The organism is Thainema salinarum CENA647, assembly GCF_057732415.1.
In genome coordinates, this window is sequence record NZ_JBYJZJ010000015.1 from 57,672 (window position 1) to 980,417 (window position 922,746).

The 922,746-nt window shown below is 50.1% G+C and carries 782 protein-coding genes, 3 tRNA genes, 19 pseudogenes and 1 other annotated feature (2 of these 805 running past the window's edge); of the genes and pseudogenes, 405 read left to right on the plus strand and 399 right to left on the minus strand.

The annotated features are described in order from the left end of the window. Positions 1–207, minus strand: partial view of a threonine--tRNA ligase gene (thrS, locus tag AC286M_RS02170; protein WP_488202820.1) — the 5' end (the start) only. 1,029 nt of this gene lie to the left of the window's left edge; only the first 207 of its 1,236 coding nucleotides appear in the window; its start codon is at positions 205–207; the stop codon falls past the left edge of the window. A 642-nt stretch (positions 208–849) separates the two neighbouring features. On the opposite strand from thrS, the gene AC286M_RS02175 reads away from it, so the two are divergent. After that, positions 850–1,341 (plus strand): cupin domain-containing protein, encoded by a 492-nt coding sequence (locus AC286M_RS02175; protein ID WP_488202821.1) that lies wholly within the window; start codon positions 850–852, stop codon positions 1,339–1,341. A gap of 24 nt (positions 1,342–1,365) precedes the next feature. Here AC286M_RS02175 and AC286M_RS02180 read toward each other — a convergent pair whose 3' ends face one another. The 6 genes from AC286M_RS02180 to ptsP form a co-directional block, all read right to left on the minus strand. Continuing rightward, positions 1,366–1,830, minus strand: coding sequence for a glutathione peroxidase (locus AC286M_RS02180; RefSeq protein WP_488202822.1), 465 nt, complete (start codon positions 1,828–1,830; stop codon positions 1,366–1,368). A 336-nt stretch (positions 1,831–2,166) separates the two neighbouring features. Then, a complete protein-coding gene (locus AC286M_RS02185; RefSeq protein ID WP_488202823.1) occupies positions 2,167–2,568 on the minus strand; it encodes a VOC family protein in 402 nt (133 codons plus the stop codon). A gap of 116 nt (positions 2,569–2,684) precedes the next feature. Next, positions 2,685–3,674, minus strand: a complete 990-nt coding sequence (locus AC286M_RS02190) for a methyltransferase domain-containing protein (protein WP_488202824.1) — start codon at positions 3,672–3,674, stop codon at positions 2,685–2,687. Positions 3,675–3,818: 144 nt separating this feature from the next. Further along, positions 3,819–5,675, minus strand: a complete 1,857-nt coding sequence (locus tag AC286M_RS02195) for a PTS fructose-like transporter subunit IIB (protein WP_488202825.1) — start codon at positions 5,673–5,675, stop codon at positions 3,819–3,821. Positions 5,676–5,716: 41 nt separating this feature from the next. Beyond that, entirely contained in the window at positions 5,717–6,658 is a 942-nt protein-coding gene (gene pfkB, locus AC286M_RS02200; RefSeq protein WP_488202826.1) for a 1-phosphofructokinase, read from the minus strand. Next, complete coding sequence (ptsP, locus tag AC286M_RS02205) at positions 6,655–9,126, minus strand: phosphoenolpyruvate--protein phosphotransferase (protein ID WP_488202827.1); 2,472 nt, start codon at positions 9,124–9,126, stop codon at positions 6,655–6,657. Before ptsP ends, pfkB begins: the two co-directional genes overlap by 4 nt. A 576-nt stretch (positions 9,127–9,702) precedes the next feature. Here ptsP and AC286M_RS02210 point away from each other — a divergent pair. From AC286M_RS02210 to AC286M_RS02235, 6 genes are all read left to right on the plus strand, one after another. Beyond that, positions 9,703–10,542, plus strand: coding sequence for an FAD binding domain-containing protein (locus AC286M_RS02210; RefSeq protein ID WP_488202828.1), 840 nt, complete (start codon positions 9,703–9,705; stop codon positions 10,540–10,542). Between the two features lie 208 nt (positions 10,543–10,750). Next, positions 10,751–11,461, plus strand: coding sequence for a dTMP kinase (tmk, locus tag AC286M_RS02215; RefSeq protein ID WP_488202829.1), 711 nt, complete (start codon positions 10,751–10,753; stop codon positions 11,459–11,461). Continuing rightward, a complete protein-coding gene (holB, locus tag AC286M_RS02220) occupies positions 11,434–12,435 on the plus strand; it encodes a DNA polymerase III subunit delta' (RefSeq protein ID WP_488202830.1) in 1,002 nt (333 codons plus the stop codon). The genes tmk and holB overlap by 28 nt, the downstream gene beginning before the upstream one ends. Before the next feature lie 219 nt (positions 12,436–12,654). Continuing rightward, positions 12,655–16,086, plus strand: a complete 3,432-nt coding sequence (locus AC286M_RS02225; protein ID WP_488202831.1) for a diguanylate cyclase domain-containing protein — start codon at positions 12,655–12,657, stop codon at positions 16,084–16,086. A 247-nt stretch (positions 16,087–16,333) separates the two neighbouring features. Continuing rightward, positions 16,334–18,832: a glucosylglycerol hydrolase gene (gghA, locus tag AC286M_RS02230; protein ID WP_488202832.1), complete on the plus strand. Its 2,499-nt coding sequence runs from the start codon at positions 16,334–16,336 to the stop codon at positions 18,830–18,832. A 181-nt stretch (positions 18,833–19,013) separates the two neighbouring features. Then, positions 19,014–20,129 (plus strand): DNA topoisomerase IB, encoded by a 1,116-nt coding sequence (locus AC286M_RS02235; protein WP_488202833.1) that lies wholly within the window; start codon positions 19,014–19,016, stop codon positions 20,127–20,129. A gap of 12 nt (positions 20,130–20,141) precedes the next feature. On the opposite strand, the gene AC286M_RS02240 is transcribed toward AC286M_RS02235, so the two are convergent. The 5 genes from AC286M_RS02240 to AC286M_RS02260 all read right to left on the minus strand — a co-directional run bounded on the left by AC286M_RS02240 (position 20,142) and on the right by AC286M_RS02260 (position 26,681). After that, the gene (locus AC286M_RS02240; protein ID WP_488202834.1) at positions 20,142–20,702 is read right to left on the minus strand and encodes a GNAT family N-acetyltransferase; all 561 of its coding nucleotides are present in this window, start codon (positions 20,700–20,702) and stop codon (positions 20,142–20,144) included. Between the two features lie 476 nt (positions 20,703–21,178). Then, positions 21,179–22,357, minus strand: coding sequence for an MFS transporter (locus AC286M_RS02245; RefSeq protein ID WP_488202835.1), 1,179 nt, complete (start codon positions 22,355–22,357; stop codon positions 21,179–21,181). A 12-nt stretch (positions 22,358–22,369) separates the two neighbouring features. Then, complete coding sequence (locus tag AC286M_RS02250; protein WP_488202836.1) at positions 22,370–23,827, minus strand: tetratricopeptide repeat protein; 1,458 nt, start codon at positions 23,825–23,827, stop codon at positions 22,370–22,372. Positions 23,828–23,829: 2 nt separating this feature from the next. After that, positions 23,830–25,179, minus strand: coding sequence for an ATP-binding protein (locus tag AC286M_RS02255; RefSeq protein WP_488202837.1), 1,350 nt, complete (start codon positions 25,177–25,179; stop codon positions 23,830–23,832). A gap of 662 nt (positions 25,180–25,841) precedes the next feature. Next, the gene (locus AC286M_RS02260; protein ID WP_488202838.1) at positions 25,842–26,681 is read right to left on the minus strand and encodes an aldo/keto reductase; all 840 of its coding nucleotides are present in this window, start codon (positions 26,679–26,681) and stop codon (positions 25,842–25,844) included. A gap of 195 nt (positions 26,682–26,876) precedes the next feature. Between AC286M_RS02260 and AC286M_RS02265 the strand changes: the two genes are divergently transcribed. Together AC286M_RS02265 and AC286M_RS02270 are read left to right on the plus strand one after the other, a co-directional pair. Beyond that, the gene (locus tag AC286M_RS02265) at positions 26,877–27,467 is read left to right on the plus strand and encodes a sulfotransferase family protein (RefSeq protein ID WP_488202839.1); all 591 of its coding nucleotides are present in this window, start codon (positions 26,877–26,879) and stop codon (positions 27,465–27,467) included. Between the two features lie 140 nt (positions 27,468–27,607). After that, positions 27,608–28,657, plus strand: coding sequence for a TIGR00341 family protein (locus tag AC286M_RS02270; protein WP_488202840.1), 1,050 nt, complete (start codon positions 27,608–27,610; stop codon positions 28,655–28,657). A gap of 144 nt (positions 28,658–28,801) precedes the next feature. Here the strand turns inward: AC286M_RS02270 and AC286M_RS02275 are convergent. After that, positions 28,802–29,818: pseudogene (locus AC286M_RS02275) on the minus strand (fatty acid desaturase family protein). A gap of 293 nt (positions 29,819–30,111) precedes the next feature. On the opposite strand from AC286M_RS02275, the gene AC286M_RS02280 reads away from it, so the two are divergent. Continuing rightward, the gene (locus tag AC286M_RS02280) at positions 30,112–30,591 is read left to right on the plus strand and encodes a hypothetical protein (RefSeq protein WP_488202841.1); all 480 of its coding nucleotides are present in this window, start codon (positions 30,112–30,114) and stop codon (positions 30,589–30,591) included. Positions 30,592–31,098: 507 nt separating this feature from the next. Here the strand turns inward: AC286M_RS02280 and AC286M_RS02285 are convergent. Then, entirely contained in the window at positions 31,099–31,314 is a 216-nt protein-coding gene (locus tag AC286M_RS02285; RefSeq protein ID WP_488202842.1) for a hypothetical protein, read from the minus strand. Between the two features lie 229 nt (positions 31,315–31,543). Between AC286M_RS02285 and AC286M_RS02290 the strand changes: the two genes are divergently transcribed. After that, on the plus strand, positions 31,544–32,419 hold the full coding sequence (locus AC286M_RS02290; RefSeq protein ID WP_488202843.1) for an inositol monophosphatase family protein: 876 nt from the start codon (positions 31,544–31,546) through the stop codon (positions 32,417–32,419). A gap of 370 nt (positions 32,420–32,789) precedes the next feature. Here the strand turns inward: AC286M_RS02290 and AC286M_RS02295 are convergent, their stop codons facing one another. From AC286M_RS02295 to AC286M_RS02340, 10 genes and pseudogenes are all read right to left on the minus strand, one after another. Then, positions 32,790–33,410, minus strand: a complete 621-nt coding sequence (locus tag AC286M_RS02295; RefSeq protein ID WP_488202844.1) for a filamentous hemagglutinin N-terminal domain-containing protein — start codon at positions 33,408–33,410, stop codon at positions 32,790–32,792. Between the two features lie 150 nt (positions 33,411–33,560). Next, positions 33,561–34,874, minus strand: a complete 1,314-nt coding sequence (locus AC286M_RS02300; protein ID WP_488202845.1) for an HlyD family secretion protein — start codon at positions 34,872–34,874, stop codon at positions 33,561–33,563. A 40-nt stretch (positions 34,875–34,914) separates the two neighbouring features. Further along, positions 34,915–35,520 (minus strand): hypothetical protein, encoded by a 606-nt coding sequence (locus AC286M_RS02305; protein WP_488202846.1) that lies wholly within the window; start codon positions 35,518–35,520, stop codon positions 34,915–34,917. Between the two features lie 70 nt (positions 35,521–35,590). Continuing rightward, positions 35,591–39,781, minus strand: a complete 4,191-nt coding sequence (locus AC286M_RS02310; protein WP_488202847.1) for an ATP-binding protein — start codon at positions 39,779–39,781, stop codon at positions 35,591–35,593. A gap of 138 nt (positions 39,782–39,919) precedes the next feature. Then, positions 39,920–43,899 (minus strand): annotated as a pseudogene (locus AC286M_RS02315) (diguanylate cyclase domain-containing protein). Positions 43,900–43,916: 17 nt separating this feature from the next. After that, the gene (locus tag AC286M_RS02320) at positions 43,917–44,660 is read right to left on the minus strand and encodes a hypothetical protein (RefSeq protein ID WP_488202632.1); all 744 of its coding nucleotides are present in this window, start codon (positions 44,658–44,660) and stop codon (positions 43,917–43,919) included. Between the two features lie 50 nt (positions 44,661–44,710). Further along, positions 44,711–45,184, minus strand: a complete 474-nt coding sequence (locus tag AC286M_RS02325; protein WP_488202633.1) for a hypothetical protein — start codon at positions 45,182–45,184, stop codon at positions 44,711–44,713. A 58-nt stretch (positions 45,185–45,242) separates the two neighbouring features. Beyond that, positions 45,243–46,610, minus strand: a complete 1,368-nt coding sequence (locus tag AC286M_RS02330) for a protein kinase domain-containing protein (protein ID WP_488202848.1) — start codon at positions 46,608–46,610, stop codon at positions 45,243–45,245. Between the two features lie 446 nt (positions 46,611–47,056). Beyond that, a complete protein-coding gene (locus AC286M_RS02335) occupies positions 47,057–52,912 on the minus strand; it encodes a trifunctional serine/threonine-protein kinase/ATP-binding protein/sensor histidine kinase (RefSeq protein WP_488202849.1) in 5,856 nt (1,951 codons plus the stop codon). A gap of 46 nt (positions 52,913–52,958) precedes the next feature. Continuing rightward, positions 52,959–53,123, minus strand: a pseudogene (locus tag AC286M_RS02340) (diguanylate cyclase domain-containing protein); the annotation flags it as partial. Between the two features lie 87 nt (positions 53,124–53,210). Between AC286M_RS02340 and AC286M_RS02345 the strand changes: the two are divergent. The 3 genes from AC286M_RS02345 to AC286M_RS02355 all read left to right on the plus strand — a co-directional run bounded on the left by AC286M_RS02345 (position 53,211) and on the right by AC286M_RS02355 (position 54,313). Beyond that, positions 53,211–53,561 (plus strand): transposase family protein, encoded by a 351-nt coding sequence (locus AC286M_RS02345; protein WP_488202850.1) that lies wholly within the window; start codon positions 53,211–53,213, stop codon positions 53,559–53,561. Between the two features lie 63 nt (positions 53,562–53,624). Further along, on the plus strand, positions 53,625–53,774 hold the full coding sequence (locus AC286M_RS02350) for a hypothetical protein (RefSeq protein WP_488202851.1): 150 nt from the start codon (positions 53,625–53,627) through the stop codon (positions 53,772–53,774). Further along, positions 53,771–54,313, plus strand: a complete 543-nt coding sequence (locus AC286M_RS02355) for an ISAs1 family transposase (RefSeq protein WP_488202852.1) — start codon at positions 53,771–53,773, stop codon at positions 54,311–54,313. Before AC286M_RS02350 ends, AC286M_RS02355 begins: the two co-directional genes overlap by 4 nt. Here AC286M_RS02355 and AC286M_RS02360 read toward each other — a convergent pair. The 3 genes from AC286M_RS02360 to AC286M_RS02370 all read right to left on the minus strand — a co-directional run bounded on the left by AC286M_RS02360 (position 54,256) and on the right by AC286M_RS02370 (position 58,789). Continuing rightward, positions 54,256–56,238, minus strand: coding sequence for an EAL domain-containing protein (locus tag AC286M_RS02360; RefSeq protein WP_488202853.1), 1,983 nt, complete (start codon positions 56,236–56,238; stop codon positions 54,256–54,258). The two genes, AC286M_RS02355 and AC286M_RS02360, sit on opposite strands and share 58 nt — an antisense overlap. Positions 56,239–56,949: 711 nt before the next feature. Beyond that, positions 56,950–57,429: a response regulator gene (locus AC286M_RS02365; protein WP_488202854.1), complete on the minus strand. Its 480-nt coding sequence runs from the start codon at positions 57,427–57,429 to the stop codon at positions 56,950–56,952. Between the two features lie 211 nt (positions 57,430–57,640). Beyond that, the gene (locus tag AC286M_RS02370) at positions 57,641–58,789 is read right to left on the minus strand and encodes a hybrid sensor histidine kinase/response regulator (protein ID WP_488202855.1); all 1,149 of its coding nucleotides are present in this window, start codon (positions 58,787–58,789) and stop codon (positions 57,641–57,643) included. Between the two features lie 935 nt (positions 58,790–59,724). Between AC286M_RS02370 and AC286M_RS02375 the strand changes: the two genes are divergently transcribed. Further along, positions 59,725–62,376: a hybrid sensor histidine kinase/response regulator gene (locus AC286M_RS02375; RefSeq protein ID WP_488202856.1), complete on the plus strand. Its 2,652-nt coding sequence runs from the start codon at positions 59,725–59,727 to the stop codon at positions 62,374–62,376. 115 nt (positions 62,377–62,491) lie between these two features. Here AC286M_RS02375 and AC286M_RS02380 read toward each other — a convergent pair whose 3' ends face one another. From AC286M_RS02380 to tnpA (AC286M_RS02400), 5 genes are all read right to left on the minus strand, one after another. Then, the gene (locus AC286M_RS02380; protein ID WP_488202857.1) at positions 62,492–63,778 is read right to left on the minus strand and encodes a sensor histidine kinase; all 1,287 of its coding nucleotides are present in this window, start codon (positions 63,776–63,778) and stop codon (positions 62,492–62,494) included. Between the two features lie 9 nt (positions 63,779–63,787). Then, on the minus strand, positions 63,788–65,788 hold the full coding sequence (locus tag AC286M_RS02385; RefSeq protein WP_488202858.1) for a response regulator: 2,001 nt from the start codon (positions 65,786–65,788) through the stop codon (positions 63,788–63,790). A gap of 645 nt (positions 65,789–66,433) precedes the next feature. Further along, positions 66,434–66,811, minus strand: coding sequence for a response regulator (locus tag AC286M_RS02390; protein WP_488202859.1), 378 nt, complete (start codon positions 66,809–66,811; stop codon positions 66,434–66,436). A gap of 17 nt (positions 66,812–66,828) precedes the next feature. Continuing rightward, positions 66,829–68,901, minus strand: a complete 2,073-nt coding sequence (locus AC286M_RS02395; protein ID WP_488202860.1) for a response regulator — start codon at positions 68,899–68,901, stop codon at positions 66,829–66,831. 927 nt (positions 68,902–69,828) lie between these two features. After that, a complete protein-coding gene (tnpA, locus tag AC286M_RS02400; protein ID WP_488202591.1) occupies positions 69,829–70,272 on the minus strand; it encodes an IS200/IS605 family transposase in 444 nt (147 codons plus the stop codon). Between the two features lie 45 nt (positions 70,273–70,317). Here tnpA (AC286M_RS02400) and AC286M_RS02405 point away from each other — a divergent pair, with 45 nt between their 5' ends. From AC286M_RS02405 to AC286M_RS02420, 4 genes are all read left to right on the plus strand, one after another. Further along, positions 70,318–71,607, plus strand: a complete 1,290-nt coding sequence (locus AC286M_RS02405) for a GntT/GntP/DsdX family permease (RefSeq protein WP_488203603.1) — start codon at positions 70,318–70,320, stop codon at positions 71,605–71,607. 16 nt (positions 71,608–71,623) lie between these two features. Then, the gene (gene gntK / locus AC286M_RS02410; RefSeq protein ID WP_488202861.1) at positions 71,624–73,213 is read left to right on the plus strand and encodes a gluconokinase; all 1,590 of its coding nucleotides are present in this window, start codon (positions 71,624–71,626) and stop codon (positions 73,211–73,213) included. Between the two features lie 438 nt (positions 73,214–73,651). Next, entirely contained in the window at positions 73,652–76,150 is a 2,499-nt protein-coding gene (locus AC286M_RS02415) for a phosphoketolase family protein (protein ID WP_488202862.1), read from the plus strand. Between the two features lie 21 nt (positions 76,151–76,171). Then, on the plus strand, positions 76,172–77,089 hold the full coding sequence (locus tag AC286M_RS02420) for an NmrA family NAD(P)-binding protein (protein WP_488202863.1): 918 nt from the start codon (positions 76,172–76,174) through the stop codon (positions 77,087–77,089). A gap of 246 nt (positions 77,090–77,335) precedes the next feature. Here the strand turns inward: AC286M_RS02420 and AC286M_RS02425 are convergent, their stop codons facing one another. Next, entirely contained in the window at positions 77,336–77,614 is a 279-nt protein-coding gene (locus tag AC286M_RS02425) for a hypothetical protein (protein WP_488202864.1), read from the minus strand. Positions 77,615–77,966: 352 nt separating this feature from the next. Here AC286M_RS02425 and AC286M_RS02430 point away from each other — a divergent pair, with 352 nt between their 5' ends. After that, positions 77,967–80,708, plus strand: coding sequence for a cation-translocating P-type ATPase (locus tag AC286M_RS02430; RefSeq protein WP_488202865.1), 2,742 nt, complete (start codon positions 77,967–77,969; stop codon positions 80,706–80,708). An 8-nt stretch (positions 80,709–80,716) separates the two neighbouring features. On the opposite strand, the gene AC286M_RS02435 is transcribed toward AC286M_RS02430, so the two are convergent. The 9 genes from AC286M_RS02435 to AC286M_RS02475 form a co-directional block, all read right to left on the minus strand. Next, positions 80,717–80,869, minus strand: coding sequence for a hypothetical protein (locus AC286M_RS02435; RefSeq protein ID WP_488202866.1), 153 nt, complete (start codon positions 80,867–80,869; stop codon positions 80,717–80,719). A 36-nt stretch (positions 80,870–80,905) separates the two neighbouring features. Then, entirely contained in the window at positions 80,906–81,046 is a 141-nt protein-coding gene (locus AC286M_RS02440; RefSeq protein ID WP_488202867.1) for a VOC family protein, read from the minus strand. 227 nt (positions 81,047–81,273) lie between these two features. Continuing rightward, positions 81,274–81,561 carry a BrnA antitoxin family protein gene (locus AC286M_RS02445; protein ID WP_488202868.1) on the minus strand — a complete coding sequence of 96 codons (288 nt, stop codon included), beginning with the start codon at positions 81,559–81,561 and terminating at the stop codon, positions 81,274–81,276. Then, a complete protein-coding gene (locus AC286M_RS02450) occupies positions 81,524–81,745 on the minus strand; it encodes a BrnT family toxin (RefSeq protein ID WP_488203604.1) in 222 nt (73 codons plus the stop codon). Before AC286M_RS02450 ends, AC286M_RS02445 begins: the two co-directional genes overlap by 38 nt. A 287-nt stretch (positions 81,746–82,032) precedes the next feature. Then, positions 82,033–82,416, minus strand: a complete 384-nt coding sequence (locus AC286M_RS02455; protein ID WP_488202869.1) for a toxin-antitoxin system TumE family protein — start codon at positions 82,414–82,416, stop codon at positions 82,033–82,035. 4 nt (positions 82,417–82,420) lie between these two features. After that, positions 82,421–82,696 carry a hypothetical protein gene (locus AC286M_RS02460; protein ID WP_488202870.1) on the minus strand — a complete coding sequence of 92 codons (276 nt, stop codon included), beginning with the start codon at positions 82,694–82,696 and terminating at the stop codon, positions 82,421–82,423. Further along, positions 82,693–84,867: an NACHT domain-containing protein gene (locus AC286M_RS02465; RefSeq protein WP_488202871.1), complete on the minus strand. Its 2,175-nt coding sequence runs from the start codon at positions 84,865–84,867 to the stop codon at positions 82,693–82,695. The genes AC286M_RS02460 and AC286M_RS02465 overlap by 4 nt, the downstream gene beginning before the upstream one ends. A 118-nt stretch (positions 84,868–84,985) precedes the next feature. Beyond that, complete coding sequence (locus AC286M_RS02470) at positions 84,986–85,348, minus strand: hypothetical protein (RefSeq protein WP_488202872.1); 363 nt, start codon at positions 85,346–85,348, stop codon at positions 84,986–84,988. A 335-nt stretch (positions 85,349–85,683) separates the two neighbouring features. Continuing rightward, positions 85,684–86,133: a hypothetical protein gene (locus tag AC286M_RS02475; RefSeq protein WP_488202873.1), complete on the minus strand. Its 450-nt coding sequence runs from the start codon at positions 86,131–86,133 to the stop codon at positions 85,684–85,686. Between the two features lie 275 nt (positions 86,134–86,408). On the opposite strand from AC286M_RS02475, the gene AC286M_RS02480 reads away from it, so the two are divergent. Continuing rightward, positions 86,409–86,606, plus strand: coding sequence for a phage integrase N-terminal SAM-like domain-containing protein (locus AC286M_RS02480; protein WP_488202874.1), 198 nt, complete (start codon positions 86,409–86,411; stop codon positions 86,604–86,606). Positions 86,607–86,778: 172 nt separating this feature from the next. Here the strand turns inward: AC286M_RS02480 and AC286M_RS02485 are convergent, their stop codons facing one another. Next, entirely contained in the window at positions 86,779–87,468 is a 690-nt protein-coding gene (locus AC286M_RS02485; protein ID WP_488202875.1) for a GntR family transcriptional regulator, read from the minus strand. A gap of 310 nt (positions 87,469–87,778) precedes the next feature. Between AC286M_RS02485 and AC286M_RS02490 the strand changes: the two genes are divergently transcribed. Genes AC286M_RS02490 through AC286M_RS02500 form a run of 3 tightly spaced genes read left to right on the plus strand, consistent with a single transcriptional unit; the run spans position 87,779 to position 90,026 of the window. After that, positions 87,779–88,375, plus strand: coding sequence for a hypothetical protein (locus tag AC286M_RS02490; RefSeq protein ID WP_488202876.1), 597 nt, complete (start codon positions 87,779–87,781; stop codon positions 88,373–88,375). Positions 88,376–88,414: 39 nt separating this feature from the next. After that, on the plus strand, positions 88,415–89,782 hold the full coding sequence (tnpC, locus tag AC286M_RS02495; protein ID WP_488202877.1) for an IS66 family transposase: 1,368 nt from the start codon (positions 88,415–88,417) through the stop codon (positions 89,780–89,782). Further along, complete coding sequence (locus AC286M_RS02500) at positions 89,742–90,026, plus strand: hypothetical protein (RefSeq protein WP_488202878.1); 285 nt, start codon at positions 89,742–89,744, stop codon at positions 90,024–90,026. Before tnpC ends, AC286M_RS02500 begins: the two co-directional genes overlap by 41 nt. Before the next feature lie 146 nt (positions 90,027–90,172). Here AC286M_RS02500 and AC286M_RS02505 read toward each other — a convergent pair whose 3' ends face one another. Then, positions 90,173–90,502: a hypothetical protein gene (locus AC286M_RS02505; protein WP_488202879.1), complete on the minus strand. Its 330-nt coding sequence runs from the start codon at positions 90,500–90,502 to the stop codon at positions 90,173–90,175. 115 nt (positions 90,503–90,617) lie between these two features. Between AC286M_RS02505 and AC286M_RS02510 the strand changes: the two genes are divergently transcribed. Beyond that, positions 90,618–91,841, plus strand: a complete 1,224-nt coding sequence (locus tag AC286M_RS02510; RefSeq protein ID WP_488202880.1) for an ROK family protein — start codon at positions 90,618–90,620, stop codon at positions 91,839–91,841. A gap of 77 nt (positions 91,842–91,918) precedes the next feature. Here AC286M_RS02510 and AC286M_RS02515 read toward each other — a convergent pair whose 3' ends face one another. From AC286M_RS02515 to AC286M_RS02525, 3 genes are all read right to left on the minus strand, one after another. Continuing rightward, complete coding sequence (locus tag AC286M_RS02515; RefSeq protein WP_488202881.1) at positions 91,919–92,689, minus strand: SAM-dependent methyltransferase; 771 nt, start codon at positions 92,687–92,689, stop codon at positions 91,919–91,921. 144 nt (positions 92,690–92,833) lie between these two features. Further along, the gene (locus tag AC286M_RS02520; protein WP_488202882.1) at positions 92,834–93,934 is read right to left on the minus strand and encodes an iron-containing redox enzyme family protein; all 1,101 of its coding nucleotides are present in this window, start codon (positions 93,932–93,934) and stop codon (positions 92,834–92,836) included. Positions 93,935–94,059: 125 nt separating this feature from the next. Next, positions 94,060–94,944, minus strand: a complete 885-nt coding sequence (locus tag AC286M_RS02525; protein ID WP_488202883.1) for an MBL fold metallo-hydrolase — start codon at positions 94,942–94,944, stop codon at positions 94,060–94,062. A gap of 318 nt (positions 94,945–95,262) precedes the next feature. On the opposite strand from AC286M_RS02525, the pseudogene AC286M_RS02530 reads away from it, so the two are divergent. The 4 genes and pseudogenes from AC286M_RS02530 (at position 95,263) to AC286M_RS02545 (ending at position 99,791) form a co-directional block, all read left to right on the plus strand. Then, positions 95,263–96,237 (plus strand): annotated as a pseudogene (locus AC286M_RS02530) (carboxylate-amine ligase). Positions 96,238–96,936: 699 nt separating this feature from the next. Beyond that, positions 96,937–97,452 (plus strand): peptidoglycan-binding domain-containing protein, encoded by a 516-nt coding sequence (locus AC286M_RS02535; protein ID WP_488202884.1) that lies wholly within the window; start codon positions 96,937–96,939, stop codon positions 97,450–97,452. Between the two features lie 557 nt (positions 97,453–98,009). Further along, positions 98,010–98,768, plus strand: coding sequence for a DM13 domain-containing protein (locus AC286M_RS02540; RefSeq protein ID WP_488202885.1), 759 nt, complete (start codon positions 98,010–98,012; stop codon positions 98,766–98,768). A 66-nt stretch (positions 98,769–98,834) separates the two neighbouring features. Continuing rightward, positions 98,835–99,791: a L,D-transpeptidase gene (locus tag AC286M_RS02545; RefSeq protein WP_488202886.1), complete on the plus strand. Its 957-nt coding sequence runs from the start codon at positions 98,835–98,837 to the stop codon at positions 99,789–99,791. A 339-nt stretch (positions 99,792–100,130) separates the two neighbouring features. Here the strand turns inward: AC286M_RS02545 and AC286M_RS02550 are convergent, their stop codons facing one another. Together AC286M_RS02550 and AC286M_RS02555 are read right to left on the minus strand one after the other, a co-directional pair. Next, on the minus strand, positions 100,131–102,713 hold the full coding sequence (locus tag AC286M_RS02550) for a glycogen/starch/alpha-glucan phosphorylase (protein WP_488202887.1): 2,583 nt from the start codon (positions 102,711–102,713) through the stop codon (positions 100,131–100,133). A gap of 447 nt (positions 102,714–103,160) precedes the next feature. Next, positions 103,161–103,418, minus strand: coding sequence for a hypothetical protein (locus AC286M_RS02555; RefSeq protein WP_488202888.1), 258 nt, complete (start codon positions 103,416–103,418; stop codon positions 103,161–103,163). A gap of 1,270 nt (positions 103,419–104,688) precedes the next feature. On the opposite strand from AC286M_RS02555, the gene AC286M_RS02560 reads away from it, so the two are divergent. The 4 genes from AC286M_RS02560 to AC286M_RS02575 all read left to right on the plus strand — a co-directional run bounded on the left by AC286M_RS02560 (position 104,689) and on the right by AC286M_RS02575 (position 107,693). Further along, positions 104,689–105,381, plus strand: a complete 693-nt coding sequence (locus AC286M_RS02560) for a TVP38/TMEM64 family protein (RefSeq protein ID WP_488202889.1) — start codon at positions 104,689–104,691, stop codon at positions 105,379–105,381. 277 nt (positions 105,382–105,658) lie between these two features. After that, positions 105,659–106,273, plus strand: a complete 615-nt coding sequence (locus AC286M_RS02565) for an NUDIX hydrolase (protein WP_488202890.1) — start codon at positions 105,659–105,661, stop codon at positions 106,271–106,273. 204 nt (positions 106,274–106,477) lie between these two features. Beyond that, positions 106,478–107,215 (plus strand): SDR family oxidoreductase, encoded by a 738-nt coding sequence (locus tag AC286M_RS02570; protein ID WP_488202891.1) that lies wholly within the window; start codon positions 106,478–106,480, stop codon positions 107,213–107,215. Between the two features lie 13 nt (positions 107,216–107,228). After that, on the plus strand, positions 107,229–107,693 hold the full coding sequence (locus AC286M_RS02575) for a YbhB/YbcL family Raf kinase inhibitor-like protein (RefSeq protein ID WP_488202892.1): 465 nt from the start codon (positions 107,229–107,231) through the stop codon (positions 107,691–107,693). A gap of 208 nt (positions 107,694–107,901) precedes the next feature. Here the strand turns inward: AC286M_RS02575 and AC286M_RS02580 are convergent, their stop codons facing one another. Next, complete coding sequence (locus tag AC286M_RS02580) at positions 107,902–111,681, minus strand: WD40 repeat domain-containing protein (RefSeq protein ID WP_488202893.1); 3,780 nt, start codon at positions 111,679–111,681, stop codon at positions 107,902–107,904. Between the two features lie 281 nt (positions 111,682–111,962). Between AC286M_RS02580 and AC286M_RS02585 the strand changes: the two genes are divergently transcribed. The 3 genes from AC286M_RS02585 (at position 111,963) to AC286M_RS02595 (ending at position 114,600) form a co-directional block, all read left to right on the plus strand. Then, positions 111,963–112,181 carry a hypothetical protein gene (locus AC286M_RS02585; protein ID WP_488202894.1) on the plus strand — a complete coding sequence of 73 codons (219 nt, stop codon included), beginning with the start codon at positions 111,963–111,965 and terminating at the stop codon, positions 112,179–112,181. A 963-nt stretch (positions 112,182–113,144) separates the two neighbouring features. Continuing rightward, positions 113,145–114,221: a glycosyltransferase family 2 protein gene (locus AC286M_RS02590; RefSeq protein ID WP_488202895.1), complete on the plus strand. Its 1,077-nt coding sequence runs from the start codon at positions 113,145–113,147 to the stop codon at positions 114,219–114,221. 73 nt (positions 114,222–114,294) lie between these two features. Continuing rightward, on the plus strand, positions 114,295–114,600 hold the full coding sequence (locus tag AC286M_RS02595) for an FAD-dependent oxidoreductase (protein ID WP_488202896.1): 306 nt from the start codon (positions 114,295–114,297) through the stop codon (positions 114,598–114,600). On the opposite strand, the gene tnpA (AC286M_RS02600) is transcribed toward AC286M_RS02595, so the two are convergent. Continuing rightward, positions 114,582–115,025, minus strand: coding sequence for an IS200/IS605 family transposase (gene tnpA / locus AC286M_RS02600; RefSeq protein ID WP_488202591.1), 444 nt, complete (start codon positions 115,023–115,025; stop codon positions 114,582–114,584). The genes AC286M_RS02595 and tnpA (AC286M_RS02600) overlap by 19 nt on opposite strands. A 31-nt stretch (positions 115,026–115,056) precedes the next feature. Here tnpA (AC286M_RS02600) and AC286M_RS02605 point away from each other — a divergent pair, with 31 nt between their 5' ends. The 12 genes from AC286M_RS02605 to AC286M_RS02660 all read left to right on the plus strand — a co-directional run bounded on the left by AC286M_RS02605 (position 115,057) and on the right by AC286M_RS02660 (position 128,562). Next, the gene (locus AC286M_RS02605; protein ID WP_488202897.1) at positions 115,057–116,262 is read left to right on the plus strand and encodes an FAD-dependent oxidoreductase; all 1,206 of its coding nucleotides are present in this window, start codon (positions 115,057–115,059) and stop codon (positions 116,260–116,262) included. Positions 116,263–116,285: 23 nt separating this feature from the next. Then, positions 116,286–117,197 (plus strand): glycosyltransferase family 2 protein, encoded by a 912-nt coding sequence (locus tag AC286M_RS02610; protein ID WP_488202898.1) that lies wholly within the window; start codon positions 116,286–116,288, stop codon positions 117,195–117,197. Positions 117,198–117,253: 56 nt separating this feature from the next. Continuing rightward, positions 117,254–118,549 (plus strand): glycosyltransferase, encoded by a 1,296-nt coding sequence (locus tag AC286M_RS02615; protein WP_488202899.1) that lies wholly within the window; start codon positions 117,254–117,256, stop codon positions 118,547–118,549. A 161-nt stretch (positions 118,550–118,710) separates the two neighbouring features. Beyond that, positions 118,711–120,081, plus strand: a complete 1,371-nt coding sequence (locus tag AC286M_RS02620; RefSeq protein WP_488202900.1) for an IS4 family transposase — start codon at positions 118,711–118,713, stop codon at positions 120,079–120,081. A gap of 27 nt (positions 120,082–120,108) precedes the next feature. After that, complete coding sequence (locus AC286M_RS02625) at positions 120,109–120,480, plus strand: glycosyltransferase family 2 protein (RefSeq protein WP_488202901.1); 372 nt, start codon at positions 120,109–120,111, stop codon at positions 120,478–120,480. Continuing rightward, positions 120,467–121,114, plus strand: coding sequence for a glycosyltransferase family 2 protein (locus AC286M_RS02630; RefSeq protein ID WP_488202902.1), 648 nt, complete (start codon positions 120,467–120,469; stop codon positions 121,112–121,114). Before AC286M_RS02625 ends, AC286M_RS02630 begins: the two co-directional genes overlap by 14 nt. Positions 121,115–121,214: 100 nt before the next feature. Further along, entirely contained in the window at positions 121,215–122,117 is a 903-nt protein-coding gene (locus AC286M_RS02635; protein ID WP_488202903.1) for a glycosyltransferase family 2 protein, read from the plus strand. A 142-nt stretch (positions 122,118–122,259) separates the two neighbouring features. Next, positions 122,260–123,105, plus strand: coding sequence for an ABC transporter permease (locus AC286M_RS02640; protein WP_488202904.1), 846 nt, complete (start codon positions 122,260–122,262; stop codon positions 123,103–123,105). After that, entirely contained in the window at positions 123,106–124,440 is a 1,335-nt protein-coding gene (locus AC286M_RS02645) for an ABC transporter ATP-binding protein (protein WP_488202905.1), read from the plus strand. It abuts the gene before it with no gap. A gap of 139 nt (positions 124,441–124,579) precedes the next feature. Further along, positions 124,580–125,494, plus strand: coding sequence for a glycosyltransferase family 2 protein (locus AC286M_RS02650; protein WP_488202906.1), 915 nt, complete (start codon positions 124,580–124,582; stop codon positions 125,492–125,494). Between the two features lie 93 nt (positions 125,495–125,587). Further along, on the plus strand, positions 125,588–127,168 hold the full coding sequence (locus AC286M_RS02655; RefSeq protein WP_488202907.1) for a GMC oxidoreductase: 1,581 nt from the start codon (positions 125,588–125,590) through the stop codon (positions 127,166–127,168). A 113-nt stretch (positions 127,169–127,281) separates the two neighbouring features. Then, positions 127,282–128,562 (plus strand): ArnT family glycosyltransferase, encoded by a 1,281-nt coding sequence (locus tag AC286M_RS02660; protein WP_488202908.1) that lies wholly within the window; start codon positions 127,282–127,284, stop codon positions 128,560–128,562. 14 nt (positions 128,563–128,576) lie between these two features. On the opposite strand, the gene AC286M_RS02665 is transcribed toward AC286M_RS02660, so the two are convergent. The 3 genes from AC286M_RS02665 to AC286M_RS02675 form a co-directional block, all read right to left on the minus strand. Beyond that, entirely contained in the window at positions 128,577–130,385 is a 1,809-nt protein-coding gene (locus AC286M_RS02665; protein WP_488202909.1) for a mechanosensitive ion channel family protein, read from the minus strand. A 27-nt stretch (positions 130,386–130,412) separates the two neighbouring features. Continuing rightward, positions 130,413–132,488, minus strand: a complete 2,076-nt coding sequence (locus AC286M_RS02670; protein ID WP_488202910.1) for a cation:proton antiporter domain-containing protein — start codon at positions 132,486–132,488, stop codon at positions 130,413–130,415. 250 nt (positions 132,489–132,738) lie between these two features. Then, complete coding sequence (locus AC286M_RS02675) at positions 132,739–134,028, minus strand: Sll1247 family protein (protein ID WP_488202911.1); 1,290 nt, start codon at positions 134,026–134,028, stop codon at positions 132,739–132,741. Positions 134,029–134,501: 473 nt separating this feature from the next. On the opposite strand from AC286M_RS02675, the gene AC286M_RS02680 reads away from it, so the two are divergent. The 3 genes from AC286M_RS02680 to AC286M_RS02690 all read left to right on the plus strand — a co-directional run bounded on the left by AC286M_RS02680 (position 134,502) and on the right by AC286M_RS02690 (position 137,613). After that, on the plus strand, positions 134,502–135,623 hold the full coding sequence (locus AC286M_RS02680) for a hypothetical protein (protein WP_488202912.1): 1,122 nt from the start codon (positions 134,502–134,504) through the stop codon (positions 135,621–135,623). 183 nt (positions 135,624–135,806) lie between these two features. Beyond that, positions 135,807–136,181, plus strand: a complete 375-nt coding sequence (locus AC286M_RS02685) for a group I truncated hemoglobin (protein ID WP_488202913.1) — start codon at positions 135,807–135,809, stop codon at positions 136,179–136,181. A 214-nt stretch (positions 136,182–136,395) separates the two neighbouring features. After that, on the plus strand, positions 136,396–137,613 hold the full coding sequence (locus tag AC286M_RS02690; RefSeq protein WP_488202914.1) for an IS256 family transposase: 1,218 nt from the start codon (positions 136,396–136,398) through the stop codon (positions 137,611–137,613). 74 nt (positions 137,614–137,687) lie between these two features. Here AC286M_RS02690 and AC286M_RS02695 read toward each other — a convergent pair whose 3' ends face one another. Then, positions 137,688–138,623 (minus strand): ankyrin repeat domain-containing protein, encoded by a 936-nt coding sequence (locus AC286M_RS02695; protein WP_488202915.1) that lies wholly within the window; start codon positions 138,621–138,623, stop codon positions 137,688–137,690. A 110-nt stretch (positions 138,624–138,733) separates the two neighbouring features. On the opposite strand from AC286M_RS02695, the gene AC286M_RS02700 reads away from it, so the two are divergent. The 3 genes from AC286M_RS02700 (at position 138,734) to AC286M_RS02710 (ending at position 140,026) form a co-directional block, all read left to right on the plus strand. Further along, complete coding sequence (locus tag AC286M_RS02700; protein ID WP_488202916.1) at positions 138,734–139,246, plus strand: peroxiredoxin family protein; 513 nt, start codon at positions 138,734–138,736, stop codon at positions 139,244–139,246. Between the two features lie 87 nt (positions 139,247–139,333). Further along, a complete protein-coding gene (locus AC286M_RS02705) occupies positions 139,334–139,624 on the plus strand; it encodes a hypothetical protein (RefSeq protein WP_488202917.1) in 291 nt (96 codons plus the stop codon). A gap of 213 nt (positions 139,625–139,837) precedes the next feature. Continuing rightward, positions 139,838–140,026: a hypothetical protein gene (locus tag AC286M_RS02710; protein WP_488202918.1), complete on the plus strand. Its 189-nt coding sequence runs from the start codon at positions 139,838–139,840 to the stop codon at positions 140,024–140,026. 308 nt (positions 140,027–140,334) lie between these two features. Here the strand turns inward: AC286M_RS02710 and tnpA (AC286M_RS02715) are convergent, their stop codons facing one another. From tnpA (AC286M_RS02715) to AC286M_RS02735, 5 genes are all read right to left on the minus strand, one after another. After that, positions 140,335–140,778 (minus strand): IS200/IS605 family transposase, encoded by a 444-nt coding sequence (gene tnpA / locus AC286M_RS02715; RefSeq protein ID WP_488202591.1) that lies wholly within the window; start codon positions 140,776–140,778, stop codon positions 140,335–140,337. Between the two features lie 87 nt (positions 140,779–140,865). Further along, a complete protein-coding gene (locus tag AC286M_RS02720) occupies positions 140,866–142,014 on the minus strand; it encodes an ABC transporter permease (protein ID WP_488202919.1) in 1,149 nt (382 codons plus the stop codon). Between the two features lie 51 nt (positions 142,015–142,065). Then, the gene (locus tag AC286M_RS02725; protein ID WP_488202920.1) at positions 142,066–143,175 is read right to left on the minus strand and encodes an ABC transporter permease; all 1,110 of its coding nucleotides are present in this window, start codon (positions 143,173–143,175) and stop codon (positions 142,066–142,068) included. Further along, positions 143,172–145,253 carry an ATP-binding cassette domain-containing protein gene (locus tag AC286M_RS02730; RefSeq protein WP_488202921.1) on the minus strand — a complete coding sequence of 694 codons (2,082 nt, stop codon included), beginning with the start codon at positions 145,251–145,253 and terminating at the stop codon, positions 143,172–143,174. The genes AC286M_RS02725 and AC286M_RS02730 overlap by 4 nt, the downstream gene beginning before the upstream one ends. Next, the gene (locus AC286M_RS02735) at positions 145,250–146,554 is read right to left on the minus strand and encodes an HlyD family secretion protein (protein WP_488202922.1); all 1,305 of its coding nucleotides are present in this window, start codon (positions 146,552–146,554) and stop codon (positions 145,250–145,252) included. Before AC286M_RS02735 ends, AC286M_RS02730 begins: the two co-directional genes overlap by 4 nt. Before the next feature lie 225 nt (positions 146,555–146,779). On the opposite strand from AC286M_RS02735, the gene AC286M_RS02740 reads away from it, so the two are divergent. After that, the gene (locus AC286M_RS02740) at positions 146,780–147,394 is read left to right on the plus strand and encodes a TetR/AcrR family transcriptional regulator (RefSeq protein WP_488202923.1); all 615 of its coding nucleotides are present in this window, start codon (positions 146,780–146,782) and stop codon (positions 147,392–147,394) included. On the opposite strand, the gene AC286M_RS02745 is transcribed toward AC286M_RS02740, so the two are convergent. Further along, positions 147,383–148,129, minus strand: coding sequence for an alpha/beta fold hydrolase (locus AC286M_RS02745; RefSeq protein WP_488202924.1), 747 nt, complete (start codon positions 148,127–148,129; stop codon positions 147,383–147,385). The two genes, AC286M_RS02740 and AC286M_RS02745, sit on opposite strands and share 12 nt — an antisense overlap. 305 nt (positions 148,130–148,434) lie before the next feature. Next, positions 148,435–148,851 carry a hypothetical protein gene (locus AC286M_RS02750; protein ID WP_488202925.1) on the minus strand — a complete coding sequence of 139 codons (417 nt, stop codon included), beginning with the start codon at positions 148,849–148,851 and terminating at the stop codon, positions 148,435–148,437. A gap of 134 nt (positions 148,852–148,985) precedes the next feature. Here AC286M_RS02750 and AC286M_RS02755 point away from each other — a divergent pair, with 134 nt between their 5' ends. Then, a complete protein-coding gene (locus AC286M_RS02755; protein WP_488202633.1) occupies positions 148,986–149,459 on the plus strand; it encodes a hypothetical protein in 474 nt (157 codons plus the stop codon). Positions 149,460–149,509: 50 nt separating this feature from the next. After that, positions 149,510–150,253, plus strand: a complete 744-nt coding sequence (locus AC286M_RS02760; RefSeq protein ID WP_488202632.1) for a hypothetical protein — start codon at positions 149,510–149,512, stop codon at positions 150,251–150,253. A gap of 7 nt (positions 150,254–150,260) precedes the next feature. Here AC286M_RS02760 and AC286M_RS02765 read toward each other — a convergent pair whose 3' ends face one another. The 5 genes from AC286M_RS02765 to AC286M_RS02785 form a co-directional block, all read right to left on the minus strand. Further along, entirely contained in the window at positions 150,261–151,247 is a 987-nt protein-coding gene (locus AC286M_RS02765) for a hypothetical protein (protein WP_488202926.1), read from the minus strand. A gap of 267 nt (positions 151,248–151,514) precedes the next feature. Further along, positions 151,515–152,102 (minus strand): transposase, encoded by a 588-nt coding sequence (locus AC286M_RS02770; RefSeq protein ID WP_488202927.1) that lies wholly within the window; start codon positions 152,100–152,102, stop codon positions 151,515–151,517. Then, on the minus strand, positions 152,054–152,545 hold the full coding sequence (locus AC286M_RS02775; protein WP_488202928.1) for a helix-turn-helix domain-containing protein: 492 nt from the start codon (positions 152,543–152,545) through the stop codon (positions 152,054–152,056). The genes AC286M_RS02770 and AC286M_RS02775 overlap by 49 nt, the downstream gene beginning before the upstream one ends. Positions 152,546–152,596: 51 nt before the next feature. After that, positions 152,597–155,425 carry an AAA family ATPase gene (locus AC286M_RS02780; RefSeq protein ID WP_488202929.1) on the minus strand — a complete coding sequence of 943 codons (2,829 nt, stop codon included), beginning with the start codon at positions 155,423–155,425 and terminating at the stop codon, positions 152,597–152,599. 62 nt (positions 155,426–155,487) lie between these two features. Beyond that, positions 155,488–155,808, minus strand: coding sequence for a P-loop NTPase family protein (locus AC286M_RS02785; RefSeq protein WP_488202930.1), 321 nt, complete (start codon positions 155,806–155,808; stop codon positions 155,488–155,490). A gap of 161 nt (positions 155,809–155,969) precedes the next feature. Between AC286M_RS02785 and AC286M_RS02790 the strand changes: the two genes are divergently transcribed. Together AC286M_RS02790 and AC286M_RS02795 are read left to right on the plus strand one after the other, a co-directional pair. Continuing rightward, positions 155,970–156,152, plus strand: coding sequence for a hypothetical protein (locus AC286M_RS02790; RefSeq protein ID WP_488202931.1), 183 nt, complete (start codon positions 155,970–155,972; stop codon positions 156,150–156,152). Positions 156,153–156,357: 205 nt separating this feature from the next. Continuing rightward, on the plus strand, positions 156,358–156,597 hold the full coding sequence (locus AC286M_RS02795) for a hypothetical protein (RefSeq protein ID WP_488202932.1): 240 nt from the start codon (positions 156,358–156,360) through the stop codon (positions 156,595–156,597). 172 nt (positions 156,598–156,769) lie between these two features. Here AC286M_RS02795 and AC286M_RS02800 read toward each other — a convergent pair whose 3' ends face one another. Beyond that, positions 156,770–157,237: a DUF4188 domain-containing protein gene (locus AC286M_RS02800; RefSeq protein WP_488202933.1), complete on the minus strand. Its 468-nt coding sequence runs from the start codon at positions 157,235–157,237 to the stop codon at positions 156,770–156,772. Between the two features lie 202 nt (positions 157,238–157,439). Between AC286M_RS02800 and AC286M_RS02805 the strand changes: the two genes are divergently transcribed. The 6 genes from AC286M_RS02805 (at position 157,440) to AC286M_RS02830 (ending at position 165,295) form a co-directional block, all read left to right on the plus strand. After that, positions 157,440–158,915 carry an MFS transporter gene (locus tag AC286M_RS02805; RefSeq protein WP_488202934.1) on the plus strand — a complete coding sequence of 492 codons (1,476 nt, stop codon included), beginning with the start codon at positions 157,440–157,442 and terminating at the stop codon, positions 158,913–158,915. A 67-nt stretch (positions 158,916–158,982) separates the two neighbouring features. Further along, complete coding sequence (locus AC286M_RS02810; protein WP_488202935.1) at positions 158,983–159,477, plus strand: glutathione peroxidase; 495 nt, start codon at positions 158,983–158,985, stop codon at positions 159,475–159,477. A 730-nt stretch (positions 159,478–160,207) separates the two neighbouring features. After that, the gene (locus AC286M_RS02815) at positions 160,208–161,137 is read left to right on the plus strand and encodes a sulfotransferase domain-containing protein (protein ID WP_488202936.1); all 930 of its coding nucleotides are present in this window, start codon (positions 160,208–160,210) and stop codon (positions 161,135–161,137) included. 30 nt (positions 161,138–161,167) lie between these two features. Next, positions 161,168–162,304: a pentapeptide repeat-containing protein gene (locus tag AC286M_RS02820; protein ID WP_488202937.1), complete on the plus strand. Its 1,137-nt coding sequence runs from the start codon at positions 161,168–161,170 to the stop codon at positions 162,302–162,304. A 63-nt stretch (positions 162,305–162,367) separates the two neighbouring features. Then, positions 162,368–163,345: an aldo/keto reductase gene (locus AC286M_RS02825; protein WP_488202938.1), complete on the plus strand. Its 978-nt coding sequence runs from the start codon at positions 162,368–162,370 to the stop codon at positions 163,343–163,345. Between the two features lie 180 nt (positions 163,346–163,525). Next, the gene (locus AC286M_RS02830) at positions 163,526–165,295 is read left to right on the plus strand and encodes a hypothetical protein (RefSeq protein WP_488202939.1); all 1,770 of its coding nucleotides are present in this window, start codon (positions 163,526–163,528) and stop codon (positions 165,293–165,295) included. Here AC286M_RS02830 and tnpA (AC286M_RS02835) read toward each other — a convergent pair. Next, positions 165,277–165,720: an IS200/IS605 family transposase gene (gene tnpA, locus AC286M_RS02835; protein WP_488202591.1), complete on the minus strand. Its 444-nt coding sequence runs from the start codon at positions 165,718–165,720 to the stop codon at positions 165,277–165,279. The genes AC286M_RS02830 and tnpA (AC286M_RS02835) overlap by 19 nt on opposite strands. Between tnpA (AC286M_RS02835) and AC286M_RS02840 the strand changes: the two genes are divergently transcribed. Then, positions 165,654–166,082 carry a hypothetical protein gene (locus tag AC286M_RS02840; protein WP_488203614.1) on the plus strand — a complete coding sequence of 143 codons (429 nt, stop codon included), beginning with the start codon at positions 165,654–165,656 and terminating at the stop codon, positions 166,080–166,082. The genes tnpA (AC286M_RS02835) and AC286M_RS02840 overlap by 67 nt on opposite strands. Positions 166,083–166,528: 446 nt before the next feature. On the opposite strand, the gene AC286M_RS02845 is transcribed toward AC286M_RS02840, so the two are convergent. From AC286M_RS02845 to AC286M_RS02890, 10 genes and pseudogenes are all read right to left on the minus strand, one after another. Next, positions 166,529–167,212 carry an Abi-alpha family protein gene (locus AC286M_RS02845; protein WP_488202940.1) on the minus strand — a complete coding sequence of 228 codons (684 nt, stop codon included), beginning with the start codon at positions 167,210–167,212 and terminating at the stop codon, positions 166,529–166,531. Positions 167,213–167,371: 159 nt separating this feature from the next. Further along, positions 167,372–167,932 (minus strand): annotated as a pseudogene (locus AC286M_RS02850) (IS630 family transposase); the annotation flags it as partial. 22 nt (positions 167,933–167,954) lie between these two features. Continuing rightward, positions 167,955–168,326, minus strand: a complete 372-nt coding sequence (locus AC286M_RS02855; protein WP_488202941.1) for a helix-turn-helix domain-containing protein — start codon at positions 168,324–168,326, stop codon at positions 167,955–167,957. 66 nt (positions 168,327–168,392) lie between these two features. Beyond that, on the minus strand, positions 168,393–169,715 hold the full coding sequence (locus AC286M_RS02860) for an IS701 family transposase (RefSeq protein ID WP_488202758.1): 1,323 nt from the start codon (positions 169,713–169,715) through the stop codon (positions 168,393–168,395). A 241-nt stretch (positions 169,716–169,956) separates the two neighbouring features. Beyond that, positions 169,957–172,680 carry an MGH1-like glycoside hydrolase domain-containing protein gene (locus tag AC286M_RS02865; protein ID WP_488202942.1) on the minus strand — a complete coding sequence of 908 codons (2,724 nt, stop codon included), beginning with the start codon at positions 172,678–172,680 and terminating at the stop codon, positions 169,957–169,959. 249 nt (positions 172,681–172,929) lie between these two features. Beyond that, positions 172,930–175,476 carry a PAS domain-containing protein gene (locus AC286M_RS02870; protein WP_488202943.1) on the minus strand — a complete coding sequence of 849 codons (2,547 nt, stop codon included), beginning with the start codon at positions 175,474–175,476 and terminating at the stop codon, positions 172,930–172,932. Positions 175,477–175,673: 197 nt separating this feature from the next. Beyond that, entirely contained in the window at positions 175,674–176,339 is a 666-nt protein-coding gene (locus AC286M_RS02875) for a hypothetical protein (RefSeq protein WP_488202944.1), read from the minus strand. Then, positions 176,336–176,848, minus strand: coding sequence for a hypothetical protein (locus AC286M_RS02880; RefSeq protein WP_488202945.1), 513 nt, complete (start codon positions 176,846–176,848; stop codon positions 176,336–176,338). Before AC286M_RS02880 ends, AC286M_RS02875 begins: the two co-directional genes overlap by 4 nt. Before the next feature lie 127 nt (positions 176,849–176,975). Next, positions 176,976–177,956 carry an IS110 family RNA-guided transposase gene (locus tag AC286M_RS02885; protein WP_488202946.1) on the minus strand — a complete coding sequence of 327 codons (981 nt, stop codon included), beginning with the start codon at positions 177,954–177,956 and terminating at the stop codon, positions 176,976–176,978. Between the two features lie 458 nt (positions 177,957–178,414). Continuing rightward, positions 178,415–180,625 (minus strand): hypothetical protein, encoded by a 2,211-nt coding sequence (locus tag AC286M_RS02890; protein WP_488202947.1) that lies wholly within the window; start codon positions 180,623–180,625, stop codon positions 178,415–178,417. 2,083 nt (positions 180,626–182,708) lie between these two features. Between AC286M_RS02890 and bicA the strand changes: the two genes are divergently transcribed. The 12 genes from bicA to AC286M_RS02950 all read left to right on the plus strand — a co-directional run bounded on the left by bicA (position 182,709) and on the right by AC286M_RS02950 (position 193,979). Continuing rightward, the gene (gene bicA / locus AC286M_RS02895; protein ID WP_488202948.1) at positions 182,709–184,412 is read left to right on the plus strand and encodes a bicarbonate transporter BicA; all 1,704 of its coding nucleotides are present in this window, start codon (positions 182,709–182,711) and stop codon (positions 184,410–184,412) included. Positions 184,413–184,583: 171 nt separating this feature from the next. Beyond that, entirely contained in the window at positions 184,584–186,023 is a 1,440-nt protein-coding gene (locus AC286M_RS02900) for a cation:proton antiporter (protein ID WP_488202949.1), read from the plus strand. Between the two features lie 194 nt (positions 186,024–186,217). Beyond that, complete coding sequence (locus AC286M_RS02905; protein ID WP_488202950.1) at positions 186,218–186,562, plus strand: cation:proton antiporter subunit C; 345 nt, start codon at positions 186,218–186,220, stop codon at positions 186,560–186,562. Between the two features lie 179 nt (positions 186,563–186,741). After that, entirely contained in the window at positions 186,742–188,199 is a 1,458-nt protein-coding gene (locus AC286M_RS02910) for a cation:proton antiporter (protein WP_488202951.1), read from the plus strand. 59 nt (positions 188,200–188,258) lie between these two features. Beyond that, on the plus strand, positions 188,259–189,716 hold the full coding sequence (locus AC286M_RS02915; RefSeq protein ID WP_488202952.1) for a cation:proton antiporter: 1,458 nt from the start codon (positions 188,259–188,261) through the stop codon (positions 189,714–189,716). Next, on the plus strand, positions 189,713–190,099 hold the full coding sequence (locus tag AC286M_RS02920) for a cation:proton antiporter (protein ID WP_488202953.1): 387 nt from the start codon (positions 189,713–189,715) through the stop codon (positions 190,097–190,099). The genes AC286M_RS02915 and AC286M_RS02920 overlap by 4 nt, the downstream gene beginning before the upstream one ends. Next, positions 190,096–190,371, plus strand: a complete 276-nt coding sequence (locus AC286M_RS02925; RefSeq protein WP_488202954.1) for a hypothetical protein — start codon at positions 190,096–190,098, stop codon at positions 190,369–190,371. Before AC286M_RS02920 ends, AC286M_RS02925 begins: the two co-directional genes overlap by 4 nt. 8 nt (positions 190,372–190,379) lie before the next feature. After that, positions 190,380–190,691 (plus strand): monovalent cation/H(+) antiporter subunit G, encoded by a 312-nt coding sequence (locus AC286M_RS02930; protein ID WP_488202955.1) that lies wholly within the window; start codon positions 190,380–190,382, stop codon positions 190,689–190,691. After that, positions 190,684–191,463, plus strand: coding sequence for a DUF4040 domain-containing protein (locus AC286M_RS02935; RefSeq protein ID WP_488202956.1), 780 nt, complete (start codon positions 190,684–190,686; stop codon positions 191,461–191,463). Before AC286M_RS02930 ends, AC286M_RS02935 begins: the two co-directional genes overlap by 8 nt. Beyond that, the gene (locus AC286M_RS02940) at positions 191,460–192,122 is read left to right on the plus strand and encodes a Na(+)/H(+) antiporter subunit B (protein WP_488202957.1); all 663 of its coding nucleotides are present in this window, start codon (positions 191,460–191,462) and stop codon (positions 192,120–192,122) included. The genes AC286M_RS02935 and AC286M_RS02940 overlap by 4 nt, the downstream gene beginning before the upstream one ends. 113 nt (positions 192,123–192,235) lie before the next feature. Continuing rightward, a complete protein-coding gene (locus tag AC286M_RS02945) occupies positions 192,236–192,889 on the plus strand; it encodes an MFS transporter (RefSeq protein ID WP_488202958.1) in 654 nt (217 codons plus the stop codon). Positions 192,890–193,412: 523 nt separating this feature from the next. Then, positions 193,413–193,979, plus strand: a complete 567-nt coding sequence (locus tag AC286M_RS02950; protein ID WP_488202959.1) for a hypothetical protein — start codon at positions 193,413–193,415, stop codon at positions 193,977–193,979. A 286-nt stretch (positions 193,980–194,265) separates the two neighbouring features. Here the strand turns inward: AC286M_RS02950 and pyrC are convergent, their stop codons facing one another. From pyrC to AC286M_RS02995, 9 genes are all read right to left on the minus strand, one after another. After that, a complete protein-coding gene (gene pyrC / locus AC286M_RS02955) occupies positions 194,266–195,399 on the minus strand; it encodes a dihydroorotase (RefSeq protein ID WP_488202960.1) in 1,134 nt (377 codons plus the stop codon). A gap of 3 nt (positions 195,400–195,402) precedes the next feature. Then, complete coding sequence (locus AC286M_RS02960) at positions 195,403–196,158, minus strand: hypothetical protein (protein ID WP_488202961.1); 756 nt, start codon at positions 196,156–196,158, stop codon at positions 195,403–195,405. Positions 196,159–196,258: 100 nt separating this feature from the next. Further along, entirely contained in the window at positions 196,259–196,498 is a 240-nt protein-coding gene (locus tag AC286M_RS02965) for a hypothetical protein (RefSeq protein WP_488202962.1), read from the minus strand. Between the two features lie 4 nt (positions 196,499–196,502). After that, positions 196,503–196,742, minus strand: coding sequence for a hypothetical protein (locus AC286M_RS02970; protein WP_488202963.1), 240 nt, complete (start codon positions 196,740–196,742; stop codon positions 196,503–196,505). A gap of 33 nt (positions 196,743–196,775) precedes the next feature. Then, entirely contained in the window at positions 196,776–198,875 is a 2,100-nt protein-coding gene (locus AC286M_RS02975; RefSeq protein WP_488202964.1) for a helix-turn-helix domain-containing protein, read from the minus strand. Between the two features lie 403 nt (positions 198,876–199,278). Then, positions 199,279–200,772, minus strand: a complete 1,494-nt coding sequence (locus tag AC286M_RS02980; protein WP_488202965.1) for a mannitol dehydrogenase family protein — start codon at positions 200,770–200,772, stop codon at positions 199,279–199,281. Then, on the minus strand, positions 200,732–201,907 hold the full coding sequence (locus AC286M_RS02985; protein WP_488202966.1) for an ABC transporter ATP-binding protein: 1,176 nt from the start codon (positions 201,905–201,907) through the stop codon (positions 200,732–200,734). The genes AC286M_RS02980 and AC286M_RS02985 overlap by 41 nt, the downstream gene beginning before the upstream one ends. Before the next feature lie 43 nt (positions 201,908–201,950). Then, a complete protein-coding gene (locus AC286M_RS02990) occupies positions 201,951–202,772 on the minus strand; it encodes a carbohydrate ABC transporter permease (RefSeq protein WP_488202967.1) in 822 nt (273 codons plus the stop codon). A gap of 1 nt (position 202,773) precedes the next feature. Continuing rightward, positions 202,774–203,694 (minus strand): carbohydrate ABC transporter permease, encoded by a 921-nt coding sequence (locus tag AC286M_RS02995; protein ID WP_488202968.1) that lies wholly within the window; start codon positions 203,692–203,694, stop codon positions 202,774–202,776. Positions 203,695–203,807: 113 nt separating this feature from the next. Between AC286M_RS02995 and tnpA (AC286M_RS03000) the strand changes: the two genes are divergently transcribed. Further along, positions 203,808–204,251, plus strand: coding sequence for an IS200/IS605 family transposase (gene tnpA / locus AC286M_RS03000; RefSeq protein WP_488202591.1), 444 nt, complete (start codon positions 203,808–203,810; stop codon positions 204,249–204,251). A gap of 89 nt (positions 204,252–204,340) precedes the next feature. Here the strand turns inward: tnpA (AC286M_RS03000) and AC286M_RS03005 are convergent, their stop codons facing one another. Beyond that, positions 204,341–205,690 (minus strand): ABC transporter substrate-binding protein, encoded by a 1,350-nt coding sequence (locus AC286M_RS03005; RefSeq protein WP_488202969.1) that lies wholly within the window; start codon positions 205,688–205,690, stop codon positions 204,341–204,343. A 247-nt stretch (positions 205,691–205,937) separates the two neighbouring features. On the opposite strand from AC286M_RS03005, the gene AC286M_RS03010 reads away from it, so the two are divergent. From AC286M_RS03010 to AC286M_RS03020, 3 genes and pseudogenes are all read left to right on the plus strand, one after another. Beyond that, positions 205,938–206,738: an SDR family NAD(P)-dependent oxidoreductase gene (locus AC286M_RS03010; protein WP_488202970.1), complete on the plus strand. Its 801-nt coding sequence runs from the start codon at positions 205,938–205,940 to the stop codon at positions 206,736–206,738. Between the two features lie 374 nt (positions 206,739–207,112). Continuing rightward, positions 207,113–208,081, plus strand: coding sequence for a sugar-binding transcriptional regulator (locus tag AC286M_RS03015; protein WP_488202971.1), 969 nt, complete (start codon positions 207,113–207,115; stop codon positions 208,079–208,081). Between the two features lie 249 nt (positions 208,082–208,330). Then, positions 208,331–209,408, plus strand: a pseudogene (locus AC286M_RS03020) (ISAs1 family transposase). 127 nt (positions 209,409–209,535) lie between these two features. Here AC286M_RS03020 and wrbA read toward each other — a convergent pair. Both wrbA and AC286M_RS03030 read right to left on the minus strand, forming a co-directional pair. After that, on the minus strand, positions 209,536–210,150 hold the full coding sequence (wrbA, locus tag AC286M_RS03025) for an NAD(P)H:quinone oxidoreductase (protein ID WP_488202972.1): 615 nt from the start codon (positions 210,148–210,150) through the stop codon (positions 209,536–209,538). Between the two features lie 254 nt (positions 210,151–210,404). Next, entirely contained in the window at positions 210,405–211,745 is a 1,341-nt protein-coding gene (locus AC286M_RS03030; protein WP_488202973.1) for a ferredoxin reductase family protein, read from the minus strand. A gap of 320 nt (positions 211,746–212,065) precedes the next feature. On the opposite strand from AC286M_RS03030, the gene AC286M_RS03035 reads away from it, so the two are divergent. Further along, positions 212,066–212,329 carry a hypothetical protein gene (locus AC286M_RS03035; RefSeq protein WP_488202974.1) on the plus strand — a complete coding sequence of 88 codons (264 nt, stop codon included), beginning with the start codon at positions 212,066–212,068 and terminating at the stop codon, positions 212,327–212,329. Between the two features lie 324 nt (positions 212,330–212,653). On the opposite strand, the gene AC286M_RS03040 is transcribed toward AC286M_RS03035, so the two are convergent. The 3 genes from AC286M_RS03040 to AC286M_RS03050 form a co-directional block, all read right to left on the minus strand. Continuing rightward, positions 212,654–213,085 carry a hypothetical protein gene (locus AC286M_RS03040; protein WP_488202975.1) on the minus strand — a complete coding sequence of 144 codons (432 nt, stop codon included), beginning with the start codon at positions 213,083–213,085 and terminating at the stop codon, positions 212,654–212,656. 225 nt (positions 213,086–213,310) lie between these two features. Then, on the minus strand, positions 213,311–214,054 hold the full coding sequence (locus tag AC286M_RS03045) for a hypothetical protein (protein WP_488202632.1): 744 nt from the start codon (positions 214,052–214,054) through the stop codon (positions 213,311–213,313). A gap of 50 nt (positions 214,055–214,104) precedes the next feature. Further along, positions 214,105–214,578, minus strand: a complete 474-nt coding sequence (locus AC286M_RS03050) for a hypothetical protein (protein WP_488202633.1) — start codon at positions 214,576–214,578, stop codon at positions 214,105–214,107. Between the two features lie 161 nt (positions 214,579–214,739). Here AC286M_RS03050 and AC286M_RS03055 point away from each other — a divergent pair, with 161 nt between their 5' ends. Next, positions 214,740–215,945: a CHAT domain-containing protein gene (locus AC286M_RS03055; protein WP_488202976.1), complete on the plus strand. Its 1,206-nt coding sequence runs from the start codon at positions 214,740–214,742 to the stop codon at positions 215,943–215,945. Positions 215,946–216,133: 188 nt separating this feature from the next. Here the strand turns inward: AC286M_RS03055 and AC286M_RS03060 are convergent, their stop codons facing one another. Both AC286M_RS03060 and AC286M_RS03065 read right to left on the minus strand, forming a co-directional pair. Further along, positions 216,134–216,328 (minus strand): hypothetical protein, encoded by a 195-nt coding sequence (locus AC286M_RS03060; RefSeq protein WP_488202977.1) that lies wholly within the window; start codon positions 216,326–216,328, stop codon positions 216,134–216,136. Further along, on the minus strand, positions 216,325–216,768 hold the full coding sequence (locus AC286M_RS03065) for a hypothetical protein (RefSeq protein WP_488202978.1): 444 nt from the start codon (positions 216,766–216,768) through the stop codon (positions 216,325–216,327). Before AC286M_RS03065 ends, AC286M_RS03060 begins: the two co-directional genes overlap by 4 nt. Before the next feature lie 377 nt (positions 216,769–217,145). On the opposite strand from AC286M_RS03065, the gene AC286M_RS03070 reads away from it, so the two are divergent. The 8 genes from AC286M_RS03070 to AC286M_RS03105 all read left to right on the plus strand — a co-directional run bounded on the left by AC286M_RS03070 (position 217,146) and on the right by AC286M_RS03105 (position 227,225). After that, a complete protein-coding gene (locus AC286M_RS03070; RefSeq protein WP_488202979.1) occupies positions 217,146–218,471 on the plus strand; it encodes a glycosyltransferase family protein in 1,326 nt (441 codons plus the stop codon). 134 nt (positions 218,472–218,605) lie between these two features. Beyond that, positions 218,606–219,859 (plus strand): glycosyltransferase family 4 protein, encoded by a 1,254-nt coding sequence (locus tag AC286M_RS03075; protein WP_488202980.1) that lies wholly within the window; start codon positions 218,606–218,608, stop codon positions 219,857–219,859. A 3-nt stretch (positions 219,860–219,862) separates the two neighbouring features. Beyond that, entirely contained in the window at positions 219,863–221,086 is a 1,224-nt protein-coding gene (locus tag AC286M_RS03080; protein ID WP_488202981.1) for a glycosyltransferase family 4 protein, read from the plus strand. Continuing rightward, the gene (locus AC286M_RS03085) at positions 221,083–222,927 is read left to right on the plus strand and encodes an ABC transporter ATP-binding protein (protein WP_488202982.1); all 1,845 of its coding nucleotides are present in this window, start codon (positions 221,083–221,085) and stop codon (positions 222,925–222,927) included. Before AC286M_RS03080 ends, AC286M_RS03085 begins: the two co-directional genes overlap by 4 nt. A gap of 121 nt (positions 222,928–223,048) precedes the next feature. Then, positions 223,049–224,119: a phosphotransferase family protein gene (locus tag AC286M_RS03090; protein WP_488202983.1), complete on the plus strand. Its 1,071-nt coding sequence runs from the start codon at positions 223,049–223,051 to the stop codon at positions 224,117–224,119. Positions 224,120–224,535: 416 nt separating this feature from the next. Next, positions 224,536–226,038 (plus strand): sensor histidine kinase, encoded by a 1,503-nt coding sequence (locus AC286M_RS03095; RefSeq protein ID WP_488202984.1) that lies wholly within the window; start codon positions 224,536–224,538, stop codon positions 226,036–226,038. Between the two features lie 11 nt (positions 226,039–226,049). After that, positions 226,050–226,727: a response regulator transcription factor gene (locus tag AC286M_RS03100; protein WP_488202985.1), complete on the plus strand. Its 678-nt coding sequence runs from the start codon at positions 226,050–226,052 to the stop codon at positions 226,725–226,727. 69 nt (positions 226,728–226,796) lie between these two features. After that, positions 226,797–227,225 carry a hypothetical protein gene (locus tag AC286M_RS03105; RefSeq protein ID WP_488202986.1) on the plus strand — a complete coding sequence of 143 codons (429 nt, stop codon included), beginning with the start codon at positions 226,797–226,799 and terminating at the stop codon, positions 227,223–227,225. 63 nt (positions 227,226–227,288) lie between these two features. On the opposite strand, the gene AC286M_RS03110 is transcribed toward AC286M_RS03105, so the two are convergent. Together AC286M_RS03110 and AC286M_RS03115 are read right to left on the minus strand one after the other, a co-directional pair. Further along, the gene (locus tag AC286M_RS03110) at positions 227,289–227,465 is read right to left on the minus strand and encodes a hypothetical protein (protein ID WP_488202987.1); all 177 of its coding nucleotides are present in this window, start codon (positions 227,463–227,465) and stop codon (positions 227,289–227,291) included. A 49-nt stretch (positions 227,466–227,514) separates the two neighbouring features. Then, positions 227,515–227,826 carry a hypothetical protein gene (locus tag AC286M_RS03115; RefSeq protein ID WP_488202988.1) on the minus strand — a complete coding sequence of 104 codons (312 nt, stop codon included), beginning with the start codon at positions 227,824–227,826 and terminating at the stop codon, positions 227,515–227,517. A gap of 133 nt (positions 227,827–227,959) precedes the next feature. Between AC286M_RS03115 and AC286M_RS03120 the strand changes: the two genes are divergently transcribed. Continuing rightward, positions 227,960–229,468, plus strand: a complete 1,509-nt coding sequence (locus AC286M_RS03120; RefSeq protein ID WP_488202989.1) for an aminotransferase-like domain-containing protein — start codon at positions 227,960–227,962, stop codon at positions 229,466–229,468. A gap of 49 nt (positions 229,469–229,517) precedes the next feature. On the opposite strand, the gene AC286M_RS03125 is transcribed toward AC286M_RS03120, so the two are convergent. From AC286M_RS03125 to fusA, 11 genes are all read right to left on the minus strand, one after another. Beyond that, the gene (locus tag AC286M_RS03125; protein ID WP_488202990.1) at positions 229,518–231,842 is read right to left on the minus strand and encodes an FdhF/YdeP family oxidoreductase; all 2,325 of its coding nucleotides are present in this window, start codon (positions 231,840–231,842) and stop codon (positions 229,518–229,520) included. 408 nt (positions 231,843–232,250) lie between these two features. Next, positions 232,251–233,069, minus strand: coding sequence for a hypothetical protein (locus AC286M_RS03130; RefSeq protein ID WP_488202991.1), 819 nt, complete (start codon positions 233,067–233,069; stop codon positions 232,251–232,253). Between the two features lie 217 nt (positions 233,070–233,286). Beyond that, the gene (locus tag AC286M_RS03135; RefSeq protein ID WP_488202992.1) at positions 233,287–233,655 is read right to left on the minus strand and encodes a peptidoglycan-binding domain-containing protein; all 369 of its coding nucleotides are present in this window, start codon (positions 233,653–233,655) and stop codon (positions 233,287–233,289) included. Between the two features lie 347 nt (positions 233,656–234,002). Continuing rightward, positions 234,003–236,099, minus strand: a complete 2,097-nt coding sequence (locus tag AC286M_RS03140) for a cation:proton antiporter domain-containing protein (protein WP_488202993.1) — start codon at positions 236,097–236,099, stop codon at positions 234,003–234,005. A gap of 77 nt (positions 236,100–236,176) precedes the next feature. Beyond that, positions 236,177–237,730, minus strand: coding sequence for a phytoene desaturase family protein (locus tag AC286M_RS03145; RefSeq protein WP_488202994.1), 1,554 nt, complete (start codon positions 237,728–237,730; stop codon positions 236,177–236,179). 310 nt (positions 237,731–238,040) lie between these two features. Next, the gene (locus AC286M_RS03150; protein WP_488202995.1) at positions 238,041–238,487 is read right to left on the minus strand and encodes a protein tyrosine phosphatase family protein; all 447 of its coding nucleotides are present in this window, start codon (positions 238,485–238,487) and stop codon (positions 238,041–238,043) included. A gap of 354 nt (positions 238,488–238,841) precedes the next feature. Beyond that, positions 238,842–239,654, minus strand: coding sequence for a hypothetical protein (locus tag AC286M_RS03155; protein WP_488202996.1), 813 nt, complete (start codon positions 239,652–239,654; stop codon positions 238,842–238,844). Further along, positions 239,539–240,078 carry a transposase family protein gene (locus tag AC286M_RS03160; RefSeq protein WP_488202997.1) on the minus strand — a complete coding sequence of 180 codons (540 nt, stop codon included), beginning with the start codon at positions 240,076–240,078 and terminating at the stop codon, positions 239,539–239,541. Before AC286M_RS03160 ends, AC286M_RS03155 begins: the two co-directional genes overlap by 116 nt. A 173-nt stretch (positions 240,079–240,251) precedes the next feature. Continuing rightward, complete coding sequence (locus AC286M_RS03165; protein ID WP_488202998.1) at positions 240,252–241,235, minus strand: homocysteine S-methyltransferase family protein; 984 nt, start codon at positions 241,233–241,235, stop codon at positions 240,252–240,254. A gap of 32 nt (positions 241,236–241,267) precedes the next feature. After that, a complete protein-coding gene (locus AC286M_RS03170) occupies positions 241,268–241,870 on the minus strand; it encodes a GNAT family N-acetyltransferase (protein ID WP_488202999.1) in 603 nt (200 codons plus the stop codon). A 267-nt stretch (positions 241,871–242,137) separates the two neighbouring features. Then, entirely contained in the window at positions 242,138–244,228 is a 2,091-nt protein-coding gene (gene fusA / locus AC286M_RS03175; protein WP_488203000.1) for an elongation factor G, read from the minus strand. An 825-nt stretch (positions 244,229–245,053) separates the two neighbouring features. Between fusA and AC286M_RS03180 the strand changes: the two genes are divergently transcribed. After that, positions 245,054–245,977, plus strand: coding sequence for a LysR family transcriptional regulator (locus AC286M_RS03180; RefSeq protein ID WP_488203001.1), 924 nt, complete (start codon positions 245,054–245,056; stop codon positions 245,975–245,977). Positions 245,978–246,079: 102 nt separating this feature from the next. Here the strand turns inward: AC286M_RS03180 and AC286M_RS03185 are convergent, their stop codons facing one another. Both AC286M_RS03185 and AC286M_RS03190 read right to left on the minus strand, forming a co-directional pair. Further along, on the minus strand, positions 246,080–246,523 hold the full coding sequence (locus AC286M_RS03185; protein ID WP_488203002.1) for a hypothetical protein: 444 nt from the start codon (positions 246,521–246,523) through the stop codon (positions 246,080–246,082). Between the two features lie 674 nt (positions 246,524–247,197). Continuing rightward, positions 247,198–247,524: a branched-chain amino acid transport AzlD family protein gene (locus AC286M_RS03190; RefSeq protein ID WP_488203003.1), complete on the minus strand. Its 327-nt coding sequence runs from the start codon at positions 247,522–247,524 to the stop codon at positions 247,198–247,200. A 173-nt stretch (positions 247,525–247,697) separates the two neighbouring features. On the opposite strand from AC286M_RS03190, the gene AC286M_RS03195 reads away from it, so the two are divergent. The 3 genes from AC286M_RS03195 to AC286M_RS03205 are packed head-to-tail and all read left to right on the plus strand — an operon-like array spanning position 247,698 to position 255,063. Further along, complete coding sequence (locus AC286M_RS03195) at positions 247,698–249,167, plus strand: helix-turn-helix domain-containing protein (RefSeq protein WP_488203004.1); 1,470 nt, start codon at positions 247,698–247,700, stop codon at positions 249,165–249,167. A gap of 52 nt (positions 249,168–249,219) precedes the next feature. Beyond that, positions 249,220–251,379: a WD40 repeat domain-containing protein gene (locus tag AC286M_RS03200; protein WP_488203005.1), complete on the plus strand. Its 2,160-nt coding sequence runs from the start codon at positions 249,220–249,222 to the stop codon at positions 251,377–251,379. A gap of 3 nt (positions 251,380–251,382) precedes the next feature. After that, complete coding sequence (locus AC286M_RS03205; RefSeq protein WP_488203006.1) at positions 251,383–255,063, plus strand: WD40 domain-containing protein; 3,681 nt, start codon at positions 251,383–251,385, stop codon at positions 255,061–255,063. 163 nt (positions 255,064–255,226) lie between these two features. Here the strand turns inward: AC286M_RS03205 and AC286M_RS03210 are convergent. Next, positions 255,227–256,440 (minus strand): annotated as a pseudogene (locus tag AC286M_RS03210) (ISAzo13 family transposase). A gap of 152 nt (positions 256,441–256,592) precedes the next feature. Between AC286M_RS03210 and AC286M_RS03215 the strand changes: the two are divergent. From AC286M_RS03215 to AC286M_RS03260, 10 genes are all read left to right on the plus strand, one after another. Continuing rightward, positions 256,593–256,847, plus strand: coding sequence for a hypothetical protein (locus AC286M_RS03215; protein WP_488203007.1), 255 nt, complete (start codon positions 256,593–256,595; stop codon positions 256,845–256,847). Between the two features lie 122 nt (positions 256,848–256,969). Next, positions 256,970–257,152: a hypothetical protein gene (locus AC286M_RS03220; protein ID WP_488203008.1), complete on the plus strand. Its 183-nt coding sequence runs from the start codon at positions 256,970–256,972 to the stop codon at positions 257,150–257,152. Between the two features lie 52 nt (positions 257,153–257,204). Continuing rightward, the gene (locus AC286M_RS03225) at positions 257,205–257,708 is read left to right on the plus strand and encodes a DUF6653 family protein (protein WP_488203009.1); all 504 of its coding nucleotides are present in this window, start codon (positions 257,205–257,207) and stop codon (positions 257,706–257,708) included. Positions 257,709–257,754: 46 nt separating this feature from the next. After that, complete coding sequence (locus AC286M_RS03230) at positions 257,755–258,822, plus strand: NAD(P)H-dependent flavin oxidoreductase (RefSeq protein WP_488203010.1); 1,068 nt, start codon at positions 257,755–257,757, stop codon at positions 258,820–258,822. A 144-nt stretch (positions 258,823–258,966) separates the two neighbouring features. Beyond that, on the plus strand, positions 258,967–259,290 hold the full coding sequence (locus tag AC286M_RS03235; protein ID WP_488203011.1) for a YdhR family protein: 324 nt from the start codon (positions 258,967–258,969) through the stop codon (positions 259,288–259,290). Between the two features lie 56 nt (positions 259,291–259,346). After that, positions 259,347–259,976 (plus strand): CatB-related O-acetyltransferase, encoded by a 630-nt coding sequence (locus AC286M_RS03240; protein ID WP_488203012.1) that lies wholly within the window; start codon positions 259,347–259,349, stop codon positions 259,974–259,976. 346 nt (positions 259,977–260,322) lie between these two features. Next, positions 260,323–261,018: an NADH-quinone oxidoreductase subunit NuoB gene (gene nuoB, locus AC286M_RS03245; RefSeq protein WP_488203013.1), complete on the plus strand. Its 696-nt coding sequence runs from the start codon at positions 260,323–260,325 to the stop codon at positions 261,016–261,018. 74 nt (positions 261,019–261,092) lie between these two features. Beyond that, positions 261,093–262,019, plus strand: coding sequence for a hypothetical protein (locus tag AC286M_RS03250; RefSeq protein WP_488203014.1), 927 nt, complete (start codon positions 261,093–261,095; stop codon positions 262,017–262,019). 105 nt (positions 262,020–262,124) lie between these two features. Continuing rightward, on the plus strand, positions 262,125–262,610 hold the full coding sequence (locus AC286M_RS03255; protein WP_488203015.1) for a DUF2127 domain-containing protein: 486 nt from the start codon (positions 262,125–262,127) through the stop codon (positions 262,608–262,610). Positions 262,611–262,831: 221 nt separating this feature from the next. Further along, entirely contained in the window at positions 262,832–266,200 is a 3,369-nt protein-coding gene (locus AC286M_RS03260; RefSeq protein ID WP_488203016.1) for an EAL domain-containing protein, read from the plus strand. A gap of 109 nt (positions 266,201–266,309) precedes the next feature. On the opposite strand, the gene AC286M_RS03265 is transcribed toward AC286M_RS03260, so the two are convergent. Both AC286M_RS03265 and AC286M_RS03270 read right to left on the minus strand, forming a co-directional pair. Next, the gene (locus AC286M_RS03265) at positions 266,310–266,849 is read right to left on the minus strand and encodes a DUF4334 domain-containing protein (RefSeq protein ID WP_488203017.1); all 540 of its coding nucleotides are present in this window, start codon (positions 266,847–266,849) and stop codon (positions 266,310–266,312) included. A 55-nt stretch (positions 266,850–266,904) separates the two neighbouring features. Next, positions 266,905–267,213: an SDR family NAD(P)-dependent oxidoreductase gene (locus AC286M_RS03270; RefSeq protein ID WP_488203018.1), complete on the minus strand. Its 309-nt coding sequence runs from the start codon at positions 267,211–267,213 to the stop codon at positions 266,905–266,907. Between the two features lie 220 nt (positions 267,214–267,433). Here AC286M_RS03270 and AC286M_RS03275 point away from each other — a divergent pair, with 220 nt between their 5' ends. Both AC286M_RS03275 and AC286M_RS03280 read left to right on the plus strand, forming a co-directional pair. Further along, complete coding sequence (locus AC286M_RS03275; protein WP_488203019.1) at positions 267,434–267,649, plus strand: hypothetical protein; 216 nt, start codon at positions 267,434–267,436, stop codon at positions 267,647–267,649. 529 nt (positions 267,650–268,178) lie between these two features. After that, positions 268,179–268,589, plus strand: a complete 411-nt coding sequence (locus AC286M_RS03280; protein WP_488203020.1) for a hypothetical protein — start codon at positions 268,179–268,181, stop codon at positions 268,587–268,589. Between the two features lie 11 nt (positions 268,590–268,600). Here the strand turns inward: AC286M_RS03280 and AC286M_RS03285 are convergent, their stop codons facing one another. Both AC286M_RS03285 and AC286M_RS03290 read right to left on the minus strand, forming a co-directional pair. Then, on the minus strand, positions 268,601–269,017 hold the full coding sequence (locus AC286M_RS03285; RefSeq protein WP_488203021.1) for a secondary thiamine-phosphate synthase enzyme YjbQ: 417 nt from the start codon (positions 269,015–269,017) through the stop codon (positions 268,601–268,603). Positions 269,018–269,417: 400 nt separating this feature from the next. Beyond that, positions 269,418–269,777 (minus strand): ArsR/SmtB family transcription factor, encoded by a 360-nt coding sequence (locus AC286M_RS03290; protein ID WP_488203022.1) that lies wholly within the window; start codon positions 269,775–269,777, stop codon positions 269,418–269,420. Positions 269,778–269,974: 197 nt separating this feature from the next. Here AC286M_RS03290 and AC286M_RS03295 point away from each other — a divergent pair, with 197 nt between their 5' ends. From AC286M_RS03295 to gltB, 5 genes are all read left to right on the plus strand, one after another. Further along, entirely contained in the window at positions 269,975–270,382 is a 408-nt protein-coding gene (locus AC286M_RS03295) for an SH3 domain-containing protein (protein WP_488203023.1), read from the plus strand. 60 nt (positions 270,383–270,442) lie between these two features. Next, positions 270,443–271,192 (plus strand): polysaccharide deacetylase family protein, encoded by a 750-nt coding sequence (locus AC286M_RS03300; RefSeq protein WP_488203024.1) that lies wholly within the window; start codon positions 270,443–270,445, stop codon positions 271,190–271,192. Between the two features lie 413 nt (positions 271,193–271,605). Then, on the plus strand, positions 271,606–273,720 hold the full coding sequence (locus AC286M_RS03305) for an amylo-alpha-1,6-glucosidase (RefSeq protein ID WP_488203025.1): 2,115 nt from the start codon (positions 271,606–271,608) through the stop codon (positions 273,718–273,720). An 81-nt stretch (positions 273,721–273,801) separates the two neighbouring features. After that, complete coding sequence (locus AC286M_RS03310) at positions 273,802–274,158, plus strand: hypothetical protein (RefSeq protein ID WP_488203026.1); 357 nt, start codon at positions 273,802–273,804, stop codon at positions 274,156–274,158. 310 nt (positions 274,159–274,468) lie between these two features. Next, positions 274,469–279,145, plus strand: a complete 4,677-nt coding sequence (gene gltB, locus AC286M_RS03315) for a glutamate synthase large subunit (protein ID WP_488203027.1) — start codon at positions 274,469–274,471, stop codon at positions 279,143–279,145. A gap of 45 nt (positions 279,146–279,190) precedes the next feature. On the opposite strand, the gene AC286M_RS03320 is transcribed toward gltB, so the two are convergent. Next, entirely contained in the window at positions 279,191–279,496 is a 306-nt protein-coding gene (locus tag AC286M_RS03320; RefSeq protein ID WP_488203028.1) for a ssr2422 family thylakoid membrane protein, read from the minus strand. Positions 279,497–279,568: 72 nt separating this feature from the next. Here AC286M_RS03320 and AC286M_RS03325 point away from each other — a divergent pair, with 72 nt between their 5' ends. The 4 genes from AC286M_RS03325 (at position 279,569) to trxA (ending at position 282,167) form a co-directional block, all read left to right on the plus strand. Next, positions 279,569–279,784: a hypothetical protein gene (locus AC286M_RS03325; protein WP_488203029.1), complete on the plus strand. Its 216-nt coding sequence runs from the start codon at positions 279,569–279,571 to the stop codon at positions 279,782–279,784. A 46-nt stretch (positions 279,785–279,830) separates the two neighbouring features. Then, the gene (locus AC286M_RS03330) at positions 279,831–280,112 is read left to right on the plus strand and encodes a hypothetical protein (RefSeq protein ID WP_488203030.1); all 282 of its coding nucleotides are present in this window, start codon (positions 279,831–279,833) and stop codon (positions 280,110–280,112) included. Between the two features lie 188 nt (positions 280,113–280,300). After that, positions 280,301–281,785 (plus strand): glutamate synthase small subunit, encoded by a 1,485-nt coding sequence (gltD, locus tag AC286M_RS03335; protein ID WP_488203031.1) that lies wholly within the window; start codon positions 280,301–280,303, stop codon positions 281,783–281,785. Positions 281,786–281,843: 58 nt separating this feature from the next. Next, the gene (trxA, locus tag AC286M_RS03340) at positions 281,844–282,167 is read left to right on the plus strand and encodes a thioredoxin (protein ID WP_488203032.1); all 324 of its coding nucleotides are present in this window, start codon (positions 281,844–281,846) and stop codon (positions 282,165–282,167) included. A gap of 86 nt (positions 282,168–282,253) precedes the next feature. Here the strand turns inward: trxA and AC286M_RS03345 are convergent, their stop codons facing one another. Then, positions 282,254–283,456, minus strand: coding sequence for a glutathione S-transferase family protein (locus AC286M_RS03345; protein ID WP_488203033.1), 1,203 nt, complete (start codon positions 283,454–283,456; stop codon positions 282,254–282,256). 256 nt (positions 283,457–283,712) lie between these two features. Continuing rightward, positions 283,713–285,206, minus strand: coding sequence for a 4-alpha-glucanotransferase (gene malQ, locus AC286M_RS03350; protein ID WP_488203034.1), 1,494 nt, complete (start codon positions 285,204–285,206; stop codon positions 283,713–283,715). Positions 285,207–285,716: 510 nt separating this feature from the next. Between malQ and AC286M_RS03355 the strand changes: the two genes are divergently transcribed. Then, complete coding sequence (locus AC286M_RS03355) at positions 285,717–287,396, plus strand: amidase family protein (protein ID WP_488203035.1); 1,680 nt, start codon at positions 285,717–285,719, stop codon at positions 287,394–287,396. Between the two features lie 175 nt (positions 287,397–287,571). Here the strand turns inward: AC286M_RS03355 and AC286M_RS03360 are convergent, their stop codons facing one another. The 3 genes from AC286M_RS03360 to AC286M_RS03370 form a co-directional block, all read right to left on the minus strand. Continuing rightward, positions 287,572–289,329, minus strand: a complete 1,758-nt coding sequence (locus tag AC286M_RS03360; RefSeq protein WP_488203036.1) for an amidase family protein — start codon at positions 289,327–289,329, stop codon at positions 287,572–287,574. A gap of 569 nt (positions 289,330–289,898) precedes the next feature. Next, positions 289,899–291,545: an amidase family protein gene (locus tag AC286M_RS03365; RefSeq protein ID WP_488203037.1), complete on the minus strand. Its 1,647-nt coding sequence runs from the start codon at positions 291,543–291,545 to the stop codon at positions 289,899–289,901. A 553-nt stretch (positions 291,546–292,098) separates the two neighbouring features. Continuing rightward, positions 292,099–292,476: a hypothetical protein gene (locus tag AC286M_RS03370; protein ID WP_488203038.1), complete on the minus strand. Its 378-nt coding sequence runs from the start codon at positions 292,474–292,476 to the stop codon at positions 292,099–292,101. A gap of 220 nt (positions 292,477–292,696) precedes the next feature. Here AC286M_RS03370 and treS point away from each other — a divergent pair, with 220 nt between their 5' ends. The 7 genes from treS to AC286M_RS03405 all read left to right on the plus strand — a co-directional run bounded on the left by treS (position 292,697) and on the right by AC286M_RS03405 (position 302,080). Continuing rightward, entirely contained in the window at positions 292,697–296,107 is a 3,411-nt protein-coding gene (gene treS, locus AC286M_RS03375) for a maltose alpha-D-glucosyltransferase (RefSeq protein ID WP_488203039.1), read from the plus strand. Between the two features lie 481 nt (positions 296,108–296,588). Beyond that, the gene (locus AC286M_RS03380) at positions 296,589–297,467 is read left to right on the plus strand and encodes an SDR family NAD(P)-dependent oxidoreductase (protein WP_488203040.1); all 879 of its coding nucleotides are present in this window, start codon (positions 296,589–296,591) and stop codon (positions 297,465–297,467) included. A gap of 483 nt (positions 297,468–297,950) precedes the next feature. Further along, entirely contained in the window at positions 297,951–298,910 is a 960-nt protein-coding gene (locus AC286M_RS03385; protein WP_488203041.1) for a formylglycine-generating enzyme family protein, read from the plus strand. A gap of 133 nt (positions 298,911–299,043) precedes the next feature. Then, positions 299,044–300,030 (plus strand): CobW family GTP-binding protein, encoded by a 987-nt coding sequence (locus AC286M_RS03390; RefSeq protein ID WP_488203042.1) that lies wholly within the window; start codon positions 299,044–299,046, stop codon positions 300,028–300,030. A gap of 105 nt (positions 300,031–300,135) precedes the next feature. After that, a complete protein-coding gene (gene nthB, locus AC286M_RS03395) occupies positions 300,136–300,882 on the plus strand; it encodes a nitrile hydratase subunit beta (RefSeq protein ID WP_488203043.1) in 747 nt (248 codons plus the stop codon). A 9-nt stretch (positions 300,883–300,891) separates the two neighbouring features. Next, positions 300,892–301,515, plus strand: coding sequence for a nitrile hydratase subunit alpha (nthA, locus tag AC286M_RS03400; protein WP_488203044.1), 624 nt, complete (start codon positions 300,892–300,894; stop codon positions 301,513–301,515). Positions 301,516–301,717: 202 nt separating this feature from the next. Beyond that, entirely contained in the window at positions 301,718–302,080 is a 363-nt protein-coding gene (locus AC286M_RS03405) for a nitrile hydratase accessory protein (protein WP_488203045.1), read from the plus strand. A gap of 1 nt (position 302,081) precedes the next feature. On the opposite strand, the gene AC286M_RS03410 is transcribed toward AC286M_RS03405, so the two are convergent. Beyond that, a complete protein-coding gene (locus AC286M_RS03410) occupies positions 302,082–306,161 on the minus strand; it encodes a GAF domain-containing protein (RefSeq protein WP_488203046.1) in 4,080 nt (1,359 codons plus the stop codon). 357 nt (positions 306,162–306,518) lie between these two features. On the opposite strand from AC286M_RS03410, the gene AC286M_RS03415 reads away from it, so the two are divergent. Beyond that, positions 306,519–306,734 carry a hypothetical protein gene (locus tag AC286M_RS03415; protein WP_488203047.1) on the plus strand — a complete coding sequence of 72 codons (216 nt, stop codon included), beginning with the start codon at positions 306,519–306,521 and terminating at the stop codon, positions 306,732–306,734. Positions 306,735–306,891: 157 nt separating this feature from the next. Then, positions 306,892–308,307: an IS4 family transposase gene (locus AC286M_RS03420; protein ID WP_488203605.1), complete on the plus strand. Its 1,416-nt coding sequence runs from the start codon at positions 306,892–306,894 to the stop codon at positions 308,305–308,307. A 226-nt stretch (positions 308,308–308,533) separates the two neighbouring features. Here AC286M_RS03420 and AC286M_RS03425 read toward each other — a convergent pair whose 3' ends face one another. The 3 genes from AC286M_RS03425 to fdxB all read right to left on the minus strand — a co-directional run bounded on the left by AC286M_RS03425 (position 308,534) and on the right by fdxB (position 310,403). Next, positions 308,534–309,181 (minus strand): class I SAM-dependent methyltransferase, encoded by a 648-nt coding sequence (locus AC286M_RS03425; RefSeq protein ID WP_488203048.1) that lies wholly within the window; start codon positions 309,179–309,181, stop codon positions 308,534–308,536. 124 nt (positions 309,182–309,305) lie between these two features. Beyond that, complete coding sequence (locus AC286M_RS03430) at positions 309,306–309,914, minus strand: CBS domain-containing protein (protein ID WP_488203049.1); 609 nt, start codon at positions 309,912–309,914, stop codon at positions 309,306–309,308. Positions 309,915–310,103: 189 nt separating this feature from the next. Then, positions 310,104–310,403 carry a ferredoxin III, nif-specific gene (fdxB, locus tag AC286M_RS03435; RefSeq protein WP_488203050.1) on the minus strand — a complete coding sequence of 100 codons (300 nt, stop codon included), beginning with the start codon at positions 310,401–310,403 and terminating at the stop codon, positions 310,104–310,106. Positions 310,404–310,559: 156 nt separating this feature from the next. On the opposite strand from fdxB, the gene AC286M_RS03440 reads away from it, so the two are divergent. Both AC286M_RS03440 and AC286M_RS03445 read left to right on the plus strand, forming a co-directional pair. After that, entirely contained in the window at positions 310,560–311,033 is a 474-nt protein-coding gene (locus AC286M_RS03440; protein WP_488202633.1) for a hypothetical protein, read from the plus strand. 50 nt (positions 311,034–311,083) lie between these two features. Further along, complete coding sequence (locus tag AC286M_RS03445; RefSeq protein WP_488202632.1) at positions 311,084–311,827, plus strand: hypothetical protein; 744 nt, start codon at positions 311,084–311,086, stop codon at positions 311,825–311,827. 86 nt (positions 311,828–311,913) lie between these two features. On the opposite strand, the gene AC286M_RS03450 is transcribed toward AC286M_RS03445, so the two are convergent. From AC286M_RS03450 to nifB, 19 genes are all read right to left on the minus strand, one after another. Next, complete coding sequence (locus AC286M_RS03450; protein WP_488203051.1) at positions 311,914–312,165, minus strand: FeoA family protein; 252 nt, start codon at positions 312,163–312,165, stop codon at positions 311,914–311,916. 62 nt (positions 312,166–312,227) lie between these two features. Next, positions 312,228–312,527: a 2Fe-2S iron-sulfur cluster-binding protein gene (locus tag AC286M_RS03455; protein WP_488203052.1), complete on the minus strand. Its 300-nt coding sequence runs from the start codon at positions 312,525–312,527 to the stop codon at positions 312,228–312,230. A 246-nt stretch (positions 312,528–312,773) separates the two neighbouring features. Then, entirely contained in the window at positions 312,774–313,139 is a 366-nt protein-coding gene (locus AC286M_RS03460) for a HesB/IscA family protein (RefSeq protein WP_488203053.1), read from the minus strand. Beyond that, positions 313,136–313,429, minus strand: a complete 294-nt coding sequence (locus AC286M_RS03465; protein WP_488203054.1) for a hypothetical protein — start codon at positions 313,427–313,429, stop codon at positions 313,136–313,138. The genes AC286M_RS03460 and AC286M_RS03465 overlap by 4 nt, the downstream gene beginning before the upstream one ends. A 15-nt stretch (positions 313,430–313,444) precedes the next feature. Continuing rightward, the gene (locus AC286M_RS03470) at positions 313,445–314,263 is read right to left on the minus strand and encodes a HesA/MoeB/ThiF family protein (protein WP_488203055.1); all 819 of its coding nucleotides are present in this window, start codon (positions 314,261–314,263) and stop codon (positions 313,445–313,447) included. Between the two features lie 216 nt (positions 314,264–314,479). Then, complete coding sequence (nifW, locus tag AC286M_RS03475) at positions 314,480–314,797, minus strand: nitrogenase-stabilizing/protective protein NifW (protein WP_488203056.1); 318 nt, start codon at positions 314,795–314,797, stop codon at positions 314,480–314,482. Further along, positions 314,794–315,012: a CCE_0567 family metalloprotein gene (locus AC286M_RS03480; RefSeq protein ID WP_488203057.1), complete on the minus strand. Its 219-nt coding sequence runs from the start codon at positions 315,010–315,012 to the stop codon at positions 314,794–314,796. Before AC286M_RS03480 ends, nifW begins: the two co-directional genes overlap by 4 nt. 78 nt (positions 315,013–315,090) lie before the next feature. Further along, complete coding sequence (locus AC286M_RS03485; RefSeq protein ID WP_488203058.1) at positions 315,091–315,570, minus strand: NifX-associated nitrogen fixation protein; 480 nt, start codon at positions 315,568–315,570, stop codon at positions 315,091–315,093. Then, positions 315,567–316,004 carry a nitrogen fixation protein NifX gene (gene nifX / locus AC286M_RS03490; protein ID WP_488203059.1) on the minus strand — a complete coding sequence of 146 codons (438 nt, stop codon included), beginning with the start codon at positions 316,002–316,004 and terminating at the stop codon, positions 315,567–315,569. Before nifX ends, AC286M_RS03485 begins: the two co-directional genes overlap by 4 nt. Positions 316,005–316,041: 37 nt before the next feature. After that, positions 316,042–318,846, minus strand: coding sequence for a bifunctional nitrogenase iron-molybdenum cofactor biosynthesis protein NifEN (locus tag AC286M_RS03495; RefSeq protein WP_488203060.1), 2,805 nt, complete (start codon positions 318,844–318,846; stop codon positions 316,042–316,044). 152 nt (positions 318,847–318,998) lie between these two features. Then, positions 318,999–319,322, minus strand: coding sequence for a Mo-dependent nitrogenase C-terminal domain-containing protein (locus tag AC286M_RS03500; RefSeq protein WP_488203061.1), 324 nt, complete (start codon positions 319,320–319,322; stop codon positions 318,999–319,001). A 91-nt stretch (positions 319,323–319,413) separates the two neighbouring features. Further along, positions 319,414–319,707 carry a nitrogen fixation protein NifZ gene (locus AC286M_RS03505; protein ID WP_488203062.1) on the minus strand — a complete coding sequence of 98 codons (294 nt, stop codon included), beginning with the start codon at positions 319,705–319,707 and terminating at the stop codon, positions 319,414–319,416. 104 nt (positions 319,708–319,811) lie between these two features. Continuing rightward, positions 319,812–321,386, minus strand: a complete 1,575-nt coding sequence (gene nifK / locus AC286M_RS03510; protein WP_488203063.1) for a nitrogenase molybdenum-iron protein subunit beta — start codon at positions 321,384–321,386, stop codon at positions 319,812–319,814. Positions 321,387–321,540: 154 nt separating this feature from the next. After that, the gene (nifD, locus tag AC286M_RS03515) at positions 321,541–322,986 is read right to left on the minus strand and encodes a nitrogenase molybdenum-iron protein alpha chain (protein ID WP_488203064.1); all 1,446 of its coding nucleotides are present in this window, start codon (positions 322,984–322,986) and stop codon (positions 321,541–321,543) included. A 111-nt stretch (positions 322,987–323,097) separates the two neighbouring features. Then, on the minus strand, positions 323,098–323,970 hold the full coding sequence (nifH, locus tag AC286M_RS03520) for a nitrogenase iron protein (RefSeq protein ID WP_488203065.1): 873 nt from the start codon (positions 323,968–323,970) through the stop codon (positions 323,098–323,100). Between the two features lie 305 nt (positions 323,971–324,275). After that, complete coding sequence (gene nifU, locus AC286M_RS03525) at positions 324,276–325,175, minus strand: Fe-S cluster assembly protein NifU (protein WP_488203066.1); 900 nt, start codon at positions 325,173–325,175, stop codon at positions 324,276–324,278. Positions 325,176–325,256: 81 nt separating this feature from the next. Continuing rightward, the gene (gene nifS, locus AC286M_RS03530; RefSeq protein ID WP_488203067.1) at positions 325,257–326,450 is read right to left on the minus strand and encodes a cysteine desulfurase NifS; all 1,194 of its coding nucleotides are present in this window, start codon (positions 326,448–326,450) and stop codon (positions 325,257–325,259) included. A 45-nt stretch (positions 326,451–326,495) separates the two neighbouring features. Beyond that, complete coding sequence (locus AC286M_RS03535; RefSeq protein ID WP_488203068.1) at positions 326,496–326,912, minus strand: 4Fe-4S binding protein; 417 nt, start codon at positions 326,910–326,912, stop codon at positions 326,496–326,498. 194 nt (positions 326,913–327,106) lie between these two features. Next, positions 327,107–328,438, minus strand: a complete 1,332-nt coding sequence (gene nifB / locus AC286M_RS03540; RefSeq protein ID WP_488203069.1) for a nitrogenase cofactor biosynthesis protein NifB — start codon at positions 328,436–328,438, stop codon at positions 327,107–327,109. Positions 328,439–328,460: 22 nt separating this feature from the next. Here nifB and AC286M_RS03545 point away from each other — a divergent pair, with 22 nt between their 5' ends. From AC286M_RS03545 to AC286M_RS03590, 10 genes are all read left to right on the plus strand, one after another. Then, positions 328,461–328,685 (plus strand): hypothetical protein, encoded by a 225-nt coding sequence (locus AC286M_RS03545; protein ID WP_488203070.1) that lies wholly within the window; start codon positions 328,461–328,463, stop codon positions 328,683–328,685. 810 nt (positions 328,686–329,495) lie between these two features. Next, a protein-coding gene (locus AC286M_RS03550) for an ISKra4 family transposase (RefSeq protein ID WP_488203071.1) occupies positions 329,496–330,580 on the plus strand; the annotation gives its coding sequence in 2 pieces (ribosomal slippage) (positions 329,496–329,682 and positions 329,682–330,580; 1,086 coding nt in all). 556 nt (positions 330,581–331,136) lie between these two features. Next, positions 331,137–331,907 (plus strand): serine O-acetyltransferase, encoded by a 771-nt coding sequence (cysE, locus tag AC286M_RS03555; protein ID WP_488203072.1) that lies wholly within the window; start codon positions 331,137–331,139, stop codon positions 331,905–331,907. Beyond that, complete coding sequence (locus AC286M_RS03560; RefSeq protein ID WP_488203073.1) at positions 331,900–332,178, plus strand: Asr1405/Asl0597 family protein; 279 nt, start codon at positions 331,900–331,902, stop codon at positions 332,176–332,178. Before cysE ends, AC286M_RS03560 begins: the two co-directional genes overlap by 8 nt. A gap of 38 nt (positions 332,179–332,216) precedes the next feature. Beyond that, complete coding sequence (gene dpsA / locus AC286M_RS03565; protein ID WP_488203074.1) at positions 332,217–332,756, plus strand: DNA starvation/stress protection protein DpsA; 540 nt, start codon at positions 332,217–332,219, stop codon at positions 332,754–332,756. A 190-nt stretch (positions 332,757–332,946) separates the two neighbouring features. Then, positions 332,947–333,078, plus strand: coding sequence for a hypothetical protein (locus AC286M_RS03570; protein WP_488203075.1), 132 nt, complete (start codon positions 332,947–332,949; stop codon positions 333,076–333,078). Between the two features lie 111 nt (positions 333,079–333,189). Then, positions 333,190–334,326: a homocitrate synthase gene (nifV, locus tag AC286M_RS03575; RefSeq protein ID WP_488203076.1), complete on the plus strand. Its 1,137-nt coding sequence runs from the start codon at positions 333,190–333,192 to the stop codon at positions 334,324–334,326. Positions 334,327–334,454: 128 nt separating this feature from the next. Beyond that, complete coding sequence (gene nifT, locus AC286M_RS03580; protein WP_488203077.1) at positions 334,455–334,658, plus strand: putative nitrogen fixation protein NifT; 204 nt, start codon at positions 334,455–334,457, stop codon at positions 334,656–334,658. 90 nt (positions 334,659–334,748) lie between these two features. Then, complete coding sequence (locus AC286M_RS03585; RefSeq protein ID WP_488203078.1) at positions 334,749–335,423, plus strand: (2Fe-2S) ferredoxin domain-containing protein; 675 nt, start codon at positions 334,749–334,751, stop codon at positions 335,421–335,423. Positions 335,424–335,590: 167 nt separating this feature from the next. Then, positions 335,591–335,749 (plus strand): hypothetical protein, encoded by a 159-nt coding sequence (locus tag AC286M_RS03590; RefSeq protein WP_488203079.1) that lies wholly within the window; start codon positions 335,591–335,593, stop codon positions 335,747–335,749. 208 nt (positions 335,750–335,957) lie between these two features. Here AC286M_RS03590 and AC286M_RS03595 read toward each other — a convergent pair whose 3' ends face one another. From AC286M_RS03595 to AC286M_RS03610, 4 genes are all read right to left on the minus strand, one after another. Further along, on the minus strand, positions 335,958–336,323 hold the full coding sequence (locus AC286M_RS03595) for a hypothetical protein (RefSeq protein WP_488203080.1): 366 nt from the start codon (positions 336,321–336,323) through the stop codon (positions 335,958–335,960). 135 nt (positions 336,324–336,458) lie between these two features. Beyond that, positions 336,459–336,776, minus strand: coding sequence for a hypothetical protein (locus tag AC286M_RS03600; RefSeq protein ID WP_488203081.1), 318 nt, complete (start codon positions 336,774–336,776; stop codon positions 336,459–336,461). A 37-nt stretch (positions 336,777–336,813) separates the two neighbouring features. Continuing rightward, on the minus strand, positions 336,814–337,227 hold the full coding sequence (locus tag AC286M_RS03605) for an ArsC/Spx/MgsR family protein (protein WP_488203082.1): 414 nt from the start codon (positions 337,225–337,227) through the stop codon (positions 336,814–336,816). Positions 337,228–337,548: 321 nt separating this feature from the next. Beyond that, positions 337,549–338,088 (minus strand): hypothetical protein, encoded by a 540-nt coding sequence (locus tag AC286M_RS03610; protein WP_488203083.1) that lies wholly within the window; start codon positions 338,086–338,088, stop codon positions 337,549–337,551. Between the two features lie 612 nt (positions 338,089–338,700). Here AC286M_RS03610 and AC286M_RS03615 point away from each other — a divergent pair. Next, positions 338,701–340,302: a helix-turn-helix domain-containing protein gene (locus tag AC286M_RS03615; RefSeq protein WP_488203084.1), complete on the plus strand. Its 1,602-nt coding sequence runs from the start codon at positions 338,701–338,703 to the stop codon at positions 340,300–340,302. Positions 340,303–340,512: 210 nt separating this feature from the next. Further along, positions 340,513–340,797, plus strand: coding sequence for a Nif11-like leader peptide family natural product precursor (locus AC286M_RS03620; RefSeq protein WP_488203085.1), 285 nt, complete (start codon positions 340,513–340,515; stop codon positions 340,795–340,797). A 63-nt stretch (positions 340,798–340,860) separates the two neighbouring features. Here AC286M_RS03620 and AC286M_RS03625 read toward each other — a convergent pair whose 3' ends face one another. The 3 genes from AC286M_RS03625 to glgA all read right to left on the minus strand — a co-directional run bounded on the left by AC286M_RS03625 (position 340,861) and on the right by glgA (position 343,205). Continuing rightward, positions 340,861–341,112: a class I SAM-dependent methyltransferase gene (locus tag AC286M_RS03625; RefSeq protein WP_488203086.1), complete on the minus strand. Its 252-nt coding sequence runs from the start codon at positions 341,110–341,112 to the stop codon at positions 340,861–340,863. Next, positions 341,109–341,582, minus strand: coding sequence for a hypothetical protein (locus AC286M_RS03630; RefSeq protein WP_488203087.1), 474 nt, complete (start codon positions 341,580–341,582; stop codon positions 341,109–341,111). Before AC286M_RS03630 ends, AC286M_RS03625 begins: the two co-directional genes overlap by 4 nt. A 147-nt stretch (positions 341,583–341,729) precedes the next feature. Next, the gene (gene glgA, locus AC286M_RS03635; RefSeq protein ID WP_488203088.1) at positions 341,730–343,205 is read right to left on the minus strand and encodes a glycogen synthase GlgA; all 1,476 of its coding nucleotides are present in this window, start codon (positions 343,203–343,205) and stop codon (positions 341,730–341,732) included. 530 nt (positions 343,206–343,735) lie between these two features. Between glgA and AC286M_RS03640 the strand changes: the two genes are divergently transcribed. Continuing rightward, positions 343,736–345,229, plus strand: a complete 1,494-nt coding sequence (locus AC286M_RS03640; RefSeq protein ID WP_488203089.1) for a polysaccharide deacetylase family protein — start codon at positions 343,736–343,738, stop codon at positions 345,227–345,229. A 94-nt stretch (positions 345,230–345,323) separates the two neighbouring features. On the opposite strand, the gene AC286M_RS03645 is transcribed toward AC286M_RS03640, so the two are convergent. The 4 genes from AC286M_RS03645 to AC286M_RS03660 form a co-directional block, all read right to left on the minus strand. Next, positions 345,324–346,085: a cistern family PEP-CTERM protein gene (locus AC286M_RS03645; protein ID WP_488203090.1), complete on the minus strand. Its 762-nt coding sequence runs from the start codon at positions 346,083–346,085 to the stop codon at positions 345,324–345,326. Between the two features lie 343 nt (positions 346,086–346,428). Beyond that, the gene (gene crtC / locus AC286M_RS03650) at positions 346,429–347,301 is read right to left on the minus strand and encodes a cyanoexosortase C (protein WP_488203091.1); all 873 of its coding nucleotides are present in this window, start codon (positions 347,299–347,301) and stop codon (positions 346,429–346,431) included. 127 nt (positions 347,302–347,428) lie between these two features. Beyond that, the gene (locus AC286M_RS03655; RefSeq protein ID WP_488203092.1) at positions 347,429–347,797 is read right to left on the minus strand and encodes a hypothetical protein; all 369 of its coding nucleotides are present in this window, start codon (positions 347,795–347,797) and stop codon (positions 347,429–347,431) included. 19 nt (positions 347,798–347,816) lie between these two features. After that, positions 347,817–348,949, minus strand: a protein-coding gene (locus tag AC286M_RS03660) for an IS630 family transposase (RefSeq protein WP_488203093.1) whose coding sequence is annotated in 2 segments (ribosomal slippage) — positions 347,817–348,523 and positions 348,523–348,949 — 1,134 coding nt in all. Because the reading frame shifts where the segments join, the coding sequence is not laid out codon by codon here. A 523-nt stretch (positions 348,950–349,472) separates the two neighbouring features. Here AC286M_RS03660 and AC286M_RS03665 point away from each other — a divergent pair. Next, positions 349,473–350,138, plus strand: a complete 666-nt coding sequence (locus tag AC286M_RS03665; RefSeq protein WP_488203094.1) for a Uma2 family endonuclease — start codon at positions 349,473–349,475, stop codon at positions 350,136–350,138. Here the strand turns inward: AC286M_RS03665 and AC286M_RS03670 are convergent. The 6 genes and pseudogenes from AC286M_RS03670 to AC286M_RS03695 all read right to left on the minus strand — a co-directional run bounded on the left by AC286M_RS03670 (position 350,112) and on the right by AC286M_RS03695 (position 355,329). Next, the gene (locus AC286M_RS03670; RefSeq protein WP_488203095.1) at positions 350,112–351,698 is read right to left on the minus strand and encodes a hypothetical protein; all 1,587 of its coding nucleotides are present in this window, start codon (positions 351,696–351,698) and stop codon (positions 350,112–350,114) included. The two genes, AC286M_RS03665 and AC286M_RS03670, sit on opposite strands and share 27 nt — an antisense overlap. A 30-nt stretch (positions 351,699–351,728) precedes the next feature. Continuing rightward, positions 351,729–351,950 carry a type II toxin-antitoxin system Phd/YefM family antitoxin gene (locus tag AC286M_RS03675; RefSeq protein WP_488203096.1) on the minus strand — a complete coding sequence of 74 codons (222 nt, stop codon included), beginning with the start codon at positions 351,948–351,950 and terminating at the stop codon, positions 351,729–351,731. 110 nt (positions 351,951–352,060) lie between these two features. Then, a complete protein-coding gene (locus AC286M_RS03680) occupies positions 352,061–352,768 on the minus strand; it encodes a nuclease-related domain-containing protein (protein ID WP_488203097.1) in 708 nt (235 codons plus the stop codon). A 114-nt stretch (positions 352,769–352,882) separates the two neighbouring features. Further along, positions 352,883–353,383, minus strand: a pseudogene (locus AC286M_RS03685) (DUF29 domain-containing protein). 64 nt (positions 353,384–353,447) lie between these two features. Then, on the minus strand, positions 353,448–354,161 hold the full coding sequence (locus tag AC286M_RS03690; RefSeq protein ID WP_488203098.1) for a DUF5673 domain-containing protein: 714 nt from the start codon (positions 354,159–354,161) through the stop codon (positions 353,448–353,450). A 205-nt stretch (positions 354,162–354,366) separates the two neighbouring features. Next, entirely contained in the window at positions 354,367–355,329 is a 963-nt protein-coding gene (locus tag AC286M_RS03695) for a DMT family transporter (protein ID WP_488203099.1), read from the minus strand. Between the two features lie 240 nt (positions 355,330–355,569). On the opposite strand from AC286M_RS03695, the gene AC286M_RS03700 reads away from it, so the two are divergent. Beyond that, positions 355,570–356,256, plus strand: a complete 687-nt coding sequence (locus AC286M_RS03700) for a Bax inhibitor-1/YccA family protein (protein ID WP_488203100.1) — start codon at positions 355,570–355,572, stop codon at positions 356,254–356,256. Between the two features lie 214 nt (positions 356,257–356,470). Then, on the plus strand, positions 356,471–357,778 hold the full coding sequence (locus AC286M_RS03705) for a PAS domain-containing sensor histidine kinase (protein WP_488203101.1): 1,308 nt from the start codon (positions 356,471–356,473) through the stop codon (positions 357,776–357,778). 252 nt (positions 357,779–358,030) lie between these two features. On the opposite strand, the gene AC286M_RS03710 is transcribed toward AC286M_RS03705, so the two are convergent. The 4 genes from AC286M_RS03710 to AC286M_RS03725 form a co-directional block, all read right to left on the minus strand. After that, positions 358,031–358,447: a TIGR02588 family protein gene (locus AC286M_RS03710; RefSeq protein ID WP_488203102.1), complete on the minus strand. Its 417-nt coding sequence runs from the start codon at positions 358,445–358,447 to the stop codon at positions 358,031–358,033. Further along, positions 358,444–359,343: a TIGR02587 family membrane protein gene (locus AC286M_RS03715; protein WP_488203103.1), complete on the minus strand. Its 900-nt coding sequence runs from the start codon at positions 359,341–359,343 to the stop codon at positions 358,444–358,446. The genes AC286M_RS03710 and AC286M_RS03715 overlap by 4 nt, the downstream gene beginning before the upstream one ends. A 163-nt stretch (positions 359,344–359,506) precedes the next feature. Next, complete coding sequence (locus tag AC286M_RS03720) at positions 359,507–359,773, minus strand: hypothetical protein (protein ID WP_488203104.1); 267 nt, start codon at positions 359,771–359,773, stop codon at positions 359,507–359,509. Positions 359,774–360,040: 267 nt separating this feature from the next. After that, positions 360,041–363,853 carry a helix-turn-helix domain-containing protein gene (locus AC286M_RS03725; protein WP_488203105.1) on the minus strand — a complete coding sequence of 1,271 codons (3,813 nt, stop codon included), beginning with the start codon at positions 363,851–363,853 and terminating at the stop codon, positions 360,041–360,043. 464 nt (positions 363,854–364,317) lie between these two features. On the opposite strand from AC286M_RS03725, the gene AC286M_RS03730 reads away from it, so the two are divergent. The 5 genes from AC286M_RS03730 (at position 364,318) to AC286M_RS03750 (ending at position 368,705) form a co-directional block, all read left to right on the plus strand. After that, positions 364,318–364,530 (plus strand): TFIIB-type zinc ribbon-containing protein, encoded by a 213-nt coding sequence (locus AC286M_RS03730; protein ID WP_488203106.1) that lies wholly within the window; start codon positions 364,318–364,320, stop codon positions 364,528–364,530. A 333-nt stretch (positions 364,531–364,863) separates the two neighbouring features. Then, positions 364,864–365,736 (plus strand): Tll0287-like domain-containing protein, encoded by an 873-nt coding sequence (locus AC286M_RS03735; protein ID WP_488203107.1) that lies wholly within the window; start codon positions 364,864–364,866, stop codon positions 365,734–365,736. Positions 365,737–365,754: 18 nt separating this feature from the next. Continuing rightward, the gene (locus AC286M_RS03740) at positions 365,755–367,374 is read left to right on the plus strand and encodes a mechanosensitive ion channel family protein (RefSeq protein WP_488203108.1); all 1,620 of its coding nucleotides are present in this window, start codon (positions 365,755–365,757) and stop codon (positions 367,372–367,374) included. A 37-nt stretch (positions 367,375–367,411) separates the two neighbouring features. After that, positions 367,412–367,993, plus strand: a complete 582-nt coding sequence (locus tag AC286M_RS03745; RefSeq protein ID WP_488203109.1) for an MptD family putative ECF transporter S component — start codon at positions 367,412–367,414, stop codon at positions 367,991–367,993. After that, on the plus strand, positions 367,983–368,705 hold the full coding sequence (locus tag AC286M_RS03750; protein ID WP_488203110.1) for an energy-coupling factor transporter transmembrane component T family protein: 723 nt from the start codon (positions 367,983–367,985) through the stop codon (positions 368,703–368,705). Before AC286M_RS03745 ends, AC286M_RS03750 begins: the two co-directional genes overlap by 11 nt. 172 nt (positions 368,706–368,877) lie before the next feature. Here the strand turns inward: AC286M_RS03750 and AC286M_RS03755 are convergent, their stop codons facing one another. Continuing rightward, positions 368,878–370,260 carry a cytochrome P450 gene (locus AC286M_RS03755; protein ID WP_488203111.1) on the minus strand — a complete coding sequence of 461 codons (1,383 nt, stop codon included), beginning with the start codon at positions 370,258–370,260 and terminating at the stop codon, positions 368,878–368,880. A 179-nt stretch (positions 370,261–370,439) separates the two neighbouring features. Between AC286M_RS03755 and AC286M_RS03760 the strand changes: the two genes are divergently transcribed. Beyond that, the gene (locus tag AC286M_RS03760; RefSeq protein WP_488203112.1) at positions 370,440–371,846 is read left to right on the plus strand and encodes an ABC transporter ATP-binding protein; all 1,407 of its coding nucleotides are present in this window, start codon (positions 370,440–370,442) and stop codon (positions 371,844–371,846) included. Between the two features lie 740 nt (positions 371,847–372,586). On the opposite strand, the gene AC286M_RS03765 is transcribed toward AC286M_RS03760, so the two are convergent. Beyond that, on the minus strand, positions 372,587–373,330 hold the full coding sequence (locus AC286M_RS03765; protein WP_488202632.1) for a hypothetical protein: 744 nt from the start codon (positions 373,328–373,330) through the stop codon (positions 372,587–372,589). A gap of 50 nt (positions 373,331–373,380) precedes the next feature. Further along, positions 373,381–373,854: a hypothetical protein gene (locus AC286M_RS03770; RefSeq protein WP_488202633.1), complete on the minus strand. Its 474-nt coding sequence runs from the start codon at positions 373,852–373,854 to the stop codon at positions 373,381–373,383. A 180-nt stretch (positions 373,855–374,034) separates the two neighbouring features. On the opposite strand from AC286M_RS03770, the gene AC286M_RS03775 reads away from it, so the two are divergent. The 11 genes from AC286M_RS03775 to AC286M_RS03825 all read left to right on the plus strand — a co-directional run bounded on the left by AC286M_RS03775 (position 374,035) and on the right by AC286M_RS03825 (position 391,526). Next, complete coding sequence (locus tag AC286M_RS03775) at positions 374,035–375,240, plus strand: hypothetical protein (RefSeq protein WP_488203113.1); 1,206 nt, start codon at positions 374,035–374,037, stop codon at positions 375,238–375,240. Positions 375,241–375,499: 259 nt separating this feature from the next. Beyond that, a complete protein-coding gene (locus tag AC286M_RS03780; protein WP_488203114.1) occupies positions 375,500–376,291 on the plus strand; it encodes a hypothetical protein in 792 nt (263 codons plus the stop codon). A 323-nt stretch (positions 376,292–376,614) separates the two neighbouring features. After that, entirely contained in the window at positions 376,615–378,063 is a 1,449-nt protein-coding gene (locus AC286M_RS03785) for an MFS transporter (RefSeq protein ID WP_488203115.1), read from the plus strand. 463 nt (positions 378,064–378,526) lie between these two features. Next, positions 378,527–381,721 carry a two-partner secretion domain-containing protein gene (locus AC286M_RS03790; RefSeq protein WP_488203116.1) on the plus strand — a complete coding sequence of 1,065 codons (3,195 nt, stop codon included), beginning with the start codon at positions 378,527–378,529 and terminating at the stop codon, positions 381,719–381,721. Positions 381,722–381,728: 7 nt separating this feature from the next. Beyond that, the gene (locus tag AC286M_RS03795; protein ID WP_488203117.1) at positions 381,729–384,137 is read left to right on the plus strand and encodes a CHAT domain-containing protein; all 2,409 of its coding nucleotides are present in this window, start codon (positions 381,729–381,731) and stop codon (positions 384,135–384,137) included. A 323-nt stretch (positions 384,138–384,460) separates the two neighbouring features. After that, a complete protein-coding gene (locus tag AC286M_RS03800) occupies positions 384,461–385,369 on the plus strand; it encodes an aldo/keto reductase (RefSeq protein WP_488203118.1) in 909 nt (302 codons plus the stop codon). A gap of 100 nt (positions 385,370–385,469) precedes the next feature. Beyond that, on the plus strand, positions 385,470–385,844 hold the full coding sequence (locus tag AC286M_RS03805; RefSeq protein ID WP_488203119.1) for a sensory rhodopsin transducer: 375 nt from the start codon (positions 385,470–385,472) through the stop codon (positions 385,842–385,844). A 353-nt stretch (positions 385,845–386,197) separates the two neighbouring features. Continuing rightward, a complete protein-coding gene (locus tag AC286M_RS03810) occupies positions 386,198–387,826 on the plus strand; it encodes an alpha-amylase family protein (protein WP_488203120.1) in 1,629 nt (542 codons plus the stop codon). A gap of 3 nt (positions 387,827–387,829) precedes the next feature. Next, positions 387,830–388,795: a TIGR03885 family FMN-dependent LLM class oxidoreductase gene (locus tag AC286M_RS03815; RefSeq protein WP_488203121.1), complete on the plus strand. Its 966-nt coding sequence runs from the start codon at positions 387,830–387,832 to the stop codon at positions 388,793–388,795. Between the two features lie 337 nt (positions 388,796–389,132). Beyond that, entirely contained in the window at positions 389,133–390,149 is a 1,017-nt protein-coding gene (locus AC286M_RS03820) for a diguanylate cyclase (RefSeq protein ID WP_488203122.1), read from the plus strand. A 195-nt stretch (positions 390,150–390,344) separates the two neighbouring features. Then, positions 390,345–391,526 (plus strand): DUF4336 domain-containing protein, encoded by a 1,182-nt coding sequence (locus tag AC286M_RS03825; RefSeq protein ID WP_488203123.1) that lies wholly within the window; start codon positions 390,345–390,347, stop codon positions 391,524–391,526. A 148-nt stretch (positions 391,527–391,674) separates the two neighbouring features. Here the strand turns inward: AC286M_RS03825 and AC286M_RS03830 are convergent, their stop codons facing one another. After that, complete coding sequence (locus AC286M_RS03830; protein ID WP_488203124.1) at positions 391,675–392,571, minus strand: AIM24 family protein; 897 nt, start codon at positions 392,569–392,571, stop codon at positions 391,675–391,677. Positions 392,572–392,668: 97 nt separating this feature from the next. Beyond that, entirely contained in the window at positions 392,669–393,031 is a 363-nt protein-coding gene (locus AC286M_RS03835) for a hypothetical protein (protein ID WP_488203125.1), read from the minus strand. A gap of 119 nt (positions 393,032–393,150) precedes the next feature. On the opposite strand from AC286M_RS03835, the gene AC286M_RS03840 reads away from it, so the two are divergent. From AC286M_RS03840 to thrC, 5 genes are all read left to right on the plus strand, one after another. After that, positions 393,151–393,315 (plus strand): hypothetical protein, encoded by a 165-nt coding sequence (locus tag AC286M_RS03840; protein WP_488203126.1) that lies wholly within the window; start codon positions 393,151–393,153, stop codon positions 393,313–393,315. Positions 393,316–393,567: 252 nt separating this feature from the next. After that, entirely contained in the window at positions 393,568–395,034 is a 1,467-nt protein-coding gene (xylB, locus tag AC286M_RS03845; protein ID WP_488203127.1) for a xylulokinase, read from the plus strand. 159 nt (positions 395,035–395,193) lie between these two features. Then, positions 395,194–395,409, plus strand: a complete 216-nt coding sequence (locus AC286M_RS03850) for a hypothetical protein (RefSeq protein WP_488203128.1) — start codon at positions 395,194–395,196, stop codon at positions 395,407–395,409. Further along, positions 395,402–395,713, plus strand: a complete 312-nt coding sequence (locus AC286M_RS03855; RefSeq protein ID WP_488203129.1) for an aspartyl protease family protein — start codon at positions 395,402–395,404, stop codon at positions 395,711–395,713. The genes AC286M_RS03850 and AC286M_RS03855 overlap by 8 nt, the downstream gene beginning before the upstream one ends. A gap of 319 nt (positions 395,714–396,032) precedes the next feature. Further along, a complete protein-coding gene (gene thrC / locus AC286M_RS03860; protein ID WP_488203130.1) occupies positions 396,033–397,397 on the plus strand; it encodes a threonine synthase in 1,365 nt (454 codons plus the stop codon). A 376-nt stretch (positions 397,398–397,773) separates the two neighbouring features. Here the strand turns inward: thrC and AC286M_RS03865 are convergent, their stop codons facing one another. Genes AC286M_RS03865 through AC286M_RS03875 form a run of 3 tightly spaced genes read right to left on the minus strand, consistent with a single transcriptional unit; the run spans position 397,774 to position 401,029 of the window. Next, positions 397,774–398,517 (minus strand): hypothetical protein, encoded by a 744-nt coding sequence (locus tag AC286M_RS03865; RefSeq protein ID WP_488203131.1) that lies wholly within the window; start codon positions 398,515–398,517, stop codon positions 397,774–397,776. 50 nt (positions 398,518–398,567) lie between these two features. Beyond that, a complete protein-coding gene (locus tag AC286M_RS03870; protein ID WP_488203132.1) occupies positions 398,568–399,041 on the minus strand; it encodes a hypothetical protein in 474 nt (157 codons plus the stop codon). Positions 399,042–399,079: 38 nt separating this feature from the next. Then, positions 399,080–401,029, minus strand: a complete 1,950-nt coding sequence (locus tag AC286M_RS03875; protein ID WP_488203133.1) for a tetratricopeptide repeat protein — start codon at positions 401,027–401,029, stop codon at positions 399,080–399,082. A 143-nt stretch (positions 401,030–401,172) separates the two neighbouring features. On the opposite strand from AC286M_RS03875, the gene tnpA (AC286M_RS03880) reads away from it, so the two are divergent. After that, positions 401,173–401,616 (plus strand): IS200/IS605 family transposase, encoded by a 444-nt coding sequence (gene tnpA / locus AC286M_RS03880; RefSeq protein WP_488202591.1) that lies wholly within the window; start codon positions 401,173–401,175, stop codon positions 401,614–401,616. 33 nt (positions 401,617–401,649) lie between these two features. Here tnpA (AC286M_RS03880) and AC286M_RS03885 read toward each other — a convergent pair whose 3' ends face one another. From AC286M_RS03885 to AC286M_RS03915, 7 genes are all read right to left on the minus strand, one after another. After that, the gene (locus tag AC286M_RS03885; protein WP_488203134.1) at positions 401,650–404,007 is read right to left on the minus strand and encodes a two-partner secretion domain-containing protein; all 2,358 of its coding nucleotides are present in this window, start codon (positions 404,005–404,007) and stop codon (positions 401,650–401,652) included. Positions 404,008–404,045: 38 nt separating this feature from the next. Further along, positions 404,046–404,699 (minus strand): DUF928 domain-containing protein, encoded by a 654-nt coding sequence (locus tag AC286M_RS03890; protein ID WP_488203135.1) that lies wholly within the window; start codon positions 404,697–404,699, stop codon positions 404,046–404,048. Positions 404,700–404,707: 8 nt separating this feature from the next. Beyond that, positions 404,708–406,123 carry an IS4 family transposase gene (locus AC286M_RS03895; protein ID WP_488203605.1) on the minus strand — a complete coding sequence of 472 codons (1,416 nt, stop codon included), beginning with the start codon at positions 406,121–406,123 and terminating at the stop codon, positions 404,708–404,710. A 24-nt stretch (positions 406,124–406,147) separates the two neighbouring features. Continuing rightward, positions 406,148–406,273, minus strand: coding sequence for a hypothetical protein (locus tag AC286M_RS03900; RefSeq protein ID WP_488203136.1), 126 nt, complete (start codon positions 406,271–406,273; stop codon positions 406,148–406,150). Continuing rightward, on the minus strand, positions 406,273–408,666 hold the full coding sequence (locus AC286M_RS03905; protein ID WP_488203137.1) for a CHASE2 domain-containing protein: 2,394 nt from the start codon (positions 408,664–408,666) through the stop codon (positions 406,273–406,275). Before AC286M_RS03905 ends, AC286M_RS03900 begins: the two co-directional genes overlap by 1 nt. 220 nt (positions 408,667–408,886) lie before the next feature. Then, complete coding sequence (locus AC286M_RS03910) at positions 408,887–409,852, minus strand: DUF1822 family protein (protein WP_488203138.1); 966 nt, start codon at positions 409,850–409,852, stop codon at positions 408,887–408,889. Between the two features lie 41 nt (positions 409,853–409,893). After that, positions 409,894–410,799, minus strand: a complete 906-nt coding sequence (locus AC286M_RS03915) for a hypothetical protein (protein ID WP_488203139.1) — start codon at positions 410,797–410,799, stop codon at positions 409,894–409,896. 717 nt (positions 410,800–411,516) lie between these two features. Between AC286M_RS03915 and AC286M_RS03920 the strand changes: the two genes are divergently transcribed. Then, positions 411,517–412,140: a hypothetical protein gene (locus tag AC286M_RS03920; protein ID WP_488203140.1), complete on the plus strand. Its 624-nt coding sequence runs from the start codon at positions 411,517–411,519 to the stop codon at positions 412,138–412,140. Positions 412,141–412,202: 62 nt separating this feature from the next. Here AC286M_RS03920 and AC286M_RS03925 read toward each other — a convergent pair whose 3' ends face one another. Further along, positions 412,203–412,379, minus strand: coding sequence for a hypothetical protein (locus tag AC286M_RS03925; RefSeq protein ID WP_488203141.1), 177 nt, complete (start codon positions 412,377–412,379; stop codon positions 412,203–412,205). 71 nt (positions 412,380–412,450) lie between these two features. Between AC286M_RS03925 and AC286M_RS03930 the strand changes: the two genes are divergently transcribed. Beyond that, positions 412,451–415,792, plus strand: coding sequence for a hypothetical protein (locus AC286M_RS03930; RefSeq protein WP_488203142.1), 3,342 nt, complete (start codon positions 412,451–412,453; stop codon positions 415,790–415,792). Further along, the gene (locus AC286M_RS03935; protein ID WP_488203143.1) at positions 415,723–420,381 is read left to right on the plus strand and encodes a choice-of-anchor L domain-containing protein; all 4,659 of its coding nucleotides are present in this window, start codon (positions 415,723–415,725) and stop codon (positions 420,379–420,381) included. Before AC286M_RS03930 ends, AC286M_RS03935 begins: the two co-directional genes overlap by 70 nt. Positions 420,382–420,552: 171 nt before the next feature. Here the strand turns inward: AC286M_RS03935 and AC286M_RS03940 are convergent. Beyond that, positions 420,553–420,861: pseudogene (locus tag AC286M_RS03940) on the minus strand (transposase); the annotation flags it as partial. Positions 420,862–420,901: 40 nt separating this feature from the next. Between AC286M_RS03940 and tnpA (AC286M_RS03945) the strand changes: the two are divergent. Next, a complete protein-coding gene (gene tnpA, locus AC286M_RS03945) occupies positions 420,902–421,345 on the plus strand; it encodes an IS200/IS605 family transposase (RefSeq protein ID WP_488202591.1) in 444 nt (147 codons plus the stop codon). Positions 421,346–421,376: 31 nt separating this feature from the next. On the opposite strand, the pseudogene AC286M_RS03950 reads toward tnpA (AC286M_RS03945), so the two are convergent. The 3 genes and pseudogenes from AC286M_RS03950 to AC286M_RS03960 all read right to left on the minus strand — a co-directional run. Further along, positions 421,377–422,429, minus strand: a pseudogene (locus AC286M_RS03950) (IS1380 family transposase); the annotation flags it as partial. Between the two features lie 284 nt (positions 422,430–422,713). After that, a complete protein-coding gene (locus tag AC286M_RS03955; protein WP_488203144.1) occupies positions 422,714–426,448 on the minus strand; it encodes a hydantoinase B/oxoprolinase family protein in 3,735 nt (1,244 codons plus the stop codon). Positions 426,449–426,503: 55 nt separating this feature from the next. After that, positions 426,504–428,489, minus strand: coding sequence for an ABC transporter substrate-binding protein (locus AC286M_RS03960; protein ID WP_488203145.1), 1,986 nt, complete (start codon positions 428,487–428,489; stop codon positions 426,504–426,506). 470 nt (positions 428,490–428,959) lie between these two features. On the opposite strand from AC286M_RS03960, the gene AC286M_RS03965 reads away from it, so the two are divergent. From AC286M_RS03965 to crtL, 3 genes are read left to right on the plus strand one after another with little or no spacing between them, the layout of a single operon-like run. Further along, entirely contained in the window at positions 428,960–431,692 is a 2,733-nt protein-coding gene (locus AC286M_RS03965; protein WP_488203146.1) for a cation-transporting P-type ATPase, read from the plus strand. Beyond that, on the plus strand, positions 431,689–432,009 hold the full coding sequence (locus AC286M_RS03970) for a universal stress protein (RefSeq protein ID WP_488203147.1): 321 nt from the start codon (positions 431,689–431,691) through the stop codon (positions 432,007–432,009). The genes AC286M_RS03965 and AC286M_RS03970 overlap by 4 nt, the downstream gene beginning before the upstream one ends. A gap of 18 nt (positions 432,010–432,027) precedes the next feature. Then, positions 432,028–433,260, plus strand: coding sequence for a lycopene beta cyclase (gene crtL, locus AC286M_RS03975; protein ID WP_488203148.1), 1,233 nt, complete (start codon positions 432,028–432,030; stop codon positions 433,258–433,260). 200 nt (positions 433,261–433,460) lie between these two features. Here crtL and AC286M_RS03980 read toward each other — a convergent pair whose 3' ends face one another. From AC286M_RS03980 to AC286M_RS03990, 3 genes are all read right to left on the minus strand, one after another. Next, positions 433,461–434,822: an amidase gene (locus AC286M_RS03980; protein WP_488203149.1), complete on the minus strand. Its 1,362-nt coding sequence runs from the start codon at positions 434,820–434,822 to the stop codon at positions 433,461–433,463. Between the two features lie 109 nt (positions 434,823–434,931). Next, the gene (gene guaD, locus AC286M_RS03985) at positions 434,932–436,275 is read right to left on the minus strand and encodes a guanine deaminase (protein WP_488203150.1); all 1,344 of its coding nucleotides are present in this window, start codon (positions 436,273–436,275) and stop codon (positions 434,932–434,934) included. A 43-nt stretch (positions 436,276–436,318) separates the two neighbouring features. Beyond that, positions 436,319–436,513, minus strand: a complete 195-nt coding sequence (locus tag AC286M_RS03990) for a hypothetical protein (RefSeq protein WP_488203151.1) — start codon at positions 436,511–436,513, stop codon at positions 436,319–436,321. A gap of 329 nt (positions 436,514–436,842) precedes the next feature. Here AC286M_RS03990 and AC286M_RS03995 point away from each other — a divergent pair, with 329 nt between their 5' ends. The 9 genes from AC286M_RS03995 (at position 436,843) to AC286M_RS04035 (ending at position 447,805) form a co-directional block, all read left to right on the plus strand. After that, positions 436,843–437,856, plus strand: coding sequence for a nucleoside hydrolase (locus tag AC286M_RS03995; protein WP_488203152.1), 1,014 nt, complete (start codon positions 436,843–436,845; stop codon positions 437,854–437,856). A 141-nt stretch (positions 437,857–437,997) separates the two neighbouring features. Next, complete coding sequence (locus AC286M_RS04000; protein WP_488203153.1) at positions 437,998–438,690, plus strand: response regulator transcription factor; 693 nt, start codon at positions 437,998–438,000, stop codon at positions 438,688–438,690. A 327-nt stretch (positions 438,691–439,017) separates the two neighbouring features. Further along, the gene (locus AC286M_RS04005; RefSeq protein ID WP_488203154.1) at positions 439,018–440,346 is read left to right on the plus strand and encodes a sensor histidine kinase; all 1,329 of its coding nucleotides are present in this window, start codon (positions 439,018–439,020) and stop codon (positions 440,344–440,346) included. A 190-nt stretch (positions 440,347–440,536) separates the two neighbouring features. Further along, a complete protein-coding gene (locus tag AC286M_RS04010) occupies positions 440,537–440,848 on the plus strand; it encodes a hypothetical protein (protein WP_488203155.1) in 312 nt (103 codons plus the stop codon). Positions 440,849–440,892: 44 nt separating this feature from the next. Continuing rightward, the gene (locus tag AC286M_RS04015) at positions 440,893–441,087 is read left to right on the plus strand and encodes a CHAT domain-containing protein (protein WP_488203156.1); all 195 of its coding nucleotides are present in this window, start codon (positions 440,893–440,895) and stop codon (positions 441,085–441,087) included. Between the two features lie 698 nt (positions 441,088–441,785). Further along, positions 441,786–442,817: a CHAT domain-containing protein gene (locus AC286M_RS04020; RefSeq protein WP_488203157.1), complete on the plus strand. Its 1,032-nt coding sequence runs from the start codon at positions 441,786–441,788 to the stop codon at positions 442,815–442,817. After that, positions 442,814–445,306: an nSTAND1 domain-containing NTPase gene (locus AC286M_RS04025; RefSeq protein ID WP_488203158.1), complete on the plus strand. Its 2,493-nt coding sequence runs from the start codon at positions 442,814–442,816 to the stop codon at positions 445,304–445,306. The genes AC286M_RS04020 and AC286M_RS04025 overlap by 4 nt, the downstream gene beginning before the upstream one ends. Positions 445,307–445,363: 57 nt before the next feature. Then, positions 445,364–447,238 (plus strand): hypothetical protein, encoded by a 1,875-nt coding sequence (locus AC286M_RS04030; RefSeq protein WP_488203159.1) that lies wholly within the window; start codon positions 445,364–445,366, stop codon positions 447,236–447,238. A 21-nt stretch (positions 447,239–447,259) separates the two neighbouring features. Continuing rightward, the gene (locus AC286M_RS04035; RefSeq protein WP_488203160.1) at positions 447,260–447,805 is read left to right on the plus strand and encodes a COP23 domain-containing protein; all 546 of its coding nucleotides are present in this window, start codon (positions 447,260–447,262) and stop codon (positions 447,803–447,805) included. Between the two features lie 497 nt (positions 447,806–448,302). On the opposite strand, the gene AC286M_RS04040 is transcribed toward AC286M_RS04035, so the two are convergent. Next, complete coding sequence (locus AC286M_RS04040) at positions 448,303–448,875, minus strand: peroxiredoxin (RefSeq protein ID WP_488203161.1); 573 nt, start codon at positions 448,873–448,875, stop codon at positions 448,303–448,305. A gap of 325 nt (positions 448,876–449,200) precedes the next feature. On the opposite strand from AC286M_RS04040, the gene AC286M_RS04045 reads away from it, so the two are divergent. Beyond that, positions 449,201–449,644: a Fur family transcriptional regulator gene (locus tag AC286M_RS04045; RefSeq protein WP_488203162.1), complete on the plus strand. Its 444-nt coding sequence runs from the start codon at positions 449,201–449,203 to the stop codon at positions 449,642–449,644. 26 nt (positions 449,645–449,670) lie between these two features. On the opposite strand, the gene AC286M_RS04050 is transcribed toward AC286M_RS04045, so the two are convergent. After that, a complete protein-coding gene (locus AC286M_RS04050; RefSeq protein WP_488203163.1) occupies positions 449,671–450,927 on the minus strand; it encodes a serine hydrolase in 1,257 nt (418 codons plus the stop codon). Positions 450,928–451,102: 175 nt separating this feature from the next. Here AC286M_RS04050 and AC286M_RS04055 point away from each other — a divergent pair, with 175 nt between their 5' ends. After that, the gene (locus AC286M_RS04055; protein WP_488203164.1) at positions 451,103–451,345 is read left to right on the plus strand and encodes a hypothetical protein; all 243 of its coding nucleotides are present in this window, start codon (positions 451,103–451,105) and stop codon (positions 451,343–451,345) included. A 74-nt stretch (positions 451,346–451,419) separates the two neighbouring features. Here AC286M_RS04055 and AC286M_RS04060 read toward each other — a convergent pair whose 3' ends face one another. Further along, positions 451,420–452,991, minus strand: coding sequence for an iron uptake porin (locus AC286M_RS04060; RefSeq protein WP_488203165.1), 1,572 nt, complete (start codon positions 452,989–452,991; stop codon positions 451,420–451,422). Positions 452,992–453,616: 625 nt separating this feature from the next. Between AC286M_RS04060 and AC286M_RS04065 the strand changes: the two genes are divergently transcribed. From AC286M_RS04065 to AC286M_RS04085, 5 genes are all read left to right on the plus strand, one after another. Continuing rightward, positions 453,617–454,084, plus strand: coding sequence for a hypothetical protein (locus tag AC286M_RS04065; protein WP_488203166.1), 468 nt, complete (start codon positions 453,617–453,619; stop codon positions 454,082–454,084). Between the two features lie 4 nt (positions 454,085–454,088). Continuing rightward, complete coding sequence (locus AC286M_RS04070; RefSeq protein ID WP_488203167.1) at positions 454,089–456,428, plus strand: tetratricopeptide repeat protein; 2,340 nt, start codon at positions 454,089–454,091, stop codon at positions 456,426–456,428. A 64-nt stretch (positions 456,429–456,492) separates the two neighbouring features. Continuing rightward, the gene (locus AC286M_RS04075; protein WP_488202914.1) at positions 456,493–457,710 is read left to right on the plus strand and encodes an IS256 family transposase; all 1,218 of its coding nucleotides are present in this window, start codon (positions 456,493–456,495) and stop codon (positions 457,708–457,710) included. A 273-nt stretch (positions 457,711–457,983) separates the two neighbouring features. Beyond that, on the plus strand, positions 457,984–458,709 hold the full coding sequence (locus tag AC286M_RS04080; RefSeq protein ID WP_488203168.1) for a phytochelatin synthase family protein: 726 nt from the start codon (positions 457,984–457,986) through the stop codon (positions 458,707–458,709). Positions 458,710–458,749: 40 nt separating this feature from the next. Then, positions 458,750–459,358, plus strand: a complete 609-nt coding sequence (locus tag AC286M_RS04085; RefSeq protein WP_488203169.1) for a DUF6940 family protein — start codon at positions 458,750–458,752, stop codon at positions 459,356–459,358. Here AC286M_RS04085 and AC286M_RS04090 read toward each other — a convergent pair. The 6 genes from AC286M_RS04090 to AC286M_RS04115 form a co-directional block, all read right to left on the minus strand. After that, positions 459,341–460,114, minus strand: a complete 774-nt coding sequence (locus AC286M_RS04090) for a thioesterase II family protein (RefSeq protein ID WP_488203170.1) — start codon at positions 460,112–460,114, stop codon at positions 459,341–459,343. The two genes, AC286M_RS04085 and AC286M_RS04090, sit on opposite strands and share 18 nt — an antisense overlap. Then, positions 460,111–464,871, minus strand: a complete 4,761-nt coding sequence (locus tag AC286M_RS04095; RefSeq protein ID WP_488203171.1) for a type I polyketide synthase — start codon at positions 464,869–464,871, stop codon at positions 460,111–460,113. Before AC286M_RS04095 ends, AC286M_RS04090 begins: the two co-directional genes overlap by 4 nt. Positions 464,872–465,147: 276 nt before the next feature. Further along, positions 465,148–468,564, minus strand: coding sequence for a non-ribosomal peptide synthetase (locus AC286M_RS04100; RefSeq protein ID WP_488203172.1), 3,417 nt, complete (start codon positions 468,562–468,564; stop codon positions 465,148–465,150). Between the two features lie 2 nt (positions 468,565–468,566). After that, entirely contained in the window at positions 468,567–473,240 is a 4,674-nt protein-coding gene (locus tag AC286M_RS04105; RefSeq protein WP_488203173.1) for a non-ribosomal peptide synthetase, read from the minus strand. 96 nt (positions 473,241–473,336) lie between these two features. After that, on the minus strand, positions 473,337–474,383 hold the full coding sequence (locus tag AC286M_RS04110; RefSeq protein WP_488203174.1) for a TauD/TfdA family dioxygenase: 1,047 nt from the start codon (positions 474,381–474,383) through the stop codon (positions 473,337–473,339). A 142-nt stretch (positions 474,384–474,525) separates the two neighbouring features. After that, positions 474,526–476,103 carry a condensation domain-containing protein gene (locus AC286M_RS04115; protein WP_488203175.1) on the minus strand — a complete coding sequence of 526 codons (1,578 nt, stop codon included), beginning with the start codon at positions 476,101–476,103 and terminating at the stop codon, positions 474,526–474,528. Between the two features lie 249 nt (positions 476,104–476,352). Between AC286M_RS04115 and AC286M_RS04120 the strand changes: the two genes are divergently transcribed. From AC286M_RS04120 to AC286M_RS04130, 3 genes are all read left to right on the plus strand, one after another. Then, positions 476,353–477,987, plus strand: coding sequence for a cyclic peptide export ABC transporter (locus AC286M_RS04120; protein WP_488203176.1), 1,635 nt, complete (start codon positions 476,353–476,355; stop codon positions 477,985–477,987). A gap of 190 nt (positions 477,988–478,177) precedes the next feature. Then, positions 478,178–479,149, plus strand: a complete 972-nt coding sequence (locus AC286M_RS04125) for an ABC transporter substrate-binding protein (protein ID WP_488203177.1) — start codon at positions 478,178–478,180, stop codon at positions 479,147–479,149. A 209-nt stretch (positions 479,150–479,358) separates the two neighbouring features. Then, positions 479,359–480,351 (plus strand): ferredoxin family protein, encoded by a 993-nt coding sequence (locus AC286M_RS04130; protein ID WP_488203178.1) that lies wholly within the window; start codon positions 479,359–479,361, stop codon positions 480,349–480,351. Positions 480,352–480,465: 114 nt separating this feature from the next. On the opposite strand, the gene AC286M_RS04135 is transcribed toward AC286M_RS04130, so the two are convergent. From AC286M_RS04135 to AC286M_RS04145, 3 genes are all read right to left on the minus strand, one after another. Continuing rightward, positions 480,466–486,759, minus strand: coding sequence for an aminotransferase class III-fold pyridoxal phosphate-dependent enzyme (locus AC286M_RS04135; protein WP_488203179.1), 6,294 nt, complete (start codon positions 486,757–486,759; stop codon positions 480,466–480,468). Between the two features lie 65 nt (positions 486,760–486,824). Further along, positions 486,825–487,115, minus strand: a complete 291-nt coding sequence (locus tag AC286M_RS04140) for an acyl carrier protein (RefSeq protein WP_488203180.1) — start codon at positions 487,113–487,115, stop codon at positions 486,825–486,827. Positions 487,116–487,148: 33 nt separating this feature from the next. Continuing rightward, positions 487,149–488,894, minus strand: coding sequence for a fatty acyl-AMP ligase (locus AC286M_RS04145; RefSeq protein WP_488203181.1), 1,746 nt, complete (start codon positions 488,892–488,894; stop codon positions 487,149–487,151). Positions 488,895–489,394: 500 nt separating this feature from the next. Here AC286M_RS04145 and AC286M_RS04150 point away from each other — a divergent pair, with 500 nt between their 5' ends. From AC286M_RS04150 to AC286M_RS04160, 3 genes are read left to right on the plus strand one after another with little or no spacing between them, the layout of a single operon-like run. Further along, the gene (locus AC286M_RS04150; RefSeq protein WP_488203182.1) at positions 489,395–489,520 is read left to right on the plus strand and encodes a hypothetical protein; all 126 of its coding nucleotides are present in this window, start codon (positions 489,395–489,397) and stop codon (positions 489,518–489,520) included. Positions 489,521–489,547: 27 nt separating this feature from the next. Continuing rightward, entirely contained in the window at positions 489,548–492,211 is a 2,664-nt protein-coding gene (locus AC286M_RS04155; protein WP_488203183.1) for a TonB-dependent receptor domain-containing protein, read from the plus strand. A gap of 40 nt (positions 492,212–492,251) precedes the next feature. Then, positions 492,252–492,422 (plus strand): hypothetical protein, encoded by a 171-nt coding sequence (locus tag AC286M_RS04160; RefSeq protein ID WP_488203184.1) that lies wholly within the window; start codon positions 492,252–492,254, stop codon positions 492,420–492,422. A gap of 175 nt (positions 492,423–492,597) precedes the next feature. On the opposite strand, the gene AC286M_RS04165 is transcribed toward AC286M_RS04160, so the two are convergent. Beyond that, entirely contained in the window at positions 492,598–493,377 is a 780-nt protein-coding gene (locus tag AC286M_RS04165) for a dienelactone hydrolase family protein (RefSeq protein WP_488203185.1), read from the minus strand. A gap of 261 nt (positions 493,378–493,638) precedes the next feature. On the opposite strand from AC286M_RS04165, the gene AC286M_RS04170 reads away from it, so the two are divergent. The 6 genes and pseudogenes from AC286M_RS04170 to AC286M_RS04195 all read left to right on the plus strand — a co-directional run bounded on the left by AC286M_RS04170 (position 493,639) and on the right by AC286M_RS04195 (position 499,869). Then, the gene (locus tag AC286M_RS04170) at positions 493,639–493,776 is read left to right on the plus strand and encodes a hypothetical protein (protein WP_488203186.1); all 138 of its coding nucleotides are present in this window, start codon (positions 493,639–493,641) and stop codon (positions 493,774–493,776) included. Positions 493,777–493,933: 157 nt separating this feature from the next. Beyond that, a complete protein-coding gene (locus AC286M_RS04175; RefSeq protein WP_488203187.1) occupies positions 493,934–494,644 on the plus strand; it encodes an iron-containing redox enzyme family protein in 711 nt (236 codons plus the stop codon). Positions 494,645–494,780: 136 nt separating this feature from the next. Beyond that, positions 494,781–495,956 carry a mandelate racemase/muconate lactonizing enzyme family protein gene (locus AC286M_RS04180; protein ID WP_488203188.1) on the plus strand — a complete coding sequence of 392 codons (1,176 nt, stop codon included), beginning with the start codon at positions 494,781–494,783 and terminating at the stop codon, positions 495,954–495,956. Between the two features lie 14 nt (positions 495,957–495,970). Beyond that, positions 495,971–497,644: a GH3 auxin-responsive promoter family protein gene (locus AC286M_RS04185; protein WP_488203189.1), complete on the plus strand. Its 1,674-nt coding sequence runs from the start codon at positions 495,971–495,973 to the stop codon at positions 497,642–497,644. Continuing rightward, on the plus strand, positions 497,628–498,098 hold the full coding sequence (locus AC286M_RS04190) for a hypothetical protein (protein WP_488203190.1): 471 nt from the start codon (positions 497,628–497,630) through the stop codon (positions 498,096–498,098). The genes AC286M_RS04185 and AC286M_RS04190 overlap by 17 nt, the downstream gene beginning before the upstream one ends. Continuing rightward, positions 498,095–499,869: pseudogene (locus tag AC286M_RS04195) on the plus strand (CocE/NonD family hydrolase). The gene AC286M_RS04190 and the pseudogene AC286M_RS04195 overlap by 4 nt, the downstream one beginning before the upstream one ends. A 136-nt stretch (positions 499,870–500,005) precedes the next feature. Here AC286M_RS04195 and AC286M_RS04200 read toward each other — a convergent pair. Both AC286M_RS04200 and AC286M_RS04205 read right to left on the minus strand, forming a co-directional pair. Beyond that, on the minus strand, positions 500,006–500,749 hold the full coding sequence (locus AC286M_RS04200) for a hypothetical protein (protein WP_488202632.1): 744 nt from the start codon (positions 500,747–500,749) through the stop codon (positions 500,006–500,008). A 50-nt stretch (positions 500,750–500,799) separates the two neighbouring features. Next, the gene (locus AC286M_RS04205; RefSeq protein WP_488202633.1) at positions 500,800–501,273 is read right to left on the minus strand and encodes a hypothetical protein; all 474 of its coding nucleotides are present in this window, start codon (positions 501,271–501,273) and stop codon (positions 500,800–500,802) included. Positions 501,274–501,455: 182 nt separating this feature from the next. Between AC286M_RS04205 and AC286M_RS04210 the strand changes: the two genes are divergently transcribed. From AC286M_RS04210 to AC286M_RS04225, 4 genes are all read left to right on the plus strand, one after another. Next, positions 501,456–502,232: a PEP-CTERM sorting domain-containing protein gene (locus AC286M_RS04210; protein WP_488203191.1), complete on the plus strand. Its 777-nt coding sequence runs from the start codon at positions 501,456–501,458 to the stop codon at positions 502,230–502,232. Between the two features lie 486 nt (positions 502,233–502,718). Further along, positions 502,719–503,783, plus strand: coding sequence for a magnesium/cobalt transporter CorA (corA, locus tag AC286M_RS04215; RefSeq protein ID WP_488203192.1), 1,065 nt, complete (start codon positions 502,719–502,721; stop codon positions 503,781–503,783). 188 nt (positions 503,784–503,971) lie between these two features. Next, positions 503,972–504,577, plus strand: a complete 606-nt coding sequence (locus AC286M_RS04220; RefSeq protein WP_488203193.1) for a hypothetical protein — start codon at positions 503,972–503,974, stop codon at positions 504,575–504,577. Positions 504,578–504,786: 209 nt separating this feature from the next. Then, entirely contained in the window at positions 504,787–505,440 is a 654-nt protein-coding gene (locus AC286M_RS04225; protein ID WP_488203194.1) for a TIGR04282 family arsenosugar biosynthesis glycosyltransferase, read from the plus strand. On the opposite strand, the gene AC286M_RS04230 is transcribed toward AC286M_RS04225, so the two are convergent. Next, positions 505,398–505,874, minus strand: coding sequence for a rhodanese-like domain-containing protein (locus AC286M_RS04230; RefSeq protein WP_488203195.1), 477 nt, complete (start codon positions 505,872–505,874; stop codon positions 505,398–505,400). The genes AC286M_RS04225 and AC286M_RS04230 overlap by 43 nt on opposite strands. On the opposite strand from AC286M_RS04230, the gene AC286M_RS04235 reads away from it, so the two are divergent. Further along, positions 505,873–506,571 (plus strand): DUF547 domain-containing protein, encoded by a 699-nt coding sequence (locus tag AC286M_RS04235; protein WP_488203196.1) that lies wholly within the window; start codon positions 505,873–505,875, stop codon positions 506,569–506,571. The genes AC286M_RS04230 and AC286M_RS04235 overlap by 2 nt on opposite strands. Here AC286M_RS04235 and AC286M_RS04240 read toward each other — a convergent pair. The 10 genes from AC286M_RS04240 to AC286M_RS04285 all read right to left on the minus strand — a co-directional run bounded on the left by AC286M_RS04240 (position 506,553) and on the right by AC286M_RS04285 (position 515,422). Then, positions 506,553–507,287 carry a TIGR04283 family arsenosugar biosynthesis glycosyltransferase gene (locus AC286M_RS04240; protein WP_488203197.1) on the minus strand — a complete coding sequence of 245 codons (735 nt, stop codon included), beginning with the start codon at positions 507,285–507,287 and terminating at the stop codon, positions 506,553–506,555. The two genes, AC286M_RS04235 and AC286M_RS04240, sit on opposite strands and share 19 nt — an antisense overlap. A gap of 86 nt (positions 507,288–507,373) precedes the next feature. Next, on the minus strand, positions 507,374–508,489 hold the full coding sequence (locus AC286M_RS04245; protein ID WP_488203198.1) for a PDDEXK nuclease domain-containing protein: 1,116 nt from the start codon (positions 508,487–508,489) through the stop codon (positions 507,374–507,376). 107 nt (positions 508,490–508,596) lie between these two features. After that, positions 508,597–509,163 carry a protoporphyrinogen oxidase HemJ gene (gene hemJ / locus AC286M_RS04250; protein WP_488203199.1) on the minus strand — a complete coding sequence of 189 codons (567 nt, stop codon included), beginning with the start codon at positions 509,161–509,163 and terminating at the stop codon, positions 508,597–508,599. Positions 509,164–509,345: 182 nt separating this feature from the next. Beyond that, positions 509,346–509,852: an SMI1/KNR4 family protein gene (locus tag AC286M_RS04255; RefSeq protein ID WP_488203200.1), complete on the minus strand. Its 507-nt coding sequence runs from the start codon at positions 509,850–509,852 to the stop codon at positions 509,346–509,348. Between the two features lie 133 nt (positions 509,853–509,985). Further along, on the minus strand, positions 509,986–511,134 hold the full coding sequence (locus tag AC286M_RS04260; protein WP_488203201.1) for a transposase: 1,149 nt from the start codon (positions 511,132–511,134) through the stop codon (positions 509,986–509,988). A 384-nt stretch (positions 511,135–511,518) separates the two neighbouring features. Continuing rightward, a complete protein-coding gene (locus tag AC286M_RS04265; protein WP_488203202.1) occupies positions 511,519–512,127 on the minus strand; it encodes an ankyrin repeat domain-containing protein in 609 nt (202 codons plus the stop codon). 81 nt (positions 512,128–512,208) lie between these two features. Continuing rightward, positions 512,209–512,922: a heterocyst differentiation pentapeptide repeat protein HetL gene (gene hetL, locus AC286M_RS04270; RefSeq protein ID WP_488203203.1), complete on the minus strand. Its 714-nt coding sequence runs from the start codon at positions 512,920–512,922 to the stop codon at positions 512,209–512,211. Between the two features lie 126 nt (positions 512,923–513,048). Continuing rightward, positions 513,049–514,125 carry an NAD(P)H-dependent flavin oxidoreductase gene (locus AC286M_RS04275; protein ID WP_488203204.1) on the minus strand — a complete coding sequence of 359 codons (1,077 nt, stop codon included), beginning with the start codon at positions 514,123–514,125 and terminating at the stop codon, positions 513,049–513,051. A gap of 103 nt (positions 514,126–514,228) precedes the next feature. Then, positions 514,229–514,759 carry a DUF3122 domain-containing protein gene (locus AC286M_RS04280; RefSeq protein WP_488203205.1) on the minus strand — a complete coding sequence of 177 codons (531 nt, stop codon included), beginning with the start codon at positions 514,757–514,759 and terminating at the stop codon, positions 514,229–514,231. A gap of 42 nt (positions 514,760–514,801) precedes the next feature. Next, complete coding sequence (locus AC286M_RS04285; protein WP_488203206.1) at positions 514,802–515,422, minus strand: Tll0287-like domain-containing protein; 621 nt, start codon at positions 515,420–515,422, stop codon at positions 514,802–514,804. A 390-nt stretch (positions 515,423–515,812) separates the two neighbouring features. Here AC286M_RS04285 and psbA (AC286M_RS04290) point away from each other — a divergent pair, with 390 nt between their 5' ends. Next, positions 515,813–516,895, plus strand: coding sequence for a photosystem II reaction center subunit D1 (gene psbA / locus AC286M_RS04290; RefSeq protein WP_488203207.1), 1,083 nt, complete (start codon positions 515,813–515,815; stop codon positions 516,893–516,895). Positions 516,896–517,157: 262 nt separating this feature from the next. Here the strand turns inward: psbA (AC286M_RS04290) and AC286M_RS04295 are convergent, their stop codons facing one another. The 6 genes from AC286M_RS04295 to AC286M_RS04320 all read right to left on the minus strand — a co-directional run bounded on the left by AC286M_RS04295 (position 517,158) and on the right by AC286M_RS04320 (position 521,126). Next, the gene (locus AC286M_RS04295; RefSeq protein WP_488203208.1) at positions 517,158–518,396 is read right to left on the minus strand and encodes a UbiH/UbiF/VisC/COQ6 family ubiquinone biosynthesis hydroxylase; all 1,239 of its coding nucleotides are present in this window, start codon (positions 518,394–518,396) and stop codon (positions 517,158–517,160) included. Positions 518,397–518,505: 109 nt separating this feature from the next. Further along, positions 518,506–518,967: a DUF2214 family protein gene (locus AC286M_RS04300; protein WP_488203209.1), complete on the minus strand. Its 462-nt coding sequence runs from the start codon at positions 518,965–518,967 to the stop codon at positions 518,506–518,508. Positions 518,968–519,211: 244 nt separating this feature from the next. After that, complete coding sequence (locus tag AC286M_RS04305) at positions 519,212–519,610, minus strand: NifB/NifX family molybdenum-iron cluster-binding protein (protein WP_488203210.1); 399 nt, start codon at positions 519,608–519,610, stop codon at positions 519,212–519,214. Positions 519,611–519,886: 276 nt separating this feature from the next. After that, a complete protein-coding gene (gene petC, locus AC286M_RS04310; protein ID WP_488203211.1) occupies positions 519,887–520,435 on the minus strand; it encodes a cytochrome b6-f complex iron-sulfur subunit in 549 nt (182 codons plus the stop codon). Positions 520,436–520,451: 16 nt separating this feature from the next. After that, positions 520,452–520,880 carry a DUF302 domain-containing protein gene (locus tag AC286M_RS04315; protein WP_488203212.1) on the minus strand — a complete coding sequence of 143 codons (429 nt, stop codon included), beginning with the start codon at positions 520,878–520,880 and terminating at the stop codon, positions 520,452–520,454. 33 nt (positions 520,881–520,913) lie between these two features. Continuing rightward, positions 520,914–521,126, minus strand: a complete 213-nt coding sequence (locus AC286M_RS04320; protein ID WP_488203213.1) for a YgaP family membrane protein — start codon at positions 521,124–521,126, stop codon at positions 520,914–520,916. Between the two features lie 706 nt (positions 521,127–521,832). Here AC286M_RS04320 and psbA (AC286M_RS04325) point away from each other — a divergent pair. The 8 genes from psbA (AC286M_RS04325) (at position 521,833) to AC286M_RS04360 (ending at position 529,586) form a co-directional block, all read left to right on the plus strand. Beyond that, positions 521,833–522,930 (plus strand): photosystem II reaction center subunit D1, encoded by a 1,098-nt coding sequence (gene psbA / locus AC286M_RS04325; protein WP_488203214.1) that lies wholly within the window; start codon positions 521,833–521,835, stop codon positions 522,928–522,930. A gap of 550 nt (positions 522,931–523,480) precedes the next feature. After that, positions 523,481–524,794 carry an NAD(P)/FAD-dependent oxidoreductase gene (locus AC286M_RS04330; protein WP_488203215.1) on the plus strand — a complete coding sequence of 438 codons (1,314 nt, stop codon included), beginning with the start codon at positions 523,481–523,483 and terminating at the stop codon, positions 524,792–524,794. Between the two features lie 356 nt (positions 524,795–525,150). Continuing rightward, complete coding sequence (locus tag AC286M_RS04335; RefSeq protein WP_488203606.1) at positions 525,151–525,609, plus strand: ferritin-like domain-containing protein; 459 nt, start codon at positions 525,151–525,153, stop codon at positions 525,607–525,609. Between the two features lie 62 nt (positions 525,610–525,671). Continuing rightward, entirely contained in the window at positions 525,672–526,763 is a 1,092-nt protein-coding gene (locus tag AC286M_RS04340) for an NAD(P)H-dependent flavin oxidoreductase (RefSeq protein WP_488203216.1), read from the plus strand. A gap of 95 nt (positions 526,764–526,858) precedes the next feature. Continuing rightward, positions 526,859–527,203 carry a hypothetical protein gene (locus AC286M_RS04345; protein WP_488203217.1) on the plus strand — a complete coding sequence of 115 codons (345 nt, stop codon included), beginning with the start codon at positions 526,859–526,861 and terminating at the stop codon, positions 527,201–527,203. A gap of 94 nt (positions 527,204–527,297) precedes the next feature. Continuing rightward, on the plus strand, positions 527,298–528,287 hold the full coding sequence (locus AC286M_RS04350; protein ID WP_488203218.1) for an arsenic resistance protein: 990 nt from the start codon (positions 527,298–527,300) through the stop codon (positions 528,285–528,287). Beyond that, positions 528,284–528,910: a 4Fe-4S single cluster domain-containing protein gene (locus tag AC286M_RS04355; RefSeq protein ID WP_488203219.1), complete on the plus strand. Its 627-nt coding sequence runs from the start codon at positions 528,284–528,286 to the stop codon at positions 528,908–528,910. Before AC286M_RS04350 ends, AC286M_RS04355 begins: the two co-directional genes overlap by 4 nt. Positions 528,911–529,019: 109 nt before the next feature. Next, positions 529,020–529,586, plus strand: a complete 567-nt coding sequence (locus tag AC286M_RS04360; RefSeq protein WP_488203220.1) for an NUDIX hydrolase — start codon at positions 529,020–529,022, stop codon at positions 529,584–529,586. A gap of 198 nt (positions 529,587–529,784) precedes the next feature. Here the strand turns inward: AC286M_RS04360 and AC286M_RS04365 are convergent, their stop codons facing one another. Both AC286M_RS04365 and AC286M_RS04370 read right to left on the minus strand, forming a co-directional pair. Next, positions 529,785–530,261 carry a peptidoglycan-binding domain-containing protein gene (locus AC286M_RS04365; RefSeq protein WP_488203221.1) on the minus strand — a complete coding sequence of 159 codons (477 nt, stop codon included), beginning with the start codon at positions 530,259–530,261 and terminating at the stop codon, positions 529,785–529,787. Positions 530,262–530,427: 166 nt separating this feature from the next. Further along, positions 530,428–530,961, minus strand: coding sequence for a PadR family transcriptional regulator (locus AC286M_RS04370; protein WP_488203222.1), 534 nt, complete (start codon positions 530,959–530,961; stop codon positions 530,428–530,430). 165 nt (positions 530,962–531,126) lie between these two features. On the opposite strand from AC286M_RS04370, the gene AC286M_RS04375 reads away from it, so the two are divergent. The 13 genes from AC286M_RS04375 to AC286M_RS04435 all read left to right on the plus strand — a co-directional run bounded on the left by AC286M_RS04375 (position 531,127) and on the right by AC286M_RS04435 (position 550,772). Continuing rightward, complete coding sequence (locus tag AC286M_RS04375; protein WP_488203223.1) at positions 531,127–532,581, plus strand: efflux RND transporter periplasmic adaptor subunit; 1,455 nt, start codon at positions 531,127–531,129, stop codon at positions 532,579–532,581. Between the two features lie 180 nt (positions 532,582–532,761). Beyond that, positions 532,762–535,884, plus strand: a complete 3,123-nt coding sequence (locus tag AC286M_RS04380; protein WP_488203224.1) for an efflux RND transporter permease subunit — start codon at positions 532,762–532,764, stop codon at positions 535,882–535,884. 701 nt (positions 535,885–536,585) lie between these two features. After that, positions 536,586–537,704: an NAD-dependent epimerase/dehydratase family protein gene (locus AC286M_RS04385; protein ID WP_488203225.1), complete on the plus strand. Its 1,119-nt coding sequence runs from the start codon at positions 536,586–536,588 to the stop codon at positions 537,702–537,704. Continuing rightward, the gene (locus AC286M_RS04390; RefSeq protein ID WP_488203226.1) at positions 537,701–539,710 is read left to right on the plus strand and encodes a GDP-mannose 4,6-dehydratase; all 2,010 of its coding nucleotides are present in this window, start codon (positions 537,701–537,703) and stop codon (positions 539,708–539,710) included. Before AC286M_RS04385 ends, AC286M_RS04390 begins: the two co-directional genes overlap by 4 nt. Before the next feature lie 34 nt (positions 539,711–539,744). Continuing rightward, the gene (locus AC286M_RS04395) at positions 539,745–541,028 is read left to right on the plus strand and encodes a TIGR04295 family B12-binding domain-containing radical SAM protein (protein WP_488203227.1); all 1,284 of its coding nucleotides are present in this window, start codon (positions 539,745–539,747) and stop codon (positions 541,026–541,028) included. 95 nt (positions 541,029–541,123) lie between these two features. After that, on the plus strand, positions 541,124–542,347 hold the full coding sequence (locus tag AC286M_RS04400) for a glycosyltransferase family 4 protein (RefSeq protein ID WP_488203228.1): 1,224 nt from the start codon (positions 541,124–541,126) through the stop codon (positions 542,345–542,347). 149 nt (positions 542,348–542,496) lie between these two features. Beyond that, positions 542,497–543,615: a CgeB family protein gene (locus AC286M_RS04405; RefSeq protein WP_488203229.1), complete on the plus strand. Its 1,119-nt coding sequence runs from the start codon at positions 542,497–542,499 to the stop codon at positions 543,613–543,615. A 35-nt stretch (positions 543,616–543,650) separates the two neighbouring features. Continuing rightward, positions 543,651–544,760 carry a CgeB family protein gene (locus AC286M_RS04410; RefSeq protein WP_488203230.1) on the plus strand — a complete coding sequence of 370 codons (1,110 nt, stop codon included), beginning with the start codon at positions 543,651–543,653 and terminating at the stop codon, positions 544,758–544,760. Positions 544,761–544,884: 124 nt separating this feature from the next. Next, positions 544,885–545,991: a CgeB family protein gene (locus AC286M_RS04415; RefSeq protein ID WP_488203231.1), complete on the plus strand. Its 1,107-nt coding sequence runs from the start codon at positions 544,885–544,887 to the stop codon at positions 545,989–545,991. Positions 545,992–546,136: 145 nt separating this feature from the next. Then, entirely contained in the window at positions 546,137–546,913 is a 777-nt protein-coding gene (locus AC286M_RS04420) for a TIGR04290 family methyltransferase (RefSeq protein ID WP_488203232.1), read from the plus strand. A gap of 915 nt (positions 546,914–547,828) precedes the next feature. Continuing rightward, positions 547,829–549,247, plus strand: coding sequence for an aldehyde dehydrogenase family protein (locus tag AC286M_RS04425; RefSeq protein WP_488203233.1), 1,419 nt, complete (start codon positions 547,829–547,831; stop codon positions 549,245–549,247). A gap of 5 nt (positions 549,248–549,252) precedes the next feature. After that, the gene (locus AC286M_RS04430; protein WP_488203234.1) at positions 549,253–549,618 is read left to right on the plus strand and encodes a VOC family protein; all 366 of its coding nucleotides are present in this window, start codon (positions 549,253–549,255) and stop codon (positions 549,616–549,618) included. Positions 549,619–549,665: 47 nt separating this feature from the next. Further along, a complete protein-coding gene (locus AC286M_RS04435) occupies positions 549,666–550,772 on the plus strand; it encodes a hypothetical protein (RefSeq protein WP_488203235.1) in 1,107 nt (368 codons plus the stop codon). Here the strand turns inward: AC286M_RS04435 and AC286M_RS04440 are convergent. Next, positions 550,769–551,482, minus strand: coding sequence for an AzlC family ABC transporter permease (locus tag AC286M_RS04440; protein ID WP_488203236.1), 714 nt, complete (start codon positions 551,480–551,482; stop codon positions 550,769–550,771). The genes AC286M_RS04435 and AC286M_RS04440 overlap by 4 nt on opposite strands. 115 nt (positions 551,483–551,597) lie before the next feature. On the opposite strand from AC286M_RS04440, the gene AC286M_RS04445 reads away from it, so the two are divergent. The 4 genes from AC286M_RS04445 to AC286M_RS04460 all read left to right on the plus strand — a co-directional run bounded on the left by AC286M_RS04445 (position 551,598) and on the right by AC286M_RS04460 (position 557,313). Beyond that, on the plus strand, positions 551,598–552,038 hold the full coding sequence (locus AC286M_RS04445; RefSeq protein WP_488203237.1) for a response regulator: 441 nt from the start codon (positions 551,598–551,600) through the stop codon (positions 552,036–552,038). A gap of 517 nt (positions 552,039–552,555) precedes the next feature. Next, positions 552,556–554,877 carry an ATP-binding protein gene (locus AC286M_RS04450; RefSeq protein WP_488203238.1) on the plus strand — a complete coding sequence of 774 codons (2,322 nt, stop codon included), beginning with the start codon at positions 552,556–552,558 and terminating at the stop codon, positions 554,875–554,877. Beyond that, on the plus strand, positions 554,831–555,277 hold the full coding sequence (locus AC286M_RS04455) for a response regulator (RefSeq protein ID WP_488203239.1): 447 nt from the start codon (positions 554,831–554,833) through the stop codon (positions 555,275–555,277). Before AC286M_RS04450 ends, AC286M_RS04455 begins: the two co-directional genes overlap by 47 nt. Next, complete coding sequence (locus tag AC286M_RS04460) at positions 555,238–557,313, plus strand: ATP-binding response regulator (RefSeq protein WP_488203240.1); 2,076 nt, start codon at positions 555,238–555,240, stop codon at positions 557,311–557,313. Before AC286M_RS04455 ends, AC286M_RS04460 begins: the two co-directional genes overlap by 40 nt. A 98-nt stretch (positions 557,314–557,411) precedes the next feature. Here AC286M_RS04460 and AC286M_RS04465 read toward each other — a convergent pair whose 3' ends face one another. The 5 genes from AC286M_RS04465 to AC286M_RS04485 all read right to left on the minus strand — a co-directional run bounded on the left by AC286M_RS04465 (position 557,412) and on the right by AC286M_RS04485 (position 558,900). Then, a complete protein-coding gene (locus AC286M_RS04465; RefSeq protein ID WP_488203241.1) occupies positions 557,412–557,537 on the minus strand; it encodes a hypothetical protein in 126 nt (41 codons plus the stop codon). A 144-nt stretch (positions 557,538–557,681) separates the two neighbouring features. Continuing rightward, complete coding sequence (locus AC286M_RS04470; RefSeq protein ID WP_488203242.1) at positions 557,682–557,879, minus strand: hypothetical protein; 198 nt, start codon at positions 557,877–557,879, stop codon at positions 557,682–557,684. 31 nt (positions 557,880–557,910) lie between these two features. Continuing rightward, positions 557,911–558,060, minus strand: a complete 150-nt coding sequence (locus AC286M_RS04475; protein ID WP_488203243.1) for an eCIS core domain-containing protein — start codon at positions 558,058–558,060, stop codon at positions 557,911–557,913. A 355-nt stretch (positions 558,061–558,415) separates the two neighbouring features. Then, a complete protein-coding gene (locus tag AC286M_RS04480; protein ID WP_488203244.1) occupies positions 558,416–558,637 on the minus strand; it encodes a hypothetical protein in 222 nt (73 codons plus the stop codon). Between the two features lie 86 nt (positions 558,638–558,723). Further along, positions 558,724–558,900: a hypothetical protein gene (locus AC286M_RS04485; RefSeq protein ID WP_488203245.1), complete on the minus strand. Its 177-nt coding sequence runs from the start codon at positions 558,898–558,900 to the stop codon at positions 558,724–558,726. Between the two features lie 580 nt (positions 558,901–559,480). Here AC286M_RS04485 and AC286M_RS04490 point away from each other — a divergent pair. The 4 genes from AC286M_RS04490 to AC286M_RS04505 all read left to right on the plus strand — a co-directional run bounded on the left by AC286M_RS04490 (position 559,481) and on the right by AC286M_RS04505 (position 564,134). Continuing rightward, a complete protein-coding gene (locus AC286M_RS04490) occupies positions 559,481–560,380 on the plus strand; it encodes a helix-turn-helix domain-containing protein (RefSeq protein ID WP_488203246.1) in 900 nt (299 codons plus the stop codon). A 32-nt stretch (positions 560,381–560,412) separates the two neighbouring features. After that, positions 560,413–561,303: a helix-turn-helix domain-containing protein gene (locus AC286M_RS04495; protein WP_488203247.1), complete on the plus strand. Its 891-nt coding sequence runs from the start codon at positions 560,413–560,415 to the stop codon at positions 561,301–561,303. Positions 561,304–561,682: 379 nt separating this feature from the next. Continuing rightward, positions 561,683–561,835 carry a hypothetical protein gene (locus tag AC286M_RS04500; RefSeq protein ID WP_488203248.1) on the plus strand — a complete coding sequence of 51 codons (153 nt, stop codon included), beginning with the start codon at positions 561,683–561,685 and terminating at the stop codon, positions 561,833–561,835. 151 nt (positions 561,836–561,986) lie between these two features. After that, a complete protein-coding gene (locus AC286M_RS04505) occupies positions 561,987–564,134 on the plus strand; it encodes a peptidase domain-containing ABC transporter (RefSeq protein WP_488203249.1) in 2,148 nt (715 codons plus the stop codon). Here AC286M_RS04505 and AC286M_RS04510 read toward each other — a convergent pair. Beyond that, a complete protein-coding gene (locus AC286M_RS04510) occupies positions 564,096–565,079 on the minus strand; it encodes an isopenicillin N synthase family dioxygenase (RefSeq protein WP_488203250.1) in 984 nt (327 codons plus the stop codon). The genes AC286M_RS04505 and AC286M_RS04510 overlap by 39 nt on opposite strands. Positions 565,080–565,248: 169 nt before the next feature. Then, a complete protein-coding gene (locus AC286M_RS04515; RefSeq protein ID WP_488203251.1) occupies positions 565,249–565,461 on the minus strand; it encodes a helix-turn-helix transcriptional regulator in 213 nt (70 codons plus the stop codon). A 307-nt stretch (positions 565,462–565,768) separates the two neighbouring features. Between AC286M_RS04515 and AC286M_RS04520 the strand changes: the two genes are divergently transcribed. Then, complete coding sequence (locus AC286M_RS04520) at positions 565,769–565,984, plus strand: DUF4278 domain-containing protein (protein ID WP_488203252.1); 216 nt, start codon at positions 565,769–565,771, stop codon at positions 565,982–565,984. 266 nt (positions 565,985–566,250) lie between these two features. On the opposite strand, the gene AC286M_RS04525 is transcribed toward AC286M_RS04520, so the two are convergent. After that, on the minus strand, positions 566,251–566,550 hold the full coding sequence (locus AC286M_RS04525; protein WP_488203253.1) for a hypothetical protein: 300 nt from the start codon (positions 566,548–566,550) through the stop codon (positions 566,251–566,253). A 249-nt stretch (positions 566,551–566,799) separates the two neighbouring features. On the opposite strand from AC286M_RS04525, the gene AC286M_RS04530 reads away from it, so the two are divergent. The 3 genes from AC286M_RS04530 (at position 566,800) to AC286M_RS04540 (ending at position 574,293) form a co-directional block, all read left to right on the plus strand. After that, positions 566,800–567,042 (plus strand): hypothetical protein, encoded by a 243-nt coding sequence (locus tag AC286M_RS04530; RefSeq protein ID WP_488203254.1) that lies wholly within the window; start codon positions 566,800–566,802, stop codon positions 567,040–567,042. 140 nt (positions 567,043–567,182) lie between these two features. After that, the gene (locus tag AC286M_RS04535; protein ID WP_488203255.1) at positions 567,183–568,088 is read left to right on the plus strand and encodes an intradiol ring-cleavage dioxygenase; all 906 of its coding nucleotides are present in this window, start codon (positions 567,183–567,185) and stop codon (positions 568,086–568,088) included. A gap of 142 nt (positions 568,089–568,230) precedes the next feature. Continuing rightward, on the plus strand, positions 568,231–574,293 hold the full coding sequence (locus tag AC286M_RS04540; protein WP_488203256.1) for an EAL domain-containing protein: 6,063 nt from the start codon (positions 568,231–568,233) through the stop codon (positions 574,291–574,293). 213 nt (positions 574,294–574,506) lie between these two features. Here the strand turns inward: AC286M_RS04540 and AC286M_RS04545 are convergent, their stop codons facing one another. Further along, on the minus strand, positions 574,507–576,816 hold the full coding sequence (locus tag AC286M_RS04545) for a tetratricopeptide repeat protein (protein ID WP_488203257.1): 2,310 nt from the start codon (positions 576,814–576,816) through the stop codon (positions 574,507–574,509). 259 nt (positions 576,817–577,075) lie between these two features. Beyond that, the gene (locus AC286M_RS04550) at positions 577,076–577,282 is read right to left on the minus strand and encodes a hypothetical protein (RefSeq protein ID WP_488203258.1); all 207 of its coding nucleotides are present in this window, start codon (positions 577,280–577,282) and stop codon (positions 577,076–577,078) included. Between the two features lie 49 nt (positions 577,283–577,331). Here AC286M_RS04550 and AC286M_RS04555 point away from each other — a divergent pair, with 49 nt between their 5' ends. The 3 genes from AC286M_RS04555 to AC286M_RS04565 all read left to right on the plus strand — a co-directional run bounded on the left by AC286M_RS04555 (position 577,332) and on the right by AC286M_RS04565 (position 581,123). After that, positions 577,332–578,702, plus strand: coding sequence for an IS4 family transposase (locus AC286M_RS04555; RefSeq protein WP_488202900.1), 1,371 nt, complete (start codon positions 577,332–577,334; stop codon positions 578,700–578,702). Between the two features lie 271 nt (positions 578,703–578,973). After that, positions 578,974–579,450 carry a DUF3592 domain-containing protein gene (locus AC286M_RS04560; protein ID WP_488203259.1) on the plus strand — a complete coding sequence of 159 codons (477 nt, stop codon included), beginning with the start codon at positions 578,974–578,976 and terminating at the stop codon, positions 579,448–579,450. A gap of 833 nt (positions 579,451–580,283) precedes the next feature. Then, entirely contained in the window at positions 580,284–581,123 is an 840-nt protein-coding gene (locus AC286M_RS04565) for a hypothetical protein (protein WP_488203260.1), read from the plus strand. Positions 581,124–581,206: 83 nt separating this feature from the next. Here the strand turns inward: AC286M_RS04565 and AC286M_RS04570 are convergent, their stop codons facing one another. Continuing rightward, positions 581,207–582,409, minus strand: coding sequence for a GAF domain-containing sensor histidine kinase (locus tag AC286M_RS04570; RefSeq protein ID WP_488203261.1), 1,203 nt, complete (start codon positions 582,407–582,409; stop codon positions 581,207–581,209). Between the two features lie 57 nt (positions 582,410–582,466). On the opposite strand from AC286M_RS04570, the gene tnpA (AC286M_RS04575) reads away from it, so the two are divergent. Continuing rightward, positions 582,467–582,910 (plus strand): IS200/IS605 family transposase, encoded by a 444-nt coding sequence (gene tnpA, locus AC286M_RS04575; protein ID WP_488202591.1) that lies wholly within the window; start codon positions 582,467–582,469, stop codon positions 582,908–582,910. Here tnpA (AC286M_RS04575) and AC286M_RS04580 read toward each other — a convergent pair. The 3 genes from AC286M_RS04580 to AC286M_RS04590 form a co-directional block, all read right to left on the minus strand. After that, complete coding sequence (locus AC286M_RS04580; RefSeq protein ID WP_488203262.1) at positions 582,892–584,847, minus strand: GAF domain-containing protein; 1,956 nt, start codon at positions 584,845–584,847, stop codon at positions 582,892–582,894. The two genes, tnpA (AC286M_RS04575) and AC286M_RS04580, sit on opposite strands and share 19 nt — an antisense overlap. Positions 584,848–585,122: 275 nt before the next feature. Further along, positions 585,123–585,530 carry a hypothetical protein gene (locus tag AC286M_RS04585; RefSeq protein WP_488203263.1) on the minus strand — a complete coding sequence of 136 codons (408 nt, stop codon included), beginning with the start codon at positions 585,528–585,530 and terminating at the stop codon, positions 585,123–585,125. 73 nt (positions 585,531–585,603) lie between these two features. Then, on the minus strand, positions 585,604–587,883 hold the full coding sequence (locus AC286M_RS04590; protein WP_488203264.1) for a heavy metal translocating P-type ATPase: 2,280 nt from the start codon (positions 587,881–587,883) through the stop codon (positions 585,604–585,606). Between the two features lie 510 nt (positions 587,884–588,393). Between AC286M_RS04590 and AC286M_RS04595 the strand changes: the two genes are divergently transcribed. Beyond that, complete coding sequence (locus tag AC286M_RS04595) at positions 588,394–588,930, plus strand: hypothetical protein (protein ID WP_488203265.1); 537 nt, start codon at positions 588,394–588,396, stop codon at positions 588,928–588,930. Positions 588,931–588,992: 62 nt separating this feature from the next. Here AC286M_RS04595 and AC286M_RS04600 read toward each other — a convergent pair whose 3' ends face one another. Continuing rightward, complete coding sequence (locus AC286M_RS04600; RefSeq protein WP_488203201.1) at positions 588,993–590,141, minus strand: transposase; 1,149 nt, start codon at positions 590,139–590,141, stop codon at positions 588,993–588,995. Between the two features lie 736 nt (positions 590,142–590,877). On the opposite strand from AC286M_RS04600, the gene AC286M_RS04605 reads away from it, so the two are divergent. From AC286M_RS04605 to AC286M_RS04615, 3 genes are all read left to right on the plus strand, one after another. Continuing rightward, positions 590,878–591,492 carry an alkaline phosphatase PhoX gene (locus AC286M_RS04605; protein WP_488203266.1) on the plus strand — a complete coding sequence of 205 codons (615 nt, stop codon included), beginning with the start codon at positions 590,878–590,880 and terminating at the stop codon, positions 591,490–591,492. Further along, positions 591,398–592,381: an alkaline phosphatase PhoX gene (locus AC286M_RS04610; RefSeq protein ID WP_488203607.1), complete on the plus strand. Its 984-nt coding sequence runs from the start codon at positions 591,398–591,400 to the stop codon at positions 592,379–592,381. The genes AC286M_RS04605 and AC286M_RS04610 overlap by 95 nt, the downstream gene beginning before the upstream one ends. 203 nt (positions 592,382–592,584) lie before the next feature. Next, positions 592,585–594,279, plus strand: a complete 1,695-nt coding sequence (locus AC286M_RS04615) for a GspE/PulE family protein (RefSeq protein WP_488203267.1) — start codon at positions 592,585–592,587, stop codon at positions 594,277–594,279. A gap of 69 nt (positions 594,280–594,348) precedes the next feature. Here AC286M_RS04615 and dacB read toward each other — a convergent pair whose 3' ends face one another. Beyond that, on the minus strand, positions 594,349–595,269 hold the full coding sequence (dacB, locus tag AC286M_RS04620) for a D-alanyl-D-alanine carboxypeptidase/D-alanyl-D-alanine endopeptidase (RefSeq protein ID WP_488203268.1): 921 nt from the start codon (positions 595,267–595,269) through the stop codon (positions 594,349–594,351). Positions 595,270–596,548: 1,279 nt separating this feature from the next. Here dacB and AC286M_RS04625 point away from each other — a divergent pair. From AC286M_RS04625 to AC286M_RS04635, 3 genes are all read left to right on the plus strand, one after another. Continuing rightward, a complete protein-coding gene (locus AC286M_RS04625) occupies positions 596,549–597,160 on the plus strand; it encodes a DUF928 domain-containing protein (protein WP_488203269.1) in 612 nt (203 codons plus the stop codon). A 16-nt stretch (positions 597,161–597,176) separates the two neighbouring features. Next, the gene (locus tag AC286M_RS04630; protein WP_488203270.1) at positions 597,177–599,717 is read left to right on the plus strand and encodes a putative bifunctional diguanylate cyclase/phosphodiesterase; all 2,541 of its coding nucleotides are present in this window, start codon (positions 597,177–597,179) and stop codon (positions 599,715–599,717) included. Between the two features lie 90 nt (positions 599,718–599,807). After that, positions 599,808–601,175 carry a CHAT domain-containing protein gene (locus AC286M_RS04635; protein ID WP_488203271.1) on the plus strand — a complete coding sequence of 456 codons (1,368 nt, stop codon included), beginning with the start codon at positions 599,808–599,810 and terminating at the stop codon, positions 601,173–601,175. A 79-nt stretch (positions 601,176–601,254) separates the two neighbouring features. On the opposite strand, the gene AC286M_RS04640 is transcribed toward AC286M_RS04635, so the two are convergent. From AC286M_RS04640 to AC286M_RS04650, 3 genes are all read right to left on the minus strand, one after another. Next, entirely contained in the window at positions 601,255–602,517 is a 1,263-nt protein-coding gene (locus AC286M_RS04640; RefSeq protein ID WP_488203272.1) for a lysophospholipid acyltransferase family protein, read from the minus strand. Between the two features lie 340 nt (positions 602,518–602,857). Next, the gene (locus tag AC286M_RS04645; RefSeq protein ID WP_488203605.1) at positions 602,858–604,273 is read right to left on the minus strand and encodes an IS4 family transposase; all 1,416 of its coding nucleotides are present in this window, start codon (positions 604,271–604,273) and stop codon (positions 602,858–602,860) included. Between the two features lie 72 nt (positions 604,274–604,345). Then, a complete protein-coding gene (locus AC286M_RS04650) occupies positions 604,346–605,023 on the minus strand; it encodes a DUF4033 domain-containing protein (protein WP_488203273.1) in 678 nt (225 codons plus the stop codon). 212 nt (positions 605,024–605,235) lie between these two features. Here AC286M_RS04650 and AC286M_RS04655 point away from each other — a divergent pair, with 212 nt between their 5' ends. Together AC286M_RS04655 and AC286M_RS04660 are read left to right on the plus strand one after the other, a co-directional pair. Next, positions 605,236–609,117: a CAAX protease gene (locus tag AC286M_RS04655; protein ID WP_488203274.1), complete on the plus strand. Its 3,882-nt coding sequence runs from the start codon at positions 605,236–605,238 to the stop codon at positions 609,115–609,117. A gap of 166 nt (positions 609,118–609,283) precedes the next feature. Next, the gene (locus AC286M_RS04660) at positions 609,284–609,589 is read left to right on the plus strand and encodes a hypothetical protein (protein WP_488203275.1); all 306 of its coding nucleotides are present in this window, start codon (positions 609,284–609,286) and stop codon (positions 609,587–609,589) included. Positions 609,590–609,632: 43 nt separating this feature from the next. Here the strand turns inward: AC286M_RS04660 and AC286M_RS04665 are convergent, their stop codons facing one another. Beyond that, the gene (locus AC286M_RS04665; protein ID WP_488203276.1) at positions 609,633–610,148 is read right to left on the minus strand and encodes a hypothetical protein; all 516 of its coding nucleotides are present in this window, start codon (positions 610,146–610,148) and stop codon (positions 609,633–609,635) included. An 874-nt stretch (positions 610,149–611,022) separates the two neighbouring features. On the opposite strand from AC286M_RS04665, the gene AC286M_RS04670 reads away from it, so the two are divergent. From AC286M_RS04670 to AC286M_RS04720, 11 genes are all read left to right on the plus strand, one after another. Then, on the plus strand, positions 611,023–611,523 hold the full coding sequence (locus AC286M_RS04670) for a DUF2231 domain-containing protein (protein ID WP_488203277.1): 501 nt from the start codon (positions 611,023–611,025) through the stop codon (positions 611,521–611,523). Continuing rightward, the gene (locus AC286M_RS04675; protein ID WP_488203278.1) at positions 611,523–612,152 is read left to right on the plus strand and encodes a DUF2231 domain-containing protein; all 630 of its coding nucleotides are present in this window, start codon (positions 611,523–611,525) and stop codon (positions 612,150–612,152) included. The genes AC286M_RS04670 and AC286M_RS04675 overlap by 1 nt, the downstream gene beginning before the upstream one ends. Before the next feature lie 5 nt (positions 612,153–612,157). Beyond that, positions 612,158–613,075, plus strand: coding sequence for a cytochrome c oxidase subunit II (locus AC286M_RS04680; protein ID WP_488203279.1), 918 nt, complete (start codon positions 612,158–612,160; stop codon positions 613,073–613,075). Then, positions 613,068–614,750: a cytochrome c oxidase subunit I gene (gene ctaD / locus AC286M_RS04685; protein ID WP_488203280.1), complete on the plus strand. Its 1,683-nt coding sequence runs from the start codon at positions 613,068–613,070 to the stop codon at positions 614,748–614,750. Before AC286M_RS04680 ends, ctaD begins: the two co-directional genes overlap by 8 nt. Next, positions 614,737–615,336 carry a cytochrome c oxidase subunit 3 gene (locus tag AC286M_RS04690; RefSeq protein WP_488203281.1) on the plus strand — a complete coding sequence of 200 codons (600 nt, stop codon included), beginning with the start codon at positions 614,737–614,739 and terminating at the stop codon, positions 615,334–615,336. The genes ctaD and AC286M_RS04690 overlap by 14 nt, the downstream gene beginning before the upstream one ends. 112 nt (positions 615,337–615,448) lie before the next feature. Beyond that, entirely contained in the window at positions 615,449–616,960 is a 1,512-nt protein-coding gene (locus AC286M_RS04695) for a GMC oxidoreductase (protein ID WP_488203282.1), read from the plus strand. A gap of 349 nt (positions 616,961–617,309) precedes the next feature. Beyond that, positions 617,310–617,585 carry a hypothetical protein gene (locus tag AC286M_RS04700; RefSeq protein WP_488203283.1) on the plus strand — a complete coding sequence of 92 codons (276 nt, stop codon included), beginning with the start codon at positions 617,310–617,312 and terminating at the stop codon, positions 617,583–617,585. Positions 617,586–617,755: 170 nt separating this feature from the next. Further along, positions 617,756–618,271 carry a hypothetical protein gene (locus tag AC286M_RS04705; RefSeq protein WP_488203284.1) on the plus strand — a complete coding sequence of 172 codons (516 nt, stop codon included), beginning with the start codon at positions 617,756–617,758 and terminating at the stop codon, positions 618,269–618,271. After that, on the plus strand, positions 618,261–618,671 hold the full coding sequence (locus AC286M_RS04710) for a phage holin family protein (RefSeq protein WP_488203285.1): 411 nt from the start codon (positions 618,261–618,263) through the stop codon (positions 618,669–618,671). The genes AC286M_RS04705 and AC286M_RS04710 overlap by 11 nt, the downstream gene beginning before the upstream one ends. 734 nt (positions 618,672–619,405) lie before the next feature. Further along, on the plus strand, positions 619,406–619,828 hold the full coding sequence (locus tag AC286M_RS04715) for a YidH family protein (RefSeq protein WP_488203286.1): 423 nt from the start codon (positions 619,406–619,408) through the stop codon (positions 619,826–619,828). A 10-nt stretch (positions 619,829–619,838) separates the two neighbouring features. Beyond that, complete coding sequence (locus AC286M_RS04720; protein ID WP_488203287.1) at positions 619,839–620,258, plus strand: YidH family protein; 420 nt, start codon at positions 619,839–619,841, stop codon at positions 620,256–620,258. A gap of 17 nt (positions 620,259–620,275) precedes the next feature. Here AC286M_RS04720 and AC286M_RS04725 read toward each other — a convergent pair whose 3' ends face one another. Then, entirely contained in the window at positions 620,276–620,560 is a 285-nt protein-coding gene (locus tag AC286M_RS04725; protein ID WP_488203288.1) for a Calvin cycle protein CP12, read from the minus strand. 467 nt (positions 620,561–621,027) lie between these two features. Next, positions 621,028–621,318 (minus strand): small RNA NsiR4-regulated ssr1528 family protein, encoded by a 291-nt coding sequence (locus tag AC286M_RS04730; protein ID WP_488203289.1) that lies wholly within the window; start codon positions 621,316–621,318, stop codon positions 621,028–621,030. A gap of 138 nt (positions 621,319–621,456) precedes the next feature. Between AC286M_RS04730 and AC286M_RS04735 the strand changes: the two genes are divergently transcribed. Together AC286M_RS04735 and AC286M_RS04740 are read left to right on the plus strand one after the other, a co-directional pair. Beyond that, positions 621,457–622,059 (plus strand): vWA domain-containing protein, encoded by a 603-nt coding sequence (locus AC286M_RS04735; protein ID WP_488203290.1) that lies wholly within the window; start codon positions 621,457–621,459, stop codon positions 622,057–622,059. Between the two features lie 13 nt (positions 622,060–622,072). After that, a complete protein-coding gene (locus AC286M_RS04740; protein ID WP_488203291.1) occupies positions 622,073–622,645 on the plus strand; it encodes a salt stress protein, Slr1339 family in 573 nt (190 codons plus the stop codon). A 221-nt stretch (positions 622,646–622,866) separates the two neighbouring features. Here the strand turns inward: AC286M_RS04740 and AC286M_RS04745 are convergent. Further along, positions 622,867–623,954 (minus strand): ISKra4 family transposase gene (locus AC286M_RS04745; protein WP_488202786.1). Its coding sequence is split into 2 segments (ribosomal slippage): positions 622,867–623,783 and positions 623,783–623,954, totalling 1,089 coding nucleotides; the frame shifts between segments, so codons are not numbered across the junction. A gap of 79 nt (positions 623,955–624,033) precedes the next feature. Between AC286M_RS04745 and AC286M_RS04750 the strand changes: the two genes are divergently transcribed. After that, on the plus strand, positions 624,034–624,237 hold the full coding sequence (locus AC286M_RS04750) for a BrnT family toxin (protein WP_488203292.1): 204 nt from the start codon (positions 624,034–624,036) through the stop codon (positions 624,235–624,237). Beyond that, complete coding sequence (locus AC286M_RS04755; RefSeq protein ID WP_488203293.1) at positions 624,221–624,451, plus strand: hypothetical protein; 231 nt, start codon at positions 624,221–624,223, stop codon at positions 624,449–624,451. The genes AC286M_RS04750 and AC286M_RS04755 overlap by 17 nt, the downstream gene beginning before the upstream one ends. Positions 624,452–624,540: 89 nt before the next feature. On the opposite strand, the gene AC286M_RS04760 is transcribed toward AC286M_RS04755, so the two are convergent. After that, on the minus strand, positions 624,541–624,858 hold the full coding sequence (locus AC286M_RS04760; protein ID WP_488203294.1) for a DUF4926 domain-containing protein: 318 nt from the start codon (positions 624,856–624,858) through the stop codon (positions 624,541–624,543). Continuing rightward, a complete protein-coding gene (locus AC286M_RS04765; RefSeq protein WP_488203295.1) occupies positions 624,855–625,205 on the minus strand; it encodes a DUF6883 domain-containing protein in 351 nt (116 codons plus the stop codon). The genes AC286M_RS04760 and AC286M_RS04765 overlap by 4 nt, the downstream gene beginning before the upstream one ends. Positions 625,206–625,378: 173 nt before the next feature. Between AC286M_RS04765 and AC286M_RS04770 the strand changes: the two genes are divergently transcribed. Continuing rightward, positions 625,379–627,820, plus strand: coding sequence for an NACHT domain-containing protein (locus AC286M_RS04770; protein WP_488203296.1), 2,442 nt, complete (start codon positions 625,379–625,381; stop codon positions 627,818–627,820). 7 nt (positions 627,821–627,827) lie between these two features. Here the strand turns inward: AC286M_RS04770 and AC286M_RS04775 are convergent, their stop codons facing one another. Beyond that, the gene (locus AC286M_RS04775) at positions 627,828–628,571 is read right to left on the minus strand and encodes a hypothetical protein (RefSeq protein WP_488202632.1); all 744 of its coding nucleotides are present in this window, start codon (positions 628,569–628,571) and stop codon (positions 627,828–627,830) included. Positions 628,572–628,621: 50 nt separating this feature from the next. Further along, complete coding sequence (locus tag AC286M_RS04780) at positions 628,622–629,095, minus strand: hypothetical protein (RefSeq protein WP_488202633.1); 474 nt, start codon at positions 629,093–629,095, stop codon at positions 628,622–628,624. A 98-nt stretch (positions 629,096–629,193) separates the two neighbouring features. Here AC286M_RS04780 and AC286M_RS04785 point away from each other — a divergent pair, with 98 nt between their 5' ends. Further along, entirely contained in the window at positions 629,194–630,414 is a 1,221-nt protein-coding gene (locus tag AC286M_RS04785; RefSeq protein WP_488203297.1) for a HEAT repeat domain-containing protein, read from the plus strand. On the opposite strand, the gene AC286M_RS04790 is transcribed toward AC286M_RS04785, so the two are convergent. After that, positions 630,415–632,379, minus strand: a complete 1,965-nt coding sequence (locus AC286M_RS04790) for a GTPase family protein (RefSeq protein ID WP_488203298.1) — start codon at positions 632,377–632,379, stop codon at positions 630,415–630,417. It abuts the gene before it with no gap. Positions 632,380–632,383: 4 nt separating this feature from the next. Further along, entirely contained in the window at positions 632,384–632,776 is a 393-nt protein-coding gene (locus tag AC286M_RS04795; RefSeq protein WP_488203608.1) for a LysR family transcriptional regulator substrate-binding protein, read from the minus strand. A gap of 6 nt (positions 632,777–632,782) precedes the next feature. Between AC286M_RS04795 and tnpA (AC286M_RS04800) the strand changes: the two genes are divergently transcribed. Continuing rightward, positions 632,783–633,226, plus strand: coding sequence for an IS200/IS605 family transposase (gene tnpA / locus AC286M_RS04800; RefSeq protein ID WP_488202591.1), 444 nt, complete (start codon positions 632,783–632,785; stop codon positions 633,224–633,226). Here the strand turns inward: tnpA (AC286M_RS04800) and AC286M_RS04805 are convergent. Then, complete coding sequence (locus AC286M_RS04805) at positions 633,208–633,852, minus strand: LysR family transcriptional regulator (RefSeq protein WP_488203299.1); 645 nt, start codon at positions 633,850–633,852, stop codon at positions 633,208–633,210. The genes tnpA (AC286M_RS04800) and AC286M_RS04805 overlap by 19 nt on opposite strands. A 414-nt stretch (positions 633,853–634,266) precedes the next feature. Here AC286M_RS04805 and ald point away from each other — a divergent pair, with 414 nt between their 5' ends. Beyond that, positions 634,267–635,382 (plus strand): alanine dehydrogenase, encoded by a 1,116-nt coding sequence (gene ald / locus AC286M_RS04810; RefSeq protein WP_488203300.1) that lies wholly within the window; start codon positions 634,267–634,269, stop codon positions 635,380–635,382. Between the two features lie 104 nt (positions 635,383–635,486). On the opposite strand, the gene AC286M_RS04815 is transcribed toward ald, so the two are convergent. Continuing rightward, positions 635,487–635,888 (minus strand): hypothetical protein, encoded by a 402-nt coding sequence (locus AC286M_RS04815; protein ID WP_488203301.1) that lies wholly within the window; start codon positions 635,886–635,888, stop codon positions 635,487–635,489. Positions 635,889–636,245: 357 nt separating this feature from the next. Here AC286M_RS04815 and AC286M_RS04820 point away from each other — a divergent pair, with 357 nt between their 5' ends. Further along, the gene (locus AC286M_RS04820; RefSeq protein WP_488203302.1) at positions 636,246–636,470 is read left to right on the plus strand and encodes a DUF4278 domain-containing protein; all 225 of its coding nucleotides are present in this window, start codon (positions 636,246–636,248) and stop codon (positions 636,468–636,470) included. A gap of 189 nt (positions 636,471–636,659) precedes the next feature. Here AC286M_RS04820 and AC286M_RS04825 read toward each other — a convergent pair whose 3' ends face one another. Together AC286M_RS04825 and AC286M_RS04830 are read right to left on the minus strand one after the other, a co-directional pair. Further along, the gene (locus tag AC286M_RS04825) at positions 636,660–637,934 is read right to left on the minus strand and encodes an FG-GAP-like repeat-containing protein (RefSeq protein WP_488203303.1); all 1,275 of its coding nucleotides are present in this window, start codon (positions 637,932–637,934) and stop codon (positions 636,660–636,662) included. Positions 637,935–638,775: 841 nt separating this feature from the next. Further along, a complete protein-coding gene (locus tag AC286M_RS04830) occupies positions 638,776–639,024 on the minus strand; it encodes a hypothetical protein (RefSeq protein WP_488203304.1) in 249 nt (82 codons plus the stop codon). 731 nt (positions 639,025–639,755) lie between these two features. Between AC286M_RS04830 and rsgA the strand changes: the two genes are divergently transcribed. Together rsgA and AC286M_RS04840 are read left to right on the plus strand one after the other, a co-directional pair. Then, positions 639,756–640,835, plus strand: coding sequence for a ribosome small subunit-dependent GTPase A (rsgA, locus tag AC286M_RS04835; protein WP_488203305.1), 1,080 nt, complete (start codon positions 639,756–639,758; stop codon positions 640,833–640,835). Between the two features lie 257 nt (positions 640,836–641,092). After that, on the plus strand, positions 641,093–641,755 hold the full coding sequence (locus AC286M_RS04840; protein ID WP_488203306.1) for a YkgJ family cysteine cluster protein: 663 nt from the start codon (positions 641,093–641,095) through the stop codon (positions 641,753–641,755). Positions 641,756–641,826: 71 nt separating this feature from the next. Here AC286M_RS04840 and AC286M_RS04845 read toward each other — a convergent pair whose 3' ends face one another. Continuing rightward, positions 641,827–642,129 carry a hypothetical protein gene (locus tag AC286M_RS04845; protein WP_488203307.1) on the minus strand — a complete coding sequence of 101 codons (303 nt, stop codon included), beginning with the start codon at positions 642,127–642,129 and terminating at the stop codon, positions 641,827–641,829. Positions 642,130–642,185: 56 nt separating this feature from the next. Between AC286M_RS04845 and AC286M_RS04850 the strand changes: the two genes are divergently transcribed. The 4 genes and pseudogenes from AC286M_RS04850 to AC286M_RS04865 all read left to right on the plus strand — a co-directional run bounded on the left by AC286M_RS04850 (position 642,186) and on the right by AC286M_RS04865 (position 646,509). Then, on the plus strand, positions 642,186–642,704 hold the full coding sequence (locus AC286M_RS04850; protein ID WP_488203308.1) for a class I SAM-dependent methyltransferase: 519 nt from the start codon (positions 642,186–642,188) through the stop codon (positions 642,702–642,704). 21 nt (positions 642,705–642,725) lie between these two features. Continuing rightward, positions 642,726–643,813 (plus strand): ISKra4 family transposase gene (locus AC286M_RS04855; protein ID WP_488202786.1). Its coding sequence is split into 2 segments (ribosomal slippage): positions 642,726–642,897 and positions 642,897–643,813, totalling 1,089 coding nucleotides; the frame shifts between segments, so codons are not numbered across the junction. 31 nt (positions 643,814–643,844) lie between these two features. Next, a pseudogene (locus tag AC286M_RS04860) lies at positions 643,845–644,144 on the plus strand (class I SAM-dependent methyltransferase); the annotation flags it as partial. A gap of 382 nt (positions 644,145–644,526) precedes the next feature. Then, positions 644,527–646,509 (plus strand): calcium-binding protein, encoded by a 1,983-nt coding sequence (locus tag AC286M_RS04865; protein ID WP_488203309.1) that lies wholly within the window; start codon positions 644,527–644,529, stop codon positions 646,507–646,509. 528 nt (positions 646,510–647,037) lie between these two features. Here the strand turns inward: AC286M_RS04865 and AC286M_RS04870 are convergent. The 3 genes from AC286M_RS04870 to ybiA are packed head-to-tail and all read right to left on the minus strand — an operon-like array spanning position 647,038 to position 648,933. Then, positions 647,038–647,676: a HesA/MoeB/ThiF family protein gene (locus AC286M_RS04870; protein WP_488203310.1), complete on the minus strand. Its 639-nt coding sequence runs from the start codon at positions 647,674–647,676 to the stop codon at positions 647,038–647,040. Then, positions 647,673–648,500 (minus strand): hypothetical protein, encoded by an 828-nt coding sequence (locus AC286M_RS04875; protein ID WP_488203311.1) that lies wholly within the window; start codon positions 648,498–648,500, stop codon positions 647,673–647,675. Before AC286M_RS04875 ends, AC286M_RS04870 begins: the two co-directional genes overlap by 4 nt. Further along, positions 648,493–648,933: a riboflavin biosynthesis intermediates N-glycosidase gene (gene ybiA, locus AC286M_RS04880; protein ID WP_488203312.1), complete on the minus strand. Its 441-nt coding sequence runs from the start codon at positions 648,931–648,933 to the stop codon at positions 648,493–648,495. The genes AC286M_RS04875 and ybiA overlap by 8 nt, the downstream gene beginning before the upstream one ends. Positions 648,934–649,091: 158 nt before the next feature. Next, positions 649,092–649,174 (minus strand) — a sequence feature (23S ribosomal RNA rRNA prediction is too short). A gap of 316 nt (positions 649,175–649,490) precedes the next feature. Between ybiA and AC286M_RS04885 the strand changes: the two genes are divergently transcribed. From AC286M_RS04885 to AC286M_RS04895, 3 genes are all read left to right on the plus strand, one after another. After that, positions 649,491–649,874, plus strand: a complete 384-nt coding sequence (locus AC286M_RS04885) for a hypothetical protein (protein ID WP_488203313.1) — start codon at positions 649,491–649,493, stop codon at positions 649,872–649,874. Positions 649,875–649,962: 88 nt separating this feature from the next. Beyond that, positions 649,963–650,406, plus strand: a complete 444-nt coding sequence (tnpA, locus tag AC286M_RS04890; protein ID WP_488203314.1) for an IS200/IS605 family transposase — start codon at positions 649,963–649,965, stop codon at positions 650,404–650,406. A gap of 104 nt (positions 650,407–650,510) precedes the next feature. Further along, on the plus strand, positions 650,511–650,678 hold the full coding sequence (locus AC286M_RS04895) for a hypothetical protein (protein ID WP_488203315.1): 168 nt from the start codon (positions 650,511–650,513) through the stop codon (positions 650,676–650,678). Positions 650,679–650,702: 24 nt separating this feature from the next. Here AC286M_RS04895 and AC286M_RS04900 read toward each other — a convergent pair whose 3' ends face one another. From AC286M_RS04900 to AC286M_RS04950, 11 genes are all read right to left on the minus strand, one after another. Further along, positions 650,703–650,957, minus strand: coding sequence for a hypothetical protein (locus tag AC286M_RS04900; RefSeq protein WP_488203316.1), 255 nt, complete (start codon positions 650,955–650,957; stop codon positions 650,703–650,705). A 60-nt stretch (positions 650,958–651,017) separates the two neighbouring features. Next, positions 651,018–651,476, minus strand: coding sequence for a YcxB family protein (locus AC286M_RS04905; RefSeq protein ID WP_488203317.1), 459 nt, complete (start codon positions 651,474–651,476; stop codon positions 651,018–651,020). 66 nt (positions 651,477–651,542) lie between these two features. Beyond that, positions 651,543–652,286 (minus strand): hypothetical protein, encoded by a 744-nt coding sequence (locus AC286M_RS04910; RefSeq protein ID WP_488202632.1) that lies wholly within the window; start codon positions 652,284–652,286, stop codon positions 651,543–651,545. 50 nt (positions 652,287–652,336) lie between these two features. Continuing rightward, on the minus strand, positions 652,337–652,810 hold the full coding sequence (locus AC286M_RS04915; RefSeq protein ID WP_488202633.1) for a hypothetical protein: 474 nt from the start codon (positions 652,808–652,810) through the stop codon (positions 652,337–652,339). Positions 652,811–653,104: 294 nt separating this feature from the next. Further along, positions 653,105–654,538, minus strand: a complete 1,434-nt coding sequence (locus tag AC286M_RS04920; protein WP_488203318.1) for a vWA domain-containing protein — start codon at positions 654,536–654,538, stop codon at positions 653,105–653,107. A 488-nt stretch (positions 654,539–655,026) separates the two neighbouring features. Further along, positions 655,027–655,873, minus strand: a protein-coding gene (locus AC286M_RS04925) for an IS5 family transposase (RefSeq protein WP_488203319.1) whose coding sequence is annotated in 2 segments (ribosomal slippage) — positions 655,027–655,497 and positions 655,499–655,873 — 846 coding nt in all. Because the reading frame shifts where the segments join, the coding sequence is not laid out codon by codon here. A 74-nt stretch (positions 655,874–655,947) separates the two neighbouring features. Next, positions 655,948–656,679: a hypothetical protein gene (locus tag AC286M_RS04930; RefSeq protein ID WP_488203320.1), complete on the minus strand. Its 732-nt coding sequence runs from the start codon at positions 656,677–656,679 to the stop codon at positions 655,948–655,950. 278 nt (positions 656,680–656,957) lie between these two features. Further along, positions 656,958–657,158: a hypothetical protein gene (locus tag AC286M_RS04935; protein WP_488203321.1), complete on the minus strand. Its 201-nt coding sequence runs from the start codon at positions 657,156–657,158 to the stop codon at positions 656,958–656,960. A 189-nt stretch (positions 657,159–657,347) separates the two neighbouring features. Then, positions 657,348–657,424 (minus strand) — tRNA-His (locus tag AC286M_RS04940). Positions 657,425–657,426: 2 nt separating this feature from the next. Beyond that, positions 657,427–657,500 (minus strand) — tRNA-Ala (locus AC286M_RS04945). Positions 657,501–657,742: 242 nt separating this feature from the next. Continuing rightward, positions 657,743–657,813: transfer RNA gene (locus AC286M_RS04950), tRNA-Trp, on the minus strand. Between the two features lie 405 nt (positions 657,814–658,218). Here AC286M_RS04950 and AC286M_RS04955 point away from each other — a divergent pair. Continuing rightward, on the plus strand, positions 658,219–658,680 hold the full coding sequence (locus AC286M_RS04955; protein WP_488203322.1) for a hypothetical protein: 462 nt from the start codon (positions 658,219–658,221) through the stop codon (positions 658,678–658,680). Between the two features lie 209 nt (positions 658,681–658,889). On the opposite strand, the gene AC286M_RS04960 is transcribed toward AC286M_RS04955, so the two are convergent. Then, positions 658,890–659,723, minus strand: a complete 834-nt coding sequence (locus AC286M_RS04960) for a hypothetical protein (RefSeq protein ID WP_488203323.1) — start codon at positions 659,721–659,723, stop codon at positions 658,890–658,892. A gap of 177 nt (positions 659,724–659,900) precedes the next feature. On the opposite strand from AC286M_RS04960, the gene AC286M_RS04965 reads away from it, so the two are divergent. From AC286M_RS04965 to AC286M_RS04995, 7 genes and pseudogenes are all read left to right on the plus strand, one after another. Next, complete coding sequence (locus AC286M_RS04965) at positions 659,901–660,359, plus strand: DIP1984 family protein (protein ID WP_488203324.1); 459 nt, start codon at positions 659,901–659,903, stop codon at positions 660,357–660,359. 703 nt (positions 660,360–661,062) lie between these two features. After that, positions 661,063–662,244, plus strand: coding sequence for an RtcB family protein (locus AC286M_RS04970; RefSeq protein WP_488203325.1), 1,182 nt, complete (start codon positions 661,063–661,065; stop codon positions 662,242–662,244). Positions 662,245–662,393: 149 nt separating this feature from the next. Next, positions 662,394–663,145, plus strand: a pseudogene (locus AC286M_RS04975) (IS5 family transposase). A gap of 212 nt (positions 663,146–663,357) precedes the next feature. Continuing rightward, entirely contained in the window at positions 663,358–663,576 is a 219-nt protein-coding gene (locus AC286M_RS04980; RefSeq protein WP_488203326.1) for a hypothetical protein, read from the plus strand. Between the two features lie 146 nt (positions 663,577–663,722). Further along, positions 663,723–664,400: a response regulator transcription factor gene (locus AC286M_RS04985; protein ID WP_488203327.1), complete on the plus strand. Its 678-nt coding sequence runs from the start codon at positions 663,723–663,725 to the stop codon at positions 664,398–664,400. Next, the gene (locus AC286M_RS04990; RefSeq protein WP_488203328.1) at positions 664,366–665,955 is read left to right on the plus strand and encodes a sensor histidine kinase; all 1,590 of its coding nucleotides are present in this window, start codon (positions 664,366–664,368) and stop codon (positions 665,953–665,955) included. The genes AC286M_RS04985 and AC286M_RS04990 overlap by 35 nt, the downstream gene beginning before the upstream one ends. 76 nt (positions 665,956–666,031) lie before the next feature. Then, entirely contained in the window at positions 666,032–666,607 is a 576-nt protein-coding gene (locus AC286M_RS04995) for a PepSY domain-containing protein (RefSeq protein WP_488203329.1), read from the plus strand. A gap of 131 nt (positions 666,608–666,738) precedes the next feature. Here AC286M_RS04995 and AC286M_RS05000 read toward each other — a convergent pair whose 3' ends face one another. The 3 genes from AC286M_RS05000 to AC286M_RS05010 are packed head-to-tail and all read right to left on the minus strand — an operon-like array spanning position 666,739 to position 672,084. After that, a complete protein-coding gene (locus AC286M_RS05000; RefSeq protein WP_488203330.1) occupies positions 666,739–668,031 on the minus strand; it encodes a hybrid sensor histidine kinase/response regulator in 1,293 nt (430 codons plus the stop codon). Next, positions 668,021–670,639, minus strand: coding sequence for a hybrid sensor histidine kinase/response regulator (locus AC286M_RS05005; RefSeq protein WP_488203331.1), 2,619 nt, complete (start codon positions 670,637–670,639; stop codon positions 668,021–668,023). The genes AC286M_RS05000 and AC286M_RS05005 overlap by 11 nt, the downstream gene beginning before the upstream one ends. Further along, positions 670,636–672,084, minus strand: coding sequence for an ABC transporter substrate-binding protein (locus AC286M_RS05010; protein ID WP_488203332.1), 1,449 nt, complete (start codon positions 672,082–672,084; stop codon positions 670,636–670,638). The genes AC286M_RS05005 and AC286M_RS05010 overlap by 4 nt, the downstream gene beginning before the upstream one ends. Before the next feature lie 177 nt (positions 672,085–672,261). Here AC286M_RS05010 and AC286M_RS05015 point away from each other — a divergent pair, with 177 nt between their 5' ends. Then, the gene (locus AC286M_RS05015; protein WP_488203333.1) at positions 672,262–673,512 is read left to right on the plus strand and encodes a MerR family transcriptional regulator; all 1,251 of its coding nucleotides are present in this window, start codon (positions 672,262–672,264) and stop codon (positions 673,510–673,512) included. 406 nt (positions 673,513–673,918) lie between these two features. On the opposite strand, the gene AC286M_RS05020 is transcribed toward AC286M_RS05015, so the two are convergent. The 3 genes from AC286M_RS05020 to AC286M_RS05030 form a co-directional block, all read right to left on the minus strand. After that, positions 673,919–674,737: a hypothetical protein gene (locus tag AC286M_RS05020; RefSeq protein WP_488203334.1), complete on the minus strand. Its 819-nt coding sequence runs from the start codon at positions 674,735–674,737 to the stop codon at positions 673,919–673,921. A 41-nt stretch (positions 674,738–674,778) separates the two neighbouring features. Continuing rightward, positions 674,779–677,931, minus strand: a complete 3,153-nt coding sequence (locus AC286M_RS05025; protein ID WP_488203335.1) for a PAS domain-containing protein — start codon at positions 677,929–677,931, stop codon at positions 674,779–674,781. A 412-nt stretch (positions 677,932–678,343) separates the two neighbouring features. Then, positions 678,344–682,090 carry a diguanylate cyclase gene (locus tag AC286M_RS05030; protein ID WP_488203336.1) on the minus strand — a complete coding sequence of 1,249 codons (3,747 nt, stop codon included), beginning with the start codon at positions 682,088–682,090 and terminating at the stop codon, positions 678,344–678,346. Between the two features lie 450 nt (positions 682,091–682,540). Here AC286M_RS05030 and AC286M_RS05035 point away from each other — a divergent pair, with 450 nt between their 5' ends. Next, entirely contained in the window at positions 682,541–682,966 is a 426-nt protein-coding gene (locus AC286M_RS05035; RefSeq protein ID WP_488203337.1) for a heavy metal-responsive transcriptional regulator, read from the plus strand. On the opposite strand, the gene AC286M_RS05040 is transcribed toward AC286M_RS05035, so the two are convergent. Both AC286M_RS05040 and AC286M_RS05045 read right to left on the minus strand, forming a co-directional pair. Beyond that, the gene (locus tag AC286M_RS05040; RefSeq protein WP_488203338.1) at positions 682,967–685,378 is read right to left on the minus strand and encodes a PAS domain-containing sensor histidine kinase; all 2,412 of its coding nucleotides are present in this window, start codon (positions 685,376–685,378) and stop codon (positions 682,967–682,969) included. A gap of 615 nt (positions 685,379–685,993) precedes the next feature. Then, the gene (locus AC286M_RS05045) at positions 685,994–686,851 is read right to left on the minus strand and encodes a DUF3386 family protein (protein WP_488203339.1); all 858 of its coding nucleotides are present in this window, start codon (positions 686,849–686,851) and stop codon (positions 685,994–685,996) included. Positions 686,852–687,064: 213 nt separating this feature from the next. Between AC286M_RS05045 and AC286M_RS05050 the strand changes: the two genes are divergently transcribed. Both AC286M_RS05050 and AC286M_RS05055 read left to right on the plus strand, forming a co-directional pair. Further along, complete coding sequence (locus tag AC286M_RS05050) at positions 687,065–687,325, plus strand: DUF167 domain-containing protein (RefSeq protein ID WP_488203340.1); 261 nt, start codon at positions 687,065–687,067, stop codon at positions 687,323–687,325. 84 nt (positions 687,326–687,409) lie between these two features. Further along, complete coding sequence (locus tag AC286M_RS05055) at positions 687,410–688,372, plus strand: ABC transporter substrate-binding protein (RefSeq protein WP_488203341.1); 963 nt, start codon at positions 687,410–687,412, stop codon at positions 688,370–688,372. A 58-nt stretch (positions 688,373–688,430) separates the two neighbouring features. Here the strand turns inward: AC286M_RS05055 and AC286M_RS05060 are convergent, their stop codons facing one another. The 5 genes from AC286M_RS05060 to AC286M_RS05080 form a co-directional block, all read right to left on the minus strand. After that, positions 688,431–691,040, minus strand: a complete 2,610-nt coding sequence (locus tag AC286M_RS05060) for a TonB-dependent receptor domain-containing protein (protein ID WP_488203342.1) — start codon at positions 691,038–691,040, stop codon at positions 688,431–688,433. A 138-nt stretch (positions 691,041–691,178) separates the two neighbouring features. After that, positions 691,179–692,183 (minus strand): AraC family transcriptional regulator, encoded by a 1,005-nt coding sequence (locus AC286M_RS05065; RefSeq protein WP_488203343.1) that lies wholly within the window; start codon positions 692,181–692,183, stop codon positions 691,179–691,181. A 160-nt stretch (positions 692,184–692,343) separates the two neighbouring features. Next, positions 692,344–693,468, minus strand: coding sequence for an ATP-binding protein (locus AC286M_RS05070; RefSeq protein ID WP_488203344.1), 1,125 nt, complete (start codon positions 693,466–693,468; stop codon positions 692,344–692,346). A gap of 2 nt (positions 693,469–693,470) precedes the next feature. After that, positions 693,471–695,681: a DUF4132 domain-containing protein gene (locus AC286M_RS05075; protein WP_488203345.1), complete on the minus strand. Its 2,211-nt coding sequence runs from the start codon at positions 695,679–695,681 to the stop codon at positions 693,471–693,473. Between the two features lie 312 nt (positions 695,682–695,993). Further along, positions 695,994–697,646: a HEAT repeat domain-containing protein gene (locus tag AC286M_RS05080; RefSeq protein WP_488203346.1), complete on the minus strand. Its 1,653-nt coding sequence runs from the start codon at positions 697,644–697,646 to the stop codon at positions 695,994–695,996. Positions 697,647–698,257: 611 nt separating this feature from the next. Here AC286M_RS05080 and AC286M_RS05085 point away from each other — a divergent pair. The 6 genes from AC286M_RS05085 to AC286M_RS05110 all read left to right on the plus strand — a co-directional run bounded on the left by AC286M_RS05085 (position 698,258) and on the right by AC286M_RS05110 (position 706,103). Continuing rightward, the gene (locus AC286M_RS05085) at positions 698,258–700,768 is read left to right on the plus strand and encodes a DUF5682 family protein (RefSeq protein ID WP_488203347.1); all 2,511 of its coding nucleotides are present in this window, start codon (positions 698,258–698,260) and stop codon (positions 700,766–700,768) included. After that, on the plus strand, positions 700,761–701,915 hold the full coding sequence (locus AC286M_RS05090; RefSeq protein ID WP_488203348.1) for a VWA domain-containing protein: 1,155 nt from the start codon (positions 700,761–700,763) through the stop codon (positions 701,913–701,915). The genes AC286M_RS05085 and AC286M_RS05090 overlap by 8 nt, the downstream gene beginning before the upstream one ends. After that, a complete protein-coding gene (locus AC286M_RS05095) occupies positions 701,891–703,978 on the plus strand; it encodes an SWIM zinc finger family protein (RefSeq protein WP_488203349.1) in 2,088 nt (695 codons plus the stop codon). Before AC286M_RS05090 ends, AC286M_RS05095 begins: the two co-directional genes overlap by 25 nt. A 207-nt stretch (positions 703,979–704,185) precedes the next feature. Next, entirely contained in the window at positions 704,186–704,779 is a 594-nt protein-coding gene (locus AC286M_RS05100; RefSeq protein WP_488203350.1) for an HPP family protein, read from the plus strand. 280 nt (positions 704,780–705,059) lie between these two features. Beyond that, complete coding sequence (locus tag AC286M_RS05105) at positions 705,060–705,485, plus strand: hypothetical protein (protein ID WP_488203351.1); 426 nt, start codon at positions 705,060–705,062, stop codon at positions 705,483–705,485. A 99-nt stretch (positions 705,486–705,584) separates the two neighbouring features. After that, positions 705,585–706,103: a hypothetical protein gene (locus AC286M_RS05110; protein ID WP_488203352.1), complete on the plus strand. Its 519-nt coding sequence runs from the start codon at positions 705,585–705,587 to the stop codon at positions 706,101–706,103. 270 nt (positions 706,104–706,373) lie between these two features. Here the strand turns inward: AC286M_RS05110 and cls are convergent, their stop codons facing one another. The 4 genes from cls to AC286M_RS05130 all read right to left on the minus strand — a co-directional run bounded on the left by cls (position 706,374) and on the right by AC286M_RS05130 (position 711,645). Continuing rightward, complete coding sequence (cls, locus tag AC286M_RS05115; protein WP_488203353.1) at positions 706,374–707,813, minus strand: cardiolipin synthase; 1,440 nt, start codon at positions 707,811–707,813, stop codon at positions 706,374–706,376. Positions 707,814–707,898: 85 nt separating this feature from the next. Then, positions 707,899–709,254: an alpha-amylase family glycosyl hydrolase gene (locus AC286M_RS05120; protein ID WP_488203354.1), complete on the minus strand. Its 1,356-nt coding sequence runs from the start codon at positions 709,252–709,254 to the stop codon at positions 707,899–707,901. 307 nt (positions 709,255–709,561) lie between these two features. After that, the gene (locus tag AC286M_RS05125; protein WP_488203201.1) at positions 709,562–710,710 is read right to left on the minus strand and encodes a transposase; all 1,149 of its coding nucleotides are present in this window, start codon (positions 710,708–710,710) and stop codon (positions 709,562–709,564) included. A gap of 272 nt (positions 710,711–710,982) precedes the next feature. Beyond that, positions 710,983–711,645: a peptidoglycan-binding domain-containing protein gene (locus AC286M_RS05130; protein WP_488203355.1), complete on the minus strand. Its 663-nt coding sequence runs from the start codon at positions 711,643–711,645 to the stop codon at positions 710,983–710,985. Between the two features lie 602 nt (positions 711,646–712,247). Between AC286M_RS05130 and AC286M_RS05135 the strand changes: the two genes are divergently transcribed. Beyond that, complete coding sequence (locus AC286M_RS05135; RefSeq protein ID WP_488203356.1) at positions 712,248–712,469, plus strand: hypothetical protein; 222 nt, start codon at positions 712,248–712,250, stop codon at positions 712,467–712,469. A gap of 115 nt (positions 712,470–712,584) precedes the next feature. On the opposite strand, the gene AC286M_RS05140 is transcribed toward AC286M_RS05135, so the two are convergent. After that, positions 712,585–713,361 (minus strand): endonuclease/exonuclease/phosphatase family protein, encoded by a 777-nt coding sequence (locus tag AC286M_RS05140; RefSeq protein ID WP_488203357.1) that lies wholly within the window; start codon positions 713,359–713,361, stop codon positions 712,585–712,587. A gap of 138 nt (positions 713,362–713,499) precedes the next feature. Further along, a complete protein-coding gene (locus AC286M_RS05145; protein ID WP_488203358.1) occupies positions 713,500–714,090 on the minus strand; it encodes a sugar O-acetyltransferase in 591 nt (196 codons plus the stop codon). 581 nt (positions 714,091–714,671) lie between these two features. On the opposite strand from AC286M_RS05145, the gene AC286M_RS05150 reads away from it, so the two are divergent. After that, positions 714,672–715,745: a metal ABC transporter substrate-binding protein gene (locus tag AC286M_RS05150; protein ID WP_488203359.1), complete on the plus strand. Its 1,074-nt coding sequence runs from the start codon at positions 714,672–714,674 to the stop codon at positions 715,743–715,745. A 3-nt stretch (positions 715,746–715,748) separates the two neighbouring features. Here AC286M_RS05150 and AC286M_RS05155 read toward each other — a convergent pair whose 3' ends face one another. Next, the gene (locus AC286M_RS05155) at positions 715,749–716,447 is read right to left on the minus strand and encodes a pentapeptide repeat-containing protein (protein WP_488203360.1); all 699 of its coding nucleotides are present in this window, start codon (positions 716,445–716,447) and stop codon (positions 715,749–715,751) included. 1,096 nt (positions 716,448–717,543) lie between these two features. Between AC286M_RS05155 and AC286M_RS05160 the strand changes: the two genes are divergently transcribed. Beyond that, entirely contained in the window at positions 717,544–720,942 is a 3,399-nt protein-coding gene (locus AC286M_RS05160; RefSeq protein WP_488203361.1) for a hypothetical protein, read from the plus strand. Between the two features lie 13 nt (positions 720,943–720,955). Here AC286M_RS05160 and AC286M_RS05165 read toward each other — a convergent pair whose 3' ends face one another. Further along, positions 720,956–721,417: an EAL domain-containing protein gene (locus tag AC286M_RS05165; protein ID WP_488203609.1), complete on the minus strand. Its 462-nt coding sequence runs from the start codon at positions 721,415–721,417 to the stop codon at positions 720,956–720,958. 6 nt (positions 721,418–721,423) lie between these two features. Here AC286M_RS05165 and tnpA (AC286M_RS05170) point away from each other — a divergent pair, with 6 nt between their 5' ends. After that, complete coding sequence (gene tnpA / locus AC286M_RS05170; RefSeq protein WP_488202591.1) at positions 721,424–721,867, plus strand: IS200/IS605 family transposase; 444 nt, start codon at positions 721,424–721,426, stop codon at positions 721,865–721,867. On the opposite strand, the gene AC286M_RS05175 is transcribed toward tnpA (AC286M_RS05170), so the two are convergent. The 7 genes from AC286M_RS05175 to AC286M_RS05205 all read right to left on the minus strand — a co-directional run bounded on the left by AC286M_RS05175 (position 721,849) and on the right by AC286M_RS05205 (position 733,486). Then, on the minus strand, positions 721,849–723,273 hold the full coding sequence (locus AC286M_RS05175) for a putative bifunctional diguanylate cyclase/phosphodiesterase (protein ID WP_488203362.1): 1,425 nt from the start codon (positions 723,271–723,273) through the stop codon (positions 721,849–721,851). The genes tnpA (AC286M_RS05170) and AC286M_RS05175 overlap by 19 nt on opposite strands. 39 nt (positions 723,274–723,312) lie before the next feature. Continuing rightward, positions 723,313–724,005: a response regulator gene (locus AC286M_RS05180; protein ID WP_488203363.1), complete on the minus strand. Its 693-nt coding sequence runs from the start codon at positions 724,003–724,005 to the stop codon at positions 723,313–723,315. A 9-nt stretch (positions 724,006–724,014) separates the two neighbouring features. Further along, positions 724,015–727,053 (minus strand): PAS domain-containing protein, encoded by a 3,039-nt coding sequence (locus tag AC286M_RS05185; protein WP_488203364.1) that lies wholly within the window; start codon positions 727,051–727,053, stop codon positions 724,015–724,017. Positions 727,054–727,456: 403 nt separating this feature from the next. After that, entirely contained in the window at positions 727,457–728,308 is an 852-nt protein-coding gene (locus AC286M_RS05190; protein WP_488203365.1) for an acyl-CoA desaturase, read from the minus strand. Positions 728,309–728,731: 423 nt separating this feature from the next. Then, positions 728,732–730,831: a magnesium-protoporphyrin IX monomethyl ester anaerobic oxidative cyclase gene (bchE, locus tag AC286M_RS05195; RefSeq protein ID WP_488203366.1), complete on the minus strand. Its 2,100-nt coding sequence runs from the start codon at positions 730,829–730,831 to the stop codon at positions 728,732–728,734. A 36-nt stretch (positions 730,832–730,867) separates the two neighbouring features. Beyond that, complete coding sequence (gene hemN, locus AC286M_RS05200; protein ID WP_488203367.1) at positions 730,868–732,253, minus strand: oxygen-independent coproporphyrinogen III oxidase; 1,386 nt, start codon at positions 732,251–732,253, stop codon at positions 730,868–730,870. Between the two features lie 474 nt (positions 732,254–732,727). Continuing rightward, entirely contained in the window at positions 732,728–733,486 is a 759-nt protein-coding gene (locus AC286M_RS05205; protein WP_488203368.1) for a biliverdin-producing heme oxygenase, read from the minus strand. A gap of 357 nt (positions 733,487–733,843) precedes the next feature. On the opposite strand from AC286M_RS05205, the gene acsF reads away from it, so the two are divergent. The 5 genes from acsF (at position 733,844) to AC286M_RS05230 (ending at position 739,987) form a co-directional block, all read left to right on the plus strand. After that, positions 733,844–734,914: a magnesium-protoporphyrin IX monomethyl ester (oxidative) cyclase gene (gene acsF / locus AC286M_RS05210; RefSeq protein ID WP_488203369.1), complete on the plus strand. Its 1,071-nt coding sequence runs from the start codon at positions 733,844–733,846 to the stop codon at positions 734,912–734,914. Positions 734,915–735,683: 769 nt separating this feature from the next. After that, positions 735,684–736,768 (plus strand): ISKra4 family transposase gene (locus AC286M_RS05215; RefSeq protein ID WP_488203071.1). Its coding sequence is split into 2 segments (ribosomal slippage): positions 735,684–735,870 and positions 735,870–736,768, totalling 1,086 coding nucleotides; the frame shifts between segments, so codons are not numbered across the junction. A 605-nt stretch (positions 736,769–737,373) separates the two neighbouring features. Beyond that, positions 737,374–737,847, plus strand: a complete 474-nt coding sequence (apcD, locus tag AC286M_RS05220; RefSeq protein ID WP_488203370.1) for an allophycocyanin subunit alpha-B — start codon at positions 737,374–737,376, stop codon at positions 737,845–737,847. A gap of 87 nt (positions 737,848–737,934) precedes the next feature. Next, on the plus strand, positions 737,935–738,420 hold the full coding sequence (locus AC286M_RS05225; protein WP_488203371.1) for an allophycocyanin subunit beta: 486 nt from the start codon (positions 737,935–737,937) through the stop codon (positions 738,418–738,420). 79 nt (positions 738,421–738,499) lie between these two features. Beyond that, positions 738,500–739,987, plus strand: a complete 1,488-nt coding sequence (locus tag AC286M_RS05230) for a chlorophyll a/b binding light-harvesting protein (protein WP_488203372.1) — start codon at positions 738,500–738,502, stop codon at positions 739,985–739,987. Between the two features lie 204 nt (positions 739,988–740,191). Here the strand turns inward: AC286M_RS05230 and AC286M_RS05235 are convergent, their stop codons facing one another. Next, positions 740,192–740,539, minus strand: a complete 348-nt coding sequence (locus tag AC286M_RS05235; RefSeq protein WP_488203373.1) for a hypothetical protein — start codon at positions 740,537–740,539, stop codon at positions 740,192–740,194. A gap of 95 nt (positions 740,540–740,634) precedes the next feature. Continuing rightward, positions 740,635–740,772, minus strand: a complete 138-nt coding sequence (locus tag AC286M_RS05240) for a hypothetical protein (protein WP_488203374.1) — start codon at positions 740,770–740,772, stop codon at positions 740,635–740,637. A 102-nt stretch (positions 740,773–740,874) separates the two neighbouring features. Between AC286M_RS05240 and AC286M_RS05245 the strand changes: the two genes are divergently transcribed. The 3 genes from AC286M_RS05245 (at position 740,875) to AC286M_RS05255 (ending at position 743,475) form a co-directional block, all read left to right on the plus strand. After that, entirely contained in the window at positions 740,875–741,012 is a 138-nt protein-coding gene (locus AC286M_RS05245; protein ID WP_488203375.1) for a hypothetical protein, read from the plus strand. 19 nt (positions 741,013–741,031) lie between these two features. Further along, complete coding sequence (locus AC286M_RS05250) at positions 741,032–741,205, plus strand: type I restriction enzyme subunit R domain-containing protein (RefSeq protein WP_488203376.1); 174 nt, start codon at positions 741,032–741,034, stop codon at positions 741,203–741,205. A gap of 557 nt (positions 741,206–741,762) precedes the next feature. Beyond that, positions 741,763–743,475 carry an amidase family protein gene (locus AC286M_RS05255; protein WP_488203377.1) on the plus strand — a complete coding sequence of 571 codons (1,713 nt, stop codon included), beginning with the start codon at positions 741,763–741,765 and terminating at the stop codon, positions 743,473–743,475. 15 nt (positions 743,476–743,490) lie between these two features. On the opposite strand, the gene AC286M_RS05260 is transcribed toward AC286M_RS05255, so the two are convergent. Then, positions 743,491–743,670 carry a hypothetical protein gene (locus tag AC286M_RS05260; protein ID WP_488203378.1) on the minus strand — a complete coding sequence of 60 codons (180 nt, stop codon included), beginning with the start codon at positions 743,668–743,670 and terminating at the stop codon, positions 743,491–743,493. A 143-nt stretch (positions 743,671–743,813) separates the two neighbouring features. Between AC286M_RS05260 and AC286M_RS05265 the strand changes: the two genes are divergently transcribed. After that, entirely contained in the window at positions 743,814–744,470 is a 657-nt protein-coding gene (locus AC286M_RS05265; protein ID WP_488203379.1) for a response regulator, read from the plus strand. 12 nt (positions 744,471–744,482) lie between these two features. Here AC286M_RS05265 and AC286M_RS05270 read toward each other — a convergent pair whose 3' ends face one another. Both AC286M_RS05270 and AC286M_RS05275 read right to left on the minus strand, forming a co-directional pair. Next, positions 744,483–744,764 (minus strand): hypothetical protein, encoded by a 282-nt coding sequence (locus tag AC286M_RS05270; protein ID WP_488203380.1) that lies wholly within the window; start codon positions 744,762–744,764, stop codon positions 744,483–744,485. A 119-nt stretch (positions 744,765–744,883) separates the two neighbouring features. Beyond that, on the minus strand, positions 744,884–745,486 hold the full coding sequence (locus AC286M_RS05275; RefSeq protein ID WP_488203381.1) for a Uma2 family endonuclease: 603 nt from the start codon (positions 745,484–745,486) through the stop codon (positions 744,884–744,886). Positions 745,487–745,947: 461 nt separating this feature from the next. Here AC286M_RS05275 and AC286M_RS05280 point away from each other — a divergent pair, with 461 nt between their 5' ends. The 3 genes from AC286M_RS05280 to AC286M_RS05290 all read left to right on the plus strand — a co-directional run bounded on the left by AC286M_RS05280 (position 745,948) and on the right by AC286M_RS05290 (position 750,826). Further along, the gene (locus AC286M_RS05280) at positions 745,948–747,675 is read left to right on the plus strand and encodes an S-layer homology domain-containing protein (RefSeq protein ID WP_488203382.1); all 1,728 of its coding nucleotides are present in this window, start codon (positions 745,948–745,950) and stop codon (positions 747,673–747,675) included. A gap of 82 nt (positions 747,676–747,757) precedes the next feature. Continuing rightward, positions 747,758–748,249, plus strand: coding sequence for a hypothetical protein (locus AC286M_RS05285; RefSeq protein ID WP_488203383.1), 492 nt, complete (start codon positions 747,758–747,760; stop codon positions 748,247–748,249). Positions 748,250–748,294: 45 nt separating this feature from the next. Continuing rightward, entirely contained in the window at positions 748,295–750,826 is a 2,532-nt protein-coding gene (locus tag AC286M_RS05290; protein WP_488203384.1) for a glutathione S-transferase N-terminal domain-containing protein, read from the plus strand. Between the two features lie 334 nt (positions 750,827–751,160). Here the strand turns inward: AC286M_RS05290 and AC286M_RS05295 are convergent, their stop codons facing one another. Together AC286M_RS05295 and AC286M_RS05300 are read right to left on the minus strand one after the other, a co-directional pair. Then, positions 751,161–751,271, minus strand: a complete 111-nt coding sequence (locus AC286M_RS05295) for a type II toxin-antitoxin system PemK/MazF family toxin (protein ID WP_488203610.1) — start codon at positions 751,269–751,271, stop codon at positions 751,161–751,163. Beyond that, positions 751,272–751,586, minus strand: a complete 315-nt coding sequence (locus AC286M_RS05300) for a DUF2281 domain-containing protein (protein ID WP_488203385.1) — start codon at positions 751,584–751,586, stop codon at positions 751,272–751,274. On the opposite strand from AC286M_RS05300, the gene AC286M_RS05305 reads away from it, so the two are divergent. Continuing rightward, positions 751,576–751,869, plus strand: a complete 294-nt coding sequence (locus AC286M_RS05305; protein WP_488203386.1) for a hypothetical protein — start codon at positions 751,576–751,578, stop codon at positions 751,867–751,869. The genes AC286M_RS05300 and AC286M_RS05305 overlap by 11 nt on opposite strands. A 13-nt stretch (positions 751,870–751,882) precedes the next feature. Here the strand turns inward: AC286M_RS05305 and AC286M_RS05310 are convergent, their stop codons facing one another. Then, on the minus strand, positions 751,883–752,062 hold the full coding sequence (locus tag AC286M_RS05310) for a hypothetical protein (RefSeq protein WP_488203387.1): 180 nt from the start codon (positions 752,060–752,062) through the stop codon (positions 751,883–751,885). A 368-nt stretch (positions 752,063–752,430) separates the two neighbouring features. Here AC286M_RS05310 and AC286M_RS05315 point away from each other — a divergent pair, with 368 nt between their 5' ends. Beyond that, on the plus strand, positions 752,431–753,831 hold the full coding sequence (locus AC286M_RS05315) for an ABC transporter substrate-binding protein (protein WP_488203388.1): 1,401 nt from the start codon (positions 752,431–752,433) through the stop codon (positions 753,829–753,831). A gap of 174 nt (positions 753,832–754,005) precedes the next feature. On the opposite strand, the gene AC286M_RS05320 is transcribed toward AC286M_RS05315, so the two are convergent. Both AC286M_RS05320 and AC286M_RS05325 read right to left on the minus strand, forming a co-directional pair. After that, positions 754,006–754,674 carry a transposase family protein gene (locus tag AC286M_RS05320; RefSeq protein WP_488203389.1) on the minus strand — a complete coding sequence of 223 codons (669 nt, stop codon included), beginning with the start codon at positions 754,672–754,674 and terminating at the stop codon, positions 754,006–754,008. A gap of 14 nt (positions 754,675–754,688) precedes the next feature. After that, positions 754,689–754,838, minus strand: a complete 150-nt coding sequence (locus tag AC286M_RS05325) for a hypothetical protein (RefSeq protein ID WP_488203390.1) — start codon at positions 754,836–754,838, stop codon at positions 754,689–754,691. Between the two features lie 90 nt (positions 754,839–754,928). Between AC286M_RS05325 and AC286M_RS05330 the strand changes: the two genes are divergently transcribed. From AC286M_RS05330 to AC286M_RS05340, 3 genes and pseudogenes are all read left to right on the plus strand, one after another. Continuing rightward, complete coding sequence (locus AC286M_RS05330; protein WP_488203391.1) at positions 754,929–755,177, plus strand: DUF4058 family protein; 249 nt, start codon at positions 754,929–754,931, stop codon at positions 755,175–755,177. Between the two features lie 196 nt (positions 755,178–755,373). Continuing rightward, a pseudogene (locus AC286M_RS05335) lies at positions 755,374–755,525 on the plus strand (ISKra4-like element ISLesp2 family transposase); the annotation flags it as partial. An 18-nt stretch (positions 755,526–755,543) separates the two neighbouring features. Then, a complete protein-coding gene (locus AC286M_RS05340) occupies positions 755,544–755,774 on the plus strand; it encodes a hypothetical protein (protein WP_488203392.1) in 231 nt (76 codons plus the stop codon). Between the two features lie 189 nt (positions 755,775–755,963). On the opposite strand, the gene AC286M_RS05345 is transcribed toward AC286M_RS05340, so the two are convergent. From AC286M_RS05345 to AC286M_RS05395, 11 genes are all read right to left on the minus strand, one after another. Next, positions 755,964–756,827: an SDR family oxidoreductase gene (locus AC286M_RS05345; protein ID WP_488203393.1), complete on the minus strand. Its 864-nt coding sequence runs from the start codon at positions 756,825–756,827 to the stop codon at positions 755,964–755,966. A 75-nt stretch (positions 756,828–756,902) separates the two neighbouring features. Continuing rightward, positions 756,903–757,229 (minus strand): GOLPH3/VPS74 family protein, encoded by a 327-nt coding sequence (locus AC286M_RS05350; RefSeq protein ID WP_488203611.1) that lies wholly within the window; start codon positions 757,227–757,229, stop codon positions 756,903–756,905. 63 nt (positions 757,230–757,292) lie between these two features. Next, complete coding sequence (locus AC286M_RS05355; RefSeq protein ID WP_488203394.1) at positions 757,293–757,901, minus strand: hypothetical protein; 609 nt, start codon at positions 757,899–757,901, stop codon at positions 757,293–757,295. 188 nt (positions 757,902–758,089) lie between these two features. Continuing rightward, positions 758,090–758,437 carry a hypothetical protein gene (locus tag AC286M_RS05360; RefSeq protein WP_488203395.1) on the minus strand — a complete coding sequence of 116 codons (348 nt, stop codon included), beginning with the start codon at positions 758,435–758,437 and terminating at the stop codon, positions 758,090–758,092. 212 nt (positions 758,438–758,649) lie between these two features. Continuing rightward, positions 758,650–759,021 carry a hypothetical protein gene (locus AC286M_RS05365; protein WP_488203396.1) on the minus strand — a complete coding sequence of 124 codons (372 nt, stop codon included), beginning with the start codon at positions 759,019–759,021 and terminating at the stop codon, positions 758,650–758,652. A gap of 20 nt (positions 759,022–759,041) precedes the next feature. Continuing rightward, positions 759,042–759,341, minus strand: coding sequence for a hypothetical protein (locus AC286M_RS05370; RefSeq protein WP_488203397.1), 300 nt, complete (start codon positions 759,339–759,341; stop codon positions 759,042–759,044). 76 nt (positions 759,342–759,417) lie between these two features. Then, entirely contained in the window at positions 759,418–761,160 is a 1,743-nt protein-coding gene (locus AC286M_RS05375; protein ID WP_488203398.1) for a CocE/NonD family hydrolase, read from the minus strand. Between the two features lie 176 nt (positions 761,161–761,336). Continuing rightward, positions 761,337–762,077, minus strand: coding sequence for a CPBP family intramembrane glutamic endopeptidase (locus AC286M_RS05380; protein WP_488203399.1), 741 nt, complete (start codon positions 762,075–762,077; stop codon positions 761,337–761,339). A gap of 39 nt (positions 762,078–762,116) precedes the next feature. Further along, entirely contained in the window at positions 762,117–763,109 is a 993-nt protein-coding gene (locus AC286M_RS05385; RefSeq protein ID WP_488203400.1) for a CPBP family intramembrane glutamic endopeptidase, read from the minus strand. A 415-nt stretch (positions 763,110–763,524) separates the two neighbouring features. Next, on the minus strand, positions 763,525–764,412 hold the full coding sequence (locus tag AC286M_RS05390; RefSeq protein ID WP_488203401.1) for an AraC family transcriptional regulator: 888 nt from the start codon (positions 764,410–764,412) through the stop codon (positions 763,525–763,527). 295 nt (positions 764,413–764,707) lie between these two features. Beyond that, the gene (locus tag AC286M_RS05395; protein WP_488203402.1) at positions 764,708–765,355 is read right to left on the minus strand and encodes a TetR/AcrR family transcriptional regulator; all 648 of its coding nucleotides are present in this window, start codon (positions 765,353–765,355) and stop codon (positions 764,708–764,710) included. 485 nt (positions 765,356–765,840) lie between these two features. Between AC286M_RS05395 and AC286M_RS05400 the strand changes: the two genes are divergently transcribed. Beyond that, positions 765,841–766,035, plus strand: coding sequence for a GNAT family N-acetyltransferase (locus AC286M_RS05400; RefSeq protein WP_488203403.1), 195 nt, complete (start codon positions 765,841–765,843; stop codon positions 766,033–766,035). Between the two features lie 67 nt (positions 766,036–766,102). Here the strand turns inward: AC286M_RS05400 and AC286M_RS05405 are convergent, their stop codons facing one another. The 8 genes from AC286M_RS05405 to map all read right to left on the minus strand — a co-directional run bounded on the left by AC286M_RS05405 (position 766,103) and on the right by map (position 773,433). Then, entirely contained in the window at positions 766,103–767,647 is a 1,545-nt protein-coding gene (locus AC286M_RS05405) for a multicopper oxidase family protein (RefSeq protein WP_488203404.1), read from the minus strand. A gap of 144 nt (positions 767,648–767,791) precedes the next feature. Further along, positions 767,792–768,238: a DUF6220 domain-containing protein gene (locus AC286M_RS05410; protein WP_488203405.1), complete on the minus strand. Its 447-nt coding sequence runs from the start codon at positions 768,236–768,238 to the stop codon at positions 767,792–767,794. Positions 768,239–768,504: 266 nt separating this feature from the next. After that, positions 768,505–769,722, minus strand: a complete 1,218-nt coding sequence (locus AC286M_RS05415) for an IS256 family transposase (protein ID WP_488202914.1) — start codon at positions 769,720–769,722, stop codon at positions 768,505–768,507. Positions 769,723–769,831: 109 nt separating this feature from the next. Next, positions 769,832–770,140 carry a nuclear transport factor 2 family protein gene (locus AC286M_RS05420; protein ID WP_488203406.1) on the minus strand — a complete coding sequence of 103 codons (309 nt, stop codon included), beginning with the start codon at positions 770,138–770,140 and terminating at the stop codon, positions 769,832–769,834. A gap of 235 nt (positions 770,141–770,375) precedes the next feature. Further along, entirely contained in the window at positions 770,376–771,110 is a 735-nt protein-coding gene (locus tag AC286M_RS05425) for an SDR family oxidoreductase (RefSeq protein WP_488203407.1), read from the minus strand. 30 nt (positions 771,111–771,140) lie between these two features. After that, complete coding sequence (locus tag AC286M_RS05430; protein ID WP_488203408.1) at positions 771,141–771,347, minus strand: hypothetical protein; 207 nt, start codon at positions 771,345–771,347, stop codon at positions 771,141–771,143. A gap of 3 nt (positions 771,348–771,350) precedes the next feature. After that, a complete protein-coding gene (locus tag AC286M_RS05435; protein WP_488203409.1) occupies positions 771,351–772,187 on the minus strand; it encodes an alpha/beta fold hydrolase in 837 nt (278 codons plus the stop codon). A 421-nt stretch (positions 772,188–772,608) separates the two neighbouring features. Then, positions 772,609–773,433, minus strand: coding sequence for a type I methionyl aminopeptidase (gene map / locus AC286M_RS05440; protein WP_488203410.1), 825 nt, complete (start codon positions 773,431–773,433; stop codon positions 772,609–772,611). A gap of 117 nt (positions 773,434–773,550) precedes the next feature. Between map and AC286M_RS05445 the strand changes: the two genes are divergently transcribed. Then, entirely contained in the window at positions 773,551–773,736 is a 186-nt protein-coding gene (locus AC286M_RS05445; protein ID WP_488203411.1) for a ribbon-helix-helix domain-containing protein, read from the plus strand. 78 nt (positions 773,737–773,814) lie between these two features. Here the strand turns inward: AC286M_RS05445 and blaOXA are convergent. The 5 genes and pseudogenes from blaOXA to AC286M_RS05470 all read right to left on the minus strand — a co-directional run. Continuing rightward, a pseudogene (gene blaOXA, locus AC286M_RS05450) lies at positions 773,815–774,549 on the minus strand (class D beta-lactamase); the annotation flags it as partial. A gap of 650 nt (positions 774,550–775,199) precedes the next feature. After that, complete coding sequence (gene istB, locus AC286M_RS05455; RefSeq protein ID WP_488203412.1) at positions 775,200–775,997, minus strand: IS21-like element helper ATPase IstB; 798 nt, start codon at positions 775,995–775,997, stop codon at positions 775,200–775,202. A 379-nt stretch (positions 775,998–776,376) separates the two neighbouring features. Next, positions 776,377–776,556, minus strand: a pseudogene (locus AC286M_RS05460) (Mu transposase domain-containing protein); the annotation flags it as partial. Positions 776,557–776,602: 46 nt separating this feature from the next. Further along, entirely contained in the window at positions 776,603–777,802 is a 1,200-nt protein-coding gene (locus tag AC286M_RS05465) for an IS4 family transposase (protein ID WP_488203413.1), read from the minus strand. A gap of 104 nt (positions 777,803–777,906) precedes the next feature. After that, positions 777,907–778,296 (minus strand): annotated as a pseudogene (locus AC286M_RS05470) (IS21 family transposase); the annotation flags it as partial. A gap of 39 nt (positions 778,297–778,335) precedes the next feature. Here AC286M_RS05470 and tnpA (AC286M_RS05475) point away from each other — a divergent pair. Continuing rightward, positions 778,336–778,779: an IS200/IS605 family transposase gene (gene tnpA / locus AC286M_RS05475; RefSeq protein ID WP_488202591.1), complete on the plus strand. Its 444-nt coding sequence runs from the start codon at positions 778,336–778,338 to the stop codon at positions 778,777–778,779. After that, positions 778,766–779,995 carry a CHAT domain-containing protein gene (locus AC286M_RS05480; protein ID WP_488203414.1) on the plus strand — a complete coding sequence of 410 codons (1,230 nt, stop codon included), beginning with the start codon at positions 778,766–778,768 and terminating at the stop codon, positions 779,993–779,995. Before tnpA (AC286M_RS05475) ends, AC286M_RS05480 begins: the two co-directional genes overlap by 14 nt. Before the next feature lie 6 nt (positions 779,996–780,001). Here the strand turns inward: AC286M_RS05480 and AC286M_RS05485 are convergent, their stop codons facing one another. From AC286M_RS05485 to AC286M_RS05505, 5 genes are all read right to left on the minus strand, one after another. Beyond that, entirely contained in the window at positions 780,002–780,895 is an 894-nt protein-coding gene (locus tag AC286M_RS05485; protein WP_488203415.1) for a DUF928 domain-containing protein, read from the minus strand. Positions 780,896–780,963: 68 nt separating this feature from the next. Then, positions 780,964–782,736, minus strand: a complete 1,773-nt coding sequence (locus tag AC286M_RS05490; protein WP_488203416.1) for a CHASE2 domain-containing protein — start codon at positions 782,734–782,736, stop codon at positions 780,964–780,966. A 281-nt stretch (positions 782,737–783,017) separates the two neighbouring features. After that, positions 783,018–783,155 (minus strand): hypothetical protein, encoded by a 138-nt coding sequence (locus AC286M_RS05495; RefSeq protein WP_488203417.1) that lies wholly within the window; start codon positions 783,153–783,155, stop codon positions 783,018–783,020. 113 nt (positions 783,156–783,268) lie between these two features. Continuing rightward, a complete protein-coding gene (locus tag AC286M_RS05500) occupies positions 783,269–783,505 on the minus strand; it encodes a hypothetical protein (RefSeq protein ID WP_488203418.1) in 237 nt (78 codons plus the stop codon). A gap of 32 nt (positions 783,506–783,537) precedes the next feature. After that, on the minus strand, positions 783,538–783,765 hold the full coding sequence (locus tag AC286M_RS05505) for a transposase (RefSeq protein WP_488203612.1): 228 nt from the start codon (positions 783,763–783,765) through the stop codon (positions 783,538–783,540). Positions 783,766–784,100: 335 nt separating this feature from the next. On the opposite strand from AC286M_RS05505, the gene AC286M_RS05510 reads away from it, so the two are divergent. Both AC286M_RS05510 and AC286M_RS05515 read left to right on the plus strand, forming a co-directional pair. Continuing rightward, positions 784,101–784,313: a DUF4278 domain-containing protein gene (locus AC286M_RS05510; protein ID WP_488203419.1), complete on the plus strand. Its 213-nt coding sequence runs from the start codon at positions 784,101–784,103 to the stop codon at positions 784,311–784,313. 1,132 nt (positions 784,314–785,445) lie between these two features. Beyond that, positions 785,446–786,594 (plus strand): transposase, encoded by a 1,149-nt coding sequence (locus tag AC286M_RS05515; RefSeq protein ID WP_488203420.1) that lies wholly within the window; start codon positions 785,446–785,448, stop codon positions 786,592–786,594. Here the strand turns inward: AC286M_RS05515 and AC286M_RS05520 are convergent. After that, positions 786,551–786,793: a hypothetical protein gene (locus AC286M_RS05520; RefSeq protein WP_488203421.1), complete on the minus strand. Its 243-nt coding sequence runs from the start codon at positions 786,791–786,793 to the stop codon at positions 786,551–786,553. The genes AC286M_RS05515 and AC286M_RS05520 overlap by 44 nt on opposite strands. Before the next feature lie 300 nt (positions 786,794–787,093). On the opposite strand from AC286M_RS05520, the gene AC286M_RS05525 reads away from it, so the two are divergent. After that, a protein-coding gene (locus AC286M_RS05525) for an IS1/IS1595 family N-terminal zinc-binding domain-containing protein (protein ID WP_488203422.1) occupies positions 787,094–788,090 on the plus strand; the annotation gives its coding sequence in 2 pieces (ribosomal slippage) (positions 787,094–787,456 and positions 787,458–788,090; 996 coding nt in all). Here the strand turns inward: AC286M_RS05525 and AC286M_RS05530 are convergent. After that, the gene (locus tag AC286M_RS05530; protein ID WP_488203423.1) at positions 788,070–788,210 is read right to left on the minus strand and encodes a hypothetical protein; all 141 of its coding nucleotides are present in this window, start codon (positions 788,208–788,210) and stop codon (positions 788,070–788,072) included. The genes AC286M_RS05525 and AC286M_RS05530 overlap by 21 nt on opposite strands. A gap of 439 nt (positions 788,211–788,649) precedes the next feature. Between AC286M_RS05530 and AC286M_RS05535 the strand changes: the two genes are divergently transcribed. The 15 genes from AC286M_RS05535 (at position 788,650) to AC286M_RS05605 (ending at position 799,093) form a co-directional block, all read left to right on the plus strand. After that, positions 788,650–789,900 carry an RNA polymerase sigma factor gene (locus tag AC286M_RS05535; RefSeq protein WP_488203424.1) on the plus strand — a complete coding sequence of 417 codons (1,251 nt, stop codon included), beginning with the start codon at positions 788,650–788,652 and terminating at the stop codon, positions 789,898–789,900. Between the two features lie 293 nt (positions 789,901–790,193). Beyond that, entirely contained in the window at positions 790,194–790,604 is a 411-nt protein-coding gene (locus tag AC286M_RS05540; RefSeq protein WP_488203425.1) for a YciI family protein, read from the plus strand. Positions 790,605–790,766: 162 nt separating this feature from the next. Further along, positions 790,767–791,180: a YybH family protein gene (locus AC286M_RS05545; RefSeq protein WP_488203426.1), complete on the plus strand. Its 414-nt coding sequence runs from the start codon at positions 790,767–790,769 to the stop codon at positions 791,178–791,180. A 31-nt stretch (positions 791,181–791,211) separates the two neighbouring features. Then, positions 791,212–791,634 (plus strand): YciI family protein, encoded by a 423-nt coding sequence (locus AC286M_RS05550; RefSeq protein ID WP_488203427.1) that lies wholly within the window; start codon positions 791,212–791,214, stop codon positions 791,632–791,634. A 309-nt stretch (positions 791,635–791,943) separates the two neighbouring features. Continuing rightward, positions 791,944–792,354 carry a VOC family protein gene (locus AC286M_RS05555; protein WP_488203428.1) on the plus strand — a complete coding sequence of 137 codons (411 nt, stop codon included), beginning with the start codon at positions 791,944–791,946 and terminating at the stop codon, positions 792,352–792,354. A 71-nt stretch (positions 792,355–792,425) separates the two neighbouring features. Continuing rightward, positions 792,426–792,830, plus strand: a complete 405-nt coding sequence (locus AC286M_RS05560; protein ID WP_488203429.1) for a Cif family virulence factor — start codon at positions 792,426–792,428, stop codon at positions 792,828–792,830. Positions 792,831–792,873: 43 nt separating this feature from the next. Beyond that, the gene (locus AC286M_RS05565; RefSeq protein ID WP_488203430.1) at positions 792,874–793,422 is read left to right on the plus strand and encodes a DUF1579 domain-containing protein; all 549 of its coding nucleotides are present in this window, start codon (positions 792,874–792,876) and stop codon (positions 793,420–793,422) included. Positions 793,423–793,514: 92 nt separating this feature from the next. Beyond that, positions 793,515–793,913: a cupin domain-containing protein gene (locus AC286M_RS05570; RefSeq protein ID WP_488203431.1), complete on the plus strand. Its 399-nt coding sequence runs from the start codon at positions 793,515–793,517 to the stop codon at positions 793,911–793,913. Positions 793,914–793,966: 53 nt separating this feature from the next. Beyond that, positions 793,967–794,125, plus strand: a complete 159-nt coding sequence (locus tag AC286M_RS05575; RefSeq protein WP_488203432.1) for a P-loop nucleotide/nucleoside kinase family protein — start codon at positions 793,967–793,969, stop codon at positions 794,123–794,125. A 9-nt stretch (positions 794,126–794,134) separates the two neighbouring features. Next, positions 794,135–794,977 carry an arylamine N-acetyltransferase family protein gene (locus AC286M_RS05580; RefSeq protein WP_488203433.1) on the plus strand — a complete coding sequence of 281 codons (843 nt, stop codon included), beginning with the start codon at positions 794,135–794,137 and terminating at the stop codon, positions 794,975–794,977. A gap of 23 nt (positions 794,978–795,000) precedes the next feature. Continuing rightward, complete coding sequence (locus tag AC286M_RS05585) at positions 795,001–795,900, plus strand: helix-turn-helix domain-containing protein (protein WP_488203434.1); 900 nt, start codon at positions 795,001–795,003, stop codon at positions 795,898–795,900. A gap of 91 nt (positions 795,901–795,991) precedes the next feature. After that, positions 795,992–796,768, plus strand: a complete 777-nt coding sequence (locus AC286M_RS05590) for a dienelactone hydrolase family protein (RefSeq protein ID WP_488203435.1) — start codon at positions 795,992–795,994, stop codon at positions 796,766–796,768. 786 nt (positions 796,769–797,554) lie between these two features. Next, entirely contained in the window at positions 797,555–798,028 is a 474-nt protein-coding gene (locus AC286M_RS05595) for a hypothetical protein (protein ID WP_488202633.1), read from the plus strand. Between the two features lie 50 nt (positions 798,029–798,078). Continuing rightward, positions 798,079–798,822 (plus strand): hypothetical protein, encoded by a 744-nt coding sequence (locus AC286M_RS05600; RefSeq protein ID WP_488202632.1) that lies wholly within the window; start codon positions 798,079–798,081, stop codon positions 798,820–798,822. Continuing rightward, positions 798,782–799,093: a hypothetical protein gene (locus AC286M_RS05605; protein ID WP_488203436.1), complete on the plus strand. Its 312-nt coding sequence runs from the start codon at positions 798,782–798,784 to the stop codon at positions 799,091–799,093. The genes AC286M_RS05600 and AC286M_RS05605 overlap by 41 nt, the downstream gene beginning before the upstream one ends. A 139-nt stretch (positions 799,094–799,232) precedes the next feature. On the opposite strand, the gene AC286M_RS05610 is transcribed toward AC286M_RS05605, so the two are convergent. The 4 genes from AC286M_RS05610 to AC286M_RS05625 are packed head-to-tail and all read right to left on the minus strand — an operon-like array spanning position 799,233 to position 806,203. Beyond that, complete coding sequence (locus AC286M_RS05610) at positions 799,233–799,694, minus strand: sensor histidine kinase (protein ID WP_488203437.1); 462 nt, start codon at positions 799,692–799,694, stop codon at positions 799,233–799,235. A gap of 24 nt (positions 799,695–799,718) precedes the next feature. After that, positions 799,719–800,306 (minus strand): transposase, encoded by a 588-nt coding sequence (locus tag AC286M_RS05615; protein ID WP_488203438.1) that lies wholly within the window; start codon positions 800,304–800,306, stop codon positions 799,719–799,721. Beyond that, positions 800,258–800,749, minus strand: coding sequence for a helix-turn-helix domain-containing protein (locus tag AC286M_RS05620; RefSeq protein WP_488203439.1), 492 nt, complete (start codon positions 800,747–800,749; stop codon positions 800,258–800,260). The genes AC286M_RS05615 and AC286M_RS05620 overlap by 49 nt, the downstream gene beginning before the upstream one ends. Before the next feature lie 51 nt (positions 800,750–800,800). Then, positions 800,801–806,203 (minus strand): trifunctional serine/threonine-protein kinase/ATP-binding protein/sensor histidine kinase, encoded by a 5,403-nt coding sequence (locus tag AC286M_RS05625; protein ID WP_488203440.1) that lies wholly within the window; start codon positions 806,201–806,203, stop codon positions 800,801–800,803. Between the two features lie 841 nt (positions 806,204–807,044). On the opposite strand from AC286M_RS05625, the gene AC286M_RS05630 reads away from it, so the two are divergent. From AC286M_RS05630 to AC286M_RS05650, 5 genes are all read left to right on the plus strand, one after another. Next, positions 807,045–807,791 carry a MerR family transcriptional regulator gene (locus AC286M_RS05630; RefSeq protein WP_488203441.1) on the plus strand — a complete coding sequence of 249 codons (747 nt, stop codon included), beginning with the start codon at positions 807,045–807,047 and terminating at the stop codon, positions 807,789–807,791. Continuing rightward, on the plus strand, positions 807,788–809,080 hold the full coding sequence (locus AC286M_RS05635; protein WP_488203442.1) for a vWA domain-containing protein: 1,293 nt from the start codon (positions 807,788–807,790) through the stop codon (positions 809,078–809,080). The genes AC286M_RS05630 and AC286M_RS05635 overlap by 4 nt, the downstream gene beginning before the upstream one ends. 600 nt (positions 809,081–809,680) lie before the next feature. Next, a complete protein-coding gene (locus AC286M_RS05640) occupies positions 809,681–810,796 on the plus strand; it encodes a carboxylate-amine ligase (RefSeq protein ID WP_488203443.1) in 1,116 nt (371 codons plus the stop codon). A 368-nt stretch (positions 810,797–811,164) separates the two neighbouring features. Further along, positions 811,165–811,884, plus strand: a complete 720-nt coding sequence (locus tag AC286M_RS05645; RefSeq protein WP_488203444.1) for a hypothetical protein — start codon at positions 811,165–811,167, stop codon at positions 811,882–811,884. Further along, entirely contained in the window at positions 811,853–812,116 is a 264-nt protein-coding gene (locus tag AC286M_RS05650) for a hypothetical protein (protein ID WP_488203445.1), read from the plus strand. The genes AC286M_RS05645 and AC286M_RS05650 overlap by 32 nt, the downstream gene beginning before the upstream one ends. Here the strand turns inward: AC286M_RS05650 and AC286M_RS05655 are convergent. After that, the gene (locus tag AC286M_RS05655; RefSeq protein WP_488203613.1) at positions 812,065–812,373 is read right to left on the minus strand and encodes a tyrosine-type recombinase/integrase; all 309 of its coding nucleotides are present in this window, start codon (positions 812,371–812,373) and stop codon (positions 812,065–812,067) included. The genes AC286M_RS05650 and AC286M_RS05655 overlap by 52 nt on opposite strands. A 45-nt stretch (positions 812,374–812,418) precedes the next feature. Beyond that, positions 812,419–812,730 (minus strand): tyrosine-type recombinase/integrase, encoded by a 312-nt coding sequence (locus AC286M_RS05660; RefSeq protein ID WP_488203446.1) that lies wholly within the window; start codon positions 812,728–812,730, stop codon positions 812,419–812,421. A 38-nt stretch (positions 812,731–812,768) separates the two neighbouring features. Between AC286M_RS05660 and tnpA (AC286M_RS05665) the strand changes: the two are divergent. After that, positions 812,769–813,206 (plus strand): annotated as a pseudogene (gene tnpA, locus AC286M_RS05665) (IS200/IS605 family transposase). Between the two features lie 24 nt (positions 813,207–813,230). Here tnpA (AC286M_RS05665) and AC286M_RS05670 read toward each other — a convergent pair. After that, the gene (locus AC286M_RS05670) at positions 813,231–813,662 is read right to left on the minus strand and encodes a phage integrase N-terminal SAM-like domain-containing protein (protein WP_488203447.1); all 432 of its coding nucleotides are present in this window, start codon (positions 813,660–813,662) and stop codon (positions 813,231–813,233) included. A gap of 502 nt (positions 813,663–814,164) precedes the next feature. Between AC286M_RS05670 and AC286M_RS05675 the strand changes: the two genes are divergently transcribed. Next, the gene (locus AC286M_RS05675) at positions 814,165–815,001 is read left to right on the plus strand and encodes a hypothetical protein (protein ID WP_488203448.1); all 837 of its coding nucleotides are present in this window, start codon (positions 814,165–814,167) and stop codon (positions 814,999–815,001) included. 192 nt (positions 815,002–815,193) lie between these two features. Here the strand turns inward: AC286M_RS05675 and AC286M_RS05680 are convergent. Further along, positions 815,194–816,281 (minus strand): ISKra4 family transposase gene (locus AC286M_RS05680; RefSeq protein WP_488202786.1). Its coding sequence is split into 2 segments (ribosomal slippage): positions 815,194–816,110 and positions 816,110–816,281, totalling 1,089 coding nucleotides; the frame shifts between segments, so codons are not numbered across the junction. Positions 816,282–816,568: 287 nt separating this feature from the next. On the opposite strand from AC286M_RS05680, the gene AC286M_RS05685 reads away from it, so the two are divergent. Both AC286M_RS05685 and AC286M_RS05690 read left to right on the plus strand, forming a co-directional pair. After that, the gene (locus tag AC286M_RS05685; RefSeq protein ID WP_488203449.1) at positions 816,569–816,709 is read left to right on the plus strand and encodes a hypothetical protein; all 141 of its coding nucleotides are present in this window, start codon (positions 816,569–816,571) and stop codon (positions 816,707–816,709) included. 256 nt (positions 816,710–816,965) lie between these two features. Then, positions 816,966–817,682 (plus strand): TetR/AcrR family transcriptional regulator, encoded by a 717-nt coding sequence (locus tag AC286M_RS05690; RefSeq protein ID WP_488203450.1) that lies wholly within the window; start codon positions 816,966–816,968, stop codon positions 817,680–817,682. Between the two features lie 191 nt (positions 817,683–817,873). Here the strand turns inward: AC286M_RS05690 and AC286M_RS05695 are convergent. After that, a protein-coding gene (locus AC286M_RS05695; protein ID WP_488203451.1) for an IS5 family transposase occupies positions 817,874–818,720 on the minus strand; the annotation gives its coding sequence in 2 pieces (ribosomal slippage) (positions 817,874–818,344 and positions 818,346–818,720; 846 coding nt in all). A 238-nt stretch (positions 818,721–818,958) separates the two neighbouring features. Between AC286M_RS05695 and AC286M_RS05700 the strand changes: the two genes are divergently transcribed. The 5 genes from AC286M_RS05700 to ttcA all read left to right on the plus strand — a co-directional run bounded on the left by AC286M_RS05700 (position 818,959) and on the right by ttcA (position 825,566). After that, on the plus strand, positions 818,959–819,309 hold the full coding sequence (locus AC286M_RS05700; RefSeq protein ID WP_488203452.1) for a GH3 family acyl-acid amido synthetase: 351 nt from the start codon (positions 818,959–818,961) through the stop codon (positions 819,307–819,309). Continuing rightward, entirely contained in the window at positions 819,300–819,713 is a 414-nt protein-coding gene (locus tag AC286M_RS05705; RefSeq protein ID WP_488203453.1) for a GH3 domain-containing protein, read from the plus strand. Before AC286M_RS05700 ends, AC286M_RS05705 begins: the two co-directional genes overlap by 10 nt. A 14-nt stretch (positions 819,714–819,727) precedes the next feature. Next, on the plus strand, positions 819,728–820,429 hold the full coding sequence (locus tag AC286M_RS05710; RefSeq protein WP_488203454.1) for a TVP38/TMEM64 family protein: 702 nt from the start codon (positions 819,728–819,730) through the stop codon (positions 820,427–820,429). A gap of 8 nt (positions 820,430–820,437) precedes the next feature. After that, positions 820,438–824,616 (plus strand): alpha/beta hydrolase, encoded by a 4,179-nt coding sequence (locus AC286M_RS05715; protein ID WP_488203455.1) that lies wholly within the window; start codon positions 820,438–820,440, stop codon positions 824,614–824,616. Positions 824,617–824,750: 134 nt separating this feature from the next. Further along, entirely contained in the window at positions 824,751–825,566 is an 816-nt protein-coding gene (ttcA, locus tag AC286M_RS05720; RefSeq protein ID WP_488203456.1) for a tRNA 2-thiocytidine(32) synthetase TtcA, read from the plus strand. Positions 825,567–825,760: 194 nt separating this feature from the next. Here ttcA and AC286M_RS05725 read toward each other — a convergent pair whose 3' ends face one another. Further along, positions 825,761–827,014, minus strand: coding sequence for a metal-dependent hydrolase family protein (locus AC286M_RS05725; RefSeq protein WP_488203457.1), 1,254 nt, complete (start codon positions 827,012–827,014; stop codon positions 825,761–825,763). Between the two features lie 645 nt (positions 827,015–827,659). Between AC286M_RS05725 and AC286M_RS05730 the strand changes: the two genes are divergently transcribed. Then, a complete protein-coding gene (locus AC286M_RS05730) occupies positions 827,660–828,265 on the plus strand; it encodes a class I SAM-dependent methyltransferase (protein WP_488203458.1) in 606 nt (201 codons plus the stop codon). 67 nt (positions 828,266–828,332) lie between these two features. Here AC286M_RS05730 and AC286M_RS05735 read toward each other — a convergent pair whose 3' ends face one another. The 6 genes from AC286M_RS05735 to rarD all read right to left on the minus strand — a co-directional run bounded on the left by AC286M_RS05735 (position 828,333) and on the right by rarD (position 834,930). After that, entirely contained in the window at positions 828,333–829,304 is a 972-nt protein-coding gene (locus AC286M_RS05735) for an NAD(P)-dependent alcohol dehydrogenase (RefSeq protein ID WP_488203459.1), read from the minus strand. A gap of 237 nt (positions 829,305–829,541) precedes the next feature. Beyond that, positions 829,542–829,970, minus strand: coding sequence for a hypothetical protein (locus AC286M_RS05740; RefSeq protein ID WP_488203460.1), 429 nt, complete (start codon positions 829,968–829,970; stop codon positions 829,542–829,544). After that, entirely contained in the window at positions 829,967–832,201 is a 2,235-nt protein-coding gene (locus tag AC286M_RS05745) for an FHA domain-containing protein (protein ID WP_488203461.1), read from the minus strand. Before AC286M_RS05745 ends, AC286M_RS05740 begins: the two co-directional genes overlap by 4 nt. Before the next feature lie 14 nt (positions 832,202–832,215). Next, entirely contained in the window at positions 832,216–832,854 is a 639-nt protein-coding gene (locus AC286M_RS05750) for an FHA domain-containing protein (RefSeq protein ID WP_488203462.1), read from the minus strand. A gap of 88 nt (positions 832,855–832,942) precedes the next feature. Then, positions 832,943–833,374 (minus strand): hypothetical protein, encoded by a 432-nt coding sequence (locus AC286M_RS05755; protein WP_488203463.1) that lies wholly within the window; start codon positions 833,372–833,374, stop codon positions 832,943–832,945. Positions 833,375–834,042: 668 nt separating this feature from the next. Further along, positions 834,043–834,930, minus strand: coding sequence for an EamA family transporter RarD (gene rarD, locus AC286M_RS05760; RefSeq protein ID WP_488203464.1), 888 nt, complete (start codon positions 834,928–834,930; stop codon positions 834,043–834,045). A 275-nt stretch (positions 834,931–835,205) separates the two neighbouring features. Here rarD and AC286M_RS05765 point away from each other — a divergent pair, with 275 nt between their 5' ends. Beyond that, on the plus strand, positions 835,206–835,733 hold the full coding sequence (locus AC286M_RS05765; RefSeq protein ID WP_488203465.1) for a hypothetical protein: 528 nt from the start codon (positions 835,206–835,208) through the stop codon (positions 835,731–835,733). Positions 835,734–835,816: 83 nt separating this feature from the next. On the opposite strand, the gene AC286M_RS05770 is transcribed toward AC286M_RS05765, so the two are convergent. After that, a complete protein-coding gene (locus tag AC286M_RS05770) occupies positions 835,817–836,749 on the minus strand; it encodes a cyanophycinase (protein ID WP_488203466.1) in 933 nt (310 codons plus the stop codon). Positions 836,750–837,245: 496 nt separating this feature from the next. Here AC286M_RS05770 and AC286M_RS05775 point away from each other — a divergent pair, with 496 nt between their 5' ends. Beyond that, positions 837,246–837,587, plus strand: a complete 342-nt coding sequence (locus tag AC286M_RS05775) for a hypothetical protein (protein WP_488203467.1) — start codon at positions 837,246–837,248, stop codon at positions 837,585–837,587. A gap of 140 nt (positions 837,588–837,727) precedes the next feature. Here AC286M_RS05775 and AC286M_RS05780 read toward each other — a convergent pair whose 3' ends face one another. From AC286M_RS05780 to AC286M_RS05790, 3 genes are all read right to left on the minus strand, one after another. Continuing rightward, a complete protein-coding gene (locus AC286M_RS05780) occupies positions 837,728–840,526 on the minus strand; it encodes a tetratricopeptide repeat protein (RefSeq protein ID WP_488203468.1) in 2,799 nt (932 codons plus the stop codon). A 136-nt stretch (positions 840,527–840,662) separates the two neighbouring features. Next, entirely contained in the window at positions 840,663–841,406 is a 744-nt protein-coding gene (locus AC286M_RS05785) for a hypothetical protein (RefSeq protein ID WP_488202632.1), read from the minus strand. A 50-nt stretch (positions 841,407–841,456) separates the two neighbouring features. After that, on the minus strand, positions 841,457–841,930 hold the full coding sequence (locus AC286M_RS05790; RefSeq protein WP_488202633.1) for a hypothetical protein: 474 nt from the start codon (positions 841,928–841,930) through the stop codon (positions 841,457–841,459). Positions 841,931–842,201: 271 nt separating this feature from the next. Between AC286M_RS05790 and AC286M_RS05795 the strand changes: the two genes are divergently transcribed. Continuing rightward, positions 842,202–843,572 carry an IS4 family transposase gene (locus tag AC286M_RS05795; protein WP_488202900.1) on the plus strand — a complete coding sequence of 457 codons (1,371 nt, stop codon included), beginning with the start codon at positions 842,202–842,204 and terminating at the stop codon, positions 843,570–843,572. 34 nt (positions 843,573–843,606) lie between these two features. Here AC286M_RS05795 and AC286M_RS05800 read toward each other — a convergent pair. The 3 genes and pseudogenes from AC286M_RS05800 to AC286M_RS05810 form a co-directional block, all read right to left on the minus strand. Continuing rightward, a pseudogene (locus tag AC286M_RS05800) lies at positions 843,607–848,037 on the minus strand (PAS domain-containing protein); the annotation flags it as partial. 841 nt (positions 848,038–848,878) lie between these two features. After that, positions 848,879–849,367 (minus strand): PAS domain-containing protein, encoded by a 489-nt coding sequence (locus AC286M_RS05805; RefSeq protein WP_488203469.1) that lies wholly within the window; start codon positions 849,365–849,367, stop codon positions 848,879–848,881. Between the two features lie 666 nt (positions 849,368–850,033). Beyond that, on the minus strand, positions 850,034–851,029 hold the full coding sequence (locus tag AC286M_RS05810) for a zinc-dependent alcohol dehydrogenase family protein (protein WP_488203470.1): 996 nt from the start codon (positions 851,027–851,029) through the stop codon (positions 850,034–850,036). A gap of 373 nt (positions 851,030–851,402) precedes the next feature. Between AC286M_RS05810 and AC286M_RS05815 the strand changes: the two genes are divergently transcribed. Then, on the plus strand, positions 851,403–852,356 hold the full coding sequence (locus AC286M_RS05815; protein WP_488203471.1) for a GNAT family N-acetyltransferase: 954 nt from the start codon (positions 851,403–851,405) through the stop codon (positions 852,354–852,356). A gap of 94 nt (positions 852,357–852,450) precedes the next feature. After that, entirely contained in the window at positions 852,451–853,584 is a 1,134-nt protein-coding gene (locus AC286M_RS05820) for a sensor histidine kinase (RefSeq protein ID WP_488203472.1), read from the plus strand. A 267-nt stretch (positions 853,585–853,851) separates the two neighbouring features. Here AC286M_RS05820 and AC286M_RS05825 read toward each other — a convergent pair whose 3' ends face one another. The 5 genes from AC286M_RS05825 to AC286M_RS05845 form a co-directional block, all read right to left on the minus strand. Beyond that, positions 853,852–854,196 (minus strand): hypothetical protein, encoded by a 345-nt coding sequence (locus AC286M_RS05825; RefSeq protein ID WP_488203473.1) that lies wholly within the window; start codon positions 854,194–854,196, stop codon positions 853,852–853,854. Between the two features lie 151 nt (positions 854,197–854,347). Then, positions 854,348–855,220, minus strand: a complete 873-nt coding sequence (locus tag AC286M_RS05830) for a lysophospholipid acyltransferase family protein (protein WP_488203474.1) — start codon at positions 855,218–855,220, stop codon at positions 854,348–854,350. Positions 855,221–855,474: 254 nt separating this feature from the next. After that, the gene (locus AC286M_RS05835) at positions 855,475–855,657 is read right to left on the minus strand and encodes a ChaB family protein (protein ID WP_488203475.1); all 183 of its coding nucleotides are present in this window, start codon (positions 855,655–855,657) and stop codon (positions 855,475–855,477) included. Positions 855,658–855,997: 340 nt separating this feature from the next. Continuing rightward, on the minus strand, positions 855,998–856,186 hold the full coding sequence (locus AC286M_RS05840; RefSeq protein ID WP_488203476.1) for a hypothetical protein: 189 nt from the start codon (positions 856,184–856,186) through the stop codon (positions 855,998–856,000). Positions 856,187–856,293: 107 nt separating this feature from the next. Continuing rightward, the gene (locus tag AC286M_RS05845; protein ID WP_488203477.1) at positions 856,294–856,461 is read right to left on the minus strand and encodes a hypothetical protein; all 168 of its coding nucleotides are present in this window, start codon (positions 856,459–856,461) and stop codon (positions 856,294–856,296) included. 242 nt (positions 856,462–856,703) lie between these two features. On the opposite strand from AC286M_RS05845, the gene AC286M_RS05850 reads away from it, so the two are divergent. Beyond that, positions 856,704–857,681: a glycine-rich domain-containing protein gene (locus tag AC286M_RS05850; protein WP_488203478.1), complete on the plus strand. Its 978-nt coding sequence runs from the start codon at positions 856,704–856,706 to the stop codon at positions 857,679–857,681. A 230-nt stretch (positions 857,682–857,911) separates the two neighbouring features. Here the strand turns inward: AC286M_RS05850 and AC286M_RS05855 are convergent, their stop codons facing one another. The 11 genes from AC286M_RS05855 to AC286M_RS05905 form a co-directional block, all read right to left on the minus strand. Then, entirely contained in the window at positions 857,912–858,391 is a 480-nt protein-coding gene (locus tag AC286M_RS05855) for a cupredoxin domain-containing protein (protein ID WP_488203479.1), read from the minus strand. Positions 858,392–858,531: 140 nt separating this feature from the next. Then, the gene (locus AC286M_RS05860) at positions 858,532–859,491 is read right to left on the minus strand and encodes a ParB/RepB/Spo0J family partition protein (protein ID WP_488203480.1); all 960 of its coding nucleotides are present in this window, start codon (positions 859,489–859,491) and stop codon (positions 858,532–858,534) included. Beyond that, positions 859,488–860,270, minus strand: coding sequence for a ParA family protein (locus AC286M_RS05865; RefSeq protein WP_488203481.1), 783 nt, complete (start codon positions 860,268–860,270; stop codon positions 859,488–859,490). The genes AC286M_RS05860 and AC286M_RS05865 overlap by 4 nt, the downstream gene beginning before the upstream one ends. A 257-nt stretch (positions 860,271–860,527) precedes the next feature. Then, entirely contained in the window at positions 860,528–860,677 is a 150-nt protein-coding gene (locus tag AC286M_RS05870; RefSeq protein WP_488203482.1) for a hypothetical protein, read from the minus strand. Next, the gene (locus tag AC286M_RS05875) at positions 860,674–862,518 is read right to left on the minus strand and encodes a S41 family peptidase (protein WP_488203483.1); all 1,845 of its coding nucleotides are present in this window, start codon (positions 862,516–862,518) and stop codon (positions 860,674–860,676) included. The genes AC286M_RS05870 and AC286M_RS05875 overlap by 4 nt, the downstream gene beginning before the upstream one ends. A gap of 22 nt (positions 862,519–862,540) precedes the next feature. Further along, positions 862,541–863,628 (minus strand): ISKra4 family transposase gene (locus AC286M_RS05880; protein WP_488202786.1). Its coding sequence is split into 2 segments (ribosomal slippage): positions 862,541–863,457 and positions 863,457–863,628, totalling 1,089 coding nucleotides; the frame shifts between segments, so codons are not numbered across the junction. Between the two features lie 46 nt (positions 863,629–863,674). Further along, complete coding sequence (locus AC286M_RS05885; RefSeq protein WP_488203484.1) at positions 863,675–864,118, minus strand: alpha-amylase family glycosyl hydrolase; 444 nt, start codon at positions 864,116–864,118, stop codon at positions 863,675–863,677. Positions 864,119–864,997: 879 nt separating this feature from the next. Next, positions 864,998–868,858 carry an nSTAND1 domain-containing NTPase gene (locus AC286M_RS05890; protein ID WP_488203485.1) on the minus strand — a complete coding sequence of 1,287 codons (3,861 nt, stop codon included), beginning with the start codon at positions 868,856–868,858 and terminating at the stop codon, positions 864,998–865,000. 20 nt (positions 868,859–868,878) lie between these two features. After that, positions 868,879–870,780, minus strand: a complete 1,902-nt coding sequence (locus AC286M_RS05895) for an SIR2 family protein (protein ID WP_488203486.1) — start codon at positions 870,778–870,780, stop codon at positions 868,879–868,881. 14 nt (positions 870,781–870,794) lie between these two features. Next, positions 870,795–871,379 carry a hypothetical protein gene (locus AC286M_RS05900; protein WP_488203487.1) on the minus strand — a complete coding sequence of 195 codons (585 nt, stop codon included), beginning with the start codon at positions 871,377–871,379 and terminating at the stop codon, positions 870,795–870,797. Positions 871,380–871,720: 341 nt separating this feature from the next. Next, on the minus strand, positions 871,721–872,788 hold the full coding sequence (locus tag AC286M_RS05905) for a hypothetical protein (RefSeq protein WP_488203488.1): 1,068 nt from the start codon (positions 872,786–872,788) through the stop codon (positions 871,721–871,723). Between the two features lie 385 nt (positions 872,789–873,173). Here AC286M_RS05905 and AC286M_RS05910 point away from each other — a divergent pair, with 385 nt between their 5' ends. After that, positions 873,174–874,322: a transposase gene (locus AC286M_RS05910; protein WP_488203420.1), complete on the plus strand. Its 1,149-nt coding sequence runs from the start codon at positions 873,174–873,176 to the stop codon at positions 874,320–874,322. Here AC286M_RS05910 and AC286M_RS05915 read toward each other — a convergent pair. Beyond that, a complete protein-coding gene (locus AC286M_RS05915; RefSeq protein WP_488203489.1) occupies positions 874,319–874,729 on the minus strand; it encodes a hypothetical protein in 411 nt (136 codons plus the stop codon). The two genes, AC286M_RS05910 and AC286M_RS05915, sit on opposite strands and share 4 nt — an antisense overlap. 152 nt (positions 874,730–874,881) lie before the next feature. Then, positions 874,882–875,259, minus strand: coding sequence for a response regulator transcription factor (locus AC286M_RS05920; protein ID WP_488203490.1), 378 nt, complete (start codon positions 875,257–875,259; stop codon positions 874,882–874,884). Positions 875,260–875,427: 168 nt separating this feature from the next. Here AC286M_RS05920 and tnpA (AC286M_RS05925) point away from each other — a divergent pair, with 168 nt between their 5' ends. Further along, the gene (tnpA, locus tag AC286M_RS05925; RefSeq protein WP_488202591.1) at positions 875,428–875,871 is read left to right on the plus strand and encodes an IS200/IS605 family transposase; all 444 of its coding nucleotides are present in this window, start codon (positions 875,428–875,430) and stop codon (positions 875,869–875,871) included. Here tnpA (AC286M_RS05925) and AC286M_RS05930 read toward each other — a convergent pair. Next, positions 875,853–876,020: a hypothetical protein gene (locus AC286M_RS05930; RefSeq protein ID WP_488203491.1), complete on the minus strand. Its 168-nt coding sequence runs from the start codon at positions 876,018–876,020 to the stop codon at positions 875,853–875,855. The two genes, tnpA (AC286M_RS05925) and AC286M_RS05930, sit on opposite strands and share 19 nt — an antisense overlap. Positions 876,021–876,833: 813 nt before the next feature. On the opposite strand from AC286M_RS05930, the gene AC286M_RS05935 reads away from it, so the two are divergent. The 4 genes from AC286M_RS05935 (at position 876,834) to AC286M_RS05950 (ending at position 882,222) form a co-directional block, all read left to right on the plus strand. Beyond that, positions 876,834–877,184 (plus strand): cupin domain-containing protein, encoded by a 351-nt coding sequence (locus AC286M_RS05935; RefSeq protein ID WP_488203492.1) that lies wholly within the window; start codon positions 876,834–876,836, stop codon positions 877,182–877,184. Positions 877,185–877,218: 34 nt separating this feature from the next. Next, positions 877,219–878,208 carry a type I glyceraldehyde-3-phosphate dehydrogenase gene (gene gap, locus AC286M_RS05940; protein WP_488203493.1) on the plus strand — a complete coding sequence of 330 codons (990 nt, stop codon included), beginning with the start codon at positions 877,219–877,221 and terminating at the stop codon, positions 878,206–878,208. A 261-nt stretch (positions 878,209–878,469) separates the two neighbouring features. After that, positions 878,470–880,866: a phosphoenolpyruvate synthase gene (ppsA, locus tag AC286M_RS05945; RefSeq protein WP_488203494.1), complete on the plus strand. Its 2,397-nt coding sequence runs from the start codon at positions 878,470–878,472 to the stop codon at positions 880,864–880,866. Between the two features lie 324 nt (positions 880,867–881,190). Continuing rightward, a complete protein-coding gene (locus tag AC286M_RS05950; protein ID WP_488203495.1) occupies positions 881,191–882,222 on the plus strand; it encodes a DNA cytosine methyltransferase in 1,032 nt (343 codons plus the stop codon). 542 nt (positions 882,223–882,764) lie between these two features. Here AC286M_RS05950 and AC286M_RS05955 read toward each other — a convergent pair. Further along, on the minus strand, positions 882,765–884,135 hold the full coding sequence (locus AC286M_RS05955) for an IS4 family transposase (RefSeq protein WP_488202900.1): 1,371 nt from the start codon (positions 884,133–884,135) through the stop codon (positions 882,765–882,767). 49 nt (positions 884,136–884,184) lie between these two features. On the opposite strand from AC286M_RS05955, the gene AC286M_RS05960 reads away from it, so the two are divergent. Continuing rightward, the gene (locus AC286M_RS05960) at positions 884,185–884,694 is read left to right on the plus strand and encodes a hypothetical protein (protein ID WP_488203496.1); all 510 of its coding nucleotides are present in this window, start codon (positions 884,185–884,187) and stop codon (positions 884,692–884,694) included. 654 nt (positions 884,695–885,348) lie between these two features. Here AC286M_RS05960 and AC286M_RS05965 read toward each other — a convergent pair. Both AC286M_RS05965 and AC286M_RS05970 read right to left on the minus strand, forming a co-directional pair. Next, on the minus strand, positions 885,349–885,849 hold the full coding sequence (locus AC286M_RS05965) for a PIN domain-containing protein (RefSeq protein WP_488203497.1): 501 nt from the start codon (positions 885,847–885,849) through the stop codon (positions 885,349–885,351). Further along, entirely contained in the window at positions 885,846–886,091 is a 246-nt protein-coding gene (locus AC286M_RS05970; RefSeq protein WP_488203498.1) for a UPF0175 family protein, read from the minus strand. Before AC286M_RS05970 ends, AC286M_RS05965 begins: the two co-directional genes overlap by 4 nt. A 363-nt stretch (positions 886,092–886,454) precedes the next feature. On the opposite strand from AC286M_RS05970, the gene AC286M_RS05975 reads away from it, so the two are divergent. From AC286M_RS05975 to AC286M_RS06000, 6 genes are all read left to right on the plus strand, one after another. Continuing rightward, positions 886,455–886,703, plus strand: a complete 249-nt coding sequence (locus tag AC286M_RS05975; RefSeq protein ID WP_488203499.1) for a UPF0175 family protein — start codon at positions 886,455–886,457, stop codon at positions 886,701–886,703. Beyond that, positions 886,687–887,181 carry a PIN domain-containing protein gene (locus AC286M_RS05980; RefSeq protein WP_488203500.1) on the plus strand — a complete coding sequence of 165 codons (495 nt, stop codon included), beginning with the start codon at positions 886,687–886,689 and terminating at the stop codon, positions 887,179–887,181. Before AC286M_RS05975 ends, AC286M_RS05980 begins: the two co-directional genes overlap by 17 nt. Positions 887,182–887,447: 266 nt before the next feature. Further along, a complete protein-coding gene (locus AC286M_RS05985) occupies positions 887,448–887,666 on the plus strand; it encodes a hypothetical protein (RefSeq protein ID WP_488203501.1) in 219 nt (72 codons plus the stop codon). Then, the gene (locus AC286M_RS05990) at positions 887,659–888,087 is read left to right on the plus strand and encodes a hypothetical protein (RefSeq protein ID WP_488203502.1); all 429 of its coding nucleotides are present in this window, start codon (positions 887,659–887,661) and stop codon (positions 888,085–888,087) included. Before AC286M_RS05985 ends, AC286M_RS05990 begins: the two co-directional genes overlap by 8 nt. 135 nt (positions 888,088–888,222) lie before the next feature. Then, the gene (locus tag AC286M_RS05995) at positions 888,223–889,893 is read left to right on the plus strand and encodes a GMC oxidoreductase (protein WP_488203503.1); all 1,671 of its coding nucleotides are present in this window, start codon (positions 888,223–888,225) and stop codon (positions 889,891–889,893) included. A 52-nt stretch (positions 889,894–889,945) separates the two neighbouring features. Next, on the plus strand, positions 889,946–890,143 hold the full coding sequence (locus AC286M_RS06000) for a hypothetical protein (protein WP_488203504.1): 198 nt from the start codon (positions 889,946–889,948) through the stop codon (positions 890,141–890,143). A 335-nt stretch (positions 890,144–890,478) separates the two neighbouring features. On the opposite strand, the gene AC286M_RS06005 is transcribed toward AC286M_RS06000, so the two are convergent. The 3 genes from AC286M_RS06005 to AC286M_RS06015 form a co-directional block, all read right to left on the minus strand. Beyond that, the gene (locus tag AC286M_RS06005; RefSeq protein ID WP_488202914.1) at positions 890,479–891,696 is read right to left on the minus strand and encodes an IS256 family transposase; all 1,218 of its coding nucleotides are present in this window, start codon (positions 891,694–891,696) and stop codon (positions 890,479–890,481) included. A gap of 36 nt (positions 891,697–891,732) precedes the next feature. Then, positions 891,733–892,704: an IS1/IS1595 family N-terminal zinc-binding domain-containing protein gene (locus AC286M_RS06010; RefSeq protein WP_488203505.1), complete on the minus strand. Its 972-nt coding sequence runs from the start codon at positions 892,702–892,704 to the stop codon at positions 891,733–891,735. Between the two features lie 494 nt (positions 892,705–893,198). After that, complete coding sequence (locus tag AC286M_RS06015) at positions 893,199–893,750, minus strand: GNAT family N-acetyltransferase (protein ID WP_488203506.1); 552 nt, start codon at positions 893,748–893,750, stop codon at positions 893,199–893,201. Positions 893,751–893,930: 180 nt separating this feature from the next. Here AC286M_RS06015 and AC286M_RS06020 point away from each other — a divergent pair, with 180 nt between their 5' ends. The 6 genes from AC286M_RS06020 to AC286M_RS06045 are packed head-to-tail and all read left to right on the plus strand — an operon-like array spanning position 893,931 to position 900,803. Next, complete coding sequence (locus AC286M_RS06020; protein ID WP_488203507.1) at positions 893,931–894,782, plus strand: STAS domain-containing protein; 852 nt, start codon at positions 893,931–893,933, stop codon at positions 894,780–894,782. 16 nt (positions 894,783–894,798) lie between these two features. Further along, positions 894,799–895,215, plus strand: a complete 417-nt coding sequence (locus tag AC286M_RS06025) for an STAS domain-containing protein (RefSeq protein ID WP_488203508.1) — start codon at positions 894,799–894,801, stop codon at positions 895,213–895,215. After that, complete coding sequence (locus tag AC286M_RS06030; RefSeq protein WP_488203509.1) at positions 895,202–895,600, plus strand: anti-sigma regulatory factor; 399 nt, start codon at positions 895,202–895,204, stop codon at positions 895,598–895,600. Before AC286M_RS06025 ends, AC286M_RS06030 begins: the two co-directional genes overlap by 14 nt. Positions 895,601–895,615: 15 nt before the next feature. Continuing rightward, positions 895,616–896,623, plus strand: a complete 1,008-nt coding sequence (locus tag AC286M_RS06035; protein ID WP_488203510.1) for a SpoIIE family protein phosphatase — start codon at positions 895,616–895,618, stop codon at positions 896,621–896,623. Beyond that, positions 896,620–898,749, plus strand: a complete 2,130-nt coding sequence (locus AC286M_RS06040; protein WP_488203511.1) for an ATP-binding protein — start codon at positions 896,620–896,622, stop codon at positions 898,747–898,749. The genes AC286M_RS06035 and AC286M_RS06040 overlap by 4 nt, the downstream gene beginning before the upstream one ends. Before the next feature lie 11 nt (positions 898,750–898,760). Then, the gene (locus AC286M_RS06045) at positions 898,761–900,803 is read left to right on the plus strand and encodes a hybrid sensor histidine kinase/response regulator (RefSeq protein ID WP_488203512.1); all 2,043 of its coding nucleotides are present in this window, start codon (positions 898,761–898,763) and stop codon (positions 900,801–900,803) included. A gap of 33 nt (positions 900,804–900,836) precedes the next feature. On the opposite strand, the gene AC286M_RS06050 is transcribed toward AC286M_RS06045, so the two are convergent. After that, positions 900,837–901,436, minus strand: coding sequence for a cation efflux transmembrane domain-containing protein (locus tag AC286M_RS06050; RefSeq protein WP_488203513.1), 600 nt, complete (start codon positions 901,434–901,436; stop codon positions 900,837–900,839). 113 nt (positions 901,437–901,549) lie between these two features. Between AC286M_RS06050 and AC286M_RS06055 the strand changes: the two genes are divergently transcribed. After that, the gene (locus tag AC286M_RS06055) at positions 901,550–901,774 is read left to right on the plus strand and encodes a DUF433 domain-containing protein (RefSeq protein ID WP_488203514.1); all 225 of its coding nucleotides are present in this window, start codon (positions 901,550–901,552) and stop codon (positions 901,772–901,774) included. Beyond that, positions 901,771–902,109: a DUF5615 family PIN-like protein gene (locus AC286M_RS06060; protein WP_488203515.1), complete on the plus strand. Its 339-nt coding sequence runs from the start codon at positions 901,771–901,773 to the stop codon at positions 902,107–902,109. The genes AC286M_RS06055 and AC286M_RS06060 overlap by 4 nt, the downstream gene beginning before the upstream one ends. 132 nt (positions 902,110–902,241) lie before the next feature. Here the strand turns inward: AC286M_RS06060 and AC286M_RS06065 are convergent, their stop codons facing one another. The 3 genes from AC286M_RS06065 to AC286M_RS06075 form a co-directional block, all read right to left on the minus strand. Continuing rightward, the gene (locus AC286M_RS06065; RefSeq protein ID WP_488203516.1) at positions 902,242–902,607 is read right to left on the minus strand and encodes an ArsR/SmtB family transcription factor; all 366 of its coding nucleotides are present in this window, start codon (positions 902,605–902,607) and stop codon (positions 902,242–902,244) included. 59 nt (positions 902,608–902,666) lie between these two features. Next, positions 902,667–903,899: an FAD/NAD(P)-binding protein gene (locus AC286M_RS06070; protein WP_488203517.1), complete on the minus strand. Its 1,233-nt coding sequence runs from the start codon at positions 903,897–903,899 to the stop codon at positions 902,667–902,669. A 63-nt stretch (positions 903,900–903,962) separates the two neighbouring features. Further along, complete coding sequence (locus AC286M_RS06075) at positions 903,963–904,175, minus strand: hypothetical protein (RefSeq protein ID WP_488203518.1); 213 nt, start codon at positions 904,173–904,175, stop codon at positions 903,963–903,965. Between AC286M_RS06075 and AC286M_RS06080 the strand changes: the two genes are divergently transcribed. Continuing rightward, a complete protein-coding gene (locus AC286M_RS06080; RefSeq protein ID WP_488203519.1) occupies positions 904,174–905,361 on the plus strand; it encodes a metal ABC transporter solute-binding protein, Zn/Mn family in 1,188 nt (395 codons plus the stop codon). The two genes, AC286M_RS06075 and AC286M_RS06080, sit on opposite strands and share 2 nt — an antisense overlap. Positions 905,362–905,393: 32 nt before the next feature. Beyond that, positions 905,394–906,173, plus strand: coding sequence for a metal ABC transporter ATP-binding protein (locus AC286M_RS06085; protein WP_488203520.1), 780 nt, complete (start codon positions 905,394–905,396; stop codon positions 906,171–906,173). Positions 906,174–906,190: 17 nt separating this feature from the next. On the opposite strand, the gene AC286M_RS06090 is transcribed toward AC286M_RS06085, so the two are convergent. Then, entirely contained in the window at positions 906,191–906,682 is a 492-nt protein-coding gene (locus tag AC286M_RS06090; protein ID WP_488203521.1) for a four helix bundle protein, read from the minus strand. A 9-nt stretch (positions 906,683–906,691) separates the two neighbouring features. Between AC286M_RS06090 and AC286M_RS06095 the strand changes: the two genes are divergently transcribed. The 14 genes from AC286M_RS06095 (at position 906,692) to AC286M_RS06160 (ending at position 919,213) form a co-directional block, all read left to right on the plus strand. Beyond that, positions 906,692–907,477: a metal ABC transporter permease gene (locus tag AC286M_RS06095; protein WP_488203522.1), complete on the plus strand. Its 786-nt coding sequence runs from the start codon at positions 906,692–906,694 to the stop codon at positions 907,475–907,477. Between the two features lie 3 nt (positions 907,478–907,480). Further along, entirely contained in the window at positions 907,481–907,771 is a 291-nt protein-coding gene (locus tag AC286M_RS06100; protein WP_488203523.1) for a DUF1830 domain-containing protein, read from the plus strand. Next, a complete protein-coding gene (locus tag AC286M_RS06105; RefSeq protein ID WP_488203524.1) occupies positions 907,768–908,775 on the plus strand; it encodes a CobW family GTP-binding protein in 1,008 nt (335 codons plus the stop codon). The genes AC286M_RS06100 and AC286M_RS06105 overlap by 4 nt, the downstream gene beginning before the upstream one ends. 80 nt (positions 908,776–908,855) lie before the next feature. Continuing rightward, on the plus strand, positions 908,856–909,290 hold the full coding sequence (locus tag AC286M_RS06110) for a SufE family protein (protein ID WP_488203525.1): 435 nt from the start codon (positions 908,856–908,858) through the stop codon (positions 909,288–909,290). A gap of 281 nt (positions 909,291–909,571) precedes the next feature. Beyond that, positions 909,572–910,210: a GTP cyclohydrolase I FolE gene (folE, locus tag AC286M_RS06115; protein ID WP_488203526.1), complete on the plus strand. Its 639-nt coding sequence runs from the start codon at positions 909,572–909,574 to the stop codon at positions 910,208–910,210. Between the two features lie 57 nt (positions 910,211–910,267). After that, positions 910,268–911,050 (plus strand): CobW C-terminal domain-containing protein, encoded by a 783-nt coding sequence (locus AC286M_RS06120; RefSeq protein ID WP_488203527.1) that lies wholly within the window; start codon positions 910,268–910,270, stop codon positions 911,048–911,050. Then, positions 911,047–911,859: a metallophosphoesterase family protein gene (locus AC286M_RS06125; protein ID WP_488203528.1), complete on the plus strand. Its 813-nt coding sequence runs from the start codon at positions 911,047–911,049 to the stop codon at positions 911,857–911,859. Before AC286M_RS06120 ends, AC286M_RS06125 begins: the two co-directional genes overlap by 4 nt. Before the next feature lie 22 nt (positions 911,860–911,881). Then, a complete protein-coding gene (locus tag AC286M_RS06130; RefSeq protein WP_488203529.1) occupies positions 911,882–912,619 on the plus strand; it encodes a metallophosphoesterase family protein in 738 nt (245 codons plus the stop codon). A gap of 41 nt (positions 912,620–912,660) precedes the next feature. Beyond that, complete coding sequence (locus AC286M_RS06135; RefSeq protein WP_488203530.1) at positions 912,661–913,794, plus strand: CobW family GTP-binding protein; 1,134 nt, start codon at positions 912,661–912,663, stop codon at positions 913,792–913,794. A 128-nt stretch (positions 913,795–913,922) separates the two neighbouring features. Continuing rightward, positions 913,923–915,404, plus strand: coding sequence for a cysteine--tRNA ligase (gene cysS / locus AC286M_RS06140; protein WP_488203531.1), 1,482 nt, complete (start codon positions 913,923–913,925; stop codon positions 915,402–915,404). 89 nt (positions 915,405–915,493) lie between these two features. Further along, complete coding sequence (locus AC286M_RS06145) at positions 915,494–916,207, plus strand: class I SAM-dependent methyltransferase (RefSeq protein WP_488203532.1); 714 nt, start codon at positions 915,494–915,496, stop codon at positions 916,205–916,207. A 59-nt stretch (positions 916,208–916,266) separates the two neighbouring features. Then, positions 916,267–917,967 carry a protein adenylyltransferase SelO gene (locus AC286M_RS06150; RefSeq protein ID WP_488203533.1) on the plus strand — a complete coding sequence of 567 codons (1,701 nt, stop codon included), beginning with the start codon at positions 916,267–916,269 and terminating at the stop codon, positions 917,965–917,967. Positions 917,968–918,022: 55 nt separating this feature from the next. Beyond that, positions 918,023–918,160, plus strand: coding sequence for a CysS/YqeB C-terminal domain-containing protein (locus AC286M_RS06155; RefSeq protein WP_488203534.1), 138 nt, complete (start codon positions 918,023–918,025; stop codon positions 918,158–918,160). A gap of 339 nt (positions 918,161–918,499) precedes the next feature. Next, on the plus strand, positions 918,500–919,213 hold the full coding sequence (locus AC286M_RS06160) for a hypothetical protein (protein ID WP_488203535.1): 714 nt from the start codon (positions 918,500–918,502) through the stop codon (positions 919,211–919,213). 302 nt (positions 919,214–919,515) lie between these two features. On the opposite strand, the gene AC286M_RS06165 is transcribed toward AC286M_RS06160, so the two are convergent. From AC286M_RS06165 to AC286M_RS06180, 4 genes are all read right to left on the minus strand, one after another. Next, positions 919,516–920,376, minus strand: a complete 861-nt coding sequence (locus AC286M_RS06165; RefSeq protein WP_488203536.1) for a RuBisCO small subunit-like domain-containing protein — start codon at positions 920,374–920,376, stop codon at positions 919,516–919,518. Positions 920,377–920,434: 58 nt separating this feature from the next. After that, the gene (hisI, locus tag AC286M_RS06170) at positions 920,435–920,920 is read right to left on the minus strand and encodes a phosphoribosyl-AMP cyclohydrolase (protein ID WP_488203537.1); all 486 of its coding nucleotides are present in this window, start codon (positions 920,918–920,920) and stop codon (positions 920,435–920,437) included. A gap of 184 nt (positions 920,921–921,104) precedes the next feature. After that, entirely contained in the window at positions 921,105–921,467 is a 363-nt protein-coding gene (locus tag AC286M_RS06175; protein ID WP_488203538.1) for a hypothetical protein, read from the minus strand. 69 nt (positions 921,468–921,536) lie between these two features. After that, complete coding sequence (locus tag AC286M_RS06180) at positions 921,537–921,752, minus strand: hypothetical protein (RefSeq protein ID WP_488203539.1); 216 nt, start codon at positions 921,750–921,752, stop codon at positions 921,537–921,539. Between the two features lie 166 nt (positions 921,753–921,918). Between AC286M_RS06180 and AC286M_RS06185 the strand changes: the two genes are divergently transcribed. Further along, positions 921,919–922,746: the 5' portion of an acetamidase/formamidase family protein gene (locus tag AC286M_RS06185; protein WP_488203540.1), read on the plus strand. It continues 567 nt past the right edge of the window; only the first 828 of its 1,395 coding nucleotides appear in the window; its start codon is at positions 921,919–921,921; the stop codon falls past the right edge of the window.

The following is a 922,746-nucleotide window of genomic DNA, read 5'->3' on the forward strand; positions in this document are numbered from 1 at the left end:
ATGTTGCGATCGCAGCCACAGCGATCGGCTCAGGGCCACGGGCGATCGCACTTCGTCAAAGCCATGATGCTGATACTCTTGGCGCATGAAGTCTTCAACATTACGGAAAAGCTGCCAGCCCTGGGGATGCCAGAACACCATGCCGGGGCTGTGTTCTTCAAAGTGAAACAAATCCATATCTCTTGCGAAATCGCGATGGTCAGCCATTTGAGTTCTCCTTTAGTGGATGAATGAGTGGGTAAATTAACGAAATTAATGTGATATGAAGTCTTGTTGAAAACCCATGATTTATTTTTTATGAAACGTTTGCTCTGCAAACGTTTCATAAAAAATAAATCGGGTTCTTATACACAGACTTGATATGAGTCAATGGCAGGCTAATTTGAAATAACAAAAAACCCTCCAAGAGCACTTGGAGGGGCGAATTGAATGCGTTTTGGCAGCCGCAATCGTCACGTCCCTCCCGGCGTGGTAGTGGTAGTCGTCGTAGTGGTTGTAATTCTGAACATTGGTTTAGAAAGTAACATTACTCGGAAAGCCCTCACCCTAGCCCTCTCCCACGGGAGAGGGAACAAGAACAAAAAATTGATGATCGATCTCCGGCTCCCCTCTCCTGCGGGAGAGGGGCTGGGGGTGAGGGCCACGTATCTAAAACAAACAGCCCTCCCGATGGTGATCAGGAGGGCCGTTTCAACGGTAAGCTTGCAATTCTAGCGCAGCACCTACAGCCCTCCCGGATGGGTGGTTTGGGTCGTAGTGGTGGTAGTCAAATGAATTGACGGCTGCATAGTTGAAATAAACTGAGTGATAGCTCAATTAAAGCAAGTTTCAACGGGATGTCAAGTTCCTATGTCTCAGCCCCAGCCCGAATCTCAACCCTCACTGCTCAAAGCCGCCGATATTGAAGCAATTGGCGAGTTTGAATTTCATCATCCGCTAAATCCCAATTCCAAAGTGTATCTGCGATCGCTCAGTCGCGCCACCGGACTCAATCGGATCGGCGTTACCCTGGCTCGCATTCCTCCTGGTAAAGAATCGTTTATTTACCACGCCCACAGTAATGAAGAAGAATGGATTTATATCTTATCGGGTCGAGGCATTGCCGAGATTGACGAAGCGGAATATGAAGTTGCGGCAGGTGATTTTATGGGGTTTGGTCTGCCTCAAAAGCCGCACCATCTGCGGAATCCGTTTGATCAGGAGTTGGTGTATTTAGTCGGTGGCGAACAGGTCAAGGTTGATATTGGCACGTTTCCCCATCATGGCAAACGCGCGATCCGCGATGGGGAAACAGCGTACCTGATCGATGAGGCTAACTTGACGGACTTCTGGCAGGCTTAAGCTACCTAACCAGTTGCCATTTGATTAGCCCAAAGCCTTTTCAATCGCGGCTTTTAGGTCTGGATCATTGGGAGCCGTTTGGGGTTCAAAGCGAGCCACCACTTCGCCACTTCGACCGACAACAAACTTGCCAAAGTTCCAGGCAATATCGGGGCCTTCACCCACTAAGAACTGATACAAGGGGCTGCGGTTGGCACCGTTGACATCCTGCTTTTCCAGCAGCGTAAAGTCTACGTTGTACTTCGACTGGGTGAAATCCTTGATTTCTTCCGGTGTTCCTGGCTCCTGCTTGCCAAACTGGTTGCAGGGTACGCCGATAATTACCAAACCGCGATCGCGATATTCCTGATCTAACTCCACTAGGCCGCTATACTGCGGGGTCAGACCACACTGGCTGGCTACGTTAACGAACAGCACCACTTTATTCTCTAGAGTTTCCGGCGAAAGCGGCTGACCATCAAGAGTTGCCAAATTGCTGGGTAAAGGCATAGCAATAAAACGTTACACAACGTTTCTTATTATGGGCTAAGGAACGCAAATTTAATCAAGTGAAATCTTTGGGGTAGGGGCATGGCAATGCCATGCCCCTACGGGTGGACTCATGGACAGGGTGTTGGATTCACAATCCTAGGCGTTTACCAGAGACTCGACTCTGGTAGGGGCAAAAGCCATGTAGCCCTTCAGGCGTGGCTTCGCCCGCCTTTACTTAGGAACTCGGATTTAATAAGGTGAAATTTTTGGGGTAGGGACACGGCAATGCCGTGTCCCTACAAATGGAACGGTTTACAGGCTATTTAATCCATAGTTCTTAATGCCTGTTCTTATCTACTCTAGCGATTCATCCCAGTAGGCAGCCTCAATCTTGTGACCGTCCAAATCGCGAACGAAGCAGCCATAGTAAGGATCGCCGTAGTCAGGTCGAGCCCCAGGTTCACCATCGTCTGTAGCTCCGGCAGCTAACGCCGCATTATAAAAGGCCTGTACGGCTTCTTTGGTCGGTGCGATAAAACCAATGTGTGTGCCATTGCCAACAGAAGCCGTCTGACCGTCAAACGGCGTTTGAATCCAGAACTCAGGATAGACTTTGCCGTATGCGATCGCGCCTGGATGTTCCATTAAGCGCCGACAGCCCAATGTCGGCAAAACCTGATCATAAAAGGCAACGGCTCGCTCGAAGTCGTTAGTACCAAGCGAGATATGGGACAAAATGCTGGGGCTTTCTTCCATGATCCAACTGCTCCGTCAAAATGTTGTCCATACATCGCCAAATTATAGTTCAAGTGAACTATCTTGTTTTGACTTGTAATATTTTTTGATGGGCAGAGAGAGATAGAAGCATGTCTCTAGACTTGACCCGCCTGAGAGGTTTCAGAAGCGGCTACCCGTGTGGATTCCACGTTTGCGCGGCGGGCGCGGAACATACCGAATCGACAGAGTCCTGCGCCAAAGCCCAGTCGCATTAGCAGGATGGTTGGCACCTCGCGAGCTGACTTGACGAATCCCGGTAAGCCATAGCGCAGAAAACCTTGGGGACGCTCGATGCCTTGCCAAATTGTATCGATCCAAGACGGCAGCGTTTCCTGCGTCCAGTCGGCAGTTTCCACCTGACCTTCGACCAAACCCGTTTCCATCAGCCGCTCAGAGAAACCTTCAATGCTGGAAAAAGCCGGATGTGCCCACTGATCGAGCAGTTGCCGCATTACGATGCGCTCCCAGAAATTGAGCGGCTTGCGGCGATCGTCGCGCTGATTCCAGTCGGCCACAACCAAGATTCCACCTGGTTTCAGCACCCGCAGCAACTCCCGCGCAAAGACTGCTTTGTCCGGCATGTGTGGCCCCGCTTCGACCGACCAGACCACATCAAAACTGGCATCAGGAGACGACAGTGCCATCGCGTCATCAACCTGGAATTTGGCATCAACGCCTGTAGGTGTCAACTCCTGCGCCCGTTTGACCTGCTGAGGACTGATCGTCACGCCTGTGACAGAAAAACCGTAATCGCGAGCCAGGATACGGCTGCTACCACCGATACCGCAGCCCACATCCAGAACCGTCGTGCCTGCTGGGAGCTGATCTAAGCCGCCCCAGCGCGCCATTTCATGCACAAAATCAATCTTTGCTTGAATAAAATCTTTGGACTCTGGGGGGACACCGTAGTAGCCCAGGTGAATGTGCTCACCCCAGTAAAATTCTAGAATGCCGTCTTCTGTCCACTGGTCATAGGAATCCGCCACGGTATTGGACGACTGGTAGCGGCGAGCCGTGAGCAGATACGCAATGAATCCTATACCTGACAAGGTCAGGAGCAGTTTAAGGATGAACAACAGGTTCATGGGGACGCAGAGTTACATTTATTTACACCCGTTTATTGTATACTCACATCTTTCACCAAAACTCAAAGAAGTCATTTTGCTGCCTATTGCGGCGGCAAAATGACTTCTTTAAGAGCTTGATTAGCAAGGCGAAACTAGAGTCAATTACGCTTCAGCCTGGACGCGATCCTTGGGGAATAGATGCTTGAGCTGGATGGTGGCAAGAGTCGTTACCAGCGTGCCAACTGCGATCGCAACAATATACAGCCCGACATTTTCCACTGCATTGGGAATGGCCAGCACGAAGATGCCGCCGTGGGGGGCGCGCAGCGTACAGCCAAACAGCATCGATAATCCACCCGCGATCGCAGATCCGGCGATACAGGCGGGAATAATCCGCAGCGGATCGTTGGCGGCAAAGGGAATCGCGCCTTCGGTGATGAAGGAAATACCCAATACGGAAGCGACTTTGCCCGCCTCTTGCTCAGCCTGATTGAAATACTTTCTTGAAACAAAGGTCGCGAGCGCCAAACCTAGCGGCGGTGTCATGCCAGCCGCCATCACTGCCGCCATCGGCGCATAGATATCGGTGGCTAACAGGCCAACAGCAAAGGTGTAAGCGGCTTTATTGACGGGGCCACCCATATCGACCGCCATCATCGCACCCAGAATTAATCCCAACAGCACCGCATTGGTGCCGCTCAAGCCTTCGAGATAGGTTGCTAATCCTTCCATGATGAACCGCACGGGTGCGCCGAACACGTATACCAGCAGCAGTCCGACGATTAAGGTAGCTAGCAGAGGAATGACTAGTACGGGCTTTAAACCTTCAAAGTTGGCGGGTAGATTGACCTTATCGCGGATCAATTTAGCGACATAACCTGCTAAGAAACCGGAGAGAATGCCGCCCAGGAAGCCCATATTCAGGTTCGCAGCTAACAAACCGCCAACTAGACCGGGAGCCAGACCAGGCCGATCGGCAATGGAAAAGGCGATGTAGCCGGACAGGACGGGCACAATCAGCGTAAAGGCAGCCTCACCCCCAATCTGCATCAGCGCTGCACCAAAGGTGCCTTCTTCAGGATTAATGCCAAACACAAAGGACAAAGCAATGATTAAACCACCCGCCACAATCACGGGCAGCATGTACGACACACCCGTCAACAGGTGCTTATAAGGCCCAGAGCGCTTTTCTGATCGCTCAGCCTTGGCTCGCTGCACTTCGTCCATATAGCCCTGGCCACCCCCCTGACCGCTGCCGAGAACGGGAGCATCAAGGGCATTGACCACCACTTCGCTGGCATCATGAATGGCCGCCTTGGTCGAAGTTTGGTACACGGGCTTGCCGTTAAAGCGAGACAGATCCACATGGGTATCGGCGGCAATGATGACGGCATCGGCGCGGGCAATCTCGTCGTCAGTGAGCTGATTTTTCGCTCCCACTGAGCCTTGAGTTTCCACTTTGATGTCGTGACCAAGCTTTGCCGCTCCCTGCTTCAGAGCTTCAGCTGCCATAAAGGTATGAGCAATGCCCGTGGGACAGGAGGTAATCCCGACAAAGAACTTTTGGGTATCAGCAGGTGGTTCACTGGTTTCAACCGCTGGACTGGGAGCCGCAGTTTGCGGTACAGTACCTGCGCCTGTTTCCCGATTCGTCGTCCCATTCTCCGGCAGCGGATCGTAGGGATGGGGCGTTGTTCGCTCTAGATTCGGCAGTTGCTTCACCAGCGCCACCGCATTTTGAATCACCATTTCGGTGTTGCGGATCGCTTCACTGGTTGAAACAGCGTAGACAGGCTTCCCCTCAAAGCGATCGCGGTTAAGAAACTGGTCGGCTCCTACAATCACCACGTCGGCTTGCTGGATGTCCGCCTCGCTCAGTTCCGTCACGACGGTGCCTGTTTGAGCTTCGGCTTTCAGATCGTGACCCAGGGCAGCCGCCGTACGCTTGAGGGCTTCCGCTGCCATCTGAGTATGGGCTTCGCCAGCGGTACTGGCGGTAACGGCAACAATTTTAGTCATAAGATAGCAAGCAATAAATTTCGCAATTTCATGTAACAGGTTTATGTGACAGGGCGGACGGTAATGCGATCGCACATGTCCTGAATGGTCGATAACGGCGGCAGGCGCGGCCCAATCTGGCTGAGTGCCCCCATTGAATAGGCTGTGGCGAGAGCGGCGCAGTCCGCCAAGGACTTTCCGCTGATTAAGCCAGCAACGATGCCTGCTACCATTGCATCACCTGCTCCCACTGTGCTTTTTACCTCAATGGCAGGCGGTTGAGCATGGACGGCTTGTTTGTGATCGATAAACAGCGCACCCTCTGCCCCCATCGATACGACAACATAGGGAATACCGGACTGGATTAGCTCCCGCGCAGCGGCTACGATCTCTATGTGGCTGGAAAGAGAGACTCCTAGCAACTCTTCCAGCTCTGCCTGATTGGGCTTAATCAGATCTGGTTTGGCGGGTACCCCACAGCGCAGGGCATCACCGCTGGTATCCAGCACCACGCGCCGATCGAAGACTTTGACAGCGCCAATCAGCAGGTCATAGATGTCATTGGAAACGCCGCCCGGAACGCTGCCAGAGAAAACAAACCAGTCGCACTGCTGCGCTAGCGCATTGACCACATCCTGCAGGATCTGGATATCCTCTTCTCTCGGTTCCTGACCCGGATAATTAATATCAGTGACTTGTGCCTGGGCATCGTCCACAATCTTGATGTTGACGCGGGTTTCGCCAGGGATGCGAACAAAGTGATCGGCAATTCCCTTGTGCTGAAAGAGCTGGTGGAACAGCGCAACGTTGTCTTCGCCCAAGAAGCCGCTGACGCTGACATCATGGCCTGTATCGGCCAGGAACGAAGCCACATTCACCCCTTTACCGCCCGCATCGTCCTGCTTCCAGCTGACGCGATTCACCGCATTGGCCCGAAAATTAGCAATGGCCACCGTCTGGTCAATGGCTGGATTGAGGGTAATGGTTGCAATTCGCTGACTCATAGATCCCGCACCTCCGCTGCCATGCGGCAAGCCAATGCTTTCTTGGCTAATCGCCGCATCTGCTTCATCGACGTGCCTCGCAGCTTGGCCTTGATTTTAGGAATGCTGGGAATATCCATACTCAGTTCCTTCACGCCCAATCCCGCCAGAATCAATGCGCCCAGCGGATCGCCCGCCAGACCACCGCATACCCCAACCCATTTCCCGGCATCGGTTGCAGCCTGCACCGTTTGCCGAATGGCACGCAGCACTGCCGGATGGAGCGCATCTGCTTGCTTAGCGAGAGTGGGATGTCCCCGATCCATCGCCAGCAGGTATTGCGTTAGGTCATTGGTACCGACGGAGAAGAAATCCACTTCCTGGGCGAACTCTGCCGCCATCAGCACAGCCGTCGGCACTTCCACCATCATGCCAATTTCCACCGGAGGGGCATTCAGTTGCGATCGCACTGACTCCAGCACCGTCTTCGCCGCCCGAATATCCTCCAGCGTGGCAATCATCGGAAACATAATCCGGATATAGCCATTCTGAGCAGCCCGCAGGATGGCTCGCAGCTGGGTTTCAAACAGCTCCGTACGCTCCAGGCAGAGCCGTATCCCCCGAATGCCCAAGAAAGGATTGTCCTCGGCGGGCTGATTGAGGTACGGCACATGCTTGTCGCCGCCAATGTCCAGCGTTCGCACAATCAGCGGCAGGCCGTTCAACGCCTGGGTCATCTGGCACAGCGCATCGTACTGCTCGGTTTCGCTGGGCGGATTGGAACGGTTAAGGAACAAAAACTCGGTGCGCAACAGGCCCACTCCTTCGCCGCCTGCTTGAATCGCCTGAGCCGCTTCCGCTGGGCCACCAATATTGGCTACAACTTCAATTCGGTGTCCATCGGGGGTGAGAGCAGGCTGGAAGCGAGTCTGCTGCTCCACGTCGCGCAGCTTGGCCCGTTCGGACTCCGCCTGCCGCGCCTGCTCCAGATCTGCCTCTGTGGGTTGGGCGTAGAGTTGGCCACCATCGCCATCCAGAATGGCGGTTTGTCCGGTTGGTAAATCTAGAATCGCTCGCCCAGCTCCAGCAACCGCCGGAATATTGAGCGATCGCGCAATGATCGCCGTGTGGGACGTAGCCCCACCTGCCGCCGTACAGAAGCCGCGAATCGTTTCGGGGTCAAGTCCCGCCGTGTCGGAAGGCGTCAAATCATCGGCAATCAAAATTACTGGATAATCCGGCAGCTCTAGCCCCGCGTCATCCGAGGCCACCAGCCGCGCCAGCACCCGCTGGCCCACGTCCCGCACATCAGCCGCCCGCCCCGACAGCACTGGATCAGCCAGCGCTTCCAGTTCTTTGGCACGGGTTTCAATCGCCTGCTGCCATGCCCAAGCGGCGCTGTGATTGGGCGGAATTTGGTCAATCGCATTCTGGCGCAGTTCTGGATCGGCCAGAAATTCCTGATGGGCTTGAAAAATAGCGGCTTTAGCCTTGCCGGATCGAGCTTTGACGGCAGTATAGAGTTCAGCTAGATCCGCTTCCGCACTTGCGATCGCAGCTTTTAAACTGGCAATCTCTGCGTCTGTATCTGCCGCCGTTACTGAAAACTCTAGCTTGGCCCGATGAAACCGATAGAGCGGTGCGATCGCAAGTCCTGGTGAGGCCGCAACACCGCTAATCGCATCGCTGGCCAATTCCAGTGCCGGCAGTTCGACGGGTAATTCGGGAGCCGCTTCTTCCTCTTCTTCCAGTCCCTCTTCCACCGCTTCCTGTAATGCTGCCAGCGCTTCGGCGGCATCGTCGCCCTTCGCCATCACCCGCACAACGCTATCTTTGCCAACGCCCAGCTTCAGCAGCGACATCAGGCTTTTGCCGTTAGCCACCTGATCGCCGTACCGAACGCGCACTTCAGCCTCAAAGGATTTGGCTAAATCCGCAAACACGGTCGCCGGACGGGCGTGGAGTCCTGTAGGCGCATCAATGGTCAAATCAACATACTGGTCAAATCCAGCGGTATCGAGTCCGCCGCCACTGGCTGCTGCGCCTGACTGCGCCTCTGATGTTGCACCTGTCAGCCGATCAATAATCGCTTGGGGATTATCCGTTTCCACCAGCTGATTAACGGCAGCGGGATCATCCAGCACATGGGTCAAATTGGTCAAAATCTGCAAATGCTCGTCTGATTTAGCGGCAATTCCAACTACCAGCCGCACCGTTTCGCCCGGATTCCACTCCACGCCTGCGGGCAACTGCACCACAGAAATGCCCGTGGTCAGAATCATGTCGCGGTTTTTGGGCTGCCCGTGAGGAATAGCAATAGTGTTGCCCAGGTAGGTATTGGCCTGTTGTTCTCGGGCCAGCATGCTTTTGACATAGCCCGGTTGAATATGACCGTTTTCCACTAAAAGCTGACCCGCCTGACGAATAGCATCCTCTTTACTCTTAGCGGTCGCCTTCAAACGAATATTTGTTGGCTTTAAATTGACCATGCGAACGTCTCTCGCTGCGGTGAAGTTAAATTTTTATTAGCTCTAACGTTGTAGAACTCTGAGCCCAATTCCTCAACCCTCGAAAGAGAGATAAAATGAGCGATTTGTGGACTTCTGCTGACTTTTACTAATAAATTTTGTCAGCGAAACCAAAATAGCCATCGGCCTAAAACTCACATCTTGCACCTTGCATTTTGAGAACCCGAGGAGGTTATTTTGCCGCCGCATCGCGGCGGCAAAATAACCATTCTGGGTTTTGGTGCAAGATGTGAGTAAAACCAATAGCAACAGCAAAACAGATGGCGGGTTGAATTCGCGTCAGCAAACTCCGTCCGCCAGCCATTCAACTAGCATTAAATTTGAAGCAGAAAGCAGCCCAAAAACTTTGGATCTCCGGCATTCAGATTATTTTTGGCTCCAAACAAGCTATATGTTTATTGTTCAAGCAGCAGGACATGCTGTGAGCTAATCGTTATCTTTTCTTAGAAATCAATTAAAGAAAATTATTGTAAATCAACGAACGCTGCATTTTTGACGGCTTCCTGATAGAACTAGATATTCCTCTTGTTTGCGCCTATGGATCTGCACAGCATTCAAACCTATCGTCGGCCCCAAACACTGGCGGAAGTCAACGACTGGCAGTCAGGCTATAGCTGGCTAGCTGGCGGAACGTGGGTTTATACCGAGCCTCAACCCCAGCTCACTACGCTAATTGACATCACTCAATTGGGCTGGGCCGAGTTAGAGATTACGCCCGACGGTTTGACGATTGGTGCCACCTGTATTTTGAGCGATTTGCTGCGTCCCGCCTATCCTGTGGACTGGCCGGGAGTGCAAGTGCTGAAGCAAGCGGTTCTTGAACTGGCCTCCTTTAAAGTGCAGAATGTCGCTACCGTCGGTGGCAACCTCTGCTTGGCGATTCCGGCTGGAACGTTTGCTCCGGCAATGGTGCTGCTGAATGCGCGCTATGAGTTGGTGACGCCCGCAGGTAAGTCACGCTGGGTAGATGCGATCTCATTTCAAACCGGAATAAAGCAGACGCGGCTGCAACCGGGCGAACTGCTGCGGAAAATCGTTATTCCAGCCGAGAAGTTACAGTGGCAGGTGGACTATCAGCGGATTTGCGTCGCTTCAGCAGGATTAGCGGTTTCGATCGTGGCGACAGCCGTTCAACCTGTAACACAGCGGGTTCGAGTTGCCATTGGCGCTGCGATCGCAGTTCCCTGTCTACTGGAGTTTGACCACCTGCCGTCGGAGTCCGAGGTGTCAGAGGCATTGGACAACCATTTACCGCTAGAGCATTGTTTAAACGACAGCTTAGCCAGTGCAGCCTATCGACGGCATGTGACCCAGGTTCTGATTATGCGATCGCTGAGCATATCGGGACAAGGATCAAGCCATAATACGCTACCCTAAGGAGCGTGAATTTAATAAGGTGAAATCTTTGGGGTAGGGACACGGCAATGCCGTGTCCCTACGGATGGAATGATTGACAGGCTATTTAATTCACGCTCCTAAGTGATCTTGTCGGTGGACACGCCTAACGTTCACAGAAAATAATTTGGGGTCTTTCTAGTCAGATTTGGCATAAGTTGCTTCAGTTTTTCGGTTTTGAGGAAAAGATTTGACAGTCACAGGTGACGACAACGGGAAACGACGCGGCAAGCTAATCGTGTTTGAAGGCGGCGAGGGGGCGGGCAAAACCACTCAGCTAGCCCACACCCAAGCATGGTTACGCACCAGTGGAGTATTGGATAAACTGCGAACCGCTGGCGACATCACCGATATTCTCGTCACCCGCGAACCGGGCGGCACGGCGGTTGGTCAGCAAATCCGTCAGCTGCTGCTCCAGTCGGAACCGGGTAGCTTGACTGACCGGACTGAACTGCTGCTCTACGCCGCCGATCGGGCACAGCACGTCGAGGAGGAGTTACGGCCAGCACTCGAACAGGGACGACTAATTTTGTGCGATCGCTATACTGGATCAACGATTACGTATCAGGGCTATGGTCGAGGGTTTGACTTGGATTTGATTGATCAGCTTAATCAAATTGCCACGGCGGGACTGGCGAGCGATCTGACCCTTTGGCTCGATATTGACGTTGGACTGGGGCTAGCCCGCACTCGTCAGCGAGGTGCGGCAGACCGGATGGAGCAGAGTGATTCTGCATTTCATCAGCGGGTACGAAACGGATTTCAAGCTCTCGCCCAGGCTCAACCCGACCACATTTGCCGTATTGACGCGAGTCAGGCCGAAGATGATGTGGCACAAGCGATTCAAACTGTCCTGATGCAGCACCTATGCCAATGGTATCCCCCCCTTTCGAAGCCATAGTGGGTCAGCCGCAGGCGGTTGAACTCCTGACCCAGGCCGTGCAGCAGCGGCGGATTGCACCGGCTTACTTATTCGCCGGATCGGCAGGCATTGGCCGGAGCCGTACCGCTCTAGCTTTTTTGCGGCTGCTGTTAGCAAAATCAGGTACGGCAGATCCGTTTGCAACCTGCACCGATCCAATCTTGCAAAAGCGAATCCGCGATCGCAATCATCCCGATTTACTGTGGGTGGAACCAACTTATCTGCATCAGGGACGCCGCGTTTCCGTCTCCGAAGCGGCAGAACTGGGCGTAAAGCGTAAAGCCCCACCCCAAATTCGGCTAGAGCAAATTCGAGAGATCAGCCAGTTTCTCAGCCGTCCGCCTCTAGAAGCGGCTCGGGCTGTGGTGGTGATTGAACAGGCTGAAACCATGCGGGAAGCCGCTGCCAATGCTCTGCTCAAGACGCTGGAAGAACCGGGCCAAGCAACGCTGATTCTGCTCGCGCCCGATACCGATGCGCTCTTGCCCACGCTGGTTTCCCGCTGTCAGAAAATTCCGTTTTATCGGCTCAGCCAAGCGGAAATGGCGACCGTTCTTCAGCAAGCGGAGCATGCTGAAATTCTCAATTATCCCAATATTCTGGCGATTGCCCAGGGTAGTCCTGGGGCTGCGATCGCAAGTTGGCAGTATTTAGAAGCGGTTCCGGCTGAGCTGCTGCAAGCTCTCCAAACCCCACCTCAAACGCTCAAACAGGCGCTTACCCTAGCTCGTCAGGTGGATCAAACACTGGATGCCGAAGCCCAACTCTGGCTCATTGAATATCTCCAGCACCACTACTGGCGATCGCCTGCCCCCGATCGCGTCTATCAGCCTAGAGCTATCGTGCCCTGCTTGGATGCGTTAGAGAAAGCTCGTCGGTACCTATTGCAGTACGTCCAGCCTCGGCTAGTTTGGGAAGTGACACTTATACAGATCCAGCAGTCCATGACATAGCGTTAGGCTTAAGGAGGAGTGTGGAAGACTCAAGCTAGTATTTTGAGTAGGCTCATATATTGCACCTCATGTTGCACCTTAAACCAAAGCCTGAAGCGATAGTTTAGCTGCGTTATGCGTCAGCCAAATTAGCTTTCTGGGTTTTGGTGCAAGATGCAAGTAGACTCAGGTCTTGGGTGTACACAGGATATCCCTTTTCATTTTTGGTTTCTTCTATCTGTGCATCAGCGACCAGCGCCATCCAAGTTTGCTTCTATCGGTCAGAAACTGCCTTTACGAGCAGTTTTGATCATTCCCTTTGTAATGCAACTGGTCGGTACAGTGGGGCTGGTTGGTTATCTGTCGTTTCGGGCGGGGCAAAAAGCGGTTGATGAGCTAGTGAAGGAGCTACAGCGCGAGGTTGCCACCCATATTCAACAAGAAATCAAAGCCTACACAACGATTCCTCATGCGGTTAATCAAATCAATGCGACCACTCTGCTGCGCGGCGAGATTGATCTGGTGGCGGTCAAGGGTGAACAGTTCTTTGGCCAGCAGATTCGGTCGTTTCCCACGCTCAACTATACCTATTGCAGTACTGAAGCGGATGGTGCGTTTTTAGGAGCTGGGCGATCGCAGCCCACGGCAGCAGCAGATTCGTTCGAAACGTCCTTTAGCAATGCCGCAACTGGATATCGCTTCCAATACTACTCAGTGGATCGGTACGGCTATCGCGATCAGCTACAGGGAACTCATGCTGAATCTTACGATCCACGAGTTCGACCCTGGTACGAAGCAGCCAAAACAAAGCAAGCCGCCGCTTGGAGTCCTATTTATCTGGATTGGGAACTAGATCTGCCCACGATTACGGCCAGTCTGCCTGTCTATGATGCAGCGGGACAGTTCATCGGCGTGTGTGGAACCGATATTATCTTGACGCGTGAGCTGAATCAGTTTTTGCGATCGCTCAAGGTTGGCCAAACGGGCGCAACCTTTATCATTGAGCGCAACGGTCAGTTTGTGGCTAGCTCCACTACGGACAGCCTGCTGATTACCGACGGCCAACCTGCCGAGCGTCAAGTTGCACCCGATAGCCGCCATCCCCTCATCCGGTCGAGCAGCCAGTTTTTGAACGAGCAGTTTGGGGACTTTAGCCAAATTACCAGTTTCCAGCAGTTGAGCTATCAAACGAATGGACAGCGCTATTTTGTCTCCGTTATGCCCTACCAGGATGCAGCGGGGCTGGACTGGCTGATTATCGTTACGCTGCCGGAACAGGACTTTATTGAGCAAATTCAAAGCAATACCAACCGAACGATCGCTCTGTGCGGCGCGGCCCTAATTCTTTCAATCCTCTTAGGGTTACTGATTGTCCGCTGGGTGCTTCGCCCCTTGGTTACCCTGCGTGACGCCGCCCAGAATATTGCTGAGGGGGGCGACTGGGATCAAACCGTTACGACCCATCATGCGGGCGAAATTGGTGAACTGACCACGGCATTTAATGCAATGACGCAGCGGCTGCGCCATTCCCTCTTGGCGCTAAAGCGTTTAAACCAAACCGTTACTAGCAATGAGCAGCGGCTCAACCAGTTCCTTGAAGCCATTCCGATTGGGATTATGATTCACAGTTGCGATGGCGAACTGGTCTATATGAATCAGCAAGCGCGTCATCTTTTAGATATCGATGAAATGCCCAAAGCAAAAATAACCGACTGCGCCCGCGCATTGAAACTGTATAAAGCGGAGACTCAGCAGTTCTATCCGGTAGATGAACTACCAGTGGCCCAAGCGCTAGCTGGGAAACAGGTCTATATCGATGATATCCAGGTGCATCACTCGTCTGGAACGATTGTGCCGCTTGAGGTCACGGCTACTCCAGTACGGGATGACAATCATCAGATTGCTTATGCGATCGCAGCCTTCCAAAATATTGCCCAGCGCCGTCAAACCGAACAGGTGCTTGCCAATTACAACCAGCAGCTTGAGCAAAAAATTGCTGAGCGCACCCGTGCATTACAGGAAAGCGAAGCGACCAAAGCCGCTATTCTAGAGGCGATCCCCGACTTGCTGATTCGCCAAGATCGACAGGGCTATCAGCTCGACGTTGTGGAAGGAGATGATATCCAAACCGTCGGCACCCTGGATGAACTAATCAATCATCCGGTTACGGATTCGCTACCGCCTCACTTAGTCGAAAAACGATTGCACTACACCCGGCTGGCCCTCGACACAGGTCAGCGCCAAATCTATGAATATGAAATTGAAATTCAGGGTGAATTGCGGCATGAAGAAGCCCGCATCGTGCCCTGCGGCCCAGACGAAGTCCTGATTATTATTCGTGACATTACCAGTCGGAAGCAGATTGAAGCGGCTCTGCAGCGGAGTGAAGCCCAGAATCGAGCCATTCTGACAGCCATTCCAGATCTGATGTTCCAGGTAAACACGGCTGGAGTCTACACCAACTATGTGCGAACCGATGCGCTGACTGACTTGATTTCGGCTTCAGACCTGCCGATTGGCCAAAAGATGCAGGATTATCTATCCCCTGAAATGGCCGAGCATCAGATGCAGGCTCTGAAACAAGCGATCGCAACCCAACAACCCGTCATTTATGAGCAGCAGGTGGTGGTTGATGGGGCGGTTCAATTCGAAGAAGTGCGCGTCGTGGCCAGCGGAGCAGATGAAGCGCTGTTTATTATTCGAGACGTTACCGATCGCAAGCGGGCAGAACTAGAACTGGAAGCGCAGCAGCAGTTTATTCGTCAGGTTTTAGACATGATTCCCAGCTCGGTATTCGTCAAGGACGCAGAGGGTCGCTTGATCATGGCGAATCAGGCTTGCAGCAAGATTCATGGTCTGCCAACTGAAGCCATGTTGGGGAAACGGGAAGACGAGTTCAATCCCAACCTGAGTAAGGCAGAAATTGATCAGTGGGTTGAATACAATCGCCAAGTGATGAAAACTGGGCAACCGCATCAACATCTCAACCAAATCTCGGCCAGCCAAAATGAAGCCGTTCGCTATTATCAAACCATTATCAGCCCCCTAACCGACATCAACGGTCAGGCGCAGGGTGTTGTCGGCAACTCGGTTGATATTACCGACTTGAAGCAGCTCGAGGAAGAACTGCGGCAAATCAACTTGGAACTGGAGCGCCTAGCCACTCTGGATGGTCTGACCCATGTGCCGAATCGCCGTCGCTTTGACGATTATCTGGCTGCCGAGTGGCTGCGATCGCAACGGGAGCAGCATCCCCTGTCGCTGATCATGTTTGATGTCGATTATTTCAAGCTGTTCAATGATTTCTATGGCCACCAGAAGGGAGATGACTGCCTGATTGGCGTGGCCCAGACAGCGCAGTTGGGCATCCGACGCCCAGCGGATTTGCTGGCTCGCTATGGTGGCGAAGAGTTTGCGGTCATGCTGCCGAACACGGACATAAATGGTGCGATCGCAGTTGCACAACAAATCCAGCAGCGGGTTCGCGGTCTTCAGTTTGCCCACGAAAAATCCCTGATCAGTGACCGAGTCACCATCAGCCTAGGCGTTGCCTGTTTAATTCCCCAACGACATCAATCACCCAAAACCCTGATTGAACTAGCCGATCAGGCCCTCTACCAAGCCAAAGATCAAGGTCGCGATCGCTACTGTGTCAGTCCCTCCAGCCAATAGTGCGCTCAAAGTATGGCAGTAGTCACATTGGTTAGCAGATTGGAAAACTCTGAAAACGTTCAACCGTTCAACCGTTTAAACGTTGAATTTTGTAAATATCTCAACAAACCTAGCGACGGCTATAAATTCACTCTAGCTAAATCGCCTAACTCTTTCTAGAGAATGAGCCTATCCTTTTCCACAGAATGAGTACATTCTTGTTTTTTTCTATACGATTGAGCTTAGCAAGCAGATACAGAGAAGGCGCATGGTGACGGCACATCAACCAAAAGCTCAATCGATTAAGCTAGTTCCCGAAGAAACACAAAAGCTTGCCAATTGGGTAGATGAAGTCAAACAAAAAGATATCACTGTTTTTGAACAAGCAAGAACTATTTCTAGACGATTAGGTGCCCACTATCGTAAAGATGGTTTAACAGAAATTGGCTTTTGGGCTCCCGATTTGGGGGCAGACTTACTGCAGTCTAAAAATATTCATCTTGAAATTCTTACTCCTCAAGAAAAGATTAATCCGTCCCAACCGCATCAAAAAGCGAAATTTCATCGTCAGCATTTACCCATTAACCAACAGGAAGAATACCTTTGGGGAGTTTATGAGGGAATTAAAGCGGGTACAAAAGACGAGCTTGGCTCATTTTATTGGCTTCGTTATTTAGGTATTAATACGAATGAGGTCGAGTTTCTAGGCGATACATTTGCCTATTCTCTACCCTATGGATTTTATGCTCCCGCAGAAGTGTACGATCTCCATAAACTACATGAAACCCGCACTGATTTAGACTACTTTAAACAGGAACAAGAAGAGGCAGAGGAAGACATTCCACATGTCAAACCACCTCGCAATATTCTTCAATTGCACATTGGCACCTCATCACCAAACACCTATATTTCTGGATTAACTCAGTTCTATCGTCAGCTAGCCAAGCAGGTCGAAAGTAACCAACCGCTTACCCCCACAGAGGAAAATTTTATTAGCTACGACGCAGTGCAATTGATGCCCGTTGAGCCTAGTGCTGAATATCGAGGCCATCATGATCTGGGGGAAGGTTTTTTCATTTTTGAAGACAAAGATCTTGAGAAAATGAACTTGGCCACAGAAAGTATTGAAGCTACAGACGGCGAAATCGAAATTACGCTGAGGAAACCGGATACCCACAACTGGGGCTACGATATTGTCATCTTTGGCAGTGCAGCCATTGAACCGTCTCTGTTGGAAACACTACGTCCTGATGAACTAATTGAATTTATTTCGACCTTACATAATTTTCCAGGTAAACCCATCCAAGTTATTTATGACGTGGTCTATGGCCATGCTGATAATCAAGCCCTAGATTTACTCAATGGCTGCTTCTTCAAAAGCCCCGGTATGTATGGGCAGGAAATTGAACACCAAAACCCCACTGTTCGGGCAATTTTGCTTGAGATGCAGCGTCGCAAAATGAATACAGGTGCAGATGCCCTGCGTATTGACGGCGGCCAAGATTTTCAGTTTTTCAACCCTTTGTCTGGGCAGGTTGAATATGATGATGAATATCTGAAAGCCATGTCAGATATTCCCCAAACTATTAATGAATATCAGCGCTATCCCTTTCCCATTTACGAAGATGGACGACCTTGGCCCAATCCTGGCTGGGAAGAAGTTTCAACCTACCGTGATGTGCTAGAGTATTTGCCCGATACGGTACAGTGGGGGCCACTCGTCTTTGCCCACAATAAACCCACAGTGCAAAACTTCTGGGATAAGAAGTGGCGACGGGTAAAGGAAGTTATGGAAATGGGGTCACACTGGATTACCGGCTGTGGCAACCACGATACGATGCACCGAGGGAGCTGGGTTGCTCCAGACGGCGACATTAATCGGTATTTGGGCGAGACATTACCTGAGATCTTTAGACAAGGCTACGACAATCCTGCCATTACGATGTGGGTTTATGGCTTTAGTCCTGGAATTCCGATGGACTTTATCAACTGTACAATGCGTGCGCCGTGGACATTCTTCCGCAATACGGATAAGCGCTATGGAATTAAGATTATTGCCAAGGAAGAGCGGTTTATTGACTGGCAAATTGATCCAGAACTGTATCAGCGCTCAGATGCGTTTCCTCGACTCAAAGCAAAAGGTTTTGCCACCGTGCAACAACTGAGCGAATTTGTGGATGTCTTGGCACAGGCGGTAGAGCAGACAAACTATGATCTGCAAGAAATCGCCGATCGCTGCCGATCGCATTTTAATGGTGCTGAGTCTGCTAATGAACAGTCCCCTAATCATGCAGAAAATGTGGCTTGGTTAGAAGATTTTGGCACTGCTTATATGGAAGATGTGCGGGATATCTCTAGTATTTGGAAGCACGAAGCGAGGCTCGATCCGCAACAAACTGCCTATAATCGCGCGTTGCGAGAGTTTCGTCTACAGCGAGATTGGCTACGAGCCGATCTTCTAGAGGGTGATTTGTTCGATCGCATTAGTGATGAAGAACGCACCCTGTTCTATGGCATACGAACGCAACCTTCAAAAAGTGCCAAAACGAAATTGCCCCAACAAGTTGCGATGGTGACTCACATGGGAGGCACACCTATAACGGTGAACTTAGAGAAGTTGTTGGGCATTGATGCCGAGGAATGGCGAGTGACAATGACGTCTCCAAAGCTAGAGGTGAGTAATCTCAAGTCACTGGAGCTACATGATTCTCAAGGGATTCTGTTGGAACACATTTGTAATGATGGCGTTAAGCAAAATGCAGGATGAGTTCGCCCCATATTATGCACTTACAAAATTGGAACCCCAACAGATTGTTTTGCAGCACTGCCCCCAAATAATCTGTTGGGGTTCAAACGACTTTTGAGATCGCGCCAAAGGTAGAGGGCAAATGGCGCAGGGGGTGGATGGCGAAACGCATTGAGCTTGCTGCAATAAAGATATTGCAACTATGCCAGCTATGAAAATTCCCTCATCTCCAGATGAACATCGCCAACTCATTCGTCAGAAGCTAGCGACTGATTTAATCACCAACCCTGAGAATGCGGCTCAGAAAGCAGGCTTGCGCTACGTTAGCGATTCCACGCCAGGGTTGACTCGCAAACGCTGGGGCCGTGGCTTTAGCTACTTCGACGAAAACTGCGATCGCATCCAAGATGAGGACATTCTGGAACGGCTCAAATCGCTCAATATTCCGCCTGCCTGGGAAGACGTGTGGATTTGCCCGAACCCCGATGGCCACCTGCAATCAACCGGACGAGACGAACGGGGGCGTAAGCAATACCGCTATCATGATGACTGGCAAGAACTCCGGAGCCGGGCCAAGTTTGATCGGCTGGTTCCCTTTGGTTTAGCCCTGCCCCTGATTCGACAACAGTGCGATCGCAATCTGCGACAGACTAAGCTCACCCGAGAAAAGGTTGTAGCCATTGTGGTTAGGCTACTAGACGAAACTCTGATTCGCGTTGGTAATTCTGAATATGCTCAGCAAAATTCATCTTATGGTCTGACAACCTTACGCGATCGCCATGTTGAAATTTTCAGCAACAAAATTCGATTTGAATTTACGGGCAAGCGCGGTATCCATCATGAAATCGAACTCCGCGATCGCAGGTTGGCTAGAGCCGTCAAACGCTGCCGAGACATACCAGGATATGAGCTATTTCAGTATTTTGATGATGATGATAATCGGCAAACCATTGACTCAGGAGATGTCAATCAGTATCTGCAAAGTATTACCGGACAAACCTTCACCGCCAAGGAGTTTCGAACTTGGACGGGCACAGTCGAAACGGCAGTTGCTCTTCAAGAAATGGGGGAAGCTCAGTCAGAAACTGAAGCAAAACGCAATATTGTTAGCGCAGTAAAGCAGACAGCAAAGAAATTGGGCAACCGACCTGCCACCTGCCGCAAATACTATATTCATCCATTGGTCATTGAGGCGTATCAATCAGGTCAACTAATACAGCAATTGAATAACACTAAACCTAAAAACAAAGCTAAAGATGATCTATTGGATCCAGAAGAAAGATCTATTTTGAGCTTTTTAGACTCTGTTTCAAGGTAAAAGTTGAGTACTTTAGATTAAGTTGCTTAGCTTCAACTGCAAAATCACCTCATCCCGATAAGTTGACTGGTACTCCGTTCGAAGTTTGGCGGTTTCATACAGAAGTCCTCTAATAATAAATCGAAACGAATCGAATAGTTTAAGTGAAGCTTCGTTATCAATTCGAACATACGTCAGAATAGTCTCCAATTTCTTTTCTTGGGCTGACTCAAGCAGATTTTTGACAAGCTGCTTCGCAATTCCCTGTCGCCGATAATCCGGTGAAACATACAGCGAGCCAACTGTGCCGACATGTTCATAACAGCATCCTGGTTCATTGAGAGACAAACGCGCCATACCGACGATAGATCCTCTATCAATGGCAAAACGCATCAAGTATTGCTGCTCTCGAATGGCAGTATTTACAATGCCTTGCCACTCTTCATCGGTTCGAGCTTGGGCAACTTGTTGACTAGCTGCTAAAAAATTAGGCTGCTCTGCAAGAGCGTTGATGACAAAGCTACGGTATTTAGCCCAAATATCTGCTGATGGTCGGGCAATTTGAACATCCATTGACAGAATATCAGTTAACATACAGCCTTGAGCTCTCATGTTTTTTAAAGCACTATCACTAATTCATCTGTGATTTCTTTATCTACTCATTCATGAAAATTATCTGGAGTCGCACAAACAGAGGTCTTAACCTTAAAGAAAGGTGCAAATCTAAATTAGAAAACTGATTAACAGGTGTGATACATGCAAAAAGCCGCTCTTGAGGGGCATATCAAGTGCTATGGCTGTTTTTTGCACTAGAAATAGCCTAGATGGTTATCGCGATGCCGCTAGTTCAGTACGGGCCAAATTGCAGGTCAAATTACAGACAAAATTACAGATAAAATTACAGACAAAACTTATTTGCATCGAAAAACGCAGATCGATAGCTATCTTAAACTGATAATGAACGCACCACCCCAGCGGGATGGTGCGTTTACTATTAATTCAGTTCATAAGCTATTTCATCGATCTATATACAAGCGTAAATCTGTACAAGATGGGGGCTTATAAATAGTTCAGTTACAGCGTAACGGTTTAAGCAGCAGTACTAGTATTCCACTGGCAAAGGCAGACGCTGTACAAACACCAACTAATACTGGAAATGGTAATCCTCGATCGTATAGCCAGCTCCCTAGTAAAAGACCAAGGCTGGTCATGACATTTAGAATGGAAACCAATAACGCATAGGTCGCGGCTTCATTTCCTTTTGTGCAGACCGTGGTAAATAAATCTAAAATTCCTAAAGTTGCGATCGCAGTTGCTAATCCTGCTAGCAGTGATACCCAAACCGCACTACGGGCATCTTGCATAAAGATGAAAACGAAGGAAGCTAGAGCACTAAATAGAATAATGCTGCTCAGAAGCTGCTTTTGGCTAAAGCGCTGTGCAACAACTCCAAAACACACTGCGCCGATCCCTAAACCCAGAAACTCAATGGCTTTCAGTTGTCCAATAAATTCATCTTCAAACAAAAGAGCTCGACTTTGATAAATATAAACTGGTAACTTGGGAGCTAATCCCAAGCAAAATACTAACGCTAGAATAGCTAAAGCTTGTGCTGATTGAATTGCCTGCTTTAGGGTGTTTAAATGCTGGCGAATTCGGAGCGATTGCTGTCCAGAAGGTTCTTGGATAAATCGAGTCACTACGGTTAGTCCAAAGCACGGAATGATAGCACTTGCAAAAAAGGCAGTTGAAAGAGGCATGTGATCTGCTAGCCACCCACCCATCAAATACATTCCCACTGCACCAAATCCCAATCCGGCCCATTGAGCGGCTTGTAAAGGTCTCGTTGCTTGATAGCGCTGGCCTTCTACAACCATTAAGCGATCAGTCAAAACATCAGAGAAGGCAATACTGGCTGAAATAACTAAAATTGCCACAATTAATGTTGTCAAGGTATAGGTTTTGACCTGTCCTAAAATAAGAAAGCTAGTAAAAACTAAACCATAACAAATAAAGAAATAAGATTTCATCCGATAGCCTAACAGTGGAACGCTATCGACTAAAATTCCCCAGACTGGTTTAATAAACCAAGGCAAGAAAATAATGGCTTGAAAACCTGCTAACTCAGCCGCTGTAAACTGGAGTTCTTCTTCTAAGTATTTAGCAACTGGAAGCTGAGCTAAACCCGGATTAACGCAAGCTGCCTGAATAAAATACAGCAGCACCATTAAAAACGTAAGTCGCTTCACAACAAATAATTCCTATAGTTTTATCTTTGTTTGCAACCGATTTAGACCGTCTTTGAATGGCTGTATCAGTGTTTTGATCATTTCACGCAAAACCCATCTACCATTAATACTTTTCCAAGGTGGGCAGGCAATAACACTTCGCAGTGTAATCAGAACAGCTCGGATTCGTCGCCCACTAGCCCAGTTAACTTTGCCTAGACAAGCATATAGCATCAGTTGTTGATCGAGTCCCATTGATTCTGGATAGGTTTGGGATAAACGCATTAATTCTTGAACATGAAAATTAGCTGCATCAACTTGACTCAGATCAGCATAGAAAATTCCCAAATAAGAATGGAAATGAAAAATATCTCTAAAGTAGCCGTTTTCTTGAGATAAAGCTAATCCTTTGTAAGCATATTGAATTGCCATTATATGATCTTTAAGACATTGACTACAGAACAAAGCCATATCTGCCAGGGATTTTATTCTTAAGAAGAATACATTCATCTCCTCGCTTATTCTTAGAACTTCTTCGAGATAAGTCAAGGCTTTATCATCGCCATTAAATGTATAAACTTGACCTAGATTGCGAAGTGTATCAGCATAAACTACTGGATTTTGTTCAGGAGACAAACGGCAAACTAGTTTCTCAAAAGCAGCAGCAGACTTTTTAATATTACCTGTCCAAAGATAACCATAGGCTAAGTCTGATAGGGCTTGTTCTTGTAAATTACTATTTTCGGTTGTATTTGCCAGATTTAATGCTTTATTCAGCAGTTTGAGTCCTCGCCGCATCTTCAAATTGTTAATATAGGATCGACCCATAATACACAGAGAGGCTACTTGCTGATCTATGTTACTGCTCAATTTCGACAAAGAAAATTGTTGCTCAAAGTGCACAACTGCCGCTTTGAAGTTCGACCATTCATAATAAGTTTTACCTATTCCATAATTAGCCAGAATTTGACAATCAACATCGTTAAATTTTTGAGCAATTCTTAGCTGTTTCTCATGATATGCTATGGCCGATCTGAAATTTCCAGCTCTACGATAGGCTTGGCCTATTCCATCCAAGCAGAGTAAATCTATAGTAGGACTAATGTGTTCATAGACTCCTTCGTATAGCTCAATTTGCTGTCGGTGTTTTCCCCACTTTTCAAGTTGTTTGTGGAATGGTGTTTGGTTTACGCCAACGGGCCAGCACATGAGAATGTAGGCCAGATCCCAACACTCCAACATGCGAGCATGATAGGAGGCTTCAAATAAATCTTTCACATCCTCAAATTGAGCAGCATTAGCTAGAGATAAAGTGTCATAGGTTAAATAATTACCCAGAGCAGCTTGATGAGCCAATTGTTTAATTGAAGTACCACTACTCTTGATTCGATTAGGATCAAAGTTTTGCACTAAATCTTCTAGCTCAGGCGGCAAAAAATCCAATAAGAGCGACTGAAGACTTTTGGATTCCTCAATTTTGCGATCGCACATATTTAGTTATCTATATTCTCAGAATTATCCAGATGATCTTTGGCAACGCTACGAATTAAATTGTGTTGCCTTAAGTGATAGCCTGGGGCAATTTCCAACAGAGATCGATCGAGCAGCGTATAAAGAGCTTTTTCGCATTGTTCATCTGACCAGCCCAAGCGTCTAACTGAGTTCAACAAAAAATCTTCTGTCACAGGTTCTCGATGGACAGAAGCAATACACATGAGTAGATACGCATCCGGTAGATCTTGATATAGACGCTTAAAGGATTCTTCAATCCGCGATCGCACTGCCCGACGCAATTCCTGAGAATATCGATCTAGCTCTAATGTGACGCGGCTTTGTTCAACCGCCTCAATTTTGCCGCCATACTGCTGCCAATAAGCCACCACTTCACCATCAAACCGCTCCCAGATATCACCCGCAATCACTCGCAGGGCCAGGGGATGACCTTCATAGGCGGCACCAATACGAACCAAATAATCCTGCTCCAAACTGGCTGGTTCTAACTCAAATCCTTGCCGTTGAAAAAGCAGGGTTTGTTCTTCAGCATTTAACCCTTGAAGCCGCTGATGCCAGAAGCGCGTGTGATACCGCTGACCATGAACCTGCAGGTCTCCGGGCAAATCTTGAGAGGTCAAAAGAATTCGGCTGTGGCAGCTTTCTTGGCCCAACAATCGATGAAAGAAAAGATCCCACAGCGGATCAACAAAATTGCTCCATCCCGTTTGTTCATCTCCTTTCAAAATCTGCTCTAGCGAATCAATGACAACCAAATAATGCTGGTTTGCCAGTAGCTGTATCCAGCGGCTGATCAGCTGTTCCGGTTGCTGCTGTTCTTCCTCAGCCACGGGTTGCGAAATTTGTTCGAGAGCAACCCGCGCTGCATCAACAAACTGCACATGGGGTTGAGCTTCAAAATTGAAGAAAATTGTGTGCGAATACTGCGATCGCAATGACCGGACAAACTGTTCTATCAAGGCCGTCTTGCCGATGCCTGTAATTCCTGTAACGATAAGCAGGCGACAGGATTGAATTTGTTCATTCAACGTATTCAGTAGCGCCGCTCTACCGACCCAAGTGGAAGCATCCTGTTCGGTTTCACTCGGTAGCGAGACTTCAACCACTTCTTCCCAGGGCAGTTCAAGCGCGCGGCAAATTCGCTGAAATGTTGTAGCTTTTAGCAACTTTCTGGCTCGAAAGCGTTTTAGAGTTGACTCAGACACCTCAGCCTTCATGCACCAAGCAGGGGATTGCTTGCGCCAGCCAAATCGTTCCAGAATTGTATCAACTCGTTGAAGTCCAGACGGAGAAAGCCGTAGACGGCTCGGTGGGGGTACAGATTCAGTCATGCTTGATGGCTTTTACGTTTCAGGTAAAGCGTGCCTATCTAACGCTGGATGATTTCAACAGCATTGATTCACGTTCTTGCATGTGCAAATTGAGACCCAAAGAAATTAGGCGTTGCTTAATCTGGGTATGAATTGTGATCTGGGGACGGTGCTCCCGGATCATAATTCATGCTTAAAATTAGCAATCCCCCAAATTATTGTGCTGGTGCAAATAACACAATATTTCTCTGAGGGTTGATGCAAGATGTGGATTTAACTACTCAATATAGGCACTCAATATAGACACTAAACACACAGCCCAAATTCCTCTCAGAATTTGACCTAAAATTCAACCTAAAATCTGACCCGATCCGTTCCCTGTCATCATATACGCTCATCTCATACAAAATCCAGCCATAAATCCCCAAAATTACGAATGCAAGTTTCCTCAACAGGATTTGCTTGGCGCAGTCTCACCCTGTGTAACATCAAAGTCCCAAATGCTATTTACCATTACACCATGATGGCAAAATAGCATTTGGGACTTTTACTTTTCATAAAGATAATCTGTGAGTTTTGGTACAAATATAGCTCTATTAAATAGCTGATAAATTGAGTCAATTATGAACAGGCCGCCCCGCTGGGACGGCCTGTTCATAATCAACGTAAGATTGCCATGTAACTTATTTACTCACCAGGGGTTGAGGATTATCCCAATCGGGTGCTAGTCCCTCCGGATCAACCAAACGCTGATCGCCTCTCAACTTGCTGATGGCCTGCATCTCTTGAGGAGAAAGCTCAAAGTCAAACAGATCAAAGTTTTCAGCAACATGCTGAGGATTACTAGAGCGGGGAATGGCAACGATACCCTGCTGCATAATCCAGCGTAGCGTCACTTGAGTTGCCGACTTCTGATGCTGCTGTGCGATCTCTAAAATGGTGTCATCATGCAGCACTTGGCCCTTAGCAATGGGTCGATAGGCCGTGATTTCCATGCCTAAACGGCGAGCAGCTTGAATGACTTGTTCCTGGTTGAGATAGGGGTGATACTCAATCTGGTTTGTAATCAGCGTACCTTCACCGCAGATTTCGGCAGCCTGCTGCATCAGATCAATCGTAAAGTTGCTCACGCCAATGTAGCGAGCTTTGCCGGACTGCTGCACCGCCATTAATACATTCAGCGTTTCCGCTAGAGGCACGGTGCGGCTGGGCCAGTGGAGCAGCAGCAGGTCTACGTACTCGGTGTCTAGCTTGGCTAAACTCTCGTCTACAGATCGGGGCAACTCAGTTTTGCTAAAGCGATCGGGCCAGATCTTCGTGGTTAAGAACACATGGGCACGGGGCAGACCAGATGCCCGAACCGCGTGACCAACCGCAGCTTCATTGCCATACGCTTGAGCAGTATCGATATGTCGATAGCCTACTGCTAGAGCATGTTGCACAATTTCACTGGCCGTATTGCCTTCTAACTGGTAGGTTCCAAGTCCCAGTAGGGGAATTAGTCCATGTGCCTCAAGCGTCATAGTGTTCTCCGTTTCATGTTCTCTAGGTGGCCGTCTGTCGATGCTAACGATAGAAAATCTGCGATCGCATCTTTCTATGGACACGACTATCGATGATTCTCGTCTTGCACCAAAGCCCAAAGGCAGAGGGCTAGCGAAAGAGCCTCGGATAAGATGATGAGAGCACTGTCGGGAGGATTGGGAGGAGTTAGATAGATGCCAAAGGTAATTGGCGCAGGTCTGGGTCGCACAGGTACGAATTCGCTCAAGCTAGCACTGGAGCGCTTACTCGGTGAGCCTTGCTATCACATGATTGAGGTGTTTGGCCATCCAGAGCACGTCCCACTTTGGCATGCAGCAGCACTAGGCGAGACGGTGGATTGGTCAGTGATTTTTGACGGCTATGCCGCTACAGTGGATTGGCCTTCTGCTTCGTTTTGGCCAGAGCTGAGTGACGCCTATCCAGATGCGCTAATCATCTGGTCGTACCGAACGCCAGAATCGTGGTGGAAAAGTGCTAGCTCGACTATCTTCCCAAAACTACAGGAAACGGAAGGCCAGTGGTACGAGATGATGTATACGCTATTGGACAAACGATTCACCCTCAATCTCAATGATCCAGATGCCTGCATCGCTGCGTTTCATCGGCACAATGAGCAGGTTCTTGATGCAGACTTGGGTAATCGGCTGCTCAAATGGCAAGCAAGCGATGGCTGGGAACCCATCTGTCAAGCACTCGGCGTAGACATACCCAATGAACCGTTCCCTCACGTTAATTCGACAGCAGATTTTCTGAAGCGTACCTAAAATCGCATTAGGCAACGAAATTCTGACCCCAGACGCAGACGCAATGCGTCATTACCATCATCCTGGATTCTTGAGCCAAGATTAGGAGATCAGGAGAAAGACAATAGTGGAACGTAAACAGTGGAATGTAAACAACAATTATGAGTTCACGCTTGATAGAGGTGTTTCTGCCAGAAGCAGAACGGGCAAAAGTTGAAACACTTTTGGCAGATCACGAAGCGGCTGAAGCCTGGTACGAAGCACTGTCGCAACAGCAGCTATGGGTAAGAATTTTTATTGATGCAACTAAAACTGAGGCGATTATTGACCAGTTCGACCAGCAGTTTGACGGCGTGGAAGGGTTTCGGCTACTGCTGTTAGAGGTAGAAGCTTCGTTGCCATATGAAGCCAATAACGACTCAAAATCGGTACAAGAATCCGTTCAGGAAGAAGTCTCATCCGACGTTGAAACCAAGCTCAATCCTAAAGAATCGCGGATTTACCGAGCAGAAATTTATGACCGAGTGGCAGGCAGTGCTGAACTCTCTTGGTCACAACTAGCGATGGTGCTGCTTTCAACTGCGATCGCAACTATTGGTATTCTGCGCGACAACCAAGCGGTGGTGATTGGCGCAATGGTGATTGCACCGCTGTTAAAGCCGAATATGGCGCTGGCCGTTGCCACGACGCTGGGCGACACCTCACTGGCCATTCGTACCGTTCTAACAGGCATGGTAGGCGTTTTGCTGGCGCTGATCTTCGCGGTAGGCATCGGTTTAGCGGTGCCCGTAGACCTCAGCTCATCCGAAATTGCCAGCCGCATTCACGTCGGTTGGTCAGATGGAATCTTGGCTTTTGCGTCGGGGATGGCAGGTGCGATCGCGCTGACGACTGAAGAACGCAGCAGCATTGTCGGCGTCATGGTATCGGTGGCGTTGCTGCCGCCCTTGGTAGTGCTGGGATTGCTCTTGGGAGCAGGCTTTTGGGCAGAGGCAATCAGCTCTGCTTTACTGGTAACAACTAATTTAATTTGCCTCAACCTAGCGGCTGTCACCACCTTTCTGGTGCAGGATCTACGCCCCCGACAGTGGAAAGAAGTGCCCAAAGCCAAGCAGGTCACGCAGATGGCCTATGGGATTTGGCTTGTGCTGTTAATGGGCTTAGTTGGTGTGATATGTCTTACCCGATTAGATCGGGTGCCAATGTTCTAATGGATTGAATTCACCACAAGCTAAAGAAGTAGTGATTAGGTGCGATCTCATACACACTTTCTAATACGAAATCCACCTATAGAAAACAGCTTTTACAAGTAAATCGATATGAATTTGGGTGCACTCAATGCAAGATTCAGATCCCTATATTAATGATGGATTTTGGCTCAGTTGCCACGACGTCCGCAGGTAGCCGGCATCAACCATCATCAGCGGCATTTGATGCTGTTGCAGCACCGCCTGAATTCGCTGAAAGGCTTCCGGTAACTGGTTAAACGGAATACCCGGAAAGGCATGATGCACTGAATGATAATGCAGTCCCCCAACTAACCAACCAATGCCTGGTAAAACATGCAGATTGCGACAGGTGTAAAGTTGGGTAGTTTGGTACTTGCCGTGGTTTCCCCAAAGACCATAATGCTCCAGGTGATCGCGCATCTGAATGCCAATACCGATCGTACGCTCCAGAATAAACTAAAACAGCAGGTACTCCAGTAGACTGTGGCCACTGGCGAGGACAAACGCAATTAAGCAGCCCTGCATCACTACAATGCCGCCGCCATCCATGATCAGCTGCCAAGATAGTCGCGGTGTCGCTGTTCGCAGGACAACGCCTTTATAGAGCGTTTTCAAAATCATGCCGATACCGCTAGCGATGAAGATATCCACACGCCACTGATGGCGAACATACCAGCGCAGCAGCGGATGGGCTTGCTCATATTCCTGCACTGTCCACTGCACTCGCTCTGGATCGCGCAGATTGCGGCCATTCCAGCTATGGTGCAGACGGTGTAGTTCGCTATAGACGCCAAACGGCCACAGCATCGGCCAAGAAATCAGGCGCGAGGACAGCTCATCGAACCAAGCCCAGCCGCTCAGGGTATGGTGAACCGCATCGTGGGTGCAAATTAGCCAGAACGTGTATAGAATTCCGGCCAAAACTGTCCAGACAACAAATGAGATCGCAGTTTCAGCGCCCCAAGCCAAGCTCACTAGCGCCAGAAAGCTGCCACCCAGCACGACAAATCTCAACAGTCCAATCCACGCATTGACCTGATGTAAATCTTTCGTTACGGCTATCAGGTCTTGAGTCAACGAGTCCGACATTGTAGTTAACCTCCAGTTGCGATCGCATATCACTCCGATTGCGCACCCCGCCATATCTGGTTAATCTCCAAATCTGGTTGAAAACCCATAGTTTATTTTTTGTGAAATGTTTGCGGAGCAAACGTTTCACAAAAAATAAATTGGCTTCTGATAAACAGACTTGATGTAATCTCCCATCTTGCATTCCATATCAGCCAACTACCGCTATACAAGATATGAGTAAATCTATTGTATGCAAATGAATCCGGCGACCTAATGAAATGTTGCGCGACGTATATCTTGCAGCCCTACCAGAAAGATAATTTCACATTGGATCAGGATGGATCAGGATAAGGAGAATAGAACTTGTGAATAATACAGTCAATATTGCCAAGAGTGCGATCGCAGGTTTGGTCGGTGTCGTCACCACGGCTACAGCGCTGCTGGGCTGTGAGTCCCTGTCAGCCCAGGAACACCTTACACCAGCGGAAATCTACATCGGTCTGTGGCAAGGCGTAGACGAAGTCGATGGTGGCCACTCGATCCGCTCCATCGTACCGGATGGCTCAGGCTTTAAGGTGATTGGTCGCGACACCTGGCACGGCCCTTGTGGCTATGGCGATCCAGCAGTGGGCATTTCCAGAGTGCAGGTCGAGCAAGAGTCACTACAAGGAACACTGGAGTTAGACTGTCAGGCAGGAGAGACAGCCGAGAGCGGCGATCGCTCGTTTAGCGTGCGCTACACCTACGACGCAGCGACCCAAACGCTAACCGAAACCTTTCTCGATCCTGAAACCGGAGAACCGCTTGGCCGTCCTCCAATCATATTCTTCCGCATTTCCCAGTAGGGGCGAATGGCATTCGCCCTTATCTAAATGGCATTCGCCCTTACCTAAATGGCATTCGCCCTTACCTAAGGATTGTGGATTAAATAACCTGTAAACCGTTTCATCTGTAGGGACACGGCAATGCCGTGTCCCTACCTCAAAGATTTCACCTTATTAAATCCGCCTTCCTAAATGATATTTGTCTTACTCATATCTTGCACTTTGCACTTTGAGAACCCGAAGAGGTTGTTTTGCCGCAGCATCGCGGCGGCAAAACAACCCTTCTGGGTTTTGGTGCAAGATGTGAGTCTTACCCTAATGTCTCACCTAAACGGCATTCGCCCCTACCCAATGTCGATGGGTTCAGATATACACAACTAAGGACATTGGCGTAACCCTACCTGAAGGGCAAATAGCCATTTCCCCCTACATGGCATTCTCCAGATTTGGGACAAAAAAGACTCAACCTTGCGGTTGAGTCCAGATCAGTTGAGGAGATGAGATGACGAATTTCAGGAACTGCGTCCTTTACAGCACAACCGATAGCTCTTGGCTGAGCATGATTCGCTGCCGCTTGACAGCTCGCAGTAGACGATTAATTGAACTCTGCTCTTCCTCACTCAGGTCGCCGGATAATAGCGCGGCTGCAATGCCGTAGCGATCGGCTTGAGTGAGCTGACCCGATTGGGTCGCTTGAGCAAACAGTTCAGCAATTGCGCCGGGGAGAACGAGGGAAGCAGCCATGACAAAACGGTGAAACTCGATACTATTAGTATCGATGGCTGAGATGGTTTTCTCCGTGACCGCCACAGGTTTCGAGGCGTGATAGATTTTGGCAAGATGCGTGACCGATTGTGGCCTAAATCGGAGACACAGATCACACAAAATGCTTTGGGGGGGATGGCGATAATGGCCGATTTACGCTAAAGATAGCTTGAACTCTTTATTACGTTTGATAGCGTCAGCGCTAACCATGTCTCAACAGCCGACTCCCCGCGAGATTCTTGCAACCCTTCTGCCCACATTGAAGCTAGCCGCTCGCTATGCTCAGCAGATCCAGCCCCACATTAGGGCGCAACCGAGTAAAGACTACGACAATATCTTTGCCGCTGCCCTCAGCGATGCCGATCTATCCGTGCAAACCATGATCGAAGTGGCGCTGTTAGGGACGTTTCCGGACGTGCGCTTCTTTGGCGAAGAGTACGAGAAATCCTACAACACCAAATATTTTCGGGCTATTACACTGGGCGAGCCAGATGATTACCTGATCACACTCGATCCGATTGACGGCACTCGGTTTTATCTAGATGGTCATGCCAACTACTGTGTGATTTTGACCATTCTGAATCGGGATGAATATGAAGCCGCGATCGCACTTTTTCCAGCCCAAGACATTTACTACTACGCATTCCGAGGCGAGGGAGCCTATCGCGGCACGTTTGCTGATGCGCTGGAAGATTGTCTACCGTTTCATCTCAGCACCACCAGCAACAGCGTTTATCTCACTCGCGATATGGAATCCGATATCTATACGGCCCTCTCTGACCGCTATCAGGCGCTATGTCTGTCCGTTGATTACTCAGCTGAGCAGCAAATTCCAAACCATACCGACATTCTGAGCGGTCAGCTCTGTGGCTCGGTACTTGAAAACGGTAAGTTTATTGACAGTGCTGCGATCGCATTTTTGGCCCAGGAAGCTGGAGGAATCGTCACCACCTGGGACGGCAGCGCACCACCACCGCTCTGCACAAGCAATCAATATCAGCGCCCCGGCCTACTGATTGCCGCCTCTCCCGAGATTCACCGGGATCTATTACAAGTTGTGCAGTCTAGAGCAGCAGCGTTCTAATCACATAGCCGCGCCAAAACAAGAAGGGGTATTTTGCTGCCGTGTGCGCCAACAAAATACCCACTTCAAACTCCATTTACAACCTGCAAATGGGAGCCGCTAAATTTAGCTGCCTTCATTATGTGAGGAAAACTACCAAATCAACAGACCCGTCATGGGTACTCTTGATGGCATTTGACGGGTAGCGAGACTTATTCAAATCCGTGTATAAGAACCACTGATTGGTGTGAAAAGTTGGCTTGGGCCAACCTTTCACACCAATCAATCATCGGGGTTTAACCGGACTGCGGATTCCAAATCTTATCGTGATTCCAGTTAAGAGTGAGAAAATAAGAGAGGAGAGTGCCTCATGATGAGGCACTCTCCTCTCTTATTTTGATCTCGAACCGCTATATTTCACAACCCTACTGACAAGTGACTGTAAAAAGCTTGATGCGTTGAGCATCGTGGCTGATAAGTTATTGCTGTACTGCAATCCTGGTGTCACGTTGATTTGCAGCAGTGGGGGAAGATTGGGAGCCACCGCGCTGAAGAACTGCCCATCGTCAAACACGAGTCGATTGGCTGTACTCGCCACAAATGAACCTGCGACATCCAACTGGGCATTCGGGCCAAATACAATGCCGTTAGGATTGAGCAGATAGAGATTAGCAGTTCCTTCTACCCCCAGAGTGCCCAAAATGTTCGAGCTGCTGTTACCCGTCACCCGTGAGAAAATATTCAGCGTGCCAGCCGGGTTCGCAAAATAAGCTGCTCGATCCTGCCCCACATTAAATGCATCAAAACTATGGAATAAATGAGCGCCGCGAACAGCTCCTCCCTCAATGACATCGCGACGGTTATTCACCGTTCTGACACGGGATGACTCGGCACCCAGCGTATTGTCAGGTGTGATTTGAGCCAATACAGCAGGTGTGAGGAGACTAAGCCAGCCGTGAAGCGCAAGTACTGGCAGCAGTCGCCAAATGTAGCGAGAGGACGGATGTGCCATAGTCCAACAGTGGAATAACCACTTTAAGACTAATACTCAACAGATGCTGCAAGCTGTGTCTGGGCCTAAATCGCTAAAAAAATCAACCGAAGTATAAATACTTAAACACTACTCGTTCTGTTGTGCTGGTTATGAGCTGGGGACTTCCAGCTACTGATCGATGAATAACCGTAATTTGCGGAAGATCAGTCGCAGCATCGTCTCTTGCCGAGTGATGATATCTGCTCTGCCCTGCATCCCCGCTTGCAGAGTGCAGGTTTGACGGGTGGTATGTAGTGTTAGCTGCTGGGGTTGGATCGTCACGTCGTAAACGGCGGCGGTGGACGAACTCGTGCCATCGGGCCTATCTGAGTTCTGAACGTGAGCATCGGGTGCGATCGCACTTACCACTCCCGCAGCTACTCCATAGTCAGGATAGGGACAGCTATCAATCCGCATCTGTACGGTTTGACCGATTTCCACCTGGCTAATGTGGGCTTGACTGACCGCAGCCTTGATCTCTAGCTCGGTTTGAGTTGGTGAAATATAGCCAATAATGTCGCCGACCTGCACGACCTGCTGCGAGTTGCGTAAGTCCATTGTTTGCACAATGCCATCTATCGGACTACGGATAATCACTTGGCTCAAATCTGTTTCCAGCTGCCGGAGGTCTTGCTGGCGATTCAGCAGTTGGTCTTGCAGATCGGCCTGCTGCTGCTGAATTTGCTGCCGAGTTTGCGCTAGTTGAGCCAGAGTAGCATCGCGATTTGCGATCGCTTGGGCCACAGATTGCTGTGACTGTTCAACTTCAGCCGCAGTGGGATTTAGGGCCGCGCGGGCACGCTCCAAACGAGCCTGAGCCGTCTCCAGCGCCGCCGCTTTCTCTTCAATTTGCAGATCGGCGACAGCACCGGTATTCGCTAATTGGCGAAACCGATTTAGCTCCTCTTCCGCAAACTTCACAGCAGCTTCTGCCTCGCGTACATTGGCCTGCGAGATCGCATCTTGATCCTGATATTGCCGCTGGGCCAGTTTCAGTTCCGCTTCTGCACTTGCGATCGCACCCGCAAGCCGAGATTGTTCAGCGGTGATTTGATTCTCAAGTGCAGTTAACTGTTGGCTAGCTTGCTGAATTTGGGTCTGGAGTTGATCAATGGTGATGTCAAGCTGACGCTTTTGGGTTTGTTGGGCGGTGTCATCGAGAACTGCGATCGCATCGCCCTGCTGCACAGTTTGATTGGCCTGCGCAATGATTTCGGTGACGGTGCCTGCGGTTGCAGCTTGAACGACGCGCAAGTCTCCGGCGGGACGAATAACAGCTGGAGCCTTGACAGTGACGTTGTATTTGAACAACGCCGCAAAGGTCAGAACGCCACCAAAGACGCCAAGCAAGGCGACACCACCCAGTTTCGACCAGCGAGAGATGGGCGGCAAGAACTCGTCGGGAGTGACGGTTCGGAGTGATATGGGCTGTTTAACAGTCACATCTATTGTCAGAACATTAAGCTAAGGCTACTATTATCGCTCAGTCCAGCGGTTTAATCCCAGCCAGTAAGTCAGTTACGGCTTCTGCTTCCACCTCACAATCACAGCTAGCCGAGACGCGCAGCAGTTGGTCTGAATCAGGTGATGTACCGAGAAAGACGGCACTATAACCAGACATTGAGCTGACAACGTAACCGTTCAAGCCACTATGTTGATAGGGCACTACGTCAGTTACAGCCGGGCTGCGACTGCCATCAGGGTTCGTGGCATAGCCAACTGACCAGATTGCCTGTTCGCGCAGGCTCATAGCTGGATCCGGCTCAACCTGTTCAATCGTTTCAGAATAATAGCCATGTGCCCCAGTACCGCCCCTAGCAATACACTGGAGCCACTCAAAGTCATCGGGATGCAAGATCTGGACTGCACCATCCTGGAGCTTCATAGCTCGGTAGTTTTCTGGAATCTCAATACTAATGCCAAAATCTGGTAGCTCAACGGTACGAGTGGTTTCGGCAGCGGGCTCATAGCTGCCATCCGTTTCACACTGTTGGCTCAACTGCGCCTGCACCCCAGATGGAGCAAGAACGGCGCTGATGAGTAGTGCTATGCTAGCCAGTCCAGTCGGAAAATATAGTCGGTGAAGCATATTTACTATCTAATCGATCGCATTCAACCAGTACCATTTTATTTTCATTCTATCTGAAGCAATTTCAGGATTAAATAGAATCTACAATTTCATCTGCTAAAGGATTCCAGCAGTTTTGAGAAATATTTACCTGGCTATTTAAATGAGTTGAATCAGCCATGAAGAGTGTAAATGCGGGTTGAAGAAGCTGAGAATACTGCTGTTCGAGACTATCTGTTTTTGCTTTTGCTCCCCAGCGAGCATAGCTGTAATAAGCACTATGCAAATAGTCAACCGCAATGCAGTCTTTTCCCCAATTTAGATAAAATTTTGCAGCTAATTCATTAGCTAAAGCTTCATCATTAATATAGCCATTCGTTTTGGCAGCCTGAATAACCTGGTCATAGCCCTGAATCGCATCTTCATACTGCTCAAGTACACGATATCGTTCAGCTTCAATCAGCTGCCATTTATGCCAGTGATTCATTGGAGCATGCGTCGCCCATTGCTTTAGCTGGGCCTGATTACCAGATAAACGCTGCCACTGTTGATCGGTTGGCAGTGTAGCTTCAGCCAACGCCACTAGCATTATCAGAGAATCATAGAAATAAAAAACTGGCTCGATAATTGTGCCCGCACAACCACTTAAATATTGCCGAGCTTGTTCAGCATCTCGTTTTGCCTGGTTAAAATTTCCTAGTAAAAAATTCAACACTAACCGATGCAGATAAAAAATACATAGCCGGAATCTATCGCCAGATTGTTTGATTTCAGATAAGAGCGTATCTTCATACGATATTTGACGCAGGCATATTTCTTCCTCCGATTCTCCTAACAAAATGCGAGCTGTTTCCCAGTAAATGAAATAGTGTTTAGCGGTTGTATCACGTTTAAGATCCAGCAAGTGCTGGTGATAGTTCTGAATTTGGGTCGCCAGCTCAGCCAGTGATTGTCCCGACCAGAAGGCATTGAGGGCAAAGACTTGAACAATATAAACAATAAATTCTAGATTGCCCGTGTCTAATCCAGCCTGAAAGGCATCTTGAAAAATAGGAAGGCTTTCTTTTAAGTGGGCAGTGCGATGGTGAATGTAACCTGCAAAAATATTAAACGTGGAGGCTCGAACGTATTTGGCCTCCGGATCTAGGGCAAGCTGATAGGCGAGTTGGCCAAACTGCTGCGCTTGGGCGCTTTCTTCTCCTGACAGATAGAGCTGGAACGCATAGCCGACATAGCCAACAGGAGAGCTTGGGCTGTTGCCAAACTGAATAGAAAGCTTAACCTGCAAGGCGACAACCAACGGGTAGAGGGGAGAACCCGTCATGTAGCAGGCAGGCGAGATGCTGTCTGCAATCTGTAGGATCGCGAGTGTTGTGGCATCCGTGGCTTTAGGCAGATGAAGGAGATCGGGGATTAAACTGGCGATGTAATCAGGCGTTGTCTGATCAGCAGATTGGGTTGAATATTGGACTGAAGTGCGATCGCAGATCAGCCGTTCAATGTCCTGTTTAGCTTGTTGCACATCGTTAGGCGTGGGCTGCTCAGGAAAGCTGATGCCCAATTGTTGCAAAACAGCCAATCCCGTTTCTATCGCTGTGGTAAAGGCATTGCGGGTATTGAGTGACTGAATTTTGACCTGATAGGATGGCACCTGATCCAGCGGCGTCTTAGCCTGTTGAATGATGGTTTCGATCCAGCGATCCATCTGTTCAAATTCACCGTTGAGCGAAGCAACCTCAGCGGCCAGTTCATACAGCGCAAGAGTTAGCTCATATTGGCGCTGCCAGGTGTCGTCACTTAATACAGATAGTCCAACCTGAACGTAAGCATAGGCCGCTTCATAAGCGGTTGCGGCTCTGGCCTTGCGTCCTGCTCTCAGATTGAGCTGCGCCAGTTCATCCCGCTGCGACTGTTCGGTGATGAGCGAAACACCATAGTTGAGCTGGTTGACCAATTCAAAAATGCGCTCTTCTTTTGCCGTGGGCGACAGTCGGTGCAGAAGCAGTTGGCCAATCTGGTAATGTGCGATCGAACGTTCCGTCTCTGGAATCAGAGAATAAGCCGCTTGTTGAATCCGGTCGTGCAGAAACTTGTAGAGGGTGGAGGATGCCGCCGCCGTAGCCGCATCCCGAATGGCTGATTTTGCCTGGCACTCTGCAAGTTCAACCGGATCAACCGTGTTCCCATCTGCGCTAAAGAATTTGTAAACCTCATTTTGCGGCAGGATAAACCCCTCTTGCAGCGCCTGCCAAAGACTGACGGCGGTTTGACGGACGGACTGTTCACAGACAATTGCCAAGGTTGCTAAATCAAACTGGTTGCCGATGCAGGCGGCCCGCTTGAGCGTAGCTTGAGCCTGCGACGGTAGTTTTTGTAGCTGTAGCGCCATGAACTCGACTACATCATCGGTCAAGGCCAGCGTTTTGATTTGAGCGAGATCGCACTGCCAATAGCCAAGTGCCGTATTGAAGCTAATCAAGCCGTCTTCATACAGTGCCTTGAGAAACTGGGTGCTAAAAAAGGGATTGCCCGTTGTTTTTTGATACACCAATGCTGAAAACGGTTGCGCCACGGCCAGTGAACAGTGCAGCGTATCGGCAATTAGCTGGTTGAGACTGGTTGAGCTGAGCGGCTTGAGCGTAATGGTATGAACAGGAATCGTGGTTGGATGTAAATGAGTTTGGCGGATGTTGTTGATGGTGGATACGAGAGGGTGGGCGGCAGAGACCTCGTTGTCGCGGTAGGCCCCGATCAGAAGTAAATAGCCTGTAGCCGATTCAGCCACCAGTCGCTGCATCAGCTTTAACGAAGCCGAATCTGCCCACTGCAAATCGTCCAAAAAGATGACTAGCGGATGATCGGGAGTTGTAAAAACTTGAATAAATTGCTGAAATAGGAGATTAAAGCGATTTTGCGCCGCTGCGCCAGAAAGATCGGCAACGGCTGGCTGTGGCCCGATCATCCGCTCCAGCTCTGGAATTACATCCACAATCACCTGACCATTTTCACCAACTGCCGCTAGAATCTTTGTCTTCCAACTGTCCAGCGCGGCATCGCTTTCGCCCAGCAGCTGCTCCATCAAGTCGCGAAAGGCCTGCACAAAGGCAGAAAACGGGATGTTGCGATTAAACTGGTCAAACTTGCCCTTGATGAAATAGCCCCGCTGCTGGGCAATCGGCTTCTGGACTTCGTTGACCACTGCTGTTTTGCCCACCCCCGAATAGCCAGCAACCAGAACTAGCTCAGACTGAGGAATTCGCGCGTTATCCGGTTCAGCCTCTGAGTCTACGGTCGTATCATCCGCTACACCCGCCACTCGCGCAAAGGCCGCCAGTAGCTGAGCCACTTCGGCTTCACGACCGTAGAGTTTTTCAGGAATCAAAAAGCGATCGCAGATATCCCGCTGACCCAGTGGAAAGTCAGGAATCGTTCCCTGGGTTTGCCAATACCGTTGGCACCGTTGCAGATCATGTTGCAGCCCCAATGCGCTCTGATAGCGATCTTCGGCATTTTTAGCTATTAGCTTCAGCACAATGGCCGACAGAACGGGCGGAATGGCAGGATTGAGCTGGTGTGGCGGTGTAGGAGCTTTTGCCAGATGACAGTGGATCAGCTCCATTGGGTCATCAGAGGTGAAGGGAAGCTGGCCCGTCAGCAGTTCGTAAAACGTTACGCCCAGGGAATAAAGATCGGTGCGATAGTCAATCCCCCGATTCATGCGGCCCGTTTGTTCTGGCGAGAGATAAGCCAATGTTCCTTCTAGGGCATTGAACGTTTGCAGCGATTGCGTTTCACGCGGTAGCCGAGAGGAAAGGCTAAAGTCCGTTAGCTTGATATGTTGGGTGCCGGGATGGATCAGAATGTTGCTGGGCTTGATGTCTTTATGAATAATGCGATGCTGATAGAGCGCGTTTAATGTTTCAGACAGCTGAAGTGCGATCGCAAAAAAGTCACGCAAATGAATGATATAAGCTCGCCCGCCTTGCTGCTGGTTATCCATCCACTGCTTGAGTGAAATACCGCCATAATCCTCTAAAACCAGAGCATATCCGTTGTGATACGTTTCCAGGCTCTGGGGCTGAACAACATGGGGCAGGTTTAACGATTGGGTAATGCTGTACTGATTCCGGAACTGGATCAGTTCACTAAAGCTGGGATACTCATTGCGCAGTAGTTTGATAATGACGAGCTGGCCATCAGAGCAGCGTCGGCCTCTATACACCAGGCTTCTCGTGCTGGTGTAAATCGGTTCGAGAGTTTGATAGCCAGGGAGTTCCACCATAGAAGTTATTCTATCCGCAACGCTTGGCATAGTGGTATTGAGGTGATCATCGCTAACTTCACGAGCTGTGCCCAATTAATCAACCAGCATCACCATCAGGGAGCTATGACGTTTAGCTCCCTAAATTACTCTGCCTAATTAAAAATACCCATAAATGCAGTATCGGTTACGTCCTGTCTCTTTTGCTTTATATAGTGCTTGGTCGGCCTGTGAAATTAGTGTTTCCCAAGTTGTGCCTGAATGAGGAACCAGGCTGGCCCCTCCAATGCTGAGGGTAATGTAGGGTGCAATCGGTGAAGCAATGTGAGGAATTTGTAAATATTGCGCTTCTGATTGAATCTGTTCAGCGATATAACTCACGCCTGCTACATCAGTATTGGGCAAAACGATGGCGAACTCCTCCCCCCATAGCGAGCAACCAAATCCCTCGGTCGCTGAGAGATCTGGCTTAAAAGCTGGGCAACCCGCTTCAAACAGTCATCGCCCGCCGGATGCCCATACTGGTCGTTGTAATACTTAAAATGGTCAACGTCACACAAGATGAGGCCGAGCGGTTGACGGGCCAGCAGGAGCAACTGCCACTGTTCCTGCACATACACATCAAAGCGATGACGGTTGGCAATTTGAGTTAGCCCATCCAGAATCGCCATTCGATACAGCTCTTGATTGGCCCGTTCTAGCTCCTCCGTCCGTTCGGCCACTTTAATTTCCAGCTGGTGAGAATAGTCTCTCAACTGCTCATAGAGTCGCGCATTTTCCAGCGAAATGGCAGCTTGACGACACAAAAGCTGGAGAACTTCCACCCGCCCAGCGGTAAAGACTCCTGCGGTCTGCTGATTTTCTAAATACAGCATGCCAATCAGCTTGCCCTGGGCCCAAATCGGGGTACAGAGCAGACTTTTGGGCTGATGCTGAACAATATAGGGATCGGCTAAGAGCGATGGATCTTGAGCCGCATTGTTGATCACAGTGGTCTGGAGATTGTGCTTAACCCGATAGATGAGGCTGATGGGTAGATCCGTGCTGTCATCAACGGGAATCGCCTGTAGGACTTTGGGGGGCTGTTCCATCTGCATGACGGCTTCGACCTGCAAGCGCTGGTTCCACAGCAGCATCAAAACGCACTTGCTGGCTCCAGCACTGGCGATCACCGTGCTGAGCAGCGTCGAGAGGAGCTGATCAAACCGAATTTGGCTAGATAAGATTTGGGACGTTTTGAGAATAGCCGCAAAATCCAGGGCGTTGGAGCTGCTGCCATAGGTTGATGAACCGGACGAAACCTTAAACTGATTAGACTGATTAGACTGATTCGGTTCCGCAAGAGAGACAGAGGTGGAATAGGGCTGATTTGGATGTAAGACGGGCTGAAGCAGGTAGGGATAGCGATGTTCTAAGTCATTGGTTTTGGCTTTTGCGCCCCACCGACTGTAACCGTTGTAGGCAGTGAGCAAATAGCTTTGGGCAATTTTTTCTTTATCCCAGGCTAGGTAGAACTTCGCCGCTAGCTCATTTGCCAGGGCGGCTTCTTGGCGATAGCGGTTTGATCGCGCACCTGCGATCGCAGTATCGTAGGCTTCAATCGCCTCGCCTTTTTGGTTGAGCACTCGGGCCTGTTCAGCGCGAACGAGGTCGTATTTGTGCTGAAAATTCATCGGCGCATGATCGGCCCAGTGGCGCAGTTGGGCCTGGTTTGCCTCAACCCTGGCTAAAATGTCAGACTGCTGGTCTACAGAACAGTCTGAATAAACGGCCAGTTGCGTTAAGGAGTCATAAAAATAAAACAGCGCAAAGATAAACTGACCTCTGCCACCATCTAAATACTGTTTCGCCAATACGGCTTGTTCTACGGCGCGAACGTAGTCATTAAACAGATAACTCAGCATGAGCTGATTGAAATAAAGATAGTAGAGCGCCGTGCGGGCATTGGCGTCTTGAAAACGCGGCAGCATAGCTGTGGCATCAAATACCTGACCAGTTAAATGAGTAGGATACTCGGCTGTGCCGATCAAGTTGAGTACAGCCTGCCAGTGAATTTGATGGGTTGATAGGGCGACATCTTGCTTGATCTGCCGCATCTGCTCAGCGTAGGTTTGCATGGTTTGCACTAAGGTCGGCAGCGTTTTGCCAGCAAAATAGGCGTGATAGCAGTACTTTTCAGCCGCGATCGCAGCGTGGGTTAAATCGCCCGTTTCAAGTGCGATCGCAGAGGCGTCCTTTAAAGACGGTAGAGTATCACGCAGGGCATCTTTCCACGGTCGCACCAGGAAGTTGACCAAAAACGACGTGCGGGCTCGGATTTCGTCTGCATCAATGCTCTCAAGCAGCTGCAGTGCCACCTGGCCAAACTGATAACCTATCTCCAGGTCGCCCAGTCCCGAACACAGCAGCAGCCCATAGTTGGCATAGGCTTTGGCCGAACCGGGTGCGTTGCCAAAGGTGAGGGACAAGTCTACCTGAGTACAAATTGTCAGCGGCAAAATTTCAGGACAACAGAGATAAGCTGGCGCATCAATACTCAACAGCAGCCGCAGCGCTGCTTGCCGATGGGGATCGCTCATATGCGGTAAATCCAGGGCACTAGCCACGGGTTTGCCGGCCAAGTGGCGCGTAATGGTCTGGATGCCCTCGGCCCAGTCAGCAGGTGTGGGCCGCTGAGGAAAGTGGATATCGAGCTGACTCAGTACCGATAGCGCAAGTGCGATCGCATCTCGTAACTGATTTTGGGCAATGTAAGTCGCTATTTTGACTTCATAGGCTTTTACTCGATCCAGCAGATTCCCAGTCTGCGACAGAAGCTGCTCTTGCCAAACCTCCATTTGCTGAAAATCACCTGCGAGATAGGCCGCTTCACTCGCTTGTTCATACAGCGCTAGCGTTAATGAATAGTGGGTTTGCCAGCTCTGGCTCGGTAGGAGCTGAATGCCAGTTGCAAAATATTCAATTGCAGCGACATAAGCAGTGGAAGCTTTTGCTTTTTGCCCAGCCAATACATTCAACTGTATAAGTTGTTCCTGCTCCTCTGGCTGAGTGATCAGATCTGCACCATTGTTGATCTGGTTAACAATATCAAAAATGTGTTCTTCCAGCTCATTCGCTTCAGCATGGCTCAGCAAGCAGCGACCAATATCAAGATGAATGATTGATTTTTGATCCACTGGAATGAGAGCATAAGCCGCTTGCTGAACTCGATCATGCAAAAACCGATAAACTGCCGTCGGTGCGCTCGATGAATCCAATAGCGAATCAATCGTTTTTATGCCAGTTGTGAGTAAGCCGTTTTCATAGAACTTATACACTTCACTCGTCGGCAGAATCAATTCTGCCTGTAAAGCAGGCCATAATGCTGCTGTCGTTTCAGATAGTGATTGCCGAGCCACAATAGCCAGCGTCTTTAAATCAAATTGATTACCGATACAGGCCGCAAATTTGAGCAATGTTTGGGTTTGGGCAGGAAGCTTCTGCAGCTGTAGCGCCATTAAATCAACAATGTCGTCAGTCGAAGCTCTGGCCCGCACCTGGGCAATATCGCACTGCCAATGTCCACACTGCTGGTTGTAAAAAATAACGCCTTCATCATGCAGTAGCTTCAGAAATTGAATGCTAAAAAAGGGATTGCCTTTGGCTTTTCGATAGACAAGCTGGGTGAGAGGTAAGGCTCGCTCCCTTGAACAGGTATGGGTATCGGCAATAAGCTGATTAAGATGATTTTCTGATAGCGGAGCCAGAGAAATGGTCATAATGACTGCATTTCGCTGACGTAAATTATTCAGTTTAAGCTGCAGCGAATGAGTTGATATAATTTCACGATTTCGATAGGCTCCAATCAACAGCAGATAGTGGATATCAGGAGCGGTAATCAGCAGTTCAATGAGTTGTAAAGACGCAGAATCAATCCACTGGAGATCATCCAAGAAAATGACCAGGGGATGCTCTTTGGCTGCAAACACCTGAATAAAGCGCTGAAATAACAAGTTAAAGCGATTCCGAGCAGCACTTCCGGATAATGTGGATGCCGCTGGTTGAGCGCCAATAATCTGCTCTAATTCAGGAATAATATCGAGAATGACCCGAGCATTCTGGCCCAAGGCTGCCAGTATTTTAGTTTTCCAATTGGTCAATTCAGCCTAGTTCCAACTTATTTTGTGTCAGCGTTCCTGAGCAATGGTCTTCTGCCATTCAACGATGAGGCAATCAGCCAATTGCGAACCCAGTTGTCGTGATAGCGGAAGCCGTTGAGTTGCTCAAAGGGGCATAAGCACCCGCCCATTGCTTTGCGAGTCTTGCGACAAAAGGGATGGAAGTTCCAGAGTAAGGCCATCGAGCGCACCGACTGTTCCGCCGAGTCCCAGAATCCATGAAAATCTTGCATGGCATACAAGATGCGGTCAAGATAGTTCATCGGACGGTCAACCTGATTGCTGGTGCGATAGGCGTCAGGGAAGTCAAAGGCGCGTTGGAAGACGTGAGATTTGTCGTTGAGGCGTCGCAAGCGAGCGTCAATGGCCTGGGGCAACGCGTGGGTGTTCACCCACTCCAGCAACCGACGCAACCGTTGAGCAAAGTGACGTTTGCTCTGGCCCCGATACAGATGCCAAAGCTTGTCGGCTAGTTGCTGACCCAGGACTGGTTTAGAGCGGCACCCATCGCGAATTTTAATCACCTCATGCAGGAAGCACAGAATCCAGACCAGGCCAGGGAATAGCTCCTCCCAAGCGGCTCGGGTGGCCTCCCAACCATCAGTCGTCACCGTCTCGGGCGCATAGTCGGGAACATGATGGGCAGCTTCCTGCTGGAATACCCCATAGGCTGCGGTTAATCCATCCTGACCCGCATTGGCACTGAGACTGGCTCCCAGGACGCACCCTTGCGCCGCTGTCACTGCCAGATAGACTCGCTGCCCGTGCCAATCACAATGCTTCTCATCGGCAACTAGATGGGGGGGAGCGCCGTTTCCCTTTTGAGGGTACTGCCCACAATCGAGGCTCGACCGAACGACTGACAGAGCCGATACCAGTGCATCTCAGAACGGCCCAGCACATAGGCAATCCCCTCATACGACAGGCCATGCTTTCTTAAATAGAGCGCTTTGTCGGCCATCTCCGCCGTCTCGCTCATGTACGGCATCACCAAATCGGGACGCAGTTGATAAGCCTCTCCGGTACTCGGCAGCAAAATCCGCCGGGTCTTGAGCTGTTGACGAGAGGACTCGACCCATCCGTGAAAGCGATAGCCTGCCTCAATCCCGTCGGGAAACAGTTCCGGGTGGGATGCGATCTGCTCGTTGAGATACTGGCGAAAGGCTTCCCGGTCTTCTACTAAGACCTCGTAGTCAAGGTCGTCTGCAATGGGCAGACAAATCGTTTTATCGCCTGCTGTGCCACGCTTGCGTCGTTGCTGAGCCATCGGCTTTGGCCTGCTGAACTCTCTGCCTCAATTCTACTCAACACAAACTTGGGTGGAACTAGAATTCAGCATCACTTTCGGATAACAAATACCGAACCAAGTCTTGCAGCGCTTGAATAAATGCAGATAAAGGTCTATGACGCTGAAACTGATCAAATTTCCCCTTAATAAAATAGCCTCTTTGCCGAACAATCGGTTTATGCACTTCGTTGACAACAGCAGTTTTGCCAATGCCCGCCTGGCCTGCAAGGAGAACTAGCTCACTCTGGGTTGGGGCAGCGGATTGGCTACCAGCTACCCGTTCAAAAGCTGCTAACAGTTGAGCAACTTCCTCTTCCCGACCGTAGAGCTTTTCAGAAATCAGAAAGCGATCGCTTACATCATGCCGACCAATTTCAAATGATGCGATCGCACCTTGGTTTTGCAGTTGGGTTAAACAGCGGTTTAAATCGTATTTAATCCCCAAAGCGCTTTGATAGCGATCTTCAGCATTTTTGGCCAAGAGCTTTATGACGATGTCGGAGAGGATAGGGGGAATGGGGGGAGGCTGAGAGGTTAGGGGCTGATAGTTGAGGGGCTGATGGTGAATAGAGAGAGGATGGTTAGGAGTTGATGGCTGGTTCGGAGTTGGGAGTTGATCGGTTGTTGAGGGTTCAGGCAGGGAGAGTGCGGAGACGTGTTGTGCTGCGAGCTGTTCAATTAACTGATGGGGCGGGATGGGCTGCTTGGCGATGTGACAGTAGATCAGTTCGATGGGATCACTGGATTGGAAGGGTGTTTGTCCCGTGAGCAGTTCATACAGCGTGACGCCCAAGCCGTAGAAGTCGCTGCGATAGTCAATGCCCCGATTCATGCGGCCCGTTTGCTCCGGCGACAGATAGGCAAAATTTCCCTCTAATAAGCTAGAATTTTGCAGCTCGGCGGTTTCCTTCAGCAGGCGGGACGCGAGCGAAAAATCGGTTAGCTCAACCTGTTGACTGTCGGGATGAATCAGAATATTCGCTGGCTGAATGCCTTTATGAATGATTTGATACTGGTGGAGAGCATCTAGAATATCGGTCAGTTGCAGGGCGATTTCTAGCTGCTCAACCAACGATAGCGATCGCAGTTGGACATATTGGTGTAGAGACAGACCGCCAAAGTCCTCCATGACCAGCACATGGCTATTTCGGTAAGGCTCCAAGCTGTAGGGGCGAATAATACCTGGATGTTCAATCGAAGTTGCGATCGCATAGTGATTTTGAAGCTGCTGGTTCCAAATTTGAAAACTATGGTTTAGCGCCGCACATTCAGGTCTGAGTAGTTTTACAACAACCGGATGGTGATCGCGCTCACGAACAGCGCGATACACTACCGTCTTGAAACTACAGTAAAGCTGATCATGCAGTTGATAGCCTGGAATAACGTATGGCCGATCTGGAACCATTTCTGTATTTTAATTACGAATTTCATATCAGGATTTACAGCTAAAGGTATTAGGGGCGATACGCTGATTTTTCTATTCTGTTTATTCTGCTACTCAATGAATATCTATAGCCTTTCCTAGGCTACTGAGGTACAAGTTATTTTTTGAAAGCCGCGCTTCGCGCGGCTTTCAAAAAATAATCTCCCTTTACTAGCGCAAGAAGCGCTATATAACCATCAAATCAGTTTTTGCAGGGCAGGGGTTGTTTAAACTGAAAATTTTACAAAATCGATACTGATACCAAACACAGATCTGCAATTACCTTATATCGTGATTCCAGTTAAGAGTGAGAAAACGAGAGAAGAGAGTGCCTCATGATGAGGCACTCTCTTCTCTCGTTCTGATCTTCTTTGACAACGGTGAAACAAGTTTACTGGTGCTTGGTTTCTTGGATGAAAGCGCTAAAACTATCGCTTTTGCTGCACTGGAATCTCAATAAAAAACTGTGTGCCCCGCCCAGAAGAAGACTCACACCACAATTTGCCATGATGTTTTTCCGTCACAATCTGGTAGCTAATAGATAGACCCAATCCGGTGCCTTTACCCACAGGTTTAGTTGTGAAGAAGGGATCAAAAAGCCGTTTGCGGACAGATTCTTGAATTCCGGCACCATTATCGGCGATACAAATTCGAATTGCTTGATTCGAAGATACTGCGGTTTGAATTGAAATGATACTAGGATTAGCTTCTATCTCCTGATACGTTCGCTCTTGATTGTGTTCTTCTAACGCATCAATTGCATTGCTAATAATATTCATAAACACCTGATTGAGCTGGCCAGCATAGCATTCGACTAGTGGCAAATCGCCATAATCTCGAATAACTTGAATTTCTGGACGATTAGCTCTTGCTTTTAAGCGATTGTGCAAGATCGTAATCGTGCTATCAATCCCTTCATGCAGATTGACATCTTTGATTTCAGCCTCATCCAAGCGCGAAAAATTGCGCAACGATAACACAATTTCTCGAATACGATGAGTCCCAACTCGCATCGACTGAAGTACTTTTGTCAAATCAGTCATTAAAAATGGCAAATCCATCACAGCCAGCTCATCCTGAATGATTTGGGACGGAATCGGATATTGCTGCTGGTACAGATTGATGAGATGCAATAAATCCTGAGTGTATTCATCAACATGGGTCAAATTACCGTGAATAAAATTGACCGGATTGTTAATTTCATGGGCCACGCCTGCGACCATTTGTCCCAGACTAGACATTTTCTCGCTCTGAATAATTTGCAGTTGAGTTTGGCTCAGTTCATGTAGCGTCTGCTCTAGCTCATTGGTTCTCTGCTGGAGTTCCGCTTCAGCTCGCTTGCGATCGCTAATATCAATCAAAATGCCGTCCCAGACGGTTTCGCCATCTGCTCCCCGTTCTGGTTGAGATGCCGCTTTCACCCATTTCACCTGACCGCTCGGCGTAATAATCCGCCACTCATGTTGAAATGGAGTCAGCTGCTGGGCCGATTCCAGCACGGCCTGAAACACGCCCGCCTGATCATCTGGATGCTCAAAATCTCGTAAGCTGCATTTGCCAGACATTAGATCGTCTGCTGGGACTTCATACAGCGCTTGGCAACCAGAGCTGACGTAGGGAATCGAAGCTTCACCATCGGGCTTAATTCGGATTTGGTAGATCAAACCCGGTACATTATCGGCCAGTTTCTGAAACCGAGCCTCACTAATTTGCAACTTTTTTAGGGACTGCTCCAGCTGCTGAGAATAGACTTGGGATGCCTGATAAAGACGAGCATTTTCCAGTGCGATCGCAGCTTGAGTACAGAGAAAGTTCAGAATCAGAATGTGATTTTGGGTAAATGCGCCGCTAATGGATTGATTCGTAAGGGACAAAATACCGAGCAGCTTGCCTTGATTCAGTACGGGCAAGCACAACACGCTTTTAGGCTGCTGCTGCAACAGATAATCGTCGAGTACAGGTAGCTCAGTGACCAAATCGTCAATTACCACGACTTCTTGCCTGTGCTTAACATACTGGATCAGCTTGACTGGAACATTAGGATGGCCATCAAGCGGTTCTGAACACTGGGTCATGGTGGCATGAGTGGCAATCGTTTCCACACACCAAATGCCGTCTGAGTTGGGCAAGACAAGAGCGCAGCTATCTCCCCCAGACTGCTGCAGAATAATCTGAGTGAGCTGCTGGAGCAGTTCATCCAGTTGAATTGTGCTGGCCAACGCCTGTGACGCTTTCAGGACAGCGGCTAAGTCAAGAGCCGCATTCATGCCTGTACTGCTGGATGACTGGCCGACTGGCTCAGCCGCACTAGAGAGATTGGGAATGGTAACGGTCGCTAGCGTTTCAAACAGGCTGAACGGCTGGGGAGCTGACTGGAGGATAGACTGCAGCAGATAGGGATAGCGGCGTTCTAAGTCATCGGTTTTGGCTCTAGCCCCCCAAAAGGCGTAGCAGCGATACGCTTCTTGCATATAGCCGATGGCGACCTTTTCTTTACCCCAATCCAGATAAAACTGAGCAGCAAGTTCGTTGGCTAAGGCTTCTTCCTGGATGTAGCCATTTTCTCTCGCGGCAGCAACAGCGCGATCGTAGAATTCGATAGCATCTGCTCGATTGTCCAGCACCCGATACCGTTCGGCCTGCACCAAATCATGCAGATGCTGGAAATTCATGGGGGCGGATTTGGCTCTTGCCTGAAGTTGAGCCTGATCGTGTTCCACCTTGGCTAACAGCGTGGCCTGCTCAGACGGTTTCGCTTGGGCACAGGCCGCTAAATGGGTCAGGGCTGAGTAGTAGTGGAAAACCGGAATTGTCGCCATTCCGGCTCCTCCTTGCAGGTAGGGTTCTCCCTGAGCGGCATAGTCTAGAGCAACCTGCGGATGGCCAAATCGGTAGGCCAGCATGATCTTGTAGAGATAGATGACATGCAGGATAAAGGTTTCTTGCCGTTCGATGAGAACAGGCAGCTGACTCGTTTCGTCAAAAAACTCACCAATCAACTGATCCGGTTGCGCTGTGGGCTGGGTTAGATTGTGCAGGGCCTGATTAATAATGGCGGTTAATCGGACAAAGACCTGGCTGGAGCCGATTGTGGGCCGATAGGACTCAATGACGGCGGGAATAGCATCTAGTGACTTCTCTCCGCTCATGACAAGATACAACAGCATATACAGCACGGAGGCATTCATATGCATGAAGTCGCCCGTTTCGACAGCCAAAATGTAGGACGTTTGTAAACCTGCGATCGCATCCTGCAGCGGCTGCCGATTGAACCGTGTAAAAGCAGCAACTTTGAACTCTGTCATGCACTGGATCGGTTTGTCTGGAAAGGTATCCAGCATACTCAACGCCAACTGCCCCAGTTGATAGCTAGCTTCGTAGTCGTTTAAGACGCTGCTGACCACAATGCCAAAGTCGGCATAGCCCGGCCCAGACAAGGGAGCATTGCCATACTGCAAAAACAGTTTGACGGCTTCGCTGGCTGTGATGGGAAACAAGTAGGGCGCAGCCGAGAAAATTGAGGGAACAAGACTGGCCATAATCCGCAGCGCTGCCAGCATGTGGGCATCCGTCATAACTGGCAGATGCGCCAAGTCTTCAATCGTGTGACGCTGTAGAGTGGCCAGCGTATCGGCAACCGTTTGGTGAATCTCAGCGGGCGTAACGGTTTCCGGTAGGGCAATACCGAGCGCTCCCAATAAATCTCGACCGAGCACAATGGCAGCCAAGGCTTGTCCCTGCAGCTGTAGCGCCAAGATTTTCAGTTCATAGACCCGTACCTGAGCCAGCAGGCTTTCCGTATTGGTGATTACGGCCTGAACCAGCGTATTGAGCTGTTCAAAGTTCCCAATCGAGAAGGCGGCTTCTGCCGCTTCTTCATGCAGGTTACGAGTCAGTTCCGGCACGGTATGCCAGCTTTTCGCAGACAAAAGTTGAATGCCGTGCTGAAAATAATCCAACGCCGCGCTGTAGGCCGTAGAGGCTTTAGCGCGGCGACCTGCAACTAAGTTCAATTCGGCTAGCTGCTGTCGTTCTGCCGCTTGGATGATTAGCGATTTGCCCGCATTGAGCTGACCGACAATTTCAAAAATGCGATCGCACTTCTGGATGTCCTGTCGATTTGGCACATTGGTCAACAGCAGCTGGCCAATGCGAACGTGAGTAAAGGGCTTTTGTTGAGCGGGAATCAGTGAATAAGCTGCCTGCTGCACCCGGTCGTGCAAAAAGCGATAGGCTGCCGTTTGTACCTGTCGTAAATCAGTATCCAGATCCGAGCCGCAATAAAACTTATAGACATCGCTTTGGGGCAAGATTAGGCCCTCTTGCAGCGCTTTCCACAGGGCTTGAGCCGTATCAGCCTCCGACTGCTCCGACACAATGGCAAGAGTGGCTAAATCAAACTGATTGCCGATGCAGGCCGCTAGCTTGAGGACATGCTGGGTCGCAGTAGGCAGCTTCTGCAACTGCTGAGCCATAAACTCCACCACATCGTCGGTGAGGGACAGCGCGTGAATTTGAGCAATATCGCACTCCCAACAGTTGCGATCGCGATTAAAAATCAAGTGGCCATCTTCATGCAGCGCCTTGAGAAACTGGATGGTGAAGAAGGGATTGCCCTGAGTTTTCCGCCCAATCAGTTCCGCCAGCGGCTGCGATCGCTCAGTGGTACAGTTCAGCGTATCGGCCACCAGCTGATTGGTATCCTCAAACGCCAGCGGTTTTAGGGTAATCGTATTAACCACCGCATCCGCTTGCTGTAGGTTTTCGACAGTCAGCATAAACGGATGAACCGGAGACACCTCGTTGTCCCGATAGGCACCTAACAGCAGCAGATGGTCTTTATCGTCCATCAAGAGCGTCATTAGCTGCAGAGAAGCGGAGTCAGCCCACTGCAAGTCATCCAAAAACAGAACCAGTGGATGGTCTGGAGTCGTAAAGACCTGGATAAACGCTTGAAACAGCCGATTAAAGCGCTGTTGAGCTTCCATACCCGCCAGTTCTACCACCGGAGGCTGCTGGCCAATTACATATTCCAGCTCCGGCAGGACATCAATCAGTACTTGACCATTTTTACCTACTGCCGCCAGAATTTTGCGACCCCACTCAGCCAGTTGAGCATCGGACTCGGCCAGCAGTTGATCCATCAAATTCCGCAGTGCTTGCACAAAGGCAGAAAGCGGAATATCGCGGTTGAACTGGTCGAATTTACCCCTGATGAAATAGCCTCGCTGACGGGTAATTGGCTTGTGTATCTCATTGACAACAGCGGTTTTACCGATTCCAGAGAAACCCGCCACCAGCATCATCTCCGAGCGGCCCTGGGCAACTCGGTCAAAAGCCTCTAGCAAAGCTTGTACTTCAGTTGTTCGTCCGTACAGCCGTTCCGGAACCAAGAAGCGATCGCATCTATCGTGCAGACCCAGCTCAAATTCAGTAATCGTGCCGCTGTGCTGCCACTGGCGCTCACAGTTTTCTAAGTCATGTTTCAGCCCCAGAGCGCTCTGATAGCGATCTTCGGCATTTTTGGCCATTAGCTTCAGCACAATGGCCGACAGAACGGGCGGAATGGCAGGATTGAGCTGGTGCGGCGGTGTAGGAGCTTTTGCCAGATGGCAATGCACCATCTCTAGCGGATCTGCGGCATAAAAGGGCAGTTGTCCCGTCAGCAACTCATAGAGCGTGACGCCCAAGCCGTAGAAATCAGCCCGGTAGTCGATGCCGCGATTCATCCGGCCTGTTTGTTCCGGAGCCAGATAGGCCAGTGTCCCTTCCAAACCATTGGGATGCTGAATGTCCTGAGTTTCTTTGGGCAATACGGAGGCGATACTGAAGTCAATCAGCTTGACCTGCTGACGCTCAGGCTGAATCACAATATTGGCCGGTTTAATATCTTTATGAATGACCCGATGCTGGTATAACCCATGCAAGATATCAGCTAGCTGAATTGCGATCGCAATCCAGTCGGCCAGGCCAATTTCGTTGGTCTTCACGTACTCAGCCAGAGAAATTCCGCCATCATCTGCCATCACCAACAGGTATCTGTTGTCGTGCAGTTGCAGGCAATGGGGGCGGACAATACCAGCCAGATCAAGGCTTTTAGCAATTTCATACTGATTGCGAAATTGCAGCAGCGTCGTGAAGTTGGTCTGCTCCTGCCGCAGCTGTTTCAGCACAACGGGACGCTGGTCTGCCGTTTGTAAGGCTCGATAGACCACTGTGCGAGTCCCCGCATACAGTTGCTCAGTAATTTCATATCCCGGAATGCAGAGTGTCTGGCTGATCATAGTTTAGGGCGTTGCTTATCCCAGTGAGCAAATTGACCGTTTGTTCTTACCACCTGAGCGGCATCAGGACTGCCGTGCTGTCGGTGGATACAGCACAATTTTTCCCCTGTGCCTTAGCCTGGTAGAGCCCCTGATCGGCTGCAGCAACCAAGATTTCAGGCGATGATTCAGCATCGGGCACAGTCGTAGCAATGCCCAGACTCAAGGTAACAAATTCGCTGACTTGAGAACAGGGCTATTTCATTCTAAACAAGTAGCCTAATATGGGATCGAAGCTGACGCTCATCTACAGGTTCAGATGACTCAACTTGCGATTGTAGAAGCCTTTGTCGACTTACCCGATACCCGCCGTCGAGCCGGACAACGACATAGCCAAGCCTTATGTTTAGCCCTATTCACCTTGGCCGTTGCGGCAGGGAATCGGGGATTTCTGGCGATCGGGGATTGGCTCAAGGCGTATCACGATGAATTAGTGGCGTTGTTTTCGCCTCCTCAAGACCGTTTACCCTCCTACAGCACCATTCGACGAACGCTCTTGCGGGTGGATTATCACGAGTATGCCGCCTGTTTATCTCGGTTTTTCGGCGTTCATCCTCAGCCTGGAGAAACGATTGCGACTGATGGCAAAGTTGTGCGGGGGTCTTATTAAGCGCTCAGCGATGACCCACAGGTCGAGTCGCATCCAGCAATTCTGCTGGTCAGCGCTTACATTGTGGAACGAGGACTCATCCTGGAGCCCTATGAGGTGGAGTCCAAAACCAATGAAATCACAGCCTTGCCCATCTTCATTGAACAATTGGCGCTCAATGGAGTGGTGTTTGCCTTTGATGCGATCAGTACTCAAAAAAAACGGCTGAGGTGATTCTCAGCAGTGGCAACCATTATCTGGGGGCACTCAAAGGCAACCAATCTGGGCTGCTCCAGGCCGTAACGACTCATTTTCAGGCGCAGCAAACCGTCCAACAGCTCAACAAAGGGCATGGTCGCATTGAAAAACGAACGATCAGCATGAGTCACATCCTGGATAACATGCCCGAGTTTCCGGGATTGCAGACGCTGATTCGAGTTCAATCCGAGCGCCAGGTGCATCGAGCCGACATCGTTGAGGTGTCTCACGACACCCGTTACTACGTGGCTTCCTTTTGTGAGAGTGTCCAAGCCTTTGCTCAACGCATCCGAGGCTATTGGGGCGTAGAAAACAAGGTGCATTATGTCCGAGATGTGACTCAAGGGGAAGATGCCTCCCGCATTCGAACCCCTCCTCTGGTGCAAAATTGGGCACTGGCCCGTAATTTTGCGCTGAACTTATATCGCAATCATGGCTTTGAGAATATGGCTCAAGCTCAACGCCGGGCTGGATTTGGACTTAGCACTCTCAAGTCTCTATTTAGAATGCAATAGCCCTGGACTTGAGAATGGGGATGAGGCAATTTTAAGCTGCTAATCTGCCGCTGCATTTCTGCCGCAACTGAGATCGCACCTTCAGTATCCGTCTCCGGCAAAATCACCGCAAATTCTTCCCCCCCATAGCGAGCGACTAAATCAACCGGACGCTGCACGGCTTGGGCAATAGCAGCGGCAACGTGGCGCAGCACATCATCCCCTGCTAAATGACCGTGATTATCGTTATACAGTTTGAAACAGTCTACGTCGCCCAGAATCAGCGAGATCGGAAGCTGCTCTTTAGCTAACCGCTGCCACTCTGCATTCAGCGTGTCATCAAAGCAGCGCCGATTGGCTACCTGCGTTAATCCATCGGAAGCAGCCAAGCGCTGTAGCTCCTGGTTGGCCTGGTGTAGCCGCTGATAAAGCTCAGACTGTTGAATTGCGATCGCAGCCTGACTCGCCAACTGATTAAACAAGTTAATTTCAGATTGCTGCCACTGGCGCGTACTGCGGCACTGGTGGGCAATCAGCAAGCCCCACAGTTGCTCATGCTGGAGAATGGGCACCACCAGATTGGCCCGAATGCGTAAACTGCGCAACAGATTAGCGTGACAAGATGACAGATTGGCCGCTTCAATATCTGCGATCGCTCGGCTGTTTCCTTGCTGATAGTAGACGGCATGGGTCGATTGGAAACAGGTATCCATGACGTGCAAGCCGAGAATTGACGTAGAGTTTTCGGCCAGGGATTCCACCGCGACCCGTCCACTCCAGTCAGAATCAAACTGATAAATGACAACCCGATCCACGTCAAACAGCTGCCGCACTTCATTAGCCGTTGTTTGTAAGATCTCATCTAGCTCTAGGGACTGCCGGATACGCTGAGTCACCGCCGCCACGATGCGCTCAGAATCGCTCTGATGCTGCACCTGCTGCTCCAGTAGTTCAGCTAATCCAGATGATTCAGCCCCTAACTGAATCGGCGAAGACGGTAGCGCTACTGGCTCAAAATGAGGCGTCGTTTTAGCCGGGACAGCACTCGGGCGGGCAATCAAATACCCTTGAGCAAAATTGGCACCTCGCGATCGCAACCAGTCCAGCTCTGCCGTACACTCAATTCCTTCTGCCACAGTGCGAATGTCAAGCTGCTGAGCAATTTCTAGCAGCTTTTCGGTAATAGATGCCTTATACAAATCTTGATGGACATCACGAACCAGTTCCATATCCAGCTTGATAAAATCAGGCCGAATTTGATGCAGCAAATTCAAGCTCGAATAGCCCGATCCCAAATCATCCAGCGCAATCAAAAAACCAGCATCTCGATAGTACTGCAGAACGGATCGCAGATGAGCTAAATCCTGTGGATCATCCGACTCAACAACTTCAAAAACAACCCGTTCATGGGCGATCCCAGCCTGATCAATTGCTTCCACCGTACTGCGCAAACAAAAACTGGGGTCATACAGTGCGGTGGGAGCAAAGTTGATAAAAATATGCTCTTTGATCTGATGTTGAGCAGCTTGAGCAATCGTACTTAGTCGAGCAATCTGATCTAGCTGCGGCAGCAGGCCGGATTCGGCTGCCAACTTAAACATAGGGGCAGGGGACATTATCTTCCCCTGTTCATCCAAACCACGTAAAAGAGATTCGTAGCCAAAAATCTGAGACGTATCCTGAATTGATACAATCGGCTGAAAATGGCTGACAAACTGCTTATTTGCCAGCATGTCAACCAACCAATCTGACTGACAGAAATTGATAAAGCGCTGTAGCGAGGCGATATCGCTGAAGTCTTGCAGTTGAGGCTGCATTGCACCTCGAATGAATAAAACTTGTGTTTCTCTCAGTTCCCTAAGCGCCAAGATTGCGGCCAAATTACAGGCAACGTCTTGAGCTTGGCCCGGTTGACAGTATAGGCTCAGACCAGGTCGTTCCTGCATTAGCTCATACTCAATCCCTAATTTGCGCAGATGCGAAGTGACTTTGGCCTGTGTGTGTGGAATCGGAAACCAAAGAAACAGCCGCCCAGCATCAGAAGCCGGACAGCGGATCAAACTTCGACACGCACAATTTTTAGAGGTAGAACATGTTTTGCCCATAGGAAAATCGTTAAACTAGTTTTTATTTAGAGTTACTTGTTTGGTGCAACAAATAACTCTGACAATGCGTGAAATAAACACGCTTTAAATACATAAACTTTTAATGAATTAAACTCTCGAAAAGCGTTTAGACATCCTCCTTAAGGAGAAAAAATAGAGTAACAAAACAACAAAATCATGGCTCTAGTCAGCTTAGAACTTAGACTTGACAAACTAAAACCTGGCGATGTAAATAGCTGCATATAAATAAATGCATATCTAAAAAACCGGGGGAGCACCCCGAAGGGGTGCTCCCCCGGTTTTTTAGATATGCATTTATTCATGCCAACCTACTTATTTTGTCACCGTCATATAAAAAGACAACGATTCGGGCTGTTTGACAAGGCAGGGAACACACAACCAGCCTTAAGGGAAATCTAAAAAGGAAATCTAAAACTGAACCAAACTCATACAAAAACTCAGGAAGTACTCAAGACGTAAGGCAATCGACAAGCATTTTTTACGAGCCATGTAAGAACCTTTAGACAAGTCTTACACAGTAGGCCATATCGATTATCCATTCAAAAAAGCTTGATCTAGCTCAACAGCTAAACAGCGACTGAGTTTAGCAATTAGTTCTTTGACCTGAAAAGGTTTACACAGGAAATCGTCGCATCCAATTTGCTGTAACTCCTGCCGATCCTCAGCCGTGAGTACAGCTGTTAAAGCGATAATAGCCGTCTGTTTACCAACATCAGTCTGCTTGATATACCTGATGGCTTCTAGCCCACTGACAATCGGCATCCGCAAATCCATCAGGATTAAATTGGGTTGCCACTGCTGCCAAAGTGCGATCGCATCTCGACCATTATCAGTTTCCTGTAGTTCAAACCCAAAGAATTGAAGAAACTCGGTCAAAAACAGGCGGTTATTTGGATAATCATCCGCAATTAGGATCCGCTGCCGCGAGGATGAAGAAGTATCTTGCTTTGGATAGTTAAACTGCATTGACTGCATTTGCTCATTGCTGTTTCTTATCGGTACTACGGCCATAACTGGTCCTGCAATTCCGTAACGTGCATACAACAATAAAAGGCAAAAGTGGAAAAACCGGGGAAAACACAGATAGTCACTCAACCGTTTCGGATGCGGATATTGCCCCTTCCTGCATTAAAACTTAAAAGAGCGACGGTGCCATGATGCGGAGTGCAGCAACCCTTCTAGATTTTGGGTAAACTCAAGCTTGATATCAGATGTGGAGAAGCTACTGGGGTAGTGTGACAATCACGGTCGTTCCAACCCCTTCCTGGCTCTCAATCTGGATCTGCCCTTGGTGAGCATCAATACAGCGCTTTACAATGGTTAACCCTAAACCCGTACCTTGAATGTCACTCGTATTTGGGCAGCGGTAAAACGGTTCAAACAGATGTGTTTGGTTGTCAAGCGGAATGCCAATACCGCGATCGCAGATGCGAAACTCAATACTGCTTTCAAAGCAGTTTAATACAAAATCAATAGGCTGATCTGCGGGCGAATATTTAATGGCATTAGACAAAAGATTAGTTAGAATTTGTCGAAGCAGCATGGGATCAATCATTGCCTGAACATTGCCATCATCGGCAGTGACGTGAATCTGATGCTGCATATTATGACCAACTTGCAGCGCTTCAATTAGCTCATGACAAAATTGGTTTAAATTAACTAAACTCGGTTGAAACTGAATGCCACCAGCTTCAATGCTTCCAATTAGCAATATTTCATCTAGGAGATCGAGCATATGCTCAACCGATAAATTAATTTTGTCAAAATAACGATTTTTAGTATCAGAAGATAGCTGATCGCTGCTGTATCGTATCAGTTCCGCACAGGCTTGGATCGTCGTCAACGGAGTCCGAAAATCGTGAGAAATCATAGATACAAACTCAGACTTTAACCGATTTAGCTCTTTTTCTTGTTCCAATGCACGTAGAGCATCAACGTTAGCCTGATGCAGAGCAGCCTGTAATCGCTTGAGTTCTAGCTGCCGCTCAACTCGGACAATTACTTCTTCAATTCGAAACGGTTTAGTAATATAATCAGCCCCGCCCACCTGAAACGCTTGAACTTTATCCAGCGTTTCATCCATTGCGCTCAAAAAAATGACTGGAATAGATTGGGTTGCCTCAGTAATCTTCAATTTTTCACAGACTTCAAAGCCATTCATTTGAGGCATATTGATGTCTAACAAGATTAAATCTGGCTGAATTTTATCCACTGCCATCAGGGCAATAGAGCCATTGATGGCACTGCGAACATCATATCCTTGTTCAATCAACATGCTAGATAGTAGATGCAGATTATTAGGTGTATCATCGACGATCAAGATACTACCTTTGGACGCTGAATTTTCTGAACTAGTAGAAAAACTACTCATGGTAATGGGGGAGCCAAGGAAAACGCCTACTTTGAATCTGCTTATCTAACTTAAAGGAGCACAAAACGCTTTACCACTTTATTTAACCCAATTTATCGGTCTCAAAAACATCGGCCAGGCAGTCTTAGATCAACCTTAGATCGCTCTTATATGCTCTTTATCTTTTCTTCATATAAAAGAGGATAGAAGAGCTGGATAGACTTGCAAGCCATGAGATGCCAAACTTAGCTACCCTAAGAAATGAGCAGGCGATATTGCAAGTAAAACAAGTTTCAGAGTAGTCCCTTAGCTATTTAGTCCTCCATCAGTGATTTTACTTAGACTATTCAACAATTATATTAAACAGCTATTCCAGTTCTTCCTATAATAACCAGTATGGGTAGACTGCAAAGTTTTCATGCAATTTGATGTAATAAACGACACATGAACTCTCGATGCAAAAATTGGGCAAACAGTTGAATCAGGATATGCAATCAAACTGGGGCTTTCAACAATCTGCTGCTGGCCTTCTTTCAGCTAAACAGTTATTGGCTGCTTTTTATCAGGGAACGCCTTTAGAGCAAATTGCTAATGCCCTCCCACAATCCACACCCGACTCACTGTTCACTGCCTCATCATCTAATGTTCAACTGGCTGAAACAGTATCGCTCGTTCTTAAAAATGCACTATTTTCTCTAACAAAATTTGCGTCTAATCGATTTTCAGTTGAATTTGAGCTAATACCTGATTCACAGTTTTTGTCCTGCTGTAATCGAGAACAAATCGCAACGATTCAGCAGTTCCACTACATTCTTAAATCACAAATACTCTACCTGCATAAAGAATCTACTGCAGCGCAATATTATTTACAGCAAATTGAGCAGATTGAACAAAATATTGTGAGTTCCATAGCCACTCATCAAGATTTTGCCTATACATTTTATCGAGCTTTAATCTTGGCAGACTTATACTCTGCTGCGCCTAGTACTGAGCAGTATCAATATTGGCAGACAATTACGGCTTGTCAGGAACGGCTGAGCGATTGGGAGCAACAAACACCAGTCAGCTTGCAACACAAAATTGACTTAATCGAAGCTGAACGCGATCGCATTTTGAACCGCAAAGCTGCCGCGATTGAACACTACGATCGTGCGATCGCAGGTGCAAAGCTCAGCGGCTGTTTACCTGACATTGCATTAGCCAATGAGCTGGCGGCCCGATTTTACTTGGCGTGGGGACGAGAGATGACGGCACAGCTCTATCTCACTGAAGCCTATCAGCACTATGCGCACTGGGGAGCTAACGCGAAACTTGCTCAGCTCGAAGACGACTATTCTCACTTGCTGATACCGCTGCAATCAACATCCCTTGCCTCCCTTACCGCTAATGAAGCCCCTCATCAGTTACAGAATGAATCCCGTTCGTCACTGACAACAACTACAACGGTTTATCACCACTCTTCTGCGGCTCTAGATTTAACGGCCATTTTTCGAGCCTCGCAAGCTTTATCTAAGGAAATTCACTTGGATAAGCTATTAGCCATCTTACTCAAAGTGATGGTTGAGAATGCGGGCGCGGATAAGGGCGTGTTGATCTTGCTGCAAGACGAGCAGCTTATGATTGAGGCCATTGTGCAGATTGATCAGTCGGTGAGCCTGCTCAATTCAGTCTCGATTGCAGACTGCGCAGTTGTTCCGGCCAAACTGCTGTACCACGTTAAACACACGCTGCAGCCACTCGTCATTCACAATGTCGCCACTCATTCTGCACTTTTAGCTGGAGAACCCTACTTTTTGCAGCAGCAGCCCAAGAGCGTATTGTGTATGCCCATCCTGCATCAGAGCCAACTAATCGGCATCCTATACGTCGAAAATAGTCTCACTACTGGCGCATTCACCCATGATCGAATTGAAACCCTAAATATTCTGTCAACTGAAGCTGCGATCGCACTAGAGAACGCTCGACTCTACAAACAGCTAGCAGAACACGCCACCCATCTTGAGCAAAAAGTTGCTCTCCGCACCCAACAGCTACAGGCTGAACTACAAGAGCGTCAGCGAACGGAAGTAGAGTTACAGCAGGCCAAAGAAATAGCGGAGATGGCAAACCGCACCAAGAGTCAGTTCATTGCCAATATGAATCATGAACTGCGTACGCCTCTTAATGCCATTTTGGGCTTTACTCAACTGCTCAATCGCGATCCCCTAATCACCGATCGTCATCGCAGACATTTAGATACTATTTTGCAAAGCGGTAACCACCTGCTAGAGCTGATCAACAGTATTTTGGAGCTCTCCAAAATTGAATCGGGGCAGATGACGCTGGATGAAACTAGCTTTGATTTCTATTACTTGCTAGCAAATTTGAAAGAAATCTTTCAGCTTAAAGCGGTATCTAAAGGATTGCAGCTCCGCTTTGAATATATGGATCAGATTCCGCAATTTATTCAGGCCGATCAGCGAAAGCTGCGTCAAATTTTACTGAACTTGCTGAGCAATGCTATTAAGTTTACACGCCAGGGTGAAATCGTTTTAAGGGTTAAACGTGTTGAACAACCCAAAGATCCAGCAATTGCTTCTACTACCTCATCTATTAATTCTATTCATTCCGTTTGTTCTGCTGATGCGGCTGACCTTTCTCGTATTCTTTTGGTCTTTGAAGTGGAAGATACAGGCCTAGGAATTGCAGACAGTGAATTAGATCAGCTTTTTCAAGCCTTTGTCCAAACTGAGACCGGGCGGCAGTCTCATCAGGGAACTGGCTTAGGATTAGCAATTAGTCGCCAGTTTGCTCGATTGATGGGTGGTGACATCACGGTGCATAGCGTCCTCGGTTCCGGCACCACGTTTTATGCACATATTCCAGTATCCACGGTCGTTGTAGAGGTCGTGGAAGCCCAATCAACTCACAATCCAATTGTTGGGTTAGCTGCCAATCAGCCAACCCATAAAATTTTGATCGTAGAAGATCATGAGGTGCAGCGTAGCCTAGTTGTAAAGCTACTGCAGCGGATTGGATTTGAGATTTGTGAGGCTGCTGATGGTCAGGAAGGCGTTATCCGATACCAAGACTGGCAACCCGATTTAATTTTGATGGACATGAACATGCCTTGTACAGATGGTTATCAGGCAACCCAACAGATTAAAGCATTAGCTGCAGGAGAGAAAATTCCCATCATTGCCTTGACTGCCGATTCCTTTAGAGAACAGCGATCGCATATTTTGGCAGCAGGCTGTGATGACATTGTTTACAAACCATTCAATGCCGACGAGTTTTTAACTGCGATCGGGCAGCATCTAGACGTGCAGTACGTATACGGAGAAAGAATGGATCAGGTGGCGAATTCGCCATCATCAGTAGCTGAACCTGCTCTCACAGCAAAAGAGGTCACCATCCGAGATTTAGCTGCAATGCCACTCATTTGGAAGACGCAGTTAGGTGAAGCAGCTCGCCAGTTGAACAATCACGCCTGCTTGCAACTTTTAGAGGCCATTCCGGCCAATAAAGCTCAACTTAGCGCAACTTTGACCGATTTAGTTGAAAATTTTCGATTTGACTTAATCGTTCAATTTCTGGAAGCAAGTGAATCAGGAAATCCTCTCCTTTAATCCTCTCCAACTTGAAGAGAAAACACCATTTAGATTAGCTATCTAGCTGAACAATTAGGGCGAAAAAAATTAAGTTTTTCTAAAGAGTTTGTCCAAAAAACAAGCGCTCTAGGCTTTATAACGGTAGCTCAACTGTAAACTGAGTGCCGTTTCCAGGACTGGACGTACAGCGTACTGAGCCATCATGTTTTTCAACAACAATTTGATGCACAATGGCTAAACCTAAACCAGTTCCCTGACCGACAGGTTTAGTCGTAAATGAGTGCTCAAATATTTTTTGCTGAACTGCTTCCGGCATTCCTAGGCCGTTGTCTTCAATTTCAATCACAACAGACTGCTGATTATCAGCTAAAGCTGTCCGAATAGAAATTTGGTTAGGATTATTGGCAATCTCGTGGAAGCTCTTGCCCTGATTTGATTCTTCTAAAGCATCAATTGCATTTGCCAACAAGTTCATAAATACTTGACTAAGCTGTCCAGGAAAGCAGCTAATTTCAGGAAGATCATTATACTGTTTTTCAACTTCAATAGCGGGACGATCATCATTTGCCTTCAAGCGATGTTTTAGAATTAAAATTGTGCTGTCGATACTCTCATGAATATTACAAGCAATTTTGCGATCGCAGTCAGTTCTCGAAAAGTTCCTGAGTGAATTACTGATATGAATAATACGTTCTGTTCCTTCTACCATTGAAATCAAAATCTTAGGCAAATCAGAGAACATATACTCTAAATCAATTTGATCTGCATGATTTAAAATTTCTTCGCCTGGCTCAGGAAATTTAGATTGATAAAGTGCCAGGTGGCTGATCAATTCTTGAAAGTAGTCATCTAGTGGTTTAAGATTACCCGCAATAAAACTGATTGGATTATTGATCTCATGCGCCACGCCTGCCACTAACTGTCCTAGCGCAGACATCTTTTCCCGCTGAATTAGTTGTACCTGTGACTCTTGTAGCTTCTGAATGGTTTGGGACAACTGTGTAGTTCTGATCATGACCTGTTTTTCCAAATCCTTAGTCAAGCTACGCAGCTTAAGGTGGTTTTTGATCCGAACAAGTACTTCTTTTTCTTGAAATGGTTTTGTAATATAATCGACTGCGCCTAATTCAAAACCTTTTACTTTGCTCTCCACATCAGCATTAGCCGTCATGAAAATGACTGGAATATCCTGTATTCTCGTGTTGTCTTTTAACTGCCTACAGGTTTCAAAGCCATCAATACCAGGCATCATGATGTCCAACAGAATTAAATCCGGTGGATGATAATCCACTTGTTTTAATGCTCGCTCACCATCAATAGCAGTTGCAACATCGTAGCCTGCATCAGTTAAAGTCTCAGACATCACAACTAGATTTGCAGGTTTATCATCTACGACTAGAATCAGTTCAGGCTCGTTCATATTTTCATCCTATTTCATGTAGCTAATGATTAAAGATTCAATTTCTTCAGCCTGAAAAGCATTAGCCAATTGGCTGATTTTGTAAACAAAGGGAGCAAATTTATGATCAGCTTGCTTTATTCGCTGAGCTTCATCAACTAATTTTTTGAGTCGCCCCTGCCGAGCTAAATCCAGTAAGGTTTCTAAATCTTCAACTGCCGGAGCAAACAATTCTGATGTAAAACTGCTATTAAAATTAACTAAATCGCCATCCATGACAGTCTGGGCTGATTCTTGAGCTGCTCCGACAGGTTGAGGTTCATAGTTCCACGCGATTTGCAAATGCTTTTCTAAGAGCCTAAACAGCTCTTCTACCTGGACAGGTTTAGTTAAGAAATCGCTGCCGCCAGCATCTAAGCTCTTCTGCTGATCCATTTCAGACACCGAAGCAGATGACACGATAATACAGACTTCGCTCAACTTCTTATCCTGTGCGTGACGAAGTTCATATAGCATTTCATAGCCATTCATTACCGGCATTAGTAAATCAGTAATAACTAACTGAGGTTTAACCTGGGCAGCTTTATCTAATCCATCTTGGCCATTTTCTGCCTCAACTACTTCAAATCCCAAAGGCTCTAGCAAATTCACAAGCACTGACCGATTCGCCCATTTATCATCAACGACCAAAACAGTTTGCGGAGAACCGTTGTAGCCAACAATTTGCTTACCTGTTTCGGTAATAGCAGCCTGCGCCCAATTCCGAGTAACTGGAAATTGAGCTTGAAACGAAAAAATACTGCCCACACCAGCTTGGCTTTGGACATCAACTTGGCTGCCCATCATACTCACAATCTGATGGCTAATGGCTAATCCTAAACCTGTTCCTTCATTTTGCTTTTTCTTATCTCCAACCTGCTCAAAGGGCATAAAGATCGACTGCAACGCTTCTGCACTAATACCAACTCCGGTATCCTCAACTTGAAACCGAATCGTTACAGCAGAAGCAGTTGAAAGTAAGTGATCTGATGAGTCACTGTAGGTCGCCTTGTCATGTAGCCCAGTCGTTACTTCAGATTTAGATTTGAATTTAGCTCCAGGTGAAGTTGCGATCGCATCTACTTTAAATGTCACCGAGCCTTGAGTAGTAAACTTAACCGCATTACCTAACAAGTTAATCAGCACCTGACGCAGACGTTTCTCATCTGCTTGAATGCCGTCGGGCAAATCAGACGGTGGCCAGTAAACAAATTCGATTCCTTTTTGCTCTGCCCGAATACGGATAATTTCGGCAATCCCTTGTAGAAAAGAGGGCAAATGCAAAACATGCGGATTTAGTTCTAGTCTTTGAGCTTCAATTTTTGAAAGGTCTAAAATGTCGTTAATCAGCGTTAACAGATGAGATCCACACTGATAAATAATTGAAATACCTTGTCGCTCTTTATCTGCTAATGCTTTAGAACGATTTAGAATTTGAGCGTAACCCAAAATACCGTTTAAGGGCGTACGCAGTTCATGGCTAACGTTGGCTAAAAAATCGCTTTTTGCCTGATTTGCAGCATCGGCAGCAAGTTTGGCCTTCCTCAGTTCTTCCTCAGTTTGAAGGCGCTCAAGGATCTCGATTTCTAAGTTTTGATTGGCTTCAGCTAACTGAGCAGGGCTGGGAAGCTCCAAAATTTTAGGAATCAGAATGATCAGGGCAACACCAGTCGCCCAAGATACAATGGCAGTTACAGCTTTGATCCAGCCGGATAGCCAATAATTTGGATGCCACAGCGTCCAAACATCCATTATATGGCCTGTTCCACAGGCAAGAATAAAGCTAGCAAACAAAAAGAATACGCTATTAAATGGCACATCACCTCGTTTTCGGACAATATAAACGAGTAAGAATGGAATCGAATAATACGCCAGCGCAATTGATGAATCAGATATCACGTTCAACCAAACAAGATAGGGCTTCCAAAGATAGCAGTGCCCATGAGGAATAAAATAATTTTCGCCTAGAAGATGATACGAAACGTCTATCATACCTGTCCTATTGATAGTAAATCTCGCGGGGCGCTCAAATTCCTATCCCCGCCGCAAGCGGACGGGGCATTACGGAATTTGCCCTTCGGGACGCACTCCCGCGCTACCACTAACGTGGCAAGCCACGGGGAATTAGACCCACAGAGATTAAAACAGAGAGAACATCTTATGACATAAGATGAAACCACAATTCATCGATGTCTAAAAAGTTAGAAAGTGCAGTAACATATACAATCAACTAAATAAGATTTTCACCAGCCGATGCTTAACAAGCAAAATCATCAATAGCAGTTACAAGCCATTCAGCTTAATCTGTGCATATGCAAAACTGTAACTATTTCTGAAGCACTGATCCCATAAGCTCTTTCCAATAAATAGCTATGGTTTTTCGCTAAAATAACATTCACTATGGCAAGAATATTTCAGCCTAGACATTAGGCAGGCGGCAAAGTCATCCTACCCAAACGTTTATATTTAATGGCAATTAGCAATTGCTGACTGCATCAAAAACTCAAGGTCAAGCTCGGCTCAACCTAACGTTTCCCTGCTTGGCCAGCATGCAGGGATTTGCCTACTTATAAAGATAAAACCGAAAAGTGGAAAACTCGTGGATACCTTGAGCCTCTACTAAAACCAGTTAGTTGCTTAGCTATTCCAACCTAGTATCTCTTGCAGTTTTTCAGCCAAATCAACGGGCTTAAATGGTTTAGTGATAACTCCCTTGGCCCCTAAATCTATCATGTGTTGTTGATCAGATAACCGTGTTTTTGCAGTTAGAAAAACGACTGGAATATTTTGAGTATCAGGATTAGCCTGGAGTTGTTGAAGAAGCATCAAGCCATTAGTTCCTGGCATCAAAACATCCAGCAAAATAGCATCTGGCTGCTGGGCTGCTGCAAGGACTAATCCCTCTTGACTAGACGCAGCAACAAGGACATCAAACTTGGCCACAATTTCTAAGCTGACCTTGACCATTTCTCGAATATCGATTTCATCGTCAATTACTAAAACTTGTTTTGCCACCAATTTTGCCTAGCTTTTTACATAACTACTGCTGGATTTTGAAGCAAATGAATGCGCTGCCATCGCTTCGTTAATCGCTCAGATAATTCAGCTGGAGCGATTGGTTTTGCAATATAATCATCACCGCCTACAGCAAAGGCATGATCCAGCATCTCGCGATCAGTCTGAGCTGTTAAAAACAATATTGGCAACCAATTCCACTGAAGATTATGGCGAACTGATTGGCAAAGCTCAATGCCATCAACCGGATCCATATTAATATCTAAAATGAGGAAGTTGGGCTTGACAGTATTTAAGGTACTCCAAAATTGGGTTGGATCATCTAACCCAACGACTTGAAAACCCTGTGGCTCCAAAATTAGTTTCAAGGTTTCTAGGATCTGAGTATCATCATCTACCGCTAAGACTTTAGCTTTCGTCCGACAACTACTTTGGAGAAAGTTGCTAATTGTTTGAATAACTTGAGATGGAGCAATTGATTTTTGCAAAAATAAGCAACCGCTCGCTTTGATAGTGGCAACGCGATCGCAGGTTTCCGCTTGATCAGAAAATAGGACAACTGGAACCTGGGGTGCTTGTTGCCTTATCTTCCGTATCGACGTTTCTGCTCCAGTTGCCGTTATACAGTCTGGATCAACCAGGATAATATCCGGTGGCGTCGCTTGAATGGCGGCTTCTGCCGTGTCAAGGTTAATCGCGATCGCAGTCCGAAAGCTACGTTTTGTTGCCTCAGATGCAAGCGTCTCGGCCAAATTGCGATCGCTATCGACAATCAGCAGGAAGGGCCAATCGGAAGCTACTGATACAGAATCAACAGGATCGGTCACTGGTTGAGCCGAAACAGAACCAGCGTGTTTAGTATTGCCTGCGTTTGCGTTGAAAGTCGTGCTACTTGAGGTGACACTCGACAACAGGCTGAAACTGTCCGGTCGAATAACTCCAGCGCAAAGATCGGTAACGAGCGGTTCAATGTGTTGATACAGATTTCGCTGCAGATGTTTAGCGAGTAACTGCGGCTTTGCGTGAGATCTTGTTACATCCTGCTCTGTTATGTCTTGCAGCAGTTCATTCTGTGAATGCTCCGAGCAGTGTAACTGATCTGCTGCCTGCAACTGATGCTCAATCTCTCTCGCTAGACGTGATCCATCTTCAAAACCAAAGGTGCCCAGCGAACCAGCGAGCTTATGAGCCGCTTGTACGGCTAGGCTGAGAGTATTGTGATCCAAACGGTTATCCTGCAACGATTGCACTATCTGCTTAAGCACATCAAGCCGCTGAAAGCTCATCTCCTTAGTCCGTTCCCAAATTTCCAGAGCAGATTGTGCAAGCATCGCTTCTTTCTCTGAAGGAGTAGAGTCAACTATTGTTTCTATTTCGGATTGATCTACTTCAGGTTGGTCTATTTCAGACTCTAAATATTTAGGATTAATACGATATCCCTGCCCATACATCGTTTCAACTAGATCATCTGCACCCACAGCTTTTAGTTTTCGGCGAATATTTTTAATGTGAGATTTGATGGTATCTTCGCCCGGTGGATCTTCACCAATCGACCAAAGACGATCGATAATCATATTTCGACTAAAAACATGCTTCTGATTACGCAAAAACAGCTCTAGGAGCAAATATTCTTTACGGCTAAACGGCATGATTTGATCGCTATACGTAATTTGCCGCTTACTTGGATCTAAACACAAATTTCCGCACGTCAATAAGGGCGAACTCGTCGTGTTTCCTCGCCGCAATAAGGCCCGAATGCGAGCCGTTAGCTCTTGAATATTGAACGGCTTGATTACGTAATCATCTGCTCCACTGTCCAACCCTAAAACCCTGTCATCTGCAGCATCGCGTGCAGTAAGCAGCAGTACGGGAGACTGGTTACCCATATCCCGTAGTTGACGGCAAAAGCTAATTCCATCTAATTTAGGTAAACCAATATCTAATAGGATTAAGTCATAGGGGCTCAGGCTGGCCATCTCCCAGCCTATTGCTCCGTCGAGGGCAACATCTAAAACATAGTTTTGCTGGCTCAAGGATACCGTGAGCAGTTCAACAATACTTTTATCATCTTCTACTAAAAGAATTTTCATGGAATACCTTCTACTCCATTATTTGGAGGTTAGTCGAGAAAGGTGGAAAACTTGAGTACGGAGAAAATATGTCGGACAGGTAAGGGAACCGCAGGTTCGTTAGGCAGCTAAACGCCAGTTGAATCATTGTAATGCTCATCAGTGATGCTCACTAGTCGTGGCTCGGCGGGATCATGCAAACTGCGATCGCACATGTAAATCAAGCTGTAGAGGCAGAGTGAACGTTTTGCTCACTCCGCCTCCCACAAATCTTTATGGATCAACATATAGCTCTACTAAACAGCTAGTGAACTGAGTTGATTATGAACAGGCCGCCCTAGGGGGGTGACCTGTTCATAATCAACTTAAGATTGCTGTAGTTTATATGTATCTACACTCATTCTGGACTCAAACATCGCTCTTGGGATTTTCAGCTAACGTGATGCCAGATCCAGATACAAAATCGGCTGAAACGATGCGATTTTTAATTAAGAAATCTAACATTTATGACATCTCTCTCAAAAGAAAGATGCTCAGTATTAATCCTTCAAGGAAGCTAGTTTTATTACACCGTTCCAAATAATCAAAACCTGCTCTCCTAGCTGTTATTTGCCAAGCCACTTATCTTGCTTAGTGTCGAGTTGCCCAAAAGCAGCATTACTTTTTGTAAAAGGCTTGTGCTATAAGCCTTTTACAAAAAGTAATTAAATTTTCGATCGCTAACTTGATACGAAAGAAGTGCTAGACGCAATATCAGAATCTAGTGCTGGGCTTTTTCTTTACTTCAAAAATCTTGAACAGTAAAAGGAGCTATTAAAGCAGGTAGGGAGAAAAAATGCCTACTTTTTCACTAATTTTTATCGCTGTTTTAGGCATAGCGTTACTTCTTTTTCTAGTAATTTATGCCCGAAATGAAATACCTCGCCGCAAGCGGACGGGGTATCAGAATCAAAAAAGAGCAAGTTGATTATCCCGATGCAATTTGAGGTAATCTTTGCCTTGGGCTTGAACATATTTGGCGATCATTCCTTCATCCCCGTGGCGGCCTACTGTACTCGCAAAATATCCATCACTCCAAAACTCGCCTCCCCAAAGTTTCTGCTTCACTTGAGGGCATCGTTTGAAGACTTCTCGTGCAGTTAAACTTTTCAGCATCGTTACCAGTTTGGTCACACTATAGGTCGGCACGGACTGCACTAGAAAATGGACATGGTCTTTGTCCACTCCAATTTCGACAAACTTCACCTCGTAGCGTTTCTCGATTTCGAGGCAGACCTCTCGCAGAACCGCATCTACTTGCTCATCAAACACAACCCGTCGATACTTTGCTGGAAACACTAAGTGGTATAGCAAAACTGTTACGTTATGACTCTTGTGGATGTACTCACTCATTCTTAGATCTTACGCCGCAGAGCGGCGGGGAATGGACCCCAAGAGATTCAAGCTTTTGTTGCGCTACTCATTGCCAGCCTATTTGTCGCCGTGATTGGCGGCATTCCACCTTCAGAAATTGCTGGAGTCATTCAAGAAGGTATGGGAGGAACGCTAGGCTACATCGCCATTATCATCGGCTTAGGAGCCATATTTGGTGAGATGTTACAGATTTCCGGTGGTGCAGAAATTATCTCAAATACACTGCTGAAGAAAGCAGGAGAAGATAAAGCTCCTTGGGCTTTAAGTTTTACTGGGTTGATTGTAGCAATCCCAGTTTTTTTCGATGTAGCCCTCATCTTATTTATCCCGCTGGTTTATAACATGGCACGTCGTACAGGGCGTTCCCTTCTATATTACGGAATTCCATTAGTAGCGGGTATTGCGGTAGCTCATAGCTTTATCCCGCCGACACCTGGCCCCGTTGCCGTAGCGGGATTGTTAGGAGCTGATTTAGGTTGGGTTATCTTGTTTGGCCTGATCTCTGGCATTCCAGCCACGATTATCGGTGGCATCATTTTCGGTAAATATATCGCTAAGCAAATTCATATTGAAGCGCCAGGCGATAATGTGGTTGAGGAAGCACCAGTTGAGGCTGTCACCGCTGATCATTCGGCCAAAGCTCCCTTAACCTTTGGGATGGTGATCACTATTCTGGCGGTACCTTTGGTATTGATTTTGTTGAATACCGTCTCTGAAGTTGTTTTGCCAGAAGACAGCTTTTTACGCAGTTGGATTGCTCTAATTGGACATCCATTTACCGCATTGATCATTGCATCGTTACTCGCATTTTATTTTTTGGGTATTCGCCAAGGCTACTCTCGACGCAACATCATGAAAATTGCCAGCCGCTCATTTGAACCCGTGGGTTTAATTATCCTAGTCACGGGTGCAGGTGGCGTTTTTGGCCGCGTTCTGGTCGAAACGGGCATCGGCGATGCCTTAGCCAACGTGATGTCAGCCTCTAACCTACCGATTATTCTACTCGCGTTCCTCATTGCTACACTGGTGCGAGTCAGCCAAGGATCAGCAACTGTATCGATGGTGACAGCCGCAGGCCTAATGGCTCCAGCCATTGAGCTAGGCAATTATTCAGCACCCATGACTGCCGCCATCACAATTGCGATCGCATGTGGCGCGACTGTTCTCTCACATGTCAACGACTCAGGTTTTTGGCTAGTCGGCAAGTTTTTTGATATGTCGGAGGCACAAACGCTGCGCTCCTGGACGGTAATGGAAACGATCGTGGGGGGCGTTGGCTTTCTCATTGTGCTGATCTTGAGTTTCTTTTTGTAAGTTCTTCCCCATCATCATGACTAAACTGGAATACATTATCGGCATTGACATTGGCACAACCAGCACCAAGGTTGTTCTGTTCAGCTCCAGTGGGGAAATGATCGACCAGCATGCGATTGGTTATCCGCTGCTGTCGCCCCAGCCGGAGGTGCAAGAGCAGGAGCCTGAGGTGATCTATCAAGCCGTTGTTCGCAGCATTCAGCTTGTTATCCAGAAAAATCCAACATGTGTGTCAACCCTGATTGGTCTGTCTTTCAGCACGGCTATGCACAGCCTGATCGCCGTTGATCGCCAAGGTCAAGCCTTAACTCGCAGCATCACCTGGGCCGATCGCCGCAGCGTTCCTTGGGTCAGCAAGATTCGGCAAATGTGTGATGCCCATGCACTCTATACCCGCACGGGGACACCCATTCATCCCATGTCGCCGCTCCTGAAGCTAATGTGGCTGCGCCATGACCAGCCAGAGCTATTTCAACAGGCGGCCAAATTCATTTCCATCAAGGAGTACGTAATCTACCGTTGGTTTGGAGAATACGTTGTGGACTACTCGATCGCTAATGCGACGGGAATGTTCAATATGCAGGAACTGGACTGGGATCAAGAAGCTCTTGCTTTGGCAGAGATTACGCCAGCACGGCTGTCGCGGTTAGTGCCTACTACTCACGCCCTCACTGGCATGAAACCGGAAGCAGCAAAGTTTATGGGACTGCCCGTAGATATCCCTGTGGTACTGGGCGCAAGCGATGGAGTGCTGGCTAATTTAGGCGTGGGTGCAATCACGGCGGATGTCGTGGCGATTACAGTAGGCACTAGCGGCGCAGTGCGAGCGGTTCTGGATCGACCTAAAACCGATACCAAAGAACGACTGTTTTGCTACGCTCTCACTGAAAATCACTGGGTTATTGGTGGCGCAATCAACAACGGTGGCATTATTCTACGTTGGATACGCGATAATCTCGCTGATGCAGAAGTTGATACCGCGAAGCTGCTCAAAACTGATCCCTATGATATTTTGACTGCAATCGCAGAAACGGTGCCCGCCGGATCAGAAGGATTGATCTTCCATCCCTACTTGGCCGGAGAGCGATCGCCGCTTTGGGATGCCAACGCCCGAGGCAGTTTCTTCGGACTCGCCTTGCACCATACCAAAGCGCATCTGATTCGCGCCGTTCTAGAAGGGATTGTTTATAACCTCTATGTGGTTTTAGCGGCATTACAGGATGTGGTTGGCACAGCCACCAGCATTCAGGCCACAGGCGGATTTGCTCGGTCTACGCTATGGCGACAAATGCTGGCCGATGTGTTCAATCGAGCGGTCACCATTCCCGAAACCTACGAAAGCTCTTGCTTTGGAGCAGCAGTTTTAGGTCTTTATGCCCTGGGTCGAATCCCCAACCTGGAGCGTGTAACTGACATGATCGGTGAAACATATCGCCATCGCCCCAATCCTGAAAATGTGAAGCGATACCAAAAAGTTCTACCGCTGTACATTCAGCTATTAGAAAGCTTTGTCCCACTCTATGGCGCAATTGCTCAAGCACAAACCACTGTTCACGACAAGTCTACTGATGATTGTCAACCGATCAATCATCTGGAACCTGTTTAGTTGATGTCAGTTTTAGGACTGAGGACTGAGGACTGAGTGCTGAGAAGCAATTAATAGTAAAAAATAGTAGACTTTACCGAAAATTGTTTTGTAGCGCGGCGGAGCCGCGCTACAAAACAATTTTCAACCCCAAAAACTCACATCTTGCACCCTGCACTTTGAGAACCCAGAAGGGTTATTTTGCCGCCGCAATGCGGCGGCAAAATAACCCTTCTGGGTTTTGGTGCAAGATGTGAGAAAAACCTTATTTCCAACAAAGTCTAGTAAAAGTCGTGATGTTACGCATCTGGTAAAGGCGAATGGTCATTCGTACGTACGTGAGGTTACTTGTGTGGCAACAGTAGACCCTTAGCCAGAGGATACAGCGAATCAAACGCTTTAGTCTGAGGGTCAGAGTAGATCCTTTAGAGTAGATCCTTTGAAGCAGGAGCGTCTGCTATGCCACAAACTGCAACCGCTACAAACCTTCGCCAGTCGGATTGGGTTGAAAACTATCGTCAGAAACATCCTGCTGCCGAACGCTGGGCAGTTGGTTATGGACAGATCAGCCACAGCTTAGAAACTCAAGCCCGTGTCTTTTCGCTAGCTGAACAGATTGCTGTGGGGGGTGTGGCTTCTGAAGATGGCGATCGAGAAGGACTGACCCGCACGGAGTTCTTCGAACTGCTCTATGCATTAGATCGAGTTGCCAGCGCTGGGATGTGGCTGGTGGTGCATGAGGTCTACACTCGCAACGTGTATCTGGATGGGCGCGATCTGAAACCGGAAGACTTTAAGGAGAAGCCAGAGGGACACACGGGCGGCTCATTAAACATGGTGCCTGCCTACAGCGGGTACTTGGCAGCAAATGCGATCGCACGTCAGACTCGCTCTTGGATCATGGGGCAAGGGCATTGTGTGGCGGCAATTGATTCGCTGAATCTGCTGGTGGACAACATGCTGCCTGCCCATGCGGAGCGCTATTCGCTGACGGATGAAGGGCTGACTCGCTACGTGCGCGATTTTTACTCCTATAAGCTGACGGACGAGGGTAAACAGGATTCACCCTTGGGGAGTCACGTCAATCCTCACACAGCAGGCGGTATGGCCGAGGGTGGCTATCTGGGTTTTGTACAGTTGGAGTATATGCACATGCCACTGCCGGGTGAAACGCTGGTCACGTTTCTCAGCGACGGGGCGTTTGAAGAGCAGCGGGGCAGCGACTGGGCACCGCGCTGGTGGCGCAGTAAAGACTCTGGCGCAATTTTGCCGATCATGATCAACAACGGTCGTCGAATTGACCAGCGCAGCACGATGGCCCAGAAGGGCGGCACAGATTGGCTGGTGCGTCATCTTCAGCTCAACAGCTTCGATCCAATCGTGATTGACGGCACCGATCCGGCAGCGTTTGTTTGGCTAATCTTCGAAATGGAGCAGCGACTGGCAGCGGCAGGACAAGCCGTAGAAGCGGAAGAAGATCGCTATCCGGTACCGCTGCCTTACGGAATTGCTGTCGCCCAGAAGGGTGCAGGCTTTGTCAATGCGGGCACCAACCCAGCCCACGACTTGCCGCTGGATGTCAGCCCCCGCAAGGATATCGAGATGGCGGCTAAGTTCAACCAGTGGACGCGTCGGCTGTGGGTACCCAAGGCTGAGCTACAGGACGCCGTTGATCGGCTAACGACCCATGAATCCGACAATCGCCCGCAGGAAAAAGATCATCCTCTCGTCAATCGGCAGGCGGATCTGAAGGAAATCCCGACGGTGGAGTTTCAACCCGTTCCAGAGGATCGCTGCGATCGCAACTCCTGGAGCTACCTGAAGCCAATGGCGGCAGTGGATGACACGTTGGTGGCGGTTCTAGATGCCAATCCCCATCTGCGGCCTCGGGTGGGCAATCCTGACGAAATGATGTCCAATCGGCTGAAGAAGACCTTGAACTACCTAAAGTTCCGCGTCACTGACCCAGAGGAAGGCGTACCGGAAGAGGTTTACGGGAAGGTCGTGACGGCGCTGAATGAAGAAGCGATCGCAGCGGCGGCACTGGGCAACAAAGCTGGCATTAATCTAATGGCTACCTACGAAGCCTTTGGCGCAAAGATGCACGGCATTATGCGGCAGGAAATTATCTTTGCCAAACATCAAAAGCAAATGGGGCAGGAGCGCAACTGGCTATCGGTGCCGCTGGTACTCACCTCCCACACTTGGGAAAATGGCAAGAACGAGCAGTCCCACCAAGATACAGTAATGGCGGAGGCCATGCTGAATGAAGCCTCTGATGTGTCGCGAGTCATGTTTGCGGCGGATTACAACACCACAGCTACGCTAATGCAGCAGGTCTACCAGACTCACGGTCAGTTTTGGACAATGGTGGTGTCCAAGCGAGACAAAATTGCTAATTTATTCACGCCAGAGGATGCCCAGCGCCTCTACCAACAGGGAGCCTTGAGGCTAGACTGGGTAGGCCATCGACCGATGGAGCAGCAGGTGGTACTAACGGCGATTGGCTCGTATCAACTGCATGAGGTGCTGAAGGCTTCTGCGCGACTGACCGCGCGGGACATTCCTCACACGGTGGTCTACATGCTAGAGCCAGGGCGTTTCCGCTCTCCCCGTGATGCGGGCGAGATTGCCCATGCAGCTTCGGCGCAACTGGTGGCGGATTTGTATCCCCAGTCTGTCCCCAATCGCGTCTTTTTGACTCATACTCGGCCCGAACCGATGATTGGTACACTGCACCTGCTGTTCAAAGGGCCAGAACGCTCAGCTACCCTGGGCTACCTGAATCAAGGTGGTACCCTCGATCATCTAGGGATGCTGTACATTAACCGCTCAACCTGGGCACATGTACTGGCCGAAACTGCTCGCGTGCTAGAGCTTCCGAGTGAAAAGCTACTTACGACGGAAGAATTGGAGGCTCTCGCTGGAAAACGCAATCCCGAAGGCGTTATTGTATAGCCATTTGGTAGTCCTAGATCAATGAGCGAACTAGATAACGTACTGCTAATCGGGGCCACGGGTGGCACAGGCTATCGGGCGATTCAAGGTTTCCTGGATCAGGGAGTGGCCAATCTGCGAGTGATGACGCGGAAGGTGGACAAATTTAGAGCTGCGATCGCACAACTGGATCAACTGGGGATCAAGCTAGTCGAGGCGGATCTAGACGATCTTGCATCTCTGGAAGCAGCGTTTGCTGATGTCAGCCATATCTACTGTCACGCCACCGCTGGTGACTATACACAGGCTGATCCGGTCGAGGTTGAGCGTGCTGAACGAGTGGCACAGGCAGCGCTGCGCTGCTCGATTCGGCATTTGGTCTATAACTCGTCTGGTGGTGTAGATCGCGATTCTGGTATTCGTCACATTGAGCAGAAATATCAGGTGGAGCAGATCTTTCGGCAAGCGGGGTTGCCAACAACTATGCTGCGCTCCTGCTTGTTTATGGAGGAGTTTTGGAAAAAATACACGCGACCCAGCATTTTGCAGGGAAAGTTTCGATTTTCAGTCCAATCTAATCGCCCGCTGCATTTGGTATCTGTCAAAGATGTCGGACGAGTTGCAGCTTACGTTATGCAGCATAGTGACAACTATATTGGACAGGCCATTGAGTTAGCAAGCGATGTTTTAACGCCACAGCAAATGGCTATCGTTTTCTCTCAAGTACAAGGACAAAGGGTTAAGCACCAAGAACTTCCGGCCTGGCTTTTCTTACTTCTCGGTCGTAAGACATTATTTGATTTAATTCAGTGGTATCGCAAGGCCGGATATCAAGCAGATGTAGAAAAGCTTCGGTCAGAATTTCCAGGATTGCTATCTTCTTTTGAAATGTTTCTGCGGGAAACCCACTGGGATAATCCGGCACTATCGTATGAGGATTTATGTCGAATTGATCGTTGAAAATTGTTGTTATACTAATTCGCCAAATTGCAACTACACGTAATCTCGGTAGACAAGGGGCTTAAGCCCCTTGTTCTGTAGTCCGATTTTGAAGAAACGATACTAGATTGTTGCGATCTCAGCATCAAAATTGTGTGAATTGGTGCGTTACGGCTTCGCCTAACACACCCTACAAATTATCCCAATTTAGCTACCACGGCTGTTGGATTTCGCGTTGCTCAACCCAACCTACGGAACTTTATCAGATTATTTTCCGCCTTGTTTAGTGGGTGGAGAATTGTCGGTGTTTGCACCCGCTCCCAATTGATGTAATGCCGCCAAAACATCGCTAAGTAGACCGCCTGCATCACCTCCCATATTTTCATCGGCTGCCACCTGAAGCTCTCGGGCATCATACTCCCAGCGCTGTAGAATCTCGATCTTTTGCTCCCGCGTTAGGTCTGAAGCGTTAGTCACCTCTGCCGGAGTTTCAAATACGCTACTGGGATCGAGCAGGGCTTTTTCAATATTAATTGAGGGATTCATGACGTGTTTTTATTAGCTATAGATATTTTGGAGCTGTAAGGCGTGTTGGGCGAAGCCGTAACGCACCGCACTACTTTGATATGCTTCAATGCGCTGCACTAGCGTCAACACATCCATGTAAGTTGATTGGCTACCAAATTAGTTTAGATTCAAACAGCTTGAAGCTAGCGATATTGTTCAGCAAAAGCTTCTATCTAAGGCCAGAGATTTATTGATTTAGTACTGAATTTCAATGCTGAATGTGGTGCGCGATCGCAACTATATGCAAAATCTCAGCCATCGTATAGATGAATTTTATTTAGCTCATGTTTAATATCGACGGTGTTTCGCAGCCCATAGTTAGGAAGCTCGCATGGTTCAGACTCCCGATCGGCCTTGGACGCAATCTGTTGATCAAGTTCTCAAACAACTTGCTGTTGATGTTGACAACGGTTTATCAGAATCCGACGCTCAGCAACGCCTCAATCAGTTTGGCAAAAACCAGCTAGAGCAAGCCGAACAGCGCAGCGCTTGGTCGATTTTTATTGACCAGTTCAAAAGCTTGATCATCGCGATTCTCGCCGTTGCAGCGGTTTTATCCTTCAGCTTTGGTCAGTGGATCGAAGGAATTGCGGTATTAATTGCGATCGCAGTTAACACCATCATCGGCTTCTTCTCAGAATATCGGGCCGTCCAATCCATGCAGTCGCTGCAAAAGCTGAGCAGTCCTAGCGTTGCGGTGCGTCGCAACGGCAAAATACAAGAAATTCCGGTTGAAGAACTCGTTCCGGGCGATATTGTCATCCTCGACAGCGGTGACGTGATTGGAGCCGACCTGCGGGTGGTGGAAGCCTCCAGAATGCAGGTCAATGAGTCGTCGCTGACGGGTGAATCGGTGCCCGTGGGCAAGACATTAGACCCGCTCGAAGCGGACGAAGTGCCCTTAGCCGATCGCAAGAACATGCTCTACAAAGGCACAGATCTAACGCGCGGCAGTGGTGCGGGCGTAGTAGTTGCCACAGGCATGAAAACTGAGCTAGGCAACATCTCTGCTCTAGCTGAACAAGCCGGCATGGAGCAGCAAACGCCGCTGGAAAAGCGACTGGATAAGCTGGGTCGCCAACTGGTCTGGATCACGATTGCAGTAGCGGCACTCGTCGCCGTTGCGGGCATCATTGCCGGTCGGGAACTGCGGCTGATGGTGGAAATTGCGATCGCGCTTTCGGTGGCGGCAGTGCCAGAGGGCTTACCGATTGTGGCAACAGTAGCCTTAGCGCGAGGCATGTGGCGGATGGCCAAGCGTAATGCCCTGATCAACCAGCTCTCAGCGGTTGAAACTCTCGGCTCCACCAGCGTCATTTGTACCGATAAGACGGGGACGCTGACTGAAAACCAAATGACGGTAGCGCGAATAGCCCTCGCCGCAGGCCAGATTGAAATCGCTGGCGAAGGTCTAGAGCCAGAGGGAGAATTTAAACAGGACAATCAGCGAATCCAGCCCCAGGAACACGACATACTGCGGGAAGCGCTGGAAGTGGGCGTACTGTGCAATAACGCGGCTCTTCAACCCGAAAGCTCAAACGAGAGCCGCGTAGTTGGCGATCCGATGGAAGTCGCTCTGTTGATTGCGGGCAAAAAAGCCAATATCACAAGGGATACGCTGCTTGAGCAGTCGCCGGAAGTGCGGGAAGAGGCATTTGATCCAGACACTAAAATGATGGCGACGGTTCATCACCACACGTCAGCAGCAGATAAGTCTTATCGCTATGCGGTAAAAGGCGCACCAGAAGCAGTTTTGGAAGCTTGTACTACGCTGCGAACCGAATCAGACCTGCGCGAAATGACCAGTGCTATGCGCCAGGAATGGCGCGATCGCGCGAATCAGCTTGCCGCTCAGGGACTACGGGTTCTAGGACTGGCCCAGAAAGCGACGAATCAAGCCGATGCCGATCCATACCAAGATCTAACGCTCCTGGGCGTTGTCGGACTGCTTGATCCACCGCGCCAAACCGTGCGTGATGCGATTCAGGAGTGCCAAGATGCGGGCATCCGTGTGATTATGGTGACCGGAGATCAGGCGGTCACGGCTCGCAACATTGGAGTTGCCGTTGGTTTGGTCGAAGACAATACAACTCAAGCGCTACAGGGTAAAGATCTGAAAAATGCTGACCAGCTACCTGCGGATCAGCGCCAGCGTTTGATTGAAACGCCGATTTTTGCGCGGGTTAATCCAGAAGACAAACTAAACCTAATTGCGGTGCATCAGCAAGATGGCTCGGTCGTAGCCATGACGGGTGATGGCGTGAACGATGCGCCTGCACTGAAAAAAGCCGATATTGGGATCGCGATGGGGCAACGGGGCACTGAAGTTGCCAAAGAAGCGGCAGATATGGTGCTGCAAGACGATTCCTTTTCGTCAATTGTGGCGGCAGTGGAGCAGGGTCGCGCTATTTTTACCAATATTCGTAAGTTCACCATCTACCTGCTGTCCGGTAATTTGGGCGAAATCATTGCCGTTGGTCTAGCCTCTATTCTCAATGCGCCGCTACCCTTGCTACCGCTCCAGATTCTCTACATCAACGTCGTCAACGATGCCTTTCCCGCTCTCGCGCTGGGGGTCGGCGAAGGAACGCCTCAACTGATGCAGCAGCCCCCTCGTCGCCGCAAAGAGTCGGTTTTGACGCGACGGCACTGGATTCGAATTGTCGGCTACGGCGCAATCATTGCAGGCACTATCTTAGGTTCATTCGTGCTGGCGCGACAGTGGCTGGGACTAGACGAAGAAGCCGCGACCACTATTTCATTTATTTCTCTGGGCTTCACGCGACTCTGGCACGTGTTTAATATGCGAGAGCCCGGTACGGGTATATTCCGCAATGAAATTACTCAGAATAAGTACGTTTGGGGCGCGCTTGCCTTCTGTACAGTTCTGCTAGTGATTGCAGTCTATGTACCAGGACTATCGGATGCCCTCCAAACCGTCGCTATTGGCGTCAACGGCTGGCTGTTGATTCTGGGCACCAGTCTCGTTCCGCTGATCATCGGTCAGATTGTCGAAAGCTTGAAGAACCGCCGGAATCAGCGACATGAGAGAAAGAGAACTCTAAACACCTAGTTCTAATCCTAAATATGCTCATTCAAGCGGCACGCCGCCTCGATTGCAGCGATGTCGATTTTTCTCATCTGCATCATTGCATCGAACGCAAGCTTAGCAACAGCGGGATCGGGATCTGCGATCGCGTTCGTCAGGGTAATCGGTGTAATCTGCCAGGACACTCCTCATTTATCTTTACACCAGCCGCAGGCGCTCTCCTAGCCGCCGTTGCCGACAATCGCGTTCCAGTAGCGATCTGTTTCAGCTTGGTCAACGGTTGCAACCTGAAATGAGAATGCTTCGTTGTGCTTAATGCCATCGTACCAAAGGCAAATCGTGTTTTTGGCTGGCTTTTCCATGTCATTTCTTTATCGAGGGGAGCCACCCGAAACCGGAGTCAACGATGCGCTCAGTTGAGGAGTATTGGCTTGGACGACATTTCCGGCCATTCTAGCGCGGCTTCACTGTGCTTTGGGATAACGTTCCCAGTCAGGGTTGCCAAAGACTTTGTGTTCCACCAGTCGCTCTCGATTATCCACTGCACTGGGGTTGTTATGCCGCCGCGAACACAGCACTAACGTGCTAGTTATTGGCGAGCTTCTTGATGTGCTTCCATATACGCTCGTAGTAATTGATTGATCTGTGTTTGATAACCCCGTCCTTGGGACTTAAACCACTCCAAGACATCGCTATCAATGCGGAGTGTAACTTGTGCCTTGCCTTTTGCAGCGGGTAACCCCCGATGCACTACCGCCTTAGCAAACATTTCTGGCGTAATTTCTGGACAATCTGATAAATCAATATCTTCATCGCTCATCGCATCTAAACGTTGCCAATCAGTTTGAGAGTTGCTCGAAGTAGGTTCGTTGTTCATATTTCGTCGCTTTTCTTGCAGAAATAATACGAGTGCAATCCTCACGTTCTGTATGGACAACGGCAATCACTCGCCCCTGCAACAAACCGAATGTGACAAAACGCTGCTCTCCATAACTATAACGATCGTCCTCAACCGTTAAGATATCGCCGTCAAAGACGGCTGGAACATCGACAAAATCGATGCCGTGTTTACGAAGATTAGCAAGACGTTTTGCTTCATCTCATTCATATGCCATAACTGAACGACAGCTACAATATCCAATTGTAGTTACAAATCGTCGTTACAACTATTGTTTCAAGTAATTTCGGTTGTGATTGTCTCACAGGTCACTTCAAGCTACCGTCTCAACCGAGAACAAGCGGCCTAACGATTGAGTTCAGCGGCGGCTAGTAACTTTGACATCTCCGCCAACCACTTTTATTCCGCCGCTGCAACGATTTGTTATACGGCTTTCCGAGAGGGTTTAGCTTAGCCCAACTCAGATTCCATGAAACCTATAAATTCTAGAATATTTTGAGATAATCCAGGCTCAACATTTGATTCTGAGCCGATGTGAACATGGTGTGGGAAATTGGGTAAATCTGGAAAGTGCTTGACACTATCCCAGCGTTTCCTGAGGACTTGTTTAGAGCTATCCATCCATTGATACCGATAGTCTAATGTGATCAGTTGGTTGTCCTGAAGCGTGAAGGATTCAGCAATTTCAAGGAAGTCGGAATTTGTGAGGGTAAGTCGAGCACGGAAATAGCCTCGATCCAGTAGGATTCGCTCATCCACAGTCTCGACTGTGACAATGATTGGGCTGTCAGCCAGCTTTGTCTTTACAGCAGCAACGTATTGCCCTAAATCCATCACTTCAAGAGTTTTTAACCTGGTCAGCAGTCAGCATTTCGTAGTAGACATTCCACTCAAAAAAGTCCATCGTATCTCCCAGTTCACCCGCCTGAAAACGCTGATAGAAATGCTCTGACGGCATCTGATATTTCTCTTCAAAATCTTTCAACCGATATTTTAAGTCTTCAACTTGCGTTGAAATCGAAGGTTTCTGAATTTCACGCTCTAGCCATCGCCGCTCTTCATCCGACAGCGAACGGATAATTTGGGCTAAGGATTCCACTAATTTTTGATTCATAATATACCTCCAGCTTGACCAGCAAAATATTCCTGTAGTTCTCGATGCAGAAACTGATATCGACCACCAACACGACGAAGCAGGCGACGCTCTACGCAATAATCTAGAAAAGTGACATAGTCGTATGGAGCAAGCTTGCTATAAGCAAGAACAAAACGTAGGCAAAAATGTCTGACGACAGCTTCACCCCCAGCCATAAAATATGAAGCAAGAAGGGCAGAAATCACTCCTGGATAGATAGACAAAGTGAGTGCCTCATAGAGATTATTTGCTGTTTCGCCTGTAGCATATAAAAATGCTAGAAGCCTTACAAATATAGGGGAAATAAGGATCGTGGAAACAACCATGTTCTGAAGAGATCTTTGAATTCTTTCGTTCGGTCTTTTCTGGCGCTCAACTTTTGTTTGCAATCCTTCCAAAACACCTGTCAAAAAGAGAAAAAATACTGAATAAGGCAAGCCTATTACTATACCAAAAAGAAATCCACTGAAGCTACTCTTCAAAGCTAAATTGAATAATGGTTGTGAAACATCTGAAAGAAAGCCCCTGAACAATCCAATAACCCCACCCATAAAGCCAAATAATAATCCACAAAACAAGCCTAGAATCACTCCTCCAAAAGTCAGCATAAGTATAAAGTGGATGTAGCTTCTTAACTTACTCCAGTTTCTAGGAAGCCTTAAGGCTTCTACAAGACGAATATCATTTAATCCATGCCATAATCCAATTAGTATCCCTAGAAAACCAAAAGATAATCCTCCATAGACTCCAAGAAAAAATCCAAATATTAACCCAATTATAAATCTACTTATAAAACTTTTTGACAAAGTTTTGATAGGATAAGCCCCTGAGAAAACACCTAAAAAGCCATTAAAAAATCCAAAAAACAAGCCAAACGCTCCAGCAAACAAGCCATAACTCAAACGATAAAGATTTCTTTGCTTACGAGTGTCAAGCCATTTTGGTTGTATCTCTTCTAGCAAAAACCATGATTGAGAATTTATTTTCAGCTTATAAGCCAACCATTTTAAGTAATGTTTTGCCACTTTTGAGGTTGGCTCTTTGTCATTTTTTTTATAAGCCCACTTTTTGTTTCGAAATCTATTTCGTTCCCAATTTTTCACTTTGTGGCACAATCTTTTATTAACATATGCTTCAAATAGATCGTCTTTATCAGTCAAGGGCTTTCCAACTTCCGCTGCTATTTTCAAGAATAAAGGGATCTGCAAAATTCCGGGTTTGCCCTCAGTATCGGGATGTAGAAAAACTTGTTTCTCGGTATGGGTTGAAACAGCTTCCCAAAGTGTCTGCCGCCCAACCTTTTGCAAGTATCCCTGGATTTGTGTAGGTGTCAACGGTTGCAACCGCACGGCGCTACGCAATTCGTTTAACTTCAGTCCTGCTTCGTACTCTTCGGCGCGGCAACAGACAACTAGATACGGGTAATGTTCAGCAAACTGATTCAGTCGCTTTACGCAGATCGCCTGTCGCGTCGGCTCTAATTCATCTAATCCATCAAGCAGCAGAATCAATAATTCTTTTTTCAACCAGCCTTTGGCAATCCTGGCAGACACACGCATTTTGGTGAGCTGCTGAATCAACCACTCTTCAATACCTTGAGCGTTATCCTTCCAAGCGGATAATTCAAAAATGACTGGAATCGCTGTGCCTGGATGGGCGATCGCTTGTTCCACTAACTGGTCTGCTAGAGTCAATAGGGTAGTGGTCTTGCCAATTCCGGGTTCTCCAAGAATCAATAATTTTCCGTGAATATCTGGACGAACAAAAACTTCCAGAATTGCCGTTTGGATATCTAGAGTTTCTTCTGATTTACCCGACACTTTTACAAGACGACTGGGTAGCAAACTGCCTACCTGATACGGCTGCTCTTCTAGGTCAGGGTTTAACCAAATATCCTGGTAGACTGTGTTACGCAATCGCCCCTTTAATTCTGGTTGAATATGATTTTTGAGGAGTTGTTCTGCTAAATCTAGGCGTAATTTTTCGTCGTTGGTGCGACGATCTCGCTCAAACAAACTGATATAAACTTGCGTCAGCTTATCGGCTTGGATCTGTGTCAGGTTCTTTGCGGCTTGCCCCTGCTGAATCTTGCTCCCCTGAATGGAACTGTGTTCAATCCGTTGTGATGGCTGAGGATCAGGGGTAGACATGGCAAAAACACAATGACTTGATTCGGGACTGAGACAGAACCAGATACTAGAATCCTATCAGCTTTGCCGCTGTGCCTAGCCAAGGTGCGATCGCCTTAAAGACCTCTTGCCCCTTTTGCTAAAGACTTTTTCCTGTATCAGTTGCCTTATCAACCGTTTCTAGGGCTTCACTGACTTTCTTGAGGTTCTGTGCAATCAAATCTTTGTTAGCATCTTTCTCTTCAGCCTCATCTTTAGCAACTTGAAGACAGTTTAGAGACTTGCTGATCGTCTTTTCTGGTAAATTCGCTGCTTTGATGATGGACTCCAGATCCTCTAGCAGTTTGAGAACTTCTGTCCCAGAAAGTCCCTGTTGTCTAACAGACAAATCCCCAGTCTGATTTTGGATTAGAACTTGTTCAGCTTGTCCCTGTTGCACTTGGGAGCCTGTAATCTGTGTATCGCTAATGGATTGAGATTGAGATGATGGTTTGCGAAACATTACGCTACTCCACTATGAAGTTGACCCCATTGTAGAAAATTTATGCTGCAAAGGCTTTACTGATCTACCGCCTCTTACGAAAAACCCTTGGCCACATCCCATCAATGATTTTGAGCCGTATAACGTTCCGGTTGAGCGGCTACTAACTACCTTTGTATCCACACCGGGAACTTTCGGCAGTCCGCTCCGACCGGTTTGTTATGCGGTGGCCTAACCTACCACGCTACGATTTCCGAAGGATGCAATCAATAGTTAGACGTAGATCAGAGATAATAACGCTTTGCGAGAAAGGCTCATTTTGCTCAAAATCAGAGCACTTGGCAGTAACTGCTTTACTAGCTGTCGGGCTGATAGCGATAGAGAAGACGATTTAGTAACTCCTTGCTTCCCTCGAACACCTGAAGGCGAACAAAGCCTGGATCATTAGGTTGGTATGCAAGTTGATAACGGTAATTACCATTTCTCCAAATGTAAACGTAACGCTGACTATTACCCTGAATTACTACGCCTCTGAGAGAGATGCTATTTTCCGTTTCCAGATGTACACCGTAGTAGATCAAGTCATTTTCAGCTTCATCAACGGTTACGAACCATTCGCCATCAGTAAATGCCGCAAAGGCATTGTCTTGGGGATTAAGTACTGCATCTATTATTGCATTACCTGCTGCTGAACCAAGTCCTTGCAAAAATGGCCTGAGAACTTGCCAAGGTATTTGAGCACTGGCAGGGAAGGCATTTGTACTTAGAGCAACAGTGAGACAAACAATACCAATAAATTTTTTCATATTTTTCACAGATTACTTGTGTGTACCGTCTCCATCAGAGACTTGAGCCGCATAACTATTTATTAGAGTGAAACTTTCTGCCTAATACCCCTATTCGGGTGATTAGGCAGAAATCCGTCAGCCTAACACGCCTATTTGGGTGATTAGGTAGAAACCCGTCAGCCTAACACCCTGATTTGGGTGATTAGGCTGAAAAAATCAGTATAACCACCCCTACGACTTCAGGCTCACGCTGCTTAGAGTTTATTTATCATCCCTCAACATATATTCACTCCATGCAGCCACCTCAGCCTCGTCCAAAGAAACTACTTGACCAAGTACGTGACACCATTCGCCTCAAATACTACTCCTACCGCACTGAAGAAACTTACGTTCAATGGATTCGTCGCTATATCCTTTTCCACAATAAACGGCATCCGATGAAGATGGGTGTTCCAGAAATTGAGGAATTCTTGACCCATTTGGCTGTATAGGAACAAGTATCAACCGAGGAGTACGTAGCCCCCTTGATAACTGATGGTATGAGGAACAAAGCGCGATCGCACTTCAACCTTTGAGCCATGCTCTGGAGAGATGCTATCGCAGCGCAAGCAACGATAGCGCCTAAGCAGAAAATTTCCGCTGCCTAACGTGATGACTGAGGGTTTATTTACTTAGATCGTTGATCTCGCGCACCACTCGCTGCTTACTCGCAATCAGATGAGAGACAACAGCATCGGTAGCCGCATCGACATCGTGAGTTGCGATCGCGGTATAAATTTGCCGATGCTCTAGCCGAATTTCCAGCACGTTGGGATTATGCTGGAGCGTCTGAATTCGCAACAGCGCCATCGCATCAAAAAGCTGCTCCAGCAGTGCAGTGAGCCGCTGATTACCAGAACTCTGGGCAATAAGATGATGAAACTGATAGTCTAACTCCAGCAGTTGAAACGAACTGGACGGTTTTTCCTGAGCATCTGCGAACTGTTCCGCCTCGGCAACGTACATCTCTAGCTGTTTCAGTTGCTCATCTGTAGCTCGACGACAAGCTTCTGCCACAGCTAGCTGCTCCAGCGCAATCCGGCAGTCGTATAGTTCGATCGCATCGGCAATTGATAGCGTCGTGACTCGTAATCCACCATTTGCTTCTGATGATACCAAACCCTCTTGCTGAAGCTGACGCAAGGCTTCTCGTAAAGGAGTACGGCTAACGCTGAGCCACTCCGCAAGCTGGGTTTCAACGAGTCGCTGACCCGCTGCTAGTTCTCCAGTCAAAATGGCATTGCGCAATGCCTGATAGACCTGCTCGTATAACGATTGACCACGCTGGATCGCGGGTTGGGAAGACAAAGCCACAAATATCTCGTGCTGAACGCATTCAAAGTTTGGTTATCTTATCCATCTTACTCTGTACACCGTATACAAATTAGGCGCTCTAGGATTTTTTGATTACAGGATTACTGAGAAGACCCTCTTGAAGTCCCCACGGGCTCAAGCATACAAATGAACTATTTACCGATGGCTAATTATCTTAGCTGTAGCTAGTGTTTTTACTCAAGCATCATTAAGAAGCACTGTTACTTTATTCAAGATTTAAACAAGAATACAGCAGTTTCAGGGATTCGCCCTATGATGAAATTACATTTTTATTTAAAGGAATAAAAACATGAAGTTAAATAACAGGCACTTCAGTACAGCATCTTTTATTTCTGTGGTTTCAGCTTCAGTTTTGGTCGCACTCTCTCCGGTTCATGCGGCGACCATCGTGTCACCTGATTCAGAGGTTGCAGGCAAAACGATTGGTGAATGGACAGTCGATTGGTGGCAATGGGCTTTAGGCCAATCTAGTCCAAATGATGCATTTTCAGACACAACTGGGGAAAATGCGGGCGTTAATCAATCCGGGCCTATTTTCTTTGTGGCTGGGACAACAGGTGGAAGTGCAACTCGAACATTCACTGTACCGAGCAATAAATATCTTTTATTTCCACTTGTCAATGTTTCCATCTCAGACATTGAAGATCCGAGTTTGAGCGAACAAGAGATATCTAGTCAGGTAACAATGATTGCTGATTTAGTGGATAGCTTAGAAGCAACCATTGATGGCGTTCCGATTGCTAATCCGTTTGACTATCGAGCAACTGCACCCGACTTCTTCAGCTACACAACAGCCGAAAACAATCCGTTTCTTCTTCCGATAGGAACGACTGAAAAAGCCTTTGCTGATGGTTATTACGTTATGGTAATTGCTCAACTCGGTTGACCCAAGCACGGCTTTGAGAGAAGATGATAAGCTTTTGCCATGACAGAACTGCCCCCACTCGATGGATTAAGCCCCGCCGAAAAAGATGCCCTGATTCAAGGGCTGTGGCAGGAGCTGCAACGGTTGCGAGCAGAAGTCGAACAACTGAAGCAAAAGCGGGTAAAGAAAACGTCGCGCAATTCGAGTTTGCCTCCCTCCAAGGGCTTCAAACCCAATCAGAGCCGCTGTGAACCCATGGCTAGTCCATCGGAAGAAACGGGAAGCCACCGTGACGGTGGGCGAGAATTAAGTCAACAGCCCAATCAAGTGGTGGTGGCACAAGCCAAGAGCTGTCCCCACTGTGGAGCTGAGGTTGACCGTTCGGCGCAGCGCTTGAGCGGGATTTACGAGCGGATTGAATTGCCTCAGCTCACCCCTGACATCACGCGGGTGGAACGCTATGGCGGGGTGTGTCCGTGTTGTCAAAAGACGTATGAGGCTCCCGTTCCAGTTGGGTTGGAACCCGGTTCTCCCTTTGGCACGAGTGTGGCAAGTCTAGTCACCTATCTGCGCTACCGTCATGCCATCAGCTATCAGCGGCTGAGCCAGTTGATGAGCGACCTCTGGGGTCTGAGCTTGTCGGAAGGAGCCATTGCCAATCTACTGAAACGAGTGCAGGCTCAACTTCAATCCCCGGTGGCCCAGATTGTGGAGCGCTTACGCAGTGCTCGTCTAGTCGGCAGTGATGAGACGGGGGCACGGGTAAATGGAGTCAACCAGTGGGAGTGGGTGTTTCAAAACGAGCAGGTCTGTTTGCATGTGATTCGTCCGAGCCGAGGAAAAGCTGTCATTGACGAGGTGATGGACGGTCATCGGCCTCAGGTGTGGGTCTCGGATTTGTTCAGTGCTCAGACAGCCCATCCGGCAAACGAGTGGCAAGTGTGTTTGGCCCATCAACTGCGTGATTGTCAGTATGCCATCGATGCTGGCGATGACCTATTTGCTCCTCGGATGAAACGGCTGTTGCTCAAAGCCATTGCTCTGCAACGACGACGACACACTCTGGCGGCCTCGACCGTCGAGCAGTATGGCGCTCGATTTCGCGGTTCACTGCGGGAGATTTTGAATCTCAACCCTCAATCGCTTGAGGGGCAGCGGTTGCTCAAACGTTATCGAAAGATTCGTTCTCATCTGTTGCTGTTTTTGACCGATGAGACCATCCCGCCGACCAATAATGCGAGTGAGCAAGCGTTGCGCTGGAGTGTGGTCTTTCGCAAGGTGACTAACGGATTTCGATCCGACTGGGGAGCCGAGTTGTTCGCTCAGGTGCGATCTCTGATCAATACTGCACAACGTCAGGGCATGTCTGCCTTTGATGCCATTTCTCGTGCCCTTACCTCTCAGCAGTCCGATTGGCTACTGGGTTGAGCAATTACACGTTATGATTGAACCCTTGAAGTCGGGAACAACAACAACGTTCAGCTTTGGTGGAGGCGTCTCAGCGTTTGACTTTACAACTGGTGTGACTACAACTATTACAGCGGTTCCAGAAGCGAGCAATGCGCTTGGTGTAATTGGTGCAGGGTTAGGCATAGGACTTTTATTTGGTGTTGGTCAGCTCAAACGGAAATCTGCGGTGCTTGTTGAGTCAGCTTCAGAGCCAATTTTGTGAGGATTGAATATTGGGTGCATTGTATAAAACAAACCTTATGAAACAAGGAGTAGCTGACACAAGTTTCAGCTACTCCTTGTTTTGTGGATACATCGTGAGATAAAGCGAATGCTGCCTGAAGGCAGGCAGCGGATCAGAGTGGGAGTCTACAGATCCCATGAGTGCAGAGCGGAGTGATTGCGATCGCAACTTTCAAGCCAAGTGCTGACCTCTTGAGGGCTATCAAACCACAGCACTCGCTCATTGGCGGGATCTTCCACTCGCCAGCGTACTGTCCCCGTGCGCTCGACTCGTTCCTGAATCCGCAGTTCAGCGCTGAAGTCCCAGAGACTGAACCAAGCTTGCCCGACCTGATCCATCCATGCCTTTAGCCACTGGTTGGAAGAGGGGCGGGTATCATGGGAGAGTTTCGACCGTTCGATTGGTTCGATTTGTTCCAACTGTTGGTATTGCAGCCACTGTTGAAGTGTTCGCATATAGATCACCTTGAGTGCTTCGATTGACGCTTCCACGCTAGTTTGTTTAGTTCTGAAACAAAAAGGGTGGCAGATAGTTACAAATCAAAACAAACTCAAGGCTGGATAGTTTCTTATGGAAACAAACTCTCCCAGACCTGTTATTGATAATGCTAGCCTGCTGAAGCAGATCAACTCTGTCCGTATTTTGGGACTGTTGCGCTGCCACACAGGGCTATCTCGGGCTGAGATTGCCCGTCGGACTGGCCTGAATCGCTCCACCGTCACCGTCATCACTGCTGAGCTGATTGAAGACGGCTTGGTGCGCGAAGGAGCAGAAATGGGCACCAAACCGGGCGGCGGACGACCCGGCGTAGAGCTAAAGCTTGATCCCAAGGGAGCGTTTTTTATCGGTGCAGCCATCGAAGCTGACCACATTCGAGTCGTGGAACTAAACTTAGCGGCACAGGTAACGCAGCGGATCTGTGAGCCACTCCCGCCCAGCTCAGAGCCGAATGTGGTAATGCGGCAGCTTTTACAGATGATTGCTCAGGTGCGTCACGGTAATCCCGACTATCAATTACGTCTACGCGGAATTGGCCTAACGGTGCCGGGTTCCATCAATCGAAAGGGCCTGCTCATTCGGGTGCCGGGATTAAACTGGTACAGCGTCAACCTGCGGCAGCATTTAGAAGCGCAAATTGATGTGCCGCTGTTTATTGATAACGACGCCAATGCGGCAGCTCTGGCAGAGGTGTATCTAGGCAGTGCTGTCCAGAGTCAGAGCCTGCTGTATCTCCTGCTGAATGAGGGAGTCGGCAGCGGCATTGTGCAAAATAACCGTCTGCTACGCGGCGCAAACGGTACGGCAGGAGAAGTTTGCGAGCTTTTGGTGGATGCAGCTCCAGCAGGCGGCAGTGAATACGGTCAACCCGGCAGCTTGGGAACGCTGGTCGGCAAGGCGGGGCTACTACAACAGTACCGAGTAAAGGGAGCTAAGCAAGCTGAACTCACTGATTTAGTGCAAGCACTGCAACGTCAAGATGCGATCGCACAATTTGTCGTCAACCAGTGGGCAGAACGATTAGGAACTGGCATGATTCAGATTATCAACGTCTTAAATCCTGATCAAATTGTTTTGGGCGGGCCACTGACGGTGTTACTGCCCTATGTTGCTGACCAGCTCAATGATGCGCTACGAAAGGGGTTACCGCGCAATGGTGCCGATGGATTTTTTAGTACACCAAACGCCTGCTGGCGCGTTTCGGAATTTGGTGAAGATGCTTCGGTGATTGGCGGAGCGCTCCTAGTTTATCAGTCGCTGTTTCAGATGCCGGATTTGGGCGTGTTTAGCGTGTAAAAACCCCGTTATTGATTGTGAACGCTTGGCCAAGCGTTCACAATCAGTTAATCATCAGGTTTTAACCGAACTTCGCATCATAAAACAGTCATCACCTTTAACAGCTCATCTGACAGATCCGCTACCGCCGAATTCTGCTTCTGGAACAGGACACCCGTTAGGAAGTAAATATTCGACGAGTAGAACGCTTTATTTTGCGATCGCAGTTTTGCAATCCAGTTTTTTACCTTGGGTTCAGAGCTGTAGCAGCCAAAGGGTAGCGGCGTTACCATAAAATCCACCACCTGATAACCCTGGGCACGCGCGTGGCGAATTGTATCAACGGGATTGGAGTAGGCTGAAATCATCAGCAGTACTTGCTCACAGCCAACGGTGAGCAGTTTTTTAGTAATCGTTGCACCATCAACGCCGCCATGAAGTTCGGGCATCAGAATCCGATTATCCGGAGCCGGAATATAGGGCGGATTAGCAATCAGGCATTGGGCAGAATGCTGCTTTAGTCCGGTAAAGCAGCACTGATTATGGACAATGTAGCGGTCGGTTAGCCCGTGTTGACGGATATGAGACTGAGCGACCTGGCAAGCCTTAGGGTTGAGCTCATAGCCGTGAATGACACCATTAAATGAAGTATTGAGTAGGCTATTAATTACCGCGCTACCATCCCCAGAGCCAAATTCCACAATAGTTTCAGCCGCAGAGCAGTGATTCAGCAGCATTTTTTCTAAGCACTGAGAATAGAAACGAGATTCTTCCCGGCAGAAGAAGACATTACGAGGAGAAGGAACGGCTGTTTTTGGGCGGTTGGAAAGAGAAACGGAGGTGGTTGGGGATAGGAGAACTTCTTTCATGTTGGGTGACCGTGCGTGGAGGAGAGTGAGGCGAGAGGTGTGAGGCGTAAGCAGTTAAGAGTGAGGCGTGAGGAGTAAGGGGTTAAGTTGTAAGCGGCTAGGACTAAGCTGGGTGGGCGATGCCCACCCTACAGCTTCTATTTTTTACGCCTCTCTTCTCTCTCCTCTCGCCTCACGAACCAAAAAGTCCTGCTCCCGATCCGCTGCTTTAACTGCACTTGCGATCGCAGATCCGGCTCGGTCGCCAAGTAGCCGTTGCTGCTCATAGCCCAGCAGGATTTCCCAGGCTTGGTCAGGATAGCGATCAACGAGGGGCAGCGCCACGTCATCAAGCATCCACTCACCGTGTAGCTCATCAACTTTGATGTGCAAATTCCAATAGCTTATGGCTTCATCGGGAATGCCTAATCGCTGTCCGGCCTGCTGGTAGGGCTTAAAAGTAGCGGGGACAGTCAGTTCCCCATAGAGCAATCCACCCACATAGCGGAGGTAGTCGCGTTTGCGATCGCTAACCATAAAGCTGTGGTTGATGATGGCCAGAACTTCCCAGGGAACCCAGTCAAGGTAAGCTTCTGGCGCAGTATCCATATCCAGCGTCTCCAGCATGGTGGTAAAGAACGTGGAGTGCTTGCGGCTGAGGCGTCCGGCTCCGTATTCCTCCACCAGCAGTCGAGTCAGGACAGCCTGAATTTCGTTGCCCACACCGCCCAACGTGCGAGAAAGCTGGCTGGCTTCCACCAGTCCATCTAGAGAGGCAATGGCCAGCAGGCGGCGATATCCAGCCTCAGTCATATCATCTCGGAAGTAGCGACTATTGTCTGACACGGGCGGTTCGACATCAGCAGCGGCGCGATCGCGCAGGGCCTGCTTGACCTGCTCGGCCTGCATCTCCTGCAAGGCGTCTACATCAAGCTGAGCCAGTTCCCACTGTTGCCAGGCTGATTCGATGCGATCGCGCACGTTTTTTAGATAAGTTGAATTCTCGTTGGTATACCGATCTAAGTCGTCATACCAAAACAGCTTGAGTCGGTTAATTCGATATAAAATGCGCTGCAAAAATCGATGGGCTTGATGGGAGGAAGACGAGGATCGATAGGCATTTACAATGGCATCTTCAAGCGCTTGCTCAAATTCGGCAGCTAACGTTGGCTGAACCTTGACTGCTTCATCTAAGTTTTCCAGTTCCAACAGATGAATAAATGTCCGCTCAGCGGCATCATAGCCAATTACTGCTAGCTGAATCATGAATTTTCCCTTAGTCGTTTAATAAATCACCTACAACAATGTTCGCTTGAGAAACACCTAGCTCCCATAATCCCTAGAAAGATTTGAACCTGTATCAGACGCGACAAAAGAAGTAAAATTTAGCGCTATCGGCTACCAAAAGGAACATTGAATGTATAGGTATCACCATGATCTAAGTACTGAATTCGAGTCTCTAGCTGGGCAGCTTCTGCAGCTTTAATAAAGTCACTCAGCGGCGACTTCATGACCGTGTAATCATTGAAATGAATGGGAATAGCCGTGTGCGGTGCAATCATTTCAATCGCTTGAACACCCTGCTTAGCATCCATCGTCAGCAAGATGCCCAGAATCTTAGTACCGCCCAGGTGAATCAGCGCCAAATCAATATCAGGATAGCGCTTCGGAATATCTTCCAGCGGTTGATAAATCAACGTATCACCGCTGATGTAAAGGCGGAACGGATCACTATCACCAGGACGCTGAAACTCCAGCAGGCTGCCGTTCACATCTGGCAGAAAGGAGGCGACAACGGATGGCCCATGCCGTCCCGGCATTGCAGTTAGCTGCATACGAGCATCACCTTTTGCGATCGCAAAATCCTGCCAATGATGGAGTCCATAGGTTGCTCGAAATCCTTTCCTCGCTAATTTTTTGGCCGCCTGATGAGTGGTCAAAATCGGCAGACCCTTATCCAGTTTTTGCTCTACCACTCGATCAAAGTGGTCTTCATGCATGTGAGACAGCAACACAAAATCAATATCTGGCAGGTCTTCTAGCTCAATGGCGGGATTCGTTCGGCGGGCAGAGCGTAGACCATACCCCAAATGTACATGTTCGCCCTGATGTAAAAAATTCGGATCAGTCAAAATCGTGAAGCCGCCGTAGCGAATGATGGTTGTAGCGTTGCCAACAAAGAAAATGGATCCGGTTTGATAATTCGGTATTTGAGCATCATCAAGCAGTACCAAGTCTTTGGCATTTTTATCTGTAGCGAAATTGGAGTCAGTCATGGTTTTAATTCAGCAAAATGTTGAGTAGCAAGGTGCTAAGCAAGAATCACCTCTAGATGTTGCGTCTCATAGTGGATCTAGTGGTTTCCTTTCTTACTCTGCCGATGGGATTAGGTGCTGTAAAATTTACGTCTTTGGGATGACGGTATCAGCTAAAAAACCTGAAAAAGTCTAAATTAGACTAAAACAACTTTGACACTTTCAAACTGCATCAATAGCAAACATGTGGTGGGGACATAGTGCTGCTATGTCCCTATTGATAGATTCAGAAATAAGCCACAAAAATTCAGTTAATTTTGTTTAAGTGAATTGTCAGGAATGTTGCCGGATGCTGAGCTATTTACGATTGGAGTTGAGGAAGAATATCAGATCATTGATCCAAAAAATCGTAAACTTTGCCCAAAATCGCACCTGATCCTACCGATTGCTCAGATTTCCTTGGGCGACACAGTGCAACTGGAATTTCGCCAGTCACAGATTGAAGTCGCGACGCCTGTATGCCAGTCATTAGCAGACGTTCGTACTCATTTAACCAAGCTGCGCCATCATCTGATTGCGGCTGCCGATAGCGTGGGCTGTAAGCTGGCTGCTGCCGGAACCCACCCGTTTGCCTCCTGGCAGGAGCAAACATTAACGCCAAAATCCTGTTACCAGAAGCTGGCAAATCGCTACCAGGGACTGATGCATGAGCTGGTAACGTTTGGGTGCCATGTGCATGTAGGAATTTGCGATCGCAACTTGGCCATTCAGGTGATGAACCATGTGCGGCACTAGCTAGCGCCTCTGCTGGCGCTGTCGGCCTCTTCTCCCTTTTGGCTGGGACAGGATACTCAGTATGCGAGTTACCGAACGGTGCTGATTCAGCGCTTGCCAATGACAGGTTGCCCCCAGCCCTTTGCGTCCTACCAGGAGTATCGGGACACAGTGCAGAATTTACTTGATACCCAAATCATCGATAGTCCCAATCAGGTGTGTTGGGATCTACGCCCGTCTGAGCGGTTCCCGACGCTGGAGTTTCGCATTCCAGATATGCCGTTGACGGTAGATGAAACGGTCATGGTGGCAGGATTGGTGCGCGGCCTAGTCCGCACCTGCTACGAACAGGTGCAATCTGGCATACCTTACACAGCTATTCGACCTGAAGTGCTAGCGGCAGCTCAGTGGAAGGCGTCTCGCTGGGGTTTAAGCGCCAACTTGGTTGATGTAGACACCGCTCAGGCTGTTCCCGCTGATCAGCTGATTGAAAAGCTGCTAGCCTTTGTCCGTCCCGCTTTAGAGGATTGGGGAGAATAGGAGGACGTAGTTGCGATCGCACATCATACGCTGCAGCAAGGAACTGGAGCCGATCGCCAGCGACACATTCTGAAGCAACACGGTTCTCTCACAGAGGTAGTGGACTATCTAGTCGAGGAAACAAAGCCGATTTATGCCAATTAGTAGAGGTTTAATTTGGGCAATAAACTGTTAGCAAGATGTGAAACGATTTCACGTTTTCTAAGATTTCCTTAACTTCCTCAGCCCATCGCTGGCTATTTGAGAATGCCTGTCGGAGATAAACCAGCAGACGCATCTCATTTAACGAGCCTTTTGAAACCGATCAGAAATCGAAAAATCAGGCACGGGTTAGCTTACAGAATGATTCTACTCCTCTTGATGATGAGGATATACAGGTTAGGGAGCGTGAATTTAATAAGGTGAAATCTTTGGGGTAGGGACACGGCAATGCCGTGTCCCTACGGATGGAATGATTGACAGGCTATTTAATTCATGCTCCTAAGTACAGGTTAATCTGCCTGATACTAATTTGATCAGTCGGCCCACGGATGAAACAACCAATTTGCCAGATTAGGAAACATCTGTTTTGGCAAAAATGCGATCGCAATTATTTCTACATTGCGTTCTATATTGCGAATGTCTATTTTGGCAATGCTAAACCACAGCAATCAGCTCTGGCAACAGTATTGCATTGTACTCACAAGGAGATTTTGCTCCATGATTAGAAGAATTTTACAATCCAAATTTGCATCTCTAAGCGCTGCTTCTATGCTCGCAGTAGCCCCTGTCCTATTTCACGGCTTATCTGCACAAGCACAAGTTGCCAATATTGATGGCCGTTTTGAGGAATATCGAGCAGGAATAACTCCAACCTTAACTTATGGCATAACAAGCCCGACAGTTCAGGATCTGCAAATTTTCATGGATGAACTAGGCTACTACAACGGCCCCATTGACGGTAACTATGGCAACGAGGTGGTCAATGCCGTTGAGGAATTTCAGACCGATTATGGTCTATTATCTGACGGCATTGTTGGCGCTAATACTTGGGATTCAATCTTAGGTATTGATCCAGACTCTGTCTTTGAAGCGGAAGATAGCTTTGATTCGGCAACAGGTGAATATTCCGATTATGAAGATGACTATGCCTACAATGAAGACGGAGCATTTACTGACGAAGCAGGAATCTTTGAAGAATCAGAACTGTCTCCTGAGAATGAAGGAGTCTTCTAAGATAAACTCCACTCACTTGGCTTCACGCCTTCACGTAATTTTTTGAGAGGTGGATAGAATTGCTAATCCACCCCTCAAAGCTCTTAAGATTTTTTATGTCATTTTTCCTGTATGTCACAGACAAAAATCGTGAAAGCGACCAAATATCAACTGCTACTCTAACTTACGAGATAAGTAATAGTTGACTCATAAGAGTAACCTATTAATATACACATATTATTTTTCGCAGCATATCAAGCAGTGAAAATAATATTAAAGCGTTAAATAGCAACCTCAGACTTCTAGCCACCATCAAGCGTTTACGAATAGCAACTAAATTACTGTCAAAATTTATACTATCAAACGTTTACGAGTAACAGCTAGTGTGCTCTACTTCTACAGTTGATTCTATTTTTGCAAATTTGATTAATTTATTATTTGCTCATAACCAATTCCTTTCTAACAATTTTAGTTTACTTTGATTGACTACTGATTACGGATTAAGACCAATGCGACTACTTCGATCTACTCCAACATTTGTGACAACTATCGCCACGGCGATAACTGCTGGAATCCTAATGACATCGTGTAATAGGCCGTTAGTCAATTCTGCTGATTTTGACGGCACAACGGTTAGCGCCAGCAATGAAAGAGAAGTGATTGAGCCTATAGGCATACGATCGGGAACGTTTACCGAAGGTACGCAACCGATTCAGGGCACGGCTCAAATCTTAGAAGAAGAGGGCGCTTTCTATCTGGAATTTGATCCAACATTTCGGGCTTCTTCCCAGGAAGCAGGACAAGTCTTGCTGACTCCAGAAGCAGTACCGCCCAGCTCCTATACTGATGCTCCAGTCGAAAGTTATTTAGACTTAGGCCCATTAAGTGCCTCGCAGGGAGAACAGCGCTACTTAATTCCACCAGGTACTGATATCAATGGTATTCAATCAGTGGTGATTTTAGGCCGTGACACGGCTATATCAATGGGTTACGCTTCCTTCGAACCCAACACAGGAACTGTGATTGAGTCCGTTGAGCCAGTTGAGCCGGTTGAGATAGCAACCGCAGACGTAGTTGAACCCGCAACAAGAACAACTGGAACTGCGATCGCACCTGTAATCATTGAACCTGCCGCATCTGCTGAGCCGACTGAAACCGCTCAAGCACCTGAACCCACAGAACCTGCCGAGCTGGCTGTACCAACTGTACCCACCGAACCGACAGAGACCGCTCAAGCCATTGATGAAACAGCTGAAGAAACAGAGGATACAGGGGAGACGGCTCAAGTGGCTGAACCTCCAGCCGAAGCTCCAGTAGCACCGCGAGCGCTTTGGTAGCCTAGTACCGACCCCAACCGACTTCAGTTGTATTTCAGTTGTAAATTGCTGCGTTGTGAGGAAGCTGTGGAAACACTTGCCTTTCTTCATGCCCATGTTGCCCATGAAGATCCGAGAGAACGTCCCAAACTGCGATCGCTAACAGATTTACTCAGCCTCACCGTCTACAAACCTGCTATTGCGCTCAAAATAGCCGGATATATTGTAGCTGTGTCTATGCTGACCAATCTTCGTACTCATGCGGCTGTAGCGCCAGAGACTACCTGCTCAACCGTACAGGTAGGACAGCAGTCACGGATTCAGAATCCTGTTCCAAATTCAGCGGATGAGTTCGGTAGCCAGCCCAAGTACGCAATTCTGCAGTTTTTCCAGCGATATGGGTTAGCGCCATATTCCTTATTTAATACTGCAACTGCGATCGCATTCGGCACCGATCCCAATGAGGATTGTGACAGTATGGCTCATGACAGGGTCAATACCTACACGAGCAACACCCCAATAGCCATAGCAGGCGTTCAGCAGCCAAAATCCAAGCCAGAGCGTCAGTTAGAACTGAACTACTTGGGAATAGATGCCGCTTCTGGTAAACCAATAATTATCCGCTCAATCGCTGCCAAACAGCAGGAGCAAGTACAGGCCACTCGATTGGTACTCAAACGCAGTGAGAGAAGAGTATATGCTTATCAAGATGAGCAAGAGTTGGCGAGTTTTCCAGTGGCAGTTGGTAAACCCGGATGGGAAACACCTGTCGGCACTTTTCATGTGAGAACAATGGTCAAAAATCCAGGCTGGACGCATCCCTTCACGGGAGAGGTGATGTCTCCGGAGTCCAATAATCCTCTAGGGGAACGGTGGATTGAGTTTTGGACAGATGGTTTCAACTCTATCGGCTTTCACGGAACCTCCAATCGATCATCTGTCGGACAGGCCGCCTCTCATGGTTGTGTACGGATGTATAACGAAGATATTCAAAAACTATATGAATGGGTTTCAAAAGGCACTCTCGTCATCGTGGAACAGTAGACACGTACAGCGTCAAGTATAGAGTTGAAAATAAATTCTCCAGGGATTTATCCTCAACTCTACACCTGAGCAACAACACAGGATTGAAACAGTCGCCGATCGCGAATCAGATAGCTGAGGTACTACGCAAAGCGCGGCACCTCAACTAGACTTTATTGGAAATAAAGTTTTTGGGGTTGGAAATTGTTTTGTAGCGCGGCGGAGCCGCGCTACAAAACAATTTCCAATAAAGTCTACTAATCAGAATCTAAACCAGACCTCACATAAAAAAACTGGGGCATGGTTGCCCCAGTCTGACCTGGTTAGGTTAGGTCATGAATGAAAAACTAAATAGAATCCCTATCCTTTGATCTCACAAGTGAGATTCAGCATGGCATTTTCTTGCTGATAAGGCATGAGCTGCACCGGGATCGACTTGACATGCCAGATCTCGTCACAGTACTGCCGAATGGTGCGATCGGCAGAAAACTTACCCATGCGTGCGGTGTTCAAAATCGACATCTTTGTCCAGCGTTGCCGATCGCGATACGCCTCACTGACGTACTGCTGACAGTCAGCATAGGATTGGAAATCTGCTAGCAGCATATAGGGATCTTGGGTGATCAATGCCCGAATCAGCGATTCAAATCGATAGGGATCATCGGGAGAAAACTCGCCATGCGCGATCGCATCTAGCACCACCTTCAGTTCGGGATGAGAACTGTAGACATCCCAAGGCTGATAGCCATTGGCTTTCATCGCTGCCACCTCATGGGCTTTGAGGCCAAACAGGAAGAAGTTTTCTTCACCGACCTCTTGGCGAATCTCGATATTCGCACCGTCCAGGGTGCCGATGGTCAATGCGCCGTTGAGCGCAAACTTCATGTTGCCCGTACCGGACGCTTCCTTACCTGCGGTGGAAATTTGCTCCGACAGGTCAGCAGCGGGATAGACAATCTGCCCCAGGGAAACATTGAAGTTGGCCAGGAAGACCACTTTAATGCGATCGCGGACGATGGGATCGTTGTTGACCACCGCTGCAACCGAATTGATCAGCTTGATGATCATCTTCGCTTTGTGATAGCCTGGAGCCGCCTTACCACCGAAGATAAAGGTGCGGGGCACCATCTCCAGATCGGGATTGCGCTGAATCCGCTTGTAAAGCGCCACAATGTGCAGCACGTTCAGCAACTGCCGCTTGTACTCATGCAGCCGCTTCACCTGAATATCAAAGATAGAATCCAGATTGACGTTGACGCCTTCGTGTTGAAGGATGTAGCGTGCTAACTCTTCCTTATTCTTTTGCTTGATTTGGTAGAAGCGCGCCTGGAAGGAGGGATCATCCACATAGGCCTCTAAGCCCTTGAGCTGATCTAGATAGGTTGGCCAATTCTCACCTACCTTCTCGGTAATCAAATCAGCCAGAGCCGGGTTGCTCATCAACAGCCAACGACGCGGGGTCACACCATTGGTCTTACTGCTGAACTTCTCTGGATAGAGTTCGTAGAAGTCGCGCAGCACATTTTCCTTCAGCAGTTCGGTGTGTAGCTCTGCCACCCCATTGATCGCGTGACTGCCCACACAGGCTAGGTTTGCCATCCGTACCTGTTTCTCTGACCCTTCTTCGATCAGAGACAGGCTGGCTAACTTCGCTTCGTTACCGGGATACAGCTTTTTGACCTGCTCTAGGAAGCGGAAGTTGATCTCGTAGATAATCTCTAGGTGGCGCGGTAGCAGGCGACCGAATAGCTCGGTTGACCACTTCTCCAGCGCTTCTGGTAGCAGGGTGTGATTGGTGTAGCCAAAGGTAGACTGAGTAATCGACCAAGCCCGCTCCCAGCTATAGCCGTAGATATCCATCAGCAGGCGCATCAATTCTGCGATCGCAATGGCTGGGTGAGTATCGTTGAGCTGAATGGCAGCTTTCCCATTAAGATTATCCAGGCTGTCGTGGGTGCGCAGGTGCAGCCGGATGATATCCTGCAGCGCACAAGTGACGAAGAAGTACTGCTGCTGGAGGCGTAGCTCTTTGCCCTGTGGCGTTTCATCATTGGGATACAGCACCTTGGAGATATTCTCCGAGATCATCTTGTTGGCAACTGCCCCAAAGTAATCACCTGCGTTAAACGCTTGCAGGTTAAAGGCTTCACTGGCCTCTGCTTTCCACAAACGCAGAGTATTGACGTTGTCTGTCTTGTAGCCTGGAACGGGCGTATCGTATGGGATACCCAAGATGATTTGAGCCGGAACCCAGCGCACCCGATAGCGACCATGTTCATCGGTGTAGGTTTCGGTATAACCGCCAAGCTTCACTTCTACTCGATATTCAGGTCGGGCAATTTCCCAGGGGTTGCCAAAGCTAAGCCACTTGTCCGGCAGCTCTACCTGCCAGCCATCGCTGAGGATCTGCGAAAAGATGCCGTACTCATAGCGAATGCCGTGTCCCACAGCAGGAATGCTCAGCGTCGCTAGAGAATCCAGAAAACAGGCAGCTAAGCGCCCCAAACCACCATTACCCAATCCCGGTTCCGCTTCCCGCTCCAGTAGGTAATCGAGTTCTAAACCACATTCACTCAGCGCTTTCCGCACCCGGTCATACAGTCCCAAATTGATCAGACAGTTACTCAGGTGTCGTCCCATCAGGAATTCAGCAGACAGGTAATAAACCGTTTTGGCATCGTGATTGGCATAAACTTTGGCCGTTTCAATGCGTCGCTGGAAGAGGCGATCGCGCACGCTGTGGGCCAGCGCCATGTAGTAATCGTGGGGAGTGGCAAAACACTCGTCTTTGCCTTGGGTGTAATACAGATTATCGGCCAGTGCTCGCTTGAGCGTTTCAATGCTGATCCCTGTACGATCGTCTTCGATATGAATTTGGCGGTCACCCGATACGGAAGCTGAAAGTGGTGAGATTTTTGCTTCGCTGTTGTTTAGTTTGTCCATATTGAATAAGTCGAGGTAAACAGTGTGTAGCAGATCGAAAATCAAGCTCGATATGCCTGGTGATCTAAGTTCGATTGGCTTAAAGCTTTCTCCGTAGGGACTCCATAAGTAGGGATTGTCGATTGACTCACTTGTGCGATCTTGCAATTAACTTGTGTGGTTGAATGTGCGATCGCAGAACCAAATTGCACATACTCCTCAACGACGCGAGACAGACAGGAAAGGATCCTTATCTTCTCACCATTAAGGCATTCTCCAGTTCTTTCTCCAGTCCTTTAAGTTAAAGTTTTGCTTATAAATTGACGAGTCTATTTTTTAGTATTCCCCGCCAATCACTAATTTATCCACTCGACCACACAAACACTTGACTGAACAGACCCTTGTTTTGGTGGGCATAAATGGCTTCTATCTGCCCCACCCAAACAGCAGTGATCTGCTGACTATTGCCTAGAAAACCAGCCTCCCCAATGTAAATCGAATGTCATCAATTGCCAATACAGTTACAGACTCAGTTACAGATGCTGCATCAACTCTCAAAGGCTTGTCAATCACCGCTTGCTTTAAGTCATCAAGCCCTCCTGCTAGCTTGTTGAGTCCAGTCAACGCTCGCTCTAGCTTATCAGTCACGCGGATATAGAACGTTAAGAGGCGGTCAAGATGTTGGATAAGCGTCTCCTTGTTGGGATCAGTATTGGTCATCAGCATCAACATTAGCAGCCAGTTGTACAGCATCCTATAGCGTCTTTCCACTACTACCGAAACACAGCGATTTCAGCCCTTTTAAGTGGGAATCATGCCGAAATCCTAGCTCTATGCTTCAGTATACGCGTGGTACAGCCAGTGATGGCTGATTTTGTAGATCGTGAGGCGAACGTAGTCTAAGGTAGCGCAGCGATAGCTTAATTGCCAAACTGATTAAATCAAACTGGTTACATCCCGCGCGCTGTCTGCACCGAGTGCTTATTCTGCTTAACACCCACCCCACATCTGCACCTTGCAAGCCCTTAGAGAACCTTGCAAAACCGGAAACCGACAAGCGTCTATAACGGCGGATCCTCGCGATCCCAGCGCTTTAGCAACGTCTTTACTATTCTGCTTATTCTGTCTATAGTTCCCTTTTATAGTCTCGTTAGAGATTTCTACATGAAGACCGCTATGCTGGTGTGATCCCCGACTGTCAGTCGTGATCCCCAAACAGACACAAGCTCAACATCAAAAGCCCAAACTCAAAACACGCCTACAATATTTCAGTCCTAGCAAATCATCATTCATGTCTATACCTGTCTGAACCAGCTTTGCAAAAGCTTCAACTTCAAAGATTTGTTCTTTATTCTTATTGCACGTTACCAAGCCAGATAGTGCTCAAATAGTAAAGCCTGTTGTGCCCTGGTGCAGCAATGGTTAAGTTATCAAAAGACAAGTTAACTTGCTTTCTTTTAATAATAGTTAATATTTGTAAATTACATAAAGATATTCTGTAGATACAGCAGACTTAAGTTGATTATGAACAGGTCGCCCCAGCGAAGCGACCTGTTCATAATCAACTCAGTTCACTATCTATTCGGTAGAGCTATCGGTAGAGCTATAAGTAGGTTGGCATAAATAAACGTATTCTAGAAACCAGAGGAGCACCCCGTTTTTAGGATACGTTTATCAAAATGTAGCTACTGACTCAACTGGCTGCTACAGAACAAGCCGCAAGACCGTCTCGGAACATGTGCCTTGCCGACTCGACGCACACCTGAGGTCAGTTAAAAATCTACCAAGGAAATCTTTCCCCTGGCAGACTGGCATTAAATGAAGGTCAGGATATGCTTAATTCAATTCTCTTTGCAACCTCTACTCACAGCTTATATCCCAAAACAGCAGGGGCATTTTGCTGCCTATCGCAGCAAAATGCCCCCTTCATGTGAGATCCACTGATAAAACCATTAACTGGAAGATCCCTAATAATTTCTTAAGATCGCGACACACTATGCGAATAAACGGACGACGGACAAAGGCCATCACTGGTCTAGTTAGCATTGGAATTGCGATCGCAGTTATACCCAGCCTGTTCCCGATCCAAGAATGGTCAGGTGAACTCAATCAGTGGCTACAATCGCTGGGAATTTGGGCGCTGCCAGCATTTGTCGGGCTCTACGTGCTGGTTTCAGTTTGTGGTTTGCCCAACGTTGTCCTTTTGCTGCTGGCGGGTACTTTGTTTGGCTTTGTCAAAGGTATTGCGTCGGCATCAGTGGCGGATACAGCGGGTGCGATCGCATGTTTTCTACTGGGACGAACCCTGTTACGCAAACGGTTGACCGCTTGGATTGGGCACAATGCTCAATTTACTCAGTTGGATCAAGCAGTTGCCCAAAAAGGCTGGAAGATTCTGCTGCTTAGTCGTCTATCGCCAATGATTCCGTCTAATATTTTGAACTATGGATTTAGCCTAACTAAAATCAGTTTTTGGCAGTATCTTTTGTGTACATGGTTAGGAATGCTGCCAATTATTAGCTTTTATATTTATATCGGCTATATCAGCATGAGTTTATTGGGTGGCAGTTCCAAATCAAGTCTAATCGTGCTGCAAGTTGCGGGTTTAGGTGTTGCGATTGCACTGGCAATTTATATAACCCATTTTGCTAGAAAAGCAATCACTTCAACTAACAGTTCAAATCAATAACAGCTAGCCCAACATTAAATAGAATAGACTGATTCAGAACAAGGAGCTTACATAACAAGCTCCTCATAACAAACAACACAGGAATTCATAAGTAGCTGCATATGAATAAATGCATAACTAAAGGACCGGAGAGCACCCCGGTGGGATGCTCCCCCGGTTCTTTATATGTGCTTATTTATGCCAACCTACTTATTAACAATCAACGTTTAAGAATTGCTATATTTACAGTAACTATTACATCGGCCTATGATGGTCAGCAACACCTGCCATAACCTTCATGTACTTATCGGATATCATTACGCCAACAACCCCATCAGGAACGGCTCTATTCCTAACTTGGCAGGGATATCATGTGTTTTCAATTCCCAAGCGAGAAGTCCTAGAATCACCGCAGCGGGTTCGGTTTTGCGGTGTTGGTGGCAAGCGAGAAAACCCAGCAGAAAGCTTTTCAGACTGTGCGCTACGAGAGAGTCGTGAGGAAATTGGCGATGTCGTAGCTCATCTCAATAGTGCGCCGCAAACCTACTGGCTGAAATCGAGCGGCAGTTTAGAGCAAATTGATTTGCAAGACGAACCAATTCAACCTCGCTTCATTTTTGAAAAGCGCCGCCACTCTGACCACGGCAGCATGGCAGATTCCAACAAAGCCTACTATTTAGTTGCGTTTGATGCCACATTGATAGCTCAGCCTCAACCGCGTAATGAAATCGCGGCCATCGTTTACCTGATGGATCAGCATCTCGTCCATTTGAAAGCGAACCCCCAATTATCAGTCGCTGATTTGACTAATGCAGGTGCGCTGATCAACTATCAGACCAACCTAAAGCTAGAGGATTCAGCCGTTTTAGTGCCACACGGAACAGTACATTTGTTGCTCGCTTGTTTATCCTGAGCGGCATCTTAAGTCTGTCTTTAGTCAGATCCATTTTGGGTATAAAAACTCATACTATTTGGTGGTTTGTCAACCATCAAGCTACTTGTCGGCATGTCTAAATGATCTGATTTAGGTCTGTTGCATTTACTGGTTGGTCTTGAAACAGTGCCGATTGCTACATATTTTGCAGCTAAAGCTAGAGAACTAAACTAACGATTTGCTATGTCTGAAATTCAAAATAAAGTTGTTATTATCACAGGCGCAAGTAGTGGACTGGGCGAGGCTACAGCTCATCGCCTAGCTAAAGCTGGCGCGAAACTAATGCTGGCTGCTCGACGTGAAAATCGGCTCAAAGATTTGGTGTCTAAAATTGAACAAAGTGGTGGAACCGCTCAATATCAGGTTACTGATGTGACGGATCGCAGTCAGGCTGAAGCATTAGCGAAAGCAACTCATCAGGCTTATGGCCGGATTGATGTTTTGGTCAACAACGCAGGTTTGATGCCCCTGTCACCTCTGGATGAAACGAAGGTAGACGAGTGGGATCGGATGATCGATGTCAACATCAAAGGCGTCTTGTACAACATCGCCGCCGTATTGCCCATCATGCGACAGCAAAAGTCCGGGCATATTATTAACCTATCGTCGGTTGCTGGACATCAGGTTTTTCCAGCGGGGGCCGTTTACTGCGCGACCAAATTTGCAGTGAAGGCGATTTCTGAAGGCATTCGGCAGGAATCTAACGGGCAAATTCGCTCAACCAATATCTCACCCGGAGCCGTCGATACAGAGCTAACAAGCACGATTTCGCATGAAGAAACAGCTCAAGGCGTCAATCAGCTTTATTCCGTAGCCATTGACCCAGATGCGATCGCACGTGCAATCGCGTTTGCGATTGAGCAACCGGATGATGTGGATATCAACGAAATGATTATTCGTCCGACGCAGCAAGAACTGTAAGCAAGGGACTCTCATGGAGTTAAAACTGAAAGACCTAGAGCTGAATAGCCCAGCGTTTTCAACATTGGGATCGATCCCCGAACGCTATACCAGCGACGGTGACAATGTTTCGCCAGCTTTGCAGTGGGATAAGATACCACCTGAAACGAAGCAGCTGGCGCTAATCTGCCATGATCCCGATGCGCCACTGCCGTTTGGGTTCACCCACTGGACAATTTACAACATTCCATCGGACGTCAATGAAATCACCGAAGGCGGCGGGGATCGCTTTACCGAAGGGCTGAACAGCTCTGGCAGCAACGGCTACACTGGCCCAGCTCCACCGCCTGGACATGGAGTGCATCACTACTATTTCTGGCTCTATGCCCTAACTAACAAGCTGGATCTAAAGCCTGGACTGAGCCGAACTGAACTGCTAGATGCGATCGCAGATCACGTAACCGCACAGGCGAGACTCGTCGGCACCTACAAACGTTAAGCAGAAACAGTCTTGTCTGTTAGCAAGCGGTTTGAGTATCTGTTTAGCGTAGCCGTGCGATCCCCCGCTATCGCCGCCCCTTTAACAAGGGGGCCAGTCACAGGTTGGTTCAAAGTTCCCCCTTTTTAAGGGGGATTTAGGGGGATCTATGCCCAGTGTTACGCTAAACAAGTATCGGCTTGTGCCGCTCGCTAACAGACGTTTGGGATTATTCAACAACTGCACCCAGCATTTTCAGCGTCATAATTGTTGCAGGCGTCAAACCCGTCACTCCCGTAATCTTCATCCCTTCATAGAGCCGCTTGGCAATCAGCACCCGCAAACACTCACCAGATGCCGCATCCCAAATGCGGACGGTCTGATCCTGTGAGCCACTTGCGATCGCGCTGCCATCGGGGCTAAAAGCAACCGATGAAACCAAGTGAGCATGGTCGGTACAGACATGCAGGCATTCGCCCGTTTGCACTTGCCAAATCCGTACCGTCTGATCATGCGATGCACTAGCAAGAGTTTGACTATCAGGACTAAAGGCCAAGGCAAACACCCAATTTGTATGTCCCGTCAGGATTTTGCGGCACTTGCCCGTCTTGACGCTCCAGAGGCGAATCGTTTGATCCGTACTGCTGCTCGCTAGCAGTTTACCATCCGGGCTAAAGACGACCGACCAAACGCGGCTGGCGTGGTCCTGTAAGGTATTTAGGCACTCACCTGTATCGGTTGTCCACAATTTAATGGTTTGGTCAATACCGCAGCTCGCCAGCAGTGATCCATCGGGACTAAAGCTGACGCCGAGCAGTTTACCGACGTGCCCCGTCAAAGTCCGAATACACTGGCCCGTCTGACAGTTCCATAGCTTGACTGTAGCGTCGGCGCTAGCCGTTGCCAGGGTAAACTCGCTGGGATGAAATGCGATCGCATTAATCCAATCGGTATGGCCCTGCAAGACTTGCACACACTGTCCTGTATCAGTACGCCACAGCCGCACGGTTAGGTCTGTGCTGCCGCTGGCCAGGATTTGACCATCGGCGCTAAAGGCAACGGCATACACAAAATCGGTATGGCCTTGTAAAGCCATCTGCTGCTGTCCGGTTTGCCAGTTCCACAGCACGACGGATTTATCATTGCTACCGCTAGCTAGGAGTTGACCATCGGGGCTGAAGGCAACGGGCAAAGCCCAATCCGTGTGGCCATCCCAGGTGCGTAAACACTGTCCGGTTTGGCAGTCCCACAGCTTCACCGTCTGATCGAGGCTGACGCAGACTAAGCGGCGACCATCAGGATGAATATCGATGGAGCAAACCTCATTGCTCTGTCCCGATAAGGTTTTGAGGCAGGTATCTGTCCGCCAGTCCCAGAGTTTGACGGTGCGATCGCCGCTGCTGCTAATTAAAATGTCGGCTGTGGAACTAAAAACAACGCAGTAAACGCCGCTACTGTGGCCATCGTAGGTGGATAGGCAATCGCCTGTACTACAGTCCCAGAGCTTAATTGTCTGATCGCCACTGCCGCTGGCTAGGAGTTGACCATCGCGACTGAAGGTTAGCGAGCGCACCCAGCCCTGGTGTCCACTTAGGGTCTGTAGACACTCCCCAGTAGTCACATCCCAGAGCTTGATTTGCTGATCGGCTCCGCCACTAGCTAGCAGCAGCGGCTGTGGATTTTGAGCAGCGTTCTGACTAGGATGTGGAGCAAATACGACCGACCGCACCCAGTCTGTATGGCCCACCAGCGTTCGAATACACTGCCCAGTCTGCACGTCCCAGAGTTTGATCATACAGTCGCCGCCTGCACTAGCGAGGAGCTGACCATCGGGACTAAAAGCGACGGCAAACACTTCGTGATCATGCCCCGCCAAGGTTTTGATGCAAACTCCATCCTGAGCATTCCACAGTCGCACCGTCTGATCCGCACCACAGCTCGCGATCATCCGCCCATTGGGACTGAAGGTAACATGCCTCACCCAGTTAGCATGACCGCGACAAATCAGCACAAGCTGTCCCGTTTGCACATCCCACACCCGCACTTGGCAGTCCGTGTCGCAGGTGGCGAGCCGCTCTCCATCAGGGCTGAAGGTGGCCCACAGCACGTTCCCTAGTGACTCGGTAAACACACAGTTGGACAGGTCGGAACCCGTAAAGTCGATACCGTGCAGCTTTACATCTTGTAGATAAGCTTGCCACACGCTTAGCCGCGAAAAATCATAGCCCGTCAGATCAACCCCAAGCTGGAGCAGCACATTTAACGTATTGCCGCCCGCATAGCCCGTTTCCTGGGGCGTTCTGCCTCGGAGCTGAGCAAGAATAGCTTGAAGAGCAGTTGCGATCGCATCTCTACTGCCCAGGTGATTCAGCAGTTGATCCATAATCGGCTGCACAATCAGATTGAGCTGTGTTTCCCTGACGTACTCTTTGGCCTGGGCTTTGGTCAGGGCATGACTCTTAAACAGATCAACCGTCTGCCCGGTTATCTCATCGCTGATTCGTTCGATCAGCTGATTAATTACGTATTCCATCACCACAGGCTGCTGCGTCATGCCAGCGGCACCTTTTTCAACTAGGGAGCGGCGTTGTAGAGAATTCAAGGATTCCAGCAGATCGCGGGGAGATACATTGATTAAGAAATCAGCCTGTAAATCAGAGATCGATGTCGGTTCCCGATTAATTGCCAACCAGTACATCACCGACTTCTCTAGAACCGTCAGGCGCTGAAAATGCTGATCCAGCAAGTCGCGAATGTCATCGAATAGGAAAGCGCTCTGCTGCGAGATGACTAAAAACTGCGAAACATCACTGTCAAAAAAGTCGTGAATCGAGGATGCGACAATCTTCAGCGCTAGGGGATTGCCTGCATAGCGCTCAATCAGAGTCTGCCACTCCGCGTCCGTCGCTGTGAACGAACCTTTAACGTTAAATAGCTCTCGCCCGTCCGCCTCCGGCAGGCCGCTGAGCTGGAGCGATCGCACGGGTAGCGTTTCCCCCTCAAACGCCGTCAGCCCCTTGGGCTTTTCCCGTGAGGTAATTACCAGACAGCTTTGATGAGTCGTTTCCGCCACGCAGCGCAGCAGGGCTTCATACCCCTCATAGCCCACCCGATAGCGGCCCATGCGATCGCCGCTTTTGAGGATCGACTCAGCATTGTCGAGCATGATCAGACAGCGATTAGTCCGCAGATACTGAAGCAACAACGCCAACCGACCGTCAGCATCCGCTGGCAAATCCGTCACCTGCTGATCCGATAGGAACTGAATCAGATCGGTCAGCATTTCGTCCACGGAGGGCGCATTGCGCAGCGAGCGCCAGATGACATAGGTAAACGGCTGATCCCCCGCCGTCCGCTGCTTTTGCTGAGCCACAATTTGACGAGCCAGCTTAACCGACAGCGCCGTTTTGCCGATGCCGCCCATGCCCAGCAGCGTCACCAATCGACAGCGATCCTGAGTAATCCAGCGCTGCACCGTTTCCAGCTCAGCCTGACGACCATAGAACATGGAAACGTCCGGCGCATTGCTCCAGTCCTGCCGAGTGGGTAGCGCTGCCACTGCACGCTGATTGAGAAAATTCGCTGGAACGAGTGGGTCAGGAGGACTCGTGGCGTAGGTCGGGCTAGTGTGATTGCGCAGGTAAACAACATTCGTTGAGTTATCTGGGTTCGTCGCGCAGCTAGATGAATTTGCCTGCGATGGTTCTAGTTCGGTGACGGGTTCTGGATTAAGTTCTGGATCGAGTTCTGCGATCACAGTCCAGTCCAGCTCCAACACCTGGCAGTAAGCTTTGAACGCCTCGGCGTTAATCGGCACCTTGCCCGCCAGAAATCGCTTCCAGGTTCCTTCTGAGACACCGGGAGCCAGCACCCCTGTCTCCTCCCAGACGGTACCGAGTATCTGACTGGCTGCTTCTATCCACTTGAAATCATTCACAGGCCAGCCTTTGGCGCGTCGTGCCTGTTTAATTTGCGAATGTCCAACTGATGAAGCCTTTAGCGTTGTCACGATACGTTGCGTTTTCCCGTTCACTATAGATTATTAGGGATAACGGGTTTTACCTGTATCAAAACGTCAAGTTTGCAATCTACTGTCACATCGTGATCTGCGTCATGGTGCAGTTAAATCGCGATCACGGGTAGCGGAAGATATCGATCATAATGTGCGATCGCACATGTCACAGCCACCACACCATCAGAATCACGTCGAATAAACCGACTTGTCACAGAGAAATTTGGGCTTTCGCAAGATACTAATAGTATCGAATCAAAGTTCCTGAAGTCGTCATCATGTTTGCTCCCATCCTTCCTCTCCCCGGTGCCATTGCTGAACTCTTTGCCCAAGCCAGTGCAACAGGCAAACTTACCCAAGCTGATCGCTATGGGATTCAGGCAGCAATCCTATCCGGTGCATTATCGCAGGAGGAGCAATCCTCGATTGATCGGTTATTACATGCTGTTGTGCGTCAACGGATTGTAATCACCGATGATCTCTCTGCGGTTAGATAATCACTGATCGGTAGGGAAACTCAAACAACGGTAAACCTCATCGGGTTTCACACACTCACTAGCTGAATCATACCGATGCCAAAGATGTTAACCATCATCGTTTGGCGTCGGTATTTTTTTGCCAATCTCCTACACTGCAACAGCAACCAATTTTTATAAACATTATCAAAGAACGATTGTCTTCTACCCAAAGATAGACTTTATCTTAACTGCGAAATTCTAGAAACAAAATATTTTTTAAGCGAATAATTTACCTTATATTTATGTATCGAATTTGACAAGTTACTTGGTTCAATACTCCTATCCGTGAGCTTCAAGTAAGAGTTTCCTGTTGTGCAAGTTGAGTCTATACAACAAGAAACTATTACTCTTCGAAGATAGTCAGAGGCGCAAAACTGCTTCTGCACAAGGAATTCAGCTCAGCCATAATTCTCCGAGTCAATCTGAAAAACGATCAACAACTGCTTTTTTTGTTTGTGGAAACATCAAATCAAATCACGATATCTACTGAAACCAAACTGTAAACTTACCGTAAAGATGAAAGTCTTCTCATGAATCAGTATTAACGGGCGTGATAGCTTATCGACACGAATGCTTACTAGCTAAGCCTTATCAGCATGAACAAAAAATAAAATCGATTCCTGGGCAAAAAGTCATTCGTGATATATTTTAGCATTTTCTTAGTGTTTCCTTGATCTTTGTCTTCCAGTCTTACCAAGTTTCTAAATCGTCCAAAATACTAGGTCTAGAAATATGAGCTTTCTAGGACAGATTGCAGTCTGTAGCACTCAAAAACAGTTCAACTGCACATCAGTCAATAGACATAAATAAACCCAAAAACTCAAAATCAGATCTCTCTGGAGTGCTCTTCTAATTTTCGGGTTGAGTCTGTCTAGACCTATCTACTGAGTTTGACCTTACGTTATTGGCCTGTACACACATTCTCTATTAAGCCCTGACCTCATGAATTTTCAGCAGACTAAGGTGCTATCCAAGCCAACAATTTCAGTTGTCATTCCAGTTCATAATGGGGGAAACAGTTTTCGTCGTTGTCTTGACAGCCTCAAACAATCTAGCCAGCAACCTGATGAAGTCATCGTTGTAGCTGATGGTGATACAGACGGCTCCTGGCAAGTCGCAGAATCGTTTGGAGCCAAGGTTTTTAGGTATCCCACTGCGGGTGGCCCAGCCCGGGCTAGAAACCGGGGAGCACACGCTGCACAGAGCGATATTGTGTTCTTTATTGATGCAGATGTCACGATTCACAGAAACACAATCTCTCGATTGGTAGATGTATTTCAACGAGAAAAAGATCTGGCAGCCGTAATTGGTTCCTATGATGATGCACCAGGAGCTGAGAATTTTCTATCTCAATATAAGAATCTATTTCATCACTACACTCATCAAATATCGTCCGAAGTTGCTTCTACGTTTTGGGGCGCTTGTGGGGCAATTCGCCGCTCAGCCTTTCTAGCCGTTGGGGGTTTTGATGAAAGCTATCGTAAGCCCTGTGTAGAAGACATCGAGCTAGGCTATCGACTGAAGCAGGCAGGCTATTCCATTCGCCTGTGTAAAGACATCCAAGTTAAACATTTAAAGCACTGGACGCCTACCTCTTTACTTAGGGCAGAGATATTCTATCGAGCATTGCCCTGGACAGAGCTGATTTTAAGCGATCGCACATTCAACGCAGATTTGAATCTGAACCATGCCAATCGCATCAGCGTCATCCTTACGTTTGCCCTAGTTACCAGTTTAGTAGCTAGCTTAGCGGCCAGTTTAGTGGCAAATGAATTCATGCCCTGGCTCCTCGGAGTTGTCGCAGTTCTAGCGATTGGATTGCTGGCAATCAACTGGGCTGTATATCGATTTTTTTATCGTCAGCGGGGGCTTTGGTTTGCTTTACGAGTGGTTCCCTGGCACTGGTTTTATTTCCTCTATGGCGGACTTGCCTTTGCATACGGCAGCTTGAGGTACTTCTCAAGTCAGTTGCATCTACCGCAACCACCTATGCCTTGGGGAGTTTGTAAGTCCAGATAGGTTTTCTGATCGCCCGTTTAATGCGGCAGTTAGATGCACCAGATTCGTAACGTTAGATTCACGACGCAAGCATTTGGAGTTAATCGATATGAAGTCTTTTCCCGTAGTCATCATCGGAGGAGGCCCTGCTGGACTCACGGCAGGTTACGAGTTGATGAAACACGGCCAGAAGTCAATTGTGCTTGAGAAGGCCGATAGAGTGGGTGGCATTTCTCGTACAGAAACCTATAAGGGCTATCGGTTTGACATTGGTGGACACCGCTTTTTCACCAAAGTTGGTGAAGTGCAAGCGGTTTGGAAAGAAATTCTGGGGGATGATTTCAATGAAATACCCCGCCGCAAGCGGACGGGGTATCAGAATCAAAAAAGAGCAAGTTGATTATCCCGATGCAATTTGAGGTAATCTTTGCCTTGGGCTTGAACATATTTGGCGATCATTCCTTCATCCCCGTGGCGGCCTACTGTACTCGCAAAATATCCATCACTCCAAAACTCGCCTCCCCAAAGTTTCTGCTTCACTTGAGGGCATCGTTTGAAGACTTCTCGTGCAGTTAAACTTTTCAGCATCGTTACCAGTTTGGTCACACTATAGGTCGGCACGGACTGCACTAGAAAATGGACATGGTCTTTGTCCACTCCAATTTCGACAAACTTCACCTCGTAGCGTTTCTCGATTTCGAGGCAGACCTCTCGCAGAACCGCATCTACTTGCTCATCAAACACAACCCGTCGATACTTTGCTGGAAACACTAAGTGGTATAGCAAAACTGTTACGTTATGACTCTTGTGGATGTACTCACTCATTCTTAGATCTTACGCCGCAGAGCGGCGGGGAATGGACCCCAAGAGATTCAAAACTCTGAGAAATTTAGGGCCGATCAGAAGCGCTCTCATCCTGTTTAGTTACTTAAAAGCTAAATTGCATAAGTATCAAAATCCAAATTTCGAAGCGGAAACGTTTGAAGAATGGGTGATTGACTGCTTTGGAGAGCGGCTCTACCGGATTTTCTTCAAGACTTATACGGAGAAAGTTTGGGGTCTTCCCTGTAGTCAAATTCGAGCTGATTGGGCTGCTCAGCGTATTAAAAATATGTCGCTCAAGCAGGCGGTTATCAATGCTCTCTTTGGTAGCCAAAATGCTAAAAGCCTAATCAAAAAATTTGACTATCCTCGGCTCGGCCCTGGCATGATGTGGGAACGCTGTCAGGATCTACTTGACGTGCATGGTTCACCTGTCCATCTCAACACTGAGGTGATTCGCGTGGAGCGAGAAGGAAAGCGGATTACGAAAGTAATTGCGAAGCAGGGTGACGAAATATTCGAATTGACGGGTGACAATTTTATCAACTCGATGCCGATCGCACTATTAGTCAATCGCCTCGATCCACTGCCACCGGAAGAGGTTTTAGCAGCAGCACGTGGACTCAAGTATCGCGATTTTTTGATTGTGTCGCTGATTATTAATCGCGATCAATTATTTCCAGATAATTGGCTGTATATCCACAGTCCTGAATTCAAAGTGGGTCGCATCCAAAACTTCAAAAACTGGAGTCCAGAAATGGTGCCTGATCCTCAGAAAACCTGCTTGGGCATGGAGTATTTCTGTAGTGAAGGGGATGACCTTTGGGAAATGTCTGATCAGCAACTGATTGACTTAGCTGCCCAGGAAGTCGTCCGGCTTGATTTGGGGGTTAAACCCAACGATGTGCAGGACGGATGCGTCATTCGTCAGCGTAAGGCCTATCCCGTTTATGACGGTGAATATCGTCAGCATTTGCAGGTTCTAGAGGACTACATTAAGACCTTTGAAAACCTGCAAACGGTTGGGCGTAATGGGATGCACCGCTATAACAACCAGGATCATTCAATGTTGACGGCGCTGCTGGCAGCTCGCAATATTGTTGGAGAGCAGCACGATCTCTGGAACGTTAATGTTGAGCGCTCGTATCACGAGAACTTTACCGATCAGGAGTGGTCAAAGGTGCGGCAAGGAGAACTACAGCCGCAGACCAATGCCCAACCGCTATCTCGCGCCTACTAGCCTGGGTTAAGGGGGAAAGCATCATGGCAAATTCTGATCGCCCATTCATTTCAGTAATTATCCCCGTCTTCAATGACGGGGAGCGCTTACAACTTTGTCTGGCCGCCTTGGCCCAGCAGACCTATCCGCGATCGCACGTTGAAGTAATTGTGGTGGACAACGGCTCTGAGCCGATTGACCCGATTAAAGCGGCAGTCGAACCCTACGACAACGTAATCCTGACGTTTGAGGCGACTCCCGGTTCCTATGCGGCTCGGAATCAAGGAATTGCTCTTGCCAAAGGTGAGGTGATTGCCTTTACCGATGCTGACTGTATTCCAGCTACTGATTGGTTAGAGAAGGGAGTTCAGTGCTTGCTTGAAGTTCCTAACTGTGGTTTGGTTGCAGGAGAAATCGAGATTTTCTTTAAAGATCCTGATTATCCTACATGGGTAGAACTGTTTGAGAAAATTACTGCTTTTACTCAAAAAGACTACATAGAGAAATACAAATATGGCGCAACAGCAAATCTATTTACCTTCAAATCTGTGTTTAACCACGTTGGGCCTTTCAACTCGACCTTAAAGTCAAGTGGAGATGTGGAGTGGGGAAGACGGGTTGCGGCATTTAGCTATCAACAAACCTACACAGCCAAGGCACGCGTAGCTCATCCAGCACGGCGATCGTTCGAGGAACTATATAAAAGGACTGTTCGGGTGGTTGGAGGCTCTTTTGATCTACAGTCAAAGGTCTTTCGGCAGAATCGATTGCTATTACAGTTACTGTTACAAGATCTCTTACCGCCCATTAATTTTACAATTGCAACCTTTCAAGATTGGCGGCTAACAAGTTTTGCCGATAAGTTAAAAGTTGCTCTTGTAATGTTGTTTGTTCGATATATTAGCGCGTGGGAACGAATGCGATTAATGATGGGAGGTGTTTCAATTAGAGAATAGCTTATAGACAAGCTTAGCCTGAAGTAGCTCTACGGACTTAGTGCAATAAAGGATTTATGAAAGTAGCATTCATTGTCGGACAATTTCCAACCTTGTCGGAGACCTTTATTCTCAACCAAATTACGGGTTTAATCGATCGAGGTGTTGATGTTGATATTTATGCTGATCATCCCGGTGATTGGTCTAAAGTTCATAACAGTGTTGTTACTTATAATTTATCCGAGCGGACATATTACTTACCTGAAATTCCTGAGAACTTGTTTTGGCGGGTTATCAAAGGCTTGTATGTTCTAGCCTCAAAACTAACTCAATCTCCTAGAGAAACACTGCGATCGCTAAATTTCATTAGGTACGGCAAGCAGGCCATTTCGCTCTGGTTATTATATACATTGTTGCCAGATTCTCAGCAAAGACATGACTACGATATTGTTCACTGCCAGTTCGGTACGGTTGGTTTCAGAGGCATGGCATTTCGAACAATGAATTGTCCTACCGCAAAACTAATTACGATTTTTAGGGGTCACGACATTAGCAATTTTGTTCAAGAACATGGCAAAGATATTTATAGCCCCTTATTCAAAAACGGAAATTATTTTCTTGCGAATTGCAATTTTTTCAAACGTCGCGTTATTAGGTTAGGGTGTCCGCCTAATAAAATTCGGGTTCATGGTTCGGGGTTAGACTGTAGCCAGTTTCCTTTTAAGCTTCGCCAGTTTCCTAATAATGGTTGTATTCGTGTTGCCACAACAGGTCGTTTAGTAGAAAAGAAGGGGATCGAATACAGCATCCGAGCAGTTGCTCAAGTATTACTTCAATATCCCAAATTGGAATATATCATCATGGGCGATGGCCCGTTAAAATCCGACTTTGAGGAGTTAATCGAGTCCTTGGGTGTAGGCCATTCGATCAAATTACTTGGACAAAAGTCTCAGGCAGAACTGATTGCTTTATTGGAAAAAGCTCATCTGTTCATTGCACCGAGTGTAACCGCAGCAGATGGGAACCAAGATGCACCTGTTAATGTTCTCAAAGAAGCAATGGCAATGGGATTACCCGTGATTAGTACGCTGCACGGTGGTATTCCAGAGCTAGTGGAAGATGGCGTTTCAGGATTTTTAGTGCCTGAGCGAGATGCTGATGCGATCGCAGCTAAGCTTAGCTACTTAATTGAGCATCCCGAACGCTGGCCCGCAATGGGTCAGGCTGGACGGGCGTTTGTGGAACAGCACTATGACATTCATCGCCTAAATGATCGGCTGGTGCAGCTATACGAGCGGCTGTTGAAATCAGATACACCAGACACAGAAGATGTGCGATCGTGCACCGTTTCGATGGAACCCAGTTCGCCTTAACTGTGCATCGCTCCTGACAAGACTTGACTTGTTCTACTAATGTCCCTGAAGATGAGCCAGAAACCCACTATGACTGAATGGCACTGACATAAGAGAGCAAAAAAGGCTTCAAGCGCCTGATTTGTCAGAATCAAACCGTTGAAGCCCATAACCTTGCCTCTATGATGCCGAATCGTGCGGACGTTCTCAAGGCCAACTATCAGAGCAGCATCGGTCTACCCTTTGCTGAGATGCTGCCGGAAGCAGAGATTGAAACTGTGCTGAGCGAGCAGGGAATCCGATATCGACAAGTCCTCTACACTCCCATGGTCGTCCTGTGGAGTTGGCTCTCCCAAGTGCTGGATGCCGACAGCAGTCTCAGCCATGCAGTCAAGCGAGTGGTGACCTGGATGAGCGTGTCGGGATTGGAGGTGCCCTCAGCCGATACCGGGGGCTATAGTAAAGCACGAAAACGCCTTCCCGAGTCGATATTTCCGCCCCTGTTCGAGCGGGTGGTGAGGGCGTTGCAGCGCCAAGTCTCCCCAGAGCAACGCTGGTGTGGCCGTCCGGTTAAAGCCTTTGATGCGACGACGGTCTTGATGAGTGACACGCAGGCCAACCAAGCCGAGTATCCTCAACACAGCAATCAGAAAGAGGGCTGCGGCTTTCCGATTCTCAAACTCCAAGTGTGGTTTTGTGTCACCACGGGAGCGGTTATGGCCGTGGCGATGGCTCCGTTGCGGGTGAGTGAATGGCGTCTAGCCCGCCAACTCTATCAGAAACTGCGCCCCGAGGATGTGGTGGTGGCCGATTCAGCCTATGGCACCTATGTAGATTTGGCCTGGGTCGCCCGGATGGGAGCCGATGCTGTCTTTCGCAAGCATCATCAGCGCCGCTGCGATTTCAGACGGGGCAAAAAACTGGGCATTGGCGATCACATCGTCCGCTGGCAGCGCCCGAAGCAATGCCCTCAAGCCCTCAAGCCGCAGGAGTTCGAGGCTCTGGCGGCATCCATTGAGGTGCGGGAAGTGTATCTCTTCATTCAGGTTCCTGGGTTTCGCCCGACCAACTTTGTGGTGGTAACGACGCTACTCGATCCCAACCGCTATCCCAAAGCTAAACTTGCCGAACTCTATCAGCTCCGCTGGCAGGCCGCCGAAGTTAATCTCCGGCATCTCAAAACCACCTTAGCCATGGAGATGATTGCTGCCAAAACACCCACCATGGTGAGCAAAAGTATTTGGGTGCATCTGTTGGCCTACAATCTGCTTCGCACCCTGATGTGGGAGGCGACAGCCGACGGCGAGGTCGGGGTGTTGCGAGTCTCTCTACAAGGTGCTCGGCAACAGTTCAATCACTTCCGGCCTGAGTTGCTGCATCTAGCTCCATCCGAACGACGGCGAGGCTACCAGGCCTTGTTAAACGTGGTGCGAGAGTTGGTGATTCCGTTTCGACCCAACCGTTCAGAACCCCGAGTTGTAAAGCGCCGTCCCAAACCGTTCCCAAGAATGCAGGAACCTCGCTCCGTCTTGAAAGCCAGGTTGCTAGCTTGATACAGCTTATGTCAGTGCCATTCAACTATGACTGAACCCATTGTCACCCTTGTGGTTGTTCCGCGTGAGCGCTTTAGCTGCACAAAAACCTCGCTTGAGAGCATTTATGAACATACGCAGATGCCATTCAAGCTGGTGTATGTAGACGGCAACTCGCCTCTCTCTGTCCGGCAATATCTAGAGGAGCAGGCGAAAGACAAGTCTTTTACCCTACTTCGCCAAGACTACTATCTGTATCCAAACCAAGCCCGCAATATCGGTCTAGCATCGGTCGATACGCCTTATCTCGTCTTTGTTGACAATGATGTAGTGGTCACTCCCGGTTGGCTCAAAGCCCTAGTTAGCTGTGCCGAAGAGACGGGTGCGGCTGTGGTTGGTCACTCTCATGTGTCAGCATGAACCGCTCCATGCCGAAGTCCATTTTGCGGGCGGGGAATCTCATATATGGGTTGATAAGACCGGACGGCGACGGCTGCGCGAGAAAATGTATAGTCAAGGCAAAACCGTTGTCCAAATTCAGCCGCAGCTCCAGCGTCAAGAGACGGAGCTAGCGGAGTTTCACTGTGTGCTGGTGCGTCGCTCTGTGTTTGAGCAAGTGGGGTTGCTAGACGAGCAAATGCTCAACACCAAAGAGCATTTAGACTTCTGCATGACGGTGCGAGAGGCAGGTGGCAGCGTATATTTTGAGCCAGATTGCATCGTAACTTACGTTCCTGGCCCACCTGCCCAGTGGAGCGATCTGCACTACTACATGCTGCGCTGGAGCGACGAGTGGACGCTGAAGAGCCTGTATCGCTTGCGGGATAAGTGGAATCTGGCCGAAGATGGCTACTTCAAAACCAAGTACAAAAAGCTGGGCTGGCGGCGTAAAGGTACGATTTTAGCACCTGTGATTCTGAAGCTAACCTTTGGTCTCTACAGTCCCAAGCTGGAGCGCGTGTTGATGTGGTTTGACCATCGCCTGAACCGCTTACTCACGGCGCATCACGCGCGGCAGCAACAGCGTCAACAGTTGATGCATGCCTCAAAGTAATGATTTTGTGTTGTGGGGGAACCGCTCCCACAACACAAAATCATTACCTGAGTACTACCCAAACAATAACCGACGGCAACTACTGAGGCTCCTAACGAACATGGAACAGCCAACCTTTTCCATCATTATTCCTACCTATAACCGCCCGCAGCAGTTGGCGACCTGTTTAGAGTCGCTGACCCAGCTAGACTATCCCCGCGATCGCATTGAAGTTCTGGTTGTAGATGACGGCAGCCAGCAGCCCTTAGACTCAGTGGTTGCGCCCTTTCAAGACCAGCTCAATCTGAGGCTGATTCGACAGGCCAATGCTGGCCCTGCTGCGGCTCGCAATCACGCAGCCCGACTGGCTCAGGGCAAATATCTCGCCTTTACCGACGATGACTGCCGACCCGCCACCGACTGGCTCACGGCATTAGAAGCTTGTTTTACCAAGGAGCCAGAGCACATTGTCGGGGGACGAACGGTCAATGCTCTAGCCGATAATCCCTATTCCACCACCAGCCAGAGCATTATCAGCATGGGCTATGACCACTACAATGCGGTGCGGGATCAGGCGCGGTTCTTTGCTTCCAATAACATGGTGGTGCCTGCGGTGCAATTCCGAGCATTGGGCGGGTTTGATGAAAGCTTTACGACTTCCGAGGATCGCGAATTGTGCGATCGCTGGATTCATCACGGGTATCATATGACCTACGCGCCGGAAGTAATAATTTACCACGCTCATCCCATGACCTTGAAAAGTTTCTGGAAACAGCACTTCAGCTATGGCCAAGGCGCATTCCGGTTCCACAAAACTCGGGAAGAGAAAGGCTGGGGTCAGTTTCAAATTGAAGGCAACTACTATCTCAGTCTGCTGCGCTATCCGTTTGTGCATGGTCAAGGCAGCAAGGGGCTGGTGTTGACGGCTGTGCTGTTTGTATCCCAGGTTGCCAATGCCGCTGGCTTTTTCTGGGAAATGCTGCAGTATCAGCATTCGGGCCAAGGTGATGCCGCACCGATCTGAGATCGCATTGACCAGCACATTGACCAAACGATTGAACCAAGCCCCAGCCATAAAACAGCCAGCGGCAGCTAAAGCCGTAGGTTGGGTTGAGGTAACGAAACCCAACATCAGCAAGTTAGTTTGTAGTTCGGTTGTAATCTCTATGCCTCCCGAAGTTGTTCATACTCCCGATAGTTTGCTGCGGCGTCCCCGGTATTTGCTGTGGACGATGTGGCGTGATCTGCTAGCATCTCGCGAGTTGGCTTGGCGGCTGATGGTGCGCGACATCAGCGCCCAGTATCGGCAGGCGTTTTTGGGCATTGCCTGGGCGTTTATTCCACCCATTGCGATGGCGCTCGGTTTCACGCTGGCCAAGGATGCCAATGTGTTTGCCGTGGGCGAGACGGACATTCCCTATCCAGCCTACGTCATGTTCAACACGGCTCTGTGGCAAACCTTTGCCGATGCTGCAACCGGGCCAGTGCAGGCCGTAATTTTGGCTAAGCCGATGCTGGCCAGGGTCAATTTTCCCCGCGAGGCCATCATCCTAGCCAAACTGGGGGAAGTCTTCTTCAACTTTGGCATCAAGCTGATTCTGATTGCCAGCCTATTTATCTACTTCCGGGTGCCCGTAAGCTGGACTATTGTCCTGACTCCAATTGCGCTGATTCACCTGATTTTGCTAGGAACGCTGGTGGGTGTCTTACTGGCCCCAATTGGCGTACTGTACCAGGATGTTTCCAAGAGCCTAAACATGATCATGGGATTTTGGCTGTTTTTAACCCCGGTAATCTATCCCGTACCGACAGAGGGACTGTTTGGAGCGCTAGTGGCCTGGAATCCCGTCACACCGCTATTGGTCACGCTGCGGGAGTTAGCGACGACTGGAGTGCTGACCCAGTCATTGGGCTTTTGGGTGGTAAGTGGATTAACTCTAGTTGGATTAGTACTAACCTGGGTGGGTTTTCGGATTGCGATGCCGTATGTGGTCGAGAGGGTAACGTCATAGATGCTGCTGAATACTCAACATCAACAACAATCCAGTTCTGAACAGGTGTCGCCCGAGCCGCCCGTGATCTCCGTTGAAGGAGTGTCTAAAAAGTTCTGTCGTGATTTAAAGCGATCGCTCTTTTACGGCGTGCAGGATATCGCGGCAGACCTGACCGGGGGACGACGCCACAGTGATCGGTTGCGATCGCAGGAATTTTGGGCGCTCCAGTCAATTAGTTTTCAGCTGCATCGGGGGCAGGCCGTGGGACTGGTGGGTAGCAACGGCGCTGGCAAAAGTACCCTGTTGCGGATTATCAGCGGTCTGATTAAACCGGATACGGGCCAAGTGCGAATTCGAGGCCGCCTCGCGCCGCTGATTGCGCTGGGGGCAGGCTTCAATCCAATTCTGACAGGACGGGAAAATATCTACGCCAACATGTCGATCCTGGGTCTGACAACTCGCCAGATTGAGCAGCGGTTTCAGGATGTGGTCGAGTTTGCCGAGATTGAAACAGCCATTGATGCTCCGGTGCAAACCTACAGCTCAGGAATGGCAGCTCGTTTGGGCTTTGCCTGCGCCATCTATACCGAACCCGATATTTTGCTGATTGATGAAGTTCTCGCCGTCGGCGATGCCCGCTTCAAAGCCAAATGCTATCGCCGTCTCTATGAACTTCGGCAAAAAGGCGTCGCGTTTATCCTGGTCAACCACAACGCCCAGGCCATTTTGAACATCTGCGATACGGCTATTTATCTCTCTCAGGGCGCATTGGTGACGCAAGGCGAGGTTAATACGGTCGTCGATCGGTACGAGCACGACCTCTTCCTCAGCAGCGTTGAACGCTCTGAGAATCGCATGACCTTTCCAGCTAAACCTGGCACAGCCAGCACTGGCATTGACATTCGAGACCTCTTTTTCCGCGATGCTCAGGGCCAACCGACGCAAACCGTGCTGACGGGGGAAGCCATGAGCTTGTGCGTCAACTGCGAGGCTCACGGCAGCTATAGCGGTGTGGCTTTAGACATGCGGATTGCTAAGGTGGGCGGTGTCGAGAATGCAGGCTATGCCTTGTCGCTGCGGGGGCAAAACGACGATGCTTTCTTTAATCTCTCCCCTGGCTTTTCTGAAATTCAACTCCAGCTTCCCTATTTGGGTCTTGCTCCTGGTGTATATACGGCGCAAATACGGGTCAGAAAAGATGCGGTTTACACCTTTGATGTCGTGGAATCGTTTCGATTCACCGTCACGGCCTACTGCAACATCAACAAATGTCAGTTCTATCAACCGCGAACCTGGGCTTTAGTCCCCTCAACCGAGCCGCTATCTGTTAGTCAACCGCATATACCTAAATAACTCGCAAATGTCCCACAACAAGTTGATTTGAACAATGTGAAATTCAACACTAGTCAACCAGCCTCACACACAGACTACGACCCACGATAAACAATATCTTGCCGCTTGATTAACCTTGATTTCATTACGTTTATAAACGATGTCTCATCCTCCGATCAGCATCATTATTCCGACCCATAATCGGCCTCATCTGCTGCCGCTTGCGGTTGAGAGTGCCTTAAATCAAACCTACCAAGACTTAGAAGTGGTGGTAGTCGATGATGCGTCCAGCGAACCTGTCCAACTTCCAGAAAATCCGCGCTTACGAGTGATTCGACTCGAAGCAGGCGTCGGCGGTGCGGGTGCTCGCAATGTCGGCACCCAAGCGGCTCGGGGGCGCTGGGTAACGTACCTCGATGACGATGACGTGCTGCTGCCGCACATGGTGGAAATGTCGTTGGCCGCATTGAAAAGTACATCTTGTGATCCGCCTGTGGCCGTGATTTCAGGTCTGCAAAAGGTTAATGAACACGGAGACGTTTTACTCACTCGTCTGCCGCCCATCCAATGTCCAAAAGGCAGCTATTTCTTTTTGGCAGATCCCGAACCGGGGCGATCGTTTCATACCAAACAAACGCTGGTGGTTGAGCGTGAACTAGTGCTTAAGATTGGTGGTTGGGACGAAGCATTTCGCTCCCGAGTTCATTCCGAATTCTTTTTGAGACTGAATCCTGAATGTACCCTGATTGGTTTGCCAAAGGTAGCGTATCAGCTTTTAGTACACTCAGGCGCACGAGTTTCAGGCAATTTAAATCTGCGTCAGGACAGCTTTAATCAGTTAATTCAAAAACATCGCCGCGCCTTTGAATCCCATCCCAAAATGTTTGCTGAATTTGTCTACAAACATGCGGTGAAATCCTATGAAATGGGTCAAAAGCGAGCAGCGCTGGTTCATACTGTATGGGCCTTTAGAATTCATCCAGTGCATATCTCGAAGCGAATCATGCAGCCTCTCATATCGCAATTAATCAAAAGTCTAAAAATGCGATTTGTGGTGACCACAAATGTTTCTTAATCCCCTAAGAAAGCAGGTAGCGTTACGTAGGGGCGAATGGCCATTCGCCCCTACAAACCATATAGAACTTCAACTTTTATAACTGGAGCTTTTATGATTACCGATATTTTAGAAATGGGTGAGCAGACGACGTTGCGGGGGCAGGTGGTGGTGCTAGGTTCCGGCATTGCGGGCGCTGAGGTCGCGACACACTTAGCTCGTCATGGCCGAGATGTGGTGCTGGTAGAAAGCGGACGCGATCGCTTTGATCCCTCTATCCAGGCTTTGAATGACGTAGTTTTTCTAGGTAAGCGTCATCGTGAGCTAAATCCCAATTCGTATTATCATCGCTACCTACCGCCAGAACTGCGGGGAGTGAGCCGCGTGCGCCAGTTTGGCGGCACGAGCAACGTCTGGACGGGCAAATGGAAATACCTACAGCCGATTGATTTTGAGGGCAGACCTTGGGTTGCGAACAGCGGCTGGCCCATCCAGTTTGAGGATTTGCTAGAGCATTATCGTTCCGCCGCTAAAGACTACGGTTTTGGAGATCTAGAGGCCGAAGCTATGCGTCCTGAAATCGTCGAGCTGCGAGCCAAAATCGCGGCGGGTGGCTTAAAGATGAGTAGCTTCTATTGGGAAGAGACTCCAACCCGGACAGCAAAACGCTTTGGGGACGAAATGCGCCGCTCCGCCAATTTGCAGGTGGTGCTTGGGGCAACGGCAACTGAATTAAAACTAGACGAAACGGGGCAGCGAGTAACGACAGTGGTTTGCCGCTCTCTAGAGGGTCGAGAACTGACGGTCGAGGGCGATGTCGTGGTGCTTGCGACCGGAGCATTTGAAGCAGCCCGCCTGCTCCTATCCTCCGATCGCCAACTGCCGGGAGGTATCGGTAACGCTCACGACCTAGTAGGCCGCTTTTATACCGATCACCCCAAGCACCACACGGGTACCCTTCACCCTGGAAGTCTGACGCGGCAATATGCCCATGAATTGCAGTATGCGCCGAAGCCCCGGTTCTGTATTTGTTTTGCGCTAGACGATGCGACGCAGGCAGAACACAAGCTACTGGAGCATGTTCTATACATAAAACCTATCTACGAAAAGACAACTGATCGACTGTGGCGGATTGTGTGGGGGCGGCCTGTTTGTCGAGATAGAAATGGTGAGATCGCAGCTTACCAGGTCAAGTTTGTCACTGAGCAGGTGCCCCAGAAGAGGAGCCGGATCAAGCTTGGCACCGAACGGGATGCTCTGGGACAGCGCAAACTGGAAGTTGATTGGTGCTTTACGGATCACGATCGGCAATCAATGGCAACAACGCTGGAACTGTTGACCCAGCGGTTTGAACAGGTGGGGCTAGGCACTTTTGACTTTGGAGATGAACCGCCCAGCTTGGAAAATATGACGGATGCGGCTCATCAAATGGGCACAACTCGCATGGCGAGCCGACCGGAGGAAGGGGTTGTGGATACAAATTGCCGTGTATTTGGCACCGAAAACCTCTACATAGCAAGTTCAGCCGTGTTTCCGACCGGGCCATCTTACTCGCCCACGTTCACGATCTTAGCGATCGCTCGCCGCCTAGGTGAGCACTTGCTCCAAACCACACCTCAATCTTTTAGGAATGACAGTATTTGCCCAAACCCAGCGTTGAATGCAGCAGATGAGCCATCTCAAGTTCATGCATAAGCAGCAAATTCGATGAGATTTTGCGTTGAAAACTGCTCATCGAAAAACGTAGGGCAGACTACATTCTATTTCCCCATACTTAAAAATTAGCGGCAATTTTGAACATAAAGAATATGAACTTAATCAACGACAAATCAAAACAAAAGTTCTTTTTTATAGTCGGCGTAGTAGTTATCTACATGGCTTTACTAGCTTGGCTAGATTTTCTGCGAGGTCCTTTTTTGTGGGATGAAAGGACATTTTGGGAAACCAGTTTGGGATTCAGCGACCGACTCGTTCCATCTCTTGAAGATCTAAGCGACTATAAAGAGCTAAATACACCATTGCCATTCGTGATCTTCGGCTCATTAGAATATCTTTTCAATCAGGGCATATTTGCTGGACGACTCTTAAACCTTATCCTATCCTTGGTCATCGTTTTTCTAATCGGTTGGCCCAATCGTAGCCGAGGAGGACAGGCAATTTTATGCTTGATTGGGCTATTTCTGTGTCCTTACTATCTATTTTTAAGTGGGCGACTTTATACGGAGATGATTGCCTGCTTTTGGATGATTTTAGGACTCATGACCTATATCCGCGATCGCTATTTGCTGAGTAGCTTTGCCTTTGTCCTTGCGATCGCATCAAGACAGTATATGATTGCGTTTCCGGCTGCGATTATGAGTTACGAGTTTATCCTAGCGTTTAATCACTCGCTACGGATACGTAAGTTTCGCCTCCAGGATCACTGGAAATGGCTTGCTCCTCTACTGGCCGTACTCTCCCTTCTGTTTTGGGTTTATTTGTTTCAAGGATTGGCACCTCAATCTGGTTTAGAATATCGCTCGGTGCCGGATGTACAGCAATCCTTTTGGAGCTTAACGCCTGGTGGAGCAATTAACTTTTTAGCTTTTGTTGGGGTTTATATTGTCATTCCAGAGTTCATTTTATTTACTTTACCAAAAAACTTTTTGAGCGCAAATAGAACCAATAAAATAGCATCTATGCTCAGAAAGGGTCTTTCGGTTTTTCAAGCGCAGTGGCAGCGACTTCTGATTGTTGCAGCTCTACTACTACTATTTGTTTTAGTTTATCCTCCGCTGCTATTCGGAGCTGGAACTCTGATTAAAATTGCGGATCTTTTGCCGAGTGATATTGCCAAAATAGCTTTATTTTATGGACTATCTTATTTGACTTGTGTTCGCTTCTCTCAGCCAAACCTAATTACTCTGATGGTTTTGTTTAATAGCCTAATCATGATGAAAGCATATCCTTGGGATCGATATGTTTTGCCTCTGGTCGTAGCCTTTTGGTATCTCAAATCAATTCAATTTAAAGGCGAATTTAAAGAAGATAGTCATGTGGCTCCTACGAAATTAGGAGATTATAGAAATAGCATTTCAAGCCAATCTTAATGAAAAATATTCCATCACGAGTCCTGGCGAATTTGAAACATTGGGGCGCGATAGTCTTCTGGTAGATAGTCAGCCGGAAGTGTGGAGTGATTGCCGTCTCGGAGCGCAGAAAAAGCAGGCGAAAGGATTTCAATATCGGCACTGTTGCAGTAATCCTGAAGATTAGCGTGTAGCTCGGAATAAATGCGCGGCATCAGTTCAGGCCGATCGGTGTAAGCATTCAGTTCGTAGCTAACGTTGAAATCATTCAGCGCAGTTTGCAGCACAAAGGGGGCAGGTTCAGCCGTGATGTGTTTTGTCGCCGTTGCGGCTGCGGTCATCACCTCGTAAACTTTGCGCCAGGGTACGTCATAACCCAGAGTCACCGTCGTGTGCAGCGTTAGGTATCCGCCTGATTCGCGGCAGATCGCCGTGTAATTGACCACATTGCTATTCAACACAGACAGATTGGGAATGGTGATTGTCTCCCGCTTTGGGGTCATGATGCGGGTGACAAACAGCGACTTTTCGGTTACTTCACCCATGTTTGTGTCAATCCGAATAAAGTCACCGATTTGAAAGGCACGGGTGTAAATCAAGATAATGCCGGAAATGGCATTGGCAACGGCAGACGATGAACCGAGGGTTAGCAGCGCCCCCAAGAAAATCGATATGCCCTGAAACGCGGGTGATCCAAATCCGGGTAAATAAGGACCAGCAACGACACATGCGATCGCAAATACCAAGAATCCTGCGAGTCGATTGGTAGGCTGTATCCATTCCGGATAAAACCACGGATAAACATCGGTTCGGCCTAGCTCCGCAATTACCTGCTTCACAAAGCCAAACAGGTAGTAGGCCACGACCCCAATCACTACGATGGTGATCAGGTTGGGCAGATAGGCAACAAAAGCTTGAGCAAAATTGTTTAATCGCCCAGCCAAATCGTTTAACACCCGGTCGCCCAGCGGTCGCGTGGCCGGAAACTGCCGCAAAACAAACGGAATGTATAGATAGAACGCAGCCAGGACAAGGATGGGCCGTCCTAAACGAATCAGCACCGCCAACAAGTATCCCGTTGCACTAGCGCCTAAAATTTGAAAGTTATGGATTCGCAGTTCTAAACTGCGATGGTGACGCGCTTGCGCAACCCGCAGCAAGAGTTTTGAGGAAAAGAGGAACAGGCTGCGTAAAAAGATAATCAGAATAAGCGTGCTGACAATGGTAAGGACAATTCCAAGTGTGCGTCGTTTGACGCTGCGTTCCGCCCGATAGGTCGCAATTTCAGTTTGAATGAACTCTACGGCTTGATTAGCGAGTTGATCAATCGACTGATCATAAACTTCTGCATCTGCTTCAGTCACGGTAAACAAAACTTGCTCGCCAGCCTTAATTACGGTGCGATTATTTTGCGTATCAACGCGAATTTGGTCGAGGGAAACAGCTGGATTCGTTGCGATCGCATCGATTCGTCCTTGGATGATTCCAGCTCGCTCCTCAGCGGTGGCAACGCCTGCCACACCTTCTTTAATGCGAAACAGAACTTCATTATTCAGCACGACCGGAAAACCATCGATTCGATTGCCCGCAGGTTGATCAACCAAGACGGGGTCAACTAAATTTGTGTCCTCTAAATCACTGGCTAAATCAGGATCAGGATTAGGTTGACTGTCGGTGGCGGGAGCCTGCGCCCAAGCGGAAAAACCCACATCTGAAGAAGAATCTTGCGCTGCGATGGGTTGCACCACAATCATCAGCACAACGAAAATTACCAGCACGCACCAGGCAATGTAGCGCTGTAGTGTAGACCAACGCAGATGTTGATAAACAAAACGCGAATTCATGGCAATAGGTATTAATCACACTACAGATTATGTATGAGGCTCACCAAACAGGATCACTGAGCAGCGCAATTCTTTAATCACCTGAGTCGTCACATCGCTGACTGCTAGACCACCCGCCGTGCGGCGACGGGTTGAGCGCAGGATGACCAGGTCAAATGACTGCGCCATTTTGAGAATCGTTTGACCGGGGTGATCGCTAGGAATGGCTTTGATATCGAAATCAACCGCTGGGCCTTGCGCCTGCATGGCCTGAGTGACAGCCTGTTCAAAGCCGCTGACATGCTCCGGCAGCGTGCGCGGATCGTGAACATGGAGCAGGAGCAGCGATGCCTGATTCGTGTCGGCAAACAGTTGGGCAAAGCGCAGAATTCGCAGGGTTTGGGACGTAATGTTTTTAACTGGCACCAGGATGTGCTTAAAGTGAATCGGTTCATCCAGCAGCCGCGTCACCGCCACCGGACAGTGAGCAGCCCAGAACACATTATCAGTGACGCTACCAAATAAGCGCGATCGCAACCCGCTGCCGCTCCAGCCCATGACGATTAGGCTAGCATTGGTTTCGCGAGCGGTGCGGCTAATCCCTTCGGCCACATCATCGTCAATCCGAATGTCGGGACGGGCATCGGCGCTGAAGGTTTGGCTAATATCTACGGCGCGTTCCAGGAGCTTTTGACTGCGCTGGAGCGTCCCAGTTAGCTCTGGCTCATCCATGTGAACGTGCGCTTTGACGACCGCCAAGGGAATCACCGTGCCTGACTCGTGATGGGCCAGCAGTGCCGCCATTTCAATCAAATTGCGCTCAGTGTTGGGGTTGTAGACGGGCACCACAACGGTAAACGGATAGCGATCGCGCTGGTTGATTTGCGCTTCTGCCTCGCTAATCGCTCCCCACCAGGATTCACGCTGGGGATGATCCAGCGACGATGCCGCTTTGGGGGCAGACAGCCGCACGGCAAACCGCTCGGTCAGCATCGGCCCCGCCAGCGACGTGAGCAGCATCAAGACAATAATGCTATTGAATACGGATTCGTCGATAATGCCAGCGCTGAGGCCAGCCAGGGCCGCCGCCAGCGTTGCCGCCACCTGGGGCAGCGACAGCGACCACATGGTGAGAGCCTCGTACCACTGATAGCGAAAGACGAATTTGAAAATCGCCGCCGCTAGAAACTTACTGACAAATAGGCCAGCTGCGATCGCAGCCGTCAGACCAAAATTAGTCGTCAGGCTTTCAATAAAGGCAGGCACATCCAGCAGCAGCCCCATGCCGACGAAAAAGAAGGGAATAAATAGCGTACTGCCAACAAATTCAATCTTCTCTTCAACTGGGCCGTGCCCGACGACATCATTGACGGCTAATCCAGCTAGAAACGCGCCGACAATTTTATCGACATTGATCACCTGCGCCCCCACCGAGGCGAGAAAGACCGCCAGCAACACGAAGAGAAACTGATTGCTTTCCTCATCACCCGTGCGGCGAAAGTACGCTTTTCCGGCCCAGTCCAGCCCAAACAGCACCGCTGCCGCGTAGACAGCCAGCAGAAACAGTTGCAGCACCAGCGTCCCAGCCGAAAATTCTCCGGCATGGATGGCGACGCAGATGGCGAGTACCAGTAGCGCCGCAATGTCGGTGAAAATAGTTGCGCCAATCGTCACCGTCACCGCTTCATTGCGCACGATGCCCAGCCGCTGCACAATTGGGTAGCCAAGCAGGGTATGAGAGGCAATCAGCGAGCCAATCAGAATCGAAGCATTGAGGCCAAAGCCAAATAGCTGTCCAATCAGCGTCCCCGCAATCAGCGGCACCAAAAAGGTGGCAAACCCAAATCCCAGCGATCGCTCTTTGGTCTTGCGAAATTCGTCTAGGTCAATCTCCAAACCTGCCACAAACATCAGATAAATTTTGCCGATGTCTGACAGTAATTTGGTGGTTTCCGAGTCGGGATCGAGCAGTCCCAGACCATCAGAACCCAGCACAACCCCCGCAAACAGCAGTCCCACCAGCCCCGGCAATCGCAATCGCTCAAAGATCGGCGGCACGGTCAAGATGACCAGCAGCAGAATCGTAAATGAAATCAGTGGACTATTGGGCAACCATTCCAACATAGCGATTGAGCACAGGATCACGTACAGCTACTCACATCTTGCACCAAATATGCCCGTTGGCTTAAACAAATTCAACGCTCAGAACTATGGAAGCACCTTAGGAGCGTGAATTTAATAAGGTGGAATCTTTGGGGTAGGGACACGGCAATGCCGTGTCCCTACGGATGGAATGATTGACAGGCTATTTAATTCACGCTCCTTAGTTGACGAACGAAGCTTACCACCCTCGCCTGTGTGATTGACGCAAAGATCAGAAGCCCCCTTCTGACACCATGAGCGAAGCACGATCCTCATAGTTCAAACAAATCGCCACATTCACGTACTCCAAAATCCGGATCAGCCATTCAGTCTGCTGTTTTTTCTCCAGCATGAAGTTGTCAAACAGACTAGCTAGCTTCTTTTCCAACCAGTCAAACGTGCTGCGGCAAACCAACAGAATCCGCAGCAGCAGTCCGACCAGCATCACCGTTGGCACATTCCCTTCCAAGTCAATCAGCGTGCGGTAATCTTTCTGATGATTTGAATCAGTACGAACAGTCAAAAAGTCCAACAGTTCTTTGCACACGTGACGGATCAGGCGCTCGTTGAGCGGTGCATCGTCCAATCGTTCTGCGATCGCATTCGTGCGATCGCGCAGTTTGGTCGGAAATGACTTGGGGCTGTACTGCGGCGGAATCGCTTCCAGCAGGTATTCGTATAGCTCTCGCTTAAAGTCATGCAGCGTCATAATCCAGGGGGATTGGCCCTCAAATCGCTTGTAGGCGTCGTGGCAGGTTCCCATCGTGTCAAACTGCTGAACGGCTTCTCCTAAACCCGTTTCAGTCAGCAGCGTGAAGTTATACTTGGCGGCTTTGGCTTGCTCCTTCTGCCGCATTTCAGGATTCTGGCGCTGCTGACTCAGCTTGAAATGCAGCTTGAAGCTGTCGAGCTTTGACTGCTGCTGCTGCTGCGCCTGCATACGAATGTCGTGGATCAGATGAGCATGGCCCGTTTGCAGTGCCTGCGGCATCAGCGTTTGCTCACAAACAAAGGGATAGCGAGGCCGCAGATCGTCCAGCTTGGTATTCGCTGTGTAGCCGTCAGCATTGGCTTCCTGATAGGACGACTGAATGAAATCAGACAGATTTCTCAGTTCGCGGTATTCATCCGTGGTCTGAAACTGCTGCACCAGACGATGTAGCTTGTGAGTACTCTTCAACGGAGAGGGTGGAAACGAGTCTGCACTGAACAGGCCAATCAGCGGCGAGATCATCTGCCGATTGGCCGTGTGGTAGTACCAGTTGTTGACGGCAATGTAGCAACTGCGATTGAAGAAGAAGGGATAGTTCTGATCAATCTCCTGCGATCGCAAAACGCTGTGTAACGCCTGTTGAACTCTAGAATTGTGCGGATAGGCTCCTCGGATAAACAGTTGTTCATAACGCTCAATCACCTCAACAGCAGTTTTCTGCTGAACAATCGCTTTTAGGTGATCATAAATCGCGTTTTCGGGGGGGCTGGGTGGACGGCGAAGCTGGTGCATCGGGGCAGATACTCCCATTGACAGGCCAAAACCTCTTGCTTGAGGAAAGTTTTGGTGTTTCTTTTACTTATACTTCTTTTCCTCTGAGAAATAAGTATCGTTTTATATACTTGTTCCGGATCTTTACTTTTTATTGTTACTGCTCTGCCAAATTAGTTTTGATGGTTGCTGTGCCGTGTGGGGCGCGGCACAGCAACCATCAAAACCCGCAAAATAAAGCTGGCAGACGACTAGAAGATACGGGTAGAAGTTGCCGAAAGAAGCTGTTAAAAAAGGATTGGAGTAATCTGTGCGATCGCACATCGTGATTCGAAGCCTGGTTGGAAACCCGCAGGTTATTGTTTGTGAAACGCGGGCGGTGCAAAAAATGGGAGAGTGCAAGAAAACGTTACCTGAACACCGCTCTCCTTACTGGTTTCTTTACCATTGTGCGCTAAGTTTCTCTAGCAATCAGTCCGCGCACTACACGTATTACATAAGGATGTTGCCCCATGTCTTCTACCACGCTATTGCCTGATTTAGGGACTTCCAGCCTGCTGGATCTGGAGACAGCAGACCTCAGCTTCACCCCCGATCTGAGTGTTCTAGGTTCCTTCAGCGTTTTGGGTCTGTTAGGCGCGTTGAGTCCCAGCCTGGCGGATGTCGTTGCCGAGTTTGCGGCAGATATTACCGATTTGGCTGGCGATGTCACTGTTACAAATGGAATTTTCACCAGCAATTTAGTGCTACCGGATGGTTCCCTGCTAGCGGAAACGGTGGATGTGCCGACAACTTTGAGCGACTGGGCGGCACTGGCCGCAGTCACCAACGGCACAGCGACGCTGGTGGACGGCATTCTAGACGTGGATTTGAGTACCGGGGACGAGTCTCTCTTTATCGAAGGATTTGATTTAGCCACCGCCGCGAGCAGCTTGATCCTGGATGCGATTCAGTCGGTCGATGCCACGGTGCTGCTGGAAAACGGTGCGTTTGATATTGACGTGGACACGGCGCTTGGCTCCTTCATCGGCACGGTTGACTTTGCGGGCGGCGATCTGAATGTGGATTTACTAACGCCGTTTGGCGAAATCGTAGGCGATGTTGACTTTGATGAAACGGCTGTAGTTCCGCTGTTTATCCCGACGACAATCGGCGGCATGAGCGTGGAGCTTGATCTAAACGAAGGCAACATCTCAGCCTCATTTGGCAGCTTCGGCTCGCTGGAGATTCCGCTGACCGACATCAGCAGCCTGGTGACGCTGACGGACGGCATTGCTACCTTTAGCACCGATGTGCCGCTACTCGGAACGGTAGAAACTGAGCTGGAAATCGGCACCCTTACCAGCGAATATATTGCGGAACTGATTCAAAGCTCACTGGGCACAGCAACGATTACCAATGGCGTAATTGATACCACTTTGGAGAACCCGCTCGGCACGTTTGACACCAGTTTTGATGTCGTCGCCTTTACCCAGCAGGGTATCGACTTCTTTGGTCAGGTCAACGGTTCAGTTGCGATCGCAGATGGCAGTTTAACCACCAACCTCGCAACACCGCTCGGAGACGTAAACAACACTTATGATCTAACAACCATTGCGGGTCTGTTAGACGTACCGCTAGCGGAGATTGTGTAATTGTCACATCTTGCACTAAAACCCAGAAGGGTTGTTTTGCCGCCGCGATGCGGCGGCAAAACAACCCTTCTGGGTTTTCAAAGTGCAAGGTGCAAGATGTGAGTAATTCTGATTTGACTTAAGTCAAAGAATTTGCGGCGTAGATTACCTATAGTGGGGAGGTTGAAACGATATGGAAAGTACATGACGACGTTGTTCGATAAATTAGGTGGTGCCGCTGCTGTTGATTTAGCGGTTGATAAGTTCTACCAGCGGGTTCTCCAAGATGACCGGATCAAACATTTCTTTGCGGATGTAGACATGGTCAAACAGCGGGCACACCAGAAAGCGTTTCTGACCTATGCCTTTGGCGGCACCGATAAATATGATGGTCGCTATATGCGGGAAGCCCACAAAGAGCTAGTGGCAAAGCAGGGCCTCAACAGCGCACATTTTGATGCGGTGGCTGAAGATCTAATGGAAACGCTGAAGGAAATGGACGTTCCGCCGGAACTACTGGATCAGGTCGCTGCGATCGCAGCCGCACCCCAGCACAAACGGGATGTGCTGAATCAGTAGACCGTACTTCGATTGCCTAGTCTGACCTGAAGAGCGATCGCAATTTTTAGGAGTTGCGATCGCTCTCTAGTGGCTTAGACCATTAAACTATAAGCGATTACACCATAGCTCTAGAGCAACGCTAAAATAGCCGACTGGGCGGGATTGTAAATTAGATTGTGTCAAAGGTCAGAGATGAGATCTAATGAACTATTGAACCTAAGAGACTCGTACTATGACTTTTCGACCTGAACTCCTGGATGAATTGCTTAAAGGCTATCAGAATCCCGAAGACCTGCTGGGGGATGGAGGGATTCTTAAGCAGCTCACGGCGGCTTTGGTGGAACGCTGCTTGAATGCGGAAATGAAAACCCATCTGGACGAGCAACAGGCGGAGCCTGAAAGCGACGTCAAGCCAACTCGTAACCGCCGCAACGGCCACAGCAAGAAGACCATCAAAGGGGAGTTTGGAGAAGCTCAAATCAATGTTCCCCGTGACCGCAACAGTGAGTTTGAACCCATCATCGTCAAGAAGGGGCAGACCCGCTTCGAGGGCTTTGATGACAAGATCTTGTCCCTCTATGCCAGGGGCATGAGTACCCGTGACATTCAGGCTCAACTGCAAGACCTGTATGGCGTTGAGGTCTCAGCCGGGCTGATCTCGAACGTCACGGATGCGGTTGAAACGGAGCGTAAAATTTGGCAAAATCGCGCGCTCGACCCGGTTTATCCCATCGTCTATTTTGATGCCATCGTGGTCAAAGTCAGACAAGACGGGCGGGTGATCAACAAAGCGATTCACTTGGCGCTTGGGGTTAACTTGTCTGGCACCAAAGAACTCTTGGGGATGTGGATGACCCAGAACGAGTCTGCCAAATTTTGGCTTCAAGTGCTCACAGAGCTGCAAAATAGGGGTCTCAAAGACATCTTCATCGCTTGCTGTGATGGCCTCACTGGCTTTCCCGATGCCATTGAAGCGGTCTTTGCTCAAACCCAGGTGCAGTTGTGCATTGTTCACATGGTACGAAATTCACTCCGCTATGTGTCCTACAAAGACCGTAAGGCGGTTGCAGCAGACCTCAAGCTGATTTACACGGCCAGCACTGAGACTGAAGCAGAGCAGCGCTTAGTTGAGTTTGCCGAGCAGTGGGACCAGCAATATCCAACCATTAGCAGGTCTTGGCTTCATCATTGGCAGCGGATTATTCCCTTCTTTGCTTTTTCACCGGAGATTCGTAAAGCAATCTATACGACCAATGCGATTGAATCGATGAATATGACTCTTAGAAAGGTGATTAAAAACCACCGAGCTTTTCCAACCGATGAATCTGCCCTAAAAGTTATCTACTTGGCAATTCAAAATATTGCCAAAAAGTGGACCATGCCCATTCGCGACTGGAAACCCGCTCTCAACCGCTTCGCGATTGAATTCAGCGATCGCTTTCCAACTTGAGTTTTTACCTTTGACACAATCTATTTGACATACCCGACTGGGCTGATTCTTTACCTGATGAAGTTTGGTCAAACCTAATTTTTGGCATTAGCATTTGCCCCATAGCTAACTAGTAAATCAGCCATGTCCAAATCATGTTGTGCCAGATAATCTAATGGAATGTTGCCCCACCGACTCCGAAGATTCACTTCTGCCCCGTTTTCAAGCAGCAACCGAGCAATGTTTACAGAACCCTTTTTTACTGCTAGATGTAAAGGCGGTTTTTTGTTCTCACGGCCAACGACATCTGCTCCACTATCTATTAACAACTGAACAAGATCTTCTGCGTTTTCACGAACTGCTATACAAAGCGGGGAACCTAATCTTCCTGACCGATTCAGGTCTGCACCAGACTCGATGAGTAGTTGAATAATATCTCGTTGATGCTGTCTAATCGCTATATGCAGTGGGGTTTCACTGAGGTAGGCGTAAGCATTGACATCAGCACCCTGATTTAATAGGAACTTGACGACCTCTACATGGCCTCCCAATGCTGCAAGATGAAGCGGAGTCATTCCCCGGTTTCGCATTGAATTAATTGCAGCGCCTTGTTGAAGCTGTTCTCGTACTGTAGTTAAATCACCTTGATAGGCTGCAAAATGGAGTCCGACTACAGCACCCCGATTCACTAACGTTTCAACTACCTCGGTTTGTTCTTTAAGGGCAGCTTCTAGAAGAGGATTTATTCCATCTTCTTCATCTAAGCCCTGATTAGCATCCGCACCATAATCAAGCAGCAGTTCTACAATCTCTTTGTGACCTTTTGCCGCAGACAAACAGAGCGGTGTCAAGCCTTCTCCTTTACAGGTATCTGGCGCAACTCCTTTATCCAGGCATTGTTTTACTGTCTCAATGTCACCTTCCATTGCAGCACGATGGATGCGATTCAAGGGGTGTGTCAGTATCCGCCAAACAAAGAAAACGATAAATAGAACAAGCCATACATAGAGGAGTTTGATATCAAAGCTCATAGCCAATGCCATCTACTGAGACTTCAAAGATACCAAATCCGGCACTGGAGCCGTGTGATCAAGCATGATAGGTTTGGTTAACGATCTCCAACCTGTCAGGCCAACCTGTCATGAATAGCAAAACCTTGAGTGTAAACGGGCTGATTCCATCCTTTCAGCTCCAGGCGATTAATCGCGATGCGGTGATCAGTCCGTGGGACTATAAGCAGCGCCAAAGCCTTGCTATTCTTTTATTTCATGATGCAACCTGTGCAGCTTGCCGCGACCTGTTGCTCGACATCACTCAGCACTATTCAGCTTATCGCCACGCCGAGACAGAGGTGCTCGCGATCGCAACAAACAATCAACCCAATACTGTTCCTTCGCTGCAACAATTTACCGACCAACACACAATTCCCTTTCCCATTCTGTGGGATCAGCAGAAAACCGTACAGCAAGCTTATTTCGGAGAGGTAGCTGACCCATCACCCGTTGGCATTTTTATTTGCGATCGCTTTTGTGAAGTCTACATGCAAGCCGTCGCCGCTGAAGCCGATCAGCTACCCGCTGAAGCCGAAATTAGAAGCTGGGTCGAGTTTGTTGATATGGAATGCCCAGAATGCTTTCCACCCAGTTGGCGATAGTGTGACTGAAAGGTGAGGTAATACGGCCTAGCGCTGGCCGTGGAGATGAATACAATGGAAAGTGACGAGTAGCTAGATTTATACGCCGTGGCAGTTGACAAGATTAGCGAATGTCCATTGTGTAAACGAACGGTTCCATTAACCTTTCACCATCTCATCCCCAAAAAAGTCCACCGCAGAACGTACTTCAAAAAGAACTATTCCAAAGCTGAATTGAATCAAGGCATTTTTATCTGTCGCCTTTGCCACAACGGCATTCATGATTGCTACGACGAAATGACCTTAGCCAAAGAGTTTCGGACACTGAAGCACATTCAAGCCGATGCCAATATTCGGAAACACGTTGGCTGGGTAGCTAAACAGAAGATTCGGGCCTAATGTTAACAATCGCCGTGACCCAGACATCTTTGGCAACATCATCCCGTTCATTCTTATAGCTGGCATAGGTGATCATAATGGCAAACGCCAGCATCAGCAGTGGCACACCTAAAACAGGGTAGTAGCCGATGCATCCATTTTTAACGCATCTGGAATGAGCTTTTGATTAGATTTCGGATGTCTTATCTGCATCTATATCGGAAGCAAAGTTCAATGCTTGCCACAACCCATGCAATCGGCCAGATCGCAGAAGCCACTATCAAAAGCAGCCAAGAGCGCCAACAAGATAGCGGTGTTGTCTTGTCTTTGAGAAAAACCAGTAACAGCAAAACTGCTGTGGCTAAAGATCCTGAGCAATATACGATAAGCAACATGGTGAGAACTGGAGATTTTGCGGACTAAGAAACTACAGTGAGCTGATCAGAACTGAACATTTATTGGGTTTAAAGCCAACACATACAGGTCTCTTTCTTCTTCTTGCTTCAGCGAAAAACACCTAGAACAGGACAATTTGAGACTGTACACAATTCTTCATTGCCACTTTATTCTTAAATCAGTAGATTTATGGGTATTTAAAGTGACAAAGCATCTATAGTGACAGTAAACTCAGGTACACTGCGAAATTTGAGCTTATAAAAATTCTTTATCGATACTTTATCCTTAAATCAGTAGAATGAAATACCCCGCCGCAAGCGGACGGGGTATCAGAATCAAAAAAGAGCAAGTTGATTATCCCGATGCAATTTGAGGTAATCTTTGCCTTGGGCTTGAACATATTTGGCGATCATTCCTTCATCCCCGTGGCGGCCTACTGTACTCGCAAAATATCCATCACTCCAAAACTCGCCTCCCCAAAGTTTCTGCTTCACTTGAGGGCATCGTTTGAAAACTTCTCGTGCAGTTAAACTTTTCAGCATCGTTACCAGTTTGGTCACACTATAGGTCGGCACGGACTGCACTAGAAAATGGACATGGTCTTTGTCCACTCCAATTTCGACAAACTTCACCTCGTAGCGTTTCTCGATTTCGAGGCAGACCTCTCGCAGAACCGCATCTACTTGCTCATCAAACACAACCCGTCGATACTTTGCTGGAAACACTAAGTGGTATAGCAAAACTGTTACGTTATGACTCTTGTGGATGTACTCACTCATTCTTAGATCTTACGCCGCAGAGCGGCGGGGAATGGACCCGAAGAGATTCAAGGGTGTTTAAAGTGTCAAAACGGTCACATTTTATTCTCAACTTAACTGAGAACGAAAACGATTGATGCTAATACCTAAAAAGAAAAGAGCAAAGATAAACAGCGCAATGATATTGATCCAGAGGGCTTCAATGCCAACGTCTTTCAGAATCAGGCTGCGGCAGATGTGAACATAGTGGCGCAGCGGATCGAAAAACGATAGGGCACGGAAAAATGGCGGCATTGTTTCAATGGGTGCGATCGCACCTGAGAGCTGAATCAGCGGCACGTTGAAAAAGAATGAGGTGAGCACCACCTGCTGCTGATTATTGGCTAGCGTCGCCAGCAAAATACCAATGCCAATACAAACAAATAAGTATAGAGCCGATAAGCTCAAAAATAATAGATAATTACCGCGAAACGGCAAATGAAAAATCAATAATCCAATGGCTGAGGCCAGCAATACGTCTCCCAAAAGCAGCACAAACAGCGGGATAATCTTGGCGACCAAAATTTCCCAACCTGCGGCTGGCGTCATTAGGAGCTGTTCGAGCGTTCCGACATCTTTTTCGCGGATCACTGTAGTGGAGGACACCAGCGATCCGGTCAGCGTCAGAACCACGCCGATCACGCCGGGTACAAAAAACCAGCTACTCAGCAGGCCGGGGTTATAGAGAAATTTGACCTGAGTTTCGACGGGTGGCGCTTGAGCTTGCGGGTTAGAGAATTGCCGGAGTGACTGGTTGTAGCGGTTAACGATTTGCTGCACGTACCCCCGCGCAATCCCTGCCGTATTGGCATCAACACCATCAATTAGCACTTGGATATGGGCGGGTTGGCTGCTTCTTAGTTTCTCGCTAAAGTCGGGTGGGATAACGATTCCAGTCGTCACTTGGCCCGTACTCACCTGATCACCCAAATCGGCTTGGCTGGTGGCGTAAGCCCGTACTTCAAATACATCATTTTCTACCAGTGCAGCCACTAATTCGCGACTGTCAGCCGTGCGGCTGTAGTCCACGATACCAAGACTCAAGCCGCTAACTTCCGGGTTGAGCGCCAAGCCAAATACCAGCAGCTGAATTGTGGGCGGAAACAGCAGCAGAAACACAATCTGCTTATTCCGCAGGATCTGCTGCACCTCTTTCTTCATCAGCGGCCAGAGGCGGGAGCTGGATAAGTAGCTAAATAGGCGGCGGAGGGAGAGCATGAGGGATTTTGAATTTTAGATTTTGGATTGTGAATGGCGTGATCTGTAGAGTTAGTCTGAAAACTGCATGCGGTGGAGGATGCGGATGGCCATTAGGAAGAAAAAGCCGCCGATCAATGCGATCGCAACTGGAGCGAGGCCAATACCAGTCCAGCCAGTGCCACGCACTAGGGCATCGCGGGTGATGGCAATGTAGTAGCGAGCCGGAATTACGTTTGAGACAAGGGACAGCGGAAAAGGGATATTGTCAATTCGATAGATAAAGCCAGAGAGCAGCAGTGCGGTCAAGAATCCGACGATGGCTGTACCCTGAACGGCACCTGTTTGATTGCCAGCTCGAACGCCGACAAAGAGACCAAAGGCCACGCCTGCCAGTAGAAACAGTAATGTACCTACAATTAACGTCGTCGGGTCACCTCGGACTCGGATACCAAATAGAATGGCTGCCACCGTAAGCGTTAAGACAGCTTCTCCCAATCCAATCACCACATAGGCCAGCTCTTTACCCAGCAGCCATTCAAAAGCGCTCAGATCCGAAGCGTAAATTTGAACGATGGTACCCTGTTCTTTTTCGCGCACAGTTGCGATCGCGGCTAGCATGGAGGGAAACACCCACAGAATGACGCCAAAAATGCCGGGGACAATATAAAGCGCTTCTTCCCGACCGGGATTAAACCACAGCCGCGTGTCTGTAACGACCTGGGGCTGGGCCTGATCGGGCATGAGCTGGCTACTACGGAGGAAAAACTGGGTGGCGGCACGAATACCGTTTTGGATGACGCGGGCATTATTCACGTCGGTGCCATCCACCAACACCTGCACGACAACCGGATCACGTTCCTTGATGGATTGAGAGAAGTCAGGCGGTATGATCACGGCGGCCTTGGCTCGATCCAAATCCAGCGTCAGCATTGGATCGCCTTCAATCAGCGGTCTCGGCACAAATTGGTTGGTGGCAAAAATGCGCTCTACATAGCTGCGGCTGAGCGAGCTATTGTCAAAATCCTGCACGCTGAGCGGAATATTTTTAGACTCCAAGCGAATAGCGTAACCGTAGATCAGCAGCACCGCCAGCGGCAGAACAAAGGCCAGCGCCACCGTCAGCCGATCGCGCCGAAACTGGGCTAGCTCTTTAATACACTGGGAAATCACTCGTTTCATAGGTTCTCTCCCTCTGCCCGTTGCACAATTCCAATAAAGGCATCTTCGAGCGAGAATGGAATCGGCTGCACCGACTGGATCTGAATTTGCGCGTCCTGCAACCATTGCTTGATTCGGGATAACTCCTGCTCCGGATCGTCAAGCACTAGGTGTAGCCGATCGCCAAAGATGGCAACTCGCCAATCGTCTAGCTGCTGCTTCAGCAAGTCAGAAGCAGCTTGAGTTTGGTCAGTGATCAGCTCAATCAACTGCCCCGGCTGGCTGGTTTTAATCTCATTCGGTGAACCTTGTGCCACCACCTGTCCCGCCACCATAAAGGCCATATTGTTGCAGTTTTCAGCTTCTTCCAGGTAATGCGTCGTGACTAAAATTGCCGTACCGCGTCGAGCAAAATCGCGAATCAATCGCCAAAACTGGCGTCGCGCCAGGGGATCAACGCCGGAGGTGGGTTCATCTAGAAATAAAATATCCGGCTCATGCATCACCGATGCGCCAAAGGCTACTCGCTGCTTCCAGCCTCCCGGCAAGCTGCCAGTGAGAATATTCTCCCGTCCTTCCAGCCCACAGGTGGCAAGTACCCAGTCGATCTTCTCAGCCTGTAAGCGTTTGGGCACGCCATACACGCCGCAGTAGAAACTGAGATTTTGCAGAATCGTCAAATCGTCATACAGCGTAAATTTCTGGCTCATGTAGCCAATCCGCGATCGCACTTCTGATCGATTGAGATTGGCGGTTTCGCCCGCGAGTTGAATCGCGCCACCGCTAGCCGGGAGTAGGCCACAGAGCATTTTAATCGTCGTCGTTTTGCCAGCTCCATTCGCGCCCAGCAGCCCATAGATTTCGCCATAGCGCACAGTCAGGTCTACGCTTTTGACGGCTTGAAAATCACCAAAGGTTTTCTGGAGTGACTGAGCTGCGATCGCAGTTTCACCTTTCTCTTTGCCGGAACGGTAGGCGGGAAACGGAATATAGGGAGGGTCGGAACCTTGCTGTCGCAGTCGATTTACAAATACATTTTCCAGCGTCGGCGCATCGAGGCGAACAGTAGTGAGTGGAATCTGCTGCTGCGCCAGGATGTGGCGGATTTGCTGCTCGCCTTGCTCTGCATCGGTGACGAGAACATCTAAGCGATCGCCAAAGGTTTGTACATCGACGATGGTTTGATCCCCCCCAGCCCCCCTTAAAAAGGGGGGAGTAGAGGTATTTGAAGTCCCCCTTTTTAAGGGGGATTTAGGGGGATCTCCGGCACTAACTGAACTTGGAAGATCCCCCCCAGCCCCCCTTTTCAAGGGGGGAGTAGATTGCAAAGCCTCTTCAGCTCTTGCTACGTCATCTGTCCAGACTTCCAGCCGCTGCAAGCCTAGGCTTTCTCGTAGGGTGGCGAGGGTGCCGATTTGCTGAATTTCGCCATCGTAAATCAGGGCAATTCGGTGGCAGCGTTCGGCTTCGTCGAGGTAGGGCGTTGCGGCTATAACCGTTACGCCCTCAGCAGCGACGGCTGCCAGCAAGTCCCAGAATTCCCGCCGCGAAACTGGATCGACGCCCGTAGTTGGTTCGTCTAGCAGCAGCACGGTCGGATTAGCAATCAGGGCACAGCACAGCGCCAGCTTTTGCTTCATGCCGCCGGATAGCTGTCCTGCCAGCCGATCACCGAACTGCTCTAGCCCAACTCGCTGAAGTAAATAGGGGGCACGTTCCGCAAATCGGGCATCTGATACCCGCCGTAAACCCGCACTGTAGCGCAGGTTTTCCATAATGCTGAGGTCGGCGTAGAGAGAAAACTTTTGGGTGAGGTAGCCCAGGTTTAATCTTGCGGCTCGTGGCGGTTTGCCGAGTACGCTCACTTGGCCGCTACTTGCCTCGCGTACTCCCGCCAGAATCTGGAACGTGGTTGTCTTGCCAGCACCATCGGGGCCAATCAGGCCAAAGATTTCACCGGGTTGAACAGCAAAGCTGATCCCCTTCAACGCTGAGATCGCACCATAAGATTTATGCAGGTCACGAACTGCGATCGCAACCTGCTCCTCTTGAGTGAAAGACGATACTGCACCGACTGAAAATCCCGCTGAAGAAGTCATCTCACCGCCTGCTCCTCTAGCTCCTCCTGCCCCTCCACTGACAGCAAAATTTCCCCATCCGCAGGCATCCCTGGCTTTGCGTATCCAGCCGGATTTTCAATGCCCAGCCGTAGGCCAAACACCTGCGTCACTCGGTCATCCTGGAAGTAAATATTTTCCGGCGTAAACGAGGCTTCAGTATCAATGGCAATGACCGTAGCATTCAGCGGCTGATCTGGGGCGGAATCTAAGAAGACATGGGCAGGCTGCCCCACCCGCACGTTACCGATTTCGCCTTCGGCGATGTAGCCGCGCAGGTAGACATCGTTCAGATCAATTACCGTCATTACCGTTGTGCCAGCGGCGATTACCTCCCCCGGCTCCACCATGCGCGTCACCACCACACCATCAATCGGGCTGGTGATTTCTAGATTAGCCAGTCTCGCCTCAACCTCGTTTTGATTTGCGATCGCACGTTCCACTTCGGCTTGAGCAGCGGCGAGTTGGGCGTTGGCCTGCTCAAGCTGGCGCTGCAATCGGGTAATCTGAGCGGTACGAATATCGGGATTGAGCTGGCTAGTTTCTGCCTGCGTGAGTCCACCCTGAGCGGCTCTTACCTGCCGCTCGGCAGCAGCGACCGATGCTTGCCGAGCGGCTAGCGTATCTTGAGCGGTTTCAAAGCGGGTTTGAGCCTGGTCAAACTGCTGCTGCGGAATCGCGCCATTGTTCACCAACACCTGAAAGCGATCGCGCTCTAGTCGGGCTAGCTTCAGTTCAGACTCAGCCTGCTCTACCTGAGCTTGGGCAGATGCGAGCTGCGCTTGGGCTGTGGCCACCGTTGCTTCGGCCTGGTTGACTCGTCCTGCCGTATCCCCTTGCGACTGCTGCAACGTCAGCCGCGCTTCTTCAATTTGGCTTTGAATGACTCCAATTTGACTCTGTGCCTGATTTACCTGCTGATCAGCCGCGGCCCGATTCGCTTTGGCAGCGGCCAGCGTAGCCTGTAGCTCATCGTCTTCTAATCGAGCCACCACCTGCCCCTGTTGCACAGAGTCACCTTCTCTGACGGCGACTGATTCGATGCGGCCACCCGTCTTCGCGCCCAAGTCTGTTTCGTAGCCTTCAATTCGCCCGCTTAGCTCCAGCTCATTCTCATCCGGCTGTAGCAGCCAATGCCTCACTCCAAATCCCACAGCGACCAATAATAGACCAATTGGTACCAACAGCAGCAGCTTTTTCGGTCGCTGCGATCGCAGTTTTGCGTCGGGTGCAGACTGGGAATTATCGGGGCTGGCTGGCTGTTGTGGTGCAACCTGAGTCATAATCGCAAACCCAGAAACAATAGAGAGACGAATGAAGACCAATCGAGGACTTCATTGTAAAGCGGCTTAAATAGTACGCAGCGTACTGTTTGCAACTTGAGAAATATAAATAGCATTATTTATACTATACGGTATAGTATAGCTATGAATCCTAAAAAAGTTACATAAAATCTTATTTCTACCACGCTACTCTTCCCCATCGGCTTTGCGAATTCGCTCAACATCATGCCCTCATCCCTCACCCCTACTACGGCCATGCAGAAACGTAACCAAATTCTACAAGGAGCGCTCGAAATTTTCCTGCATCAGGGATATGAAGGCACCAGTATGGATCGGGTTGCTGCTGCTGCTGGTGTTTCCAAAATCACTATCTATAAGCATTTCGAGGATAAAGAAGGATTGTTTGTAGCGCTGATTGAGCAGGTTACTCGTCAGCGATTTAATCAAGTCTTTGGCACGCTGTCTTTGACGGAAGATCCGGCTCATGTCCTGCACCACATTGCTCAAAAGTTTATGCAGCTGGTCAGTGGTGATGAAGAGTATGTGGCTTTTCTGCGATTGATTATTGGTGAGTCGGGTCGCTTCCCGGAACTGGCAAAGCTTTTTATTAAGGCGCTGCCGCAAAAGGTGTGGCATGTGCTCAGCCAGTACTTTGCGGCTCACCCAGAGTTGAATTTGCCCCATCCAGAGGCTACAGCGCGGATTTTTACGGGCACGTTAATGAGCTACGCCATGACGCAGCACATTCTGCACGGTCAGCAGATCGCCCCGATTGAGCCGGAGGTGCTGACTGAAAGCCTAATTCAGCTCATTACCAGCCAGCGAGCTTCAGGCCACTGATTGTTTCACGGGCCGAGTTACCGATGCTGATTGCCAAAAGTCGCGAATTTGTAGTTCGACCGCTTGCGGGTATTCTGCATGGAAGAAGTGGCGACCGTTTGGGCAGTGCCAAATGCGATCGCATTCTTTCAGCCAGGGTCGCCAGTGGTCGATTTGATTGGAATCGACAATTAAGTCGTTGTCTCCTCCACAAACGAGCAAGGGAACCTGGACGCGACCGGGTGAGAGATGCTCGCGGCGCAGCAGGCTATGGGGAGCCGGAGACGTTGCCAAATCCCGCTCCAGCAGCTTAATTAAGCCTTTGGCTCGGCGGCAGCTTTGGGAGCCGAACATATTCCGCACCATCTGCGCCATCACAATCGAGCGGCTACAGGGGAGCAACTGCCGCTGCACGTAATAGTGGGCCTGCCAGTCCACGGTAGGGTTAACGCCAACGGAAAGCAGCGTGAGCGACTGAACCCGCTCTGGATGCCGCCGCGCATAGCGCAGTCCCAGCAGTCCGCCAGTGCTGTGGCCGATCAGATGAATTTTGCGATCGCGGTTTTTCAAATAATCATGCAGCAGCACCAATGCTTTCTCTAGGGAACAGGGTTCGTCTTGGGTTTGGGAATATTCCCAATGTGCGATCGCGCTATCCTGCGCCAGCTCTCGCAGGAGCGGTTTATGGAAATCCACAAAGCTGGGATTGACGCTCAGCCACAGGGCATCGGTGATATTAGAGGCGATAGTAGACATGTTGTTTCTCCCACACAATTAAAAAGTTTTCTCGTTAAACTGCGATTCAGTAGCCGTTAATCAAGTTGAATGTGGCACATACAGAACAGATATTCGTAGGGGCGCATGGCCATGCGCCAGTGCAATATTTTCAGCGATTAGTGGCTAATCCATAGCTTAGCAGCTTATTGAGAATAATATGCAATAAATTCCCAGGAGTTGGCGAATCCGCTACTGGCAGACATGAGTCTCAATCGACTCAGGATGTGCTTAGCACTCAAATCCTTTTCTCATGACCTCTTAGTTGAGTTTATGGTGTATCAAAATTACCCAGCTTTATTAAAAAGTTCTTCAATTCCATAGATATTTAATTGCAGATAACGATCTTGTAAATCAATAGCACGTCTGATTAGATCTAGATCATCAGTTTCATCTGCTTCGCGCAAGATTTCGTTTAGTGCTGAAATCAAGGGTTGAGTATGCCAAAGTTGATCTGATTGAATTTCCGTTTCCAGCTTTTCAGCAAGAAGCTCAGCCATATCTAGAGCCTGCAAAGGATCACGTCGAGATTCATAACTTAACCATTCGAGAAAATCGTAAAGATCATATCCATCTGTAGACATTGAAAGTTTATTGAGAAAAGCAACTGCAAGTTCATATCCACGGCGTCCTTTACTTACTTCTTTAGCAAAACATTTTTCAATTTCGTTAAGAACTCTGTTTGGTAAGCTTTCCTGATGCAAGGCAGTTATGAGTCCGGAATGACACTTGGCGGTATGCTCGTACCGATTGAGATTAGCTGAAAATACCTGAATCTAGTTCCACCCAAGTTTGTGTTGAGTAGAATTGAGGCAGAGAGTTCAGCAGGCCAAAGCCGATGGCTCAGCAACGACGCAAGCGTGGCACAGCAGGCGATAAAACGATTTGTCTGCCCATTGCAGACGACCTTGACTACGAGGTCTTAGTAGAAGACCGGGAAGCCTTTCGCCAGTATCTCAACGAGCAGATCGCATCCCACCCGGAACTGTTTCCCGACGGGATTGAGGCAGGCTATCGCTTTCACGGATGGGTCGAGTCCTCTCGTCAACAGCTCAAGACCCGGCGGATTTTGCTGCCGAGTACCGGAGAGGCTTATCAACTGCGTCCCGATTTGGTGATGCCGTACATGAGCGAGACGGCGGAGATGGCCGACAAAGCGCTCTATTTAAGAAAGCATGGCCTGTCGTATGAGGGGATTGCCTATGTGCTGGGCCGTTCTGAGATGCACTGGTATCGGCTCTGTCAGTCGTTCGGTCGAGCCTCGATTGTGGGCAGTACCCTCAAAAGGGAAACGGCGCTCCCCCCCATCTAGTTGCCGATGAGAAGCATTGTGATTGGCACGGGCAGCGAGTCTATCTGGCAGTGACAGCGGCGCAAGGGTGCGTCCTGGGAGCCAGTCTCAGTGCCAATGCGGGTCAGGATGGATTAACCGCAGCCTATGGGGTATTCCAGCAGGAAGCTGCCCATCATGTTCCCGACTATGCGCCCGAGACGGTGACGACTGATGGTTGGGAGGCCACCCGAGCCGCTTGGGAGGAGCTATTCCCTGGCCTGGTCTGGATTCTGTGCTTCCTGCATGAGGTGATTAAAATTCGCGATGGGTGCCGCTCTAAACCAGTCCTGGGTCAGCAACTAGCCGACAAGCTTTGGCATCTGTATCGGGGCCAGAGCAAACGTCACTTTGCTCAACGGTTGCGTCGGTTGCTGGAGTGGGTGAACACCCACGCGTTGCCCCAGGCCATTGACGCTCGCTTGCGACGCCTCAACGACAAATCTCACGTCTTCCAACGCGCCTTTGACTTCCCTGACGCCTATCGCACCAGCAATCAGGTTGACCGTCCGATGAACTATCTTGACCGCATCTTGTATGCCATGCAAGATTTTCATGGATTCTGGGACTCGGCGGAACAGTCGGTGCGCTCGATGGCCTTACTCTGGAACTTCCATCCCTTTTGTCGCAAGACTCGCAAAGCAATGGGCGGGTGCTTATGCCCCTTTGAGCAACTCAACGGCTTCCGCTATCACGACAACTGGGTTCGCAATTGGCTGATTGCCTCATCGTTGAATGGCAGAAGACCATTGCTCAGGAACGCTGACACAAAATAAGTTGGAACTAGACCTGAATAACTCCTCTCCATGCATCATCATTCAGATCTGCCAACGTATTAAATATCTGATCTTGTTCGATATGTCCTGCAAGATGAGCCAATGCAGAAATACGGCCCCAAGTACCACCAGCTTCGTCTATTCCTTCGTGTAAGAGACGATCCAAATATGGAACAACCTGATGAAAGTTATCTCGATACTGATAGTAAAAACATTGTTCTGTATGCTTCCATAGCAAAGGTTGAGGTTTTTGAAAAACATCAGCTAACAACTGCCATCCCAAAGCAGGTTGCTTGTACATCAAGAAGGGAAGATGTTCAACGATAGGAATACGTACATGGGTAGCTGTGTTACGTGAGAAGTAATGTAACAAATATGGAAGTAATTCTGGTAAAGATTGGCCTTTTTCTAAAAGATTGTTGCAAAGCTTAATTGCACTTTTTGCAGCTATTCCTAAAGTCGAGTTAAGAGCATGATAAACAAGATTTTTCTCATTAATTTCATTTATCTCATCATCTAGAGACTTAAAGCAAGTCCAAAAGAGCAATAGTGTTAGACGCTCAGATGATTTAGAATCATTTAATACATCACAACAAGCTTCCAGAGCTCTACTAACTGCCCGGCCATCCTTCCAAATAATTGAATACCGTTCCAATAGATATAACAGCCCTGCTGCAAGTGCTTCTTTATCAGGTAGAGGTTCTATCGGTTGCCATGCGTTTTCTGGATTTGGTCGCACGTCACCAAAGCGATAGAGCAAGTGTGTTGAAATTCCTTCAATCAGAGCATGTGTATATGCTTCATGTAAATCTGACTCAAAAAAACCAGAGTATAAATCTAAAAAGTGAATAGGATGCAAGGAGCAAGCTTCACGCAGAATACTCACAACGCCATTAAAACCGCGAGCTAAATCACGATCAAAAAAGTCTGAGTGTAGATACTGCTGATAATACTGCAATAGGCGAAAAAGAGACTCATCTGAAAGCTTTAGCAAGTTTTCTTTAGATAAAGGTGGCAGTATAGCTCCACCTCTAGAATAAATTTCAGGTTCGGGCTGGCTATAGCCAAAATGATTTTGCCAAGTATCAATGAAAGTCTGTGTTTCTGCAATTCTGAAGAAAGGAGAAATCCAAATAAGAAGATTATAAGTTTTACGATATTGCCAGAAGGATGAACTATTTTGATCGTTTTCTTGAACGGCGCATGATGAGAGAATGATTGTTTGGTTATTGATCTGTGTAGTTTCTGAGATACAGCAATCTCAAACAGGACATGAACAGTAACCATACATGAAGGCTTTCTCAAAGATGAAGGTTTGCAGATGAGTCGCCAGATAAAAGAGGAGTTTGACCGAGCGAAAGGAGTGGCACAAGCGGGCAAATTTACGACTAAATCGCTTGGCCTGTAACCAAACATCTTCGACCGGATTTTGCTCGGGTGCATTAGGCGCAAGCTGAATGCAAGTGAGTTTCCAGTGCTGCTCTCGAGTACCATGATTCTGTTGACTCAGGTAGTTGCGAACCACCTTGGAACGGTGGTAGCTGGCTCCATCCCAGATGATGAAAAAGCGAGTGGACTCATCATACTGAGATTGAAGATACTTCAGAAAGGCCACGGTATTGTGCTGATTGCCTGCCTCATACTCATGAATAACAAAGCTCTTGCTCAAATAGTCCAAGGCTCCATAGTAGGTCTGCCGCTCTCGAATGGAGGCAATGGGGATGTCCACTCGCTGATTGCGCCGACTCCATCCATATCCACGGAGGTCTCCCCAGAGCAGATGGCACTCATCGAGAAACATCACTCGCACCTGCCCACTGGCGATCTCGGCTCGCCACTGAGCCAGCAACTGTTGAATCTCGGCTTTTTTGCCTCGACTTTGGCCTCCTCTTGGCCCGGATGCACCGAGTGGGATTTCTTCCAGCTAAACCCTGCGTCTTTGAGCAGTTGGGTATAGCTTTGGGCTGAGCGATAGAGCACTCCATAGCGCTCTTCAATCTGCTCAACAAGCTCCTCTAGTGTCCACCAGTTTTTCTGCTGCAACCACTCAAAGATGTCCTGTTTCTGCTCGGCGCTTAAATAGCCTTGGGTGCCCCAGTAGTGGGATTTCAGTCCCTCGACTCCTCGCTCTTCATAGCGCTGGTGACTCGCACTAATAAATCCCAGAGAAACCTGTAGGATATCTCGGATCGCCCGATAGCTTTGACCTCTCTGGTGCAGTTGCACGGCCAAGGCGCGTTTCAGTTCTTGGGCAGAGGGATTACTTTGGATAAATTCTTCCAGGGAGGTCATGGCTGATTTACTTCGGTGAGGATAACTCTTTATTCTATTCTCCCTCGTTCATTACCTATTTGTGATTGCTGTATACGGGTAGCTCATTTGCATAAGTCCACCTAATTCATAGCTAAGTTCACTATTACAAATAAGTTCTTGGTCTTGAAGTTGAAACTCAATTCCAGAAATATTTTCTTCTATATTTTCTTTGTAAGATTGAATAATTAGATAGCGAAGATATGGTTCTTGAGTATCACGTAAATTTGGTTCATATAACTTCCACCAAGCATCGTTTTCACGAGCTCTATGCTTTAACGCTTCCTCTACCCCAGAAAAAATTTCTGTTAAACCAGTCACTGGATAGATATCAATTTTACTATGTGCTATATGCCAAGAAGTTTCTTGGAGAAAACCAATTCGTATTTCGCTCCAGCGGGCTAAATCTTTTAAGACTAGAGTAAGCAATTGATCTGATTGCTTTAAACGTTCTTCTAAAAATCTCTCATGATGAAAATTATGTGGTGAGCAGTGAAGCTTATCTCGTAGATCCCATTTCTGGAGATCTTCAGGCAAAATATCTTTAGTAATGTATCTCCATAGCAAATCATCACCAGAGTTTGTGGCATGTACCCATTGACTGATAATTCTGCCAAGTGAGTCTCTTTCATCACCAGAATCTTTAACTAAGATTTCCAACAGTTCTCGAATACCCTCAGCATTCCAATCTTGCAGGTTGTTCAATCCACCAAGAATAATTCTGATTAGTCTTTGTTCATCAAACCAATTAAAAGCAATTGCTTGCCGCCATAGAGTAATAACCTCTGTAGCATCAGAGTTTATCCATGTTCGCAATTTCCAACAAAACTCACGTAGCCAATCTTCTCGCTCCTCCGAAGCTTGAGCAGCATCTAGCCAGTAGTTTTTGAGAAAATGCAGCCAAGCAGTTGACTGAGTTCGTACTAACAGACGACGAAACAAGTCAGGATAATTCTGGAAGATTCTACGAAACAATCGCCAATCATCTTCTATAGGAATAATTTCAGCCAATGATTCACAAACTAAACGCTTCACATGGTAAGCGATTTCCTTATGTGATAGAACTTGTCTAATTTGTCTTCTAAAAAGTTGTGGTTGGTGTGACCGTAGAAAAAAGAAAAAAGCTCGGACTGCTGGACGGATAAAAGGAAGCTGGGGGTGGTCGATAATAAATTCCACCAAAGTTTTACTTTTAGCTAATGCAGAACGTACAACTAGGCATTCTGCTAAGGTTTGATGGCTAAAAGATAAGCTACCTGAAGAAGAATCCCATAGGATTTCCTGACTAATTAGAAGCCTTACTATGTTTTCACTTGCAGCAAAATTAGTTCTGCTAAAAGATTGGCTACGGCTTTGCATCAAGGTATCTGCCATGTCTTGAAGGGCAGTTATAGCCTGATCTCCCAATCTTGAATTTAGAGCAATTACTTCATTTAGGAAGCTGTCATAAAGTTCATAAGCTGATGCAGGATTCAAACATCTGCCAACTTTCGCTAGTTCCCCATAAATTCGTAGATGCTGTGGTAGCTGCAACAACTCGCGAAGTTCAGAACTAATACTAGATGGATCAATGCCCCAACGAATGAGAAAGGGTTTTACAGTAGACTCAAAATCAAGTGGACACAGATGAATAGTGTGTTGCCATGAGCGTCCTCGTAGCAAAGGGTCATACTGTAAATCAAAATCACGACATGCTGCAATGACTGTTATGCTCACAATTTTTTCAAGCCTATCTATCAACCCTAGGAATACTTTAAGCGCACTATGTTGTCGGCTTAGCGAAAGCTCATCAAGGGAATCAATAATAACAACAACGGATCGAAATTTTGCCAGACGAGCACATTGGCCAACGATGTCTTCTGGTAATCCTCTATCTACCAAATCTTGTTCGTTGTTGATTTCTGTAAATAGATCGCTTTTGATAAACAACAGCCCATAGGCTTCTTGATTCTCAAGCTCATTGACTAAGTCTAGCAATAAACAGGTTTTTCCACTGCCAGGACGATCTGTCAATAAAATTGTCCGGTTGTCCTGTTCAATCAGTTCAGTGATTTGATTCAATTCAATACGAGGAATTTTCTCATCATCAATTGTGCATAACCAATTACGACCAATTCTCGAAGCCAGCCTGAAAGTTTCAAGAATTTCTGTTTCACTGCGCTCAGGCGTTGGTCTTAGTCCCAACATTCCTAGTTCAGCCCACACTTCCTCGCGATTAATAATGTGTTTTGTATCCTTTAGCGTAGCTTCATGTCCGGTTAAGTAACGCTCTAGAATTGGTATTACTAGATCAACAGATGGGGACAAACGCTCCAAATCAATACGATTTAAACGATCCCAATCTTCAAATGTATGTGGTGGGCCAAATTTAAGTCGTAAAACGAGACTAAAAGTTACTTCTTCTGGTCTTTCTATAATGCTTGCAAGTTTCTTCAAAGTACTGATCTGCTTTTTAGAATCCTCTCGTAGGAATGATTCGTAATCAGGAAAAGCTTTGCAGGCTTCAACTAGTGATTCTAACTCTCCAAAAGGCGTTCGAGAATAAAAAATGACCTTCGAGTTTTCTTTAGACTCCAACTGTATACGAGCTTTTTCTAGCTCTTCTTTTAAGATTTCATCAGCGAGTGACCACGATTTATAATCAGTCTGATTCTTCTTTACTTGAATAAAGCAAGCACGACCGTCTGCATATAAAACAACTACATCATCAACTGTGATTGGAAAGCTTTGTCCGGGTATACCAGTTGAGTCAACTTGAATACCGGAGATAGAATCATCCCCGAGCATACGTATCAGCCAATGTAATGCCACACGTAATTGGTATTCGTCACCTTGAGTTGACCGTTTTCCTGCAAGACTCATGCTTGGTTTCAATTAAATACATTTGCACCAATCGTAAATGATTTTCAAGATAATGGCTTTTGCTATATCGAACTTGGCAGAATACTATCGCCCATATCCAGGTCATCGGTGGACTCAAAGTAGACCACGTGATAGCCATCGGCTTCCAGCTCTCGCTGCAAGCGTGAAAGCTCAGTCGATTTGCCGCAGCCGATGTGCCCAGTAAAAAGCTGGCAGGTCGGTTCTTGTCCTGAAAAGGTGATTGTGCGCTGCATTTCCCGCACCAGATCGCTGCCCCGCACGCCCGAAAAATCGATGTAGTATTTTTCATCCTGGGGAGCGGTCAAATTTAGCGTTTTGCTGGGATTACAGGCCCGGAAAAAAGCACCGATATCAAATGGCATTCACTTGATCCTGAAGCATCGACACAATCTATAACCACCAACCTACGCGCATTTCCTGAAACCAGCGCGAAATTATCTGAAAAATTAATGTCGAAAGCCGGGTTGGTCGTCGACTTGCGATCGCACCTGAAGTTGATCCAGCGGATCACTATCTCAATGTCGTGCTTCTAGAGGCTGCTCAACGGCAGGCTCTATTGGATTGGCTTGATGCCGATCCGCTCAATATGCCCATACCCGCTACCATTCACCGCTGCCAAACGCTGAACCTGACCTGGCGCGATGCCCCGATGCGGATAGACGACAAGTTCTGGCCGCAAGAAGCAGAACTGCCGCAAGGTTCATAGCAAATGCAGATTCGGCTCGCACCCAAGCCCTTTCCAGGTTTGGTCTCAAGCCCACCATAGGGACACAGCATGCCGTAGCCCTACAAAGCCTGTTCCTAAATTAGGACGTAACTTCCCCAATTATCCTTCTTAGGAATAAAGCCAAGTTCGAGCAGAAATTATAAAATAGTAATGCTATATACAGAATCTTAAAAAGGAGGGTGTTGTGCAAAATCAATCTTATGGCACAGAAGCGCCACAGGCAAAATCAACAAATCGGTTCTGGGACAGCATTCGAACCGGATGGCGTCACTTCACTCGCTTCATGGTTCACGACCCAGCTTACTCCAGTCAGTGGAGCAATATTCGCGCCTATCGCTACGGGATGAGCACTCGCTTTTCACAGTATCTAGAAACGACGGAGGAGCAGCGACGGTGGCTAGAGAATGTTTATCGTCAGTCTTGAAGCGGGTAAGGCTGAGGGCTGAAGGCTAGTTGATGGGTATTAGGTTCTGGGTTTTGGGTATTAGGTGACAGGCGTGGAATCTTTACGACCTTTACAGCCCTTACTCCTTACGCCTCTCGCCTCACTCCTCACTTTTCAAGTGCTGAGAATAGTTGTCCAGTGGCTCGTGTACTCACGGTGCAGAGATGCGATCGCGGGCGGCCTCTTTATTGCCTGTTGCGGACACCAGATGACCGACTTTTCCTAAACCAAAAGCGGGCATACCGCTATAGACAGCCTCATATTCTCCGGCTCGAACTTTGTAGGTTTCGTGCCAAATGCCAACATCACCGCGACTTTTGTCGACTCGCTGGTTGAAATTGACCCAGGCTGGCCAATGTTCTTGGTTACGGTTACGGGCATAGGCTTCTAACTGCTCGAAAGACCGCCAGTATTGAACAATAACAGGGAATCCCATCGTATGTCCCAAGAAACCGCTATCCGGATCAGCCTGGAGTTCCCGAATCATGCGCGGCATAGCCAGAAAAGCGGGTAGCCACTTATGGGCTTTCCAGATTTTGTTAATCCGCAGCCCAATTAAAAAGACAACAAAATCACCTTCAATATCAACGGTCATTCGCTCTGGAATTACTCTGCTCATGATTCTTCAAGTGTGGGTACAAAATCTGAGTAATCGGTCTACATGGGCAATGGTGTGGGTAATGCAGTTCTATCCTAGCGAGTGTTTGATCTAGTTTGTTTAGAGTCAGGCCGATTCTAGACACAATGCGGCGGCAGTAAGATGCCTAATTCTGGATTTCAGGACAAGATGTGAATATTCCAGATCGATTAGCACATCAGACATGACTACTGCGCCCAAAACCCTTTCCTTTCAGCAACAGCTTGATCAATCTCGACTCACCCGCCCCATGTGGCTGCTGTGGATCCTGTCCGCAGGTCTGATTGCGCTCGATGGCTTTGACTTTTTTATCATTGGCGTCGCCATGCCTTTCATTGAGCGGGATTTCGGGATTAGTGCCGCCAATGTGGGTGCGATCGCAGTTGCCGCTATTGCCGGATCACTGGTGGGTTCCCTCACCCTCGGCCCGATTACTGACCGAGTGGGCCGCCAGCGGATGCTGGTGCTGGATATCGCACTGTTCGTCGTCGCATCTGCCGCGACAGCTCTAGCCTGGAATGTCACGTCCCTCGTGATTTTTCGGTTTCTAGTAGGCATAGCCATTGGAGCCGACTATCCGATTAGCGTCTCATACATTACCGAAAACGTGCCAACTCGTTTGCGAGGACGTATGGTAATTGGGGCATTCAGCTTCCAAGCGGTCGGCGCACTGCTAGGCGCACTGGTCGGATTAGCTGTAATTGCCAGTTTTCGATATTTTTATCCAGAGTCAGTCGAACCTGCGATCCAGTATGCCTGGCGCTGGATGCTAGGAGTGGGGCTAGGGCTAGCAATCTTGGTGGCAGCTCTGCGGCTTCAATTTTTATTGGAAAGTCCCCGCTACTACATCGCCAAGGGTGACTATGAGCAGGCATCTGCCGCCGCCTCTGAACTACTGGAGCAACCAATTGAGATTACGCCTACCACCGATCCGCCAGAACAAAATCCCAGTCTGTCTTATGGGTCACTATTTACCCAGCAGTATCAGCGGCGAACGATTCTCGCTTCCGTGCCCTGGTTCTTGCAGGACATCGCCACCTACGGCATCGGTATCTTTACCCCGGTGATTATCGGCATTTTGGCCTTTGCCAATGAAACCGACTTTATGCGGCACGAAATGAATGCAGCCCTGGGTGCGGCTGGAGTGGATGTATTTTTAATTCTGGGATTTCTACTTGCGATCGCACTGATTAACCGCTGGGGGCGAATTAATTTACAGATCATTGGCTTCTTGGGCATGGCGCTGGGCTTGATTTTGCTCTCGTTGGCAGGTGAGCCAACCAAAGGGGCTACAACAAACCTACCGCTAGTTTTCACGGGATTTATCCTATTCAATCTGTTGATGAATATGGGGCCAAACTCGACCACGTTTCTGCTGTCGGGAGAAGTGTTTCCCACTTCCATCCGAGCTAGCGGTGCCGGATTTGCCGCCGCCTTTGCCAAAGCGGGAGCGGTACTCGGTACGTTTGTCCTGCCGATTCTCAGACAGACGGTAGGACTGACAAACCTGCTACTTGTGCTCGCGTTCATCTGCATAGCTGCGGCAGTGATTACTTATCTATTCCGAGTTGAAACCGTTCAGCTCAGTGATACTCAAGCGAAGCCTGAACCTGAGTTAGCACTGTCAGCGACGACATCTAACGCAAACGCGTCAGAATAACGCAACAGAAAGCAAGATGTAAAATTGTATTGTAAATTTATGTTTCATACCGAGGACGTAATTATTCATGACCGCACAAGCGTCTGCGTCGATTTATGACACTTCGGCCACCCGTATTGATGGCACATCAGTGCCGCTCAGTACTTATAAGGACAAGGTTTTACTAATTGTTAATACTGCCAGTCAGTGTGGCTTTACGCCCCAATACAAAGGGCTCCAGTCGCTATACGAGCAATATGCCGATCAGGGATTGGTGATCCTAGGATTTCCCTGTAACCAATTTGGCAAGCAGGAACCGGGCAATGCAGACCAGATTCAGTCTTTCTGTGAAACTAATTTCGGAGTAACCTTTCCGCTTTTCCAGAAAATTGAGGTCAATGGCAACAATGCCCATCCGCTGTATCAGTATTTAACCAAAGCTGCACCCGGAATTTTCGGCACTCAGGGAATTAAGTGGAACTTCACTAAGTTTTTAGTTGATCGCAGTGGCAAAGTTGTTAAGCGCTATCCTCCAACGGCAAAACCGGAAGAGATCGCCAAAGATATTCAGCCATTGCTATAAGCGATCGCAACTTTTACTACAAGCAATGGTTTATTAACAAACAGCAATATTTTTTGTGTTGTGAAACTTGATCGTCACAGTACAAGAAATGTTACTCAAGCATCATCAGCAACAGCTACTAAGTATAGATAGCTGTTGCTTTTGTTTTGTTTTAGAGATCGCTGGATAAGTGTGCTAGATAGGTGTGCTAGATAAGTGCGATCGCACATCTGCCAAAGTGTAAAGCGAATTATTATTGGTACTGCTTTCCGGAAAGCAGCGCTCAGATTTTGTAGGTTAAAAAGACCTATTACTCCGCTAGCTCTACATCCAAGATGAGTCAATATACCTAACGCCTCAGATGATTTCCTCACAAGACATTACGAAATCCTTGTGTTTTCTCTAAATCTATGGATTGATTAGAATCGGCATCATCAGGATGCGCTTTTACTCGAAACCTTTAGGCAATCCAAAGATTAATTTTGTCCATCCAGAATATATTTTTCTCCCCTTTATAGTCAATTGACGGGGCAATTTTGCCGCCGCTTTGCCACTGCAACACAAAACAAATCACTTCTCCAACATCTCAATTCGCACCATGCACCATGCAATTTCTCACATCTTGCACCTTGCACTTTGACAACCGAAGAAATTATTATGCCACCGCGATGCGGCAGCATAATAACCCTTTTGGGTTTTAGCAAGATGTGAGGTTTTCTACACATTTAGTAACTTGAAAAGGAAATCAGTCATGAGCCAAGTTAGTCATCAGTGGCCTCAAAAAGTTCGGGAGATCCACAATCACCACTTTGATTCCACCGTCTGGAATGATTTTCAGTTTCGCAACGACGACATTATCATTGCCAGCTACGCTAAATCCGGCACCACCTGGCTACAGCAAATTGTGGCTCAGCTAATCTGGAGCGGTGCAGAAGACCTTAACGTATCAGACATGTCTCCCTGGCTGGATCTGCGTATCCCGCCCAAAGAGGTTAAGCTGCCTGCCGTAGAAGCTCAAACTCATCGCCGCTTCATCAAAACCCATTTACCTGTAGACGCGCTTGTCTTCTCGCCCCAGGCAAAGTATCTGTACATTGCACGGGATGGACGCGATGTTGTCTGGAGTCTATATAATCACCATGCCAAAGCCAACGCCGCTTGGTACGAAGCGGTCAACGAAACCCCTGGACGAGTTGGCCCACCGATTGGACATCCTCCTGCATCAGTCCTGCAATATTTCCGAGAGTGGCTAGATGGAGATGGCTATCCTTTCTGGTCAAACTGGGAAAATGTCAAATCCTGGTGGGACATTCGCCATTTACCCAACGTCAAGCTGGTGCACTATGCCGCACTAAAACGGGATATGGCTACGCAAATTCGGCAAATCGCTGAGTTTCTGGATATCGAAATTGAACCATCCCGATGGCCGCTGATTTTAGAACACTGTAGCTTTGACTATATGAAGCACCATGCGGTCAAAACCGTACCGCTGGAAGGAGCCTTCTGGGAAGGCGGTGCCCAGACGTTTATTCACAAAGGCACGAATGGACGCTGGAAAGATAGCTTGACGGAAGCAGATATCGCTAAATATGAAGAAACGGCACTACGTCGATTGGGGCCAGAATGTGCCCACTGGCTTGCTACAGGAGAAAGTAGACTGCCCGTCGCCGCCTCGCTGTAATTGGCTGATTTCAGAAAACGAGTGCTTCTCATGTGGAAAAAAGTTCTGGCTGGCTGTGGTGGTGTTGGTCTTTTGGCAGTATTACTGGGCGCGGGTGGCCTCTACTGGCTCACGCGACCTGCCAATATTGATTGGCGCAGCCGCAGCCGCGACGGCTTTTCCGACTTTCGCGCCGTTGACTGGTCAGGTAAAAATCTGGCGGGTGCCGATCTGTCCGGACTCATCTTTCGGGAAGCTTGGCTCAATCGCGCCAACTTGCGCAACGCCAATCTACGGGGAACAGACTTCAGTGGCGCAACTTACCTGGAAGAAGCTGATTTGCGGGGAGCGGACTTATCCGGGGCGCTGTTTCAAGCCACCATTGCAGAACAGGCGAATTTTACAGAAGCCGTTTTACAAGGGGTGAACTTTCAATATGCCAACCTCAGCGGCGCAAACCTCAGCAACGCCGACCTACAGGGCGCAGTGATGGAGAATACTAACCTGAGCGGCGCAAACTTGAGCGGTACCAACTTAGAAGGAGTCACCCTGGCCCATGCTGACCTGACGGGGGCTAACTTGAGCGACTGGCAGCATCCCCCCGTATCACTAGCCAAAGCTAATCTCACGCAGGCGATTTTGCCAGCGGAATCTACAGCGTTGGATAATGTCCGGCTTTGCAATACAATCTTGCCCTCTGGGGAGGTATCTCAACGAGATTGCTTTGTGCCGACTGTCGTGCTTGAAACCAGCTTTGAAAACCAAGACTGGCAAACCGCCGAAACCGAAACGAGTGCGCTTTTCAACGATGCCAAATATGACGCGAACTGGGAAGAAATCGCACTCGATCCCGTCTGTGCAGATCTGGAGCGTTTAGATACTTTATGGGCAAAGGCCAGTAACGGTCGATTTAGCTACGCCGTGCAGCGGCAGATTTGGGAAAGTCCTGCCGTCAATCAAGATTACGGCAAATTTGCGATCGCAGTTGGTTGGCAGCAAAACGGCGACTGGCTCAAGTTTGATGAATTGAACTTCAGTCCTGAGATTGTCTCAAACAGCACGATTCCGGTAGGTTACTTACCCTGGCATCGTTGGCAGGTACTGGAACCCACGGAAAAGGAACCGACGCGATTTCGGCGGGAGGGATTTGGCCGCTGGATGGCGAAATTAAAACAGTGCGGCATTTAAGTGGAATCGAATACGATATGCTGCAACAGAGTACTGTCGTTTTTCGGTTCACCATCCACTCGCATGATCGACCAAACGCTTTCACTGCCCGCTATGGGTTGCGGTACCTGGGCTTGGGGCAATCGGCTGCTCTGGAACTATGACCCCAGCATGGACAGCCAGCTTCAGCAGGTGTTTAACTACTGCGTTAGCCACGGGGGCACACTGTTTGATACCGGGGATTCCTACGGCACGGGCCGACTCAGCGGCCAGAGTGAAAAGCTACTGGGCCAGTTCAGCCACGCTTACGAGGGTGCGAATCAAGATCAAATTTGCATTGCCACTAAGCTGGCTCCCTATCCCTGGCGACTCACCTCCAGCGCAATGGTGCGAGCCTGTGAAGCGTCTGCTAAGCGATTGCAGCGACCCGTGGATTTGGTGCAGATGCACTGGTCAACCGCCAATTATTTTCCCTGGCAGGAATGGCCGTTACTGGATGGTTTGGCGGAACTGTATCAACAGGGCAAAGTGAAAGGCGTAGGCTTATCGAACTACGGTGGCCAGCGCCTGCGGAAAGTGCATCAGCATTTCCAGGAACGAGGTGTCCCGATTAAGACCTTGCAGGTGCAGTATTCGCTACTCTCCACTCAGCCTGTGACGGAGCTGGGCGTGAAGGAAGTCTGCGATGAGTTAGGCATCCAGATCATTGCCTACAGTCCGCTCTGTCTGGGCATTTTGACGGGTAAGTATCAGCCTGGCGATACCTATCCGAAGGGACTACGGCGACGCTTATTTAAACGACTGGTGCCAGCGGCACAGCCTGTGTTGAACTGTCTAGATGAAATTGCGCGATCGCGGCAGAAAACAATGGCTCAGGTAGCGCTCAACTGGTGCATTTACAAGGGAACGATGCCGATTCCGGGGGCCAAAACGCTGAAGCAGGCACAGCAAAATATGGGCGCACTGGGCTGGACGCTGGATGATGGTGAGGTAAGCGAGTTAGATAAGGCAGCAGCCAGTTTGAAAGAAACGATGGTGCAAAATCCGTTTCAGTCCAAATAGAATGGTCTAGAAACTAAACGTAGAAAAGATTTCCTGGCTTATCGACATCAAAATTGGCGTTGCGATCGCACATGGATCGTTATGGATCATTGCTGTACCGTAACAATCAGAGAAAACTATCCGGAAGATTCTCTTTTATCCGCGAAAAACTTGACCAGTTGATCGTCAGAGAAAACTCGTATGGATTGGATTTCAAGTCCAAATTTTCAGCAGTTTAACTTTGGAGAACGAGGCGTCGTTGCCCTCTTTCGGGGAGCTGGAGGGCTGCTCGGTTCTTCAAACTCGTCAGATAGCGATCGCACATCTGGAATTGATAGCTTAAACGAGCGGCTAACGAGTCAATTTCAGGATTATTTTTGGAGCAGTCAGGTCTTTGACTCCTATCGAGGCAACATCTTCGGCTTCACCGAAATCGGCAGCCAACAGGCTCACACCTGGATCAGCCAACTCGACACCATTGGCCGCATAGGCGGCATCGGCTACAGCGCAGGTGGCCTATCCGTTACGCGCTTTTCCAAACAGCAAGCTCCTGGAATCGTCGATTTACAAATTCAAATCGAATCGTTTGATCCGCTGACGGGCGATAGCTCAGAAGATGAAGTCTTACCTGCAAACGTGCTCAAGGGCATTAACTATTACCAGGAGCGCAACCGCTTCAACGTCTTTGCACCTGGCTTTGATCCGACCGATCTGCAAGGGGCAGAAACCGTTCAAGGCGCAGAAAATATCAATGTTGAAGACTTACTCGACGACCGCAGCATTACGCATCGCAATATTATTAATCAGCCTGAACTACAGGAGCAAATTGCTCAAGATGTCGAAACCTTCGTTTTGAACGATCTGCGCTTTGACCGACAGGGATTAATCAATCTGGAGGGAAATGCAGCATCAGTCAACAACCTGCTCCGACTGACATCTAGCACACCTGGCACAGGTGGACAAGCCACTCTAGCCAATGCGATTGAAATCAGTCCTGACTTTTCCTTTTCGACCCGCTTCGAGTTTCGCCTCACGCCAGAATTGCCCGATTCTGGCTTTGCGTTTGACATCCAATCATCGCTACCCACAACCCCATCCGCTAGCCTATCGCTGATCTTTGATCCGCTCCTATCGCCCAATCAGCCCACTAACGTTGTGAGGCTTCAGCGTTCCAGCTCAACCGTCGAGTGGCTCAGCCAAGTGAATACCACCTTGGACTTAGATAGTAGCAGTCCGCTAACGGCCTGGATTCACTACGATGGCCCGACTGATCAACTAGACGTTTTTCTGAGTAACACTTTGATCCAGCCTGCTACGCCCCTGCTGTCCTACGACGTTGATCTGTTTGCCACCGTTGGCTCAGAAGCAGTCTTTGAATTTCAAACCACAGCGGGACAAGCGGCAGCAGACATATTAAGCTGGCAGCTCACAACACTGGCACCGGGAGATGCGACCATTGACCCCACAGCAAATGTGACCGATTTCAATGGCGATGGAGTCATTGATCTACTGTGGCGCAATCAGGCTACGGGCCAAAACTGGATTTGGAACACCAATGGGCAAACTCGGACTTCCGGTCGTCAACTCAACTCTGTAAATGACCTAAATTGGACAATTGGCGGCATCGGGGATTTTGATCAGAATCGCGATCGCAATGATATTTTGTGGCGCAATCAAGAGACTGGTGAAAATGAAATTTGGCTGGTGACGAACAATCAAAAAATCGGCGAACTGCCCGTCAGCTCCTTCAATCCAGCTTGGGAAATTGAAGGAGTTGGTGATTTTGAGCATACGGGGCACGCGAATGACATCATCTGGCGCAATGCCGACACGGGCCAGGTTCTAGTTTGGATGATGAACGGCAATACCAAGGTGGGTGAAATTGATTTCGGCACAGTAGACACGACCTGGCAGAATGAAATACCCCGCCGCAAGCGGACGGGGTATCAGAATCAAAAAAGAGCAAGTTGATTATCCCGATGCAATTTGAGGTAATCTTTGCCTTGGGCTTGAACATATTTGGCGATCATTCCTTCATCCCCGTGGCGGCCTACTGTACTCGCAAAATATCCATCACTCCAAAACTCGCCTCCCCAAAGTTTCTGCTTCACTTGAGGGCATCGTTTGAAGACTTCTCGTGCAGTTAAACTTTTCAGCATCGTTACCAGTTTGGTCACACTATAGGTCGGCACGGACTGCACTAGAAAATGGACATGGTCTTTGTCCACTCCAATTTCGACAAACTTCACCTCGTAGCGTTTCTCGATTTCGAGGCAGACCTCTCGCAGAACCGCATCTACTTGCTCATCAAACACAACCCGTCGATACTTTGCTGGAAACACTAAGTGGTATAGCAAAACTGTTACGTTATGACTCTTGTGGATGTACTCACTCATTCTTAGATCTTACGCCGCAGAGCGGCGGGGAATGGACCCAAGAGATTCAAGCCGCTGGCAACTTTGGCTCCAGTGGCTATGCTGATGATTTTGTCTGGCAAAACCAGGCAGATGGCCGAATCGTGATTTGGCAAACAAATGGTTTATTTAAGACCGCGCAAAAACGAATTGGCACAGTTGCGACAAATTGGGCCGTCAAAGGCGTGAGCGATTTTGATCGGGATGGTCAAATCGATGATTTGCTATTTCGCGATCGCACATCTGGCACAATGACCACGTGGTACATGGAAGATCTCAGCCGAGTGGGAACACAAGCCTTTTCACCTGCCGTTTCTGATCTAAATTGGGATGTCATAATCTAAAGGTGAAATGTGCGATCGCAACGCAAACCACAACATCAATCCCACCAAGCTAAACGACAAGTAACCATCCGCAAATTTCCAACATGCCTACTGGTATACAGGATGCACGGGCTTGAAAGTTCATCGCAAACCAAACTGCAACATCAATCCCGCCGAGCTAAGCGACACGAAAGTAATCATCCGCAAATTTCCAGCGTGCGGTACTGGCATACAGGATGCACGGGCTTAGATGATCCGATAAACATATCACTAATATTCATGGGCAGTATGCCTAACATGCTCTTTCAGCAGCGCAAGACTACCTTTTGGAATTGCCCAACACTTTCGCCTATGCGTCCGCTGAAAGAGCATGTTAGGCACGAATATGGAATGCCGAGTGCCGAAAACCCGGAGCATCCGTTGCACACAACTATTAGGGATAGCCTGACAATAGCCAAAGAAACGTGTCATGTGTCCTCAGCTATTTTTGTACTTGGATCAGTTACGGCACGGGTAAAGCCTTCACCAAAGACTGTAAGTCTCCACCGACCATCTTCTTCTTGAACGATCAATCCCAAATTGCTTAGATGGGCATGATTAAACGTTTTTGGATCAGTGCTTGATAATAGTGAAAATCCGGCTATTTTGAGTGACGAGATCATAGTCTGCTTAAATAATTCAGTATATTTGTTTGGCTTTGTTTCAGCGATTTGGACGAGTAGCTGGGCATCTTCAGAGCTGAGTCGAGCTAAAACGCGTCCAATTTCTGGATGAACCACACTGCCAACCATCTCGTTGGCAAGTAGATTAGACCAGAGTTCCCGAATGCCACTATCTGCTTCAGTTGCCGACTGCTCAATTACTTGAAGCAAAATTTGTGGCCTTGGTTGAGTATTGTTTAGGCCACTTGCCTGAGCTTTTCTCTGAGCAGATGCTACGGCTTCAGCAGCTAAAACCTTTTCAACCTCAATCAATCGATCGAACTTGGCTGCAATTAATCTACCTAATCCCCCAGTAGTTTGTGTAATCGGTGCAACCGCAGACTCGACAATACTACATGCTGTGCCAACTAACAGATTCCATGACTCTGGAGGAATTGCCTCAATCGCTCGACCTACTCCAACAAGATCTATGGATTTATCTTCACTCATTTCTACATTTTTATTATCAATAACTCTGAAATTAGATGCCTAAATAGGGGTAAATTCGACGTCAGATCTGATGGATAACACCCCTACATTCCGCAGTTATACGTCAGTTCTGCTGGACAACACTTCATTTTTTAGGAATTATAGCGGTGTGCAGATTGATTAAGCACAGTAGCACCCGTGGGTGAACCAGTGACGCACATCTTCTAAGGTGATCAGAGAAAGCCCCTGAGCGATCGCCTCATGCAAGGCTTGCGGAGTTCGTGCCTCAACGGCTCTCAAATACCCTTTCAACTTTGACCACAGGTTTTCAATCGGATTGAAATCTGGGGAATAAGGAGCCAGATAAATCACTCGTGCCCCCACGGCCTCAATGGCTTGCCTGACGCCGTCCACTTTATGGGCAGGCAAATTATCCATCACCACGACCGCTCCCGGCCATAGGAGTGGACAGAGAAGCGTTTCGATGAACCACAAAAACACATCGCCTGTCGTGCCACCCGTAAAGCTGAGGCCCTCAAGGAACCCAGCCTTGAGGCTCATGGCACCGAGGATCGTGAGGTTTTTGCCACGGCCTTTCGGTTGCTGGGCATAGGCCCGTTGACCTCGTTGAGCGCGCGCATACAGCAACACCATGGCCAAGTTAACTCCCGTTTCGTCAAGAAACACCAAATCTTCGACGGCTACATTCCGAATGCTTTGCCAGTAGTCATAGCGTTGCTGCTGTTTTGCTTCGCTATAGACCTCACTGGCCTTGAGACTTTTTTTTTCGCGTGATGCCCAGTTTGCTGAGGGTGCGACTGATGGTGCTACCGCTCACCTGGATGCCGGTTCGGGCGGCTAAGCGCTCAGCCAGTTGGGCCAACGTGGCATCATTATCCGCTTCTACTAGCTCCCGTAACACCTCATGGTGACTGGCTTGAAGCGTGGGTTGAGGACCGCCGACATAGGGTTTGGGGGCGATGCTTCCGGTAGCTCGATACTGTTTCACAAGCAGACGGACGCTATCTTGACTCACTTGAAAGCGCTTGGCTAATTGTCGAATGGATCCTTCACCTTGCTCGTAAAGGGTGACGATACGGTGACGTAAATCAGCGGAGTGGGGACGCATAGGCATGACCAAAGCAGTACAAACGAGCGTACTGCATAATTTTGCAAACCGCTATAACGCTCTTCAATGACTCTAGGCAGAGGAAATATTTTGTAGGATTGTAGTTGGAACTCCCCGAAATTGATTCATGAGCCGGATGAGCATCTGAAAACCTCGCGCCAGTTCGGGAATCGGAAACACGTCCAGCCAAGGTTGTAAACGATTTGAACTCACCCAAGGCAAGAGAATTAACCGTAGGTTATTGAGCCAGTTCTTCCATCCGTTGCCCATATTCCAATCTGAATGCTGCGTGAACGAAGACACCACAATCGAGTCATCCTGTTCCGGTGGAATCGCCCCCTGAGGACGCATCGGGGGGGTGTTTAAGGTGACCATCAAATAGGCACTCATCACGACTTCCCACCACTTTTCAATTACAGCATAGTCGGTGACGCGAAAGTCCGCCCAGCCCAGTTCATTTTTGCTTTGCTTGAGACCATATTCCACCCAATTTCTTAGACCATAGAGGTCTCCAACCTGGTGGTAAGAAATGTCCTTAACCCACGTCATCACCATCCAGGTTGACGCGCTAGGTAACGTTTGTGGATCCGTTGTCAATTCCCAGTAGCGCTGGGAACGACGTTGGCCATAAATAATCTCTCGAATGAAGCGAGTTTCACAACGACCATCACTCAATGTTCGCTGATACTGACGCCAGCGATTGCTTCTGACCCGTTGCTCTTTGGGCAAGAGCACCGCATGGTTTGAGCGAATAGCCAACACATACGGGAGCTCTAATTGATGTAATGTCCGCACAAAGCTGCTGCCGCTTTCTCCATAGGCACTATCGGCCAAAACAAGTTCAAACTGAAATCCCAATTCACAGAGTTCTTGAACCATTGCTGCCGCAATTTCGGGTTTGGTGTGATGAGAGTCTCCTGCTTTTAATCGCTCTTTCGGCTTGTAAATTCTAAAACTTAACGGGAAGGTCAAATTGTCAATTACCCCATAAGCATCCACCGAAACAATGCCGTTTTCGATCTTACCTAAGTTGCCGATGTACTGTCGTTTCACATAGTCGGTGGTCTGTCCCTTTTTGCGGTCGCCCGTTTCATCAATGACTAGGATCAATTTTTGTCCCCCTAAGAGACCTAAAATCAGCTCAATGCGTCGTTGCCTGAGGTCTTTAGCCTGCCAAGGTGAGCTGACTAAAAACTGTTGTAATGACTGAGCATTGGGTAGTCCTGTAACCTTAGCAATGGTTGGTAGCGACTTACGCTTGACTTCCGATATCATCCCGACATGCAGATGCTTAAAGGCTTCAAAGCTTCTGACTTCTGCAAACAAGTCTTGGTAATAGTCACAATATTCATCGATGAACCGGACGGTTGGCTTGGCTTGTCGGGGAGCTACCATTGATTCTCTCTACCATTCAGCCCTTTTACTCTAATTTATCTCTGCCTAGAGTCATTGAAGAGCGTTAATTAGAAAATTCACTGTCTAACTCCCCATTTTCCGGGTGTTATCCGTCAAATGTGATGGTTAATCCTGGAGATACAGGGTGTTATCAATCAAAAATGCTGGATAACATCCCTTATACCGACGTTATCCAGCACCAACCACCAGGCCAGAATCCCAACCTCTGTAACTGCTTGGCTTATTGTTTGGGAATAAATCGTCCAGGGCCAGAGGTTCGCATAATTTCCTTGGTGAGATAGCCGGAGGTTTGAATAATGCTGGCGATGCAGCCTGTCCAGCCCGTTTGGTGGCTTGCGCCGATGCCTGCACCGTTGTCGCCGTGGAAATACTCGTAGAACAGAATCAGATCTTGCCAGTGCGGGTCGGTTTGAAACTTCTCCGTTGCGCCATAGACAGCTCGTTTACCGGCTTGATCTTTCGCGAAAATCCCGATTAAGCGATTGGCAATTTCAGCCGCAGCATCAAAGAGCGTAACGTAGTTGCCCGATCCAGTGGGGCATTCCACCTTAAAATCATCGCCGTAGTAGCCGTAGAGCTGAAGGAGCGATCGCAACAGCAGCAAGTTCACGGGCATCCAAATGGGGCCGCGCCAGTTGGAGTTGCCGCCAAACATAGCGGTATTGGAATCACCCGGTAAATACTCCACCCGATAGGCTTGCCGCCCTTGATAAAACACGTAGGGATGACCTTTGTGATATTTGGATAAGGAACGAATGCCATAGTCGCTCAGGAACTCAGTTTCATCCAGCAGATAGGCCAGAATGCGGCGCAGCTTCGCTTCGTTGACAACTGCCAGCATCCGTCGTCCCTGCCAACCGGGTTCTGTGGGCAAGTGCAACCCGTGGGTCAGTTCGGGATAGCGAGTGAGGAAAAACTGCACCCGTTCTCGAAACATGGGCAGCGTCGCAAACGCTTCCGGCGGGAAAACGGCCACGGCCATTAGGGTTAACAGACCCACCATTGAGCGCACCTTGAGCCGCGTGGCACTACCATCAGGAAAACGCAGCACGTCATAGAAAAAGCCATCAGCTTCATCCCAGAGTTCATCTTGATGCTCGCCAATCCGATCCATTGCACCTGCAATCCACATGGTGTGTTCAAAAAACTTGATCGCCATGTCTTCATAGAGCGGATCGTACAGCGCCAGTTCAATCGCAATTTGCAGCATCCGCTGACTGAAGAACGCCATCCAGGCCGTACCGTCTGCCTGTTCCAGATAGCCACCTGTGGGCAGCGGCGAACTGCGATCGAACACACCAATATTGTCCAGGCCCAGAAAGCCACCTTCAAACACATTATTGCCGCCCGTATCTTTGCGGTTCACCCACCAGGTAAAGTTAATCAGCAGCTTGGAGAAAGCGTACTTCAGAAACTCAACATCCCCCACACCGTTGTTGCAGGTTTTCTCGTGAACGTAGGTTTCCCAAATGGCCCAGGCGTGGACGGGTGGATTCACGTCACTGAAATTCCACTCATAGGCTGGAATTTGGCCGTTGGGATGCAGATAGTTTTCTTGCAGCATCAGCGTGAGCTGCTTTTTAGCAAAATCCAGGTCAATCAGGCCAATCGGCAGCATGTGAAACGCCAGATCCCAAGCTGCATACCAGGGATATTCCCACTTATCGGGCATTGAAATCACGTCGTCGTTGAGCATGTGATACCAACTGCTGTTGCGTACCTGGCTTTTCTGCGCTGCGCCCATCCAGGGCGAAACACCGTGTTCCTCTAGCCACTGATCAACGTCATAGTAGAAGTATTGCTTCGTCCACATCATGCCCGCCAGCGCTTGCCGAAAAATATTGGTGCGATCGCAGTTGGCTTTCACTGCGGCAGGCGTAATCGAATCATAGAACTCATCCGTTTCTTTCTTTCGGATCGAAAAGATTGAATCGAAATCATTAAACGGATTTTGGATATCTAAATTAGCCGCTGACAGTCTTAAGTGAACCACTTCCGTGGCTCCCGGCTGAACCGTGAGAGTATAGTGGGCAGAGACTTTGGTGCCGATCGCTTTCAGGTTAACAACCTCTGGCTGGCCGTTCACAATGTAATCATTAATGCCGTCTTTCACATGGGAACCGTCATTTTCTGATCCAAACAGCCGTTTATTATTCGTTTCGTTGTCAGTAAAGAGTAACGGAACCACGCGATCGCAGTGCAGCACATAGTCACCCAGGTAAGTCTTGAGCAACTCATCCGTCAGGTAAGCGTGAACAGCGCTATACCCCTTGCCCTCCATCTTTTGCAGAACAGGTTTTGAGCCACCCTGTGCCCAAGACCAGGTATTGCGAAACCACAGTGTCGGCAACAGATGAATCGGTGCGGCTTCCGGCCCACGATTGGCGATGGAAATTTGAATCAGGATATCCTCTGGATCGCGCTTGGCGTATTCCACAAACACATCAAAATAGCGATCGTCATCAAAAATGCCCGTATCCAGCAGCTCATACTCCAGTTCATTCCGGCTGCGGTGGGCGTTGGTCTGGACTAAATCATCGTACGGAAACGCCTGCTGGGGATACTTATAGAGATATTTCATGTAGGCATGGGTGGGGGAGCTATCCAAATAAAAGTAATACTCCTTCACGTCTTCCCCGTGATTCCCTTCGCTGTTGGTCAGGCCAAACAGCCGCTCTTTCAAAATCGGGTCATTGCCATTCCAAAGTGCGATCGCAAAACAGAGCAGTTGATGATCGTCACTGATGCCACCTAAACCATCTTCGCCCCAGTGATAGGCGCGAGAGCGAGCATGATCGTGGGGAAAGTAGCTCCAGGCATCACCGTTATCGCTGTAGTCTTCGCGCACAGTCCCCCACTGCCGCTCACTCAGATAAGGCCCCCACTTTTTCCAGAGCTGCTGATTCGCTTTGGTAGCCTGCAACCGTTGCCGTTCTGCATTCATAAACGCTCTTCCTTTTGTTGAATAGCTAACACGAAGTCCGGGGAAACCCAATAATTTATTGATTATGAAAGCTTGGCTAGGTCAAGCTTTCATAACCAATAAACCGTCAAATTCTTATACACAGGCTTGGTATAGATTCGTTAGCCAAAGTGAACGGAACAACTCATCTAGCGTTTCATCAACGGGTTTAAGCGCAGATTAAAGGATAAAAAGGTGTTGAGTGCTGAGTAAGACCAGATTTTACCCATTCTATTCAGGATTTGCAATTGCTCTCACCCGCCGCACCGGAATCTCAATCACAAATTCGCTGCCTTCTCCAACCACAGACGAGCAGGTTAGTCGTCCCCCATGCTTATCGACCACTACCTGATAGCTAATCGACATGCCCAGTCCCGTTCCTTTGCCTACAGGCTTAGTGGTGAAGAACGGATCAAAAATGCGCGGCAGCACATAGTCTGGAATACCTGGCCCGTTGTCACGAATCGCAATACGAATGGCAGCTTGATCCGCTGTCACCTGCGTCGTGATCCAAAGTTGGCTGGGACTGTCGGTCATTTCCTCTAAACTGCGGTTGCGATCGCGCTCTTCCAGCGCATCGATCGCGTTAACCAGAATATTCATGAACACCTGATTGAGCTGTCCGGCATAGCATTCCACATCGGGCAGCGCGCCATAGTGTTTATGAACCGCAATCTCTGGCCGATCGGATTTGGCCTTCAGTCGGTTATGTAAAATCATCAGCGTGCTATCGATGCCAGCATGAATATCGACATCTTTGACTTCCGCTTCGTCTAACCGGGAGAACGTACGCAGCGACGCGACGATATCGCGAATCCGATCGGCTCCAACCTGCATAGAGCTGAGCAGATTGGGCAAGTCTTCTAGCAAAAATTCTAAATCAACCGCTTCAATCAGATCTTCGACTTCGGCATGGGGGCTGGGATAATGGAATTGATAGGCTTGGATAATGTCAATTAAATCTTGAATATAGGCACGCGCATGGCCCACATTGCCATGAATAAAATTGACTGGGTTATTAATTTCGTGGGCAATCCCCGCCACCAGTTGACCCAGACTCGACATTTTTTCAGTTTGCACCAGTTGCGCCTGGGTACGCCGCAGTTCTCTAACTAGATGCTCTAGCTCCTCCGCTTTTTGCCGCAGTTCCGCCTCCGATCGCTGCAGCGCTTCTTGAGCCTCAATTCGCTCAGTTACATCTTGAAACGTGCCCAAAATGCCAATCACATTGCCGTCTTGATCATGTAGCGGAATTTTGTTCGTTTCTGACCAGCGCTGGCGACCATCTTCATGGTGCTGCTGCGGCTCAATCACGTTATAGATGGGCTGATCACTAGTCATCACTCGCCGATCCAGTTCGATATACCAATCAGCTTCTGCTTGGGAAAACGGCAGGTCATAATCAGTTTTTCCGAAGATGTGCTCTGGCTCACCAACTCCCGTTAATTGGGCAAAGCGACGATTGCAGCCCAGATATACCGAATCTTTGCTCTTCCAAAATGTGTACTGCGGCATGGCATCCAGCACCAGTTCCAGCAGTTGCTTACTTTCATGCAGATCTTCTTCAATTTGCTTACGGGCCGTGATGTCTTCAAATGTCCCCAAAAGACCCATGACCTGACCGTCAGCATCAAACAGCGGGATTTTATTCGTATCACACCAAATCTGCTTACCGTCAGATTGCTGCTGAGATTCCAGTAGGTGATACTGCGCCTGTCCGGAATCCATCACCTGTTGATCATTACTGCGGTAAAACTCGGCTTCCTCAGGCGTCCAGGGCAAGTCGCTATCCGTTAGACCAATAATGTTACGAGGATGAGCCAAGCCAGCCGCTTGAGCAAAATTGCGGTTGCAGCCCAAGTAAACTGAGCGGCGATCTTTCCAGAAAATTGCCTGGGGAATATTGTCGATCACATGACGCAGCAGTTGCCGAGACTCCAGAAGCTGCTCTTCAGCTTGTTTGCGATCGCTAACATCCCGCGAGACACCGACCGTCATTGTCACAGACCCATCCCGATCGCGGATGGGCGCTTTAATGGTATTGAATAGCCGCACCTCACCATCGTGTCGAGTGACAGGTTCTTCCACTTCTAGTCGCTTGCCGGTCATGAATACATGGGCATCGTCTTTAACATACTGCTGCGTATAGTCGGGTTCGTTAAATGGTGCGTCAATTAATCCCTGTAGCTCCTCGTTGCTCATGCCGTAATAATCACGAAAGGCTTGATTGGCCCAGACAATTTTGGACTTTTCACCTTTGACTAGCACCAAATCAGCAATCGCATCCAGAATCTGCCGGAAGCTTGCTTCACTTGCCTGTAGTGCTGCCTCAGCTTGTTTGCGATCGCGGATATCCCGACAAACGGCTTGAAAAATGGTCGTGTTCGCATCTAGCGTAACAGCGGTTAGCGTAATCTCGACGGGTAATACCTCACCATCCGCCTGTTCATACCACCACTCAAAGCGATGATGTCCCGTCTGCGCTGCAATATTGATCATCAGCAAAGCCTGCTCTCTGGAGTCATGACCGCTAGGTTGCTGCGTGGGTGAAAGCTGCCAGAAGGTTTGCTGAAGTAACTCCGCTCGCTCTGCATATCCCAACAAATCAACCGCCGCCTGATTGCAGAACACGAGTCGCTGATCATGCCAAAGTAGCGTGGCATCGGCAGACTGCTCAAGTAGCTGCCAAAACAAATGCGTTTGCTGAGCAAGCAGCGCCGGAGTGCGATCGCAAGCTGGATCAACAGCAAAGAGTTGAGGAATAGAATGAGAAATCATGATCTGCTTCAACAATCAGGGAACAGGCAAAACAGGGAATACACAACGTTACGTCATTTGACAGACTGACCGTGCCAACATTAAGCCTCAATGAAGGAACGACCGTCAGTACCCAATAACCACGGATTTGTATCTTCAGAGTTCCCTAGTCTGCTTTAAAAAGCATCGGTAGAAATAACTGAATCCAACTTGAGGTTTTAATCGCCCGAATGGTGATGCTGATTGCGAATCCAAATATTGTGCTGCGTATAGAATTCACCTTGCTGCTCTAGCTGATAGCCACCGAGCAGCAAGCCTAACCAAATTTCAATCAGGGACAGATTAAGCGCTTGCTGAAGCTGAGTGAACGAAATGGCTGTTGATGACTGTTGACACAGGTAGGTTGCAATGGCTTTAACCCAAGCCGACACATCTTCAACGTGAGCCACTGCCAGAGGACGTGCCGCCTCTATCTCGTCGGCCATTGCCAAAATTTCGGTCTTGTCGGTCGGTTGCGCCACGGAATCAGGCTGATAGGCGGGCTTTTTTTCAGTACGACGACGGCGCGATCGCACTAGGGTCGAAACATCCACATGCTGCGACTGACGTACTCGAATCCCCTCTAACAAACCATCTGTTGGAATTGGGCCTTCCGTGTTGTAGCCTTCTTCCCAATCATCAAAAATTTGGGCCGCTTTTGCCTGATAGATCTCCGCCAGTTCTGCCACGATGACACCCGCTAGCCGCAGTTGATCCAGATTCGGCAGCGTCACCAACTCCTGCTCTAGAGCATCCCACAGCAGCCGCAAATCAAAGCTCTCCAGATCTGACTGCGCCTCACTCAGAGTTGCCTTAAACTGCTGCTCTAGATCCTGCCGCTTCACCCTACCGCTCCTGGCGAGTGCCGTAGGGGACACTGAGCAACCGGACATTCCTCCGGTTCCAGCCGCACTTGAGCCTCAAACTCGCTAATGCCAAATCGCTCCTCCAGTTGAGTCAACACATCCTTGAGGTACTGGTTAATCTGACGATTTCGCAACCCCGCACAGTGAATCGGCTCAATTTCCATGATTCGCTGGCTGCCCTGCCACACCGAAACTGCGATCGCATGTAGAGGTGCATCCTGCCGCTTAGCTCGGTACAGATATAAGTAGGCCACGGTCGGGGCTGAAACAGGAACCGCTAATTCTTCAACAGCGACTTGTGCCACAGTCTGCTGCCGCTCAACTCTCCGCTTGGCGTTGTTATCTCGTCGATGCCGATAGTGCGATCGCTTACGAGGGCACCGCTGCTCATTCCAGCAGTTATCTCCATCTGCCCCATGCATCTGCTTAGCTTCATCAGCAGTCAACTGGGCACAGGCTAAACATTTAGGGTTAATCCGACGCGGCATCAGAATCCACTCAACTTCGTGACTGTCTAGGGAATTCGGTCTTTAGTGTATCGAAGATTGGGGGAAAGGGGCTAGAAAGGGTGAGGCGAGAGCGATTATCTTAAAAGTCAAGTCGAAAGGAGGTCAATTACGTCATAGCAGCCTCCGGTGGTTGCCAGTGCGTGCCGTGCTTGAGCATGGCATTGAGGATCGTCAGCAGCTTGTGCATAGCGGCAATGCGGGCGACTTTGGCTAACTTGCCACGCTGTTGCAGCCGCTCATAAAAGGCTTTGATGACAGGGTTGTAACGAACTGCAACTAGAGTGGCCATGTAGAGCATCTGCCGAACGGGTTTGCGGCCACCAAAGATCGAGCGCTGCCCTCGCTTTTGCCCACTATCGCGATTGAGCGGAGCCACCCCAACGAGAGCGGCAATTTGACGGTGTGAGAGCGTTCCTAGCTCCGGCAGCAGAGCCAACAGGGTGTTGGCAACCACCTGACCGACACCTGGAACAGAGGTCAGTTGAGCCTGGTGCTGCTGCCACTGTTGGTTGTGTTCCACTTGCTCATCAATCGCTTGGTCAAGGTCGCTGATGCGGTCTTTGAGCCAGTCGATATGGGCTTGAACGTCTTCCTGAGCGGGACCTCGCAGTCCAGCTAAACGGTTGCGCTCCATGGTGAGCATCTCCACTAATTGGCGGCGACGGGTCACCGCATCCTGTAACTGTTGGTGAGCCTCACTGGCCAACGGTCGTAGCGGAGGCTGCATCGCTTCGCCAAACCAGGCGAGGATCGCCGCATCGATTCGGTCGGTCTTAGCCAGTTGATTGGCAGCTCTGGCAAAGTTGCGAGCTTGCTTGGCGTTGATCACCGCTAGTGCATAGCCCTGCTGCTGTGCTGCAAGCGCGATGTGTCGCTCATAGCCACCTGTGGCTTCAACGATGATGCGACCCACCTGCGACGGCTTGGCCAACCGACGGGTTAAATCCTCAATTCCCTCACTGCTGTTGCTCACTCGGAAGTTCTCTCCAGACGGTCTAACATAAACATCCAGCCACCGTTTACACACATCAATGCCGACCCACTGCTTGACGGCTGATGACCTTGAGTCGGTTGATTGCGCGCACATAGTACTCTCCTTGTAGCGAATTCTAGATGGACGATACACACAACTCAGCCTTGCGTCATTCGGGATCTCTTTGTCCCTGCCGATGATCCGAGTTTGGGGTATCAAGTTGAGAGGCGACCCTGGCTCTCGCACGATGTCTCGCATCTCAGGAGGGTCGGTCTACCTCTCTTCTCTCAACATACAAGGAGTGAGGGGTGAGGGGTGAGGAGTAAAAGGGCTGTAGAGGCTGTAGAGGCTGTAGAGAAAGCTGAGGAGAGTAAGGGGAGAAAGAGGGGAAACGGGAGCAGGGGAGCAAAGAGTAGGGTGCTGTATAACCTCTTCGGGGATAGTCTACGCCAAAGCGAAGCGTAAACACATTGAGAAAATCATAGAGGCGGTAAGAGCGGCAAAGAAAATTGGGGAAACGGAAGATTTAGTAGGAATTGTTGCAACGCAAAATATACGGTCAAACCTTGAAATCATGGAGGAGAAAGGGTTCTGGGTTCTAAGGCAAAGTTGGGGGAAACGTTTCCCCAAGATTGAACAGGAAGCTGGTGAATCAGCTCGATTAGCGCTTGAATACGCTGGTCGAGGTTTTCAGATAATGCCTTGTCAGTAGGTATAGTCAGAGAGCTCAGTGGCAGCAGGCTGTGGAGTTTGCTCAAAACAGATATTGGCAGATTAGTGAGGTGCGAAAAGCAGGTTTCAAATTGCGATCGCAGCACTCCTGGCAGTCGCAATATATGTGGCCACAAGAACCACGATGCGTTTTGATCTTCAGGTTGTAGAACTAGTAAACGCTGAGCTTCGGCAGAACTTAGCGAAAACTGCGACGGACAGACAGAATTATTCTGCTGATACTGGCGCAGAATAAACGATTCAACAGGTGATTCTGACGATTCAGTTAATTCAAGAGCCGCAACTTGCGCCAAGGCTCGACTAGAGTCCTGGTACAAGTCCTGATCAAAATTACAGCCTTGAAATTGGCTAAATTGTAGCGATGCAATACTAGCTAAAGTCTTACCCTGGCTAGGGTTACGCCCTAACGACTGTAATAAGCTTGTACAGGTTGTGTAGTGTAGGTCAGGCTGGTTTGCATATTCTGCACTCAGATCAGTGTTGATATCAACAAGCCAATTAGGATTCAAGTCTTTGATCTTATCTAAACTCTTTAAAGTCTCCTCTCTATTTAAATTTTTTAGTGATCTCAAACTATCTAAATCCAGACTCAGATTATTTAAATCTAAATTCAGATCATCTAGACTCCAATTCTCTAAATTCAAGCTCTTTAAATTCAAATCTTTGTTCAGATCTTTATTTACATCATTTAGGCTGCTTAAGCTTTTTACAGCCAAATTCTGTTCTAAGTATTCTTCCAAATCTCGAGCGGTCTCTTGAACTTTCAATTCTTTAGGATGCCAGAGATCTGAATGACGATATAGAGAACTGCCACCAATTCCATAAACCTTAGTTAGTTTATTGAACCGTTCAGTTGCTCGATCTGGAAACTGATCCAGCTTTTGCATTTCTGATACAGCATTCCGAATCTTGTTGCGTGCTTGGTCGAACTGCTGTTGATTCCACTCAGAGCGAGGCTTTGGAGCATTTTCTAAACCAAGCTTTGTGGTCACACCTTTGTAGTGTAATTCGTAGTGTAATCCATAGTGAAAGTAGTGACTCTTTTCCACAGAGCGTGCCCAGTCTGCCGCTCGTTGAGCGATTTCGTGCTGGTGTTGACACCACTCTTTGTAACCTGGTAGCGATTGAGCCACAGCGACGATTTGATTAACCAATGCTTGTCCGGTCAGCGGTTCTCCACCGTGCAGGATGTGGTGAAAGATGTAGGTTCGCATAGCGATTCGGCCCAGCAGGCGATTGGTTTGACCGCAACTCGACCAGCCCGCTTCAATTTCAGCATTGAGATCCTGGATAAACTTTTTTGCTCCACCCGAAATTGGCTGAAACCCTTGCCACGTTTGCTTGAGGTATCGGGTGAGCGTTTTTGTCTCAAGCGTGTTGGCTTGTCTCGCACTGTGCCACTGTCTAACAAACGTATCTGAACTGCTCCAAATTGGCTGTAGGTCAGCATTGAGCAGATAAGAGCCAATCTGAAGTGGTAAGCGATGAGCGTGATACAGCGTCGGCTTACCAGCCCGGTTGTAGGACTTGGGATTGGGAAATAGCTCTAACTGCCCTGGATAGAGCTTGAAGCCCGCTTGCTGGAGCATATGAACCATGACGCGGGCAAGTTTCCAGGAGGGTAGTGCCTGGGTAAACGGGAAATACAAATGCAGTCCGCCGCTGTTACTGGACGTGCAAATGACGGAACGCACCAGTCCTAGCGGCTCTAGCGCCACCATGATGCGTGAGACGGCAAAAGAGTCTCGCTGCGGGTGATAAGGGCTGGTGATATCAATATCAAGCAGAGCATAGGACGTGGTGGAGCCAAACCGAACGCCGTATAAGTATCCACCTTGCTGGATGATGCGATCGGACAAAGGGTGACGGCTTTCAGTGTGCCAGTTTGGCTTGCATCCTGTCTCTGGAAAAGGGGCGTAGATATAGTCGTAGCGATGCGGAAATAGCGCGAGAAACGGATTGTCTTGTTCTCGCACATATTCAAATCGTTCCGCGATCGCACTTGCCGAAATATCGCACCTCCAAAGGGCAGCAGTTTGCGCCGCAAGCATTGTCCCAGAAGGGATTTCAGCCCATTTGGAAAGAGATTTTTTATTTTAAACTTATTAGCTTGTCTCACTTGGCTCAATGCCAAGCCCAGCCAGCGTTTCAGATTTTAGTAGTGAGACAACACGGAGACAAAGTGACACGATACAGAGCTATAGGTGATGTAATACAGAGTTATTTGTCTTATTCCAAAACCTTTGCCCTGCTTAAATTACAGCCGTTTTTATCCGTGAACTTGAGATCAGACAAGACAGAGATTTACAGCAAAAGAGACGAGGTGGCAGAAGACAATCAATCATTCTGTTGAAGCAAAAGTAGCTGTAAGGCTTGCAGAACAAGCAATTTGGCAAATCTCCGAAGATTGAGACAAAAGTGAGCTGATGCGGAGATGCTTGTCTTTGTTGATGAGGTGATGTGAAGCGCGATCTCAGAACCAGCAGAAAGCTCGCAACTCATTTGGTAGCGATAATATTGCTTGATTACACTAATATTACACTACAAATGAAAGCAGTATTTTAAGCTGTTTAATATTTCGGCTAAGTGGCAGCTAATCGTTATGTCCTAAGGCTTTTAGGCAACATAGCTACATAGATCTCACAACCTTAATAATGAATATTTCGAGATTCAGTGAGGTCAGATGACGCATTCAGTTGTGCTGCTTGAGTTAGACCGGATTCGATAAGGCATCACATCGTGAATTCGGGTTCAAATTTAGTGAGCCGATACGGAGATTTATGTCTTGTCTTAGAAAAGCAGTTGTCTTATCAGTTACTCGGTTGATATGGCTTGGCATCAGACCGCAAAGTGAGTGAATACGGAGCCGACTGTCTAATATGGCTTGGCAGTACTCAATTTGGCTTTAGCACTATTAGTGATGGGATGCGGATTATGTTGTCTCGTCTAAGTCTTACTGTGTACAAGCACAGGGCAAAGTAGCTAATTTTTCGCTGGATCAACGGCTTACAGGCGCTTTCAACCGTTGAGGATGAGACAACCTGAAGACAACGCTGCCGCCAATGCTCGCCGTTCCGCACTTGGATTGAGACAAGTGTTCAGTAAAACAAGTGAGCTGATACGGAGATTTTTGTCTGTTAATTGAGCGGCGCTCAAGTACCAAAAAGAGGACTGAAAACAGGCTCTATCAGCGCTTAATCAACCAGTGAGCCAATACGGAGATTTTTGTCTTGTCTTTAAAGTGAGACAAACTGAGACTTTTGATGTCGCCTTATGTACTGCAGAGCCTCAATTTTTGGATTTGAAAGTGATGGGATACGGAAATATCAGTGATGCAATGCGGAGCATGTTGTCTGATGCACATTGATTTGTATCAGATTGTTAAGTAGATCAAGGTGGGCACGCATAGAGAGGACGAGTTAGAGATCAAGGGTTAAACATTGCTTGGCTCCAAAGATTAATACAAGAGCCAGAGAGAAAAGTGCGATCTCATCTATCAGATTCCAAAAGAAGAGTTCAAAGGATTTCGGCCTATAAAGCGCCACCTGCTGCGATTGAGACAAACCCCAAAGCGTGATCACAGTCTCAAAGGTGAGCTGATACGGAGTATGTTGTCTCATTTGTCTGATTCCTGGTTGAGACAGCTCTGGGTGGCAGGTTGTTCTGAATGTGTCCAACTCCCTACAGGACAGTAAATTGCCGCGAGACTGAGACTGCTTTAATCGAATCGTGGTGCAAGAGTGATGCGATACGGAGTTTGCTCTAAATAGCTTGTCTCAGCTCTTAGTTGCAGAACTGTAGTGAATCGATACGGAGATATTGCTAGAGGTTGTCTCAGGAATGAGATATAAGGTTCGCTACAGATCAAGCCTTGAACCATAAGATTTTATTTTGGTTTGCATCAAAAATAATCACGATGCTAGTGATTACAGTTGATTCGTTTTGTGGTTAGATAATTTTTAATGTAAATCTTTTAATTCATAGATTTAAGTCTATGAATAAGCTTTCAATTTCTTCAGGCTAGTTTCGTGCAAGCCGTCTTTGCCGGAATTAGCGATTGCACAAGTTTGCACAGGTTTGTGGATTTGCTCTTTTGAAGACTTAGTCCAAATATATAGTTCGGTGGTCTAAGCCATGCAACTTACCAATAGGATTCATTTTAGAAATTTGAGGGGTGACATCTTTGGAGGTGTCACTGCCGCAGTTATTGCCTTGCCGATGGCGCTTGCCTTCGGTGTTGCTTCAGGTGCCGGTGCCGTCGCTGGTCTCTGGGGTGCGGTTTTAGTCGGATTTTTTGCAGCATTGTTTGGTGGAACTCCCACCCTGATTTCAGAGCCAACTGGTCCGATGACGGTTGTAATGACTGCCGTTATCGCCAATCTAACAGCGGCTGATCCAGAAAACGGGATGGCGATGGCCTTTACCGTTGTGATGCTGGCTGGGGTTTTCCAGATTATTTTTGGAGCGCTGCGGCTGGGTAAATACGTCACGATGATGCCCTATACGGTGATTTCGGGCTTTATGTCCGGTATTGGCGTCATTCTGGTGATTTTGCAGCTGGCACCGTTCTTAGGACAGGCCAGTCCGGCAGGGGGCGTTGTTGGGACGCTGCGTAGCATACCGGATTTGATTGCCAATATGCAGCCTGCCGAGACCGTGTTAGCGGTTGTGACGGTGGCGATTATCTGGTTTATGCCCTCGCGGTTTAAGAAGATTGTGCCGCCTCAGCTAGTGGCGCTGATCTTCGGTACCGTCTTGTCCTTGATGTTGTTCCCCGGTGTTGATATTCGTCGGATTGGCGAAATTCCGGCTGGTTTCCCCGCGTTGCAAGTGCCAACCTTCAGCCCTGATCAGCTACAGCTAATGCTTGTGGATGCGGCGGTACTGGGGATGCTGGGCTGTATCGATGCGCTATTGACTTCTCTAGTTGCAGACAGCTTGACTCGGACTGAGCACGATTCCAATAAAGAGCTGATTGGTCAAGGTTTAGGTAACTTAGCGTCTGGCTTATTTGGTGGTATCGCAGGCGCGGGTGCCACAATGGGTACGGTAGTTAACATCCAAACTGGCGGTCGGACGGCGCTTTCGGGTTTAACTCGTGCGGGTGTCCTGCTGGTTGTGATTCTGGGTGCAGCAAACCTAGCTGCCATGATTCCTCTAGCTGTACTGGCGGGTATTGCGCTCAAAGTTGGTATCGACATTATTGACTGGGGCTTTTTGAAGCGAGCGCATAAGGTTTCCGTTAAGGGCGCTCTGATTATGTACGGGGTGATTATCCTGACGGTCTTGGTTGACCTGATTGCAGCAGTAGGGATTGGTGTCTTCGTTGCCAATATCCTGACGATTGAGCGGATGAGCAATCTGCATTCTGAGTCTGTGCAAGCGATTACGGATTCCGATGATGCCATTACGCTAAATGCTAACGAAAAGCGCTGGTTAGATGAAGCCAATGGTCGCGTTCTGCTGTTCCAACTCAGCGGTCCGATGATCTTTGGTGTGGCAAAGGCCATTTCGCGCGAGCACAATGCGGTTTCCTACTGTGACTCCATTGTGTTTGACGTAACCGATGTGCCTCACATGGGTGTGACGGCAGCGTTAGCGCTAGAAAATGCCATCCAAGAAGCAATTGAAAAAGGTCGTCAGGTGTTTGTCGTCGGTGCAACGGGTCAAACCCTGCGACGCCTTGAAAAGCTTGGTATTACCGAACTGGTTCCTGCACATCATTTCTATACGGATCGGGCAGAAGCACTCAAAATTGCAGTGACCTCTCTGTACCAGTCTACAGAATCCAACCTTTTAGAGGCTGGCGCACAAAGTGCGATCGCACCTGAACGGTAATCGTTAACTCCAGCTTTCTCCCTTTCATAAAGAGAGAAACCCTCACCCTAGCCCTCTCCCTCGGGGAAAGGGAACAAGAAAAGAAAGTAAAGGACTTCCGGCTCCCCTCTCCTGCGGGAGAGGGGCTGGGGGTGAGGGCAATCAAACGTTCTGTTTTTAAGACAAGCAATTATGTTATCTAATCTTATTGCAAGTTTGCCGGTGAGCTGGGTTGATGTCTGGCCCTCAGCCCCGTTCCTCTTTGCTACAACGCCAGAATCTGAGTATGGTGCTTTTGTCCTGACGGGGGTGCTGCTGACCCTCGTGGTGATTTACATCATGAGCAAGCTAGGGGGTGAGCTGTCCAAGCGGCTAGATTTGCCGCCGGTGCTCGGCGAGCTGGTCGGTGGCGTCATCGTGGGTATCTCAGCCCTGCACCTGCTGGTGTTTCCCGAAACGGGCGCAACGGCTGCCGATTCTATGCTGATGTCGGCGTTGCAGTGGCTCGGCAATCTGGATGCGGAAGCTGTCACTCATATCTTCCAAAGCCAGAGCGAGGTGATTTCGGTACTGGCGGAACTGGGCGTTATCGTTCTGCTCTTTGAAATTGGTCTAGAGTCTGACCTGCGGGAACTAGGCAAGGTTGGCTACCAGGCGGCGGTCGTGGCTGTAGTTGGTGTAGCAGCTCCCTTCATTCTCGGCACGGTTGGCTTAGTGATGCTGTTTCACGCCCCTGTGATTCCATCCATCTTTGCTGGTGCAGCGCTTACCGCGACCTCGATTGGTATCACGTCCAAAGTTCTGTCTGAACTGGGACATCTCAAGTCCACGGAAGGTCAAATTATTGTCGGTGCAGCGGTCATTGATGACGTACTCGGCATCATCGTTCTAGCCGTTGTTGCTAGCTTGGCTAAGACGGGTGAAGTTGATCTGCTGAATGTTGTTTACCTGATTGTCAGCGCCAGTGCCTTCCTGTTAGGTGCCATCTTCTTAGGTAAATTTTTCAACACAAGCTTTGTTGCGATCGCAGATAAGCTGCAAACTCGCGGCGCATTGTTAATCCCAGCGTTCACATTTGCACTGGTAATGGCCTTCTTGGCGAATGTAATTCACTTAGAGGCGATTCTGGGTGCCTTTGCTGCGGGTTTGGTTCTCGATGAAACCGACAAGCGCAAGGAACTGGATCAGCAGGTGATGCCAATTGCCGATATCCTGGTGCCCATTTTCTTCGTAACTGTCGGTGCGAAGGCTGACCTGAGCGTGTTGAATCCGGCTGTTGCTGAAAACCGCGCTGGCCTCATCATTGCCACCTTCTTAATCGCTGTAGCCATCATCGGTAAGGTGGTCACAGGTTGGGCCGTATTTGGCAAGCCCGGTGTGAACCGCCTCGCGATTGGTGTTGGCATGATTCCACGAGGCGAAGTTGGCTTGGTCTTTGCCGGAATTGGTTCGGCCAGTGGCGTTCTAGATAAGCCCTTGGAAGCGGCCATCATCGTAATGGTAATTCTGACCACCTTCCTCGCACCGCCCATGTTGCAATGGACATTGAAAGGCAGTCAGCCTGACGACGGCGAAGCGGTGACAGAAGAAGCCAAACCTGCCGCAGAACCAACCCTCTCGGTTACCAAGTAATGTCGTAGGTTGGGTTGAACAACGTGAAACCCAACAGTATCAAAAGTTTGCCGAGTTTCGCTATCACTCAACCTAACCTACAGGATTACTCCAGATTAATTCGTTTTTACAGATGCGTCTTCACGGTGGGCAATGCCCACCCTACGCTTTTATAAACCTTATATCTTGCTCCTCTCACCTGACTTAATTTAGCCATGTCACTTTTAGAAGCATGTGTCTTTGCCACCGTTATGTGTGGCTTTTTTGGCATCATCCTGAAAAAAAATTTGATGATGAAAATCATCTCGATGGACGTGATGAGCACCGGGGTGATTGCCTATTATGTCCTGTTTGCCGCCAAAGGAGGCTTATTTACGCCCATTCTTTCAGAGCGAACCACTGAATCGGTGGCATACGCTGATCCGGTGCCACAGGCTGTGATTTTGACCTCAATCGTAATTGGCTTTTCGATTCAAGCGCTGATGCTAGTCGGTGTCATGAAGTTATCGAAAAATCACCCAACATTAGAAACGAGCGATATTGAAAAGCACGTTCAGTAAAAAACAAGAGATTAATGCCGTTGGGACATTAGCGTAGCTATGCCCCGACTATTACCAATCCTTTGCAAGACTGCACTGAACAAGGGGCTTAAACCCCTTGCCCTATAAATGTTTATTCTGTTCATCCTCTATTTGGATTGGTATACGCCCAAAACATCATTGCGCATGACGATTAAGCCATGAATACGCTAACGATTGTCTGGATAGCACTGCCATTTTTCATCGGGTTCAGCATTTATCTGCTGCCCAAGCTGGCGCGTTACCTAGCGCTGGGAGTTGCTTGTGTCTCTTTGCTCTATGGGGTGCAGCGGCTGTTGGATCCAACGGTCTTGAATCTGCAACTGATTGATAACTTTGGGGTGACGCTGACTGTTGATTCACTGAGCGGGTTCTTTATCCTGACCAATGGGTTAGTGACCGCAGCGGTGATTCTGTACTGCTGGCATCAGGGGAAAAGCAGCTTCTTCTATACCCAGATGATCATCCTGCATGGCAGCGTGAATTCAGCCTTTATTTGCGCAGATTTCATCAGCCTTTATGTGACCTTAGAATTAATCAGTATTGCGGCATTTTTGCTGATTACGTATCCTCGAACTGATCGTTCTATTTGGGTGGGACTACGCTATCTATTTATTAGCAACACGGCGATGCTGTTCTACCTGATTGGAGCCGTATTGGTCTATCAGGCCAATCAGTCTTTTGCTTATGAAGGGTTGCGGACTGCGCCTAATGATGCGATCGCACTCATTGCTCTGGGCTTACTGACGAAAGGCGGCATTTTTGTCTCGGGTCTGTGGCTGCCGCTGACCCATTCTGAAGCGGATACTCCAGTGTCAGCGTTACTGTCAGGCGTGGTGATTAAAGCAGGTGTGTTTCCCTTGGTGCGCTGTGCGCTGATGGTGGAAGAGCTTGAGCCAATTGTACGGCTGTTTGGGGTCGGAACAGCGTTACTCGGCGTCAGCTATGCCATCTTTGAGAAAGATACCAAGCGGCTGTTGGCGTTTAGCACCTTGTCTCAGTTGGGGTTTGTATTAGCAGCTCCCCAGGTGGGTGGTTTTTATGCGCTGACGCATGGATTGGTGAAATCGGCGCTGTTTCTGATTGCAGGCAACTTACCCAGTCGCAGCTTTAAGCAACTTCAGCAAGCGCCGATGGCGACACCCATTTGGTTGGTGCTGGTGATTGCTAGCTTCTCAATTTCTGGATTCCCTCTACTATCAGGGTTTGGTGCAAAAGTTTTGACGATGAAGAACCTGCTGCCGTGGCAGGTGGTGGTGATGAATATTGCGGCATTGGGAACCGCGATCGCATTTGCCAAGTTTATCTTTTTGCCCCATCAGCCAGAATCTGAAGCTGATCCAGCGGCGGACTTGAAACACAAACTTAAACCTGGCTTTTGGCCCGCGATGTTTTTGCTGCTGGGTGGATTATTCGCTGCCAACGGAGTGTATTACGAAGCTTACTCGCTAGCAAACATTGTGAAGCCATTATTGACAATTGGTTTGGGCTGGTTGGCTTACGGCTTGATTTTCAAGCAATTGGTGTTCAGGCTACCGCTCATCCTAGAAAAATTTGACCATTTAATTGGAGGAATGAGTCTGATGCTGATGTCGCTGTTTTGGATGGTGCTGGCCTGATTGGTTAGTTCAAGGTTGGAAACGAGTGAGATTGAGAAGCACGTTCAGTGATGGGTTTGATGAGTACGCTAACGATTGTCTGGATAGCACTGCCATTTTTCATCGGGTTCAGCATTTATCTGCTGCCCAAACTGGCGCGTCACTTAGCGCTGGGAGTTGGCTTTATGTCAATTGCCTACGGGTTACAGCGGCTGATGGATCCGACGGTCTTGAATCTACAGCTAATTGATAACTTTGGGGTGACGCTAACCGTTGATTCGCTCAGTGGGTTCTTTATCCTGACCAATGGGTTAGTGACAGCAGCGGTGATTCTGTACTGCTGGTATCGGGGGAAAAGCAGCTTCTTCTATACCCAGATGATCATCCTGCATGGCAGCGTGAATTCAGCCTTTATTTGCGCAGATTTCATCAGCTTATACGTTGCCTTAGAACTGATGAGCATTGCCGCATTTTTGCTGATTACATATCCTCGAACCGATCGTTCTATCTGGGTAGGACTGCGCTATCTGTTTGTTAGCAATACGGCCATGCTGTTCTACCTGATTGGAGCCATATTGGTCTATCAGGCCAATCAGTCCTTTGCCTATGAAGGGTTGCGGACTGCGCCCAATGATGCGATCGCACTTATTATCTTAGCCTTACTCACCAAGGGCGGCATTTTTGTCTCTGGTTTGTGGCTACCGTTGACCCATTCTGAAGCCGATACTCCGGTATCGGCCTTGCTCTCAGGCGTGGTGATCAAAGCGGGTGTGTTTCCCCTGGTGCGCTGTGCGCTGATGGTGGAAGAGATTGAGCCGATTGTGCGGCTATTTGGCGTCGGAACGGCACTGCTGGGAGTTGCCTATGCTGTTTTTGAGAAAGATACCAAGCGGATGTTGGCGTTCCATACGGTTTCGCAGCTTGGCTTTGTGATGGCGGCACCGCAGGTGGGCGGTTTTTATGCGCTGACGCATGGACTGGTGAAATCAGCGCTGTTTCTGATTGCGGGCAACTTGCCCAGCCGCAGCTTTAAGGAGCTGAAGCAAACGCCAATCGCCACACCAATTTGGTTTGCCTTAATAATTGCCAGCTTCTCGATTTCTGGATTCCCCCTACTGTCAGGTTTTGGTGCAAAAGTCTTAACGATGAAGAACCTGCTGCCGTGGCAGGTGGTGGTGATGAATGTTGCGGCACTGGGAACGGCAATTTCATTTGCCAAGTTCATCTTTCTGCCCCATCAGTCAGAATCCGAGGCTGATCCAGATGCGGAAGCAAAGCACAGACTCAAACCGGGCTTTTGGCCAGCCATGATTTTGCTGTTAGGCGGACTGTTTGCTGCAAACGGGGTTTACTACGAAGCTTATTCATTAACGAATGTGGTCAAACCCTTGCTGACAATTGCTTTGGGCTGGTTGGCTTATGGCTTGATCTTCCAGCGAGTGGTGCTGAAGCTGCCCCGCGTGTTGGAGGAGTTTGAGCATTTGATTGGAGTGATGAGTCTGACGCTGATGTCGCTGTTTTGGATGGTGCTGGCATGATTGGCTATTTAGATTTAATCCTACGATTAACAATTTGGTTCTTGCTGACGGCTGATTTGAGCTTGACCAATATTCTGATCGGCGTGTGTATCGCCTTCTTGTTGCCGCGTCGTGTAACTGCTCCTGCCGTGCTGAAAGACTGGCTGCATGTGCTCTGGGAAATTATTGTGGCCATTCCCAAAGCCTATATTGAAGCAATTGAAATCATGGTGCGGCCCCATAAGTATGAAGACATCACGCTGGAGCGGGTGAAACCGAATCGCACACCAGGGCTAATTTTTCTCGATATTTTTCTGATTACATTTACGCCGAAAACCATTGTGTCGAAGTGCCACGAAAACGGCTGGTATGAAGTCCATCGCGTCCGGAGGAAGAAACCATGAACTGGGTAGTGATTGCCATGATTCTAGCCTTACTGATTCCGATCTATGAGGCTTGGCAAGATGAAGATATTTGGCAAAAGATGCTGGCCTTTGCCAGTATTGCCACCAAAACGTCGGTCATGGTGCTGGTGGTGTCGGTGTTGCGCGGTGACTGGATGATTGGGGTGGTAGGGGTGCTGATCCTCAGCGTTGGCAATGCGGCTCTGATGCTGCTGGCCCACATTCTCAGACGGATGAATGAAGCGGATGCAGATTTGCAGGTTTTGGAGTAGTGACCACCATGATCAACGTAATTAGCTATGCCCTAATTGGCCTGGGCCTGGTCTTTTGGTTCTGGGGAACATTGCCGCTGTTGGGCAATCGTTCGGTGTTCTTCAAACTGCACAGCCTGTCCGTAGCCGATACGCTTGGCTCCATGAGTATTATTGTTGGGCTGCTGCTCAGAATTCCCCATCAATGGCCGCTGTTGGTTTTTGCGCTCATTTCCCTGGCGATTTGGAATACGGTGCTGGGGTATGTGCTGGCCTACTGTTCAAGACCGACGTATACCAGAGCGACTTATACCAGCCGAGGAGGGAGTGATCATGTTTGAAGGAGTTTCTGAGAGATTATTGGCTGAAGACTTGTACATAGTTGCGATCGCAGCTCTACTACCACTAACTGCTGGCATGGTCGTCACACAGGTGAATCCTTACTATGCCCTAATCATGCGCGGTATTTTAGGTGCAGTCGCCGCTCTGGTCTATGCCTTGTTTGGTGCAGCGGATGTGGCGCTGACGGAGGCGCTAGTGGGTACGATGCTGTCAATTACGCTCTATGCGATCGCAGTTCGTTCTTCCATGAGTATGCGGCTCGGTGTAGTTAAGGGTGAATTGGAACAAGTCTTGGTGCCTGAGCCAGCCGCGCCAGTAGAGGACTTGCAAGAACTAGAAGAACTAGATGCAATAGATGCAATAGATGCGCTAGATGCGATCGCACCGGCTACGAATTCAGATGATCCACTCAAGCATCCGCCTGAACCAACGCAGGCTAAACAACTGCTGGATGCCTTACGCCAACTGCTGCGGAAGCATCACCTGCGGCTGAATCTAGTTTTCTATCCCGATCGGTCAGCACTGAAATCGGCGCTGGCAGCTAAAGAGGTGCATAGTATCTGTGTGCGGGTAGCAAACCCAGCTAGCTCGACGGATCAAACTCCAACCTATCAGCTTCAAACCCACGTGCCGCGTCTATATGAGCTGATGCAGAGTGGCAGTTTACCAAGTGCGGTCGATTTGACGCTGTTTGAGCCAGTGAATCCAAAGTTGTCCGAGTCTCAGCTTGTCCAAGTTCAACCGCCCAATGCCGTGGAGGTTCAGTCATGAAGTGGATTTACGTTGCTGTTGGTATCGCTCTCTATCTCAAGATGCTGGTCTTCCCAAATCCAGCGGTGGACGCTGCTGAGCTGTCGATCGTGGAAATGGTGGTGCAGGATACTGGGGTGCCGAATGCGGTTTCGGGCATCATCTTCCGCAACCGCCTCTATGACACCATTTTTGAGGTTGTCGTCTTTACGATCGCCATTATGGGCGTGCGGTTTCTGCTAGCGGATGAGCAGCCCTCTTGCACTATTTACCAGTTCACCGACCATCCCTCGATTGTGCTGGCGCGACTGGGGGCAACGATTGCCGCCTTGGTCAGTATTGAGCTAGCGATCCGGGGACATCTCAGTCCTGGCGGGGGATTCGCGGCGGGTGTCGCTGGCGGCACTGCCATTGGTCTGGTGGCCATTACCTCTTCGGCCAAGTGGATGGAGGGAATCTACAAACGCTGGCAGGCAGCCGCTCTCGAGAAGGTGTCAGTGCTGATCTTTGTCGTTCTGGCTGCCGTGTCGCTGATTGGCATCGAACTGCCGCACGGTGAGCTGGGTGGATTAGTGAGCGGTGGCTGGATTCCGTTACTAAACGTGCTGGTGGCGGTTAAAGTAGCGCTAGGCGCATGGGCGGCAATCTTGATCTTTATCCGCTATCGGGGGTTACTCTAAACATAATGGTAGTTCTGCAAAGGGAGCAATGTTTACGTGTGTGGACACCGCCCACACACGTAAGCATTCTCGGTATAGCTTTTATCGCCATTATTTTAGCTATTGCCCTGCTGATGAAGCTGCCTCCTCTGGGTTGGCATCCTCGGCAGAATATTGCAGCTTCCACAGTGACCTCGGCCTTAGGTTATCCTAAGAGCTTGCTCAAGAGCCGATCGTTTTATGGGCTGTGGATTTGCTATGCGATTGGCACTCTCGTCGGGTTGAGCGCGATTGGCATGTCTAGTCCAGTTGGTGAGGAAATTATTGATATTAATCCGACGTTGGCGGCTAGTAGTGTCTCTTTGTTTGCCGTGTTTAACGGGGTGAGCCGTCCATTGTTCGGTTGGTTAAGCGATCGGTATAAGCCTCACTATGTGGCAATTTTGTCCTATGTGCTGGTCTTGATTGCCTGCGTGTTAATGATGAATGCTCAAACTGGACAGGTTGCGACTTATCTCGTTGCGTTTTGCCTATTTTGGTTCTGTCTAGGGGGTTGGTTGGCTATGGCTCCCACAATCACGCTGCGCTTTTTTAATCCTGACCATTACGCTCAAAACTACGGCATTGTCTTCACGGCCTATGGGGTTGGTGCGTTGATTGGAACGTTGGTGACGGGCCGCATTCGAGATTTCTTTGGGACGTACAACTATGTGTTTTATCCGATGGCGCTGTTAGCCGTAATTGGCATTGTTGTGGCTTGTATTTTGCTTAGACGAGATCGATATTAAGTGTTGGGGGAAGTGCGATCGCGCGTGTGGTGAAGCTGGCAGATTATGGGGATGAGGTGCTGGGGAAGTGCGATCTCGAATACCTATTATGCTTAATTTGTGAAAAAAATTAGATGTTATTGAGCAGATCTGAGGTACAACTACGGAAATCAGAGTGCTCTTTGCTACATTAGACCAGTTGCTGGTTTCAAAAGAAGATAAGAGGAAGTAATTAGTGAGACAGTCTAGCAATCCCGCTTTACGCCGACTGTATGAAGATGGTTGTTTGGGTGCAAAAAATTGCTAGGAGAGCAGTCTCATTAGCTAACTCCGTATAAAGCTTTTGTACTCATTTGTCGAGATGATCTGCTAGCCTGAAGCATTCAGAAAATGCGGTTTAGAGAAAAACATTGTGTTGCAACTTTGTCATAATCCCATACGTAGATCATCGTATTTTCTCAAACGTTAGTTTTGGCTAGAGTTCAGATAGGTAACTTATAAAAGTTCCTGTTTGTTAACTACTCACTATGCCAAGGAGATAATTATGCCGCCGATTAATAATTTAACAATTCAATCTATATGGGAGCGTGGTCCTCGGGCAATTCAGGGTTGGTACTTTAATACGGTTGATTTGAATACAGGTGTGGGAGGTGCATATATTTATGCTGGTTGGCAGCGGGGCAATAACCATCCAATAACTTCTTTAGGATTTGGCGCATATTCCACTAGTCAGCAAGATAATCCCTGGCCAGGTTGGAATTGGAATATGAATGACCTAAATCGAGGTGCTGGTGGAAGATTCATATACATGTTTTGGCGCTCTAGTCCAGGTTATCGTCCAATCTACAATATTACATTTCTCGTAACAGGATTGAACTCGCCTCCTTCAATACCCGGATATCGAGCAATTTCAGTGGATCTAAATATGGGGTCAGATGGTCCGTATATTTGGCCGTATGTTACATATGATTCAAATCTAGGAAGTGACGCTGCATTCAAAGGTTTTGACTTACGAGAAGGTGAAGTAGTAAAAGTCTTTAACCACGCTGATCTGAAGGAAGAGGAGAAAGTTTATAAAACCTATGTTGAAGAATTAGTAAAAGCTGAGTAAGAACTACTATTTGGCTGCGTAATTCTACTATGCTTCTAAACTAGCGAGGCTGCGATCTTTATGCAGTAGGAAAGACTTGTCTGCTTATGGGCACTTGCGATCAGGTTTTTTCCTACTATGGCAGTTTGCTTAGAGTAGACTGAGGCACGAAACCTAACACCTACAGATTGTAGCCATCACTAAGTGCGATCGCACCTCTAGCATAGTGTGCGTTCCTTAATGCGATTTTTTTACTTCATTGGTAAATCGCTGGGAACGCACCTTGCTCATGTATTTCTTTGATTAATTAAACCATCTGCCACGTCATCTCCTGCCCTGCTCCTAACGGCACCAGCCCAGCTTCCACAAATGGCACCTCATCCGGCACCCGCCAAGTCGTTTTCGTCAGCGTAATCTGTTCCGTATTGCGCGGCAGCTGATAAAAATCTGGCCCATAGAAGCTGGCAAACGCCTCCAGTTTATCCAGTGCATCAACGCTTTCAAAGGCTTCTGCGTATAGCTCCAGGGCGTGCAGCGCCGAGAAACAGCCCGCACAGCCACAGGAACTTTCCTTGCTATTGCGGGGATGGGGAGCGCTATCAGTCCCCAGGAAAAACTTGGGATTGCCCGATGTTGCCGCTTGCAGAATAGCTTGGCGATGCTGCTCCCGTTTCAAAATCGGCAGGCAATAAAAATGGGGACTAATGCCACCTTTGAATAGGCTATTGCGGTTAAACAGCAAATGCTGTGGCGTAAGCGTGGCCGCCATATTGTCGGCAGACTGAACAAACTGTACCGCGTCCGATGTCGTAATGTGCTCCAGCACCACGCGTAGGTTTGGAAACCGCTGCTTGAGCGGAATCAAATGCTGCTCGATAAACACTTTCTCCCGATCGAACACATCCACATCCTGATCGGTCACTTCCCCATGCAGCAACAGCGGCATATCAACCTGCTGCATTGCTTCAAAAACGCGATCGCACTTGCGAATGTCTGTCACGCCGGATTCTGAATTGGTGGTTGCTCCGGCTGGATAGTACTTAACCGCTTTGACAAACTGGGCTTCCTTGGCCGCAATAATCTCGTCGGGGCTGGTGTTGTCAGTTAGGTAGAGCGTCATCAGTGGCTCAAACTGCTGGCCTGCTGGCCTGGCCGCCAAAATGAGATCGCGATAGGCCGCTGCATCCGCCACTGTGCGGACTGGCGGTTTCAAGTTTGGCATGATGATGGCACGGGCAAACTGGCGCACCGTATGGGGTAGAACCGCTTTCAGTGCTGCACCATCGCGGAGATGTAGATGCCAGTCGTCGGGTCGGGTAATGGTAAGCTGCTGCATTCTTTCATTATAAAACTGGGAGTGCGATCGCAGATTTGCTTCGCTCAGTGTGAGGAAGTGCGATCGCAATTTATGTTGCTGAGTGCTGGAAAGTAGTAAAATCAAATACTACTGATTGTTCACTGATTTTGCCTTAAAACTAAAAAAAAGAAAACATAACAAAGCTAAAACGAAAGAGGATTCTGGCACACTTTTTTGTTTTCCTGTTTCAGGTATGGTGCTGATGAACAACTTAGGACCTTTATTTGAAAACTTGGATCTTGCTAAAACAGTTGCACCTGGATCTTGTGCTCGGACAGCAAATCCTGCAAAGCCATTTCCCTCTAGCATAAGGTTGCTTAGAAAATTAGTAACATCAAATCTCACTATTTGTTCCGTCTTATCGGCAAAATCTGATGAGATGACAACTGAGTCGAGGATATCTCCAGACTCGAAGTCAGAAGCATCCGGTTTCCCGTTGCCAATATATCCCAGAACATTCAATGCAGAGGGTCTGCGAGATGGTGCTCCTAATCCAACTACTAGATTAGGTAAAACTGTTATTTGAAAAATTGCTTTATCGATGATTTCATTAGGATCAATGAAAAAATTACTTACATTGAATTCAGCATGTTCGCTTGCTTCACCAATAGAACCTAAAACCACCGTATCGAAATTTCCTGGAAAAACCTTTTCAGGCTCTCCTTTTCCATCAAAAGGAAAATTACCAGAGCCACCATCAATAACCTCAAATGTAATATCTGGTTCTATGCTAAAACTGGCTGCGCTTACGGTTTGAGTGGTAACTAGGTTCAAGCATATCGATGTACCCAAACCAGCAACCAGAAGCACACTTTGAAAGTTTTTCTGAATAAAAGGATGCATACTGAATCCTGTAGCTACATACCCTAGCTATCATGAAATTTAAAATCATCCTTGTAACAGATACTATAGTTTACCGAGTCTTTACTAAGACGTAATAATATTACTCGGCCTCTTTAACAGCCAATAACCTTTCTCGTGCTTCATCTGGCAATTCAACCATTACAAATCGGCTAGCTGGATAAAGATAATCCTCTCCAGACTCATCAATGACACGCAAGCAACCTACCTCATTCGCTTTGTCGTCTGGTAGAACACGATAAACCTTCCAGATTTCTAGATCCTCATCTGTTTCGGCCACAGTGCAAATTGCAAATTGAATATCTATCTCTGCTGCATGCATAGGTCTAATCTAGAACGCGCTTAACTTTCATTTTACGCCGACCAATTCCATGTGCTTCATACCAGTGGACTTCTGCTTGGCGGACTTCCCCATTCGGAAACTGCACAAGTCCAACTCCTTTTAGCTTGCGCCAGCGACGGCCTCCAAAATTGGCTTTAAGCTTCTTCAACTCACGGATTGATAAATTGACGGCGATGACTTCAATATTTGTCAGTTCTCCGATCAGCTCAAAATCGTTTCCCATGCACCAGGTATTTCAACCACTAATCTAAATCATCTACAAATGCAGCAATCGCCGTAACTTTTTGTCTAACTCATCTGTAATTGCTCGATCGCCGCGTTCCAGTTTGCCCACATAGTCTGCACTAATTCCCAAGAAGCCACCTAGCTCTTTGCGGCTCCAGCCGCGCTTTGTGCGACCTGCCCGCATTTGTTCTCCAGTCAGCGGATCAACGGGAGGTGCAGCCGGAATTTGCTTCGGACGCTTGGGTTCTTTGACTTTTGAAAGCAGTACTGGAATCGGATGCGGTGGCCGAATCGTGAGCTTAGCCCGCAGGATGCGCTCGATGATTTTTACCTTGCGCCAGTCCTTCGGCTTCTTCGCTTTGCTGCCCGGTTGTAGCCAATCCGGATAGGTTTCTGGGTCAAACTCAATGTGCCAGCCCAAGTCCATCAAAAGCTTGAGAGCCTTATTCCAGCGGTTTTTCAGGTCGCGAGCTTTGTACTTATCGGTCAGCGCCTTGTCAATTTCGGCGGTGGCAATCACCTCTTCCAGCAGGCTTTTCACTTTGTAGTCATAGGGGTTTTGATTGCGTACCCGCACCCGCGAATCAAGTGTGAGCTGAATCGCCAGCCGCAGCGCCATTTCGTTGTGATAGGGGTCAATTTGCAGGATATCGCGGGCTAGATAGCCAAACTGGTGCAGCGCTTCTCGGGCGCGGTTCCCAGCCCGGTTGAGGAAGTGCTTCGTCCAGAGGCCAGGGCTGACGGTGATATAGACTTCTTCCGGTCGCTCGATTTTGCCTGTGACCCAGTCAATTTGGCCGTGGGGGTCGATCAGCACGTCCCACATGCGGCCAATTGGGGTGCTGGCATCGACCTTGCGTTTGCCGCGACCTTCGGCCCAGACGGATTTCACTAGCAGACAGGACAGGGCATAGGCGGTGCTGGCGACGGAGTTGCGCTTTTCGGACAGGCTGGTGTTGTGGTTGCGCTCCCAGCCCAGCAGCTGAATAATGTCGCTGGCTTTGAGCGTAAACGTGCTTTTCCACGGCTCGTCTTCTTCCATTGTGCGGGCGGCAAAGATGAGCTGGAGCTTTACGGTATCAAAGCCGAACTTGTCGATGATTTGCTCGGCGGCTTCCCAGGGCAGCATGGCGATGTCGCCGGGGCTGGTGATGTAGTGCTCGATAAAGTTGGCTGGATTGGATTTGCTGCGATACTGAAAAACGGCTAGATCATCTTCGCTTTGCTGCCACAGGTCGGGACGGAGCTGAGCGCGGATGCTGCTGGCGATGGGGATGGCGGTGGGTAGGGGGGTGACGGGAGCGAGATCAAGGCTGGTGTCGGTGGGGGAGGGAGTGCGCTGCTTCAGCCCCAAAAGCCGCTCGATGTCTTGCACAGAGCAGTTGGGCAGGTTCAAACCTTCGATAATTCGCTGGGTGATGTCGTGGCAGTAGATTTGGCCGAAGAAGCTGATCTTGGTGTGTAGTTCCGATGGATCGGAGCTTTTCAAGTAGGAGTCGATGGTTTGTCGCACTTCAGTGTGGGTGAAGTTTTGGATACCGTCGTTAGTGAGTTTGGTTTCGGCTTCTTCTAGTGCCCAGATGACCAGATTTGCACCAATCGCACGGGCAAATTCTTCGCGAAAGTCCACATGACTGAAAAAGTCTGCTAGGCAGCTTTTCAGGTAGGCGCGGGTTTCTTCTTCGTCGAGGACAATTTCGAGCTGATTGGCTTTTTTGCGGCGACCTTTGGCCAGCTTGAAGTGGGGCAGGCTGATGTCGAGGGCTTCGAGCCCTTGGGTTTGAATCGTTTCTTCGATGCGCTGCTGGTAGGCTTCAAATAAAGCTTGGAAAAGCTGCAGGGTAATTAGATCCGGCAGCGATGAGGCATCGCGCAGGATGACGGTGAGCTGATCGAGAAAGTCGGGGGTAAGGGTATCGTTGACCAATTGCGCCCGGTAGTAGCCTTTTTCGGAGGGATCAGAGGATTGGCTGGTTTGCGATCGCACATCCACATCCACATCTCCATCTCCATTATCAGCATTTTGTTCTGGATTGAGCTGAATGGTGATTTTCCAACTGTCGGAGTCCCCGGTGTTGAGCGGAGGAGCAGACGGATTCGATTGGGAGAGGGAGTGATTGGTTTTGGACATTGCCAGGTGGAATCGTGGGTCTGCGATGGTAACAGTGGGTGTCAGAAGGATGTCGTTAAGTCTGGTTGACACGATATTATGCCAATTCTTGCCAAGAGAATCAAAAGGCTTAAGAAATCCTTGATGAAGTACAAAGTGAATAGTTTATTCGTGTTACTTTTAGGTGTGTGATTGAAAGCGACACGAATAAACTAATAGTACCGTTCACCTCACATCGCGCATATTTCTCCAAGTAGAGTTTTTGCAGGTCATCGCTCTGCAAAAAATTTCCGACTAGTTGAGGTCGCTTAAAGTGCCAGTGAGATTTAAAAATAGGTGTTGCGATCGCATAGCACTCCAGGCCAAACATTTATGTCCCAGAGTACAGGTGGAGCGAAGCATAAAACGCTCCGCTCCATATACCCTATGAATTGAGCAGTTTGGCCAAGGTAGTCTGAGTATCTGATTCATAGAGCTGGTGCAGATACTGGGTCACTGCATCGACGAATTGGGAGGACTGGGGCAAGTCCCCAAAAATTTCGGACAGGTTTAGCAGCGGCATCGGATCAGCACCACCCGCTTGCGCCCGTTCCGATAGGATGTCGGCCATCGGGTCGTCCAGCGGCAGGTCGTGGCCCTGATCATCCTTACCGTTCAGGTAGCGGAACCAGGCGGCAATGGTGAAACTCAGGTAGTCAATTGAGCCATTCTGATCGAGCTTGTCCCGTATGGAACCAAGCATCCACTTGGGCAGCTTAGCTGAGCTGTTGAGGCAGAGGCGAGGTAGCTGATCGCGAATTTTGGGATTCGAGAATCGCTCGATTAACGTCTGCTTATACTGACTAACGTCAATACCGGGAACAGGCCGCAGCGTGGGCGTAACTTCATCCATCAGCCGTTCTGCCGCCTGCCGAATTTGGTCGTCGGCCATCGCCTCATGAACGTAGGTATAGCCCTTGAGTGAACCCAAATAACCAATCAGCAGATGGCTGGTGTTGAGCAGCCGGATTTTCATCATCTCGTAGGGATGAACATCATCCGTCATCTGCACACCCACCGATTCCAACTCGGGGCGACCGTTGCAGAAGCGGTCTTCCACCACCCACTGAGTAAAGGGTTCCGCTACTACAGGCCAGGCATCATCGATATGAAACTGGTCGGCCACCATTTCGAGGTCGGCAGGTGTGGTCGCCGGGGTAATCCGATCCACCATGCAGTTTGGGAAGGCAACGTTCTCGGCAATCCAGTTACCCAAGTCGGGATTTTGGTGTTTGGCGAAGGTGGTCAGCATCTTGCCGACCATATCGCCATTGCCCTGGATGTTATCGCAGGAGAGGACGGTAAAGGGAGCCATACCCCGCTGCTGCCGCCGCGCCAGCGCCGCTGTCAAGAAACCGTAGACCCCGTAGGGTTCGTTAGGGTTCTGCAAATCATGCTGAATCGTCGGGTGGTTCACGTCAAACTCACCGCTGCCTTCGACCACGTAGTAGCCGCCTTCAGTAATGGTCAGCGTGACGATGCGGCACTGCGGGTCAGCCAGGGTTTCGATTACGGCCTCCCGATCATCCGGCGCAAACAGATAGCGGGTAATCGAGCCAATCACGCGGGCCTCATCGCCGTCTGGAGAGCGCTCCACCAGCGTATACAAACAGTCCTGAGAGTGCAGAGCATCGCGCATTTTGCTGTCGAACTCCAGCAGGCCAACGCCGCAGATACTCCAGTCGCTGCCGGGGTTTTGTTCCAGATAGTTATCCATATAGAGCGCCTGATGCGCCCGGTGGAAACCGCCAACGCCAAAGTGGACAATGCCGTGGGTCACCTGGCTACGATCGTACCTAAGAATACGCACCTGATCCGGCAACTGTGAAAGGTTCCGCTCATTCAGCTTGACGATGGATTTGGTGGGGTTGCTGTTCATGACTGATTTCTAGGGATTCGTGGGTATAGTTTCGCGTCAGGTGATGACGCTCGGCTTTCGGGATAGCCAGACCGTTAGCGTCGAACAGGTGGCACAAGTCGCCATCGATATAGATAGGAACGCGATCGCGAACTTTAGCTCGACTGTCGCCATTGGTTTGGACGATAAAGGTATCGCCGCCAGCAATCTTGACGTAGAGGTAGGTTTCGCCCCCGAGCCGTTCAACCACCAGCACTTCGCCCATAATGGTGGGATTGTTGGCATCAATCCGCAGATGTTCAGGACGGACGCCCAGAGTGGCGCGATCTCCTGCTGACAGCAGCTTGGGCTGCACAGGTACAATGACGCTGGCATCACCGGGTAGCCGAACGACCGTGCCAGAGTCTTGGACGCCAACGGTTTGCACGGGCAAGAAGTTCATCTTGGGCGAACCAATAAATCCAGCTACAAACAGATTATTGGGATGGTGGTACAGTTCCAGCGGAGAGCCAACCTGCTCCACAATGCCGCCCTGTAGCACGACAATTTTGTCGGCCAAGGTCATGGCTTCCACTTGGTCGTGAGTCACGTAGATCATTGTTGCTTCAAGGCTTTCGTGCAGGCCAGATAGCTCAATCCGCATTTGCACCCGCAAGGCGGCATCCAGGTTGGATAGCGGTTCATCAAACAGGAACACCTTGGGATTGCGAACCAGTGCTCGACCAATTGCTACCCGCTGCCGCTGTCCACCGGAGAGGGCTTTGGGCTTTCGATCCAGCAGTGGCTCAAGCTGTAAAATACGACCGACATCCCGTGCCCGCTCCATCCGCTGGGCTTTCGGGACACCAGCTAACCTCAGGCTGAAGGCCATATTCTCGGCCACGGTCATGTGCGGATACAGCGCGTAGGTCTGAAACACCATTGCCAGTCCCCGCTTGTCCGGCGGCACATCGTTCATGCGCTGGCCATCGATCAGCAAGTCGCCAGAGGTGATATCTTCCAAGCCTGCAATCATGCGTAGCAGCGTTGATTTACCGCAGCCGGAGGGGCCAACGAAGACGACGAATTCCTGGTCATTGATATCCAGGTCAACGCCTTTAATCACCTCGTGGTCAACATAGGTTTTATGGATGTCTCTTAATGTGACGGTTGCCATCGGTTGCTCACCTTAATAACTCAGAGATATAAATGATTTATTTCTACTTAACGGCCCCAAAGGTGAGACCTCGAACCAGTTGCCGCTGACTGATCCAGCCAAAGATCAGGATGGGTGCGATCGCAAGTGTCGATGCGGCAGATAACTTGGCCCAGAACAGTCCTTGAGGGCTGGAGAAAGACGCGATGAACGCTGTTAACGGAGCGGCATCAAACGTCGTCAGATTCAGGCTCCAAAAGGCTTCATTCCAGGACAAAATGATTGAGAGAAGCGCAGTTGACGCAATCCCCGGTAGAGCCAGAGGCAGCAGCACATGTACCACTTCCTGCCAGGTGGACGCGCCATCCATGCGATCAGCTTCCAAAATTTCCTTCGGCACTTCCTTGAAGAAGCTGTAGATCATCCAGACCACAATTGGCAGGTTGATCAGCGTATAGATGATAATCAGGCCAATCCGGGTATCGAGCAGACCCGTTTCCCGCGCCAGAATGTAGATCGGTACCAAGACGCCAACTGCGGGCAGCATCTTAGTAGACAGCATCCACAGCAGCGTACCTTTTGTCCGTTTCGTCGGGAAAAACGACATGGCATAGGCGGCTGGAATCGCCAGCAGCAGGGCCAGAATCGTGGCTCCTAGAGAGATAATGACGCTGTTCCAGGCGAAGTTGAAGTAAGAGGCTCGTTCCTGGATGGCAACGTAGTTTTCCAAGGTCGGCTGGAAGAAGAGCTGAGGCGGAGTTGCCACCGCTGCCACTTCCGTCTTGAAGCTGGTGATAAACATCCAGAAGATGGGGAAAAAGAGGAGACAGGCCACCAGCCAGCCCAGCAGAGTTATCCACCATTGGTGGGACTTGTTACGTGCCATATCAGGTGTCCAAATTACGAGCAACACTGCGCATCAGGAAAATCGCGACGATGTTGGCCAGCACGACGGCAATCAAGCCGCCTGCCGACGCACCACCCACGTCAAATTCCAGTAGCGCTTTCAAGTAGATGTAGTAAGCCAAGTTAGTCGTGGCCAGTCCGGGGCCACCCCCGGTGGTGACGAAAATCTCTGCAAAGATGGTCAAGAAAAAGATGGTTTCGATCATCGCCACAACTGCGATCGCACGACTCAGGTGGGGCAGCACCACAAACCGAAATAACTGGGTCGCGTTAGCGCCATCCATGCGAGCCGCTTCCATCTGGTCGGCATCCAGCGACTGAATCGCCGTCAGCAGAATCAGCAGGGCAAAGGGCAGCCACTCCCAGGAAACAATGATGATAATGGCCAGCAGCGGCAGATCGGCAAACCAGTCAATGGCTCCTAAGCCTAGCCCCCGCGTGATTTGGGCGAACAGCCCGTTCACCGGATGCATCAGCATATTTTTCCAAATCAGGGCGCTGACTGTGGGCATGACGAAAAACGGTGAAATTGCCAGCACCCGCGCTACGCCGCGACCAGCAAAATCTTGATTAAACAGCACAGCCAGCAGTGTGCCAAGCCCGATGGTAATTACCAGTACCGACACCACCAGAATCAGTGTGATGCCAATGGAAATCCACAGAGCTGGATCAGTAAGAATGTAGGTAAAGTTCGCAAAGCCAACAAATTCACGATTTTCGGGCAGCAGCAGGTTATAGCGCTGGAAGGCAAACCAGATGGCCATCGCCAGCGGCACCACCATCCACAGCACCAGCACGATCACAGACGGAGCGACGAGTAGTCCCGCCGGAATTCGCTGTTGCGATCGCGCTTTTGTAGGTGGCGGTTGTTGTTGGGGTCTTGTTGCTACGGTGGAAGTCATATTTGAAGATGGTAAGGAGTAAGAGAGTGAGGAGTGAGAAGTTTTGAATAGAATTTTGAGTTTTGAATCTCTTGGGGTCCATTCCCCGCCGCTCTGCGGCGTAAGATCTAAGAATGAGTGAGTACATCCACAAGAGTCATAACGTAACAGTTTTGCTATACCACTTAGTGTTTCCAGCAAAGTATCGACGGGTTGTGTTTGATGAGCAAGTAGATGCGGTTCTGCGAGAGGTCTGCCTCGAAATCGAGAAACGCTACGAGGTGAAGTTTGTCGAAATTGGAGTGGACAAAGACCATGTCCATTTTCTAGTGCAGTCCGTGCCGACCTATAGTGTGACCAAACTGGTAACGATGCTGAAAAGTTTAACTGCACGAGAAGTCTTCAAACGATGCCCTCAAGTGAAGCAGAAACTTTGGGGAGGCGAGTTTTGGAGTGATGGATATTTTGCGAGTACAGTAGGCCGCCACGGGGATGAAGGAATGATCGCCAAATATGTTCAAGCCCAAGGCAAAGATTACCTCAAATTGCATCGGGATAATCAACTTGCTCTTTTTTGATTCTGATACCCCGTCCGCTTGCGGCGGGGTATTTCATTGTTGAATTTTGAGTTCTTCAATTCAAAACTAAGAACTCAAAACTTCCCAAATTACTCGATATATCCTGTATGTCGCATGAACCGTTCGGCGACGGTTTGCGATCGCTCAATCGCCTGATCTACAGATAGGTTATCGGCGAGAGCAGCGGCCATGCGTTGACCAACTTGGGTGCCAATGGCCTGGAACTCAGGGATATCAACGTATTGCACACCCTTATATGGAGTCGGTTCGGGGGAAGGATTCGTGATATCGGCAGACTGAATCGAGTTCAGCACGATTTCCGCAAAGGGAGCCGCATCCTGATAATTGGGATTCTCGTAGGTGGACTTGCGAGTGCCCGGAGGCGCAGACACCCAGCCCTTCTCCTCTGCGACTAGCTGGATATACTCTTTAGACGTGGCCCAAGCGACGAAGCGTTCAGCCTCTTCCGGTGATTGGGATGTCTCTGGAATTGCCAAAGCCCATGACCAGAGCCAGTTTGAGCCGTTAGGATAGGACTCAACCGGGGCACGAGCAAAGCCAATCCGATCAGCAACTTGAGACTCATCCGGATTAGAGAGCAAGCCAGCCGCCACCGTAGCGTCAATCCACATGCCGCATTTACCCGTAGAGAACAGAGCCAGGTTTTCGTTGAAACCGTTAGAGCTAGCTCCCGGTGGGCCATACTGGTTCATGATGTCCACATAAAAACTGATGGCATTCTGCCAGGCTGGCGTGTTGATGGTGGGGTTCCAGTCCATATCAAACCAGCGTCCGCCAAAGGTATTGACCAAGGTTGTGATATACCCCATGTTTTCACCCCAGCCCGGCTTACCGCGTAGGCAGATACCGTAGACACCATTATTAGGGTCATGTACCTGCTCTGCCCATTCAGCAACCTGTTCGTAGGTGGGGTTTTCAGGCACCGTAATGCCTGCCTGATTAAACAGATCGGTGCGGTAATACAGCATGGAACTTTCACCGTAGAAGGGCACCGCATAGAGCGTGTCCTCATAGGAAAGCCCAGTACGAATCGGGTCGAGCAGGTCGTCTACATCGTAGTCATCGGGTAGACCATCAAGCGATCGCAGCCAGCCCCGTCTGGCCCAAATGGGGGTTTCGTATGAACCAATCGTCAGGACATCGAACTGACCGCCCTGACTGGCAATGTCGGTAGTGGTACGCTGACGCAGAATGTTTTCTTCCAGAACAACCCAGTTCAGCTCAATATCTGGATTATCGGCTTCGAACTGACTGGATAGCTCCTGCATGACCACCATGTCGCCATTATTGACGGTGGCAATGGTTAAGCGGGTTTTCCCTTCTGCTTGTGGCCCTGCTGAACAGGCGTGGAGTAGCTGTACGAACAGGATACCAATGAGAAGCGCAACTACCAATTTGGCGAAGCGAAATAAGCGCATCGCACGGCTCCTCTAAATTGCAAAAATGAACTTAAAACGTAGTGGTACCCAGTAATGAATTTTTAGTTGTGTGAGCTTGGCTCACACAACTAGAAATTCACTACTTTTCAAAACCACTGATAAACTTAACTTGATTTTATGCTCTATTTTTGAGCAAAAGCCCAATAATGGAATCATACTGGTGTCCTTCCCAGAAATGAGGCATTTAGTAGTATTCGCAACAATTCTTGATTCTGAGGCAGGCTTTATGAATGCGATCGCAACGTATAGTTTCCAGGGCAAAACCATCCTAATCACAGGCGGGGCGGGGGAAATCGGCAAAGCCACTGCCCATCGATTCGCTGCCAACGGGGCAGGCATTGTGTTACTGGATATTAACGAAGCTCAGATGGCCAAGGTCGCTCAGGAGCTACAGCGCTACGATGTTGCTATCCACACCGTTCGCTGCGATGTGACGAATTTTGAGCAGGTTTCACAAGCGTTTGCGGGTGCAGTGCAGCAGGTGGGGCAGCTTGACTATGTGTTTAATAACGCAGGCTATCAGGGTGCGTTTGCGAAGACGGATGAGTATCCCGAAGCCGATTTTCAGAAAGTGATTGATATCAATGTAATCGGCGTTTTCCACGTCCTGAAGGCTGCTGCTCAGCAGCTCCGAGACAGCGGCGGAGCAATTGTCAATATGGCCAGCCACGCCGGGGTAGACGGGCCACCCAACATGTTGGCCTATGCCGCGTCCAAGTTCGCGGTGATCGGCATGACTCAGACAGCCGCAAAAGACCTGGCTCCCTACGGCATTCGCGTTAATGCGCTATCGCCTTCTTTGATCGGCCCTGGCTTCATGTGGACTCGGCAAACAGAACTACAGGCTGGAGTCGGTTCTCAGTATTTCGATCCCGACCCCAAAGTAGTGGAGCAACAGATGATTAACTCTGTGCCACTGCGTCGCTTGGGGCGTCTGGAGGAAGTGGCCAACGGTGTTGCCTTTCTGATGAGCAATGAAGCTAGTTATATTACTGGATTTAATCTAGACATTACCGGAGGGCAATAACTCCAAACGGCAATACTGAGCAAATCATCTAACTTTAAATATTTGCTCAATCTGTCCACAGATAGATGCTCAATCACTAAAGACTTTCCTTAAACATCCGCGTTCTAATATCCAGTCTGATTGAAAACCCATAATTTATTTTTGGTAGAACGTTTGCGGAGGAAGCATTTCACAAAAAATTAAATCGGGTTCTTACACGCAGACTTGACATAGCAGGACGGACTATGGCTATAAAATAAACTTTCCGCAAGAAATTTATATAGATGAAAATCAATCATTCTGCTTTGAATTTTGATTCAAACATCTACCTCGGTACTAAACCCTTAAAATTCAGATCTTTCTAAGATAGATAGCGAGCGGCTTTGAGGTGAAAGATGGGAGACCTATATGCAGAAAAACCAGAAAAACGCGATCGCAAATTGGATCAAGCAGCTCATGCCGCCTGGCTGTACTACATCGCTGGTAATACCCAAGAAGAAATTGCCACCAAGCTCAATGTGTCGCGACAGGCCGCACAGCGGTTAGTGGCTCTTGCCGTTAGTGAAAAGCTGATCAAATTTCGGCTGGATCACCCCCTCAGCGGCTGCATTGCCCTAGCCGAGTCACTGCGGGATAAGTTTAATCTAACTGTGTGTGAAGTCGTACCCAGTCCAGTCAATAACGGCGACTTACGCCGTAGTTTGGGCGTTTGTGCCGCCACCTATCTAGAGAACTACTTAACCGCCAAAACACCATCTATTCTGGCGTTTACCTCAGGCCGCACTCTGCGAGCAATGGTGGAGCAAATCCCGTCAATGGATCAGCCCCAGCACAAAATTGTCTCGATCATTGGCAACATGTCCCACTATGGCCTAGCGGGTCGCTATGAAGTGGTGATGCACTTGGCTGATCGCACGGGTGCCCAAGCATATCCGGTGCCAACCCCGGTCGTCGCCACCTGTGTGGAAGAACGAAAGCTGCTGCAAACCCAGCGCTCGTTTATGACCGTCAAATCCCTGGCAGAGCAGGCCAAAGTTACCTTTGTCGGCATCAGCGACATCGCCTGGAGTTCTCCCCTACACGAGAACGGCTTTATCAACGACGAGGAAGTGGCTGAGCTAATTGAGCTAGGAGCCGTCGGCGAAATCGCGGGCTGGGCCTACGATGCACAGGGTAAGCTGCTGCAAGCAGGCACCAATACCCGCGTTGCTAGCGTTCCCCTGGAACAGCCTGCTCAGAGGCTGATCATCGGCGTAGCGGGTGGCCTCAGCAAAATTGAAGCGATTCGAGCTACCCTCCAAGGAAAGCTGGTCAATGGACTAATCACCGATGAAACCGCCGCCGAAGCAATTTTAGACGGATAGAGGCTGGTAGGGGCGATATGTAGTTAGCGTAAGCATATGATGCCCTCATCCCCCAGCCCCTTCTCCCACAGGAGACTACTGTTTATACACTTCTGAATAGTCTTTATAAACCCCGGACTGATCTCCCTAAATCCCCCTTAAAAAGGGGGAACTTTGAGCCAATTCCCCCCTTTTTAAGGCAGGGCTGATTTATTGATGAGAGAAAAAAGATAATGAGATAGGTAACCATTTTTGCACAACAACTAAACCATGAGCCTCATCAGCCATCTCAAGCAAATTCCAGACTTTCGAACTCAACCGCGATATCCCCTGTGGGTCGTGCTGCTTTTGATCATCATGGCAACGATGAGTGGGTGCTTGGGTTACCGAGCGATTGAAGATTTCGTCGAACGGCATCAAACGGTGTTGCTGGACTGTTTAGAGCTGCCTCACACCCGACTGCCCGCCTACTCAACGATCCGCAAGGTGATCGTGCGAACCAACTTTGAACACCTGAGTCAAGCCTTCAATGACTGGGCAACAACGGCATTTGCGCCCCAAACCGGAGAACAACTGGCCACCGATGGCAAGAGTATCAAGGCAACCGTCACAGACTATGACCAAAGTTATCAAGACTTCGTCAGTGTCGTCTCTGCCTTCAGTGTGCAACAAGGGGTCGTGGTTGGACTCCAATCGATGCGAAACCAACAGCAAAGTGAGATTGTCACCGTGCAGACCTTGTTAGATGTCTTGCAATTCAAAGGAGTTTGCTTCAGTTTTGATGCGTTGCACACTCAAAAAAACGGTTGAGCAGATTATTGCCAGTGGCAATGACTACCTGATGGCCGTCAAGCCGAACCAACCTAAGCTGTTTGAGCATCTGCGAACCCAGTTTGAGCAATCGTTACCCACCAGTTCAGATTGCCAAGTTGAACGAACGCGTGAGCGCCAAACAAGTCGTACCGTCAGTGTTTTGGAATCAGTCGCAGGGATAGACCCCGGTTGGGTTGGAGTCGAGCGCATGGTTCGAGTCGAACGAGTCGGAACTCGTGACAACCAGCCTTACACTCAGACCATGTTCTACATCAGTTCACTCCCGTTGGATGCCGTAGGCTTTGCTCAGCACATTCGCTCTCATTGGCACATTGAGAATCGATTGCATTGGCCAAAGGATGTCGTGCTTCATGAAGATCACGCCCCTTTGTGTGATGGTCATGCACCGACCAATTTTGCGATTGTGCGAACGATTGCGGTCAATCTGTTTCGCCAAGCCGGATTTGCCTCCATCACCAAGGGACTGCGGCATTTAGCCCACGATATCCCCCGTCTATTTTCCTTTTTTCAATAAATCAGCCCTGCCTTTTTAAGGGGGGCTAGGGGGGATCTCAACGTCAAAACGAAGTCTAGGAGACTTATGTATAAACAGTAGCTTCTCTAGGAGAGGGATTTAGGGTGAGGGCAATTCCATGCTGCAACTATCCTCGTACTTTGGTTGTTATCTCTGCCACTCGCTGTCCCAAGGCGCGGGCAATGTCGAGATCTTCGGGTTTTGGCTGGAGTTCGCCTTGGCCACCTGCGATCGCACTTGCACCGTAGGGTGTGCCGCCGCGTGCTTCGGTGTGAATCATGCCGCGAACTGAATAGGGCACACCAACAATCAGCATTCCGAGATGCAGCAGGGGCACCATCATGGTCAGCAGGGTTGTTTCCTGTCCACCGTGAGTCGATGCGGTTGAGGTGAACACCCCAGCAGGTTTGCCCTCCATTTCGCCGTTGAGCCACAAGCTAGCCGTGGAGTCTAGAAGCTGTTTCATCTGGGCGGTCATGTTGCCATACCGCGTCGGAGATCCCATGATCACTCCGTCTGCTTCCCGTAAGTCATCGACGGTGCAAACGGGGATATCTTGCTGCTGGTCGCGCACCTGGCGAGCGGCGTCATTGTTGTCAATGATTTGATTGACCGCATCAAATTCCTGTACTCGACGCAGAACAACCTCAACTCCTGCAACCTGTCCGGCTCCTTCCGCAACGGCTCGTGCCAATTGCAGTGTGTGACCGTACATGGAGTAGTAAACAACCAAAACTTTCATATTGTCTCCCGAATAAGCACCTCCTCATACTGGTGGAGTTTGCCGGATTCGGAATCCCTCAAGGGTTGGATTTGAGTAGCTGTACGGGCTTTAACGTTTGCTCGATAAAGACGTATTTTCTAGCTCTCGTGGGTCTTGAATCGATCGATCCTGTAACCAAGCAAACATTGCAGAAGCTCCCAGTAAAATCAAGGTGATAATACTGACAATCTGCATCATAATGACGTATCGCATAGGTATTTCATGCATTAGAACTACACGAGATTGAAATGCTCCATGTGGACATTGGTTGCAGGGACGTCCAAATCATGAAGCGCGGCTTCAACCTGCTCCATCATGACGGGAGCGGCACAGATAAAGTAGTGTCGGCTGCCCCGATGAATGGGAATGTATCGTTGCAACAGGTCTTTATTGACGTAGCCAGTTTCGCCAGTCCAGTCTTCGGGCGGCTTGCGCAACACGTGAATGATCGTCAGATCCAGGGAGTCAACCAGGGTATCCAACTCCTCGCGGAAGGTTATATCTTCCCAGCCTTTGTTGGCATAAATGAGTAAAAACGGGCGATCGTCTTTCCGTTCAGCCGCAGTGACCAGCATACTCATCATGGGAGTGATGCCGATTCCACCTGCAATCAGGACGAATCCGGCAGAGTCCCAATAGAGATCGCTTGTAAACACGCCGTAAGGACCATCAAGATATGCTTTTGTCCCCGGCTCAACGTCCTTAATGGTTCGAGTAAAATCTCCCAGCGCTTTGATGGTGAATTCTAGTCTTTCAGGATGATCGCCGCTGGAAGACATGGAAAAGGGATGTTCACGCATTCGAAAGGGCGTAATATCAAGGGTTATCCAGGCAAACTGTCCAGGCTGGAACCGGAACCCTTCGTGTCCTCTAGGACGAACAGCCAGTGTCCATACATTTCCCCTTTGAGGAATGACCTCTTCTACCAAGTAGGGGCGTCTGGTCATCATCCAAGGTTTGACAATGCGCACGTAAATCAGTAGCCACAAAGCGGCCAATGCGATCGCACTCCACAACAGCTGTTTCCAAAATAGTCCCAGATAATAGCTCACTCCTATTGCATGGGCTAAACCCAAAATCACAGCTCCCACAGCTAAGATGCCATGACTTGTGCGCCATAGCTCATATGGGATGCGAAGGCGCTGTCGCCAAATTGAGGTTATAACCAGTGCTATCAGGGCTAGGGTGCCAGTCACGGCAAATCTGGCTCGCCAGGGAGCCTCGACTATATTCAGTAACCCTAGCGTTTCGGGTTGGTCGATAAAGAGAACGAGGGGATGAATCAGGATCAAGGCGAAAGCCACCAGAGAGATATAGCGGTGGAATTGCAGGATGATGTCAATCCCGTAAGATGCCTCAATCCGATTGATGCGGGCGGTGAGGGCAAACTGAAGGGCTAACATTGCTAACCCAACAAATCCTAGGGCAACTGAAAAATCTGTCCAGAAGCTTCGTTCATTAAGGGCAGGAGGGTATAGCAGTAGGATAAAAAGAGGCAGCAGAGCAATCGCCAAATAAACGGCGATCCAAAAGGCAGCCACTGCAACCGGGCTTCTCATTAATAGTCGTTGCATTTCGACCTGTCTATTCTTCAAGTACTGACATGAAGTTCGATTTAAACCTAGTCCATTTTTGTGAAAGACTAGCCGAGCCAGTCGTTCACAGAAACAAATTGGATTCTGATATACGGATTACATGTTCTATGTCTAAGCGCAGCGTTAGTTTCGGACAATCAAGCTAAGTTTGCCTGGAAATAGAGTTCTCCCCTATTAGACCTATATCTGATGCTAAGGACACCCTCCAAAGTGCAGATTAGTAGCAGAATCGGATGGAGTTGACCTAAAAAGCAAATCTCATTCTCAATCAAGTTAAGTGCGATCGCACTTTATCTCTATTGCGATCGCAGATCTTATCCTCATTCAGAAAAGTGCGATCGCAGCAAAGATTAGGTGCGATCGCAGATCTTATCCTCATTCAGAAAAGTGCGATCGCCCATCTCATCCTCATTCAGAAAAAGTGCGATCGCAGATCTCATCCTCACTCAGAAAAGTGCGATCGCCCATCTCATCCTCATTCAGTTCAAAAGCAGGGAATTTATCTGTTCCTTATCTATGCCAACATTTGTATTGGTTCCTCGTCAAAACGTTATCTAGCTTAAATCTAGCTAGATTAATAGGCATCAGGCGATCTAGCAAATTTTGGAATCCTATAGTTACAGAGGCGCGCTACTAGGTGTTACCTATGTTATGCCAAGGCTAGCTAGCCCATCATAATTACCTCAACTGTTGACACCTAAGTTTGCCTTGAAGTAATTATGAAGTCGTAAAGAAACGCTATAAGCAAATAATTTATAATGGCAAAATACGGCAACAGCAAGTATTCTCAAACTCAGTATCGGTTTTCTGTCTATTCTCTGCCACAACCTTGTAAAAACTAGTTATTATTTTTGAGTTCTTTTACCTAGTTTCAATTTTTTCTGTTTCTATTCCTCTTCTTCGTGGTTATTTTTCTGATGTGATGGTGGCAAAGTCAGAGATTGATGAAACTCAGTTATGATACGACGTGTTTCTTCATTTGGCTTTCCAAGCGCAGCTCCGAACTCGGTCATGACGCGACGCATTTCCTCATTTGGTTTTCCAAGTGCGGCTCCGAACTCAGTTATGACGCGACGCATTTCCTCATTTGGTTTTCCAAGTGCGGCTCCGAACTCAGTTATGACACGACGTGTTTCTTCATTTGGTTTTCCAAGTGCGGCTTCAAACTCAGTTATGATACGACGCATTTCCTCATGTGATTTGCCCAAAGATAGTAGAGATTTTTCTTCCTTCTCGATTTCTTCCACTTCTTCCGGTGTTAAACGATTTTCGGCTTTTACTCCCGTCGTGTCAACAAAATGCTTTATACCTTCAACCATATCCTCAAAGAGATAGACTTCAGGCTCAGATGCAATACTACACAGTTCATCATATAGGAAGCGGTTCAGGAAACCCTTACCACCATGAACCGTACCGTAGTCACCATCTCTAGAGATGATCCATAGTCGTTTCTTTCCCCTGAAATGGGTAAGAATCTGCTCCCAAGTCAGTTGATCACCTATCGAATTCGTACTTTTTCCTGGTGGATTGCCGCTAGTTCCAACTTATTTTGTGTCAGCGTTCCTGAGCAATGGTCTTCTGCCATTCAACGATGAGGCAATCAGCCAATTGCGAACCCAGTTGTCGTGATAGCGGAAGCCGTTGAGTTGCTCAAAGGGGCATAAGCACCCGCCCATTGCTTTGCGAGTCTTGCGACAAAAGGGATGGAAGTTCCAGAGTAAGGCCATCGAGCGCACCGACTGTTCCGCCGAGTCCCAGAATCCATGAAAATCTTGCATGGCATACAAGATGCGGTCAAGATAGTTCATCGGACGGTCAACCTGATTGCTGGTGCGATAGGCGTCAGGGAAGTCAAAGGCGCGTTGGAAGACGTGAGATTTGTCGTTGAGGCGTCGCAAGCGAGCGTCAATGGCCTGGGGCAACGCGTGGGTGTTCACCCACTCCAGCAACCGACGCAACCGTTGAGCAAAGTGACGTTTGCTCTGGCCCCGATACAGATGCCAAAGCTTGTCGGCTAGTTGCTGACCCAGGACTGGTTTAGAGCGGCACCCATCGCGAATTTTAATCACCTCATGCAGGAAGCACAGAATCCAGACCAGGCCAGGGAATAGCTCCTCCCAAGCGGCTCGGGTGGCCTCCCAACCATCAGTCGTCACCGTCTCGGGCGCATAGTCGGGAACATGATGGGCAGCTTCCTGCTGGAATACCCCATAGGCTGCGGTTAATCCATCCTGACCCGCATTGGCACTGAGACTGGCTCCCAGGACGCACCCTTGCGCCGCTGTCACTGCCAGATAGACTCGCTGCCCGTGCCAATCACAATGCTTCTCATCGGCAACTAGATGGGGGGGAGCGCCGTTTCCCTTTTGAGGGTACTGCCCACAATCGAGGCTCGACCGAACGACTGACAGAGCCGATACCAGTGCATCTCAGAACGGCCCAGCACATAGGCAATCCCCTCATACGACAGGCCATGCTTTCTTAAATAGAGCGCTTTGTCGGCCATCTCCGCCGTCTCGCTCATGTACGGCATCACCAAATCGGGACGCAGTTGATAAGCCTCTCCGGTACTCGGCAGCAAAATCCGCCGGGTCTTGAGCTGTTGACGAGAGGACTCGACCCATCCGTGAAAGCGATAGCCTGCCTCAATCCCGTCGGGAAACAGTTCCGGGTGGGATGCGATCTGCTCGTTGAGATACTGGCGAAAGGCTTCCCGGTCTTCTACTAAGACCTCGTAGTCAAGGTCGTCTGCAATGGGCAGACAAATCGTTTTATCGCCTGCTGTGCCACGCTTGCGTCGTTGCTGAGCCATCGGCTTTGGCCTGCTGAACTCTCTGCCTCAATTCTACTCAACACAAACTTGGGTGGAACTAGGAATATTCCATTATTCGCGACCAAGCCGCTGAAGCACCCCATGGGGCGGCTGTCCAAAATCCGATTGAACCGCGTGATGCTCAACTCTACATTTGGGTTGTGCAACCCAACGGCACCGTGCAGTTCCGGCAAGTCAGTCTACGCGATTCGCTTTCTGCCAGCTCTGTCCAAAGCATCGTCACAGAGGCCCGCTTAGCGCTCACGGGTCGCAGCCTGAATACCGCTGTGGCCAACAATCGCGGCATTGGTATAGTGGCCGATGCCGCTAGAAGTACACCCATTCGCCCAGGAGACTTTGTCAGACGCCAGGGAGACTTGCCCAATATCGCTCCCTACCAAGTGGTTTCAGTGTCTGCTGATGGCCAAACGGTCACCGTGACGCATCCCGAATTTGTATTGCCCAATCCCGTGCTGCCCGTGGATCAAATTTATCGAGTGGACGAAGCAACACCAAAAGCTAACCCACTTCAGCAACTGCACGCTCTGCTGATTGATCCGATCTCGGATTTGCTCCCCTCTGATCCAACAGCCCCTGTTATCTTCGTGCCCCAAGAGCATCTCTTCCTCGTCCCCTTCGCTGCTCTCCAGGACGATCAGGGACAATACTTAATTGAGCAATACACACCTGTCATAACTCCCTCTATCCAAACCCTTGAACTGCTTAATCAGACGACTACCAACTCAAGAGCTATCACTACAGAAGCCCTGATTGTAGGCAATCCCAGCCCCATGCCTGGCAACTATGCTCCTCTACCCAGTGCTGAGACCGAAGCCGCGTCGATTGCCGAGCTACTCTCAACCTCTCCTCTTCTCGGTGATGTCGCAACAGAGTCACAAATCAAAGATCAGCTTTCTTCTGCCAGCCTCATTCACTTAGCGACTCATGGACAGTTTGATGAATCCCAACCGCTACAGGGAGCCGTTGCTCTAGCTCCAGATGCCCGAAATGACGGCTTTTTAACAGCGGCTGAAATTCTTGATCTGCCATTGCAGGCTGATCTGGTCATTCTGAGCGCTTGCGACACGGGACGAGGCAGAATTACGGGTGACGGTGTGATTGGTCTGTCTCGCTCATTCATGGCGGCTGGTGTACCCAGAGTCGTTGTCTCCCTGTGGCAAGTGCCAGATGCTCCGACAGCAGAGCTAATGATTGCCTTCCACCAACAACGACTCCAAGGTTTAGATACCGCTCAAGCGCTTCGCCAAGCCATGCTTTCAACCCGTGAGGTTTATCCTGACCCAGCAGTATGGGCTGCCTTCGTTCAGATTGGGAGTACCTCAGCTCCAGGAATTGCTGATTTTTAGGATGAATGGTGATGTGGGAGCACCGTCCCACATCACCATTCATCCCCAGATTAAGCAACGCCCAATTCCATAGGCTGTTTTATATCCAGTCTGGATATTAGACCTTATCGGAAATTGTTTTGTAGCGCGGCGGAGCCGCGCTACAAAACAATTTCCAACCCCAAAAACTTTATTTCCAATAAAGTCTATTAGACACCAGAGGGAGGTGCTGCAGCGCGTCGAAGCCATCCCATTACGTGGAGTGCGCCCCCGGCTAAAAATAGAAGAAGGGCTGGAATGTTGTAGAAAGGCAGATGACGAGCAATGGCTCCGAGGCCAAAGGCCAATGTAAAAATCAGCCAGACGTAACCTAAACCAAGCCAATAAGCCGATCTCAGTCTCATGATGTTGATGTCGTAGCGGGGACAGTGAGCCATTGGGGACGTACCCATTCAATGGCAGCAACAATGACCAACACAATCCAAACGGGCAGCGTCACCAGCCACACAATCAACGGACACTGTTGTCCAACTTGGTAGTACAGCCCGATTTGATACAGGTGCATGAGATGGGATGCCGTTAGCGTGAGCCACAAATAGCGGCGATTGACTTGAATCCAATGGGCTACCTCTGAAGCAACGAGGGCAATGGGTTGGGCAACGAACACCAGCCACAGTGGAATGGCTGTGGTCAACGACGTGACCCGTAGGGCCAGCAAGAGCGTTTCGGGTGTGGGCTGAGGATAGAGGATCAGGTGAGAGACGAGCAGGATAGCCAAAGTCGCAATCACAAACCCAACCCAGCCTAAGCGGTTTGATCGGATAGTCGAAGAGGGGCTGTTCATATGCGGTTCTGGGGCTGAGAGGATGAGGCAGGTCAAGAAACCGCCTATAGCTTCACGCAAAACGGCATGGCTTACGGAGAGAAAGCATATAAAAGAATTCGCATCAGGACGGGAACTCGTATATGAAAGCTTTCTCATTTTGGCTTCACTGAACCTTTAGAGACGAACGCCATTATTAACTTAGGCTTAACCAGCTTATTGCCAAGCGGGATGTTCTGCCCCATAGCGGAGCAATCGCCGCCTGACACATTAATAAGTCATTAAGCCCCAAAGCCCGAATCTCTAACAAAAACCTAGCTGAGTTTTCTATGAGATAGATGTAAAACATCTATCTCATAGAAAACGTTTCTAAAAGTCAATCTGTAAGGAAAAGAAACGTGTTCTCACTCAATCAAATTAAACACCCCTTATCTAGTCAGATAAGGCGACGGTTTAGTGCATCTCCATCACCTAATTTAAGAACACTAAACGATCAGCTCTGTTCGACTGCATCGCCTGTTCCTGACCAACGGCGCTGGCGGATTGCTCTCTACTCCCATGACACAATGGGACTCGGTCACAAGCGGCGCAACCTCCTGATTGCTCAAACTCTGGGGGCATCAGCGCTGAATGCCGACATCTTGATGATTAGCGGCATGAGGGATGCCAGTGATGTGCCGACACCCGCTGGAGTGGACTGCCTAACGCTACCCGCTCTTTATAAATGTGCCGATGGTCAGTATCAATCCCGCCGTTTAGGGCTGACCTTGGAAGAAATGATTGGAATGCGATCGCAACTGATTCGCACCGCCATTAAAAGTTTCCAGCCCGATATATTGATTGTTGACAATGTGCCGCGCGGAGCCGTGCGCGAGCTTGATCCAACCTTAGAGTATATTAAGTCGCAGCCTCAGATCCGCTGTGTTCTCGGTTTGCGGGATGTGCTCGACACGCCAGCCGCCGTCCAGCGAGATTGGCAACGAGCCGATAATGAAACAGCTATTCGTCGCTACTATGATGCAGTCTGGGTTTATGGCGATCCAGCGGTATATGATCTCCGTCAAGAATATGATTTACCGCCCGATATTATTAGCAAAATTCGTCCACTGGGTTATCTAGATCAGCGATCGCGACTGCGCTATGCCAATCCTGGTTTATATGCCAGCTTAGATGCGCTGGCACTACCCGAAACGGATTTGGTATTGTGCCTGGTGGGTGGTGGCCAGGACGGTGCAACACTAGCGGCAGCCTTTGCTCAAGCGACGTTTCCGACTCACACAACTGGCGTCTTACTGACTGGTCCCTTCATGCCGCCGGAACAGAAGCAGCAGCTTCATGCTTGGGCCATAGCCAATCCTCAACTCCGCATCATTGATTATCTAGACGAACCTACGCTACTGCTGGAACGAGCCAGTCGAATTGTTGCGATGGGTGGCTACAACACAACCTGCGAAGTTCTTTCTTTCCAGAAACCAACGCTGCTAGTCCCGCGCGTTACTCCTCGCCTAGAGCAGTGGATTCGGGCCGAACGTCTTCAACAGATGGGTTTAGTCGATGTCCTGCACCCTACGGCCATCAATCCCGATACGCTAACGGATTGGCTACATCAGCCAATCCAGCCACCACCCTACCCCGCCGTGAATCTCTGCGGTTTGGACAATCTGCTGCTGGAGCTGCAGTGCCTACTATCCGAATCGCATCTGACCACTGTCCGAGCCTCTTGAAGATTAACAGCTGGACAACGCCGTATCGCATTAACCATAAGGCTTTAGCACGACCAATAGGTTGAAGTTGGTTGGCGATGTCCACCCTCTACTAGCTGGTTAAACATGTAATTTACTCAACTCATTTGGCTAACATGCGTATTGCTTACATCGTTAAACGGTATCCCCGCTACTCAGAAACCTTTATTGTCAATGAAATTCTGGCCCATGAAGCTGCTGGACTAGACCTGCACATCTTTGCCCTGCGTCCTCCCGTGGACACTCACTTTCAGGACAAGATCAGCCAGGTGCGTGCGCCTGTTACGTATTTGCGGAAACCTTCACAAGGTCGCGTTACTCCAGCTTTAAACAGCCTCAATCCGACCGCTGCCAGTTACCTTTGGGCTGAAATGCAGCAGGCTGCTCAGGTGATACCCAACTTTTGGCAAAAGCTGGAGTATGCCGCAGGCGAATCCGCTAGCGTGGTTTATCAAGCCGCTTGGCTGGCGCAAGAGATTCGGCAGCGAGGCATTACCCATCTTCATGCCCATTTTGGCAGTGTTGCCACGAGCGTCGCCCGCATCGCCGCCCATTTTGCCGATGTACCCTATAGCTTTACGGCTCATGCAAAAGACATCTTTCATGACAGCGTCGAGCCAGAAGACCTGCGGCGCAAGCTTCAGGATGCCGCAGCAGTCATTACGGTCAGTGACTACAACGTTGCCTATCTTAAACAGCAATTTGGCACAGCCGCACAGACGGTACAGCGCATTTACAACGGTATGGATTTAGCTAACTTACAGTACCAGCCTCCTAGCCAGCGGCCAGCCAAGATCCTGTCGGTTTGTCGGTTAGTGGAAAAGAAGGGATTAGCTCACTTGATCGACGCCTGTCATCTCCTGCGACAGCGAGGTTGTGAGTTTACCTGTCAGATTGTCGGCACTGGGCCACTAGAGTCAGAACTGCGATCGCAGATCCAAGCTCATCATTTAGATGACTGGGTGGAAATTCTTGGCCCCCGACCTCAGCGCGAAGTCTTTCAGCTCATGCAATCAGCAGCGGTCTTTGCCGCGCCCTATGTGATTGGTTCCGACGGCAATCGGGATGGGTTACCGACTGCGTTATTAGAAGCGATGGCACTGGGCACGCCCTGTGTCGCCACGGATGTAACAGGTATTCCCGAAATTATTCGCGACGGGAAAACGGGTCTACTCGTTGCCCAGCATGATGCTCCAGGTTTAGAAACGGCCCTAGAGCGGTTCTTGACAGAACCGGATTTACGGCAAACGGTTGCGCGTCAAGCCCGAACGCTGATTGAAACAGAGTTTGACATCACTCGCAATGCTGCCGAATTGCGATCGCACTTTCAGTCCCAGTCTCGTCCAGCCCCTACGCTTCAGGAGGTATAGTTTATGCGGGTTGCTTATGTTTGCGCCGATCCGGGCATTCCAGTTTTCGGTCAAAAGGGTTGCTCTATCCATGTTCAAGAGGTGATTCGAGCATTTCGTCATCAAGGTGCAACTGTGGAGCTATTTGCCGTGCGTTTAGATGGTGATCCACCATCGGACTTAGAAGACTTGAAAGTACATCGTTTGCCACCCGTACCAAAAGGTGACGCTGCCCTTCGAGAGCAACTGGCCTTCTCAACCAATCCCGATTTATATACTGATTTGAAGCTGGCAGGCCCCTTTGATCTGGTCTACGAACGCTACTCCTTGTGGAGTTACAGCGCGATGGAGTATGCCCAGCACATGGGAATTCCAGGGCTGCTGGAGGTGAATGCACCGCTAATTGAGGAGCAAGCGCAGCACCGCAGCCTGATTAACCGAGATGTAGCTGAACAGGTGGCTCAGCGAGTGTTTCAATCCGCTAGTGGCATCATTGCAGTATCACAAGCTGTCAAGCAGTATCTCAGCAACTGGGTTAGTGCAGAGAACATCCATGTCATCCCCAACGGCGTTGATCACCACCGTTTTCTCAATCGCTGCCAGCCGAGTCATCGCGCCGCCAGCGACACATTTACCGTTGGCTTTGTCGGTTCTCTCAAACCCTGGCATGGCCTTTCTCATCTGGTTAACGCCTTTGATCAGCTCTATCAGCGGGTTCCCAAAGCTCGTTTACTGATTGTCGGCAATGGGCCGCAAAGCGAGTCCCTGATAGCCGATTTACAGCAGCGCAACCTGCAAGCTGTCACTCATCTAACTGGCGCGGTTCCCCCAGCTGCCATTCCCAAACTCCTGTCCGCAATGGATGTGGCCGTTGCCCCTTATCCGGCCAGTGCTGAGTTCTATTTCTCTCCCTTGAAAGTAGTCGAATATATGGCAGCAGGATTACCCGTCGTCGCCAGCCATATTGGGCAGATCAGCGAACTGATCGACGATGGCGTCACTGGGTTGCTCTGCCCTCCAGGCAACGAAGCGGCCTTAGCGACAGCACTCGAACAGCTCTGGCAATCGCCTCCTCTGAGACGCGACTTGGGACAAGCCGCCCGACAGCAGATTCTGACCCACCATACTTGGGACACCATCGCCCAACGCATACTTGCGATCGCACAAGTCCACACCCTCCCACTCCCCAACTTCCCAACTCGCCAACTCCCCCACTTACACCGTATTCCAGAAAAAACACCTCTATGACCCGCTCCACCCCCATCCAACAAACAGTACCTGGCTTATGGCGCATCGTCTGCACCTTTTGGCCCTATATTCGACAGCAGCGGGGATTACTGATGATTTCCGGCCTAGCGCTACTCGCGGATGTTGGGCTGCGGGTACTAGAACCCTGGCCGCTCAAAATCATCTTTGACTATGTGCTAATTCCTGCTCGTACAGAGGGTTCTAATCCCCTATCTGGCTTGGCTGCGCTCGATCCGGTGCTCCTACTGACATTCACGGCCATCAGCGTCATTGTCATTACCGGACTTCGTGCGATCGCAGCGTATTGGAGTACCGTCAGCCTGGCAATTGTCGGCAGCCGGGTGATGACCCAAGCGCGGAATCAGCTCTACCGCCATCTCCAGCGGTTATCTTTGCGCTATCACAGTCAAGCCCGCAGCGGTGACTTGATTGTGCGCGTCAGCAGCGATGCCAGCCGTCTTCAGGAAATTCTACTCACAGCCGCTTTGCCACTCGTCGTCAGCCTTTTGACGCTAGCGGGCATGGTCATCGTCATGGCTTGGCTCGACTGGAAACTAACGCTGCTCTCGCTGGTGACATTTCCCCTCTTTGCCCTAGCGGCAACCCGCTTGAGCCGCCGTATCCGCAGTGCATCCCTCTATCAACGGCAGCAGGAGGGAGCCGTAGCGGCCACGGCAGCGGAATCCCTGTCTGCCATTAAGCTGGTGCAGGCTCTGTCGCTCGAACAGGCTTTTGCCGATCTCTTTGCTCAGCAGAATCACCGCAGCCTGAAGGAAAGCGTTGAAACCAAGCGGTTAGCGGCTCACCTAGAGCGTACTGTAGACGTGATTATTGCTCTCGGTACAGCGCTAGTGCTGTGGTACGGTGCGCGCTTAGTAATCCAGGATGCCCTCTCACCGGGCGATGTGCTGGTGTTCCTGACCTATCTCAAGAATGCCTTTAAGCCAGTGCAGAATTTTGCCAAATACACAGGTCGCCTGGCCAAAGCCGCCGCCTCTGGTGAGCGAATTCTTAACGTGTTAGAGCAAACGCCCGACGTGTGCGATCGCAAAACAGCCCAACCAGCTCCCATCTTCCGAGGCCAAGTACAGCTCACAAATCTCCACTTTGCCTATGAACCCGGTCACAGCGTCCTGCGAGGGATTAATCTAACGGCCCAGCCGGGACAACAAATCGCCATTGTCGGAGCATCCGGTAGCGGCAAGTCCACCCTAGTCAGCCTGCTGCTGCGGCTCTACGATCCAACGGCTGGGCGGATTCTGATTGATGGACAGGATATTCGCGACTATACCCTGGATAGTTTGCGTCCCCAGATCAGCGCCGTTCTGCAGGATAGCCTGCTGTTTGCCGCCACAATTCGGGAAAATATTGCTCACGGTGTAGCCGGAGTCAGCGATGCCGAGATTGAGGCAGCGGCTCGGTTAGCCAATGCCCATGAATTTATCACCGCGTTACCCCAGGGTTACGACACTGTAGTCGGTGAACGTGGCACAACTTTATCAGGAGGACAGCGCCAGCGAATTGCGATCGCACGTGCCGCCATCCGCCGCACACCAATTTTAATCCTGGATGAGCCAACCACTGGCCTCGATAATGCCAATGAGCAAGCCGTAATTGAAGCATTGCGGAGACTAGCCTGCGATCGCACCACTTTTTTAATTACCCACAATCTATACTTGGCCACCCAAGCCGATCAAATTCTCTATCTGGAGCAGGGTCAAATCCTCGAACAGGGCACCCACGCCGCCCTCATGCGCCGCCAGGGACACTACGCCGCACTCTACCAGATGCAGTCTGCCGTCCAAGATGCAAACTCCTCCACCTCTCCCCAACCCACCTAAAGTAGAGCAGCATCACCCACCATTCACTCCCCGTCTGAGTTTCGAGGCCCGATAGACAACGCCACCCAACGCCTCTCACCCACCTACCCATCCACCCATCCACCCATCTACCCATCTACCCATGACCACTCCCAACCTCCTCCGCACCACCCGTCACCCACTCAGCTTAGATCCCCGAATCCCCTTCCTAGCCGATGCTCTTGACTGCTATCAGGCTCAAACTCAGTTGTGTAGAGTAATTCCCACCCTGCGCCAGGTCAATGCGGCCACGCTAGTTCGTCATAAACCAGGCCGTCGTGCGCTTATCGAATACCAGTTAACAACAACGACCGAATCTTTCACTCTACTGGGCAAAATTCGCGCCAACGGTACCGACTGGAAAAGCTACCACCTTCAGCAGTCGCTTTGGCAGCAGGGATTTGCAGCCGATAGTCCAGATGGTTACTCTGTCCCTCAACCAATCGGAATCATCCCAGCTTGGCAAATGTGGCTACAGCGTAAAGTGCCCGGTATACCCGTTACTGATCAATTACCGATCGGGGACATTTCTCTAGCGAACCGGATTGCAGGTCTAGCCTATAAGCTGCACTGTACTCCCATTCCCACCAGCAAAACGCATACCCTCCAGGATGAACTACGTATTCTGCATGAACGTTTGCCTCAAGTCAGTCAGCAGTTTCCCCAGTGGCAGTTCCGAATTGAGCAAGTTTTGGCTGCCTGTGATCAGCTAGCCTCTCGGATTGCAACAGAACCTAGCGACTTAACAGGTATTCATCGTGATTTCTATGGTGATCAGATTTTGGTCGATTGCGATCGCATGTGGTTAGTCGATCTCGATCTGTACTGCCAAGGTTCTCCAGCATTGGACATTGGTAACTTTATTGCCCACATCACCGAACAAAGTCTGCGTCAACTGGGCAACTCGGCAGCCATGAACGCACAAGAAATCAAACTGCGAGAAACATTTATCGAAACCTGGACTGTCCACACTGCCACTCAAACCGAAACGAGCGGCTCAGCATCCTCAGGTACTGCTTCAATCGCCAATGCGCTACGGCAAGAGATTGAGCTGTATACTGTACTCACACTAGTCCGTCACATTCACATCAGTACGCGCATCCCTACTCGGCGGCCTTATACGGAATCGATTTTGTCGCTGTGTGAAGGACGACTTCGAGAAATAATGCAGTAAGAGTTCTCGTCCCAATTAACCTCTTGAATCCCTCACACCCTCGGCCCTCAAAAGCTTTGTCTTCTGAGGGCTATTTTGTTGCTACAGCGCCAGTCATGCGGCAGCGTTGATTCTCGCCCTTTCCCAACGGAATCGGTTACTAAACCAAATCCAGGTTGAAAAGTAGAGTTTTCCCTGAGGGAAAACTCTACTTTTCAACCCTGTTGGGGTTTATAGCGGTTCTAGATAAGAACGAGAGAGAAGAGTGCCTCATCATGAGGCACTCTTCTCTCTCGTTCTCTCACTCTTAACTGGAATCACTATAACCCAGCGGATGTCAGGGACTGACAACGGCAGACAGGAACCTTTTGCTATGAAGGTTCTTCGAAATAAGAGAAGATGTGAAAACCATTTCAAGGGGATTGAGAGAAATTGCTTTGAATCGTCAATCGGCAAAATCGGAACCAGGTCATTGGTGGCAGCAGGGATTTAGTGAGTCTCGCACTCGCATCTTGATTTGCTATCTGATCTTGATGTTCATTTCAAGCCTAGTGTCTGTCCTAACTGTCCGCCAAATCCTCTTAGCCAAGTTGGAAGAGCGGGTGCAACAATCGCTTCAGCAAGAAATCGAAGAGTTTCGGCAGTTGCGCAACGGTAATGATCCCGATACGGGTCAACCCTTTGGCAATGACATTGAGGCCGTTTTCGATGTGTTTCTCTCACGCAACATCACTGAAGATGATGAGTTTTTGGTGACGATCTCCAACGGTGAGTTTTATCGCGCCAGTTCTTTAGCCCTGCCGACAGCGCTCCAGCCTGATTCACCGCTAATTGAACGCTGGGCGCAGTTGGCTCAGGCGCAGCAAGGGGTTGAAACCACTCCGTCCGGCACCATTCGCTATCAAGCAGAACCTGTACGCATTTTCTATCAAACAGAACCCGTACCAGCCACAGGGCAAGTCGGCGGCGTGTTTGTCGTGGCCTACATCACAACGATGGGTGAGCGAACTGAAATTAATGAAGCCATTCAAACTATTATTCAGGTTTCGCTGATTGTTTTAGCGATCGCATCTTTCTTAGCCTGGCTCGTGGCCGGACAGGTTCTCGCACCGCTGCGGCTATTGAGCCAAACCGCTCGTTCCATCAGCGAGTCGAATCTGACCGAACGCATTCCGGTACGGGGCAAGGGTGATATTGCCAAACTTGCCATCACGTTCAACGACATGATGGATCGAATCGAGGCGACCTTCAATAGCCAGCGACAGTTACTGAATGATGTCGGGCATGAACTGCGCACACCCATCACCATCATTCGGGGACATCTAGAGCTCATGGGCTCAACCCCAGAAGAGCAGCAAGAAACTCTCGATATTGTCCTGGATGAACTCGACCGCATCAGCCGATTTATCAACGAGTTAGTTCTCCTTGCCAAGGCCGAGCACCCCAACTTTCTATTGCCCACAACTATCGATCTTCAATCATTCACCGAGGAAGTCTACGTCAAAATGAAGACGCTTGCTGACCGGAATTGGCAGCTAGAAGCCGTTGGCAGCGGACAGTTCGTGGCCGATCGCCAGCGCCTCACAGAAGCCATCATCAATCTGGCCCAAAATGCCACTCAGCATACGGAAATCGGAGATACGATTGCCCTTGGCTCTGCCCAAAGCCAGGAGCAGGTCTATCTATGGATACGAGACACCGGCGAAGGAATTGGCTTTGAGGATCAGCAGCGGATCTTTGAGCGCTTCGTCCGGGGCCACAGTCGCTATCGTCGCTCTGAGGGGTCGGGCTTAGGCCTCTCCATTGTACGGGCAATTGCCCAAGCCCACGGTGGCCGCATCGATCTCCATAGCCAACCCGATCAGGGATCTATTTTCACCTTTGTTTTGCCGCTGATCCGCAGTTCGGCTATCAAACCCCAGAGTGATTGTCTGCAATAGGAGGTGCTTCGATGAGTCGGATTTTAATTGTGGAAGACGAGCCGCGCATCGTTTCCTTTCTAGAAAAAGGATTGCAGGCCAATGGCTTTACCACGGCCAGCGCACCCGACGGCAAGAGCGCCATCAATCTCGCCCTTGGCAGCGAGTTTGACCTGATCATTCTGGATCTAGGATTGCCCGATACCGATGGCATGACCGTCTTGGGCAACTTGCGGGGTCAAGGCTTGACCCAGCCCATTATCGTACTGACTGCGCGAGACGATATCTACGATAAGGTGACGGGCTTTGAAGCTGGAGCCGATGATTATGTGACAAAACCATTTCGCTTTGAAGAGCTGCTGGCCCGCATCCGAGCTAGGTTACGCACCATGCAGCCAGCGACAAATCCTACGGACAATATCTTGGCAATGGGCGTAATCACGCTGGATTTGTATACTCGCCAAGTGCAAGTGGCTGGTCAGCTGGTTGATCTCTCAGCCAGGGAGTTTACTCTAGCCGAGACCTTTATGCGCCATCCTGGGCAAGTCCTCAGCCGTGAACAACTGCTGGATCGAGTCTGGGGCTATGACTATGCTCCGGGGTCTAATGTTGTTGATGTTTATGTGGGTTATCTACGCAAAAAGCTCGGCAGCGACTGCATTGAAACGGTGCGCGGCATGGGGTATCGAATGCGAGATGGCTTTAAATAAGAAGTGAAATAATAAGCGTAATGAGTGTCAGTCAACTCAGCGACTTATAGCTTACTTAGGAAAAACAGCATGGAACCTAGAGGTTTCTGGGGCACATTAACGACCACGTCAGCAGCCTTATCCTTACTCTTTACGCTACTGTTGTCATCGCTATTTTCATTAGTGATGGGCGTCAGCTTTGGTTTTGCGCTACCTTTTGGCATCTGGATTGGCATTGCGTTTGGAGTGTCTTTTGGTTTCACAACAGCATTCTTGCTAAAAGTCAAAACCGTTTCTGTTGTAATTCAAAATCGAAAGACGTTTGTTGCGCGGATGAATATTAAGCTAGCAGAATTAGACTATCATCCAGAACATCAGTTTGAAGATTTTTGGACGTATAAACCTTCATTTCAAGCGGGACTACTAGCTGGTAGATTATCTATTCAGCTTGAGCAACATTCTGCCACAATTATTGGCCCATCAGTCTATGTCAACAAACTACGAAAGCGTATTCAGTAAAAGGGAGATTCTGAAGTAATATCAAAATCTCCCCATGCAAGGATGGAGCTTAGTGAATCGCATTTAGTTTTTAGGCTCACGAACTAGCTGCTGACGCTGGTCAAGCGGCAACGACTGATAGCGTCCGTGGAACTGACTGAACCGCCAGAATTGAATTACAGTTTTCCATAGATTCAGACCTGTGGCTGCTGATGTTTGAGTCACATTGGCAACTCGATTAGATACTCGAATCATCATCATCTCCTTATAGTTGATCCTGATTGTGGTACTCAAATTAAGTGCTTAAGCACTACTGGTAATAGCGTTGCTCCAGCCAAATTCGAATTTCCTGCTCAGATGTGAAAACACGAAACGACCGATCAATAGGGTCATAGACTGAAAAATAAAGATTGCCCCAGCGATCAACTCGTTTAGTAATCCGAGGCTCTTGAGACTGATCAAATAGCTTGGAAATTGCGGCTTTAACTTGTTTAAGAACTGCTGTCAACCAATGAGCAGCTTGTTGGTTTCTAGCAGCGTTCTCTGAGGCCGCGCCGGATGCGAGATGGGATGTAGAAACGATATAGCTGTTGAGTTGATTACAGTCATTCAGCGGCTTCATAAAATTGTCCTCCAAACTCACAGAATTGAAGCGGTTGAGCTGTCATGGTTTAATTTTCGTCAATTTATTAGCGACCGAACAGAGGCAATCATGTTAAATTGTCACCATAACAGTTCAGTTTTGAGCAACTGTTATGGTCGCAATATCCCAAAACTGTATCGACCGAACCATGCACCTCACTCCACTGGATCCAACAACCGACACCGTTTTGTACGAGCAGATTGCCAATCGGCTCCAGGAATTCATTGCCAATGGCACACTGAAACCCGGTGAACGTCTACCGTCCGTCCGTAAGCTGAAACAGCAGTTTTCCGTGAGCCTATCTACCGTCCTAGAAGCTTATCGGCTGCTGGAAGATCGAGGGCTGATTATGGCGCGGCCCCAATCGGGTTACTACGTGAAGCAAACAGCGCTTCAGCGTCATTTAGAACCCTCACGGACTGAGCCCCCCACCCAAATTTGTGAAATTGATACCTCTCTGGCCTATAAGCTACTCAGCGAAACTCTCGAACCGGGAATCATTCAGCTAGGAGCCGCGCTGCCAGTGACGGAACGATTCCCGATCGCCCAATTGAACCGGCTGATGGGAAAAGTGCTGCGTGAACATCCGATCGTGGCTCACTCCTACAACATTCCGCTGGGCTGCCAGTCGCTACGAGCAGAGCTTAGCAAGCGCATGTTAGACACGGGCTGTTCTATTCATCCAGATCAAATGGTGATTACCAACGGCGCACTGGAGGCGGTTTATCTGTCTCTGCAAGCTGTCACGCAGCCAGGCGATACTGTCGCCATTGAATCGCCAACTTATTTCTCAGCGTTAGAAACAATGAAAGCGCTGCGACTCAAGGCGCTGCCGTTGCCAACTCATCCTCGGCAGGGAATTAGCCTGCTGCATCTTGAAAACGCGTTGAAAAATAAGCAGGTGCAAGCCTGTTTTCTGGTTTCCAACTTCAGCAATCCGTTGGGTAGCTGCATGGACGACCTGAAAAAGAAACAGTTAGTTGAGCTGCTCAATCGCTATCAGACGCCGCTGATTGAAGATGATGTATATGGTGATCTCTGCTTCGAAAGCCCTCGCCCCAAGGCGATTAAGGCGTTTGATACCGAAGATCGGGTGCTGTACTGTTCCTCAGTCAGCAAAACCCTATCGCCCGGTTTGCGGGTGGGCTGGTGTGCCGGAGGGCGTTACCACTTGCGGGTCAGTCAAATGAAATCTGTCACGAATCAAACAACTGCGATCGCACCTCAGCTCACGGTGGCGGCATTTCTCGCGAATGGCGGTTATGATCGTCATCTGCGTCAGCTCCGTCGGGTGTATCAAGATCAAATGCACCGAATGCTGCAGGCTATTAGTGACTACTTTCCGGCTGAAACCTGTATTTCTCAACCCCAAGGTGGACATGTGCTGTGGTTAGAACTGCCGGAGGAATTTGACGCTCTCAAGCTTTATGAATGCGCGCTGCAGCAGGGAATCAGCATCGCCCCTGGACCAATGTTTTCGGCTTCTGGGCAGTGCTATCGCAACTGTTTCCGCTTGAATACCGCAGTGACCTGGTCAGAGGAAATTGAACAGGCAATGCAAACGCTGGGCCATTTAGTCAAACGCCAAATGGCAGCTCATTTGCTGCAAAGTGTTAGGTAGGGGCAAATAGCCATTCGCCCTGACCAGGAAATTGCGACACAGCAGAAGCTTAGGCGAAAACGACAACTGGAACCCGCTTATAGGCCGGAGTGCCTGCTCTGGGTTCAATGTGGGCCTTCATCAGTACGTTGGCTTCAGGATAAAACATGAGTGCCGCTCCAGGGCGTACATCCCCATAAATCACTTCAATGTTGTCTAACTGTCCGGCGTCGCCTCTCACACTAACCCGCTGGTGGTCTGCAAAGCCTGCGGATTGGGCCTCAGCGGGATTAAGCAGAATGCAGTAGCGATGTGGCATAGCGCGATAGCGATCGCGTTCTTTGTAAACCACGGTATTGTGCTGGGCGTAGCTGCGTCCGGTAATTAGCGCCAGGACAAGCGTAGACAAGTCCGGCTCTACGGCAGCAGCATCTCGATCTAGGCCAAAATCCTGGGGAGTCGGTAACGTCAGCTTAGGTAAAGGTGTCGTTTGCATTTGAGCTTTGCCAGAAGACGTGGGAAACTGGGGTTCAAGAAAAATTCGTCCAGAAATTGTAAATTCGGTTTTAGTCTGGTCGATTTCGCCCATCTTCTCGTAGCCAGGAATGGTTTGGGCAATTAGTTGCCGCACGTAGCGAGTATCCTGTAGCTTGCGCCAGTTGATCGGCCTATCACCGTGGATCCGATGGGCCAGTTCGGCCAAAAACTCAACCTCTGAAATCAAATCGGCATCCGTTAGATGCGTTTTGCCCTCATCATTCAGCCGCACAAAGTTATTACCTGACTCAGTCGTTGTTTTGTGGGGATTTTCGAAGCGGGCGTAAACCGGAATGATAATCGTATTGTGCTTAGCTAAGCCATGAAAATGGCCAAGATTAGGCTTGGTCGCGAGATAAATAATCGTGTCGATGTTGCCAAGGGCGCGTTTTGCCTGCGTCAGATCAGGATTCGCGGCATAGAGATTGCCGCCCAGACAAAGTAATGTATCGACCTGCCCCGCATCGGCAGCTTCAATTAGGGCGCGAGCATCATAGCCCGGTTCGCGTTTCAGCGATCGTCCCAACAGCTTTTCCAAGGATTCCCGCAGTCCCGTTTTCAGCCGTGCCGTAACCCCCATTGAACCGAAGCCCTGCACATTGGAATGGCCTCGAATCGGCATCATTCCGGCTCCCAGCTTGCCAACGTTTCCGGTCATCAGCGCCGTGTTGGCAATGCTGAAAATATTATCGACGCTATTGGCTTGCTGAGTGATGCCCATTGCCCAGGCAAAGACAACGCGATCGCACTTATGAATCATCTGAGTCGCGACTTCAATTTCGGCTTGGGACAGACCGCAGGTGCTGGTAATCGCGTTCCAATCAGTCGCGTTTACCTGATCGACCACCGCTTGCCAGTTGTCGGTATAGGACTGAAGATAATCAAATTTAACCCAGCCCCGCTCCAGTAAGCTTTTCTGAATGCCAACAAACAGCGCTACGTCGCTCCCCGGAATCGGCTGGAGAAACAGAGACGAAATCTCGGAGCCTTGCACAAGTGACGATAGGGGAAAGGCGGGAGAACCAAATTTAACCAGGCCGACCTCGCGGACGGGATTGATGACAATCACCTTACCGCCGCGATCGCGCAACTTGATCAGCTCATTCATCAAGCGGGGGTGATTGGCGGGGGCATTAGAGCCAATTAAAACAACCCCATCGGCATGCTGTAAACTTTCCAGACTGACTAAAGACGTACCCGTACCAAACACCCTGTTCAAACTGACAGTGGAAGGAGCGTGACAGAGATCAGAACAATCGGCCAGATTATTGGTTCCCAAAGCCCGCATCATGAGCTGTAACAAATAGGCGGCTTCATTGGAGGAACGCCCAGAACTGTAGGAAGCCACCCGATCAGCAGGACGCTGAAAAGCTGTTTCTGCAATGTGATAAATCTCATCCCAGCTAATCCGCTGGTAGCGATTTGAACCAGCCCGATGGATAACGGGAAAGCTGAGCCGACCCAGCCGATCGGCTTCCAGGGAGGTCAGCCGCTGTAGCTCTGGCAGAGTGATGTCATCGAAAAAGTGAGGCACCAAACCGGGATCCAGCTCAGCCGCAATCGACTGGACGCTTTTCATACAGCGCTGTAGCTTTTCCCCTTGCTCATTGGTAAAGCCACCCTTCTGCCCGCCAGTGCCCCAAGCACAAGACAAGCAGGCGCTTTTGTGAAACAGGGTTTGCCAAATTTGGGGGCCTTTGAGAGATAGCGTTTTTTCTGCCCAGTACTGAATAACGGGTAGCCCCCCACCTATGCTAGGAGCATTGCTAGGCAAGTCTTGAGCAGGCTCAGCTATTCGCGCAGATTCAGGGACAGATTGGGAATCTGACGAGTTGGATGATGAGTTGGATGTGGTCATACCCGATACCTCCCCTATCCCTTATTGCTGTACTGCCCGCTGGTTATTTCTCACATTTTGACCCAAAACCCAAAAGGGTTCCCAAAGTACAAAGTGCAAGATGTCAGTACTTCCTACTATAGCTCTACTGAATAGCTGGCAACCTTAAGTTGATGATGAACAGGTTGCCCCAGCGGGGCAACCTGTTCATCATCAACTTAAGGTTGCTATAAAGTGCGATCGCAGATCGTGCGATCGCAAATCGTGCGATCGCAAAATGCGACCCGAAGACTGTTGCCGAAAATTAACTAATCTTTGAACGACAGAAGGGGCGAATGGTAGCCATTCGCCCCAAAGGCACGCAGAGTTATTGTCTAAAGCGCTTCACCAAACTTGTGCTGAAGCCTGTACCAGAAGCTGTACTAAGTACTAGTAGGTTGAGCGGTGATGGCTACGCTGGTGATTATCTCCAGACACCGTATCTTGCACACGATCCCAGGCATCTCGAACTGCAAACTTCGCTTTTTCCCAAGCTAGACCGTGATGTGCATGGTTCCGCTCATACTCAGAGCGAATTTGGGGTTCAACTTGTTCGTAGGACATCCCCCGATTGAGCCCATAAAGGGCATAGCTGTTGTAGCCCATGCGGTAAGCTGGCGCGTAATAGTCGTAGTCATGTCTCGGATCAATATAGGGCCGAGATTGATAATTGTTGCGCCAGTAGTCATCATTGGTGTGATAGCTCTGAATGGAACCTTGGGCGCGATTCCAAGCATCCTGAGTAGCGTATTTGGCCTTATCCCAAGCGAGGCTACTTTTGTTGCTGTTGCGCCGTTTCTCATAATCTTCCCGCAGATGAGGCTCTGCCTGAGAATAGTTTAAACCGCGCCCAGTGTAGTTTGAGTAGCCTTCATACCCGGTTCGATAGGCATGGGAATAGTCCCGATCGTAATCATAATCCGAGTCCACATAGGAACGCGACCGATAGTTGTTGCGCCAGTATTCGTCCTCAACGGTGGGATCGACCTGTTCAGCCACGCCCTTTCCAGCTAGGCCGCCTGCAATCGAACCGATAAAAGCACCAGCGACTGCACCAACCGGGCCACCAACAACTGCGCCAATAGCTGTGCCAACGGCTCCAACACTAGCAGCACCTACTCCTGTACCAACTGGATGAGCACCCGGCTGGCCTGTAATTGGATCGGGATTAGCGTCAGGATTACCTTTAGCATTTTTATGATTGTCCATGAATTAAAACCTTTTACGAAACAGAAATTTGCTATTTTTACCGGTGCGATTAGCTAAATAGTGGGTAAACAAATATGTAGCGATCGCAAGTCAATAAGCTATGTCTAAACACTATTCTTTTTTATTCAGAAACACATCAGGTTTAAGACAGAAGCCAATAGACAGATTTGCAGATCAGCTAGAAGCCAAAGGAGGTACTAACAACAAGGTTGGGATACTAGGAATAAATTTCTCCTGAACGGGTAGAAATTTCAATAATCGTCTTCCACGTTTTGATGCCAACAATTCCGTCTGATTCCAAACCGTTGCGAGCTTGAAATCGCGCTACAGCTTGCGCCGACTTCGTCCCATAGATGCCGTCTATGGGAGCCGTATAGTCGCCAGTTTGAGCCAGGAAGCGCTGAATATCCGCAGTTGATTCACCCATGACGCCAGGTGTCAAGGTCGGAACTGAATCCGTGTTCATATATTCCTGCAAATAGCTACCATCTACCTCAAGGCTGTTTCCTTTTCTAGAAAGGGGAAAACCAACAATGATTGCCATAATTGCTGCAATCTGAATTGCTTGAAGAATGAGTCGATTCATAACTAATCTCGTCAATTCATCTGCAATAACATCTGCAATAAAAAAAGCGGCCCGTCATCAAGCCACCTTGACGTAGGCCGCCACATTTTATGTGAAGATTAAGCAGTGTAAGGAGCGAAAGAATCAGCAATCCAGTAAGTTCACAATCAGCCAAGATTGGAATTTTCTAGATTGTTCTGATGCCCTCGTTATCCACTAACATAATCAATAAATGTCAAAATTCCGATAAGAGTTTCTGTATTTGTTCAATCTGGTAGGGGCGAATGGCCATTCGCCCCTACCAGATTGAAGTTGAGAGTCAATATGTAGCGACAATATTGCGATCGCAATCAATTGCGCTGAATAACTTATTGAGCAGCCTGATCGCTGTTGAACCAGTTAGAGTGCGGTTCGCCAAGCAGAATCAGTGAACAGCCAAGCTGTTGAGCAACCTGACTAGATAGACTGCTAATGTTCAAATCTCCGGTGCGGCTGCGGCGACGGTAGGTACGCATGATGACTAAATCGTGAAACTGGGATTCGTGCAAAATTCCCTGGGCAGCATCGACCTGATCTAAAATTTTGGGAATGATTTCGATATCGGGAGCCGCATCTCCCGCCAAGGTTCTCATGCGCTGGTTGAGCCATTCCGCGCGATGGGCAGAAGGCTGATGGGCCGTGATATGCAGCAGCGTGACGCGGGCTTTTTGCGGCTGGGCGAGAGCGAGGGCAAGCTGTACTTTGTAAGCTTCTGCTGCCGTGAACTGCTTGATGGGAACGAGCATACTCGCCATCTGGCGCGGCGGCATCCGGAGGCGGATAATGGCGAGCGGACAGTGGGCAGACCAGAGCACATCGTCAATCAGCGTGCCGAACAGCCGAGCTTTGATGCCGCTCTGCTCACTCCAGCCCATGATGATTAGATTAGCTTTTTGCTCCCGTGCCGCGCGGCTAATGCCCTCGGCAACATTATGGTCAATCCGCAAAAGTGGTTCTACAGGCACATTGAGCGCTGCACCAATCTCAGTCGCATTAGCCAGCAGCGCTTCCCCCTGGCGAAAAATGCGGTTCATGCGGGGAGAATCCAGTTGGGACTGAGCATTTGCGATCGCAAGTGGTTTAATCACCCCACCTCGCTGCTCGGCCAGCAGAGCTGCAATTTCTAGCAAACCCTGCTCAGTCTTGGGATTATACACAGGTACCAGCACCGTAAAGGATTGGCTGGGCGTTGGTTGCCAATCCGAATCAGGCGGCGCTTCCGGCACGAGCACCTCCTCCGGCAGCGGCAGCGAGCGGGCAGTTTGTTTCACCACCAGCGGCCCCAGCAGAGACGTAACCAGCATCATCACCACCACGGCATTGAGTACATCATCGCTCAGCAGCCCCGCCTGATGCCCCACTAGCGCCGCTGCCAGAGTTGTCGCAACTTGAGGAATGCTCATGCCCCACATGGTCAGCATTTCTATGCGCCGAAATCCATAGAGCCGCTGGGCAAAGAACGCGGCTAGGAATTTGCTCAGCAGCAGGGCCGTCACGATACTAACAGAGATGCCCAAAGCTCTAATGCTACCAAAGAAAGCAGGCACATCAATCAGTAAGCCGATATCGATAAAAAAGATGGGGATGAAGAGGACACGACCGACAAAGACAATTTTTTCTTTCACTAGACTGTTGCCGACCACATCATTGACGGCCAGTCCGGCCAAAAAGGCTCCCACAATCTTTTCGACCCCAATAACCTCTGCACCAATTGCCGCCAGAAACACGACCAGCAGAATAAACAGAAACTGGTTGCCCTGATTGTCTCCCGATTGACGAAAGAACGCTTTTCCCAGCCGATCAAAGCCGACCAGAATCACCAGCGCATAGATAGCCAAACCGACCAGCAATAGCCCCAGGCTCAACAGTGTGAAGTCGCCAGCACCAACATTGATGCAGATGGCCAGCACAATCAGGGCTGAGATGTCGGTAAAAATCGTCGCGCCCAGAGTGGTAATGACCGCTGGGTTCCGCGTCACCTCATATTGACTGACAATGGGATAGGTGAGCAGACTATGGGACGCCAGCAGTGAGCCTAGGAGCACGGCGCTGACGACCGGAAAGCCAATGACTAATCCCAGACCCGTCCCTGCGATTAACGGCAGGGCAAAAGTCAACATCCCGAATCCAGCGGCGCGATACTTCATCTTCTGGAACTCGTCCATGTCGATTTCCAGACCCGCCACAAACATCAGGTAGAGCAAGCCAATATCGGACAGGAGCTGCATCACGGGATCTTCGGTATTCAGCAGATTCAGGCCGAATGGCCCCAATACAATTCCCGCAATCAGCAGCCCCACCAAACCCGGTAGCCGCAGCCGCTCAACCAGAATCGGAACAATGAGAATTACGGCTAACAGAACGGCAAAGGCGACGATCGGCTCTCCGTGCAGATGCTCGACAATAGTGATCGTAGATAGGAGCATAAATTAGGCTGCTGAATGGGCAACGGGTAAACTCAAGTCCATTCTTGCACCAAAACCTGAAGCGGGTAGTTGCTACCCTACAGACAGCCAATCCGCTTAAGCATGTCAACCTGTTGCGCAACAGGTACTAGCGAATGTGCAGCCATCATACCGCTGGCCGCGACGGCAGGTAGACCAATACCGGGAAAGGTCGAATCGCCACAGCAGAGCAGCCCCGCAATATCCGTCTTGGCACCCGGAAACAGCGCCTCGCCCGCCCGAATCGCTGGCCCGTATGAACCGCGATCGCGCCTGAGAAATCGCTCATGGGTGAGCGGCGTCCCCACTAGCGTCACCTGGCAGCGCTGCCGAATGTCGGGAATCACCTGCTCCAGGGCTTGCCACATGATAGCCGAGCGAGTTTGCTTTAGTTCCTGATAAGCTGCACTCTGGCGGTCTAGCCCTTGCCAAAGCTCATAGGGTTCATTACCAGGCGTGTAAACGTGAATCGTGTGTTTACCAGCGGGAGCCAGCGACGGGTCAATTAGCGACGGAATCGAAATCAGCACCACGTTTTGCGGCGCATCAATGCCCAGATGCCAGTCTTTCACGTAGATGTGATGACAGGGCAAATCGGCGGGAAGTCCAGTCGCATCAATGCCCAAATGGAGGTGCATAAAGCTGTGGCACTGGGGCATTGCTTGCCGCTGCTGGAGCGATCGCGGAATCTTACCGACTGGAATCAGCTCCAGCGTATCCCACACAGACGCATTGGCAATCACAGCGGTTTGGGCGCGAATTCGCTTGCCGTTCCGCAACTGTACTCCCACCGCTCGCTGCTGCTCAACGACAATTTCATCCACGTGAGATCGCAACCACAGTTCTCCCCCATCTCGCGTCAGGCCATGCACCAAGGCATTGACCAGCGCTTCGCTGCCGCCAATCGGATAGTCTAGCGCCACGTTGGGACGATACCAATCGGCAAACATAAAGGCCATTTCCGCCGCGCTGGTGCCGTCTGCTGGCAAACCCGACAGCAGAAAGCAGAGCAAATCTAGCCAGTGCCGCACAAACGGGTCATGCACCACGCCGTCCATAATTCGGCTGAATGGCCCCGTTAGTTTCATCACTTGGCCCAGATGCTTGAGCAGACTGGGTGCATAGCGTCCCGCTGTCTGAATTGCGCCCAGATCCAGCCGAATCGCTGCCGGAGGAATTGCGATCGCAGCTTCTTTCAGTGGCTCCATCACCCGCTGAAGCTCGCGCCATTCGGCTACAGCTTGGTTTCCCCGCAGTTGCTGCAAAATCTCACAAAACTGATCGGCTCCCACAGAAGTGTCGAAATGGCCTTCCGGCAACCAACAGCCCCACGTATCATAGGTTTTGCACGGTAGCTCAACTGCAATCGCATCGAGTACCTGCTTGAGCGGATTGGGCGAGGGAAAACTGGACAGGCCAGAGTAAAGAGACGGGCCAGAGTCGAACTTGAAACCGTTGCGCTCAAAGCCATGCGCGGCTCCACCTGCAATGGAGTGGCTTTCACAAACAATTACCCGCAAGCCGTAATGAGCCAGCAGTGCGGCACAGCACAGTCCGCCAATGCCGCTGCCAATGACGACAACATCCGTTTCCCGATCCCAGCCGTTTTGCACGTTGTTTAGCCTAATTCAATCACCTTGAATTTAGCTCACATCTCGCACTAAAACCCAAGAGGCGATTTTGCGGCGGCGGCGTACTTGCTCAGCGCGACACTCTGCATAGATCCTCCTATAGCCCTTCGAGCATGGCTTCGCTTAGAAAAAGGGGAACTTTGAGTCAGAGTTGAAATAGCCCCCTTTTCAAGGGGGCGGCGACAGCGGGGGATCATATAGCTGCGCCAAACATATACGCCGCAGCACGGCGATCAAATTACTGGATAGCCTTGTAAACCGAGAGTTTAGCTGGCACAGCGATTATGGCTATCTATGCAGCATGAGCAGCCACTTGCTGTTCAAAAATTTGCTGCATTTTAGGATGGTCGCTGAAGTCAAACCCTTTTTGCTGAGCCAGATCCAGAGCTTGATCAACCCCCATCTGTTGCCGAATCGCAGCGTACATTAACGCGATCAGTCCCGATCGCACACCACTCTTGCAGTGAATCAGGGCAGGCTTGGGCAACTCGTCAATTTGCTGCATGAGTTGCTCCACCTGCTCATCGCTGATGGCATCTGGCTTTACAGGGATATTTGCATACGTTAAACCCGCCGCTTCTACCTGCTGCGCTTCATCTTCGAGTACGCCCGATTCATTCTGCGATCGCAAATTCATCACCGACTGAAATCCAGCCTCAGCAGCTTGCTGAAGTTCTGCGGCATCAGGCTGATTATCTGCAATAGCAAGCTGATCATTGATTGGCTTAACGTGTTTCATGTTTTTTGGGTAATTACTGCATTGAATGCAATTGCTATATCCCCATACGTACCGAATTGCAGATGAACCTGAAATCTAACCAAGGTAGAGTTTGCCTTCCAACTGGGTAGCATTGCGCATTTATAACGCTCAGTTCAGTCAAGTGGCGTAGAAATTCCTCGATTCAGCCGAGGCATATTAAAAGCAGAGGTAGAAGTTCAAGTCAATCATCGTAGCCCGATCTATTTTGGTAGACCGGGCTGTTTCTTGTTTGAACTCGCTTAGGAACGCGGATTTAATAAGATGAAATCGTTTGGGTAGGGACACGGCATTGTGTCACCCGACGTAAGGGTATGCCCCTAGTGCGACGTAAGGTTATGCCCCCGATGTCGATTTGCGGCGGCAGGACTTGCGATAGGTCATCTGCAAGGTTCGAAGCGCATGAGCATCTAAGCCAGAGCAGACAAGTCGAGCAATCACCTGTCCAGAGTGATTTTCAATCACCCATGTCAGAGCGCTCGGATCGAGATGCACGGTGACCATCTGTCCAGCATAGGGACGACCGACCGAATAATTGCGGTTGTACACCGAAATCTGCCCCGTCTGACTCACCTTGCGAGACCAGCGATGGCCCGCTAGATGAGCCAATGCCTGCGCGACATGCCACTGCTCGGCTTCCGTGTCAGGCGCATAGGCTCTGCCGCCGTGAGCTAAGGCGGGGTAGTATTGGTCGCGAGGGCGCTGATGAGGACAACTGGGGTAGAGCGTGCGCTGGACTGTTGCCGCTTGGTCTAATCGAGCTTGCAGCGTCTGCAAGTTGGCACAGGTGGCGGGTTCAATCCAGCTTTTGACCACGCCATGAGCCCGTTCAACTTGGCCATTCTGCTGGGGACAGTAGGGTCGATTGTGGATCACCTCAATGCCGAGTCCGCTCAACCAGAGTGTCAGTGGCGAGGGCAGGGCGTGGCAGTTGCCCCATGGCGATCCGTTATCGACCCGCAGCGCTTGAGGTCGTCCCCAGCGGGTAAATACCCGGCGCAGGGCTGATTGCACGTCCGAGGCTGGGACGGCTTCAAAGACGTAGTGGGGGAAAAACTTCGCTTTGTAAGAGCGCTCCACTGTGTTCATCAATGAGTGAAATCCAACTCGCTGGCGTGCCGTCAGCCAACTGCTGATGAGACGTGGCATCCAGTTGCCAAACCTGATGCACCTGCTGGGCTCGCTCTCGGGTCACAGGCGGATGCTGCTCCCGCAGTGGGTTGAGGTGCTGCTGGCGAAACCAACGCTGCAACGTTCGCTCATGCGGCACCCATAACGCCTGATACCGCTGTCTGAGCACCACCCGAATCAAGCCTGCACCCCAGCCTCGATGATGGCGTTTCAACCACAGCGCACTGCGATAGATCAAACGCTCACAGCCAAATCCCCGCCGCAGACGCCCCTCTCCCCTCAACGCGAGTCCGGCTTCGCCCCTGTCGCGGTACCGTCGCCAGATCTGGCGCACACCCCAGTAGGACAGCGAGAGGGATCCGGCAATGGCGGCTAAGGTCTCGCCCTGCTGATGCCGTTCAATGATCTCATGCCGGATGGGCACAGCAATTGCTTTAGCCATGGCTCTCTCCTTCCTCAATATCGGAGAAACTCTTACCTCTGTATTAGCGCTGAATTCGGACAACAGGGGTATAGTTTTGTGGCGCATCAGGGGCATACCCTTACAGCGCGTGACACATTGCCGTGTCCCTACGGATGGAATGATTGGCAGGCTATTTAATTCACAGTCCTTAACTACATAGAAACGGGCAAGCGCGACGAGGTGTGCGCCCAGAGAACGGGTAAGCAGGCTTGGCAAATTGCTTCCACATGGCGGTGATCAGTACCGCAGCAGCCACCTAGCACATTCAACCGCTTCAACTTGCTTTTCAATTCGCGATACTGACGGCCAAGCTCGACGGGATTGCCATCATCCAAATTTTCAGCTTCATCCAGCTCAGCATGACTCCGAGTAGACGCATTAGCCCGCAGACCCCGAATCCGATCCAGCCACAGTTCGTCCTCCATTAGCACATCAGCAAAATGGGTAGGATGGGCGCAGTTGATCATGTAGTAAGCCGGATAGCTATCCGTGGCTTGATCAACCTGTGCGATCGCAGATTGCAGACTTTGCCCTGTGGGTAACTTCCCATCAGTTTCAACCGTAAACGAGATTACCACGGGCATTTCCATCGCTTGGGCAGCCCGAGCAACCCCGATCGCTTCCTCAACGTAATTCATCGTAATGGCTGTCACTAGGTCGGCATTAGCTTCCCAAAAAATTTCAACTTGCGTTTGGTGATAGGCTGTAGCTTCTGGAATCGTCATGGCCGTTGCCGGAACGTAGCCATCACCACGGGGACCAATGCAGCCGCTAATCACCATCTTGCTCTGCTCTGTTTCATACTGGTTGCGAATGACGTGAAGCATCTCAATGGCCTGATGATTGGCTTCTTCTAAGGTGTAGTTGGAGTAACCCAGTTTGGTTCCCCAATCCGCATTGGCTCGCCAGGTGGCGCTTTCTAAAATCAGTCCAACATTGTACGTATGCGCGAGAGCGGCATAGGTGCGAAAGTAGTTCTGCAAAGCTTGATAACCCGACTGACTTTTCAATAAATCAAAAGCGGCAAACTCTGGTAAATCAAGCCCTTCATGGAAAATCAGCGTCGTTTCAAGGCCACCATCGGTGATGAATAGATCATTAGAAAGCTGGGGCAAATTATTTCTGTACTTAGACATGATGTGTTCCTAATCGGGGGCTAATAAGGTCGTTATTGGGGCTGACGGATCATTGGAAAAATTGAGGCCGATGCTCCAGCCTGGATGGTGCCAAGTAGCTGAAATCCGTGGCGCTCATAAAACGGAATATTCGCTGAATTTGAGGATTCTAAATAAGCGGGAATGCAGTTGCGATCGCACTGTTCCAAAACGGGCTGCAAGAGCACCGAACCATAACCCTTGCCCTGCTGAGCTGGCTCTACTCCAATAAACGGCAGATACCAGTGGGGAAACTTAGGATGGTAGTGCTCGATTTGTTCGAACACTGCAAAGACATCGCCCAGATCGGTTGGTGCAACGCTACGCTGAATCAAGTCAATGACAGGCTGAGGATCGGGTTCAACTCCAGGCGGAATCCACAGCGCTGCACCAGAATAATTTTCGCTACAGTAAACCGTGTGACATTCAAACGCTTTCCCGCCAAATGCCTGCACGAACTGGGGAAAATAGGTCAAGTATCGGTACGGATCGGGGAATAGCCAACGGTTGGCCGGATCGGTATTAAAGGCCAGCACGAGTGTTGAAATAATCCGTTCTCGTTCTGCGATCGCAGCTGTCCGAACGGGGCAAATTGTGTGTGAGAGTGTCGATTTCATTGGCGTTTCATGTTGGGGGCAAATCGGGACAAACTGGATGAACTACAGCAGTTCACTACAGCAGTCTCATCCAGATCTGTTCCTAACTCTCGCGGTTGCAGAGGTATGCACTTGATCTGCGATCGCACATAGCACAATCCTGCACAGGCGATGCATTTGGCCAGGATATTGATGAATGATGACCACAAAAAAGGCGAGCCGCATAGAATGCGGCTCGCCTTTTTTTAGAATTTATCGGGCATTACACCCTATGAACAGTCAGCAATCCTACGCTAGGGCAGCTTCGCGCTCTTTGGTTTCCCGGATCACTTCCTCAGCCACGTTATTGGGGCAAGGAGAATAGTGGGAGAACTCCATTGAGAATTGACCCCGACCGGAGGTCATCGTCCGCAGGTCGCCGATGTAGCCAAACATTTCGCTCAGCGGGACATCTGCTTTCACCCGCACACCCATTGCGCCAGATTCCTGCGCCTTGATCATGCCGCGACGACGGTTCAAGTCACCAATTACGTCACCCATGTAGTCATCGGGAGTGAAGACATCCACGTGCATGATCGGCTCTAGCAGCTCAGGGCCAGCCTTGGGTACAGTCTGACGATAAGCCGACTTGGCTGCAATCTCAAATGCGATCGCAGAAGAGTCAACCGGGTGATACGCACCATCGGTGAGGGTGACTTTGAGGTCAACCATTGGGAATCCGGCGAGAGGGCCTTTGTCAATGCTATTTTCAAAGCCCTTCTGAACCGCAGGCCAGAATTCCTTCGGTACGTTACCGCCCGTAACGGTGGACTCAAACTGGAAGCCCGTGCCAGCGGGTGCAGGCTCAACGATGTAATCGATCTTGCCGTACTGACCAGAACCACCCGACTGCTTCTTGTGAGTGTAGCTGTCGGAGATGGTCTTGGTGATAGATTCGCGATAAGCAACTTGGGGCTTACCCACTTCCACTTCCACACCGTGAGTCCGCTTCAGGATGTCCACCTTGATGTCGAGGTGAAGTTCACCCATACCCTTGATGATGACTTCGCCGCTTTCCTGGTCGGTTTCAACCTGGAAGGACGGATCTTCTTGCACCATCTTGCTGAGCGCCATACCCATCTTCTCACTGTCGCCTTTCTTCTTAGGAGATACAGCAATGGAGATTACAGGATCGGGGAAGATCATCGGTTCCAAAACCGCTGGATTCTTCGGATCGCAGAGGGTATGTCCGGTCTGAGTTATCTTCATACCGACCAGCGCGACGATGTCACCTGCCTGAGCAGACTCAATCTCTTCACGAGAGTTGGCGTGCATTTCAACCAGACGGCTGACCCGCTCGGTCTTGCCCGTAGCGGCATTGAGGATGGTGTCACCCTTGGAAATCCGACCGGAGTAAATCCGGGTAAAGGTGAGCGCACCAAAACGGTCGTCCATAATTTTGAACGCCAGCGCCCGCAGCGGTGCATCGGGATCAACTTTAGCCACCTTGCCCGTTTCGTTACCTTCGGGATCAACTTCAGGCTGAGGCGGAACATCCATCGGCGACGGCAGGTAGTCTACAACCGCGTCGAGGACGTTCTGTACACCCTTGTTCTTGAAGGATGAACCACAGTAGGTGGGGAAGAAGGCCAGATCACGAGTACCCTTACGAATACAAGATTTAATCTCGTCGATGGTGACCTCTTCGCCTTCGAGGTACTTCACCATGATCTCTTCGTCTTGCTCAACCGCAAGCTCGATCATGGCTTCGCGATATTCCTCAACCTGGTCTACCATGTCTTCAGGCACATCGGTGATCTCGTAGTTCTCGGGCAGGCCGGAATCATCCCAGATCCAAGCCTTGCGAGTCAGCAGGTCTACAATGCCAACGAAGTCTTCTTCGCGACCAATTGGCAGCACCATCACTAGCGGCGTGGCAGCCAGGACATCTTCAACCTGCTTTACAACCCGATAGAAATCGGCACCGAGACGGTCGAGCTTGTTAACGTAAATGACCCGAGAAACCTTGGATTCGTTAGCGTAGCGCCAGTTGGTTTCAGACTGAGGTTCTACACCACCGGAGCCGCAGAATACACCGATACCACCGTCAAGTACCTTCAGGGAGCGGTATACCTCAATGGTGAAGTCAACGTGTCCGGGAGTGTCAATAATGTTGAGCTGACAGTCTTTCCAGAAACAAGAAGTAGCAGCGGATTGAATGGTGATACCCCGCTCCTGCTCTTGCTCCATGAAGTCTGTGGTTGCCGCACCGTCATGCACCTCACCGATCTTGTGGATTTTTCCGGTCAGCTTAAGAATTCGTTCGGTTGTAGTGGTTTTACCCGCGTCCACGTGGGCAAAAATACCAATATTCCGATAGCGGGTGATGTCCTTTTTCATAATCTATTCTCTGATTAAGTGCGACAAACGGTTAGCAATGCGACAAACGGTTAGTAACCACCTTCAAGGGTTTTCTGAAACCAAATCAACATTCAACGGCTCAACGGTCACGGGTTTTAGACCTAGACTTAGCCAGATCGGAATGACGTTAGAACCTGTCAAATGGTGACCCAATCGGTTTGGCCGCTAATGCGGGCCAATCTTTTGGACTGTGCTTGCCACAACAGTACAATCATCAATTATACAATCGTAAATAATTGTAAAACACCACGCTGCCTAGATAGAAGGGATTGCCCATCATCTAATGCATAAATCGGGTGTCGTTACCGAATGGACTGGAGCAAGCGGGACTGATGCCGAAGGGATGATAGAGCTGATGATCCGTGTTTAGCAGGATGGAGTTGCATCGTCAGCTGCGATCGCACATTCAAACCAGTCAGCAGATGGAAGAAACAGTATTCGGTTATCCACTTCTGTCTGTTTGATTTGTCGAATCAGCTTAGATAACGTTAATCACATCAGTCTATCTAAAGCCTTTTAGAAACCTGCTGATCGATACGTTCATCGATACGCTCGATACCAACAGGTTTCGTTACTTGTACAAAATAATTCTCTTCCCTACCATACTGCTCTCGTTATTGGCCTAATCCGGTAGCCAATTTGCTCCTCGACTAGATTAGCACCTTTAGATCCAGGCTGGCATCCTTTACTGAGGGTTTATTAGGTGAGGATTGCCACACGATTAGGTTCGGGATGCGCATGTTTTTCCAACGTTAACCGCTACAATTCAGCGCAGTTTGTTTTTTCTCTGGTGAGTCTGATGCGATGAAGGGGAATCCTCAAAACCAGATGAAACTGTCGCAACTGCGAATCTTAGTAGCGGTGGCCGATGAAGAAAACTTTAGTGAGGCGGCGCTGCGGCTGAATATGTCACAGTCGGCAGTCAGTCATGCGATCGCAGCTTTGGAAGAATTGCTAGGAGTGGTTCTGTGCATTCGGGGACGCCAGGGAGCGCATTTAACCCCCGTGGGGCAGCGAATCGTGCGCCATGCCCGCGAGATTTTGGATCGGATGGATGACATTGAGCGGGAAGCCAAGTTAGCCAAGGGGCTAAAAGGCGGCCAGATTCGGATTGCCACCTTCCGCAGCGTCGCGGCCCACCTGCTGCCCAAGGTGATCACCGAGTTTCATCAGCGCCATCCAGAGATTTCCGTCAGCTTGGACGAGCATGACGATCATTTCGCAGTGGAACAAGCGCTTTTCGAAAGCAAGGCTGACATTGGCTTAACGGTCTTGCCAATTAACAAGGGATTAGAAGCCTGGGAAATTCTGCACGACGAGTTTATTGCGCTGTTTCCACCATCGTTCCAACCCGCACAGGATGAGCTGACTTGGGAAGAGCTTGCCGCTTACCCGCTGATTATGCCGCCTGTAGACTACATCATGATGCGCCGAGTGTATGACCACATCAACGGCTTGGGCTATCAGCTGAACGTGGTGTACGAAGTAGAAACCGATGCCACGACGGTGAGTCTAGTCGCGCAAGGTATGGGAGCAACGATTTTGCCGCGTCTAGCTGCCGAGCCGATCCCCGCTTCGGTGCAGGTGTATCATCTGCCGATTCCGCTGAATCGGGTCATTGCGGCTGCGGTTCTGGCCAATACGCTGCATGAACCCGTTGTATTTGCTTTTTTGGATATTTTGAAAGCCGACTGGGCCGAATCTGCGATCGCGCAGGCATCAAATTAATCTGCCCTCACCCTAAATCCCTCTCCCAGAGCGGGAGAGGGACTTCAGAAACTTCCTTCTCCCATCGGGAGAAGGGCTGGAGAATGAGGGGAAAGCTACTAATTAATCAAACGCATCTTTGATGTTATCAACTGCGTTTTGGACAAAGTTTTTGGTATCGTCAATAGCTCCTTGGGTACGGCTCGCATCTTCATTCGCGCGCTGTTGGATCCGGCCTGCATCGCGCTGAGCTTTGCGCTGGATGAAATTATCGCCATCCGTTGCGTCGCTCACCCGATTGGCATTATTCCGCGCCGTTTCTTTCACGCTTTCTGCTGCGTCGCGCACAAAGCCCTTCGTGTTCTGGGCATCCCGACCGGCTTTGTTCTGCACCTGATCATCTAGGTCAGCCGCAGCAATCCAGTTATTCGTTGGATTTGCGAGAGCAGAGGTATCCATGACAAAGCCACCCTGCCAAACAAATGCGATCGCAGATAAGCAAATAGCAGCGGTAGCCAACCAGCGACCTGCTGTTGTGAACGACTTCGCCAAGTCAATCCGTTTCATAGAATACAATCTCCGTTAGATTTTGTACCCTAATTTCTACTCTAGTTCAGCCAGCAGCTTAATCGATCCCCAGACTGAATTGATGACGGTTGTAAGCATCCAGTAGGCAGGTTTATTGTTCACGCGCGTCATCATTAGGCATAGGGGAAGCAGGAGAACAGCAGAGCATAGTCACTCGCTCCTACTCTCTTACTGCTGTGTCCAATCAGCTTTGATAGTTGATATGTCGCGCTTTGCACGATATATCAACTATCAAAATCCATCCAAACAACGTTGACAAACCACTACCCTCCCATTCTGCTACTCTCCCTCTCCCGTCACCAAATTTGAAACGGCGACAGTTTGCTGAGAATTTTCCCTTACAGTGAATATGCGTTAGCGAATTCTGCGATCGCGCCGAGTCCTGTCTAGGTCTGATAGAAGCTCATTACAATTGCGTGAAAAGCTGGCCGGATAAACTTTTCACCCAAATGATTTGGCTCTCTAGACCTAATGCACCGCTATCGGTCAGCTTGCAGATTTCCTCACACGCTCCTTTAGTCACGCAGCTTATTCTCACCGAGCAGAATAGGCTGCTTTTTATTTGTCACACAAACGCCCCACCCATCTACCCATCTACCCGTCTACCCATCCACCCTCCTACTTCCCTTCCCCTCCACAACCACCTTGCCACCCTAATCAAACCCCAACAACCCCTGCCATATCCAAAACGCCGCCATACCCGCCACAATTGTCAGCAGCAGATTGCCGCGCCAAAAGCCCACAATCACGGCAATGCAGGCTCCAACCAAGCGAGGATTATTCCAGCCCAAAAACAGCGTTTCACCGTCAGGAATCAGGACTGTAGGCGTGATGATGGCGGTGAGGACGGCTGGGGGAACGAACTCCAACGCTCGAATCATTTTGGGTGAGAGGTTAATTTTTCCGCTCAGAGCAATTAACACATAGCGAATGGAAAACGTCACCAGTGCCATACTGATAATTAAAAGTCCATAATTCATTGATTGCTCATGCCTTGACGCATTCACGTCACATTCCGCCAAATCGCCTAGTTTATGCTGAGTGTAGCGCACGTATTTCTTGAACTTTAATAAAAGTCTATAGTTCGCCTCCATCTAGATAAATTTCTGGTAATCTATCGCCAACGGATCTGCTGCAGTCACTTTTGCACACCATGACTCTGGAGGATGCTCTGTCAACCGTCAATGCTGCAATGCAGTCCCAATGGGGACGGCAGTTGAGCGATGTTGAGGTGCTAATTTTTGAAGGGGCATGGCAGGGCAAAACCTATCCGCAAATTGCCCATGAGGCTGGCTATTCGGTTAATTATTTGACAACCGATATTGGGCCTAAGTTTTGGAAAATTCTTAGCCAAGCTTTGGGAGAACCCGTTAATAAAAAAAACTTCAAATCTGCGGTTAGGCGAACCCAAATTGCAGTCGATTCACTCGCTATTCCATCACCCGCCCCGATTCCGCCTCCGCAATCAGAACGGCTAGAACCGCTGGCAACTGAGCAATTGGCTCATCCGCCACCAAGCCTAACCAGTAAAATCGCTCTCGATCAGACTGTCCAGCTTTCTCCGTCACTCGCTTCCCCCTCGCTAGCAACCGAATGGGGCGAAATGCCCGACGCCAGCCAGTTCAATGGTCGAACCACTGAGTTAAATATGCTACACCAGTGGATTGAGGTCGATCGCTGTCGCCTCGTTGCAGTGTTGGGCATGGGTGGGGTGGGCAAAAGTGCGATCGCAGCTAAATTGGTTCAAACCGTAGCCGAATCGCCGCCGTCTTCCTTTACGCACATCATCTGGCGCAGTCTGCGGAATGCACCGCCCTTGGAGACGTTGCTGAGTGAGCTAGTCCTGTTCGTCTCGAATCAAACGGATGTGCAAACCGATATTCGGTCATTGCTGCACTGGTTTCGCACCCATCGCTGTCTGGTGGTTTTGGATAACGGGGAAACGATTTTGCAGCCGGGTGATCATACGGGATCGTATCGGGCGGGCTATGAAGACTATCGTGAGTTTTTCACCGTCATTGGTGAAAGCGGCCATCAAAGCTGTGTAATCCTGACCAGTCGCGAAAAGCCTGCCGAACTAGCGGCAATGGAAGGCATTGATCTAGGTGTGCGATCGCTATCTCTCTCCGGCTCCTGCGAAGTTGGATTGACCATTCTGCAGGCGAAGGGACTGGGCGGCACTCCAGAACAACAGCAGCAATTGTGCGATCGCTATGGTGGCAATCCGCTGGCGCTCAAAATTGTCACCAGCTCCATTCAAGACCTATTTTCCGGCGAAATCGAACCGTTTCTTGAACAAGAAACGATTTTATTCAACGGCATTCGTCGCCTGCTGGATCAGCAGTTCGGGCGCTTATCAGAGCTGGAAGAATCGGTGATGTACTGGCTGGCGATCAACCGGGAATGGGCCAGCATCACGGTCTTACATGAAGATATCGTTCCGCCCGTCTCCCGCAATCACTTGCTAGAGGCTTTAGAATCGCTCAGCTGGCGCAGTCTGATTGAAAAGCGAGCGGGTAGCTACACGCTACAGCCCGTAGTGATGGAATATGTGACGGACGCGCTGGTTGAGCGGATGAGCAGCGAGTTCATTTCGGGAGACTTGGTATTTTGCGATCGCTGATGCCCTGATCAAAACCACCGTTAAAGATTACATCCGTGACAGCCAAAGCCGCTTGATTCTGCAACCCATTGCCGAACAGGTCAATATCACGCTCAAGCAGTCAACTTCTTTAGAGCAGCATTTTTCAACCCTTCTTGCCACCCTGTACGATATTCATCTCCCCTTTTCTGGCTATGGCGTCGGCAATATCATCAACCTCTGCAATCATCTGCACGTTGATCTGAGGCAGTTTGATTTCTCAGGTTTTGTTATCCAGCACGCTTACCTACAGAACACTAGCTTGCACGGCGTCAGCTTTGCCCGTGCCAAACTAATCCATCCCGCCTTTACCCAAACCTTCAATCCAGTGATGGCGGTGACCTGTAGCCCCGATGGCCAAGTTTGGGTCACAGGCGAATCTACTGGCATTCTGCGCCTCTGGAGTACGACCAACAGCCAAGTCCTGAGTATTCAAAAAGCCCACTTGGCCCAGATCTGGTCAGTGGCGTTTAGTCCCAATGGCCAACTGCTGGCCAGCGGCAGCGCCGATCACACCATCAAACTCTGGGATACTAACACTGGAGAACCAGTCCACACGCTACAGGAACATACGGGCCAGGTTTCATCCGTGGCGTTTAGCCCCGATGGTCAACGGCTGGCTAGCGGCAGCACCGACCACACCGTTAAGCTATGGGATGTCAATACCGGACAATCCCTTCAAACACTATCCGAGCACACCGATCAGGTTTTATCAGTCGCCTTTCGTCCCGATGGTCGTCTGATCGCCAGCGGCAGCGCCGATCACACCGTTAAGCTGTGGGATGCTGATACCGGAAAATGTATTCAAACACTGCACGAACATACCGATCAGGTTTCGTCAGTGGCGTTTAGGCCCGATGGCCAGCTCCTGGCCACTAGTGGCGCTGACTGCACGATCAAACTCTGGGATACTCAGACTGGAGAGGTGGTTCATACCCTACAAGGACACACCGATCACGTTTGGGCGGTAGCTTTCAGCCCAGATGGTGGCTGCCTTGCCAGTGCGGGCTTTGACCATGTGATCAAGATTTGGCAGCCTGAGACGGGTCAGATCCTCAAAACGCTGCGGGGACATAATAACTGGGTATGGTGTATCGCCTTTACCCCCGATAGTGCCGTCCTGATCAGTGGGGGAGACGATCACCTGTTGCGATTTTGGGACATCCAATCGGGGCAAACCCTGAAGACGTTCCAGGCCGATACGGGTTGGGTATGGTCAGTCGTCTTTAGCCCAGATGATGCTCTGCTCGCCAGCGGCAGCTTTGACCATGCTGTTCGTCTATGGGATGCCCACACAGGCGAACTCCTGCATACCTTTCAGGATCACCGCAACCAGGTACAGTCTGTGAAGTTCAGTCCCGATGGCAGTCTCTTGGCCAGCGGTAGCGATGACGGCACGATTAAATTTTGGGATGTTTCAACGCGACGGCTTTTACACTCCTTTCAGGGCCATTCTAAAGGCATTTCTTCGATCGCTTTTAACCCCGATGGTACCCTGCTGGCCAGTGCAGGACTCGATCGCAGGTTGATCTTGTGGGATATTGCAACTCAACAGCCTGTTAAAGCTTGGCAAGGCCATCATCACTGGATTTGGTCGGTCGCCTTCAGTCCCGATGGTACTCTGCTGGCCAGCGGCGGGTTTGATCAGGTCATTCACCTATGGGACATCCGCACAGACGACTGTGTGAGAACGCTACATGGACATCAAGACTGGGTGCTCTGCGTGGCCTTTAGTCCCGATGGCACCTATCTGGCCAGTAGCGGTGCTGATGGAGCAATCAAGCTTTGGTATGTGCAAACCGGAGAACTGGTGCAAACCCTATCAGGCCACACCAGTCTCATCTGGTTCATATCGTTTAATGCCGACGGTACGCTGTTGAGCAGTGCCAGCCAAGATCAAACGATCAAACTGTGGGAAATTCCGTCTGGAAACTGCATCAGCACATTTGCAGGACATACGGCCTGGGTGACATCTGTTTCATTTAGTCCGCAACGCCCGGTTCTGGCCAGCGGCAGCGTAGACAAAACCATCAAGCTGTGGAACGTGACGACTGGCGACTGTTTGAAGACACTGCAACCCAATCGCCCCTACGAAGGGATGAATATTACTGGCGTTCAAGGGTTAACCGATGCTCAAAAAGTTACATTAAAAGCATTAGGAGCCATCGAATCCGCCATCGATCAGGATAGTTAGGCGATGGAACAAGATGAGGCAATTATCATCGTTAATACTGCCATGCAGGCTCAGTTGGGACGGCAACTCAGCGATATTGAGACGCTGATCTTTGAGGGCGCGTGGCAGGGCAAAACCTATCCGCAAATTGCCGATGAAGCGGGCTATTCGATTAACTATCTGACAACCGATGCTGGCCCTAAATTTTGGAAAGCTCTCAGCCAAGCCCTCGGCGAACCCGTCAACAAGAAAAACTTCAAAGCCGCCATCCGCCGCCATGCTCTCCCTGAACCCACACATCCAGATCCCACATCCTTATCCTTATCTACGAGTACCAAAACCTTATCTACGAGTACCAAAACCTTATCTACGAGTATCGAAACGGATCTATCGCCTCACGCCTCACGCATCGCTCCTCACTCTCCCTCCCTCACAACCTCCTGGGGTGAAGCCCCCGACGTCAGCCAATTCTACGGTCGCGATGACGAACAGGCCATTCTACGCCGCTGGATTGAGGCGGAAAACTGTCGTCTAATCGCGGTTCTGGGCATGGGCGGCATTGGCAAAAGTACGCTGGCAACCAGAGTGGTGCAGCAGCTTGCGGACCATGCAGACGATTCGACATCAGCTTGTGCGTTTACCCATGTCATCTGGCGATCGCTACGGAATGCGCCAGATCTCTCGACGGTACTAGCGGAGCTGATTAGCATCCTATCGGATCAGCAAGAAACGACTGCCGATCTGTCGCGACTGCTGCACTGGATGCGCGATCGCAGATGTCTGATCGTATTAGATAACGTTGAAACGATTCTCCAGGCGGGTGAACAGGCCGGATATTATCGCGACGGTTATGACGATTACGGTGAGCTATTGCGGCTGATTGGTGAAACGGCTCATCAAAGCTGCATTTTATTTACCAGCCGCGAGAAACCTGCCGAAATCGCCGCATTGGAGGGCATGGATGGCTACACCCGTACACTGCAGCTCAGCGGCTCGGTTACGACAGCATTAGCGCTGATTGAGGCCAAAGGGCTCAGCGGGACAGCCGAACAGCGACGGGAATTGTGCGATCGCTACAGCTACAATCCCCTGGCGCTCAAAATTGTCGCCACTACCATTCAGGATTTGTTTGATGGTGAGATTGGCGTATTTCTAGCCGAAGATGCGGTTATCTTCAACAGCGTTCGTCGCCTATTGGCAGAACAGCTTCAGCGACTTTCCGAGTTGGAACAGGCTGTCATGAACTGGCTGGCCATCAACCGCGACTGGACAGAAATCAGCGAGCTGGCGGAGGATATTTTGCCGATAGCACCTAAGGCACGGTTGCTAGAGGCGCTGGAATCGCTGCGGTGGCGGGGACTAATTGAGCGTCAACAACAACGCTATACCCAGCAGCCTGTCGTCATGGAGTACGTCACCGAACAGCTTGTGGAAACGCTGAGTCAGGAAGCGGTGAGTACAACACTTTGCCAATGGCATTGTTATGCGCTGATCAAGAATACGGTGCGGGATTTTATTACCAAATCTCAGGTGCGGCTGCTTTTGATGCCTGTGGTCAAGGTAATCTGCGATCGCTTTCCCACTGTTGCTGCTCAAACTCAACAGCTTCAAACCCTACTCACGACAGTTCGCCACACCAATCCTATCGGCTACGGAGCAGGAAATCTCATCAATCTGAGTAATGCCCTGGACATTAACTTGACCGATTTTGACTTTTCTCACCTGACGATCCGCCAGGCGAATTTACAGCATCGGTTATTTCAACGGGTCAATTTTGCTCAAGCCTACTTTAGTCAAACGGCCTTCAAGCAAACCTTTGGTAGTATCTTTGCCCTCAGCTATAGCCTGGACGGGTCATACCTGATTACCGGCGACAGCGTAGGTATTTTAAGGCTTTGGGACAGTATGCAGTTCCGACCAGCTAAAACGATTCGTCTGCACACCAGTTATATCTGGGACATTCGCCCTCATCCCGATGGTCATTGCGTTGCGACTTGCAGCGAAGATCAAACAGTGAAGGTATGCAATTTATTGACTGGAGAATTGCAGGCAGAACTCTTAGTGGCACCAACTATTGGGCGGGCGATTGTCTGGATTGATTCAAATACGCTGGCTATCGGTAGTATCGACGGCACAATTCGGATTTGGCAGCCCTTTGATTCTACAGACGTACATGTTATCGCTGGGCACACGGACATTGTGAATAGTTTGAGTTGGCGTTCGGTTTCGGGCACATTAGCCAGCAGCAGTAGTGATGGAACTGTGAAACTGTGGCAAATTCCCGGCGGAAGCTGTCAGCAAGTGCAAAACTTTGAGAATATTCCAGTGCGTTGGGCGGCATGGAGCCCCACCGAACCTATCTTGGCCTGCGCATTGGAGAATGGAACCTTGGTGCTGTGGCATCCTGAAAACAACCCGTTTAACCATACAATGCAGATGCTCAAAGGCCATACCAACACCATCTGGAGTGTTGATTGGAGCCCTGATGGTCAGGTCGTTGCCAGTGCTTCAAACGACTCCACTATCCGCCTTTGGGAGGCCACAACGGGTCATTGTCTACGAGTTTTGCAGGGACACCAAAACTGGGTCTGGTATGCCCGATGGCATCCTGAGCAAGCACTAATTGCCAGCGGTGGCCACGACGGTTCACTACGGCTATGGGATACGGTGTCGGGGCACTGTTTACGAAGCTGCTGTGGGCACTTAGCGAACGTGCGGGCAATCGCTCTTGCCCCTGATGACGAAACCCTGGTACTAGGTTGCGACGATACTATCCTGCGGTTTTGGCAACCCCATCTGTCAACTCACTTTACTCACGTTAACGGCCACAACCATCTCATTTCTGATATTAGCTGGAGTTCGGATGGAGAGCGATTTGCAAGTGCTTCCCACGATCGCACCTTACGCTTATGGCAGCGATCGTCCCAGCGCTGTCTTAACGTTTTGCGAGGACATACTAACTGGGTCTGGTCAGTTGATTGGCATCCTAGCCAAGACCTGCTGGCCAGTGGTAGCGTCGATGGTACTGTAAACCTCTGGCATCCTGATCAGCCTCAGCCGTTAAGAACTCTGACAGAACCCACCAGCTGGATTCTATCGGTGCGCTGGCATCCCAAGGGGCAATGGTTAGCAGCAGCCGTTGGCGACTTCAACATTTATATCTGGCAGCCAGAGACTTGGGATTGTGCTCATGTTCTCCCAGGGCATGACCATTGGGTTTGGCGACTGGCTTGGAGTCCTTTAGGGAATCTTCTCGCTAGCGGTAGTTACGACAATACTCTGAAGCTGTGGCAAGTTCAGGCTAACGCCGTGGATTGTGTACGGATCTTGGAACATCCTGGTGTCGTAAGCGCGATCGCATGGCATCCTCAAGGCAATCTCTTGGCCACAGGCTGCCACGACAGCATTATCCGCCTGTGGGTGCCGACAACTGGAGAATGCATCGCTGAGCTAAGGGGACACGAAAATCAAATCTTGGCCCTTGCCTTTGCACGCAGCGGTCGCTATCTCTACAGTAGTGGTGAAGATGAGACCCTAAAGATTTGGGATATAACTTCGCACGATTGCTGGAAAACAGCAAAGCTTGATCGGCCCTACGAAGGTATGAACATCACAGGTATTCAAGGACTGACATCATTTCAAATTGAAAGCTTAAAAGCACTAGGTGCGATCGCAGATTCTATAGCACCCTCAGCATCAACATAGGTTTCCAGAGATTGTTCAGGCTGAATCCATAGATTAACCCCAGAGACAGGATTTGGCTTAGCTCTTACTGTTGAAAGTAAGCCAATTAATACGAAGTCTGATTAAAACCCGATGACTTATTTTTTGTAAAAGCTCGATCTAACCAAGCTCTTAGGATTGTGAATTAAATAACCTGTAATTCTGGTTTTGCTGTGTAATTCCATTGCGGCAGAAGCTCGTCGAAGACAATCTTCATGTTGGCTTTGAAGTCCTCAGCAACTTTACGACCCTTGTGATACGTTTTATCGAGAATCGTCGTAAAGACCTTGAGACCTGTGCGAGTGGTTGCCTTTTCCATCAGCTCTTTTACCATCTGGACACTCTCAAAAATTACCCCTTGACACCTGCTTGAGACGTGAGGAAACAAGCGGTGTTCAATTGGATTGTACTTGGAGGTATAGGGGGGATAGTGAGCAATGCGAATTTCAATCCCTAACTCGTTGACCAATGCTTGCAAGTCTTGCTTAAAGATGTAGTAGCGAGAACTGTTACTGCCCCCACCATCGCAAAGCAGCAAAATCGAGCCAGCTAGGGGATAGCGTGCTTTGCCATAGGTGTTCCACCAGTAGCGAATCGATTCGCAGGCAAACTCACTGGTATCATGACTCGTGCCGATCTGGATGTAGCCAATATTATCGCTCAAGTCGTACAGTCCGTGGGGAATAGCGACGCCTTCTGCGAGCGTTGCCCAATCATGGTCAAACACTTCGACTCCCTGCTCTTGAGTGTACAGTTGCCCCGCTCGATACAACTTGCCAATTAATTCTCTTTTTTTGTGTCCATACTCATGACGGGATTGCCAGCAGCTTGATAGGTGCCTTTCAACTGCTCAATCCGCTCAAATTGTTCATTGCGATGTTCACTCTCCCCAGTTGCCAGTCTTTTCACCGCTTTGCGTTTACGAAAGTTGTGCCGCTCCAACAACTGATCGACCACCGTCACACTCACGTCAATTCCGTCCTCTTTCAGCAAGGCCACAATCTCATGGCGCTTGAGATTAGTCCACTTCACCGTCTCATCCATGGGTGAACCCGCCGTGTGTTGCTCCAACACCTGCAGAAATGACGCATCTAGCCCTTCAATGGTCTCAAATGCTGACTTCCGTCCACCTCCCACTTGACGAATCCGTTCCCGTTTGAGAGCAGGTTCATCATCCAGTTCTGCCAGTCCCAACGCTAGGGTTGCATGATGGCATCCGAACAACTCTCGGATATAGGCTTGCCCACCATATCCGAGTTTGATCGCTTCAATGGCGGCATAGCGACGACGATCCTTCTCAGACAACGATTGATAATAGCGTTGCATTTGAGCTTCAATTGGCGCAGGGTAGGGTTGCATTCAGGTTCTGCTTCATCTTCTATTGCTCTAGCTTACAAATACAGACGGTAAAATTACATCTTATTTAATCCACGATCCTTACAAAAAATAAATTGAGTTCGTATCCACAGACTTGATATAACTACTACGCCCTATGCATTAGGAGGGTAGCCATGCATAACAAGATAATCATCTTAAAGCGCAAGCAAAAACGAGCCTATATCTATCACATCAACCGCTGGCTCATGCGCGCTATAGACGCAGTCGTCAAATTTTTAATCCGACCCAACAACGAACCAATCATTCATCAACGTGAAACGGCTTATGGATCTCAATGGTACGTTTACAATCCTAGAACTCAAACCAAGCAAGTCTTTTTCTCAAAGCAAGAAGTAATTGATTGGATTGAACGCTGCTACTACAACTAATGACTCTACTCATATCTTGCACGTCGAGAACTCAAAATCATTTTGCCGCCGCATCGTGGCGGCAAAATAACCCTTCTGGGTTTTGGTACAAGATGTGAAGCTATCAAGTATAAGGATTAGTCATGACCTGGCACAAGATTTGTCTCAAGCAAACGATTTGTGAGAGGCAAGAAATTGAACCTTATCTCTGGCAACTGACAAAAGTATTTTGGCGCTTCAGTCAATTTCACGGTCAATATCAATCGCTGCCGCCACCTCAACGCAATCAAAATATCGCTCAAAGCAAGCAACAAAAAGGAGATTAAATCTTAGAAGAAACCACTGCTCATTTCCCTATTCAACAATCTGAAAACTATCATGTTTGCTCAAACAATCTCCAGCCTCTTTCAAATGGAGGGTGAGACTTGGAAACGCCACACCCATCCCTGGTGTTTTTGGACAAGACTAACAGTTATTCCCTTACTATTTTTAGCCATTTGGAGCCGTTTATGGCTCGGCTGGTGGTCGCTACCTCTTATTGCTACTGCTCTACTCTGGAACTGGCTCAATGCTCGTATTTTTCCAGTTCCAAAATCAACTCATACCTGGATGGCCAAAGGCGTTTTGGGAGAACGGGTTTGGATCAATCGTGCCGCTATTCCAATCCCTCAACACCATCAATATTTTCCTTACTTTTTAACAGGGCTATCGGGTATTGGTCTAATTCTGGCTGCTTGGGGTTTATGGCAATTTAATCTATCCCTCACCCTTGCAGGCACCTTACTGATTAACATCGGCAAAATCTGGTTCTTCGATCGCATGGTGTGGCTTTACGAAGATATGAAAGCGGCAACAGCAGAGTATAAAAGTTGGTTGTATTAGGGAGAAATCTCTCCACCCTTTACATCCCTTCTCCACAGAGATTCCTATGATGTTATCCACCCGAATTACCCGAACCTATGGCCTTAGTGCCCCGATCATTTCAGCAGGTATGGCCTGTGTTGCCCATCCTCCTTTAGCTGCAGCCGTCAGTAATGCAGGCGGCATGGGTACCTTCAGTGCAGCAATGGTTGAACCAGAAGGATTACGAGCGATGATCCGTCAGACCCGCTCGTTAACTAGCCAACCATTTGGCATCGACTTCGTTACTGATCTCACGCCTGAAGAACAGATTGAAGTTTGTGTGGCTGAAAGGGTACCTGTTGCCATTTTCTTCTGGTCGCTGCCACCGCAAGAGTGGGTCACTCGACTGCAAGCTAGTGGCACCAGAGTCTGGATGGAAGTAGGTTTGACGCAGGAAGCTAGGCAGGCCAAGACAATGGGATTCGATGCCATTGTTGTTCAAGGCAAAGAAGGTGGCGGCCACAATCGAGCTGAGGCCAGTACATTCAGCCTATTACCTGCAATTCGCGATATTGTGACACCTATGCCCGTGATCGCAGCGGGAGGAATCATTGACGGTAAAAGTATGGTGGCGGCACTGGCGCTGGGAGCCGAAGCCGTCTGGTGCGGCACCCGATTTCTGGCCAGCGTAGAGGCCAATGCCCACGACGAGTATAAGGCCAGAGTGTTAAAAGCGAACGTCGGTGACACCACGCGCACCACGCTGTTTGGCCCAGAGTGGCCAGGACAAATGATGCGAGTTCTACGGAATCGAGTCGTCAATCAATGGGGCGATCAGGGACCCAGCGCTTTAGCCAATACCGATCAGCAGGCTTCTATTGGCTCGACTATCGTCAATGGTCAATCTATACCATTACCCAAGTTTTCCGTTATTCTGCCGACCCCAGACACATCCGGCGACTTCGAGGAAATGTGCCTCACCGCTGGCGAAAGTAGCGGCAATATTCACTCACTCAAACCCGCTGGCGAAATTGTTCAAACAATGGTCGAAGAAGCCATCGAAGTTGTGCGATCGCAACTTTCCCCCATGATCACTGAACCAGCAAACAGCACCCACCCAGCCAAAAACGCACCCTCCATCGCCACCATCTAAGACCACCATTCCCTCTCTCCCTCCCTTCCCCCTAGCCTCCCTTTGGAGCCCTTTAAGCCCCCCTACAGCCCTTTACAACCTATCCATCTACCCATCTACTCATCTACTCATCCACCCACCTACCCACCACTCCAGGAGATCCCCATGACCACACAAATGCTCAAAATCACCTTCAACTACGACTGTTCCGAGACAAAACTACAAACCATCTTTGCAGCCGTTGCACCTGCAATCGCAGCTTTTCCCGGTTTAGTGTGGAAAGTTTGGATTATCAATGAAGTACGACAGGAAGCAGGCGGAATCTACTGTTTTGAAAGCTTTGATGCCCTAGAGCGATATCTCAGTAGCCCAATTATGGCGGCTTTAGAAGCAAAATCAATCGTTTCTAATCTTCGGATTGAGCCATTTACAGCCATCGAGCCATTGTCTGCACTGACCCGTGGCCCAATTCCAGTTACAGCAATGTAGTTAGCCGTAATTAGCTACTGTACAGATTTAACTCAACCAAAACGCAAGCCTCGTCTATGTCCTACGGCCCTTCTCCTAATACCCGATACCCCATTGATGGTCAAACTCGGCTAGTTTATCTCAAAACCATCATCACCAACCCCAACATCATCGTGGGCGACTATACCTACTACGATGACTTTGAAAATCCTGAAAACTTTGAGCGCAATGTGCTCTACCACTTTGATTTCATTGGCGACAAGCTAATCATCGGCAAGTTTTGCTCCATTGCCTCCGATGTCAAATTCATCATGAACGGCGGCAATCACCGCACCGACTGGTTTACTAATTATCCCTTTCCCATTTTTGGCAACGGCTGGGAAACGGTAATGCCGGACGAATGGCCTGATAAGGGCAATACCATGATTAGCAACGATGTCTGGATCGGCTACGGGGCCACGCTGATGCCAGGGGTACAGGTGGGAGATGGGGCAATCATCGCCTCGCAATCGGTCGTCACCAAGTCCGTTGCGCCCTATGCTGTTGTCGGCGGCAATCCCGCCAAAGAAATTCGCAAACGGTTCGACGATGAGACCATTCAGGCTCTACTAGACATCCGCTGGTGGGACTGGGACATCGAGAAAATCACCCGCAACTTAAAAGCAATTTGCGGTTCTGATATTGAGGCGTTACGACAGGCTGATTGATTCCTGCTGAGGACTGTGGATTTTGAATTTTAGATTTTGAGTTCCTCAGTAGGTTGGGTTGAACAACGTGAAACCCAACATCAGTAGCCGTTTCGTCGGGTCATGCTAGCGCCACCTTAACCTATGACAACTATGACAACTGTGAAGTTTGTCTTGCTCCTCACTCCTCACTCCTCACTTTCAAACAACTCCGAAAATTCAGTTTCACACCCTGTAGCTACTGACTAGCGCTTAATATCATCACTCCTCACTTCTCACTTCTCACTCCTCACGTTTTACACCTTGACCATCGGGCTTCAGATCATTGCTACCTGCTTACATTACTCTCCACAACAAGGTTTTGATCATGCCAGAACAAACAACCCCCACCAGAATTGCTAACCCTATTCAAGCACCTGAAATTACCAAAGAGCTGTCGGAAAACATCATTCTGACTTGCGTTGATGACCTATACGACTGGGCTAGGCTATCGACTCTGTATCCTATGATGTTTGGTACAGCCTGCTGCTTTATGGAATTTATGGGAGCCTACGGCCCTCGGTTTGACCTGGAAAGATTTGGAGCTGCGCCCCGCGCCACCCCACGGCAGGCGGATTTGATGATTACAGCAGGCACTATTTCTATGAAATATGCTCCGGCCTTAGTGCGACTGTATGAGCAAATTCCGGAACCGAAATACGTGATCGCGATGGGAGCCTGCACCATCACTGGCGGCATGTTCAGCGTCGATTCACCGACCGTCGTTCGAGGCGTGGATAAACTGATTCCCGTTGATGTCTATATTCCCGGTTGCCCACCCCGTCCAGAAGCGGTGATTGATGGCCTGATTAAGCTGCGCAAAAAAGTCGCAACTGAAAGCCTACGTGACTACCAAGCCAGCACCCAAACCCACCGCTACTACAGCGTTAAGCACCGCATGAAGGTGGTTGATCCAATCTTAACGGGTGATTACATGCGGCAACGAGAGCAGTTGGCTGCTACACAGGCTCAACCTTTGAAATCAGAACAGTTACAGCAACCATCAGTGCTCGAATCCGATTAAAAATTAATCCACAAAAAATTGCCGACGTAGGGACACGGTAATGCCGTGTCCCTACAGATAACCAGGAGTCAGAGATGGATATTGTCGTATTTTCGGACTTGGAGCTGCCGCTGGTGTTGAGTGCATTGCGCACCGTAGCGGCTAATCCTCAAACCTTATCCCAAGCGGAAATAGAGTTCTTACAGGAACTTGCTCGACTGCATGACAGAACGCTGGAACCGCAGCAGCTACCGGATGTAGCACCGTACCAAGTTGCTTCGGTGATCACCTCGCAGCATCAGCGTAAACGGCTGGTGCAACTTGCGATCGCAGTTGCCATGCTCACAGTACCAATTACGTGCCAACAGGAAACGGTACTGAATACGTTGGCTCGAACTCTTGCAGTGCGCGAACCGGGATTAGTCGCACTGCACCATATTCTAAACGGTCGCACTCAGCTCGCTCGGCTGCTGATCATGCGGCGGATTATGGGGCGATTCTTCAAAGCCGCATGGCAGGACGAGGGACTGCAGGGTATTCGGCTGATTCTGGAACCGTTACTGTTTAAGCAGGGCGGCCAAAACCGCGATCTAGCAAGGCGATTTGAGCAGTTGCAGCACTTGCCGACCCATACGCTGGGCTATGGGTTTTGGCAGCACTGTACGAGTCGGCAGTTTTTGTTTCCAGGGCAGACAGGTGCGATACCAGAGCGCTTGGTATTTCATGATTTTGGCCATTTGCTGTCGGGATACGATACCGATCCAATAGGCGAAATTCAGCAGGGCGCATTTCAGGCCGGGTTCGTGCGGAATGATGGCTTCGTCTTTTTGCTGTTTGCCATTTTGCAGTTTCACTGGGGCATCCAGATTACGCCTGTGGCGGAGGCTGATCGGGGACGATTTGAGCCGCGTCGTATCCTACAAGCCCTGTATCGCGGATCGCAGTGCAACGTCGATCTCTCAGCCAACTGGGATTTTTGGTCAGTAATGGAACTGCCGTTGGAGCAGGTGCGCGATCGCTGATGGCATTCCTGGCCCCGAATTAGGGTCAAATTTAGCCGTTTCCTCAGCAAAACCGCAGATCTAGCGCTAGAGTAGGATTTGAATCTATCCATCATTCTCTGCCCAATGCGTCCATCGGAACCCCATTCCATCTGGCTAAAGCTGATTATTCTCAATAAAGCAACCTTCGCCGTTTTCATGCTGATCGTTTCCCTCTTAGCTGGATTCGGCTGGCGACATTATGCAGAGATTGCCCAGTGGGCCGAAGAATACATCCTCGCCACAGAGTACGACTTAGTACGCGATGTCTTGCGGTTTTTGCTGAACTTACAGGCTCCAGGACTGAAGTTAATTGCCCAGATCTCCGGTGGTTATGGCACCTTACTTGCGATCGCAGCCGGAGGATTGTGGTTTCAGCGCCGCTGGGCCGATCCGCTGTTTGTGTTTCTGGTCGGCTTTTTGATTCCGGTTGAGGTATACGAAATTGTCCACCACGCGACCTGGAGCAAAGTGATTTTCTTCAGCCTGAACGTTTTGATCTTCAGCTTGGTTCTCAAGCACTGGATCGATCGAGTCTTCAAGCAGTCCTCGGCACCTGAAGCAGAATCATAATGCTCACATGTAGGCGAGAATAAAATTCGGCTAAAATATTTTTTATTCTCTCATTCGAGTATTTTCTATTGTTTGAGAAGCTTTATGAATCGCAATTAGTTTTCATCTTTCTTTGGGGAAATATTACAGTAGGCTAAGATGCTAATTGGTTGAGTCTGATCGTGCTGGGATTCATTGCCCAATTGCCATGTGACCCCTAAATCTAGATGATATAACCCATCATGCAGCAGGACCTGGCAGTTCTCTTAACTATTGCGATCGCGCTAGGAATTTATGCTGACCCAGCGCAGTCTGCTGCTGAACCGCTCCGGGTGGGTGTTTATCAGAATCAACCGAAAGTGTTTATCAATCCCGCTGGCGATCCGGCGGGATTTTGGGTTGATGTGCTGGACAGTATTGCAGGTGCAGAAAACTGGTCGTTGGAGTATGTCCCTTGCGAGTGGGATGCCTGCTTACAGGCCCTAGAGCAAGGCCAGCTCGATTTGATGATGGATGTGGCCTATTCAGAGGAGCGCGATCGCAGATTTGATTTTAATCAAGAAGTCGTCCTAGCCAGTTGGTCAGAGGTGTACGCCCGCTCAGGCATCGAACTGGAATCGGTTCTGGATCTAGACCACAGGCGTGTGGCTGTCCTGCGCGACAGCATTCAGCAAGACATTCTGGTTGAACAGACCTACGCTTTTGGCCTCAAGCCCGAGTTTGAGGAAGTCACAAGCTTTGACCAGATGTTTCAACTGCTGGATCAGGGACAGGTTGATGCAGTGGCAGTCAACAATATCTTGGGATTGACAGCGGCTGCCCAGCATGACATGGCAAAAACCAATATTTTGCTGGGGCCATCTCGGCTGCATTTTATTGTTCCGGATGGCAGCAAGTCCGATCTGCTAGCCGTTTTGGATGAACAGATCAGGATGCTGAAGGCTAGCCCAGATTCGGCGTATTATCAGGCATTGGAGCGCTGGCTAGAGCCGGAACAACAGTTGGGCTGGCCGCAGATCAAAGCGGTTTTAATTGACCTAGCAATCTATGCGCCGCTGGTTGGTTTAGTTGCGATCGCACTTTGGAATCGCCTGCTCAGACAGGAAGTCAACCAGCGGAAGCAAGCAGAAGCAGCCCTGCGCGAAAGCGAGCAGCGGTTTCGCAATATGGCGGCCAATGTGCCGGGAGCAATTTTTAGGTATCTGCTGCATCCAGACGGCTCTGACAAAGTGATTTACATGAGCCCAGGCTGCTATGACCTCTGGGAAGTCGAAGCTGCAGCCGTGGAGCAAGATGCCAGTATTCTCTGGCGGGTCGTCCATCCGGATGACCAAGCACCCATGTATGAGTCCGTCCTCGAATCAGCGCGAACGCTTCAGCCCTGGTTCTGGCAGTGGCGGATCAGCACGCCCTCGGGCAAAACAAAATGGCTAGAGGCAGCAGGTCGGCCTGAACGTCGAGCTAATGGTGACGTAGTGTGGGATACGCTGATTATGGATGTCAGCGATCGCAAACGCACGGAGGCGGAACTGCAAGCGAGTGAAGTGCGCTACCGCAAAGTGGTCGAAGCGCAAACGGATTTCATTCTGCGATCGCAGCCGGACACCACGATTACGTTTGCCAATCCATCGCTATGTCGGGCGCTGGGCATAACGCTCTCTCAGATTGTCGGTAAGAAATGGGTTGATTTTGCCAATCCCGATGATTTAGAGCAGGACGCATTCCGCAGATTGGCAGAACTCACCCCAGATAATCCCCGCTGCTTTGTGGAAAACCGCGATACGCGAGCCGATGGGCAGGACGGCTGGACACAGTGGCTCAATGAAGGCATCTTTGATGCGGCGGGTCAACTGATTGAAATTCAGTCGGTCGGTCGCGACATTACCGATCTAAAACAAACCGAAGCAGCCCTGCGCCAAAGCGAAGAACGTCTGCGCATGGTGACAGAAAACATGAGCGATTTGGTCTGTTTGCATCGTCCCGACGGTCGCTATCTGTACGTTACGCCTTCCAGCCAGGCTCTCCTGGGATACAGTCCAGCTGAACTGATTGGACGCGATCCGTACGAACTCTTTCACCCCGATGATTGCGATCGCATTCGCCAGTTAGCCGATCAGTTTGCCCTGCCCGACAGCCCTGAACCGATTACCTATCGCATTCGCCACAAACTCAGCCACTACATCTGGGTTGAAACGCTGACTCAGCCCATTTGGGATGAAGCCGGACACATTCGACATTTGCAAACGACATCACGGGATGTCAGCGCCCGGATTCGGGTCGAACAGCAGCTCAAGCACAACGCCTTCCACGATCGGCTTACGGGTTTGCCCAATCGCAGCCTGTTAATGCAGCGGCTGGATCTAGCCTTAAAGCGCTCGAAGCGCCATGCTGATTCTCAGTTTGCCGTTCTCTTTTTAGATCTGGATAACTTCAAGGTCGTTAACGACAGCTTGGGGCATCTGGTTGGCGATGAACTGCTGCTCACGATTGCCACGCTGCTCAGGCGATTTATTCGCGAAACCGATCTAGCGGCGCGATTGGGGGGTGATGAGTTTGTCATTCTGCTGGAAGAAATCAGCGGCATTACGGAAGCCGTGATGATCGCGGAGCGGATTTTGGTTGACCTCAAATCTCCCTTATCAATTTCTGGTCGAGATGTGTTCGTCAGCACCAGTATCGGTATTGCAATCAATACCAGCAGCCACCACCAAGCGGAAGACCTGATTCGCGATGCTGATTTGGCAATGTATCGGGCCAAACACAGTGGCAAAAGCCAGTATGCCATCTACGACCCAGCCATGCACTTTCAAGCGATGCAGCGGCTACATCTAGAAAGTGACCTGCGCAAAGCCCTCGACAGACAAGAATTTATCCTTTACTATCAGCCGATTATTGAACTGAAAACTCAAACCATTCAAGGCTTTGAGGCACTGCTTCGCTGGCAGCATCCCCAACGAGGCTGGGTGTCACCCGCCGATTTTATTCAACTGGCTGAAGAAACGGGACTGATTATTCCCATTGGCGAATGGATTTTGCAGACGACCTGCCGACAGCTAACCCAGTGGCAAGCCCAGTTTCCAGAACGCGCCTTGCGCATCAGCGTTAATCTTTCTGTCCGGCAGCTTCAGGACTTGCTGCTCCAGCATTTAGACGATGCCCTGCAAGCCAGTGAACTAGCCAATCCGAATACTCTAGTTCTCGAAATTACGGAAAGTATGCTGGTGAAAAATGTTGATGCGACACTGGCTCTACTCGACAAAATCAAGGCGAAAGGGATTCGGCTCAGTATCGACGACTTTGGGACAGGCTACTCTTCCCTCAGCTACCTGTATCGACTGCCAGTGGACTATCTCAAAATTGACCGCACATTTGTCAATCCCGTCGAACCGGATGCTCGTCATCAGGTCATCGCGGAATCGATCGTGGCACTCAGCAATTTACTGGAGCTAAGTGCGATCGCAGAAGGCATTGAAACCATCGAGCAACTACAGTGGTTGCAAACCCTCGGTTGCGAACTGGGTCAAGGCTATCTATTTTCCCCACCCGTCCCCGCCGAACAGGCCACCACCCTCCTCCAACAGTCCATTCAAAGCTTCCCTAATCGCCGCTAACCTACCACTCCTAGTGTTAAGGAGTCGCATCAGGTGCGACTCCTTAACCCTCAATCCAAACCTGACACAGCACTACTATGTAGGACTGTTATATAGGGCTGTTATAACTCTATGTGCGGCTTAGAACAAAGAAATAAGGCTGCTTGGCGGCTTTGTAATCCATCAGCCCCAATACCGTATGATCGTCTATTTTCCTAAACACATCATGAATAGGCAGATCATCGTAGATCATCGTCGCGCTGACTTTTTGGCGATGCTCCACCATGCGCAGACGTGCCTTGCTTTGATGGGTCTTTTGCAGCGAAGTCAAAAATGTGTAAACAGGCTTTAAGGTGTCATCTCGGGGAATTGGCGCATTTAGAGCTAAATTCATAACTAAAGAATTCGGCGCAACTCGAATAATTTGACCGATGCTATCTAAAAATAAGAGGGGATGAACATGGTCTGGATCGACGAATTCCTTGCCATACCAGTTTGAAACTTCCAGTAAACCATCCATTGGATGTCCGGTGGGCAATTCTGATCCTCGCCATCGCCCCACCATGAAGTCTAAATCGACCGGATCGAGTTCATCGAATAACGCCAAGGCCTCTGCTACGGTTGTTTGGCCTTGCTGCTGAATGATGTGAATTTTTTCCGAGGTAAGCATCGTTTTGTGGAAATTAAATTCTTGAACAGCGGAACAGAACAGTGCGGGAGCTTATCTAATCCTGATTCTGAAAAACCTTATGGATCATCCAGCGCAATCCTTTGGGAAAGAACTGATAGCTCTTTACAGTACCAAACTGGTCAAGCGTTTTGTGCACCAGGTTTTGGACTTGCTCCGGATCGCGGACATCAGTGGGAACAGCGATCGCAGAATGATGATTGGCCTGTAGTTCAGCCACTGCCTGATCGAGCCGATCGGCAGAACGAGCAGCCAACACGACGTTGAAGCCGTGGCGAGCAAACGTGGATGCGATCGCACGACCAATCCCCTGAGATGCTCCGGTAATTAGAACGGTGGAAGCCATAACATTCGATAAGCAAAGGAAACTCAATTCGTCTTAACCTTCTTTAGCGTGACGAAAAAAATGCTTTTTACCGTCCAACTTTTGTTAGATCCCATCTGTATAGATCTCATCTGCGATCGCAGCTAATGTTTTGTCCCTTACCGAAATATTGACATTTAGCGATTACGCTAGTGATGCAATTGTCTGACCATTCGTGCCAACCCACCCAAAGGTCATAGTTATGACTACTCATCCAACGCACACAACCGACAATCAGCCTGTGTTTCGGAGCGCAAGTTTAGTAGGATTGCTGTTCTTTTTGTTTGGCGCTCCTCACATTTATATCTTCTTTAAACATCGTGCAGAAGCGCCACCTGGCAGCATGCTCCGCTATGCCTGGGTTGCTCTCTTGGCACTTGCGATCGCAGCTGTTATGGAACTGTCAACAGTTACCTAGTTCTCGCTCAACCGCTATCCGCTATCCTCAGCACTGGCAAATAGAGCAATTGCAAATATGAACAATGCCCCGGCAGCAGCTTGGGGCTTTTTATTTGGCTTTTCTTATACTAGACTTTATTTCCAATAAAGTTTTTGGGGTTGGAAATTGTTTTGTAGCGTGGCGGAGCCGCGCTACAAAACAATTTCCGATAAAGTCTACTGAATCCGACTAAAAAAAGTCCGAACTATGGGTTGTGAAAATCAGGCACAGCTGACTTTCACAACCCATAGTTCGGGTGCTTGGTTGAATTGCGTAATCGCCTGCCATATGTGTTTATACGGCTAAATAAGATATTTATGGCAATATTTATCACATTTATTTTCCGCATGTTTTACTAACAACTATTGTTTTCGCCAAAACAAAAACAATTTAGATTAAGGCTTATTAATGCAATACGTTAATGCAACATGGGTCATTGATATCATTGAAACACTGTTGATTCACCTGTATAAAAATGAATCGGAAAAAAGTCAGCGTTTTAACCTCTATGTTGCTAGCGGGTCTGGGCGCTTCTGGTTTCTCATTGGCTTTCACGGCTCAACCTGCTCATGCCCAACTACGTTGCGATGAGCGCATTTATGATTGGGTTGATGATCATTACATTGAAAGTAGTCGCAACATTCAAAATAGAGCTGAAGCCATTTGCAGAGAATCAGACAACGCTATTGAACTGAGCTGTCTGCAAGAACGACACGAGTACTATGATTCGAGATATATCGAAAGTGACAGCCGACTCGCGGACAGAGCCGTAGCCTACTGCATTCAAGAAGTCGTTGAGTCTTCCTCTTCTGACCAAGACGAAGCTATTCAATGCGTTAGGAACGCCATCAATGAGGGGCTGAGTGAGGAAGCCGCACTACGAATCTGTGTTCCTTGTGAATCTCGCTCTCGCGATTAAAATGGCTAAAACTACTCTCCGTAGACCGTCACCATCACTTGGCGCTGGCGGGCTTTGATATCGCATTCTAGATGAAAGATCTGCTGCCAGGTTCCGAGTACTAACTGGCCCTGTGCAATTGGTACGGTCAGCGATGGCCCCAGCCAAGTCGCCTGAAGATGGGAGTGTCCGTTGCCATCATGCCAGGTCTGCTCGTGCCCGTAGTCTCGACTCGGTGGAATCAGCTTGTTGAGGACTTGTGGGAGATCACGCTGTAGCCCTGGCTCAAATTCAATCGCGCCGATCGCACCTGTACTGCCGACATTAAATACATTCACCATCCCCATGCGCACGCCTGACTGTTGCACAATTCGGTTAATTCGCTCCGTCAAATCGTGCATATCACCGTGCCCTTGGGTTGGCAGGTTAATGTATTCCTGATGAACCATAATTTTTGCCCTGAATCCAAACTGAAAACCTTTGATCAGATATTGTTGGTCAAGTCCTGACTGTACTGATCAACTGATCAACAGGGTAATGGAAATTCCAGGGATGGGGTTATATCCAAGTCTGTGTATCAGAACCCAATTTTTTCATCAAGGCTCGCTTTGCCAGCCTTGATGAAAAGTAGACTTTATTGGAAATAAAGTTTTTGGGGTTGGAAATTGTTTTGTAGCGCGGCTCCGCCGCGCTACAAAACAATTTCCGATAAAGTCTAGTAAATTATCGGGTTCTAACCAAACTTTGTATTACATGAACCGATAGTGGTAGTTAGGTAATGATTTTGTGCTGTGTGGGCGCTGCCCACACAGCACAAAATCATTACCTTTTGAGAACGGCCCATGAACCCTATGTTGTCAGGGCTGCTTTTTGCCGCGCGAGTTCTTCGCGAATGCCATGACAAATGGCAATCAGAGCCATATCTACAATGCGGTAATAGCGAAATGTGCCTTCGCGACGACAGGCCACAATACCAGTCGATTTGAGCAGTTGAAGATGCTTTGAGACATTGGCTTGATGCAGACCTGTGCGATCGCAAATCTCCTGCACATTACTTTCACTGCTGCACAGAGTGGCCAAAATACGTAGCCGAGCTGGTTCGCCTAAGAGTTTGAAGCGATTGGCAAGCTGCTCCAACTCATCCAGATTGGCATCAATCTGCGGCATTGCTGGTGTAATGCCGCCAGCCTGATCATAAGCAGTCATCATGTCACTTGCCTGTCGTTTACGTGGATAAATAGACGCGGTTTGCTAGGTTTAATGCTTTAGGGTTACATTCCTGATGGGATATCACCTAAAGCCCAAACTTGACGCTGTACTAGGTCGAGCAACGAATAGTGAGCTGTCTCTACTATTTTGGCCATCGCTTCTTAATCTTATATAACCATATAGAAATGAATTTGAAAATGATTGTAATAAAGTGTATCTGCCAGTGGTCAGTCCTAAGTGCGATCGCAACCGTGCCACTCGGGGCTGCACTACCAGCCTGGGCGACACCGGGACACATGGCGAACAGTCATCCCCATGCAGATGCTAACGTGCGTGAGCATTCAACAACTCAGCCTGATTCATCGGCTCAGCCAGATCTCTCGTTTGCGGAGCAGGCCCTAACGGCGCAGGATGCCGTTTTGCGAATTGCCCCCGATCCACGGGCAACCGCCACAGGGCAAATTGCTGCGGGGACACCTGTGCGGGTGACGCATCAAAGCGATCGCTACTTTTACATTGAGGTTAGTGATCCCGATGAAAACCAGGCGACTGAACCTATTAGAGGCTGGGTGCTGGCTTGCCAGCTTTATAGCGAGTGTGAATAGCGAGTGTAAAAGTGCGTGTGAAAGGTTAAAAATGATCAGAATTGAAGCCCGTCAGTACCAATGGTGAAACTTCCTAGCCGACTCATTCAACTGCCGAGCCAGCAATTAGTAGCCGAACTGGCGCGACGCTTTCCTGATGGTGTGTTTTACAAACCAACCACCGAACGAGTGATAGCGCTGACGATTGATGATTTGCCCAATCTCAACGATCCAGAGGATCAGGGTTTGCAAGACATTCTGAGTGCGATCGCAACGTTCAACCAAACTTTGCCACCAGACCGCGACCCAGTTCGCGCGACGTTCTTTCTGATCAGCGGCCATTTCAACCTCAACTCAACGGTGCTGCCGCAGATTGTGGCTCAAGGACATGAAGTTGGCAACCACGGCATCGCCGACATCACCCATGCCAAGCTCAGACAGTATGATTTTGAGCAGCAGTTGCGTCATGCCCATCGACAGCTATTAACGGCGACTCAGGCCGACCAAATTCGCTGGTATCGTCCAGGACGAGGATTCTACAATCGCAACATGCGTCAGGTGCTACAGCGCTTTGCCGCTGAAGTGGGTTATGTACCAAAGTTTGCTCTAGCGTCAATGATTCCGCTGGACACCTACGAATGGGCGGATCATCCCGATTTCACACTTCAATATCTGCGCCAGTTCATTTTCCCCGGATCAATTTTGGTGCTACATGGCGGCACGGCGCGGCGTGTCCGGAATGCAGCGGTTCTGCTGCCATTGTTGCTGGACGAACTGATAGCTCAAGATTATCGCGTTGTAACCCTGAGCGAACTGTGGGCTGAGACTTAGAGTTGTGAATTAAATAGTCTGTCAATCATGCCATCCGTAGAGACACGGCAATGCCGTGTCCCTACCCAAAGGATTTCACCTTATTAAATCCATGTTCCTTAGGATTGTGAACTAAATACGTTCGATGTTGGGTTAGGGGCGGGTTTTGCCGTCAACTCTATGACACGATGCAGATTGATCGACTAAACCCGCCTCTACAGTAGCAAACAGAACAAAATACCCCTTTTGAAGGACTAAGCCGAGAGTTGCGATCGCGCAAACCTAGCTAATATGGCAGTGTATTACCATCACCTGAGTAGTACTATTCAAACCATTACGGTGATGGTAAGTCGGATTGCTTATGGAATCAGCAGTTTAGCCGTGCTCGACGCTATAACCAATCTGATCAGCATGATATCGACTTGGACGAGTAAATGGTAATTCAACTAGGCCGCGATATTTGTGGCGATCTACACAACGCAGAGCAGCGGGAATGGTTGGTAACGAACGGGATTGGCGGCTATGCCTGCGTTACGTTATCCGGCATGCTCACTCGACACTATCACGGACTGCTGATTGCCGCGCTTAAGCCACCGCTGGAGCGGACGCTGCTGTTGACGAAGCTCGATGAAACGGTTCACTATGCCGATCAGTCCTATGCCCTATTTTGCGATCGCTGGGGCGACGGCTCCATCCCATCTCATGGATACCGCTACATTGAGCGGTTTCACCTAGATGGCAGCATCCCAGTTTGGGAATATGCGGTCGGGGATGCGCTGCTGGAAAAGCGAATCTGGATGCAGCAGGGAGAAAATACGACCTACATTCAATATGCCCTGACAAGAGCCAGTGAACCATTAACGCTACAGGTGAGAGCGCTGGTGAATTATCGCGATCACAGTTACGGTACTCATGTCCAGCCCGAAACTGAAAATGCTTGGCAGATGGAGGTTCAACAGGTTGATCAGGGCATTCAAATTACCGCTTTCGATGATGCGGTGCCGTTTTACCTAATGTCAAGTGGCTCGACGACTGCGCCGCTTCAGCAATCAGTCAATCACATTTGGTATCACAACTATCGCTTAGCCATTGAACGCTACCGGGGCATTGATCCCACGGATGACCATCTCCATGCCGCTACGTTTGAAATACAGCTAAAACCTGGACAAATCTGGACGCTGATTGCTAGTACTAATGCTGAAGCTGAAACAGATAGCGCGATCGCACTTGCCAAACAAAAGCAGTTTGAACAGGACTTAGTTGATCGATGGCAGCAGGTTTCCCTAATCCCGAATCAGCCAGCGACAGTATCAAAAGCTTTACCAGAAAAGCTCTTCAAGGATCTGGAAGTCGCACGACTCGAAGCGGCGGTCTTGGCAGCTAATCAATTTGTCGTGCAGCGTCCCTTAGCTGATGGCTCGATCGGCCAAACGGTGATTGCAGGCTATCCCTGGTTTGGCGACTGGGGCCGAGACACGATGATTAGTTTACCCGGACTTGCGATCGCAACGGGTCGCCCGGAAATTGCCCGCCCCATCCTGCTCACCTTTGCCGCCTACATTGACCAGGGTATGCTGCCGAATGTCTTCCCTGAAGTCGGCGCAACTCCGCACTACAACACCGTAGACGCGACGCTCTGGTACTTCGAGGCGATTCGCTCTTACTACAACTCAACAGATGACATTGAGCTGGTTCGGCAGCTCTTTCCAGCTCTAGCTGACATTGTCCGCTGGCACCAGAAAGGCACGCGCTACAACATCAAGCTGGATCAAGATGGACTGATCTATGCCGGAGCAGCGGACGTGCAGCTAACCTGGATGGATGCCAAGGTCGATGACTGGGTGGTCACACCGCGCATCGGCAAACCCGTCGAAATCAACGCTCTATGGTACAACGCACTGTGCATCATGGCCCAGTTCGCTACGCTGATTGGAGAATCACCGGATTCTTATCGACAATTAGCAGAACAAACGCGGCAGGGCTTTCAGCGCTTTTGGTCAGATGAACTAGGCTACTGCTACGACGTACTCGATACTCCCAATGGAGATGACGCATCGCTGCGCCCCAATCAGATTTTCGCTGTTTCTCTACCGACTCTGACCCGTACCGTCACGGGTAAAGTTAAGCCTCCCGTGAAAGTCGAACCACTGCTTCAACCCCATCAGCAAAAAGCACTTCTTGAACAAGTTAGTCGCTTTCTACTCACGTCTCACGGGTTGCGATCGCTAGCTCCAGATCAGCCGGACTATCACGGCATCTACAGCGGCAATCTCTATCAGCGCGACGCCGCTTATCACCAAGGCACAGTCTGGGGCTGGCTAATCGGGCCGTATGCTCAAGCTCACTGGCAGGTGTATGGCGATCCTGCGATCGCACGTCGGTTCCTAGAGCCACTACTGGATCATCTCTACGGCGGCTGCGTGGGCAACATGAGCGAAATCTTTGATGGTGATCCCCCGTTCAAGCCACGAGGCGCATTTGCCCAAGCCTGGACGGTGGCAGAAGTACTGCGGGTTTGGTCACTGCTCAGCAGCGAATTACAGTCATAAGCGACGTTAGCGATAGCGTCAGAATCATACATCAAGCGATTAATGCGTTACGGCTAACGACTGGCACCGGAAAAAATGATTTTGCTGCCGCATCGCAGCGGCAAAATCATTCTTCTGGAGTTTGGTGCAAGATGTGTGAAGAGCAATATATTCCCGCTTATTCACACCATGACAATTCCTCGCAGACGTGGAACTTATCTGATCTGGTTTCTCATCGGACTTTTAGAAGCCTATATCATCGGCTATTGCGCTGCTCGTCTCACCGTTTTTCATACCGTAGAAAATTATCCGGAAGGAAAAGGTGGCCCCAGGCAAGACTACATTGCCAAACGCGATCAAGAACCGGGACAAGGCTGGGAATATCAGCTATTTTCACCCCTGATCAAGCTTGAAGAAACCGTCATAAACTATACACACAGCCTCAATCGAGCAAAATAGTTCATCGATTGTACATCAATTCATGTCATTACGTATCAGATACTTGAGTTTTGCAAAGCATCGTTAAGGATAGTCGGGCATAATTGCACTCCAATCCTCAAGATTTAAGTCAAAGATTCATAGCTTTGATAAGAAATAATGCAGGATAACCGCACCATATCTGACGATTTTCTTAAGGACAGCACGGCATCCAAATTTCTCGGTCGATAATTCGCAGAAGACTAAAGAGAGTAAATATCTCTTAGGATCACTCATGGCAGTATTTTGCTATGGTGTTTCTCCCTGTGCTGTTTTCAGGCCGATAAATAGAATGACTCGTAAAACTTCTCCAGTTCGACAAGGTCTTTACGATCCGCAGTTTGAGCATGATGCCTGCGGTGTTGGTTTCGTTGTGCAGATGAAAGGGCAAACGTCGCATGACATCGTTGAGCAGGCGTTGACCATTCTGCTGAATCTTGACCATCGGGGTGCCGTCGGTGCTGAACCCAACACGGGGGATGGAGCGGGCATCCTGATGCAGCTTTCCCACAAATTTATGCAGAAGGTGGCCGCTGCCGAAGGCTTCACCCTACCGGAAAAAGGGCAGTATGGCGTCGGCATGATCTACACCTCACCTGATCCAGCGGTGCGGCAGCAGAGCCGAGCGATCTTTGAACAGGTCGCCGCTGAGGCTGGTCAAGACGTGATTGGCTGGCGGGATGTACCGACAAATAACGCTAGCCTGGGTGAAACCGCTAAGGCGAGTGAACCATTTATGGAGCAGGTGTTCATCCGCCGCAGCACCGACTTAGCCGACGATCTAGCATTCGAGCGGAAGCTCTATGTCATCCGTAAGCAGGCGCACATGGCCATTCGCCATCCGGGGATTAACCGCTACTGGTATCCGGCCAGCATTTCCTGTCGCACGCTGGTTTACAAAGGGATGCTGATGCCCGTACAGGTGGGCCAGTATTATCCCGATCTGCATGATCCCGATATGGAAAGTGCCCTGGGACTGGTGCATTCGCGCTTCAGCACCAATACCTTCCCAAGTTGGGAGCGATCGCACCCCTATCGCTACATCGCCCACAACGGCGAAATCAACACCCTGCGCGGCAATATCAACTGGATGCACGCGCGCCAATCGATGTTTGAGTCAGACCTGTTTGGCGAAGACCTGAAGAAAGCGCAGCCAATTATCAACATCGACGGTAGCGACTCCACCATCTTTGACAACACGCTGGAACTGCTGACCCTTTCCGGTCGCTCGTTGCCCCATGCGATGATGATGATGATTCCAGAACCTTGGGCTGGGCACGAGTCCATGAGCGCTGAGAAGAAGGCGTTTTATGAGTATCATTCCTGCCTGATGGAGCCGTGGGATGGGCCTGCATCAATCGCGTTCACGGACGGTACGGTGATGGGTGCGGTACTGGATCGCAACGGTCTGCGACCTTCTCGCTACTACGTCACCAGCGATGACCGGGTAATCATGGCCTCAGAAGCAGGCGTGTTGCCCGTTCCACCAGAGCAGGTAGTGAAGAAGGGACGGCTGGAACCGGGTCGGATGTTCCTCGTAGACATGAGCCAAGGTCGGATTATTGCCGATGAGGAAATTAAGCACGGCATTGCAACAGAGCAGCCCTACCAAGATTGGTTGGCACACAATTTGATTGATTTGACTGATTTACCGGGACATGAGCAAACCAATGGTCATGCAAACGGTCATGCCAACGGAAATGGCAATGGCAAACACCCCGTAGGGGCGAATGGCCATTCGCCCCTGCCCAATGCCGCACCACCCAGCACCGCACCATTAAATCAACGGCAACGGGCATTCGGTTATACTTTTGAAGAACTACGGCTACTTCTATCGCCGATGGCGCAAAACGGAGTTGAAGCCGTTGGCGCAATGGGGACTGACACGCCGCTAGCGGTGCTGTCCAATCGGCCCAAGCTGCTCTACGACTATTTCCAGCAGCTCTTTGCTCAGGTGACAAATCCGCCGATTGACTCGATTCGGGAAGCGATCATCACCTCGCCCATTACTACCATTGGCAGCGAGCGCAATCTGCTGAAGCCAGAGCCAGAGAGCTGTCGGCTAATCAAGCTAAAAACTCCGGTGATTAGCAACGCTGAGCTGGCAAAACTGAAGGATATCCAGAATCCTCATTTCGCATCGGTTACGCTGCCCATGCTGTTCGATCCGAAAGCGGGCGTTGAGGGGCTAGAAGCTGCCATTGATGACATTTGTCAGCAGGCCGATAGTGAGATCGCATCTGGTACTAACTTGATTATCCTCAGCGATCGCAACATCGACAAAGACCATGCTGCAATCCCGGCGCTCTTAGCCGTAGCAGGACTGCACCACCACCTGATCCGCAACGGCACTCGTACCCGTGTCGGTCTGGTGCTGGAATCCGGTGAGCCGCGTGAAGTGCATCATTTTGCGGTGCTGCTGGGCTATGGCTGCGGTGCAATTAACCCCTATCTCGCCTTCGAGACGATTGAGCACCTGATCAACGAGGGTGTCTTGAATGGAGTGGACTACGCAACCGCCTGCAAGAACTTCATCAAGGCCGTCACCAAAGGCGTGATCAAGATCGGCTCCAAGATTGGCATTTCGACAATTCAGAGCTATCGCGGGGCGCAGATCTTTGAAGCGATTGGTCTCAATTCTTCGGTAATCGACAAGTACTTTAGCTGGACAGCGTCGCGGCTAGAAGGGGCAGATCTAGAGGTGTTAGCCCAGGAAGCTATCCTGCGGCACGGTCACGCATTTCCCGATCGCGACAGCAAGGATCAAACTCTGGATGTCGGCGGCGAGTACCAGTGGCGGAAAGATGGTGAAGAGCACCTGTTCAGCCCAGAAACCATTCATATGCTGCAACAGGCGACGCGCTTGGGCGATTACGAGCTGTATAAGAAATATGCGGCGCGGATTAATGCCCACGGTAAGCAGTACTTCCGGATTCGCGATCTGCTGGAGTTCAAGGCGCGTGAGCCGATTCCGCTGGAGGAAGTGGAACCCGTTGAGGCGATTATGACACGCTTCAAGACGGGGGCAATGAGCTACGGTTCGATCTCGAAGGAGACGCACGAAGCGCTAGCCATTGCCATGAACCGGATCGGCGGCAAGTCCAACACAGGCGAAGGCGGCGAAGATCCCGAACGCTACACCTGGACGAATGAGCGCGGCGACTCTAAGAACAGCGCCATTAAGCAGGTGGCTTCTGGTCGCTTTGGTGTCACCAGTCTGTACCTGTCCCAGGCACGGGAAATCCAGATCAAGATGGCGCAGGGTGCAAAGCCCGGTGAAGGCGGTCAGCTTCCTGGCCTCAAGGTGTACCCCTGGATCGCCAAGGTGCGCCACTCGACCCCCGGCGTGGGCTTAATTTCACCGCCACCGCACCACGACATCTACTCGATTGAAGACCTAGCCCAGTTAATCCATGACCTGAAGAACGCCAATCGCGCGGCACGGGTCAGCGTCAAGCTGGTGTCCGAGGTCGGTGTCGGTACGGTTGCCGCTGGTGTCGCTAAAGCTCACGCTGATGTGGTGCTGATCTCTGGCTTTGATGGTGGTACGGGTGCCTCACCCCAAACCTCAATTAAGCACGCGGGTTTACCGTGGGAACTCGGCCTAGCCGAAACTCACCAAACCCTAGTGCTGAACAACCTGCGTAGTCGGATTGCCGTCGAAACCGATGGTCAGATGAAGACTGGACGCGATGTTGCGATCGCAACTCTGCTGGGTGCAGAAGAATACGGTTTCTCGACTGCACCGCTGGTTTCACTGGGCTGCATCATGATGCGGGTTTGCCATAAGAACACCTGCCCGGTCGGCGTGGCTACTCAGAACCCAGAACTGCGGAAGAACTTCACGGGCGATCCGCAGCATACGGTCAACTTCATGACCTTTATCGCCCAGGAACTGCGGGAAATCATGGCCGAGCTGGGCTTCCGTACGATCAACGAAATGGTTGGTCGCACGGATGTGCTGGAGCCGAAGAAAGCGATTGATCACTGGAAAGCGAAGGGCATTGACCTATCCAAGATTCTCTACCAGCCCGACGTCGGCCCAGAAATTGGCCGCTACTGCCAGATTCCCCAGGATCATGGGCTAGAGAAGTCGCTAGACATGACCAAGCTGCTGGATCTGTGCCAGCCTGCAATCGAAAACGGCGAAAAGGTGAGGGCCACGCTGCCGATTACCAACGTGAATCGCGTCGTCGGCACTATCCTGGGCAACGAAATCAGCAAGCGCCACTGGGACGGTCTGCCGGAAGACACGGTGCATCTCCACTTCCAGGGCAGCGCGGGTCAAAGCTTCTCGGCTTTTGTGCCCAAAGGGGTGACGATGGAGCTAGAAGGGGACGCCAATGACTACCTAGGTAAAGGACTCAGCGGCGGCAAGATTATCCTCTATCCGCCTAAGAGTTCAACCTTTGTGGCAGAGGAAAACATCATCACGGGCAACGTCGCCTTCTACGGAGCAACGGGCGGTGAAGCCTACATTCGCGGCCTAGCGGGTGAGCGTTTCTGCGTCCGCAACTCCGGTGTTCGTGCCGTGGTGGAAGGTGTGGGCGACCATGCCTGTGAGTACATGACGGGCGGTAAAGCGGTGATTATTGGCCCCACTGGACGCAACTTTGCGGCAGGCATGAGCGGCGGCGTCGCCTACGTGCTGGATGAAGCGGGCGATTTTGCCACGCGCTGCAACACCGAAATGGTAGATCTGGAGCGGTTGGCAGACCCGGAGGAAATTCTAGAGCTGCACGACATGCTGCAAAATCATCTGCGCTATACAGGTAGTGAAAAATGCGATCGCATTTTGACAGCCTGGAATGACATGGTGCCCAAGTTCGTGAAGGTCATGCCGCGCGACTACAAGCGGGTGCTCCAGCACATCCAAAAGGCAATGGCGGATGGTCTAGATGGCGACGATGCTCTCTCGGCAGCGTTCGAAGAAAACGCCCGCGATATTGCCCGCATCAGCGGTAGTTAAACATCCCGTAGGGGCGGGGTTACCCCGCCCCTACACCAGATTGATTCATTGGGCAAAAGCTTCGATCAGGGCAACAATGGCAGGACTCAAACTAGGGAGGATAACAACAGTTGCAGTTGCAATGATGATCGTAATCGCCATCCGCACCATGCCGTCTGTACCCCGCTGGAAGGCATCAAACTTGTAGTCTTGATTGTCAACTTTCTGAGAAAGCGCTTTGATATCCTGGCTTAGCTCTTTCCGAACATCTTCAATTTCGTCACGCAATTCTTCCCGTAGCTGAATTAGCGCGTCGCGGATGTCGTTGTTATCTGGATTTTCTGGTATCTGCATGGCGCTAGTTAAGTACATAGAGAAGTACGTATAAGCTGATTCTAAACCAGATGATTCCGTTCTTTTAGCTAAGGCTTGTCAGCAATGGAGATGAAAACAATTCAAATTCGGGTCAGTGCGGAGGCCGCTGAGCGATTTGCGGCTGCTTCTGAAGAAGATCGGCGCAAAATTGAAGCTTTGCTGAGTCTACAACTAGGAGAATTAACGCAACCCAAGCGATCGCTAGAAGAAATCATGGATTCCATGAGCCAATATGCTCAGGCCCAAGGTTTAACACCGGAGATTCTAGATAGCTGTTTTAATTGATGGACAAGCTATACACAGACTGAATTTGAGAGTTACTGGAAAAAAGATGGATCTAAAAGAAATCGGCGACGAATTAAGAGCCCATAAAACACCTGTTGACGTGGTGAACGGATTAGATGGTCACAGTGAGTTTCTAGTTTCTGAAACAGTTGCCGAAGAATTGAGACAAAATCCTGACTTTATGAAGGAAGACTATTGGTACCTGGCGATAGGAAAATGTAGTGACGCATCTCAATTAGAGTGGGAAATTACTATCAATGCCGATGGTGTTCAAAAGCCAATTAAGGGAAGTGTTGAATTTAAAGATAGTTTTCCAGTTCTTGCTTGACTTAGGACTGTGAATTAAATAAGTCCGCAAACTGTAGGGGCGGGTTTTGCCGTCAATTCTATAACTAGGTGTAGATTAGTTTACTAAACCCGCCCCTACCCAATATCGAACTTATTTAATTCACAGTCCTTACGAATTTTGCCTAACTAGAAGTGACTAAATTCTAAACAACCTACTGAACGAGAATTATGGGAAAACCAACCGGATTTATGGAATTTTTGCGCGAGGTGGCAACTGAAGTTGCACCGAGCGATCGCATTCGCAACTGGGATGAATTTCATCTGCACATGCCCGATGAGAAGCTGCAAACCCAGGGCGCTCGCTGCATGGATTGCGGCACTCCCTTCTGCCACACGGGCATGGAGATCAATCGCGCTGCCAGCGGTTGTCCAATTAATAATCTGATCCCGGAATGGAACGATTTAATTTATCGGGGACGCTGGCAAGAAGCACTCGATCGGCTGCACAAGACCAACAATTTCCCAGAGTTCACCGGACGCGTCTGCCCCGCTCCCTGTGAAGGAGCCTGCGTTCTGGGCATCATCGAGCCGCCCGTTACAATCAAAAATATTGAGTATTCCATTGCCGAGAAGGGTTGGGAAGAGGGCTGGATTACGCCCACGCCACCGAGTAAGCGGACGGGTAAGAAAGTTGCCGTCGTCGGTTCTGGGCCAGCAGGCTTATCAGCAGCAGCCCAGTTGAACTCGGCTGGTCACTGGGTGACGGTCTACGAACGCGCCGATCGGCCCGGTGGTCTACTCATGTACGGCATTCCCAACATGAAGCTAGATAAGAAAAAGGTGGTGATGCGCCGCTTAGATGTTCTGGAGGCCGAAGGCGTCACCTTTATCTGCAACACCGAAATCGGCAAAGATATTCCCACCGAAAAGCTGATGAATGACTTTGATGCGGTGGTTCTCTGCACGGGTTCCACGCGTCCGCGTGATTTGCCGATTGAAGGCCGCGATCTACAGGGCATTCACTTCGCAATGGAGTTCCTAACGGCCAATACGCAGGCCGTTTTGAATGAAACGCCAGGAGATAACTACATTTCGGCCGCAGGCAAAGATGTCGTGATTATCGGCGGCGGCGATACGGGAACAGACTGTGTGGGCACCTCCATCCGCCACGGCTGCACCAGCGTCACCCAAATTGAAATCATGCCGAAGCCGCCGGAAACCCGCGCCGCCAGCAATCCCTGGCCAGAGTGGCCCAAAATTTATCGGATGGACTATGGGCAAGAAGAAGCCGCCGCCATGTTTGGCCATGACCCACGGGTTTATACCACCACGGCGACCAAATTTGAAGGTGATGAAAACGGTCAAGTTCGAGCCGTTCATACCGTCCAGGTTGAGTGGATGCGCAACGAACAGGGACAGTTTATTCCCCAGCATGTTCCAGGAACAGAAAAGGTCGTTCCGGCTCAACTGGTGTTGCTAGCAATGGGTTTCCTAGGGCCAGAGCAGCCGATTATTGATGCGCTCGGTCTAGAGCAGGATGGCCGCAGCAATATCAAAGCGGAACATGAGCAGTACACGACTAGTATTCCTGGCGTATTTGCCGCTGGCGACTGCCGCCGGGGTCAAAGCCTGGTTGTGTGGGCATTTAATGAAGGTCGCGGAGTAGCACGAGAGTGCGATCGCTATTTGATGGGTGCAACTGAGCTTCCTTGATTGGGCAGATAACTCATCCATCTCATGAGAGAATAGGACTTTCACGAGACTTAATTTCATGCCTGCAGACTACATTCAAAACGAAGCTGAATTCGACAACCTTTTGAGCACAGAACCATTTTTGGTCGTAGACTGCACCGCTTCTTGGTGTGGCCCATGCAAGCTGGTTGCGCCGCTGATCGATAAACTTGCAGACGAATATAGCGATCGCGCCAAGGTTTTCAAGTTAGATCTAGATTCCAATCAGGCAGTCGCTAAGCGATACGGAATTCGCAGCATTCCGGCTGTGATGATTTTCAATCAGGGCGAAGTGGTTGAAACGATTGTCGGCGCGAAGAAGTATGAAGAGTACAGCGCCACCCTTGATCAGCATCTAAACTAGTGGTCAGGTTCAAAAAGAGAGGCAGTCCTGCGTTGCACGACTGCCTCTCTTCGTAATAAACCACCGGGTTTTGACCGGACTTTGTATTATTTCGCAAAGTTAGCCGGATCTTGGTCGCGGCGATGGCGAACGGGAATAGGAACCCCCTGCCGATCTCCAGCGAGGGATGCCGTTTTTTCTAGGGCCTCTCGCAGCCGCTTGGCCGCATAGATCGACATATCGCGCGGAACATTAATGCGATCGCGCAAGTACCGCAGCCCAATATCCGATTCCGGCGACGGCGTACAAACATCGCCCGTCATCATGTAGGTCAACGCACAGCGCAGCGCCTCGTCAAAAACCTGATCATCTACTGGATTGACGCGGATAATGTTTGCGCGATGCTTGATCACCCGCTGGAGCGCTTCTGCCCGTGAGGTTTCCGGTTCTGGATAAGTTACATCGGGTAGACCCAACCAAGGGCCATGATCGACCTGAGCTTGATTCGCTTTAGTTTGTGGATCGTTATTTGCGTAACAACCGCCCATCTGCGGCGGCAAATCGTGGGCATGGGTATGAAAGTCGCTCTGAGTACCGCGATAGGTGGAGCGGCTTTCCATCGCGTCAAACCAAGCTGAGAAACGCGGGTTCTCCTCCCGCAGTGAGTAGCCTTTGTAGTAGTAAAGGCTAGCGTTCATGCGCTCCACGTAGGGTGTGAACACTATATCCACAACGCTGAAATCCTCTAGGAAATAGGCTCCAGGAGTACTAGCTAGTGCTGCTTCCACTTGGGCAACAACGCTGGTGAACTGTTCCCAGCTGCGCTGTTCCTCCTTGGCGGAGCGACTTGGATAGCAAAGCCACATGCACCAGGCCCGAAAAAGCTGCCGTTCCAGCTGCCGTAGCGATAAGACACCAGGATCTTTCATACTGCGATTGAGTGGGCCAAAGGCTTGCTCTAGCGCCATTAAAATATCGTCGCTTTCGGTAATCAACTGCCCATCTAGCTCAAGCGCAGGCAACATACCGGACGGCACTTTCCGCTTGTACCAAGCTTCCTTTTGGCCGTAGCAGAACATGGTGACTTTTTCGATCCGGTAGGGAATCTGCTTTTCCTCTAGCCACAGCCAAACCTTTTGGCAGTAGGGACACCAAGCATGATTATCGCGATACAGCGTCACTCGCACGTCGGCTTCAGAATGGCCAAACAGGCGCAGTCGCGCTTGAGCATTGGTTGGCCCATTGACAGTGTCGATCTGGAAATCAGTCAGGGCTTCTAGTTCTGTCCAACTGAGAGGAGCAGTAGTCATAGCGTTATGGCTTCTAAGCAAGAATGTTAGGTCGCTATCGTCTAATGTAAAACAAAGTTTACATTTCTCACACCTTACACGAAGTCCGATGAAAACTCGATGGTTCATTTTTGTGAAAGGCTGGCTGGGTCAGCCTTTCACAAAAATGAATTGGGCTCTCATACAGGGACTTGATCTTACGAATCAATCCCAAACGAGAGCGTCTGCTGCGGTGCGGCAGACGCTCTCGTTTGGGATTGATTCAGATAACGACGCGCTATCGACTATAGGTTTTGGTACAGTCCAGCAACCGTTGTGCTAATTCCTCACTGAGCTGGTCAGAACTCGTGTAGCGCCAGCGCCAGTTACCAGCGGGCGTACTGGGGTCGTTCATACGGCCTTCGTGGCCGAGGCCCATCACGTCCTGTAGCTGCACAATGGCTAGATCGGCAATCGACGCATAGGCTAGTCGCAGCAGTGCCCAGTTGATTTCCTGAATTTGGTTAGGAGAGTCAAAACCGAGATAACGAGCGACAGACTGCTTCACCTGATCGCTGGCATCCTGCTCCCACCAGCCGATGGCCGTATCGTTGTCGTGGGTGCCGACGTAGACGACGCAGTTGCGGACAAAATTATGGGGCAAATAGGGATTTTTATCGTCCTCTCCAAAGGCAAACAGAAGAATTTTCATGCCGGGGAATTCGAAATTGTCGCGCAGCGCTTCCACTTCCGGCGTGATGATGCCCAAGTCTTCGGCGAGGACAGGTAGACTGCCAAGCCGCTCTCCTAATGTTTCGAAAAAGGCATATCCTGGTGCTTCAATCCACTCGCCATTCATGGCGGTTTCTTCCCCAGCAGGCACTTGCCAGTAGGCTTCAAAGGCGCGGAAGTGGTCAATCCGGACGATATCAACGTATTCTAAGGTGGCTTTGAAGCGCTTCACCCACCAGTCAAAATTGGTGCTCTTCAGGTAGTCCCAGTCGTAAACCGGATTACCCCAGAGCTGTCCAGTGGCGCTGAAGTAGTCTGGCGGAACGCCTGCGATGTAGAGCGGCTGTAGCGTTTCCGGGTCGAGCTTGAAGCATTTTGGATCGGCCCAAACGTCAGCGCTGTTGTAGCAAACATAGATGGACACATCGCCGACGATTTGAATGCCGCGCTCGTTGGCGTAAGCTCGTAACCGCTTCCACTGCTCAAAGAACTTGAACTGCACAAAGCGGTGATACTGAATCTCATCCTTGAGCGTTTCGGCCTGCTCTTGCATGGCTGCGGGTTCGCGACGCGCGATCGCACTTTCCCATTGACTCCATTCTTTACCGTCATTGGCGTCTAGCAGCGCCATAAACAAGACGTAGTCCTCTAGCCAAGCAGCTTGTTCTTGGCAGAACTGCTCAAAGGCATCGTCGGGTTTGAATCGCTGATAAGCCTGTCGGAGATACTGGGTTTTGTGAGGAATGACTCGGTCGAAATCAACGCGGGTCGGATCAGTATCCGTGATCGGTTCGAGCTGATCGGCATCCAGCAAACCTTCTTCTGCCAACTGCTCCAGGCTGACCATCAGCGGATTGCCCGCGAAGGCGCTGAAGTTCATCGTGTAGGGCGAATGCTCGTAACCCGTTGGCCCCAGCGGTAGGATCTGCCAAATCCGCTGACCGCTGCGCTCCAGAAAATTAATAAACTCGTAGGCTGACTGGCCTAAATCACCAATCCCAAACTGACTGGGTAAGCTAGTGGGGTGTAGGAGGATTCCGCTGGAGCGTTGGAAGGGCATACAAAATTTGAGTTAATTGGCTACCACAAATTAACGTTAGATCGCGATTTCAGGCATGAATCGCAGGATAGATTTAAGGTGCGGTAGGTGAAATAGATGCAATAGGTGCAATAGATAGGTGCGGTAGGTGAAATAGATGCGATCGCATCTATCGCAGCTCACTGGCTAACAATCGCAAGCTGTTGTATAGAAGATTACTAGCAAGATTACTGATCAAAGATTTATCAAGGCTTCCTAACCTGCCTCACACTTTGCTTACGCTTTAGTCACAAGTAATACAGTGAAATCACTGAATTTGCTCCTATAAATCTCTATAGGTTGTGTGTGCTGCGTGTACTGCGCTTTAACTCCCGTAATTACACGCAGAACTTCTTCTTATATCAAGTCTGGTTAAAAAAACATCATTCATTTTTGTGAAACGCTTGCTCTGCAAGCGTTTCACAAAAATGAATTGGGTTCTTACACACAGACTTGATATTAGTTTTCAATTACTTTGTAGGAGCGGACTCGGTGTTTAATCCTGTAAAATACGCCGCTGTTGCGGCGGCGGTCTCAGTAGTTTCACTTCCCAAAGCCTCTTTAGCGGCGACATTCAGTTTAATTGATGCTTCCGTTTCAGATATCAATCGCGCCTTTAACGCAGGTGCTCTGACCTCAGAAAGCCTAACTCAGCTCTATCTCAACCGGATTGACGCCTATGAAGGGCAGCTCAACAATTTCATCAGCATCAATCCCGATGCCTTAGAAACAGCCAAGCTACTGGATCTAGAGCGGCAAACCTCCGGGCCACGCAGTATCCTGCACGGCATTCCCGTTGTCCTCAAAGACAATATTGACACCTTTGATCTGCCCACAACAGCCGGGTCGGTGGCGTTAGAAGGCTCGATTCCGCCAGATGATGCGTTCATCACGGCTAAGTTGCGCGATGCTGGAGCCATCATTCTGGGCAAAGCCAGCCTGACTGAATTTGCCAACTTCCTTACGTCAGGTATGCCAGGCGGCTATAGCTCTCTCAACGGCTATACCTTTAACCCGTACAATCCGTTTCCACTAGAAGGCGGAGATGGCAGACCTGCACTGTCACCTGGCGGATCGAGTGCAGGATCGGGAGCTTTAATAGCCGCAAACTTGGCTCCGCTTTCGATTGGGACTGAAACCTCCGGATCGATCTTGAGTCCGGCCAACCAAAATTCGGTCGTTGGTATCAAGCCAACCGTCGGTCTGATTAGCCGCGACGGGATTATTCCAATCGCGGCCAGTCAAGATACGGCTGGCCCCTTCGGTAAGACGGTTGCTGATGCGGCAGCCTTGCTAGGCTTCTTGACGGGAGTTGATCCGAGCGATCCGGCGACGGCGGCAAGTGAGGGCAAGTTTTTTACTGACTACACTCAATTTTTAGATAAGGATGCGCTAGCAGGCGCTCGGATTGGGGTGCCCCAGGCACAGTACTGGGAGGGTCTAGACACAGATCAGATCGCTATTGTCGAAGATGCGATCGCAACCATTGAGTCCCTCGGTGCAGAGATCGTCTACGAAGATATTCCTAATCTGGAAGATGTCAATGCCCTCAGCTCTGACGTACTGTTTTATGAGTTCAAGCGTGACTTAAACGCCTATCTTGAAAGCCTGGGGCCAGATGCTCCGGTCAAGAGTCTAGCCGACGTAATCGCCTTCAATGAGGCCAATGCAGACGTGGCGCTGAAGTATGGTCAAACCCGTGCAGCCCTGGCTGAGGAAAATGATCTGTCCCCCTTCAGCGAAGACACACTGGCCTACTTGGAAGCTCGAATCGCAGACTTAAAGGTTGCCAAAGAGGAAGGCATCGACGCCTACATTGAGACGTTTGACCTGGATGCGATTCTGTTTCCAGCCACCCGAGGCGCAGGCATCGCTGCCAAAGCTGGCTACCCCAGCGTTCTAGTACCGGCTGGCTATTTAGAATCAGGCGCACCCTACGGTGTCACCTTCTCAGGACTGGCGTTTAGCGAACCTGACCTGATTGGCTTTGCCTATGCTTACGAGCAAGCGTCTCAAAAGCGGGTTGCCCCCAGTCTATTTCCAGCCCTCGCCGGAGAAGAGTTTGAGTACAAGGCTGTGCCTGAACCTGGCACGCTGCCTGCTGTCGTCGCGCTGGGTGGTGCGCTGCTGGGGTATCGACTGATCAAGTGGCGGTCTACCGTTCAGGTCTAGCAGCTACTTGAGTGAAAGCCCTGACTAGCCTGTGTTTCGCGTAGTCGTATGATGCCCTCATCCCCCAAGCCCCTTCTCCCACAGGAGAAGAGGAGCCGGAGGAAAGTCCCTCTCCCTGCGGGAGAGGGATTTAGGGTGAGGGCAAAGAGCATTTTGGGTCTTTCGGGATTCGGGATTAGACGATTACTCGACGTCTGCTTCCACAGCGGGAACGCCGTTTCAGGAGTCTGTATCCCAGTAAAGCGCCACCCATACTGACCAAAACAACTTCAAAACCAGGCTCTGGCACGGGTGTATACTCAAACTCTTCGCCTGCCAGAGCTGGCGTCAGGGTTGGAGATTTACGGTACTTCGTTGCCTGCTCAAACGAGTAGGCCAATCCTAATAGAGTTGATTCGCTAAACGGGCGGCCTGTAAGGGACAAGGTGACTGGCAAACCCTGAGAGCCAAATCCGGCTGGAACGGTCACATCCGGCAGTCCAGTCGAACTGGCAAAAAGTGCTTGTCGAGATGGCGGATTACCCGGCGGATCGACAAAAGTTGGATCGCTAATTCCAATTGCCGGACGAGCAAAGGTATCGACCGTCGGGAAAAGAAACGCATCCAGATCGAGCGAATCGAGCCGACCGATCAATGTGTCTCTGAGGAAGGGTGCAATTACTTCAGCGACTTCCTGATAATCGTCCACTTCTGATTCTCCTTCTTCAACCGAGGAGCTTAATGTGCCGATAATTCTAGAGGGCGTTGCAGAATTGGCAACTTCTGGAGACTCCAAAATGGCAATGATTTCTTCTAACGTCTTAGGATATTCAGGATCTAAGGTCGCCAAATATTCTTCCAGATAGATCTCCTGCTCAACATCAATCGCAGTACCATATACCCCGCTTAAGGTTGACAAGAAATCATCTTCAAAGGACGTTTCAACAATCTCGGCTCCTAACCCTTTCATCACCTGGATCGCGTTTTCTACCAGGGCGGTAACCTCTGGATCAACCCCGTTTTCTTCGCCCAGATAGTTGGTGACCAAACCCAAGCGAGCACCTTTCAACGCATCCTTATCGAGGAACTGGGTGTAGTCGTCGTAAAACTTATCTAGCTCAATCGGCGGAGCCTCAATCGGTGTTTTAATGCCTGGATTATTCGGATCAAACTCTGCCATTATACTCAGTGCGATCGCAGCATCTTCAACCGAGCGAGCCATTGGGCCAATCATATCTCTGGACAACACGAACGGAATAATGCCGTCCAGACTCAGCAGTCCCCGCGTCGGTCGAACACACACTAACCCTTGGAACGAACAGGGGGTTCGGATGGAACCACCCGTATCGCTGCCTGTACCAAAGGTAGCAAAATTAGCCGCGATCGCAGCTCCTGTACCGCCGCTCGAACCACCGGACTGCCGCAGCAAATTGTATGGGTTGAAGGTTTGCCCGCCAAGGGAACTGTAGCCTGAGCCAGAGATGGCAAATTCGTCCATCTCGGCTTTGCCAAAAATAATAGCTCCAGCATCGCGGAGTAAATCCACAACAAAGGCATCATCTGGTGGAATTGATCCTACCAGTGCATCCGAGCCTCCCGTCGTGGGTATATCAAAAGTATCGTGATTGTCCTTAAACAGAATCGGAATGCCATGCAGTAGACTGCGAGGGCCGCTCGTTTGACGCTCCAAATCGAGGGCTTTAGCAATGTCTAAAACATTCGAATTCGTGGCAATAACCGAATTAATGGCTGGGCCAGTATCATCATAGGCGGCAATCCGATCCAGGTACAATCCCACCAATTTTTCTGATGTTAAAGCACCTGAGTTAAAGGCTTTATTAATATCGCGAATGGTGGCATCCTGCAAGCTAAACGTTGCTGCGATCGCAGATTCTGCCGTAACAATAGCCAGCGACGCACATGCCGCTGCAAAACTTGCAACAGTCTTGAACATAGTAGAAACTCTTCAGCGAATTGAACAACAGGGAGCAGCTTCTAAAACAAAAGAAAAAGTAAACTCTTCGTATCTTTAAAAGCATCAGCTCACAATATTTTACAGATTTAATTATCTCAACAATTTCCGCAAAAAACCGTCCAAACTGAACAGTAAAAATCGAGTCAGGGAGAGAATATTCAAAGCTTTAATATGAGAAATTTACTGCAAAAATAATTATAAATATTGGACTTAGCACTACACCTACAAGGTAGATAACAGTGCTTTAAGGATTGTGAAGCAATTAGCCTACAAGTCGTTTTACCTGTAGGGACACGGCAATGCCGTGTCCCTACGATAAGGATTTCAACTGATTAAATTTGCGTTCCTAAGTGTCGCTTTGTTTGTCAGATATGGCAACGCAATTTTTTGAAATAAAAACAAGTTAACAGTACAAAACTGCAACTGCTTTTAAGGAAATTCATTTTAGTGGGTTGAGTTGACGTTGTTCATCCCAACCCCAAAGAAATTCAATTTTTCTGTCAGCAAACCAGATCAGCGGAACTTCATCACTGGTAATAACTAAATACCTAAACCTGGCTAGATTTTCTTCTGCTTACAGCTAATGCTCCGCCGACAACCATCACTAAGGCCACAGTCGTACCAGGTTCAGGAATTTTTTCACCTGGCAGCGGAGGGGTAGTGCTGGGCGGACGACGAAAGCCTGTACCTTGTTCGAAGGCATAGGTAAGCTTGAGCAACGTTGGCTCATCATAAGCTCTGCCCAAAAACTCTAAGCCAACGGGTAAGCCATCCTCTGTAAAACCAGCCGGAACCGTAATTGCAGGGAAACCAGAGAATGGGCTTAAGCGATTACCCGCACCAGCCGCCAAGCCCTCACCTAGAATATTGGGCGGGCTTGCCACCGAGGGATAGATCAGCGCATCTAATCCCGTCAGTGCCTCCAACAGAGAGGTTTGAGTGAGAACGGGGCGCTCAGTGATGATGCGAATATACTCTGGGTCATCTTCTGGTGCAGGTCGCTCATTTCGGGAGATATAGGATTCTTCAAACTCTTCCAGATAAAGCCCACTGTCAATGATGTCTCCTAATGATTTGACTCCAGACGGTGGGGTAGGACGCTCCGCCAGATAGTTGTTTAGATCCCGCTTGAACTCGAAGGAACTGAGACTAGGGAACGACAGTATTTCGCTAAGGTTGGGAATGGTAACGTCTTTCACCTCTGCGCCCAAGGCACTGAGGGCGTTGATCGCGTTGTTAATCACCGCTGTTGTCTTGGCACTCTCAGGATTCGAGTCGAGGCCGAATAAATCGCGCACGACGCCAATCTTGGCCCCCTGTAGCCCATTTAGATCGAGAAAGGTCGTATAGTCATCGGGAATCTTGCCGATGCTACCTGCGGTCGCTGGATCGTCAGGATCAAAGCCCACAGTTGCGTTTAGGGCTAAAGCTGCGTCCGTCACAGTGCGGGTCATGGGGCCACCCACGTCTTGACTCAGCGCCAGAGGAACAATGCCGGAACGACTGGAGAGGCCAATGGTCGGACGAATACCAACTAGGCTGTTAAACGACGAAGGTACCCGAATTGAGCCACCCGTGTCAGTACCAAAGCCTAAAACACCAAAATTAGCTGCGATCGCAGCTCCGGTACCGCCGCTAGAACCACCAGCATTTCGAATTGGGTCATAGGGATTAACCGTTGTCCCTCCCAGTGAGCTAGTGCTGGTAAAGGAAAACGCAAATTCTGAAAGGTTAGCTTTGGCTAGAATGAGCGCCCCTGCTGCTCTCAGACCAGCCACCTGGAACGCATCTTCTCCAGTTAAAAAGCCTTCTAGTGCCAAGGCTCCTGCGGTTGTCGGCATATCGACCGTGTCATAGTTATCCTTCAGAATGACAGGGACACAGTGGAGTGAGCCGACTGGCCCAGACGCTGCATAGGCAGCATCAAGTTCAGCCGCAATACCCAGCGCATTGGGGTTCGTCGCAATAATGGCATTAAGAGATGGGCCTTGATCGTCGTAAGCCTCAATCCGGTTGAGATAGAGCTGGGTGATGTCGGTACAGGTCACTGCTCCAGAACTCAGCCCCTGTTGAATGCTCTCAACGGTTGCTTCGCTGAGGTCAAATTTCGCCGCCTTTGCCGCATCTACAGCACAAAACAAGACTGTAGCCGACAAAGTTGTGCAAAAAGCAGCCGTTTTAGCAAGATTAGTCATGGTAGATGAAGGGAACTCTGTAGTGAAATAACTCAGACAGCCAGGACATTGAGTGCTGCGCTCCCGAATATTACTGAGGCTTTCTTTGTCAAGTTTGTTTTTACTGATACAAGCTTCATCAACCCTTACAGATTCTTCGCAGAAAGATCAGTTTTTGTGAAGCTGCGATAAAGCCACGGCTAGATTAAGATTGCATCAAATCAGCATCACAATCCAAAACGTGATGCTGGTGCCGAACAGCGACAGCAGCAAAATCACTCTGCTGCTTTTTTGAGTGAGTATGTGAATCTACGTACTCAATAGCAACAAATAGCCAGATAGCCCTTCGGTCGTAACTACGCTAACACTCTAGTGCTTTGTCAAGTGCGTTTTGAGGGGTAGAAGAATTTTGAAAATATTGCTGAGCAATATTTTCAAAATTCTTCTACCCCTCATCTTTACTTTGACAGACTACTAGATACGACCAACCGTTTCGACTTTTCTCTGAAATCGGAAAACTTTGGCTTGATCAAGCACGCAGACCGCAATCAGTTAAACCAATCAGTTAAACCAATCAGTTAAACATCGTGTGTCTGATGCAGCGGCCAACAGCTTTGCCATAGCGGCCGTCTTCTACTTCAAAAGCCAGGTTATCAGCCAAAGCCGTCACCCTCAGCTCCTGTCCCTCTCCAGTCTGCCCCAGCCACAGGCGTTCAGAGCTATCCTCTTCTTCACGACTAACGGTTACGATTTCAATGAGTGTCTCATAGCCAGATCCCCGATAAATCTGGACACTAAATGTCGGGGCCATAACATCTAATTCGTCTACTTGATAAGACCGCAGCTCACCCGCTGCTTCACACTGCCAAACAATTGTTTCGTCAAACGTCATGGGAGTTCCAGCAACGACTAGAGAACTGAGCAATCCGAGCCAGGGAGAAATGAGCAGCATTAATTTCATCCTTATTTATATATTTATATCGGTAGCAAGAAGCCAATTTGATCAGAAACCATTAGTTTGGGAGGGTTGTTTTTGGATATAAGTAGCCTTCGTTGTGACCAAATGCGATCGCATGTCAGCGGATTGTCATTGGATCAACCATTTGAGCTAGCATAATGCCGTCAAGCAACAGCGCTCTTAGACCGAAACAGAACCGATAGGAGAAGGAATAGTGACCAACGCTCAGCACGTTCTACTGGATAATGATCCGCTTTGGTTTAAGCAAGCCGTTATTTATGAAGTGCCCGTTCGTGCCTTTGCTGATAGTAATGCCGATGGCATTGGCGATCTGGCTGGTTTAACCAGCAAGCTCGACTATCTACAGGATCTCGGCGTGACAGCGCTGTGGCTCTTACCCTTTTTCCCATCGCCGCTGAAAGACGATGGCTACGACATCTCGGACTACACCAACGTCAATCCTAGCTACGGTACCCTGGACGATTTCAAAACCTTTCTAAACGAGGCTCACAAGCGGGGCATCCGCGTCATCGTTGAGTTGATTGTCAACCACACGTCCGATCAGCATGAGTGGTTTCAGCGTGCCCGCCAAGCGCCCAAAGACAGCGTTGAGCGTGACTTCTATGTGTGGAGCGATACACCCAAGAAATACGAAGAAGCACGGATTATCTTCCAGGACTTTGAAACCTCGAATTGGGCCTGGGATCCGGTGGCACAATCCTACTACTGGCATCGGTTTTACTCCCATCAGCCGGACTTGAATTACGATAATCCCGCTGTCCGCGAAGCCGTATTCAAGGTGCTCGACTTTTGGCTGAGCATGGGCGTGGATGGATTGCGCATGGACGCCGTTCCCTATCTCTATGAGCGAGAAGGTACCAACTGCGAGAATTTACCGGAAACCCATGATTTCTTAAAGTCGCTCCGGACCCATGTAGATAAGCACTTTCCCAACCGGATGCTGCTGGCGGAGGCGAACCAGTGGCCGGAGGACGCGGCAGCGTATTACGGCGATGGCGACGAGTGCCACATGAACTTCCATTTTCCGCTGATGCCTCGCTTATTTATGGCGCTGCGGATGGAAGACAATTTTCCAATTATTGACATCTTGCAGCAGACCCCGGAAATTCCCGACAACTGCCAGTGGGGCATCTTCCTGCGCAACCATGACGAGCTGACGCTGGAAATGGTGACAGATGAAGATCGGGACTATATGTATCGGGTCTATGCCCAAGATGCCCAGATGCGAATCAACTTGGGCATTCGGCGGCGGCTGGCTCCGCTGCTGGGCAACGACCGTCGCCAAATTGAGCTGCTGAATAGCCTGCTGCTGTCCTTGCCCGGAACTCCTGTGCTGTACTACGGCGATGAGATTGGCATGGGCGAGAATGTGTACCTGGGCGATCGCAACGGCGTACGCACTCCCATGCAGTGGAATCCCGATCGCAATGCGGGCTTTAGTAAGGCATCTCCTCAGAAGCTCTATCTGCCGCTGGTGATTGACTCCGAGTATCACTATGAAGCGGTCAATGTGGAAGCGCAGCGGTCAAACACCAACTCGCTTTGGTTCACAATCAAGCGCCTGCTCGCCACTCGGAAGCGGTTCAGTGCCTTTGGTCTAGGCTCATTCGAGCTATTGCACCCAGAGAACCGCAAGGTCTTGGCCTTTATTCGCCGCTACAAGGACGAGCAAATTCTGGTTGTTGCCAACCTATCGCGCTTCTTGCAGACCGTTGAGCTAGATCTCTCTGAGTTTGAGGGACAGGTTCCGGCTGAAATCTACGGTGGAACTGAATTTCCAACCATCACCAAGAATCTGTACTTCTTGAGCGTTGGCCCCTACGCCTGCTACTGGTTCACGATCAAGTTCCCCTCTGATCGGCTGCAAACACTGCGACGACGCGAGACGCCCAATATTCGCCTTGCTATGCCTTGGCATCAAGCCTTGCAGCAAAAGGAGTTGGAGGCACCGCTAGAAGCCGCACTCATGGAATATCTGCATACCTATCGCGGCTTTACGGGCAGAATTCAGGCGCTGCGGGTGGCCGAAGTTTTACCCGTACCGAAAGCCAGCCACCCTGCCTGGATGGTGTGGTTGCGGATAGAACCGATCGAAGGCGAAGCTCGCACTTATCTGACGGTCATGAGCCAGGTAGCGGGAGACGAAGCGGTACACATGTTGTCCGAAGATCCCCAGATGGTGATTGCCCAGCTACAGTCTCCGGGCCAAGACGAGACGGACGACGCGGACGGGATGAAAGTAATCTTCGATGCGATGGCTCCCGATAGCGGTCGGACTGAACCCGTCATGCAGTCCATTTTCCACTCATTACTGCAGACGATTGCTCAACAACAGTTCTCGAAAGGACATGCGGGCCAGTTGTTTGCTACTATGACCGATCAGTTTCCCACATTATCAGACGAGGATCTGGCGGAACTTCATGCCGTACCGCTGCGGGAAACCCAGCGCAATACCTGCATTGTTTATGATGAGCTGTTGCTGCTGAAGTTGTTCCGTCGTCAAGAAGAAGGGATCAACCCGGATTTAGAAATCCGTCGCTTCTTAACTGAAAAGCACTATTCGAAGCATGTTGACCTGATGGCCGGGGCGCTAGAGTACCACCGTCCCGATCGAGGTGCGATCGCAGTTGGCCTCTTGCAAACTTATGTCCCAGATGTCCGCAACTTCTGGAACTACACGCTGGATAGTTTGAGAGACTTATTCGAACAGGTTTTATCTCGCCGGGATGAAATGCCAGAGGTGCCCGTTCCCTCGGAGACGCTGCTGGAGTTGCAGGCAATGGAAATTCCAGACTTGGCTAATGAAACCTTTGGACACTATCTGACCAATATTCACACTTTGGGCGAAACCACGGCTGAACTGCACCTTGTCCTCGCCTCCGATGAGGACAATCCCAATTTCGCGCCGGAGCCGTTTACATCGCTTTACCAGCGTTCTGTTTACCAATCAGCCCGCAACCTAACGGGCCAAACCTTCCGCACGCTGAACTACAAAGCGAATTCCCTGCCAGAGCCGATTCAGCCTGTCGTGAAACAAGTACAGACTCAGCGAGGAAATGTTCTCAACCACTTCCAGACCATTCTCGAAACCAAGGTAAACGCACAGCGAATTCGCATTCACGGCGATTATCACCTGGGTCAGGTGCTGCACACGGGGCTTGACTTTGTGATTATCGACTTCGAGGGCGACCCCATGCTGCCCCTCAACGAACGGCGAATTAAACGCTCTCCCCTGCGCGACGTGGCTGAGATGCTGCAATCCTTGGGCTACGCGGCTGAATCGGCTTTCCTGCGCGAGAACGAGAGCGGTATGCTGGCTCCTGAGCAGCTTACCTATATTGAGCAGTGGAAGCAGTTCTGGTTACGCTGGGTAAGTGCCACTTTCTTAAAGGGATACCTTGATAAGGCCAGTACGGGTTCGTTTTTGCCCATTGATGCGTCAGAGCTGAATGTGCTGCTCAAGACCTATCTCCTTGAGCGCACGATGTACAGCCTGACCCGTCAGCTCAACAAGCCGGACTACGATTTTGGTGTGACTGTGGCGCTGCAAGAGGTTCTACAAACCTTGCAGTTCCCGGAGTATGCGGATGGAGCTACGACTTAGCTCAGCTTATCAGCAGCGGCTTGCCCTCACCCTAAGTCCCTCTCTCGCTGGGAGAGGGACTTTTGATCTAGCTTCGCTGCTAACTTGCGCTAGATTTTCTAACGCTAGAGAAGTGGAAAAGGCGTTAGCGGGGGATCGTACAACTACGCCAAACACATACGCTGCCCCACATCACAACTCACACTTAAAATCAGCAATCCCGACCGAGGAAAACGCTTGGTTTAGCTATCGTTTACCCATTCATCATCTCAACTAAGGCAGACCTATATAAGTTTTAGATTCCAACCCGATACAGAGGCAAATCGTAGATGGTCACGAAACCATAGAGGAATGGAATGTATTTGATAAAAACCTGAATCGGGGTACAGAATTGGTTTTCGCGCAACGCCCGCGCTGCGGGCGTTGCGCGAAAATAGTTGAAATTTGCTACCAAATTCCGTATGACCGACTAGGGTTGCAGTAAACGAGAGGTTTCTAAATTATGGCTGGTCGGCTAGAAGGTAAAGTTGCCATCATCACGGGTGCCGCAACGGGGATTGGCGAAGCGATCGCACATAAGTTTGCGATGGAAGGAGCAAAAGTGGTCATCAATGGATTGCCGGATGATCCCGTCGATGATGTTGTCACCGCAATGCAAAAACATGGTGCAGATGCGATCGCACATAAGGGCGATATTTCCCAAGTGGCAGAAGCGCAAGCTTGTGTACACATGGCAGTTCAGCAGTTTGGGAAACTGGATATTCTGGTTAACAATGCGGGTGTATTCTTGGTAGCCGCAGAAACGCAGGACTATCCAGTTGAGCTGTTCGACCGGACGCTGCAAATGAATCTGCGATCGGCCTTTTTGATGACTAAGTGTGCCCTGCCCCATCTGCAAAAGACGCGTGGCTGCATTATTTCAGCAGGTTCGGAAGCCGGTTTTAATGGGTTGGCGCAAAACACAACCTACGGCGGCACCAAAGGCTGGATGCATTCATTTATGAAGGGTGTAGCCGTGGAGCAGGCCAAATACGGCGTTCGTGCTAACTGCGTCTGTCCTGGAGCGATTGATACTGCTTGGACGCATAAGGAAACCGGGCCGATGGATCAGCAAATGGAGAAAATGCTGATTCAAGCTACGCCAATGGGACGGCGCGGTACACCCGAGGAAATGGCCAACGTCTATGCCTTCCTAGCGTCAGATGAAGCCAGCTACGTGACGGGTGCACTCTGGCTCGCGGACGGCGGCGTTACCGTTGCCAAAGGTTCTGTGGGTAGCCAGGTACCTGATGAGCTGAAGCAGGAACCACAGGGTTCTCTATCCGATTTGAAACATAGTCGCGATGGTTTAGAAGGAAAACAGGTGAAGACACTGAAATAGTCGATGCCTAAGAGACTATTTTGCCGCCGCGATGCGGCGGCAAAATAATCCTCCTGGGTTTTGGCAAGATGTGAGTAAGTACGGTTATGTGGACGCAGAGCGCTCCACATAACCGTTTTTGTACTGAATGGGGTCAAACCGCTATAAATCAATTTGTGAGTTTTATTACTGTTTTATTACATAGAGGGCAATATGTATTGATCAATACAATCGTTGTCAGAGTCTTCCTATTTACTACCGAAACAAGGTGAAGGCCAAATATCACTAGATAAACCAGTTTTGCTGTGGCTGAAGCTAGCAGATTGTTTTGTTCCTCTTTCTCTAAAAAACGTTTGGCTAACACCCGTTGAGCTAATACGAAATCCGCTCACAAAAACCAGTTTTTATTTTTTGTGAAAGTTAGACACAGCCCGACTTTCGCAGAACATAGTTCAGGTTCTTGCTAGTCGGATTCGGTACAAGAGTGCGTGAGGTGATGCATCAATGAAGCGGCGAAGGTTCTTTCAGTATGCGGGTTTAGGTAGTATTGGCTTTCTGCTAGCAAGCCGCGATCGCGCTTTTAGCTCATCTCTGACTCAAGCCGAGTATCAGCCCGATTTGAGTTTAAGAACCTTTCGGTTTGATGTGACCACAGTTGATAAAGCGGGACGGATTAAGCAGCGTTCGACCCATACGGCTCAATTCTTCTCAGCTCCTATTGGTCAGACTGAATCTTCTGAATTTATCGATATGGTAGCGATTGCTCCCGGTCAGTTCTGGATGGGCGCATCTAAAACGGAAGCTGATGCTAAAGGCCATGAATTTCCTCGGCATCGGGTCAATTTATCACCCTTTTTGATCAGTAAATATCCGATTACCCAAGCCCAATGGACAGCCGTAGCAGCACTGCCCACAGTCCAGCGTGAGCTTAATCCTGTGCCTTCTTATTTCCAAGGTGATCACCATCCTGTCGAAAGCGTGTCTTGGCTAGATGCAATGGAATTCTGCGATCGCATCAGTCAGTATACGGGTCGTCGCTATCAGTTACCCAGTGAAGCCCAGTGGGAATATGCCTGTCGGGCTGGGACGCGGACGCCGTTTAGTACCGGGGAAACGATTACTAGCGAACTCGCTAATTATGTCGGAGCCTATACCTACCGAGCGGAACAGAAGGCCAGCTATCCGCAATCGACCTTACCCGTGGGACAATACTCGCCGAATGCCTTTGGTCTTTACGATATGCACGGCAACGTTTGGGAATGGTGTGCTGACACCTGGCACGCCAACTATCGAGGCGCACCGAGAGATGGAACAGCCTGGGTGAGCGCTAAACCTTCGCAACTGCGGGTGATTCGGGGTGGTGGCTGGCTCGATGCCCCCACAATGATTCGATCCGCCAGTCGCTCCGGTTATCTAGAAACGGCGCTGAATCGAACGATTGGGTTCCGAGTGGTTACAGTTTAGGATTTCTCTCATCCTCACCCTCATCCACGATAGAGCGAACAAAATATTTTCATCTAGCTCCCCTCTCCCGTGGGAGAGGGGCCGGGGGTGAGGGCTTCCAGCAACAGTTACGTAAGCAGAGAGCAGGAAACGAATGGCATTAGTGCAGAAGAAAGTTCCCGTTACGGTCTTGACCGGCTATTTAGGAGCAGGGAAAACCACCTTGCTCAATCGCATTTTGACCGAAGAGCACAATCAGCGAATCGCCGTGATTGTGAATGAGTTTGGCGAAGTCGGCATTGACCATCAGCTAGTGGTCAACGCCGATGAAGAAATCTTCGAGATGAATAACGGCTGCATTTGCTGCACTGTGCGCGGCGACCTGATCCGCATCATTGGTGAGCTGATGTCGCGCCGCGATCGCTTTGATCATCTGGTGATTGAAACAACCGGACTGGCCGATCCGGCTCCCGTTATCCAGTCCTTCTTTGTCGATGAAATTATGCTGCGGCAGACCCAGCTCGATGCCGTGGTCACTGTGATTGACGCCAAGCATATCTGGGAGCACTGGGACAGCAGCGAAGCCCAGGAGCAGATTGCCTTTGCCGATGTCATCTTGCTTAATAAAACCGATCTGGTTTCTACCGAGCAGCTACATGCACTAGAGACAAAGGTACGAAGCATAAATGCGATCGCAAAAATCCACTCTACCCAAAACTGCGAAATCGAGCTAAATGCTTTGTTGGGCGTACAAGCCTTTGACTTGAAGAATGCACTGAGCATCGATCCGGAGTTTCTAGAGGAAGATGCCCATGAGCATGATGAGACGGTATTTTCGGTGGCGATTACTGAATTGGGTACGGTTGATGGCGATAAGCTCAATCGCTGGCTCTATCAGCTGATACAGGAGCGGGGGCCAGACATTTTCCGCATGAAGGGCATTTTGGACATGGACAACGCCGATCGCCGCTTTGTCTTTCAAGGCGTTCACATGACCCTTGATGGCCGCCCCGGCAAGCCCTGGCGACCAGGAGAGACACGCCGCAATGAGCTGATCTTCATTGGCCGCAATCTCGACGAAGCCGCACTCCGGGCTGGCTTTCAAAGCTGCCTAGCCAAAGCCTATGCCCATTCTTCTTAACAGACACCGCCTTTTGAAGTCCCTCTCCCTCGGGGAGAGGGATTTAGGGTGAGGGCAAACGTTCTGTTTACCGCAGTTAGTACCATTTGAACTAGAGACAGACCTATGAAACTACAGCATAATCTGGGTGGATTAGAAGGGCTTGATCCGATCAATCCCGAACCACAGGTTTTCGTTGAACCCTGGGAAAAGCGCATTTTCGGCATTCATACGGCGATGATGGCGCTCAGTAACCATCTGGGCGAATCCTTACCGGGTTATACGATTGAGGAAGTTCCCACCAACTTCAAAAGCTTCTGGACCTGGGGCCACCTGCGCATGGGTGCTGAGGGCATGCATCCCTTTGAATATTTTCGGTTGCGCTATTACGAGAAGTGGCTTGGCGGCATCTCCGGCTTCTTTGTCGAGGAAGGCTACATTACTCAAGAGGAGCTAGATACTCGTACCGCTGAATTTCTGGAAGATAGCGAGAAAGCCGCTGCACCTTTACCCAGTGGTGGCGATCCGGCCATTGATGCTCAGGTGCTGAAATACCTGCGGGAAGGGGATTCCCCGATGCGGGATTTACCTGCACCACCCCTGTTTAGCGTTGGCGATCAGGTGCGGGTGAAGAACGTAGCTCCAGGGGCACACAGCCGATTGCCCGGTCATTTACGAGGACGTGTAGCCACGGTCGTTCTAGTTTATGACAACGCTTTCACCTACTTCTTCCCCACAGAGGACGGTATCGGCGTACCTATGCCCGTATATAGCTTGGCGTTTAACCCAGCAGACATCTGGGATGCGTCGCTGATTGACGCTAATTCAGTGTATTACAACGACATTTTTGAAGTGTATTTAGAAGCGGTGTAGGGAGAGAGTATGCCTAGCAACTATCCAGGATTTAAGTACAGTGCCGATCGGGAGACGTTTAGCGCCGCCAAGGTCAAAGCCCTAGAGTCTCTTTTAATCGAAAAGGGCATTATCACGGGCGATACGGTAGACAACATCCTCGGCTACTTTGAAACCGAGATGGGGCCGTTCAATGGGGCCAAACTGGTGGCTCGGGCCTGGGTTGATCCAGAGTTCAGAGCGCGACTGTTAGCTGACTGTAACGCTGCCTGTGCCGAAATGGATTTTCCTGAAGGCATGTCCGGTGCAGAAGGTGAGCATATGCGGATCGTGGAAAATACACCCGAGGTACATAACGTAATTGTCTGTACACTCTGCTCCTGCTATCCCTGGCCGACGCTGGGTTTGCCGCCCTATTGGTTCAAAGATCCCACCTTTCGGGCACGGGTGGTTCGCGAACCGCGAGTAGTGCTATCGGAGTTTGGCGTCGATTTAGGTGAATCGGTTGAGGTACGAGTTTGGGACAGTAGCGCTCAGATTCGCTGGTGGGTGCTGCCGATGCGTCCCGCTGGCACAGAAGGCATGGGCGAAGCGGAATTGGCGGCTTTGCTAACCCCAGAAGCCATGATGGGCGTCGCCACTGTCAAAGTCTAGTTCTGTAGGCTGCATCAAGTCTATTCAGTTAGGCGAGGGGAGTGAGGAGTGAGGCGAATTAACGCTCAGCACTGAACATAATTTGATTTGTAGGTTGGGTTTCGCAAGCTCAACCCAACCTACAAATCATAACGGTGATTGGAGAAAGTGGATAGTCCCCAGCCAAGAGCTGGAATGCTGATTGTGAGCAGGTTTGAAGCGCATGTTTACTAAGTTTGAACACTTTGCCGCCACTAGTTTAATGGGGTCGCCGGAAGAGGCTCCGCCGCGCAAAGATGGCCATTTACACTTTGACCGTGACTGGGAAAAGATGGCCTTTGGAGTTGCGATCGCACTTTCGAAACAAGGCTACTTTGAATGGGAGGATTTTCGCCAAACGTTAATCAGCACCATTCATGAATGGGAATCAACTCATAAGCTGGACGATCCGGAGTGGGATTACTATCAGTGCTGGCTGGCGGCCCTTGAAAAGCTGGTGGTTGAATCCGGCGTGCTCAAAGCCGGAGAGCTGGAAGCTCAACTGGCTCAGTTACTGGACTGTAAAGGTAACACCCTGCAAGCATGAGCTACAATAAGCTCCGCAGATCTGGAGCAAGATTGGCAACCATTGGGGAACTGGTAGGACGATTATTCAGAGTCAATCGTAAGACAAATGTAGTTTGCCCATCGCCACTTTCGACGTGGATGGTGCCGCTTAGCCGTTCGGTCAGCTTCTTGACCAGAGCCAATCCCAACCCGGTACCACCATGTCTCCAGGGATCGTTATTGGGGATTCGGTAAAATTTATCAAAAATGCGATCGCGCTCTACTGGTGCAATTTCAGTGCCCGAATTGCTAACGCGCAGCTCCAGCCCATCGGTCATCACTTGGGCCGATATCGTGATAATGCCTCCGGCTGGTGTGTATTTGCAGGCATTGTTCAGCAATTCGCTGAGGATGCGCTCTAGGTAAGGCAAATCAGTCGTGATTGCTGGCAGGTCAGCCGGGATTTGAAACACGAGGTGCTGCTGCTGACGCTGTATCCGTTCACTAAATACCTCAGCCAGATGGGGAATATAGAACTGGAGATCAATAGTCGTCAAGCTCAAAGCTTCCACTCCGGCATCCAATCGAGCCAAGTCAAGCAGATCGTTAATCAGATTAATTTCTCGTTCCTCTTCTTCGTGCAGCACTTTGACATAGCGATTAATCGAGGAGGATTCACTCGGCAGCACCCCCAGATGGTTTAAGCTAATCTCCAGCATTTGCGTCGCCATCTTAATATTGGACATGGGCGTGCGTAGCTCATGGGATACCGTACTCAAGAAGTCATCTTTTAGCTGATTCAACCGCTCTAGTTCCTTAACCTGAGCCTGCGCTGCCTGGTAGAGACGGGACTGGCGTAGTGCGATCGCACATTGGCTGGCAACCTGCTGCACCAGCCGAATTTCTGGTTCAGTAAACACCTCCTGAGACGGTCGGAACAGCCACAGATCGCCCAAGGTTTCCTGATCGTCACAGATTGGTACGGCCAGCATCGTTAAATGCTGCTGGTTTTGCCGCAGAAAATTCGGCACAGCATCACAGAACTGACAGACTTGCCCGCTGAGTAGCCCGTCGTATACGGCGGCATAGGGAGCATTGGTAATCTCAAATGTTTGGCCTTGGGCAGGAGCAAGCGTTGTGATCGATTCGTGGGCAATGGTTGATGTGGTGTGGTCAACATTGTACATACCAGCATCGCAACCCGCTAACGCTAGCTTATGCACCAATTCCTCCACAGCCGCTTGCAGGATCAGTCGCTCATTTAAGCTGTCGCGCACCCGTTCGGTAATGCGCCTGAGTAACGCCTCAAAGTCTAGAGCCTGCTGTAGCTCATTGGTTCGCTGCTGTACCTGTATTTCCAACCCAGCGTTGAGCGACTGCACCTGTTGATACAGTTCAGACTGCTGAATTGCGATCGCAATTTGAGTGGCCAACTGCTGCTGCAGGTCAATTTCCCAGTCCTGCCAGTTACGCGGCGCACGACAGTGCTGAGTCACTAACAGTCCCCAAAGATGGTTATTTTGCAGGATGGGGACGACTAGCTTGGCTTTCACCTGCATGCGTTCCAGCAACTCTAAATGACACGGATCCAGATCAGCGGTTTGCACATTCGACGTAGCTTTAATAAAGCCCTGCCCATAGGACTGTCCTGCCATTTTGACAAAATAGGTGTCGGTAATTTGCATGCCCAAAACGGATGACCAACCCGCTGCCACCGATTCGGCAATCACAACGCCGCTCCAGTCGGGATTAAAGCGATAGATCAGCACCCGATCCGTTTGTAAGCAGTTGCGGATCTCGGTCACAGTGGTGTTGAGAATCTGATCTAAATCCAGCGTTTGGCGGATGTGCTGGGCGATGTCAGACAGCAACCGTTCACGCTCAACTTGCTGACAGAGAGCGGTTTGCGTTTCTTTCAACAGGGTAATGTCCACCGCCACCCCAGAATACTGGCAGGGTGTACCATCAGGAGCACGCTTGAAAATGCGATCGCGACTTAATAGCCAGCGGTAACTGCCGTCTTTATGCCGCAATCGATATTCAACTTCGATATATTCTTCATCGTTTAAGTGCAGCAACTGCTGACGATTGGCCAGGACTTCGGTTCGATCATCCGGATGGAGCAAATTGGGCAGAAATGCTTGACCCATCGCCTGAATTTCGGCGACAGAATAGCCCAATACGGTTTCGATTTGAGGATTACAGTAGATATTGCGCTGTTCAACTAAATCGTAAACGTACAGGATAGCCAGCGTAGACTCAGCAATTTGCTCTGTAAACTGCTGTTGCTCACGCAGAGCTAGCTCAAAGGAGCGGTTTTCTAACTCAGCCAGCTTGAGGGCGGTCAGGTCGTGCAGGTTGATCACGACGCCTGAAATGCGGCCATCCAGCTCAATATAGGGAACCAGGGAACAGCGAACAAACCGCCGCTGACCATCGTCATAGTCTCGCCAGTCTTCAAATCCTTGGGTCATGTCACCGGCCAATGCGCGATCGCACATTGAGCGACAAAACGGTTCAAACTGGTCGTGCCCAATCAGCTCCGTCAGCGAGTGACCCACGATGTCAGCCTGGGAGCGTTGATACCAGTTCAAGTAGGCTTGATTCACCACCTGATAGGTATAGTTCCAATCCACTAATGCGATCGCATCCGGGGTCGCCGACACAATGCGCTCATACCGACGCAGCAACGCTTCCGATCGCTGTCTTTCCAGTTCAGAAGCGGCTCGCACCGAAAAAATGGTCAAAATTTCTTCGATAAACTGCACATCTGTAATCGGCTGATCGTGATGGACACAGATTAAGCCCAGTACCGATCCGGCTGAATCAACTAAGGAAATACCCATGTAGCCTTCGATGCCATGTTCGTCCAGATAGTGATCGTCTGGAAAACACTGCTGCACCTTGTCATAGAACAGGCAAAATCCCTGCTGCACAACTTGCTCACAGGGCGAGCCCGGTAGGTCATACTCTAAACCATCTACCCTTTGCCCATGACTGATGCCAGCAATCACCCGGACGCGATCGCAATCAGGCTCAATCACTTCACTGACAAACGCATGATCCATCTTGAGCAAGCGCGCCAAACACTCCACCAGCGAGTAGAAAAATGCGTCTCCGGTGGTGGCTGCAACTCCTGCGGCCAGATTCTGAATAAATTCTTCTCGCCGCTTGCGGCCTGTAATATTTTTTGCGGCACCATTAATCGCCATTACCGTCTTGCCGCTGGGATCACGCTCAGGCCGCGCAAACAGGTTCATCCAGAGCACATCACCGTTCTTAGCGACAAACCGCGCCTCCATTTCGTCGCTTTGTCCAGTCTGTACAACGGTTTGAAAAAACTGCATCACCTGTGACAAATCATCAGGATGAATAAACCGCTGCCAACTGTCATAGCTCGTATCATCCATCTGGGGGTCATAGCCCAGCAGCCGATAATTATCTTCCGACCAAATTATCTGACTAGTGGATCTGTCCCAGTACCACATGCCTGCCTTTGCAGCCTTCAGCGCCTCTGATAAGCGATGTTCGGTTTCTTGCAGCTCGGCCTCTGCTCGCTGCCAGTTGGCCTGCTGAATTGCCAGTCCTAGATGTCCAGCCATCTGCTGCAAATACTGAATATCCAGCGGTTGCCATGTCCGGCTGGCACGGCAGTGATGCACCATCAGCAGTCCCCACGGCTGACCTTGGCTCAAAATGGGCAGTACTAAATAGGCGCTGACTTGCAACGCCTCAACCCACTGGACTGCACCGATTGCACTATCTGAGACGGGATGATTTGCGATCGCAGCCATCAGTGGCGTGGCTGTACCGTTAGATGTGACTTGGGCTTGAAAAAACGGCTCAATCCAGGTGACATCGGCACAGATGTCGGTCAGGTGTCGGCCCAGGAGGGACGAATCGCCGATCCCCACCGACTCAAACACAACTCCAGCATCCTGCTCCGGAAAACAGCGATATAGGAATACTCGATCGGTTTGCAGCAGGTTTTTCGCATCTGCGATCGCAGTTTGCACAATATCTTCTAGATCCCGACACTGCTGCATCTGGAGGGTCATCGTTGCAATCTGCTCTAAAATCACCTCCACGGAAAGCGACGGGAATTCCACATCGTTATACACAACCGACTCCAAGCGCTCTAGCCAAATTTTATCGGGAACAGTCTGTTGCCCTTAGTATTTGGCAAAATATCAACCGAACCAACAAAACACCATAAAAAAACACAATTTTATCCGTCAAATGATATATCGCCTGTCCCTACGGGTTTGTCAGCGGTTTATTAGTGGCTTATCAACAGTGTTTGGGTGGGTTTTGAAGGTTGATCTGCCGCGCAATGCGCGGCAGATCAACCTTCAAAACTTATTTCACACCGCACCAGCGCCAACCGGCTCAAACGCCAACCTAAATCTAGCGCTGCGCGATTTGGGCTTGATATGATAGCCGTGACTGAGCAGTAGAACTAGCAAGGACTGAAGTGAGTGGCTCTTTCTAAATCAGAAGTCAAACAGCTATTTGAACGCTTGATTTTCGATGATGATGCTCCGCAGGAGTGGGTGCAAGACGTTTGGGGCTTGAGCCCAACACTCGGCGAAACGGCGGCCACACTCCTAGACGTTTTTGAAAGAGTCGTAGAATCTTGTCCGGATGATCTGTTAGAAGACGTACTCAACGACTGCTATCAAGACACTGACTGACACTTGGCTTAAAAGTACTAGACTTTATTGGAAATAAAGTTTTTGGGGTTGGAAATTGTTTTGTAGCGCGGCGAAGCCGCGCTACAAAACAATTTCCGATAAAGTCTACTGTAGAGGAATGGCACTGACATAAGAGAGCAAAAAAGGCTTCAAGCGCCTGATTTGTCAGAATCAAACCGTTGAAGCCCATAACCTTGCCTCTATGATGCCGAATCGTGCGGACGTTCTCAAGGCCAACTATCAGAGCAGCATCGGTCTACCCTTTGCTGAGATGCTGCCGGAAGCAGAGATTGAAACTGTGCTGAGCGAGCAGGGAATCCGATATCGACAAGTCCTCTACACTCCCATGGTCGTCCTGTGGAGTTGGCTCTCCCAAGTGCTGGATGCCGACAGCAGTCTCAGCCATGCAGTCAAGCGAGTGGTGACCTGGATGAGCGTGTCGGGATTGGAGGTGCCCTCAGCCGATACCGGGGGCTATAGTAAAGCACGAAAACGCCTTCCCGAGTCGATATTTCCGCCCCTGTTCGAGCGGGTGGTGAGGGCGTTGCAGCGCCAAGTCTCCCCAGAGCAACGCTGGTGTGGCCGTCCGGTTAAAGCCTTTGATGCGACGACGGTCTTGATGAGTGACACGCAGGCCAACCAAGCCGAGTATCCTCAACACAGCAATCAGAAAGAGGGCTGCGGCTTTCCGATTCTCAAACTCCAAGTGTGGTTTTGTGTCACCACGGGAGCGGTTATGGCCGTGGCGATGGCTCCGTTGCGGGTGAGTGAATGGCGTCTAGCCCGCCAACTCTATCAGAAACTGCGCCCCGAGGATGTGGTGGTGGCCGATTCAGCCTATGGCACCTATGTAGATTTGGCCTGGGTCGCCCGGATGGGAGCCGATGCTGTCTTTCGCAAGCATCATCAGCGCCGCTGCGATTTCAGACGGGGCAAAAAACTGGGCATTGGCGATCACATCGTCCGCTGGCAGCGCCCGAAGCAATGCCCTCAAGCCCTCAAGCCGCAGGAGTTCGAGGCTCTGGCGGCATCCATTGAGGTGCGGGAAGTGTATCTCTTCATTCAGGTTCCTGGGTTTCGCCCGACCAACTTTGTGGTGGTAACGACGCTACTCGATCCCAACCGCTATCCCAAAGCTAAACTTGCCGAACTCTATCAGCTCCGCTGGCAGGCCGCCGAAGTTAATCTCCGGCATCTCAAAACCACCTTAGCCATGGAGATGATTGCTGCCAAAACACCCACCATGGTGAGCAAAAGTATTTGGGTGCATCTGTTGGCCTACAATCTGCTTCGCACCCTGATGTGGGAGGCGACAGCCGACGGCGAGGTCGGGGTGTTGCGAGTCTCTCTACAAGGTGCTCGGCAACAGTTCAATCACTTCCGGCCTGAGTTGCTGCATCTAGCTCCATCCGAACGACGGCGAGGCTACCAGGCCTTGTTAAACGTGGTGCGAGAGTTGGTGATTCCGTTTCGACCCAACCGTTCAGAACCCCGAGTTGTAAAGCGCCGTCCCAAACCGTTCCCAAGAATGCAGGAACCTCGCTCCGTCTTGAAAGCCAGGTTGCTAGCTTGATACAGCTTATGTCAGTGCCATTCTACTGTAGAGAGATAAAGCCGATGCTGTAGTTGTATCCAATCCGCGTATATAGCCTTTCCTGGGCTACTGAGGTATAAGTTATTTTTCGTGAACGGCTGACCTAGCCAGCCGTTCACGAAAAATCAACTATTGGGTTTTAACCGAATTTCGTATTAAAGCAAAAGCGGCTGGCGCAACGGTGGCGGTAAATTAGCTCTGTAGATTAGCGCTTGCGAGCAACAATATTATAAATATGCCAGTGTTTGTCTTCGCCAAGAGCCGTCTTACCCGGATGTTCTTCCTCATCTAAAAGCTCGACTTCGAAGGGATCCAGTAGCCGCTCAATCTGCAGGCGAGTATGGTGATTCACATTCGCATTACTCGCCCAAGAATCGCGATCGCCAAATAGATGCCCACAAAATCGTCCCCCCGATCGCAACGCCGCCACAATTTCTTCCCACAGATCTGAAAAGTGGCTGGGCGGACAAAACGGTAAGCAAAAGCTAGCATTAATCAAATCGACATCAGGCGGCAAGGTCAACTCTTCAAACCGCTGCACACGAGTTTCCAAATATGTTCGATCAATATCCTGGCACTGACGAAGACGGGTCAGTGCTTCCGGCTCACCATCAATGGCTAAAACTCGCCAGTTGCGCCGCAGTAGTTCCACCGTATCGCGTCCGTTACCGCAGCCTAAATCAACTGCAAATCCAGCAGTCGGCTCCGCATTTGGCTCAGCCTGCGTCGTAAAGGAATTAAGCGCCGCTAATAAAGTTGCGCGGGGCGGACGATTGGAAACAGCCTGGTAGTAGTTAACCCAGCGGTCATGAAGCTGGTTGGCATCAGCAGCCGATAAGGTTGGATTGTCCATTTGCCATCTCGTCCAAAAGTCACACATTTTATATTAAATCAGTTGAGTTTGGGTAGGGGCACGGCAATGCCGTGCCCCTACCTGGGTTAATTTGCAGAACAGAAATCAATCAATCTGCTAAAAGCTACAGCAGGGCAGGTATAGCTGCCGTGTTCTGTGTGTTTGCCAACGGCTCACGAGCGGGTTGTGCAGGGGGTTCACCTTTGCAAAATGCGAGTTCCGCTTCCAGTTCATTAACAGCATCCCAAGCGGCTTCTGCTTCCGCTGCGTCAGGGCCAGCCTGAGCCTCAACGGCACGAGCATTAGCCACTACTTCTTGCAGCGCCTTCTCTAATAGCGGCACTCGAGGATTCTCGATGAAGTCGCTCTTCGTGAGAATGTCCTGTATCGACACGATGCCCAGCAAATCACCTTTGATGACGGGTGCGCGGTCAATGTTAGTCTGGGCAAACAAACGAGCCACATATTCAACGGCCAAGTCGGGATTAACGACCACACAAGGTTTGGTCATTACCTCGTAAACCTTGACCTGCTTGGGATCTTTGCCATAAGCAATGACTTTACTGGCAATGTCTGTGTCGGTGACAATGCCGTAGGCATCTTCCTCATGGCGGCGATCAACAATCAAGGAATGAATGCCTTTGAACTTCATGAGCCGAGCCGCGTCTGCTACGGTGGCAGAGCCTTTCACGATAGCGACATCTTCGGTCATTACATCTTTTGCTTTCGTCATTGAGGTATCCTCATCTCTTTAATGCAATTGTTTAAGCGGTCACCCGCTAATACCTCTCAACTGGTCTGGAACATGAGCAGTATCTAGGGTTAAGCTTCAGTCACTGAAGCAAACCATACTAATCTGCTTGAACTGAAGAAGCCATCACCTCATATCAATAGGCATCACCTCCTTACTTGGTATGTCAAATTAGGCTAGAGCTAAGGGTGCATAAACATGACAGCCTTTAGGACAAACGCGATCGCAGGCTTGGCAACCAATGCAGTTATCGGCATTGATCACGCTCATCACCTTGCGTTCAACTTCATCATCATCGTCATCTTCGTCTACGACTTCGCCTTCATCATTGAGGGCAATCAGCGCCATCACGCCTCGGCCACAGGCTTTGAAGCAGCGACCGCAGCCCAGGCAGGTTTCCCAATTAATCTTTTGCAGAAATTGAGGCGTCCAGGACTTGCCTCCAAACGTTAAACCAGTTGCGTAACTCATCGTGAAATCCTCTCAAAATACATCGGCAGATGTGAGCAGATATGGGCAAATACATGACTTGTACTAAGTCTGGTTGAAAACCCATCATTTATTTCTAGTTCCACCCAAGTTTGTGTTGAGTAGAATTGAGGCAGAGAGTTCAGCAGGCCAAAGCCGATGGCTCAGCAACGACGCAAGCGTGGCACAGCAGGCGATAAAACGATTTGTCTGCCCATTGCAGACGACCTTGACTACGAGGTCTTAGTAGAAGACCGGGAAGCCTTTCGCCAGTATCTCAACGAGCAGATCGCATCCCACCCGGAACTGTTTCCCGACGGGATTGAGGCAGGCTATCGCTTTCACGGATGGGTCGAGTCCTCTCGTCAACAGCTCAAGACCCGGCGGATTTTGCTGCCGAGTACCGGAGAGGCTTATCAACTGCGTCCCGATTTGGTGATGCCGTACATGAGCGAGACGGCGGAGATGGCCGACAAAGCGCTCTATTTAAGAAAGCATGGCCTGTCGTATGAGGGGATTGCCTATGTGCTGGGCCGTTCTGAGATGCACTGGTATCGGCTCTGTCAGTCGTTCGGTCGAGCCTCGATTGTGGGCAGTACCCTCAAAAGGGAAACGGCGCTCCCCCCCATCTAGTTGCCGATGAGAAGCATTGTGATTGGCACGGGCAGCGAGTCTATCTGGCAGTGACAGCGGCGCAAGGGTGCGTCCTGGGAGCCAGTCTCAGTGCCAATGCGGGTCAGGATGGATTAACCGCAGCCTATGGGGTATTCCAGCAGGAAGCTGCCCATCATGTTCCCGACTATGCGCCCGAGACGGTGACGACTGATGGTTGGGAGGCCACCCGAGCCGCTTGGGAGGAGCTATTCCCTGGCCTGGTCTGGATTCTGTGCTTCCTGCATGAGGTGATTAAAATTCGCGATGGGTGCCGCTCTAAACCAGTCCTGGGTCAGCAACTAGCCGACAAGCTTTGGCATCTGTATCGGGGCCAGAGCAAACGTCACTTTGCTCAACGGTTGCGTCGGTTGCTGGAGTGGGTGAACACCCACGCGTTGCCCCAGGCCATTGACGCTCGCTTGCGACGCCTCAACGACAAATCTCACGTCTTCCAACGCGCCTTTGACTTCCCTGACGCCTATCGCACCAGCAATCAGGTTGACCGTCCGATGAACTATCTTGACCGCATCTTGTATGCCATGCAAGATTTTCATGGATTCTGGGACTCGGCGGAACAGTCGGTGCGCTCGATGGCCTTACTCTGGAACTTCCATCCCTTTTGTCGCAAGACTCGCAAAGCAATGGGCGGGTGCTTATGCCCCTTTGAGCAACTCAACGGCTTCCGCTATCACGACAACTGGGTTCGCAATTGGCTGATTGCCTCATCGTTGAATGGCAGAAGACCATTGCTCAGGAACGCTGACACAAAATAAGTTGGAACTAGATTTATTTTTTGTGAAACCCTTGCAGAGAAAACGTTTTACGAAAATAAATTGGGGTCTGATACACAGACTTGACATTAAGATGCTCGGGTTCGCACATAAATTGCCTGAATCATGGCGTGATCTAGGGTCAGTTGCTGATTCCGAGTCCGAACGATAAAGCGTGGGAATCGCTGTTCGAGCGTAATCGGTGTTCCTGGCGATAAGCCAATTGAGCTGAGCTTTTGCAAAAGGGTTGGATCGCTTTCTGTAAAGCGGGCAATGACGCCCCGTTCACCAACTTTTAGCAGCTTGAGTGAAGTCCCAGACAGGGTGAAACCAGTAAACATGTGCAACTTCTCCCAGAATAGTGGAATGGAACCAGAGCAAGGCTTACGGCATTGAGGCTACGTTAAACAAGATAGGCTTCCATATGAGTTTTAATCGTGCAGTCTGAGCGGGGATAGGCTGAGCAGAGTACGACAAAGCCCTTGGCAATTTGGTCATCATCTAGGAATGACTGATCTTCCTGATCGATTTCACCTTCAACTAATTTGCCAACACAGCTAGAACAGGCACCGGAACGGCAGGAGAAGGGCAGATCAATATCATTCTCTTCAGCCGCATCAATGATATAGGTATCATCGTCAACCGGAATTGTGATATCGATTTGACGCTTTTTATTGATTAAGCGAACTTGGTAGGTAGTCATGGTGAAGTCCTCGAAGGTTAGTGGTTAATAGTGGGTAGATTTGGAAAGGTGAGGCGTGAGGCGTGTGGAGGGCTGTAGAGGGCTGTAGAGGGCCGTAAAGGCTGTAGAGGAAGGAAAAGCGGGAAACAGACAGTACCGTTTCAAACATTTAGCGTCAGTAGGCAGACACTGCCTTACCCAAATCCTTTACAGCCCTTTACAGCCTCAAGTCCTTTACAACCCTTTCACTCCTCTCGCCTCACTCCCTCACGAACACGGCACTCCCGCTGGGCTACAGTCTCCGGCCTGAAACGACTTCCCACAGCCGCAGGTATCGGTGGCGTTGGGATTGGTAAACTTGAAGCCGCTTTCGAGCATGCTGTCGATGTAGTCTACGACGATGCCGTTGAGGAGTGGAGCGCTCTTGGGATCGATGAAGACTCGGAGACTGCCAGATTGAACGACTTCATCGTTGGGACTGGGTGCATCGGCAATCTTGATATCGTATTCGTAGCCGTTGCAGCCGCCATCTTTGACCGCTAAGCGGACACCGCGTTCAGGCGTGTAGTTAGGGGTGCCCCGCACGAAGGTACGCAGGCGCAGTTCCGCTAATTCAGTGAGAGTAACAGTCATAGGAGTCTCCTCGAATGGGGTTTGTAGTCAGATCTACATTGGGTTCTGAACAGGCAGTATTTGGGACAATTGGACTTGAGGATGCGATCGCAGGGTGTACAGGTGGGACATACCATCAACGCAACTAGCACTCCAGTTTTGAGCAGCCAAGGAGCAGCGACTAAGCCTGCCATCAAGCTGACTAAAGCCAGTGAGATTTCGAGAAACCGAATCACCTCATCGGTCTGGCGCTGACCATGTAACCAAAGTGCGATCGCGCATCCGAGTAGAAATAGGGCAATCCAAAGCATAATTTGGGCCAGAATTCAGCAGGTTGCAACGGGCTTGAAATCGCGATTGGGTAAGCGATCAGACAATTGATTGGCCAAATAATCTCGACTGAGCTGGCCGCAAACCGGGCAGTCCAGATCGTGATAGGAGCGGCGTTTAGCAAACTCAGCGCGGGCTAAGTCCATCGTCAGCAACTGGCCGAGTAGGGGTTCACCCAGCCCTGTGATCAGCTTGATCGCTTCCAGAGCAGCGAGGCAGGCCAATGTACCGGATACTGCACCCAGAACGCCAAAGCCCCAGCGATCCCACTCTGGCTTTTCGGGAAATAGGCAGGTGAGACAGGGCGTTTGCCCCGGCACGATGGTGGTCAAATAGGCATCCATGCTGTTCATGGCGGCCTCTACCATCGGCTTGCCCCAGCGGACACAGGCCGCATTCAGCAGGTCGCGCTCCTTGAAATCAAAGGCACAATCCAGGGCAATATCGGCCTGCTGCACCAAAGCGTCAATATTGTCGGCACTGACGTATTCACACACTGCTTCAATTTCAATATCTGGATTGAGCTTAGCTAGCGTCTCCTGAGCCTTGAAAACACGTGGTTTGCCGACCCAATCATCCGTCATTAAAATCTGGCGATTGAGATCATCTCGCTGGAGATCACCACCGCGCACGAGGATAAGCTTACCCACACCCGCAACGGCCAGATAAAGCGCTGCCGTCCCGCCCAAGCCACCCACTCCAGTGACCAAAGCCGTGGTATTTTTCAGCTGTTGCTGACCGACTTCGCCCAGCCCAGGCAGCATGATCTGGCGGCGATAGCGTTCGAGTTCAGTTGCGGTTAGGGTTGGTAGCATAGTGAATTCGTGCGTAGATTGGTGACAGAGAGTAGAACTGATATCAAATCTGTGTATCAGAACCCAATTTATTGTTTGTAAAGCGTTTGCTCCGCAAACGTTTTACAAACAGTAAATGATGGGTTTTCAACCAGACTTGATAGGAGCTGGCTGGCCTGCTGGGGTTGGGTTTCGTGCCTTGCCCAACCGACGGTTTGCAAATGCTGAGCCGATTGACTATTCCATCTCGATGTCGGACAGCATCACAACATTCTTCGGCTTGTCTTGGAAAACCTTGAATAGCTTTTGCTCAACGGAACTTGACGTAACAAACAGGATATAAGCATTCCGTAGTTCCTGCCGATAGGCAGCTAGCAAGGCATCCTCGCTTTGATTCTTATCTACAGACTGCACCAGTTGAGAAAACTTACGCAGAATATGCAAACGGTTAACGTTCACCACCTTGGGATCGTAGTCCAGGCCAAAGAATTCAAGATATTCTTCAGCATCTTTCAACTGGTTGAACTGAGCTAGGGATAAGGTTAGGGTCGTCATTGGGCGGCCTCCAGGGTTTTTAGCTGTTGTTTGAGTTCGCGGAGTTGACAGTAGATAGCGTAGGTACGCTCAGCGGCTTCTGGTAATTGTTCAAGGTCATTCGGTAAACCTTCAGCAATATCGTGAAGATCCATCTTCATCTGACCCGCTTTGCTGTTCAGCCGTTTGATTTGCTGCTTGAGTTCGTCAACGGTGGGTTCAGTAATCTGAGTCATAGGAGAACAAAGCTTGATACATGAAAGGTCGGGAGTGAAAGAAGTAGGGGCGACTACCAGTCGCCCAGAGGGTTAGGGCTAAATGTCACACACGTCAGGATACTTGCGAGCCAGATCAACCCCTTTCTGCACCAGCTTTTCACCTTCAGCATTGAGCTTTTCCAAAGTATCAAAACCAAAGCGCTGAGCATCACGCAGGGTCTTGGAAACTAGGATTAAGCGACCGGAGAAGATCAGCGCCCAGCCAAAGCCTTCGTGGCTCAAATCCACTACAACTTGGGAAAGCTGGCCCGTTTCTTCTTCAATCCGCGCTGCGATCGCACGATAGAAACCCAAAATTCGGCTCAGCGTGATCGGGTCTACATCGCCTTCTACCGGAATCTCTCGACGCTGCTTCTTGGGAATCACATAGGGCTTTAGCAGCAGCTCATCACTCCAATTTCGGTAAGTACCATAGGGATCATTGGCGCGAATTTGCTGAACAATGGCTTTGAGAAAGGGCGAATTATCGACCAGTAGCGCTGCGCTAAACGTGTCAGGAGTTTCAACTGGACTCATACAAGTACCTCTTCTTCAACTGTGTCAAAATCATCATCGAACTGGCTGGCTGCTTGGGCTGCTTTTCCCTTTTGTAGAGCCTTACGCAGCCAAGGTGGTGGGCTGCTGTTGAGGGTCTTCACCAACCGAGTCAGCACGGTTTCAATTTTGTCATCTTCAGACTCTGCTTTAATCGGTGTGATGTTGCGGTGAATTAGGCGAGCGGCTGCGCTACCACCAATGGCAGCTACATAGACAATCGTGCAGTCGTGTAAGGCTTTCAGCTTCGGCTCCAGCTTGTCTTCATTGCCATCTTCTTTGAGGTCGCCTGTGAACTCTAAGGCTTCTACAAAGTTGTAGCCTTCTGTATCAACCTCATACACATCAATCTGATTAGCCCAGCCAAAGTGAGCATTGATATGAACGGAATCCTTGGTTGTGAATGCTATTTTCATCAGTTGTCTCCGTTTGAGAATAAAACTTCCTCTCGTTTCACTCCTGTCTCCACCCCTGCACCAGCTCATGCGCGTGCTCCTCGTCTGCTTCCATAAAGATGTTGCCAATGTCGAAAAGGAGCTGGGTGGTGCCGTCGTAGCCGACAATGCAGCGGCGACCATTGCCAAGGCGGTCGAAGATCGGAAAGCCCAAGCGATAGAGCGGAGTCCCCAACTGCTTCGAGAGCGCTTTGGCGTTGGAATTGGCAATCAGCAGATCTGCCCCGTTTGCCAACTCGGCAAAATCTTCTAGGTCGCCGATGGTGACCGTCTCAACCGGCAAATCCTTGAGCAGCTTTGACTTCGTGGTGGTAACAGCCGCATGAACTTTTGCTCCAGTGGTAGTGAGCCACCATGCGATCGCATGTAGTAAATCGGGTTCCAGAGCCAGAGCCACGCGCTTGCGACCAAAGAAGAAATGGGTATCCAGAATGGCATCCTGAAGCTGGCGGCGCTGGTGCAGGTATTTTGCGGGAACAGGTTGACCACTAATGACAGAAAGTTTATCTAAAAACTGATCGACGGCAGCTAGACCTGTCAGGCTGTTAAATACGGTAAACTCAGTGCCAAACCGCTGTTGCAGGATCTCGGCGGCGGTGGTCATCGTATTGCCAATCGCCAAGGTAAAGATAGAGCGATTGAGCGATCGCAACTCTGCCAGGGTCGTACCACCTGTGGTCACAGCGCTATATTCGTCCGATAAATGCCCATCCAGAGAAGCAGATAAATCCGGTAACACCACAGGCTTTAGACCAAAGGCTTCTACCATATCTTTGACCGCCTGCACATCACCTGGAGCCAGAGACGATCCGACCAACACCGTTACCTGCTGCTCAGCAGTCGGGACTGGATGGGGATAGTAGGGGTCGGTATGCAGCGCATCTAAATCAAAGCCATTCTCATGACCGATCGGAATGTCTCGCACCAGTGCCTCAACCGCCGCCGCATAGCCATCCTGCAACGCCCCCTTAAAGTCCGGCGTAGACGCAAATGCAATCGGTAGATTAGCTAGTTCGGGGCGATTCTGCCGAATCGTGCGCAGGATGCCCTGCATATCATCCCCTCGTGTCTCGGTAAGCCCTGTGGTGCAAAGGCCAATCACCTCTGGCTGTGCCTTTTCAAGCAGAGTCAAAATTGCGGTTTCGATATTCTCTTCGCCACCCAGAATCGTGGTCACCTCGGTCATCGCCGTCGTAGACATCGGAATCGCTTCCCGGAAGTGGCGCACCAGCATCACTTTGGCAAACGCCGTACAGCCCTGCGACCCGTGGAATAGCGGCATGATGCCTTTGACGCCTAAGAAAGCTAACGATGCTCCCAGCGGCTGGCTTTGCTTCAGAGGATTGACGGCAACGGACTTTTTGCGAGCGACAATTTTGGTGGGAGGGTGGATGGGTGGATGGGTGGATGGGTGGATTGCATCAGCTCCCTTGCTCTCTTCCCACGGCGCAGCCAACCGCACCTGTTGCCAAATTGGACTATGCAGCGCTTCATCCAGCTCCTTAGCCATTTCAATCATGCCGACATAGCCAGCGTAGGGATGATGGCGTTCTTGGTTAATATCGAGGAAGGGAATACGGGCTTTGAGGGCAGTGTACTGGTTGCGACCTCCGGCAATCAGCATGTCGGCATTGGTCTTGGCGATCACCTTCAGCAGCTCTTGGGCATTTCCCTTTTGCATCATAATGCCGTCTTTGCCCAGCAGCTCTTTAATCCGAGCCTTATCTTCCTCAGTACTCTTTTTGGTACTGGTGGCAACTACTTCAATCCCAAGGTCTTGAGCCGCAGAGATAATCGACCAGCTCTTAACGCCGCCCGTGTAGAGAACAACGCGCTTGCCCTGGAGCCGCTGACGATAGGGTTCTAGAGCTTGATCAAGCTTAGCGGTTTCCTCCGCAATCAGATCTTCGACACGGGCTTTGAGGTCATCGTCATTAAAATGAGCTGCGATCGCACGGAGCAAGTTATTCATATCTTCCACGCCATAGATTGACGCTTCGATATAGGGAATGCCATAACGCTCCTGCATCTTGTGCGCCATATTGATCAGCGCCTTAGAGCAGATCATCACATTTAGCTTAGCCCGGTGAGCGCAGGTGATTTCTTGATAGCGGGCATCGCCAGTAATCTTAGCTAGCACACGGATACCCAGCTTTTCCAGCAGCGGCACCACGCCCCACATTTCACCAGCGATATTGTATTCACCAATCAAGTTAATGTCATAGGGAGTCGTATATTCCGGTTCACCTGTGCCGACAACATACTCCAGCAGCGCCTCACCGCCGATCCGGTTGCCCAGGTTCTTGCTGCCCACAAAGCCAGGAGAACTAACGGGTACAACAGGTAAACCAAACTTTTTAGTTGCCGCCTGACAAACCGCATCCAAATCATCCCCAATCAATGCCGTCACACAGGTCAGGTAAACGAATACTGCCGCCGGGTTATACCGTTCCTTAACCTCGTGAATCGCCTTATAAAGCTTCTTTTCGCCGCCGAAGATAATGTCGTTTTCGCTTAGATCCGTCGTAAAGCCCATCTTGTAAATCATGGGTCCAGACGAAAGGCTACCCCGACTGCCCCACGAGTTGCCCGCACAAGCAATGGGGCCATGTACCAAATGCGCCACATCCGTGATAGGAACTAAGGCAATACTGGCTCCATCGAAGGCGCATCCGCCCTGAGCCGCACCGGGTTGAGCTTGCTGCTGACAGGCTTTGTTCTTACCCTTCTCACCTTTCTTGTGATTATGCTCACAGCCCGGCTGGGTCAGCAGTTCGTTGATTTTACCAGCAGTCATTTTCATGGCAGTTGGGGAGGTAAGGAGCAAAGAGTAAAGCGTGAGGCGTGAGGCGCTAAATCTGGACGTAGGGGCGAAGCATTTGGGTTAGAAGTTATAAATATGACTCAAAGGCCGTTGACCAAATGCTTCGCCCTCCTTCGCCCTACCGATGAAATTCAGCAAAGGTACTGGGTGACATCTTCGCCACAGACATCTGCCAGATAACCCAAAGAGCGAAACCGTAAACCGACCAGTTCGTTATAAAGCGGATTGAGTTTGCACAGAACTGGAATATGAACCGTGCGGCCAAATAGAGAAATATCTCGTTCAAAGGGGCAGCAGCAGGGAACAACTCGGCAAACCAGATGAGCAAAATGACGGTTGGTGACTTTAATCTGCTCAACCCAGCGACGCAGCGGTCTGAGTAGGTCAAAGCCAGGTAATTTTCGAGGCTCTGCCGCAACAGATTGGGGATGGGAGTGTGGTGTGAGGAGTACCATAGGTTGGCCTCAGAAATAGCAATTTACGATTTGAATTTTGATGTGCCTTGATCGAAAATCAGCAATCTAAAATCCAAAATCCAAAATATACTTACCAGTCTTCTTGCTCGATCAGCGGCTTATGATCTTCGGCCAGTTCCAATTCGCGACTGAGGCAACCAACTACAAAGTTGGATTCCAGAAAATGCACGGAGTAGATGTAAGCCCGCTGTAGGTAAGTCCCAATGCCGACAATGTAGCCAATGTCGCCTTTCTTCGCCAGATGGAAACCAATATCTTTGCCGGGAAAGGTGCCGTCGTTACGGATCAATTTACGGGTGCGAACACGCTGGCCCATATCAAAAATAGGTGGCCCATCCAGTTCAATTTCTTCGCTGAGTTTCATGAAATTCTCCAGTGAAGGGTCAAATGTAGGGGCGAATGGTATTCGCCTGTACGGGCAAGGTTCAGGTGTAGGGGCGAATGGCATTCGCCCCTAAGGGAGACGAATTAACGAATCAGGTCAAACGAGATATCCGTCTTCGCCGGAATGATCGTCTTGCGATCCAGCTCGTCCAGAATGGTGTTGATAATCCAGTTGAACTGGTTGATCGCACCCTGATAGCCCAACGTCGGATAGCGGTGCATGTGGTGCCGATCAAAAATCGGATAGCCAATGCGAACCAGCGGCGTTTTTGTATCCCGCCAGAGGTACTTACCGTAGGAATTACCAATCAGCAGGTCTACTGGCTCAGTGAACATCAAAGAGCGGAGGTGCCACAGGTCTTTCTTGCCCCAGATGGTAGCTCCTTGGCCGTAGGGGCTGTTAGCTAGTACCTCACGCAGTTCTGTCTCAAACTGTTCATTCGAGTTGGTGACAACAATGTGGACTGGCTCAGCGCCCATTTCGAGTAAGAACTGGGTAATACCAAACACATGGTCAGGATCGCCATAGAGGGCAACCCGCTTACCGTGAATCCAAGCTTGGGAATCGGTCAGCGCATCAACTGCACGGCCCCGCTCTTGCTGTAGCTCTTGAGGAATCGCCTTGCCGGTAACCGCCGACAAAGCCATCAGGAATTCGTCGGTACCCTTAATGCCAAACGGACGGAAGTTGTAGGTTTTCTGGCTCCACTCGGTGGTGATGTACTCCTGAGTCTTCGGCGTCGTATACTTCTGGAAGAAGAAAGTACCTTCAGCATTGATGGAATCACCAGCTTCTTCAAGAGTCGTTAATCCGTTGTACATCTTGAATTCACCCGTATTGGGAGAATCAAACGTATCGGAGTTGTCCGACAGAATGGTGTAGTCGATGCCGAACAGGTTCAGGATGCGCTTCAGCTCGCGGATATTGCCGACGTAGGGATCGAAACCCAGGTTGAAGTTAAACTTACCATTCGTGGTTTCAGCTTTCTTGCCAGCCGTCAGCGTCTTAAGAATGCTGATCAGCATGTTGTCGTAGCCCGTGATGTGGGAACCAACAAAGCTAGGCGTGTGAGCAGCAGGAACGGGCAAGTCCGCAGGAATCATTTCTTCGTTCTTAGCGGTCGTAATGTATGCGCCAATGTCATCCCCGATGACTTCCGCCATACAGGTGGTGCAGAGGGCAATCATTTTAGGCTTATACAGCTCGTAAGAGTTCTGCAAACCCTGCTTCAGGTTGTTGAGGCCACCAAATACTGCCGCATCTTCTGTCATAGAGGAGGAAACAGCTTGGAACGGCTCTTTGTAGTTACGGGTGAGGTGGGTGCGGAAGTATGCGACGCAACCTTGAGAACCGTGGCTGTATGGTAGCGTACCTTCAAAACCGGAAGCGACAAACAGGGAACCGAGAGGCTGACAGGCTTTCGCGGGATTAATAGTCAAAGCTTCCCGAGCGAAATTCTTTTCCCGATATTCCCAGCTTTTCGTCCATTCAGCCACTTCGGCAACTTTTTCAGGGCTATGGGCACCTTCAAACTGGCGCTTGTACTCAAATAGATCCTGATAGGTATCCGTATGGAACAGATCAAAGTGATCCTGGATCTTACCAACTTCCTCTGCTCCGCAGGGAGTCGGAATGTTGTTTTCTTCGTTCTGAGTCATGATGTTCTCCTGAAGGATGAGGGGTGGAGGAGTGAATGAGGGAGAGGAGAGGAATGAGGGGTGGATGGGTGGGAGCGTGGATGGGTGGGAGAGTCTTAATATTCACTTACTCGCCTATCCATCTACCCATCTACCCACCGACCCATCTACCCGTTTACTCATTCCAAGGTGCGTTAATCAAATCCCAGGTTGGATTGTTAATCGCGAGATCCATATCGCGGGCGAAGACTTCAAAGCCGTCGTAGCCGTGGTATGGGCCGGAGTAATCCCAGGAGTGCATCTGACGGAACGGCAGGGCCATCTTCTGGAAGACGTATTTCTCTTTAATACCTGCTGCAATCAGGTCGGGCTTGAGTTGCTTGGCCAGTTCTTCAAACTCATAGCCGCTGACATCGTCGTAGATAACAGTGCCTTCGTCTACATAGTCGGCGGTGCGCTTGTAGTCGTCGCCGTGGCCAAACTCATAGCCAGTACCAATTACTTTCATGCCTAGGTCTTCAAAAGCGGGGATAACGTGGCGGGGGCGCAGACCACCAACCATCATCATCACTTCCTTACCTTCTAGGCGGGGGCCATATTTTTCAACGACAGCATCCATGCGGGCTTGGTACTTCGCGATCACCCGCTCAGCGTTCTCCTGGATGGTTTCGTCGAACTGAGCGGCAATCTTGCGGAGTGACTTCGCGATTTGGGTCGGGCCAAAGAAGTTGTACTCGATCCAGCCGATGCCGTACTTCTCTTCCATGAAGCGGCAGATGTAGTTCATGGAGCGATAGCAGTGGATCAGGTTCAGCTTCGCTAGCGGCGTCATAACCACTTCATTGAAGGTACCGTCACCGGAGAATTGGCAGATGACGCGGAGGCCAATTTCTTCTAGTAACAAGCGGCTGGGCCAAGCATCTCCACCGATGTTGTAGTCACCGATGATGTTGACATCGTAAGGACCAGGTTCGAACCCTTCGGGTAGTTTGCGGTATTCATCAGCTTTGGGCAGTACCCAGTCTCGCACGGTGTCGTTGGCGATATGGTGACCCAGGGATTGAGATACACCCCGGAAGCCTTCGCAGCGAACCGGAACAACGGGCTTGCCGTACTCTTTGGCTTTTTTCTTGGCAACGGCTTCAATGTCGTCTCCGATTAGGCCGACGGGGCATTCTGATTCAATGGTGGTGCCTTGGCTGAGCGGGAAGAGTTCTTCGACTTCGTCGATTAGCTTATCTAGCTTTTTGTCGCCACCAAATACAATGTCCCGCTCCTGGAAGTCGGAGGTGAACTGCATGGTGCCGAAGGTATCGACTCCGGTGGTGCCGATGTAGTAGTTACGACGACCAGACCAGGAGTAGTAGCCGCAACCAACTGGGCCGTGACTGAGGTGAATCATGTCCTTGACTGGCCCCCAGACCACACCTTTCGCACCTGCATAGGCACAGCCACGGGTGGTCATTACGCCGGGAACAGACTTTTTGTTGGACTTCACGCCGCAGTCAGAAGCGCCTTCTTCAGTGACGTTCAAGTGCTTGGAGCGGCTCTTTTTAGCTTTTTCAGGATACGCTTCCAGTACTTCCTGGACGAGCGCTTTTCTGTCTTCTACGGTGGTCATGATGCCCTCTTAGGTAGGGTGGATGAGTGGATACGATAGGTGGGGAAGGGGCAGAAACCGGGTTTCCTAGCTAGTTGATGGTTATAGAAACCCGGTTACTAGATCAGGTAATTAAACAGGTGCTGTTGCTTTATCAGCTGCGATCGCTTTTTCGTACTCTTCGTCACCATTCAACAAACCGAACTCAACGAGGAGATCTTCGAGTTCGTCCATTGAGATGGGGGTGGGGATAACGAGGTTCTTGTTATCCTCAATCTTGCGAGCTAGCGTCCGATATTCTTCAGCTTGCTTGCTGTCTGGAGCATACTCAATGACCGTCATGCGGCGTAGTTCAGCGTGCTGAACGATGTTGTCACGGGGTACATAGTGAATCATTTGAGTACCAAGGCGAGCCGCCAGGGTTTCAATTAAGTCGATTTCCCGATCAACATTACGGCTGTTACAAATGAGGCCGCCTAGACGGACACCACCGGAGTGAGCATACTTGAGAATGCCTCGGGCAATGTTGTTGGCGGCATACATCGCCATCATTTCACCGGAGCAGACAATGTAGATTTCTTGAGCTTTGCCTTCCCGAATGGGCATTGCAAAACCGCCGCACACAACGTCACCCAATACGTCGTAGGAGACAAAATCGAGATCTTCGTAAGCACCTTCTTCTTCTAAGAAGTTAATGGCGGTAATGATGCCTCGACCGGCACAACCAACACCGGGTTCAGGGCCACCGGACTCAACGCACTTAACGCCTTTGTAGCCTTCGAGTAGTACTTCGTCGAGTTCCAGATCCTCGACTGCGCCCCGCTCGGCTGCTAGGTGCAGGATGGTGGTTTGCGCCTTGCTGTGTAGCATTAAGCGAGTCGAGTCTGCCTTGGGGTCACAGCCCACAATCATGATGCGGTGGCGATCAGCCATCCCTGCGATTGTGTTCTGGGATGTGGTGGATTTACCGATACCGCCTTTTCCGTAAAATGCAATCTGTCGCATGAGTGGATTTCTCCGTTTAGGGTTTGTGAGTGGACAATGTGAATGGTGTAGGAGTCAAAATTCACCAGCCAGGAGGAATATGCAGGTTGAATTCTGTTAAGAGATTGAATCGCAACTTTGGGGTCAGGCCGGAGGCGATTGCCCAAAGTGGATGGGGGTTAGGGTGTTCATGGGGGAAGTGAGAGAGTGAGGGAGTGAGGAGTGAGAAAGTGAGGGAGTGAGGAGTGAGGAATTAAGCTTTAGAGTCAGCATTGAGCGTGAGATAGACAAACGCCTCTCGCCTCTCGCCTCACTCCTCACCTCTTCTATCCAGTTATTTCTTGAACCACTAGGGAGGGTAAGACTCGCTCTTGCAGTTTGGCTTCAATGGCGTATTTCAACGTTGCTGTGCTGCTGGCGCAGGAGCCGCAGGCTCCGCGTAGTTTGACGAGGACGCGATCGCCATCGACATCGTGCAGTTCAACATCGCCACCGTCTGCAATCAAGATGGGACGGATTTCTTCGTCCAGTACCTGCTGGATCAGCATGATTTTTTGAATGGTGGTCATGGGAGCCGAGGGGCGAGACTCAGGCTCGATCTCAGCGGCTACGCGGGCGGGCATAGCGGCTCGCTCCTGCTGTACTTCGATCAGGATGTCTTCAATCCCTGCGAGGCAAGACCCACAGCCACCGCCTGCTTTGACGTAATTGGTAACTTGCTCAACGGTCGTCAAGTCGTTCTCGATCGCAATGCGGCGAATCCGGGGTTCTGAGATGCCGTAGCAGGCGCAGATTAGAGTTCCTTCATCGTCTTCGTGATGCTCAACTTCGATGCCGCGATACTTGTAAATCGCTGCTTCTAGCGCCTCTTGCCCCATGACGGAACAGTGCATTTTCGCTTCTGGCAAACCGCCCAGATAATCAGCGATATCTTGATTGGAGATATTAAGCGCTTCGTCGAGGGTTTTACCTTTAATGATTTCTGTCAGTGCCGAAGAAGATGCGATCGCACTGGTGCAGCCAAAGGTTTGAAAGCTAGCATCCAGAATCTGATCCGCTGATACCTGGATTTTGAGATGCAGTCTGAGCGCATCACCGCAGGCAATACTGCCCACTTCGCCGTAAACGACCGCTACATCAGTTTCACTGGGATCTGCATCTGCGATCGCGCCTTGGTTTACGGGATTGTAGAACAGTTCGAGTACTTTTTCGGAATAGTCCCACATGGCAGTTTCAGGGGTAGAGGGTTAGGGTGGATAAGGTAGGTTTTGTAGGGGCAAATGGCCATTTGCCCCTACCGTGCGTAACTAAGACACAACAGCAACGTTTCGTTCTTGCAGCCAGTCGGCTTGGTCGTTGTTAAAGGGAGAGAGTGCCCGGAGTTTTTCGACGATGCCGGGCATTACCGCTAAGACGTGCTGGATGTCGTTTTCAGTGGTGAAGCGAGAGAGGCTGAAGCGGATCGAGCCATGCAGGATGGTGTAGGGTAGTCCCATTGCGGTCAGGACGTGGGATGGGTCGAGGGAGCCGGAGGTGCAGGCGGAGCCGGAGGAGGCGCAAATCTCGTGCTTATTGAGCATGAATAGGATAGCTTCGCCTTCGATGTACTTAAAGCCGATATTAGTGGTGTTGGGTAAGCGCTCGGTGCCGCCGCCATTTACGTCACAGTCTGGAATCATCTCCAGGAGCTGCTTCTCTAGCAAGTCGCGTAGCCAGCGCTCCTGATCCACGTTTTGCAGGTGTTTCTGAGCCAGTTCTGCTGCTTTGCCAAGCGCTACAATGGCAGGTACATTCTGGGTTCCGGCTCGTCGTCCGCGCTCTTGGTGTCCCCCCAAGAGGAACGGACGGAACCGAAAGCCGCGCCGCACATAGAGTGCGCCGATGCCCTTGGGCGCATGGAGCTTATGTCCAGACAACGTCAGCAGGTCAATTGTGCTGTTACTCAGATCAATGGGCACTTTACCCACAGCTTGCACGGCATCCACGTGGAATGTTGCGCCATACTCTTTTGCGATCGCGCCAATTTGTTCGATTGGGAAAATCACGCCTGTTTCGTTATTGGCGTACATGGTGGTGACGAGCGCTGTCCCCCCTGTCATGGCCGCTTCAACTTCCATTAGGTCAAGCTGGCCACGCTTATCGACGGATAGATAAGTAACGGTGTAGCCTTTCTTTTCTAAATGCTTGCATACGTTAAGGATGGCCGGATGCTCGACTGCCGTGGTGACGATATGGCGCTTTTCGGGCTGAGCAGCGAGAGCCGCATGGATAGCGGTATTATTGCCTTCACTGCCGCAGCTATTGAAAATAATTTCGGTATCTTCAGCTCCGAGCAGCGCCGCCACTTGCTCTCTGGCCTGTTGAACTGCCGCACCAACCTGGCCACCGAAGCTGTGCATTGACGAGGGATTGCCGTAAAGGTCGCTTAAATAAGGCAGCATCGCCTCCAGCACTTCCGGATCAACCTGAGTTGTGGCGTTGTTATCCAAATAAATGACCATTACTTCATCTCCGCAGTGAAAACAAATGTGGGCTGGTATTAAAGGCTAGGAACAGGTTTCGGGCTGGTATGAGGCGCGGTGATCAGCCTGCAAATTCTTTAGCGTTTTGGCATAGGTCTCAAACCACTGACGCCAATAGCTTGACTGCTGATTATCGGCTTGTTTCCCTTTCAGTCGCGCCACCATGCGGGTGTAAGACTCGAACCACGTTCTCCAATATTCATTCAGCGGTTCAGTTCTAGATGCCAGCAGGACGGCTTCAACTTCTGTAGTTAGGGCGATACAGCCTTCATTAGTCGGACAAACCGCCCAGCACTGGGGCACTCCATAGGAGCCTTCACACTGATTACAGCGATTGATATCAATCCAGAAACTCATTCCGTCAGTTTGAATCGCTCCCGTAGGGCAAGCAGAGTAACAGCGCTGACAACTAATACAGTCACTTGTAATGGTGTAAGTCATGGCTCAGTTCCTCGTGGTGTGTAAGGGAGAGGCGGGAGAGTGGATGAGTGGGAGAGTAGATGAGTGGATGGGTGGATGAGGTATTAGGTATGAGATTTTAGGCATTAAGTTTTGGGTTGCAGATGTTGCATTCTGGCTAGCACCCAGTAACCCTCCACCCTCCTACTCATCTACTCATCCACCCATCCACCCTCCTACCCATCTACCAAAACCTGTTCGTCATAAAACTGCCGTGCGACCGTCTCAATCACGTCGTAGGCTTCGATTACCGTTAGTCCGGCTTTCTGTAGCTCTTTCTGGGGGCAGGGGCCAACTTTGGCCGCTAGAATCGCTTTACAGTCAGCGATGGTCTTGATGATGCCGTCGAGAGCCGCCTCTTCGCCGTAGCCGCCTTGGCAGTAGTCAGCGACTTTGCGGTGGCCAATAAACTTAGCTTCGGTGGCATCGACTTCGTAAATCATGAACTCTTTGGCGTGACCAAAATGCTGATTTACTAAGCCACCGCCTTTAGTTGCAACAGCAACAAGGACTTTGAGACTTGCCTGGACAGTTGAAGAGCCATTTGCGCCAACGGCTGCCTTTTTCTTCTCTGCAACGGCGGCACGAGTTTGCTCGATGTTGAGATGAATGGCCTGTCGGGTTTCTAGGCTATAGTCTGCCGACATCTCCATGAATTTCTCTTTGGTAAATTCTTGGCTGCGGTCTTCACCTAACAGACCGACGGCATCTGCCCGACACTGGCGACAGTGGCGCATCAGTTTCATGTTGCCGGAGCACTTGTCTTGAACGGTTTTTAGCTCCTTGGGGTTAGGTCCACGTTGACCGTTTAGACCAAAGTACGTGCCGTGCTCCGGAGCCGAGATCAGGGGCATAATGTTATGCAAAAATGCGCCTCGTTCCCGGATAGCTTTATTCACTTCTGGCATGTGCTCGTCGTTAATGCCAGGAATCAAAACGGAGTTCACTTTACAGAGAATATCGGCTTCTTGCAGAGCCTGTAAGCCTTCCATCTGCCGCTCATGCAGGATTTTTACTCCTTCAATGCCGCGATAGCGACGGCGGCGGTAGTGAACCCAGGGATAAATCTTTTCACCAATTTCCGGATCAACCATATTGATCGTGATCGTGACGTGATCAACATTGAGTTGTTTAATCCGATCTACATAATCTGGCAGCATCAAGCCATTGGTTGAGAGGCAGAGCTTGATATCCGGTGCTTTGTCGGCAATGAGTTCGAAAGTACGGAAAGTTTTCTCTGGATTCGCTAATGGATCGCCAGGGCCAGCAATGCCCAGTACCGTCATTTGAGGAATCTTGCCTGCGACCACTAATACTTTATGAGCCGCTTCTTCAGGCGTTAACAGTTCGCTAACCACGCCGGGACGGCTTTCGTTCGCGCAGTCGTATTTACGATTGCAGTAGTTACATTGGATATTGCAAGCGGGTGCAACAGCAACGTGCATCCGGGCATAGTGGTGATGGGCTTCTTCGCTGTAGCAGGGATGCTTCTCGATACGAGCCTTCATCGACTCACTTAGGCCAGTAGCAGTGTCGTTTTTACTGCTGCAGCCGCAGCCGCCGCCAGACTTTTTGACTTCAACTTTTGTTTTAGTCAATGTAATGTCCAGCTCGGGCGTCGCAGCAGGCGCGGAAGCAAGGGCAGAGGGTGGCGGTGGCGTCATTGTTTTTGGTGTAGTAAGGGGCAGGACAGCAATAAAAAGGAAGCAGTGGAAAAAAGAAAGAGAGAAGAAAGAGTGGCGCTACATCAACTAACCGCATCAATACTGTAAATACAGTTGCTTTTCTACAAGGCCAACTTAGCTGTAGACCAAAAATGAGAGACTAGATGATGCAGCGCGTGTGGTTTTAAGAGAGTGCGATGCCTTATCCGATAACCTGAATTTGTTGATAGTGCTTAGCTGAATTAACGGAATCAAATAGACACGATTCAAATAAATAAAGGTGCTCTAACCGAGCCGATTGATCAGGTCTGAATTGATTCCACCGATTTCAACTAACTCTCAAAGACTGGTTGCTCGGCGTTGAACGATTTATAGCAATGGGGCTAGGACGTGCTTTGTCAAAATGCCCGATAAAGTTTATTGAGTAATTAACGCTGTACTCAACCGCTATAACACCTATCAATTCGCAATCAAAAATATTTTTAGGGTCAGGGCACTAGTCTTTTACGAAGGGAGGACTAGTATTTTTTTCACTCGGCCCGATCATTACTGTACTCAGCGCTATTCGCTACACCACAAGGATTTGGCGCAGTTTAAGTACACTTCAAAAAGAGTTGCCGCTGAGTACTCAAATGGACTGATTCTGATAAATTAGCTACAAAATAAATTGGATTGTTTAACAGTCTAAATCGTTGTCTGTATCAGTTCTTTCGATTTCACAATTTCTTTAGTAACAAGCCGCACTTTTTTGTGTTAAACAATGTAACATTGGCAAGTTGAGCTTTAGTGACGCTAGGTCTAGATCTCGTTTGTTTGGGGATGATGCGATCGCAAACGGGAGCACGTCATCCGCTGAGGAGATAAAAATATAATGGAGTGAGTGCCCTTATCGGATCCTGACATGACTCCAGACCAGCGCGACCAAATGCAGCATCACGTCAACGCTTTAGCACAGATCCTCTATGACGACGCCAAGGAACAGGGGATGAGGATGACGAGCTTAGGCGAAATCGAGCAAACGGTCCGTGAGCAAGTGCACCGTCATGTGTCACCCAACTTAGGTCTTTTTTTATCGACACAAGCGTCGGCAAAGATGAAGGAGAAACCCGAAAGCTAACCAGCATCCTTGGCATATTGCAGGTTGGCCGACAGCAGGCCAAGCGGCTTGGAGTCAAGCCCAGAGTCCAGTTCAGCCCCCTGGTCGAGCTGTGTTGTCTGCAGATGGGAGCAACGGTGTCCTTCGTGCAGGCGAGTCGGGATGTTGAACTGCTCACCGGGGTCACCGTGAGCGCCAAGAGTGTCGAGCGCATCGTAGGGCGCAATCCGATTGAGTCATCGGCTCCAGAGGAGACAGTCAAGGAGATGGCTCTCGATGGCGGGATGGTTCGCCTAGTGACTCCGAGCGGAGAGCCCAGCGAGTGGAAGCAGTACAAGGCGGTGCGGCTGGACGGTGACGGTGTGGGTATGGCCTGGTTTGACGACAATGATGCGCTGTTGGCCTGGCTCAGGAGCCTTTGCTGGGCCAGTGTTGTGTTCTGCTTAGGAGACGGACACAGCGGCATTTGGTCGCTCTACCAACAGATGGAGAGGCTCACTCGCCAGGAGGTCTTGGACTGGTATCACCTGATGGAGAACCTGTATAAAGTGGGCGGTTCCCTTCAACGGCTCAACCAGGCCAGACACCTTCTGTGGCACGGTCAGGTCGATGAGGCCAGTGCCCTGTTTGCGGGGCTCAACTCTCAGCAGTCTCAACGATTTGGGAGGTATCTGGAGCGACATCGCGCTCGGATTGTCAACTACAGGTACTACCAGCAAGAGGGGATGCCGATTGGCTCAGGCCCGGTCGAATCACTCATCAAGCAGATTGATGCCAGAGTGCAGGTCGCAGGTGCGCAGTGGAACCCTCAGAATGTTCCTCAAATTCTGGCGCTCCGCTGCGCTTACCTGAACAACCAGCTCAACCTTTATTCTCTCGCCAGCGGATGACGTGCTCCCATCGCAAACAGCACTACTCGTATTCCCACTCATCGTGAATCACTCATATTGAATTTAGACAGGGATTAGCTAGAAATAGGTGCGGCAGCGAATGACCCTCTTTGAGTGTTGGTGCCTTGAATAGCTTACAAAAATCATTATCGGATTCCTACTAGCCAATAGTTGTTAAGGAATGCTGAATTAAATCGAAGGGTTTTAGCATAGCCTGCTACAGTTTCTTTTATAAGACTATGATTATTGCAATCTAAATACTCATTTTGAGTACAATGGCGGCTGGTTTTCGCATCAGCTCAATCGCCGCTCAGGTCTTTGTATACCAGTGCTTCCGCCTGAGTACAGAATACTTGTACCTAGTCTTAGAAATACCTGTACATCCATCTCAAAATACTCGTCCCCTGTACCCAAAGAAATCTCAAATCCTCGTCTCTAATGGGTTTGAGCGATTGAGTACAGCAGTAATTACTTTATTAAGTCTGGATTAGAGCAGTGCAATTTCTGGGCCTAACGGTCGCTTGCTATAAGCAGGTAAACACAGCCCTGCGGAACCATGTCACTCTATCTACCCCATCCCTTAATTCAGCCCGTGCTCAACTGGTTCAACCAGTTAGAACAGCAGATTCCTCTCTTCGAAGACTTCGCAATTATCTTCAAGCGTGATCCGGCTGCCCGTGGTTGGGTCGAAGTCCTCTGCTGCTATCCCGGTCTACATGCGATCGCAGCCCATCGGTTAGCCCACTGGTTACACAATCGCGGCATCAGATTCTTTCCTCGCTTCATTTCCCATCTGAGTCGCTTTTTTACCGGGATTGAAATTCATCCCGGTGCCCAGCTGGGTCGCGGTGTGTTTATTGACCACGGCATGGGGGTGGTGATTGGCGAAACCGCCATTGTGGGTGACTATACGCTGATCTATCAGGGCGTTACTCTGGGCGGCACGGGTAAAGAAACGGGTAAACGTCACCCCACCATCGGCCAGGGCGTCGTGATTGGCACTGGGGCGAAGGTGCTGGGCAACATTCACATTGGTGATCATGCCCGCATTGGTGCGGGTTCCGTCGTTCTGCGCCAGGTGCCTGCTAACTGCACTGCCGTTGGCATCCCGAATCGCAACGTCTGTCGATGCAACACCGCAGCAGCACCGCTAGAGCATGGCCAGCTACCCGATGCGGAAGCCGCTACCGTCCGCCTCTTACTCGATCGCATCGAAGCCCTAGAAACTCAAGTTCAACGCCTCACGCTCTCCCACGCCTACTCTCCTACTCCCTTACCCTCTATCCTCCCATCACTGCCCACTCTGGAGTATCAGAATCATGAATAACGTCAATAGACCAGTAGCCACTGGTCTGAACTGGAATCAGATTGTGTCTGTACGCAGGTGCGATCGCTGGTCTATCTATCACCGCCTAAAAGAACTGGGTATCCCTTGCACCTGTCCAGCAGACGGTACGCTGCGCGTTGATGTGAATCATGCAGTAGCTCTAGTACTGGTTCACAGCACCGTCCGCCAGTTTATGACCTCCCGCCGCGAAAGCGTTGACTGGCTAGAACGCTGCTGGCAAACCCAGGAAGCGTGTCAGGTTGATCATTAGCCTATCCTTATCTTTCATTACCCCACTGGAGTTATTTTATGACCACTCAAACCCTGGTTCGTGCTTTTGGTGAAGTTGGAGACAATCCAATTGGCCTCGAAAAAGACGTAACGATCACAGTATGCGAAGGACTCAATCTGGCTTATGCCAGCTTTCAAGCCCTTTATCTGCAGTACCAGAAGCACCACTTTGTTGTAGAAGGCACAGAATTCTATTCTCTGCATGAGTTTTTCCAAGAAAGCTACGATGCCACTCAAGGTCACGCTCACGATGTAGCTGAGCGGCTGAATGGGCTAGGTGGCATACCAGCAGGCACGTTTGCCACCCTAGCAGAACTCTGCTGCTTTACTCCAGAACCCGATGGAGCTTATACCTGCCGCCAGATGGTTGAAAATGACCTAGCGGCAGAACAAGAAATTATCATCCTGCTGCGCCGTTTGGCGGCTCAGGCTGAAAGCGTTAGCGATCGCGCCACTCGCTACCTTTACGAAGAAATTCTGCTCAAGACTGAAGACCGGGCGTTCCACCTCGATCATTTCCTGACTGCTGATAGCCTCACCTTGGCCTTTATCAAGTAGTACTATCAAGTCTGGTTGAAAACCCATCATTTATTTTTTGTGAAACGTTGCTCTGCAAACGTTTCACAAAAAATAAATGATGGGTTCTTACCCACAGACTTGATATAATCCAGACTTCGATTTGGATGTAGCGTCTGGTCTTCGTTTCGTCTTAGCAGAATTATCCGACGCTGCAGGAGCATTTCTCTCTATGTTTTCTTATCTAATCGCAACCGTGTTTCTTGCTGGTGTTGCCTTTACCTATCAATGCTTTCTTGACCAAGTGTTGCCAACTAAGCAAGATATTCCAGACAACACACCGCATCAAACCATTGAGGAGTAAGAAGCTCGCTTGAATGTTTTGAAAGCTTGGCCTAGCCAAGCTTTCAAAACAATAAATTGGATTCTGATCCACCGACTGGATACAAGCTCGATGTCACCACTGGAGGCTGCCATGTCTACTCCAACTTCAATTTATATCAACGATACAACTTTGCGAGACGGAGAACAGGCTGCTGGTGTGGCCTTTGGCTTAGACGAAAAGGTTGCGATCGCAAAATTCTTGGACGCCATTGGTATTCAAGAACTCGAAGTCGGCATCCCGGCAATGGGACAGGAAGAGATGAACGCGATCCGTGCGATCGCAGATTTGGGCCTTAATGCTCAGCTACTGGGCTGGAATCGGGCTGTACTGTCTGATATCCAAGCGTCTCTGGCCTGCGGTCTGAAGCGGATTCATATTTCGATTCCAGTCTCTGATATGCAAATCAAAGTCAAGTTTCAGGGGCGCTGGGCGCGGATGCTGGAACAACTGCGAGACTCAATCAATTTTGCGCTTGATCATGGCCTGGAAGTCAGCATTGGCGGAGAAGACAGCTCACGGGCTAACGAAACGTTTTTAGTTGATGCGGCCCAGTATGCTCAAGAATGGGGCGCGTTCCGCTTCCGCTTCTGCGACACCGTTGGCATTCTCGATCCGTTTACCACGTTTGAAAAGGTGCAAAAGCTGGTGTCGTCACTCGATATCCCAGTTGAAATGCACACCCACAACGACATGGGTTTGGCCACAGCCAATGCTCTGGCGGGAATTCGAGCCGGAGCAACCTCCATCAATACTACCGTTAACGGCCTGGGCGAACGGGCAGGCAATGCGGCTTTGGAAGAAGTCGTGATGGCGCTCAAACAAATCTACGGCATTAAAACTGGGATTAAAACACGCCATTTTTTGGAGTTGTCGCGCTTCATCGCTAAAACAGTGAACTGTCCTGTTCCTCCCTGGAAGGCCATTGTGGGCGAAAACACCTTCGCCCATGAGTCTGGAATTCACGCCCACGGTGTGCTGCAAAACCCCAGCACCTACGAACCGTTTAATCCCCAGGAAGTCGGCTGGCAGCGCCGCCTCGTCGTTGGCAAGCATTCCGGTCGTCATTTAATTAATCAAGTTCTACACGACTATGGCATTGAGCTGGATGCCAATACGAGCCAATCTATTCTTGACGCCGTCCGCGATCGCTCCGTTCAACTCAAGCGCAACCTGTCTATTGAAGAGCTATTAACGCTGGTTCCCCAGCACGCGGCATCCCCAGTGTAAGAATCCGATTTTTTGTAAAACGTTTGCTCCGCAAACGTTTTACAAAAACAAACTATGGGCTTCCAATAAGATTTCATATCACTCCTCACTCCTCATTCTTTCTCCCTAAACCCTACCCGGTATCCCTTATGAAAGTTATGCTTCACTCTGGTCACGCTGGCAAACTCATGATTTACGTTGCCAAGAAGGATTTAGAAGAAGAAGTCGTTCAGCAAACGCAGATAGATGACGCTCACATTTTCACTCTTGCCAACGGCTGGGAATTATCAGTAGCCGGACTGAGTGAGCCATTTCAATTGCCGAAAACTGTTAACGCCAAGCGTTTGAATTAATCAGCTATTCCTTCTGTAGGGTGGGCACTGCCCACCTTTACCTATCCACTAATGCACCCTATTCCTTACCGTTACCACAGGAGAACCACCATGCTAGAGCCTCAGCAAGTGCCATCTGGTCTATTCAGCATCGAAGGAACCTTTTTAGGATTTCTAGGCAAGAAACCGGATAAGCCCAGGTCAATCGTACTAGAGGTTGAGCAGGAACAGCTAACGGTGAAGCTGCCAAAAGAACTCCGCACCTGCTTACAGCAGCATCTCCAGATTGGCTGTCGGGTACGCTGCATTGGTTCAAGCCAAGTGGATTTCGAAGCAGGCGCGATCAGGCTCAAAGCCTATCAGGTTTTTGCGATCGCAGATTTCAGCAAAACAGAATCCAATTCTGCTTCCACTAATTTGGCCACAGTCTCACCACTCTCTAAAGTGAGTGCGATACCAACACAACCCCAATCTGGTTCTCAAGACGCCCCGCGCCGCACGAAGCGCAACACGATCTTGGTTTGCCGCAAGTCAGGCTGCCAAAAGCGGGGTGGACGCCAGATGGTCGTTGCTCTGGAACAAGCCCTACGTCAGCATCAACTGTATGAGCACGTTGAAATCAAATATACGGGCTGCCAAAAACGCTGTTCCAAAGCGCCTAATCTCACCATCATGCCGGGTAAGCATCACTATGATCGGCTGCGGGCAAAGGACTTATCCACCATCGTTACTGAGCATTTCTGCACGTCTGAGCTGAGTTCAGGATCGAACCATGCTGATCTCTGATCCAGATTGAAACCTGAGTCGCGTCAGGATTAATATTTCAACGTATGTCAACCCCTTGAAACGCCTAAAAGTCAGTATTCATAGGACATTTAATAGGAGATCTATGCGTTTAGCTCAACTAGAACTTAATCTATCTACCCCATTCCTTCCACACTCCCCCAAGCATCATGAAAATCAAACGCCGCTACCTACTATTTCGACTATCACTCTGGCTTACGGCTGAGCTGTGGTTGAGCCTGCTTGGTTTAGACCATTTGGCTGACTATAGCGAGTATCTACACAGTCAGAATGAAGTCGTTATACTCAACCAAAGCTACGATTACTGATTCTAAAACCGTTACGTTGGGTAGGGGCGTTAGCGAAGCCATGCCCGAAGGGCTATATGGCCATTCGCCCCTATCGGCATGTATAGCGGTAATCATGTTGGTGCTTATATCAAGTCTGTGTATGAGAGCCCAATTTATTTTGTGTGAAACGTTTGCTGAGCAAACGTTTCACACAAAATAAGTCATGGGTTTTCAATCAAACTTTGTATCAAATGCGATCGCGATATTCAGAGCGCTCATTTACGCGCATATCAAAGGGAGCACTCATGCCTAACGGCGGGTAGACTCGAATTTTGGCATGGGTGCTAAACTGCGCTAACGGTTCAGCTAGAGCCGCCATCCGGTTGAGAATCCGCCAGTTGCGAATTGGATCAGGGCAGTGAATGATCAGCATCAGTACTTCGGCCATGTGAATCGTCCACTGGCATTCCATCAGCAGTGATTGAGTTGAGCCATCACAGGCTTCAAAGAAGAGTTTGCTGGTCGAAAGCTCCAGCTGTCGCCGCAGCATCGCATCCACATCGGTGGTTATATCAGGCGGCAAATCTTCCGGGGTTAAGTCGTTCGGCAACATAGAACTGAGCGTTGGTAACGCATCGATTTATATCAAGTCCGTGTATAAGAACCCAATTACATTTGCGAAAGCTGGGCTAGGCCAAGCTTTCACAAACGTAAGTCATTGGGGTTTCAATCAGATCTCGTATCAGCTTTAAATTCGGCCTTCGCTTCGCTCCGTTGCTACAGCGGTAGCAATCGGCAGCGGAAATTCCTGTAGATCAGCGTCTTCGCCAGCAGGCATAGGCGATACAAACGTATAGCAAGGATCGCATTCACCTGTATCGAAGACCTGCAAAACCCATTTATCCGGCAGCCCTTCCACGCCAATCTCCACCACATACCATTCGCTGCCGGATTCACGGGTAGACAACACTGAGAAAAACTCCTGGTCGTCTACTGGAATTTCGAGATCATCCATGAGAAAGCTCATGGCTAAAGCCTCAGCGTCTGTCGTCGGTAACTTCATCATGGCTGATAGCCTCCTTATCTTTGTATTCTTTGAAAGATCAGTTTGCGATCGCAGTTTCTTGAGGACAGCTCTGGACATCCTCAGTCAGGTCGCTATTCGGCGCTAACCCAATCCAGGCATCAATTTCCGCTAGGTCAAATCCAAACGTGTAGCGATCGCAAACCTGCAGCAGCGGACGCCGAATCAAAATCGGCTGCGCCACCATCAGCGCCAGTGCCGCATCCGCATCAAGTTTGGCCGGATTCACTTCTCCCGCTTTAATGGGCGGAGCCGTTGGGTTAAACCACTCCACAACTGGGCGATCGCCAAAGAATAAGCGTAACCGCTCTGGAGTCCAGGGTTCGGTCAGTAGGTTGTACACGCGCAAACTGTGCCCTGCCTCAATCAGCAGTTTTTTCTGCCGAGCATTGCCAACGCAACCGGGCTTTTCATAAAAATCTAAAGTAACCACAATCAAACTCCTCAGTGACAACAGTTGATTGCCCTCACCCCCAACCCCTCTCCCACAGGGCGAGGGGAGCCGATCCATCATTTTTGTTTCCTATTCTTGTTCCCTCTCCCGTGGGGCTACTGCTTATACACATCCTGAATGGTTCTTCTAAATCCCGGACTGATCCCCTAAATCCCCCTTGAAAAGGGGAACTTTGAGCCAATTCCCCCCTTTTCAAGAGGGCTAGGGAGGATCTCAACGTCGAAACGAAGTCTAGGAGACTTATGTATAAGCAGTAGCCCCACGGGAGAGGGCTAGGGTGAGGGCTTCCAGGCAATACTCCTATTCCTCCTCATCAGCAGCGGAACTAAGAATATTCAGCAGCAGCTCAGCACCAAACTCTTTAGCCCCCAACTGCTGCACTTGATTGGCGACCCGCTGAGCCTCTTCAACTCGACCTAAGCGCGCCAGCACCAACCCAGAAGCCACATAGGCACTGAGATACAGGCGCACAGATGGATCATCCAAGTGAGCCAGCAGCAGGGGCTGTAGCTTGGGCCATTCGGTTGGCCAATGTTCGGTGGAGCAAATGCGATCGCAAACTGTCGTTGCCACCTGCAACGCCTGGGACAACTGGTTCCGGTAGAAGTAATACCGATAAGCTCCAATCAGCACGTCAAAGCCGACATCAGCTTGCGCTAGTGCCTGTTCAATATACTGCTCTGAAACAGCGGCATCATTCCAAGACTGTGCAGCAGCAGCAAACAAGTCCTGTATAGAAGAACTCGCAGAGAACCAAGATGGCGATTTAGAACTAAATTTGGTGAACATGGCAAGTATTGAAGCTGGGAAATTGATCCAGTAGCCTGAAACAGCTACCATTCACAGATCAACTCAGCAGACTTATTGTGTATTTGATCTAATTCATTCAAACTTGCGCACTCTCTTAAACCTATTAGGGAATACTTGAGGCAAATATTCCGTATCTTGCGATACTAAACCACGCCACAAAATCGGTAATTTCGAGACTTTTTACTTTAGTTCTCCAGAGAACTTACAACCTGTTTTTCTAAATATCCAGATTGTAGTAGGCTACTAAAGCATAACTTTTTGTGAACTGTTTTTAATTTTCATGAATCTCAGTATAAATGTCGAAATACTGTTAAGAACTGGCCAGCTTTTGGCGGAAAAAACCGTATTTTCAGTGACAAACGATTAGTCTGTATAGCTCGCTATAAACACTATCTAGCCTACCGTTAAAAAATAATTAAATCGTATCGGATTAGATAGAGAATGGTTGCGATTTTTAGTTAACTCTAAAAGAGTACAAATTGAAATTTCTCATCTTTAGCTACCGCATAGCGAGTTGCGATCGCGTCTAGTTTTCCTTCAATGTTCAAGGGAACTTACCAATCGCGATCCGCTCTAGCACTCTCAATAGCCTCAACGTTTTATTCAAGCTGAATTTGAAACTAAATTAGTCGCCTTTTACCTATGGTTTATACGATTAAAGACGGTTGTATTAGTTGCGATAGCTGCTATCCTGAGTGCCCAAATGGAGCGATTAAGCCTACAACTGATCGCGAAGGCTACTGGATTGATCCGACTCTGTGTGATGGCTGCCATGATTTAGACATGCCTCGCTGTGTTGAGGTATGCAGCGTTGGTTCACTCGCCCCCTTACAGCCGAAAAAAGGACGCCATAAAAGCAGCTTATTACCCGCAGCGCTACTCGATATCTTCCTGAATGGCAAAACAACGCCCTTTGCCTCCTCAATGGTGGTATGGGAAGCCTGCACCCTCCTGGCCCAGCGGCAGTCACTGCCCTGGCAAACCGATGCGGAGCAGCATCTTTGCTATCAGCGCCCGGTTCATCGTGGTCGTGGAGAGCTACAGTTTCGTTTAGCTGCCGATCCAGAAGCCGAATTGCTGCAACCGATGATCATGGATGAGGGTTTGGATGCGATCGCAAACTTTGATATTCGGGCCACCTGCATTCACCTAATTTTTGCCGCCTACACCACCACGCTCGACTGCCCCTGGCAAGAACCATTTACGATCAACGACCAGCAAATTGAACAATATTTAGGACTAGACAAGCGCAAAGATCTGACAAAGCTAGAGCGCCTGACCCTGATCAAGGACATGGTGTATCAGGTTTGCCAAATTATGGTGACGGTTGACTGGCCACGTCAAGGTAAAGTCCAGCCCTTCAAAATTCAGGAACATGCCATCTGGCAACTGCTGGATACTCAGTATTACTTTGAAAAAGATGACCAAGGCAGTCGCCACCTGATTGGCTTAAGTTTTACGATCCAAGCCGGAATCTGGACGCAGCACTTTCTTAATCGGCAAGATTATCATCGTCAAACTGCGTTTTATCAGTACGGTACACTCCCCCAGTCTCTCCTCTCAGAAGTGATGAGTAACTGGCAGCAGCATGAAGGAGCCATTCGCCTATTGCTGTGGTTACTGTTCAAGTTGCGGTTAGGAAGTGACCACCGCATCACCATTCGCACCCTGCTGCGCATTGCCTATGGTGAGGAGCGCGTCACAGCCACGATGAATATACGTGGTGCCCATAAGCGCCTGCTCAAAACGTTCGAAAGCGATTTGGAAACTGTCTACTACTACGGACTTAAGCCCATCTTTGATCCAGACACCTATCCTCCGGCAATTCAGCCGCTCTGGGCCAGGGTAGCAGACATCCCGGACGATGCCGAAGATGCGCTTGAATTCTGGACGGAAGACGCCAATCAAGTCCTCAGCTTAACGGATACTGCCCCCCGGAATAAATGGCAGCGGTTGCTGAATGCTCGTCTACTTGGATTTGAACTGCCCGAAGAATGGCAGCAAACCGTCAAACGAACGACCCAAAAGCGGCGGCGGCGCTCAACCCAGTCTCGCAAGGCCCAACCAGACGACTCTCTCTCTGGAACCGCAATTAAAGCAGCTCGACGACAGCAAAATCTTACTCAGCGCACATTAGCAGATCGTCTAGGCAAAAGCCAAAGCTGGGTACGTGATATTGAGAAAGGGCGCTTCAGTATTAGTCCTGACGACCAAAACCTACTCCGCAAAACGTTGGGGATCTAATTCAAGTAGTGGGACATGGGTAATGATGTTGGGTGGTGCGGGCGATCCTGCTCACCAACATCGTTCGTTACCCTTTGAGGACTCTCCTGATTCAAGTGCGTTACATATCAAAAATCCCAAAGAACCGCATCTTGTCATATTCGCTACAATTTAGCTGTAGAGCATGGTGCTCAAACATTCATAGCGTCGTTAAATAAGAGGTTTAGCTATATGTCTAAAGAAAATGTATTGAACTTTTTAACGGATGCCGCTAATGATGAACAGCTACAAGCGCAATTGAAATCAGCCAAATCCCCGGAGGATTTGGTCGGGGTGGGAAATCAGGCCGGATATGATTTCTCGTCTGAGCATGTGGATGAAGCAATGAAGGAGTTAAGACACCAGCCCGGTTTCTTCAGCGTATTAGCAGAGGCAATTGGCCGGATTTTTAGCCCCTCAAGTGATGATTATCCTGAAACAGGCGTTCAACCGTTCAGTGGTGATTCCAATTCGTAAAGGCTTTAGAAGCTATATACGATATATACGAATTGCGCCCTATAAAACTGGTACTAGAAGAGGTTATTTTGCCGCCGCATTACGGTAGCCAAATGGCCTCTTTTGTTTTGGGTACAGACTTAGGAACGAGCTAACTCGAAACTCAGCTTGGGGAACTCGGTCAACTGCGATCGCAATTAATGCCTCTGACCAGTCAATCCCCAGAACCTGATAGCTAGCTTTGACTAACCCCTGAGCTGACAACCCGCTCCCGCAACCTAGATCCACGACTAAACCGTTAGCAATGCCGTATTGCCCGTGCTTACAACTATTCAAGTTTTTAGAAATGCAGATATTCGGTGAATTGCTTCTTCTGCTACAGAGATAGGAAGAGATAAATCCGGACAGAGATGTAAATGTTGTCTGCGTGAAAGTACAAGTTTCACACCAAATCTATTCCCAAGTAGCTCTTTCCCGTCACTATCCGCAACTTTGGAATCTAACTTCACTTCTGAAATGTCCTGGAGCGAGTATTCAGTAACTTTTTTGCTGAGTAGAAATTTCTCGTTAATCAGCAAATTCCCATTCTCTTTATCAAAGCTCCATGTAATAGTTCTGCTAGAAAATACTAAAAACACACCAAAACCTATGGAGATCCAGGCCAAGATATAAACAGCTAACCCTTCGTCTGATGACGTTGCAGGGACAGCAAATGCGGATAGCCCAATCATCAATAAAATTCCACAGGCCAACCAGCTCAGCACTGGCGAATGCTGAATTATTAACTGCGTTGACGTTTGCTTCACAGTTCTCATGGCCAAAAGAGCCAATCATGATATAGCAACTGTAGGTTGGGTTGACGAAGGAAACCCAACATGCGCTATACGGGGCTACACATCAAAATAGTGCCTTATAAGGTGGGCAATGCCCACCCTACAGGCTACTTAAGATTTTTACTTATGGCGAATGTGTTCGTATACGCCGACGTATTGTTCACCGGAGCGGCTCCAGGAATAATCGCAGGCCATGCCCTGTTTCGCTAACTCCTTAAAGAGTTCCGGCTGGTCGTAATACAAATCCAGTGCCCGACCGAGAGCGAAGTCGATAGCATTAAAATCAGACTCGTAGAATACGAAACCGTTGCGCTCTTCTGGACGATGGGCTTCGTCATAATCCCAGTCGAACACGGTATTGACCAGTCCGCCAACACCACGTACCACGGGCACCGTACCGTAGCGTAAACCAATCAGCTGGGTTAATCCGCAAGGTTCATAGTTACTCGGCACGATCACAATATCTGCTGCCGCATAGATCAGGTGCGCTAGCTCCTCATTGAAGCCCAGTTCCAAATGGCAATCGGGGTTATCTTTGAGGTGCTGCTTCTCATGCCAGAACCAGCTATTGATGCTGTCTGCCGTGGCAGAACCCAATAGTACAAACTGAGCATTCCGTTGCAAAGAATAGTAGATGGCATGGTGAACCAGATGGACACCCTTCTGATCATCTAAACGCCCGATGTAGCAGACCAGCGGTCGATCGGCTTGACGCAGATCCAACCACTCCCGCAGTGACTTCTTATTCAGCGCTTTGTCCTCAAAGTTATCTGCACTGAAGTGATACGGAATGTACTGATCAGTTTCAGGATTCCAGGTTTGATAGCTGATGCCGTTGAGAATGCCGCCGAACTTGTGCTGATGGGTTTCCAGCGTTGGCTGTAAACCGCAGCCCACTTCGCTGAAACGGGCTTCCCAAGCGTGGTGCGGCGATACGGTATTCACATAGTTGGAGTACACGATGCCGCCCTGCATGAAGTTGATGGCATTGGGATTGTTGTTGTCCCGCAGGCGACCATATTCGAAGTAGTAATCCTCCCGGTTCAAACCCGTTGCCCACAGGGGTTCTGCGCTCCAGACGCCCTGGTGCTTAAAGTTGTGGATGGTGTAGCAGACTCGCTGAGTACCCATACCGTGCCAGCCATACATTTCGTACAGCATGACGGGGATCAAACCTGTTTGCCAATCGTGACAGTGGATCACGTCAGGACGCTTGTTAGAAACGAGGAGAAACTCTAGTGCGGCCTTACTGAAAAAGGCAAACCGCATGTGGTCATCTAGATCGCCATAGTACTTGCCGCGATTAAAGAAATTGTCGCCGGAATGAGGCTGAATAAAAAAGCAGAGCTGGCCGTGTACCCAGCCGCAAAAAACATCGCAGTGAATCGAACCGCCATACCAGGGCACGATCAAATCCCGGTAGGCATCATGCAATCCCCAAATGTGGTCGTACCGCATGCAGTCATACATCGGCAGAATGGTCTCAACGGTATGACCCCGCATGTCGATGTCCCGACTCAGGCCATACACGACGTCTCCTAGTCCACCCGCCTTAATGACTGGGGCGCACTCAGACGCAATCTGCACAATGTACATACGCTATCCTCTGCTTCATATAAATTCATCATTCTTATGCTTTACATTCAAACGAGGAAATGGTTTCTTGGCAAGTCATTTGGCTTGATTTTTGATCCCCGCCTGCTGTAAGCCAGTGATGACATCGCTCCCATACCACTTTTGAGTATATGCACTGTTATCTTTAACAATACTGTCCGTTGGGAACTGGATTAAGCTTCGCAAAACAATGTAAAACCCTGTGACATCACTTATTTCAGCTTAAGCCACCGAAAGAGGAATTCTCGCCTATCATCAGAAGTAACTCTGCCGCCCGACGACGGTAATATCAGATCCGTGTGTAAGAATTCACTTCGCTTCTATAAAACGTTTGCAGCACAAGGTTTTATCAAACAAGGGTAGTCCTCAAACGGTAATGATTTCTCGTTGTGTGGGCGGTGCCCGCACAACGAGAAATCATTACTGAAACACCACTACCCAAACAAGCTCTGGATTTTTAACCGGATTTTTGATTTGAGTTTGCTAGTTCTGCACACACATAAGGACAATTTATGGTTGCTCAAGCCCCCTCACAACGACCGGAGTTGGAGGCAACTCGCTCCGGCTTTCCCAATATTTGTGGATGGGAATCGGATATTACGGCTGTGGTGCAGCATGACGATCCCGTATTTCTGCCCGTTACTAACCTCAGCCTCGACAAAATTTCTGCGGGGTTCGCCTGCGCGCTTCACATGCATCAGCCGACGATTCCGGCAGGTGCCAATGGCGAACTGATCTGCAATTTGCAGCACATGTTTGAACATCCGGATCAGGGTGACAATCACAACGCCAACGTCTTCGCCTGGTGCTACAGCCGCATGGGTGAATTTATCCCCAATCTGGTGAACGACGGCTGCAATCCCCGCATCATGCTGGACTATTCCGGTAATTTGCTCTGGGGTTTGCACCAGATGGGTCGCCATGATGTGCTGGACAATTTGAAAAAGATTGCCTGCGATCGCACTTACTATCCCTACGTGGAATGGCTCGGCACCATGTGGAGCCATGCAGTGGTGCCCTCGACACCGATCCCTGACCTGAAGCTGCAAATTCAGGCCTGGCAGCACTACTTTGCGGCCCTCTTTGGCTATGATGCGCTGAAGCGGGTCAAGGGCTTCTCGCCACCGGAAATGCACCTGCCCAACCACCCCGATACGCTGTATGAGTACATCAAGGCGCTGAAAGAATGCGGCTATAAGTGGCTGATGGTGCAGGAACACTCGGTTGAGCGTCTGGACGGCTCTGGCATCTGGCACGAGCACAAATACGTTCCCAATCGCCTAGTGGCTCGCAACACCAGAGGCGAAACGATTAGCATTACGGCACTGATTAAAACCCAGGGTTCCGACACCAAGCTGGTGGCGCAGATGCAGCCTTACCACGAAGCTAAAGGTCGCGGTCGGCAGCAAATTGGCGACCAGAACGTGCCCTCCTGTGTCACCCAAATTGCCGATGGCGAAAACGGCGGCGTGATGATGAATGAGTTTCCGCGCGATTTCCAGCCCGTTTGGTATGACATCAAGGACAATGGCCGCAGCGTCGAAGGCGTCGTCGGTCTAAACGGCACCGAATACATCGAACTGCTGGAAGCTTCTGGCGTGAACCCCGATGACTATCCGACCTGCCAAGCTGTGCATCAACACAAGATTTGGCAGCGGGTTGATCCCGACAGCGCCACACCGGAAAAGGTTCAGGCGGCAATTGAGGAATTGCAAGCTTCTGACCACCAATTCAGCATGGACGGTGCATCCTGGACAAACGACCTGAGCTGGGTACGTGGCTACGAGAATGTGCTTGGCCCAATGGCAACGCTGAGCGCCAAGTTCCATGAGAAGTTCGACCGTGCGGTGCAGGCTGATCCTTCGGTGACGCGGAGCCAGGAATATCAGGAAGCGCTGCTCTATGTGATGCTGCTGGAGACGAGCTGTTTCCGCTACTGGGGACAGGGCGCTTGGACGGATTATGCTCAAGAGATTTACCGTCGCGGTGAAAGCGTGATGGGTTAAGCCCACCGAAATTAATACTGTGATACTGAACTAAAAAAACAGGATGCCTTTCATAAAAGGCATCCTGTTTCTTGATGGCAAGATATTGGCAGAACTAGACTTGTTCTTGTAGCTTTTTCTCCTGCCGCTTTTTCCGGAAAGCGGCAATGCCAGCACCTAAGATACTTGGGATCAGAGCAGGAGTCGGTACTTGACCAGTACCAACGCCACTCGCACCCTTATACGTATTCCCATATCTGCCATCAGCATTGCTGGTCAGGCTCTGCCAACGCACTAGGAATTGATCCATTCTGACTCTGACGCTTTCACCCAGTGCACCATCATCAAAAAAGATTCTAGTGTAGAAACTACCTGTATCTCCTAGGGAGACACCACCGTTTCGGCCACCTGGACAGGCATTTCCATCGGTGTAGCAAACATCAACAGTTCTATAGCCTTCGGGGTAATTTCCGTTGATGATGGCGTTATCAAAAGTGCCATTAGACGTGGCAGCCACAGCATCGGGATCAATAGCAAAAGCCAGACCAGATAAACGGGCGGAATCCCAAATGTCACTGTTACTCCAGTTAGTCAGCGTTATATCGAAGTCAATATAATCTCGTTGACCATCTTGAGCAGCTACAAACGCTTTTAGTGCGAAGTTTGCAGTGGCATTAAGTCCTTCAACAGATGTGCCATTAATAGTAGATTCGTAGAAAAAAACATCAAAGGATGTTCCTACATGATCAGCAGTAAGTTCAGCCCAAGAGGGATCGCGCCAATCCCAAGTAAGTGCACTTGCTGGTTCAGCAAACACCACAGACGCTGTAGCAAGCGCACCTGCCACAAGCGTCCCGGTTAAAAAAGTACGGTTCATAAATCACCATCTTTGCGTTGGTTCTAAAGAATAAGAACGAGTCTGCACCCTTGCTCAAACAACCCTAAGCTCGACCTTATCTTTAAGAACATTGTCTTAGATCAAATAACTGAATCTTTTCAATGTGCTCAAGATAACGAGGGTTCAAAGACAGAAAAAGCGATCGCTGGCATAGTTTATCCGTACCTTTACAGAGAAGCTCAGATCCTGTACGGCAGAGCAGAGCCTATAATTGTTTAAAGTCAAGCACAGCCAGAATTTCTCTCTGGTCAGAAATTTTACAAAATTCAGTATTAAATTGCTAGTTGCAGAACCGTAGAAACACAGTCTCTTCACAAAAGCCTTACGTTGACGAATTCGGCGACCTTACGGAAAACATAACTAAGTAGTAATAAAACGTGATCAGAACTGTCGCAAAGACTTGACCTCCCCAAAAGCCATGCCAAAACTTAAACCAAGCTTGACCCCAATATACATAAGCAACGGCAACTAGCATGAGACGAGGTATGTTCGCCAAGAACGCCATCATCACACCTACGGTCATAAATTTTATAATTTCAGAGAAAGACTGCTTAAAGATAAGTCCTATAAATAGGCCAACAGCCGCGACTGTAATGGCCATGTCTAAACCATTACAACCCCAACCCACCTCAACTGCACCTTTAGGAAACAAAATAAATCTTCCATCTGCTATGGACTGGAAACCCAAACCATTAAGGCCAACTGCTGCAATCTCTGCCATAATGCCTTCCAACGCAAAGGGCGGGAAAAAAAACTCCCAGACCGCACGCGAAATGATGCCTAATCTAGGGTAAACCGTTAAACAAATAAAAAATGTAGAAAGCTTGTGCTGCAAGAGGAAAGGCAATCCCCAAGAACTGATTACTACACCCAACAGAATCATCAGCCAAACGATTGCCTGGGACCAGAGAGCAAAACGACAGAAGGGATACAAGAAAACCCCGAAAACTATCAGTGCATGGCCTAAAGTCCTGTCTTCAGGATTAGGAATAATTTTTCTGATCGAATGACGCTGTTGCCAGAGTTCGACGCCAATGAAGCCAAGCATTACCAGAATTAGGAACCAACTTGTGGCTCCTTCCATAGCTCGTTTGAACAAGTAGCCAAACCAGGCAGGGAAATAGCACAGACCAACAAATAAACCTGATAGAACTATCAATCCATGAACAGTATGTGCAAATTCCAGAACTTGCACAAAACATCGGTAACAAGTTCTCTTATTCCAAATCATTACTCTTTATATATAAGTCTGATTACGCATTCCAGAGCTGATTTTCCAGAGCCCAGTTCAAAACTGGCTTAATATCAACCACCAGATCTCACTACTTTAAGGCAAGCCAGCCTAATCCAATTAGGCCAATGCCTGGAATAAAAAGATTGCCTAAACTAACAATTCCTGCACGAGTAATATCTGATTTAGCTCTTTGCTGCAAATTTTCCTCCTGTAATGTTATTTGTCGAATCGCCTGATCAACCTGCTGTGAACCACCTAAACTACTAGAGTTCTCTTGTATCTGTTCTTTCGCCTGTCGGCTTTGTTGAGAAATATTTTCAGAGGCTTGTCCTTGAAGCGCTAGCGTATCATGAATAGTTAGTATGCAGCTCATCTGAAATAAAAGACCAATTATTAAACATATAGATGCTAGCTTTTTGCGTAACTCTGGATTACTAGATAAACTATAAAAAACCAAGCCAAAGCCTAGTGTTCAGTCAATTAATAATTGACGGGTAAAGTCTATGTAATTTAACCCTGGCATCGGCTGTTGTAAACCGCCAATCAATCCAGGTTTCTTCGTGATTACGATTGTCCTGCCAGGCATCAACCTCGGATTTGAGCGTCTCCAAATCAGGAATACGACGATCTAAACATTGACGACTGAGAATACTCAATTCGATTTCTGCCATATTCAACCAACTTCCATGCTTGGGCGTATGACAAAAGTCCAACCGACTCAAGATTCGCTGTGCTTCTTGTGGCTCAAACGCTTTGTAGAGCGATGCGGGCGAATGGGTATTGAGATTATCTTGAATCACAATCAGTTTCTCTGCCTGAACATAATCTGAATCAACCAACGTTTTGAGCAAGTGAGCATAATCGAGTGCCGTGCGGTGCTGCGTCACTTCCACCCGCCGCCATCCCACCATTGGCTCACAAATCATAAACAGATTCGCTGTACCATTGCGTTCATATTCATAATTGAAGCGTTTGGGGTGTCCCCGTTCAGCAGGAATGGGAACCAGGGTTTCTTTGACTAATTGTTTGGTTGCCTCATCAATGCAAATCACAGGAATCTTGGGATTGTAAGCTGTTTGATACACCTCCAACACGCATTCCATGCGCCAGACAAACTCGGCTGATTGTTCAGGCGGAATTACCCAGCACTCTTGTCGCCAGGGTTGCAGTTCGTTTTTTTCAGCACTTGTCGCACACTCTCATGGCTCAGTTGCTCAACATAGTTCAACTCGACCATCTGATCTGCTAGCAACCGCAATGTCCATCGCCCCTTTCCCTTCGGAACCTCGCTACAGCGCAATGCAATCAAATGCGCCTCAACCTCGCCATTTAATTTCCGTTTTCGACCGCCACCGGGACGGCACTTCAGCGCCGCTTCCAGTCCTTCCTCGACAAATCGCTGACGCACCCGCTCAATCGTTCTGATACTCATGCCAAAGGCATCTTTAATCTCCTGGTCACGCCAACTCCCACTTGGTTGATTGCAATCTGCTTTCAGGAGAATCCGGGCATGATTGATCGTATAAGCCGCTCGTTTGCCCGTTTTAACCATTTGTTCGAGTTCTTGTCGTTCTGCTTCGCTTAAGCTTACGATGTACTTTTTGACCATGTCAGCACCTTGATTGCACTGACTTCATCTTACTCTTTTACCCGTCATCCTTTTATTGACTGACCACTAGTAAGAGAGCAATACTGCGATTTGCAACCTGTTCCAGGAATGTGACTCTCCACTGAACTGAATATAGATCTGGAGTTAATGCAAAGGCTAGTATATTTATTACAAAGCTTGCTAGCGCTGTTATTCCAATTAATAAACAAGCTGTACTGATATCGTAACCTTTAAAACTTTTAGATCTTAATGAAGTAGGCATAAAACTACAGTCCTTCATGTGAAAAATTCATGAACACAGATGCAAATGTATGAAAACTGTGTATTTACTAGGCATTGCACTTGTATAAATACACAAATAGCATAACATTACTATTAGCCTGCAGATAGATCCTATAATAGGTTATAAAGCAGGTTATCAATTTATATCTAAGTAGATATTGATTGGGCTAGGAGCGATCTGCGATCGCTCCTTTTTTGATATCGCTCTTAAAATAAAAACAACTCCTCAGCTCCGTTTGTCATGGTTGCAGCTAACAATTCGGATACTTCTGCGGTGAGCGTCCCACCGGGCGACCTCTATAGCGATGAGCCAACAATGGAAACTGATTTGCATGTGCGCCAAATGCTGCTGCTGATTAGCTGCCTGGATTGGCTCTGGCAGGATCGCGATGATTATTTTGCGTCGGGCAATCTCACGGTCTATTTCAGCCCGAAGCAGATTAAGTCGCAGGATTTTCGTGGCCCGGACTTCTTTATGGTGCTGGGGATGGAGCGGCGCACGCGCAAAAGCTGGGTGGTGTGGGAAGAGGATGGCAAGTATCCCAATGTGATTGTGGAACTGCTTTCGGAGAGTACGGCGCAGGCTGACCGAGGCATTAAGAAAGATATCTACCAAAACACGTTTCGAACACCGGAGTATTTCTGGTTTGATCCGGATTCGCTGGAGTTTGCTGTTTTTTTACTGGTCGGTGGCAGCTATGAATCGATGGAACCAAATGAAAAGGGACATCTCTGGAGTCGGCAGCTAGAGCTATTTTTAGGCATTGAAGAGGGAAAGCTACGCTTTTTTACGCCTGATGGAGAACTAGTACCAACACCAGAGGAAGCAGCAAAAATGGCAGAGCAAAAAGCAAATCGGCTTGCGGAGAAGTTACGAGAGTTAGGAGTTGATCCTGACCACTGCTAAGTTTCTATCTCTTAGCATTTGCTCAAAAATTTCAAATCTTTCATCAACTATGTTCTGTTTCACTACTTCATCGCTGATGATTACTAATTCATTCTTAGCTTTGACTTGATCCGGGATCAATTTATACTGAGTTTGATTCACCAGCAACGGTGAACCAATTAAAGCCAGAAAAAAGATCAGTTGATAATTTCCAATCACTACTGCCATAGAGAAAGTAAGCGCTAAACATTTAGTCTCTGCGGAATCAACTAAGTCAGTGGAAAAATTAGCAGAAATATCAGTCACATCTGCATTTAGAAACCTATATAAAGCATTAATAGATGAAGCCGATTGAATCAGCTCATCAATAGATATCAAAACTTCATCATCTTTAATAAAAGATCTTTGGCATATTGATGAAGCCATTTCTGCTGAATGATAAAGTTCAGACCAATAGCCGATTTCTTCATCGTTGTTAGCTTGAAGGACAATTGACGGTATTTTAATAGGGGGAACTTCTTTATCTCTATCCTGTATTTCTAATATTAAATGAGCATTTTTCTTAAATAGAGTAAAGACTTTAAAGTGATTTTTGAGATCTAACAATGTAACTTGTTTATCAGATTGAAGTTCAACTTGAAACTCGCATGGATAGTTTTCATCCTCATTGCACGGCTCAGCAACAATATTGAAGAATGTAGACTCGATTCTAAGCTTGAAATAAGTATGAGGCAAAAAGTCATTGAAGGGAGAAAGGTACAAGTTAACGTTTAGCGATATACCTGGTGAAAACTCATACTCTTTAAATTTAAGTATTGCTGGGGCAGGTTTAGGTTTAAGGCTGAAAGAAAAATTCTCAAGATTCAGCGAAGTATCATCAGAGAGTATTCCAAATCTCTTGTAATGTGCAACGCTTTTTTCTCCACGAATATCCTTGCGTAATCCTAAAGACAAATCCAATATATCTTTGACAGCTGTTTCCCCAGAGAAAGTAATAGTAATCTGTCTTTTTCCATCTTCAAACCCTAGAGTATTCAGCAACTTATTTTTATGCTCGACATATTTCTCCAAGCCATCAGGCAAATAACTTTCAATAGCTTTCTTTAATTCTTGACCAGTTAACTCAGATAGTAGATATTTCTTTGTGCCTCGAATGCAGATTGTATGCTTATTTAGTTTATCACCTTGACCTTTAACATCCAGCTCCCTAATCTTCTTAAGAGTTTTACCTATTATTTTCTCGCCAACGTGAAGTAAATAGGCTGATCGAGGTTGATCCTTTCCATCAAATTCAATAAGGCAAAAGAAAACAGGCCCATGAAATTTTATTAATCTATTTAAGTTGGATACAGTTATTTTCTCGCTTTTGTTTTTCTGGTCAGTGGCTTTAACTTGAACCTTACACTCTATAGGTGCCAAGAACATATCCCTTGGTAAATCCACGTTCTTTTTCCAAGGAAATTCAATGAAAAAATCCCAACCTGTTCTATCTTGTTCAACTTTATGTATAGTTATACCTACAGCATTACACCAACCTCTAAAAGTTGTTTCTCCCAATTCACCTAGATCACGTTCACACATAGTTCTCGTCTATTGTTGAATAAAGAGCAGTCAATTACACTCTTCAATCGGTGTTGCTAACCCTTCTCGAATTGATTCCCGCATTCCTGGCACAGATAACAAATAAAGCGTCTCCTGCACCGATGCCCAATCTGCTTCAGACAACAACACCGCATTGCTGTTTTGTCCTGCAATCACAATCGGCTGATGCGACTGACTCACCGAATCAATTAGATCCTGCAACCGTTGTTGAGCTTCATTGACTGGAATCATAATTCAAGCAACTGTAGACCGTTCTTATATTATGCTCGATTTAGGTTTGGAAGATGCGATCGCACATCTCCATCATAGAAAATAAACTGCGATCGCACTTTCCTAAGCAACTAGCCCAATTTTTTCAATAACGTGACTAATCGCAAGCGCTCCACCACGTAAACACCCTGGATTTTGCCTGCTGGGGTCAACACCCGTGCATTAGAAAACGCCACAATTGGCGTTACAAAACTCAAGCGCTTTTGTTTCTTAACCTGAAACGCTTGCTTCATTGCCTGTTTAAGAAAATCCTTTTCAAACGGATATGTTTCCTTACCCATTTTTCGATAGAGCTTTTCCTCCTGCAAAATTACATCGCCTTGATGAGATTTCACGTCAATCACATAGGCTTTATTCTGAGGCGAAATACAAACAATATCCGCATCTCCTAAACCGCCGCCCAAACGCATTCCGTACTCAATTTGCCATCCGAACGGCTCAAGTTTACGCATTTCTTCAGCAATCTCTTCTTCTCCTCTAGCCCCTTGGTCAGCTCGATTAGCTTTCTGCCAAAGCAAAACGCCATTTACAACTAAACTGAACGCCGCGATAACGAGAAATACGTAAAAGAAAAACGGCACACTGAATGAAGCTGATGATTGAGACGAATTCGCTGGAGAGATTCGGCTCATGAAATCTTGAAAAGCTTTAATCAAGTAAAGCGGCAAGATGATCACTAATCCTGCATTGATAAAAAAGATAATTGCCTTGACCCGTCGCTTTAAGGCTAATTCACGAATATTTTGTCCAGCCTGCCGACTTGCTTTGCCCATTTTCATTCTAAAACTGATTACACACCGTTTAGAATGCCCCATCAACTAGGCTGGATTGCCATTCTTAAATCAAAGGAAAAAGCATTTAAATTAATTTAGTAAAGGAATAAAAACGCCGTTTTAATTCTTTACTAAATTGCTGGGTTCACCCGGATAAAAATGATCATCTAAAACCTCTACCAAACCGTAGGGACAATCCGCTGGAAACGTCTCATGGGATAAATTTGTTTCGCGAACCGCTAACTGAACCCCACGCAAATAAGCTCTGTGCAGTACTTCCTCCAAGTAAGGTTGAAGACTCGGATTATCCGCCAGCAAATCAGCAATATCCAATCGCTGCATCCGTAGCGTCGCTAACTAGCTCCGGCTGCGCTTTTGCGGCTGATACTCCCACTTGAGCAAATGTCCGAGCAAAATACTTAAACGATTGCGAAGCTCCTGCCGCTGCTGCCGACCCAGCGATTCAATCTCCTCAATCAAATTTGGCAGATCAATCTCGCTCCACCGCTTATGACGGAGCAGAGCAGCTTGTTCCTGCGTCCACGCATAGAAATCAGCATCGTAAAGATTAGAAGATAAAGGCTGCTGAACTGCCTCTGAATTAGTTTCAGGCACTGGCACTTACTCCAATTGTGCTTGCTTTTATTGTAGAGGCACTTTTCGGGAGAAAGCGCGATCGCACTTCTCATTGCACAGACAACTTTGCATCTAAGATATGATTCACCATTTCTTTTTGCGAGACAGGAATAGCAATATTCATAAAACCTGGACTCACGTAAGGGAAAAGTGGTTTATGAAAGATTGTCAGAGTTGTGGGCTTCGACGGTTCCCAGATATATGACTTTACATCACGCCATTTGATAAATATCAGCATGGCGCAAATACCATTTTCTCTTAACTCAAATCCTGTCAATCCTACTGTTATCTGGCATATAGAAATCATTGCGAAAAGCATATCTTCATAAAGTTGCGCTGCCAAATCAAATTTAGGATGCTCATATCCTATCAATAAGAACAACAGCCATGTTGCTGAATCTAGTACAGCAAAAATTCCAAATAATATTCCACTCCACTTCCATATTTGATCTTCTGCGCTTCTTTTAGTTCGGATTAATAAATCTCCAGCTTTCGTTTTTTGAATGAAAGAATAGTTTGTCCAGGATAGGATTGCAATCATTGTCCAAAATATAAAGCCCGTAGATCTACAGATCGATTCCAATAAACAACTGGGAACAATAAGTTTCCAAAAATTCGGTTTTCCTCGATCCGCATGTCTATCAACTTCAGGCCCTATTTCCTTCTTCACCTTAGTCAAATGAATATATGCAATGACTATAAGTCCTAAAAGCATGCAAGTTAGGTTGATATAAGGCAGAAGAAAAAGCCAGGATGAATCCATGATGCTTGGCTAGCAGCTTTTAGCTGCTTGGAGTGACGAGTATCAATTAGATCCACATTGCTACATGAATTTTCCAGAAAATTGAATCACAGAAATTAGATAGAAGTGCGATCGCAGTTTACTTTCTGCAATGGAAACATGCGATTGCGCTTCCCTAATCAACTAACCCAGCTTTTTTAGTAACGTGACTAATCGCAAGCGCTCCTTACTCCCCACCTTTTACTCTTCTCAATACATTCCGCTCCTGGCTCAACAGCGCCACACTTCCTGTCACAATCAACACGCCTATCACCTGAACCCAATTGAGCGTTTCCTGAATTGCGAACCAGGCCAAAACTACCGTCAACGCCGGATTTGTTGCTCCAATCATCGCTGATGACGTTGCACCAATTAGCCGAATGCCATAGTTGTTGAGCAAGTGACCCACTAGAGTTGCGATCGCAGATACCAGTCCGCCAATCCACAGTCCCGTCCAGTCCAGCGCTCCCAAATCACCCTGCCAAAAGAACAGACTGATCGATGACAGCACCAGCGTCGTGGCGAAGCTGATCCAGGTAAATGGCACCGGATGAAAGGATTCAAAGCTTTTTTGAGCATTGACGGTATACAACGCATAGGCAATCCCCGATCCAACGCCCAACATAATTCCCAGCCAGGTTTGTTGACCAACGGTGGCTTCTGGACGCGGCATAGTCAGGACACTACCAACCAGAACAGCAGCAATAATTCCCCAGCGAAACCAGGTGGGCCGACTGCCAAAGAATCGCCAGGAAAAGAGAGCGGTAAAAATGGGATAGGTAAAAAATAGAGTTAGCGCAATGCCAGTGGGAATCAGGCCAATTGAGATATACAGCAGCACCAGGTAGAGAAACATCAACACGCCACCTGCGATCGCATATCTGAGCGTTGGGCGCTGGTCGGCGTGGCGTAGACTAGCAATATCTTTCCAGGTTGTCCCATACAGCCGTGACGAAATTGCCGCCATAATCGGCACCACCAGAATCATGCGCATAAACAGCAGCAGGAATGAATTCTCCAGCGTGGGTGGCACAAATCCGCCTGTTTGCCAAATGCCGAAAATATTGACGTCGTTAAACAGCACCCGCACGGTCACATTTTGCAAACAGAAAAACACCGACGACAGCAGCACAATTAAAAATCCAATCACCGACTGTCCTATCCCTGGTAACAACCCTTCGATTCTATAGCGTTCATCAAAGGTAGCGCTGTGCTGTGTCGTATGAATAGGCTTTTGGGAAAACGCTCTGATCAGCGGATAACGAGACGTAAGTTTGCTGAGTTTCTAGAATGGGAATAATTCACTTAACGCTTATTTGGGATAAATTTCCCGAGCTGAAGCAGCCAGCGTTGAATTTATCCCTATCAACTTCCTAAAGGAGCTACATTCATGATTACAGTCGCTCAGGCTCGACCCAGCGAACGGGCCGTGTTTATTCGCAAAACGTATCTGCACTTGGCGGGTGCAGTCGGTGCATTTATTCTGGTTGAATTTCTACTCTTCCAGCTTGGCATCGCAGAAGCGCTCACCGTGTTAGTTTCAAGTAGCCGATTTGCTTGGTTAGCTATCCTGGGTGGATTTGCGCTATTAGGCTGGTTCTCTAGAAGCCTAGCGGCCAAAGCCGATTCAACCCAGACACAGTATATAGGCTTGGGTGTTTATGTCGTCGGCGAAGCCCTGATTTTTGCGCCCCTTCTCTATATTGCAGCTTTCTTCTCTGATCCAACCGTCATCCCGACAGCAGCAATTTTGACGCTCCTGATGTTTGCCGGATTAACCACTATTGCTTTCACAACGCGCACCGATTTCACCTTTCTGGGCGGTGTTTTAAAAATTGCTGGCTTTGTGGCACTCGGTTTGATTCTCTGTAGCATCATCTTTGGCTTTACGCTGGGACTGCTGTTTTCAGTCGTAATGGTCGCTTTCGCATCAGCAGCGATTTTGTACGACACCTCCAAAATCATGCACCACTATTCAACCGAGCACTACGTTGCGGCATCGCTGGAACTATTTGCATCTGTAGCGCTACTGTTCTGGTACATCTTGCGAATTGTAATGTCGCTGTCGAGGCGCTAAAACCGGATTCTTACAGTTGCTATATTCTTAATTTTGGGGTGGACAATGTCTACCCTTTTTAATTGCGTATTTATACGTTTATGAACCTATTTTGCCCTCCAAATTCTACATGTGGCGAAATTAAGAATCGTCAACATAGCCAGCATTTGTTATTCCCAATTTATGCAACGGGCACGATAAATCAACAAGTTATGAGATTGATTAGATCGCCGCAATGTATCACTCTTTAGAAGAACTAGATACTCCAGAACAGGCTGAAATTGCCCTGCGCAAAAGCGAAGAACGATATCGCTCTTTGATCACCGTAACGTCTCAAATCATTTGGATAGCAACACCTGATGGACTGAGCGTTGAATCACCCAACTGGTGCACCTATACTGGCCAAAGTTTGGACAAGCTGAAGGGCTTTGGCTGGCTAGAAGCAGTTCATCCAGATGATCGCGATCGCACAGGCAAAGTCTGGAATCACGCTCGCGAAACAAGAAACTGGTACAAAACTGAATACCGCATTCAAGCCGCCGATGGCACCTACCGCTATTTTGATGTTAAAGGTGTTCCTATCCTGGCGGAAGACGGCACTATTCAAGAGTGGATTGGCACCTGTACAGATATTGACGATCGCAAAAGAGCTGAGGCCGAACTAAATCAGCGTACCGTTGAGTTAGAGCAAGCACTGCAAGAGCTACAGCGAACTCAAACCCAGATGATTCAAGCGGAAAAAATGTCCGCTTTGGGTCAATTAGTGGCAGGAATTGCTCACGAAATTAATAATCCAGTTAATTTCATCTTTGGCAACTTAAATCATGCCGATGAATATATTCAGGATTTATTTGAACTGCTTCAACTCTATCAACAACATTACCCATCTCCTCATCCAGAAATTCAGCAGAAAATAGACGAAATTGATATTGACTTTTTGCTGGATGATCTACCCAAATTGCAAAAATCGATGAAGATAGGGGCTGATCGGATTCAGAAAATCGTGGCCTCACTACGAACGTTCTCCCGCATGGATGAGGCCGAAATGAAAGAGGTCAACATCCATGACGGCATCGACAGTACATTGATGATTTTGCAGCATCGGCTCAAAGCAAAGCCTGAATTTCCTGGGATTCAAGTGATTAAAAACTATGGAGAGGTGCCTCTAATTGAATGTTACGCTGGCCAGCTAAACCAAGTATTCATGAATCTTCTGAGCAATGCAGTTGATGTCTTAGAAGAAGGATTTTTACGAGGAAAAATTACGAATCCCACCATCACGATTCAAACTCAGCTCACAAACTCTCACGAAGTTACCGTTCAATTTATCGACAACGGAACAGGGGTACCCAGTCATATCCAGCGAAGATTATTTGATCCGTTTTTTACAACAAAACCCGTTGGAAAAGGCACTGGCATGGGACTGTCAATCAGTCATCAAATCGTCACAGACAAGCATAAAGGACGATTAAGCTGTCATTCAGAACCGGAACAACCCGGCACTACGTTTACTGTTATGATTCCGACTCGCCAACAGTCGTAAGCCCTCTCCTGTGGAAGCTATCCCTTCACCAGAAGTCCCTGTAATCAGTTCAGCGACTTTTGGTGAAGGGATAGTTTAAAGGGGGAAATCAACTCAAAGCTTCCCCTTTTTCTAGGCGAAGTCATGCCCAAAGGGCTGTAGATGGATTTAGGGAGATCTCAACGGCGAAACGGAGTTTAGAGACTTGTTCATACACAACAACTCCTGCGGAGAAGGGTTGGGATGAGCGGCAATTCATTCCATATCGCACTCCTAAGGAAGCCGATAGCCTGTTGATTTGATCGTCAGTTCTCCCTGTGCTGGATCATTTTCAAAGATGAACATGCCGTCTGCTTGTTCACTGCTGGATAAAAAATCAACCTGCTGCTCCGCAGATTCAATTGTTTCGTCACCCACCTTAAGTTCGGCCAGGATTTGTACACTGTCTGCTGTATCACCGCCTTTGTTAGATACGGTGTACGGAATATAATATTGGCCTCCCGTTGTAAAAGCTGGCGCAGTTTGAGTGACGGTAATGACTGGCGGTTCATCGTTCTGGGTCAGCCAAATAAAGCAAATTAAACCCACTAGGACAATCACAATCAGAAACGAGATGGTAATTGTGATTTGCTCTGCGGTAATCCGAAAAACCCCTTTTGGTCGTCGAAATTGATAGACTGAGCGTTTCATATAGCAAGTCGGCCTGCGGCTCCTCCGATCGCAGTTGGCAGTCCTAGAATAACGGAATCTTTGAGCCACAACGTCCAAGGATCACTAGGACCTAGACTTTTAAAGAACAGCAGCATCAGCATGGCAGTGACGAGCGAGACCAAGTAAGAGACAACCGTTTCACTGAGCGGGCTTTGAAACAAGCCTCTCTGCTGCTGTCGTTTCGTTTGCGCTGTGAAGCCAGCCACAAATACGATGGCGTACGAAATGGCTAACGATGCCACTACCAGCGCTAACAACCACGGAGGTGTAATGGCTACCTCTAGTAGGGGAATTTCGTCTGTTGGCGCAATGCTAAAGCCGATAATCACTCCTCCAACTAGGGTTGCGCCGATATCGGATAGCGTTGAGTTCAGAGCAATGGGGAAACCATCATCTGAATCGGATTCCTCTGTATCATCAGGCTCGTCAGGCTCATCAGCATCGTCTGTGCCCTCTTCCAAGATTGAGCGAGCTAAGGCAACTCCGATCGCAAATGGAATGGCCTCAATCACAATTTTGCCGAGACTTTCTTGTAAGGATGTTTCTAAGGTGATTTCTCGCAGTAAGAATAGGATCAACCCAGTACAAAGGGTACCAATTGCGATCGCTTCTAAACTATCGGTAGCCGCATAGAAGGAATTATCTGGGCGCACCTGGCGAAACCCGTCGGTGCGATTCAGCAGAAACGCAATAACAAATGCAATTCCTAAGCTCAGTAGCATTCGGGGTGGTTCCACCGAGGAGCCAATCCACCAGGCTTCCATGGTATATAGCAGCGGAATACCAAATAAAAAACCACCCGACATACCTCGGATCAGGTCTTTCAGCTCAAACTGCCACTCCTGTCGTCGAGGAAAGATGATGCGCTTTGCCATGATTCAAACCGTAGATCATTTGAAGCGTACATCTACAACGACAGGTGTGAAAATGCTGCTTTGGGCAGATCTTTAATAGACTTTATTGGAAATAAAGTTTTTGGGGTCGGAAACTGTTTTGTAGCGTGGCTCCGCCGCGCTACAAAACAATTTCCGATAAAGTCTAATAAATCATGACCATTGCTTCGTAGAGATGGGCATCGGTTTCGTATCGATAATCATATTGATAGTCAGCCGGATAGCTACTGTAGCGAGGCGATGAGCTAGCCAAAGATGCACTAGTTTGCAGCGACTTATTCTCCTGTGCGTGGTGTTTTAGCTGTGGGGAATCAAACTTCCAGACTGTAATGCCAACTTTCCACCATGAACCAGATGTCCAGGATTGGGCAGAGTTGGGGATAATGTGGGGGCAACCAGTAGTGTATTCCATGAGGGGGCTTTCTCTTTGTGAACAATAGTGAAACTGATATATTCGATTTCAATTATTAACGACAAAAGTCCGAAAACCACATCTCAATTTCTAAATTGTCACACCTGTCTCGCATCACGCACTGTATTCAACGAAATGAGTTGGGTTCTCCTGTTCATCATGTGTGACTGCGCCAAATAATACAGAAGATCAAGGATTTCAGACATTCGTTTGTCTTTACCCACAACCAGTCAAAAAAAGCCGTGGTGGTTTGAGTGGAGGCAAGATTTACGAAACGCTATATCCAGTAATTACAACCCCTAGCCGTCTAAGCAGCTCAATTTGTTCTGGACTGAGACACTCAGGATCAGTCAGACGAAAACCTTGATAGGGACTGTTTAGCCAAACATCAACATCAGGCTGTGAGTGGATTGAGGTAGCTTGCAAATCAATACGTTCCCAAAGCTGGAAGCGATCGCCCAGTTGAAGACTGGCAATTCCGCAATGGGGCGTAAAGAAAAGCTGTTCCTCATTGCGGAGAAACGGCAGCGTTATCCGCCTGGGATTAGGCTGCTGAATATGCGTGGACAAATCAAGCGGAACAATCTGTGCGTATCGCCCGGTGTTGGCTGATTGGCTGTCTGAATTAACCTGCCAACCGACTAGCCAACAAGACTGATCGCTGATGCAGGTCACATGACTAATATAAAAATCCGCATCTTGAAAGAGCACCGTCGCCGTTTGGTAATTATCGTCCCAGCGGCGCACAGTGTGGTCACGTCCAGCGCTAATCAGTTGGCCACTGGGCATAAAACCTAGATGTTCAATGGTACCGTCGTGAGCTTGAACGCTCGTCAGCAACTGATTTGTATCAAGATCCCAGACGCACACAAGCCCCTGTCGATCACCACTCATTAAGTACTGACCATCGGGTGAAAAGATCAGGTGCGTGATGCCGACTGGGTGGCGAAACGTGTGCTGCGTGGTGCCGCGAGCCGAATGCCAGAGGCGGATTGTTCCGCTGGTGCTACCGCTGGCTAACTGGGGCTGGGCTGGATGAAACGCCAGTGCATTAATTTCGTGACGGTGTCCTTCAAGCAACTGGGGGAGCTGATCCGTAGCCAGATTCCACAGCCAGAGGTGGCCGTCAAGATCGCTGCTGGCCAGGTGTTGACTATCGGGACTCAGCGCGATCGCACGCATGCGGGTATGCGAGACTTGAAACACATGACGACAGCGCACAGCATCGAGATCCCACACGCGCACGCTGCCATCTCGATTACCAACGGCCAAAAATTGGGCTGTTGGGTCAAAAGTATGGGCCTGTACTGGGCAGGAGTAGCCCATCCAGTGCTGGATGATTGACGCAGTTGATCCTGTCTCAGTCGGCATCTGCCATAGCTGAATGGAACGAGCCGACGGCATAGCTGCCAGCCGCTGACCATCGCCACTCACGGCTAGGGGCGTACTAAGTTCAATCGGGAGCTGGATAACTTCCTCTAGTTCGGAATTAATGGTCTTCAGAATCAGCTGGTCATCCTTGATATAGGCCAAATAAATAGATTGACTGGCTGTTTGGGTTCTCCAGAGGTGGACGCTCGTTATCGTTGCCTCTTCCTCAACGGTGGCCCAAAAAAGCCAAGCAGGCTGCAACCTCCAGAGCCATAGCGATGTGCGATCGCTAATGGCGGCATAGAGATAATTGTCTTCAAAGATTAAGCTGCGAATGCGGCCAATATTGGAAGCACTGAAGGGATGAGTAGTATTCGTTGCCCGATCCCACACCAACCCGGTATAGCTATCACTCACGGCCAATCGCTGGCTGTCATCAGACCAAGTCAAGTGGCGAATAGCCGTTTGGCGTTCTGCTTGACGGTCTACTTGGCGGTCTACTTGACGGTCTACTTGGCAGTCTGACTGCTGTTCCGATAAGAAAGGGATCTCCGACAAGGAAGATAGTTCAGATAAGAAAGACAGTTCTTGGAGCGTACTGTTTGTCTGGAAGGGAGCAGGCCAGAGCATAATTCGTCCACTGCGATCGCCAATGGCCAAAATCTCACCATCGGCAGCAAACGCGAGAGTGGTAATCGCTGCGTCGTGAATCTTGCGGACAATGACGGTCGAGTTGGATTGGCTCTGCCAGTGCCACAGACAAACGGAGCCAACGACTGTGCCACAGGCCAGAATCGGCTGTTGGGGGTGAAACGCTAGGCAGCAGACTTCGGCATCATGGAAGATCTGGATCGGCGTAGCGGTCTCCACCTGCCAAACGGTAATCTGCCCGTTTGATTCACCCACCGCCAAATGCTGACCCGTCGCATCTAGCGCTAGGGTAACGCGATCGGCTAGGGGAACAGTAAATCCGCAGTTCCGCAGTCGCGTGTGGTTGCCGATGCAGTTCCAGAGGCTGACTTGACGAAAATCGGCATTGCGAATGTCTAAGTCAGAAAAATCAAGTGAATTAAAGCTGACACCAGCAGCTTGACAGAGATTGATTAAATTCCCGGCAGTGTGCGATCGCACATCTAGCTGACGCGTACACACCTGATCCAGCAATGCTTTCAGCCGCTGTTTCAGCTGGTTGAGTGAGCCATATCGATCTTTTAATCGTTGCAAAATAGGTTTTACTAGCTGATCTTGCTGCTGCTGAATTACGACTGCGGGGTCTTGCACAGAACGAATCGGTAGGTGATGGAGCAAATGAAACTGCTCGGCGTACAGTTCTTCTACCATTTCATGCAGCAGGTGCTGAAGAATGAAGTCTCGCCAGATAGCGGTTGGAGCGTAGCGCGGAACATCATTAGCTTGATTAGCTTCATTCGTATCGCTCGTCTCACTGGCCTTGTTGACCGTCCCATTGACTGACTGGATAAAAGCGCGATCGCACAGTTTTGCGACCGCATGAATCAGATTGGGCTGCAGATTAGAGCGAGACAGGTGTGACTGGAGATACTCGATGGATAAAGGCTTAGCGGCTATCACCAACCAGTGCATCACGTCTTGCTCGATGGAATTGAGGTGATTGTAGTCAGCCTTCAAACAGTGATGAACCCCCTGCAGCAGACGCGATGAAAGCGAATCCCAGAAATATTGCCACCTTCCGGCTACGGTTGGATGATGAACCTGCCGAGCCACAGCCGTTAGATAGTGTGGATGGTGAGCATAGTAGGTCTGAATGTCATCCAGCAGTGGCGCAGGCGGTAAGGCCCCGTGCTGGGCCATTAACTGCTGGCTGATCTCAGGCGCTAATGCCGACAGGAAAAGGTGTTGCGCCTGCTGCCAAAATGATAGGTTGAGCAGTTCCGTATTGGTGCGGCTAATTACAAGTACACAACCTGCCGCCAATTGACTAACCCGCTGGAGAAACTGCTGATACAGCACCGTTTCCTGCTGGGCTATGTAGCCATCCTGTGCGATCGCATCAAAGTCGTCCAGAATCAGCAAACAGCGCTGCTGCTGCATCAACTGGAGTACAATTTGCAGCATCTCCTCTGAAGACGACGTGACTGAATGGTTTTCGGGTTCTAACAGATAAAGCCAGCGACTCAGAACGTCATGGAATGAAATCTGCGATCGCAATGAGCGACAGAGAATGACCGAAAACTGATTGGCCAAGCGACGCACCACTGCTTCACATAAACAGGACTTACCAATGCCCGTAATCCCGGTAACACCAACAATACGAGCTTGATTTGCAGATAGATACTCGGTTAACTGCTGCTGTTCATCATCTCGGCCCAACAGATCCGCAGCTCCCATCCAGTTGCCAAAGTCATGTTTGACAGGCTGCTCGGAGGATGGCTCTGATGGAGACTGACGATCGCGCAGCATGCTGCTGCTGATCGTTGCTTTTAGGCTCGGCTTGCGGATTTTAGTATCAAAGGCACGGCTCAGATCCTCCCACAGATCGGCAGCGACATTGTGAACGTAGGACTGGCTGTAGCCTTCAGTTTCAGCAATTTCCCGGTAGGTACGCCTAGGAGCGCGCCAAGCACTAACCAGCAGCGCCCGTTCAATATTGGAAAGCCTTTCGCCTGCTACTCGAACGACGTTGAGCTTTTCTTCGATGAAATTGAGCACTTCATCGTCTGAAAATTCCATAGACGCAAACACTGATGCACACCTTGTTCATTAGTTTAAGGCCGCTCAGGTGACTTTACATGACTATTTGCAATGTTTTCAGGATTACAGGTGCATCTGTTCTCACGGAGAAAAAGCTGCACCTATCCGCTCAAATCCTGCCAAATCAAGACTTTTTAGCAAGTCATGCCTGGGTCACAGCGTCATTTTTCTAACGGCAAGCCAGCCCAGTATTGTCAGTTAAATCTGACTCAACCTGACTTTTATTTACTTTTCATGAAAAATAGGGCCGCATTCGCCTGATTATTTCGCCGCCAAGATCTGATTTCAGGTGACTTCGCGGCGGCTGATCAATAGCTATGCTGAAATTGTTCCGGTAGCGAGGGCTAGTGGCTGAGGTGATGTCCACGCCATCGATTAGATGAACGATATCACAAGTCGCTGCTCCCGACACCGAAATGTTCTACCTGAAGAGGTTTAACTTCATGCCCCGTTTAATTCTCACTGAACTTCCTAGCCAGACCGCCGATTTAAATTGCCCCAACTGCCACAGTTCTCACACCATCGTGGCTCATACCGATGATCACTATGTCTGTTTGAACTGTGGTTGGAGTCGAAACTTGAATGAATCGCCTAGCTTCTGGAATGCGATCGCAGCTTTTGCCTCTGCGCTAATCGTAATGCTGATTCTCATATAGATCTCGTGATCTCATAACAACTTTCGTGCTCAGATTCCGGTTTTGCAAAACGCAAGCCGTGAGCCAACCAAAAGAGTGAATGCACCGAGCGCTGTCTAGTGTTGGAGACAGCGTTTTTTCTTTGGTCTAGGCTGCAGTGCATGTTGCAGCAGTGGTGTTCTGGTCGTGATATTTGGTTGTGTGAACGATACTCATAAACCAAACCTCACGACTATTGAGAGCCAGCCAAAATGCGAGTTAACAAAACACAACAATTTTTTCGCCGTTGCCGGAATATTCACCTAAATTCTGAATAAAAAAGGAGGTAAGGAAGTTCCACAGGATGTTAATTCCATGAAGCTCCAGAACAGACTGACAATTGTTATTCTCGCCATTTTTATTAGCGGTTGGATTATTGCCGGCTTATCTGCATTTACCCTAGAGCGACGTAATGCAGAGCAAGACACAATTCGCACCGCTCGGCTGCTGTTGAGCACCGCAGTTGCCGCTCGCAACTATACAACCGACCAGCTAGAACCGCTGTTAGATAATGAAACAACAACAGAATTTGTCAAGCAGACGGTTCCTTCCTATACCGCCCAGGAAATGTTCAAGTACCTGGGCGAAGAATATCGAGGTTATAGCTACCGAGAACCGGCATTAAATCCTACCAATCCTAATGATTTGGCCGAGGGCTGGCAAGTTGAACTGATCCAGTACTTTATTACTCATCCAGAAGTGCTTGAAATCACCGATCGGCGGATTGAACGAAGCGGACAAGAAACGCTATTTGTGGCTGAGCCGATTCGAGTCGATTCCCCCAGTTGCCTAGAGTGCCACAGTACACCGGATGTCGCGCCTGCTTCCTTGATCAACACATACGGCAGAGAACGCGGCTTTGGCTGGCAGCTTGATGAAGTCATTGCTGCCCGCGTCATTTCAGTCCCTACTTCACTGCCCAAACAGCAGGCAACAACATCGATCTTTTCCTACTTACTAATCATTGGCAGCGTGTTTTTATTGGCCTATGTCACGGTCAACGTTATTGTGCGTAAATGGCTGATCGTCCCGCTCAATCGCATTGCCGACGTGGTGGAAGAAATTAGCCTGCGCAAAACGGTGGCGGATGCCCAACTGCCCGAAACTCGCTCCGATTCATTAGGCCGATTGAGTCAAGCCATTAATCGACTACTCGTTAGCCTTAATAAAGCCCTGCTGAAAAAGTAATTTAGCCCCCAAACTCCCATGTTAAAAGCAAGAAGTTTGTTAGTCGCTGCATTGGCGGGACTGCTGCTGTTTGTTTATGTTTTTCTGATTAACAATCAGCAAATGGCTGCGGGTTCAATGCTGGAAATTATCAAAGCCATTATCTTAGTCTGTGCCAGCATTATCCTCGTTGATATTCTCTCTTTTATCCTAATTAATGTTTGGTTTGTCACTGCTCGCAACAAGCAGCCGTCCGATCTCTTAAAACTGGTTGTTTCAGTTCTGCTCTATGCCATCTGTGCATTTATTGTTTTCCGCTTACTCGGACGAGATATTACCGCTCTAGCCGCTACTTCGGCCTTGCTTGGTGCCATTTTGGGTTTTGCTCTCCAGACACCGCTCGGCAATTTCCTATCCGGTATTTTTCTCCAGTTTGATCAGCCATTTCACGTTGGCGATCGCATTCAGGTACAGGGCTATGAGGGCGTAATCACGACCATCGACTGGCGCACCACCGATATCCGGCTTGATTCGGGCGAAATGGTGCATATTCCCAATGGTGCGATCGCAAATGACTCCATCGTTGTGATCACCACAGAGCAGCCAATCTATCGCACTATTGACTTTGTGGCTCCAGCCACTGCCCCACCGAATCAGGTGATTGAAGTGGCTTGCAGCGCTGTACAGAACCAAGCCCATCCCAACGTCAATCCCGATCAGCCCGTCTTTGTCAAAATGTGGAGCTACAGCTTGAGCGACGTGCAGTACAGGCTGTTTTATTACCCTAAGCGCTATGACGCTGCCGCCGTCCATACCGACCCCGACCTGCTCCGCCGCATTTGGTACGCTCTGAGCCGCGCTGGTTTCGGCAATAACTACACGTCCAATGCCGCCAACCAAACGCAGTCACTGATTGCAGCAATTGAGTTCTTTCGGCCATTTAGCACTGCAGCTCAGCGGCAACTACTTGAACAGTCAAAGACGCTAATTTTCGATGCAGAAGAGGCCTTAGGCTTATGGAATTTACCGCCTCAGTCAATGTTTCTTGTGGTGAAGGGAGGCATATCAATTGACCAGGAACTCGTACCAAAGCTAGGTGTGATGACGGTTAAAGCGTTTAGCTTACGGCCAAAAAATCAAACCACTGTTACCTTAAGTCAAAAGTCCATTGATCGGGCGGCCACTCATTTAGCGCATCATTTGGGGCCAGTCGCATTTTCGCTGGCCGATCAAGCCGCAGAAACAGCCTCCTCTGCCTACTGGCTCTATCAAAATTTAGCTACCGAAATCCTCGATCCAAATGACCGACAGGAATTTCTCAGCCATCAGCCCAGAGTTCCCACTGAGCAATTTGGTCGAGGCGACTGTTTTGGAGAAATGAGTTTATTTCTCAGCCGATCTCTTCCGCTGGTAAAGATGATGACAACGGAAGAAACAGAGGTTCTAGCGATTACTCCTACGGCAGTCATAGCTGCACTCAAGCACGATAACCGTTCAATTACCGAGCTGAGCCAGCAGGTTGCTCGGTACCATACTGCAAACTTGCGAGGAACGCTACAGGCTTTTTCTACCGATCAACTGAGTGAACAGCAGATGGCCGAACAGATTCAGCAAAACTTTGCGGCTGATTTAAATGTTGAACTCAGGGATACGGTATAAATTAAGCGGATACGATCTATTGAATAGCACCATTCCGATGAAAAGTCCCTGGAGTTTACGCGACTACGTTTTTGCGGCCTTTATGACCATTGGCATGATTGCCTCGGCGTTTATTGTCGGCCCGTTTGTGCCACCGTTTCTCGATTTGGTCGTCTGGGCACCCTTTGGCGGCATCTTCATGACGCTCGGTATGGCGCGACTTCAGCGACGAGGCAGCGTTGCGCTGATGATCTTGCCCTTAGCCCTTGTGCTGGCCCCCCTTTCGCCAATCATCTTCGTTTACTTAGTGCTAACGACTCTGGTCACGGAAGCCGTCGTCTTTTTCCGGGGCAACTATCGCCCCAAAGCCAATCGCCTGTTGGGCACTGTCGTTTTCTTTGTGAGTGCGGTGCTGATCGGACTCGGCAGCATTCTGATGTTGGCCAGTCGAGCCAGTGCTGGAGCCGCGACTAGTGGTGGCCTATCGGAAATGCTGAGCCGATTTGCCACCTTGATCAATAATCCTTGGCTGATTGGCATCTTGGCTGTCGCCACGGGCTTATTGGGTGCCGTGGGCTGGTGGCTGGGAGAACGGATTGTGCAGCAGCTCAAGCGAGCAGGCAAGCTCGATGCTGAGTAAAATGAACCGCAAGCAGGTGCGATCGCAATCTCATCAGCTCCATCACAGCCCACTCAGCCCGATTAATCCATTTTTGAAAATTGGACTCAGTTTTGTCCTGCTGGGATTAGCGCTGTTTCTAGAAACCTTTTCTGCGATCGCGGTCTTAGTCAGCGGACTGCTGCTACTTCTGATCACCATTCGCGTTCCTCGACTGGTCATGCTGTATGCTCTGTTGACCATCATCGTCTTCACCGCCACCTCGGCTTGGCTCTTGGGCAATTGGAACGAAGCCACGTTTAGCACCCTGCGGTTATTGGCCATCTTGCTTCCCACTCCAATCCTGGCTCTGACAACGCCTCCAGCCGATCTGATCCGCGCGTTGCAGATGGTGCGGCTGCCCAGTTTCTTGACGCTCAGCCTCATGCTGATCTGGCGGTTCTTTCCCCTAATGCAGCAGGAACTGCAGCGCATTTGGGAAGCCAATCAGCTACGCGGCATCGACCTGCGCCACCGTCCCAGACAGTGGTTTTCCGGCCTGGTGGTGCCGTTGGTGTTTCAAATGGTGGCCTATGCCGACGAGGTCAGCATAGGGCTGCAAACTCGTGGCTACTCGCCCACAGAACCCCGCAGCAACAGCAAACCCCTCCGATGGCAATGGCACGATACGCTATTTTGCATTGTCACCGCAGGGTGGCTGGGGTTAATTATCCGTTTAGAGTATGCCGGGTAGGGGCGAATGGCCATTCGCCCCTACGGGAGGATCATCACTACACCGACTTTCTGATCAATAGACTTTATCGGAAATTGTTTTGTAGCGCGGCTTCGCCGCGCTACAAAACAATTTCCAACCCCAAAAACTTTATTTCCAATAAAGTCTAATATAAAAACTAACCTGCTGAGTTCTAAACACTGAGCGGAACCTTCGTGCCTGTGCGGGTGCCGACTTTTTGAACTTGCACAGGTGTCCGTTGTCCTAAAGTCACACCTCGCCGTCCGGGTTGGACGGGCCGAGTGTTGGTTAGCGCTAGATCAACCTGGGTCAGAATCGTGCCCAAGACAATTTTTAGTTCATACTGCGCTAGGGCAGCGCCGACACAGCGCCGCACGCCGCCGCCAAAGGGCATAAACTCATAGGGCGAAAACTGCCGTTCCAGGAAGCGTTCTGGGCGGAAGACCTGTGGTTCAGGATAGAGGTCTTCCCGTTGGTGAATCAGGTAGATCGACCCCATGATGAATTCACCGGGTTCAAGCGGATAGCCGCACAGTTCCATCGGCACTTCTACACGACGGGGAAACGTCAGCATCGCTACGGGATGAATCCGCAAGGTTTCATTGCACACAGCGGTCAGATAGGGCAACTGCAGCAACTGGCTGGGATCAGCCGGATCCGCAACTGCATCCAGTTCGGCCAGCAGCTTTTGCTTTACCTCTGGCCGCGCATGAATCCAGTAGAGCGCCCAGGTCAAGGCTGTAGCGGTTGTTTCATGCCCTGCCACGAGTAAAGTCATCAACTCATCGCGCAGATCCTGATCGGAAAGGCCATTGCCGTCTTCATCTTTAGCCGCCAACAATAGCGACAGAATATCAATGCGATCGCAATCGGGATTAGCGCGGCGTTCTTGAATTTCGGCAAACAGCAGCCGATCGGTTTGCTCTCCCAGTTGACGCAGCCGATGACCAGGACTCCAGGTGCCATAGTCCTTTTGTAACCAGGGCAGAAATGCGATCGCAGATGCCAGCGGTGTACCCGTCAGATCCAGCCGCGCTCCCAGGAGTTTCTCTAACTGAACATAGCGTTCTCCCTCATGCAGACCAAACACGGCCTGGAGAATAACCCGCATCGTAATCTGCTGCATGGCTTGCCGCACCGGAAACGACTTGTGCATTGGCCACTGCTCAATAACGTTTTGCGCGATCTGCTGAATTAGTTCTCCGTATGCCTGGAGACGCTCACCATGAAATGGCGGCATCACTAACTGGCGTCGCTGCCGATGCTGATTCCCGCTGAGTAAAATCAAATTTTGCCGACCAATAAACGGCTCCAAAATTTCGTTGACCTCTCCCGGTGCAGAAAATTCTTTGCCAGTATCATGAGTCAGCATGTACTGCATCGCTTTGGGATTATGCAGCATGACCAAACGAGCGCCGTTCATCAGCACGTAGGCGTAAAAGATGTCGCCATAGCGCTCAAAGTTAGTGGTCATGTAACCCACTGGATCGAAGATCCACTGGATCATCTGCAAGATGTGGGGGGTTTTAGGGGTGGGCACCGTTTGTCTCGTCATGGTTTTAGTTGGGGGTCAACAACACGTTTGAGCAGGATACACAATCATCCCGATGGTCTGGGGGGCAGGGCATGATAGTTGCCGGATAATGCCATGATATGCCCAGAATAAGTTTCGATGACAGTCTGTTCTCCAGACCGCTGTTGAGCACTGGAACTGCTGATTTTTAAGTTTGCAAGATGATGACAACTGCCTCAAACGCGTACCGCAATCAATCAGCACCACTTTTAGAAGTCGTTGATCTAGCGTTTACCCACATCGGGCAACCACAACCAACCATTCGAAATATTTCCCTGAAGCTGTATCCACGGGAACTCGTGGTGCTGGCAGGAGCGACAGGTAGTGGCAAAAGCACATTGCTCAATTGTCTAACCGGGATTGCGCCAGAGCATACAGGCGGCCAGCTGGTGGGCCAGATTCGCTATCAGGGAGATGAGATCAGCGCCTGGTCGATTCGGCAGCGATCGCAGATTATGGGCATCATGCTGCAAAACGTGGAGACGCAGTTGTTTACCGACCAGGTGTGGGAAGAAATTGTCTTCGGGCTGGAAAATTGGCACCTGCCCCCAGGAGAAATGCAGGACTTGGCTCAGGCGGCCATTGTGGAATTCGACTTGGTAGGGCAAAAAGACTGGTCAATTCGACAGCTTTCAGCAGGACAAAAGCAGCGCTTGCTCCTCGCCTGTCTGCTCACTCGCCAACCTGATCTGCTGCTGCTGGACGAACCCTTCGCCTTTCTCGATACCGCTGGAGTAGAACTGCTGCTCCAGCTTTTGCAGCAGCGGATCGCGCAGGGACAATCGGTATTACTGATTGAACATCGGTTAGAGCTATTGCAGGACAAGTGCGATCGCGTTTATCACATTGAAGCCGGACAAGTGCAGCCAATCGACCATTTGGAACCGCTAGTTCATGCACCAGACGAAGTACAGTTTCCGCCTCATCTGCCAGCCTCAACTCCCAAAGCACCCGCCATCTTGCAAACTCGCGACCTCAGTTGGGACGGATACGCCCCCTTTCCAGACCTACAGGTAAATGCAGGCGACATTGTGCTGCTGCGAGGGGAAAACGGCTGCGGTAAAACCACGTTACTCAGATTGATCAGCGGTTTACTCAAACCGACAACTGGACAAATCATCGTGCAAGGTCAAGACGTGACCCGCCAAAGTACCGTACAGCGAGCCAAAACCATTGGCTTTGTCCTCCAAAATCCGAATCATCAGCTCTTTGCTGAGAGCGTCGTTACGGAAGTTCAGCAGCCTGGTGTTGATCCTGATCAGGCCCAAAAGCTTTTGATCCAGCTTAATCTCAGCTATCGAGCAGAACAGCATCCCCACGCTCTGTCTCAGGGACAGAAGCGACGGTTAGCGCTGGCAGCCGTACTGGCACGTCAACCACAAATTTGCCTGCTCGACGAGATTATGGTCGGGCAAGATGCCACATCGCTCCATCTGATGCTCGCAGCACTAAAGGAATTCACCGATCAGGGTGGAACACTAATTTTTACATCTCACGATCCGAGCGTTGCAGCAGTTTTGCAACCGTGCGTCATTGATCTGGTTAAGCGTTATCGTTATCCAAATTAATCAAAGCAATAACGAGCCCAATTTCAATACAGCATTTACGTTTTATCCAGGCTAGGAATTGCGATATTGACGCAATTGTCGATATTCATCATGCTCATGTTTTAGATAGAAGTGCTCTCCATTCGCACGGTTTTCTTTTAACTCGAACTAATAAAGCAGAAATCGACCAGTATCTTCAGCAATCCGTTCAGTACTTTGTTGCCATTAATTATGATGCTCAAGTAGCTGGCTTCCTAGCTTTATCACCACCCAAAATCAATAATAGACTTCATCGGAAATTGTTTTGTAGCGCGGCTGAGCCGCGCTACAAAACAATTTCCGATGAATTAAAACAGTTGCAATTCACCCGAATAATATGAGCAACGGCATTGCCCAGTTTATGTATCAATCCATGTGCGAAACATTTCCAAACTCGTGCTTTTCTACCTTCGTCGCCACAAAATCGATCTTAAACGAGCGATCGCTGATATTTCATCAAAAGCAAGGCTTTCAGCAAATTGGAACATATCAAATCGATACGTTTATGAAATTAGCAAACTATCCAAGCGTCTTGTTCTTCAAATAGTTGCCAATTATTTGACTGCATACATAAATTTACATTTTGTACTAGGTTTCAGACCCGGAAGAGGTCTTTTTATTATTCCATCACGGCAGCAAAATAATCCCTTTTAATTCCCAATCCACCAGATATCAAGTTATGAGCAAATAGCCTCTCATCGAGAATTAAACCTAGTTCCAACTTATTTTGTGTCAGCGTTCCTGAGCAATGGTCTTCTGCCATTCAACGATGAGGCAATCAGCCAATTGCGAACCCAGTTGTCGTGATAGCGGAAGCCGTTGAGTTGCTCAAAGGGGCATAAGCACCCGCCCATTGCTTTGCGAGTCTTGCGACAAAAGGGATGGAAGTTCCAGAGTAAGGCCATCGAGCGCACCGACTGTTCCGCCGAGTCCCAGAATCCATGAAAATCTTGCATGGCATACAAGATGCGGTCAAGATAGTTCATCGGACGGTCAACCTGATTGCTGGTGCGATAGGCGTCAGGGAAGTCAAAGGCGCGTTGGAAGACGTGAGATTTGTCGTTGAGGCGTCGCAAGCGAGCGTCAATGGCCTGGGGCAACGCGTGGGTGTTCACCCACTCCAGCAACCGACGCAACCGTTGAGCAAAGTGACGTTTGCTCTGGCCCCGATACAGATGCCAAAGCTTGTCGGCTAGTTGCTGACCCAGGACTGGTTTAGAGCGGCACCCATCGCGAATTTTAATCACCTCATGCAGGAAGCACAGAATCCAGACCAGGCCAGGGAATAGCTCCTCCCAAGCGGCTCGGGTGGCCTCCCAACCATCAGTCGTCACCGTCTCGGGCGCATAGTCGGGAACATGATGGGCAGCTTCCTGCTGGAATACCCCATAGGCTGCGGTTAATCCATCCTGACCCGCATTGGCACTGAGACTGGCTCCCAGGACGCACCCTTGCGCCGCTGTCACTGCCAGATAGACTCGCTGCCCGTGCCAATCACAATGCTTCTCATCGGCAACTAGATGGGGGGGAGCGCCGTTTCCCTTTTGAGGGTACTGCCCACAATCGAGGCTCGACCGAACGACTGACAGAGCCGATACCAGTGCATCTCAGAACGGCCCAGCACATAGGCAATCCCCTCATACGACAGGCCATGCTTTCTTAAATAGAGCGCTTTGTCGGCCATCTCCGCCGTCTCGCTCATGTACGGCATCACCAAATCGGGACGCAGTTGATAAGCCTCTCCGGTACTCGGCAGCAAAATCCGCCGGGTCTTGAGCTGTTGACGAGAGGACTCGACCCATCCGTGAAAGCGATAGCCTGCCTCAATCCCGTCGGGAAACAGTTCCGGGTGGGATGCGATCTGCTCGTTGAGATACTGGCGAAAGGCTTCCCGGTCTTCTACTAAGACCTCGTAGTCAAGGTCGTCTGCAATGGGCAGACAAATCGTTTTATCGCCTGCTGTGCCACGCTTGCGTCGTTGCTGAGCCATCGGCTTTGGCCTGCTGAACTCTCTGCCTCAATTCTACTCAACACAAACTTGGGTGGAACTAGAATTAAACTATCTCTTTCATTAGCATTAGATGCTGTTAAACTATTGCTGAAGATAGATAAGGCAATTGTTTCCGCTTACTAGGATGAAGACCTACTACATTCCGATTGAGGAACGATTATGGCTTTTAATCCTTTGGCAGAAAAAGGTATTCCGCTAGATCAACAGTTGCGCAACTGGACAGAGTTAAATGTGCAGCCGTACAAAACCGATCAAGTTGATCCCTATACGCGCACTCGTGTGATTACGATGAACGGGATCGAAACTGAGTCAATTTTCTTTTCCCATCAGTTTGCTCGTCACACGGCTGATCCCGATGTACGCAAATATCTGGCTCAGTCGCGACGGATTGAGCAACAGCAGCAAAAGGCTGTTAACTGGCTAATTCCGGCAACCGAATCCACGCTGCAAGTCACCATTGGTTATGAGCAAGTCGCCGTTGATTTAACGGCATACTTAGCTCGAACAGAGCCTGATCCTTATCTCAAGCAGGCGTTTGAGTTTGGTCTACTGGAAGATTTCGATCATCTCTATCGCTACGCCAACCTGCTGGACATGCTAGAAGGCAAGAAGGCAGAAGAACTAACCGGACGACTGACGGAAATTATGCCCGGTCGCCCCACTGCAGATGAGCATCGCCACCCGATTGATGATGTTCGCAAACCAAGCGATCGCAAACAGGCTAATCCCATATCTCTGCTCCACGCAATGACGCTGGTTGCGGCTGAACAGCAAACCATGAATTTCTATATGAACGTGGGCAACCGCCCGATGGAGCCACTGGCTCGGGGCCTGTATCTAGAAATTGCCGAGATTGAAGAGCAGCACGTTACCCATTACGAATCTCTGCTCGATCCGACAGCCTCCTGGTTTGAGCGAGACGTGATGCATCAGTACAACGAATGCTATCTCTATTACTCGTTTATGCAACAGGAACCTGATCCTCGGATTAAGCAAATCTGGGAACTACATCTCAATATGGAAATTGAGCATCTCCGCTTAGCCTGCGAAATGATGCGCAAGTACGAAAATCGTGACCCAGAAGAATTTCTGCCCAAAGAACTGCCAGAACCCGTTCTATTCCAAGAGAACAAAGATTATATCCGTCAGGTTCTAGAGTCTCAGGTATCGCTAACGGGCGATGAGACACAATTTGTACCCGTTGATAACTTATCTCGCGATCACCGCTACTTCCAGTATCAGCAAACGGTCAATCAAGGCGGTGTACCCAGCGAACAGGTCATCGAGGCGCACGAGCGCAATATGGGCGGTGACTATCGGTCTCAAACGGAAGGCAACCATCCGATTTCTGCTGCTCAGGTGTAGTTCTTTGATGGAGTAGGTTAGCTTAGCTTGCATCTTGCATCAAAGCTCAAATAAAACCCAAACAAAACCCAGAAAGATTAGACTTTATCGGAAATTGTTTTGTAGCGCGGCGTCGTCGCGCTACAAAACAATTTCCAACCCCAAAAACTTTATTTCCAATAAAGTCTATTATTTACCGCTACAATGCGATGGTAAATAACCTCTCGGGTTCTCAATACCGAATCTGAGTAAAACAGGACAAGACTAACTCACGGCACTAATGGCTTTAGATATATCTGACCCAAGTAGTGGCCTAACCATTTTGTCTGGCGTTCTGTCTGCCGGACTGGCTGTTACTCATCTGCTGGCCAGAAATCTACAGTTTCTTCACATGGTTCCTCGCAGCCGCTGGCTCTCGTTTGGCAGCGGCGTTTCAGTTGCCTATGTCTTCGTTCACATTTTGCCGGAACTCAGCGAACAGCAGGAATCCATCCAACAGTCACTCAACACGCAGCTTTTATTTTTAGAAAACCACGTGTATTTGATTGCGCTGGTTGGCGTTGCCGTGTTTTATGGGCTGGAACGACTCAGTAAGCAGTCCCGACAGCAAAATCAGGCGACTGGGGTTGGAGATGTGACTGAACGACATGTCTTTTGGATACACATCCTGTCATTTGCGGCATACAACGCCTTAATTGGTTATCTGTTGCAGCATCGCGAACGTCCAGGATTAACCAGTCTGTTTACATTTGCGATCGCAATGGGGCTGCACTTCATCGTCAATGACTACGGTTTGCGACAAGACCACAAGAAAACCTACGACCAAATTGGTCGCTGGATCTTGGCTACCGCCATTATGGTGGGCTGGGCAATTGGTGCAGGAACCGAAATTCACCAGGCTGCGATCGCAGTTCTGTTTGCGTTTTTAGCCGGAGGCGTCGTGTTAAACGTAGTAAATCTCGCGGGGCGCTCAAATTCCTATCCCCGCCGCAAGCGGACGGGGCATTACGGAATTTGCCCTTCGGGACGCACTCCCGCGCTACCACTAACGTGGCAAGCCACGGGGAATTAGACCCACAGAGATTAAAAGAAGAGCTGCCAGAAGAGCGCAAAAGCCGCTTCGGAGCATTCGCCTTGGGAGCCGCCAGCTATGCAGCTTTATTGTTGGCGATTTGAAATTAGTAATTTGAAATTAGCGATTTGGAATTAGCGGTTTGAAACCCGCTTTACCAGGTGCAAGCTGTGAGCATTTTTCCCTAGGAGTCTCCCTTTAGAGGGTAGCAGGAACAACGACTGCCCATTACGGTGCAAAGAAACCTAACTGATTGTGCTAATCGCCATAGCAGCAGTTGGGCTAGTCGCTCGTTTCTCGTTGCTCTTTACGTTTTAGAACAAGTGGATCTCGTTCCTGTCAAAACGCCCCTGGTCGAAGAACTTCCCCAAACAGAAGTTTCTCAGGCAGTGCTGCCGCTAATTCCCAATACTGAGCCAGGGGAACTCGTTCACCCCGTTGATGAAAAAAATGCCATTCGCCGTAGTCTCTGGGCCTCTAGCCTAGATGGGCTGTTTGCCACCATTTATGTGCAAACCAGCAGCGGAGTACTGCTGAGTAATTTTTTAGTCGAGCTACAGGCTAGCCCTGCCGCCATTGGCATGATCATTTCGGTGCCGATGCTGGCCAATCTAGTGCAACCCTTGGGGGCTTCTTGGTCAAACCGCACCGAGAGTCGCAAAAATTTTGGATTTTGGGTCAATGCCCCGGCCCGTCTGCTGTGGTTGATTTTAGCCCTCGGCATTGGCGCAATGACCTGGGGCTACTTGAGTGCGTTTCATTTAGTCTTTTTATCACTGGCGGTAGTTCTGGTCAGTTCGTTCTCGAACGGGTTGGGAACGGCATCTTGGCTGAGCTGGCTGGCATCGCTGGTGCCTCGCCAGCTCCGAGGACGCTACTTTGGCCTACGCAACAGCATTGCCAGCCTGACGGCTCTGCTAGCCGTGCCCTTGGGCGGACTGCTCGTTTCTCGCTGGCCCGGTGGATCGCTACAAGGCTATAGCGTAGTGCTGGTGCTGGGAGTGGTCGCTGGGCTGATTAGCTTAGGGTTTCAGCGATTAATGGTGGACGTTAACCCCCAGGATCAAATGCAGCTCCTGCGTAAACAGCAGCGCTGGGGAGAGCGCCAGAATTCACCAACCGAAGTAATTAGAACTTGGTTTTGGCAGGATACAAACTTTCTGATTTTCCTGACCTACTTTGCCATCTGGAATTTTTCGGTCAACTTGAGCAATCCCTTTTTCAACCTGTATCTGCTGGAAAAGCTGAAGCTAGATGTCACTCTGGTCACGCTCTACACCAGTCTCTCTGCGGCAGCGACTTTGTTCATGCTGGTGATTTGGGGACGGGTAGCCGATCGGGTGGGTAATCGCATTTTGCTGCTGGGAGTGGGGCTAGTGGTAGCCATCATCCCGGTTTTGTGGATTGGTACTGGAGCCGATAGTCTATCCGTTTGGCTGTGGTTTCCGCTGCTGCATATGCTAGGCGGCGGCACCTGGGCAGCCATTGATCTGTGCTTGAATAATATGCAAATCAGCATTGCACCGATCCACAACCAGCCAGGCTATTTTGCGATCGCAGCCGCTATTGCTGGCGTTTGTGGTTCCCTCGGCACCGTCACGGGCGGCTACATTGCTGAAGTCATCGGCTACACCGGACTATTTGGAATATTCATGCTGTCTAGCGTTCTGCGATTGGTTGCGCTCATGCCGTTGTTATTTGTCGAAGAGGGCCGCTCCATCCGCCACATCCTGCGCATCTGGTTTCCCGGTCGCTCGTCATTGACATCGTGATTCGTCGTTCCAGCGATCAATAGTCCTCAAAATTCTGGCGCGGACAATAAAGATTTATACACAATGCAGCGGTAATCGAGACTTGATTTGCCAAACTGAAACAAGAAGATAACTTGATTGTTTTTAGGGCTGAGGATTGAGGCTGAGGGCTGAGAATTAGGTGGTGGGTGGTGGGTATTAGGTGCTAGGTATTAGGTGCTAGGTATTGGGTTCTGGGTGGGAGGATTGATCTCTACAGCTTTTACTTTTACACTCCTCTCGCCTCACTTCTCACTTCTTCCCTCACTCCTCTTTAGAGCTATAGCTAAACAAAACCTGGGTAGCATCTATCGGACAGCTTTTATGAAATGATTTTGATTGCTGGCTAAATCGATTGTCAGGATGCTTACAACCTATGAACGCTTCATCAGGACTTCTGTCTTTCTACTTCAGGCAAGGAACTAAAGGTATACCGTGTTCTGCCTTGATCAGCTTGGCGCTGTTCAGCACTGTCGTTTGTCCAGCCCAGGCTGCTGCATCCCGTCAGCTTGATGACCAATTGAGCCAGTACCAATTGAGCCAGGAAGTGCGATCGCACTTCCCATCGATACCGATTCCTCAAACAACTCAGGTTGCTCAAGCGATTATCGCGGCTCCAGATGGTGCTGGCACAGTCGTCAATCAGGCAGGTCAGACATTCACTATTACAGGCGGCACGCAGGCAGGAGCGAACTTATTTCATAGCTTTGAGCGACTCGGCTTGGATGCCGGACAAATCGCCAACATATTGACGAATGACAGTATCGACAACGTTTTGGGGCGGGTTGTGGGCGGCGACCCGTCCGTGATTAACGGCATCTTGCAGGTCACAGGGGGAGACTCCAATCTCTTCCTAATGAACCCGGCTGGAATTATCTTTGGCGCAGACGCTTATATCGATGTACCGGGAGCTTTCACGGCCACCACTGCCAATGCGATTCAAATTGGCGATGAGTGGTTTAACGCAATTGGCAGCAATAGCTATGCGAATCTGGTTGGTACCCCAAATGCATTTGCCTTCAACCGTTCCGAGCCTGGTGCAGTGATCAATGCAGGCAGTCTGAATGCAGCAGCGGGCGAATCCGTTACGCTGCTGGGCGGCACTGTCATCAACACCGGAACGGTTTCGACGCCGGGTGGCTTGATTACAATTGCTGCCGTACCTGGCGAGAACTTAGTTCGCATTACTCAAGATGGCAGCCTACTCAGCCTAGAATTACCAACTGACGGACAGATGAACCTGGAAGCTAGCGCTGAAGCCATTCGCCACAGCGATATACCCGCGCTGCTCTCAGGCGGAATCGTACCGCAGAATTTAGGTTTAGTGGTAGAAGATGGCGTTGTCAAACTCGCTAGTACAGGCACTGCCATTCCGACTGACATGGGCACCACCATCGTATCTGGTAGCTTACACGTTGCAGACACAGCCACTGGCGCAACAGGCGGCAGTATAGATGTTTTGGGCGATCGGGTGGGGTTGATCAACGCTAGCATCAATGCGGCTGGAGCGAACGGTGGCGGAGTGGTTCGAATTGGTGGAGATTACCAAGGTGAGGGCACAATTCCCAACAGCGATCGCACATTTATCGATTCAAACACAACGATTACTGCCGATGCGCTGAATCGTGGTGATGGCGGACGCGTAATCGTCTGGGCCGATGAAGCAACCCAGTTTTCAGGAGAGATTACGGCGCGTGGCGGCAGTGAAACGGGCAATGGCGGTTTTGTCGAGGTTTCCGGTAAGGATCAGCTCGCTTTTGCGGGATTTGTAGATACCAGTGCCGCCAATGGCGTTGCGGGTACGCTCTTGCTCGATCCAGAAAATATTCTCATTGCTAATGCCCCCAGCAGTGCAGGCATCAACGCAGCTCTACCGGATATCCTGGCGGGCGAATTCGCAGGTGATATCACCATTAATGCGGCTGTCTTGGAAAGCCAATTGGGCACAATTCTATTAGAAGCGACCAACGACATCCAGATTGCCAATGGCATTTCGCTAACGTTCGCGAGCAGCAGCGGCTCCATTACCTTTACGGCAGACAGCGATACAAACGGCGCAGGCTCATTCAGCATGGATCCGAGCCAAACAATTACGACCGATGGTCGGGATCTGATCATCTCCGGTGCTGAGATTCAAGTGGGCGATATTTTGACCGATGGTGAGGCGGCAGTGCAGCTAACGGCTACTGGCGATATCAACACTGGACGGATTAACGATGACACAGGCGGATTTCCACAACATGGGCCAGTCACCATATCATCGGGGGGTAGCGTCACCGCCCGGAACGGAGGGGTGCGAGCAGCGATTAGAGGCGAGTCCATCGAGATCACGGCGGCCAATAGTATCACCACTGGCGATCTGAGTACTCAGGATATTGGCGGCATTACAGATCCCTTAATTTCTTTCGTGCGGTTAACGGCTGAGACGGGTAATATCCGGGTTGGCTATGTTCTAGCGGGGCTAGGCGGCATTGACATTGATGCGGCGGGTGTATTTCAAGCCCTCAATGCGCGGGAATCCTACATTAATCGGACTTCGGTGCCACCTGCCGAACTAGCGCAGTACATCAACAGCTTGAGCTATACCGAGTTTCCCAACCAAATTTTTATCGATAACTTCCTGGTCAGTATTGAGGCGGTTGATGGCCCGATCGCCATTCGCTACGGCCAAAATCGGGAAACGCTGTTTAACGAATCCAACATTTTGATTGAAGGGGATCCAAATCAGCAGTTTGTGATTGGGCCAAATTACGACAGCACGACGCCGTTTTTGCCCGGCGTTGGCAGCAATTTCGATCCCTATGATGCAGCGACTAATCCAAGTGGATATTTCCCACCTGGAGCATCTAGTACCTTTGATGTCATCGCCAATGCAACACCGCTAGCGTTTCCCTCAACTGACTTTCCCAGCAGCGCCAGCGGCATGGTGGCTGGAATTGCCAGCAGCGCTACCGATGCCAGTTTGGCTGGATCACTACAAAGCCAACTGTTTGGCAATCCGGATACGGGAGGTGGCAATGGTGGTAACGGTGGCGGCGGTACAGGTGGTAATGGTAACAGCGGTGGTGGTGGCCGGGGCGGTACAGGCAATAACGGCGGCACGGGTGGTAATGGTGGCGGTGGAACAGACGGTGGCGATGGAAACGGTGGTGGCCCAGTTGTGGTCAATCCAGACGAGGTTCCTCAAGATACGCAAACCCTTGAGCTGGAGGCCATCAATGACCTCTGTGAAGAGAATTCCAGTGATGATGTGGTCGCCGTGGGAGACTTGCTCACGATTGATGAGTCCTTGGTGGCGACGGGAGTCCGTTCGTCAGAAGAGGACGCACTCGTCGATCCCTGCCGGAACCTAGAACGCAGTAATCCAGAGGGCGACAGCTCAGCACCAACGCTTGACCGCACTGGGACTCCAGAGTCGAGAACAGAAGAACTTGATAGCTTAAACCCTGAATCACCCGATATTGAACCGTTGCCAGCAAGTGATCAGGGGCAGTCTTTTGCCAACGAATCATCCGATATTGAACCATTGCCAGTAATTGGTCAGGGGCAGCCTTTTGCAGAAGCAGTCGTCCAAAATGCGATCGCACCTCCAGAGCAGCTGCCTCCCATAATGGTTGTAGAAACTCGATCAGCCGATTAGCAGACCTATGGCAATCTCTACCATGCGCCCATCTCGTCAACTCTTTCATTCTTTGCTATACGGATTTGCGGCTTTATGGTTGGGACTGAGCAGCGCCCAATCTGCGATCGCAGTTAGCCCAGACTTCACACCATCTGCTGTTATCGCCGAAGCGCAAGCTTACTTTGAGCAAGGGTTATCCGCCTATCGAGCCGGAAATTTGCGGCAGGCCATTCAGCTCTGGGAACAGGCACTGAGTTTGTCGAACACACCTCAACAGCAGGCCCAAACCCTGGGCAATTTAGCGATCGCATACTACGAAACGGGGCAGTATTTAACCGCCCTGCAAACTAACAAAATGGCGCTGGATATCTTTGCTGAACTCAATAATCAGGCCGCCGTTGGGCAGGTGCAGGCCAATCTAGGGAACGTCTACGAAGCGCTGGGTGACTACGAGCGGGCGATTGCTGCGTATCAAGCCAGCCTGACCATTGCCCGCTCAACGGGTAACCGTGCCGCAGAAGGGGTCAGCATCGGCAATTTGGGCTACATTCACTCGGTACAGGGCGACCAAGCAGCAGCACTGACAGCCTATGAGCAGAGCTTGGCGATTGCGCGAGCAGTCGGTGATTTGGAAGGGGAAAGCCATCGGCTGCTGAACATGGGGATTGCCCATCATGCGCTGGAGCAGATTGATCAAGCGATCCAGTTTTACCAGCAGGGATTGGATGTAGCCCATGCCATCGATCATTTACCACTGGAGGCCCGAATCCTAGGCCATCTCGGCACAGCAGCAGCCGATCAGAGTGACTATGAACGTGCGATCGCATATTTTGAACAGAGTCTTGAAATTGCCAAAGCCCTGTACGATCCAAAATTGACCGCTATCACGCTCAATAATCTTGGGCATACGCTCCTAGCGGCCAATCAGCTAGACGCCGCTGTTATTCGTCTTCAGGAAGCAATTGAGCAGCTCGATCAGCTGCGTTTGAGTCTGGAAGACACCTACAACGTCTCAGTGTTTGACACCCAAATCTACACGTATAACCTGCTGACGCAGGTGCTCGTGGCTCAAAACCAGCCCGCCGCTGCCCTAGAAATCGCTGAAGCCGGACGAGCCAGAGCCTTTAGTGACTTGTTAGCTAATCGCTTCAATCCTGCTATCCAGGCCAAAGCGACGGAGGCAGAGCCGTTGGCCCCTTTTTCAGTAGCCGAAATTCAGCAAGTCGCGCAGCAAGCCAACGCAACCCTCGTAGAATATCTGCTAGTTCCTGCCGAAGAGTTCCGGGTGCAGGGCAAGCAGCGAGGCCGCACAGCTAGCATCTACATCTGGGTCATTCAACCGGATGGTCAAATCCACTTCCGACAGCAGGACATTGATCCGCAAGCCGTTCAGCTTAAAGATCTGGTACGCCTGTCTCGCACTTCACTTGGTCGCGATCGCGGTGGGCTGGGAATTGTTGCAATCAATGAAACTGACTTTCAGACAACAAATACCGCTCTCCCAACAGCATCTTTACGCGCGGATCATCTACAGTCTCTCCACCAAGTTTTGATTGCGCCTATTCAAGACCTGCTGCCCCAAGACCCTGATGAACGGGTGGTCTTTATTCCCCAAGGCGATTTGTTCTTAGTGCCCTTTCCTGCCCTGAAAACCGAAACAGGCGACTACTTAATTCAGTACCACACCATTCTGACCGCTCCATCGATTCAAGTATTGAGCCTCACGCATCAGCAGTCCAACTTTAGGCAAGCGACTCGGCAAGCCACGGGTTCAGCCAGAGGACGTTTCAATCCGCAGGAGATGCTGATCGTGGGCAATCCAGAAATGCCAATGGTTTGGAATCCCAACCTAGGAGGCACCGAACAGCTTGCGCCTTTGGCAGGAGCTGAACAGGAAGCTTTAGATATTGCTGCCTTTTTTGAGGTCGATGCGCTCACGGGTCAAGCCGCATCCGAACGAGTCATCAAAGACCAAATTAGCACTGCTCAGATTGTTCACTTTGCCACCCACGGTCTTCTAGAGTACGGCAACTTACAGAACTCAGGCATACACGATGTACCCGGAGCAATTGCGCTAGCCCCTGGAGATGGCCAAGATGGCCTGTTGACATCAGCCGAAATCCTCGATGAACTCAGCTTACAGGCCGATTTAGTTGTACTCAGCGCTTGTGATACAGGTCGTGGTGACATCACAGGAGACGGAGTCATTGGGCTCTCTCGCTCACTGATTGGAGCTGGCGCAGCCAGCGTAGTCGTATCCCTCTGGGCCGTTCCAGACACCCCAACTGCCGAGCTGATGGTTCACTTTTACGAAGAGATGAAACAGGGCAGCGACAAAGCACAAGCCCTACGCCAAGCCATGCTAGCCACCATGAACAGCCATCCCAGTCCAAGAGATTGGGCTGCATTTACGCTCATTGGTGATGCCCAGTAGGTTGAAGAGGCGTAAGGCGTAAGGCGAATTTTATGTTTCCATCTAACTCAGCACCTATAGCCATCGCCGCTTGGGTTGAGACATCTGTGAAATTCAACGTTTAAACGTTCGAACGTTGGAACGTCTAAACGTTTTCAAAATTTTCCAACGTCCTAACCAATATGATTACTGCTATAGCACCCAGTACCTAAAACCCAACACCTAAAACCCAGCACCCATTCCTTTACAACACCGCTGCATAGAATGCTTATGCCCCCTCCGATAGACGCTTAAGGCAACCAGCAGATCTATGCTGACAACATCTAAATTCCGTTGCTCTAATCATGCTCTATCGCACCCTAGGCAATACTCAAGAAGAAGTTTCAGCCATTGGCCTTGGTGGTTTCCATATTGGTCAACAGGAAGACGAACAGGAAAGCCTGCGCATTATCCGGAGCGCCATTGATCGCGGCATTACCTTTATGGACAACTGCTGGGACTATAACGACGGTACTAGCGAAATTCGCATGGGTAAGGCGCTGCAGGATGGCTACCGCGATCGCACTTTTTTGATGACGAAAATCGATGGCCGCACCAAGTCTTTAGCGGCACAGCAAATCGATGAGTCGTTACAACGCTTGCAAACCGATCATGTTGACCTCCTACAGTTTCATGAAATCATTCGGCTAGAAGATCCGGATCGAATTTTTGCGGAGGATGGAGCCGCTGCTGCGGTTTTAGAAGCGAAGCAGGCCGGAAAGATTCGCTACGTTGGCTTTACGGGACATAAAGATCCGCTGGTGCATTTGCGCATGCTAGACATTGCTCAGCAGCATGGGTTTAGCTTCGACACGGTGCAAATGCCGCTGAACGTGATGGATGTTCACTTCCGCAGTTTTCAGCATCATGTTCTACCCGCACTAATCGAACATGGAATTGGCGTATTGGGCATGAAGTCAATGGGTGACGGACATATCCTCAAAAGCGGCGTGGTTTCACCGATTGAATGCCTCCACTATGCTCTGAACTTACCGACTTCCGTCGTGATTACTGGCATCGACAGTATGGATATTTTGGATCAAGCGATTGAAGCGGCAGAAACTTTTAAACCAATGAGTGTTGAAGAGGTAACAGAACTCATATCCCGCACCGCAGAACTGGCGGCGACTGGACAATACGAACTGTTTAAGACAGATAACGTATTCGATGCCACAGCCCTGAACCCAGATTGGTTAGGAGTTCCTGCCGCTTAGCTAGACATTAGCTAGACATTAGCTAGACATTAACCCATCAACTTCCCCCGAACCACTCACCCTCAACCTAATACCTAGTACCTAACCCTCACCTCCTCCCATGACTCAACCAATCGGCACAACCCGCTGGGCGATCGCAGAAGGCTATATTCCACCCGATGACACCGATCGGCCAAAAGAATTCATCAGCCACGAAACCGCCTGCTTACTCAACACCTGCGACCAAGATGCCCATGTAGAAATCATGATCTACTTTAGCGATCGCGAACCTGTCGGCCCCTATCGCATCACTGTGCCATCTCGCCGCACCAAACACATGCGGTTCAATGATCTGCAAGATCCCGAACCCATCCCCCGAGGCACCGACTACGCCAGCGTCCTGACCTCCGACGTTCCCATCATTGTCCAGCACACCCGCCTCGACTCCCGCCAAGTCGAAAGCGCCCTTTTGAGCACGACAGCGTATGCATGTTGACGTGGATGGGTAGGAGGGTAAGAGGGTACTCGGTGTTAGGGACTAGATGTTAGGTGCTGGGTATTAGGTTAGTAGCTTAAAGGTCTTTACCCAGTAACAGCCTCTAGCCTCCAGCCCCGACTTTTGACCCCCCAGTACCAAAAGTTCAACCCCCAATACCTACTAACGCCTATATAGCCTTTCCTGGGCTGCTGAGGTACAGGTTATTTTTTAGAAGCCGCGCGGAGCGCGGCTTCTAAAAAATAACTCCTCCTTTATTGGCGCAAGAAGCGCTATAGATACCTAATACCAAATTCCTACCCATCCACCCTCCTACCCTCCCACTCCCCCTACCCACCTATCTCCCCTCCCTCATGATGCAACCCTCCTGGTACAAAAACGCAATCTTCTATTCATTAGATGTGGAGACGTTTTTTGATGCCAATGGTGACGGTATTGGCGATTTTCGGGGTTTATCAGCCAAATTAGACTATTTAGCTGGCTTAGGAACAACCTGTCTTTGGCTGCTGCCGTTTTATCCCACTCCTAATCGCGACAACGGCTATGACATCGTTGATTACTACAACGTGGACTCTCGCTTGGGCACCCTGGGAGATTTTGTTGAATTTATGCATCAAGCAGAAGAGCGGGGCATTCGAGTGCTACTGGATTTGGTCGTCAATCACACGTCCAATCAGCATCCGTGGTTTCAGGCATCGCGATCAGATCCTGACTCTCCCTTTCGCGAATACTATGTGTGGCGAGAAAATCCACCTGAAAAAGGGGCTGATGCCGTCGCATTCCCCGGTAAGCAAGAGAGTCTGTGGGAATATGACGAGCAGGCCGGAGCCTATTACCTGCATCGCTTTTACAAAGAGCAGCCTGACCTGAATATTGCCAACCCTGCCGTACGGGAAGAAATCTGTAAAATTATGGGGTTTTGGCTAGAGCTGGGTGCATCTGGCTTTCGCGTAGATGCCGCGCCCTACTTGATTGAACCTCTGGGAATTGAAGGGGCTCGGGCTGAAGATTTAGGCCAGTTTATTCCAGAGATGTATGATTTTGTGCGGCTGAACCGTAGCGACGCTATTTTGGTGGCCGAAGCCAATGTCAAACCGGATCAGATTCCCTTCTATTTTGGCGAGGGCGAGCGCATGCAAATGCTGTTCAACTTTTTGCTGAACCAGCATATGTTTTTGGCTTTGGCCCGACAAGAAGCCAAGGAGTTAGAACATGGGCTGAACTTAGTACCAAAGATTCCGGATCGCACCCAGTGGCTTAACTTCGTTCGCCACCATGACGAACTTAACCTCAATCATCTGAGTGATGATGAGCGCCAGGAAATTTTTCAAGCGTTTGCCCCTGAACCTAATATGCAGATTTATGGCCGGGGCATCCGTCGCCGACTGACACCAATGGTCAACAACAAGCGCGATCGCATTGAGCTGATCTATAGTCTGCTGTTTAGTCTGCCAGGTACTCCCCTACTCCGCTATGGCGACGAGATCGGTATGGGCGACGATCTTTCGTTAGAAGGCCGCAACAGCGTCCGCACGCCGATGCAGTGGGCCGATACCGAAAACGGAGGGTTCTCATCTGCTTCGGCTGATCAGCTGCCTCGGCCCATGATTACCGAAGGCGAATATGGCTACTCCAACGTCAACGTCACCAGTCAGCAGCGCGATCCCCATGCTCTGATTAACTGGATTGAGAGGCTTGTCCGCATGCGCAAGCAGTACTTTGTCATTGGTCGAGGCGATTGGGAGGTGATTAGAACCGATACATCCTGCATCTTTGCTCTGTGCTGCTACTTGCCCGATCAAGCGATCCTGACGGTTCACAACTTTTCTGAGCAGCCCTGCACCGCCACGCTTGAGGCCAATCACCTGAGCAATTGGGTCGAAATCTTCAGCGACCAGCCCTACGATCCGCCTGCACAGGACATGCCGCTTGCCTCCTATGGTTACCGCTGGTTTGAAGTTACGAGGGAGGAACCAACTTAAACCATGCCTCACATCGGCTATCACATATCCCACGAACAGTTCAAACCCAGTCAGCTTCTGCAATGGGTGCAGCGGGCTGAGCAAGCAGGCTTCACCCATGCTCTATCGTCTGACCACTTTCTGCCTTGGGGAACAGACCAGGGCGAAAGCGGCTTTGCTTGGTCGTGGCTTGGGGCAGCGATGCAGGCTACGAATCTGCACTTTCGCTTGGTCAATGCACCGGGGCAGCGGTATCATCCCGCGATTATTGCGCAGGCGACAGCGACGCTGATGGAGATGTTCCCGCACCGCTTTTGGCTGACGGTGGGCAGTGGTCAGGCGCTGAATGAGCATATTACGGGTACTCACTGGCCGAGTAAGTGCGATCGCAACTCTCGTTTAAAAGAATGCGTAGACATCATTCGCGCCCTTTGGGCCGGAGAACTGGTTAACCATCACGGTCTAGTGCAAGTGGAAGATGCCAAACTCTATACCCGTCCTGACTATCAGCCCAAGATCATCGGCGCGGCAATTACACCCAAAACGGCTGAATGGTTGGGCAGTTGGGCCGATGGGCTGATCACCACGTCCCGTCCCCCCGAAAAGCTGAAGCCCGTTGTCGATGCATTTCGGCGCGGCGGTGGCGAGGGCAAGCCGATGATTCTCAAGGTGCAGCTTTCCTACGATCGCACTCAGGAAGCGGCTCGGCTGGGAGCGCACCAACAGTGGCGCAACAATATTTTTAAAAGCGTATTACTCACCGAAATTCGCACTGTGGAACAGTTTGATGCGGCTGGAGCATTTGTTACACCAGAAGATATTGACGACCATGTGCGAGTTTCAGCTAATCCGCAGCAGCACATTGACTGGCTGAAAACGGATATTGAACTGGGCTTTGATGAACTGATCTTGCACAATGTCAACACCGCTCAAACTCAGTTCATTGATATGTGTGGTGAAACGGTCATTCCGGCTCTAACCTCAAAATGAGCCGGATCTCAACAGAACGATGGAAATTCTGCATCTGAGCCAAGTCAATCGATAGAATGGGAGATCTAGGGGCATAATCGAGATCCGGTAGCACGTTCAAAAAACTGTCTCTAACACGGCTCTCAGATATTGCCCGATTGGACTACCTTGTTTGACTAAACGGCTTTCTTTCTTTCATTGGGCTACCATTGGCAAATCGTACGTATGGTTATAGCGCTATGCGCTCAAATCAAACCAATATTTTAAGAAAACTGCGCGGAGCGCGACTTTTCTCAAAATATATGTCCTAGCCACGGACGTAGTGCCATACCCAGTCAGTCTAAAGATCGAAGATTAGATGCTCAAACTGTTATCGTTTCAGCCACAACATTTTTCAATCCTGGTCGTTGATGATTCTTCCACAAATCTCAAGATCGTGGGCCAGATGCTAAAGGATGCTGGCTATGAGACAAGCTTCGCGACCCAAGGTAAGCAGGTCATGCAGCAAGTCAAACAGGCACGGCCCGATCTGATCTTGTTAGATTTGATGATGCCGGATATGAGCGGCATGTCGGTATGCCAACAGCTACAGGCACATCCTGAGTATCACAATATTCCAGTCATTTTCCTCACGGCGAGTCAAGCGCAGGAGCATATCCTGGAAGCATTTCAAATTGGTGCCGTTGATTATGTGACTAAACCGTTTCAGAAACTCGAACTCCTGGCCCGGATTAAAACCCACCTCCTGCTGAAGCACACCACAGATCAGCTCAAGCAAACGAGCCAAAAGCTACAGATTGCCCTAGAGAAAGCAGAACGGCTTTCGCAGGTTGATCCCTTAACGAATGTCAGCAATCGTCGCTATTTCTTTGAACAGGCTGAACTAGAGTATGTGAGATCGCAGCGCTATAACTTAGTATTTTCGGCGCTGATGATAGATATTGATCACTTCAAAGCAGTCAATGACAGCTACGGCCATCAGGTCGGCGATCAAGTCATATCTGGCGTTGCCCAGGCGCTGGCTGAAACGCTGCGTCAAGTCGATCTGATCGGTCGATATGGAGGGGAAGAGTTCGCCCTGCTCTTACCAGAAACACCGTTAATTGCCGCTGCAACTGTCGGTGAACGACTACGACAGCGAACTGCTAAGCTCACGTTTCCAGTTAAAAGTAAACCGACACAACCCCATTCCTTAACAGCCGAAACAGCCGATCAAGCCAGCGAGCAGACATCGAGCCTACAGGTGACGATCAGCGTCGGGATAGCCGAATCCCACAAAGCAGACAGTCGCATCGACGATGTGTTAGAGCGTGCGGATCAAGCGCTCTATCAAGCGAAAGCCAACGGTCGCAATCAATGCTGTAGCGCAAGTTAAGTAACACGTACAATATTGAGTGGTTTACCGTGTCACCGCTAGCGATATGTTGGCGATAGACTAATATCAATCGGGTAGAAAACCCACGCTATCTTTTGTAAAGGCTTATACTGCGAGCGCTAGACAAAAATAGCCGGGTTCTTGCCCAAACTCCTGATCCAACTATTTCCGACCTGAAAGAATCAATTCAACCCGATGCTAACTTCAACCGAGCTCTCCTGGCCGTTTTGGCCAATTGTGCCGCTCTATCCCTATGGCAAGCGTCAGACGCTTCGTCAAGAAGTGGTCAAAGACACAATTTGGACATTTGATCAGCCGCAGGGAATTTTTTACGTTGTCGTACCCATTCGGATGACGGTGGTGCGGCTGGAAACCGGCGGGCTGCTGGTCTATGCACCTGTGGCACCAACGCCAGAATGTATTCACTTGATGCGAGAGCTAGAAGCCATCCACGGGGCAGTGCGCTACATCATTCTGCCCACCGTTTCGGGACTAGAACACAAAGTCTTTGTTGGCCCGTTTGCTCGCCAGTTTCCAGAGGCACAGGTCTATGTAGCCGCAAATCAATGGAGTTTTCCCATTAATTTGCCGCTCAGTTGGCTCGGGTTTCCAGGCGATCGCACCTATGTGCTACCTGAAGATAGCCGTTCAGCGCCGTTTGCGGATGAGTTTGACTATCGGGCCTTGGGGCCGATCAATCTGGGCCTTGGCCCCTTTGAAGAGGTGGCCTTTTTCCATAAGCGATCGCAAACACTATTGGTTACCGACTCCGTACAGTCGATTCCCTACGATCCGCCACCCATCGTGCAGCTTGATCCCTTTCCACTTCTCTTTCACGCCCGTGAGACTGAACTAGACTACGTCAATGACACCTCGATCAATCGTCGTAAAGGCTGGCATCGTATTGTGCTATTTGCCTTCTATTTCCGGCCTAGCACCTTAGAAGTACCTAGCCTTCGAGAAACTATTCAAAACGCAATCAAAGCCCCCGACCGCTCTAAGCGCAACTACTTCGGGCTATTTCCCTTCCGCTGGCGAACCACCTGGCACGAATCGTTTAACGCCCTATACGGCGGCGGTCGTCTCTTCGTCGCTCCCGTTTTGCAAACGCTGATCTTCAGCCGTGGCCCAGAAATTGTTATCGATTGGGTTGATCAAGTCTGTCAGTGGGACTTCCGGCGCATCATCCCTTGCCACTTAGATGCACCTATTGCAGCCACGCCCCAGCAGTTTCGGCAAGCCTTTGGTTTTCTGATGCAGGATGCCAGATTTAATCCGGCTGACTCCTTGCCCGCTGAAGATTTCGAACTCCTGCGCGAACTAGAAACCAGCCTCAGCAAATGGGGCATCACCCCACCTCCCCAACGCAGACTGTGAAACCAAACGAAACTGGGGGAAACGTTTCCCCAATCCTTCTTTAAACCAACCGAGCATTAGTAATCTGTCAACTTTGTTTTAATGAGTTTTGATGGTTGATATGCTGCACTCAGTGCATATCAACCATCAAAACTTATCTGACACAACACTAGGTCTGCGTACGAGCTGAGCGCTGGGCGCTACTGAGACTGCTAAGGCCGCCATAGCGCATCCGATCATAAATGGACTGAGTGGGAGCCAGCCAAACCCGACCTGTACCTCGAAACGTTTGCAGCAAGCCTTCACCGCTACTCATTGCGCCCAGCAGACTTTTAGCCGATTTCTCAACGCTGAATTGAATATTGCCCGTGCGCATCAGGGCAAAGTTACCATCCACTTGTAGCGTCTCGTTATTAAGCTGCACACAGCGCACTTCATCCATTGGCACTGGCAGTTCCAGAACACAAAGACCGCTGCCATTAATCTGCGTTTGGAAGAACCCTTCACCACCAAACACCGCCGACGAGACATTGCGCTGAGCGGCGACGCCCACCTGAAGCGAACTTTCGCCACAGTAGAACATCCCTTTATCACAAATGACTTCTTCATTATTGAGCTGGTAGATCAAGAAATCGCCAAAAGATGGTTCCAGAAAGATCGATCCGGTACCGCTATAGCGAGGTGTAAACGCCGTCTCATTCGTCAGCATTTTCTTGAACATGGCTTTGCCAAGACCGCCGATACCGCCTACTGCGTTATCCATCTCAATGCGACCATGCATATAGTGCAGCGCACCTGCCTCAACAATTGCGTCGCTGTTGTTGAGCATAATACGAACTTGCTTCAGCTTCAGTCCAGTTTGATTCGCGTAGTGAATATCTTGAGCAGTTGCCGGATCATTGCTGCCAGATAGGTTTTTATAGGCCAAGATATCGACCCGAAACCCCTGGCTAGTAGCAGAACTAATGATTTCTAGCTTCTTGTCATCTGCTTCCGCTTTTGGTTGGGACAGCGGGGGACGTTGGGGAGCAGGTTGAGAGGTGGAAGATTGAGGAGAGTGAGTCATAGCTTTTAATGTAGAATTCTGAGATCGCACCCATGCTAGCCACCCTCAACAGCAACCGTCGTGATCTTAATCCGCACCCACACCTGATACTCGACACTCAATCCGACGGCAGTTCTAAACCCAACTCCCGAGCAACTGCTTCAATTTTGGCGATTTCTGCTTCGACTTTCCTGAGGCGACGGGTCAGACGAGTCAACTGTTTTCCACGTGCGATCGCAGCTTTGTATGCTGCAATTTGATGGAGTTGAATATATTTACTCTTTTTGCCATTGTCCAGTAGCTTACCTCGTCCAGCTCTCAGCCGAGCATACCTACAGGTTTGCTTGGCGTTGTCAGAAGCGGTACCCCCAGCGGGCGTGAATTCTAAACGCACACCCTGTAGGCAGTCACCCGCCTGAAGCAGTTGTTCAATCTGATCTTGAAGCTGTTGCTGCTCCTGGTACAGAGCTGATAAACGCATTTTATTCGTGTCGTTTTTAATAGGCAAAATAAATATAACACGAATAGATTGAACACCATAGCTCTTTCGGTGCGATCGCAAGCCTTCACTCTACTGTGACATTGATTTAACTGACTGCTGTGATTACTTCCCACGCCAACGAAGCAGCGACAGTTGCAAACCAGGTTCAGCCAGAGACAAAGACGGCAACCTTCATCGAAGTAGCTGAAACTCCTGCTGATGTAGCGCTCAGCGGGCAAACTCTCTCCTTGATGCAGATGAAAACTGTACAGATGACTGCGTAGAATGACGGTTGTATGGGGTTGTGAAGAAACTCACGGCTTGCACCAACATCCACAACGGTTACTGTACTGCCACAATGCAGCAGCAGGGCTGCTCTGGGTTTCAATCAGCAAGATGCAGCACATGAATCAGCAATCCCCATTTTAGGTATCCGAAGTCCGGTTAAACCCGATGATTTATGTTTATAAATTGGTTTTTTACACATGGATTTGAGATGAGACCGTCATATTGCGATTTGAAATCGGGAGGTTAGATTGGTTGATGTTGTAATTGGTTTAGATTTGGGCACTGGTGGCGTACGTGCGATCGCAGTTAACTTACAGGGTCAAGTCATCGCTCAAACCACAAAAAATTATCCGTTGCTAACGCCTCATCCCGGTTGGACAGAGCAGCATCCAGCCAATTGGGTGGACGCTAGCTTGAATGCTCTGACGGAGGTAGCTCAACAACTGGATGGTCAGTCGGTAATCGGCTTGGGACTGTCGGGACAAATGCACGGTATGGTGCCGCTGGATCAGGCTGGACAGGTGATTCGACCTGCCATCTTGTGGAACGACCAGCGGACAGGCGATGCCGTTGCCGAGATTGAAGCGACCGTTCCTCGCTCAGATCTGATTCAGCGCACGGGCAATCCGGCGATTACCGGATTTCAACTGCCTAAGCTGGTGTGGTTGCGATCGCACGAACCCCAAGCCTATAAACAGGTTAAGCAAGTGCTGCTCCCCAAAGATTACCTGGGTTACGTCCTAACCGGAGAAGCAGTGACGGAACCCTCCGATGCGTCCGGCATTGGCTGTTTAAACTTGGCCAGTCGGCAGTGGGATCAAGAAATTTTGGATGCGCTCAATATTAGTCCTGACTTATTCCCCCCCGTGGTCGAATCAACCGCTGTTGCTGGACGGCTGAAACCGGAGCTAGCTGAGCAGATTGGCCTACCCGCAGGCTTACCTGTCGTGGCTGGTGGTGGCGATAATGCGGCGGCGGCAATTGGCTTGGGCATTTCCGACCGCAATCTACAGTGCGGCAGCTTGAGCATTGGCACATCGGGCGTAATTTTTGCTCCTTGCGATCGCGCTACTCCCGATCCGGAAGGGCGAGTGCATCTCTTCTGCCATGCGGACGGCAGCTATCACCTGCTGGGCGTGACGCTGGCGGCGGGTGGTGCATTGCGCTGGTATCGCGACACGTTCGCGCGTGACATTCCCTTTACCGATTTGATGACGCTGGCGGAACAGTCGCAACCGGGAGCGCGCGGCGTGCTGTTCCTGCCCCACCTAGCTGGCGAGCGCAGTCCTTATCTAGACCCGGATACGCGGGGAGCCTGGGTGAATTTGTCCTTGGCTCACAATCAGGGGGATCTGATTCGGGCGGTGTTAGAAGGGGTTGCTTTTAGCCTGCGAGCGGCGCTAGACGTAATTCAGGAGATTTGTCCGGTTAATCAACTACTGGCAACGGGAGGCGGAGTGCGATCGCACCTGTGGTTTCACATGCTGGCGGATGTGCTGCATACGGAACTGGTTGCACCCAAGGCTGAAGAAGGGGCGGCCTATGGAGCCGCGATTCTGGCGATGGTAGGAACCGGAGCCTATCCAACCCTGGAAAAAGCCTTCACGATTCTGCCCCAGAGCAGCGAAGCGGTTCAGCCTCAAGAACATCCAGCCTATGAAGCAGCGTTTGAGCGATATGCGGTTCTCTATGAAGCGCTGAAGGCAGTTCGGTAACTGATTCTCAGCCGCGATGTGAATAATATAAACAAGCAGACCTTAGAGAAATGAGGTGAGATCGCAGTTAGTGTAAGGATCTGATCATGCATAGCAACCTAGCTCACTGGATGCAGAATAGAATGTGAGGAGATAATTCTCATTGAGCAGAGTATTGAGATGCTTTCATCAGACCTAATTTCAACTCTGAGAGGACTGAGTCGCTCAGACAAACTATACATCATGCAGCTTTTGATCTCGGAACTTGCCCAGCAAGAGACCGAGCTAATCAAACCTGAACAAGCTTACCCAGTATGGTCTCCCTATGGTGCAGATGAGGCAGCAGATACGATGCTAAAAGTGCTACAGGCAGCCAAAACTCAAGATCATGCGTAATGCCGAGCGGTATCAATTTTTTTCTGGCGATCCAACGTTAGGTGAAGCCAGTTTTCGCCCATATTTGCCACTCACCTTGGTTTATCAACAGGCTTCTGTCACAGCATCGGGTTTACTAGATACTGGTGCAAGTGTTAATGTGCTGCCGTATTCGATAGGAGTTGAGCTTGGGTACGATTGGAAGCAACAATCAACAGCGCTGAGCCTGACAGGCAATTTAGCTCAGTATGAAGCGCGTGTTGTGCTTGCTCAAGCTGTCGTTGGGAATTTTGAGCCTGTGCAATTGGTGTTTGCCTGGACATAAGCTAACAGCGTGCCGCTTATTCTAGGGCAGGTAAACTTTTTCATGGAGTACGATGTCTGTTTCTATCGTTCACAGCTAGAGTTTGCAGTGAGCCCCAAAACTTGGTCTTAGTGCAAAGCTCAAAGCCGTTTGGTAAAAATTAGAAGAGTTGTCCATCGTTGTTCGTCCTGTAGGGGCGCTAGCGCAGCTATGCCCGAAGGGCTATATAAGCATTTGCTCCTACGTAACGTCAATGATTTTATAAAAAATCGCCTAGCTAGCCTTATTTACTAGCTAGGATCATAATGGCAACTGATGGCTAATCCACCGAGTATCAATCATGATGTCGTCCACTGTTGAGACCAAACGAGAGAACGATAACCAGACGGTCTATTTCCGCTGCATCGCGGGCTGTTCGGCCAAGCACTCGATCTTTGATGTGCTCTATACCTGTCCCTCCTGTGGCAGCCTGCTGGAAGTGCATCATGAACGGGAACCACTCAAACAGCGCAGCGCGGATGAATGGAAACGGCTGTTTGAATCGCGGATCAGCACAACCAAATGGCCCTACGGTAGCGGCGTCTGGGGACTGCGGGAGTGGGTGATGCCAACCTTGGCAGACGAGAATATTGTCAGCATGTTTGAAGGCAACACCAACCTATTTTGGGCTGACCGATTAGGCAAGCAACTTGGGATGCCTGACCTGTGGATTAAGCTCTGCGGCAACAGCCACACGGGCAGCTTCAAGGATCTGGGTATGACTGTGTTGGTCAGCGTCGTTAAGCAAATGATGGCCCAGGGCAGTCCGGTTAAAGCAGTGGCCTGCGCCAGTACGGGCGATACGAGTGCGGCGCTATCGGCCTATGCAGCTTATGCGGGCATTCCAGCGGTGATCTTTTTGCCTGCGGGGAAAGTCAGCACGGCGCAACTGATTCAACCTGTGGCGAATGGTGCCCATGTGCTGGCGCTCGACACGGATTTTGACGGCTGCATGAAAATCGTCAAAGAGGTCACGCAAGACAATTCGATCTACCTGGCTAATTCGATGAACAGTCTTCGCATCGAAGGCCAAAAGACGGTTGGCATCGAAATTGTGCGCCAGTTTGACTGGGAAGTGCCGGACTGGATCATTATCCCGGTGGGCAACCTGGGCAATATCAGTGCGCTCTACACGGGATTCAAGCTGATGATGGATTTGGGGCTGATTAGCCGAATGCCCCGACTGGTGGCGGCGCAAGCGGCGCAGGCCAATCCGTTCTATGAATCGTTCAAGATGGGCTTCAAAGAAAAAGTCAGCAAGACCGCAGGCGACACGTTGGCCAGCGCAATTCGGATTGGTGATCCGGTCAGCTATGCGAAGGCGACGAAGGCAATTACGGCAACGGACGGCATTGTTGAGCAGGCCACCGAAAATGAATTAGCAACAGCAGCGGCAGAAGCGGATTTGACGGGGATGTTTACCTGTCCGCATACGGGTGTGGCGCTGGCGGTACTGAAAAAACTGATTAACCGGGGCCTAATTAAATCCAGTGACCGAACGGTGGTGGTCAGTACGGCTCACGGTCTAAAGTTCACTGATTTTAAGGTCAGATACCACGAATCGAGGGTGGAAGGCGTGACAAGCGAGTATGCGAATCCTGCGGTTCACTTACCCGCTGATGCAGATGCGGTGAAAGCTGAAATTGAAAAACGGTTGAGTCGTTAAAGCATGACGTTATGGTACAAGTGAAAGTTTTCTACGAACCAGAAACGGAGTTGCTGACAATCTTTTGGCAGCCTCCTAGAAAAGAGCAAATCAGCACTGAGTTGGGGAACGGAATAATCTTAATTAAAGACTCAACAACGGGTGAGTCGATTGGATTAGAAATTTTCTCCTATCATTCTGGTAATAATTGCTTTGATGCTATCAGTATTGAGTTGGATCAGTTTAGTTCAACTCAGTAGAGGCGCAACATGACAACACTATTTGCTCTGCTCTTAAACATACGAATCAGATAAATTACTTGTATAGGAGAAGTTATGCCAGCTGATGATTCATTGCTATTCATTGATGCCAATAAATATCTTGACCTAGTTCCAACTTATTTTGTGTCAGATTTCCTTGGCAACGGTCTTCTGCCATTCAATGATGAGGCAATCAGCCAATTGCGAACCCAGTTGTCGTGATAACGAAATCCGTTGAGTTGCTCAAAGGGGCATAAGCACCCGCCCATCGCTTTGCGAGTCTTGCGACAAAAAGGATGGAAGTTCCAGAGTAGCGCCATCGAGCGCACCGACTGTTCCGCCGAGTCCCAGAATCCATGAAAATCTTGCATGGCATACAAGATGCGGTCAAGATAGTTCATGGGACGGTCAACCTGATTGCTGGTGCGATAGGCGTCAGGGAAGTCAAAGGCGCGTTGGAAGACGTGAGATTTGTCGTTGAGGCGTCGCAAGCGAGCGTCAATGGCCTGGGGCAACGCGTGGGTGTTCACCCACTCCAGCAACCGACGCAACCGTTGAGCAAAGTGACGTTTGCTCTGGCCCCGATACAGATGCCAAAGCTTGTCGGCTAGTTGCTGACCCAGGACTGGTTTAGAGCGGCACCCATCGCGAATTTTAATCACCTCATGCAGGAAGCACAGAATCCAGACCAGGCCAGGGAATAGCTCCTCCCAAGCGGCTCGGGTGGCCTCCCAACCATCAGTCGTCACCGTCTCGGGCGCATAGTCGGGAACATGATGGGCAGCTTCCTGCTGGAATACCCCATAGGCTGCGGTTAATCCATCCTGACCCGCATTGGCACTGAGACTGGCTCCCAGGACGCACCCTTGCGCCGCTGTCACTGCCAGATAGACTCGCTGCCCGTGCCAATCACAATGCTTCTCATCGGCAACTAGATGGGGGGGAGCGCCGTTTCCCTTTTGAGGGTACTGCCCACAATCGAGGCTCGACCGAACGACTGACAGAGCCGATACCAGTGCATCTCAGAACGGCCCAGCACATAGGCAATCCCCTCATACGACAGGCCATGCTTTCTTAAATAGAGCGCTTTGTCGGCCATCTCCGCCGTCTCGCTCATGTACGGCATCACCAAATCGGGACGCAGTTGATAAGCCTCTCCGGTACTCGGCAGCAAAATCCGCCGGGTCTTGAGCTGTTGACGAGAGGACTCGACCCATCCATGAAAGCGATAGCCCGCTTCAATCCCGTCGGGAAACAGTTCTGGGTGAGCCTCGATCTGCTCGTTGAGATACTGCCGAAAGGACTCACAGTCTTCTACTAAGACCTCGTAGTCAAGGTCGTCTGCAATGGGCAGACAAATCGTTTTATCGCCTGCTGTGCCACGCTTGCGTCGTTGCTGAGCCATCGGCTTTGGCCTGCTGAACTCTCTGTCTCAATTTTAATTCAACACAAACTTGGGTGGAACCAGGAATATTCCACTAGAGTCGCGTTTTGAGAGCGAGAGATTTGCTGCATCTGAGCAAGCGTAGGAGAAGACAATTCGCCTGCCTGACTCGGATCAAACTGCTCGCGGGCCAGCAATTCGACAAACGCACGAGCGCGGCCTCGTTCAGAGATTTCGAGGGCAGGTGCGATTTTGCCCTGGGTGACGAGAACTTCCTGGAGATTGCGATAGGCGGCTAGTTGAGTTTCAAAGATAGACACCTTGAAGTCATTGTTGGTGCCTAATCCAGCGCGGAGGGATTCCCAGATCGCAACGGCACGGAACAGAGCCTGTTCGGCTTCCGGCAATCGTTCCAGATAGAGCAACGCATTACCCAGATTGGTGAGCGCGATCCCTTCGCCCAAGCTGGCTCCCAATTGGCGGACAATCGTCAGGCTCTCTTGACTGTAGCGATAGGCTTGCTCGTAGTTTTGCTGATACGCATAGGCTGTACTGAGTCCCAGCAAAATCTGGGCCGTTTCCAGCTCGTTGTTTAAAGTGGTGGCGAGTGCCAGCCCGTTTTCGTAAGCTGCGATCGCATCTGCGAAATTGCCTTGAATGGCTAATGTGGCCCCCAGGTTGCCGTAGGCTTGCATTTCACCATAGGTATCGCTTGCCCCACGGGAAATGTCGAGACTGGTTTTCTGATAGTCAGCGGCTTGAGCATAGTTTTTTTCGGCGAAGTAGGCGTTGCCCAAGTTGCGATAGGTGAGAGCTTTCCACTGAGGCGCAGTCTCAATCGGCATCACCTCTAAACTGCGTCGATAGAAGTCGATAGCAGTGGCATAGTCTCCTAAGGCCGCATAGGCTGCCCCAATGCCACCCAAGGCAATTCCTTTTTGGGTGGGATCATTGATAGCCGTTGCTTTTTCGAGCTGCTGTTGATGTAAATCGAGCGCGGTTAGATAATCGCCCAGGACAAAGTATGAAATGGCCAGGTTGTTCAGAGAGTAGGCAACCCATTGCGAATTATTTTGGGCAGTAGCGGTGGCCAGGTTCCCTTCATAGCAATCAATCAAACGCTGATAGAAGGTGGAAGTGCGATCGCGGGCTGCTGTTGCTTGAATTTTTTCGGCTTCGGACTGACAGTTCTTGAGTTGCTGATTGACGGTTGAGTTTGAGTTAGCTGTGGATTCCGTAGTCGGCTCTGTTGTCGCCTCTTCTGGACGTGTGGCTATAGAATCATCCATAGGCTCCCCGGTCGAGGATGCTGTTTCTCCGGTGGGTTCTTCTGCTACCTCTGCGGCGGGGAATGGGGAAGCTTCTTCCGATGACGTTCCAGCAGCCGTATCTTCTACAGAAGCGCTAGATGAATCAGCAGAAGGATCTTCAGGCTGAGGCTCGGTCTGCGGATCAACTTGTGGATCAACCTGTGGATCAACCGGAGAATCATCAGGAGGTGGATCATCAGGCTCCTGTAGCTGGCCAAAATCCGCTGTTCCACCTGGATCTCCGGGTTGGCCAAAATCGGGTGACGTTTCAATGGCAAATCCCGAACTCGGAAAGTTGGCGGCGTTTCCTCCACTGTTACCGCTAGAACCGTTTCCTGTACCCGTAACCACTGTGGCTTCCACAATCAACCAGGACGGCTCTGGCAGCACCATGCCGAGGATACTTAATTCTTCAAGTGCAGGAGATTGGGCTATAGGCAATCCGCGCAAAGCGACTTGCTCTTGATTTGAGGGTAGAACCAGGGATAGGGGCGGAGTGGTTTCCAGCGTCAGAGCAGACGTGTCAGGGATTTCGATTTCCGGTTTACCACCATTGCCATTACCGTTACCGTTGCCATTGCCGTTGCCGTTGCCATTACCGCCATTAGGAGGAGCGATATTAATTGAAATTGGAACAGAGACTGAACTTGACACACCATCGGTCGCCTGTAGCGTGAAAGCTGTGACCTCTCCGCTCATGCCTTCTAAAGGAGTGTATTGGAGTTGATCCGTGGTAGCAACTTCATCTCCCGGTTCGATAGCTACTCCATTTCTCAGCAGAGTACCGTTGATTGAATCTCTTGGGGTCCATTCCCCGCCGCTCTGCGGCGTAAGATCTAAGAATGAGTGAGTACATCCACAAGAGTCATAACGTAACAGTTTTGCTATACCACTTAGTGTTTCCAGCAAAGTATCGACGGGTTGTGTTTGATGAGCAAGTAGATGCGGTTCTGCGAGAGGTCTGCCTCGAAATCGAGAAACGCTACGAGGTGAAGTTTGTCGAAATTGGAGTGGACAAAGACCATGTCCATTTTCTAGTGCAGTCCGTGCCGACCTATAGTGTGACCAAACTGGTAACGATGCTGAAAAGTTTAACTGCACGAGAAGTCTTCAAACGATGCCCTCAAGTGAAGCAGAAACTTTGGGGAGGCGAGTTTTGGAGTGATGGATATTTTGCGAGTACAGTAGGCCGCCACGGGGATGAAGGAATGATCGCCAAATATGTTCAAGCCCAAGGCAAAGATTACCTCAAATTGCATCGGGATAATCAACTTGCTCTTTTTTGATTCTGATACCCCGTCCGCTTGCGGCGGGGTATTTCATTTCACAATGAATGTCGTGTTATCGCTGTTGAGATCTGTGGTTTCTGGATTCAGGTTGCCTAGTGTAAAAGATACGGGTTGGTCAACTCTGGTAGAGGGTAGTGGTTCAGTAACGGACAGCGTAGGTGGGGTATTAACTGAGGTGATGGTGATATTAGGCGTGGGATTTACGCTGCCGCCAGTGGCTAAGACTGGAAAGCTGCCGCTAGCGAGGACACTGTCGGCTGCGATCGCACCTGCAGTACCGTTGGGGCTAGTGCTCCCAACCACCAACGGCACGTTGTTCTGTCCGCCATCATGTTGAATCGTAACCGTGCCGCCACCAAGATTGTCTACTGCGCGGATTGTGGTGTTGGGTGCAGAGGCGACTGAACCTGTTCCGCTCACCGTCCCGTTGGCAATAACCGTAACACTGCCTGCCGGGGCAACGCTAGCATTACTGCTGGCATCAATAGATTCGAACGCAACATTGCTATCTGAATTGATCGTGACTTGGCCGCCTGCTACAGAATTAAACGTCGTGTCGATATGGCCAATTTGAACATCTGCACCGGAAATGCTGACGTTTCCTCCTCCCGTTTCCAGTCGTGTACCTGGACTCGCGTTAACTAAACCGCTTCCATTACCATCAGAGTCTGCTGTTAAATTCACCGTGAGCGATCCGCCAGCGACAAACTCAATATTGTCATTTAAAGTAATGTCGTTGATGGCTTCTAATGAGAGCGTTGCAGCAGGCCCAGAGGCTTTTTGAATCGTGGCTCCGGCTTGCTGGGTAATGTTTCCGGCTTCAGTGCCGCTGCTGTTGGTGACAATTAAAACGTTGGTGCCACTATTGAGCGCACTGTTAATGTTCGCGACCTCAATCACAGTTGAATTAATCGGCCCACCTCCACCAGAAACAATGGTAATATCCGTCGGATCGATCAGCCAGGTGCCGCCAACTCCATTAGGGGCGCTAGCATCGGGTGTGCGAGATAGATTGAGCCGAACACCAGCAGACGTTTCAATTAATCCACCATTACCGGATAGATCGCCGCCGCGTGCAGTTAACGAACCATCCACAGTGGCGGTCGTATCGGCCCAAACAACGATACTGCCGCCATTTCCAGAGCGCGTCGTGGCATTGGCTGAGACAACAGAAGCGGTATCAATCTGCGTTGTATTTGCACGGGGTAAACTATTTCCTCCTTGGACATCACCGCCGATTCGCACGCTGCCGCCACCAAAGGTTCCTGAGGCATTCGCTTCAGTATTCAGCAGCGAAACCTGCTGTCCTAATAAATAGATTTGTCCGCCGCGATCGCTTTCAGTGGAAAGGGTTCCCGATGCGATGACGCTGCCTAGTTCAATGGGAGCCGTTGCCGAGGCGGAAGCAAGTCGAATCGTGCCATCCGGGTCTTGAACCAGAGTCAGATTGTTGTCAGTGAGAGAACTACCGCCCGTTAGCAGCTCCGGTAGCGATAGGGGATCGAACGGCTGCTGACTGTTGGGGATTACGGACGGTGTAATTTCCAGGCTGAGGAGCATATTTCCTTGGCTGAGGCGCACCCGATTTTCTCCCGGTACGGCGAGCAGCGTAATGGTGCCCTCGGGAGCAGTGAGATTGCCCAGACTCACCACTTCCCCGCCCATCAGCGTTAGGTCTTTGCCTGTATCGACCGTCAAATTACCCAGATTCAGAATCGTTCCCGGTAGCTCACTGGTAAAGGCAAACTGATTCGGTGTTCCAGTCAGCGCCTGATATCCGGCTGGGTTCATGACATCCAACCAGGTATCGCCAAAGCCGATCTGATTAGCCGTCGTTGCCGTGAAAGCGCCATTGAGATTGAGCGTAGCGTCCGGGCCAAAGATAATACCCGCTGGATTGATCAGATAAAGGTTGGCGTTGCCGCCGCTGACCTGGAGTAGACCGTTAATGATGGAGGCATTTCCCCCGTTGACGGTGCCCAGAATATTCTGAATTTCGGGAGCAGCGATGAAGTTAGCAATCTGGTCGGCACTGAGGCCAAATTCCTGGAAGCTGTGAAACAGGTTAGTGCCGTCAATGGAACGCTGCCCCTCAGTGATGTCAAGGCGGTTGCCAGTGGGAGTCACCACTGTCCCTGTGCCATCGCTGCTGGGAACAATGGCTTGAGCAACAAGCCGATCTGGCGAAATTTGGACTGAGTGGTTACGCCTGGTGCCCGAAAACTCTGGCTGTATCGATTCCGGTGAGGAGACAGGCTGAACTGCGATCGCACTTGATAGATCACCAGTTTTGGTCGTTTCAGCCTGGGCAGCCGTAACAGGTTGCTGCGTCGGAGGCAGGCTAGGGGGGATGATGAGGACATGGGGGGGCAAGGAGGGAATGACCATGACCTAATACTCCAATCTAAACTAGAGGGCAATTGGTGTTATTCGACAGGTGTTGGCTCAGTTTCAGTGACCTGACAGCAGTCGGTTAGCGGCTGGTTCACCAAGTCATCGAGCTGAACGAAATCATGTTCGAGTAAGCTGGCCCAAGCTTCCAGCAGCACTTCGGATGAGGGATTACTCAGTCGTAGGTCGCCCAACTCGGTGAGGGTGTCGTACCACAAACCGTTGTTAGCTAACAGGTCGATCCGCTCTTGGGGAGAGGCTTTGGCTAGTTGTTCAGTAAATTCTGGAGAAGGCGATCGCCGCACTACTATGCCGCTTGTCCAGGGATCAGCCTCGTCTTCACTGGGACAATCAACCGACACTGTCCAACGATAGGGTTCACCCACAGTTAGTTCTGGAATGTCCACGGGAGCAGGCAGACGGCTGATGCCGACCTGGGCAATATCAGCATAGGTAGCTTGATACAGCACCTGATCAGTGCTGGCCTGTGTGAGCGTCAGATGAAGGGTGCGATTCGGTTCAGACACATATACCCAGAACGTGGGATGCGGCTGTAGCGTTTCGCCCCAGTGGGTTTGGGTGGGTTCCAAAACGACAATGCCGCAGCCACGACTGCCCGCATCGCGCACCGTGCTACTGCGACCGGGGGCACCGCGATTGGGTGGATTATAGGGGAATGGCACTGACATAAGCTGTATCAAGCTAGCAACCTGGCTTTCAAGACGGAGCGAGGTTCCTGCATTCTTGGGAACGGTTTGGGACGGCGCTTTACAACTCGGGGTTCTGAACGGTTGGGTCGAAACGGAATCACCAACTCTCGCACCACGTTTAACAAGGCCTGGTAGCCTCGCCGTCGTTCGGATGGAGCTAGATGCAGCAACTCAGGCCGGAAGTGATTGAACTGTTGCCGAGCACCTTGTAGAGAGACTCGCAACACCCCGACCTCGCCGTCGGCTGTCGCCTCCCACATCAGGGTGCGAAGCAGATTGTAGGCCAACAGATGCACCCAAATACTTTTGCTCACCATGGTGGGTGTTTTGGCAGCAATCATCTCCATGGCTAAGGTGGTTTTGAGATGCCGGAGATTAACTTCGGCGGCCTGCCAGCGGAGCTGATAGAGTTCGGCAAGTTTAGCTTTGGGATAGCGGTTGGGATCGAGTAGCGTCGTTACCACCACAAAGTTGGTCGGGCGAAACCCAGGAACCTGAATGAAGAGATACACTTCCCGCACCTCAATGGATGCCGCCAGAGCCTCGAACTCCTGCGGCTTGAGGGCTTGAGGGCATTGCTTCGGGCGCTGCCAGCGGACGATGTGATCGCCAATGCCCAGTTTTTTGCCCCGTCTGAAATCGCAGCGGCGCTGATGATGCTTGCGAAAGACAGCATCGGCTCCCATCCGGGCGACCCAGGCCAAATCTACATAGGTGCCATAGGCTGAATCGGCCACCACCACATCCTCGGGGCGCAGTTTCTGATAGAGTTGGCGGGCTAGACGCCATTCACTCACCCGCAACGGAGCCATCGCCACGGCCATAACCGCTCCCGTGGTGACACAAAACCACACTTGGAGTTTGAGAATCGGAAAGCCGCAGCCCTCTTTCTGATTGCTGTGTTGAGGATACTCGGCTTGGTTGGCCTGCGTGTCACTCATCAAGACCGTCGTCGCATCAAAGGCTTTAACCGGACGGCCACACCAGCGTTGCTCTGGGGAGACTTGGCGCTGCAACGCCCTCACCACCCGCTCGAACAGGGGCGGAAATATCGACTCGGGAAGGCGTTTTCGTGCTTTACTATAGCCCCCGGTATCGGCTGAGGGCACCTCCAATCCCGACACGCTCATCCAGGTCACCACTCGCTTGACTGCATGGCTGAGACTGCTGTCGGCATCCAGCACTTGGGAGAGCCAACTCCACAGGACGACCATGGGAGTGTAGAGGACTTGTCGATATCGGATTCCCTGCTCGCTCAGCACAGTTTCAATCTCTGCTTCCGGCAGCATCTCAGCAAAGGGTAGACCGATGCTGCTCTGATAGTTGGCCTTGAGAACGTCCGCACGATTCGGCATCATAGAGGCAAGGTTATGGGCTTCAACGGTTTGATTCTGACAAATCAGGCGCTTGAAGCCTTTTTTGCTCTCTTATGTCAGTGCCATTCGATTATAGGGAACCGCATTTGCTGCCGCTAAGAAACTAAAGAGGCCAACTGCGATCGCACTCACACCTCCGCAAACCATCCGATACAAGCCTTTATTAATCCGTTTCATCAACGTAACCTCCTACGAACGTCCGTTTGAGTCAGCAGGCGGGCAGCGATCAGCGTGCCGCCGCTGGTGCTGATCAGACCAATCGCTGCTGGGACGAGTGGCACCCATAAGCCTAAATTCAGCACCCCCCACGCCAATCCGTATAGCCCTAGCACAGCTAGTCCGGAAGCTAAGGCTGTGAAGCTAAGGCGCTGGCATCGCCAGCCGATTAAACCGCCGATGCCAGCCCAGCCCACCATCCACAGCGTTTCAGCCCATTCTGGCCAGGTGCTGATCGGCGCTCGACCCTCCAACGCGGCTGCGAGCAGTTGATTAATCATTTGAGCCTGTAGGATGACGCCGGGAATGCGCTCACGCGGCCATGCCTGAGCGCCTGCGGGCGTTGTGAAGTAATCGGTGGGATTGGAAACGGGTGCTGACATGCCAATCAGCACCACATAATGCTTCAAGCTGTTGCTCGGGTTACCCGTTGGGTCTTGCAACGAGAAATCGTCGCTCAGGACATCGGACAGCGTGACCCGCTGCATAAACCGATCCGGGTCGGCATAATTCAGCAGAACCTGAAAGCCCCAGTGATCTAAGCTGTGATACGGCCCAGAGTTGGCTGCCAAAGGCATAAGCTGAGCTTTGCCGAGCTGTAGGCGGTCATTGGGCAGGTTTTCCGGTTTGATATTCGCAGTCGTATAGAGGTGTTGGATGGCCAGCAGCGCACTGAGGGAAAAGCTGGTGGCACAGGGGTCGTCCGTCTCCGGCTCCATAAACAGCAACTGGCGGCGCATAATCCCATCGTGATCCTCCAAGACGTTGCTAAAGCCAAGCCGATCGCTGGGCAGTTGGAGCGGTGGAGCAATACCGCTTTGGGCATCTTTCCGCGCAATTTGGACGCTACACAAACCGACTAGATTGTCTTGCTCAGCCAACTGAGTTTGTAGAGAGCTGTTTGGATCGATGCGATCGCGAAAAATATCCAATCCAATCACGCTGGGACTGTACGGCTCTAGCCGATTAATCGCCGCCGCCAGCACCTCATCGGGCAGGGGATAGCCATAGCGATTCACATCATCTTCCGTCGCTTCGATCACCAGAATTCGTTGGGGAGTAACCTGGGGCAATCGTTGTTGCAGCAGCCGATCATATGTCCGCAGTTCCCAAGCCTGGAAACCGCCCATGCTGCGGATCACCAGGATTAAGGCTGATACCGCTAGGCTAGTGAACAGCGCCAGTCGCCATTGAGGTTGAGGCAACAACGGTTCAGCGGTGGGCATTGCTGGCGTTGCTTCAGCTCGTTGCAGCTCTGCCCAAGTGGGCGGGGCATCAGGTGCCGTTTGATACAGCACAGGCAACCAACTGGCGCAGGGAAACTCGCTTTCCATTCCTTGCAGCCGCTCCCGTGCCTGACGCAACGCGAGAGGTAAGGACTGACCCGCCGCATAGGCAGGCAGAAGATAGGTGAGAAAGAGCTGAGCAATCCGATCCGGTACGGGCTGCCGCATGACGATGATCTGGGGCAGATTTAGCTGCTCTAGGTCGTGCGCTAGCCCCAGTCCGTCGCAGGAGTTAAATATGGCCAGTTTCAAACCACGGGCAATGGCCCGCCGTAAGCCGTACTTCAGCTCTTCCAGGGTTAGACTTTCCTGAGGATTGAGAAAAATCCGTCCAGTCACCTCAGAACTGCTACGAACATTGTCATTAGCACTAACACTACCGCTGTGTCCGGCAAAGAACAGAATATCCCAGGGGCGTTCCCAGAGCTGATCGGTAATCTCCTGCCGCTGCGGTTCTACCAGGAAGGTCACGTTGGCATTTGGTAACGAAGAAAGCAAAGCGCGATCGCAACTAATATCAATCCCCGCACTATGACCCAAAATCGCTAGGATATTGACCTGATGAGAGGCCACAGGTGCGATCGCAGATGGCCGCTTGAAGCGGGGCGCACTCAGGATCACTTCGGCTTGCGTATAGCGGTCTAGAAATTCCCAGAGGTGCCAGGGAAGCTGGTGCAAAGCGGGATTGGCGGTGCGGATTACCAACCGGATGCTGTCGTCGGGATGCAGTTCTTCTCGCAGCAGGCGATCAATGGCACGAAAGGTCTCTGCACTTAGCCAGCGGTTAAATTGCTGCCGCAGTGTCTGAGCCACACGCTCACAAGCTTTGACCTGCTGAATTGAGCCGATATAAACGATTTCTTTGGGCCGAATTCGGTTGGGTACGTCGAGCTGACGATAAACCTGTTGCCACACATTGAGCTGCTCTTGCAAATCGGGATCGGCAGGCAGAGCACCCGTCATCACGGCATCGGGGCGCTGTCCGTCAGCTCCAATTTCCATCGTGACCCGGAAACCTTGGCTAGCAAGGTCGCCATCGAGAGTCAGGGTAACGAGCTGGTGACGCATGGGGGCTGCTTAGGGTTACAACTTGAAGGGGAAAGATTATCCAGTGATACTGACTCCGGCGAGAAAGAATCCAAATATCGGTTGTGTATCAAGGCCGTTGAGATCCCCCTAAATCCCCCTTAATAAGGGGGACTTTGAGCCAATTCCCCCCTTACTAAGGGGGGCTAGGGGGGATCTACACATGCTCAACATCACAGTCAGCAACTTTTCAAACATCCTTTTACACCTGAAACACTTCGGTCAGGGTGCGATCGCGCCAGCTGACCTGAACACTGAATCGCTCACCCGGTTCGGCCTCAAACTTCAGTTGAATCGCCTCTGTCTGGCGGGCTTCGGCCTGCATCACGACTGTATTTGACTCATCCAGCACCCTGAGCTGTAACGCACTGGGCAGATGAGGCTGGTCACCTGCCGAACGAATCTGCACCCAAATCTCAATATTGTCCTGATCCTGGGGAATCAGTCCCACCAACAGATTGACCGTCGTGGCTGCCGATCCCTCGCCCAGCCGCAGCGGCTTAACCTGGCCAATTTCCGGTACAGGCTGGGGTTCCGTTTCCGCTGATTGAGATGAGCCGCGAAAGGCAAACGACGGTGACGGCACAGCTAGTTCAGTCAAGGCATCGGATAGAACTTGCCAACCCGCTGTTGTTATGTCCTGCAACCAGCGACTTAAATAAACGGGTATGGGTTCCGCAGCGCACTGCTCCAGATAAGCACCCAAGTCTGCCAAGGGGCGCAGCTCTGATAGCGGGACGGAGAGAGTATCACCTGTAAGCGCGGGTAAGGTATCGATAAATCCCAGCAGCGTTGCCTGTCGTAGGGATGCGTCAAGTTGAACACCGATATAGCCAATGCGATCGCAGATTACATTAGCCGGAATTGCGATCGCAGTTTCAGCGGGCAACACGATTCGACATTCGAGTCGCCCCACCTGCGTGACCAGCAAATCGGCAACGTCCAGCATTGTTTGTTGGGCTGGATCATGGCTGTAGCTGCGCTCCAGGTCAACATCGTAGCCCAGCGTATCCAGATAAGTTGCCACCGCATAAACGGCCAGGGTATTGAGATAAACGCGCTTTTGCACAGCGGGCATGGAATGGCGCTGCTGAAATCTCTTAGCCTGACTATGAGCTGTCAACGCTAATGGAATAGTAACGGTAGATAAGTCGCGGATGTCGCTCATGGTACTCGTCTCAGGTGTACGACATGGAAAAAGGCAGTGGGCTAGAGCAAGCGCTGAAATTGGGGGGCAAACTTATCGCAGCATCGCTGAAAAAAGCTACTCAGAGTGGGGATCTTGATGTCGAGATCTGTGGCAATGTCGTCCCAGCTTTGGCCTGCAAATCGAGCAAGGGCAATGACTTGAAAGCTAGCGTCGGGTCGATTGCGAATATGGGTGGACTGGAACACTCCGTTTGGATCGGTAGCAATATGCTGGCGCACCTCATCGGCCAGGGAAGATGATTCGGGTGGAGGCGCTGCGATCGCATCCAAGTCATTCAGCGAGGGCAACTCCTGCGCATCTTGCTCATTGAAGTCACGGCGACACTCAATAATCTGGCGATCGAGGCGGAAATTGACCCAGTTCATAAATTTTTGCGCTGTACCGCGCTCTGGATCATAGGTGTCGATTTTACGACAAACATAGGTCAGAGTTTGGTTGAGTGCCTCCTCATAGAGCAAGTCATAAAAAGGAGGTGAGAATTTGCTGCGGTGCGGATGAGCCAATCGCCCCGATCGCCGAATCGCCTCGATTAACTGGGTTAGAGCATGTTGCCGCAGCGGACTGCGGGCGGCATGTCGCTGAGCCTCTAAAGCCAACTGCTTGAGCTGATCATCGCTGAGAGCAGCCCGCAGCGCTTCTGCCTGGACAGCAGCGCTCCAGTCCTGAACGGCATCGCGATCGCGCTGATAGCGACTAATCCCGACTGATGCGGCAATCAATAGCTGTTCACGTATCTGATCGCGCAGAGCCTGATAGATCTCATGATTGGGATCGTCCTTGGGAGGACGGCCCAATTTTTGCGATCTCATCAGCACGGCTACGATTTCCGACAGCGCTTGAGCGCGACTGCTTTCGTCAGTCGCGTGTTGGGCTTGATGCAGATATTGCTCCAGTTCTGATTCCATACGCGCAAACCTGAGGTTGTACTGAATCCGTCCGTGAAAGACTCACATCTTGCACCAACTCAGAAGGGTTATTTTGCCGTCGCGATGGCGGCAAAATAATCGCTTCGGGTTCTCAATGTGCAAGGTGCCAGACGTGAAAAGACGAACTCAGCCTGACACTCACCGGAAAAAGCCCAGGGAATGCCGTTTTCAGAGTCTACAATGCTGATCGACCCGAATCCGGGCACATCATACATTAAGTAATACTGACGGATTAGGATTGCACTCTGCCGAAAACCTGAATTTTGGTTTTCAACTAGAACAGAATCTGAGTTTGACCATGACTCGTTTCATTTTCTAGATTTTATGCAAATTACCCACAGGTGTCATAGACAAAATGTATGTTTCTGTGGCAAGTCCATCGTTAGCTCACTCACAATGAAATCGCTGATTGATTGAGACGGCTGAACTTAGGATCGTGAAAAATAAGTTCGATATTGGTTAGGGGCGGGTTTTGCCGTTAACTCTATGGCAAGGTAAAGATTGGTCTACTAAACCCGCCCCTACAGTTTGCCAATTTATCAAATCTGCACTCCTTAAGACAAAAAATGCAGATTTGCATAATTCTCCTTTTTTCTCATGAGTGAAGGACAGAGAGCAACATTTAAGCACATATCAACTTGGTTTCCCGACCATTTGTTTCTCTACAAAAGCTCACTGTTAAGGAGATTGAACTTCATGAATACCCAAACCCTCAATCAAAACCTCGTGTTTGATGAGACCTTTGGCACCAATTCCCCGGACTATGCGTTTCTCAAGCAACTGCGACTCCGCAATGCGCCATCTGAAGCCCCATTTGGCTTTGTTGCAGTTACGTTACGAGCTTTGGATAGCAATGGCGATCCAGTGCCATCCGCGATCGCAGCTTCAGAATGGTCTCCAGATTGGAGTTGGGAAGTTCGCACGACAGACAACGAAATTCGTCAAGCGGTAACGCTGCGGTGGCTCGGTCAGGCGAGCTGCCGGGATCGGCTGACCTTGTTTCGGGTAACAGATCCAGAAGGTGAAGTGCGAACCCAGGATTTAGAAGCCAAGCAAACTGTGGTCAGCGGCTCGTTTATGATGCAGTCGTTTCGCGTCGAGACGATTAAAAATATCGCCATTTCCTGGGCGAGTCAGCCAATTGCAAACGGGATGCCTGTGCCGATTTATGCCAACTTTGATTTAGTTGGTAATGAATCTCCAGCAACGCGATCAGATCGGCTGTTGCTAGAGGCAACCTGTGCGGATGGTGAGCAGCTCGGCGGCGTTTTCTACCCGCAAATTGTGCTGCGCGTTAATCGGATTGAACCTCCATTTTAGGGAGAATTCAGATTGCTTATCGTACTTGTTCTTTAAGCAACTTGTTCGATTAGTAATCTGACTTATATAGTTGCAGCATTTGCAACCACAGCTTTCGATTTGGTGAATGAACTAATAGTGCGATCGCAACCTTTTATTGGTGCGATCGCATTTTTTGTCGTTTTACATATTGGCACTAAAAAACAAATTTGCTCAAAATCAACAATTTGCATAAAACGCTCCGAAACCCCATGAGTCACGGTCAAAGAGAACGCTATGCCGCAATTCTCTAGTGTTTTTTGATTCGTTTTCTCAAACTTAGGAGCCTGTCATGTCCCCGACGTCCACCATTGCGATTCCCCTAGTCAGCGAAATTGGTAGCCTTGATCATTTGATGCAGAGCAACCTCAACGCTGGGTTGTCCCGCGCCCTGGATACACTGCAAAACTGGGCACAAACGCATTCGTTTGCAGATTTGCTAGCTAGCTTTGATCAAGGCGATGTGACAGATAGCGCTGCCTTGCAGTCACTCCATCAGGCTTGGCAGCAGGGCGATTTCTCTCAACTGCCGACTATTCAAATCTTGTCCTCCGATCAGCTTCAGGGCGCGCAGGGAGCGTTCTCCAGCAGCACCCAAACAATCTACCTTTCTTCAACACTGATTGAAAGCGCCCAGCCATCTTCAGAGGCACTGGCGCAGGTGTTCCTAGAAGAAATTGGCCACTTTGTGGACGCTCAGGTTAATCTGACGGATTCTCCGGGCGATGAGGGAGCTGTGTTTGCCGCGCAGGTGCAGGACATTCAGCTCAGTGACGCTTGGCTAACCGCTCTCCAGTCAGAAAATGACAGTCTCACCTTACATCTCAACGGACAGACCATCGAAGCAGAAGCGATGGTGCCCTATGCTGGCGACAATCTTGACCAGTTTCAGGCTGGTTTGGATGATTTCCTCACGACGTTGGAAGACACAATCGCTCAAGTGATTGCCGGACAAGAGCTACCGCTGATTGGTTCTGCCCTAGAAACGGTTGGAGGAAACGCTCAGACTTTTGTGGCAGACATGCGAACTGCGATCGCAGATCAACTGGCTAGCCTGCCCGAATTGACGACTCAAGCTCTGGAAGATGCCCTGAATCAGGCGTTGGGGCCAGGAGGACTGGGTATTTTGGATGCCCTGACGGTAAATGAAACGGCTGATAATTTGCAGTTTGACATTACCCTGAGCCGTGACCTAGTTGAACTCGGCAGCGATCAGTTTGATTTGTCGCTGGGTGATACGGGATTAAGTTTGGATGTCAATGGGAATGCCCAACTGGATGTGGATCTGGATTTGCATCTGTTGCTGGGCTTGAACAGCGAAGGGTTCTATGTGGATACAGCGGTGGAGGATGAGCTTGGTATTAACCTCACTGCCACCATTCCGGACCTAGAAGCCACGGGTACGCTTGGATTTCTACAGGTAGATGTAGAAGACAACGGCAGCAATCTGAGCAGCGGCATTACCGTTGATCTGCAAGACTCTGCCGATGCGGGCACTGACCTCTCCCTGGCAGAATTCGCCAACCTCGCCAATACTTTGGAAGCCAGTATTAACGGTAGCGCAACCTTCAATACCAATGTCTCTTCCGGTACCACAATCTCGGCTCTGCCCAGTATTGGCACGAATCTGGTGCTGGATTGGCAATTTCTAGATGCCGATCTGAATGGTTTCCAAACTGCGGCACCGACCATTGCCATGAACGGGGTTAGCCTGGATGTCGGTTCCTTCTTTGGCGGTTTTGTTGGCCCCATTTTCGAAGGCATTACCACGGCCTTAGAACCCGTGATGCCCCTGGTCGAGCTGCTACAAACCGAAATCCCCATCCTTGACAAGCGCATTATTGATGTAGCCAAAGCCTTAGCAGAGGCAGGACTAGGCGACTTTAGCCCCGAAACAATTGAATTTATTGATTATGTCGGCTACATTGCCCAAATCATTGATTTGATTGGCAGTCTGTCGGTTGAGGGCAGCACGATTACCCTGGGTGACTTCAACGTTGTAGATGGTGACTTGCAGTCGCTCGGCGGCGGCCTTACTCCTCTTGAGCAACTGAGTGGCATCAATGAATCCACCAGCGAATTTAGCACCATTATTAATGACAATGTGCGGTTCGAATTTCCCCTGCTAACTCAGCCGGAGAATTTGGTCGGTCTGTTCCTGGGGCAAAACGCTGACATCTTCCGTCTAGAGCTACCTACCATTGGGTTTGGCGTACAGTACGAAACGCAGATTCCCATTTTCGGCCCGATTAACCTGACTGTAGGTGGAGCACTGGGAGCGGCAGCCAATCTGAGCTTTGGCTTTGATACCTACGGTATTGCCCAATTTGCAGAAGGTGGCTTTACCGATCCTGCTTTGATTGCTCAAGGCTTCTTTGTGGGTACTCCGCTCAATCCGGGCACGCCGCCTGCTCCTATCGATCCGAATGAGCTCTTTACCTTCGGCTTGGGGACAGGCGTCAGTGCGGGTGTCGAGATCGATTTGGGGCTGATTAGCGGTGGTGTTGATGCCGGACTGGTGGCCCAGCTTTTCCTCAATTTGAATGGTGATGATGAAGGCAAAGTGCGGATCGAAGACTTTGAGGTGCCGGCCTGCTTGTTAGAAGCGCTGGGTAAATTGGATGCCGTTGTAGCCGCGAAACTCCAGATTGGGTTTGGCGCATTCAGCATTCGCAAGCGCATCGAGCTTGTCCGCGAAACGCTGCTCGATTTCCGAGCAGGCTGCTCCGGTTCTACAGAAGACCATCAGCAGGCGACTGTGGGCGATGATGGTACCGCTACCCTCAGCGTCGGTGAGGATGCGGCGAACCTGACGGATATTGACGTAGAAGGCATCGAAGCCGATGAGGTCGTCACCGTGACCCATATTTCAGGCGTGGCCGGTGACGAAACCATTGCGGTAGAGGCCTACGGTGCAAGCTGGACGTACGAAAACGTCAGCAGTATCTTTGCTGATGCAGGCGATGGCAACGACATTATTGAACTGGTTGGTGTGCGTTCCGCAGCCCACCTAATTGGTGGTGCCGGAGATGATCAACTGCTGGGCGGTCAAAATAATGACCTGCTGGAAGGTGGCACCGATTCTGATTATCTCTCGGGTGGCGCAGGCGATGATGAACTCTATGGTGGTGACGGTGACGACTTTTTGGAAGGAGGAGCGGGTAACGACCTTCTGGATGGAGGCGAGGGTACCGATGGCGTCAGCTATTCGGAAGCGACCAGCGGTGTGCAAATTGATTTACCCAATGATGTGGTGATTGACGGTGACGGCACCCAAGACACCCTGATCAGCATTGAGCAGTTTGAGCTGTCCAACCACGACGATACCTTTATCGGCAGCAATAGCGGCAACATTGTCGATGGTTTGGCAGGCGATGATGTGATTAATGGCGGTGCTGGCGATGACTTCTTGATTGGCGGTGCTGGAGCCGACATCATTGATGGCGGTGGCGGAGAAGATGCCACCAGCTATCTAGAATCGAAGGCTGGCGTTCAAATTGACCTGGAAACGGGGGACGTTTTCAGCGGTGGGGGCAGCGACGCCGATGTGATGTGCTCAACAATATGGAGCATGTGCAGGGCACGTATCAGGATGATATCCTGCGCGGCAACAGTGCAGAAAATATCCTGGTAGGAGCAGGCGGTGATGATACCCTGGAAGGCCGTGGCAATGCCGATACCCTCTACGGCGATTCCGGTAACGATACAGCCGAGTACATTGACTCGCCTACGGGTGTGACGGTTTCCCTGGTCGCCGAGTCGGAAGGCTCAGACTTTAGCGTTGTCGGTCAGGGTGGTCATGCTCAAGGCGATCGCTTAGCAATGGCTACAGATTATGAAGGCAATATTAGCGATCGCAACTCTATCGAAAACCTCACGGGCTCACTGCACAGCGATAGTCTGACGGGTGACGGTGGCCGCAATACGCTCAGTGGCTTAGCTGGCAACGATATGCTCAATGGTGGTGAAGGCAATGATCAGCTGATCGGTGGGGCCGGAGCCGACCATCATAACGGTGGCGGCGGCCTAGACTGGGCGGACTACAGCGACTCCAATGCGGGCGTAACCGTGAATCTAGCGTTCAACTTTGGCCTCGGTGGTCATGCCCAAGGCGACACGTTTGCCAGCGTGGAAAATCTCAAAGGCTCTAATTGGGCAGACACGCTGCGCGGCAACGGAGTCAACAACGACATCAATCCTGGTTTAAGCAGTATTGGCCCTGGCTTTGATTTTGTGCATGGTGGCGGTGAAACCGATGCGATGGGCGATCGCCTCATCCTGGACTACAGCTCCTCCGGTTCTAGTCTGCAAGGGGGCTATGACTATGTATCTGGCTCCAGCGATTCCGGTGAATTCATTGGCAATGTGGAGTTTGACGACATCGAGCGGCTCCAGATTGTAGGGTCTTACCTGAATGACACCATTCGCGGTGGCGGTGGTGACGACTACATTAACGGCGGAGCGGGGAATGACACTATCTTGGGTGGCCAAGGCCGCAATTTCCTCTACGGCGACGACGGCAACGATACGATTACCAACCTGAATAACGCCTTCGGTGAAGTCTTCTACAACCCTGCCAATGACGAACCCCAAATTTTCTGGGTTGGCGGTGGTGCCGGTATTGATACATTCTCTGGCAATTTCCGCGATCGCGCCCAAGATATCGTTCTGACCAGTCTGAATCCTGACCAAGAGAACCCTGAGCAGTTCTTCACGCTCGGTGACGGCTCTGTTATTCATCAGTTTGAGCGATTCCAGGATATTCAAACTGGCTCTGGTGACGACCAGCTCACTCAGCTAGGCCGGGTCAATAATGACTTCCGCACCGGGGCAGGCGATGATATGGTCAATACCGGATTGGGACTGGATTATGCCGATGGTGGCATCGATGGCTTCAGCAGTGGTGAACACGTTATTTATGGCGATGACCTGCTGATTGTGGACTATTCTGAGGGCGATATCGGTGGCGGAATCGTCAGCGAAGTTGGTGGTGATCCCTTTGAAACCAGCCGCTATTCCCGCAATGCTGCCGATGGCACGACTCTTCTAGACGAAGTGGAATTTGTCAACTTTGAGCGGGTTCATCTCGATGGCACACAGCACAGCGACGCTATTGTGGGACTGATTGGAGCTGACGAGCTGCGCGGTCACGATGGCAATGATTCGCTGGTGGGTCGAAGTGGCCACGATCATATCTGGGGTGGTGCGGGTGATGACAGTATTCTGGGTGGCAGCGGCAATGATGAACTGCATGGCGGTAGCGGTAATGACGTCATCATTGATGACCTGAATGAAGATGATGACGAAGGTGGTCAAGATCAGCTCTTTGGCGATGATGGCGACGACTGGCTGCTCGGCGGTAACGGAAATGATGCACTGGAAGGAGGAAATGGCAACGACATCCTGATTGGCGGTGCCCAGAACGATACACTTAACGGCGGTGCTGGCAACGACATCCTGATTGGGATTAACTTTGGGCAGTCTCCTTTCCCTGCTGATCCTGAAATCGACACGATGACGGGCGGTCAAGGAGCGGATCAGTTCTGGTTAGGGGATGGTTTATTTTCATACTACGATGATGGCCAGCTCTTTTCAGGCGGTAGCCAGAATCAGGCCGTTATCACCGATTTCACCCTGCAAGAGGGAGACGTGATTTTCCTGCATGGAGCTGCAAGTGACTATACGCTACAGGAATCAAACGGCTCAACTCGTATTCTCCGCAATGGCTTCATTCCAGAATTGATTGGCACCGTTCAGGGCGTGACGGGCCTAGACCTGAACGACGGTGCGTTCCAGTATTTCGATGATCAGGCTAGTGAAGAGAACATGTCTCTGCTGCTACCAGCGGTACAGCAAATCCAGGCCGCTAACATGAAGCTGACAGCCGAACCAGATACGCAAGCAGCGTTACTCCTGCCTGCAATTCAGGCTGCGCGGGAGGCTGCAAGCAGCAGCAGTTCCGCTCCATCACTAGAGCAAGGTTTAGCTGCTCCTAGCCAAGACATCAGCTCTGTTCAATCTCCTCACGGTAGCCAAGTTGCGCCATCCCAGACCCCAGTGTTGCTGACAGCGGCTACTGAAGCTGAAGCAGCAAGCAACGCTAATTCACTCAATGTGCCTGCTGCTCAAGCTCAGCAAGCCGGACTGGTGCAAGACGATAGCGCCTTTAGTATTACCCAGCAAAACAATCCCTATGTCCTGCTCAACTCTTTCCTGGGTGACACAACTGGGCTGACCATTCTGAATGCTCAAACTTCCGGCGATGCCCGTGCCTTTGGCACCTTCCAGTATGATCCATTTGGTCTGGGCAACGGCATTGTGCTCAGTACTGGGAAAGTCATTGATCTGGTGGGCGAGAACCAGGTGGATGGCGGCTTTGTCGGCAATGCCAACATTCCCCTCGACTTCGTTAAGCTCGGCACTGAACCGGATTTAGGCTTCAGCAATAACTTGCTAGTGGGCAATGTAATTTCCGGCTCCGGTAACAACTCGGGTCTGAGCATTGATGACATTGTGGCTAACCCAATTGATCCGAATCCCCCAGCCGCATCAACAGCCATCTTCCGAGCTGATCTGTCCAGCCTCAAGCAAATCCAGTCACTCACCATTGCAGATAGCGGTTTGGGTATCGGCGGTGCAGGTGGTGAACGGAGCGGCTTTGATCTAGTTGGGATCAAGATTAGTAACGTGCTGATTGACGATGCGACCTCCATTGATGACATTCCTGGCATTGACCTGTTCGACTTCAGTCCCTTGAGCACGTTCTTTAAGCCTGGAACCCAGCGACCTTCGACCGGAGCGAGCTTCCCCGAAACGTCAGACATGTTTGGCTCATTGCATGGCCAGGTGAATAATGCGATCGCGACTCTGAGTGAGTTTGATTTCGACGGTGATACGGGCTTTGTCAGCCTTGGCGATGGCGGTTCCGTTGGCTTCAACTTGACGGAAACCATCAATCCGGATGGGCCGCTCTATCTGTATGTCGGTGAGGCTGCCAATAATGGTGAGTCTCTAAATGGTCAGATTACCGCTTCTGCTCAGCGGATTAACGGTCAAACGGAACTCAGCACCGACTTTGGTTTACCCGGTGCCGATGGTGATACCAGCCGTTTCTCGTTTGACTTTGAAGCCGATGGTAGCACCGAACAGGTTTTCTTCCGCTTTGTGTTTGCTTCTGAAGAATTTGTAGAATATGGCGGCAGCTCGTTCAATGATGCTTTTAGCATCAAGCTCAACGGCATGAATCTGGCTCGCTTGAGCGATGGTGCCGAGGCTAATATTAACAACCTGGTAACCAATCCCTTTGGCAATTACCATCCTGACTTTGTCCATAACCCCGTCGGTGAAGGGCCTGCGAGCAGCGAGACACCTTTGGATGGTTATACTCAGGTGCTGACCTTTGCTGGCCCGGTTCAGCCCAATGCAATCAATCATCTCGAAATTGAGGTGAAAGATGTCGGTGATGGCTTTAAAGATACCGCTATCTTTTTGCAGGCGGGCTCCTTTGGCACAGATGAAACGCCGCAGGGCAGCATTACCTTCTTTGGCACTGAAAGCGTCCTGCCGGAAGGGAACAGCTCCATCCTTAATCTGAAGCTCAATACTGTTCCTACCGACAAGGTGAAAGTTACGCTTGACCCTGATCAACAAATCGACCTGGGTAATGGCGCAGGCAAACCGCTGGCCGTCTTCTTTACGCTGGAAGATGCTCTGTCGAATCGGCAAATTAAATTTACGGCCTACGATGACAAGCTAGTGGAAGGGGCTCACTCTGGCCTGATCAGTGCCACCATCCACAGCGCTGACCCGAGCTACAGCGACGTGGATAGCCTCACCATAGAGCAGTTCATCATTGACAATGACAAGCCTTTTATCGGGATTAAGGATCCAATTTTGGGCGGACGACTCGCTGATCCTCTGGTGGGCGCACCGTCTCTGGCGACTTTGGCATCTGCTTCGGAGACTGCCACATCTTCCTCATACTCTAATCCCCCAATCATATCTCTTTCGAAGAGTCTCTTCCAAAACGGGGAAGCTAATTTACTCAAAGGGTCAACTATGTTGAATCTAGGGGCTTCTGAGCCGCTAATATCGAGCAATTCGACTTTGTTCCCAGGAGAATATCGCTCAATCGTGGATGTTAGTCATCATTCGTCTATAGCGTCGTCTTCTGCGATGGATCTGGGAGGTTTGACTAATCTGTCAAGTAGTTATCACTTCTAGCCTGCATTATTCATGAGGGATGGCAGACGGCAGACAAATGAGTCAAGACCAACCAAAATTTGCTCAAGTCAGGAACAAGCAGTTGATCAGGTAAAGAAACAGTAACAGAAATGGCTAAAATAGCCTGAAATTCAGGCTAATAGACACACTACTCCTACGACAAGACCCAAATTAGCCCAATGGCAGCACTTTTGATGACACCAATTGTTGTGTAATTTGACGCAATTCTTGAGCAAACGGACAATAAGCCGCTAATTCCACTAATACTCGCCGTGCAGACACTCTAACCCTGGCTGCCCCTTTGATCAGCATCGCTTGCAGGCGTGGAACTTGGGCAGTGGCAAATTGGGTTCCCCTAGCCGATTGTCGAATTGACAGCAGGAGGATGTAGGCAGCTTGTGCCAGTAACAGGCGAAACTGGTTGGCGATAAAATTGTGGCAACTGAGACGGTCGGCTTGAATCCCCAGTTTGAATCTCTTGGGGTCCATTCCCCGCCGCTCTGCGGCGTAAGATCTAAGAATGAGTGAGTACATCCACAAGAGTCATAACGTAACAGTTTTGCTATACCACTTAGTGTTTCCAGCAAAGTATCGACGGGTTGTGTTTGATGAGCAAGTAGATGCGGTTCTGCGAGAGGTCTGCCTCGAAATCGAGAAACGCTACGAGGTGAAGTTTGTCGAAATTGGAGTGGACAAAGACCATGTCCATTTTCTAGTGCAGTCCGTGCCGACCTATAGTGTGACCAAACTGGTAACGATGCTGAAAAGTTTAACTGCACGAGAAGTCTTCAAACGATGCCCTCAAGTGAAGCAGAAACTTTGGGGAGGCGAGTTTTGGAGTGATGGATATTTTGCGAGTACAGTAGGCCGCCACGGGGATGAAGGAATGATCGCCAAATATGTTCAAGCCCAAGGCAAAGATTACCTCAAATTGCATCGGGATAATCAACTTGCTCTTTTTTGATTCTGATACCCCGTCCGCTTGCGGCGGGGTATTTCATTTCCTTGATGCGGTGCTCACTATCGGCTCCTCGTTGCACGTAAAAGTCGTCATATATGGTTTGCGGGGGTTCCTCTAGGTTGGTCAGTACAAAGCGTGGATTAGACCCTTTGGGTAGCCACTCTGCTTTCATCACCAACCGCCGTGGGGCTTCCCAACTGGCAGCGGCATAGTAAACATCATCAAACAAGCGGGCTTTCTCTCCTGTTTTGAGGAACTGCAACCGTGCTCGCTCCAACAGGTCTGAGATTTTGCGTTCTGTGACTGCGTTGCGGGCAAAACCAATGACATATCCCACCCCTGAGCATTCACAGACCCGTAAGATTTCCGGCAAGGCAAAGCCAGCATCGGCTCGCAGGATTATCCGACCCCCCGGAAAGGCTCGTTTCAAGTGCCAGAATAACCAACGCAAAATGCCTGCCACCCCTTTACCCGGATGACTATTGCCTGCTCGCAGTTGCAAGACTAACGGGTAACCACTCTTGGCTTCATTGATCAACACTGGAAAGTACATGTGCTGCCCATAATAGCCATGAAAACAACTCAATTGCTGCTGCCCGTGGGTCGGGTCATCCCAGCCATCGATGTCCAGCACAATCTCGTCCGGGGGCTGTTGATATTGCATGATAAAGCTATCGACCATCCGACTACGCATCCGCGAGACCTCCGCTTTGCTTACATGGTTTTCCAGTCGTGTCATCGTCGGTTGGCTGGCTAAATGCTCTGCATCTGGCACCGGCAACCGGTCGCAGGCGACTTTGTAAATCGGGTCATGCCGCAACCGATTGCTATCGTTCGCATCCTCGTAGCCTCCGACGATCTGATACACCCGTTGACTCACTAACTGATGCAGGCTGTGGGTAATTCGATTCGGGTCTCGCCACTCCTCGATACACTCGGCAATGCCCTGGCAAACTTGCTGTTGTTGCTCCGCTTGTCGCGCTAACAGAATTCCCGCATCCGAGCTCAATTCCAGATCGGAGAAGCGAACCACGAGGGACCGATGTGAATAAAAATCGTAGGGCAGATCTGAATCACGCTCTGTCATGGCACAATGAGGACACTAAAAAATGTTAGAGAGCTTGATTCTATTCGGTTTCAAGCTCTTTTTCTCATCTTTCTTTTGCCTCTTCGTGAATAATCCAGGCTAGGACTGGCTGAATCTGGGACAAAATGGGATGTAAAAGCGGGATGTAAAGGCAGCGCCTTTACATCCCGCTTTCATTCCTATCTAAGATACGGAAGCCCAGCGCACAAAGCGAATACAGCGAATCAAAGATTTGCGATCGCAGTCTGTTGGGCTAGGGGGTGAGCAGTGCCACCCCAGGTTAGTTACAGACGACCATAGCCACCACCACCGGGGGTTTCGATGACGAAGCGATCGCCGGGCTGCATCTTCACCTCCGCGCAGGCATTAAGCGGTTCCACGGTGCCGTCTTGGCGCTGCACCCAGTTTCTGCCGGGCTGGCCGGACTCCGCGCCTTTGAGGCCAAAGGGCGGTACCTGGCGATGACTGGATAGGATCGCCGCCGTCATGGGTTCGCGAAACTGGATGCGCCGCACGACGCCGTGGCCGCCGCGATGGATACCGTCTCCACCGCTATGCTGCCGAATGGTGAAGGTATCTACCAGGACGGGGAAGCGCCACTCCAGCACTTCGGGGTCAGTGAGGCGAGAGTTAGTCATGTGGGTTTGCACCGCGTCCGCTCCGTCAAACTCTGATCCTGCCCCTGCACCGCCGCAGATGGTTTCGTAGTACTGGTAGCGGGCGTTGCCAAAGGTAAAGTTGTTCATCGTGCCTTGGGATGCGGCCATCACGCCTAGCGCCCCGTAGAGGGCATTGGCGATTGCCTGCGACGTTTCTACATTGCCTGCCACCACCGCTGCCGGATAGCGAGGATTGAGCATACAGCCCTCGGGAATCGTGATGGTGATGGGGGTGAGACAGCCCGCATTCAGGGGAATTTCGTCGTCCACTAGGGTGCGAAAGACGTAGAGTACGACTGCTTTACCGATCGCCAGCGGCGCGTTGAGATTACCGGGATGCTGGGCCGAGGTGCCCGTGAAATCAATGTGGGCCGTGCGGTCTGCGGTATTGATCGTGACCTGCACCTGAATTTGGCTGCCGTCGTCCATCGGGTAGGAGAACTGGCCGTTGCTGAGCCGCCCAATCACCCGCTGCACCGAGGCGGTGGCATTTTCCTGGACGTGGTGCATGTAGGCTTGCACGACATCCAGGCCGTAGTGAGCGGCAATGCGGCGCAGTTCCTGACTGCCCCGCTCGTTGGCGGCAATTTGGGCCTGCAAGTCCGCAATGTTCTGCTCGGGATTGCGGACGGGGTAGGGGCCGCCCGTCAGCTTAGCCCGTAGGTCGGCCTCCAGAAACTGCCCCTGATCGACCAGTTGCAGGTTGTCGAGCAGCACACCTTCCTGATCGATGGTGGTGCTGCTGGGCGGCATGGAGCCGGGGGTGATGCCGCCGATATCGGCATGGTGTCCCCGCGAGGCTACGTAGAACAGGGGACGATCGCCCTCAATAAAGACGGGCGTAATCGCGGTGATATCGGGCAGGTGGGTGCCGCCGTTATAGGGATTGTTGGACACATAGACATCCCCCGGTTTGAGCATGTCGCCCCGCGCCGCAATCAGACTGTGGACGCTCTCGCTCATGGAGCCCAGGTGAACGGGAATGTGGGGCGCATTGGCGACCAGCCGACCCGCCGCGTCGAACAAGGCACAGGAGAAGTCGAGCCGCTCCTTGATGTTCACCGAATGACTGGTGTTTTGCAGGGTAATGCCCATTTCCTCGGCGATGGACTGGAACAGGTTGTTGAAGATCTCCAGCAGCACGGGATCGGGGGAATTTTGGATTGGGAATTTTGGATTGGGGATTGGGGATTGGGGAGACTGGGCGGGCGAATCGATACTGCCTTCTGCCTTCTGCCTTCTGCCTTCTGCTTGCTTGACGATCAGGTGATTGCGCTCGGTGAGGTGGGCGATCCAGCCGGGTTCGATGATGTTGGTGCCCGTGGCTTCCACAATCAGGGCGGGGCCGGGGATGGTATCGTCTGCACCTAGGGCTTCCCGCTGATATACGGGGGCAGGGTGCCACTGGTCGCGGCTGTAGAAGGAAACGGTGGCGGCAGGTTCCAGGGGCGTGATGCGGGTGGCCAGCCGGGGTTCTGCCAGCGAGGGAGTTTGGCCGATTACCTCCACCGAGAGAGATTCGACGATCAGCGCCTTGTCGGGACGGGTGAAGCCGTAGCGCTGCTGGTGCTGCTGCTGAAAGTGCGATCGCATTTCCTCCAACTCGCCAAAGGGTACCAGTAGAGCGGAATCCGTACCCGCATAGCGCAGATGCACCTTGGGCACGACCTTCAGCGCTGCTGCCTCAATGCCTTGCTGGCGCACTTCGTCGCTGCCTGCCACTTCTAGATCGGCCAGGGTTTGCTGAAGCTGGGGCAGCAGCGCGGCGGTCAGTTCCTCCTCTACGGCCCGTTCCTTCAGGCTGCGAATGTCTGCCAGACCAATGCCGTAGGCTGACAGCACCCCCGCGTAGGGATGTAGAAAAATCTGCGTCATGCCCAGAGCTTCCGCAATCAGGCAGGCGTGCTGGCCACCCGCGCCGCCAAAGCAGCAGAGGGTGTACTCGGTCACGTCGTAGCCCCGCTGCACCGAGATCTTTTTGATAGCGCTGGCCATTTTGTCAATTGCGATCGCCAGATATCCCGCGGCCACTTGCTCTGGCGTGCGGCGATCGCCGATCTGCTCTGCGATCGCGGCGGCCTGGTCAGCGAACCCCTGCTGCACCACCTCGACATCTAGCGGCTGATTGCCCGCTCGCCCGAACACCTGGGGAAAAAAGTCCGGCTGAAGCTTGCCCAGCATCACATTGCAGTCTGTCACGGTCAGCGGCTCGCCCTGGCGATAGCAGGCTGGCCCCGGATCAGCCCCGCCCGACTCTGGCCCCACCCGATAGCGTGACCCGTCAAAGCTCAGCACCGAGCCACCCCCCGCCGCCACCGTGTGAATCGACAGCATCGGGGCCCGCAGCCGCACCCCGGCCACCTCTGTTTCAAAGGTGCGCTCGTACTCGCCGTTGTAGTGCGATACATCCGTGGAAGTGCCGCCCATGTCAAAGCCGATGATTTTGTCGAACCCCGCCCGCAGACTGGTTTTCACTGCGCCGACAATGCCCCCCGCTGGCCCCGACAGAATGCTGTCCTTGCCCTGAAACAGCCGCGCATCCGTCAGCCCCCCGTCCGACTTCATAAACTCCAGCTTTGGCCCTGCATCACTCGGATCAAGGGGCTGGAGAGCGGCATCGACCTGATCGACATAGCGGCGCAGAATGGGCGACAGGTAAGCATCCAAAACCGTCGTATCGCCTCGGCTGACGAATTTCATCAGTGGGCTAACTTCGTGAGAAACCGAAACTTGGCTGAAGCCGATTCGTCGCGCAATCGCAGCGACCTGCTGCTCGTGCTCCGGATAGCGATAGCCGTGCAGGAACACGATCGCACAGGCCCGAATACCATCGTCATAAGCAGTCTGAAGATCCTGGGTGACCCGCGCCAGTACGGCATCCGTGAGCGGCACCAGTACCTCGCCTTGGGCAGAATAGCGCTCGTCCACCTCTACCACCCGCTCGTAGAGCATTTCCGGCAGCTCGATATGGCGAGCAAAAATTTTGGGCCGGTTCTGGTAGCCAATCCGCAGGGCATCACGAAACCCTGCGGTGGTGATAAAGAGAGTGCGATCGCCCTTGCGCTCCAGCAGCGCATTCGTCGCCACCGTTGTCCCCATCTTAACTACTTCAATTTCGCCCGCTGGAATCGGTTCTTGCGGTGACAGTCCCAAAATGTCACGAATGCCTTGAATCACCGCGTCTTTATAGCGCTCTGGCTGCTCTGATAGCAGCTTGTAGATAATCACCCACTGCTGCTCCGGCAGCGCCATTACCTGAAAGCGACTCTGCTGCGACAGCCGTTTCGCCACAGCGGGATCGTCAGTAACAGCAACGAGATCAGTAAAGGTACCGCCGCGATCGGCAAAGACTTTGAGCATGGTTATCTTTCCTTAATGAGGTGCTTGATGAAGGGGCATAGTTCTGGATGACTAGTCATAGATGATCAGCCACATCCCAGATCCAGCGCTGCTGGGCGGCATCAGGCTTGACGGTGACGATCTCAGTCGGGGGATGAATGCGATCGCAACTATCTGCAAACTCAATTGCGCCTGTGACTCCCTGGAGCGGCTTTTTCTGGACTCGAAAATAGTGATTAAGCTGCTGTAGCAGAGTTACGCTATCGGGACAGGGCCAGCGTGCCAGCACCGTCTTGAGCATGAGCAGAGCATCGTAAGCCAGGGCACTGCGCCAGGTGAGCAGGTTAGTGCCCCAGAGAGCTTGTCCCAATTGGCAAAACGGCTGACTGCTGGCGCTCGTGCGATCGCTGTTGGTATGCCAGGGAACGCAGGCGACAATTGCTGGCTGACTGGCAGCGGTAGCGGGGTGAGCCCGTTCGTACATCCAGTGCAGCACGTTGTCCTGATAAAAGGTAGCTGACCCCGCAATCAGGCCAGTTTTGAAATTGAGCCGACTGATCAGGCCAGCGTTATTGAGCGAATTTGGCTCCAGTCCACCATCTGGAATCACCAGCAAAATATCGGCAGCTTGAGCTTCTATTTCCTGTAAATAGCGATGAATCTGGTCAGGCTGATCACTAATGCGATCGCAGTCGGCCAGCAGCGTAAACTGATCGGGATGATCGATAATGTAAGCCTTCACCACCGCTTGATAGGACAGGCAGTACTGACTGTTGCGGTTGTAAATTAGTGCAATTCGTTGGGGTGCTTTGCAGGATTCTGCGGCTCCTCTGGCGGCCAGATACGTCATCAGCGCAGTGGCGTTATGGCGATCCGGCGTCGTCAGTCGGAAAAAAGAGGGCTGGAGTCCGTCCGACAGCGCAGAGAGGACATCAGAAGTACTGCTGGCATTCATGAGCGGTAGTCCTGCTTGGGCATAAAACGGCAGTGCCTTCTCGGTCATCTCGCTGGAATAGTGGCCAATAACCGCCATCAGGTTGAGTTCCGAGGCCAGTGCGGCCAGTCGTTCCGCTGTCGGATTGTCAGCATCATAGACATGATTGGGATCGTTCACCACCATGATGTTTAGCGCCAGCGGTTGCTCCAATCCCACGGTTTCGCTGCGCTCCATTGGCGGCAACTTAGCCAGATCCAGTTCGCGATCGCAGTGGAGAAGCTGCAACCAGCGCCAGTTCGTCTGCCATTGCAGTTGCGCCACTCCCCGCAGCACTTCTGCCGCCACCTGTCCCTGATTGTGATGAAAGGGGACTACCACCGCAATCAAGGCGTTTTGGATGTCGCGATGTTGGATGCGATCGCGATAGAGTTCCACCAGACAGTTGTTGAGATAGATCAGAATTTCGGGATTGCCCCGGCCAAAGGTTGTCTGCTCCTGTCGCCAGGCTGCCGCAAAGGCATGCAGCGACTGGTAATACAGCCCTCGCTGATAAAATCGCGCCCCCTCGCGTTGGGCCTGAGCAATCGCCCGATCCGGCGGCGACAAAAACACCTGCCGACCCAGGCTACCCTGAAAGTTGTCGCTATTGAGCTGCAAGGGTGGATGCAGACGGTACCCCTGCTGTGGATGGTAAAGAAAGTTGAGAATTCTTACCCAGTTGCCGCTGATCGTTTCCCGTGGAACCTGCATCAACGCCGCCAACTCTGGATAAATCTTGCCGCTGAGCCGATCGCGAATCTGTCGATCGGCGCTTTCAACCTGTTCTCTCAGGTGCTGATCCGCTAGAGAGAGCTGCGATCGCACCTCTGCTTTGGTCAGTTTTCGAGCAGCAGCCTGTTGGATCTGTTCCTCAGCCTGCTTAATCCGTTCCAGATCCGCTTGCAGGTCAGCCTCAGTACACTGGCATCGCTGGGCCGCCCACTGCACCGCGATATCTTGACGAGACTGCCCGATCAACAACTGACAAACAATATTGCGATCGCTCTCTTCAAGCGGTAGGTTTTGCCACAGGCGCGCCCAATCAATTTCCAGTGCCTCAACAGCGGGTCGAAAATCCGTCGCCATTATGCTTCTCTCGCTCACTGTCCAAAATCATACCGATAGGGATAAGTCAGCGGCGACAACAACTGTTGCTGATTGTGGCAACACCTGTCGAAGCTCTGTCTGGCAGTTCTCACAGCCGGATTACCCGTAACAGCGATCGAATGGGTAACGGTTAGCTCCTGCATTCTTTTCTATCTGTAGCCAGATAAGTTAGGACACGGACGTTGTGGTGCGCAGCATTGCCATGCCATACAACGTCCTAACCCATATGGTTATCGCTATCGCAAAAATTAGATAATGGTCAAGGAAAAGGAACAGACTCTATCGAAGCAATATGTATCTTCTATTACCCTGAGATCTGCCCTCTGCTAGCATCGAGTTTAGAGACATGGTGAAAGAATCGTTCAGCCGTTGATTTTGCGTGGAGAAAGCCCGCGCCGACTCAACCGCTAATTCCCCCTCAAAGATGCAAGCATGTGCTGGAGGTTGTGATGCTAGTTGAGTCGCGATCGCGGTCTTATCATGAAGACTCTATTCATGACATCGCCACACAGTTCAAGACCAACCTGAATTCGGGGCTGACCGCCGAAGAAGTTGCGAATCGATACGAAACCTACGGTCGGAATGAGTTGCCTGTAAAACCTGGAAAGCCTGCCTGGCTGAGGTTTCTGCTGCAGTTCAACCAGCCGCTGCTCTACATCCTGCTGCTGGCGGGGGCGGTGAAAGCGTTTCTGGGCTCCTGGACGAATGCGGCAGTGATTTGGGGCGTGACGGTGATCAACGCCATCATCGGCTATGTGCAGGAAGCCAAGGCCGAAGGTGCGATCGCATCTCTGGCCAAAGCCGTTGCTACCGAAACCACCGTCCTTAGGGGCGGGCAGATGCTGCGGGTGCAGTCCCAAGATTTGGTACCGGGGGACCTCGTGCTGCTGTCGTCGGGGGATAAGGTGCCAGCCGACCTCCGCCTAGTGAAGTCGCGGAATCTTCAGGTGGATGAATCGGCTCTGACCGGAGAATCTGTTCCCGTCGAGAAATCCATTGAACCGCTGCCCGCCGATACGCCACTGGCGGAGCGCACCAATATGGCCTATGCGGGCAGCTTTGCCACCTTTGGCCAGGGTACGGGCCTGGTAGTAGCGACCGCTGGCGCTACCGAAGTGGGACAGATTTCCCGTTCCATGGAGCAGCGGGTCAACCTGACGACTCCCCTGACCCGCAAGTTTGCCGCCTTTAGCCGCACCCTGCTCTACTGCATCCTGACCTTGGCCACCCTCACTTTTGCCATCGGTCTGGGCCAAGGCGAGTCCTGGGAATACATGTTTGAAGCGGCGGTAGCCCTGGCGGTGAGTGCCATCCCTGAAGGATTGCCTGCCGTAGTGACGATTACGCTGGCGATCGGGGTCAACCGCATGGCTCGCCGCAACGCCATCATCCGCAAGCTGCCCGCTGTGGAAGCTCTGGGCAGCGCCACCGTGATCTGTTCCGACAAAACGGGCACCCTCACCGAAAACCAGATGACGGTGCAGGCCATTTACGCCGGAGAACAGACTTATCAAGTCAGCGGCAGCGGCTACAGCCCCAAGGGCGACATCGGTTTGGGGGCGGTTGACACCGCCGAGAATTGCTTCTTGGCCGATCGCTTACCAGACGCCCTGCGGGAATGTCTGGTGGCGGGTGTACTGTGCAACGATAGCCAGCTCAAGCAAACGGGAGACTACTGGACGGTGGTCGGCGACCCGACGGAAGGGGCCTTGATTGCAGCAGCGGCAAAAGCAGACCTGAACCAGTCGGGCATGACCAGTTTAATGCCCCGACTTGATTCCATTCCCTTTGAGTCGGAATATCAGTACATGGCGACCCTGCACGATGCTCTCCCTCGCGTCGTCTACGTCAAAGGCTCTGTGGAGGCACTGCTGCAACGCTGCTCCAACACCATGACCGAGTCAGGCCAGTTAATACCGTTGGATCAATCCACCATCGAGCAGGCGATTACCGCCATGACCGCCAATGGCCTACGGGTGCTAGCCTTTGCCCGCAAAACGGTTGGCGATCGCCACCACGCCATCGACCACGACGATATTCAGTCGGGTCTGGTCTTTCTGGGATTACAGGGCATGATTGACCCGCCTCGTCCAGAAGCGATCGCAGCCGTCCACGCCTGCCAGTCGGCGGGCATTTGGGTGAAGATGATTACGGGTGACCACATTGCAACCGCTCAGGCGATTGCTCACCGTATGGGCATCCAGCAATCTAATCAGGTGATCGCCTTTGAGGGCAAGCAACTGGCGGCGATGGACGATGCCCAACTGGCTCAGGCCGTCACTGATGGGGATGTCTTCGCTAGAGTCGCCCCCGCCCAAAAGCTGCGGCTGGTGGAAACCCTCCAGCTCAAGGGCAACATCGTGGCGATGACGGGGGATGGCGTCAACGATGCCCCCGCGCTGAAGCAGGCCGACATCGGCATCGCGATGGGCAAAAACGGCACCGAAGTGGCGCGGGAAGCCGCTGATATGCTGCTCACTGACGACAACTTTGCCTCCATCGAAGCGGCGGTGGAAGAAGGGCGCACCGTTTACCAAAACTTGCGGAAAGCGATCGCATTTCTGCTGCCCGTCAACGGCGGCGAATCCATGACCATTCTGATCAGCGCTTTGCTGGCCAGAGATTTGCCGATCCTCTCCCTCCAGGTGCTGTGGCTAAATATGATCAATTCCCTCACCATGACCGTGCCGCTGGCCTTTGAGCCCAAGTCGGACGGCTTGATGCAGCAACCGCCTCGACCCCCTGGTGAATCGCTGCTTACCGGACGGCTCCTGCGCCGAATTCTGGCGGTTTCCTTGTTTAACTGGATATTGATTTTCGGCATGTTTGAATGGGCCAAGGCGACCACTGGGGATATTGCCGTTGCCCGCACTATGGCTATTCAAGCCCTGGTGGCGGCCCGCATCATTTACCTGCTCAGTATCAGTCAGTTAGGTGTTAGCATCCTTCATTTCTTAAGTCGTCGGACAGCATCTATCCCTAACGTCCCCATCCTGATTAGCGGCATTCTTGGAGCGGTGGTTTTGCAGGTGATATTCAGTCAATGGGGAGTGATGAACACGCTGTTTGAAACGGCACCCCTGACCTGGAATCAGTGGTTAATTTGTTTGCTGCCAATGCTCCCCATGGTGCCGTTTGCAGTGCTCGTCAATCGAATTGATCCACGGAATGCGAAAAAATGATCAAACATATTCTCGTTGCACTTGATTACGGCGATACCTGTCAGAGTGTCTTTAATCGGGCCGTAGAATTGGCCCAACCCCTGCAGGCTAATCTCAATCTGCTGAGTGTTTTAATACCTGAACGAGACAACAGCCTGACCCAGCCTCTAGCAAAAAACTGGGGCGCTGATTTGATTATGATGGGTAGTCATGGGCGCAAGGGCTTGAATGAAATGCTGCTAGGCAGCGTCAGCAACTACGTCGTACATCACGCAACCTGCTCTGTTATGGTAGTGCATGAGCCAGATGAGGCAATGCGAAAATATAAGGAAAACTAACAGGGAGGGTAGAGTTTGGTGTTTGATGCTTTAGTCGTTGGCTCTGGACCTGCAGGACTGGCGATTGCCGCCGCGCTGTGTGATGAAGGGTTGAACGTTGCAGGTTTAGCGCCCGTTCCGCCTCCGGTTGAGTGGTCAAATACCTATGGAATTTGGTGCGATGAATTAGAGCCGCTGAACTTGACGCATCTTTTGAGCCACCGTTGGCAAAACACCGTGGCTTATACTTCTCAACAAGAAATTGCCCTGCAGCGGGACTATGGTTTATTCGATAACACCCAACTGCAAAACTATTTTTTGGAACGCTGCGATCGCGGCCAGATGGTGTGGTATCAGGGGACGGCTGCCACTGTGGATCATTTAGCCGATCATTCTAATGTCACAACCACAGCAGGAACGGCTTTATCCGCCCGAATTGTGATCGATGCCAGTGGTCACAACCCCGCTCTGTTAAAAAGACCCAACAGCGATCGCATTGCTTACCAGGCAGCATACGGCGTTGTCGGCAGATTTTCGTCACCACCGATTGCGCCCCAACAGTTTGTCTTAATGGATTATCGGGCAGACCACCTGTCATCGGATGAGCGCAAAGCCCCACCGACGTTCCTCTATGCCATGGATTTAGGAGATGGTGTCTTTTTTGTAGAAGAGACTTCATTGGCCAGCAGTCCGGCTGTGACATTTGAGGTACTGCAGCAGCGGTTAGAGAAGCGGCTTGCCTTTCGGGGGGTGCAGGTAACAGAGGTACAGCACGTTGAATACTGTTTGTTTCCCATGAATTTACCGTTACCGTCTTTCGATCAGGCAGTGGTGGGTTTTGGTGGAGCGGCGAGTATGGTGCATCCTGCCTCAGGTTATATGGTGGGTGCGTTGCTGCGACGTGCGCCTGGGGTCGCGAAGATGATCAGGCACGCGGTTGAAAATCCCACCGTGGCTCCCACGAGCATGGCTACATCTGCATGGCAAACGCTGTGGTCAAGCGATGAGACGCGTAAACGTGCCCTCTATCTGTTTGGTCTAGAGAATTTGATGCGGTTTGATGAACAAACTCTACAGGCCTTCTTTGCGTCCTTCTTTCATTTGCCGCGATCGCAGTGGGGCGCTTTTTTGGCCAATACGCTTTCTACCCCTGACCTGTTACAAGCGATGATGAACTTATTTGGTCACACCACCAATGACGTTCGGTGGAATTTAATCCGCTCTGCTTGGAGCGATCGGGCACTCCTGTGGCGGGCGTTGACCCTCCATTAGTCGGCTACTATGTACACACATTTTGATCACTGCCTCTCAACCCCGAACGATCCCCCCTAGCCCCCCTTAAAAAGAGGGGAATTGACTCAAAGTTCCCCCTTTTCAAGGGGGATTTAGGGGGATCTCAACGTTGAGACGGAGTCTAGAGACTTGTGTGTACACAGTAGCCATTAGTCGGAATTTGCTTTTCCTCCTCATCTCTACTTTGACAGACTACTAGAGACCTGCATCCAGCTAGCAACCCGTAGTAACTCCAAATCCTTATCCCAAGGGCCGACGAGTTGCACAGCTAATGGTAAACCACCATCAGTTTTGCCAGTTGGCAGACTCAATGCAGGTAGACCGCACAGTGTCCATAGAGCGCAAAATATGGGCGATCCAGTACTAGTCAAGCCTTTTGGCGCTGCGCCCGTAGTCGCCAACGTTAGAATGGCATCGTATTCGTCAAAAACATTAGCTAGGCACTGACGATAGTGAACAACTGCATGGCGAGCCTGGGCATAATCGACGGCTGAGTATGAAAATCCTCGTTCAAGCAGCTCTCGCATCTGAGGCGACATGCGATCGCAGTTCTGTTCATAGTCTGGCCCATGATTTGCGGCCAAACCACTACACATCAGTACCTGTACACAATCAAAATAAGCATCAAACTCGGACGGTAGCTTGAGTGGCTTAACCGTTGCGCCTGCTGCGGTTAGCGCTTCGGCTTGATTATAGAGGTTGGACTGTGCGATCGCATCTGCCTGGAACCAGTTGGGATCTTGCAGCAGGGCAATTTTAGGTGGTTTGGCTAAATTAATAGTCTGGTTCCAGTTGGACTGCAGATTACCTCCCCAGCAGTCCGGGTCGCGACTGTCCGACCCGGCTAAGACTTGATACAGCAGGGCTAAATCCTCAATGCTGCGAGCGAACCAGCCCACATGATCTAAGTCGCGGCTGACCGGCATAATACCAACTCGCGATACGGTGCCAAAGGTCGGCTTAAAGCCAAATACACCACAGTAGGCAGCCGGACGGACGACGGATCCCATTGTTTGCGTTCCTAGCGCAAGTGGTACCATGTTGGCTGCGATCGCAGCCGCTGATCCGCTGGAACTGCCACCGGGAGTATGATCAGGATGATGCGGATTGGTCGTACGGGGCGCTTGAGCAGAGGCATATTCAGTGGTGGTGGTTTTGCCTAGGATGATTGCGCCAGCAGCCCATAAACGCTCAACAACGGCAGCATCGTAACCAAACTGCTGTCTCGCGTGAATCGGTGTGCCCCATTCGGTTGGCATATCGTACGTCGCCATAATGTCTTTAATTGCTACGGGAACACCCTGTAGCGGCAGTATCGTATTGCCCTTACCATCGGTTATTTGCTCGGCTATTTGTCTGTCCCGCTGTCGCGCTGCTGCCATGGCCCGATCGGCTTGAAGATATTGCCAAGCCTGTATCTGTGGTTCTTGCTGCTCGATCTGCTGCAAGCAGTCAGAAAGCAGATCTTGGGCGCTAAGCTGACCGGATCGCAGTTGTGCGATCGCATCTGTGGCGGTTAGAACATGCGGCGGAGTTGACATGGACTGAAGAAACTCTTTGAAACCCGACTGCTTGATCAGTCTGACTATACCTTGAACTTAGACCGATGAGAAATTGGGCTGCTTGAGTCGAAATGCTGCCTCAGTCCTGCTAATGGGCAAGCTTGCCCATGATATAGGTTGCTTCTACGGCTCGGTCATCGCCCATGATGATCAGCGAAAATGCCAGATCTGCCAATTCTGCTAATGATTGAGGATGAGGCCCGGAATTCCGGAATGCCATCAGCGGCGTTGCCTGAGGATTGAGCACAATAAAGTCAGCTTCCTTACCTACGTCAAAACTGCCAATCTTATCGTCCAGAGACAGCGCCCTCGCTCCACCTAAAGTCGCTAGAAATAGAGCCTTGAAGGGTGAAAGCTTTTGCCGCCTTAGCTGTGCAACTTTGTAAGCTTCATTGGCCGTTTGCAAAATCGAAAAGCTGGTACCTGCCCCAACGTCAGTCCCTAAGCCCACTTTGACTGGATAGTCGGCAGATTTTGCCTGCTCAATTTTGAAGAGACCGCTGCCCAGGAAGAGATTTGATGTTGGACAAAATGCGATCGCAGATTTTGCCTCTGATAATCGCTGAAATTCTGCATCCGTTAGCTGGACACCGTGAGCAAAGACAGACCGTTCTCCAACTAAGCCAGCGTGATCATAGACATCTAAATAACCTGCTCGTTCCGGAAATAGCTGTTTGACTAGGGCTACCTCGTCTACATTTTCAGATAGGTGAGTATGCAGATAAACGCCTGGAAACTCCTGCAGCAGCTTACCCGCGAGCTGTAGCTGCTCGTCGCTAGAGGTAACCGCAAATCGAGGAGTAACAGCATAGCTAAGCCGCCCAACCCCATGCCATTTCTCAATTAGCGCCTTTGACTCTTCATAGGAGGATTGGGCCGTGTCGCAAATAAAATCAGGTGCATTGCGATCCATCATCACCTTGCCCGCAATCATCCGCAGATTGCGGCGGGCAGCTTCTTCAAAAAAAGCATCGGTGGATTGGGGATAAACCGCTGCAAATACGAGTGCGGTGGTTGTACCATGCCGCAACAGTTCATTTAGAAAAATATGAGCGACTTCCTGCGCATAATCGCGATCCTGAAACTGGCGCTCAGTGGGAAATGTGTACTGATTTAGCCACTCTAGAAGCTGTTCCCCATAAGCCGCAATCATGCCGGTCTGGGGAAAGTGGATGTGGGTGTCGATAAATCCCGGCAGCAGCAGTCGATTTGTGTATGTTACAGTCGGTAGCTCAGCATACTGTGGAGCCAAATCCTGATAGGAGCCAAAATCCTGCACAATGCCGTCCCGTAGCACCAGCAACCCGTCTGGGATGTAGCGAACGCTGTCTGCTTCAGCAACAAAGAACGGATCGCCAACACAGTCTAAGAATGAGCCGCGAATCGCGTTGAGACCAGAAGGCAAAGCATGATCCTGACTAGGGTTGGGCATAGGGGTATGAATTAAGGTTCAAAAGAACGAATGGATCGCACGATTAGGCTAGATTGCTTTCCACAAAGCTGCGTCCGGCAATCATAGCCGCATTGCTGGTTTCGTAGGTTCTGCGATCGCACAGCAAGTTTAGCTCCGGATTGATAATCCAGCAGAGATAGCTATCTTTGCCACTGCGGCTCACGCCCACAATCCAACCGGGGTAGGCGGACAGTTGGACAATAGATTCGTTATTCATGGCTTTGGCTCCTATGAATTGGATGATACCGCTACAGCGGCACCCGCTTGATGAGTTGGTAGTGGTGCTTAAGTAAAGACTTATTGTGATAAGTAGGTTGGCATAAATAAACGCACTTAAAAACTCAGGGAAGTGCCCCTCCGGGGCGCTCCCCCGGGTTTTTGAATATGCATTTATTTATGTGCAGCTACTTAAGCCTATACGATTAATACCTATTACTTTTGCGAACTACCATATTTTCTAATTTGCCGAAGACAATCTGTTCTGCAATCCCTATCAGGGGTTATTTTGCAGATGATACTCTGCATGAACAGTATCTTCTGCCACTTATGACTACACCGATTTCTAAAATCATTCTGGACACTGACCCTGGCGGTGACGATATTTTTGCGCTGCTTTGGCTGCTAAGTCTGGTACAGCAAGGCTTTGCTGAATTGGTGGCTGTGACCACAACTGCGGGAAATGTGTCTGCTCAGCAAACGTTTCTTAACGCCAGCCAAGTCTTGACTACCGTTGGGTTTCCCCACATTTCCGTGGGACGAGGTGCCACAGCGGCTCAAACGTCGGCTCAAACGTTGGTGCAGGCCGATGCCTCGCACATTCACGGATCAGACGGCATGGGCAACCTGTCAGCTAGCCTCAAGCCAGCAGTTCATGCCGTTGACCAGGCTCCCAGCTCAATCGACATATTAATTCACAATTTGAATCAAGCTCCGGGCGAAATCACTCTGGTCGTCGTTGGTCCCTTAACAAACTTGGCTGCTGCCGAAGCCACCCAGCCTGGGGTGCTCCAGCAGGCGAAGGAAATTGTGATTATGGCGGGCGCGTTTGACTGTGCCGGAAATGTCACGCCTCAAGCCGAGTTTAACGTCTGGTTTAATCCGGCAGCGGTGCAGACGGTATTGGAGGCGGCCAAAGATGTAGTAGTAATTCCCCTGGATGTGACGCGCCATCTGATTTTTACAGATGCGATGGCGGCACAGTTGACGCAGGCGAATGAAGGTGCGATCGCATCTTATATCCGTAATCTATGCCGCTTTCTGACCCAAACTAATCTTGCCTATCGCGAAACCGGAGGATGTCCTGGATTTCTTGTGCATGATGCTGCAACGCTAGCCTACTTGTTTTATCCTCAAACGTTGCTGCTGCGTCGAGCCAAAGTACAAGTTGAGACGACTGGCGAATACACACACGGCCAAACCATTATGGATCGCCGTTTTTCACCCCAAACAAATGCCAATGCTTGGGTGGCAATGCAGGTTGATGCCGTGAACTTACTCGCTAGTTTAATTGAGGATTTGAAGATACTAGTTGCACAGTCAGACAATGGCCATTGTTTGTGACTCTTTTTTGTGACTTTTCTTGTGACTCACTGATGATCAAAGCTATATCACGTGCATTTCTGCGATCGCATTAATCTGCATCGGTCTAAACTATCCTTAAAATTAAACAGAAGGTAATGAAGGAACACGAGTTAGTCTGACATGCGCGTACTGGTCGTGGAAGATGATGCAGGGATTTCCAAATTTATTCATCAAGGTCTGCACGAAGCAGGATATGCTGTCGATCTGGCTTCTAATGGACGAGAAGGGCTAAACTACGCCGTTGCCGCTGAATACGATGTAATCGTACTTGATGTTTTACTTCCTGAATTGGATGGTCTTACTGTCTTGAAAGAGCTGCGGCAACTAGGATTGCAGACTCCTGTGTTGCTCTTAACAGCACGGGATAGCGTACAGGATCGGGTATTGGGACTAGATGCAGGGGCCGATGATTATCTGATTAAACCATTTGACTTCATTGAATTGCTGGCTCGACTACGGGCCTTATTAAGGCGTCCTCCTCTTCAGTCCGATGTGATCCTACAGGTAGGAAATCTAGAGATGGATACCGCCAAACGGTTTGTCAGGCGGGGTGGTCGGCTCATTGAACTCAGCCCGCGAGAATTTTCTCTGTTAGAGTATTTGATGCGTCACCCAGGCCAAGTTTTAAGCCGAACTCAAATCGCTCAACATGTCTGGAGCTTTGATTTCTATGGAGACTTCAAAGTAATTGATGTGTATATAGGCTACCTTCGGCGCAAAATTGATCGGAACGAACCTTTTTCTCTGATACAAACAGTTCGAGGTGTAGGCTATCGTATCAGCGCTGATGGCGGGGAGTCGCTATCTAATTAGTGACTTATTTTATTAACTTAAGTAGGTTGGCATAAATAAATGCATATCTAAAAAACCGGGGGAGCGCCCCGGAGGGGCGCTCCCCCGGTTTTTTAGATGCGTTTATTTATATACAGCTACTTATTAAGGTGCTAAATAAAGCTATGTTCTCCCGTCAGGGAACTGTAAGTAAGGGTTAATAGGTCATTTAGTGCTTCTGGCTGAGTTGATCTTCCTGACCAGTATTTCCTCTTTTTTCACGGTTTATCTAAGATGAAGTCCCGTAAACCTTGGCAAAATTTGCGGATACGATTAGTTGCCTGGTATAGCTTGCTAGCAGGGCTTTCCATGCTAGCTTCAGATAGCTTCATTTATCTAGAATTTCGTCAGACATTACTCAATCAGGTTGATAGTGCATTAGAAGTAACCGCCATTCAGGCGTTGAAGAACCTTGATGATGAAGTTGATGACTTAAAATTTGATCCCCGTCAAGAAGCTCCTGTTTTAGGATCATTGTTGAATGATGCAGGTGTCGAAATTTATTTGCTAGGGGAAGACGGCTCTGTGAAAGAGCATTTTGGTGACTCACTCACATTACCGACCCAGCCGGATCTAAAGCCTGGCTTCAAGACGCTCAAGACCCAGAACGGGCGGTGGCGAATTTACACCCAAGAGATATTACCGCTTAATGAAAGGCCCTCCGGATGGCTCAAAGTGGCCCGTTCTCTCCAACCTGTAGATACTACCTCAAATAATCTTCTGAATCTTCATCTCCTGAAGGTTCCACTGCTCCTCGGTATGGTTGGCTTGGGAGGAGCGTTTCTTGCTAATCGTGCTCTGAAGCCCATTGGCCAAATTACTCGAATGGCAGAGCGGGTCAGAGTCAGTGGTGATCTAACTCAGCGTATTCATTATCAAGGCACAACCGATGATGAGTTGGAGCAGTTGGCAACTATTTTTGACGAGATGTTAGATTCGTTGCAAGCGACATTTGAGCATGAAAAGCGATTTACAGCCGATGTATCCCATGAGCTACGGACACCGCTTACAACCCTCAAAGGACGATTGCAATTAGCGCTTAGTCAACCGCGTACAGCAGGCGTATATGAGGAAACACTGCAAGCTATTGAACAGGAAGTTGATCGTCTGATTCGTCTCAGTAGCGATCTGTTATTGCTATCTCGTCTTGAACAGCATCACCAGGAAGTACAGCTTGAACCGATTGATCTGAGCGATTTATTGGCCGCAATCTCTGAACAGATTCAACCACTGGCTGATCTTCAACATCTTCAGTTTTCCACTCAAGTTGTGCCCAATCTGCAAATTCAAGGTAGCCCGGATCAGCTGATTCGTCTATTTCTTAATCTGCTAGAAAATGCGGTGAAATATACACCTGCTTATGGCAAGGTCAGTTTGACGACAACTGATTGTGGGGCTTGCATTCAAATTAAGGTGAGTGATACTGGGATGGGTATTTCGCAAGAGCATCTACCTCATTTATTTGAGCGTTTTTATCGAGTGGAAAAGTCGCGCTCCCGTACTGTTGGTGGATCGGGTTTGGGCCTAGCGATTGCTCAAGAAATTGTCCACCGTCATCAGGGAACCATCACAGTCCAAAGTCAGCTTGCACGGGGCACGACTTTTACGATTACGTTTCCTCAATACATCGCATCGTAAGAGCTTTCTTACCATTTTCCTACCGTTGTCTTACTACCTGACTTCTAGACTGGGTTCAGTTTACCGATACAGGCTGACAGATGAATCGAACGACTGCCTGTTTCCATATGTTGCTTTGAAGCAATGTCATAAGACATGTTGTTCTATCCATCCGTCATGCAATAGACGCAGCAAATTGAGGGTTATCTGAATGAAATTATTCACAACAGCATTAATGATCGCAAGTGGTTTAGTTGCGGTGAATGTGATGTCAAATGCCCACGCGCAGCAAAGCCGCTCTTTCAGCGGAACGGTGGAGCGTGTTTGGGAAGATGGCTTTCGGTTGAATGCAGGCAATCGTATTCTGCGAATTGATTCCTGGGATCTTTGCGGCGACTTTACAGCAAGTTATATCAGCGCGGGCGATCAACTGACGGTAACAGGTGAATTTGAAGGACGTGAATTTGATGCCTTTTCCATCACTAATCCTGATGGAACTGCAACTTGTGGCCAGAATGACTGATCAACAATAAAATGCGTAGCCAGCCGATCTAGAGACCGCTGGGCATGATAAACGATAAGTTATCAATACCAGCGACCTCTAGATCACTACCCGTCGCCACCCTCTACGACGGTCAGCAGTTCCTGGTAGAGCAGTACAGCCTAGGAATGATACCGAGTTTGCACCTGGTTGATACTCGCCATACACCGATTACGGGTGCCCAGGTTTTGGCGATGGGAGCCTCCGAGTTTGATAACTAGACCTCTTGCATGAATCGAAAAACACAACGTGATCACAGGGACTTCAGCCTTCAAATTCTGGTTTGTGCAAGAGGTCTACTTGCCGCCCCTGCCTGCTGTCCCTATCGAAATCAATTGATTAATAGACTTTATTGGAAATAAAGTTTTTGGGGTCGGAAATTGTTTTGTAGCGCGGCGAAGCCGCGCTACAAAACAATTTCCGATAAAGTCTAATGAAGAAATTGGGTCAGGTGAAAGTATCTTCGTAACGCCTTTACGCCAGAAGCTCAGAAGGCAGAGAATTATGCAATTTAATCTCTGTGGGTCTAATTCCCCGTGGCTTGCCACGTTAGTGGTAGCGCGGGAGTGCGTCCCGAAGGGCAAATTCCGTAATGCCCCGTCCGCTTGCGGCGGGGATAGGAATTTGAGCGCCCCGCGAGATTTACTTTTTTGGCGAAATTGTTGCTGGTTCATGTTAGCGTAGGCAGCATGTGACCTATTTCAAAGATAATAAATTCAAAGATAAACCCCAACAGGGTTGAAAAGTAGAGTTTTCCCTCAGGGAAAACTCTACTTTTCAACCTGGATTTGGTTTAAGAAATTCAAAGATAAGAAATTCAAGATTCTTGACCCTTGAGGGTACTAGACAGCTCTCAACATCAACGACAATATGAAGATCATTCGATGGACGGACTCTTCATTCGTTGAGAGACTTTGCAATGCTCCAACTACCCATCAAAATTTTGGTTCTGGCTGCTAATCCTAGCAATACCGATCGTCTGCGTCTCGGCCAGGAAGTGCGGGATATTGAACACGAGCTTTTGCTAGCAAAAAGCCGGGACTGCTTCGAGCTAATCAGCAAATGGGCCGTGCGGGTGGATGATTTGACGGGTGCTCTTCTAGAACATAATCCCCAGATCGTTCATTTTTCCGGTCACGGAGGGGGCCACGAAGGATTAGCGCTGGAAGACGATGATGGCAACTTGCAACTGGTTGAGACAGAACCTTTGGCACAGTTGTTCAAACTAGTACGGAAGACGGTTCAATGCGTCGTTCTAAATGCTTGCTACTCCCAAGTGCAAGCGGCTGCCGTTCACCAACATATTGATTGTGTCATTGGCATGAATAAGGCGATTGGGGATAAAGCCGCCATTCAATTTGCCACTAAGTTTTACCAAGCGTTGGCAGCAGGTCGTTCTTTTCAGGATGCTTACGATTTTGCCTGTACGGTTCTCAATTTGTCCGGTAGTACTGAATCAACTATTCCTATCCTGCTAAATCGCAATGAGACAGAGAATCCCCTTGGATTTTTGACGCCTGCAATGTCACTTCTACCTGAAACCCCTGATTCTTACAATTTCCCAGCACGGCAATCTCAATCTGTCAGTAATATCACTAGCGGTAATGGTTCAAACATTTCTGTCAATCAGTCTGGTAGGGATATCATCCTAAACCAGAGCAGCACTCAGAGTAGCGCCAGCAACATTGATCTGCAAGCCGCTCTAGATGCGATCGCACAACTAAAGCAAGCAATCGCTAGCAGTCCAGAGCTAAACCCGATCGAGAAAAAGACCGTTGCAGTGCCGATCGACATGCTGGAGTCAGAATTACGCAAGCCTCAACCTGATAAGAGTCTAGTCGATCAAGCGATCGCAACTCTCAAAAAGACCTTGGATGGAGTTGTGGCTCTGGCCAAACCCATTACCAAAGTTGCAGCTTTAGTCGCTAACGCTTGGGGAGGTTTGCTATGAACTCAGATCCGAACCAGATTCCTCCAGACGAACAGCTCTCTGATCAGCAGCAATCCGTCAGGGATGTTCAGATCCAAGGGCATAACAACACGTTCAATATGCTCCAGGCGGCGCGAGATATTATCTTGACTCAAACCCAGATTATTCAAATCTCGGTCGAAGAAGTCAAAACGCGATCGCTAATTGAAGCATCGCCCTACAAGGGATTAAAACGGTTTGAGGCTAATGACCGTGAACTGTTCTTTGGACGAGATCAACTGATTCGAAGTTTGGTTACTGATCTGGAGACGAATAATCTAATTTTGCTGCTGGGGGCTTCTGGTAGCGGTAAATCTTCAGCTGTACGGGCTGGATTAACGCCTCGACTGAAGCAAACGTGGGGCTCTCAATTTTTACCAATTTTCTTTACCCCCGATCGCGACCCCTTTGAATCGTTATATGCCAGCTTATTGCAAACCTTTAAGCAGGATAAGGCAAAAGTTGCTCGCCAGACAGACTACAAAACGCTGATTCAAACTGTTAAAACTCTAAAACCTACAAATCAGCAGTGGCTCATTCTCATCGATCAGTTTGAAGAGCTGTTTACCCTAACACCACCTTCAAAGCGAGCGGTCTTTATCAAGGCGCTATTGGCCTTAAATAGCGCTCTTCAGCATGCTGGATGGCACTCTGTTAAGTTGATTTTGACAATGCGGGCTGATTTTTTGGATCGAATTAGCGCTTACCCTAATCTGGGTCGGTTGCTTCAAGGACACATACAGTTAGTAACCGATATGCATCCTGATGAATTAAGGCTAGCGATCGAGCAGCCTGCAGCTCATAACGGTGTTGTTTTTGAAGAAGGCTTGGTTGAAGAAATCATCAAAGATGTGCAAGGTCAGGCTGGCTCTTTGCCGTTGCTTCAGTATACGCTCGACCTACTTTGGCAGCGAGATGATATTCGCGATCGCACTCTCAATACGCAAACTTATCGAGAATTGGGTGGTGTACGGGGTGCGCTCCAGCGCCGAGTGGACACAATCTATAGAAGCTTTAACCCTGAAGAGAGAATAGAAGTTAAACAGATTTTTCTAAAACTGGTGGATGTTGTCGGTTCGATCGAAGAAGTTGATCTAGCAGGTCGAGCCGTCAGTAAACGAGTTTCACTAATGTCCTTTGAGGATCAACATGAACGTCAAATTCTTCAAAGGCTTGTTGACTATAATCTCCTAGTTAGTAATGATCGACGACAATCAACTGATGATAATTTCTTTATTGTTAGCAAGGAACAGTACTCAACAGTTGAAATTGCTCATGAGGCTCTACTAAGTTCATGGAAAACCCTACAAAATTGGATTGATGAAAGTAAGGAAGTCATCATTATTAATAATCGTTTGCGAGATGACTCTATTCGATGGCGACAGCTTTTGAATACTGACCCAGCGGCTGCGGAAGAGGAGCTTTGGAGCGGCACAAAACTTGACCGGGCTTTAGAACTGCAACAGCAAAAGCTATTTGAGATTACCCTGGGTGGATTAACTGAAGATGAAAAAGCTTTTCTTCAAAGCAGCGTTGACCGACAGCAGCGGTTACGCCAGGAAGCAGAGGCTAGAAGACAGCGTGAGTTGAATTTAACTCGTAACGCGTTGGAACAGGAGAAACGGGCTGCTGCTGAAGCTAAGAAAGCACAGGCACAAGAACGTAAAGCTCGTAAAGCTACTCAAAAATTTGCGATCGCTATAATTGTTCTTTTGGTGGCAGTAGTTGGTGGCAGTGGATTGATCGGATGGCAACGGCAGCAGCAGCGATATGCTCAACAACAGCAGCGATATGCTCAGCTTGTGGCTGATGTTGCTAAGGGTGTTATCAACCCCGAACTGTTACCAGTTGCAGCAGATATCCTTGAACAAGGCAGACAATTTCAGCAGGTCGGTCGTATAGAGGACGCTCTATCGAATTATCAAGTCGCACGAGATTATGCTATGAGTTTGCAGTCTGCAGCCACGGAAAATTTGACAGACGACTTTGATTCCGTGGGCATAGAAGAATTATTTACTCACTCCACAGATGCAATCATTTCAATAATTTGTGCAGAAAGATTGCCAGAACTAAAAAGTTATCTGGAAGCTAATGAAATTGGTAAACCAAGAGAGTCCGGAGATGTCACAGACCTCGAAAATCGATACGAAGTTGGAGCCCTTAGGTCTACTTATATTGTGGCGATAAGAGATACTGGTGCTGATCTTGATGATGACGGAATATTAAGCGGGCCAGAAGAAACTGATAGAATACCCTGCCCAATATTACAAGATATTGAAGAGGCATGGCGAGAGCTTACAAATAATGACTGCGGCTGGTTTGGTCCACCTGACGATTTTGAAGATAGCTTAAACCGTTTCAATCCAAATTGTAATCAGCTCAATGAATCAACACTTTCAGCAGAAATCTTTGTTCAGCAAACTTATATTGGCGAAAATCGACTCATTCAATGTGGCATAGGCGAAGTGTAGATGCACAACGACTGAGTCTAACTCAAAATTCCTCATTGTTTTCTAGATAAAGATGTTATGAGACTTCTAAAAAACAGCACAAAAATAAATCTGCGTTATCGCTTCAAGTGGATCATGGTGGCCGCCCCTGTGGTTTTTGCACCTGCATATATTCTTTTGGCTTGTCTAGAAGGATATGGCCAGATTTTCGACCGCAATCCTACTGGAGCAATCATCAGCAATCAACCTAACGGTAGCGATCCAAATGTGACTAATGTTGAGATTATCCGTGAGTTTATCCCTCCAAATGGGACTCTGATCATAAGTGACTCAAAGCGGGCGGATCGGAATGACTCAGTGGTTTCATATTATCAAAAGGTCACTGTGCGGAATGACAGTCGTTCTTATGCTGCAATGAACTTCTACAACAATGGAAGGCCGATGCAGCTAGTTGTTAAATTTGGTCCAAATGGTAGTGATGGAAGCGCTACAAGCTTTATATTTCCGTGTGTAGATTGGTCTGGAAGTTCTGAATGGAGTTGGGGTGTTAGAAAAAACGGAGGTACCTGCGCACAAGGTGTGAAGGTTGAACACAGTAGATATGCAATCAGCACAATTGACCAGTTAATTAATGCACCCCATGCCGCGTTGACGAAAACCATCGACTTGATCAGCGATGCTTCTCCTCTAAATAATTTCGCTCGTTACTGTGGTGCGGTTTCAGCAAGTGGTAATGGATGGGAATATGATGTCTCTCAAGAAAATTGGATTGATGTCTTCTCTCCCAATGCATCTCCATGCCAAGAGACCGTCCAACTCTGTGAAAGCAATACCGGTAGCGAATGCTTTGATGTTACTTCTGGAGAATGGGCTTTTGACCAGTCAAATTTAGCAGTATCACTTCGTTGTGAAGATGATCGTAGTTTTGTTCGCAATAACCTTAATGGTACAGATATTGAATTAAGCCTTCGTGAGTTGAAAAATGAAGCGATCGCCGAGTCCAAAACTAGCTGTGCGCCAGCTGTAATCAGCGAAAGTACAGTTATTGTTCAGCCCTATGGAACTGAGGCAACGAAAGTAAAAACAAGTAGAACAGACAGCCAAATAATCATTGATACATTAGCAGGTGCAGCCTTTGTTCGTTCAGTTGCTGATCCTGGAGGCAAAGTCGTATTTAAGGGTGAACGTTATATCTACACCGTTCCGGGAAGAACCCGTGACATTGTTGCTTCAAGTACAGAAACAGCCCCCCTAGATTGCAATGATTTTCGAATTCCTGGTGATCCTGAAGCGGATGAGTTTGCTGCAATCTGTGCTCAAGGAAACGAGGCGCAGCGTGCGCCAGCTTGGCAACAATACGATATTTCTTCTCAAGCATTTCAAGTTGGGTTGTTATCAAAGCAGATTACTGCTCAAGAGACTGAACCCCCGTACGCTAGTTTGAAAATTCCGACCGACTGGACTAATGACATCACTGGTTCCAGTGGCTCTGTCCCTGTGTGGCTTATCAATACACAATTTTTTGGAGATTTTGTAGCCTATAAACAATCAGCAGAACCTGTCAACAATAGCAACTTCACAGATACTCAAATTGTTTATGTACTGAGAAGTGAGCTTTCAGAAGATGAAGACTCACTAGATGAAATAGCTGCTAATCTTCGGCAAGACGATGTTACTGCAACCGTTCGTCGAGTGAGCTTAGCTGATGGAGAAGGACTTGAATATGCGACTCTTGCAACAGTTGACAGAGTGGATAATAGTATTCCCGTCAAGCGGTCGGTCTATTATCTAATTCAGGGGAACTATCTTCACAATATTATTTTGGATTCGTTCGGTGAATATGTGCAGCAAGAAGGAGCTGAACAGGATCTGAGGAAAATTGCGCAATCTTTCCGACTTAATCAAGATCAATTTGCTGCTGACCAAAATCAATCAGCAGATGGTTCATTCTGATATGAAGGGAGATATGTATCTATGAAATACGGATTTTGGGCCATCAGTTTGGCTTCTACTTTTACAGTTGGATTTAGCAGCTTACTAGCTAAACCTGCATTCAGTTCCGACACTATTTTCTTGTGTGAGACAGTTAATGGAATATTAACAACCGTTGCACATATCCGAGAACAGCCAGAACCCGTTGAGATTGTGCGCTGGCAGTCCTCGCGCTGGTTTGATCAGCTTTATCCTCCTGCCAAACGGTGCCAGGAATTTGCAAGTCGGCTTCAAACTTACTACGCGTGTGGATTCATAACAGAGTTTTTGGAAAATACAGGCGATCTACCTAGTCCTTTTTTCGTAGAGACTCGGACTTTTCCGTGGTCGCAGGCTCAGTTTCCGGTCATCTATGTAAAGGTTCCTCCCGGACGAGGAGACGATCGCTGTGCATCCCAACGTACAGCAGATCAGGAATTGTTGCTGCTGATGCTGGAACCCGGAGCCGAAACTGACACGATTGTTGAGCAGCTAGAAACTATACGTAGAGGTATTGGAGAGCCTATTCTTTCCGGTTCTGACAGATAGTTCCAGATACCAGTATTTGAAATCCCATATAGTAGACTTTGTTGGAAATAAAGTTTTTTGGCGTTGGAAATTGTTTTGTAGCGCGGCGGAGCCGCGCTACAAAACAATTTCCGATAAAGTCTAGTTAATCATGCTTGTGGTGAATACTAGAACCACAGATGAGTGTTAGCAGAAGCCTGTTTGGATTTACGATATTAAGCGACTGTAAATGTGGTGGGCTAATCCGGCAGCGGCAATGAGTGAATCGTCACTTTTTTGATAGCAAGGGGGCATCGCGCTAGAAACGACCATTGCGATCGCAGATCAGGCCCTATACAAAGCCAAAACTGAGGGGCGAAAGACCTAGCGAGGCGGTTCGCGCTAAATTTTCATATGTAAAGGGAGCTTAGCACCGCCAAGCTCCCCCATTTCATTCATTGAACACACAACTACTTTGCTTACTTGGAATACAGATCACTGCCTGTATCCCTTGTGCAGCAAGGTCTCAGACAATCAATCTAGCCAACGAAAGCAACACGAGGCTCGGAAACACCCTGAGGCTGCTCACCCTTCATGTAGGCCAGCATGGTGTCAGCGTCAGAAACCTCGAATGGGTCGGTGGGGCAGTTGTCGCCAAAGTCAGGCTCAACGAAGATCTTATTGATTTCGCAGTTGTCTACCAGCATGGAGTAGCGCCAAGACCGCATACCGAAGCCCAGGTTGGATTTGTCAACCAGCATACCCATTTTGCGAGTGAACTCACCGTTGCCATCAGGTAGCAAGAAGACGTTCTTCGCACCCTGCTGCTTGCCCCACTGGAACATGACGAATGCGTCGTTCACAGAGATGCAAATGATTTCGTCTACACCCAGCGACTTGAACTCATCATAGAGTTCTTCATAGCGAGGCAAGTGGTTGGAGGAGCAGGTGGGCGTGAATGCGCCAGGCAAAGAGAATACAATGACTTTCTTGCCACCAAAAATCTCTTGGGTAGTCTTGTCCTGCCAACGATAGGGGTTGGGGCCAGGAACGGACTCATCACGAACGCGAGTCTTGAATACTACGTCAGGTACACGCTCAATAGCTGCCATATTTACCTCTTTCTCTAATGATTACTTTGACGAACGACTCTTGGCTGTGACTTCATCTGTGTTCTCAGAGAAGCGAGCTAAAATCGTCGGTCATTTCCACTATAACTCAGAATAATTCTGATTTAGGAATAAGTAAATAGTCAAAATCACTTAGTCCTTAAAATTTTTGATACATTTTCTAGACTCTAAGACTAGAACGCTATAATCATAGGTAATATATCGAAAATTTGTTGGAACAGATGAGCCGTCTAGGGCTGTCTGGTTAGATTAAGACCTTGAATATTGGACTTTAATTGGACTTTAAGAGCTTGAGGGGATAGATACGATGCAACAGCAGGCAGAAGACGTTGTCCAGATCTTGAAATCGAAAGGGTTGCGGGTCACTCCGCAGCGATTTGCGGTTTATGCTAATCTGCTGGCTCGTACCGACCACCCCACGGCAGAGCAGATTCTGGGCGACCTCAACCGCGATGCCCCGATGTCTTCTCAGGCAACGGTGTACAGTGCTCTGCAAGCGATGCGGGAAGTTGGCCTTGTGCGCGAGGTGCTGCTGGAAGAAGGCATCTCGCGCTATGACGCAAACACCAATTTGCATCACCATTTCCGCTGTCAGTCCTGTGGTGCCATTGAAGATATTGCTTGGGAAACCTTTCAGGACATAGATCTAAATCGATTGCGCCCTGGCCTAAAGGCTGAAAATTACGAAGTAACTGTACATGGCGTCTGCGATCGCTGTCAGTTAGAAGCGATCGCAAAAATTGACGAGTAGGTTAGCAGATTTCCCTCTATCATGGCTCAGAACATAGAGTGATTGGATTTGAGACCTGCGATCGCGCTTTGATGAAATTGCGACAAAGCCGTCTCGTCAAGTGCCTGATCTGGGTTGTTCCAGGTCGTGGTCACGCAGTAGGTATTGCCAGCTTCATCCTGGAGCCAGGTCGTTAGATTGAGCACTCCCGGTTCCGACCCACCTTTGAAGGCCACTTGCTGCCAGTCAGCAGGATTTGCGACACCCGGATTGACGCGCAGGGCCGAGAGGGGAGCGACCTGCTCAATCAGTTGGCACAGTTCCTGACTGGTGAAGAACCACTCCACATCGGGACTCACGGGTGCTCCAGCAAATACGCTTTCGCTAGGCAGCGGCAAATCGGGAACTTCTGTCAAAACCTGCCGCTTTGTCTCTAAGTCTCCTTGGCGATAGCGTTCCAGCCACGCGGCATTGGTCGGATTCTTGAGCGCAAAGAACTCCCGCGTCGTCAGGAAAGGCTGATTACGAGGAGTCAGCGCTTCAATGTTTTCGCGTCCCACAATGTTGATCAGTGCGTCGGTTGCTGTGTTGTCGCTAATCGAAATCATCAGCGTTGCCAGCGTCTCAATCGTCAGAGCAGACCCAACAGGCCAATCTTGCAGTATTCCACTGGGCAAACTCTTCCACTCTGGCTGTAGCTCAACGACAGTATCCCAGGCCAGCTCACCAGTTTGAACTTGCTCCTGGAGGGCAGCCAGCACCGCTAGCTTGAACGCTGATCCAACCGCTAAGGGCTGATCGGCATTGACATTGGCCTGCGCTTCACCATTTTTGAGAATCAGTAAGCTAGCCGGATAGGGAGCCTCTCGAATCGCAGAAGCCGCATCCTCTGGGCTGATGGGGGTAACGGCTGGCTGGAAAAAGAGGGTTGTGATTTGACCATTGCCATCGAGTCGAATTTGAGCCGGAACAGTGCCCTGCTCGAACCGCACTTCAAAGCCAGCTTCGGTTTCAGCAACGCTCTGGTACTCACCCAAGTTCTGCGTAATTTGGTCAATTACACCCTGAATCTGCGTGGCAGAAACCTGCTGTAGAAAGGCTGGAGCGAACCAATCAGCTTGGATTTCAGGGTTAATAAAGAGCCGTTCTAAGGCTTGCTGAGGAGTAATCATAGGGGCTTGAGCGATTTGGATCGGTGCAACTGTATTCGATGCCGGATTCAATAGCGAGGTTGGTAGCAGACCTAGCTGAAATGGCGGATGGGGTTGGAGCAGGAGCAGCAGAGTGCAGAAGAAAACGAGCATAAGGATTAACGTAGATGAAGGGGCTAATGTGCGATCGCACGTTCTTTCCTTAGCCTAAACCCAGAATCGCGCATTTTATCGCCGCATTTATCGCCATATTGCGCAGCGAAATCACGACTTCTCGGTTTTAGGGCAAGATGTGAATAGACTCTCTGTTGCATAGCGGGAACTGAACATGGCGTGTAACCACATCAGAGCACTCGATTTGGCGCGAGACGGTCAGTGGGATGCTGCCCATGACATCGTGCAGCCCCATTATGATCGCTACTCTTGCTTGATCCATGCCTACTTGCACCGCGTGGAGGGCGATTTGAGCAATGCGCGGTATTGGTATCGACAGGCGGGAGCCGCAATGCCCAATAACACGCTGGCAGAAGAACTGAGTCGTTTGTATGACGTAATTGGCTCAGGAAGCTGAACCAGATGTGAGTTGCGAACTGCGATCGCATGTTGTCTATTCCTGGACAGCAGTTCATATCGGGTTAGACGGGGTTAGAACTGAAAGACGGTGCGCAAACTTCCCACCCAGATGGTGTCGTTGGCGCTGTCATGCTCAGGGTTCAGCACAACAAAGCCGCCTGGGATGAGTGAGACATGCTCGTTCAATTGGTAACGATAAAAAGCTTCTAGGTGCCAAGCTGATGCTTCATCTACAGCACCACCTGAATTGGCTGTCACTTTAGGGGGTTGACCCACAATGATTCCGCCTAGGTTGCCCCGTCCACTCAGATCGGCCAAGCCCAAGCTGACGGCCCAGTTGAATATGGTGGCTGAATCTCCGGTTGCGATCGCGCCACTACTGTGTTCGGCAGTAGCAAAACTCAATCCCGCCCAACCCGACAAAGTTACCTCAGACCCGAGACGCAGACTGGACTCCAGACCTAGATGATCTGCCGAAGTAGCCAGGTCGCCAAAGGGCGCATTGGCTAACAAACTGCCCGTTCCGCCCACCACTGCCACCGATCCTTGAGGATAGAAGGAATGAGCGTAAGTCAGTCCCAAATCAACGGTATTGCTGGGATGAACATCCAGCTGAGCTAAGGCCGTATAACCGCCCCCAAACAGCCCAATTGTGGGATCATTTGCCGTATTGTCTGGTGACAGATAGCCTACTGCCAGGGAAACGCTGTCTCCAAAGTCATATTGCCCTGTCACTCCTACCCCAGGAAAGCCTTGGTAATAGATGGGATTGAATCGCCCAAACCGAGACACGGCCCCCGCAATTCCACTGGAAATTCTGGGGTTAAAGGTGGGCAGGATGTTCATGCTGTAGGTTCCTTTGGCCGCATCGACCTGCACCGTCAGGTCATCGCCCACGGGAAACCGATAGAACAATGAGCCAATGTCAAAATCGTTTTGGTTGGAGCGATCAAAGGCCAAGCGGGTCATGTTGGTGCCCGTCGTTCGCGCATTCAACACGGTGGGATTCAGCGCATCGAGTCGAATCCGGAGCAAATCGTGCCCCGTAAAGCTGGTATCTAGGTTGAGGCGGGCTCGGCTGCCAAAGGCCAGGGATTGTGGCAGCGGAGAATCGCTGCCATTAGGTTGATCGTCCCCCACGAGTTGATCTACAGAGAACGTGACTTCTCCTCGCAATTTGGTCGTGGTGGCAAAGCTGTGAGCCATAAGGTCTGCGGTCTGGGCTTCTAACGAGGTGAGCCGTCTATCTAAGGACGTGAGTTCAGTGGCAAACTCCGTTTGTAGCTGTTGCAGAACTTGCCAATCCGCTTCAGCGACAGCATTGTCTGCCATTTGGGTGGTTATGGCTCTTAGGCAGGTGTCGAGCCCCGCCGCAAACTCAAACCGCGTGAGGGGGCGGTCTCCCTGAAAGGTGTTATCAGGATAACTGTTGAGACATCCGTATTTCTCTATCAAATTCTGCAAAGCCTGAAAGGCCCAGTCAGTTGGTTGGACATCGCTTAGTTGCTTAACCGAAGGGATATTAGAGCTGTCAGCAAGCATTAGCGCCGAAACCAGTTCTGCTGGAGCAGCTCCTTGATCGACCTGCCCATCGCTATGCTCTTGCACCACAACAGCGATCGCCTGATCAAAGGAGGCATCCATAACAGCATGGAAGTGATACATATCTCGAAATCCTAGATGGGGTTGAAGGGGTGGAGACGGAATGAGCTGTCCGTCGAAGTAATAAATCCTTTATAACGTTAAATAGCTAAATAACAAAGTAGTTGTTTAAATGAGAAATGAAGGCGTTACTGGAATTGTGCGGTCGGTGGTGTCTTAAACGTTGTTTTATAGTTGCGATCGCACCTCTTCTATCCCATCTCTTCCATCCCATCTCGTTGGCCCACTCTTCGAGAAGCCGCGATCGCGTCTACATCCCCCAGTCCCTTTTCCCGCAGGAGAAGAGGAGCCGGAAATGGAAACCTGCTCAAAGTCCCTCTCCTGTGGGCTACTGCTTATACACATCTGAATAGTCCTTCTAAATCCCGGACTGATCCCCCTAAATCCCCCTTAAAAAGGGGGACTTTGAGCAGGTTCCCCCTTTTTTAAGGGGGGCTAAGGGGGATCTCAACGTCGAAACGAAGTCTAAGAGATTTATGTATAAACAGTAGCTCCTGTGGGAGAGGGATTTAGGGTGAGGCCAAATGTGCAAAATCCTAAACAGAATGTTGTCGCACCCTGAAACTCATGTCATAACAGGGGAGAAGTCCTTTATCATTCCACGCTCATGGCAGATCCGGTGACGCTGACGGTGGTAGCAAGTGCAATTTTGAGTTTAGTTTTTAAGCCGTACTTAGAATCTACGGCTGAACAAGTTGCAGAAAAGCTGAATCCTGTTGTGCTGAGTAAGATAAATGCTCTACGGCAGAAAATTTGGCAGAAGCTGCGAGGAATTCGGGAAGTAGAGGAACTGAACAAGACCGTTGAGGCGGGTGGCATTGTTACTGAGCAGCAGGTCAAACTGCTGACGCCTCATTTGGAAGCAGCAATGAAAGAAGATCCTGCTTTTGATCGAGAGATTCGCAATTTAGCGCAGCAAATTCAGCAAGAGATCAACATTAATCAGGGTTCAGGCAGTGAAGTCTGGAATGTGATCGGCCATGCTGAGAAAAACGAATTTACAGACAATAAAGCTCCGGTGATTAAAGACAACACTGGAACCGTGAACATCAACTACGGACAACCGCCTGCCTAGCTCCATGACCAACGAATCGTCACCTTTAGAACAGTGGAACGTTACCGGGAAAGCCGAACGAAATGTCTACACGGGCAACTATGGCCCGATCCTGCCGAACAATCAGGGAACAGTAAACATTCATGCGGCACCTGTGCCAAAGGGAGATCGTCCTCCCAGTAATATTCCGTTCTTGGGCACGAACAGCTTTGTGGGTCGTGACCAGGATTTGGTGCGGCTGCATGAGCAGTTGCAGCAGGAACACCGGATTGTCATCACGGCTGTGACGGGAATGGGTGGCGTGGGCAAGACGGAACTGGCGGTGCAGTATGCCCAGCGGTATTGGCAAGAAACGTTTCCGGGTGGGGTGTGTTGGCTGTCGGCGCGGGGGGCGGAGGGTGATGCGGATATTGGTACGCAGATCATCACGTTTGGCAAGAGCTATCTGGGGCTGAATCCGCCGGAGGATTTGGACGCGAAGGATCAGGTGGCGTTTTGTTGGCGGCAGTGGCCGAGGTTTGATCCGGAGGCGCAGAAACCGGAGTCGGTGCTGGTGGTGCTGGATGATGTGACGGATTATCGGCAGGTGGAGCCGTATTTGCCGCGTGAGGATCGGTTTACGGTGTTGATGACGACGCGGGTGGAGTTGGGGTCGCGGATTGCGAAGTTGCCGATTGGGGTGTTGGCGCGGGCGGATGCGCTGGAGCTGTTGCGGCAGTTGGCGGGGGCGGAGCGAATTGATGCGGAACCGGAAACGGCAGAGACGCTGTGTGAGTGGCTGGGTGATTTGCCGCTGGGGTTGGAGTTGGTGGGTCGATATTTGGCGATGGATCTAGACCTGTCGTTGGCAGAGTTATGGCACAGGCTAGAGGATCAGGAGTTACAGGCACGGGCATTAACGCGAGTTGAAGAGGGAATGACGGCCAATTTAGGTGTGGCTAGTGCGTTTGAGTTGAGTTGGCAGAAACTAAGTCCAGAAGCGCAGGAGTTAGCCTGTTTGCTGAGCTGTTTTGCGCTAGCTCCGATACCTTGGAAACGAGTTGAGGCATGTTTTCCAGAAACTGAACCAGAGAACTTGCAGATTTTGCGAAATGAAAAACTGGTGCGGTTGAGTTTGCTGAAGCGAGTGGAGAGGGGACGATATCAGTATCATCAGTTGATTCAGCGGTTTATTCGGACGAAATTGCCGGAGGATTCACCGTTGATTGGGGCTTTTTGTCGAGAGATGGTGGCAGCGGCACGGGAAGTTGATGATGCTCTAACAAAAGCGCAAGCGTTGGCTTGGAGTGAGATCGTTCCCCATGTGGAGGAGTCAGCAACGCAATGGATTGCTCAGATTGCAGATAATGAACTATCTTGGCCTTTTATCGGCTTAGGTCGTTTCTACCAAGGACAGGGACTTTATATCCAAGCTGAACCTTGGTATGAAAAATGTGTGACCGTAACTCGCAATTGCCTGGGAGAGGAGCATCCCGATGTAGCCACGAGCTTGAACAATCTTGCCAAACTCTATCATACTCAAGGTCGATATAGCGAAGCCGAACCGCTGCATGTTGAAGCGCTGGAGCTGAGAAAGCGTTTATTGGGAGAAGATCACCCCGATGTAGCTACGAGTTTGGCTAGTCAAGCTGCACTCTATCATGCTCAAGGCCGATATAGCGAAGCCGAACTGCTGCATGTTAAAGCGCTGGATCTGTATAAACGCCTACTAGGGAAAGAGCATCCCGATGTAGCCACGAGTTTGAATAATCTAGCCGAACTCTATCGTGATCAAGGCCGATATAGCGAAGCCGAACCGCTGTATGTTAAAGCGCTAGAGCTAAGAAAGCGTCTATTGGGAGAAGATCATCCCGATGTAGCCACGAGCTTAAATAATCTGGCCAAACTTTATCATACTCAAGACCGATATAGAGAAGCCGAACCGTTGTATGTTGAATCACTGGAGCTGTATAAACGCCTACTAGGGAAAGATCATCCCGATGTAGCCACGAGCTTGAATAATCTGGCCGAATTCTATCGTGCCCAAGGTCGATATGGAGAAGCCGAACCGTTGTGTGTTGAAGCGTTGGATCTGTATAAACGTCTATTAGGGAAAGGGCATCCCAATGTAGGCACGAGTTTGAACAATTTGGCCTTACTCTATAAGTCTCAAGGAAGATACAGTGAAGCTGAACCGCTTTATCAGGAGGCTTTAGCGTTGACAAAACAGCTTTTGGGGGAGAAGCATCCCGCTGTTGCATTCCGTCTAAATAATCTAGCGGGGCTTCATCAGATTCAAGAGAAATATGTTAAAGCTGAACCGCTTTATATAGAAGCGTTGACAATTTGGTTGCAACTGGGAGAAAACCATCCCAAGGGATTGTAAATTAGATTGTGTCAAAGGTCAGAGATGAGATCTAATGAACTATTGAACCTAAGAGACTCGTACTATGACTTTTCGACCTGAACTCCTGGATGAATTGCTTAAAGGCTATCAGAATCCCGAAGACCTGCTGGGGGATGGAGGGATTCTTAAGCAGCTCACGGCGGCTTTGGTGGAACGCTGCTTGAATGCGGAAATGAAAACCCATCTGGACGAGCAACAGGCGGAGCCTGAAAGCGACGTCAAGCCAACTCGTAACCGCCGCAACGGCCACAGCAAGAAGACCATCAAAGGGGAGTTTGGAGAAGCTCAAATCAATGTTCCCCGTGACCGCAACAGTGAGTTTGAACCCATCATCGTCAAGAAGGGGCAGACCCGCTTCGAGGGCTTTGATGACAAGATCTTGTCCCTCTATGCCAGGGGCATGAGTACCCGTGACATTCAGGCTCAACTGCAAGACCTGTATGGCGTTGAGGTCTCAGCCGGGCTGATCTCGAACGTCACGGATGCGGTTGAAACGGAGCGTAAAATTTGGCAAAATCGCGCGCTCGACCCGGTTTATCCCATCGTCTATTTTGATGCCATCGTGGTCAAAGTCAGACAAGACGGGCGGGTGATCAACAAAGCGATTCACTTGGCGCTTGGGGTTAACTTGTCTGGCACCAAAGAACTCTTGGGGATGTGGATGACCCAGAACGAGTCTGCCAAATTTTGGCTTCAAGTGCTCACAGAGCTGCAAAATAGGGGTCTCAAAGACATCTTCATCGCTTGCTGTGATGGCCTCACTGGCTTTCCCGATGCCATTGAAGCGGTCTTTGCTCAAACCCAGGTGCAGTTGTGCATTGTTCACATGGTACGAAATTCACTCCGCTATGTGTCCTACAAAGACCGTAAGGCGGTTGCAGCAGACCTCAAGCTGATTTACACGGCCAGCACTGAGACTGAAGCAGAGCAGCGCTTAGTTGAGTTTGCCGAGCAGTGGGACCAGCAATATCCAACCATTAGCAGGTCTTGGCTTCATCATTGGCAGCGGATTATTCCCTTCTTTGCTTTTTCACCGGAGATTCGTAAAGCAATCTATACGACCAATGCGATTGAATCGATGAATATGACTCTTAGAAAGGTGATTAAAAACCACCGAGCTTTTCCAACCGATGAATCTGCCCTAAAAGTTATCTACTTGGCAATTCAAAATATTGCCAAAAAGTGGACCATGCCCATTCGCGACTGGAAACCCGCTCTCAACCGCTTCGCGATTGAATTCAGCGATCGCTTTCCAACTTGAGTTTTTACCTTTGACACAATCTATTTGACATACCCCATCCCAACACCCAAACAGGCTGGAATAACTTTGTTTGTTGCCTCCAACAAGCCATTGAAGCAGGCCAAGCCGACAGCCTCTCCAATCATCCCCTCACCCAACAAATCCTCGCTCAACTCCAATCCCAACCCCCCGAATCCTAATCTGGCACTCCCACCCCCAACCCCTCAACCACAAATCTCAAACACCATCAATTCAGGCATAATAAAAGCTTCTGGTTGCAAGGAGCTGGACATCATGCGTAAATTCTGGTTGCCCCTAATGTCATTTGCCCTGCTGGGCACCCTCAGCACCGTCAAACAGACCACTGCCCAAACCCTGCCCCTGGCCGAACAGCTCACCTCGCTCACCTCGCCCGATGGTCAAGCCCTGTTGATGAATAGCGAAGCCCTCGCCGACTACATTCCCCTCGCAACCCAGTTTACCACCCAAGATAATCAGGCATTTTGCGGCATTGCCACCACAGCAATGGTCTTAAACGCCATGCAAATTCCCGCCCCCCTCGCCGCAGAATGGGAACGCAACTACTTCACCCAAGACAACCTGTTCAACGAACAGACCGAAGCCATCATTCCCCGTTCCCTAATTGAGCGCCAAGGACTCACCCTCGCTGAACTCGCAGGCATCTTCGAGAGCTATCCCGTCGATGCAGCCATCTATTACGGTGGCGATGTCACACCCGACCAGTTTCGCGACCTGATTGTCGCCAACCTCACCGAACCCGGCAACTTCGTCGTCATCAATTACCTGCGCAGCGCCATCGAACAGGAGCGCGGCGGCCACATCTCACCAATTGCCGCCTACGATGCCGACACCGACCAGTTTTTAGTCCTCGACGTATCTCGCTACAAATATCCGCCCGTCTGGGTCAGTGCCGAAGCCCTCTGGGCCGCAACCAATACCGTCGATTCCGTATCCGGCCTGACGCGCGGTTTTCTGCTGATCAGTCCCAAACCTGAATAGAACACATCAGTATTAACAGCACTAAAATCTCTAAACCTTAATGTGGCACTTCCACAGCGAACTACTCGATAACAACCGCATCCTCAAAACCACCTTGCATTACAACACCTCACCCATTCCCTACGCCGAGGTGCTTCAGCGGTGGCAGGATGATGCCGACTTTCGGGATTTCTTCATCGCGCTGCTGGCCGACTGTCCCTTCACCGCCTTCCGCTGGGAAACCCCACCCATCACCCGCGCCACCACCCAGCGCCCCTTCGAATTCGTCCAGATCAACAGCCCCAGCCTCGCCCGTCGCCCCGATATCCAGACCTTCGCCGCCCACTTCCGCGACGATGCCCCCGGCGGCATTGTCGAATTCGCTAACCTGGGCAACGATGCCATCCTAGTGGTTCCCTGTCCCCAAGCCGATGCCTCCGCCTACGGCCACATCGCCGCCTTCCTCCGCCATGCCCCCGACCCGCAAAAACACGCCCTCTGGCAACAGGTTGGAGCTGCCATGCAGCGCCGCTTAAGCAATTTACCCAGCAATCAGCCCCTCTGGCTCAGCACCGCCGGAGGGGGCGTTTCCTGGCTACATGTGCGATTAGATGATCGACCTAAATACTATGGCTATGCCCCCTACTGTCTTTTAGCGGATGGTCGCTAGCTCCAAGCCCGTGCGAACGTGTTGTAAGAGTTCTGTTTCGGCAGAGTGGATGAAAAAATGATGTCCGGGTAGCACATGCTTAGTGAATCGCGCGTCAGTTTGATAGCGCCAGGCTCGCAGTCTGCCTCGACGTGTAGCTGCATCCTGAGTACCACCAAAAGCCGTAATTGGGCACGATAGAGGTGGTTCAGGCCGATAGCTGTACGTTTCACAAACCGTGAAGTCGGCCCGTAACACAGGCAAAAGCAATGCCATAAATTCATCGTTGTCTAACACAGCTTGGGGTGTACCCTGGAGCCGCCGCAGCTTATCGCGAAATTCAGACTCCGGTAATGCGTAAATGGGAGGCTCTGGGTCAGGGAGTTGCGGTGCTCGGTGGCCGGAAACGAACAGATGGGCGGGCATCGGCTGATTATGGCGACGATAATGGCGAGCTAGCTCAAAGCTAAGGAGTGCCCCCATGCTGTGACCAAATAGAGCGAAGGGACGATCTAGAAACGGCTGGATGACATGTGCGATCGCAATGACTAGCTCATCCAGATCGCTAATCGGCGGTTCAGTTAAGCGAGTGCCATGTCCCGGTAGCTCAATGGCGCAAACATCTACATCGTCAGGCAGAGCAGCCGACCAGTGGCGGAAGACGCGGGCATTACCGCCAGCATAGGGGAGACAAAATAAGCGGAGGGCTGCATTGGGATTGAGCTGCTCGGAGCGAATCCAGTTTGTAGCTTGATTAGTAGAGTAGGTGGAGATCATAGGAGTTCGTGTGTTGGTTGGTTGGCAAGTTGCTGGGTTAATTGGCGCAGCAGATCCTCAACATCCTGATCCGAGAGCTGATCCAGGTGCTCAAGCTGATGCTGCGCCGTAGAGACATCGGGGCGGGGCAGAGCGGGAATCGGTGGCATTGATGGTTGATCTTGGGCAAGTGCGATCGCATTTGCCAGTCCGGCAACGGTGGGATCGTCAAACAGGGCGCGTAGAGGGATATCAACCTGGAAATGCTGGCGCAGGTGAGCAATAATCTGCGTCGCCAGCAGGGAATGACCACCCAGTTCAAAAAAGCTATCGTGAACGCCAATTTCGTCGATGCCCAGAAATGACTGCCACACGTCGGCAATCGCCTGTTCTACAGAATTGCGCGGCGCGACGTAGGCTCCAGACAGCGAGGGTCGAGCATAGAGTGTTTGGTTCGCTGTGGGGGCAGATACGGCTGGTGCTGGCATATCTAGCCACTGCTGCTGTCGTGCGGATAAATCTGCGGTTGAGACAACGATTTGGGGCGCTACAGTGTAGGCCAGGATGCGCTGCCAAGCCGCAACACCTTCCTCCGGCGTGAGCGCCAATTCTGCGATCTCTTTCCCAATCGCGTCGTCTGATTCTGATTGGGCATCCGCTTTTGATTGGGCATCCGCGTGAGCTGGAAAACGCCAGCCGTCCCAGTTGACGCTGATCCAGGGGAAGGAGCTGTGGCGGTTTTGCTGATGGGCAAATGCATCCATAAACTGGTTAGCCGCACTATAGGCCGCAAAGCCCAGTCCACCGAGAATTGAAGCCAGCGACGAGCAGAGCAGACAAAAGTCCAGTGGTTTGTCCCGCAGCACCTGTGCCAGGATTTGCACTCCTTGCACTTTAGCGCGAAACTGCTGCTCTAGTTCGGCCAGCCCCGTCTCCTGAATCAGCCGAAACGCCTGCTCACCCACCGCTCCTGCCGCATGAATCACGCCATTAAGCGGGCCAAACTGCGCCTCGGCTTGGGCAATAGCTGCCCGCAGCTGCTCAACATCTGCAACGTCAGCCGATAGGACTAAAACCTCGGCTCCACCAGCTTCCAGAGCCTGGAGTTGTCGAATAGTAGTAGCTACATCATCCTGCGGTTGAGCCGTTGACAAAACTGCATCCCACTGCGATCGCGGCGGGAAGGGGCGACGGCTGAGCAGTACGAGCTGAGCCTGATAGGTCTGCGCCAGTTCAGTCGCTAGGGTGAGGCCAATTTTGCCGAGGCCACCCGTGATCAGATACACGCCGCTGGAACGCAGCTTTGTTTGCGTAGCGGGTGCGGTTGGTAAAGCAACAGGCTCAAACCGCTGTACCCAGCGCTGTCCCTGGCGATAGGCGACGACTCGCTCAGGGGAATCGGCTAGCATATCCTGGAGCAGTGTATGTAAATGGTCAGATTGATTGTGATTGTGCGATCGCAACCAGTCCACAACGCGACAGGTGATGGAGCGATATTCCTGTGGAATGACGGTACAGGGGCCTAGCAGCGTTGCCTGTGCCGGTATGAAAGACTCCGTGCCGATCACATCGAATATGCTGCTGGTCAATACCGTGACTTGTAAGGGATGGTTCCAGCCGCCCTGCGCCATTGCCTGAGTCAGGAACAGGAGACTATAACAGCCTCGCGCCTGAATCTCTGGATTATCGGGCAAACTATCCGACCGATCTGCTACACCAAAGCTCCAGCCGTGCAGCACTCGGGCTGGCCGATTTGTTCCCAACGCGTTTAGTAGCTGGGTGTAATCTTCGCGGCGATGCGGATTTAGCGTGTAAGTATGCTCATCCACACAGCTAAAGTGGTCGCCAATTTGAACCGTGATGGCGTTAACCCGCTGCCGCAGTAATTCTGCGATCGCACTTACTAGCGGATCATCATCGACAAACAGCAGCCATTCGGCTGTTTCTGACTTGACTTTCGGCGATGTGGTAGCTACAGAATGAGGCTGAACAAGTTGCGATCGCGTCCAGGTTGGTTGATAGAACCAGTTCGCTACATCGGTATTCTTCGTCAAATTTGGGGTAGCCAAAGCGAGAGTTTGCTCTGACTGGGGGGCATCAATCCAGTAGCGCTGTCGTTCAAAGGGATAGGTGGGAAGCGAAATCCGCCGCCGCCGCTCATGGGCGTAGAAGCCTGACCAGTCAACCGATATACCCTGCAACCAAAGCTGTCCTAGTGCAGTTAGTAGGCAGGCGATGTCGGACTGATCGGCTGGATTGGTCAGACTGGATGCGTCAGACGGATTAGCTTGAGCCGCCTGAGGATGGCGCATAGACGTGACAATTTGGGCTGAATTTAGCTGCGGTTGCTGACGTGCCAGCGTGCTCAACGTCCGTCCGGGGCCGACTTCTAGCAGGAGAGGAGCATTATTTTGGCAGCAGGTTTGTAGTCCGGTGCGGAAGCGGACGGTTTGGCGCAGGTGCTGCACCCAGTAGTTGGGACTAGTTGCTTGCTCAGGCGTAATCCAGGTGCCAGTTAAATTGGAAACCCAGGGGATTTGCGGCGAATTGAGCTGTACCTGCGCGAGCTGCTGGCGGAACGGAGCTAAGGCTCCATCCATTAAAGGAGAATGGAAGGCGTGGGAGGTTTTCAGCCAGCGACAGGCAATTCCCTGAGCCTGAAGCTGAGCCTGAAACTGCTCAATAGCTGCCGCTGTGCCAGCCACAACGCAGAGGTTAGGGGCATTATCAGCCGCCAGCGTCAGCGACTTCGGCAGATAAGTGATCACCTGATCGGCAGACTGGGCAATGCTGAGCATTGCGCCCGCTGGCTGCTGCTCCATCAGCCGCCCCCGCTGAGCAACGAGAGGCAGCACCTGCTCAAGCTGAAACACACCTGCTAGACAGGCCGCAACATACTCGCCTAGACTGTGACCAATCATGGCCTGCGGCTGTACGCCCCACGTCTGCCACAGATGCGCTAGGGCATATTCAACCACAAACAGCGCTGGCTGTGCGATCGCAGTTTGCTGCAGTTGAGCCGTGGCCCATTCTGTTTGGTCAGCCGCAGGATACAGCACCTGTCGTAAATCCAGGCCCAGATGCGGCAGTAGCTGCTCGGCGCAGTCATCGACAATGCGTCGAAAGTCGGGTTCTGTTACATACAGATCGCGCCCCATGCCGACATGCTGTGTTCCCTGACCGGGGAATAAAAACACCACAGCAGGCGGATGATCAGATGCCGTTTGAGTAGCGACTCGCTGATCCAGGTTCGTGAGAGCCGCGACTGCGTCAGTGCGATCGCAACAGACTGCCATCCGGCGGTGGACAAATCCTTGGCGACCAACCTGGAGCGTATAAGCGGCATCGGCCAAGTCTAGGTCAGGCTGCTCTTGCAGACGGGTGGCAAGCTGCTGGGTAGCGCTCTCCAAAGCCGTATCTGTTTTGGCTGACCAGAGCAGCAGTTGCCAGGGACGCGATCCACTGGTCGGTAGAGGCATTGGTGCTTCTTCCAGAATGACATGGGCATTAGTGCCGCCCATACCAAAGGAACTGACGCCAGCCCGACGCGGTGAGCCATTGGCAGGCCAATCAGCAAGCTGGGTATTGACATAGAACGGGCTGTGGGCAAAATCAATCTGTGGGTTAGGCGTCTCAAAATGCAGACTGGGCGGAATCTGCCGATGCTGGAGAGCCAGAATCGTCTTAATCAGTCCGGCAACGCCAGCCGCTGCATCGAGATGACCAATGTTGGTTTTGACTGCCCCCAGGGCACAGTATCCGGTTTGCGCCGTCTGAAACGCCTGCGTCAACGCCGCAATTTCAATTGGATCGCCCAGAGCCGTGCCCGTGCCGTGCGCTTCAATATACTGAATCGTTTCCGGCTCTACCTCCGCCATCTGCTGCGCCGCTTGAATCACCTCGGCCTGCCCTTCAATGCGGGGCGCAGTAAAGCTCATTTTGGTTGCACCGTCGTTGTTAAGGGCTGAGCCTTTAATCACGGCATAGATAGTATCGCGATCGCAGATGGCCTCTTCTAGCCGCTTCAGCACCAGCAACCCAATGCCGCTACCGCCCACAGTGCCCTGAGCTTTGGCATCAAAGGCGCGGCAGTGTCCATCAGGCGATGAAATTCCACCATCTTGATACCAGTATCCCCCTTTCAATGGCAAGCGAATCGAAACACCGCCAGCCAAAGCCAGGTCGCACTCGCCACTGAGCAACGCTTGGCTAGCCAGATGTACGGCAACGAGGGAGGTTGAGCAGGCAGTCTGCACATTCAGACTTGGCCCACGCAGATTCAGCAGGTAGGAAACGCGGGTGGTGAGAAATTCCCGCCCATTCCCCAAAACCAGCGGAAACTGCCCCACGGTCTCCGTGAGCTGGCGGTGGTTATAGAGATTAAACAGGTAGCCGCTCAGAGTTGCCCCACCATATACGCCAATCGTGCCCGGAAACGTTTGGGGGCTATAGCCAGCGGTTTCCAGCGCTTCCCAGGCTGACTCTAGAAAGACACGCTGCTGTGGATCAAGAATTTCGGCATCTCTAGGACTCAAGCCAAAAAACGCGGCATCAAACCACTCTGCGTCATCCAAAATAGCGCGAGCTTTGACGTAGTTAGAGTGACGCAGCGTCTCGGCATCAATACCAGCAGCCAGCAGTTCTTCATCACTAAAGTGAGAAACGGATTCGACTCCAGCCTGCAAATTTTGCCAAAACTCGGTCACGTTGCTAGCGCCTGGAAAGCGCCCAACCATGCCGACCACCGCGATTTCTAAGCCTGTGAAATGAGTTGCCATTGTCTGCTCTTTACTGTTCATTAAACTGGATTGCCCTCACCCTCAACTCCCTCTCCCGCAGAGCTACTGTGTACACATAAGTCTCTAGACTCCGTTTCAACGTTGAGATCCCCCTAAATCCCCCTATAGCCCTTCGGGCATAGCTTCGCCTAGAAAAAAAAGGGGGAACTTTGAGTCAATCCCCCCTTCTTAAGGGGGGTAAGGGGGGATCATTCGGGGTTGAGAGGCAGTGATCAAGATGTGTGTACACGGTAGCCACAGAGAGAGGGAGTTGGATTAACCGATTTTTTGCTGATCGCGTCGCTGTTGACGGCGCTGATGGAGTCGGGCTTTGCCTTGTTCTCGCTGATTCTGCTGGTGCGATCGCAGTTGCTCGGCTTCTGTATCTGCCTGTAAATCTGAGCGATTCAAAAACCCAGCTAGCGCATGAATCGTCGGGTAGCGGAATAGATCCATTAGCTCGAACTTTGCCTGGAGCGCAGTTTGAAGCTGATGATGCAGTTGAAGTAGAAGCAGCGAGTTGCCACCGAGATCAAAAAAGCTATCGTGAATGCCAATGCGGTCAAGCTGAAGAATCCGCTGCCAAACTGCCGCAATAGTTTGTTCCAGCTCGGTTTGAGGCTGAGTATAGGCTACCTGGAGGGCTGGACGAGCGCTACTAGGGACAGGTAAGCGGCGGCGATCGAGCTTGCCGTTTGTCGTCAGCGGAAATGTCTCTAGCCGCACAAAAGCCGCAGGCACCATATAGTCAGGCAGTTTGGCCTGTAGCCACTGACGTAAATCCCCGTCGGTCACTGAATCCGAGGTAGGATGCGGTACCCAGTAGCCTACCAGTCGCGACTGATCCGGTTGCTCCTGTCGCAGCAGCACGGCTGAGGTCTGTACTGCCGGATGCTGATTGAAGGCAGCCTCAATTTCACCCAGCTCAATCCGGAAGCCGCGCAGCTTGATCTGCTGGTCGAGCCGACCGAGATATTCCAGGTCACCTGTGCTGTGCAGACGAACGCAATCGCCTGTTTTGTAGAGGACTGGCTGAGTTGAACTGGCTTGGCCTGACTGGAACGGGTTAGGAACAAATCGATCTGCCGTCAGCTCAGGGCGATTCAAGTAGCCCTGAGCCACTCCGGCCCCACCCACATACAGCTCACCGGGGACACCCATTGGCACCAGCCGCTGCTGCTGATCCAGCACATAGACTGCCAAATCAGGGATGGGTTGACCAATGAGACTAGCTGATTCAGCCGTATCGGCTTGAGACAGCAATCGCCAGGTGACATGCACGGTGGTCTCGGTAATGCCGTACATATTGACGAGCTGCGGTGTGCGATTGCCATGTCGAGCAAACCAGGGCTGCAAACTGTTCAGCTCCAGCGCTTCCCCGCCAAAGATTACCCAGCGCAGCGTCAAATCTGATGCAGTGGCTACATCCAACTCACCATCAGCATTAGAAGCACTCAACATATCAGTTGTAACCGCTACTGCATCTACTGCCATCAACTGCCGAAACGCGGCAGGAGTTTGATTCAGTACCGTTACCTTTTCCCGCTTCAGTAGCTGATAGAAGTCTTGAGGTGAGCGGCTGACCTCGTAGGGCACGATCACCAACCGTCCGCCGTAAAGCAGTGCACCCCAAATTTCCCAGACCGAAAAATCAAAGGCATAGGAGTGGAACAGCGTCCAAACGTCGGTAGCTGCGAAATTAAACTGCGCTTCGGTGGCCGTAAATAGCCGCACAACTTGGGCATGGCGCACCAGGACGCCTTTCGGTTTGCCAGTAGAGCCAGAGGTGTAAATTACATAGGCTAACTGGTCGGGCTGCGGTAGCTTCAGCGGCGGCAGGATTGACTGCTGGGCAATTGCGGCTGCATCCCGGTCTAAACAGACGCCGCCATCATCAGCCAATCCTAAGCGATCGCAATAGTCAGTTTGGGTCAAAACCACAGCCGGACGAGCATCATCTAGAATCCAGCGTAAGCGCTCTGCTGGATAGCTGGGGTCAAGCGGCACGTAGGCTCCACCCGCCTTCAGAATCGCCAAAATAGCAACAATCAGATCCAGCGATCGCGGTAAGCACAGTCCCACCAGCTGATTTGCCGCTACTCCCTGCTGCCGCAGATAATGCGCTAGCTGATTCGAACGCTGATCAAGTTCACGATAGGTGAGCGACTGCTCGTTACCATTATGAGAGAAGGTCAGTGCGATCGCAGTTGGTCGCTGCTGTACCTGAGCTGTAAAGCGCTCAATCAGTCCTGGCGTCACTGGGAACTCGGCTTTGGCTGCTCCCCAGGTGAGTAGCTGTTCCTGCTCCGCTGCCGTCAGCCAGGGTAAGTCGGCCAACTGCGACGTGGGCTGCTCCATCATGCCAATTAGTAGCTGATGCAGATGGTTTAGCAAGCGCTCCATCACATCCGCTGCAAACCGCTGCTGATCATACAGCACCTGGAGCAGCAGCCCACCCGGTACCGCATCTGGATCGAGCATGGCGATAAGGGTCAGCGGATAGTTCGTCCGCTCCGTACTTTGAACATTGCTGATCCAGGCCGCGTTATCCTGGTCGGTCAAGGCACGAGTAGACGACTGAGCATCTGGCCGCAGCGTCGGATCAATTGGATAGTTTTCAAACACCACAATGCTTTCAAACAGCGGTGTACCCTGCGGAATTTTGCTCCACTGCTGAACTTGCATCAGCGGACTATATTCATACTGGCGCAGGGTTGCCTGCTGATTCTGTAGCGCTTGCAGCCAGGGAATGAGCGACTGATTGGATTCGACCTGTACGCGAGTTGGTAGCGTGTTGATAAACACACCCACCATCGATTCGGAATTGGCTAAATCCGGTGGTCGTCCTGCCGACGTAACGCCAAAGACCACGTCTGACTCACCACTGTAGCGGCTCAGCAAAATTCCCCAAGCGCCCTGCACTAGGGTGTTTAAGGTGATCTGATGCTGCCGCGCGAAGCTTTTCAAGTTAGCGGTACAGTTTGGGGCAAGCGTGAGAGCAGCACTAGCCGTATCGGCAATCGGCGTAAATCTGCGATCGCGCTTTCGATCAATCCCTAGCGGTGTAGGAGCGATGATTCCCTGTAGCCCCTGTCGCCAAAAGGTTTCGGCCTTAGCCAGATCTTGCTTTTGCAGCCAAGCCACGTAATCACGGTAGAGCGGTGGCGGTGTTAGTACGGGCTGCTGTCCCTGACGCAGTGCGTCATAGCAGACGAAGACCTGCTTCAGTACCAAGTTAGTTGACCAGCCATCTAGCAGTAGGTGGTGCTTACTCCAGACGCAGCGGTATTCCTGGTCGCCTAGCTGAATCAATGCTAATCGCATCAGCGGTGGCTGATTCAGCGTAAACCCCTGCTGCCGATCCTGCTGGAGCCATGCTGCTAAGCTTACCTGCTGCTGGGCTTCCGACTGATCGCGCCAATCTAGCTGGATGATCGGTAGCTGCACCTGTCGCTGCACCACCTGCAGCGGCTTCTCCAGACCTTCCCAGAGAAAGGCAGTTCGCAGGACAGGCTGATGCACTAGTACCTGCTGCCAAGCCTGTTGGAAAGCATCAACATGCAAAGCCCCACGAATTGTAAAGCTGAGCTGGATACAGTACATGCCAGCGTGGGGAGCCATTAGGCTGTGGAAGAGAATCCCCTGTTGAATCGGGGTCAACTGGTATAGGTCATCCAGATTAGGAATCTTCATGACTAAGCCTCCTCCGTCTGCGCTAATTGAGCCAGTACCTGCTCTAAGTCCGTTTGGCTGAGCTGCGCTTGAGGGAAATCAGACGGCGTGTAGCCACCCGCATCCGCTGCCGTACAGTGTTCAATCAGCGATCGCAACTTGTTCAAAGTGCTATGAGCCAAGCGCTCAATGGTCTGCCGCTGATGGCACTGGCTGCTGTACGTCCAGTCCAACTGTAGCTGTCCAGCCAGGATGCGACCGTTGATTTCAATGAGATGCCGTCGCTCTGCCTGTGGATCGCGGCTTACGCCGTGGGATTCAGGCGCAATATCAAACAAGCCTGTTTCAGGTAAGCTACTGTCAAACTGCCCCAGGTAGTTGAAAATAAGCTGTGGCTGTGGGTGCTGCTGGAACTGCGATCGCACCTCTACCTGCCCATCTTGCCCATCGGAGTGATTCGAACTTAAGTAGCGCAACACGCCGTAATCAATTCCCCTGCCACTGTGCCGGAGCTGTTCCTTAATCGCCATTAGCGCCGCTCCGGGTGCATTATCTGTGGGCAGCGTTAGCTGAACTGGGAAGATAGCCGTAAACCAGCCGACCGTGCGCGACAGATCGAGCTGACCGCCAATATCCTCTCGGCCATGTCCTTCTAGCTCCAGCAGCAACGATGAGCGCCCGATCCAGGGTGCGATCGCTTGCATCAGTGCCGTCAACAGCACGTCATTAATCTGCGTCTGATAAGCCTGAGGAACATCTTGCAACAGGGCTTTCGTGGCGGCAGCATTAAGCTGCACCGACACCGTTTGAGCCGTTGCGATCGCATTTTGTCCGGCTGGATAATCGACGGGCAGAGTCGCTTCTGCCTCCTGCACAAACTGCCACTCCATCTGCTTTGCCTGTAGTTCTGGCGACTGGGCATACACCGTCAACTGTTCAGCCCACTGCTTAAAGGCCGTCGTCTTTGCAGGTAGCTCAACGGGTTGCCTCTGCTGAAGCTGGTGATATACCGTCTGTAGGTCGTCCAGTAGAATTCGCCACGATACCCCGTCAATGACCAAATGATGCACCACCAGCAGCAATCGACCTGATCGCTGACTTCCCCAGTCGAACCAAGCGGCTTGGACTAATGGCCCTGTTGCCAAATTCATTGAGGTTTGTAGCTTCTCCGCCCAGAACGCAATCTGCTCCTGGTATTCCGGCTGCGACAAAGATCGCCCATCAACTACAGTGAGCTGAACGGTGGCATCATGGCGGTGAACGGCCTGCCAACTTTGGTCATGCGGCTGAAACCGCAGCCGCAGGGCATCGTGGTGCTGAAGCAAATGCTGTAATGCTTGCTCTAATACGGTTGGCTCAATTGGCGTGCGCGTCGCGAGTAAAACCGCTTGGTTCCAGTGATGGCGATTAGGAATAACCTGCTCAAAGAATCGATGCTGAATGGGCGTCAGCGGTAAAGTACCCGTTACCTGCCCCTGCTCGGCTACTGATGCGGCTTCCGTTCCTGCGACGGCAGCCAGCGCTGCAATCGTTTGATGTTCAAACAGCTGACGCGGAGTTAGCAGCAATCCAGCCTGATTCGCTTTTGCGATCGCTTGAATACTCAGAATGGAATCTCCGCCCAGCTCGAAGAAGTTGTCGTGAATACCCACCGCGTCAACGCCCAGTAGCTGCTGCCAGATCTCGGTCAGGATTTGCTCAGCTGGCGTTCTTGGCGCAACGGTCTGCTCAGCTCGCTGGGTCGGTGGCACAGGCAGGGCCTGTCGATCAATTTTGCCGTTAGCCGTCAGGGGAAACGCCCGCAGTTGCACAATCGCCGTCGGCACCATGTAGTCCGGCAGCTTTTCGGCTAGATAGTGGCGCAGGTCAAGCTCATCTGTCGAGCGATTGGTGAACGTCCCTGGAGAAGTATTCGACTGTCGTGCAGGCACCACATAGGCAACCAGCCGCGATATTTCCGGACTATCGGTTCGCAACAGCGTAATTGCCTGCTGAACAGCAGGATGCTGCTGCAAAACGGCTGTGATCTCGCCCAGCTCGATTCTATAACCCCGCAGCTTGATTTGATCGTCAATCCGGCCCAGAAATTCCAGCGTTCCGTTCGATAGGTGCCGCACCCGATCGCCTGTTTTATACAGCAGCCCCTGGCCAAACGGATTGGCAATAAAGCGTTCTGTCGTTAAATCAGGCTGCTGCCAGTAGCCACGAGATACCGAAGCGCCGCCGATATACAGCTCACCTGGTACCCCGATTGGCAAGGGTTGTAACGCGGCATCTAACACATAAACCTGCACATTCGGCAGAGGACGACCCAAGGGAACAGCCACCTCGTCTAGGTCGCGAGCCTCACCAGGCTCTAAACCATCAGTAATCACATGGGTCAACACACCGACTGTCGTTTCAGTCGGCCCGTAGTGATTCAAAATGCGGCAATGGGCAGCCTGACGCTGCACCGTCGCAACTAATGAGCTGGGAACGGCCTCTCCGCCCAGCACCAAACACTGACGCGGCAACCAGTCCGCCGACTCGCTTTCACTCAGCAAAGCCGCTAGGTGAGATGGCACAATTTTCAAGCTATCTAGAGGATACTGACGGCAGTAATCTGCCAGTGCTTCCGCCTGTAGTACCCGATCCTCCGACAGCAGATGCAGGCATCCACCCGTGCAGAGGGCCGGAAACAGCATCGTATTACCCAAGTCTGCCGCCACGCTAGACACCATACCGTAGTGCGCTGCCGAGCTGAGCTGTAGCTGCGGGATAATGCCCTGTACATAGTTCAGCAGTTGGCGATGCTCCACGGCAACGCCCTTCGGTTGACCAGTAGATCCCGACGTATACATCACATACGCCATATGAGACGACTGGGTTAGGTTCTCCGGATTCTCGGTGCTATGCTCGACACTAGATGACGCAATGGTCGGCCAATCCCGATCCAGTGCAACAACCGGCATTGAGCCTGAGATGTGATTGAAGATGCGATCGCAGATCTCAGCATTTGTTAGAACGGTAACAGCTCCTGCGCTCTGGCACAGATGATTGAGCCGCTCGACAGGCTGATGTGGATCAAGCGGCAGGTAGGCTCCACCCGATTTGAGAACGCCCAGCACGACAATTAGCCAGTCAAGAGAGCGCGGTAGGACAATCGCTACAATACTCTCTGGTTTAACGCCAGTCTGCCTCAGGTAGTGGGCGAGCTGATTCGCACGGGCATTGAGTTCGCGGTAGGTCAACTGCTGATCTTCAAACCGCGCCGCAGGCTGATCGGGCGTTTGCTTGACCTGATCTTCAAACCACTGATGCCAACTTGCATAGGGCAATGGATCAGTAGAATTCGCATTAAAATCAATCAGTAGTCTCTGCCGCTCTGCCGCAGTTAACAACGGCAGTTGAGCAATGGGGGTATTCGGCTGCGCGATTGCCGCCAGCAGCAGCGTCAGCCAGTGACCCTGAATTTGCTCCACAGCCGCCGCAGATAGACGATTCGCATCATAGTAAAAGTCAGCGGTCAAGCTGTCCTGATCTGAAGCGTGATCAGCGTAATGCTGACAGACTAAGCGCAGCGTAAACGGTTCTAGGCAAGCCAAAATTCGCTCTAGCTGAAACGGAGTTGCGATCGCAGATTCAGATACACTTTCAAAACCAAAGCTGACTGGAAAGCCGCCAGTGGACTGAGGCTGAATCTGCTCCCAGGCAAAGTAGTCCTGCCAGGGCTGGATATCCTGCACAGCGGCACGAGCCTGCTGCACGATATCCAGAAACGTTTGCTCGGACGGCAGCTTGATCCACAGCGGCAGATCCCGCGTTAGCAATCCTGCTGCTGTTTGCAGTTCCTCATACTGCTGACGCTCATCACAGGTATAACCCAAAGTGATTGCCGTTTGTTCGCTCAGTCGCCCCATCACTATCTGCCAAGTGGCCAGACATACATCGGCCACGGTGACATCCTGTTGAGCGGCCCAGCTCTGTATCCGTTGTACTTGGTCGGCTGGCAGCGACAGGGAGTGGGTGCAGGGTCGAAATGTAGTCTGTGGACTGGAATGCTCCAAAGGCAGCGATTGAATGCAGTCATCTAAATGACTAGTGCGTCGCCAGTAGCTACGTCCAGCAGCCGTCTCTTCACTTTCCAGCAAATCGGCCTGCCATTCGGCCAAATCGGCATACTGCAAGGGTTCGCTTGCTGGGGCAGCGGTATTGCTGTTGTAAAGCTGTTGCAGCTCTTGAATTAGCAATGGCAACGTTGCCGCATCGGCACAGAGTGCAGGTAAGCTAATCAGCAAAATATCATCAGACGGCTGCCGCTGTAACCAGTGAACCTGTAAAAGCGGGCCTTGCACCCAGTTAAATGGCTGTTCCAGACAATGGGCGATTTTAGAGGCGAGGTCAGTCACTGACACATCCCGCCAATCGTGAGTTGTCAAGACCGTAGCCGGATCAAGCGTCGGCGCAATCACCTGTAGCGGCACTGTCATCCCTGGCAAGGTACGAAATGTAGTGCGGAGAATTTCATGGCGGTTGATCAGCTGCTGGAGGGCAACCTGCAATTGTTCAGCCTCTAGCGCTCCGTGATACCGAATTTGCGCTGATACGCGGAAAGGCTGATCGGGGTGAATCGACTGTAGTTTCCAGATGCGCTGCTGCTGGGGCGACAGGCGATATCCTTCAATTGCTGAGGGAGAGGGAGATTGAGTCGTCTGCATGATTACGAATAGGATTAATGTTAATCGGTTTAAAGTGAACAAACTTACGTAGGGGCAGGGGCGAATGGTGTTCGCCCCTACGGGGCAAATCCTGAACTAGAGGCTAAATTGGGGTTCAAACGGCAGTCTGTGTGGCTGCGCCATGCCGACTAGCACTTGCCGAGCGCCCTGGAAGGGAGTCCGCCCGTGGGCAACGAGTAGGTTGTCCAGTAGCAGCACATCTCCAGCTTGCCAAGTGAATTCCACTGTAGCCGCTTGGTAAGCAGCCCGAATCGTGGCTAGCTCTGGCTCATCCAGTGGCGCACCATCGCCAAAGTAGGCATTACGCGGTAAATCTGCTGTCGCTAAGTCGGCCAGTAAGCCAGCGCGAACGGTGGGATCAAGACTAGAAATGTGGAACAGGTGAGCTTGATTAAACCAGACAGATTCCCCGGTGTCGGGATGATTGACTGTGGCTTGGCAGATTTGCTGAGTGCGGAGGCGATCAGGGTCTAGCCAGTCCCAGGTCATACCCTTGGCCTGACAGAAGGCTTCCACCTCGGCAGGGTCTTCAGTTTGAAAGACCGTCTGCCAGGGTAGATCCAATCTGCCACCATAGTTGCGAACGTAGCGAATGCCGCGCTGCTGCCAGCGATCGCACATTTCCCTCGGCAGCGACTGAAATACCCGCCGACTATCGGCAATCGGCGTGTTTCCGCCAGCGGCAGCGGGTTGGGTGCAGAAGAAGGCAATTTTGAGCGGCCACTCGCGGCTGTAGGCCATCTCGTTATGGAGCGGGATCGATTGACTAGCTGGATACTCGGTCGAGGTATAGACCTTGCCGCTGACCTGGGTGCGCGGTGTCGAGCGGTAGCGATAGTCCAGCAAATCACCACCCTGCGATCGCAAAAACTGCTCAAATCCCTCAGTGCCACCCACCTCAAACCCGCGAAACAGAATTCCCCCGTAGCGGTAGAGCTGAGCTTCAATCCAGTCCGTTTGGGTAGCAGCCCACTCGGACAGCTGGAGAGCCGCTTGATTCGGCTGCACAACGAGCGGCAGTGATGCTGGGTTGAGGAACGTAGTCGTAACTAGGGCGGTGGGAGACACCTGCATGGTGCGGCGGCGCATCTGCCCTAACCGTTGACGTGGCGCATGTTGCATAGTTCTAGGAGCTGAAGTTAGCTAGCAATAAATTGGTAATTAAGTAGCTGCATATAAATAAATGCATATCTAAAAAACCGGGGGAGCGCCCCGGAGGGGCGCTCCCCCGGTTTTTTAGATGCGTTTATTTATGCCAATCTATTTAAGAATGACTGGATGAGTGGGTTTGACGGCGGGTGCGCTTGAGTTTCTGGAGTGGCGTAGACTGTAGCGTTTGCACCTGCTGGGTTTGCGCCTGCTGATCGAGGTCGCGGAGATAGGTCACTAGCTGATCCAGGGAATCGTCTGGATGACTGGCAATCCGAGCCAATAGTGCTTCATAATGCCGCGCCAATCGCTCTACCGTAGCGGATTCAAATAGGTCAGTACTGTATTCCAGTGCGCCACTCAAGCCAGCGGCAGTCTCCCAGAGTCCCAATTTCAGGTCGTGCTTAGCGGTATTGAGATTAACCTCAAGCGGCTCCAGCATTAGGTCTGGAAACGAAACGGTGGTCACCGGGTCGGCCTGGAGATAAAACCACACCTGAAAGAGCGGCGTTTGGGCCAGCGTTCGCTGCGGCTGCAGTTCCTCGACCAGTTTTTCAAACGGCAAGTCCTGATGGGCATAAGCGCCAACGGCAGTATCCCGCACCTGTTGCAGCAGATCGCGAAACGTCGAATGACCGCTCATCTCACTACGCAGCACCAGCGTATTCGTAAAAAAGCCAATCAGGTTCGCCACTTCAGGCCGATCGCGATTGGCAACCGGAGTGCCCACGCGGATGACAGGCTGCTGAGTGTAGTCGTACAGCAAAACTTTGAATGCGGCCAGAGTGGTCATAAACAGCGTCACATCCGCCTGCTGGCTGAGTTCCTGTAGCTTAGCCGTCAGCGTCGCGGAGATAGCCAAACCGTGCCGATCGCCCTGATGGCTGCGTACCGCAGGCCGAGGAAAATCAGTCGGCAGATTGGGCAGCGCGGAGAGGGGAGACAACTGCGATCGCCAATAGTCCAACTGCTGAGTCAGGACATCGCCCTGAAGAAACTGTCGCTGCCACACCGCAAAATCCGCATACTGAATTGGCAAGGGCGGCAGGTCAGGCGGACGATTGTGCAAATGCGCCTTGTACAGTACGGCCAGCTCCCGAATCAGCACTTCCATTGACCAGCCATCCGAGACAATGTGGTGCATCGCCAACAGCATCACGTGATTATCCGCATCAAGCTGCAAGATCTGCGATCGCACGAGTTGATCGTGAGCCAAATCAAATGGCTGCTGGGCAAGCTGGAGCACATAGGAGTGGATGATCTGCTCTTGTTGCTCGGGTGATTGGGTTGACCACTGCGCCGACAGATCAATCCGCTCAATCTGCGGCAGCGACAGATGGGTGACGGGATGAATGCGCTGGTACGGCTGTCCATCGACTAGGACAAAATTAGTCCGCAGAGCTTCATGCCGCTGCACTAAGCTCTGAAGCGCTCGCTCAAAAGCTGTAAACTGGAGCCGACCCCGCAGCCGCACCGCCACCATCATGGTGTAGGCCGGACTACCAGGCTGGAGCTGATCTAAAAACCACAGCCGCTGTTGAGCGAACGATAGCGGAAACTGGTTGGCCTGCTGAATGTACTGCTTTAACAAAGCAGCCAATCGCGACCGCTTTTTAGTTGGAGACAAATCTGCGATCGCATCGCCGCTTGTAATATCACTTACAGTTCCAGCCGCAGAGTTTGTAAACGTCATGATGCATCCTCTTGCTAAATCTTCTCAGCTAGCATTGACTGCTTGGGTTTAATACTCCAATGTGCATCCACTTATTAGTAGATATTTTCGATAAGCCCGGATAAATAAACTGTGCGGATGAGACTATGGCAAAACTGAATGCAGAATTAGTGATTGCCAATCCTTGCAGTAGCAGATTAAATGTTTTTAAGAATCTTTGTCAACTAAATTCAATCAGGTTTTCCTCGCCTGGTTTGTGAGGAGTGTTTCATGAATTTAATTCACCTGCTGCTGCGAACGTCCCGGTTTGGTATCAGTGCGGCTATCATTGCTGGCATCTTGAGCGGTGGCGGCAGCGCTCGATTAGTGGCCTTAGTCAACGAGGTCGTCAACGGTCGGCAAACGGTTACAGCCGAATTTCTCGGCTACTTCTTTGGCCTGCTGCTAGTCGTCTTGGTCGCGGGCTATATTTCTCAACTAATGCTGATTCGGCTGGCTCAAGGGGCGTTATTGCAACTGCGGCTGATGCTGACGCGGCAAATTTTGGGCTGTCCCCTGCGGCGATTAGAAGATCTGGGTAGCCATCGCTTACTAGCGGCGTTGACCTCCGATATTGAAGTAATTTCATCAGCTTTTAGCGTCATTCCCTTCCTCTGCATTGATTTAGCCATCGTGGTCGGGTCGCTCGTTTACTTAGCGTGGCTGTCACTGCCGCTCTTTCTGATCATGTTTGCCTTTATCGCCCTAGCCACTGTCACCTATCAGCTGATTGCGCGGCGCGCTAGGCGTTTTCTAGTGCAGGCTCGGGAAGAGCAGAATCAGTTATTTCACCACTTTCGCGGCATCGTCAACGGTACCAAAGAGCTGAAGCTACACTATCAGCGGCGGCAGGTCTTTATCGCTGATGACTTACACCAGACGGCATCGCGCTACCGTCATCACAACATCATGGGCATGGGCATTTTTGCCGGAGCCGCAAGTTGGGGCCAGTTCCTATTTTTTGGCATTCTCAGCCTCTTTCTATTTGTGCTGCCTCAGCAGTGGAATCTACCGTCTCCCCTGGTTTCCAGCTATATTTTGACCATCATTTACTTGACCACACCGCTGGAAAATCTGATGCGGCGACTACCAATTCTTAGCCGCGCCAGCGTAGCACTCGATCAGGTGGAATCCTTTGGTCTGATGCTGCACCGCTGGCTAGAGCCTCCTAGCACCCACGTTATGCCGCAACAGCAGGACTGGCAACATCTGGAGCTGCGCGGCGTCACCCACACCTACGCCAACGATCGCGACTCTAATCCGTTTACGCTGGGGCCACTGCACTTAACGTTCTACCCGCGCGAGGTGGTATTCATCATCGGCGGCAACGGTAGCGGCAAATCTACCCTAGCCAAGCTGATTACTGGTCTTTACACACCTGAAGCGGGAGAAATTTGGCTCGATGGCAAACCTGTGACCGACTGCGATCGCGAAGCCTATCGGCAGCAGTTCTCTGCCATATTCGCCGATTTCTACCTGTTTAACCGTCTGATTGCGCTCGATAGCTCAACGTTGCTATCTCAAGCGCAAACCTATCTGGCAGACCTACAGCTTGACCATAAAGTGCAGATTGAGTCAGGCACATTGTCTACAACAGCGCTATCGCAGGGACAGCGCAAGCGTCTTGCCCTGCTAACCGCCTATCTGGAAGATCGTCCGATTTACTTGTTTGATGAATGGGCTGCTGACCAAGATCCGCAGTTTAAGGCCATCTTTTACAGCGAAATTCTGCCGGAACTGAAGCGGCGTGGCAAACTAGTGCTGGTGATTACCCATGACGATAAATATTTTCATTTGGCTGACCGAATATTGAAATTGGAAAGTGGCCAACTGGTCGAAAGCAAAACAGCTCATTTTCTGCCTTGATCAGGTTCTTGACAAGCTCACAGCAATCCCTCTAAGGTACGAAAGAAAACTCAATTGATAGATATTCTCACTTATATTCCAGTAGTTCTCAAAGAGCGATGATGGATGGCTTTGTGTTTGGTTATCTTTACCAGCAATCATCGCCTGCATGTCACGTCTATTCTCAATCTTGCCGATGCGGAGAGTATCTATGTTTAGGCTGCCTCAACTCCTGAAGCAGATTCTGCTGGTGGCTATGCCGCTGCTGTTGGTGATCGCCTGTAGCGGTCGCCAAACAATCGATTCACAGCCTGTGCAGCCAGAAAATGGCCGAGTTGTTGAACATGCTTTAGGAGAAACGGTTGTGCCAGATTCTCCTGAACGAGTGGTGGTGTTGGCTCAAAGCGCATTAGATAGTGCGATCGCACTTGGCACAAAACCCATCGGCTCAACCTATGCTGGATTTCCCCAGCGGTCGGACTACGGCGATTTTCCAGACTATCTAGCTAACAAAACCTCCGGGATCAAGAACGTTGGTCATGCCGCTCAGCCTAATCTAGAAACGATTTTGCAGCTTAATCCAGACTTGATTCTCAGCTCTGTGGACGACCATCAGCAGCTTTTCGGTGCGCTGTCTCAGATTGCACCTACGGTACTGGTTGAGAACCGAGCAGATGCCCTGTTGAATTACGCAGAAGCGCTGGGCAAGACTGAGCAAGCCGAACAGTTACTACAAGACTATCAAGCTCGTATTCAAGCCTTTCGGCAGCAAATGGGTGAACGCTTGAATACAACAACCGTTTCAGTCCTGCGATTCAGGCCTGATCAGGTGCGATTGTATATGAAAGACTCATTTTGTGGCTATGTTTTGGAGCAGGTTGGACTCCCCCGACCGGAAGCCCAAAATAAAGATGAATTTTACGAAACGGTCAGTATTGAAGCCATTCCGGCAATGGATGGAGATGTGATCTTTTACTTTCAAGACAATCCGCAAGATTCAATGGCACAGCAAATCATGAATCATCCGCTATGGAATCAGCTTGATGCTGTCCAACGTGGTCGTGTCTACCAAGTTCCATTTGATACCTGGTTTCTCGGCAACGGCATCCTGGCTGCCAACGCCGTATTAGATGATCTCTTTAAGTATCTAACGGATGCTGAACCTACGAATGGCCAAACCTAGTTGCACCGTGGTCGAACACCATCTATCTGTAGCCCTTCGGGCATGGCTTCGCCCAGAAAAAAGGGGGCTTTGGGCCAGAGTTGGAACAGCCCCCTTTTTAAGGGGGCGGCAACAGCGGGGGATCCTATAGCTGCGCTAAACACATGCCAAATAGCCATTTGCCCACATCAAGGGTAAATTATTCGTCCTCAATCATAAATTGAAGCCCTATGATCAGTTCGTCCGAATCCGTTACAACATGCCCAGATGCAGATCTCTGTGCGGTCTTTTCCAAGCAGAACGGTGAAGATCCGATTGGCTCGGCTCCAGAATGCGATCGCTATTTAGTGATTGAAGTTGCTCCACCGTGGGGCCGCAACGCGCTACAGGCCGATGATTTCCCAAAAGATCTGATGCCAATTTTGCAGCAGGCCGCTCAGCGAAGCGCCAAAGGGCGCTGTCTTGCGATCGCACCTGATCCCAACTACTCTAAACCAGGCTATCGCCGAATTCTTTACTGGCAGCGACCCTCGGAACAGTTCGCCACCTACGAAAAACAGGAGTTTTGGGTACCCAATGATCAGGTCATTCCGCTGGTGCAAGCGCTGCATCATCCTGACCAGCTAGCGGCCTTTGATGCTTATCGTCAGGACAATACAACGCGCGACTTGCTGATTTGTACCCACGCCGAACTGGATATCTGCTGCGGCAAGTTTGGTGAGCCGATCTATGCTGCGTTACAGGCCGACGCTGAACGCGATCGCACTCGGATTTGGCGTACGAGCCACATCGGCAGCCATCGGCTAGCCCCCACGCTGATCGACTTTCCCACAGGTCGCTACTGGGGCCACCTAGACCTTGAAACCGCCCAGATTCTCATGCGTCAGGATCAGCCCGTGACGGCACTGCGAGACTGCTATCGGGGCTGGGCTGGCCTACCGCCAATGGCTCAAATTGTCGAGCGCGAAATCCTCATGCAGGAGGGCTGGGCTTGGTGCGATTATCGTCAATCTGGCCAAATCATTGACGTAGATGAAGTGCGATCGCACACTCAGGTTCAAATTGACTTTACTAGCCCAGATGGACAAGTTTCTGGCTCCTATCACGCTACGGTTGCTGTCAGCGGCTCAGTGACAACGCTGAATAACTCTGGCAAGGGCGATTTCAGATCCATAAAGCAGTACCAAGTTCACGATCTGAGGAAAGTTTTGGTAGAAACCTAGGACTAATCTTTGTAGGTTGGGTTAAGCAACGCGCAATTTAAAACTCAACTTATGTCTGTGGAAGGCTGGCTAAGTCAGCCTTCCACAGACATAAGTGTATCTATTCGACTTGATCTACGGCTGAACGGCTCGTCGATGGATCAATTCCAGCTTCTGGCGGTTGGTTTGGGTTAATGTAACCTGTAGCTGTCGGGACTGGGTTTTGGTCAGATGATCTAGCTGCTGATTCAGGTCTTGAATCGAAACCTGAGGATTCTGAATCATTCCTCGTAGAAGTGCCACATACTCCGCAATCCATCTCTGTAAGGTCGCTGGCTCAAACAGGCTAGCACCGTACAGACAGTTCAACTGCAAAGTGTTGTCCATTTCGACCAGATGCCAGGTTAGATCCCAGCGGACATAGGCAGGCGGCTGGGGCACAACATTGACTGCTAAATCATGCAGCGAAGGCACAGGCAGCGATGGATCAAGGTTGAACAGCACAGGCAAGATAGGTGTGCGCGGATCGCGCGGTATCTGTAGCGATCGCACAAGCTGGCTGAACGAATAATTGGCGTGGTCGTAACTGTCCAATAAACGAGTCCGCAAGTTGTGCAGATAATTGATCAGTGATTGATCAGGCTGAATCTGGCTCCGCAGCGGCAGGACGTTGACGCAGTGCCCAACCAGGTTTGGATTATCTTGCTGTGCCTGTCCAGCAACAGAAATACCAACGATTAAATCCGATACTTTACTACACCGATGCAAGAGCAAGTTAAACCCTGCCAGCAAGGTCATGAACGGTGTACAGCCCTGCTGACCGCTCCAGGTTTGAATAGTTTGATATAGGTTAGTGGGCAGTTCATACTGGAGCTGATCGCCTCGGTAGTTGACCTGCTGATCGGCTGTAGACTCAGTTGGTAAACGCCAGCGAGGCAGTCCTTGAGTAAACTGATCGCGCCAGTAGGCTTTATCTTGAGCCGGAGTTTGGCACTGGCGCTGAATATAAGCGCGATAAGAGGCAGGTGGAGGAAGTGCGATCGCACACTGGTGCTGAATATAAGCGCGATAAGAGGCAGGTGGAGAAAGTGCGATCGCACTTTCTTCGACAGTACGTTCCTGGACAGCAGCGTTATAAAAAGCCGTCATCTCCTCTAGCAAAACCTGCGTAGACCAGCCATCCACCACAATATGATGAACGGTCAGCACCAGGCCGTAATGCTGCTCGGCCAGCTTCAGTAACTGCACGCGCAGGAGTGGTGCCTGTGTCAGGTCAAAGGGCTGTTGCTGTTCAGCTTGCAGCCACGCTTGCAGACGAGTTGCCTGCTCTGAGGGCGAAGCTGACGATGAATCAGACGTAAAATCGATCACCGGCAAATCCACCGTAACCTGGGGCTGAATCTGCTGCGCCTCTCCGGACGGTAGGAAAGCGGTTCTCAGCGCCTCATGACGATTGACAACCTGTTGCAAGCTCCGATGTAAAACCGAAACCTCTAGCTTGCCGCGCAGATCTAACCAAATGGATTCGTTATAGGCGAGAGAGGCGGCGGTTTGCAGATGAGCGAGCAGCCAAATCTCCTGCTGGCTGGGCGTCAGGGGCAGCGTTTCCACTACCGTTAAAGACTTTCCCGGCAGAAAACCTCCGGCCTGCATCTCAGCGACGGATGCTTGAACAGCTTGAATAATTCGCTCGATGTCAGCCTCGGTATGAGCCGTTGACAGAAAGCAATTGCGGCCTTCCCAGATGTAGATGCCTTTTTCAATCAGGTGATAAAACAGCAAGTCATAGTTCCCGGTAAAGGTAAAGCGGAAGAGGGAGCCAAACTGCACCATCCGAATGGGTACTTCAGCCTGGTCAAAGAATGAATTCAATCGCTGCACGAGCTGGGTCGTCCGCTGGTTGAGCTGTTCCTGAAGTTGGGCACCCTCCTGCTTCAGATGCAGCAAGACGGCTTTAGCAGCGGCCAGCGCCAGGGGCGGCTTACAGAACGTTCCGGCAAAAAACGTCCGCTCAGCACTAGGATAGGAGTCGTCGCCGTAGCGCCACAGACCACCGTCGATTCCGTCCATATACTGCGCCTTGCCAGCAATCACGCCAATCGGCATACCGCCTCCTAGGACTTTGCCGTAGGTGGCTATGTCGGCCTCAACGCCAAACCAAGCCTGTGCGCCACCGGGATGAATCCGAAATCCGGTAATAATCTCATCAAAAATCAGCGCGATACCGTGATCAACCGTGAGCTGCCGGAGATCGTGCAGAAACTGACGGGGCTGTACATCAGGGCGACGGCTCTGCACTGGCTCCACCAGAACAGCAGCTAGTTCATGAGCGTGATCTTGCAGCACCTGGAGCGATCGCAGATCGCCATATTCCAGCACCAGCACATCCTCAACCATACCGGGCGAGATTCCTGGCGCGAGCGGCACCGCTTGCTGTCCATCAACAACAGATTGCGATCGCGCTAAGACTCCATCAAAATGACCGTGGTAGGACTGGGCAAAGCGAGCAATCTTGGTGCGTCCCGTTGCTGTGCGGGCTAGTCGTAATGCCGTCATGACGGCCTCTGTGCCCGATTGAGCAAAGGTAACGCGTTCCATGCCAGTCAGCTCATGAATGAGCTGCGCCACTTCGCCCGTTAGTTCGGCTTGGGGGCCAATTTGAATGCCTTTCTGTAACTGGGCTTCCAAAGCAGACTGAATAAACGGAGCGGCATGACCAAACAAATGCACCCCAAACCCCATCGTTATGTCAATGTACTCATTGCCGTCAACATCCCATAACCGCGATCCAGCAGCACGGATGCCGACAATCGGATACAGCATTTCTTTGGTGGAGCGCCGAAATCCAGCACAGGCACGACTATCCGCCAAGTAAGGATGGCTCATCTCCTTTCGCCGTTTTGATCCTGCCGTGCGCTGAGTGTAGCGCTGAATCAGTGACTGGAGATGCTGCTGTTGCTGAGCGGTCAGCGCCGCAGTTGTTTCGGCAGACACCGATTTGGGTGACGGACGAGCTACGGTAGTTGGCTGTGGGATAGAAGGTGAAACAGAGCTTGATTTGGGCGCTGGTGCTGTAATAGATGCTTCATTTGACAAAGCATTTGGCAGGGTATCTGGTGCTGTAACTGCTGTAGCCAATGCTGAATCTGCCTGTTGCAAAATTGCGAGCTGCTGCGCCATGACTTGAAGCTGTTGAGTCACAACGCGCTCTAACGCTGTAGCCCCGCGATTGGTGGGTATAGACTGGCTCAGAGACGAATTGACGGGCTGTGAAGATTGAGGATTGCTAACAGGAGTTTCAGTAGATCCAGACTGCGATCTAGAATCAGCTTGCACTTCAGAGCTAGACAGTTGAGCCTGATCTGAAGTAGTCGGTACGGTATCGGAACTCATGCTGAGTGATACTTCCCGCTGAGCAGTAGACGCTGCGATAAATGCAGCTAGTTCTTCAATCGTCCTGAGGTCTTCAAAAAACTGACGAATCGTGATCTTGATGCCAAAGTTGGCTTCAATTGCCTGCACGGCTTCAATCAGCACAATCGAATCCGCTCCCATTTCCAGAAATGGGGCTTGAGTATCCACTTGCTCAGTCGAAACCTTGAGTAAGCCAGCAACCAAAGTCTGGAGCTTTTCCTGAATTGGTGCAACGGGCGGTACAGAAGAATGGGCGGAAGAATGATTAGAAGATGGCATGATGGGTTGAGCAGGCTGCATAGGTTGAAACCAGTAACGCTGACGCTGAAACGGATAGGTTGGCAGGGCAATGCGCTGGCACGAACGGTGCTGATGAAATGCAGTCCAGTCCACTTGAACTCCCTGCGTCGCGAGATGACCTAGCGATCGCAAGATCACCGCTCCGTCTTTCTCTCCCCGTTCCAAAGACGGTAGCCAGGGCTGCACAGCGGCTGGATAGTCCCGCTGCACAATGCCCAGCAGTGTGGAGTGGGGGCCAATTTCGACCCATAGGCTGTTCTGCTGACTGTTCTGGAGACTAGTTTGAGTCGCCAAATATTCCACACCAGCCGCAAACTGAACGGTCTGTCGCAGATGCTGGCACCAATAGGCGGCATCGGGTGGAGAGGCCAGCGGCTGCCCTGTCACATTGGAAATCATTGGAATGCGAGGCATCTGATAGGTGATCGAAGCGGCTACTGCCTCGAATTCGGCCAAAATCGGCTCCATCAGCGGCGAGTGAAACGCATGGGAAACGGGTAGAGCGCGACTGCGAATGCTCTGCTCAGCTAGTACCTGTAGTACCTGATCAACCGCTGCTTTAACGCCAGAAATAACCGTATTGCGGGAGCTGTTGACGACTGCGATCGCAACTGCACTTCCAACCTGATCGATTGCTGTTTGTACAGTCTCAGCCGCCGCAAAGACCACTGCCATCGTGCCGTTAGCTGGTAGGTTTTGCATTAAATGCGATCGCACAGTGATCAGCCGTAGGCCATCCTCCCAGCTCAAAGCTCCCGCCACGCAGGCGGCCACATACTCACCCAAGCTGTGTCCAATCACCTGCTGGGGCACAACGCCCCACTCGCGCCACAGTTCGGCTAAAGCGTACTCTAGGGCAAACAGGGCGGGCTGTGTATAGGCCGTTTGGTTGAGCTGCGCCGCGCTAGCCTCTGGCTCTGTTTCGGGATACAGCAGGCTGAGTAACGGCTGATCAAACTCTGTACGTAAGAACTGATCGCAGTTCTGCAAAATGCGGCGAAACGTGGGCTGCGTTTGGTAAAGCTGGCGACCCATGCCCACGTACTGAGCGCCCTGTCCCGTGCATAGAAACGTAATCGCAGGCTGCCGTCGCGCCGCTTTTGCCTGTAGAATTTGCTCACCCACCTGGCCTTGATCTGCTAGGAAGAGTTGCGATCGCAGATCCGTCACCGAGTTTGCCACAATTGCACAGCGATGGGGAAACGCTGAACGTCCCGTGTGAGCGGTAAAACAGAGGTTGTCTAGGCTCACATCAGGTTGCGCCTGCAAGAACTGAGCGTAGCGCTTAGCCAAAGCCGACAAAGCAGATTTGGATTTGGCTGACAGCATTATTAGGTGCCACGCAGAGCCTGCCTGTACTTCTGTCGATGACTGTTCTAGTAATGTTTTGGGCAACTGAACGGGTAGTTCAGGAGCCGCAGACACGATTACATGAGCATTGGTTCCGCCAAAGCTAAAAGCGCTAATGCCTGCTACATAATCGTTTCCACCTGCGGGTAGCTGCCACGGCTGTAGCTGTTGCGGAATAAAGAACGGCGTTTCCGATAGGTCAATGCGAGGATTAAGCTGCTGTAGATGCAGGTGGGGCGGAATCTGGCGGTGCTGGAGCGCTAGCACAACTTTAATCAGGCTGGCCATGCCTGCGGCGGCTTCGAGATGACCAATGTTGGTTTTGACCGAGCCAATCGCGCAGGGCTGCTGCTGCGAGCGCCCCTCCATCAGCACTGATTTTAAGGCGTTCACCTCAATCGGATCGCCCAAAGCCGTGCCAGTCCCGTGGGCTTCCACATAGCTAACGGCATGGGAGGCAACACCTGCTTGGACTAGAGCCTGTCGAATGACCGCCTGCTGAGCCAGGCCATTCGGAGCAGTTAGTCCATTACTCAGCCCGTCCTGGTTGACGGCGGAACCCCGAATCACCGCAAAAATGCGATCGCAATCTCGTTCCGCATCCGCCAGTCGCTTGAGTACTACTACGCCGCATCCCTCGGAGCGCACGTAGCCATCTGCTTGGGCATCAAAGGTTTTGCAGCGACCATCGGCGGCCATCATGCCCGCCTGCTGAAACACCTGCGTCAGTGTAGATGACAGCCTGAGATTGACACCACCTGCGATCGCAAGATCACACTCGCCTGTCTTCAAGCTCTGGCAGGCTAAATGCACAGCCATCAGCGAAGACGAACAGGCCGTATCTACTGCTAAGCTTGGCCCTCGTAAATTTAGCCGATAGGAAATGCGATTGGCGGCGATGCATAAGGCTGTACCCGTTCCGCTATAGGGATTTGGAGTTCCTTGCTGCTGAAGCGCGTGGCGATAGTCACTGTGGCTAATGCCAATGAATACTCCGGTGTTGCTACCTGCCAACGTGCTGGGTGCGATCGCAGCTTGCTCTAGGCCTTCCCAGGTAACTTCCAACAGCAACCGCTGCTGGGGATCAATCTGTTCGGCTTCACGCGGCGAAATGCCAAAGAAATCGGCATCAAACTGATCGATTTCCGACAAAAATCCACCCCAATCAGCCTTAAAGCTATTCGTTTGATCGCTAAAAGCAGGATTTAAACTAGCGCCTGAATCACCTGCTAAATCAGAATTTTGGCGATCGTGGGGTATGCGCGTAACGGCATCTTGCCCCTGCTGGAGCAAGTGCCAAAACGCATCGGGACTGTCTGCACCTGGAAAGCGGCAGGATAATCCCACAATGGCAACGGAGTTCATGCCCAATTCCTCTAATGTGGTTGCGGTTAATGGGATTGATGAGTCATATCAGCGACAGCCTGATGCTAGGAATGTGCCAAGTAATCAGCTAATCCAGCAATCGTGGGGTAGTCATACAGTAAAGTTGGCGAGACAGAGCGCTGTAGCCACTCCTCCAGTTCCCCGGTTAAACCAATGGCCGCAGCGGAATCCAGCCCGTAGTCATCAAACGGCACCTCCGGATCAATGTTATTGATATCCGTTTGGAGAAGATTAGCCAAGCGCTCAATCATCCATAGCTCAATGGCTTCGGCTGAAGGCTGAATATGATTTTGATGAGCGGAGTAAGCTGCGATCGCATCGAAGGGCTGATTCATAATTCAAGATTCCAGTCATATAGGTTAGCGGGTTTAATCGGACTGTTGATGATTAGCCAGAGCACGGCGATCTTCGGCAATACTGTGTAATTGATTGGCTAAGAATTGGGATCGACAGCGATGCCGCTGAATCTTGCCGCTCGACGTTTTTGGCAGACTGCTCGGTTTGACCAAAACCACCGTATCGACCTGCAAACCGTGAACCTGAGCAACGCGCTGCCGAATGGCTGTAATTACTTCCTGGGGCTGCAGTTGCCGAATCCAGGTGCGCGTCACTTCTTGGACAATGACGAGATGAGTTGCTCCAGCCTGTTCAATCGTAAATGCGGCCCCCCAGCCTGCCCCTAGCGCTGGATGGCTTGCCGCCACCGTTTTCTCCAAATCGCTAGCATAGTGATTGCGACCGCGAATCACCATAACTTCCTTCAATCGTCCCATCACAACCAGCTCACCGTCATCCATCCAGCCCAGATCACCCGTCCGTAAAAATGGCCCCTCACCCGTATCAGCCAGATAAACATGGAAGGTTTCTAGGGTTTGCTGGGGACGATTCCAGTATCCGTGCGCCACGCTGGGACTGGCCACCCAAATTTCGCCAATTTCATTGGGTTGACAGCGTATCCGCGTATCTGGATTAACGATAACGACTTGGCTATCGGCAATGGGAGAGCCACAGCCCACCAGTACGCGGCTGTCTGGAGCAGTGGGATCAGTGATCTGAACATGGTGCTGTTCAAGCCGATCGCCGCAGACGGAAACCGTTTTGGGAAGGTGCGATCGCAACCCGCCTGTGACCATCAACGTCGCTTCAGCCATGCCGTAGCAGGGATAAAACGCATTTCGCCGAAAACCACAGTCAGCAAAGGCAGTAGCGAATCGATCTAGGGTATCAGCCCGAATTGGTTCAGCACCAGTAAAGGCCAAAGTCCAGTGGCTTAAGTCGAGACTAGCTCGCTGTTCCGGCGTGCTGCGCTGCACACAGAGATCATAGGCAAAATTCGGCGCACCGCTAACCGTCGCTCGGGTTTGAGCAATTGCCTGTAGCCATCGCAAAGGCCGCTGCAAAAACGCCACCGGCGGCATCAATGTCACGGGAAACCCGGCATAGATGGGCTGTAGGATGCCACCAATCAGACCCATATCGTGATACGGCGGCAGCCAAATCACAGCAGAACTTGCAGGCGTCAGCTCGAACCGCTGGCGAATCGCAGCCGCATTATGCAGCAAATTCCCGTGGCTCACCTGCACACCCTTGGGTGACGCGGTGGAGCCAGAGGTATATTGCAACAGCGCAATCGTATCGGCCTGGATCGCAGGTGCTTGCCAGTCCCCTGCATCCTGCCCATCAATCTGATCGACCACCAAGCACGGCAGAGTCCGAATAAACGAATTCAACTCTGAATCTGAATCAAGTTGCTTGATCTGAGCGTTAAATGCCTGTGTGGTCAGTAACATAGCCGGCTGAGCGTCTGCCGCAATTGCTTGCAGTCGTTCCAGTAGCTGATTCAGTCGAGGCGGATAAATGGGCACTGCGATCGCACCTGCATAGAGGCAGGCACAGAACGCCACAATGTAGTCCAGCCCTGGTTGACAAAGAATCAGCACCCGCTCATGCTGGAGCTGACGGGCCTGGAGCTGAGCTGCAACCGCCCGACTACGCTGATCGAGTGCCCCATAGGTCAAACTTGCAGTGAGCGATTCACCTGTTTCCCAAAACTGAAAGGCAACTTGATCCGATTGCTGGTCGTTGCGATCGCGCAAGATATCCACCCATGTCATGTCAGCACGATGGGCAGTCAAAGAACTGAAGGTAGAGGCCATTTGCTTGATAAGAATTCTCAACAAGAATACGCAATCTTTTCCTGTTTGGCAAGGTTGAATCTTATCGCTAATATCGTCCGTTGAAAGTTTAATTAGGACGCGCTTGAGACACTTGGGTTATGCAAGAGGTTGAGCAAACCGCTAATCTGTCAGGAGCGTTTATCAAACTGTACGATAAATTGGCTTCAGTGCTGATGCAGAAGGGATTTCGAGTAAATAGCTCAGCAAAATCAAATAGCTCAGCCAAAATCCCAGCCAAGATCTCAGCCAAAATCGAGTAACTCACGAGTGCTGCTAATGCATCGCCTAGGCAGCTTGGATCAACGATTTGAAAGACGACAGGGATTTCTGACAGGGGACTTGACAAGACGGCCAATGCCCCATCAAATAATTAAGAAGTATTCTCATTAAATTTGATCTTCGTTACCAAATTACCAATCTTCGTGGCTAGGTCATTTATGCGTGGTCTAGCTGCATTGGCCTGCCCAACCGTCATTGCTACAGACTTGGCGGCAATGGCGAGTCAGATAGCTGATGCAATCAACCGTACTCAATGCTGTCAGCCGTCTGACGCACTGCGATAACTCTTGTTCTATGTGTGAGGAATTGACGTGAAACAGTCTTTCTGGGCTTACTCGGTGTGGACAGCCGGGGCCGTTGCCCTAATCAGTGCCCAATCGGCTCAAGCGAATCCGATTGCAGTGACCGATATTCAGCTTAATCCAACTGCTGAAGGATTTGATCTTGTGTTGGAAACGCCTTCTGAGCAATCGCTTCAGGCGTTTACCAGCCAGTACGGTGAAACCCTGATTGTCGATGTCATCAATGCTCAGCTTCAGCTTCCTGACGGGTCGTCATTCCAGCAGCAAAATCCCGTCGCTGGCGTTGAAACACTGCAGGTCACATCCTTAGATGCCAACAGCATCCGGATTACTATTACTGGACAGGCAGCCGTGCCCACAGCCAGTGTTATTTCGCGATCGCAAGCACTGGTACTGCAAGTCAGCGCCCCAGAACCAATCGCCCAAGAACCATCTGAACCCGCGCCTGATCCCTCCACTACACCCCCTCCAGACATTGAATTTACTCCCGAATCTCCAGCCGATCCCACGCAACCCGACACCACCGACCCACCATCAACCATCGACCCAACCCCTGATCCCGCTGAAATACCTGTAGCTCCTGAATCCCCTGAAACCACCGAAGCCGCGCCCATCCGTATCGTTGTCACCGCCACCCGCACGGAGGAAGAAGAAGAGGATCTGGGCCGTTCCGTGACGGTGATTACCCGTGAAGAACTGGAGCAGCAGTCGGTGCTCTCGCGTGATCTGGCCGACATTCTGGGCACCTTGGTGCCGGGCTTTGGCCCGCCCAACCAGCTTCGTACCACGCGCGGACAGACGCTGCGTGGACGCGAGCCTGCTGTCCTGATTGACGGTGTACCGCTGGTAACGAACTTCCGCGTGAATCGCCAGGAGCTACGCAGTATTGACCCATCGGCGATTGAGCGGATTGAGGTGGTGCGAGGGCCAAGCGCCATTTTCGGCGGACAAAGTACGGGTGGGGTAATTAACATCATCACCCGCCGCCCAGAAAACCAGCCCGTGACGCTAGAAACACAAGTGGGTGTCAGTGGCTCCGTGGGTGAACTGGAAGACGACGGCTTTGGCAACGTCCTGTCCGCCGCCATTTCCGGTCGAGCCAATCAGTTTGATTATCGGCTAAGCGCCTCTCGCGAATACACAGGTAGCTTTTTCGATGCGGCAGGAAACCGAATTGTTTCCGAAGCGAGTTTGAGCGACACCACCTCTTACAACATCTTGGGCAAGCTGGGTTATGACCTGACCGACTCACAGCGACTCGACTTTACCGTCAACTACTTTGACTCGGAGCGCGAAACAGACTTTGTTGCCGACCCCAGAACGCTGCTCATTCCGGGCCGCCAAATTGCCCGTGCATTGGAAATCGAAGGACTAGAGCGCGAAGATAATCCCAGCGATCGCAACTTGGTGCTCAATCTCAGCTACACCAATGAAGACCTGTTCGGGAGCCGCTTACAGGGACAGATCTATTACCAAGATGCTGTTGCCCGTGGTGAATTCGCCGATGGTCGATTGGGGGGTGAATTTTTCCCGTTTTTGTTCCAGTCCCGCTTAGATGCTGAGCGCTGGGGAGGCCGATTACAGATTGAAACCCCCCTGACGTCATCAGAAACGCTCAACCTATTGTGGGGAGCGGATTACGAGAATCAGGAGAATCAGCAAATTACCGCCCAGTTCGATGGTGATATTTTCGATGCCGAGCGGCGACTGGCTGAAGTGCAGGAGTTTAACTTTACGCCACCCTACACGCTCGACAGTCTCGGACTGTTTGCCCGCTTAGAGTGGGAAGCTAGCTCAGAATGGCTGCTGCGGGGCGGACTACGCTATGAAAATATTGGCTTGAGTATTGATGACTATGTCTCGGTGACTCGACAACAGCCCGTTGAAGGTGGCAATCGCTCCTTTGATGACCTGGTGTTCGACGTTGGTGCTGTCTATAGTCCTACCGATAACATCTCATTCTTCGGTGGCGTTGCCCAAAGCTTTAGCGTGCCGGAATTTAGCCGTATCTTCCGCCTACCACCACCGGGATTCGTTAGCGTTGAGGATGATCTAGAGGTGACGGAACCGATTAAAGTGACCGAATACGAACTCGGTGTCCGAGGTGATTGGCCTACCGTGCAGGCGAGCCTGAGTGGCTTTTTCAATACCTCATCCCTCGGGGCCAGCTTGGTTCCCAATGAGAACGGGCTGCTGGGTCTAGTCCGTGCCCCGCAGCGAGTCTACGGTCTGGAAGCCACCTTAGACTGGCAACCAACTGACCGCTGGGGCGTTGGCGGTATTCTAAGCTGGATTGAAGGCGAAAACGATGTTGATGAAGATGGTGACTACATCGCGCTCAACAGCGGCGAAATTCAGCCTTTGAAGCTAACGGCCTATGTGGAAAATGAAACCCTACCCGGATGGCGAAACCGATTGCAAGCGCTGTTTGTCGGCGGGCGCGATCGCGCATTTGATGCCGGAGTCGATCCCGTGACCATTGAAGACTACGTTGTCGTTGATTTCATTAGCAGCGTTGATATCGGCCCTGGCACTTTACAAGTCGGCGTGGAAAATCTCTTTGATAACCAGTACTTCCCAGTGATCTCGCAGTTTCTCTCTGGCTTTGACGATCGCAACTACATTGGGGGTCGCGGTCGCACCATTCGCTTGCTCTATTCCGCAAGCTGGTAGCAGAATTGCATTTCTTAAAAAGCGGTCATTGGCCTCAGGTGTGAGTTTCCGACTGTTCAGTGCCCAGACGACTCATCCGGCCAACGAGTGGCAAGTGTGTCTGGCTCATCAACTGTGCGATTGTCAGTATGCCATCGATGCAGGCGATGAGCTATTTGCTCTCCGGATGAAGCGGCTGTTCCTCAGAGCCATTGCCCTCCAACGGCGATGACACACTCTGTCGGCTGCAACCGCCGAGTAAACAGGTACTGTGAAACATGCGATCGCACGTTTCTGGCAACGTTGCGTTAACGCTAGCAAGACTCGCGCTTAACTTAAACAGACAAAAAGCAAGAGGGACGCACTCAGCGCGTCCCTCTTGCTTTTTGTCTGTGTTCTGTGAACGACTAGCTCACTTGCTCATCCAAAAACTTCATCAGCGCATCCCAGGATTTAATATCGGCCTGAGCGTCATACTGAGACGTTTCACGGTTCGCGCCCCATACAGTAAACGAGTGCTTCACGCCACCATAAAGCTCCATGCTGTAGTCCACACTCGCTTCATTGAGCTGAGTGGCGAGTGCCGCCACGTCGGACATGGGAGCAACTGGATCATCGGCACCGTGCAGAATCAAAATTGGCCCAGTCGCTTGACTGTAGTTTTGGCCTTCTGGTGTAGCTAGGCCACCGTGGAAGGAGACAAAACCATCCAAGTCAGCCCCAGCGCGGGCAAATTCTAGAGCTGCCGCACCGCCAAAGCAGTAGCCAATTGCCACGACTCGCTCTGGATCAACACCGGGCATCATTTGAGCCTGTTCCAGTCCGGCAAATAAGCGCGATCGCATGGCTTCGCGATCTTCATAGAGGGCTTGGCTAGCCGCTTGCGACTCTTCTGTGGTTGAGGGGCGATTGCCCTGACCATAGAGATCCACAGCGAAAGCTGCATAGCCCTGCTCAGCTAACATTTGTGCCCGCCGCTTTTCGTAATCATCAATGCCATTCCAGTCGTGAATCAGCATAACAACGGGCTGCGAATCACCAAATCCGGTATTGCGGACGAAGTAACCTTCGTAAGGCTGTCCGTTGATTTGATAGACGACGGACTGACTGGCAATATCTGCTCTAGCTACGGTTGCAATCACAACGGCAAATACGACCGCTGCGATTAAACCCAATCTCTTCAGCACGGTTTTCTCCTTATCAATAAACGATTAATACTAATTATAAAGAAATATTAAGCCTGACTGAGGCCACATTTCAAATACAGCCTCACAGCCCTTTTAGCCTTTGCAGTCCTCTGAGAACTAAAAAACAGGTTGCTAAGTCGTAGTCATTATGAGTATGATTTATTTAGCTCAGATTCGTTATGAGTTTGTTGGAGTCAGCCGATGAATAACTGAGCAATTAGAGTATTCATCAATCTTCACCTGCCTAACCGGAGGTTCCCTATGAATGGAGCACAACGTCCTAATCGCCCTCGTCGCCTCAGCAAAGTTGACATTCTGATGATTGTCCTAGCGGTTATGGGAGTGAGAATCGCCTCGGATGATCTCGTTGATCAGCTGCTTGCCCACTTTCTGCATTAGGCATCCGTTCTTCTTGGTATTTATTACGTTGACCTCATCGAAGAGGTTCCGTGATAGTTCAGTTGGCAAAGTGGGCAGTCTAGGCTCAAATACCGCAAGATGACCGGATAGTATCTGGTTGATACACGGTTGATCCAATCTTAGTGGAGCCTTCCTCATGACTCTGGCCGTTCGTCAATTGATTGAGAACCAGTATGCCCAGCAGGTTGAGGCATTTGAGCAGTCGAGCCTGTTTCAGCAGATTGAACAGGGGCAGGCATCCCGCGCGGCATACGATGAGTTTTTGTTTAGACTTTGTCAGACTCACCTGAAAAGCCCGCAGATTCTAGCCTTTCTCTACTCGGTTGCGCCGCCTGCTGCTGCGCCGCAAATTAAGCACAACCTGATGGAAGAGATGGGTCTGGATGAGGCAGAAATTTGTCATCCCGATTTGCTACATCAGCTCGCAAAGGCCGCTGGATTCGACGCTGCGAAACAAGCTGAGCTAGCTCAAGCCGCTCAGGCTGAGATTTATACGCTTTGTACTGACCCGCTACTGTTTGGCACGATTCGCGAATTGGGTCTTTCAGTGCTGCTGGAAGTGACCTGCTTTGAGTGGATGCTGTCGCGACTCGCTAGTCGCCTTGGTGCAGCTCTAGAACGCCATCGGGAATTGGATTCCGAAAGTTTAGCCTGGTTCTATCATCACTCTGAAGTCGATATTCGCCACGCCGAAGAAGGGCTGGACAGCGTTGAGCAGTATGTTGATTACTACGAATTTGAAGCCGATGAGCTAGAAACGATTCTAGATATTACCTTCCGCGAGAATGTCTTTATTAAGCATTACTTCGGTGAACTCGCTTTAGCCCAAGCAACACACATGCTCTAATTTTGTAGGTTGGGTTGAGTGATAACGAAACCCAACAAGCTCCGAAAACGTTGGGTTTCGCGTTGCTCAACCCAACCTACGAAAAATCAACCTCCGAGATCCTTCATACAGCCATGTCTCACCATGTAAGGTCACTATGCAAATCGTTGAAGCCACCCTGTTTGCCTTGCGAATCCCGTTTGTGGAAGCCTTTGCCCACAGCATTAAGTCGCGCACCTATTCCGACTCAATCGTAGTCCGTTTGCAGGCTGACGATGGAACAGTTGGCTACGGTGAAGCTGTGGCGCGTCCCTATGTGACAGGGGAGACGGTTGAGACTTGTTTACGCTACATGGTTGGGGCACTCTGGCCTGCGGTACGAAAGACAGATTATGCCCCGTGGTCAGGCGAAAAAGCATTCGACTGGTTGAATCAAATTGCCGCCACGTTACCAACTGGTGCAACTGATACTGTAGTCGCCTGGAATGCAGCTTGCTGCGGGTTTGAGCTAGCTTTAATAGACTGTTTGCTCAAGAGTCAGGGCGTATCTCTAGCAGAGCTTTTACCGCCTCAGCGGTCAACCGTAACCTACAGCGGTGTGATTACCGCCAGCAGTGTTGAAGGTGCCGTTAAACATGCTAAGCGATACAAGCAGTTTGGCCTACCTCATATCAAGGTCAAAGTGATAGGTGAAGCCGATCAGGAGCGGATTGCAGCCATCCGTGAAGTTATTGGGCCGGATGTTTCGCTACGAATTGACGGCAATGGAGCTTATACCGTCGAAACTGCGATCGCAACTTGTCAAACCCTAGCGCAATACGGCATCGATAGCGCTGAACAGATGATTGCCCGTGGCGATGTGGCAGAACTGGCAATCGTACAGGCTGAGTCTCATATTCCCCAGATGGCTGATGAATCGCTGATTACTTTGGCTGATGCTCAGGCGTTAATCGATGCTAAAGCCTGTCGGTTTTTTAATCTGCGGCTGTCTAAGTGTGGCGGATTCGCTCAGACAATTGCGATCGCAGATTTGGCTCAGGCGAATGGCATAAAAATCCAGGTTGGCTGCCAGGTGGGCGAAACAGCAATCCTTTCAGCCGCTGGACGATTCTTATCAGCGTACTTGCCGGACGTTGTGTTTACAGAGGGATCATACGGTTCGCTGCTGCTGAGTCAGGATATCAGCCGCCAGCCGATTCACTTTGGGCATCGAGGATTAGCGAAAGGATTACGGGGTGCAGGATTAGGAGTCGAAATTCAGGACGCGCTGCTAGAGAAATATGCTCACCAGATTATTTCTCTCCCAACTGCGCTGTCCGTTCCCGTAGTGTGAGGGAGGTTGAGCCGATGTCCTGGTTAATGACGACTGCGCTGCGCTGGCAAGGCTATCCGCTGATGCAGCAGTTGGAAATGGCGACTCAGTTTCCTGCGATCTCACAGCAGCAGGTGTTGCGGCAGCTACTCCAGCGACATGCGAAAACCCAGTTTGGTCGGGAGCATCGGTTTGATCAAATTCGTACTCCGGCTGATTATCAGCAGGCCGTCCCGATTCGAGACTACGAAGGCTTTCGGCCCTATATGCAGCAGATGATGGCGGGTGAGCCGGACATCTTGGTTAGTGAGCCTGTGCGGATGTTCACGATGACCAGCGGTACGACGGGACAGGCCAAATATATTCCCGTTACGCCCAGTGTCGAGCAAAGCGGCTCAGCCCTAATGCGTCATTGGCTCTACCGAATTTGGCTCAACTACCCTCGTTTTTTGAACGGCGGCATTGTTGGTGTTGTCAGCCCTGCGGTTGAAGGCTATACGGACGGCGGCATTCCCTACGGTAGCTTGTCTGGCCGCATCTATCAGCAGATTCCGCCGCTGATTCGTCGTCACTATGCTGTGCCCTACGAAGTGTTCGAGATTACAGATTACGACGCTCGCTACTGGGCCATTGCTCGGTTTGCCCTAGCCAGGGACGTTTCATTTCTCTGTACGCCCAATCCCAGCACGCTGAACCGCTTAGCGCAGGTCATGAGTCAGCACAGTGAATCGCTGATTCGCGCTATTCATGACGGTACGATGGGCGAATGTCTGCCTGCTGTAACCCAGTTCAACCTCGTAGCGAATCCTCAGCGGGCACGACAGCTTGAACGAATTGTTGACGCAACAGGTGGACTTAAACCAAAAGATTGTTGGCCACATCTGCAACTGCTTGGCTGCTGGACGGGTGGCTCTGTGGGGGCGCAAGCTCGGCAGCTAACCGCTGATTATGGTGCGTTACCGATTCGCGATTTGGGCTACTTGGCCAGCGAAGCGCGAGTAACGATTCCCTATCAGGACAATACGGCTGGCGGTTTGCTCGATCTCAACACCAACTTCTATGAGTTCATTCCTGAAGCCGAAGCAGAACAAGCCGATCCACCGATTTTGTTGAGCCATGAATTAGAAATCGGCCAGCGCTACCAGATTTTACTCACGACTCCCGGTGGTCTCTATCGCTACCACATCAATGACATTGTCGAAGTCACGGGTCGTTACCATCAATCGCCTGTGATTGCCTTCTTACGCAAGGGACGAGACATGAGCAACCTTACGGGTGAAAAGCTACATGTCAATCATGTGCTAACTGCGATCGCAACTCTTCAGCATCAGCTAAACTTAGCGATCATTGCCTATCGCCTAGTGGCAAACCCCACCGCCATGCGCTACGAGCTTTACCTGGAGACAGCTCAGCGTTTTTCTGCAACTGATGCAGAGCAGGTTTTGTCAGTACTTGATCAGACTCTAGCTCAAGTCAATGCTGAGTATGCTCAAAAGCGGGCTTCACAGCGGTTACAGCCACCTTGCTTACACTGGATGCGTCCGGGCTGGGCCGAGGCTATCAAGCGGCAGGCCATTGCCCAAGGTAAGCGCGATGTGCAGTATAAATGGCCGATGCTATGCCCAGAGCCGCTTTCTGAGGATATTTCAGCGATCCTGCAAACCCATCTCATGGCTGAGAGTACGGTACCCCATGCTCCATCCTGCTAAGCTACTGACATCGTTAGCGCCGACTCGCCATCCGCTCTGCTGGCTGTGGGGCTTGACGCTGCTGTTTTTTCTGCGGGTGCTGGGGCAAATTCTCGTTGTGGTTTGGCAGGTTCCCTTTTTGCCGCCGATGCCCCACTGGTATTCGGGTTTGCTACCTTATCCAATTTTGCTACCCACTCAAATCGCTATTCTCTGTCTTCAGATTAAACTGAATATTGACTTTGCTCAGCAGTCCGGCTTCTTCCAACAGCCAAAACCGCTGATTGGCAAAGGACTACAGTACTTTAGCTATTTGTATGCGACTGCAATGGCAGTCCGCTACGTTGCCACCATGATCGTCTATCCAGAACGCCGCTGGCTGGGTGAAGGAACGATTCCGATTGTGTTCCACTTTGTGCTTGCCACGTACCTCTGGCTGTGTGGCTGGGGTTATCGTTTGCGGAGACAGCCATGAGTCATTTTCTGCGTAAAAAGTGGCTGTGGTTGCTGCTGGCAGTACTAACCTGCATCGTTGTTTTAGTTATAGCAAATGGAAGTGCGATCGCAGCTTTCTGGCTTGGGCGTCAGCTCGGCTATGAACCAGCTATCTATGGTGTACGGCTAGATCGACACGTAACCGTGACAGCGCCTGACAATACAGCGCTAGTGGCCGATATCTACCATCCCCGCACGACTAAACCAACGCCGACAATTTTGGTGCGAATTCCCTACTCAAAGAAAATCAAGCACGTTCTATTTGCTCGCACGATTGGTCATCTCTGGGCCAGTCATGGCTATACAACCGTCATTCAGGGGACGCGCGGGCGCTATGAATCGGGCGGCAGCTATGATCCACCGTTCTTGAACGAAACTCAGGATGGTTTAGCAACGCTGGATTGGATTGCTCAGCAGTCCTGGTATAACGGCAAAATTGGCATGTGGGGCGGTTCCTATTTTGGCTATACCCAGTGGATCTTGGCCGATCAGGTTGATCCGGGGCTGTCGGCGCTGATTCTACAAATTTGCAGCACCGACTTTTACCGCATGTTTTATCCCGGTGGCGCGTTTTCGCTGGAAAGTGCGCTGTATTGGGCGACGCTCAGCTACGGCAAGCAGGATATCCCCCTACCTCAAGAGCAGCTACAGCAAGGATATCAGGGCTGGCCGCTGCTGGAGGCAGATGATCGGGCCGTACGCGATATTTCATTTTTCAATACCTGGGCGAGCGAAACCGAAGCGAGTAATTATTGGCGGTCGGTAGATCGGATAGAAGCCGATGAGCTGAAGGCTCCAGCACTTTTAATGGCGGGCTGGTACGATCCGTTTTTGCCCACCCAGATTGCTGACTTTCAGCAGATTCAGGCTAATGCTGCACCGGATGTTGCACAAGCATCTCGTCTAGTCATTGGCCCTTGGGTTCATGCCAATACCGTCACGTTTCCCGACGGTACTGAACCCCGCAACTATCGGCTCGAAAGCATTGGCCCCAGCCTACTCTGGTTTGAGCAGCATCTGAAAGACTCGCCTCAAACCGCTTATCCTGCACCTGTTCGCATTTACGTGATGGGCTTAAATACCTGGCGTGATGAAACGGAATGGCCGCTGGCTCGCACGGAATACACTCGGTACTATCTGCATAGTAACGGGCAGGCCAATACGCTCAATGGAGATGGTAGCCTCAGCCTAGAGCTTCCTGTTAAAGATGAATCTAGCGATCGCTTTGTCTATGATCCCAATAACCCAGTTCCCAGCGCAGGGGGTGCCATGCTGGGGCCAAATGCGGGGATTCAACCGCAAAATGCAGTGGAAGCGCGCGATGACGTTTTAGTTTACACTACACCACCGCTGGAGCAGGATGTCGAAGTCACGGGGCCAGTGCAGCTTACCCTGCAAGTTTCAACCACAGCACCGAATACCGACTTCACGGCTAAGCTGGTTGATGTGTACCTGACGGCAGTGCTTATAACGTTTCTGAGGGGATTCTACGCCGCGACTATCCTCAAAATAGCGATCAACCTACAGAAATTACTGTTAATCTTTGGCCGACTAGTCAGGTCTTCTTCCAAGACCATCAAATCCGCTTAGAAGTCTCCAGCAGCAGCTATCCTCGTTTCGATCGCAATCCCAATACGGGACGGTACATTCCCACTGAAGCCAATCCCGTTTCCGCCACTCAGACGGTTCACCACACGGCAGTTAGCCCTTCTTATGTGGTATTACCGATTATTCCTAAGTCTGCAAATTAGTGCTATAGCGGTTCTAGATAAAAACGAAAGAGCAGAGTGCCTTAGGATGAGGCACTCTGCTCTTTCGTTTTCTCACTCTTAACTGGAATCACTATAAGTGCTGAGTGAACGGGATAAGAATATTTCTAGTTCCAACTTATTTTGTGTCAGCGTTCCTGAGCAATGGTCTTCTGCCATTCAACGATGAGGCAATCAGCCAATTGCGAACCCAGTTGTCGTGATAGCGGAAGCCGTTGAGTTGCTCAAAGGGGCATAAGCACCCGCCCATTGCTTTGCGAGTCTTGCGACAAAAGGGATGGAAGTTCCAGAGTAAGGCCATCGAGCGCACCGACTGTTCCGCCGAGTCCCAGAATCCATGAAAATCTTGCATGGCATACAAGATGCGGTCAAGATAGTTCATCGGACGGTCAACCTGATTGCTGGTGCGATAGGCGTCAGGGAAGTCAAAGGCGCGTTGGAAGACGTGAGATTTGTCGTTGAGGCGTCGCAAGCGAGCGTCAATGGCCTGGGGCAACGCGTGGGTGTTCACCCACTCCAGCAACCGACGCAACCGTTGAGCAAAGTGACGTTTGCTCTGGCCCCGATACAGATGCCAAAGCTTGTCGGCTAGTTGCTGACCCAGGACTGGTTTAGAGCGGCACCCATCGCGAATTTTAATCACCTCATGCAGGAAGCACAGAATCCAGACCAGGCCAGGGAATAGCTCCTCCCAAGCGGCTCGGGTGGCCTCCCAACCATCAGTCGTCACCGTCTCGGGCGCATAGTCGGGAACATGATGGGCAGCTTCCTGCTGGAATACCCCATAGGCTGCGGTTAATCCATCCTGACCCGCATTGGCACTGAGACTGGCTCCCAGGACGCACCCTTGCGCCGCTGTCACTGCCAGATAGACTCGCTGCCCGTGCCAATCACAATGCTTCTCATCGGCAACTAGATGGGGGGGAGCGCCGTTTCCCTTTTGAGGGTACTGCCCACAATCGAGGCTCGACCGAACGACTGACAGAGCCGATACCAGTGCATCTCAGAACGGCCCAGCACATAGGCAATCCCCTCATACGACAGGCCATGCTTTCTTAAATAGAGCGCTTTGTCGGCCATCTCCGCCGTCTCGCTCATGTACGGCATCACCAAATCGGGACGCAGTTGATAAGCCTCTCCGGTACTCGGCAGCAAAATCCGCCGGGTCTTGAGCTGTTGACGAGAGGACTCGACCCATCCGTGAAAGCGATAGCCTGCCTCAATCCCGTCGGGAAACAGTTCCGGGTGGGATGCGATCTGCTCGTTGAGATACTGGCGAAAGGCTTCCCGGTCTTCTACTAAGACCTCGTAGTCAAGGTCGTCTGCAATGGGCAGACAAATCGTTTTATCGCCTGCTGTGCCACGCTTGCGTCGTTGCTGAGCCATCGGCTTTGGCCTGCTGAACTCTCTGCCTCAATTCTACTCAACACAAACTTGGGTGGAACTAGGAATATTTACTTACAGTTTGTGAAAACTCTGATTATGGCCTGCTCGTCTTAGGTAGTGTGACCTTATATATTTGGGTGCAACCAATTTGAAAAACGAATCTTTATTAAACCTATATTCAAATGTTAAATAAACAATGTTGCGATCGCATTTCTAAAATCTTTTTAGTCACCGGGGCCGCTTGTACGGCTCTATTAACAGCTTCTCTTCCAGCAGATGCGGCTACTTTTATCACCGAACGCTCAGCTTTGGGTGGCAACGATCAGGTTGATTGGGCCAGTCTGGGCAAAGTGTTCAATCCATTTGCGCCCGATCCCACTGCCTTTTTGCCGAGTAGTTTTGCCGCTACATCAGAGAATGGATTAGGCATTAATGTTGATATTCCTCAGCCCAGCACGGCCAGTATTACGCCACCATTTGTATTTGTGACGAATCCCATTCCGAGCGGTATTCCGACTAATTTTGCCCCAGGGGATTTTGTTCTATTTACAGGGTTTGATCCGAGTCCTGTTTTTCCGGCGATTGGCAATCCGGGGCCGTTGACTATCCTATTCGATACACCTGTTTTTGGTGCAGGCACTCAATTAGCTGTGGATGATGCGTTTACCTTTACGGGTTTTATCGAAGCGTTCGATCCATTGGGGAACCTAATCGCCTCATTCGAAACACCTGGCACATCTTCCCTTGATCTTGATAACTCTGCCGCGTTCTTTGGTGTTCGTAGCGATCAAGCCGATATTGCCAAGCTGGTTTTATATTCTTCTGTGCCACAGGCTGCTTTGGGCATCAATAGATTGAGCATTGTCACCGAAGATGTGCCTGAACCTGCCGCTATTTTGGGTTTGGTTGCAGTAGGCATAATAGGCGGGAACGTAAAGCGGATACGGGCCGTGAGCTAGGCTCTGTAGCCGTTTGATACACTTGGCAGGTTGCCTCTGAATTCTGCTGCTTGAACGGTTGTGGGTAGACATGTAGGATCAGCCAATTGTCCTCTGTCATCGGCCAAAGACTACCGGCTTTAACTAGTAAGGGGATTTGTTCCATCATCTGCTGAATCACAGAGCTTCCCCGGTCGAGACAATGTTCCCCGTCCATCTTCACCACAGGCTGCCACTCCTGATCGGCAACCAAGCGGCAATCACTACGCTGTGGAATGGTTGGATTAGTGCTTCTCCAGCTGTGCGTCAACCCAGAGCGCTATATTGTGGCTGCTTGTTGCTACACAATATGGCGCTCTGAGACAACGTGCAAGATGATCAGATCAGCAACCCCGGAGAACGCAATTACGGAGAACATATATGGCTAATTTGGGCAGAAAAATTTATCGGCGCATTAGTCCGGCAAAGCGCAGCTACGTTGACTACACCTACGACTAGCCGGGTAGTATGCCCGGTACGTTGCAAATTAAAGCGGGTGCTAGCCCACCGAAGATTGTTTTAATTGACTACAACTTGGATAACGCCATCCGATTAGCGATCGCAGATCCCGAAGACTGTGCTGCTCACTTAGATACGGAATCGGTTTCCTGGATCAACATTGATGGTCTGGGCCAAGAAGATACCTGGCGGCGGATTGGGCAGGTTTTTAGTTTACATCCTGTCGTTCTAGAAGATATTGTTAACGTACCGCAGCGTCCAAAATCCGAGGACTACAGGGATCAGCTAGTTACGGTGCTGCACATGGTGATGATGATACCTGACCAGCCTTGCTTTTTGAATGAGCAGGTGAGCTTTGTTCTCGGCTCTAACTATCTGCTTACGGTGCAGGAAGAACCTCAGTATGACTGCTTCGAACCTATCCGCGATCGCATTCGGCTGAATAAAGGAATTATCCGACAGCGCCAAGCTGATTATCTGCTGTATGCCTTAATTGATGCAATTGTGGACGGCATCTTTCCAGTATTGGAATCCTACGGTGAGCGAATTGAAGACCTAGAAGCAGAAGTTACCAGCGCACCGACTAACAAGACGCTGACTGAAATTCATCAACTGAAGCGAGAGCTGCTGTCGCTGCGACGATCGATCTGGCCGCAGCGAGAAGCCATCTCTGCCCTGCTGCGAGATGACTGTGCTCTGGTTAGTCCCGCTGTGAAAGTTTACCTGCGCGACTGTTATGAACATGTGGTGCAAGCATTGGACATGCTGGAAACCTATCGTGAACTAGCATCCAGCTTGATGGATGTCTATCTCTCGTCGGTCAGCAACAAAATGAACGAGGTGATGAAAACCTTGACGGTAATTTCAACAATTTTTATTCCGCTGACGTTTGTGGCGGGTATTTACGGCATGAACTTTAATCCCGATGCTTCCCCTTTCAATATGCCGGAACTGAACTGGTATTGGGGCTATCCAGCCGTTTGGATCGTTATGATTGGCATTGCTGTAGGCATGGTCTATTTCTTCTGGCGACGGGGATGGTTTGATAATTTTTCAACAATCACCCGAGGCTAGCCAACTCATATCCTGCAGTTTGCTGCACTGCAGCAAACTGCAGGATATGAGTCGAAGTACCCGTAAGGGGCATACTATTTTCTTGAAAAATCCTATAATCTGCAATTAATCCGTCAGACAAAAATCGCCCACCATATTTTGCAGGATTGACTTTCAACAGGTGCTTTGCAGTATTAAACGGTGAAAATATGGATGAACTGACAGCCTTAAAGCAAAAAGTAGCTCATCTTGAAGCTGAAAATGAAGAGCTGAAGCGGCTAGAAGGTATTACAAAAGACTTGTATGTTCAGGGAGTCTTCGAAGAAGCAAAGCAAAAGATTTTTGATTATTTTTCCCCTATTGCTAGGGCCGTTAGTGTTTTCACATCTGTGGCTGTTGTTCTAGTTACTGTTATCGGCGTCAAAGAATATATTAGCCTCAACCAAATCAGGAGCAAGATGGAAGAAGATGCTAGAAATCAATTAACAGTAAGCATTGATGAGGTCAAGGAGAAGGCCAGACGCGAAATTGATGAAATTATTAATCTTGAACTCGAAGATAAAATCGAAAGTTCTGCAACTCGAAAACTGTTGAGACAAGAAATTGATAATAAAATTATCGATATTAGGACGGCCTATGACAACAACTTTGTGATTCATAGAAAGCAGATAGATGGCATAGATAATGTTCTCAAGGCAGAAATAGACAAGATTATAGCTCAACAAGTAGAAATAGAAAAGATGATGGCCCAGCAGGTAGTTCTGGAGGACAAAATTCAGCAGTTAGAAACCACTACCTTAGCGAGCAACGATTAAAAGCAATATTTTCCACAGGAGCAAAAGTCGCGTCAAAAAGTCTTTACTTGCCAAATTCACAAAAAGGGGGAATACTTTTTTGTTTGTTTCTCCAAACCTGTGTCATTGGACTGATATAAATAAATCTCAGCTCAGCCTTTAGACTCACAGTTAATTTGCCTCAAAAATTTACTCTAAAGAGGACATTAACGCTTTGAGTATTCATCGGTATGGGAGCCACTACTGAAGCTGGGCTGTTTATGGTGACTCGCTTTCCCCAGCCAGGTCGAGCCAAGACCCGACTCATTCCGGTCTTGGGGCCAGAGGGAGCCGCGCAGTTCCAGCGACAGATGACAGAACATTTGTTAGCACGGTTCCAAAGGGTTTGCCGTAATCATCAGCTGGCTCTAGAAGTTCATTTTGCTGACGGCACGCTCACGCAAATGGCCGATTGGCTGGGATCTCATGTATCACTTCAGCCCCAGTGCGACGGCGATCTGGGACGAAAACTGAAGTATGCCTTTGAGCGGGGATTTGCGTCTGGACTGCGGCGCGTACTCATGGTTGGCAGCGATTGCCCCGGCATCGGTAGTTGGCAAATTACCCAGGCTCTCACTCAGCTCAACAGCCACGATGTCGTCCTGGGTCCGGCTGAAGACGGTGGCTACTACCTTGTAGGGCTGAAAACCCCACAACCTAAGCTATTTGAGACCATTAGCTGGGGGAAAAGCTGTGTGTTACAGCAGACCCTTGCGATCGCAAATCGTCACCGCCTCTCTGTTGCACTGCTCAATCCGCTGCCCGACATTGACCGACCCGAAGATTTGCCGCTGTGGACTACCTACTCTGGCGCATCTAGCAGCAGTCCCCAGGTGCGATTGTAGGGATGAACTCGCTGCACAGGGGTGCTACCGTCTGCTACCACCGGATGACCCTGGTTGTACCATTCAAAAATCGAGCCCTCTAGATTCATCACATTCTTGTGGCCCATTGCTTGCAGCTTTTCCGCCAGTTGAGCTGAACGGTAGCCTACAGAACAGTACAAAACCAGAGTTGCATCGGTAGGAATGTCCGCCTGCTGGATTGCCTCAACAGTCGGTAAATGGGAAGCACCGGGCAGGTGACTGACGGCATATTCTTCCTCCTGGCGCACATCAATTAATACGGGCGGCGGCAGTTCGTCCACCAGCCAGTTGGCCAACTTGGTCGTAGAAATGCTCTGCACCTGAGGAAACTGGCGTTGCACCATGCCCTTGACGAAGCTCCAGGCTATAGCGCGAAATGGTTTTAGGATGAAAAACTGGGAAACCAATACCATGATCGACTTCACCCCCTGGAATGACATGCTACAGGAATATGTTAACGACCAAGGCCAGGTTGATTACGCTCGTTGGCAACAAGAATCGGCTCAAAAACTTGACCAGTGGCTAGCCAGCGTACAAAAAACGAATTTACAAGCTCTCGATCGAGAAAGCGCGATCGCACTTTTGCTCAATCTCTATAACGCTCTGACCATTCAGCAGGTGCTGCAACAGTACCCGATTCGTTCGATTCGGCCCACGATCCTCGGCATTCCCAACTGGCTAGCCTTCTGGTGGTTCTTCAGCAAAAAGGTTTACACCCTCAACGGCCAGTCGCTTAGCCTTAACGCGATTGAGCATAATATTCTGCGATCGCGCTTTCAAGAGTCGCGGATTCACTTTGCTCTCGTATGCGCCTCCGTCGGCTGTCCCCTGCTAAGAGCGGAAGCCTACTTTCCCGGCAGACTGATCCAGCAGCTCGACGACGATGCCCAGCGCTTCATCAATAATCCAGACAAAGTACGCTATGATGCGGCCAGCCAAACCCTGCGCTGTAGCAAAATCTTTAAATGGTATCAGCCCGATTTTCTGGCGGCAGCAGGCTCAATCGTGACCTACATCAATCGCTACTACGCTGGCGGCAAGTTACCCAGCAAAACTCCAATCGCTTATCTGCCCTACAGTTGGAGCCTCAATCAGCGCACATCTTCATAGAACTGTTTCAACCGCTCAGCAGGCACACCAATGCCCCACAAAAAGCCAATCGCGAGGTAAATCAAATTGGCTTTCATCGCTCCCCACTGGGCCACCCGCCGATCTGAGGACTGCACCAGCCGATTTACCTGACAGATCCGTCCCCGCTGGGCCAACTTTAAACACAAATCCGCTTCTTCCATAATCGGCAGAGCCGGATCAAAACCGCCGCAGGCCCAGAAATCAACCCGTCGGCAAAACATCACCTGATCGCCAAACAGCAGTCGGAGTCCATCCCGGAAATAGCGATGGGGCCGAAATAGCAGTGGCGCATAGTGGGTTTTGAAACTATTGTGCAGCGTGATCCCCCAGCGTGTGGTCTGATCCCCAGCCATGACTGAGATAAAGCCACCGCAGGCAATCTCCGAATCAGCTAGGGTGGTGTCTACTAGCTGTACCAAGTCGTCAGGAACCAGCGTATCCCCGTGCAGAAAACAGAGAATATCGCCAGTCGCCAGCTCTGCTCCGAGATTCATCTGCGCAGCACGACCTTTTTGAGGTGCGATCGCAACTTGCGCTCCACGTTGGGTTGCAATAGCCACGGTTGCATCTGTACTGCCGCCATCCACGACAATCACTTCAGCCGCAGGCGGGGCCAGAATCTGCACATGGCGCAGGGTACGCTCTAAACAATTTGCCTCATTCAGAACAGGAATAATGATCGAAACGTTCGCCACAGAATCCTCAGCAACCCCCTACCTTGCCTTTATACTTGACCGTTATAGCGTTAGCGCCTTTGGCTCGGCCCGTGCCTGAGGGCAGATTATCCAGCTTCCAAGCGTTTACGGGTTCGCTCTAGTTCCGCTGCCAGCAAATCAGCATCCGGCAGCATCATCTGATACTCCGCTGCCATCACTTTATTCGCTAATCCTTCCAGAGCATAGTGCGCCACGGCCTCATCCTTTTTGTTGCACAAGATCAGGCCAACAGGTGGGTTCTCTTCCGGGTACATCCAGTGTTCGCGAGCATAGTTGAGATACAGATGCATTTGGCCTGCATCCGCATGGCTAAACTCTCCCAGCTTCAGATCCACCACAACCAAGCAGCGCAGGCGGCGATGGAAAAATAGCAGGTCAATCCGAAACCACTGATCGCCAATTCGGAGGCGGCGCTGGCGTCCCAGAAACGCAAAATCGCTGCCCAGTTCTAGCAGGAACTGTTCGATATGGGTAATTAATGCATCTTCCAAATCACTCTCGGAGTATTCATCCTTCAGATCTAGAAACTCCAAGACAAACGGGTCACGGATTTCGTCTTCGGGGCGAGTGAGATCCGTTTCTACCGCAGCCACTGTCTTGGATAACATCGCCGCTTTATTACGCGACAGCAGCGTCCGTTCATAGAACTGGGTTGAAATTTGCCGTCCCAGTTGGCGTACTGACCAACCATGCCGCAGAGCCTCCGCTTCATAAAACGCTCGGGCCTCGCTAGACTTAACTGATAGCAGCTTGACATAGTGTGACCAAGTAAGGGGAAATTGTCCAGACACCGTCTGGATAATCTCATTGGGCGCAGCGGCTGTTCGCTCAACTGCGTGAGGATAAGCCTGATAAAACGCTCGCATCTGGAACAGATTGCTGCGACGAAACCCCCGACCAAATCGGGCAGTTAGGTCTTCCGCCAGCTGCTCAACCAGAGCCGCGCCATATTCTGCCCGTTCAGTTCCACCCTGCTCCAGTTCAAAAATTCGACGACCAATTTCCCAGTATGTAGCCGTCATGATTGAGTTGACGGTTCGTGCAGCTGTGCGCCGAGCAGCTTCGAGCAGCTCAACCACCGCAGTTAGAACTTGGCCATACTCATTCTGCAAGCTGGCTGAATCTGGCTCGTTTAGGGGATCTGGCGTTTCCGCCATTGGCTCGTGCTTAGAATCTGACACTACTCATCCTACTTTTTTCATCAGGATAAAACACTAAAGCCCAAGCAGCATCTTGTTGCAGCGCAACAGTGAAAGCTCCTTGGGCTTTAGGTAAGGAATGGATGAGGTTAGCTTGAAGCGCTTAATTCTTCCTGCTGTTTTTGCAAACGGCGCTTGCGGGCGTAAAGTTGAATGATCACGGCAAACGCGATTACGGCTAGCCCAGTGCCCAACGCTGCCAGGTCAGTTGGCAAGCTATTTTTGAAGATCGCCAGCAGAACCACCAAGAACAGTAGAATCGTTGGCACTTCATTAATTTGCCGCATTCTCAGGCTGCTAAGCGAGCAGGTTCCCTCTTCTAGTTTGCGAATCAGGCGACCGCAGTAGTGGTGAAATCCAATTAGGAGCAGAACGAAAAATATCTTAGCGTGTAGCCAGGTTTCTTTCATGACAGCAGGCTCAGTGGAAATAATGCCGATGGCCATGACGATGGTGAAAATCATTGCTGGCGTCATGATCAGCTTGTAGAGCCGCCTTTCCATGCGGGTATACTCTTCCTTGATGGCCGATTTGATCGGTTCGGGCCGTTCTTCTGCCTCAATGTGATAGACAAACAAGCGAGGTAGATAGAACAAACCCGCAAACCAGGCCACAAAGCCCAAAATGTGAAATGACTTAAACCAGAGATATGCCATAGTGCTTGATGAATCTCGCGATCATATAGATTTTGATATTACTGTATTCCTGGATGACTCCTCAAAAGGCAATGATTTTTAGTATGCTTGCAGTGATGGTATAACCTTCTGGATTGATCCTACGGGTGCGACGACCCAGTTTGTCATTGGCCCCTGAGCGCACTTGCTCATGGAACAGTGTCTTAACATTGGGAAGCTTGAAGAAGAGCTTCAAGCCATTCTCCTGCAACCCCGATCTCCTTAAACATTACTTCAAAAGATATCCACCTTTTCACTTCACCTTCAAACATAGCCCATGCCTCCCATTCATCATCATGAATAACGTTTGGATTTAGTAAGATATGTGCATTATCGACTTTATTATGGTCATTAATCAATAAGCATTGTTGAAGATGTCGAGCACGGTATGCAAATTGATCTGAACCGTAGGAAAAATATTTCCTGTCATCCGACTCAACAGCATCGGGAAACCTTTCTTCAAATCTGATGTTTAAGTCAATAACGTCCTGATAATCCTGATAGAACCAAACTATTTCATCTGAAGAATAAAAGCTTCCACCCTCACAAAAATTCCATCCTTCCCATCCATTTGTTACTCTTAGAAAATCTCGATAAGAAGGTGGCAAATCGGTCTTCAAGCGCTGTTCAGCAACTCGAATTTGTTCCTCAGAAGCTCCAGGGTTACCCAACCATTGAAGTTCAACAGCATTTAATGGAATTTCATTATATTCCCATACAGATTTTTTCCTGAATTTATCTCTCTGATTATAAACATTGATAACTCTACGGCTCTCTTGCTTTAAAACAACACTCCGGACAGATTTAGGAGACTATCGCCCCGTAATCAAGCAGCTTTTGGTAATTAGGATGGGATTTAATAAAAGTCGGCTCCAAGTCAAACTGGTCAATAAATCGGTCTAAAAGATGTTGGTTGAGGGCCAGTCGTTTGAAAGAGGCGAGCGAGAAGCTCAGCGAATCATCGTCTTTCTGGTTGTTTTGCAACGCGACTTTAGCCAGGTTCAGTGCCATCAAACTGGCATTGACATGGGTGTCTATCGCTTCGGCAGAGCGAGCTTGACAGTCCACTAACCCGGTAAACTGACGAGCATCACGGAAAATAAATTCAATCTGAAATCGGGCCGTGTAGCACCGGTAAAGGAGGAACGGGTCAATGTTGAGGTCGGTAGAAAACAGCACGACATAACTGCGGCGACCCCGATGCTCTTTGAGCAGATAGGCCAACCGGATGTTGCGCTTGAGGCTGACCGACCAAACGATGGCGGTATAAAGATAAACTCCATCGTCCAAGCGTTTGACCAACTGAAATCGTCGGTGGTCTTGCAGGTTGACCTTGCCGTCAAAGCGTCGAGGAGCACCTCGCCCTTGGTATGGCCCCTCATAGAGGAACTTGAGGTTGGCATCACAGCGCAGTTTGCCAATCGCATGAAACCCGAGTTGCACCACGCCAGTGACCCACTTGTACTTGCTGTAAAACCCGTCGGCGACAATGTAGCGAATCCAAGTGGGGAAGAACGTCAGGCAGTAGGCCAGATGCCCCAGATAGAAGTCAATCCGGTTGCCCTTCGCGCCCTTTCCCTGTTTCGAAGACGCTCTCAAATGAGGTAAGTCTGCCTCGGTTTGCTGGGCAGACAGCGTGTACCCTGTATTCTGCTCCAGATCGACAATCGCCACCACTGACAGTTCTAAGCCCCGTTCTGGACGCTGGGTTTTACCGTTGTAGAACTGGTCTAGACCGTAGGTGTGCCGTCCACTTTTTTCCATAAAGGTGCAATCGACCACTGCGACCTGAACCGCCTCGTCTCGTCTTAATGGTTCTATCAGTGCTTGATTGAGTCCTTCGAAGCCAATGCCCCGTTCGAAGTGTCGACGGTAACTTCGCTCGCTTAAGTCACTGTAACGACTGAGGTTGGCGTAGTTCACCTTGCCACAGACCACGAAAATTGTGGTCATCAAGGTCAACAAAAACTGTTGTTGGGGTTTACCAAATGGCCTGCTGTCTCCAGCAAACCGGTTAGAATCCGATTGAGGCTATCCATTGGTGCGACATGTTAGGTACATTCGCACTCTACACGGTGGATAGCTTTCTTCGCACTCTCCCAAAAACTGTCCGGACTGTTGTTTAAAAAGACTTCCACTGCGATATGTCCATAGTAACTGCATCCGTTACTTGTTTTGCTATAAGGAATTTATATTAAATCCACAGCGCGATCGCAGATCTTGTAGGGTGCGTTAGGCATTAGCCGTAACGCACCGATTCTTGATAACTCTTAACAATGATGATTGATGGTGCGTTTGCTTAACAGCAACACACCCTACGCTAGAGGTGCGATCGCGCTAATCGATATCCGGATTAGCAGCATCGTCGGTGGATATAAAAGGCGAATATTCACTGTTCTGAGCTTCCTCATCTATTTCAGCTTCATCAACTGGACTGAATGGAGAATACTCAGGAGGTTCATTAACTGTTTCAACCTCAATTGGATTAAATGGGGAGTAACTTGGAGATGCATCTTCCAGAGGCAGTAATCCTTCATAGCGTCCACCTGCTTCCATTAGCGTTCTCAAGATGTGTTCATGTCCCCGAGAAGCAGCCCAGTCCATTGCTGTCCAGCCACTACGGCTGCGCCGATTTGGATCGGCTCCGGCTTCCAAGAGCATCTGTACAACTTCAATATTCCCCTCATAGGCAGCATCCATCAAAGCAGTTTCGCCCTCTGAGCTTTTAGCCTCAATATCTACTCCTTTGTCAATGAGCAGGCGAACTAAATCTGTAAATCCTGCTCGGACTACGCACATTAGCAAACTTGCCCCTGTGTTCCGTTGACGTCCATTTGTGTTTTCACCTTGTTCTATTAGGCGGCAAATCGTCTTTTTTGCAGGTGGTGAAGCTACAGCCAGTTCCATTGCCAAGCTCATTGGCATAGATCTCTTCTTAGCTATCATTGAAAACTACTAAATTGTCTTCAGTGCGATCGCAGATCTTGTAGGGGCGTTTCTGCCAAGCAAAAGCTTTGACAGCCCAGACTACTCATGTAACGAACCATCCGGCATGATTGTGCCAGCCAAATTCGCGTCGGTTAAGATGGCTCCGGTCAAATCGGCATCCCTTAAGTTTGCTCCACACAAAATAGCCCCGGTCAGATCGGCGTAACTCAAGTCGGCATTACGCAGATCGGCTTCGCTTAAGTCGGTAGGCTGCATATCGTGGTGGTGATTGCGGTTGAGCTGGGCGCGGCACAGTTTAGCTCCGTCCATGCGGGTGCGATACAGTGTGGCCCCGCTGAATTTGGCGTAGCACATGTCCGCATCGCTCAGAAGCGCCCAGCTTAAGTTAGTCACCTGATCCGAAGTGGGGCGCAGGTCGGCTTCAAACAAATTGGCCCGCACCAGTCGCGATCGCTCTAGATTGGCACCGCCCAGGGTTGCCTTACTCAAATTTGCCTGTCCCAGATCGGCATAATCCAATCGGGCTCCACTGAGATCGGCTTCTCGCAGAATCGCGCGGTACAAATCGGCTTCGCTCAGGTTAGTGCCCCATAAAATTGCTTCACTGAGGTCTGCCTCTCGAAAGCTGGCTCGGCTAAAGTCTGTTTTGCCCAAGCGCGACTGTCGCAGATCGGCCTGATTGAAGTTCACACCATGCATGTGGGCATCATGCAAATCCACCTCGCGCAGAATCGCTTTTTGAAAACTGCGATCGCCTGCGACATACCGATCTAGAACTTCTTCAACTGTCATATCTGCTGCCCTCAAGTGTTGCAAATGTGGGGTTTATAGAAGAGATGGCTACTTTCACACGCTGGTCAAAGCAAAACCCCTGAAGCTAGGTTAGCTTATATCCTGTAGCTTGAACCGAGTGCTGAATCAGCTAACGTTAACTAAATCTGCCATCACTTCAGCAACTGGCACAATTTGTTCGGCTCGTCCCACATTCGCCCCCGAAAAGAGCAGCCCATTTTCAATATCGCCCTTGGCGGCATTGGCGAGCGCTTGTAACATGCAGTAGGTTTGGCGCTGATCGCGGCAGAGACAGCTTTCGAGGCAGTTGGCAACACAGCGTCGTTTGATGCCGACAGATGCCGCCATTGCTTTCTCGGCAAATGCATTACGGAGGGCCCGCGCTGGCTTACCCACTGGGCTTGGCACCATGACGACATCCGCCGGAGTGGATTGGAGATGAAATTCTTTGTAGCGATCATCCGCATCGCACTCTTCAGTGGTAATGAAACGAGTACCCACCTGTACGCCACTGGCTCCGAGCGCTAGCATCCGCTCCACATCGGCTTGATTCCAGATGCCGCCTGTAGCAATCAGCGGAATATCGACGCGCAGGTGATGGTGGAGATAGTGCTGAATGCGGGGCAGCAGCATTTCAATTTGGCTGCTGTAATCGTCGCAGGTGCTGCCCACATGGCCGCCGACTGCTTTGGAGTTTTCGACAATAAACGCATCGGGCAACCGACCATACTGCTGATGCCAGGTTTGGCAAAGGGTTTGCGCAGCAGGCAGACCGCAGACCATTGGCACCAGCGCCACCTCTGGGTAGTCGGCAGTATAAGCAGGTAGCTGTAGCGGCAGACCTGCGGCGGTGATGATCAGATTGGCTCCGTTGGCAGCGGCAGTTTCCGCTAGCGTGGCGTAGTCGCGGGTTGCAACTAGGACGTTAACTCCAATGATGCCGTCGGGACTAATGGTGCGCGCTTTTTGCAGTTCATCGATTAGCGCGAGCTGATTAGCCTCGAAAAAGTTGCCCCGGCGGGACTGATTAAAGTGGGGCGAAGTTAGCCCTAAACCCAGCGCTGAGATAACCCCAACGCCTCCGGCATTGGCAACGGCTCCTGCCAAATTAGCACCAGAAACCCGCACCGCCATTGCGCCCTGGACAATGGGATAGCGAGCAACGTGCTGACCAATTTTGAGAGGAGAGTGCGATCGCAACATGATCTGTTCGATTGATAACTAAATAGCAATCTTTCGATAATACATCACCGTGCGACGATTACATGCCCCAGACTTCTAATTGCAGACCTTTAATCCCAGACTTCTAATCATATTGAGCAACGGTCTGCCATTCTTGAATAATGCTTGATGGAACAGGTAGCGTCACCTTGACTCCTTCAGCCGCTGGAATCTGTAAGCGCCAGGGCAGTTCGGCCCGCAGCTCCGCCAGAATTGGCTGTAAGTTGTACTGACCGACGTTTGGCTCCGGCGCACTTGCATCGGTGAACATTCGGCTGGAGGCATCGGCGGCTTCCAACGTTTGTCCCATTGAGCTGGTTAAAACCAGGGGCTGAGAGCGGTCAATGTCGGCTGTGCCAGGGAAGCCAACCAGTCGCAGATAAACCTGGGGATTGGCATCGGGCTGGATGCGTTTAAATGCGATCGCTTGCCAACTATTGTTGTGTTGATCCTTGAGCGTTTGCCGCGACTGGTAGACAACCTGTCCGGGTGCTTCTTCTAGCTGACGAATGGCAGCCAAGGCTGGCGGTGTTGAGAAGATGCAGCACAGCAGGGTTAAACCGACTAACGCCGTAACTACCAATAACGAAACTGTGCGCTGGAGCTGATGCCACATGGAAGTTGCCTTATGGAAAATTGAGTGAGGAGTGAGGAGCTACTACGAAGGGTCAAGTGCAACTCGTAATGCTTGCTGTACGCTGGCTTGCACGTCTGGCATGAACACGGAATACATGCCGCGCAGGTCGCCAACTTGGAAGTCGTAGGCTAAGTCTTGTGGGTAGTTGTCTTTGACGAACTGAGGGCGGCTGTTTTCGCTGCCGTGGCAGGCTAGACAGCTGGCTTCGACGTTGATGCGGCGGAAGTAGCGGGTTCCTGCTTGCCCATTGATCGTTTCTCGTTCCCAGAAGCCAATTAGGTCAGGATTCTGCTCAAATTGCGCTAGCGCTGCTTCGGCATTGGGATTGTCAGGTGCATGGGCGGGATTGCGATACTTGTTGGCGATTTGCTTCACCTGCCAACCGTTTTCCTGCCCCAGCTGCATTGCTTTCATGCCGACCGGCTTGCAGACTTCTTGCATCGTTTGGAGAGTTGGTTCCTCAGTCCGCCCCTCTAGTGTGGAAGCCAAGCCGGAACGCAAACCATCGAGGTGTTCAATTTCTTGCACGGCTTTAGCCAGTTCTGCGGGGTTGGTCTGTGCCCAGGCCGAAGTCGGATGCCAAACCACAAGTGCGATCGCACATCCGATAGTAAAAACGAGCCGATAGATGAGTTTTAGCATGAGTTCAGTCGATGAAGGGGTGAACATATCGAGCGATCTAGAGCAATCAGCCAACGCAGGGCGAACCTAAATCGCTAATCTATAACCATGAAGCGATTAATATCTTTATATAGCTATATGACTGCTTTGTCGAATATTTGTATTTACACTTCGTTACCGAACGTGAAACGGGCAAAACGTGGAGCTGCTGAAATAGGAAAACAAAGTAGATCGGCCTAAGTAGCTCCTCAAATCTGTTCGTTATTGCAAATCATCCGTAACCGGATGCAAAAACAAAAAATTCCACTAATGGGCTTGACAATTTAATAACTATTTAGTTATTAAATATGAGGGCAGGCTTTTCCTGCCGATTTCACTTCATACGTTTCCTATATTTTCATTCATTGAACTATGACTACATCTCTACAACAGCGCGATCGCGCTAATGTGTGGGAGCGGTTCTGTAGTTGGGTTACCAGCACAGAAAATCGGCTCTACGTTGGTTGGTTTGGTGTTCTACTTATCCCGACTGCTCTCACGGCTCTCATTGTCTTTGTCTTGGCATTTATTGCAGCACCTCCCGTCGATATTGACGGCATCCGCGAACCCGTCAGCGGTTCACTGCTGTACGGCAACAACATCATTACGGCGACTGTCGTTCCCACGTCCAACGCCATTGGACTCCATTTTTATCCCATCTGGGAAGCGGCGACGCTGGATGAGTGGCTCTACAACGGTGGTCCCTACCAGATGATCATTTTCCACTTTTTGATTGCCGTCTATGCTTACATGGGGCGTCAGTGGGAACTCAGCTATCGTCTGGGTATGCGGCCTTGGATTCCGGTTGCATTCTCTGCTCCGGCTTCTGCCGCAACGGCTGTTTTACTGATCTATCCGATTGGTCAAGGTAGCTTCTCGGATGGCCTGATGCTCGGCATTTCCGGCACCTTCAACTTCATGATTGTGTTCACGGCTGAGCATAATGTGCTGATGCATCCGTTCCATATGCTAGGTGTGGCTGGGGTCTTTGGTGGCGCACTCTTCAGCGCTATGCACGGTTCACTGGTAACCTCCAGCTTGGTGCGGGAAACGACTGAAACGGAGTCGCTCAACTACGGCTATCGGTTTGGTCAAGAAGAAGAAACCTATAACATTGTGGCCGCTCATGGCTACTTTGGTCGGCTGATCTTCCAATATGCCTCGTTCAACAACTCGCGATCGCTGCACTTCTTCCTTGCGGCTTGGCCGGTAATTGGGATCTGGTTCGCCTCGCTCGGCATCAGCACCATGTCATTCAACCTGAATGGCTTTAACTTCAATGATTCTGTGCTGGATGCTCAGGGCCGCCCGATCGCAACTTGGGCCGACGTTCTCAATCGAGCCAACATGGGGATTGAGGTGATCCACGAGCGTAATGCGCACAACTTCCCGCTGGATCTGGCGGCTAGTGATATTCAGCCAATTGCACTGGTTGCACCTGCGATCGCAGGTTAAGCCGAGTGAAACTAATGGGTCCTAACTAAGGTGTATTTCAACTGAAACCTGACACTGAGGAAGCGTTTTGGAGAGTCGCTTCCTCAGTTTTTTTAGTAATGGGGAGTTGGGTTTTGGGTGTTAGGTGCTAGGTGTTGAGTGTTGGATGCCAGGTGCTAGTTTTTGGGTGTTAAGTATTGGTGTCAGGTGTTGGGTAATGAGTTTTTACAGTCTTTATGCCTCATGCCTCACGCCTTACGCCTCACGTCTCACGTCTCACGTTTTACTTCCTCACAGTAGGGTTTGAGCTAAATTGGGGTTGATTGGTGGCTAGACCCATTGCGTATCGAACGAGTTCGCGCTTGAGTGGTGAAACATGTTCGATCCCAAACAGGCCCAGCCGACGCATCAACTGTAGTGGTAGCCAGCTATTAGAAAACAAGCGATTAGCTAGATCGGTGCCAAATAGAACTGTTGCGTTATCTGGCTGACGCTGGCGCTGATACTGCTGGAGGAGATCGGCGTGTCCTGGATCAAGGCCGAGAGTCTGTGCCCGAGTTAGCAAAGAGGCTAAGACAGCGACATCCCGTAAGCCCATATTTAGCCCCTGCCCCCCCACGGGATGAGTGGCATGGGCGGCATCTCCGACGAGTGCCAGTCGGTGAGCCTGGTAGTTCCGGCTGTGCTGATAACGAGGGCTGTAGCAAGCCCGTGCAGAAACCGATAGCACCTGTCCTAAATCAGGACTGATTCGAGGAGCCATTGCTTCAATAAACGCTGCATCATCTAGAGCCAGTAAGCGATCGCGCTGCTGGGCTTGGGCTGTCCAAACGACACAACTGCGATGGATGTTGGGTGAGCCATTAGGCGCAATCATCGGCAGAATGGCAAACGGCCCGCTACGATGAAACCGCTCATATCCCGTTTGGTAATGCGGCAGTTCAGTGGTGATGGTGCAGACAATGAGCGCTTGCGGGTAATCCCGCTTGGAAACGGGAATATTAGCCCAATGCCGCACCCAGGATTGGTGACCATCTGCACCAACCACCAGATAAGCAGAAACCTGCTGCACCTCATCCTGATGTTCCAAGGTGACTTGCAGATGACTGGGCTGAGCGGTGATTTCCGTTACCTTGGCAGGACGTAACCACTGCACCTGGGGAGCAGCCATAACAACCTCAGTTAATGCTGTTGTTGTCACCTGATTTTCCACAACGTATCCCAGTGCCGGAACGTCTAGATCTTCCCGGTGCAAGGTGGTCGTTAGGGGAAACCCTTCATCCGATATGACAACTTGATGGATGGGAGAGACTCCCAGGGTTTGCATCGTTTGCCAAGCTCCAATCTGATCCAGGATATAGGCTGAGCCAAGTGCGATCGCACTTGCTCGGCTGTCGTTTTGTAATGACTGTGGGTCGGTGCGTTCAATGATGCCGACCCGCAGTGATGTGGTTCTCAAAGCAGCGGCTAAGGCCATGCCAACCATGCCGCCGCCGACTATCAGGACATCGTAGTCAACCATGATTTATGAGTTTCTAAAGAGAGCACTAAAAAAGAGGATGTTTCGCTGTACAAACTGCATCGGCACAGCAAAACATCCTGGTCTGAATCCTATTCGTGATTGAAAGACTTCACACGTTCCATAGCTGAATGCCTCTAGCCAAAAGCGCTGCAAATAGAGGAATGAGCGCTAGCCCGATCAGTTCTCCTCGAATCAGCCAATTCAGCCGCTGCACTTGTGGCAGCTCAAGGCTGGGACATTTGCCGTTACGTAAATCCTTGACCCAAGACAGAAACGAAAAGGTAGGATAAATCGATAGCAAACTAACGATAATAAACAGACCAACTTTGATATAAAAAACCGGACTGTTGAGATAATATTCCGTTCCTTTACCAAAATAAAGGACTCTCAAAACTCCCGTAATTAAGATGACCGTCGCTGACAACCCATAAATTGCGTCTGCCGTTAGTACGCGCCAAGCGTCTGCAAGATTAAGATCTTTCTTCAGCGTTTGATTTTCAATGACTAACGCTCCAAACGCCAACATGAAACCTAAGTAATGTAAATAGGCAGTGATTGCGCTACCCCACATTTGCTTTCCTTTTTACTAAAACACGAAGAGGGTATTTCGCGCCGCAACGCGGCGGCAAAATACCCATTTCACCACGAACTATAGCGCTATGCGCGTTGGTCAAATACGGTTATATGAGGCACGCAGCGCTCCACATAACTGTTTTCGTACGTAACAGTTTTTGTATGTAATGCGGCTACACGTAATACGCTTGTCAACCGCTACAAATGGTTGGTCAATCAACAGATTGCAGATTGGATATGGCTTACTCGTGATGACAGCCACATTTGCCTGCATGATCACCTTCTGCGTGATCGTGAGCATGATTATGTTCTTCTGGAGAACCGACAGCCAAAGATCCGGTCAGATAAGCTGCGATCGCAGTGTCTGGATCTGTTTCAGATGTCACCAGTGGCTGAATTCCTTTAGCGTCCAGCCGACGGGCTAAGCCTCGACCCATGCTACCGCTGATGAGTACCTGAACCGTATCTAAGGGGTGAGTTGTTTTAGGAGAACTTTCGTGGAAGCTTTGGCTTTTTGCCAGTTGTAGCAGCTGTTTGTTTTGAATCGTGTCAGCGTCTACATCGTAGATCCAAAACTTTTGGCAGTGCCCCAAGTGAGCCGTTACATGAGTTTGGTCTTGACTGGATACAGCAATTTTCATACAGACTCCTATGGTGTGGAGGAATTGAGTGAACGTGAAGCGAGTTACATCAAGTCTGGTTGAAAACCCATAATTTATTTTTGTGAAACATTTGCTTCGCAAACGTTTCACAAAAATAAGTAGGGTTCTTATACACAGACTGGATATTAGTTGTAGAACGATCAGCTAGCCTGTTGTGGAGATCGGCAAAACTGGACAAGTTAATGATAGGTTTTCAGATTGGCATCAGCATATATACTTAACCTAAGTACATGCTCTGATTGCTTCAGGTACTAGCTAAACCCACCACGGTTGTTCGCCAGTTCGAGGATCAGTCTTAGTCCACGGCGAAATCAAGATGGTGTTATCAACAACGGCCACCTGAACCAGCTTCAAAGGTAGGGGAGCTGGCCCTCGAATAACTGAGCCATCCGGCGCATAGCGAGAACCGTGGCAGGGGCACTGAAACTGCTGATCGGTTTCGTTCCAGGGGAAGGTGCAGCCGAGATGGGTGCAGTTATCGACTAGCCCCATGCGGTCGAGGGTGCTGTCTGCTTGAACCGTAAGGTATGTCGGCTCACCCGCTAACCCTGCGACTAAGGCGCGGGTGCCGGGTGGTTCGGCCAAAATTTGACTTGCCGGAATCGGTTTACCCAGAATATCTTTGGCGATAATAGCGCCTCCAGCTCCCGTCGGTTCGGCAGGTGGTACAAACACCTTGCCCATTGCGTAGAGAGCAGAGCCAGCGGTGGCTGCAACGGTTGCCCCGGTCAAGAAGTTGAGCAGTTGCCGCCGAGATAGGGACGGGCTGTCTAACGGCAAACTGTTGTCCATACTATTGCTCATCGTTACTCACCTCCACTCAAATGGCGTATTCGGCTTGCTGGGCCAGTCGGTTGGCGGCAGGGAGACGCTCGATGACGCGCTGCATCTTTTCACTAGCATCCAGCGCGATTTCTTTAACGCGGGGATTATGCACCATTAAAAACATGATCAACGGATCAACCGCCGAAACTTCTACTCTGCCGTCTTCATGCTCCTGTACCACCACGTTACAGGGATACATGACTCCCGCTTTATCATCGGTTTGCAGGATTTGATAGGCAATCTGAGGATGACAGGCTCCTAGAATCTTGTACTGTCGAAATGAGGCTCCTAGCTTTTTCTGAAAGGCAGCCTGGACGTCGATTTCCGTTAAAATGCCAAAACCGTCTTGTTTAAGGGATTCGGTTACTTGTGCGATCGCATCTTCGAAGGACGCATCAACCACTTTGCTGAAGTGATAAGTCATGATTAAGTTCTCAAGAATAAGCTGAGTAATGTTTTAGAGCTGTTCATTGGGCTGCTTTGTGCAAATCCCCAAAAGCTTGTAAAGACCACAAAAGCCAATTAGACCCGTTACAAATGAAATGCTGCCTGCAAGGGTGAGGCCAATTCCCAATGCTGTACCGCCGTGAATTAACAGACCAAAATACAGCAGTACAGATGCTAATAAGAGACGAATGAGCCGATCAATTGAGCCTACATTTGTTTTCATAAGTATCATCTCCGAGATGAGTGGATCAATCGCCAAAACTCTAGTCGTTATTGAAGCTGTGACTTAAGGAGAGGTGGCAATATTTTCGTTATGCTCCTTAATATAGCTTATTGGTTATAGAGTTGTAAAGCAGATTTACGATCGCGGTCGAGTCGCGATCGTCGCAACTGTTGCTATATGGGTATTAAAGAGGTTTTATTATTTAATCGCTATTTAAAAGCGTAACCAGTGTTGCAGATCGGCTTAAGCGCTTATCCAGACTGAATTTGTAGAATAAAACTGCTGCTGACTGCTGTTGTGTAGCACCAACGACTGCCGAAGCAAATTTCAGTCGCTTTTATAAAAAAATTCTATCTTGCTGTTGTTGATCATTGCTATTTGTCAAGACAAAATCTCTAAAAATAATTAAATAGTCATTTAGCTTTAAAAAGCGGTTCTATAATTCACTCAGGACTGACCGCTAACGTTTTCTAGGCTGTTGGCCCGGCGTACGGCGACGTTTTTCTATATTTTTCTAACGGCAAAATTTGTCGGACTCGTCTAGTTGACAGGTCAGTTGATTGAACAGCTTGCTGATTGAGTTGTTTCATTCATCAACTTAATTATCCAAGCTTCAACTCGCAATCGATCGTCGGTTTGTTAAGAGACATCATTTTCTCTTCATCTTATAAACCGTCGGTTTTCTCCTCATTTAAGGAGGCTATATATGGCTATTGCACTCAAAAAACGACCGGCCATTGATTTTGATCTATGGGCTGATTTTTGTCGCTGGATTACCAGTACTGACAATCGGTTATACATTGGTTGGTTTGGTGTCCTCATGATTCCAACGTTACTAGTAGCCACAACTGTTTTTGCGTTGGCCTTCATTGCCGCCCCACCTGTAGATATGGAAGGGATTCGGGAGCCAGTGTTTGGGTCGCTGATCAGCGGCAATAATCTAATCACGGCAGCCGTGATTCCCACCTCTGCGGCAATTGGCTTGCACTTTTATCCCATCTGGGCAGCATCCTCAATCGCTGAGTGGCTCTACAATGGCGGCCCCTATCAGCTAATTGTGCTGCACTTTTTGATTGGCATTTTCGCTTACATGGGTCGTCAGTGGGAGTTGAGCTATCGGCTGGGGATGCGTCCCTGGATTGCGATCGCATTTTCGGCCCCGGTGGCAGCGGCCACAGCGGTTCTGTTGGTTTATCCCATTGGTCAAGGTAGCTTTTCAGAAGGTTTACCGCTCGGAATTGCGGGCACGTTCCACTTCATGTTTGCTTTCCAAGCTGCTCACAATATTTTGATGCATCCACTGCACATGATTGGGGTGGCAGGCGTCTTTGGTGGCGCGCTGTTGAGCGCCATGCATGGCTCTTTAGTCACCGCTAGCCTAGTGCGAGAAACCTCTGATTTGGAATCGGCCAATGCGGGTTATCGGTTCGGTCAGCAAGAAGCAACCTATAACCTAATTGCCGGTCATGTCGGCTACTTGGGGCGGTTACTGATTCCCTCACTTGCGTTCCGCAACAGCCGCAGCGTTCACTTCCTGCTCGTCGCGTTGCCAACGATTGGCATCTGGTGCGCTGCTCTAGGTGTCGGCGTGATGGCCTTCAACCTCAATGGCTTTAACTTTAACCACTCTATTTTGGACAGCCAAGGCTCCGTGATTCGCACAAACGCGGATATTCTCAACCGAGCCACCTTGGGCATTCAGGTCATGCATGCGCCCAATGCTCACAATTTTCCGGAAGTATTAGCCAGTGGTGATATTACGCCTATCAGCATGGTCGCACCTGCAATCGCACTTCACAGCTAGTCTTTCAACTTGTATTCCAACTAGTACAGCGTCAAGGTTCATTCTTACTTCATCACGCCATAGGGGAATCGATATCACTGAGTATCGGTATCCCCTTGTTTTCTTTAGCATGTTGTAGTGTGTAAAAACGGTAGGCGATACAGGTATTAGGTATTGGGTCTCCTTTACCACTTGCCATCTCATACCTAGCACCTGCTACCTAGCACCTGCTACCTGCATCTCTTTCCCCTCATCAAAAATTAACTTGAATTTTTCATCACTATATGGTTATATACTTTAAATACGCAATTAATTAGCAATTTTAATGACTCACATAAGCTGCTTTCAGCGTTTCAGGATGGGTGTCTAGGTAGGGCTGATTCTCTAGCAGAATAATAATTCTGTAACTCCCAATTTATGGTTCTTTGCCAAAACGGGTTGAACGAGGAAATAGGACTTACGAGCATTTTCTTTTTTTAGAGAATCAGCCCTAGGGTGTCTAGGGGGTTTGTCTGCACAGCCGGATTAGGCAAGACGTGACTTAAGAACTTATTGATTGAGGTTATAAGAAATGGCAAACGTAGTAGTGATTGGAGCCGGATTAGGAGGCTTGCCGACAGCTTATGAGTTACGGCATTTGCTGCCCGCTGAGCATACCGTTACGTTGATCTCGGAACACCCTAAATTTACTTTTATTCCAGGTTTAGCGCGAGTTGCACTCGATCTTGATCCGCTGGATCATTTTCAGTTAGATTTGCAGCCGCTAGCCGAGCAACATGGCTTAACGCTAATTGATAGTAAAGTCACTGCACTCAACCCACACGAAAAGCGGATCACCGTGCAAACGGGTCAGACGATTGACTATGACTATGCAGTAATTGCGACAGGCCCAAGCCTCGCCGTTGATCAGGTGCCCGGATTAGGCCCACACGGCGGTTACACCCATTCCATCTGTTCTGCCGATCATGCGGTGGAAGCTCGCGACGCTTGGTTAAGGTTTCTAGATGATCCAGGCCCACTGGTAGTTGGTGCCGCCCCTGGAGCGGGATGTTTTGGCCCAGCCTATGAGTTTGTGCTGATGGTGGACTGGATTTTGCGCCGTAAGAAACTGCGAAATAAGGTTTCGCTCACCCTGGTGACGCCAGAGCCGTATGCGGGACATTTAGGTGTTAGTGGCGTAAAAAATGCCCAAAAACTGACGGAAGCGCTGTTGCGTAAGCGGAATGTTGAAATTGTTGAGGATGCAGCAATTACTAAAGTGACTGACACCGCTATCACACTGGATGATGGCCGCAGTATTCCTCAAAAGTACGCCATGATTTTGCCTGCATTCCGAGGCGTGCGGTTTGTTCAAAACGCGCCTGGATTGGGTGATGAAAAAGGCTTTATCCCAATTTTGCCGACTCAGCAACATCCCACGTTTCCAGAAATTTATGCACTGGGGGTCAGCGTGCAGTTAGCGCAACCGGATAAGCCGCGTGTCCCGATCGGGCTACCGAAGAGCGGACAAATGACGGAAGCAATGGGGATGGCCGTCGCACATAACATTGCAGTTGAACTCGGTGCTATTTCGGAACCATTAAAAGTACCCACTCTAGAAGCCATTTGCTTTGCGGAGTTTGGAGACACAGGCATTCTTTATGTCGCTGCTCCAGTTCTGCCAGATCCCGTTACGCATCAGCGGCGCTATGCCTATGCAGTGCAGGGAAAATGGGTTGTTTGGGGCAAAACCATGTTTGAGCAGTACTTTATGACCAAAATGCGAATGGGGGTTGCTGTACCCTGGTTCGAGCGACTGGGGCTGAAGGCTCTATTTGGCGTGGATTTGGTACAGGCGTCATCAACTCATCAAAAAAATGTGAAAGATATGGCCGCGAATGCTTAGCTCTCAATGTTGTGGGTTGTAGGTTGGGTTGAGCAACGCGAAACCCAACAACTAATAAAGTTGTTGATTTTCGTTATAACTCAACCCAATCTACATCACTCCAAAAATGTCTAGTAGGGGCGGGTTTAGCGACTCAATTTAGGCTTTCAATTAGAACCGATATACAAAATCCGCCCTACTGCGAATGACAAAAAGATCTAATTGGGAGTGGTAAGCAGTGCTCATCCTACACAAGTACTTGTATTATCACTATTTAGTTATATATAAATTAATTTGCGTGAAGAACAATGAGACAGCAAAAACATCAAAAAAAATACTGGCCTTATCTAGCATCCGTTGGAGCTGGAGTGGCAGTGATGATCGTTGCGGCGCTTTCTGCCTATGGTGCGGGTGGCACTAATCTTGACGCTAGAACGCAATCGGCCATGATCGACGCCATTAATGATGAATATCATGCCCGTGCTTTTTATAGTGCTGTGATTGACAAGTTTGGCTCGGTACGACCCTTCAGCAACATCGTTCAGGCAGAAAATCGGCATGTGCAGCTTTGGCAGTCACTCTTTGCTCAATACGGAATCCCTGTGCCGGAGGATACCTTTGCAGGCAATGTAGAGATTCCCGACACGCTTCAAGCGGCCTGTCAGATGGGAGTCGAGGCCGAGATTGCAGACTACCAAATGTATGACCGTTTCCTGAGCTTTGTGCAGGAACCTAACCTAAGAGCGGCCTTCACTCAACTCAGCTACGTGTCTCAGAACAATCATCAACCCGCATTCGAACGATGTGCTGGAACAGCTATGCTGACTGGATTATAGCAAGGTCGCTGTAGCAGAGGACAGCAAGGCAGAGGCATAGTAAATTTACAGTGACGATATGCATGATGACTACGCTACCATCGCTCAAAATTGGTCAATATATAGCTCGCTATCCGATCATTCAAGGCGGTATGGGCATTCGAATTTCGGGTGCCAATCTTGCCGCTGCCGTTGCCAATGCGGGAGGCATTGGTGTTATCTCTGCTGTTGGATTGGGGTTTCGGTCTCCTTACTTCGACCCGCAGCAGCCCAAGAACACCTTTTTTGCTGCCAATCGACTAGCGCTCATTGATGAACTAGAACGAGCACGAGAGCTAAGTCCAGACGGCATCATTGGCATTAACTCAATGATGGCGGCCCGCGATCATGAAACGCTGGTGCGGACGGCGGCGGCCCACGGGGCAAACATCATACTCAGCGGCGCAGGGCTACCGTTGAACTTGCCGGAGTACACGCAATCCTATCCAGATGTGGCCCTGGTGCCAATCATTTCCACCCTGCGAGCGGCCAAACTCATCTGTCGTCGCTGGGAATCTCGCTATGGTCGTCTGCCGGATGCATTTGTTGTGGAAACACCCAATGCTGCGGGTGGTCACTTAGGCGCAAAAGCTGAAGATTTAGGTAAACCAGCTCTGGATCTGGATATCGTTATCCCAGAGTTAGTAAATTACCTGCAGCATGATCTAAACGTTGATATACCCGTAATTGCGGCGGGCGGCATTTGGGATCGGCAGGACATCAACCGTATGCTGGCATTGGGGGCTAACGGTGTTCAGATTGGCACTCGATTTATTACGACCCATGAGTGCGATGCCAACATCCGCTACAAAGAATTTCATCTACAGGCCAGTGCTGATGATGTTGTGATTTTGTCTAGTCCGGTGGGGCTGCCGGGACGAGCACTGCGCAATTCGTTTACAGAGCAGGCTGCCCAGAACTTACCCGATCCCTTGGTTAAACGATGCATTGCCAACTGCTTGCAGGTTTGTCGATATCGGGAGGCGAAGGAAGGATTCTGTATTCTTCAGGCGCTTGATCGGGCCGCACGGGGAGATGTGCAACAGGGTTTAGTTTTTGCAGGTAGCTATGCAGGGCGAGCGACGGAGATTGTGCCTGTTGCAGCGCTGATGGCAGAGCTAGTGGCCGATACCTGACCCTACTGGCCAACCTAATCAACTCCAGATTCATCATCTAAATCATTGCCGTAGTCAATCTCTATCAATTATTGCCGTATATAGGAGGCAAAACCATGACCGTTAAGTTTGTCACCCACTCCCTCACCACCCATGACATTACGCTAATGGGGCAGGTCAATGATGTCGCTACTGTTAAAGGCAGCAAGATTTCTCGTGTTGGTGCAGTTGAGGGTCAAGAGCAGCAGAACCCGGCCTCTATTCACCTCAATTTTGAGGTGACCAACAATCCAGACGATATGTTCGTGATCATGCTCAGTTCTACGGATGCTGTGGAGATCGGGCTGCAAATGGTGGCGATGGCGCTCGAAGAGCAACCGAAACCGAATGTGAATGCAATCCGCGATCGCATTTCACAGCTCATCGCAGAACTCGATCGCACCTTACAGGTTTCCCATTAAGCCATAGGGATCGATAGGGACGAATACCATTCGCCCCTACTAAATATTTCCAACATTGATAACTCAAGACAATAACTCAGGAGAATTGTGAACTGTGTGGAAGCTACTGGAGATTTTTCAAAAGAATCTGGTTTGGGCCGTTCCATCGTCGATGGTGGCTGGAATTGTAGTGGGATATCTGACTAATCCGGCTCCGCTAAAAGCTTGGATTGTACCGCTCACCTTTCTGATGGTGTACCCGATGATGATTAACCTACAAGTCCAGAAGGTCTTGTCAGGTAAAGATTACAAGCTACAGCTTGTGACTCAGTTCATCAATTTTGCGGTTGTGCCATTTTTTGCGTACGGCATGGGGCGAGTGTTCTTTAGCGACCGTCCTCTGGTGGCGCTGGGCCTGTTGCTGGCGTCGCTTCTGCCGACAAGCGGCATGACCATTTCTTGGACAGGATTCGCTAAAGGCAACCTAAGTGCTGCTGTTAAAATGACAGTAATTGGCCTCATTCTGGGCTCAATCGCCACGCCATTTTACGCAAAATGGCTGATGGGAACGGTGATTGAAATTCCCTTGGCGAGCACGTTTCGACAAATTGGCATTATCGTTTTCTTACCCATGCTATTGGGAGTTGCCACTCGTCTAATTCTGATTCGGATTGTCGGTGCAGATAAATATAATCGCAATTTGAAGCAAAAGTTTCCGGCATTTTCTACGTTAGGCGTGTTGGGTATTGTGTTTGTGGCGATGGCGCTCAAAGCGAAAGATATTGTGGCTAATCCGCTGGAATTGTTGTCTTTTCTGATCCCGCTTGCAGTTCTTTATATCGGTAATTTTATTTTAAGTACGATTGTGGGTAAGACCTTGTTTAATCGAGGAGATGCGATCGCACTTGTTTACGGCACCGTAATGCGTAATTTATCGATTGCCTTGGCTATTGCCGTCACCGTATTTGGGGGTGAACAGGGATCAGAAATTGCGCTGATTATTGCGATGGCTTATATCATTCAAGTACAGGCCGCTGCCTGGTATGTGAGACTGACCGATAGAATTTTTGGCGCACCTCAACCCAGCGAAGGAGTTGCAGTATGACCCGCATCAAAGCTAATCCCTATACCGAACAGATTGAAATTCCGGCTGGCCACCTCAATATCATGGGCTACGTTGATGAATCGGAAGTGAATGGCCCCGGTTGCCGTGCTGTTGTCTGGGTGCAGGGCTGCTTACGGGAGTGCCCAGGCTGCTTCAATGAGGCGTCCTGGTCGTTTGAACCGAATCAGCTCATCTCAATCGAGGATCTGGTCAACCGAATTATCAGCCATCCCCAGAATGAAGGCGTGACCTTCTCCGGTGGCGAACCCTTCTGGCAAGCGACAGCGCTCGCGGCAGTGGCTCGTCAGGTCAAAGCTGCCGGACTCAACGTCATGTCGTTTACTGGCTTTACGGTTGAGCAACTGCGATCGCAGAATGCACCCGCCGGAGCACAGGATTTACTCGACCAGCTCGATTTGCTCATTGACGGCCCCTATGTCGAATCGCTGGCGATTAACAGCCCTGACTCCCTGGTATCCTCCAGCAACCAGCGGGTGCATGTTTTGAACCCCGCGCTACACGATCGCCTCACCTGGGCCAGCGACCAAATCGAAATCCATGTCCTCAAAGACGGCAGCCGTATTGTCACGGGATATCAGGGGCAGATGAATTTGGCTGAATAGGAAGGGGTGAGTAAAGGTTGTAGAGGGCTGTAAAGGCTGTAGAGGGTTGTAAAGGGCTGTTCGCAATCCAAAATCTAAAATCCAAAATCCAAAATCTAAAATTCACAACGTGTCACACTCCATTCCCCACTGGCCTGTCCAAGATCGCTTTCTGGAGCTGCGTTCTCGCTGGATGACGCTGATTGGGGAGCATTTGCAGGATGATCAGGGGCAAACGCTGGAATATTGGCGGATTGAAAAGGCCGATTCGTTGATTGTGCTACCAATTCAGTGCGATCGCATTGTGTTGCCGCCGCCCAGTTATCGGCCTGGTATGGGTCAAGCGAGTCTGGATTTTCCCGGTGGTCGAGTGCCAGAGGGATCTTCACGGGAGCAACGGGAGCAAACTGCGATCGCAATTCTCAAGCGAGAGTTGGCCGTTGATGCGGCGGAAATTATTCAGCTCAGGCCGTTCAATACGGAGGGATGGCCCGTCAATAGTTCGTTTTCAAATCAAAAACTGTATGGCTATGTTGCGAATCTAGCTAGCACTGCCAACGTATTATCTGGCAAGGATTTCAAAGCCTATCCGGTTAATGCAACAGGTATTCAGCAGTTAAGGCAAGCTCTGATTTGTCTGCAATGTCGAGCCGTTTTATTGGAATGGTGGTGCTCCCAGCAAGTTTGCTTTGAATAGCTAATTGCTTGCACTAAAATCGAAGAGGCAATTTTGCCGGACGCGGCAAAATTGCCTCTTTAGTTGTTTATACAAAATCCGGTTGAAAATCCAATGATTTATTTTCTTGTGAAAGCCGGGCTCAGTCGGCCTTTCACAAAAAGTAAATCGGTTTTTTGTACAGGGATTTGATATTAATCTACAATGCGCCAGATTCGTCTAGATGTCAAAATGAGGCTGGTTGATATATTCCCAGGTATTAGCGCCTACAATGCCGTCTACGGTTAAACCGCTGATGGTTTGGAAACGCTTAACCTGCAATTCAGTACTCGTACCAAATGTACCATCAATCACCAGTTCAGGCCCAAAATAACCATTCAGTCGTACCTGAAGATACTTGACTTCTCGACCTCTACTATTGAGGCGCAAAACAGAATGTAGTGAGGTAGCAAGCGGTATAATCTCATCAATAAAGATCCAGGTTTTCACCCCAACGATTCCATCAATAACTAGATTGCAGTCGTTCTGAAAGCGCTTGACAAGTGTTTCCGTCTCATCCCCAAAAACGCCATCGGCATTGAAGTGTAACTGATAGAAGTTACTAAGCTGCTGTTGCAGAAACTCAACTATTTCGCCTGTGCTACCTCGACTCAGAATTGTGCGAGTAACCATTCCACCGGAATTAGACGTCAACATAATAGAGATCACCTTGTTGAACGGGAGTAAAGGGAAAACATCTTTCACTCTTCAGGCAGTTGATCAGTAATCCGGATAAGTTACATTTTGAGACAAAATCTAATTTTGCTAAAGTTAAGCGAGCTAAAACCACACGAAACAATGCGATCGCATTTACAGCGTTTCTTTACAGCGTTTTAATAAATTCCAACACCTCATCACACCAGTCGATCCAGGCCATTTCGTAGCGGATTCCGCGTCGTAAGGTCATATAACGGAATTGTTCAGGCAACGAGGGATTCGTTTCTGCCTTGAATAGAGCATCTTTTTCTTTATAAAATGCAAGCTGATCGAGGTGCATTTGGCGACGATACTGCAATTCTTTAACCAGTAAATCGCGTGGCATAAAGGCTCCGGACAGTACTTTGACCAGCAAATCCTCGCGAATGGGAGTGGGTTCAGTGGGTTCTGCAAACCAACTGGCCAGCTCCTGTTTGCCTGTGTCGGTGACGTAATAAATTTTCTTATCCGGTTTGCCTTCCTGGGGAATTTTTTCGGATTCGACCCAGCCTTTGTCTTCCATCTTGCTGAGTTCGCGATAGATCTGCTGCTGGCTGGCTTGCCAGAAACAGCCCACGCCCTCGTCAAAGCGCTTACTGATGTCGTAACCGCTGCAAGGTTCATTGACCAGAACTACTAAAATCGTGTGCGCTAACGCCATTTTGACCTGCAGGAAAACGTATTTGAGTTGACATACTCAATAAGTTGAGTATAAGCTGTGGACGTAATATACAACAAGTTGAATACAAAACTTTTGTATATCAAAATACATGTATATCAAACAATTGAATAGCAACTTGTTGAATACTCCCTCAAGGACACGGCTATGACCTCTGAGACACCCGCTTCGGTCTTCACGCGCTTCCTTTGCCATGCTTCTGCATCTCCCAACTCGAATTCTGATGTTGAGCGTCAGGATGGTACGTCAGATTTGGTTGATGATGAATTGTTAATGGAGAATGTGGCTCAATCTCCAGCTCAGTCAGCGGTTTTATCAAGCAGTTCGCAGCGCAAAAATCGGCGGCGCTTGTTGTGGTTGTTGCCGCTAGTGGTTGGGGTTCTGGGTGCAGGTGCGATCGCACAATCGCGCTCAACGAGTCAAACACCAGTTGCCGTTGAACAGTCCCAGGCATTACCTGTGGAAACAATGACGGCTGAACCCGTTAACAGCTATACGGTGCAGCGAACTTACACCGGGGAGATTACCGCTCGACGTACCAGTGACTTGGGGTTTGAGCTAGCGGGTACCGTCACGCAGCTTTACGTGGAAGAAGGGGAACGGGTGGCAGCGGGTCAGGTTTTGGCGGAGTTGGATATGCGATCGCTGGATACAGAACGACCGCAGCTAGTGGCGCAGCGGGATCAGATGCTGGCGCAGCTTCGGGAACTCCAGGCAGGGCCACGAACGGAGGAGATTGCAGCAGCGCGGGCAGCAGTGGCCGACTTGGAGCAGCAGGTTCAACTAGCGCAGCTTCAGGAATCGCGGCGAGAATATCTCCATGCTGAAGGGGCGATTTCGCGGGAAGAATTGGATCAGCAAAGCTTTAATCGAGGCTCGCTAGAGAATCGACTGCGGCAGGCTCAAAGCCAGTTAGATGAACTGTTGGCAGGAACGCGCTCGGAGCAGCTTACTGCTCAGTCCGCTCGGGTACGGCAACTAGATGCCAGCATTCAAGCCATTGATGTGCAGCGCTCCAAGAGTACGTTGACCGCTCCGTTTAACGGCGTTGTCAGTCAGCGTTTAATTGATGAAGGCGTGGTTGCGAGTCCCGGACAGCCCGTGCTGAAGCTGGTTGAAGGCGATTATTTAGAAGCTCGGATTGGTGTACCGACAGATGAAGCAAGTGCGATCGCAGTTGGCAGTTCCCAAACGCTACAGGTAAACGGACAGGCAGTACCCGCGACTGTAACAGCGCTGTTGCCGGAGCTTGATCCGACCAGCCGCACGGTGACGGTTGTGCTACAGCTAGAGCCTTCAAATGCCTTCACTATCGGTCAAACCGCTCAGTTGTTGCTCGAAACGTCGCAGTCAGCAGAAGGATTTTGGGTACCCAATACAGCTTTAGTTCAGGGAGATCGCGGTCTGTGGTCAGTGTATGTACTCGATGACCTGGCAGAGCACGAAAATCCCGTCGTCGCAATGCGGACAGTGGAAGTGCTGCATACCGATACAAACCGCGATCGCGTTTTAGTACGGGGTACGCTACAGGACAATGATCAGATTATTACCAGCGGCACCCATCGCATTGTTCCAGGTCAAGCCGTGCAAGCCTTACCGTAACTTGTACGCGACGACGAATTCGTGGTATCAGGCGAAGCCGTAACGCACTGTAATAACCGTAAAACTGAATCTCAAAAATCAAGACCAAATTGATTTGGGTCGTACTAAAACGTATTTCACTAGGGCGTCTGCCATACGCCCCTACAATCCTGGATTAGGCGCGGGATACGCCTTACACCTATGAATCTTTTCTATCGTAACCGCCAACTGCTGCTGTTAACCCTCACACTAATCGTGGTTTGGGGACTGTCGGCCTTTCTAACCTTGCCCCGCATGGAAGATCCGCAAATTGTGGAGCGCTATGCCACCGTCACCACATTTTTGCCGGGAGCGAGTCCCGAACGGGTGGAAACGCTAGTAACCGAGAAAATTGAAGAGAAGCTGTTTGAACTAGATGAAGTTGAGCTGGTTGAATCAACGTCTAGCGCTGGGATTTCAGTGATTTCAGTGGAACTGAAGGAAGCGATTCGAGAGGTTGATCCGGTTTGGTCAAAGGTGCGCAGTAAGCTCGATGATGTTGTACCGGAGCTGCCGCCAGAAGCCACTGAGCCAGAGTATCGTGACAGCGCTGTGGCAGCAAGTGCCATGATTGTGGGGCTAACCTGGGAGCTAGATACCCCCGTCAACTATACGATTTTGAATCGTTTAGCGGAAGATATTGAAGATCAGCTACGGGCAATTCCCGGTACGGATAAAGTCGAGCTGTTTGGGCAACCGGACGAAGAGATTCAGGTACAGATTATGCCGTCTGAATTGTCCCGATTTGGCCTGACTGCACAGCAGCTAGCTCAGCAGGTGCAGGCCAGTGATGCCAAGGTTTCTGCCGGACAGCTCCGCAACTCGGATCAGGAACTGCTGCTTGAGGTCGATACCGAGTTGGACTCGCTGGAGCGCATCCGCCAGATCCCGATTCGCACAGGTACTAACGGGCAAACCGCTCAGCTTGGCGATATCGCGACCGTAACTAAGGCGCAGCAAGATCCAGCTTCTGATTTAGCGTTTGTCAGCGGCTATCCGGCAGTGGTGGTGTCAGCGACCGTGGAGTCCGGTCAGCGGGTTGACCAGTGGGCTGAGCAGGCGAGACAGGTACTGGATGAGATTAACCAAACTCTCTCTGACGGCATTGGCTTACAGACCGTTTTAGATCAAAGTCAGTATGTGCAGCAGCGGCTAAATGGCGTAGTCAGCAATTTGATTCTAGGTTCTGCTTTAGTGATTGCAGTATCGCTGCTGATGTTGGGCTGGAAGTCAGCGCTAATCGTAGGTACGGCATTGCCGCTGACAACGCTGATGGTGTTTGGCAGCATGAATGTGATTGGCATTCCGCTACACCAAATGTCAGTCACCGGAATCATTATTGCGCTGGGGCTGCTGATTGATAATGCAATCGTCACGGTAGACGAGGTACAGGTGCGTCTGCGAGCAGGTTTATCGCCAGGAGAGGCTGTGAGTTTAACTGTGCGCCACTTAGCTGTGCCGCTAGCGGCTTCAACGCTGACCACTGTTTTTGCCTTTGTACCGATTGCATCTTCACCGGGAGGGGTGGGTGAATTCATTGGCACCATCGGTCTGACCGTAATTCTGGCGCTGCTTAGCTCCTTTTTCCTGTCACTGACCGTGATTGCAGCACTGGTCGGTCGGCTGCACTATTGGCAACCGTTTACAACTCGCTGGCGCTGGCTGAACGACGGATTCTCCAGCGCATCGTTGACCGCACTGTACCGCTCTACTCTACAGTTAATCTTCCGCCGACCTTGGCTGGGCGTCGGTTTAGCGTTGGTGCTACCCGTGATGGGCTTTATCCAGTTTGGTACCCTTGAGCAACAGTTCTTTCCACCAACGAACCGCGATCAGTTTCAAATTGAGTTTGTCTTACCGACTCAAACCGCGATCGCAACCACTCAAGAACAAATTCTCCAGGCTCGCGACCAGATTCGTCAGCATCCAGAAGTCGCGGACGTACACTGGTTCCTCGGTAAAAGCGCACCAGCCTTTTTCTACAACGTGATTGGAGAGCGCGAAAATGCGCCCAACTATGCCCAGGCTCTTGTGCAGTTGAATTCCACGGAGCACCTGCGGCAAACGATTCAAGAGCTACAGCAGGAGCTAGATCAGTCATTTCCGGATGCTCAGGTACTTGTCAAGCAGCTTGAGCAAGGGCCACCGTTTGATGCGCCAATTGAGCTGTTGGTATACGGTTCAAATCTGGATCAGCTGCGTCAGATTGGCAATCAGCTACGGATGGAGCTAGCCCAGGTGCCAGATGTGATTCACACTCAGGCAGACTTAACGGAAGCGCTGCCTAAGCTCAGCCTCAGCTTAGACGAAGTACAGGCACAGCAGCTGGGCTTAGATAATGCTGCGATCGCACAGCAGCTTAATTTTGCCCTAGAAGGCGCAGTGGGTGGCTCAATTCTAGACGGGACAGAAGACATTCCGGTGCGGGTGCGGCTGAATGATGCACAGCGCAGTAATTTAGCGAATGTAGCGTCACTGGACTTAGTTACCCCTCAGTCTAGCAGCGTGCCGCTGGCAGCTTTAGCAGAAGTTGATTTGGTGCCGGATCTAGCAACCATTTCCCGCCGTGATGGTCAGCGGATTAACACGGTGCAGGGCTTTATCACAGCCGGAGCGTTGCCGGATACCGTGCTAGACCGTTTTCAGCAGCAGTTGGAGCAGCACAATTTTTCCTTACCGACTGGCTATCGAATTGAGTATGGTGGCGAGGCTGATGCGCGGGGCAATGCAATTGGTAACTTGCTTTCTACCGTCGGCATTCTTCTAGTGCTGATGACGGCGACGCTGGTGCTGTCGTTCAACTCGTTTAGCTTAGCAGCGCTAATTGGTTCCGTTGCGATCGCAGCCGTCGGTTTAGCCGCACTGGCGCTTAAGGTTTTCGGCTCACTGTTTGGCTTTACCGCAATTCTCGGTACCTTGGGCTTAATTGGCTTGGCGATCAACGACTCAATCGTCGTACTGGCTGCCCTTCAAGAAGATCCCTTGGCGCGGCAGGGCAACCGTTACGCCACCGAACAAGTGGTGATGAAATCAACTCGTCATGTTTTGGCAACAACCTTTACGACCATTATTGGCTTTGTGCCGCTGCTGATGGATTCGACGGGGTTTTGGCCGCCACTGGCAATTGCGATCGCAGGTGGTTTGGGTGGTGCAACCTTGCTGGCGCTGTACTATATTCCCTCTGTTCATCTCCTGCTTCAGCGCCGCAGAATGAGTCGGCAAATTAAAGACAGCTCTGATCAGCGTATGCTACGTCAGCCGGATGTCATAGAAGCTAAAGGATAGCAATCTAAACGGCGGCACTGTAACCGAGATGTTTGATGAATTAACTCTACAAATATCTGTGGAGACCAGAGATTTCTGAAGAGAATTAGAATTATCGCCGATAAATAACCCCTATCTGTCATTGGGATGATGATCCAGGCAGATAGGGGTTATTAATGTAAGCAGTAGCAACAAAAGCTAAAACGTAGCTAAATTAGTGATGAATTCAGGTATTTTTGCGATGACGTCAAACTGAATAAAACATAGAAAAGCCAGAGTAGAGTTGCTTATTTGATTTCGAGAAACTGCAAGCCTCCAAAGCTTGCGTTTTTACATATCAAATCAAGTCAGTTAGCCCAAAAAACTGATGCATTAGTCTGCCTTAAGATTGAGATTGGGAGTTGGACGCGAACTTCACCTAATTGTTTGTGCGGATCATGATAAAGGCTGATAGATAAACGATTTTGTTTTTGATAGATATTTAGACAAAGAGTAAGTAGAAATTATGAAGAATGCCAAGTAGTTAATAGTAACCAACAGGCAATCATTACAGCTTCTTGGTTTATGTTTATTTGCGATGTATCAGCTTTGCTCATCTTTGATAAACATAAATGCTAAATACAGATTGGCTTAAATAAATTCAGACGAATTAAATATCCGTTTGAACTTTTATTTGGACTGTTTCTGATCGTTATTACTCCTTAGGTAAGGGTCGCTAACCCATGACTAAAAAGGTTTTGATTACAGGTGGTGCAGGTTTTATCGGTTCTCATCTAGCCGATGAGCTGTTGCAACATCGTTATCAGGTACGAGTGTTAGATAGCTTAATTCCTCAGGTGCATTCTCCTGAGGGAGTTCGTCCGTCCTACCTACATCCAGAGGTGGAATTGATGATCGGTGATGTGCGTGATCCCGCTACGGTGCAACGTGCGATCGCAGATGTCGATGTGGTTTATCACTTTGCCGCTGCGGTTGGTGTCGGCCAGAGTATGTATGCAATTTCGCACTATACCAGCGTCAATAATCTGGGTACAGCCGTGCTGATGGAAGAGCTAGCGCAAAAGCCCGTTGAGAAGCTGGTGATTGCATCCAGTATGAGTCTGTATGGTGAGGGCTTGTATCGTACTCGCTCCGGCCAAATCAAAACAGGTCTAGATCGGAGCCTAGAGCAGCTCCAAAATCACGATTGGGAGGTACGAGATGCGGAAGGACATGAGTTGATCCCAGTACCAACACCGGAGACAAAGACTCCGTCCCTGTCTTCTCTGTATGCCCTGTCAAAGTATGATCAGGAACGGATGGGGCTGATGCTGGGTCGAGCTTATAACATTCCGACCGTGGCGCTGCGCTTCTTTAATGTCTATGGCCCTCGGCAGGCGCTGTCCAATCCCTATACGGGAGTATTGGCTATTTTTGCTTCTCGCTTCCTCAGTGGCAATGCGCCGCTCATCTTTGAGGATGGCTATCAGCAGCGGGATTTTGTGAATGTGCATGACGTAGCGCGGGCCTGTCGTCTCGCGATGGAAACACCGGATGCGGCTGGCGAAGTATTGAACATCGGCAGTGGTCGTCAATACACTGTGCGCGGCATTGCTAATGAGATGGCAAAAGCGTTGAACTGTGAGGAAATCCAGCCTGAAGTAGTCGGTCAGTACCGCATGGGTGATATTCGTCATTGCTTTGCGGATATTACTCAGGCACAGCAGCTTTTAGGATATCAGCCGCGCATTTCGCTAACCGATGGTTTAGTTGAACTGGCTGATTGGCTGGCTGATCAGGTGGTGCGCGATCGCGTGGATGAGGCACGAGCAGAGTTAGCAGTACGAGGGTTAACCGTATGAGATCTCAACATCACACCGTTGCCCAACTCGGCATTCTAGAATGGTTTCGACCGGGAGAACATGAGCGGGTAGAGCAGCTTTTAGCTGACTTACAGACGCTTGGCGTGACTTATTTGCGGACAGGAGTGTCCTGGGCAGACTATCTCGCGCCAGAAGGGCGCGACTGGTATCATTGGCTGCTACCGCGTCTTGCTCAGTCTGTAGAAGTCCTCCCCTGCTTCCATTACACGCCTCCATCTTTGGGGGTTGTACCGAAGACAGCTTCGCCTCCACGCTGTCTCAAGGACTATGCCGACTTCATCGATGTGATGATCACCGACTTTGGCCAGTACTTTGAGTGGGTTGAGCTGTGGAATGAGCCAAATAACCTGAACGACTGGGATTGGCGGATCGATCCGTCGTGGAAAAACTTTTGTGAGATGGTTATTGGAGCAGCCTATTGGGCGAAGCGCCGTGGGAAAAAGACAGTGCTCGGCGGCATGGCTCCCGTAGATCTTAACTGGTTGCAGCTTATTGGCGATCGGGGCGTGCTCCAACATATTGATGCGGTTGGGATTCATGGTTTTCCGGGCACCTGGGAGTTCGACTGGGAAGACTGGTCGGCTATTGTCAGAGATGTGCGATCGCAACTGGCGCAGCATAATTGCCAAGCTGAGATTTGGATCACCGAAACGGGTTTCTCGACTTGGCGGCATGACGAACGCAGCCAGATTGAGTATTTTTTGAAAGCCGTTCAAGCCCCTGTGGAGCGGGTCTACTGGTATTCGCTACATGATTTGCATCCCAGCTTGCCGACTCAAGACGGCTTCCACACCGACGAGCGGCACTATCATATGGGCTTAACCACAGCCGAGAATACTCCCAAGCTGCTGTATCGTCTTTGGGCTGAAGCCAACATTTCGGCTTTACATGATGTGATAGCAACAACTGAAGTGCGACCGCTATGGATTGTAGACGAGCGCCCGGCATTGATCACGGGTGGAGCAGGCTTTGTAGGCACGAATCTAGCCGATCGGCTACTGTCAGAAGGGCGATCGGTGCTGTTGCTAGATAGTCTATCTCGTCCAGGCGTAGAGCATAACTGGTACTGGCTGAAGCAAAAGCATGGTGATCGCGTGCAGCTCAAGCTAGCCGATGTGCGCGATCGCTACACCTTACAGTGGCTAGCCCCCCAGGTCAGCGAGATCTATCACTTAGCCGCTCAGGTAGCCGTAACGACCAGCTTGGCGCATCCCTCGGAAGATTTTGCCATCAATGTGCAGGGAACGATTAATTTGCTGGAAGCCCTGCGCCATTTGGACACACCGCCGCCACTGGTGTTTACCTCAACCAATAAGGTTTACGGTGGGCTAGAGCATGTTGAGCTAGTCGAAAAGTGCGATCGCTATCAGCCTGCTGATCCCCAGATTCGCGCTCACGGCATCAGTGAACAGGAATCGCTCCATTTCCACAGTCCCTATGGTTGCTCGAAGGGCACAGCAGAGCAATATATCCTCGACTACGCACGTAGCTACGGCATTCCGGCAGTTGTATTTCGGATGAGCTGCATTTATGGCCCGCACCAGTGCGGCACTGAGGATCAAGGCTGGGTGGCTCACTTCGTGAAGCAAGCTTTAAACCAGCAGGAGATTACACTGTTTGGCGATGGCAAACAAGTCCGCGATATTTTGTTTGTTGACGATTTAGTGAACGCCTTCCAGTTGGCGCAAACCCATATCGATCAGCTCTCTGGGCAACCATTTAACATCGGTGGTGGCCCCGCCAATTCCACCAGTTTGCTAGAGCTGCTCGACGAAATTCGTGACTTACATCATCACACTGTGTCAGTTCAGTTTGACGATTGGCGACCGAGCGATCAGCGCTATTACGTCTCGGATACTCGTCAGTTTCAATCTGCAACCGGTTGGCGACCTCGTGTATCGGTCAAGCAGGGTTTAGCGCGGTTGTATGACTGGCTGCAGCACCAGCAGGTACGTGATGACAGACTGGTTGCTTTGTCACGATAGCCATCACTTTTATTTGACATTATTTGAAAGTCCTATGAAATACGCTTTAATCAATCCCAATTGGCAGTTTGATGGCAGCATTTATTTTGGTTGCCAGAAGCCTCATCTGCCCCTAGAATATGGCTATGCCAAGGCTTTGCTAGAGCAAGCGGGTCATCAAGTACTGCTGATTGATGGCCAGTTAGATAATCTTTCCATCCGTGACATTCAAACTCAGCTCAGTCAGTTTCAGCCTGACTTTGCGGTGATTACGACGGCACCCAGCTATTTGTTCTGGCGCTGTGCGCCGCCAGAACTGAGGATTCCGCTCATGGTGCTGCGGGATTTAGAGATTGAGACGTGCTGGATTGCGGTTGGTCCCCATGCTTCAACCACTCCCCGCAGTACGTTGCGGAAACTGGGCGTGGATGCTGTAGTCCTAGGCGAGTGCGAAGACATCCTGCCGCAGTTGGCCGATCAGGATTGGTCGGAGATTTCTTCGATTGGCTATCGCGATGGCGAAGAGATTCGGATTCAAGGCGGCCCTCACACAACTGATATGGATAAACTGCCCGCGCTGCACTGGCCGGAGCAAACTGTCCAGCGACATCATCACCATCATCATCGGTTTGAGGCCGCTCCTGACGGCCCTGGAGCCGAGATGGAAGCCTCTCGTGGCTGTCCTTACCACTGCTCGTTTTGTGCAAAGGATAACTTCCGTAATGGCTACCGTCAGCGGCCTTTGTCGGTAATTCTAGAAGAGCTAGACGGCTTGATTGCTCAAGGGATCGAGTATGTCTATTTTGTCGATGAAATCTTTTTGCCTCGGCGGGAACTCCTCCAGGCACTGGTTGAGCGTGATGTGATCTTCGGTATTCAGACCCGAATTGATCTATGGAATTTCAAGCTTTTGGAATTGCTGGGTCAGGCGGGCTGTGTGTCGGTTGAAGCAGGCGTTGAAAGCATTACACCTGAAGGGCGACAGCAGCTTGACAAGAACTGTCGTTTGTCTACAGATGAGCTGTCAGAGCGGCTGATCTTTGCTAAGCAGCATATCCCCTTTGTCCAAGCCAATCTCTTGCAGTCAGAAGTAGATGATACAGTTGCGATCGCACAGTGGCGACAGCATTTGCAGCAACATGGTGTGTGGGCAAACAAGCCTGTGCCGCTGTTTCCCTATCCCGGTTCACCCGATTACGTCAAAAAATGGGGCTTTCCCGATGAGCAGGCGTGGGAGCGAGCGCATGATTACTATCTGCAACAGTACGCTGAGTTCAGTGATATTCAAGACGCGCAACCTTTGCCACTACAGGAACTAGAGTCTGTAGCAACCCGCTGATTTACGCTCTCGCATAGGTTGGGCTAGCAACAGCGTAACCCGATTCGAACGAATACTGAACATCTTGCTGCACACCTTTACTCAGGTAACTTGGCATGACGAATCAGCAGCCTCAACGTGTGTTGATGACAACAGATTTCATGGGTGGGGTGTGGGTTTACACTTTAGAATTGGCGCAAGGATTGAGCCAACGAGGTGTAGAAGTTGCGATCGCATCTATGGGTGACTTGCCGAGTCCTGAGCAGCGGCAGGCACTTGAGCAAATTGCGGGTGTGCAGCTGTATACGAGCCAGTTCAAGTTGGAGTGGATGGACAATCCCTGGGCTGATGTTGATCGGGCGGGGGACTGGTTGCTGTCTCTGGCTGAGGAGGTGCAGCCGGACGTAGTGCATCTCAATGGCTACGTTCATGCTGCCCTTGCTTGGTCGGTTCCGGTTGTGGTTGTTGGCCATTCCTGCGTGATGTCCTGGTGGCAAGCTGTCAAAGGGGAAGCCGCTCCGGCCAGTTGGCAAACCTATTGCGATCGCGTTGCTGCGGGGATTCACCAGGCAGATTATGTGATTGCGCCAACCCAAGCCATGCTGGATGCCTTGAGCAACCACTATGCTACGCCCGACAAGCCACTGCCACCAAACCGAGTAATTTACAATGGGCGCAGTTCCTGGCCCTTTATGCCGGGAGCGAAGCAAAATGTTGCCCTCGCCATTGGCCGCTTGTGGGATGAGGCTAAGAATCTATCGCTGCTGAGCCAGGTCGCATCTGATTTGCCTTGGCCTGTGTACGTTGTAGGGCAGAAGCAGCATCCCCAGGGTTCTGCCATTGAGCTGTTAAACGTGCAGGAGTTGGGCAATCTCTCGTTTGAAGAACTCCGTTCCTGGCTGAGCTGTGCCGCGATTTATGTGCATCCGGCTCGCTATGAGCCGTTTGGGCTGGCCGTTCTGGAAGCAGCACTGTCAAAGTGCGCCCTAGTGCTGAGCGATATTCCCAGTTTGCGGGAGCTGTGGCAGGATGCTGCGCTGTTTGTGGCTCCGGATGATGCTGACGGATTACGGGAGCTGCTCCAAGGCTTAATGACGGATGCTGCTCGGTGCCGAGAATTAGCGCAAAAAGCCTATCAGCGGGCACAGCGGTATACGCCGCAGCCGATGGTTGAGGAGTATGTGCGGGTTTATCAAGCGCTGCTTAGCTCTTATTCCCAGCCCCTCTGCCAGCGGGAGCTACTGTCTATACATAAGTCTCCTAGACTTCGTTTCGGCGTTGAGATCCCCCCAGCCCCCCTTGAAAAGGGGGGATTGGCTCAAAGTCCCCCCTTTTTCTAGGCGAAGCCATGCCCGAAGGGCTATAGGGGGATTTAGGGGGATCAGTCCGGGATTTAGAAGGACTATTTAGGATGTGTATAAACAGTAGCCGAGTGGGAGGGGGCAAGGAGCGGGGTCATACATCAACAGCTTAAATTAGGAGGAGTATTTTGCGGATTGTTCTTTTCTATCACTCATTAATCTCAGACTGGAACCACGGTAATGCTCACTTTTTGAGGGGAGTTGTGACGGAGCTACTGGAGCGGGGGCATGATGTGCAGGTGTATGAACCTGCTCAAGGCTGGAGCTTACAGAGTTTGCTGGCGGAGCAGGGAGAAACTGCGATCGCAGATTTTCAAGCAGCCTACCCGACGCTCAAAAGTACGCTGTACAGCCTGGAAACACTGGATTTGGACACGGTATTAGCCGATGCTGATCTGGTACTGGTACATGAGTGGAACGATCCGCAACTGGTGCAGCAAGTTGGTCAGCATCATCAGCGCCATCCCCGCTATCGACTGCTGTTCCACGATACCCACCACCGCTCAGTGAGCGATCCGAAGGCAATGGCGGCCTATGATCTGCGTCATTATGACGGTGTGCTCGCGTTTGGGTGTGTTATTCGAGATTTGTATCTGCAAAACGGTTGGGCAAAGCGGGCTTGGACATGGCACGAAGCGGCAGATATTCGCCACTTCCAGCCGATAGAGGTTGCGGAAACGACTGGGGATTTGGTTTGGATTGGCAACTGGGGTGATGATGAGCGCACTGCTGAGCTGCATGAGTTCTTACTGCGTCCGGTGCAGGATCTTCAGCTCAAGGCTCGAATCTACGGTGTTCGCTACCCTGATACAGCTCGTCAAGCCCTGTCAGAATGTGGGATCGAGTATGCGGGCTGGCTACCGAACTATCAGGTACCTACGGTTTTCAGTCAGTTTAAAGTGACTGTGCATGTACCCCGTCGCTACTATGCTTCTATTCTGCCGGGAATCCCGACAATTCGGGTGTTTGAGGCTCTAGCCTGCGGTGTTCCGCTCGTTTCGGCTCCTTGGGATGATCTGGAAGATCTGTTTGAACCAGGGCGTGATTTCTTGGTGGCTCACAATGGCGAGGAAATGAAAGCTCATTTGCGTTGTGTTCTAGCTGATGCCGAATTCGCTCAAGCATTGGCCGATCGGGGACGGCAAACCATTCTGGAACGCCACACCTGCGGGCATCGAGTAGATGAGCTGCTGGCGATCTACGAAGCATTAACGGCAGAGGCATTACCAGCGCAAGCTACAAGCTGATGATCAGATAGACGGTGAATTGAACGGTTCTAGTTATGAAAACTGGTTTAAACATTGCTTTTTTCGGCTCTAGCTTAGTCTCCGCTTATTGGAATGGGGCGGCGACCTATTATCGCGGGATCATTCGTGCGCTGAGCGATCTGGGTCATCACGTCACCTTTTATGAGCCGGATGCCTACGAGCGGCAGCAGCATCGCGATATGTCTGATCCGGACTGGGCTAAGGTGGTCGTGTATCCCGCCACGGAGGAAGCCGTTGCTCGGATGCTGGAGCAAGCTAAAGGTGCCGATCTGGTCGTGAAAGCCAGCGGTATCGGGGTGTTTGATGCCTGGCTGGAAGCGGCTGTGCTGTCGCTGCAAAGCCCAACGACGCTCGTGGCATTTTGGGATGTGGATGCGCCTGCTACGTTGGATCAGCTCCAGCGCGATCCGACTGATCCACTGCGATCGCACTTGCCAAAATATGATTTAGTTCTGACCTATGGCGGCGGTGATCCGGTTGTGCAGGCTTATACGGCCTTAGGCGCACGTCGCTGCGTACCGATCTATAACGCCCTCGATCCGACGACCCATCATCCAGTGCCTGCTAATCCGGCCTTTGCTGCCGACCTAGCTTTCCTGGGTAATCGCTTACCCGATCGGGAGCAGCGGGTCGAGCAGTTCTTTCTAGAAGCCGCCGCCCAGCTACCTGATCAGCAGTTTTTGCTGGGTGGCAACGGCTGGGCCGATAAGCCAATGCCCGCCAACGTGCGCTATCTCGGCCATGTCTACACCACTGACCACAATGCCTTCAACTGCACGCCCCGAGCGGTCTTGAATATCAGCCGCGAAAGCATGGCCCGCTATGGATTCTCGCCCGCCACCCGTGTGTTCGAAGCAGCGGGAGCAGGAGCCTGCTTGCTGACCGATGACTGGCAAGGACTGAAGCTATTTCTAGAACCCGATCAAGAAGTACTAGTCGTGCAAAATGGTGCCGACGTAGCAGAAAAACTGCGATCGCTAACGGCTGAACAAGCTCAACGCATTGGTCAAGCTGCCCGCCAGCGTGTTTTAGCCGAACATACCTACACTCACCGCGCTGCCCAACTTGCAGCCGTCCTAGATGCCACCCCCAGCAATCTCTCTATTACTGCCCCCAATATTTAGCTCCCGTTGATATCAAGTCTATGTGTAAGAACCCAATTTATTTTTGTGAAACGCTTGCTCCGCAAACGTTTCATAAAAATAAATTACGGGTTTTCAATCCCACACTGCCATCGAGGTATCTACTATGACCCTCAATATCATTATCCTCGGACTATCAATCACCTCCTCCTGGGGCAACGGCCACGCTACCACCTATCGAGGGCTGGTGCGAGAGCTGAGCCGTCGCGGTCATGCGATCGCATTTTTGGAGCGAGATGTGCCTTGGTATGCCAGCAACCGCGATTTGCCCGATCCTCCCTATGGTGAAACGTATCTGTACCAGGATTTAGACGATCTGCGCGACAGTCATGCGGCGCGGGTGAGGAATGCAGATGTGGTGATTGTCGGTTCCTACGTGCCGGATGGAGTGGCCGTAGGAGACTGGGTGCAGCAGACGGCGCAGGGCGTGACAGCGTTCTACGACATCGATACGCCGGTGACGCTGGCGAAGCTGGCGCGGGGCGATACGGAATACTTAGCGCCCCATTTGATTGCTCAGTACGATCTCTATTTGTCGTTTTCGGGTGGGCCGATTCTGCGCCAGCTTGAGCAGCAGTATGGTTCGCCCCAAGCGCGGGCGCTTTACTGCTCGGTTGATCCAGAGCTGTACTATCCCGATTCGGATTCGCTAGCGGATCAGACCTATGAGTGGGATTTGGGCTATATGGGCACCTACAGCCCAGACCGTCAGCCAGGTTTGGAGCGATTGCTGCTGGAGCCTGCCCGCCAGTGGCCAGAGGGACATATGGTTGTGGCAGGGCCGCAGTATCCGGCGGAGATTGACTGGCCCGGTACGGTGCAGCGGATTGAGCATTTGCCGCCTGCTCAGCATCGCCAGTTCTACATCGCTCAGCGATTCACGTTAAACTTAACGCGGGCCGATATGATTCGGGTAGGCTATTCTCCCAGCGTGCGGCTGTTTGAAGCGGCGGCCTGTGGTACACCGATTATCAGTGATTACTGGATGGGGTTGGGCACCGTATTTGATATCGGTACAGACATTTTGGTAGCCCGCTCAACCCAAGATGTACTGTACTATCTGCGTGATGTGCCGCGCGATGTGTGGCAGCAAATGGGGCAGCGGGCACGTCAGCGAGTGCTGTCCGCTCATACAGCGGCTCACCGAGCGGCGGAGCTGGAAGAGTATTTGCAGGCGGCCTTATCGAGAACGGCCAAAGCTCAGTGTGTTTGATATCCAGCCTAGTTGAAAACCAATTTATTTTTTGTGAAACGTTTGCGGAGCAAACGTTTCACAAAAAATAAATTGGGTTCTTATACACAGACTTGATATTACATAACAAACGTTGAATTCAATCAGTTTAAGCATGAGTCATTACATGACTGCTCACGATAATGCGATCGCAACTCTCGCACCGTGGTTTCACAATTTGCATTTGCCGGATGGTCGGCAGACGGCTCCGGATCATGTTCTGGGCGATTTTCCTCGGTTTAAGTGGCAGCAGTTAGCTCCCCATTTGCCAGAGGATTTAACGGGTTGGCGAGTGCTAGATATTGGCTGTAATGCCGGATTCTACAGCTTTGAGCTGGCGCGACGGGGCGCAACGGTGCTGGGCATTGATGTGGACGAGCATTATTTGGCTCAGGCCAACTGGGCAGTGCAGCAGTTTCAGCTCCAGAAGCAGGTGGAGTTTCGCCAGATGCAGGTGTATGATCTGGCGCGGCTGGATGAAACCTTTGATTTGGTGCTGTTTATGGGAGTGTTTTATCATCTCCGCTATCCGCTGCTGGGGCTAGATATTGTGGCGCAAAAGACCGATCAGCTGTTGGTGTTTCAAACGCTGACGATGACGGATAATGCGGTGCATCCCCAGGCAAATGGTTTAGGCTTCCACAATCGCGAGGTGATGAGCCAGTCGGGCTGGCCAAAGATGGCGTTTATTGAGCGAGAGTTTGCAGGTGATCCAACCAACTGGTGGGCACCCAATCATACTGGGGTGGAAGCGATGCTCCGCTCAGCGGGACTGCATATTGTGGCTTATCCGGGACATGAGATGTACCTCTGCTCACCGGATGGAGCGCAACCATCAGCAATGACCACCTGGAACCGCGATGAGTTTCTGGCCGCGTCCGGGACAAATAATAGTGCTTGTTAGAGCTAACCTAGCCACTCATGCCAACCCACCGCACCTTTCATCTTTTACAGGAAAATTTCATAAACATCATTGAGGTGTAGAAACATCACCCGGACTACCTCAGCCCAAGCAGTTGGGTAGATGTCAGAATGGCGCAACCAACAGCCACCCCAGCAATTTTGCAATGCGATCGCACATCTTACTCACCCCATATTTTTTATAAAGATGATATTTTTTGTTTACTTTATCCCTTGAACTCAAACCTAAAAAGGTCATGTTACTGCGGTAATACAGCAGCCAAATAGCTCTACCGGAGTTTCGATTTATACTGCGCAAGAGAAAAATTTATAGATGCAATGTAATACCAAAAGAGAGTCTGATACTGTCTTAAAACATCAGACTCTCTTTTTATATCTTCCTTATATTCCTCTTAGAGTATTGCTATTTCGCCTTTCTATACTTAGAGGCTGGATAGAGAAAATGTTCGTTTTTGCTGGTCATGACTGGCTGCTTGAGACGCAAAATATTAATGCTTTTGTGAAGGAGATTCATGAGCATAATTCTACTCTAAAAGAAATAGCTTGCATACTCTTCATTAATCTTTGAAGCAAGGAATTAGCTGGCCTCAAGGCTTGATCCCTGAGGAGTCGCAAGGTTGATGAAATTCAGCAGCAGTATGGGGATACGAGAGGTGCAGTTCCGTTTTTAACGGCATAGATTTTGGGGTTAGAGATAATTAGGAGTAAATCAATGGCGAATTAGCTGAAAATAAATTGCCAAGTTGTCACATCAGTCTCAATATGAAAGAATGCCTACATTCAGCGCCGCAAGATACGCCAAGTATGCTGATAAATCTGTAGATTCAGTCTCATATTGAAAGACGATATTTTCTACCAGAATTAATTTATAGGTCTCACCATGCATACTGATTTGAATATGTTGCATACTAACTTAGCTACTTCACCACTGCGTGTAATCAATCCTGCGACTGAAGAATTACTGCAAGAAATTCCTACCGCTGACGATTTAGCCATTGATCAGTATTATCAGCAGGCCCGCAGTGCCCAACCTGAATGGGCTGCTCGTTCGCTCAATGATCGCATTCGGATTCTGCGGACGTTCCAGGAGCTGCTGATGCAGGAGGTGGGTTTTCTAGCTCGTCTATTAACCTCAGAGACGGGAAAACCCATCACCCAGGCGAAAAATGAAGTTCGATTAGCGGCTCAGTGCATCGATTTTTTTCTAGCTAATGTGCATCAGCTAATGGAGCCCAAGCTACTGCGCCAAGCTCCCGATCCGCTAGCGTTTCCGGGTTTGGCCGATTTGGAAGAAGTGCTAACTTACGATCCATTGGGCGTGGTCGCCAATATTTCGACCTGGAGCCATCCCTACTTAGCTGGTGCGAACGTGTTTGTGCCTGCCTTGCTGACGGGTAATGCGGTACTATACAAACCGTCTGAATCAGCCACATTAACCGGGCTTGCGATCGCAGATTTACTGTATGAAGCCGGGGTTCCCAAAGCTGTGTTTATTCCTGTCATCGGCGCAGATGAAGCCGGTACAGCTCTGGTACAGCAGCCACTAGACGGCATTTTCTTTGCAGGTTCCTACGCAACGGGCAAAAAGGTGGCTACTACGGCAGCGGAGCGGTTAATCAAGGTGCAGCTCCAGCTCGGCGGCAAAGATCCAGCCTACGTTTGCGAAGATGTCGATCTGACCAAAGTGGCAACTAGCTTAGCCGAGGGTGTTTTCTGCAACAGTGGTCAACGCTGCTCAATTGAGCGCATTTATGTGCATACCTTGATCTATGACCAGTTTGTCGATGAGTTTTTGCAAACGGTTGAAGCGTTCAAATTTGGCAATCCTGCTGAACCCGATACCTACCTTGGCCCCGTCAGCCGTCAATCCCACTTGGTCGCACTCGAACAACAGGTCGAAGACGCTCTGATGAAAGGCGCGTTTCCCCTCTGCGGTGGCTATCGGGCTGAGAAGACGGGCTGGTACTTTGAACCTACGGTGCTGGTAAATGTAGATCACCGCATGGCTGTGATGCGGGATGAAACCTTCGGTCCAGTCATTGGCATTCAAGAAGTTAAAGATGATGCCGATGCGATCGCAAAAATGAACGATAGTGACTATGGCCTCACAGCAGCGGTTTATACCCAGAGCCGTGAGCGGGCTGTTCAGCTACTGCGCCAGATCAATAGCGGAACGGTGTACTGGAACTGTTGCGATCGCGTGAGCCCCTATTTACCTTCGACGGGACGCAAGCAGTCCGGGCTCGGAGCGACCCTGTCGCATATTGGCCTAGAAGCATTTGTACAACCGCGAGCTTGGCACTTGTGTAAACCCTAAACGTGATGATTCAGCGCACTTTATATGTTCTGGCCGTGCCCGATTTAGCTACCTCTGCTAAATTCTATCGAGATGTTTTAGGATTTACAGTGCATGAAATGGGGGATCCGGGCTGGCTCATGTTTGTGCGGGATAGCTGTCGGATTATGGCTGGACATTGCCCCGATGCAATTCCTGCTAGGGATCTAGGCGATCACTCTTACTTTGCCTACTTTGTGGTTGACGATATCGATGCCTATTATCAGCACGTCGTGGCCAATGGGGCAGAGTTGATCAAATCGTTACGAGATGAGCCTTGGGGTATGCGAGAATTCGGTCTACGTACAGCAGACGGTCATCGAATTATGATCGGTCAAGATCTGAATGTCTGAATGGATAAATAGCGCTATCATCTTTGAGCTGAGATGATCAATGCCCTATGCAACAACGACGCCTCAAGGCTTATCTTGAGCTTATTCAAGAGCTACTGAGCTGTCCCAGTGGGGAAGAGTGGATTCGATTGCGGCAGCATGAAGATTTAGTTGACGCTGGTTTTGTGCAAACGATGGAGCAGGTAGCCACGTCCCTCGCTCAAGAAGGTGACATGCAGCGCGCCACGTTTCTGCACAACTGGGCCGGACAGCTGCATCATATTCTGACCCAAACGACTGCTCCGCCACGGGAGGAAAAGTCAAAGGCTTATCTAGACTTTATTCAATTGCTCCTGGGCGCTTCGCCGAAAGAACAGCAGCAGTTGATTGCGGCCAATCAAGACCTGATTGGGCCAGGATTGTTCAACATGATGCGGCAGATTGGAGCCCAACTAGCCGCGCAGGGCAATCGTGATGCAGGGATTTACCTGACTAATCTATCTGAAGAAATGCGCAAGCTGTGGCTGCAGCAGCACGGCTTTCAGTCACAGCCGCTCAGTGCCGAGGCGACCGAGCCACGCGCTAAAGGAGAACCGGCAAGCTACAAACAATCTAAGCCATCCTCTACGCGGCAACCCACCAGCAAAGCGCCAACCACCCCGCAGGACGCTCAGAAATCACCAACTGCGGCTCAATCAGCTCCACCGGTTGTTGATCCGACAATTCCTGATCCGTGGGCAGAATCGGACTCGTCTTCAGAAGGAACTCCAAGTGAGACCGCTGCCAGTGCGGCTGTTGCGGCCCCAGCGACGTTGGCAAACTCTACGGCTGTATCATCGACGCCAGAACTGGCTGAGCGAGTTCTACAAGAATTGAATCAGCATCTAGCTGCGATCGCAACTGCTCTGACGGAGCTGACTGAGCGATTGGCCACTCATCCACCGTCACCACCACCGCCACCACGACCACTCTGGCATTTAGAAGCATTAGAGCAGGCGTGCCAAGCGGGCTGGGTGTTAACGACAGAGGAAGTCGAGCAGCTGATTCAGGTAAAACCGAAGTGTTCGGCCAAGGAAGATCACTTCGACCGAGGGAACTGGCGGTTTATCAAGGCCGGTAAAATTGGCATTCAAGTGGCATGGCGGATTGAGAAACTGGAGCTAGAGCAGACCTAACGCTTTTGGGCAGGTGCGATCGCAGTTGTGATCACTCCCGCCGCCACACCTGCGATCGCAGCTACGATGAGCCCTAACTGATGGGGCAAACCGTAACTGAGTAGCGAAACGACTCCTGCTGTCACCACTGTTGCCGCCATTGGTCGCGTGCGCACATAAGGTACAACCATACCAATAAACGTAGCAACCATCGCGAAATCCAGTCCCAAATTGGCCAAATTGGGCACCAACCGTCCGGCAGTCAGTCCAATCCAGGTGCAAAGCTGCCAGCTACTATACATGGTTAACGCCGCCCCAATGTAGTACCAGTGCTTATAGGGACTCTGATCCGGCTGCTCATAGCGACGAATCGTCACCATAAAGGCTTCATCGGTTAGCCAAAAGCCAATCGGCACCTTCCAGTGCTGCGGCAGATGGCGCACGTGGGGCACTAGACTGGCGGCATACAGCAAATGACGCAAGTTGACGACAAAGGTTGTTAGCACAATCAACGGCAGGCTGCTACCTGCTGCTAACAACCCCAATGCGATAAACTGAGCCGATCCAGCAAACACAAAGGCCGACATGCCAACTGTCGCACTAAACGGTAATCCACCGCTCTGCGCCAGTGTACCAAAAATGATACCAAACGGAATCGCACCAACCACCAGCGGCACAATTCCGCGCGCACCAGCAAAAAATTCAGTTCTAGGCGTAGATACGTGGGGCATTGTGGGATGTGAATATTCCTCGCTCAAACCTAAGAATTTTTAGCAGATTTTTAAGATTTGCAGCCGCAATCCGCTATGACTGTCATAGCCTAGCAGTTGGAGACAGAGTCAGCCCATGCAGACTGGTAGAACAAACCGCTTCATTTTGGTACTAGATCATAATCCTGAGCATGTTGATACTATCCAGCGATCCCTGTGCAGCAGCGGCAAACCTTACCATCTAGAAACGATTGGCGATGGCGATCGTGCTTTAGATTTCTTACATCGTCGTGACCCATACAGTGAAGCCGCTCATCCTGATTTAATCCTGCTGGATCTCAATCTGCCGGGACGGAATGGTAGAGAAATTTTGGCTGACATTAAGACCGACAGCAGCCTAAAGCGAATTCCCACGATTGTATTCACGGTATCCGACAGCGATGCTGACATTTTGTACAGTTACACCCACCAAGGTAACTGCTACGTGGTGAAGTCGTCTGACTTGGAGCAGCTATCTCAAATTGTCAAACGGATTGAGGATTTTTGGCTGGAAATTGTGACATTGCCAGTGGAGTGAAGGAAGTGCTGCTCTCGTTAGGTATAACTTTTGTGTTGTTGTTTAAACTTTGCGCTCGAAACTAAAATTTACGCAGCTTTTTCTAGGGATTTACTGCTAAGAAAATGACCAAAATTCGTGGCTAATCAAAACTTAGAATTGATTTAAGATTTCCCTTGGTGGTTTAAAAATCATCCACGCTATGCTGCAAGTGTGTGGCCTGTGGTGATAGCCCAAGTCGCTATTGGTACAAGTTTCTTTGGCATCAGTAGGCGAACGTAATTCAAAGCACAACAGTTCCCATGACAGAAGTTCACACGACAGATCTAAGCTTGGTTGAATTAGTTGAATTAAAAGTAAGCACCCCAGCGTGAATATCTTAATGCTGGATTTGCGATCGCATCATCCATTACCAAACACCCTCAAAAAAGCTGCCTACTGATCAAGTATTTCTACTCATCTGTCGGACTCATCAGCCTCATGAAAACCGAACACTAGAAGCAAACATTCACAATCTTAATGATTGGGAGATCTCCCTATGACCGCAGTGAATTTAAATCAAGAAATTAGTCTTGCGGGACTTAACCTAACCAACCTCAAGCAGCCGGATATTAATACGTTGACTCAAGTGCAGCCTCACGGTGTGCTGTTGGTATTGCAGGAGTCAGATCTAACCGTGCTACAGGTGAGCCGAAATACCCGCACAGCACTGGGATTGCCGCCAGAAGAGGTACTCGGCAAAACCCTCGATGATTTGCTTGATCCCTATCAGGTTGATCAATTCCGGACTGGACTGTATTACGAAAACTTGGACATTATTAACCCGACTAAAGTTTGGGTGAAGCGCCAGGGAGATGACTACGGCGTTTACGATGCCATTTTTCACCGCAGCGCAGATGGGTTCTTGATTGTGGAGTTGGAACCCGCTCTGACGCAGGAAACTATTCCCTTCCTGAGCTTTTATCACCTAGCTAGAGCCTCGATCAGCCAGCTTGAGGCAACGCCGAATCTAGTGGATTTCTGTCGCATCATTGTCCATGAGGTACGTCGCGTCACTGGTTTTGACCGGGTGATGCTCTACAAATTCGACGATGACGGTCATGGTGAGGTGCTAGCTGAAGAGTTAGTTGAGGGTATGGAATCCTATCTGGGTCTACATTTCCCAGAATCAGATGTACCACAGCCTGCCCGCAAGATGTTCCTCTCCAACTGGATTCGGGTGATCCCCGATGCCAAAGCAGAACCTGTCGATCTGTATCCGGCCAATAATCCCGTGACGGGCCAGCCAACGGATTTAATCATGTCCGTTCTGCGTCAGCCCTACCGCTGCCATATTGAATACCTCAGCCACATGCAGGTGGGATCGTCGCTGACCATTTCGCTGATGAAGGATCAGAAGCTCTGGGGTCTAATTGCCTGCCACCACCGTACACCCAAGCAGGTGCCTTACGAACTGCGGAAAGCCTGTGAATTTCTGGGTCGGGTGATTTTCTCTGAAATCTCCACCCGCGAAGAGGAAGCCGACCATAACTACCGGATGAAGCTGGCCCAGGTGCAGTCCCGTTTAGTTGACCGGATGGCGCAGGAAGACTACTTTGTGCATGGTCTGGTGCAGCAGGAGCCGAGTTTACTGGATTTGGTCGATGCCAAAGGAGCCGCGATTTGCTTCAACGGTCACTGGACCACGATTGGCCGGACGCCCTCTGAGGAAGAGTTGAACTATCTGGTGCAGTGGCTGAATAAGACCGTCGATGGCGAGATTTTTGAAACTAGTGCGCTGCCATTGGTTTACTCCGATGCCCAGCGATTCAAAGACGTAGCCAGTGGTTTGCTCGCAATCCCGATCTCGAAGCGCAGCTACGTGCTGTGGTTCCGACCGGAAGTCATTCAAACCGTCAACTGGGGCGGCGATCCGAATAATGCTTACACATTAGAAGGTGAAGCTGACAATCAGTGGCTCTGTCCCCGTAAGTCTTTCCATCTCTGGAAAGAAACAGTAAAGCTGCAGTCGCTGCCCTGGAAATCGGTGGAGATTCGGGCGGCACTAGAACTGCGTAAAGCAATCGTCAACATAGTGCTGCGACAGGCGGAAGAGTTGGCCTTACTGGCTCAGGATCTGGAGCGTTCGAATGCCGAGCTGAAGCGGTTTGCCTACGTTGCGTCCCATGATTTGCAGGAACCGCTAAATCAGGTGGCTAACTTTGTGCAGCTTCTGGAAATGCGCTACGATGCTGAGCTGGGTCAAGACGGTAAAGAGTTTATTGGCTTTGCCGTTGAGGGCGTCAGCCTGATGCAGACTCTGATCGACGATGTATTGGCCTATTCCAAGGTTGATCTAAAGGGGATTGATCGGGAGCTGACCGACGTACAGGATTCGCTGGATCAGGCGATGAATAATCTGCGCGGGCGGATTGCGGATGCCAACGCCACGATTACTGTAGACCTGCTGCCGACCATCGTGGCGGATGGAACCCAGCTCATGCAGCTCTTCCAGAACCTGATCGGCAATGCGATTAAGTTCCGCAAGCCGTCTGAACCGCCGCGCATCCACATTGGCGTGCAGCGTCAGGAAGATGCTTGGCTGTTCTCAGTCAAGGACAACGGCATTGGCCTTGACCCACAGTTTGCCGAGCGCATTTTCATCATCTTCCAGCGGCTTCATACTCGGGATGAGTATCCCGGTTCCGGTATGGGACTGGCGATCTGTAAGAAGATTGTCGAATGTCATCGGGGCCGCATCTGGGTTGAATCCCAAGTGGGAGAAGGCGCAACGTTTTATTTCACCATTCCGGTTGAAGGACGCGATCGCAATCATGGTAATGGACGAAAAGCCCAAACGTATCTTTTTGATCGAGGATAATCGGGGTGATATTCGACTGATTCAAGAAGCCCTCAAGAGCAGTAATGTACCTTGCGAGGTCGAGATTGCTCGCGATGGCATGGAGGCAATGGCCTACCTGCAGCAGGATGGGGAAGATGCGATCGCACATCGTCCCGACCTCATCCTGCTGGACTTGAACCTGCCGAAGAAAGATGGTCGGGAGGTGCTAGCTGAAATCAAGGCTGACGAAGCGCTCAAGCACATCCCGATCATCGTGCTGACGACATCCCGCAATGAGGAGGACATTAGCAAGAGCTATGATCTATACGTGAACTGCTATATCTCCAAATCGCGGAATCTAGCGCAACTGTTCAAAATCGTTCGAGGGATTGAGGCATTTTGGTTAGAGACAGCCAAACTACCGTCCAACGGCCCTTAGGCAAACCGCTCGTCAACGTCCTGCTGATTGAGGACAATGTGGCAGAAGCTCGTCTGATCCAAGAAGTCCTCAAAGGAACGCCACGCAGCCGCTTTGTCCTGTCCCACGCCAAGCGCTTGGGAGAAGCGATTGAGCGGCTCGGTGCTAATTCGTTTGATGTGGCACTGCTGGATCTGACGCTGCCGGATAGTAGCGGCTTGGAGTCCCTGGATCGGCTGATTCGGGATGCGCCAACTCTGCCGATTGTGGTGTTAACGAACACCAACGATGATGACCTAGCCGTGGAAGCGGTGCGGCACGGAGCGCAGGACTATCTGATGAAGCGGCAGATGAACCAGGAGCTACTGGTGCGATCGCTGCGCTACGCGATTGAGCGCAAGCAAACCGCTGTAGCGCTGCGGCAGGCAAATGAGGCGCTGGAAGAGCGGGTGCAGGAGCGCACAGCCGAGTTAGAAACGGCCAACGAGCAACTGCGCCAAGAAGTCGTGCAGCGCCAGCGGGTTCAGGAACGGCTGACGTTGGCTCAAAAAGCAGCCAAAATGGGCGCGTTTGAGTGGGATATCCCCTCGGATCAAATTAGATGGGGCGTGGAATTAGAGAAGAGCGCAGCACAGACTACTGCTGATTCACTCGCATCCTTGAAATCCTCTGTATCAGGCAGCTTTGGCAACTATCAGAGCAAATGGATCTGGACACTGGATCCCAATGACTTAGAGCGAGTTGAACAGGAATTGCACCAAGCTGTCCAGTCCGGACAGGGGTTGAATACAGAGTTTCGTATTTCTGACGATGCAGGCAAGGTGCGGTGGATTGCGATTCAAAGCAGCTTATTTACTAATGTAGCGGGCCATCCTCTACGGCTGCTGGGCATCTACATGGACATTACCGAGAAGAAGCACCTAGAAGAACAGTTCCTGCGGGCGCAACGGCTGGAAAGTTTAGGGACGCTTGCTAGCGGCATCGCTCATGATTTAAACAATATCCTAACCCCCATTCTACTAGCAGTCCAACTGCTACCTCGTATGATGCCCCATCTCAATGAACCAACTCGTCAACGGCTAGAAATTCTAGAAAATAGCGCTCACCGAGGCGTTGATTTAGTGAAGCAAATTCTTGCGTTTGCCCGAGGAGTAGAGGGTAAGCGTTTCAGCCTGCAAGTTAGCCCGCTGCTGAAGGAAATTAACAAGTTAGTGCGGCAAACGCTGCCCAAGTCGATTGAAATTCAAGCTGACATTGATCCTAATCTGTGGACGGTGTCCGGCGATGCGACTCAACTGCATCAGGTGTTTATGAATCTCTGCGTCAATGCCCGCGATGCGATGTCGAACGGTGGCACGTTGCAAATTACGGCAGAGAACAAGCTGGTGGATGAGCAGTTGGCTCAACTGCATTTAGAGGCACAGGTTGGACGCTACGTCCTAATCACCATCAGTGATACGGGCTCCGGCATTCCATCCAATATTCTGCATCGAATTTTCGATCCCTTTTTCACGACTAAAGAGGTTGGTAAGGGTACGGGACTAGGTCTATCAGCGGTTTTGGGAATTGTTAACAGCCACGGTGGCTTTGTTGATGTCGTGAGCGAAGTAGGTAGTGGTAGCCAATTTAAGGTTTATTTACCAGCAACGGAGGAGGCTGTGCCCAAACCGATCGATTCCCTGGATCTACTGGCTGGACATGGCGAGTTAGTCCTGGTTGTAGACGATGAACCTGCTATCTGCGAGATTACCCAGACGACGCTCGAAGCCTACAATTATCGAGTAATAACAGCTCAAGATGGCGCAGATGCGATCGCACTTTTAGCGGAGCATAAAGACGACGTTTACAGCGTCCTGATGGATTTAATGATGCCCAATATGGATGGCCTGTCAGCTATTCCAGTCATGCGCCGCATTAGTCCTAATCTACGAATCATTGCCACTAGCGGCTTAAACTCTACCGATGCTGCTGCCCAGGCCGAAAAGCTTGGCTTTCAAGGCTTTTTACCAAAACCCTTTGCGGCACAAGAATTACTACAAATTTTGAGATCAGAGTAGGGCAAATGGCATTCGTCTCTACGCAGGTCTTCTTTGAATCTGTTGGGTAGTGTCATCAAAACTGCGATCGCATCTTCGGTTTGCACGGTCTGATTGGCCTAAGCCGTAATTTCGGTAACAGTGCCAGATGTGGGAGCCTGAATCATACGCAGGTCGCCAACTGGCCGAATGAGAGCCGGAGCCTTGGCCGTGACGCTGTATTTGAATAAGATCGCAAACGTCAACTCCCCCCAAAGAGGCCGAGCAAGGCGATGCCGCCCAGTTTCGACCAGCGAGAAATGGGCGGCAAAAACGCGTCGGGGGTGACGGCTCGGAATAGTATGGGCGGCTTAACGGTCACATCTGGAGAATCAAAAATTGATGAATGATCAGAACATGAGGCTCATCGCCCAGGTTAAATGATCATAGGATTTCAGCTTAACTCGAATACGCTCATTGTTACCTCCCTGAAGATCGGCCTGAGTCTCTTCAGGAATTTCACACCATAAATTATTACTGGTGAGGCTGTTGCTGGCGCAGGATATTTGATGATCTTTTATCTGACTATGTTGTGAAGCTAATGTCATTGATTTCACTCCCAAATATCGCGATTAGCTATTAAGTTTGTTGAGCAACATGAGTTAGTTCATGGGCCAGAAGACTGGATCCTCCAGAGAAAACTTGTGTCTCACAATCAGACAATTCAGTAAAATGCTTAGTCAGGTTTTCAAGATTAGAGCATTTATTTTGCTTATTTTGCTTATTCATTGTTCTCAATTTAATTCGAGATCACCCAATCTGCGATCGCAGCCCCATCTCTAAACGATTCTGGAAGTGCGATCGCAAACTCTAATTCAGGTTAAGACAGCCAGACCAAAAAACTGAATTTCAAACCTGGAGCTTATCAAGTACCACCTTGACCTGGACCATCACAAGGAAACGAGTAGCCGAAATCTTTGCCTCCGCTAAGAGTTGATTGCGTATCGTTCGACAGCTCTTGCCAAAGTGATGGTTTAGTTAACAAGTGTTGGGGGTTAGAAGGCTTTGCAATATTACGTTTCATAGGATTTTCCAGTTACAGCAAAGTGTCTGACGATAAAGGATACAGCTAGAGCTGCTAGTCTTACGCATCCACACGTCCGCGCAAAGTTGCAAGTTCCGCTGAAAACTCTTCTTGGAGCCGTTGGGTGTTACTGGTTGCTGCCGCAAAGAGGAAAATTACGCTGCCGCCTGAGATTGCTTCCGTTTCGTTTTCTGAAAGCTCTATTGCATCAAGGACAGGCAAAAGCTCAAGTTGATTTTGGTGTTTACCAGGTAAACTGTTTCTAAATTTTTTATTCTTCATGAGCATCTCCTTTCCCTCAAAAGGGAAACAGGCTGGAATAGAATTTATTCGACTAAATTGCAATTTTATGATCGCAAATTTATATACTAAAACTCTCCTCTCGCATCTGCTTGGACAACAACCTTCGTGAAGGCATCAAACATTCCGCCTTGAATTCTGCTCTGAGTCGTTTCAGGAATATCTTGAAGGAATAATATTTTCTTAATTTGTAGATATTTAGAAGAAAGCTGTCTCATGTTTGGTTTGTTTTGAGTACAGGCCATTGATAAACCTCTTTATAGATGTACAAATGTAGTTGATCTATGCAGGCTGGGTGAAACAGCAGATGACTAATAGACTTTATTGGAAGTAAAGTTTTTGGGGTTGGAAATTGTTTTGTAGCGCGGCTCCGCCGCGCTACAAAACAATTTCCGATAAGGTCTAATATGTAGCCAAATTCAACCCAACCTACATATTGACTGTAGATTCTCAGGCAAAAGGATTCGCAAACAGCAGAACCAATCCACCGGAAATAGATTCTGACTGATCAGTATCTAGGGGTTGCCATAGTTGATCTTCAGGGCAAAGTTTATTCTTTTTAGATTTTGAATTAGCTGATTTGGAAGGCTGGCATTTCATCTGTTTAGCTCCACTCAAAGATAGTGAAATAGGCTAGATTCATTAATAGGCATACCAATAGGCTATTGAAGATACGTTGGCCTGTCTTGCACAGATTTGCTGTTTAGGCAGAGATTTTGATAAGTTAATAAAACGTTGCGTAAAACGGTCTGATTGCTTTGGGTAAATCCTGTAAGAGGATTGATGTGTGCGACCTGAAAGCGATATTGACCAGGAGATTGAGTGATGACTCTATCGCGATCGCAAATTAATGGTTCTGATGAATCAAAACGACTAGCGGAACTGATTGACCTTGAACCTGATACTGCTAGCTATGATGCCGATTGGCGAAGCATCACTTTAGAAACTTTCAATATTCCGCCAGGCGCAACACCCGAATATTGTTTAGATCACTATGTCGTGAGTATTGCGTTGGGGCCAACCGAAGGTGGTCAATTCAGACGCATTACTGACAACAAGTGTGAAGAGTCTACGTTTTCGTCAGGATCGGCATCAATTTGCCCGATTCATCGTTCTCATTTCCTTGAGTTGAATACCCATGCTCAGGTACTCAGCCTCAACTTGAAGCCAGAGTTGCTGCATTCACAAGCTACAGAGTTACTAAGGTGCGATCGCATCGAGCTACTGCCCAGCTTAAACATTCGAGATAAAGTAATTTATCAGATTGGGCGCGCTCTACAGGCAGATCTGCAACGGCAAGCTAGCTCTGACCGCATTTATGCCGAAACGCTGGCCAACGCCCTAGCCGTCCATCTTTTACGCAACTATTCAACCGTTCGCGATCGCACGTCAGACTGCAAGGGAGGTTTATCGCAACATAAGCTGAAGCTGGTGACGGACTATATCAACGATAATTTGGAGCAGGATCTGGGTTTGCAGGAGTTAGCTGCGATCGCACAATTGAGCCAATATTATTTCTGTCGTGCGTTCAAGCGCTCAACTGGCTTGAGTCCGCATAAGTACCTTACCCGACAGCGGGTAGAACGGGCGAAGCGCCTGCTCCAGCAGAATTCCATGACGCTGGCAGAGATAGCTTTAGCCTGTGGGTTTACCCACCAAAGTCATCTCAATCGTCATTTCAAGCGCTTAACTGGCATGACGCCCAAAACCTGGTTGAATTTGTAACGTATGCGCTTTTCCAATAGTGGAATCAAACAGTGGCCGACAAAGATCTGTTAAAACTTGATTTCACCCACGAACAGGAACTCTCTCGTGTGCTGAATAGATCGTGCTTACTCTCAAGCCATCAAAGCCATTGGCGCGGAATCAAACTCGAAGTTTATCGTCATCCCCCGTTTGAAACACCGGAGTGCACCGTTCTTCAGCACCTCATAACGCTTCCTAGAGGGTGCAAGATTGAAGAAATCATGGCAGGTAAAATTCAGACAGCTGAGTTTTGCCCTGGTGATATTTCCTTTGCTCCTAGTGGGATGTATCGCCAATATCGCTGGCAACAAGAGATGGAAACGATTCATTTAGTCCTCGAACCTGAATATGTCCATCACGTTGCCTATGAGAAATTAGATCCAGATAAAGTTGAACTCACATCATATTTTGGTAAATCTGATCTACTCATTTACCAAATGGTATTGGCTCTTATCCAAGAACTAACCATCAATCCAACTGGCAGTGGCTTATATGCCGAGGCTGTTGCAACCCTTCTAAGTATTCATCTGCTACGCCATTACTCTACCAAACAGAAAATCATTCCAATCTATCCTGATGGTTTATCGCAATCAAAGCTACAAACAGCGATTGACTATATTCAGGCTCATTTAAATGAGAGCATATCACTAGAAGCGATCGCAGATCAGTTAGGAGTTAGTCGGTATTATTTTTGTCACTTATTTAAGCAATCTATGGGAATTAGCCCTTATCAGTACGTTATTCAGCAAAGAGTGAATTACGCCAAGCAGCTACTGCAAGAAGGAAAACTGAGTATTAGCGAAATCGCTCTCGCCAGCGGGTTCTCCCATCAGAGCCACTTAAACTACCATTTCAAGAAAACAACGGGTCTTACGCCAAGACAGTTTTTGCAATCGCAATAATCTTCAAGAAATGTATCAACAGCAGCAACAACTCGCAAAATCTACAAGAACTTGCAAGATATTTCTTCCCTTTTTCAAGATTATAAATTTAGTACATATAGATGTATATGGAGCAAGCCATGAAACGAGCTATTTCCAGGCCGTCTCTCAAAGAACTACCATCTAAACTATTTTCAGAGATTGGTATACAGAAAGCAGAAAATTTATCTGGTGGATTGATATCGTTCACGTCGGTCAAAATTCCTGACTATAAGCCTAAGCTAGCAGGCGAAGCTTCAGTAGTGACAAGAGAGCATATTCTTTTGTAAAGGGTTAGGCTCCTTTACTTTGATCAAGATTAATTCAGAAATTGACGCATAGTTTAAACCAGGAGAAAAACATGAATACTAGAAAAGATAAAGTTGAATTGAAGTCAAAAAAACTGTGGAAAGAACTAGAGGACAATCAACAGGAGCAATTTCAAGGAAGTGGAATTGGAACATCACCTATATGGCGGTTGATTCTTGTCAAAGGAGCGCTTGATGCTCGATGACCTAAGTAAAAGTATTTTAGGCTAAAAAATAAAGCTCCGATGATCTGACACAAGATCTCGGAGCTTTATTTTTGTTGCTTTTTTATACAAGTGAGGGGAATAAGTACCTTTGCTGTAGTCTTTAATGGCATAAGCCAATGCTGCCAGATTAATGAGATACGCATGTGTCCAGCAACATAGTGAAGAAGACTGTGGTGCCGCCTGTCTTGCGACGATCGCCAAACACTATGGACGCACACTTTCGATCAGCCGCATTCGAGAAGCCGTTGGCACAGGACAGCTCGGTACAACCCTGCTGGGACTGCGACGCGGCGCAGAAAGCCTGGGTTTTGATGCGCGTCCGGTCAAAGCGTCACCCGAACTGATTGATCACCTAGAGGAGGCACCGCTGCCTGCGGTCATTCACTGGAAGGGCTATCACTGGGTGGTGCTGCACGGGCGAAAAGGCAAGCGCTATGTGGTGGCCGATCCGGGCGTGGGCATCCGCTACCTGTCGCGCCAGGAATTGACTGAAGCCTGGGCAAATGGCGTCATGCTGCTGCTGGTACCGGATGAGGCGCGTTTTTATGCTCAGCCCAGCGATCGGATTAAAGGCTTTACGCGTTTTTTGCGGCGAGCCTGGTCGTATCGCAGTGTTTTGGGTGAAGCGCTGTTGCTGAACCTCGTCGTGGGACTGCTTTCCCTGGCGCTGCCGCTGGTGGTGCAGATTCTCACCGATGAGGTGCTGGTGCAGGGAGACGTACAGTTGCTTACGAGGGTAGCTGTAGGTGCGATCGCACTTATTACCTTCAGTAGTGCACTGCGCGCCATCCAGTCCAATCTGATTGCTCACTTTGCTCAGCGGCTAGAACTGGGACTGGTGCTAGACTTCGGTCGCCAGATGCTGCGCTTGCCATTGGGCTACTACGAATCCCATCGCAGCGGTGAAATTGTCAGTCGGCTGCGGGATATTCGCGAGGTGAATCTGCTGGTGTCACAGGTAGTGGTTAGCCTGCCGAGCGAAACGTTCATTGCGCTGGTGTCCCTCGTCATCATGCTGGTGTATAGCTGGCGGTTGACGCTGGCGGCTCTGGCTATTGTCTTTTTTGTCTCGCTGCCGACGCTGCTGCTGCTGCCCATGCTCCAGCGCAAGACCCGTGATGTCCTCGTCACCGAATCGGAAAATCAGGGCATTTTGGTAGAAACCTTTAAAGGTGCGCTGACCCTGAAAACCACCCACGCCGCACCACAGGCTTGGGATGAGCTACAGGCACGCTTTGGTCGCTTAGCTAATGTTACGTTTCGTACCGTGCAAATTGGCATTTTGAATGGGGTAACGTCCAACTTGGTGTCGGGTGTAGGTGCGATCGCAATTCTCTGGTTTGGCGGTTGGCTGGTGATTCAGCAGACGCTCACGATTGGCCAGCTTTTGGCGTTTAATGCCCTGTATCGCAATTTCACCCTGTTCACGAATACGGTAATTAACTTTGTCGATGAGTTTGCCCGCGCCAAAACCGCCATGCAGCGACTGGGCGATATCATTGACGTGACGCCAGAAGTGGCCGAGGATAGCCCTAAACCCTGGGCCGCTCTGGCCGCCGATGCTGATATTGTCTGCACTGACTTGAACTTTCACCATGCGGGACGGGTGAATTTACTGAAGGATTTTTCCTTGACGATTCCGGGCGGTCAGGTGACGGCGCTGATTGGTAAGTCTGGCTGCGGCAAGAGTACGCTGGCGAAACTGATTGCCAGCTTGTATCCACTCCAGTCCGGCAATATTCGCTTTGGTTTGTATAACCAGGCCGATCTAGCGCTGGATTGTCTGCGCCAGCAGGTCGTACTGGTGCCGCAGGAGCCGCACTTCTGGAGCCGTTCCATTCTGGAAAACTTCCGGCTCAGCTATCCCTACGCCAGCTTCGAGCAGATTGTCACCGCCTGCCAAATTGCCGGAGCGGACGAGTTTATCAGCCAGCTACCGGATAAATATCAAACCGTCCTGGGCGAATTTGGCGCTAATTTATCAGGCGGACAAAAACAGCGACTTGCGATCGCACGGGCCATTGTCACCAATCCACCCATTCTGATCCTGGATGAATCGACGGGCGCACTTGATCCGATTAGCGAAACGCAAGTACTCAATCAGCTTTTGCAGCATCGCCAAGGCAAAACCACCCTGATGATCAGCCATCGGCCCCGCGTCATTCAGCGAGCCGACTGGATTGTGCTGCTTGAACATGGCGAACTAAAGCTCACGGGGACTCCAGCAGAATTAAGTCAGTTACCTGGTGAACACCTGAACTTTGTAAGTGGCCTGTAAACGGCTGAGCAAATAATCGCCTGACTTGACGGGTGGATACTTGGGCGGATTATCCTCACTCTGACAGGTGGGCAAGCAAACGATTTCCGCCTCTGCATCCGGCTGACAGAAGAAGGCAATGGAGTAGCGATCGCACATCGCCTTTTCTGCGGATGGTAGGCCAACCCGATGCTTAGTGGAGCGAAATACATCATTGCTCCAGCGCTCCATTAAATCCCCCGTATTAATCAGAATCGCACCGGGCACCGACGGCGCAGAAATCCACTCACCCTGGCTGTTCAAAACCTCCAGTCCACCCACATCGTCCTGAAATAGTAGGGTTAGTGTGCCGTAATCAGAATGCGCTCCGGCCCGAATCTGTCCGGGTTTGGGCGGCGCAGCAAGGGGGGGATAGTGCAGCAGCCGCAGCGTGTAATTATGGGTAGCGTGCTTCTCGACCATGAACTCGGCAGACATCGAAAGCGCGATCGCAAAGGCGCGAAAGATCCGTTCCACTCCCGCTGCACAACTGTCAAAAAACTCAGTCATGACAGCTCGAAATCTGTCTTGCTTCTCTGGCCAGCGATTCAGCACCAACTCAGCCCCAGTGGTCTCGGCCTCTTCTGGCGTCACCTCTCGACCCATATTAAAGGCTTCTTTCAGGTCTCCAGGTTGGGTTTCGTCCAGACGTTCCCGCTCAATACCGACGTAGCCCCGATTGCTAACCTCACTTGACCAAGCAATCTGCTGCTTTTCGGCCAGTGGCAGCGCAAAAAACTGCTTTGACTGGTCAAAGGCTTGCTCAATCGCGGATTGCGGAATGCCGTGATGGGTTAAATACAGAAATCCAACGTCACGACCAGCACGATAAATCTCTGCGGCAACTCGCTGCTGCCCAGCCGGGTCATCCGCCAAAAACGGCGAAAAGTCAATCAGCGGAATATTACCCTGCGTCTCCATTGGCATAAACCAACCTCACAACGTCATCATCTGCCGCTCGCGTGGTGTGAAGTCAGACAGCAATCCGAATCACGACTGACTTTACGACCACCGAGTAACCAACGAATAACGACCAGCAAATAACTACGTCCGTATCACACGCCACGGTTCCCTACAAAATTTGCTGTCGCGCAGGTTAATCTTCATCGACAACCTGAGCAATTTCTTCCAGATCACAACCGAGCGCATCGCACAGTCGATTCATTTCATGGATTTTGAGTGTCGGCACTGACAGCCCTAGCGTCCAGCGATTAACAGCCGCTTTCGTAATTCCAATTCTTCGTGCTAGCTCAGCTTGAGTGATTTCTCTAGCCTTCAACGTTTCAACTAGCCATTGGCTAAATTTCATGGAACAACAACCAACTCTATAAAGACAAATAGAAATATTCCCTGATTGGGGGCATTGTGGCAAGCAGTAGGCGTAAAACATAGCGATCTTTTTACCAAATACCAAAGGTGCGATCGCATCTGCTCACAGCTTTTGTCATTTCTGATGTTATTTCTGAATTTTGGCTGAGAACAGCGCTCAGGTTTCTCATCTATACCTTAAGCAACCTTCAGATCAGGTTCAGAGGCCGTTCAGACTATCCGGGCACGATAGATATCAAAGCAAAGTAAACAACTGATTTCTTCAATTTCTTCAAGGAGCCCCCACTATGCAACTCACCTATCGCGGCCAAGCTTACCAATCCTCTTCTGTCGTTCTGCCAACCATCATTGCTGAGCAAGACATGTCCGTTACCTATCGCGGAGTTACGACCACTGCTAAGCGGTACGAATTCAAAGCCGCTACTTTGGATCATCCCAATTGGCGCACCATGCGATTTATGGGTAAGCGCTATACAGCAGCCCCATCGCTCAGCCTGGTGTAATTCCCCGCTGCCTGACTTATATCAAGTTCGGTTGAAAACCCATGATTTATTTTTTGTGAAACGCTTGCTCCGCAAACATTTCACAAAAAAATTGGGTTCTTACACGCGGACTTGATATTAACTCCCATCTTGCACCGAAACCCACTGGCACCCATCATATGATGGGTGTTTTTTTGCCAGAAAAAAGCCCGCCACATGGCACGCAGCGGCGAGCGGATGTCCAAACTTTCTTCTGGTTTCATTGTGCCCACACCCAATCGCAAAATTTATGTTGCGTAGCATGAAGACAACACGTCTAAGCGCATGAGGGGAACTGGATCAATCAGCGAACGGACTTCAGCCCATACTTTTTGCATTCCATCCCACTCCACTGAAACGATGGAGTGATGACCCAGATCTCCAAGCGCACAAGCGAGGGCACAAGCTTTGGCTTGCTCACCTGATGAATACTCTGCAATCAACTTATACAGCCCATCTGACATAACGGCTCCCCGATAAATCACTCCATCAGCAAAGAAGTTGAATTCACTAATGGCAGAGCAGGAAAGAATACGAAGTTTAGACATATGGGTCGTTCCAGTAAAATCGCTTGATCGGCATAAACCAATCAAGTGTATAGATAAAAGTATATATAAATACCAATTGAATTTAGATATTAATTCTTTGAAGAAAGTTAAGTATAGTTTAAAGCTGCTCTATATTTCGCATCGGCATGCTTAGCGCAGTGAGCCGAAGTACGAGGGCACCGTCCAATGCTCAAATGTTTGGGGGAAAAGAATGCTACGCATCGTAAATCAAGCTTGATGAAATGAACAATGAGTCAGGTGGCCAAATTTGAACCGAGTACCGACGCGGGCATCAAATGTGCGATCGCTAAATGTTTGCCACAGCGCACTGATCGCTTGTGGGCCAGTGCAGTGATTGGCCCCAATCAGTTGAACGTCATATCGTTGCAGGTGTTCGACTGTGGCCCGAATCCGTTTCCGACTGGTGTTGATGAGATACTACGAGAACTGTGGCAAACCAGGCGTTGTTGCAACTTAGTCAAACATGTTTAATCAGCTATATAGCTAAATAGTGACCGATAGCAAGTTCCTTATATAGTGATTCCAGTTAAGAGTGAGAGAGCGAGAGAGGAGAGTGCCTCAGGATGAGGCACTCTCCTCTCTCGCTCTTATCTAGAACCGCTATACAATCAATGAGCAGCACAAGACAAGAGGTGATGACCAAAGTCATGGGTGCGATCGTGACTTTTGCCGCCTCCCAATCGGGTGGTGCATTTTCTAAGCTTGAACAGTTCACACAGCTGAAAAGCTTATTCATCAGAAATTTAGCCCCTATGAACAAAAAACACGGTTCAGTCGGTTCTACTTTCTCTAAGATCAAGCGCCGAAAAATGTTGGGCTTCATCAGTGGAACTGCCGTTGTATCGCTGCTCGGCTGCCAGCGTCAGCAGTCCACTGCCCCACAACCTGCCATTGCCCAAACCAAATCCCAGACCGTAGCGCAGGCAACAGATTTGCCTACCTGTGTGGTTAAACCTCAGCAAACAGAAGGCCCCTATTTTGTAGACGAGGCTCTGAACCGCTCCGATATCCGAGCAGGTAAAGCGGGTGTTCCGCTCAAGCTAGTTCTGCGGGTATTTCAAGTGAATGCGGGTGCTTGCAGCCCCCTGCCAGGAGCCGTCATCGATATTTGGCACTGCGACGCGGAGGGTATGTATTCTGATGTGCGCGATCGCAGTTTCGATACGGTCGGCCAGACGTTTTTGCGTGGTTCGCAGGTGACGGATACAAACGGCACCGTTGAATTTGTGACGATCTATCCAGGGTGGTATCGGGGACGAACCGCTCATATCCATTTCAAAATTCGCGGTGATGCAGCGGCTCAGCAGGGCTTCGAGTTTACATCGCAGCTTTACTTTGACGATGCTCTCAGCGATCAGGTTTATGTGCAGGCTCCCTACAACAATCGGGGACAGCAAGATACTAAAAATAACCGCGATCGCATTTTCCAAGACGGCGGCGATCAGCTTACACTGCAGCTCACTCCGACTGAGGAGGGCTATATTAGCACCTTTGATATCGGCCTAGATGTGGCATAAACGCTCACCACCAATTCTCCAATTTGACGCTAAATAGAGGATAAATAGAGACCGATATCACTGAAGTCCCACAAACAAGCCGCTATATTCAGTAGGTAAATAATACTAAAGAGCTCTGACTACAATTGGCGGCAATGATTGAATGATTGAGCTTCCAGGATATCGTATCTTCGAACAACTCCATGCTGGCCTCAAAAGCGTGGTTTACCGGGGTGAGTGCGTTTCCAACTCTCAGGTAGTTGCGATTAAAATTCTGCGCAATGAGCGCCCATCGTTCAGCGACCTAGTGCAGTTTCGCAATCAGTTTGTGATCGCCCGCTTATTAAACCTGCCGGAGGTCGTTCAACCCCATCAGTTGCTGCCCTATGGCAACGGCTATGCGCTGGTTATGGAGCATTTCGGCGGTATTTCTCTAAAGGAATGGATAGAACACCGTCGCACCAGCGACCCAGAGCCAATTTCCTTGAACGAGATACTTGCGATCGCACTTCAGCTCACCGAGGCGCTGAATGGGTTATTCCACAGCCGCGTTATTCATAAAGACCTGAAGCCCAGCAATATTTTGATTCATACCGCCACCCAGCAGGTAAAGCTGACGGATTTCAGTATCGCTTCTCGCCTGCCTCGGGAAACGACAGTGGTAAAAACGGCGGGTCGGATGGAAGGCACGCTGGCCTATCTGTCGCCGGAGCAAACCGGACGGATGAATCGGGGGATTGACTACCGCACGGACTATTATTCTCTGGGCATAACCCTCTATGAGTTGCTGACGGGTCGCCTGCCGTTTACCGCCAGTACGGCAATGGAGATGGTGTACTGCCACATGGCCAAACAGCCGCCGCCACTCCAGCAGTTTAATCCAGCCGTACCGGAGGCTCTGGCCGCCATTGTCTATAAGCTGATGGCTAAAAATCCCGAAGATCGCTACCAAAGCGCATTGGGATTAAAGCATGATCTGGAGATCTGCCGATCGCAACTGGCAACGATGGGGACGATTGTGCCGTTTACCCTCGGCCAGCGCGACATTAGCGATCGCTTTTTGATTCCGGAAAAGCTGTACGGGCGGGAAGCGGAAGTTGCTGCTCTGCTAGCTGCATTTGACCGTGTGGCAGAAAGTGGGCAAACGCTAGTCGAGTCTTCTGAGGCATTGGTCGAACGACCAGTTGAGTTGTCGGTGATGAATGCGCCATCACCATTTGCTGCTCAATCGACAGCTCAAAGTCTCGACTTTGCACCCGCGTCTGCCCAGGCTGAACGTTCTGCAGCGACGCGCCAAGCTGGGAATTTGGCCACCGTTGCCCATACTGAGCTGATCCTAGTCACGGGCTACTCCGGCGTCGGCAAGACAGCGGTGGTAAATGAAGTGCAAAAGCCGATTGTGCGGCAGCGTGGCTATTTCATTCAGGGTAAGTTTGACCAGTTCAACCGTAATATTCCGTTTTCGGGCTTTTTGGCGGCGCTGCGCGACCTGATGGGGCAGTTGCTCAGCGAATCCGAACCGCAGCTCCAGCGGTGGCGCAGTTGGATTCTGCAAGCCGTGGGCCACAGCGGCCAGCTACTCATTGAGGTGATTCCTGAATTGGAGCAGGTGATTGGCTCCCAGCCACCGATCGTCGCTCTGGCAGGCAATGCCGCCCAAAACCGCTTTAACCTGGTGTTTCAAAAATTCCTGCAGGTCTTTGCGGCGGCGAATCATCCGCTGGTGATTTTCCTAGACGACTTGCAGTGGGCGGATTTGGCCTCGCTCGAACTGATCAATCTGCTGATGGGGGATATGCGCTGTCACCACCTGCTGCTGATTGGCGCATATCGCGATCATGAAGTATCTGCCGTTCACCCGCTGATGCTGACGCTAGAAAATCTGCAGCAAGGCGGAGCCACCGTCAATACGATTAAGCTGGCTCCCCTGTCGATCACTAGCCTCAATCAGCTCGTTGGCGATACGCTGTCCTGTAGTTTGGAGCTGGCCGAGCCGTTAGCCACCCTGATTCATCAAAAGACCCAGGGCAATCCCTTCTTTGCTACCCAGTTTTTGCAAGCCCTCTACCAGGATCAGACCATTACCTTCGAGCCAAATCAAGGCTACTGGCAATGCGACCTGGTGCGGGTGCGGGAAGCGGCACTGACCGAGGGCGTTGTGGCATTTATGGCGCAGCAGCTCCAGAAGCTGGCATCCCATACGCAAACCATGCTGAAGCTGGCAGCCTGCATTGGCAGTCAGTTTGACTTAGCAACGTTGGCGATTGTATCCGAGCAAACTGAAACCGAAACTGCGATCGCACTTTGGCCCGCCTTAGAAATGGGCTTGGTGCTACCCGAAAGTGATATTTACGCCTTCTACTGCGATCAAGCCGAAGCCTGGAACCGGGATTTGCCGCCGCTGAGCGCCCCGGATTTGACCTATAAGTTTTTGCACGACCGGATTCAGCAGGCTGCTTACTCCCTAATTCCCGCCGATCAGAAACAGCAGACCCACCTGACGATCGGTCAACTGCTGCTCCACAAATCGTCTCCCAGTCAGCGGCAAGGGCATTTATTTGCCATTGTTAACCATTTGAATATGGGCCGAGCGCTGATCACCGATGCGGCTGAGCGTTCAGAACTGGCTCAGCTCAACCTCCAGGCTGGCCAGAAGGCTAAAGCTGCAACCGCTTATCGTGCTGCAGTTGACTATCTCAGCCAGGGCATTGACCTGCTGGCGGCAGACCCCTGGGAACATCAATATGAGCTGACGCTGGCGCTGCATCAGGAGATCACCGAGGCCACTTACCTCAGCACCGACTTTGAGCAAATGGAACAGTGGGCCGCCATTGTTCTAGAACAAGCTCATACGCTGCTAGAGACGGTGCCGATTTACGAAACGAAGCTACTAGCGGATCGGGCGCAGGGCAATTACTTAGCCGCTGTGCAGACGGGGCGACAGGTGCTGCAAACGCTGGGGGTGGAATTTCCTGACCTGCCGACAGGCTCTGAAATTCAGCATGCCTTTGCCGAGACACACCAGCTCTGGGCAGGGCGGGAGCCGCTGAGCCTGCTGACGCTGCCGCCAATGACCGACAGCCAACGGCTAGCGGCCATGCAGATTATGACCAAGCTGACGGCTCCCACCTATCGGGCGCTGCCGACCTTGATGCCCCTGCTCATGACCAAGCAGGTGGAATTTTCCATTCGCTATGGCAACTGCCCAATCTCGATTTTTTCCTATGCGGGCTATGGGTTATCGCTGTGCAGCATGGGTGAGATTGATGCGGGCTATGGGTTTGGCCAACTGGCCCTCGGTCTACTGGCACAGCTTCAGGCCAAGACGGCTGAGAGTCGAGCCGGATACCTGGTGCATAACTTCGTCTCCCACTGGAAAGACCCGATTCGCACCAGCTTGCCCGCCTTTGTACAAGCCTACGAGAGCGGTCTGGAGACGGGCGATTTGGAGTGCGTGGTGCTAAATGCCCAAGCCTATTGCCACTATGCTTATTTTGCTGGACAGCCCCTAGCCGATCTGGGAACGGAAATGTCGGCTTATCGTCAAACCCTGCGGCAGTTCAAGCAGGTATCGCTGAAGTGTCTGGAAATTGTGCAGCAGGCGGTGCTAAACCTGGTTGGGGAAGGAGATACGCCCTGGCTGCTGACCGGGTCAGTCTATGACGCGATAAGCTCAGTACGATTTCACGAGGAACATTGCGATCGCACGTCGCTGTTTCACTACCACTTCAACCAAACCGTTCTTTACTACTGGTTTGGCCAGTATGAGCAGGCAGCACAGCAGGCTGAACAGGTCAATGCTTATTTAGATGGCGGTCGGGCCCAGTTTCCAATTGCCCTGTTTGCCTTCTACACAGCGCTGATTCAGCTCGCTCGCTATGCAGATCTGCCGCCAGAGCAGCAGCCTGCTATCTGGGAACAGATTGAACAGCAGCAGACCCAACTGCGCAACTGGGCTGACTTCGCGCCGTCCAACCATCAGCACCGCTGGCAGCTAATTGAGGCCGAAAAAGCCCGCATCAAAGGTCATACGCTAGAGGCAATGGACGCCTACGATCAGGCGATTGCCACCGCCGATAGGCATGGATTCCTACAGGACAAAGGACTAGCCAATGAACTGGCCGCCCGGTTTTATCTCAGTTGCAACCGACCCAAATTGGCTCTGCCCTATATGCATGAAGCCTACTATTGCTATGCCCACTGGGGCGCAAAGGCCAAAGTGGAGCAGCTAGAGCGACTCTATCCTGAATTGCTACAGGCAATACTGGCCCCCGCCTCCCTGGCTACGTCTGAGCAGGTGCGATCCGCCTTGGCCGATATCACCAGCAGCACCACGGATACGGCTCACCTGGATTTGGCTGCTGTCATTCGCGCTTCGCAGGCGATCTCGAAGGAACTGCTGCCGGATCAGCTGATTGTGACCTTAATGCAGCTGGTGCTGGAGAATGCAGGCGCAGAGAAAGGGTCGCTGATCTTGCGGCAGGATGAGCAGCTGGTGGTGGTGGCTCAGTGTATCAACGGCGAAACCTGTACGGTGCAGAAGTCGCTGCTGGAAGCCAGTGACAGCTTGCCCATTAGCCTGATCCAGCGGGTATCGCGCACAGCGGAAGCGCTGGTAATCGACAATATGCAGGCCGAGCTGCGCTTTGCCGCCGACCCCTACATCCAGCAGCAGGCTCCAAAGTCGGTACTCGGTCTGCCGCTGATCCATAAAAATCAGCTCATGGGAGTTCTCTATCTGGAAAATGGCCTGACTACTGGGGCGTTCACCTGCGATCGCATCCACGTGCTCAAAATTCTCTGCACCCAGGCAGCGATTTCCTTCGACAATGCCAATCTCTACAAGAGCCTACAGGCCACCAATGATAACCTGCAGCAGTCGCTGGAAGCATTGCAGTTAACCCAGTCCCAACTGCTGCAGGCGACCCAAAAACTGCAGCATGATGCCCTGCACGACGCTCTGACCAACTTGCCCAATCGTACCTGCTTCATGCAGATCCTGAATCACACGATTCAGGTCAACCATCGCCATCCGGAGCGGTTTTATGCCGTCCTGTTCATTGACCTCGATCGGTTTAAAAACATCAACGATAGCCTCGGGCACCTGATTGGGGATGAGTTCCTGAAACTGGCAGCTCAGCGGCTACAGAGCTGTGTGCGCCCTGCCGATGTGGTTGCCCGCTTTGGCGGCGATGAGTTTGCCGTTTTGCTGGAAGATTTGTCGGGGATTCAGGATGCCATAGCGGTTGCCCAGCGCATCCAGGATCAGTTTGGGCTGGCCTTTCGTACGCGGGACTATGAAGTGTTTTCCACCGCCAGCATCGGCATTACCTACAGTCTGTTGAAGTATCAGAAGGCCACTCATGTGCTGCGGGATGCGGACGTGGCGCTGTACCAGGCAAAAGCCAGAGGCCGCAATCAATGCGTGCTGTTTGATCCGGCCATGCAAAGACAGGTGACGCGCCGCTTACAAATCGAAGGAGAACTGCGACGTGCGATCGCAAATCAGGAATTTTGTCTTTACTATCAGCCAATTATGGCCCTCTCCACCGGACAAACTCGCGGTTTTGAAGCCCTGGTGCGCTGGCAGCACCCCACCCGTGGACTGGTCTCGCCCAATGAATTTATTGCGATCGCAGAAGAGACGGGACTGATTTGTCAGATTGGTGAATGGGTCATGGAAGCAGCCTGCCAACAGCTGACCCGTTGGTTGGCACAGGTATCCCAACCACTAACCATTAATATAAACCTGTCGGCCATCCAGCTCAAGCAGTCGAACCTGATGGAACGGTTAGTCAAGATTTTGCAGACGACCCAGGTGCCGCAAGAGTATTTGAAAATCGAAATTACGGAGAGCTGCATTCTCGAAACCTTTACCTCAGAAGCCCAAGCCCTAAAACAGCTCAAGGCTCTGGGTATTCGGCTCTGTATTGACGACTTTGGTACTGGCTACTCATCTCTCAGCCGCCTGCATGAGTTTCCCATTGATACGCTGAAAATCGATCGTTCCTTTGTGCAACGCCTCAATCAAAACTCGCTGGAAACCGTGCAAATGGTTATTACCCTGGCCCACAGTCTCAATATGGATGTGGTCGCAGAAGGCATTGAAACCGAAGCCGAGCTAGCCATCCTCCAGCAACTGGGCTGTGAACTTGGTCAGGGCTACTGGTATAGTCCTCCCCTTGATACGCAGCAGGCGAGCGCTTGGCTCGGTATTCGTGAATAGTATTGTATGGCAATACTCCGATCGGTTAGGACATATATTATTGGGAAAGCCGCGCAAAGCGCGGCTTTCCCAATAATATTGGCTTTGCTTAAGCGCGTGGCGCTATAGCTGTAGTCAGCTCTGTTAGGACACGGACATTTCTGTGACGTGGGAAGCCACGCCACAAAAACGCTCTCACCCCCATCAGGTAAAAGTTAGTAGATTAAAGTGCTGCTACTCATTTCCCAACAAGCCGCAAACTGGACCAGTTAATTCACCAAGTGCCACATCCGGGCCTTTTACAGCCACGTCAATGTTGCCTTCGGTCACATCACCTGACAGCGTTACAGAGAACACGCCATCGATGAATCCACCGCCTGGCTGCCATTTGATGCCGTTCAAACCAGCATTGGGGTCAGGGTTGACCATCTCACCATTGGGTGAGGCGCTGACAACACTGGCGCAGCTTGGCAACTCCAACACCCAGTTACTCAAATCTTGAGCAGTTGGCAGTTCCTCAACCCGGTAGCTCCAGGTGGAGGTGGTGCTGCTGTAAGACACATCCAAGAAGGTGACACGATACCCATTAGACAGAGTAACTACATCACCACTGGTTGCCGCGATTTCATCATCGGTCTCATTGGTCTCATCGGTTGCTTCAACCTCAGATTCCGAGTATGAGACGAGTTCAGCTGAGACATCGTCAGAATTTGAGGCTTCTTGAATTTGCTCAAAAGGACACTGCTGCACCGTATCAGAGGCTAAGCGAGTGCCTCGGAGTTCCCGGATGGCAACTTCCATTTCGCTCAGGCGGGCTTGCAGTCCGCAGTAGGCAATTTGATTAGATCGGAGTTCTGCCGCCACCAGTTGTTCGCGCTCCTCTAGCTGGCTGACTTCTAACCGAGTTGTTTCCCGTTGGGCTTCCAAGCTGGTGATGTCAGTACGCAAAACTGCGATCGCATCTTCTAAACTTAATCGCTCTGCCTCAAGCGTTTCCAGCGACGAGTTGGCTGTTTCAATCTCGATGCGGAGTGCTGCTAACCTGGTCTCTGTCTCTTCATATTCGGTCTCAAGGGACACCAAGCGGGCTTCAACTTCCTCAACTTCACTTTGAGAGCTGACCAAAATACTGTGCGACTCATCGATTTCTGCCCGCAGTGACACTAATTCAGCTTCAAGAGTCTCCTGCTCAGCCGTGAGAGCAACAAGTTCAGTTTCTGTCGATTCAATTTCTACCGCGATCTCAGCCAGCCGTTCTTCTGACTCTTCGATGTCAGCCTGGATGACAACGAGCTGTGACTGAGCTGTTTCAATCTCCGTTTGTAGACTGACTAACTGCACCTCCAGCGTTTCTTGCTCATTCCGCAGGATCACCAGTCGCTGCTCAGCCGTTTCAATCTCAGCCTGTACTGCTACAAGCTCAGCGCGATACTCCTCAACTTCGGACTGAGTTGCAGTCAGTTCTGCCTGCACTTCAACCAGTTCAGCTGCTAAACTCTCGCGCTCTAGACTTAGGGCTGCCAGTTCGGCTTCCGTCGCTTCAATCTCGGTTTGAATGGTTACCAGTTGAGCTTGAGTGGCTTCAATGTCAATTTGAATGGCTTCTTGCTGATCAAGTGCGGCTGAGTTTTCCAGGCGAAGCTGTGCGAGTTGAGTCTCCGTCGTTTCAATTTCCGACTGAAGGGCCAGCAATCGAGCTTGTTCAACTGCAAATTCGCCATCTTCAGTGGTCTCAAGCAGCGCTAATAATCCCGACACCTCAATATCATCTGGCTCCAGATCAGATGCCCGGCTCAATGCAACGATCGCCTCTTCATACTCTTCTAGCTGCAGCAGGGCAAACCCTTTCAGTTTCCACGCCTCTGCATAAGTCGCATTGACGGCAATCGCTCGATCACAGGCGGTAATAGCATCCCGATAGCGTTCTAACTTGTAAAAAGCTGTTGCTTGACTCACCAGCAGAGAAGCTGAGGATGAACTCGTCACCAATTGGTCATAAACAATCAGGGCTTCTTCATACTCCTCTAGCTCATACAGCAGGGTATCGCTAATCCGTCGAGGAATAACAGTTTGAATCAGCTCTTGCTCATAGCTTGAATCTGCGTCTAACACCAGTGTTTGTTGCCAAACCGCTACCGCTTCTTCATATCGCTCTAGGTTGTAGAGCGCATTGCCCTGTTCATAGAATGCTTGTAGGTAGAGCGGATTAACCTCTGCGGCTTGGGCAAAAGAGTCTACTGCCTCTGTATATTGACCGAGCTGGTTAAAACTTAAGCCTCGCCAAAACCAGGCTGTTGCCATTTCAGGCTGTAGGTTCAGAAGCTGATCTAAAAAGGTAATCGCCTCCTCGTAGTTCCCGACGGCTTGAGCCAGAATAATCTGTTGCCAAAGGCTGTCAATGGACGGCAATGATTGAGCGGTTAAGCTTGCGTCCACCGTGCTTTGATGTTCCACCTCTTCCAGGGCAAGCGCATTGACGCCTGCCATCGTGGACATCATGACTGTAGTTGCGGCAATCCCAATCCGAAGCGGTAGTTGTTTCATAGTGAATGAACGTGGTGAATAAACGTGAATGAAGTCGTAAACGATGTAGTTCGCATATCTTGCACCTTGCCAAGCAAGAACCCGAAGGCGCTAGTTTGCTGCCGCGATGCAGTAGCAAACTAACTCTCCTGGGTTTTGATACAAGATCTGAGAATAAGCAAGAGCACTTTAAGCGTATTGCTGTAAGCTAAAGAGCTGAATTCTCTGCTTAAAGTTCCCCGGTTAATGCTTCAACTACCACTCACTGAATCGGGAAGAATTACCACTGACAGCGGCAACAATCAGGCCAACTTGCGATCGCACCTTCTACCCCAGCAGCCCAAACGTAAACCATGCGATCGCGCCACCACCACCGCAAAATCCGAATGAGCAAGTCAATTTGATCCCGATGAAAATCGCTTTCCAATGGTGGTTCGTCACTCCATAGATGAATGGCACTGACATAAGAGAGCAAAAAAGGCTTCAAGCGCCTGATTTGTCAGAATCAAACCGTTGAAGCCCATAACCTTGCCTCTATGATGCCGAATCGTGCGGACGTTCTCAAGGCCAACTATCAGAGCAGCATCGGTCTACCCTTTGCTGAGATGCTGCCGGAAGCAGAGATTGAAACTGTGCTGAGCGAGCAGGGAATCCGATATCGACAAGTCCTCTACACTCCCATGGTCGTCCTGTGGAGTTGGCTCTCCCAAGTGCTGGATGCCGACAGCAGTCTCAGCCATGCAGTCAAGCGAGTGGTGACCTGGATGAGCGTGTCGGGATTGGAGGTGCCCTCAGCCGATACCGGGGGCTATAGTAAAGCACGAAAACGCCTTCCCGAGTCGATATTTCCGCCCCTGTTCGAGCGGGTGGTGAGGGCGTTGCAGCGCCAAGTCTCCCCAGAGCAACGCTGGTGTGGCCGTCCGGTTAAAGCCTTTGATGCGACGACGGTCTTGATGAGTGACACGCAGGCCAACCAAGCCGAGTATCCTCAACACAGCAATCAGAAAGAGGGCTGCGGCTTTCCGATTCTCAAACTCCAAGTGTGGTTTTGTGTCACCACGGGAGCGGTTATGGCCGTGGCGATGGCTCCGTTGCGGGTGAGTGAATGGCGTCTAGCCCGCCAACTCTATCAGAAACTGCGCCCCGAGGATGTGGTGGTGGCCGATTCAGCCTATGGCACCTATGTAGATTTGGCCTGGGTCGCCCGGATGGGAGCCGATGCTGTCTTTCGCAAGCATCATCAGCGCCGCTGCGATTTCAGACGGGGCAAAAAACTGGGCATTGGCGATCACATCGTCCGCTGGCAGCGCCCGAAGCAATGCCCTCAAGCCCTCAAGCCGCAGGAGTTCGAGGCTCTGGCGGCATCCATTGAGGTGCGGGAAGTGTATCTCTTCATTCAGGTTCCTGGGTTTCGCCCGACCAACTTTGTGGTGGTAACGACGCTACTCGATCCCAACCGCTATCCCAAAGCTAAACTTGCCGAACTCTATCAGCTCCGCTGGCAGGCCGCCGAAGTTAATCTCCGGCATCTCAAAACCACCTTAGCCATGGAGATGATTGCTGCCAAAACACCCACCATGGTGAGCAAAAGTATTTGGGTGCATCTGTTGGCCTACAATCTGCTTCGCACCCTGATGTGGGAGGCGACAGCCGACGGCGAGGTCGGGGTGTTGCGAGTCTCTCTACAAGGTGCTCGGCAACAGTTCAATCACTTCCGGCCTGAGTTGCTGCATCTAGCTCCATCCGAACGACGGCGAGGCTACCAGGCCTTGTTAAACGTGGTGCGAGAGTTGGTGATTCCGTTTCGACCCAACCGTTCAGAACCCCGAGTTGTAAAGCGCCGTCCCAAACCGTTCCCAAGAATGCAGGAACCTCGCTCCGTCTTGAAAGCCAGGTTGCTAGCTTGATACAGCTTATGTCAGTGCCATTCCTCCATAGATGACTCGGTGGGCACTGTACCTCACCTGCATCAGAGGGAGTAGACCCGAGGGTGGCAGGTTGAGACATACGCCGAAGAAGATAGGGTGATTGTGAATTCTATTGTAGTCTTTGACTCAATCGCCCCTCAAAAGGTCAAAATTTTTTGAGTATAAGGCTGCCGCCACACCCTAAAAATTACTGTCTGAATAGGACTATCCCTGGATTCTATACTTGAATTCCTATTCCTGAATCAAATGTATGAAACTTAAACGCTATCAACCTACTTTTGAAGAAAAGCTCAGTGCCATTATTGGTCTAGCACTGGCACTGACGCTGATAGCAGTTGCAGCTTGGGCGCAGCGTAGGGACTTGTACGAGCAGGAAACCATGAGGGAAACTCAAGGCGTTGTTGTTGATAGCGTCAGTCGTCGTGAGCGCGATACGACTCGCAATCAAGATAAATTGACCTATGCCCCAGTGATTGAATTTCAAGCTAATGGTCAGTCGGTTCGGTTTACAGGTTGGTATGAATCCTATCGCTGGAGTAACGGTCGCGTTGTCGCTGTTCGATATGATGCAGATGAGCCAGCTACGACTGCAAAAGTAATTGATCCGCTAGCAGGTTTAATTCCTTGGCTAGTCATCGGTATGGGCGGGTTTGCCGCCGTCTGTAGCTTAGGTACATTGCTACCTGTACGACTATCGTCTGACAAGTTACCATCGTCTGATTCTTAGTCAGATCCTGGTTTTACATGCTGTAGGATTCGAAAACAAAGTCTAATGTAGCTTTGAGCTGTTCATTTAGTAATATTTAACTTACTATTAATTAGGAAAGGTCATCTGCTATCCTCTCTCTAATCTGCTGATTGACTTTAGCTAAGCTTTACTAGCTGCGATCTCACATCGGCAATGCTATCAGTTGACTATGGTTTCTTGGCTATAGTTTCACAGAGCAAATTCTAGCAGAGTTACTTGTTTGATTATTTCCTTCGTCTATTCATTCCAGTAATGGGTAGATTGAGCTCCGAAATAGATTAAGCGTTTGCTCTTCGCTCTTGCTCTTGGCTCTAATCCTGCGTATTAAGTAGGTTGGCATAAATAAACGCATCTACAAAACCGGGGGAGTGCCCCGCCGGGGCACTCCCCCGGTTTTGTAGAGATGCATTTACTTATATGCAGCTACTTAGCTTCGGGTGGAGTTTAGTTTCTTTCAGAGGGATAGAGCCTATAGGCGGTCAATGGCTGCTTTATCTGCAGTAATTAACGCTGATGTTGACTGCTTTCGCTGATGTTGACTGCTTTCACAGTGATAGCATCGAGTGGATAGCTGTAGCATAGTGGCAGTCTGGGGCAGCTTTGTCGAAGACTGATGCTAGTTGCAATCTTAATTGAATGTTTTAAGTGCTTTTTCTGGATGATTTTGCTGTTTTCCTATTTACAACTGTATTTTGATGAACGCTTAAATTCGCAGTTCGCTGAACTAATCGATATAAGCGGTTATACAAACGGCTATTTCACAGCCTGATGGTTCGTTTTGTTTTTGTTGTTTTTTCTAACGGTCTGTCCCTATGAGTTCTTCATCTTCAACCCAAACTCTTCGTCAGCTTGATGATTTGATTAAAGATATTGCTAGTTTGACTGGCATGTCACAACGACAGGTCAAAGAGCAGGTGAAAACCCTTGATGTTCCAGCGTTTAATTTCCAAGGGATTGTTCTGGTTCCTTCAGATGTTGTTGATCCACTGGTTGATCGGTGGGCAGCTGATATTAAGGCCAAGCTTCATCAAGGTGGTACAGTTGCTATTTCTAGCGCCAACGGCAGCGTTACTCCAGTTGAGGTCACGGACACGGTAGCTGAACCCACACCAAAGGCTGCATCCAAGTCTAAGAAAACCGCTAAGGCTGAACAGAACGGGGCAGCAGCAGCTAAGCCAGCGGCCAAGTCAGCGGCTAAGCCAGAACCCCAACCGGAAGCAGAAGCCAATCCGGAGCCCCAGCCAGAGGCAAAGTCTGAAGCGGAGCCAGAGGTAAAGGTTGAATCGAAGCCTGAATCGAAGCCTGAAGCAAAAACTAAAGCACCTGCACCAAAGACTGAGACGAAGCTGAGTGAATTGAAGTTACCCAAAGGTTTTAGCCAGCAGGTTTCAAATCGCTATGGTCCTACGCTGGACAAGCTGCTGCCAGAGGATTTCGAGGATCGGCTGGTGTATCTGAAAGAAATTGCCGATGAATCGTCTCTCGGCTCGAACTACCTGAATCGAATTGCAACAGTGATTCAGCGTAAGTATAAGGGCCGCACGGCGCGTAGTACGGCTTATCGCGGATTGTTGGGTAAAGCGCAGGATATGCTGGAGAACCTCAAAGCTGGCGACGCTATTATGAGCCAGCTAGAGAAAGAGACGGCTTAAGAGGTGCGCGACGCATCTAAATAAAACAACATTTTGGGGAAAGCTACGCGCCGCGTGGCTTTCCCCAAAATATATGTCCTAGTCTACGGGTGTGGTGCTACATCAGTCACGGAATCAGTAACGGAACTCGTAGACCTGGTATGAAGAGGCAGCTTAATCAGGAAGCATATTTCTGTTGATTGGCTGGTGACTTGGATTGTGCCATTCAGTGTAGCGACTAACTTCTTGACAAGGGCTAGGCCGAGTCCGGTGCCGCCATATTTCCAAGGATCACTGTTGGGTATGCGATAGAACTTCTCGAAAATGCGCGCCTGCTCAGCGGGTGGGATGCTGACACCTGTGTTCTTAATTTGAATATTCAGCGTGGTTTGATCCAAGCTAGTTTGCGCTGCAATGGTAACCGTTTCACCTGGTGGCGTGTATTTGCAGGCGTTGTTGAGCAACTCACTAATGATCCGTTCTAGGTAGTACAAATCCGTCACAATGGACGGTAAAGCAGCAGGGATTTCGAAGCAGAGCTGCTGTTGCTGCTGCCGAATCCGCTCTTCGAAGGGTTCAGCAATATGCCTGAGCCAAATTTCAGGCTTAATCTCAATCATGGACAACGGTTCGACCTCGGCATCTAAACGGCAGAGATCTAATAAGTCATCAATTAGTTGAGATTCACGCTGACATTCGATTTTGAGCATGGAGTTGTAACTGGGAATGCGATCGCATCCTGGCTTTTCTACTCCCTGGTGAAATTGTTGGCACCTCAACAATCCTTGCAGCTGCATCTCTAGCATTTCGGTGGCCATGCGAATGTTGGCCATTGGCGTACGTAGCTCATGCGATACCGTGCTGAGGAAGTCATCCTTCAGCCGATTCAAGCGCTCTAGTTCCACGACTTGGGCTTGGGCGGCTCGGTACAGATTGGCTTGGCGCAGGGCAATGCCGTACTGGTTAGCGACCTGCTGCACTAGCTGAATATCATGCTCTGTAAAGGCGTGCCCCGATCGGCTGACCAGCCACAGATCGCCCAAAACGGTTTGGTTATCCATGATGGGATAAGCCAGCAAGGCCACCCGTCCTCGATCTGAATTGGGCATCAGAGAGCAAAACTGAGAGGCTTGTCCCTGGAGGAGCTGCTCGTAAATTTCCGGCGCATTCTGCATTGGCAGCGTGCGTCCTAGATAGGAGCCGGACAGCGTGGTGTGCTCGTAGCGGACATGGGCCACTCGTTCACTGAGATCATAAAGTGAAGCGTTGCAGCCGTGAGTGCCAATCGCTTGGGCTAGCTCCTGCACGGCGGTTTGAATCTCTTGGGGTCCATTCCCCGCCGCTCTGCGGCGTAAGATCTAAGAATGAGTGAGTACATCCACAAGAGTCATAACGTAACAGTTTTGCTATACCACTTAGTGTTTCCAGCAAAGTATCGACGGGTTGTGTTTGATGAGCAAGTAGATGCGGTTCTGCGAGAGGTCTGCCTCGAAATCGAGAAACGCTACGAGGTGAAGTTTGTCGAAATTGGAGTGGACAAAGACCATGTCCATTTTCTAGTGCAGTCCGTGCCGACCTATAGTGTGACCAAACTGGTAACGATGCTGAAAAGTTTAACTGCACGAGAAGTCTTCAAACGATGCCCTCAAGTGAAGCAGAAACTTTGGGGAGGCGAGTTTTGGAGTGATGGATATTTTGCGAGTACAGTAGGCCGCCACGGGGATGAAGGAATGATCGCCAAATATGTTCAAGCCCAAGGCAAAGATTACCTCAAATTGCATCGGGATAATCAACTTGCTCTTTTTTGATTCTGATACCCCGTCCGCTTGCGGCGGGGTATTTCATTAATTTGATCTTCGTCCAGACTTTGGCGCACCTTGTCCGTAATGCGCTTCAGCATGGCTTCAAACTCATAGGCTAGCTCCAGCTCAGCCGTACGAGCTTTCACCCGCCGTTCTAGCTGAGCATTTAACATCTGCTCCCATGCCGCTTGCTGACGCAGTTCTGCTTCAGCCTGTTTGAGTTCTGTAATATTTGTACTGGTGCCAATAATGCGATCAATGCGTCCGTCAGCATTGTGCAGCGGTGCCAGGCTGGTTAACCACCAGAGCGACTGCTTCTGGAACGGAATCATTTCTTCGGAGATAATGGTGTTGCCGCTGCGTAGACAGCGCTGGCAGCGCTCTTGAATGGAGCGGGCCAGCGCTGGTGATAATACCTCTTCTGGTTTCTGGCCCTGGATAACGTCTGTAGAAATGGCGAAAAGCTGCTCATAGACCGGATTCAGTCCAGCGTACTGAATCGTGCCATCGGCGAGAACGTCAAGCACAAAAATGCCTTCCTGAATGTTGTCATAGATGCAGCGGAGGAACTGCTCCTGCTCCTGCAGGCGAGCTTCGGCTCGCTGACGTTCTGTTAGCTCGACCTGGACTTGTCGATACAGCTCTGACTGGTGAATTGCGATCGCAACTTGGGTGGCAAGCTGTTGCAGCAGTTGAATCTCCAGCCGCTGCCACTCGCGCACCGAGCGACACTGCTGCACCACCAACAATCCCCACAGCTTTTCATCCGCCACGATGGGCACGGCTAGATTAGCGCGGACTTGGAACTGGGCGAGTAGCTCCACGTGGCAGGGGGTTAGCTGAGCGGCGTAAATGTCGGTGACGGCGTGAACCCGACCCTGGCGATACAGCTCGGCGTAAATATCGTTAAAGTAGCAGTCGTTAATTTCTCGACCGAGAACCGACTGCCAATCTTTGCCAACCGCTTCAGCGACGACTCGGCCACCCACAGCCGGATCGAGGCAGTAAGCTAATACGCGATCGCAGTTAAAAAACTCTTTTACCTCAGCCACGGTGGTATTCAGGATATCCTCTAACTGAAGCGACTGGCGGATGCGCTCTGTCATCTTACGGATCAGTGATTCCTGCTGATGGGCCTGTTGTAGTTCGTGAGTACGCTGCTGCACTCGCACTTCCAGCAGTTGATTGAGCTGCTGCAGCTGTTCTTGGCTGTCAACGCGATAACTGCGATCGCGATTTTCTCGCAGGACGAGCAGATGATGCTGGGGACGATAATCAGGCAGCAGCGTACAGGTGACGGGCAGAAGAACACCATTTCGCCCTCTTGCAGATAAATTTGGCTCTGGATTATCCTGCTGAAATAGCCAGGGTAGGGTAACAGGAGTTGAACCCGACTCTAGCAAATCCGATAGGCAACAGCCCAGCAGATAAGCCCGCGAGTAGCCGAGCAGTTGGCTGGCCGCAGGATTGGCTTCCACACAATGACCCTGATGATTAACGATGAGTACGGCATCTGATAGAGCCGATAGCAACATTGTGAACTGTCGCTGCTGCTGGTGGATTTGGGCAATGGCCTGTACCTGTTCAGTTTGGTCGAAGCAGGTATAGCACAGGACGGGGACAGGATGCTCTTCACCCGTTAGCCGCTTGACGTGCACAATGAGATGCCGCAGTTGACCCGCTTGATCAACTGTTTCAACTGGCAGATTTCGCAACTCACCCTGCTGCGCTAGCTCTTCTAGCGAAAACAAGCCGCTGCCCAGCAAGTGACGAATGTTGCCCATCTGCTCAACTTGCTGCACGGAATATCCCAGCAATGCTTGGATGGAGGCGCTAATAAACTGAAACTCACCCGCTTCGGTGGTGAGAATCACGGTATCGGCCAAATTGTCGAGCATAGCAAGGGCTAATGGTTGAAATCCCGGCACGAAAGACTGGGCCATTGGTTTCCTACTTACTTGAGTAGTTGTGCGATCGCAGTTCATAGCAGTAGCAGCGTGATAAGCGCGATCTGAGAAGTTAGTTGTGCTGTCTACCCTTAGGATTGCCCGCTAAATTTTGAGAAGTTTAAAATCTAAACAAAAGTTGAATTTGGTATACGAAATGACAAAGAACTCATTGCACCAAAACCCGAAGAGGTTAGTCTGTCACTGCAACACAGCCATCAACTAACCTCTCCGGGTTCTCAATTTGTAAGATGCCTATGCGAATAAGGGCACTAGCCACCCGACCTCACGCGATTGCCAAGAAACCACCACAGTTCGCCAGCCATCAAAGCGAGTCCGCCAATTGTCACTAGTGCTTTCACGCCCAGTGGCTGATCGATAGGTTGAAATGAGGTATCCGGATCGGTTGTGGGGTCTGTCATTGAGTTGGGCATAGAATCGGGCATTGAGTGTGGCATAGAACCCAGCATAGAATCTGTCATCGGCTGGGCCATATAGCGTTCAGTTAGCGAACTATCCCAGCCCGTGACTTTGGCCTGATAAGGAGTAGAAGCGACAGTTGGTGCAGCGATTGTCAGAAAAGTCCCAACTAGCAAGCCACTCCAGATAAGCGCGGATTGGGGAGATGCAATCGCAGTTTTATTGGATTGGTTGTTAGGTGGTTGGGGGGAGTGGTTCATGGGTTCATGGGTTTGTGGGGAGATGGGGAGTAGGGAAGTAGGGGAGTAGGGGAGTAGGGGAGATGTAGGGCTGCTAGGGGCGAATGGATTTGGGTTGGAAGCGGCGGAGTCGGAGGGCATTGGTGACGACGGAGACGGAGCTGAAGGCCATTGCGGCTCCGGCGATGATGGGGTTTAACAGCCAGCCTGTGAGGGGGAAGAGGACGCCTGCGGCGATGGGAATACCCAAGACGTTGTAGATGAAGGCAAAGAATAAATTTTGGCGGATGTTCTGCATGGTGGCGCGACTGAGCTGAATGGCGGTCACGATTCCCTGTAAGTCACCAGAGATTAGGGTAATATCGCTGGCTGCGATCGCAACGTCGGTACCTGTGCCAATGGCAATGCCGACATCGGCTTGGGCAAGTGCGGGCGCGTCGTTGATGCCGTCACCCACCATTGCCACTCGCTTGGGTTCTCCACGCTTGTCTTCTCGCTGAAGCTGGAGGATTTGCTCCGCTTTCTGATCGGGACGCACTTCGGCAAAAACGCGATGAATCCCGGCTTCTCGTGCGATCGCTTCTGCTGTGGCGCGATTGTCGCCCGTCAGCATCACCACGTCTAGTCCCAGGCGGCGCAGGCGGTGCACCGCCTCAGCCGACGAGGGTTTCAGGGCATCAGCAATGCCAAAGATCGCTTCGACATCTTGATCAACCGCTAGCCACACCACCGTCTTACCCTCAGTTTCAATCCGTTCCGCCTGCACCTGGAGAGCCGCAGTGTTTAAGCCCAGCTCTCTCAACCAGCGGGCGGTGCCGATGTGTACCATTCGATCTGACACAATTGCCTGCACGCCGCTGCCTGCCACTGCGTCAAAATCCCGAGCAGTCGTCAGATCCACTTCTTGCGATCGCGCATATTGCACCAGCGCTTCGGCCAAGGGATGCTCCGAGTTCTGCTCGACTGAAGCGGCGAGCCGGATCAGCTTCAGCTCATTCTGATTGGCTGTTCCCTGCACCGTCACAAAGTCAGTCACTGTGGGCTGCCCCTGCGTCAGCGTGCCCGTTTTATCCAGCACAATCGTTTCAATCTTATGTGCCACTTCTAGGCTATCGGCTCCCTTAATCAAAATGCCGTTTTCTGCACCTTTACCCGTGCCGACCATCACTGATGTCGGAGTCGCCAAGCCCAGCGCGCAGGGACAGGCAATAATCAGCACGCCCACCATCGTCACCAGCGCCAGCGTGAGATTGCCCATGACGTTAAACCAAATGATGAACGTCAAAAGTGCGATCGCAATCACCACGGGCACGAACCAGCCCGTCACCTGATCCGCCAATCGCTGAATGGGAGCCTTTGCGCTTTGAGCCTGCTGCACCAGCTGCACGATTTGCGCCAGCACCGTATCGCGGCCAATTCGGGTTGCCTGGAACTGGAAACTGCCCGTCTTATTAATCGTTGCGCCAATCACCTCATCCCCTGACTGCTTCTGTACCGGAATGCTTTCCCCCGTCACCATTGACTCATCAATCGTCGAGGAACCCTCGGTGACGACGCCATCCACCGGAATCTTCTCACCCGGACGCACCAGCACGATATCGCCCACCTGTACTGATTCGATCGGCACATCAACGGTTTGGCCATCCCGCACCAGCCGCGCCGTTTTGGCCTGTAGACCAATCAGCTTGCGAATGGCCTCCGAGGTTTGTCCCTTGGCTCGCTGCTCCAGTAGCCGACCCAGCAGAATCAGCGTAATCACAACGGCTGCCGATTCGTAATAGACCGCAGGCGACAGACTCTGACGAGCGAAAAACTCTGGAAACAGCGTCAAAATTAGCGTTACGACAACCGAATAGAAAAATGCTGCACTAGTACCCAGCGCAATTAACGTATCCATCGTCGCCGTGTGCCGCCAGAACGACTTCCAGCTATTGATATAGAACTGATAGCCACACCAAAACTGCACAGGCAGCGTCAGCAGCAACTGCACCCAGGGATGATGCAGCCACGCCGGAATCCAGCCAATCTCCAGGCCCGTCATCATCGGAATTGAGCCAAACACCAAAATGGCGCTGATCACGCCACCAACGATCACCCGCCGCTGCAACTGCTGTAGCTTTTCCTGAGCCGCCTCTTCCGCTGCCTCGCTGCTGCGCTCATCCTCCAGCGGAAAAGCACTGTAGCCAGCATCTGCGATCGCAGCTTGAATCTGCTGCAAACTGGTTTGGCGGGGATGATATTGAATCGATGCCTGCTCCATGCCAAAGTTGACGCTGCATTCATCAACTCCCGATACAGAGCGAATTGCATTTTCGATGGCGTTGGCACAGCCTGCACAGCTCATGCCCTGAAGTTTTAAGGTTGCCTGTTCCATAGGTGAGCTCCTGCGAGAAGGGCTATTCCTATGATGAACCCTCTAGTTAGGTAGAGAGTCAAGTGTTAAGCACAATACCGCGTAAATACCGTTGACGAGCGTCAGAGAAGCAATAGGGATCAAAGAGCCCGTTCCAAATCTGTAACTTAAACAACTATTTATAAGTTTCCCAAAGCCCATCGTGCTGCGGCGTTAGAGCCAACAGTTGCCTCGTCCTTTAACCCCAGTTAATCATAATTGAACTTTATTTAACCCTGGCTTTACCCATTGCTTAGCATTGATGTGAGAGTATTTCACTGAGTAAAAACCCTGAATTTGGGTGTAGCATTTCAGCGGCATTTTTTGTCTCGCAGTGTTTAGCTCAAACTGTCCTTTCATAGCTTGATTTAGAAAATCCATTGAATCCTCCAAAATTCTCTAGATTCTAAATCAATTGAACGTTTAGAGATAATCAAAGAAAAAATGCTCAGTAAATGCCTTGGTTTTCGTTGTTCAACTCAGCGGTTTTTTATGACTGCTATTGCTGCTTCAATAGCACTGTCGAGTATCGGTGTATCTAGCGTCTCAGCAGCTCAAGTTGGCGCGAATTCTTTCACCGTAGATTTGGAAATCCCAAATCAATTAAGATACACCAGTGCAATTCAGCAGGCTGAGATGCTGGCAAGATCTGAAATTACCAAGCAGTTCAATCTTAATCCTGGTCTAAATGAAGTTCAAGTTGTTGTACTAGGACATTACGTTGGCGATATTGTCCCTCTTCTAATCGTTAATGTTTCCCGTGAGCAATGGCAATCTTCACCTCAGGTTGATAGATGGGGCAGCTACTACAGCGCGACTTATGCATTACTCAGTCGCCATGACGAGGACAACAGTGAAACTGATAATCGGATAGCGCGCTCCTCTCGAAGTGCGAGCGGCGTCAATCCCCAATCGCAGTCACAAGAGTTTGTTGATGAAGCAGAGGCCAGGGTTCAGGTTGAGTCAGCCTTTAGAGATGGTCTACTGACGCGAGAGGAATATCAGCAATCTGTTGATGCTTTAGACTAATTGATCTTTAAAGTATTGTTCTATCGATACCACTGCATCAGGTTTCAACACTCCGGACAGATTTAGGAGACTATCGCCCCGTAATCAAGCAGCTTTTGGTAATTAGGATGGGATTTAATAAAAGTCGGCTCCAAGTCAAACTGGTCAATAAATCGGTCTAAAAGATGTTGGTTGAGGGCCAGTCGTTTGAAAGAGGCGAGCGAGAAGCTCAGCGAATCATCGTCTTTCTGGTTGTTTTGCAACGCGACTTTAGCCAGGTTCAGTGCCATCAAACTGGCATTGACATGGGTGTCTATCGCTTCGGCAGAGCGAGCTTGACAGTCCACTAACCCGGTAAACTGACGAGCATCACGGAAAATAAATTCAATCTGAAATCGGGCCGTGTAGCACCGGTAAAGGAGGAACGGGTCAATGTTGAGGTCGGTAGAAAACAGCACGACATAACTGCGGCGACCCCGATGCTCTTTGAGCAGATAGGCCAACCGGATGTTGCGCTTGAGGCTGACCGACCAAACGATGGCGGTATAAAGATAAACTCCATCGTCCAAGCGTTTGACCAACTGAAATCGTCGGTGGTCTTGCAGGTTGACCTTGCCGTCAAAGCGTCGAGGAGCACCTCGCCCTTGGTATGGCCCCTCATAGAGGAACTTGAGGTTGGCATCACAGCGCAGTTTGCCAATCGCATGAAACCCGAGTTGCACCACGCCAGTGACCCACTTGTACTTGCTGTAAAACCCGTCGGCGACAATGTAGCGAATCCAAGTGGGGAAGAACGTCAGGCAGTAGGCCAGATGCCCCAGATAGAAGTCAATCCGGTTGCCCTTCGCGCCCTTTCCCTGTTTCGAAGACGCTCTCAAATGAGGTAAGTCTGCCTCGGTTTGCTGGGCAGACAGCGTGTACCCTGTATTCTGCTCCAGATCGACAATCGCCACCACTGACAGTTCTAAGCCCCGTTCTGGACGCTGGGTTTTACCGTTGTAGAACTGGTCTAGACCGTAGGTGTGCCGTCCACTTTTTTCCATAAAGGTGCAATCGACCACTGCGACCTGAACCGCCTCGTCTCGTCTTAATGGTTCTATCAGTGCTTGATTGAGTCCTTCGAAGCCAATGCCCCGTTCGAAGTGTCGACGGTAACTTCGCTCGCTTAAGTCACTGTAACGACTGAGGTTGGCGTAGTTCACCTTGCCACAGACCACGAAAATTGTGGTCATCAAGGTCAACAAAAACTGTTGTTGGGGTTTACCAAATGGCCTGCTGTCTCCAGCAAACCGGTTAGAATCCGATTGAGGCTATCCATTGGTGCGACATGTTAGGTACATTCGCACTCTACACGGTGGATAGCTTTCTTCGCACTCTCCCAAAAACTGTCCGGACTGTTGAGGTTTATTATTTGTTAAAAAACAATAAACCTGATGTAATAAGCTTCCTATTGTTCATTCCAATTCCACTCTTCATGGAAGCTCAACTTAACTTTCATGCTTCTTTTGTCAGCAGCGCTTACTGAAAAACGAGTTAGATGCAGAACATAATCAATTTCATGAATTGCAGGCTTTATATTCGCTTAAATTCAATTTAGGCGATCGCTGATTAAGTAACTGTCAAATCTAAAAGAAATATTGTTATACTCCCTACTTGTTGGCAGGATAATGCGTTATTTTGATTCTCAATTTTGTCAAATAATAAACTAATTTTAACCATAAATTTGCTTTCTAATTTCTAATAGATGATAGTTTGTGATCGTGATTTTAATTCTCTGATATAGTGCAAATCGGAACAGAGATTCCAGGGTAAATCTTTCTTCTAAACTTTCAGAGAATCAGTAGAACGCCTTGTTCCGATCAAAGTCGAATTTTTTACCCATTACTATTGCCGATTCCGAGATATAGTCGCTCTCAAAATTATTTAGCGACGGTACATGTTGATTATTCCTAGAGGGTTGAGAACATCATGTCTAAGCTTTCACGTCGACAGTTTGTCGCGTTGATGTCAGCCGCAGCGGCAGGCACTGCATTGGCTCCTATGGGTATGCTAAATGCCCGCAGAGCAATGGCTCAGGGTAGCTGTGACTTGGCCAGCTTCAGTGTTAACGGCTTTGGCCCAATTAGTCCTAAGTTGCCTTTGAATACGATGGAGCTGCCTAGCGACATTCGAAATGTTCCCTTGCTGAGCTTACCTGATAAGTTTCAGTACACTGCTATTTCCATTGAGGGACAACCGATGTCCGATGGCGGAATAGTTCCGGGTAATCATGATGGTATGGCTGCTTTTCAGGGACGCCAGGGCAACTACATCTTGGTTCGTAACCATGAGCAAAGTATTGGTGGTGCAACTATCGCTCAAAATGGTAAGCGGTATGATTCGTTTAATGGATCTGCTGCAGGTGGCACTTCTACCGTTGAAGTTGACCGTAACGGTAGAGTCGTCAGAGATTATGTTTCTCTAAGTGGCACCATCCGCAACTGTGCTGGTGGTCACTACCTACTGGGGTTCCTGGATTACTTGCGAGGAGAATACAACAACTCCTTCTGGAGATCCGATGGCTACGAAGAAGCATGGATATAACTTCGAGGTCCCCTCTCAACTGGGTGAAGCTGTTGAAGCGATTCCTTTGATCGATATGGGTCGGATGAATCACGAAGCTGTTTCAGTTGACCCGCAGAGTGGCTATGTCTACGAAACGGAAGACCGTGGCGACAGTATCTATTACAAGTTTGTACCCAAGCGAAAGTCTCGTCGCTTTGGCGATTTGCAAGAGGGTGGTGACCTTTATGCAATGGTGATCAAAAAAGATCAAACCTCTAACTGCACGGGTGAGCCTTTACCAACCAGCATCTTAAACGGTACAGAGGTTGTAGATACGCGTGGACTTGAGGGTGGCGCGTCCGGCAGCATCTTGGCGTTCTTGGGTCAACCGCTTGCAGTCGAGTGGGTCAAGCTAGAAGACGTTGATCCTGAAGAAGATACTCTGCGGTTTGAAGCACAAGCCAAGGGTGCAGCCGTTTGGTATCGCGGTGAGGGCGCTTGGTATCACCAAGGCAAGCACTACTGGGTTTGCAGCAATGCAGGTGATGAAGGAGAAGGCCAAGTTTGGGCTTATGATCCCGCAACCGAGACGGTTACTCTGATCGTCGAATCGACCGACGAAAACCTGCTAGATGGCCCGGACAACATCACTGTTGCCCGTGATGGCACGATCTATCTCTGTGAAGACGGCAGCAGCGGCACCTTTGGTGCACCGAACTACAGCCAGCGGGTTGTCGGTGTAGATGCTTCGGGTGGTCTGTTTAACTTCGCCCAAAACATCATCCCAGGCAACACCAGTGAGTTTGCAGGTGCCTGCTTCTCACCCAATGGTCAGTACATGTACGTTAATGCTCAAGGAGCAGGCATCACTTATGCCATCTGGCGAACGGATAATCGCCCAGTTGCTCTGAGAGGTTTCACTCGATAGCGCTTAATTTCGATAAGATTGCAGCTACAGCCCCAGCTAGTTAGGTAGAAACATCTGTGTGAAGTGGCTTTAAGCCGCTCCACACAGATGTTCCAGTCAGAATACAAATGGCGGAAGCTAGATTTTGGGTGCGATCGCAAACCACGCAAACTATACAAACCACGCAAACCAGCTGACCTAGTAATTCACATCTTAAAAACCGCATGCAGACAATATCTTGGTCCGTTTCTGCTTGGAAACAGCTCAAGCGAGGCGAAATCACCTGTGAGATGGCGCTTAGGCTTCTGTGCAATGAGCAGGGTAGCCTCAATTTGGAGGTGCTAGATGAGGAAGTGTGCAGTCGCTTCTTTCAGCATTTTCCAGGGCAGCAGCTACCGCCAGTAGTTCCGCTACTGCTTTGGCAAAACTGCTTCTATCTAGGCAGTCCCAGCGAAATCGCGCCAGAGATTTTGACGCAACTTAGCGATCGCACACTCACAACTATTCAAATCGTGTCGATTACGGCCAAGAGCTATCGAGCTTGGCACCACAGTCGCACCATTGATCTCAATCAAATTCAAGCTGGCCCACTGCTCGATCCGCTGTCTGGAGAACACCTACAGGAAGATGCCGGAGAAACGACTGAGCTCTTTCTGGCTAAGGCAGAAGGCCAGCGGGAACGGATCAAAGCCATTATCTCCAGTGCCTTACGCTACCGAGCCAGCGATATTCACCTGGAGCCAACCGAAGCCGGCTTACGGGTGCGCTACCGGATTGACGGCGTACTGCGTAACATCACAACGCTACCGCTGGAGGTGAGTCGGCGGGTGGTCGTGGCGCTCAAAGTAATGGCCAATATGGACATTGCTGACAGTCGCCGTCCCCAAGATGGCCGCATCGGTGAGCAGTATGCCCTCGGTCAGGATGCAGGCCTGGAGATGGATATGCGGGTGAGTACGCTGCCCTGCGTCGGCGGCGAAAAGGCCGTTGTGCGGCTGCTGCCCCGTAAAAACCCCTTCTCCACCATCGATAAATTAGGCTTTTCGGCCAAGTCTTTGACTACCTATAAGTCTTGGCTGCGGCAACCCCAAGGCCTGATTGTGTTTACCGGCCCTACGGGTTCAGGTAAAACCAGTACTTTGTACACCAGCCTACAAGCGATCGCAACTGAAGATGTCAATGTGGTGACGGTGGAAGACCCGGTTGAGTACGTCTTACCCTGTATTACTCAAACGCAAGTCAATGAGGCAGCAGGCATGACGTTTGCGGCAGGGCTGCGAGCAATTCTGCGCCAAGATCCCGACATCATTATGGTGGGGGAGGTGCGCGACCACGCCACCGCCGAAACCGCTGTGCGAGCTGCTCTGACAGGTCACCTGGTGTTTACGACACTGCACACGAACGATGCAGTGGGAGCCATCCCCCGCATTAAAGACATTGGCCCTGATCCAGGTTTGATTAGTGATGCGCTGTTAGGGGTCGTTGCTCAGCGACTTGTGCGCCGTATTTGCCCCCACTGCAGCGAACCTGCCCGACCTAATCCCCAAGGATTGAAGCTGCTGGGGCTGGATAAAAAGCAGGTGAGTCAGGCCAACTGGCAGCAGGGGAAAGGCTGTAGCCACTGTTTGCAGTCGGGCTATTTGGGCCGTGAGGCAATTGTGGAACTGCTGGAGGTAGACGATCGCATTCGTGAAATCATGTATGACGGCACGATCACTCAGCTTCACCGCTACCTTAACAAGATTGATTTTATGTCGTTCCGCAACGCGGCAATTGAAAAAGTCTTAATGGGGATTACAACTGTCGATGAAGTGCTGCGAGTCCTGCCCCGCACCGCGCTCAATCGGCAGTCGAACTACGATGCTGACACGATTCAGCTATTGCCCACCGTTCCCGAACCGTCTGCGGCGGCAACCTAATACGACAATTTTTACGTTGACTATGAACAGGCCGTCCCAGCGGGGCGACCTGTTCATAGTCAACATCGCTTACTCGCAGGCTTCTAGCTGCGTCATCCGCATCACAATTGTATCGATCGCATCTAGCATCACCGATCCCGATTGACCAGGCTGATTGATCAAAATACTAAACACCACTGATTCACCACTGGGCGCATCCATATATCCCGATAAAGCTCGAACGCCGCGTAGCGTTCCGGTTTTTGCCCGCACGCGCCCTTGGGCCACTGTGCCCGAAAACCGCGATCGCAGTGTGCCCGTCATACCGGCCACAGGCAGCGACTGGTAAAATAAATCCCGATTTTCTACCGTCTGCATCGCTTCCAACAGAGCTACTAGCGTAGTCGGCTGCACCATGTTGTAGCGTGACAGGCCGGAACCATCCACCTGGCGGAAACCATAGGGATTAACCCCAAGCGTTTCCATGACCGTTTGTATCCGTGGCTGTCCGCCCAGATTACGGAATAGTGAATCCGCTAAGTAATTATCACTATCACGATTAATTGTGCGAATCTCGTCCAGCCAGCTAGTGTAAGCACCAAAATTGCGCTGGTCAAATAACTGCAGCGCCGTTGCCGTTGTCAGCAACTTGATATTTGAGGCCGGAATAAAGTACTCATCGGCATTGTGGCTATACAGCACCTCACCGGAGTTGAGGGATTTTACTAAGATGCCCCACTGTGCCGAGGCAAAGGATGGCTGATTAATTACCGAATCAATCACAGCACCGAGATCTGCCGGACACAGTCGCGCCGCCGTGTAGGACTGGGCAACCTGAAATGCTTCGGCTTCGGCATCCATCGATAGGGTCGATGTAGTTACATTTCTGGACGGTGCCGATTGCGCGATCGCAGATCGAGGCATAGCCGCACCGAAGGCGAGACTTGTGGTTAGAACAGATGTCATTACCACAGCAGGAACGACATTCAAGCGGAGTAAGGAATTCTGCATAAATTGCTTCAAAAACCAAGACACAACAGCGAACCAGAGTGAAAACTCTCTCAGGAGAGCAGTGAGTGAGATCGAGTCGGTGAAACAGTTTGGATGTTAAAACCAGATTTTGCCTGCGTTGTATGACTGGATGGAGACAGAGATGTTTCCGCATGGGTTCAAGCTGATTCCAGTTGATCCAGTCCCGTGCTTTGGTCGTTACCCTAAATCTTTAGGAAAGTTTAAGGTATGTTATCCCATATTTGGCACCTTGCAAATCAGGACTCCCATCAGCAGTTAGTTAATCACACGGATATTTTAATGGTTTAAATTGAACAAATTAGTTAAGCGTAAATACTTATAATTGAACAGATATCTACTTCTCTTCATCAAGAAATGTGCAAAATACTGTCAGCCAACTGGGGACTATAGGTTCTAGAAAATAGGAATGTAGATTGGCAAATGCTGAGGATTGAATACTGAGTTCTGAGCGCACAAAATTTGCTTTATATCTCACGCTTAGCGACTCCCTGCTTTAGGCCTTGAGGATTACGAAGAAACAGGCCCAGTTCTGCGGAATAGTCTGAGAAATAGTATAAAGCTATAGATAGAAATATAGATATAAAATTTGATAGCTAAATAATTATATTTTTTGTAAAGTGCCCGTATAAGGTGTTTTGCAGCAGGTATTTTGCAGAGAACAACCAAAGTTTTACATGTCAATTGGGTATCAGCAGATTAACATCGCTCAGCACAAAAGCTTCACGAGAACTTCATTTTTTCCTAGAGATATTGTGTTCATTGTAAAGCTGCTGTGGGTTAAGCCGTGCGTGGTTTGACGGTTGATTGGCTTAATCAAACGGTCGAATAATAAATATACTGAAAAATAAATAAAAGCCAATTTTGTTTTACAAAGTTCTGATCCGCTAAGTTTGGCGAGATCAGTGATTTACGGCAGGGTCTGTTGTGAAAGAGGGTAAAAGCGTATTTTCAGCAGGTCATGAATGACACATTAAGTATTTTAATGTAGCGATAAATTATTGCTATGTTATATCTGTGACTAAGAAACATATCCTGCTGGATTTGATCAGATTAAGAGCTGGATCGAGATATGTTGAATTGGCTTCTAGGTAACTCTAGGGGCTCTTTAAACCCGTAAATAAGCATCTACAGCCATTGAGCTGCATACTTGCTCCTTGGTCTCATTTCCGACACAAAGATTAGTTAAGTAGTGCATTTGTATAACAATATGATTAGGTCATTCAGTATACTCATTGGTTTTCTATCCGTATTAGTAGCAGTGCCAGCAGTTGCACAAACCAGCGATCGCAGTGAGTTTCCGGGGCGGCGTGTGGGAGGTGGTACACGCGGTGAATGTATGCCAGCCCAGCCACTCGTTGCGCTGAACCCAGCTAGCAATCTGGCTTTGACGACTAACGAGGAGCCAACGGTCTATTTCTCCATTCCCTCGCTGGCAAAATCGCATCAGATGGAGTTCTTCCTCCGCGATACTGACGGCAATTTTGTCTATGAAACCGCTTTTGAGGCAGGCGAGACCGCTGAAATTGTTGGTATTACCGTACCCAACGGGGTTTTGGCACTAGAGCAAGACTATCAATGGTATTTTTCTGTCGTCTGCGATCCACTTGATCGCTCGCAGAATATGGTGTTGGAAGGATGGCTGCGGCGCACATCTCCCGCTGCATTGCCGATAGAAGAAACCTCTGAGCTACCGACCAGTCTTGAGTTAGCTGCCACCTACGAAGCCGCTGGCTTATGGGGAGATGCGATCGCAACTCTAGTTGAGCTGCGCCAAACCCAGCCTGAGAACAGCGAGGTTGAGCAGCAGTGGAGCGAGCTTCTCCAAGATCTCGAACTGGATACCGTCCTCGACCCAGAGACAGAGGAGTAATCGCTGAATAGCCATCATGCGGCGTCTCCAAAATCGCTTGCGACAGCTACATGGGTGGCGTTTACCGACTGCCCACTGGATTCGCGTGGCAACGCGCTCAGTTGTTCTGTCTAGTTTACTCGTGACGGCTGCTTTACAAGGTGTGGAGTGGTTTGGCGGCTTGGAGAAGCTTGAACTAGCCGTGTTTGATCAATTTGTCCGGCTACAGCCCGATGCACCTCCTGATTCTCGTCTTGTAGTCGTTGCCATCACAGAGCAGGATCTACAGCGCTACGGCTGGCCGCTGTCGGATCAGGTGCTAGTCGATAGTCTGCGCCAGCTTCAAACCTATCAGCCCCGAGTGATTGGACTCGATCTCTACCGCGATTTGCCGACGCCACCTGGAACAGAGCGCTTATCGGCTCAGCTCCAGGCTGACAACGTCGTTGTGATTGAAAATATTCTAGATGGCATCGCTCCCCCTGCCGTTGAGATGGAACAGGTTGGATTTAATGACCTCACGTTAGATCCAGATCTAGCTTTGCGCCGGGGATTGCTATTTGTTGCGGGTTCTGAGCAAGATTACTATGCATTTGCCTTGCGAGTTGCCTTAGCCGCACTGCCCGATGAAGACAGCTCATTTCGATATACCGATCAGGCGTTGTGGATCGGGAATCAAGCCATCCATGTCCTGGAGAAGAATTCGGGGGCATATCAAATTGCTGATACCCGTGGCTATCAGACATTGATACATTATCGGGCTCGGGCTCAAATTGCTCCAACCGTCACGCTACAGCAGGTGTTAGCCAATGAAGTGTCAGCCGATCTAATCCGTGACAAGGTGGTCATGATTGGCACGGTTGCACCTAGCTTGAAAGACTTTTTCTATACGCCCTATAGCGGCGAGGCAGACGCGCTCCAGATGCCGGGAGTGATTGCCCATGCTCAAATTCTCAGTCAGCTATTAGATATTGCGGCTGGTCAACCCGCTCAGTTTCGATTTTGGCCACAGTGGACTGAGTGGTTCTGGTTAATGGGCTGGAGTATTGTTGGCAGCTCGGTGATCTGGTGCTTCAGACACCCGCTGGGCTTTGGAATGGCTGGGTTATTGAGCTTAGGCGTGATTGGCGGTGTAGGGTTTTGGCTGTTTGGTCAACTGATTTGGATTCCAGTTGTGGAACCGGCTGTGGGGTTGATAAGCGCATTTGGCCTCGCAATGGCGCATCGTTTGATTTATGTCACGACTCGCGATCCGCTGACTGGGGTGTTAAATCAAGGCGCTTTTATCCGTTATCTGGGTTGGCAACTCACCCATCGGCCTCATTTCAAGCTCTTACCCAAAAAACTGCCCAACCTAGATATTTCGGCCCACGTTGGCGTTCTCTTTTTGGATATTGATCGCTTTGAGACGATTAGCAAAAGCTTGGGGTTAAAAATTGGCGATTATTTTTTGTGTCAGGTAGTAGATCGATTGTGCGCGATCCTGCCGCATTCATCTCGTTTGGCTCGGGTTGGCAGCGATAAGTTTGCGATCGCACTTCCATCTGATCAAAGCGATCGGCTTGAAGACCTGGCTGATCAGCTCCAGTCCGTGCTGGCTGAACCGTTTTGGATTGAGCAGCAGCAGATTGTCACAACTGCCAGCATTGGCATTGCCGTCACCCAGGCAGGCTACCATCACACACCAGAAGATATGCTGCGGGATGCCCATACGGCCATGTATCGCGCCAAGTCTTTGGGTAAAGCTCGCTATCAGGTATTTGCCGCAGGAATGCAGGTAGAAGAGTTGCATCAGTTGAAGTTAGAGGCCGATCTGCGCCGAGCCATAGCGGAACAAGAGTTTGTTCTGTACTATCAGCCGATTGTGGAATTGAATACGGGCAACGTCTCCGGCTTTGAAGCCTTGATTCGCTGGCAGCATCCCAAACTGGGCCTTGTTTCGCCCCAGCTATTTATTCCGCTGGCTGAAGAAACGGGACTGATCATTCCTCTGGGCCACTGGATTTGTCAAGCTGCCTGTGAGCAAATTCGTCAGTGGACTCAACAGTTTCCTATGTTACCTCTCGTCATCAGCGTTAATCTGTCTAGCCGCCAGTTTGAGCAGCCAGATTTAGTTCATCAAATTGCCCACACGATTCAAGAAGCCGGCATCCCAGCAAAAACACTGAAACTGGAAGTTACAGAAAGCATGGTGATGGGCAATGTAGAAGTAGCCATTGATTTAATGCTCCGCCTCAAAGAGCTGGGCTGCAAGCTCAGTATGGACGATTTCGGTACAGGATACTCGTCTCTCAGCTATCTGCGCCGATTTCCAATCGATACGCTCAAAGTGGATCGATCCTTCGTGCTCAAGATGGCAGAGAGCCGAGAAGATGCCGAAATTGTCCGCATGATCATCGATCTCGGTCATACCTTGGGTATGGATTTGATCGCGGAAGGGGTGGAAACCCAAGCGGACGCTGATCAGTTGCGATCGCTAACGTGTGAGTTTGGTCAAGGTTACTTTTGGGCAAAGCCGCTGCCTCCCGCCGAGGCGACGGCTCTATTACAGCAGCAAGTCCAACAGCAAAGGCAATAACCGATTCATCTATCTATTTAACGCACTACTGAACGCACTACTTATTAACACACTGCTTACTACACACTGCTTATATAAATGAGGGACACCATGACAACTATCCGTTCTGTTCAAGCTCAGTCTAGACTATCAGGATTGCTCCGTTCACGGCTGTTTGGTTTCACGACCTGGGTCGGAACAGCATTGGCACTGGCGAGTATGGGTGTTTTACCTGTCCAAGCCCAAACCCTCTCTGAGAAGGTTTTGAACATGGAACGGGGATTAGAACAAGAATTTGAAGATTACTTTGGCGAAGATCTCGCCGACGTTACTCAGCCTCCCGAAGCGATCGCCCAAACCCTGGCTCAGATTGGAGAAGAGACAGGTACCAAGCCTGCTGTACTGTGGGTTATTCCGCGTGAAGATCACCTACATCTCGTATTAATTACTCCGGGCGGTGAGCCGATTGTCAAAGACTTATACGAGGTATCATCCGCCAATCTGCGCCGCACGGTGGATTTGTTTCACCTGGAAATGCACAGTTCACCGACAGAGGTGAAGATGACGGCGGCTCAGCAGCTTTATGAGTGGATGATTAGGCCCTATGCCACCGATTATTTAGAAGCAGAAGGGATTGATACGATTCTGTTCTGCTTGGGCAACGGTGTCCGGAGCATTCCCCTGGCAGCGCTGCACGATGGGGAACAGTTTTTGATTGAAAAATACAGCGTCACCCGCATTCCCGCTTTTAATCTGATTCAAACAGACTATGTGGAACTGCAGCGGGGGCAGGTTTTGGCAATGGGAGCCTCTGAGTTTCAGGAGTTGAACGCTTTACCAGCAGTGCCAACGGAGCTGTTTAGCGTTATGCGCGAGTTACGGGATGCCCGCCCCGCCGAAGCCCAGTGGACTGGAGCCTCATTTCTCAATCAAGAGTTTACTCTGTCAAATCTCCAGCAGCACGTTGAGACTCACCTGCCCAACGTTGTCCATCTAGCGACTCATTCGGTCTTTCGCCCCGGTGAGCCAGATAATTCCTACATTCAGCTTTGGGATACTCAACTGGGTCTCAATGATATCCAAAACATAGGCTGGAACTCTCCGTCATTAGAACTCCTGGTACTCAGTGCTTGCCGGACAGCCATCGGCGACGATCAGGCCGAACTGGGCTTTGCCGGAATGGCTTTACGTTCCGGCGTGAAAACCGTGCTGGCTAGTCTGTGGAACGTCAGCGACGAGGGCACTTTAGCGCTAATGAGCGAGTTCTATAACCAGCTCGGCCACACCACAACTAAGGCAGAAGCGCTGAGACAAGCTCAACTGCGGATGCTGCGCGGTGAAGTGCAGGTTGAGGGCAATCAGCTACTGCTATCCCGTGGTGCGGTGCCGCTACCAACGGAACTGAGTGAGGAGGCAGTTAGCGATTTGTCAGCACCGTATTATTGGGCTAGTTTTACGTTGGTGAGTAGTCCTTGGTAGGGTTGTAGAGATCTGTAGGGGGTCGTAGAAAGCTGTGAAAAGTAAAGGGTGTCGAAGGGTTCAAATCAGCATAGGGCTGTTAGGGCACGAGTTTGGACTGGACGGCATCGTGGGCTGCGGTTGTAACTTGCTGGATGACTGAGTTGCGATCGCAGCTATAGGCTTCATAGTGATCCTTCAAATTAATTGGCTCACCAAGCTGAATCTGAGCGCGTCGGAAGCCCTTGGGTGGTGGTTGGTCAATGTTAAACACTTCTCGCTCTAGGCGAATGAGCGTGTCGAGAAAGCGCTCTGGCGTGGGACAGTTGGCGACATATCCGTCATAGATGGCATCAAAATTCAGCAGCCGACTCATCCCTTTCTGAATTCGTTCCGGGTCAAAGTCTGCCGAAAAATTCATTTCATCCACTTTGGTTTTGAGTGCGTACTGAATGCGATACACCCGCTCGCGAATCATGCTGTCGCTGGCTGAAGACAGGTTAAGCTGAGCTTCATAAGCCTGAATCACCTGTAGCTTGAGTGCGGCAATCCGTTCATTCCAGGACTTATCAGCAACGGTTGTTGAATCAAAATGGTATTCCGCCTCAATCCGCGCCAAGACAGCTGCGGCTACCTGCCGCAGTCGAATGTAATTGTCTAACTGATTTTGCACAGGCAGATCCAGCGCTTGCTCTAGTCGCGCTAGTGTCTCACGCATTACAGGCTGCATATCCTGGGTGTAGTGGTACTTAATCGTGACTGGCAAGACGTATAAGTTAGGAATTTCCTGCCCCTCTTTAGACAATCGCTCCAAAGCTTTTAATGCCAGTTGAAAGCCGCCCGACCGAAACGGCATCACCGTATCATTCTGAAACGAGCAGCCTCCCTCTGGAAAGATGACTAAGTGAGTCGCTGGCTGACAAAACAGCTCAATGGTTTGCATAATGCTGGGTCGATCGGGCAATCCTCGCCGCACGGAGTACATGCCCAACCCTTGCAAACACCACTGGAAAAACTTCTCAAATAGCTTGTTGTGGGAAAACCCGCTTAAAAACGGCGCTTGTGAGGAGATGAAAAAGACTGTACTAGCATTTTCAAACGTTTCATAGGCCGCTAAATAGTGAAACGACTGCTTGATCTTGGCTGATAGCGTAAATATCACCATTGGATCGTGAAACGTTGGATGATTCGGCGTCAGCAGGAGCCGCTGACCTCGCAGTTGCTCCAGACGCTCAAGATCGGCATCGCTGATGTCAATTTGGAACCAGTACAGCCAGCGGGCAACTGCAGGTGCGATCTCTTGGACAAAACGCACCAAGGATGGATTCAGTCGCGGCGGATAAAACTCGGATCTAGAAGCCATTGCAGCAAGGTGTTGAAAACGGCTGAACTAAACTGGAGCGTGTGTTTGGATATGCGGTAAATTGGAACATCGGCAATCTCTTCACCCAGCAAAGCAGAGTGATTTATTGTGGCATGTTTACCGATTTTATAGTGTCTGATTTAACCCGCAACATAGCAGAAGAACAGTTCGCCATCGCGGTGCGCTAGCAAAATGCCCTTCTATTTTTTGAATACCTAACATATAGCGGTTCTAGATAAGAACGAGAGAGGAGAGTACCTCAGGATGAGGTACTCTCCTCTCTCGTTTTCTTACTTTTGACTGGAATCACTATACATGAATGGCACTGACATAAGCTGTATCAAGCTAGCAACCTGGCTTTCAAGACGGAGCGAGGTTCCTGCATTCTTGGGAACGGTTTGGGACGGCGCTTTACAACTCGGGGTTCTGAACGGTTGGGTCGAAACGGAATCACCAACTCTCGCACCACGTTTAACAAGGCCTGGTAGCCTCGCCGTCGTTCGGATGGAGCTAGATGCAGCAACTCAGGCCGGAAGTGATTGAACTGTTGCCGAGCACCTTGTAGAGAGACTCGCAACACCCCGACCTCGCCGTCGGCTGTCGCCTCCCACATCAGGGTGCGAAGCAGATTGTAGGCCAACAGATGCACCCAAATACTTTTGCTCACCATGGTGGGTGTTTTGGCAGCAATCATCTCCATGGCTAAGGTGGTTTTGAGATGCCGGAGATTAACTTCGGCGGCCTGCCAGCGGAGCTGATAGAGTTCGGCAAGTTTAGCTTTGGGATAGCGGTTGGGATCGAGTAGCGTCGTTACCACCACAAAGTTGGTCGGGCGAAACCCAGGAACCTGAATGAAGAGATACACTTCCCGCACCTCAATGGATGCCGCCAGAGCCTCGAACTCCTGCGGCTTGAGGGCTTGAGGGCATTGCTTCGGGCGCTGCCAGCGGACGATGTGATCGCCAATGCCCAGTTTTTTGCCCCGTCTGAAATCGCAGCGGCGCTGATGATGCTTGCGAAAGACAGCATCGGCTCCCATCCGGGCGACCCAGGCCAAATCTACATAGGTGCCATAGGCTGAATCGGCCACCACCACATCCTCGGGGCGCAGTTTCTGATAGAGTTGGCGGGCTAGACGCCATTCACTCACCCGCAACGGAGCCATCGCCACGGCCATAACCGCTCCCGTGGTGACACAAAACCACACTTGGAGTTTGAGAATCGGAAAGCCGCAGCCCTCTTTCTGATTGCTGTGTTGAGGATACTCGGCTTGGTTGGCCTGCGTGTCACTCATCAAGACCGTCGTCGCATCAAAGGCTTTAACCGGACGGCCACACCAGCGTTGCTCTGGGGAGACTTGGCGCTGCAACGCCCTCACCACCCGCTCGAACAGGGGCGGAAATATCGACTCGGGAAGGCGTTTTCGTGCTTTACTATAGCCCCCGGTATCGGCTGAGGGCACCTCCAATCCCGACACGCTCATCCAGGTCACCACTCGCTTGACTGCATGGCTGAGACTGCTGTCGGCATCCAGCACTTGGGAGAGCCAACTCCACAGGACGACCATGGGAGTGTAGAGGACTTGTCGATATCGGATTCCCTGCTCGCTCAGCACAGTTTCAATCTCTGCTTCCGGCAGCATCTCAGCAAAGGGTAGACCGATGCTGCTCTGATAGTTGGCCTTGAGAACGTCCGCACGATTCGGCATCATAGAGGCAAGGTTATGGGCTTCAACGGTTTGATTCTGACAAATCAGGCGCTTGAAGCCTTTTTTGCTCTCTTATGTCAGTGCCATTCCACTATACATGCTTAATAAGACTGCAATGAATCAACTATTACGAACCTTTGGGCAAGCAGCGGCTTCTGGTTTTGCCGTTGCACACTGCATCATTAGGCAGGGTTGGTGATAGGCGTCTTCGGTTTCGAGCGGTGGTGGGGTTTGGCCGAAGACCATCTCGCAGCTAAAGTCGTCGAAATTGGGCGTCATGGTTAGGGGGATGCCAAATTCTTTGGTAAAGAAATCCTGAGTCGGTAGCTTGCACATATTGATGCACATGCCGACGCAGCGGCTGTTGTCGAGGTAGCGGCACTTTTTGATGTGGACACCGCTGTTTTGGGTGACGATGTTGCCATGATCGTCTTTAATTTCAACGGTTCTGACTTCGCATTCGCCCACCAGCCACTCGAAGAGGAGGGTGGCAAACCAGGCATTGAGTTCGCATACCCAACGGGTTGGGGAGAACAGATTGCGCACTAGCCACAGGGCGGGACTTGGTATGAGGGAATTGAGCACGACGGCAACCAGCTGCTGCTGTTCTTGGGCGTTGCGTCCCTGCATGATCTGCCTGGACAAATCCACAAATCCGTCATAGCCCGGTTGACGCGCAGGCTTGCCGACCGCATTCGCCATCTTGCGGCTAAACAGCCAGATGAATGACCGATCAAACCAGTTGTCGTGGTAGGTTTCCGGCTCAGGTCGTTGAATGGGATTCGGGGTACTAGTCATAGAAGAATGAGCAGTCAAAGACAGACGGCCCAGCTTTACGTGTAGTTTCTTTAAGGTCGAACAGAGCTATCCTATCAAATTCGAGTTTGGGCTTGACGGCATTTCTACTTTTACAATCAAATACGACACCGCAATTCTGCAACCGCAAATTACAACAATAAACAGTCGCCCTCAAAAGCTCCCTTAAAAGCTAATGATTTGTGGTGGTGTGAATGGTGTCCATACCACCACAAATCATTACCGATGTACCACTACCCCATAAGCAAGTTAAAGAGAACCGCATGAGCGCTTTAGATCAATTTTGGACATTGGTCGGCTGGGTTTTTACCCTTAATCCTAAGGTCTTTGAACGGGTCGCTACTCTACCCAAGGGATGGATAGCTGCTCTGATCGTGGTCGTTGCGGCAGGCGTGGCTCAGGCGGTAGCTCAGAGCATTATCCTGTTTATTAACCGAGTGCAGCCGATTCGATTCGTCTTCAGTCTGCTGATTAATACGCTGCTGTATGTGGCAGGCTTTGTATTTATCGTGTTGAGTACCTGGCTGATCACGCTGCTGCCTTGGGCGGCAGATGTGCCGCTCGTCAAATTAGCGGTGGTGATCGGGATTGCCTATGCGCCGCTGGTCTTTAGCTTTTTGGGGGCGCTACCCTATCTGGGGGTGCCGATTCTCACAGGCTTATCGATTTGGCACCTGCTGGCGATGGTTGTTGGTTTTGCTGCGATCGCACAAGTTAGCACTGGTGCAGCCTTTGGCTATCTGGCCGTTGGTTGGTTTATCTTCCAGGTTTTGCAGCAAACCGTAGGTCAGCCCATTGCCAACTTTGGTCGCTGGCTGGCCGATCGGACGGCGGGCGTGTCGTTGGCTCGCAGTCGGCGGGAACTGGCGGAGTTACTACGCGGCGAACTGAGCCAAGCGGCGAATCCGTTCACTCAACCGTCGCTCCAGATTACGTCACCAACGGGTGCCGCCGTCAATGAAAACTGGAATGCGGCCCTCTCGGAGCGGCGGGCTGGGGCCAGTACCAGGACAGATGCTAGTGCTAGTAGAGTAAGTGCGATCTCAGCTTCATCTAGCCCAACCCCAACCACTTCTGCATCCAAAACGCCTGAACCAGCCAAGGCCAAGCCTGCTCGACCTGTCCCGCAGCGCCATATGCTCAGAACAGTCTTTGGACTATTGGGCATTGTGTTCGCGACGATTTGTATTGTCATCCTGTTAGAACCCGTACGGGAATGGTTGTTTGGTTCCTACCAACATTTGCCGGGATTTATGCGGTTCGGGATCGACCTAGCCTGGATTGGCATCGTCGCCGTTGTCGTTTCGGGCTTTCTGGCTCCGCTGGAAACGCTGGGCTGGTGGGCTGGCTGGTATGAAGATGAAGTGGATACGACGATTAACTCTGGAGAACTAGCCACCCCAATTGCTGAGCCAGATGGCGTGTCTCGCTACATTGTCTACCTTGACGGCATCGGCAAGTCCACGTTCGAATACATGCCGGATGTGGAGGATTTTCTGAGTGCTCTGACTCCGGTACTGCCCTCCAATGTAGCGCTGATTCGGGGCATTATGCCCTATTCGGTACTGAATAACCCGCTGGATGAAGATCGTCCCTTAGCTTTTCTATGGCGACTGACAGATAAGGTAAGGATTGCCAATCCAGCCAGCGTTCTGGGCCTGATGGTGAACATTCGCAATACGATTATCGTGTCCGTGTCTGCCGATAAGCGCTATGGTCCGCTCTACAATCGTGGCATCGCCCAGGTCGTCTACAACGGTCTCATTAAAAATGGCTATCGACTGAGGAGCGGCGTTCCGATTACGCTGATTGGCTACAGTGGCGGCGGACAGATGGCTGCCGCCTGTGCGCCGTTTTTGAAGCGGGCCGTCAGTGCGCCGATTGATGTGATTTCGCTGGGCGGGGTGATCAGCGGCAACTGCAACATTCTGGAACTCGAACACCTCTACCATTTTGTGGGCGACAAAGACGGAGTGGAAAAGCTTGGCCCAATTATGTTTCCGGGTCGCTGGAAGCTGTTCTTCTTGTCGTACTGGAATCGAGCCAAGCGGCGGGGCAAGATCAGCATTATGTCCCTTGGCCCAGTGGGGCACCAAGTTCCCGGCGGCATTATGGATCCTGAGCTGCAGCTAGAGGATGGCCGCACGGCATTGGAGCGTACCATTGACGCGATTCAGGCAGCGCTCAAAGGCGAGATTTTAGAGGATGAAGAACTAGCGGAGCGGAAGCCCAGCAACTACAGCCTCTATCAGCAAGCCGAGTTTAACCGCTATACCTACTACCCCGCGCAGCAGTCCGTCTCGTCCAACTACTGTGCGATCGCATCTTGGATGGGGCGGCTGATTTTGCCCAAACATGATGAGCGCCGCCAGGTGAACGGTGTGTGGTTCAAGGTCTATCATGCGCCAGCGGAACAGGCTGAACTGGTTGGTCAAGTTGTCAAACTGCAGTGGAGCCGCGATCCGCTGGTGCAGCGCTACGTAAAATCAACCCGCAAGGATGTCCACTTTAGCGCGGAAGCCGTGTATACCAGCCGTTTCGGTGGTCTCGTTCATCCCAATCGTCTCAACCATTGGCAGCAGGTCGATCCGCTGGAGTCGCTAGCGGCGACGCATCCAGTTGATGATGTGATTGTGGCGCTGCCGGAAGATGGGGTGACGGTGGTTCATGGTCAGTCGGATGCAGTACGGTCAAAGGATCGGCAGGATTATGATGGTGCGATTGATAGTGCGATTAACAGTGCGATTAACAGTGCGATCGCACTTCAGATTGATGCACCACCGATGGTGATTACGGGTCGTTACTATGGCCTGGTGCAGTTTCAGAGCAGGGTTGACGATTCGGATCAGTATCGCGTGACTCACTTCAATCCGGCTTCGCGTCAGTTTGACGGTGAGGAAGAAGTGGTGCTGCTGCCGCAGGTGGTGGCGGATCAAAACGGTTCCTTCCCTTCCGTGAATCAGCACATTGAGGATTCTTATCTCAATGAAACAGGCTGGTACATCTATGGCGCAAAAAATCGGCATGGGCAGTTTGTGGTTCAGTCCTTAGCACCGCGATCGCTATTGCGGCTCCAGCCTGAACGGGTGATTAGTGACGCAGCCGCAGGCTACAAATTTATTCGACAAGAAACCTGGTCAGATACTGCGGCCCAGAAGGGACGCATTCAGTCGGTACTAATTGCTGCGGAATCGCACGCCCCGCCCCAAGCGGCAGTTGACGAGTGGCAGGAAGGTGATCGAGCTCTACTGCTGCATGTCTATGGCGGCATCGGCGGCAGAAAAAAGGAACCCTCAGCAGCGACACCGATCTTCTTTGGTCACTTTGCCTATGGTTTGGCCAAAGTGGTGCGAGAACCGCTAACTGGCAATTTATGCTTTGATATTCGCTACTACCAGGTCTACACCAACAATACCGACGGCTTGCCCGCCGGAGCGCTGCACTGGTCGCGCTATATGGGCGATCGGCAGTTTGGCTGGATGGGTTCCCGCCCCGTCGCGGATATTTTGATCAAGCATGATGCCTTCACGGGCGACTACGAGAGTCCGACAGGCCGAAAACAGTCACCGCTGCATTTGATGCTGACGCAGCTTCAGGTCATGCTAGCTCGCTATCGGATTGGCGACGGTACGGGAGGCACTTACGTTGGGCCAGCTAATAACTGCGCCCAAGACTCTAACCAGGCTCTGTTTGCCAGTCTGCAACAGATTGAGTATTTGATTCAGCTGCAATCGGATTGGCTGCAAACGTGGCGGGATCACTATCCCGATCAGTGGCAGCGCTTTCAGCAACTGGTGCAGCTTGGGCGGGCACTCAAACAGCAGCTCCAGCCCTTTGGCAGTCCTCGAATTGACTGGGAACGGAACGAATATAATCTGGGCAGTACGCTCGAAGATAAACCGTTCCGCAATCTAGCCGCAGGGCTAAACAGTTGGCGGACATTGCTGCCCCGCTTGGCTAGCGATCGCATTGTCAAAATCTTTCTCGAACACGGTGCTTCGGTTTGGGTGCTGCGAACCAATCAGGTGGGAGGCCATGATCCAGATATTGAGCCAATTGCGCCGTTTACGCTGTAGTGCAGGTGATCCAATAGCAATATTTTAACGATATTTTTCTGTTACGGTAAGTCCAGTCTCGCGATGCCATGCAGATCATTTCCGAATGATATCAAGTCCGCGTATCACAATAAATTATCGGGCTTCAACCGAATTTCGTATGACCCAGTAATGCTCCGATTTTGCTATGGCCGATTATCCAACGACTCCTGATGGTCGCTATTTTGTCGTGAAAGGCCGACTGTGGCGCTGTACAAATCCCCACTTAGACGAAGCGACGCGTCAACAGTTCGTTCGTGAGCTGATGGCAGCCCGGCGAGCTGTTAAACATGCAAGTGATGAAACGGCATTAAAAGTGGCTCGTCAGCAGGTGCATGCCGCCAAGGTTGCGCTAGGTGAACGTGGTCCCGTGTGGTGGGATGATGACATGCCCGATTACAATCGGCATCTGGTCAAGAACACGCCCTATGCTGATTGGTATACAGCATTGTGATGCTTGCATTTGAAGGTTTTGATGGGTGATAGGCCATCAGTAATCAAAACTGACTTGGCATAATAGGCGTGCCTGTTGTAGTAATGTCGGGCAACGGCTGGTTAAACATAATCACGGTAAAAGCTGTTGCCACAGCCAGCGCCAGTAACCAGAACAGCTTGATCAGCTGAGGATTCGTGGGATTGCCCCTCAAAAAGCCCGGATGACTCACCATGATTTCTGCACCGCCGCGCAGGATGACCCAATAGGCAACAAACCCAATCGTGAGCCAGTACGTAATCCACCAGGCCAGCACGTAGGGGTCGCTGGTGTTGGGATAGAGAAAATGCCAAATGGTCGGCACATCACCCACCACAATACCAAACCCCATCACCAACCACGGCAAGCTAGAGCAAACCAGGAAACCGCGAATTAAAGTCGCGTAACCGGGTGCCAGTGCTGGATTGTCCCGAATATGAGACTGCGATCGCACTTTGAAAATTACCGTATTGAGCCAGGTGACGAGTAGGCAGATCAGCCAGAAATAGCGGTTGATCACGCTCAAAAAGAGGAAGTCCATGAATTGACTGGGGGCCTAATAGCAAAATATTAATGCTCTATAGCTTCAGATCCGCGTGGTTTTTTTCCGGAACTGTCCCGTCTTCAACCTTGCCATCATCAGACAGCTAATGAATGATTGAGCCTGAGTTATTCACAGAGAGTTATTCACAGAGTAGGGCGGGCAGCGTCCACCACCGTTTCTGCATCAGGTTCAAGGTTATGGTGGGTGTGCCCACCCTACGTATCTCACCTGAGAGCTTGGGATGTATATCTTTGTCCATGATGAACAATTTGAGTGACAAAAAGAAATCACCCAATTCGCCTCTCTCAAAAGAGTGAAAAAAATCTAAATTTTTATTGAAAAAGTGATCAAAGAATATTACGACATAGAAGACAACCGTAGCGACATTCCAAAAATAAAATGACCCAACCGATTGAACCATCTGGAAGATATGCTGAAAACTTTTTAGGATAGGGTTGAACTGCGGCACAATAAGAACGTAATTCCCCGGAGGCCATGTATAAAAGGTTACGTATTCAATCTTGGTTTGTTTCTTAGCTGACACTATTCAGAAACAACCTACGTGTTGTTAATGTCGGCTGGTATATCGACTGTTTTTGTGTAGCAATTTAACAGTAAGTAGCTACATGTGGATAAATGCAAAATCTGAAAACTGGGGGAGTGTCCCTCCGGAGCAATCCCCCGGTTTCTAGAATGTGTTTATTTATGCCAACCTACTTGTTGATTGAAATATTTAATAGGCATCCAAGCAAATTTCGTTTAGAACGGCTTGATTTCCTGTCCCAAAATAGCTGCTGCTATTTATCTAACTAGTCAATCCAATTATCAACAGCCAACTCAAGCGATTTGTTGATTCTCTTAGGAGAAACCTGTGTTTGAAGATTTACTACCTCCTCTTAATAACCATAATTTGCCCTATCCCGATACCATTCATCCGATCGTCGTTCACTTTGTGATTGCGATGGTTCTGTTTGGCGTCTTATGCGACATCATTGGATATTTCACCAAAAATCCCCGCCTGTACGAAGTGGGCTGGTGGAACATGGTATTTGCGACCGTTTCAATCTTTATCGCCATTATTTTTGGTCAAATCGAGGCGGGTCTAGCCACACCCTATGCTGCTGCGGCTGGGGATCTCAATTTACATACTCTGATTGGCTGGTCGCTATCGGGTATTCTGGCGGCCATTACAGCTTGGCGCTATATCATTCGCGTGCAAAATCCTGACTCTCTGCCAAAGGCGTATATGGGCATGAACGTTATCCTAACGGTGATTGTCCTGTTTCAGGTTTACCTCGGCGATAAGTTGGTGTGGGTTTATGGCCTACATACCGAGGCGGTAGTAGAGGCAGCGCGGAAGGGATTGTTGTAATGATGGATGAACGATTACCAACGATGGTTTTGGGTTTAGGAGCTAATGGATTACCGTATGGTCTGCCGATTCATCCCAACTTAGTGCATTTAACATTGGGATTATTCATTGTTGCGATCGCATTTGATATCGTGGCGGCGCTCTATCCGCTGGAAAAGCCGATTTTCAAGTTTCTGGCGATTACCACCACTAGCTCGGATCTCTACGATGTCGGCTGGTTCAACATGGTAGCGGCGGCAATTATTACCTTTTTTACGGTTGCGGCTGGCTTTTACGAAATCCTGCTAGCCGATCCGCCGCAGGATATGGTCAGTCCCTGGGGTCTCAACGCTATGGACACCATGATTTGGCATGGTCTAGGTGGCGTTCTCCTGCTGGGGCTGATTGTCGGTATGACCATCTGGCGCGGTTTCCAGCGCTATGTCTGGCGACAGGATCGGGCGCGTCAGGTGCAGTGGAGCTATCTAATCGCGGGCCTGTTTATTTTCGTGCTGATGTTCCTCCAGGGCACGCTGGGCGCACATCTGGGCGCAGATTTTGGGGTTCACATCAGCGCCGATCGCCTGATTCGGGCAGGGATTAATCCCAACACCCAACTGGATATGTTGATCAAGCATTTGAGGCTGTAGCAGATATGAATCGACGACGCACAATTGTGGTGCTGGTGGGACTTGCGATCGCAGATCTCGTTCTCAGCCTGTGGATTGGTCAGCAAGCCTACAACTGGATGCCGCCCCAAGCCTCAGCAGAATCTATGCTGGTGGACAATCTGTTCAGCTTCATGACCACCATCGGCAGCTTTATTTTCTTTGGCGTATCTGGCGCACTGCTCTACTCCGTTCTGTTTCAGCGAGCCAGCAAGTATGATTTCAGCGATGGCCCTCCGGTTGAAGGCAACGTCACGCTGGAAGTGATTTGGACAGCCATTCCCATTCTGTTAGTCATCTGGATTGCTGCCTTTAGCTACCAGACCTATGCGCGGATGGCCATCTTAGGGCCAATCGAGCCGATGGCAATGGGGATGCCTGTCGCTGAAGCGGCGGCTCTAAGCACAGATAAACCTGCCACAGATGAACCCATTAAAGTCTATGCACGGCAGTGGGCTTGGGAATTTCGCTATCCCGACGGCATTAGCAGCACGGAGCTACATGTCCCCGTGAATCAACGAGCTAAGCTGCTGCTGTCCTCGGAGGATGTGCTGCATGGTTTATTTATCCCGGCTTTCCGCATCAAGCAAGATGTTGTACCCGGCGAAGAAATCGAATTTCAGTTTACGCCTGTGCGGGAAGGGCGCTATCGGATACGAGATTCGCAATATAGCGGGACTTACTTTGCAGCGAATCAAACCAATGTAGTTGTAGAGTCGGCGGAAGACTATCAGCATTGGCTAGCGACCGCCGCCGAGACACCGCCATCGCCTGCGCCCAACGTCGCCTACGACGAATTTAACCGCTCAGCGCAAGCTGCTATTGATCTGGGCTGGGCAACCGTAGAACCTGCCCCAGCACCTGTTGTTAACTACGCCAGTTCAGAGGAGGATTCCTATGAGTAATGCCACGTTGGGGGCTGGATCAACCAGTCTTCAGCCCCAACCAGGGGCACCAGATAACTGGCGCAGATTTTTCACGTTCAGCACCGATCACAAAGTAATTGGTATTCAATACATTGTCACGGCCTTCGTCTTCTTCCTATTTGGCGGACTGCTGGCGATGGTGATGCGGGGCGAGCTGATTACGCCAGAAGCGGATCTAGTTGACCGCACGGTCTACAACGGCCTGTTCACCATGCACGGCACAATCATGCTGTTCATGTGGACGTTTCCCATGCTCAACGGTCTGGCTAATTACCTCGTGCCGCTGATGATTGGGGCGAAGGATATGGCCTTTCCCCGCCTCAATGCGGCGGCCTTTTGGCTCGTCCCCGTCTTTGGCGTGATTTTAATTACCAGCTTTTTCATTCCTGGTGGCCCCTCCCAGTCCGGCTGGTGGGCCTATCCTCCCGTCAGCTTGCAAAACCCAACGGGCAATTTAATCAACGGTCAATTTCTGTGGCTCTTGGCGGTGGCGCTATCTGGCGTCTCCTCGATTATGGGTGCTGTCAACATTGTCACCACCATTTTTCGGATGCGGGCACCGGGCATGGGCTGGTTTAAGATGCCGGCCTTCTGCTGGACAGTGCTCTCAGCCCAGCTGATTCAGCTCTTTGGCCTGCCTGCTTTGACTGCCGGAGCCGTAATGCTGCTGTTTGACTTAACGGTCGGCACTAGCTTCTTCAACCCTGAACTGGGCGGCGATCCAGTCCTGTATCAGCACTTTTTCTGGTTCTACTCCCACCCAGCGGTCTATGTCATCATCCTGCCGATTTTTGGCGTCTTTTCGGAAGTCTTTCCGGTGTATGCCCGCAAACCCCTCTTTGGCTACAGAGCCGTTGCCGTGTCATCTCTGATCATTACCGGACTGAGCGGCATTGTCTGGGTCCACCACATGTTCGCTAGCGGCACTCCCAGCTGGATGCGGATGCTGTTTATGATCACGACAATGACCATTTCCGTCCCAACCGGAATTAAAGTCTTCTCCTGGGTAGCAACGATCTGGGGCGGCAAGCTGCGGTTGAATACGCCAATGCTGTTTGCCCTGGGTGGTCTGGTCATGTGGCTGTTTGCCGGAATCACGGGCGTGATGCTAGCTTCGGCCCCCTTTGATATTCACGTCAATAACACCTACTTTGTGGTGGGCCATTTCCACTATGTAATTTTCGGGGCAGTGGTGATGGGCTTCTACGCCGCTATCTATCACTGGTTCCCCAAGATGACGGGGCGCATGTATTACGAGGGCTTAGGCAAGCTGCACTTTGCGCTGACGTTTATCGGAGCCAATCTTAACTTTTTACCGATGCACCCCGCAGGACTGATGGGGATGCCGCGTCGGGTGGCCTCCTATGACCCCGAGTTCGCGTTCTGGAATGTATTGGCTAGCCTGGGTGGCTTTCTGCTGGGTGTTTCTACGCTGCCTTTTATCTTGAACATGGTGAGTTCCTGGGTGCGCGGCAAGGAAGCGGGAGACAATCCCTGGCGCGCCATTGGCCTGGAGTGGCTGGTGTCTTCGCCGCCGCCCCACGAAAATTTTGAGCAGATTCCAATTATCGTGTCGCCTCCCTATGGCTACGGCAGCGATGAACCCTTGGTTGCAAACGATCCGACAAAGGAGCTAGCCAGTGAGCACAGCTAATCTTGATTCCACCCTCAATGCTCAGACAGCCCACGGCGAAGAGCATGAAGATAACCGCATGTTCGGTTTTATCGTTTTTCTGCTGTCAGAAAGCGTTATCTTCCTCAGCTTTTTTGTTGGCTATATCGTCTATAAATTGGGTGCGACAGACTGGCTGCCAGTTGGTGTGGAAGGACTAGAAGTGCGGGAGCCGTTAATCAATACGATCGTCTTGGTATCCAGTAGCTTCGTCATCTATTTTGCTGAGCGGTTTCTGCACAAAGAAAACCTGTGGGGGTTTCGCGCCTTTTGGCTGTTAACGATGGCGATGGGCAGCTTTTTCCTCTACGGTCAAGCTGTGGAGTGGATGCACCTGCCCTTTGGCTTTACAGACGGCCTGTTCGGCGGCACGTTTTATCTGCTGACGGGTTTCCACGGCCTGCACGTTTTGACGGGCGTGCTGCTGCAGGGAATTATGCTGGGTCGCTCGTTTATCCCCAATAACTACGCGGGCGGCGAATACGGCGTGGCCGCAACCTCAATTTTCTGGCACTTTGTAGACGTGATCTGGATTGTGCTATTTACCTTGATCTACGTTTGGCAGTGATTAACCTAGTAGTTCTCAGATAATTTTTGTCTTGTGGGGGCATCGCCCCCACAAGACAAAAATTATCTGAGAACTACCATTAACCCATCGGTAACCTCCAGAGGAGAAATCCATGATTATTGATGATCAATACTATGACGTAATCATTGTGGGCACAGGGGCTGGAGGTGGCACTTTGGCCCAGAAGCTCGCTCCGACGGGCAAGCGGATTTTGATTCTGGAGCGCGGTTTGAGCATGGCGCTAGAAGATCAAAACCGAGCTGATGTTGACCTGTTCAAAAAGGAACGCTATCACGCGCCAGAACAGTGGTATGACAAGAGCGGCGAACCCTTCTCACCCCAGACCAATTATGCGGTTGGCGGCAATACCAAGATCTACGCGGCTTCCCTAATGCGAATGCGCGATCGCGATTTTGAAGCCGTTCAATATCAAGACGGTCTTGCCCCCGAATGGCCACTCAAGTACGCCGACTTTGAACCCTACTACACCGCCGCCGAGCAGCTTTACCAGGTGCATGGGGACTGCCAGAATGATCCCACTGAACCTAAGCACAGCGCTGATTATCCCTATCCGGCTATTGACCATGAACCCGTCATGCAGCCGATGATAGATGCGATCGCACATCAAGGTTTGCATCCTACGCCACTGCCGCTAAGCCTGACCCGTCAAGATGATGACCCCACGGGTGATGCCGAGGTGTTCGGTATTAACCTGGCGCTGAAACACGACAACGTGACGCTGAAGACAGGTGCGAAGGTGGTTAGCTTGCACACTAACCCTTCCGGTGCCGTCATCAAGGGGGTGCAGGCGGAAATTGAAGGGCAGGCAACTCTCTTTAATGGCGATATCGTAGTGCTGGCCTGCGGTGCAGTCAACTCGGCAGTGCTGATGCTGCAATCCGCTAATGAAAAGCATCCCAATGGCTTAGCGAACAGCTCTGACCAACTAGGACGGAACCTGATGAAGCCGCTGATGACGGTGATCGTGGAGCGAGGCGCAGCCAACAATTCCGGCACGTTTCCCCGCAGCGTCAGCGTCAATGACTTTTACTGGGGCAATGGCGACTATCCCTATCCGATGGGTCACATCGAAAACAGCGGGGGGCTACTGCAAGATGTGGTATTTTCGGAATCGCCACCGCTGCTCTCAGTACTGGCGCAAATTGTGCCGGGAGTCGGTTTGAAGCAATTAGCAATGCGCTCGATTGGCTGGTGGGCGCAAACGGGCGTTTTGCCTGATCCCAATAATCGAGTGCGGTTGCTCAATGGCAAGCTGCGCTATGAGTTTGAGCCGAATAATACGGAAGCCCATGATCGTTTGGTCTACCGCTGGCTTGAGGTGTTAAAAACCATGGAACGGGATACCAAAGACGCCAAACGCAGCGCTGTCTTTCCTCGTGCTGAAGCGCCCGTTCAGGTGGTGGGCTATCAGTCTGGTACCTGCCGCATGGGCGTCGATGCGACGACTTCAGTCCTAGATGTGAACTGTCGCACCCATGAAATTGACAATCTTTATGTAGTAGACAGCAGTTTCTTCCCCTCCTGTCCAAGCATCAGTCCAGCACTGACGATTATGGCCAATGCGCTGCGAATTGGGGAACACCTAATCGAGCGGCTCGGTTAATTCACGTTATCCAGCCGTGGTTGCCGATATGATCAAGATCACGCTCAAACTCTGAGCTAATCACAGTTCGGGAAGTATCCGCGTCACGGAGAAAATTCTTCCTTCGTTCGATACTAAAGACATCGAGTTACGCATCCGACGATGAATTCCCAGTCATACGGTAGTCGCGTTTCTTGCTCTCTGGACAGCTCCTCTATCCTTCCTAATCTCTAATGACCAGCGCCCTCAATCCCAGCGGTTGAGGGTTTTTTCTTGCAGATCGGTTAGGCTAGCGGTAGAAGAGGTGAGGAGCAAGAAGCTAGAGAATTATAAAGGCTGTAAAGGTGATGGTTGTTTGAGAGTTGATGCTATGGCTGAAGATGGTTTTCAGGCGCGATCGCAATCTATTGCTGAGCAGCTGATGGTGGATTTGCAGCATGAGCATGAGCTGTTGAACTTGATGATTCGGGGCTGTGTTGAGCTGCGGTGGGCCGTGGCGGAAGAGGAGCGGGAAATTGCAACGGCAATGATTTATAACGCATTTGAAACCTATGCGATCGCACGTGGGATTTCAACAGCGGATGCTGAGCGGTTTTGTGACCAGCACCTGGATCAGTTAATTCAGCAGATCTGTCAAATTTTGTAAGCGACTCGTCAGCGAACAGGTGGGTTTATTCGCTAATCTAATAGCGTTGAGTACAGCGTTAAGTTTATTTTTGGAGCTAAACTCTTCGGAAATTTATCCTCAAAAATAAACTTAAACAGACCACTAGGGCTTGCGATCGCACTTGTGGTATCGCATTTTGGTGAAGCATTATGGCAACGCGCAACAACTCCGGTAAACTGGCTGAACTGTCAGATGACTCGTTTAAGGACAATCTGAATGAGCTGCTCCCGCTAATTGAGGCCGAGTGGCCGAGTATGGATACTGAGGTAATTAAGGCAGCGGAAGGCGATTTCGACGCAGTGGTTGACTACATTGCAGATCAGACTGAGCATACGCGTACCCTCGTCCGACGCCAACTAGCCGAGTTAAACAGTTTGGCCATTCGCGATCGCGCAGCTAAAGAAGCCCAGGTTAAACCCGCTCCTAACGGCAGCAGCACCCACAGCACCAGCAATGACGCAAACGGCAGCGGGCTTTCCTCGGAGATTGACCAAATTTTGCAGGTTTTAGAGCGACATACCGAAGATTTAGTCGGCCAGTTTAAAAAAGACGTGCTGCCGGAAGTCAGCGATCGGGCGCGGAGCAATATTGGTACCAGCTTACTCACGGCTCTGGGTATTGGTTTCCTACTCGGCATCATCATCGGAGGTGGCCGTGGACGCTAACGGCTTGGTTGATACTCTAAACAGCTATATTCAGCGTCTTTGGCGCGTAGCCAGCGTCCTGATCGACATGCACCTGGATATTGCGACTCAAGAAGCTCGCCAGGAACGCAGCCGGATTATTGTTGGCGTAGTCCTGCTGCTGCTAGGTGCTGTTTTGCTAACCATGACAACGGTTTTGCTCCAGGTGCTAGCGGTTTGGTTTGCTTATGCTTGGGGCCTAAGCTGGCCGATGGCAATTTTGGCAGTGGCGGGCGGTGATCTACTGATTGGCTTGCTGTTGATGGTGTTAGGAGCCTGGCGATTGAGTGGGCCGTACATGATTCAAACCCAAGCTCGTCTGGCCCGCACAACGGCACTGCTGAGCAGTCGCTACCCAGATCGAACCCCGATTGAACGGTAGCTTGGGGCAATAGGAAATTGCGATCGCACCTTGAACCTACCAATGAATGTGCCAATGAATGTGCCAATGAATATGTCGGTGAGATACCCTCTTCTCGATTTTGAGTGACAAACGGCGTAAATCGAATCCGCTACAGGCGTTAACATTTCAACGTTTGAATTTTGGGGCAAACACGGTAAAGTAAAAAATCGTGAGAATTGTCGAATCGAGAGGATTGATCTTTATGGAGCCTGGTACCCGTGTTGTGTGCCCTGCAAACAATCAATCTGGTGTGGTTGAAACTGTAAATCCTCAGCAACAGCCTGTACCGGGTTATTCACTGGTACGATTGGATGCAGGTGGATTACAGTGGCTCTACACTAAAGCATTAAAACGCGAAAACTAATATTGGCTGTTTTGGTATTTTAGAGCTCAAGCAAAAAGGCACTCTGCTAGCAGGGTGCCTTTTGATATCTTTGCTATCTATAGCTCTATTAGACCTTATCGGAAATTGTTTTGTAGCGCGGCGGAGCCGCGCTACAAAACAATTTCCAACCCCAAAAACTTTATTTCCAATAAAGTCTATTAAATAGCTAGTGAACTGAGTTGATTATGAACAAGCCACCCCAGCGAAACGGCCTGTTCATAATCAATTTAAGATTGCTGTATTGATCAGACCTGCATTCTACCCAAAACGAGTTGGATGCTTGATCTTGATGCAAGATAGGAATATTTCTGGAAGGAGATGAATGCAGATGGATGCGAATTCGCCTCGTCAGCCGCCGAATATGCAGGCGGAGCTAGCCAAGGAGCGGAACCGGGCGGCGGCAGAACGAACGCTAATGGCCTGGATCCGGACTTGCCTTGCCCTGATTAGCTTTGGCTTTGGCATCGACACAGTGGTCAGCGCAATTCTGAGCCTACAAGTTGTAGACAGCGTGAACCCCGTGCGTCTATCGCGAATTTTGGGCTTGGGCTTTATTGGAGTAGGCACCTATGCCATGCTGGCAGCCGTATGGGAGCATCGACAGGAACTAAAGCATATTCAGCAAGATGCTGATTATTACTATCGGCCCCGTCGTTCGCTGGGCATGACGGTTGCGGTTAGCTTGATTGGCATTGGTGTGCTGGCTTTCCTAGGGATTTTTATCCGCTCAATTTTGCGTTTGGTTGGTTAATTTGGTTCCTATGAGTGCTCAGCCTTCACCACAACGACCATACAGCGCCACGAATGAGTTAGCCAAAGAGCGCAACCGAGCAGCGGCTGAACGCACACTGATGGCTTGGATTCAAAGCAGCGTTGTGCTGATTGGCTTTGGTATTGCAACCGAACACATCTACATCGCATTTAGCAACGTCTTTCCGGAGCAAAGTTCCAGGTTTAATCAGACAGTAGCTTCAGTGATGGGCTTAAGCGCGATCGCACTTGGCCTGTTTCTACTAGGTTTAGCCGTGGTGGAATATCCGATTCAAATTAGAGCTATTGAGCGCAACGATTACTTAAGTCGTTCCTCTCGCTCATCGAGTCAGATTATCATCAGCGCTGTGATTTTGTTTGGCCTACTGGCGATAGCAGCCGTTTTGGTTAATGCAGCAATCCAGTACTAATCCAGTAGCTAAGCCCTCTAAACGTCGTATATACGGCACTCTGGCGCATCGGGATAGAGGCTGCAATACTCTTCAAAAGCGGTAACTTTTTGCTCTCTTTGTTTAGCTTTGACGGAAAGCAGTTCTTCAACTTCTTCCCAAGCAACGGCTACATCGGGAGACGTGACCCCATAAAGAGCAGTGAGACGACGAGCATGCTCTCTAGCGGTGCTGATGCGGGTATCTAAAGACGGTTCTACGGGCGTCAGGATAGGATGAACAGCAGTATCAGTTGTTTTGAAAAAGTTTGATGTGGAAACCATGATGCTTCTCCGATAGGTTATGCCTAGGGTTTAGCCTCCTCAGCAAAACTGGTGTAAACCCTATGTCTCTACATTATTCATAATTCCCACAAATGACAATAGAATTTACATATAAGTTCCTGTTATAAAATATTTGGTTTTCTTAACAGCGCGACATGAAGAAGCACCTACCGTAATACTTCTCTCAGTAGATGCTTCAGACAGTTTGAGATAGCTGAATTGAGAGTCACAAAAGTTACTTCCCCTCACCCTGAATCCCTCTCCCAGAGTGGCTACCGTATACACACATCTTGATCACTGCCTCTCAACCCCGAATGATCCCCCCTTGCCCCCCTTAAAAGGGGGGATTGATTCAAAGTTCCCCCTTTCTAAGGGGGATTTAGGGGGATCTCAACGTTGAAACGGAGTCTAGAGACTTATGTGTACACAGTAGCCCAGAGTGGAAGAGGGACTTTGAGCTAAACCGTTTACTTGCCACCGTAGTAGAAGGCGATTTCTTTTTCCTTGAGCGGGGCAAAGCCAGCATCAAGTAGCTTTTGGTTTAGCTCATCTTGGGCAATGTGCTTGGCTCCAATGCGGACGATTCGCGATCGCATGGTGTTGCTGACCCCGCTGCGCTGGCGGTTGGCTTCGAAGCCCATTACTTCCTTATACAGCGATAGCTTTTCAGCTGGAATGGGGGAACCATCAAGGTCAACTCCGTTTGCGATCGCAGCGTCTACAGCGTCGGCTCCAGTGGTTTTAGCATCAGTGCTCATCTGTTTTCTCCTCGTGTTAGTGAATCACTGAGAGCATTGTCGGTCATAAAGGGCTTCGTATTACATTCTTTACCTTCCAGAACAAGCCCAGCGATTTGAGATAGATTAGGGACAGTTTAGGTAACAGGATGCCCCTCCATGAAAGATCGTGACTATACGCTGATTCTCGATAAAAGCGGCAGTATGTCCACCCCAGATCAACCTGGCGGCAGAAGTCGTTGGCAAGCCGCTGAAGAATCAACGCTGGCTCTGGCTCGCAAGTGTGAGCAGTTTGACCCAGATGGCATCACGGTCTATCTCTTCTCTAGTCGGTTCAAGCGCTACGATGACGTGACTTCCAGCAAAGTCGAGCAAATCTTTATGGAGAATGATCCGGTAGGTACGACGGATCTGGCGGCTGTCTTAAACGATGCCATTCAGAGTTACCTTCAGCGCAAAGCAGCCGGACAAACCAAGCCCAATGGTGAAACGATTCTAGTAGTCACGGATGGCGAGCCCGATGACCGTCGCGCGGTCATGGAAGTGATCATTGCGGGTACTCAGCACATGGATCGAGATGAAGAACTAGCGATTTCGTTTATCCAGGTTGGTAATGATGCGGGAGCAACCAAGTTTTTGAAAGCACTGGATGATCAGCTCAGTTCAGTCGGCGCTAAGTTTGATATCTGTGACACGATCACAATGGACGACATGGCGGATCTGAGTTTGGCTGAAGTATTGATGAATGCGATCGCAGATTAGCACGCTTTGAGTTATGGATGAGATCGATCGCTTGCTGGCTAAGTTGGACAACCAGCCTCGTCAGCAGCCAACGCCCAAGCCCAATAATCCTGAACCGCAGCCTGCCGCTCCGTCTCAGTCACTGGATCAGCTTTTGAACCAGTTGGCAGACGGTAAAAAGCAGGCTGTGCGGGCAGAGCTACTGAAACATCCGCCTAAGCCACTGCGCCCAACCTCATCGGCGCAGCCGTCACTCCCTCGCACTCAGTCCAATATTCCTCCAGCAGTCGATCCACTAATCGCAAAGCTCAAGTCTGAACAGGAAGCCCAGAGCCGAGCCGAGCAGCTCAGGCAGGAGCAAGAGCAGCAGGAAGCTGAGCGGCAGCAACAGCAGCAGGAACAAGAGAGGCAGCGTCGCCTAGAGGCACTGAAGGCTCAGCGTCGAGCGGAACTGACTGACTATGCAAAAGAGTGGCTTCGGCAGCTCGACCCCCGCTCCCAAGAAGGGCTATGGTTTGACGAGTTTGCCTGCAATTATGAGTCGCGCTTAGATGCTGCTGTTGAGTATCTCGAAGCCTTACAGAGTGTAGAGCGCGGCACCTTTTGAATGAGTATTTGAGTTCGTTGCAAATGCGATCGCATCTCATTGCCATCTCATGCTGAATGGATGAGGTTACGATGGGAGAAAATTGTGCGCTGGCTGGCAAGCGAGATGGTGTTTGAATCCTTTGCGGTTGCGATCAGATGAAGTTTGAATGGAACTCAGACAAAGCGGCTCGAAATCTTGAGAAACATGGTGTTTCATTTCAAGAGGGAGTAGGTCACCTTCTACAGAGAAAAACATCTCTGAGGTGAGAGCCTGCCGTTGAGGTAAGCACAACGATGCGCTAAAACCTGCGGCACCCGCTCAGCGTTCCAGGCAGCGCCAGGGATCTTCGTGCGTTGGTTAATTTGCTTCACCCAGGACTCAACATCCCCCGAGCCAATCGGCCACCCTTCTTCTTGGTAGTAACGATAATTGGGGATGCGGTCACGATGCCGCTCTAGATAGCCACAGAAGCGACGTGCTGCTTCCGACTCGCTCACCTCAAACACATTCATAGCAGCGTCTACTTGTCCCTGCCAAAGAAAGCTGCGAGCGGTTTCGAGTGCTTCTGGAGTGGCTTGGACTTGATGCAAATTTTCCATCAGGTGAAACCAATCGAGGATTTCGTGACGTTGGTGGTCGTTGCCAATCTGGGCATAGATGCCCCAAACCCCATCATGACCATCGCCCAGGCAGTCCACTATCGGGGCTAAGGGGAGGTCATTTGCCCACTCAATCAGGTGTTCGTTGTCTTTGAACCAGGCCATGCCCTGATGCTGCTCACCCAAATTCAAGGCTTTATATTCGCGCCACTCAGCCGCTTCCCCCAGCGGCGTGCGCAAGCGAATCATGCCGCCATCCAGGCTCATTTGCTCAACCGGGACCTCACTCGTGGGCAGCTCGAAGTCATGGCGCGCCTCCAACCGCTGCTGCGTTTTCGCACTCACCCGTCGTCCCGTTTGCACCTCTACTTCAATCGCCGCTTGGGCATAAGAAACAATTGCGCTTTGGCGCAGACAGCACAGCTCTAAATAAGGGCTGACCTGTTGTCGGGGACGGACACCGAGTTGTTTGGCCTGTTCACTACTGAGGGATAACCGGCCCAGAATGCTCTCTAGTTGGCGGGGATATCCTTCGTCGGTGCCGGTAACGGTTTGGCAAAAAACTCCCCAATGACTGGCGTGACGTGTTCTTGCACTTGAGCGCGCACCGTTGATTCGATGGCTCCCAAATTTGCCATCGGCTGGTTTTGCTCACAGGCTTCCTGGTACAGTAGTTCCGCGATGCGTTGACTGCACTGTAAGAGTTCTTGGTGTTCCGCTGGCGTCATTAGAGCACCCTCAAAATATCGCTACAGTCTTACTCTAATTTTTCTCTCAAGAAAGTGACCTGCTCCCTTTCAAGAGGCAATGACCGTTTTCAATGATCCACTTTCTGTTACGTTTCCTGATCCTGACCATTCAATTGGTGAAAGTCGCTACGTTATCATTGGGATGTCTCGGTTTGGGCAGGTTTTGGTTGTTGCACATACTGACAGAGCAGACCGCACCCGAATCATTAGTGCTCGGAAAGCAACACGTTCTGAGAGAAGGTTTTATGAGTCAGAATCCTGAGAACGAAATGACGGATGAACTGCGTTCAGAGTATGACTTTGCTCAGATGAAGGGTGGAGTACGAGGAAAATACGTTGAGCGCTATCGTGCAGGCACAAATTTGGTGTTACTTGATCCAGATGTGGCGGAGGCTTTTCCAGATGAGAAGTCGGTCAATGATGCGCTACGGCTGTTGATGCAGATTGCCCAGCGGCAACAGAATAATCAAGCGTGATCGCACTAATGGCAAAGGTGCGATCGCATCTCATTGCCATCTCATGCTGAATGGATGAGGTTACGATGGGAGAAAATTGTGCGATCGCATTAAACTGGGGCTTTGTAAAGAGAACGGGCAAAATTGAGCACTTCTTCTTGCCTACTTTCGGGCAACGCATCGATCATCGCCGTGATTCGCTCAGATATAGGTACCCAAGTTTCTGTTTTGCTGCGCCAAACTACAATAAATTGCCGAGTGGACAGAGACGTATATTCTAGAGTCTCTCCATAGGAATTAGTAAATTCGACTTCAAAAACTGTGTCAGTATGTTCTTCAACAATGGCACCCCGATCGCCTGCGCGTAGATCTAAATCAGGTAGATCTACAATCAATTCAACAACATCAAATAATTCTGGTTTCGTCATTTTCGCCTCGGAATATATAACGTAACGAGTCTTGCAATATCTTCATTCGGTTTGACAATCCATCCCGTACGCACGATCTCCTGTTGTGTTGGATCTATGCCAACGACGGTAATATCTACTCGATAGCGTTGCCCATACTCATTGTATTGCCTTGGAATAGCTTCAGCATCCATCGCCTGCTCTTCAATCTGCTGGAGCAAAGACTGATAGTTTTCTCTCGTAAAGCCTAAGTATTCTCTAAATAAAAGTGCCTTATCTCGACCTTGTAGATTATTTGGATTCAGAACATAGTCTGTGATTTTTCTAGAGTCAATCAAAATTTGATTGGCAACATCTCTGAGTTTCACACATCTGTACTCCTATTTTTGTGAGAAAAATATTCACGTTAACGATATCAGAACAATCAAACGCGATCGCGCTAATGGCAAACGTGCAAAGGTGCGATCGCATCTCATTGCCATCTCATGCTGAATGGATGAGGTTACGATGGGAGAAAATTGTGCGATCGCAGTGAAACGATATGGCCTTGGGATTTGATGACTTTGCAGTTGCAGTTGGTCTAACGGGTTTGGCGAAAGAGGTGCTTTGGCCACTGCTGAAGGGCAGTTTGGAAGATTACACAAAGGATTTTTTCAAGGGCTGTATTGAAGATGTGGCGGGTTTGGCAGAGCAGGAACCCGTGCAGAAGGCGATGGGCAAAGCGCTGAAGGCGTTTGTGGAGCTGATGTTGGCGGAGTTGGAATATGCGGGGCTGACGGGAGCAGAGATTCGGGATTTTTATCAGCCAGCGCTGCGGGCGTATATGAAAGATGCCGATGTGAAGGCGACGTTGGGGACAGCGTTTGAGCCGGATTGCAAGGCGATTAATCATGAACAATTGCAGGAGCGGTGGGCGGAGCTAGATCTGCGGCAGTTGCCCGATGATTTTGATTGGGAGCAGATTAGCAAGCAGTATGTGCGGAAGGTGAAAGGGATTTGGCGCGAGTCGCCAGAACTGCGAGAGTTGCTGACGCTGCATAATCAGGAAGCGATTCGGCAGGGCGTTGAGTCACTGGTGGGGATTGAGCCAGATTTTAATTTACGGAAGTATCAAGAAGGATTGCGGGAGCAGTATGGCAATTTGAAGCTGGAGTCGTTGGATACGTCGGCCTATGCGTATAACGAGTTGAAGCTGTGGCGGATGTTTATTCCGCAGGATGTGCGGCCTTGCCAGGAATTTAACCCGAAGGTGTATGAGATTCCAAAGGAAAAGCTGCAAGAGCTACAGGAACGGGGCGAACTAGATGCGGAGGAGCTAGAGGCGGCGCAGCTAGAGGCGTATCGGCGCAGCTATGTGGAGCAGTTGCCAGCCAATGTGCTGGAGGTGGTGGGACGGACGGTAGGCAAGGGAGAGCGCAGTCGCCCGCTGGCGGATTATGCTGTGATTTTGGGCGATCCGGGGTCGGGAAAATCAACGCTGTTGCAGTATATGGCGCTGGAGTGGGCAGCGGAGCCGATTGGGTCAATGCGGGAGTTGGCGCAGCGACCGTTGCCGTTGCTGATTGAACTCCGCAAGTATGCCAAGGATCGGCAGGAGAAGAAGTGCAGCAGCGTAGTGGAATATCTGCATCAGGGAGAGGTGGTCTGTCGGCTGAATCAGCATCGGTTGGATGAGGTGTTGAATCAAGGGAATGCCGTGGCGCTGTTTGATGGGATTGATGAGGTGTTTGACCCAGAGCAGCGGGAAATCGTGGTGACGGATATCCATCGATTTACGAATAATTATCCGGCAGTACAAACCATAGTTACTTCGCGATGGCTGGGCTATAAGGCTCAAACGCTTCGGGATGCAGGATTTCAGCACTATATGCTGCAAGACCTGAATCAGGAACAAATTAAAGAGTTTATAGAGCGGTGGCACGACCAAACGTTTGCAGAAGGGGCAGATAAGCAGCGCAAGCGGGAACGACTGCACAAGGCCATTTCGGACTCGAAGGCGATCCGTGAATTGGCAGGGAATCCGCTGCTGCTGACGATGATGGCGATTTTGAACCGCAATCAGGAATTGCCGCGCGACCGACCGGAGCTATACAACCAGGCTTCGCGGGTGCTGCTGCATCAGTGGGATGTGGAACGCAACCTGATTGAACATCGACTCGATCCGCTGACGATTGACTATGCGGATAAGCAAGCGATGCTGCGGCAGGTGGCGGATCATATGCAGTCGGGCAAGGATGGATTAGCCGGAAATATTATCAGTGCGGCGGATTTGGAGCGGGTTTTGACGGAACAGTTGCAGCGACTGGATCTAGAGCAACCGCGCACGTTGGCTCGACTGATGATGAAACAACTGCGGGAGCGTAATTTTATCCTCTGCTTTTTGGGTGCGGACAATTATGCGTTTGTGCACCGTACATTTTTGGAATATTTTGCGGCTTGGGCGTTTGTTTGGAAATTTAAAGAGCATGAGATAAGTTTTGATGAATTGATGCAGCAAACATTTATAGCTCATTGGCAGGATGAGCAATGGCATGAGGTTTTGCAGTTAATAGCTGGAATGCTGTCTCCTCGTTTTGTTGAAAAAATAATTGATTTTTTGTTAGCGCAGAATGGGAAGAACAAAAAGTTTATCAATATATTTTTATCAGCAAATTGTTTGGCTGAAGTAAAGCAACAGAGCGAGCTTCACGAGGTTGGTGAACGAGTATGGGATTCAGTTGAAAAGCTCACAACCTTTGACTTTCATTACTACTATGAACCAATAGACGCAGAAGCTGGATGTGTGATGAAAATCCGCACAAAAGCAGTTGAAACCATTGGCGCTGTTTGGTCAGAAAGTGCGAGAACTTTTTCGTGGTTGAAATTGTGTGTTCAATCTAATTCAGATAAGTATGTACAAGGTGCAGCAGTAGAAGAGTTTGTCAAAAGATTTAGGAATGATCCAGACACCTTATCGTGGCTTAGAGCCTTAATTCAAACCTAGTTCCAACTTATTTTGTGTCAGCGTTCCTGAGCAATGGTCTTCTGCCATTCAACGATGAGGCAATCAGCCAATTGCGAACCCAGTTGTCGTGATAGCGGAAGCCGTTGAGTTGCTCAAAGGGGCATAAGCACCCGCCCATTGCTTTGCGAGTCTTGCGACAAAAGGGATGGAAGTTCCAGAGTAAGGCCATCGAGCGCACCGACTGTTCCGCCGAGTCCCAGAATCCATGAAAATCTTGCATGGCATACAAGATGCGGTCAAGATAGTTCATCGGACGGTCAACCTGATTGCTGGTGCGATAGGCGTCAGGGAAGTCAAAGGCGCGTTGGAAGACGTGAGATTTGTCGTTGAGGCGTCGCAAGCGAGCGTCAATGGCCTGGGGCAACGCGTGGGTGTTCACCCACTCCAGCAACCGACGCAACCGTTGAGCAAAGTGACGTTTGCTCTGGCCCCGATACAGATGCCAAAGCTTGTCGGCTAGTTGCTGACCCAGGACTGGTTTAGAGCGGCACCCATCGCGAATTTTAATCACCTCATGCAGGAAGCACAGAATCCAGACCAGGCCAGGGAATAGCTCCTCCCAAGCGGCTCGGGTGGCCTCCCAACCATCAGTCGTCACCGTCTCGGGCGCATAGTCGGGAACATGATGGGCAGCTTCCTGCTGGAATACCCCATAGGCTGCGGTTAATCCATCCTGACCCGCATTGGCACTGAGACTGGCTCCCAGGACGCACCCTTGCGCCGCTGTCACTGCCAGATAGACTCGCTGCCCGTGCCAATCACAATGCTTCTCATCGGCAACTAGATGGGGGGGAGCGCCGTTTCCCTTTTGAGGGTACTGCCCACAATCGAGGCTCGACCGAACGACTGACAGAGCCGATACCAGTGCATCTCAGAACGGCCCAGCACATAGGCAATCCCCTCATACGACAGGCCATGCTTTCTTAAATAGAGCGCTTTGTCGGCCATCTCCGCCGTCTCGCTCATGTACGGCATCACCAAATCGGGACGCAGTTGATAAGCCTCTCCGGTACTCGGCAGCAAAATCCGCCGGGTCTTGAGCTGTTGACGAGAGGACTCGACCCATCCGTGAAAGCGATAGCCTGCCTCAATCCCGTCGGGAAACAGTTCCGGGTGGGATGCGATCTGCTCGTTGAGATACTGGCGAAAGGCTTCCCGGTCTTCTACTAAGACCTCGTAGTCAAGGTCGTCTGCAATGGGCAGACAAATCGTTTTATCGCCTGCTGTGCCACGCTTGCGTCGTTGCTGAGCCATCGGCTTTGGCCTGCTGAACTCTCTGCCTCAATTCTACTCAACACAAACTTGGGTGGAACTAGATTCAAACTAGTAAAAGTACAGTTCGTATTGCGGCATTGAAAGGCTTAGCTCAAGAGTTTAAAAATGATCCAGAGACTTTGCAAATTCTCAAAATACTTGCCAGATCGGATGAGGATAGGTTTGTGCAAGGTTCAGCAGTTGATTTGCTAGCTCAAAACTATAAGGATGATTCAGAAACATTACCGATCCTCAAAATACTTGCTCAATCATATAAAGATGGATTTGTTCGTAGCAGAGCAGCAAATGGTTTGGCGCAAGAGTTTAAAAATGAGCCAGATACTCCACGGATTCTCAAGGCACTTGCTCAATCAGATAAGGATGACTTCGTACAAATAGCAATATCACGGGGCTTGCTCCGAGAGTTTCGGAAAGATCCAGATACTTTACCAATTCTTAAAACACTTGTTCAGTCAAACGCAAGCAACTTTCTGCGGGAAGCCATAATGAGGGAACTCATCCAGGAATTTAAAGATGATCCGGATACCTTGCCTTGGCTTAAAGCATTGGCTCAATCGGACAAAGATGAGTATGCACGGAGTCCAGCGGTGAAAGCATTAGCCCAAAACTACAAAGATGATCCAGAGACTTTGCCAATTCTCAAAACACTTGCTCAATCAGACAATGACATTTTCGTACGAAGTACAGCAGTAAAAGAAATGGCTCGAGAATTCAAAAGCGATTCAGAAATCTTATTATTTCTCAAAACAATAGTTCAATCGGATGAAGATATTTTTGACATATATGTGCGGAGGGGAGCAGTTGAGGCATTAGCCCAAAATTACAAAGATGATCCAGAAACTCTTCCGATCCTTAAAACACTTGCTCAACTCGAGCATAAGTATTCAGTGCGAAGTACAGTAATAGAGGTATTGGCGCAGAACTATCAAGACGACCTGGAAGTTCTATCACTTCTCAAAAAGTTAGCCCAGTTGGATGAAGATATTATTGTGCGAGCAGCCGCAACAGCAGGTTTTATCCAGCAATCAAAAAAAGATCTGGAATTGTTTGATTTTGTCTGTTGTCGAGCCTGTGATTATTCATATGCAGATCCTTTTTATAGCTTTCTAGATTGGCAACCTGCTTATCATGCCTTAAAGATCCTCGTACAGGAATATCAGGATCATCCTGAAACTTATGAGCTATTACGTAAACTCATAGCAGATTTAGAACAACATGATAACAGCGACAATGAACTAAAAGACTGGGCAACCAAACAACTGACAAAACTCGAGACTACTTCTAAATCTCAAGTTTAACTACATCTCAGCTCCTACACTCTTCCCACCTTCATTCAAATAATACTCAATTCGCTGGCGCAACTGGTTTACCGTTAACCGCTGCGTCCAGTATTCCACCAGTGCATGACCAAACGCCCAGGCATCCCGATCGGGCGATGCCTTGGAGTGTTCCAGCAGGAGCGGCCACAGTGCCAGCAGGTCAAACTTGCTCAGATCCGTTTCTGCGCTCAGCAGCGAAAACAAATCATAGGCCATCTGCAACTTGCCAATCACAATCGGCAACCGCTCCACCGGGATTTGCTCCGCCAGCAGATAGGCCAGTGCAGGTGAACCCGTCGTCAGCGTCGAGAGAAACTGCAAAATTGGGCTCTTCAGCAGCGCCGTCACGCCCTGCGTCGTCGTCATCTGCACCGTATACTGGTCAATAATTTTCGCCGCTGCCAGCACCCGCGCATCGCGATCGCGCAAAAAGCGAGCCAGCCGCAACTGCTTGGCCGAATCCAGCGACTCAATTAGCGCCAGCGAAAGCTGATCGGCATTCCAGGCTGAGCGATTCGAGTTTTCATCCCACGTCACCAGCGGCAAGATGCGATCGCACATTTCGTCCAGCGCATCCCGCCGATAGGCGGTTGCCTCCCGAATCGACTTTTCCTTGGCACGGTTGCCCCACTGCCAGTCATAGGGCGGCTGCCACTCCCGCACCGGACGCAGCCGATCTACCTGCGTCACAATCGCAATCGTCGGCAAGTTCTGAATCTCCTGCTGAAAATCCCGCAGAAAGTCCACATCCATTTGCAGGGCTGGGTCGAGGGCAGGTGTTACCAGCAGCAGCAAATCTGCCGTATGGGCATAGTCGATCACCTGCGATCGCAGATCGCGCCGCTGCACCTGCTCATACCCCGGTGTATCCCAGAGACAGAGCGACTCCCCGGCTTTTGTCTGCCACTCGTAACTCTGAATCTGATCGGTGCTGGGCAGCACGTCCACTTCTGCTTTGTCGGCTTGGAATAGCGTATTGATAATGCTGCTCTTGCCTGCTCCGGTGCGCCCTACCAGCAGAATACTGACATTGGCCTGCTCTACGGACTCTTTAGGTTCCGCCTGCTCGATTAGCGCCCGCAGCGTCTGCGTTTTCGCCTTGGGCAGCGTGGCCGCTGGTTCAGAAGTTGCGATCGCATCAATATTCGGCAGTTTGGCACTGTCGCCGCCATAGAGCATCACTGCCTGTCGGGCCAGATTGCGGAGTGCCGCCTCGCGCAGGGTTTGGCTGAGGTTGACAATGAGCTGCTGCGTGGCCTGGTTGCTGGAGGACTTGCTGGTTTCCCGCGCCAGTGCTGCCGCCGGATTGAGTACCCACTGCGCCCAGTTCCAAATGCGAAACACCTTGCGAGCCGAGGGTTCCAGCTTTTGATAGACCTCATAGGCTTGATACGCCTGCCCTACCGTCACCTGACCCAGGACGGGCGACAGCCTGCCCATCCAAGCGTCCATGTCGTCTACGGTTCCTCGGATCAGACCGTAGGCTTGCGGCACATAGATATTGAGTAGCGGATACTTCACTTCTGGGTGATAGACATGTGCGATCGCAATTACAATTTCGCGACAGCGCTGCCAGAATTGGCCCCAATCTTCCCATGCGGGCGGATCGTTACGGGCTTCGACTAGGATGGTCTGGAGCTGCGATTCAATCTGCTGCACCATTTGAGCATTCGTTGTCGCGCCGTTGGCCAGATTTGCTTCACCAATGGCGGTTTCTAGGTCTTCATTGACTTCCGCCACAATCGCTTCCATCTCGTCAAAGCCAGGACTCGTCCAGCGCACCAGCAGCCAGCGCCAGCCGACCAGGACAAAAATGAAAACGGCCCAGATCCAGTTCAGTCCCCAATCCCGGAGCTGAATGCCTGCCGATATCATCAGGAACGTTGCGATCGCAACTAGCGGTGACGCTAGCACCACCCACTGCCAAGGCTTTAATCGCACCACGGCTCTACCTCCCAGAGAGATCTTGTTGAGTATCTACCCCAGCGGCAAGCTGCTGCGCCATCTCCAAAAAGGCATAGATCGCCGGACTGTGCAGCCCATCCGCCAGCAGCACTGCCCCTAGTTTACGCTTGAGCGGCTGGAGCAGCGGCCAAATTCGCACTTCTTTGGGAATCGGAATCGCCGCCAGATAGGGCAAAATCGTCATCCCCAACCCCTCTGCCACCATGCTAACAATGGCCGAATCTTCGTTTAATTCATAGGCCACCCGCAGCTTCACGGGCAACTTCGCCAAATACTCCCGCAGCAGCGTGTAGCTGTTGTCACTGGGCAATGGCAAAATCAGCGGATAAGATTGAATCTCTTGGGGTCCATTCCCCGCCGCTCTGCGGCGTAAGATCTAAGAATGAGTGAGTACATCCACAAGAGTCATAACGTAACAGTTTTGCTATACCACTTAGTGTTTCCAGCAAAGTATCGACGGGTTGTGTTTGATGAGCAAGTAGATGCGGTTCTGCGAGAGGTCTGCCTCGAAATCGAGAAACGCTACGAGGTGAAGTTTGTCGAAATTGGAGTGGACAAAGACCATGTCCATTTTCTAGTGCAGTCCGTGCCGACCTATAGTGTGACCAAACTGGTAACGATGCTGAAAAGTTTAACTGCACGAGAAGTCTTCAAACGATGCCCTCAAGTGAAGCAGAAACTTTGGGGAGGCGAGTTTTGGAGTGATGGATATTTTGCGAGTACAGTAGGCCGCCACGGGGATGAAGGAATGATCGCCAAATATGTTCAAGCCCAAGGCAAAGATTACCTCAAATTGCATCGGGATAATCAACTTGCTCTTTTTTGATTCTGATACCCCGTCCGCTTGCGGCGGGGTATTTCATTTAGACCCCAGAACTCCGCATCAGTTTCCACCTTTGGTCGTCGGGGTGCATTGGTTGGCAGCAGCGCAATGTAATCGTCCGTAAATAACTCATATACATCCAATCGCTGCGGACGAAAAATATCCATCAGCCCCACATCTGCCGTGCCGTTTTCCAGCGCCGCCTGCACCTCACCGTGGTTCATACAGCGGGTCATGGTCACCTGAATCTTCGGGTAGCGCTGCTTAAACGCCGCAATCAGCTGCGGCAGCCAGTGCGTTGCCAAACTGCGAATCGCCGCCACCCGCACCTGGCCAGCCTCCAGCCCCCGCACCTGCTGCGTCTTGTTCACCAACTGCTCCAAGTGCTGCAACATCTGCCGCGCATGACCGACAATCTCCGAGCCAATCGGCGTCAGCGTCGCCCCGTGCTGCCCCCGCGTGAACAACACTACACCTAGTTCTGTTTCTAAACCTGCGATCGCATGGCTAATCGCCGACTGCGTCAAGTCCAGTTCCACAGCTGCTTTGCCGAAACTACCCTGTTCCACCACAGCCACAAACGCCCGCAGCTGAAACAGCTTGATTTTTGACCCATTAACACTGCTCATGGGTCAACATTATCACCATCATTTGAAGGGTTTCGGTGTGGTGAATACGATTAAGTTAAGAAATTTGAGAGAGGTGCTTTGAATGTGAGGAGAGAGGAGAGAGGAGAGAGGAGAGAGGAGTGAGGAGTGAGGCGTAAATGAAAGTTAGGCGCTAGGGGTGAGGCAAGCGTCATAAAAGTGGCTCAGAATTAAGGTTATAGTCCTCACCTCCAAACCCTCTCCCGCAGGAGAGGGGAGCCGAGCCAAATACGTTTAATTCTTGTTCCCTCTCCCTGTGGGAGAGAGCTAGGGTGAGGGCCAATGCAATGCCTCCAATCAGCTCCCATAATCAACTTAACTCCTCACTCCTCACTCCTCTCCCTTCCCACTTCCACCAGCTTCTGCAAAACCAGATAACACCCAAGGATAAAACCCATGAATATCGGACTGCCCAAAGAAATTAAAGATCAAGAATTCCGGGTTGGCTTGACTCCGGCTAGTGTTCAGGCGCTTTGTCGGCAGGGGCATCAGGTCGTTGTTGAGCGTGGTGCGGGGGTCGGTTCTGGTTTTACCGATCAGGAATACATCCAAGCTGGGGCAACCTTGGTGACTGATCCTGCGATCGCATGGAGTCAGGCGATGGTCGTCAAGGTAAAGGAACCGCAGCCATCGGAATATCAGTACTTCCGTAAAGATTTAATTCTATTTACCTATCTACACCTAGCGGCTGAGCCGGAGCTGACCAAAGCTTTAGTTGAAAGTGGTGTACATGCGATCGCATATGAAACGGTGATGACCGCTGATGGTAAGCTGCCGCTGCTGACGCCCATGAGTATTATCGCTGGTCGCTTGTCCGTTCAGTTTGGTGCCCGTTACTTAGAACGCCAGCAGGGCGGTCGCGGTGTGCTGCTGGGCGGCGTTCCCGGTGTGGCTCCCGGTCGCGTGGTCATCCTGGGTGGCGGTGTGGTCGGCACGGAAGCGGCTAGAATTGCCGTTGGCATGGGTGCTCAGGTACAAATTATCGATCTGAATGTCGAGCGCCTATCTTATCTAGAAACGATATTTGGTTCTCGGGTTGAACTGCTCTACAGCACGCAGGCTCAAATTGAGGCATCTGTGCCAAATGCGGATCTGCTGATTGGTGCGGTACTCGTACCGGGACGCAAAGCTCCGACGCTGGTGAGTAAGGAACTGGTCGCGAAAATGAAGCCCGGTTCTGTGATCATTGACGTAGCGGTGGATCAGGGTGGCTGTATCGAAACCCTGCGGCCCACGTCTCACAGCCAGCCGACCTATATTGAATCCGGTGTGGTTCACTTTGGCGTTCCCAACATGCCCGGAGCGGCACCCTGGACAGCAACGCAAGCGTTAAACAATGCCACGCTGCCCTACATGCTGAAGCTTGCCAATAGCGGTTTAGATGCGCTAGTCACTGACAGCGCACTACGCCAGGGACTCAATATTTCCAAAGGAGAAATTGTCCATCCAGCAATCCAAGCTGCTTTTCCCGACTTAGCAGACCGCAAAGTAACGCAAAGTGCTCTGAATTAAAGCTTTACACTAGCTAGCAACATCTCGTTTAACCCTTATATGACTATGCATGCGGCGGCAGGTCAGCCTTCTGCCGCATAGTTTTTCCAATAACAGCGGTTCAACTAATCCCCACTGCTCGGTTCCCGCTGCACAACCGTCCCACTGTCGAACAATTCACCATTGCGGGTTAGGGAGCATTGCGATGTTGTGTTGTTTGGCACAAACAGCGCCCATTGGTTTTCACCCCGCTCATTGCTGTAAGTATAGCCCTCTGGATTTGGTTCCCGGATAGCAGATGTGTCTAGGAACACTACATTGTCTGAGCGGTCATAGAGCCTAAGTTTGAGCGTACTATCTGGAGCCTCTGGATCACCACTGCGATAGACATTCATCGCCAGTTGGCCACCATCACAGTAGGCAATGGTGAAATCTGCATTGGCGCGATGAACAATCAGTACGCTGCCTGCCACTATTCCAGTTGCAGCAACTCCCAGACCAATAAAGCGTTTAGATAAATTGAACATAAAACTAACTGGATTCTGATGTGAAACAGGTATCTAAACCTCAGAATTGTTTAAGCCTGATGTTTGGATGAATCTACACATTACCTATTTTTTTGCCTAAAAATATTAAAAAAAGTAAATATGTTCGGATGAATCTATTTTTGTTGATAATGACGCAAATGGCTCGTCTGGAGAGAGTTTCAGCGTCCTTGTTAACTCCTCAGTTATCTTCTCGCTTAATAACCTAAACGTCGGTGGTTTAGTCCTAAACAAGTTGGCACACTGAGCATGTTCGAACAGATGGGTCGGTGATCAAGGTGTATTGTGCACCGACTCATTTTCCTAGCCCCCACTATGTTCGTTTAGGAGTTTAAAATCATGACTTTAACGTATCGCGGTTGTCGTTATCAGCCTCAAGTAGCCCCCCTACCGATGGTTAAAAGCGAAACCGAAGTTGCGATGGCCTATCGCGGCATCCCCTCTACTGTGAAGCAGTACGAGTTCCAAACGTCCAAGCTAACCAATCCAAACTGGCGCACCATGCGTTTTTTGGGCAAAGTATATCTGGCAGCACCAACACAGATTATGGCGATCGCGCAGTAGCTGTTTTGGCGTAAAAGATAGATAAGGTAAATCAGGTAAATCAGGTAGATAAAGAAGGTGCGATCGCACCTTCTTTACCTGTTTACACAAAAACACCAAATCCAGAGTAGGCATGATGCCGCCGCAATTGCGGCGGCATCATGCTCTGCCTGAGCTTTACCTAGAGGATAGCCGTTTTACAACTAGCGCTTAAGCAACTAATTGCATACCAGCATCAGCCATTGAGGGCGTCAGATCTCCAGCCTGGCCGACTGAAGGCTGACCAAGAATCGGATCGGTGAGTTGGTCTCCTGTACCATTGCCATTGAAGCCACCTGTAGAGCCCAGATCCACATCAGGCACTGGAGTAGTAGGCGTAGTGGGTACAATATCCGGATCTAGATCAACTGAAGGCTGAGTAGGATCTTGACCGCCGATGATATCGCCACCAATATCGCCACCAACGTCAGGGTTAGTGATGATGTCGATATCTCCACCAACCACAGGCTGATTCGGATCTTGACCGCCGATGATATCGCCACCAATGTCACCACCGTTATCACCACCGATGACACCGCCATCACCGTCGCCGCCCATATCAGGGTCAGTTACACCGGAAGCAAGCCCTTGATTCTCGTACCAAATCAAGGAATTATTACCAGCAACCAGCAGATCGGCATCGGTATCACCATCTACATCGGCTGAAATGATGGAGGTTGCACCTGTAATCCCTGTCGAGAGCAAGTTTGCTTCAGAAAAGGTTCCAGTGCCGTCTTGATTTTCGTACCAGCTAATCTCACCTGTGGTCGTGGACGCTGACAGCACATCTGCATCACCGTCGCCATCGATATCCGAAGTGAAAACGGTTTCAGGATTAACAGCCGTATTTGTAATGACATTGGCAGTCCAGGTCGTACCATCGCCATTGGCATTTTCATACCAAGTAATGGTGTTGTTAGTTGGTGACGAAGAGAGGGCATCGGCATCACCATCACCATCGATATCAGCAGCAAGAATAGAACTTGCGCCAAAAGCGGTATCGGAAATCGTGGTTTGAGCGTCGGAGCTGAAGAAAACGTTTGCCATATCGTCGTTCAGAATGATTCCAGTTTGTTGTTCAGTTGCGATGATTGCTTCACTTGAAGAAGCATTGGAAAGAGTGACGTTAAACAAATCCGCGTTTTGCAGTCCGGGTTGCTCAACTTCTGGGATTTCATCACCCGCCACCTCGACCGTAATTGTCTGGACTGCTTCTCCCGCAGCAAAGGTAACTGTTCCACTCGGAAATGTACCGCCAAAGTCACTTTCATCTGCAGGCAGTTCCCCATCTACAACTGCCGTTAGCACCGGGCTATTGACCGTGTAGTCTACTGTTAACTCATTTGTCGTATCGCCAGTGCGTACAACCTGAAATGTAAACGGTGTAGTGCCGCTATCGCCTTCTAGTTGTACAGCGTTTTGGGCGAAAAGGTACACGTTAGACATTGCTTTTTTCCTTAATTAAGACAAATTTTGACAGCAATAATTTGGCAGCCTGAAACAGGAGAAATAAGCGCTATTCCTCTGCGTTCAACCAATTTGAATTGGTTGAATCAAAATATTCCATGCTTGAAAAATACTGATTCTGGAAGCCAAATTAATTCAAGAAGATCACTTTCAGAATTTGGGACAGAGCGCAAGTGCCAAAGCAAAGATTATGCAAAGGTTATTAGATTGATTTGAAACACCTGCAAAATTATCTGAAAGAGCGTTTTGGCTTTTAATCTCTGTGGGTCTAATTCCCCGTGGCTTGCCACGTTAGTGGTAGCGCGGGAGTGCGTCCCGAAGGGCAAATTCCGTAATGCCCCGTCCGCTTGCGGCGGGGATAGGAATTTGAGCGCCCCGCGAGATTTACTTGTCATTCCGACATTGAAAACTGTTCATCATGAGCACCCTAATGTCACTGGGGAAAAACTAACAGGTTGCTCCTGAGCCGTTCCTCTACCCAAAGGAGTAACGTAATCTTTATCGCGGCTGTCATGGTTCTACAGTGATGATGATTGAAATCGCCTGTAGAAACAGGGATTTAACAACACTAAGTATCATAGGCAATCTAACCAAAGTGACATATTGCAAATAAAAAATTAGGAGGAGTATTTCAGTCTTGAGACTGTAATTACTCCTCCTAATCTCTACACCCCAAAAGTGAAGAATTCGATTATAGCGCTCACGAAATCAGCTCTTACATATCAAAAGTAAAAAAGTCGATGATAGAGTTCTCAACTAATTTGCAAGACAAGCAATGAGAAACAAAGTATACACATCTACTTCATCTATCACTAAATTTTTAATGCTTTTCCTCCCAATCAATTACCAATTTGCCTTGCTGTATCTGATTCGTGATCAACTCGCGCACCAGACCCAGCTCTTCTACAGAGATTTGGTGATCAGCACGGATCAGTTTCTGGATCGTTTCCGACTCAGCAGAGGTCAGCTTGCCATCAGCAGTTGCGCGTTCAATTACGGCCTTTAACTTATCAAGCTGTTCTTGTTCCTGTACCGTCAAAGCTGGAGCATTCGGATGTTCAATTTGCATAAGACAACCTACCTTCAGTTATGGCTATCACACTGGTGATGATTACAATTTGTCAATTTGGCTTAATTGGTTCCGAAATGTTGGTCGTGATGGGTGAAGTGTATTGATGTATGACTGGTGTAATTGAGCACTCATTCAGTTGGGAACTCATTGCGATCGCAGATTTTTATTTTTGACAAATCTCCAAGAGGCGCTCTCTACGTGGTATTGTCATCAACATAAGCACTGCATCAATCAGTCATTGATCACGAATCAATCACGAAGTCAAGTATCAGGAGGACATATGGCTGAGTCGGTTTATATAGCTCAAATTTTCACGAGCAGGTCATAAGCACATTGACGGTATTAAAAGCTGTGGCAGCACCTCCTCTACTGAATGGACTGTGAAGCAGAATTCAATTCAGGGACGAAGCTGCAACGCGGTACGCTACAGGCTTTAGTACAGGGCACGTTTTAGTTGATCGACAGATAATCAAAGTCATCTACCACATTGTAGGAAAATTGGTATTTGGCTCTGTTTCTAGTGTCCTACTATCGTCTGCTAATGCAGCATTTTTAAGAGACTTCTTAACGATGTGTGTGTTCTCTCACATCTTGTACTCAAACCCAGAAGGGTTAAGTTTGCCGCTTCAGGTTTTGAAGTTACAAGATGAAAGATATGTGTTCTATGACCTGCTGCACTTCAACATTTAGGTCATTTTTAGAACATATTGCACAGGACACATCAAGTCATGAATTTATACCAGTTAGGCTGGAGCAAAACATTTGCTGCTGCTTTTGAATCCTTTAATGGTAAGGGATTTACCGTTGGGCGCGTTGCGTCCGAACACCGCGATCGCTATCAGCTTTATACCGAACAGGGCGAGCTACCAGCGGAAATCACGGGCAAACTCCGCTATCAAGCCGAAGAATATCTGATCAGTGATGAACCTATGCGGCCTGCAGTCGGTGATTGGGTGGTGATTGAACTGCTCGATCAGGCGACTCACGCCATGATTCATCACGTTTTGCCGCGCCGCAGCCAGTTTTCTCGCAAAGCTGCCGGGCAGCGCACTGAAGAACAGGTGATTGCCGCTAATGTCGATACCGTATTTCTAGTATCGGGATTAGACCATGACTTTAACCTGCGGCGAATTGAGCGCTATCAGGTACTAGCCTGGGAAAGCGGCGCAAATCCGGTGATTGTGCTGAATAAAGCCGATCTCTGTGTAGATCTACCTGCTCAGTTGCAGGCTGTATCTGCGATCGCACCTGGCGTCGAAATCATTACCCTGAGCGTCTTGACTTCCGAGGGACTTGAGGCGTTACAGCCCTACCTGCGACCGGGTCAAACCGTTGCCCTGCTTGGCTCATCGGGCGTTGGCAAGTCAACTCTGACTAATCAGCTCATGGGGCAAGTAACGCAAGAAACGCAAGCGGTGCGGTCAAGTGATAGTCGCGGGCGTCATACAACGACTCATCGGCAATTACTCTGCCTGCCGTCAGGCGGTTTGCTGATTGACACACCGGGAATGCGAGAGCTACAGATCTGGAGCGACGAGTCCAGCGTGCAGCAGACCTTCGAGGATATCGAGGAACTGGCAACGCAGTGTCGTTTTCGGAACTGTCAGCATCAGGATGAACCCGGTTGTGCTATACAGGCAGCAATTTCAGAGGGCTGGCTAGACTGCGATCGCGTTGCGAGCTACCAAAAGCTAAGCCGTGAGCAAGCGCACCTCGAACGCAAGCAAGATCAACGACTACAGGCCAACACCAAAGCCCGCTGGAAAAAGATCACCAAGCAAATGCGACAGCATTACAAGCAACGGTAACTATCTAGAAAAAGTCATTAAGCTGCCGCATCGCGGCGGCTTAATGACTTCCTTGAGTTTCGATACAAGATAAAACAAGGTAGAACCAGCGCAAAATCCCTGAACCATATTTAGTCCTCAGCCCTCATACTCATAACCCAACACCTAAAACCTAAAACCCAATCCTCATTCCACCAATTCCTGCTAATTGCTCCCAAAATCGGCTAGATTTAATCTCATCACCGTTTCTTAAGGTGACAAAGGAGTGTTGTTATTCGTTGAATCATGATGTCAGTGCTTCTCTAACCCAGCTTTACCAGGACGTAAATGCTCAGATTGCTTCATTTCAGGCGGCAACTGGGCTGCAGTGTCCCCCCGGTTGTGGCCAATGTTGTGAAAATCCAGAGGTTGAATCCTCTCCCTTGGAGATGGTGCCGATGGCGCTAGAACTCATTCGGCGAGGTGACGCGGCGGCTTGGCTCGAACAGGCTGATGCCGCAGGAGTTCCTAGCCGATGCGTGTTCTATCAGCCGGATGAACATGTGGCCGGTAACGGTCGCTGCCAGATGTATATGTGGCGACCCTCTATCTGTCGGTTGTTTGGCTTTGCAGCCGTCACCGACAAACTAGGTACGCCGAAATTAGCGGCCTGTTTCAAGCACAAGCAGGTGTATCCCGATCAGGTAGCAATGGCCCAGGTTGCGATCGCAAATGGTCTGCCAGTACCTCAGTTTGCCGACTGGCAAACGCAGATTGCCAATGTAGATCCGCACTGGGGCTATCAGCGGATGCCGATTAACCAAGCGCTGAAGATCGCGATTGAGCGGGTCAGCTTGAGCTTGGCCTACGAAACCCAGAATCCAGGCAATGCCGTACCGTCAACTGAGCTGTCAACAGAAGTGAAGCCGACAACAGAATCTGCTTATGAAGCTTTAGACTGATTAAATTTGTTGGATGTCACGTAGGGGCAAATGGCCATTTGCCCCTACCAGGCAGCGATTATTCAAGTCATCTAAAGCTCTTGCGCGTCTGGCGGCTGAAACAGTTCAATCAGGGCTACCGTACCGACAAAAAAGGTATAAATGCTATATTTCAGCGGCGACTGATTCCGGGGAGCCGCATAGAAAACTGCGATCGCAGCTTCAATACCGTGGCTAATTAGGGCAAATCGCTCAATGTAGAAGAGAATCGTCAGTCCCTGAATTGGAGCATACAGATTCCACAGCTCTAGCCCCAAAGCGCTGGTAATCAGCACCGTTGAGAGCACTTTGATTAGGCTGCTAAAATTTTTATCGAGTTTAAACAGTGTCGGCATCAGGGTCACATTCCTTAGACTCTGTATTGGCTAACGCTTTCTACCTTACGTGTTTCATGAATCAATGGCTACTGAAAAAACTGCTAGGCATTTGGCTGGGCTACGATAGGTTGGCTTGGTATAACCAGCTTGATTGGCATCAAGCCATTTCAACGTTTCAGCAGCCAGAGCTGAGTTATCCAGACTACTACAGTTCCCAGAACTTTCACGGTATTCGCGAGGGATATCTAAATCCAATCGCCGCCATTACCTACGATCCGGTGACGAAACTGGCCTCTCCTCCCCATGAAGGTTGGCTGCGGCGTCAGCTCCTCACTATGATTAAAGGTCAACCCCAGCAGATTCTAGATCTGGGCTGCGGCACAGGATCTTCAACGCTGTTGCTAAAGCAGGCTTTTCCAAATGCAGCGGTTGTGGGCCTTGACCTGTCTCCTTACATGCTGGTCATGGCAGACTATAAAGCGCAGCAAGCGGGGCTGGAGATTCAGTGGCAGCAGGGTTTGGCCGAAGCGACTGGCTGGGAATCGACGGGAGCAGGTCACTTTCTTGAGAGAAAAATTAGAGTAAGACTGTAGCGATATTTTGAGGGTGCTCTAATGACGCCAGCGGAACACCAAGAACTCTTACAGTGCAGTCAACGCATCGCGGAACTACTGTACCAGGAAGCCTGTGAGCAAAACCAGCCGATGGCAAATTTGGGAGCCATCGAATCAACGGTGCGCGCTCAAGTGCAAGAACACGTCACGCCAGTCATTGGGGAGTTTTTTGCCAAACCGTTACCGGCACCGACGAAGGATATCCCCGCCAACTAGAGAGCATTCTGGGCCGGTTATCCCTCAGTAGTGAACAGGCCAAACAACTCGGTGTCCGTCCCCGACAACAGGTCAGCCCTTATTTAGAGCTGTGCTGTCTGCGCCAAAGCGCAATTGTTTCTTATGCCCAAGCGGCGATTGAAGTAGAGGTGCAAACGGGACGACGGGTGAGTGCGAAAACGCAGCAGCGGTTGGAGGCGCGCCATGACTTCGAGCTGCCCACGAGTGAGGTCCCGGTTGAGCAAATGAGCCTGGATGGCGGCATGATTCGCTTGCGCACGCCGCTGGGGGAAGCGGCTGAGTGGCGTGAATATAAAGCCTTGAATTTGGGTGAGCAGCATCAGGGCATGGCCTGGTTCAAAGACAACGAACACCTGATTGAGTGGGCAAATGACCTCCCCTTAGCCCCGATAGTGGACTGCCTGGGCGATGGTCATGATGGGGTTTGGGGCATCTATGCCCAGATTGGCAACGACCACCAACGTCACGAAATCCTCGATTGGTTTCACCTGATGGAAAATTTGCATCAAGTCCAAGCCACTCCAGAAGCACTCGAAACCGCTCGCAGCTTTCTTTGGCAGGGACAAGTAGACGCTGCTATGAATGTGTTTGAGGTGAGCGAGTCGGAAGCAGCACGTCGCTTCTGTGGCTATCTAGAGCGGCATCGTGACCGCATCCCCAATTATCGTTACTACCAAGAAGAAGGGTGGCCGATTGGCTCGGGGGATGTTGAGTCCTGGGTGAAGCAAATTAACCAACGCACGAAGATCCCTGGCGCTGCCTGGAACGCTGAGCGGGTGCCGCAGGTTTTAGCGCATCGTTGTGCTTACCTCAACGGCAGGCTCTCACCTCAGAGATGTTTTTCTCTGTAGAAGGTGACCTACTCCCGAATCGACTCGGTTTGATCTGGTAACGGCTTCGTTCCTGTTTCACGAGATGCCGCCTGCTGCCAGTCAGGCCGTTTTGCGGGAGAGCTGGCGGTTGCTCAAACCGGGGGGACAAATCCTGATTCTAGATGGCAGTCAGCGGATACTGCGGCATCTAGGCTGGCTAATTGATTTATTTCGTGAACCTTATTCACGAGTGTACGCAGCGGAATGCGTACAGGGCTGGTTAAACGCAGCGGGATTTGCGACCGTGCGATCGCACCACCGAGGACTGATTCACCAAATTACAACCGGCCATCGTCCACATCATTGGTAGTGATATTCGGGTAATGATTTTGAGGACTACCCACATCATTAGCTGGCAAATAGTTGTAGTCCTTAGGAGCGTGAATTAAATAGCCTGTCAATCATTCCATCCGTAGGGACACGGCATTGCCGTGTCCCTACCCCAAAGATTTCGCCTTATTAAATTCACGCTCCTTCGAGAGCCGTTATTGCAAATTATTATATTGCCACCGGACGCGGTGCTAGCATACTCCCTGCAAGGGTTTCGTGCTTCAGATCACAGACCTGAGATTTCCTGAGTTTCCTCCCAAAAGCCTCGACAAAGACCATAGTTTTTCCGTAGTGACGGCTACAAAATCGATTGTTAGTTTGGAATCGTCCGATGTTAAAGCCCCCCAACGGAGAAACAATCTATGAACGGTAATCTCGAATTCTTGCTTAATCTCATTATCAGCAATCTGTTCCCTGAAGCGCCCCCGATCGATAATTTAGGCGACGTTTTCTTTGGTGATGACGGCAACGACCAGTTTGTTGGAGGAGATAAACAAGATATCTTCTTCGGAGGAAAAGGAAACGACAAAATTGAAGGCGGTGACGAAACTGACGTAGCCTTCGGTGGTGCAGGTGACGACACTATCGTTGGTCAGCGCGGCGACGACGTTGTTGCCGCCGGTGCAGGTGATGACCGCGTGATCTGGAACAACGGCGACGGTAGCGACCTAATTGATGGTGGTTCTGGTTACGATGTCTCTGAAGTCAACGGTTCCAACAATAGTGGTGATGAATTCACTCTTCAGCAAAACGACAAGGGACAAGCCATTTTCGACCGCGTCAACCTCGGCCCCTTCACCCTGACTCAAGACAGCATTGAGCAGATGGAAGTCAATGGTCTAGGCGGTGACGATTCCTTTACCATCGGTGATTTGTCTAACACAACTATCAAACGCATTCTATTCTCGGGTGGAGACGGTAACGACGTCTTAGATGCACGAGAAAGTGCAACACCGATTGAAGCCGATGGTGGTGCGGGTGATGACCTGCTGCAAAGCGGTTCCGGTGCTGACAACCTCAAAGGTGGAGACGGTAACGACACCATCGTTGCTCAGCGGGGCGATGATGTGATTGATGCGGGTGACGGTGACGATCGCGTGATTTGGAACAATGGCGACGGTAGCGACCTGATTAATGGTGGCATGGGCTTCGATGTCTCTGAAGTCAATGGTTCCAACAACAGCGGTGATGAATTCACCCTCCAGCAAAATGACCAGGGACAAGCCATTTTCGACCGCGTTAATCTCGGCCCCTTCACATTAACTCAAGACAACATTGAGCAGATGGAAGTCAACGGCCAAGGTGGCGACGATTCCTTCACTATTGGTGACCTGTCGAAAACCACGATTGAAAAGGTCGTATTCTCGGGTGGAGACGGGAACGACGTCTTAGATGCACGAGAAAGTGCAACACCGATTGAAGCCGATGGTGGTGCCGGGGATGACCTGCTGCAAAGCGGTTCCGGTGCTGACAACCTCAAAGGTGGAGATGGTAACGACACCATCGTTGCTCAGCGGGGCGATGATGTGATTGATGCGGGTGACGGTGACGATCGCGTGATCTGGAACAATGGCGACGGTAGCGACCTGATTAATGGTGGCATGGGCTTTGATGTCTCTGAAGTCAATGGTTCCAACGCTAGCGGTGATGAGTTCACCCTCCAGCAAAATGACCAAGGACAAGCCATTTTCGATCGCGTCAACCTCGGCCCCTTCACCCTGACTCAAGACAACATTGAGCAGATGGAAGTCAACGGCCAAGGTGGTGACGATTCCTTCACCATTGATGACCTGTCGAATACTACGATTCAGAGCATCTTGTTCTCGGGTGGAGATGGCAACGACATCTTGGATGCCGGGAACACCGCAACGCCCATTGTAGCCGATGGTGGCGCGGGCGATGACATCCTGATCGGTGGTTCCGGTGACGATATTCTGATCGGTGGCGACGGTAGCGACCTGCTGATCGGTGGAGCTGGTAACGACATCCTGATTGGTGGCAACGGGCCGGACAGCTTCGGCTTTGACAGCGGAGCACTGTTCAATCCTAGCGATATCGGTACTAACCAGATTCAAAACTTTGATGCGGCTACCGATAGCATCATCCTGGATCAGACGGTCTTCGCCGCCATTACCGGAGATAGCTTTAGCTCAGACTACTATGGCATGGTTGCTACCGATGCTGAGGCTGCTTCGAGTGATGCGTTGATTGTCTACAGCATGGGTTCGGGTAACCTGTACTACAACCCTAATGGTGCTGAAGATAGCTACGGTAACGGCGGACAGTTTGCCGTGCTTGAAGGTGCGCCAACTCTAACGGCTGATAACTTTGTTGTTCAACCGTAGATATCTAGCGATAAGTGTCTAACGAATCACTGTTTGCATGACTAATTTCCAAACTTCATCATGATGCAAGTGTGGACGACAGCAAAGCTGCCGTCCACTTTTCTATAGCTATAGCGGTTTTAGATAAGAACGAGAGAGGAGAGTGCCTCATCTTGAGGCACTCTCCTCTCTCGTTTTCTCACTCTTAACTGAAATTACTATATAGCCATGTTGGTTGGACGTTTGTGTCCTAACAGAACTGACTACATCAAAACCTTGCGAAACGGTGCGTTACGGCTCCGCCTAACACACCCTACAGCTACAGCATCGTGTAATTTCAGTCATCTACTGACTCACAGATTGCACCTAATCAATGAGAAATCAAGTATTCCGAAAGGTTATTTTGTTACCATCATACGGCAGCGAAATAACCTTTTGGGGTTCTAGTACAAGCTATGAGTTGACTTAATGAAAAATGCGATCGCACTTCTCCTAATAGGATTCGTAGGTGCGATCGCACATGGTTAATATTGGAGCAGGAGCGCTGTTCTACAATTTGAGCGATTGAACATTCAGATCCTTCAATGTAATTGAGAAGTGGCGCTGTTCACCTGTTGCAATGAAGGACACAATCACCTCACAGGCCACAGCAACCGTTAGCATCACCAAATTGCGAGCTAGCGGATAATCACAAATATCATCATTCACATCTGAAGGAACGCGATAATTGTCATTCCAAATTACTTCCGCATAATCAGCCGCAAGTCCCGCATGAAGACAAGAAATTTCAGCTTGATCAGCATAATCTTTCACTACCTGACGTGACACACTATTGTCGAAAACATCAACAATTAATCCGCTGCCTTTAAGCAATTGAGCAACGTTATCTACAGTCAACTTTTTAGTTTCAACTTCGACCTTTGTGCCAATTGCTCGATACAGATTATTTGCTACAATTTTGGCCTTAAATGCACCGATATCAGAACGATAATACGGCTGATTTGAAAGATTCCGTTCTTCAATGCGATCGCAGTCAATTACCTTGAGTTTGCCGAACCCAGCCCGAGCCAAATTCTCAGCTAGATTGGCACCCAAAGCCCCCACACCACAAAGGGTTACGGGATAGTCCTTCAGCTTTGCCATCACCGCATCGGTTCGGTAAAGTTGTTCATGGAGAAAGATAGTCATAGTCCTTCCATCACACCCACTAAGGATTGCAGGTCAAAATCGCGATCGCGCCCGCTCAAGCAAATACCAGAGCTGACTACCGTTAAGTCATTTTTTGCGATCGCACTGGTATGGCGAGTGCCGTCAGCCATTGTCCAATCAACTGTCCAGTACTCACCCCGATCCCGGAACTGGTGCAGTTCACCGCCGCCAAGTTTGAGCGCTTGCCGCAGTCGTCGCTCGTCGCGCTGCGGTTGGGCAAATCCGGCTGTGCGCTGCGTGACTAACTCATATAGCGATCGCATTTCGGGCGTCATGTCCTTAAACTGCAACTCCTCAACCGGAGTGAGCTGCTTGAGATTAGCTTGCAGGGTTTCTGCGATCGCCGGATCAGCCCGCCGATCAACCTCTTCAAACCAGCAGGACTGACCGTTCCAGCGAGCCGTGATTTGCTCAAACGCCACGCCTTCTGTCACCAGATGCACCAGCACGGGCTTAATAACTTTGAACCGCTGCCGCATATCCGCTTCATTAACTGGATAAGCTAGCCAAGTTTGATTCTGTAAGCGATAGGCTAACCGCAAGCGAACCGATTGAAACTGCTGCAAGTACGCAGCAATCTGGAATAGATCAGCTTCTTCTACTAGCGTTACGGTCTGCTCGTCCACAGGCTGAAAAATCCCCCATCCCTCAAACTGCTGGGGTTTCGGGATGAAGGTGTAAACCATGCCTGCAACCCGCGTGCGGACTCGTCCAGCTTTGACACAGGGAGCCAGGAATTGAGTTTTTTGCAGGTGTGCTTCAGCACTGGCAATCTGATTCAAAAGCTGGCGGATGTCAGTCATAACGCAAAATTTCGCGAACTTTCATTAGAATTTGGCCCAGTTTGTTCTTGCCGCTGCCGTCTTTGCCACAGCCCCAGTAGTAGTCAATAGGGGAATTTTCGACGATTAGTTCATTCCCAGTACTGAGTAAAATTTCTTGAATATCGGCATGGGTGCTAAACTTTTGCAGCACCGCTTTATGCATCACTTCATCCTTGACTTGTTCCCAGTCGGAACGAAGTGGCAATGTGCGATCGCGCCCCATGTTGGCAGCCTGTTTGGGCGTTTTGGTTTGCCGTACCTTATCTAGATAAGGAGTACCGATAAACTTTTGCGCCTGAAAGTAGTGTTCACTGGTTGCCCAATACAGCTCATCAAGCATAAAGCCATGCGCTGAGAAATTGGAGAAGCAACCGTAGGGTTTTTCTCGTTCAACGTAGAAGTAAATCGTCATGGTTGCTCCCTATCCTTGTCTCTAGCTAATACAGAGTTCGGTTAAAACCCAATTTATTGTTTGAGCAAGCTTGCTCAAACAATAAATTGGGTTCTTATCACGGACTTAATATAATGTCTGCGTGCAAGTTTTTAGAGCGTTGCACGTTCTCAGTTACTGGGGGGACTCCGCTGGTGAGTTCTTACACACTCTTTTAAGGATGGCTACTTCTAAGCCGACCTCCCAGGTTCTTCGCACTCCCTGTTCACACGCGCCCACTGCATGGCAGCGTCACGTTTCCTCTCGTACTCGTATGTAGGCTCCACAGGTCAGGGCACGCAGGATGTATACTACATTATACTACAAGCAAAATAATCACTTTTCGGATGATTGTTCAAGGGGATTTTGGTAAATATTCAGTCCCAAACAGGACATGCGCCCTCAAATAGTTACTGGATTCATTCCCAACCCAAAAAGAATGTATGGCAAAAATACACGCGTACTAATCCTGTCTAGAGAGAGACGGCAACGCGCAATTAGATACGTTACAAGGGAAATGGAAAGATGGGAGATTAAACATGCCTGTAAAAGAGCTACGTAAGAGCGCCATGATGGCACATTTGCTAGATGCGTTGGATGCCGACCAGGATATTCAACATTATGGAAGACTTGTTTTTGCGATGGTCGCGCACCATTTTATGGACGAGGAGGAACTAGTAAGCTATCTGCAAAAAGGTGGACATATCAGTGAAGCAGAGGCTCGATCGCTTTATCAGCAGGTGCAAGCAAAAGACTACAACCCACCCAAACGCGATCGCATTTTGGAGTGGCAGCAGCAACAAGAGTTTGCCATCTGTCCCAATGCCGATGATCCAGATGCGTGCAATGTCTACAAAGATCTGCAATTTCCAGATCAAGTGTATGAACATATTTCAGAATATTATGAGCAGAAAGCGACGTAGTAAAAGCGGCTTGTTCGACGATTTGCCGTCTCATGCTTTGAATCTCTGCGGGTTCATTCCTCGCCGCTCTGCGGCGTAAAATGCGGGGATGAGCGAGTACATCCATAAAAGACATAACGTTACAGTTTTGCTTTATCACTTAGTGTTTCCAGCAAAGTATCGACGGGCTGTGTTTGATGAACAGGTCGATGCAGTCTTGAGAGACATCTGCCTAGAGATCGAGAAGCGATATGAGGTCAAGTTCATCGAAATTGGAGTGGACAAAGACCATGTGCATTTTCTGGTGCAGTCGGTGCCAACCTACAGCGTGACGAAACTGGTGACGATGATCAAGAGCCTAACAGCTAAAGAGGTGTTCAAACGCTGCCCTCAGGTGAAACAACAGTTGTGGGGTGGAGAGTTTTGGAGTGATGGTTATTTTGCAAGTACGGTGGGCAAGCACGGAGATGAAGGCATGATTGCCAAGTACGTCAAAAATCAGGGCAATGACTATCTCAAATTGCACAGAGATGATCAATTGACTCTTTTTTGATTCTGATACCCCGTCCGCTTGCGGCGGGGTATTTCATTTAACTTTAGTAGTCATCTGACTATTTAGAAGAGCGGAATCATGAGGCGGTTTATCTTGACGGTGAGGTGAATGGAAACGCGATCGCAGTTGTCACTACAATCAAGGATATAGATCTTGAATCTCTCGCTCTTAGCACCAATCCTGAATTTTTAGCCATCATTCAAAATGCACGGCAAGAATTTAAAGCAGGTAAAAAACTATCACTAGAAGAAATGAAGCGAGAAGTTTTATGAATCGGGTGAGATTTTGTATGGCTGTTAATTCTGAGCTGGCAACTTGTAAAAAGTGTTTCCACCTTGATAAATATAAAATTCTTTATCAGCCGTTAATCTAAAAAAGACTTCAATTCCAATCCATGATTTAAACCAATATGAATCCAGATAGTTAGGATGTGGTGTGATGATCCCATGCTGACTCAGCCATACTAAAATCTCTGAATTAGTCCAGCCTTCCCAATAACACCAAACAGCATCAGCTTGAGAGCATAAGTCGATTAGCACAAAATCTTGCATTCAAAATTTCTTCAAAGAATTCAGAGTATAATCTGAAATTATAACTAATATCCTAATCTTCTATTCGCTTGCCTGCCGCCAATATTGTGTTGTTTGATCAAAAAATGATTGAGCTAGTTCTTGATTTCGAAATGCTCGTTTTGGAATCAAATATGCTCCAGCATCTTCAAAAAATATAAAAATGTAGCTAGAGCTTTCAGCTATTCGAACAATACCCGACCAAGACGTGAAAAGCTCTTTAATGGAATTGTTTGCTCGAATTCCATCAGGCGATAAAAACACCGTGAATTCACCAATTGCTCCTGGTGTTTTATGAACTCTTGCGTTTACCATCTGGTGCCTTCTCCAGAAGTAAAAACAAGCATTTATGGCAAACCATGTTACAGGCATGATTACGAGCAAAAATACATCTAAAGTTCTTAACAATGCTGAGAAGAACGCACCGATTAAGAAAATAATTGTAAATAAACCAAATAAACTTCCAGCCACAGCAGAGCGCACGGAGGGAACGTTCCACATCGCAAATTTGTAGAATTCCCAATGATCCTTTGCTGTAAGTGTAAATTGAACATCCCTAGTTCCAACTTATTTTGTGTCAGCGTTCCTGAGCAATGGTCTTCTGCCATTCAACGATGAGGCAATCAGCCAATTGCGAACCCAGTTGTCGTGATAGCGGAAGCCGTTGAGTTGCTCAAAGGGGCATAAGCACCCGCCCATTGCTTTGCGAGTCTTGCGACAAAAGGGATGGAAGTTCCAGAGTAAGGCCATCGAGCGCACCGACTGTTCCGCCGAGTCCCAGAATCCATGAAAATCTTGCATGGCATACAAGATGCGGTCAAGATAGTTCATCGGACGGTCAACCTGATTGCTGGTGCGATAGGCGTCAGGGAAGTCAAAGGCGCGTTGGAAGACGTGAGATTTGTCGTTGAGGCGTCGCAAGCGAGCGTCAATGGCCTGGGGCAACGCGTGGGTGTTCACCCACTCCAGCAACCGACGCAACCGTTGAGCAAAGTGACGTTTGCTCTGGCCCCGATACAGATGCCAAAGCTTGTCGGCTAGTTGCTGACCCAGGACTGGTTTAGAGCGGCACCCATCGCGAATTTTAATCACCTCATGCAGGAAGCACAGAATCCAGACCAGGCCAGGGAATAGCTCCTCCCAAGCGGCTCGGGTGGCCTCCCAACCATCAGTCGTCACCGTCTCGGGCGCATAGTCGGGAACATGATGGGCAGCTTCCTGCTGGAATACCCCATAGGCTGCGGTTAATCCATCCTGACCCGCATTGGCACTGAGACTGGCTCCCAGGACGCACCCTTGCGCCGCTGTCACTGCCAGATAGACTCGCTGCCCGTGCCAATCACAATGCTTCTCATCGGCAACTAGATGGGGGGGAGCGCCGTTTCCCTTTTGAGGGTACTGCCCACAATCGAGGCTCGACCGAACGACTGACAGAGCCGATACCAGTGCATCTCAGAACGGCCCAGCACATAGGCAATCCCCTCATACGACAGGCCATGCTTTCTTAAATAGAGCGCTTTGTCGGCCATCTCCGCCGTCTCGCTCATGTACGGCATCACCAAATCGGGACGCAGTTGATAAGCCTCTCCGGTACTCGGCAGCAAAATCCGCCGGGTCTTGAGCTGTTGACGAGAGGACTCGACCCATCCGTGAAAGCGATAGCCTGCCTCAATCCCGTCGGGAAACAGTTCCGGGTGGGATGCGATCTGCTCGTTGAGATACTGGCGAAAGGCTTCCCGGTCTTCTACTAAGACCTCGTAGTCAAGGTCGTCTGCAATGGGCAGACAAATCGTTTTATCGCCTGCTGTGCCACGCTTGCGTCGTTGCTGAGCCATCGGCTTTGGCCTGCTGAACTCTCTGCCTCAATTCTACTCAACACAAACTTGGGTGGAACTAGGAACATCCATTAGCCTATGCCTACCGGAGCTATTTGCGGGATTTATAACATATTGCCCATTCAGGCTTCTTTTCGACCGCAAATAGCAAATGAAGTCAAGACAGTTTAAATCGACACTCCAGCAACATAGCAAATTAGAAAGGGCATCCCTACAGTACAAGACTAAAGTGCGAAGGCTGAGCAACAACTCGCACTCAACTCAGCACTCGATTGGATATGCCCTATTCTAACTTCACTTATCCATCCGCACAGGCAGCGGCGTGTCCAGAATCTCCAGTAGCAGATCCAGACGAGAAGGCCGCGTTAGCAGTGGGACAAGGTTCGGCAAGCTGTAGTAGTCTCCCGCGAAGGTAAACGTTTCTACAGGTGCTTGCTGCTGCTTCAGTTGGCCCTCCAGCCAATTGTAGTAGCTGCCCACACGGACAATCACCACATTCGGCATCACCGCCAGCTCTCGGCAGTAGGTCTTGTAAACCTCACCGAAGTATGGAGCCGCATTTTCGCCCTCGTCCGTCACGATGATGATTTGATCCACCACCTGACGCTTCTTGCGCATGGCCTCCAACGGCGCACCAATGCTGGTTCCGCCGCCTGCCTTAATGTGCTGGAATGCCCGATCCCAATCGGTCAACTCCTTACCTTGGGCAGTGATAGGATAAGGAATGTTGTCGAATGCATAGACAAACAGGTCAGCCTGGGTAATTCCAGAGATCAGCGCCGCTAGCTGCTTACCAACTGCGATCGCATTTTCCATTGAACCTGACTTGTCCACCAGCAGAGCCGTTGGACGGGTAATCATACCGCGCCGCTTCACCTGCTCATTTGTTACCTTCTCCAGCCGAGCTACGGTTTCGTCATCGAACTCGGCTGCATCGGCAGCAACCTGAGCCTTGAATGCAGCAACTCGCTTACCTTTGGCAGCCTGATCAAGCTTGGCATCAATCAGCGCCTTCACCTCTGGGTGATCCATTGCGCCTCTTGCCTTGAGTGACTTGAGGTTGTTGATCACCTCCTGCGGCGTCATGCTGTTGATCAGCGCGACTAGCACAGTTGGAGTCAACTGCTTGATAGCACCAATTGCGATCGCATAGGGCAACTTGAACTCGACGATTAGCCGTGCTTGCTCTGCTGCGCTTTCGGCCTTAGCAAGCTGCTTCAGCACGTCTGCCAGCGAACCCACTGGAGGCTGATCGCGGAACAGAATCGCATTGGCCCGCTCATTCGGCTTGATGTGTAGTGTTGCATACAGGTGCTTCATCGCCTTGCGGCCCCGCAGCGCCGCCCGGTCAAATAGAGCAGGATTGCTCTCTCGCACCTTCAGATACCGCTGCACGGCAGTTCGAGCAGAACGAGGCACCTTATTGCGCTGCTGCTTCATGAAGTCCACCACCCGCGCCACTTGGTAAGGTGGGAACTCTTGCAGCATGACGAAGCCAGCATCCCGGTGCTCCGTCAACTCGCTGGTTAGCAAATGCGCCAGAAACACTTCCTTGTGGTCACGCACGTCGCCATTGCGCTGATACCAAACCGCGAGATGACCGTAGAAAATCGGGTCAAGTTCTACAATTAGCTGGTGGATCTCGGCCACTTGCTCCAGCTTGCGGTGCGGAGTGGTTAGCAAGCTGTTGAGCATTTCCAAACGTAAATCCCGTTCAGTGTTGTTCATGAAACCTCCTTAGAGAATTTTGGATTTTGGATTTGCGATTTTGGATTGGAATGTGACCTCCAAAATCTAAAATCCAAAATGAAGGAGGCAGATGCTGCACGCAACGGTGATGAGTCACCGCGCAAGTTACAGAAGCTAAGTCAGTACTGAGTTACAAGTGCTGAGCTGCTTGCTCAGTGCTCATCCCTCATCCCTCAGTCCTAACCTTTTGCCTGCTATGGGTCTCAGGCTTGCAGCGTACATCCCACTGTACGCACCAGTTTGTGTTTTGGTAGGGTATGTAAGCTTCTGCGATCGGGGCGCGGCAACAACTGCCAGTACTAAAAGATCACTTCGTGCAAGTCGAAAAAGCTGTTGTTTCATACACAGGATTCGTAGCTTGCTTCCGCGAAGCGGTACCTATGACTGATCGATCCAAAATCGATTGCTCTACCACTGAGCCAGTATGTAAGCTTTTGGGGTTAGGGCACGAAGTGGGAATTAAGAGCCTATCCGAAAACCTCAGATGAGCGAAATGTGATGACCGCACTGGCAAGTTGTAAGAACGCCAGATAGTTTTCGGGCTTCTTCTCCCAGCGGATCAACAGACGGCGAAACCGATTCATCCACGAATGAGTCCGTTCGACCACCCACCGTCTGGCCCGATAGTTGGGAATGTCGTGAATCACTAGGTCACCCTCGTTTTGAGGCGGAATATGCCCTTGATAGCCCCACTGCTTGAGAATCTGGCGCACCGAGTGATAGTCGTAGCCGCGATCCAGACAGAGATGTCTTGATTCCTCGTCCTCCACATCCGGTGGCACCAGCGGTTGAGCCTCTAAAGTTACCTCAACAAGTTTCATGTCATGCCGATTAGCGGGTGCGAGCACAAAGGCCAGTGGGATGCCGTTGCCATCGGTTAAAACCGAGCGCTTGGTGCCCAACTTGCCACGGTCAGTCGGGTTGGGGCCTGTCTTTTTTTCCCCCCAGTGGTGCTTTGACCATCGCACCATCCATCGATTGCCAATGCCAGTCCACTCCTTGAGTGCGGGCATACTCCATCAATCCCGCCTGCCAAAAGCGAGCAAACGTGCCGTTGGTTTGCCACTCTTGAAAGCGGTCATGCACCGTACTGGAGGCCCCTAAACACCGAGGCAACGCATTCCACTGACAGCCGGTGCAAAGGATGTAAAAGATCGCATCTAAGGCTTGGCGATCATCCATGCGAGGGCGGCCTCCCTTAGGCTTGGGTGGCTCCTCTGGAATCAGAGGATGCAGGCGCTCCCACAGCTCATCGGGCACCCGATAACGAGGGTCAATTTCGACGGTTGAACGAGGAGGCGTCACGGTAGACATCTGGGACTGCTCCTATGGCGACACCTTCACCTTAAGCACTCATCTCTCGAACAACATCGGTTTTCGGATAGGTTCTAATTAATTTGATTCAGTTTTTCTTGAATTATTTTGATTTCGCGCTTGTTGCACTGTCGCTTATGGGCAGCATAGAGGTGATTACTAGAATGTTTAGATTCTGGTGTAACCGTAGCCCGATGTAGTACATCAAACACAATTTCAGTTGTTGGTACATCTTGATAGGTAATCAAATACCAAATATCATCAATTTTGCGATACTGATGATATGCATCTAGATTCAAACAATCCAACTGCCGATTTGGCTTGGAAATTGAATCTACAAAAGATGTTGGATCAATATCCTTTACATCACAGAGAATACCTGTTTCAGAATGAACATAGAGCTGTAATTGATAACTCCGTGTTAGCCGATATCCTCCATCTGATTTCCGATAAGGAATACCATCAATTAGTTCAACATGTCGCTCAACGTAATGCCACACATGGCTCAGGATATGCTGTCCCGATAATGTACTGGTGTCTAGCTGCTGACATAGTTTGCTGTAGACATCGTTCCACGGTTGTCCAACCTGCGATCGCAAATATCGACGTAAGGGAGCAAGATGATCTGAGAAATACTTCGACTTATTTCTAGGTTTAATTAGATAAGGTCGGAGTAAACCATCTTCGCTTGCTTCTTCGGTTAGTTTGTGTAATTGTTTCTTAAAGCCTTTCACTTTTCTCAGGCTTATTCGCATCCCATATCGAGGACGCTCAATCACAATTTCACTTAAACGATGTTCGCTCATGGTTTGAAGTTTCCAACCTACAGACTGGTTTCCCAGTAGTGTGCAAGCTTTGCAAGTCAGAGTACGGAAATGATTGGTGAGAAGCGCTTTCATGCAAGTCAGCAAAAGCGATTGACAGCTTACGATCGCTCTTACCAACAAAGTTGGCAGTGGGCACGTATGCTAGATCTGCGAGAGACCTAGAATCACACTTCGCTGGTTCGATCGCTCGAACTTCGCTACCTTAGGATCGTTATTCGTGTGTATGCTTCTGCGGTCGGGGCACGAAAGAGATCTTCTTAGCCGTAAACGGCTTCCGGACGAATAATTAAATCCCCGCTGGGACGGCGATCCACAACGTAAGCAGAGAGCCGATTCGTATGAACATCCAAATGCTGAGAAACACGCTCTTTTACCGCAATGTCGTTCATACCAGTTGTAATTCCCAGTTGAGTTTCGGTCACGTCAAATGAACGACCTTCAAAGCGAATATGAACCATTGCTGTTACCTCCTTTCATCGAATAGGTGAGGCGTGAGAAGCGAGGCGTGAGGCGAGTTTCAGTAACTCAGCATTCAGCACTTTCTACTCAGCACTAAATTTCTGGGTTGCTTCATCTGGGGATAAATTTGGATATAGGAGTGGTGCCCCTAAATCTCAGTTCATCCCTAAAATCAGCAATGCCAAATTTGGGGTGACTGACGAGAGTTGAACTCGCTAACACTGGTGTCACAAACCAGCCCCTCCACCGCTTCGGGTTCAGTCACAGTGGATTCTGGTCGGATTTGAACCGACATCTTTCTGCTTGCAAGGCAGATGCTTTCCCAATTAAGCTACAGACCCAAGATGAGAGTAATATCCAAATCCGTGTGTAAGAACTCTGTTTATTTTTTGTGAAATGCTTGCTTAGTAAACATTTCACAAAAAATAAACAATGGGTTTTTAACCGGATTTTATATAAATGTCGTGCAAGTTGAAAAAGCTGTTGATTCATACACAGGACTTGAACCTGCAATCGACTGTTCTAGAGACAGTTGCCCTACCATTAGGCGAGTATGTAAGCTTTTTCGATCAGGGCACGACAACGCACAGACGAGGATTTGAACCTCGAACTACGGTTTTGGAGACCGTTGTGTTGCCGTTACACTATCCGTGCAAGAGAGGATTAAGCGCTGAGGGCTGAACGCTGAGTGCCAAGTGAAAGTTGTGAAATCGACTTAGCTCCTTTGCGCTGTGTTGATACTACAATAATACGTATACTACAAAACGTCAAGGGATATACTACAACTTTTTTAGAAGACGACCAGTTCCTTATGAGACAAGGATTTGAAGGCAGCATCTTGAGCTGACTGTATCTACTACAAATGTTTTTGTATGAATTTCTGCCGTGAGTAAAAGGTGCGATCGCACTATGCATCACACCTCGTAGAGGCAAGCAGACATTTACCCAGTGCAGCATTGCCCCCATTTTTGCCCACTTTGCAATCTTTATCTGCCATTTGATACGGTTAACTCAACCAAACCAAAGTAGTATGGTCGCAAGCAAGTACGGTGGTGAACAATGGCAGACGAACTCAGGACATTCAAGATTGATTCTGAGCAGTGGCAGGCGTTCGAAGAGAAGGCAACCGCTAACGGCACTACTGCATCAGAGCTGCTGGAGAGCTATGTACAGCAGTACATAAGCGATGATCCAGATAGTGAGTCAGACAGGGTTGATCAGCGCATCAATGCCATTCTGGAACAGCGTTTGGAAGGCTTTGGCGCTCGCTTGTCACAGGTCGAACAACGCCTAAATGATGATGCAGCTCATCCAAGTCAACATATCGGTGAAGGTCTAGGCAATATAGACAAACATTTGGATCAGCATTTAGGTGATATAGACGAACACCTGGTCGCCTATCTCGATAATCCGAACGAAACTGAAAAGAAGTCTCACCTACCAAGACAGGCTGTAGAAATTCTAAAAGATCGCCAAGGCGAGCAGCGACCATCTCAACGTCAAAAAGACAGTAACCGTTGATCTCAATCAGATTGAGTGACTGATATTTGTGCGATCGCGCTTTTCTACATGGGATCTATCAATGGATCTGCTGGTGCGATCGCGCTTTTCCTACATCAAAATCTCACCACTCGTAGGATGTGTTAGCGACAGCGTAATACATCTAATCTTGAGAAAACGATGCTTTAGACTTCATCTAAAGCACTTCATAAACCTTAATTATTAACAACTTATAGTAAATCAAATGCTGTCAAAATTCCCATAAGTTCCCCTTGTTCTCCATCACGAGTTACGAGAATAGGTCTATCATTGAGATCTCTCGCTATGATATCAGCAATTGCCGTCGGCTCAGTAATTCTTGCCAAAACAGGCTCAATTTTGTCCTCTAAATCATCCGCTGATATAGCCTCGGAAAGTCTTTGGGCAAGACGCCTTTTCCGTAAGTCAGAATCCACTCGTAAGTAGCATGCAAGTTGTTGGTCAGATACTAAATTCCACACATCGTTGATTCTAACCGGGAGAAATGAAAAGGAATTAGTAAGCATTTGTTGCCGAATAAAGCTAAGAGGTTGCCATAGCTTGCAACATAGTGGTTCTCGAACCATAAAATCACGGACTTTGTCTTGATTACTCATAAGTGCATCTTCGAGTATGATACTAAGTTCTATGGCATGATTTGTAAGATGCCGTGCATATGCACCTTGATGTAATGCGTCATTACGTGCTCGCATTATAAGTTCATATAAACGATGGAAGGGAATGTGTACATCTGGATATTGTCTAGGAATATCTTTTGCAAGATTTGACCTACGAGCTAAACGCTGGATTTGGCATTTGTAAATATGAAGGGTTGCAATTTCTTGTCGGAGAAACGATCCCAATCTTTCAACAGCAAAAGTAATTTCTGCAAAATCCTCAGCATCTTTGATAGCAGCATCTCTAGCAGATCGAAGCTGATCTCGGAACGCTATTGCAACTTCCGATTCTATTGGTAGTGTCATTATCACAATAAGGTTGTTTTTTGATTGAAGCGATAACTTATTGATCGCACATGGATATCCCAAGTATATTTCTGCGATCGCACCCCGTCACACCTCGTAGGGGCAAATGGCCATTTGCCCAATGCAGCACCCACAACACAGAATAATCTAGCTAAATTTCCAACCTTTCCGGAATCGCCATTGACGCAATGTAGTACAAGAATGTAGTATAAACTCATCCGTAGAGAAGCGGTAAAGAAAATGAAGCTAGCAGAAGCCCTGATTGTGCGGGCAGATTGTCAAAAGCGGATTGCTCAACTTCAGCAGCGCCTCATGCGGAGCGCCAAAGTGCAAGAAGGCGAGCAAGCGCCCGAAAACCCACAGGAACTGCTGGCTGAGCTAGATGCAGCAATTGTTGAACTGACTCAACTCATCCAGCAAATTAATAAAACGAACGCTATTACCTCCTTGCAGGATCAAACTCTGTCTGAAGCCCTTGCCCAGCGGGACACCCTGCAAACGAAGCGCAATATTTACAGTCGCTTAATTGAAGCCGCAGCGATTCAGCCTACTCGCTATAGTCAATCTGAGGTTCGCTTTGTCAGCACCGTCAACATCGCCGAACTTCAGCGCCAAGTGGATACACTGGCTTGCGACTATCGCGTTCTGGATTCCGCGATTCAGGAGATCAACTGGCAAGTTGATTTACTCGATAATTAACGGAAACTGTATCGCCTCATACTAACCACATCCGGCTCTCCTCGCCCTATGGGCTACTGTTTATACATAAGTCTCCTAGACTTCGTTTCGACATTGAGATCCCCCCTAGCCCCCCTTAAAAAGGGGGAATTGGCTCAAAGTTCCCCCTTTTTAAGGGGGATTTAGGGGGATCAGTCCGGGGTTTATAAAGACTATTCAGAAGTGTATAAACAGTAGCCTATGGGAGAGGGGCTGGGGGTGAGGGCAACAGCAGGTAGCTCATTCATCACGAAGCGAACACAACCCGCCAACGGGGTTCAGTTGGAACTTACCAATCTGCAAAATTGGTCTTTGGTTGCACTGGGGCAGTGCGGTGGGTTCGATTCCCCTTACAACTTATGCCCAGTATTGTTACAGGCGTACTGTGCATTGTTATCGCGTACTACCACGTGTTGATCGAGATGAATGAGTGAGGGTGGGTTCGGGGTTTACGCTGTTGATCCGGTGATAGTCAACGCAGAATGTTAGGTGGGGACGGGTTTAGCCGCTCAATTATCGGTCTGGATCTGTAGTGATCAACAAAACCTGTCCTTAAAAAAGTACATTGACTAAAACATTGGGTAAAGGCGGGTTTAGCCGTTAAATGATTGGTTTGAATCATAGCTAATCAACAAAACCTACCCCTACAGAAGGCACATCTTTCAATGGTTCAAGGAGAATCAACATGTCCTATCAACAACTCAAAATCTCTACACCAGCGCCTGTGTTCTCCTGGGCCAATCACGACCTGGGACACGCCGAAATCAGCATGGCGAAAAACGTTGCGTCCCTTCCCTTCGTGTTTAAGCATGTGGCGCTGATGCCCGATGTGCATCTGGGGAAAGGTGCGCTAGTTGGCTCCGTCATTGCTACCAAAGACGCCATTATTCCGGCAGCAGTCGGCGTAGACATCGGCTGCGGCATGTGCGCCATTCAAACGCCGTTCCAGGCCGACCAGCTTGACGGCAAGCTGAAGAAAATCCGCTCGGATATTGAAGCGGCGATTCCGACGGGCTTTGACCAGAATAAGGAGTCCGATAAGCAAGTCGATAACTGGCAGGGCTGGCAGCAGTTCAAAGAGCTGCATCCTGGCGTGCAGCACCTAGCGGGCAAAGCCTCCAAGCAAATGGGTTCGCTAGGTGGTGGCAACCACTTCATTGAAGTGTGTCTGGATACCAACGATCAGGTGTGGCTGATGCTGCATTCCGGTTCCCGCAACATCGGCAACATGCTGGCTCAAAACCATATCAAGACGGCCAAAGAAGTAGCAAAGCTGGCCGAAATGAAGCTACCTGACCCCGATCTGTCCTACTTCGTGGCTGGAACATCGGAGTTCGCTGCCTACTGGCGCGATTTGCAGTGGGCGCAGGACTATGCTCGGTTCAACCGTGAGGTGATGATGACTCGCTTCAAGCGAATTGTCGAAAAGCACCTGGCAGGCGGCAAGCCAATCAAGCCACTGCTGTCGGTGAACTGCCACCACAACTACGCCGAAAAGGAAACCCACTTTGGCGAAGCGGTGTATGTCACCCGTAAGGGAGCCGTGCGCGCTCAAACCAATGACTACGGGATTATTCCCGGTTCAATGGGCACCAAGTCCTACATTGTCAAGGGCAAGGGTCATGCTGATAGCTACTGCTCTTGCAGTCACGGTGCTGGCCGCACAATGTCCCGTAACCAAGCCAAGAAGCGCTTTTCACTGGATGATCTACTCCAGCAAACCGAAGGCGTGGAATGTCGTAAGGACAAGGGTGTCTTGGATGAAATTCCAGGTGCCTACAAGCCAATCGACGAGGTGATGGCTAGCCAGTCTGACCTGGTTGAGATCGTGGCAACCCTAAAGCAGGTCGTCTGTGTGAAAGGCTAGAACAGCTAGCTCTACTAAAGCTCGGATCTGCGATCGCACATCTCACTCCCCATATCCTGTAACGAAATAACCCGCATGGGTTCTAGGACGTGTTGACATTTTGAGGAATGATTCGATAGGTTGCAAGAGTAGCCACTTTCCCAGGAGATATGCCGTCCGCCAAACTGCAGGAGTCCCAATGGCAACGCTTGTTGAGTGAACTGCGAGCCATCCCGGGGGTATACGTCGGTCAAGAAAACCAGTGTCGCCGTTTCATCGAAGCGGTGCTGTGGATGAATAAAACCGGAGCCCAATGGCGGGAACTCCCCAAAGAGTACGGCAACTGGAACAGCATCTTCAAGCGCTTCAACCGGTGGAGTCGTAAAGGGATCTGGCAACAATTAAGTCATGCAGTCGCCGACATCATCGACCTGGAGAACCTGGCAATCGATAGCACCATTGTCCGAGCCCATCCCTGTGCAGCGGGCGCAAAAGGGGGACCTCAGCGCAGGGACTCGGGCGCAGTCGAGGCGGCTTTAGCAGCAAACTGCATGCCAGCACCGATGGGTTGGGCAATCCGTTGAGCCTTCGGGTGACGGGGGGTGAACGACACGATATCACGCAAGCCGTAGCGTTGGTTGACGGCTATGCGGTCGAGGCGGTTCTTGCCGATAAAGCCTACGATGCCAATACCTTCATTGAATGGTTGGAGCACCGAGACATCGAAATCGTCATTCCCCCACGCAAAAACCGCAAGCAGGCTCGCGAGTATGACAAGCATCGCTATGGTGAACGCCATCTTGTGGAATGCTTTTTCAATAAAATCAAGCGATTCCGACGAATTTTTACTCGTTATGACAAACTGTTGAGAAATTACTTGAGTTTTGCCTACTTAGGGGCAATCCACATTTGGCTCAGATGAAATGTCAACACGTCCTAGCTTTGCTAGGTGCAAGATGTGAAAATTGCCACTGTGAGTGATTTGGGGAACATGTGCGATCGCGGATTATTGCTTTCCAAATCTCGATTGTTTTTATTTCGCAACATTCTCACTGTCCATTCTGGAATTCTACAGTCAAAAGCCGTATCCCTATCCAGAGAAATGCACTCTACATTTAAAAAGGATTAGCCCCCATGTTGATGCTCTACATTCGTTTACCTAGACCTCCGAAAAATTTATTTGCTCCGCCTCTGAACGATCAATCAGATAACCGTGAGGTTAAACCGCTTGATCGCCCGACCGAGGACGAAACGGATCATGAAATTGCTGAACATCCACGCAAGATCCACGTTGATAATTACAAGCGCAACGCTCAATCGAACTATTCACTCGAGCGACGGATGTTCTGGTAACACGGTGCTAAAACTTAGTCAGTCATGCGATCGCACTTTTCTGAAGTTATTTAGGAAAGTGCGATCGCAGCAACAACGTTTAAAGTAAAGAAAGATTTTACTCATAAAAATCAAGCCCGTAATGATGCTGCACCCAATCGGCAAGCATGAAGATTTTGTTGGTTGAAGATGATTTCCGAATTTCTAAGGCGATCGCAGAAGCGCTAACCGATCAGCGGCATATTGTGGAAACAGCAGACGATGGTGAATTGGGTTTGGCATTTGCTGAAACCAACACCTTTGACCTGATTGTGCTGGATTTGATGTTGCCAAAGCTCGACGGTATTACGCTTTGTCGTCAGATCCGGCAAGCTGGCACGACAACGCCTATTTTGATGCTGACGGCTCGCGACACCAGCAACGATAAAGTATTAGGGCTAGATGTGGGTGCGGATGACTATGTGGTGAAACCGTTTGACCTACCCGAACTGTTAGCCCGCATTCGTGCCCTCCTCCGGCGGAGCAGAGTTGCCGCCACCACCATTCTAGAATGGGAACAGCTTAGTCTCGATCCAGATCAGTGTCAGGTACAGTACTGCGATCGCAGCTTAAACCTAACGCCCAAAGAATATGCGCTCCTAGAGCTATTTCTGCGCAACGGCAGTCGAGTGCTAAGCCGCAGCGCTATTTTAGAGCGGGTTTGGGCTTTCGAAGATATGCCTGCGGAAGAAACCGTCAAAGTGCATTTACGCAGCCTTCGCCAAAAGCTGAAAGCAGCGGGTGCACCCCCTAATTTTATTGAAAACGTCTATGGCTTGGGATATCGGCTCAACCCCAATCTCTAATCAGCGGTTTGGTCAACTGCGCAATCGGCTGCTGCTGTCCTACCTAGCGGTGATTATGCTGATTGTCGGGGCGTTTTCAGTAGTCGTGTATCTGCTCGTCGCCCGCGATCGCAATCAGCAGTTGGACATGCAACTACGCCAAGTTGCCAGTACAGCAGCCAGTAGTCTGGACATTCTGCGCCATGAACAGGCAGAATGGCAGGCCAGAAATCGGGCAGACGAAACCCACAACTCAAGCCAAGCAGGCAAAACACAATCCACCAATCCCTATCTAGAGCACAGGGATGCTGACGATGGTTGGGATGTAGACGACGAATACGCGGAGTTTCGATCTAGCAGCTCCAATCAACAGCAGCGGGACGAAGACCTAGACCATCAATCTTTCAACCCAGAGCAAAACCGACTGGCGAATGAGGATAGTCGAGTAGCGGATCGCTCTGCTCCAGCTCCGTTCTCTGACTCGATTGAGAACGACAGGGTTCACTCAATCACGAATCTGGCTGCTGATCCGCACATCCTGAATCATCAAGGGGTTGAGTGGTTTGATGATCGGCAACAATTGATTGTGCGGGAGGGTGATCTCTTTCCCTCCCAGTCTCTGCTATCTGACGATCTATCCACAGCGCAATGGATACAGCAGGGCGATATTCGCAGCTTTATCCTGCCTGTTTATCGCGATGCACCCTCGGGTCAATCCTATCTGCTGGGCTATGTGCGAGCGAGTGAATCAACTCGCCATCTTGATCGGGAACTAGCTCAGTTGCGGAAGGGGTTAGCGCTGGGCGCTTTCATTATTTCGGGACTCGTTACGCTGGGCGGAGTTTGGTTAACTCGCGAGGCGCTAAAACCTGTGTTGATCAGTTTTGATCAGCTCAAGCAGTTTACGGCAGATGCGTCCCACGAATTGCGCAATCCACTGACGGCTATTCGTGCCTCGATTGCCGTCATGCAAACCCATCCGGAACGGATTCATCCAGCCGATGCGGACAAGCTAAGTGCGATCGCAAGCGCCTCGGTTCAAATGAGCCAGTTAATCGATGATTTATTGCTGCTGGCCCGCATGGATCGGCAAGCCCCAGATCGGCAGGCATGGCACCCGATTCCCCTGGATGAGCTACTAGAGGATCTGGTGAATGTGTATCATGACCAGGCCGACCAGGCCAACATTGGGTTGAAGCTTCAGCTCACTGATGCCTTAGAAGTGGTAGGAGATGCGGCTCAGCTCCAGCGCTTATTTACCAATCTGCTCACCAATGCTCTACGCTATACGCCCACAGGTGGCACCGTCACGGTTTCACTCCAGCGCAGCGGTGGTCAAGCCGTAATCAATATTCAAGATACTGGTATTGGTATCGCACCAGAACAACTGCCTCATATTTTTGATCGCTTCTGGCGAGCCGACTCCGCCCGTAGCCAGCATGATGGTGGCACCGGACTCGGACTTGCGATCGCAAAAGCTGTCGTTCAGCGGCATGACGGCAGTATCACGGTACAAAGCAAACTGGGGGCTGGCAGTTGCTTCCAAGTCAAACTACCATTAGCCGCAAAGACATGAGGTTAATCAATCTGATCTTTCCCGGATCTTTACTTTTTCAGCATTACCATCGCCTCAACTGATATGAGGTATGTTGATGAACTTTCGCAAACTGCACCGCAAAATAGCGCCCATTCTCTTCCTTCCCCTACTGCTCACTGCTCTGACCGGAGTTGTTTATCGGCTTGGAAGAAACTGGTTTGGTCTACCCAATGCAGCAGCGGAATTCATGATGACAATCCATGAAGGTCGTTTTTTAGGGCAGGCACTTGTACCGATTTATGTCTTACTAATGGGTTTGGGCTTACTTGGGCTGCTTGCAACGGGACTGGTGATGATCATCAAGCGTAAACCCAGCAAGGCCAAAGCCAGTTCTAAAAGAGATTGGCGATGGTATCATCGCTTCGTTGCACCAATTGCTTTACTACCTTTACTTGTCAGTGCGATAACCGGGATTGGTTATCGTTTGGGCAAAGCATGGTTTGGATTGTCGAACGAGCAAGCTGCAATCCTGTTAAGGCTACATCAGGGTTCATATTTAGGTGATGCACTTAAACCTGTTTATGTGCTGCTCGTTGGCATTGGATTAATTGTTCTTCTGGTTTCCGGTATTCAAATGACAGGCATTGTTCGCAAACGTCCTAGCTCTTTAGTTACTCGAAAAGGGAACTAACACTAAGCCCAGCTTAAACTCGTAGATTGTTATTTAGACGTTATGATTTATAAGATCCGACAGGTAGGATCTCATAAATCATAACGTCTTGTTTTAGTAGCAAATGTAAGAAATGTTGGACAAAATTCCTACTACTGGGCGATGGGCAATTGAATAATAAACTCCGTCCCGTGGCCCAGTTCAGATTTCACCTCTAGGGTGCCATTGTGTTTTTCGGTGACAATTTGATGTGCGATCGCAAGTCCTAATCCAGTTCCTTTACCGACATCTTTTGTTGTAAACAGCTGATCGAAAATTCGAGATTTTACGTTTTCGGTCATGCCTTTGCCGTTGTCACGGATGCGAATTTCAACTAGCTTTCGTTTTGATAACGATCTGGTTTGAATCTCAATTTTTTGAGGCTTTGTTTGCAGCTCATCAAATGAATAGCTCTGAGCCGCTTCATCAAAAACATCGATTGCATTGGCCAGAATATTCATAAATACTTGGTTTATCTGTCCAGGGAAACATTCTACTTGAGGCAATTCACCATACTCTTGAGTAATATCAATCGCAGGACGATGCTCATCCGCTTTAATCCGATATTTAAGCATCAGTAACGTACTATCAATTCCTTCATGGATATCAGTACAAACCTTGTATTCTGTATCAGCCCGCGAGAACGTTCGTAGACTCGTGCTAATTGACTTGATACGGTCAGTTGCGCCCTGCATGGAGTCAAGCAGCTTGGGCAGATCTTCAGCTAAAAAATCAATATCAATCTCTTCAGCTTTTTTAACCACAGGATCAGCCTCATCCTGATGCTGCTGTTGGCAGAGTTCAATATAGTCTAATAAGTCTTGAACATACTCTTTGGCGTTGTTGATACTACCATTGAGAAAGCCAATAGGATTATTAACTTCATGGGCTACACCCGCGACTAAGCTACCCAAAGAAGCCATCTTTTCGCCTTGAATAAGCTGGAGCTGATAGCGAGAGAGCTGATCCAAAGCCGCTTGCAGCTCAGCCGTTCGTTCTGCAACTCGTTGTTCCAGCCGCTTTGCGAAAGAGTTTAACTGTAAATGGGTCTGTACCCGCATTAACAGCTCTGCCTCTTGAAACGGCTTTGTAATATAGTCAACTGCCCCCAATGAAAACCCCTTGATTTTACTATCTGCATCGGCAAGAGCCGTCATAAAAATAATCGGGATATCGGCAGTTTCTGCATCTAATTTAAGCTGTTGACAAGTTTCAAATCCATCCATTCCTGGCATTTGAATATCGAGCAAAATCAAATCTGGCCGACAGGTTTGAATGCGCTTTAACGCCCGATCGCCGCTGATAGAAGTTGAAACTGTATATCCTGCTTGAGATAAGGTTTCTGTGGCTATTTCTAAGTTTGCAGGTTTGTCATCCACCACTAGGATCGTCGCGCTATTCGACATGCGTTAGTCCTCCCTCTAAATACTGTTGCAGTAGCTCCTCAATTTCTTCGGCTTGAAACTGCTTGGCTAGTGAAAGAATCGGTTCAACAAAAGGGGCGTACTTCTGATCAGTATTCACAAGTTGCTCTAGCTGATTGCGTAGAGCGAAAAGATTAGCCTGCTGGGTAAGTTCTAGTAGTTCTTTTAGGGTTTGATTTGGTGGTACAACTAATTCAGTCGGTGCCATAGTCTTCGCTAAATCTGTTTCTACAGGCTCATAGAGCCAGTGAATGTTCAAATGCTCAGACAGCAACTGAAATAGAACTTTGGCATCGACAGGTTTAGACAGGAAATCATCACCGCCGCTATCAAGTGCCATCTGTTGATCTAGTTGAGCAACCGAGGCAGAGGACACAATGACCTTACTTTGCTTGAGATCATGGCTGGTTCGAATGTGTTTCAAAAATTCAAACCCATCCATAACGGGCATTGCTAAATCCGTAATCACCAGATCAGGTTGCTCAGACCGCAGGTGCTCTAAACCCTCTTGACCGTTCTCAGCTTCGATAATTGTAAAGCCAAGGGGAGCGAGGAGATTCAGCAATACGGCGCGATTTTCCCAGCGATCATCCACAACCAAAATAGTTTGACGGTCTCCGGTATAGCCAATAATGCGATCGCACTTATCAGAGTCATCTTGATGCCGTACCCAGTCTTCAACCAGCGGCAAATTAATCGTAAAAAAGAACTCACTACCAGTTCCCAACTGACTTCTGACCTGGATTTCGCCGCCCATCAGTTGCACAATCCGCTGACTGATCGCGAGGCCAAGCCCTGTTCCTTCTGCCTGCTTTTTGCGATCGCCCACCTGCTCAAACGCCTGGAACAGCTTGGTACAGTCTGCCTCGGCAATTCCGACTCCCGTATCGATGACCTGAAACAGCAACGATGCTTCCGTCTTGGAACAATCGAGCACGTCAACCCGTAGGGTCACGGAACCCTGATCGGTAAACTTAATTGCGTTGCCCAGTAAATTGATCAAAACCTGCCGCAGCCGCTTCTCATCAGTTTTGACGCCTTCCGGCAAGCGAGAGCTGGTCTGATAGACAAACTCAATCCCTTTTTGCTCTGCCCGAATTCGGCAAATTTCCACTACACTTTGCAGCAAAGCAGGCAAATAGAGCGCTTTTGAGGTCAGTTCTAACTTGCGGGCTTCAATTTTGGACAGATCCAAAATGTCGTTAATCAGCATCAGCAAATGGGAGCCACACTGGTGGATTACGTTTACTCCGTGCAGTTCCTTCTCGGGCAAGATTTTTGAGCGTTGCAAAATCTGGGCGTAGCCCAAAATTCCGTTGAGCGGTGTGCGTAACTCATGGCTCATGTTGGCCAGGAAGTCGCTTTTCGCTTGGTTGGCCGCATCGGCCTGCTCTTTCGCCTGCGCCAATTCAGCCGTCCGTTCGGCCACCCGATGCTCCAGGTTGGTGAATGAAGCCTTGAGCTGACTAGCCATCTGATTGAAGGTTTGGGCCAGCTTACCCACTTCATCCTCAGTTAGGACTGGCACGGTTTGCGTCAGATCACCTTCAGCCAACCGACTAGCGGCTATGCCAATCGCCACGATTGGCCGTGTAATCCGCCGGGAGAGAACATACACTCCAATCAGCAGCACACCCGACGACAGAAACCCAATCACCAGAATATTGCGAGCCAACTGTTGGGCGGGCAAAAAAGCCTGAGCCTGACTGATCTCTGCGATTAAGGCCAGGTTTTGTTCCGGGAGCCAGCGGTAGATGCCAACAACAGGAACTCCTTGATAGTTGTCGTAATAGCCAAATCCACTTTGCTGAGCGATGGCTCGCTCAATGCCTTCGCTGATGATGCTTTCGGTCGTAGAGTCGGTCTCATCAGCCTGATCCTGGTCAGTTTCCTGCTTAGAAACAAAGATAGTCTTGCCCTTGGCTCGACCCACTAAATAGGTTTCTGCCGTTTTGCCCAAACCTGTATTGTCCCGAATGAGCGTATCCACTTCATCCAGGTCGAAATCGGCAACCAGAGCGGCCATTCGCTCATTCTGATCGTCCATAATTGGCGTGGCTACGGTAATTGCAGCTTTCTGAGTGGCAGGCGAAATATAGAAATTCGGCACCACCACATCAACGCGATCGCGAGTAAAGTAGGTGGCCGGATCACCCAAAGGACGATATTTGCCTTCTAGATTTGGGTCATCGGACGCAAAAACCACAAAGCCGCTATTCCGGGTAATCCGAATACTGCGTAAGTTGGGTTTAATTTCAGTCAGTTCAGCCACGTGCTGAGTGAGAGCAGCGTGAGCCGCTTTATAGGCTGGCTGAGCGGGATCGGTTGTGAGCAGAGTCGCAACAGTGGCTTGAATTTCGCCTTCCTGGCTAACGATCAGGATATCGCGCAGTTGGTCTTCGACCCACTTATCGAGCTGATAGCCTTTGAGCTGGGCAGCAACTGTAAGTCGGTTAATCACCTCGGTTTCTAACGAACTGCGAGCCTGAAAATAGGAGCCAACGGCAACGGCACTGACGGTAATAATAGAAAGTACCGAAAAATAGCTGACCAATTGAGTCAGCAAGCTTTTATTCAACCAACTTTTCATGCGGTTTGCTCCCATTCCGTCCAGATATTCTTCATTTGCTCGATGCCCCAATCCGTAGCTTCAGCGGCAGAAGCTTTGTCTTTCAGTACTTTCAGCACAGTCTTGGCCCAAAGCTGCTGACTTTGCACTTCGCTAAACGCCGAATGCGTTACCTCGTAAGGCGTAAGGCTGGGCAGGTCGTAAATCTTAAGCGCAGTGGCCAGATGCGGATCGGTCGTGTCGCTCCACAGCGAGTTTTCCAAAAGTTGCGGCATTACTGGCATCACCCGCCCCTTAAAGCCGGTAATCAACTGATTCAAGTTTTGCGGCTCGATCAGATAAGCTAGAAAATCCTTAGCGGCATCAGGATGGGGACAAGCTTTGGGCACAATGGCCTGCTTAATTCCTTTGCGAGTGAGCAAATCAGTACCGTCGGGCTTTTGCGGTCGCCCCATTGTGACCATCTGCCTGTAGCGCGTATCCGCGTCTTGGTTGTACTGATTGAGCGGCAGTTTCTGCGTTAGCGGAATCGATAAGGTAAGGTTCTGCGTCATCAAGATGCCGCCATCAATGAAGCTGCTGTTGTTGCCGCCGCCCGTCCAGTCCAATGCTGCAGGCGGCACATAGCCATCCAAGAAGAAGCGAGTGTATTCGTCAACTGCGATCGCCATCCGCTGCCGATTTTCCGGTGTTTCCAGCAAAAAGTCACCCTCGGCATTTACCACTTCCACGTTGTAGGCATCAAGGAACATCATCAGGCAGGTGTAGGTGTCAAAGCCAATGTCCGACATGCATAAGCCCACGCTGTAGATATCGGGATGGCCTTGCGATCGCAACTTTGCCTGCGCATCCCGCCAAAACGCCCAAAAGGGTTCCCAAGCCACCGGTACATTAGGCCCCAGATCAACGGCTTCCAGCAGATTGCCCCAGTAGTGAATGTAATCTTCTGCCAGCCACAGCGGCAGAGCATAGTAGCTGCGTTCTCCCTGCACCTTGTTCTGATAGTTCACTTGGGCAAGAGCAACGTCAGTGTAGCGATTTTTAATCGGCGAAATGACATCTGACAAATCCAGTAGCTGATCCCGCCAAGCCAGACGGGGTGCAAGCCCTGCATCCACTCCGATAGAGTAAACGATGTCCGGCATCTGGGAATTATCTGATTCTGTTACCAACTTAGAAAGCTGCTGATCAATTAAATCAACAGGAAGCAACTTTAAGTTGACGGTCATACCCGTCTGTTGCTCCCAAGTGCGCACGATTTGAGCCACTTGCTCGTTTTCTTCCGGTAGGAATCCTTGTTCCCACCAAATGGTTAAATCGGTATCTGAATTTGAGTTGGACGCATAAATCGTAGACGTTGAACTAGAGGTTGAACCAAATGGAGTTTGAGACTGTGCTGTGCAGTTAGCTAATCCAAGTCCTAAGCTAAACAGGGACAGCCGCGTAAAGTTGCGCCGGGTGAGCATAGTAGTTAATCGTAAATGTAGCCAATAAGATCACTATATGGTTATGCAGAATTGTCATAACATTAAATATAGTATTCACTCTTTCTAGAGAGAAATAACATTTGATGCCCTAGTCAGACAAGAAAATAATGCTCCATGCTTTTTCCCCTTGCACCTCACGTAGCGTCAGGTTCTAGGATGCAGATATCAACCGCATTCATTCGGTCATCAGCGACCAAAGCAATCATGTCAAACCTGATGAAAATTGGTGAACTGGCCCAGCAGACCGGACTCACCATCCGCACTCTGCATCACTATGACGATATTGGTTTACTCTCTCCTTCCCATCGTAGTGAGGCGGGGCATCGGCTCTACAGCGATCAGGACATCATGCGTCTACAGCAAATTTTGTCGCTGCGACAGCTTGGCTTTTCGCTAGATGAGATCCGCCAGTGTCTCGAAAACCCAGACTATGCCCTGCCGCAGGTGATTGATCTGCATTGCGATCGCATTCGCCAGCAGATCCAACTGTCTTACACCTTACTGGAACGATTAAACAGCATTGCCCAAGAGCTGGAAAACACCGAATCAGTTGCGGTTGAAAACCTGATTCAAGCAATGGAGACTATTACTATGTCTGAGCACTATTTTACGCCGGAGCAACAAGTTGTTCTCGATCATCGCTTTCAGGCAATACAAGCCAACTGGCAGGAAATGCTCGGTTTGGCTCACGATGTCATGCGGGACGGTACAAAGCTGAGCAGTGTTAAGGTTCATGCCCTGGCTGGCTACTGGCAGCAGATGATGAAGTCGCTGATTGGTGGCGATGCTCAACTGTACGAGTCGTTCACCAAGCTCTATCAGCACGAGGGAGCAGAAGCCATTAGTCGGGGTGATTTAGACGCAGCGACATTCGAATATATTCTCAAAGCGGTTGCCTTTGCATCGCTAACGGAAGATCTAAAGCTGCACTTTTCGGAGCAAAACTATACGCCCGAGGCTCTACAGGTGATGCGATTGGGAGATGAGGCTGTCTTCGAACTGAATCTTGATGTGTTGGGCACAGAAGGAATACTGCTCGGTCTGCTGGCAGAGGGTGCTAATCTCGCGGCACAGGTGCTTACAGCCGCAGGTGTGACTTTTGATGCCGCTCAGCATGAGATTGTACAGCTCCTGGGAGAACGCCCCAATCCACCGTCCGATATGCCTAGACCGGATCAGCTACCGTTAGCACCCAGAGCGAAACGGGTGCTGGAGCTGGCTCGTGAGCAGGCAGAGGTATACCATCAATCACATATCGCTCCAGAGCATTTATTACTGGGCATTTTGCAAGAAGATGCAGAAACGCCCGAGCAGTATACGGGAGTGGCTGTTCGTATCCTCAAAGATCGATTTGCGATGAATCTGACCCAGATGGAGCAGCAGATCAAAGCCGCAATCATGCAGTAGGGCTGTGCTCAACAAGTTTTGATGGTTGGTGTGTTGTGCTTTGCATGACACACCAACCATCGAAATTCATATCAAAACTTATTGCAGCAAACGAGATGGTTGAGTAGGAGGCTATTTTTGGAAACCCCTGCACAGCAAGAATTTCAAAAATAGCTGATGTCCTAACTAACCCTTCCAGCGCAATATATCAAAATTCAGCTCAGCAGAATAAAGGTGGTAGACGAGTAGCAATTCAGCCCTAAGCCAGAGTATAAAATGAGTTCAGCATATTGAGCGAAACGCCACTAACACGATTTATGGCTTCGCTGCCCGCCACTTTAACAAAGCCCATCCGCTGATAGAGATTGAGCGCTGGATTTATCGGCTGCGATTAAGGCGCGTACAGTGTAATTCATCATTCAGCTCGCTACCAGCCTAAAACCACGCCCCAGAAGGCATCTTCGAATGGGCCTTCGTCGGCCTCAATAGTGACACGCTTGGCCCAGGTAAACACATCGAAGCTGACATGACCGCTGTCGTGGCGGCCAAAGGTGCCCTTTTGAATGTTGATATTGCCCACAATCGTAATCCAGTGATCCGGAGCCGTAATTCGAGGTGGATCATCGCTGAGCAAGGCGCGAGCCGTAATCAAGCCAAATGCTACACCGCCCTGATCAAGGACGGTCTGGGCTTTTTTTAACGCCGTTAAATCTCGCAGCACATAGGTGTGCATGTAGTCCACATGGTCATACCCTAGGATTTCTCGAACCCAGCCTTTCATCTCCCAGGATTTGGTCATACCTGCGAAGTTGCGAACTACCGTCGGCGCGTTTGGCTCAACCGGAAAGATCAGATTCTCCGATTCCCGTAGAGTTGCCAATACCATCCAGTCCGCTGGCCCCATCCGTAAGTTGCCTTGGCTGGCATCTCGCAGTTTTGCGGATGTTTGAATTCGACGGCTCTGGGCCTGAAACCCTCCAGTTTCAAATAGATCCCGGCACAGTTCAACATAGCGTAGCGGAAATTTGTCAATCAGCTCGAACAAAATGGACGCGGGGCCGCAGAACGGCTGCTGTCCCTGGTTGACGCTGAAGGGATTCTGCAACCGAGCGCGCATGTCCTTAATAATTTTGTCTTTGTTGAGGTGGGGCCAAACTCCCGGCTGATCAGAGGCTTGAAACTGGTTCAGCGCCAGTGAAGCCTGCTGCTGGGTTTCCACCGGATTATCAAAATGGGGGGCAGACATGGTCAGACTCCTAATAAACGGATCTGATATAACAACAAAAATTATGAAATCAATTCCGCTATGGCGCTCAATAATTTTTCTGGTTCAACGGGCTTAGGAAGATGCTTTTGAAAGCCTCGGTCTAAAGCCCTTTGCTCATCTTCTTTACGGGCATAAGCTGTCAGTGCGATCGCAGGTAGTTGTGTACCTCGTTGACACGATAAGTCTTGTACCTGCGCGATCAAGTCGTAGCCATTCGTATCGGGCATTCCGATATCGCTAATCAGTACGTCGGGCCAATATGACTGAAGGTTTTCTAACCCATCAGCAGCCGTGACAAACGTTTGCACCTCTGCACCATGCTGGCTGAGCAATATCTTCAGAATGTTCAAGGTATCAAGGCAGTCATCGATAATCATCAGCCGCACTCCTGTTAGTTCGACTGCGGACGATGAGCATGACTCTGTGTGGCTTGCATCCGGCGTTTGCGTTAGCAACGGCAACCTGACCGTAAACGTAGCTCCTTGTCCTTCGCCTAGGCTGTCGGCTGTAATCGTACCTGCATGAGCCTTAACTAAATACTGCACAATGTTTAAGCCCAAGCCCAGCCCACCAAAGCGGCGGGTAATGGTGGGATCTTCTTGACGAAACGATTCAAAAATATGAGGCAAGAAATCCGGATGTATGCCGATTCCAGTATCAATGACTTGAATCTGAGCATCGTGATCCACTTGGGTCAACTTAACGGTAATCTTTCCGTTTTGAGGAGTAAACTTAACGGCATTCGTCAGCAGGTTCCAGATGATTTGCTGGAGGCGGGCTGCATCGCCCTGAATGAGACCAATTGGAGCTAAATCAACCTGGATTTGAATGTCCTTAGCGTCAATGCTAGACTGAACCGTCTCGATGGCCTCTGTCACAACTTGAGCGAGATTAATCGTCTGTATGCTGAGTTTGAGTTTGCCCCGGAGGATACGAGCTATATCGAGCAGATCGTCAATTAACTGAGTCAGCAGTTTGGCGTTCCGTTCAATGGCAACCAGTGCTTGAGTTGTCTTTTCGGCACTAAATTGATGAATTTGCAGTAGCTTTGCCCAACCTAAAATTGGATTCAGGGGTGTGCGTAACTCATGGGACAAAATAGCCAGAAATTCATCTTTAATCCGATTGGCTCGTTCGGCGGTTTGTCGAGCTGTTGATTCCCGCTGTAAAACCTGTGCTCGTTCTGCTTCAGCTCGTTTGCGTTCGGTGATTTCTTCGCAAACTGTGTTGATGCCAACGATCTTATTGCCATGCTTGAGCGGCAAAAAGTTTTCTCGCCATACCCGCTTTACGCCTGGCATCGCTGGAGTTTCGCCCTCGATTTCAACATTGAGAACAGGGTTCCCTGTCTCAAAAATCGGATTCAAAAGCTGCTCAGCCGCATCAGCTAAGTCAGGCAGTACCTCTCGCACGGTTCGACCAATATGGGCTTCTACAGGCAGTCCATTCATGTCTGCTAGCAACTGGTTAATTCGAACAAAGCGTAAATCTCGATCCAAGACGTTCAACCCAATGGGGGCACTGTGGTAGATCGTTTCGATTTCTGTCAACTGCTGCTGGATCTGAATCTGTTGGGCTCGGAGCGCTGCTTCTACCTGTAGTCGCTGGGTGATGTCAATCCCAGACGGAATCAGGTATTCCACCTCGCCACGGGCTGTGAACAGGGGAACAAGAGCAAAATCAATCATGATAAATTGCTCAGGTCCCAAGCGAACCTGCACGTCGTAACGAACGGTTTCTCCGGCGGCAGCTTGTGCGATCGCATCTCTGAGCTGAGCCTGCACGGAGGGCGAATACGACCACCAGTACGTTTCTGCAAACGGTCGCCCGACCACATCAGCTGGTTGCAGAGAAGCCGCCGCCAGAGCCGTCTGATTGGCATCGACCACAATACCATCCGGCGTGAGCACACCAACAAAGCTACACAGCGTATCGATGACCCGCCGGAGGTTTTGCTGGCTCGCGTTCAGAGCAGCTTCGGCTTGTTTCTGCTGCGTCAGGTCAATCGCAAAGGCCACATGCTCATCTGGATTATCGATCCATTGCGTTGCACTAATCCAAACCGGAACGCGGGTGCCATCACGGAGCTGCAGTTCCTTTTCTGCTGGTGCAATGAAGCCTTGTTCTATTAGCTGAGTGATGCCCTGCTCAGACTGCTCCTCGAATTCGGGCGGGACAAAATCGTGCCAGTTCATGCCTTGGGCTTCAAATTCTGCGCGGCTATATCCATGCAGGCTGAGCATGGCGTCATTAATCAGTCTCACGTCGCCATCTGCTGTGCCAATGCCGATGCCAATGGGCGCATGATTGATTAATTGAGTTAAGCGGTCTTGCTTTTGCTGAAGTGCGATCGCAGTTTGCCGCAGGTTTGCTTCCAAGCTTTTGTAATCGGTAATATCACGCCAAGAGGCAACAAAACCATCATTGAGCTTGCTCGCCCGAATATCAAACGCCCGAACGAGCTGTCGTTCACCGTAAACATCGTCGTAAATGAGCGAAACTTTGACCAGTGGCTCGCCGATTTCAACTAACTGACAGTATTCATCAAACAATCCGGATTCACGATGTCCAGGCAATACCTGACACAGACGACGCCCCAACTGTTGCTCACGGGACATGCCATTATTTTCGCAGGCTGCTGCATTAACATAATCAATTCTGAAATCAATAATTGTGCCCGATTCATCTCGAATTGCAGAATAAATGCCAAAGCAATCCATCATATTTTCAATGGACGTTTGGAACTGCACTTGACTATGCTGCAGTTCTCGCTTTAGTTCCGCATTTTCAATTGCTGTCCGTAACGATAAACACAATGCATCTGATGTTAACTGTTCCCTAACTAAGTAGTCAGCAGCTCCAAACTTTAAAGCTGTAACAGCAGTATTAACATCTGCTCTGCCAAGCAGAATAACCGGGGGACAAGCTTCACCAAGCTGAAGCCTGAAGGAATTTAACAGCTCTGAACAATCCGTTTCACAACAGCGGTTGTCTAAAAGGATACTGTCAACTTGAAACGCTTGACAAAAGCCCAAAGCCTGAGTGCTATCTTGCTTTGCAACCAGCCGATAGGAGGTGTTTGTATCTTCGCTCAGCAGTTTCCGATAGGCTTCGGCCTCTCCCTGCACATGATCAATTAAAAGAACAGTTCGATCGGGTGCTTTCGTCATCATAATAACGCCACGGTGTATAGAGGACAGTCATTGTTGCAAAAGCGGAAATAAACGATAGGTAAACAACAGAAGCACTGAATAGAAAAATTTGCTTTTAGAGAAATTTAGCTTTAAGACCGCATTCTTTAATAAAGACAAACGTTTTTTAGATTCAGTATTCAGTTAGCTGATCATTATTAATATTTGACTGTACTTATTAATATTCTGCAAGGTGTTTTAATTGTTGTAATGTTTTGCAATCTCGTATAGTAATCTCACATGGAATCAGAATAGTTGAATCCCCGTGACAGTGGCAGATTGCGGGAAGCGTCTAATAGATTTAGCCCCGCTTCTTAAGTATGTTTTTATATTTTGGGACTTGCGATCGCAGTCAAAGTAGACTAACGCATCAGATCAGTTTTTATAAATTTATTTAGCAAGCTGCCATAACGCGATCACGGCCTGCGGCTTTGGCTTGATAGAGCGCGAGATCAGCCGATTGCAGCAACAGTTCACTCGTTGATCCATGATCGGGAAAACAGGCAACGCCTACTGAAACGGTGATGGAACCGAGTTGCTGTTGATGGTCAATTGCTAAATGCTTGACTCCCTGTCGGATTTGTTCCGCCCGCTGGTAGGCAATGTCTAGCGAGACCTCCGGTAAAATCAGCACCATTTCTTCGCCGCCATAGCGACAGGCGATATCCGACCCCCGCACCTGCGCTTGTAAAAACTGGCTGAGGTGGCGCAGTACGGCGTCGCCCGCATCGTGGCCGTAGGTATCATTGAACTGCTTAAAGTGATCGACATCCAGCAGCAGCACGCTGAGGGGATGCTGATTGCGCTCTGCTCGCCGCAGCTCTCGTTCTAAAAAATCATCCAGATAGCGGCGATTAAATAGGCTTGTCAGCGGATCGCGCGTGCTTTGATTTTGCAGCGTAGCATACAGCTTGAGGTTTGCGATCGCAAGGGCAACCTGGCGGGCTACGGTGGTGGCTAACTGCTGCTTGGCTTGGGTGAGCGGCTGTTCGGGAGAGCTGATGTATAACACGCCAGAGGCTGTACCCTGCGCCACCATTGGCACACAGAAGTAAGCTTGGGGTAAGGGGGCAAGTAAGTGCGGGCAGCACAGCCCCCGATGCGTGTCCTCCACGTAGTGCGGCTGTCCCCGCCGCAGCGCCAAGCACTGATCCGACGTAAAGAGAAACTGACTTGCGATCGCGGCTTCGCCATCCCCATCCGCTTGCTCACCCCAAATCGTCGCGGCTTCAACGAGCTGCTTCGATTCACTAATGACGTATACCGCGCCACCACAGCCGGGAAACAGGTGCGGCATTAGCTGAGCAATCACAATGTAAGCCTCATCCACCGTTAAACAAGCCTGCATCAGGTCGCTCATTTCGTTCAGCAGGGTGATTTCTTGGTGCCGCTGTTCCAAATCATCAACCCACTGAGTCAGCTTGGCGTGGGCATCTTGCAGCGCCGCTTCCGTTTGCTGACGCTGTAGGATCTCTTGCTGGAGCTGTGCGATCGCGTGATTCAGTTCGGCTGTGCGCTCGGCCACCTTGATATCCAGTTCTTCATTGGCCTGCTGCAAAAAGGCTTCAAACTGCTTGCGATCGGTGATGTCAATGGAAATACCCAGGACTCGTACAGCGGTTCCGTCTTCGTCGTAAAAGATCTGTCCCCGTTCTAATATCCAGCGAATAGTGCCATCCGGATGAATGATGCGAAATTCATGGCTAAGTTCCGTATCCTGCTGGGTCACCTGGACCAAGTACTGCTGCACAAATTCCAGATCGTCCGGATGCACTCGGCGAAGAAAGGCGGCCTGGGTGCCTTCGAAACTACCTGGTGCCAAGCCATAGAGAACTTCACAACTTTCCGACCAGGTCGATTGCTTGGTCAAGAGGTCGAGTTCCCAAATGCCCATTTGGGTGGCATCCAGTGCTAACTTTAAGCGCCCCTCACTTTCCCGCAGCGAAATCTCTGCCTGTTTGCGATCGCTAATCAAGGCCAGGTAGTTCGCTAAGCTCGACAGCCACTGGAGACTGCGCTCGTCGGTCGGTACGTCCTCCGGATGCCCCAGGCTCAATGCCCCAATCGTTTTTTGATTGACGGTCATCGGCAGACAAATAAAGGTTTGAATGCCCAAGCGCTTTAATATGTCATTCGCCCCGCAGAGCTTCGCTTCTTGCTGCACCAGATGCCGAATCACGGTCTGTCCCGTCAGCGCCACCTGTCCCGACAGCGTTTGGTCAGTTGGCACTTCTAAGCGATCACAACCGGGCGGCAGCGCAATGCCTTGCATCCCTTCAAAAACCATTAACTGACGAACGGGGTCGTACAGTTCAATCGCCACAATCGGAAAACCAGTAGCGCTGCTAATTTCTTCGACAATGCCCTGAAAGGCGGCCTTCAGCGATTGGCTTCTGAGCGTGATTTCAGAAATGTTGTGCAGAGTTAGCAACTCTTGATTACGGGAGCGCAGCGATTCCTCTGCCTCCTTACTGGCCGTAATGTCTTCAATCGTGCCCAGAATGCCAATCACATTGCCCTGCTCATCGGGAATCGGCACCTTGTTGACGCGAGTCCACAGCCACTGACCGTTGGCGTGCTGCTTATATTCAACTGCCTGGATGACGGGCTGTTCCGTTTCAATAATCGTGCGGTCTTCTTGCCTGTAGTCATCGGCAAAGCCAGGATTCCACGGCAGATCATAGTCAGTTTTCCCCACGACATCCTCGGTGCTGTCCAAGCCTACCATCTCGGCCCAGAGCTGATTGCCGCCCAAATAGGTGGACTCTCGATCTTTCCAGAAGATTTGCTCAGGAATATTGTCTAAAACGAGCTGTAAAAACTGCTCTTTTTGCTGTAGCGCGCGCTCGGCCTGTTTGCGATCGCTAATGTCGGTGATGCGCACCCAAATCAGCGATTTATTCGCAATCGAGAATAGTTTGTTTGAAATGCTGCCCCAAAACACGTTGCCCTTGCAGGTGCAATATTCAATTTCGCTGTTCCAGACGCCGTTGGCCTGTAGCTCTTGATTAACCGCCGCCATTATTTCTGGAGTCCAGGGCGTCTTATGAAAGGAGGTTCCCTGTTTGCCCAGCAGTTCTTCTTTATGATCCGCCTCAAACAGTTCCAGTGACCGCTGATTGCAGTCCAGAATCAGACCAGTTTGACCATCGACGACAAAAATGGCATCAGTGGACTCATTAAACGTGGCGCTGAACAAATCGCGACTTTCCTGGAGGGCTAGTTCGGCGCGTTGACGTTCTGCATCTAGCCTAGCCCGTTCACTCACATCGCGCACGATGGCAACCACCTCATCTTCTCCACATACGACGATACGGGCCTCATGGGTGCGAATTTTGCCTTCAATTGGCAGCTGTAGCTCATAAACTTGCGTCGTTTCCGTTTGCAGCGCGCGTTCGATATACATCATCCGCTCCTGAGCCAGATCGGGCGGAAAGACTTCATAGAGCGACTTACCGATGGCTGCTTGGGTTAAATACGCCTTGAAATCTGGGGATGGTTTGTAGTCCAAAATGGTGCCATCGCGATGCAGGCGGATCATCAAGTCGGGGATGGCATTCAGCACCGCTCGGTGTTGAATTTCGCTCTGGCGCAGGGCTGCTTCTGCCTTCTTTTGCTCCGTGATATCAATACTGACCCCCACATAGCCCTGTACCATTCCATCTCGGCGAGTGGGAGCCAAAATCGTGAAAAAGGTTTGCTGGATTTCGTCTATTTTGTGGTGAGTTTCAGCTTGAACCACCTCGCCTGCCAAGACTTGCTGTCGATAAGGAATCCACTCCGACACGATACTAGCGGGCAGATTGCTGTCTTCGTACCGTAACCCGATTAAATTGCCCCACCGTTGAGCATCGACGGCATTTTGCAAGAGGTGTCTGCCCTCAGCATCACAAATCCAGCAGCTAAAGGGTAGATTATTTACCAAGGTATTGAGCCGAGCTTCATTTTCAAAAGCTCGTTTGGCTGCCTGAGCATCATCGAGTAATGTTCGGATGCGTCGCCGATTCAGGCGCTCTCGATAGATCAAAATCGCGATCGCAATCAGCGCGATCGCAATTCCTCCCCATGACTGAACTAAGTTCCAACCAGCAGTATCATTTGCCCCGGTGAGCACGTTGGCAACCCAGTCCATACCCTGCATAGTCGATTTCTTAGAATGCTTTATTTGATTTAACCCAATTTTAGGGGTTCATGCATCAGGGGGATGGGCCTTAATTTCTGCAACTTGTAGCGATAGTCATCTTGATTTGGAGGTTTTTGTGCGTCGCCGCATTACAAAAACCTCCAAATCTCAATCCAAATCTCAATAAAGCTGACTGCGGCTGTATATCGGCGTGAGCGGTGTGGAGGAGTTTGACCCTCTAGTTGGCTGAAAGGTTTAGAATGGTAGTGGATACGGTAAATGTAGATGCGATAGGTGCGATAGATGCGATCGCAAACCAGAATTACTTAGGATTGCGAATTAAATAGCCTGTCAACCATTCCATCCGTAGGAACACGGCATTGCCGTGTCCCTACCTCAAAGATTGCACCTTATTAAATCCGCGTTGCTTAACAAAATCGCTGAATACAACGGAGGAAAACGAAGGCCGTGGCTGTAGCAACAGGTTTAAAAATTGGCGAAGTTGCCAGGCAAACAGGGCTTGCAGTGGGAGCCTTGCGCTACTACGAGAGCCTGGGTCTAATTCAGTCCGAGCGCGGTGACAATGGCTATCGTTACTACCAGTCATCTGCCGTTCAGCAAGTGCAGTTTATCAAGAAAGCTCAATCGCTGGGCTTCTCCCTAGAAGAGATTGGCGACATTCTTACCGTTCATCATCAAGGCGATGCCCCCTGTGAGTTTGTCCAGTCGCTGTTACAGGACAAAATTGAGCAGCTTGCAGCTCAAATTCAGCAGATGATCGCATTCAAAACTGAGCTTGAGCAATATCGCGATCGCTGGGCCACGATTCAACCTCATCTCAAACCAGACGATATCTGTCCCCTAATCGACACAGTACCGCTGCAATCCCTGTAGTTAGTCTGACTCAATGTGCAGCGGGAATACCATGATGAAGCAGGTTTCTACGGCTGGTTGATCGGTCACTGCTTGATCGTCCGCGCAGCTAGCTGAACCACTTGAACAGTTGTCCCGCCTCGGTTGGGTACCCTCATCCGTAACCTCAACACTGCCGCTACGGCACTCAATCGTTCCCTTCAGTTCATGCACTAACTGCTGCACCAGTGCCAGTCCTAATCCTGTTCCCGCTTTAGCCCAGCGGTCGCCTTTATGGGCTCGATAGAAGGGCTCAAAAATGTGCGGCTGATCAGCCGATGAAATTTCCACGCCTGAATTGCAGATCGAAAGCTGAAATAGCTGTGCTGTAGAGCTTCCAGCTCTTGGCAACAGCCGTACTTTTATGACAATTTGTTCGCCATCTGGCGTGTATTTGCAGGCGTTGTTCAGCAACTCCACGATGATGCGCCGCAGCGGCACTGGATCGGAGGTGATTGCCGGAAAATCGGCGGATAGCACTACCTGTAGTTGCTGTTGGTGCTGCTCGATTCGCTCCTCAAATCCGCGTAGAATGGGGGGCAACCAGTCCTGTAAAGTAATTAGCGTCAGGTTTAAAGCGTAGGTATTGACCTTGAGGCGCTGTAAATCTAACAGATCGTTGATTAGTGCATCTTCCTGCTGGCACTGTTCTTCTAAAATTTGCAGATAAGACTGAATCCGCTGCCAGTCCATATTTTCTTTAGGCTGGTTCAACTGCAGCGACAGCATTTTACTCGCCATCTTAATGCTGGTCAGTGGTGTCCGTAGCTCATGAGAAACCGTGCTCAAAAAATCGTCTTTGCTGAGGTTCAGACGACGCAGTTCTTCCATATTGCGGATCATGTCTAGCTCGGCCTGTTTGCGATCGCTAATGTCGCTCACCTGCACCAGAAACAGCATGAAATCAGCAATTTCCAAGAACTTAACGGATAAGCGGCCCCAAAATGTCCGTCCGTGCTTGGTTCGATACTCGACTTCCTGCACCGAGAAACCATCGCGATTAACTTCCTCGCGGATTGCGGTCAGTTCCATTTCGGAAAAGGGTCGGACCTGTAAGTCATTCCCTTCATAGCCAATCAAATCAAGCTTAGATTCGGCTTCAAACAGCTCAATGGCGCGTGAATTACAGTTGATCGTCAAACGAGTTCTGGCATCAACCAGAAAAACCGCATCGGTCACTTCTTCAAAAATAGCTTCCTTGAGCCGACGATTTCGATCAATTTCTAAATCAACCGCCCGTTTACGCTCCGTCACATCTTCAACCGTGGCAATAATCTGCTGAATCTGCCCTGCTTGATCTCGAAGAATGGACTTACCAACGCTTGCCCAAATGATTTGGCCATCTTTACAGACATAGCGCTTTTCGAGCTGGCAATACTCCTGCTGGCTGGCCATACAATCCTGCATGAGCTGTTGTTCACGCTCTAAATCATCTGGATGAGTAATCTGCTGCTCACTGATCTGCTGGAGTTCTGCCGCACTGTAGCCAACAAGAGACTGAAAAAACGGATTCGTCATCGTCATCCCGTAATCAGGCGGCAGTGACGTTATGATGCCGACGCCAGCATGTTCAAAAATTGCTCGAAACTGGGCCTCTCGTAGCTGGAGAGTAGATTCAGCTCGTTTGCGATCGCTAATATTGCGCACCAGCGACAGCACTCGATTATCCTCCATTGGCACACAGCGCACTTCCTCATACTCCTGCTGCCCGTTGATTTCAATGGTTTGCTCGTACGTGTGAATCTGCTGAATCTGGAGGGTATGCTGAATGGCTTCGAGCTTTCGATTGGCAACCTCTAGCGGAATCAGATCTACTAAGGGACAGTTAATATAGTTAACGCCCGGCGGAATCAAAGACATGGGATAGTTGGGTGCCACCAGATCACATAGAATACCGTCGGCATCAACTAGGTCGATCAAATCCGGAATGGCGGCCAGAACAGCGCGGTGACGGTCATTATGTTCCACCAGTTCAAGCTCCCGCTGTTTCCGATCGGTAATATCAATACAGTTGCCGACATAGCCCGCAAAGTGACCGACTGGATCGAACCAGGGCTGCCCCGTATGGATCAGCCACCGATATTCACCATCTTGGCGCTGCCGCCGATATTCCACTTCAAGCGGCTGGCGAGCTTGAAAGGCGGATTGGTACGCCGCAGCAACCATCTCCCGATCGTGGGGATGTATATCTGTCGTCCAGCCCCGCTTTAATTCTTGCTTTAACGTACGACCCGTAAACTGTAACCAAGCTTGATTGAGATAAATATACTCACCATCCGTACCGGAAGCCCACATTAAACTGGGGCAATATTCCAGCAAATATAAACAAGCTTCTAGAGAACCCAGTTGTCCCATCACCTGCGATTGATGTTCATTGCCTAGACGTGTATCCATCCTGTCTGAGTCCCACTACATTGAAGGCAGATCGAGCAGTTGAGGGATATACATTTAGAATTCCCAAACGAAGAACGGTTTCATACTCCCAAATTAGATAAAGCTTAACGAATTGTCCTTATTGATGGTTTTAGAACTGGCCTCGATCAAAATAATTTGCCCCAAAAATTCAGAAGGAGGATAGCAGAATTTCGCAAATTTTGCGCGACAAGAATAAAATTCGTTTAATATATCAGACTTACCATGCATACATTCTGCTTTGGCTATCACAGCAACTATAGTGATTCCAGTTAAGAGTGAGAAAACGAGAGAGGAGAGTGCCTCATCCTAAAGCACTCTCCTCTCTCGTTCTTATCTAGAAACCCTATAGAACCGCTATAGCCCTGCAAATTCTGCAAAACCTAGCACTGCCCTCAGCCCCGATTGTCCAACATAATTCAGGGTGGTGAGGCAAACCCCTACTACCCCAAATCGTGATTGTGTATATTTACATTTTGCACCTTGCAAACCTGGAACCGGAAAAGTTGATTTTTACCTTCGGGTTACAGCGGCAAAATCGACTGTCTGAGTTTGGGCACAAGATGTGATTGTGCATTAATCCATAGTGCTGGCGATTTATACACCAGAAAGAGGCTGAATATCGTTGAAGCGAAGCCAAATATCGGCTAGGGGTTTTTGGCGCGGCCCTAGAACTTCGCCACTGCGGATTTCGCGTTCGGTGAGCAGATAATAGCTACCAATTTTTTCGTGAAAGTCGCGCACATCATCTTTTTCCAGCACCGTGCCAGTGGCAGCATCACGGAAGATAGCTTCAAAGTGCGCAGGCAGATAACCTTCCGGCGGCGTAATCCAGCCCAGGGTGTTGACGGTGACCTCCACATCGCCCATCGTGCGATTCACCTGCGTAATCTTGTGATTCTTAATCAAATAGGATGCTGTGCGATCGCGTTCTGTACCCAGCCCTGGAGGTACATTTGCCATATCCGTTTCCACGATTTCAATTGCCCCATCGTTGCGGGTTTCAGCAATCTGGAACTGCTGCTGGCGATGAACGGCGTCAAACGGGCGCGCGCGGCGGTGAATAATCTCCATCTGAAGCTGCTCTTGAATCACGCGGCGGGTGTTATCATCTTCAATATTGCGAATGTCTATGCTGCCGTTGGGGCCAACAAACACTAAGCCCTGATCCACACTTTCGCCCCACCGCACTGAAACTTCTGCCTGATAACCAGGAAAATTCTCATCCCAGGTGTAGCGATGTTCGTAGGCATCCTGAAAGATATCCGTCGCTGAGGCTTTGGCCACCAGTAAAGTGGATTGTGAGGTAAGGGGAGTTTGGGTGAGGGGGGTTGCGATCGCAGATTCACTCACACTCCAGCCCAGTATAGTTAAACCAAGGCTGAGAACGCCTGCCAATAGAGCGCTCTGTGCAGCGGAGAGTTTAGAGATTAAGTTAGAGATCAGATGATGCATAGCCAGCGTTCACGGTTTTAACTTGCAGCAGCAGCGCAGGCTAGACTTACATTTTGCACCTTGTAAACCAAGAACCCAGAAGGAGTATTTCGCTGCCGCGATGCGGCGGCGAAATACCCTCTTCGGGTTTTAGTGCAAGATGTAAGTAGATTAGCTCGCGCTATCCAGACCTTAGTGCGTTGGTGGTGAACTGGCTTCACTCAAGAGAGATAAATGGGCAAAATTCAGGTCAAAGTTGTACCGTCGTCGTCCAAAGATGTGATTATGGGCTGGCTGGGCGAGTCGCTGAAAGTCAAGGTGCAAGCGCCGCCGGAGAAGGGCAAAGCCAATGCCGCCGTGATTGAATTACTCGCCAAGCACTTGGGGATTGACAAAAGCCAAATTGAAATCGCCAGCGGTCACTCATCGCCAAACAAAGTGCTGCTGATCCACGGTTGGTCAGATGAGCAAATCGCCCATACGCTGACGTCTTAGGCTCGCATCAATCTTCAGTCGAAGTCAGTCATATTCAATGTCTTCGTTGCTCAAACAGCGGACAATGTCTGGAAAAATAGGAGTATGAATATTCGACTTCTTCTTTGCGGTATAGTAATCGGCCTACTCATTACTGGCTGTTCTGGTCAATCTTCGAGCCCACAAACAGATCGCCCGTTAGCCTCGACTGTTCAGGAAACCTCCCAGCGCACCATTCAGCACGCAATGGGAACGACTCCTGTTCCGGCAAATCCTCAGCGGGTTGTGGTTTTGACTAACGAAGCGACAGATATGGTGTTAGCCCTGGGACTAACGCCAGTGGGCGCGGTTCAATCTTGGTCAGGTGCTCCTTACTACGACTACATTGCCGATGAGATGGTAGATGTACCTGTTGTCGGTGATGAGATGCAGCCCAACCTAGAGCAAATTGTGGCGCTGAAACCCGATCTGATTATCGGTAGCCAGGTGCGGCAGGAGCAAATTTACAACCAGTTAAATGCGATCGCACCTACGGTTTTCTCAGAAACTATCGGTGAAACTTGGCAAGATAATCTACTGTTGTATGGCAAAGCGCTCAATCGTGAAGCTGAAGCTGAAAAGCTGCTAGCAAACTGGGATAGCCGTGTTGCTGATCTCCGCCAGCAACTGGCCGATCGGGACATTCAAGTTTCCCTAGTGCGATTTTTACCGGGAACGGCTCGGATTTACCTTAAAGACTCGTTTCCAGGCCAAATCTTGGATGAAGTTGGCCTCAAGCGTCCCTCCGCCCAAGACGGAACTGGATTTGCTCAAGAAGTTTCGTTCGAGCAGATTCCGCAGATGGATGGTGATGTGCTGTTTTACTTTACCTACGCTGGCGACGGCAATAACCAAGCCCCCAGCACAGTCACGAACCCTTGGCTCAGCCACCCCCTTTGGCAGCAGCTAGAAGCTGTAAAAGCTGATCAGGTCTACCCTGTCAGCGATGTCGTGTGGACAACAGCCGGAGGAGTACAGGCTGCGAATTTGTTGCTAGATGATGTGGAGCAGGTTTTGGTCGATAAGTAAAGAATGAGGTGAGTCGGAAAAACTTTCCGACTCACCTCATTCTTTACAACTAAGCGAACTACCAAGTAAACGAATACCCAACTCTGACAAACCGTCCTCTGCCGGCAGCGTTACTTAACTCGCTGGGCTGGAGCTGAGAGACAATGGGAAAGTAGTCAGTATTGAGCAGATTGGCGATGCCGATTTCCAAAGTGCCGGGGCCGATATCGAGGTTGCTGATATAGTCCACGGTGAAATAGCTATCGACGGCGGCTTGACCAAAGATGGTCTCATCATCGAAGGCATCGCGGCTGCCGGAGTAGAGAGCCTGGAGGCGATTGCTCCAGATCGGGGTGGTCTGATTTTCAATGTAGGCCGTGACTTTCACGGGGGCGATGCGGAAGCCATCTAGCGGTTCATAGTCGCCATCGTCATCACGATCAATGTCGCCTTCTGACCAGATAACTGTGCTGCCGATTGCCCAGGTGTCGCTGAGCTGAGCGTCAACGGTCGCTTCCACGCCGTAGACTCGTTCTGGCGCACGCAGAATTTCTCCCGGTGCGGTGAAGGTGTTGCCCAGTTCAGACGAATTGTAGAATCCAGCCAGGGAGGCTTGAATGCCAGCCCAATTGCCGCGAATGCCGAGTTCGTAGTGATTGACTCGCTGAGCTTCGGGGCGGAGCGTTTCAACGGAGAAGCCAGCGGGGGCACTGCGGAGCACTAGGCCGACATCGGCCAGCGAGAATCCTTGAGCAAAGTTGGCGAAGACGTTGACATTGTCGTTCAGATCAACCACTCCGCCGACATTGAATAGGGTGGCATCGTAGTCCAAATTGCCGCCTTCAATGGCGTTTCCAGCTAGCGTCACAAAGTCATCGACGGCTAATCCCACCCGTTCATGACGAATGCCGCCGAGTAGAGTAATGCGATCGCTAATATCCCAGTTCAGTTGAGCAAACAGGCCCAGGCTATCTTGATCTAACGGTGGCACCCAGGTGCGCTCATCGAAACTACGATACGTTAGTCCGCCGCTAGCGTCAAAAACGGCTGGATCAAAAATGGTCACGGGCTGGGCGGTGCGCTCATTGGCATAGTCAGCGCCCCACAGTAGCCGCAGTGCGCCATCATCGGCTAGCGGCGTATCGAGCTGGAGCCGTCCCCCCCATTCACGTGAATCAACCTGAGATTGGAAAATAACGTTGCCGAGGCTGTCAAAGGCGCGGGCATCAAAGGGGAAAAAGCGGGTCAGATAGTCGCGGTAATAAAGCTGACCTTTTAGATCGCCGCCCAGAACGTCAGTATGGGTGTAGTCCAGGCTGAAGAAGGTGTTGATATTGGTCTGGGGACTATCTAGATCCAGTCCCTCTAAAGCTTGCGATCGCTGCCGACCGGGAATGGCTTGAATACTCGGATCGGTTGTAAAATCCGTGTCCTGAGTCGAGTCGTAATGGTTAGCCGTGAACTGTAGGCGCTGCTCGTCAGTCAAATCCACGCCAATCTTGCCGAGGATATTGAACGTATCCGTATCTGCCAAGCCGCCCTGGGCATTGGGATCAGGTGGAATGCGATTGCCCAAAGCATCGAATAAGCCGCTGATATGGTCGTAGGAGAATGTCAGCGCATAGTCAACATTATCGACTTGGCCGCCGACATACTGCTCGACCGTGCCGCCCAAGCTTTCCGAAAAGTCATCAAAGTCGGTATTGACGCCCAGCCGAGTCCGCAGCACAACGGGCTCATCCTCTGGCGCACGGGTGATGATGTTGATCACGCCGCCCGTGGCTCCGTCGCCGTAGATGGCGGTTGGCCCTTGGATTACCTCAATCCGCTCAATCGCGCTGGGATCGATGGTTTGCAGATCCCGAAACGCATTGCGGTTGGTGGTTTGGGGTATGCCATCAATCAGCACGAGAATGTTGCGGCCCCGCAGTGACTGGCCGAAGTTGCTGGCGCTTCCGGTTGTGGGAGCCATGCCGGGGACGAGCTGACCCAGAACATCGCCCAAACTCTGTGAGACTTGAGCTTGCTGATCGATTTGCTCGCGCTCAATCACGGTCACAGAGCGGGGAATGTCTGAGGTGGCCTCTTCGGTACGAGTGGCCGATACGACAATTTGAATCGCGTCTTCGGTGGCTGTCGTCGCATCTGAAATCCCTGGCGAGAGGGAAATCACGAGTCCTTGAGCAGCAGCCTGAACATCAGCCGTAGGCGGCGCATCCGTGCCAGTGATGGCAAGGCGAATCTGATTGTCAGCAATGGTGGTTGCACTGATGAACGCAATACCCTCAGCCGGGGCAATCTGCTGAAAATCCGTCTGATCGGGCAGCGCTAAAACCGCATTGGGAATCGTGGCGATCAGCGCATTATCAATCGTTTCAACGGTTGGAACAGACAGCTCTCCGGCTGCCGTTTCCAGCACCACCTTGAGTCCCGTTTCTGTCGTCTCTAACCGAATGTCAGTTACCTGCTGAATATCCACTTGAGCAATCTGCTGAACGGGCCAAGTTGCGATCGCACTTACTCCTAACCCCTCAAACTCCTCACCTATATGGCTAGAGTGATTCGCCGAAATCATCTGCTCATCAGCCATCTGAGCACTTGCTACTAGGCCAAATCCACCCACCAAGCTCCCGGATAGAGCCATCATCAACCCTAGCCGAACTGACATTGAACGCCGCCAGATATTCATCTCACATCCTCTCCACTCACTGTTGAAAATTATTCTTAGTTAACAGGGTGTTAGCGAGTGTAAATAAATGCGCGTGAATCTGTCTATCCGAAAACGGTCAGTGCGATCCGAAAACGGACTTAGGGGACGAGAACAACATTAGACCAAACGCCTTGTGCGGCAGAGTGAACCATTGATACACTCGCTGGGTGTGATGCCGAATTGCTGTTTGAAAGCGGCAGCGAAATGACCGAGGTGGGTGTAGCCGACTTTGTTGGCCACTTCTGCGACGGTATATTGATTTTGCCGCAGGAGCTGCTCGGCTTGGATCATGCGCTGCTGCTTGAGATAGCCGATCACGCTGGTGCCAAAGAGCTGATGAAATCCACGACGCAATGTGCGATCGCACACTCCCACCTGAGCAGATAGCTCAGTGATAGAGGGAGGCTGCTCTAGCTGATTCGTCAGAATAGCCTTTGCTTGATAGATGCATTCTACCGTCTGGGGTTTAAGGGAAGAGGTTGCCGAGGACGGCTTTAGCTCCGTTGAAACGGCATCAAGCTGTAATGCCAGCAGTTCAAAAACTTTAGCCTGTAGGTAGAATCGGCGCGCACTGTTTTGCAGTGGACACTGCATCATCTGCTGCACAACCGCTCGTATCTGAGGCGTGACCGGAGGAAACCAAGCGGTTTTCCAATCATCAGCCTTCAGCAACAGGTGACGGAGTGCAGAAGACTCTTCGGTTAACAATGGTTCAACGGCTTCAGGGCTAAAGTGAATATTGATGCCCTTTAACTGACGCGATCGCCCATATTTGGCCGTGTAGCCAGGTGAGATGCCGCTACCCGAAAAGTAGCTCTGTCCGGCTCGTAGCGCCGGATAAACCACGTCATAATCCACAACCCCTGACAGCAGGACAGTAATTTGCACTAAATGCTCATGGCTAGGAACTTTCAATGCCCAGGATTGGGTAAATTCTTTATCGATGAAATCGAGCCAAATTCCAGACAATAGTTCAATGCCGTATGTCGAACCACGTCCCAAAGCAGATGGTAGCCAGCGATGCGTTTCGCCCATATTGAAGCAGCTTGGGTACATTGGCTGTCGGGAACTCGTCTCTTGCGAGAGTTCATCATAGTCTGCTACAGAAAGCACTAAAGTCATAGGACATGGGCTTCACCCGGTGAGCTGTAGGCGAAGTATACTAACGGTATTGGTGGATCTGAAAACTAAGTTGTTCAGCCTTCAATCCTACACTTAATGAGACTTGATCTCAACTAAATGTAATTTTGATGCCGACTGGTGGATATGCAGTGGCTCATACTCACTTCAGCCACTTGCGAGCTTTGTAATACGCTTCCCAGTTGTGATCTTTCTGGGCGCGACCTTTGACCACCACGTTGAAATAGTGAGTGAGCTTTTTGGCATCTTCCGGATTGTCCTTGAGTACCGTTCCAACCAGATTGCGAACCACGTGTTCACTGGTGACGGTGCCTTCTCCCAGATAGTAGGCATCAAGTCCAGCGGAGACGCTGACGGCCACGGCTTCGGCAGTGGACATGACGGTGGTTGGGCGCTCGACGACGGTGCCTTCCTGGGTGCGGCCCGATCGCAGATCGTGAAACGTGCTGACCAGTAGCTCAATCACATCCGGTGCGATCGCAACTGGAACCTCCGATTCAGCCAGCAGCGACTGGGTTTGATCCAGTACAAGCTGCCGCTCTAGGGCCGGATTAGCAATCGGCGCAACGGTTTCAAAGTTGAAGCGGCGCTTCAGGGCACTGGACATTTCGTTCACACCGCGATCGCGGATATTGGCGGTACCAATCACGTTAAACCCCTTTTGAGCCAGCAGCACCCGTTCGGCTCCATCCAGTTCGGGAATCATCAGCACCTTGTCGGACAGAACGCTGACCAGCGAATCTTGGATTTCCGGCGGGCAGCGGGTGATTTCCTCAAAGCGCACCAGCTTTCCTTGACTTAGCCCCACGTAGAGCGGTGAGGGCACCAGCGCCTTGGGGCTTGGCCCTTCTGCGATCAGCAGGGCGTAGTTCCAGGAGTATTTGATTTGGTCTTCCGTGGTGCCCGCCGTACCCTGAATCGTGTTGGTGGAATCGCCGGAAATGGCGGCACAGAACAGCTCGGACAGCATTGACTTAGCGGTGCCCGGTTCACCCATTAGCAACAGGCCTCGATTGCCTGCTAGGGTGACAACACAGCGATCGACCAGTGCATCATCGCCATAAAATTTCTGGATGATGGGAGTGCTGAGAGTTTTGCGGCCCTGCTTATAGTTAAACGCTTCGCCGTTGGAACCCAAGATAAACGTGCGTACCGCGCGGGGAGACAGCCGCCAGCCGGGTGGTTTGGGATGGGGATCATTGGCTGCGATCGCAGCTAGCTCAGCGGCATAGCGGACTTCAGCGGGTGGACGAACGGTATTGCTCATGATTAGTACTCCACTTTTTTCTTCCAGTCAGCATCGTAGCCGCCACCTTGATGCGCTATTGTTTGCAGGTCGTTCCAGCTTTCACTCAGCAGCACGGGCGGAATGCTGCTCAGCGAAAGCTTGGGACGGTGATAGAGGTAGGATGACTCCCCTTCCTCTGGCAGTTGGTAGAATGCCAAATCAATCAGGGCGACGGTGCGGTTTTCCTCTGGCAAGTAGTTGCCGCTGAAGTTGATCACCGCTTCAATCCCCAGCCCCGTATAGGATTTGCGGTAGTCGTAGAACCAGCCCGCATCTTCCGTTTGACCCCGCGTATAGCCGCGCTTAGTCGCCAAGCCCCGCAGTTGAAACGCTTCAATCAAATAACCTTCAAAATCCGCCAGTTCGGTGTTCTGCTGCTGATCCTCTGGTAGGACATAGGACTCGGCAGGGAACTGCTGCAACAGGGGCGGCACTTCATAATCGGCCAGATGGGTTTGCCAAGCCTCAATCACATCGGCGGGCAGGGTGCAGCTATGGGCCAGTCGAACCGTCGCGTCGGCAGCGGGCGTCACTTCTTCATCATTGGCATCGGTCAGCGTCCGATCCTCCAGCGGGCGAAACGTCTGCACCAGCGTATCGCCGTCATAGATGGCCCAAATTAACTGCTGGCAGTAGCGCCCGACAATCGGGTGCTGATTCAGGTAGGTGTCCCAGTCGGCAAACGGCCAAGCCCGCTGCGTACAGATGGCTTCATAAAGTCGCTCTCGCTGCATTTTCAACACTTGCTTGAGCTGCTTTCTAGCATCGGCCAGTTGCTTCTTAGCGGCTTTCACCTGCTCGGGATCATCATCTTTACGAGCGGCAGGTAGTGACTTGATCACCTTGCCGTCTGGATTCTTCAGCACCAGGCTCATATCGACATCCAGCAACAGCGTAAACTGGCGGCTACCGTAATCGAGGGTTTGCTCAATACCCTGGTCAAATCCGGCAGTGGGAATCGTGCGATCGCTAAGCTCATCTCGGCTCCAGCTATTGCGCTCAGCCAGCTCTGTGACCAGCTTTTCAGCTTCCTTCTGGATGCCCTTGGTGCGAAATCGGTTGGCAACCGACAGCAGTAACTGAATGGCGCTATTATGTTCCGTCCAGGCTAGAACTTGCAGCAGCGCCTTACACTGAGCCATCCGCATCCCGTACCAGGTGGTGAGGTAGTGATTGATCGGTGCGATCGCACGTGTACCACAGCAGGCTGCTGCGATCGCTAAAATCCCCTTTTCCTTGATGGCGCTGCCCAAACACTGGTTGAGAAGCTCGTTGTAGTAGCGCTGATACAGCTCGTCGTAGGTGACCTGATAGTAGGTGGAGTTGGGATACTGCTGCTGATACTGCTGGTAGTACTGGAAATCCTGCTGCGCCCGCTTTTGCGCTTTCTGATCCGCTTCTTGGGGAGTATGAGCAGGGGCAGTATCGTGAGCAATCCAGCTTTCTAGGATGAACTGTCCCAAGACTTCCCGCTCAGCGGGTTGCCACATCTCGACATAGCGCTTCAAAATTGGCCCTGGTTCCGGTGTTTTTTGCTTCCAGCACTGGAGGAGCAGTCCTTTGATAATATCCGTAGCGACGGGTTGGCCCGTGTCCTGCCAGTGAACAATGGGCAGGGCGTTAAACGGAAACCATTTGAGCGCTGCGGGGATTCCTTTTTGCAGCAGTTTCTGGCTGTCTTTGAGCAGGTTGTCGCGGTCTAAAAACTCGTCTACCGATGCGCCCAGTTTTTCCAGCGATCGCAATATGATGTCTTTGGCGGCGTCACTTTTTTCTTTTTTCAAGGCTTGCTTGAGCGGTGCGATCGCAGTTGCATCTCCCCGGTTGCCCAGCCACTCGGCGGCAATGGTGCGCATGTTTCGATTCGGGTCAGTCAGCCCTGCTAGAACGCGATCCAGCGTTTCGTCAAATTCGTTTAGGCAATCCTGCACGATTTCCCGTTCATTTTTGGCTCCTTCAAAAGCCAGCTTCCACAGCAGAGGCAAGAGCTGAGCAGGCGGCTGCGGAAAGGTTTTGAGGATTCTAAAGGCGTTTTTTCGCTGTCGTTTTTGCGTGTAATAACTCGTTGACCAGCTATCTCCAACCGCAGGAGCGAAGGCATCTTCTAAAAGTTGCGATCGCTCTGCGAAATAAGGCCAAATTGCGTCCTTACCCCAGCGCCAAAATGCACTGTCTCCCCACGTATCAAGCATCTCGACTACTCCGATTCGATATGATTCGATCTGAAGCGCCTCTAAAACAGCAGCTAACTCTCGTAAACACTGTAGTTGATCAGGATGGTGATTCCGATAAAGCAGAAGCAGATCATGACCTTCATTCGTTAGCAGATAATTTGAATATTGATCTCCATTTACAGTTAAATGTCCCGTTAGAATGAGTAGTCGAACAGCGTGAATAGGCTGCAAATCATCTAGTGCAAATAAAGCTTTAATATTGATCTCCATTTACAGTTAAATGTCCCGTTAGAATGAGTAGTCGAACAGCGTGAATAGGCTGCAAATCATCTAGTGCAAATAAAGCTTTAATCTCTGTGGGTCTAATTCCCCGTGGCTTGCCACGTTAGTGGTAGCGCGGGAGTGCGTCCCGAAGGGCAAATTCCGTAATGCCCCGTCCGCTTGCGGCGGGGATAGGAATTTGAGCGCCCCGCGAGATTTACTCTCATTATCAAAATTATGTTGTCGATTAAATCGACTAATTTGATAAAAACGACCTACACATACATGCTGTGAGCATTCTTTATGAGTACCATGCTCTAATACTTCAGCTAGCGTTGAAGAAGTTACCGTTGCATAACCACCATTTCGATCTAAAATCTCCCGAAACCGTTGCAGAGCTTCTTCTTTGTCAAATTGAGGATTATCTTTAACTTCATCTAACAATTGAATTACCTCCTCTGTGATTTTCTTGGAGGTATAATTCATTATGAAGTTCAATTCGCTATGAATTGAGCTAGAAACAGCATAAGTTTGACCTGAGCGATGAGATTCTTCAAGTAGATCAAACAGTATCTTACAAGATTCAATTCCGTATTGATTGAAGATATCGGCCAGTTTCCTCAATAAATCAGTTGCACTTTTGGGAACTGGAGCATCGAATTGAACTTCTGGTAAAGGTGACAGCGATACAGTTTCGTTTGTGATTTCTGCTTCAGTTGGCGTAATCAAAAACTGTTCAATGGCAGAGCGAACTTTGGCCGCTTTTTCCACTTCGAGGCGTGATTCCAGGAAAGGCTGAATCTCTGCACCAGCCAAATCCCAAAGGAGTTTAACCGCGTGTTGACGGTCGCTGGCACTACCCGATTCCGCTTTGGCTTGGAGCAGCGGGATCGCCGCTTGAGCCTCTTGTTTCAGTAGATCAGCAGCAGACTCGCGCTCTTTCTTGGATGACGAAACCGCCAACGTTGCGATCGCATCCACCCACGTTTCAATCGGCACCTCCGCCTGCCTCAGCATTTGTAGCGCATGAATTCTGCGATCGCGCTCTGGCTGCTGTAGCGCTTCCTGCACAATCGACGCATATTGCAAGGTGTAGTCTACAAAGCCTTTGACTTTGATGGCTTGGTTAGCAAGGCTTTGCTGCTGGTAATCTTTCGGATCAGCACAGTAGACCACACGCGCTAACGCTCCGGCTGGTTCGCCCGCTTCCACATACAGCGCATCGACGATATCGGCTGAAATCAGCGGTTCTTCTCTTAGGCTGTTACGAAGAGAACGACGATACTGCGTCATCATCTGTAGAAACTGCGGCAGTCGGTCTTTTAGAGGCGGTAGATGAACAGTACCAGAGGGATGAATTCCACTCCCAAACATGCCACACATCATCATGCTGAGCCGACCATAAAACCCCGGCTCAGATACAGGATTATCCGTCAACCACACAAGTAGCCGCTCATTACCGCCTTGACTGAGGAGGAAAAGTGCAGGAATACCAGAGCGAAAGAATCCTACTGGGTTCGTCATCTGGCTCTGCTGATTGAGTTGCTGATGAGTGATTGCGATTACCTCTTCAATCACCGCTTCGTCATCCCCGTCAACGAGGTAGCACAACAGCCGATCTGAGAAATCGCTGTCGAGTTCATTAAACGGCTGAAGCGCCTGCTCCAGCGAAGTCAGCGCGTCTTCAGAGAGATTCAGCGAATTCTTTAGGTCTATCAGCATCTAGACTTGTCCTCATCAACTCAGTCAGCCAGAAGTAACCCTCACATCTTGCACCAAAACCCAGAAGGGTTATTTTGCCGCCGCATGTATTTGTTTAGCGCGACACTCTGCATAGATCCCCCCAAATCCCCCTTAAGAAGGGGGAACTTTGAGCCAGAGTTGGAATAGCCCCTTTTTTCTAAGCGCAGCCATGCCCGAAGGGCTATAGGGGGCGGCGACAGCGGGGGATCATACGGCTACGCTAAACACTTACCGCCGCATCGCGGCGGCAAAATAACATTTTCGGGTTCTCAAAGCGCAAGGTGCAAATATCCTGTCTTAGATTGCCCACTTTTCGTTCAACAATCTCTGGCAGTCTCCGAACACTGGTGCTTTGACAATTGAATCAAATATAGTACAATTGAACCATAAAACTTGTATTAATTTATACTCGATCTTTTTCGCTTGAGCAAGTTATAACCGTGACTACCTGAGTTGAGACTGTAATTCAACGTTAAAACGTTCGAACGTTACAACGTTTTAACGTTTCCCAACCCATGTAACTACTGCCTAGCTGATATCAAAACTCTCAAATTTGGGATAACTACTGATATAGAACTTTCCCCGTGCCTATGGCCCTGCCACCCCTCGACGATGTATTGCGATCGCTACAGCAGACGCGGCTGGTGTTTTTTCCGATTCGTCACCACAGTCCGGCCTGTGCATGGCATGTTCAGCAGTGGATTCAGACCAATCAACCCGCCGCCATTCTGATTGAAGCGCCTGCCGATGCGACGGATTTAATTCCGCTACTGCTGCATCCTGAAACGCAGACGCCAGTGGCGCTGTATACGACTTACGTGGATCACGACGGTCATTTACCAGCAATTGGCACTGACGCAGATACCGAAGTTGATAATCCAAGCATTCTAACCCCTCCAGCTCCAAAGCAGGCTGAACCCCTGCGGTTTGGGGGCTACTATCCCTTTTGTGACTACTCGCCGGAACTGGTGGCGTTGCGGGCAGGGGCAGCAGTTGGAGCGAAGCTGCAATTTATTGATTTGCCCTATCCGCAAAAAGTAATTGCTACCCAGATTCAAACCGACCCAGAAGCTGCACTGAGACTGCGGGCATTACAGGAAGAGCATCACCTCCAGCAGAGTGCTTACTTGTCAGCCTTGGCTCAAAAAACGGGTTGCCGAGATTTCAATGAGCTGTGGGATCATCTGTTTGAAGCTCACGCCCAGTCAACGCCCACAGCTGGCTTTATGCAGCAGATTGCCACCTACTGCTATCTTGCCCGTCAGGATGCTGACTCAGCCACGCTAGAGGCAGAGGGCACGCTGGCCCGTGAAGCGGCGATGGCCCAGGCGATTGCTACGGCTCTGACGGAGATGGACGGAATGATTCTGGTCGTCACCGGAGGATTTCATACCGTCATCCTGCCATCGCTGATCGACGAGCCACCAGCCGTTCCGCTAGCTCCTAAGCTGTCAGCCGATTCAGCCCAGACTGTTTTAATGCGCTATAGCTTTGAACAGCTTGATGCCCTCAACGGTTACGCTTCCGGTATGCCCGCTCCAGCCTACTACCAGCAGCTTTGGCAGCACATGCAGGACACTGAAGGTAATGCGCTGAGTCAAACGACCTGCGAGATTCTGATTCAACTGCGATCGCTAACTCGGCACCAGAAACCGCTGGTGCCGCTCTCGGTAGCCGACGAAATTGCGGCAGTGGAGCAGGCGCAGCGGCTGGCTCAGTTTCGTCAGCATCCCGGCCCGACCCGCGAGGACTTGCTGGACGCGGTGCGCAGTTGCTTTGTCAAAGGGGCAATGGATGGCGAGGGGGCAATGCTAATGACTGCTGTGGCCCAGTCGCTGCGGGGCGATCAGATTGGCGATTTACCCGCTCATGCGGGTGTTCCGCCCTTGGTGGAAGACTTTCGCCGCTTAGCCAAACAACTGCGGCTCAAGCTCAGTTCGACATCGACTAAGTCGCTCACCCTGGATATCTACCGGAAAGAGAAGCACCGTCAGCTCAGCCGCTTTCTGCACAGCCTGAACTTTGCCAAAATTCCGTTTGCTCACTTCACGAAAGGGCCGGACTTTGTCCTCGGTCGAAAGCTAAACCAAATTCAGGAGCACTGGCACTATCAGTGGCAGCCCCAAACCGAAAGTGCGCTGATTGAACAGTCGCTCTATGGCTCAACGGTGGTGGAAGTGACGCTGTATCACCTGCGTCAGCGGATTGCTGAGCTAGCCGATGAAGGCCAAGCTCGATCTGCGATCGCAGCCGTGCAGTTACTAATGGCGGCTTGCCGCATGGGATTGCAAACCCAGACTGAGCAGCTACTGGCGCTGATTGCTGAACACACTGCCGCCGATCCGTCGGTGGTGTCGCTAGCGCAGGCAATGGGGCAACTGCTGCTGCTGTGGCAGTCGCGAGAACCCCTGGCAGCGCAATCGCTGGAAACCGTGCCCCAACTGGCGACGGTGGCCTATCAACGCTTGTGCTATCTGGTGCCGCACCTGAGCGATTATCCGCTGGAAGAAGCACCGCCGCTGCTGGGGGCGCTCAACGGGGTCTGGGAAATGCTGAATCGCGCTCAAGCAGATTTAGACCCAGAGCTATTTATTACGGGTCTGCTGGACTTGCTGACCACGCAGGGCAACCCCGTTGTCCTTGGTGGCGCGGTTGGGGTGCTCTACAGTGCAGGCCGTATGGAAACCGGGGAACTTGTCATCCTGGCGGCTGGCTATCTTGACCATGCGGCAGTGGAGCCAGCGCGGGGCGTTGGCTTCCTGCGGGGACTGCTGCACACCTGCCGCGAGGTGACGTGGCAGGTGCCCGACCTAATTGCGGCAATTAATGCGCGGCTAGAATGCTGGAATGAAGATGAATTCTTGAGTGTACTGCCGGAGCTGCGGCTGGCTTTTGCCGATCTGGCACCGCGTGAAACTGATAAAGTGGCTGCGATCGCAGCTCGGCTAGATGGGCGGGCTGATTTGGGATCTTTAGTTCATGCCACTGTTGGCGAGGCTGATCTGCACAAGGGTTTAAAGCGAGAGCAACAGGTTCGGCAGGCACTGGCTCAAGATGGCTTACTCAACTGGCTGGTTAGCACGGGAGAAACGTATGACTGAAATTGATCCGGTAATTCGTTGGCGACATGTTCTGGGCCGCTTTGCTGAGGCTCAGCTACCCTGCCAGATGAACGCTACCCAGCAGCGGATGGAGCAGGCGCTGGAGTTTCTCTATGGCCAAGAATACAGCGGGCGGGGTGTGCGAGGCACATCTGGAGCGAAGGGTTCCACCACCGATAAGCAAGCTGGCAGCCTAGACCCAAGCCAGCTCAACGTGCCGACCTGGATCACGGAAATTCGCGAACTGTTCCCGCAGGAAACGGTTGAAATCATTGAAAAACATGCGCTTGACCGCTACGGCATGACCGAACTCGTCACCGATCCGGCCACGCTGGAAAAGCTAGAGGCCAATATGGATCTGCTCAAGGCGGTACTAACGTTTCGCTCTCAAATGCAGGGGCAAGAGGTGCTACAGGCCGCACGGCGGATTGTGCGGCAGGTCGTAGAAGACATTCGGCAACGGCTGGAAAATGACATTCGGCAAAGCCTGCTCGGTCGGCTGAACCGCTTTCAGCATAGTCCGCTCAAGGTTGCTCAAAACCTGGACTGGCGAGGCACCCTGCGCCACAACCTGAAGCACTACGACCGCGATCGCAGTCAGATTGTGGTGCAGACCGTCAAGTTTTTCTCGCGGATTGAGCGTCGTCTGCCTTGGCACGTTATTCTCTGCATTGACCAGAGCGGCAGCATGGCGGATTCCGTGATTCACAGCGCCGTCATGGGCGGTATTCTAGCGGGTTTGCCGTCGCTTCAAGTCAGCTTTGTAGTGTTCGATACGTCCGTGGTAGATTTGACCGATCATGCCGACGATCCAGTGGAACTGCTGATGAGCGTTCAGCTTGGCGGCGGTACCAATATTGGTCAGGCGATTGGCTACTGTCAAACCCTAGTACACAATCCCCTACGCACCGTTCTGGTTTTAATCAGCGACTTTGCCGAAGGCGCTTCTCCGCAGATCCTACTGACTCGCTGCCAACAGCTTCATGAAGCAGGCGTGACGCTGCTGGGACTAGCCTCTTTGGAAGATAGCCAAGCAACAGCGTTTTATGATGTCGGCATGGCGGAACAGTTAGCCGCTCGCGGTATGGAAATTGCTGCTCTCACCCCTCGGAGGTTGGCCGAATGGTTAGCACAGAAGATCGCCTAGCGAACTACTTGGCCCAAATCCAGCCGCAACTGCTGGCGCTGGACGACGATACGCTGGCTGCTGCTAGTAGCAAAGGCTTGGTGCGGCGGGCTTACAAGGAACTATCAAAACTGGCTGCTCCGGAGCTACAGGTTGACGACACGAACCTGCAATTTACCGCCGATGACTGTACTGTAACCCTTTCTACCAGCGATTTACTCAATGCCACCTGTACCTGTCCAGCCGCCGATACCTGTCGCCATATTCTAGTCGCCTATCTCTGGTTGCGATCGCAACTTCAAGACCAAAATCCTATCGCCACCTCAAATCCTGAATCCGTTAATTCACAATCAACTCAGCCCCTAACCTATACGCTAGAAGACCTAATCACTTGGGCAGGCAAAACGACACTGCGGGATGCCTTTGCTTTTTTGCAGCGAGAACCCCATCAAATTGAGGGACAAGACCCAATTGTCGCTCGCTTTAACAATGCCAACATCACCTGTCGCCACTTCTCCGCTACTGGATTAGCTGGAATGCTCTGTTCCTGCAAACCGCGACAAGTCTGCCTACATCAGGCCGCCACCGTATTAGCGGTATTGCGCAGCCAGGGCACTGTTCTATCCCTATCAGACACATCCACTGATTCGGATGATACTGTAGTCGCAGCCGAAGCGCCGCAGGTAATTGCCAGTGCTCAAACTCTACTGGAAAGCACCGTGGCGCTAGGACTACTGCACCTTTCCGATATCAGCCATCAGCAGTTCGTCACGCTAGCCGTGTCAGCTCAAGCTGCCCACCTGCCGCGCCTTTCTCTAGCGCTGCGCGGCATTGCCACTGAGATCGAGCTACAGCTCAAGCGCGATGCTGAGGCCGATTGCGATCGCTGGTTTGAACGAATGTCCCGTACCTATGCTCTCTGTGCGGCTCTCCAGCAGGCCGCTCCTAACTACCCGATTTACTTAGCAGGTCAGTCTCAGAGCCGCTATGACGATACGGGTACGCTGCATCTGATTGGCCTGGGAGCCTATTCCTGGCAAAGTCAGTCTGGCTATGGTGGCCTCACCATCATCTTTTGGGACACGGCGGCACAGCAGTGGTGTAGCTGGTCAGACTCGCGACCGCTGTTTCATCAGCAGAGCTTCAATCCCGGACGCATCTACCAGCAGTCCGGCCCCTGGGACGGTATTGCTAATCCCGCCGAAGCGTCCCAAAGCTGCCTCCAGCTTTACAACGCCCGACGCAACTACCAGCAGCGGCTTTCAACCTCCAGCCAAACCACTGGCACAACGATCAGACCGACCTCTGCCGCCGATTGGCAGTCTATTCGCTGCTGTTTTCAAGACTGGAATACACTGCGGCAGCACATTGCCCGTACTTCACCCATTGGCTTGACCGAAGTCTCGCCGCTCGACCGCCTAGCCATCGTTCAGCCCCAGCGCTGGGGCACGCGCCAGTTTGATCCGGTGCAGCAGCTCTTTACCTGGGTTTTATGGGATCAGCAGGATCAGCCGCTGATTCTGCGGGTGCGCTTTGCCTCAGATGCATCGGCAGTAGTCGAGCTACTGGAACAGCTTGATGCTACACAAGAAGATGGTTCCGGCATTCTGGGGTCTATCTATCTGGAAAAAGACCAGATTTTCTGCCACCCGATCTCACTTTGTCGTCAGACCGACGCCGGAAAGCCCACCATTCTCAATTTGCACTTTCCGCCCCAGCAGCAGACCGCTGCTAAAAGTGCTGAGAAGGCTGAAAAGACTGAAAGTTCAGATGCACAGCCAAATGCGATCGCAGCCGACGCAACCGAACTAGTCCCCGTATCAGCCGATGAAGAGACGAATCCAATCGCCGCCGATCCAGCCATTGATTTCCTGATCATCGCTCTACAGCGCCTCGCTGAACGGGGACAGCATGCGTTCAATCTAGATCACAATCGGGAATTACTTCAGTCAGCCCGTCATTTTGAAAAAGTAGGCATGGTCACTTTGGCTGTCGCAATTCAGACATTGATACAGTCTCCCCATAAATCGGCAGCTCACCTCTTAAAGCTGCGCTATCTCTGCTCTCTTTACCAAAAGAGTTGATAACCGTCTTTGGCTGCGATCGCATTTTACGCACCATATTCTACACATTACATGTTGCGCACCACATTTCGCGCATCGCACTTTCTCAGCACATTACCTGGGGGATATTGTCTTTTGTCATCAAAACATGACATTCTATGAGTACATTTTGCGTGTTACTCATGCTGAGCGTGCGAATTGGTAGTCCAAAGTAGCAAAATTGGCCAGATGAAAACTCGGAAAGAGCTTGCGAACTATCAAGGTGCAAAAAACTTATCCCGTCCAAGTCCCAAGCGTTATCACTTACCCTTGAACAGTTTACGGTTCTCAAAATGGCTGTATCGTCCTGCCTATCAACCGCGTTTTACGCCTCAGTCCATCCTGCTATCGTATTTCTGTAGCTTTATTGGCATTGCTCTCTTGGCTTATCTCACGGCTTATACCGGATATCCACTTATCGCGGCTCCGTTTGGGGCAACAGCAGTGCTAGTCTTTGCGGTTCCCGATAGTCCGTTGGCTCAGCCTCGCAATGTCGTAGGAGGGTGCGTAATTGGTGCAGTGGTCTGCGTGACTTGCGTCAGCTTATTTGGTTCTGCACCGTGGGTGATGGCCCTAGCAGTTGCCACTGCGATTAAGTTAATGCAATTGACCCACACCCTACATCCTCCAGGAGGAGCAGTAGCGCTGGTGGGGGTAATGAGCAATGCCACCTGGGACTTTATCGTTGTTCCGGTGCTGAGCGGAGCCATTTTGATGGTGGCTTGCACCGCTATCTTTGGGAGTTTAATGCCTGATCGTCGGTATCCCAAGCACTGGCTTTAGTGGCCGTCTGGGAATTAGCCTTATCAGTTTAGTACTGAGTGCTGAAGTTGTTTATAGCCATAGTCATATTGATTGAGACGTTTTTGTGGCACAGCTTTGCCGCGCCACAAAAACGCTCGTGTCTTAATTAAAGCTAGCTACAGCTATAACCAGCAAACTTGTAACGTTGACTACAACTACGACTTGTGGAGTATCTGCCTACATCTCCTGTGGGAGAGGCTAACCACGGTTACGCTACCTAAGCTAAGAAGCAGTTATTCAGGCTTTCTAGGAGGCTGTTGTGAATTTGCTTCGCTCGATTCGGCACATGGTGATTGCCCTATCACTCGCTTTGTTAGTGTTTACAACTGCTTGTAGCAGTAGCAGCGTTCAATCTAAATCGCCTGCTTCACTGCCCACTGGTGCCTATGCCCAGATCGAACGAGGAGATACAACTTCTGGCCAAAACTTTGGCAACTGGGTAGTACAAACTGCAAGCGGTTTAGTTTCGGATGCCTACGTTCGCGACAACGATAAGCTAGGTGTTGTCATCTCGCCACAAGTTGCACCCAGAGACGTTAAGACACTTGCCAAGTCACTATTGCAGGGTTTTCAGAAGAATTTCCCCCATCGTGATTTGACGGTACTCGTCTATACTCCCGATAAGGAGCTGATTTTGACGGCTAAGTATAACGATAGTACTCGCATGATTGAGTACAACTCGTAAATTCATTGGCTTAACTTCCAAAAACGAATCTTTCAAGAATTCAAATCGAGAATTCAAAAACTTCATTAACTAAAACGGTAAAAAAGGAGACTTCCCATCATGTCTAGCAGTGACCGTTATAAGCGCGAGATTATGCAAGATCTGGCTGGCGGTAATGTTGAGTCAATTGACTCCGGATCGACTCAACCTGAAGCTGAGTATGCAAACTTTGATGACTTTGCTCAGCGGTCGTCGCGGGATCAACGCAAGCAGCTATTTGGCCGAGCATTCCATCCCGAGCGAATTCCAGCTAATCAGATGGAACCGGAACTGAGAAGCGCGATCGCAAAAATTAAGCCTAATGAACGGGATGATGTTGCCCGTGACTTTTTCAAGCATTTGAAGAAGCGGGGCTTGAGCGAGCGGGATCTAGAACAGCAGCTTGGTCTTTCGACCCACCATTCTCGCCGCATGGACGAGGATGATGTCACAAAACTGGCAGCCTTTACTTATCACAGCCACCCTGACATTTTCCAAGAGGTACTTGCCGATCAGCCAGCGCTGGTTAAGTTCTTCAGCAATCCGCTGGTTGGAGCCGCACTAGGTGCGATCGCAAGTCGCTGGTTCAGCCATCGCTAAGCTACCAGCGCACGGATTTTATAGCTCTCTAGACTGAAATCACAGCCCCTTAGTTTTGCTAAGGGGCTTTTTTGATGCGTGTATAATGCTGATCCAACAACTAAACCAAATCCAGGTTGAAAAGTGGAGTTTTCCCTGCGGGGAAAACTCCACTTTTCAACCCTATTGAGGTTTATAGTGATAGTCATATTGGTTAGGACGTTGTTGTGGCGCGGCACTGTCGCGCCACAACAACGTCCGTATCCTAAACTTAGCTAGCTACAGCTATAACTATTGCAGAGGGGCCAGTAGTTGCGCCGCCCGGACAGATAACCGGAACCATAATGGTTGGCGCTCGAAACTGTATAAATCAACCTCATGGGACTGCTCCAGGTCGGTTAGCAACATCTGTTCAACCTGCCGAAGTCCTTTACCGTTGGTCATGTAGGCCATTACTTCAAAATTGAGGTGAAAGGAGCGGTTATCTAAGTTCACCGTACCCACACCTGCGATAATATCGTCCACCAAAAGCGCTTTTTGGTGCATAAAGCCCGTTTTGTAGCGATACAGCTTGATGCCCGTTTCTCGCAGCTCAGCATAGTAGGCAAATGAGCACAGGTAGACAATTAAATGGTCGGGGCTATCGGGCAGGAGAATGCGAACATCGACACCGCGCAGAGCGGCCATCTTCAGGGCTGCTAGGGTTGGTTCATCGGGGACGAAGTAAGGTGTGGCGATCCAAATCCGAGACCGAGCCAAGCAAAAGATACTGCTAAAGAACAGCGTACAGGTTTGTAGGGTGTCGTTGGGGCCAGAAGGCAGAATCAAGATAGCTTCATTGCTGTGACGGTCGGGCTGCACATTCCAGCGCGTTTCAGGAATTTTACCCGTTGCCCAGTACCAATCTTTGAGAAACGAAACTTGTAGACATTCCACAGAAGGGCCACGCAGGCTGAGATGGGTGTCTCGCCATTTGCCGAATTTGGGGTCTTTGCCCACATACTCATCGCCAATATTTAATCCGCCCGTAAATGCGATCGCACCATCAACAACCACAATTTTGCGGTGATTGCGAAAGTTGATTTGAAAGGGATTGCCCCTCCCCTTCGTGGATCTAAACTTACAGACTTGAACCCCGCTATTGCTCAGCTCATTAAGGTAGCGGCGGGTGAGCCGACTAGAACCAATGCCGTCGTATAGGACATACACCTGCACCCCCTGCCGCGCTTTTTCCGTTAATGCCCGCAGAAAGCGGCGGCCACTGTCGTCGTCGTGAATAATATAGAACTGAAACAAAATATAGTCTTGCGCTTGAGCGATCGCGGCCAAAATGGCCGCATAGGTTTGCTCTCCGTCCACCAGTAGCTCAGTCTGATTCCCAGACGTGAAGGGCACCTCAGCCAGAGTTTGCACCGTTTTCTTCAGAGCCGATAGCTCTGGCGGCAGAGCATCAAGATAAGGAAAAAGATTTTGAACAATGGTCAGGGTACGTTCTTCATATCGGCTGTAGGCTTGGCGAATGGCGTCGGTATAGCCCCTAAATTTACTTTGGCCTAACGTCCAATACAGCGGAATGGCGATCCACGGAAAGGTGATCAGGCTGATGCTCCAGGCCGTTGCACTCTGAGATAGTCGCACGTGCATCACAGCATGGGCAGCATTGAGCACCCCTAGCAGATGCACGGCGATTACAATCAAACCAAAGAGCGTAATGTCTTGCAGCCAATTCATCTTTCGCGATCGCAGATAGTCAACAAGGATACTGTGTTCAGAACAGTATCCTAGAATTAGCAGCCGGAAAGCCGAAAAGCGTTGATTACTTTAAGGTGGCCTGACACGCACTAAATGGTTCTCGCACGAAATAGAGCGCATCGCGTCCCTGCACTGTCATCCCTCCTTGATTCCAGGTGCCCCAGCGCGTGACGTACTTCTTGCCGTCCCGCTGCTCAATTGCCACCGTAAAACCATTCCGTAGCTCTCGATAACAGCCATCAAGATTGGAGAGCGTCACATCCAGCGTCGGCCTGCTAAACAGGTCTATGCCCTTATTCTCAACCAAAAATCCCTCTGTGCCTCGCTCCATCAGTAGAATAGTCGGACTGTCGATCACCCGTAGAATATTTTCCGCCACGTTTTTACCTTCTCTACCGCGCTGATTCATAATCTGGCGAAACTTGACGCCATAGGGAATATAGGGCGCATTGATGTTATCGGCATTGAAAACCAGCGGGGTACCTGCTTGGCGGGCCAGCACGTAGGCTGTCGCCAAGTAAGCATCGATCACGTCATCATAGGGATTAATCGCGTTTTCATTTAGGGCGCGAATTGTGTCGTGGTTCTGCCCAAACGTAACGCTGCGTGGGTCATTGACGGCATTGGCAGGTAGCGATCGCAGATCGCCACCAAAGGTAAAGGCAGTTTTTAGCGAGTTGTACAGCACAAAGTCGGTGACGGCTGCAACTTGGTTGTAATCTTCAGCTCGCGTATCACCATCGGTAATCACTTCCAGGTAGTTCCAAGCGCTACCGCTGCTTTCTTGATTGATATAGTCAAGATACTCTTGCAGCACGTCAGCGGGAATGTGCTTGGCCGCATCAAACCGGAAGCCATCAACGCCTAAGTCAAGCAGCGTCTTGAGATGAGCTTTTTGCAGCGCTTTGACGGTGTCGGTAAATTTCAAGTCCGGTAAGCCGCCTAACCAGCAGTTTAGTTCTGACTCCCGATTGCCGTCGCTATAGTTGATGTCGCAAGGCTTCTGGCCGAGATTATCACTGACCGTATTGAAATCATTGGGTGATAGGTCGGGAAACTGCGTCAGATCTTCAAATCCTTCATCCGCATCCAGATTAGCCATGTGGTTAAATACCACGTCTGCAATCACCTTAACTTGGCAACCATGAGCCGTGCTGATCATCTGCTGAAGATCAGTCGCAGAGCCAAGTCCCTCGATCACGCTGTAGTCAATCGGCTGGTAGCGCTTCCACCATTCAGCACCAGGATTAGATTGCTGAGCAGGAGAAATTTGGACATGGGAATAGCCCTGATCCGCTAGCTGGCAAACGAACGTCTCGATCTCACTATAGTTTTGATTAAATGCGTGAAAAATTGCCGTCGGCTGTTCTGGGGTGGTAGCCGTTGCCTGCAACTGCGTAATTGACAATGCAACCAGCACGACAATCAGAAGAAACCGTCTGATAGAACTTCGTTTAAACACTTGCCGAAAGCCTCCTGCCGTTTGGGTTTAACGTACACACGGTAGAGATCTTCAGACAATAGCTTTCTGCGAGATTGCTGTTAGACTTCTATTGCTGTTTAAGGTCTACCCAATGCGCCATTAAAGTTGAACTAATAAGAGGCTGCAATACGCTGAGGGACAGTTACAGCAGTGGCTAATCATGAATTTTCTACTTAAAAATTGTCCTGCTATTTAATAGAGCTACATAAAACCCAACTTATTTTTGTCAACACTCCGGACAGATTTAGGAGACTATCGCCCCGTAATCAAGCAGCTTTTGGTAATTAGGATGGGATTTAATAAAAGTCGGCTCCAAGTCAAACTGGTCAATAAATCGGTCTAAAAGATGTTGGTTGAGGGCCAGTCGTTTGAAAGAGGCGAGCGAGAAGCTCAGCGAATCATCGTCTTTCTGGTTGTTTTGCAACGCGACTTTAGCCAGGTTCAGTGCCATCAAACTGGCATTGACATGGGTGTCTATCGCTTCGGCAGAGCGAGCTTGACAGTCCACTAACCCGGTAAACTGACGAGCATCACGGAAAATAAATTCAATCTGAAATCGGGCCGTGTAGCACCGGTAAAGGAGGAACGGGTCAATGTTGAGGTCGGTAGAAAACAGCACGACATAACTGCGGCGACCCCGATGCTCTTTGAGCAGATAGGCCAACCGGATGTTGCGCTTGAGGCTGACCGACCAAACGATGGCGGTATAAAGATAAACTCCATCGTCCAAGCGTTTGACCAACTGAAATCGTCGGTGGTCTTGCAGGTTGACCTTGCCGTCAAAGCGTCGAGGAGCACCTCGCCCTTGGTATGGCCCCTCATAGAGGAACTTGAGGTTGGCATCACAGCGCAGTTTGCCAATCGCATGAAACCCGAGTTGCACCACGCCAGTGACCCACTTGTACTTGCTGTAAAACCCGTCGGCGACAATGTAGCGAATCCAAGTGGGGAAGAACGTCAGGCAGTAGGCCAGATGCCCCAGATAGAAGTCAATCCGGTTGCCCTTCGCGCCCTTTCCCTGTTTCGAAGACGCTCTCAAATGAGGTAAGTCTGCCTCGGTTTGCTGGGCAGACAGCGTGTACCCTGTATTCTGCTCCAGATCGACAATCGCCACCACTGACAGTTCTAAGCCCCGTTCTGGACGCTGGGTTTTACCGTTGTAGAACTGGTCTAGACCGTAGGTGTGCCGTCCACTTTTTTCCATAAAGGTGCAATCGACCACTGCGACCTGAACCGCCTCGTCTCGTCTTAATGGTTCTATCAGTGCTTGATTGAGTCCTTCGAAGCCAATGCCCCGTTCGAAGTGTCGACGGTAACTTCGCTCGCTTAAGTCACTGTAACGACTGAGGTTGGCGTAGTTCACCTTGCCACAGACCACGAAAATTGTGGTCATCAAGGTCAACAAAAACTGTTGTTGGGGTTTACCAAATGGCCTGCTGTCTCCAGCAAACCGGTTAGAATCCGATTGAGGCTATCCATTGGTGCGACATGTTAGGTACATTCGCACTCTACACGGTGGATAGCTTTCTTCGCACTCTCCCAAAAACTGTCCGGACTGTTGTTTTGTGAGCGGCTTGCCTAGCAAGCCGCTCACAAAAATAAGTTGGGTTTCAAAGGGACTTCAAACAGCTAAGCCATGCTGATTTCACAGCACGAGCGTTGAGATTATCCTCTCGCCTGTGCCACATCAATAAAGGCTTCCCAGGTGTTCTCACCCACAATGCCATCGGCACTTAAATTCACGTACGGGCCTTGAAACGCTAGGACAGCCTCACGGGTACTCGATCCGTAGATGCCATCCACAGCACCTGCATAGTAGTTATTCTCTTTGAGAAAAGCTTGAACCGCTTCCACCGCAGGCCCACGTGTACCGTAAGCCAATGTTGGGGCAGTGGCTGGACTGTATTCTGTGACGGCACTTTCACCAATATCAGGTGACGTGCGGTTATACGCGTCTAGCAGTGCTTCCCAGGTATCTTCGCCCACGATGCCATCGGCTGAGAGATTGCGCGATCGCTGAAAGGTAATTACCGAAGAAGCCGTTCTGGAGCCATAGATACCATCAATGACACCGTTGTAGAAGCCTTGCTCCTGAAGGAGTGACTGCACATTTTCTACAGCGTCACCGCTGCGACCCTGATACAAAACAGGGGCAGTCGCTGGAGCATATTCATCTAAATTGGCCGCTCCAGTGCGGTCGTCATCCCCTAAATATTCAAGATCGTTGTCGCCAGATGGAGTCTGGGCCACCGCCATTTGAGGAACTGCGATCGCAGGTACAATAAACAGGGCTGATGCCAGTCCTAATTTAGCCAAACCAGTTTTCAAACTGGATCTGATTGATCTGATTGAATTGATTGTGAGGGTTCGCATATTCATAAAATGCGTTCCTTCTTGTGTGCGTCTCAGCGCTTATTTTAAGCACCTTAAAAATCGAATTTTATTCTGTATATAAATCTGCCAAACAGTGAATTTGTCTATTTTTATTTATTGCTACAGAACTTTTATTGCTACCAAGCTTTGCAATAAACAAAAAGAATTTTTAGCCATCAAACAAAACTCTTACTTTCTAGTCTTGCGTAATTTCGCGTTGTTACCCTCTTGCTAAAGTGCAGTTTACATCCTGATCTAAAGGTTTGTGTGACGAGACTTAAGACTTTGAGCAGCTTGCGATCGAAATCCTTTTTACAAAAGAAATAAAGTGCGATCGCAGTTCAATAAATCGAACAGAAGTAATAGCTTGTAAGTATATAAGTTCAACATACATGACCTTGGACATATTGCAAAAGCAATGGATTTCCACAAATAGCGAGATATTGGTTTTTGGGCTAGAAAAGTAAAAGTTTATTTCTATTGCGTTTGCTAGCCCTTTAACAAAATCATGTGGCAAGTTAAATAGTAAGGAAAACTATTGGATTTAGAGGTTAATTATGAATAGTTCAGAACAGGCTCGGGAGCACCAGGCCAAAGAGCGGCAGCATGATAAGCATCTGAACGATACGATGCGGCAACGAAGCCAAGCTGAAATTCACCAAGCTGAGGCTGATGGAACGGTTTCGGAACAGGCCCGTGAAAACGTAAATCAGCACCGACACCAGACGGATCATCTACAACAAACCATGCGGGAACGGTCTGAAGAAGAACTGAAGTAGATCTAAACCTTGTAGATCTTGCACCAAAACCTAGATAGGGTGGCCTGTCGCCGCAATGCAGCGGCAAGCTACCCGCTTCAAATTGCTAATCCCAAAGCAGACGCTAAGGAACCGATCAAGTCGGAGTGTAAAACTCTACTACCATCGGCGCATGATCAGATGAAGTTAAATCCGGAATCACGACTGCACTATCGGGTTTAACGACTAGTTCTCGATAAAAAATGTGATCCAGCGGATGAGAAAACAGAAAGCGCTTCAGATATTGATGATGCTCATCTGTAAATTGCACCGACACAAGTCCCAGCCGAGTCGCTAACTCCGTCAGCAAATCCATGCGGCCAAAGTGCCAGGTGTTGAAGTCGCCCGAAAGAATAATTGGCCCTTGATGATGTGCGATCGCATTTTCTAACTGGTAAAGCTGGGACTCAAACTTAGCTGTGCTGACAAAATTAATGCCGTGCATATTCACTCCCATCAGGGTTTGAGCCATGCCTGCCAGCGGATATTCGGTGATCAACGCCACCTTTGGAATGTTAAAAAATGGTTCAAAATGCTCAGTTAACAGACTTTGCCAGGACGCTGCATTAGCCTCGGCTGCCGTCAGAACGCCAAAGTGAGTTTGCAGAAACGGAGTTTGAAAATTAGGCGCAAAGTGCCAGCCTGCTTGTGAATTTGGAATCGGCGATCGCTCAGCAATAACGCGAGCTTCCTGCAAAAACAGCAAATTGGGTATGTACTGCCGCGCAATCGACTGGAAATCTTGCCGCCATTGGGATTGGTGATTATTTTTGGCAACATTCCAGTTCAACACCCGGATCGAACGTCCATCCAGGGCCAACTGCGTTCCCGGCTGATGCTGAATAATTGTTTCAGTCGCCTTAAACAGATTCATGGCTCTATTCTCACATCTCGCACCAAATCAGATCATCACGTGATCACCCATCTAGCCCTTTACCCATCCACCTACTCTCCCGTACCCATCCACTCATCCACTATCGACTCATCTATAGGCCAAATTGCAGAATTGATACTACTCAATGCCGGGAGGTACACGCTCTTCCGGCGATAGTTCCCGAATCACGCGACAGGGATTGCCCGCTGCGAAAACATTGGGCGGTACATCTCGTGTCACCACGCTGCCTGCCCCAATCGTACTGCCATCGCCAATCTGAACGCCTGGACAAACAATCGCTCTGCCGCCAATCCAAACGTCATCCCCAATAGAAACGGGAGCCGCTAATTCCAATCCTGTGCGGCGAATCGACACGCTCAAGGGATGGTAAGCCGCATAGATATGCACCCCAGGAGCTAACATCACGTTATTGCCAAATTCCACGCGATTACAGTCCAGAATTACGCAGTCGTAGTTCATGTAGAGATTGTCCTTAGCAAAAATATGACAGCCGTAGTCGCAGCGGAAGTTTGGCTGAATCACTGGATTTGCGCCCACTTCACTAAATAGCGTGCGGATCAGCTCCTGACGTTCCGCCAGTTGATCGGGTGCAGTTGCGTTGAAACGATACAGCAACCGCTGCGCCTGGAGATACATTTCATACAGTTCTGGATCGCTGGCGAGATACAGCTCATTAGCCAGCATTTTTTCCCGTTCAGTTTTGTCCATCCGATCGCATTCCTATGCATTGAGTAGCGCTGTATCAAAGCGGGTGAGTGGTGTCTACTCCTACGGTATATCAAGGCTTAGAGAATAGGCCTGTCTTACCTCATCTCCATAGCGCTAGCCACTTGAATTTCCGCAAGTCGTTCATCACTGTAGGGTGCATGTGTAGAGCAATGCACCACTGAATTAGCTGAAACAAGCATGATAATCATTCTCATTTTGTGCTAAGCTTCATTGAGTAATCACCCAACATATGTGCTGTTATTGGAGTAGGTTTTGTTTCGCAAATCTTGATTCCAATTCAGTATTTATCGACTAAACCTGCTCCTACTCAGGTTATGGGAGGTTGAACCAGGATTAGGGGAAACGTTGCCCCACAAATTTTGGTTAACCTTACATCTTGCATCTATCTGCAGATTGGACGTTTTTCAGGCGTGGATAACATGTGGCGATCTTTCTATACTCACATCTTGTACCTTGCAAACCAAAGACCCAGAAGGGTGATTTTGCCGCCGCGTCGCGGTGGCAAAATCACCTCTTCGGGTTTGAGTGCAAGATGTGAGTATACAAATACTGGATTGAAAGTGGGTATCGCGATTCTGCCGTTCGCGCTGGGACTGGCAGGCTGTGGTGATTTATCTTCGAATACGCCATCTAATTCCGTTGATGACAATTCACAGTCACAGGTTGAAGCGGAGATGCCAACCGTTGTCGCCACCAACGGCATCCTGTGCGACCTAACGCAGCAAATTGCGCAAGATACGGTGGAACTAACCTGCCTGCTTGAACCGGGCCAAGATCCCCATACGTTTGCGCCTTCTCCATCAGCAGTGCGCGCCATTGAAGAGGCTGATTTGGTACTGTACGGGGGCTACAATTTTCAGCCCAAGATTCAGGGCATGATCAAAGCGTCGCTGTATAAAGTTGCCGTCTTCGAAGCCGCCGTACCGAACCCACGTATGGCTGATCCCCACAGTCATGATCATGATCATAGCCATGAAGCTGCCCATGAAGGTGAACACGACCACGACCACGATCATGACCATGCCCATGACGAAGCTGCCGAGGGAGACCAGGCAGCGCAAGCCAATGCAGGTGATCAAGTGCCCGATCCCCATGTTTGGCATGATGCAGCCTATGGTGCGGCGCTAGTAGATGAAATTGCCGCGCGTTTGGCCGAAGCGACACCAGATGAAGCTGAACAGTATCAAGAGCGAGCCTCGGCAATCCGCCAGGAGTTGACGGATATTGATCAGTGGATTCAGGCTCAAATCGACACGATTCCAGAGAGCAATCGCCTCCTGCTCACGACTCATGATTCATTTGGCTACTATGCTGATGCTTATGGTTTGACAGTCGCGGGTGCTCTCAGTGGTTTGAGCACTGAGGAAAAACCGTCGGCGAATCGGCTGACGGAAATTGTGGATCAGGTGAAACAGGCTCAGGTACCTGCCATTTTTGCCGAAACCACGACTAGCCCCGATTTAATTAACACGGTGGCGCAAAATGCAGGCGTAACTGTTGCCGAAACGCCGCTGTTTGTTGAAGGCCCCGGTGGAGCTGGCGCAGAAGCTGAAACCTATCAAGAAATGCTGATTGTCAATACCTGTACGATCGCAACTGCCCTGGGTGGCAATTGCGATCGCAGCTCTCTGTAATCTCTAAGCTGTTCCCGGCTGGATGGCCGGAAATACAACTACATCACGGCACTGTTCTCCGGACGTAAACTCGATCAGCTCAACTAAGGCGGTTCGGGGATTGGCGGTGCGGCCATTGGGCAAAACGGCTCCCCAAACTTCAACTTCGATGATGATGGCCCGGCAGAGCTTAGCGCTCCGGAGATCCGCAGAGGTTAGGTCAGTCTGCTCTAGCATGGCTCCCAACAGTTCTGCGCGATAAAGCGTAGCGCGCTTCAGGTTGGTATAGCGGAGCCGCACGCCACCCATGCGAGCTTGGCTGAAGTTAGCAGCTTGGCAATCGGCCCGATCCAAATTAGCCAACGCCATATCCGCTTGACAAAAGATGGCATTCTGGAGCTGGCAGCGGCTTAAATCGGCTTTAATCAAATCAGCTCGGCTAAAATCAGCGGCATAGAGATTGGCACCGCTGAGATTCGCGCCATTCAGATCAGCACCGCTTAAGTTCGCATTCTGCAACTTAGCACCACGAAAATTGGCATCGTTTAGGCGAGCACCGCTTAAATCCGCATTGCTTAGATTAGTGCCATTGAAATCAAATCCACTCCAATCGGTTCCACTCCAGTCCACACGGTTCAAATCTAGCCCGCTGAAGTCCCTATTTTGCAGGGCTTTAGCGAGTAAGTCTCCGCCGAGACGATTAATTGGGTTATTGAAGGTCATTACACCTGATCTCCACTAATGTTGCGATTGGGGGTTATCGAAAAGGGAGATTGAATCAGGCTGGAATTGATTGCTCGCCTGGATCGCATGATATCAAATTCGTGTATGAGAACCCGATTTATGTTTATGAAACGCTTGCTCCGCAAGCATTTCACAAACAATAAATAATGGGTTTTCTACCGGATTTCATATGACTACTGATCCAGGCGCGTCTTGTCCTTGGAGAAACGATGGTTGATGGCTAGGAAAGTTAACTAGATTGAGATACGCCCATAACTCTAGGTACAAGACCGAAATCCATTGATTTCAATCTCGATATTGGTCAAACGAGCTAAAACAGACATGTTGAATGATTGTGTGTTGGTAATGTCTGACGAAACGCTGCTGTTGACTAGCTCAAACTGAATTGCTCAGAAATGACTCAGGCTCAGTTTGCTGAGAACTCCGTGTGAGCAGTGTTAGTCTAAACTTGGCAAAATTTGCTCTGCATAGGAATACGGAAACAAGAGATACAGCGAAGAAGCTTATTCTCACTGCTCGATAGGGATCAATTGGGCAATGTATCCTAATGCAAACCAATTTCTGACAGCAGCACTGGTGAATTCAATGTTGAAATCATTGCATGAATCCTTACAATCTCAAACACCAATAGTTCAAACTTACGAATTGCCGATTTAGGGAAAATATGAACTGCGATCGCAGCTTATAACTGAGGTCAAACACCCCAAACGCGATCGCACTTATCTCATTTAGTAGCAAAGATAACTAAATTAGCGCAATTTCTGAGTCGAAAGTTAACTACTTGCCTGAAGGAATGTTGGTTAAAATCTAACCAAATAAAAACGGCGAATTTCTTAAAACAGCAAAAATACACATTTTTTAACCTAAAAGCCAGCTCATTTAAGGATCAATCCATCTAACCGAAACCTAACTGAACCGCAATATTCAAACAACAAACTTACCCACCCTCAATCTAGCCCATCCATCCCCAATCCAACCAAACCTATTAACCATCAACTGTTAACTATTAACCACTAACCACTAACTACTAACTACTAACCACCCATCCACCCATCCACCCATCCACCCTGCCCCCATGACCCACCCCGACCAATCCCGAGCCAGAATCACAGGCGGCTATCTGATTGAGCGGCTGATTGCCCTGCGGACGTTTGATCAAAGTAAACCTCCTAGCCAAAACGAACTGGCTCAGCTGTTCTATCCCGACAAAAGCCCCAAAACTGGACGCGACTACATCAATAAACTGCGGCAGGGAGAGCGCAGTCTGACCACAGGGGAACTAGTCGATCTGCTGCATCGCTTGCAGGCACACTATCAGAGCCAGCAGCAGCAACAGCGGCAGAATCGCGATCGCACATCTAACCCCTCCCCTGCCAGTAGCTACGTCCTAACACCGGAGGAAATGCTGGTGCTGCTGCAAAAGCTGGTGCAGTTGACCCCGGCTGAGCGACAGCAGCTCAGTCTACCAGCGGGCATGGAAGAGGTCATGCTACAGCAGGCGCTGCTCAATCTCAGCCTCTACCAAGATCAGCGCGACTATGAAACGATTCTCAGCCTCTATCGCTCCTCGATTGGGCTAGCCTTTGTGCAGGAAACCTCTTCGCCGTTTGGTGGTCTCGATGACGTACATCGCTACATTGATACGCTGGTGGAGCACGATCCACCCTATTTGCCTGCCGGACTAAGCCGCAGCAAGCTGGATGAACTGGCGGGTAAAGCCAAACGGGAAATCGATCGCATTTTGCTCAAGTGCGGCGTGAGCCAGTTTCAGTTTCAGTTTCCTAATGTTTACCGCCAGGGGCAGTCGGCCTACATTCAGCAGTATTTGCCGCGCGGGTTTGTCCGCCGTCTCACGCAGGCGGTGATTGAGAATGAGTTGCTGACCCAGGATTTCCCGATTTTTATCAAGACGATCACGATTCAGCAGATTGGGCCGTTTCCGCTGCGGGTGGCCAATCAGCCGGATGATCCAGGCTTGCTACTGGGCAATCTCCTGCGCTTCGACGATACCGACGTGGAAATTGCCTCGCAGTACGCTAATCGGGTAACGGTGCATTTTTACATGCGTTTGCCTGCTGATTATCAGTCGGATTTTCCGGCCATTTTCGAGCAGCTCAAAAGCCAGGATGATACAGGATTACGGATTGATTTTTCCCTCAGCAGTACGGGCATTGGGGGCACGCTGTCCCACGTGATTAAGGTGATTAACATGCTGCTGTTGAGCGATAACCAAAGTTTGCGATCGCAGTATTTCCCGATTGCCCACGATGTGCTGATTAATCAGGAAATCATCCGCAGCAATATGCCGTCGCCCGTCTGGTCGCACAGTCTGGTCAAGCTCTGCAAGGTCAAAACGCTGGCTGAGGCGATGGATCAGAGTAAAACCGTGGGCAGGCTCCAGCTCTATGATCAGTTTTCCTTTGGTGATCCGGTGGGTCGGGGTGACTACTGCGGATTTGATTTGATTCTCTGTTCCGCTAATGCAGCGCTACAGGCGCGACTGCGAGCCATTCGCTACACCGAAATTGCTCCCGCCGACTATGGACAAGAACTCTGTCGCCGGATTGAGCGGCTGTATCTGCTGCAAGAAGCGATTTCCTATGTGGAATCCTATCCGTTTTCGTCCTTTGCGCTGTCTAGCCGCTTGCGGACAACCCTGTTGCGATCGCTGCGAAATCGCGCCTTGACAACGGCTGATCCCTACAGCTTGTTCGATGCCTGCTTGACAATTGCCCAAATTGACCTGAATGAAGGAGCCTACCGCCGCGCCTATAGCTATTTGGATCAAGTGGCCGTGCTGAAGGGGCTGTCAGACAGCGGCATCAACTGGCTGAGGCGCTTTGGCAATGAGAATCAGGCCACGCTGGCCGAGTTCGAGATTTTCTCAGGTGCGCTGATTACTCGGTTTGAACTCTGCCGCGCCCATTATTTCTACCTGGTTGATCGGCGGGCGGAACGGGGCGTGCGCAATTTTCTGCCCTCTTATATTCCGCTCGATCTGGACGAACGCACCTTTCATCAGCGGCTAGTCGATGAAGCTTGGCAGGCTCTTAATCGGGCAGAAGAGCACCTCAATATCCGGCTAGCCAAGTATTTCATTATCAACGAAGTCTCCCAGGGCCTCTTCCATCCCCACAATCAGCTCTTGGCAGAAATTTACTTCTTGAGAGCGAAACTGCTGATTTTTGCCGCACCACAGGTGCGCGTGGAAGAACCTAGCTCACCGCACTACATTCCTACCGACAGCAGCGTGGCGGGCACCTTCCGCGAGACGGAAACAGCGATCCACAGCGGTCGGCTCTACCTGATGGAAAAGGCGCGTCTCTATGCGGCCAGCAACGGTAACGAGGAACAGTATGCCTGCTACACCGCCTGTCAGGCTTGGCTGTACCTGATGGCTGCTTTCTCGTCAGTGCCTGAAATTAACGTGCAGGTGGGGACGCAGCAGCTTAAGCTGAATCGCGATCGCGGTTTGGACTGGGCTAGACGACTGCGTGATCACGCCTTGATTTCCTACGCTGAAACGGGCCAGCGCTGCTATTACCAAATTAAGGAAAACAGCGGTCTGTCCGACGATTTGAATCCGCCCTTCGGTAACTATCGGATTAGCGCCATTCCACCAATCAGCGAAATGCTGGCGGAACACTTACCGGGACAAGACCGGGACAGTGGCGTTTTGTACTTGGATATGTCCCTTTTATCCGTGCGGCGAGCCTGGTGTGGAGCCAGCGATGCCGACAATTCCAGCAGCCGAATCTATCTGTTTGGTGCCCACGCCTGCTATCTGCTGCTGGCCAGAGGGCTGTTTCACCTCTGTAGCAACCAATTGACGGCAGGCGATAATGAGTTTGAGCTAGTGGTAGAGCAAACCGATAATCCGCAGCTTTGGGATCGCAAGTTTCAGATTGCCAGTCGGCTGCTCAATTTGGCCTGGGCTATTGCCGACGACGGAGCACAGGTTCACAAGTCTGGTGAAGATGGCCAGTACGACATCCGGCGCAACTTCATGGCTAGCGATTGCTCGAACAGCGAGCTATCAAATGCGGAGCCGAATCTAGCCGATCCGGATGTTGCATCGGTGCGTGACCTCTATCCCCACCGCGTCACCGAAATTGCCGACTTGGGCCGCATTTTTGCCGCCGCCTGCCTGACGCTGCGGTTCTACACTGCCCCGGCTGAGCAGCACCCGCAGCTTGACGATCGGATTGGCTGGATTCTGGGCGATTTACAGAGCCTGCGCCACTGTAGCCGTCCAATTACTCGTCAAACTCTCCGCCAGCAAGAGCGCTACAACGGCCACATGACAGCGTATTTGAAGCGCTGCCGGGATATTCTCATTGCCGAGTGCCACTGTGCTAAGGAACTGCATTCTGGGAAGGAGGTGCGATCTCATCTCCCAGTTGATCAAATTGCCGACCGCCGCGATCAGCTTGTCCATCAGCTTTTCACTGCCCTACATTCAGATGCGCCTTGAAAACTACCAACAGTTACCCTTTCGCTAGCAAGTCCTCGGCGGCAGCCGCATCTATGGGTCGAGCAAAGAGATAGCCTTGGGCAAACTGACTACCCAGGGTGATGAGATAATCCCGTTCATCGGTTGTTTCCACTCCTTCCGCAATTGTTTTGACGCCCAAGCTGCTGGCTAAGGCGATGATGGCTCGTACAATCGCTTCATTTTGGGGCTGCACATGCAGATTATGTACGAAACAACGGTCGATTTTGAGCGTATTAATTGGATACTGATGCAAATAGCTGAGCGACGAATAACCCGTACCAAAATCATCAACTGAAATTTGAATATTGCGACAGCGAAGCTGTTCTAAAATCTGAGCTGCGGCTTTGGCTCGCTTCATTAAGCCATGCTCAGTTACTTCAAAGTTTAAATATTGACCATCAATATTATATTGAATCTCTTGGGGTCCATTCCCCGCCGCTCTGCGGCGTAAGATCTAAGAATGAGTGAGTACATCCACAAGAGTCATAACGTAACAGTTTTGCTATACCACTTAGTGTTTCCAGCAAAGTATCGACGGGTTGTGTTTGATGAGCAAGTAGATGCGGTTCTGCGAGAGGTCTGCCTCGAAATCGAGAAACGCTACGAGGTGAAGTTTGTCGAAATTGGAGTGGACAAAGACCATGTCCATTTTCTAGTGCAGTCCGTGCCGACCTATAGTGTGACCAAACTGGTAACGATGCTGAAAAGTTTAACTGCACGAGAAGTCTTCAAACGATGCCCTCAAGTGAAGCAGAAACTTTGGGGAGGCGAGTTTTGGAGTGATGGATATTTTGCGAGTACAGTAGGCCGCCACGGGGATGAAGGAATGATCGCCAAATATGTTCAAGCCCAAGGCAAAGATTACCTCAAATTGCATCGGGATAATCAACTTGCTCTTTTTTGATTCTGATACCCCGTCCGCTTGCGGCGGGGTATTTCATTCAATAATTTATCAATTTTTTTCAGAAATTCAGTTTTGGAAAAATGTCGGGCTGAAAAATTAACGCCAATCCGAAACGGCTGCTGAATTAAGCCCCTAGTTTGCCATTCTGTTAGTCGTTGACACACTTGCTTCAGCACCCAGAAGTCAATCATTTCAACCAGTTCCGACTCCTCAGCTAGCGGCATAAAAGCACCGGGCTGAAGTAATCCTTTAATGGGATGCTGCCATCTAACTAGGGCCTCAAATCCGTATATTTGACTCGAAGCTAAATCGACAATCGGCTGAAAATGGAGAATAAATTCATCACTTTTAATGGCTCGGCGCAGCTCAGCTTCAAGGCTAAAGCGATCGAGGGCTAACTGATGTAAATTAGCGCTAAAAACGTAGTGGCAACCTTTACCAGCTTCTTTAGCTTTGTACATGGCGGCATCAGCATCTCGCAAGATGTGCTCCGGCGCTTCGTAACTAGGATTGCCAATCACAATGCCGATACTAACGCTGGTGGAAAACTCATGTTGTTCAAGCTGATAAGGCGTTTTAACCTCCTGCTGAATTGCCTCAGCAACGCGAATTACACTGGCTTCATCGGCAATATTTTCTAGCAAAATAATAAATTCGTCACCGCCGAGCCGTGCAATCGTGCTGCCTGCGGGCAAACAGGATTCAATCCGCCGCGCGATCGCAATCAGCAACTGATCGCCAATCGAATGCCCTAGAGAATCATTGACCAATTTAAAGCGATCGCAATCTAAGAAGAACACCGCAAACCGCGAATCTTCATGCTCTTTGGCATCCTTTAGCGCTAGCTTTAGCCGTTTCATCAACAGCGCCCGATTCGGTAAGCCCGTCAGATCATCATGCAGCGCCAAATGCAGCAGCTCTTGCTGAGCTTTGCGCCGTTCAGAGATTTCAGTTTCGAGCTGGATTGTACGTTTGCGAACTCGTTTTTCCAGCTCAGTATTCATAATTTGCAGCTCTTGCTTAATTTGTCTGAGCTTGAGCTGAGTGTCAATCCGGACAATAACTTCTTCAGTGTGAAATGGCTTGGTAATAAAATCAATTCCGCCAACTTCAAATGCTTTAACTTTATCAAATGGAGCGTCTAAAGCACTGAGAAAAATAATTGGAATTTCCGCAGTTATTTCTTTGGATTTTAATGCTTTACAGACATCATAGCCGTTGATATCCGGCATCATGACATCCAATAAGATCAAGTCGGGCTGGGCTTCCTGGGCAACAGTGAGAGCAAGTTCTCCTGAGATTACGCTCCGCACCTTGTACTGCTTTTCTACTAACAAGGCCGAGAGGATTCTCAAGTTATCTGGTGTGTCATCAACGATTAAAATATCGCCTTTATACTGCTGCATTGCTGTAGATTCCCCGACCCTAAAACATTCCATATAGAGCTATTGGCATTCTGATTCTGTGCTTTGGCATTCCAGATTTAGCTTTTCGCTTGTAACCTGGATGAGAATGTCATAACGAAAATGATCAATAATATTCTGAATAATTATTGACAGTTGGGGATTGATATTTTTCTGTGACTGAATTAAATCTGTAATCAAGTCATTATCAGCAACTTTGGCGGCTTGCCAAAGCGACTTAACCCATTCAAATGGTAGATGGGTAAGGTGCTGTTTCAGTTGTTCAGCACAGTCATCAACTGGCTGTAAGCGGGGACTGATTGTGGACTGATTAATTTCCCTATAATCGTAACGCACTCCAATGTGCTCGGCTATTTTCTCCAAAATCAAACTTTCTTGAAATGGCTTTCTAACATAATCGTTACATCCGGCTGAAAGGATGAAAGCCCGTTCGCTGTCTAAACCACTAGCCGTCAGCGCAATAATGGCGGTCGCTTGCCCTTTAATATGAGAGCGAATATATCGTGTCGCTTGATAACCATCCATGACTGGCATGCGCATGTCCATCCAAATCAGTTCTGGATTCCATTGTTCCCAAATTTCGACTGCTTCTCGCCCATTTTCAGCCGTTTTGATCTTAAATCCGAGCGGACTCAAGATTTGCTGGAGCAGATGACGACTTTCCCAGCGATCTTCTGCAATTAAGATCCGACGGGGCGTTTCGCCTTTTTCCAAGCCAATTATTTATCGTTTTGGCCGCAAGTTTTCGACTGATGTGGGGCTGCCTGGTGCGGCTTGAATCGTGAAGCAAAAGCGAGAGCCAATCATGCAATCAGCCTGAGGAGAGAGGACTGGCCGAGCGTTTGGCTGTCTAGGCGCGTAAGTCATATCGCGACTGGTTACTGTAATTTGGCCGCCCATTAGCTCAACAAACTTTTGGGTAATAGGCAGACCGAGTCCAGTTCCTGAACGAGTGTTCAGACCCACTTCGCTTTGGACAAAGGCTTCAAATATTTTGGGCATGTCATCCGCTTCAATTCCATAGCCAGTATCCTGTACTTCGAACAGCAGGATTAAAGGCGAATGATTGCTTGATTCTATGGACTCTATAGACTTTCTATGGTTTTCGTCTGCTTTCGCATCTGTTATTTTTGCATCTGTTATTTTTGCATTTGTATGACTAGTTACCTCTGCACTATTTGTGTTTACCTCTAAATCTAAATGCAAATTTAGATGCGTGCTTGAATTCGCAGTTATATTAAAGCTTTTGCCTGTTGTAATATCGGTGTCTATATTCAGTCTTGTATATATGTCTTTCTCTATATTTTTATCTATATGTGAATCTGTTCGCAAATCTAGATCTGAGTCTGCATTATTATCTGATTTAATATCTGCATGAATATCTATGTTGATGTTGGTATTGATATGGGTAGTTGTACCAGTGGAATCAGCCGAGCTGAGAGTTCGGCTCCGCAGCGCAATGGTTCCTTCCTTGGTGAATTTGAGAGCATTGCTCAGTAGATTAACTAGAACTTGGCGTAATTTCCCGGCATCCGCTTGAATATAAACAGGTAAATTGGCATCGGTATCGAGGATCAAGTTAATTCCTTTTTCATGTGCCCGCAGCTCAAACATATTGCTGATATCAGTCAGCAGTTGATGCAGATTAAAGTGGGTCATATGGAGCGTGTTGTAGCCCGCTTCGATTTTAGACATGTCGAGCACATCGTTAATCAGCTCCAGCAGATGCTCGCCGCTGCGGTTGATGATATTGAGGTTTTCTTTTTGGGTACTGCTGAGGCTGATATCCTGAGCCATTAGACGACTAAAACCCAGAATGGCATTGAGGGGCGTTCTCAGCTCGTGGCTCATGTTGGCCAAAAACTCACTTTTAGCCTGATTGGCGGTTTCGGCAATTTGTTTAGCCTGGTCAAGGGCGATATTGGCCATGCGTAGGGCATTTTCCTGCTGTTTGCGATCGCTAATATCAGTATGAGAGCCCGTCATGCGGATTGGTAAACCTTCCACATCAAACAGCGCCCGCCCCCGGTCTAAAATCCAGGTATATTGCCCTGATTTATTCAGCAAGCGATATTCAGCTTGATAGTACTCGGTATGACCCGACAGATGCTGATCGATCGCCTGCATCATGCCGTCCAGATCATCAGGATGAATCCGCATTACCCAGTGAACCCGCTGATTGGGGAACTCATCATCCTGAAAGCCCAGAATTTCCTTAAAACGCTTTGAGTAGAAAATTTCATCTTCCGAAACTTTCCAGTCCCAAATGCCATCATTGTTGCCGCGAATGGCAAGCTGCCAGCGTTCCTCACTTTGACGTAGCTCGTGGGTGCGCTGTTCGACTAATGCTTCCAACTGTTGCGAATAGGCTTCTAGTTGCGATCGCGATTGGCTCAGGTTCGCCATCATGTGGTTGAACCCTTGCACCAGCAAATTCATTTCTCGGATGCGCGAGGGGGTAATCGGATCGTGGCGCTGACCCTCGGCAATGGCCTGACTGGCTAATCCTAGCCGCTGCATAGGACGACTAATCCAGTGCGCGACAACAAGACTCATCCCAGTGGACATTACCAAAGCGAGCAAACAAAACAGGATGGTGTTGCGAGTGTTGGCCTGAATCTGCGCAGTGAAGTCAGACTGCGGCAGGATGGACACGCCCAGCCAGTTCAGCCCGTATCGATCACTAAATGGGCGCACCTGTACCCAGTAAACCTCTCCTTCCGTGCGAAACATGAGCTGCTGCCGGGTTTTAATTTCGCTTAGGTCTTGAAACTGCGTCAGGAGCTGTTGAGTTGTGCGCTGGAGGATGGGATGGGTAGGTTGAGAGTTATTGGTTGATGGTGGACTGGTTAATGGTGGGTTAGTTGATGAAGAATTAGTTGATGGTGAATGGGTGAATGGGTAGGTGGCTGTGTTTGAGGCGGCGTCTGTGGCGTCAGTTGGAGTGATATCTGCTGTGGAATGGGATTCTGTTGAGCTGGCGACAACTGTACCGTCTGGTTCGATAATGAACATTGCGCTGGTGGGGCTGGGTTTAAGCTGTTGTAAAAACCGCTCCACTTTTTCAGTCGTAAAGTCTACTCCGACGACGCCTTGTAGAGACTCGTTTGAGCTGAAGTAGGGACGAACGAAGCTAATACCAAATGTGGGTTCATCATCAGCATCAACAAACTCGTATACTTCCGTCCAAGCGGGTTGGCCGGAGCTGACTGCGACTTGATACCAAGGGCGCTGACGTGGCTCATACGTGCTCGTGCGCAAAAAGTCGCCGACCTGACCATCGGTTGAGATTGCGTAGTTGATAGCTAGATTGTTGGTCTGCTGATTTTTGATGCTGAATTCAAAGCGATTGTCCGGCAGTTTATAAATCTCGACATAATCCCCTTGGGTGTTGCCGTAATAAATATAGTTAACCGCTGGGAATCGCTGACTTTGACGGATCAGGTGAGGAGCCCAGCTATTCAAACTTGTTGGATCAAGCTGTTCTATCTCCAGAGCATCAATATTCCGCTGGGTAATCAGAGGCGGTATCGAGGTATAGGTTCTTAACCGATCATTAAGCCGATCGCTGGTTTCGTTCAGTAGGCGATAAGCCAGTGACTGTACCGCTTGCTGACCATTCCGGTGCGCTAGCCAGCCTGTGACGGTAACGGCAATAAAAACCTGTGCCACGAACGGAATGATCAACAGCGATCGCAACGAGACCCGCAATGGAGGCTGCTGTGGTTGTGGTTGTGGTGAGGATTGCGGGGCCAAATTCATCGCGATAGTGAAAATTTGGTGGAGATTTGGTCATTGCAACCGATCTTAATGTTTTTTATTCAGCGAAGCATACGTGTTAGCGCGAACCAGTCATATGTACTAATGTGATCTCCACGTTTTTTAACCCGCGAATTTACGGATTGTATTTAAGCTGACAAAGTTGCTGAGTGCTAAGCATTGATGGCTGAGTGAAATGAAACTTGCTTTTGCTTTACGCTTTAAAACTAGAAACCGGAGAGCGTTTGCCAAACACCCCCCGGTTTCTAGTTCTTGAGTTCTATCCTGAGACGGTATCTCAAGACAAGTTCAAAACTAAACGTGCAATATCGTTTTCCTGAATCGTAGCTGCAACCAGTTAATTCCTACCACTCAGTCCTCAGCAGCCAGCACTCTTAGTAGGCTCCTACTGTGCTGTAGGTGATTTCTGGGGCGGCATGACGACTTTGCGGGCGAGGCCAACCTGCTTCAGCAACCAAATGGCCCACCAGGTGACATCTAGTTCCCACCAGCGCCAGCCCGCTTTGGCCACATTGGGATAGGCATGGTGGTTATTGTGCCAGCCTTCCCCATAGGTGAAAATGGCGGCCCACCAGAGGTTGCGTGAGTTGTCGTCGCTCTCAAACGTGCGATAGCCCCACATATGGGTGACGGAGTTGATCATCCAGGTGGTGTGCCAAAGCAAAACAGCTCGCAGAAACACACCGTAGATCACAAACGACCAGCCGCCCAAAACGTAGAGTAGGAGAGCGATTGGAATCTGGAGCAAGAAAAAGTAGCGATTCAGCCAGCGGTAGAATGGATCGCGCACTAGGTCAGGCGCAAAGCGCTGGTACTGCTCATACTCAAAGAATTCAGACCGGGGATAAAAGATCCACAGCATATGGCTCCACCAAAAGCCCTTGCGAGCCGAATAGGGATCTTTCTCCTCATCTTCGGTAAAGCCGTGATGCAAACGGTGTCCGGCTGCCCAGAAGATCGGGCCACCCTGAAGCGCTGACGCACCGATCAGTGCGATCGCATATTCTAGCCATTTGGGTACCTGAAAACTCCGGTGGCTCAGCAGCCGATGGTAGCCTAGGCATATGCCAATGCTGCCAAATAGCCAGTGCAGGAACAGCATGACGCCCAGGGCTGACCAGGAAAAGAACCAGGGAGCCAATAGGGCGAGAGCGTGAATACTCGCGAAAAAGGCTACAGCAGCCCAGTCTAACCTCAGTTTTTCCTGGGGCGCTGTAGGTACGTGATTCGATGTCATTCAGATTTCCTCTACCACACAAATTTCAGTTGTTTTTTGTATTACGTCTTGCATCCGGAAGATCCCCCCTAGCCCCCCTTTTAAGGGTATTCATATACTTGGCGCATCATAGTAAGTCATCTCGCTGCCCTCACCCTAAATCCCTCTCCCACGGGGCGAGGGACTTTCGATCCGGCTCCCCTTCTCCCGCAAGGAGAAGGGGCTGGGGGATGAGGGCAAGCAGTCGATGCTTCAAGTCAGTTATTACCTTAAAAAGAGGGGAATTGGGTTTGTAGGTATGACTTTGCTTAGAACAAGGGGAGGATTGACTCAAAGTCCCCCCTTTTTAAGGGGGATTTAGGGGGATCTCAATGCCGAAACGAAGCTAAGAGACTGGACACATTCGGCAGCCTTTGATGCAAGTTAGGTGCCAGATAACAAGAGCTACGCGCCTGTCACAGTTACAGGTTCCGGGAGATTCGCGATCGCAGGATCGCGATAGCTGCCTGTGCGATAAGTCGTTCGCACGGCCTCGGCTAGTTGCTGGATAGGCGCAGTTTTGAGACAGACCGCATCGGCTCCGGCTGCGATCGCATCTGCCAACAGCGACTGCTGATCGGGATGGGCCAGAACGAGAATCCGGGAAGGCGTGACGTAGGATGTAGTCTGCACCTTGCGGGCCATGCGGATGAACTTGGCGATATCCATATCGGGCAGCGTGGCATCGACCACGGCTACGTCGATATCGATGGATTCCAGCAGCACCAGCCCGGTTTCGGCATTGGTGGCTTCGCTGGCCACTTCGATACCGGGTTGCGATCGCAGATTAACCCGCAGATCAATCCGCGTTTGCTGCTCATCCTCCACGATGGCTGTTTGAATTACCGCCTGGAACGGCTGGAGCCGTGCGGGCTGCGCCTCGCACTCCGGCAGCTCCGGCAGGTCATTAGGTGCACCGCAGGCGGAAATCGCCCCTTCAACTGCCCCTTCAACTGTGCCTTGAAGCGTGCCTTCAACTGTACCTTCGAAGTTCACGTCAGCCCCCTGATGCTGCCGGAGCTGCGCCATTTGGTCGGCAGTGAGAATGCGGGACTCGTCAAAGCCAAACTCAATTTCTGTGTGCAGCCCTTTCTGCTTGACGCGGGTCAAGTTGTAGAACCGCTTGTTCAGCGTCGTCTTGACGAAGGCCCAGAGGCAGCCCAGCAGATACCGTCGCTTAAACGGATCGCGCTCAAACCAATACTCCAAGAACTTCCAGGAGTAGAAGCGGGCATAGTTGCGCAGCACCCCCTTCAGCACCTCTTCCCGCGTCATATTGTCCGGCTTGATGATTGGCGTAACGAAGTTGTAGTGCGAGTAGTCGCGAATCTCAACTTTGTCCTGCAAATCCTGGAACAGCTCAGAGAAGGGCCAAGGGGTGTACATGTTCCAGTTGGTCATGTCAGCTTTCCAGTCCCGCGCCATCAGATAGGTTTCTTCAATGGTTTCGGGAGTCTCGCTGGGCAGACCCATGATGAACTGCACTTCGGCCAGAATGCCGTTTTCCCGCAGGAGCTGCACGGCTCGCTTGTTGTCAGCAATCGTCGTTTCCTTGCGGAACAGGTTCAGGTTGAGCTGAGCGGCTGCTTCGGTGCCAAGCGATACATGCACCAGCCCCGCCTTGCGATAGAGCGGCAGCTCCTTCTCATCGCGCAGCACGTCGGTGACTCGGGTATTGATGCCCCAGTGAACGCCCAGATCGCGCTCAATCAGCTCATTACATAGAGCAATGAAGCGCGACTTATTAATCGTCGGCTCCTCGTCAGCCAGAATGAAAAAGCCGACGTTATAGTCCTTCACCAATCGCTCAATCTCGTCCACAAAGTTCTTGGGCGAACGAGAGCGGTATTTGCGCCAGAACTTCCACTGGGAGCAGAAGCGGCAGCGGAACGGGCAGCCCCGTGCATAGTTGGGCACGGCCACCCGCGTATTTAGCGGCGTGTAGATGTACTTGTCCCAATCCAGCAAATCCCAGTCCGGCGTGAGGGTGTCTAGATTTTGGATCGGTGGATGAGCTGGCGTGGCCACCACCTGACCCTCATCCAAGAAGGCAATGCCCAGAATCTCACGACGATCCTGCTCGTCTGTGCCATTTGCGATCGCACGCAGCAGGTTAACCGTAATCTCTTCGCCTTCCCCCCGAATGATGTAGTCAATCCACGGGGCCTCATGCAGCACCTCCCGATACATATAGGTGGGATGAACACCACCCATAATGGCTTTGGCCGAGGGGCACACCTCTTTGACTAGCCGCAGCGTACTCTGCGACTTGTAGATCATCGGCGTGATCGCCGTTGCCAGCACTACATCGGGCTGATAGGCTCGAATCTCTGCCGCCAGTTCTGCATCATCAATGTAGTTGCTCATGGCATCAATGAAGCGAACCTGATCAAAGCCTGCTGCCTTCAGCGCTCCACCGACATAGGGCACCCAACTGGGCGGCCAATTCCCAGCAATTTCAGCTCCGCCAGAGTGATAATTGGGTTGAATCATCAGGATACGCATGATCGATCCTCCTGAGTTAGGTCAAAAAGTTGGCGTTTAAATTGCTCTAGAGAAATTGGCGATAATGCGATCGCGCAGGTAAGCATCAAATACGGCAGCAATATTGCGAATGAGCAAGCGGCCAGCCGGGGTCACGTCGATACCATCGGCATATACTCTAACTAAGCCATCGGCTTCTAGTGCTTGCAGGTCAGCTAATTCCGGCTCAAAGTAGGCATCAAAATCGAGGTGATATTTCGCTTCAATCTCTGATTTGGAGAGACCAAAGTGGCACATCAGCTGCATGATCACCTCACGGCGAATGATGTCATCGCGGTGCAGATTAATTCCTTTTTCAATCGGTGGCTGTTCCTGATCGATGGCTTGATAGTAGTCCCGCAGCTGCTTGTGGTTTTGGATATAGGCATCGTGCAGCATACTGATGGAGGTTAAACCAAAGCCCAGCAGCTCCGCATTGGGCTGGGTGGTGTAGCCCTGGAAGTTCCGTTTTAGCAAGCCATTGCGCTGCGCCACTGCCAGCTCATCATCCGGCTTGGCAAAGTGATCCATGCCGATATAGTAGTAGCCACTGCGGGTCAATTCTGCGATCGCCATTTGCAGAATGTCTAGCTTTTCTTGACCAGAGGGCAGAGCAGCTTCGTCAATATTTTTCTGTACGGGCTTCAGCCAGGGCACATAGGCAAAGTTGAAGATCGCCAGCCGATCGGGATTTAAATCAACTGTATTTTGAATCGTTTCTTCGAAGGTTTGCAGAGATTGATGGGGCAGTCCGTAGATCAGATCGACGTTAACGCTGTCATACTTAGCCTGCCGAATCCAGTCCATGACGTTAAACAACAGTTCTTCCGGCTGTACCCGATTAACGGCGGCCTGCACCTTGGGATTGAAGTCCTGAATCCCAAAGCTAATCCGGTTAAAGCCTATCTCCCGCAGGGCTTGAATATAGGCTTGGTCAACGTAGCGGGGATTAATTTCAATCGAAATTTCGGCTTCCGGTGCAAAGTGGAAGTGACGATTAATCACATTCCACAGCAGCTTAACCTGTTCAATCGTCAGATAGTTAGGCGTGCCGCCGCCCCAGTGCATCTGCACCACGGGCTTTTCAGTGTTGAGCCTAGCGGCTGTTTGCTGAATGTCTTTAATTAAATATTCGAGATAATTTAAAGCGATGTTCTTATTATTGGAAACGATAACGTTGCATCCACAGAAATAGCAGGCGCTTTGGCAAAACGGAATATGCACATACAGCGACAGCGGCGACGAACGCTGATTAAGGGCTGTAATCGCCTGTTTGTGGTCAAAAGCGCTATAGTCCGGGCGCAATTCGGTGGCGGGTGGATAGCTGGTGTATCGCGGTAAGGGCTGATCGTATTTTTTGAGTAACTCCGTGTCGAATTGCACAGTGGGCAACAGATATTTCATGTGGATGGTTTCTCCTTTGGGGTAATAGTTAGGCGCATCAAGGTGTAGGGGGTGACTGACAATCTGTTCCCCTCATCCCCCACCCCCTTCTCCCACAAGGGAAGAAGGGGAGCCGCACAATCAGATTTAGTTTTCAAAGTCCCTCTCCCAGAGCAGGCTACTGTTTATACATAAGTCTCCTAGGCTTCGTTTCGGCGTTGAGATCCCCCCTAGCCCCCCTTAAAAAGGGGGGACTGGCTCAAAGTTCCCCCTTTTTAAGGGGGATTTAGGGGGATCAGTCCGGGATTTAGAAGGACTATTTAGGATGTGTATAAGCAGTAGCCCGCTTTGGGAGAGGGATTTAGGGTGAGGGCTAAAAACTTGTGCCAGTCAACCAGCTTGTAGGTTGGGTTGAGCAAAGCGAAACCCAACAGATGCGAAGAGGTGTTGGGTTTCCAAGCTGTATATGGTGAGCGATGCCCACCCGATGACAACCTAAGCCGTGTATTCGGGAACAGGAGCTGGATGGGAACCTGCGGCAGGTCGCTCTGTTGCACCGGGGATATTTTGACGGGTTAGCAGATCGAAAACATGTTCGCCGATTGCCGCTCTCACGTCGTCTTCCAGATCATGCACCACATCTCGATTTAGCGTGAATGCATAGTTCGCTTCATCGACAATTCGCTGAATAGTGGCATCATCAATTGGCAGCGAATTCATCGCATCGCGATAGACACCTTTGAAAGCGCGCTGTGCTTCGACGGTTGGCAACTCCTCAAAATCGTGCAGCCCCGTACCCTGACCTTCCGGTAGATTCAGCGCTGAACGAATGATGCGTTTTAGTGCCTGCCCACCCGACAGATCGCCCATGTAGCGAGTGTAAGCGTGGGCAATCAGCAATGCCGGATCGGTGTTAGCAATTTCGTGAATCCGTTTTACATAGACCTCACCAGCCGGTAAGGGTTCAATCTGCTCTTCCCAGTTTTCACCATAGTAAAAGACTAAATCCCGCTCTAGGTTGGCGGTGCGATTCAGCTCTGGGAAATACATTGGGCCAACGGCGGGGTGATCCTGATGGCGGCGCATTTCAGTTTCCAGCGCGTTGTAGACCATGTATAGATTGGCTAACAGCTTCCGAAACGGCTCTCGTTCGACAATGCCCTTCAGGAAACATTTCATATAAGCGGTATTCTCGGCAGCGGTATGAGACTGTTGCGTTCCTTCTCGTAGGCGCTGGGCTAAATCACAAGTCATGCGAGTACCTCTAGTTGCTTGGCATCTCTTCATCGCAAACTTTATAACCATTGAGTGATTAAAGTCAATATTTTGCGATCGCAAATCGCACCAAATCACACTGAATCTCCCTAAGTCCCATCCCGCAGGATAACTATCTTGACCATCTAGAAATCGCCACAATCACTTTTGTTACTAATTTTCAGCCGATTTAGATCTCAGAAGAAGTCCGATAGAATACCTGACCCATAGGTTTAGTTAGCTGAAAATGCCGTCAAAAAACTTTATCTATCTTTACAGCTTAAGCACTAGTCGAGAGTAGAGACAGGCTGTACTATAACCAAATAGTTATTAAGTTTACTTAGCGGATTTGAATCTATGGTCAATCTGTCTCAGCCCACTCTCGACACGACAGCTACCAAGACAACGGCCATCCGGGAGAACATCCTCACGCCCCGGTTCTACACAACCGACTTTGATAAGACGGCAACCTTAGACCTATCCAGCCAAGAGGTTGAGCTACAGGCCATGCTGGATGAAATGCGGGCTGACTATAACCGCTATCACTTTGTCCGCGACGAGTCGTTTAACCAATCCTGGGATCACATCACCGGAGAAGCGCGGAAAGCGTTTATTGATTACCTAGAGCGCTCCTGTGTGTCGGAATTCTCCGGTTTCCTGCTCTTTAAAGAACTCTCGCGCAAGCTGAAAACCCGCAGCCCCATCCTATCGGAAATGTTTCACCTGATGGCGCGGGATGAAGCGCGGCACGCCGGATTCCTGAATAAGGCAATGGCCGACTTTGGCTGCACGATGGATTTGGCCTATCTGACTAAGAATCGGGTCTACACCTTCTTCCCTATTGAATGGGTGCTCTACACGGTTTACCTGTCCGAGAAAATTGGCTACTGGCGCTACATCATTATTTATCGCCATCTCGAACAGCACCCCGAAAATCAGTTCTACCCGCTGTTCCGCTACTTTGAGAGCTGGTGCCAAGACGAGAACCGCCACGGTGATATTTTTAAGGCATTGTTGCGATCGCAACCTCAGCTTTGGAAAACCTGGCGCTCTCGCTTGTGGAGTCGCTTCTTCTTACTGACCGTGTTTGCTACTCACACGCTGACGGTGCATGAGCGGAGCGATTTCTACCGCACACTGGGCCTTGACCCGACCAAATTTGACGAAGAAGTGATTCGCCAAACTAATGACACTGCCGCACGGGCATTTCCCTCTGTGCTTAACACCGAGCATCCCGAATTCTTCGATCGCCTGCACCGCTGTTCGGATATCAATTTACGCATTTCTGAGATCAATGCCTCATCTCAACCTAAGTGGTTAAAAACATTGCGTAAGCTGCCGTTGATTGGTGCGATCGCAGGTCATCTACTGCGAATTTACCTGCTAAAACCTATTGATGCAGAAGCATTGCGAGGTACAGTGCGCTAACCGTTTAATCTCTGTGGGTCTAATTCCCCGTGGCTTGCCACGTTAGTGGTAGCGCGGGAGTGCGTCCCGAAGGGCAAATTCCGTAATGCCCCGTCCGCTTGCGGCGGGGATAGGAATTTGAGCGCCCCGCGAGATTTACTCCTAAATTTTTGTGATAAATAGGAGAGGGCATATGCTGACAACATTCGGTTAGCATATGCTTTTTCATGCTTAAAGCAGATGATGAGCTAGTCGAAAGCCAGCTTTGGCAGTAGGTGCATGAAGTGCCCCCGAATTTCGGACACAAGGCTAAGAGCTGGAGTTTAGACTAAAAAGCTAAAGAAAATCGCGGTCGTGCTAGGCACGAACCGCGTTATAGCAGAAGCTGAGACAATACCAACTCACCTCAGCAACTACTATGCCCTACGATAGCCTGTACGGATTCCGCCAGCGCGCCGATGAGTATTTAGGACAGGCGCATGATGCAACCTTGGAACTCATTGATGCGGTGTTGACGACACGGCAAGCGCCCAACTGAGTCGCATGAGCCGTCGTTATCTTCATGGGATCTTAAGCGTCGTTTCAGGGCTGACAATGACCACTGGGAAACGCCATCTAGATCCGGTGGTTGTTGAGCCAACTCCGTAATTCGTTAGATCACGGAGGGGATTTTTTTGGCGACGGATCATAGCAAGGCGTCAGAGGATTCCCTTCTGTCTTGACAGGGGAGCACGTCATCCGCTGAGGAGATGAAAATATAATGGAGTGAGTGCCCTTATCGGATCCTGACATGACTCCAGACCAGCGCGACCAAATGCAGCATCACGTCAACGCTTTAGCACAGATCCTCTATGACGACGCCAAGGAACAGGGGATGAGGATGACGAGCTTAGGCGAAATCGAGCAAACGGTCCGTGAGCAAGTGCACCGTCATGTGTCACCCAACTTAGGTCTTTTTTTATCGACACAAGCGTCGGCAAAGATGAAGGAGAAACCCGAAAGCTAACCAGCATCCTTGGCATATTGCAGGTTGGCCGACAGCAGGCCAAGCGGCTTGGAGTCAAGCCCAGAGTCCAGTTCAGCCCCCTGGTCGAGCTGTGTTGTCTGCAGATGGGAGCAACGGTGTCCTTCGTGCAGGCGAGTCGGGATGTTGAACTGCTCACCGGGGTCACCGTGAGCGCCAAGAGTGTCGAGCGCATCGTAGGGCGCAATCCGATTGAGTCATCGGCTCCAGAGGAGACAGTCAAGGAGATGGCTCTCGATGGCGGGATGGTTCGCCTAGTGACTCCGAGCGGAGAGCCCAGCGAGTGGAAGCAGTACAAGGCGGTGCGGCTGGACGGTGACGGTGTGGGTATGGCCTGGTTTGACGACAATGATGCGCTGTTGGCCTGGCTCAGGAGCCTTTGCTGGGCCAGTGTTGTGTTCTGCTTAGGAGACGGACACAGCGGCATTTGGTCGCTCTACCAACAGATGGAGAGGCTCACTCGCCAGGAGGTCTTGGACTGGTATCACCTGATGGAGAACCTGTATAAAGTGGGCGGTTCCCTTCAACGGCTCAACCAGGCCAGACACCTTCTGTGGCACGGTCAGGTCGATGAGGCCAGTGCCCTGTTTGCGGGGCTCAACTCTCAGCAGTCTCAACGATTTGGGAGGTATCTGGAGCGACATCGCGCTCGGATTGTCAACTACAGGTACTACCAGCAAGAGGGGATGCCGATTGGCTCAGGCCCGGTCGAATCACTCATCAAGCAGATTGATGCCAGAGTGCAGGTCGCAGGTGCGCAGTGGAACCCTCAGAATGTTCCTCAAATTCTGGCGCTCCGCTGCGCTTACCTGAACAACCAGCTCAACCTTTATTCTCTCGCCAGCGGATGACGTGCTCCCCTTGACAGTCCCTATTAAAAAGTGGGCGTATCCATGCCAAATGACCCATTAGTACCGAGGTTCATGTTCAGACCCTATAAAAATTCATACCTAAATCAACTGGCTTTAAGAACGTTTGCGCGTTCTTTGAACATGAGCCGCTAATTGTTGGATGAGCGAAAATGATCTTCCAGAAGTAAACAATCTTTAACTTATGTATTTTGTTTGTGAAAACATCTTTCGTTAAGTGACTATTGAATTCTATCTTTTTAGTGTAAGCCTGGCTGGAATATTTGTTCATCATCGTGTCTAGCGATGTAGGAATTGGGCCATGCTAAAAATGCATTGGTTTCGAAAGGCAATAATCAATGTTTGCGACGTTTTCAATAGCTTTGATTGACTTAACAAGGCATTTGATTCGTTGTGGAGAATTTCTTGTTGTTTTGAGACCAATCGTTGACCTATGGGGGAGTTAAGTGGGCCAATCTTTCTGGATTTACTTCACTAGATTTCCTCCCATGGGCTAATTCGATTCTTTCTAAAACGCCTAACAAGACGATTACGTCAAATTGAGCTTTGTCCTAATTTTGTGAGTTTATTCAAAAGAGGTTTCATCAATGAGTATCGTAGCTAAAGCCATTGCTCAGTCAGATCGGGCCGATCGGTTCCTGAGTAGCGCTGAGCTGACACAGCTCCAAGACTTTTTTACCAAAGGAAACATACGCATCAGTGCAGCTCAAAAACTAGCCGATAATCAGCAGAAAATCGTTGATGAAGGCAGCCAGAAATTCTGGGCTCAGTGCTCTAACACCCCTAGCAATAAGGGTAATGCCCAGAAGACGGCTCTTTGCCAACGAGATCAGGGTTGGTACATCCGGTTAGTGAGCTATTGCGTTTTAGCAGGAAATTCTAAGCCTCTCGAAGATATTGGCTTAGACGGCATGCGCGAAATGTATGTTTCACTAGGGGTCCCTCTAGCCAATTTGAAAGTCGCCATGCGCTGTCTAAAAGAAGTTGCCATGGGGATTCTAAGCCCTGAAGAAGGGGCCTTAGCTGCTCCCTACTTTGATCAATTGATTCGCGCTTTCTAGGAATTCCTTGTTTCGCGTCTCCAGGGATTTAACCGGAACGGCATTTTATTTTTTGTCCTTAACTGAAGATTGATTCTAGAACAAACCATGCAAGACACCATTACAGCTGTCATTAATCCTGCCGATGAAAAAGGCGTTTACCTTGAAGCTGAAGAGTTAAACCGGCTGAAGCAATATTTCCAATCTGGTACTCAACGGGTAAAAGCAGCAACTCAAATTGGGTCAAGTGCTGCCAGCATCATTAGTGCAACGGTTGAAAAAAGCCTGCTATACGGGGATATCACCCTACCGGGTGGCAACATGTACCCTACTCGACGCTACGCGGCTTGTCTACGCGATTTAACCTACTTTTTGCGTTATGCGACCTACGCTATGCTGGCCGCCGATGCCTCCATTATCGAAGAGCGAGTGTTGAATGGCCTAAAAGATACCTACTCAGCCCTTGGGGTGCCTATTGAGCCTACGATTCAGGCAATCCAGGCTATGAAGGAAGTTGTCACCCAGCGGGTGGGAACTGAAGCGGGTCAGGAGATGGATATTTATCTTGATCACATCATTAATGGTCTGAGCTAGGCACTAACCCTCGGCTTAAATGGCCTGCCTCTTGGGGCGGGCCCATGTTTAACTTTGCTGTTGCCGTTAACCGAATGCTATGTACGCTTCTAATCAAACCCAGGAGCAATATCCCTGGTGGTCGGGGAATGCCCGATTTATAGACTTATCCAATACGTTCATTGTTGCCCATGTTGCTCAGGCGGCCCTGATTATGTTGTGGGCCGGAGCTTTTACTTTATTCGAATTAGCTGTTTATTCTCCTGATGAGCCCTTGTATACCCAGGGTTTAATTTTGCTGCCGCATCTGGCCACTGAAGGATGGGGAATTGGCGCTGGAGGAGCCGTTGTGGACACTTCTATCTGGTTTGCGATCGGTGCGATTCACATCGTAGCAGCTGGGGTTTTAGCAGCAGGAGCCTATTTCCACCGGACTCGATTGCCCCAGAGTTTATCTTTAGCTTCTGGCAACGCTGCTAAGTTTCACTTTGAGTGGCAAGATGCTGGCAAGCTGGGCGTCATTTTGGGGCACCATCTAATCATTCTGGGATTGGGGGCTCTGCTGTTAGTTGCTAAAGCTCAGTTTTTTGGCGGGTTGTACGATTCAAATCTGGGCGAGGTTCGGTTAGTCACCTCGCCGACTCTTGACCCCGCCACTATCTGGGATTACAGAACTCATTTATTTGATGTCAACAACCTAGAAGATTTGGTCGGGGGGCACATTTATGTCGCGGTGCTGTTGATTGCTGGAGGGGCCTGGCATATTTTGGTTCCCCCCTTCAATTGGGTGAAGCGGGTCTTCCTGTTTTCGGGAGATGGCATTTTGTCCTATTCCCTATTTGGCATTGCTATCGCCGGATTTGCTGCTTCCTATTACTGTGGATTTGATACTCTGTCCTATCCAGAGGAATTTTATGGTCCTACCCTAGAGCTTAAATCGGCGTTTCTACCCCGATACTTTGAGGCACAGCCGACCATGGCGAACGGTTACACCTCTCGGGTTTGGTTAGCTAATGCTCACTTCTATCTGGCCTTTTTCTTCCTCCAGGGTGGACTGTGGCACTTCCAGAGAGCGATGGGCTTTGACTTCAATAAGGTACTGGACAAGTGGCGACAGAATTTGAACATAGCCAGTGATCATCCAACCCTGGTTTATCAGTTTTCTGGAGTCTCGCAGCTCCAACCTTTACTGTCGTTACAGTACGAAAGACCCCAGGCAGAAATCAAGCCTGTACTGAAGCGAGAGCAACCCTTTGAAGACTATTTATATCGACCCTCCCAGGGCATTGAGAAGTCCGATTTAACTGATGTTAATGGGGTCGAAAATACGCTCTACCAGACCACTTACCATACTCACAAGGATACGTTTTATCAAAATTCGAAACGGGCTGAGGCCGAAGCCATGTTTGGCTACAGTAATCAGTATTCGAAGTGGCTGTATGAACTGCCTAAGAACCTTGAAAAAACCTTAGCCTATTCTCAGCCTATGGAGACTGTATTCTACGAACCCAAATACAATTACGATTCCGTTGGTCATGACAAGGGGACGGAAACAAAAACAGAGGCTGAAGTTGAAGTTAATGGGTAACAGGAATAGGGTGATTCTGAGGTAATTGTGAAAGCAGACAGGGAGCATGTTGATCCACCCTCTACCTCTTTTTTTAGCTTAGGAAAAGGGTGGCCAGATAGCAGCCTCTCTCCCGTTCTAGGCTACAGCTTATCCATCTCTCTGTAAGAACACAATGCCGCATTGGCCCCCTTTATCTCCTAAATCTGGGGAGATAAAGGGGGGCTATTCCGCCGCCAAGAGATAAGGCAAGTTACCAGTTTTGAGCAGAACGATGAGATGTTCAATCCGCTCATATTCATCCAGTTCCTGAGATTCTTCGGGAGTGATGGTCTCGTCTAAGCTGCGAGCTAGGAGATATTGCAATCGATTCTGCATTTCCGAAGGGGGTCGAAATCCAGCAATTTGCTCCAGGGTTGGTTGGCTAGCGAGGAAATCTACAACATAGCGATAGACCTGTGAGGAAAGAACGGGTGGATGTAAGCAGCGCCGCAGTAGTTCTGGTAGCTGATCGGCCATTGGAGCCAGCCGCTCCATTAATTCATCAGGAATTTCGATGGTTAGAGTCGCCATTCAACTCCATCTCCATAGTGACTCATGTATTTATAGAAACTTTAAGCGCCTTGTATGAGTTGAAAGCATTCGCCAGGTGTATACGCGATCGCAACTTAATCCCAGTGGTTTGCAGCTTTTTGGGTAAGACCTGTTTCATTCTCGATAATTACTCCCGATAAGAAGGTTCCATCTTCGCTGATTGCGATCGCAGTTTTCTTTTGCACAATTTGAACGTAAGTTACCGACTGCAAGATTTGGTCAAAAATATCGTTCTCCCTGGCTCATCATGACGCTGATTGGGCAATCTGGCAGAGAAAAGTAAAATTAAAGCCCCTGACAGTTACCTCTAGTTGATGAACACTGAAAGTCATTCCCTGGTCGCGTTTTCCGGCAAAGTACCGCCGGATGACGTGATTCCCGAAGAAGTCAGCGAAACCAGCAGCGTATTAAATCCGGATCTCAACGAGCGCGACTTAGCAAAAGCCTTATGATACCGATGGCTACAACATCATGATTGTGGCCAACAAGTACCAAACTGGCTTTGATCAGCCCAAACTCTGTGCCATGTATGTGGACAAGAAACTGCATGGCGTAGACTGCGCCCAAACTCTGTCGCGCCTGAACCGCATCTTCCCTGGCAAGCTCAATTGGATCGCTTTGATGATGAACGGATTGAAACCCTAAATCAGCTAACGGATCGCTTTGAAGAGTCTCGGGATGAAAATCTAGACAGCTAATCTCTTCCCTGCTCACGCTGATCGCTCTACTGCCGACTATTCCTCAAGTGCTCTCGCTTGGGGGTTTACTCTCAGCCATCAAAGTTTGGAATCAGATTGCTTTCCTTCGATTCCAGCCCTCCTCCACCTGGGGAGGGTTTCTGCATTTGGAAACGTGATTATCGTCAAAACAGCAAAACCGAGTGCAAATTCAATCTTGTGGATTGACTGTAATAATTCAAACCCGTGATTGTTTCAGGTTAACTGTTATATGAGTGACACTTTCTAATTTGAAAACAACTTATTCTAAGTGCTATTACTGACGGCTGTTTATCTCTCTTTAGTCAGTCTGGAGGAGAGTGTTGGCGACGGCAACTTGTTGGGCACTCCTCGGTTAAATAATAGGACTCAAGATAAATAGCGATGCTATTCCTTAGGTATCAAGATTGACAAAAGAGGGTTATATCTTGCTGGGTGCAGTCAGCCGTGCCGATTCGACGTGTTCATCTACCTAACTAAGCCCCTATGAGAACAGCATTTGTTCCCACGGCTGTTGCATCCGTTGCAACGGCTACTTTGTCCATCTTTTTTACAGCGGAAAACGTATTAGCCGCTACATTCAAGTTAGAAGAAGCAACAATTGATAGCATCAATGAAGCGTTTGATGCAGGTGCATTAACAGCAGAAAGTTTGACTCAACTCTACCTGAACCGGATTGAAGAATATGACGATTCTCTAAATTCAATTATCGCGGTGAATTCGGATGCATTATCGATAGCCAAAGCACTCGATCTTGAGCGACAAACGTTTGGCCCCAGAAGCCCGCTGCATGGTATTCCAGTCATTCTTAAAGATAATTACGATACTTTTGATATGCCAACCACGGCAGGATCATCTGTATTAGCAGGTTCGATTCCTCCAGATGATGCTTTCACAGTTAAAAAGTTGCGTGATGCGGGCGCAATTATATTAGCCAAAGCCAACATGTCGGAATTTGCTTCGGGGGTTCCAGGAGGTTCTCTTGTTGGCTTGACAAGCAATCCTTACAATTTGGATCGCAGTCCAGCCGGATCTAGCGGTGGAACAGGTGCTGCGATCGCAGCTAACTTTGGGGTAATTGGAACTGGATCAGATACAGGCGGCTCGATTCGGGGGCCAGCGGCTGCCAATGGTCTAGTTGGAATTAAGCCCACACTGGGCCTCACAAGTCGTGATGGAATCATTCCCCTGGCGCTCTCGTTTGATACCGGGGGGCCTCTAACTCGAACCGTAAAAGATGCGGCGCTAGCCCTGAGCTACATGGCAGGCATTGATCCATCTGACCCTGCAACTCTCGAAAGCGAAGGGAAAGTGTTTGACGACTACACGCAGTTTCTCGACGCGGATGCTTTGAACGGTGCGACGATTGGAGTTGCCAGAGATTTCTTTGGACGCAATCCAGAAGTCGATCTGTTGATGGAAGAGGCCATTGCAACTATGGAAAGTTTAGGAGCAACGATTGTTGACTCTTTATTTTTTCCAGAGCAAGTTATTGAAGAAAAAGACACCATCTATACCCGCATTCGCTGGCCTGAGTTCAAGGCGCAGATCCCGGATTATTTGGCCACCATTGGTGATGAATATCCCAAAGATTTAGCTGAAATTATTGAACTCGCCGAGCAAGATCCATTTTTTGAAACTTACCCTGGGCGCTTGGATCTCTTCAAAAACGAACAGGCCAGTGTTCCGTTAACCGATCCTGACTACATTGATGCTTTGACCAACGGCAGAGATTTAATTCGGAATTCCGTTTTAGATTTGTTTAGTGCAAATGGTCTGGATGCGCTAATTTATCCAACGTCTGGCTGTCCTTCTGGGCCTCTTCCCGGCCTAACAGATCCCTCGTATGTGTGTGACTCAGGGTCTTCTGCAACCAATATCGCTAACCTATCTGGTTTTCCAGATGTGCAGGTTCCTGCTGGATTCACATCTGACGGAATGCCTGTCGCTTTATCATTCTTTGGTTCCGCCTGGTCTGAGCCTGACCTTCTGGGTTTTGCGTACTCGTTCGAACAAGCGACCAAAGCTCGTAAACCTCCTGCTCTCTTTCCTGCTCTACCGGGTGAGACGATTGAGTACACCAAAGTCCCCGAACCTGCTAGCGTTGGTGCGCTGATTGGAGTTGGAACTGTCTTGATTGGCAGCAAACTCATCAAGCGTCGCCAACCCAGCAAAACGTTAGTCTCTGGGGAGTATTAGTTAATAAGTTTCTCTTCAATATCTGAAACTTAAACGAATGGCTAGAGAAGTTCTGGTTTCTCTAGCCATTCTGAAGTTGCGATCGCGAATAAACTGTTCGCGCCACTGCTGATATTCCTTAGAAGGCGACGGCACCGAGAAAAATTGGCTGAGCTGTTGTCGCAGTTGATGGATTGATGGAGCAATGAATGACATGATCAGCGATCGCAACTCCTAGAAAGAGCGGTCAATGTCTTCTGATCCTGTCGCAAATAAACCAGATATGCATCCTGCCGTTGGATCGCCTAGATGGGTAAACCAGCGAGAGTATAATGAGAACCAGTTTCTGATAGGTGGTGATGAGTGCGACGGCTGCAACGCTGACGCTGTTGGTTGTGGATGACGACCCGATGATGCGGTTGGGGTTAACGACAGCCCTCGGTCAGCAAGCGGATTTTACGATTGTGGGTGAGGCCATCGACGGTCACCAGGGGGTGGAGCAAGCGAACTGCCTCAACCCAAACATTGTGCTAATGGATGTGGGGATGCCGGGGATGGACGGCATCGAAGCAACCCAAACCATCAAAGCCCAACTGCCAGCGACGCGGGTGGTGATGCTGACTTCCCACACGGATGAAACGGAGATTATCGCCGCCCTTTCCAGCGGAGCAGATGCCTACTGCATCAAGGGTACCGATGTAGAGGCACTGGCGAATGCAATTCGGGTGGCGGCATCTGGCGCAGCGTATCTAGACCCACAAATTGCCCAAAAGGTGATGCAAAATTTGACGCCCGCTCGCCCCCAAGTGAAGGGAAATGAGGGGCTATTGAGCGATCGCGAACTCGAAGTTCTGCAGCTGATTGTGGAAGGCTTAAGCAACACCGCCATTGGCCAAAAGCTCTACCTCAGCCCCAATACGGTTAAGACCTATGTAAAGGGGATTATGAACAAGCTAGTGGTGAGCGATCGCGTTCAAGCCGCCGTTGCCGCCGTCCGTCGCGGTTTGGTCGATTAAGTTTTTGATGCCTTAAAACGGCAAGTTGACCGACTCAATCATTTGGGAAAGCACCCGAATCACACACTGACCAAAAGTGGCAGATAGCAGCCCACACAAAAGCGGGACTGCGATCGCGCCTACCAATCTTCCCGTCCCCGCTGCAGCCCAGCTGCCGTAGGTCATATCCACCGCCAGCCACAGATACGCCAGGATAGGCACGCCGCTAAGGAATACGCCGATCAAGAAATGACGGGCGGTGATTGCCCATGACTTTTCTGTTAATTCAGACGGTTGAGAGGAATCAGATGCCATCGGTTTACTCCAGTGCGGGCAACAATGACTGCGGTTAAACGACTGTTTCGAGTCTACGGTGAACGTGCAATCTCAGCATCCTGCGATCGGGTTTGCCCAATTGGGTGAGACGATTTTGCCTACCAAATTCTCGCCATTTGCAGCTGAAATCCTGGCAGTTCTGGGTCGCCACTCACGGCGTCAGGATTCTCCAAAATCTTGGGTTGTTGATTGGGGCGATAGACATAAACCTGGCGCTGTTTGCGATCGATCAAAAATCCCAGCATTGCCCCATTGTCCAGATATTCCAACATTTTGGCCTTCAGCTTACCCAAGGCATCGCTGGATGACTTTAGCTCAACGACAAAATCCGGGCAGATGGGTGCAAAGGATGCCTGTTCGACCTCTGTCAGAGCATTCCAGCGTTCGAGCCGAATCCAGGCTGCATCGGGAGAACGAGTCGCCCCATTGGGCAGGGTAAAGCCTGAGCTGGAATCAAAGACTTCTCCTGTGCCATCTTGATCGGCCCAATTAGCCAGCTGTTGGGCAATTTTGACGTTTCGGTTGCCTGTGTCTGAGAAAGTCGGTGGCATGATGATGACTTCTCCGCTGGCGCTGCGTTCAATACGAAGATCACGGTTGGCCTGACAAAATTCATAGAATTCTGCGGTGGTCATCTCAATCGGCATCGGCAGGTTTACCGTCAGGGGCATGTTCTCCGTCTGAATCAGCAGCGTCGTCATGGATCACCTCTAATTGTCCGACCGCAAAGATTTAACGTTGATCGACACCACTGATCCTAGTCTCTATCAAGGCTGTTGACGCAAAAAACAGAAACCAAAACGCTATCTGCCCCTTGCACTTTACGTTACATTCGGCACTACCATTAGCCATCGACCCGCTCTCCCAGGGGAGAAATGACTGCGGTTGAGCGACTGTTTCTAGCTTAGAACAGCGTGGAAATCTTGGCATCCTGCGATCGGGTTTACCCAACTGGATGAGGTCAAGATCCTCCAGACGATGACCCATGTGTAGGTAGGGAAGCTAAAGTGCGATCGCATATCTTCGAAGAGTTGAGCGGCTCAAGCTTGACGGAAAATGCGATTAACGAACCCATCGCGGCTCTAAATCGTCATGCTGTTTCAGAGGTCGCGCACTTGAGCACTCGACCATATCGACTACTGTTCATCGCTATTGATTCGCCATGAAAGAATTTCCCGTTTGGACTCATGTTGCCTTTCGTGCTCTGATGGGGCTAGGCATCGGCACAACCACCGTCCTGACAAATCCCACTGCTGCCCTGGCCGAGGCATTTAGCGATGTCCCGGCTGACTATTGGGCTACTGACTATATCAGCGCCCTCAGCGATCGGGGCATCCTGAGCGGCTACCCGGATGGCACGTTTCGTCCCGATGCCACCGTGACGCGAGCTGAGTTTGCCGCAATTTTAGGTCAGGCGTTTCCGGTGACAGAATCTTTTGGCGCAACTGGCGGATTTATCGATGTCCCGGCTGCCTACTGGGGATACTCAGCGATCAATACCGCGCGTGCTGCCGGTTTTCTCTCTGGCTACCCTAACAACGAATTTCGTCCCGAGCAGACAATTCCCCGAGTGCAGGCGTTAGTCTCCCTAGCGAACGGGTTGGACTACAGCAGCGACACCACCAACGTCCTGACCTACTACACCGATGCGGCGACCATTCCTGACTATGCCCGCCCTAGCATTGCCGCCGCTACCCAGGCTAAAATCGTCGTCAACTACCCGACCCTGACCCAGCTCCAGCCTAACCGTGGGGCTTCACGGGCGGATGTGGCGGCTTTTGTCTATCAGGCATTGGTGCAAGAGGGACGAGTGCAACCCCTAGCCGATACCCTCTATGTGGTAGCTGTCGGAGATGAGCAGGCTGATCGCTGGTCGACAACTCCGATCGCGACGCTATCGACCCGCGCCCAACAGGTTAGTGTAAGCCGCAACGGCAATCGCATCGCGACCCTCAGCCCCGGCGGCGACATGATTCAAATTTGGAACGGGCAAACGGGAGAACTGTTGAGCGAAATCGTAACTGACGGCAGCAATCGCTTTGAGGCGATCGCCATCAGCCACGGTGGCACTCAGATTGCCGCGATCGCACAAAGCCTGCCAGATAATGCGCTAACGCTACAGTCTTGGCAGGTTGAAGTAGGACAACAGCTCTGGCAGCAGCCCCTCGGCACTGCCCAAGGCCAGTTTCGGGATGAAGCCGGGTTTATCGGCGTGCCGCTTATGCAAGTCGGGTTTCAACCCGGTGATGACCGAGTGCTAAGCCAGGTGAGTTTAAGCTTTGGCCCCGCCGATCGCCCTACTGATACACAGCTCCAGCTCCACGATGCGTCCACGGGAGAGGTGACCCGACTTTTAGAAAACTCAGTGGGGGCGGAGTATGGCCAGTTTGTCTTTAGCCCCAGCGGTGACTGGCTGGCTGGTGTGGGCTTTGTGTCGCCAGCAGCCGGACCCGAACCGGGACCAGCAGCTGGCCAGGTCATCACCGTCTGGTCAGTCGCAACGGGCAATGTTGAGCGCACCCTCCGCCCTTCGGCCAGCAACTTTACGTTTATGGACATGGTATTTACCGCCCCGGATATTCTGCGGGTGCTGTCGCAAAACCTCTATGACATCGAGCTCGATACCTGGAATGTGCGTGCAGGCGACCGCGTAGAACGCATTACTAAATTGCCCAGCATCGATCGCCAGGATCGCCTTGGTCGCCTCAGCCCGAACGGGCAATACTACTTTGTCCGCAGCGATGTGGTGGGGACACGGCTGATTGATATTGCAACCGCGACCGCGACCGAGTTTGATCTGTATGTTGAGCAGGCCCAATTTGATCCAACAGGGCAATACTTGGCGATCGCAACTCAAAATGACGTTCAAGTTTTTGCCCAGGATAAGTAGAAATCTCTGGGCATGAACCCCATATGTTGGCATCTGCGATCGCAGTTTTATAGCATCAGTTTAGAGTTATCGGAGTTTAGCTTTGACTATTTTTCAACCTCCTCAACGAGTTGCGATCGCCCTACGAGACGATACCCTGAGCGAACGCGAAAAGCTTAACTTTGTTTGGGTGTTGATTGCCGTTGCCGCTATTTTTGGTGAAGCCAGCATTCTGAGTGCGCTGGCCCGGCCAAATGTATATGGACTGATTCAGCTCGTGCCGTGGGGCATTCAAATTTGGGGAATTGCGGCGAGCTTTCGGGCCAATCGCCGAGGTGACAATCAGAATTTTCTAGAGCGGTTGACTTGCTTGGCGACATCCCTATCGATTCGGCCGTACCTGATCTATTTCGTGCTGACTGCGGTTACTTATTCGGTGATGACCTATTGGCCACCGCTGTATAGCCTTCAGTCCCTGCTTGCAAATTTGTTTGCTATTGGGATGACCCTTTACATCTATATCCGGCTACAGCCCCTCATGACTCTGGCCGCTAGTGGTGCCAATCCAGAAGATGCACCAAATCCTGAAACCTAAGTTTTGAGCAGGCTGCTACTGGCTAGAACGCCTACCGCTAGCGTCGTGAAAAATGTCCCGCCATTCGGATGGTTTCCGACGTTGGTGGATGGCGATGTGGTGCTGTGTGAATCAGGGGCGATCACCCAGTACCTTATCGAACGCTATGGTTCGGGTCGTCTTGCCCCCGCCATGGATTCGCCGCTGCGAGGCCCCTACCTTCAGTGGATGCACTTTCCCGAAGGCACCTTGAATCCCTACATCAATGCCATTCGCAGGTTTAAGGGCAAGTCCCCGACCATTACCATTAGTCTCAGCGACGAACTCGACATTGCAGTCGGCTACTGCGATCACACTCTCGCAGACCATTCCTACATCGTTGGCGATGAGTTCACCTGGGCCGACATCATGCTGACGGTGAGCCTCCTGTCCATCAACCTCATGGGACTCCTAACTGAAAAGCATGGGGACACCTTCAATCTTGAAACGTCAGAGCAGCCTTCTGAGGTAACTAAAGGATTTAGCCCCTTAGTGCGATCGCATCAACACTACCAAGATCTGAACTACCAAGATCCGATCGCCTGTCCTATTCCAGACCGTGCTCGCCAATTGACCGGGGCAGAGCGACTCCATGAACTCTTGAATGCGGCTCCCACGCTCAAACAATATAAACGCAGCGGACAGATTGCGGCTGCGCTCAATGCCATCCACCGACACAATGCGCTCACGTTTCCGATTGAACGACGTACCGAAGGCCCCTATCTGCCACCGTTACCTGAACTCACACCAGGCGTCATTCATGTCGTAGACGCCACCATGAATACTGGGAAAACCTACCGTATCGGGCGCGATTGGGTACACACTGCCCTGACGGAAGACAAACACGTCCTAGTGCTCTCACCACTGAACGCACTGGGGCAGCAAACCGCCCAAGACTGGGGCATTCTCCATATCCATGATCAGGGAGCCACCGGCCAACGTCAGCGCGACTTTTGGAACGCCGCTCGCCATCGCCCTGGCCTCGTATTGTGCCCTGACTCCATTGGCAAGCTGCCAGAGTGGTTCTGGTCAAAGCCCGTTGTCTTGATCGTCGATGAAGGCAATCAAGTGACCGAGCATATCTGTCAGGGAGATACCTTCAATAGCCGCTATGGAGCCATCCTGGAACAGATTGTCCGTGTTGCCAAGCACGCGATCGCCTCGGGAGGTGCGATTGTCCTCAGTGAAGATGGTCTTCCCAATCGCGCCGTGCAGTTCTGGCAGACAATTAGTGAATCCCTAGCTGTGCGCTGTTTCCAACACCGTAAATACGACATCTCATGGGACTGTCACGTCTTTTCTGGCCAAGCCTCTGGCTTTCGGCAGCGTCTGCTACATCGGATTGAGCAAGGGAGTCGCTTGTTGGTGGTGACCAGCTCCCAACGAGAAGCGAAGCGGCTCGACCGCATTTTGCAGGGTCAAGGTATCCGTACCACTCGCATCGATTCAGAAACGAACGAAGGAGAGACCTTCAATCTGTTTTTCAAAGACCCAGATCACTGGCTCCAGATCAATCAGCCGGAGGTGCTGATTCTCTCACCGAGTGCTCAGGCTGCCTTAATCGATCGTCTAGACGGTGCGGGCCACTGTGTGACTGCCGCGACCGTCTCGGCTCACAAGGCGACTGCCCAACTGTGGCATGCTACGCAAAAGCAAATTTGGTTCGAGGAAGCGGTTGAAATTGCTGAGGCTGAGCCGCAAGCGGGTCATACTCCAGACTGGGCGCACCGCACTCTAAACGGCATGGAGAGTAGCCGGGAGGTTCGCCTGGTTGCGTATAAAGTGCTGTGCCGTGCAGAATTTCCGGGCATTGACTTCAATGATGCGGATGAGTGCTACGAGGTGTTGTGTAACAACTATGGGGCACTGCGTTGGGGTGTTTTGCTCCAGGCTCAGGCTGAGAATCTAGAGGTGGTCAAGAACTGCGATCGCAAAATCATGGAGACCATTCTTGCCAGCTCGATTCGGGCTCCGCACCAGCTGCCCAGACGCTATGTCAAAGCTGCCATCATTGCCAAACTGGGTGTACTCAACCTGCTCGATGGCAAGCCGTGGACCAATCACGACAAACGGGCAATTGCCATCAAGCAGGTGGCCCTTCGATTCATCCCTGAGGTGCGCTACTGGTTAAATCTCACGATCAACCCCGATCAGACCCCCTGTCAAATTGCCAACAAACTGGTGAAGCGCTTAGGACTAGAGGTGGTTGCGATCAGTCGTCCTGGTCGTCGCAATCAAAAACGTGCTCGCCGTTATGCCTTGCCTGATTTGGAGAATCCTCTTCGTCTCAAGCTGTTGCAGGCCGTTAGACACAAGCTATCCGCATCGGTGTCCACAATTTCTATTAAAGATCCAATTCCTAATCAAAAGATCATGGACACGGGGAGCTCTGGGGTTCTTTATTCTCGTCTTACACCCGATTCTCAGAGCTGGCAGATAGGTGACCAGGTGCAGTCTGGTCAGATATTTAGGAGAGAGTGCGTTGGCGAAGCCTCCCGGCATGACCAGCACCCAAGGATGTCCGATACCCCAGCGAGAGCTGCCTTTTGTAACCTGTAGCCGGACTGAGGTGGGCACATAATTTGTTACTAATCAGCTCCTAATTGATATAGGTTGCTTCTTGTCAGTTGGGAATATCGGGGTATTCTTGTGAGATCGCGTGTAGCACCTGATTGAGTGGGTACGCTAGTCGTAGCGAGAGTCGATGAGGCAATGCTCGGTACCGCATCAATTTCTGCTTCCTTATCCCGCCTCGTTATCGCAGTTCGCCTCCTACACGAATCTTGACTAACGCGATCGCAGATTTTTAGCTTCTCTCTGAGATCGCAGTTTTCAGTTCCTCTTCGGTTAGATCAGGGTTTTATGAGGTCTAACGGGGCTTGATTGGGGTTATTCACAGCTTAAAGAAGCGGAGGGGAATAGGTGCAAAAAGATCGGTGCTGATGACGACGACTGGTCGTGTCTTTTGGATTTCTTGGCCTTGGGTGGGATCAAGGTTTACCAGCTAGATTTCACCACGACTAGGGTCGTCATCAGGAACATTCCAATTTTCGCTATCTAGGGCCGAAAACTCAGTCAGCTCAGGGTCAGTTTTAAAGTCTTCAGCGGTTTCGGCGATGAAGGGTTCTAGAACCTGGTGCCGTTGAGATAGGGGCAGGCTAGCCAACTGTTGCAGAGATGGTTTGGTGGGTGGTGCCGGATTTGACAAAACTTTCTGTCGTAGAAATTCTGCAAAGTCAAGAACCTCCTGCTGCTTTTCGGGAGGGAGATGACGCAGGTGGTTGAGAAGGGCTTGTTCGAGATGGGCTGTGCTTGGCATTGCGGGAATTGCGACGGAGATATGTCTAGCTCAAAACAGTTCGACTTGGGTGGCGGTGTTGTGGCTGAAGAGATGGCCTTGGGTGGCGTATGTGTCGGTTTCGGAGATGGATTTGGGTGTGCGTCTTTTGCAGGTGCTTTTCTTCTTTAATTTGAGCCATCTGATGGACGATGTCAATCGCAACTTTCAGTTCCTCTCTGCGATCGCACTGGTTTTATCGGAGAACGCGATCTCAGAGAGAAACCCCAACCCTAAGACCAGAGTGCGATCGCAGATCTCGTAGAGTACGTTAGACATCAGTGCGATTGCATTATGGGGATGCCAGCCACGCGATCGCAGATCTCGTAGAGTACGTTAGACATCAGATGAGATCGCATCCCCGAAGCAAAAAGCGCGATCGCGGTTTGTTGAGTGCGATCGCAGTTCTGTTCCAATCGGTTTAGTGTAGTAACGGAAAAATCTGAGTCGTGAATCATCTCGAACCGCTCCCAGCAGCACAATCGGTTTGTACCATGCACTTCACTGTAGGCTCTACGCGACTTTGATTGGTTGGGGTATGTTTGAGTTAGGAGTTTTTTTACAGCATTCTGATGATTTTGAGTGGGATCTAATCCTAAAACTCTGGCTTCCATCCTGACTGCTTTTGAGTCGCTCTAGTCTTTATCTGACAGGTATTCTAGGAAAACTGGCAGCAGCTTTGTCAGTCGATTAGCCCATCAGATGGCGGAGCGCCTCAAATCTGAACCTTATGGTGGAATACTACTACAGCATCACCCGCTCACACTGATGTCATGCTAACTTAGACAACTCAATCGTCTCATCGTTCAAAGCTCAAAGAACCCCTATGACCAAACAGAACGATCTGTCTATTCTTGTAGTATCTTTGCTTGTCACACTTGGGCTTCTAGGTGGTGGCTTTTTCTTGTTTAAGGATACGATTCTGAGTCTAGACCGTGCTGACAGTACGTCACCTGTGAGTTTTGATATCAAAGGAGCAGACGGCAGTTCAGGAGAGCCTGTTCTGAAAGGGGCCGTATCCACAAGTAAGCAAAATGGGCTAGATGCTCTCGCAAAAGCCGATTTTGCAGCTGCCGAGCAAGCATTAACAGCTGCATTGACAGAAAATCGTAACGATCCAGAAGCGTTGATTTATCTAAACAATGCCAAGATTGGTAATGCTCCCTCCCATGCTGTTGCGCTTATTGTGCCAGGGGATGACGATGACACCAAGCGAGGGACATCCCAAGAACTCATGCGCGGTGTCGCCCAAGCGCAAACGGAAATTAATACTGATGGCGGGATTAATGGGATACCTTTACGAATCCTCATCGTGGATGATCAGGACGATCCCGACATGGCAAAAACGTTAGTGGCCAGTCTCGCAGCGAATACTGATGTTCTTGGTGTCATTGGTCATTTTTCCAGCGGTACAACCTTGGAGGTGGCTGAGATTTATGAGGCTGAGGGACTGACGCTGATTTCGCCGACCAGTACATCGGTTGACATTTCACAGGCGGGAGACTACATCTTTCGAACTGTACCGAGCGATCGCCTTGCGGCATCTCTGTTGGCTGACTATACCCTGGACATCTTAGAAACATCGCAGGCAGCTATTTTTTACAACACTGATAGCAACTACAGCACGTCTCTCAAAGCCGAGTTTGAGACTGAGTTCGTCAGCGGCGGTGGCCAAATTGTTGAGGTGTTTGATATTCAAGATGCAAATTTTCGAGCCGCAAATGCCATGCAAACTGCTCGTGAACAAGGCGCTGGGGTCATCATGCTGGCCTTGAGCCTCGATCCGTCTGATCCACTCTTGCAAATCTTAGCCTCAGATCAAACCTCTTTACCGATGCTAGGGAGCGATTCGCTGTATAAGAACCAGCTTTTGAGCCTGGCTGGTGCAAATGCATTGGGTCTGACAGTGGCCGCACCGTGGGATATTCTCAGCCATGAGCAGAGCGAGTTCGTCCAAGAATCGCGGCAGTTGTGGGGCGCGGATGTGAACTGGCGCACAGCTATGGCCTACGATGCAGCGGTGGCTTTAGCTGCAGGCATTGAGGCTGAGCCAACTCGTGAAGGGGTGGCAGCAGCATTGGCGGCATCTGATTTTCAGGTTGAAGGGGCAACGAGTCCAGTGCGATTTCTGCCAAGAACTGGCGATCGCAATCAACCGTTTCAGCTAGTGGAGGTTGTACCGGGCAATCGCTCGGGTACTGGCTATGACTTTGTTCCTGTGGATTAATGCGCCATCAAATCTGCTGACAATAGTAGAGAATCCGGAGCTATTCGCTTCAGCCATAAAGTTGCGATCGCAACTTTATGGCTGAATAATAAAAAACACCTATCAAGCGACGGGTGCTGCACTCTCTCTATTTAATAGCTGAAGTAGAAGATTGAATAGACCTCTTGCACGAATCTAAGCGGTGGTTTGAGCAAGCTGGCAGTTGTAAATCGAAGCAATCAAATTGAACCTCAACCCAAAGCGTCTCCTGCGATTGCGATAGCGTTCTGCCAAGATCCGAAATATTTTCAACCGACAGATAACAGGCTTCACCTTGATACGCAACTTGGCCAACTCCCGGTTGTAAGCCCGCTGCGTCTGAGTCAGCTTGCCACCGGGTGGCTTCTTGCAGGGAATGAAACTCTTGCGATGAAGCTTTGCAATTCCCTGGTATCCCTTGTCTGCCAGCAACTCCAGCTTCTCATTAAGGTGTAATTTCGAGCGTTTGTACAAGCCAAAGTCGTTTTCATGGCCCTTGCCATAGACCGTGTGCAGCACCTGCAATGTGACCAAGTCGATGACCAACTGCACCATTAAGGTATGCTTGCGCTTCTTGCCACTGAAGTAGTGCTTCTGTTTTTTGGGGGACGCTCTATCTGTGACTCGCTCACATCTACAACAATGACCTCTGAGGTGACCTCTCTCCGCTGTGAGGCTCTTATGTCCCGGCAACTTGCTGTAGCCGCAGGCCGCAAGCTCATTTTCTACTCGAGTGATGGTGCGGCAGACCGTTGCTTCAGAGGTCTGCCAACTCACGGCCAGATGAAAGAAGGTGCGATATTCTCGCCAGTATTCTAGGGTCATCAGCAATTGGTCTTCTACGCTGAAACCGGGTTGTCCCCTCCGCTGACCAACTTTAGGAAGCCCAGGAGCAATGGTTTAGCCATCGTGCCAAAGGTCTCGGGGCTGACCCCGCAGTAGCGGCGAAAGTCGTTCGGCTTCAGTTGGCTGATCCGTTCGTACGTCATTGCGGTTGGAACTAAAGACTTTTATGAGTCTCTGCCAGGTGCTCTCAACGAGTCAAGTTATTCGTGCAAGAGGTCTAATAATGCAGGTTAGTGAGTGCCAGTATTGAGCGACCCGATGCCAAACTATACGAATTTGACCTCAAGATGGCAATACCGACTTTCCCCGTGCCATTGCACCCTCAAGAGCTCATTCCCACAGTGAATTTGCAGCAAGTGTTTAACGATGTCTATGACCGGGCTCGCTTTGATCTGGTGATTGATTATGAGCAACCCGTTCAGCCCAAGTTATCGAGTGAAGAAGCTGCCTGGGTCAAGAGTGTGTTGGCATCTCTGAGCTGACGCCCGAGCGACAGTCCTATGCCTCGCCCCCGCGTGGGCTTGCATTCACTGGAGTATTGAGCGATCGCCGGATGAGGTGTTTTGCTCTGAGGGGCAATGACCCAATGGCCTTTCGCGATCGCCTCTTTGCTATAGGCAAAACCAAGATGCACATGGTGGGCGCTCTGATGCACAAGTTGAGCCGGGTCATTCTTGGATCCTGGACTTCTATCATGCTGCCGCACATCTCTGGCAAGCGGCGGAAGCTTATCGCGATGGCAATCCCGCTCGCACCCCACAGATGTGGTTTAAGTGGCTACGTCGTCAACTGCGCCACGGCTGAGCCACCGCATTCTCAGCGAACTCCGGTGATTCAACACGATTGACATGCTCAAGCAACTGCGGGTGGAATTTCCCGACCTCCCGATGAAGGTAATCTGGAATGGAGCCTTCTATCATCGGGCCAAAACCGTTCAAATTGCCGCAGATGAGGGGTTCGACATCGCGCTTCAGCCGTTACCCACTGACAATCCTGACTTCATGCGGTCGAGCATCTTTGGCAGTGGTTGCGGAAGGAGGCCATTTATCAGGCTTGTTATAACTGTAAAGCGGATTTGAAGACACAAGTCGCACGGTTTCAGCAACGCATCAATGCAACGTCGCTAGCGATCGCTGATCGGTTGTGGGGTAAATCTCACCTGGATTCAGAAGAAGAAAAACTACGGGTCTCAAAATAGACTGGGTTTATTACCGAACTAGGGTTGCGAACGGCTAGAGCTAAACTTGTTGATCGTTCAATTTTGGAAATCAGCTAAATACCGTTGCATAATCGCGGGCAAAGTCCTCAAACTGACGCGGCGCTTGGCCAGTCGCATCCTTTATCCCTGAAGCGATCGCTGCTGCCTCATTGCGTCGATAGTGGGCGTAATCTTCAATCAGTCCATCGGCTTGCCAAGCTGGCATCCCAAAGCCAATCATGGCTTCCCGCATCGGTTCGGGTGGGATATCGACAAACATAATCTGACGCTTCAGGGCAGCAGAGAGATATTCTGCCATCTCGGTATGGGTTAGCGCCTGCGGACCCGTGAGATCGTAAATCTTGCCTTCATGCCCAGCTTCGGTCAGAGACGCTACAGCAACGTCAGCAATGTCGCGGACATCTACGACGCTCACCTTTGCATCACTGATCGCGGCATAAAAGGCGTTTTGGCTTGTGATCGTCGATCTAAAGCTTAGTAAGCCCTGCATAAAGAGGTTGGGACGCAGAAACGTATACGTCATTCCTGATGCTTGGATTGCTGCTTCGACGGCGGCATGGTAACGCAAAAAGCGCACAGGCGAATGGGCATCGGCTGCAAATTGCGATAGTTTGACGATATGCTTGACGCTACTCTGACGTGCCGCATCAACGAACGCAAGTTGTTGCGCTTCTGCGTGTTCTGTAGAGTTCGTTAAGAGAAAGGCACTGTCCACGTCAGTCAGCGCCGCCAACAACGTCTCAGGGCGATCAAAGTTCCCCTTCACCACTTCAACATTCGGGAGTGCAATCTCCTTCGCTTGATCAGGGTTACGAACCATTGCACCGACTTGTATGTTCTGTGCTGAGAGTCGCTTGATAATCTCTGTACCGTTGCTGCCAGTTGCGCCAGTGACTAAAATCTTCCGGTCCATTGGAAACCTCCTGTGTTGTAGTAAGCTTTAGAGTTTTGTGGGCAGTGCCCACCCTATTGCTGCGATCTAACTATTTCATCGAACATTGACTGCACTCAGAAGCGTGGTTGCTTGAATGGTGAAATTTGCCTTTGAAACTGCTTTGCCGACCAGATTCCCTTCTGCGATCGCTCTAATCCGCGATCGCGCTTCAGGACGTTCTTCAAGTCTGAACACCGCATCGGTCAGGTGAGAGGCTTGCATCAAACTAATCAATGCTGCCATCCGAGAATCCGGTCCAGTGTCTTCTAATACGGCTGCACGAACTTGCTGGACAATCTCGCGTTGAATGGAATCATCGGTTAGAAAATATCGCTGCGTTGGAAACAGTCCAAGAATGGGTTTGCATAATGAATTCCTGATTGAAGTATATTGCGGTTCCTTCGGAGTTGCGCCTCGGCGCTCATCGCAAGTTTGTGTATTGCCCTACCGGGGGTGATGACGCAGCAGCCATTGCAGATAAATTCCGGTAACGATGCCGTAGCTTAGCCAACCTGCCCCATAAATCAATGCTGTCGAGAATGGTGGTGGTAGTAGCTCAATGTAGGCGACAGTTGAGCTACTTGCTCCATCTAACGCACCTCCTAAGGCGCTGACCAGAATCCACCAATGCGCTTTACGAACAAATCGTGTCAAAATCGGAAGCTGAGCCACGCTAAAAATAGCCAGTTCAATCGGCTGTGTGACCAGATTCGACCAAAAAACTGGCCATGCGCCTAGTGTGCTCAGGAATTGAATAAGCGGATCAAAAAGGGGTGTGATGAAAGAACTCGCCAGCGCTATCCCAAAAGTCCATCCCTGGGTGCTAACCACTATCCACCAAAAGGCTTTAGGCAGGTACTGGCGCAAAACGAGCCATTGGGCTGCGCCAATAAACAAACCTGTAAAATATATGGTTGCTATAAACTGAAATCCTGACGCTTCCAGTGCTCCAACGATCGCCCCCGCGATTGTAGTAGCCAATGTCCACCAGAGCCATAGGCGAGGTGCGATCGCCAATTGTCGTGTTTCATCTTGCCATTCATGCTGCACCATAGTGCTCACCCCAGAGTTGCACTTCAACTCGATATCTGTACTATTCGGCCTAGCCCGTGTGAGAGCAGTTTCTATCTAATTCGCAATCGCGCTTCAGGACGTTCTTCAGGTCTGAACACCGCATCGGTCTGAAGCAGCTTCTGTCCATATGCCTGTAGCGATACCAGAGTAAATTTGCCGCATCAGTTCTAAGCAGAAGGGCGGCACATCATAACACCTTCTTTTTGAGTGTTGGCATTGGGATTATTTCCCATCGCTCGAACGGTGATCGTAGGTTCATAACCGGGATAACAACGGATGAGAACCGTATCTTCGGCTCTGGTCACATACAGTACATAAACAGGTCTACCGCCTAAAACAGCCGGGACAAGATCAGGGGGAAGAGCGGCTGTTGCAACCAGCGTTGACTGATTTGAGGGGCCTAAATCTGGTATCTCAGATAGGGCAGGCTTTGCCCCAAAAGATTGTAAGCAAACCATCACCAACGCTGTAACTGTGACTAACAGGATAGAAACTTTAGAGAATCGCTTGAACATGGTCGACTTTACTCTTGATACTGTTGGAGTTAAATATGGATGCGGTTCTCCTCGGAGCAGAAATCAACGAATTGGAGCCAAATTTGCTGATTGGATGTGCCATGTTCGCTCCTTTGAAGTTGAGCCGAGAATATTATTGATGTACGAAGAATCGCCAACAACAAGCGAACGTGGAAGGTAGAAATCACTTAATAAGCGTTAGAAAACAGTTTCTAATTTTCAGAATTCACCTGCCTTATAATCACAATGTTTTCAGCAAACAGTAAAACAACGATTAGCCACGGAAGCGTCTGTAAAATGGCTTCCATTGTCCAGTTCTGACTTTGAACCTGCCAAATTATCCAAATAAGAGTGAATCCAATCACCAACGAGGATAGGATGACCGATGAATTGCGGCGGCGATAGAAGCGGATTGTCCTCTCCCGCAAAAATGGCTCGAAAATACAAGCGATGTAGGACGCTCCTGCGTTGATCAACAAGCTGGTTTGAAGACCCGAAGACAGGTTTGGGTATCCCAACGCGATCGCTGTCAGGCAAACTCCGAGCGCGAGGTACAGAAAAGTAAACAAGGTAGATCGTTTCATGATTTCTTCTCCGGTGACGCTTATTCTCGGTACCAAACACGCACACATTGAAAGTATTTGATTGGAAGACCTTGACTAATCATCACTGGGTAGAAAGCATTACTGGTCGTCACTCCGTAGATATCATCATGGGTGCCTTCGATGCGATCGGGTAAAACAACCGTTTCAACATTGATTACCTGGATCGTTGTACTTTCGATCCACTGATTTACAGCACTCACCACCTCCAAGAAAGATTCATACTCGGAAGGTCCGCCTAGGGGGCCCCGTTCAGTAATTCGAGGCGCAAAATCTTTGTACTTAATCATTTGATTCACCATCTAAAACTGCAGAGTTAACAATCGATTCAAGAAACCATCATGATTTGGTTTGTTTAGGGCTACAACAACCGCTGGGTCAGCGGTCTTGCGTCGGCAGCGTGAAGCTTGGGGTATTGGGAGACAGCTGCTCCGTGTACGCCTGCCGGTAGATGTCCAGCCACGGCGCGCGATCGCCAGGGATGACGGTGTCGTTGGCTGGGTCGTCCAGGGCAAGCTCGAGCCGGGCGACGCTGACGGTGATTCTTTCCAACGACGGTGTATCAATCCAGTCGTTGTCACCAGCCAGAGAGGGCTGAATGGTGCCAATCTCGACGACCAGCGCGTGACCCGTTTGCAGCGTCCAGTCCGTCGATCTGAGGTCCAAGCTGGTCGTGCCGGGTTTCACCACCGCCACCTGCCGGTTGAACGCAACGGCGCTGCCGTCTGGGGCGACGTCGTACAGCTCAACCATGACGTTGCCGTGGCCCTCGACATTCAGGGACACCTGCGGCGTACCAGTGATCCGAACCGACTGCCCAAGTGGCTCAGACCAGACGAAGAAGCGGTTGGGAGCCTCGGTTGCAGGCTCGGCGAACAGGCCGTCGTCCAGGTACGACCCGCCGCCGAGCGCGATGGTGGCGGCGTACTCCACGACGGGCCAGGTATCCTGGGCGCGCCAGGCACCGGTACTGTCCTGCACGACGTAGGCTGGGTAGTCCACGGTCGGTTCGATGCCCTTGAGGTACTGGTCGTAGAAGGACATCACCTCGTCGAACCAGCCCTCGCGGCCCATTTCCAGTCTCCCATCGGCAGTGCGGTCGTTGCCCCGATAATGCTCCCAGGGGCCGAGCCAGCCGCGCTGCGGTCCCTGGTGGTTGGCGAGGAACTCCTCCACCGCTTCGGCTTCGGCCTTATATTCAAGGAAACCCTGCGTGAACAACAGCGGTGTGTCGGTGCCCTTGGCGTGCCACGCCAGGTCACGGAACTGCCAGAACTCCGAGTCCGGGTCAGCGTCCTGGTAGCCGAGCGAGTTCAACGGCAGGCACAGCGGGTTCACCTGCTCGTAGGCGGCATTGGTCCGGTAGCGCTCGTCATCGTCGGGCAGTTGCGACAAGGTAGCAATCTCGTTATAGGTGCGCGACACATCCACGATGGTCGAGCGGGGGACGCCGTTCGACCAGGTGCTGCGGTGCAGATCCCAGAGCGGCTCCTGGGCGACGACGGCTTTGAGCGCGTCCTGGTCGAGGTTGTTGCCAACTAAACCGGTGATGGCATCATAGGACTTGCCATACATGCCGACGGCACCCGTAGACCAGGGCTGGCTCGCGGTCCAGTCGATCGCGGCCTGCACGTCGGCCTGCTCACCGGGACCCATGAAGTCTAGACATCCGGTGGAGCCGCCGAAGCCGCGCAGGTCAACCATCGCCAGGGCGTAGCCGCGGTTGAATAGATCGGTGCCTTCGACCAGGTCGTTGAAGCGGTTCGAGGGGCCGGTGTGCGCGTGGTTTTCCAGTGCCTGTTGGCCGGAGTGCCCGAAGTACGCCCCGACCGAAAGGATCACCGGCACCTGCTCGCCTGCGGCCAGTCCTTCGGGCAACAGAACGTCGGCGTGCAGTTCAACGTCGGAGCCGTCTGAGGACGGAAAGTAGTGCTGCGTCCAGGCCGCACCTTGGGGAACGCGGGCGTTCTCGGCGTGCGTGACCGCTCTGTCGGCGGTGGCAACCGCAGCAGTCGCGATCGCCTCTGACTGTGTCAATGCGGCAGGTGCCCCAGCGAGGACAAGCAACATCACTGCTGTGCCTGTTAATAAGTGCCTGACGTAGGTCTTGGGAACGCGCATAATTCTTCTCCGAGTGGAAGCTGTTGGTCTTGAGTCGTACGTGAGTCGGTCACGATTTTGTGAGCTGTTAGAAGAAATTTGAGACATGATGGTGAACGCTTTGCCGTCCAGCCCATCCGGCAGCGTGCCTGGGCCACGATACCCGTGTCCACCCTGCCCGGCAGCCAGGAGATGCCTCAGCCGATGAGGGCCAGCACGGCATGGACCGTCAGATGGGCAATCATGGCGGCCTCTAGCCCATAGCGCCAGAACAAATACCCCGCAACCCCCGCAAACAAAGAATTTTGGATTAGCAAGAACCCGACTAGGGTTGGGGTTAACGGCAGCCCCAGGGCGATCGCATAGGGCAAGTGAGCCATCGCAAATACCAGGGAGGAGACGGCAATGGCGACGACCACCCATCGGGTCTGGGGTTTACCCTGGCGCTGCTGCCCAAATCGCCAGCCCAGCCAGAGCAGCAGTGTCATCAGTCCCCAGCGGATCAGAATTTCTTCGGTGATACCGCCGTAGAGAAATCGCACTAGCAGTGGCGTGGGCTCAGCCGCCTCAAAGGCTGGTGGCAGCAGCGGGCGAGACAACAAGGTAATCGCGGCCAGTAGTCCACCGCTGATCAACCCACCCACCACACCAGGCCGCAGTTGAGGAACCATGGCTTGCCGCCACGATCGCCCAACGGCTAAAGCCTCTGCCCCCGGTGCCATGAGTCCTAGCTGGGGAGTCAAGAGCACGCCTATCAGTACCGCTACCGATACCAAAACCGTGGGCTGCACCAGCATCAGTAGTCTGACCACGGCGGCAGGTGGGGCACCCTCTGGGAGCGAGGGCAAAGGCAGCAACCCCAGGGACATCACCCCAGCCATGCCGGCCAACCACAGCAGCCCAAACAGTCGCAGCCTAGAGTTTTTATCCTTAACCATGGTTTTATCCTCTGCTGATGGTTTGACGAACTGACGAGATTACCAACGACCACTCCGATAACTCTGGGAAACGGGTTTGGATACTCCATCGGGTTTGAACACTTTGTAGGCGATCGCCAGAAACATGGGTACGACAACCAGCATTGATAGAGCCGTGTAGGTCGCGTGGAACTCGCTGACGGTGAATAGAGTCGGCGCGGTCACGGCGCTTCCGGTCACGGCGCTTCCGGCTACGCCCATCAAGAGATTGCCGCCGATGTTGTTCGCGAAGTGTACGCCGATGGCGAGTTCGGTGGTTCCGTCAATCAACGAAACCACGGTCCACACTAGCCCCGGAACGAGGAAGTAGTTGATGAAGACCGTGAGCCAGCCGCCAGCGCTCGCCTCCGGGTTGAGCAGGTGCGCCAGGGCGAAGATCACGGCTGGCACCAGCGCCAGAAAGACGCGGTTAGACCAAACAATACTCGCGCCCTGCACAATGTAGCCGCGAAAGAAAAGCTCCTCTGTGGTGGTCTGGATCGCAACGAAAATCAGTGCGATCGGCACGAAGAGCGCGAACGTTGTGAGGTCAAAGTTAAAAGAGAAGGTATCGGGATAGAAGAAGTACTGTCCCAGCCCAGCGATCAGCCAGACTGGCACGAACCACGCCACAAACCCCTGACCGATACGCCGCCAGCTAATCTTTTTACGCGCTGTGACCAGCGTCCGGGGATGACGCTGGTGAATGAGGGTGACGGCGATCAGGATTCCCGCGAGGAAGAACGGAAAACTCGCCCTGAACGCAACGAAGCCCCCCACGAGGCCGAGCGCAGCGTAATCCAGCCGACTGAACGCCGCCAGCGCCTCTTGACCGCCGAGCAAGATTGCGACACGCGGGACGGTGATGCCGTTGACGACCAGCCCCACAAAGAAGATGACGACTAATCCCAGAACATACCGCCACCACCGATACTTACCCCACCCGGCAGCCTCCACGTAAGTAACTTTTTTCGTTTCTGCCGTGATTCCCTTTTTTCTTTCGGTATTTTGCATCTTTATCTCCGTTCCCTTTATGGGTAAATTCTGTAGTGCTTGGGTCGGGTTACTGATCACAGTTGTCGATATAGCTTTCGACCTTCTGGTTAGGACACTTAAAGTTGCTGAAAACGTTCAACCGTTTGAACGTTGAATTTGCAAATTGTCCTAACTAACTCTTCTGTTGCGATAGTTTCAGGATTTAACGATGACTTCGATAGATCTGGTATCACCAAATCCGGCATCGTTGGACATGCGCTAGCCCCTAGTCGAACCACAATCCGAGTATCGACGACCACTATCAACGGAATTGTTGTGCTGTGTTTATATACTTTTGGTACAGATTGTCTTTGTCTTAGCTAACTTGAGTATGTGAGTTTTAACACTCAAGTTCTTTCAAATTCTTACGATTATTTATTAGATTCCTATGGAGCTAGCGAATCTGTTTCGGTGTCATGCCAGTGAATCGCTTAAACTGTTGAGTCAAATGGCTTTGGCTAGAGAAACCGACTTGTAGAGCGATGTCTGCGATCGCTAAATCCGTTTTCATCAACATCACTTTCGCTCGTTCTACCCGCTGTTGAATCACGTATTGATGGGGCGAAATTCCCATTTCTTGCTTAAATAAGCTCGCAAAGTAAGTTGGGCTGATATTCACTACACTTGCCAGTTCTGCCAAGGATAAATCTCGATTCAAGTAAGTGTGAATGTAATCGATCGCCTGCTGCAACTGGGTATGAGTAAAGCTGCTGTGGGGTGATGCGATTGCTTGCTTTAGGGTCGAAAAGTTTCGGAGTAGATGAATCACCAGGGCTTGAGTGAGTGATTCGATATAGAGTTGCCCCATCATCCCGCCCGATCGCAACTCAGCCAATATCAGCATGCCAATCTGATGCAGTTGCGAATCTTGCTGACCAAAACAATGCCTAAACTCGAACCGGTTTGAATCCATATCAGAGGCTTCAGCAACCTGTTGAATCAGTTCTGGTTTCAAGCAAATGAATAGTGGAGAGCAGGTGATACCACTTTTACCTTTATACCAGTAGGTTGGCTGTCCAGCCGGAATAAAGAGATTGTCCCCCTCATGAAGGACTGATTCATGTCGGCGATCGCCCCGTTTCTGAATTAAAGGAGTAGAATTCCCTAGGTGTAAGCTGAGCCAGTGGTCTGAGAGGGCTGGAAGTTCTACCTCATAGGTCGAAACAGGACTTTGACACTGCTCAACCAAAATGCCATTCCAATTCATTTGACGATTGGAGATCATCAGTGGTTTATTGAACCGTTGGCAGAGTTCGAGCGAGTTGAGCTGGTTGCTGGCCATGGAGTTTGTTCTCACCGATTGTTCTTGTATAGGAATCCAGGGATTGTAAGTGCCGATAGACCACGGGACCGAGTCCGAGTCGCGAGAGTTGCAATCCGACTCCGTACCCGACTGTGTTAGGGGCGATAAGGCTCACAATGCCCTCGGGCCAGTTCAGACGTGTGAACTGATTATGTACGGGCCGAGTAGAGAACCCAGCGGTATTTTTTTCTGACTCCCGCGAATAGTTAGAAGAAAATTTAGACATGAGGATCAACTCCTTGACTCTTATTGCTGATTTCAGTTGTCAATGGGTTTAAGGATCGACAGGATCGCCAACTGCCCCACCTGTAGCTGTATGCACGGCGCGGGCCATCTGCCCAAGCGTGTTGCCAAGCGAGGTGGGATCGGCTCCTGCCATCAGGGCCGCACTGATGTCTTCACTGATAACGCGCACGACTGCGGTGGCTGCTGCTGCGTGCAATCGCACCTCGATATCGTCAGGCGATCGCCGCAGGCGATCTGCGAAGATCTCGACCAGAGCACGCTCTATTCGGTCGTTGGTCATCAGCCAGGCCGTCCGTAGATCCGGCTCTTTTTCGGCCAGCACAGTCATCTTGATCACAGCCTGATCAAAGGACTGCTGATCGGGATCTTTAGTCCGATTTATCGCCCACTCCATGAGGTGATCTTCAAGGGAGACATCCCGAGGCCAGCGGCGCAATAGCGCCACAAACTCCTCGCCATCCTGCGCCAAGACCGGCTCGACACAGCTCTCCTTGTTGCGGAAGTACCGCCAGAGGGTGCGCACCGAGAGACCCACCGCTTCTGCGATCTGCTCGCCGGTCGTAGCAGCGACCCCTTGCTCCCAGAACAACCGCGCTGCCTCCCGCGAAATCTCTAGACGTATCCGCTGCTGCCGCTGCTCACTCCTCCTCCCTGGCTTGCGCCTGTTCTTCGTCATACCGTTGGCACCGTCACTCCCCACGACAGTCTTCTTTCAAAGTCTGTCACTAAGTGACACAATAGCGCTAAATGTCACTAAGTGACAAGAGGTTGCTTTGCCAACTAGCACGTCTTATTCAGGCAAATAGCGATTCAGGCTAATGATGCAGCTGGGAGCATGTCACCTTTGAGCCCTCACCCTAAATCCCTCTCCCAAGCCTGGGCTGCCGCTTATACATAAGTCATCTGGCTAGAGGAATTGCCCTCAAAGGCCCCCTAAATCCCCCAATTCTGGGGGACTTTGAAACTCCGGTTCCCCCCAGAATTGGGGGGCGAGGGGGGCCAAATGCAGGGTCTTGAGCTCCATCAAGAGATGTGTATAAGCAGTAGCCCAAGCCTGGGAGAGGGACTTCGAACCGCTGTTCTCCCCTTCTCCCAGCATTGGGAGAAGGGGTTGGGGGATGAGGGCCATGCAGGGTATTTGCAAACCTGACATGCACCCTGATGCAGCTTGCCCTGGCTCACTGCTTTACTGACCCAGGCTTGACGGCAGCTCTGGTTGATCCGCTGATGAACAATATCCGCGCCCATCGGTTCCATGAAAAGTTGGGCTTTCGACGGGTAGAACGACGCCAGCTTGGCGAGGGCGATCGCTTTGTCTATCGTTTGGAGCGAAGCGATTACTGTTCGAAGAAATAGGGTTTCCTTACCCTGATTCAAACCTGTGAAGCCTGTGAGAAAATTAGGCTGATGCAGATAACCGGGCTTAAATCACCTCAAAATTATCCATCATGCCTAGATCTTCGTGCTCCAGCATGTGACAGTGATACATGAACTTTCCTCGGTAGGGGGAAAAGCGGGGGATGACCCGCACCGTTTCCCTCGGTCCCACTCGGACGGTGTCTTTCCAACCAATGTCCCAGGGAGCGGGAGCCTGATTATTGCGAGAGAGCACTTGAAAGTGAGCCAGATGCATGTGGAAGGGGTGGGGGATATCGGCAGAGATTTCCCAAATTTCCGTTGAGCCCAGTCGGGGATAAATGTCGGTGCGGTTGGGGTCAAACTCTTTGCCATTGATTTGAAACCGTTTCCCGGCTCGTCTCAGGATAATGCGACGAGTGACCTCTGCCTGTTCTGGGTCCAGGGTTTCCCAGTCGGGGGCCAGTTGAGCGGGGATGTTGCTGTCGTCGGGTTGCGATCGCACTACATCAAAGCGCATCACCTGTGATGTGGCCCCTTCTCCATCCAGGTTTCTCAACCCTACTTGAGTACCAACCGCGTAATGGGAGAAGTCGATTACGACATCAAAGCGTTCGGCAGGGGCTATCACCAGCTCAGTCTGCGGCACGGGAGCAGGCAGTAACCCCCCATCGCTGCCAATCTGCGTGAATGCAACCTCTGCCGGTGCTGGGTCGAGGGCAAGCTTGTAAATACGGCGATTGGAAGCATTTAAGAACCGGAAGCGATAGCGCGTATTCGACACTTCGAGAAAGGGAAAGGGCGCACCGTTGACTAGAACCGTGTTGCCCTGCACCCCATTGTGATAGCCGTTGGTTAGCCCCGGTTCATGCAGTTCTGGGTCAAGGGAGGGATAAAAGAAGGAGCCATCTTCGTTAAAAATGTGGTCGCTGATCATCAGGGGAATGTCCTGGTCGCCTCTGGGCAGAGGCAATGCCTCCTCAACGGCGTCATGGATCAGGTAAAAGCCCGCCAATCCTTTGTATACCTGTGGCCCCGTGAACATATCTCGATGGTCGTGATACCAGAGGGTGGCGCTGGGCTGCTGATTGGGGTAGGTGTAGTCTTTGAAGCCGTGACCGACGCCGCCGACAGTAGAATGCTCTGCATGAGTTGCCCGTTTAGTTTCGGCGGCGTGAACTGGCAAAATCATGTCAGTCGGGTAGCCGTCGCTCTCGGGGGGTGTTTTGCCCCCATGCAGGTGAACTACTGTGGGCACTGGCAGCTCATTGCGGTGCCTAATTACCACCTGTCGCCCGCTGTTCACAGCAATTGTAGGACCGGGGAAAAGGCCGTCGTAGCCCCAAATCGGGGTGCGGAGTCCCGGCAGAATTTCTATCTCTCCTGCCTTTTGGGTGATTTCGTAGTAGTCCGTGGTGCTGTCGCTGCGGACGGGTTGAAGTACGGGGGGAACTGGCAACGGGACTTGAAAGGGGGTGATGGCGATCGCATCCTTTCGTTTCCGATTGTCTGGTAACGCCAACCGTTTGTTACAGGCTGTGAAAGCCATCGAACCGAGGGGTAATGTGGCGATCGCGCCGCCCGTCAGCCTCAGAAATTTTTTGCGGGTCATGTTCATTCAATTCACCTTTAATACCGCAATTGTCATGGCGTTGAAAACACGGCGGTATGGAAGTTGAAGTTCCTCTACTACCGCACGTCATCAGCGAGAAAATCATTGAAATTCAATCTGATAGCTTATGAACCGTTCAGGCTGCTAGCGACTATCTGCTGAGTACATAACGTTCCGCCAGGTTTTGACTGCGATCGCGGTAGCAGTCCAAAAGAGTAGAAAAGCGCTCATCGGATGAAACGCTGCGCCGAATGAAAGGGCCGAGAGCATGGAAAGTTGAATCGTCCCGACTTGCATAAAAAACAAGAAGACTGCCAACCCAGCCAGACTGCAAATTGTTTTTGGGAATCGTCCCACTAGCGCCGCCGAAAACAAAACTATCGACAGAAACCCAACGATACGGGAGAACTGGACATGTGTTGCCCACCAGGATGGGTCGACAAATACTGACATGCCTACGGTGAAAACCTGAATTAACAAACAGGCTACGAGCAGCCAAGTCCCGATCAGAAAAGGAATCCTGAATGACTTTTTGCCAAATGAAACTGAACCACTTGAGGCAGTGGTTTTGGACATGGATTGAATATTCATCGTCGTCGTTAAGAATTGATGGAGTCAAGCAAGAATCGTCATACTCTATTGAGAAGCAAGCGCGATCGCCTTTTGATTAAATGAAGGATTACGCGTGCCAAAAGCCGTTATGGCTATGCAGCAGTTTGCTGCACCCAATGATTCGATTTTATTTTGCGGCTATCGAGCGGACTTATGGTGTAGTGCTAAAACGTTTATTGCGCGGTGAAGACTTCTCGCAATGCTTGTGCCGGGTATGTCAAATAGATTGTGTCAAAGGTAAAAACTCAAGTTGGAAAGCGATCGCTGAATTCAATCGCGAAGCGGTTGAGAGCGGGTTTCCAGTCGCGAATGGGCATGGTCCACTTTTTGGCAATATTTTGAATTGCCAAGTAGATAACTTTTAGGGCAGATTCATCGGTTGGAAAAGCTCGGTGGTTTTTAATCACCTTTCTAAGAGTCATATTCATCGATTCAATCGCATTGGTCGTATAGATTGCTTTACGAATCTCCGGTGAAAAAGCAAAGAAGGGAATAATCCGCTGCCAATGATGAAGCCAAGACCTGCTAATGGTTGGATATTGCTGGTCCCACTGCTCGGCAAACTCAACTAAGCGCTGCTCTGCTTCAGTCTCAGTGCTGGCCGTGTAAATCAGCTTGAGGTCTGCTGCAACCGCCTTACGGTCTTTGTAGGACACATAGCGGAGTGAATTTCGTACCATGTGAACAATGCACAACTGCACCTGGGTTTGAGCAAAGACCGCTTCAATGGCATCGGGAAAGCCAGTGAGGCCATCACAGCAAGCGATGAAGATGTCTTTGAGACCCCTATTTTGCAGCTCTGTGAGCACTTGAAGCCAAAATTTGGCAGACTCGTTCTGGGTCATCCACATCCCCAAGAGTTCTTTGGTGCCAGACAAGTTAACCCCAAGCGCCAAGTGAATCGCTTTGTTGATCACCCGCCCGTCTTGTCTGACTTTGACCACGATGGCATCAAAATAGACGATGGGATAAACCGGGTCGAGCGCGCGATTTTGCCAAATTTTACGCTCCGTTTCAACCGCATCCGTGACGTTCGAGATCAGCCCGGCTGAGACCTCAACGCCATACAGGTCTTGCAGTTGAGCCTGAATGTCACGGGTACTCATGCCCCTGGCATAGAGGGACAAGATCTTGTCATCAAAGCCCTCGAAGCGGGTCTGCCCCTTCTTGACGATGATGGGTTCAAACTCACTGTTGCGGTCACGGGGAACATTGATTTGAGCTTCTCCAAACTCCCCTTTGATGGTCTTCTTGCTGTGGCCGTTGCGGCGGTTACGAGTTGGCTTGACGTCGCTTTCAGGCTCCGCCTGTTGCTCGTCCAGATGGGTTTTCATTTCCGCATTCAAGCAGCGTTCCACCAAAGCCGCCGTGAGCTGCTTAAGAATCCCTCCATCCCCCAGCAGGTCTTCGGGATTCTGATAGCCTTTAAGCAATTCATCCAGGAGTTCAGGTCGAAAAGTCATAGTACGAGTCTCTTAGGTTCAATAGTTCATTAGATCTCATCTCTGACCTTTGACACAATCTAATTTACAATCCCGCCTCCGGCTTTGCCGGAGGATATTTACTCATTGGTTACCTAGCTTCTATTTCCAAAACTTTTTCAAAAGCTGGCATGTCCAAGAATGCGGTAACTTCAGTCACTTCTTCATCCTCGAAAGTGAAAAACCAGGCATAGCTGTTCCTATACTGTTCTCCATTAATCAAGGTTGTTTCAGCATCAAAATGAATAATAACAACGTCACCATCTTCATAAACTTGCCACTGTGCTGGTCTTAAAGGCTCCTCTACGCGCTCATTAAAAGGCACAATCAGCTCTTCTTCAAAAGGCTCGCGTGTGTAAGTGCCGGCATATGTATTAAAGCCACTAATCGTCCAGCGCATATCCTCGGATAAAAGCTCGAAAGGAGAGCCAGTACCATCTTGCTATTGCTGAAAACTCGCCTCGACAACGGCCTTTTTACTGGGTGCTGGTGTTTCATTGGGAACAGAAGTTTGTCCGACAGCGTTACAGCCTACCGTGAGAATAAGCGCCATAGCAGCTAAAAAATGAAATGGTTTCATTACGACAATGTCCTTTGTGTTGGTGATAACGCTCCTATGCTTTGACCGATTCCCTTCAGAACGCACTGGCCGTCGGTCGGACTATGATTTCATTCACGTCAACATCATCGGGTTGGGATACGGCGTACAGCACCGCTCTCGCGATCGCATCTGGGCTGAGCGAAATTTTGCGAAATTCCTGCAAAGCACCTTTCGCCGACTCGTCTGTAATATCAGAGCCAAGTTCGGTGGCAACGACACCCGGAGAGATCGTAGTGACGCGAATATTTTGCGATTCCTGGCGCAGTTCTTCAGAAATAGCCCAAACCGCATATTTTGTGGCGCAATAGACGGCCCCCGTCGGAACGACTACATGAGCCCCAATCGATGCGGTATTGATGAACTGCCCACCACCTTGAGCTTCCATAATCGGTAGCCCCGCCGCGATACCATTCAACACGCCTCGAATATTCACATTGATCATGTTGTCCCATTCCTCGACTTTCAGGGCATTCATCGGCGACAGGGGCATCACGCCAGCATTGTTAAAGATGACATCAACGCGACCGAATTTGTCTTTGGCAAACTCAACAAATGCTTTCACATTTTCGCGATCGGTGGCATCAACCGCTTTGCATTCTGCTGTCCCACCAGATGCATGAACCTCTTTGACTAACTTCTCTAGCTTGTCTATCCGCCGTGCCCCCAAAACGACTTTTGCACCATTTTGGGCGAGCAGTTTTGCAGTGGCTTCACCAATACCGCTACTGGCTCCAGTAATAACAATCACTTTGTTTTCTACATTCAACATGGTGATTTTTCCTTTTTTTGTGAGGGTGAATTAAAGAAACATGCCGCCAGAGTCTGCAATTCTCTGAGCATTTACCCAGCGGTTATTTTCAGAGAGTAAAGATGCGATCTCACGTCCAAAATCTTTGTTCTCAGAACTCAATTTGTTGATTTGCAATACTCCATCTAGAGTAATGTGAGCCTGATTCAATGGATGAATCACAGAGTTTTCCTGCAAGCCAGAAATGTAGTGGGTCACTGATTATTCCTGCTGAAGAAAGTTCAACAACAGGGGATTGACCTGATCAGCGTGAGTCCAGTTGATGGCGTGCGGCCCGCCAGGGATGACCTCAAGCTGACTGTTTTTAATCAGCTTTGGCAGTCGGGCGGCGGTGGACTCAAGCGGCAAAATGCGATCGGCATCGCCATGAATGATCAGGGTGGGTACATCGATGCGCGGCAGATCGTCACGGAAATCGGTGAGCCAGGACGGGACACAATCCAAAGTCCCCTTAGCAGAAGCCCCGGCTGCCACATTCCAGCTGGCTTGAATGGCATAGTTGCTGATGCGCTCACCCAGCAGCACATCGATATTGAAGAATTCTCTGAAAAAGTCAGAAAAGTAGGCGGGACGATCTTTCACGATCGCGTTCATAATGCGATCGAAAACACTTTGCTCAACCCCTTCAGGATTATCATCAGTCTTCAATAAGAAGGGCGGTACGGGAGCCATCAGCACAGCTTTTTGTACCCGCTCTGAGCCATACTTGCTGAGATAGCGCGTGACTTCACCCGTTCCCATGGAGAAGCCGACCAGCACCGTATTGTGCAAGTCAAGGTTGGTCATTAGCGTGTTCAAGTCGGCGGCAAAAGTATCGTAGTCATAGCCCAACGAGGGTTGGCTGGAAGCACCAAATCCTCGGCGATCGTAGGTAATCACTCGATACCCGGCATTTAGCAGCACTAAGACCTGCTTTTCCCAGGAATGGCCGCTAAGGGGAAATCCATGAATGAGAACAATGGCTTGACCGGCTCCCAGATCTTCGTAGTAGAGATCAATGGCTGCAGAATTTTCTTGGCCAACAGTTACATAAGACATTGTCATCTCCTAATAAATACCGCATTGAATGCAATCTGCTTTGTCTGAAGTGTAGTGAGTTCTGAATCTCAGTTTCTTGCAAATTCTTAGGAGAGTTTGTCAGATTCTTATGGTGTTTCTAGAAGTCCTTGAACACTTGTAGGCATGGGAAGTCAAAAATCGAGCGCGATTGTATTAGGATGTCCCAACCGACCTCTTTCATGGCTACAACTGACTAGCAGCAAAGACTTTTTGGGCAGCGATTTTGCTTCTTAATCTCTGTGGGTCTAATTCCCCGTGGCTTGCCACGTTAGTGGTAGCGCGGGAGTGCGTCCCGAAGGGCAAATTCCGTAATGCCCCGTCCGCTTGCGGCGGGGATAGGAATTTGAGCGCCCCGCGAGATTTACTCAAAAGATAAATCAAAGGTATTGCGGCTTGAAATTTAGGCAGGAGTCAGAATTTCTACCCTGTCCTCAGTCACAGCAATGGTGTGTTCAAACTGAGCAGAAAGTTTTTTGTCCTTCGTAATCACAGTCCAACCATCCGCGAGAAAATTAAGCTCATAAGTCCCTTCGTTTAGCATCGGTTCAACCGTAAACACCATTCCTGGACGCAGCTTCAACCCGCTGCCTCGTTTACCGTAGTGAGGAATTTGCAGTTCTGTATGCATCTGCCTGCCAATGCCATGCCCAACCATATCTCGAACAACTGAAAATCCACTCGCCTCGGCATAGGCTTGAATGGCCGCGCCAATATCACCGATTCTTGCCCCAGGCTTGATTTCAGCAATCCCCCGCATCATCGATTCTCGAGTCGCTTCAACTAATTTGCGGGCGGTTGCGGATACCGAACTCACTAGAAATGTTCTCGATGTGTCGCCGTGGTAGCCTGCCAACCTGAGGGTCACATCGATATTGATAATATCCCCGTCTTTGAGGATTTGCTTTGGGTTCGGAATTCCATGACAAACCACTTCATTAATGCTGGTGCAAATTGACCCTGTGAAAGGGGGATGACCAGGAGGTGCGTAGCCAAGAGTGGCGCTGATTGCACCATGAGCTTTCATCCAATCCGCCGCCTCATCATTTAAAGCTTGTGTGCTCACTCCAGGCTGCACCATTGGCTCAAGATGATTGAGGAGATTTGCAGCAAGCTGTCCAACCCGCCGCATCTTGTCTAATTCTCTAGCTGAAAGCAAGACAAGCCCTGAATTAGTGGGGGGTTGGGCAAGATTTTCGGTGATTGAAAGCAAATTTTGATGGTTCATGGATTAAAGCCTCGTCCTATCATGCTGGGCCATGCTGGCACAGCACAGCCTAGCATGACACGAGACGGGCCATTGTTGGTATCTTAGAAGTAGGTAAAGCACAAGAGAAGCTTAGAAATGGGCGGTAAAACAGATTTAGAGCGAGTGGTTGCTTACATTCCTGCTGAGCGTAAGCAAGAACTGGAGGAATGGGCACAGACAGATGAACGGTCTGTCTCCTGGCTGGTGGCAAAATTAATTGATAAGGCTTTGCAAGAACGCCGACAGCAGTCAAGTACCTCAAAAAGTTTGCTGCACCAGTAAGCAGAAAACCTTTAGCATCTGTAGAAGCATCAACGTCCGTTTCTTTTGTAGATAGAGTATTCAATTCTGAAACTTAGGCTATTTCCGGTGTTCTTCCGCAGGCAATGCATTAATGGATTGCAAGATAGCGCGTGTAATGTCCTCTCTTTTATAGAGGTCGTCTAGTCGGTTTGGCGTATCTATATTGAGAGCGAAGAACACAGGACCGGTTGGCCACTCGACCCACCCTACCCACCAGCCCCAGCGCCCTTCCCAGCCAGTTTTAGCCCGTAGAATCCAATCCTGCTCTGCTTCAACGATCATAATATCCTTGACTAATCGTTGATGCTCAACCCTGAAGGGGAGTTCGTTCTGATACAGCTTTTGTAGAAAATAAATCTGCTCTTGTGCCGAGATTGCTAACGCTCCATCAATCCAATAAGCGCCTTCGCTGGTACTTGGGTCTGCGTTGCCGTAATCAATTTGCGTCAGATTCTCTCTTGCTTGCGCTTCACCAATTTCGGCAGCAAACATTTCGTAAACCCAAACAGCTGAGTTTCGCATCGCTGAGCGCAAAGTTTGATCCTGATTGTGTGGAGCGAAGTCCCTCTCCACTCCATCCCACTCAAAAACTTGGAATTCATCACGAACAACACCCGCATCGAGCGCAAAGAGAGAATGCGGGATCTTAAACGTTGATGCTGGGGAATAAGCTCTATCAGCCCGTTCCTGGTCGTAGACCCACAACTGCTGAGCACCGCCGCGCTGATCTAATACCACAATAGTTCCTTGAGCCTCAACGCGGTCAAAGAAACTGGCCCAATCCGGTCGCTCTTGTCGGTCTAAAATGTTTAGATACCTATCGTCTGAAGCAATGAAATTGCTTATATTGGGTTGCTGTGAAATCTGCGGAATATTTGGTCTATTACTAATCGATAGTTTTGCTGATATAGGTGAAACTAGCAATATTCCTGCGCTACTTGCGACCAAAGAGCTAAACAAAAGGAAACGATGATTCATAATGCTATCTTGTCACGATAAAAAGCCTTCGTTCTACGCACAAGCGTCAGCCCTGGTCAGCGCTGCCGGCGTTGCTGAATTGGGGAATGAATCTGAGGAAGCGACAGGTTGCTGCATCGCCCCCTAAATCCCCCAATTCTGGGGGACTTTGAAGTTGTCCGGTTCCCCCCAGAATTGGGGGGTAAGGGGGGCAAATCATACCGCTGACCAGCAACGCCGCGCTGCCGCTTGTGTGGAACTCATGGAACTATTGCAGTGACGCGGATTTCAATTCGCATTGTTGGTAGCCCAAGCGCTGCGACGCCTACCTGTGTCCAAATTGGGGCATGTATCAAATGTCAAGCTTTTGGCGTGACGCGACAGCTAGATAGGCGAATCCGTCAGTTGAACCGTTGCCGATGAATAACGGAATGAATAATCGATCATAGCTGTCACGACAGCTATGATCGCTGACCAAATGAGGATTAAGCCTGAGATGAAGCGTGAGCGGAGCGCGTCGCGGCCGACCGTTTGCGATAGCTATCGGCCTGCATTTTAACAATCAGAGCATGATGAACCAGCCGGTCGACAGCGGCAACGGTCATCATGGTGTCGGCAAAGACAGCGTCCCACTGACTGAAGGGCTGGTTCGCGGTAATGAGCAGACTACGCCGCTCATAGCGATGAGCAATCAACTCAAAGAGGACAGAAGTTTCGGCTTCTGACTTTTTGACATAGCCGAGATCATCAATCACCAGCAAGTCAAAGCGGTCGAGTTTCTTGAGCAAAGCGGGCAGTTGCAGTTGTAATTTAGCCTGCTGCAACTGCTGAACCAAGGTGGTTGCGGCAAAGAACTTAGCCCGCTTGCCCAGTTCCACAATGGCGCGAGCGATCGCAGTTGCTAGATGGGTTTTACCCACGCCAGAGGGGCCAAAGATCAAACAGTTTTCGGCTCGCTCCAACCAGCGGGTGTCGGTGGTCAGTTGCATCAAAGGAGCCGGATTGAGCTGGGGAAGATGGTCCCACTCAAAGTTGGAAACCGTTTTGGCCGGGGGCAGTTGGGCCTCTTGTAGGGCGCGTTGGAGGCGCAGGCTCCAGCGCCGCTCCACCTCCAATTCGCACAGTGCCAGCAAGAATTGAGCGTAAGACCACTGGTCTTGCATGGCTTGATGTTCGAGGCTTTCCCAATGCTGGAGCATGTGAGAAAGCCGCAGTTGTTTGAGGTGCAGACTCAGGCTCTGGTAAGGACTGATCGGTGGCGTCGGCTCGGAGGAGTTGGTCATAGTCTTGGAGGTTATGTTGTTGCACCTGGATGTTCGGCAGGACGGACTCGCTCAGGAGTTGAAAGTGTTGACGCAGCGCGCTCAGCGTTACTGTGCCAGCGGCTAATTGCGCGTCTAGATACTGAGCCACTGCCGCTTCTCGGTTTTGCGTGGCCGCAATGTAGAGTGCTTCAACCATTAACCGAGCGGCAGAATCGCGGTCAAAAGACGTCTCCAGTTGGTGCCATAGAGAGCGATAGTGGTCATTGGGCAATAAGTCGTGCTGCCATGTGCAGTAGAGGAAGGCGCGGGGTTTGCGCCTGAGACCTTCGATAACATGGCGATAGTTGACGCACCGGGCGCGCCGTTTATCGTTGGCCGTCACGCGCACCCGTGGCAGTTCCACCACCAACTGGCGCTCCAGGTAGCCACAGATGCGGTCATGATACAGATGCAGTTCGAGCTGACGACCAATTAACCGGGAGGGCACCGTGTAGAGGATGCAGCGCACGTCAATGGTGCTGCGCGTGCTCACGCGGGCGGTGAGGACTTCATAATCAGCCACCCGATGATTGGGCAGGGGCTGTAAATGCTTCTGCTCTTCGGCTGAAAGGGTGACAACATAGCTAGATAGCTTGCTGCATCAAGGATAGGGCACGGAGACCCCGCTGAAAATAGAGGCGTTTGTGGGGTTTGAGCGCCATCAACTGAAACGCTTGATTGGCCCACAGTTCCATCCCATACGTCCACCGTTGCCCATAGAGAGCCAAGCTGAACTCACTGTGTCGCAAGGTTTTATCTTGGTGTTTTTGAATACGTCCAGCATAGTGGTCAATGCGGAGTTGCCGCATCCATTGCCCCTGTAGGGTGGCCAAACTGTACGCGATCGCAATGAGTAAGAGCAAGGCTAAAAATCGGGGTTCATTGACCTTGGTGTCCTCTAAGTTGTAGCCCCCAGTCTTACAGTCCTTGAAGAGCTGCTCAATGCCCCAGCGACAGCGATAGATCTCAATGGCCTGCTTCAAATTAGGCAGATTGGTGAGAATATACCAGGGGTCTTTCGGGCCTTTGTTACGATAGCTTCGTTTCCAATAGATCGCCAAATTAAAGGGACCCAACCCATCGCCTTTGTTGGCCAAGATGCCCCGATAGAACTGTCTCATGCCGGGTTGAATGCCCAAGTCTTTCACCACGGTATACTCCTGTTGCACACTCACTTGAAAATGAAGGTCTTTCTTCTGCCGCAAGGCAAACATGATGCCCCTGGAGTCTAGCCATTTAGCTAGTTTTGGACTATGGAACTCTCGGTCTCCAAGCACTAAGACGGGGTAGGATTTCAACAGGGGGAAAACGGCTTTTAGCAGTCGTTTTTGAGTCCGAAGGTCGCTGTTGCCGCTTTGCTTTAAGACCTCCCAATACAGGGGCAGGGCATGGGTGCCCCAGATCAGAGAGACCATGAAGATATTTCGCCCTTTCCACTGAGTGCGGTCAATCGCCAGAATCCAGTAGCCATACTTTTGATGCTTCAGTTGTTTGAGGCGGCGGCGTTGGGATCGATTCAATCCCCGTCCGGTTTGCTCTTGCCGAATCCAGTATTTCACCAGCGGAAACCACAGCAGTTTGACCCTCAGTTGAGGCAAGACTAAAAACCGCTGTAAGTTCCGTTTTCGACTGCCATATTGAATCGGTTGAGGAAAGACACTGGCTAAAACTGACAGTTTGACCTGACGATGGGCCTGTAGCAAACATAACAAGAGCTGCAGGGTCAAATACTGCGGGTCGCTCAGATGAGCTTGGAGGGTGGTTTGGTAGAATGCAGGAAACATATTTGGTTGGGGGAGTCTGCTCAAGGCTCCCTATTTCTTTGCCTCTGTTATTCTCTCAAAGCTTTGTCCACCTTGGTTCTGAACTCGCTTGTCACCCGGTTAGGCTCTTCGGTAAACTTGGCTTGGTGCTGCTGATTGAGCTTATCAACCGAAGCCGCAATGAACGCTTGATAGGCGGCCACATTCTCAAAGTCATGGCTGCCCCGCAGATACAACGCTTGGGTGATGCGGTTTTTCAGATGGCCATGCGGAGACTCAATCGCGCCATTCTCGTGAGCAATCCCTTTGTTATTGCGCGTCGGTTCTAGACGGTAGTGGTGGCACAGGTCATCATACAGGCGAGTCAACGGTTTGCGACCTGTGCCACCGGTATTGCGATAGGCGGCGCTCAGGCTATCGGTGCGATGCTCCTTGGGGGCTCCACCACTGGCAAACAGCGCATTCTGCAACCCTTCCGATAAAGCGATAAAGCTCTCGCCCCCTTGAATCTCTTGGGGTCCATTCCCCGCCGCTCTGCGGCGTAAGATCTAAGAATGAGTGAGTACATCCACAAGAGTCATAACGTAACAGTTTTGCTATACCACTTAGTGTTTCCAGCAAAGTATCGACGGGTTGTGTTTGATGAGCAAGTAGATGCGGTTCTGCGAGAGGTCTGCCTCGAAATCGAGAAACGCTACGAGGTGAAGTTTGTCGAAATTGGAGTGGACAAAGACCATGTCCATTTTCTAGTGCAGTCCGTGCCGACCTATAGTGTGACCAAACTGGTAACGATGCTGAAAAGTTTAACTGCACGAGAAGTCTTCAAACGATGCCCTCAAGTGAAGCAGAAACTTTGGGGAGGCGAGTTTTGGAGTGATGGATATTTTGCGAGTACAGTAGGCCGCCACGGGGATGAAGGAATGATCGCCAAATATGTTCAAGCCCAAGGCAAAGATTACCTCAAATTGCATCGGGATAATCAACTTGCTCTTTTTTGATTCTGATACCCCGTCCGCTTGCGGCGGGGTATTTCATTCCCTACAGTTGGCTGAGCTAGACAATTTCTTTCGGGATGCCTGCGCTCAGCCGGAAGCTGTTAATATTGGCACGATTGACCCGACGGCTGCGGTTATCTATCCGATTATTCTGCCGAATCGACTGGAAGTGATTCTGCAACAGCCAGAAGCAGTTAGTTCTCTAGCAACCAAAGCAAACTCAGAACCACCTGCCGCTCCCCAATTGGTACATGTCAGACAGATGGGGCTATCTGAGCGGGAGCTGTATCAAGTTGCAGAAGCCCTGCGGCGAGATTTGAAGGTGGTGAGTACGCCGACTGGTCGAGTTAAAGAGCAGGCCAAGCAAATTTATGATTGGCTGATTCAGCCACTGGCTACCGAGTTGGAGCAGGGATCTAGCCGAGAACAAAGCGCTGTCAAAACGCTGGTTTTTGTCCTGGATGGCCCGCTGCGGAATTTGCCGATGGCGCTGCTGTATGACGGTGAGCATTATTTAGTTGAACGATATGCGATCGCAGTTACACCGGGTCTTCAGCTCTTAGATCCGCAGCCGCTGGAGCGACAAGAACTGAATGTGCTGCTGGGCGGTACGGTTGATGCTCCGAGCTTTCAAACTTTTGCATTAGGCCCACTGGAAAATGTATCCCAAGAATTATCGGGAATTAAAACAGCAATTCCGAACAGTGAAGTTTTAGAAGATCAGGCGTTCTTAGAACACAATATCCAAGTGCTTATTAACACTGCACCATTTAATGTGATTCATCTTGCGACCCACGGCCAATTTAGCTCTAATCCAGAGCAGACCTTCATCTTAGATGCCCAGCAGCCGATCTCAGCTCAAGAAATTGACGACCTGTTGGCGGTTAATGATCCGGAACGCGCCGTTGAAAATCCAATTGAACTGTTAATTCTCAGCGCCTGTGAAACGGCAGCGGGCGACAGTCGCGCCGCCTTGGGACTGGCGGGAATAGCGATTCGAGCAGGCGCACGCAGCACCCTCGCTACGCTTTGGCAGGTAAATGACCAATCCACGACTGAATTCATGGTGCGTTTTTATCAGGAACTGACCGATCCTCAGGTGACCAAGGCGGAAGCCCTCCGTAATGTGCAGCTCTCGTTCTTGGCAGCTGACCCGACTACGCGTTATGAACGTCCCAATCGCTGGGCACCGTTTATTTTGGTTGGAAACTGGCTGTAGTGCCCTTTACTCAACTGCTTCGACAGTCACTTCTCCAACGAGAGGTTCTTGAGTGAATCTGCCCAGATTGACGGTTTCAGAGTTGTTGAGGAGATCGGCCCAAATCGAGTCTAGCTCTGCGTTTGCCTCGTTAGCTAGCCGTAGGCGAGCGAGTTCAGTCAGCATGTCGTACCAAATGTGATGTTCCCCATAGGCCGCAGCGCGATCCAAGTCACTGGTAGCATTACTTAGATCTTGGCTAAGGGCGTCAGACATGGTGACCCGCTGCATGAATCCATCCAGTTCCGCTGGGACAACTTCTGCCACAATCCGATCGGCAACTGCAGGAGCACAGTTGATGTTGATAAACCAAGAGTAGTTTTGGCCGACTTCCAGTGGGGGAGCCGTCTCGGGCAGGTCAATGCCGACAATGCCGGGAGTCGCAGCCAGAGCAAACTCTCCTCTGTAGACTTCATCTTCGCCAAGCTGAATGGATAAGGTGCCCGATGGGGCTTCTTCTGGCGTGTAAGGTACATAAATCCAAATTGTAGAGCGATCGCTAACTGTCCAGCTTAAGTGCTGCTGCCCGGTCAAACTGGCGAGAGGCGGGAAATCACGCTTGTAGAGGCATCCGCCTCGGCTACCCGTTCCGCCTGAGCTAGCGGGTGTGGTGGTTCCTGGTGGTGGCGCGTAGCGTAGCTGAGTTTGGCTAGCGCTTTCTAAGATGGATGGCGCTGCATCTTGAGCCAAGGCAGGTATACCTGAAGTCAGCAGAATTGAGATCGCACTAGCTCGACCAGAATGAACTAAAATCTTGTTTTGCGGGATTGCCCTCAGCCATGACGGAATCGAGGGAAATAGGGGTAGCGTTGACGGGTTCATAACCTGACTGAATAAGTGATGGAGAGACTGCGGGGACATAAATCTATACTCCAAATAAAAGCATTTAATAGGATTTACGAGTTTGATATGCCATTTTTGTTCTGAGATTAGCCGGATTTAATTGGAAATGCGCGTTTCGCTTTGTGATGGCGGTAAACGTTAATCATGACGCCGCTGAGTATTAGCGCTAGGGCCGCAGGCACAAATGGAATCCAGCCCGCAAAGCAGATGATAACCCAGCAGATACCAGCCAAAATGATGACCATGCCGCCCAGGTAGATGCCGAGCCAGCGCCGCGATCGCAACTGCACGGCAATCAAGCTAGCCGTCAATGCCCAACCCCCAACCCACAGCATCTCAATCGGTTCTGACCAGCTCCACAGCAAGGGGCGATCATCTAAAACAGCGCTGATGATTTGGCTGGTCATATGGGCCTGTATTTCGACTCCGGTCATCCGCTGACTTAATCCCCAGCCGCCGCTATAGGGAGTGGCCCAGTTGTGGTCATTAAAGCTAGGGGCGACGGTGCCAATCATGACAATGCGATCGCGCACTACACTGACATTAAATTGCTCATCTAAAACCTCACTCAGCGTCGCCCGAGGCGCAATCTGCGGTGTTGCCCGATAGTTGAGCATCACCTGCTGTCCGCCATCATCAATGCCATAGTAGCCGCCTGTTTTGGTGGTCAAACGCGGAAACAGCACCTCTCCCAACTGCAAATACTGTTCATGCGGAACGGGATCGATGCCCTCTGCCGCTAAGTAGTGCATGGCTAGCATCCAGTTGAATGAAAACCAATTCTGACAGGGTTCTGGTGCTCCCACCGCCAAAACCTGACGGCGCATCACGTTATCCACATCAAGCTGCACATTGTTGAAGCCCTGCCGCTCCGGCGCAATCTCCGGCGATGATGGTACTCCAACTCCAGCCTCGCCATAGTGACAAATGGCAAACATCCGCTCATCCTCAGCCAGCGCTGATACGAGGTTTGGATAAGCGGGATCGGCAGCTTGTTCTCGATAGATGTCTAAACCAATGGTGCGGGGCTGGCCTTGCTCAAGTTTGGTGAGCAGTTGAGACAGTGCCCGATCAGACAGGGAAACGCCCCGACGCTCTTCGGCTGGCTGGGCCTGCACATCGGCTTCTGTCACTGTCACCAGAAATAAGCGATCATCCATTGTCTCGGCGGGACGCATCCGCATCCCTAGGTCAAACGCCCGCAGTTCCCACCGCTGCATCAGTCCAGTTGCTCTGAGGCCCAGAATCAAGCCAGTCGCTAATGCACCCGCAGCCAGTGCGGTTGGTAAGCGATCGCGCCAGCGCCGCTGCCGCTTGCTCAGAACGCGGTAGGGCGGAATTTGGTAGATTCTGATTGGCTCAGCCAAACCCTTGAGTGGCTGTTCCCCTAAATCGATAATCTCTACAGTTAAGCTGTGATGGACGGCATCATAAACGGGTTGAGACAGGGCAATGCCACCCGCAGGAGATTGTGTTTGCAATCGAGCGGCTAAATTGACTCCAGCCCCCATAACATCTTCCTGACTAAAAAAAACCTCGCCTAAATGAATACCGATGCGGTGCCACAAAATATCACGGGTGGGCAAGTTAATAGCCGTGTCGGCTAGTATCTGCTGTACCGTCAGCGCCCACTGTACGGCAGCTTCGGCTGTTTGAAATGACAGCAGCAAACCATCACCCAGACTTTTTAGTAAGTTACCGCCAAACTGTTGGCAGTGCTGGCGCATCAGGGCAAAATCCCGCTTCACTAACTTGAGGGTATGGCGTTCATCCTCTGCCATTTTGGCAGTAAAGCCTTCCACATCTGTGAAGACAATCGCTGCCGTCAGCGTCGTTACAATGTCAGAGGGTTTATCCATATCAAGTGCTGAAACGTTATGGTTTAAGCTGCGACGCATTAGCGATTTAACATCAGAAACTGTGAGGGTTGGTCACTCAACAAATTAAACTTTTCCAGGTCAAGATAGGTCGCGATTCGCAGCTTTAAGTATCCCAAATTCTATCTCTATAAATCATGAAGCGATGTCAAGTTTTTGTCTTCAATAAACTGTTTCACCATGTTGAAGGAGATGCCGCCAACCTGATTAACGGCTTCGCTGACAGGAGTCGCGTACTCTCCTCGTCACCTCTGCCGGGGAACCTACATCACCCAAGCCGCCACTCGTCTCGCCGTTAGCCGCGAAATACCTAAATCAATCACCGGTACTCGCTGTCGCGGGACAACCGGTTGCTCTTTCTCGGCCTGCACTAGTTGCTTCACATAGCGCGTAACCGTCATGTCGCTCCCCGCATATCCCTGTGGCTCTGGATCACTTGATACAGCCGCTTTACACTACGCTCCCCGCAGCGATAGCGTTCACTCAGGTAGGCTTTTAGAACTCATTTGAGATCTCAAGGGAAGGCAGTAAGGCACTTAAGCATCAGCCTGACAAGACAGAGGTTGTTTTTTGTCGTGGTGGTGTCCAAGGTTCGTTCAAAGTCCTTGACCAGGATTTTACACCGCTCCATCCAGGCATTGGATTGTTCAATCACCCAGCGAGCAACCGCCGGAACAAAACCAGATTTCCCTTGTGCGGCCTTTTCTTGCTTGGAGGGCTTAGTCGACAGTTGAAACCGGATTTTCGTCATGATCTGGGGATAGACCTTCTCTAATTCTGCAATCAGACAGTCGAGGGTCCACTTGATTTTTTTACTTGTTCACGCACACGTTCATGAAGCACTCGCATCAACTCCTCAAACATTCCAGCATTGCGCCACTGTTTGTAGTGCCAATAGACCGTTGAGGAGGGGAGAAAGTCGTTGGGCAGGTCTTCCCAACTGCAGCCATTTTTGAGTTGGTAAAGGATGCCATTGATAATCGCCCGTTTGCTCCAATTGCACGGTCGGATTCGCTTTTTTTCTAAGGTGGCAAAGCCAACGGGACTGTGATCTCAAAAGGCGACATATCGTAATACGGAGGGAAACGAGCTTACGAATTTACTGGTTTTTGATGCTTCTTCCAGTTAGCTTTGCTGCTCTAGTTTTTTATTGCTCAGTTTGCCAATTGCGATCGCAGCTGTTGACCGCGTTGCCCCAATCTGAGTTTTGGCTGAAAACGGCACTCAGGTTTCTCATCGACCCCTTAAGTAAATTTCAAAACACGCTCAGAGGACGTTCAGGTCAGTCTTGGACGATAGGCATCAACGGACAGTTAACCCTTGATTTCCTTCCAGGAGCCCCCACTATGCAACTCACCTATCGTGGCCGCGCTTACTCATCTGCTGCTGCAACTCTCCCCACCATTGTTGCGGAACAAACCGTTGGGATGACCTATCGCGGGATCTCCACGACTACCACGCAATACCAATTCAAAGACACTACGCTTGAAAGCCCCAACTGGCACACCATGCGGTTTATGGGCAAGCACTATGTAGCTCTGGCTCTACACGGGGCCTAATCCCGTCGCTTTTGGGTCAAATTTGTCGTTTACATGGTGAAAAAACACCCATCCGAGGATGGGTGTTTTTTCTTACTCAGTTGACCCGTTGCAATCGCAGTTTTGGAATTCATCACTCCGAGATCGCACTTTTTGGGTGGGAGCTGTAACGATTGAGATCGCAGTCTGCCACTTACACAAACCTTGACTAACGCGATCTCAGTTTCAGGATGTTAAACCGGGTCGCATTCTCCGAAAAATCAACTCCGCGATCTCACCCTTGAATTCCTCTCTGCGATCGCATTTTGGGGACACCAGCCACGCGATCGCAGTTTCAGGATGTTAAGCTTGGTCGCATTCTCTGAAAAAACAACTCCGCGATCGCATTCTCCGATAAAACCAGTGCGATCTCATTGCCCGGATTGATTGAGCGTATAGTCAAATCCGGTTAAGACGGTTTCTGCACCTGTGGTGGGATCGACATAGACGGTTTTTAGTTCCACCAGGCGATTCAGGTCGTCATCGCCATAAGTTACACTGCTGCTAGGCGTGGTGACAGGTATATGATCTTGCTAATCAATAATTCAGCCTTAACCATATATGCCTGAGAAGATGGATGCCCACCAATTCTCTTCTGCGCTGAAGATCGCTGCATCAATTAATAACTTTTCTTCAAGTTTCTCTATCTCATTGGCTATGAATTCATCATCATATTGATGAACTTCAATTTTCCTTTGAGATTCTCGTATGCATACAATGACTTTCCAAAACAAAAGACATCGGTATTAACGAATCGAATTCGAGATATAGAATCGGTAGAAATAGAATAGATAGAATCACTAACTCTGCTGATACACATATATGAGTAGACGGTTTCATTCTCAGAAATGCCTAGCTTTTTATATATCTTTTCAAGAGCAGCATCGTATTCTGTTCCAAGTAGAAGAAATTCATTAAGTACGCTATTAGATAAAGGTATTTTATCCAACAGTCCGGACAGTTTTTGGGAGAGTGCGAAGAAAGCTATCCACCGTGTAGAGTGCGAATGTACCTAACATGTCGCACCAATGGATAGCCTCAATCGGATTCTAACCGGTTTGCTGGAGACAGCAGGCCATTTGGTAAACCCCAACAACAGTTTTTGTTGACCTTGATGACCACAATTTTCGTGGTCTGTGGCAAGGTGAACTACGCCAACCTCAGTCGTTACAGTGACTTAAGCGAGCGAAGTTACCGTCGACACTTCGAACGGGGCATTGGCTTCGAAGGACTCAATCAAGCACTGATAGAACCATTAAGACGAGACGAGGCGGTTCAGGTCGCAGTGGTCGATTGCACCTTTATGGAAAAAAGTGGACGGCACACCTACGGTCTAGACCAGTTCTACAACGGTAAAACCCAGCGTCCAGAACGGGGCTTAGAACTGTCAGTGGTGGCGATTGTCGATCTGGAGCAGAATACAGGGTACACGCTGTCTGCCCAGCAAACCGAGGCAGACTTACCTCATTTGAGAGCGTCTTCGAAACAGGGAAAGGGCGCGAAGGGCAACCGGATTGACTTCTATCTGGGGCATCTGGCCTACTGCCTGACGTTCTTCCCCACTTGGATTCGCTACATTGTCGCCGACGGGTTTTACAGCAAGTACAAGTGGGTCACTGGCGTGGTGCAACTCGGGTTTCATGCGATTGGCAAACTGCGCTGTGATGCCAACCTCAAGTTCCTCTATGAGGGGCCATACCAAGGGCGAGGTGCTCCTCGACGCTTTGACGGCAAGGTCAACCTGCAAGACCACCGACGATTTCAGTTGGTCAAACGCTTGGACGATGGAGTTTATCTTTATACCGCCATCGTTTGGTCGGTCAGCCTCAAGCGCAACATCCGGTTGGCCTATCTGCTCAAAGAGCATCGGGGTCGCCGCAGTTATGTCGTGCTGTTTTCTACCGACCTCAACATTGACCCGTTCCTCCTTTACCGGTGCTACACGGCCCGATTTCAGATTGAATTTATTTTCCGTGATGCTCGTCAGTTTACCGGGTTAGTGGACTGTCAAGCTCGCTCTGCCGAAGCGATAGACACCCATGTCAATGCCAGTTTGATGGCACTGAACCTGGCTAAAGTCGCGTTGCAAAACAACCAGAAAGACGATGATTCGCTGAGCTTCTCGCTCGCCTCTTTCAAACGACTGGCCCTCAACCAACATCTTTTAGACCGATTTATTGACCAGTTTGACTTGGAGCCGACTTTAATTAAATCCCATCCTAATTACCAAAAGCTGCTTGATTACGGGGCGATAGTCTCCTAAATCTGTCCGGAGTGTTGTTATCAAGAGCCAGTGAAAATTTTAGAGAAAGCTCTTCATATTGATGAGGTAAACCAGAGTCAGACAAAAACAGTAGCGCTTCATTTGAAATACCCAAATCATTTCTTCTATTTTCTGATAATCGAATTACATTTCCTTCTCCAAATACTTTTTCGAAGTCTGATTTAGGATCAACTGACATACTATATACATACCTCTAGTTTTAAATGAAAGCTCAGACTCTTATTGAATTATTAAAAGAAACAAGTTTTTCCTTGATTTTATCTTACCCCTTGTTATGTTGAATTGATGGATTTTGGCTGAATCTAATATCTTCTTTTTATCAGCGCTTAGGTCTCCGATAAAAACGCAAACCAAGCTTTGTAAACATTGACAGCTTTTCAGTTCTTCCTTGTCTATTCAGTTCTGGAGTTCCATATAGAGGGCACTGGTCGTCTAGAGGGTGATTGCTAAGATGGATGTGATGCATTGGTTTTAGGCGATGAGATGTCCGCACTGCCAGAGTGAACAAACCGTAAAGAATGGCACAGCCACCCTCAAGGATGGGAGTCGTCAACAACGATATTTATGCAGGCAGTGCCGAAAACGATTCAACGAACGCACCCATACGCCGATGGCTCGCTTAAGAACTGCCCCAGCCATTGTAGCCGCTGCCATCAACGTACGGGGTGAAGGACTCGGAGTGAGAGCCACCGGGCGTTCATTCGTGAAGTCTCATTCGACCATCATCAATTGGGAGCGGCGGTTGGCAGGTCATATCGACCACTGGTCGCCCCCTGCACCAGCGGAGTTGGATGTGACGCTCGAAGGCGATGAAGTCTATACCCGTGTAGGGCAGAACCTTCCCCCCCGGTGAGAGCGAAGGCTGGACAATTCATTTCATCGAACGAGACAGCCGCTACTGGGTTGAAGCTCGAGCGGGTCGCAAGGATAAGGAGTTGTTTGAAACCGGGACGGCAGCAGCGTGGGGTTGGGCGAAGTCAGCCCGGTTCATTCGCTGGTTCACCGATGGGGAGCGGCGCTATGGGTTGGCCTTATGGAAACTTGCCAGCGTTTGGCTCAAGCGTACAGAGACCCCTGCGAGTTACCCGCACCGCAAGGTTTGGAGATTTGGCTTAGAAGTGGCGATGAAAGTGAAGGGGTCTCAAGGCAGGCGGCGGGTTGTATGGGTGAAGTCGGAGCATCCCTATACAGCACTGAGTCCTGTCAATGGAGTGCATGCGAACCACAACGAGGCACACAATGCAGCCATCCGACGACGAGCCAGTGCCTACCGACGGCGGCAGAATCTCTATGCCAAGACGGTGGACGCACTGCAACGGGTGTTGGACGTGCAGCGCTTGCTGCATAACTGGGTTCGGCCTCATTGGAGCCTCGGCGGCAATACCACACCCGCGATGGCGATGGGCTATTGTAATCGCCCCATCTCAACCCACGAACTCCTGACCACGCAAGGTCTACACTCTATCACCTTTTAGCCGACCAGTGCCGACATCTCTGCCCTGCATGGCCATAAAGCGACCGTAGATGTCTGCCCCGGTGAAGGCGTAGTCGTTCCCGACATGCAATCCTGCAGCGGAGGGGTAGGGAAACATCATCAAGTTGTAAAAAGGCTGCTGTCTGGGAGACGCTCGGCTGGTATCGGTTTCGTAAATCTGCGTCTGCTGCCAGAGGGTTTGCCAGAGGGCTTCAATGGTGCGGTGATCGTAGGTTGCTGAAATGGTTTGGCTAGCCGGATCGATGTGATCCGGAGTTACAGGTTCCAGTCTTGCATGGTTTGTCCTCCAATTCGATTATGTGTCGCAATATTGGAACTGCGGCTACAGATTGACATACAACTTCAAAAACTAACTTTTCGGTTATTTGAATTAGACTGAGACGATAACTGAGCGACTAGAGCACCATGACAGAAACTGGGTTTCTGATTTGGCAGATCACAAAATTTATTCCGACTTCCACAGAAACTTAGTTTTTAGTCGCAACATACACTCACCTGACTGACACGAATCCATCTGCGACCTATGGAAACCTTAAGTCATGGCCGAACCAACTGCCTCCCCAATTCGTCAGACCGTAGACGAGCTTTACCGCACCGAATCACGCCGCGTATTTGCCACCCTAGTTCGTCTGCTGGGTAATTTCGACTTAGCCGAAGAAGCCCTGCACGATGCCTTTGCCGCCGCAACGATCAAGTGGCCCCAGGAAGGCGTGCCTGCCAATCCCTATGCTTGGCTGGTTTCGACCGGACGCTTCAAAGCCATCGACACCCTGCGCCGCCGTACTCGCTTCGATGCCTCGCTGGTAGAACTGGCTGCCAAGCTCGACACTGAAACAAACTCGCTTGAAATTAAAGATGACAGCCAGGTTGAAGACGATCGCCTCCGCCTGATCTTTACCTGCTGCCACCCCGCCCTATCGCCCGAAGCTCAGGTGGCGCTGACTCTACGGGAAGTCTGTGGCCTCACGACCGAAGAAATCGCCAGCGCATTCCTGATTTCCCCGTCCACCTTAGCTCAGCGGATTGTGCGGGCCAAAACTAAGATTCGCGATGCCGGAATTCCCTATCAGGTGCCGTCCAAGGCCGATCTGCCAGATCGATTGGAGACGGTGCTGCAAGTCATCTATTTGGTGTTTAACGAAGGCTATGCTGCCTCTTCGGGACCATCGTTGACCCGCGTTAATCTCTCTGAAGATGCGATTCGGTTGGGGCGATTGCTGCTGGAACTCTTACCCGATACTGAAGTGATGGGTCTGCTGGCGCTGATGCTGCTCCAGGAATCGCGCCGGACAGCCCGCACCTCTCCCACAGGTGATTTGATTTTGCTGGAAGACCAGGATCGCGCTCTGTGGAATGCTGCACAGATTGCCGAAGGTCGAGATTTGGTGCAGCAGGCCATCGCTTCCGGTGCCATTGGGGTATACACCATTCAAGCTGCGATCGCATCTATCCATGCCGATGCTCCGAGCACTGCGGCTACTGCCTGGAACCAAATTGTCGCCTGGTATGACGTACTGGCCCAAGTCAATCCGTCTCCGATTATTGAGCTAAACCGAGCCGTTGCGATCGCAATGCGCGATGGCCCTCAGCAGGGCTTGCAGTTGGTAGACGACCTGCTGGATCAAGGCAATTTGCAAGACTACCATCTAGCCCACGCGACTCGTGCCGACCTGTGTCGGCGGTTAGGCCAAACCGCTGCCGCTCGGGATGCGTATGAGCAAGCACTGGCACTGGCTAAGCAAGAACCGGAACGGCGCTTCCTCGAAAAACGTTTACGAGAATTAGATTGAAAAAATTTTTGCTCACCTGTCGATTTGCCGCTTCACCAAACGACTACTGAACAAAGGAGATGATTTTGAGCAAAGTGCTGATATCAAGTCCGTGTGTAAGAACCCAATTTTTTTGTGAAACGTTTGCAGAGCGAACGTTTCACAAAAAATGAATTGCATCAAATCCGTGTGTAAGAACCCTGTTTATTTTTGGTGAAATGCTTGCCAAGCAAGCATTTCACCAAAAATAAACAATGGGTTTTCCACCCGAATTGATATGACATATCGAAGAAATATAGGAGATTCTGCCAACCATGAAATACATGTTGCTCATTTACAGTGACGAGAATGCCTGGACTGAAAGCGAACAGGAGCAATGCTACGCCGAGTCCATACAGCTTACCCATCAGCTCCAAGCCAACGGCCAGTACCTGGGTGCATCGCCACTCCAGTCCGTTTCCACTGCAACCAGCGTTCAGGTACGCAACGGCAAACAGATGGTGACCGATGGCCCCTTTGCCGAAACCCGCGAACAGCTTGGTGGATACTTTTTAATCAACGCCAGAGATCTGAATGAAGCGATCAACATCGCCGGACGTATCCCCGCTGCCCACAAAGGCACCGTCGAAATTCGCCCCATTGTAGAGCTACCCGACCTGCCGGAAGATTCTTCAAAAATTTCTGGTCAACCTGTCGATTTAGGCGCTCTCGGTTCGACTACTTAATGGAGCGAGGGTTACGAAGCGTGGAGGGCTGTGGATTTTGGATTTTGGATTTTAGATTTTGGATTTTGAGGAGTGAGTGGCAAGGAATGCGCTTTACTCCTCACGCCTCTCGCCTTACTGCTCACAGCCTCTACACCCCCAACAATCAACAAGGTTAAACCAATGACGATAACGCCTACTCAAACCCATGCCGAAACTGAGATTCGCCAGCTAATCGACGACCATATCCGGGCAATTTGTGCCAAAAATCTCGATGGCATCATGGCTCACTATGCGCCAGAGATCGTTCTCTTTGACATGAAGCCGCCGCTCACAATCAACGGCATCGAAGCTTGCCGCCAGATGTGGACGACCAGCTTGCCCTGTATGCCGACGATTTCTGGCATGGAAACGCAGGAGCTGAAGATCATGATCAGCGGCGATTTAGCGATCGCACATTGGATTGCCCGCTTTACTGGCATCGATCCGACCCACCCAGCGGCGCAGATGTGGCTACGGCTCACGGCGGCTTGCCAACGACACGAAGATACCTGGCAGATTATCCATGAGCATGTCTCGGTTCCCTTCAATCCCTAATCAAATCAATCATTCAACAGGAGAATTCATTATGAAAGTCATGGTTTTAGTGAAAGCGACCCCTGAATCTGAAGCTGGAGTGATGCCTAGCGAAGAGATGCTAACGGAAATGGGACAGTTCAACGAAGAGTTGGTCAATGCCGGGGTGATGCTGGCGGGTGAGGGACTGCATCCCAGTTCCAAAGGGGTACGAGTGCGGTTTTCAGGTCGCGATCGCACTGTTATCGATGGCCCCTTTACTGAAACCAAGGAACTAGTTGCAGGCTTTTGGCTCTGGCAGGTGGCGTCGATGGCTGAAGCGATGGACTGGATTCAGCGCAGCCCCTTCCAGGACGGTGAAGTTGAAATTCGCCCCCTCTTTGAAATGGAAGACTTTGGTGAAGAGCTAACCCCAGAACTACGGGAACAGGAAGAACGTCTCCGGGTCGCAGTTGAAAAGCAAAAGAGCGCATAGTCAAGCGTGCATAGTCTGCACGAATTGTAAGGAAATGAGTGCTGAGTGCTGAGAATTTATGAATGTCTATTCGTTGAGGTGATCGGTGTTGGTTAACCATTTTCCAAACTTTCCTCAACAATAGATTTTCTTCAGCATGATTTAGGGTATAAATATGTTTCGGCTTGGTACATATGAACTATAATTTTGGTGAGTAGTTCAACAAAATCTAAGAGCAAGAGCAAAACTCAGCATTCAGCACTTCATAACTTCATGCTCTTAATTTGTTGAACGAAGTTTCTAACTCTTTATTTCCTCAAGGAGGATGCTATGAAACTGAATCCTTATCTGAATTTCAGCGGTAATTGTGAGGCGGCATTTAAGTTTTATGAGCAGGCTTTAGGTGGCAAGTTTGCAGGCAAAATGACCTGGGGAGAATCACCCGTAGCTGCCGATGCACCGGATGGATGGCAGGACAAGATTATGCACGCTGAGCTAAATGTCGGTGATCAAGTTCTAATGGGCGCAGATAGTCCACCGGAGTATTTTGAAACCCCTCAAGGCACGTCGGTATTGCTCAACATTGAAGAGGTTGATAAAGCCGAGCATGTGTTTACCGCACTAGCAGCAAACGGAACTGTCAAAATGCCAATTCAAGAAACATTTTGGGCGGCCCGATTCGGGATGTTAGTTGATCAATTTGGTACACCCTGGATGATTAACTGCGACAAAGATACTTAACCATCTTCTCGGATTTGAGTACGGTAATCGACAGCCTAATCTGTCACAATCTTCAGACAAGAAGTGGATTTATGACCCTTGAAGAATTACAGGAAAAGCTGGCTGATATCAATCAGTTAGTTACTAATTTGCAAACTGCGATCGCATTTGAGAAATACTACGCTGATGACATCGTCATGATCGAAGGAGATGGCACCGTTACGACGGGAAAAGATGCCTGTCGTCAGGGTAGAGAGTTCTTTTTCAAGGAAATGCTAATTGAGTTTAGAGAGTCAACCTTGATCCGACAAGATATTGCTGTTGCCGCTGAGAAAGACTATGACTTTGTCGTTGTTTCAAATTGGTATAACGACTTCACCTTTAAACTTGACGGTCAGGTAATTGACAACAAAAGTCACCAACTTTCAATTGGGTATTGGAAAGACGGACTTGTCGTTAAAGAGAGCTACAACTATCCCGTGATTTCGATAGTTTAACTAGGCAAAGTAGTCATCAAATTAGTCATAAGGAGAAATTGAAATGGAAGCGACCACAACACAACAAACAACACAGCAAATATCCGTGCAAGAGACAGGTCAAGACACCATGATGCCAGCTCAGCCCCAGAAAGAGCATGAGTGGCTACAAAAACTGGTTGGTGAGTGGACGTATGAATCGGAAGTGATCATGGGGCCGGATCAGCCGACAGAAGCGTTTTCAGGTAGCGAAAAAGTGCGATCGCTAAATGGCCTCTGGGTGATTGCAGAAGGTGAGGGTGAAATGTGTGCTGGCGGCGATATGACCTCCATCATGACCCTTGGCTACGATCCGCAAAAGCAAGGCTACGTCGGCACGTGGGTCGGATCAATGATGACCTATCTATGGGTGTATGATGGCGAAATGGATGCCGCTGAGCGAGTGCTAACCCTTAAGGCTGAAGGCCCTGCCATGACTGGCACTGGCATGGCTCAGTACAAAGATGTAATCGAGCTCAAAAGCGATGATCATCGGGTGCTAACCTCTCACATCTTGGGTGATGATGGCCAGTGGCACCAGTTTGTCACCACCACATATCGACGCAAGGCATAGCAAAAATCGCAATTTTAGTAAGTTGATACTGCCGCTATGCAGCGGCAGTATCAACTCTTTGCTTTTGTTTTGAAAACGGAACGTATGAACAAATGCCTCACACAATTGAGCCTTTTAATCTTGCTTCCACTTACGTAGTAATTAATCACGAAGGTGGTGCAGTTCCAGTTCCAGTTAGTGATACTTTCTTTGAGGATTTAGAGCATCAGTTTGGTGAATTCAAAGGCAAACAGCTTGTTTCTTACTTTACTTTTGATCAGGACTGGGATACTTGGGAAATGCATCCCGCAGGAGATGAAGTCGTATATTTACTTTCAGGACAAGTTGAATTTATTTTGCAGCAAGATGCAGCGGAAATAAAGGTGCAGATGAATACACCAGGAACGTTTTTAATTGTACCTCAGGGTGTTTGGCATACGGCAAAGGTCTATGCACCTAGTTCTATGCTGTTTATCACTCCTGGTGCAGGGACTCAGAATCGTTCACTTTAACGAATTTTGGGCTCAGCTCAATCGTCCAAACTCGCCGCTAATTGCATTAGATCATGCTTTACATTTTTGGCGGACTGCCGGGAACGGGAAAGTCCTCACTGGCCGCAGCTCTGGCTCATCAACGGCAAGCGGTCTACTTGCGGATCGATACAATAGAGCAAGCCATTCGTAACTCAAGCATGGCTAAAATGGGGCCAACTCTGCAAATTTAGTGAGCCTTTATGGAAAACCAAAACCTAGAAGCGATTGATCTGGATGCCTATTTTCAGCGCATTGACTATACAGGCGATCGCACTCCCACGCTTGATACGTTGAAGGCCATTCACGAATGCCATACCCATGCGATCGCATTTGAAAATCTTAGTCCTCTACTCGGTCATTCTGTTTCCCTAGAGCTTGATTCTCTTCAGCACAAGCTGATTCATTCTGGACGCGGCGGCTACTGCTTCGAGCAAAATTCTCTATTCCGCTCTGTGCTGAAAACCCTGGGCTTTCAAGTAACTAGCTTGGCGGCGCGGGTGCGGTGGGGCGTGCCCACGAGCGTTGTCACCCCTCGCAGTCACATGGTGCTGCTGGTTCATATTGGCGATGCGTCTTATATCGCTGATGTCGGGTTTGGTGGCCAGACCCTCACCACGCCGATCAAACTCGTGGCAGATATGGAGCAGTCCACCACCCATGAACCCTTTCGGCTGATCAAGGCCGATGATGCGTATGTCATGCAGACTTATGTCGCGCAAGAGTGGAAATCGCTCTACCGCTTTGATCTGCAACCGCAGTATCATCCCGACTATGAGGTGAGTAACTGGTACGTTTCGACTCATCCAAAATCACTGTTTGTCAATTCACTGATTGCTGCTAAACCGGATGTAGACCGCCGCTATGCGCTGCGCGATAACCACTTTGTGATTCATCACCTCAACGGCAAAACAGAGCGCCATCTGCTGACTACAGCCCAAGAGCTGCATGCAGTGCTGACCAGTAAATTTCAGTTAACGCTGCCGGACAGCAGCGATGTTGAACAAGTTTTACAGCGGTTTGTTCAATCAGAGGATAGCAAGTAATCCGAAACGTCAGGAGGCAGTTTGTGAGTCCAAACGTCACCGTACTCAATCACCGGGAATCGAATCCGGCTGAAGGATTGCTGCCTCAGCCTGCAATCCTGTCCAGTACGGGCTGGAGCGACTTTCACCTGGAACTCTATCAGCAGCCCAAGTTCTCCACCGCCGAGCACCAGCATACGCTACATGCGATCGCACTTGGCTACCCTATCTTATCTAACCCGATTGCTCCGGGATACCGCTGGTTAGACGGCAAGCGCCAGCCGGAAGATCGGCAGACCGCAGGCATGGCCATCATTCCAGCCGGAATTTGTCATCGCTGTAGCTGGGATGACGCGGCTCAGTTTATGGTGCTGGCGATTGAACCGGATGTGCTCAAACAGGTGGGGCAAGACTGGGTGAATCCCGATCGGATTGAGCTGATGCCGCAGTTTATGAATGCTGAGGATCGCTTCGTGAGTACTATTTGCTCGGCGTTGAAAACGGAAGTGGAAGCAGGCGGCATGGGTAGTGCACTCCTCGTCGATAGCCTCAAAACGGCGTTGGTGATCCATCTGCTGCGCCATTATTGCGCGACTCAACCCCGACTGGCTAGCGTTGCAGGTGGGCTATCCAAAGCCAAGCAGAATCAGGTGAAGGAGTATATTGACGCGCACCTCGATCAGGATTTGACGCTGGTGGAACTGGCTGCGATCGCACAAATCAGTCCCGCCTACTTTGCCCGCTTATTTAAACAGAGCGCAGGGATCACGCCGCATCAGTACATCCTGCATCGGCGCGTTGCCCAAGCCCAATTGCTGCTGCGTCACAGCTCACTAAGCCTGGCAGAAATTGCCGTCAGAGTTGGCTTTTGCGATCAAAGTCATCTAACTCGCTGTTTCAAGCGTCTGGTTGGCATCACGCCAACTCAATTCCGCCAATCCTAATCGCAGGAATGTCCCAAAGGATGATCGTTTTCTTCTAGAGTCCTGCGCAGCCCGTTGCCTAAGCTGACAGCAGTTGCTCGGAGGCATAACAATGTGGCAGACTCAACAGTTTGAGATTGCAATTACGACTCCCGATGGTCAGATGCCTGCGTTTCTCTGCCAGCCAGTCGCATCGCATCCCTGTCCGGCAGTGTTGCTGCTGATGGAAGCCTTTGGCTTAACGACTCATATCCGTGACGTTGCTGTTCGCATTGCCCAGGCAGGTTACGTCGTGCTAGCTCCCGACTTGTACTATCGCGAAGGAGTTCATATCACCTTTGGCTATAACCAAGTAGCAGAGGCGATGGCAACCCTGTATCGCTTGGATTTCGGTCAGCCAATTGAACAAGATTTGCACGCTGCGATCGCAACTCTCAAATCCTGCGACCCAGTTGATCCAAATCGTATCGGCGTGACTGGGTTCTGTCTAGGAGGGGGGCTGACCTTTCTCACTGCCTGTCGATTCTCGGCTGAGATTGCGGCGGCGGCTCCGTTCTACGGCATGGTGCTGGATGAATGGATCGACGCCGTCAAAGATATTACCGTGCCGATCCTGCTGTTCTTTGGCGGACAAGACCCGTTTATTAGTTGCGATCGCATTCAGCACATTGAAGCACGATTCCAGGAGCTGAACAAAGACTATCGAGTCAAGGTTTATCCTGAAGCCAATCACGGCTTTTTTTGTCACGAACGGAACTCCTACCATCCTGCCGCTGCCACAGATGCTTGGCAAGAGCTGATACAGTTTTTCAACATGCATTTATCAAAGCCAAATATAGTGATTCCAGTTAAAAGTGAGAAAACGAGAGAGGAGAGTGCCTCATCCTGAGGCACTCTCCTCTCTACGTTCTTATCTAGAACCGCTATAGAATTGGTTTTGGCAAGTAGAGCTATCGATTGGTGAAATCTAAGGACTGAGTACTGATTACGTTTGTCTTAACAATTCTGAGATAGAGGATTTGATCGATACAGTATGATGAGCAAACCTGAACCTGAACAATTGTGACTAAAGCCGATAGGTTCTAAATCAAATCAGCCAACATATAATTAAGTTGTGGTGGAATATTTTTACGAAATACTTGGATTTTATATTGTTCTAAGTACTTCGAAAAATGTAGCCTGCGCTCAAAGAAAGGCTTGCTAATGAATTTTATAGGAGAGCAGAGCGCTAACGCTTACTAGCGCAAATCTTGTAAGAACGTTGCTACACAGCAAAGGAGTTCGATACAATGGCACTTCCAAATTCACAATTTGACAGTCCAACAACTATTCCGGCAGCAGCAAAACTGTCCGTCAATTGGTTTGGGCCAGCTTCTGTGAAAATCTTTATCACGGTTGCAAGTTTAACGCTTCTCATCGTTCATTTAGGTGCAAAACCGTTGGACACAGTGGCTCTTGGTATTCTTGCTCTTGGGCTACTTCCCTGGTTACCAGCCTTCCTCGATATGGCTGAACTACCTGGAGGGGTGAAGTTCCAGTTTGCGAAAGTACAACAAGAGCAAAAGCGGCAAGCGAAGGAATTGGAATGGATTAAGCTGCTGATCGATTTAGTCCTAGTTCCACCCAAGTTTGTGTTGAGTAGAATTGAGGCAGAGAGTTCAGCAGGCCAAAGCCGATGGCTCAGCAACGACGCAAGCGTGGCACAGCAGGCGATAAAACGATTTGTCTGCCCATTGCAGACGACCTTGACTACGAGGTCTTAGTAGAAGACCGGGAAGCCTTTCGCCAGTATCTCAACGAGCAGATCGCATCCCACCCGGAACTGTTTCCCGACGGGATTGAGGCAGGCTATCGCTTTCACGGATGGGTCGAGTCCTCTCGTCAACAGCTCAAGACCCGGCGGATTTTGCTGCCGAGTACCGGAGAGGCTTATCAACTGCGTCCCGATTTGGTGATGCCGTACATGAGCGAGACGGCGGAGATGGCCGACAAAGCGCTCTATTTAAGAAAGCATGGCCTGTCGTATGAGGGGATTGCCTATGTGCTGGGCCGTTCTGAGATGCACTGGTATCGGCTCTGTCAGTCGTTCGGTCGAGCCTCGATTGTGGGCAGTACCCTCAAAAGGGAAACGGCGCTCCCCCCCATCTAGTTGCCGATGAGAAGCATTGTGATTGGCACGGGCAGCGAGTCTATCTGGCAGTGACAGCGGCGCAAGGGTGCGTCCTGGGAGCCAGTCTCAGTGCCAATGCGGGTCAGGATGGATTAACCGCAGCCTATGGGGTATTCCAGCAGGAAGCTGCCCATCATGTTCCCGACTATGCGCCCGAGACGGTGACGACTGATGGTTGGGAGGCCACCCGAGCCGCTTGGGAGGAGCTATTCCCTGGCCTGGTCTGGATTCTGTGCTTCCTGCATGAGGTGATTAAAATTCGCGATGGGTGCCGCTCTAAACCAGTCCTGGGTCAGCAACTAGCCGACAAGCTTTGGCATCTGTATCGGGGCCAGAGCAAACGTCACTTTGCTCAACGGTTGCGTCGGTTGCTGGAGTGGGTGAACACCCACGCGTTGCCCCAGGCCATTGACGCTCGCTTGCGACGCCTCAACGACAAATCTCACGTCTTCCAACGCGCCTTTGACTTCCCTGACGCCTATCGCACCAGCAATCAGGTTGACCGTCCGATGAACTATCTTGACCGCATCTTGTATGCCATGCAAGATTTTCATGGATTCTGGGACTCGGCGGAACAGTCGGTGCGCTCGATGGCCTTACTCTGGAACTTCCATCCCTTTTGTCGCAAGACTCGCAAAGCAATGGGCGGGTGCTTATGCCCCTTTGAGCAACTCAACGGCTTCCGCTATCACGACAACTGGGTTCGCAATTGGCTGATTGCCTCATCGTTGAATGGCAGAAGACCATTGCTCAGGAACGCTGACACAAAATAAGTTGGAACTAGATTTAGTCATCTCGGATTATGAACGCACCCATCTTCGTGCCTTGGCAGCGGATGGGCCGTTTATGGCTGAGGTGAAAAATGGCTCAACCTTTGAGTGGGAACTGAGACATTTGCTTACTCTACAACTGATTGATCGGCATACTGGCCAGGGCATTAGAACCCTATTCAAAGGTGAGCAGCGGAAAAACGTTAAGGAACATCTGTTTATTACTGAGCGTGGTAGACAATATCTAAGAATATGTGACGAAGCAAGTTCTTAGAATTGTGTACAGAAGAAGATACAGAAATCGTAGCGCATGATGCTATTTACGCTTTGCATTGGTGAGACTAAGGATCATCAATCAGAACATATTGGAATCTGTTCGCTGAACAGAATAGCGGCGAGAGCTAAGCATCAATCTAATCTATACCGATCGGTAAATGAATGTAGAACTTAGTTCCCTGTCCCACTTCTGACTGTACAGCTAAAGCACCATTATGCTTTTGTTCAATGATTTGGTGGGCAATGGCTAATCCTAATCCGGTTCCTTTTCCTACACCTTTGGTCGTGAATGATGGATCGAAAATCCTGGTTCTAACTTCTTCCGTCATACCTTTGCCATTGTCTTGAATGCAAATTTCAATCTTGTTTCGATTGGCTAGAATCTTGGTTTGAATCGTAATGGTTTGGGGTACAGCACTTAGCTCAGAAAAAGAAAACTGAGCAGCCATTTCATCAAACATATCAATTGCATTAGCCAGAATGTTCATGAATACTTGATTGAGCTGCCCAGGAAAGCAGTGAACTGACGGTAACTCTCCATACTCTTTTTTGATTTCAATCGCAGAGCGATGCTCGTTCGCCTTGAGACGGTATTTCAAAATCAGTAGCGTACTACAGCAATCTCAAACAGGACATGAACAGTAACCATACATGAAGGCTTTCTCAAAGATGAAGGTTTGCAGATGAGTCGCCAGATAAAAGAGGAGTTTGACCGAGCGAAAGGAGTGGCACAAGCGGGCAAATTTACGACTAAATCGCTTGGCCTGTAACCAAACATCTTCGACCGGATTTTGCTCGGGTGCATTAGGCGCAAGCTGAATGCAAGTGAGTTTCCAGTGCTGCTCTCGAGTACCATGATTCTGTTGACTCAGGTAGTTGCGAACCACCTTGGAACGGTGGTAGCTGGCTCCATCCCAGATGATGAAAAAGCGAGTGGACTCATCATACTGAGATTGAAGATACTTCAGAAAGGCCACGGTATTGTGCTGATTGCCTGCCTCATACTCATGAATAACAAAGCTCTTGCTCAAATAGTCCAAGGCTCCATAGTAGGTCTGCCGCTCTCGAATGGAGGCAATGGGGATGTCCACTCGCTGATTGCGCCGACTCCATCCATATCCACGGAGGTCTCCCCAGAGCAGATGGCACTCATCGAGAAACATCACTCGCACCTGCCCACTGGCGATCTCGGCTCGCCACTGAACCAGCAACTGTTGAATCTCGGCTTTTTTGCCTCGACTTTGGCCTCCTCTTGGCCCGGATGCACCGAGTGGGATTTCTTCCAGCTAAACCCTGCGTCTTTGAGCAGTTGGGTATAGCTTTGGGCTGAGCGATAGAGCACTCCATAGCGCTCTTCAATCTGCTCAACAAGCTCCTCTAGTGTCCACCAGTTTTTCTGCTGCAACCACTCAAAGATGTCCTGTTTCTGCTCGGCGCTTAAATAGCCTTGGGTGCCCCAGTAGTGGGATTTCAGTCCCTCGACTCCTCGCTCTTCATAGCGCTGGTGACTCGCACTAATAAATCCCAGAGAAACCTGTAGGATATCTCGGATCGCCCGATAGCTTTGACCTCTCTGGTGCAGTTGCACGGCCAAGGCGCGTTTCAGTTCTTGGGCAGAGGGATTACTTTGGATAAATTCTTCCAGGGAGGTCATGGCTGATTTACTTCGGTGAGGATAACTCTTTATTCTATTCTCCCTCGTTCATTACCTATTTGTGATTGCTGTATCAAGTCCCTCGTGCAGATCAGCACTCACTTTATAATCGGTATCGGCGCGAGAAAAAGTGCGTAAGCTATTACTAATCGCCTTGATTCGATCCGTCGCCACCTGCATAGACTCTAGTAATTTAGGCAAATCCTCGTTTAAGAACTCTAGGTCAACATTGTTCGCATTTTCTTCAATTGCTGCGACAGGATTGGGATAATGCTGCTGATACAGATCCAGATGTTCCAGCAGATCTTGCACGTAGTTTTTGGCATGATTAACGCTGCCGTTTAAGAAGCCAATCGGATTATTAATTTCATGGGCCACACCTGCCACTAGATTCCCCAATGCGGACATTTTTTCACTTTGCACCATTTGCATTTGGGCAGCTTGTAAATCGGCCATAGCTTGCTCCAAACTGCGATTTTTGTCTTGAATTGAAAACTCCATCTGCTTATTCTGGGTCATATCGCGAACCACGGTTAGTCCACAAAGCTGACCGTTATACCAAAACGGAACCGATTTAACTTCAATGTAAAAGATCGCTCCATCGCGATGCCGACAAATCGCTTCGCAAGTAAATTCCTGACCGGATTTTACGGCCTGCAGATAAGATTGAAATTTAGCATGACGGTCAGGTGGAATAAAGTCGAGCGGATCGAGCTGCAAAATCTCGTCATAGGAATAACCGTGCAGTTGATAGTAGGCTGGATTGGCGTCGATGACGCGGCCAGTTTCCAGATCAGTAATCAACATACCGTGGCTGGCAGCTTCAAAAATACTGCGTGATTGGGCTTCTTTATACTGAACGTCTTGCAGTGCGTGGTTGATCTGGTGATAGAGTCGGGCATTTTCCAGTGAAATCGCCGCTTGGGTACAGAGCAGATTTAACAGCTCAACCCGATCAGTCGTGAAGGCACCAACGGCAACATGATTTTCTAAATAGAGAATGGCAATCAGTTTGCCCTGCCGCAGAATGGGAGTACACAACATGCTTTTGGGCTGCTGCAGCACAACATAGGTATCCACAGCCAGAGTGGGATGAGCCAGTGCATCGACGATTACGACAGATTGCAAGCTATGTTTGACCGTGTTGATCAACGTCTGGGGAACCGCTTGACTGCTGGATAAGGCCTCAGGCTGCAACTGCACGGGCTGATCAACCTGGGCAACCGCTTCTACAAACCACTCCTGTTCCCGTGGCATTAACAAGGCTCCTTTGTCGGCTCCGGCATTTTCCAGCACCGTATGCAGCAGGGTGGCAACTAGCTGATCAAATTCAATTGCGCCGGAAAGCGTGTGAGATACCTTCAGCACGGTGGCCAGATCGAGAGCTTTGGAAACGCTGGCGTGGCCAGTGCCAGAGGAATTAGACGATTGAGTGGCGGAGGTTGAAAATGCGGCGATAGACTCTACAGAAAATACGGTTTCAGTAGTGGAGAGACTCGTCCGCTGCTGCAAAATGGGCGCGAGCAGTTTGGGATAGCGCCATTCTAACTCTTGAACTTTGGCAGTTGCCCCCCACTGAGCGTAGCCATAATAGGCATGGGTCAGATACTCCTGAGCAATCTTTTCTTTGCCCCAGTCCAGGCAGAATCGAGCCGCCAATTCATTCGCTAAGGCTTCATCTTGACCAAAACCATTGGCTTTGGCGGTTGCGATCGCACAATCATAAGAGTCAATTGCTTCAGCCCGGTTGCCTAAAACTCGGTAGCGTTCTGCGTTAACTAAATGGAACCTATGCAGAAAGTTGGCGGGGCTAGACTCAGCCCAGGCTGCGAGTTTTTGCTGGCTGGCTTCAGCCTGGGCCAATAGTTGCTGCTGCTGGACTGGATCATCGGCGGAGCAAGCAGCCAACCGAGCCAGCGCATCGTAATAGTGAAACACGGGCACCGAGAACATGCCCGCTCCACCCTTTAGATATTGCATTCCCTGATCGGCACTGTCCAAAGCCGTCGGCAGCCGATTAAACCAGTAGCTGAGCATGAGTTTATTCAAGAAAAACAGGTGAAGCGCTAGCTCGTCGTTGCTGTTGCGGAGCGCAGGTAACAGTGTTGCTTCATCACAAAACTCACCCACCAACTGCTCGGGCTGTTCGCGTACCTCCATCAGGTTTTCAATTGATTGGCCAATGATTTTCGACCAGTTAACAAAGCTGGGTACAGCGGCAAAATCAACCCCATACAGGCTCACTTTGGCCCGCAAATTATCTAGAACATCAGCGCCACTGAGATAGGTATAGAGGAACTGAAACATCAGCGAAATTGGCCCATGCACCAGGTCTCCGGTTTCCATGCCAGCCAGATAGGAACTCTGTAAAAGTGCGATCGCACGCTGCACTGGATCTTGATTCCACTGGATAAACGCAGCCACCTTGAAGCCAGTCATGCTTTGAATCGGCTTGGCCTGTAGCCGATCCACCAGTTCTAGAGCCAACTGGCCAAACTGATAGCCGATTTCAGGCTGATTGAGTACCGTGCTGACAATAATGCCAAAGTCAGCGTAGCCCGGTGCAGACAGTGGCGCATTGCCATACCGCAGCGACAGATTCACTTCTTCACAGGCCAGCAGGGGAAACAGCTCAGGAGCCGCTTGATGTACGGACGGAACCAGATGCGCCAGCATTTGCAGTGCCGCTAAGGCTTGAGCATCGGTCATGTTTGGCAAATCCAGCAAATCCTCAATTTTGCGATCGCCCAGGGCAGCCAACGTGTTTTCCACCTGATGCTGAATCTCTACAGGATTGACCGATTCGGGAATCCAAATGTCAAGCTGTTGCAGCACCTCGCGACCCAGCTCAACGGCTTGGAGCTGCTGCCCCTGCACTTGATACGCCTGCAGCCGCACCTCATAGACCTTCATTTTGTCCAGCAAACAGGTGGCCTGTTGCAGCACCGTTTGAATCCAGGTTTCCATCAATTCAAACTCGCCACTTAGACGAGCCGCTTCCGCCGCTTCTGTGTACAGCGCCAACGTCAGCTCGTAGCGGCGCTCCCAGGCATCATCTGGTAAAAGGGAAATCCCTGTCGTGAAATAGCCAATTGTGGATCGGTAAGCCGTCGCCGCTTTAGCTTTGCGGCCTGCCCTTAAATTTAAGTGAGCCAGTTCCTGCCGATCCTGAGATCGCACAATCAGATAACAGCCCACGTTTAAGTGATTGACGATTTCAAATAGCCGCTCGTCCTGCTCATGGGCTGAAGCATTGTGTAACAAGAGCTGCCCCATTTTCAGATGGGTGGCCTGCCGCTGGTCATCGGCAATCAGAGAATACGCTGCTTGCTGGATGCGGTCGTGCAGAAACCGATAGGTGGGATTGCCTCGCTTTTCCTCTAGACCGGACTGATTCTCGCCCTGAAAAAATCGATAGACCTGGCTATTCGGCAAAATCAAGCCGTCCTGCAAAGCTGGCCACAACGCCGCTGCCGCATCGGCTGCAGACTGCTCGGATACAATCGCTAGGGTGTTGAGGTCGAACTGATTGCCCATACATGCCGCCAACTGCAGCACCTGCTGAGTGTTTGGTGACAGCTTCTGCAACTGCTGCGCCATAAACTCCACCACATCATCCGTGAGCGACAGCGTTTTAACCTGCGCAATGTCGCACTGCCAATAGCGGAGATTGTGATCAAAGTGAATATGCCCATCCTCATGCAGCGCTTTGAGAAATTGGGTGGTGAAGAATGGATTGCCCTTCGTTTTACGATCGATGAGTTCAGTCAGCGGTTGCGCCAGTTCGATGGCACAGTTCAGCGTATCAGCAACCAAATGATTCGTATCTTCAAACGTCAGGGGAGCCAGGGTAATCGTATGCACAGCAATCTGCGCCTGCTTCAGATCCGCCACCGTCATCATCAGCGGGTGAGCCGACGACACCTCATTATCGCGATAGGCCCCCAACATCAGCAGATAGCCATTGTCATCCAGCAGCAGTTTCATCAACTGTAGAGAGGCTAAATCGGCCCACTGCAAATCATCCAAAAAGATCACCAGTGGATGATCTGCGGTTGTAAACACTTCAATAAACTTCTGGAGCAGCAAATTAAATCGATTTTGGGCTGCACTGCCGCTCAGCTCTGGCGCACTCGGCTGAGATCCAATAATCTGCTCCAGCTCTGGAATCACATCGATCAGCACCTGACCATTTTCACCCAGAGCAGCCAGAATGTTGGTTTTCCAGTATTGCAACTGTTCGTCGGACTCCGACAGCAACTGCTCGATCAAATCGCGCAGGGCTTGCACAAATGCCGATAAAGGAATGCTGCGGTTGAACTGATCGTATTTGCCTTTAATAAAATAGCCCCGCTGCCGCACAATTGGCTTGTGGACTTCATTCACCACAGCGGTTTTGCCAATTCCCGAAAAGCCCGCTACCAGCATCAGCTCAGTTGCACCCTCAGCCACTCGATCAAAGGCATCCAGCAAGGTTTGCACCTCCGCTTGCCGCCCATACAGCTTTTCGGGAATCAAAAAGCGATCGCTTAAATCTTGCTGGCCCAACTCAAACGGAGCAATCTCTCCAGCTTTCTGCCACTGCGCTAGGCACTGTGCCAAATCATGCTTCAATCCAAGGGCACTTTGATAGCGATCTTCTGCATTTTTGGCCATCAGCTTGGCAACGATAGCGGCCACCGCTGCTGGCACCTCTGGATTGACCTGATCAACAGGTCGGGGCATTTTCGCAATGTGGCAGTGGATTAGCTCTAGCGAATCCTCCGACTGAAACGGCAACGTGCCAGTTAAAAGCTGATACAATGTGACACCAAAGGCATAGAAATCAGCCCGATAATCAATGCCACGATTCATCCGTCCGGTTTGTTCGGGCGCTAAATAAGCCAGCGTTCCTTCCAGCGTATTGGGGCTTTGAAGTCCTTGGGTTTCCCTGGGTAATAGCGACGCGATACTAAAGTCAATTAGCTTGATTTGCTTCGACTCTGGGTGAATCAGAATATTGGCAGGCTTAATATCTTTATGCACCACCCGATGCTGAGATAAATCATGCAAAATATCGGCCAGCTGTAGCGCGATGGTCAGGATGTCCGTCAAATCTAACTGATGCCGCTGCGTATATTGACTTAACGAAATGCCGCCAAAATCCTCCATCACCAGCGCGTAGCCACTGCCCAAGGGTTCCAAGCTGTAGGGTTGAACCACACCAGGGACAACCAGATTGTTTGTGAACTGACCCGTCAGCGCTTGTGCGATCGCATATTGATTGCGAAACTGCATTAGCTCGCCAAAACTGGGATATTCACGCTGTAGAACCTTAATCACCACTGGGCGCTGCGGAGCAGTCTGCATGGCTCGATAGACAGCGGTTCGAGAACCCAAATACAGTGGCTCGACAATGGTGTAACCTTCAATCTGAGGAAAGACAGGGGAAGCGTGTCTAGCTGGACTGATCATAAGGTCTAGATGAATAGCGGCATGTTATTGCTTTAAAATTCCCAAAAAGGTAATTAATCTCAACAGGCTTTGTACGTAAATTAATGGGATAAGCTCACATCTTATCCCAAATATCAAAGCGGTTATTTTTTCGCATCATGACCCCCAAAATAACCGCTTTGGATTTTAGCTTTACAGGGTTAGGACTTACGCAGTTGGGCGATTTTTGGAGCGCTCTGCGCTCCAAAAATCGTCTAGAACCAGCATCTTTAAGTTGAAGGGCGTAAGTTCTAAGAGAATAGAAAGGTGTAAGAGAAGTGTAAGAGAAAAGAAAAAAGATCCGCAATCAAGCCCGTTGATCTGCGGATCGGTACTATCAACTGAAGATAGTTTGAGCAGTGCTGTAGGCGAAGGTCTAATCAATAAACAATCACTAAACAGTTATTGTGAGGCCTTCGTCAATCATTACTATAGATATTAAATAGACTTTATTTCCAATAAAGTTTTTGGGGTTGGAAATTGTTTTGTAGCGCGGCTTCGCCGCGCTACAAAACAATTTCCGATAAAGTCTAATGTCAATATTTCGGTAAGGTGCTTACTGACAATACTCCTATAGTCTTTCCTGGGCTACTGGGGTACAAGTTATTTTGGGGCAGCCGCGCGGAGTGCGGCTGCCCCAAAATAATTCCTCCTTTATTAGCGCAAGAATCGCTATATGCCTCAAAGCTACTACTAGATCTGCTTGCAGAACTGGGCAGGAGAACGGTTTGACAGTAGTGCAGGTAGTGGATACGAAGCCAATTGGGTTTGAGACATTGAAACTGTCATTGACAGTCAATATTGTCAGGGTTAAGATGAGACCATGACAACTTTGCAGCAGATTTCTCAGGCGAATTCCGAGTGGGACTTGGAGGCATTTGTTCAGGTAGCGAATGATCTCCTGCCTCAGTACCTGCCAGCGTCGGCAGATCCCCGTAGCCGTTCGTCGGAAGCGGTGAATCCCCGGCTGGTTCGGTACTACACAACTCAGGGTGTGCTCGATCGTCCAGCTCGCCAAGGGCGGGAAGCTCGGTATACCTATCGTCATCTGCTGCAACTGTTGGTGGTGCGTCGCCTACTGGTGGAAGGCTATAGCACGACTGCGATTCAGCCGATCACGATTGAAAAAAGCGATGTCGAACTGGAAGCGCTGCTCCAGGGTGGCATACAAATTACGGTAGAAGCAGCCAATCCGGCCCTCGCGTTTTTGCAGTCGGTCAAAGCGCGTAAGGCTCCGAGTAGTCCAGCTCCGCCGAGTCCAGATTCAGCCGATCAAACGTCAAATCAATTATTTAATCAACCCACCTCGTCTCGTTCTGCACCCGCACCGAGCAAGCGCTCCTTTTCGCCGGGGTCGCCTGCCTCGGAGTCGTTTGCAGAACGAGATAGCCAACCGAATCAGCCTGAGCCAGTTTCTCGCTGGCGACGAATTGAAATTTTACCGGGATTGGAAGTACAGGTGCGGGACGACTTTGTGCCGCCCAGTACGCCCAAGGAGCATGAGAATCTGCTGCAATTGATTGCTCAACGGCTCAAACCCTTATTCCAATCGAGGAGGTCTTCTCCATGAGTCAGCCTACCCTTTCGATTCTGCCGATGCACGATGCGATCGCATCTGGTCGCTCTGTGACGCTTGATATCCTGGTCACGATTGAACCCCCTGTTATTGAACGAACATCTGATCGTCCACCCCTCAATCTGGGCTTTGTGCTTGACCGATCGGGTTCTATGGTCGGCAGCAAGATTGACTATGCTCGCAAAGCCGTGGCCTATGCTGTAGAGCAGCTTTTGCCCAGCGACCGTCTGAGCCTGACGCTGTTTGATACGCACGTTCACACTGAAATTCCTAGTACCCTAGCTACAGATAAGCATCGACTGCTCGATACGATTCAGCGGATTCGAACCGGTAGCTCCACCGCGCTTCATGCTGGCTGGGTGAACGGCGGCATGCAAGTCAGTCAGTACCTTAATCCAGAACATCTAAACCGGGTGATTTTGCTATCCGATGGTTTAGCGAATGTGGGGGAGACAAATCCAGATGCGATCGCAAATGACGTACATGGTTTGATGCAGCGTGGCGTCACAACGACAGCCTTGGGGATTGGCGCTGACTACGATGAAAATTTGCTAGAAGCAATGGCCCGCAGTGGCGACGGCAATTTCTTTCATATCGATTCACCAGATCAGCTACCTGACATCTTTGAAGCGGAGCTTCAGGGTTTAGTCGGCACGGTTGGTCAGTCTGTTACCTTATCGCTAATGCCGCTTGCTGGCGCGACCGTACAGGATGTATTGAACGATCTGGAAAAAACGCCGGACGGAGCATTGAAGCTACCCAATTTGACCGTTGGTAACCCTCTCAAAGTCCTGCTGCGTCTACAGATTCCGGCTTTGGCTGAAGGAGCCAGTGTCTTGCAGGTGAAACTCGAATGGCAGGCTCCTGAAGAAGCAGAACGGCAGAGTCTAGAAGGCGAACTGCACCTGATGGTAGTCAGTCCAGAACGAATGAGTGACTTCCCTGCTAATCCAGACGTACAGGGTCAAGTTGCCCTGCTGATGGCGGCGCGTGCCCGTCAAGAAGCTGTACAGCGAGCTAATACGGGGGATTACATCGGTGCGGCCTCGGTATTGCGCCAATCTGCTCAACCCCTTTGTGCCGTTCCGGCTAGCGCCGATGGTGCGGCCAATTTTGCGGATGAAGCTGCCGCTCTCAATGAGTTAGCTGCCGACTTTGAAACAGGCCAGAGTATGCTGGCCAGTAAGCGAGCGCGATCGCAGGCGTATCACATGATGCGCAGCCGCAAGTCCAGCCACGGCCAAAAGCAACCGCCCAGTGGGTCTTCTGATACCTCTCAGTAGTGCGCTCTCACCTCTTGCACAAACCCCAAAGACGTTAAGAGGTTACTGAACGCATCTTCCGCTCGACATTGCTCAATCCAAACACAAATCTAGGATGTGGCAGTACCGCTATTGCATCCTAATTTGTGTCTCAACCAGTCAGCCAGCAATCTTCGTATAGTGATTCCAGTTAAGAGTGAGAAAACGAAAGAGGAGAGTGCCTCAGGCTGAGGCACTCTCCTCTTTCGTTCTGATCTAGAACCGCTATATGAGGGCTAATACCGCTTCTCTAGGTTGTAGCTATCAATCTTCAACCCTCCGCACTAATTCCAAGCACCAATCCAAAAGTTAATCCTAAAAGATGATGACAAGGAACTGGTGCGACTCAACAATATATAGAGCATGAAATAGAACATGAATACCAAGTTCGTGCATAAGGTGTAACATCAAGCCTGGTTCAAACCTAAAAAAGCTAGTTTGTGTCCTATTGCAGCGGCAACTAACTGCTTTAGGTTCCAGTTTTGCCCAAACACGTTCTAAATATACAGAACGACTTGGATGAACGTTTTAACCTAAATGGCACGCTCCAACACCGTTTAGTTCCCGTTGAGGGGATAGATTATGGCAACCACGGACGAAGCGTTAACAATTGGCGTTGAGGAAGAGTATCAGATCATTGACCCCAAAACGCGCCAGCTAGCGGGTCGGGCGAAGCAGCTAATGGCCTCAGCCCAAGCAGTGGCGGGCGAAACGGAGGTGCAGACGGAGGTCTATACCTCAATGATTGAAATTGCCACCCCTATCTGTGAAACCCTGGACGATGTGCGCCGACAGCTCATTCACGCGAGACGATCAATTATCCAAGCCGCCGCTCAGTCTGGCATGGCGATCGCAGCCGCTGGCACCCATCCCTTTTCCGACTGGCGCGACCAGAAAGTGACGCCTAAAGCTCGTTATCGGGGGCTGGTTAACGACTATCAGCAGATCATGGAAGATCTGATTATTTTTGGCTGCCATATTCATATTGGCATCCGCGATCGCGAATTGGCGGTTCAGGTGCTCAACCGCTCACGACCTTGGCTACCGTTGCTGCTGGCGCTCTCGGTTAACTCGCCGTTTTGGCTGGGACATCATACAGGTTACGCCAGCTATCGGACGGAACTCTGGAGCCGCTGGCCGTTTTCGGGACCACCCGCCGCATTTAAGGATTATGACGAATACTGTGCGCTGACTCAATCGCTCTCCAATGTGGGCGCAATTCGCGATGCCACCAAAATCTACTGGGATATTCGCCTGTCGAATAGTTTGCCGACAATTGAGTTTCGGTTTGCGGATGTCTGTCTGACGATTGCCGAAGCGACGATGCTGGCGGGTTTGGTGCGGGCGTTGGCGCGCATGTGCTACAAGGACATCAAAGCCGGGATTCCAGCGCAAGCCGTGCGACCGGAACTGCTGCAGGCGGCTCGTTGGCGAGCGGCTCGCAGCGGTATGGGCAGCAATTTGGTGAATGTGGTGAATCAGCAGCTCGTACCTGCGAGAGATCTCGTGCATCATTTTCTGGGTTTGCTCCATCCGTTTTTGTTAGAGCTGGACGACTGGGAAATGGTGACCGATCTCGTTGTCCAAACGATGCAAAATGGTACGGGGGCGGAGCGGCAGCGACAGGTTTATGAACGAACGCGCAGTTTTGAAGCGGTTGTTGATTACGTGGTTGAACAGACGAAATTAGAGTTTTGATCCGGATGTAAAAGCTCTGCAAGACATGATTTGTGATCGTTTACCTTACGGTAAACTTGGCCAGCCGATCTTAGAATTGTGGATTAAATAGCCTGTAAACCGTTTCATCCGTAGGGACACGGCAACGCTGTGTCCCTGCCCAAAAATTTCACCTGATTAAATCCACGTTCCTTATATGAAGTCCGGTTGAAAACCCAGAATTTATTTTTTGTGAAAGGCTTGCGGAGCAAGCCTTTCACAAAAAATAAGTTGGGTTCTTATACGCGGACTTCATATTAGATAAAGATTTTTGTCAGATCGGCCAACTTGAGCAAACTCTCGCTTTAGGCTAAACACCAGAGAGTAGCCCATAGCATGCGTTGATGACGATGACTCCAGAACAAGCCACAGAAATTCTGCGTCTACGAGATGCCAAAGCAACCCCTAAGCAAATTGCTCGCAAACTGGGGCTGAGGCCCGCAGAGGTGAAAACCTTCATTCAGCAACATGCGGAGGACGTGTATCTCCAAAAAGCTCAGGATGGAACCTTGGAGCCAGTTTACGAATGCTTGGTTAACCAAAGTGCAGCTCAGCGGCTTTTGGAAGGTGTAGATCTGGATGAGGAAGAAGGAGTCGGTGGTTTTTGCCAGTTGATTTTAGCTCGGCAAGAAAGCAACCGAATTATCTCGGCTGTATACCTAGTTGACTATTGGTGTTTGGGGGTGAAAGATGTCATCCCTGCCCAAAAAACGGGTAAGAGTGGATACGAACGGTTCAAACGGCTCTGCACAGAACGGTTTGAGGAACCATTTATCGACATTTCTCTTGAACAAGCCCAATCGATTGTTTATGGTGCGGTTGACTATGCTCGCAGCTTAGGGCTTGAACCCGCTCGCGATTTTGATAAAAAGGCTCAAATGCATTTGGGGCCAAGACCTGAGCCGTTGATTCCCATAGAGTTTGGTAAAGATGGGAAACCGTTTTACTTCAGCGGGCCTTATGATAATGCCGACAAAATTATCAAGACTTTAGAGACAAATGTCGGTATTGAAAACTTTGACTATATAGTGCCAATCGGTGACAGTGGCGATCTGGACTTCTTTGAGTGATGATGCCTTCAACGCTGAAAAGTCTTTAGGAAAAGTGCGATCGCAGTTTTATACATACACTTTTGGGCTGGAAGTGCGATCGCAGTTTTATACATACACTTTTGGGCTGGGAGTGCGATCGCAGTTTTATGCATACACTTCTGGGCTGGAAGTGCGATCGCGCTTTGCATCTTACTGCTATCAGTTATCAAGTGGACTACGCACTCCTCGTCCTCCTCGATTGAGCACGTGAGTATAAATCATGGTCGTTTTGACATCTTTGTGACCCAGCAGTTCTTGTACGGTGCGGATATCGTAGCCATTTTGCAATAAATGAGTTGCAAAGCTGTGGCGAAAGGTGTGACAACTAACACGTTTCTGGATACCTGCGCTTCTGACTGCGTGCTTAATCGATTTCTGTAGTCCGCTTTCGTGGAGATGATAGCGAACAACTGAGCCGCTACGCGGATCACGGCATCGCTTTGAAGCCGGAAAAACGTACTGCCAAATCCATTGACGGTTGGCATTTGGATACTTTCTTGCTAAAGCGAACGGTCAAATTACAGCTCCATAGCCTTGTTCTAAATCCTGTTGGTGCATGCGTTTAACGACTTGTAAATGCTCTTTTAAGGGTTCAATGATGCTTGCGGGCAGCATTGTCACTCTGCTTTCTTGCCCTTTGGAATCTCGTACAACAATTTGATGCTGAGCAAAATCCAAGTCTTTGATCCGTAACTGCATTGCCTCGCGTAACCGTAATCCGCTGCCATAAAGCAATTGGGTAATTAATCCCTGGTAAACCTCCGGCTCCGCCGGAGGACTCGCAGAGTTTGACAGTTCCGGGAGTCTAAGAAAGAGTCTCTTCATCGTGAGCCCAATTGAGAGGCCACGAGAAGGAGACTCAAATGAAAAACATTGGTAGCTTAAGTCATACCAAATGGGAGTGCAAATACCACATTATTTTCATCCCCAAGTATCGCCGCAAAGCTCTGTACAGTTAGTTGAGGAAGCATCTGGGAGAGGTTTTCCATCAACTGGCACAGCAGAGAGATTGCCGAATCGAGGAAGGGCATTTGTTGCCGGATCATGTGCATATGCTGATCTCGATTCCGCCGAAGTACTCTGTTTCGCAAGTGGTGGGATACATCAAAGGCAAGAGTGCGATTTATATTGCCAGGAGCTACCTGGGTCAGAGGAGAAACTTTGTGGGAGGGCACTTCTGGGCTAGAGGGTACTATGTCTCAACCGTAGGCCGAGATGAAGCAATGGTCAGGAGGTATATTCAAGAGCAAGAGCAGGAGGATCAGCGAATAGAACAGTTGAAATTGTCAGATGAGTGGTAAGAATATTGCCGCTTTGAGCGGCTCCTAGTCTAAAGCCTCCGGCTTTGCCGGAGGATATTTACTGACTAACCGATGAACACCTGACATATGATGTATTACGGCTCGAACCTCATCAGGAGATAGTACGGTAGGCAGCTTTCGAGAACGCTTTGCTCGAATCGCTTCAATTCGTTCATCTAAGGGCTGACACAAAACTTCCTTGTACAGGAAAAGTAGTGCGCTGAATGCTTGGTTTTGCGTAGAGGCTGATACTTGTTCCTGTACAGCCAAGTGGGTCAAGAATTCCTCAATTTCTGGAACACCCATCTCAATCGGATGCCGTTTATTGTGGAAAAGGATATAGCGACGAATCCATTGAACGTAAGTTTCTTCAGTGCGGTAGGAGTAGTGTTTGAGGCGAATGGTGTCACGTACTTGGTCAAGTAGTTTCTTGGGACGAGGCTGAGGTGGCTGCATAGAGTGAATATATGTTGAGGGATGATAAATAAACTCTAAGCAGCGTGAGCCTGAAGTCGTAGGGGTGGTTATACTGATTTTTTCTGCCTAATCACCCAAATCAGGGTGTTAGGCTGACGGGTTTCTACCTAATCACCCAAATAGGCGTGTTAGGCTGACGTATTTCTGCCTAATACCCCTATTCGGGTGATTAGGCAGAAAGTTTCACTCTAATAAATAGTTAAATCGATGGCGGATTCAAAGGTTATTTTATAAGGCAAATATAGCAGTTGTCTGTTAGTGCTTGGGAATCCTAAAAGAGCGATCTCCGCCACGACTTAACTACTCGTTGGAGCCGACGAACGCCGTTAGCCCGACGACGCTGACTAAGCGGCGTTCGCGGCTCAACTTCATTGTTAGACTGCCTATCCTCCGTAGCTCAAACTGGCAGGTAGCAACAAACCCAACGGATGAGGTACACTTGATCTAGATATTTCAGTTGCAACCTTAATCACATGTTTTTATGCTTTCCTCTACAGCTCAATTGCGTTTACAGCAACTAGAAGATAACGTTGCTCGAGTTTTGAAATTACTAAACGATTATGAAACAGAGCTAATTGATGAAGTTGAGCCAGGGACAAGAAGTAAATATCAACGCCGCATTGAGAATCTAAGGCAACAAAGAGATAGTTATGAAAGTGAGCTAACAGCCCTTGAGGAGCAGCTAGAAAATACCCAGTCAGAAGAAAAAATTTCGATTATTTCAAGTGACCTACAGAAGATTGACGAGAAGCTAAATTGGCTTGCTGGCAGTCAAATTGCTTTGCATGAATTCCTATTGAAATACTTTCCTTCTGAAGAAATTTCTTTGATAGATCCTTTAGCCAGGCAGCTTAGTCAGACTCAGTTAGATGAAGTGAAGTCCGTCCTGGAGATGATTGAATCAAATCAAATCAGTGATGAGGAAATTGTTTTGACAGTTGATCAAGTACGGCAGCTTCTTGAAAATCTTAGAGGAATAAATATCGAACTGCCTAATGGAAACAAAGAAATAGCTGAGATATTAAACCAGCCAACAATAGATGCAAAACATGCATTAAAAGTCTCTGTCCCGATCATTCCGTTTATTCTCGCATATGAAGGTGAACTAGGATTAGGTACTGGAATAAAGCTAAGAGAAACCTGGAACTACTGGAAAACAAGATTTTTTAATCTCTGTGGGTCTAATTCCCCGTGGCTTGCCACGTTAGTGGTAGCGCGGGAGTGCGTCCCGAAGGGCAAATTCCGTAATGCCCCGTCCGCTTGCGGCGGGGATAGGAATTTGAGCGCCCCGCGAGATTTACTTAGAGAATATTTGTAGAGTAGAACAGGCTAACAAGCCGATGAAGCGGACGAACAAAAGATCTTGGTGGTGATACCGAGGCTAGTTGCCGCCGCTTATCTTTGTCGTTAGACCTCATATTTGCCGCATGCCTTATCCATCTGTCTTTGATCCGCAATTGGTCGGAACATACGACGCCGTTGCCAAAGCTGGCGGGGAGTAGGTCACCTTCTACAGAGAAAAACATCTCTGAGGTGAGAGCCTGCCGTTGAGGTAAGCACAACGATGCGCTAAAACCTGCGGCACCCGCTCAGCGTTCCAGGCAGCGCCAGGGATCTTCGTGCGTTGGTTAATTTGCTTCACCCAGGACTCAACATCCCCCGAGCCAATCGGCCACCCTTCTTCTTGGTAGTAACGATAATTGGGGATGCGGTCACGATGCCGCTCTAGATAGCCACAGAAGCGACGTGCTGCTTCCGACTCGCTCACCTCAAACACATTCATAGCAGCGTCTACTTGTCCCTGCCAAAGAAAGCTGCGAGCGGTTTCGAGTGCTTCTGGAGTGGCTTGGACTTGATGCAAATTTTCCATCAGGTGAAACCAATCGAGGATTTCGTGACGTTGGTGGTCGTTGCCAATCTGGGCATAGATGCCCCAAACCCCATCATGACCATCGCCCAGGCAGTCCACTATCGGGGCTAAGGGGAGGTCATTTGCCCACTCAATCAGGTGTTCGTTGTCTTTGAACCAGGCCATGCCCTGATGCTGCTCACCCAAATTCAAGGCTTTATATTCGCGCCACTCAGCCGCTTCCCCCAGCGGCGTGCGCAAGCGAATCATGCCGCCATCCAGGCTCATTTGCTCAACCGGGACCTCACTCGTGGGCAGCTCGAAGTCATGGCGCGCCTCCAACCGCTGCTGCGTTTTCGCACTCACCCGTCGTCCCGTTTGCACCTCTACTTCAATCGCCGCTTGGGCATAAGAAACAATTGCGCTTTGGCGCAGACAGCACAGCTCTAAATAAGGGCTGACCTGTTGTCGGGGACGGACACCGAGTTGTTTGGCCTGTTCACTACTGAGGGATAACCGGCCCAGAATGCTCTCTAGTTGGCGGGGATATCCTTCGTCGGTGCCGGTAACGGTTTGGCAAAAAACTCCCCAATGACTGGCGTGACGTGTTCTTGCACTTGAGCGCGCACCGTTGATTCGATGGCTCCCAAATTTGCCATCGGCTGGTTTTGCTCACAGGCTTCCTGGTACAGTAGTTCCGCGATGCGTTGACTGCACTGTAAGAGTTCTTGGTGTTCCGCTGGCGTCATTAGAGCACCCTCAAAATATCGCTACAGTCTTACTCTAATTTTTCTCTCAAGAAAGTGACCTGCTCCCAGCTGGCGGCGGGTATGTCTGGGACGAAGTTCTTGAGTATCGAGTTTGGTGCCATCCGGAGCGTGGCGCACCTGACGAAGCAGACGGCAGTGACTACTACTCTGCCTTTCCGTCTTACGAAGAGGCAGAGGACTTTGCACGAGCCAATCCGGGAACCAAGGAGCCGCTTGCTTTAGTCCTGCAGCGTGAGTTCATCGATGAGCCCGAAGACGGGCAGTATGTGCATGTTCGTGAAGAACTCGTTACAGAGTGGCCGGTCATCTTCTTGAGTCGTCCGCGCCGTACAGAACGAACCATCCCAGACTTCTTCGCGCCCGATGCACCTGCCAATCGTCTTGCTATTCTGCGGGGTCAAGCGTGAGCTACCCGTCCGCCGTCTCGGCGAGGTCTAACCCCTTGTTCAATCGCTGCTGCGCGGATTAGCTCGAACGTTAGCCCGATCACACTTTTACCTTATCTAGCGATCGCACTTTTACCTTATCCATACACTGCATTTATCTTATCTATCGGCTTACAGCACCGCAATTTTTGCCTACTCACGCAATGTACCTTTTCGGTTAACCGAATCTTTAGGTAGGGTTTTACCGCTTTACCTGATTTTGCGCTGAGTATAGGATTTGTTTAGTGAACGAACGATCGTTCGCAATGTGCAACTCAAGCAGTTGAGTGTTCCCGTGTCCGATATCTCCTCAGCGTCATCTAAAAAACGCGATCGCAGTCGAGCCGCCATTCTGGCGGCAGCGCTTGATTTGTTTACTGAGCGGGGTTACGACGGCACTTCGATTGATGACATTCGGAAAGCCGTTGGATTCCGCTCCAAGTCAAGCCTGTATGCTCACTTTGCCAGTAAAGAAGCGATCGCAGAAGCTTTGCAGACCCAGATTTTTGAGCAGATGAATCTCATACTGCTGCAATCGGGTGCAACTGCCGGAGCTGATCCCCTGGATCGGCTAACGGCCAGTCTGCGGGCTGCGATTCGCTGGGCCTTGACCCATCCCAAAGAGCACACGTTTCGCTTTATTCGCAATCAGCAGGAACGCTTGCTCAATGGGCGATTTGACTACATGCGCGATCCCAAGTCCGACATCTATGTCCATATGTTTAAGCTGATGGCTGAACTGCGCCAGCACTATCCCGTACGTGCGATCGCAGATCAAGCGTTGGTAAGCTTAGTCGCGGGTGTCGTCAGTCGGTCGGTGATTGACCAGGAAGCCTTTGGTGCAATTCCGCTGGAAGAGACAGTAGAGCAGGTGCTCACCGTTTGTCTTGCGATTGTGTTGGAGTCCGAAAACCTACATCCCATCGAGCTATCCGAGGCATCGTCTGAGACGTAAAGAGGTTGCCGTTTTTTGTTTCCGTTAGCACGAGTACTCTCGAACGAGTTTGCGCCGTTTGATGTATTTCTTGACCAGAGCAAAAAGACGGTATAAATAATATTGGATTAAAGCTGGATTTGAGCTGGTACTTGTATCAAGTCCGTGTATCAGAACCCCATTTTATTTTTTGTGAAAGGCTGCCTTAGAGCCTATCCGAAAACCTCAGATGAGCGAAATGTGATGACCGCACTGGCAAGTTGTAAGAACGCCAGATAGTTTTCGGGCTTCTTCTCCCAGCGGATCAACAGACGGCGAAACCGATTCATCCACGAATGAGTCCGTTCGACCACCCACCGTCTGGCCCGATAGTTGGGAATGTCGTGAATCACTAGGTCACCCTCGTTTTGAGGCGGAATATGCCCTTGATAGCCCCACTGCTTGAGAATCTGGCGCACCGGGTGATAGTCGTAGCCGCGATCCAGACAGAGATGTCTTGATTCCTCGTCCTCCACATCCGGTGGCACCAGCGGTTGAGCCTCTAAAGTTACCTCAACAAGTTTCATGTCATGCCGATTAGCGGGTGCGAGCACAAAGGCCAGTGGGATGCCGTTGCCATCGGTTAAAACCGAGCGCTTGGTGCCCAACTTGCCACGGTCAGTCGGGTTGGGGCCTGTCTTTTTTTCCCCCCAGTGGTGCTTTGACCATCGCACCATCCATCGATTGCCAATGCCAGTCCACTCCTTGAGTGCGGGCATACTCCATCAATCCCGCCTGCCAAAAGCGAGCAAACGTGCCGTTGGTTTGCCACTCTTGAAAGCGGTCATGCACCGTACTGGAGGCCCCTAAACACCGAGGCAACGCATTCCACTGACAGCCGGTGCAAAGGATGTAAAAGATCGCATCTAAGGCTTGGCGATCATCCATGCGAGGGCGGCCTCCCTTAGGCTTGGGTGGCTCCTCTGGAATCAGAGGATGCAGGCGCTCCCACAGCTCATCGGGCACCCGATAACGAGGGTCAATTTCGACGGTTGAACGAGGAGGCGTCACGGTAGACATCTGGGACTGCTCCTATGGCGACACCTTCACCTTAAGCACTCATCTCTCGAACAACATCGGTTTTCGGATAGGTTCTTAGCCAGCCTTTCACAAAAAATAAATAATTGTTTTTTAGCCGGACTTCCTTATTAAATCGGGGTTGGTGAGTAGCATGACCTGCGCAAACCTTCCCCCAGTTGACGTTCTAACGTGTAGCTATTAAAGAACGTCCGTTCGTTCTTTATTGGGAGAAATACTCATGACTCACCTCTTTTTGTCTGCCGTTACGATGGTCGCCACCTATCAGAAAGCGCGATTTATGCGGCAGCTTCGTAATGTGGAAGCCACTCAAACCCAGTTCCTCCAATCCATCCTCAAAGCCCATGAGCAGAACGTTTTGGGTCAGGAACTGGGACTGGCCGATATTCGGACGATTGATCAATTTCGCGATCGCATTCCTGTGCGGCCCTACAGCTTTTTTGACCCCTACATTGAGCGGATGGCTCAGGGTGAAACCAATGTGCTGACCGCAGAACCCGTAATTTACTTCAACACGATCAGCGGTTCCACCGGGAAGCGAAAGCTGATGAGTTTCATGTCATGCAGGTGATGCAGCGCCTCCAGCAGTGGTTTGGTGTTTCATTAACAAACTTTTGCGTTACCCTGTCGGAGGGAAACATTCCGGCGCATTACTGGGTCAACATTGAATTAGCCCCTGGTCATCAACTGCCGCTAGCGGCTGACTTCATCCGAAAATTCGATCTAGCCTTAACCGAGCTGCATTATAACTATGCCCGTAAGCAGAGCGATCGCCAAGTTCCGGCTCCCGGTTTACGTATCCTAGCGCCCGGCAGCTTTGACCAAGTTCGTCAGCAGTTAATTGCGCGGGGAGCCGCAGAATTCCGGGTGAAATTTCCGCTGGTCAGCGAAGATCGGCATCTGCTGGCGGGTTTGACCGTTGAGCAGGAAGTGAAGCCCGTTGTTATTGACTTAGCGCTGTCCTCTAATTGCTAACTGCTGAGGTACTTATGGCTCGAATTCGTAAACGGCGATCGCGCCTGCTCAATCCCACTAATCTGATCGCCCTGGCAATCCTATCAGGCTGTCTGCTGGCGGGCGGTTGGCTGACCTACCAGGCAGATCTATGGAGCGCTTCTCCGGATCAGTGGATGGAGCGCATCAGTCAGCTTGGCTGGCAGGGCGTGGTGTTCTTTATTCTCTTTCTCGCAACTGCGATTGTGATTGGGCCAATTCCCAGTACGCCGTTTACGATTGCGGCAGGTGCGGTTTGGGGGCCAATCCTGGCGGGGCTGTATGGCATCATCGGCATTTTTATTGGCAGCCTGATTGCTTACTTTATTGGCCGCACGCTGGGGCGTTCGACAGTTAAGGCGTTGACGGGTAAGGTGGTGCATTTCTCGACGCATCGTGGCGAGTTCTACGTCGGCTGGGTAATTATGATGGCCCATATGATTCCGGTCATGCCCTATGAGCTGTTTAGCTACGGCGCTGGGATTTCGGGACTGTCGCTGCCGATTTTTGCCAGTACCTGTCTGCTGGGGATTATTCCCTGCACGCTGCTGCTGACTCACTTGGGTTCGGTTTTGACTTTGAGCGTGCCATTTGCGATCGCAGTGATCGGCCTAGCCGTATTAGTGCTAGGTATTTTAGGCTGGGGTGTCAAACGCTACAACTGGTTTGGTCTCAAAGATGTGATTTCATTTCATTAGGATTTAACATGAGCGGTATTAGACACCAGCGCGGGCGATTTCCCTTCACGCGCCCGATGCTGCGTCGGTTAATGTTGCCATCCGGTATTATCGTCAGTAGCATCGGGCTACTCGGCAGTGTAGGGTACCATCAGGGGCAGAGTTATGTGCGATCGCAGCTTATTCCCCAAATTGCTGCCGATTTGAGCCAGAGCTTCAATCGCCCGGTGCAGCTCGGTGAGGTTGAGTATGTCTCGTTATCTGGTATACGGCTGGGTACATCGGCGATTCCGGCCACAGCAACAGATGCCGATTGGGTGGAAATGGAAGCAGTTGATATTCGATTTGATCTGCTGACCAGTTTGCGAACGGGGCGAGTCGAGCTTGATGTAACGCTGGTGCGACCTCAGCTTTGGCTAGATCAGAATGCGGCAGGTGACTGGCTCGATACGGAGCTGGTTCTGCAAGAAGATGAGCGGATTACCGTGCGGCGAATTCGGATTGAGGACGGTGCGATCGCACTGGTTCCTGATCCGGTGTGGATGAACGGCACCGGAGTTCTGCATCGTCGAGCAGTGGTTGAGCTACCGTCTCAGGTGGACTTTTCGGCAGTAACTGTTGACTTGAAGCTTGATCAAGACATGGAGCAGATCGCCGTCAAGGCACAGGCAGAATCAACCCTTGGTGGACGGTTTAAACTCAACGGGAACGCGAATTTGAGCGCTGGCACGGGCGAGCTGGAGCTGAGTACAACGGGATTATCAACGATTCCGTTTGATTTGACACTACCCCCTGGAATTCGCTTTACCGATGGGCAGATTACAACGCAGCTAACCGTGCAGCTTAATCCCGATCAGGCTCCTCTGGTCAAGGGTACAGCAACGTTAGAGAATGTCGCGGCCTGGGTTGAGGGTGAACCGAATCCCTTTACAGGAACCAGCGGCAGGTTGACGATTGACAACGATACGATTCAGCTCACGGACGGAGAAACCCGCTACGGCAAGATTCCGTTTCTGGTTCACGGCCAGATTCACCTGCAAGAGGGCCTGGATCTTTATGCCCAGGTGAAATCGGTCAGCGTACCGGACTTTATGCAGACGTTCAGCTTTGAACTGCCTGTTGCTGCCACAGGTGCGCTGAAAACCGATAATTTGCGAGTCACTGGGCCATTGGCAGCAGCCGTGTTTTGGGGTACGGTTGCCGATGCTGAGCCGATTCAGATTGACCGAGTTGCCTTTGCCCATGCCCAAACAGAGTTCAGCTTTGATACGGGGTCTGACCAGCTTAAGCTGCGCGAGACGACTTTTATCCCAGCGGTTGGGGGCCAACTGGTTGCCCATGCCGATATTCAGCTTGACGATGGCGATAACGACCAGGTGGAGCTGACGGTGCAGGCTCAGGATGTAGCCGGATCTGCGATCGCAACTCTCTACAATGTCAGCTTACCTGCCGAAACGCTCGATCGGGTGCAGGCTACGGCTCAAGTTTCGATTGCTCAGCAAATGCCTAAAGTTACTGTGGATTGGTCAACTCAACTCACTGGCTACGATGCCGAAGGGCAATTTGCCGTCACCGATCAGGGCATGACGATGCCCAATGCCGTTGTCCACATTGGCGATGGGCAAGTTCAAGCTGCGGGCGTACTTGTGGGTAGCAAATGGCAAGCGGCAGTGTCAGCTACTAACATTTCGCTATCGCGCTGGTTGACAGATTTACCAGGCGTTCTAGAGGGTGATCTGGTATTAGCAGGTGACTTGACTACAGCGGATTTAACGACTGTAGCGGGTGAAGGTCAAGCGGTCGTGCAGATTGCCGACAGTCAGCTGAATGCCGATCTTGCGATCGCACAGGGCAATTGGCGATCTCTGATCCGGAGTCAAAACCTATTGCTACAGCAGTTTATGCCCCAGTTAACGGGGTCACTGAGCGGCGAGGTGATGCTGGCGGGTTCGTTATCTAATTTTGACCCGCAGCAGATGCAAATCGCGGGGCAAGTGGCCTTACCGTCAGGAATAAATCAGTTCAATCAACCGATTGCCGCCGCGTTTGAATGGCAGGATAACCGTCTGGATTTACACCAGGCAACGGCTCCCGGTATGGCTGCCCAGGGCTGGCTGACAACTGGCTGGAGCGAAATCGGATCGCCCAATATTACTGGGTTCGATCTAGCGTTGCAGGTGCAAGATTATGATTTAGCCACCTTGCCGCTGGAGCTGCCAGAAGCCTTGCAGCTTAAAGGTCGAACTAGCTTGGCTGGACGATTCATAGGTGATCTAAACGATCCCCGGCTCCAGGCACAGCTCCAGGTTCAAAACCTAGCAGTTAATCAAATCGCCTTTGAACCGAGTCTTCTGGGCACTGTTCAGTTTTCGCCCCAAGGCTCAAGTTTGGATTTAGCTGGACAGCGAGATGCGATCGCACTTTCTCTGGACTCCACATTTCAGCCGCAGACCTTTCGAGTTGCCTGGAACGGAGCCATGGCTCACGGTGAGTTTAGCGACACTCAGCTAACGGCTACCATCCAAGATTTACCCATTGAACAGCTACCGCTACCGCCAGCGCTACTTGCCGATAGCTCGATCCAGTCCGTTGGCGGCCTTTTATCCGGTCAGTTCAATGCTGAATTGGGCGATCCAACACCTGCGATCGCAGCAAATATTCAGATTGATCGCCCCAGTTTTGTGGCGAATGGTCAGAACTACGCCCGATCGGTTGACGACCAGTTCATGGCTCAGTTTCAGTACGCTGACGGTCGGGTCTCTCTTACGGATAGCGACTTACGATTGGGCAACAGCCGCTTAACACTGCGGGGTGAAGTCCCACTCAGTCAACTTGCTCAAGCAACGGGTGAGCTGACGGTGCAGCAGGGGGATTTGCAGGATGTGCTGTGGCTTGCACAACGGGTGTTACCTCACGATGTACCACTGACATCTATCAGCTCAACTTTAGCTGATGCCACCTCTAATGTGACCCTTTTAGAGTCTCTCCCGATTACTTCTCGTCTGGAGGATTGGAACGGATTGATGGTGACTGATGGTGCGCTAAGAGGTGAGTTTACTGGCTCAGTTCAGCTTAACGCCGTCACTGGCACGCCGATGCTGAATATTAGTCTTGACGGTACAGACTGGTACTGGAATGAAATTGGGATTCAGTTGGTGCAGCTCACGGAAGGGCAGTGGCACAACGGTTCCTGGCACCTACCACACCTAGCGCTTGGTGGTGTCGTGCATGACCCCGTAAACGGCGAACCACAGATTTTTGATACTCAGTTGACGCTGGCACTGGATCAGCACGGCTGGTCGGGACAGCTCCAGGCGGATCAGCTATCCCTCGCTGCCATTGGCCAGATTCTAGATATACCGTTCGATGTGGCGGGTGAGCTAACTGCGATCGCAACCCTCAGCGGCACCGCCAATCGACCCCAGCTGACCGCAAATTTGGGCGTTAGCAACTCCCGCATTCGCAATTTAGACATTCAGGATTTCAATCTGGATGTTCACTATCAAGATGAATACATTACCATCGGCAATCATCGCTTACATCTGCCAGATGCAGAGCAAACACCAGGCCGAATTCCTTATACAGTACCGAACACAGTGCCAATTTTGGCAGCCTTATCGAATTCGACCAGTAGTCCAGCTTGGAGCAACGGCTGGATGAGTTCCGATGATTTAGACGAGCCTTACCCGATGGGACAGATGCAACCCAAACAGGATTCGTCGATCAGCTCACTAACCGAAGAAACGGATTTCATGCAGCGATCTGCGATCGCAGATCAGGTTATTTTCTCTTATGGCCCCTTCCGCCCATCGTTTGCCGTTGCTGACCTCACTCAGTTTGCCGAAACAGGTCGTGTTCCTGCCGCTTGGAGCCTCTATTTCAGCTTGGCTCAAGTCGATAGCCAGGTGCTGCAAACGGCATTAACTCGAACCGTGCCTGTAGACCTGCAAACGGTTGATCACCTCCTAAACTCCTCACTGGGTAAGCAGTCCCTCGGTTTCATCGGCCAAGTTCTACACACACCATCCCGACAGGCTAATGTAGAGGCAATCCGCTCAGCGCTCGTCTTTTCCGCTGCCGACGATGGCCAAGTTTCGCTCTTAGAATTCATCCAGAATTACCCCGCCCCGCAGCTACACATCGACGGTGCAAGACTTGCGCAACTGTTGCAACAGCTTGAAACGAGCGAAGGAAATACTCCAGACTGAGCGCTGAGACAGAGCCAAATAGAATACCCCTCACTTCTCACTCCTCACTCCTCACGCCTCACGCCTGTGCAGCCCTCCACCCCCGTCCCAAAGTTCGCTAAAATGCCTGAGTAACAATCGTTCCGTTCTCTTCCATGACACACGCGGCACCAGAGCGCACATCGAACAACTTCAAGCGTTTGCAGGCTCAACTCAGAGGGTTAGTTGGCAAGGCGATTGAAGACTATAACCTGATTGAAGACGGCGACAAGGTGATGGTGTGCCTATCTGGTGGCAAGGACTCTTACACCATGCTGGATCTGCTGCTTAGCCTCCAGCGTTGCGCTCCGGTGAATTTTGAGCTGCTGGCTGTCAACCTTGACCAAAAGCAGCCGGGGTTTCCAGAGCATGTGCTGCCGGACTATTTAGATGCGATCGCAGTTCCGTATCGGATTGTGGAACAGGACACGTACAGCGTGGTGCAGCGGGTGATTCCAGAAGGCAAAACGATGTGCAGTCTCTGTTCACGGCTGCGGCGGGGGGTGCTGTATCGAGTCGCGGAGGAGGAAGGTGCCACGAAAATTGCTCTGGGCCATCACCGGGACGATATTGTGGAAACGTTCTTTCTGAATCTATTTCACGGTGGTCAACTGAAGGCAATGCCGCCCAAGTTATTAACGGACGATCAGCGCCATGTGGTGATTCGTCCGCTGGCTTACTGCACGGAGCGGGACATTCAGCGTTATGCCAATGCTCGGCAGTTTCCGATTATTCCCTGCAATCTCTGCGGCTCCCAAGAAAATTTGCAGCGGGTACAAATTAAGCAAATGCTGCAACAGTGGGAACGCGAAGACCCCGGTCGCACAGCACGGCTTTTCCGCAGCTTACAACACGTTGTCCCCTCACATTTAGCGGACACGTCGCTACATGATTTTGCGTCGCTGAAGGGGTTGGGGGAAGAAGTGAAATGAAAGTGCGATCGCAGTAAAAGGTGTGTTGAGCGCAGCTCCTAAAAATTAACGGTGGAGTTGAGCGGCGATAGACAACCTTGCGCTATAACCAAGGTATTGCGTTCGCCGCTCCAACGAAGTGTTAGCCTACTACAGGTGCGCTGATTGAAATAGAGCGGCAGCAGTATCAATATTGCAGAGGTTTGAATCTTCAATCAACCGAGGAGATTCTTATAAAGCTTGCCGTCTTTCATAATTACGGCAAAGTTCTGAGTTGGGTTCTCGATTAGCTGAATGTTCTCTAACGGATTACCATTCACCAGTAACAAGTCGGCAAGTGCACCCTCTTCAATCACGCCTAATTTGCCCGGATAGGGATTGCGAGGCCCAGACAACGCCAGCAATTCAGCATTTGTGCTAGTTGCCATCTTTAGTACTTCGGCAGGACTGTACCAGCGAACCATTTTCGTAAGCTGTGCCCCTTGTCGAGCGGCTACCTCAGCATCGAACAATGTGTCGGTACCCCAAGCAGTTTTGAGATTATACTTCTTAGCCAGGGTATAGGCGGTGTCGGTACCTTGGGTCATTTGCAGTTGTTTGATCCGATTGGCTGCCCCTTCAGGAAACGGAGTTGCATCCTCGTCATCAAGGAAGGGCTGCAAACTAAGCCAAATTCCTTTTTCAGCCATCAATTGTGCTGTTGATTCGTCCATCAGTTGGCCATGTTCGATGCACTTCACACCAGCTCGAATTGCCGTTTGAATCGCAATCGGGGTGTAGGCATGAACCGTGACATAGGTGTTCCAGTTGGCCGCAGCATCGACAGCAGCTTTAAACTCTGCTTCCGTGTATTGGCTAACATCCAATGGGTCGTAATCTGATGACACACCGCCACCCGCTGCCAGCTTTATCTGGGTAGCACCTTGCATCAGTTGCTCACGCGTTCTGCGGAGGACTTCATCCACGCCATCGGCAATCGCCCCGACTCCATACTGTTCTCCACGACTGAGCGGTGTCGCAGGGGTTCTAGGAAGCTCGTTGAGTGAGCGAAAGTCTCCATGTCCACTGGTTTGCGAAATCATCGCACCCGAAGGCCAGATGCGGGGTCCAACGACATCGCCCTTGTCAATTGCTTTCTTCAACTCGAACACAGGCCCTGCCATATCACGAACGCTAGTAAACCCACGAAGTAGCGTTTCTGTTGCGTTAGTTTGCGCTTTCTGATAAATCGCTTCAATGGGAGTATTGGGGGAAAGTAGCTCTTCGATCGCACTGTATGCCATGAACAGGTGAACATGGTTGTCGATTAATCCAGGCATCAGCACGCGCCCCTCACCATTAATCTGAACAGTGCTAGTATCCGGTGGTACAGGAATTGATGCGGTAGAAATTGTCTGGATTTTGTTGCCAACGACTAAAACATTAGAAGGCGTAGACAGTTGATCGGAGGTACCATTTAATATCTGCACATTCTCAAACAAGACACTACTAGCGTCTTGATTCTGGTTATAAGTGGGTGCCTGACTTTGCGCAAAACCTACTTGTGCTACGAATCCGAACAGCACTAGTAGCATTGTTCCTAAGATAATCTTGTTGCGAAATCCTAGATGCATTTTCTTAATTGGCAAAAGAAAGTATAAATACTCCAGACCAAACTCACTCGTAGGAGTAGCTACAAGAAACTTTAATCTTCAGGCACAGAATAACAGTTGATTTCTACCCCTACAAGTATCTGTTACATGTTGCAAGCTAGCGGTAGGCTAACAATGAAGTTAAGTCGTGGCGGAAATCACTCTTTTAGGATTCCCAAACACTAACAGATAACTGATATATTTGTCCTAAAAAACGACCTTTAAATCCGCCACCGATTTAACTATTTATTAGATAGAAACAGTCCACCTAAACACCCAATTTGGCGGTTTAGATGAAAATACATCTGCCTAATCACTTTAATCGGGGTGTTTAGGTAGAAATACGTCAACCTAAATATACCAATTAGGGTGTTTAGGTGGAGACGTTCAGTATAACTATCCTGCAATTTGGGGTTTTGGCTGTTTAGATTAGATTTAGTATTAGGCAATAAATATTTGTTAGTCTGAAAAATATCAGTCATCATGGAACCACAGGATACCGCTACTCACTATGACCAAATTGCCCAGTGGTGGCAAACCCAGCATCGGGATTCTCGGTATGGTCTTGCTCAGCTAGAGCGAGCGATTCAGTTTACGATTCAGAAAGGTTTTGCTCTCGATGTTGGCTGTGGCAGCAGCGGGCGATTTCTCAACGTTCTGAACCAGAATGGGTTTCAGGCCGAGGGACTCGATATTTCGGCGGCAATGGTTGACCTAGCCCAGCAGTTGCACCCTGATTGCATTTTTTATCAAGCCGATATCTGCTACTGGATGCCGCTCAAATCCTATAGCCTCATCACTGCCTGGGATAGCACCTTTCACCTACCGCTGCACTGGCAAGCTCCGGTGGCAAAAAAGCTGTGCAATGCATTAGAACCGAATGGGGTGCTGCTATTTACCTGTGGTGGCGGACATACCAGTGCTGAAGTTGCTGGAGCCTTTCAGGGACAAAATTTTGAGTACAGCACCTTAGGTGTCGATGAGTTTCTGCAGATTCTGGCTGAGCAGCACTGCACCTGTCGTCATCTTGAGTATGATCAGTATCCTGAAAATCACGTGTATATCATCGCGCAGCGGATTCAAGTCTAGACCTGTTGCTTCGCTTGGTGCGGTTATGTCCTATAGGTCAAAGCTTAAGTTTGTCGCAAGTGACACATCAAATATTGATGACTACTTTTCCCTTCACCTGTCGTTGCTCAAGGTAGTGAATTGCTTCAGGAACTCCACTCAGCGGGTAGCAGCGATCGATATAGGGGACGATCTTACCCGTAGCTAGGAGATTGCTTAAAGTCATCAGGTCGTCTTGCTTGGGTTGTGAAATTAGCGGCTTTACAGTGCAACGGTTAAACCTGGAAATCCAAGGCCCCAAAAGCATCGCCTGAAAAAACTGGGCCGTGGAGCCACCAATTCCCACGTAAGTTCCTCCTGGAGCCAGGATAGGTAAATAGTCAAACACAGAACGATAGGCGGCAGCATCGAGAATTAAATCGTACTGTTGCCCTGATTGAGCGACATCTGTTTGAGTGTAGTCAATCACATGATCTGCTCCGAGCACCTGCATTATGTCTGCTTTTTGACCGCTGCAGACGGCAGTGACTTCAGTACCAAAGTCCTTAGCGATCTGCACAGCAAACGAGCCGACACCGCCAGAAGCTCCGAGGATCAAAACCGATTGTCCAGCCTGAATCTGCCCCACATCCCGTAGACCTTGCAGCGCAGCGAGTCCAGAAACTGGCACGGTGGCAGCTTCCTCATATGTAGAAGTAGCAGGCTTGAGCGCCAATGCTGATTCCGTTGCACAGATGTACTCGGCAAATGCGCCAAACCCACATTCAGACAAATCGCCAAATACTTCATCACCGGGCTTAAACTGCGAAATATCTTTGCCCACGGCTTCCACTTGGCCAGCCATTGCGGCACCTAGAATTTTAATTTGGGGCTTCAGTAGTCCGCCAAACATGAGCCGGATGAGGAACGGAGTGCCCCGCATCAAGTGCCAGACGCCAGCATCAACGGAAGCTGCATGAACTCGCACGAGTACGCCGTTATCTGGTATAGCGGGTTGATCCACCTCTTCTAATCGCAGTACATCCGCTGAACCGTACTCAGTTTGGACAATCGCCTTCATGGGGTTCCTGCAAATTCATCTGGAACGAGGATAAATGAATTTGCGTCGATTGGGCTGTTCTCTAACGTTTATTTTGCGATCGCAGTTCCAACTATCTGATAAAACGCTTCCACAGATCTAACACAACCAAGGGTAATCCCGTCATTTCTGCCAACCGCTTACTGAGAGTAGATTTACCGCCCCCCGCATTGCCAAACACCGCAACCTTTTTCATCGGTCTGTCTCAGGGTAAACAACCTATAGCCAGCGACCACCTCGGAACCGCCACCGGGGAAACCAAATCCGCATTGCCGCCTGGGATGCACAATATACCCCTAGCCACACGCAGCCATAGTGAATGGCAAACCACTGCAAATTGAACCCATTCGTTGCCACACCCGGTAGACCAACGCTGCGAATGAGGATAACAATTAGCGCCGCCTCGGCAACTCCAGCAATGAACTGATAAATACCGGGCCAGTCGTGATCCCAGCGCAGCTTTTGCAAGAGCGTGTAGAGCCCGTCCCAAGCCAAACCAAACAACGCGACGTAAATCAAAATCCAAACATAAATCTGACTAGACTGTGGCCCAAGCCAGCCCAGGGCAAAGGGTAGAGTCACTAAGCTCCCAACGGTAGCTAATAGCAATAAGCGGGTTTGCCAGCGTCCGAGTAAGGTTGGTGTCATGGTGCCTGATTCCCCGCCCACTTGAGCCATTGGGTAAATGAACGCCAGCCATTCAGTCGCCGCAGTCCCGGAGCTGCGATCGCAACTAAGTCATCGACTGAACGCAGAGCTGCATACTGGAGTCCCAGAAAGCTATCTACGGCTGCATAGGGGCCACCTAGCGTGATCACGCCTGCCGCATACATCCGTCCGGCTGAGGGACTGCTGGCGGCATCGGGCGTTGAGCGCATATTAACCAGTTCGAACTCATTAGAAACGACAAATCGGCCATTATCCAGCAGCGGCAACTGATAGTGCTGCACCAAGTCCTCCAGCAGCGGGCTTTCGGTGACGGCAGCATCGAGGCCAGTGGCGTCAATAATAAAGTCAGCCGTACAAATCGCTACACCTTTTGGAACGCCTGCTTCTTGCTCACTGTATGTTACCTGTAACCGTTGATTGTCTTGTAATACCTGCTCAACGGTACCAAACCGAATGTGGTACCACTTGTTCCGCAATCCCTGCCGCACAATCCGCTGCCAGTCACGCCGATCGGCTGTGGTGGTGCCGCCCCAGGTTCGCAGCAGTTGCGATCGCAGTTTATAGTCCGCCTGCTCCAGCGTATCGCGCAAATCCCCGCCCCAGCAGGCTTTTGGCCAATTAAACGGCTGAAACTCCCAGTGATGCTTAACTCGCCGCCGTGCTCTGCCGTAGCGATGGCCATCTTTCGGACTGATCTGCGATCGCATCAGGTGCAACACTTCTACTGGCTGACCACTGGTGCGCCGCACTTCGTCAATTCGCTGCAAAATCCGTGAGGCAACAATGCCCCGACCTTGGAGCAGGACTATTCCACCCTGGGTAGCTAACTGCTCGTAAACATGGTCATGAGCTTCATAGGCATTGACCACTGACCGCAAATCCTGAGTGCGATCGCGATAATCCTGCAGATGCGGCAAAAAGCGAATCGCCGGATAGCCTGTGGCTAGATGTACATATTTTGCAACCAAGAACCGATAGTGACCCCGACCTTGAGAATATGCGATCGCAAATCGGCCATCGTCCGTTTTGCGAATGGCGCGAATGCTGCCGTAGCGATAGATTTCAGGCCAGCCAATTCGAGTAGCTTCTCGGTCGATGGAGGCGAACACGTTCCCTGAGCGAGGCGTGTAAGTTTCCGCCAGCGTCGGCTCTGCGAACACCTGCCACAGATAGCGCAGCGCTCGATCTAATCGACCTTTGCATCCCTCATGCCACGCTTCTCGCAGCGCATAGCTAGGCCAGCCCCAAACATTATCGGGGCAAGAGTCTGAGTTAGAGCGTAGTCGCTCATGCAGCGGGATTTGGGAGTTGAGGCAGAGCTGTTTGTACTTGCCGTAGGGCTGTTGCTGGGTGCCAATGGCGACAATGTCGGCTGCCGGAACGCCAAAAATGCGTAGATAATCTATCCAGATATAGCTGCCCAATCCGGCTCCCAGTGCGGCATAGGTGGCTTGATCGGTAGCAGGATCAAACCAGCCCGTTTGCTGCAAATCTGCTAGTGAAACATGTTCTGCATGGAGAAAGCGATCCGGCGGGAAGCCGCTGCCTGTGGAGGATCGGCTACCGATTTGGGGTAGGCCAGTGGTGGGATCGAAAGGAATAACGGTATCGCGAGGCGCGGGGGGTGAGGAGTGAGAAGTAGGGGGTGGGAGGGTAGGTGAAGAGTAAGGAGTGAGGCGAGAGGAGTGAGGAGTGAGGGGTAAGGAGTGAGTTTCGGGTAGGTAGGTGGCTTGTTCTGGGGTGGCGTGGTTGGCTAGATCGGCGGCATAGTTGGGAGGTTCGACGGTGGGTGTATCGGGAACTGGTGGCGGCGGTTGGGTTGGCGATTGGTCAGGCGTGGACTGGGGGAGTGGAGTTGGGTAGAGAGATACAATTTGGATTTGATGATGGCCAATTTGGACGGTGCTGCCAGTCGTTAACTGAGCTTGGGGACATCGCTCGCCGTTGACCCAGAGACCATTGACGCTATTCTGATCGGTGATCAGCCAGCTACCTTGTGCCCAGGTAATTAGGGCATGGTAGCGGGATACCTGCTCATCAGTGAGCACCATGCGCGAAACGGATTGCCCCTGAATCTCCGACGGCATGGCTTGAAAAACGCGACCAAAAGCGACAGGTGGGCGCAGCGTGGGCATGTGAGGCTGACGGGTAACGGGGTCGTACCAACTGAATTGAATATTCGGCTGAATTGAAAACTCATGCTCATTCATAGAGCATCAACGACCTACCGAGAACTTGCCATAACTAGAATACTCTCCGCATCCGCTAAAAAATGCCCGCAGCTAGGACATGCAGAATTTCTTAACCCCAGCGGATGAACGCTCTGGCATTTGGGACATTCTAAGCCGTAGCTAGATGATGAAGAGGAAGGAGAAGGTGCGTTCGACTTTGCCGCCTCGAAGAGAATCGCATCTTCTACTTTTGCTTCCCGACCAATGCTCAAAAACTGTGAAGGAGGTAGCCCTGTTGGCTCAAACCCGTTTGGTTGTTGACGCATCGGTTGACCTGATTGATGGACTGATCCAGCCGATCCAATCAGTTGAATGTGGGTCAGCTTTAGCTCTAGCTGCCCGAGCTGAATCACGCTATCTAGGTTTAGGGCTGCCTCGCCTTCGATCAGCAGACCGCCATTGACCAACGGGGGATTTTTAGGCTGAAGATTGCGGATATAGAACCGCTGCCAGTTTGGTTTGAAGAAAATCTCAACGTGGGTTCTCGATACCGTTGGCTCCGACAGCACAAGATTGCAATACTGCGGATCGCGGCCAATGCGAATCACATCAGTAATCTGGTGTAGGTTGCAGCGGTAGGTTTCAGCCGATAGTCCTTGGACGTTGATTTGGGTCAGGGTCAGTTCATACATGGTGCAGGGCAGCCGTTTCGTCACATACTCAAAAATTCACGCTTATTCTGAGTATTCCCGGACGAGGGCCAAAATTCTTCTCCTTGCTTTACAAGGGTTGGAGATCCTGGAGATCAAGTCTAAACAAGTCCGTTGGCTGCTCAATCTCGTCAGATGTCTGGTCTTCAAGTGTAAAATAGTAGTCGTTCACCCAGATTTGGTAAACCTGGCCTGTTTCAATCGGCTGTTTCACCATGAACGGGACGGTAAATGGTTGATATTCTCCAACACAGTCTGAATGTGCTGGCAGGGTATGAAAGGCGCGAATGCGAATTTCGGTGGTATTTTCCGCTAGATTCTCTGCGCTTAGATTTTCTTCACTGGTTGGCGGTTGCTCAATCAGTTCAAGCGGCAGATCACACCCGTCGATGCGACTGCCCTCAATCCATAGCTGTAACTGCGTACCATTCTTACTAACCGAGACGAGGCGAATTGGTACATCTACCTGATTGCCAGTTTGAGTTTCGTTGGCCTGAGCCACTGATGGAATGAAAAGGGAGAGAATACCAACGAGACAAAGCGTTTTCCAAGCAAAGCAACTAAACGTTAACATGTTGTCGATGAAATGTATTGAAGGTAATTAGGTAGATGTAATACTAATCTAGATTGAAGATGAACAAAATAAATCCTTATCAAACAAGGACTTCTAACCACCTTGTTAAGGCAACCTCATAAAAAGTTGGTATCACAGCTTATATCAGTAGAGACACCACGACAATAGCAGCCAAAAGTGCAGTAAGCCAACCGATGGGGCCTAGAGTTGTTGATTCTGTAAGATCAACCCTGTACTTGCAGTAAACGCATTCGAAGATCTCGCTGTCGTTATGAATACGTACAAATCCTGGCTTGCCACATTCGGGACATTCCAAAACAGTATCTCTGGACATGATTTCCCCCTTGGTAATCCACGGATTAGCCATAGAGCCAGTTCCGGAAGATATCTTCCTTCCCAGAGATTTAATTATCATACTATTTCAAGCTCTATAGCCTTTGTATTCATTATCTCTCTAGTCTCAAAACTACGCGATAACAGATTGTGAATCTACTCATATTTTGTACATTGTAAATTAAGAACTTAAAACGAGAATTTTGATTCAAAATGCGCACTGAATTACTGCATTAAACATCTTTCGATGTAGTGCAATTTTATCAATAGGTAGATTTGAATTTGAGAGATGTGCTGGTGTAGATTAATAATGCACACCAAATCAGACCAAATGTAATCAGGTGAGTTTGAGTAAACGGTTCGTTGTATAAAAACACGCCTAGAAGTAGCTGAAGCGATGGCGCAAAATATTGCAGAAAGCCGAGGGTTGATAGCTGTAACCGCTTGGCGGCATTGTTGAACCACAGGAGCGGAAACGAGGTGGTAATACCTGCACCGATAAACAGCAGCGTCAACGGCAGCGACAGGCCAAAATGCCCCACGCCTGTTATGGCCCAGTATGAAACAAATAGGAGCGCAATAGGAGTAATCAGCAGAGTTTCGACCGCTAGACCAACCAGTGGAGCAACGGGTACAAGTTTACGCAGAAGGCCATAAAACGCAAACGTGAATGCGAGTCCCAGCGCAATCCACGGTACGGCGTTGAACTGCCAAATGAAAAACGCTACCCCAACCGTCGCCAGTACTACCGCAATCTGCTGTCCGCGATGGAGACGCTCCTTGAGGAAAATAAAGCCTAGTAGGACGCTGACGAGGGGATTGATGAAATAGCCCAAGCTGGTTTCGACAACGCGATCGCTATTTACACCGTAGATATATAAACCCCAGTTCAGCGCTAGTAAACAAGCAGTTAGTAGGAGTCCTCCAATTCGCTGCGGAGATTGCCAAAGCTCCACTAGCTCTGCTTTACGTTGCTGGATGAGTAGCACCACGCCCAGAAAAGCAACCGACCAAATGATGCGGTGACAAAGCACTTCAACCGCAGGCACTTGGCCAAACAGCTTCCAGTAAATAGGTAAGAGGCCCCAAGCCGTATAAGCCAGGACAGCATATAGAATTCCAGTCAGAGAGTTAGCTTTAGATGGAGACAAAAGAAAATTACCGTATATTCCTACTGATACCAATCTACTAGTAATCTCCCAGACAGGGCGTGTGACTCAAGTCTGTGTAGTTGAAAATATGTGGAAAGTTTTCTGCAATACACAAAGTTAATAAGGACAATATGAAGACTCCACCGATCTAGCTAGTTCAAGCCCGTAGGTGGGCATGCTCTAGCTAACTGCACCATTTGGGGATGTTAAGGTGGACATTTACATCAGTAGATCATCGGGTGCTGTGATGATAAAGTTTGCGTGGGTGCTACTGCATGGAATCGCAGGGAAAATTTGTTGTCATTGTCTTTCCTCATGGACTACAAGGTAAAATTTGGTCCACAATTTTGAGATCGCAATCCCTTTCGGTCATCTGGGAATCACCAGATGTCTCACTGCCGCGTACGCTCAAAACGCTGCACGAGCAGAACAGTGTCCCCGACTTGCTGATTATTGATACCCGTCTCCGCCATCTCCAGCCGTTTCACATCTGCCGCTGGTGCCAAGCATACTGCCCTGAGGTAAATGTGCTGCTGGTCAACGGTGCACAGCCTCGCATTCTGGCAACCGAGCGACAGTGGGCTATTGCTCAGGGCGCGGCAGACTTGCTGCCTCGCATTTGCCAGGATGCGTTGATTAGCAACGCGGCGGCAAATCTGCGCTGTGCGCTTGATCTGCTTGATATTCTGCCGTTTGACCAGCAAGCCTTCATCAGCACGCTATTAAAAATGGGACTGAAATCTCAGTCCCACTCGTTTAATAAGCGCAAGACGCAACTGCGATCGCAGTTAATTTCGCAATAGTTTTCAGGATTTGGAAACGTGAGGCAAGAGGAGTGAGGAGTAAGGTGTGTTCCTTCCTGCACTCAGTCCTCCGCACTCTACCACTACGTTGTAGAACCAACTGACGCAGTTGCGATCGCGGGTTCAGCCTCTGCTGTGTTTGCCTCTGCTGGTATTGCTTCGGTTGCTGCACTTGTTTGGCTTGATGTTTGGGTTGAATTGAGAACTTGTCCATCAATGATTGGGGAGTGAGATGCTAAGTCATACTCATAATCATTGGGCAAAATGTGGACTTTCACATTGCACAGCGCCAAATCTTCGTCGCGCAGGATTTCTGAGAGGTTGCTATAGCTGAGTTCTGCCATATCGACCACCGTTACAGCCCCTTCACCCACGACTCTCAGCCGATCACCGTCCACCACCACTGCCGTATTTTCATCAATACCTAAACCCAGTGAAATCGACTGCTGCGCCATTGCGGCCATTAGCCGACCGATGCGGCCTCGCTGGGCAAAGTGCTGATCAATGGCTACTCCGGGCAAGAAGCCCATGCCTGGCCCCATCATCACAATTTCGACTCTTGGATTGGTTTCAGAATCGCCTTCCACAATCATCATGTCCGGCATCATTGCAGCACCTGCACTAGTGCCACCAATCACCAAGCCTTCTGCATGGCGTTCGTGGAGCAGTCGGTCAATCTCCGTGTCTTTGAGAATTTCAGTAATTCGCGATTGGTCGCCGCCTGTAAAAAACACTCCGGTTGCTTGCCGAATGGCTTCCAGAGCGCGGGGCGCGTCGGCATCTTCCCGGTAGACGGTATCGATAATTTGAATCTCTTCTACGCCTAAGCGTTCAAAGGTACGAATATAGTCATCACCGACTTCGCGCGTCAGTTCTGTTGCCACGGTCATGACTACAATCTTGGCATCCAGTCCGCCAGCACAGCGGAGAAATTCGCGTAAAACTTGACATTCGCCATCTCGATCCTCAGCTCCACCAATGATCACGAGCTGTCCCTGTTGACGAGTTGTAGCCATAGAGCCTCCAAAGCCCTTGAAGAAAGAAAAATAAGTAAAGTAAAAATCAGCAAACTGGCTGCTGATTCAAACTTAGTCATCTCGTACCTTGCACTAGTCTCAAAACTTGCCCGAAAAGGCAGGAAGGGTATTTTGTCGCCGCAACGCATTGGCAAAATACCCGCTTGGGTTTTGGTTGTAAGGTGCAAGAGCAAACATTCGTATTTTCACAGCATACGCTTAGGCGTTGTAAAACTGTCTCTGTCCGCAGACAGAATGTATTACCTGTTACCGTTTCTGCCGTGCCGCTACAGGTTAACCGCCCAAAAAACAGGGTGCAAGTGCGATCGCATTCGCCTCCTGTCTCTGTCTTGCAGGTGAGCTGAATATATCTCGGGGTAGAAGGAAAAAAATCCTGCTTCCTCATAAGATGCGAGTCAGCTTTGGACTCTGTGTGATGTCTAGAGCGATGTCTATGTACAGCAACTTTGTCTGACCTGATCACCGGGAGGTTTTTATGCAGTATGTGTTTTCAATCCTGAAGCAAATGGTAAGCCGCGTCGCGCTTGTGCTGATGCTGGTGGGTGCGCTCGGCAGTTTGGCTGCACCCGCTTTAGCTGCTGATACGGATTTCTATGGCACCTCACGGACACCTGTTAATCAGTCGGTAGACAAGCAAGGTGTGGTATCAGACGAGGGGCAGAACCAACAGCTTGGACAGGCTCGTGATAAGTCTCAAGCTGCGGACTATGAGCGAGAGTCCTATGACGAAATGGCGGAAGAGGTGGCAAATCCTCGCGGCGTTGAGAAGGAATACGAAAAGAATCTCAAAACCTATCGGCAGTCTCAAAAAGACTAGTTTGGTTTAGTAGGCTTTAGGCAACGTGCGATCGCAAGCGATTCCTGAGATGAGTCAATCCAATCGGATTGGCTCTTTTTATGTGAGATCGCACTTTTCCCCTACATTTGGATTGGCAGGTGCGATCGCGACTTTCTAGTTTATTCAGGATTTACCTGATCGGACTTACTTTCCGGTGACGCAATTAACTTTTGGAATTGAGAATGTTCACGCAAACTCTCAAAAACTTGTGAGGCTGTAACTACTTCGCGTGCTGTTTCTGGGTCAAGATTGAATAAAATCTCTAAGTTACACAAAGCTTGATCTGCGTCGTTTCTTACAACATGGCACCAAGCTAAATGAAAATATAGGCTTGCATCATTAGGATTAATACATATAGCTCGATTGAAACAACTAATCGCTTCGTCATATTGTTCTATTTTGCTAAGTGCAACACCTTTGCCATAGACTGCCTCAGATAAATGGGGATTAACTACTACTGCTGTATCAAAAGTGATTATTGCATCTTCGTAGAGCTGTAAGAAGATCAGCGAGAAACCCTTGTTACATAGCGTTTGGCAATTGCCAGGTTCAACTGCTAATGCTGCATCATAGGCTGCAATAGCTTCCTCATATTTTCCTAAATCATTGAGTACAACACCTTTGCAAGAGAAAGCTTGCTGGGAGGTTGGCTTTATGTCCAAAGCCGCATCAAATGCTGCGACTGCTTCTTCATACCTTTCCAAGAATCCTAAAGCAGTACCTTTGAAGAAAAGTGTTTCATAGTCATCTGGCTGAATAGCCAGCACTAGATCACAAACAGCAATGACCTCTTCGTATCTCCCCAAGTCATTTAGTGCAAACCCTTTGTTTTTGAGGAGTTGCAGGTCATTTGGGTTAGTTTCTAATGCAGCATCGTAAACTGCCAGAGCTTCTTCGTAACTTTCTAGATATCTGAGTGCATCACCTTTCTTTTGAAAAATTAGAGAATTGTCTGGATTAAGAGCCAATGGTGCAACTCGATTGAGAATCAAAGATGCATCATAAGCTGCAATAGCTTCCTCATAGGACTCTAACTCACTGAGCGAAGCGCCTTTGAAAAAAAGCGTTAGCGGATCATTTGGATTAACTTTTAGCGATGCATCATACGCTTCGATAGCTTCTTCATGTCGCTCAAGATCACTGAGTGCCATACCTTTACTTTGAAACGCGCCAGAATCATTTGGGTCAATGGCTAACACTGCATCATAAGCCGCGATAGCTTCCTCATATTGTTTAAGTTCGGAATATATCATCGCTTTGCCATAAAGCGCCCGAAGACTTTTGGGTTCAACAACTTGCGCTAAACTATAGGTCTCAAGGGCTTCGTCATATCGTTCTAGCTCTTTCAGTGCGATTCCCTTCATGCAAAGCACCAAATCGTCATTTGGATTGATCTCTAAAGCTAAATCATAAGTTGCAATAGCATCTTCATGTCGTTCTAGTTGCTGTAGGACAAAACTTTTACGAAAAAGAGCGACATCAAGATTGGGTTCAATGGCGAGTGCTGCATCATAGGCTGCAAGAGCTTCTACATCATGGTCAAATTTATCCAATGCACCACCTAAGCTTAGCCACGCAATAGAGAATAAATCATAGCCCTGTTTGGTCTGAGCTTCGAAAATAGGTATTAACTCAAGCACATAGTCAGCTAGATTTAATCGATATCCTTTGGCTTCAATTTGACCATCACGCGGTTGAAGAACAAACTCAAGCTGTTGCAACTTGAACAAGGTATGGGATAATCGCCAACGATGCCAAAGTGTTTGCCAACCGGCTTTTGCCATCAGCATTCGTGCAATAGCTAGCACAAGTTGGGGAAACAGCGGAGCATTAATTTGTTGCAGTAAATCTATTGCATCATAGAGGTAATAAGCAGACGGAAACTGTTTACAGACCGCTTGATAACGAGCTTCCCAAGTCCCGCGTAGTGTCGGTAGAAATGTATCGATATTTAATTGCAGGTTGCGGTTGCGAATACGTACCAAATTTTCTACAATATTTCGAAATGTATGATCACTCTGCGCAGCGATTTGAGCAAAGTTGTCAGCTTCAGCTTTGATTCGGGCATAAGCAACCGTTTCGACTAGCGTATTACAAATTGCAGCATCTTCTGGATCAGGCAATTTGTACACTATAAAACGGTTCCAGAAATCACGATGTTGCTTAACGCCTAGTTTTTCCCACTCACTAGGCTGCTCTGGATTCTCCGATGCCAATTCATTACGTGCTGTGGCAATCACGCGAATTTCTGAGGGACGACATTCTGCCTCTAAAAACTCAAGCACGCGCTGCAAACGTTCTTGCAAAGACATTTTGAGAATTGGAGCTAGCTCATAGTCTCCATCTTGGGGTTCTGTCATTCGTCCCCGATACATAGCTTGATTTAGATCATCCAAAAACAGCAATAGCTTACGTTTATTGCCTAAATATTCCTTCGGCAGGCTAGTACCTAAAACCTCTGGTCGCGCCAGCTTTAAGATTGTCCAACCTTCGTTATTTAGAACTTTGGCTAATTCCGCAGCCTCACGGGTTTTGCCCAATCCTGTCCGACCTACAATGAGTAAGCAACCAGTCTCATTTAGACGATCTTCAAGTTCTCTCCGTACATTAATGCCTTCCTGACGTTGCTGATAAGGAATATTAAAGTCAGCCAATGGGTCTGTTTCTAATTGGGGTGAAGGCATTAACTCTTGCAGTACAGTTGCCGTATGAGGCGGAATCACCTGGAACGGTTCAGAATCAGGAACGAGTAGCTTTTTGTCGGCTCCTCGACGCAACTGTTTCAAAAAACCTTGACTAAGCCAACCCAGAATACCAATTCCACCACCCAGGAAAAAGACAGCTAAATCCTGATACTGTTTAGCCCACTCCCATGCAGGTTGAAGTACATCCCAAATTACCTGTAGAAGATCGCCCATCTCATGTGCATGATACTAAGAGTGTCGGCCAAATTCTATCTTAATCAACAGTTTGAGAAGGAGCATCAAATTCTACCAAATCAGCAACATGCTGCAAGAGCGTATCGAGTGGATAAGGCTTATTCCTAGTTCCAACTTATTTTGTGTCAGCGTTCCTGAGCAATGGTCTTCTGCCATTCAACGATGAGGCAATCAGCCAATTGCGAACCCAGTTGTCGTGATAGCGGAAGCCGTTGAGTTGCTCAAAGGGGCATAAGCACCCGCCCATTGCTTTGCGAGTCTTGCGACAAAAGGGATGGAAGTTCCAGAGTAAGGCCATCGAGCGCACCGACTGTTCCGCCGAGTCCCAGAATCCATGAAAATCTTGCATGGCATACAAGATGCGGTCAAGATAGTTCATCGGACGGTCAACCTGATTGCTGGTGCGATAGGCGTCAGGGAAGTCAAAGGCGCGTTGGAAGACGTGAGATTTGTCGTTGAGGCGTCGCAAGCGAGCGTCAATGGCCTGGGGCAACGCGTGGGTGTTCACCCACTCCAGCAACCGACGCAACCGTTGAGCAAAGTGACGTTTGCTCTGGCCCCGATACAGATGCCAAAGCTTGTCGGCTAGTTGCTGACCCAGGACTGGTTTAGAGCGGCACCCATCGCGAATTTTAATCACCTCATGCAGGAAGCACAGAATCCAGACCAGGCCAGGGAATAGCTCCTCCCAAGCGGCTCGGGTGGCCTCCCAACCATCAGTCGTCACCGTCTCGGGCGCATAGTCGGGAACATGATGGGCAGCTTCCTGCTGGAATACCCCATAGGCTGCGGTTAATCCATCCTGACCCGCATTGGCACTGAGACTGGCTCCCAGGACGCACCCTTGCGCCGCTGTCACTGCCAGATAGACTCGCTGCCCGTGCCAATCACAATGCTTCTCATCGGCAACTAGATGGGGGGGAGCGCCGTTTCCCTTTTGAGGGTACTGCCCACAATCGAGGCTCGACCGAACGACTGACAGAGCCGATACCAGTGCATCTCAGAACGGCCCAGCACATAGGCAATCCCCTCATACGACAGGCCATGCTTTCTTAAATAGAGCGCTTTGTCGGCCATCTCCGCCGTCTCGCTCATGTACGGCATCACCAAATCGGGACGCAGTTGATAAGCCTCTCCGGTACTCGGCAGCAAAATCCGCCGGGTCTTGAGCTGTTGACGAGAGGACTCGACCCATCCGTGAAAGCGATAGCCTGCCTCAATCCCGTCGGGAAACAGTTCCGGGTGGGATGCGATCTGCTCGTTGAGATACTGGCGAAAGGCTTCCCGGTCTTCTACTAAGACCTCGTAGTCAAGGTCGTCTGCAATGGGCAGACAAATCGTTTTATCGCCTGCTGTGCCACGCTTGCGTCGTTGCTGAGCCATCGGCTTTGGCCTGCTGAACTCTCTGCCTCAATTCTACTCAACACAAACTTGGGTGGAACTAGGCTTATTCAAGAATACAGTTGCACCTGCGGTTAAGGCTGGCTGATGGTTAATGGGCAATCCGCTCGCTGCAATGATCTTGACTTGGGGATTGAGTGCCTTTAGTTGTTTAATCAACTCAATCCGAATGGCACTGACATAAGAGAGCAAAAAAGGCTTCAAGCGCCTGATTTGTCAGAATCAAACCGTTGAAGCCCATAACCTTGCCTCTATGATGCCGAATCGTGCGGACGTTCTCAAGGCCAACTATCAGAGCAGCATCGGTCTACCCTTTGCTGAGATGCTGCCGGAAGCAGAGATTGAAACTGTGCTGAGCGAGCAGGGAATCCGATATCGACAAGTCCTCTACACTCCCATGGTCGTCCTGTGGAGTTGGCTCTCCCAAGTGCTGGATGCCGACAGCAGTCTCAGCCATGCAGTCAAGCGAGTGGTGACCTGGATGAGCGTGTCGGGATTGGAGGTGCCCTCAGCCGATACCGGGGGCTATAGTAAAGCACGAAAACGCCTTCCCGAGTCGATATTTCCGCCCCTGTTCGAGCGGGTGGTGAGGGCGTTGCAGCGCCAAGTCTCCCCAGAGCAACGCTGGTGTGGCCGTCCGGTTAAAGCCTTTGATGCGACGACGGTCTTGATGAGTGACACGCAGGCCAACCAAGCCGAGTATCCTCAACACAGCAATCAGAAAGAGGGCTGCGGCTTTCCGATTCTCAAACTCCAAGTGTGGTTTTGTGTCACCACGGGAGCGGTTATGGCCGTGGCGATGGCTCCGTTGCGGGTGAGTGAATGGCGTCTAGCCCGCCAACTCTATCAGAAACTGCGCCCCGAGGATGTGGTGGTGGCCGATTCAGCCTATGGCACCTATGTAGATTTGGCCTGGGTCGCCCGGATGGGAGCCGATGCTGTCTTTCGCAAGCATCATCAGCGCCGCTGCGATTTCAGACGGGGCAAAAAACTGGGCATTGGCGATCACATCGTCCGCTGGCAGCGCCCGAAGCAATGCCCTCAAGCCCTCAAGCCGCAGGAGTTCGAGGCTCTGGCGGCATCCATTGAGGTGCGGGAAGTGTATCTCTTCATTCAGGTTCCTGGGTTTCGCCCGACCAACTTTGTGGTGGTAACGACGCTACTCGATCCCAACCGCTATCCCAAAGCTAAACTTGCCGAACTCTATCAGCTCCGCTGGCAGGCCGCCGAAGTTAATCTCCGGCATCTCAAAACCACCTTAGCCATGGAGATGATTGCTGCCAAAACACCCACCATGGTGAGCAAAAGTATTTGGGTGCATCTGTTGGCCTACAATCTGCTTCGCACCCTGATGTGGGAGGCGACAGCCGACGGCGAGGTCGGGGTGTTGCGAGTCTCTCTACAAGGTGCTCGGCAACAGTTCAATCACTTCCGGCCTGAGTTGCTGCATCTAGCTCCATCCGAACGACGGCGAGGCTACCAGGCCTTGTTAAACGTGGTGCGAGAGTTGGTGATTCCGTTTCGACCCAACCGTTCAGAACCCCGAGTTGTAAAGCGCCGTCCCAAACCGTTCCCAAGAATGCAGGAACCTCGCTCCGTCTTGAAAGCCAGGTTGCTAGCTTGATACAGCTTATGTCAGTGCCATTCAACTCAATCCCATCCATATTCGGCATCATCACATCCAAAATTACTAAGCTAATTTCAGCCTGATGCTGCCGATAAATCTCAAGTGCCTGTAGCCCATCATCTGCTACTCGCGTTTTATAGCAATGATTGTCTAACAGAATTTGGATGCTGCTTTGTACCGCATGATCATCATCCACAATTAGTATCTGCTCACCGTTGCCATCCAGGCGTTTCTTGAGCGAAGTGGCTGCCGATGGAGTATCTGCTGTTGTAGGTAAATAAACCTTGATTTGGGTACCTTGTCCAACTTGACTGAAGACCTGCAAAAAACCGCCGTAGTTTTTGACAATGCCCAGCACATTCGATAATCCCAAGCCAGTTCCTTTGCCCATTTCTTTGGTTGTAAAAAACGGATCAAAAATGCGATCGCACATCTCAGCCGGAATCCCAATTCCCGTATCAGCCACAGTGATAATTACATAGTTGCCAACCTTAGCATTCAAATTCAGCCGCGCCATTGCTTTATCTACAAACCCTTGCTCAATCGAAAGCGTCAGCATTCCCCCATCTGGCATAGCATCCCGAGCATTAATGCACAGATTCATTAATACCTGATGCAGATGCGTGGGATCAGCCCGAACTGCGATCTCAGATGAATTAGCCACCTCATCAGTCAAAAAATCAGGACAAATCGTAATCGACTTGGGAAAACTTTGCTGAATCATCTGGGTCACCTCCTGCAAAAGGGCAACCACATCCACCGAAACTGGATTCCCATGCCGGCCACCCACAAACGTCAGAATTTGTTGCACCATGTCAGCACCCCGCTGGGCACTATCTTCAATTAGCTTCAGATGCTCTTGGCCCTGTTGATTCAAACTCGCCTGAGTTAATCGCAAAATTTGCGCCATTGCCAATATAGGCGTTAAGACATTATTCAGATCATGGGCAATACCGCTTGCCAATTGCCCTAAACTCTCCAACCGCTGAGCCTGATAAAACTGGCTCTCCATCCGCTTCTTCTCGGTAATGTCAGTCGAAATACCGCAAATCGCGTAGGGAGTTCCTGCTGCATTGCATAATGGAAACTTGACAGAAATATAGATATGCTGCTGTCCATCCGGATGGGCAACTACATCTTCAACCTGCTGCAGTTGCCCGGTTTCGAAGACGGTTTTATTGCTAGCGGCAAAGGTATCAGCAATGGGCTTGGGCCAAAACTCGTAAATACTCTTGCCCAACATCTCTTCTGAAGGAGTTGCGTTGATTTCTGCACACATTCGATTAACTAACAGAAATCGATTTTCCAAATCGAGCAAATAGATAGCAGCCGGAGCATTATCAATAATCGTCTGGAGCCGCTGCTCGCTATCTCGCAGGGCCTGTTCTGCCTGCTTCCGTTCCGTAATATCGGCAAAGATACAGACATTGCCCGTGGTCTCGCCTGTTGCCGAATGCAGAGAGGCCGAGCGGGCAACCACCCAGCGCGTTTGTCGTTGAGGAGTCAGCAAGCGAAATTCTAACTGACATTCCACTTGATACTGCAGATGCTGCTCCCACGCTTGAACGACCAACTGTCGGTCATCTGGGTGAATGGCTTGTACCCAACCATTACCTAGAGAATCGTCTAAACTTAAGCCTGACATTTGTTGCCAGCACGCATTGGCATAGAGGCAAATGCCATCGGCATTCGTTTGCAAAATGCCAACAGGTGCAGCAGCGCTAAGCGTCCGAAATCGTTCTTCGCTCTCTTCCAACACCGCCTGCATCTGTTGACGGATGAGCAATTCCTGCCGCATCTGCTCATAGAGTTCAGACTGCCGGATAGCAATACCCACCTGAATAGCGAGGCGCTGAATTAACGAAATTTCGCTGGATTGCCACTGCCGAGGGGCAGCACAGCTATGCACAATCAGCAATCCCCACAGCGCCTCACCTTGCAAAATGGGCATTACTAAGTTGGCTTTGACCTGGAAGGATTTGAGGAGTTCAACATAGCAGGGTTCGAGTTCCTCACTGTCAATATCAGTGATGACCGAAATATGGCCCTGCCGATAGGGTTCGATGTAGCGCTCCTCAAAACAGGGGTCGTAGATTGTAGTAGACAAAATGGGTGTCCAGTCTGTTCCAACCGATTCCATAATCACATCACCCTGCCAACTGGGTCGGAAGCGAAAAATGACGACTCGATCTGTGTTGAGCAGCGCTCTCACCCGTTCCACCGTACGAGATAGAACTTCGTTGAGATTGAACGATTGGCGAATTTCCTGTGCAATATCGGCCAGCAGGTATTCTTGTTGAATCTGCTGCTGAAGCGCGTGTTCAGCCCGTTTACGTTCTGTGATTTCTTCACAGACGGTATTAATGCCAATAATGCGATCGCCATCTCTGATAGGTAAAAAACTTTCCAGCCAAATGCGCTGTACACCGGGCTGCGCAGGGGTTTCCCCGGTGATTTCGACATTCAACAGCGGTTCACCCGTTTCCAAAACGGCACGCAGCAACTGTTCGGCCTGATCCGCTAGATGAGGCAGCACCTCCCGGACGGTGCGCCCGATATGCTCGTCTACAGAAATGCCATTCATTTCTGCCAGTCGCTGATTGATTCGGACAAAGCGCAGGTCGGTATCGAGAAAGTTGAGACCAATGGGCGCAGACTGGTAAATCGTTTCGATTTCCACAAGCTGCCGCTGAATCTGGTCTCGACTGTCCTGCAAAGCGAGTTCGGCTTGTTTGCGATCGCTAATATCAACCGCAGTGCCCACAATCCGATAAATCTCATGCTGCTCATTACGCAGCGGCGACAGCGTGGTCAGTGTCCAGATTGTCTGTGCTTTAAACGCGATCTCCTCTTCATAGGTAATCGGTTCGCCGGACTGTAAACAGCGAACATAATTTTGACGCAGCAAAGCGCCTGCTTCTAGGCCAAAAACTGCTTCCGGCGTTTTACCTTGAATATCGTTCTGCGTGACTCCACTATACTTTTGGGAGGTAGGATTGAAACTCACATAGTGAAAGTCGTTGCTAGGCGTGACATCAATGACAAAAATGGCTTGCTCTGTCCACTCATAGATACTGGCCAGAAAAGCTTCCCGCTCCCGTAGTGCAAGTTCGGCCTGGTTACGATCGGCGCTAAGCCGTGCCCGTTCGCTAATATCTCGCAAAACTGACAGGTGCCGCCCCGGAATAAAGTTAGTTACCGCTGTAAATTCAGTTTCCCGTTGTGTCCCATCTGGGCGATACAGCCGAAACTCTCCCCGCACATGCCCCTGGGCCAAAAACTGCTGCCACACTTGAGCGATATCAACGTTAGGATCGGCAAAATCAGCCACACTGGACTGGAGCAGTTGGTCTTTAGAAACCCCAAACAGCTCACAAGCTGCAGGATTTGCATCGATATAGTTACCGTCATCATCGGCAATTGCGATCGCATCTAAGGTATTCTCAAACAGTGCTCGCCACTGGTTTTGCTGCTGGAGGAGTAGCTGATTCGCCTGCAACAGATGATTCGCCTCCACATCCGTCTGTTCACCCCTCGTCTGTTCCCCAATCGTCTCTGCCGCTGTCCGCCTGCCTAATTCCCGGCGGGTATCCTCTAGCTGCTGTTGCTTTTGAGCAAGTGCCTGATAAGCCAGCTCCAATTCCTGATTTTTTTGATCCAGTTCTAACTGCATCGCCTGCAGTTGCTCCCAAGCCGCCTGTAGCTCTCTATTGGCCACCTCTGGCTCTGGGCTGGAAATGGTTGTGGCTGATGCCTTATTACTCGCCGCAACCTGCACCTGACCATACGCTGGATTGAGCTGATATCCCATCCGAGGAACCGTTTTAATAAAATCGCTGGGAGCACCCGCCGCTTTCAGCTTTTTGCGCAACTCTTTAATATGAACCCGGATCGTTGCCTCGCCTGGACATTCCAGCGAACTCCACACCTGATCCAAAATTTTGTTGGAACTCAAAGCCTTTTGGGGATTTCGTGACAACAGCTCTAGAATGCTGTATTCCCGAGGCGTGAGAGGCAGTAGCTGAGCGTCATACCTGGCGTGACAACAGCTCGGATCAACTTCTAGGCATCCCCACGTCAATATCGGTTGAGTTTCCAAATCCCCTCGCCGCAGTAGCGCTTGCATTCGCGCAATCAATTCCTCGGCATCAAACGGTTTATTGATATAGTCATCGGCCCCCGCATTAAGTGCGATCGCTTTTTCATGCCCTCCTCCCCCCTGCCCAGTCAACAGTAGAATGGGCGTCTGTATACCTTTTGCACGCAACTGCTGACACAAGCTAATCCCATCTAATCGAGGCAACTTGATATCCAACAGCATCAGGTCATAGCCAAACGACTCTGCCAGCTCTAAACCCGCTATACCATCGACCGCAACATCAACTGCATAGTGATAGGTCGATAGCAAGTCTCGTATCGCTTGCGCAACAGCGGAGTCATCTTCTACAACCAGGATCTTCATAAGAACTCCATCAGGAGACACCTACATCGATCACGCCTACAGTAACTTAGATTTTTCACGTCTGATACCTAACAACTACCGAATAATACTAAAGTCTCAAGCAGGAAACCTGACTCAAACTTTTGTACCAAAACTTAAAAAGGAGTTCTGCTACCAGATACAGTGGCAAAGTCACCTCTTCAGGTTGTTTATTCAGGTGGCAGCGATAAGGAAGCGCAAATTGAGTGGCTTCAGAGGCTTCAACAACTGTATTCAAGCTTTTTCATTAGCGATCAGTTCCAATTAAAGTATATTTCTTCACAGCTTCTTTACAGCAGATGCTTACAATTATTATAGGCGGAGATAAATGTTTAATTAATCGTCATTTGAGAATTGAGAAAGCTAACAATTTCTTGTAAAAGATTGTTGCCATTCCTTTTCTTTCTTCAAAAAGCATACAACAGTACATCTTTTAACAAAAACAAGGCTCACATTATGAATGCAGTACTGTTTGACATCTCATGCTGTCAGTGCTGCCGTTACTATCAGTGTAAAGGTCGGCGAGGAGGACAATGTAGCCGACTCGATGTTCTAGTACACGGCACATGGAAGGCTTGTCCTTTAGCTGAGCCAGTATTCACCAATTCTCTAGATGATCTAGATCATTTGCCTCCTTGGGTCAATAATCTAGCCGCATCAAAATAGGCTTCACAAACTGCATCAATGCGTTAGCAAAATCCTCTTCTGACCTTGGTGCAAAATGTGGGAACGAGAAAGCGGAATTCGGCATCTGTCGGATTCCGCCTTTTATAGCAAGTATAATCAGCAAGCTCTAAAAGAACTTCTAAAAGAACTTGAGGAATTAGTTCAAGTCATCTGGGCAGCCTGATCTAGAAAATAAGTCTTCCAGCTCTGCAAGAGGGAGTTGAGGCAGTAACTGAGTCACGCCTAAGATTTGAATCGGTAAGCCATCAGATGCCGTGACCAACGGAGTTTCCTGAGAATAGAGCCAGCACCAGCTTCCATCAGCTTGCTTCATCCGGTAATTGATAGCCACAACCTCACCATATTTCAGGCTGGCGAAGCGCTGGTAGTATTCAGATACAGCTTCTAGTTCTTCTGGATGAATCAGCCGGGCTAGCCTCTCAGGCCCCATGACATGAATCGCCTTTGCGGTATATCCCAATATGGCAGCGACAGAACAACTAGAATAAATTGTGCGTTGATCGATCAAGTCATAAACGTAGACACGCCCCAATATTTTGCTAGATTCATGTATCTGAAGTTGCCTTAAAGCCTCAATCAGGCGTTGAGGATATTGGGCAAAAGCATTTTCAGCATAGGTTTTCACATTTCTGCTCCTAAAAAACACTCTATGAAACAAGTCAGTATCATTGATTTTTCTGTGGAGAAAAATCCTCCCTGTCCTCTTGACTAGACAAAGTATTAACAGAAGTGATGACTTCAGCCCGGAAAAAGTTGAGAGTCAAGGGAGGAATATCTAGTTGTGATGTAAAGGCTACATTGATCTATTGTCTGGAGCTATTGTAAGAAAGTTGTGAAGAATAAGACCGCAGAAATATTTCTATATATTTATCAGTTTTAAAGCAGTGTTTACTACGGCACCAGCTTCTTATTAAGAGTTATCTTGAAAATTACTTAAAAAATGCTATAGCCTTTCCTCGGCTACTGAGGTACAAGTTGTTTTTTGAAAACCGCGCTTTGTGCGGCTTTCAAAAAACAATCTCCCTTTACTAGCGCAAGAAGCGCTATAAACAATGATTTTTTATTAATTGGATATTTCGGTAGCCCTCAAAAATCATTGTCTGAATACCACTACCAATATTTAATCTCTGTGGGTCTAATTCCCCGTGGCTTGCCACGTTAGTGGTAGCGCGGGAGTGCGTCCCGAAGGGCAAATTCCGTAATGCCCCGTCCGCTTGCGGCGGGGATAGGAATTTGAGCGCCCCGCGAGATTTACTAGAAAATCATTCTTACTTCAGGTTTATTCTGAGTTTTAGTTCGTTTCATTCACAACCAAAACTGCTGAGCCATTGATTTTGCCACTCCGCAACGCATTCAACGCTTCATTGGCTTGTGCCAATGTAAACGGTGTAACCTCTGTCTGAATTGGTACCTGGGGTGCAAGCTGCAAAAAATCTTCGCCATCCCGACGGGTCAGATTTGCTACCGATCTTACCTGCCGCTCACCCCACAAAATCTCATAGGGAAAGCTCGGAATCTCGCTCATGTGGATACCTGCACAAACTACAACCCCACCTTTCACCAATACTCTGAGTGCCGTTGGCACCAGTGAACCGACAGGCGCAAAAATAATTGCTGCATCCAATAGCTCTGGTGGAGCTTGATCGGAACCACCCGCCCACACTGCGCCAAGCTGCCGCGCAAACTCTTGGCCTGCTGTATCGCCTGGACGAGTAAAGGCATAAATCTCGCGTCCCTGAAATCGAGCCAGCTGAATTAGAATATGCGCTGCTGCTCCAAAACCATAAAACCCGATCCGTTTTGCCTCACCCGTCATCCGATAGGCTCGATAGCCAATCAGTCCCGCACAAAGTAGTGGTGCAGCCTGTAAATCGGGAAAGCCTTCTGGAATCGCAAAGCAGAAGCGCTCATCGGCCACTGTGTATTCGGCATAGCCTCCGTTGAGCGTATAGCCTGTGAACAGAGCATTATCACAGAGGTTTTCCTGATCGTGCTGGCAGTAGCGACAGTGCTGGCAGGTTTGCCCCAGCCACGGCACACCAACCCGCTGACCAGGTTGAAACTGCGTCACCTGATTGCCGACTTCCACCACCGTTCCAACAATTTGATGGCCCAAGATCAACGGTAGCTGAGGCTGGGTCAACTCACCATCCACAATATGTAAATCCGTTCGGCAAATGCCGCAGGCTGCTACCTGCAGCAAAATTTGCTTGGGATTGGGAATTGGAGTCGGCACGTCCTCTAAATGCAATGGTTGACCCACGGTATCCAAAATCATGGCACGCATGGTTCGTACCTCGTTAGTTCAATGCTTTCTTTAACGATAGCGGCTAGAGGGGGATCAACGTTGTTTTGGTGATTTATTGATGGGTTTTGATGGGTTTTTGATGGTTGATATGTTTCACAAGCGCGATATATCAACCATCAAGACTGATTTGACTCAGCATTAGTGGTTCGTCTAATGTGCCTTGGGGCGATTTTCCCCAAAAAACTTTCCTACATTATAAGTAAAACTCTTGTCAAGATCAGCATGGCTGAACCAGCGCTGATCCACAACTGATCTTTCGCCGCTCAGCCTGATTCAACATACTTGGGGGTAAGCAAATCCACTTCTTGGATTGATTCACTCACCATGTATCACTTACTCAGGAGAACGAAGCATGCCCCTAACTTCGTACTTACAAGCAGTTCAGCCCTACCAACTGGTTCAGCTTAACAGTCGCAACGTATCGTCCTATCAAGAACTTACTTATTCTCGCTATCGTCATCTGCTGCTCAGTCTAGCTTTTGATTCATCAGTGGTCGCCATTGGTGCTGAGGTAGATGGTGTACCGACTGGACTAGCGCTTGCTCAATTGCAACAAGCAGCATCCACTTCAACAGGTGGTCAAACTGGACAAATATTATCGTTGTTTGTTGTACCAAGTCAGCGACAGTCAAGTTTGGGTACGGCGTTGTTAGCTCGACTAGAAGATGAACTGAGACAGCGTGGCTGTACTGAGGCTGAGCTGATTTATACCACTAATGCCCATGCGATCGCACTTAAACGCATTCTTGACCGTCAGTTTTGGACACCGCTCCAAATCACTGGATTAGTTGGCTACGCCTCAACTGATCGAGTTAAGCAGGCCCAATCGTCTCATTTCATCCAGCAACTTAATCGGTTACTCGCTAAGTTGCCGCCGGATTACGAGATTTTTCCGTGGCAGACGCTGACTAGCCAAGAACGACAGCTAATTGAACAGCAAATGCAGAGTGATCAGCAAATGCAGCAGTCTAATCCATTTTTAGAAGAGAGTCAGATAGAACCGCTAAACAGCCTTGGCTTAAGGCATAGAGGCCGCGTAGTGGGCTGGCTGATTACCCATCGCATTACCCCCAATACCATTGGCTATATCCAGATGTATATTGATCTGCGATCGCAACCTCTGAGTCACAGTCTGCTGCTGCTGGCCAAGGCGATCCAGCTACAGGTTGACCAAGCACCGGGCACTAGGGCGACCTTTCGGGTGGACATTGATAATACGCCCATGATTCGGTTTGTTCATCGTCGGCTGAAACCCTATCTGGATGAAGTGCGCACCGCCTGGAAAGCGACCAAAATACTGGCATGAACGACATAACCAAAGTCTGACCTAATCAGGTACTGACCCAAATAACTCATCAGGTTGTAACCGGACTCACTAACTGTATCAGCACGGGTTCATCATGAAAAATCAGCTCTCTAACAAAATCGCTCGCAAGGCAACAGAAATAGGTCGCCTCTTTCGCTCACCGCTCTCGCTGCGAATTGTGTCGGGTATTTTCGTCAGTCTGGTCATCATTGAAGGAATTGTGCTGATTCCATCTCTGGAGCGGCGGCGGCAGGAAGTTCTCGACCAGATTGAAGAAGTATCTGAGGGCAAAGTTGACTGGATTTTAATGACCTATCCAGGTGCATCGGGTCAGGAGTTACTGGGTCATCTAAATGAACTCCGGGCTGACCCGATGCTGCAAATTATTCAAGGGGGCGCTGTGTATCGTCCCGATGGATCGCTGGAAGGCAGTTTTGGTGAGACTCCCGCCCTATCATTTACCGATGCCCGCCAGCAAGGGCAGCTTTACCAAACCACTAGCCAAGGTAGCCGCTATGACGTGGCTTGGACAGCGTTGCAGTCAGACGGCAATGAGTATGTGATTGTCTTGCGTCACGATGCTGCCGGAACACAAGCCGCACTGAATGGTTATATCCTGCGCTTTATCGGCATTGTGCTGCTGATTTCGGCTTTTATTACGCTGGTGATGATGGTGCTGCTCAGCCGTCAGTTGATTACGCCCGTGCTGACCCTGCGCCGCGACTTGGCCAAGGCCGGACATGCGATCGCAACTGATCAACCCACTCCCCAATTTGATTCTTGCCAGTTCTATCGCCAGGACGAACTCGGAGAAGTGATTGCCACGTTCCGCCAGATGTATGAACAAATTAATCAAGCCGTTTGCGATCGCAAACAGGCTGAGGTGCAACTGCTGCAAAGCAATCTCGAAATGCAGCAGTATATCAAGCAGGTTGATCGGGTAACGGCAGCCGTGACGGCTGTGGGCAACGGTACGTTCAACCCCTCTAGCCTAGACGAGGTGGCCGCTCGCGATGATGAGCTAGGTGATTTGGCGCGCATGTTTCAGATGATGGCTGTTTATGTGCAACAGCGGGAAGACCAGTTAAAGCAGCAGTTGAAAGAGCTGACCATTGAAATCGACCAAGCCAAGCGCCAGCAGCAGGTGGCGCAAATCACCAAGAGCGAATACTTCAAGGAACTGCAATCTGAACTAGATAACTATCAGCTAGATGAATTCTGGGGTTAGTAGCCGTTGTTGGTAGGCCGCTTAAAACTTTATCTGCTAAAGGATGGCGCGATCCATTGGTAATTATGCCATTCCGTTAACTGTAGGGGCAGGTTTAGCTGCCAACTGATTATTCTGAATCAAAACTGTTCAACAAAACCTGCCCTTACAGGTGGTATGGCTGTAGTCGGCTTTGTTAGGACACAGGCATTTTTGTGGCGCGGCTTCGCCGCGCCACAAAAATGCCTCAACCCATATGACTATGGCTATATCTAGGTTGAATCCCGTCTAGCTATCTGGCGTAAATACGTCGTGACTAACCTCTGGTGTATGTACTACCGTCATTCCTTCTAGTAGCGCCGATACCCGATCCGGATCAGAGAAAATCAAATCTAGTAGCTCATACTCCGTGAGCTGCTGCCCGGACTGTTTACTGATCTTATGGGCGTAGTAGCGCACCTGAGACATGACGCGCGGTTCCGACTGCCGCAGGTACATCGACAGGCAGGCCAGCGCCTGGGTCGAAGCGGGCCGCCCCAAAAAGAAGCTCAGTGCCGTCAGCAGCTTCTTTTCATACTCTGGCAGCAAATGCACCTGAATCGGCTGAATATCGGGTTGATTAGAATCTGTCATGCGGTCTGTTTATTTAATACACGGTGTAAAGATCTCCTTGAACCCGTTTAATATCTGGTAGAGGCAAATGGCAATTTGCCCCTACGTAACCTTCAACTAAAGAAAATCTTGGGGGTTCAGAGGAAATCGATACATCTCGCATCTTACAGTGCTAGCTTTGCGATCGCACAGTTGCGACTAACTCATCTAGTGCCGCCTGCATCTGCCGCACCACTTGCTGATAACAGTCGTCAACATAGTCATGATCGCTCAAGACTTTGCGGCCATAGCGTTCAAACCGAATTGGCGGACACACCTGAGTATAGACTTTATGGGGCCAGGGTAGATTGGGCAGTGGGCCAATGGACAAGCCCCAGGGAAGCCCCAGGTAGATTGGAAATACCTCTGGATCAACATCAAATAGCCACGGCATACCCCACTCATGCAGTTGCCGAGCCTGAGCATAGCAGTCCTGCAGCACAAACAGGGTATCGTGTGCCCCCCAGGAAATGGTCGGTACAATCGGCACCCCTTCCCGCAGCGCCAGCTTAATAAACCCTTTGTGTTCTGCGAAGTAAATGCGATCGCGCATCTTGTGGGGTCGAAACGTATCCTGTGCCCCACCGGGATATACCAGTACGCTGGCTCCTCGGCGCAACGCTGCGATCGCCATTTTGGGATGTGCCCGAATCGCACCCATCTTGGCCGCGATCTGCGCCAACTGAGGAAACACCTCCCACACCGTGGGATGCATCAGTCCATAAACCGGATGATCATAGCCAAAGCGGCAATACCAGTCATAAATCAGCATGTGCATGTCGGGAGCCGCTAGCCCACCGTTATGGGAACCGACAAACAAAGCGGGTTCCTCTGGTACATGCTGCCATCCGTCTGTTTCCACGCAGAAGTAATGATGATAAGTCCACTCATAGAAGGGCATGAGTGCTTGGATAGTGGCGGGATCGCGTTCATCAAGCGACCACCCCTGATAGGGCTGACCCGTAGCAGCAGATTCGATCGACGATACTGAATTAGAGTTCGGCATTTGGTTTGTGGGAAGATCTGAGAGAGGAGAGACGGGCACTGCCTGCCTCTCCTCTCTCAGCCATTAGGATTAATACATGGCGACCACCATAGCAGAATCGGGCAGTCGATTAACAGACTACACCCGATTTTGCGATCAACTATTCAAATTTTAATAGTCAACTTTTAATAGCAGTAGAGACACAGCAATGCCGTGTCTCTACTGACCGTTTATTCATGAATTTCGCGGCCTCAGAATACCTCATTCAGAAGATCTTACAAATAAGGTGCTTCTGCTTCCGCTTGACACCAGCGACCATCTCGACCTTCGACGTAGTGATCTCGAACGGTCATCCAAGCCACTTCATAGGCAACATCATCGCTCATACCATCAGCAGCCGCACTGTTAAATGCTGCAATAAAAATGCTTTGTGCTGTGGCGGGGAGCTTGTCACGCACCTCTCGGGGGAGACGTCCTATCCTTGAGCAACCCATAAATCTTAAGAAACTCTAAAGAACCTATCTCCACCAAAACATATTTTCTGGGATTCAACAATCTGTTGTAGGGAATAAGAGACAGAAGTCAAACTAACTTAAAGGTGCATCCAACAAGGCTTGTAAATTTACGTAAAGTTATGCAACTTTTTACGGGCTTGGCTAACGAAAATTAGACCTTAAACTCTGGTATCTAATCGGCATTTACCATCTGATCTTAGCGTGTCGATCCGGTTCTGCCGATGCTCCTAACGACCTAGATCTAGATAGATGTTGATCAATAGCTGGCCATAGCCCAACGTAACTATTTGTCAAGGTCAGCACCATAGGCTTGAGCAAAATCATGACTCATATTAATCAGTTTCTCCGCTGTCCAGCTATCCCGGCGCTGAGCTTCGTTGCGATCGCAGTTAAAGCCGTAGCCTGCTGCTAAACGCTCGCCTAGTCCTAGTAGCCGTCGAGTGGTCCAAGTATCTTTTTTGCGAGTATTCATGATGATCTCCTTTCGTTTTGATTTACTTTGATTGGGTTTATTTATGTTTCGATTGATTGACGTAGTAAAAGTAGGTCGAACAACCATTTACATCCGACTAAAGCGGATTAGAACTGAGCAAATCCGTTGCTCATGTTAATTAACGCTTCCGCTGTCCAGGTATCTTGCCGCCGCACCGTTTGCCGTTCGATGGCTGTGCTGTACCATGCGGCTAGATCATTGCTGAGATTGATGAAACGCTGTGTCGTCCAGGTGTTCTGCTTGCGAGTATTCATGATGCCCTCCGATAGGTTGCTTGCTTTGCTAACAACTTAATCCTAAGAAACCGTAGCGAAATATACAAAAAATTACACTCATAGATATATGAGCAACTTCGATAGATAAAGTTTATCCGCTCAATTCTCTACATGTAGCGTTAGTAAGTGGTGGTGTAACGCTAGAAACTCGACGACGCACGATGGCAGTGCTAACGTCGGAATGTTTTCGATTTGCTTTTTCGATTAGTGGGGGAAAACCCATGACGACCGAAAAGTTAAAGACCGAGCAAAACGTGGCCAGCGTGCCGAATATGACTGCTCAGCAGATTGAGCTGTATGAGCGGATTCAGGCATTTACGTTAGATCAGCCTGATGCCCAGCTACCGTTCAGCAAGCGGCTAGCCCGCGACAATGGCTGGCCGCTTGCCTATGCTCAGCAGGTGATCGAAGAGTATAAAAAGTTTGCGTTTCTGGCGGTGGCCGCCGATCATCCGGTCACACCTTCCGATCAGGTAGACCAAGCGTGGCATTTGCACTTGAGCTACACACAATCGTACTGGGAAGAGTTTTGCCCCCAGGTTTTGCAAACTCCGCTGCATCATGGCCCCACGCTGGGCGGACAGGCCGAGAATGAAAAGTTTGACGACTGGTATCGTCAGACTCTCACTAGTTACGCAGCGTTCTTTAACCAAGCTCCTCCGTCCGACATTTGGCCCACACCCGAAGTTCGATTCGGACGCGATCTGCATTTCGTTCGCGTTAATACTCAGCAGAACTGGTTGATCTCTAGAAGAAGAACTCAGCAAAGACTAATAACAGGCTCGATTCTCCTTCTAGTTTTTGTGCCAGTCTGCTTTTTCGTAATGGCATTTGCAGTATTGTGGACTCGATATTCAGCTCATGCGCCACATCGCTTTTCCCCCTGGGTGCCTACTATCATCATCTATCTGGCCTTTTTTGGGGGAGTACAAATCTTTAGACAAATTCTAAAGTTTATTAAAAGCCCCTCACGTCCTAAAGTTCGAGGTGGCTGGACAAGTCTTGGCTATGGTGACAGTGGCTGTGGCGTCAGTTGTGGAAGTGATTGGGGTTGGAGCGATTTGGGTGGATATGATTCAAGTGGCGACTGTGGTGATGGTGGAGGTGGCGACTGTGGTGATGGAGGTGGAGGCTGTGGTGGTGGAGGCTGTGGTGGTGGAGGCTGTGGTGGTTGCGGTGGCTGTGGTGGAGGTGATTAAGCCTTGAATGGCCAGTTAAATGCTCCATAGCTTAATTCGATAGGTTGGAATAAGCTTGCGAAACCCAATGTTTTCGTAGCTTGTTGGGTTTCGTCATCACTCAACTCAATCTACACAATCTCAATTACCAAGGATTGCAGATTAAATAGCCTGTCAATCATTCCATCCGTAGGGACACGGCAATGCCGTGTCCCTAACCCCCAAAATTTCACCTTATTAAATCCGCGTTTCTAAGTGGGATCAACAATGGTAATCGTTCCCACCATGCCAGCTTCAGAGTGACCCGGAATCGAGCAGTGCAGCTCGTAGGTACCGGGTTTCTGCGGCACAAATACCCACTCGGCTTCTGCTCCCGGTCTTAGCTCCAGTTCGTGAATCGCACCTTTGACTTCAACATTGCCCGCGTCAACCTTTTGGCTCCAAATCACATCCGCGAAATCCTTAGCCGTAAAGTAGTGCTTCTGATTGCTGGGGTTGCCCAGCACCAGCTTGTAGCGCTTACCCGCCGTGAACTCTAGCTGATTTGGCTCAAACTTCAGCTCACCCGCCGCATTGCCCAAATGGACATACATCGTTTCTGGCGTTTGTTGAGACGGGGCCGAAACTGCGATCGCACTTTCCCCACTTGCAAACACCCCAATCCCAACCAGCAGCACCAGAACAGCTGACACCATCATCCGCTTCATAGATAAAAGTTGTTGCATCATCATGAATAACCCTATTGATCACATCATCGATTACACCCAAGTTTTATACCAAGGTATAAGAACCCAATTTATTTTTGTGAAACGTTTGCGGAGCAAACGTTTCACAAAAAATAAATTATGGGTTTTCAACAAACTTGATATCACTATTCCTGCATTAACTGCTCTAGGCGATTCAGCAGCGTTTCCAGTTCCTTCACTTTGCTCGATTGCCAGTTTTTCTGGCGTTTAGCCTGTTTGGACACCGCCGTCAGTCGATCGACGAGCTTCTGTTCGCGCGATTTGCGCTGGTTGGGGGTAGGCTGATTAATTTCTCTGACGCGAGCTTTAATTTCTCGCACCGAAAGCTGCTGATGTAGTACGTCTTGTAGTAAATGACCGCGAGCGTCTTCTGATTGAACTTTGGCAATTTCCAGCGCTTTCGTGTAATCTAGCTTGCCTGCCAGGTGAGCTTGTCGCACTTCCTGCGGCAGGTTGAGCAGCCGCAAATGCTTGGTGCGAAAGGTTTCTAGGTCAACGTTAAAGTGATTGAGCAGCGAGATAATGGACTGCAATTCGGGGCTGGGGGAATCGTTTCCCCCAACTTTTTCACGATGGCGAGGATGGCCTTCTGACTGGATAAGTGCGATCGCATCTGGTCGAGCAATACCAAACTTCAGCTCGATCAGGTCAAGAATGCCCTCGGTTTCCTCTAGCTTGCTGAGATCTTCCCGCAGCAGGTTTTCCACCAGGGCAAATTCCAGCGCCTGCTCATCGTTGTAGTCGTCAACAATGCAGGCGACCTGCGCCAATCCCGCTTCCTGAGCGGCCCGATAGCGACGCTCTCCGGCCACCACCTCATATTTGCCATTGCCCAGCGGGCGGACGTTAATCGCGCCTTTGAAGCCTTGCTGCTGAAACGAATTTGCGAGGGCCGTAATCTTAGCGGGATCAAAATAGCGGCGCGGCTGGCTGCTAGCCGCTTGAATGTCATCCAAGGCAATCCAGACCGCTGCGGCGTCCGGTGCGGGTTCATCGGTCACATCGGCACGAGGAGACGACATAATGCCGCTGAGGACGCTGGCTCCCGCTAATCCGAATTGTTTAGGCAGTTTCTTCGAGGTCATGATAATTTTGCGATCGCGTTCGTAATCGTCTCCAAAATTTGGTTGGCGTCATTACGGGGAGAAAAAAGCGCCAGTGGCTGGTGCATCGCTGCTGCATTCGCGAAATCTGTGCGGCGCGGAATCGGTGGAAACACAACGGTTTGCTTAAAATACTCGTGAGATTTGAGCTGCTCAAACACCGTTTCAATGGTGTCGAGGGCAATGCGTCCCTGAGACGTGCGTTCATCATACATGGTGGGAATCGCGCCCGCGATCCGCAGGCTGGGATTCGCCTCACGCACCACTTCATAAGTGGTTTGAATCAGGTTGATCGTCGCCTCCACCGACTTGTATTCCGTTTGAATCGGGATCAGCAGATAGTTCGACGCCACTAAGCACATCACCGACAGCAAACCCAGACTGGGCGGGCAGTCCAGCAGAACGTAATCGTAATCAGATTCCACCTCTTTCAGTCGATCCCGCAGCCGATACTCCCGCCGCAGTTGGTGAAAGAGCTGCATTTCCGCCTGACTGAGATAGATATTAGCCGGAACGATATCACAGTCGTGAACTCCCGCCTGAATCGGTAATGGATCTTTATTTAATAAGCTGTTTTGCACAGTCTGCTGCAGTTCAAATGGGTTCAGTCCCATGAACGTCGTCAGAGAAGCCTGGGGATCCATGTCTACCAGCAGCACCCGCTGTTTACGCTTAGCCAGGTGATAGGCCAGGTTCATGGTCAGCGTGGTCTTTCCCACTCCCCCAGACTGATTGAATAACGCAAGGATTTGAGCGGTCATTAGGTCTCCTTTGGATTCCTGCTTGATGGCGATTGGGCTGAGCTTTCGATTGATCCGCGAGTCAAAACCAGATATCGTATCCGTTCTCGCTAGCTTTGATCAAACAGGTCAATTAAATCAATCATGAACGTTAGGTCAGGGCAAACAACCGTTACCCATAGGACTCAATTGCTGTAATGCTTGGCGCTTCAATTACGGCGATAGCGGCAATTTTCGATTGTATTGTATTGAATATTGGGTCGCTCTGAACAACAAATTTAGCGACTTGACCAAACTTGTTTGGGAATGGTTGAGAAAAATTGTAGTACGGGATTGGGTGTTAGGTAAGTGCTGAGTGCTAAGTGTAGAGATGCGATCGCAGTTTGCGATCGCATCTCTACAGCTCGATACAGCTCAATCCAGCTCAATCGGGCAGCGGTAGCTGTGGCCGATTGGTGAAGTCCGGGAGCTGTACGGGGTGCTTCTCTAGTTCTTGGAGAATGAGCTGAATGGCCGTGTTGAGCTGGGGATCGGTGCCTTTTGCCCAGTCATGGGGCGGAATGTCAATGTGAATATCGGGATCGGTGCCGTAGTTTTCCACCCCCCAACCCACGTCTTTGAACCAGAACGAGTACTCTGGCTGAGTGACTAAGCTGAAATCCACCAGTCGATGGCGGGGCCAAATGCCAATGACGCCGCCCCAGGTGCGAGTACCAATCAGCGTGCCGATCTTCATCAGCTTAAAGCAGTGGCTGAAGATGTCGCCGTCTGAACCTGCATGTTCATTCGTTACCGCCACAATCGGGCCGATCATGGAAGCGGCTGGATAGGGTTCCGGCTGCTCCCACCGCGAGACATCGTAACCGATTCGCTCTCGCGCCAGCTTTTCTAGAATGAGCTGCGACACATGCCCGCCGCGATTAAAGCGCACATCCACCACCAGCCCCTGCTTATGCACTTCCGCAAAGTAGTAGCGGTGAAATTCTGCATAGCCAGCCATTCCCATATCAGGAATATGGACATAGCCGACTCGGCCATCGGTGGCCTCTGTGACAAACTGGTGATTGCGTTCTACCCACTCTCGATAGCGGAGCGGCAGCTCATGCTTCAGCGTTTTGACCGTCACCGTGCGGCGATTTTGGCCGTCATGGTTGGCAACCGTTAGCTGCACCGGACAATCGGCCTGATGAATCAGCCGCTCATGGGGCGAAACATGCTGGCTGAGCGGCTGACCGTTAATGGCCAGCAGCAAATCTCCCGGCTGTAGGTTAAGGCCAATCGCTTGCAGTGGCGAGGCGTCCTCCGTCCAGGTATCTCCTTGGGCAATGTGGCTAATGCGATAGGCTTCCGCCGCAAAGTCGTAGGCAAAGTCTGCGCCCAAGAAGCCAAGCCGATAGTCCGGCTCTTTGCGATAGTCGCCACCCATCTCATAGGCGTGGGAGGTGCCCAGTTCGCCCTGCATTTCCCAGATTAAGTCTGAAAACTCAGCCCGAGTCGCGACTCGATCCAGCAAGGGGCGATAGCGCTGGTAAACCCGCTCCCAGTCCACACCTGAAAAGTCCGGCGTCCAGAAGTGATCGTGCTGGAGTCGCCAGATTTCCCGGAACATCTGCTGCCATTCCTGCTGCGGCTGCACAGAAATGCGGACGCGCTTCAGATCGAGCCAGCCCGTTTTGCGACTGGGCTTGTGGCTGTGCGCTTCATGGCCTTCGTGGTGCTCGTCATGCCGAGGATCGACAGCTTTGGCAATCCGTACCCGCAGCCGATCGCTAGAGCGGTAGATCAGCGTCTTATGATCGCGTGCTACCTTGAAGTCCGTAATCTTCTTGGCAACGGGCTTACAGGTTTGATCAGCAAAGTTATACAGCTCAATTTTGGCATCGGCGGCCAGCTTGTTGCTGCCCCAACTCCAGCCCAAGTCGCCTTTAATCGGCACAGAGCTGAACAGCACCTTGCCCTTGAGTCCCTGAATTTGCAAGTAGCGGCCTTCCGACACAGGAAACCCGACGACCCGCTGTTCGATCCCGTCAAAATCAATCCGGATTGGTTTTGAGTCGTCCGAGTCAGACGTGCGATCGCGCTCTGCCTCTGTGACAGTATCTGCCTCCGACCCAGCCTGATCTGCTACCTTATCTTTTTCTTTCTTGCCTTCTTCTTTCTTATCTTCTCCATTCTTGTCGGTCAGCGGTTTGGGTTCTGGCACAAAGGGAGACTGAGTTTCCTTCTGTAGCGAAATCAAGAATGGGCGAGTGGCTTCCGGGAAGTTCAAGTCAAAGGGAGTAGGTCACCTTCTACAGAGAAAAACATCTCTGAGGTGAGAGCCTGCCGTTGAGGTAAGCACAACGATGCGCTAAAACCTGCGGCACCCGCTCAGCGTTCCAGGCAGCGCCAGGGATCTTCGTGCGTTGGTTAATTTGCTTCACCCAGGACTCAACATCCCCCGAGCCAATCGGCCACCCTTCTTCTTGGTAGTAACGATAATTGGGGATGCGGTCACGATGCCGCTCTAGATAGCCACAGAAGCGACGTGCTGCTTCCGACTCGCTCACCTCAAACACATTCATAGCAGCGTCTACTTGTCCCTGCCAAAGAAAGCTGCGAGCGGTTTCGAGTGCTTCTGGAGTGGCTTGGACTTGATGCAAATTTTCCATCAGGTGAAACCAATCGAGGATTTCGTGACGTTGGTGGTCGTTGCCAATCTGGGCATAGATGCCCCAAACCCCATCATGACCATCGCCCAGGCAGTCCACTATCGGGGCTAAGGGGAGGTCATTTGCCCACTCAATCAGGTGTTCGTTGTCTTTGAACCAGGCCATGCCCTGATGCTGCTCACCCAAATTCAAGGCTTTATATTCGCGCCACTCAGCCGCTTCCCCCAGCGGCGTGCGCAAGCGAATCATGCCGCCATCCAGGCTCATTTGCTCAACCGGGACCTCACTCGTGGGCAGCTCGAAGTCATGGCGCGCCTCCAACCGCTGCTGCGTTTTCGCACTCACCCGTCGTCCCGTTTGCACCTCTACTTCAATCGCCGCTTGGGCATAAGAAACAATTGCGCTTTGGCGCAGACAGCACAGCTCTAAATAAGGGCTGACCTGTTGTCGGGGACGGACACCGAGTTGTTTGGCCTGTTCACTACTGAGGGATAACCGGCCCAGAATGCTCTCTAGTTGGCGGGGATATCCTTCGTCGGTGCCGGTAACGGTTTGGCAAAAAACTCCCCAATGACTGGCGTGACGTGTTCTTGCACTTGAGCGCGCACCGTTGATTCGATGGCTCCCAAATTTGCCATCGGCTGGTTTTGCTCACAGGCTTCCTGGTACAGTAGTTCCGCGATGCGTTGACTGCACTGTAAGAGTTCTTGGTGTTCCGCTGGCGTCATTAGAGCACCCTCAAAATATCGCTACAGTCTTACTCTAATTTTTCTCTCAAGAAAGTGACCTGCTCCCGGGTTCTACCTCTAGAAAATTTTGAATCCCGTAGCCATGATAGGTTTCCTGAAAACGTACCTGCTTAAAAATGGGGCTAACCCACACGGCTGTGATTCCTAATCGCTTGAGGTAGCCAATCTTTTGAGTTAAACCTTTCAGATTTCCACCAACGTATCGAGTACCAGCTTCCCGCCAGTGACGGGCATCTTCCTCAGTTTTAAGCGCATTCCCTCGGTCAGCCAGAGCCGCTAGTGGCGTCGTTCCTGTTCTGACTACATTACCTTGATTATCTTTGTAGCCGTTCTCATTGCCATCTGAGAATCGATCCAGCATTAAAAAGTAAAAGACCTGATCTTCCCATGCGACTGGCGAGGGAAAGTAGCGAGATGAGTCAGATAAATCAGAAATCTTAATTTTTGATAGTTGAGTTGAGGGCATCATGCGCCTCCTGATTAACAGTTGTTAACTAAGGTACAAGGTATAAACTGCAAGGGAAGGACAAGACTAGAATCTCAAACTGTCCCCACTCAACGATCTTGGCAAAAATATCAGCTAGACGAAATACGATGATCTGCGTATATCAATATGACGCGATCGCAATAAATCATCAGTACAAGCTGTATTTTTTATTACCAAACCAGTCAAATAAGCTCAAATTTTGTCTCTTAAATAATTATTTTGATTATAAATAACTAATCAATTTGTATGCCACGATAAAGATAAGGATAAAGTTGGTTTGGTATGCTTTTAATTGGTATCAGCAACTCTTGTGCTTTTTACATAGGGTTTATACTCGAACTAGGTGGTGATTGATATGACTGACAACACCATTAGGGTCGCTATTCCAATTTTGTGTTCCGCGTGCTTATGGGTGGCTACAGCGCCTCAATCAGTTGCTTATAATACTGCGATTAACATTGACAACCTACAGCCTTATTCCGATTTGTTAGAACAGAAGCCAAATTTTCTCTCGTTGGATAAACAAGAGGGTCAGTGCCCAATAAATACAAATGGATCTCAGGCTGTAGCGCAACTGTATCCTACAGAAAACCGTACAATTCTTTGCCAACGCTGGTTAGACAACTACACATTGTTTCGGCGAGTTTTAATCTCTGTAGATGGATCAACAATTTGTTTTGATGAGATTGTTGATACCCGCACTAACACCATACTGAGTCAAACACCTGCTCCTTGTAATAGTGACTGCGACAGCAATTAACCAGATTCAGCATCAGTGCTTTGTTAAGTGTGTTTTGAGGGGTAGAAGAATTTTGAAAATATCGCGTCGCGATATTTTCAAAATTCTTCTACCCCTCATCTCTACTTTGACAGATTACTAGTATTAAACTGGCAAGGAAGATCCTGTGCTTCATCAGGATGACTGGCTAAATAAGGCTGTAGCCAATCACAACCTTGATGAATTAAACTGTCTAAACTTGTGCCATTTAGTTGCCACTGCTCTACAAAGCCATTTTGGGATGTTGCGATCAGGGATTTGCCATCGATACTAAACTGCAAATCTAGAACTATTCCAGGTGCCTTGAATTGACCTTGTTCGTCGCCCTTCAAATTCCAGAGCTGTACAGTATCACTATTGAAAGTTGCGGTTGCTAAAGTCTGACCATCAGGACTATAGCTAATTGTGCGAATGGCATCCGCTACTTTGAAACGGGTTTGCTCCTGACCTTGTAAATTCCAGAACTGTACAAAACCGCTATCAGATGCAGTTGTCAAGATTTGATCTTTAGGACTAAAGTTAACTGCTAGTGTAGTACCCGATGGATTGAACTGGGCTAGCTCGTTCCCCTGCAAATCCCAAAGTTGCAATATGACTGAGCCATTATCTGAGAGAGTTATTAATAACTGGCCATCAGGACTAAAGTCAGCTGCTAGTACATTACCGGAGGGATTAACTTGGGCTCGCTTAATACCCTGCAAATCCCAGACCTGCACTAATCTAGTATCATTTAACGTTGTCAATAACTGTTGGCCATCAGGGCTGAAGCTGACTGATCTTATGCTGTTAGGCATCTGAAACTGATCAATCAGACTGCCTTGCAAATTCCAGCGCTGCACCAAGTGATTATCCGAGGCTGTGACAAGCGTTTGTCCATCAGGGCTAAAGTGAAAATCTTGTACCCGACCATTTGGATTGAACTCAGCTGATAGTTTTTGATCTGCTATGTTCCAAAGCTGAATCGTGCCATCTAGCCAGGATAAAGCAGCGACTTGCTCGCTATTAGGACTAAGGCGTAGTTCGCCAAGGCGATCCAATGCTTTGAATGAGTTTATTGACATCGCTGTCACAGGAGATTGCAAACGCCAAAAACTAAGATGTTTGCGACTCAAGAGAGTTGCTATTTGCTGTCCGGTTGGATCAAAGACTAGATCATTTACAGGTTCTGACATTTGGATTTGATTCTGTAATTTGTCGTCTTGCCAATCCCAAAACTTAACCTGACCGTTTTGAAAACCAATGGCTAGAAGACTACCATCTGGATTAAAGCTCAGGCTCTGTATTTGATTCAGAATTAAATCGTAAGGTTTAAATGCTTTTAAATACTCTCTGTCTTGTAAATCCCAAAGCTCAACCGTGCCATCATCTGTGGAAAATGCAAAGACATTTCCATCATTGTTTAACACTAGATTCGAGGGGCGGCTTTCGGTCTCGAATTGGGCCTGTTCGATACCAGTCTTGCCATTCCAGAGCTGAATGATAGATGTTGCAGCAGCAAGAGGATTGGTCTTGTTGGAAACAGTAGAAGTCGTTACTAAGGTTTGTCCATCAGAACCAACTTTCAGGCTGGATAAAGAACCTGAAGGCTGAATGGCGGCATAGGGAGTACCCGCTTGCCAATCCCATAATTGCACCGTCACATCTTCAGCAGATACAGAATGAGTTGAGGCTACAGCTAGTGTTTGGCCATCCCCACTGAAGTCAGCCATCAATACTCGATTAGGTGATTCTAATGTTTTGATGTGAGCCAGTTCAGTGCCATGTTGCCAATCCCAACGACGTATCGTTCCATCTAAAAATACAGCTGCCAACATCTTGCTATCAGAACTGAAACGTAATGCTAAGGTTTTCTCAGATGTCTGGCGCAATGTGTGCAGCAGTTCACCTGTTTGTTGATCCCAAATCTGAAGAGAGCCATCTGCTAGTACAACAGCAACTACTTGCCAATCTGGACTTAACACAGTCTGAAGCGTTTGATCAGTAGGAGCTGAATAATAACGCTGTAATTGAATTTGGGTTAGGATACTCTGCAAATTTTCTTTTGCTAAATTAACAGCATCTGTCCTTTTAGATGGGCTGAGCAAAATATACTTTAAAAAATTATTTTCACTGCGCTCCTTGATTCCTTGCCCAGCTATTATTGCATCTTGTAATGCGAGCAGTTGTTGACCTGAATGAAACTTCTGAATAGACTCATTTGACACTGCAATCAGCCAATTAATTCTTTGTTGATAATGGTAAGCAGAAAGGCTGAGTAGGAAGAGACCGCAAGCAAAGGAGCCTGCCACTAGAACAATAGACTTCTGAATTCTACTTTTTCTTTTCTTTTCTTCGAGGTAGTTTCTTCGCCAACCGAGAATGGCCTGAGCTAAGAAGTCGTGGAAAATCTCATATCGCTGAACATTAGGTTGCTCCTGAGAAGGCCCAACTGGACGAATGATGCGTTTATTTTGAGCGAGCTTCATTAGTAAAGCAATGACGGATTCTGGATTACGGCCCACTAAATTGGCTAAATCCGTTGCAGAGTAAGCATATTTAGTTCCTGATGGAGTCACTAAATATTGAAAGCTCCGGGCAGCAATATCTTTTTCCGGTTGAGATAATGCATCCATCGTTGTGGTGACATGCTCACGCACAATTCGGCGGACAGCTCTCTTAATCTGGGTATTTTGATCGTGAGTATTTTGATCACGGGCATTTTGATCTGCCCAATGTATGGATGTTTTTAGCCGACGAATAGCAGCCCTAATTTTGGTAACTTGATCTGGAGTTTCTGATTCGGCCAGATTGATTAATGTCTCTAGGCTAAGATCATGCGATCGCACTTGCACCATCTCGTCCCAAAGGCGCATCATGACCAACTGTAGATAAGGAGCCAAAATCTGGTTCTTACGAAGATTTTTGAGTTCTTCGACCCCGGCCCGTCCGTTGCTGTTGTACTCTTCGATCTGTGGAATCCCTTGTAAAATGGCATCTACTAGATCGGCTGATATGTCGATCTTCTGTGCAGGTGGCTGGTGCTGGTTATAGCGCTCAATGGGCTTAGTAATGGCATCATAGGCGGACTGTTTATCCAAATGCTCAATGTGCAAGCAGACATCCAATATGTTAGGAAGACGCCCCCTCAGCCGATCAAGTTTGGCATAGGAATCTTCACGCAGAGAAATCAAAAAGTTAACCTGTAGATCAGGCAAATTAACGACATGTGCGATCGCAGTAACTAAATCGCTCTCCTGTGAATTCTGTGGATGATACAAAAAATATTCTTCAAACTGATCCAGAATAATGAATAGGCGACCATCTCGCTGTTCACCCCCTAAACGTTCTGTCCAAACTCGCAGCATCTCCACAAATGACAAGCCTGGTTCCGGTGGCTCAACTGGCCAATAGTTCTGGCGAATATCTTCGTCAATTTGCTGCGCTAAACTCTGTAGCGGATCTTGCTGCCAAAAACGCTCCCCATGTAGCGGCGGAAAAACGACAACGGCTAGCTTAGGCACACCAAAATCGTCGAGATTGTCCTGTGCCTCTTCTTGTAACGCATGGGTGACGCCAGCTCGCAGCACTGAGCTTTTGCCAACGCCACTTTCGCCATACAGCACAGTTAACCGCCAAGCTAACAGATTATTGACAATGCGCTGCGTTTCCCTGGCTCGACCAAAGAACAGCTCTGCATCGGTTGCAGCATAGGGATTTAAGCCTTTATACGGGCTTTTAGGAAATGATGAAGTGGCTGATAGTGCTGCTTGTGATGACTGTGTTGTTTGTGCCGACTGTGTTGTTTGCGATCGCACAGTTGATGCTGCAGAAACTTTAGGTTGAGCTACTGCATCAGCACCAGCACTATCATCAGTCAAACCATTATTATTAGTTTGATTGCTAGTCTGATTATTGGCCTGATTATCGTTGGCAGATGCTTGGGGGATACTGTGATTAGATGTCATCGCGTTTACTCCTTACCAAGTCATCTGGTGAATTCTGCAATTCTTGGCGCTAAATCTTCAATATCCTGTCGCAACGAAGCCACAAATTCTTCTGGTGAACAAGTAGTCGCAATCAATTCTGTATTTCTCTGTTCTTGCCAAATTTTTTGCTCAATTTCTCCCGGTTGGCAGTGATGGATCAATCGCGAGCCACCCGGCAGCGGTTTATCTTGCCAAAGTCGATGAACAATCAGTTGCAAGTCAGAATCATTGGGGCTGTATCCTAAGAATAAAGCGCTGGACTCGTACAGAATTCTAAATAAACTGGGCGGCAAATTTTGAATTGGACTGCTAGCCAAATAGATTAGATGATCATCGGCTACAACAAAATTATTTTCCCATGTTCCATAGAGCTTCAAAATAATTGGTCGAGGTTCCCGCGAACGCCCCCACGGTTTACGAAGCGGCAGTTGATCATCGTAATTTTTAGGATCATCAATGATTTCATCTACTTCGGATTGATAAGACCGATGCTTATATTTGCCCCGATTATCTCCATCGGCAATATAATAAATAACGTCATAAGGTTGGTAAATCTTATCAAATGCCTGTTCTAACAAGTTGTCATAATTTGTTGTTACAATTAGCTGATAGGGCAAACCTGGATAACGATTAGGATAGCCTTTATGCTTCATCAAAAATGGTAGTTCAGCAAAGAAGCGATGAACTGAATTTGGAGAGCCCTGTGTTGTTTCAAATATGTCATAAAACTGAGCATAGAATGTATTTAAACTATTCGTTAATTTGTAGTACTGTGAAAGGTAGCGTAGGTTCATTTTGGCAACTGCTAGCTGCTGTTCAATAAATAATGGACAGTGCTGAGCTCTTTCTATACCAAGCAGCATGGGGCATTCTTTAGGTCGCTCATCGGGTAAGTAGTAGCAAGCTTGACACGGCATACCAATCAGCCGCTGAATAATATTTGGCTTTGCTGATGGCTGCCAGCTCGGATCATGTACAAGATTATCTTCAATTGACTGACCTAATTGTGCGGCTAGCTGAACATATAAATTTGGATTAATTCCTGGCCCCAAAAAAGGCACAATATTGCCAAATTTTAATTGATTAATGATAGGTTTATATTGACTAGGTGCTGGAGGTGACCGATGAGGGGCATTACGTGGCTCTAGCGGTCGATCCTGTAAAAAATGGTACGCAAAGCTAGCAGCAACGGTGGCTGCATACAGATGCCAGTTATCGCTTTTTTCTGTGTCAGCAAAATCACAAACTGCTTTAATGACCAGACTGCGAATATGATCAAAACTTTGCCAAGCCGCCGCACTAAATCCATAGCCTTCCATTTCAATCGCGGCAATCTTGCGGTGCCCACTGGTAATTTCATCTCGAATTGTCGGATCTGCAATTACCTTTTCACCAGATGCGATCGCACTATAGTGAATTTTGGGCTCTGCTGATGTGCCATCGGGTCTGGGCAAGGTTGGCGGGGGACGCCAAGCCGAAATGGCCTGCACACGACTCCACAACGTTGGATCAGCCCGATACATAATTGGCTCAGGCTGTTTTCCCTCTGGAGTGAGCTTGCCGCGCTCGTAATAACAGATATCTCGACCAATTATCAGATCACCCAACTGCTGTTTAGCGTGATCAACACCCGCCGCGATTCCAACCAGCAAAATGGCCCCTGGATTCCAGTGGTGAATCGTATCGGATATCAGCAGCGCAGAATCGACTCCGCCCATATCAGGCGACTGAACAACGACAACTTCATAGAATTCACCATCTTTCAGTGCTACAGACTTGCGCCAGTAGACCCGTGAACCTTCAAACACCCGATCGTCATCGGTTATCTGAAAGATCTGGCAAACTGCTCGTCGTTCAATTTCGATAGCCGTTGCGATCGCAAAATCAATTAGGGGATCCATAATTCCGTCTCCCTCTAGCGTCCTTTAGCCAGATCTGCATACAGAAAAATTTCGATGCCTAAAATGATCAGCAGACCGAGTTCAACTCCCATCAGCAATACAATGGCCATCATCGGCAACTGAGGATTAAGTGAAGATGGCTGATGCAGAAAATAGCCAAAAACAACTAATCCAATGATCCCAGATAGAACAAACGTCACCTCATCAACGACCAACTGTTCCAGTTTTCGTCGCTGTCGTCGTAAATCGCTTCTGTGGACGATCTCCCAACCAAAGATCGATTCAAGGCCAGCATCACCAATCAAGGCATGAACTTTATCGACTAGTCCGTACCGTAAGTAGCGGCCAATGGCCGTAATCTTCTGATCATTGACAAGATATGTCCAGCCCAAAATAAGACTGACCCACGGTAAAACTAAAAGTGCATAGGGGTTTAATGTTTCGCCTAAGCTAAAGGTCAAAATTCCACCAAACAGGCCAAGCGTTACATAGAGCAAATTATCTCGAAAGCCAATTCGAGCAGACTGTTCATCCTTCAGCTTGCTGTATTCTTGAAGATAAATCGTTAGCATTTGCTGCTGTTTGGGTTGCTCTAACATTGAGATCCTCCTATCTACCAACAGTAGACCTCAAGCGGCTTAGCATACACGCTCTTCCATCTCTAATTTTGGCAAATATCTTGGCTGGCTAAAATACGATGATCTGCGTATAGCATTATGACAATTTTGCAATAAATCTGAAGGGATTGCTGATTTTAAGTATGAATTGTGATGTGGGGGCACCGCCCCCACATCACAATTCATACCCAGATTAAGCAACGCCAAATCTGAATATTATACTAATAGCAAGTTTGTGTGTAAGAACCCGAATTATTTTGTGAAAGGCTAAAAATTCAACCTTTCACAAAATAATTTACCGACTTTGAAGTGAGCTTACTTCATTACACTGTAAAGCGGAAATAAGACCAGGGAGACCACCTACAGAAAGTGTTATTAACCTTGGCCCGAACTCGCCAGCGTCCCCGCTGCATACCTACAAAATTGAAGTCTAACGAGTTATCCGCAACATCGTGATAATTAAAGCAGGAGCGACCCGTTTCTTCTGCCCAGTTCCCGGTAAAGTAATCAATCTGAACGTGATATTTTACATTCGGTAGGTTGACGGGAGACCAGCGAAACTGCATCTTTCTGGGCCAATGATCAAAGACGCTCTCATTTTCTGGCTGTTCGAGCGTCGGAACAGCTCCCTTAGACCACGTTAAAGTTGGGTCACCTAGTAGAACCATGCCGTAATGCCATCGCTGCTCATTCAAATCATGGGATGGCCCTCGTGCCTGCCACCATTGACGATAAGCGGTACCGATATCTGCTCCTTGTCCTAAAGGACGATAAAAATCCTCAAACATGAGCATTGATCCAGACTTCGCGCTGGCAATAGCGGTCAAACCGTGATTTTTGCCACCTCCTGCTTTGTCAAAAATATACCAACCTGCCAAATAATCACTAGAGGTATAGCGACCTGGTCCACAGCAGAAAAGGTTATAGAAGTGAGCATTGGGTGGATTAATATCCCTAAAGTAGCTGTTTTGAATATATTCATCCTTGTTTTCTGCTGGAACGTGTAAAGCATGTCCATACGTCCAGGAATGAGCACATAGTTGTACCCATGAACGCAGAGAATTTACTTCGGCTTTGTATAAATCAGCATCAGTTGTGTCGGGATTGGTGTAAGTCGTAATGGCAGATGACGAAAACTGTTCATCAAATGCACAATCATGGAAACCTTGCCAGTCATCATCTACAAAAGCTAGAGCAGAATTAGCATGACCTAGGTTGCCCAATCTGAAATCATGATTGCGGGTAAAATAGTTATTAATCATGACCGGATCATTACCGTTAGCAGTAGGCGTCCATAACCGCCCTACCCAAATCTCCGGATCGACATGACCACTGACACTATTGAACTTACCATTACCATCTGGATCACTCCAGGTAGCATTGCGATCCATATAATATAAATCACAGGGGAAGCTCGTTTTTTGATCATGGAAGTCATTATCTAGCTCAAACCAAGGTGCTGGAATTGCACCGATTAGTAGAGCCCCAACACAGGAATGTTGTTGAATAAAGCCTCGAACATCTTGCGGCCCTCCACCGCTAACCGAATAGATACTAGCCCAGTATCCTTCCCGACCGATGTCTAAAACATACTGTTGAATACTCTTACAACAGTCCGGACAGTTTTTGGGAGAGTGCGAAGAAAGCTATCCACCGTGTAGAGTGCGAATGTACCTAACATGTCGCACCAATGGATAGCCTCAATCGGATTCTAACCGGTTTGCTGGAGACAGCAGGCCATTTGGTAAACCCCAACAACAGTTTTTGTTGACCTTGATGACCACAATTTTCGTGGTCTGTGGCAAGGTGAACTACGCCAACCTCAGTCGTTACAGTGACTTAAGCGAGCGAAGTTACCGTCGACACTTCGAACGGGGTATTGGCTTCGAAGGACTCAATCAAGCACTGATAGAACCATTAAGACGAGACGAGGCGGTTCAGGTCGCAGTGGTCGATTGCACCTTTATGGAAAAAAGTGGACGGCACACCTACGGTCTAGACCAGTTCTACAACGGTAAAACCCAGCGTCCAGAACGGGGCTTAGAACTGTCAGTGGTGGCGATTGTCGATCTGGAGCAGAATACAGGGTACACGCTGTCTGCCCAGCAAACCGAGGCAGACTTACCTCATTTGAGAGCGTCTTCGAAACAGGGAAAGGGCGCGAAGGGCAACCGGATTGACTTCTATCTGGGGCATCTGGCCTACTGCCTGACGTTCTTCCCCACTTGGATTCGCTACATTGTCGCCGACGGGTTTTACAGCAAGTACAAGTGGGTCACTGGCGTGGTGCAACTCGGGTTTCATGCGATTGGCAAACTGCGCTGTGATGCCAACCTCAAGTTCCTCTATGAGGGGCCATACCAAGGGCGAGGTGCTCCTCGACGCTTTGACGGCAAGGTCAACCTGCAAGACCACCGACGATTTCAGTTGGTCAAACGCTTGGACGATGGAGTTTATCTTTATACCGCCATCGTTTGGTCGGTCAGCCTCAAGCGCAACATCCGGTTGGCCTATCTGCTCAAAGAGCATCGGGGTCGCCGCAGTTATGTCGTGCTGTTTTCTACCGACCTCAACATTGACCCGTTCCTCCTTTACCGGTGCTACACGGCCCGATTTCAGATTGAATTTATTTTCCGTGATGCTCGTCAGTTTACCGGGTTAGTGGACTGTCAAGCTCGCTCTGCCGAAGCGATAGACACCCATGTCAATGCCAGTTTGATGGCACTGAACCTGGCTAAAGTCGCGTTGCAAAACAACCAGAAAGACGATGATTCGCTGAGCTTCTCGCTCGCCTCTTTCAAACGACTGGCCCTCAACCAACATCTTTTAGACCGATTTATTGACCAGTTTGACTTGGAGCCGACTTTAATTAAATCCCATCCTAATTACCAAAAGCTGCTTGATTACGGGGCGATAGTCTCCTAAATCTGTCCGGAGTGTTGACTCTTACTGACTGCATCATAAATTGCTTGATCAACAATGATTAAAACCTCTCCGCAAGGATAGTGATGCCGAGTTCTCATATTGAGGTAGGCTTCATCACTGGGAAATGTCGGGCGAGGATGCTCTATCGATTGGAATCGTGCTCTTAAAGCAGCGGCGCGAGGAGCTAAATAATCATCAAAGGATTCAACCTTTAAATCTCCTTCTCCTCGATATTCAAGAACTCGTACACTAGCATAAGCCTGCGCTAGTTTATAGTCGTGAGTAAACGTGGCTGTGTTAAACAGCGTTCTATTATCTTCATCCTTTGTTCGATAGTTTTGATCAGGTTCAAAAACTTGATTTTGCCCAAGAGCTAAATTGTCCTGCCATTCTCGTTGATTGCTCATAGTTCACCTCTTATTTGTCAAACAATTATTGGATTATATTTTTGTCATTAGAGTATTGCGAAATCGTCACTTTTCGAGAAATGAATTGACAGCAATAACTTGAAAATAGGTAAAGTAAGCAGCGGAAACAATACGATGATCCGCGTATGGAATTATGACAAATTAGCAACAAATGGTTCTCGTAGTAGACCTAAGCGCTCTAGCGCCGTCATCACAGCAGCCGTTCGAGTTTGTACACCTAGTTTTCTATGAATATTTTCCAAGTGTTTTCGAATTGTCCCTTTACTACAGCCCAAAATAGAGGCAATTTCAGCATTGCTTTTATCTTTAGTGACCCAGAATAGAACCTCTGCTTCCCGTTGGGTAAGGCCAAGTAATTCCAGCGATTCAACTGTAAATCCACGCAGTTCTCGTTCTTCCAGCAGTAACAAATATTGATTGCGACTTTCATCAGGAATAAAACGAATAACCAAACTTTCTTCTGTTTTTTCAATTGTGAGTGGAATATTGCAGGCTCGAACATTGCCCATCGCTAAGCGTTGAGCAACTTGATACTTAAACCAATGCTGTATTAAATCTGATAACGTGCGAGATTCATGAAATAAAGCATATTTATGAAGTAGATAATCGGCCTGCTGCGTTAGAAATTGAATCTCTTGGGGTCCATTCCCCGCCGCTCTGCGGCGTAAGATCTAAGAATGAGTGAGTACATCCACAAGAGTCATAACGTAACAGTTTTGCTATACCACTTAGTGTTTCCAGCAAAGTATCGACGGGTTGTGTTTGATGAGCAAGTAGATGCGGTTCTGCGAGAGGTCTGCCTCGAAATCGAGAAACGCTACGAGGTGAAGTTTGTCGAAATTGGAGTGGACAAAGACCATGTCCATTTTCTAGTGCAGTCCGTGCCGACCTATAGTGTGACCAAACTGGTAACGATGCTGAAAAGTTTAACTGCACGAGAAGTCTTCAAACGATGCCCTCAAGTGAAGCAGAAACTTTGGGGAGGCGAGTTTTGGAGTGATGGATATTTTGCGAGTACAGTAGGCCGCCACGGGGATGAAGGAATGATCGCCAAATATGTTCAAGCCCAAGGCAAAGATTACCTCAAATTGCATCGGGATAATCAACTTGCTCTTTTTTGATTCTGATACCCCGTCCGCTTGCGGCGGGGTATTTCATTTTGACCATCAATTGATACAACTAAAAGACCGATTTCTTCAAAAAACTTTTTAAACTGCCTTAGACTATATTTTTCGTGGCTGAAAGCAGGTCGTTCGGGATCGGGTTGCATTAATCGCTGCTGAATCAAGTTCAAAATACAGCGATCGCACTGGGAAAGATTACGGCTGTCACAATCAACAGTTGTCGATCTGGGTAAAGTCATTTTTATTTAACCCATAGATATGTAGAAGTTCAATGCGGGGTCAAGCCCTATGATCTTTGGATTTTTAGTCACACCAATACCGTCTGGCAGTTGGGACGACTAGAACTGTCAGACTGGTTATGCTCTGGCCATAAAGCGCCCTCAACTTGGCAGGGCAACACTCTCATGAACCTCAATGAGACTCATGATGATGAGCAATGCTGTAGGGCTAGCTATGGAGCAATTTGGAGATAGAGAACCCGTTAGTTTTGATTAATATCGAGACACTATTTTGCAATGCATAGCAAAGCTAGCGGGAACAGCTTATAGTCACTGTTGAAAAACGACTGCTTGCAAAATAGAGAGTAGATTACTTTATTAGAAGTTTCACAAACTAATGTGGCAAAGTGTCTCACAATCAGGAGATTTTTGCCGAAATTGTAGCCTTAGTAACTTTATTGTAGATCTCTCTTCGTGCTTGTTTCGTTAATTTCATATAAGTAAAGAAAACTGCGATCGCACAATCCATCAGTAGCTAAACCACTACTTATATCTTGCATCTGGCTCATCAAGAACTCAAAAGGACAATTCCGACACAAGATGTGGGTCTGCTTACAGCTAGCACTCTAGATGTCGATCCCTCATAAGAAAGACGGAGCTTGAGCTTGAGGCTCTTCCACCAGAAGGACGATTAATCGAGGCGGGATCGTTAAGGTTAGGTGACGCTACTACATAACGATAATGGTAGAGATTCGCGCAACCAAAATGCCATCAGCCGAGGCCCAGATTGGTGAAATGGGCCAAAAATATCTAGTTGTTGGCGATCAAATGTCGATTCGCAAATGGGAGCGAGAGCAGCCCCAGGATGCTAAACCGCCCAGAAGTCGGGAATATGAAACCGTTGGCTACGTTATTGAAGGAAAAGCCCAGCTCCATATCGATGGTGAGACCATCACGCTGAACCCTGGTGATGCCTGGATTGTGCCAGCGCAACGGGAACATACGTACACCATTCTGGAACCCTTCACAGCGGTGGAAGCGACTAGCCCACCTGCGATCGCATTTGGTCGCGATCAGCCTGCGCCTTACTAGACCTCAGTTCCAACGTTGATTTTGGAGAAAGCCTATGCCCCGGATTGCGATTAACGGCTTAGGCCGCATTGGCCGCGCCGCCTTAAAAATTATTCTGGATACGCCTGAGCTAGAACTGGTTGCTATCAATGACTTGGTTGATGTGGCTAATTTGGCGTATTTGCTCAAGTACGATACTGTCTACGGTCGCTATAACCGATCCGTTAAAGCGGAGGATAATCAGCTTGTCATTGATGGGCACGCCTATCCTATCTTTAGCGAAAAGGATCCCGCGAATTTGCCTTGGAAAGACATGAAGGTTGATGTCGTGCTGGAATGCACGGGTATTTTTCGCAAGCGTCCCGATTTAGAAAAGCATCTACAAGCTGGTGCAAAGCGGGTCGTACTATCAGCTCCCGCCAAAAGTGATGACATTGAAACCGTTGTTCACGGCGTTAATCAGGCCAACGGCGATTCAATTGTTTCCTGCGCAAGCTGTACGACCAACTGCATTACGCCTGTGGTGGAAGTGCTGGGTCGCCGGATCGGGATCAAAAAAGCGATGATGACGACGGTTCATGCCTATACGACGTCGCAAAATATCGTCGATGGACCAAGCAGCAAGTGGCGGCGAGGTCGGGCCGGAGCCGCGAATTTTGTGCCGACCAGTACCGGAGCTGCGATCGCAACTACCCAAGTTCTACCGCAGTATGAAGGCAAGTTCGACGGTGCCGCCATCCGGGGGCCAATTCCAGTCGGTTCAATTTGCGATATTGTTTTCGTCACCGAGCGCCCCACCAATGTAGATGAAGTAAACAATATCTTCCGGGAAGAAGCCGAACGCGATACCTATCAAGGCGTGATGGGCATAACCGAGGAGCCATTGGTTTCCTCTGACATCGTGCAAGATTCGCGTGCGTCCATTGTGGACTTAACGATGACAAAAGTTGTCGATGGCGATCTGGTCAAGGTCATGAGCTGGTATGACAATGAATGGGGCTATGCTAGCCAAATGGTCAAGGAAGCCGTTCGTTTAGCGGCTTGATGATGGTTTTCTACTCATGTAGGGGCGAATAACCATTCGCCCTTACATAACACATAAAATTGTGGCTTTAATTTTTTCGTTGACGGCGATGAAATCGTTGCGCTTTTTACAAGGTGTGGTAACAGCGGGGCATTTATATAACTACGCTAAGTGCATACTGCTAGGAAAGGAATTTAATAGAACGTGCGATCGCACTTTTGTAAATTCAATCTTTTGTAGATTCAATATTTAGTAAACCCATTACAAACTTCTAAAATCATTATGAGTAATCAAACAGAAAATTTCTACATTCAGTGGTTTGATCAGTTAAAAAATACAGATGTTGAAATTGTGGGTGGTAAAAACGCATCCCTGGGTGAAATGATTAGCTCACTCAAGGATGAGGGAGTGCGAGTGCCGGACGGCTTTGCCACCACCGCTGATGCTTACTGGGCCTTCATTGAAGCCAATCAGCTACAGGATCAGATCCAGTCGCAGCTTCATGCGCTGGAAAACGATAAGCAGTCTCTAGCCGAGACGGGCAAAGCGATTCGGCGCATGTTTCACGATGCTCCCTTTCCGGATGACTTGCGCGAGGCCATTTGTGAAGCTTATCGGGAGCTGAGCCGTCGCTACGAAGTGGATGAAGTAGACACCGCCGTCCGCAGTAGCGCTACCGCTGAAGACCTGCCGGACGCGAGCTTTGCCGGACAGCAGGAAACCTTTCTCAATGTGACCGGAGAGAAGAAACTGCTCAATGCCTGCCGCAAGTGCTATGCGTCTCTGTTTACCAACCGTGCTATCAGCTACCGTGAGGAGAAAGACTTTGACCACATGGACGTGGCACTGTCGATTGGCGTCCAGAAAATGGTGCGCTCCGATAAAGCCAGCGCGGGCGTGATGTTTTCGATTGACACTGAAACGGGCTTTGAAGATGTGGCGCTGATTACGGGCGCTTGGGGTCTGGGCGAGAACGTGGTGCAAGGCACCGTAACACCCGATCAGTTCACGGTCTTTAAGCCACTGCTGGACGGTGAGCATCGCCCAATCATCGAAAAAACGAAGGGTTCCAAAACCCAAAAGATGATCTATGCCGAGGAAGACAGCAAGGCCGTCGTCAATGTCAAAACCTCTGGTAAAGAGCGCAATGCCTTTGTCCTCAATGATGACGAGATTTTGCAGTTGGCGGAGTGGGCTAAGGCGATTGAACAACACTACGGCTGCCCAATGGATATGGAGTGGGCCAAGGATGGCGACACGGACGAGCTGTTTATCGTGCAGGCTCGTCCCGAAACCGTTCAGTCCCAGAAGCAAGCTGGCAGCCTTAAGAGCTACAAACTGAAGGAACAGGGCGAAACCATTGTCACAGGTTTGAGTATTGGAGATGCGATCGCATCTGGTAAGGTTTGTCGAGTGCTCAGCGCCGAGGATATCGATCAGGTACAGGACGGCAGCATTCTGGTGACGGAAATGACTGACCCCGACTGGGTGCCCGTGATGAAGCGGGTGGCCGGAATTGTGACGGACTACGGTGGTCGGACGTGTCATGCGGCCATTGTCAGCCGTGAGCTGGGGATTCCGGCCATTGTGGGTACTGGCGATGCCACACGGGTGCTGAGTGACGATGACGAAGTGACGATTTCCTGTGCTGAAGGCGACCAGGGGCAGGTCTACAGCGGCATTTTGGACTATGACACGGTGGATGTGGATATTAGCAATCTGCCGTCTACTCAGACTCAAATCATGATGAATATTGCCAGTCCCTCGGCGGCGTTCCGCTGGTGGCAGTTGCCGACCCAGGGCATCGGTCTGGCCCGGATGGAGTTCATTATCAACAACCTGATTAAGATCCACCCGATGGCGCTGGTTCACTATGATGAGCTAGAGGATCGCAAAGCCTGGAAGCAAATTCGGGAGCTAACGAAGGGTTACAAAGATAAAAAACAGTACTTTGTCGATAACCTGGCGCGCGGCATTGGCAAAATTGCGGCTTCTCAATACCCCGATCCGGTCATTGTGCGGATGAGTGACTTCAAAACCAATGAGTACGCGGATTTGATCGGTGGATCAGCGTTTGAACCGAAGGAGTCAAACCCGATGCTGGGCTTCCGGGGTGCTTCTCGCTACTATAGCGATCGCTATCGGGCGGGGTTTGCGCTGGAGTGCAAAGCGATTAAGCAAGTGCGCGAGGTGCTGGGCTTTGACAACATAATCATTATGATTCCGTTCTGTCGGCGGGTGCAGGAAGCGGATAAGGTACTGGAGGTTCTAGCCGAAAATGGTTTACGACGCGGCGAAAATGGTTTGCAGATCTATGTGATGTGCGAAATTCCGGCGAATGTGTTCCTGGCCGATCAGTTTGCTGAGCGGTTTGACGGTTTCTCGATTGGCAGTAATGACCTGACTCAGCTTGTTTTGGGTGTGGATCGGGATTCGTCGGAACTCTCTGACCTGTTTGATGAGCGGGATGAGGCGGTGAAGCAGGCGATTCAGACGGTGATTGAAAAAGCCCACAACCACAACTGCAAGGTCGGCATCTGCGGCCAAGCGCCGAGTGATTATCCTGACTTTTCGGCTTTCTTGGTGCGGTGTGGGATTGATTCGATTTCGCTCAATCCGGATAGTGTGGTGCAGGCGATGCATCAGGTTGCTGAACAGGAGCAGGAACTAGCGAAGTAGTTAGAGTAACTAGATGCTGGATAACTCCGGTATAGGGGATGCTATCCAACGCTTTTGACGGATAACACCCCGTTATCACCACGATTAACCATCACATTTGCTGTCTAATATCCTAAAAACGGGAAATTAGACAGCAAACTTTCTGTTTAATTGATTAGCGCAAAGAATTCAACTCGCACCCTTCTACAATGGGCAAATTAGCGGATTCTTCCATTCTTATGCCAAAACATCTATACTATTGAGCGTAATTACTGAGTGTGTAACTGCAAAAGGTGGTTTAGCTCAGTGATATGCATGTAGCAGTGTGCACTTGGACGACGTAATATGTTACAGGATGTAGGGGCTAAAGACCTGGATATAGCTGGAAGCTCACCTTTAGATGGTACGTTTAGGACTAAAACACACCAACATCCCAAATTAGAACAAGCCAGAGTTGTTTCTCTATTTTCTGGTTGCGGCGGTATGGATTTGGGATTTTCTGGTGGTTTCAGATTTCTGGATAAATGGTACTCTCCTTTACCCTTTAACATTGTCTGGGCAAATGACATTAATGAATTTGCATGTAAAACTTACAAGCATAATTTAGGTAAAGAAATAATTTGTGGCGACATTTGGAATGTCATGGAAACTTTACCAAATGCTGCTGATGTAGTTATTGGTGGTTTTCCATGTCAAGATATTTCTGTAAATGGAAAACGTGCAGGTATCTATGGATCTCGAAGTGGTCTTTATAGAGCAATGGTTGATGTTGTTAAGAGGTTAAGCCCTAAGATTTTTGTGGCTGAAAATGTTAGAGGATTGCTTATGAAAAATAATAAAGAGTCCTTAGATAAAGTGTTGTCAGACTTCAAAGACATTGGCTATCAAGTCACCTATAAGCTCTACAATGCTGCGGATTTTGGGGTTCCTCAAACTAGAGATCGTGTTTTTATCGTCGGTACAAAACAGGGGATAGACTTCACTCATCCGAAAGCAGTTTATGTGAAACAGGATTATGTTACAGCCAAACAAGCTTTAGAAGATTTAGAAGAAGTACCAGAGAGTGAATCTATTAATCATATTTGGAGTAAGGCAAACCGTAGTCCAGATCAAGGAAGTAGGTACTTAAAGGCTGACAGACCTGGATATACTATACGTGCTGAGTGTCATGGAAACATACAATTTCATTACAAGAAAAAAAGGCGAATTTCAATGCGGGAGGCTGCTAGAATTCAGTCATTTCCTGATGATTTTATTTTTCAATCAAAACTTCGTGAAACAGAGAGGCAAGTTGGTAACGCTGTCCCACCTGTTTTGGCTTGGTATATTGGCGGTGCAGTTATAAAAGCATTAAACCAAACAGATGAATATTGCTGAATTTGAAGCCATCATCTCTGAGGTTGTTAGTCTGCTTAATCAAACTATTTCTCTTCAAGGAAAATTCGCAACTTCAAAACAGTTCGAGGATGCAGTAAGAAATACTCTTGCATTATCGGGCTTGACCGTTAACTACGAACCTCATCCTCATATTTTTCCGGACATTCCATTAGGAGAATTCGGTGTTGAGGTTAAATTTACGACTAGCGATTCGTGGAGAAGTATTGCAAACAGCATATTTGAAGGTATGCGTGACCCATCAGTTGAACACATATATGTGATTTTTGGAAAGATGGGCGGCACACCAGAAGTTCGTTGGGGAAAGTATGATGACTGTGTTATGCATGTTAGGACTTCCCATGTTCCTAGGTTTGAAGTTGATATGACTGCGGAAGAAAGTCTATTTCAGAAAATGGGAACAACCTACGAAGAATTCTCCACTGCTTCAGATGAGCAAAAGATGATTTATGTCAGAGCTTATGCAAGGAAGAGACTGAAGCCTGGAGAAAGACTATGGTGGAATGGCACTGACATAAGCTGTATCAAGCTAGCAACCTGGCTTTCAAGACGGAGCGAGGTTCCTGCATTCTTGGGAACGGTTTGGGACGGCGCTTTACAACTCGGGGTTCTGAACGGTTGGGTCGAAACGGAATCACCAACTCTCGCACCACGTTTAACAAGGCCTGGTAGCCTCGCCGTCGTTCGGATGGAGCTAGATGCAGCAACTCAGGCCGGAAGTGATTGAACTGTTGCCGAGCACCTTGTAGAGAGACTCGCAACACCCCGACCTCGCCGTCGGCTGTCGCCTCCCACATCAGGGTGCGAAGCAGATTGTAGGCCAACAGATGCACCCAAATACTTTTGCTCACCATGGTGGGTGTTTTGGCAGCAATCATCTCCATGGCTAAGGTGGTTTTGAGATGCCGGAGATTAACTTCGGCGGCCTGCCAGCGGAGCTGATAGAGTTCGGCAAGTTTAGCTTTGGGATAGCGGTTGGGATCGAGTAGCGTCGTTACCACCACAAAGTTGGTCGGGCGAAACCCAGGAACCTGAATGAAGAGATACACTTCCCGCACCTCAATGGATGCCGCCAGAGCCTCGAACTCCTGCGGCTTGAGGGCTTGAGGGCATTGCTTCGGGCGCTGCCAGCGGACGATGTGATCGCCAATGCCCAGTTTTTTGCCCCGTCTGAAATCGCAGCGGCGCTGATGATGCTTGCGAAAGACAGCATCGGCTCCCATCCGGGCGACCCAGGCCAAATCTACATAGGTGCCATAGGCTGAATCGGCCACCACCACATCCTCGGGGCGCAGTTTCTGATAGAGTTGGCGGGCTAGACGCCATTCACTCACCCGCAACGGAGCCATCGCCACGGCCATAACCGCTCCCGTGGTGACACAAAACCACACTTGGAGTTTGAGAATCGGAAAGCCGCAGCCCTCTTTCTGATTGCTGTGTTGAGGATACTCGGCTTGGTTGGCCTGCGTGTCACTCATCAAGACCGTCGTCGCATCAAAGGCTTTAACCGGACGGCCACACCAGCGTTGCTCTGGGGAGACTTGGCGCTGCAACGCCCTCACCACCCGCTCGAACAGGGGCGGAAATATCGACTCGGGAAGGCGTTTTCGTGCTTTACTATAGCCCCCGGTATCGGCTGAGGGCACCTCCAATCCCGACACGCTCATCCAGGTCACCACTCGCTTGACTGCATGGCTGAGACTGCTGTCGGCATCCAGCACTTGGGAGAGCCAACTCCACAGGACGACCATGGGAGTGTAGAGGACTTGTCGATATCGGATTCCCTGCTCGCTCAGCACAGTTTCAATCTCTGCTTCCGGCAGCATCTCAGCAAAGGGTAGACCGATGCTGCTCTGATAGTTGGCCTTGAGAACGTCCGCACGATTCGGCATCATAGAGGCAAGGTTATGGGCTTCAACGGTTTGATTCTGACAAATCAGGCGCTTGAAGCCTTTTTTGCTCTCTTATGTCAGTGCCATTCGACTATGGTGGCTTGAAGAAAGAGAAGAACAATCTCACTCTTTGCCTCTCCAAGTTAGGATTTATATGAATCTTAGTAGACAAGAGAAGCGCCAACTTCGTGCTGAGGCAGCGATACTTTGCCCCCAAATAGTAAAACCTTCTCGCTCTAAGGATAAATACTCGGATGCTGTGAGTTATATGCTTACTTATAGAGGAGTTCTATGTCCGCAGGCTCGTGATTTATTTTCCGCAGGAAGTGTCGCACTTAGAGCAAATCAAGAACGAGGAGGAAATTATCTCCAACGAGCATTGGCTGATATAGAAGATGAAATGCGTACAGCCACTATAGCGCTTGAAGATGCTCTCTTTGAAGAATATTGGGGAAGAGTTTTGCCTGTTGAGGAGCGAATTTCCACTTGGTTAGAAATGGCAGATAGCTATGCAAGAGGCTGGGTTCCTTCCGAAGAGCTATTCCTAAGTAAAAATCTTTAGGAACAGCGAACGCTCACTTTGTTGAAAAAATATTAAAGGTTAAAGGTGAACAAGAAGAACATAACAAATCGTTGAAGCTGACCGCTTAAGATGATATGCAAAAGCTGGCAGTTATCTGCTTCAGCATCAAAAAGCTCAATCGTTAGCGATTGAGCTTTTTGATGCTGAAGCAGCAGATGTACTGACGGAATATATTACAACCCTAGCAGCGTTATCCCAACCGCGATCTCAGTTCTACCTAATTGTGGCAATGCTTCGATCGCACCTCTTGTATGACTCAACAGAAGTGCGATCGCAAAATTCTTGAACAATTTAAAAATGTGCGATCGCATTTCTATTGAGTCATACAAGAGGTGCGATCGCAAAACTATTAGACAATTTAGGAATGTGTGATCGCATTTCTATTGGGCCGCGAAAAAAGTGCGATCGCAATTCTGTCTAGTTGTGGCAAAGGTGCGATCGCGTAGTTAGCATTTTGAAGAATGCGAGCGCACTCTCATTTAGTTGTGAAAGAAGTGCGATCGCAAAATTCCTAGGCAATTTAGAAATGTGCGATCGCAGGTCTACCCAATTGTGGTGAAGGTGCGATCGCAAAATTATTGGTAATTTAGGGAAGTGCGATCGCAGTTTTACCGAATTGTGGCAGAGGTGCGATCACAGATCTATATTGATCTCATTAACAAGCCGCAAAACTCTGTTGTATAAAGGTTCTGCAATCCAAAATCCAGCTTCATTGATCAACGCATCCAACAGAGGTTTTACCTCAACAATTAAGCCTTGACTTTTTGCTTCGACTAAGATTCCTAGAATGCCTGTGTAACGGAGATTCAGCCTATTTGCGACTAGCCGACCTCGGCGTTCATCAATTAGAACTTGATCGGCTTGAACCTCAACTGCCAGAGCGATCGCTTCCGCTTCTCCAATATCCAGTTCGTTGCTGAGTGCTTCAACAAGGGTGCGATCGCTAATAGAACGAGCTTGAATCCAATCAAAGGTTTGTACTTCAGTCGCACCTGCAACAGGAAAATTGGGATCGATTAGTTCTCGATACACGGCTTCGGGAATAAAAACCGTTCCATACAGTTGATGAAGAAGATAGAGGTGATTGATTGCAGCAAGATTGTTGATGGGTGATGTATCACTGACAACAATCACAATCTGCCCATCTCCCGCAGATTTTGCACGTCCTGCTCAAAATCCTCTACTCCGTAATGTACTGGGATATGGCGGCTGGCGAGTAGGTGCTGAAAGACAACACGGTGCATCCCCGCAAACCGACTGGCTTGAGCAAGAGTCAACTTTTCCTGTTGAAAGAGCATAACAGCAATTTCCTGACGCATTTCAGCCTCAGACATGCGAGTCGCAGTTAAAATTTCGTCAGGGACAATAACGCTCATGGCCAAATTCCTTGCTACTCCTACTATTTTATGCTTCTGAGGCAGCAATGTCTGTGTCCTGCCCAGGCCAGCGAACGAGGTTTTTGAATTTTTTGACGCTGAAGCAACAGATGAACTGACGGGATAGAATACAGCGATCGCAGCGTTGCTCCGTCTGCGATCGCTGTTTTATTAAGTCGTGAAAATAGCAGATATTTTAGAGAAGGGCAGCTAGATCCAATTAATGCCCCACTTGGTACTCCCTAACTTAGACTGGCTCAAAAACCAGATTTCTATAATTAAACTCAGACCTCTACTCTTAAGCTGCCGCAACGCAAATCACTATTTCAATCCACAACCGTAGAATTCTGGAGAATTAAGCCAATGGAATTACCTATCCCTGAAACCATCATCCAATCCATCCGATTGCCCGAAAACCGTATCGAAGCCGAACTACTTAAAGAGCTTGCGATCGCCCTCTATGCCCAAGAACTATTGACCTTCGGCAAAGCCCTCGAACTTGCCAACCTTGACCATCGCCAATTTAGCCAGCTTCTAGGCGAACGGAACATCCCTCGGCATTACTCCGAGACCGAACTCGCAGAAGACCTAGATTATGCCCGTCATCAGTAACACCTCGCCCCTGCTCAATTTGGCGATCGTTGAGCATTTGTTCCTGCTGCCTCAGCAATTTGGTCAAGTCTACATTCCTGCGGCAGTTTTGACCGAGTTGAAAATCAATGAAGATCTGCCCGGTTCTCGTGCCCTACAAGTCGCCATCAATGAGGGGTGGCTAATTTCTCAGGCAGTGGAAAACACAGCATTAGTCAGCCTCCTGCGGCGCGATCTGCATCAAGGCGAATCTGAAGCCATTGCCCTGGCAGTTGAATTATCTGCCGACAAAATTTTGCTCGATGAAAAGGAAGCCCGACAAGCAGCCAGAGCTTTAGGACTAGGCATCACAGGCATCTTAGGAGTTTTGCTAAGAGGTTGGCATGAAGGAAGCGTCCCCTCTATCAAAGCTGTGATTGAACGCTTACAACAAGATGCAAACTTTCGGATTGCTCCAGCATTACTGGCCCAGATCCTACAGGAAAGTGACGAACTATAGGGAACGCTATAACTGAAGATTAAATAGAGTACAGCGCTAGCAGCGTTGCCTCGCCTGCGATCGCAAAATTCTTGGCAATTTAGAAAAGCGCGATCGCAGTTTGTTTTGTTGGAAAGAAGTGCGATCGCGCTTTGCATCCTACTGCTATCTTTAACTCCTCCGTTTCATTGGGATGTTGATAGACTATAGATGCTAGCGCTATCACATCAATGCGATTACTTAGCAGCCTGAATTTTTCATTGAACCTCAAGCGAGGAGATTCTTAGATGTCATTAGCTGAACTCATGTCACAAATCCAGGAGCTTCCAAAAATTGACAAGCTTCGGCTAATGCAGTTTCTTACAGCAGAGCTGATCAAAGAAGAAGATGCAAACTTTTTTGTTGCAAACCAAGAATATCCCGTCTGGTCGCCCTACAATTGCTCCGAAGCCGCCAATGTCTTGATGAATCTTCTGGCGACAAAGCAGCAAGAGAAGAATGGTTGACGCTCAAAGATTTCCCTACAAAATCATTGACAGCAGTCTTGGCATGGTTGATCGAATGGCCTATCTGCCTTTGACGCTCAGCCTAAATGATCAATCCCTCAACACCGAAGGCTTACTAGATACAGGTGCAAGTGTTAATGTTCTGCCTTACGAGTTGGGCCTACAACTGGGCTTAATCTGGGAGAACGAAACACTTTCGGTTGTACTTGCAGGAAACCTGGCTCGATTTGAAGCTCGTGCAGTCGTTATTGATGCTCAAGTCAATCCGTTTCCCACCGTTGATCTCGCATTTGCTTGGACACAAGCGCCTAATGTGCCTTTGATCTTGGGGCAAGCTAATTTCTTCTTTGAGTTTGATGTTTGCTTCTTCCGTGCGCGTTCTGAATTTGAAGTTCGCCCTAAACAAGTTGGCAGCGATTAGTAAGGTAAAGTACCCGCATGGGTGCCGCCCAAGCATGGGATTGTTCGCCAAACTGCTAAGTAAGATCTCCACCCCGCTGACCGTTTTGGGGGAGACCATGCCCGTGCAGTCTAGACTTCTAAACTTGAGAAGCTTATGGTGTTCAATCCTTCTACATACGTTAATTTTGTCTCAGAAGAAACCGCAGCTAGAGAACGCCTGTTTTTGCAATACCTAGGCTCTCGGGATGATTTCGATATCATCATTGTCGGTTCAGGTATGGGTGGCGGTATTCTAGCCGATGACCTAGCTGAGCGCCTGGGTTCACAGCAGCGCATTCTCGTTTTGGAAGCAGGTTCGTTTCTGTATCCCACCCACGTCTACAACTTTTCCCGTTTCCCCAACTTCAGTCTCGCCAAACACTTTGGCTGCGACACGTTCTGGCAGGCTGGCAACAACACAAGCCAAAACTATATTGGCGAAAAACCACAGCTCAACTTTGGTGGTCGATCAATCTTCTGGTCTGGCCTCATTCCCGCCGTGCAGGACTGGGAACTCGATTACTTTCCAGACTCTGTACGGCAAGACCTGGCAGGGGGACTGCTGGAGCAGGCCGGGAAAACCATGAATGAGTCTCACTCAATGGGATTGACGGCCAAAGCTGTTGTTGAGCAGTTAAGACAGTCGCCGCTCGCGAATGACTTCCACATCCAGGAAACACCTCGCGCCTTGCACCAACCCTACCTGCAAGCAGACGGTACGCCGAGCCACCAATTCTTCACAGAGCCGACGGGTGTGTTCAATACTGCCGAGCTGCTGGTTAACCAACTGGGCCTGACACCGGGAGTAAGTCACGGCGATGGGCCAGGTCTGCACTTGCTGGTAAATCAGTTTGTCGAAGACGTTCAGGATCATGGCAACCACTACCAGATCGTGGCTCGTAATACGCAAACTGGAGCAGCCCGCATCTTCAAAGCGGGTAAGGTGATCCTAGCGGCTGGCTCCATCGAAAGCCCGAAGCTGCTGCGCCGCTCTAGCCTATATCCCTCGCTACCGCAGTCGGTGAAGGATTTAGTGGGTCGAGGATTAACCGACCATCCGACCACAACCGAAGTGACGACCTTTGCTACCAGCATTGGTGGCGTTCCCTTGCGGGCAGACGACCACGCCAAGATTATCTTCTACTCGAAGGGGTTGCGAGACGGCAACAACCAAATCCGCTACCCGTTCAATATCGAGATGAATATCAACCACGAATACTGGCATTTGCGAGAGAATGACCCGCAGGAGGCTGGCCCCAGGCCAAGCGGTGGCGGTGCCCGGATCGATATTAAGTTTAGCTTTGGCAACTGTCTGGACGAGAACAACGAGGTGAAGCCTGCCCCACCGTTTGGCTACGTGCCGGAGGTTGTATTCCGTAACCAAAGCTGGGTGGACTATCTGGCGGGTTCGCGGCTGCCAGCATTTGCTGGGTGGCAAAAGAGTCCCCAGGATATCTGGAACGTGTTGAACCAGTTGACGGGGCAAGTTTTCGGGCAGTTTCAAATCAATGGCCAAACGGCGCAACCGAATGGTTTCTATGGACAGGGCGGCAAAGGGTTTGGTTGGGGAACGGTGCATCACGCGGCTGGCAGCTTGCGGATGCCCTATCGACCCGCACTAGACTCTCCGTTCGCCGCCAACTCAGTGGTTGATGAGGATCTGCGGGTTGTGGGTACGCAGCAGCTCTATGTCTGCGATATGTCGGTGATGCCCCTCAGTTCTACAGCGAACCCGGTTCGGACGCTGGCTGCTCTAGCGCTACGGCTGTCGCAACATCTCAGCTGATTTCTTATAGCAGTGCATTACTCAATAGAACTGCGATCGCAGTTCTATTGAGTTGAGAAAGAAGTGCGATCGCAGTTCCCCAGAACATGACTCAAAAGTGGAAGTGCGATCGCACTTCTCCAAAGCATGGCTCAAAGATGAAGGTGCGATCGCATCTCCCCAGAGCCTGGCTCAAAAGTGGAGGTGCGATCGCATCTCCCCAGAGCCTGGCTCGAAGGTGGAGGTGCGATCTCATTTCTCTAGAACATGACTCAAAAGCGGAGGTGCGATCGCATTTCTGTTGAGTTGAGAAAGAAGTGCGATCGCACTTTGCGTTTATCTATGCCAACCCACTTACACAGACAACAACTACACCGAGACATTCATGAAGGACAAGGATTGGAAGGGTACTGTTCAGTGCTTTGACAACACAGTTAAGTGAGGTTTTGAGTAATATATTGTTAGCTGTGCAGCAGGACGAGTCTGTTGGGCACTGGTCGGCTAAAAGGTGATAGAGTGTAGACCTTGCGTGGTCAGGAGTTCGTGGGTTGAGATGGGGCGATTACAATAGGGGTATGTCAAATAGATTGTGTCAAAGGTAAAAACTCAAGTTGGAAAGCGATCGCTGAATTCAATCGCGAAGCGGTTGAGAGCGGGTTTCCAGTCGCGAATGGGCATGGTCCACTTTTTGGCAATATTTTGAATTGCCAAGTAGATAACTTTTAGGGCAGATTCATCGGTTGGAAAAGCTCGGTGGTTTTTAATCACCTTTCTAAGAGTCATATTCATCGATTCAATCGCATTGGTCGTATAGATTGCTTTACGAATCTCCGGTGAAAAAGCAAAGAAGGGAATAATCCGCTGCCAATGATGAAGCCAAGACCTGCTAATGGTTGGATATTGCTGGTCCCACTGCTCGGCAAACTCAACTAAGCGCTGCTCTGCTTCAGTCTCAGTGCTGGCCGTGTAAATCAGCTTGAGGTCTGCTGCAACCGCCTTACGGTCTTTGTAGGACACATAGCGGAGTGAATTTCGTACCATGTGAACAATGCACAACTGCACCTGGGTTTGAGCAAAGACCGCTTCAATGGCATCGGGAAAGCCAGTGAGGCCATCACAGCAAGCGATGAAGATGTCTTTGAGACCCCTATTTTGCAGCTCTGTGAGCACTTGAAGCCAAAATTTGGCAGACTCGTTCTGGGTCATCCACATCCCCAAGAGTTCTTTGGTGCCAGACAAGTTAACCCCAAGCGCCAAGTGAATCGCTTTGTTGATCACCCGCCCGTCTTGTCTGACTTTGACCACGATGGCATCAAAATAGACGATGGGATAAACCGGGTCGAGCGCGCGATTTTGCCAAATTTTACGCTCCGTTTCAACCGCATCCGTGACGTTCGAGATCAGCCCGGCTGAGACCTCAACGCCATACAGGTCTTGCAGTTGAGCCTGAATGTCACGGGTACTCATGCCCCTGGCATAGAGGGACAAGATCTTGTCATCAAAGCCCTCGAAGCGGGTCTGCCCCTTCTTGACGATGATGGGTTCAAACTCACTGTTGCGGTCACGGGGAACATTGATTTGAGCTTCTCCAAACTCCCCTTTGATGGTCTTCTTGCTGTGGCCGTTGCGGCGGTTACGAGTTGGCTTGACGTCGCTTTCAGGCTCCGCCTGTTGCTCGTCCAGATGGGTTTTCATTTCCGCATTCAAGCAGCGTTCCACCAAAGCCGCCGTGAGCTGCTTAAGAATCCCTCCATCCCCCAGCAGGTCTTCGGGATTCTGATAGCCTTTAAGCAATTCATCCAGGAGTTCAGGTCGAAAAGTCATAGTACGAGTCTCTTAGGTTCAATAGTTCATTAGATCTCATCTCTGACCTTTGACACAATCTAATTTACAATCCCTACAATAGCCCATCGCCATCGCGGGTGTGGTATTGCCGCCGAGGCTCCAATGAGGCCGAACCCAGTTATGCAGCAAGCGCTGCACGTCCAACACCCGTTGCAGTGCGTCCACCGTCTTGGCATAGAGATTCTGCCGCCGTCGGTAGGCACTGGCTCGTCGTCGGATGGCTGCATTGTGTGCCTCGTTGTGGTTCGCATGCACTCCATTGACAGGACTCAGTGCTGTATAGGGATGCTCCGACTTCACCCATACAACCCGCCGCCTGCCTTGAGACCCCTTCACTTTCATCGCCACTTCTAAGCCAAATCTCCAAACCTTGCGGTGCGGGTAACTCGCAGGGGTCTCTGTACGCTTGAGCCAAACGCTGGCAAGTTTCCATAAGGCCAACCCATAGCGCCGCTCCCCATCGGTGAACCAGCGAATGAACCGGGCTGACTTCGCCCAACCCCACGCTGCTGCCGTCCCGGTTTCAAACAACTCCTTATCCTTGCGACCCGCTCGAGCTTCAACCCAGTAGCGGCTGTCTCGTTCGATGAAATGAATTGTCCAGCCTTCGCTCTCACCGGGGGGAAGGTTCTGCCCTACACGGGTATAGACTTCATCGCCTTCGAGCGTCACATCCAACTCCGCTGGTGCAGGGGGCGACCAGTGGTCGATATGACCTGCCAACCGCCGCTCCCAATTGATGATGGTCGAATGAGACTTCGCGAATGAACGCCCGGTGGCTCTCACTCCGAGTCCTTCACCCCGTACGTTGATGGCAGCGGCTACAATGGCTGGGGCAGTTCTTAAGCGAGCCATCGGCGTATGGGTGCGTTCGTTGAATCGTTTTCGGCACTGCCTGCATAAATATCGTTGTTGACGACTCCCATCCTTGAGGGTGGCTGTGCCATTCTTTACGGTTTGTTCACTCTGGCAGCGCGGACATCTCATTGCCTAAAACCAATGCATCACATCCATCTTAGCAATCACCCTCTAGACGACCAGTGCCAGTCTGTTGAAGCAGACAACCAAGTTTAATTTAGTATTGTTGCAGAGCCAGACGATAGCCGCTCAACTTAGCCATTAAGCATAGTATTTTCTGTGTAATCGCTTTTAGTAAAAACTTCAATGTCTAAATTAAGCCGAAATACAGCGGTGGCAATCCTAGTAGTCATTGGTGTGATTACAGCTTCTCCGGTTATCACTGCATTAAATCCAAATGGAATTACATCTTTATACAATGTTGCTTTTAAAGATGATGCTGTCTTGCTGCTAGTAAGGCATCGCCAAGTCATGTTAGGGGTGCTTGGTGCTGCCTTAGTTTATGGAGCATTTTTCTATCATCTGCGGATGGTAGTTATTACTGCTGCTGTAGTCAGTAAGCTTGCTTTTATTGGATTATGTATAACTACCCCGAACTTAACGCCGGGAATTCAGCGGGTTATTTATTTTGATGCAGTGTCGATAGTTCTCTTGCTTATTGCTGCTGTTATATTTCGGCGTTCCCCTTCAGTATGAGACGAACAGACATCACTCGCACAATACTCCACCAAATAGCGGCAAAACTCGACTCCCTGACGAGTGACAACTTCCGTGTCATATAGACGAAATCCAAATTTCTGAAACAATCCCAGGCTAAACTCACTCGCTTCCGCATAGAGGCGTGGAATCTGGTGACGCTCGGCATGATCCAGTACTGCCTTCATCAACGCTGAACCAATTCCCCGATGAAGACAGTCATGCCGCACATAGGCCGACGCCACATGACCATTGGAACCAATTCCAGCAAAGCCCACCATTCCCGTCTCGTCTTCTGCAACGTAGGTCGTCACATCCAAAATAAACCGTCGAAACTGCTCTAAATCGGTTGCAGAGGAGGCCCAGGCTGCCATTTGAGCGGGCGTATAGTGCTGGGTCGCATGGGTCACAACGGTTTGACGGTACAAGTCCGCTAATTCCATCACATCGGCTTCGTCGGCCACTCGCATCTTTATCATCGTTATATCCAGTCTGTCGTTGTCGGCTCAAATATTCAGTCGGTTCTCCTATCATCAGAGCTAACTCTGCAAATAGAAGTCTGAGTTGTCGGTATTCGATACGCTGAGTATTGGTCAGGTTGGAAATTGTAATCCCTATAGTTCTACACTGAAACTTGAATAGATGAAGGAAAAAGCCTCATGGACATAACTCACAGCAGCAAAATACCGGAGATACTAAAAACCCATGAGGCAGATTTAATATCAGAGTGGAATCAGGAGTTAGCGGCGACCAATACGCGGAAGGGATTAATCAAGGAAGCCGAACTGCAAGAAGAATGCCGAGAATTTCTCCGATTGCTACGTGATGCCGCACAAGAGGGCAACTTGACCAACATTCAGGCTCCCGAATGGCGCGAGGTGCGAGAGATGTTGACGAGCATTTCGCGATCGCGTTCTCAAAAAGGCTTCACGCCGACCGAAACAGCCATGTTTATCTTTTCCTTCAAACGTCCGCTGTTTAGCCGACTGGGGCAGCAACTGCACGATCCGACTGAATTAGGAGAAGAGATTTGGCTAGCAACAGACCTGCTGGATCGGCTGGGATTGGTGATCATGGAAGCTTACCAAAAGGCGCGGGAGGAGGTAATTCTGCGACAGCAGGAAGAATTAATGGAGCTATCTACCCCCGTTGTTAAGCTGTGGAACGGCATTTTAGCCTTGCCGATTATTGGCACCTTGGATAGCGCTCGTACTCAGATCGTGATGGAGTCGCTGTTGCAGAAAATTGTTGAAACGGGTTCAGAGGTGGCCATCATTGACATTACAGGCGTTCCCACCGTCGATACCCTGACGGCGCAACATCTATTGAAAACCGTGACTGCTGCCCGTCTGATGGGAGCCGACTGTATTATCAGCGGAATTCGGCCTCAAATTGCCCAAACAATCGTCTATTTGGGTATCGATCTGGTTGGTGTGACAACGAAAGCAACGTTAGCCGATGCCTTCGTCACCGCACTGAAACGGATGGGAACTAATGTGGCTCAAAAGTAGCGAATAGGAGAAACCGATGGAGCGTATTCCCATCCTGCAAATGGGCGAATTCTTGCTTGTCACCATCCAGGTCGATATGCACGATCGCATGGCCACAACCCTCCAAGATGACTTGACTAACCGCATTAGCAAAACTCATGCTAACGGAGTCTTAATTGATATTTCCGCCTTGGAAATTGTAGATTCTTTTATTGGTAGAATTCTAGGCAACATTGCCAAAATGTCGCAGGTGATGGATGCAGAAACCGTTGTAGTCGGGATGCAGCCGGCTGTTGCCATTACGCTGGTGGAGTTGGGGCTGTCTCTGACCGGGATTCGCACGGCGTTAAATGTAGAAAAAGGCATGGCACTGTTACGATCATCAAGTGATGAATCCCAAAATAGCCAGATCGCTGCGACTGAATGGGGTATCGAGAGCAATGCAGAAGATTGAAATCATTCCTATTCAATCGTCTGTAGATGTCGTTTTAGTACGGCAAATTGTGCGCCAGTTTGCGATTGAGATTGGCTTGGGTTTAGTTGATCAAACCAAAATTGTGACAGCGGCTAGCGAGTTGGCGCGCAATACGTTGGACTACGGGGGAGGGGGCAGCATGACGCTGAAAACCCTCCAGGAAGGAATGCGGCGCGGACTCAGCCTGACTTTTGAAGATCAGGGGCCAGGAATTCCAGATATTGATCTGGCGCTGAGGGATGGATTCACGACGGGTAGCGGCTTGGGCATGGGGTTAGGGGGTGCTAAGCGGCTGGCCAATGAGTTTGAGATCAAGTCTGTGGTGGGACAAGGAACCTGGGTGACGATTGTACGATGGAAGTAACACGAGGACATCCGCTTGAGGGAATCTACTGCGATCGCAGTTACAGAACAAAGCCAGACCGGAGAGGCACGAAGAGCTTCATTGGCCTTAGCGAGTCGGCTGGGATTTAAGGAAACGGCACGAGGCAAGGTTGGCATCCTGGTCACAGAGGTGGCCAATAATTTGGTACAGCACGGTGGGGGCGGAGTGATTCTGCTCCGGGCGATTGTGCAAAGTCCCACAATTGGCATCGAGGTGCTGGCCCTCGATCGCGGCCCCGGCATGGCCGATGTGGCAGCCTGTTTGCAAGATGGCTATTCCACCGCTGGCACGTCCGGCAATGGGCTGGGGGCAATTCGTCGCCTCTCCAGCTTTTTTGATATTTACTCCTGGCCCAGCAAAGGAACGGCTCTGCTGGCCCACCTGTGGCCCACCCCAGAGCCTCCCCCACCCGAGGGAAACTTAGATATTGGCGTGGTGTGTTTACCGAAGCAGGGCCAGGACGTTTCCGGCGATGACTGGGCTTGTCACGCTGAGCCGTCCCGCCATCTGCTGCTGGTAGTCGATGGCTTAGGGCATGGGCCTGCTGCCGCTGCTGCCGCTGCCGCTGCGATTCGAGCGTTCCAAGAGTGCGCTCACCAATCACCTCAGCACATTGTCGAAGCGACTCATGCTGCCCTGCGGAGTACAAGAGGAGCCGCATTAGCGATCGCAGAAATTGAATTTGAGCAGCAGACCCTGCGCTTTGCCGGAATTGGCAATATTGCGGCCAGTATCTCTGCCGCCACAGAACATCATAATCTAGTCTCCTATAACGGCACCGTAGGACATGAGGTGCGCAAGATTCACGAATTCAGCTACCCCTGGTATCTAAACGGGCTGTTGATCATGCATTCGGACGGCTTGGGCACCCAGTGGAAGCTCGATCGCTACCCCGGCCTGAGCCACAGACATCCTGGACTGATTGCCGGAGTTCTCTACCGCGATTTTCACCGGGAGCGCGACGATATCACCGTGCTAGTGGCGAAAGGAACCGGATCATGAAAGTCCTCTTCACGCTTGAAATTCACTACGAACAGGATGTTGTACAGGCCCGACAGCGAACTCGCGACCTGGCAGAGCAATTGGGATTTGATGGACAAGATCAGGCCAGACTAGCCACGGCTGTGTCTGAAATTGCCCGCAATGCCTTTCAATATGCCAAGGGTGGCAGAGCTAAATTCTATGTAGAAGAAAGCCCACAAACGTTCCTCATTCAGATACAGGATCAGGGCAAAGGCATTCTGCATCTGACCGATATACTGGCAGGGCGCTACCATTCCACTACGGGCATGGGGCTGGGCATTATTGGCACCCAACGGCTAATGGATGTATTTGAAGTGGAATCGGTACCCGGACAGGGAACGACGGTGACGATGGGCAAAGCCCTGCCAAAGCGAGCTCCCATTCTCACAGACTGGCAGGTGCAGCAAATTCAGGAAGCTGTGCTGGGGCGATCGCCCCAAAATCCCTACGAAGAAATCCAGCGCCAAAACCAGGAACTGCTGCGGGCGATGGCGGAACTGCGCAGGCGTGAGGAAGAACTGACCAAACTCAACCGAGAGCTAGAAGATACCAATCGGGGTGTGATTGCTCTCTATGCCGAACTGGATGAGAAGGCCAGTTCGCTACAGCAGGCCAATGAGCTGAAAACTCGCTTCCTGTCCAATATGAGCCATGAGTTTCGTACCCCGCTCAACTCCATTCTGTCGCTGTCCCGCATGCTGCTGTCTGGCATTGATGGCGACTTGACGCCGGAGCAAGAGAAGCAAGTGGTCTTCATGCAAAAAGCAGCCGATGGCCTATCTGAATTGGTCAACGATCTGCTGGATTTGGCCAAGGTAGAAGCGGGCAAAACCGAAGTGCGGCCCAGTACCTTTGCCGTCAGCGACTTGTTTGCTACTCTCCGGGGGATGCTGCGTCCCCTGATGGTGCAGGGTTCCTCTGTCTCGCTGGTGTTTGTCGAACCGGAGGATTTGCCCCCGCTGTATAGCGATGAGGGGAAAATTGCCCAAATTCTCCGCAATTTCATCTCAAATGCACTCAAGTTCACCGAGCAAGGGGAAGTGCGGATCACAGCGGTGCAGGCTGGTTCTGCGATTCGCTTTTCCGTATCAGACACAGGCATCGGCATTGCTTCAGACGACCAAGAGCGGATTTTTGAGGATTTTGTGCAGATTGAGTCGCATCTGCAACGGCAGGTGAAGGGGACAGGGCTAGGTTTACCGCTCTCCCGCAAGTTAGCAGAGGTCATGGGCGGTACTGTTCTGGTCAAAAGTGCATTGGGGCAAGGTTCTACCTTTTTGCTCTCCATTCCCATCGTGTACCCTCAAACGGCTGAGGGTTCCGCCTCAGTACAGCCCCTTGTCCTGAACCCCATTCACTTACCTGTCTTGGCTGTTGAAGATCATGCGGAAACGCTGTTTGTTTATGAAAAACACCTGCAAGAGTCCCGCTATCAGCTCGTTGCAGCTCGTACTCTAGCTCAGGCGAGGCAGTCCTTACAGCAAATTCGGCCAGCCGCAATTATGCTGGATATTTTACTAGAAGGGCAGAATGGATGGACGTTCCTGCGCGAACTGAAAGGGGATGAGGCGACTCGCAATATTCCGGTTGTGGTGATTACGGTTGTGAATAACGAGAAACAGGCGCTGGCCTTAGGGGCCGATAGCTTCTTAATTAAACCCGTAGATAGATTGCCTTTGCTGAATAAGCTTAATAGTCTGGTTTATCGCGGCAAAATTCAGAAACTCTTACTGATTGACGATGATCCAGCCTATCGATATGTGATACATCAGTTATTAATAGACAGCCCATTACACATTCTGGAGGCGACAAGTGGCCGAGAAGGAATAGCGGTAGCTGAGCGTGAGCAGCCCACGGCTATTTTACTGGACATAGAAATGCCCGAAATGAGTGGGTTAGATGTCCTGGATCAGTTACAGCAAAATCCTGTGACTCAAACCATTCCGGTTATTATTCATTCGTCTATCCAGTTAGATTTAGACACTCAGAGCCGCTTAACCCAAAAAGGTGTGGCGATTTTTTCTAAGGAAAAAACGTCTCAAGCGGCGGCAGCCTCCCACCTGCGAGAGGTTCTTGTTAAAGCCGGGCTGATTCTAGACGCTTGAGGAAGCACTCCATGTTTGAGCCAGGAGGAACAATCCTGCATGTAGATGATAACGAAGCCAATCGTTACGTTGTAACGCGGGTCTTGCAAAATGCAGGGTTTAATGTCGTGGAAGCGGCAACGGGAACCGCCGGACTGGAGGCGATTGCCCAGCACCAACCTGACCTGGTGATCTTGGACGTGAAACTGCCTGATCTGAGCGGCTTTGAAGTCTGTCGCCGGATTAAATCAGATCCCAAAACCACCTTTATTCCCGTATTGCATCTCTCGGCCAGTTTTGTCAAAAGCCAGGACAAGGCCGAGGGGTTAGACAGCGGTGCAGATGGATATCTGGCGCAGCCCGTTGAGCCGATTGAGCTACTGGCAACGGTGCGATCGCTACTTCGCATTCGGCAGGCAGAGGAACTGGCGCTGGCTTCGGCGCGGGAATGGCAAACTACCTTCGATGCCATCAATGACAGCGTATGTCTCGTTGACCAGCAAGGACGAATTCTACGCTGCAATCAGGCGATGATCAGGCTTTTAGATAAACCCGCCCAAGATATTTTAGGGCAGGTTCACCATGAGTTGATGGATTCCGCCCTAGGAGTGGGCGATGGCTCCTGTTTTCACCAGGCGAAAGAAACGCACCAGCGCCAGGTTTTAGAACTTCAGAGTCGCGATCGCTGGTTTGCCAAAACGGTAGACCCGGTTTTGGATGACGCTGGTAACTTTACGGGGGCAGTTTTAATCCTAGTTGATATCACCAATCGCAAACGGATTGAGGCGGAGCGTCAGCAAGCCGAAATTGAGTTACAGGAACGCAATCAACGCCTGGATGCGCTCTATGAAACGACCCGTGAGCAAGCCGAACAACTGCGCCAGGCCAACCGGATTAAAGATGAATTTCTGGCGGTACTGTCCCATGAGTTGCGATCGCCCTTGAATCCCATCCTGGGCTGGGCCAAAATTTTGCAGATGGGCCAGCAGGATGAGGCCAAAACTCGATACGCCCTCGAAACGATTGAACGCAATGCCAAATTACAGGCTCAACTGATTGAAGACTTACTGGATGTATCTCGTATTCTTCAAGGCAAGCTGAGTCTGAAGACAGCGGCAGTGAGCTTACCCTTTACGATCAAAGCCGCGATTGAAACGGTGCGGCTAGCCGCTGAAGCAAAATCGATTCGGATTCAAACTCAGTTTGAACCCGACGTTGGCAAAGTACTGGGGGATTCGAGTCGTCTGCAGCAGATCGTTTGGAACCTGCTCTCCAACGCCATCAAATTCACGCCTCAGGGTGGAAACGTGCAGGTGCGGCTAGAAGAAGTCAGCAGAGAGTTAGGGAGTGAAGGCGTTAATGCGTTAAGGAGTCAAGCACAAACTACTCCATCAACCGATCACGCTTATGCGCAAATTACGATCCGTGACTCTGGCCAGGGTATCTCCGCCGACTTTTTACCCCATGTTTTTGATTATTTTCGGCAGGAAGACAGCAGCACAACCCGTAGCTTTGGGGGATTAGGATTGGGATTGGCAATCGTTCACCATTTGGTTGAACTGCATGGCGGCACGATTCAAGTAGCGAGTTCAGGAGAAGGACAGGGTGCCACGTTTATCATTAAACTGCCTATCCTAGTGGCTACCAAGCGGGATACAGATCGTTCGCTACCTCCTGATACGCCCGATCTGAATCTTAAGGGTTTGCGCGTGCTGCTTGTCGATGATGAGCGAGATTCGCGAAATTTAGTAACCTTTTTGCTAGAACAGCATAGAGCAAGCGTTACATCCTTAGAGTCGGCTTGTGAAGCGTTGAGGCAATTGACCCAGGCAGAATTTGATTTGCTGATCAGTGATATTGGCATGCCCGAAATGGATGGTTATGCACTAATCCGCTGCGTAAGAGAACAGCTATCTGACCAGAATAAAAATATTTTAGCGATCGCACTTACTGCCTATGCCGGAGAAGGTGATCAACAGCAAGCATTAGCGGCTGGATTTCAGCAGCATATTACGAAGCCGATTGAGCCGGAAACATTGATACAAACGGTTTGGGCCTTAGTAAACCATGTGTGAGTTGCAAACGAGTAGTTTACTTACCCAAGACCGTCACGATGCGATCGCACGCCAGGATTGCGACAAGACCGTTCCGGCAGAACGAGCAAACACGACGGTAAGCAGTAGACCTACTAACAAATCCGGTATGGGGGATTGGGTCAGCAACACTAATCCGGCAGCAACCAAAACGGAAGTATTGGCAATAATGTCATTGCGAGAGCAGAGCCAAACGGAAGACATATTCAAGTTGTCTTGGCGATGACGGGTCAGCAGCAGCAGGCAGATCAGGTTAGCCACCAGCGCCAGAAAGCCAATAATCCCCATAAGTTCTGCGGTTGGTGTGGCCTCAGTCACAAACTGGTAAATGGCACGGGCGAAAACCGCGATCGCAAAACCGAACATAATCACTCCCTTCAGTAAAGCAGCTCCTGCCTGTGCTTTGGCGCTGCGATGAATCACATAGAGGCTAGTGCTATAGACTAAAGCGTCCCCTAGCATATCTAGAGAGTCCCCGGTCAGTGAAAGGGAATCGGCTCGGAGACCCGCCCCAAACTCCACAAAAAACATGACCAAATTAATCCCCCCACTACTCTTCTCAGGATTAGCTTGGATGTTTATAACCTTTTGGATGCCAATGTTTTTTCTTTTCAAGGAAATGAAACCTCTAATCCAGAATAGCTGCCTCGTTTAATTAGTAGCAGTCTGCTAGAAGGGGCTATCCAATTGCTACACTGAGTTGTAGGTTTGCTTAGAAGTGCAGCATTATGACAGAACTGCTCAAAAGAATCACGATTAACCCTAGACAGTGTGGCGGTCGTCCCTGCATTCGAGGGATGAGAATTCGGGTGTCAGATGTTTTAGATTTGTTTGCTGCTGGACTGAGTGCGGAAGAAATCTTAGAAGAGATGCCTGATCTTGAGGCAGATGACCTGAAAGCGGCACTTGTATACGCATCGCGTAAGCTCAACCATCCAGTATTGGTAGCATGACCATTTGGATTGATGCACAGTTGTCGCCTGCGATCGCAACTTGGATTAACAGCACTTTTGGAGTGACAGCATTAGCTTTACGAGATATTGGTTTGAGAGACGCTGAAGATCCTGAGATTTTTGAGGCAGCAAAGGCTCAAGGCGTTATTTTTATGACTAAAGACAGTGATTTTGTTGATCTAGTTGATCGTTTTGGTTCACCACCGCAAATTATATGGTTGACTTGCGGTAACACCTCAAATGCACAGTTGCGAGAAGTTTTGAGTGCTACTTTGCCAAAAGCATTAGAGCTTTTACAATCTGGTGAAGCTTTAGTTGAAATTAGCGGAGATTAGCGACGCAAGCTAAACAACGCCCATGCACCTGAGCCCATGCACCTGACCGTCGAGAGTCTATTTGGTGAGCTTTCGAGGTGATCTGCGGCGGGTGATGGGCAACGTTACAGATCTGCCCAATCCCTAAAATCTTTAATCCACTAACTGCTTCAGCGAATAATTGAGAATTTCGGAGACCCGTCGATCTCGCAATGAATAGTAGGCCAGCTTGCCATCATTGCGATACTTGAGAATCTTCAAGTCCCGCAGTTTGCGCAGGTGATGGGAGGCCGTCGCGACTTTGACGTTCAGTAGAGTAGCGATATCGCAGACGCAGAGTTCCTGGTCGTGGCTGAGGGCATAGAGAATTTTCAGGCGAGAGCGATCGCTTAGCGCGCCAAAGATGATTTGGGCTGTTTCTAGGGTGTCTTCACTGGGCAGCGTGTTCTGAACATGGTTGACCAACTCAGTGTTGAAGCACCGAACCTGGCAAATATCTTTGGGGTTGGAGTTATTCACAAATATCTCAAGGGGTTCATGGGTTCATTATGGCGTATAGACTCCATCTTCAGGATGATTCAGGAGCGAGCAAACGACAGGCTAGCCTTCGTCAGGGCTGGCACAATTCGATCAGACGCTAACTTTCCACCAAACAAATTCCGAGCCACTGGCCCAACGCGCAGTGCGGCCCAAGGCCCCATCAAAAACAGTTCACATCCTGGCCAACGCAAATGCTCATCCAAAACAGGGACTCCGTTGACGATCTCAATCGGATGCTGGTGCAAGATGTCTGCTAGCAGGGGATGAGCCTGAATATCTAAACTTGTCCCTGTTGCCAACCAGATCCGCTGAATAGGTTGATGAGCAATGCAATCATGCACGGCATGGTTATCGCAGCAGATTTGCCACGCATTCCCCAACCACTGAGCGTCGGCTACCTGGCAGTGTTCATAAACGGTGATCTGCCCCTGGTGTTCCAGGCGGCGCAGGCGCGTCATCATGGCCGGTGTGAGTGAGCCACCATTACGAGCCTGTTGCACCTGTTGCCAGCGGATCTGCATATCCGGTTCCGCATGGAAGTGCTTGAGATACTTTGGCCCCAGCCATCCGGGTTCCGCATCAAATATTTTTTCCTGAAAAGTACGCCGCGCCATCATCACAACTTTGGCACCGCGCTGCACGGCCCCGACCGCTAAATGACCACTGGTCAAGCCACTCCCCACGATCAGTACTGTTTCACCTTTGAGGGACGTTAAGTCTGGCAGTCTCACCTGATTGGTATGGCACAGGCGATCTGCTGGATAAGGCGAATCAAGCCGCTTTACCCAATCCGGAATAGACATCTGTCCCCCTCCCGTTGCCAGCACCACGCGTCGAGCGAGCACTATTGCCCCTGTGTGCAGGGTTAGTCGAAAGCGAGACGGCTTTTGTCGCAAGGGTTCCAACTGAACGACTTGAGCGGGAGTGACCCAATCCTGCAGTTGCCAACGCTGAACTACCGTGTCGCAGAACTCTCGAAATAAGTGAGTACCGGGTCGATCATAGGGGGGATGCAGTTCGTGATGTCGTCCTTCGGCAAAGGTTCTGAGTGCGTGAGGATTGGGATCGGGATGATGAACAGCGGGCGATCGCAACTGGGCAATTTCCTGAGCGGCAAACTGCTGATGCCACTGCGTCATCCAGCTGCCGCTAGGGTCAAATACTTGAATTCGCTGGCGGAGTTTTGCCTTCTTTTGCAGCAAGTGGGTTACCAGGGTCAATGCTTGAGGCCCAGCGCCGATGATAGCGATATCGGTTTGCATGTTGGTCATGAGGGTTTACGCGGTCAATAAACGAGTAATGGAGAAAAGGAAGTATCACCGCCGCACGATAGTTCAGGGGACGGATGATGGGTTAGCCCCAACCCTTTGAGTTGCTGCGACTTCCCCGACAGCAGGAATAGCGACCCATTTTTTAAAGCACAAATGCTGCGGTAATTGACAGATAAATGTTGAACCTCTACGATAATAAGACAAATTAGAATGATAATCATTATCAAAACTATCAAAAAAGTTAGTTCTTTTAAGCATTTCAGGAGATCGCTCCATGCCTCAACTCTTTCCTTCTCGAACTGCTCTATTGTTGGCCTCCTCTGTGGCAATTGCCTTGGGCCTGGGTAGTTGCGCCACTAATACCCCCACTAGCGAAACCGAGTCCTCAGATGCGACTGATGCGGAAGTGGCCGCTGCTCCAGAAGATGCGTTGCAAGTGGTGACGACGTTCTTGCCCATTACTCAGTTCACGACAGCCGTGGCAGGCGATCGCGCTGAAGTCGTGCAGCTGCTGCCAACAAACGTTGGCCCCCATGAGTATCAAGCTAAGCCGGGCGATGCCCAAGCGCTCGCCAATGCTGATGTGCTGGTCAAGAATGGTCTGGAAATGGAGTTCTTCCTGGACGACATGATCGAGAATGCCGAAAATGCTGATCTAGCGATCATCGACTCCAGTGAAGGCATTGCTACCCTCGCTGCCGATGCAGAACATGGCCATAGCCACGGGGAGGATCATGACCACGCAGAGGGCGAAGAACACGACCACGATCATGATCATGCCGAAGGCGAAGAACACGATCATGCTGAAGGCGAAGCTCATGCCGAAGGCGAGGAGCATGATCACGCTGGCCACGGTCATGCTCATGGTGAATTTGATCCTCATGTTTGGTTAGATCCCAAGCGGGCGATCGAGCAGGTAGAAAACATTCGGGATGGACTGATTGCAGCTGATCCAGAAGGTGAAGCCGAATACACCGCCAATGCCGCTGCCTTTATTGCCGAACTGGAAGCGCTGGATGCCGAAATCACCGAAAAGCTGGCTCCCTTTACGGGACAAACCTTTGTGGTATTCCATAACTTCGCGTCTTACTTTGCCGACAGCTATGAGCTGGAATCCGAAACGCTGGTAGGCATTCCGGAAGAGAATCCGTCTCCTGAAGACGTGAAGCAAGTGATGGAAACGGTGCAGGCCGAAGGTCTAAAAACGATCATGACCGAACCCCAGGCCGGGCAGGAATCCTTTGATGCGATCGCAAATGATCTCAACATCAAGGTCGGTGTGTTTGACCCCCTTGAAACCGGCCCCGCTACCGCAATTCAGCCGCAGTACTACCTGGACACCATGCGCCAGAACGCTGATAATCTCGCGACTTCCTTTGAGACATCCGATCAGGCGTGGCTGCCACTCTGGGTGCCCCAACCTGTGGCGGTTGCGCCCCAGCGGGTAGGTCTGCGGTTTTGATGCTAGTTCAGTGCTGAGCAAGGAGTCATGACTTGAGCGATCCGGTTTTAGTCATTGAGGGGTTAACGGTTTACCGTGAAACTCACCGAGCTGTGGAGAATGTGTCGTTTGCGGTGCAACCCGGAACAGACACCGCCATCATCGGCCCCAACGGAGCTGGGAAAAGTACTCTAATTCAAGCGGTGCTGGGCATTTTGCCGCGCCAATCGGGAGACGTGTTTGTGCTGGGGCATCCTTTGTCTGCCAGGGGTTATTTACCGCCCAAGGTGCGCCAGGGCATTGCTTACCTGCCGCAAAACTTCTTGTTTGATCGCCGCATTCCCATCACCGCGTCTGAGCTGGTGGGCTTGGGCTGGGATCGAGTGGGGCTGCAACTGCCGTGGGTCGGTGGCCGGGCGCGTCGTCATGCGGTGCGAACAGCGTTGACCCAAGTGGAGGCTTGGCACCTGCGCGATCAGCTCGTGAGCAGCCTTTCGGGTGGAGAAACCAAACGGGTGCTGCTCGCCTACTGTCTAGTGCGGCCCCGCTCCCTCTTGATTTTGGATGAAGCCCCAGCCGGGTTAGATGTACGCAGTGAATCTGATTTTTATCAGCTGCTCTATCAACTGAAGCGGGAGCAGGGATGGGCGATTTTGCAGATTTCCCACGACCTGGATATGGTGCGTCGCAACTGCGATCGCGTCTTCTGCATGAACCGGAGACTGCTGTGCCAGGGGCCTCCCGATCATGCCCTGGCTCCTGAGCAGTTATCCCTTGCCTATGGGCCTGATCTGGTTCGCTATCACCATTCTTGTTCGGGCAAGGGGGAGTAAGGGAGTGGGGAGTGGGGTTATTGATTTTTTTGGAGAGCGCGGAGGAGGGCACGCAGCAATTTACCTGTAGATTCACATTGAGCGAGGATGGGTTGAGCGATTTCTGTCGTGATTATTTCTACCCGCACGGCAAGGATCAGATGGGTCTCTAGTTCTTTTAGAGAACCCTGAGCAATCCGCAGAAATTTAATATATTCATTTCGATATTCTCGTCCATAGCCTTCAGCAATATTGGCTGGAACTGAAACCGCTGCTCTCCGAATTTGTGAAACCATGCCATAAATTTCTTCCCTCGGAAATGTCCTCGTGATGCGATAGCAAACTTCCGCCAACGCCATTCCCTGTTGCCAAACTTCCAAATCCCGATAAGACTGAATTTTTCCCACCACCATTACACCCCAAAACCCAATTCTCTCTTTTCCTATTCTTCCCACCTGCCATTCCTCACTTCCCCTTTCCCCACTCACCTTATGCCTACCGAACTCACCCGTGTTATCGAACTTTTCCAACTACCCTTTATGCAGCGAGCACTGATGGGTGGTGTATTGACCGGACTGATGGGCGGCTTGTTGGGCAGCTTTACGATCCTGCGGCAGCTTTCTTTCTTTAGCGATGCATTAGGTCATTCTGCCTTGCTGGGCATTAGCATTGGGCTGCTGCTGGGGTTCAATCCCTCCTGGGTACTGCTGCCTTTTGCGGTGGTGTTTGCCCTAGTCGTCACTTATTTTCTGGAACGGACTCAGCTCTGGACTGATGCCCTGTTGAACATCATTTACTCTTCCTCCCTGGCGGTGGGCATCATTTTGCTCAGCTTTCGGGACGAATATCAGGGAGGCATTACGAACATTCTCTTTGGCGACATTCTGGCCGTACAAACTGCTGATCTAATCTTCGGTACCTTGCTGTTGGCGGTGTGCGCGGGGTTCATTGGCTTGACGTTGCGATCGCAAATTCTCCTCACTCTGAATGAACCAATGGCGATCGCGCGGGGGGTAAACGTCTCGGCCCAGCGCACCGCCTTTATTGTGCTGCTTTCTCTGGTGGTGGGCATCTCCATTAAAGCGATTGGCGTCTTGCTAATCAGTGCCTTTGTCGTCATTCCAGCCTGTGCCGCCCGTCTGCTCAGCCGCAACTTTTCCCACTACATCCTGATCTCCGCTGTCCTGGGAGCTGTGAGCGCCGTCATTGGGATGCTCCTGTCCGCTCTATTCGACCTCCCCTCTGGCCCCAGCATCGTTACCGTTCAACTGGCCATTTTTCTGCTGGCCATTCTGATTCCCAAAGCTCGCGTTCTGGCTTCCTGAACCATGACCCAAATTCTTGATGCCCTGCCCACCCAACTGCCAAACAGAGTTTTGTGCAGCTATCACAACCCATCATCTGACTTACAGATTGCTCGAATTTCCAACATTGCCCATTGGTATTTCGAACGCGTTGTATTTCCGGGTGACTTACTCCTCTTTGAAACCGTCGCAGAGGCCATACTCGAAATTTACAGTGGTGATGGCATCACCACACTACAGGCCGATCATATTCCCTGCGATCGCTTGCAGATCGCAACACCGATTTCATCCACGATTTTGAGGTCGATGAGATGACTGCTTCATTATCAGAACTGGCTCCCAAGCGAGGAATGCCTGTTACCCTAATCACCGGATTCTTGGGCAGCGGCAAGACCACGCTACTCAACCACATTCTGACCAATCGGCAGGATTTGAAGGTGGCAGTGCTGGTCAATGAGTTTGGCGACATCAACATTGATAGTCAATTGCTGACATCGGTTGATGCAAACATGGTAGAGCTGAGCAATGGCTGTATCTGCTGCACCATCAACGACAGTCTGGTGGATGCCGTATTTGCCGTGCTGGAGCGGGAGGAACGGATTGACTATTTAGTGGTTGAAACCACCGGATTAGCGGATCCACTGCCGATCATGATGACGTTTTTGACTACGGAGCTACAAGCCTTCACGGATCTAGATTCTGTGATTACCGTGGTAGATGCGGAAGCCTTTACCGAAGACCACTTCAGCAGTGGTGCGGCTCTTAGTCAGTTGGTCTACGGCGACATCATCTTGCTGAATAAGACGGATTTGGTGTCAGAGGACAAGCTAACCCAGCTAGAAGCCTACATTGACAGCATCAAAGAGCAGGCCCGATTCCTGCGATGCTCGCTAACGGCGGCAGCCAACAGCTTGCCTTTGTCAGCTTTGCTGGATGTGGGATTGGCTTCCCCGCCCGCTCTGCTGCCGACAGAAGACTCTTGGAGCCAGTCCCAACCTGGCACCTCGACTCATCTGTCCCAGGATGGCTTTGTCTCACTGCCTTTTAAGAGCGATCGCCCCTTTAATGTGACCCGATTCGAACACTTTTTAACAACCCAACTCCCCGCCACCGTCTTTCGAGCAAAAGGAATTCTTTGGTTTGAAGAAACTAAGGAAAGCTGCATCTTTCAGCTCAGCGGCAAGCGGTGCAGCATTACTCCGGAACCCTGGAAAACGACACCTAAAAATCAGCTTGTATTCATCGGTCGTCAGTTGAACCCCCTGCAACTGCATCAGCAGCTAACGAACTGCTTGGCAGGCAAGCTGCTCCAGCTTTAGTAATGTTTGTCAACTAAGAGAAAAGCGATCAGAGATAACTGGCCAAGAGTCAAACCCAAATTTATGCCGATCAACAGCCCATGACTGCACTATCACCAACACCGCAGCTCGATAAATTCGTTCAGCGCCTTCAACAAACCGCTGATAACAAGAAGCGCTATGAATATTTGCTGTGGTTTGCAAAGCGATTGCCGCCCTTTCCGGCATCTGATAGGACGCCTGAAAACAAGGTAGCTGGCTGCGTCTCACAAGTCTATATTACGGCAACCCTAATGGAGGGAAAGTTGATATTTTATGGGGATTCTGACGCTCTCATTACTAAGGGGCTAGTTGGATTGTTGATTGAGGGTCTGAATGGCTTATCCCCAGATACGATTCTTCAGCTCAAACCGGATTTTATTCAAGAGACCGGGCTGAGTGTCAGCTTGACCCCGTCTCGCGCCAATGGGTTTTATAACATCTTCAAGATGATGAAGGCCAAAGCCTATCAGTTACAGCATCACCCCGAACCCTGAACCACTCCACCCTAAAACCAGTTCATCTTCATTGGTCGCCAGTTGAACCCGTTGCAACTGCACCGACTGCCTCAACAATTGTTTGGCCGGTAGCTGTGTCTCTCGACTGTCTGAGCGAGAGATGGCCAAACCCCGCTTGGGCTGACCTTCGGCTAGGCCGGAGTAACCTGACGTTTGTGGATTATAATATGAGAATGATTATCGTTCTCCCCTAGGAGCGCGTTCCATCTAGGGGGAAACAGAAGCTTTCCCCTCTTTCTAACCCTAGTTAAAAATTATCCATGACCTTATCCATTTCTCGTGACGAGTTCCAACCTAGTTCAATCAAAACTAAAGCCGACTTCCCCGTCTCCGACCAAGAGATGGAACAGGCCGTCCGCACACTGCTGCTAGGTTTGGGCGAAGACCCCGATCGCGAAGGGTTAGTCGATACTCCGAAGCGAGTTGTCAAAGCCCTGAAGTTTCTCACCTCCGGCTATCACCAATCCTTGGATGAGCTGCTCAACGGAGCCGTCTTTCACGAAAACGCCAACGAAATGGTGTTGGTGCGCGACATCGACCTGTTCAGTTCCTGCGAGCACCACATCCTACCAATTCTGGGTCGCGCCCATGTCGCCTACGTTCCCGACGGCAAAGTCATTGGCCTCTCCAAAATTGCTCGCATCTGCGAGATGTATGCCCGGCGTCTGCAAGTGCAGGAACGACTCACCGCCCAAATTGCCGATGCCCTGGAAGGTCTGCTGAAACCCCAAGGTGTTGCCGTCGTCGTCGAAGCGAGTCACATGTGTATGGTGATGCGTGGCGTTCAAAAGCCGGGTTCCTGGACGACTACCAGTGCTATGCGAGGCGTCTTTGCCGAAGATCCTAAAACTCGCCAAGAGTTTATGAGCCTGATTCGTCACCGTCCAGCATTTCACTAGAAACGTTCAGAAAGTTTGTCAATATTCAGTCCATCAACTTCAATTTTTACTGTTCCTATGCCACACCTTGTCGTCGTCTCTGGCCCTTCTGGCAGCGGCAAAACCACTTGGTTAAGCCAGTTCTTGCAGGAGCAATCTCATCCCGTCTACTATGCCAGCCTGGGGCTAGGAGATGCCTCTGTTGATCTAGTCCGTATTGGCTATCGATTCCCGTGGGTACAGGTTGTGCCCGAAAGCCAGCTTAACGAGACGCTAGCAGACTTACCGGACACCGCTACCGTCTATCTTGAAATCGGATTTCAGCTTGATTTAGAGTCGCTGATTTGGCTGGAATCAGCCTGCGATCGCATTGCTGTTTTACCCCCTGACTCGCCAGCCTCGGATTGGCACGACTGGGCCGATCAGGTAGTGACTGGAAATGCGATCGCAGTTGCAGGTGAAGCACATTTACCGGAAATTTGGCACACATCACTGACGGGGCAGGTCTTTGATCCACCGAGCTTAGATGAACTGTTGATAGAGCTGACAGGTGGAGCCTATGGCCATGTACACCGCGTGAAGGGCGTCTTTGAACTACCCGATGGCCGTGCCTTCTACGTTGATTTTGTCGAGGGACTGCCCGGCCTTGAATATACCGAACTCAACCTGCCGCGCTGGTTGGACGGGCGACCCCAACGCCCAAGCGGGATTGAGGTCGTCGGCTGGGATCTACAGCAACAGCTCATTGCCTTGACGCTGCTAGATAGCTGTTTGGCCGATAGTGCGATCGCGCAACACCAGCAGTACTACCGAGATGCAAATGCAATCAATGCCATAGAAGAAGAGGCGACTGTGAGATGAAACTAGCGGTTATATCCTGCATCCACGGTAACTATGAAGCTCTGAATGCAGTGCTATCGGATATTGATCAGCAGCGGGCTGACCAAATCTATTGTTTGGGCGATCTGGTTGGCTATGGCCCTTACCCCAACGCCGTAGTGGAAATGATTCGTTCTCTAGACATCCCCACCTGCCAGGGCTGTTGGGATGAGGACATTGTGGAAGGGCTGAATGCCTGCGAGTGCAGCTACCCCTCTCAACTGGCCGAAAAGCGGGGCCGTTCAGCCCATGAGTGGACGAATCAGGTCATTCATCCCGAAGTTCGGCAGTACCTGGCTGATTTACCCATGACTCTGCGGGTTGATAATCTTTGCTTTGTCCACGGTAGCCCCAACAGCCAGCACGAATATTTGCTACCAACAATGGATGGTTTTGCGGCCCTAGAGCGAGTGCTCACGGCTGAGGCCGATGTTCTCTTTTGTGGCCACACCCATAAGCCGTATCTGCGCGAACTGGACAATGGCACGCTGGCTGTAAAAGTGCAGCAGCCCGGTCAACCTGAAACCCGCCGAGAATTCACCGCATCTCTCAAACGCATTATCAACGCGGGTTCCGTCGGTGAACCTCGCCACGGCAGACCCAACGCCACCTACGTCCTGTACGACACCGACACGGCCCAGGTCATCCTCCGGGAAGTGCCCTACGACTACGAGAAAACCTGTGCTGCCATTATCGAATTAGGCTTACCTCCCATTTTTGCTTGGCGACTTGCCCAGGGCTTGGAGTTTGCTGAACGGGCCGATGACCCAGGACATGTATGTGCACGATAACTATATTCACGATGGATGAACTATGGCACAGTGGGCTCTTTTAAGTGGAATTGAGGGAAATTTGGTCGCCTATGAGGCTGTGCTAGCTGATATCAAGCGGCAGCGCGATCCCGTCACAGAACTCTATATCCTGGGAGATTTGGTCGGATTGCAGGGTGATAATCAGGCACTAGTACAGCGAGTGCGATCGCATCGTCCAGATGAGCCAGAACCCCAAGTCTGTTCCGGCTGGTGGGAGGAGCAATGCTTTAGCCTGTATGGCATTCGAGGTTTGCCTGATGCTCCCGAATTAGTTGAGCGCTATGGTCCGAGCGCTGCAAAAGATCTATGGGATGCTGTATCCCGAGAGACGGTGCGCTGGCTGAGTTATCTTGACTTTGGTTTTCATGAACTGGATTGTCTGCTCATTCACGGGAGTACCGTCAGTTATAGCGATGAATTAACGCCGGATACGTCGCCCATCCAATTGTGCGATCGCTTAATTCGCGCCGATGCCAACACGCTGTTTTGTGGCCGATCAGGTCTTGCCTTTGAATGCTGGGTCGAGCCTAGTGCCCTGCAATCAACGCTGACAACACTGGATCAAAGCGCCGTTTCCCAGGAACAGGAACGTTCGCCTCGTCGCGTGGTGGGAGTTGGCAACGTAGGCCGACGATCTGACCAAGCATCCTATGCTCTCTACAATCCCGCTACCAATCAAGTCAAATTTAAAAGCATTTGCCCCAACCCAGCTAAAGGGTTTGGCGTTAAAAAACGCTAGGCCGTGAGCCGTACACCGTAAACTTATCCCTTCCCTTTCCCATGCAAACAACCCTCAACACCCCCGACACCCGCCTACCCGTCACCATCATCACGGGCTTTCTGGGCAGCGGCAAAACCACGCTGCTTAACCACATCCTCAAAAACTTCGATGCCTTTCGCGTTGCGGTGCTGGTGAATGAGTTTGGTGACATCAATATTGACAGTCAACTTCTGGTCACCATTGAGCAGGATATGGTGGAGCTAACCAATGGCTGTATCTGTTGCACCATCAACGACGACCTGATGCAGGCGGTGCATCGGGTGCTGGAGAAACGCGATTCTCTTCGAGACGGCAAAGCCGAACGCATTGACTACCTCGTGGTCGAAACCACTGGCGTTGCCGACCCCTTGCCCATCACCCTTACTTTTCTTGGTACTGAACTGCGGGATCTGACCCGGCTTGACTCTATCCTGACGGTGATTGATGCCGAAACCTTTGAACCGGATTTGTTCAATAGCCAAGCTGCCCTGAGCCAAATCGCCTACGGCGACATTCTGTTGCTCAATAAGACCGATTTAGTTTCGTCAAAGCGTCTCAAAGCAGTAGAAGCGGGGATTCGCACCTTTCGAGAAGATGTCAGAATCCTCCATGCTCAGCAGGGTCAGGTACCTCTGCCGCTGATCATTGATGTGAAGGTGGGCGATCGCGGTTTGTATCAAGCGGTGGCTCAAGCTGATGCCGAAAAAGCGGCCCATGAGCATGACCATGAGCACCATCACGATCATGAGGCTCACGACCACGGGCATCACCATCACGAGGCCCACGACCACGATGGGCACCACCATGACCATGACCATGACCATCCCCACGAACATCATCACCATCATTCCGACCACCTGGATAACGATGGCTTTGTCTCAATGTCTTTTCGCTCTGACCAGCCCTTTGGCCTCAAGAAGTTTCAGCAGTTGCTTGACTATCACTTGCCATCAGAATTGTTCCGCATGAAGGGGATTCTCTGGTTCAAAGAAAGCCCCGCCCGCCACTTTTTCCAGCTCACGGGCAAGCGGTTTCAGCTCGAAGACTCGGAATGGCCAGGATCACCGAGCAATCAACTCGTCTGCATTGGCCGCAACCTGGATCTCAAGGCGATGGAAGAAAAGTTGATGAACTGTGTTGCAGATGAGAATTAGGTTCCAGGGTTGAGGTGCTAGATGCTAAGTGTTGGGTACAAGGTGTTAGGTATCAGGCATCAGACCGAAACCCAATACCCAACACTCAATACCCAAAGCCCATCTATCCACTCACCCACCTATTTCCCATGTCCCTCACCCTCTACAACACCCTGACCAAACGCAAACAGTCTTTTACCCCCATCCATCCGAGCCGAGTGACGATGTACTGCTGCGGGGTGACGGTTTACGACGATTGCCACCTGGGGCATGCCCGGTCGTATCTGGGATGGGATGTGCTGCGGCGATATATGTGCTGGCGGGGGTACGCGGTTCATTACGTGCAAAACTTTACCGATATTGACGACAAAATCCTCAACCGGGCCAGCGCCGAGGGCACGACCATGGTGGCGATTTCAGAGCGCTACATCCAGCGCTACTTCGAGGATATGCACCGCCTGAATGTGATGGATGCCGATGAGTATCCCAGAGTGACAGAGCATATTGGAGCGATTCATGAGTTGATTGGCCAGCTTGCAGCAAAGGGCTATGCCTATGCTGCCGGGGGCGATGTGTATTATCGGGTGGAGCAGTTCGCCGACTATGGCCAGCTTTCGGGGCGATCGCTAGAAACGATGCAGGCCGGAGCGAGTGGTCGCGATCTGGCGGCTACCGCCAAGACCAACCCGGCGGACTTTGTCCTCTGGAAAGGAGCAAAACCTGACGAACCCGCCTGGGAGTCTCCCTGGGGCCCGGGCCGACCGGGCTGGCATATCGAATGTTCCGCCATGATTCGAGCCCGACTGGGAGCTACTATCGATATCCACGGTGGCGGCGGCGACCTGGTGTTTCCCCACCACGAGAATGAGATTGCCCAGTCCCAGGCCGCCAACGGTAAACCCCTGGCCAACTACTGGCTGCACAATGGCATGGTGACGGTGAATGGTGAAAAAATGTCGAAATCTCTGGGCAATTTCACCACGATTCGTGATTTGCTAGAGGGTCGTTGGTCGGAGTATCTGCAGCCGGTAGACCCAATGGCGATACGGCTGTTTGTGCTGCAGGGGCATTATCGGAAGCCGCTGGACTTTACGAAAGATGCGATCGCAGCCTCAATCAACAGTTGGCAAACCCTGAAGGCCGGACTTTTGTTTGGCGATCGCTACGGTACAAACCTGGGATGGCCTGCCACCAACCTCCAGCCCTCTCCCCAGGAACCCAGCCCAGATGCTCCGTGGATGGAGCGGTTCCAATCCGCTATGGACGATGACCTGAACACGCCGGGGGCTCTAGCAGTGCTGTTTGAGCTGGCTAAAGGGCTACAGCGAGAGGGAAACCGTCTGGTTCATGAAGGGAAGCCACAGTCCAGTCCGGATCAGCTTTTGGAACAGTGGCAAACCCTGATGCACCTGGCCCAGGTCTTGGGGTTAGAGGCCAAAGCCGACAATGGTGCTGATGTAGCGGCGGATGACTTGGATGAGGCTGCGATCACTGACCTGATCCAGCAGCGCCAAACGGCCCGACAACAGCGCGACTTTACCATGGCAGATGATATTCGCTATCGCCTGGCAGCCGTGGGCGTCACGGTGGTAGATCAACCCGATGGAACCGTCCGCTGGCATCGACAGTGAAATCTGTTGATGGGACTGTTGATGCGGTTTAGATAGCTGCACAGACTCCAATTGTGAAAAGTAAGACGACGAAATTATTCACATTACCCATGCAAAATCAAGAATCAGCTACTGTTTTCGACGAAGAACGCGCTTCTTCCTACGACAAAAGAGCCGCTAAGTTAGCGCCATTGCGTGACACGCTTCATCTGCTGACTCGCCTGATCCTCTCTGATCTCCCCACTGACGCCCGCATTCTTTGTGTGGGAGTCGGCACTGGCCTGGAGTTAATTTATCTGGCTCAAGAATTTCCACAGTGGCAATTTACGGCGGTAGAGCCTGCGAGTGCGATGCTTGATATTTGTCGCCAGAAAGCTGATGAGTGTGGGATTGCGTCGCGTTGTACCTGGCATGAAGGCTATCTGGATTCATTACCTGCCTCAGCCCCGTTCGATGCGGCGACTTGCCTGCTAGTTTCTCACTTTTTTATGCAGCAGGAGGAGAGACGACAATTCTTCAGCCAAATTGCTGCACGACTTCGCCCTCAGGGATATTTAGTGAGTGCGGATTTAGCTTCTGATATGTCTACCTCAGCCTATCAACAGCTGCGCGAGATTTGGACTCGAATGTTGAAGTATGCGGAATATCCCGATGAGGATGTCGAGAATTTTCTGGCCGCTCATGGTCGAGATGCGGCTGTGCTACCCCCCCATGAAGTCGCATCAATCATCGCATCGGGCGATTTTAATCCCCCTGTATTGTTTTTGCAGACTCTTTTTGTGCATGCCTGGTATACACAGCGGACATCGTCTTTAACATGCTAGCCTCTACATAATTCTCAATTAAACACGAGTCTTTCCCGGCAATACGGGTGCTAGCAACCATGTTATATCCATCTAAACCCTCTGCTGAGCCCTGCGTAACGACCTTCGATGAGTTTGTGCAGTTGGTGGATTATTCTCTGATGGACACCTTAAATGCCGATCCTGACGCCACCGCCGATGGTGATGATCACCGTCCCCGCCAGGTTTTTTCGGGTCACTTCGTCCCTGTAACCCCCACGCCACTTCCAGACCCAGAATATGTCGCCCATAGCAGCACGTTTTTTAAGGAGCTTGGGTTGAGCGATGAACTGGCGCTGGATGAAAAATTTCGCCAGGTATTTTCGGGTGATCTCGCTGCTGCGCCTGAGCCGATGCGACAGGTTGGCTGGGCGACGGGTTATGCCCTGTCGATTTATGGCACCGAATATCTCCAAAATTGTCCATTCGGTACGGGGAATGGGTATGGCGATGGTCGGGCGATATCGGTATTTGAAGGAATCATCAATGGCCAGCGCTGGGAAATGCAATTGAAAGGGGGTGGCCCGACGCCTTATTGCCGGGGTGCCGACGGTCGCGCCGTACTCCGGTCCAGTGTGCGTGAGTTTTTAGCGCAAGAGTATATGCACGCTTTAGGGGTGTCCACATCGCGCGCTTTGACCCTATACGTGTCTAAATCTGAGACCGTTACCCGGCCCTGGTATTCCCAAGACTCTTGCTCTCTCGACCCGGATATTTTGGTGGACAATCCTGTGGCCATTTCCACTCGCGTTGCCCCTTCCTTTTTGCGCGTGGGTCAGCTAGAGTTGTTTGCCCGCCGCGATCGCAGCAATGCTCATCCCAGAGCATCAGAAGAATTGCGCATGATCGTGTTGCATTTAATTGAGCGAGAATACAAAAGCGACATCAATCAAACCCTTAGTTTTGCCGATCAATTGGTTGAGTTGGCTAAGCTATTTCGCCAGCGGCTTACGACCCTGGTGGCCAATTGGCTACGGGTTGGTTATTGCCAGGGTAATTTTAATAGTGATAACTGCGCCGCGGGTGGCTTTACCCTCGACTATGGACCCTTTGGGTTTTGTGAAATTTTTGACCCCTGGTTTCAACCCTGGACGGGCGGCGGCGAACACTTCTCATTCTTCAATCAGCCCAGGGCAGCAGAAACCAACTATTACATGTTTTGGAAAGCGGTGAGACCGCTACTAGCCGACGATGCTGAAGCGTTAGAACAGTTCGACCAGGTCGGTCGTGGCTTTGCAGAAGCCATGCAAACCCAAATTCAAAACATGTGGGCAGCCAAACTTGGCTTGAGTGAATTCAACCCGGAGCTATTTAGGCAATTAATGCAGTTAATGACCGACTCAGAGGTGGATTACACCATTTTCTTCCGCGAGTTATCCCACATACCAGACGATGTCTCAGCCTTGAAAAAGAGCTTCTACGGTAAAACGTCACCACAACTCGATGAACAATGGCAATCTTGGCTCAAAAGCTGGCGCGACCTCGTCAACGACGGCAATTTGGCTGAGATATCAACCAAGATGAAACAGACTAACCCCAAATACACTTGGCGCGAGTGGTTGATTGTCCCTGCCTATCAACAAGCCATGCAGGGTGACTACACGTTAGTGAGAGAGTTGCAAGCAGTCCTGAGCCATCCCTATGATGAGCAATCGCAAGCAGTAGAAGATAAATACTATCGTCTACGACCCAGCACGTTTTCTGACGTGGGTGGCGTGACGCACTATAGCTGTTCATCTTGATGACGATGCGGCGTTGGCCACAGGCCGGTCTTTGACCATCGCCGCAGGCCGGTCTTTGACCATCGCTGACCTGATTCAGCAGCGCCAAACGGCTCGACAACAGTGTGACTTTGCCACAGCGGATCAGATTCGCGATCGGCTGGCAGCGGCGGGCATTACGGCGGTTGATCAACCGAATGGAGAAGTCCGCTGACATCGGTAGTAAAGCAGTGCGATCGGAGTAATGCTTTCAGCGAACCACGTCCCGAACCTGGTCGAGTAGTTTCTTAAGACGAGGTTCTGCTTGCATGGGTAGACGGCCTGAAGTGAGATGATGAATAAACTCTAAACAGTTTCAGCCTTGAATCGGAGGGCTGGTTATACTGAACCATTCCACCTATTTACTCGTATAGGGATCTTAGATGGACGTAATTCCACCTATCTACCCAAAATGGGAACTTAGACAGAAATATTTCCGCCAATTTACCGTATGGGGATCTTAGGTGGAAATTTTCCCTCTACAAAAGAGTTATGTTTACGAATATCTAATCTGATGAAGACAGATATATCTCAACACAAGTTAGCTCTAGCTAAAGAAGCTGAGTTTTTGTTGCCACGCTTAATGCTTGGCTACCACACAGGAGATCTTATTGCTCTTGGGAAACTCTGTAATGCTATCAACGTACTTGCCGAGTTCTACTTTGAGAATCGAAACTCCAATTTTGCCAAGCGTGTACCAAGACTTATTAATTACCTAGATGGTAAATTTAGAGAGTGCATTGTGCTGGTGTTGAGAAATGGTGAACGCCACTTCGGATACACTGCAAACAATATGACAAAGTTCATTCGCGGAGAGTCCCTACATGGTGCGAGTGAAAACTATGATCTTAAGCGGATTACTCTTCATGACTACGTATTTGAGAAAGATAATTCTATTGAATGCGAGTTCCAAATTAGCTGGAATTGGATAGTTGGTCCTAACCTTAGGTCAAGCTCTGGCAACTTAGATACAGGTGGGGCCTTTATTCATGCGATCAATCTTAATAATAATAGAATTGAAGTAAGCCAAGTAGAGTCAACGGTCATAGCTATTGCATATGAATTCTGGCAGGCAAACACAAATTCTGAACCGAAAGAAAGCACTAAGTGCTTTGTGAAGTTCAATCCCCACTGGTATTCAGAGATTTGGGGACAGGAACTGTCCAACAGAGTTGCAGAAAGTTTAACGAGATATCTGAGTTTAGAGCTTCCGATTGAGCCCACTTAAACATAACAATTCCCTTGCAGCGGACTGCTGAGAGCTACCAAAGAGAAGTGTAAAGTTATCTACAATCGCTGAAGGGCACCGTTAGCGGCGGTGGACGGTAGATGGTATCAACAAAAATCAAAAATTCTACGACGCACATTGCGGCACAGAATTTGATTTTTAAGACTCACTCTGGCTTCTGAATCATTTGCTCCCACTGCCGCTGTTTCGCTTTAGGGTCAATGCCCAGTAAACGCACATATAGCGGTTATCACTCTAGTGAGGTACAAACTCGAGTCCGAAATTACTGCTTAGCAAGGGCTTCAGGCTTCTGACTGTACCTCACCAGCCTGGGAATGGCTATAATCACCGGAATGATCCGCCAAGAACTGTTCCACCTGGGTCAGCACCTGGGGCTCGTGGGCGATCGCAATGGTCGGGCCATTCTGCCAGGAACCTGCCTTAAATCGGCGGGCATCGGCAAATTCCAGGCCAATGTGGTGCCCCTGCCGAAGTTGTTGCCGGATTGTATCCACGATGTCTGCCTGTAAAAGATGAGCAGCTTGGCCATTATGAGGTACAGGGTGGAAGCCATTCTTGGATGAGGGATTCTGGAAAGCGGTGACGCAGGCAACATCGTTAGCGCAGCGGTACCCGGCTCGCAGGGCCTGGTTGATTTCGACTACATGGTGAGAGAAGGTTCTGTCGCTCTCGTTGGCATCGGGGAGTCGATCAGCCGCCTGCTGGGTCGTAATCACCGCTCCCGAGGGCACATATTTACCGGAGGGAATCTCCACATCCTGAATCAGGGCGTGCATCATCACAATGCACCCGTGGCCGACCTGGGCATTAAATACCGTCGAGCGAAAGCCAATAAAACAGTCATTGCCCACATAAGCCGGGCCGTGGATCAACGCCATGTGGGTAATGCAGGTGTCGTGACCGATCCACACAGAGTAGGCTTGCTGGTCATCTCCTAGAACTCGCCCCTGCTCTAACCCGTGGATGACTACCCCATCCTGAATGTTGGTATTTGCCCCGATGCAAAAGGGAGCCCCTTCATCGGCGCGGATGGAGGTATTGGGAGCGATGATCACATTTTCCCCCAGGCGCACATCCCCAATCAGGCTGCACTGGGGATGGACATAGGCAGAGGCTGGAATAGTGGGCTGATCTGAGATCACGGTCCCAGGGCGTGGGTGGGGCGGGTTGATGACGCAGCGGCATGGTACTGTCCTCGGTTCACAGTTGAGTGGGATTGGGCACATCCCCATAGACGGTGGCGGGGTCAAAGGTCTTGGCGGTTTCCGTCAAGGTGAGGGTAATGGGCTGATTCCCCTGACTATCCCCCTCGCCAGGGAAAATCTGGCGATAAAAGCAAGAGCGATAGCCCACATGACAACTGGCTCCTGCCCCAGCCACCTTGACCTTCATCCACAGACAATCCTGGTCATCGTCAATCAGCAGTTGCTGTACGGTCTGCACCAGGCCGCTGGTGGCTCCCTTGTGCCAGATCTGCTGGCGACTGCGGCTGTAGTAGTGGGCTTCACCCGTTTCCAGGGTTTTCAGCAAAGCGGCCTCATTCATGTAGCCATGCATCAACACCTCGCCAGTGGCAGCATCCGTGGTGATCACCGGGATGAGCCCATGGGCGTCAAACTTAGGAGCCAGAAGCATCCCTTCTTCGACGGCTTCAACCGAGGTGCGGGCAGCAAAGGATGATGACATGGTACAGGAGACTGAACATGAGAATGATAATCATTATTGCATGATGAGTGACAGATTTTGACCTTTACAGTGGCCGCACTCTCCTCCGTCATCCCTTCTGCAAAAACGTCTATATGCCCTTTTTAGTGTTGGTTTGATCAGAATGGCGATCGCCTGAGTCCACCCTTCTGGATCAAAGAAACGGTTACAGCCAGCCGCCTCCCCAGGCCAGCACCAGGGAAAACCCGATCGCGGCGATCGCCTGCCGCGCCATCAGCCCCACCGCAAACCGCACCGACTGTTCGCGGGCAATGGTGAGTGCAGTGACGAGGCAGGGCAGCAGCACTCCGGCTAGGTAAACCCCCGTCAAGATTTGTAGCGGCGTCAGTACCGCTAGGGTGTCTGGTTCGGCAAAGAGCAGCAGTCCGTCTTTGCGAATGGAGGCCAAAATCACAGGTAAAGCGGCTTCTGGGGGCAGGCCAAACAGCCCCATCAGGGGGTTAATCCATCCCGCCAGGGCAGTGATGAGGCCAAACCAGTCCAACACGGAGGCGATGATCGTAATCACCAAAAAGATGGGGATCGCATTGGTGAAAAACTGGCTGAGGGTACCCTGGGTTTCGCGCCAGATGGCCGACTAGCGGGGCACTTCCAAAAACGTGCGCCGTTCAATCATCAGCGCGTTATGGGGGGAACGGGCGGCTTTGGGCGCAATCAAGCGGGTGTAGATCAGGGTGGTCAGGGTTAGGTAGCCCAGGTAGGGCACCACTAAACCGGGCAAATTGGCGGCGCTGAAGACCCCCAGGGTAGCCCCAAACTGGTAGGAACAGGCAGAAAAGGCGATCGCCTTCAACAGTAAGCTCCAACTGTTTAAAGATTCATGCCAGGAACTGCCCCGCACGATGCGGAAGCGATCGTCTCCGTCTGTGAAGTTGTGTTATCTAGACTACAAACGCCATTTGCATTCTGTAGAAAACTAATCGATGTTCTTGGGCCAAAATCCCTTTAGGAAAGACAGAATGGCTGAAAATCGTAAAATGCGTTGGCTGAAGACCTGGCCGTCTTTGTCTGTTGCCACGCTTGTTCTCTGTTTGATGGCGAGTTTTCTTCCCGTTGGCATGACCCCGGTGAGTGCGGTGGTGCCTCCGATTGAAAGCACGGTGCCAACGAGCTGTGGCAGTCGCGCCACCAGTCCTCGCCACTACGCAGTGGCGGCCAGCCCTGAAACGGTTCACTGGGGCTACTACAGCAAAAATCAGGCTCCGGTGATTTCCATTAATTCTCAGGACTACGTCACCCTGGAAACCATTACTCACCACGCGGGTGATGACTACGATCGCATGATTGCAGGCGACCCTGCCATCGAAAGCATTTACAACTGGACGGCTGAGGGCAAAACCGTGAGCGATCGCGATCCTGGCGTCCACATTCTCACGGGTCCCGTCTATATCTGCGGTGCAGAACCCGGCGATCTGCTGGAGGTGCGCGTTGTCGATCTGAAGTTGCGTCCTAGCGGTATGGATCCTACCAAAACCTATGGCTCTAACGCGGCGGCCTGGTGGGGCTTTCAGTACGACAACTACAAGGGAGATCCCAAACCGCGCGAGGTGATTACGCTGTATGAAATGGACGCTACAGGTGAGAAGCCGTGGGCCGAGGCCGTCTACCGCTACCAGTGGACGTCCCAAACGACCCCCGATGGGAAAGCCCATGACACGATTGACTATCCTGGCATCATTGTTGATCACGCCACCGTTACCGAGATTGAAGACACTCTGGAAGGGGTCAAAATTCCCCTCCGTCTGCACCTGGGCTCTATGGGGGTCGCTCCTAGCGAAGCCGATGTG

What these genes read in the sequence shown, in the direction of transcription:
- AC286M_RS02175 (WP_488202821.1), top strand. Translation starts at nt 850, where the DNA reads ATGTCTCAGCCCCAGCCCGAATCTCAACCCTCACTGCTCAAAGCCGCC.
- AC286M_RS02180 (WP_488202822.1), bottom strand. Translation starts at nt 1,830, where the DNA reads ATGCCTTTACCCAGCAATTTGGCAACTCTTGATGGTCAGCCGCTTTCG.
- AC286M_RS02185 (WP_488202823.1), bottom strand. Translation starts at nt 2,568, where the DNA reads ATGGAAGAAAGCCCCAGCATTTTGTCCCATATCTCGCTTGGTACTAAC.
- AC286M_RS02190 (WP_488202824.1), bottom strand. Translation starts at nt 3,674, where the DNA reads ATGAACCTGTTGTTCATCCTTAAACTGCTCCTGACCTTGTCAGGTATA.
- AC286M_RS02195 (WP_488202825.1), bottom strand. Translation starts at nt 5,675, where the DNA reads ATGACTAAAATTGTTGCCGTTACCGCCAGTACCGCTGGCGAAGCCCAT.
- pfkB (WP_488202826.1), bottom strand. Translation starts at nt 6,658, where the DNA reads ATGAGTCAGCGAATTGCAACCATTACCCTCAATCCAGCCATTGACCAG.
- ptsP (WP_488202827.1), bottom strand. Translation starts at nt 9,126, where the DNA reads ATGGTCAATTTAAAGCCAACAAATATTCGTTTGAAGGCGACCGCTAAG.
- AC286M_RS02210 (WP_488202828.1), top strand. Translation starts at nt 9,703, where the DNA reads ATGGATCTGCACAGCATTCAAACCTATCGTCGGCCCCAAACACTGGCG.
- holB (WP_488202830.1), top strand. Translation starts at nt 11,434, where the DNA reads ATGGTATCCCCCCCTTTCGAAGCCATAGTGGGTCAGCCGCAGGCGGTT.
- gghA (WP_488202832.1), top strand. Translation starts at nt 16,334, where the DNA reads ATGGTGACGGCACATCAACCAAAAGCTCAATCGATTAAGCTAGTTCCC.
- AC286M_RS02235 (WP_488202833.1), top strand. Translation starts at nt 19,014, where the DNA reads ATGCCAGCTATGAAAATTCCCTCATCTCCAGATGAACATCGCCAACTC.
- AC286M_RS02240 (WP_488202834.1), bottom strand. Translation starts at nt 20,702, where the DNA reads ATGTTAACTGATATTCTGTCAATGGATGTTCAAATTGCCCGACCATCA.
- AC286M_RS02250 (WP_488202836.1), bottom strand. Translation starts at nt 23,827, where the DNA reads ATGTGCGATCGCAAAATTGAGGAATCCAAAAGTCTTCAGTCGCTCTTA.
- AC286M_RS02255 (WP_488202837.1), bottom strand. Translation starts at nt 25,179, where the DNA reads ATGACTGAATCTGTACCCCCACCGAGCCGTCTACGGCTTTCTCCGTCT.
- AC286M_RS02260 (WP_488202838.1), bottom strand. Translation starts at nt 26,681, where the DNA reads ATGACGCTTGAGGCACATGGACTAATTCCCCTACTGGGACTTGGAACC.
- AC286M_RS02265 (WP_488202839.1), top strand. Translation starts at nt 26,877, where the DNA reads ATGCCAAAGGTAATTGGCGCAGGTCTGGGTCGCACAGGTACGAATTCG.
- AC286M_RS02270 (WP_488202840.1), top strand. Translation starts at nt 27,608, where the DNA reads ATGAGTTCACGCTTGATAGAGGTGTTTCTGCCAGAAGCAGAACGGGCA.
- AC286M_RS02285 (WP_488202842.1), bottom strand. Translation starts at nt 31,314, where the DNA reads ATGGCTGCTTCCCTCGTTCTCCCCGGCGCAATTGCTGAACTGTTTGCT.
- AC286M_RS02290 (WP_488202843.1), top strand. Translation starts at nt 31,544, where the DNA reads ATGTCTCAACAGCCGACTCCCCGCGAGATTCTTGCAACCCTTCTGCCC.
- AC286M_RS02295 (WP_488202844.1), bottom strand. Translation starts at nt 33,410, where the DNA reads ATGGCACATCCGTCCTCTCGCTACATTTGGCGACTGCTGCCAGTACTT.
- AC286M_RS02305 (WP_488202846.1), bottom strand. Translation starts at nt 35,520, where the DNA reads ATGCTTCACCGACTATATTTTCCGACTGGACTGGCTAGCATAGCACTA.
- AC286M_RS02310 (WP_488202847.1), bottom strand. Translation starts at nt 39,781, where the DNA reads ATGGTGGAACTCCCTGGCTATCAAACTCTCGAACCGATTTACACCAGC.
- AC286M_RS02325 (WP_488202633.1), bottom strand. Translation starts at nt 45,184, where the DNA reads ATGGCTCAGCAACGACGCAAGCGTGGCACAGCAGGCGATAAAACGATT.
- AC286M_RS02330 (WP_488202848.1), bottom strand. Translation starts at nt 46,610, where the DNA reads ATGGTTCCAGATCGGCCATACGTTATTCCAGGCTATCAACTGCATGAT.
- AC286M_RS02335 (WP_488202849.1), bottom strand. Translation starts at nt 52,912, where the DNA reads ATGATCAGCCAGACACTCTGCATTCCGGGATATGAAATTACTGAGCAA.
- AC286M_RS02345 (WP_488202850.1), top strand. Translation starts at nt 53,211, where the DNA reads ATGACTCAACTTGCGATTGTAGAAGCCTTTGTCGACTTACCCGATACC.
- AC286M_RS02360 (WP_488202853.1), bottom strand. Translation starts at nt 56,238, where the DNA reads ATGCAGGAACGACCTGGTCTGAGCCTATACTGTCAACCGGGCCAAGCT.
- AC286M_RS02365 (WP_488202854.1), bottom strand. Translation starts at nt 57,429, where the DNA reads ATGGCCGTAGTACCGATAAGAAACAGCAATGAGCAAATGCAGTCAATG.
- AC286M_RS02370 (WP_488202855.1), bottom strand. Translation starts at nt 58,789, where the DNA reads ATGAGTAGTTTTTCTACTAGTTCAGAAAATTCAGCGTCCAAAGGTAGT.
- AC286M_RS02380 (WP_488202857.1), bottom strand. Translation starts at nt 63,778, where the DNA reads ATGAACGAGCCTGAACTGATTCTAGTCGTAGATGATAAACCTGCAAAT.
- AC286M_RS02385 (WP_488202858.1), bottom strand. Translation starts at nt 65,788, where the DNA reads ATGATAGACGTTTCGTATCATCTTCTAGGCGAAAATTATTTTATTCCT.
- AC286M_RS02395 (WP_488202860.1), bottom strand. Translation starts at nt 68,901, where the DNA reads ATGAAAATTCTTTTAGTAGAAGATGATAAAAGTATTGTTGAACTGCTC.
- tnpA (WP_488202591.1), bottom strand. Translation starts at nt 70,272, where the DNA reads ATGAGTGAGTACATCCACAAGAGTCATAACGTAACAGTTTTGCTATAC.
- gntK (WP_488202861.1), top strand. Translation starts at nt 71,624, where the DNA reads ATGACTAAACTGGAATACATTATCGGCATTGACATTGGCACAACCAGC.
- AC286M_RS02415 (WP_488202862.1), top strand. Translation starts at nt 73,652, where the DNA reads ATGCCACAAACTGCAACCGCTACAAACCTTCGCCAGTCGGATTGGGTT.
- AC286M_RS02420 (WP_488202863.1), top strand. Translation starts at nt 76,172, where the DNA reads ATGAGCGAACTAGATAACGTACTGCTAATCGGGGCCACGGGTGGCACA.
- AC286M_RS02425 (WP_488202864.1), bottom strand. Translation starts at nt 77,614, where the DNA reads ATGAATCCCTCAATTAATATTGAAAAAGCCCTGCTCGATCCCAGTAGC.
- AC286M_RS02430 (WP_488202865.1), top strand. Translation starts at nt 77,967, where the DNA reads ATGGTTCAGACTCCCGATCGGCCTTGGACGCAATCTGTTGATCAAGTT.
- AC286M_RS02440 (WP_488202867.1), bottom strand. Translation starts at nt 81,046, where the DNA reads ATGGAAAAGCCAGCCAAAAACACGATTTGCCTTTGGTACGATGGCATT.
- AC286M_RS02445 (WP_488202868.1), bottom strand. Translation starts at nt 81,561, where the DNA reads ATGAACAACGAACCTACTTCGAGCAACTCTCAAACTGATTGGCAACGT.
- AC286M_RS02455 (WP_488202869.1), bottom strand. Translation starts at nt 82,416, where the DNA reads ATGGATTTAGGGCAATACGTTGCTGCTGTAAAGACAAAGCTGGCTGAC.
- AC286M_RS02460 (WP_488202870.1), bottom strand. Translation starts at nt 82,696, where the DNA reads ATGAATCAAAAATTAGTGGAATCCTTAGCCCAAATTATCCGTTCGCTG.
- AC286M_RS02465 (WP_488202871.1), bottom strand. Translation starts at nt 84,867, where the DNA reads ATGTCTACCCCTGATCCTCAGCCATCACAACGGATTGAACACAGTTCC.
- AC286M_RS02470 (WP_488202872.1), bottom strand. Translation starts at nt 85,348, where the DNA reads ATGTTTCGCAAACCATCATCTCAATCTCAATCCATTAGCGATACACAG.
- AC286M_RS02475 (WP_488202873.1), bottom strand. Translation starts at nt 86,133, where the DNA reads ATGAAAAAATTTATTGGTATTGTTTGTCTCACTGTTGCTCTAAGTACA.
- AC286M_RS02480 (WP_488202874.1), top strand. Translation starts at nt 86,409, where the DNA reads ATGCAGCCACCTCAGCCTCGTCCAAAGAAACTACTTGACCAAGTACGT.
- AC286M_RS02490 (WP_488202876.1), top strand. Translation starts at nt 87,779, where the DNA reads ATGAAGTTAAATAACAGGCACTTCAGTACAGCATCTTTTATTTCTGTG.
- tnpC (WP_488202877.1), top strand. Translation starts at nt 88,415, where the DNA reads ATGACAGAACTGCCCCCACTCGATGGATTAAGCCCCGCCGAAAAAGAT.
- AC286M_RS02505 (WP_488202879.1), bottom strand. Translation starts at nt 90,502, where the DNA reads ATGCGAACACTTCAACAGTGGCTGCAATACCAACAGTTGGAACAAATC.
- AC286M_RS02510 (WP_488202880.1), top strand. Translation starts at nt 90,618, where the DNA reads ATGGAAACAAACTCTCCCAGACCTGTTATTGATAATGCTAGCCTGCTG.
- AC286M_RS02515 (WP_488202881.1), bottom strand. Translation starts at nt 92,689, where the DNA reads ATGAAAGAAGTTCTCCTATCCCCAACCACCTCCGTTTCTCTTTCCAAC.
- AC286M_RS02520 (WP_488202882.1), bottom strand. Translation starts at nt 93,934, where the DNA reads ATGATTCAGCTAGCAGTAATTGGCTATGATGCCGCTGAGCGGACATTT.
- AC286M_RS02525 (WP_488202883.1), bottom strand. Translation starts at nt 94,944, where the DNA reads ATGACTGACTCCAATTTCGCTACAGATAAAAATGCCAAAGACTTGGTA.
- AC286M_RS02535 (WP_488202884.1), top strand. Translation starts at nt 96,937, where the DNA reads ATGATTAGAAGAATTTTACAATCCAAATTTGCATCTCTAAGCGCTGCT.
- AC286M_RS02540 (WP_488202885.1), top strand. Translation starts at nt 98,010, where the DNA reads ATGACATCGTGTAATAGGCCGTTAGTCAATTCTGCTGATTTTGACGGC.
- AC286M_RS02550 (WP_488202887.1), bottom strand. Translation starts at nt 102,713, where the DNA reads ATGGACAAACTAAACAACAGCGAAGCAAAAATCTCACCACTTTCAGCT.
- AC286M_RS02555 (WP_488202888.1), bottom strand. Translation starts at nt 103,418, where the DNA reads ATGCTGATGACCAATACTGATCCCAACAAGGAGACGCTTATCCAACAT.
- AC286M_RS02560 (WP_488202889.1), top strand. Translation starts at nt 104,689, where the DNA reads ATGCGAATAAACGGACGACGGACAAAGGCCATCACTGGTCTAGTTAGC.
- AC286M_RS02565 (WP_488202890.1), top strand. Translation starts at nt 105,659, where the DNA reads ATGTACTTATCGGATATCATTACGCCAACAACCCCATCAGGAACGGCT.
- AC286M_RS02570 (WP_488202891.1), top strand. Translation starts at nt 106,478, where the DNA reads ATGTCTGAAATTCAAAATAAAGTTGTTATTATCACAGGCGCAAGTAGT.
- AC286M_RS02575 (WP_488202892.1), top strand. Translation starts at nt 107,229, where the DNA reads ATGGAGTTAAAACTGAAAGACCTAGAGCTGAATAGCCCAGCGTTTTCA.
- AC286M_RS02585 (WP_488202894.1), top strand. Translation starts at nt 111,963, where the DNA reads ATGTTTGCTCCCATCCTTCCTCTCCCCGGTGCCATTGCTGAACTCTTT.
- AC286M_RS02590 (WP_488202895.1), top strand. Translation starts at nt 113,145, where the DNA reads ATGAATTTTCAGCAGACTAAGGTGCTATCCAAGCCAACAATTTCAGTT.
- tnpA (WP_488202591.1), bottom strand. Translation starts at nt 115,025, where the DNA reads ATGAGTGAGTACATCCACAAGAGTCATAACGTAACAGTTTTGCTATAC.
- AC286M_RS02605 (WP_488202897.1), top strand. Translation starts at nt 115,057, where the DNA reads ATGGACCCCAAGAGATTCAAAACTCTGAGAAATTTAGGGCCGATCAGA.
- AC286M_RS02610 (WP_488202898.1), top strand. Translation starts at nt 116,286, where the DNA reads ATGGCAAATTCTGATCGCCCATTCATTTCAGTAATTATCCCCGTCTTC.
- AC286M_RS02615 (WP_488202899.1), top strand. Translation starts at nt 117,254, where the DNA reads ATGAAAGTAGCATTCATTGTCGGACAATTTCCAACCTTGTCGGAGACC.
- AC286M_RS02620 (WP_488202900.1), top strand. Translation starts at nt 118,711, where the DNA reads ATGATGCCGAATCGTGCGGACGTTCTCAAGGCCAACTATCAGAGCAGC.
- AC286M_RS02625 (WP_488202901.1), top strand. Translation starts at nt 120,109, where the DNA reads ATGACTGAACCCATTGTCACCCTTGTGGTTGTTCCGCGTGAGCGCTTT.
- AC286M_RS02630 (WP_488202902.1), top strand. Translation starts at nt 120,467, where the DNA reads ATGTGTCAGCATGAACCGCTCCATGCCGAAGTCCATTTTGCGGGCGGG.
- AC286M_RS02635 (WP_488202903.1), top strand. Translation starts at nt 121,215, where the DNA reads ATGGAACAGCCAACCTTTTCCATCATTATTCCTACCTATAACCGCCCG.
- AC286M_RS02640 (WP_488202904.1), top strand. Translation starts at nt 122,260, where the DNA reads ATGCCTCCCGAAGTTGTTCATACTCCCGATAGTTTGCTGCGGCGTCCC.
- AC286M_RS02645 (WP_488202905.1), top strand. Translation starts at nt 123,106, where the DNA reads ATGCTGCTGAATACTCAACATCAACAACAATCCAGTTCTGAACAGGTG.
- AC286M_RS02650 (WP_488202906.1), top strand. Translation starts at nt 124,580, where the DNA reads ATGTCTCATCCTCCGATCAGCATCATTATTCCGACCCATAATCGGCCT.
- AC286M_RS02655 (WP_488202907.1), top strand. Translation starts at nt 125,588, where the DNA reads ATGATTACCGATATTTTAGAAATGGGTGAGCAGACGACGTTGCGGGGG.
- AC286M_RS02660 (WP_488202908.1), top strand. Translation starts at nt 127,282, where the DNA reads ATGAACTTAATCAACGACAAATCAAAACAAAAGTTCTTTTTTATAGTC.
- AC286M_RS02665 (WP_488202909.1), bottom strand. Translation starts at nt 130,385, where the DNA reads ATGAATTCGCGTTTTGTTTATCAACATCTGCGTTGGTCTACACTACAG.
- AC286M_RS02670 (WP_488202910.1), bottom strand. Translation starts at nt 132,488, where the DNA reads ATGTTGGAATGGTTGCCCAATAGTCCACTGATTTCATTTACGATTCTG.
- AC286M_RS02675 (WP_488202911.1), bottom strand. Translation starts at nt 134,028, where the DNA reads ATGGGAGTATCTGCCCCGATGCACCAGCTTCGCCGTCCACCCAGCCCC.
- AC286M_RS02680 (WP_488202912.1), top strand. Translation starts at nt 134,502, where the DNA reads ATGTCTTCTACCACGCTATTGCCTGATTTAGGGACTTCCAGCCTGCTG.
- AC286M_RS02685 (WP_488202913.1), top strand. Translation starts at nt 135,807, where the DNA reads ATGACGACGTTGTTCGATAAATTAGGTGGTGCCGCTGCTGTTGATTTA.
- AC286M_RS02690 (WP_488202914.1), top strand. Translation starts at nt 136,396, where the DNA reads ATGACTTTTCGACCTGAACTCCTGGATGAATTGCTTAAAGGCTATCAG.
- AC286M_RS02695 (WP_488202915.1), bottom strand. Translation starts at nt 138,623, where the DNA reads ATGAGCTTTGATATCAAACTCCTCTATGTATGGCTTGTTCTATTTATC.
- AC286M_RS02700 (WP_488202916.1), top strand. Translation starts at nt 138,734, where the DNA reads ATGAATAGCAAAACCTTGAGTGTAAACGGGCTGATTCCATCCTTTCAG.
- AC286M_RS02710 (WP_488202918.1), top strand. Translation starts at nt 139,838, where the DNA reads ATGCTTGCCACAACCCATGCAATCGGCCAGATCGCAGAAGCCACTATC.
- tnpA (WP_488202591.1), bottom strand. Translation starts at nt 140,778, where the DNA reads ATGAGTGAGTACATCCACAAGAGTCATAACGTAACAGTTTTGCTATAC.
- AC286M_RS02720 (WP_488202919.1), bottom strand. Translation starts at nt 142,014, where the DNA reads ATGCTCTCCCTCCGCCGCCTATTTAGCTACTTATCCAGCTCCCGCCTC.
- AC286M_RS02725 (WP_488202920.1), bottom strand. Translation starts at nt 143,175, where the DNA reads ATGAAACGAGTGATTTCCCAGTGTATTAAAGAGCTAGCCCAGTTTCGG.
- AC286M_RS02730 (WP_488202921.1), bottom strand. Translation starts at nt 145,253, where the DNA reads ATGACTTCTTCAGCGGGATTTTCAGTCGGTGCAGTATCGTCTTTCACT.
- AC286M_RS02735 (WP_488202922.1), bottom strand. Translation starts at nt 146,554, where the DNA reads ATGACTCAGGTTGCACCACAACAGCCAGCCAGCCCCGATAATTCCCAG.
- AC286M_RS02740 (WP_488202923.1), top strand. Translation starts at nt 146,780, where the DNA reads ATGCCCTCATCCCTCACCCCTACTACGGCCATGCAGAAACGTAACCAA.
- AC286M_RS02745 (WP_488202924.1), bottom strand. Translation starts at nt 148,129, where the DNA reads ATGTCTACTATCGCCTCTAATATCACCGATGCCCTGTGGCTGAGCGTC.
- AC286M_RS02755 (WP_488202633.1), top strand. Translation starts at nt 148,986, where the DNA reads ATGGCTCAGCAACGACGCAAGCGTGGCACAGCAGGCGATAAAACGATT.
- AC286M_RS02775 (WP_488202928.1), bottom strand. Translation starts at nt 152,545, where the DNA reads ATGACCTCCCTGGAAGAATTTATCCAAAGTAATCCCTCTGCCCAAGAA.
- AC286M_RS02780 (WP_488202929.1), bottom strand. Translation starts at nt 155,425, where the DNA reads ATGAGTCTTGCAGGAAAACGGTCAACTCAAGGTGACGAATACCAATTA.
- AC286M_RS02785 (WP_488202930.1), bottom strand. Translation starts at nt 155,808, where the DNA reads ATGCCATTTGATATCGGTGCTTTTTTCCGGGCCTGTAATCCCAGCAAA.
- AC286M_RS02800 (WP_488202933.1), bottom strand. Translation starts at nt 157,237, where the DNA reads ATGAGCAGAGTAATTCCAGAGCGAATGACCGTTGATATTGAAGGTGAT.
- AC286M_RS02805 (WP_488202934.1), top strand. Translation starts at nt 157,440, where the DNA reads ATGACTACTGCGCCCAAAACCCTTTCCTTTCAGCAACAGCTTGATCAA.
- AC286M_RS02810 (WP_488202935.1), top strand. Translation starts at nt 158,983, where the DNA reads ATGACCGCACAAGCGTCTGCGTCGATTTATGACACTTCGGCCACCCGT.
- AC286M_RS02815 (WP_488202936.1), top strand. Translation starts at nt 160,208, where the DNA reads ATGAGCCAAGTTAGTCATCAGTGGCCTCAAAAAGTTCGGGAGATCCAC.
- AC286M_RS02820 (WP_488202937.1), top strand. Translation starts at nt 161,168, where the DNA reads ATGTGGAAAAAAGTTCTGGCTGGCTGTGGTGGTGTTGGTCTTTTGGCA.
- AC286M_RS02825 (WP_488202938.1), top strand. Translation starts at nt 162,368, where the DNA reads ATGATCGACCAAACGCTTTCACTGCCCGCTATGGGTTGCGGTACCTGG.
- AC286M_RS02830 (WP_488202939.1), top strand. Translation starts at nt 163,526, where the DNA reads ATGGATTGGATTTCAAGTCCAAATTTTCAGCAGTTTAACTTTGGAGAA.
- tnpA (WP_488202591.1), bottom strand. Translation starts at nt 165,720, where the DNA reads ATGAGTGAGTACATCCACAAGAGTCATAACGTAACAGTTTTGCTATAC.
- AC286M_RS02845 (WP_488202940.1), bottom strand. Translation starts at nt 167,212, where the DNA reads ATGAGTGAAGATAAATCCATAGATCTTGTTGGAGTAGGTCGAGCGATT.
- AC286M_RS02855 (WP_488202941.1), bottom strand. Translation starts at nt 168,326, where the DNA reads ATGCCTATGCGTCCCCACTCCGCTGATTTACGTCACCGTATCGTCACC.
- AC286M_RS02860 (WP_488202758.1), bottom strand. Translation starts at nt 169,715, where the DNA reads ATGGTAGCTCCCCGACAAGCCAAGCCAACCGTCCGGTTCATCGATGAA.
- AC286M_RS02865 (WP_488202942.1), bottom strand. Translation starts at nt 172,680, where the DNA reads ATGAATGCAGAACGGCAACGGTTGCAGGCTACCAAAGCGAATCAGCAG.
- AC286M_RS02870 (WP_488202943.1), bottom strand. Translation starts at nt 175,476, where the DNA reads ATGATTTCTCATTCTATTCCTCAACTCTTTGCTGTTGATCCAGCTTGC.
- AC286M_RS02880 (WP_488202945.1), bottom strand. Translation starts at nt 176,848, where the DNA reads ATGCCGCGTCGGATTAACCCTAAATGTTTAGCCTGTGCCCAGTTGACT.
- AC286M_RS02885 (WP_488202946.1), bottom strand. Translation starts at nt 177,956, where the DNA reads ATGTGCGCGCAATCAACCGACTCAAGGTCATCAGCCGTCAAGCAGTGG.
- AC286M_RS02890 (WP_488202947.1), bottom strand. Translation starts at nt 180,625, where the DNA reads ATGCTTGCGGCGCAAACTGCTGCCCTTTGGAGGTGCGATATTTCGGCA.
- bicA (WP_488202948.1), top strand. Translation starts at nt 182,709, where the DNA reads ATGCAACTTACCAATAGGATTCATTTTAGAAATTTGAGGGGTGACATC.
- AC286M_RS02900 (WP_488202949.1), top strand. Translation starts at nt 184,584, where the DNA reads ATGTTATCTAATCTTATTGCAAGTTTGCCGGTGAGCTGGGTTGATGTC.
- AC286M_RS02905 (WP_488202950.1), top strand. Translation starts at nt 186,218, where the DNA reads ATGTCACTTTTAGAAGCATGTGTCTTTGCCACCGTTATGTGTGGCTTT.
- AC286M_RS02910 (WP_488202951.1), top strand. Translation starts at nt 186,742, where the DNA reads ATGAATACGCTAACGATTGTCTGGATAGCACTGCCATTTTTCATCGGG.
- AC286M_RS02915 (WP_488202952.1), top strand. Translation starts at nt 188,259, where the DNA reads ATGAGTACGCTAACGATTGTCTGGATAGCACTGCCATTTTTCATCGGG.
- AC286M_RS02920 (WP_488202953.1), top strand. Translation starts at nt 189,713, where the DNA reads ATGATTGGCTATTTAGATTTAATCCTACGATTAACAATTTGGTTCTTG.
- AC286M_RS02925 (WP_488202954.1), top strand. Translation starts at nt 190,096, where the DNA reads ATGAACTGGGTAGTGATTGCCATGATTCTAGCCTTACTGATTCCGATC.
- AC286M_RS02930 (WP_488202955.1), top strand. Translation starts at nt 190,380, where the DNA reads ATGATCAACGTAATTAGCTATGCCCTAATTGGCCTGGGCCTGGTCTTT.
- AC286M_RS02935 (WP_488202956.1), top strand. Translation starts at nt 190,684, where the DNA reads ATGTTTGAAGGAGTTTCTGAGAGATTATTGGCTGAAGACTTGTACATA.
- AC286M_RS02940 (WP_488202957.1), top strand. Translation starts at nt 191,460, where the DNA reads ATGAAGTGGATTTACGTTGCTGTTGGTATCGCTCTCTATCTCAAGATG.
- AC286M_RS02945 (WP_488202958.1), top strand. Translation starts at nt 192,236, where the DNA reads ATGAAGCTGCCTCCTCTGGGTTGGCATCCTCGGCAGAATATTGCAGCT.
- AC286M_RS02950 (WP_488202959.1), top strand. Translation starts at nt 193,413, where the DNA reads ATGCCGCCGATTAATAATTTAACAATTCAATCTATATGGGAGCGTGGT.
- AC286M_RS02960 (WP_488202961.1), bottom strand. Translation starts at nt 196,158, where the DNA reads ATGCATCCTTTTATTCAGAAAAACTTTCAAAGTGTGCTTCTGGTTGCT.
- AC286M_RS02965 (WP_488202962.1), bottom strand. Translation starts at nt 196,498, where the DNA reads ATGCATGCAGCAGAGATAGATATTCAATTTGCAATTTGCACTGTGGCC.
- AC286M_RS02970 (WP_488202963.1), bottom strand. Translation starts at nt 196,742, where the DNA reads ATGGGAAACGATTTTGAGCTGATCGGAGAACTGACAAATATTGAAGTC.
- AC286M_RS02975 (WP_488202964.1), bottom strand. Translation starts at nt 198,875, where the DNA reads ATGTCCAAAACCAATCACTCCCTCTCCCAATCGAATCCGTCTGCTCCT.
- AC286M_RS02980 (WP_488202965.1), bottom strand. Translation starts at nt 200,772, where the DNA reads ATGAACAGCAACCCCACCAAATCCATCGTCAAGCTGAATGAGCGGAAC.
- AC286M_RS02985 (WP_488202966.1), bottom strand. Translation starts at nt 201,907, where the DNA reads ATGGCAACCGTCACATTAAGAGACATCCATAAAACCTATGTTGACCAC.
- AC286M_RS02990 (WP_488202967.1), bottom strand. Translation starts at nt 202,772, where the DNA reads ATGGCACGTAACAAGTCCCACCAATGGTGGATAACTCTGCTGGGCTGG.
- AC286M_RS02995 (WP_488202968.1), bottom strand. Translation starts at nt 203,694, where the DNA reads ATGACTTCCACCGTAGCAACAAGACCCCAACAACAACCGCCACCTACA.
- tnpA (WP_488202591.1), top strand. Translation starts at nt 203,808, where the DNA reads ATGAGTGAGTACATCCACAAGAGTCATAACGTAACAGTTTTGCTATAC.
- AC286M_RS03005 (WP_488202969.1), bottom strand. Translation starts at nt 205,690, where the DNA reads ATGCGCTTATTTCGCTTCGCCAAATTGGTAGTTGCGCTTCTCATTGGT.
- AC286M_RS03010 (WP_488202970.1), top strand. Translation starts at nt 205,938, where the DNA reads ATGAATGCGATCGCAACGTATAGTTTCCAGGGCAAAACCATCCTAATC.
- AC286M_RS03015 (WP_488202971.1), top strand. Translation starts at nt 207,113, where the DNA reads ATGGGAGACCTATATGCAGAAAAACCAGAAAAACGCGATCGCAAATTG.
- wrbA (WP_488202972.1), bottom strand. Translation starts at nt 210,150, where the DNA reads ATGAAAGTTTTGGTTGTTTACTACTCCATGTACGGTCACACACTGCAA.
- AC286M_RS03030 (WP_488202973.1), bottom strand. Translation starts at nt 211,745, where the DNA reads ATGCAACGACTATTAATGAGAAGCCCGGTTGCAGTGGCTGCCTTTTGG.
- AC286M_RS03040 (WP_488202975.1), bottom strand. Translation starts at nt 213,085, where the DNA reads ATGGTTGAAGGTATAAAGCATTTTGTTGACACGACGGGAGTAAAAGCC.
- AC286M_RS03050 (WP_488202633.1), bottom strand. Translation starts at nt 214,578, where the DNA reads ATGGCTCAGCAACGACGCAAGCGTGGCACAGCAGGCGATAAAACGATT.
- AC286M_RS03060 (WP_488202977.1), bottom strand. Translation starts at nt 216,328, where the DNA reads ATGAGACTGAGATCGGCTTATTGGCTTGGTTTAGGTTACGTCTGGCTG.
- AC286M_RS03065 (WP_488202978.1), bottom strand. Translation starts at nt 216,768, where the DNA reads ATGAACAGCCCCTCTTCGACTATCCGATCAAACCGCTTAGGCTGGGTT.
- AC286M_RS03075 (WP_488202980.1), top strand. Translation starts at nt 218,606, where the DNA reads ATGCGTATTGCTTACATCGTTAAACGGTATCCCCGCTACTCAGAAACC.
- AC286M_RS03080 (WP_488202981.1), top strand. Translation starts at nt 219,863, where the DNA reads ATGCGGGTTGCTTATGTTTGCGCCGATCCGGGCATTCCAGTTTTCGGT.
- AC286M_RS03085 (WP_488202982.1), top strand. Translation starts at nt 221,083, where the DNA reads ATGACCCGCTCCACCCCCATCCAACAAACAGTACCTGGCTTATGGCGC.
- AC286M_RS03090 (WP_488202983.1), top strand. Translation starts at nt 223,049, where the DNA reads ATGACCACTCCCAACCTCCTCCGCACCACCCGTCACCCACTCAGCTTA.
- AC286M_RS03100 (WP_488202985.1), top strand. Translation starts at nt 226,050, where the DNA reads ATGAGTCGGATTTTAATTGTGGAAGACGAGCCGCGCATCGTTTCCTTT.
- AC286M_RS03105 (WP_488202986.1), top strand. Translation starts at nt 226,797, where the DNA reads ATGGAACCTAGAGGTTTCTGGGGCACATTAACGACCACGTCAGCAGCC.
- AC286M_RS03110 (WP_488202987.1), bottom strand. Translation starts at nt 227,465, where the DNA reads ATGATGATGATTCGAGTATCTAATCGAGTTGCCAATGTGACTCAAACA.
- AC286M_RS03115 (WP_488202988.1), bottom strand. Translation starts at nt 227,826, where the DNA reads ATGAAGCCGCTGAATGACTGTAATCAACTCAACAGCTATATCGTTTCT.
- AC286M_RS03120 (WP_488202989.1), top strand. Translation starts at nt 227,960, where the DNA reads ATGGTCGCAATATCCCAAAACTGTATCGACCGAACCATGCACCTCACT.
- AC286M_RS03125 (WP_488202990.1), bottom strand. Translation starts at nt 231,842, where the DNA reads ATGACCACATCCAACTCATCATCCAACTCGTCAGATTCCCAATCTGTC.
- AC286M_RS03130 (WP_488202991.1), bottom strand. Translation starts at nt 233,069, where the DNA reads ATGGACAATCATAAAAATGCTAAAGGTAATCCTGACGCTAATCCCGAT.
- AC286M_RS03135 (WP_488202992.1), bottom strand. Translation starts at nt 233,655, where the DNA reads ATGAATCGACTCATTCTTCAAGCAATTCAGATTGCAGCAATTATGGCA.
- AC286M_RS03140 (WP_488202993.1), bottom strand. Translation starts at nt 236,099, where the DNA reads ATGCTCCTATCTACGATCACTATTGTCGAGCATCTGCACGGAGAGCCG.
- AC286M_RS03150 (WP_488202995.1), bottom strand. Translation starts at nt 238,487, where the DNA reads ATGAAACACGTTAAGCCAATCAATGATCAGCTTGCTATTGCAGATAAT.
- AC286M_RS03155 (WP_488202996.1), bottom strand. Translation starts at nt 239,654, where the DNA reads ATGCCACGTCTCATCAGCAGTTGGCTGACGGCACGCCAGCGAGTTGGA.
- AC286M_RS03160 (WP_488202997.1), bottom strand. Translation starts at nt 240,078, where the DNA reads ATGGCTAAAGCAATTGCTGTGCCCATCCGGCATGAGATCATTGAACGG.
- AC286M_RS03165 (WP_488202998.1), bottom strand. Translation starts at nt 241,235, where the DNA reads ATGTCTAAGTACAGAAATAATTTGCCCCAGCTTTCTAATGATCTATTC.
- AC286M_RS03170 (WP_488202999.1), bottom strand. Translation starts at nt 241,870, where the DNA reads ATGAAATCGACACTCTCACACACAATTTGCCCCGTTCGGACAGCTGCG.
- fusA (WP_488203000.1), bottom strand. Translation starts at nt 244,228, where the DNA reads ATGAAAAAGGACATCACCCGCTATCGGAATATTGGTATTTTTGCCCAC.
- AC286M_RS03180 (WP_488203001.1), top strand. Translation starts at nt 245,054, where the DNA reads ATGAAGGGGAATCCTCAAAACCAGATGAAACTGTCGCAACTGCGAATC.
- AC286M_RS03185 (WP_488203002.1), bottom strand. Translation starts at nt 246,523, where the DNA reads ATGAAACGGATTGACTTGGCGAAGTCGTTCACAACAGCAGGTCGCTGG.
- AC286M_RS03190 (WP_488203003.1), bottom strand. Translation starts at nt 247,524, where the DNA reads ATGAATTATGGACTTTTAATTATCAGTATGGCACTGGTGACGTTTTCC.
- AC286M_RS03195 (WP_488203004.1), top strand. Translation starts at nt 247,698, where the DNA reads ATGACTCTGGAGGATGCTCTGTCAACCGTCAATGCTGCAATGCAGTCC.
- AC286M_RS03205 (WP_488203006.1), top strand. Translation starts at nt 251,383, where the DNA reads ATGGAACAAGATGAGGCAATTATCATCGTTAATACTGCCATGCAGGCT.
- AC286M_RS03215 (WP_488203007.1), top strand. Translation starts at nt 256,593, where the DNA reads ATGCATAACAAGATAATCATCTTAAAGCGCAAGCAAAAACGAGCCTAT.
- AC286M_RS03220 (WP_488203008.1), top strand. Translation starts at nt 256,970, where the DNA reads ATGACCTGGCACAAGATTTGTCTCAAGCAAACGATTTGTGAGAGGCAA.
- AC286M_RS03225 (WP_488203009.1), top strand. Translation starts at nt 257,205, where the DNA reads ATGTTTGCTCAAACAATCTCCAGCCTCTTTCAAATGGAGGGTGAGACT.
- AC286M_RS03230 (WP_488203010.1), top strand. Translation starts at nt 257,755, where the DNA reads ATGATGTTATCCACCCGAATTACCCGAACCTATGGCCTTAGTGCCCCG.
- AC286M_RS03235 (WP_488203011.1), top strand. Translation starts at nt 258,967, where the DNA reads ATGACCACACAAATGCTCAAAATCACCTTCAACTACGACTGTTCCGAG.
- AC286M_RS03240 (WP_488203012.1), top strand. Translation starts at nt 259,347, where the DNA reads ATGTCCTACGGCCCTTCTCCTAATACCCGATACCCCATTGATGGTCAA.
- nuoB (WP_488203013.1), top strand. Translation starts at nt 260,323, where the DNA reads ATGCCAGAACAAACAACCCCCACCAGAATTGCTAACCCTATTCAAGCA.
- AC286M_RS03250 (WP_488203014.1), top strand. Translation starts at nt 261,093, where the DNA reads ATGGATATTGTCGTATTTTCGGACTTGGAGCTGCCGCTGGTGTTGAGT.
- AC286M_RS03255 (WP_488203015.1), top strand. Translation starts at nt 262,125, where the DNA reads ATGCGTCCATCGGAACCCCATTCCATCTGGCTAAAGCTGATTATTCTC.
- AC286M_RS03260 (WP_488203016.1), top strand. Translation starts at nt 262,832, where the DNA reads ATGCAGCAGGACCTGGCAGTTCTCTTAACTATTGCGATCGCGCTAGGA.
- AC286M_RS03265 (WP_488203017.1), bottom strand. Translation starts at nt 266,849, where the DNA reads ATGCTTACCTCGGAAAAAATTCACATCATTCAGCAGCAAGGCCAAACA.
- AC286M_RS03270 (WP_488203018.1), bottom strand. Translation starts at nt 267,213, where the DNA reads ATGGCTTCCACCGTTCTAATTACCGGAGCATCTCAGGGGATTGGTCGT.
- AC286M_RS03275 (WP_488203019.1), top strand. Translation starts at nt 267,434, where the DNA reads ATGACTACTCATCCAACGCACACAACCGACAATCAGCCTGTGTTTCGG.
- AC286M_RS03280 (WP_488203020.1), top strand. Translation starts at nt 268,179, where the DNA reads ATGTTGCTAGCGGGTCTGGGCGCTTCTGGTTTCTCATTGGCTTTCACG.
- AC286M_RS03285 (WP_488203021.1), bottom strand. Translation starts at nt 269,017, where the DNA reads ATGGTTCATCAGGAATACATTAACCTGCCAACCCAAGGGCACGGTGAT.
- AC286M_RS03290 (WP_488203022.1), bottom strand. Translation starts at nt 269,777, where the DNA reads ATGATGACTGCTTATGATCAGGCTGGCGGCATTACACCAGCAATGCCG.
- AC286M_RS03295 (WP_488203023.1), top strand. Translation starts at nt 269,975, where the DNA reads ATGATTGTAATAAAGTGTATCTGCCAGTGGTCAGTCCTAAGTGCGATC.
- AC286M_RS03300 (WP_488203024.1), top strand. Translation starts at nt 270,443, where the DNA reads ATGGTGAAACTTCCTAGCCGACTCATTCAACTGCCGAGCCAGCAATTA.
- AC286M_RS03305 (WP_488203025.1), top strand. Translation starts at nt 271,606, where the DNA reads ATGGTAATTCAACTAGGCCGCGATATTTGTGGCGATCTACACAACGCA.
- gltB (WP_488203027.1), top strand. Translation starts at nt 274,469, where the DNA reads ATGACTCGTAAAACTTCTCCAGTTCGACAAGGTCTTTACGATCCGCAG.
- AC286M_RS03320 (WP_488203028.1), bottom strand. Translation starts at nt 279,496, where the DNA reads ATGTACTTAACTAGCGCCATGCAGATACCAGAAAATCCAGATAACAAC.
- AC286M_RS03325 (WP_488203029.1), top strand. Translation starts at nt 279,569, where the DNA reads ATGAAAACAATTCAAATTCGGGTCAGTGCGGAGGCCGCTGAGCGATTT.
- AC286M_RS03330 (WP_488203030.1), top strand. Translation starts at nt 279,831, where the DNA reads ATGGATCTAAAAGAAATCGGCGACGAATTAAGAGCCCATAAAACACCT.
- gltD (WP_488203031.1), top strand. Translation starts at nt 280,301, where the DNA reads ATGGGAAAACCAACCGGATTTATGGAATTTTTGCGCGAGGTGGCAACT.
- trxA (WP_488203032.1), top strand. Translation starts at nt 281,844, where the DNA reads ATGCCTGCAGACTACATTCAAAACGAAGCTGAATTCGACAACCTTTTG.
- AC286M_RS03345 (WP_488203033.1), bottom strand. Translation starts at nt 283,456, where the DNA reads ATGACTACTGCTCCTCTCAGTTGGACAGAACTAGAAGCCCTGACTGAT.
- malQ (WP_488203034.1), bottom strand. Translation starts at nt 285,206, where the DNA reads ATGCCCTTCCAACGCTCCAGCGGAATCCTCCTACACCCCACTAGCTTA.
- AC286M_RS03360 (WP_488203036.1), bottom strand. Translation starts at nt 289,329, where the DNA reads ATGTTCAAGACTGTTGCAAGTTTTGCAGCGGCATGTGCGTCGCTGGCT.
- AC286M_RS03365 (WP_488203037.1), bottom strand. Translation starts at nt 291,545, where the DNA reads ATGACTAATCTTGCTAAAACGGCTGCTTTTTGCACAACTTTGTCGGCT.
- AC286M_RS03370 (WP_488203038.1), bottom strand. Translation starts at nt 292,476, where the DNA reads ATGCTGCTCATTTCTCCCTGGCTCGGATTGCTCAGTTCTCTAGTCGTT.
- AC286M_RS03380 (WP_488203040.1), top strand. Translation starts at nt 296,589, where the DNA reads ATGGCTGGTCGGCTAGAAGGTAAAGTTGCCATCATCACGGGTGCCGCA.
- AC286M_RS03385 (WP_488203041.1), top strand. Translation starts at nt 297,951, where the DNA reads ATGAAGCGGCGAAGGTTCTTTCAGTATGCGGGTTTAGGTAGTATTGGC.
- AC286M_RS03390 (WP_488203042.1), top strand. Translation starts at nt 299,044, where the DNA reads ATGGCATTAGTGCAGAAGAAAGTTCCCGTTACGGTCTTGACCGGCTAT.
- nthB (WP_488203043.1), top strand. Translation starts at nt 300,136, where the DNA reads ATGAAACTACAGCATAATCTGGGTGGATTAGAAGGGCTTGATCCGATC.
- nthA (WP_488203044.1), top strand. Translation starts at nt 300,892, where the DNA reads ATGCCTAGCAACTATCCAGGATTTAAGTACAGTGCCGATCGGGAGACG.
- AC286M_RS03405 (WP_488203045.1), top strand. Translation starts at nt 301,718, where the DNA reads ATGTTTACTAAGTTTGAACACTTTGCCGCCACTAGTTTAATGGGGTCG.
- AC286M_RS03425 (WP_488203048.1), bottom strand. Translation starts at nt 309,181, where the DNA reads ATGGACAATCCAACCTTATCGGCTGCTGATGCCAACCAGCTTCATGAC.
- AC286M_RS03430 (WP_488203049.1), bottom strand. Translation starts at nt 309,914, where the DNA reads ATGACGAAAGCAAAAGATGTAATGACCGAAGATGTCGCTATCGTGAAA.
- fdxB (WP_488203050.1), bottom strand. Translation starts at nt 310,403, where the DNA reads ATGAGTTACGCAACTGGTTTAACGTTTGGAGGCAAGTCCTGGACGCCT.
- AC286M_RS03440 (WP_488202633.1), top strand. Translation starts at nt 310,560, where the DNA reads ATGGCTCAGCAACGACGCAAGCGTGGCACAGCAGGCGATAAAACGATT.
- AC286M_RS03450 (WP_488203051.1), bottom strand. Translation starts at nt 312,165, where the DNA reads ATGTTTACTGGTTTCACCCTGTCTGGGACTTCACTCAAGCTGCTAAAA.
- AC286M_RS03455 (WP_488203052.1), bottom strand. Translation starts at nt 312,527, where the DNA reads ATGACTACCTACCAAGTTCGCTTAATCAATAAAAAGCGTCAAATCGAT.
- AC286M_RS03460 (WP_488203053.1), bottom strand. Translation starts at nt 313,139, where the DNA reads ATGACTGTTACTCTCACTGAATTAGCGGAACTGCGCCTGCGTACCTTC.
- AC286M_RS03465 (WP_488203054.1), bottom strand. Translation starts at nt 313,429, where the DNA reads ATGCTTTGGATTGCCCTATTTCTACTCGGATGCGCGATCGCACTTTGG.
- AC286M_RS03470 (WP_488203055.1), bottom strand. Translation starts at nt 314,263, where the DNA reads ATGCTACCAACCCTAACCGCAACTGAACTCGAACGCTATCGCCGCCAG.
- nifW (WP_488203056.1), bottom strand. Translation starts at nt 314,797, where the DNA reads ATGACGACCCTAACCTTATCCCTAGCTCAGTTCAACCAGTTGAAAGAT.
- AC286M_RS03480 (WP_488203057.1), bottom strand. Translation starts at nt 315,012, where the DNA reads ATGACTCAGATTACTGAACCCACCGTTGACGAACTCAAGCAGCAAATC.
- AC286M_RS03485 (WP_488203058.1), bottom strand. Translation starts at nt 315,570, where the DNA reads ATGAGTCCAGTTGAAACTCCTGACACGTTTAGCGCAGCGCTACTGGTC.
- nifX (WP_488203059.1), bottom strand. Translation starts at nt 316,004, where the DNA reads ATGAAAATAGCATTCACAACCAAGGATTCCGTTCATATCAATGCTCAC.
- AC286M_RS03495 (WP_488203060.1), bottom strand. Translation starts at nt 318,846, where the DNA reads ATGAAAATGACTGCTGGTAAAATCAACGAACTGCTGACCCAGCCGGGC.
- AC286M_RS03500 (WP_488203061.1), bottom strand. Translation starts at nt 319,322, where the DNA reads ATGGTACTCCTCACACCACACTCCCATCCCCAATCTGTTGCGGCAGAG.
- AC286M_RS03505 (WP_488203062.1), bottom strand. Translation starts at nt 319,707, where the DNA reads ATGAAACTCAGCGAAGAAATTGAACTGGATGGGCCACCTATTTTTGAT.
- nifK (WP_488203063.1), bottom strand. Translation starts at nt 321,386, where the DNA reads ATGACTCAGAACGAAGAAAACAACATTCCGACTCCCTGCGGAGCAGAG.
- nifD (WP_488203064.1), bottom strand. Translation starts at nt 322,986, where the DNA reads ATGACCACCGTAGAAGACAGAAAAGCGCTCGTCCAGGAAGTACTGGAA.
- nifH (WP_488203065.1), bottom strand. Translation starts at nt 323,970, where the DNA reads ATGCGACAGATTGCATTTTACGGAAAAGGCGGTATCGGTAAATCCACC.
- nifU (WP_488203066.1), bottom strand. Translation starts at nt 325,175, where the DNA reads ATGTGGGACTATTCCGAAAAAGTACTCGAACTGTTCTACAATCCCGTA.
- nifS (WP_488203067.1), bottom strand. Translation starts at nt 326,450, where the DNA reads ATGGTCATTTATTTGGATAACAACGCCACAACTCAGGTTGATCCGGAA.
- AC286M_RS03535 (WP_488203068.1), bottom strand. Translation starts at nt 326,912, where the DNA reads ATGACTTACACCATTACAAGTGACTGTATTAGTTGTCAGCGCTGTTAC.
- nifB (WP_488203069.1), bottom strand. Translation starts at nt 328,438, where the DNA reads ATGAAGGCTCGTATCGAGAAGCATCCCTGCTACAGCGAAGAAGCCCAT.
- cysE (WP_488203072.1), top strand. Translation starts at nt 331,137, where the DNA reads ATGTCACTCTATCTACCCCATCCCTTAATTCAGCCCGTGCTCAACTGG.
- AC286M_RS03560 (WP_488203073.1), top strand. Translation starts at nt 331,900, where the DNA reads ATGAATAACGTCAATAGACCAGTAGCCACTGGTCTGAACTGGAATCAG.
- dpsA (WP_488203074.1), top strand. Translation starts at nt 332,217, where the DNA reads ATGACCACTCAAACCCTGGTTCGTGCTTTTGGTGAAGTTGGAGACAAT.
- AC286M_RS03570 (WP_488203075.1), top strand. Translation starts at nt 332,947, where the DNA reads ATGTTTTCTTATCTAATCGCAACCGTGTTTCTTGCTGGTGTTGCCTTT.
- nifV (WP_488203076.1), top strand. Translation starts at nt 333,190, where the DNA reads ATGTCTACTCCAACTTCAATTTATATCAACGATACAACTTTGCGAGAC.
- nifT (WP_488203077.1), top strand. Translation starts at nt 334,455, where the DNA reads ATGAAAGTTATGCTTCACTCTGGTCACGCTGGCAAACTCATGATTTAC.
- AC286M_RS03585 (WP_488203078.1), top strand. Translation starts at nt 334,749, where the DNA reads ATGCTAGAGCCTCAGCAAGTGCCATCTGGTCTATTCAGCATCGAAGGA.
- AC286M_RS03590 (WP_488203079.1), top strand. Translation starts at nt 335,591, where the DNA reads ATGAAAATCAAACGCCGCTACCTACTATTTCGACTATCACTCTGGCTT.
- AC286M_RS03595 (WP_488203080.1), bottom strand. Translation starts at nt 336,323, where the DNA reads ATGTTGCCGAACGACTTAACCCCGGAAGATTTGCCGCCTGATATAACC.
- AC286M_RS03600 (WP_488203081.1), bottom strand. Translation starts at nt 336,776, where the DNA reads ATGATGAAGTTACCGACGACAGACGCTGAGGCTTTAGCCATGAGCTTT.
- AC286M_RS03610 (WP_488203083.1), bottom strand. Translation starts at nt 338,088, where the DNA reads ATGGTAGCTGTTTCAGGCTACTGGATCAATTTCCCAGCTTCAATACTT.
- AC286M_RS03615 (WP_488203084.1), top strand. Translation starts at nt 338,701, where the DNA reads ATGGTTTATACGATTAAAGACGGTTGTATTAGTTGCGATAGCTGCTAT.
- AC286M_RS03620 (WP_488203085.1), top strand. Translation starts at nt 340,513, where the DNA reads ATGTCTAAAGAAAATGTATTGAACTTTTTAACGGATGCCGCTAATGAT.
- glgA (WP_488203088.1), bottom strand. Translation starts at nt 343,205, where the DNA reads ATGTACATTGTGCAGATTGCGTCTGAGTGCGCCCCAGTCATTAAGGCG.
- AC286M_RS03640 (WP_488203089.1), top strand. Translation starts at nt 343,736, where the DNA reads ATGGTTGCTCAAGCCCCCTCACAACGACCGGAGTTGGAGGCAACTCGC.
- AC286M_RS03645 (WP_488203090.1), bottom strand. Translation starts at nt 346,085, where the DNA reads ATGAACCGTACTTTTTTAACCGGGACGCTTGTGGCAGGTGCGCTTGCT.
- AC286M_RS03665 (WP_488203094.1), top strand. Translation starts at nt 349,473, where the DNA reads ATGGTTGCAGCTAACAATTCGGATACTTCTGCGGTGAGCGTCCCACCG.
- AC286M_RS03670 (WP_488203095.1), bottom strand. Translation starts at nt 351,698, where the DNA reads ATGTGTGAACGTGATCTAGGTGAATTGGGAGAAACAACTTTTAGAGGT.
- AC286M_RS03675 (WP_488203096.1), bottom strand. Translation starts at nt 351,950, where the DNA reads ATGATTCCAGTCAATGAAGCTCAACAACGGTTGCAGGATCTAATTGAT.
- AC286M_RS03680 (WP_488203097.1), bottom strand. Translation starts at nt 352,768, where the DNA reads ATGAAAATGGGCAAAGCAAGTCGGCAGGCTGGACAAAATATTCGTGAA.
- AC286M_RS03690 (WP_488203098.1), bottom strand. Translation starts at nt 354,161, where the DNA reads ATGGATTCATCCTGGCTTTTTCTTCTGCCTTATATCAACCTAACTTGC.
- AC286M_RS03700 (WP_488203100.1), top strand. Translation starts at nt 355,570, where the DNA reads ATGATTACAGTCGCTCAGGCTCGACCCAGCGAACGGGCCGTGTTTATT.
- AC286M_RS03705 (WP_488203101.1), top strand. Translation starts at nt 356,471, where the DNA reads ATGTATCACTCTTTAGAAGAACTAGATACTCCAGAACAGGCTGAAATT.
- AC286M_RS03710 (WP_488203102.1), bottom strand. Translation starts at nt 358,447, where the DNA reads ATGAAACGCTCAGTCTATCAATTTCGACGACCAAAAGGGGTTTTTCGG.
- AC286M_RS03715 (WP_488203103.1), bottom strand. Translation starts at nt 359,343, where the DNA reads ATGGCAAAGCGCATCATCTTTCCTCGACGACAGGAGTGGCAGTTTGAG.
- AC286M_RS03720 (WP_488203104.1), bottom strand. Translation starts at nt 359,773, where the DNA reads ATGGAATACACTACTGGTTGCCCCCACATTATCCCCAACTCTGCCCAA.
- AC286M_RS03725 (WP_488203105.1), bottom strand. Translation starts at nt 363,853, where the DNA reads ATGGAATTTTCAGACGATGAAGTGCTCAATTTCATCGAAGAAAAGCTC.
- AC286M_RS03730 (WP_488203106.1), top strand. Translation starts at nt 364,318, where the DNA reads ATGCCCCGTTTAATTCTCACTGAACTTCCTAGCCAGACCGCCGATTTA.
- AC286M_RS03735 (WP_488203107.1), top strand. Translation starts at nt 364,864, where the DNA reads ATGAAGCTCCAGAACAGACTGACAATTGTTATTCTCGCCATTTTTATT.
- AC286M_RS03740 (WP_488203108.1), top strand. Translation starts at nt 365,755, where the DNA reads ATGTTAAAAGCAAGAAGTTTGTTAGTCGCTGCATTGGCGGGACTGCTG.
- AC286M_RS03745 (WP_488203109.1), top strand. Translation starts at nt 367,412, where the DNA reads ATGAAAAGTCCCTGGAGTTTACGCGACTACGTTTTTGCGGCCTTTATG.
- AC286M_RS03750 (WP_488203110.1), top strand. Translation starts at nt 367,983, where the DNA reads ATGCTGAGTAAAATGAACCGCAAGCAGGTGCGATCGCAATCTCATCAG.
- AC286M_RS03755 (WP_488203111.1), bottom strand. Translation starts at nt 370,260, where the DNA reads ATGACGAGACAAACGGTGCCCACCCCTAAAACCCCCCACATCTTGCAG.
- AC286M_RS03760 (WP_488203112.1), top strand. Translation starts at nt 370,440, where the DNA reads ATGATGACAACTGCCTCAAACGCGTACCGCAATCAATCAGCACCACTT.
- AC286M_RS03770 (WP_488202633.1), bottom strand. Translation starts at nt 373,854, where the DNA reads ATGGCTCAGCAACGACGCAAGCGTGGCACAGCAGGCGATAAAACGATT.
- AC286M_RS03775 (WP_488203113.1), top strand. Translation starts at nt 374,035, where the DNA reads ATGGCTTTTAATCCTTTGGCAGAAAAAGGTATTCCGCTAGATCAACAG.
- AC286M_RS03780 (WP_488203114.1), top strand. Translation starts at nt 375,500, where the DNA reads ATGGCTTTAGATATATCTGACCCAAGTAGTGGCCTAACCATTTTGTCT.
- AC286M_RS03795 (WP_488203117.1), top strand. Translation starts at nt 381,729, where the DNA reads ATGGCAATCTCTACCATGCGCCCATCTCGTCAACTCTTTCATTCTTTG.
- AC286M_RS03800 (WP_488203118.1), top strand. Translation starts at nt 384,461, where the DNA reads ATGCTCTATCGCACCCTAGGCAATACTCAAGAAGAAGTTTCAGCCATT.
- AC286M_RS03805 (WP_488203119.1), top strand. Translation starts at nt 385,470, where the DNA reads ATGACTCAACCAATCGGCACAACCCGCTGGGCGATCGCAGAAGGCTAT.
- AC286M_RS03810 (WP_488203120.1), top strand. Translation starts at nt 386,198, where the DNA reads ATGATGCAACCCTCCTGGTACAAAAACGCAATCTTCTATTCATTAGAT.
- AC286M_RS03815 (WP_488203121.1), top strand. Translation starts at nt 387,830, where the DNA reads ATGCCTCACATCGGCTATCACATATCCCACGAACAGTTCAAACCCAGT.
- AC286M_RS03820 (WP_488203122.1), top strand. Translation starts at nt 389,133, where the DNA reads ATGCTCAAACTGTTATCGTTTCAGCCACAACATTTTTCAATCCTGGTC.
- AC286M_RS03825 (WP_488203123.1), top strand. Translation starts at nt 390,345, where the DNA reads ATGCTAACTTCAACCGAGCTCTCCTGGCCGTTTTGGCCAATTGTGCCG.
- AC286M_RS03830 (WP_488203124.1), bottom strand. Translation starts at nt 392,571, where the DNA reads ATGACTCACTCTCCTCAATCTTCCACCTCTCAACCTGCTCCCCAACGT.
- AC286M_RS03835 (WP_488203125.1), bottom strand. Translation starts at nt 393,031, where the DNA reads ATGCGTTTATCAGCTCTGTACCAGGAGCAGCAACAGCTTCAAGATCAG.
- AC286M_RS03850 (WP_488203128.1), top strand. Translation starts at nt 395,194, where the DNA reads ATGCTTTCATCAGACCTAATTTCAACTCTGAGAGGACTGAGTCGCTCA.
- AC286M_RS03855 (WP_488203129.1), top strand. Translation starts at nt 395,402, where the DNA reads ATGCGTAATGCCGAGCGGTATCAATTTTTTTCTGGCGATCCAACGTTA.
- thrC (WP_488203130.1), top strand. Translation starts at nt 396,033, where the DNA reads ATGATGTCGTCCACTGTTGAGACCAAACGAGAGAACGATAACCAGACG.
- AC286M_RS03870 (WP_488203132.1), bottom strand. Translation starts at nt 399,041, where the DNA reads ATGGCTCAGCAACGACGCAAGCGTGGCACAGCAGGCGATAAAACGATT.
- AC286M_RS03875 (WP_488203133.1), bottom strand. Translation starts at nt 401,029, where the DNA reads ATGAGCGGAGAGGTCACAGCTTTCACGCTACAGGCGACCGATGGTGTG.
- tnpA (WP_488202591.1), top strand. Translation starts at nt 401,173, where the DNA reads ATGAGTGAGTACATCCACAAGAGTCATAACGTAACAGTTTTGCTATAC.
- AC286M_RS03885 (WP_488203134.1), bottom strand. Translation starts at nt 404,007, where the DNA reads ATGGTCATTCCCTCCTTGCCCCCCCATGTCCTCATCATCCCCCCTAGC.
- AC286M_RS03890 (WP_488203135.1), bottom strand. Translation starts at nt 404,699, where the DNA reads ATGTCAGTGCCATTCCCCTATAATCCACCCAATCGCGGTGCCCCCGGT.
- AC286M_RS03900 (WP_488203136.1), bottom strand. Translation starts at nt 406,273, where the DNA reads ATGAAACGGATTAATAAAGGCTTGTATCGGATGGTTTGCGGAGGTGTG.
- AC286M_RS03905 (WP_488203137.1), bottom strand. Translation starts at nt 408,666, where the DNA reads ATGCGTCACCAGCTCGTTACCCTGACTCTCGATGGCGACCTTGCTAGC.
- AC286M_RS03910 (WP_488203138.1), bottom strand. Translation starts at nt 409,852, where the DNA reads ATGAGCGACATCCGCGACTTATCTACCGTTACTATTCCATTAGCGTTG.
- AC286M_RS03915 (WP_488203139.1), bottom strand. Translation starts at nt 410,799, where the DNA reads ATGGAATCAGAACTGGAGCAATATCTGCATCAAGCCCAACACGCGACT.
- AC286M_RS03920 (WP_488203140.1), top strand. Translation starts at nt 411,517, where the DNA reads ATGAATACCCAAACCCTCAATCAAAACCTCGTGTTTGATGAGACCTTT.
- AC286M_RS03930 (WP_488203142.1), top strand. Translation starts at nt 412,451, where the DNA reads ATGTCCCCGACGTCCACCATTGCGATTCCCCTAGTCAGCGAAATTGGT.
- AC286M_RS03935 (WP_488203143.1), top strand. Translation starts at nt 415,723, where the DNA reads ATGGAGCATGTGCAGGGCACGTATCAGGATGATATCCTGCGCGGCAAC.
- tnpA (WP_488202591.1), top strand. Translation starts at nt 420,902, where the DNA reads ATGAGTGAGTACATCCACAAGAGTCATAACGTAACAGTTTTGCTATAC.
- AC286M_RS03955 (WP_488203144.1), bottom strand. Translation starts at nt 426,448, where the DNA reads ATGCTCAAAGTCTTTGCCGATCGCGGCGGTACCTTTACTGATCTCGTT.
- AC286M_RS03960 (WP_488203145.1), bottom strand. Translation starts at nt 428,489, where the DNA reads ATGGCGACGGATTTTCGACCCGCTGTTGAGGCACTGGAAATTGATTGG.
- AC286M_RS03965 (WP_488203146.1), top strand. Translation starts at nt 428,960, where the DNA reads ATGCTAGTTGAGTCGCGATCGCGGTCTTATCATGAAGACTCTATTCAT.
- AC286M_RS03970 (WP_488203147.1), top strand. Translation starts at nt 431,689, where the DNA reads ATGATCAAACATATTCTCGTTGCACTTGATTACGGCGATACCTGTCAG.
- AC286M_RS03980 (WP_488203149.1), bottom strand. Translation starts at nt 434,822, where the DNA reads ATGTCAACTCCGCCGCATGTTCTAACCGCCACAGATGCGATCGCACAA.
- guaD (WP_488203150.1), bottom strand. Translation starts at nt 436,275, where the DNA reads ATGCCCAACCCTAGTCAGGATCATGCTTTGCCTTCTGGTCTCAACGCG.
- AC286M_RS03990 (WP_488203151.1), bottom strand. Translation starts at nt 436,513, where the DNA reads ATGAATAACGAATCTATTGTCCAACTGTCCGCCTACCCCGGTTGGATT.
- AC286M_RS03995 (WP_488203152.1), top strand. Translation starts at nt 436,843, where the DNA reads ATGACTACACCGATTTCTAAAATCATTCTGGACACTGACCCTGGCGGT.
- AC286M_RS04000 (WP_488203153.1), top strand. Translation starts at nt 437,998, where the DNA reads ATGCGCGTACTGGTCGTGGAAGATGATGCAGGGATTTCCAAATTTATT.
- AC286M_RS04005 (WP_488203154.1), top strand. Translation starts at nt 439,018, where the DNA reads ATGCTAGCTTCAGATAGCTTCATTTATCTAGAATTTCGTCAGACATTA.
- AC286M_RS04010 (WP_488203155.1), top strand. Translation starts at nt 440,537, where the DNA reads ATGAAATTATTCACAACAGCATTAATGATCGCAAGTGGTTTAGTTGCG.
- AC286M_RS04015 (WP_488203156.1), top strand. Translation starts at nt 440,893, where the DNA reads ATGATAAACGATAAGTTATCAATACCAGCGACCTCTAGATCACTACCC.
- AC286M_RS04020 (WP_488203157.1), top strand. Translation starts at nt 441,786, where the DNA reads ATGCTCCAACTACCCATCAAAATTTTGGTTCTGGCTGCTAATCCTAGC.
- AC286M_RS04025 (WP_488203158.1), top strand. Translation starts at nt 442,814, where the DNA reads ATGAACTCAGATCCGAACCAGATTCCTCCAGACGAACAGCTCTCTGAT.
- AC286M_RS04030 (WP_488203159.1), top strand. Translation starts at nt 445,364, where the DNA reads ATGAGACTTCTAAAAAACAGCACAAAAATAAATCTGCGTTATCGCTTC.
- AC286M_RS04035 (WP_488203160.1), top strand. Translation starts at nt 447,260, where the DNA reads ATGAAATACGGATTTTGGGCCATCAGTTTGGCTTCTACTTTTACAGTT.
- AC286M_RS04040 (WP_488203161.1), bottom strand. Translation starts at nt 448,875, where the DNA reads ATGGCAGCTATTGAGCGTGTACCTGACGTAGTATTCAAGACTCGCGTT.
- AC286M_RS04045 (WP_488203162.1), top strand. Translation starts at nt 449,201, where the DNA reads ATGCAACAGCAGGCAGAAGACGTTGTCCAGATCTTGAAATCGAAAGGG.
- AC286M_RS04050 (WP_488203163.1), bottom strand. Translation starts at nt 450,927, where the DNA reads ATGCTCGTTTTCTTCTGCACTCTGCTGCTCCTGCTCCAACCCCATCCG.
- AC286M_RS04055 (WP_488203164.1), top strand. Translation starts at nt 451,103, where the DNA reads ATGGCGTGTAACCACATCAGAGCACTCGATTTGGCGCGAGACGGTCAG.
- AC286M_RS04060 (WP_488203165.1), bottom strand. Translation starts at nt 452,991, where the DNA reads ATGGATGCCTCCTTTGATCAGGCGATCGCTGTTGTGGTGCAAGAGCAT.
- AC286M_RS04065 (WP_488203166.1), top strand. Translation starts at nt 453,617, where the DNA reads ATGGCAGATCCGGTGACGCTGACGGTGGTAGCAAGTGCAATTTTGAGT.
- AC286M_RS04070 (WP_488203167.1), top strand. Translation starts at nt 454,089, where the DNA reads ATGACCAACGAATCGTCACCTTTAGAACAGTGGAACGTTACCGGGAAA.
- AC286M_RS04075 (WP_488202914.1), top strand. Translation starts at nt 456,493, where the DNA reads ATGACTTTTCGACCTGAACTCCTGGATGAATTGCTTAAAGGCTATCAG.
- AC286M_RS04080 (WP_488203168.1), top strand. Translation starts at nt 457,984, where the DNA reads ATGCGTAAATTCTGGTTGCCCCTAATGTCATTTGCCCTGCTGGGCACC.
- AC286M_RS04085 (WP_488203169.1), top strand. Translation starts at nt 458,750, where the DNA reads ATGTGGCACTTCCACAGCGAACTACTCGATAACAACCGCATCCTCAAA.
- AC286M_RS04090 (WP_488203170.1), bottom strand. Translation starts at nt 460,114, where the DNA reads ATGATCTCCACCTACTCTACTAATCAAGCTACAAACTGGATTCGCTCC.
- AC286M_RS04095 (WP_488203171.1), bottom strand. Translation starts at nt 464,871, where the DNA reads ATGGCAACTCATTTCACAGGCTTAGAAATCGCGGTGGTCGGCATGGTT.
- AC286M_RS04100 (WP_488203172.1), bottom strand. Translation starts at nt 468,564, where the DNA reads ATGAAGATTCCTAATCTGGATGACCTATACCAGTTGACCCCGATTCAA.
- AC286M_RS04105 (WP_488203173.1), bottom strand. Translation starts at nt 473,240, where the DNA reads ATGCAGACGACTCAATCTCCCTCTCCCTCAGCAATTGAAGGATATCGC.
- AC286M_RS04110 (WP_488203174.1), bottom strand. Translation starts at nt 474,383, where the DNA reads ATGCAACATGCGCCACGTCAACGGTTAGGGCAGATGCGCCGCCGCACC.
- AC286M_RS04115 (WP_488203175.1), bottom strand. Translation starts at nt 476,103, where the DNA reads ATGACGTTTACAAACTCTGCGGCTGGAACTGTAAGTGATATTACAAGC.
- AC286M_RS04120 (WP_488203176.1), top strand. Translation starts at nt 476,353, where the DNA reads ATGAATTTAATTCACCTGCTGCTGCGAACGTCCCGGTTTGGTATCAGT.
- AC286M_RS04125 (WP_488203177.1), top strand. Translation starts at nt 478,178, where the DNA reads ATGTTTAGGCTGCCTCAACTCCTGAAGCAGATTCTGCTGGTGGCTATG.
- AC286M_RS04130 (WP_488203178.1), top strand. Translation starts at nt 479,359, where the DNA reads ATGATCAGTTCGTCCGAATCCGTTACAACATGCCCAGATGCAGATCTC.
- AC286M_RS04135 (WP_488203179.1), bottom strand. Translation starts at nt 486,759, where the DNA reads ATGAACTCCGTTGCCATTGTGGGATTATCCTGCCGCTTTCCAGGTGCA.
- AC286M_RS04140 (WP_488203180.1), bottom strand. Translation starts at nt 487,115, where the DNA reads ATGAATCAGCCCTTCGATGCGATCGCAGCTTACTCCGCTCATCAAAAT.
- AC286M_RS04145 (WP_488203181.1), bottom strand. Translation starts at nt 488,894, where the DNA reads ATGACATGGGTGGATATCTTGCGCGATCGCAACGACCAGCAATCGGAT.
- AC286M_RS04150 (WP_488203182.1), top strand. Translation starts at nt 489,395, where the DNA reads ATGCGTGGTCTAGCTGCATTGGCCTGCCCAACCGTCATTGCTACAGAC.
- AC286M_RS04170 (WP_488203186.1), top strand. Translation starts at nt 493,639, where the DNA reads ATGAATGGAGCACAACGTCCTAATCGCCCTCGTCGCCTCAGCAAAGTT.
- AC286M_RS04175 (WP_488203187.1), top strand. Translation starts at nt 493,934, where the DNA reads ATGACTCTGGCCGTTCGTCAATTGATTGAGAACCAGTATGCCCAGCAG.
- AC286M_RS04180 (WP_488203188.1), top strand. Translation starts at nt 494,781, where the DNA reads ATGCAAATCGTTGAAGCCACCCTGTTTGCCTTGCGAATCCCGTTTGTG.
- AC286M_RS04185 (WP_488203189.1), top strand. Translation starts at nt 495,971, where the DNA reads ATGTCCTGGTTAATGACGACTGCGCTGCGCTGGCAAGGCTATCCGCTG.
- AC286M_RS04190 (WP_488203190.1), top strand. Translation starts at nt 497,628, where the DNA reads ATGCTCCATCCTGCTAAGCTACTGACATCGTTAGCGCCGACTCGCCAT.
- AC286M_RS04205 (WP_488202633.1), bottom strand. Translation starts at nt 501,273, where the DNA reads ATGGCTCAGCAACGACGCAAGCGTGGCACAGCAGGCGATAAAACGATT.
- AC286M_RS04210 (WP_488203191.1), top strand. Translation starts at nt 501,456, where the DNA reads ATGTTAAATAAACAATGTTGCGATCGCATTTCTAAAATCTTTTTAGTC.
- corA (WP_488203192.1), top strand. Translation starts at nt 502,719, where the DNA reads ATGCCCGGTACGTTGCAAATTAAAGCGGGTGCTAGCCCACCGAAGATT.
- AC286M_RS04220 (WP_488203193.1), top strand. Translation starts at nt 503,972, where the DNA reads ATGGATGAACTGACAGCCTTAAAGCAAAAAGTAGCTCATCTTGAAGCT.
- AC286M_RS04225 (WP_488203194.1), top strand. Translation starts at nt 504,787, where the DNA reads ATGGGAGCCACTACTGAAGCTGGGCTGTTTATGGTGACTCGCTTTCCC.
- AC286M_RS04235 (WP_488203196.1), top strand. Translation starts at nt 505,873, where the DNA reads ATGATCGACTTCACCCCCTGGAATGACATGCTACAGGAATATGTTAAC.
- AC286M_RS04230 (WP_488203195.1), bottom strand. Translation starts at nt 505,874, where the DNA reads ATGGTATTGGTTTCCCAGTTTTTCATCCTAAAACCATTTCGCGCTATA.
- hemJ (WP_488203199.1), bottom strand. Translation starts at nt 509,163, where the DNA reads ATGGCATATCTCTGGTTTAAGTCATTTCACATTTTGGGCTTTGTGGCC.
- AC286M_RS04260 (WP_488203201.1), bottom strand. Translation starts at nt 511,134, where the DNA reads ATGACCACAATTTTCGTGGTCTGTGGCAAGGTGAACTACGCCAACCTC.
- AC286M_RS04265 (WP_488203202.1), bottom strand. Translation starts at nt 512,127, where the DNA reads ATGATAGCTAAGAAGAGATCTATGCCAATGAGCTTGGCAATGGAACTG.
- hetL (WP_488203203.1), bottom strand. Translation starts at nt 512,922, where the DNA reads ATGACAGTTGAAGAAGTTCTAGATCGGTATGTCGCAGGCGATCGCAGT.
- AC286M_RS04275 (WP_488203204.1), bottom strand. Translation starts at nt 514,125, where the DNA reads ATGTTGCGATCGCACTCTCCTCTCAAAATTGGTCAGCACGTTGCTCGC.
- AC286M_RS04280 (WP_488203205.1), bottom strand. Translation starts at nt 514,759, where the DNA reads ATGTGGCATCAGCTCCAGCGCACAGTTTCGTTATTGGTAGTTACGGCG.
- AC286M_RS04285 (WP_488203206.1), bottom strand. Translation starts at nt 515,422, where the DNA reads ATGCTAAAACTCATCTATCGGCTCGTTTTTACTATCGGATGTGCGATC.
- psbA (WP_488203207.1), top strand. Translation starts at nt 515,813, where the DNA reads ATGACTACATCTCTACAACAGCGCGATCGCGCTAATGTGTGGGAGCGG.
- AC286M_RS04295 (WP_488203208.1), bottom strand. Translation starts at nt 518,396, where the DNA reads ATGGTTGACTACGATGTCCTGATAGTCGGCGGCGGCATGGTTGGCATG.
- AC286M_RS04300 (WP_488203209.1), bottom strand. Translation starts at nt 518,967, where the DNA reads ATGTGGGGTAGCGCAATCACTGCCTATTTACATTACTTAGGTTTCATG.
- AC286M_RS04305 (WP_488203210.1), bottom strand. Translation starts at nt 519,610, where the DNA reads ATGAAAATTGCTGTATCCAGTCAAGACCAAACTCATGTAACGGCTCAC.
- petC (WP_488203211.1), bottom strand. Translation starts at nt 520,435, where the DNA reads ATGAGCAATAGTATGGACAACAGTTTGCCGTTAGACAGCCCGTCCCTA.
- AC286M_RS04315 (WP_488203212.1), bottom strand. Translation starts at nt 520,880, where the DNA reads ATGACTTATCACTTCAGCAAAGTGGTTGATGCGTCCTTCGAAGATGCG.
- AC286M_RS04320 (WP_488203213.1), bottom strand. Translation starts at nt 521,126, where the DNA reads ATGAAAACAAATGTAGGCTCAATTGATCGGCTCATTCGTCTCTTATTA.
- psbA (WP_488203214.1), top strand. Translation starts at nt 521,833, where the DNA reads ATGGCTATTGCACTCAAAAAACGACCGGCCATTGATTTTGATCTATGG.
- AC286M_RS04330 (WP_488203215.1), top strand. Translation starts at nt 523,481, where the DNA reads ATGGCAAACGTAGTAGTGATTGGAGCCGGATTAGGAGGCTTGCCGACA.
- AC286M_RS04335 (WP_488203606.1), top strand. Translation starts at nt 525,151, where the DNA reads ATGATCGTTGCGGCGCTTTCTGCCTATGGTGCGGGTGGCACTAATCTT.
- AC286M_RS04340 (WP_488203216.1), top strand. Translation starts at nt 525,672, where the DNA reads ATGATGACTACGCTACCATCGCTCAAAATTGGTCAATATATAGCTCGC.
- AC286M_RS04345 (WP_488203217.1), top strand. Translation starts at nt 526,859, where the DNA reads ATGACCGTTAAGTTTGTCACCCACTCCCTCACCACCCATGACATTACG.
- AC286M_RS04355 (WP_488203219.1), top strand. Translation starts at nt 528,284, where the DNA reads ATGACCCGCATCAAAGCTAATCCCTATACCGAACAGATTGAAATTCCG.
- AC286M_RS04365 (WP_488203221.1), bottom strand. Translation starts at nt 530,261, where the DNA reads ATGTTGACGTCTAATTCCGGTGGAATGGTTACTCGCACAATTCTGAGT.
- AC286M_RS04370 (WP_488203222.1), bottom strand. Translation starts at nt 530,961, where the DNA reads ATGGCGTTAGCGCACACGATTTTAGTAGTTCTGGTCAATGAACCTTGC.
- AC286M_RS04375 (WP_488203223.1), top strand. Translation starts at nt 531,127, where the DNA reads ATGACCTCTGAGACACCCGCTTCGGTCTTCACGCGCTTCCTTTGCCAT.
- AC286M_RS04380 (WP_488203224.1), top strand. Translation starts at nt 532,762, where the DNA reads ATGAATCTTTTCTATCGTAACCGCCAACTGCTGCTGTTAACCCTCACA.
- AC286M_RS04385 (WP_488203225.1), top strand. Translation starts at nt 536,586, where the DNA reads ATGACTAAAAAGGTTTTGATTACAGGTGGTGCAGGTTTTATCGGTTCT.
- AC286M_RS04390 (WP_488203226.1), top strand. Translation starts at nt 537,701, where the DNA reads ATGAGATCTCAACATCACACCGTTGCCCAACTCGGCATTCTAGAATGG.
- AC286M_RS04395 (WP_488203227.1), top strand. Translation starts at nt 539,745, where the DNA reads ATGAAATACGCTTTAATCAATCCCAATTGGCAGTTTGATGGCAGCATT.
- AC286M_RS04400 (WP_488203228.1), top strand. Translation starts at nt 541,124, where the DNA reads ATGACGAATCAGCAGCCTCAACGTGTGTTGATGACAACAGATTTCATG.
- AC286M_RS04410 (WP_488203230.1), top strand. Translation starts at nt 543,651, where the DNA reads ATGAAAACTGGTTTAAACATTGCTTTTTTCGGCTCTAGCTTAGTCTCC.
- AC286M_RS04415 (WP_488203231.1), top strand. Translation starts at nt 544,885, where the DNA reads ATGACCCTCAATATCATTATCCTCGGACTATCAATCACCTCCTCCTGG.
- AC286M_RS04420 (WP_488203232.1), top strand. Translation starts at nt 546,137, where the DNA reads ATGACTGCTCACGATAATGCGATCGCAACTCTCGCACCGTGGTTTCAC.
- AC286M_RS04425 (WP_488203233.1), top strand. Translation starts at nt 547,829, where the DNA reads ATGTTGCATACTAACTTAGCTACTTCACCACTGCGTGTAATCAATCCT.
- AC286M_RS04430 (WP_488203234.1), top strand. Translation starts at nt 549,253, where the DNA reads ATGATTCAGCGCACTTTATATGTTCTGGCCGTGCCCGATTTAGCTACC.
- AC286M_RS04435 (WP_488203235.1), top strand. Translation starts at nt 549,666, where the DNA reads ATGCAACAACGACGCCTCAAGGCTTATCTTGAGCTTATTCAAGAGCTA.
- AC286M_RS04440 (WP_488203236.1), bottom strand. Translation starts at nt 551,482, where the DNA reads ATGCCCCACGTATCTACGCCTAGAACTGAATTTTTTGCTGGTGCGCGC.
- AC286M_RS04445 (WP_488203237.1), top strand. Translation starts at nt 551,598, where the DNA reads ATGCAGACTGGTAGAACAAACCGCTTCATTTTGGTACTAGATCATAAT.
- AC286M_RS04450 (WP_488203238.1), top strand. Translation starts at nt 552,556, where the DNA reads ATGACCGCAGTGAATTTAAATCAAGAAATTAGTCTTGCGGGACTTAAC.
- AC286M_RS04455 (WP_488203239.1), top strand. Translation starts at nt 554,831, where the DNA reads ATGGTAATGGACGAAAAGCCCAAACGTATCTTTTTGATCGAGGATAAT.
- AC286M_RS04470 (WP_488203242.1), bottom strand. Translation starts at nt 557,879, where the DNA reads ATGACATTAGCTTCACAACATAGTCAGATAAAAGATCATCAAATATCC.
- AC286M_RS04475 (WP_488203243.1), bottom strand. Translation starts at nt 558,060, where the DNA reads ATGAATAAGCAAAATAAGCAAAATAAATGCTCTAATCTTGAAAACCTG.
- AC286M_RS04480 (WP_488203244.1), bottom strand. Translation starts at nt 558,637, where the DNA reads ATGAAGAATAAAAAATTTAGAAACAGTTTACCTGGTAAACACCAAAAT.
- AC286M_RS04485 (WP_488203245.1), bottom strand. Translation starts at nt 558,900, where the DNA reads ATGGCCTGTACTCAAAACAAACCAAACATGAGACAGCTTTCTTCTAAA.
- AC286M_RS04490 (WP_488203246.1), top strand. Translation starts at nt 559,481, where the DNA reads ATGACTCTATCGCGATCGCAAATTAATGGTTCTGATGAATCAAAACGA.
- AC286M_RS04500 (WP_488203248.1), top strand. Translation starts at nt 561,683, where the DNA reads ATGAATACTAGAAAAGATAAAGTTGAATTGAAGTCAAAAAAACTGTGG.
- AC286M_RS04505 (WP_488203249.1), top strand. Translation starts at nt 561,987, where the DNA reads ATGAGATACGCATGTGTCCAGCAACATAGTGAAGAAGACTGTGGTGCC.
- AC286M_RS04510 (WP_488203250.1), bottom strand. Translation starts at nt 565,079, where the DNA reads ATGCCAATGGAGACGCAGGGTAATATTCCGCTGATTGACTTTTCGCCG.
- AC286M_RS04515 (WP_488203251.1), bottom strand. Translation starts at nt 565,461, where the DNA reads ATGAAATTTAGCCAATGGCTAGTTGAAACGTTGAAGGCTAGAGAAATC.
- AC286M_RS04520 (WP_488203252.1), top strand. Translation starts at nt 565,769, where the DNA reads ATGCAACTCACCTATCGCGGCCAAGCTTACCAATCCTCTTCTGTCGTT.
- AC286M_RS04525 (WP_488203253.1), bottom strand. Translation starts at nt 566,550, where the DNA reads ATGTCTAAACTTCGTATTCTTTCCTGCTCTGCCATTAGTGAATTCAAC.
- AC286M_RS04530 (WP_488203254.1), top strand. Translation starts at nt 566,800, where the DNA reads ATGAGTCAGGTGGCCAAATTTGAACCGAGTACCGACGCGGGCATCAAA.
- AC286M_RS04535 (WP_488203255.1), top strand. Translation starts at nt 567,183, where the DNA reads ATGAGCAGCACAAGACAAGAGGTGATGACCAAAGTCATGGGTGCGATC.
- AC286M_RS04540 (WP_488203256.1), top strand. Translation starts at nt 568,231, where the DNA reads ATGATTGAGCTTCCAGGATATCGTATCTTCGAACAACTCCATGCTGGC.
- AC286M_RS04545 (WP_488203257.1), bottom strand. Translation starts at nt 576,816, where the DNA reads ATGAAACAACTACCGCTTCGGATTGGGATTGCCGCAACTACAGTCATG.
- AC286M_RS04555 (WP_488202900.1), top strand. Translation starts at nt 577,332, where the DNA reads ATGATGCCGAATCGTGCGGACGTTCTCAAGGCCAACTATCAGAGCAGC.
- AC286M_RS04560 (WP_488203259.1), top strand. Translation starts at nt 578,974, where the DNA reads ATGAAACTTAAACGCTATCAACCTACTTTTGAAGAAAAGCTCAGTGCC.
- AC286M_RS04565 (WP_488203260.1), top strand. Translation starts at nt 580,284, where the DNA reads ATGAGTTCTTCATCTTCAACCCAAACTCTTCGTCAGCTTGATGATTTG.
- tnpA (WP_488202591.1), top strand. Translation starts at nt 582,467, where the DNA reads ATGAGTGAGTACATCCACAAGAGTCATAACGTAACAGTTTTGCTATAC.
- AC286M_RS04580 (WP_488203262.1), bottom strand. Translation starts at nt 584,847, where the DNA reads ATGGCCCAGTCTTTCGTGCCGGGATTTCAACCATTAGCCCTTGCTATG.
- AC286M_RS04585 (WP_488203263.1), bottom strand. Translation starts at nt 585,530, where the DNA reads ATGAACCACTCCCCCCAACCACCTAACAACCAATCCAATAAAACTGCG.
- AC286M_RS04590 (WP_488203264.1), bottom strand. Translation starts at nt 587,883, where the DNA reads ATGGAACAGGCAACCTTAAAACTTCAGGGCATGAGCTGTGCAGGCTGT.
- AC286M_RS04595 (WP_488203265.1), top strand. Translation starts at nt 588,394, where the DNA reads ATGACTGCTATTGCTGCTTCAATAGCACTGTCGAGTATCGGTGTATCT.
- AC286M_RS04600 (WP_488203201.1), bottom strand. Translation starts at nt 590,141, where the DNA reads ATGACCACAATTTTCGTGGTCTGTGGCAAGGTGAACTACGCCAACCTC.
- AC286M_RS04605 (WP_488203266.1), top strand. Translation starts at nt 590,878, where the DNA reads ATGTCTAAGCTTTCACGTCGACAGTTTGTCGCGTTGATGTCAGCCGCA.
- AC286M_RS04615 (WP_488203267.1), top strand. Translation starts at nt 592,585, where the DNA reads ATGCAGACAATATCTTGGTCCGTTTCTGCTTGGAAACAGCTCAAGCGA.
- dacB (WP_488203268.1), bottom strand. Translation starts at nt 595,269, where the DNA reads ATGCAGAATTCCTTACTCCGCTTGAATGTCGTTCCTGCTGTGGTAATG.
- AC286M_RS04630 (WP_488203270.1), top strand. Translation starts at nt 597,177, where the DNA reads ATGCGGCGTCTCCAAAATCGCTTGCGACAGCTACATGGGTGGCGTTTA.
- AC286M_RS04635 (WP_488203271.1), top strand. Translation starts at nt 599,808, where the DNA reads ATGACAACTATCCGTTCTGTTCAAGCTCAGTCTAGACTATCAGGATTG.
- AC286M_RS04640 (WP_488203272.1), bottom strand. Translation starts at nt 602,517, where the DNA reads ATGGCTTCTAGATCCGAGTTTTATCCGCCGCGACTGAATCCATCCTTG.
- AC286M_RS04650 (WP_488203273.1), bottom strand. Translation starts at nt 605,023, where the DNA reads ATGACTAGTACCCCGAATCCCATTCAACGACCTGAGCCGGAAACCTAC.
- AC286M_RS04655 (WP_488203274.1), top strand. Translation starts at nt 605,236, where the DNA reads ATGGTGTCCATACCACCACAAATCATTACCGATGTACCACTACCCCAT.
- AC286M_RS04660 (WP_488203275.1), top strand. Translation starts at nt 609,284, where the DNA reads ATGGCCGATTATCCAACGACTCCTGATGGTCGCTATTTTGTCGTGAAA.
- AC286M_RS04665 (WP_488203276.1), bottom strand. Translation starts at nt 610,148, where the DNA reads ATGGACTTCCTCTTTTTGAGCGTGATCAACCGCTATTTCTGGCTGATC.
- AC286M_RS04675 (WP_488203278.1), top strand. Translation starts at nt 611,523, where the DNA reads ATGATGGATGAACGATTACCAACGATGGTTTTGGGTTTAGGAGCTAAT.
- AC286M_RS04680 (WP_488203279.1), top strand. Translation starts at nt 612,158, where the DNA reads ATGAATCGACGACGCACAATTGTGGTGCTGGTGGGACTTGCGATCGCA.
- ctaD (WP_488203280.1), top strand. Translation starts at nt 613,068, where the DNA reads ATGAGTAATGCCACGTTGGGGGCTGGATCAACCAGTCTTCAGCCCCAA.
- AC286M_RS04695 (WP_488203282.1), top strand. Translation starts at nt 615,449, where the DNA reads ATGATTATTGATGATCAATACTATGACGTAATCATTGTGGGCACAGGG.
- AC286M_RS04700 (WP_488203283.1), top strand. Translation starts at nt 617,310, where the DNA reads ATGGCTGAAGATGGTTTTCAGGCGCGATCGCAATCTATTGCTGAGCAG.
- AC286M_RS04705 (WP_488203284.1), top strand. Translation starts at nt 617,756, where the DNA reads ATGGCAACGCGCAACAACTCCGGTAAACTGGCTGAACTGTCAGATGAC.
- AC286M_RS04715 (WP_488203286.1), top strand. Translation starts at nt 619,406, where the DNA reads ATGGATGCGAATTCGCCTCGTCAGCCGCCGAATATGCAGGCGGAGCTA.
- AC286M_RS04720 (WP_488203287.1), top strand. Translation starts at nt 619,839, where the DNA reads ATGAGTGCTCAGCCTTCACCACAACGACCATACAGCGCCACGAATGAG.
- AC286M_RS04725 (WP_488203288.1), bottom strand. Translation starts at nt 620,560, where the DNA reads ATGGTTTCCACATCAAACTTTTTCAAAACAACTGATACTGCTGTTCAT.
- AC286M_RS04730 (WP_488203289.1), bottom strand. Translation starts at nt 621,318, where the DNA reads ATGAGCACTGATGCTAAAACCACTGGAGCCGACGCTGTAGACGCTGCG.
- AC286M_RS04735 (WP_488203290.1), top strand. Translation starts at nt 621,457, where the DNA reads ATGAAAGATCGTGACTATACGCTGATTCTCGATAAAAGCGGCAGTATG.
- AC286M_RS04740 (WP_488203291.1), top strand. Translation starts at nt 622,073, where the DNA reads ATGGATGAGATCGATCGCTTGCTGGCTAAGTTGGACAACCAGCCTCGT.
- AC286M_RS04750 (WP_488203292.1), top strand. Translation starts at nt 624,034, where the DNA reads ATGACCGTTTTCAATGATCCACTTTCTGTTACGTTTCCTGATCCTGAC.
- AC286M_RS04755 (WP_488203293.1), top strand. Translation starts at nt 624,221, where the DNA reads ATGAGTCAGAATCCTGAGAACGAAATGACGGATGAACTGCGTTCAGAG.
- AC286M_RS04760 (WP_488203294.1), bottom strand. Translation starts at nt 624,858, where the DNA reads ATGACGAAACCAGAATTATTTGATGTTGTTGAATTGATTGTAGATCTA.
- AC286M_RS04770 (WP_488203296.1), top strand. Translation starts at nt 625,379, where the DNA reads ATGGCCTTGGGATTTGATGACTTTGCAGTTGCAGTTGGTCTAACGGGT.
- AC286M_RS04780 (WP_488202633.1), bottom strand. Translation starts at nt 629,095, where the DNA reads ATGGCTCAGCAACGACGCAAGCGTGGCACAGCAGGCGATAAAACGATT.
- tnpA (WP_488202591.1), top strand. Translation starts at nt 632,783, where the DNA reads ATGAGTGAGTACATCCACAAGAGTCATAACGTAACAGTTTTGCTATAC.
- AC286M_RS04805 (WP_488203299.1), bottom strand. Translation starts at nt 633,852, where the DNA reads ATGAGCAGTGTTAATGGGTCAAAAATCAAGCTGTTTCAGCTGCGGGCG.
- ald (WP_488203300.1), top strand. Translation starts at nt 634,267, where the DNA reads ATGAATATCGGACTGCCCAAAGAAATTAAAGATCAAGAATTCCGGGTT.
- AC286M_RS04815 (WP_488203301.1), bottom strand. Translation starts at nt 635,888, where the DNA reads ATGTTCAATTTATCTAAACGCTTTATTGGTCTGGGAGTTGCTGCAACT.
- AC286M_RS04820 (WP_488203302.1), top strand. Translation starts at nt 636,246, where the DNA reads ATGACTTTAACGTATCGCGGTTGTCGTTATCAGCCTCAAGTAGCCCCC.
- AC286M_RS04825 (WP_488203303.1), bottom strand. Translation starts at nt 637,934, where the DNA reads ATGTCTAACGTGTACCTTTTCGCCCAAAACGCTGTACAACTAGAAGGC.
- AC286M_RS04830 (WP_488203304.1), bottom strand. Translation starts at nt 639,024, where the DNA reads ATGCAAATTGAACATCCGAATGCTCCAGCTTTGACGGTACAGGAACAA.
- rsgA (WP_488203305.1), top strand. Translation starts at nt 639,756, where the DNA reads ATGAATTTATACCAGTTAGGCTGGAGCAAAACATTTGCTGCTGCTTTT.
- AC286M_RS04845 (WP_488203307.1), bottom strand. Translation starts at nt 642,129, where the DNA reads ATGCCGACACTGTTTAAACTCGATAAAAATTTTAGCAGCCTAATCAAA.
- AC286M_RS04850 (WP_488203308.1), top strand. Translation starts at nt 642,186, where the DNA reads ATGAATCAATGGCTACTGAAAAAACTGCTAGGCATTTGGCTGGGCTAC.
- AC286M_RS04865 (WP_488203309.1), top strand. Translation starts at nt 644,527, where the DNA reads ATGAACGGTAATCTCGAATTCTTGCTTAATCTCATTATCAGCAATCTG.
- AC286M_RS04870 (WP_488203310.1), bottom strand. Translation starts at nt 647,676, where the DNA reads ATGACTATCTTTCTCCATGAACAACTTTACCGAACCGATGCGGTGATG.
- AC286M_RS04875 (WP_488203311.1), bottom strand. Translation starts at nt 648,500, where the DNA reads ATGACTGACATCCGCCAGCTTTTGAATCAGATTGCCAGTGCTGAAGCA.
- ybiA (WP_488203312.1), bottom strand. Translation starts at nt 648,933, where the DNA reads ATGACGATTTACTTCTACGTTGAACGAGAAAAACCCTACGGTTGCTTC.
- AC286M_RS04885 (WP_488203313.1), top strand. Translation starts at nt 649,491, where the DNA reads ATGCCTGTAAAAGAGCTACGTAAGAGCGCCATGATGGCACATTTGCTA.
- tnpA (WP_488203314.1), top strand. Translation starts at nt 649,963, where the DNA reads ATGAGCGAGTACATCCATAAAAGACATAACGTTACAGTTTTGCTTTAT.
- AC286M_RS04900 (WP_488203316.1), bottom strand. Translation starts at nt 650,957, where the DNA reads ATGCAAGATTTTGTGCTAATCGACTTATGCTCTCAAGCTGATGCTGTT.
- AC286M_RS04905 (WP_488203317.1), bottom strand. Translation starts at nt 651,476, where the DNA reads ATGTGGAACGTTCCCTCCGTGCGCTCTGCTGTGGCTGGAAGTTTATTT.
- AC286M_RS04915 (WP_488202633.1), bottom strand. Translation starts at nt 652,810, where the DNA reads ATGGCTCAGCAACGACGCAAGCGTGGCACAGCAGGCGATAAAACGATT.
- AC286M_RS04920 (WP_488203318.1), bottom strand. Translation starts at nt 654,538, where the DNA reads ATGAACAACACTGAACGGGATTTACGTTTGGAAATGCTCAACAGCTTG.
- AC286M_RS04930 (WP_488203320.1), bottom strand. Translation starts at nt 656,679, where the DNA reads ATGAGCGAACATCGTTTAAGTGAAATTGTGATTGAGCGTCCTCGATAT.
- AC286M_RS04935 (WP_488203321.1), bottom strand. Translation starts at nt 657,158, where the DNA reads ATGGTTCATATTCGCTTTGAAGGTCGTTCATTTGACGTGACCGAAACT.
- AC286M_RS04955 (WP_488203322.1), top strand. Translation starts at nt 658,219, where the DNA reads ATGGCAGACGAACTCAGGACATTCAAGATTGATTCTGAGCAGTGGCAG.
- AC286M_RS04965 (WP_488203324.1), top strand. Translation starts at nt 659,901, where the DNA reads ATGAAGCTAGCAGAAGCCCTGATTGTGCGGGCAGATTGTCAAAAGCGG.
- AC286M_RS04970 (WP_488203325.1), top strand. Translation starts at nt 661,063, where the DNA reads ATGTCCTATCAACAACTCAAAATCTCTACACCAGCGCCTGTGTTCTCC.
- AC286M_RS04980 (WP_488203326.1), top strand. Translation starts at nt 663,358, where the DNA reads ATGTTGATGCTCTACATTCGTTTACCTAGACCTCCGAAAAATTTATTT.
- AC286M_RS04985 (WP_488203327.1), top strand. Translation starts at nt 663,723, where the DNA reads ATGAAGATTTTGTTGGTTGAAGATGATTTCCGAATTTCTAAGGCGATC.
- AC286M_RS04990 (WP_488203328.1), top strand. Translation starts at nt 664,366, where the DNA reads ATGGCTTGGGATATCGGCTCAACCCCAATCTCTAATCAGCGGTTTGGT.
- AC286M_RS04995 (WP_488203329.1), top strand. Translation starts at nt 666,032, where the DNA reads ATGAACTTTCGCAAACTGCACCGCAAAATAGCGCCCATTCTCTTCCTT.
- AC286M_RS05000 (WP_488203330.1), bottom strand. Translation starts at nt 668,031, where the DNA reads ATGTCGAATAGCGCGACGATCCTAGTGGTGGATGACAAACCTGCAAAC.
- AC286M_RS05005 (WP_488203331.1), bottom strand. Translation starts at nt 670,639, where the DNA reads ATGAAAAGTTGGTTGAATAAAAGCTTGCTGACTCAATTGGTCAGCTAT.
- AC286M_RS05010 (WP_488203332.1), bottom strand. Translation starts at nt 672,084, where the DNA reads ATGCTCACCCGGCGCAACTTTACGCGGCTGTCCCTGTTTAGCTTAGGA.
- AC286M_RS05015 (WP_488203333.1), top strand. Translation starts at nt 672,262, where the DNA reads ATGCAGATATCAACCGCATTCATTCGGTCATCAGCGACCAAAGCAATC.
- AC286M_RS05020 (WP_488203334.1), bottom strand. Translation starts at nt 674,737, where the DNA reads ATGTCTGCCCCCCATTTTGATAATCCGGTGGAAACCCAGCAGCAGGCT.
- AC286M_RS05025 (WP_488203335.1), bottom strand. Translation starts at nt 677,931, where the DNA reads ATGATGACGAAAGCACCCGATCGAACTGTTCTTTTAATTGATCATGTG.
- AC286M_RS05030 (WP_488203336.1), bottom strand. Translation starts at nt 682,090, where the DNA reads ATGCAGGGTATGGACTGGGTTGCCAACGTGCTCACCGGGGCAAATGAT.
- AC286M_RS05040 (WP_488203338.1), bottom strand. Translation starts at nt 685,378, where the DNA reads ATGGATACACGTCTAGGCAATGAACATCAATCGCAGGTGATGGGACAA.
- AC286M_RS05045 (WP_488203339.1), bottom strand. Translation starts at nt 686,851, where the DNA reads ATGCATCATCTGATCTCTAACTTAATCTCTAAACTCTCCGCTGCACAG.
- AC286M_RS05050 (WP_488203340.1), top strand. Translation starts at nt 687,065, where the DNA reads ATGGGCAAAATTCAGGTCAAAGTTGTACCGTCGTCGTCCAAAGATGTG.
- AC286M_RS05055 (WP_488203341.1), top strand. Translation starts at nt 687,410, where the DNA reads ATGAATATTCGACTTCTTCTTTGCGGTATAGTAATCGGCCTACTCATT.
- AC286M_RS05060 (WP_488203342.1), bottom strand. Translation starts at nt 691,040, where the DNA reads ATGAATATCTGGCGGCGTTCAATGTCAGTTCGGCTAGGGTTGATGATG.
- AC286M_RS05065 (WP_488203343.1), bottom strand. Translation starts at nt 692,183, where the DNA reads ATGACTTTAGTGCTTTCTGTAGCAGACTATGATGAACTCTCGCAAGAG.
- AC286M_RS05070 (WP_488203344.1), bottom strand. Translation starts at nt 693,468, where the DNA reads ATGAGCAATACCGTTCGTCCACCCGCTGAAGTCCGCTATGCCGCTGAG.
- AC286M_RS05075 (WP_488203345.1), bottom strand. Translation starts at nt 695,681, where the DNA reads ATGCTTGATACGTGGGGAGACAGTGCATTTTGGCGCTGGGGTAAGGAC.
- AC286M_RS05080 (WP_488203346.1), bottom strand. Translation starts at nt 697,646, where the DNA reads ATGCTGATAGACCTAAAGAATTCGCTGAATCTCTCTGAAGACGCGCTG.
- AC286M_RS05085 (WP_488203347.1), top strand. Translation starts at nt 698,258, where the DNA reads ATGGCCCTGCCACCCCTCGACGATGTATTGCGATCGCTACAGCAGACG.
- AC286M_RS05090 (WP_488203348.1), top strand. Translation starts at nt 700,761, where the DNA reads ATGACTGAAATTGATCCGGTAATTCGTTGGCGACATGTTCTGGGCCGC.
- AC286M_RS05095 (WP_488203349.1), top strand. Translation starts at nt 701,891, where the DNA reads ATGGTTAGCACAGAAGATCGCCTAGCGAACTACTTGGCCCAAATCCAG.
- AC286M_RS05100 (WP_488203350.1), top strand. Translation starts at nt 704,186, where the DNA reads ATGAAAACTCGGAAAGAGCTTGCGAACTATCAAGGTGCAAAAAACTTA.
- AC286M_RS05110 (WP_488203352.1), top strand. Translation starts at nt 705,585, where the DNA reads ATGTCTAGCAGTGACCGTTATAAGCGCGAGATTATGCAAGATCTGGCT.
- cls (WP_488203353.1), bottom strand. Translation starts at nt 707,813, where the DNA reads ATGAATTGGCTGCAAGACATTACGCTCTTTGGTTTGATTGTAATCGCC.
- AC286M_RS05125 (WP_488203201.1), bottom strand. Translation starts at nt 710,710, where the DNA reads ATGACCACAATTTTCGTGGTCTGTGGCAAGGTGAACTACGCCAACCTC.
- AC286M_RS05135 (WP_488203356.1), top strand. Translation starts at nt 712,248, where the DNA reads ATGAATAGTTCAGAACAGGCTCGGGAGCACCAGGCCAAAGAGCGGCAG.
- AC286M_RS05140 (WP_488203357.1), bottom strand. Translation starts at nt 713,361, where the DNA reads ATGAATCTGTTTAAGGCGACTGAAACAATTATTCAGCATCAGCCGGGA.
- AC286M_RS05145 (WP_488203358.1), bottom strand. Translation starts at nt 714,090, where the DNA reads ATGGACAAAACTGAACGGGAAAAAATGCTGGCTAATGAGCTGTATCTC.
- AC286M_RS05155 (WP_488203360.1), bottom strand. Translation starts at nt 716,447, where the DNA reads ATGACCTTCAATAACCCAATTAATCGTCTCGGCGGAGACTTACTCGCT.
- AC286M_RS05160 (WP_488203361.1), top strand. Translation starts at nt 717,544, where the DNA reads ATGACCCACCCCGACCAATCCCGAGCCAGAATCACAGGCGGCTATCTG.
- tnpA (WP_488202591.1), top strand. Translation starts at nt 721,424, where the DNA reads ATGAGTGAGTACATCCACAAGAGTCATAACGTAACAGTTTTGCTATAC.
- AC286M_RS05175 (WP_488203362.1), bottom strand. Translation starts at nt 723,273, where the DNA reads ATGCAGCAGTATAAAGGCGATATTTTAATCGTTGATGACACACCAGAT.
- AC286M_RS05185 (WP_488203364.1), bottom strand. Translation starts at nt 727,053, where the DNA reads ATGAATTTGGCCCCGCAATCCTCACCACAACCACAACCACAGCAGCCT.
- AC286M_RS05190 (WP_488203365.1), bottom strand. Translation starts at nt 728,308, where the DNA reads ATGACATCGAATCACGTACCTACAGCGCCCCAGGAAAAACTGAGGTTA.
- bchE (WP_488203366.1), bottom strand. Translation starts at nt 730,831, where the DNA reads ATGCGTATCCTGATGATTCAACCCAATTATCACTCTGGCGGAGCTGAA.
- hemN (WP_488203367.1), bottom strand. Translation starts at nt 732,253, where the DNA reads ATGAAATATCTGTTGCCCACTGTGCAATTCGACACGGAGTTACTCAAA.
- AC286M_RS05205 (WP_488203368.1), bottom strand. Translation starts at nt 733,486, where the DNA reads ATGACTTGTGATTTAGCCCAGCGCCTACGAGAAGGAACGCAACAGTCT.
- acsF (WP_488203369.1), top strand. Translation starts at nt 733,844, where the DNA reads ATGGTCAATCTGTCTCAGCCCACTCTCGACACGACAGCTACCAAGACA.
- apcD (WP_488203370.1), top strand. Translation starts at nt 737,374, where the DNA reads ATGAGTATCGTAGCTAAAGCCATTGCTCAGTCAGATCGGGCCGATCGG.
- AC286M_RS05225 (WP_488203371.1), top strand. Translation starts at nt 737,935, where the DNA reads ATGCAAGACACCATTACAGCTGTCATTAATCCTGCCGATGAAAAAGGC.
- AC286M_RS05230 (WP_488203372.1), top strand. Translation starts at nt 738,500, where the DNA reads ATGTACGCTTCTAATCAAACCCAGGAGCAATATCCCTGGTGGTCGGGG.
- AC286M_RS05235 (WP_488203373.1), bottom strand. Translation starts at nt 740,539, where the DNA reads ATGGCGACTCTAACCATCGAAATTCCTGATGAATTAATGGAGCGGCTG.
- AC286M_RS05245 (WP_488203375.1), top strand. Translation starts at nt 740,875, where the DNA reads ATGAACACTGAAAGTCATTCCCTGGTCGCGTTTTCCGGCAAAGTACCG.
- AC286M_RS05250 (WP_488203376.1), top strand. Translation starts at nt 741,032, where the DNA reads ATGATTGTGGCCAACAAGTACCAAACTGGCTTTGATCAGCCCAAACTC.
- AC286M_RS05255 (WP_488203377.1), top strand. Translation starts at nt 741,763, where the DNA reads ATGAGAACAGCATTTGTTCCCACGGCTGTTGCATCCGTTGCAACGGCT.
- AC286M_RS05260 (WP_488203378.1), bottom strand. Translation starts at nt 743,670, where the DNA reads ATGTCATTCATTGCTCCATCAATCCATCAACTGCGACAACAGCTCAGC.
- AC286M_RS05265 (WP_488203379.1), top strand. Translation starts at nt 743,814, where the DNA reads ATGAGTGCGACGGCTGCAACGCTGACGCTGTTGGTTGTGGATGACGAC.
- AC286M_RS05270 (WP_488203380.1), bottom strand. Translation starts at nt 744,764, where the DNA reads ATGGCATCTGATTCCTCTCAACCGTCTGAATTAACAGAAAAGTCATGG.
- AC286M_RS05275 (WP_488203381.1), bottom strand. Translation starts at nt 745,486, where the DNA reads ATGACGACGCTGCTGATTCAGACGGAGAACATGCCCCTGACGGTAAAC.
- AC286M_RS05280 (WP_488203382.1), top strand. Translation starts at nt 745,948, where the DNA reads ATGAAAGAATTTCCCGTTTGGACTCATGTTGCCTTTCGTGCTCTGATG.
- AC286M_RS05300 (WP_488203385.1), bottom strand. Translation starts at nt 751,586, where the DNA reads ATGCCAAGCACAGCCCATCTCGAACAAGCCCTTCTCAACCACCTGCGT.
- AC286M_RS05310 (WP_488203387.1), bottom strand. Translation starts at nt 752,062, where the DNA reads ATGATTCACGACTCAGATTTTTCCGTTACTACACTAAACCGATTGGAA.
- AC286M_RS05315 (WP_488203388.1), top strand. Translation starts at nt 752,431, where the DNA reads ATGACCAAACAGAACGATCTGTCTATTCTTGTAGTATCTTTGCTTGTC.
- AC286M_RS05320 (WP_488203389.1), bottom strand. Translation starts at nt 754,674, where the DNA reads ATGACCCTAGAATACTGGCGAGAATATCGCACCTTCTTTCATCTGGCC.
- AC286M_RS05325 (WP_488203390.1), bottom strand. Translation starts at nt 754,838, where the DNA reads ATGACGTACGAACGGATCAGCCAACTGAAGCCGAACGACTTTCGCCGC.
- AC286M_RS05340 (WP_488203392.1), top strand. Translation starts at nt 755,544, where the DNA reads ATGCTCAAGCAACTGCGGGTGGAATTTCCCGACCTCCCGATGAAGGTA.
- AC286M_RS05345 (WP_488203393.1), bottom strand. Translation starts at nt 756,827, where the DNA reads ATGGACCGGAAGATTTTAGTCACTGGCGCAACTGGCAGCAACGGTACA.
- AC286M_RS05355 (WP_488203394.1), bottom strand. Translation starts at nt 757,901, where the DNA reads ATGGTGCAGCATGAATGGCAAGATGAAACACGACAATTGGCGATCGCA.
- AC286M_RS05360 (WP_488203395.1), bottom strand. Translation starts at nt 758,437, where the DNA reads ATGTTCAAGCGATTCTCTAAAGTTTCTATCCTGTTAGTCACAGTTACA.
- AC286M_RS05365 (WP_488203396.1), bottom strand. Translation starts at nt 759,021, where the DNA reads ATGAAACGATCTACCTTGTTTACTTTTCTGTACCTCGCGCTCGGAGTT.
- AC286M_RS05370 (WP_488203397.1), bottom strand. Translation starts at nt 759,341, where the DNA reads ATGGTGAATCAAATGATTAAGTACAAAGATTTTGCGCCTCGAATTACT.
- AC286M_RS05375 (WP_488203398.1), bottom strand. Translation starts at nt 761,160, where the DNA reads ATGCGCGTTCCCAAGACCTACGTCAGGCACTTATTAACAGGCACAGCA.
- AC286M_RS05380 (WP_488203399.1), bottom strand. Translation starts at nt 762,077, where the DNA reads ATGGTTAAGGATAAAAACTCTAGGCTGCGACTGTTTGGGCTGCTGTGG.
- AC286M_RS05385 (WP_488203400.1), bottom strand. Translation starts at nt 763,109, where the DNA reads ATGCAAAATACCGAAAGAAAAAAGGGAATCACGGCAGAAACGAAAAAA.
- AC286M_RS05390 (WP_488203401.1), bottom strand. Translation starts at nt 764,412, where the DNA reads ATGGCCAGCAACCAGCTCAACTCGCTCGAACTCTGCCAACGGTTCAAT.
- AC286M_RS05395 (WP_488203402.1), bottom strand. Translation starts at nt 765,355, where the DNA reads ATGACGAAGAACAGGCGCAAGCCAGGGAGGAGGAGTGAGCAGCGGCAG.
- AC286M_RS05400 (WP_488203403.1), top strand. Translation starts at nt 765,841, where the DNA reads ATGCAGCTTGCCCTGGCTCACTGCTTTACTGACCCAGGCTTGACGGCA.
- AC286M_RS05405 (WP_488203404.1), bottom strand. Translation starts at nt 767,647, where the DNA reads ATGACCCGCAAAAAATTTCTGAGGCTGACGGGCGGCGCGATCGCCACA.
- AC286M_RS05410 (WP_488203405.1), bottom strand. Translation starts at nt 768,238, where the DNA reads ATGAATATTCAATCCATGTCCAAAACCACTGCCTCAAGTGGTTCAGTT.
- AC286M_RS05415 (WP_488202914.1), bottom strand. Translation starts at nt 769,722, where the DNA reads ATGACTTTTCGACCTGAACTCCTGGATGAATTGCTTAAAGGCTATCAG.
- AC286M_RS05420 (WP_488203406.1), bottom strand. Translation starts at nt 770,140, where the DNA reads ATGCGCTGGACGATTAGTGGCTTTAATACATATGCCGGCACTTACACA.
- AC286M_RS05425 (WP_488203407.1), bottom strand. Translation starts at nt 771,110, where the DNA reads ATGTTGAATGTAGAAAACAAAGTGATTGTTATTACTGGAGCCAGTAGC.
- AC286M_RS05435 (WP_488203409.1), bottom strand. Translation starts at nt 772,187, where the DNA reads ATGTCTTATGTAACTGTTGGCCAAGAAAATTCTGCAGCCATTGATCTC.
- map (WP_488203410.1), bottom strand. Translation starts at nt 773,433, where the DNA reads ATGAACCATCAAAATTTGCTTTCAATCACCGAAAATCTTGCCCAACCC.
- AC286M_RS05445 (WP_488203411.1), top strand. Translation starts at nt 773,551, where the DNA reads ATGGGCGGTAAAACAGATTTAGAGCGAGTGGTTGCTTACATTCCTGCT.
- istB (WP_488203412.1), bottom strand. Translation starts at nt 775,997, where the DNA reads ATGACCAACTCCTCCGAGCCGACGCCACCGATCAGTCCTTACCAGAGC.
- AC286M_RS05465 (WP_488203413.1), bottom strand. Translation starts at nt 777,802, where the DNA reads ATGTTTCCTGCATTCTACCAAACCACCCTCCAAGCTCATCTGAGCGAC.
- tnpA (WP_488202591.1), top strand. Translation starts at nt 778,336, where the DNA reads ATGAGTGAGTACATCCACAAGAGTCATAACGTAACAGTTTTGCTATAC.
- AC286M_RS05485 (WP_488203415.1), bottom strand. Translation starts at nt 780,895, where the DNA reads ATGTCCCCGCAGTCTCTCCATCACTTATTCAGTCAGGTTATGAACCCG.
- AC286M_RS05490 (WP_488203416.1), bottom strand. Translation starts at nt 782,736, where the DNA reads ATGGATAAACCCTCTGACATTGTAACGACGCTGACGGCAGCGATTGTC.
- AC286M_RS05495 (WP_488203417.1), bottom strand. Translation starts at nt 783,155, where the DNA reads ATGACGGTTACGCGCTATGTGAAGCAACTAGTGCAGGCCGAGAAAGAG.
- AC286M_RS05500 (WP_488203418.1), bottom strand. Translation starts at nt 783,505, where the DNA reads ATGACGAAAATCCGGTTTCAACTGTCGACTAAGCCCTCCAAGCAAGAA.
- AC286M_RS05510 (WP_488203419.1), top strand. Translation starts at nt 784,101, where the DNA reads ATGCAACTCACCTATCGTGGCCGCGCTTACTCATCTGCTGCTGCAACT.
- AC286M_RS05515 (WP_488203420.1), top strand. Translation starts at nt 785,446, where the DNA reads ATGACCACAATTTTCGTGGTCTGTGGCAAGGTGAACTACGCCAACCTC.
- AC286M_RS05520 (WP_488203421.1), bottom strand. Translation starts at nt 786,793, where the DNA reads ATGTCAGTTGATCCTAAATCAGACTTCGAAAAAGTATTTGGAGAAGGA.
- AC286M_RS05530 (WP_488203423.1), bottom strand. Translation starts at nt 788,210, where the DNA reads ATGATGTTTCCCTACCCCTCCGCTGCAGGATTGCATGTCGGGAACGAC.
- AC286M_RS05535 (WP_488203424.1), top strand. Translation starts at nt 788,650, where the DNA reads ATGGCCGAACCAACTGCCTCCCCAATTCGTCAGACCGTAGACGAGCTT.
- AC286M_RS05540 (WP_488203425.1), top strand. Translation starts at nt 790,194, where the DNA reads ATGAAATACATGTTGCTCATTTACAGTGACGAGAATGCCTGGACTGAA.
- AC286M_RS05545 (WP_488203426.1), top strand. Translation starts at nt 790,767, where the DNA reads ATGACGATAACGCCTACTCAAACCCATGCCGAAACTGAGATTCGCCAG.
- AC286M_RS05550 (WP_488203427.1), top strand. Translation starts at nt 791,212, where the DNA reads ATGAAAGTCATGGTTTTAGTGAAAGCGACCCCTGAATCTGAAGCTGGA.
- AC286M_RS05555 (WP_488203428.1), top strand. Translation starts at nt 791,944, where the DNA reads ATGAAACTGAATCCTTATCTGAATTTCAGCGGTAATTGTGAGGCGGCA.
- AC286M_RS05560 (WP_488203429.1), top strand. Translation starts at nt 792,426, where the DNA reads ATGACCCTTGAAGAATTACAGGAAAAGCTGGCTGATATCAATCAGTTA.
- AC286M_RS05565 (WP_488203430.1), top strand. Translation starts at nt 792,874, where the DNA reads ATGGAAGCGACCACAACACAACAAACAACACAGCAAATATCCGTGCAA.
- AC286M_RS05570 (WP_488203431.1), top strand. Translation starts at nt 793,515, where the DNA reads ATGCCTCACACAATTGAGCCTTTTAATCTTGCTTCCACTTACGTAGTA.
- AC286M_RS05575 (WP_488203432.1), top strand. Translation starts at nt 793,967, where the DNA reads ATGCTTTACATTTTTGGCGGACTGCCGGGAACGGGAAAGTCCTCACTG.
- AC286M_RS05580 (WP_488203433.1), top strand. Translation starts at nt 794,135, where the DNA reads ATGGAAAACCAAAACCTAGAAGCGATTGATCTGGATGCCTATTTTCAG.
- AC286M_RS05590 (WP_488203435.1), top strand. Translation starts at nt 795,992, where the DNA reads ATGTGGCAGACTCAACAGTTTGAGATTGCAATTACGACTCCCGATGGT.
- AC286M_RS05595 (WP_488202633.1), top strand. Translation starts at nt 797,555, where the DNA reads ATGGCTCAGCAACGACGCAAGCGTGGCACAGCAGGCGATAAAACGATT.
- AC286M_RS05605 (WP_488203436.1), top strand. Translation starts at nt 798,782, where the DNA reads ATGGCAGAAGACCATTGCTCAGGAACGCTGACACAAAATAAGTTGGAA.
- AC286M_RS05620 (WP_488203439.1), bottom strand. Translation starts at nt 800,749, where the DNA reads ATGACCTCCCTGGAAGAATTTATCCAAAGTAATCCCTCTGCCCAAGAA.
- AC286M_RS05625 (WP_488203440.1), bottom strand. Translation starts at nt 806,203, where the DNA reads ATGATCAGTCCAGCTAGACACGCTTCCCCTGTCTTTCCTCAGATTGAA.
- AC286M_RS05630 (WP_488203441.1), top strand. Translation starts at nt 807,045, where the DNA reads ATGACAACTTTGCAGCAGATTTCTCAGGCGAATTCCGAGTGGGACTTG.
- AC286M_RS05635 (WP_488203442.1), top strand. Translation starts at nt 807,788, where the DNA reads ATGAGTCAGCCTACCCTTTCGATTCTGCCGATGCACGATGCGATCGCA.
- AC286M_RS05640 (WP_488203443.1), top strand. Translation starts at nt 809,681, where the DNA reads ATGGCAACCACGGACGAAGCGTTAACAATTGGCGTTGAGGAAGAGTAT.
- AC286M_RS05645 (WP_488203444.1), top strand. Translation starts at nt 811,165, where the DNA reads ATGACTCCAGAACAAGCCACAGAAATTCTGCGTCTACGAGATGCCAAA.
- AC286M_RS05660 (WP_488203446.1), bottom strand. Translation starts at nt 812,730, where the DNA reads ATGAAGAGACTCTTTCTTAGACTCCCGGAACTGTCAAACTCTGCGAGT.
- AC286M_RS05670 (WP_488203447.1), bottom strand. Translation starts at nt 813,662, where the DNA reads ATGCAGCCACCTCAGCCTCGTCCCAAGAAACTACTTGACCAAGTACGT.
- AC286M_RS05675 (WP_488203448.1), top strand. Translation starts at nt 814,165, where the DNA reads ATGCTTTCCTCTACAGCTCAATTGCGTTTACAGCAACTAGAAGATAAC.
- AC286M_RS05700 (WP_488203452.1), top strand. Translation starts at nt 818,959, where the DNA reads ATGACTCACCTCTTTTTGTCTGCCGTTACGATGGTCGCCACCTATCAG.
- AC286M_RS05705 (WP_488203453.1), top strand. Translation starts at nt 819,300, where the DNA reads ATGCAGGTGATGCAGCGCCTCCAGCAGTGGTTTGGTGTTTCATTAACA.
- AC286M_RS05710 (WP_488203454.1), top strand. Translation starts at nt 819,728, where the DNA reads ATGGCTCGAATTCGTAAACGGCGATCGCGCCTGCTCAATCCCACTAAT.
- AC286M_RS05715 (WP_488203455.1), top strand. Translation starts at nt 820,438, where the DNA reads ATGAGCGGTATTAGACACCAGCGCGGGCGATTTCCCTTCACGCGCCCG.
- ttcA (WP_488203456.1), top strand. Translation starts at nt 824,751, where the DNA reads ATGACACACGCGGCACCAGAGCGCACATCGAACAACTTCAAGCGTTTG.
- AC286M_RS05730 (WP_488203458.1), top strand. Translation starts at nt 827,660, where the DNA reads ATGGAACCACAGGATACCGCTACTCACTATGACCAAATTGCCCAGTGG.
- AC286M_RS05735 (WP_488203459.1), bottom strand. Translation starts at nt 829,304, where the DNA reads ATGAAGGCGATTGTCCAAACTGAGTACGGTTCAGCGGATGTACTGCGA.
- AC286M_RS05740 (WP_488203460.1), bottom strand. Translation starts at nt 829,970, where the DNA reads ATGACACCAACCTTACTCGGACGCTGGCAAACCCGCTTATTGCTATTA.
- AC286M_RS05745 (WP_488203461.1), bottom strand. Translation starts at nt 832,201, where the DNA reads ATGAATGAGCATGAGTTTTCAATTCAGCCGAATATTCAATTCAGTTGG.
- AC286M_RS05750 (WP_488203462.1), bottom strand. Translation starts at nt 832,854, where the DNA reads ATGTATGAACTGACCCTGACCCAAATCAACGTCCAAGGACTATCGGCT.
- AC286M_RS05765 (WP_488203465.1), top strand. Translation starts at nt 835,206, where the DNA reads ATGGAATCGCAGGGAAAATTTGTTGTCATTGTCTTTCCTCATGGACTA.
- AC286M_RS05770 (WP_488203466.1), bottom strand. Translation starts at nt 836,749, where the DNA reads ATGGCTACAACTCGTCAACAGGGACAGCTCGTGATCATTGGTGGAGCT.
- AC286M_RS05775 (WP_488203467.1), top strand. Translation starts at nt 837,246, where the DNA reads ATGCAGTATGTGTTTTCAATCCTGAAGCAAATGGTAAGCCGCGTCGCG.
- AC286M_RS05780 (WP_488203468.1), bottom strand. Translation starts at nt 840,526, where the DNA reads ATGGGCGATCTTCTACAGGTAATTTGGGATGTACTTCAACCTGCATGG.
- AC286M_RS05790 (WP_488202633.1), bottom strand. Translation starts at nt 841,930, where the DNA reads ATGGCTCAGCAACGACGCAAGCGTGGCACAGCAGGCGATAAAACGATT.
- AC286M_RS05795 (WP_488202900.1), top strand. Translation starts at nt 842,202, where the DNA reads ATGATGCCGAATCGTGCGGACGTTCTCAAGGCCAACTATCAGAGCAGC.
- AC286M_RS05810 (WP_488203470.1), bottom strand. Translation starts at nt 851,029, where the DNA reads ATGCGTGCCATGATTTTGGATACCGTGGGTCAACCATTGCATTTAGAG.
- AC286M_RS05815 (WP_488203471.1), top strand. Translation starts at nt 851,403, where the DNA reads ATGCCCCTAACTTCGTACTTACAAGCAGTTCAGCCCTACCAACTGGTT.
- AC286M_RS05820 (WP_488203472.1), top strand. Translation starts at nt 852,451, where the DNA reads ATGAAAAATCAGCTCTCTAACAAAATCGCTCGCAAGGCAACAGAAATA.
- AC286M_RS05825 (WP_488203473.1), bottom strand. Translation starts at nt 854,196, where the DNA reads ATGACAGATTCTAATCAACCCGATATTCAGCCGATTCAGGTGCATTTG.
- AC286M_RS05830 (WP_488203474.1), bottom strand. Translation starts at nt 855,220, where the DNA reads ATGCCGAACTCTAATTCAGTATCGTCGATCGAATCTGCTGCTACGGGT.
- AC286M_RS05840 (WP_488203476.1), bottom strand. Translation starts at nt 856,186, where the DNA reads ATGAATACTCGCAAAAAAGATACTTGGACCACTCGACGGCTACTAGGA.
- AC286M_RS05845 (WP_488203477.1), bottom strand. Translation starts at nt 856,461, where the DNA reads ATGAATACTCGCAAGCAGAACACCTGGACGACACAGCGTTTCATCAAT.
- AC286M_RS05850 (WP_488203478.1), top strand. Translation starts at nt 856,704, where the DNA reads ATGACGACCGAAAAGTTAAAGACCGAGCAAAACGTGGCCAGCGTGCCG.
- AC286M_RS05855 (WP_488203479.1), bottom strand. Translation starts at nt 858,391, where the DNA reads ATGATGATGCAACAACTTTTATCTATGAAGCGGATGATGGTGTCAGCT.
- AC286M_RS05860 (WP_488203480.1), bottom strand. Translation starts at nt 859,491, where the DNA reads ATGACCTCGAAGAAACTGCCTAAACAATTCGGATTAGCGGGAGCCAGC.
- AC286M_RS05865 (WP_488203481.1), bottom strand. Translation starts at nt 860,270, where the DNA reads ATGACCGCTCAAATCCTTGCGTTATTCAATCAGTCTGGGGGAGTGGGA.
- AC286M_RS05885 (WP_488203484.1), bottom strand. Translation starts at nt 864,118, where the DNA reads ATGATGCCCTCAACTCAACTATCAAAAATTAAGATTTCTGATTTATCT.
- AC286M_RS05890 (WP_488203485.1), bottom strand. Translation starts at nt 868,858, where the DNA reads ATGACATCTAATCACAGTATCCCCCAAGCATCTGCCAACGATAATCAG.
- AC286M_RS05895 (WP_488203486.1), bottom strand. Translation starts at nt 870,780, where the DNA reads ATGGATCCCCTAATTGATTTTGCGATCGCAACGGCTATCGAAATTGAA.
- AC286M_RS05900 (WP_488203487.1), bottom strand. Translation starts at nt 871,379, where the DNA reads ATGTTAGAGCAACCCAAACAGCAGCAAATGCTAACGATTTATCTTCAA.
- AC286M_RS05905 (WP_488203488.1), bottom strand. Translation starts at nt 872,788, where the DNA reads ATGGATCGCAATGCTACCTGGAGTGATCCAGATGGTAATGGTAAGTTC.
- AC286M_RS05910 (WP_488203420.1), top strand. Translation starts at nt 873,174, where the DNA reads ATGACCACAATTTTCGTGGTCTGTGGCAAGGTGAACTACGCCAACCTC.
- AC286M_RS05915 (WP_488203489.1), bottom strand. Translation starts at nt 874,729, where the DNA reads ATGAGCAATCAACGAGAATGGCAGGACAATTTAGCTCTTGGGCAAAAT.
- AC286M_RS05920 (WP_488203490.1), bottom strand. Translation starts at nt 875,259, where the DNA reads ATGGGCAATGTTCGAGCCTGCAATATTCCACTCACAATTGAAAAAACA.
- tnpA (WP_488202591.1), top strand. Translation starts at nt 875,428, where the DNA reads ATGAGTGAGTACATCCACAAGAGTCATAACGTAACAGTTTTGCTATAC.
- AC286M_RS05930 (WP_488203491.1), bottom strand. Translation starts at nt 876,020, where the DNA reads ATGCAACCCGATCCCGAACGACCTGCTTTCAGCCACGAAAAATATAGT.
- AC286M_RS05935 (WP_488203492.1), top strand. Translation starts at nt 876,834, where the DNA reads ATGGTAGAGATTCGCGCAACCAAAATGCCATCAGCCGAGGCCCAGATT.
- gap (WP_488203493.1), top strand. Translation starts at nt 877,219, where the DNA reads ATGCCCCGGATTGCGATTAACGGCTTAGGCCGCATTGGCCGCGCCGCC.
- ppsA (WP_488203494.1), top strand. Translation starts at nt 878,470, where the DNA reads ATGAGTAATCAAACAGAAAATTTCTACATTCAGTGGTTTGATCAGTTA.
- AC286M_RS05950 (WP_488203495.1), top strand. Translation starts at nt 881,191, where the DNA reads ATGTTACAGGATGTAGGGGCTAAAGACCTGGATATAGCTGGAAGCTCA.
- AC286M_RS05955 (WP_488202900.1), bottom strand. Translation starts at nt 884,135, where the DNA reads ATGATGCCGAATCGTGCGGACGTTCTCAAGGCCAACTATCAGAGCAGC.
- AC286M_RS05970 (WP_488203498.1), bottom strand. Translation starts at nt 886,091, where the DNA reads ATGAGCGTTATTGTCCCTGACGAAATTTTAACTGCGACTCGCATGTCT.
- AC286M_RS05975 (WP_488203499.1), top strand. Translation starts at nt 886,455, where the DNA reads ATGGAATTACCTATCCCTGAAACCATCATCCAATCCATCCGATTGCCC.
- AC286M_RS05980 (WP_488203500.1), top strand. Translation starts at nt 886,687, where the DNA reads ATGCCCGTCATCAGTAACACCTCGCCCCTGCTCAATTTGGCGATCGTT.
- AC286M_RS05985 (WP_488203501.1), top strand. Translation starts at nt 887,448, where the DNA reads ATGTCATTAGCTGAACTCATGTCACAAATCCAGGAGCTTCCAAAAATT.
- AC286M_RS05990 (WP_488203502.1), top strand. Translation starts at nt 887,659, where the DNA reads ATGGTTGACGCTCAAAGATTTCCCTACAAAATCATTGACAGCAGTCTT.
- AC286M_RS05995 (WP_488203503.1), top strand. Translation starts at nt 888,223, where the DNA reads ATGGTGTTCAATCCTTCTACATACGTTAATTTTGTCTCAGAAGAAACC.
- AC286M_RS06005 (WP_488202914.1), bottom strand. Translation starts at nt 891,696, where the DNA reads ATGACTTTTCGACCTGAACTCCTGGATGAATTGCTTAAAGGCTATCAG.
- AC286M_RS06010 (WP_488203505.1), bottom strand. Translation starts at nt 892,704, where the DNA reads ATGAGATGTCCGCGCTGCCAGAGTGAACAAACCGTAAAGAATGGCACA.
- AC286M_RS06015 (WP_488203506.1), bottom strand. Translation starts at nt 893,750, where the DNA reads ATGATAAAGATGCGAGTGGCCGACGAAGCCGATGTGATGGAATTAGCG.
- AC286M_RS06020 (WP_488203507.1), top strand. Translation starts at nt 893,931, where the DNA reads ATGGACATAACTCACAGCAGCAAAATACCGGAGATACTAAAAACCCAT.
- AC286M_RS06025 (WP_488203508.1), top strand. Translation starts at nt 894,799, where the DNA reads ATGGAGCGTATTCCCATCCTGCAAATGGGCGAATTCTTGCTTGTCACC.
- AC286M_RS06030 (WP_488203509.1), top strand. Translation starts at nt 895,202, where the DNA reads ATGCAGAAGATTGAAATCATTCCTATTCAATCGTCTGTAGATGTCGTT.
- AC286M_RS06040 (WP_488203511.1), top strand. Translation starts at nt 896,620, where the DNA reads ATGAAAGTCCTCTTCACGCTTGAAATTCACTACGAACAGGATGTTGTA.
- AC286M_RS06045 (WP_488203512.1), top strand. Translation starts at nt 898,761, where the DNA reads ATGTTTGAGCCAGGAGGAACAATCCTGCATGTAGATGATAACGAAGCC.
- AC286M_RS06055 (WP_488203514.1), top strand. Translation starts at nt 901,550, where the DNA reads ATGACAGAACTGCTCAAAAGAATCACGATTAACCCTAGACAGTGTGGC.
- AC286M_RS06060 (WP_488203515.1), top strand. Translation starts at nt 901,771, where the DNA reads ATGACCATTTGGATTGATGCACAGTTGTCGCCTGCGATCGCAACTTGG.
- AC286M_RS06070 (WP_488203517.1), bottom strand. Translation starts at nt 903,899, where the DNA reads ATGACCAACATGCAAACCGATATCGCTATCATCGGCGCTGGGCCTCAA.
- AC286M_RS06080 (WP_488203519.1), top strand. Translation starts at nt 904,174, where the DNA reads ATGCCTCAACTCTTTCCTTCTCGAACTGCTCTATTGTTGGCCTCCTCT.
- AC286M_RS06075 (WP_488203518.1), bottom strand. Translation starts at nt 904,175, where the DNA reads ATGGAGCGATCTCCTGAAATGCTTAAAAGAACTAACTTTTTTGATAGT.
- AC286M_RS06095 (WP_488203522.1), top strand. Translation starts at nt 906,692, where the DNA reads ATGCAGCGAGCACTGATGGGTGGTGTATTGACCGGACTGATGGGCGGC.
- AC286M_RS06100 (WP_488203523.1), top strand. Translation starts at nt 907,481, where the DNA reads ATGACCCAAATTCTTGATGCCCTGCCCACCCAACTGCCAAACAGAGTT.
- AC286M_RS06105 (WP_488203524.1), top strand. Translation starts at nt 907,768, where the DNA reads ATGACTGCTTCATTATCAGAACTGGCTCCCAAGCGAGGAATGCCTGTT.
- AC286M_RS06110 (WP_488203525.1), top strand. Translation starts at nt 908,856, where the DNA reads ATGACTGCACTATCACCAACACCGCAGCTCGATAAATTCGTTCAGCGC.
- folE (WP_488203526.1), top strand. Translation starts at nt 909,572, where the DNA reads ATGACCTTATCCATTTCTCGTGACGAGTTCCAACCTAGTTCAATCAAA.
- AC286M_RS06120 (WP_488203527.1), top strand. Translation starts at nt 910,268, where the DNA reads ATGCCACACCTTGTCGTCGTCTCTGGCCCTTCTGGCAGCGGCAAAACC.
- AC286M_RS06125 (WP_488203528.1), top strand. Translation starts at nt 911,047, where the DNA reads ATGAAACTAGCGGTTATATCCTGCATCCACGGTAACTATGAAGCTCTG.
- AC286M_RS06130 (WP_488203529.1), top strand. Translation starts at nt 911,882, where the DNA reads ATGGCACAGTGGGCTCTTTTAAGTGGAATTGAGGGAAATTTGGTCGCC.
- AC286M_RS06135 (WP_488203530.1), top strand. Translation starts at nt 912,661, where the DNA reads ATGCAAACAACCCTCAACACCCCCGACACCCGCCTACCCGTCACCATC.
- cysS (WP_488203531.1), top strand. Translation starts at nt 913,923, where the DNA reads ATGTCCCTCACCCTCTACAACACCCTGACCAAACGCAAACAGTCTTTT.
- AC286M_RS06145 (WP_488203532.1), top strand. Translation starts at nt 915,494, where the DNA reads ATGCAAAATCAAGAATCAGCTACTGTTTTCGACGAAGAACGCGCTTCT.
- AC286M_RS06150 (WP_488203533.1), top strand. Translation starts at nt 916,267, where the DNA reads ATGTTATATCCATCTAAACCCTCTGCTGAGCCCTGCGTAACGACCTTC.
- AC286M_RS06160 (WP_488203535.1), top strand. Translation starts at nt 918,500, where the DNA reads ATGAAGACAGATATATCTCAACACAAGTTAGCTCTAGCTAAAGAAGCT.
- hisI (WP_488203537.1), bottom strand. Translation starts at nt 920,920, where the DNA reads ATGTCATCATCCTTTGCTGCCCGCACCTCGGTTGAAGCCGTCGAAGAA.